The sequence below is a fragment of the Litorihabitans aurantiacus genome, from assembly GCF_030161595.1.
Lineage (GTDB): Bacteria > Actinomycetota > Actinomycetes > Actinomycetales > Beutenbergiaceae > Litorihabitans > Litorihabitans aurantiacus.
In genome coordinates this window covers 2408245-3321317 of record NZ_BSUM01000001.1, presented here as the reverse complement: position 1 = coordinate 3321317, position 913073 = coordinate 2408245, and the positions used below count along the sequence as shown (strand labels likewise).

The 913073-nt window shown below is 73.7% G+C and carries 822 protein-coding genes, 7 tRNA genes, 1 other RNA gene, 69 pseudogenes, 3 riboswitches and 1 other annotated feature (2 of these 903 only partly in view); of the genes and pseudogenes, 509 read left to right on the top strand and 390 right to left on the bottom strand.

The window, feature by feature from the left end:
• The 3 genes and pseudogenes from QQK22_RS15845 to QQK22_RS15840 all read right to left on the bottom strand — a co-directional run.
• On the bottom strand, window positions 1-249 hold the 5' portion of the coding sequence (locus QQK22_RS15845; RefSeq protein WP_284251940.1) for a substrate-binding domain-containing protein. 246 nt of this gene lie to the left of the window's left edge; only the first 249 of its 495 coding nucleotides appear in the window; its start codon is at window positions 247-249; the stop codon falls past the left edge of the window.
• Window positions 250-665: 416 nt separating this feature from the next.
• A pseudogene (locus tag QQK22_RS19445) lies at window positions 666-740 on the bottom strand (LacI family DNA-binding transcriptional regulator); the annotation flags it as partial.
• A gap of 121 nt (window positions 741-861) precedes the next feature.
• Window positions 862-1776 (bottom strand): LysR family transcriptional regulator, encoded by a 915-nt coding sequence (locus tag QQK22_RS15840; protein WP_284251938.1) that lies wholly within the window; start codon window positions 1774-1776, stop codon window positions 862-864.
• Here QQK22_RS15840 and QQK22_RS18970 point away from each other — a divergent pair.
• Window positions 1775-2179 (top strand): annotated as a pseudogene (locus QQK22_RS18970) (EamA family transporter); the annotation flags it as partial. The gene QQK22_RS15840 and the pseudogene QQK22_RS18970 sit on opposite strands and share 2 nt — an antisense overlap.
• 122 nt (window positions 2180-2301) lie before the next feature.
• Window positions 2302-2850 carry an EamA family transporter gene (locus QQK22_RS15830; RefSeq protein ID WP_284251936.1) on the top strand — a complete coding sequence of 183 codons (549 nt, stop codon included), beginning with the start codon at window positions 2302-2304 and terminating at the stop codon, window positions 2848-2850.
• A 348-nt stretch (window positions 2851-3198) separates the two neighbouring features.
• Here QQK22_RS15830 and QQK22_RS15825 read toward each other — a convergent pair whose 3' ends face one another.
• Together QQK22_RS15825 and QQK22_RS15820 are read right to left on the bottom strand one after the other, a co-directional pair.
• A complete protein-coding gene (locus tag QQK22_RS15825; protein ID WP_284251934.1) occupies window positions 3199-4368 on the bottom strand; it encodes a class I SAM-dependent methyltransferase in 1170 nt (389 codons plus the stop codon).
• Between the two features lie 67 nt (window positions 4369-4435).
• On the bottom strand, window positions 4436-4744 hold the full coding sequence (locus tag QQK22_RS15820; RefSeq protein ID WP_284251932.1) for a DUF4235 domain-containing protein: 309 nt from the start codon (window positions 4742-4744) through the stop codon (window positions 4436-4438).
• Between the two features lie 655 nt (window positions 4745-5399).
• Here QQK22_RS15820 and QQK22_RS15815 point away from each other — a divergent pair.
• A complete protein-coding gene (locus QQK22_RS15815) occupies window positions 5400-5708 on the top strand; it encodes a glutaredoxin family protein (protein ID WP_284251930.1) in 309 nt (102 codons plus the stop codon).
• Between the two features lie 141 nt (window positions 5709-5849).
• Here QQK22_RS15815 and QQK22_RS15810 read toward each other — a convergent pair whose 3' ends face one another.
• A complete protein-coding gene (locus tag QQK22_RS15810; protein ID WP_284251928.1) occupies window positions 5850-6821 on the bottom strand; it encodes a sterol carrier protein domain-containing protein in 972 nt (323 codons plus the stop codon).
• Window positions 6822-6823: 2 nt separating this feature from the next.
• Window positions 6824-7342 carry a GNAT family N-acetyltransferase gene (locus QQK22_RS15805; RefSeq protein ID WP_284251926.1) on the bottom strand — a complete coding sequence of 173 codons (519 nt, stop codon included), beginning with the start codon at window positions 7340-7342 and terminating at the stop codon, window positions 6824-6826.
• A gap of 62 nt (window positions 7343-7404) precedes the next feature.
• Here QQK22_RS15805 and QQK22_RS15800 point away from each other — a divergent pair, with 62 nt between their 5' ends.
• The 5 genes from QQK22_RS15800 to QQK22_RS15780 all read left to right on the top strand — a co-directional run bounded on the left by QQK22_RS15800 (window position 7405) and on the right by QQK22_RS15780 (window position 13902).
• Window positions 7405-8301 (top strand): endo alpha-1,4 polygalactosaminidase, encoded by an 897-nt coding sequence (locus tag QQK22_RS15800; protein ID WP_284251924.1) that lies wholly within the window; start codon window positions 7405-7407, stop codon window positions 8299-8301.
• On the top strand, window positions 8292-10295 hold the full coding sequence (locus QQK22_RS15795) for a glycoside hydrolase family 15 protein (protein ID WP_431310170.1): 2004 nt from the start codon (window positions 8292-8294) through the stop codon (window positions 10293-10295). Before QQK22_RS15800 ends, QQK22_RS15795 begins: the two co-directional genes overlap by 10 nt.
• Window positions 10292-11755, top strand: coding sequence for a glucose-6-phosphate dehydrogenase (locus QQK22_RS15790; protein ID WP_284251921.1), 1464 nt, complete (start codon window positions 10292-10294; stop codon window positions 11753-11755). Before QQK22_RS15795 ends, QQK22_RS15790 begins: the two co-directional genes overlap by 4 nt.
• A 695-nt stretch (window positions 11756-12450) precedes the next feature.
• Window positions 12451-12855, top strand: a complete 405-nt coding sequence (locus tag QQK22_RS15785) for a hypothetical protein (protein WP_284251919.1) — start codon at window positions 12451-12453, stop codon at window positions 12853-12855.
• Window positions 12856-12921: 66 nt separating this feature from the next.
• Window positions 12922-13902 (top strand): DUF429 domain-containing protein, encoded by a 981-nt coding sequence (locus QQK22_RS15780; RefSeq protein WP_284251917.1) that lies wholly within the window; start codon window positions 12922-12924, stop codon window positions 13900-13902.
• 12 nt (window positions 13903-13914) lie between these two features.
• Here QQK22_RS15780 and QQK22_RS15775 read toward each other — a convergent pair whose 3' ends face one another.
• From QQK22_RS15775 to QQK22_RS15760, 4 genes are read right to left on the bottom strand one after another with little or no spacing between them, the layout of a single operon-like run.
• Window positions 13915-14784, bottom strand: a complete 870-nt coding sequence (locus QQK22_RS15775; RefSeq protein WP_284251915.1) for a hypothetical protein — start codon at window positions 14782-14784, stop codon at window positions 13915-13917.
• The gene (locus QQK22_RS15770) at window positions 14781-15698 is read right to left on the bottom strand and encodes a hypothetical protein (protein WP_284251913.1); all 918 of its coding nucleotides are present in this window, start codon (window positions 15696-15698) and stop codon (window positions 14781-14783) included. Before QQK22_RS15770 ends, QQK22_RS15775 begins: the two co-directional genes overlap by 4 nt.
• Entirely contained in the window at window positions 15695-16576 is an 882-nt protein-coding gene (locus QQK22_RS15765) for a hypothetical protein (RefSeq protein ID WP_284251911.1), read from the bottom strand. The genes QQK22_RS15770 and QQK22_RS15765 overlap by 4 nt, the downstream gene beginning before the upstream one ends.
• Before the next feature lie 33 nt (window positions 16577-16609).
• Window positions 16610-16906 (bottom strand): hypothetical protein, encoded by a 297-nt coding sequence (locus QQK22_RS15760; RefSeq protein ID WP_284251909.1) that lies wholly within the window; start codon window positions 16904-16906, stop codon window positions 16610-16612.
• Between the two features lie 66 nt (window positions 16907-16972).
• Here QQK22_RS15760 and QQK22_RS15755 point away from each other — a divergent pair, with 66 nt between their 5' ends.
• Window positions 16973-17566, top strand: coding sequence for a hypothetical protein (locus tag QQK22_RS15755; RefSeq protein ID WP_284251907.1), 594 nt, complete (start codon window positions 16973-16975; stop codon window positions 17564-17566).
• Window positions 17567-17622: 56 nt separating this feature from the next.
• On the opposite strand, the gene QQK22_RS15750 is transcribed toward QQK22_RS15755, so the two are convergent.
• The gene (locus QQK22_RS15750) at window positions 17623-18888 is read right to left on the bottom strand and encodes an MFS transporter (RefSeq protein ID WP_431310169.1); all 1266 of its coding nucleotides are present in this window, start codon (window positions 18886-18888) and stop codon (window positions 17623-17625) included.
• 135 nt (window positions 18889-19023) lie between these two features.
• Here QQK22_RS15750 and QQK22_RS15745 point away from each other — a divergent pair, with 135 nt between their 5' ends.
• Complete coding sequence (locus QQK22_RS15745) at window positions 19024-20631, top strand: threonine/serine exporter family protein (RefSeq protein ID WP_284251905.1); 1608 nt, start codon at window positions 19024-19026, stop codon at window positions 20629-20631.
• A gap of 102 nt (window positions 20632-20733) precedes the next feature.
• Here the strand turns inward: QQK22_RS15745 and QQK22_RS15740 are convergent.
• Together QQK22_RS15740 and QQK22_RS15735 are read right to left on the bottom strand one after the other, a co-directional pair.
• Window positions 20734-21867: pseudogene (locus QQK22_RS15740) on the bottom strand (glutaminase); the annotation flags it as partial.
• 70 nt (window positions 21868-21937) lie between these two features.
• On the bottom strand, window positions 21938-22663 hold the full coding sequence (locus QQK22_RS15735; protein WP_284251903.1) for an AMIN-like domain-containing (lipo)protein: 726 nt from the start codon (window positions 22661-22663) through the stop codon (window positions 21938-21940).
• Window positions 22664-22756: 93 nt separating this feature from the next.
• Here QQK22_RS15735 and QQK22_RS15730 point away from each other — a divergent pair, with 93 nt between their 5' ends.
• Complete coding sequence (locus QQK22_RS15730; protein WP_284251901.1) at window positions 22757-23011, top strand: hypothetical protein; 255 nt, start codon at window positions 22757-22759, stop codon at window positions 23009-23011.
• 134 nt (window positions 23012-23145) lie between these two features.
• On the opposite strand, the gene QQK22_RS15725 is transcribed toward QQK22_RS15730, so the two are convergent.
• The gene (locus tag QQK22_RS15725) at window positions 23146-23388 is read right to left on the bottom strand and encodes a hypothetical protein (RefSeq protein WP_284252847.1); all 243 of its coding nucleotides are present in this window, start codon (window positions 23386-23388) and stop codon (window positions 23146-23148) included.
• 82 nt (window positions 23389-23470) lie between these two features.
• Between QQK22_RS15725 and QQK22_RS15720 the strand changes: the two are divergent.
• A pseudogene (locus QQK22_RS15720) lies at window positions 23471-24064 on the top strand (TIM-barrel domain-containing protein); the annotation flags it as partial.
• A gap of 238 nt (window positions 24065-24302) precedes the next feature.
• Window positions 24303-25673 carry a TIM-barrel domain-containing protein gene (locus QQK22_RS15715; protein WP_348525611.1) on the top strand — a complete coding sequence of 457 codons (1371 nt, stop codon included), beginning with the start codon at window positions 24303-24305 and terminating at the stop codon, window positions 25671-25673.
• A 157-nt stretch (window positions 25674-25830) separates the two neighbouring features.
• Here the strand turns inward: QQK22_RS15715 and QQK22_RS15710 are convergent, their stop codons facing one another.
• The 8 genes from QQK22_RS15710 to QQK22_RS15675 all read right to left on the bottom strand — a co-directional run bounded on the left by QQK22_RS15710 (window position 25831) and on the right by QQK22_RS15675 (window position 35826).
• Window positions 25831-26538 (bottom strand): hypothetical protein, encoded by a 708-nt coding sequence (locus tag QQK22_RS15710; RefSeq protein ID WP_284251899.1) that lies wholly within the window; start codon window positions 26536-26538, stop codon window positions 25831-25833.
• 177 nt (window positions 26539-26715) lie between these two features.
• The gene (locus QQK22_RS15705; protein WP_284251897.1) at window positions 26716-27207 is read right to left on the bottom strand and encodes a hypothetical protein; all 492 of its coding nucleotides are present in this window, start codon (window positions 27205-27207) and stop codon (window positions 26716-26718) included.
• Complete coding sequence (locus QQK22_RS15700; protein WP_284251896.1) at window positions 27204-27491, bottom strand: hypothetical protein; 288 nt, start codon at window positions 27489-27491, stop codon at window positions 27204-27206. Before QQK22_RS15700 ends, QQK22_RS15705 begins: the two co-directional genes overlap by 4 nt.
• A 140-nt stretch (window positions 27492-27631) precedes the next feature.
• Window positions 27632-29065: a ThuA domain-containing protein gene (locus QQK22_RS15695; RefSeq protein WP_284251894.1), complete on the bottom strand. Its 1434-nt coding sequence runs from the start codon at window positions 29063-29065 to the stop codon at window positions 27632-27634.
• 151 nt (window positions 29066-29216) lie between these two features.
• Window positions 29217-29885 carry a hypothetical protein gene (locus tag QQK22_RS15690; protein WP_284251891.1) on the bottom strand — a complete coding sequence of 223 codons (669 nt, stop codon included), beginning with the start codon at window positions 29883-29885 and terminating at the stop codon, window positions 29217-29219.
• A gap of 141 nt (window positions 29886-30026) precedes the next feature.
• Window positions 30027-32378: a beta-xylosidase family glycoside hydrolase gene (locus QQK22_RS15685; protein WP_284251889.1), complete on the bottom strand. Its 2352-nt coding sequence runs from the start codon at window positions 32376-32378 to the stop codon at window positions 30027-30029.
• Window positions 32375-33967, bottom strand: coding sequence for a carbohydrate-binding protein (locus tag QQK22_RS15680; RefSeq protein ID WP_284251887.1), 1593 nt, complete (start codon window positions 33965-33967; stop codon window positions 32375-32377). Before QQK22_RS15680 ends, QQK22_RS15685 begins: the two co-directional genes overlap by 4 nt.
• Window positions 33919-35826, bottom strand: coding sequence for a ThuA domain-containing protein (locus QQK22_RS15675; protein ID WP_284251885.1), 1908 nt, complete (start codon window positions 35824-35826; stop codon window positions 33919-33921). The genes QQK22_RS15680 and QQK22_RS15675 overlap by 49 nt, the downstream gene beginning before the upstream one ends.
• Window positions 35827-36249: 423 nt before the next feature.
• Between QQK22_RS15675 and QQK22_RS15670 the strand changes: the two genes are divergently transcribed.
• From QQK22_RS15670 to QQK22_RS18960, 3 genes are read left to right on the top strand one after another with little or no spacing between them, the layout of a single operon-like run.
• The gene (locus tag QQK22_RS15670; RefSeq protein WP_348525610.1) at window positions 36250-37347 is read left to right on the top strand and encodes an ROK family protein; all 1098 of its coding nucleotides are present in this window, start codon (window positions 36250-36252) and stop codon (window positions 37345-37347) included.
• 1 nt (window position 37348) lies between these two features.
• Entirely contained in the window at window positions 37349-37693 is a 345-nt protein-coding gene (locus tag QQK22_RS18965) for a ThuA domain-containing protein (RefSeq protein ID WP_348525609.1), read from the top strand.
• Entirely contained in the window at window positions 37657-38016 is a 360-nt protein-coding gene (locus tag QQK22_RS18960) for a ThuA domain-containing protein (RefSeq protein ID WP_348525608.1), read from the top strand. The genes QQK22_RS18965 and QQK22_RS18960 overlap by 37 nt, the downstream gene beginning before the upstream one ends.
• A 45-nt stretch (window positions 38017-38061) precedes the next feature.
• On the opposite strand, the gene QQK22_RS15660 is transcribed toward QQK22_RS18960, so the two are convergent.
• Both QQK22_RS15660 and QQK22_RS15655 read right to left on the bottom strand, forming a co-directional pair.
• Window positions 38062-39063 (bottom strand): ketose-bisphosphate aldolase, encoded by a 1002-nt coding sequence (locus tag QQK22_RS15660; protein ID WP_284251883.1) that lies wholly within the window; start codon window positions 39061-39063, stop codon window positions 38062-38064.
• A gap of 180 nt (window positions 39064-39243) precedes the next feature.
• The gene (locus tag QQK22_RS15655; protein ID WP_284252845.1) at window positions 39244-39552 is read right to left on the bottom strand and encodes a hypothetical protein; all 309 of its coding nucleotides are present in this window, start codon (window positions 39550-39552) and stop codon (window positions 39244-39246) included.
• On the opposite strand from QQK22_RS15655, the gene QQK22_RS15650 reads away from it, so the two are divergent.
• The 12 genes from QQK22_RS15650 to QQK22_RS15595 all read left to right on the top strand — a co-directional run bounded on the left by QQK22_RS15650 (window position 39451) and on the right by QQK22_RS15595 (window position 50933).
• Complete coding sequence (locus tag QQK22_RS15650; protein WP_284252792.1) at window positions 39451-40557, top strand: FGGY family carbohydrate kinase; 1107 nt, start codon at window positions 39451-39453, stop codon at window positions 40555-40557. The genes QQK22_RS15655 and QQK22_RS15650 overlap by 102 nt on opposite strands.
• A 58-nt stretch (window positions 40558-40615) precedes the next feature.
• A complete protein-coding gene (locus tag QQK22_RS15645; protein WP_284251881.1) occupies window positions 40616-40954 on the top strand; it encodes a type IV toxin-antitoxin system AbiEi family antitoxin domain-containing protein in 339 nt (112 codons plus the stop codon).
• Between the two features lie 631 nt (window positions 40955-41585).
• A complete protein-coding gene (locus tag QQK22_RS19440) occupies window positions 41586-42032 on the top strand; it encodes a nucleotidyl transferase AbiEii/AbiGii toxin family protein (protein ID WP_431310197.1) in 447 nt (148 codons plus the stop codon).
• Window positions 42010-42765: a DeoR/GlpR family DNA-binding transcription regulator gene (locus tag QQK22_RS15635; RefSeq protein ID WP_284251879.1), complete on the top strand. Its 756-nt coding sequence runs from the start codon at window positions 42010-42012 to the stop codon at window positions 42763-42765. The genes QQK22_RS19440 and QQK22_RS15635 overlap by 23 nt, the downstream gene beginning before the upstream one ends.
• A 245-nt stretch (window positions 42766-43010) precedes the next feature.
• Window positions 43011-44282 carry an ABC transporter substrate-binding protein gene (locus tag QQK22_RS15630; RefSeq protein ID WP_284251877.1) on the top strand — a complete coding sequence of 424 codons (1272 nt, stop codon included), beginning with the start codon at window positions 43011-43013 and terminating at the stop codon, window positions 44280-44282.
• Window positions 44283-44383: 101 nt separating this feature from the next.
• Entirely contained in the window at window positions 44384-45349 is a 966-nt protein-coding gene (locus QQK22_RS15625) for a carbohydrate ABC transporter permease (protein WP_284251875.1), read from the top strand.
• Window position 45350: 1 nt separating this feature from the next.
• Window positions 45351-46241, top strand: a complete 891-nt coding sequence (locus QQK22_RS15620) for a carbohydrate ABC transporter permease (RefSeq protein WP_284251873.1) — start codon at window positions 45351-45353, stop codon at window positions 46239-46241.
• A gap of 37 nt (window positions 46242-46278) precedes the next feature.
• Window positions 46279-47202 (top strand): ketose-bisphosphate aldolase, encoded by a 924-nt coding sequence (locus tag QQK22_RS15615; RefSeq protein ID WP_284251872.1) that lies wholly within the window; start codon window positions 46279-46281, stop codon window positions 47200-47202.
• Between the two features lie 279 nt (window positions 47203-47481).
• Window positions 47482-48096, top strand: coding sequence for a hypothetical protein (locus tag QQK22_RS15610; RefSeq protein WP_284251871.1), 615 nt, complete (start codon window positions 47482-47484; stop codon window positions 48094-48096).
• A gap of 506 nt (window positions 48097-48602) precedes the next feature.
• Window positions 48603-49025, top strand: a complete 423-nt coding sequence (locus QQK22_RS15605; protein WP_284251870.1) for a hypothetical protein — start codon at window positions 48603-48605, stop codon at window positions 49023-49025.
• A 66-nt stretch (window positions 49026-49091) separates the two neighbouring features.
• Window positions 49092-49205: riboswitch (SAM riboswitch) on the top strand.
• 41 nt (window positions 49206-49246) lie between these two features.
• On the top strand, window positions 49247-50197 hold the full coding sequence (locus QQK22_RS15600) for a hypothetical protein (protein ID WP_284251869.1): 951 nt from the start codon (window positions 49247-49249) through the stop codon (window positions 50195-50197).
• Window positions 50198-50285: 88 nt separating this feature from the next.
• Window positions 50286-50933, top strand: a complete 648-nt coding sequence (locus tag QQK22_RS15595) for a hypothetical protein (RefSeq protein ID WP_284251868.1) — start codon at window positions 50286-50288, stop codon at window positions 50931-50933.
• Between the two features lie 286 nt (window positions 50934-51219).
• On the opposite strand, the gene QQK22_RS19435 is transcribed toward QQK22_RS15595, so the two are convergent.
• Together QQK22_RS19435 and QQK22_RS19430 are read right to left on the bottom strand one after the other, a co-directional pair.
• Window positions 51220-51636 carry a DUF6308 family protein gene (locus QQK22_RS19435; RefSeq protein WP_431310196.1) on the bottom strand — a complete coding sequence of 139 codons (417 nt, stop codon included), beginning with the start codon at window positions 51634-51636 and terminating at the stop codon, window positions 51220-51222.
• The gene (locus QQK22_RS19430; RefSeq protein ID WP_431310168.1) at window positions 51621-51875 is read right to left on the bottom strand and encodes a DUF6308 family protein; all 255 of its coding nucleotides are present in this window, start codon (window positions 51873-51875) and stop codon (window positions 51621-51623) included. Before QQK22_RS19430 ends, QQK22_RS19435 begins: the two co-directional genes overlap by 16 nt.
• 9 nt (window positions 51876-51884) lie before the next feature.
• On the opposite strand from QQK22_RS19430, the gene QQK22_RS15590 reads away from it, so the two are divergent.
• From QQK22_RS15590 to QQK22_RS15565, 6 genes and pseudogenes are all read left to right on the top strand, one after another.
• Window positions 51885-52448, top strand: coding sequence for a hypothetical protein (locus QQK22_RS15590; protein ID WP_284251867.1), 564 nt, complete (start codon window positions 51885-51887; stop codon window positions 52446-52448).
• 574 nt (window positions 52449-53022) lie between these two features.
• Window positions 53023-53886: a hypothetical protein gene (locus QQK22_RS15585; RefSeq protein WP_284251866.1), complete on the top strand. Its 864-nt coding sequence runs from the start codon at window positions 53023-53025 to the stop codon at window positions 53884-53886.
• The gene (locus QQK22_RS19425; protein WP_431310167.1) at window positions 53826-54857 is read left to right on the top strand and encodes an ImmA/IrrE family metallo-endopeptidase; all 1032 of its coding nucleotides are present in this window, start codon (window positions 53826-53828) and stop codon (window positions 54855-54857) included. Before QQK22_RS15585 ends, QQK22_RS19425 begins: the two co-directional genes overlap by 61 nt.
• A 179-nt stretch (window positions 54858-55036) precedes the next feature.
• Window positions 55037-55798 (top strand): annotated as a pseudogene (locus tag QQK22_RS19420) (ISL3 family transposase); the annotation flags it as partial.
• Window positions 55799-55840: 42 nt separating this feature from the next.
• Window positions 55841-56089 (top strand): annotated as a pseudogene (locus QQK22_RS15570) (integrase core domain-containing protein); the annotation flags it as partial.
• A gap of 393 nt (window positions 56090-56482) precedes the next feature.
• Entirely contained in the window at window positions 56483-57475 is a 993-nt protein-coding gene (locus tag QQK22_RS15565) for an SIR2 family protein (RefSeq protein ID WP_284251863.1), read from the top strand.
• A 19-nt stretch (window positions 57476-57494) separates the two neighbouring features.
• Here the strand turns inward: QQK22_RS15565 and QQK22_RS15560 are convergent, their stop codons facing one another.
• Both QQK22_RS15560 and QQK22_RS15555 read right to left on the bottom strand, forming a co-directional pair.
• Window positions 57495-58838: an ADP-ribosylglycohydrolase family protein gene (locus QQK22_RS15560; RefSeq protein WP_284251862.1), complete on the bottom strand. Its 1344-nt coding sequence runs from the start codon at window positions 58836-58838 to the stop codon at window positions 57495-57497.
• A complete protein-coding gene (locus QQK22_RS15555) occupies window positions 58831-60297 on the bottom strand; it encodes an ADP-ribosylglycohydrolase family protein (protein ID WP_284251861.1) in 1467 nt (488 codons plus the stop codon). Before QQK22_RS15555 ends, QQK22_RS15560 begins: the two co-directional genes overlap by 8 nt.
• A 130-nt stretch (window positions 60298-60427) precedes the next feature.
• Here QQK22_RS15555 and QQK22_RS19415 point away from each other — a divergent pair.
• Window positions 60428-60625, top strand: a pseudogene (locus QQK22_RS19415) (helix-turn-helix domain-containing protein); the annotation flags it as partial.
• A gap of 59 nt (window positions 60626-60684) precedes the next feature.
• Entirely contained in the window at window positions 60685-60858 is a 174-nt protein-coding gene (locus tag QQK22_RS15550; RefSeq protein WP_284251860.1) for a hypothetical protein, read from the top strand.
• Window positions 60859-60905: 47 nt separating this feature from the next.
• On the opposite strand, the gene QQK22_RS15545 is transcribed toward QQK22_RS15550, so the two are convergent.
• From QQK22_RS15545 to QQK22_RS15520, 6 genes are all read right to left on the bottom strand, one after another.
• The gene (locus QQK22_RS15545; protein ID WP_284251859.1) at window positions 60906-61850 is read right to left on the bottom strand and encodes an HNH endonuclease; all 945 of its coding nucleotides are present in this window, start codon (window positions 61848-61850) and stop codon (window positions 60906-60908) included.
• Between the two features lie 398 nt (window positions 61851-62248).
• Entirely contained in the window at window positions 62249-63016 is a 768-nt protein-coding gene (locus QQK22_RS15540; protein ID WP_284251857.1) for an N-formylglutamate amidohydrolase, read from the bottom strand.
• On the bottom strand, window positions 63013-63660 hold the full coding sequence (locus QQK22_RS15535; protein ID WP_284251856.1) for a PIN domain-containing protein: 648 nt from the start codon (window positions 63658-63660) through the stop codon (window positions 63013-63015). Before QQK22_RS15535 ends, QQK22_RS15540 begins: the two co-directional genes overlap by 4 nt.
• Window positions 63661-63682: 22 nt before the next feature.
• Window positions 63683-63964, bottom strand: a complete 282-nt coding sequence (locus tag QQK22_RS15530; RefSeq protein ID WP_284251855.1) for a helix-turn-helix domain-containing protein — start codon at window positions 63962-63964, stop codon at window positions 63683-63685.
• Window positions 63965-64388: 424 nt separating this feature from the next.
• Window positions 64389-64772 (bottom strand): type II toxin-antitoxin system VapC family toxin, encoded by a 384-nt coding sequence (locus QQK22_RS15525; RefSeq protein WP_284251854.1) that lies wholly within the window; start codon window positions 64770-64772, stop codon window positions 64389-64391.
• Between the two features lie 56 nt (window positions 64773-64828).
• Window positions 64829-65062 carry a FitA-like ribbon-helix-helix domain-containing protein gene (locus QQK22_RS15520; RefSeq protein WP_284251853.1) on the bottom strand — a complete coding sequence of 78 codons (234 nt, stop codon included), beginning with the start codon at window positions 65060-65062 and terminating at the stop codon, window positions 64829-64831.
• A gap of 85 nt (window positions 65063-65147) precedes the next feature.
• Here QQK22_RS15520 and QQK22_RS15515 point away from each other — a divergent pair, with 85 nt between their 5' ends.
• Window positions 65148-66164 (top strand): ImmA/IrrE family metallo-endopeptidase, encoded by a 1017-nt coding sequence (locus QQK22_RS15515; protein ID WP_284251852.1) that lies wholly within the window; start codon window positions 65148-65150, stop codon window positions 66162-66164.
• Between the two features lie 64 nt (window positions 66165-66228).
• Here QQK22_RS15515 and QQK22_RS15510 read toward each other — a convergent pair whose 3' ends face one another.
• Window positions 66229-67590 (bottom strand): MFS transporter, encoded by a 1362-nt coding sequence (locus QQK22_RS15510; RefSeq protein ID WP_284251851.1) that lies wholly within the window; start codon window positions 67588-67590, stop codon window positions 66229-66231.
• Window positions 67591-68158: 568 nt separating this feature from the next.
• On the opposite strand from QQK22_RS15510, the gene QQK22_RS15505 reads away from it, so the two are divergent.
• Entirely contained in the window at window positions 68159-69001 is an 843-nt protein-coding gene (locus QQK22_RS15505; RefSeq protein WP_284251850.1) for an excalibur calcium-binding domain-containing protein, read from the top strand.
• Between the two features lie 610 nt (window positions 69002-69611).
• Here the strand turns inward: QQK22_RS15505 and QQK22_RS15500 are convergent.
• On the bottom strand, window positions 69612-70151 hold the full coding sequence (locus QQK22_RS15500) for a hypothetical protein (RefSeq protein ID WP_284251849.1): 540 nt from the start codon (window positions 70149-70151) through the stop codon (window positions 69612-69614).
• A gap of 121 nt (window positions 70152-70272) precedes the next feature.
• On the opposite strand from QQK22_RS15500, the gene QQK22_RS15495 reads away from it, so the two are divergent.
• The 4 genes from QQK22_RS15495 to QQK22_RS15480 all read left to right on the top strand — a co-directional run bounded on the left by QQK22_RS15495 (window position 70273) and on the right by QQK22_RS15480 (window position 72788).
• Complete coding sequence (locus QQK22_RS15495; RefSeq protein ID WP_284251848.1) at window positions 70273-71175, top strand: hypothetical protein; 903 nt, start codon at window positions 70273-70275, stop codon at window positions 71173-71175.
• A gap of 43 nt (window positions 71176-71218) precedes the next feature.
• The gene (locus QQK22_RS15490; protein ID WP_284251847.1) at window positions 71219-71692 is read left to right on the top strand and encodes a cupin domain-containing protein; all 474 of its coding nucleotides are present in this window, start codon (window positions 71219-71221) and stop codon (window positions 71690-71692) included.
• Between the two features lie 159 nt (window positions 71693-71851).
• Window positions 71852-72244: a hypothetical protein gene (locus QQK22_RS15485; protein ID WP_284251846.1), complete on the top strand. Its 393-nt coding sequence runs from the start codon at window positions 71852-71854 to the stop codon at window positions 72242-72244.
• A 130-nt stretch (window positions 72245-72374) separates the two neighbouring features.
• Window positions 72375-72788: a hypothetical protein gene (locus QQK22_RS15480; RefSeq protein ID WP_284251845.1), complete on the top strand. Its 414-nt coding sequence runs from the start codon at window positions 72375-72377 to the stop codon at window positions 72786-72788.
• Window positions 72789-73316: 528 nt separating this feature from the next.
• Here QQK22_RS15480 and QQK22_RS15475 read toward each other — a convergent pair.
• Complete coding sequence (locus QQK22_RS15475; protein WP_284251844.1) at window positions 73317-74702, bottom strand: aminotransferase class I/II-fold pyridoxal phosphate-dependent enzyme; 1386 nt, start codon at window positions 74700-74702, stop codon at window positions 73317-73319.
• Window positions 74703-74865: 163 nt separating this feature from the next.
• On the opposite strand from QQK22_RS15475, the gene QQK22_RS15470 reads away from it, so the two are divergent.
• The 6 genes from QQK22_RS15470 to QQK22_RS15445 are packed head-to-tail and all read left to right on the top strand — an operon-like array spanning window position 74866 to window position 80493.
• A complete protein-coding gene (locus QQK22_RS15470) occupies window positions 74866-75714 on the top strand; it encodes an amidase family protein (protein WP_284251843.1) in 849 nt (282 codons plus the stop codon).
• Window positions 75621-76400: an amidase family protein gene (locus QQK22_RS15465; RefSeq protein ID WP_284252790.1), complete on the top strand. Its 780-nt coding sequence runs from the start codon at window positions 75621-75623 to the stop codon at window positions 76398-76400. The genes QQK22_RS15470 and QQK22_RS15465 overlap by 94 nt, the downstream gene beginning before the upstream one ends.
• Window positions 76401-76423: 23 nt before the next feature.
• Window positions 76424-77557 (top strand): ABC transporter substrate-binding protein, encoded by a 1134-nt coding sequence (locus QQK22_RS15460; protein WP_284251842.1) that lies wholly within the window; start codon window positions 76424-76426, stop codon window positions 77555-77557.
• Window positions 77557-78717 carry an ABC transporter ATP-binding protein gene (locus tag QQK22_RS15455; RefSeq protein ID WP_284251841.1) on the top strand — a complete coding sequence of 387 codons (1161 nt, stop codon included), beginning with the start codon at window positions 77557-77559 and terminating at the stop codon, window positions 78715-78717. Before QQK22_RS15460 ends, QQK22_RS15455 begins: the two co-directional genes overlap by 1 nt.
• Window positions 78714-79634, top strand: a complete 921-nt coding sequence (locus QQK22_RS15450) for an ABC transporter permease (RefSeq protein ID WP_284251840.1) — start codon at window positions 78714-78716, stop codon at window positions 79632-79634. The genes QQK22_RS15455 and QQK22_RS15450 overlap by 4 nt, the downstream gene beginning before the upstream one ends.
• On the top strand, window positions 79627-80493 hold the full coding sequence (locus QQK22_RS15445) for an ABC transporter permease (RefSeq protein WP_284251839.1): 867 nt from the start codon (window positions 79627-79629) through the stop codon (window positions 80491-80493). Before QQK22_RS15450 ends, QQK22_RS15445 begins: the two co-directional genes overlap by 8 nt.
• Here the strand turns inward: QQK22_RS15445 and QQK22_RS15440 are convergent.
• The gene (locus QQK22_RS15440; RefSeq protein ID WP_284251838.1) at window positions 80490-80615 is read right to left on the bottom strand and encodes a hypothetical protein; all 126 of its coding nucleotides are present in this window, start codon (window positions 80613-80615) and stop codon (window positions 80490-80492) included. The two genes, QQK22_RS15445 and QQK22_RS15440, sit on opposite strands and share 4 nt — an antisense overlap.
• Before the next feature lie 13 nt (window positions 80616-80628).
• On the opposite strand from QQK22_RS15440, the gene QQK22_RS15435 reads away from it, so the two are divergent.
• Genes QQK22_RS15435 through QQK22_RS15425 form a run of 3 tightly spaced genes read left to right on the top strand, consistent with a single transcriptional unit; the run spans window position 80629 to window position 84779 of the window.
• Window positions 80629-81168 (top strand): hydantoinase/oxoprolinase N-terminal domain-containing protein, encoded by a 540-nt coding sequence (locus QQK22_RS15435; protein ID WP_284251837.1) that lies wholly within the window; start codon window positions 80629-80631, stop codon window positions 81166-81168.
• Window positions 81165-82748: a hydantoinase/oxoprolinase family protein gene (locus QQK22_RS15430; RefSeq protein WP_284251836.1), complete on the top strand. Its 1584-nt coding sequence runs from the start codon at window positions 81165-81167 to the stop codon at window positions 82746-82748. The genes QQK22_RS15435 and QQK22_RS15430 overlap by 4 nt, the downstream gene beginning before the upstream one ends.
• Window positions 82749-82751: 3 nt before the next feature.
• Window positions 82752-84779, top strand: coding sequence for a hydantoinase B/oxoprolinase family protein (locus tag QQK22_RS15425; protein ID WP_284251835.1), 2028 nt, complete (start codon window positions 82752-82754; stop codon window positions 84777-84779).
• A 157-nt stretch (window positions 84780-84936) separates the two neighbouring features.
• On the opposite strand, the gene QQK22_RS15420 is transcribed toward QQK22_RS15425, so the two are convergent.
• The 3 genes from QQK22_RS15420 to QQK22_RS15410 all read right to left on the bottom strand — a co-directional run bounded on the left by QQK22_RS15420 (window position 84937) and on the right by QQK22_RS15410 (window position 86312).
• Window positions 84937-85341: a type II toxin-antitoxin system VapC family toxin gene (locus QQK22_RS15420; RefSeq protein WP_284251834.1), complete on the bottom strand. Its 405-nt coding sequence runs from the start codon at window positions 85339-85341 to the stop codon at window positions 84937-84939.
• Window positions 85338-85622 carry a hypothetical protein gene (locus tag QQK22_RS15415; protein WP_284251833.1) on the bottom strand — a complete coding sequence of 95 codons (285 nt, stop codon included), beginning with the start codon at window positions 85620-85622 and terminating at the stop codon, window positions 85338-85340. Before QQK22_RS15415 ends, QQK22_RS15420 begins: the two co-directional genes overlap by 4 nt.
• Window positions 85623-85718: 96 nt before the next feature.
• On the bottom strand, window positions 85719-86312 hold the full coding sequence (locus tag QQK22_RS15410) for a TIGR03086 family metal-binding protein (RefSeq protein ID WP_284251832.1): 594 nt from the start codon (window positions 86310-86312) through the stop codon (window positions 85719-85721).
• A gap of 37 nt (window positions 86313-86349) precedes the next feature.
• Between QQK22_RS15410 and QQK22_RS15405 the strand changes: the two genes are divergently transcribed.
• The 3 genes and pseudogenes from QQK22_RS15405 (at window position 86350) to QQK22_RS15400 (ending at window position 87912) form a co-directional block, all read left to right on the top strand.
• A complete protein-coding gene (locus QQK22_RS15405) occupies window positions 86350-87222 on the top strand; it encodes an AraC family transcriptional regulator (protein WP_284251831.1) in 873 nt (290 codons plus the stop codon).
• A gap of 52 nt (window positions 87223-87274) precedes the next feature.
• Window positions 87275-87496: pseudogene (locus tag QQK22_RS19410) on the top strand (GntR family transcriptional regulator); the annotation flags it as partial.
• 224 nt (window positions 87497-87720) lie between these two features.
• Window positions 87721-87912, top strand: a complete 192-nt coding sequence (locus QQK22_RS15400) for a UTRA domain-containing protein (protein ID WP_284251830.1) — start codon at window positions 87721-87723, stop codon at window positions 87910-87912.
• Between the two features lie 79 nt (window positions 87913-87991).
• Here QQK22_RS15400 and QQK22_RS15395 read toward each other — a convergent pair whose 3' ends face one another.
• The 8 genes and pseudogenes from QQK22_RS15395 to QQK22_RS15360 form a co-directional block, all read right to left on the bottom strand.
• On the bottom strand, window positions 87992-89350 hold the full coding sequence (locus QQK22_RS15395) for an MFS transporter (RefSeq protein WP_284251829.1): 1359 nt from the start codon (window positions 89348-89350) through the stop codon (window positions 87992-87994).
• Window positions 89347-90801 (bottom strand): amidase, encoded by a 1455-nt coding sequence (locus tag QQK22_RS15390; RefSeq protein WP_284251828.1) that lies wholly within the window; start codon window positions 90799-90801, stop codon window positions 89347-89349. Before QQK22_RS15390 ends, QQK22_RS15395 begins: the two co-directional genes overlap by 4 nt.
• Entirely contained in the window at window positions 90798-90998 is a 201-nt protein-coding gene (locus QQK22_RS15385) for a hypothetical protein (RefSeq protein ID WP_284251827.1), read from the bottom strand. The genes QQK22_RS15390 and QQK22_RS15385 overlap by 4 nt, the downstream gene beginning before the upstream one ends.
• A gap of 74 nt (window positions 90999-91072) precedes the next feature.
• Complete coding sequence (locus tag QQK22_RS15380) at window positions 91073-92119, bottom strand: ABC transporter substrate-binding protein (RefSeq protein ID WP_284252788.1); 1047 nt, start codon at window positions 92117-92119, stop codon at window positions 91073-91075.
• A gap of 2 nt (window positions 92120-92121) precedes the next feature.
• Window positions 92122-93009 (bottom strand): ABC transporter permease, encoded by an 888-nt coding sequence (locus tag QQK22_RS15375; protein WP_284251826.1) that lies wholly within the window; start codon window positions 93007-93009, stop codon window positions 92122-92124.
• Window positions 93010-93022: 13 nt separating this feature from the next.
• A pseudogene (locus tag QQK22_RS15370) lies at window positions 93023-93801 on the bottom strand (ABC transporter ATP-binding protein).
• A gap of 29 nt (window positions 93802-93830) precedes the next feature.
• Window positions 93831-94694: a carbon-nitrogen hydrolase family protein gene (locus QQK22_RS15365; RefSeq protein ID WP_284251825.1), complete on the bottom strand. Its 864-nt coding sequence runs from the start codon at window positions 94692-94694 to the stop codon at window positions 93831-93833.
• Between the two features lie 244 nt (window positions 94695-94938).
• A complete protein-coding gene (locus QQK22_RS15360) occupies window positions 94939-95931 on the bottom strand; it encodes a LacI family DNA-binding transcriptional regulator (RefSeq protein ID WP_284251824.1) in 993 nt (330 codons plus the stop codon).
• Window positions 95932-96214: 283 nt separating this feature from the next.
• Here QQK22_RS15360 and QQK22_RS15355 point away from each other — a divergent pair, with 283 nt between their 5' ends.
• The 3 genes from QQK22_RS15355 (at window position 96215) to QQK22_RS15345 (ending at window position 99270) form a co-directional block, all read left to right on the top strand.
• A complete protein-coding gene (locus QQK22_RS15355) occupies window positions 96215-97084 on the top strand; it encodes a carbohydrate ABC transporter permease (RefSeq protein WP_284251823.1) in 870 nt (289 codons plus the stop codon).
• A 3-nt stretch (window positions 97085-97087) separates the two neighbouring features.
• A complete protein-coding gene (locus QQK22_RS15350; protein ID WP_284251822.1) occupies window positions 97088-97888 on the top strand; it encodes a carbohydrate ABC transporter permease in 801 nt (266 codons plus the stop codon).
• 68 nt (window positions 97889-97956) lie between these two features.
• Window positions 97957-99270, top strand: a complete 1314-nt coding sequence (locus QQK22_RS15345) for an ABC transporter substrate-binding protein (protein ID WP_284251821.1) — start codon at window positions 97957-97959, stop codon at window positions 99268-99270.
• Window positions 99271-99472: 202 nt separating this feature from the next.
• On the opposite strand, the gene arfA is transcribed toward QQK22_RS15345, so the two are convergent.
• Window positions 99473-100990, bottom strand: a complete 1518-nt coding sequence (arfA, locus tag QQK22_RS15340) for an arabinosylfuranosidase ArfA (protein ID WP_284251820.1) — start codon at window positions 100988-100990, stop codon at window positions 99473-99475.
• A gap of 86 nt (window positions 100991-101076) precedes the next feature.
• On the opposite strand from arfA, the gene QQK22_RS15335 reads away from it, so the two are divergent.
• From QQK22_RS15335 to QQK22_RS15325, 3 genes are all read left to right on the top strand, one after another.
• The gene (locus QQK22_RS15335) at window positions 101077-104100 is read left to right on the top strand and encodes a glycoside hydrolase family 2 TIM barrel-domain containing protein (protein WP_284251819.1); all 3024 of its coding nucleotides are present in this window, start codon (window positions 101077-101079) and stop codon (window positions 104098-104100) included.
• 219 nt (window positions 104101-104319) lie between these two features.
• Complete coding sequence (uxuA, locus tag QQK22_RS15330) at window positions 104320-105501, top strand: mannonate dehydratase (protein ID WP_284251818.1); 1182 nt, start codon at window positions 104320-104322, stop codon at window positions 105499-105501.
• Window positions 105502-105636: 135 nt separating this feature from the next.
• Window positions 105637-106287 (top strand): rhomboid family intramembrane serine protease, encoded by a 651-nt coding sequence (locus QQK22_RS15325; protein WP_284251817.1) that lies wholly within the window; start codon window positions 105637-105639, stop codon window positions 106285-106287.
• A 388-nt stretch (window positions 106288-106675) separates the two neighbouring features.
• Here the strand turns inward: QQK22_RS15325 and QQK22_RS15320 are convergent, their stop codons facing one another.
• The 8 genes from QQK22_RS15320 to QQK22_RS15290 form a co-directional block, all read right to left on the bottom strand.
• Window positions 106676-107155, bottom strand: a complete 480-nt coding sequence (locus tag QQK22_RS15320; protein ID WP_284251816.1) for a hypothetical protein — start codon at window positions 107153-107155, stop codon at window positions 106676-106678.
• 57 nt (window positions 107156-107212) lie between these two features.
• On the bottom strand, window positions 107213-107509 hold the full coding sequence (locus QQK22_RS15315; protein WP_284251815.1) for a hypothetical protein: 297 nt from the start codon (window positions 107507-107509) through the stop codon (window positions 107213-107215).
• A gap of 780 nt (window positions 107510-108289) precedes the next feature.
• Entirely contained in the window at window positions 108290-111076 is a 2787-nt protein-coding gene (locus tag QQK22_RS15310) for a glycosyl hydrolase 53 family protein (RefSeq protein WP_284251814.1), read from the bottom strand.
• Between the two features lie 185 nt (window positions 111077-111261).
• The gene (locus tag QQK22_RS15305; protein WP_348525607.1) at window positions 111262-112056 is read right to left on the bottom strand and encodes a sugar ABC transporter permease; all 795 of its coding nucleotides are present in this window, start codon (window positions 112054-112056) and stop codon (window positions 111262-111264) included.
• A gap of 132 nt (window positions 112057-112188) precedes the next feature.
• A complete protein-coding gene (locus QQK22_RS18955) occupies window positions 112189-113001 on the bottom strand; it encodes an ABC transporter permease subunit (RefSeq protein WP_348525606.1) in 813 nt (270 codons plus the stop codon).
• Entirely contained in the window at window positions 112998-113828 is an 831-nt protein-coding gene (locus tag QQK22_RS18950) for a hypothetical protein (RefSeq protein WP_348525605.1), read from the bottom strand. The genes QQK22_RS18955 and QQK22_RS18950 overlap by 4 nt, the downstream gene beginning before the upstream one ends.
• 130 nt (window positions 113829-113958) lie before the next feature.
• Window positions 113959-115230, bottom strand: a complete 1272-nt coding sequence (locus QQK22_RS15295; protein WP_284251813.1) for a sugar ABC transporter substrate-binding protein — start codon at window positions 115228-115230, stop codon at window positions 113959-113961.
• Window positions 115231-115334: 104 nt separating this feature from the next.
• Window positions 115335-117413, bottom strand: a complete 2079-nt coding sequence (locus QQK22_RS15290) for a beta-galactosidase (protein ID WP_284251812.1) — start codon at window positions 117411-117413, stop codon at window positions 115335-115337.
• Window positions 117414-117646: 233 nt separating this feature from the next.
• On the opposite strand from QQK22_RS15290, the pseudogene QQK22_RS15285 reads away from it, so the two are divergent.
• A pseudogene (locus QQK22_RS15285) lies at window positions 117647-118671 on the top strand (LacI family DNA-binding transcriptional regulator).
• Between the two features lie 103 nt (window positions 118672-118774).
• Here QQK22_RS15285 and QQK22_RS15280 read toward each other — a convergent pair.
• Together QQK22_RS15280 and QQK22_RS15275 are read right to left on the bottom strand one after the other, a co-directional pair.
• Entirely contained in the window at window positions 118775-119875 is a 1101-nt protein-coding gene (locus QQK22_RS15280; protein WP_284251811.1) for a hypothetical protein, read from the bottom strand.
• 100 nt (window positions 119876-119975) lie between these two features.
• Window positions 119976-120728 carry a MerR family transcriptional regulator gene (locus tag QQK22_RS15275; protein ID WP_284251810.1) on the bottom strand — a complete coding sequence of 251 codons (753 nt, stop codon included), beginning with the start codon at window positions 120726-120728 and terminating at the stop codon, window positions 119976-119978.
• Between the two features lie 73 nt (window positions 120729-120801).
• Between QQK22_RS15275 and QQK22_RS15270 the strand changes: the two genes are divergently transcribed.
• Window positions 120802-122472 (top strand): alpha/beta hydrolase, encoded by a 1671-nt coding sequence (locus QQK22_RS15270; protein ID WP_284251809.1) that lies wholly within the window; start codon window positions 120802-120804, stop codon window positions 122470-122472.
• A gap of 66 nt (window positions 122473-122538) precedes the next feature.
• Here QQK22_RS15270 and QQK22_RS15265 read toward each other — a convergent pair whose 3' ends face one another.
• From QQK22_RS15265 to QQK22_RS15235, 7 genes are all read right to left on the bottom strand, one after another.
• A complete protein-coding gene (locus QQK22_RS15265; RefSeq protein ID WP_284251808.1) occupies window positions 122539-123363 on the bottom strand; it encodes a WXG100 family type VII secretion target in 825 nt (274 codons plus the stop codon).
• Window positions 123364-123366: 3 nt separating this feature from the next.
• Window positions 123367-123678: a type VII secretion target gene (locus QQK22_RS15260; protein WP_284251807.1), complete on the bottom strand. Its 312-nt coding sequence runs from the start codon at window positions 123676-123678 to the stop codon at window positions 123367-123369.
• 54 nt (window positions 123679-123732) lie between these two features.
• Window positions 123733-124356: a hypothetical protein gene (locus QQK22_RS15255; protein ID WP_284251806.1), complete on the bottom strand. Its 624-nt coding sequence runs from the start codon at window positions 124354-124356 to the stop codon at window positions 123733-123735.
• 197 nt (window positions 124357-124553) lie between these two features.
• Window positions 124554-125909, bottom strand: a complete 1356-nt coding sequence (locus tag QQK22_RS15250; protein WP_284251805.1) for a GntP family permease — start codon at window positions 125907-125909, stop codon at window positions 124554-124556.
• Window positions 125910-125996: 87 nt separating this feature from the next.
• Window positions 125997-127172, bottom strand: coding sequence for a glycerate kinase (locus QQK22_RS15245; protein WP_284251804.1), 1176 nt, complete (start codon window positions 127170-127172; stop codon window positions 125997-125999).
• A gap of 55 nt (window positions 127173-127227) precedes the next feature.
• Window positions 127228-127653, bottom strand: a complete 426-nt coding sequence (locus QQK22_RS15240) for an antibiotic biosynthesis monooxygenase family protein (protein ID WP_284251803.1) — start codon at window positions 127651-127653, stop codon at window positions 127228-127230.
• Between the two features lie 25 nt (window positions 127654-127678).
• Window positions 127679-128743, bottom strand: a complete 1065-nt coding sequence (locus QQK22_RS15235; RefSeq protein WP_284251802.1) for a sugar diacid recognition domain-containing protein — start codon at window positions 128741-128743, stop codon at window positions 127679-127681.
• A gap of 61 nt (window positions 128744-128804) precedes the next feature.
• Between QQK22_RS15235 and QQK22_RS15230 the strand changes: the two genes are divergently transcribed.
• The 9 genes and pseudogenes from QQK22_RS15230 (at window position 128805) to QQK22_RS15195 (ending at window position 135655) form a co-directional block, all read left to right on the top strand.
• Window positions 128805-129506: a DUF1345 domain-containing protein gene (locus QQK22_RS15230; RefSeq protein WP_284251801.1), complete on the top strand. Its 702-nt coding sequence runs from the start codon at window positions 128805-128807 to the stop codon at window positions 129504-129506.
• Between the two features lie 34 nt (window positions 129507-129540).
• A complete protein-coding gene (locus QQK22_RS15225; protein WP_284252786.1) occupies window positions 129541-129663 on the top strand; it encodes a MerR family DNA-binding transcriptional regulator in 123 nt (40 codons plus the stop codon).
• A gap of 111 nt (window positions 129664-129774) precedes the next feature.
• Complete coding sequence (locus tag QQK22_RS15220) at window positions 129775-130329, top strand: hypothetical protein (RefSeq protein ID WP_284251800.1); 555 nt, start codon at window positions 129775-129777, stop codon at window positions 130327-130329.
• A gap of 531 nt (window positions 130330-130860) precedes the next feature.
• Window positions 130861-131091, top strand: a pseudogene (locus tag QQK22_RS19405) (helix-turn-helix domain-containing protein); the annotation flags it as partial.
• 131 nt (window positions 131092-131222) lie between these two features.
• On the top strand, window positions 131223-131483 hold the full coding sequence (locus QQK22_RS15215; RefSeq protein WP_284252784.1) for a cupin domain-containing protein: 261 nt from the start codon (window positions 131223-131225) through the stop codon (window positions 131481-131483).
• 83 nt (window positions 131484-131566) lie between these two features.
• Entirely contained in the window at window positions 131567-132694 is a 1128-nt protein-coding gene (locus QQK22_RS15210) for an ABC transporter substrate-binding protein (RefSeq protein WP_284251799.1), read from the top strand.
• Window positions 132691-134052, top strand: a complete 1362-nt coding sequence (locus QQK22_RS15205) for an amidohydrolase family protein (protein WP_284251798.1) — start codon at window positions 132691-132693, stop codon at window positions 134050-134052. The genes QQK22_RS15210 and QQK22_RS15205 overlap by 4 nt, the downstream gene beginning before the upstream one ends.
• Complete coding sequence (locus QQK22_RS15200; RefSeq protein WP_284251797.1) at window positions 134049-134816, top strand: ABC transporter ATP-binding protein; 768 nt, start codon at window positions 134049-134051, stop codon at window positions 134814-134816. Before QQK22_RS15205 ends, QQK22_RS15200 begins: the two co-directional genes overlap by 4 nt.
• Window positions 134813-135655 carry an ABC transporter permease gene (locus tag QQK22_RS15195; RefSeq protein WP_284251796.1) on the top strand — a complete coding sequence of 281 codons (843 nt, stop codon included), beginning with the start codon at window positions 134813-134815 and terminating at the stop codon, window positions 135653-135655. Before QQK22_RS15200 ends, QQK22_RS15195 begins: the two co-directional genes overlap by 4 nt.
• A gap of 311 nt (window positions 135656-135966) precedes the next feature.
• On the opposite strand, the gene QQK22_RS15190 is transcribed toward QQK22_RS15195, so the two are convergent.
• Window positions 135967-136049: transfer RNA gene (locus tag QQK22_RS15190), tRNA-Leu, on the bottom strand.
• Window positions 136050-136423: 374 nt separating this feature from the next.
• Between QQK22_RS15190 and QQK22_RS15185 the strand changes: the two genes are divergently transcribed.
• From QQK22_RS15185 to pknB, 7 genes are read left to right on the top strand one after another with little or no spacing between them, the layout of a single operon-like run.
• Window positions 136424-137179, top strand: coding sequence for an FHA domain-containing protein (locus QQK22_RS15185; protein WP_284251795.1), 756 nt, complete (start codon window positions 136424-136426; stop codon window positions 137177-137179).
• The gene (locus QQK22_RS15180; RefSeq protein ID WP_284251794.1) at window positions 137176-137691 is read left to right on the top strand and encodes an FHA domain-containing protein FhaB/FipA; all 516 of its coding nucleotides are present in this window, start codon (window positions 137176-137178) and stop codon (window positions 137689-137691) included. Before QQK22_RS15185 ends, QQK22_RS15180 begins: the two co-directional genes overlap by 4 nt.
• A 3-nt stretch (window positions 137692-137694) precedes the next feature.
• Window positions 137695-139107 carry a PP2C family protein-serine/threonine phosphatase gene (locus QQK22_RS15175; protein ID WP_284251793.1) on the top strand — a complete coding sequence of 471 codons (1413 nt, stop codon included), beginning with the start codon at window positions 137695-137697 and terminating at the stop codon, window positions 139105-139107.
• The gene (locus QQK22_RS15170; protein ID WP_284251792.1) at window positions 139107-140564 is read left to right on the top strand and encodes an FtsW/RodA/SpoVE family cell cycle protein; all 1458 of its coding nucleotides are present in this window, start codon (window positions 139107-139109) and stop codon (window positions 140562-140564) included. Before QQK22_RS15175 ends, QQK22_RS15170 begins: the two co-directional genes overlap by 1 nt.
• Before the next feature lie 31 nt (window positions 140565-140595).
• Window positions 140596-142029, top strand: coding sequence for a peptidoglycan D,D-transpeptidase FtsI family protein (locus tag QQK22_RS15165; protein WP_284251791.1), 1434 nt, complete (start codon window positions 140596-140598; stop codon window positions 142027-142029).
• On the top strand, window positions 142026-143279 hold the full coding sequence (locus QQK22_RS15160; protein WP_284251790.1) for a serine/threonine-protein kinase: 1254 nt from the start codon (window positions 142026-142028) through the stop codon (window positions 143277-143279). The genes QQK22_RS15165 and QQK22_RS15160 overlap by 4 nt, the downstream gene beginning before the upstream one ends.
• 14 nt (window positions 143280-143293) lie before the next feature.
• The gene (pknB, locus tag QQK22_RS15155) at window positions 143294-145303 is read left to right on the top strand and encodes a Stk1 family PASTA domain-containing Ser/Thr kinase (protein ID WP_284251789.1); all 2010 of its coding nucleotides are present in this window, start codon (window positions 143294-143296) and stop codon (window positions 145301-145303) included.
• A 174-nt stretch (window positions 145304-145477) separates the two neighbouring features.
• Here the strand turns inward: pknB and QQK22_RS15150 are convergent, their stop codons facing one another.
• The 4 genes from QQK22_RS15150 to QQK22_RS15135 are packed head-to-tail and all read right to left on the bottom strand — an operon-like array spanning window position 145478 to window position 147816.
• The gene (locus tag QQK22_RS15150; RefSeq protein ID WP_284251788.1) at window positions 145478-146134 is read right to left on the bottom strand and encodes an aminodeoxychorismate/anthranilate synthase component II; all 657 of its coding nucleotides are present in this window, start codon (window positions 146132-146134) and stop codon (window positions 145478-145480) included.
• A 2-nt stretch (window positions 146135-146136) separates the two neighbouring features.
• Window positions 146137-146292: a hypothetical protein gene (locus tag QQK22_RS15145; protein WP_284251787.1), complete on the bottom strand. Its 156-nt coding sequence runs from the start codon at window positions 146290-146292 to the stop codon at window positions 146137-146139.
• A gap of 1 nt (window position 146293) precedes the next feature.
• Window positions 146294-147055, bottom strand: coding sequence for a class E sortase (locus QQK22_RS15140; protein WP_284251786.1), 762 nt, complete (start codon window positions 147053-147055; stop codon window positions 146294-146296).
• Window positions 147052-147816, bottom strand: a complete 765-nt coding sequence (locus QQK22_RS15135; RefSeq protein ID WP_284251785.1) for a DUF881 domain-containing protein — start codon at window positions 147814-147816, stop codon at window positions 147052-147054. The genes QQK22_RS15140 and QQK22_RS15135 overlap by 4 nt, the downstream gene beginning before the upstream one ends.
• 91 nt (window positions 147817-147907) lie before the next feature.
• Between QQK22_RS15135 and QQK22_RS15130 the strand changes: the two genes are divergently transcribed.
• A complete protein-coding gene (locus QQK22_RS15130; protein WP_284251784.1) occupies window positions 147908-148156 on the top strand; it encodes a cell division protein CrgA in 249 nt (82 codons plus the stop codon).
• 518 nt (window positions 148157-148674) lie between these two features.
• Here QQK22_RS15130 and QQK22_RS15125 read toward each other — a convergent pair.
• Together QQK22_RS15125 and QQK22_RS15120 are read right to left on the bottom strand one after the other, a co-directional pair.
• Window positions 148675-149373, bottom strand: coding sequence for a rhomboid family intramembrane serine protease (locus tag QQK22_RS15125; RefSeq protein ID WP_284251783.1), 699 nt, complete (start codon window positions 149371-149373; stop codon window positions 148675-148677).
• 269 nt (window positions 149374-149642) lie between these two features.
• On the bottom strand, window positions 149643-150164 hold the full coding sequence (locus QQK22_RS15120) for a peptidylprolyl isomerase (protein WP_284251782.1): 522 nt from the start codon (window positions 150162-150164) through the stop codon (window positions 149643-149645).
• Between the two features lie 133 nt (window positions 150165-150297).
• On the opposite strand from QQK22_RS15120, the gene QQK22_RS15115 reads away from it, so the two are divergent.
• The 3 genes from QQK22_RS15115 (at window position 150298) to QQK22_RS15105 (ending at window position 153276) form a co-directional block, all read left to right on the top strand.
• On the top strand, window positions 150298-151248 hold the full coding sequence (locus tag QQK22_RS15115; protein WP_284251781.1) for a hypothetical protein: 951 nt from the start codon (window positions 150298-150300) through the stop codon (window positions 151246-151248).
• Between the two features lie 97 nt (window positions 151249-151345).
• On the top strand, window positions 151346-152665 hold the full coding sequence (locus QQK22_RS15110; protein WP_284251780.1) for a YihY/virulence factor BrkB family protein: 1320 nt from the start codon (window positions 151346-151348) through the stop codon (window positions 152663-152665).
• 68 nt (window positions 152666-152733) lie between these two features.
• Window positions 152734-153276, top strand: coding sequence for a TetR family transcriptional regulator (locus QQK22_RS15105; RefSeq protein ID WP_284251779.1), 543 nt, complete (start codon window positions 152734-152736; stop codon window positions 153274-153276).
• A gap of 115 nt (window positions 153277-153391) precedes the next feature.
• Here QQK22_RS15105 and QQK22_RS15100 read toward each other — a convergent pair.
• The 11 genes from QQK22_RS15100 to dnaA form a co-directional block, all read right to left on the bottom strand.
• Window positions 153392-153467: transfer RNA gene (locus QQK22_RS15100), tRNA-Ala, on the bottom strand.
• Window positions 153468-153511: 44 nt separating this feature from the next.
• Window positions 153512-153634, bottom strand: coding sequence for a DLW-39 family protein (locus tag QQK22_RS15095; protein ID WP_284251778.1), 123 nt, complete (start codon window positions 153632-153634; stop codon window positions 153512-153514).
• A 22-nt stretch (window positions 153635-153656) separates the two neighbouring features.
• Window positions 153657-153730: transfer RNA gene (locus QQK22_RS15090), tRNA-Ile, on the bottom strand.
• A 94-nt stretch (window positions 153731-153824) separates the two neighbouring features.
• Complete coding sequence (locus QQK22_RS15085; RefSeq protein ID WP_284251777.1) at window positions 153825-154460, bottom strand: DUF3566 domain-containing protein; 636 nt, start codon at window positions 154458-154460, stop codon at window positions 153825-153827.
• Window positions 154457-157126: a DNA gyrase subunit A gene (gyrA, locus tag QQK22_RS15080; RefSeq protein WP_284251776.1), complete on the bottom strand. Its 2670-nt coding sequence runs from the start codon at window positions 157124-157126 to the stop codon at window positions 154457-154459. The genes QQK22_RS15085 and gyrA overlap by 4 nt, the downstream gene beginning before the upstream one ends.
• A gap of 108 nt (window positions 157127-157234) precedes the next feature.
• A complete protein-coding gene (locus tag QQK22_RS15075; RefSeq protein ID WP_431310166.1) occupies window positions 157235-158908 on the bottom strand; it encodes a DNA gyrase subunit B in 1674 nt (557 codons plus the stop codon).
• Entirely contained in the window at window positions 158896-159315 is a 420-nt protein-coding gene (locus QQK22_RS19400) for an ATP-binding protein (protein ID WP_431310165.1), read from the bottom strand. Before QQK22_RS19400 ends, QQK22_RS15075 begins: the two co-directional genes overlap by 13 nt.
• Before the next feature lie 267 nt (window positions 159316-159582).
• Window positions 159583-160149 (bottom strand): DciA family protein, encoded by a 567-nt coding sequence (locus tag QQK22_RS15070; protein ID WP_284251775.1) that lies wholly within the window; start codon window positions 160147-160149, stop codon window positions 159583-159585.
• Window positions 160139-161434: a DNA replication/repair protein RecF gene (gene recF / locus QQK22_RS15065; protein ID WP_284251774.1), complete on the bottom strand. Its 1296-nt coding sequence runs from the start codon at window positions 161432-161434 to the stop codon at window positions 160139-160141. The genes QQK22_RS15070 and recF overlap by 11 nt, the downstream gene beginning before the upstream one ends.
• A 40-nt stretch (window positions 161435-161474) precedes the next feature.
• Window positions 161475-162605 carry a DNA polymerase III subunit beta gene (gene dnaN, locus QQK22_RS15060; protein ID WP_284251773.1) on the bottom strand — a complete coding sequence of 377 codons (1131 nt, stop codon included), beginning with the start codon at window positions 162603-162605 and terminating at the stop codon, window positions 161475-161477.
• A gap of 487 nt (window positions 162606-163092) precedes the next feature.
• Complete coding sequence (gene dnaA / locus QQK22_RS15055) at window positions 163093-164643, bottom strand: chromosomal replication initiator protein DnaA (RefSeq protein ID WP_284251772.1); 1551 nt, start codon at window positions 164641-164643, stop codon at window positions 163093-163095.
• Between the two features lie 271 nt (window positions 164644-164914).
• Here dnaA and rpmH point away from each other — a divergent pair, with 271 nt between their 5' ends.
• From rpmH to QQK22_RS15015, 8 genes are all read left to right on the top strand, one after another.
• On the top strand, window positions 164915-165052 hold the full coding sequence (rpmH, locus tag QQK22_RS15050) for a 50S ribosomal protein L34 (protein WP_284251771.1): 138 nt from the start codon (window positions 164915-164917) through the stop codon (window positions 165050-165052).
• An 89-nt stretch (window positions 165053-165141) separates the two neighbouring features.
• Window positions 165142-165414 (top strand): ribonuclease P protein component, encoded by a 273-nt coding sequence (rnpA, locus tag QQK22_RS15045; RefSeq protein ID WP_284251770.1) that lies wholly within the window; start codon window positions 165142-165144, stop codon window positions 165412-165414.
• The gene (yidD, locus tag QQK22_RS15040; protein ID WP_284251769.1) at window positions 165411-165737 is read left to right on the top strand and encodes a membrane protein insertion efficiency factor YidD; all 327 of its coding nucleotides are present in this window, start codon (window positions 165411-165413) and stop codon (window positions 165735-165737) included. The genes rnpA and yidD overlap by 4 nt, the downstream gene beginning before the upstream one ends.
• 96 nt (window positions 165738-165833) lie before the next feature.
• On the top strand, window positions 165834-166934 hold the full coding sequence (gene yidC / locus QQK22_RS15035) for a membrane protein insertase YidC (RefSeq protein WP_284251768.1): 1101 nt from the start codon (window positions 165834-165836) through the stop codon (window positions 166932-166934).
• Between the two features lie 57 nt (window positions 166935-166991).
• The gene (locus QQK22_RS15030; protein ID WP_284251767.1) at window positions 166992-167504 is read left to right on the top strand and encodes a Jag family protein; all 513 of its coding nucleotides are present in this window, start codon (window positions 166992-166994) and stop codon (window positions 167502-167504) included.
• Complete coding sequence (gene rsmG, locus QQK22_RS15025) at window positions 167501-168202, top strand: 16S rRNA (guanine(527)-N(7))-methyltransferase RsmG (RefSeq protein ID WP_284251766.1); 702 nt, start codon at window positions 167501-167503, stop codon at window positions 168200-168202. The genes QQK22_RS15030 and rsmG overlap by 4 nt, the downstream gene beginning before the upstream one ends.
• A gap of 1915 nt (window positions 168203-170117) precedes the next feature.
• A complete protein-coding gene (locus tag QQK22_RS15020; protein WP_431310164.1) occupies window positions 170118-171131 on the top strand; it encodes a ParA family protein in 1014 nt (337 codons plus the stop codon).
• Window positions 171128-172210 carry a ParB/RepB/Spo0J family partition protein gene (locus QQK22_RS15015; RefSeq protein ID WP_284251765.1) on the top strand — a complete coding sequence of 361 codons (1083 nt, stop codon included), beginning with the start codon at window positions 171128-171130 and terminating at the stop codon, window positions 172208-172210. The genes QQK22_RS15020 and QQK22_RS15015 overlap by 4 nt, the downstream gene beginning before the upstream one ends.
• 65 nt (window positions 172211-172275) lie before the next feature.
• Here QQK22_RS15015 and QQK22_RS15010 read toward each other — a convergent pair whose 3' ends face one another.
• The 7 genes and pseudogenes from QQK22_RS15010 to QQK22_RS14980 all read right to left on the bottom strand — a co-directional run bounded on the left by QQK22_RS15010 (window position 172276) and on the right by QQK22_RS14980 (window position 182949).
• Entirely contained in the window at window positions 172276-173265 is a 990-nt protein-coding gene (locus QQK22_RS15010; RefSeq protein WP_284251764.1) for a D-alanine--D-alanine ligase family protein, read from the bottom strand.
• Window positions 173262-174560, bottom strand: coding sequence for an aminotransferase-like domain-containing protein (locus tag QQK22_RS15005; protein WP_284251763.1), 1299 nt, complete (start codon window positions 174558-174560; stop codon window positions 173262-173264). Before QQK22_RS15005 ends, QQK22_RS15010 begins: the two co-directional genes overlap by 4 nt.
• Window positions 174561-174570: 10 nt before the next feature.
• Window positions 174571-174903 (bottom strand): thioredoxin, encoded by a 333-nt coding sequence (gene trxA / locus QQK22_RS15000; protein ID WP_284251762.1) that lies wholly within the window; start codon window positions 174901-174903, stop codon window positions 174571-174573.
• Window positions 174904-175031: 128 nt separating this feature from the next.
• On the bottom strand, window positions 175032-176057 hold the full coding sequence (trxB, locus tag QQK22_RS14995) for a thioredoxin-disulfide reductase (protein ID WP_284251761.1): 1026 nt from the start codon (window positions 176055-176057) through the stop codon (window positions 175032-175034).
• Between the two features lie 78 nt (window positions 176058-176135).
• Window positions 176136-179873 (bottom strand): lipid II flippase MurJ, encoded by a 3738-nt coding sequence (locus QQK22_RS14990; RefSeq protein ID WP_284251760.1) that lies wholly within the window; start codon window positions 179871-179873, stop codon window positions 176136-176138.
• Window positions 179874-179934: 61 nt separating this feature from the next.
• Window positions 179935-182297: pseudogene (locus QQK22_RS14985) on the bottom strand (DUF6049 family protein).
• Between the two features lie 127 nt (window positions 182298-182424).
• A complete protein-coding gene (locus QQK22_RS14980) occupies window positions 182425-182949 on the bottom strand; it encodes an NUDIX hydrolase (protein ID WP_284251759.1) in 525 nt (174 codons plus the stop codon).
• Between the two features lie 41 nt (window positions 182950-182990).
• On the opposite strand from QQK22_RS14980, the gene QQK22_RS14975 reads away from it, so the two are divergent.
• Together QQK22_RS14975 and QQK22_RS14970 are read left to right on the top strand one after the other, a co-directional pair.
• Window positions 182991-184466 (top strand): CCA tRNA nucleotidyltransferase, encoded by a 1476-nt coding sequence (locus QQK22_RS14975; protein WP_284251758.1) that lies wholly within the window; start codon window positions 182991-182993, stop codon window positions 184464-184466.
• Window positions 184467-184725: 259 nt separating this feature from the next.
• Entirely contained in the window at window positions 184726-185466 is a 741-nt protein-coding gene (locus QQK22_RS14970; RefSeq protein WP_284251757.1) for a hypothetical protein, read from the top strand.
• A 234-nt stretch (window positions 185467-185700) separates the two neighbouring features.
• Here the strand turns inward: QQK22_RS14970 and QQK22_RS14965 are convergent, their stop codons facing one another.
• Complete coding sequence (locus QQK22_RS14965; protein WP_284252779.1) at window positions 185701-186795, bottom strand: inositol-3-phosphate synthase; 1095 nt, start codon at window positions 186793-186795, stop codon at window positions 185701-185703.
• A 387-nt stretch (window positions 186796-187182) separates the two neighbouring features.
• A pseudogene (locus QQK22_RS14960) lies at window positions 187183-187422 on the bottom strand (PadR family transcriptional regulator); the annotation flags it as partial.
• Between the two features lie 327 nt (window positions 187423-187749).
• Between QQK22_RS14960 and QQK22_RS14955 the strand changes: the two are divergent.
• From QQK22_RS14955 to QQK22_RS14930, 6 genes are all read left to right on the top strand, one after another.
• Entirely contained in the window at window positions 187750-190230 is a 2481-nt protein-coding gene (locus QQK22_RS14955; RefSeq protein ID WP_284251756.1) for a penicillin-binding protein, read from the top strand.
• A 135-nt stretch (window positions 190231-190365) separates the two neighbouring features.
• Window positions 190366-190656, top strand: a complete 291-nt coding sequence (gene rpsF / locus QQK22_RS14950; protein ID WP_284251754.1) for a 30S ribosomal protein S6 — start codon at window positions 190366-190368, stop codon at window positions 190654-190656.
• An 82-nt stretch (window positions 190657-190738) separates the two neighbouring features.
• Window positions 190739-191287 (top strand): single-stranded DNA-binding protein, encoded by a 549-nt coding sequence (locus QQK22_RS14945; protein ID WP_284251753.1) that lies wholly within the window; start codon window positions 190739-190741, stop codon window positions 191285-191287.
• 53 nt (window positions 191288-191340) lie between these two features.
• Window positions 191341-191580, top strand: coding sequence for a 30S ribosomal protein S18 (gene rpsR / locus QQK22_RS14940; protein WP_135849090.1), 240 nt, complete (start codon window positions 191341-191343; stop codon window positions 191578-191580).
• Between the two features lie 15 nt (window positions 191581-191595).
• On the top strand, window positions 191596-192051 hold the full coding sequence (gene rplI / locus QQK22_RS14935; RefSeq protein WP_284251752.1) for a 50S ribosomal protein L9: 456 nt from the start codon (window positions 191596-191598) through the stop codon (window positions 192049-192051).
• 472 nt (window positions 192052-192523) lie between these two features.
• Window positions 192524-193450: a PDDEXK family nuclease gene (locus tag QQK22_RS14930; RefSeq protein ID WP_284251751.1), complete on the top strand. Its 927-nt coding sequence runs from the start codon at window positions 192524-192526 to the stop codon at window positions 193448-193450.
• Between the two features lie 138 nt (window positions 193451-193588).
• Here the strand turns inward: QQK22_RS14930 and QQK22_RS14925 are convergent, their stop codons facing one another.
• The 5 genes and pseudogenes from QQK22_RS14925 to QQK22_RS14905 all read right to left on the bottom strand — a co-directional run bounded on the left by QQK22_RS14925 (window position 193589) and on the right by QQK22_RS14905 (window position 198642).
• Complete coding sequence (locus tag QQK22_RS14925) at window positions 193589-194122, bottom strand: FtsX-like permease family protein (RefSeq protein ID WP_284251750.1); 534 nt, start codon at window positions 194120-194122, stop codon at window positions 193589-193591.
• Window positions 194098-195450, bottom strand: coding sequence for an FtsX-like permease family protein (locus tag QQK22_RS14920; protein ID WP_348525653.1), 1353 nt, complete (start codon window positions 195448-195450; stop codon window positions 194098-194100). Before QQK22_RS14920 ends, QQK22_RS14925 begins: the two co-directional genes overlap by 25 nt.
• A 124-nt stretch (window positions 195451-195574) precedes the next feature.
• Window positions 195575-196264, bottom strand: a complete 690-nt coding sequence (locus tag QQK22_RS14915) for an ABC transporter permease (RefSeq protein WP_284251747.1) — start codon at window positions 196262-196264, stop codon at window positions 195575-195577.
• A pseudogene (locus QQK22_RS14910) lies at window positions 196264-197144 on the bottom strand (ABC transporter ATP-binding protein). The gene QQK22_RS14915 and the pseudogene QQK22_RS14910 overlap by 1 nt, the downstream one beginning before the upstream one ends.
• A gap of 166 nt (window positions 197145-197310) precedes the next feature.
• Window positions 197311-198642, bottom strand: coding sequence for an MATE family efflux transporter (locus tag QQK22_RS14905; protein WP_284251746.1), 1332 nt, complete (start codon window positions 198640-198642; stop codon window positions 197311-197313).
• 522 nt (window positions 198643-199164) lie between these two features.
• On the opposite strand from QQK22_RS14905, the gene dnaB reads away from it, so the two are divergent.
• From dnaB to QQK22_RS14885, 4 genes are all read left to right on the top strand, one after another.
• On the top strand, window positions 199165-200526 hold the full coding sequence (gene dnaB, locus QQK22_RS14900) for a replicative DNA helicase (RefSeq protein ID WP_284252777.1): 1362 nt from the start codon (window positions 199165-199167) through the stop codon (window positions 200524-200526).
• Between the two features lie 98 nt (window positions 200527-200624).
• Complete coding sequence (locus QQK22_RS14895; protein WP_284251745.1) at window positions 200625-200771, top strand: hypothetical protein; 147 nt, start codon at window positions 200625-200627, stop codon at window positions 200769-200771.
• 64 nt (window positions 200772-200835) lie between these two features.
• A complete protein-coding gene (locus QQK22_RS14890; RefSeq protein WP_284251744.1) occupies window positions 200836-201387 on the top strand; it encodes a pyridoxamine 5'-phosphate oxidase family protein in 552 nt (183 codons plus the stop codon).
• Between the two features lie 37 nt (window positions 201388-201424).
• Window positions 201425-201766: a hypothetical protein gene (locus tag QQK22_RS14885; protein WP_284251743.1), complete on the top strand. Its 342-nt coding sequence runs from the start codon at window positions 201425-201427 to the stop codon at window positions 201764-201766.
• 9 nt (window positions 201767-201775) lie between these two features.
• Here QQK22_RS14885 and QQK22_RS14880 read toward each other — a convergent pair whose 3' ends face one another.
• From QQK22_RS14880 to QQK22_RS14835, 10 genes and pseudogenes are all read right to left on the bottom strand, one after another.
• Window positions 201776-202507 (bottom strand): class I SAM-dependent methyltransferase, encoded by a 732-nt coding sequence (locus QQK22_RS14880; RefSeq protein ID WP_284251742.1) that lies wholly within the window; start codon window positions 202505-202507, stop codon window positions 201776-201778.
• A gap of 18 nt (window positions 202508-202525) precedes the next feature.
• Window positions 202526-202750, bottom strand: coding sequence for a hypothetical protein (locus QQK22_RS14875; protein ID WP_284251741.1), 225 nt, complete (start codon window positions 202748-202750; stop codon window positions 202526-202528).
• Between the two features lie 250 nt (window positions 202751-203000).
• Window positions 203001-203513, bottom strand: a complete 513-nt coding sequence (locus QQK22_RS14870; protein WP_284251740.1) for a DUF427 domain-containing protein — start codon at window positions 203511-203513, stop codon at window positions 203001-203003.
• 123 nt (window positions 203514-203636) lie between these two features.
• Window positions 203637-204395 carry a cation efflux transmembrane domain-containing protein gene (locus QQK22_RS14865; protein WP_284251739.1) on the bottom strand — a complete coding sequence of 253 codons (759 nt, stop codon included), beginning with the start codon at window positions 204393-204395 and terminating at the stop codon, window positions 203637-203639.
• On the bottom strand, window positions 204392-204724 hold the full coding sequence (locus QQK22_RS14860; RefSeq protein ID WP_284251738.1) for an ArsR/SmtB family transcription factor: 333 nt from the start codon (window positions 204722-204724) through the stop codon (window positions 204392-204394). Before QQK22_RS14860 ends, QQK22_RS14865 begins: the two co-directional genes overlap by 4 nt.
• A gap of 27 nt (window positions 204725-204751) precedes the next feature.
• Complete coding sequence (locus tag QQK22_RS14855) at window positions 204752-205690, bottom strand: GtrA family protein (protein ID WP_284252775.1); 939 nt, start codon at window positions 205688-205690, stop codon at window positions 204752-204754.
• A gap of 100 nt (window positions 205691-205790) precedes the next feature.
• Window positions 205791-205949 (bottom strand): annotated as a pseudogene (locus QQK22_RS14850) (glycosyltransferase); the annotation flags it as partial.
• A gap of 35 nt (window positions 205950-205984) precedes the next feature.
• On the bottom strand, window positions 205985-207649 hold the full coding sequence (locus QQK22_RS14845; RefSeq protein WP_284251737.1) for a glycosyltransferase family 39 protein: 1665 nt from the start codon (window positions 207647-207649) through the stop codon (window positions 205985-205987).
• Complete coding sequence (locus QQK22_RS14840) at window positions 207646-209838, bottom strand: glycosyltransferase family 2 protein (protein ID WP_284251736.1); 2193 nt, start codon at window positions 209836-209838, stop codon at window positions 207646-207648. The genes QQK22_RS14845 and QQK22_RS14840 overlap by 4 nt, the downstream gene beginning before the upstream one ends.
• Before the next feature lie 113 nt (window positions 209839-209951).
• Window positions 209952-212450 (bottom strand): galactose oxidase early set domain-containing protein, encoded by a 2499-nt coding sequence (locus tag QQK22_RS14835; protein WP_284251735.1) that lies wholly within the window; start codon window positions 212448-212450, stop codon window positions 209952-209954.
• A 621-nt stretch (window positions 212451-213071) separates the two neighbouring features.
• Here QQK22_RS14835 and QQK22_RS14830 point away from each other — a divergent pair.
• Window positions 213072-213971 carry a hypothetical protein gene (locus tag QQK22_RS14830; RefSeq protein WP_284251734.1) on the top strand — a complete coding sequence of 300 codons (900 nt, stop codon included), beginning with the start codon at window positions 213072-213074 and terminating at the stop codon, window positions 213969-213971.
• Window positions 213972-214067: 96 nt separating this feature from the next.
• Here QQK22_RS14830 and QQK22_RS14825 read toward each other — a convergent pair whose 3' ends face one another.
• The 3 genes from QQK22_RS14825 to QQK22_RS14815 all read right to left on the bottom strand — a co-directional run bounded on the left by QQK22_RS14825 (window position 214068) and on the right by QQK22_RS14815 (window position 217831).
• Window positions 214068-215075 carry a CNNM domain-containing protein gene (locus QQK22_RS14825; RefSeq protein WP_284251733.1) on the bottom strand — a complete coding sequence of 336 codons (1008 nt, stop codon included), beginning with the start codon at window positions 215073-215075 and terminating at the stop codon, window positions 214068-214070.
• Complete coding sequence (locus QQK22_RS14820; protein WP_284251732.1) at window positions 215072-216514, bottom strand: hemolysin family protein; 1443 nt, start codon at window positions 216512-216514, stop codon at window positions 215072-215074. Before QQK22_RS14820 ends, QQK22_RS14825 begins: the two co-directional genes overlap by 4 nt.
• A 273-nt stretch (window positions 216515-216787) precedes the next feature.
• Complete coding sequence (locus QQK22_RS14815) at window positions 216788-217831, bottom strand: ABC transporter substrate-binding protein (RefSeq protein ID WP_284251731.1); 1044 nt, start codon at window positions 217829-217831, stop codon at window positions 216788-216790.
• Window positions 217832-218031: 200 nt separating this feature from the next.
• Here QQK22_RS14815 and QQK22_RS14810 point away from each other — a divergent pair.
• From QQK22_RS14810 to QQK22_RS14770, 9 genes and pseudogenes are all read left to right on the top strand, one after another.
• Window positions 218032-219002 (top strand): annotated as a pseudogene (locus QQK22_RS14810) (FecCD family ABC transporter permease).
• Window positions 218999-220138, top strand: coding sequence for a FecCD family ABC transporter permease (locus QQK22_RS14805; protein ID WP_284251730.1), 1140 nt, complete (start codon window positions 218999-219001; stop codon window positions 220136-220138). The pseudogene QQK22_RS14810 and the gene QQK22_RS14805 overlap by 4 nt, the downstream one beginning before the upstream one ends.
• Entirely contained in the window at window positions 220135-220977 is an 843-nt protein-coding gene (locus QQK22_RS14800) for an ABC transporter ATP-binding protein (RefSeq protein ID WP_284251728.1), read from the top strand. The genes QQK22_RS14805 and QQK22_RS14800 overlap by 4 nt, the downstream gene beginning before the upstream one ends.
• A 294-nt stretch (window positions 220978-221271) precedes the next feature.
• Window positions 221272-221526 (top strand): type II toxin-antitoxin system Phd/YefM family antitoxin, encoded by a 255-nt coding sequence (locus QQK22_RS14795; protein WP_284251727.1) that lies wholly within the window; start codon window positions 221272-221274, stop codon window positions 221524-221526.
• On the top strand, window positions 221520-221900 hold the full coding sequence (locus QQK22_RS14790) for a type II toxin-antitoxin system VapC family toxin (protein WP_284251726.1): 381 nt from the start codon (window positions 221520-221522) through the stop codon (window positions 221898-221900). The genes QQK22_RS14795 and QQK22_RS14790 overlap by 7 nt, the downstream gene beginning before the upstream one ends.
• A gap of 75 nt (window positions 221901-221975) precedes the next feature.
• Window positions 221976-223217, top strand: a complete 1242-nt coding sequence (locus tag QQK22_RS14785) for an MFS transporter (RefSeq protein ID WP_284251725.1) — start codon at window positions 221976-221978, stop codon at window positions 223215-223217.
• Window positions 223201-223950, top strand: coding sequence for a MerR family transcriptional regulator (locus QQK22_RS14780; protein ID WP_284251724.1), 750 nt, complete (start codon window positions 223201-223203; stop codon window positions 223948-223950). The genes QQK22_RS14785 and QQK22_RS14780 overlap by 17 nt, the downstream gene beginning before the upstream one ends.
• Before the next feature lie 133 nt (window positions 223951-224083).
• Window positions 224084-224713, top strand: coding sequence for a DsbA family protein (locus QQK22_RS14775; RefSeq protein ID WP_284251723.1), 630 nt, complete (start codon window positions 224084-224086; stop codon window positions 224711-224713).
• A gap of 52 nt (window positions 224714-224765) precedes the next feature.
• A complete protein-coding gene (locus QQK22_RS14770) occupies window positions 224766-225434 on the top strand; it encodes a vitamin K epoxide reductase family protein (RefSeq protein WP_284251722.1) in 669 nt (222 codons plus the stop codon).
• Between the two features lie 70 nt (window positions 225435-225504).
• On the opposite strand, the gene QQK22_RS14765 is transcribed toward QQK22_RS14770, so the two are convergent.
• Window positions 225505-226551 (bottom strand): NAD(P)-dependent alcohol dehydrogenase, encoded by a 1047-nt coding sequence (locus QQK22_RS14765; RefSeq protein ID WP_284251721.1) that lies wholly within the window; start codon window positions 226549-226551, stop codon window positions 225505-225507.
• Window positions 226552-226637: 86 nt separating this feature from the next.
• Between QQK22_RS14765 and QQK22_RS14760 the strand changes: the two genes are divergently transcribed.
• The gene (locus tag QQK22_RS14760; RefSeq protein WP_284251720.1) at window positions 226638-226787 is read left to right on the top strand and encodes a hypothetical protein; all 150 of its coding nucleotides are present in this window, start codon (window positions 226638-226640) and stop codon (window positions 226785-226787) included.
• An 11-nt stretch (window positions 226788-226798) separates the two neighbouring features.
• On the opposite strand, the gene QQK22_RS14755 is transcribed toward QQK22_RS14760, so the two are convergent.
• The gene (locus QQK22_RS14755) at window positions 226799-227854 is read right to left on the bottom strand and encodes a lactonase family protein (protein WP_284251719.1); all 1056 of its coding nucleotides are present in this window, start codon (window positions 227852-227854) and stop codon (window positions 226799-226801) included.
• A 168-nt stretch (window positions 227855-228022) separates the two neighbouring features.
• On the opposite strand from QQK22_RS14755, the gene QQK22_RS14750 reads away from it, so the two are divergent.
• The 6 genes and pseudogenes from QQK22_RS14750 to QQK22_RS14725 all read left to right on the top strand — a co-directional run bounded on the left by QQK22_RS14750 (window position 228023) and on the right by QQK22_RS14725 (window position 233352).
• Window positions 228023-228745 carry a GntR family transcriptional regulator gene (locus QQK22_RS14750; RefSeq protein WP_284251718.1) on the top strand — a complete coding sequence of 241 codons (723 nt, stop codon included), beginning with the start codon at window positions 228023-228025 and terminating at the stop codon, window positions 228743-228745.
• A pseudogene (locus tag QQK22_RS19395) lies at window positions 228742-230027 on the top strand (allophanate hydrolase); the annotation flags it as partial. The gene QQK22_RS14750 and the pseudogene QQK22_RS19395, both read left to right, overlap by 4 nt.
• Complete coding sequence (locus QQK22_RS19390) at window positions 230001-230561, top strand: allophanate hydrolase-related protein (protein WP_431310195.1); 561 nt, start codon at window positions 230001-230003, stop codon at window positions 230559-230561. The pseudogene QQK22_RS19395 and the gene QQK22_RS19390, both read left to right, overlap by 27 nt.
• Window positions 230562-230592: 31 nt before the next feature.
• Complete coding sequence (locus tag QQK22_RS14735) at window positions 230593-231564, top strand: ABC transporter substrate-binding protein (RefSeq protein WP_284251715.1); 972 nt, start codon at window positions 230593-230595, stop codon at window positions 231562-231564.
• 25 nt (window positions 231565-231589) lie between these two features.
• On the top strand, window positions 231590-232498 hold the full coding sequence (locus QQK22_RS14730) for an ABC transporter permease (RefSeq protein ID WP_284251714.1): 909 nt from the start codon (window positions 231590-231592) through the stop codon (window positions 232496-232498).
• Window positions 232495-233352 carry an ABC transporter ATP-binding protein gene (locus QQK22_RS14725; protein ID WP_284251713.1) on the top strand — a complete coding sequence of 286 codons (858 nt, stop codon included), beginning with the start codon at window positions 232495-232497 and terminating at the stop codon, window positions 233350-233352. Before QQK22_RS14730 ends, QQK22_RS14725 begins: the two co-directional genes overlap by 4 nt.
• Before the next feature lie 39 nt (window positions 233353-233391).
• On the opposite strand, the gene QQK22_RS14720 is transcribed toward QQK22_RS14725, so the two are convergent.
• Complete coding sequence (locus QQK22_RS14720; RefSeq protein ID WP_284251712.1) at window positions 233392-234195, bottom strand: HAD-IIA family hydrolase; 804 nt, start codon at window positions 234193-234195, stop codon at window positions 233392-233394.
• A 66-nt stretch (window positions 234196-234261) separates the two neighbouring features.
• Here QQK22_RS14720 and QQK22_RS14715 point away from each other — a divergent pair, with 66 nt between their 5' ends.
• A complete protein-coding gene (locus tag QQK22_RS14715) occupies window positions 234262-235575 on the top strand; it encodes a M18 family aminopeptidase (protein ID WP_284251711.1) in 1314 nt (437 codons plus the stop codon).
• Between the two features lie 28 nt (window positions 235576-235603).
• On the opposite strand, the gene QQK22_RS14710 is transcribed toward QQK22_RS14715, so the two are convergent.
• Window positions 235604-236398 (bottom strand): SDR family oxidoreductase, encoded by a 795-nt coding sequence (locus tag QQK22_RS14710; protein ID WP_284251710.1) that lies wholly within the window; start codon window positions 236396-236398, stop codon window positions 235604-235606.
• 85 nt (window positions 236399-236483) lie between these two features.
• Between QQK22_RS14710 and QQK22_RS14705 the strand changes: the two genes are divergently transcribed.
• Both QQK22_RS14705 and QQK22_RS14700 read left to right on the top strand, forming a co-directional pair.
• Window positions 236484-237341 (top strand): helix-turn-helix transcriptional regulator, encoded by an 858-nt coding sequence (locus QQK22_RS14705; RefSeq protein ID WP_284251709.1) that lies wholly within the window; start codon window positions 236484-236486, stop codon window positions 237339-237341.
• A gap of 87 nt (window positions 237342-237428) precedes the next feature.
• A complete protein-coding gene (locus tag QQK22_RS14700; protein ID WP_284251708.1) occupies window positions 237429-238031 on the top strand; it encodes a dihydrofolate reductase family protein in 603 nt (200 codons plus the stop codon).
• Between the two features lie 9 nt (window positions 238032-238040).
• On the opposite strand, the gene QQK22_RS14695 is transcribed toward QQK22_RS14700, so the two are convergent.
• Together QQK22_RS14695 and QQK22_RS14690 are read right to left on the bottom strand one after the other, a co-directional pair.
• Window positions 238041-238220, bottom strand: a complete 180-nt coding sequence (locus tag QQK22_RS14695; protein WP_284251707.1) for a hypothetical protein — start codon at window positions 238218-238220, stop codon at window positions 238041-238043.
• A 194-nt stretch (window positions 238221-238414) separates the two neighbouring features.
• A complete protein-coding gene (locus tag QQK22_RS14690; protein WP_284251706.1) occupies window positions 238415-239641 on the bottom strand; it encodes an FAD-dependent monooxygenase in 1227 nt (408 codons plus the stop codon).
• A gap of 154 nt (window positions 239642-239795) precedes the next feature.
• Between QQK22_RS14690 and QQK22_RS14685 the strand changes: the two genes are divergently transcribed.
• From QQK22_RS14685 to QQK22_RS14675, 4 genes are all read left to right on the top strand, one after another.
• Window positions 239796-241058: an Nramp family divalent metal transporter gene (locus QQK22_RS14685; protein ID WP_284251705.1), complete on the top strand. Its 1263-nt coding sequence runs from the start codon at window positions 239796-239798 to the stop codon at window positions 241056-241058.
• A gap of 331 nt (window positions 241059-241389) precedes the next feature.
• Complete coding sequence (locus QQK22_RS18945) at window positions 241390-241989, top strand: SDR family oxidoreductase (RefSeq protein WP_348525604.1); 600 nt, start codon at window positions 241390-241392, stop codon at window positions 241987-241989.
• Complete coding sequence (locus QQK22_RS18940) at window positions 241986-242324, top strand: Rossmann-fold NAD(P)-binding domain-containing protein (protein ID WP_348525603.1); 339 nt, start codon at window positions 241986-241988, stop codon at window positions 242322-242324. Before QQK22_RS18945 ends, QQK22_RS18940 begins: the two co-directional genes overlap by 4 nt.
• 59 nt (window positions 242325-242383) lie before the next feature.
• Complete coding sequence (locus QQK22_RS14675) at window positions 242384-243250, top strand: helix-turn-helix transcriptional regulator (RefSeq protein WP_284251704.1); 867 nt, start codon at window positions 242384-242386, stop codon at window positions 243248-243250.
• Here the strand turns inward: QQK22_RS14675 and QQK22_RS14670 are convergent.
• From QQK22_RS14670 to QQK22_RS14655, 4 genes are all read right to left on the bottom strand, one after another.
• Complete coding sequence (locus tag QQK22_RS14670) at window positions 243238-244134, bottom strand: GNAT family N-acetyltransferase (RefSeq protein WP_284251703.1); 897 nt, start codon at window positions 244132-244134, stop codon at window positions 243238-243240. The genes QQK22_RS14675 and QQK22_RS14670 overlap by 13 nt on opposite strands.
• A gap of 74 nt (window positions 244135-244208) precedes the next feature.
• Window positions 244209-244847: a PepSY domain-containing protein gene (locus QQK22_RS14665; protein ID WP_284251702.1), complete on the bottom strand. Its 639-nt coding sequence runs from the start codon at window positions 244845-244847 to the stop codon at window positions 244209-244211.
• Window positions 244848-244908: 61 nt separating this feature from the next.
• Complete coding sequence (locus QQK22_RS14660; protein WP_284251701.1) at window positions 244909-245385, bottom strand: thioredoxin domain-containing protein; 477 nt, start codon at window positions 245383-245385, stop codon at window positions 244909-244911.
• Complete coding sequence (locus QQK22_RS14655) at window positions 245373-246992, bottom strand: alpha/beta fold hydrolase (protein WP_284251700.1); 1620 nt, start codon at window positions 246990-246992, stop codon at window positions 245373-245375. Before QQK22_RS14655 ends, QQK22_RS14660 begins: the two co-directional genes overlap by 13 nt.
• A gap of 104 nt (window positions 246993-247096) precedes the next feature.
• Here QQK22_RS14655 and QQK22_RS14650 point away from each other — a divergent pair, with 104 nt between their 5' ends.
• From QQK22_RS14650 to QQK22_RS14615, 8 genes and pseudogenes are all read left to right on the top strand, one after another.
• On the top strand, window positions 247097-247801 hold the full coding sequence (locus QQK22_RS14650) for a MerR family transcriptional regulator (RefSeq protein WP_284251699.1): 705 nt from the start codon (window positions 247097-247099) through the stop codon (window positions 247799-247801).
• 101 nt (window positions 247802-247902) lie between these two features.
• Window positions 247903-248031, top strand: a complete 129-nt coding sequence (locus tag QQK22_RS14645) for a hypothetical protein (protein WP_284251698.1) — start codon at window positions 247903-247905, stop codon at window positions 248029-248031.
• A complete protein-coding gene (locus tag QQK22_RS14640; RefSeq protein ID WP_284251697.1) occupies window positions 248028-248117 on the top strand; it encodes a potassium-transporting ATPase subunit F in 90 nt (29 codons plus the stop codon). The genes QQK22_RS14645 and QQK22_RS14640 overlap by 4 nt, the downstream gene beginning before the upstream one ends.
• Window positions 248117-249789: pseudogene (kdpA, locus tag QQK22_RS14635) on the top strand (potassium-transporting ATPase subunit KdpA). The gene QQK22_RS14640 and the pseudogene kdpA overlap by 1 nt, the downstream one beginning before the upstream one ends.
• Window positions 249789-251959, top strand: a pseudogene (gene kdpB, locus QQK22_RS14630) (potassium-transporting ATPase subunit KdpB). The pseudogenes kdpA and kdpB overlap by 1 nt, the downstream one beginning before the upstream one ends.
• Window positions 251960-252010: 51 nt before the next feature.
• A complete protein-coding gene (gene kdpC / locus QQK22_RS14625; protein WP_284251696.1) occupies window positions 252011-252619 on the top strand; it encodes a potassium-transporting ATPase subunit KdpC in 609 nt (202 codons plus the stop codon).
• A pseudogene (locus QQK22_RS14620) lies at window positions 252616-255147 on the top strand (DUF4118 domain-containing protein). Before kdpC ends, QQK22_RS14620 begins: the two are co-directional and overlap by 4 nt.
• Window positions 255144-255815, top strand: coding sequence for a response regulator transcription factor (locus tag QQK22_RS14615; protein WP_284251695.1), 672 nt, complete (start codon window positions 255144-255146; stop codon window positions 255813-255815). The pseudogene QQK22_RS14620 and the gene QQK22_RS14615 overlap by 4 nt, the downstream one beginning before the upstream one ends.
• Here QQK22_RS14615 and QQK22_RS14610 read toward each other — a convergent pair.
• The 15 genes and pseudogenes from QQK22_RS14610 to QQK22_RS14545 all read right to left on the bottom strand — a co-directional run bounded on the left by QQK22_RS14610 (window position 255778) and on the right by QQK22_RS14545 (window position 265899).
• The gene (locus QQK22_RS14610) at window positions 255778-256158 is read right to left on the bottom strand and encodes a cation:proton antiporter (protein WP_284251694.1); all 381 of its coding nucleotides are present in this window, start codon (window positions 256156-256158) and stop codon (window positions 255778-255780) included. The two genes, QQK22_RS14615 and QQK22_RS14610, sit on opposite strands and share 38 nt — an antisense overlap.
• Window positions 256155-256412: an MrpF/PhaF family protein gene (locus QQK22_RS14605; protein ID WP_284251693.1), complete on the bottom strand. Its 258-nt coding sequence runs from the start codon at window positions 256410-256412 to the stop codon at window positions 256155-256157. The genes QQK22_RS14610 and QQK22_RS14605 overlap by 4 nt, the downstream gene beginning before the upstream one ends.
• On the bottom strand, window positions 256409-256774 hold the full coding sequence (locus tag QQK22_RS14600) for a Na+/H+ antiporter subunit E (RefSeq protein ID WP_284251692.1): 366 nt from the start codon (window positions 256772-256774) through the stop codon (window positions 256409-256411). The genes QQK22_RS14605 and QQK22_RS14600 overlap by 4 nt, the downstream gene beginning before the upstream one ends.
• Window positions 256771-256923: a hypothetical protein gene (locus QQK22_RS14595; RefSeq protein ID WP_284251691.1), complete on the bottom strand. Its 153-nt coding sequence runs from the start codon at window positions 256921-256923 to the stop codon at window positions 256771-256773. Before QQK22_RS14595 ends, QQK22_RS14600 begins: the two co-directional genes overlap by 4 nt.
• Complete coding sequence (locus QQK22_RS14590; protein ID WP_284251690.1) at window positions 256920-257798, bottom strand: proton-conducting transporter transmembrane domain-containing protein; 879 nt, start codon at window positions 257796-257798, stop codon at window positions 256920-256922. The genes QQK22_RS14595 and QQK22_RS14590 overlap by 4 nt, the downstream gene beginning before the upstream one ends.
• Window positions 257783-258253 carry a proton-conducting transporter membrane subunit gene (locus QQK22_RS14585; RefSeq protein ID WP_284251689.1) on the bottom strand — a complete coding sequence of 157 codons (471 nt, stop codon included), beginning with the start codon at window positions 258251-258253 and terminating at the stop codon, window positions 257783-257785. Before QQK22_RS14585 ends, QQK22_RS14590 begins: the two co-directional genes overlap by 16 nt.
• A gap of 22 nt (window positions 258254-258275) precedes the next feature.
• Complete coding sequence (locus tag QQK22_RS14580; RefSeq protein ID WP_284251687.1) at window positions 258276-258653, bottom strand: sodium:proton antiporter; 378 nt, start codon at window positions 258651-258653, stop codon at window positions 258276-258278.
• Entirely contained in the window at window positions 258650-258949 is a 300-nt protein-coding gene (locus QQK22_RS14575; protein ID WP_284251686.1) for an MnhB domain-containing protein, read from the bottom strand. Before QQK22_RS14575 ends, QQK22_RS14580 begins: the two co-directional genes overlap by 4 nt.
• Window positions 258892-261537: a DUF4040 family protein gene (locus QQK22_RS14570; protein WP_284251685.1), complete on the bottom strand. Its 2646-nt coding sequence runs from the start codon at window positions 261535-261537 to the stop codon at window positions 258892-258894. Before QQK22_RS14570 ends, QQK22_RS14575 begins: the two co-directional genes overlap by 58 nt.
• 97 nt (window positions 261538-261634) lie before the next feature.
• Window positions 261635-261763, bottom strand: coding sequence for a hypothetical protein (locus QQK22_RS14565; protein WP_284251684.1), 129 nt, complete (start codon window positions 261761-261763; stop codon window positions 261635-261637).
• Window positions 261764-261898: 135 nt separating this feature from the next.
• A pseudogene (locus QQK22_RS18935) lies at window positions 261899-262129 on the bottom strand (GyrI-like domain-containing protein); the annotation flags it as partial.
• Window positions 262130-262162: 33 nt separating this feature from the next.
• Window positions 262163-262543, bottom strand: a complete 381-nt coding sequence (locus QQK22_RS18930) for a hypothetical protein (RefSeq protein WP_348525602.1) — start codon at window positions 262541-262543, stop codon at window positions 262163-262165.
• A gap of 154 nt (window positions 262544-262697) precedes the next feature.
• A complete protein-coding gene (locus QQK22_RS14555) occupies window positions 262698-263999 on the bottom strand; it encodes a dicarboxylate/amino acid:cation symporter (RefSeq protein WP_284251683.1) in 1302 nt (433 codons plus the stop codon).
• 608 nt (window positions 264000-264607) lie between these two features.
• Window positions 264608-265093, bottom strand: coding sequence for a GrpB family protein (locus tag QQK22_RS14550; RefSeq protein WP_284251682.1), 486 nt, complete (start codon window positions 265091-265093; stop codon window positions 264608-264610).
• A complete protein-coding gene (locus QQK22_RS14545) occupies window positions 265090-265899 on the bottom strand; it encodes an alpha/beta fold hydrolase (RefSeq protein WP_284251681.1) in 810 nt (269 codons plus the stop codon). The genes QQK22_RS14550 and QQK22_RS14545 overlap by 4 nt, the downstream gene beginning before the upstream one ends.
• A gap of 178 nt (window positions 265900-266077) precedes the next feature.
• On the opposite strand from QQK22_RS14545, the gene QQK22_RS14540 reads away from it, so the two are divergent.
• Window positions 266078-267073: a metallophosphoesterase family protein gene (locus tag QQK22_RS14540; protein ID WP_284251680.1), complete on the top strand. Its 996-nt coding sequence runs from the start codon at window positions 266078-266080 to the stop codon at window positions 267071-267073.
• 12 nt (window positions 267074-267085) lie between these two features.
• Window positions 267086-267259 (top strand): hypothetical protein, encoded by a 174-nt coding sequence (locus QQK22_RS14535; RefSeq protein ID WP_284251679.1) that lies wholly within the window; start codon window positions 267086-267088, stop codon window positions 267257-267259.
• A gap of 24 nt (window positions 267260-267283) precedes the next feature.
• Here the strand turns inward: QQK22_RS14535 and QQK22_RS14530 are convergent, their stop codons facing one another.
• A complete protein-coding gene (locus tag QQK22_RS14530; RefSeq protein WP_284251678.1) occupies window positions 267284-267442 on the bottom strand; it encodes a VOC family protein in 159 nt (52 codons plus the stop codon).
• Complete coding sequence (locus QQK22_RS14525; RefSeq protein ID WP_284251677.1) at window positions 267418-267729, bottom strand: VOC family protein; 312 nt, start codon at window positions 267727-267729, stop codon at window positions 267418-267420. The genes QQK22_RS14530 and QQK22_RS14525 overlap by 25 nt, the downstream gene beginning before the upstream one ends.
• Window positions 267730-267825: 96 nt before the next feature.
• Here QQK22_RS14525 and QQK22_RS14520 point away from each other — a divergent pair, with 96 nt between their 5' ends.
• The 8 genes from QQK22_RS14520 to QQK22_RS14485 all read left to right on the top strand — a co-directional run bounded on the left by QQK22_RS14520 (window position 267826) and on the right by QQK22_RS14485 (window position 275877).
• Window positions 267826-268638 carry an NAD-dependent epimerase/dehydratase family protein gene (locus QQK22_RS14520; protein WP_284251676.1) on the top strand — a complete coding sequence of 271 codons (813 nt, stop codon included), beginning with the start codon at window positions 267826-267828 and terminating at the stop codon, window positions 268636-268638.
• Between the two features lie 94 nt (window positions 268639-268732).
• The gene (locus QQK22_RS14515) at window positions 268733-270025 is read left to right on the top strand and encodes an inositol-3-phosphate synthase (protein ID WP_284251675.1); all 1293 of its coding nucleotides are present in this window, start codon (window positions 268733-268735) and stop codon (window positions 270023-270025) included.
• A complete protein-coding gene (locus QQK22_RS14510) occupies window positions 270022-270912 on the top strand; it encodes an SCO3242 family prenyltransferase (protein WP_284251674.1) in 891 nt (296 codons plus the stop codon). Before QQK22_RS14515 ends, QQK22_RS14510 begins: the two co-directional genes overlap by 4 nt.
• Window positions 270909-271808 carry a sugar phosphate isomerase/epimerase family protein gene (locus QQK22_RS14505; RefSeq protein ID WP_284251673.1) on the top strand — a complete coding sequence of 300 codons (900 nt, stop codon included), beginning with the start codon at window positions 270909-270911 and terminating at the stop codon, window positions 271806-271808. The genes QQK22_RS14510 and QQK22_RS14505 overlap by 4 nt, the downstream gene beginning before the upstream one ends.
• Window positions 271805-272458 carry an EboA domain-containing protein gene (locus QQK22_RS14500; protein ID WP_284251672.1) on the top strand — a complete coding sequence of 218 codons (654 nt, stop codon included), beginning with the start codon at window positions 271805-271807 and terminating at the stop codon, window positions 272456-272458. Before QQK22_RS14505 ends, QQK22_RS14500 begins: the two co-directional genes overlap by 4 nt.
• A 2-nt stretch (window positions 272459-272460) precedes the next feature.
• Window positions 272461-273333: a TatD family hydrolase gene (locus QQK22_RS14495; protein WP_284251671.1), complete on the top strand. Its 873-nt coding sequence runs from the start codon at window positions 272461-272463 to the stop codon at window positions 273331-273333.
• A gap of 52 nt (window positions 273334-273385) precedes the next feature.
• A complete protein-coding gene (eboE, locus tag QQK22_RS14490; protein ID WP_431310163.1) occupies window positions 273386-274504 on the top strand; it encodes a metabolite traffic protein EboE in 1119 nt (372 codons plus the stop codon).
• The gene (locus tag QQK22_RS14485; protein WP_284251669.1) at window positions 274501-275877 is read left to right on the top strand and encodes an alkaline phosphatase family protein; all 1377 of its coding nucleotides are present in this window, start codon (window positions 274501-274503) and stop codon (window positions 275875-275877) included. The genes eboE and QQK22_RS14485 overlap by 4 nt, the downstream gene beginning before the upstream one ends.
• Before the next feature lie 351 nt (window positions 275878-276228).
• Here QQK22_RS14485 and QQK22_RS14480 read toward each other — a convergent pair whose 3' ends face one another.
• Entirely contained in the window at window positions 276229-277422 is a 1194-nt protein-coding gene (locus QQK22_RS14480) for an ROK family transcriptional regulator (RefSeq protein ID WP_284251668.1), read from the bottom strand.
• Window positions 277423-277691: 269 nt separating this feature from the next.
• Here QQK22_RS14480 and QQK22_RS14475 point away from each other — a divergent pair, with 269 nt between their 5' ends.
• From QQK22_RS14475 to QQK22_RS14440, 9 genes and pseudogenes are all read left to right on the top strand, one after another.
• Window positions 277692-279212 (top strand): sugar ABC transporter ATP-binding protein, encoded by a 1521-nt coding sequence (locus QQK22_RS14475; RefSeq protein WP_284251667.1) that lies wholly within the window; start codon window positions 277692-277694, stop codon window positions 279210-279212.
• Window positions 279209-279349, top strand: a complete 141-nt coding sequence (locus tag QQK22_RS18925; protein ID WP_348525601.1) for a hypothetical protein — start codon at window positions 279209-279211, stop codon at window positions 279347-279349. Before QQK22_RS14475 ends, QQK22_RS18925 begins: the two co-directional genes overlap by 4 nt.
• Window positions 279328-280245: an ABC transporter permease gene (locus tag QQK22_RS14470; protein ID WP_348525600.1), complete on the top strand. Its 918-nt coding sequence runs from the start codon at window positions 279328-279330 to the stop codon at window positions 280243-280245. The genes QQK22_RS18925 and QQK22_RS14470 overlap by 22 nt, the downstream gene beginning before the upstream one ends.
• A gap of 109 nt (window positions 280246-280354) precedes the next feature.
• Window positions 280355-281386 carry a substrate-binding domain-containing protein gene (locus tag QQK22_RS14465; protein WP_284252773.1) on the top strand — a complete coding sequence of 344 codons (1032 nt, stop codon included), beginning with the start codon at window positions 280355-280357 and terminating at the stop codon, window positions 281384-281386.
• Window positions 281387-281464: 78 nt separating this feature from the next.
• A pseudogene (locus tag QQK22_RS14460) lies at window positions 281465-282666 on the top strand (Gfo/Idh/MocA family protein).
• A gap of 89 nt (window positions 282667-282755) precedes the next feature.
• Window positions 282756-283760, top strand: a complete 1005-nt coding sequence (locus QQK22_RS14455; RefSeq protein ID WP_284251666.1) for a sugar phosphate isomerase/epimerase family protein — start codon at window positions 282756-282758, stop codon at window positions 283758-283760.
• Window positions 283761-283923: 163 nt separating this feature from the next.
• Window positions 283924-288801 carry a PQQ-dependent sugar dehydrogenase gene (locus tag QQK22_RS14450; protein WP_284251665.1) on the top strand — a complete coding sequence of 1626 codons (4878 nt, stop codon included), beginning with the start codon at window positions 283924-283926 and terminating at the stop codon, window positions 288799-288801.
• Between the two features lie 137 nt (window positions 288802-288938).
• A complete protein-coding gene (locus QQK22_RS14445; protein ID WP_284251664.1) occupies window positions 288939-289298 on the top strand; it encodes an ArsR/SmtB family transcription factor in 360 nt (119 codons plus the stop codon).
• Window positions 289295-290239, top strand: a complete 945-nt coding sequence (locus QQK22_RS14440; RefSeq protein ID WP_284251663.1) for an SRPBCC family protein — start codon at window positions 289295-289297, stop codon at window positions 290237-290239. The genes QQK22_RS14445 and QQK22_RS14440 overlap by 4 nt, the downstream gene beginning before the upstream one ends.
• 17 nt (window positions 290240-290256) lie before the next feature.
• Here the strand turns inward: QQK22_RS14440 and QQK22_RS14435 are convergent, their stop codons facing one another.
• The 5 genes and pseudogenes from QQK22_RS14435 to QQK22_RS14415 form a co-directional block, all read right to left on the bottom strand.
• Window positions 290257-291318: a Dyp-type peroxidase gene (locus tag QQK22_RS14435; protein ID WP_348525599.1), complete on the bottom strand. Its 1062-nt coding sequence runs from the start codon at window positions 291316-291318 to the stop codon at window positions 290257-290259.
• A gap of 154 nt (window positions 291319-291472) precedes the next feature.
• A pseudogene (locus tag QQK22_RS14430) lies at window positions 291473-291897 on the bottom strand (copper chaperone PCu(A)C).
• A gap of 217 nt (window positions 291898-292114) precedes the next feature.
• Window positions 292115-292747, bottom strand: a complete 633-nt coding sequence (locus QQK22_RS14425; RefSeq protein WP_284251662.1) for a copper resistance CopC family protein — start codon at window positions 292745-292747, stop codon at window positions 292115-292117.
• Between the two features lie 61 nt (window positions 292748-292808).
• Complete coding sequence (locus QQK22_RS14420; RefSeq protein ID WP_284251661.1) at window positions 292809-293417, bottom strand: hypothetical protein; 609 nt, start codon at window positions 293415-293417, stop codon at window positions 292809-292811.
• 39 nt (window positions 293418-293456) lie between these two features.
• Window positions 293457-293774, bottom strand: coding sequence for a hypothetical protein (locus tag QQK22_RS14415; protein WP_284251660.1), 318 nt, complete (start codon window positions 293772-293774; stop codon window positions 293457-293459).
• Between the two features lie 192 nt (window positions 293775-293966).
• On the opposite strand from QQK22_RS14415, the gene QQK22_RS14410 reads away from it, so the two are divergent.
• Entirely contained in the window at window positions 293967-294881 is a 915-nt protein-coding gene (locus QQK22_RS14410) for an SDR family oxidoreductase (protein WP_284251659.1), read from the top strand.
• Here QQK22_RS14410 and QQK22_RS14405 read toward each other — a convergent pair.
• Complete coding sequence (locus tag QQK22_RS14405) at window positions 294853-295656, bottom strand: DeoR/GlpR family DNA-binding transcription regulator (RefSeq protein WP_284251658.1); 804 nt, start codon at window positions 295654-295656, stop codon at window positions 294853-294855. The genes QQK22_RS14410 and QQK22_RS14405 overlap by 29 nt on opposite strands.
• A gap of 235 nt (window positions 295657-295891) precedes the next feature.
• Between QQK22_RS14405 and QQK22_RS14400 the strand changes: the two genes are divergently transcribed.
• Entirely contained in the window at window positions 295892-296176 is a 285-nt protein-coding gene (locus tag QQK22_RS14400) for a hypothetical protein (protein ID WP_284251657.1), read from the top strand.
• A 108-nt stretch (window positions 296177-296284) separates the two neighbouring features.
• Here QQK22_RS14400 and QQK22_RS14395 read toward each other — a convergent pair whose 3' ends face one another.
• Entirely contained in the window at window positions 296285-298669 is a 2385-nt protein-coding gene (locus tag QQK22_RS14395; protein WP_284251656.1) for an MMPL family transporter, read from the bottom strand.
• Window positions 298670-298804: 135 nt separating this feature from the next.
• Here QQK22_RS14395 and QQK22_RS14390 point away from each other — a divergent pair, with 135 nt between their 5' ends.
• On the top strand, window positions 298805-299392 hold the full coding sequence (locus QQK22_RS14390) for a TetR/AcrR family transcriptional regulator (protein ID WP_284251655.1): 588 nt from the start codon (window positions 298805-298807) through the stop codon (window positions 299390-299392).
• Between the two features lie 229 nt (window positions 299393-299621).
• On the top strand, window positions 299622-302498 hold the full coding sequence (locus tag QQK22_RS14385; RefSeq protein ID WP_284251654.1) for an alpha-L-fucosidase: 2877 nt from the start codon (window positions 299622-299624) through the stop codon (window positions 302496-302498).
• A 54-nt stretch (window positions 302499-302552) separates the two neighbouring features.
• Here QQK22_RS14385 and QQK22_RS14380 read toward each other — a convergent pair whose 3' ends face one another.
• Window positions 302553-303497, bottom strand: a complete 945-nt coding sequence (locus QQK22_RS14380; RefSeq protein ID WP_284251653.1) for an SDR family NAD(P)-dependent oxidoreductase — start codon at window positions 303495-303497, stop codon at window positions 302553-302555.
• Window positions 303498-303561: 64 nt separating this feature from the next.
• Between QQK22_RS14380 and QQK22_RS14375 the strand changes: the two genes are divergently transcribed.
• From QQK22_RS14375 to QQK22_RS14360, 4 genes are all read left to right on the top strand, one after another.
• The gene (locus QQK22_RS14375) at window positions 303562-303948 is read left to right on the top strand and encodes a hypothetical protein (RefSeq protein WP_284251652.1); all 387 of its coding nucleotides are present in this window, start codon (window positions 303562-303564) and stop codon (window positions 303946-303948) included.
• A gap of 295 nt (window positions 303949-304243) precedes the next feature.
• Entirely contained in the window at window positions 304244-305068 is an 825-nt protein-coding gene (locus tag QQK22_RS14370) for a class I SAM-dependent methyltransferase (protein ID WP_284251651.1), read from the top strand.
• Between the two features lie 440 nt (window positions 305069-305508).
• Window positions 305509-306870, top strand: coding sequence for a helicase domain-containing protein (locus QQK22_RS14365; RefSeq protein ID WP_348525598.1), 1362 nt, complete (start codon window positions 305509-305511; stop codon window positions 306868-306870).
• 44 nt (window positions 306871-306914) lie between these two features.
• A complete protein-coding gene (locus QQK22_RS14360) occupies window positions 306915-307958 on the top strand; it encodes a hypothetical protein (RefSeq protein WP_284251649.1) in 1044 nt (347 codons plus the stop codon).
• A gap of 37 nt (window positions 307959-307995) precedes the next feature.
• Here QQK22_RS14360 and QQK22_RS14355 read toward each other — a convergent pair whose 3' ends face one another.
• A complete protein-coding gene (locus QQK22_RS14355) occupies window positions 307996-308352 on the bottom strand; it encodes a hypothetical protein (protein WP_284251647.1) in 357 nt (118 codons plus the stop codon).
• A gap of 359 nt (window positions 308353-308711) precedes the next feature.
• Here QQK22_RS14355 and QQK22_RS14350 point away from each other — a divergent pair, with 359 nt between their 5' ends.
• Complete coding sequence (locus QQK22_RS14350; protein ID WP_284251646.1) at window positions 308712-309605, top strand: alpha/beta hydrolase family protein; 894 nt, start codon at window positions 308712-308714, stop codon at window positions 309603-309605.
• 26 nt (window positions 309606-309631) lie between these two features.
• Here the strand turns inward: QQK22_RS14350 and QQK22_RS14345 are convergent, their stop codons facing one another.
• Complete coding sequence (locus QQK22_RS14345) at window positions 309632-309895, bottom strand: acylphosphatase (RefSeq protein ID WP_284251644.1); 264 nt, start codon at window positions 309893-309895, stop codon at window positions 309632-309634.
• 7 nt (window positions 309896-309902) lie between these two features.
• A pseudogene (locus QQK22_RS14340) lies at window positions 309903-310888 on the bottom strand (DMT family transporter).
• Between QQK22_RS14340 and QQK22_RS14335 the strand changes: the two are divergent.
• From QQK22_RS14335 to QQK22_RS14325, 3 genes are all read left to right on the top strand, one after another.
• Window positions 310887-312305, top strand: a complete 1419-nt coding sequence (locus tag QQK22_RS14335) for an aminotransferase-like domain-containing protein (RefSeq protein WP_284251642.1) — start codon at window positions 310887-310889, stop codon at window positions 312303-312305. The pseudogene QQK22_RS14340 and the gene QQK22_RS14335 sit on opposite strands and share 2 nt — an antisense overlap.
• A 514-nt stretch (window positions 312306-312819) precedes the next feature.
• Window positions 312820-313287 carry a hypothetical protein gene (locus QQK22_RS14330; RefSeq protein WP_284251640.1) on the top strand — a complete coding sequence of 156 codons (468 nt, stop codon included), beginning with the start codon at window positions 312820-312822 and terminating at the stop codon, window positions 313285-313287.
• Window positions 313288-313308: 21 nt separating this feature from the next.
• Complete coding sequence (locus QQK22_RS14325) at window positions 313309-313710, top strand: hypothetical protein (RefSeq protein WP_284251639.1); 402 nt, start codon at window positions 313309-313311, stop codon at window positions 313708-313710.
• Window positions 313711-314031: 321 nt separating this feature from the next.
• Here QQK22_RS14325 and QQK22_RS14320 read toward each other — a convergent pair whose 3' ends face one another.
• From QQK22_RS14320 to QQK22_RS14305, 4 genes are all read right to left on the bottom strand, one after another.
• Window positions 314032-314793: a DUF1266 domain-containing protein gene (locus QQK22_RS14320; protein ID WP_284251638.1), complete on the bottom strand. Its 762-nt coding sequence runs from the start codon at window positions 314791-314793 to the stop codon at window positions 314032-314034.
• On the bottom strand, window positions 314676-315137 hold the full coding sequence (locus QQK22_RS14315; RefSeq protein ID WP_284251636.1) for a hypothetical protein: 462 nt from the start codon (window positions 315135-315137) through the stop codon (window positions 314676-314678). Before QQK22_RS14315 ends, QQK22_RS14320 begins: the two co-directional genes overlap by 118 nt.
• A gap of 136 nt (window positions 315138-315273) precedes the next feature.
• Window positions 315274-315564, bottom strand: a complete 291-nt coding sequence (locus QQK22_RS14310) for an S-layer homology domain-containing protein (protein WP_284251635.1) — start codon at window positions 315562-315564, stop codon at window positions 315274-315276.
• Complete coding sequence (locus tag QQK22_RS14305; RefSeq protein ID WP_284251634.1) at window positions 315515-318421, bottom strand: CocE/NonD family hydrolase; 2907 nt, start codon at window positions 318419-318421, stop codon at window positions 315515-315517. Before QQK22_RS14305 ends, QQK22_RS14310 begins: the two co-directional genes overlap by 50 nt.
• A gap of 206 nt (window positions 318422-318627) precedes the next feature.
• On the opposite strand from QQK22_RS14305, the gene QQK22_RS14300 reads away from it, so the two are divergent.
• On the top strand, window positions 318628-319557 hold the full coding sequence (locus QQK22_RS14300; RefSeq protein ID WP_284251632.1) for a PhzF family phenazine biosynthesis protein: 930 nt from the start codon (window positions 318628-318630) through the stop codon (window positions 319555-319557).
• Between the two features lie 20 nt (window positions 319558-319577).
• Here QQK22_RS14300 and QQK22_RS14295 read toward each other — a convergent pair whose 3' ends face one another.
• A complete protein-coding gene (locus QQK22_RS14295) occupies window positions 319578-320009 on the bottom strand; it encodes a hypothetical protein (protein ID WP_284251630.1) in 432 nt (143 codons plus the stop codon).
• Between the two features lie 51 nt (window positions 320010-320060).
• On the bottom strand, window positions 320061-320762 hold the full coding sequence (locus QQK22_RS14290) for a TetR/AcrR family transcriptional regulator (protein ID WP_284251628.1): 702 nt from the start codon (window positions 320760-320762) through the stop codon (window positions 320061-320063).
• Window positions 320763-320890: 128 nt separating this feature from the next.
• Here QQK22_RS14290 and QQK22_RS14285 point away from each other — a divergent pair, with 128 nt between their 5' ends.
• On the top strand, window positions 320891-321823 hold the full coding sequence (locus QQK22_RS14285) for an alpha/beta hydrolase family protein (protein WP_284251627.1): 933 nt from the start codon (window positions 320891-320893) through the stop codon (window positions 321821-321823).
• A gap of 72 nt (window positions 321824-321895) precedes the next feature.
• Here QQK22_RS14285 and QQK22_RS18920 read toward each other — a convergent pair whose 3' ends face one another.
• The gene (locus QQK22_RS18920; RefSeq protein ID WP_348525597.1) at window positions 321896-322153 is read right to left on the bottom strand and encodes a mycothiol transferase; all 258 of its coding nucleotides are present in this window, start codon (window positions 322151-322153) and stop codon (window positions 321896-321898) included.
• Window positions 322154-322239: 86 nt separating this feature from the next.
• Window positions 322240-322401: pseudogene (locus tag QQK22_RS18915) on the bottom strand (DinB family protein); the annotation flags it as partial.
• A 70-nt stretch (window positions 322402-322471) separates the two neighbouring features.
• Here QQK22_RS18915 and QQK22_RS14275 point away from each other — a divergent pair.
• Window positions 322472-322945 carry a P-loop nucleotide/nucleoside kinase family protein gene (locus QQK22_RS14275; protein ID WP_284251626.1) on the top strand — a complete coding sequence of 158 codons (474 nt, stop codon included), beginning with the start codon at window positions 322472-322474 and terminating at the stop codon, window positions 322943-322945.
• A gap of 4 nt (window positions 322946-322949) precedes the next feature.
• On the opposite strand, the gene QQK22_RS14270 is transcribed toward QQK22_RS14275, so the two are convergent.
• From QQK22_RS14270 to QQK22_RS14260, 3 genes are read right to left on the bottom strand one after another with little or no spacing between them, the layout of a single operon-like run.
• Window positions 322950-323552, bottom strand: coding sequence for an MOSC domain-containing protein (locus tag QQK22_RS14270; RefSeq protein WP_284251625.1), 603 nt, complete (start codon window positions 323550-323552; stop codon window positions 322950-322952).
• A 9-nt stretch (window positions 323553-323561) separates the two neighbouring features.
• Window positions 323562-324026, bottom strand: coding sequence for a DoxX-related protein (locus QQK22_RS14265; protein ID WP_284251623.1), 465 nt, complete (start codon window positions 324024-324026; stop codon window positions 323562-323564).
• Window positions 324023-324370, bottom strand: a complete 348-nt coding sequence (locus QQK22_RS14260) for a hypothetical protein (protein ID WP_284251622.1) — start codon at window positions 324368-324370, stop codon at window positions 324023-324025. Before QQK22_RS14260 ends, QQK22_RS14265 begins: the two co-directional genes overlap by 4 nt.
• Window positions 324371-324527: 157 nt before the next feature.
• Here QQK22_RS14260 and QQK22_RS14255 point away from each other — a divergent pair, with 157 nt between their 5' ends.
• Window positions 324528-324857, top strand: coding sequence for a hypothetical protein (locus QQK22_RS14255; protein WP_284251620.1), 330 nt, complete (start codon window positions 324528-324530; stop codon window positions 324855-324857).
• A gap of 15 nt (window positions 324858-324872) precedes the next feature.
• Here the strand turns inward: QQK22_RS14255 and QQK22_RS14250 are convergent, their stop codons facing one another.
• The 5 genes from QQK22_RS14250 to ribA form a co-directional block, all read right to left on the bottom strand.
• Window positions 324873-326414, bottom strand: a complete 1542-nt coding sequence (locus tag QQK22_RS14250; protein ID WP_284251619.1) for a PH domain-containing protein — start codon at window positions 326412-326414, stop codon at window positions 324873-324875.
• Window positions 326411-326803, bottom strand: a complete 393-nt coding sequence (locus QQK22_RS14245) for a PH domain-containing protein (RefSeq protein ID WP_284251618.1) — start codon at window positions 326801-326803, stop codon at window positions 326411-326413. Before QQK22_RS14245 ends, QQK22_RS14250 begins: the two co-directional genes overlap by 4 nt.
• Before the next feature lie 241 nt (window positions 326804-327044).
• Window positions 327045-327341, bottom strand: coding sequence for an arginine deiminase family protein (locus QQK22_RS14240; RefSeq protein ID WP_284251617.1), 297 nt, complete (start codon window positions 327339-327341; stop codon window positions 327045-327047).
• Window positions 327338-328273: an arginine deiminase family protein gene (locus QQK22_RS14235; protein WP_284251616.1), complete on the bottom strand. Its 936-nt coding sequence runs from the start codon at window positions 328271-328273 to the stop codon at window positions 327338-327340. The genes QQK22_RS14240 and QQK22_RS14235 overlap by 4 nt, the downstream gene beginning before the upstream one ends.
• 76 nt (window positions 328274-328349) lie before the next feature.
• A complete protein-coding gene (ribA, locus tag QQK22_RS14230; RefSeq protein WP_284251615.1) occupies window positions 328350-329843 on the bottom strand; it encodes a GTP cyclohydrolase II in 1494 nt (497 codons plus the stop codon).
• A gap of 126 nt (window positions 329844-329969) precedes the next feature.
• Here ribA and QQK22_RS14225 point away from each other — a divergent pair, with 126 nt between their 5' ends.
• The 9 genes from QQK22_RS14225 (at window position 329970) to QQK22_RS14185 (ending at window position 340336) form a co-directional block, all read left to right on the top strand.
• Window positions 329970-330824 (top strand): CDP-alcohol phosphatidyltransferase family protein, encoded by an 855-nt coding sequence (locus tag QQK22_RS14225; RefSeq protein WP_284251614.1) that lies wholly within the window; start codon window positions 329970-329972, stop codon window positions 330822-330824.
• Window positions 330772-331797, top strand: coding sequence for a zinc-dependent alcohol dehydrogenase (locus QQK22_RS14220; protein WP_284251613.1), 1026 nt, complete (start codon window positions 330772-330774; stop codon window positions 331795-331797). The genes QQK22_RS14225 and QQK22_RS14220 overlap by 53 nt, the downstream gene beginning before the upstream one ends.
• Window positions 331775-332155 (top strand): 6-pyruvoyl trahydropterin synthase family protein, encoded by a 381-nt coding sequence (locus QQK22_RS14215; RefSeq protein WP_284251612.1) that lies wholly within the window; start codon window positions 331775-331777, stop codon window positions 332153-332155. The genes QQK22_RS14220 and QQK22_RS14215 overlap by 23 nt, the downstream gene beginning before the upstream one ends.
• The gene (locus QQK22_RS14210; RefSeq protein ID WP_284251611.1) at window positions 332148-333254 is read left to right on the top strand and encodes a glycosyltransferase; all 1107 of its coding nucleotides are present in this window, start codon (window positions 332148-332150) and stop codon (window positions 333252-333254) included. Before QQK22_RS14215 ends, QQK22_RS14210 begins: the two co-directional genes overlap by 8 nt.
• Window positions 333248-334120, top strand: coding sequence for a methyltransferase domain-containing protein (locus tag QQK22_RS14205; protein ID WP_284251610.1), 873 nt, complete (start codon window positions 333248-333250; stop codon window positions 334118-334120). Before QQK22_RS14210 ends, QQK22_RS14205 begins: the two co-directional genes overlap by 7 nt.
• 41 nt (window positions 334121-334161) lie before the next feature.
• Window positions 334162-335043 (top strand): lysylphosphatidylglycerol synthase domain-containing protein, encoded by an 882-nt coding sequence (locus QQK22_RS14200; RefSeq protein WP_284251609.1) that lies wholly within the window; start codon window positions 334162-334164, stop codon window positions 335041-335043.
• Window positions 335044-335170: 127 nt separating this feature from the next.
• Window positions 335171-336193, top strand: coding sequence for an AAA family ATPase (locus QQK22_RS14195; protein WP_284251608.1), 1023 nt, complete (start codon window positions 335171-335173; stop codon window positions 336191-336193).
• Window positions 336180-337811: a DUF58 domain-containing protein gene (locus QQK22_RS14190; RefSeq protein ID WP_284251607.1), complete on the top strand. Its 1632-nt coding sequence runs from the start codon at window positions 336180-336182 to the stop codon at window positions 337809-337811. Before QQK22_RS14195 ends, QQK22_RS14190 begins: the two co-directional genes overlap by 14 nt.
• Entirely contained in the window at window positions 337808-340336 is a 2529-nt protein-coding gene (locus QQK22_RS14185) for a transglutaminase-like domain-containing protein (RefSeq protein ID WP_284251606.1), read from the top strand. Before QQK22_RS14190 ends, QQK22_RS14185 begins: the two co-directional genes overlap by 4 nt.
• Before the next feature lie 9 nt (window positions 340337-340345).
• Here QQK22_RS14185 and QQK22_RS14180 read toward each other — a convergent pair whose 3' ends face one another.
• Window positions 340346-340720: a winged helix-turn-helix transcriptional regulator gene (locus QQK22_RS14180; protein WP_284251605.1), complete on the bottom strand. Its 375-nt coding sequence runs from the start codon at window positions 340718-340720 to the stop codon at window positions 340346-340348.
• A gap of 116 nt (window positions 340721-340836) precedes the next feature.
• Between QQK22_RS14180 and QQK22_RS14175 the strand changes: the two genes are divergently transcribed.
• The 4 genes from QQK22_RS14175 to QQK22_RS14160 all read left to right on the top strand — a co-directional run bounded on the left by QQK22_RS14175 (window position 340837) and on the right by QQK22_RS14160 (window position 343692).
• Entirely contained in the window at window positions 340837-341481 is a 645-nt protein-coding gene (locus QQK22_RS14175) for an NAD(P)-dependent oxidoreductase (RefSeq protein WP_284251604.1), read from the top strand.
• Between the two features lie 248 nt (window positions 341482-341729).
• Window positions 341730-342194 carry a PPOX class F420-dependent oxidoreductase gene (locus tag QQK22_RS14170; protein WP_284251603.1) on the top strand — a complete coding sequence of 155 codons (465 nt, stop codon included), beginning with the start codon at window positions 341730-341732 and terminating at the stop codon, window positions 342192-342194.
• A gap of 161 nt (window positions 342195-342355) precedes the next feature.
• Window positions 342356-343156 (top strand): transglutaminase-like domain-containing protein, encoded by an 801-nt coding sequence (locus QQK22_RS14165; protein ID WP_284251602.1) that lies wholly within the window; start codon window positions 342356-342358, stop codon window positions 343154-343156.
• Complete coding sequence (locus tag QQK22_RS14160; protein WP_284251601.1) at window positions 343153-343692, top strand: GNAT family N-acetyltransferase; 540 nt, start codon at window positions 343153-343155, stop codon at window positions 343690-343692. The genes QQK22_RS14165 and QQK22_RS14160 overlap by 4 nt, the downstream gene beginning before the upstream one ends.
• 116 nt (window positions 343693-343808) lie before the next feature.
• Here QQK22_RS14160 and QQK22_RS14155 read toward each other — a convergent pair whose 3' ends face one another.
• The 3 genes from QQK22_RS14155 to QQK22_RS14145 all read right to left on the bottom strand — a co-directional run bounded on the left by QQK22_RS14155 (window position 343809) and on the right by QQK22_RS14145 (window position 347936).
• A complete protein-coding gene (locus QQK22_RS14155; RefSeq protein WP_284251600.1) occupies window positions 343809-344636 on the bottom strand; it encodes a hypothetical protein in 828 nt (275 codons plus the stop codon).
• Window positions 344637-344662: 26 nt separating this feature from the next.
• Window positions 344663-345619, bottom strand: coding sequence for a hypothetical protein (locus QQK22_RS14150; RefSeq protein ID WP_284251599.1), 957 nt, complete (start codon window positions 345617-345619; stop codon window positions 344663-344665).
• A gap of 475 nt (window positions 345620-346094) precedes the next feature.
• A complete protein-coding gene (locus QQK22_RS14145) occupies window positions 346095-347936 on the bottom strand; it encodes an HNH endonuclease signature motif containing protein (RefSeq protein WP_284251598.1) in 1842 nt (613 codons plus the stop codon).
• 491 nt (window positions 347937-348427) lie between these two features.
• Between QQK22_RS14145 and QQK22_RS14140 the strand changes: the two are divergent.
• Window positions 348428-350019 (top strand): annotated as a pseudogene (locus QQK22_RS14140) (L-serine ammonia-lyase).
• 72 nt (window positions 350020-350091) lie between these two features.
• A complete protein-coding gene (locus tag QQK22_RS14135; protein ID WP_284251597.1) occupies window positions 350092-350529 on the top strand; it encodes a VOC family protein in 438 nt (145 codons plus the stop codon).
• A gap of 61 nt (window positions 350530-350590) precedes the next feature.
• Here QQK22_RS14135 and QQK22_RS14130 read toward each other — a convergent pair whose 3' ends face one another.
• A complete protein-coding gene (locus QQK22_RS14130; RefSeq protein ID WP_284251595.1) occupies window positions 350591-351262 on the bottom strand; it encodes a hypothetical protein in 672 nt (223 codons plus the stop codon).
• Between the two features lie 73 nt (window positions 351263-351335).
• Here QQK22_RS14130 and QQK22_RS14125 point away from each other — a divergent pair, with 73 nt between their 5' ends.
• From QQK22_RS14125 to QQK22_RS14095, 7 genes and pseudogenes are all read left to right on the top strand, one after another.
• A complete protein-coding gene (locus tag QQK22_RS14125; protein ID WP_284251594.1) occupies window positions 351336-352229 on the top strand; it encodes an ROK family transcriptional regulator in 894 nt (297 codons plus the stop codon).
• Entirely contained in the window at window positions 352115-352504 is a 390-nt protein-coding gene (locus QQK22_RS14120) for an ROK family protein (RefSeq protein ID WP_284252771.1), read from the top strand. Before QQK22_RS14125 ends, QQK22_RS14120 begins: the two co-directional genes overlap by 115 nt.
• 93 nt (window positions 352505-352597) lie before the next feature.
• Window positions 352598-354376, top strand: a pseudogene (locus tag QQK22_RS14115) (alpha-galactosidase); the annotation flags it as partial.
• 224 nt (window positions 354377-354600) lie between these two features.
• The gene (locus QQK22_RS14110; RefSeq protein WP_284252843.1) at window positions 354601-354771 is read left to right on the top strand and encodes a hypothetical protein; all 171 of its coding nucleotides are present in this window, start codon (window positions 354601-354603) and stop codon (window positions 354769-354771) included.
• The gene (locus QQK22_RS14105) at window positions 354768-357356 is read left to right on the top strand and encodes a glycoside hydrolase family 2 protein (RefSeq protein WP_284251593.1); all 2589 of its coding nucleotides are present in this window, start codon (window positions 354768-354770) and stop codon (window positions 357354-357356) included. Before QQK22_RS14110 ends, QQK22_RS14105 begins: the two co-directional genes overlap by 4 nt.
• Entirely contained in the window at window positions 357353-358780 is a 1428-nt protein-coding gene (locus QQK22_RS14100) for a GH1 family beta-glucosidase (RefSeq protein WP_284251592.1), read from the top strand. The genes QQK22_RS14105 and QQK22_RS14100 overlap by 4 nt, the downstream gene beginning before the upstream one ends.
• Before the next feature lie 46 nt (window positions 358781-358826).
• Window positions 358827-359921 carry a YihY/virulence factor BrkB family protein gene (locus QQK22_RS14095; protein ID WP_284251591.1) on the top strand — a complete coding sequence of 365 codons (1095 nt, stop codon included), beginning with the start codon at window positions 358827-358829 and terminating at the stop codon, window positions 359919-359921.
• Window positions 359922-359936: 15 nt separating this feature from the next.
• Here QQK22_RS14095 and QQK22_RS14090 read toward each other — a convergent pair whose 3' ends face one another.
• The 4 genes from QQK22_RS14090 to QQK22_RS14075 all read right to left on the bottom strand — a co-directional run bounded on the left by QQK22_RS14090 (window position 359937) and on the right by QQK22_RS14075 (window position 365213).
• Complete coding sequence (locus tag QQK22_RS14090) at window positions 359937-361991, bottom strand: beta-galactosidase (RefSeq protein ID WP_284251590.1); 2055 nt, start codon at window positions 361989-361991, stop codon at window positions 359937-359939.
• Entirely contained in the window at window positions 361988-362884 is an 897-nt protein-coding gene (locus QQK22_RS14085) for a carbohydrate ABC transporter permease (protein WP_348525596.1), read from the bottom strand. The genes QQK22_RS14090 and QQK22_RS14085 overlap by 4 nt, the downstream gene beginning before the upstream one ends.
• Window positions 362881-363837 (bottom strand): carbohydrate ABC transporter permease, encoded by a 957-nt coding sequence (locus QQK22_RS14080; RefSeq protein ID WP_284251589.1) that lies wholly within the window; start codon window positions 363835-363837, stop codon window positions 362881-362883. The genes QQK22_RS14085 and QQK22_RS14080 overlap by 4 nt, the downstream gene beginning before the upstream one ends.
• A gap of 137 nt (window positions 363838-363974) precedes the next feature.
• Window positions 363975-365213, bottom strand: a complete 1239-nt coding sequence (locus QQK22_RS14075; RefSeq protein WP_284251587.1) for an ABC transporter substrate-binding protein — start codon at window positions 365211-365213, stop codon at window positions 363975-363977.
• Window positions 365214-365366: 153 nt separating this feature from the next.
• On the opposite strand from QQK22_RS14075, the gene QQK22_RS14070 reads away from it, so the two are divergent.
• The 4 genes from QQK22_RS14070 (at window position 365367) to gnd (ending at window position 368837) form a co-directional block, all read left to right on the top strand.
• Window positions 365367-365759 carry an ArsR/SmtB family transcription factor gene (locus tag QQK22_RS14070; protein WP_284251586.1) on the top strand — a complete coding sequence of 131 codons (393 nt, stop codon included), beginning with the start codon at window positions 365367-365369 and terminating at the stop codon, window positions 365757-365759.
• 48 nt (window positions 365760-365807) lie between these two features.
• Entirely contained in the window at window positions 365808-366443 is a 636-nt protein-coding gene (locus tag QQK22_RS14065) for an SRPBCC domain-containing protein (RefSeq protein WP_284251584.1), read from the top strand.
• 10 nt (window positions 366444-366453) lie between these two features.
• Window positions 366454-367665, top strand: coding sequence for a winged helix DNA-binding domain-containing protein (locus tag QQK22_RS14060; RefSeq protein ID WP_284251583.1), 1212 nt, complete (start codon window positions 366454-366456; stop codon window positions 367663-367665).
• A gap of 77 nt (window positions 367666-367742) precedes the next feature.
• Window positions 367743-368837: a phosphogluconate dehydrogenase (NAD(+)-dependent, decarboxylating) gene (gnd, locus tag QQK22_RS14055; RefSeq protein ID WP_284251581.1), complete on the top strand. Its 1095-nt coding sequence runs from the start codon at window positions 367743-367745 to the stop codon at window positions 368835-368837.
• Between the two features lie 52 nt (window positions 368838-368889).
• On the opposite strand, the gene QQK22_RS14050 is transcribed toward gnd, so the two are convergent.
• Window positions 368890-371349, bottom strand: a complete 2460-nt coding sequence (locus QQK22_RS14050) for an HtaA domain-containing protein (protein WP_284251579.1) — start codon at window positions 371347-371349, stop codon at window positions 368890-368892.
• A gap of 396 nt (window positions 371350-371745) precedes the next feature.
• Entirely contained in the window at window positions 371746-372840 is a 1095-nt protein-coding gene (locus QQK22_RS14045; RefSeq protein ID WP_284251578.1) for a spore photoproduct lyase family protein, read from the bottom strand.
• Between the two features lie 126 nt (window positions 372841-372966).
• Here QQK22_RS14045 and QQK22_RS14040 point away from each other — a divergent pair, with 126 nt between their 5' ends.
• Window positions 372967-373389, top strand: a complete 423-nt coding sequence (locus QQK22_RS14040) for a DUF3806 domain-containing protein (RefSeq protein WP_284251576.1) — start codon at window positions 372967-372969, stop codon at window positions 373387-373389.
• 21 nt (window positions 373390-373410) lie between these two features.
• On the opposite strand, the gene QQK22_RS14035 is transcribed toward QQK22_RS14040, so the two are convergent.
• Window positions 373411-373848, bottom strand: coding sequence for a hypothetical protein (locus tag QQK22_RS14035; RefSeq protein WP_284251575.1), 438 nt, complete (start codon window positions 373846-373848; stop codon window positions 373411-373413).
• A gap of 135 nt (window positions 373849-373983) precedes the next feature.
• On the bottom strand, window positions 373984-374580 hold the full coding sequence (locus tag QQK22_RS14030; protein ID WP_284251574.1) for a hypothetical protein: 597 nt from the start codon (window positions 374578-374580) through the stop codon (window positions 373984-373986).
• 94 nt (window positions 374581-374674) lie between these two features.
• On the opposite strand from QQK22_RS14030, the gene QQK22_RS14025 reads away from it, so the two are divergent.
• Window positions 374675-375166, top strand: a complete 492-nt coding sequence (locus tag QQK22_RS14025) for a MarR family winged helix-turn-helix transcriptional regulator (protein WP_284251573.1) — start codon at window positions 374675-374677, stop codon at window positions 375164-375166.
• Between the two features lie 75 nt (window positions 375167-375241).
• Here the strand turns inward: QQK22_RS14025 and QQK22_RS14020 are convergent, their stop codons facing one another.
• The gene (locus QQK22_RS14020) at window positions 375242-375826 is read right to left on the bottom strand and encodes a LysR substrate-binding domain-containing protein (protein WP_348525595.1); all 585 of its coding nucleotides are present in this window, start codon (window positions 375824-375826) and stop codon (window positions 375242-375244) included.
• Window positions 375727-376137, bottom strand: coding sequence for a LysR family transcriptional regulator (locus QQK22_RS18910; protein ID WP_348525594.1), 411 nt, complete (start codon window positions 376135-376137; stop codon window positions 375727-375729). The genes QQK22_RS14020 and QQK22_RS18910 overlap by 100 nt, the downstream gene beginning before the upstream one ends.
• An 86-nt stretch (window positions 376138-376223) precedes the next feature.
• On the opposite strand from QQK22_RS18910, the gene QQK22_RS14015 reads away from it, so the two are divergent.
• Both QQK22_RS14015 and QQK22_RS14010 read left to right on the top strand, forming a co-directional pair.
• Window positions 376224-376850, top strand: a complete 627-nt coding sequence (locus tag QQK22_RS14015; protein ID WP_284251572.1) for a LysE/ArgO family amino acid transporter — start codon at window positions 376224-376226, stop codon at window positions 376848-376850.
• A gap of 49 nt (window positions 376851-376899) precedes the next feature.
• Window positions 376900-377259, top strand: a complete 360-nt coding sequence (locus QQK22_RS14010) for an SdpI family protein (RefSeq protein ID WP_284251571.1) — start codon at window positions 376900-376902, stop codon at window positions 377257-377259.
• A gap of 210 nt (window positions 377260-377469) precedes the next feature.
• On the opposite strand, the gene QQK22_RS14005 is transcribed toward QQK22_RS14010, so the two are convergent.
• Window positions 377470-377997: an aromatic ring-opening dioxygenase LigA gene (locus QQK22_RS14005; RefSeq protein WP_284251570.1), complete on the bottom strand. Its 528-nt coding sequence runs from the start codon at window positions 377995-377997 to the stop codon at window positions 377470-377472.
• Between the two features lie 280 nt (window positions 377998-378277).
• Between QQK22_RS14005 and QQK22_RS14000 the strand changes: the two genes are divergently transcribed.
• From QQK22_RS14000 to nrdG, 4 genes and pseudogenes are all read left to right on the top strand, one after another.
• Window positions 378278-378553 (top strand): hypothetical protein, encoded by a 276-nt coding sequence (locus QQK22_RS14000; protein ID WP_284251569.1) that lies wholly within the window; start codon window positions 378278-378280, stop codon window positions 378551-378553.
• Window positions 378553-380373: pseudogene (gene nrdD, locus QQK22_RS13995) on the top strand (anaerobic ribonucleoside-triphosphate reductase); the annotation flags it as partial. The gene QQK22_RS14000 and the pseudogene nrdD (QQK22_RS13995), both read left to right, overlap by 1 nt.
• Window positions 380316-380624, top strand: a complete 309-nt coding sequence (gene nrdD / locus QQK22_RS13990) for an anaerobic ribonucleoside-triphosphate reductase (protein WP_348525652.1) — start codon at window positions 380316-380318, stop codon at window positions 380622-380624. The pseudogene nrdD (QQK22_RS13995) and the gene nrdD (QQK22_RS13990), both read left to right, overlap by 58 nt.
• Window positions 380611-381171, top strand: coding sequence for an anaerobic ribonucleoside-triphosphate reductase activating protein (gene nrdG, locus QQK22_RS13985; RefSeq protein ID WP_284251566.1), 561 nt, complete (start codon window positions 380611-380613; stop codon window positions 381169-381171). Before nrdD (QQK22_RS13990) ends, nrdG begins: the two co-directional genes overlap by 14 nt.
• Before the next feature lie 9 nt (window positions 381172-381180).
• Here nrdG and adhE read toward each other — a convergent pair whose 3' ends face one another.
• The 6 genes from adhE to QQK22_RS13955 all read right to left on the bottom strand — a co-directional run bounded on the left by adhE (window position 381181) and on the right by QQK22_RS13955 (window position 388881).
• The gene (adhE, locus tag QQK22_RS13980) at window positions 381181-383790 is read right to left on the bottom strand and encodes a bifunctional acetaldehyde-CoA/alcohol dehydrogenase (RefSeq protein WP_284251565.1); all 2610 of its coding nucleotides are present in this window, start codon (window positions 383788-383790) and stop codon (window positions 381181-381183) included.
• A gap of 206 nt (window positions 383791-383996) precedes the next feature.
• Window positions 383997-384803 (bottom strand): pyruvate formate-lyase-activating protein, encoded by an 807-nt coding sequence (pflA, locus tag QQK22_RS13975; RefSeq protein ID WP_284251564.1) that lies wholly within the window; start codon window positions 384801-384803, stop codon window positions 383997-383999.
• A 28-nt stretch (window positions 384804-384831) separates the two neighbouring features.
• Window positions 384832-387093, bottom strand: a complete 2262-nt coding sequence (pflB, locus tag QQK22_RS13970) for a formate C-acetyltransferase (protein WP_284251563.1) — start codon at window positions 387091-387093, stop codon at window positions 384832-384834.
• 185 nt (window positions 387094-387278) lie between these two features.
• Entirely contained in the window at window positions 387279-387767 is a 489-nt protein-coding gene (locus QQK22_RS13965) for a GNAT family N-acetyltransferase (RefSeq protein ID WP_284251562.1), read from the bottom strand.
• Window positions 387768-387877: 110 nt separating this feature from the next.
• Complete coding sequence (locus tag QQK22_RS13960) at window positions 387878-388411, bottom strand: GDSL-type esterase/lipase family protein (protein ID WP_284251561.1); 534 nt, start codon at window positions 388409-388411, stop codon at window positions 387878-387880.
• Between the two features lie 56 nt (window positions 388412-388467).
• Window positions 388468-388881: an ACT domain-containing protein gene (locus QQK22_RS13955; RefSeq protein WP_284251560.1), complete on the bottom strand. Its 414-nt coding sequence runs from the start codon at window positions 388879-388881 to the stop codon at window positions 388468-388470.
• A 424-nt stretch (window positions 388882-389305) separates the two neighbouring features.
• Between QQK22_RS13955 and QQK22_RS13950 the strand changes: the two genes are divergently transcribed.
• From QQK22_RS13950 to QQK22_RS13915, 9 genes are all read left to right on the top strand, one after another.
• On the top strand, window positions 389306-390442 hold the full coding sequence (locus QQK22_RS13950) for a polyprenyl synthetase family protein (protein WP_284251559.1): 1137 nt from the start codon (window positions 389306-389308) through the stop codon (window positions 390440-390442).
• Entirely contained in the window at window positions 390439-391392 is a 954-nt protein-coding gene (locus QQK22_RS13945) for a phytoene/squalene synthase family protein (RefSeq protein ID WP_348525593.1), read from the top strand. The genes QQK22_RS13950 and QQK22_RS13945 overlap by 4 nt, the downstream gene beginning before the upstream one ends.
• Window positions 391374-392936 (top strand): phytoene desaturase family protein, encoded by a 1563-nt coding sequence (locus tag QQK22_RS13940; protein WP_348525592.1) that lies wholly within the window; start codon window positions 391374-391376, stop codon window positions 392934-392936. Before QQK22_RS13945 ends, QQK22_RS13940 begins: the two co-directional genes overlap by 19 nt.
• On the top strand, window positions 392906-393100 hold the full coding sequence (locus QQK22_RS18905; protein ID WP_348525591.1) for a hypothetical protein: 195 nt from the start codon (window positions 392906-392908) through the stop codon (window positions 393098-393100). The genes QQK22_RS13940 and QQK22_RS18905 overlap by 31 nt, the downstream gene beginning before the upstream one ends.
• Complete coding sequence (locus QQK22_RS13935; RefSeq protein WP_284251557.1) at window positions 393097-394188, top strand: carotenoid biosynthesis protein; 1092 nt, start codon at window positions 393097-393099, stop codon at window positions 394186-394188. Before QQK22_RS18905 ends, QQK22_RS13935 begins: the two co-directional genes overlap by 4 nt.
• Window positions 394188-394937 carry a lysophospholipid acyltransferase family protein gene (locus tag QQK22_RS13930; protein WP_284251555.1) on the top strand — a complete coding sequence of 250 codons (750 nt, stop codon included), beginning with the start codon at window positions 394188-394190 and terminating at the stop codon, window positions 394935-394937. Before QQK22_RS13935 ends, QQK22_RS13930 begins: the two co-directional genes overlap by 1 nt.
• The gene (locus QQK22_RS13925; protein ID WP_284251554.1) at window positions 394934-396154 is read left to right on the top strand and encodes a glycosyltransferase family 2 protein; all 1221 of its coding nucleotides are present in this window, start codon (window positions 394934-394936) and stop codon (window positions 396152-396154) included. The genes QQK22_RS13930 and QQK22_RS13925 overlap by 4 nt, the downstream gene beginning before the upstream one ends.
• Window positions 396151-397722 (top strand): phytoene desaturase family protein, encoded by a 1572-nt coding sequence (locus QQK22_RS13920; protein ID WP_284251553.1) that lies wholly within the window; start codon window positions 396151-396153, stop codon window positions 397720-397722. Before QQK22_RS13925 ends, QQK22_RS13920 begins: the two co-directional genes overlap by 4 nt.
• Before the next feature lie 126 nt (window positions 397723-397848).
• Window positions 397849-398388: a GNAT family N-acetyltransferase gene (locus QQK22_RS13915; protein WP_284251552.1), complete on the top strand. Its 540-nt coding sequence runs from the start codon at window positions 397849-397851 to the stop codon at window positions 398386-398388.
• A 220-nt stretch (window positions 398389-398608) separates the two neighbouring features.
• On the opposite strand, the gene QQK22_RS13910 is transcribed toward QQK22_RS13915, so the two are convergent.
• Window positions 398609-399670, bottom strand: a complete 1062-nt coding sequence (locus QQK22_RS13910) for a serine hydrolase domain-containing protein (protein WP_284251551.1) — start codon at window positions 399668-399670, stop codon at window positions 398609-398611.
• 69 nt (window positions 399671-399739) lie between these two features.
• On the opposite strand from QQK22_RS13910, the gene QQK22_RS13905 reads away from it, so the two are divergent.
• The gene (locus QQK22_RS13905) at window positions 399740-400171 is read left to right on the top strand and encodes a ribosomal maturation YjgA family protein (protein ID WP_284251550.1); all 432 of its coding nucleotides are present in this window, start codon (window positions 399740-399742) and stop codon (window positions 400169-400171) included.
• On the opposite strand, the gene QQK22_RS13900 is transcribed toward QQK22_RS13905, so the two are convergent.
• Complete coding sequence (locus QQK22_RS13900; RefSeq protein ID WP_284251548.1) at window positions 400168-401043, bottom strand: HAD hydrolase family protein; 876 nt, start codon at window positions 401041-401043, stop codon at window positions 400168-400170. The genes QQK22_RS13905 and QQK22_RS13900 overlap by 4 nt on opposite strands.
• A gap of 192 nt (window positions 401044-401235) precedes the next feature.
• A complete protein-coding gene (locus QQK22_RS13895) occupies window positions 401236-402051 on the bottom strand; it encodes an HAD hydrolase family protein (RefSeq protein ID WP_284252765.1) in 816 nt (271 codons plus the stop codon).
• 509 nt (window positions 402052-402560) lie between these two features.
• On the opposite strand from QQK22_RS13895, the gene QQK22_RS13890 reads away from it, so the two are divergent.
• The 5 genes from QQK22_RS13890 to QQK22_RS13870 all read left to right on the top strand — a co-directional run bounded on the left by QQK22_RS13890 (window position 402561) and on the right by QQK22_RS13870 (window position 409021).
• Window positions 402561-403961, top strand: coding sequence for a pyridoxal phosphate-dependent decarboxylase family protein (locus QQK22_RS13890; RefSeq protein WP_284251547.1), 1401 nt, complete (start codon window positions 402561-402563; stop codon window positions 403959-403961).
• Between the two features lie 39 nt (window positions 403962-404000).
• Window positions 404001-405707 carry a cation:proton antiporter gene (locus tag QQK22_RS13885; RefSeq protein ID WP_284251546.1) on the top strand — a complete coding sequence of 569 codons (1707 nt, stop codon included), beginning with the start codon at window positions 404001-404003 and terminating at the stop codon, window positions 405705-405707.
• Window positions 405692-405838 (top strand): hypothetical protein, encoded by a 147-nt coding sequence (locus QQK22_RS13880; protein ID WP_284251545.1) that lies wholly within the window; start codon window positions 405692-405694, stop codon window positions 405836-405838. The genes QQK22_RS13885 and QQK22_RS13880 overlap by 16 nt, the downstream gene beginning before the upstream one ends.
• A 211-nt stretch (window positions 405839-406049) precedes the next feature.
• A complete protein-coding gene (locus QQK22_RS13875) occupies window positions 406050-407501 on the top strand; it encodes a glycosyltransferase family 2 protein (protein ID WP_284251544.1) in 1452 nt (483 codons plus the stop codon).
• Between the two features lie 497 nt (window positions 407502-407998).
• Window positions 407999-409021, top strand: coding sequence for an LLM class flavin-dependent oxidoreductase (locus QQK22_RS13870; RefSeq protein WP_348525590.1), 1023 nt, complete (start codon window positions 407999-408001; stop codon window positions 409019-409021).
• 9 nt (window positions 409022-409030) lie between these two features.
• Here the strand turns inward: QQK22_RS13870 and QQK22_RS13865 are convergent, their stop codons facing one another.
• From QQK22_RS13865 to QQK22_RS13855, 3 genes are read right to left on the bottom strand one after another with little or no spacing between them, the layout of a single operon-like run.
• A complete protein-coding gene (locus QQK22_RS13865; RefSeq protein WP_284251542.1) occupies window positions 409031-409921 on the bottom strand; it encodes a metal ABC transporter permease in 891 nt (296 codons plus the stop codon).
• A complete protein-coding gene (locus QQK22_RS13860; RefSeq protein ID WP_284251541.1) occupies window positions 409918-410628 on the bottom strand; it encodes a metal ABC transporter ATP-binding protein in 711 nt (236 codons plus the stop codon). The genes QQK22_RS13865 and QQK22_RS13860 overlap by 4 nt, the downstream gene beginning before the upstream one ends.
• Window positions 410629-410649: 21 nt before the next feature.
• A complete protein-coding gene (locus QQK22_RS13855; RefSeq protein ID WP_348525651.1) occupies window positions 410650-411588 on the bottom strand; it encodes a metal ABC transporter solute-binding protein, Zn/Mn family in 939 nt (312 codons plus the stop codon).
• A 151-nt stretch (window positions 411589-411739) separates the two neighbouring features.
• On the opposite strand from QQK22_RS13855, the gene QQK22_RS13850 reads away from it, so the two are divergent.
• Together QQK22_RS13850 and QQK22_RS13845 are read left to right on the top strand one after the other, a co-directional pair.
• Window positions 411740-412447, top strand: a complete 708-nt coding sequence (locus QQK22_RS13850; RefSeq protein ID WP_284251537.1) for a YggS family pyridoxal phosphate-dependent enzyme — start codon at window positions 411740-411742, stop codon at window positions 412445-412447.
• A gap of 124 nt (window positions 412448-412571) precedes the next feature.
• The gene (locus QQK22_RS13845; RefSeq protein WP_284251535.1) at window positions 412572-413042 is read left to right on the top strand and encodes a hypothetical protein; all 471 of its coding nucleotides are present in this window, start codon (window positions 412572-412574) and stop codon (window positions 413040-413042) included.
• 31 nt (window positions 413043-413073) lie between these two features.
• On the opposite strand, the gene QQK22_RS13840 is transcribed toward QQK22_RS13845, so the two are convergent.
• The 3 genes from QQK22_RS13840 to QQK22_RS13830 all read right to left on the bottom strand — a co-directional run bounded on the left by QQK22_RS13840 (window position 413074) and on the right by QQK22_RS13830 (window position 415199).
• The gene (locus QQK22_RS13840) at window positions 413074-413694 is read right to left on the bottom strand and encodes an alpha/beta hydrolase family protein (protein WP_284251534.1); all 621 of its coding nucleotides are present in this window, start codon (window positions 413692-413694) and stop codon (window positions 413074-413076) included.
• A gap of 61 nt (window positions 413695-413755) precedes the next feature.
• Window positions 413756-414793: an aldo/keto reductase gene (locus QQK22_RS13835; RefSeq protein WP_284251533.1), complete on the bottom strand. Its 1038-nt coding sequence runs from the start codon at window positions 414791-414793 to the stop codon at window positions 413756-413758.
• A gap of 34 nt (window positions 414794-414827) precedes the next feature.
• The gene (locus tag QQK22_RS13830) at window positions 414828-415199 is read right to left on the bottom strand and encodes a MerR family transcriptional regulator (RefSeq protein WP_284251532.1); all 372 of its coding nucleotides are present in this window, start codon (window positions 415197-415199) and stop codon (window positions 414828-414830) included.
• Here QQK22_RS13830 and QQK22_RS19385 point away from each other — a divergent pair.
• Window positions 415100-415513: a ParB family protein gene (locus QQK22_RS19385; RefSeq protein WP_431310162.1), complete on the top strand. Its 414-nt coding sequence runs from the start codon at window positions 415100-415102 to the stop codon at window positions 415511-415513. The genes QQK22_RS13830 and QQK22_RS19385 overlap by 100 nt on opposite strands.
• Here QQK22_RS19385 and QQK22_RS13825 read toward each other — a convergent pair.
• The 4 genes and pseudogenes from QQK22_RS13825 to QQK22_RS13810 all read right to left on the bottom strand — a co-directional run bounded on the left by QQK22_RS13825 (window position 415496) and on the right by QQK22_RS13810 (window position 419443).
• Window positions 415496-416760 (bottom strand): annotated as a pseudogene (locus tag QQK22_RS13825) (IS3 family transposase). The gene QQK22_RS19385 and the pseudogene QQK22_RS13825 overlap by 18 nt on opposite strands.
• Window positions 416336-416450, bottom strand: a sequence feature (AL1L pseudoknot). Its footprint overlaps the pseudogene before it by 115 nt.
• A gap of 339 nt (window positions 416761-417099) precedes the next feature.
• Window positions 417100-418086 carry an aldo/keto reductase gene (locus tag QQK22_RS13820; protein ID WP_284251530.1) on the bottom strand — a complete coding sequence of 329 codons (987 nt, stop codon included), beginning with the start codon at window positions 418084-418086 and terminating at the stop codon, window positions 417100-417102.
• Between the two features lie 57 nt (window positions 418087-418143).
• Window positions 418144-418544 (bottom strand): annotated as a pseudogene (locus QQK22_RS13815) ((R)-mandelonitrile lyase).
• Window positions 418541-419443: a helix-turn-helix transcriptional regulator gene (locus QQK22_RS13810; RefSeq protein ID WP_284251528.1), complete on the bottom strand. Its 903-nt coding sequence runs from the start codon at window positions 419441-419443 to the stop codon at window positions 418541-418543. The pseudogene QQK22_RS13815 and the gene QQK22_RS13810 overlap by 4 nt, the downstream one beginning before the upstream one ends.
• A 138-nt stretch (window positions 419444-419581) precedes the next feature.
• Here QQK22_RS13810 and QQK22_RS13805 point away from each other — a divergent pair, with 138 nt between their 5' ends.
• Both QQK22_RS13805 and QQK22_RS13800 read left to right on the top strand, forming a co-directional pair.
• Window positions 419582-419914 carry a carboxymuconolactone decarboxylase family protein gene (locus QQK22_RS13805; protein WP_284251527.1) on the top strand — a complete coding sequence of 111 codons (333 nt, stop codon included), beginning with the start codon at window positions 419582-419584 and terminating at the stop codon, window positions 419912-419914.
• A 36-nt stretch (window positions 419915-419950) separates the two neighbouring features.
• The gene (locus QQK22_RS13800) at window positions 419951-420994 is read left to right on the top strand and encodes a zinc-binding dehydrogenase (RefSeq protein ID WP_284251525.1); all 1044 of its coding nucleotides are present in this window, start codon (window positions 419951-419953) and stop codon (window positions 420992-420994) included.
• 130 nt (window positions 420995-421124) lie between these two features.
• Here QQK22_RS13800 and QQK22_RS13795 read toward each other — a convergent pair.
• Window positions 421125-421388, bottom strand: a pseudogene (locus QQK22_RS13795) (DDE-type integrase/transposase/recombinase); the annotation flags it as partial.
• A gap of 156 nt (window positions 421389-421544) precedes the next feature.
• Between QQK22_RS13795 and glnT the strand changes: the two are divergent.
• The 12 genes from glnT to QQK22_RS13735 all read left to right on the top strand — a co-directional run bounded on the left by glnT (window position 421545) and on the right by QQK22_RS13735 (window position 432792).
• The gene (glnT, locus tag QQK22_RS13790) at window positions 421545-422921 is read left to right on the top strand and encodes a type III glutamate--ammonia ligase (protein ID WP_284251524.1); all 1377 of its coding nucleotides are present in this window, start codon (window positions 421545-421547) and stop codon (window positions 422919-422921) included.
• A gap of 66 nt (window positions 422922-422987) precedes the next feature.
• Window positions 422988-424067 carry an alpha/beta fold hydrolase gene (locus tag QQK22_RS13785; protein ID WP_284251523.1) on the top strand — a complete coding sequence of 360 codons (1080 nt, stop codon included), beginning with the start codon at window positions 422988-422990 and terminating at the stop codon, window positions 424065-424067.
• Window positions 424064-425098 (top strand): D-2-hydroxyacid dehydrogenase, encoded by a 1035-nt coding sequence (locus tag QQK22_RS13780; RefSeq protein ID WP_284251522.1) that lies wholly within the window; start codon window positions 424064-424066, stop codon window positions 425096-425098. Before QQK22_RS13785 ends, QQK22_RS13780 begins: the two co-directional genes overlap by 4 nt.
• A 13-nt stretch (window positions 425099-425111) precedes the next feature.
• Window positions 425112-426035, top strand: a complete 924-nt coding sequence (locus QQK22_RS13775) for an NAD(P)-dependent oxidoreductase (RefSeq protein ID WP_284251521.1) — start codon at window positions 425112-425114, stop codon at window positions 426033-426035.
• Window positions 426032-427126, top strand: a complete 1095-nt coding sequence (locus QQK22_RS13770; RefSeq protein ID WP_284251519.1) for an FAD-dependent oxidoreductase — start codon at window positions 426032-426034, stop codon at window positions 427124-427126. Before QQK22_RS13775 ends, QQK22_RS13770 begins: the two co-directional genes overlap by 4 nt.
• The gene (locus QQK22_RS13765; protein WP_284251518.1) at window positions 427123-427935 is read left to right on the top strand and encodes an ABC transporter permease; all 813 of its coding nucleotides are present in this window, start codon (window positions 427123-427125) and stop codon (window positions 427933-427935) included. The genes QQK22_RS13770 and QQK22_RS13765 overlap by 4 nt, the downstream gene beginning before the upstream one ends.
• A complete protein-coding gene (locus QQK22_RS13760; RefSeq protein ID WP_284251517.1) occupies window positions 427932-428873 on the top strand; it encodes an ABC transporter permease in 942 nt (313 codons plus the stop codon). Before QQK22_RS13765 ends, QQK22_RS13760 begins: the two co-directional genes overlap by 4 nt.
• A 103-nt stretch (window positions 428874-428976) precedes the next feature.
• Window positions 428977-429705 (top strand): ABC transporter ATP-binding protein, encoded by a 729-nt coding sequence (locus tag QQK22_RS13755; RefSeq protein WP_348525650.1) that lies wholly within the window; start codon window positions 428977-428979, stop codon window positions 429703-429705.
• A gap of 129 nt (window positions 429706-429834) precedes the next feature.
• Entirely contained in the window at window positions 429835-430830 is a 996-nt protein-coding gene (locus QQK22_RS13750) for an ABC transporter substrate-binding protein (RefSeq protein WP_284251516.1), read from the top strand.
• 100 nt (window positions 430831-430930) lie between these two features.
• On the top strand, window positions 430931-431623 hold the full coding sequence (locus tag QQK22_RS13745; protein ID WP_284251515.1) for a TetR/AcrR family transcriptional regulator: 693 nt from the start codon (window positions 430931-430933) through the stop codon (window positions 431621-431623).
• 72 nt (window positions 431624-431695) lie between these two features.
• Window positions 431696-432106 carry an acyl-CoA thioesterase gene (locus QQK22_RS13740; RefSeq protein ID WP_284251514.1) on the top strand — a complete coding sequence of 137 codons (411 nt, stop codon included), beginning with the start codon at window positions 431696-431698 and terminating at the stop codon, window positions 432104-432106.
• A gap of 215 nt (window positions 432107-432321) precedes the next feature.
• Complete coding sequence (locus QQK22_RS13735; protein WP_284251513.1) at window positions 432322-432792, top strand: YybH family protein; 471 nt, start codon at window positions 432322-432324, stop codon at window positions 432790-432792.
• Window positions 432793-433102: 310 nt separating this feature from the next.
• Here the strand turns inward: QQK22_RS13735 and QQK22_RS13730 are convergent, their stop codons facing one another.
• Entirely contained in the window at window positions 433103-433756 is a 654-nt protein-coding gene (locus tag QQK22_RS13730) for a MarR family winged helix-turn-helix transcriptional regulator (protein ID WP_284251512.1), read from the bottom strand.
• Window positions 433757-433812: 56 nt separating this feature from the next.
• Between QQK22_RS13730 and QQK22_RS13725 the strand changes: the two genes are divergently transcribed.
• Window positions 433813-435786 carry an ABC transporter ATP-binding protein gene (locus tag QQK22_RS13725; RefSeq protein WP_284251510.1) on the top strand — a complete coding sequence of 658 codons (1974 nt, stop codon included), beginning with the start codon at window positions 433813-433815 and terminating at the stop codon, window positions 435784-435786.
• A gap of 525 nt (window positions 435787-436311) precedes the next feature.
• On the opposite strand, the gene QQK22_RS13720 is transcribed toward QQK22_RS13725, so the two are convergent.
• The 5 genes from QQK22_RS13720 to QQK22_RS13700 form a co-directional block, all read right to left on the bottom strand.
• Window positions 436312-438057, bottom strand: a complete 1746-nt coding sequence (locus QQK22_RS13720; RefSeq protein ID WP_284251509.1) for a serine/threonine-protein kinase — start codon at window positions 438055-438057, stop codon at window positions 436312-436314.
• Between the two features lie 599 nt (window positions 438058-438656).
• Complete coding sequence (locus tag QQK22_RS13715) at window positions 438657-439649, bottom strand: aldo/keto reductase (RefSeq protein WP_284252761.1); 993 nt, start codon at window positions 439647-439649, stop codon at window positions 438657-438659.
• A gap of 82 nt (window positions 439650-439731) precedes the next feature.
• Window positions 439732-441435 carry a PP2C family protein-serine/threonine phosphatase gene (locus QQK22_RS13710; protein WP_284251508.1) on the bottom strand — a complete coding sequence of 568 codons (1704 nt, stop codon included), beginning with the start codon at window positions 441433-441435 and terminating at the stop codon, window positions 439732-439734.
• Window positions 441436-441466: 31 nt separating this feature from the next.
• The gene (locus QQK22_RS13705) at window positions 441467-444541 is read right to left on the bottom strand and encodes a lysylphosphatidylglycerol synthase transmembrane domain-containing protein (RefSeq protein ID WP_284251506.1); all 3075 of its coding nucleotides are present in this window, start codon (window positions 444539-444541) and stop codon (window positions 441467-441469) included.
• Between the two features lie 45 nt (window positions 444542-444586).
• Window positions 444587-445390 (bottom strand): CPBP family intramembrane glutamic endopeptidase, encoded by an 804-nt coding sequence (locus QQK22_RS13700; RefSeq protein WP_284251505.1) that lies wholly within the window; start codon window positions 445388-445390, stop codon window positions 444587-444589.
• A 952-nt stretch (window positions 445391-446342) separates the two neighbouring features.
• Between QQK22_RS13700 and QQK22_RS13695 the strand changes: the two genes are divergently transcribed.
• From QQK22_RS13695 to QQK22_RS13685, 3 genes are read left to right on the top strand one after another with little or no spacing between them, the layout of a single operon-like run.
• Window positions 446343-446639 carry a transcriptional regulator gene (locus QQK22_RS13695; protein ID WP_284251504.1) on the top strand — a complete coding sequence of 99 codons (297 nt, stop codon included), beginning with the start codon at window positions 446343-446345 and terminating at the stop codon, window positions 446637-446639.
• The gene (locus QQK22_RS13690; protein WP_284251503.1) at window positions 446636-447565 is read left to right on the top strand and encodes an ABC transporter ATP-binding protein; all 930 of its coding nucleotides are present in this window, start codon (window positions 446636-446638) and stop codon (window positions 447563-447565) included. The genes QQK22_RS13695 and QQK22_RS13690 overlap by 4 nt, the downstream gene beginning before the upstream one ends.
• Entirely contained in the window at window positions 447562-448392 is an 831-nt protein-coding gene (locus tag QQK22_RS13685; RefSeq protein ID WP_284251501.1) for an ABC transporter permease, read from the top strand. Before QQK22_RS13690 ends, QQK22_RS13685 begins: the two co-directional genes overlap by 4 nt.
• 158 nt (window positions 448393-448550) lie before the next feature.
• Here the strand turns inward: QQK22_RS13685 and QQK22_RS13680 are convergent, their stop codons facing one another.
• Genes QQK22_RS13680 through QQK22_RS13670 form a run of 3 tightly spaced genes read right to left on the bottom strand, consistent with a single transcriptional unit; the run spans window position 448551 to window position 451602 of the window.
• On the bottom strand, window positions 448551-450992 hold the full coding sequence (locus QQK22_RS13680) for a heavy metal translocating P-type ATPase (protein WP_284251500.1): 2442 nt from the start codon (window positions 450990-450992) through the stop codon (window positions 448551-448553).
• Window positions 450989-451282: a heavy-metal-associated domain-containing protein gene (locus QQK22_RS13675; protein ID WP_284251499.1), complete on the bottom strand. Its 294-nt coding sequence runs from the start codon at window positions 451280-451282 to the stop codon at window positions 450989-450991. The genes QQK22_RS13680 and QQK22_RS13675 overlap by 4 nt, the downstream gene beginning before the upstream one ends.
• Before the next feature lie 38 nt (window positions 451283-451320).
• Entirely contained in the window at window positions 451321-451602 is a 282-nt protein-coding gene (locus QQK22_RS13670) for a metal-sensitive transcriptional regulator (protein ID WP_284251498.1), read from the bottom strand.
• Between the two features lie 142 nt (window positions 451603-451744).
• Between QQK22_RS13670 and QQK22_RS13665 the strand changes: the two genes are divergently transcribed.
• The 3 genes from QQK22_RS13665 to QQK22_RS13655 all read left to right on the top strand — a co-directional run bounded on the left by QQK22_RS13665 (window position 451745) and on the right by QQK22_RS13655 (window position 454023).
• Entirely contained in the window at window positions 451745-452806 is a 1062-nt protein-coding gene (locus QQK22_RS13665; protein ID WP_284251497.1) for a DUF2330 domain-containing protein, read from the top strand.
• 183 nt (window positions 452807-452989) lie between these two features.
• Window positions 452990-453646: a class I SAM-dependent methyltransferase gene (locus tag QQK22_RS13660; protein ID WP_284251496.1), complete on the top strand. Its 657-nt coding sequence runs from the start codon at window positions 452990-452992 to the stop codon at window positions 453644-453646.
• Window positions 453643-454023, top strand: a complete 381-nt coding sequence (locus tag QQK22_RS13655) for a class I SAM-dependent methyltransferase (RefSeq protein WP_284251495.1) — start codon at window positions 453643-453645, stop codon at window positions 454021-454023. Before QQK22_RS13660 ends, QQK22_RS13655 begins: the two co-directional genes overlap by 4 nt.
• A 98-nt stretch (window positions 454024-454121) precedes the next feature.
• Here the strand turns inward: QQK22_RS13655 and purB are convergent, their stop codons facing one another.
• A complete protein-coding gene (gene purB, locus QQK22_RS13650; protein WP_284251494.1) occupies window positions 454122-455606 on the bottom strand; it encodes an adenylosuccinate lyase in 1485 nt (494 codons plus the stop codon).
• Window positions 455607-455792: 186 nt separating this feature from the next.
• Here purB and QQK22_RS13645 point away from each other — a divergent pair, with 186 nt between their 5' ends.
• Both QQK22_RS13645 and QQK22_RS13640 read left to right on the top strand, forming a co-directional pair.
• On the top strand, window positions 455793-456134 hold the full coding sequence (locus QQK22_RS13645) for a hypothetical protein (RefSeq protein ID WP_284251493.1): 342 nt from the start codon (window positions 455793-455795) through the stop codon (window positions 456132-456134).
• On the top strand, window positions 456131-457417 hold the full coding sequence (locus tag QQK22_RS13640) for a hypothetical protein (protein WP_284251492.1): 1287 nt from the start codon (window positions 456131-456133) through the stop codon (window positions 457415-457417). Before QQK22_RS13645 ends, QQK22_RS13640 begins: the two co-directional genes overlap by 4 nt.
• Before the next feature lie 9 nt (window positions 457418-457426).
• Here the strand turns inward: QQK22_RS13640 and QQK22_RS13635 are convergent, their stop codons facing one another.
• Window positions 457427-457822 carry a phage holin family protein gene (locus tag QQK22_RS13635; RefSeq protein ID WP_284251491.1) on the bottom strand — a complete coding sequence of 132 codons (396 nt, stop codon included), beginning with the start codon at window positions 457820-457822 and terminating at the stop codon, window positions 457427-457429.
• Between the two features lie 33 nt (window positions 457823-457855).
• Between QQK22_RS13635 and hisC the strand changes: the two genes are divergently transcribed.
• From hisC to QQK22_RS13605, 6 genes and pseudogenes are all read left to right on the top strand, one after another.
• Window positions 457856-458968 (top strand): histidinol-phosphate transaminase, encoded by a 1113-nt coding sequence (gene hisC, locus QQK22_RS13630; RefSeq protein ID WP_284251489.1) that lies wholly within the window; start codon window positions 457856-457858, stop codon window positions 458966-458968.
• Window positions 458969-459180: 212 nt separating this feature from the next.
• Window positions 459181-460398, top strand: coding sequence for a pyruvate dehydrogenase (acetyl-transferring) E1 component subunit alpha (pdhA, locus tag QQK22_RS13625; protein WP_431310161.1), 1218 nt, complete (start codon window positions 459181-459183; stop codon window positions 460396-460398).
• Window positions 460395-461426, top strand: a complete 1032-nt coding sequence (locus QQK22_RS13620; protein ID WP_284251488.1) for an alpha-ketoacid dehydrogenase subunit beta — start codon at window positions 460395-460397, stop codon at window positions 461424-461426. The genes pdhA and QQK22_RS13620 overlap by 4 nt, the downstream gene beginning before the upstream one ends.
• 50 nt (window positions 461427-461476) lie before the next feature.
• A pseudogene (locus QQK22_RS13615) lies at window positions 461477-462969 on the top strand (dihydrolipoamide acetyltransferase family protein).
• A 133-nt stretch (window positions 462970-463102) separates the two neighbouring features.
• Window positions 463103-463798 carry a hypothetical protein gene (locus tag QQK22_RS13610; protein ID WP_284251487.1) on the top strand — a complete coding sequence of 232 codons (696 nt, stop codon included), beginning with the start codon at window positions 463103-463105 and terminating at the stop codon, window positions 463796-463798.
• A 115-nt stretch (window positions 463799-463913) separates the two neighbouring features.
• Window positions 463914-465179, top strand: a complete 1266-nt coding sequence (locus QQK22_RS13605) for an MFS transporter (RefSeq protein ID WP_284251486.1) — start codon at window positions 463914-463916, stop codon at window positions 465177-465179.
• A 33-nt stretch (window positions 465180-465212) separates the two neighbouring features.
• On the opposite strand, the gene QQK22_RS13600 is transcribed toward QQK22_RS13605, so the two are convergent.
• The 6 genes from QQK22_RS13600 to QQK22_RS13575 are packed head-to-tail and all read right to left on the bottom strand — an operon-like array spanning window position 465213 to window position 470594.
• On the bottom strand, window positions 465213-466094 hold the full coding sequence (locus tag QQK22_RS13600) for a hypothetical protein (protein ID WP_284251485.1): 882 nt from the start codon (window positions 466092-466094) through the stop codon (window positions 465213-465215).
• Window positions 466091-467128 (bottom strand): vWA domain-containing protein, encoded by a 1038-nt coding sequence (locus tag QQK22_RS13595; RefSeq protein WP_284251483.1) that lies wholly within the window; start codon window positions 467126-467128, stop codon window positions 466091-466093. Before QQK22_RS13595 ends, QQK22_RS13600 begins: the two co-directional genes overlap by 4 nt.
• Entirely contained in the window at window positions 467125-468165 is a 1041-nt protein-coding gene (locus tag QQK22_RS13590; protein ID WP_284251481.1) for a vWA domain-containing protein, read from the bottom strand. The genes QQK22_RS13595 and QQK22_RS13590 overlap by 4 nt, the downstream gene beginning before the upstream one ends.
• Window positions 468159-468662 (bottom strand): hypothetical protein, encoded by a 504-nt coding sequence (locus tag QQK22_RS13585; protein ID WP_284251479.1) that lies wholly within the window; start codon window positions 468660-468662, stop codon window positions 468159-468161. Before QQK22_RS13585 ends, QQK22_RS13590 begins: the two co-directional genes overlap by 7 nt.
• Window positions 468649-469587: a DUF58 domain-containing protein gene (locus tag QQK22_RS13580; protein ID WP_284251478.1), complete on the bottom strand. Its 939-nt coding sequence runs from the start codon at window positions 469585-469587 to the stop codon at window positions 468649-468651. The genes QQK22_RS13585 and QQK22_RS13580 overlap by 14 nt, the downstream gene beginning before the upstream one ends.
• Window positions 469584-470594, bottom strand: a complete 1011-nt coding sequence (locus tag QQK22_RS13575; RefSeq protein WP_284251477.1) for an AAA family ATPase — start codon at window positions 470592-470594, stop codon at window positions 469584-469586. The genes QQK22_RS13580 and QQK22_RS13575 overlap by 4 nt, the downstream gene beginning before the upstream one ends.
• A 298-nt stretch (window positions 470595-470892) precedes the next feature.
• Between QQK22_RS13575 and QQK22_RS13570 the strand changes: the two genes are divergently transcribed.
• From QQK22_RS13570 to QQK22_RS13545, 6 genes are all read left to right on the top strand, one after another.
• Complete coding sequence (locus QQK22_RS13570) at window positions 470893-473946, top strand: family 20 glycosylhydrolase (RefSeq protein WP_284251476.1); 3054 nt, start codon at window positions 470893-470895, stop codon at window positions 473944-473946.
• A 32-nt stretch (window positions 473947-473978) separates the two neighbouring features.
• On the top strand, window positions 473979-474557 hold the full coding sequence (locus QQK22_RS13565) for an S-layer homology domain-containing protein (RefSeq protein WP_284251473.1): 579 nt from the start codon (window positions 473979-473981) through the stop codon (window positions 474555-474557).
• Window positions 474558-474608: 51 nt separating this feature from the next.
• A complete protein-coding gene (locus tag QQK22_RS13560) occupies window positions 474609-475793 on the top strand; it encodes a copper resistance D family protein (protein WP_284251472.1) in 1185 nt (394 codons plus the stop codon).
• Window positions 475685-476686 carry a cytochrome c oxidase assembly protein gene (locus QQK22_RS13555; protein ID WP_284252757.1) on the top strand — a complete coding sequence of 334 codons (1002 nt, stop codon included), beginning with the start codon at window positions 475685-475687 and terminating at the stop codon, window positions 476684-476686. The genes QQK22_RS13560 and QQK22_RS13555 overlap by 109 nt, the downstream gene beginning before the upstream one ends.
• Window positions 476683-477228, top strand: a complete 546-nt coding sequence (locus QQK22_RS13550) for an adenine phosphoribosyltransferase (protein ID WP_284251471.1) — start codon at window positions 476683-476685, stop codon at window positions 477226-477228. The genes QQK22_RS13555 and QQK22_RS13550 overlap by 4 nt, the downstream gene beginning before the upstream one ends.
• Window positions 477229-477364: 136 nt before the next feature.
• Window positions 477365-478528: a Fic family protein gene (locus QQK22_RS13545; RefSeq protein WP_284251470.1), complete on the top strand. Its 1164-nt coding sequence runs from the start codon at window positions 477365-477367 to the stop codon at window positions 478526-478528.
• Between the two features lie 93 nt (window positions 478529-478621).
• On the opposite strand, the gene QQK22_RS13540 is transcribed toward QQK22_RS13545, so the two are convergent.
• The gene (locus QQK22_RS13540; protein WP_284251469.1) at window positions 478622-479635 is read right to left on the bottom strand and encodes an aldo/keto reductase family protein; all 1014 of its coding nucleotides are present in this window, start codon (window positions 479633-479635) and stop codon (window positions 478622-478624) included.
• Window positions 479636-479952: 317 nt separating this feature from the next.
• On the opposite strand from QQK22_RS13540, the gene QQK22_RS13535 reads away from it, so the two are divergent.
• Window positions 479953-482085 (top strand): S9 family peptidase, encoded by a 2133-nt coding sequence (locus QQK22_RS13535; RefSeq protein ID WP_284251467.1) that lies wholly within the window; start codon window positions 479953-479955, stop codon window positions 482083-482085.
• A gap of 6 nt (window positions 482086-482091) precedes the next feature.
• Here the strand turns inward: QQK22_RS13535 and QQK22_RS13530 are convergent, their stop codons facing one another.
• From QQK22_RS13530 to ybaK, 3 genes and pseudogenes are all read right to left on the bottom strand, one after another.
• Complete coding sequence (locus QQK22_RS13530; protein WP_284251465.1) at window positions 482092-482841, bottom strand: LmeA family phospholipid-binding protein; 750 nt, start codon at window positions 482839-482841, stop codon at window positions 482092-482094.
• 58 nt (window positions 482842-482899) lie between these two features.
• Window positions 482900-483885: pseudogene (locus QQK22_RS13525) on the bottom strand (prenyltransferase/squalene oxidase repeat-containing protein).
• Between the two features lie 28 nt (window positions 483886-483913).
• The gene (ybaK, locus tag QQK22_RS13520; protein ID WP_284251463.1) at window positions 483914-484396 is read right to left on the bottom strand and encodes a Cys-tRNA(Pro) deacylase; all 483 of its coding nucleotides are present in this window, start codon (window positions 484394-484396) and stop codon (window positions 483914-483916) included.
• Between the two features lie 107 nt (window positions 484397-484503).
• On the opposite strand from ybaK, the gene QQK22_RS13515 reads away from it, so the two are divergent.
• The 5 genes from QQK22_RS13515 to QQK22_RS13495 all read left to right on the top strand — a co-directional run bounded on the left by QQK22_RS13515 (window position 484504) and on the right by QQK22_RS13495 (window position 491099).
• Window positions 484504-485619: a heme/hemin ABC transporter substrate-binding protein gene (locus QQK22_RS13515; RefSeq protein WP_284251462.1), complete on the top strand. Its 1116-nt coding sequence runs from the start codon at window positions 484504-484506 to the stop codon at window positions 485617-485619.
• A gap of 451 nt (window positions 485620-486070) precedes the next feature.
• Window positions 486071-487105 (top strand): hypothetical protein, encoded by a 1035-nt coding sequence (locus QQK22_RS13510; RefSeq protein WP_284251460.1) that lies wholly within the window; start codon window positions 486071-486073, stop codon window positions 487103-487105.
• The gene (locus QQK22_RS13505) at window positions 487102-488493 is read left to right on the top strand and encodes a hypothetical protein (RefSeq protein WP_284251459.1); all 1392 of its coding nucleotides are present in this window, start codon (window positions 487102-487104) and stop codon (window positions 488491-488493) included. The genes QQK22_RS13510 and QQK22_RS13505 overlap by 4 nt, the downstream gene beginning before the upstream one ends.
• 74 nt (window positions 488494-488567) lie before the next feature.
• On the top strand, window positions 488568-489968 hold the full coding sequence (locus QQK22_RS13500; protein WP_284251457.1) for a hypothetical protein: 1401 nt from the start codon (window positions 488568-488570) through the stop codon (window positions 489966-489968).
• A 99-nt stretch (window positions 489969-490067) separates the two neighbouring features.
• The gene (locus QQK22_RS13495) at window positions 490068-491099 is read left to right on the top strand and encodes a WxL protein peptidoglycan domain-containing protein (protein ID WP_284251456.1); all 1032 of its coding nucleotides are present in this window, start codon (window positions 490068-490070) and stop codon (window positions 491097-491099) included.
• Between the two features lie 12 nt (window positions 491100-491111).
• On the opposite strand, the gene QQK22_RS13490 is transcribed toward QQK22_RS13495, so the two are convergent.
• On the bottom strand, window positions 491112-491672 hold the full coding sequence (locus QQK22_RS13490; RefSeq protein WP_284251455.1) for a dihydrofolate reductase family protein: 561 nt from the start codon (window positions 491670-491672) through the stop codon (window positions 491112-491114).
• A 78-nt stretch (window positions 491673-491750) separates the two neighbouring features.
• Here QQK22_RS13490 and QQK22_RS13485 point away from each other — a divergent pair, with 78 nt between their 5' ends.
• Entirely contained in the window at window positions 491751-492083 is a 333-nt protein-coding gene (locus QQK22_RS13485; protein ID WP_284251454.1) for a hypothetical protein, read from the top strand.
• Here QQK22_RS13485 and QQK22_RS13480 read toward each other — a convergent pair.
• The gene (locus tag QQK22_RS13480; protein WP_284251453.1) at window positions 492063-492794 is read right to left on the bottom strand and encodes a class I SAM-dependent methyltransferase; all 732 of its coding nucleotides are present in this window, start codon (window positions 492792-492794) and stop codon (window positions 492063-492065) included. The two genes, QQK22_RS13485 and QQK22_RS13480, sit on opposite strands and share 21 nt — an antisense overlap.
• 250 nt (window positions 492795-493044) lie before the next feature.
• The gene (locus QQK22_RS13475) at window positions 493045-493458 is read right to left on the bottom strand and encodes an MFS transporter (protein WP_284251452.1); all 414 of its coding nucleotides are present in this window, start codon (window positions 493456-493458) and stop codon (window positions 493045-493047) included.
• A gap of 190 nt (window positions 493459-493648) precedes the next feature.
• On the opposite strand from QQK22_RS13475, the gene QQK22_RS13470 reads away from it, so the two are divergent.
• Together QQK22_RS13470 and QQK22_RS13465 are read left to right on the top strand one after the other, a co-directional pair.
• Window positions 493649-494317: a hypothetical protein gene (locus QQK22_RS13470; protein WP_284251451.1), complete on the top strand. Its 669-nt coding sequence runs from the start codon at window positions 493649-493651 to the stop codon at window positions 494315-494317.
• Window position 494318: 1 nt separating this feature from the next.
• Window positions 494319-495089, top strand: a complete 771-nt coding sequence (locus tag QQK22_RS13465; RefSeq protein ID WP_284251450.1) for a hypothetical protein — start codon at window positions 494319-494321, stop codon at window positions 495087-495089.
• A 769-nt stretch (window positions 495090-495858) separates the two neighbouring features.
• On the opposite strand, the gene QQK22_RS13460 is transcribed toward QQK22_RS13465, so the two are convergent.
• Complete coding sequence (locus tag QQK22_RS13460; protein WP_284251449.1) at window positions 495859-498978, bottom strand: HtaA domain-containing protein; 3120 nt, start codon at window positions 498976-498978, stop codon at window positions 495859-495861.
• Between the two features lie 356 nt (window positions 498979-499334).
• Between QQK22_RS13460 and QQK22_RS13455 the strand changes: the two genes are divergently transcribed.
• Window positions 499335-499574 carry a hypothetical protein gene (locus tag QQK22_RS13455; RefSeq protein ID WP_284251448.1) on the top strand — a complete coding sequence of 80 codons (240 nt, stop codon included), beginning with the start codon at window positions 499335-499337 and terminating at the stop codon, window positions 499572-499574.
• 248 nt (window positions 499575-499822) lie between these two features.
• Here QQK22_RS13455 and QQK22_RS19380 read toward each other — a convergent pair.
• A pseudogene (locus tag QQK22_RS19380) lies at window positions 499823-499957 on the bottom strand (Ig-like domain repeat protein); the annotation flags it as partial.
• Between the two features lie 7 nt (window positions 499958-499964).
• Here QQK22_RS19380 and QQK22_RS13445 point away from each other — a divergent pair.
• Window positions 499965-500093: a hypothetical protein gene (locus QQK22_RS13445; RefSeq protein WP_284251445.1), complete on the top strand. Its 129-nt coding sequence runs from the start codon at window positions 499965-499967 to the stop codon at window positions 500091-500093.
• A 23-nt stretch (window positions 500094-500116) separates the two neighbouring features.
• Here QQK22_RS13445 and QQK22_RS19375 read toward each other — a convergent pair.
• Window positions 500117-500503, bottom strand: a pseudogene (locus QQK22_RS19375) (HtaA domain-containing protein); the annotation flags it as partial.
• A gap of 252 nt (window positions 500504-500755) precedes the next feature.
• Between QQK22_RS19375 and QQK22_RS13440 the strand changes: the two are divergent.
• Both QQK22_RS13440 and QQK22_RS13435 read left to right on the top strand, forming a co-directional pair.
• A pseudogene (locus QQK22_RS13440) lies at window positions 500756-501745 on the top strand (FecCD family ABC transporter permease); the annotation flags it as partial.
• A gap of 148 nt (window positions 501746-501893) precedes the next feature.
• A complete protein-coding gene (locus tag QQK22_RS13435; RefSeq protein WP_284251444.1) occupies window positions 501894-502721 on the top strand; it encodes a heme ABC transporter ATP-binding protein in 828 nt (275 codons plus the stop codon).
• Between the two features lie 397 nt (window positions 502722-503118).
• On the opposite strand, the gene QQK22_RS13430 is transcribed toward QQK22_RS13435, so the two are convergent.
• Window positions 503119-503349, bottom strand: a complete 231-nt coding sequence (locus tag QQK22_RS13430) for a hypothetical protein (protein ID WP_284251443.1) — start codon at window positions 503347-503349, stop codon at window positions 503119-503121.
• A gap of 99 nt (window positions 503350-503448) precedes the next feature.
• On the bottom strand, window positions 503449-503676 hold the full coding sequence (locus QQK22_RS13425; RefSeq protein WP_284251442.1) for a hypothetical protein: 228 nt from the start codon (window positions 503674-503676) through the stop codon (window positions 503449-503451).
• A gap of 86 nt (window positions 503677-503762) precedes the next feature.
• Here QQK22_RS13425 and QQK22_RS13420 point away from each other — a divergent pair, with 86 nt between their 5' ends.
• On the top strand, window positions 503763-504491 hold the full coding sequence (locus tag QQK22_RS13420; protein WP_284251441.1) for a biliverdin-producing heme oxygenase: 729 nt from the start codon (window positions 503763-503765) through the stop codon (window positions 504489-504491).
• 8 nt (window positions 504492-504499) lie between these two features.
• On the opposite strand, the gene QQK22_RS13415 is transcribed toward QQK22_RS13420, so the two are convergent.
• Window positions 504500-505315 carry a TetR/AcrR family transcriptional regulator C-terminal domain-containing protein gene (locus tag QQK22_RS13415; protein ID WP_284251440.1) on the bottom strand — a complete coding sequence of 272 codons (816 nt, stop codon included), beginning with the start codon at window positions 505313-505315 and terminating at the stop codon, window positions 504500-504502.
• 120 nt (window positions 505316-505435) lie between these two features.
• On the opposite strand from QQK22_RS13415, the gene QQK22_RS13410 reads away from it, so the two are divergent.
• Together QQK22_RS13410 and QQK22_RS13405 are read left to right on the top strand one after the other, a co-directional pair.
• Window positions 505436-506533: an ABC transporter ATP-binding protein gene (locus tag QQK22_RS13410; protein WP_284251439.1), complete on the top strand. Its 1098-nt coding sequence runs from the start codon at window positions 505436-505438 to the stop codon at window positions 506531-506533.
• Window positions 506530-507381 carry an ABC transporter permease gene (locus QQK22_RS13405; protein WP_284251438.1) on the top strand — a complete coding sequence of 284 codons (852 nt, stop codon included), beginning with the start codon at window positions 506530-506532 and terminating at the stop codon, window positions 507379-507381. The genes QQK22_RS13410 and QQK22_RS13405 overlap by 4 nt, the downstream gene beginning before the upstream one ends.
• Before the next feature lie 36 nt (window positions 507382-507417).
• On the opposite strand, the gene QQK22_RS13400 is transcribed toward QQK22_RS13405, so the two are convergent.
• A complete protein-coding gene (locus QQK22_RS13400; RefSeq protein ID WP_284251437.1) occupies window positions 507418-508035 on the bottom strand; it encodes a TetR/AcrR family transcriptional regulator in 618 nt (205 codons plus the stop codon).
• Window positions 508036-508172: 137 nt separating this feature from the next.
• On the opposite strand from QQK22_RS13400, the gene QQK22_RS13395 reads away from it, so the two are divergent.
• Window positions 508173-508427 (top strand): DUF4235 domain-containing protein, encoded by a 255-nt coding sequence (locus QQK22_RS13395; protein ID WP_284251436.1) that lies wholly within the window; start codon window positions 508173-508175, stop codon window positions 508425-508427.
• A gap of 48 nt (window positions 508428-508475) precedes the next feature.
• Here QQK22_RS13395 and mnhG read toward each other — a convergent pair whose 3' ends face one another.
• The 8 genes and pseudogenes from mnhG to QQK22_RS13360 all read right to left on the bottom strand — a co-directional run bounded on the left by mnhG (window position 508476) and on the right by QQK22_RS13360 (window position 515471).
• Window positions 508476-508973, bottom strand: a complete 498-nt coding sequence (mnhG, locus tag QQK22_RS13390; protein ID WP_348525589.1) for a monovalent cation/H(+) antiporter subunit G — start codon at window positions 508971-508973, stop codon at window positions 508476-508478.
• A complete protein-coding gene (locus tag QQK22_RS13385) occupies window positions 508970-509323 on the bottom strand; it encodes a monovalent cation/H+ antiporter complex subunit F (RefSeq protein ID WP_284251435.1) in 354 nt (117 codons plus the stop codon). Before QQK22_RS13385 ends, mnhG begins: the two co-directional genes overlap by 4 nt.
• Window positions 509320-510003 (bottom strand): Na+/H+ antiporter subunit E, encoded by a 684-nt coding sequence (locus tag QQK22_RS13380; RefSeq protein ID WP_284251434.1) that lies wholly within the window; start codon window positions 510001-510003, stop codon window positions 509320-509322. Before QQK22_RS13380 ends, QQK22_RS13385 begins: the two co-directional genes overlap by 4 nt.
• Window positions 510000-511609, bottom strand: a pseudogene (locus QQK22_RS13375) (Na+/H+ antiporter subunit D). Before QQK22_RS13375 ends, QQK22_RS13380 begins: the two are co-directional and overlap by 4 nt.
• Complete coding sequence (locus QQK22_RS13370; protein WP_284251433.1) at window positions 511606-512097, bottom strand: Na(+)/H(+) antiporter subunit C; 492 nt, start codon at window positions 512095-512097, stop codon at window positions 511606-511608. The pseudogene QQK22_RS13375 and the gene QQK22_RS13370 overlap by 4 nt, the downstream one beginning before the upstream one ends.
• A complete protein-coding gene (locus QQK22_RS18900) occupies window positions 512094-512642 on the bottom strand; it encodes an MnhB domain-containing protein (RefSeq protein ID WP_348525588.1) in 549 nt (182 codons plus the stop codon). The genes QQK22_RS13370 and QQK22_RS18900 overlap by 4 nt, the downstream gene beginning before the upstream one ends.
• A complete protein-coding gene (locus QQK22_RS13365) occupies window positions 512639-515116 on the bottom strand; it encodes a Na+/H+ antiporter subunit A (RefSeq protein ID WP_348525587.1) in 2478 nt (825 codons plus the stop codon). Before QQK22_RS13365 ends, QQK22_RS18900 begins: the two co-directional genes overlap by 4 nt.
• A gap of 190 nt (window positions 515117-515306) precedes the next feature.
• Entirely contained in the window at window positions 515307-515471 is a 165-nt protein-coding gene (locus QQK22_RS13360) for a hypothetical protein (protein ID WP_284251432.1), read from the bottom strand.
• Between the two features lie 141 nt (window positions 515472-515612).
• On the opposite strand from QQK22_RS13360, the gene QQK22_RS13355 reads away from it, so the two are divergent.
• Together QQK22_RS13355 and QQK22_RS13350 are read left to right on the top strand one after the other, a co-directional pair.
• The gene (locus QQK22_RS13355) at window positions 515613-516278 is read left to right on the top strand and encodes a hypothetical protein (protein ID WP_284251431.1); all 666 of its coding nucleotides are present in this window, start codon (window positions 515613-515615) and stop codon (window positions 516276-516278) included.
• Window positions 516275-517153 carry a hypothetical protein gene (locus QQK22_RS13350; protein WP_284251430.1) on the top strand — a complete coding sequence of 293 codons (879 nt, stop codon included), beginning with the start codon at window positions 516275-516277 and terminating at the stop codon, window positions 517151-517153. The genes QQK22_RS13355 and QQK22_RS13350 overlap by 4 nt, the downstream gene beginning before the upstream one ends.
• Here the strand turns inward: QQK22_RS13350 and QQK22_RS13345 are convergent.
• Both QQK22_RS13345 and dcd read right to left on the bottom strand, forming a co-directional pair.
• A complete protein-coding gene (locus QQK22_RS13345) occupies window positions 517120-518133 on the bottom strand; it encodes a hypothetical protein (RefSeq protein ID WP_284251429.1) in 1014 nt (337 codons plus the stop codon). The two genes, QQK22_RS13350 and QQK22_RS13345, sit on opposite strands and share 34 nt — an antisense overlap.
• Before the next feature lie 5 nt (window positions 518134-518138).
• Window positions 518139-518717, bottom strand: a complete 579-nt coding sequence (dcd, locus tag QQK22_RS13340) for a dCTP deaminase (protein ID WP_284251428.1) — start codon at window positions 518715-518717, stop codon at window positions 518139-518141.
• A gap of 97 nt (window positions 518718-518814) precedes the next feature.
• Here dcd and QQK22_RS13335 point away from each other — a divergent pair.
• Window positions 518815-518885 (top strand) — tRNA-Gly (locus QQK22_RS13335).
• 226 nt (window positions 518886-519111) lie between these two features.
• Here QQK22_RS13335 and QQK22_RS13330 read toward each other — a convergent pair.
• Window positions 519112-520656: an MFS transporter gene (locus QQK22_RS13330; RefSeq protein WP_284251427.1), complete on the bottom strand. Its 1545-nt coding sequence runs from the start codon at window positions 520654-520656 to the stop codon at window positions 519112-519114.
• A 128-nt stretch (window positions 520657-520784) separates the two neighbouring features.
• Between QQK22_RS13330 and QQK22_RS13325 the strand changes: the two genes are divergently transcribed.
• Window positions 520785-521429: a TetR/AcrR family transcriptional regulator gene (locus QQK22_RS13325; protein WP_284252753.1), complete on the top strand. Its 645-nt coding sequence runs from the start codon at window positions 520785-520787 to the stop codon at window positions 521427-521429.
• Window positions 521430-521503: 74 nt separating this feature from the next.
• Here the strand turns inward: QQK22_RS13325 and QQK22_RS13320 are convergent, their stop codons facing one another.
• Window positions 521504-522619 (bottom strand): glutathione S-transferase family protein, encoded by a 1116-nt coding sequence (locus QQK22_RS13320; protein ID WP_284251421.1) that lies wholly within the window; start codon window positions 522617-522619, stop codon window positions 521504-521506.
• Window positions 522620-523068: 449 nt separating this feature from the next.
• Between QQK22_RS13320 and QQK22_RS13315 the strand changes: the two genes are divergently transcribed.
• From QQK22_RS13315 to QQK22_RS19370, 3 genes and pseudogenes are all read left to right on the top strand, one after another.
• On the top strand, window positions 523069-523266 hold the full coding sequence (locus QQK22_RS13315) for a hypothetical protein (protein ID WP_284251420.1): 198 nt from the start codon (window positions 523069-523071) through the stop codon (window positions 523264-523266).
• Between the two features lie 242 nt (window positions 523267-523508).
• The gene (locus QQK22_RS13310; protein ID WP_284251419.1) at window positions 523509-524699 is read left to right on the top strand and encodes a hypothetical protein; all 1191 of its coding nucleotides are present in this window, start codon (window positions 523509-523511) and stop codon (window positions 524697-524699) included.
• Window positions 524700-524726: 27 nt separating this feature from the next.
• Window positions 524727-525490 (top strand): annotated as a pseudogene (locus QQK22_RS19370) (copper homeostasis protein CutC).
• A 3-nt stretch (window positions 525491-525493) separates the two neighbouring features.
• Here the strand turns inward: QQK22_RS19370 and QQK22_RS13295 are convergent.
• A complete protein-coding gene (locus tag QQK22_RS13295; RefSeq protein ID WP_284251417.1) occupies window positions 525494-526330 on the bottom strand; it encodes a M50 family metallopeptidase in 837 nt (278 codons plus the stop codon).
• The gene (locus QQK22_RS13290) at window positions 526327-527349 is read right to left on the bottom strand and encodes a small ribosomal subunit Rsm22 family protein (protein WP_284251416.1); all 1023 of its coding nucleotides are present in this window, start codon (window positions 527347-527349) and stop codon (window positions 526327-526329) included. Before QQK22_RS13290 ends, QQK22_RS13295 begins: the two co-directional genes overlap by 4 nt.
• Window positions 527350-527427: 78 nt before the next feature.
• Between QQK22_RS13290 and QQK22_RS13285 the strand changes: the two genes are divergently transcribed.
• The 3 genes from QQK22_RS13285 to QQK22_RS13275 all read left to right on the top strand — a co-directional run bounded on the left by QQK22_RS13285 (window position 527428) and on the right by QQK22_RS13275 (window position 529987).
• Complete coding sequence (locus QQK22_RS13285) at window positions 527428-527889, top strand: hypothetical protein (protein ID WP_284251415.1); 462 nt, start codon at window positions 527428-527430, stop codon at window positions 527887-527889.
• A gap of 164 nt (window positions 527890-528053) precedes the next feature.
• Complete coding sequence (locus QQK22_RS13280) at window positions 528054-529406, top strand: MFS transporter (RefSeq protein WP_284251414.1); 1353 nt, start codon at window positions 528054-528056, stop codon at window positions 529404-529406.
• Window positions 529403-529987 carry a 2-phosphosulfolactate phosphatase gene (locus QQK22_RS13275; protein WP_284251413.1) on the top strand — a complete coding sequence of 195 codons (585 nt, stop codon included), beginning with the start codon at window positions 529403-529405 and terminating at the stop codon, window positions 529985-529987. The genes QQK22_RS13280 and QQK22_RS13275 overlap by 4 nt, the downstream gene beginning before the upstream one ends.
• A 1-nt stretch (window position 529988) precedes the next feature.
• Here the strand turns inward: QQK22_RS13275 and QQK22_RS13270 are convergent, their stop codons facing one another.
• Both QQK22_RS13270 and QQK22_RS13265 read right to left on the bottom strand, forming a co-directional pair.
• Window positions 529989-530354: a hypothetical protein gene (locus QQK22_RS13270; RefSeq protein ID WP_284251411.1), complete on the bottom strand. Its 366-nt coding sequence runs from the start codon at window positions 530352-530354 to the stop codon at window positions 529989-529991.
• A gap of 55 nt (window positions 530355-530409) precedes the next feature.
• A complete protein-coding gene (locus QQK22_RS13265) occupies window positions 530410-531672 on the bottom strand; it encodes a S8 family serine peptidase (protein WP_284251410.1) in 1263 nt (420 codons plus the stop codon).
• A 206-nt stretch (window positions 531673-531878) separates the two neighbouring features.
• On the opposite strand from QQK22_RS13265, the gene QQK22_RS13260 reads away from it, so the two are divergent.
• Both QQK22_RS13260 and QQK22_RS18895 read left to right on the top strand, forming a co-directional pair.
• Window positions 531879-534431: a circularly permuted type 2 ATP-grasp protein gene (locus QQK22_RS13260; RefSeq protein ID WP_284251409.1), complete on the top strand. Its 2553-nt coding sequence runs from the start codon at window positions 531879-531881 to the stop codon at window positions 534429-534431.
• Entirely contained in the window at window positions 534428-535351 is a 924-nt protein-coding gene (locus QQK22_RS18895; RefSeq protein WP_348525586.1) for a transglutaminase family protein, read from the top strand. The genes QQK22_RS13260 and QQK22_RS18895 overlap by 4 nt, the downstream gene beginning before the upstream one ends.
• A 334-nt stretch (window positions 535352-535685) precedes the next feature.
• Here QQK22_RS18895 and QQK22_RS13245 read toward each other — a convergent pair whose 3' ends face one another.
• Window positions 535686-536681, bottom strand: a complete 996-nt coding sequence (locus QQK22_RS13245; RefSeq protein ID WP_284251407.1) for a DUF559 domain-containing protein — start codon at window positions 536679-536681, stop codon at window positions 535686-535688.
• Between the two features lie 308 nt (window positions 536682-536989).
• Between QQK22_RS13245 and QQK22_RS13240 the strand changes: the two genes are divergently transcribed.
• The 12 genes and pseudogenes from QQK22_RS13240 to wecC all read left to right on the top strand — a co-directional run bounded on the left by QQK22_RS13240 (window position 536990) and on the right by wecC (window position 559354).
• The gene (locus tag QQK22_RS13240) at window positions 536990-537895 is read left to right on the top strand and encodes a PfkB family carbohydrate kinase (protein ID WP_284251406.1); all 906 of its coding nucleotides are present in this window, start codon (window positions 536990-536992) and stop codon (window positions 537893-537895) included.
• The gene (locus tag QQK22_RS13235) at window positions 537892-538557 is read left to right on the top strand and encodes a nucleoside/nucleotide kinase family protein (protein ID WP_284251404.1); all 666 of its coding nucleotides are present in this window, start codon (window positions 537892-537894) and stop codon (window positions 538555-538557) included. Before QQK22_RS13240 ends, QQK22_RS13235 begins: the two co-directional genes overlap by 4 nt.
• A 464-nt stretch (window positions 538558-539021) precedes the next feature.
• Window positions 539022-542969 carry a PA14 domain-containing protein gene (locus QQK22_RS13230; RefSeq protein ID WP_284251402.1) on the top strand — a complete coding sequence of 1316 codons (3948 nt, stop codon included), beginning with the start codon at window positions 539022-539024 and terminating at the stop codon, window positions 542967-542969.
• Window positions 542970-543043: 74 nt separating this feature from the next.
• Entirely contained in the window at window positions 543044-545653 is a 2610-nt protein-coding gene (locus QQK22_RS13225; protein ID WP_284251401.1) for an Ig-like domain-containing protein, read from the top strand.
• A gap of 5 nt (window positions 545654-545658) precedes the next feature.
• A complete protein-coding gene (locus tag QQK22_RS13220) occupies window positions 545659-550344 on the top strand; it encodes a malectin domain-containing carbohydrate-binding protein (protein ID WP_348525649.1) in 4686 nt (1561 codons plus the stop codon).
• Window positions 550269-550460, top strand: a complete 192-nt coding sequence (locus tag QQK22_RS13215) for a hypothetical protein (protein WP_348525585.1) — start codon at window positions 550269-550271, stop codon at window positions 550458-550460. The genes QQK22_RS13220 and QQK22_RS13215 overlap by 76 nt, the downstream gene beginning before the upstream one ends.
• Window positions 550461-551676: 1216 nt before the next feature.
• Entirely contained in the window at window positions 551677-553290 is a 1614-nt protein-coding gene (locus QQK22_RS13210) for a heparinase II/III domain-containing protein (RefSeq protein WP_348525584.1), read from the top strand.
• On the top strand, window positions 553287-554981 hold the full coding sequence (locus QQK22_RS13205) for a glycosyltransferase (RefSeq protein ID WP_284251397.1): 1695 nt from the start codon (window positions 553287-553289) through the stop codon (window positions 554979-554981). The genes QQK22_RS13210 and QQK22_RS13205 overlap by 4 nt, the downstream gene beginning before the upstream one ends.
• Window positions 554982-555016: 35 nt before the next feature.
• Window positions 555017-555289 carry a glycosyltransferase family protein gene (locus tag QQK22_RS13200; RefSeq protein WP_284251396.1) on the top strand — a complete coding sequence of 91 codons (273 nt, stop codon included), beginning with the start codon at window positions 555017-555019 and terminating at the stop codon, window positions 555287-555289.
• On the top strand, window positions 555282-556805 hold the full coding sequence (locus tag QQK22_RS13195; protein ID WP_284251395.1) for a hypothetical protein: 1524 nt from the start codon (window positions 555282-555284) through the stop codon (window positions 556803-556805). Before QQK22_RS13200 ends, QQK22_RS13195 begins: the two co-directional genes overlap by 8 nt.
• A gap of 272 nt (window positions 556806-557077) precedes the next feature.
• Window positions 557078-557904 (top strand): annotated as a pseudogene (locus tag QQK22_RS13190) (LCP family protein).
• 64 nt (window positions 557905-557968) lie between these two features.
• On the top strand, window positions 557969-559354 hold the full coding sequence (wecC, locus tag QQK22_RS13185) for a UDP-N-acetyl-D-mannosamine dehydrogenase (protein WP_284251394.1): 1386 nt from the start codon (window positions 557969-557971) through the stop codon (window positions 559352-559354).
• A 16-nt stretch (window positions 559355-559370) separates the two neighbouring features.
• On the opposite strand, the gene QQK22_RS13180 is transcribed toward wecC, so the two are convergent.
• Window positions 559371-560267: a macrolide 2'-phosphotransferase gene (locus QQK22_RS13180; RefSeq protein WP_284251393.1), complete on the bottom strand. Its 897-nt coding sequence runs from the start codon at window positions 560265-560267 to the stop codon at window positions 559371-559373.
• Between the two features lie 179 nt (window positions 560268-560446).
• On the opposite strand from QQK22_RS13180, the gene QQK22_RS13175 reads away from it, so the two are divergent.
• Window positions 560447-560878 (top strand): hypothetical protein, encoded by a 432-nt coding sequence (locus tag QQK22_RS13175; protein ID WP_284251392.1) that lies wholly within the window; start codon window positions 560447-560449, stop codon window positions 560876-560878.
• A 107-nt stretch (window positions 560879-560985) separates the two neighbouring features.
• Here the strand turns inward: QQK22_RS13175 and QQK22_RS13170 are convergent, their stop codons facing one another.
• The 10 genes and pseudogenes from QQK22_RS13170 to QQK22_RS13125 form a co-directional block, all read right to left on the bottom strand.
• Window positions 560986-561672: a hypothetical protein gene (locus QQK22_RS13170; protein ID WP_284251391.1), complete on the bottom strand. Its 687-nt coding sequence runs from the start codon at window positions 561670-561672 to the stop codon at window positions 560986-560988.
• A gap of 348 nt (window positions 561673-562020) precedes the next feature.
• Entirely contained in the window at window positions 562021-563448 is a 1428-nt protein-coding gene (locus QQK22_RS13165; RefSeq protein ID WP_284251389.1) for a glycosyltransferase family 2 protein, read from the bottom strand.
• Window positions 563449-563655: 207 nt separating this feature from the next.
• Entirely contained in the window at window positions 563656-564798 is a 1143-nt protein-coding gene (gene wecB, locus QQK22_RS13160) for a non-hydrolyzing UDP-N-acetylglucosamine 2-epimerase (RefSeq protein WP_284251387.1), read from the bottom strand.
• 23 nt (window positions 564799-564821) lie between these two features.
• Window positions 564822-565700: an ABC transporter ATP-binding protein gene (locus tag QQK22_RS13155; protein ID WP_284251386.1), complete on the bottom strand. Its 879-nt coding sequence runs from the start codon at window positions 565698-565700 to the stop codon at window positions 564822-564824.
• Window positions 565687-566604, bottom strand: a complete 918-nt coding sequence (locus QQK22_RS13150; RefSeq protein WP_284251384.1) for an ABC transporter permease — start codon at window positions 566602-566604, stop codon at window positions 565687-565689. The genes QQK22_RS13155 and QQK22_RS13150 overlap by 14 nt, the downstream gene beginning before the upstream one ends.
• Window positions 566601-568424, bottom strand: a complete 1824-nt coding sequence (locus QQK22_RS13145) for a glycosyltransferase family 4 protein (RefSeq protein ID WP_284251383.1) — start codon at window positions 568422-568424, stop codon at window positions 566601-566603. The genes QQK22_RS13150 and QQK22_RS13145 overlap by 4 nt, the downstream gene beginning before the upstream one ends.
• Entirely contained in the window at window positions 568421-568963 is a 543-nt protein-coding gene (locus tag QQK22_RS19530) for a glycosyltransferase (protein WP_284252749.1), read from the bottom strand. The genes QQK22_RS13145 and QQK22_RS19530 overlap by 4 nt, the downstream gene beginning before the upstream one ends.
• 87 nt (window positions 568964-569050) lie before the next feature.
• Window positions 569051-569602, bottom strand: a pseudogene (locus QQK22_RS19525) (glycosyltransferase family protein); the annotation flags it as partial.
• 93 nt (window positions 569603-569695) lie between these two features.
• Window positions 569696-570463, bottom strand: coding sequence for a type I methionyl aminopeptidase (map, locus tag QQK22_RS13130; RefSeq protein WP_284251382.1), 768 nt, complete (start codon window positions 570461-570463; stop codon window positions 569696-569698).
• 49 nt (window positions 570464-570512) lie between these two features.
• Window positions 570513-570950 carry a (deoxy)nucleoside triphosphate pyrophosphohydrolase gene (locus tag QQK22_RS13125; RefSeq protein WP_284251381.1) on the bottom strand — a complete coding sequence of 146 codons (438 nt, stop codon included), beginning with the start codon at window positions 570948-570950 and terminating at the stop codon, window positions 570513-570515.
• 104 nt (window positions 570951-571054) lie between these two features.
• Between QQK22_RS13125 and QQK22_RS13120 the strand changes: the two genes are divergently transcribed.
• From QQK22_RS13120 to QQK22_RS13085, 8 genes are all read left to right on the top strand, one after another.
• The gene (locus QQK22_RS13120) at window positions 571055-571360 is read left to right on the top strand and encodes an SAV_915 family protein (RefSeq protein WP_284251380.1); all 306 of its coding nucleotides are present in this window, start codon (window positions 571055-571057) and stop codon (window positions 571358-571360) included.
• Window positions 571353-571649, top strand: coding sequence for a hypothetical protein (locus QQK22_RS13115; protein WP_284251379.1), 297 nt, complete (start codon window positions 571353-571355; stop codon window positions 571647-571649). Before QQK22_RS13120 ends, QQK22_RS13115 begins: the two co-directional genes overlap by 8 nt.
• A complete protein-coding gene (locus QQK22_RS13110; RefSeq protein ID WP_284251378.1) occupies window positions 571646-572122 on the top strand; it encodes a hypothetical protein in 477 nt (158 codons plus the stop codon). Before QQK22_RS13115 ends, QQK22_RS13110 begins: the two co-directional genes overlap by 4 nt.
• Window positions 572047-572874 (top strand): hypothetical protein, encoded by an 828-nt coding sequence (locus QQK22_RS13105; RefSeq protein ID WP_284251376.1) that lies wholly within the window; start codon window positions 572047-572049, stop codon window positions 572872-572874. The genes QQK22_RS13110 and QQK22_RS13105 overlap by 76 nt, the downstream gene beginning before the upstream one ends.
• A gap of 25 nt (window positions 572875-572899) precedes the next feature.
• Entirely contained in the window at window positions 572900-573628 is a 729-nt protein-coding gene (locus QQK22_RS13100) for a hypothetical protein (protein WP_284251374.1), read from the top strand.
• 35 nt (window positions 573629-573663) lie between these two features.
• Window positions 573664-573767, top strand: a riboswitch (TPP riboswitch).
• 50 nt (window positions 573768-573817) lie between these two features.
• A complete protein-coding gene (locus tag QQK22_RS13095) occupies window positions 573818-574945 on the top strand; it encodes a thiamine ABC transporter substrate-binding protein (RefSeq protein ID WP_284251373.1) in 1128 nt (375 codons plus the stop codon).
• Between the two features lie 918 nt (window positions 574946-575863).
• On the top strand, window positions 575864-576964 hold the full coding sequence (locus QQK22_RS13090; protein WP_431310160.1) for an ABC transporter permease: 1101 nt from the start codon (window positions 575864-575866) through the stop codon (window positions 576962-576964).
• A gap of 84 nt (window positions 576965-577048) precedes the next feature.
• Window positions 577049-577723 (top strand): ABC transporter ATP-binding protein, encoded by a 675-nt coding sequence (locus tag QQK22_RS13085; protein WP_284251372.1) that lies wholly within the window; start codon window positions 577049-577051, stop codon window positions 577721-577723.
• Between the two features lie 91 nt (window positions 577724-577814).
• Here QQK22_RS13085 and QQK22_RS13080 read toward each other — a convergent pair whose 3' ends face one another.
• Window positions 577815-578819 carry an EamA family transporter gene (locus QQK22_RS13080; RefSeq protein ID WP_284251371.1) on the bottom strand — a complete coding sequence of 335 codons (1005 nt, stop codon included), beginning with the start codon at window positions 578817-578819 and terminating at the stop codon, window positions 577815-577817.
• Window positions 578820-579239: 420 nt separating this feature from the next.
• Between QQK22_RS13080 and QQK22_RS13075 the strand changes: the two genes are divergently transcribed.
• Both QQK22_RS13075 and QQK22_RS13070 read left to right on the top strand, forming a co-directional pair.
• The gene (locus tag QQK22_RS13075) at window positions 579240-579947 is read left to right on the top strand and encodes an ABC transporter ATP-binding protein (protein WP_284251369.1); all 708 of its coding nucleotides are present in this window, start codon (window positions 579240-579242) and stop codon (window positions 579945-579947) included.
• Window positions 579944-580774 (top strand): ABC transporter permease, encoded by an 831-nt coding sequence (locus QQK22_RS13070; protein WP_284251368.1) that lies wholly within the window; start codon window positions 579944-579946, stop codon window positions 580772-580774. Before QQK22_RS13075 ends, QQK22_RS13070 begins: the two co-directional genes overlap by 4 nt.
• Before the next feature lie 122 nt (window positions 580775-580896).
• Here the strand turns inward: QQK22_RS13070 and pdxY are convergent, their stop codons facing one another.
• Window positions 580897-581748: a pyridoxal kinase PdxY gene (gene pdxY / locus QQK22_RS13065; protein ID WP_284251367.1), complete on the bottom strand. Its 852-nt coding sequence runs from the start codon at window positions 581746-581748 to the stop codon at window positions 580897-580899.
• A gap of 118 nt (window positions 581749-581866) precedes the next feature.
• Between pdxY and QQK22_RS13060 the strand changes: the two genes are divergently transcribed.
• The gene (locus QQK22_RS13060) at window positions 581867-583093 is read left to right on the top strand and encodes a hypothetical protein (RefSeq protein ID WP_284251366.1); all 1227 of its coding nucleotides are present in this window, start codon (window positions 581867-581869) and stop codon (window positions 583091-583093) included.
• Window positions 583094-583188: 95 nt separating this feature from the next.
• Here QQK22_RS13060 and QQK22_RS13055 read toward each other — a convergent pair whose 3' ends face one another.
• Window positions 583189-584646 (bottom strand): dicarboxylate/amino acid:cation symporter, encoded by a 1458-nt coding sequence (locus tag QQK22_RS13055; RefSeq protein WP_431310159.1) that lies wholly within the window; start codon window positions 584644-584646, stop codon window positions 583189-583191.
• Window positions 584647-584785: 139 nt separating this feature from the next.
• Here QQK22_RS13055 and QQK22_RS13050 point away from each other — a divergent pair, with 139 nt between their 5' ends.
• Together QQK22_RS13050 and QQK22_RS13045 are read left to right on the top strand one after the other, a co-directional pair.
• On the top strand, window positions 584786-585151 hold the full coding sequence (locus tag QQK22_RS13050) for an RNA-binding S4 domain-containing protein (RefSeq protein ID WP_284251365.1): 366 nt from the start codon (window positions 584786-584788) through the stop codon (window positions 585149-585151).
• Between the two features lie 72 nt (window positions 585152-585223).
• A complete protein-coding gene (locus QQK22_RS13045; protein WP_284251364.1) occupies window positions 585224-586228 on the top strand; it encodes a sigma-70 family RNA polymerase sigma factor in 1005 nt (334 codons plus the stop codon).
• Window positions 586229-586234: 6 nt separating this feature from the next.
• Here QQK22_RS13045 and QQK22_RS13040 read toward each other — a convergent pair whose 3' ends face one another.
• The 3 genes from QQK22_RS13040 to QQK22_RS13030 form a co-directional block, all read right to left on the bottom strand.
• Complete coding sequence (locus QQK22_RS13040) at window positions 586235-586732, bottom strand: small multidrug efflux protein (RefSeq protein ID WP_284251363.1); 498 nt, start codon at window positions 586730-586732, stop codon at window positions 586235-586237.
• Window positions 586733-586917: 185 nt separating this feature from the next.
• Complete coding sequence (locus QQK22_RS13035; RefSeq protein ID WP_284251362.1) at window positions 586918-587388, bottom strand: VOC family protein; 471 nt, start codon at window positions 587386-587388, stop codon at window positions 586918-586920.
• A gap of 114 nt (window positions 587389-587502) precedes the next feature.
• Window positions 587503-588567, bottom strand: coding sequence for a CAP domain-containing protein (locus tag QQK22_RS13030; protein ID WP_284251361.1), 1065 nt, complete (start codon window positions 588565-588567; stop codon window positions 587503-587505).
• A 212-nt stretch (window positions 588568-588779) separates the two neighbouring features.
• On the opposite strand from QQK22_RS13030, the gene QQK22_RS13025 reads away from it, so the two are divergent.
• From QQK22_RS13025 to QQK22_RS13010, 4 genes are all read left to right on the top strand, one after another.
• A complete protein-coding gene (locus tag QQK22_RS13025; protein ID WP_284251360.1) occupies window positions 588780-589268 on the top strand; it encodes an FMN-binding protein in 489 nt (162 codons plus the stop codon).
• Window positions 589261-590256, top strand: a complete 996-nt coding sequence (locus QQK22_RS13020) for an FAD:protein FMN transferase (RefSeq protein ID WP_284251359.1) — start codon at window positions 589261-589263, stop codon at window positions 590254-590256. Before QQK22_RS13025 ends, QQK22_RS13020 begins: the two co-directional genes overlap by 8 nt.
• Window positions 590253-591848: an FAD-dependent oxidoreductase gene (locus QQK22_RS13015; protein WP_284251358.1), complete on the top strand. Its 1596-nt coding sequence runs from the start codon at window positions 590253-590255 to the stop codon at window positions 591846-591848. The genes QQK22_RS13020 and QQK22_RS13015 overlap by 4 nt, the downstream gene beginning before the upstream one ends.
• A gap of 96 nt (window positions 591849-591944) precedes the next feature.
• The gene (locus QQK22_RS13010) at window positions 591945-593312 is read left to right on the top strand and encodes an AI-2E family transporter (protein WP_284251356.1); all 1368 of its coding nucleotides are present in this window, start codon (window positions 591945-591947) and stop codon (window positions 593310-593312) included.
• Between the two features lie 169 nt (window positions 593313-593481).
• Here QQK22_RS13010 and QQK22_RS13005 read toward each other — a convergent pair whose 3' ends face one another.
• The 3 genes and pseudogenes from QQK22_RS13005 to QQK22_RS19365 form a co-directional block, all read right to left on the bottom strand.
• Window positions 593482-594009, bottom strand: coding sequence for a methylated-DNA--[protein]-cysteine S-methyltransferase (locus QQK22_RS13005; RefSeq protein WP_284251355.1), 528 nt, complete (start codon window positions 594007-594009; stop codon window positions 593482-593484).
• On the bottom strand, window positions 594006-594971 hold the full coding sequence (locus tag QQK22_RS13000) for a DNA-3-methyladenine glycosylase family protein (protein ID WP_284251354.1): 966 nt from the start codon (window positions 594969-594971) through the stop codon (window positions 594006-594008). Before QQK22_RS13000 ends, QQK22_RS13005 begins: the two co-directional genes overlap by 4 nt.
• Window positions 594972-595030: 59 nt before the next feature.
• Window positions 595031-595198, bottom strand: a pseudogene (locus tag QQK22_RS19365) (helix-turn-helix domain-containing protein); the annotation flags it as partial.
• Here QQK22_RS19365 and QQK22_RS12995 point away from each other — a divergent pair.
• The gene (locus QQK22_RS12995) at window positions 595154-595354 is read left to right on the top strand and encodes a hypothetical protein (protein WP_284251353.1); all 201 of its coding nucleotides are present in this window, start codon (window positions 595154-595156) and stop codon (window positions 595352-595354) included. The pseudogene QQK22_RS19365 and the gene QQK22_RS12995 overlap by 45 nt on opposite strands.
• Window positions 595355-595369: 15 nt before the next feature.
• On the opposite strand, the pseudogene QQK22_RS19360 reads toward QQK22_RS12995, so the two are convergent.
• Window positions 595370-595759 (bottom strand): annotated as a pseudogene (locus QQK22_RS19360) (Ada metal-binding domain-containing protein); the annotation flags it as partial.
• Window positions 595760-595792: 33 nt separating this feature from the next.
• Here QQK22_RS19360 and QQK22_RS12990 point away from each other — a divergent pair.
• Window positions 595793-598312 (top strand): M14 family zinc carboxypeptidase, encoded by a 2520-nt coding sequence (locus QQK22_RS12990; protein ID WP_284251352.1) that lies wholly within the window; start codon window positions 595793-595795, stop codon window positions 598310-598312.
• A gap of 64 nt (window positions 598313-598376) precedes the next feature.
• Here QQK22_RS12990 and QQK22_RS12985 read toward each other — a convergent pair whose 3' ends face one another.
• The 3 genes from QQK22_RS12985 to QQK22_RS12975 are packed head-to-tail and all read right to left on the bottom strand — an operon-like array spanning window position 598377 to window position 601589.
• Window positions 598377-599291, bottom strand: coding sequence for an ABC transporter permease (locus tag QQK22_RS12985; RefSeq protein WP_284251351.1), 915 nt, complete (start codon window positions 599289-599291; stop codon window positions 598377-598379).
• Window positions 599278-600312 (bottom strand): ABC transporter ATP-binding protein, encoded by a 1035-nt coding sequence (locus tag QQK22_RS12980; protein ID WP_431310158.1) that lies wholly within the window; start codon window positions 600310-600312, stop codon window positions 599278-599280. The genes QQK22_RS12985 and QQK22_RS12980 overlap by 14 nt, the downstream gene beginning before the upstream one ends.
• Window positions 600309-601589 (bottom strand): LolA family protein, encoded by a 1281-nt coding sequence (locus tag QQK22_RS12975; protein WP_284251350.1) that lies wholly within the window; start codon window positions 601587-601589, stop codon window positions 600309-600311. Before QQK22_RS12975 ends, QQK22_RS12980 begins: the two co-directional genes overlap by 4 nt.
• A 67-nt stretch (window positions 601590-601656) precedes the next feature.
• On the opposite strand from QQK22_RS12975, the gene QQK22_RS12970 reads away from it, so the two are divergent.
• A complete protein-coding gene (locus tag QQK22_RS12970) occupies window positions 601657-602310 on the top strand; it encodes a response regulator transcription factor (protein WP_284251349.1) in 654 nt (217 codons plus the stop codon).
• A gap of 3 nt (window positions 602311-602313) precedes the next feature.
• Complete coding sequence (locus QQK22_RS12965; protein ID WP_284251348.1) at window positions 602314-603756, top strand: sensor histidine kinase; 1443 nt, start codon at window positions 602314-602316, stop codon at window positions 603754-603756.
• A gap of 63 nt (window positions 603757-603819) precedes the next feature.
• Here the strand turns inward: QQK22_RS12965 and QQK22_RS12960 are convergent, their stop codons facing one another.
• Window positions 603820-604377 carry a GNAT family N-acetyltransferase gene (locus QQK22_RS12960; RefSeq protein WP_284251347.1) on the bottom strand — a complete coding sequence of 186 codons (558 nt, stop codon included), beginning with the start codon at window positions 604375-604377 and terminating at the stop codon, window positions 603820-603822.
• 94 nt (window positions 604378-604471) lie between these two features.
• Here QQK22_RS12960 and QQK22_RS12955 point away from each other — a divergent pair, with 94 nt between their 5' ends.
• Window positions 604472-604720, top strand: coding sequence for a type II toxin-antitoxin system VapB family antitoxin (locus QQK22_RS12955; protein ID WP_284251346.1), 249 nt, complete (start codon window positions 604472-604474; stop codon window positions 604718-604720).
• The gene (locus QQK22_RS12950) at window positions 604717-605103 is read left to right on the top strand and encodes a type II toxin-antitoxin system VapC family toxin (RefSeq protein WP_284251345.1); all 387 of its coding nucleotides are present in this window, start codon (window positions 604717-604719) and stop codon (window positions 605101-605103) included. The genes QQK22_RS12955 and QQK22_RS12950 overlap by 4 nt, the downstream gene beginning before the upstream one ends.
• Before the next feature lie 3 nt (window positions 605104-605106).
• Here QQK22_RS12950 and QQK22_RS12945 read toward each other — a convergent pair whose 3' ends face one another.
• The 5 genes from QQK22_RS12945 to QQK22_RS12925 all read right to left on the bottom strand — a co-directional run bounded on the left by QQK22_RS12945 (window position 605107) and on the right by QQK22_RS12925 (window position 610857).
• Window positions 605107-605310 (bottom strand): hypothetical protein, encoded by a 204-nt coding sequence (locus QQK22_RS12945; protein ID WP_284251344.1) that lies wholly within the window; start codon window positions 605308-605310, stop codon window positions 605107-605109.
• A gap of 95 nt (window positions 605311-605405) precedes the next feature.
• Window positions 605406-605798 (bottom strand): hypothetical protein, encoded by a 393-nt coding sequence (locus tag QQK22_RS12940; protein ID WP_284251342.1) that lies wholly within the window; start codon window positions 605796-605798, stop codon window positions 605406-605408.
• A gap of 329 nt (window positions 605799-606127) precedes the next feature.
• Window positions 606128-608230, bottom strand: a complete 2103-nt coding sequence (locus tag QQK22_RS12935; protein ID WP_284251340.1) for an NAD(+) synthase — start codon at window positions 608228-608230, stop codon at window positions 606128-606130.
• Between the two features lie 25 nt (window positions 608231-608255).
• Window positions 608256-609431 (bottom strand): hypothetical protein, encoded by a 1176-nt coding sequence (locus QQK22_RS12930; protein ID WP_284251339.1) that lies wholly within the window; start codon window positions 609429-609431, stop codon window positions 608256-608258.
• Between the two features lie 661 nt (window positions 609432-610092).
• Window positions 610093-610857: an ABC transporter ATP-binding protein gene (locus QQK22_RS12925; protein WP_284251338.1), complete on the bottom strand. Its 765-nt coding sequence runs from the start codon at window positions 610855-610857 to the stop codon at window positions 610093-610095.
• Window positions 610858-611019: 162 nt separating this feature from the next.
• Between QQK22_RS12925 and QQK22_RS12920 the strand changes: the two genes are divergently transcribed.
• Genes QQK22_RS12920 through QQK22_RS12910 form a run of 3 tightly spaced genes read left to right on the top strand, consistent with a single transcriptional unit; the run spans window position 611020 to window position 613138 of the window.
• Window positions 611020-612120: a sensor histidine kinase gene (locus QQK22_RS12920; protein WP_284251337.1), complete on the top strand. Its 1101-nt coding sequence runs from the start codon at window positions 611020-611022 to the stop codon at window positions 612118-612120.
• Entirely contained in the window at window positions 612102-612404 is a 303-nt protein-coding gene (locus QQK22_RS12915) for a sensor histidine kinase (protein ID WP_284251335.1), read from the top strand. The genes QQK22_RS12920 and QQK22_RS12915 overlap by 19 nt, the downstream gene beginning before the upstream one ends.
• Window positions 612401-613138, top strand: coding sequence for a response regulator (locus QQK22_RS12910; RefSeq protein ID WP_284251334.1), 738 nt, complete (start codon window positions 612401-612403; stop codon window positions 613136-613138). Before QQK22_RS12915 ends, QQK22_RS12910 begins: the two co-directional genes overlap by 4 nt.
• Before the next feature lie 34 nt (window positions 613139-613172).
• Here QQK22_RS12910 and QQK22_RS12905 read toward each other — a convergent pair whose 3' ends face one another.
• Complete coding sequence (locus tag QQK22_RS12905) at window positions 613173-613517, bottom strand: hypothetical protein (RefSeq protein ID WP_284251333.1); 345 nt, start codon at window positions 613515-613517, stop codon at window positions 613173-613175.
• Between the two features lie 402 nt (window positions 613518-613919).
• Here QQK22_RS12905 and QQK22_RS12900 point away from each other — a divergent pair, with 402 nt between their 5' ends.
• Window positions 613920-614834, top strand: a complete 915-nt coding sequence (locus QQK22_RS12900; RefSeq protein ID WP_284251332.1) for a DMT family transporter — start codon at window positions 613920-613922, stop codon at window positions 614832-614834.
• 9 nt (window positions 614835-614843) lie between these two features.
• Here QQK22_RS12900 and def read toward each other — a convergent pair whose 3' ends face one another.
• Window positions 614844-615413, bottom strand: a complete 570-nt coding sequence (gene def, locus QQK22_RS12895; protein ID WP_284251330.1) for a peptide deformylase — start codon at window positions 615411-615413, stop codon at window positions 614844-614846.
• A 69-nt stretch (window positions 615414-615482) separates the two neighbouring features.
• Between def and QQK22_RS12890 the strand changes: the two genes are divergently transcribed.
• The gene (locus QQK22_RS12890; protein ID WP_284251329.1) at window positions 615483-615989 is read left to right on the top strand and encodes a GNAT family N-acetyltransferase; all 507 of its coding nucleotides are present in this window, start codon (window positions 615483-615485) and stop codon (window positions 615987-615989) included.
• Between the two features lie 36 nt (window positions 615990-616025).
• On the opposite strand, the gene QQK22_RS12885 is transcribed toward QQK22_RS12890, so the two are convergent.
• Window positions 616026-616622 (bottom strand): 1-acyl-sn-glycerol-3-phosphate acyltransferase, encoded by a 597-nt coding sequence (locus QQK22_RS12885; protein WP_284251328.1) that lies wholly within the window; start codon window positions 616620-616622, stop codon window positions 616026-616028.
• Between the two features lie 129 nt (window positions 616623-616751).
• Window positions 616752-617051 (bottom strand): iron-sulfur cluster assembly accessory protein, encoded by a 300-nt coding sequence (locus QQK22_RS12880; RefSeq protein WP_284251327.1) that lies wholly within the window; start codon window positions 617049-617051, stop codon window positions 616752-616754.
• Window positions 617052-617243: 192 nt separating this feature from the next.
• Between QQK22_RS12880 and QQK22_RS12875 the strand changes: the two genes are divergently transcribed.
• Together QQK22_RS12875 and QQK22_RS12870 are read left to right on the top strand one after the other, a co-directional pair.
• Window positions 617244-617966 carry an EF-Tu/IF-2/RF-3 family GTPase gene (locus QQK22_RS12875; RefSeq protein ID WP_284251326.1) on the top strand — a complete coding sequence of 241 codons (723 nt, stop codon included), beginning with the start codon at window positions 617244-617246 and terminating at the stop codon, window positions 617964-617966.
• A 97-nt stretch (window positions 617967-618063) separates the two neighbouring features.
• Window positions 618064-618387 (top strand): DUF4333 domain-containing protein, encoded by a 324-nt coding sequence (locus QQK22_RS12870; RefSeq protein ID WP_284251325.1) that lies wholly within the window; start codon window positions 618064-618066, stop codon window positions 618385-618387.
• A gap of 3 nt (window positions 618388-618390) precedes the next feature.
• Here QQK22_RS12870 and QQK22_RS12865 read toward each other — a convergent pair whose 3' ends face one another.
• The 6 genes from QQK22_RS12865 to QQK22_RS12840 all read right to left on the bottom strand — a co-directional run bounded on the left by QQK22_RS12865 (window position 618391) and on the right by QQK22_RS12840 (window position 624197).
• Window positions 618391-618936 carry a DinB family protein gene (locus tag QQK22_RS12865; RefSeq protein WP_284251324.1) on the bottom strand — a complete coding sequence of 182 codons (546 nt, stop codon included), beginning with the start codon at window positions 618934-618936 and terminating at the stop codon, window positions 618391-618393.
• A gap of 40 nt (window positions 618937-618976) precedes the next feature.
• On the bottom strand, window positions 618977-619879 hold the full coding sequence (locus QQK22_RS12860) for a siderophore-interacting protein (protein WP_284251323.1): 903 nt from the start codon (window positions 619877-619879) through the stop codon (window positions 618977-618979).
• 55 nt (window positions 619880-619934) lie between these two features.
• Window positions 619935-620921, bottom strand: coding sequence for an N-acetylglucosamine-6-phosphate deacetylase (locus QQK22_RS12855; protein ID WP_284251322.1), 987 nt, complete (start codon window positions 620919-620921; stop codon window positions 619935-619937).
• 232 nt (window positions 620922-621153) lie between these two features.
• Entirely contained in the window at window positions 621154-621939 is a 786-nt protein-coding gene (gene nagB / locus QQK22_RS12850) for a glucosamine-6-phosphate deaminase (RefSeq protein WP_284251321.1), read from the bottom strand.
• A 51-nt stretch (window positions 621940-621990) separates the two neighbouring features.
• Window positions 621991-623622: a PTS transporter subunit EIIC gene (locus QQK22_RS12845; RefSeq protein ID WP_284251320.1), complete on the bottom strand. Its 1632-nt coding sequence runs from the start codon at window positions 623620-623622 to the stop codon at window positions 621991-621993.
• Window positions 623623-623723: 101 nt separating this feature from the next.
• Entirely contained in the window at window positions 623724-624197 is a 474-nt protein-coding gene (locus tag QQK22_RS12840; RefSeq protein ID WP_284251318.1) for a PTS sugar transporter subunit IIA, read from the bottom strand.
• A 104-nt stretch (window positions 624198-624301) separates the two neighbouring features.
• Between QQK22_RS12840 and QQK22_RS12835 the strand changes: the two genes are divergently transcribed.
• The gene (locus QQK22_RS12835) at window positions 624302-625030 is read left to right on the top strand and encodes a GntR family transcriptional regulator (protein WP_284251317.1); all 729 of its coding nucleotides are present in this window, start codon (window positions 624302-624304) and stop codon (window positions 625028-625030) included.
• 151 nt (window positions 625031-625181) lie between these two features.
• Window positions 625182-625988 carry an SDR family oxidoreductase gene (locus tag QQK22_RS12830; RefSeq protein ID WP_284251316.1) on the top strand — a complete coding sequence of 269 codons (807 nt, stop codon included), beginning with the start codon at window positions 625182-625184 and terminating at the stop codon, window positions 625986-625988.
• 143 nt (window positions 625989-626131) lie between these two features.
• Here QQK22_RS12830 and QQK22_RS12825 read toward each other — a convergent pair whose 3' ends face one another.
• Entirely contained in the window at window positions 626132-627637 is a 1506-nt protein-coding gene (locus QQK22_RS12825; protein ID WP_284251315.1) for a DUF2252 domain-containing protein, read from the bottom strand.
• Between the two features lie 156 nt (window positions 627638-627793).
• Between QQK22_RS12825 and QQK22_RS12820 the strand changes: the two genes are divergently transcribed.
• The 5 genes from QQK22_RS12820 (at window position 627794) to QQK22_RS12800 (ending at window position 633040) form a co-directional block, all read left to right on the top strand.
• Complete coding sequence (locus QQK22_RS12820; RefSeq protein ID WP_284251314.1) at window positions 627794-628777, top strand: cold-shock protein; 984 nt, start codon at window positions 627794-627796, stop codon at window positions 628775-628777.
• Window positions 628778-628959: 182 nt separating this feature from the next.
• Window positions 628960-630831 carry a molecular chaperone DnaK gene (dnaK, locus tag QQK22_RS12815; protein WP_284251313.1) on the top strand — a complete coding sequence of 624 codons (1872 nt, stop codon included), beginning with the start codon at window positions 628960-628962 and terminating at the stop codon, window positions 630829-630831.
• On the top strand, window positions 630828-631451 hold the full coding sequence (locus tag QQK22_RS12810; RefSeq protein ID WP_284251311.1) for a nucleotide exchange factor GrpE: 624 nt from the start codon (window positions 630828-630830) through the stop codon (window positions 631449-631451). Before dnaK ends, QQK22_RS12810 begins: the two co-directional genes overlap by 4 nt.
• An 80-nt stretch (window positions 631452-631531) precedes the next feature.
• On the top strand, window positions 631532-632554 hold the full coding sequence (locus QQK22_RS12805) for a DnaJ C-terminal domain-containing protein (RefSeq protein WP_284251310.1): 1023 nt from the start codon (window positions 631532-631534) through the stop codon (window positions 632552-632554).
• A gap of 45 nt (window positions 632555-632599) precedes the next feature.
• Window positions 632600-633040: a heat shock protein transcriptional repressor HspR gene (locus QQK22_RS12800; protein ID WP_284251309.1), complete on the top strand. Its 441-nt coding sequence runs from the start codon at window positions 632600-632602 to the stop codon at window positions 633038-633040.
• 3 nt (window positions 633041-633043) lie between these two features.
• On the opposite strand, the gene QQK22_RS12795 is transcribed toward QQK22_RS12800, so the two are convergent.
• A complete protein-coding gene (locus tag QQK22_RS12795; protein ID WP_284251308.1) occupies window positions 633044-633943 on the bottom strand; it encodes a hypothetical protein in 900 nt (299 codons plus the stop codon).
• A gap of 83 nt (window positions 633944-634026) precedes the next feature.
• On the opposite strand from QQK22_RS12795, the gene QQK22_RS12790 reads away from it, so the two are divergent.
• The 5 genes and pseudogenes from QQK22_RS12790 to QQK22_RS12775 all read left to right on the top strand — a co-directional run bounded on the left by QQK22_RS12790 (window position 634027) and on the right by QQK22_RS12775 (window position 637918).
• Window positions 634027-634497, top strand: coding sequence for a Fur family transcriptional regulator (locus tag QQK22_RS12790; RefSeq protein ID WP_284251307.1), 471 nt, complete (start codon window positions 634027-634029; stop codon window positions 634495-634497).
• Entirely contained in the window at window positions 634494-636023 is a 1530-nt protein-coding gene (locus QQK22_RS12785; protein ID WP_284251306.1) for a catalase, read from the top strand. The genes QQK22_RS12790 and QQK22_RS12785 overlap by 4 nt, the downstream gene beginning before the upstream one ends.
• A 105-nt stretch (window positions 636024-636128) precedes the next feature.
• Window positions 636129-636305, top strand: a pseudogene (locus QQK22_RS19355) (helix-turn-helix domain-containing protein); the annotation flags it as partial.
• Between the two features lie 445 nt (window positions 636306-636750).
• Entirely contained in the window at window positions 636751-637179 is a 429-nt protein-coding gene (locus QQK22_RS12780) for a hypothetical protein (RefSeq protein ID WP_284251305.1), read from the top strand.
• Window positions 637180-637204: 25 nt separating this feature from the next.
• Window positions 637205-637918 carry an AAA family ATPase gene (locus QQK22_RS12775; protein ID WP_284251304.1) on the top strand — a complete coding sequence of 238 codons (714 nt, stop codon included), beginning with the start codon at window positions 637205-637207 and terminating at the stop codon, window positions 637916-637918.
• Window positions 637919-638098: 180 nt separating this feature from the next.
• On the opposite strand, the gene QQK22_RS12770 is transcribed toward QQK22_RS12775, so the two are convergent.
• Window positions 638099-638183 (bottom strand) — tRNA-Ser (locus tag QQK22_RS12770).
• A gap of 122 nt (window positions 638184-638305) precedes the next feature.
• On the opposite strand from QQK22_RS12770, the gene ffs reads away from it, so the two are divergent.
• Window positions 638306-638401, top strand: an RNA gene (gene ffs / locus QQK22_RS12765) — signal recognition particle sRNA small type.
• Between the two features lie 14 nt (window positions 638402-638415).
• Here ffs and QQK22_RS12760 read toward each other — a convergent pair.
• Window positions 638416-639168 (bottom strand): DUF4352 domain-containing protein, encoded by a 753-nt coding sequence (locus QQK22_RS12760; protein WP_284251303.1) that lies wholly within the window; start codon window positions 639166-639168, stop codon window positions 638416-638418.
• Between the two features lie 288 nt (window positions 639169-639456).
• Between QQK22_RS12760 and QQK22_RS12755 the strand changes: the two genes are divergently transcribed.
• Window positions 639457-640713, top strand: coding sequence for a sensor histidine kinase (locus QQK22_RS12755; protein ID WP_284251302.1), 1257 nt, complete (start codon window positions 639457-639459; stop codon window positions 640711-640713).
• On the top strand, window positions 640710-641381 hold the full coding sequence (locus QQK22_RS12750) for a response regulator (protein ID WP_284251301.1): 672 nt from the start codon (window positions 640710-640712) through the stop codon (window positions 641379-641381). Before QQK22_RS12755 ends, QQK22_RS12750 begins: the two co-directional genes overlap by 4 nt.
• A 102-nt stretch (window positions 641382-641483) precedes the next feature.
• On the opposite strand, the gene QQK22_RS12745 is transcribed toward QQK22_RS12750, so the two are convergent.
• Window positions 641484-642056, bottom strand: coding sequence for a YdeI/OmpD-associated family protein (locus QQK22_RS12745; RefSeq protein WP_284251300.1), 573 nt, complete (start codon window positions 642054-642056; stop codon window positions 641484-641486).
• Window positions 642057-642174: 118 nt separating this feature from the next.
• On the opposite strand from QQK22_RS12745, the gene QQK22_RS12740 reads away from it, so the two are divergent.
• From QQK22_RS12740 to QQK22_RS12720, 5 genes are read left to right on the top strand one after another with little or no spacing between them, the layout of a single operon-like run.
• Window positions 642175-644067, top strand: a complete 1893-nt coding sequence (locus QQK22_RS12740) for a DNA polymerase III subunit gamma and tau (RefSeq protein WP_284251299.1) — start codon at window positions 642175-642177, stop codon at window positions 644065-644067.
• Window positions 643950-645212, top strand: coding sequence for a hypothetical protein (locus QQK22_RS12735; protein WP_284251298.1), 1263 nt, complete (start codon window positions 643950-643952; stop codon window positions 645210-645212). Before QQK22_RS12740 ends, QQK22_RS12735 begins: the two co-directional genes overlap by 118 nt.
• A 3-nt stretch (window positions 645213-645215) precedes the next feature.
• Window positions 645216-645824 carry a recombination mediator RecR gene (gene recR, locus QQK22_RS12730; RefSeq protein ID WP_284251297.1) on the top strand — a complete coding sequence of 203 codons (609 nt, stop codon included), beginning with the start codon at window positions 645216-645218 and terminating at the stop codon, window positions 645822-645824.
• On the top strand, window positions 645817-646410 hold the full coding sequence (locus tag QQK22_RS12725; RefSeq protein WP_284251296.1) for a DUF5063 domain-containing protein: 594 nt from the start codon (window positions 645817-645819) through the stop codon (window positions 646408-646410). Before recR ends, QQK22_RS12725 begins: the two co-directional genes overlap by 8 nt.
• 14 nt (window positions 646411-646424) lie before the next feature.
• Window positions 646425-646793, top strand: coding sequence for a hypothetical protein (locus tag QQK22_RS12720; RefSeq protein WP_284251295.1), 369 nt, complete (start codon window positions 646425-646427; stop codon window positions 646791-646793).
• 143 nt (window positions 646794-646936) lie between these two features.
• On the opposite strand, the gene QQK22_RS12715 is transcribed toward QQK22_RS12720, so the two are convergent.
• Both QQK22_RS12715 and QQK22_RS12710 read right to left on the bottom strand, forming a co-directional pair.
• The gene (locus QQK22_RS12715) at window positions 646937-648085 is read right to left on the bottom strand and encodes an ABC transporter permease (protein ID WP_284251294.1); all 1149 of its coding nucleotides are present in this window, start codon (window positions 648083-648085) and stop codon (window positions 646937-646939) included.
• Window positions 648082-649101: an ABC transporter ATP-binding protein gene (locus QQK22_RS12710; RefSeq protein WP_284251293.1), complete on the bottom strand. Its 1020-nt coding sequence runs from the start codon at window positions 649099-649101 to the stop codon at window positions 648082-648084. Before QQK22_RS12710 ends, QQK22_RS12715 begins: the two co-directional genes overlap by 4 nt.
• A 92-nt stretch (window positions 649102-649193) precedes the next feature.
• Here QQK22_RS12710 and tatA point away from each other — a divergent pair, with 92 nt between their 5' ends.
• The 7 genes from tatA (at window position 649194) to QQK22_RS12675 (ending at window position 654782) form a co-directional block, all read left to right on the top strand.
• Window positions 649194-649544 carry a twin-arginine translocase TatA/TatE family subunit gene (gene tatA / locus QQK22_RS18880; protein ID WP_348525581.1) on the top strand — a complete coding sequence of 117 codons (351 nt, stop codon included), beginning with the start codon at window positions 649194-649196 and terminating at the stop codon, window positions 649542-649544.
• Window positions 649545-649659: 115 nt separating this feature from the next.
• Window positions 649660-650445: a twin-arginine translocase subunit TatC gene (gene tatC / locus QQK22_RS12700; protein ID WP_284251292.1), complete on the top strand. Its 786-nt coding sequence runs from the start codon at window positions 649660-649662 to the stop codon at window positions 650443-650445.
• Window positions 650438-651220, top strand: a complete 783-nt coding sequence (locus QQK22_RS12695) for a TSUP family transporter (RefSeq protein ID WP_284251291.1) — start codon at window positions 650438-650440, stop codon at window positions 651218-651220. Before tatC ends, QQK22_RS12695 begins: the two co-directional genes overlap by 8 nt.
• Window positions 651221-651317: 97 nt before the next feature.
• Window positions 651318-652598: an aspartate kinase gene (locus QQK22_RS12690; protein WP_284251290.1), complete on the top strand. Its 1281-nt coding sequence runs from the start codon at window positions 651318-651320 to the stop codon at window positions 652596-652598.
• The gene (locus QQK22_RS12685) at window positions 652595-653698 is read left to right on the top strand and encodes an aspartate-semialdehyde dehydrogenase (protein ID WP_284251289.1); all 1104 of its coding nucleotides are present in this window, start codon (window positions 652595-652597) and stop codon (window positions 653696-653698) included. The genes QQK22_RS12690 and QQK22_RS12685 overlap by 4 nt, the downstream gene beginning before the upstream one ends.
• Before the next feature lie 108 nt (window positions 653699-653806).
• The gene (locus tag QQK22_RS12680) at window positions 653807-654229 is read left to right on the top strand and encodes a hypothetical protein (protein WP_284251288.1); all 423 of its coding nucleotides are present in this window, start codon (window positions 653807-653809) and stop codon (window positions 654227-654229) included.
• A complete protein-coding gene (locus QQK22_RS12675; RefSeq protein WP_284251287.1) occupies window positions 654156-654782 on the top strand; it encodes a serine hydrolase in 627 nt (208 codons plus the stop codon). Before QQK22_RS12680 ends, QQK22_RS12675 begins: the two co-directional genes overlap by 74 nt.
• A gap of 19 nt (window positions 654783-654801) precedes the next feature.
• Here QQK22_RS12675 and QQK22_RS12670 read toward each other — a convergent pair whose 3' ends face one another.
• The 6 genes from QQK22_RS12670 to QQK22_RS12645 form a co-directional block, all read right to left on the bottom strand.
• Window positions 654802-655572 carry a glycerophosphodiester phosphodiesterase gene (locus QQK22_RS12670; protein WP_284251286.1) on the bottom strand — a complete coding sequence of 257 codons (771 nt, stop codon included), beginning with the start codon at window positions 655570-655572 and terminating at the stop codon, window positions 654802-654804.
• The gene (locus QQK22_RS12665; RefSeq protein WP_284251285.1) at window positions 655569-656717 is read right to left on the bottom strand and encodes an ABC transporter substrate-binding protein; all 1149 of its coding nucleotides are present in this window, start codon (window positions 656715-656717) and stop codon (window positions 655569-655571) included. The genes QQK22_RS12670 and QQK22_RS12665 overlap by 4 nt, the downstream gene beginning before the upstream one ends.
• Before the next feature lie 280 nt (window positions 656718-656997).
• Window positions 656998-657873 (bottom strand): carbohydrate ABC transporter permease, encoded by an 876-nt coding sequence (locus QQK22_RS12660; protein WP_284251284.1) that lies wholly within the window; start codon window positions 657871-657873, stop codon window positions 656998-657000.
• The gene (locus tag QQK22_RS12655) at window positions 657870-658679 is read right to left on the bottom strand and encodes a carbohydrate ABC transporter permease (RefSeq protein ID WP_284251283.1); all 810 of its coding nucleotides are present in this window, start codon (window positions 658677-658679) and stop codon (window positions 657870-657872) included. Before QQK22_RS12655 ends, QQK22_RS12660 begins: the two co-directional genes overlap by 4 nt.
• Window positions 658680-659078: 399 nt before the next feature.
• A complete protein-coding gene (locus QQK22_RS12650; protein ID WP_284251282.1) occupies window positions 659079-660308 on the bottom strand; it encodes a MalY/PatB family protein in 1230 nt (409 codons plus the stop codon).
• On the bottom strand, window positions 660305-661660 hold the full coding sequence (locus QQK22_RS12645) for an MFS transporter (RefSeq protein WP_284251281.1): 1356 nt from the start codon (window positions 661658-661660) through the stop codon (window positions 660305-660307). Before QQK22_RS12645 ends, QQK22_RS12650 begins: the two co-directional genes overlap by 4 nt.
• Before the next feature lie 113 nt (window positions 661661-661773).
• On the opposite strand from QQK22_RS12645, the gene QQK22_RS12640 reads away from it, so the two are divergent.
• Complete coding sequence (locus tag QQK22_RS12640) at window positions 661774-662979, top strand: cobalamin-independent methionine synthase II family protein (RefSeq protein ID WP_284251280.1); 1206 nt, start codon at window positions 661774-661776, stop codon at window positions 662977-662979.
• A 9-nt stretch (window positions 662980-662988) separates the two neighbouring features.
• On the opposite strand, the gene QQK22_RS12635 is transcribed toward QQK22_RS12640, so the two are convergent.
• Window positions 662989-664797 carry a S9 family peptidase gene (locus tag QQK22_RS12635; RefSeq protein ID WP_284251279.1) on the bottom strand — a complete coding sequence of 603 codons (1809 nt, stop codon included), beginning with the start codon at window positions 664795-664797 and terminating at the stop codon, window positions 662989-662991.
• Window positions 664794-665552 carry a copper resistance CopC family protein gene (locus tag QQK22_RS12630; protein WP_284251278.1) on the bottom strand — a complete coding sequence of 253 codons (759 nt, stop codon included), beginning with the start codon at window positions 665550-665552 and terminating at the stop codon, window positions 664794-664796. The genes QQK22_RS12635 and QQK22_RS12630 overlap by 4 nt, the downstream gene beginning before the upstream one ends.
• A gap of 88 nt (window positions 665553-665640) precedes the next feature.
• Here QQK22_RS12630 and QQK22_RS12625 point away from each other — a divergent pair, with 88 nt between their 5' ends.
• Window positions 665641-666495, top strand: a complete 855-nt coding sequence (locus QQK22_RS12625) for a formate/nitrite transporter family protein (protein WP_284251277.1) — start codon at window positions 665641-665643, stop codon at window positions 666493-666495.
• Between the two features lie 319 nt (window positions 666496-666814).
• Here QQK22_RS12625 and QQK22_RS12620 read toward each other — a convergent pair.
• Window positions 666815-666888, bottom strand: a tRNA-Pro gene (locus tag QQK22_RS12620).
• Window positions 666889-667107: 219 nt separating this feature from the next.
• Window positions 667108-670632, bottom strand: a complete 3525-nt coding sequence (locus QQK22_RS12615) for a transglycosylase domain-containing protein (protein ID WP_284251276.1) — start codon at window positions 670630-670632, stop codon at window positions 667108-667110.
• Window positions 670633-670726: 94 nt separating this feature from the next.
• Here QQK22_RS12615 and sp36 point away from each other — a divergent pair, with 94 nt between their 5' ends.
• On the top strand, window positions 670727-670897 hold the full coding sequence (gene sp36 / locus QQK22_RS12610) for a Sp36 family protein (RefSeq protein WP_284251275.1): 171 nt from the start codon (window positions 670727-670729) through the stop codon (window positions 670895-670897).
• Entirely contained in the window at window positions 670894-671373 is a 480-nt protein-coding gene (locus tag QQK22_RS12605; RefSeq protein WP_284251274.1) for a RidA family protein, read from the top strand. The genes sp36 and QQK22_RS12605 overlap by 4 nt, the downstream gene beginning before the upstream one ends.
• A 19-nt stretch (window positions 671374-671392) precedes the next feature.
• On the opposite strand, the gene QQK22_RS12600 is transcribed toward QQK22_RS12605, so the two are convergent.
• Window positions 671393-672070: a Crp/Fnr family transcriptional regulator gene (locus tag QQK22_RS12600; RefSeq protein ID WP_284251273.1), complete on the bottom strand. Its 678-nt coding sequence runs from the start codon at window positions 672068-672070 to the stop codon at window positions 671393-671395.
• A gap of 76 nt (window positions 672071-672146) precedes the next feature.
• Here QQK22_RS12600 and nth point away from each other — a divergent pair, with 76 nt between their 5' ends.
• The gene (nth, locus tag QQK22_RS12595) at window positions 672147-672797 is read left to right on the top strand and encodes an endonuclease III (protein ID WP_284251272.1); all 651 of its coding nucleotides are present in this window, start codon (window positions 672147-672149) and stop codon (window positions 672795-672797) included.
• A gap of 35 nt (window positions 672798-672832) precedes the next feature.
• On the opposite strand, the gene QQK22_RS12590 is transcribed toward nth, so the two are convergent.
• The 7 genes and pseudogenes from QQK22_RS12590 to QQK22_RS12560 all read right to left on the bottom strand — a co-directional run bounded on the left by QQK22_RS12590 (window position 672833) and on the right by QQK22_RS12560 (window position 682830).
• On the bottom strand, window positions 672833-673318 hold the full coding sequence (locus QQK22_RS12590) for an alpha/beta fold hydrolase (RefSeq protein ID WP_284252841.1): 486 nt from the start codon (window positions 673316-673318) through the stop codon (window positions 672833-672835).
• Window positions 673319-673368: 50 nt separating this feature from the next.
• Window positions 673369-673785: pseudogene (locus tag QQK22_RS12585) on the bottom strand (alpha/beta fold hydrolase); the annotation flags it as partial.
• 102 nt (window positions 673786-673887) lie between these two features.
• A complete protein-coding gene (locus QQK22_RS12580) occupies window positions 673888-677259 on the bottom strand; it encodes a GH92 family glycosyl hydrolase (RefSeq protein WP_284251271.1) in 3372 nt (1123 codons plus the stop codon).
• The gene (locus QQK22_RS12575; protein ID WP_284251270.1) at window positions 677256-678143 is read right to left on the bottom strand and encodes a hypothetical protein; all 888 of its coding nucleotides are present in this window, start codon (window positions 678141-678143) and stop codon (window positions 677256-677258) included. Before QQK22_RS12575 ends, QQK22_RS12580 begins: the two co-directional genes overlap by 4 nt.
• Window positions 678144-678231: 88 nt before the next feature.
• A complete protein-coding gene (acs, locus tag QQK22_RS12570) occupies window positions 678232-680223 on the bottom strand; it encodes an acetate--CoA ligase (RefSeq protein ID WP_284251268.1) in 1992 nt (663 codons plus the stop codon).
• A gap of 148 nt (window positions 680224-680371) precedes the next feature.
• The gene (locus QQK22_RS12565; RefSeq protein WP_284251267.1) at window positions 680372-681559 is read right to left on the bottom strand and encodes a hypothetical protein; all 1188 of its coding nucleotides are present in this window, start codon (window positions 681557-681559) and stop codon (window positions 680372-680374) included.
• Window positions 681556-682830, bottom strand: coding sequence for a hypothetical protein (locus QQK22_RS12560; RefSeq protein ID WP_284251266.1), 1275 nt, complete (start codon window positions 682828-682830; stop codon window positions 681556-681558). Before QQK22_RS12560 ends, QQK22_RS12565 begins: the two co-directional genes overlap by 4 nt.
• A gap of 294 nt (window positions 682831-683124) precedes the next feature.
• On the opposite strand from QQK22_RS12560, the gene QQK22_RS12555 reads away from it, so the two are divergent.
• From QQK22_RS12555 to QQK22_RS12535, 5 genes are all read left to right on the top strand, one after another.
• On the top strand, window positions 683125-684195 hold the full coding sequence (locus tag QQK22_RS12555; RefSeq protein WP_284251265.1) for a CpaE-like family protein: 1071 nt from the start codon (window positions 683125-683127) through the stop codon (window positions 684193-684195).
• Complete coding sequence (locus QQK22_RS12550; RefSeq protein WP_284251263.1) at window positions 684192-685445, top strand: TadA family conjugal transfer-associated ATPase; 1254 nt, start codon at window positions 684192-684194, stop codon at window positions 685443-685445. The genes QQK22_RS12555 and QQK22_RS12550 overlap by 4 nt, the downstream gene beginning before the upstream one ends.
• On the top strand, window positions 685442-686203 hold the full coding sequence (locus QQK22_RS12545; RefSeq protein WP_284251262.1) for a type II secretion system F family protein: 762 nt from the start codon (window positions 685442-685444) through the stop codon (window positions 686201-686203). Before QQK22_RS12550 ends, QQK22_RS12545 begins: the two co-directional genes overlap by 4 nt.
• Entirely contained in the window at window positions 686200-686736 is a 537-nt protein-coding gene (locus QQK22_RS12540; protein ID WP_284251261.1) for a type II secretion system F family protein, read from the top strand. Before QQK22_RS12545 ends, QQK22_RS12540 begins: the two co-directional genes overlap by 4 nt.
• 85 nt (window positions 686737-686821) lie before the next feature.
• Complete coding sequence (locus tag QQK22_RS12535; protein WP_284251260.1) at window positions 686822-687796, top strand: GNAT family N-acetyltransferase; 975 nt, start codon at window positions 686822-686824, stop codon at window positions 687794-687796.
• A gap of 209 nt (window positions 687797-688005) precedes the next feature.
• Here QQK22_RS12535 and QQK22_RS12530 read toward each other — a convergent pair whose 3' ends face one another.
• Window positions 688006-688170, bottom strand: a complete 165-nt coding sequence (locus tag QQK22_RS12530) for a hypothetical protein (RefSeq protein ID WP_284251259.1) — start codon at window positions 688168-688170, stop codon at window positions 688006-688008.
• Window positions 688171-688244: 74 nt separating this feature from the next.
• On the opposite strand from QQK22_RS12530, the gene QQK22_RS12525 reads away from it, so the two are divergent.
• From QQK22_RS12525 to QQK22_RS12490, 8 genes are all read left to right on the top strand, one after another.
• Window positions 688245-688601, top strand: a complete 357-nt coding sequence (locus QQK22_RS12525) for a hypothetical protein (protein WP_284251257.1) — start codon at window positions 688245-688247, stop codon at window positions 688599-688601.
• Between the two features lie 449 nt (window positions 688602-689050).
• Window positions 689051-689230 carry a hypothetical protein gene (locus tag QQK22_RS12520; RefSeq protein ID WP_284251256.1) on the top strand — a complete coding sequence of 60 codons (180 nt, stop codon included), beginning with the start codon at window positions 689051-689053 and terminating at the stop codon, window positions 689228-689230.
• A gap of 427 nt (window positions 689231-689657) precedes the next feature.
• Window positions 689658-689861 carry a helix-turn-helix transcriptional regulator gene (locus QQK22_RS12515; RefSeq protein WP_284251254.1) on the top strand — a complete coding sequence of 68 codons (204 nt, stop codon included), beginning with the start codon at window positions 689658-689660 and terminating at the stop codon, window positions 689859-689861.
• Between the two features lie 35 nt (window positions 689862-689896).
• A complete protein-coding gene (locus QQK22_RS12510; protein WP_284251253.1) occupies window positions 689897-690421 on the top strand; it encodes a hypothetical protein in 525 nt (174 codons plus the stop codon).
• 328 nt (window positions 690422-690749) lie between these two features.
• Window positions 690750-691028 carry a hypothetical protein gene (locus QQK22_RS12505; protein ID WP_284251252.1) on the top strand — a complete coding sequence of 93 codons (279 nt, stop codon included), beginning with the start codon at window positions 690750-690752 and terminating at the stop codon, window positions 691026-691028.
• A complete protein-coding gene (locus QQK22_RS12500; RefSeq protein WP_284251250.1) occupies window positions 691025-691330 on the top strand; it encodes a hypothetical protein in 306 nt (101 codons plus the stop codon). The genes QQK22_RS12505 and QQK22_RS12500 overlap by 4 nt, the downstream gene beginning before the upstream one ends.
• On the top strand, window positions 691317-691679 hold the full coding sequence (locus QQK22_RS12495) for a hypothetical protein (protein ID WP_284251249.1): 363 nt from the start codon (window positions 691317-691319) through the stop codon (window positions 691677-691679). The genes QQK22_RS12500 and QQK22_RS12495 overlap by 14 nt, the downstream gene beginning before the upstream one ends.
• Before the next feature lie 531 nt (window positions 691680-692210).
• Complete coding sequence (locus QQK22_RS12490) at window positions 692211-693011, top strand: hypothetical protein (RefSeq protein WP_284251247.1); 801 nt, start codon at window positions 692211-692213, stop codon at window positions 693009-693011.
• A gap of 60 nt (window positions 693012-693071) precedes the next feature.
• Here the strand turns inward: QQK22_RS12490 and QQK22_RS12485 are convergent, their stop codons facing one another.
• Entirely contained in the window at window positions 693072-694604 is a 1533-nt protein-coding gene (locus tag QQK22_RS12485) for a recombinase family protein (RefSeq protein ID WP_284251245.1), read from the bottom strand.
• Between QQK22_RS12485 and QQK22_RS19350 the strand changes: the two genes are divergently transcribed.
• The 3 genes and pseudogenes from QQK22_RS19350 to QQK22_RS19345 all read left to right on the top strand — a co-directional run.
• On the top strand, window positions 694515-694727 hold the full coding sequence (locus QQK22_RS19350; RefSeq protein ID WP_431310194.1) for a DUF4244 domain-containing protein: 213 nt from the start codon (window positions 694515-694517) through the stop codon (window positions 694725-694727). The two genes, QQK22_RS12485 and QQK22_RS19350, sit on opposite strands and share 90 nt — an antisense overlap.
• The gene (locus QQK22_RS12480; protein WP_284251244.1) at window positions 694724-695104 is read left to right on the top strand and encodes a TadE family type IV pilus minor pilin; all 381 of its coding nucleotides are present in this window, start codon (window positions 694724-694726) and stop codon (window positions 695102-695104) included. Before QQK22_RS19350 ends, QQK22_RS12480 begins: the two co-directional genes overlap by 4 nt.
• Window positions 694996-695421: pseudogene (locus QQK22_RS19345) on the top strand (Rv3654c family TadE-like protein); the annotation flags it as partial. The gene QQK22_RS12480 and the pseudogene QQK22_RS19345, both read left to right, overlap by 109 nt.
• A 114-nt stretch (window positions 695422-695535) precedes the next feature.
• Here the strand turns inward: QQK22_RS19345 and QQK22_RS18870 are convergent.
• Both QQK22_RS18870 and QQK22_RS18865 read right to left on the bottom strand, forming a co-directional pair.
• On the bottom strand, window positions 695536-696798 hold the full coding sequence (locus QQK22_RS18870) for a DEAD/DEAH box helicase (protein WP_348525646.1): 1263 nt from the start codon (window positions 696796-696798) through the stop codon (window positions 695536-695538).
• Window positions 696714-698054, bottom strand: coding sequence for a DEAD/DEAH box helicase (locus tag QQK22_RS18865; RefSeq protein WP_348525580.1), 1341 nt, complete (start codon window positions 698052-698054; stop codon window positions 696714-696716). Before QQK22_RS18865 ends, QQK22_RS18870 begins: the two co-directional genes overlap by 85 nt.
• 78 nt (window positions 698055-698132) lie before the next feature.
• Between QQK22_RS18865 and argS the strand changes: the two genes are divergently transcribed.
• On the top strand, window positions 698133-699878 hold the full coding sequence (gene argS / locus QQK22_RS12465; RefSeq protein WP_284251241.1) for an arginine--tRNA ligase: 1746 nt from the start codon (window positions 698133-698135) through the stop codon (window positions 699876-699878).
• 60 nt (window positions 699879-699938) lie between these two features.
• Here argS and QQK22_RS12460 read toward each other — a convergent pair whose 3' ends face one another.
• On the bottom strand, window positions 699939-701141 hold the full coding sequence (locus QQK22_RS12460) for a hypothetical protein (RefSeq protein ID WP_284251240.1): 1203 nt from the start codon (window positions 701139-701141) through the stop codon (window positions 699939-699941).
• Between the two features lie 40 nt (window positions 701142-701181).
• Window positions 701182-702321, bottom strand: coding sequence for a hypothetical protein (locus QQK22_RS12455; protein ID WP_284251239.1), 1140 nt, complete (start codon window positions 702319-702321; stop codon window positions 701182-701184).
• Window positions 702322-702540: 219 nt separating this feature from the next.
• Between QQK22_RS12455 and QQK22_RS12450 the strand changes: the two genes are divergently transcribed.
• Window positions 702541-704841: a sodium-translocating pyrophosphatase gene (locus QQK22_RS12450; protein WP_284251238.1), complete on the top strand. Its 2301-nt coding sequence runs from the start codon at window positions 702541-702543 to the stop codon at window positions 704839-704841.
• A 39-nt stretch (window positions 704842-704880) separates the two neighbouring features.
• On the opposite strand, the gene QQK22_RS12445 is transcribed toward QQK22_RS12450, so the two are convergent.
• From QQK22_RS12445 to QQK22_RS12420, 6 genes are read right to left on the bottom strand one after another with little or no spacing between them, the layout of a single operon-like run.
• The gene (locus QQK22_RS12445; RefSeq protein ID WP_284251237.1) at window positions 704881-706359 is read right to left on the bottom strand and encodes an aldehyde dehydrogenase; all 1479 of its coding nucleotides are present in this window, start codon (window positions 706357-706359) and stop codon (window positions 704881-704883) included.
• Window positions 706343-707131 carry a peptidase dimerization domain-containing protein gene (locus QQK22_RS12440; RefSeq protein WP_284251236.1) on the bottom strand — a complete coding sequence of 263 codons (789 nt, stop codon included), beginning with the start codon at window positions 707129-707131 and terminating at the stop codon, window positions 706343-706345. The genes QQK22_RS12445 and QQK22_RS12440 overlap by 17 nt, the downstream gene beginning before the upstream one ends.
• Before the next feature lie 40 nt (window positions 707132-707171).
• The gene (locus QQK22_RS12435) at window positions 707172-707552 is read right to left on the bottom strand and encodes a hypothetical protein (RefSeq protein ID WP_284251235.1); all 381 of its coding nucleotides are present in this window, start codon (window positions 707550-707552) and stop codon (window positions 707172-707174) included.
• The gene (locus QQK22_RS12430; RefSeq protein ID WP_284251234.1) at window positions 707552-708223 is read right to left on the bottom strand and encodes a DUF1028 domain-containing protein; all 672 of its coding nucleotides are present in this window, start codon (window positions 708221-708223) and stop codon (window positions 707552-707554) included. The genes QQK22_RS12435 and QQK22_RS12430 overlap by 1 nt, the downstream gene beginning before the upstream one ends.
• The gene (locus QQK22_RS12425; RefSeq protein WP_284252743.1) at window positions 708220-708663 is read right to left on the bottom strand and encodes a RidA family protein; all 444 of its coding nucleotides are present in this window, start codon (window positions 708661-708663) and stop codon (window positions 708220-708222) included. Before QQK22_RS12425 ends, QQK22_RS12430 begins: the two co-directional genes overlap by 4 nt.
• A complete protein-coding gene (locus QQK22_RS12420) occupies window positions 708660-708815 on the bottom strand; it encodes a hypothetical protein (RefSeq protein WP_284252839.1) in 156 nt (51 codons plus the stop codon). Before QQK22_RS12420 ends, QQK22_RS12425 begins: the two co-directional genes overlap by 4 nt.
• A 47-nt stretch (window positions 708816-708862) precedes the next feature.
• Between QQK22_RS12420 and QQK22_RS12415 the strand changes: the two genes are divergently transcribed.
• A complete protein-coding gene (locus tag QQK22_RS12415) occupies window positions 708863-709576 on the top strand; it encodes a hypothetical protein (protein WP_284252837.1) in 714 nt (237 codons plus the stop codon).
• An 11-nt stretch (window positions 709577-709587) separates the two neighbouring features.
• Here QQK22_RS12415 and QQK22_RS12410 read toward each other — a convergent pair.
• Window positions 709588-709896, bottom strand: a pseudogene (locus QQK22_RS12410) (FAD-dependent oxidoreductase); the annotation flags it as partial.
• Window positions 709897-710214: 318 nt separating this feature from the next.
• Here QQK22_RS12410 and QQK22_RS12405 point away from each other — a divergent pair.
• From QQK22_RS12405 to QQK22_RS12365, 9 genes and pseudogenes are all read left to right on the top strand, one after another.
• Window positions 710215-711126, top strand: a complete 912-nt coding sequence (locus QQK22_RS12405; protein WP_284251233.1) for a LysR family transcriptional regulator — start codon at window positions 710215-710217, stop codon at window positions 711124-711126.
• Window positions 711127-711255: 129 nt separating this feature from the next.
• On the top strand, window positions 711256-712824 hold the full coding sequence (locus tag QQK22_RS12400) for a GMC family oxidoreductase (protein ID WP_284251232.1): 1569 nt from the start codon (window positions 711256-711258) through the stop codon (window positions 712822-712824).
• Window positions 712821-713663 carry a sugar phosphate isomerase/epimerase family protein gene (locus QQK22_RS12395; RefSeq protein ID WP_284251231.1) on the top strand — a complete coding sequence of 281 codons (843 nt, stop codon included), beginning with the start codon at window positions 712821-712823 and terminating at the stop codon, window positions 713661-713663. The genes QQK22_RS12400 and QQK22_RS12395 overlap by 4 nt, the downstream gene beginning before the upstream one ends.
• Window positions 713660-714688 (top strand): Gfo/Idh/MocA family protein, encoded by a 1029-nt coding sequence (locus QQK22_RS12390; protein ID WP_284251230.1) that lies wholly within the window; start codon window positions 713660-713662, stop codon window positions 714686-714688. The genes QQK22_RS12395 and QQK22_RS12390 overlap by 4 nt, the downstream gene beginning before the upstream one ends.
• Window positions 714685-715851 (top strand): Gfo/Idh/MocA family protein, encoded by a 1167-nt coding sequence (locus QQK22_RS12385; RefSeq protein WP_284251229.1) that lies wholly within the window; start codon window positions 714685-714687, stop codon window positions 715849-715851. The genes QQK22_RS12390 and QQK22_RS12385 overlap by 4 nt, the downstream gene beginning before the upstream one ends.
• A gap of 86 nt (window positions 715852-715937) precedes the next feature.
• Window positions 715938-717476: an ABC transporter substrate-binding protein gene (locus QQK22_RS12380; RefSeq protein ID WP_284251228.1), complete on the top strand. Its 1539-nt coding sequence runs from the start codon at window positions 715938-715940 to the stop codon at window positions 717474-717476.
• Window positions 717477-717543: 67 nt separating this feature from the next.
• The gene (locus QQK22_RS12375) at window positions 717544-718485 is read left to right on the top strand and encodes an ABC transporter permease (RefSeq protein WP_284251227.1); all 942 of its coding nucleotides are present in this window, start codon (window positions 717544-717546) and stop codon (window positions 718483-718485) included.
• The gene (locus QQK22_RS12370; RefSeq protein WP_284251226.1) at window positions 718482-720299 is read left to right on the top strand and encodes a dipeptide/oligopeptide/nickel ABC transporter permease/ATP-binding protein; all 1818 of its coding nucleotides are present in this window, start codon (window positions 718482-718484) and stop codon (window positions 720297-720299) included. Before QQK22_RS12375 ends, QQK22_RS12370 begins: the two co-directional genes overlap by 4 nt.
• Window positions 720299-721170: pseudogene (locus QQK22_RS12365) on the top strand (ATP-binding cassette domain-containing protein). Before QQK22_RS12370 ends, QQK22_RS12365 begins: the two are co-directional and overlap by 1 nt.
• Window positions 721171-721224: 54 nt before the next feature.
• Here QQK22_RS12365 and QQK22_RS12360 read toward each other — a convergent pair.
• Window positions 721225-722220, bottom strand: coding sequence for a sugar phosphate isomerase/epimerase family protein (locus QQK22_RS12360; protein WP_284251225.1), 996 nt, complete (start codon window positions 722218-722220; stop codon window positions 721225-721227).
• A 111-nt stretch (window positions 722221-722331) separates the two neighbouring features.
• Here QQK22_RS12360 and QQK22_RS12355 point away from each other — a divergent pair, with 111 nt between their 5' ends.
• Genes QQK22_RS12355 through QQK22_RS12345 form a run of 3 tightly spaced genes read left to right on the top strand, consistent with a single transcriptional unit; the run spans window position 722332 to window position 724917 of the window.
• Window positions 722332-722865 (top strand): hypothetical protein, encoded by a 534-nt coding sequence (locus QQK22_RS12355; protein WP_284251224.1) that lies wholly within the window; start codon window positions 722332-722334, stop codon window positions 722863-722865.
• Window positions 722858-723157: a hypothetical protein gene (locus QQK22_RS12350; RefSeq protein WP_284251223.1), complete on the top strand. Its 300-nt coding sequence runs from the start codon at window positions 722858-722860 to the stop codon at window positions 723155-723157. The genes QQK22_RS12355 and QQK22_RS12350 overlap by 8 nt, the downstream gene beginning before the upstream one ends.
• Window positions 723154-724917 carry an alpha/beta hydrolase gene (locus QQK22_RS12345; RefSeq protein WP_284251222.1) on the top strand — a complete coding sequence of 588 codons (1764 nt, stop codon included), beginning with the start codon at window positions 723154-723156 and terminating at the stop codon, window positions 724915-724917. The genes QQK22_RS12350 and QQK22_RS12345 overlap by 4 nt, the downstream gene beginning before the upstream one ends.
• Window positions 724918-725031: 114 nt before the next feature.
• On the opposite strand, the gene QQK22_RS12340 is transcribed toward QQK22_RS12345, so the two are convergent.
• The 4 genes from QQK22_RS12340 to QQK22_RS12325 all read right to left on the bottom strand — a co-directional run bounded on the left by QQK22_RS12340 (window position 725032) and on the right by QQK22_RS12325 (window position 727657).
• A complete protein-coding gene (locus tag QQK22_RS12340) occupies window positions 725032-725190 on the bottom strand; it encodes a hypothetical protein (RefSeq protein WP_284251221.1) in 159 nt (52 codons plus the stop codon).
• The gene (locus QQK22_RS12335) at window positions 725187-725582 is read right to left on the bottom strand and encodes a hypothetical protein (RefSeq protein WP_284251220.1); all 396 of its coding nucleotides are present in this window, start codon (window positions 725580-725582) and stop codon (window positions 725187-725189) included. Before QQK22_RS12335 ends, QQK22_RS12340 begins: the two co-directional genes overlap by 4 nt.
• Window positions 725583-725646: 64 nt before the next feature.
• Window positions 725647-726957 (bottom strand): MFS transporter, encoded by a 1311-nt coding sequence (locus QQK22_RS12330; protein WP_284251219.1) that lies wholly within the window; start codon window positions 726955-726957, stop codon window positions 725647-725649.
• A 10-nt stretch (window positions 726958-726967) separates the two neighbouring features.
• Entirely contained in the window at window positions 726968-727657 is a 690-nt protein-coding gene (locus tag QQK22_RS12325; protein WP_284251218.1) for a Crp/Fnr family transcriptional regulator, read from the bottom strand.
• A 159-nt stretch (window positions 727658-727816) separates the two neighbouring features.
• Here QQK22_RS12325 and QQK22_RS12320 point away from each other — a divergent pair, with 159 nt between their 5' ends.
• Window positions 727817-729394 (top strand): DUF7059 domain-containing protein, encoded by a 1578-nt coding sequence (locus tag QQK22_RS12320; protein ID WP_284251217.1) that lies wholly within the window; start codon window positions 727817-727819, stop codon window positions 729392-729394.
• 108 nt (window positions 729395-729502) lie between these two features.
• On the opposite strand, the gene QQK22_RS12315 is transcribed toward QQK22_RS12320, so the two are convergent.
• The 7 genes and pseudogenes from QQK22_RS12315 to QQK22_RS12290 form a co-directional block, all read right to left on the bottom strand.
• On the bottom strand, window positions 729503-729802 hold the full coding sequence (locus QQK22_RS12315) for a hypothetical protein (protein ID WP_284251216.1): 300 nt from the start codon (window positions 729800-729802) through the stop codon (window positions 729503-729505).
• Window positions 729803-729823: 21 nt separating this feature from the next.
• Window positions 729824-729973, bottom strand: coding sequence for a hypothetical protein (locus tag QQK22_RS12310; protein ID WP_284251215.1), 150 nt, complete (start codon window positions 729971-729973; stop codon window positions 729824-729826).
• A gap of 62 nt (window positions 729974-730035) precedes the next feature.
• Window positions 730036-730392, bottom strand: a pseudogene (locus QQK22_RS19520) (type IV toxin-antitoxin system AbiEi family antitoxin domain-containing protein); the annotation flags it as partial.
• A 45-nt stretch (window positions 730393-730437) separates the two neighbouring features.
• Window positions 730438-730914, bottom strand: coding sequence for an SRPBCC family protein (locus QQK22_RS12305; RefSeq protein WP_284251214.1), 477 nt, complete (start codon window positions 730912-730914; stop codon window positions 730438-730440).
• 104 nt (window positions 730915-731018) lie between these two features.
• Window positions 731019-733900, bottom strand: a pseudogene (gcvP, locus tag QQK22_RS12300) (aminomethyl-transferring glycine dehydrogenase).
• A gap of 2 nt (window positions 733901-733902) precedes the next feature.
• Window positions 733903-735141, bottom strand: a complete 1239-nt coding sequence (gcvT, locus tag QQK22_RS12295; RefSeq protein ID WP_431310157.1) for a glycine cleavage system aminomethyltransferase GcvT — start codon at window positions 735139-735141, stop codon at window positions 733903-733905.
• Window positions 735142-735313: 172 nt separating this feature from the next.
• Window positions 735314-735424: riboswitch (glycine riboswitch) on the bottom strand.
• Between the two features lie 151 nt (window positions 735425-735575).
• Window positions 735576-735860, bottom strand: a pseudogene (locus QQK22_RS12290) (DUF898 family protein); the annotation flags it as partial.
• Window positions 735861-736187: 327 nt separating this feature from the next.
• On the opposite strand from QQK22_RS12290, the gene QQK22_RS12285 reads away from it, so the two are divergent.
• From QQK22_RS12285 to QQK22_RS12265, 5 genes are all read left to right on the top strand, one after another.
• Window positions 736188-736694 (top strand): helix-turn-helix domain-containing protein, encoded by a 507-nt coding sequence (locus QQK22_RS12285; protein ID WP_284251213.1) that lies wholly within the window; start codon window positions 736188-736190, stop codon window positions 736692-736694.
• The gene (locus QQK22_RS12280; RefSeq protein ID WP_284251212.1) at window positions 736694-737263 is read left to right on the top strand and encodes a PIN domain-containing protein; all 570 of its coding nucleotides are present in this window, start codon (window positions 736694-736696) and stop codon (window positions 737261-737263) included. The genes QQK22_RS12285 and QQK22_RS12280 overlap by 1 nt, the downstream gene beginning before the upstream one ends.
• 651 nt (window positions 737264-737914) lie before the next feature.
• A complete protein-coding gene (locus QQK22_RS12275) occupies window positions 737915-739324 on the top strand; it encodes an MFS transporter (RefSeq protein ID WP_284251210.1) in 1410 nt (469 codons plus the stop codon).
• Window positions 739325-739337: 13 nt separating this feature from the next.
• The gene (locus QQK22_RS12270; protein WP_284251209.1) at window positions 739338-740780 is read left to right on the top strand and encodes a M20/M25/M40 family metallo-hydrolase; all 1443 of its coding nucleotides are present in this window, start codon (window positions 739338-739340) and stop codon (window positions 740778-740780) included.
• Window positions 740780-741571 (top strand): MerR family transcriptional regulator, encoded by a 792-nt coding sequence (locus QQK22_RS12265; RefSeq protein ID WP_284251208.1) that lies wholly within the window; start codon window positions 740780-740782, stop codon window positions 741569-741571. Before QQK22_RS12270 ends, QQK22_RS12265 begins: the two co-directional genes overlap by 1 nt.
• A gap of 6 nt (window positions 741572-741577) precedes the next feature.
• Here the strand turns inward: QQK22_RS12265 and QQK22_RS12260 are convergent, their stop codons facing one another.
• The gene (locus tag QQK22_RS12260) at window positions 741578-742477 is read right to left on the bottom strand and encodes a DUF2268 domain-containing putative Zn-dependent protease (RefSeq protein WP_284251207.1); all 900 of its coding nucleotides are present in this window, start codon (window positions 742475-742477) and stop codon (window positions 741578-741580) included.
• A gap of 131 nt (window positions 742478-742608) precedes the next feature.
• Between QQK22_RS12260 and QQK22_RS12255 the strand changes: the two genes are divergently transcribed.
• The 5 genes from QQK22_RS12255 (at window position 742609) to topA (ending at window position 750017) form a co-directional block, all read left to right on the top strand.
• On the top strand, window positions 742609-743046 hold the full coding sequence (locus QQK22_RS12255) for a hypothetical protein (RefSeq protein WP_284251206.1): 438 nt from the start codon (window positions 742609-742611) through the stop codon (window positions 743044-743046).
• Between the two features lie 61 nt (window positions 743047-743107).
• Window positions 743108-744034 (top strand): non-homologous end joining protein Ku, encoded by a 927-nt coding sequence (ku, locus tag QQK22_RS12250; protein WP_284251205.1) that lies wholly within the window; start codon window positions 743108-743110, stop codon window positions 744032-744034.
• Window positions 744034-746049 (top strand): non-homologous end-joining DNA ligase, encoded by a 2016-nt coding sequence (gene ligD / locus QQK22_RS12245; protein WP_284251203.1) that lies wholly within the window; start codon window positions 744034-744036, stop codon window positions 746047-746049. Before ku ends, ligD begins: the two co-directional genes overlap by 1 nt.
• Window positions 746050-746155: 106 nt before the next feature.
• Window positions 746156-747079, top strand: coding sequence for a phosphatase PAP2 family protein (locus tag QQK22_RS12240; RefSeq protein ID WP_284251202.1), 924 nt, complete (start codon window positions 746156-746158; stop codon window positions 747077-747079).
• Between the two features lie 142 nt (window positions 747080-747221).
• Window positions 747222-750017, top strand: coding sequence for a type I DNA topoisomerase (gene topA / locus QQK22_RS12235; RefSeq protein WP_284251201.1), 2796 nt, complete (start codon window positions 747222-747224; stop codon window positions 750015-750017).
• A 224-nt stretch (window positions 750018-750241) separates the two neighbouring features.
• On the opposite strand, the gene QQK22_RS12230 is transcribed toward topA, so the two are convergent.
• Window positions 750242-751246, bottom strand: a complete 1005-nt coding sequence (locus tag QQK22_RS12230) for a hypothetical protein (protein WP_284251200.1) — start codon at window positions 751244-751246, stop codon at window positions 750242-750244.
• 274 nt (window positions 751247-751520) lie between these two features.
• Between QQK22_RS12230 and QQK22_RS12225 the strand changes: the two genes are divergently transcribed.
• The 8 genes and pseudogenes from QQK22_RS12225 to QQK22_RS12190 all read left to right on the top strand — a co-directional run bounded on the left by QQK22_RS12225 (window position 751521) and on the right by QQK22_RS12190 (window position 757004).
• On the top strand, window positions 751521-752591 hold the full coding sequence (locus QQK22_RS12225; protein ID WP_348525579.1) for a Gfo/Idh/MocA family protein: 1071 nt from the start codon (window positions 751521-751523) through the stop codon (window positions 752589-752591).
• A gap of 337 nt (window positions 752592-752928) precedes the next feature.
• A pseudogene (locus QQK22_RS19340) lies at window positions 752929-753887 on the top strand (LssY C-terminal domain-containing protein).
• A complete protein-coding gene (locus tag QQK22_RS12215; RefSeq protein WP_284251199.1) occupies window positions 753863-754123 on the top strand; it encodes a hypothetical protein in 261 nt (86 codons plus the stop codon). The pseudogene QQK22_RS19340 and the gene QQK22_RS12215 overlap by 25 nt, the downstream one beginning before the upstream one ends.
• Before the next feature lie 10 nt (window positions 754124-754133).
• Window positions 754134-754778, top strand: a complete 645-nt coding sequence (tmk, locus tag QQK22_RS12210) for a dTMP kinase (RefSeq protein WP_284251197.1) — start codon at window positions 754134-754136, stop codon at window positions 754776-754778.
• Window positions 754775-755933, top strand: a pseudogene (locus QQK22_RS12205) (DNA polymerase III subunit delta'). The gene tmk and the pseudogene QQK22_RS12205 overlap by 4 nt, the downstream one beginning before the upstream one ends.
• An 11-nt stretch (window positions 755934-755944) precedes the next feature.
• A complete protein-coding gene (locus QQK22_RS12200; protein ID WP_284251196.1) occupies window positions 755945-756130 on the top strand; it encodes a hypothetical protein in 186 nt (61 codons plus the stop codon).
• A 263-nt stretch (window positions 756131-756393) separates the two neighbouring features.
• On the top strand, window positions 756394-756846 hold the full coding sequence (locus tag QQK22_RS12195) for an NAD(P)H-binding protein (RefSeq protein ID WP_284251195.1): 453 nt from the start codon (window positions 756394-756396) through the stop codon (window positions 756844-756846).
• Window positions 756847-756931: 85 nt separating this feature from the next.
• A tRNA-Thr gene (locus QQK22_RS12190) sits at window positions 756932-757004 on the top strand.
• Window positions 757005-757067: 63 nt separating this feature from the next.
• Here the strand turns inward: QQK22_RS12190 and QQK22_RS12185 are convergent.
• Both QQK22_RS12185 and QQK22_RS12180 read right to left on the bottom strand, forming a co-directional pair.
• Window positions 757068-757823, bottom strand: a complete 756-nt coding sequence (locus QQK22_RS12185; protein WP_284251194.1) for a glutamine amidotransferase-related protein — start codon at window positions 757821-757823, stop codon at window positions 757068-757070.
• A 192-nt stretch (window positions 757824-758015) separates the two neighbouring features.
• Window positions 758016-758744, bottom strand: coding sequence for a glutamine amidotransferase (locus tag QQK22_RS12180; RefSeq protein ID WP_284251193.1), 729 nt, complete (start codon window positions 758742-758744; stop codon window positions 758016-758018).
• Window positions 758745-759078: 334 nt separating this feature from the next.
• On the opposite strand from QQK22_RS12180, the gene QQK22_RS12175 reads away from it, so the two are divergent.
• The 7 genes from QQK22_RS12175 to QQK22_RS12145 all read left to right on the top strand — a co-directional run bounded on the left by QQK22_RS12175 (window position 759079) and on the right by QQK22_RS12145 (window position 767439).
• Complete coding sequence (locus tag QQK22_RS12175; RefSeq protein ID WP_284251192.1) at window positions 759079-759582, top strand: RNA polymerase sigma factor; 504 nt, start codon at window positions 759079-759081, stop codon at window positions 759580-759582.
• A gap of 115 nt (window positions 759583-759697) precedes the next feature.
• Window positions 759698-761101 carry a hypothetical protein gene (locus tag QQK22_RS12170; protein WP_284251191.1) on the top strand — a complete coding sequence of 468 codons (1404 nt, stop codon included), beginning with the start codon at window positions 759698-759700 and terminating at the stop codon, window positions 761099-761101.
• 89 nt (window positions 761102-761190) lie between these two features.
• Window positions 761191-762333 (top strand): hypothetical protein, encoded by a 1143-nt coding sequence (locus tag QQK22_RS12165; RefSeq protein WP_284251189.1) that lies wholly within the window; start codon window positions 761191-761193, stop codon window positions 762331-762333.
• Between the two features lie 53 nt (window positions 762334-762386).
• Window positions 762387-763013 (top strand): hypothetical protein, encoded by a 627-nt coding sequence (locus tag QQK22_RS12160; RefSeq protein WP_284251188.1) that lies wholly within the window; start codon window positions 762387-762389, stop codon window positions 763011-763013.
• Window positions 763014-763117: 104 nt separating this feature from the next.
• Complete coding sequence (locus QQK22_RS12155) at window positions 763118-766024, top strand: FAD-binding and (Fe-S)-binding domain-containing protein (RefSeq protein WP_431310156.1); 2907 nt, start codon at window positions 763118-763120, stop codon at window positions 766022-766024.
• 153 nt (window positions 766025-766177) lie between these two features.
• Window positions 766178-767068, top strand: coding sequence for a hypothetical protein (locus QQK22_RS12150; protein ID WP_284251187.1), 891 nt, complete (start codon window positions 766178-766180; stop codon window positions 767066-767068).
• Window positions 767069-767091: 23 nt separating this feature from the next.
• Window positions 767092-767439 carry an avidin-fold protein gene (locus QQK22_RS12145; protein WP_284251186.1) on the top strand — a complete coding sequence of 116 codons (348 nt, stop codon included), beginning with the start codon at window positions 767092-767094 and terminating at the stop codon, window positions 767437-767439.
• A 20-nt stretch (window positions 767440-767459) separates the two neighbouring features.
• Here QQK22_RS12145 and QQK22_RS12140 read toward each other — a convergent pair whose 3' ends face one another.
• On the bottom strand, window positions 767460-768035 hold the full coding sequence (locus QQK22_RS12140) for an Lrp/AsnC family transcriptional regulator (RefSeq protein ID WP_284251185.1): 576 nt from the start codon (window positions 768033-768035) through the stop codon (window positions 767460-767462).
• A 129-nt stretch (window positions 768036-768164) separates the two neighbouring features.
• Here QQK22_RS12140 and QQK22_RS12135 point away from each other — a divergent pair, with 129 nt between their 5' ends.
• The 5 genes from QQK22_RS12135 to QQK22_RS12115 are packed head-to-tail and all read left to right on the top strand — an operon-like array spanning window position 768165 to window position 773485.
• Window positions 768165-769775, top strand: coding sequence for an ABC transporter substrate-binding protein (locus QQK22_RS12135; RefSeq protein WP_284251184.1), 1611 nt, complete (start codon window positions 768165-768167; stop codon window positions 769773-769775).
• A complete protein-coding gene (locus QQK22_RS12130; RefSeq protein WP_284251183.1) occupies window positions 769772-770833 on the top strand; it encodes an ABC transporter permease in 1062 nt (353 codons plus the stop codon). The genes QQK22_RS12135 and QQK22_RS12130 overlap by 4 nt, the downstream gene beginning before the upstream one ends.
• Window positions 770830-771810: an ABC transporter permease gene (locus QQK22_RS12125; protein WP_284251182.1), complete on the top strand. Its 981-nt coding sequence runs from the start codon at window positions 770830-770832 to the stop codon at window positions 771808-771810. The genes QQK22_RS12130 and QQK22_RS12125 overlap by 4 nt, the downstream gene beginning before the upstream one ends.
• Complete coding sequence (locus QQK22_RS12120) at window positions 771807-772655, top strand: ABC transporter ATP-binding protein (RefSeq protein WP_284251181.1); 849 nt, start codon at window positions 771807-771809, stop codon at window positions 772653-772655. Before QQK22_RS12125 ends, QQK22_RS12120 begins: the two co-directional genes overlap by 4 nt.
• Complete coding sequence (locus tag QQK22_RS12115) at window positions 772652-773485, top strand: ABC transporter ATP-binding protein (protein ID WP_284251180.1); 834 nt, start codon at window positions 772652-772654, stop codon at window positions 773483-773485. The genes QQK22_RS12120 and QQK22_RS12115 overlap by 4 nt, the downstream gene beginning before the upstream one ends.
• A gap of 21 nt (window positions 773486-773506) precedes the next feature.
• Here QQK22_RS12115 and QQK22_RS12110 read toward each other — a convergent pair whose 3' ends face one another.
• The 4 genes from QQK22_RS12110 to QQK22_RS12095 are packed head-to-tail and all read right to left on the bottom strand — an operon-like array spanning window position 773507 to window position 777016.
• Complete coding sequence (locus tag QQK22_RS12110) at window positions 773507-774604, bottom strand: alpha/beta hydrolase (RefSeq protein ID WP_284251179.1); 1098 nt, start codon at window positions 774602-774604, stop codon at window positions 773507-773509.
• Window positions 774605-774635: 31 nt separating this feature from the next.
• A complete protein-coding gene (locus QQK22_RS12105; protein ID WP_284251178.1) occupies window positions 774636-775616 on the bottom strand; it encodes a hypothetical protein in 981 nt (326 codons plus the stop codon).
• 51 nt (window positions 775617-775667) lie between these two features.
• Window positions 775668-776060, bottom strand: coding sequence for a D-ribose pyranase (gene rbsD, locus QQK22_RS12100; protein ID WP_284251177.1), 393 nt, complete (start codon window positions 776058-776060; stop codon window positions 775668-775670).
• A complete protein-coding gene (locus QQK22_RS12095; RefSeq protein WP_284251176.1) occupies window positions 776057-777016 on the bottom strand; it encodes a ribokinase in 960 nt (319 codons plus the stop codon). The genes rbsD and QQK22_RS12095 overlap by 4 nt, the downstream gene beginning before the upstream one ends.
• A gap of 99 nt (window positions 777017-777115) precedes the next feature.
• Between QQK22_RS12095 and QQK22_RS12090 the strand changes: the two are divergent.
• The 12 genes and pseudogenes from QQK22_RS12090 to QQK22_RS12035 all read left to right on the top strand — a co-directional run.
• A pseudogene (locus QQK22_RS12090) lies at window positions 777116-777913 on the top strand (FGGY family carbohydrate kinase); the annotation flags it as partial.
• Between the two features lie 128 nt (window positions 777914-778041).
• On the top strand, window positions 778042-778779 hold the full coding sequence (locus QQK22_RS12085) for an FGGY-family carbohydrate kinase (protein WP_348525578.1): 738 nt from the start codon (window positions 778042-778044) through the stop codon (window positions 778777-778779).
• Window positions 778776-779084 carry a hypothetical protein gene (locus QQK22_RS12080; RefSeq protein ID WP_284251174.1) on the top strand — a complete coding sequence of 103 codons (309 nt, stop codon included), beginning with the start codon at window positions 778776-778778 and terminating at the stop codon, window positions 779082-779084. Before QQK22_RS12085 ends, QQK22_RS12080 begins: the two co-directional genes overlap by 4 nt.
• Complete coding sequence (locus QQK22_RS12075; RefSeq protein WP_284251173.1) at window positions 779081-779434, top strand: DUF2291 family protein; 354 nt, start codon at window positions 779081-779083, stop codon at window positions 779432-779434. Before QQK22_RS12080 ends, QQK22_RS12075 begins: the two co-directional genes overlap by 4 nt.
• A complete protein-coding gene (locus QQK22_RS12070; protein ID WP_284251172.1) occupies window positions 779434-781062 on the top strand; it encodes a sugar ABC transporter ATP-binding protein in 1629 nt (542 codons plus the stop codon). The genes QQK22_RS12075 and QQK22_RS12070 overlap by 1 nt, the downstream gene beginning before the upstream one ends.
• A complete protein-coding gene (locus QQK22_RS12065) occupies window positions 781059-782186 on the top strand; it encodes an ABC transporter permease (RefSeq protein ID WP_284251171.1) in 1128 nt (375 codons plus the stop codon). Before QQK22_RS12070 ends, QQK22_RS12065 begins: the two co-directional genes overlap by 4 nt.
• Before the next feature lie 31 nt (window positions 782187-782217).
• Window positions 782218-783267 carry a D-ribose ABC transporter substrate-binding protein gene (locus tag QQK22_RS12060; protein WP_284251170.1) on the top strand — a complete coding sequence of 350 codons (1050 nt, stop codon included), beginning with the start codon at window positions 782218-782220 and terminating at the stop codon, window positions 783265-783267.
• 105 nt (window positions 783268-783372) lie between these two features.
• Complete coding sequence (locus QQK22_RS12055; RefSeq protein ID WP_284251169.1) at window positions 783373-784359, top strand: TIM barrel protein; 987 nt, start codon at window positions 783373-783375, stop codon at window positions 784357-784359.
• 34 nt (window positions 784360-784393) lie between these two features.
• Window positions 784394-785209, top strand: a pseudogene (locus QQK22_RS12050) (transketolase); the annotation flags it as partial.
• 118 nt (window positions 785210-785327) lie between these two features.
• Window positions 785328-786293: a transketolase family protein gene (locus tag QQK22_RS12045; protein WP_284251168.1), complete on the top strand. Its 966-nt coding sequence runs from the start codon at window positions 785328-785330 to the stop codon at window positions 786291-786293.
• Between the two features lie 177 nt (window positions 786294-786470).
• Window positions 786471-786818 (top strand): sugar-binding transcriptional regulator, encoded by a 348-nt coding sequence (locus QQK22_RS12040; protein ID WP_284252735.1) that lies wholly within the window; start codon window positions 786471-786473, stop codon window positions 786816-786818.
• On the top strand, window positions 786761-787402 hold the full coding sequence (locus tag QQK22_RS12035) for a sugar-binding domain-containing protein (RefSeq protein WP_284252733.1): 642 nt from the start codon (window positions 786761-786763) through the stop codon (window positions 787400-787402). Before QQK22_RS12040 ends, QQK22_RS12035 begins: the two co-directional genes overlap by 58 nt.
• A 15-nt stretch (window positions 787403-787417) precedes the next feature.
• Here the strand turns inward: QQK22_RS12035 and QQK22_RS12030 are convergent, their stop codons facing one another.
• On the bottom strand, window positions 787418-790393 hold the full coding sequence (locus QQK22_RS12030; RefSeq protein WP_284251167.1) for a glycoside hydrolase family 3 protein: 2976 nt from the start codon (window positions 790391-790393) through the stop codon (window positions 787418-787420).
• Window positions 790394-790683: 290 nt separating this feature from the next.
• On the opposite strand from QQK22_RS12030, the gene QQK22_RS12025 reads away from it, so the two are divergent.
• The 3 genes from QQK22_RS12025 (at window position 790684) to QQK22_RS12015 (ending at window position 794421) form a co-directional block, all read left to right on the top strand.
• Complete coding sequence (locus QQK22_RS12025; RefSeq protein ID WP_284251166.1) at window positions 790684-792372, top strand: type 2 periplasmic-binding domain-containing protein; 1689 nt, start codon at window positions 790684-790686, stop codon at window positions 792370-792372.
• A 118-nt stretch (window positions 792373-792490) separates the two neighbouring features.
• Window positions 792491-793414 carry an ABC transporter permease gene (locus tag QQK22_RS12020; RefSeq protein WP_284251165.1) on the top strand — a complete coding sequence of 308 codons (924 nt, stop codon included), beginning with the start codon at window positions 792491-792493 and terminating at the stop codon, window positions 793412-793414.
• Window positions 793411-794421, top strand: coding sequence for a carbohydrate ABC transporter permease (locus QQK22_RS12015; RefSeq protein ID WP_284251164.1), 1011 nt, complete (start codon window positions 793411-793413; stop codon window positions 794419-794421). The genes QQK22_RS12020 and QQK22_RS12015 overlap by 4 nt, the downstream gene beginning before the upstream one ends.
• Window positions 794422-794438: 17 nt before the next feature.
• Here the strand turns inward: QQK22_RS12015 and QQK22_RS12010 are convergent, their stop codons facing one another.
• Complete coding sequence (locus QQK22_RS12010) at window positions 794439-795485, bottom strand: LacI family DNA-binding transcriptional regulator (protein ID WP_284251163.1); 1047 nt, start codon at window positions 795483-795485, stop codon at window positions 794439-794441.
• Between the two features lie 179 nt (window positions 795486-795664).
• Here QQK22_RS12010 and QQK22_RS12005 point away from each other — a divergent pair, with 179 nt between their 5' ends.
• From QQK22_RS12005 to QQK22_RS11965, 9 genes and pseudogenes are all read left to right on the top strand, one after another.
• Window positions 795665-797767, top strand: coding sequence for a beta-galactosidase (locus QQK22_RS12005; protein WP_284251162.1), 2103 nt, complete (start codon window positions 795665-795667; stop codon window positions 797765-797767).
• The gene (gene yicI / locus QQK22_RS12000) at window positions 797764-800055 is read left to right on the top strand and encodes an alpha-xylosidase (RefSeq protein ID WP_284251161.1); all 2292 of its coding nucleotides are present in this window, start codon (window positions 797764-797766) and stop codon (window positions 800053-800055) included. The genes QQK22_RS12005 and yicI overlap by 4 nt, the downstream gene beginning before the upstream one ends.
• Window positions 800052-801656 carry a glycoside hydrolase family 43 protein gene (locus QQK22_RS11995; protein ID WP_284251160.1) on the top strand — a complete coding sequence of 535 codons (1605 nt, stop codon included), beginning with the start codon at window positions 800052-800054 and terminating at the stop codon, window positions 801654-801656. Before yicI ends, QQK22_RS11995 begins: the two co-directional genes overlap by 4 nt.
• On the top strand, window positions 801653-804058 hold the full coding sequence (locus QQK22_RS11990; protein WP_284251159.1) for a glycosyl hydrolase family 95 catalytic domain-containing protein: 2406 nt from the start codon (window positions 801653-801655) through the stop codon (window positions 804056-804058). Before QQK22_RS11995 ends, QQK22_RS11990 begins: the two co-directional genes overlap by 4 nt.
• Window positions 804055-804438 (top strand): annotated as a pseudogene (locus QQK22_RS11985) (family 43 glycosylhydrolase); the annotation flags it as partial. The gene QQK22_RS11990 and the pseudogene QQK22_RS11985, both read left to right, overlap by 4 nt.
• Before the next feature lie 95 nt (window positions 804439-804533).
• Entirely contained in the window at window positions 804534-805703 is a 1170-nt protein-coding gene (locus tag QQK22_RS11980; protein ID WP_284252731.1) for a family 43 glycosylhydrolase, read from the top strand.
• Window positions 805697-807133, top strand: a complete 1437-nt coding sequence (locus tag QQK22_RS11975) for a GH1 family beta-glucosidase (RefSeq protein ID WP_284252729.1) — start codon at window positions 805697-805699, stop codon at window positions 807131-807133. Before QQK22_RS11980 ends, QQK22_RS11975 begins: the two co-directional genes overlap by 7 nt.
• 69 nt (window positions 807134-807202) lie before the next feature.
• Window positions 807203-809059, top strand: coding sequence for a DNA helicase RecQ (gene recQ / locus QQK22_RS11970; RefSeq protein WP_284251158.1), 1857 nt, complete (start codon window positions 807203-807205; stop codon window positions 809057-809059).
• 10 nt (window positions 809060-809069) lie between these two features.
• Window positions 809070-809273 (top strand): hypothetical protein, encoded by a 204-nt coding sequence (locus QQK22_RS11965; RefSeq protein ID WP_284251157.1) that lies wholly within the window; start codon window positions 809070-809072, stop codon window positions 809271-809273.
• A 22-nt stretch (window positions 809274-809295) separates the two neighbouring features.
• Here the strand turns inward: QQK22_RS11965 and QQK22_RS11960 are convergent, their stop codons facing one another.
• From QQK22_RS11960 to QQK22_RS11935, 6 genes and pseudogenes are all read right to left on the bottom strand, one after another.
• Window positions 809296-810303: an NAD-dependent epimerase/dehydratase family protein gene (locus tag QQK22_RS11960; protein ID WP_284251155.1), complete on the bottom strand. Its 1008-nt coding sequence runs from the start codon at window positions 810301-810303 to the stop codon at window positions 809296-809298.
• Window positions 810300-812960 (bottom strand): alpha/beta fold hydrolase, encoded by a 2661-nt coding sequence (locus QQK22_RS11955; protein ID WP_284252727.1) that lies wholly within the window; start codon window positions 812958-812960, stop codon window positions 810300-810302. The genes QQK22_RS11960 and QQK22_RS11955 overlap by 4 nt, the downstream gene beginning before the upstream one ends.
• Window positions 812961-813124: 164 nt before the next feature.
• Window positions 813125-814146, bottom strand: a pseudogene (locus tag QQK22_RS11950) (3-oxoacyl-ACP synthase III).
• A 230-nt stretch (window positions 814147-814376) separates the two neighbouring features.
• Entirely contained in the window at window positions 814377-816524 is a 2148-nt protein-coding gene (locus tag QQK22_RS11945) for a nucleoside hydrolase-like domain-containing protein (protein WP_284251154.1), read from the bottom strand.
• Between the two features lie 333 nt (window positions 816525-816857).
• A complete protein-coding gene (locus tag QQK22_RS11940; protein WP_284251153.1) occupies window positions 816858-817301 on the bottom strand; it encodes a YdeI/OmpD-associated family protein in 444 nt (147 codons plus the stop codon).
• A gap of 306 nt (window positions 817302-817607) precedes the next feature.
• Window positions 817608-819368 (bottom strand): HNH endonuclease signature motif containing protein, encoded by a 1761-nt coding sequence (locus tag QQK22_RS11935; RefSeq protein ID WP_284251151.1) that lies wholly within the window; start codon window positions 819366-819368, stop codon window positions 817608-817610.
• Window positions 819369-819824: 456 nt separating this feature from the next.
• Between QQK22_RS11935 and QQK22_RS11930 the strand changes: the two genes are divergently transcribed.
• Together QQK22_RS11930 and QQK22_RS11925 are read left to right on the top strand one after the other, a co-directional pair.
• A complete protein-coding gene (locus tag QQK22_RS11930; protein WP_284251150.1) occupies window positions 819825-820277 on the top strand; it encodes a maleylpyruvate isomerase N-terminal domain-containing protein in 453 nt (150 codons plus the stop codon).
• Complete coding sequence (locus QQK22_RS11925) at window positions 820271-820555, top strand: hypothetical protein (protein WP_284251149.1); 285 nt, start codon at window positions 820271-820273, stop codon at window positions 820553-820555. The genes QQK22_RS11930 and QQK22_RS11925 overlap by 7 nt, the downstream gene beginning before the upstream one ends.
• A 10-nt stretch (window positions 820556-820565) precedes the next feature.
• On the opposite strand, the gene metX is transcribed toward QQK22_RS11925, so the two are convergent.
• Both metX and QQK22_RS11915 read right to left on the bottom strand, forming a co-directional pair.
• Window positions 820566-821798 (bottom strand): homoserine O-acetyltransferase MetX, encoded by a 1233-nt coding sequence (metX, locus tag QQK22_RS11920; protein WP_431310155.1) that lies wholly within the window; start codon window positions 821796-821798, stop codon window positions 820566-820568.
• A gap of 72 nt (window positions 821799-821870) precedes the next feature.
• Window positions 821871-823234, bottom strand: a pseudogene (locus QQK22_RS11915) (bifunctional o-acetylhomoserine/o-acetylserine sulfhydrylase).
• A gap of 296 nt (window positions 823235-823530) precedes the next feature.
• On the opposite strand from QQK22_RS11915, the gene QQK22_RS11910 reads away from it, so the two are divergent.
• Both QQK22_RS11910 and QQK22_RS11905 read left to right on the top strand, forming a co-directional pair.
• Window positions 823531-825024 (top strand): C40 family peptidase, encoded by a 1494-nt coding sequence (locus tag QQK22_RS11910; RefSeq protein WP_284251148.1) that lies wholly within the window; start codon window positions 823531-823533, stop codon window positions 825022-825024.
• Window positions 825025-825078: 54 nt separating this feature from the next.
• Window positions 825079-825513, top strand: coding sequence for a DUF6918 family protein (locus QQK22_RS11905; RefSeq protein ID WP_284251147.1), 435 nt, complete (start codon window positions 825079-825081; stop codon window positions 825511-825513).
• Between the two features lie 124 nt (window positions 825514-825637).
• Here the strand turns inward: QQK22_RS11905 and QQK22_RS11900 are convergent, their stop codons facing one another.
• Entirely contained in the window at window positions 825638-826156 is a 519-nt protein-coding gene (locus QQK22_RS11900; protein WP_284251146.1) for an inorganic diphosphatase, read from the bottom strand.
• A gap of 135 nt (window positions 826157-826291) precedes the next feature.
• Here QQK22_RS11900 and dacB point away from each other — a divergent pair, with 135 nt between their 5' ends.
• The 5 genes and pseudogenes from dacB to ftsH all read left to right on the top strand — a co-directional run.
• On the top strand, window positions 826292-827713 hold the full coding sequence (gene dacB, locus QQK22_RS11895; RefSeq protein WP_284252722.1) for a D-alanyl-D-alanine carboxypeptidase/D-alanyl-D-alanine endopeptidase: 1422 nt from the start codon (window positions 826292-826294) through the stop codon (window positions 827711-827713).
• 317 nt (window positions 827714-828030) lie between these two features.
• Window positions 828031-829083 carry a zinc-dependent metalloprotease gene (locus tag QQK22_RS11890; RefSeq protein ID WP_284251145.1) on the top strand — a complete coding sequence of 351 codons (1053 nt, stop codon included), beginning with the start codon at window positions 828031-828033 and terminating at the stop codon, window positions 829081-829083.
• Window positions 829080-830147: a tRNA lysidine(34) synthetase TilS gene (gene tilS / locus QQK22_RS11885; RefSeq protein WP_284251143.1), complete on the top strand. Its 1068-nt coding sequence runs from the start codon at window positions 829080-829082 to the stop codon at window positions 830145-830147. The genes QQK22_RS11890 and tilS overlap by 4 nt, the downstream gene beginning before the upstream one ends.
• Complete coding sequence (hpt, locus tag QQK22_RS11880; RefSeq protein ID WP_284251141.1) at window positions 830144-830713, top strand: hypoxanthine phosphoribosyltransferase; 570 nt, start codon at window positions 830144-830146, stop codon at window positions 830711-830713. The genes tilS and hpt overlap by 4 nt, the downstream gene beginning before the upstream one ends.
• Before the next feature lie 177 nt (window positions 830714-830890).
• Window positions 830891-832897, top strand: a pseudogene (gene ftsH, locus QQK22_RS11875) (ATP-dependent zinc metalloprotease FtsH); the annotation flags it as partial.
• A 107-nt stretch (window positions 832898-833004) separates the two neighbouring features.
• On the opposite strand, the gene QQK22_RS11870 reads toward ftsH, so the two are convergent.
• Window positions 833005-836040, bottom strand: coding sequence for a family 20 glycosylhydrolase (locus QQK22_RS11870; RefSeq protein ID WP_284251140.1), 3036 nt, complete (start codon window positions 836038-836040; stop codon window positions 833005-833007).
• 397 nt (window positions 836041-836437) lie between these two features.
• Here QQK22_RS11870 and QQK22_RS11865 point away from each other — a divergent pair, with 397 nt between their 5' ends.
• The 10 genes from QQK22_RS11865 to QQK22_RS11815 all read left to right on the top strand — a co-directional run bounded on the left by QQK22_RS11865 (window position 836438) and on the right by QQK22_RS11815 (window position 846257).
• Window positions 836438-838075, top strand: coding sequence for a 2-amino-4-hydroxy-6-hydroxymethyldihydropteridine diphosphokinase (locus QQK22_RS11865; RefSeq protein ID WP_284251139.1), 1638 nt, complete (start codon window positions 836438-836440; stop codon window positions 838073-838075).
• Window positions 837979-838299: a DUF3180 family protein gene (locus tag QQK22_RS11860; RefSeq protein ID WP_348525577.1), complete on the top strand. Its 321-nt coding sequence runs from the start codon at window positions 837979-837981 to the stop codon at window positions 838297-838299. Before QQK22_RS11865 ends, QQK22_RS11860 begins: the two co-directional genes overlap by 97 nt.
• 74 nt (window positions 838300-838373) lie before the next feature.
• Window positions 838374-838868 (top strand): PH domain-containing protein, encoded by a 495-nt coding sequence (locus QQK22_RS11855; protein WP_284251137.1) that lies wholly within the window; start codon window positions 838374-838376, stop codon window positions 838866-838868.
• Complete coding sequence (locus QQK22_RS11850) at window positions 838865-840421, top strand: PH domain-containing protein (RefSeq protein WP_284251136.1); 1557 nt, start codon at window positions 838865-838867, stop codon at window positions 840419-840421. Before QQK22_RS11855 ends, QQK22_RS11850 begins: the two co-directional genes overlap by 4 nt.
• A 52-nt stretch (window positions 840422-840473) precedes the next feature.
• Entirely contained in the window at window positions 840474-841274 is an 801-nt protein-coding gene (locus QQK22_RS11845; protein ID WP_284251135.1) for a response regulator transcription factor, read from the top strand.
• A gap of 27 nt (window positions 841275-841301) precedes the next feature.
• Entirely contained in the window at window positions 841302-843182 is a 1881-nt protein-coding gene (panC, locus tag QQK22_RS18860) for a pantoate--beta-alanine ligase (RefSeq protein WP_348525576.1), read from the top strand.
• Between the two features lie 22 nt (window positions 843183-843204).
• Window positions 843205-844800 carry a lysine--tRNA ligase gene (lysS, locus tag QQK22_RS11830; RefSeq protein WP_431310154.1) on the top strand — a complete coding sequence of 532 codons (1596 nt, stop codon included), beginning with the start codon at window positions 843205-843207 and terminating at the stop codon, window positions 844798-844800.
• 9 nt (window positions 844801-844809) lie between these two features.
• On the top strand, window positions 844810-844968 hold the full coding sequence (locus QQK22_RS11825) for a hypothetical protein (RefSeq protein WP_284251134.1): 159 nt from the start codon (window positions 844810-844812) through the stop codon (window positions 844966-844968).
• 123 nt (window positions 844969-845091) lie between these two features.
• Window positions 845092-845424, top strand: coding sequence for a histone-like nucleoid-structuring protein Lsr2 (locus tag QQK22_RS11820; protein ID WP_284251133.1), 333 nt, complete (start codon window positions 845092-845094; stop codon window positions 845422-845424).
• Between the two features lie 95 nt (window positions 845425-845519).
• A complete protein-coding gene (locus QQK22_RS11815) occupies window positions 845520-846257 on the top strand; it encodes a phosphoglyceromutase (protein ID WP_284251132.1) in 738 nt (245 codons plus the stop codon).
• A 69-nt stretch (window positions 846258-846326) separates the two neighbouring features.
• Here QQK22_RS11815 and QQK22_RS18855 read toward each other — a convergent pair whose 3' ends face one another.
• Window positions 846327-846728 carry a PhoU domain-containing protein gene (locus QQK22_RS18855; RefSeq protein WP_348525645.1) on the bottom strand — a complete coding sequence of 134 codons (402 nt, stop codon included), beginning with the start codon at window positions 846726-846728 and terminating at the stop codon, window positions 846327-846329.
• A 27-nt stretch (window positions 846729-846755) separates the two neighbouring features.
• Window positions 846756-846925 (bottom strand): annotated as a pseudogene (locus tag QQK22_RS18850) (PhoU domain-containing protein); the annotation flags it as partial.
• Between the two features lie 285 nt (window positions 846926-847210).
• On the opposite strand from QQK22_RS18850, the gene QQK22_RS11805 reads away from it, so the two are divergent.
• Complete coding sequence (locus tag QQK22_RS11805; protein ID WP_284251131.1) at window positions 847211-848380, top strand: sensor histidine kinase; 1170 nt, start codon at window positions 847211-847213, stop codon at window positions 848378-848380.
• Window positions 848377-849068 (top strand): annotated as a pseudogene (locus QQK22_RS11800) (response regulator). Before QQK22_RS11805 ends, QQK22_RS11800 begins: the two are co-directional and overlap by 4 nt.
• A 33-nt stretch (window positions 849069-849101) precedes the next feature.
• Here QQK22_RS11800 and QQK22_RS11795 read toward each other — a convergent pair.
• Window positions 849102-849572, bottom strand: a complete 471-nt coding sequence (locus QQK22_RS11795) for a hypothetical protein (RefSeq protein WP_284251130.1) — start codon at window positions 849570-849572, stop codon at window positions 849102-849104.
• Window positions 849573-849743: 171 nt separating this feature from the next.
• Between QQK22_RS11795 and QQK22_RS11790 the strand changes: the two genes are divergently transcribed.
• The 3 genes from QQK22_RS11790 to rlmB all read left to right on the top strand — a co-directional run bounded on the left by QQK22_RS11790 (window position 849744) and on the right by rlmB (window position 852704).
• Window positions 849744-850226 (top strand): CarD family transcriptional regulator, encoded by a 483-nt coding sequence (locus QQK22_RS11790; RefSeq protein ID WP_284251129.1) that lies wholly within the window; start codon window positions 849744-849746, stop codon window positions 850224-850226.
• Window positions 850227-850296: 70 nt separating this feature from the next.
• On the top strand, window positions 850297-851721 hold the full coding sequence (gene cysS / locus QQK22_RS11785; RefSeq protein ID WP_284251128.1) for a cysteine--tRNA ligase: 1425 nt from the start codon (window positions 850297-850299) through the stop codon (window positions 851719-851721).
• A 2-nt stretch (window positions 851722-851723) separates the two neighbouring features.
• The gene (gene rlmB, locus QQK22_RS11780) at window positions 851724-852704 is read left to right on the top strand and encodes a 23S rRNA (guanosine(2251)-2'-O)-methyltransferase RlmB (RefSeq protein ID WP_284251127.1); all 981 of its coding nucleotides are present in this window, start codon (window positions 851724-851726) and stop codon (window positions 852702-852704) included.
• Between the two features lie 89 nt (window positions 852705-852793).
• On the opposite strand, the gene QQK22_RS11775 is transcribed toward rlmB, so the two are convergent.
• From QQK22_RS11775 to QQK22_RS11745, 7 genes are all read right to left on the bottom strand, one after another.
• The gene (locus QQK22_RS11775; RefSeq protein ID WP_284251126.1) at window positions 852794-854089 is read right to left on the bottom strand and encodes a DUF4032 domain-containing protein; all 1296 of its coding nucleotides are present in this window, start codon (window positions 854087-854089) and stop codon (window positions 852794-852796) included.
• A gap of 46 nt (window positions 854090-854135) precedes the next feature.
• Window positions 854136-854915, bottom strand: coding sequence for an ABC transporter ATP-binding protein (locus tag QQK22_RS11770; RefSeq protein WP_284251125.1), 780 nt, complete (start codon window positions 854913-854915; stop codon window positions 854136-854138).
• 122 nt (window positions 854916-855037) lie between these two features.
• A complete protein-coding gene (locus QQK22_RS11765; RefSeq protein ID WP_284251124.1) occupies window positions 855038-856165 on the bottom strand; it encodes an ABC transporter ATP-binding protein in 1128 nt (375 codons plus the stop codon).
• 194 nt (window positions 856166-856359) lie between these two features.
• Window positions 856360-857049 (bottom strand): trehalose-phosphatase, encoded by a 690-nt coding sequence (gene otsB, locus QQK22_RS11760; protein WP_284251122.1) that lies wholly within the window; start codon window positions 857047-857049, stop codon window positions 856360-856362.
• Entirely contained in the window at window positions 857034-857180 is a 147-nt protein-coding gene (locus QQK22_RS11755; protein ID WP_284251121.1) for a hypothetical protein, read from the bottom strand. The genes otsB and QQK22_RS11755 overlap by 16 nt, the downstream gene beginning before the upstream one ends.
• A 4-nt stretch (window positions 857181-857184) precedes the next feature.
• Window positions 857185-858564 carry an alpha,alpha-trehalose-phosphate synthase (UDP-forming) gene (locus QQK22_RS11750; protein WP_284251119.1) on the bottom strand — a complete coding sequence of 460 codons (1380 nt, stop codon included), beginning with the start codon at window positions 858562-858564 and terminating at the stop codon, window positions 857185-857187.
• On the bottom strand, window positions 858549-858764 hold the full coding sequence (locus QQK22_RS11745) for a hypothetical protein (protein ID WP_284251118.1): 216 nt from the start codon (window positions 858762-858764) through the stop codon (window positions 858549-858551). Before QQK22_RS11745 ends, QQK22_RS11750 begins: the two co-directional genes overlap by 16 nt.
• A 102-nt stretch (window positions 858765-858866) precedes the next feature.
• Between QQK22_RS11745 and QQK22_RS19335 the strand changes: the two are divergent.
• Window positions 858867-859577, top strand: a pseudogene (locus QQK22_RS19335) (serine/threonine-protein kinase); the annotation flags it as partial.
• A gap of 263 nt (window positions 859578-859840) precedes the next feature.
• On the opposite strand, the gene QQK22_RS11735 reads toward QQK22_RS19335, so the two are convergent.
• The 4 genes from QQK22_RS11735 to QQK22_RS11720 form a co-directional block, all read right to left on the bottom strand.
• Window positions 859841-860368, bottom strand: coding sequence for a hypothetical protein (locus tag QQK22_RS11735; protein ID WP_284251116.1), 528 nt, complete (start codon window positions 860366-860368; stop codon window positions 859841-859843).
• 178 nt (window positions 860369-860546) lie between these two features.
• The gene (locus tag QQK22_RS11730) at window positions 860547-861986 is read right to left on the bottom strand and encodes a serine hydrolase (protein ID WP_284251115.1); all 1440 of its coding nucleotides are present in this window, start codon (window positions 861984-861986) and stop codon (window positions 860547-860549) included.
• 106 nt (window positions 861987-862092) lie between these two features.
• Window positions 862093-862743: a potassium channel family protein gene (locus QQK22_RS11725; RefSeq protein WP_284252716.1), complete on the bottom strand. Its 651-nt coding sequence runs from the start codon at window positions 862741-862743 to the stop codon at window positions 862093-862095.
• 68 nt (window positions 862744-862811) lie between these two features.
• Window positions 862812-864182: a TrkH family potassium uptake protein gene (locus QQK22_RS11720; protein ID WP_284251114.1), complete on the bottom strand. Its 1371-nt coding sequence runs from the start codon at window positions 864180-864182 to the stop codon at window positions 862812-862814.
• 142 nt (window positions 864183-864324) lie between these two features.
• Here QQK22_RS11720 and QQK22_RS11715 point away from each other — a divergent pair, with 142 nt between their 5' ends.
• The 3 genes and pseudogenes from QQK22_RS11715 (at window position 864325) to QQK22_RS11705 (ending at window position 867337) form a co-directional block, all read left to right on the top strand.
• Entirely contained in the window at window positions 864325-865686 is a 1362-nt protein-coding gene (locus QQK22_RS11715; RefSeq protein ID WP_284251113.1) for a GntP family permease, read from the top strand.
• Window positions 865687-865865: 179 nt separating this feature from the next.
• Window positions 865866-866780 (top strand): annotated as a pseudogene (locus tag QQK22_RS11710) (acetoin utilization protein AcuC); the annotation flags it as partial.
• Window positions 866781-867238: 458 nt separating this feature from the next.
• Window positions 867239-867337, top strand: coding sequence for a 30S ribosomal protein bS22 (locus tag QQK22_RS11705; RefSeq protein WP_003792170.1), 99 nt, complete (start codon window positions 867239-867241; stop codon window positions 867335-867337).
• 198 nt (window positions 867338-867535) lie between these two features.
• Here the strand turns inward: QQK22_RS11705 and QQK22_RS11700 are convergent.
• Both QQK22_RS11700 and QQK22_RS11695 read right to left on the bottom strand, forming a co-directional pair.
• Window positions 867536-869085: pseudogene (locus QQK22_RS11700) on the bottom strand (UDP-N-acetylglucosamine 1-carboxyvinyltransferase).
• An 89-nt stretch (window positions 869086-869174) separates the two neighbouring features.
• Entirely contained in the window at window positions 869175-869996 is an 822-nt protein-coding gene (locus tag QQK22_RS11695) for an HAD family hydrolase (RefSeq protein ID WP_284251112.1), read from the bottom strand.
• A 111-nt stretch (window positions 869997-870107) separates the two neighbouring features.
• On the opposite strand from QQK22_RS11695, the gene QQK22_RS11690 reads away from it, so the two are divergent.
• Window positions 870108-870374 (top strand): glutaredoxin family protein, encoded by a 267-nt coding sequence (locus tag QQK22_RS11690; RefSeq protein WP_284251111.1) that lies wholly within the window; start codon window positions 870108-870110, stop codon window positions 870372-870374.
• 68 nt (window positions 870375-870442) lie between these two features.
• Here the strand turns inward: QQK22_RS11690 and QQK22_RS11685 are convergent, their stop codons facing one another.
• Entirely contained in the window at window positions 870443-870973 is a 531-nt protein-coding gene (locus QQK22_RS11685) for a YceI family protein (protein ID WP_284251110.1), read from the bottom strand.
• A 78-nt stretch (window positions 870974-871051) separates the two neighbouring features.
• Between QQK22_RS11685 and QQK22_RS11680 the strand changes: the two genes are divergently transcribed.
• The 6 genes from QQK22_RS11680 to ccsB are packed head-to-tail and all read left to right on the top strand — an operon-like array spanning window position 871052 to window position 876322.
• Window positions 871052-871630, top strand: a complete 579-nt coding sequence (locus tag QQK22_RS11680) for a MarR family winged helix-turn-helix transcriptional regulator (protein ID WP_284251109.1) — start codon at window positions 871052-871054, stop codon at window positions 871628-871630.
• 4 nt (window positions 871631-871634) lie between these two features.
• Window positions 871635-872282 (top strand): histidine phosphatase family protein, encoded by a 648-nt coding sequence (locus QQK22_RS11675; protein ID WP_284251107.1) that lies wholly within the window; start codon window positions 871635-871637, stop codon window positions 872280-872282.
• Window positions 872275-872886 (top strand): TlpA family protein disulfide reductase, encoded by a 612-nt coding sequence (locus QQK22_RS11670; RefSeq protein ID WP_284251105.1) that lies wholly within the window; start codon window positions 872275-872277, stop codon window positions 872884-872886. The genes QQK22_RS11675 and QQK22_RS11670 overlap by 8 nt, the downstream gene beginning before the upstream one ends.
• A 4-nt stretch (window positions 872887-872890) precedes the next feature.
• Window positions 872891-873661: a cytochrome c biogenesis CcdA family protein gene (locus QQK22_RS11665; RefSeq protein ID WP_284251104.1), complete on the top strand. Its 771-nt coding sequence runs from the start codon at window positions 872891-872893 to the stop codon at window positions 873659-873661.
• Entirely contained in the window at window positions 873658-875352 is a 1695-nt protein-coding gene (gene resB, locus QQK22_RS11660) for a cytochrome c biogenesis protein ResB (protein ID WP_284251103.1), read from the top strand. Before QQK22_RS11665 ends, resB begins: the two co-directional genes overlap by 4 nt.
• Window positions 875345-876322 carry a c-type cytochrome biogenesis protein CcsB gene (gene ccsB, locus QQK22_RS11655; protein WP_284251102.1) on the top strand — a complete coding sequence of 326 codons (978 nt, stop codon included), beginning with the start codon at window positions 875345-875347 and terminating at the stop codon, window positions 876320-876322. The genes resB and ccsB overlap by 8 nt, the downstream gene beginning before the upstream one ends.
• A 24-nt stretch (window positions 876323-876346) precedes the next feature.
• Here the strand turns inward: ccsB and QQK22_RS11650 are convergent, their stop codons facing one another.
• Complete coding sequence (locus tag QQK22_RS11650; protein ID WP_284251101.1) at window positions 876347-876673, bottom strand: hypothetical protein; 327 nt, start codon at window positions 876671-876673, stop codon at window positions 876347-876349.
• A 71-nt stretch (window positions 876674-876744) separates the two neighbouring features.
• On the opposite strand from QQK22_RS11650, the gene QQK22_RS11645 reads away from it, so the two are divergent.
• The gene (locus QQK22_RS11645) at window positions 876745-877092 is read left to right on the top strand and encodes a DUF4229 domain-containing protein (RefSeq protein WP_284251100.1); all 348 of its coding nucleotides are present in this window, start codon (window positions 876745-876747) and stop codon (window positions 877090-877092) included.
• Window positions 877093-877129: 37 nt separating this feature from the next.
• Here QQK22_RS11645 and QQK22_RS11640 read toward each other — a convergent pair whose 3' ends face one another.
• The 3 genes from QQK22_RS11640 to QQK22_RS11630 form a co-directional block, all read right to left on the bottom strand.
• The gene (locus QQK22_RS11640) at window positions 877130-877540 is read right to left on the bottom strand and encodes a hypothetical protein (protein ID WP_284251099.1); all 411 of its coding nucleotides are present in this window, start codon (window positions 877538-877540) and stop codon (window positions 877130-877132) included.
• Window positions 877541-877605: 65 nt separating this feature from the next.
• On the bottom strand, window positions 877606-878523 hold the full coding sequence (locus tag QQK22_RS11635; RefSeq protein ID WP_284251097.1) for a 1,4-dihydroxy-2-naphthoate polyprenyltransferase: 918 nt from the start codon (window positions 878521-878523) through the stop codon (window positions 877606-877608).
• Window positions 878524-878575: 52 nt separating this feature from the next.
• On the bottom strand, window positions 878576-879640 hold the full coding sequence (locus QQK22_RS11630) for an AMP-binding protein (protein WP_284252714.1): 1065 nt from the start codon (window positions 879638-879640) through the stop codon (window positions 878576-878578).
• A gap of 135 nt (window positions 879641-879775) precedes the next feature.
• Between QQK22_RS11630 and QQK22_RS11625 the strand changes: the two genes are divergently transcribed.
• From QQK22_RS11625 to QQK22_RS11615, 3 genes are all read left to right on the top strand, one after another.
• Window positions 879776-880837: a DUF3048 domain-containing protein gene (locus QQK22_RS11625; protein WP_284251095.1), complete on the top strand. Its 1062-nt coding sequence runs from the start codon at window positions 879776-879778 to the stop codon at window positions 880835-880837.
• A 209-nt stretch (window positions 880838-881046) separates the two neighbouring features.
• Window positions 881047-881247, top strand: coding sequence for a hypothetical protein (locus tag QQK22_RS11620; RefSeq protein ID WP_284251094.1), 201 nt, complete (start codon window positions 881047-881049; stop codon window positions 881245-881247).
• A 52-nt stretch (window positions 881248-881299) separates the two neighbouring features.
• Window positions 881300-881746 carry a hypothetical protein gene (locus QQK22_RS11615; RefSeq protein WP_284251093.1) on the top strand — a complete coding sequence of 149 codons (447 nt, stop codon included), beginning with the start codon at window positions 881300-881302 and terminating at the stop codon, window positions 881744-881746.
• Between the two features lie 151 nt (window positions 881747-881897).
• On the opposite strand, the gene QQK22_RS11610 is transcribed toward QQK22_RS11615, so the two are convergent.
• Complete coding sequence (locus QQK22_RS11610) at window positions 881898-882881, bottom strand: 1,4-dihydroxy-2-naphthoyl-CoA synthase (RefSeq protein ID WP_284251092.1); 984 nt, start codon at window positions 882879-882881, stop codon at window positions 881898-881900.
• Between the two features lie 173 nt (window positions 882882-883054).
• On the opposite strand from QQK22_RS11610, the gene QQK22_RS11605 reads away from it, so the two are divergent.
• The 6 genes from QQK22_RS11605 (at window position 883055) to QQK22_RS11580 (ending at window position 890729) form a co-directional block, all read left to right on the top strand.
• Window positions 883055-884566, top strand: a complete 1512-nt coding sequence (locus QQK22_RS11605; protein ID WP_284251091.1) for a hemolysin family protein — start codon at window positions 883055-883057, stop codon at window positions 884564-884566.
• Between the two features lie 71 nt (window positions 884567-884637).
• The gene (locus QQK22_RS11600) at window positions 884638-885612 is read left to right on the top strand and encodes an o-succinylbenzoate synthase (RefSeq protein ID WP_284251090.1); all 975 of its coding nucleotides are present in this window, start codon (window positions 884638-884640) and stop codon (window positions 885610-885612) included.
• Window positions 885609-887360 (top strand): 2-succinyl-5-enolpyruvyl-6-hydroxy-3-cyclohexene-1-carboxylic-acid synthase, encoded by a 1752-nt coding sequence (menD, locus tag QQK22_RS11595; protein ID WP_284251089.1) that lies wholly within the window; start codon window positions 885609-885611, stop codon window positions 887358-887360. Before QQK22_RS11600 ends, menD begins: the two co-directional genes overlap by 4 nt.
• A 114-nt stretch (window positions 887361-887474) precedes the next feature.
• A complete protein-coding gene (locus QQK22_RS11590) occupies window positions 887475-889022 on the top strand; it encodes a S1C family serine protease (protein WP_284251088.1) in 1548 nt (515 codons plus the stop codon).
• 162 nt (window positions 889023-889184) lie between these two features.
• A complete protein-coding gene (locus QQK22_RS11585) occupies window positions 889185-890306 on the top strand; it encodes a hypothetical protein (protein ID WP_284251087.1) in 1122 nt (373 codons plus the stop codon).
• A 42-nt stretch (window positions 890307-890348) separates the two neighbouring features.
• On the top strand, window positions 890349-890729 hold the full coding sequence (locus tag QQK22_RS11580) for a VOC family protein (RefSeq protein ID WP_284251086.1): 381 nt from the start codon (window positions 890349-890351) through the stop codon (window positions 890727-890729).
• Here the strand turns inward: QQK22_RS11580 and QQK22_RS11575 are convergent.
• From QQK22_RS11575 to QQK22_RS11560, 5 genes and pseudogenes are all read right to left on the bottom strand, one after another.
• Complete coding sequence (locus tag QQK22_RS11575; protein WP_284251085.1) at window positions 890704-891453, bottom strand: DUF4184 family protein; 750 nt, start codon at window positions 891451-891453, stop codon at window positions 890704-890706. The two genes, QQK22_RS11580 and QQK22_RS11575, sit on opposite strands and share 26 nt — an antisense overlap.
• Window positions 891454-891554: 101 nt before the next feature.
• Window positions 891555-891851, bottom strand: a complete 297-nt coding sequence (locus QQK22_RS11570; RefSeq protein WP_284251084.1) for a DUF2277 domain-containing protein — start codon at window positions 891849-891851, stop codon at window positions 891555-891557.
• A 62-nt stretch (window positions 891852-891913) separates the two neighbouring features.
• The gene (locus tag QQK22_RS18845) at window positions 891914-892699 is read right to left on the bottom strand and encodes an isochorismate synthase (RefSeq protein ID WP_348525575.1); all 786 of its coding nucleotides are present in this window, start codon (window positions 892697-892699) and stop codon (window positions 891914-891916) included.
• A 175-nt stretch (window positions 892700-892874) separates the two neighbouring features.
• Window positions 892875-893006: pseudogene (locus QQK22_RS19515) on the bottom strand (isochorismate synthase); the annotation flags it as partial.
• Between the two features lie 253 nt (window positions 893007-893259).
• A complete protein-coding gene (locus QQK22_RS11560; RefSeq protein ID WP_284251082.1) occupies window positions 893260-894180 on the bottom strand; it encodes a hypothetical protein in 921 nt (306 codons plus the stop codon).
• A 73-nt stretch (window positions 894181-894253) separates the two neighbouring features.
• Here QQK22_RS11560 and QQK22_RS11555 point away from each other — a divergent pair, with 73 nt between their 5' ends.
• The 18 genes and pseudogenes from QQK22_RS11555 to QQK22_RS11475 form a co-directional block, all read left to right on the top strand.
• A complete protein-coding gene (locus QQK22_RS11555) occupies window positions 894254-894946 on the top strand; it encodes a demethylmenaquinone methyltransferase (RefSeq protein ID WP_284251080.1) in 693 nt (230 codons plus the stop codon).
• A 575-nt stretch (window positions 894947-895521) separates the two neighbouring features.
• Window positions 895522-896825: pseudogene (locus QQK22_RS11550) on the top strand (geranylgeranyl reductase family protein).
• Window positions 896822-897183 (top strand): annotated as a pseudogene (locus tag QQK22_RS11545) (NADH-quinone oxidoreductase subunit A). The pseudogenes QQK22_RS11550 and QQK22_RS11545 overlap by 4 nt, the downstream one beginning before the upstream one ends.
• 11 nt (window positions 897184-897194) lie before the next feature.
• Window positions 897195-897749, top strand: coding sequence for an NADH-quinone oxidoreductase subunit B (locus QQK22_RS11540; protein ID WP_284251079.1), 555 nt, complete (start codon window positions 897195-897197; stop codon window positions 897747-897749).
• Window positions 897746-898504: an NADH-quinone oxidoreductase subunit C gene (locus tag QQK22_RS11535; RefSeq protein WP_284251078.1), complete on the top strand. Its 759-nt coding sequence runs from the start codon at window positions 897746-897748 to the stop codon at window positions 898502-898504. Before QQK22_RS11540 ends, QQK22_RS11535 begins: the two co-directional genes overlap by 4 nt.
• Window positions 898501-899862, top strand: coding sequence for an NADH-quinone oxidoreductase subunit D (locus tag QQK22_RS11530; protein ID WP_431310153.1), 1362 nt, complete (start codon window positions 898501-898503; stop codon window positions 899860-899862). Before QQK22_RS11535 ends, QQK22_RS11530 begins: the two co-directional genes overlap by 4 nt.
• Window positions 899859-900818 carry an NADH-quinone oxidoreductase subunit NuoE gene (gene nuoE, locus QQK22_RS11525; RefSeq protein ID WP_284251077.1) on the top strand — a complete coding sequence of 320 codons (960 nt, stop codon included), beginning with the start codon at window positions 899859-899861 and terminating at the stop codon, window positions 900816-900818. Before QQK22_RS11530 ends, nuoE begins: the two co-directional genes overlap by 4 nt.
• On the top strand, window positions 900815-902146 hold the full coding sequence (gene nuoF, locus QQK22_RS11520; RefSeq protein ID WP_284251076.1) for an NADH-quinone oxidoreductase subunit NuoF: 1332 nt from the start codon (window positions 900815-900817) through the stop codon (window positions 902144-902146). Before nuoE ends, nuoF begins: the two co-directional genes overlap by 4 nt.
• A complete protein-coding gene (locus QQK22_RS11515; protein ID WP_284251075.1) occupies window positions 902143-904695 on the top strand; it encodes an NADH-quinone oxidoreductase subunit G in 2553 nt (850 codons plus the stop codon). The genes nuoF and QQK22_RS11515 overlap by 4 nt, the downstream gene beginning before the upstream one ends.
• Window positions 904692-906059 (top strand): NADH-quinone oxidoreductase subunit NuoH, encoded by a 1368-nt coding sequence (gene nuoH, locus QQK22_RS11510; protein WP_284251074.1) that lies wholly within the window; start codon window positions 904692-904694, stop codon window positions 906057-906059. Before QQK22_RS11515 ends, nuoH begins: the two co-directional genes overlap by 4 nt.
• Window positions 906052-906687 (top strand): NADH-quinone oxidoreductase subunit NuoI, encoded by a 636-nt coding sequence (gene nuoI / locus QQK22_RS11505; RefSeq protein ID WP_284251073.1) that lies wholly within the window; start codon window positions 906052-906054, stop codon window positions 906685-906687. The genes nuoH and nuoI overlap by 8 nt, the downstream gene beginning before the upstream one ends.
• A complete protein-coding gene (locus tag QQK22_RS11500) occupies window positions 906684-907577 on the top strand; it encodes an NADH-quinone oxidoreductase subunit J (RefSeq protein ID WP_348525574.1) in 894 nt (297 codons plus the stop codon). Before nuoI ends, QQK22_RS11500 begins: the two co-directional genes overlap by 4 nt.
• The gene (gene nuoK / locus QQK22_RS11495; protein ID WP_284251072.1) at window positions 907574-907873 is read left to right on the top strand and encodes an NADH-quinone oxidoreductase subunit NuoK; all 300 of its coding nucleotides are present in this window, start codon (window positions 907574-907576) and stop codon (window positions 907871-907873) included. The genes QQK22_RS11500 and nuoK overlap by 4 nt, the downstream gene beginning before the upstream one ends.
• 63 nt (window positions 907874-907936) lie before the next feature.
• Window positions 907937-909793 carry an NADH-quinone oxidoreductase subunit L gene (gene nuoL, locus QQK22_RS11490; RefSeq protein ID WP_284252708.1) on the top strand — a complete coding sequence of 619 codons (1857 nt, stop codon included), beginning with the start codon at window positions 907937-907939 and terminating at the stop codon, window positions 909791-909793.
• 26 nt (window positions 909794-909819) lie between these two features.
• Window positions 909820-911271: pseudogene (locus QQK22_RS11485) on the top strand (NADH-quinone oxidoreductase subunit M); the annotation flags it as partial.
• 352 nt (window positions 911272-911623) lie between these two features.
• Window positions 911624-912184: pseudogene (locus QQK22_RS18840) on the top strand (proton-conducting transporter transmembrane domain-containing protein); the annotation flags it as partial.
• Window positions 912185-912303: 119 nt separating this feature from the next.
• Window positions 912304-912953 (top strand): annotated as a pseudogene (locus QQK22_RS18835) (proton-conducting transporter transmembrane domain-containing protein).
• Window positions 912950-913073: the start of a polyprenyl synthetase family protein gene (locus QQK22_RS11475; RefSeq protein ID WP_284251070.1), read on the top strand. The gene runs 893 nt beyond the window's last position; the window shows 124 of its 1017 coding nt (coding positions 1-124); it begins with the start codon at window positions 912950-912952; its stop codon lies beyond the right edge, outside the window. Before QQK22_RS18835 ends, QQK22_RS11475 begins: the two are co-directional and overlap by 4 nt.

Genomic DNA, 913073 nt, shown 5'->3' with positions numbered 1-913073 from the left:
CACGACGCCGAGGGCCATCTCGTCGTTCGAGGCGTACACCGCCGTGACGCTCGGATCCTCGGCGATCCGCGCACCCGCGAGGTAGCCCGACGACGCCGTCCAGTCTCCGTCGACGACGGCGGGGACGTCGCGCCCGCGCTCGAGCAGGACCGAGCGCCACCCCTCCTCGCGGCGGTCGGCCGACAGCGAGGCGGCGGGTCCCCTGACGTGGGTGACCGTCCGGTGGCCGTGGTCGAGCAGGTGCTCCACGAGCGTGCGCGAGGCCCCCGCTGGTCGGTGTCGACCATCCAGTGGTGCTCGTTCTCGCGGGCAGCGACGAGCACCGTCGGGTGGTCGTCGAGGACGTCGAGCGCGCCCGCGTCGAACGTCGGGGTGTCCGCGATGATGATCGCGCCGTCGATCGCCGTCTCGCGCAGACGTGCGGCGGGGTCGGCGGCCTCGAGCCCGCCGAGGCCGGGCAGCGTCACCATCGTGACGGTGTAGCCGACCGACATCGCGGCCTCGACGACACCGCTCAACGCCTTGTTCCTGCCGGTCGTGCGGACGTTCGGGGCCGTGACGCCGATGGATCGGAACGAGCCGCGCTTGAGCGCCCGGGCGGCGGCGTTCGGGCGGTAGTTCAGCGCCGCCATCGAGGCCAGGACCCGTTGACGAGTGCCCTCCGCGACGTGCCCCGTCGCGTTGGCGACGCGCGACACCGTCTGGGGCGACACCCCCGCGTGGGCGGCGATCTCCGCCATCGATACCGGCACCGTCGACGACCTCTCGCTGACTGGAGCGTCTCCCGTGACGCGCGAGCCACCGTACCCCAGCGCCTCCGGCACGAACGGGATCACCGGGGACGCCCGGGCGACCGCGGCGTCAGCGACCCGGGCCCGCGGCGTCCGCGGCTGCCACCAGCGCATCCAGGACGGCGCGCAGCGACGGCGAGTCCCCCAGGCTCCGCCGGTGCAGCGCGACGACGTCGCGCGTGGAGGCGGGCTGCGCCGTCGGGATCGCGACGAGGTCCTCCCCCAGCTCAGCGCGCCCCAGCCGCGGGACGAGCGCGACCCCGAGGCCGGCGCGCACCAGCTCGACGTGACCCGCGAACTCCATGGACTCGTGCACCACGCGCGGGGCGCCGCCGAACCCGTCGAACAGGCGCCGCAGCCACTGCCGGCAGATCGTCGCCTCGGGCGTCGCGATCCAGACCTCCTCGGCCAGGTCCGCGGGGTGCAGCTCGGCCCGCCCCGCGAGCGGGTGGTCGGCGCGCAGCACGACGTCGGCCACGTCCGTCAGCAGCGGCGTCGCCACCAGGTTCTCGGGCGTGGCGAGGGCGACGCCGCCCCACCGGTGCACGACGCCGAGGTCGCGCTGGCCCGACGCGACCATCGCGACCGTGTCCCACGGCTCGGCCTCGCTCAGCGGCACTGCCACCCCGGGGTGGCTGCGCCGCAGCCCGCCGAGCGCCGGCGCGACCAGGCCGCGCACCGCCGTCGAGAACGCCGCGAGCCGCACCTCGCCCGTGACGGCGCCGGCGGCCCGGCGCAGGTCGGTCTCGATCTGCTCGAGCTCCGCGAGCAGGCCCGACGACGCCGCGACCAGGCTCCGGCCGGCGTCGGTGAGCACGACGCCGCGGCCGACGCGCTCGAGCAGCTCCACGCCCGTGCCCCGCTCCAGGCGTTTGATCTGCTGCGAGACGGCGCTCGGGGTGAAGCCGAGCGCCGAGCCCGCCGCCGCGACACTGCCGCGGGTGGCGACGGCGCGCAGCGCGACCACCGCATCCAGATCGATCATGCACGGATGCTACCGAATCGCCGGTCGACATCGTTGCTGGTGCTGCACGGTCGCCGCGTGGTCCGCTGGGCGCGTGAACCGCCGTGACACTCTCCTCGCCGCCCTCGTCGCCACCCTGTGGGGCGTGAACTTCGTCGTCATCGACTGGGGGATGGACGGCGTCCCGCCGCTGCTGTTCGTCGCGATCCGGTTCGCGGTGGTCGCGCTCGCCGCGCTGGTCGTGCCGCGGCCCCGGACGTCGTGGCGCACGGTCGTCGGCGTGGGCGTGTTCATGTCGCTCGGGCAGTTCGGCCTGCTGTACACCTCGATCGCGGCGGGTCTGCAGCCGGGGGTCGCGGCGCTGCTGCTGCAGGCGCAGGTCGGTCTCACGGTGCTCATCGCGGCCGGCGTGCTGCGGGAGCGGCCGAGCGCTGCCCAGGTCGTCGGCGTCGTGATCGGCGCCGTCGGGCTCGCCGTGGTCGCGACGGGGCGCGGGGGCGGGGCGCCGGTCCTCGCCGTCGTGCTCTGCCTCGCGGCGGCGCTGTCGTGGGCGATCGGGAACGTGGTGGCGCGGCGCGCGACCGGGGTCGGGGGCTCTCGCTCACCGTGTGGTCGGCGCTCGTGGTGCCGCTGCCGGCGCTGGCCCTGTCGTGGGCCGTGGAGGGTGGCGGCGCGATCGCCGCCGGCCTCGCCGCGTTCGGGTGGCGCCCGGCGCTGTCCACGCTCTACACCGCGGGGCTCTGCACGCTCGTGGGGTACGCGATCTGGAACGCACTGCTGGGCCGGAACCGCTCCGCCGCCGTCGTGCCGTGGGTGCTGCTCGCGCCGGTCGTCGCGATGGCCTCGGCCGCGACGCTGCTGGGCCAGCGGCCGAACGCGGCCGAGACGGTCGGCGGTGCGGTGCTCGTGGCCGGGGTGCTCGTGACGATGCTGCGGCCACGGGGCCTCCCGCGCCGGCGGGGCGCGGCGGATCAGGTGGTCGACGGCGCGGGGTCGCCCTCGCCGTCGCCCTCCCCTCACCCGTGCAGTCACCTGCGAGGGACGTCAGGCCGGACACGATCGAGGACTCGATCCCGTCGACGGTCTCCTGACTGACGACGCCGCCGTCGCGCACCTGCTCCGCCTGCGTGATCAGCTCCCCGACCCGCGCCGAGACCTGCTCGAGCGAGGTCGAGACGCCGCCGGAGGTGGAGGTCGCCGCCGTGTCGAGGCGCCCCTGCAGCGAGGTCAGGGTGGTGATGGCGCCCTCGGGGTTCACGGTGATCTCGTCGGCCACGACCTGCACCTGGGACCCGACCTCGGTCGCGATCGGGGTGACGATCGCGCACGCGGCCTGGTCCGTGGCGTCGGAGACGGCGTCGCCGACCTGCTGGCACGCGGTCAGCGTGGCGGCGGCGAGGGCGAGCGTGGCGACGGCGAGCGCGCGGCCGGCGCGACGGCGGGTCACGCGCTCCTCCTCGCGCGGCGGGCGGGCCGGACCGTGCGCGTCACGGTGAACGTGCCGTCGTCGCCCATCACCTCGGTCGGCCCGACGATGCGGCGCAGCGCGCCGGCGTGCGCGAGCCGCGAGTTGAACACCGTCCACAGCTCGCCGCCGTCGCGCAGCACGCGGGCTGCGCCGCGCAGCATCCGGAGCGCGGCGTCGGGGGCGAGCGTGGCGCCGACGTGGAACGGCGGGTTGCACACGATCAGGTCGGCGCTGGCGTCCGGGCGGTCCTCCAGCCCGTCCTCGCGCACCACGGTGACGCGGTCGGCCAGGTGGTTCGCCTCGAGGGTCGCGGCCGTGGAGCGCACCGCGGCGTGCGAGGCGTCGGTCGCCGTGACCGCGAGGTCGGGGCGGGCCGAGGCCAGCTCGGTGGCGAGCACCCCGGTGCCGCACCCGAGGTCGAGGGCGTCGCTCGCCGTCGGGCCCATGCGGTCGAGGAAGGTGAGGAGGTAGCGCGAGCCGACGTCGACCTGCGGCCCCGCGAACGCGGCGCCGTGCGCGACGACGTGGAGGCCACGGTCGGCGTCGACGGCGCGGCGCGGGTAGGTCGGGGCGGTGGGGGCGGGCCGGGGACCGGACGCGTGCAGGACGCGCGACTTCTGGCGGCCGAGGCTCGCGGTGACCTCGGTGAACGAGCGGGCGAGGACGTCGTTCATGCCGCGCGACATGTGCTTGACGCGGCCGCCCGCGACGACGCGGACGTCGGGATGGGCGTGCGCCGCGACGAGCTGGGCGATCTCCTCGAGCGCGTCGAGGCCGCGCGGGAGCTGGAGGAGGACGACGCGGGCGCCGTCGACGAGCTCCGGGACGAGGTCGAGGCTGCGGAACGTGCCGGTCAGGCCGGCCGCGGCGGCGTTCTGCCCGAGGGCGCGCTCGCCGGTGACCATGTCCTGGTGCACACGGACGTCGCTCGCCCCGTGCAGCGCGACGGCACCGAGGGTGAGGGCGCTGTAGTGGTCGTTGATCACGACGACGGCGCCCGGCTCCGCGCCGGCGCCCGCCTCGGCCAGGAGGTCGGCGGCCTCGTCAAGGATCAGGCGGTCACTGGCGTCGACGGCGACGAGGTTGGGCGCCTCGATGTCGGGGAAACGGCGCAGCGTCTCGAGGTCCAGGGTGTCGGCGGTCATGCCCCCATCATCGCGGGTGTTCCTGGGCGGGGGCTGCGGGTGGGGGTGCTTGTGGGGCGCTGGTGGGTCAGCTACCGGGCCACTCGCCGGTCCACTTCTGGAACGTCCGTGCGCCGGCCCGGTCGATCGAGGCCTTGACCACGGCGTAGATGACGCCCTGGATCGCGGCCGCCACGAGCACCTGGCGCAGGAGGTACTCGGACTGCAGCGGGCCGGGGGCGTCCGCCCCGCTGTTCTTGGTCACCCGCTTGTAGACCTGCTTGAAGATGGCCGAGGCCACGAGCCCGCCGACCACCGAGGAGGCGATGCCGAACGGGCGGTAGAGGATCTTGGCCGACGTGCTGGCCGGCGTCTCGGGAACTGCCTGCTTCGTCATGCCACCTCACGCTAGTGCCGCGGCGGGTCGGCGTCACGGGTGGTGGTGTTCAGGTTGGGGGTGTTCGGGGTGGGGGTGTTCGGGGTGGGGACGCGGGGAACGAGCTGGAGGTTGGGCGGTGAACGATGGGCAGCAGCGAGAGTGAGCGGCTCGGCGCCGGACCCGCGTGGTCCGTGGGCGCAGCCCGGATCGACTGCTGCACCGCACGCGGTTAGCCGATCGAGCGCTGCACCACACGCGGATAACGGCCGCTATCCGCGCGTGGCGCAGCAGTCGTCGGCAGGGTCGCGACGCTGACTGTCACGTTCTGCCCGTTCTGCGCCGGTTATCCGAGCGTGACGTGACAGTCGAGTCCCTTATCCGAGCAGCACGTGAAGTCGAGGGACGGGCGCCGCCATCGAGCGTGACCTCCTGCACGGATAACGGAGCGACTGTGACCGTGTGCACGGATAGGCGCCGCTATCCGTGCACACGGTCACAGTCGATCCGGGTGGCGGGCGGCGGTCGGCGAGCGGCGAGCGGCGAGCGGCGAGCGGCGATCGGCGATCGACGGGCGGCGAGCGGCGAGCGGCGGGCAGCGGGCAGCGGGCAGCGGGCAGCGGGCAGCGGGCAGCGGGCAGCGGGCAGCGGGCAGCGGGCAGCGCAGAATGGATCCGTGACCACCGAGCCCAGCACCCCCGAGCCCACCACCACCCCGGAGACGACCGACGCCCCCGAGCAGACCGTCACCGTCTACGGCGCGGACTGGTGCGGTGACTGCCGACGAACCAAGGCGCAGCTCGACCGCCTCGAGGTTCCGTACACCTACGTCGATCTCGTCGCGACGCCCGAGGCCGCCACCGACGCCCACCGCATCTCGGGCCGCACCAACATCCCGGTCGTCGTCTACCCCGACGGCAGCCACCAGGTCGAGCCGAGCAACCTCGAGGTCGCCGCCAAGCTGCACCTCTTCGGCCTGGCCTGACCGGGTCGGGTCACCTCGCCGCGGCGAGGTGACCGGCCCACCAGCCCGTCCCGCCAGCCGTCCTGGGAGTGCGAGCCCGCCGACCTGCTCGACCAGGTCAGCCCGGCTGTCTTCCCGCCGAGACGATCCAGCCCGGCCCGCTCAGTACTCCAGGCTGAGCCGCGGCGCCGCCAGCGGGGCGAAGGTCAGGTCCAGCCACGCAGCCGTCGCGTCGTCGGCCGTCAGGCGGCCGGCCGCGCGCAGCGTCCCCGCCCGCACCCCACCCAGCAGGATCGCCGACAGCTCCGCGACGCCGAGCCGGACCTCGGGGACGTCGCCCGCACTCGCATCGCGAGCACCGTCGACCACCCCGCCGTCGTCACCTGATCCGCTGTCCGCACCAGCGCCGTCGACCGCCACACCGTCGGCGTCGACGCCGGCAGCGGCGGCGAGCGTCACGGACGCGACGCCGTCGCCGTCCACCGCGAACCGCCACCGGCCGGCCGCGAGACCCAGCGGGTCGGCGACGTCGAGCACCACCTCGCCCGGCGCCCGGTACGTCCGGGAGGTGAGGCAGCGCGCGACGTCGAGCACCCGCAACCAGTGGTGGTCGCTCTCGGTGACCTCGGCGGCGCGCTGGTCGGCGATCATCCACCGCAGCGGCTCGTCGGCCGAGAGCAGCCCCGCCCGCACCGTGCCCACGAGGTCGTGCTCCAGCGCGAACCGCCACAGCGCCGCGTACGCGTCCACGCCGTCGGCCGCGAGCGTGTGCACCCGGAGGGTCGAGCGCGATCCCGGCGCGCTCTCGAGCGAGAACGTCAGCACCCCGCGCACGGCCCCGGACTCGTCCGTGTAGCGCACGCTGCGCCGCTTCCCGCCCTCCTTGACCGCCGGGCTCACGCCCGCCACGGCCCGCCAGTACGACGGCTGCGAGGCGACCTCGCCCGGCCGGCCGCGGCGCACGACGTCGTGCAGCGCCGTCAGGTCCGCGAGCGCCAGGTCGCGGTCGACCGGGTCCAGCCGGCCACCCGGGCGCGGTCCGATCCACCCGGCGCGAGCGGTGTCGATCACCCAGCGCGTCGCCGTCGCGACCGGCGCGAAGCCGTAGCGGCCGTAGATCGTCGCCTCCGACACGGTCAGGCCGGCGATCGGCAGCCCCGCCGACGCCGCCGAGCGCAGCTCCCCTCGAGCATCGCGCGGGCGATCCCCCGACGGCGGTGCGTGGCCGAGACCGTCACGGCGCTGATCGCCCACATCGGCAGGGTCCGGCCGACGTCGGTCGTCAGCTCGTCGACCCACGCGTCGATCGTCGCGACCGGTCGGAGCGGTTCGGGCGTCTCGGCGTCGAACACCCCGATCGGCCGCTGCTCGGTGTGGATCGTGCGCCACTCCGAGACCGCCTCGTCGGTCGACCGCTCGTCCAGGAAGCCGCGGTCGACGGCGTGGGAGTAGTGGTCGAAGTCCTCCCCGGCCACGTCGATGCGCCGGTAGGTGAGGCCGCGCTCGGCGAGCGCGCTGCGCGAGGTCTCGTCGAGCGGGAGCGAGGTGCTGAGCTCGCGCCGCCCCTGCGGCGTCGCGAGGTCGGGGCTCGTCGGGCGTGCGGTGTCGAGGTCGGCGGCGGGCACGGCGTCCGGGGTCGTCTCGGGGGAGGTCATGCTCGTCACGCTAGCGCGGGCCACCGACAGCGCGCCCGGGATTTCCTGCGCTATCGTCACGCATGCGCTCGCCCCGCACACCGCCCGCCGCACGACGCCGACGCCGCCCCCGCCGCGGCGCAACGGCCGCCGCGACCGGCGCGCTGGTCATCCTCCTCACCGCGTGCGGCGCGGGCGACCCCGACCCCGACGCGACCGAGCCGCCCGCCGCCGACACCACCGCCACCTCCCCCGCACTCCCGCCCACCACCGGCACCTTCGACTACCAGCTCGGCGACGCGTACGGCGAGGCGGGCGAGTTCGACGTCGTCGGCCGCGACGTCACGGCCGATCCGCTCCCGGACGCCTACAACGTCTGCTACGTCAACGGCTTCCAGACCCAGCCGGGCACGCTCGAGGACTGGCGGCGCGACGCCCCCGACGCGCTCCTGCGGGATGCCAGCGGCGCCGTCGTGACGGACCCGGACTGGCCGGACGAGGTGGTCCTCGACCCCTCGGACGAGCAGCGGCGCGCGGCGATCCTCGCCGTCGTCGGGCCGCAGGTGAGTGCGTGCGCCGAGCGCGGCTTCGACGCCGTCGAGCTCGACAACCTCGACACGTTCCTGCGGTTCGACGGCGTGGATGCGGACGGCGCCATGACCCTCGCCACCGCCTACGCGGACCTGGCGCACGGGGCGGGCCTCGCCGTCGGGCAGAAGAACGCGGCCGACGTCGGGGCGGACGCCCGCGAGGTCGCGGGCTTCGACTTCGCCGTCGTGGAGGAGTGCGCGCGCTACGACGAGTGCGGCGCCTACCGCGACGTCTACGGCGAGCACGTGCTCCAGATCGAGTACGACGACGGCGGCCCGGACCTCGCGGAGGTGTGCGACGCGCCGGACCGCGCCCCGCTGACGATCCTGCGCGACCGGCTGCTCGTGGGACCGGACGACCCGTCGTACGTGCGGGAGCAGTGCGACTGAGCCCGCGCACGGGGCGCTCGACTTCGTTGACGCCCGTCAGCGCCGCGTGGTCGCCTGGTGGGGTGACCTCCGCGATCGGCGACTACGCCCTCCTGGCCGACCTCCGCACCGGACCGCTCGTGTCCGCCGACGGCAGCATCGACTGGCTCTGCCTGCCCCGCTTCGACTCCGCCGCCGTGTTCACCGCGATGCTCGGCACGCCCGACGACGGCCGGTGGCGCATGGCGCCCGTGGACGGAACGCTCGTGGAGCGCGCGTACGAGCAGGACACGTTCGTGCTCCGCAGCGTCTGGGAGACCCCGACCGGGCGCGCCGTGATCACCGAGTTCATGCCGGTGGGCGACCGAGCCGACCTCGTGCGGATCGCCGAGTGCATCGAGGGGAGCGTGCGGATCGAGCACGACCTGCGGCTGCGGCCGGGGTACGGCGTCGCGAGCCCGTGGGTGCGGCGCGTGGGCGCGGCGGAGGTCGAGGGTCAGGAGGTCGAGGAGCAGGAGGGCGACGGCTACCTCCTCGCGATCGCCGGCCCCGACTCCTACGTGCTGCGCGGCCCCGCCCTCTCCCCCGACGACCACCGCCACACGACCGAGCACCCCCTGGCGACGGGCGAGCGCGCCGTCTGGGACCTCGCGTGGGCCCGCTCCTACCAGCCGGTCCCGCCGCCCCTCGACGTCGATCAGGCCCTCGCCGACACCCGCTCCTACTGGCGCGGCTGGAGCGACCAGGTCGAGGTGTCGGGTCCGTGGGCCGAGGCCGTGCGCCGCTCGCTCCTCGTGCTGCGCGCCCTCACCCACCGGGACACGGGCGGCATCGTCGCGGCCCCGACGGCGTCGCTCCCCGAGGACCCGGGCGGCGTGCGCAACTGGGACTACCGCTTCTGCTGGCTGCGCGACTCCGCCCTCACGCTCGAGGCGCTGCTCGCGCACGGCCGCACCGAGGTCGCCCAGCACTGGCGGGACTGGCTGCTGCGCGCCGTCGCCGGCGACCCCCAGGACCTGCAGATCATGTACGGCATCGCCGGGGAGCGGGAGCTGCCCGAGCGCGAGCTGGACCACCTCGCCGGCCACCTGGACTCGCGGCCCGTCCGCATCGGGAACGGCGCGGTGGACCAGTTCCAGGCCGACGTCGTGGGCGAGGTGATGATCGCGCTGGCGCAGCTGCGCGACGCCGGAGTAGCCGAGGACGACTTCTCGTGGCCGCTGCAGCGGCAGATGGTGGACTTCGCCGTCGACCGGATCGACGACAAGGACCAGGGCCTGTGGGAGATGCGCGGCGACCCGCACTTCTTCACCCACTCGCGCGTGATGATCTGGGCAGCGCTGGACCGGGGCGTGCGTGCGTGCGCCGAGCACGGGCTGGACGCACCGGTCGAGCGGTGGACGAAGGTGCGCGACGAGCTGCGCGAGGAGATCCTCGAGCGCGGCGTGAGCGCGGAGACCGGCGGGTTCACACAGACCTACGACAACACCGAGGTCGACGCGTCCCTGCTGCAGATCCCGCAGACCGGTTTCCTGCCCTACGACGACCCGCGCATGCTCGCCACGGTCGCGCAGATGGAGCGGGACCTCATGCAGGGCGACCTGCTCCTGCGCTACCGCACCGACGGCACCGACGGGCTGGAGGGCCACGAGCACCCGTTCCTCATCTGCTGCTTCTGGCTCGTGGAGCAGTACGCGCACAGCGGCCGACTCGAGGACGCGCGCACGCTCATGGACCGCCTCGTCGGCCTCACCACGGACCTCGGGCTCCTGGCGGAGGAGTACGACGTCGACGGGATGCGTCAGATGGGCAACTTCCCGCAGGCCTTCTCCCACCTCGGGCTGATCCGGGCCGCGGACGCGATCGAGGCCGCGCAGGCGGCGCTCGGGGACGGCGCGAGCGCGTCCGACGCGGGGCCGCTCGCGGACCGGACGCCCGCCGTCGGGCCCGCGCAGGACCCCGTGGCGAACCCGGCCGGCGCGGCCGCTGCTGCTGATGCGGAGGCCCTCGCGTGAGCGTCCGGACGCGGTCGGACCGCCCCGCCACCCTGGTGATCCTCGGCGCGTCCGGGGACCTCACCCGGCGGTTGCTGCTGCCGGGCATCGGATCGCTGCTCGCGCACGAGCCGGACCGGGACGTGCGCGTGATCGGCGCGGACCGGGACTCCCGGCCGGACGGCGACTTCGAGGCGGAGGTTCGCGCGGCCCTGACGGAGGGCGGCGCGGGGGCGACGTGCGTGGACCGGGTGGCGGGCTCGTCGTCGTACGTCTCGCTGGACGCGACCGACCACGGTGCGCTGACGGACCTGCTGCGCGCGGCGGCCGCGCCCGCGCCGGGGTCGGAGGCCGCGGAGCACGACGGCGAGCGGCGCGTCGTCCTGTACTTCGCGCTCCCGCCCGCGGTGACGGCGAAGGTGTGCGGGGCGCTGTGCGACGTCGACCTCCCCGCCGAGCTGCACCTGGCGATGGAGAAGCCGTTCGGGCAGGACGAGGACGGAGCGCGGGCGCTGAACGCGCTGGTCGCGCAGCTGGTGCCGGACGACCAGGTGCACCGCGTGGACCACTTCCTCGGCATGACCACGGTGCTGGACCTCATCGCGCTGCGCTTCGCCAACCGCATGTTCCAGGCGGTGTGGACCGGCGAGCACGTGGCCGGGATCGAGATCGCCTACGACGAGCAGATCGCGCTCGAGGGCCGCGCCGGGTACTACGACCACGCGGGTGCGCTGCGCGACATGATCCAGTCGCACCTGCTGCAGGTGATGGCCCTGGCGACCATGGAGCCGCCCGCGAGCATCACCGAGCGCGACCTGCGGGACGCGCAGGCGGCGGCGCTGCGCGCCACGCGGCTGTGGGGCGGGAGCGCGGTGGGTGCCTCGCGGCGTGCGCGGTACACGGCGGGTCGCGTGGAGGGGGTGGACGACGGCGGGCGTGCGGTCTCCCGGTCCGTCCCCTCGTACGTGGACGAGGACGGCGTGGACCCCGCGCGCGGGACGGAGACGCTCGCGCAGATCACGGTGGAGGTCGCGAACTCGCGCTGGGCCGGGGTGCCGATCACGCTGCGCTCGGGCAAGGCGCTCGGGGGCGCCAACAAGCACGTGGCCCTGACGTTCGCGCCGGTGCGGCACCTGCCGGGCGGGCTGACCGGCGCCGACCCGGAGGACCGGCTCGTGATCGGGCTGAACCCGGACACGATGGAGCTGCGCGTCACGACCAACTCGCTCGACGACCCGCTCGCGCTCGGGCAGAGCGTGCTGCGAGCGGACCTGCGGCGCGCCTCGTTGGCGCCGTACGGCGAGGTGCTGGCGGGGATCCTCGACGGCGACGGGATGCTGACCGTCCGCGGCGACGCGGCGGAGGAGTGCTGGCGGATCTGCGACGAGGTGCTCGCGGCGTGGGATGCCGACGAGGTGCCGATGGAGGAGTACCCGGCGGGGTCGGCGGTGCCGGAGGGGTGGGGCGCGGCGCTCGGATGAGGGGCCCGGGTGGTCCGGGTGTCAGGTGGTCCGGGTGCGGGTGGTCCGGATCCGGGTGGTCCGGGTCCGGGTGTTCCGGATCCGGGTGGTCCGGGTCTCGGGCGGTCCGGCCGCAGCGACACCGGGCCGCGACCGCGACTGTGACGCCCGGCATGGTTACGGTTCGCTATCCGTGCCCGCTGCAACACTGGATCCCGTATCCGTGCCCACCGCAACAGTCGATCTCGGGCGACCGGCGCCGACTGTCACGTTCTGCCCGGATAGCTCCCCTGACTGTCACGTCTCGCCCGGATAGCCACCGCTATCCGGACAGGACGTGCCACTCACGGCGCGACCGACCGCTCAACGTCATCGACTGCTGCGCTACGCGCGGTTAGCAGCCGCTAACCGCGGGCAGCGCAGCAGTCGATCAGCTATCCGCGACTAGCGCAGCAGTTGATCACCGCGGGTGCCCACGGGTCGCGTCTCCCGAGCGGCCGGAGGGGTGCGCGCGGCGCTCGGGTGCGGGTCGGCAGTCCGGCAGCATCGACTGTTGCGTCCTGCACGGTTGCCGACCGCTATCCGTGCAGGAGGTCACACCCGATCCGGTAACCGTGCCCACCGCAGCAGTCGATGAGGCAGTCCCCTCCGACCGCCGACCGCCGACCGCCGACCGCCGACCGCCGACCGCCGACCGCCGCGGGTAGCGTGACGTCATGTCGACCGACACCACCGTCCGCGTGGGCCAGAAGCTGTCGATCAAGGGCGTCACCGTCACCGTGACCACGACCGACGTCGAGAGCATCCCGAAGATCCGTGCGGCGCTCGCCGTCGTGGCGCAGCGCCGCGGAACCATCACCTACGGGCAGCTCAAGGTCGCCGCATCGCTGACGCACGCGGCCAATGGCCTGGGCCGCCTCCTCGACGTCGTCGGTGTCGACTGCCGTCTGCGCGGCGAACCCGACCTCGCCGCCCTCGTCGTCGCCGCCGGAACGCGCGAGGTCGGGACCGACTACGGCAGTGGGGCCCCGGCGGAGCGCGCGGCCGTCTACGCCCGGTGGGCCATCGATGATGCCGGTGCGGCCGACGCAGCCGCATCGGCAGCCGCCCGCGACACTTGAAGGGAGCGGTGGTCGCGCGGCGTACCCGCAGCACCCGGTACCCGTGACGATCGCGCGACCGTGCCGATGCGCCAACCCACCCGCACCCGCCGGCCGGTCCCACCGCCGAACCGCCCCGCTGAAGTCACCGTCGGACCCAACCCGGCGAACCACGTCGCACCAACCTCCCCACCCGGCACCGGCGCGCGCTACGCCGGGATCGACCTCGCGTGGTCGGCGCGGAACGTCAGCGGGATCGCCGTCGTCGACGGCGCGGGGCGGCTCCTCGACTCCGGCGCCGTCACCTCGGACGACGACGTCGCCGCGTGGCTCGCTCCGCACGCCGGGCACCTCGCCGTCGTCGCGCTCGACGCGCCGCTCGTCGTCGCCAACGCCACCGGGTCCCGCCCCGTCGAGCGCGAGCTCACCCGCGCGTTCCGCCACGTCGACGCCGGCACCTACCCGTCCAACCGCGCCAACCCGCTCTTCGACCCGCCCCGCGCACTCACCCTCGCGCAGCGGTTCGGGTGGCGGCCGACGGCGCAGCGCCCGCAACCCGCCCCTCTCGAGCCCACCGGTCCCGGCTCGCTCGAGCGGTCCCGCGGGACGGGTACCGACGCCCCCGCGCCGACGACCGACCCGGGCCTCGCGGTCGCCGTCGAGACCTATCCGCACCCGGCGATGGTCGCCCTCTTCGGCCTCGACCGCGTCATCCCCTACAAGCCGCGCCCGAGCCGCACCCTCGCCGACCGCCTCGTCGCGCTCGACACCCTCATGACCCACCTCGAGGCCGTCGCAGCCCTCGCCCTTCCCGGGCACGACCGGTGGACCGCCCTGCGCGAGGCGCACGCGCGGGCGACCCGCGCCGTCGACCTCAAGCGTCTCGAGGACGAGCTCGACGGGATCTTCTGCGCCCACGTCGCCTGGCTGTGGGGCACGGGGTCGACGGCGCTGGTCGCCTGGGGCGACGACGTCGAGGGCTTCATCGTCGCGCCGCCCGGACCAGTCGCGCCGGGATCGCTCGACTCGCCACCCGAACCTGCCGCACCGCCCGGTCGACCCACCTGACCGCCGCCCCCGCTAGCTCTTCAGCACCCCGTCCAGCACGCCCAGCAGATCCTCGAGGACCGCGAGGCTGCCGCTGGAGCCCTCGACGCCGAGGGTCAGCCACTCGTCCCGCGCCACCACGACCTGCCCCTTGGGGACGGCGTCGCGCACGCGCCGATCGAGCGCCGCGAGCGCCGGCATCCGGAGCGCCGCCGCTCGTGATCCGCCCGCCACGCCGTCGGCCACACCATCGACGAGGCCACCGCCCCCGTCCACCCGCAGCGCCACCCACACCAGGTGGTACGTGGAGGTGCGGTCCGAGCCGGTGCGGACCTCCCGCCGCCGCGCCCCCATCAGCAGTGTCCGCCCGCGCACGACACCGGCGAGCACGTCCGCGTGCGTCCCCTCCTCCGCCCGCACGGCCGCGGGCAGTGCCGCCGCCAGCGCCTCGGGCGGCACGACGAGCGACAGCGCGAGACCGTTGTCGTCCGCGAACGCCGCGGCCTGCGTGTGCCGTCGCCAGCGCGAGGCCACGACCGCCGCGGTCACGGCGAACGCCACCCCACCTCCCAGGAGCCCCATCGCCGCGGCGGACCCCAGCGCGAACAGCACGAACACCGGCTCGCGCTCCACGACGGCGCCGATCAGCCCGATCAGGAGCACCAGGCCCGCGAACGCCCCGCTCACCCAGTACGTCATCCGGCGCGGCTCGTCCCGCCCGGACCCGACCGCCTCGCGACCCGCGTCGCCGTACGCGCCCGCCGCCGCCTCGCCCCGCACGCGCGCGACCTCCTCCCGCGCGGGCCGACGGCGCAGCGCGTCGAATCGGAGCGTCCGCGCCAGCGGTGCGTCGAGGTGACCGGTCGGTGCCGTCGCACGCCCGTCCTCACGAGGCCCGCTCACGATCGCGCGTCCTCGATCGGCCCCGCCCCGGCCGGCCCCTCCGCGAGCAGCTCGAGCGCGACGTCGAGCCCAGCCACCAGAGTCGCAAACGTCGAGAGGTCGTCGCGATGGCTCTCGCGGCCGAGCAGGAGCCAGCCGTCGGCCAGCCACAGCCGGACCGGGTGGCGGCCGGCCTCCTGCTCGCACCAGGAGCGCAGCCCGATCCAGCGCGGGTCGGCCTCGAAGAGCGGGGTGGCGACCTCGCCGTCGAGCGCCCGGAGACCGGCCCAGTGCAGGTGGTAGGTGGTCGTGTCGTCGCCGCGCTTCACGTCGGTCGTGCGCGTCCCCGCCAGCAGCTGGTACCCACCGATGCGTGCACTCATCACGTCGGCGTGCACCGCGTCGCGCGTGATGCCGTGCTCCTTGGGGCGTCGCCGGATCGCCCGCGGCACCGTCTCCGTGTGCGCGAACAGCCGCAGGTGCATCCCCGCCGCGCGCGCGAACGTCGCGAACCGCGCGTGCCGGCGCCACCGTCGCCGGCGGGCGGCCGCCGCACCCCAGGCCGCGAGCGCCGCACCGACCGCCGTGAGAACGGCGCTGATGCCGAGGCCGAGGAGGGCGTCGTCGCCGTCGCCCTGCACCACGGACACGAGGACCGCGATCAGGAACACGCCCCCGATCACGGTCGCGGCCAGGAGGGCCGCCGCCCGCGGCGAGATCGTCCGCTGCGTGACGGCGCGCTTCCAGCCGCGCCCGTGGCGACCCGCGGCGGCGTCGCGCAGAAGTGTCTCGACCTCCGCGCGGGTCGGGCGACGGCGCAGCTCGGACAGCGGGAGCGTCGCGGTCAGCGGGGTGTCGAGGTGGTGGGTGCCGACGCCGTCGACCTCACTCGCGAGGTCATCGGCGCGGCCGTCCGTCCGTTCGTCCATGCTCATCGCTCCCGCTCCCTGCTCTCCACCGCCGCGAGCGCGACGTCCGTCCCGGACACGAGGTCGGCCAGCACCCCGAGGTCGCCGAACGGGCTGTCGACGCCGAGCGCGATCCACTCGTCGTCGACCACCAGGTGCACCGGCCGCGGGCGTGCGTCCGCCGCGCACCACCGCTCGAGCGCGCTCAGGTCCTGGACGTCGACCGCGACCCCCGGTTCCTCCTCGGCCCGCCGCCGCAGCGCGACCCAGACGTGGTCCACCTGCTGCGTCCGCGTGTTCACCATCTGGTGCCCCGATCGCAGCCCGACCATCAGCAGGTGACCGCGCACACGGCCCGACAGCACGTCACCCTGCTGGATCGTGTAGTCGACCAGCCGGTCGTCGGCGCGCACCACCGCGGGCAGCACCTCCGGGTGCGGCGCGAGCCGCAGCCGGAGGCCGGAGAGCTTGGCGACGTCCGCCAGCCGGGCGCGGCGGCGCCACCGCCGGCGCACCCCGGCCGCGACGGCGGGATAGGTCAGGGCGCCCGCGACGAGCCCCAGACCGAGCGTCAGCGCCACGTTGACGAGGACGGCGTCACCGCCGTCGCGCACCGCCAGGACGACCGTGAGCACCGCGGGGATCGCGGCGACGGCGACCGCCACGCCGAGCGCGATCGTCTGCGGGGCAGCCTCCCGCCGCTCGTCTCCCAGCGGTCCGCCGCGGCCGTAGCGCCCGGCGAACGCGGCGTCACGCACCTGCGCGATGCGCCGCCGCGTCGGGACGACCGTGAGGGGCGCGAGGTCCAGCGCGGCGACGAGCGGGGTGTCGAGCTGCGCCTCGTCCGGCGCGAAGGGGGCGCCCGGGGCGTCCTCCAGCTCGGCCGGGGTCGGCGCCGGCCGCACCCACGGTCGGGAGATCCCCCGCGACCCGCGCGGTCAGCCACCGAGACGCGCCCCGTACCGCGCGGCGTCGGCGAGCACGACGTCGACCCCCTCGAGCAGGCGCACCAGCGCGGCCGGCGGACCCGACGGCGTCTCCTCCCCGACCACGAGCCACTCGCCGTCGAAGGACCACTCGATCGCGGGCACGTCCGAGGTGGCGTCGCGCTGCTGCGCGAGCCACGCCTGGAACGCCGCGCCGCTCGCGATCTCCGCGCCCGGGTGCGGACCGAGCCGGACCGCCGCCCACACGAGGGTGGGTCGCGTCCGGGTGTGCCCGCGGTAGACCCACATCCGACGGCGCCCCGCCACGAGCTCCCGCCCCCGGCGACCGCGGTCACGACGTCGGTGTGGTCAGTCATGCGCCAGGAGGCGCCGTCGCGGCGCCGCACCTCCGGCGGCACCTCGTCCTCCCCGACGGCCAGGTGGTGCGGCATCCCGTTCTCGCGCGCGAACCGCGCGATGCGCGCGTGGCTGCGCCACAGGCGGTGCCGCAGCAGCGCCGCGACCAGGGTCGCGATCCCGCCGACGAGCAGGAGGATGAACGTCGAGACGGCGGTGCCCACGAGCGCGTCGGAGTACTCGCCCTCGATGAGGTTCATGACCACGACGAAGAAGAAGATCGCGGCGACGGCGCCACCCACGATCGCGCCGACGTTGCCGGGCGAGCGGCGGCCCCGCTCGATCGACCGGCGCCAGACCTCGCCGTGCCGCCCCGCCACCGCCTCGTGGCGCAGCCGCGTGACGTCACGCACGCGCGGCCGACGGCGGAGCGCGTCCAGGCGCAGCGTGCGGGCCAGCGGGGTGTCGAGCTGGGGCGGGACGACGGCGGGACTCTCGACGGCGGACCCGGCGTCGGGCGGCACCGCGGCGTCGCGCACGGCACGGTCCTGCGTCACGGGGGCTCCACTCCTCGGGGATGGACCCGCGACCAGCGGGCTCACCCCACGCTAACGTCCGGCGCGCGGGCGCGGGCGATCAGGCGAACGGGCGATCAGACGACCGGGCGATCAGGCCTCGACATCGGCGGCCGTCGCGGTGGTCGCCGCCGTGCGCCGCGTGCTGAACACCCGCGCGAGCACGAGCGCCGCGACCCCCGCGATCGGCACCACCAGCAGCCCGACCCGGAGCGACGTCGCGTCGGCCACGAGCCCCACGATCGGCGGCGAGACGAGGAAGCCCAGCCGCATGAGCCACGAGACGATCGTGACGCCGGTCCCGGTGCGCAGCCCGGGCAGCTCGTCGGCCTCGTGCATCGCGGCCGGGACGAGCGTGGCGACGCCGAGCCCCGCCGTCGCGAACCCGACGATCGTGCCGGGCACGCTCGGGAACGCGAGCGCCAGCCCCATCCCGAGCGCGGCGAGACCGCCGCCCACGCGCGCGACGGCGCGCTGGCCGAACCGGTCGACCAGCCGGTCGCCGCACGCGCGACCGACGAACTGCGCACCCACGAGCGCGATGAACCCCGTGGCCGCGAGCGCCTCCGGGGCGCCCAGCCCGCCGAGGTACACCGCCGCCCAGGACGAGCCGGCGTCCTCCACGAGCGTCCCCGCGGTCGCCACGACGACGAGCGCGAGCAGGATGAGCGCCGTCCGGCCACCGATCCGCGCCCGCACCCGGGACGTGGTGGCGGGCGCGTCGGCGAGTTCGGCATCCCGCTCCGTGTCCGGACCGGGGAGGCAGAAGCGCAGGGCGACGATCGCCGTCGCCGAGAGCAGGACGCCGCTGATGCTCAGGTGCACGCCGCGCGGCACGTCCAGCGCGATCGCGGCCGCGGCCATCGCGCCGCCCGTCACGGCGCCGATCGACCACAGCGCGTGGAAGGAGTTGATGATCGAGCGGCCGTAGCGGCGCTGCACGCGCAGTCCGTGGGTGTTCTGCGCGACGTCGGTGATCGCGTCCGCGCTCCCGGCGAACAGCAGCGCGGCACCGAACGCGAGCGCCGAGGGCGACCACCCCACCGCGACCACGCCCACGGCCGTGATGACCGTCCCGATCACCGCCGCGCGCGCGGACCCGAGGCGTCGGATCACGACGGCGGCGCCCAGCCCCGCGAGGATCGCGCCCGTCGGGAAGGCCGCGATCGCGAGCCCGTAGGCGGCGTTGCTCAGACCGAGCTCGGCCTTGATGCTCGGGAAGCGGGGGACGACGTTCGCGAAGAGCGCGCCGTTGGTGAGGAAGAGGGCGGCGACGGCGAGGCGCGCGCGGCGGGCGACGGCGTCGGGGGTCGCGCGGGCGGAGGTGCCGGGTGACACGGGCGCGGGAGGGGTGCTCACGAGGGGTCAGCGTAGACGGTTGGCGTACAAACGTACACACGTCGGCGGACGCTGGTCCTCGGCCCGGTCGCGGCACGCCCGTGGCCCGATCCCGGCGCGGTTCGGACGACGCCGTCGCGCACCTACGCTTGCCCCGTGCGTTCGCTGTCCCTCGCCCGCCGGCTGGCCGCCCACGCCGTCGGCAAGCCCCCCGTCTCCCCCACCGGGCGCCGCGCCGCGCCCGCCGCCCGGGACCCGCAGGCGGTCCGCGACACCCTCGAGCTCGCCGCCCGCCTGGGTGAGTCGATGCTGTCGCTCGGCGCCTCCGCCTCCGACGTGTTCGGGACGGTGCGCGACGTGTGCCGGTCCTTCGACGTCCGCTGCGAGATCGACCTGACCTTCACCTCGATCCTCATCGCCGACGACTCCACGGGCACGAGCGTGCTGCGCGTGGTCCACGACCAGGCCACGGACTACGGGCGGCTCGCGCTCGTCGTCGACCTCACGCGCTCGATCATCGGCGCCCCGTCGCTGCGCGGGCTCTCGTTCGAGGACTGGTCGGCCGCGGCGCGCGAGAGGCTCGTCGCCAGCCACGCGACCCTCGACCGGATCGTCGCCTCGCCGCACTCCTACCGCCGGATGCTCGTCACGCTGTCGCTGTCGCTGATGGCCGCGGGGGTCGGGGTGCTGCTGGGCGGCGGACTGCTCGTCGCCCTCGTGGCCGGCGTCACGACCCTCCTGATCGACGGCGCGCTGCGACTCCTGACGCGCTGGCAGCTGCCGCCGTTCTTCCTGCAGATCGTGGGCGCCGCGCTCGCGACCGGCGTCGCCGTCCTGCTCCTGACCACGATCCCGGGGCTGCCGGTCGAGTTCGCCCAGCTGCCGCCCTCGCTCGTGGTGGCCTCCAACATCGTGGTGCTGCTGGCCGGGATGTCGCTGGTCGGTGCGGCCGACGACGCGATCAACGGCTTCCCGATCACGGCGAGCGGCAAGCTCTTCCAGGTGGTGCTGCTGACCCTCGGCATCGTGGTCGGGATCGGTGGCGTGCTCGACGTCGCGCGGCGCGCCGGCGTGAGCCTGACCCTCATCGACCTGCCGCCCAACCCGTGGCCCGTCTGGGTGCTCGCGCTGACCTCGGTCGCGATCTCGGGGGCGTGGGCGACGGCGTCGTACGCCCGACCGCGCGCGGCGCTGGTCGCGGCGCTCGCCGGGGGTGGCACGTACCTCGCCTTCGTGCTGCTGACCCGGCTCGGGCTCGGCGTGGCGATGGCGAGCGCCGGGGCCGCGCTCGTGCTCGGTTTCGTCGGCGACTCGCTCGCGCGGCGGCTGCGCGTGCCCGCCCTCGTGACCACGGTCTGCGGCATCGTGCCGCTGCTGCCCGGTCTCACGATCTACCGCGGGATGCTCGACCTCGTGTCCGAGGACGGCGGCGACACCGGCCTCGGGATGCTCCTGCAGGCCGGGATGATCGGCCTCGGTCTCGCCGCCGGCGTCACGCTCGGTGAGGTGCTGGCGCAGCGGCTGCGCGGCCTCAAGCCGCGCCACCCCCTGCGGCGGGTCCGCAACGTCACGCCGTCCGATCCCGTGCCGGCGCCGGACGAGATGGTCCTGACGCTCCCGGACGAGCTCGAGCCCGCGGTCGACGGCGGTACGGACCTCGAGGGGACCGCCGCCCCGGAGCGCACCGGCATCCCGGCAGCCACGAGCCGCTCGACCGACGGCGGGCCGACCGAGGCCGCCGACGGCGAGCCCGCGCGGGGCTGATCCCGCCGGGCCGTCAGGGGAGGGTCGGGCGGCGGTGTCGGCCTCGCCGTCGACGTCGGGGTAGGTGCCGTCCCCGAGGTCGGGGTCCGGCATCACGCGACCGGGGTCCGCGAGCGTGACCGGGCGACCGTCGAGCCGGAGGCGGCGCAGACCCTCGAGCACCATGCGGCGCCCGACGTCGCTCATGCCGCTCACCGGGCCCAGGTCGAGGACCACGCGGGTGGCGTCGCCGTCGTCGGCCATCGCCGCCAGCACCCGCTCGGCCTCGACGAAGTCGATCGTGCCGTGGAGCCGGTACCGCGTGCGGCCGGCCTCGCGGCGGTGGTCGAGCGTCGCGACGGTGCCGCGCGGCGCGGCCGCCATGAGGTGCATCCCCATGTCGGCCGACAGGCGCTCCATGACCTTGACGCCGCGCACGCTGTTGCCGTGGGCGTCCAGCCGGGGCGAGAGCACCGCGAGCCCGACCCGCCCGGGCAGCGCGCCGATCAGACCGCCCGCGACCCCGCTCTTGGCGGGGATGCCGACGCGGCTCCACCACGAGCCCGCGCCGTCGTACATCCCGGCGGCCGCCATCACCGCGAGCGTCTGGCGGGCGGTCACCGGGTCGAGCACCGCCTCGCCGGTCACCGGCTGCACGCCGCCGTTCGCGAGCGTCGCCGCCATCACGGCGAGGTCGGTCACGGTCACCAGGACCGAGCACTGCCGGGTGTAGCCGTCGACGGCGACGTGCGGGTCGACGTCGATCGCGCCGTAGCCGCGGAGCATGTGCGCGATGGCGAGGTTGCGGTCCGCCGTCGCCATCTCCGACGCGTGCACCGCGCCGTCGACCCGCAGCTCGCGGCCCGCGAGGCGCGACATGAGTGAACGGACCCGCTCGACGCGCTCGTCCGGACCCGCACCGGCGCCGACGAGGAGCTGGTGCGTGGTGATGGCGCCGGCGTTGATCATGGGGTTGCGCGGCCGGTGCGAATCCTCCTCGAGCGACAGCTCGTTGAACGCCTCGCCCGACGGTTCGACCCCGACGCTCTCCAGCACCCTGGGCAGGCCGCGGTCGAGGATCGCCGCGGCGTAGGCGAACGGTTTGGATATGGACTGGATGGTGAACTCGACGTCGTCGTCGCCCGCCGCGTACGTGCGCCCGTCGGTGGTCGTGACGGCGAGCGCGAGCCGGTCCGGATCCGCGCGCGCCAGCTCGGGCACGTAGTCGGCGACGGCGCCGCCGTCGTGGTCGCGCACCTCCTCCAGGAGGGTGGCCAGGTAGTCCGGGACGGGTGTGCGCACGTTGTTTCCCCTGCGGTGGTGGCGGTCAGCGACGGATGTCGACGACGATCCGCGCCGGGTCGGTCAGGGTGCTGATCCGGAAGTCGCGGACGGCGTCGAGACCGATGTGGGTGGCGGCGTAGCCCTCCCAGGGGCCCTCGGACCACAGGCCGCGCACGGTCGTGTCGCCGACGTCGGACGGACCCGTCACGACGGTCCCCTCGCGCTCGAGGTCGGCCGGGTGGACGACCATCGCCGTGTCGATCCGGAGGAACACCTCGCCGTCCACGTCGAGCACGTCACCGCTGCCCTCGGCGATCGGCTCCTCGACGTAGCGCGCGGCCCACGACGGCGGCTCCGCGCCGTCGAACTCCAGCACGACGCGGTCGTAGCCGTCGTGCGCGGCGGCACGGACCTCCGTGAGGAACGTCGGGCCGGTCCTCGTGTCGGGCCAGGGGTCGGTGCTGCGGTCCTGCGGCCCGAAGCCCTGGAGGTCGTCGGATCCTGCCTCCGCCTCGTCGGCGGGCGGCGCGGTCTCCGGGGGGACCGGCGACGGCGTGGGCTGTTCCGCGGGCGGATCGCTGGGCGACTCGCTGGGTGACTCGCTGGGCGGCGTCGAGGTCGCCGGCGGTGCGGACGTGGTCGTCGAGGTGTCGGACGACGCCGGGGGCTCCGGGCTGCCGTCGACGTCTCCGTCGGGGCTGCAGGCGGTCGTGGCGCCCAGCACCAGTGCGAGAGCCGCGGCCGCGACCGCGCGGTGGGATCTGGTCATGGTTCATCCGACCACAGCGCGAAGGGTTCGTGCGGCCCGAGGAAAGTTCGCACGGGCCGCGTCATATTCGCACCGCACGAACGTCGAGGGAGTATGAGCTTCTACAGCGAGCGCCGAGCGCCGTCGTCAGGCCCCCGCCCCCGCATCGTCGAACCGGTGCCCGCCGAACGGGCGGCGAGACCCGCCCCGCCCCCGCACGCCGTGCCCGGTACGCCGGACGAGCACGCAGGGGCGGCCATGGTCGTCTCGGCGCGCGACTGGCAGTACTGGCCGGCGGATGCCGCCTGGAAGGCCGAGATGATCGCGCGCGGACGCGTGCGCATCGCGGGGGCGACCGACCCCTCCTGACCCGGCCCCGCCGTCGCGACCCTCCGGGACCGCCCTCGCGACCGGCCGCCCGACGTCCTGGCCCGGCGCGCCGTCACGCGCCAGGATGGTGGCCCGCCCCGGCCGCGCCCCTCGGGCGCCGCCCGCCACCGACGTCACAGGAGCCCCATGTTCGCGATGTCCGACGGCGCCCCCGCCCCCGCGCACGACGACGCGGTCGTGCGCGCCGGCTCCGCCCGCTTCACGGTGCTCAGCCCATGCCTGCTGCGGCTCGAGCAGTCCGAGGCGGGCGAGTTCGCCGACGAGCGCACGCAGGTCGTCGTCGAGCGGGCGTTCGAGGCCGGGACGCCCCCGTTCGAGGTCCGCCGGCGCGAGGGCGACGGCGTCGAGGTCCTCACGACGGACCTGCACCTGGTCTACACGGGCGGTCCGTTCTCGGCCGCGACCCTGGCCGTCACGCTGCGCACCGACGCCACCGACGTGCACCACTCCGTCTGGCGGTTCGGGCAGAGCTACCCCGACCAGCTGCCCGAGCGCGGCAACCTGTTCGGCACCGCTCGTACGCTCGACGAGGCCGACGGCGCGATCCCGCTCGACCCCGGCCTGCTGGCCACCTGGGGCTTCGCGAGCCTCGACGACTCGGACTCGGTCCTGCTCTCCCCCGACGGCTGGATCGCCCCGCGGCCGCACGCCGCCCGGGCCGCGGCCGGGCGCCCCGACCCCACGCCGACCCACGACCTCTACCTGTTCGGGCACGGCCGGGACTTCCGCGCCGCGCTGGCGGACTTCCACCGCCTCACCGGTCCGTCGCCGCTCGTGCCGCGCGCGGTGCTCGGCAACTGGTGGAGCCGATTCTGGCGCTACGACGAGGACGGCTACCTGGCGCTGATGGACCGCTTCGACGCCGCACGCGTGCCCCTGTCGGTGGCCGTCATCGACATGGACTGGCACGTGACCGACGTCGACCCCGCGATCGGCACGGGCTGGACCGGCTACACGTGGAACCGCGACCTGTTCCCCGACCCCGCGCGCTTCCTGGCGGCGCTGCACGAGCGCGGCCTCGACGTCACGCTGAACGTCCACCCGGCCGACGGCGTGCGCCGCCACGAGGACGCCTACGAGGAGATGGCGCGCGCCGTCGGGATCGACCCGGCTTCCGGCGTCGCCGTCGGCTTCGACGTCACCTCGCGCACGTTCGTCGACGCCTACCTGCGGCTGCTGCACCACCCTCGAGGAGCAGGGTGTCGACTTCTGGTGGCTCGACTGGCAGTCCGGCGGCGCCACCGCCGTCCCCGGCCTGGACCCGCTGTGGATGCTCAACCACCTGCACTTCGTCGACTCCGGGCGCGGCGGCCGGCGCCCCCTGACGTTCTCTCGCTACGCCGGGATCGGCAGCCACCGCTACCCCGTCGGCTTCTCGGGCGACACGCACACCACGTGGGCCTCGCTCGACTTCCAGCCCTACTTCACCGCGACGGCGGCCAACGTCGGCTACGGCTGGTGGAGCCACGACGTCGGCGGTCACCGCCTCGGGTCGCACGACGTCGAGCGCACCGTCCGCTGGGTGCAGCTCGGCGTGTTCTCGCCGGTCAACCGGCTGCACTCCTCCAACAGCCCGTTCGCGACGAAGGAGCCGTGGGCGTTCGGCCCGCGCGCGCAGGCGGTCGTGGAGCGGTTCCTGCGGCTGCGCCACCTGCTCGTACCGACGCTCTACAGTGCCTCGTGGACCGCGCACACCGACGGCGTCGCGATCGTGCGGCCGATGTACCACGACCACCCACGCACGCAGGAGGCGTTCGAGGTCCCGAACCAGGCGATGGTCGGCGAGCACCTCCTGCTCGCACCGATCACGACGCCGGAGGACCAGGTCGCGACGATCGCGTCCGTGCGGGCGTGGCTCCCGCCGGGCGCGTGGGTGGACCTGTTCACGGGGGCCCGCTACGGCACTGACGACGCCGGTCCGCACGACGGACGCGGGCGGCACGTGGTGCTGCACCGCCCGCTCGAGGGGTACCCGGTGCTCGTGCGCGCCGGTGCGGTGCTGCCGCTCGCGGCCGATCCGATGGCGGACGTGCGCGAGGCGCCCGAGGTGCTCGTGCTGCGGGTGGTGCCCGGGACGGCGTCCTCGACCCTGGTGGAGGACGACGGCGGAGCGGCGCCCGTGCCCGAGGTGACGGTGATGCGGCAGCGGGTCGTGGGGGCGGGGGACGGCGGGGCGACGATCGAGCTCGAGATCGAGGCGACGACGGGGCGGCCGGTCGGGCGTCCGCGCGAGATCTGGGTGGACCTCGTCGGGGTGGCGTCGGTGGACGAGGTGACTATCGACGTCGGGGGCGAGGGTTCCGCCGGTCCGGCAGCCGCGCCGATGGTCGTGGGCCCGGCCGACGACGACGCCGCGGAGCTCCTCGCCCCGGCGCTGCGGATCTCCCTGGGCCGCGTCGACACCGCGCTCGGCCTGACGCTCACGGTGACGGGCGTGCGGGCGGCGCCGCGCGACGTCGTCGACGATGCCTTCACGCTGCTGGCGGCGGCGGAGATCCCCTACGCCACGAAGGAGAACGCCTGGGCAGCCGTGAAGCGGCTGGGCGGGATCGACCTGGCGCAGGAGCTGGCGGCCCTGGACCTGCCGGAGGTGCTGCGGGCCGCGCTGCTGGAGGTGGCGGCGACCGACCCGGTCCTCTGACGGGGCGCGCGACCTCCGCCGCCACCGACCGTCACGTTCTGCACGGTTAAGGGCCGCTATCCGTGCAGAACGTGACAGTCGATGGGCTTATCCGGGCGAAACGTGACAGTCGCGGTCCGCCGTCACCGGACGTGACGGCGGACGTGCGCGCCGACTGTCACCCCGTCGTCCGGTCCGAGCGGCGTCGGTGACGCATCACCAGGAACCCACCGGCCACGAGGACGGCTGCCGCGGCAGCCACCCACGTCAGCGTCCCGGACGAACCGGGCTCCTCGTCCCGTGCCTCGCCGCCCTCGGCGACGACGTCGAACGGCTCCTCCTGGCCACCGGAGATCGCCACGACCTCGCCCACGTCGACGACCCGGACCGGGATGCCGTTCGTGCCGGGCCCGGGTGCCGGCTCGGTACCGAACGGGGTCGCTCCCGCGTCCCTGACCCCGATGTCGACGCCGGAGTGGTCGGGCGCGGGAGCCGCCCAGGACGCCTGGCCGGAAGCCACGAGCTGCGAGGCGAGCGCCGTGAGGTCGCTCAGCTCGTAGTCGGCGCGCACGACCGTGACCCGGTCGGCGACCCCCTGCTCGCCCGCGACGGCCAGCACCTGCTCGTCCGACTGGTCCGGGCCCAGCACCACCTGGATGTGGCCGGACGGCTCGTCCCAGACGAACGTGACGTCGAGCTCCGCCGCCGCGGCGGTGAACATCAGCAGGTCGTCGGGCACGTTCGACCGGCCGTACCCCTCGGGTGCGGTGGTCATGAACTCCGGGGCGGCCGTCGCCGTCGTCGGCTGAGCGGCGACAGCCGGGGCCGCGGCCGCCACGAGCACGAGTGCGAGCGCGAGCTCGGCCCCGCTCCTGAGGATCCTCATCACGGCAGCTCCGACACGTCGTCCTGGATGGTGGATGAAGCCAAGCACGATCCACACCGGCGCGCCTCCCGAGGCGTGCGCTGCCGCCCGACCACCTGGCTGTCGGAGCGCGCCCGACCGTCCTCGGACGCGCCCTTCCGGGCGGAGCGCGACCGTCGATGACGTCGCCGCGGACGGTCATCGCTCGGCCTCCTGCCGATCTGGCAGATCCTCCGCCGTGCCGAGGCAACCCGCGCTGCCGCTGACGGACGCGTACCCGTGGTCGCTGAAGATGGACGCTCCGGTGCGATAGCCGTCCCTGGCGAGACGGATCCCGTCCGCCGACGTCCCCAGCACGGTCCAGCCCCGGGGTTCGAGGTCGGCCGCGAGTCGAGCGACCGCCTGGTCCACGTTCTCCTGTGCGCCCAGCTCGACACGGACCCCGTGGAGGAACTCCTCTCCCACCTCGGCCCCGCTCACGCTGTCGCGGCAGTCCGTCCACGTCTGCTGCTGCACCTGGAAGGTGTCGCCGAGCTGGGCAGCGAGTGTGTCGACCGCCGAACGGGTGCCGCCCTCGACGGTGGAACGCACGGCGGGGTCCTCGGTGATCGGTGCGTCCTCCTGGGTGGCGCAGGCGGCGAGCCAGATCGTGGAGAGGAGCAGCACGAGCGGCTTGCGGGCGTTCCTCACGGCCCCTCCTCGGGCAGGTCGTCGAGGGTGGCGATGCAGCCTGCGCCGCCCGTGATCGAGGCGTACCCGTCGTCGGTGAAGATCGAGGCGGCCACGACGTACCCGTCGCGCGTCAGGCGGAGCAGCCGCAGCGTCGGATCGGCCTCGCGCCACGTCCAGCCGAGACCGGTGACGTGGGTCTCCAGCCGACCGGCGACCTGCTCGAACGTCTCCTGCCCGGTCAGGGTGGCCGGGGTGAGCAGGGCGACGGCGAACGAACGCCGAGCACGCGCCGCCAGTGCCATCGGTCTCCCGTCGTCGTCGCTGGTCCCCCCACCATCGCAGCACGCCGTCCTTGCCGGCGTGACCGAGGCCCCGGCGCAGGACCGGAGTCCCGCGCCGAGGCCTCGTGCCGGCCGCGGCCGACGGTCGGACGCGGTAGCAGCTACGCCCCGTTCTCCAGCCGGAACATGAACGCGGCCATCGCGTCGCGGTTGACCGGGCTGAGCGGGCGGAAGATCGTCGTCCCGTCGTTGCCCTCCCCGACCCAGCCGGTCGCGACACCGGACTCGGCGAGCCACGCGATCTCCGCGAAGTACTGGTTCGCCGTCGAGACGTCGTCGAACGGCGACGCGGCCGGTGCCGGCTCGGCCGCCGGGTCGACGTCCGAGTACCGGTAGAGGAACGCCGCCATGGCGTCGCGCGCGATCGGCTCGAGCGGGCGGAAGGAGTACGTCCCGTCGCCGTTGGCCCACCCGGTGGAGATCTCCTCGGCGTGCAGCCACGCGATCTCCTCGTAGAACTGGTTGTCCGTGCTCACGTCGGTGAACGGCGAGACGTCCGGCGCCTCGAACTCCGGCTCGTCGGCCAGGCGGTACAGGAACGCCGCCATCGCGTCGCGCGCCACCGGCGTCACCGGCCGGAACTCCCGCGTACCGTCGGGCAGCTCCCAGCCGCGGGCGATCCCGCGCTCCGCCAGCCACCCGATCTCCGCCGCGAACTTCGTCTCGGGCGTCACGTCCACGAAGCCCTCGCTCGGCGTCGTGGAGCAGTCGCTCTCGACGGCGCCCGCGACGCTCTGGATGCCACCGAGGACGTGCTGCAGGAACTCGGGCTCGGCGAAGGACTCCTCGGTGTGACCGCCGCCCGTGTACCAGGAGCGGCCGCCGTCGAACGGGTGGCACCAGGCGATGGGGTGGTCCTCACCCATCGCCGAGGACCCCGCGTCGTAGGTGCTCTCGTCCAGCGTGGCGAGCACGTGGACCTGCCCCCTCGGGTTGGACTGGAAGTTGTACCACTCGTCGAAGCGCTCCCACTCCTCGTCCAGGTGCGCGGTGGAGGGGTGGTCGTGGTCCTCGACCAGGATCGTCGCGGTCTGGTTCTGGGGGTGGCCGGCGAAGTAGGCGCCCACGAGCTCGCCGTACCAGGGCCAGTCGTACTCGGTGTCCGAGGCGGCGTGGATACCCGCGTACCCGCCGCCACCCTGGATGTAGGACTCGAACGCGGCCTGCTGCTCGTCGTTCAGGACGTCGCCCGTGGTCGAGAGCCACACCACGGCGTCGTAGTTCGCCAGGTTCTCCTCGGTGAACTCCTCGGCGTTCTCGGTGGCGTCGACGGCGAAGTCGTTCTCCTCGCCCAGCTGCTCGATGGCGGCGATACCCGCGGGGATCGAGGAGTGCCGGAAACCGGCGGTCTTCGAGAAGACGAGGACGGAGAAGTCCTCCTCCGCGACCGGGTCGGGCTCGGACCCAGGTGGCTGCGGAGCCGCGGTGGCCGAGGCCAGCGCGGCGAACGACAGGGGCAGTGCGACGGTGGCGGCGGCGACGGCCGCGATCGTCCGGCGGGCGCCGGGCGACCGGCGCGGGACAGGGTGACTCACCAGGATCTCCTTCGGTCTGGGGGCAGGGGCGATGCTGCGTGCTGACCGGGTCAGGGAGCCGGACGACGAGGCGCCGCGCGGTCCGCCTTGACCGGATCTTGACGATAAGCACACTTTTGCTGATCGTCAATCAAAAGTCGGACACGAAACGTCACGGGCGCGCGGCCCCGCGCCGGCGCAGCAGCACGACGGCGAGCACCGCTCCCGCCGCGACCAGCACCACCGCGCCGATCACCCACCCCGTGACACCTCCGCCGGAGGTCTCGGCCGCCGCGTCGGACACGGCGGTGTCCTCGGCCGCACCGGCGTCGGCGTCCGAGTCGCTCGAGGTGTCGGACGCCCCGCTCCCACCCTCCGCACCGGGCTGCGCACCGTCCTGCGCCGACGTCTCGGCGGGCTCCGGCGTCGGCGGCGCGACGACGTCGACCTCGACCTGGGCCTCCGCCTCCGACGGCGCCGTGAGCGTGGCGGTCACCGTCCAGTGGCCCTCGCCCAGCACGCCTGCCTCCGAGCGGTACCAGCCGACGCCCGACGAGGACGACTGCAGCGTGAGCGGGCCGACCTCCTCCCCCGCGTCGGAGACGGCGACGACCGTGATCGCGGCGCTCTCCTCGACCGGGTGGCCGTCCCCCTCGTAGGTCAGGAAGGCGTCGATCCCGCCGCCCCCGTCGGTGCCGAGACCGATCGCGATCGGGCCCCCGTGCGCCTGCGCCGGGACGGCCCCCGTCGCGAGCACCGCGAGGAGTCCCAGGACGAGGGCGCTCAGCGTGGCGATGAGGCGGGCGGCCGCGCGAGGGCGGACGGGGCGGGGTCGGGACACGTCGGGCCTTTCGAGAGAGCGGGACCGGCGGCGTGCGGGACCGCCGGGGACGAGGAGGGTGCCTCGGCGCGGGACCCGGTGGTCCCGGGTCCCGCGCCGAGGTGGTGCCGGCCGTGGCCGGCGGTTCGCGGCTGTCGCGGGCTAGCCGAGGTTCTCCAGCCGGTACATGAAGGCGGCCATCGCGTCACGGTTGACCGGGCTCAGCGGACGGTAGATCGTCGTGCCGTCGTTGCCGTCCTCCCACCCGGTCGCGACACCCGTCTCCTGGAGCCACGAGATCTCCGTGTAGAACTGGTTCGCCGTGGAGACGTCGTCGAAGGCCGACACGGTCGGAGCCGTGTACCCCTCGACCTCCGCGTAGCGGTACAGGAACGCCGCCATCGCGTCACGCGCGATCGGCGCCAGCGGGCGGAACGAGAACGTCCCGTCCCCGTTGGCCCAGCCCGTGGAGATCCCCTCGGCGTGGAGCCAGGCGATCTCCTTGTAGAACAGGTTGTCCGTCGCGACGTCGGTGAACGGCGACACGGCCGGCTCCTCGAACGCGGGCTCGTCGGCGAGGCGGTACAGGAACGCCGCCATCGCGTCGCGCGCCACCGGCGTCACGGGTCGGAACTCCCGCGTGCCGTCCGGCAACACCCACCCGCGGGTGACCCCGCGCTCCGCCAGCCACGTGATCTCGGCGAAGAACAGGTTGTCCTCCGCCACGTCCGTGAAGTAGCGCGTCACGGGGGCCGCGGTGACGGTGACCTGCGCCGTCGCCGTGCCCGACGTGAAGCCGTCGGCCGCCGCGGTGACCGTCACCGCGTAGGTGCCGGCCGCCGTCGTGACGAGCTGCGCACCCGTGGCGCCGGTGACGGGCTCGCCGTCCCTGGTCCACGAGTAGGTCAGCTCGGCGTCGGCCGGGTCGGCCGTGACGGTCGCCGTGACGGTGTCGCCCGCGACCGCGGTGGTCGGCAGGCTCGCCTCCACCCCGACCGTCCGGACGAACGTCACCGTGTAGACGGTGGTCAGACCGGTCGCACCGGTCACCGTGACCGTGGCGACGGCGTCGCCCGCCGGGTCGGCCTGCTCGATCGCGACCTCGGCCCCGGGCGTGGCGGTCGCGGCCGTCACGGTCGGGAGCGCGGAGCCGGTCACGGCCACCTCGTAGTCGAGCTGGCCGTCGACCAGGGTGATCGGCGTCCCGCCGGCCGCGAGCTCGGAGAGCACCGGCGCGTCGGCCGGCGGCTCCTCGTCGCCGACCACGAGGAAGTGGTCGAACCGGACGGGCACGACCGGCGTCGCGGCCGCACCGAGGACGAAGACCCCGACCCGGGCCGTGCCGACGGCCGTGTTGGTCACGCCCTCGGACAGGTCCGTCCACGTCTCGCCGTCGGCGGACCAGGCGCCCGTGAAGGCGTTGCCGTCCCGCGTCAGGCGGAGGTGGAACACGTCGCCGGCGATGCCGTCGACACCCGGCTGCGGGTTCTGCACCACGCCACCGACCTCGCTGCGCAGCTCGATGCCGAGGTCGCGGGCGGACCCGACCGCGTTGCGGGCGACGACGTCGAGCTTCACGTAGTTGTCGTCGTCGCCGTAGAGGATCAGGCCGCCCTGCTGGTACTGCTGGTCCAGCTCGGTGACGTCCACGATCGTCTCGACGGTCCACTCGTCCGACGGCTGCGCCTGGACGACGATGTTGGGAACCTCGCCGTTGTCGGTGCCGTAGATGTCGGTCGGGGTGGTGTCGATCTCCAGCCAGCCGTCGCTGACGCGGTAGAGGTCGGTGTCCTCGCGCACGATGCTCCAGCGGCACGCGTCGAGCGCGTCACCGTCGAAGTCGTCGTTCGGACCCGGGACCACGGCCGTGTCGTCGGGGCTGATCTGGAACCAGTCGAAGGACGCCTCGATGACGGGGCTGACCGAGGACGCGTTGGCGAACGCGGTCAGACCGACCTGCGGATCCGCGACGTCGCCGAGCGGCAGGGTCTCCGCCAGCGCGGTCCACGTCTCGCCGTCGGCGGAGTACTCGCCCGAGAGCACGCCGTCGGTGACGGTGAGGCGCAGCTGGACGGTGTCCGGGAACGCCGTGCCGAGACCGCTGGTGTTGACCTCCGTGGCCGTGCCGCCGTTCTCGACGGCCAGCTGCACGATGCGCGCCCCCGCGTCCGGCGAGCTGCTGCGGCCCTGGACCACCAGCTTGGCGTAGTTGTCGTCGTCGCCGTAGATGATGATCCCGGCCTGCTGGTACTGCTCGCGGGCCGCGATGGTCACCTCCGTCGTGATGACCGCGTCGCCGTCCGGCATCTCCTGCAGCACGATGTTGCTGACGTCGCCGCCCGCGCCGTAGATGTCGGTCTTGCTCGCCGGGATGACCAGCGCGCTGTCGGAGACCCGGATGTTCTGGTCCCGGCGAACCACGGTGGTCCAGCGGTCCTCGTCGAGCTCGCCGCCGAGGAAGTCGTCGGAGCGACCGGAGAAGCAGATCGGGGGCGGCCCGCTGTCGGCGGTCACGGTGATGGTGAGGTACTCGACCGCGAACGCGCCGCCCGGGTCGGTGACCCGGACCTGCAGGCGGTAGGTGCCCGCCTGCTCGTAGGTGAAGCTGAACTCCGGCCCCCGGGTGCGAACCCGTCACCGAGACCGGCGTCCCACTCGTAGGTGAGCGCGTCGTCCTCGCCGTCGGGGTCCGAGGCGACCGCCGTGGCCTCCACCGTCCCCGGGGCCACCAGGGTGTCGCTCTCCACGGTCAGCTCGACGTCGGGGCGGATGTTGTCCGTGACGCCGCGGCCGTTGAACTCGGCCCAGTTGACGTTCAGCCCACCGTCCAGGCTCACGAAGTAGAGCGTGCCCGAACCGTCGGGGATCTCGACCGGCGCGCCCGGGGTGGTGACGAAGCTCTGCCACCCACCCGTGCTCGGTACGTCGATGCTCGCCAGCTCCGGCCCCTCGGGGTCGTTCCAGCGGAGCGAGACCGTCCCGCCGCCGTCGGGCGACGCCGCGCGCAGCGCGATCGTGTCGATCATCGCGAGGCTGATGGGGTCGAACGCCCACCAGTCACCGGCCTCGATGTAGCCGATGTTGGAACCGCCGCCGGCGGGGTCGGTGGTCTGCTCGATGACCACGCCGGGGTCGCCGGGCGAGGTCGAGCCGGCCAGGCGACCGGTCGAGGTGAAGAACTCGGCCTGCAGCGTCTTGGGCTGGAGCACCTGCAGGTCGCTGGCGCGCAGCGGCACGCCGACGGAGCCGCCGTCGTCGATGTAGCTGGCCTCGATGACCCAGAAGATGTTCTCGCTGATGCCGTGACCCTCGTCGCGAGCGGTCTGGATCAGCCCCTCGCAGCCCGAGAGCTCCTCGAAGGGGTGGGCGTGGCTGTCGTGACCGAGCGACGTGAACAGCGTGACGTCCTCGCAGCTGACCTCGCCGTCCGGGTCGTCCACGAGGATCTCGTAGGCGACCTGGTCACCGAAGTCGAAGAAACCGCCGTTCTCCGGGAACGTGATCGTGACCGTGGGTGCGATGTTGCCGACCACGATCGTGACGTTGGCGACGCCGGTGCGGCCCTCGGGGTCCGTGGCGGTGAGCTGGGCGACGTAGCTGCCCTCCTCCTCGTACACGTGCACCGGGTTCGCCTCGCTGCTCGGCTCCGACCCGTCGCCGAACGTCCACTGCAGGGTGATCGGGTCACCGTTCGGGTGGCGCGTGCCCTCCGAGGAGAACGAGACCTCCAGCGGCGCGAGGCCGCTGGTGACGTCCGCGGTGGCGCGCGCGATCGGCGAGACCTCGCCGAGCACGTAGTTCACCTTGAAGATCCCCGAGCTGGGGTTGTTGCCACCGAAGCCCGAGCCCCAGTCGATGACGTACAGCGCGCCGTCGGGCCCGAACTCGAAGTCCATCGGACGGTTGAAGCCGGCCGACGGGTCGAGGATGCCGGGCAGGACGCGGTTGACGTCGATGATGTCCGTCCGGTCCTCGCGGCCCAGCTGGATGGAGTACATCGTGCCCTTGTTCCACTCGCCGAACATGGCCTTGCCGTCCCAGTAGGCCGGCCACTTCACGTCGGAGACCAGGTCCTCGTCGTAGACGTAGGTGTCACCCGCCATGGGTGCACCGCCGCCGCCGATCTCGGGCGTGGTGGGGGAACCGCCGGAGTTGTAGTAGATCTCCGCGCCGATGGCGGGGGCAGCTGCTGCAGACCGGTGTTGTTCGGGGAGTTGTTGACCACGCCGCCGGCGCAGTCGAACGCCGCACCGGACTGGCCGGTCGCGAAGTTGTAGTCGTTGTAGGCGTTGTTCGAGCCCGTGCAGTAGGGCCAGCCGTAGAAGCCGGGCTCGGACACGATGTTCCACTCCACGGTGCCGATCGGGCCGCGCGTGGGCGACGCCGAGCCGGAGTCCGGCCCGTAGTCCGCCACCAGCAGGTTGCCGCTGGAGTGGTCGATCCCGATGCGGAACGGGTTGCGCATCCCCATCGCGTAGATCTCGGGGCGGGTGAGCTCGGTGCCCGGTGCGAAGAGGTTGCCCTCGGGCACCGTGTACGAGCCGTCGTCCTGCGGCGTGATGCGGATGACCTTGCCGCGCAGGTCGTTGGTGTTGGCCGAGGTGGCCTGGGCGTCGAAGTTCACGCGGCCCGGGCGCTCGTCGATCGGCGTGAAGCCGCCCGACTCGAACGGGTTGGTGTTGTCACCCGTGGCCAGGATGAGGTTGCCGTCGTCGTCGAACAGCATGTCGCCGCCGGCGTGGCAGCACGTGTCGCGCTGCGTGGCCACCTCGAGGATCGTGACGCCGCTGGCGGCGTCGACGCTCTGGGTCTCGGCGTCGTAGGTGAAGCGCGAGATCTGGTTGTGCGGTCCGGAACCGCCGAGGTCGGTGGGCGACCAGTACAGGTACATCCAGCCGTTGGAGGAGAAGTCCGGGTCCAGGGTGATCCCGAGCAGGCCGTCCTCGTTGCTCTGCGTGACGCTGAGGTTCAGCACCGTGGAGGTCACGGTGGTGGCGGCGTCGATGCGCTGCACCCGGCCGTCGCGCTCGATGTAGAAGACGGTGCCGTCGTCGGCCACCTTCATCGCCATCGGGTTGGCGGTGGAGTCGCTGAGGTCGACGCGCTCGTAGCTCGAGCTCTGCGTGGCGGTGCAGTCGCTCTCGACGGCGCCCGCGGCGGTCTGGATGCCGCCGAGCAGGTGGCGGACGAAGTCGGGCTCGCTGAAGGACTCCTCCGTGTGGCCGCCGCCGGTGTACCAGGAGCGACCGCCGTCGAAGGCCTGGCACCAGGCGATCGGGTGGTCGATGCCCATGGCCGACGCGCCGGCCTGGTACGTCGTCTCGTCGAGCGAGGCGAGCACGTGCACCGTGTCGCGCGGGTTGGAGCGGAAGTTGTACCACTCGTCGTAGCGCTCCCACTCGTCGGGCAGGTGCGCGGTGGAGTCGTGGGCGTGGTCCTCGACCTTGATCGTGGCGTCCTGGTTCTGCGGGTGGCCCGCGAAGTAGGCGCCGACGAGCTCGCCGTACCAGGGCCAGTCGTACTCGGTGTCGGAGGCGGCGTGGACGCCGGCGTAGCCGCCGCCACCCTGGATGTAGGACTCGAACGCGGCCTGCTGGTCGGCGTTCAGGACGTCGCCGGTGGTGGAGAGCCAGACGACGGCGTCGTAGCCCGCGAGGTTCTCCTCGGTGAAGGCAGCGGCGTCCTCGGTGGCGTCGACGGCGAAGTTGTTCTCCTCGCCGAGCTGCTCGATGGCGGCGATGCCGGCGGGGATCGAGGAGTGCCGGAAACCGGCGGTCTTCGAGAAGACGAGGACGGAGAAGTCCTCCTCCTCCACGACGGGGGGTTCGGGGTCGGGTGGTTGCGGCACCGCGCTGGCCGAGGCCATCGCGGCGAACGACAGGGGCAGTGCGACGGTGGCGGCGGCGACGGCCGCGATCGTCCGGCGGACGCCGGGCGACCTGCCTGCGAACAGGGTTCTCACCTGGAGCTCCTTCGATCTGGGTGACAGGGGGCGCTGCTTCGTTGCGCGCGTGGGTTCGGAGGCACCTCCCGTGGTGCTCGTGCGGACGACGACGGTGACGCTGCTGACCGAGCCAAGGTGGGAGGCGGTGTCGAGCGGAGGAAGCGCCGCCACGACGTGCGGTCCACTCTGACCACCTGACGACCGTAGGCAGACTTTTGCTGGCCGTCAATCAGAAGTTGCGCTACTTTGCTCCGCAGATGACCGAAGGCCGGGCGACAGCCCGGTTCCGCCGTTCGCGTGCCGGAGGGCGGCGACCGCGCGGTGCGAGGAGGGGTTCACTGTGCTCATGGACGGACTGAGGAAGTTCCCGACCAGGCCCACGGGCGCCGGGGAGACGTTCCAGCTCTTTCGCGACGGCACCCCCGCACGCGGGCCTGGCTGATGGCGGAGACCGGGCACTCCCGCTCCACCGTTGCCGCGCGCATCGACGCGCTGTGCCGCATCGGGGTGCTGGTGCCGACGGGTGAGGCCAGCAGCACGGGCGGCCGCCCGCCCGCCACCTTCGCGTTCGAGCCGAGCGCCCGGGTGGTGCTCGGCGTCGACCTCGGCGCGACGCGCGCCCGGATCGGGCTGACGGACCTCGCGGGCCGGCTGCTCGTGGAGCTCGACGAGCTCGTGGCGATCGCGGACGGACCCGAGCCGGTGCTGGCGTGGGTCGCGGACACGGCGCAGGCGCTGCTCGCCCGGGCCGGGCGGACCGCCCTCGACCTCGCGGGGGTGGGCATCGGGCTGCCGGGGCCGGTCGACCACACGACCGGTCGCCCCGTGAACCCGCCGATCATGCCCGGCTGGAACGACGTCGACGTCCCGAGCATCCTGGCCGCGCGGCTGGGGGTGCCGGTCGCCGTCGACAACGACGCCAACATCATCGCGCTCGGCGAGCAGCGCACGATCTACCCCGACGAGCGCGAGCTCCTGTTCGTCAAGGTCGCCACGGGCATCGGCGCGGGCATCCTCATGGACGGCGAGCTGCGGCGCGGCGCGCAGGGTGCCGCCGGGGACATCGGCCACCTCTCGCTGCCCGGCAAGCAGGACGTGCGCTGCCGCTGCGGCAACGACGGCTGCCTCGAGGCCGTGGCGTCGCTGACCTCGATCGCGGCGCACCTGAGCGCCGAGTCGGGCACGAGCGTCACCACGGACGACGTCGTCGCGCGCGTGCGGGTCGGCGACGTGCAGGCGAACGCCCACGTGCGGCAGGCGGGACGTGACATCGGGCTCGCGCTCGCGAGCGCCGTCAACCTCCTCAACCCCGCACGGATCGTGGTGGGCGGCCACCTCGCCCTCGCCGGGGACCAGCTCATCGCGGGCATCCGCGAGGTGGTCTACCAGCGGTGCATGCCGCTGGCGACGGCGCGGCTGCAGATCGAGACGGCGCGCGCCGGCAGCAGCGCGGGCATCGTCGGCGCCGCGACCCTCGTGATCGACAGGTTCCTCTCACCGGAGGCCGTGGAGGGCCTCATTCTCAGCAAGGAGGCATGACGTGCAACGACGCGCGCTGGTGGTTCGTGGTGGCTGGGACGGGCACGACCCCGTCGGCACCACCGACCTGTTCATCCCCCGCCTGCGCGAGGCGGGCTTCGACGTGGCCGTCGAGGACGCCCTCGAGGTGTACGCCGACTCCGACGTCATGGACGGGATTGACCTCGTGGTCCAGTCCTGGACGAAGGGCGAGATCCTGGCGGACGAGCTCACCGGGCTGCGCCGCGCGGTCGAGGCGGGTACCGGGCTGGCCGGCTGGCACGGGGGCTGCTCGACGCGTTCCGCGACGCCACCGACTACCACCACGTCGTGGGCGGTCAGTTCGTGGCGCACCCGGACGACCTGATCGAGCACGAGGTCCGCGTGGTGGCGGGGCGCGCCGACCATCCGGTGCTCGACGGCGTCGCCCCCGCCGTGCGGCTGACGACCGAGCAGTACTGGGTCCAGACCGACGCCGGCTGCGACGTGCTGGCGACGACGACGCACGCCGTGCGCGAGGGTGCCGCGTGGCACGAGCCGGTCACCGTGCCGGCGGTGTGGACCCGGCGGTGGGGCGCCGGCCGCGTGTTCGCGTGCACCCTGGGGCACACGGTGGAGACGCTCGGCGACCCCTGGGTCTCGCGGGTGGTCGAGCAGGGGATGGTGTGGGCGGCGCGGCGGAGCGGGTGACGTCGGCCCGTACCGACTGTGACGCCCTGCGCGCCGCCCGCCCCGTCAGGCGAGGCTGAGCGCCGCCGTCTCGCGCAGCGGCGTCGGCGTGTAGTCGGCGCGGCCGGCCTGACCGAAGACGGCCATCCGCTCGGCCACCATCGCGGACATCGCCGCGCGGCCGGCCTTCGCGGCGGGGGCAGGGTCGGCGGCCAGCGGGTCGGCCGCGAGCGCCACGCGCATCGCGGCGGCGTAGGCCATGTGCGAGTCCATGCCCTGGTTGATCTTCGTGACGCCGAGCTTCGTGGAGCGCGCCTTCTCGTCCTCGGGCACGCCCCAGGACTCGGGCAGGCCGCCGCCGTGCGCGTTGATGATCTCGCGCAGGTCGGCGGGCAGGGACGACGAGCCGTGCATCACCAGGTGGGTGTCGGGGATGAGCCCGGCGATGGTCTCGATGAGGTCCATGCGCAGCACGGTCCCGTCGGGTGGGCTCGTGAACTTGTAGGCGCCGTGCGAGGTGCCGATGGCGACGGCGAGCGCGTCGACGTCGGTCTCCGCCACGAACCGCGCGGCCTCGTCGGGGTCGGCAAGGACGATCTCGGCGTGCGTGGCGCCGTCCTTCGAGCCGCCGATGGTCCCGAGCTCGGCCTCGACCGAGACGCCGCGCTCGCGGGCGTAGGCCACGACCTCCTTCGTCACGGCCACGTTCGCCTCGAAGCTGGTGGGCTGGTGGGTGACGGGGTCGAGGCTGCCGTCGATCATCACGCTGGAGAAGCCGGCGTCGATCGCCCGCTTGCACGTCTCGGCGTCGGGCCCGTGGTCGAGGTGCACCACGACCGGCACCTGCGGGTAGTGGTCGACCGTGCGCAGCAGCAGGTCCCAGTAGAGCTCGTCGGAGGCGAAGGCCGAGGCGCCGGCGATCGTCTGCACGATGACGGGCGAGCTCGTGGACGCCGCGGCGTCGAGCACCGCCTCGACCTGCTCGATGTCGGTGACGTTGAAGGCGCCCACCCCGTATCCGCCGGCGCGGGCGTGGTCGAGCACTTCCCGCAGGGTGCACAGTGTCATCGTGGTGGCCTTTCGGTTCCGGACGGCTTCGTCGAGCGGGGCTACGGTGTCCCACTGGCACGCTACGATAGCAGAACGAAACCCAGCAGGCTTCATTTGATTGCGCTTCGAGGGAGAAGACATGGGAACGCCGGTCATCGTGGGGGTCGACTTCGGCAGCTCGCGGATCAAGGCCGCGGCCTACGACGCCGCCGGGGAGATGGTCGCGCTGGAGGCCGCGGCGACGCCGGTGCGCCGCAGCCCCGGCGGGGACGACTTCCCCGTGCTCGACCTGCTCGCGACGGCGCTCGACGTCGTCGCCGCCCTCGACGCCGGCCCGATCGCCGCGCTCGGCACGACGTCGATGGGCGAGGTCGGCACGATCGTCACCCCCGAGGGGCTCACCCCCTGGACTTCCCGGCCTGGTACGACGACCGCGGGGCCGAGGTCGTCGCCGAGCTCGAGAGCCGCTGGGGCGCCACCGCCCTGCGCGACCTCACCGGCCGGCACCTGCGCACCACCTCGACGGTCGCCAAGCTCGCCCACCTGCACGCCCGCACCGGCCGCGTGCCCCCGGGGCAGTTCGTCGGTCTCTGCGGCGCGCTCGCCTACCAGCTCACGGGGCAGGCGTGGCAGGAGGCCGGGCTCGCCACCACCAGCGGGGTCTGGGACCCGCTCGAGCACCGCTACCTGGCGGAGGTGTGGGTCGCGGCGGGCCTCGGCCACGTCTCGCTCGCCCCGGTCCGCGAGCCCGGGTACGCCGCCCCGGCCACGGGTGATCTCGCGCGGGCGCTCGGGCTCGCCGAGGGCGCACCGGTGGTGATCGCCGGGCACGACCACCCGGTCGCCGCGGTGGGGTCGGGCGTGCGCACGGGCGAGGTCTTCGACTCGATGGGGACGGGCGAGGCGATCATCGCCGCGCTCCCCTCCGGCGCGACGCTCACGCGCGCGCAGCTCGTCGCCCACCTCGAGCGCGACGCCGACCTCACCTTCGAGGTCTGGCCGCCCGACGGCGCGCTGCTGGCCGTGTGGGAGCGGATGCGCCCCGGCCTGGCGATGCGCACGTTCCTCGACGGTGCCGACCTCGACCGGCAGGCGCTCGACGACGGTGCGGCCCCGCCCACCGACGCGCCCCGCTTCGGCGCCGCGGACCTCGCGGCCCTGCAGGACGGGCACGCCGTGCTCGGCCCGCGCGACGCCGCGGCGTGGGGTGACCTGATGGACGCGTACGTGCTGCTCGCCAACCGGGGCGGGGAGCTCGCGCGCGCCGTCGCGGGGGCGACCGGCGAGACGGTGCTGACCGGCGGCGGCCTGCGCTCGCGCCGCTGGCGGCACGCGAAGGTGGCGCTCGGCCCGCGGCCGCTGGCGGTCTCGACCGTCACGGAGGCGGCCACGCGCGGGTGCGCCGCGATGGCCGGGGACGCGGCCGGCTGGTGGCCGGGCGCCGAGGCGATGCCCGGCGACACCCGGGTGGCGGTCGACTCGGAGGCGACGATCGACGCCGCGGTGGGGTGAACCCGTCAGGGCAGGAGCGTACCGATATCGGTACGCTTCTGGCTCAGGAGGTGGGCCCATGACCTATCGCACGGACCTCTGGGAGATCGCTGCCGGTCACCACGGGGTGGTCACCATCGCCGAGGCGGACGACGCCGGCGTTCCCGCCGTGGAGCTGCGCAAGCTCGCCGCCCGAGGGGCTCTGCAGGCACACGGTCAGGGCGTCTACTCCCACCGGGACGTACCGCGGACCGCTGCGACGCAACCGGCCGTCGCCGTCGCGCTCGCGGGCGACGGCGCATTCCTCCAGGACGAGTCGGTGCTCGACCTCCTCGGACTCGGCCAGCTCAACCCCCGAAAGTGCGCGTCGGCACCCGCCGCCGCGTCCGGCGGACGCTGCCGACCTGGATGGAGCTGACCCACCGGACCGACGTGCCGGCGGGGGACGTGACCCGGTACCAGGGAGTGGCGGCCACGACCGTCCGGCGCGCGCTCCTGGACGTGCGGGGCCGAATGCCGCCGGACCGCTGGGAGGCCCTGGTCGGCCAGGCGCTGAGGCGGGCGCTGATCGACGAGCATCCCGCCGCTGCGCGGCCCGGAGGTCCGGCATGACCACGGCATCTCCACCACTCAACGTGACGCAGCTGGAGGACCGCCTCGCACAGGTAGCGGGAGCGATGGGTCTTCCCGTGGCACGTGCGCGCGTGATGCTGTGCACGCTCGTGGTGTCCCAGATGCTGCCCGACGGCGTCGCGGTGAAGGGCGGCATGGCCAGCTGCGTCGCGACCCCGACGCGCCCGACCGCGTCGCCTTCACCGCGTCCGTGCGGGCCGTCAGGCTCCACGACCCGGGGCTGACCCGACCGGAGTACCTCATGCATCCCTACCGCGTGTCCCTGGAGTTCCTGGGTCGCGCATGGGGAGGGCTCGACGTCGAGCTTGTCGGATCCCGAGATCGACCCGCACGCCCACACGAGGAGCGAGATCGACCACGAGCTCGTCGCGTTCTGCGCACGCTTCGGGTTCGGCGACCTCCGGCCCGTCGAGCTGGTGCATCTCGAGCACCAGATCGCGCAGAAGCTGCACGCGGTGACCGACCCCGCCTACGAGCGAGCCCACGACCTGGTCGACCTGCAGCTGCTGTGGCGCGCCGACCCCGACCTCCCGCGTCTGCGCGACCTGTGTGAGCGCACCTTCGACTGGCGCCGGAGACAGCCCTGGCCGCCACTTCCGTTGCACTCGACGACGAGCTGGACGCCACCTACGACGCCGCGCGGCGGGAGACCGCCGTCGACGGCGACATCCTCGTGCTACCCGACGTCGCGGCAGCGCGGGACTGGCTCGAACGGACGATCGGCGTCATCACCTCGTCGACCGCGACGATCGACGCCGCGGTGGGGGACGCGCCGTCGTGATCGGAAGCGGAACTTGCGATCGCCCTTCGCTTGCTTGCGTTCCCGTGTAATCTCCGAGGATGCACGCATCCCAACGACGTGAAGCGATCATGACCGCCGTGTTCGAGCGCGGCACGGCGCGCACGCGCGAGCTCGCCGACGAGCTCCGCGTCTCCGAGGTCACCATCCGCACCGATTTCGAGGTGCTCGAGAAGCAGGGCCGCGTGGCGCGGGTGCACGGCGGCGTCACGATGTCCGAGACACCGCTGATGGGCTTCGACGTCCGCTCGAGCCAGAACGTCGAGGCGAAGCAGCGCATCGGCGCCGCGGCCGCCTCGCTCGTCTCCGACCACACCACCGTGATCCTCGACTCCGGGACCACGATCTTCGCCCTCGCCCGCCACCTGCCGGCGTTCCAGGACCTCGTGGTCCTCACTCCCGGCGTCAACGTCGGCCTCGCCCTCATGGAGGTGGCCGGCATCCAGGTGCGCCTGCTGGGCGGCCGCCTCGTGCCGCACATCGCCGCGACCGTCGGCTCCCCGCGCCAGCAGGGGCTCGAGGGCGAGATCGCGCACGTCGCGTTCGTCGGTGCGGGCGGGATGGATGCGGACCACGACGTCGTGGAGGGCTCCCTCGACATCGCCGAGTCCAAGCGCACGCTCATCGGCGCGTCCCGGAGACGCGTGCTCCTGGCCGACTCCGCCAAGTGGTTCACGCTCGACCGGCACAAGGTCGTCAACGTCTCGCGCTTCGACACCGTGGTCAGCGACGAGGGCATGCCCGCCAGCACGCAGGACGCGATCCGCGCGAGCGGCGTCGAGCTCATCCTCGCCTGAGCGAACCCCCTGGGCACGACGGCGAGGGCCGCCTCGTGCGGACACCTTCAGCCGATCCCGAGGCGACCCTGAGACGCCGCCGACCCCTGCGCGGGACGATGGATCGGCGTCGGGATTCGAATCGGTAACAAAGACTGGCGCTTCCGAATACCTTCGGGTACTGTCGCACTCGGCCACGTTCGTGGGGACGTTCCTTCGAACAACCTTCCTGGGGTGGCCCGCCCCATCTCAAAGAGGAGAACCCGATGCACCGCAGACTCGCTGCGCTCGTCACGGCCGGCACCGCTGCCGCTCTCGTGCTCGCCGGATGCTCGTCAGGCGACTCCGGTTCCGGTTCCGGCGACGCCGGTGGAACCGTCACGCTGGACTTCAGCCAGTGGTGGGAGGTCGAGCTGAGCGAGGGCGTCATGCGCGATCTCATGGACCGGTTCGAGGAGGAGCACCCGGGGATCGAGGTCAACCTGATCTCGAACCCGTACTCCGCCACGGTGGACCTGCAGACCTCGGCCGCCGCGACCGGCACGCTGGCCGACATCGTCGCCATCAACGGCGCGAGCGTCTACGACCTGCAGGACCAGGGCGCGATCACCGACCTGAGCGCGCTGATGGAGGACGCGGACTTCGACCCCGCCGAGCTCGTCAGCAACGACCAGATCGACGGCGTGACCTACATGGTCCGCGCGCTCAACTTCGCCTACCCGATGTACTACAACGTCGACCTGCTCAACGACGCCGGTATCGACGAGCTGCCGACCACGTGGGACGAGTTCGACACGGCCGCCGCCGCGGTGACCGACCCGAACAGCAACGTCTACGCCTGGTCGCTGCCGATCAACGTGCAGTCCCCGGCCGGCTTCGACTCGCAGTCGTGGCTGTGGGCCTCCGGCGACCGGATGCTGAAGGACCGCCAGGCGAACTTCGAGACGCCCGAGGTCGCGGACTGGCTCGAGTTCCTCCAGGGCCAGTACGACGGCGGGTACGTCACCCCCGGCGCGTTCACCCAGCAGGAGCAGCAGAAGGTCGAGGAGTTCACGGCCGGCCGCAACGCGTTCATGATCGGCTCGCTGGCGCACATCTCCGGCATCCGCGAGGCCAACCCGGACCTCAACTTCTCGATCGGCTCGGTGCCGGCGCGCGAGGGTGAGTCCTCGGGCATCGCGGGTGCGAGCTGGGGCCTCGGCATCGCCGAGAACAGCGAGCACAAGGCCGAGGCGTGGCAGCTCATCCAGTGGCTGCTGAGCGAGGACGTGAACTCCGAGCTTGCCGGTGAGGCCACCGGGTTCCCCGGCAACGTGAACTCGGTGCCCGGCTTCGTCGAGGGCGACGAGCTCTACCAGCTCGCGTTCGACGTCTACTCCAGCAGCGAGTTCGTCACCGAGCTCGAGGGCCTCCCGCTCGCGCTGGACCTGAACCGCAACCTGAACGAGAACCTCGTCCGACTCCTCCAGGGTGAGGCGGACGTGCCCGAGACCCAGGCGTCGCTGCAGACGTACTGGTCGGGCGTCCTCGACGGGTAGCCCCTGACGCCGGTGGGTGCGGGCGATCCCCTTGCCGCCCGCACCCACCGGTCTCCACCCCCGATCGGCGCCCGCCGATCCGTCCGACCAGCGGAAGAACGATGTCAGCGACGACAACTCGACCCATCCCCGCCCCGAACCCGCTGCCGACGCCGGGCCCGGAGCGCCCCCGCACCGGCCCGCGCACACGCCGGTGGTGGCGGACCAGCCTCACGGCCTACGGCTACATGTCCCCGACGCTGCTGGTCATGCTCGTCATGATGGCCGTGCCGGTCGTCATGGTGTTCACGTACTCGACGCTCTCGAACGTGATCATGGTGCGCGACCCGGAGTTCGTCGGCCTCGAGAACTACGCGACGCTGCTGGGCGACCCGATCTTCCGCAAGGCGCTGGGTCAGACGGGGGTCTTCACCGTCACCTCGGTGGCGCTGCACCTGCTGCTGGGCCTCGCGTTCGCGATGATGCTCAACAGCGGGCTGCTCCCCCGGCTCGCCGCCTCGCTGTTCCGCGTCATCTACATCCTGCCGTGGGTGTTCACCGCCTCGATCGTGGTGATCCTGTGGCAGCTGCTGCTCAACCCCAACGGCGTCATCAACTACGTGCTGGAGACGCTGAACCTCATCAGCACCAAGGTCGAGTGGTTCTCCAACCCCGACCTCGCGCTCGGCTCGGTCATCTTCATCAACGTGTGGGCCGGCTACCCGTTCTTCATGATCAGCCTGCTCGCCGGCCTGCAGGGGATCCCGAGCGACCTGTACGAGGCCGCGGCGATCGACGGCGCGGGGTGGCGCGCGAAGTTCTTCAGCATCACGATCCCGCAGCTCACGCCGATCATCCTGGCGATGGCGATGCTCGACTTCATCTGGAACCTGCAGCAGTTCCCGATCATCTTCCTGGCGACGGGCGGTGGGCCGTTGAACGCCACCGAGACCATCGCCACATACACCTACAACCTGGCGTTCTCGAAGCGGCAGTTCGCGCTCGCGTCCGCCAGCGGCGTGATCCTCTTCCTGATCTCGGCGATCGTCGCCCTGTTCTACGTGCGCCACCAGAAGGCGAGGGACTGACATGACTGCCATCGCGACGTCGCGCGGCCGTTCCGCGACCACGGGCCGGCCCTCGACCGGGCGCCGGTCCAAGGCCGCCCAGAAGGTCGGGCTGTGGATCGGGCTCTCGCTGGGCGCCCTGTTCGCCGGGTTCCCGGCGCTGTGGATGCTGCTGAGCTCCATCAAGCCGAACACCGAGATCTTCCAGTACCCGCCCACGTTCCTGCCGGACACGTTCACGCTGAACGCGTACACCGGGATCCTCACCAACCCCGAGAAGCTGCGGTTCTTCACCAACAGCTACACGGTGGCGCTGACCGTCGTCGCCCTCACGCTGTTCGCCGGGATCATGGCCGGCTACGCGCTGAGCCGGTTCCAGTTCCCGCTGAAGAGCCTGGTGAACACCGTGGTGATCTCGGTGCAGGCCGTGCCGCCGATCACGCTGCTGATCCCGTACTTCGGGCTCGTGGTGTGGCTGAAGCTGTACGACACCCTGTGGGCGCTGATCCTCACCTACATGGTCGCGACGATCCCCTACGCGATCCTCATGATGACCGGTTACTTCAACACGATCCCGAAGGAGCTGGACGAGGCCGTCAAGGTCGACGGCGGAAGCTCGCTCCGCGCGCTGTGGCAGGTGCTCGTGCCGGCCGCGCGCCCCGGGATCGTCTCGGTGGGCGCCTACACGTTCATGGTCGCGTGGAACGAGTTCCTGTTCGCGCTGACGCTGACGCAGAGCCGGTCCAACCGCACCGTGCCGGTCGGGATCCAGCTCCTCATGGGCGAGCACTCGTTCCAGTGGAGCGAGATGATGGCGATGAGTGTGCTCGGGAGCGTGCCCGTCCTCGTCCTGTTCCTGTTCTTCCAGCGACAGTTCGTCAGCGGCATGACCGCCGGCGCCGTCAAGGCCTGACCCGGCTCCCGCCGCACTCGAGAGAAGAGACCACCCCATGCTGTTCACCGGAAGCGACATCGTCGGCACGGCCTACGAGCGCGGGTTCGCCGTACCCGCCTACAACATCAGCGACTTCGGGATGCTGACCGCCGTGCTCGCGGCCAGCGAGGAGGTCGGTTCGCCGGTCATCCTGCTGATCCACCCCGACGACTGGGAGTTCGTGGGCGACCACTTCCTCGCCTCGGTCTTCGCGATGGCCCGCTCGGCCTCGGTGCCCGTGGCGGTCAAGCTCGACCACGGCGCCACGGTGGAGCAGGCCGCCGCCGCGCTGCGGCACGACTTCACCTCGGTGATGATCGACGGGTCGCTGCTGCCGTTCGAGCAGAACGTCGCGCTCACGCACAAGGTGGTGCAGATGGCGCACCTCGTGGGGGTCTCGGTCGAGGGTGAGATCGGCACGATCGGCCCGCGTGACCCCCGCTCCCTGGCCGAGATGCAGGACTTCGTGTTCGCCGACCCGGCCCAGGCCAAGGAGTTCGTGGACGACACGGGCGTGGACATGCTCGCCGTCGCCGTGGGAACGGCGCACGGGGTGTACCCGCCCGGCTTCGTGCCCGAGCTCAAGCTCGACCTGATCGAGCGGATCACCGACGCCGTGCGGATCCCGCTGGTGCTGCACGGCGGATCCGGCGCGGTGGACTCCGAGGTGTCGGAGGCCGTGAAGCGCGGCGTGGCCAAGGTGAACATCTCGGCCGACATGAAGACGGCGTACTACGCCAAGCTGCGCGAGGTCCTGGCCGACCCGGCCCAGCGCGAACCGCTGGACATCTGCCCGCCGGCGCTGGCTGTGGTGCGGGACGTGGTGCGCCACAAGGCCGAGGTGCTCGGGGCGGTGGGCGGGGCGGACGACTACGTGTACCGGCCGGCAGGTGTGGGGGCTCGGCGGTGGGTCGAGGGGAAGGCGACCGTGCAGCAGTAGGGGGCTGTTCCGGGGGCTGGTCCTTCGCGACTGTTGCGCTCGGCACGGATGCGAGTTCGTATCCGTGTCGGGCGCAACAGTCGTTCGGCTATCCGGGTCCTGCGTCCTCGTCGATGCGCGGGAACGACGGCGCAGGGTCAGTTGCGGTCGTCGCGCGGGGGGGCCGCGGACCTCATCGGCGGTGTGGTCGCTGTCCACAGATCGGGCACCGGGTCTGGTCGGGCGGGGTCGGGGTGCCCTACTCTCGGCAGCAATCTGGAGGCGTCAGGGGGCGGAACCATGACCAGAGGTGGGCGCTACGCGCGCGTGGCAGCGGGGTTCGCTGCGTTCGGGATCGTCGTGGGTGGGGTCACCGCCTGCTCGCCGGACGAGGAACCGGAGCCGACCGAGAGCTCGACGTCGGCGGAGCCCACGGAGACGGCGACCGAGACACCGAGCCCGACGGCGAGCGAGACAGAGACTCCGACGCTCACGCCCGAGGAGCAGAACATCGAGGCGGCGAAGCTGACCGTCGTCGAGTACTACGCCGCCCTCGGCCGTGTCGGTGCCGCGAGCTACGCGACGTGGCAGGAGGAGCTCGCCCACTTCTGGGGGCCGGACCTGCAGGCGCCGCTCACGTCCTACTACGAGCAGATGGCCGCCACGGGAGAACGGACCGAGGGCGACGTGGCCCTCTCCTCCTTCCAGGTCACCCTGCCCGCGAACCCGGAAGACTTTCCGATGGCGGATGCGGTCGTCTGCGTGGACTCCTCAGCCGTGACGTCGTTCGAGGCGAATGGTGAGCAGAGCGAGCGCCCGAGCACCCGCTTCCCCACCCAGGTCAGGCTGCAGAAGCAGTCCGACGTGTTCTGGACCATCGAGGAGATCGAACCCCAACCCGACCAGACATGCTGAGAAGTCGCGCTCAGGCCCTCGCTGCTGTCGTGCTCCTCTTCATCGGGGCAATGGTCGTGGCGCCGACGCCTGACGCGGCTGCCGCCGAGATCTGCTGGGAGCGGAAGGACCCGGTCACGGGTGAAGTCTCGACGGGTTGCTACGACGACGGAAAGCCGGGCGGCCCGCCACCGCCGGACGGCGAGCCCGCACCTACCGTCCCGCGAGTGTGCGAAACAGGGGGTCGGACAATTCCGTGCGAGACGTACGCGGGGTCCTGGACGGGGCGCTGCTATGCGAAGCCAGCATCGCCGCAGCCAGCACCGGACGACCCCGCCTGGGCGGGTAGAACCGACGGAATCATCGTCCAGTGCACTCCGTACGTCTGCCTCGTTTCCCTGGGTGACACGATCGCGGAGTGCCCGACGGCCGAGATGTACTGGGCTGAGGCCGCTCGCACGGTAGACGAAGAGGCCGTCGCCCGGCAGGCACTGACACAGCTCGACCTCGACCCCATCACCCTCGGGATGGCCCCGCGCCCCAACCTGGCCGACCCCAACGTCCTCATCGGCGCCCCCGCCTACTTCTGGGCCGAGGGAGGGCCTGCCGCGATCGGGCCACTGTCCGCCGCGGTCGACGAGCAGGGCATCACCATCACCCTCGATGCCACCCTGGACGACGTCATCTACGACACCGGCGACGGCACCACCCTCACCTGCACCCGCGACCAGATCGCCACCCCACCAGCCACCATGAGCCTCCAGGACGAGCCCGACTGCGGCCACCACTGGACCACCCCTGGCACCTACACCCTGACCGCCACCAGCAACTGGACCATCACCTGGCAGGGCCCCACCCAGAACGGCACCTTCGACTACGACCTCGAGAGCGCCATCGACGTCCCCGTCACCGACCGACCCACCAACCTCACCACCAACAAGGGCCCCTGAGACCGGGGCTCGCAAGAAGCGCGGCACACCGCGCCGATGTCGGCACCCCGTGGCACAGTGGTGCCCGGTCACGAGGACCAGCGCCAAGCCCTCCGGCTCGCTGGCCAGCAACCGCGCCGCACGGCACGGTGCTCCCGGAGCAAGACCCGCCCGCCGCACCCGCGATGGGAAGTCGTGCTCCGCCGTCGCCCGCGCCGGCGCCCGTCCGTGAGGACCCCACCGTGCCTGACCTCGTCCGCGCCCCCATGCACCACGCCGACCACCCCGACAACGCCTGCCTCGAGGCGTTCGTCCCCACCTCCGTCCTCGCCGCGCCGTTCGGGCACGACTGGGAGGAGCTGCCGTGGCCGTTCGAGATGGCGATGATGGAGTCGCCCGAGTGGATGCTGCTCCATCACGCCCGCCGGCTCTTCGAGGATCCGTTCACCACAGACGCGACGCCGGAGACCAGCGCGTGGCTGACCTCGATGGTGAGCCGCGACGTCGTGCTCGACTGGGTGCCGGGTACCGGTTTCGTGCGCGTGCCGCGTCGGCCGGGGATCGACGTCGGGCTCGTGCGGCGCCGCGACCCCGAGCCACGGCCGTGCGAGCGTGTGATCGGCCTGGACACCGGCAGCAGCGGTTGCCGCGTGCACGGACTCGCCGTCGGCTACCCCCGCGAGGTCCCGGGTGGCTGCCGGCTCGTGTCAGCGCGCGTGTGCGACATCTGCTGGCGCGTGGCCCACGCGCAGCTGCGGCCGCGGCCCGGGGTGGCGATCCGGTGGACGCGGGAGTGCCTGCGGTGCCGCGCCGCCGTCGACGCGCTGCCGAGGTGGGTTCCGCGGCCGGTGCAGGGTGCGCAGCGACTGCTCGCCCAGCGCCACGCCTCCCGGGAGCTGATGGTCGCGATGGGGCGGATGGTCGACGGCGATCGCGCCGTCGTGCCGTGGGCGGAGCGGTTCGGGCCGCAGGGACGGGTGACGCAGGCGGTGCTCGACGGCGGAGGCTGGGCCCCGCCGTCGCCCGAGCCGGTCGTCACCTGGCGCGCGTGGTCGAGCGCGCACCCGGCGTCCGCGGAGGCGTCGGCGCGGTCGGTGGTCGCGATGTTCGAGCGGTCGCTGCCGGAGGGGATGGTGCTCGGGGTGGACGCGGCGAGGCTGGCGGGGATCGTGCGGTGGGAGATGGGTGGCTGAGCGCGGGGCACGAAAGCCGTTCGTGGCGCCGCGCCTCCGAGCCGTTACGTTCGAGGGGGATCGGCACGCACCTGACGACGGAGACGACATGACGACTCGATCCCAGGCCGGCTCACGACCGTGGCTCGGATGGCTGGGGTGGCTCGCCGCGGCCGTGCTGACGATCCTGCTCGTCCTCACGCTCACGGGCCGCTTCGACCTCTCGGCGCCGACGGTGACGACCGACCGGGTGACGCGCGACGTCTCCGTGCTCGACGCCGTCGAGACGGAGGAGCAGGTCGTGCTGCTGACGCTCGGGATCCAGGGCCTGCTGGAGGAGAGCTCGACCGGTGAGGTCCTCGGGATCACGATCCCGGGCAGCGCGCGCTCCTCGTTCATGCGCTACGAGTTCAGCGCGCTCGCGGGCATCGAGGGCGAGGACGTCGCGATCGAGGAGACCGGCGAGGGCGAGTACCTCATCACCATCCCCGAGTTCGTCCTCATCGGGCACGACGACGAGAGCTTCGAGCTCGTCGTCGAGAACAACGGGGTGCTCAGCTTCGTCACCCCCGAGATCGACGAGGTCGAGATGGTCGGCACCATCCTCGACGGCGGGGTCGAGCAGGAGTACCTCGACAGCAACGACGAGCTGCTGCGCGAGCAGGCGATGGCGTTCTACCGCGGGATCGTGAGCGGGATCGACCCGGATGCTGCGGTCGCGTTCGAGTTCGCGGAGGGGGCTGGCGGGCGGGACTGAGCGGGCGGGGCCGGCGTCGGGCGGCCGGCTGTCACGCTCGAAGGTCGCGGCCTGACAGTGCGCCGCCGACGACGTCTCAGCGTGGACCGATCCATTGGAGTGGTCCGGTTATGAGCTCTTTATGGGCGGCAGAGCATGTCCAGCGTGACGGTCGCGATGGACCACCGAACCGCTGCCACGCGCGGAAAACTGCGCATCAGCGGCGGCTCGACCGCCTACGCCAGTCATGCCCCCGACTCATAACTTTGAGAAGTTATGGGCCCCTGTCACGGGCCTCGGCAACCCCCTAAAGCTCCGCGTGGGCTGTCCTCGCCGACTCCGGGACGCTGGAACCGTGCTTCCCCTCCATCCATACGACGACGTCGAGGACCCGCAGCAGTGAGACGCTGCCATCCACGCCAGCACTCCTGCGCAGCGCAGCGAGGTGCTGAACGAGCGTGGGGTCCGCGAACATACCCGCCCAGGCGCTCCACTGGTCACCGCTGTGAGGCGCTCCGAACTGCGTCCTGATGTGCTCGTCATAGATGGGAACGAGGTGGGGGCGCTTGCGAGCCAGGAGCTTGCTGGTGCGCACCGGACCGAAGGTGCGGACTTTCCTCACCTCGACCCAGGTCTGTAGGAGCAATTCGGACTGCAGGATCTTCCGGCCGTCCGGAAACTCAAGACTCGCACGGCTTGGGATCTGTTTCAGGAGGCCCGCGATCGCAGCGCCGGCCCTCCCCCGAGGAGCTCGCGCGCCGCCGCTCCCTGGACCGGAACCGAGAGCATCGCCAGCGCCACCAGATCCTCCGAGGTAACCCGGTTTGGATCGACCCTGTCTCCACCGACCTCCTCGAAGTAGGACCCGGAGTAGTCGCTTCCGGCGAAGTATCGCAAGAGGTGCCGACGCGCGTCGCTCTGGCGGCTGGGGCTGAGAATTGATGGACGGGTCCACGGCGACATGGCCCGATCGTGGCACGCCCCTCAAACTCCCGCATTCGGGCGGACCCCGAGCAGCTGTCGCCCCTCTCCCCTACGGTCGACACGTGCGCCCGATCCTCCGCGACCACACCCCCCGACGGCCGCGTCACCGGCGACCCCCTGCCCCTCGCCCTCGGGGTCGGCGTCCAGCCAGAGACCGTCCCCGTCCTCGAATGCGCCCTCGCCGGGCACCTGCTTGACGGCGAGCTCGTCCTTGCCGTCGTGCGCGTCGCGGACACCAACTGGGAGATGTACTACGTCCTCACCTCTCACCACGCCGCGCGCGTCGCCCTCAGCAGGGACGACCAGACCGACAATCGCGACGCCCGCATCGTCACCTGCGCCTACGAGCACATGCGCAGCGGCCTCGTCGACGTGCGGCTCGACACCGGCGAGCAGGTCGACCTCGGCCCGCTCGCCCACCCCCGCGACATCCACCTCATCCACTCCGGCATGTCGAACCTACGCATGCCCGAGGGCTTCGATGGCCGTCACGTCTTCGCGGAGTCCGACGCCGTCCGTACGGCGGGCGTCGTCCTCTCCGAGCTGCACTGACGACCGCCTCAGCCACTTCGGATGTGTTCCGCTGACTACATGAACCCTGGCGCGTGTGCGGTTCGTCGCAACCACATGGCCAGATGACCAGACACCAGCCGGCTGGATGAGCTACGTTGAGGGCCGTGCCTAACAATGTTGCTGAAAACGGCGACGTGTACCGAGTTCATCGCGACGCCACCCTCGATGGAGATGACACGAAGACATCACGCCCGGTCGTGTGCGTTTCGATGTCACCTCACGACCCCGTTGCCTGGAAGGGCCTACCGCGCATCACCACGACGTCGATGCCCGGCGACCTTCCCAGTCCTGCAACGCCCGACATGCCCTTCACTCGAGACGGCCACTGGACCCTCCGCTTTCTGCGAGCCGTCCGAAAGGACCTGACCGGCGACCCAGCCCTCTGCTCTTTTCTGGGCACTCTTTCGGAACCCGCTAAGACTGAGGCTTTGAAATACTACCGCGGACGTAACGGAACTGCTGCAGGCTAGAAATCATGACGCGCCTATCCCTCGAGACACCCCCTGCTGGCGTTAGCCCCGACCGCTGGAAACCACACCTTGAGAACGAGCAGGTGATTACCGGCGACCTCTGGCTACTCTCGTGGGACAACCTCGCACGCGGCCTCGGCCTCGTAACGGCACACTTTGACGAGTACACCCTGGTCTGGCCCATCTCCCTACCATCCGACCCGGTGGCGCCGCCCGCTATCGAAATTCGCCAAACGCCCCTGGGCATTCCACTTTATGCCTGGCCGTCCCGCGAGACGGGAATCAGCACCGCTTTGTTCGATAGACCACTCGGCCCACTGCTCAACAAATCGCTCGTCGACGCCACTGCGACCGCCTTCGATGACGGGACACCACCACCCATACCTTTCACACCTGAGCCGACCGCGGAAGGCCGGCCGGCAGCCAAGGAATATTCCCGGCTGCTTGTCGACATCTGGGCGACCCTCGGCGATATTCAGTGGCCGACTTTCGGTACAGAGGCGCGCTTGAATCCGGATACACTGCGCGCAGCCGGAATCAAACCCTCGACCCTCGCTCACGTTCTCGGCATGCAAACAGCAGCCGCGGTCCAGGCGTTTCGAGGCGAGTCACCTGTCACGTCCGATCAAGCCGAATCCCTGGCTCAGGTGACCGGACTCGACACGCGGCAGCTGATAACTACGGACTCATTCGAAGTATCGCTTCGATTACTCAAACCGCAGTACAAGAATCAGTTACGACAGGTGAGCCTGCAACTGAGGGTCGATGAATCTCGGGCACGGGACATCGTCGCGTCTGAGTTCGAACTGGCCGCACGCTCGAACGGGACAATCGATTCTCGATTGAATGGCGTCTTCGCACGATTGATCGCCGGGGGTACTAACCATTGGCTGACTACGAATCACTACTCGAGGCCCGTTCCTACAAAGCCATCGCCCGACTCCTGATTGACGCCATTAAGCGCGACAAGGGTTACGATATCGAAGAGCTCAGACTCGACCCAGGGACGGAACTTGCCCGAGTCGGGATCCCTCGGGTCGAAGTTCGTCCCTTGCCTGAGCAAGATTGTCCGGTCGCCGGATACTTCGATCACAGGACGGAAGTTATCGTTCTCCACCCTTCGTGGACCGAGGCCCGAGACCGATTCACACTTCTCCACGAATTGGGACACTACGTCCAGCGGGTGACGCCCGCGTGGGCAGATGCATGGTGCCTCCTACCAACTGCAGAAGGGAACCGCGTCAACGAGCGAGTGGCAGACGAATTCGCTGGGCAATTGTTGATCCCGGATAATGCAGTCGATCTAAAGGCGGGCAGCACCACCGCGCAACAACTGGCCACGGAGCACAAGAGACTCTCTACTGCGTCGAGGTCCGCTTTGGCCTACCGGAGCCTAGAGGGCGCAGGCATCGGTGACGACGTGGCGGTTGCCGTATGCGACCTGGACGGACTCGTGATATACGCTCGTGCTACTGGGAGGCTGTGGGCGCCACCAACACAAATAGCGCAGCCGGGTTTCGCAGGACTAATTGCGCATGCATCGCAAGCAGCGTCAGGCCTGGCAAGCGGAATACTCGACCCCGGCCTTGTATCAAGGTCGGGCAATATCCAAGACGGCCTAGTCGCGGATGTTGCTTTAGACCACGAGCGGCGATACGCGTTCGTCGTTGTCCGACTAGCTCATCGATATGCGCAGCCACTTTGGGTTGACCGGACGACTGAATGCCCAAACCCCGCCTGCGGAGAGGCCTTCGTTCCCGAGACCACGATGTCGAAATGCCCCGTGTGCAATTCGCACCATTGCCCGTCCTGCGGTTCGTGCGACTGCATCAGCGACGCGTCACCTTCTTGCCCCGACTGCAATATTGCGTACAGCGCCACTGATCGACTGAACCCCGCAGACCACGAGTGCTGGTAGGGCCGAACGTACCCTAAGCATTCTCGTCCCCGCACTCGCGGCGCAACAGAGCCGGCCTAATGGGGCTCTTCGCTAGTCCGATGGGGATCGGTCCGGCTGAGGTCAGCGGCTGGGTGCGGGGGTCGAGGTCCCCGATGATCAGAAGCGCCAACCACTGATCGACTCCGAGGACCTCGACATTGTCCAACGCTCCGGGGTGCGCTGGCGCGCCCACCACCGGTGACCCTTGTTCGCGCTGTGACGTGCTGCTGAGCGTGCCCGGGGTGCATGCCGACGGTGTCGAACGATCCGAGGCGCTGATGACGGTCACCGTCTCCACACCCTGGCAGTTGCAGGGCTGCCCGGAATGCGGGGTCGCGGCCCCGAGCCGCGGCCGAACGCGGCGGGTCCTGCACGACGTGCCGCACGGCGACGTCCGGGTCCACGTGATCTGACGCCAACGGATCCGGCGGTGCCCCGAGATCGCGTGCCCTCACGGGGGTACGCCGAGCAAGTACCGGAACTGGTCGATCCACGCGGCTCGATCACGACCCGGGCGATTCTGGGCGATCGGGCCGTTGCGTCGTGAGCACGCCACGATCGCCGGGCTCACGCGCCACCTGGTCGTCTCGTGGTGGTCGCTGTAGCGAGTCGTGAAGCTCGAGTGGCTTGCCGCGGAGGAGTCCCGGTTCGCCGGGATGAGGAGCCTCGGGGTCGATGAGCACTCCTGGCACCACGGCGACCGCCGCACTAAGGGACCGAAGGAGCTGACCGGGATGGTCGACCTCACCCGCGACGATGACGGGCGCGTGCGTGCTCGGCTGCTGGACCTGGTGCCGGGCCGATCGAAGAGGGTCTACCTGGACTGGCTCACTGAACGCGGCGAGACATTCCGCCAAGGCGTCCAGATCGCGGCGTTGGACCCGTTTGGCGGCTACAAATCTGCTATCGACGACCGGGTCTGCTGCACGGATAGGTGACACTTATCCGTGCAGCAGACCCCCGCCTCCAAGCACCAGCGGATCAAGCCCTACACCCCACGCCACAACGGCAAGGTCGAGCGCTACCAGCGCATCCTGGCCGAGGAGTTCCTCTACGCCCGCGACTGGAACTCAGAAGCCGAACGAGCCACCGCCCTGACCGGTTGGAAGATCCACCACAACTACCATCGAGCCCACACCGCCGTCAGCGACCAGCCGCCCGCCAGCCGGCTCCACCACGGCGTCACCAACGTCCAAACCCTCAACACCTAGTGCCGGGCGTCGATGGACGCGCTCACCGTCGCCTACGTGTGGCATAGAGCCGAGGCTGGCGACCTCCGCTCTCGCCGTCCAGACCATCCAGTCGGCCACTCCGTCCCCGGCGACGTGCCCACCGGTGAGTCCGCGTCCCTGAGGACAGAGTGCCCACTGGTGTCGTCATCGGTAGAGCCGCCCGGCTCATCGCGCGCGGCGCGCTCGCGCCGAACCGCCGTGTCGCCTCGCCCGCATCACGACGGGCCGCCATTCCCCATGACCACCGCGCGACCGGCGCTGTGCTCTCACTATCGGCCAGGCACTTGCGCTCAACGCGTGCGCCTTAAGTTCAGAAGCCGCCGAGACCGAGGCCCCGGCCTCCTCGCGAAGGCGCGCGAGCTCGGCGCCCGCGTGGCGAACAAGGAGGTCGCCCTGTTCTTCGGCGCCGGGCTCAGCATGGGCGCCGGCCTCCCCTCCTGGAACGGGCTGCTCGAGCGGCTGCTCGCGGACGCCGGCTCCGACCTCACGTGGGAGGAGCTGAGCAACCTCCCGGTCCTGGACCAGGGTGAGGTCCTCGAGCGCGAGCTGCGCGACCTCACCCCTCGCGACGGCCGCACGCTCGGCGAGCGCGTCACCGCCGTCGTCGGCCAGGACCTCCTACCCGGGCTCGGGCACGTCCTGCTCGCCGGGATGCGCATCCCCAACGCCGTCACCACGAACTACGACCAGCTCTACGAGCGCGCGGTCGAGGCGACGGGCGGCGTCGACCAGACCCGCGAGATCGCCGTCCTCCCCTGGGAGCGCGCCGACCCGGAGGGGCCGTGGGTGATGAAGATGCACGGCGACGTCGACCACCCCTCCTCGATCGTGCTGACCCGCAACGCGTTCGTGCACTACGACGCGCGGTGGAAGCCCGTCGGCGCCGTCATCCAGGCGCTGATGATGACGAAGCACGTGATGGTCGTCGGCGCGTCGCTCACCGACGACAACCTCATCCGGTTCGCGCACGAGGTCGCCGCGCTGCGCACCCAGCTCGCCACCGACGGCGGCGCCCACACCGACGGCGCCGACATCGGCAGCGTCATCACCCTCCAGCCGGACCGCGCGTTCGAGCGGCTGTGGAGCAGCCAGCTCGACGTCGTCGTCGCCGGATCCGCGCCCGGCATCGCGATCGGCGGCCGCGCCGCCTCCGCCCGCGCCCTCGCGCTGTTCCTCGACGCCGTCGCGATGTACGCCGCGCGCGACGCCAGCCACCTGCTCGACGCGCGCTACCAGGTCGGCGACTCCGACCTCGTCGCGACGCTGCGGGGCGCGTACGCCGAGGCGTTCAAACGGGGGCACGACGACGAGGCGTGGGCCGCGCTCGCCCGGATGCTCGCGGGGTTCGGGGCCGCGGAGGGGTAGGCGGCTGGCGCGCGCAGGCTCACCCCTGGTCGCCGATCGCCGTGTAGGCGCGCCGCAGCCGCGCCGCCTCGAGCGGTCGGAACCTCTGCAGGTCGCCCATCGCGCCCGCCCGTCCGACAGCTGCGAGGTCGCGCGCCAGCGTGTCCGCCGCCCACCCCAGCTCGAGCCGCAACGCCGGGCCGGGCGGCAGCGCGTGAACGCCGTGCAGCGCGCCCAGCAGCGCACCCGCCACCGCCGCGACGGCGTTCCCGTGCGTCGCGCGGGCGGCGAAGGCGAGCGCCTCCTCGATCGTGTCGGCGTCCGGGTAGCTGAACGCGACGTAGGCACCGCCGGTCAGCGCCGAGAGCGCTGAGCGACGCATCGCGAACTTCTCCGAGACCGCGTGATCGCACGGCGCGACGCCCGCCCGCTCCCGGACCATCCCCAGGTGGTGAGCCACCCGGGTCCGCGCGCCCACCTCGTTCGTGGCGACCGTGGCCGCCTCCTCGAGCGACGACGCCGCGAGCGACCGTCGCAGCAGCACCGTCCACAGCTGCGCGAACTGGCCGACCTTCGGGATCGAGTGCGTGACCCCGACCATGGCGCGCACCAGGGAGCCCTGCTCGCGGTTCCACGCCGCGATCGGTGTCGACCGCAGGAGCGCGTGGTAGCCGTCCGAGTCGAGCGGCTCCTGCCGCAGCAGCGCCCGCACCGTCGTGGGCGATGACCCGCGTCGCTCGCGCAACAGCTCGAGACCGGCCGTCCACCCCGTTTCGTCCGACACGTGTGGTGGCATCTCGCCCCGCCGCACCGCCCACCTCCGGTAGGACTGCACCACCTCGCGCATCGCCACGATCGTCGGGTTCTCGGCGACGATCGCCGCGCGCGAGACCTCCGTGCGCAGCAGCCCGTCCGCCGTCGCCAGCCCGAGCTGCGACGCAGCACCAGCCCGGAGCACCCCGTGCGGAGGGACGGCTCCGCCCGTCGCGGCGACGCCGTCGCCCAGCGCAAGACCCAGCAGCATGCCGCGCACCGCCGCCTCAGGCGGCCCGGCAGCGCCGAACGGCCGGCGCCGCACGATGGGAGCCTGCGTCGGCGCCGCTCCGGGTTTCACGTCGATCTCGAACTCCTGCGTCTGGGCGACCGACGGCATCTGCCCGTGATCCTGCAGCTGGTCGTAGAGCGCGACGAAATCGGGGTGGACGCAGCGCAGGGAGATTCCGTCGAGGATCGTGCTGCTGCGGGGCAGGGGGTGCCAGGTCCGGCGCGCCCGGCAGAACTGTCCATCGCGGAGGAAGACGGCGAGCGCCACGCCGTCACCCTCCTCGTCGTGGAACATCATGAGCGAGTCCGGGTCGAGCGCCGCGAGGTCGAGCTCAGGCATCGGCGCTCCTCCCGGCCTCGAGCCGCGCCAGCGCGCGGCGAAACCCGGGGTTGGGCGACGCGGCCGGCAGCGCCGCGCACACCGCCTCCGTTGCCCGCTCCAGCGGGACGCCCAGGAGCATCGCGTACGCGATCGCGACGGTCGGCGTGCGCGAGTGCGCCGCGACGCAGTGCACCAGCACCGTGCGGCCCTCGCGCCGCAGCGCCGCCACGGTCGCGGCCGCGTCGCGCAGCACGGCGTCGAGGTGCGGGTTGGACTCCGGCGCCGCCTCGTCCTGGAGCCGGAAGGTCACGTGCTCGACGCCGTCGGGCACCTGGGTGCGACCGGTCAGGCAGAGGGAGACGACGGCGTCGACCCCGCTGGGGAGCGCGTCGAGCGCCGTGGCGCCGGCGAGCCACACGCCGTCGTCGAACGGGTGACGAGCGAGCGCGGGACGGCCGTGCTGGAGCGCGCGGTAGTCGATGTGGTCGACGGCGGGCCAGCCGTACTTCACCCCGCGGCCGCCGGTGACGGCCAGGACGGCGAGCCGCTCGAGCTCGCGCGCGTCGATCCCCGGCCACCCGTGCAGGATGCGGCGCCAGCGCGCGGGCACGGCCGTCATGCCCCACCGCGCCCCGAGCAGCGATCCGGCGATCGCGGCGACCGTGTCGGTGTCGTGGCCGATGCGGATCGCGGTGGTGAGCGCGTTGGTGAGGTGGCGGGAGGGGTCGGCCTCGTCGACGGGCGTGTGCGTGATCGCCGACCACGCGGCCTGCAGCGCGCCGACCGCCCAGCCGTTGGTGGTGAACGCCGACGGCGGCCGCTCCTGCGCCTCCCGCAGCCGGTCGCGCCAGACGTCGCGGTTCGGCATCCAGGGGGCGACGTCGTCGAACGCCGGCATCGCGCCGGTCAGGACGGCGTGGCGCACCATGAGCGACCACAGCGCGCACGCCTCCTGGGCGTGGTCCTGGTGGTGGGTCAGCGCGCTGATGGTCATGGCGGCCTCGACGAGGGCGGCGGGGTCGTCGAGGTGGGCGAGAGCGACGGGGCCGGTGCGCATGAGCGAGCCGTTGCCGGCGCTGCGGCCGGCGCGCTCGTGCACGTCGCGCGCCGCCTCCGTCATGCGGGCGGCCGACGGTGCGTGCCCCGCGCGGCTGAGGACCGCGCGGGTCTGGTTGCCGACGTCGGGCGGGCGCCCGGCGTACCAGCGGGCGAAGCCGGCGGCGATCGCGTCGAGCATCGCGGGGTCGCGCAGGTCGCCGCCGGTCGCGGCGGCCTGGGCGACGGCGACGGCCTGCGCGGTGTCGTCCGTCCACTCCCCGGGTGCGAAGTCGCCGAGGCCACCGCCGATCATGTCCGGCACGAGGTCGGGGCGCACGGCGGCGAACTCGTAGCCGGCGCCGAGCGCGTCGCCCGCGGCCGAGGCGATGAGGACTCCGCATGCGCGGTCGGTCTGGGCGTGGGTGAGGTGGTGGGGCATTCTTTCTCCCGTCGGCACGCTATGCGCTACGCATAGGTTGGCTGATGCTCACCGTAGGGGGTGGTTGCTGCTGTGCGCAAGGGGCCGGCTTCGCTGAGTGCATAGACTCCGGTCGGGAGGAGGACCACTCATGAGCAGCTCACCCAAGACGGGGGACCTCGCCGTCGGTCGACTCATCGCCCGACGGCGGGAGGATCTCGGCCTCAGCCGCAAGGCGCTGGCGGAGGTGACCGGGTTGTCCTACCCGTACATCGCGCAGATCGAGACGGGCTACCGCATGCCGTCCAGCAGGCACCAGGGGCCGATCGCCCGGGCGCTGGGGCTGTCGCTGGACGAGCTGTTCGGGGGCTGGTCGAGGGTGACGAGGCAGGGGCGCGTGGGGGCCGGGTGGACGGTGACGGCGCGGGGCGTGCTCGCGGTCGCGTCACGGTCGAGTCGGCGGTCGACGACGCCGTCGCCGCGCTCGCCGCGCTGCCGACCTCGGTGCGGCTCGAGGCGCTGTCGCAGGTGCAGCTGCGGATCGTGACCGGGGTGGCTCAGGAGCAGGCGCGCGGGTTGTAGGGCACGGTCCAACGGAGGCGGCTCAGAGTTGAACCTTCTGCCGCATCTCAGGCCGAAACGATCTTGTTCGACTTCGAGCGGTTGCAGCGCCAGCACAAGGTCTGCAGATTCTCTACGATCGACAAACCTCCCCGTGAGACCGGAACAATGTGATCAACCTCGAGCAGGAGGTGCGGCTCCTGCTGGACCGAGACGCGACAATAACGGCAGGCATATCCGTCTCGCGCCTTGATGTACTCGCGGAGCCGCGCGGTCATAAGACTCCGCTGCCCGGCCGCGCTCTTCCGATACCGGATCTTCTGAGACAAGGTCTCAACTAGCGCATCGATAACGGGGGTGTCCAGGGTCAGAGATGTGCGCTGCGAACTGTTGCCGCCGGCACTGACATACTCGAAGGTAAAGGTGGGGTATGGGACAGAGATTGGCGAGAGCTCGACGCCGACGTGATGCATGAACTCGCTGAGGTAGTGCTTAAGTATGAACCCGGGCGGATTCATCGCTCGCGCGACCCCCTCCTCGCGAACCCGGAGGTTGTGGAGAGCAGACTCGAGACGAGAGATGCTCTCACCGAGCACCTGAGCATGCAGGAGAACACCCTCTTCTGCTCGTATATTGAAGTATTTCATCACGTACTTGATCGGGTCGGCGCTTGCATTCCGAACCACCTGTAGAGAGCAGTTGTGGACATTGGGCGACCCGTACGAAGCGACGTTCCTGTCGCGCCGGTAATTGTGGTAGCTGGTGTTATCAAACGAGGCGAGGTGCGCCTGAGCGCCCGAAGACGAGGAGCCGATCGCAAACGTTCCTCGTGACCGGATCTCCGCGACGTACCTCGCGATCTCGTTGTGCTCCCAGACGTAACGCGCGATTGCCTGCTTATGGGCCAGAAACTCTTCGCTCGCGAAGTAGCGCTCCTTGCGAATGTGCCGTATGACCCGATATGCGACCACCGAGAGGCCTGCGATGACTCCAATTGCAAGTATTACTTCCACCCGTCAAACCTCTTCGCTCTTCTATGAACTATGTTGGGTATCATATCCAGGCTGCCGGACACCGCCTGAACGACGCGCCCACCTGCGTCGCTGGCGGTCGGCCACCGGAGACCGCACCTCCGGATCGATCGGTCGAGTGACTGGACAGTCGACCGGTGGATGCACGGGGGCTTTTCGACAGCGTGACGGCACTCCAAGAGGAACGGACCCGGCATCGAGCGCGTCGTGCGTCATGCCCCTTCTGGGGCCACCGACCTGCAACCGGGTTCCCGAGATTGTCACCTGCTTGACCACGAGCTAGGCACCCGCCCCGTGTACTCCCGGGCACGTGGCTCGTCGAACGCCCTGCATTGACGCTCGAGTCCCGCTGATCTGTGGCAGTCGATCTCTGCAACACCTCAATGAGAACCGCCGACGCGTGCGGCACCCCACCCATGTCCCTCGCCGATGAGCCGACGCAGCGCCGCCACGACCCGGTCCGCGTCGTCGTGCAGCTCGACGCTCTCCTCGTCCATGTACGTGTCGCGCCGGATCTCGATCATGAGCGAGGCGACGCGGCGATCGGTGCCGTAGTAGTCCAGCGGTACGTAGGTCCCGGCGAACGGGGTGTTGATCGCGACCTCGAAGTCGCCGAAGGCGTCCCGGGCGAGGTCGACGAGCTCGGGCGGCGTGTGGTCGTCGTCGACCCCGAGGCAGATCTCGGGTCGGTGCGCCTCCTCCGGGAAGATCTCGTACGGAAGCCGACGCGAGGGATAGGAGTGCACGTCGATGAGCACGGCCGCGCCGGCTGACTCCAGATCGCGGGCGACGGCGTCGCGCACCCGGCGGGCGTGCGGGTCGCCGTACCGGGCAACCAGGGCGAGATCGGCCTCGTGACGCAGCACTCCGCCGTCGTGCGTGCGGGTGTAGACGGCACCCATGCCGACCTCGTTCATGACCTCGCGCTCGTCGGGGAACCGCTCGACGTCGACCGCGAGACGTGAGACCGGCGCTGCGATCACCTGGGCGGAGGTCGCGAGACCCTCGACGGCGCGCTGTGCGAGCACGTCGGTAAACGAGTCGGTCATGAGATCGAGCTCGCGCTCGAGTGCCGCGTCGCCCAGGACGATGGACGCCCGGGCGTCGGCCGGGATGACGCGCGAGGCGTGGGGGACGTGGAGGATCATGCGGTTACGCTCGAGGACTGCTCGCCGGAGGGCATCGAGCTCCAGAACTCATGGGGTTGGATCCCCTGGAGCAACCGACGGACGATCTCGGCGAAATCCGGGCAACCCGCGTCACGAAGACGCTGCGGAAGATCGACCCCATCGCATTCCTTCCCTCGAGAACGGCTCATCCAGTGTGCCGCCTGTCTCACGGTCACGGCGCGGACGGCGGCCGGATCGGAGTCGTGCACGAGTCGCAGGTAGGCGTCCGCGTCATAGACGTCGTAAGGCAGCGAATCGGGATCGGGGTGCCTCTCGGAGAACCCCTTGTCGTGCGTCAGCAGGATCTTTGCGCCGCACGCGACGGCTGCGCCATGGACGTGCGCGTCGTCCCGATCCACACCCGCGAAGGAGTTGTCGACGTCGAAGTCCTCCACCCGCCCGCCCTCGAGAGATCCAGCGATCGAATCACGCATACTCCGGACCACACCGCCCGGGATCGTCGGATGCTTGCGTCTGGTGCGATAGACGACCTCGGCCAGGATGTCCTCGGTCCAGTGGACCTTGAACATCCTGGCCGAGGTCTCCAGCTCCAGCAGGATGACCCAGTCGCGCAGGGTCCGCGAGAACAGGACGTTCGCGTCGACCAGCACCTTCGTCACCATCGGGCGACCCTATCGGCGCGGGTCAGTCGAGCCCTTCCGCCTCCTCGAGCGCACGCAGCTCGTCGAACGCCTTTCGCTGACGCTCGAGCCTCGCCGCCCGGTACCGCTTGATCTCCGCGAATCGGATGCGCGTGTGGGTTCCGACCTTGAACGAGTCAATCTCGCCGTCTCGGACGAGCTTCATCAGCGTGGGTCGCGAGATACCCAGGTGCTCGGCGGCAACCGTCGTCGTCAGCGCCTCCGGCATGGTGCCGACCGTCAGCGTGCGCCCCTCGGCCATGGCGTGGAGCACCTGCTGGATCACGGAGAAGACCTCGTCCGGGACGACGACCTCACGGTCGGAGCGGACCGCAGAGACGCGGACGTCACCTTCGGCACCCGTCAGGGCGTCTGCCAAGTCGCGGGCCTGCTCGCGCTGGAGCGCAGTGGTGAGGACGGTCGACCGAGCCTCGGTCAGAACGGGTGCCATCGAAGCCTCCTGGGTCGAGTAACAACCGTAAACCTGTAACAGTTACAAGTGCAACTCAGTTGCTCGGCCTGAGGCCCGCTCCTTCGTGGTCATCGCGACGCACCGCCCCGCGCGACCGCCGGCGTCCAGGAACACGAGCTCCGCCGTCGGCCGCTCGCCCACGATGCGCTAGTTCTCCATGACGCTTCGGTCCGTGGCCGCGCCTCTTCGTTCCAAGGCCGGGGTTCAAAGATGAGGCCGGGTCCGCGGGTCCGCGGCGTCAGTCAGGGACGACGACTCCGCACCCCACCCCCGGCGCCCCCGCGATCCTCCGGTCGCACGTCAGCAGATCCGCTCCGAGCCGCTCCGCGAGCGCGACGTAGCTCGCGTCGTACGCGGTCAGGACGTCGCCGAGCTCGCGCACGCGTCCGGCGACGACCTCGTGCGGCCACAGCTCGACGGGCAGCCGAGCGAGGGTCGTCTCGGTGTCGGCCGCGTCCGAACGTGTGAGGTGACCGGCCAGCCGTCGGCGGCGAAGGACGTTCGCCACCTCGAACGGAAGGAGGGCGGGGGCGTGCAGCTCCCGGCTTCCGACGAGGGCACCGATGGCGTCAGCTCGCGGCCCCGGGTCGAGCGCGAGCGTCAGCAGCGCGGAGGCGTCCACGACGAGCGGCGGCCTCGCCCGAGGGGCTCCCCGGACGCCTTCGTCCCCGCGGCTCATCACCGCCGGTCGGCGTCGATGTCGGCGAGCAGGTCGTCGCCCTCGAGCGGCGGCAGGTGGGCCGCGCGACGCCGGAGCTCCACGACGACCTCGGCCGCCACCGGGCGGTACGCGAGGTCGGCCAGCTGACCCTTGAGGTACTCCTGCAGCGACCTCCCGCTACCCGCCGCGCGTGAAGCGAGGGCGTCGCGCACGTCGTCGGGGACGTCGCGGATAGTGATCGACACGGGCATGACTCGAGCCTACGACCCCGCGCATGCATTCTGCATGCACTCACGAGGCCACTCCGATGTCGTACCCCGTCCCTACCCTCCGAGCATGACCGCACCCCCAGCCGCCCCGGCACGTGACGGCCGCGCGGCCTGGGGCGCCGCCATCCAGGACGACCTGCTCGCCTCCCTCGGCGTCCCGGCCGCGAGCGCCGGCGGCCCCTCCCGGGAGCGGCACGACCGCACGAGGCTCGAGAGCAAGCGGCAGCGACTGCTCCAGCTCGCGGTCCAGGCGCGGGAGTTCGCCAAGGAGCCGTCGGTCCCGGACGTGATGCGCTCCGCCTGGCAGTTCTGGCCTCGTTTCGCGATCTACAACGGGCTCCTCATCGTCAGCCAGCGCCCGAGCGCCACGCACGTCGAGTCGCCCGAGACGTGGCGCACGCGGTACGGCATGGTGCCGCTCCCGCACGAGCAGCCGCTGCTCCTGCTGCACCAGGGCGGCCCGCTCGGCTTCGTGTTCGACGCATCCCAGGTCGAACCCGGGCCGGAGCCGGGCACGCACCGCTACGAGGCCGAGCAGCCGTTCGCCCGGCCCGCGTTCGCCGATGCTCCCCAGGTGGTCGCCACGCTCGTCGAGGCGGTGAAGGCGCGCGGGGTGCGCGTCGTGCAACACGGCCTCGGCGTCGTGCGCGGCGGCCACGTGATGGCGACGTCGAGCGGTGCCGTGCAGGAGGTCACGACCGGCCGGCGCCCACCCGTGGTCGAGCAGGTGCCGGTCTCCTTCGACGTCTCCCTGAACTCCCGGCTCCCGCCGACCGAGCAGCTCGCCACCCTCGTCCACGAGCTCGGCCACCTCTACTGCGGCCACCTCGGCCCCGACCCCGCGCTCGAGCGCACGGGCCAGGGTCTGTGGCTCGAACGCGAGGGGCTCGAGCACGCGCAGCGCGAGGCCGAGGCCGACTTCGTTGCCGAGACCGTCATGGGGTTCATCGACCCCGAGGCGGCGCTCCCGATCCGGAGCGACGACGGTGCCCCACCCCTGGGCCGCGAGAGCGCGGTCGCGGCGGCACTCGCGGTCGAGCTCGTGCTCGACGGCGTCACGGACGCGCTCGTGCGGAGCGGCTGAGCCGGCACACGGGACGGCGCGGGCCGCACGTGTTCACGGTGTCCCGGCCGCCGACCCCGGCGACTCACACCTCCGCAGCCCCCCGCCGCACCCCACTCACGACCACCACCCCGACCCCCACCGCGACGACACCCGCCGCGAGGTTCAGCCCGCCGTACCCGACCCACGCGAGCCCCACCCCCGAGAGCGCCCCGCCGCCGGCCCCGGCCAACGACATCAGCGCGTCGCTCAGACCCTGCACGTTCACGCGCTCCGGCCCGGTCACCGACGCCGCGATCATCGCCGCACCCGCGACCGTCACCGCCGACCAGCCGAGTCCGAGCAGCACGAGCCCCGCCGTCGTCAGCCCCGCGCTGCTCCCGCTGACCCCCGCGACCCCGACGGCGAGCACCAGCACCCCGAGCCCGCCCACCACCACGTGGCGCGCGCCGAGCCGGTCCGCGAGCAGCCCCATCACCGGGGCCAGCGCGTACATCCCCGCGATGTGCAGGCTGACCGTCAGGCCCACGACCTGCAGCGTCGCCCCGTGGTGCTGCAGGTGCACCGGCGTCATCGCCATCACCGCCACCATCACCGCGTGCGCACCGAGGATGGCCACCAGCGCCGCGCGCGCCGACGGGTGCGTCCGCAGCGCCCGCAGGCCCGCCGCCAGGCTCGCGCGGGGTGGGCGGGGCGCCGCTGGTCCCGCGGCGCGCATGTCGCCCGACGGCGGAGCGCCGCCACCCTCATCTGCCGCGCCCTCGCGAGGTGCGCCGACGTGCGAGGGTGAGGCTGCGCCGTCGGGCACGGGGGTGCGGGACACCAGGAGCGGGTCCGGCCGGAGCCCGACGGCGAGCACCACCATCCCCGCCAGCAGCCCCAGCACGGGCGGCGCGAAGGCCGCGGCGAGCACGGGAAGACCGGTCGTGCGCGCGACGGACTCGGCGACGGCGATGAGGTTCGGCCCCGCGACCGCCCCGACCGTGCTCATCCACACCACGAGCGACAGGTCGCGCGACCGCGTCCGCGGCGCCGCGAGGTCGGTGGCGGCGAAGCGCGCCTGCAGGTTGACCGCCTGGCCGCAGCCCATGAGCGCCGCGCCCGCGAGCAGCAGCGCGACCGACCCCAGCAGCGCCGCGCCGATGATGCCCACCGCACCGAGGGCGGCGACGGCGAGCCCGCCCGCGAGCGCCGGGCGGCGGCCCCTCGCGGCCGCCACCTGGGCGAGCAGGAGCGAGGCGAGGGCGGCGCCGAGCGTCGTGGTCGTGGTGACGGACCCGGCCCACGCGTCGTTGCCGGTGAGGTCGACGGCGATCAGCGAGCCCACCGACACGATCGACCCCGCCGCGACGCCGCTGAGGACCTGCGCGACCGAGAGCAGGGTGACGACGCGGCGCTGGAGGTGGGCGTGGTCCGGGGTCGGGGTGGGCGGCGCGGGCGGGGTCACGACCGCAGTCTAGGAACGGGGCGCCGCGGGGGTCGGGGAGGTTTGCGGGGGGATCGGCGACGTCGATCGACTGCTGCACGGGACGCGGATACCGACCGATATCCGCGTCTGGTGCAGCAGTCGATCCGCTATCCGCGTGCTGCGCAGCAGTCGCGGGCCATCGGTCAGCCCGCCCGGCCGCGACAGTCTCCTGCACCTCCTCGAGGACCGCTCGTCCGTGCCGGCCCACCTCTGCGGACCGATCCCCGCGACCTCCAGATCGACTGTGACCGTGTGCACGGATAACAGCGCCTATCCGTGCGGACGGTCACAGTCGATGGGCTATTCGTGCCGGGCGCAGCACTCGATGGTTCGTCATCGGCCCCGACGGAGGTCGAGGACGTCACATGTCATGAGGCGTGCGCTTCTCCGCCTCGTCAGGACGACCGCCGATCATTGTTCGATAACAATCTGAGCACGATCCAAGGACGGCCCCCACGCGACCCACATGTCGCCTACTGTGTGCGAGGCTCACCGCCGCCGGTCGCGACGACGCGACCGCTCCCCGTCCTCCAGAAGTGGCTCACGCATGTCTCAGCAGAACTCCGCAGCACCCGGGTGGTACCCCGACGGTTCCGGCTCCCACCGCTACTGGGACGGCGCCGGGTGGACCAGCCACACCGCGTCCCCGGCGAGCGTCGCCGCGGGTCTCGTCGGGGATCCGACGTCGCCCCTCCCCTCGGCGTCGGCCGCGACGGAGCCCGACGGCGGAGCGTCGGTTGCGCCGTCGTCCTCCTCGCGGTCGCAGAAGGTTCGCCGCCAGGCGATCACCGCGGGCGTCGGCGTCCTGGCGCTGCTCCTCGGCCTCGTCATGGGCAGCGCCGGCGGCCCCTCGCAGAGCGATCTCGACCAGGCGGAGGCGGATCTCGCCACCGTCACGTCCGAGCGCGACGAGCAGGGTGCGCTCCTCCTCACCGCCACGACCGACCTCGAGTCCTCCCAGACGCGGGTGACCGAGCTCGAGCAGGAGGCGTCCGACAACGCTGCGGCCGCCCAGGCCACGACCGAGCTCGAGCTGGCGCAGGCGACGCGCACGGAGGAGCTGGACGCCCGGGAGGTCGACCTCGCGACCCGTGAGGCCGCCGTCGCCACGCGCGAGAGCGACGCGGAGGCGCGGGAGGCCGCCGTCGGGACGCGCGAGAGCGAGGTCGGTGCGCGGGAGGAGTCGGTGACGACGCGCGAGGCCGCCGTGCCGACGCAGCGCCAGGCCGCCGCGCCCGCGCCGGCCGCTACCCAGGCGCCCGCGCAGTCGAACGTCTCCTACCGCAACTGCAGCGAGGCCCGCGCCGCCGGTGCGGCCCCCGTGCTCCGCGGCGAGCCCGGCTACGGCAGCCACCTGGACCGCGACGGCGACGGTGTCGGCTGCGAGTAGCCGCGCACGCGGGTCCGACGTCGGCGCCCGGGCCGAGGAGCTGATCCTCGGCCCGGGCGTCGCGTCGGCGACGAGGTCGAGGTCGGCGACGGCGACGAGGTCGGCGACGAGGACGAGGTTGGCGTCGGCGTCGGCGTCGGCGTCGGCGTCGGCGTCGGCGTCGGCGTCGGACGCAGGCTCGACCGCGACCGCGACCGCGGTCCGACTCGCTCGGCTGGGATGCATCCGCCCACTGCCGCACCCCGCCCGCGTGCACACTCCGCCCGAACTCCCCCGACCGTCACCCTCCGCCCCGCGACTACCCGAACGACTGTGACGGTGTGCACGGTTAGCGGCGCGTATCCGTGCACGCGGTCACAGTCGATGGGCCACCCGTGCCGGGCGCAACACTTGATGTCCCGCGCCCAGGACCGAGGAGCCACGCGCGACCGCGACTGTCACGTTCCGCCCGGATACCCCTCCCGACTGTCACGTTCTGCCCGGATACACCCCTGACTGTCACGCCATGCCCGGATAGGACCCGCTATCCGGGCAGGACGTGACAGTCGACGCGACGACGCACCGCCGGACCCCGCCGCCCCCGCCGCCCCGGGCACGACCCGCGGCCGACCTACGAGGCCGAGCGCCGCCGTCGGGCCCCGACGACCAGCCCCACCACACCACCCACCACCGCCGCGAGACCGACCACGCCCAGGAACGCCGCCCCCAGCAGCGCGGGGAGCGACACCGCCGGGCCCACGGTGAACTCGCCGCCGCCGACCGGGCCGGCGCACGTGAGGGTGAGGGTCGCCGGCGCGTCGAGCGAGAAGCTGCCGCGTGCGTCCCACCGCCGGGGCAGCGCGACGTCCTGCAGCGTCATGTCGGGGCGGAGCTGCAGCGCCTCGCCGTCGAGCGCGCCGGTGCACTCGACGTCGCTCCAGCGGTCCGACGGCGTGACGTAGACCGCGTGCTCGCCGGCCTCGAGCTCGACGGTCATCTCGGCGTCGAACGCGCTGGCCGGCGCGAGGCGGAACCCGGCGCCGAGCACGAGACCCGCGGCGCCCACCAGCGTGAGGAGGCCGAGCACGAGCAGGATCGCGCCGGCGATCGTGGGGGTGCGGGACGACGGCGTCACGGTGGTCTCCTGGGCGGGGTCGGCGGCGGTGCTCACCCGAACCTAGGCGCGCCCGGCAGTCGCCGCGATGGGGAGGGGTCCCCGCGCCTGGTCCGCCGCCGTCGGCGCACGCCCGTCTACGGTCGAACGGATGACGTCCGCGCGAAGGAGGAGCTCCATGACCCCGCCGTCCGCCCGATCCCGCCGTCGCCCGCGCACCCGGACCCGCGCCGTCGCCGCCCTCGCACCGGGCGCGCTCGCCCTCACCGCGACCCTCGCCGCCTGCACGTCGGAGCCCGCCACCCCCGAGGACCTGCGCGAGTCGTTCGCCGAGCTCGACGACGTCGAGGTCGACCGGGTCGAGGTGACCGACCGGACGCTCGTCGTCGCCCTCGACGTGGATGGCCAGGGGGATGCGCTCCCCGCCGACGTCTCCGGGATCCTGATCGAGGTGGCGGCGCAGGCGGACGAGGCCGGGCTCGAGGACGTCGACGGCGCCCGCTACGAGATCACCGCGGACCGCACGCGCATCGTGGTCGACGGCGACTACGCCACCGAGCACTGGCCGGCTGCCGTCGAGATGGCCCTCGCGACCGACTGCAACCTGACCGTCGGCGAGGACGAGGAGGCGGCGGCCGACGGCGATCTGCTGGCGACGGTGCGGTGCAGCCCGGTCCTCGTGACGCCGACCAGCTTCGTCGACCTGGCGATCCCGCGAGCCGAACGCACCCCGCCGGGGGTGGCGCGGATGTGGTGGGAGACCGACTCGTTCGGCTCGGGCACGGGCACCATGGGCCAGCGGCAGCGCCTGACGGCCGCGACCCCGCTGACGCCGGAGGACGAGGCGGTGGCGCGCGAGCTCGCCGCGCTCGTCGAGGAGCTCGGTCACGACCGCTCGCTCACGATGACGCTCGACGGCGGGGCGGACGACGGCGTCCGGCTGCGGGTGAGCGCCCGGGCGACGGCCGACGACGTCGACCGGTTCTCGCGGGTGATGGAGGGCTACGACGGCACCTGGGCCGTGAGCCTGCAGGACCACGACAACCAGGGCGTGCCGCTGATCGAGCTCACCTCGCCGTGACACAAACCTGGCCGCGCGGCGCTCGCGGGTGAACGATGGAGGCATGGACATCACGGACAACGGACCGCAGCCGAACGCCTTCGACATCGAGACCGCGACGACGGAGAACGCCGACTACCGTCGCGTCGCCTGGACCGGCAAGCACCTGCAGGTGGTGCTGATGTCGATCGAGCCGGGCAACGCGATCGGCCTCGAGGTGCACCACGGGACCGATCAGTTCCTGCGGATCGACGCCGGCCGCGGCGTCGTGAAGATGGGGCCGGACAAGGACGACCTGTCGTTCCAGCAGGAGGTCGGGGACGGCTGGAGCATCCAGGTGCCGGCGGGCACGTGGCACGACGTCGAGAACACCGGCGACGAGCCGCTGCGGCTCTACACGGTGTACGCGCCCACGCACCATGCGCAGGGGATCGTGCAGGCGACGGCGGACGACGCCGACGCCGACGAGGAGGCGGGCCGTGACGAGCCGCCGACCTGGGTCGAGGAGGTCGACACGAAGGGCGAGGAGTCCGCCTGACCTCGCCGGCCCACCCTTCGCGAGAGCTTCGCTGACCCTCTCCGAGAAGGTTGCTGACCCTCCCCGAGAGGACTGCTGACCCTCCCCGAGAGGATTGGCGGCGTCGACGAGGGCTCCGACCGCCCCCATGGCCAGCGCCCGGCGGCTACGGTGCGCAGCATGACGTACGAGGGTGCTCGCGCCGACGACGCCGCCTCGCCCTGGGTGCTCGGCGACCTGCGGGTGACGAGCGAGTCGATCGAGACGCCGTCGGGCACGTTCGCGCTCCGCGACGTGTTCGTCGACGTGCTCGACCGCACCTGGTCCTCGCCGAGATTCCCGGTCTGGGCGCAGGCGGCCGGCGCCCACGGGGGTCCCCTGGTGTTCCTGGCGGCGGTCGTCTTCGCCCTGGTCGGACGACGGCGCGCCGACCGCGTCGTCGAGGTCACGCTGATCGACGGCGAGCGTCGGCATCTCACGCGGCTTCCGAGCCGTGGACGGGCGTTGCGCTCCGACGCCCTGCGGCGTGTCGCCGACCTCCAGTCGAGGGTGGAGCGCGCCCGCCGGGGCTGAACGCGTCGCGACCGGGCGGGCAGCTCGTCATCGACGGTGACCGGCGTCCTGTCCGGCCGCCTCCGGCCCGCTCGGGGCGAGTTGTCCACAACCGCCCCCGCAGGGCTCCGCGAGCCGCTACGGTGCGCGGATGACGGACTACCCCCAGCAGCCCGCGTACGGCACACCCACCGGTCCCGGCCACAGCCCCTTCCTGCTGTCGGTCGGAGATCTGCACGCGACGTCGACCGAGCTGGTGACGCCGTCGGGCACCTTCCAGCTCCGCGAGGTCAGCGTCTACGCGATCGACCAGAGCAGCACGACTCAGCGGACACCGACGTGGGCAGTGGTGCTCGCCGTTCTCGGCGCGTTGTTCTTCCTGCTTGGACTGCTGTTCCTGCTGGTCAAGGAGACGCAGACGCGTGGGTTCGTGATGATCACGGTCGAGGGGCAGGGGCGCCGGCACGTCAGCCAGGTGCCGATCTTCGACCCGAACCAGCGCACCGACGTGATGCAGCGCGCTGCGTACCTGCAGATGCTGGCGGGTCAGGCTCGCCAGCGCTGAGACGCACCGCCGCGCGCTACCGCCGCTGCGGGGCGACGCTGACGAACCGACGAGCGGCGGCCTGCAGCCGGCGACCAGCGACCGGCGACCGCTGCATCAGGCGCGGATAAGCGCCACTATCCGCGCCTGATGCAGCAGTCGATGGCTTATCCGCGTGCGGCGCAGCCATCCGCGAACCACCCGGTGCGCTGACACCACTCGACCCTGACCCACTGGCGCGTCGGAGATGACGGCGCCTCGCGTCGCTCCCGAAAGTCTCTCGCCAGCTCCTAGAAAGCCCTCGCGAACGCCCCGAAGTCTCTCGCCGGCTCTCACAAAGCCCTCGCAGCACCCCACAGAGCCCTCGCGGTCCCCCGGAAACCCCTCGCGGTCCTCCAGAAACCCCTCGCGGCGCCCCACAGACCCCTCGCGGTCCCCCGGACGTCTCTCGCGAGTACCCGGAAGTCTCTCGCGAGTTCCCGAAAGTCTCTCGCCGGGCCCCAGAAAGGCCTCGCGAAGTCCCCGGGCAGCCACGCCGCGCGGCGCGCGTCAGGCGTCGGAGACGCGGGTCGTCGCGGCGCTCGCCAGCAGCTGCGCCAGCTCGTCCAGCGGCTCGCCCGCGGGCAGCTGCGGCGTCCCCACCCGCAGCACCGGCGAGGACGGCGCCGTCACGAACGTCCGGGCCGACGGCGCGAGCGTCACCCCGTGCGTCGCCAGCTCCGCGAGCGCCTGCGCCTCGTCGCGCACGGGCACCCACACCAGCAGAGACCCCGGCGAGGACCGGGCGCGCACACCCAGCCGCGCCAGGCGCTCCACCAGACCGTCCGCCGCCGCCGCGTGCTGGCGCGCGGCGCTCTCGGCGAACAGGCACGCGGCCGGGTCGCTCAGCATGTGCGCGAGCGCGTTCTGCAGGATCCGGCTCTGCGCCTGCATCCCGTGGCTGCGCAGCTGCCGGATCGGCTCGAGCAGCGCCCGCGCCCCGCCGATCACGGTCGTGCGCAGGTCGAGCCCGAACGCGCGGCAGTACGAGGCGAGCCGCACCACGCGGTCGGGCAGCGCCCGCCCCAGGCTGACCGGCGCGGGGCCGCGGCGCGTCGCGAGCACGTCCTCCTCGATCACCCACGCGTCCGGCGCCACCCGCTGCAGCACCTCCACCAGCTCCTCGGCGCGCGAGCGCGTGAGCCGGCTGTCCACCGTCAGCGTCCCGTCCGGCTGGTACAGGAACGTGCTCGCGCCGGCCGCGAGCGCCGCCTCGAGCGAGGCGGGCAGCGGACCGGCCTCGTCCGAGGCCACCGCCACCACCTCGAGCCCGAGCGAGCGCAGGTTCCCCACAGTCCCGGGGGTCGCGGGTTCCTGCACCGCCACGGTCCCGCCGGCCGGTGTCGCCGCCTCGCACGTCACGAGCGTCGCCTCGCCGGAGCCCGAGACCGTCGTCCACTCCTGCGCCTCGAACGGCCACGCCGGCGCGACGACGGCGCGCAGCTGGTCCGTGATGTGCTCGCGCGCCAGCGCGTTCGTCCGCGGCTCGTCGAGGCTGCGCCGGAACGCCTGCCGCAGGTCCGGCAGGTCCTCGGGCGCGGGGTGAGCGCTCGACATGTCGACGGCGCCCCAGCCGGTGAACGCCCGCGGCGACCCCGCGCGCGGCCAGCCGAGCGCCCCGACCACGACCGTCCCGCCGCGGCGGCGCGTGCTGATCACGCCCCGCTCCGACAGCCGCGCCCAGACCGCGGCGATCGAGGAGGTGCTGGTGCCGGACATCGCCGCGACATCGCGGATCGTCGGCAGCCGCGACCCGGGCGGCAGGGTGCCGTCAGCGATACGGGCGGCGAGCGCGGCGAGGATCTCGCGCGGCGTCAGCCCGCGCAGGTCGGCCAGCACCTGAGACGGGGAGGGGAGGGGTGTGGTGGCCTCGTCGGGAGCCGTCGCGATCGCCATAACCTGGCGAACATAACCGGCGACGGCGGCGCGCGGCAACGGTCCGACCGGCCCGTCCCGAGGAGCGGACCACCCGAAACCACCGAAAACGATGCTCGTCCCACCATGCGGACCCCGGTGCGCGATCGTGGACCACCACCGGCACGGCGCGTAGATTCACGGGGTGCCCGACAATCATCCGCTACATAACTCGGTCGCCCAGGTGGCCGAGGGCGTGCGGACCGGCCAGGTGAGCGCCGTGTCCGTCATCGAGCGCACCCTCGAGCGGATCGACCGCCTCGACACCATCGGGCCCGACGGCACCCCCGACACCGCCATCCGCTCGATCGTCCACCGCGACGACGACGCCGCTGTCGCGCGCGCCGCCCGAATCGACGCCGCCGTCGCCGCGGGGGACGCGGGGGAGGTCGCGGCCCTCGGCCCCCTCGCCGGCGTCCCGACGACGGTGAAGGACCTCTTCGCCGTCGCCGGCCAGCCGCACGCGCGCGCCTCGCTCGCCTTCGACGACACCCCCGCCACCACCACCGACCTCCCGGTCGCCGCCGCCCTCGCGGCCGGCCTGGTGCAGGTCGGCCGCGCCGCCGCCCCCGAGCTGGGGATGACGACGTCGTGCGAGAGCGATCGCTTCGGCGTCACCCGCAACCCGTGGGACCCCACCCGCTCCCCCGGCGGCTCGAGCGGCGGCAGCGCGGCGTCAGTCGCCGCCGGCCTCGTGCCCGTCGCGATCGCGAGCGACGGCGGAGGTTCCATCCGCGTCCCGGCCGCCTTCTGCGGCGTCGTGGGTCTCAAGCCGACCCGCGGCCTCGTCCCCTCCCGCACGCAGGGCTGGGCCGGCGGCGCGAGCGCCGGTGCCATCACGCGCACCGTGGCCGACGCCGCGCTCGTGCACGACCACCTGACCCGGCGCGACCCGCACGGCTGGAACCCGCGACCCATCACCCCCGCGAGCGCAGCGACCCCCTCACCGACGCCCTCGCGCGCCCCACCTCGCAGCTCCGCATCGGCCTCCTGACCGAGGCGTTCGACCCGGCGATCGCGGTCGAGGAGGCGTGCTCCGCCGTCGTGATCGAGCTCGCGGAGCGCCTGCGCGCGGCCGGGCACGAGGTGGTCGCGGTCCACCCCAGCGCCGCGACGGCGGCGGTCATGGACATCTACCCCAGCACGATCATCCCGACCTGGCTCGCGCTCGACCCCCCGCCGCGCCCCGAGCTGCTGCCCGCGCACGTGCAGCGCCACCTCGCCCGCGCGGCCGAGATCGACGCCGTCACCTACGTCCGCGAGGTCAACCGGTTCGAGGCGCTGGCCCGCGAGATCACCGCGGACTACTTCGACCGCGTCGACGTGCTGCTCACCCCGACCACGGCTACGCGCGTCCCCCGGATCGGCGAGGTCCGCGCCGAGCTCCTCGACCGCGGCGGGCCGACCGGCCGCGCGTGCCCGCGCTACGAGCAGACCCTCGCCTTCACCACCGTCGGCAGCGTCATCGGCGCACCGGCCCTGTCCGTCCCCGCCGGGCTCGACGACGACGGTCTGCCGCTCGGCGCGCAGATCATCGGCCGGCAGCACGCGGACGACGTCGTGCTGCAGCTCGGCCGCGACGTCGAACGCCTCGCCGCGATGCCCGACCCACCCGATCTCCGCCGACCCGCCGCCACCGGCTCCGCCCCGCCCCACCCCCGCAGCCCCGCCACCTCGTGACGCCCGACGAAAGTGACTCCCGCATGAGCACCACCACCCGACGCCTCCGCCCCGGCCGGCGCACCACGCTCGCCGTCGCCGGCACCCTCGCCGCCACCCTGACGCTCACCGCGTGCGGCGGCGGCTCCGACGACGACGCCGCGACCGACGGCGGCGCCGACGGCGACTTCACCGGCCAGACCCTCACCGTGGCTGCCTACGCCGGCTCCTGGGGCGAGTCCTTCACGCAGGCGTTCGTCGACCCCTTCGAGGAGGCGACCGGCGCGACCGTCGAGCTCGTGCCCGGCGGCCCCGCCGACTGGGTGACCGCGCTGCGCTCCTCGGCCGGCGGCGAGCCCGTCTACGACCTCGTCGGCCTCACCCCGAACGTCGTGCCGAGCGCCGTCGCCGCCGGGATCGTGGCCGAGCTCGACACCGACCGCGTCGCCGACTTCGACGACCTCAACCCGATCCTGGTCGAGCAGTCGGAGATCGACGGCGCGAACTACGGCGTGCCGCTGACCGTGGGCGCCACCGGCATCGCCTACCGCACCGACCTCGTCCCCGAGGCGCCCACCGACTGGTCCGACCTGCTCGACCCGGCGCTGTGCGGCCACATCGGCGTCTCCCCGCTGACGTTCAACACGGGCGTGGAGTTCCTCGCCGGACTCATCAACGAGAACGGCGGCAGCATCACCGAGGCCGCCGACGTCGACGCGGCGTTCGCCGAGCTCGAGGGCGTGGCCGACTGCGCGTCCGTGTTCCCCACGGACAGCACCTCGGTCGAGACGGCGCTCATCGGCGGCGACGCCTGGGCCACCGCGCACTGGGACGGCCGCACCTTCGTGCAGCAGAACAACGGCGAGCCCATCGGCTACACCTACCCCGCCTCCGGGTCGGTCGGCGCGCTCACGTCCTACTTCGTCACCGAGGGCACGCCGAACGAGGACCTCGCCTACGCGTTCCTCAACTACCTCGCCTCGCCCGACTACCAGCCGACCTTCTCCGAGGGCACCTGGTACGCCGCCTCGAACGACACCAACGTCTACTCCGAGGAGTTCGCGGCCCAGATCAACCACGGTCCGGGCGCCTACGACGACTTCGTCTGGGTCGACTACCCCGTGATCACGCCGCAGCTCGGTGACCTGCAGGCCCGCTGGCAGGAGATCTTCGGCTGATGACCTCCGGCCGCGTCGAGGTCCGTGACCTCAGGCTCGGGTACGACGGTGAGCTCGTCCTGTCGCTGGACGAGCTCACCGTCGAGCCCGGGGAGTTCGTGTCCGTGCTCGGCCCGTCCGGGTGCGGCAAGTCCACGCTGCTCTCGGCGCTGGCCGGGTTCGTCGACCCGATGGCCGGGACGGTCGCGATCGACGGCGAGGACGTCACGCACGTCCCGGCGCACCGCCGCGAGACCGGCATGGTGTTCCAGTCCTATGCGCTGTTCCCGCACCTCACGGTGCGCCGCAACCTCGAGTACGGGTTGCGCGTGCGCAAGGTCGGGAAGGCCGAGCGCGCCGAGCGCGTGGGCGAGATCCTCGACCTGGTGGGCCTGGAGGAGTTCGCGGACCGCTACCCGCGCCAGCTCTCCGGCGGGCAGCAGCAGCGCGTCGCGATCGGGCGCTCGCTCGTGACGCGCCCGCGCGTGCTGCTGCTGGACGAGCCGCTGTCCAACCTCGACGCCAAGCTGCGCCGCTACATGCGGCACGAGCTGCGTGAGCTCCAGCAGCGCGTGGGCACCACGATGATCTTCGTGACCCACGACCAGGCCGAGGCGCTGGCCACCTCGGACCGCGTCGTCCTCCTCGCGGACGGCCGGCTCGAGCAGCTCGGCACCCCCGAGGAGCTCTACCGCGCGCCGCGCACGGCGTTCGTGGCGGACTTCGTGGGCGCGGCGAACGTGCTCGAGGTCGCGCACGGGACGCACGACGGCGGAGCGTCCGACGGCGGAGCGTCCGACGGCGGAGCGTCCGTCCTCGGTCGCCCCGTCACCGGCCGCGCGGCGCAGGGCACGCGCGTCGCGATCCGCCCCGAGGCCCTGCGCCTGGCGCCCGCGACCGCCGCGGACCCGGAGGCGGCGCGCGCCGTCGTCGTGTCCGTCGGCTTCACGGGCGAGCGCTACGACTACCGCCTGCGCACGTCGGCCGGCGTCGCGCTGCTCGCCTCGCCCCCGGCCGAGCGCGACGGCGGGGCGCACCCCGCCGGGACCGCCGTCGCCGTCGCGTTCGACGCCGAGGACGTGCTGCCGCTGGCCGGCACCGGCGCGGGCGAGGTCGGTGGGGCCGACGGCGGCGTCGCACCCGAGGGCGGCACCGGCGTGGACGTGGGCGAGGCCCCGTGACGACGGCCGCACCCGCGCGCACCCCCGCGCCCGCCCGCCGGTGGCGCCCCCGCGCGCTCACGGGCGGCCGAGCGACGGGCCTGATCCCCGCCGTCGTGCCCGCGGTGTTCGTCGTCGTGGCCTTCCTGGTCCCGCTCGCGGGGCTGCTCGTGCTGTCGCTGCGGCCCACGGACTCCCTCAACATCCCCCTGGACGGCTTCACGCTCGACCAGTACCGGCAGGTGCTGACGACGCCGTACCTGTCCGGCTCGCTCACCGAGAGCCTGTCCCTGGCGGTGCGCGTGAGCCTCACGTGCCTCGTGCTGGCGTTCCCGGTCGCCTGGTACCTCGCGCGCACCCCGAGCGGCTGGCGCAAGACGGTCGTCTTCACGATCACGCTCTCGCCGCTGCTGACGAGCGAGGTCGTGCGCTCGTTCGGCTGGCGCGTGGTGATGTCGGGCGAGGGGCCGGTCAACCGCACGCTGCAGGCGCTCGGCCTCATCGACGCGTCCCTGCCGCTGCTGCGCTCGCCCTGGACGGTGTTCCTCGCCGTCGTGCACGTGCTCCTGCCGTTCGCGATCATCGCGCTCACCGCCTCGCTCAAGGGGATCGACGACGCCGTGCTGCGCGCCTCGGCCGACCTCGGCGCCGGCGCCGTGCGCACGTTCCGCAGCGTGGTGCTGCCGCTCGCGACGCCCGGTCTCGTGGCCGGCGGCGTCATCGTCTTCTCGCTGGCGATGGGCATCTACGTCACGCCGCTGCTCGTGGGCGGTGCGAACCAGCCGCTCGCGGGCCTGCGCGTGCGCGACGAGGCCCTGGTGACCTTCAACCAGCCGCGCGCCGCGGCGCTGAGCTTCGTGCTGCTGATCGTGACGCTCGCCGTCGTCGGCATCGCGACGGCGCTGTCCCGCCTCGCGGACAGGAGCAACCGTGGCTGAGACGACGTCCTCCCCCACGTCGGCGAGCACCGCCGTGCGCCCCTCGCGCCCGTCCCGCGCCCCGAGCCCGGTGGGCCGCCGCGTGCGCCGCGCCGCGGTCGCGATCCCCGTCCTGCTCGTGTGCGCGTTCCTCGTGCTGCCCCTCCTGGTCGTGGCGATCAGCTCGTTCGCCGATCGCAACAGCTTCGCGTTCCCACCCTCGGGCGTGTCCCTGCGCTGGTACGGCGTGGTGTTCTCCAGCGACGCGTGGCTCGCCGCCCTCGCCTCCTCGGGGCGGCTGCTGCTCGTCGTCGTGCCGATCGTGGTGGTGCTCGGGGTGCTGGGCGGCTACGCCGTGGGCGCCGGCCGCTTCCCGGGCCGGCAGGCGCTCGCCGTGGTGTTCCTCTCGCCGATCATGGTGCCGGGCGTGATGCTCGGCCTCGCGCTGCTGCACCAGATGCAGGGGCTCGGGCTCGTGGGGTCGAACGCGGGGCTGGTGCTCGCGCACCTCGTGGTCACGCTGCCGTTCGCGATCCGCGTGATCGCCGTCAGCGCCGCAGCGCTCGACCCGCGCCTCGTACGCGCCGCGCAGGCCCTCGGCGCCTCGCCGTGGCGCGCGTTCCTCACCGTCACCGTGCCGCTCCTGCGCCCCGGGATCGTCGCCGCCGGGTTCCTCGCCGCCGTCATCTCGCTCGGCGAGGTCGCGGTCTCGGTCTTCGTGGCCGGGGCCCGCTCCGCCACGGCGCCCGTGCTCATCTACTCCGCCGTGCAGGTGCAGCTGGAGCCGACGATCGCCGCGATCTCCACGCTGATGCTGCTCGCCGCCGTCGTCGTCATCGCGGTGCTCGACCGCACCGTCCGCATCTCCCGCTTCGTCTAGGACCGACCCATCACCAGCTCAGCCGCCGCCACCGCCACGCCCTCCGCGTCGCCCGCGTCGTCGTCGCCGTCCACCTCGCCCACCCGGTGGCGCGTCGGTGTCGACGTCGGCGGCACCTTCACCGACCTCGTCGCCGTGCCGAGCGGCGATCGGGGCGACGGCGCGACGCACGACCTCACCCGCGTCGTCGCCCACAAGGTGGCGAGCACGCCGCAGGACCCGGCGGCCGCCGTCGAGCAGGGGCTGCGCGACCTGCTCGGGCTGGGCGTGGCGGCCGACGACGTCGCCGCGATCACGCACGGCACCACCATCGGGCTGAACGCGATCCTGCAGCGGCGCGTGGCGCGCGTGGCGGTGCTGACGTCGCTGGGCCACCGCGACCTCGTGCACATCGGACGCGCGCGCCTGCCGCGCTCGTTCGACCTGCACGCGAGGCCGCCGCGGCCCGTCGTCGACCGCGACCAGGTGGTCGAGCTCGACCTGCGCTTCGCCCCCGACGGCGCGGCCGTGGGTGCCGAGGTGACGCCCGGCTCCCCTCCTACCACCGCGCGCTGGAGGCGCTGCGGGACACCCGCGCCGACGCCGTCACCCTCTGCCTGGTCGGCGGGTACGCCGCGCCCGAACGGGAGGCCGCGCTCGCCGCCGCGCTGGAGCGCGACCTGGGCGTGCCCGTGACGTCCGCGGGCGCGCTGTGGCCCGAGGCCGGCGAGTACGAGCGCACGGCGCTGGCGGTGCTGGACGCGCAGATCCGGCCGCTCATGACGTCCTACCTCACGTCGCTGCGCGAGCGCGTGGCGGCCATCGGGCTCCGCGCCCCGCTGTTCATCTCCACCTCCAACGGCGGGTCTGTCTCGTTCGACGACGCGATCGCCCGCCCCGTGGTGACCGTGCTCTCCGGTCCCGCCTCGGGCGTCGCCGCAGCCGGGCTGCTGTGGCCCGCGACCGATCTCGTCACGTTCGACATGGGCGGCACCAGCAGCGACATCGGCGTGGTCGGCGCCGGCCGCCCGGCCGTCACCACGGGCACCACGATCGGCGATGTCCCGCTGACGATGCCCGTCGTCGACGTCGAGGCCATCGGCGCCGGCGGCGGGTCCGTCGTCTCGGTCGACGACTCGGGCGAGGTCGCCGCGCTGCGCGTCGGCCCCCGGAGCACGGGCGCCCACCCGGGCCCGGTCGCCTACGGTCTCGGCGGCACCGCACCCGCCCTGACCGACGCCTACGTGCACGCCGGTGCGCTGGCCGACGGCGCGTTCCTCGAGGGCCGCATGCGCCTGGACGCCCCCGCCGCGAGCGCCGCGCTCGACGCCCTGGCCGCGGATCTCGACGCGGACGTGCCGGACGCCGACGCCGTCGCCGGCGCCGCCCTGCGGATCGCGACCGCCGGCATGTCCACCCGCGTGCGCACCGTGCTCGCGCGCCACGGCGAGGTGCCGGACGCGTTCACGTTCGTCGCGTTCGGCGGCGCGGGCGGCACGCACGCGGCGCTGCTCGCGCGCGACCTCGGCGTGCGCCGCGTCATCGTCCCGACGGCGGCCGCCACCTTCTGCGCGCTCGGCGCGGCTCTCGCGCCGGTGCGGCGCGACCTGGTGCGGTCGCTGCGGGCGCGCCTGACGGTGGGCGAGGCAGGTGATCCGGCCGACGACCCGAGCGGGATCGACGAGGTGCGGGCGACGGCGCGCGCCGTCGTCGCCGAGGCCCTCGCCTGGTGGGGCGAGCAGGGCGCGAGCGACGGTGCGGCCGACCAGGGCGACGTGGTCCTCGCCGTCGACGCGCGCTACGACGGCCAGCCGACGACCCTCACGGTCGAGCTGCGCACGGGGGCACCCGCGCGCTCGCCGAGGTGCTCGAGGCGGAGCCGCTGGACGCGCGCGAGCTGCGCGAGGCGTTCGGCCGGGCGCACGAGCGCTACCACGCGTTCGCCGACGACGGCGCGACCGTGCTGGTCGAGACCGTGCGCGTGGCGATCAGCGGTCGGCAGGGTCGCGTGCGGACGGGCGACGGCGAGCGGGTGCTCGCGCGGGTCGGGCGGCGCGAGCTGCGGCTGGACGGGGGCGTGCACGAGGCGGCGGTGCTCGCCGTCGTGCCGCGAGATGACGACCACGAGAAGGCCGAGGACGCTGCACCCGTGGCCGGACCCGCCGTCGTGGAGAAGGGCGACACGAGCGTGCTCGTGCCGCCGGACTGGGGAGTGCGGCTGGCGCCGTCGGGCGACCTGCTGCTCGCGCCGCTGGTCGCGGAGGACGAGGAGGTGAGCCGTGCTGTCTGAGCCGACGAAGCCGACTGTGCTGTCGGTACTCGAGCGTGAGCTGGGCCAGATGCGGCTGATCGCCGCGACGGAGGAGATGAGCCTGGCGCTGCAGCGCGCGAGCCGCAGCCTCTACGTGCGCGAGACGGCGGACTTCGCGTGCGCCGTCGCCGACGCCTCGGGGCGGTTCGTCGCCTACCCGCAGGGGATCGGGGTGTCCGGGTTCGTCGGTCTCGACGTGTCCGAGGCCGTGCGCGTGGTGCGCGAGCGCGAGGGCCTCGAGCCCGGCGACGTGATCCTCACGAACGACCCCTACACCTCCGGCGCGCTGTCGACCCACCTGCCCGACGTGCACGCGATCGCGCCGTACTTCGAGGGCGAGGAGGTCGTCGGGTACGGCTGGACGTTCATCCACGTGTCCGACGTCGGGGGCCGCGTGCCCTCGTCCGTGAGCGTGCGCAACGACTCGATCTTCGCCGAGGGCCTGCGGATCCCGCCGGTGAAGTACGTCGCGGCCGGGCGGCGCGTGCCGGGCGTCGAGGCGCTGCTGCGCGCGAACTCGCGCGCGGCCGAGCAGAACGACGGCGACCTGGCCGCGATGCTCGCCGCGCTGGACCGGGGGCGCGCCCGGGTGGCCGAGGTCGTGGCCGACCACCCCGGTGGGCTGGCGCAGATCGGGGAGCACGCGCGGGCGCAGACGGCGGCGCGGGCGCGGCGTGCGCTGGGCCGGCTCGCCGACGGCGGGTACCGCTTCGAGGACTACCTCGACAACGACGCCGTGAGCGACCTCCCGCTGCGGATCGCGCTGCGCGCGACGGTCGCCGGCGGGACGCTCGACCTCGACTTCACCGGGACCGATCCCCAGGTCGAGGCTGCGCTGAACATGGTGACGCAGGGGCGCGCGCACTCGTGGGTGCTCACGCGCATGTTCGCCCTGGTGGGCACGCTCGACCCGGACGTGCCGCTGAACGGCGGGCTCATGGACGTCGTGACGTTCCGGGCGCCGGAGGGCAGCGTGCTCAACGCCGTCGCGCCGGCGGCGGTCGGGGTGCGGCACGCGACGGTCTCGCGCGTGAACGACGTCGTCTCCGGCGCGCTGGTGCAGGCCGCGCCCGACGTGCTGCCGGCCGCCTCGAGCGGGCTCGTGGTCCCGGTGGTCTTCGCGCCGCGCGCGAGCGGACCGGGGAAGAACCTGCAGGTGGTCGAGCCCATGGTGGGCGGGACCGGCGCGCGCCGCGGTGCCGACGGCATCGACGGCCGTGACAGCGGCATCTCCAACCTCGCCAACAACCCGGTCGAGACGGTCGAGGCCTCGATCGGCGTGCGCGTGCTGCGCTACGCGGTGCGGCCCGACTCGGCCGGTCCCGGGCGCTGGCGCGGCGGGAGCGGGCTCGAGCTCGTCTTCGAGGCGCTCGAGCCCGGCACGCTGCTGGCGCGCGGTCTGGAGCGGACGCGGTTCCAGCCGTGGGGCGCGGCCGGCGGCGGACCGGGCGCGTGCACGGAGCTGATCGTGAACGAGGGCCGCGACGGCGAGCAGCGGCTCGTGGTCGTCGACACCGTGCCGCTGGAGGTGGGTGACACCGTCACGCTGCGGACGGCCGGCGCGGGCGGGTACGGCGACCCGTTCCTGCGGGCGCCCCAGGCGGTGCTGGCCGACGTGCTCGGGCGGCTGATCTCGGTCGGTGCCGCGGCGCGGGACTACGGGGTGGTGGTGTCCGAGGGCCTCCTCGACGAGGCGGCGACGGCGGCGCTGCGGTCGGCGCCGCGGGACGAGCGGGCGTGGTGGGGCCGGGGCGCCGCGCGGGATCGCTGGGACGCGGTGTTCGACCGCGACCTGCTCGACCACCTCGACGTGGCGCTGCGCGGGCTGGCGCCCCTGGACCGGGCGCCGCGCCGTCGGGCGCTGCTGCACGAGGTGCTGACGGGCCTGCCTGACGGCTTCCCCCGCACCGACGCCTCCGCGGCGGCCCTCACCGCCGCCCGCGCCCGAGCCACCACCCTGGTCGAGGCCCTCGCCGGGGCCACCCCCGCCGTCTGAGCCGCCCCGCCCTCCCCAACCCAGCCACCCCTGCCCTCCCCACCCCTTCGCGAGAGCTTTCCTGACCCTCCCCGAGAGCTTTTCCGACGTACCCCGAGAGGATCGCCGACCCTCCCCGAGAGGATTGCCGAACGCGTGCGGCGGCGCTGCGCCGTCGTCAGGCCCCGGGCGCACGACGGCGGAGCCCCGGCACGCCGTCGAAGTCCCGGTCCGGTGTGACGATCTCCGCGAACCCCGAGCCGAGCGCCGTCGCGGCGTGGACGGCGTCGCGACCGCCCAGCGCGCTGCGCCCGACGAGGTCGATCGCGCGAGCGAGCACCGCGTCGTCGAACTCGTGGACGTGGCACAACTCCCGGACGTCACGCACAAGCTCGACGGCGTCCGACCGCCCACCCCGTCGCATCCGGTGGAACAGCAGCTCCTGCACCGCCTCGACGCTCACGTGGATCTCGATCTCGCCGCGGGCCGCGCCCTCGAGGTACCCGCGGCAGGCCGTGCGGAGCGGGTGCTCCCCACCGACGGCGAGCGCGAGCACGGCCGTGTCGAGGAAGACGCGGGTCACCTCTCGCCCGCCGTCGCCCGCGCGGTACCCGCCTCCAGGATGGCCGCCTTGGACTCGGCCCAGTCCGGTTCGGTGCCGGCCTCCGGCGCAGCGGTGGCCTCGAGCAGACGGCGGGCCGCCGCCGCGCGGGCGTCACCACCGCCGTTCGTGGCGAAGTGCAGGTCGATGGCCGACCGGACGATCGACCCCACCGATCGGCCCGTCGCCGCCGACTCCGACTCGAGGCGTCGGAAGCGCTCGTCGTCGAGCAGCACCTGCAGCCGCTTCTCCAGGAGGGACATGCCCCGATGCTACCTGTGCAGGCCTGCACAGGTCGGCGGGGAGGGCCGCCCGGTGCGGCGGGCACAGGCCCTTCGGGCCGGCCGCTGCCGCACCGCTCAGCGGGCGGCGCGCCCCAGGTACGCCAGCATCCGCTCCTGCCTCCCCGCCCCCGCGGGCACCGCCAGCGCCGGTCCGCAGATCCCCTCCATCCGGATCGCCTCGCCCATCGCGGCGGTCGAGGCGTCCAGGAGGTCGAGCTCTGCCTCGTCCCAGACGGCACCGGCCACACCCGCACCGCCCGCACCGCCCGCCCCGCCGGCCGCCCGCGCGAGATCCCACCGGTGCACCACGACGTCGAACACGTAGAACGTCCGGAACGTCTCCCCCACCGTGCTCGGTCCGAAGAACCCGGCGTACTCGCGCGCCGCGAGCGCCGGATCGGCCAGCGCCGCGCGCACCCGGTCGGCGTGCTCCGCCCACGCCGCCGCGGGGTCCGCGAGCGGTGCTCCCTCGCCTCCCGCGACGCCCCCGTCGTCGCCGAGATCCACCTGCTCGCCGAGGAAGGCGCGCTCGGTCTCGATCAGGTGTGCGACGACGTCGCGCGCCGCCCACCCCTCGCACGGCGTGGGCGCGTCCCAGTCCGCGATGTGGCGCAGGACCTGGCGGAGGCGGTCGTCGGCGGTGGCGTACTGCGCGGCTGTGGTCGTCATGCCGCGAACCTAGCGACGCCGCGCCAGGATGGGCTTGATGAAAACCGACAGGCCCGACGGCGAGCGGCTCGGCCCCATCCGCACCGCCCACCTGCGCGACCCCGCGGACACGAGCCACACGATGGCGCGGCTGCCGCCGCCCGCGTCGGTCGCCGGCCTGGTGCGCTGGTTCTGGATCCCCGTCTGGTCGGTGCCGGCGGGGCAGGGTGTGGTGCAAAAGGTGCTGCGCTACCCGGTGCCGCTGATCGTGGTGACGTGGGAGTACGCGCGGTTCTACGGCGTCGAGAGCGGCCTGTCACGCACCACGCTGACCGGGGAGGGCTGGGCGTTCGGTCTGGCGATGCAGCCGGCGTCGGGGCGCCTGCTCGCGGGCGAGCCGATGTCGCGCTGGCGCGATCGCACCGCGGACCTCAGCGAGGTCCTCGGCGAGCGCGGCGCCGCCTTCACGGCCACCGTGCGCCGCCTCCTGGTCGACGACCCGCGCGACGCCGGGGCGCAGGCCGCCGCCGTCGAGGCCGCCCGCACCGCGCTCGAGCCGCTCCTGCCGGTCGATCCCGAGGGCGAGCTCGTCAACGACGTCGTCGAGTGGATCGAGGCGACGCCGCACGTGCGCCGCATCGAGGACCTCACCGCGCGCACGGGGCTGTCCGAGCGCTCGCTGCAGCGGCTCTTCCGCGACCGCGTCGGCCTCGGGGCGACGTGGGTGGTCCGCCGCCGACGCCTGCACGAGGCGGTCGCGCGGCTGCGCGAGGCCGCGCACGCGGCGGGCGACGGCGGACACGCCACCCTCGCCGACGTCGCGGCCGAGCTGGGCTACGCCGACCAGGCGCACCTCACGCGCGACTTCCGCAGCGTGACCGGGATGACGCCGGGGCAGTTCCTGCGGCGCGAGCGCGGGCCACGGGGCTGACGCGACACCGTCCCGGTCCGCGCCCGGGACGCCACTCCCGCACCGCGGCCCGGTGGACGACAATGTCGGCGTGACGCGCTACACCGAGTCCCGCGCGCACCGCTCCCGGCTGGTGCGGGACGTGCTGCGCGACCGCATCCTCGCGGGCGTGTACGCCGATCGGGTCCTGCCGTCGGAGGACCAGCTGGTGACCGAGTTCCAGGTCGGGCGCAACGTCGTGCGCGAGGCGCTGTCCTACCTCGTGGCCGAACGCCTCGTGCAACGCGCCCAGGGGATCGGCACACGCCCGACGTCGCACGTCGTCGTGCACGAGCTCAACTCCCTGCGCGCGATCGCCGAGGAGGGCGACACCCCCGGCGTCGGCGCCATCACCTACCGCCACCTCACCTGGCAGGAGGTGCCCGCCCTCGCGCCGGTGGCCCAGCAGCTCGGGATCGCCGTCGGAGCACCGGTGGTGCTGTGGGAGCGGCTGACGCACGGCCCGGAACCGATGGTGCTGTGGACCTCCTACCTGCCGGCGGACCTCGGTCTGCCCGCGCCGGCCGCGGTGACGCCGGGGTCCGGCGGGGGACCTTCGCCTACCTCGAGTCGCACGGCGCGGAGATCGGCGTGGCGCAGGTGCGCACGGGCGCGAGCCTGGCCGACCCGGGTGTCGCGCAGCTGCTCGAGATCCCCCGGGGTCACCCGTGATGGTGCAGCACCGCTCGACGCTGTCGCCCCAGGGCCGCGTCATCGAGGTCGCGACCGGGTACTACCGCCACGACCGCATCTACCTGCGCCACGACATCGTGCGCTCGCGCGACGGCGTCGTCCCGACCGGGCGTCCGGGTGCGGCGGACCCGTCCGATCCGTCCGGAACCGCGTCCCCCACCGCCTGACCCGCCAGCCGCGACGCCGCCACCCCCGCGACCGCGAGGGTCACCACGGACGCGACGACCACCCCCATCGGCCACGACCACCCGCCGGTCGCCGCGTGGACCAGGCCGATCGCGACGGGCCCCGCCGCACCCGCGGCGTACCCGCCGCCCTGCACGAGGGCCGACACGCGGCGCGTCACCCCCGCGTGCGGCGACACGCGCACCACGACCACGAGGACGGCGGTGAACGTCGCTCCCTGCGCCACTCCCGCCAGGACCGACCACACCCACCACGCCTGCGGCGCCGACACCATTCCCAGCGGGAACGCGATCCACAGCACCCCCACCACGGCGAAGGCCCACTCGCTGCGCGCCCGGCCCAGGAGCAGCGCCGCGAGGAGCGGGCCGACCACGCCGCCCGCCTGGAACACCGCGGCGCTGAGGCCCGACCCGACGAGGTCCGTGCCGAGCTCGTCCGCGAGCTGCGTCGGCAGCCACGCCGTCGTCCCGTAGTACCCGAACGTCTGCCCGGCGAAGCTGAGCGTGAGCAGACCCGCCACGAGGCCCGCGCGCGACCGCCCGGGCCGCCCGGGCCGCGCCGTCGCCCTCCGGCGCACGCCCGACGGCCGCCGGGGCACCGACGGCACCGCCTCCGCGCGCGGCAGCCCGCGGCGCACGCTCGGCAGCGAGAGCAGCACGCCGAGCGCCACCGCCGCCACGAGGCTCGGCACGGTCACCGCGAACCGCCACCCCACGAGCGCGGCGAGCGGTCCTGTCACCACCGTCGCACCGAGCGTGCAGGTGTTCATCACGACGACGTACGCGGTCGTCATGCGTCGGCCCCCGCGTTCTCCGCGCGTGAGCGTCACGAGCGGCACCGCGACGTTGGCGACCGTGATCGCCGCCCCGAGGAGCACGGTGCCGACCACCGCCGTCGTCCACCCCCCGCCGACCCGCACCACGAGACCGACCGCGACGAGCGCCATCGAGACCGCGAGCGCCGTCGCCACCCCCACCCGGCGGATCAGCCGCGAGGCGCCGACGGCGCTGAGCCCGAAGCACAGGACGGGGAGCGAGACGAGCAGGGCCGCGGACGCGACCGGCACGCCGAGATCGTCGCCGATCGGCCCGAGCACGGGCGCGACGGCGACGACCGGTGCCCGCAGCACCGTCCCGAGCGCGACCACCGTCCACGAGACGCGGCGCGACGACGGCGGGGGTGGGGCCGAGGCGGCCGGGTCGCCGGTCGCGAGGGGCGCCGGGGCGCTCACCCTGCCGACGAGGCCGACGAGGCCGACGAGGGCGGGCGGCGCCGGTGGTGGTCGGTCACCTCCTGCACCCGCGCGGCGAGCAGGAGCAGGTCGCGGTCGCGCCCGGGCGCCGCCACCAGCTGCGCACCGACCGGGAGGCCCGCCTCGTCGAAGCCGGCCGGGAGCGAGACCGCCGGGCAGCCCGTGAGGCTCGGCAGCGACGTGAAGCGCATGTTGGCCCGCAGGTTGTCGACCTCGACGCCGTTGATGGTCACGAGGCGCTCGCCCACCAGTGGAGCGGTGAAGGGCAGCGTCGGGCTGACGAGCACGTCGACCCGCGACCACAGGCGCTCCAGGTGGGCGCCGAGGTGCGTCCGGAACCGCTGCGCCTGCAGGTACTCGACCGCTCCGAGCTCGGCGCCGGCCAGGAGCTGCGCCAGCACGTCGGCGCCGATCAGCTCGGGGTGGTCGCGGACGCTCCGGGCGTGCACGGCGCTGGGTTCCGCGGCGTCGACGACGACGAGCGCGTCCACCATCAGCTCGAGGTCGGGCAGCGCCACCTCCTCGACCACCGCGCCGCCGTGCAGGAGGCTGCCGAGCAGCCCGAGCACCGCGAGCTCGACACCGGGCTGCAGGTCGCGCAGCGCGTGGTCGGTCAGCACGCCGACCCGCAGGCCCGCGAACGGGGCGTCGGCCGGGCCGCCGTCGGCAGGGACGAGCGGCACCGGCACCTGCGCGCCCGACGGACGACCGGCCGGCGCGTCGGCGATCACGTCCCACAGCGCCAGGCAGTCCGCGGCGCTGCGCCCCATCGGCCCGACCGTGTCGAGCGTCCAGGCCAGCGGGACGACGCCGTCGGTCGGGATCGCGCCGAGCGTGGGCCGCAGCCCCGTGAGGTTGGTGACGGCGCTCGGCAGGCGGACAGACCCGCCCGTGTCCGTGCCGATCCCGACGGGCACGACGCCCGCGGCCACCGCGGCCGCCGTGCCCCCGCTCGACCCGGCCGCGACGCGCGCCGGGTCCCACGGGTTGCGGCACGTGCCGAGGTGGGGGTTGTCGGTGGTCCCGCCCCAGGCCAGCTCGTGCATGTTCGTCCGGCCGACGACGACGGCGCCCGCCGCCTCGAGCCGCGCCGTCACCGTGGCGTCCGCGGGCGCCGGGACGTCCGGCAGCACGCGGGAGCCGGCACGGTTGGCCAGCCCGGCCTGCGCGACGTTGTCCTTCAGCACGATCGGGACGCCGTGCAGCGGGCCCAGGGGCGCCGCGCCGTCGAGCCGCGCCGCGCGAGCGAGGGCGCGCTCGCCGTCGACCGACGCGAACGCGGCCAGGTGCTCGACCTCGGTCGCGCGCGCGAGCGCCGCCCCGACCAGCTCGGTCGACGTCGCACCCGCCTCCAAGAGTGCACGCGCCTGGGCCACGGTGTCGAGGCCCGCCGCGAGACCGTGGTCGAGGCCCGTGCCCGGCGCGGTCATCTGGCCACCTCGTCGCAGGCGGTGAGCGGCGCGAACACGACCGCGGGCGGGAGTGCGAGATCCAGCTCCGCCACCCGGGTGGCGACGGCGTCGGCGCCCGCGCGCCAGGCCACGGCGAGCGCACGGACGTCGTCGGCGAGGTTCGACGGCGTCGGCGTCGCCGCGGGTGTCGGCAAGCGGTGGTCGCTCGGAGTCATGGGCTCGGTGCTCCTTCTCGTGCGGCGGGCCGTCGGGGGACCGCACACGGTCCCCCGACGGCCCCGGCTCGCGGTCAGTCCTGCTCGGCGATCGCGGCGTGGGCGGCCTGCGCCAGCTCCACGTCCACGTTGTTCTCGTAGGAGGTCGCGTCCGAGGGGTAGGCCTGGACGTTCTCCACCAGCAGCGCGATCTCGAGGTTGTTGTCCCACGCCTCCTGCGTGACCAGGACGTCCTCGGGGTAGCCCTTCGCCTCGATCATCCGCATCACGGCCGCCTCGACCGTCGCGGGGTCGAGGTCCGGGAAGTACTTCTCCGCCGTCGCGACGGCGGCCTCCGGGTCGGCGTAGATAGCCGTGGACGCCCGCTGGAAGGCGGTCACCGTGCCGAGGGCGGCCTCGGGGTTCTCCTCGATCCAGGAGGGCAGGCCCGTGAGGCTGGAGAACGCGAAGGGCGAGCGCGAGGGATCCTCCGAGAAGGAGTAGACGACGTTCAGCCCCTCGCTCTCGCCCTGGCTGATCTGCGGCTCGACGGCGAGGGCGTAGTCCGCCTGCCCGCTCGCCACGGCCGCGAGCTCGTTGCCGATCGGGACGTTGACGAGCGTGACGTCCTCGAGCCCGTGCTCCTCGATCATCAGCGTCATGAGGGCCCAGGTCGTGTCGGGCTGCGGGCTGACGACCACGCGCTTGCCGTTCAGCAGCTCGAGGTCGTCCTGCAGCGGCGCCGGGTCGGAGCCGAGGATGAAGACGGTCGGCGCGTTCTGGATGCCGGCGACGACGACGCCCTCGCCGCCCGCCTCGCGCGCCTTGGGCACGAAGACGGGGTCCTGGATGGAGAACTCGGCCGAGCCGCCGAGCACGGCCGACCACGACTGGGTCCCGCCGCCCCCGGTGGCGATCTCGACGTCGATCCCCTCCTGCTCGAAGAAGCCCTGGTCCTCCGCCACGTACAGCGGCAGGTAGAGCAGCGACTGGAAGGCCTGGTTGATGCGGACGGTGGAGGTGCCGCCGTCGGCCGCGCCACCACCGGCGGACGTGGAGGCGTCGGACCCGGCGCAGGCTCCGAGGGCCAGGGCGCCGACGGCGGCGATCGCCGCGAGGAGACGGGTGCGGGTGCGGTGCATGGTCACTGACCGGTCCTTTCCCACGAGAGCAGGGAGCGCTCGAGGAGGTTGACGAGGAACGAGAGGAGCAGGACGATCGCCATCACCATCACGAGGCCGGCGAGGACGATGTTGACGGCGAAGCTGGAGCTGCCGAGCAGGATCATGTGACCCACCCCGGCGTTGGAGGAGATGTACTCCCCGATCACGGCGCCGACGACGGCGAAGCCGACGTTCAGCTTGAGACCCTGGATCACCCAGGGCAGGGCGCCCGGGACGACCACCTTGCGGAAGATCTGCCCCTGGCTCGCCCCGAACGAGCGCATGAGGTTCACCTGGTCGACGTCGGCGCGCTGCGCCCCGCGGTAGGCGTTGGTCAGCGAGACCACGACGCACGAGAACGCGACGATCATGACCTTCGACAGCAGGCCGGTGCCGAACCAGATGATCGTCATCGGTGCGATCGCGAGAACCGGGATCGCACCGATCGCGGCGATGAACGGCGCGCTGTAGTCGGCGACGAGCCGGGAGTACCACAGGCCGAGCCCGAGCAGCGAGCCGCCGACGGCGCCGAGCAGGTAGCCCAGCACGATCTCGGTCATCGTGACCCTGACGTCGTTCGCCAGGGCGCCGTCCGCGGCCCGGCGCACCAGGGACTCCACGACCGCGCCGGGGCTGGAGAACAGGAACGGGTTGATCACGCCGCTGCGCGCGGCGACCTCCCAGGCGGCCAGGAGGACGGCCACGGTGGCCAGCTGCGCGAGCGAGAGCGTGAAGCGCCGCGACCCGGCGGACCGCCGCGCCGGCACGGTGCGGCGCACGGCGGGCGCCGGTCGCTCGCCCGACGGCGCGGTCGCGGTCGGCTCGGCGGCGCCGACGGCGCCGGTCTCGCTGCCTCGGATCGCGGTCATCGGGCCACCTCCGTCAGGGGGTCGAGATCGGGCGACCGATACCGCGCCAGATCTGCTCGTAGTAGTCGTTGAAGCGGGGCGAGAGGCGCCGTTCCTCGATGCGGGTGGAGTCGACCTCGAGGTCGACGCGGATCTCGTCCGTGATCCGCCCGGGTCGCGCCTCCAGCACGTAGACGCGGTCGGAGAGCGTCACGGCCTCCTCGATGTCGTGCGTCACGAAGACCACGGCCTTGCCGGCCTCGCGCACGGTCCGCAGGAGCTCGCTCTCGAGCTCGATCTTCAGCGGGTAGTCGAGCGCCTTGTAGGCCTCGTCCATGAGGATGACCTGCGGGTCCAGCACCATCGTCCGCATGAGCGCGGCTCGCTGCCGCATACCGCCCGAGACCTCACCGGGGTAGCGGTCCTCGAACCCGGTCATGCCGTACTCGGCGAACAGCGCGCGGGCCTTCTCGTGCGCCTCCGCCTTCGGGGTGCGGCGCACCTCCAGGCCGAGCACGACGTTGCCCAGCATCGTGCGCCACGGCAGCAGCAGGTCCTTCTGCAGGACGTAGCCGATCTCGGGCGACGTCGTACCCGTGGTGTCCTCGCCGCGCACCAGCACCGAGCCGTAGGTGGGGGCAGCAGCCCGGTGAGGATGTTGAACAGCGTGGACTTGCCGCACCCGGACGGGCCGACGAAGGTGACGAGCTCACCCGGGTCGATGTGGAAGGAGAGGTCGCGCAGGACCTCGGTCTCGCCGCCCGGGACGTCGTAGTGCTTCCCGATCTGACGCGCCTCGATGATGTGTGCCATGGGTCTCCCTGAGGGTTCGCCGGTCGCCGTCAGACGACGTCGGCGGGGATCTGGGGTCGGTGGTCCTTGAGGAACTGGTAGCCGAGGTAGCCGACGGTGCGGGCGTGGGTCGCCTCCGCCGTCGTGTCCGCGGTGAGCACCGCGAGGCCCGGTGAGGCGCCCGTGGAGGCGCGGACGGCGCCGTCGGGCGCGACGATCTGGCTCAGACCCGGGTAGGTGAAGTCGCCCAGCGTGCCGATCATGTTCGAGGAGATGAACCACGACTGGTTCTCCAGCGCCCGGATCCGGCCGAACATCGTGAGGTACTCGGACATGCGGTCCTGCTCGGGCGGGACCTCCGTGTCGGCCACGGCCCACGCCGTCGGCATCACGAGGTAGTCGGCGCGGGCCAGGGCGAGCGCTCTCGTGGACTCGGGGAAGACTAGGTCGTAGCAGATGAGGAGGCCGATGCGGCCGATCGGCGTCGAGAAGACGCGGAAGTTCTCGCCCGGGTGGTAGATGTGCTTCTCGTCGCCGGGCTGGTGCACCTTGCGGTAGGAGCCGAGGATGCCGCTGGGCCCGACGAGGGCGGCCGAGTTGAACAGCACCTCGGGGCGCCACTCGTCGCGCTCGGTGAACCCGACCACGACGTGGATGTCGTGCCGGCGCGCGGCGTCGGCGATCGCGTGGAGCGCCTCGCCGTCGCTGAGCCTCTCGGCGTTCGCGACCTGGTAGCTCGTGTGCTCGAGGTCGTAGCGCGTCAGGCTCGGCAGGTAGCCCTGCAGGCACTGCTCGGGTAGCGCGAGGAGCCGGGCGCCGTGACCGGCGGCCTCCTCGACGAGCGCGAGGGCGCGCTCCAGGTTGCTGGAGGGGTCGTAGGTCGAGGCCATGGATGCCGTGGCCAGGGTCTGCACCGGTGTCTCCTTCCCGTGGGGGGCGGAGCGTCCGACGCGATCCGCGACACGACTGTGACGCGGTCGTGTGACGGCGACGTCTCGTTTCGTCGTCGCTGAGTTACGCCACCCCGTGGCGTGACCGGCAGGCCTGTGACCTGCATCGATGCACCCTCGGGACCTTGCTGCGCCAGCGATCTCGTCCGCGAGAGGACTGCCGACCTACCCCGAGAGGTTTGCCGATTTGTGCCGGGAGGACTACGCCTCAGCGCACCGCGAGCTCGTGCGGCACCACGATGCGCCCGCCCGGCGGGACTGCGTGGCGGCCCGCGATCACGTCGAGGATCAGCGCGCTGGCACGGGCGACACCGGAGTCCACGGACGTCAGCGGCGGCACGGTGAAGCGGCTCTCGTCGATGTTGTCGTACCCCACGAGCATCACGTCGTCCGGCACCCGGATGCCGTGCATCCCCAGGGTGTGGAGCGCGCCGAAGGCGAGCGAGTCGGTGAAGCAGAACACGCCGTCGAACTCCACGCCCCGCGAGATGAGCTCCTCGATCGCGTGCGAGCCCTCGGCGCGGTTGTAGCGCTCCACCTCGACCGTGAGGGCGGGGTCGACGTCGATCCCCGCCTCCGCGAGCGCGCGGCGGTACCCCTCGAACCGGAGCACGGCCGTGTCGGCCACGCGCGACTGCAGGCCGATCGCGGCGATCCGACGGCGGCCGGCCGCCAGCAGGTGCTGCGTCGCGTCCCGGGCCGCGGCGGCGTTGTCCGGGCCGACGTGGCACACCGTGTCCGAGGCCAGCCCCTCCCCGTGCTCGCCGATCAGCACGAGCGGGGCGGTGCTGCGCCGCTCGGCGACGTCCTGCGCGGTGACCGCGAGCGGGCTGAGCACGAGACCGTCGAGCGCGGGCAGGTTGGCGCCCTCGAGCACGTCGAGCTCGACGGCGCGCGACCCCTTGCTCTGCGTGAGGAGCACGGTGAGTCCGCGCAGCTGGGCGGTGCTGACCAGCTGCGAGGCGAGCTCGGCGAAGTAGGGCTCCTGGAGGTTCGGGATGCACAGGCCGAGCAGCCCGCTCGACCCGCTGCGGAGCTGGCGGGCCGCGAGGTTCGGCCGGTAGCCGAGGTCGTCGATCGCGGCGAGCACGCGGGCGCGCACGGCGTCACCGACCCACCCGGTGCCGTTCACGACGTTGGAGACGGTCTTGGTGCTGACCCCCACCCGCTCGGCGACGTCGACGAGGCGTACCCGCGCCATCTGGCTCCCTCCACCTCTCCGACGACCCCGGACGGGCGATCCGTACGCCCGACCGGTGCGGGCGCGACCGCGCGCCCACCCCGACCCTACCGACACCCGCGATCCGCGCCACCGCAACGATCTCGCGGCTGGTGGGCGGCGCGTCAGCGCTCCCGGGACCGTGTGCTACGCTCCCACAACACATTCAGTTCAACGTCGAACTACGGGCCGGACGAACATACGGATCCCGGAGGTCGACACTGTCGCCGTGCGTCGTCATTCAACGTCGTACGAGGAGGATCTCATGAGAACACTCGGTGGGCGGTGGACCCCGTACCTCTACGTCGCACCCGTGGTCCTCATCGCCGGCGGGTTGCTCTACTACTCCATCGCCTTCGCGTTCTACGCGAGCACGACGGAGTGGAACGGGCTGACGTCGATGGACTTCGTCGGTCTGGGCAACTTCGTCCAGATGTTCTCCGACCGCACGTTCCACATCGCGCTGCGCAACACGGCGATCTTCATGGTCGTGACGGTGACGCTGCAGGCGGTGCTGGGGCTCCTGGTGGCGGTGATCGCCAAGGAGCGGCTCCCCGGGAGCAACATCTTCAAGGCGATCTTCTTCCTCCCGATCGCCATGGCCCCCGCCATCATCGCCACGGTCTTCAAGTTCATCTTCGAGGCCAACTACGGCTCGCTGAACGAGACCCTGCGCGCCCTCGGCCTGCTCGGCGAGGGCGAGATCATCGCGTGGCTGGGCGCCGACCTCGGCATCCTGTCCATCGCGATCATCGGGATCTTCTCGTGGATGGGCTTCTCGATGATGGTCTACTACGCCGGCCTGATGTCCATCCCGGGCGAGCTGTACGAGGCCGCCGAGATCGACGGCGCCGGATGGTGGCGCCGTCTGTTCGCCATCTCGATCCCGTCGCTGCGCGGCACGACGAACGTGCTGATCCTGCTCGGGATCGTCGGCTCGCTGAAGACGTTCGACACCGTGTGGCTGACCACCCAGGGCGGCCCCGGCGTCTCGACGCACGTGCTCAGCACGTTCCTCTACCAGGAGCGGCAGAACCGCCAGGCCGGGTACTCCTCGGCGATCGGCGTCGTCATCCTCGTGCTCGCCTTCGCGCTCGCACTGGTCCAGATCCGCCTCTCGAACCGGGAGAAGTAAGCCGTGCGCAAGAAGCGTCTCGTCGCGTGGACCGCGATGTACCTGGCCGTGGGCCTGCTGGTGGCGATGTGGATGTACCCGATCGTCGTCGCAATCGTGCGGTCCTTCGCCGTCGGCGGCTGGGGCAACTACGCCGCGGTCCTGGACCACCCCCGCTTCGACTACTGGGCGGCGATCGGCAACAGCTTCCTGCTCGCCGGCGGGTCCACCCTCGTGATCGTGGCGATCGCCAGTGCGGCGGCCTTCGCGTTCTCGAAGATGCAGTTCCGCGGGCGCACGCTGATCTATCGCGGCCTGCTGATCTGCCTGGCCGTCCCGGTCGCCTCCGTGGTCACGCCGCTGTTCGCGACCATCAACTCGATCGGTCTGCGCGGCACGTACATCGGCGTGATCCTGCCGCTGGTGGCCTTCAACGTCGTCGTGATGCTGCTCCTCATGCGCAACCACTTCGACGGCATCCCGCACGAGCTCGTCGAGGCCGCCACCCTGGACGGCGCCTCCATGTTCGGCATCTTCTGGCGGATCTTCCTGCCGCTGAGCGGTGCCGCGCTCGCCACCATCGCCGTGCTGTCGTTCGTGTACTCGTGGAACGAGTACCTGCTGCCGAACCTGCTCATCTCCGACCCCGGCATGTACCCGGTCACCCAGGCCGTCGCGCTGCTGCAGTTCGAGCGCATGAGCCAGGAGCAGATCGGCCAGCTCTACGCCGGCCTCATCCTCATGACGATCCCCTCGGTGATCGTCTACCTCTTCAGCCAGCGGTACCTCCAGGCGGGCATCACCGCCGGCGCCGTCAAGAGCTGACCCCCCACCCGAACCGGCCCCGGCCGCTCGACCTTGAGCACCCGCTCGTCATCGATCAAGGAGGATTCATGAACCCCGTCCGACCCCGGCGCCTGCGCGCCACCAGCCTCGCGGCCGCCACCCTCACCGGCGTCCTCGTCCTGTCCGCGTGCGGCGGCGGCTCCGACTCGGGCGACGGCGTCGCCGAGGACGGGAGCGTCACCCTCACCTTCCGCACGTGGATCCCGTCCGCCGAGCAGTGGGCGCCGATCGTCGAGGCGTTCGAGGCCGAGAACCCCGACATCACGATCGACTTCCAGGGCGCCGACGGCGCGAGCAACTACCTGGGCGAGCTCGACAACCTCATCCTCGCGGGCGAGGTGCCGGACATCTACGGCATCCAGACCTCCTCGGCGTTCGACGACTACGCGGAGTACGCGCTCGACACCTCCGAGTACGCCGCCGACTGGATCGACGGCATCAAGCCCGAGCTGCTCGAGTCCACGACGACGGAGGACGGCACCGTCGCGGCGCTCCCGATCCTCACGGCCGGCTCGGAGTTCTACCTCTACAACGAGACGCTGATCTCCGAGCTCGGGCTCGAGCTCCCGACGTCGATGGACGAGGTGCAGGCCTTCAGCCGGGCGGCGCGCGACGCCGGGTACACGCCGTTCGCGATGGGCGCGGCCGACGCGTGGCACGCGTCGGACTTCTTCGTGTGGCTGAGCACCCAGTTCGGCGACGGCGAGGACGTCTACGCCGCCGCCGCGGGCGACGTGCCGTGGGACTCCGACGCGCTGGTGGAGGCCGCCACCACGTGGCAGGGCCTCTTCTCGGACGGCGTGTTCCAGGACGGCGCCACCTCCACCGTGACCTACCCGGCCGCGCGGGACGACTACTTCATGGCGCGGCGCGCGCTCGCGATGCCGACCGGTTCGTGGCACGTCAGCGCCACCCTGGCCGGCAACTCCGAGACGCCGGGCAGCGCGGTCGCGGACGACGTCCTCGGGATGGCGCCGTTCCCGACGCTCGGGGAGAACGAGGCGGAGCCGACCACCGGCGTCGACTACGCCATGGCGCTGAGCTACGAGCTCGAGGGCGCGAAGCTCGACGCCGCGGCGAAGTTCGCGGAGTTCCTCGCCGTCGGCGAGGGGCAGCAGATCTGGGTGGACATGATGCAGGGCTTCCCGGCCGCGCAGGACGTGACCGTGGAGCTGGGCGACGGCGAGACCGAGACCGCGCTCGCGAGCGTCGAGCTGGTGACACAGTCGCTGGCCGACGCCACGCACCCGCGCAAGCTCGCCTCCCCGACGAACGACGGGCTCGAGACGGACCTCGGCATCGTGCTGCAGAACATCGCCAACGGCGCCGACCCCGCCTCGGAGCTGCGCACGCTGGGCTGAGCCCCGCCCGCTCCTCGCACGTCGACCGCGCCCCGGTCCCGCCCTCACCGGCGGGCCCGGGGCGCCGTCGTCCCCGAGGGGTTCCCGGGAGCCCGCGAGGTACTTGTGGGGTCCCACAGAGCCCTCGCAGAGACAGCGCGGAGCCCCGCCGGCCGGGAGGCCGACGGGACTCCGTCGTCGGGGGCGCGGGGCGGGCGCGCCGTCAGGCGGTCGGCGCCGTCGCGAGCCGCACCATGCTCCAAGAGACGGCCGGCAGGTCGAGGGCGAGCACGCCGTCGACCACCTCGGCCGAGTCGTTGGACCGCGGGAGCACCGTCGTGGCGTCCTCCTCGCTCGCGCGCCAGTGGTGGTCGGAGTGCGCGTACGTCACGGCCTCGAGCACCTCCGCACCGCCGAACGCCGACGCGTCCAGGCTCACGCGGGTCGCGCCGTCGACCCCGCGGTTGACGAGGAACACCGTCACCTCGCCGCTCCCGGCGTCGTGCGTCGCGACGGCGTCGACCAGGTCGGTCGCGCCGTAGCGCGCCGTCTCGTAGGTGTCCGACGCGATCGCGACGCGCAGCACCTCGCCACGCGCGTGCCGCGCCGTCAGCGCGAACGGGTGGAAGATCGTCTGCCGCCACGCATCACCGCCCGGCCGCGTCATGATCGGCGCGATCGCGTTGACGAGCTGCGCCTGGCTGGCCGAGTGCACGCGGTCCGTGTTGCGCAGCAGCGCGATCAGCAGCCCGCCGACCACGACGGCGTCGGCCACCGTGTAGACGTCCTCCTCCATCGCGGGCGCCACGGGCCACGCCCCACCCGTCACGACGGCGGGGTTCTCCTCCGCGTGGTACCAGACGTTCCACTCGTCGAAGGAGATGTTGATGCGCTTGCGCGACTTGCGCGCCGCACCGACCGCGTCCGCCGTCGCCGCCACGCTCGCGACGAAGTGGTCCAGGTCGCGCGCGCTCGCGAGGAACGAGCCGAGGTCGTCCTCCTCGCGGTAGTAGGCGTGCGCGGAGATGAGGTCGATCTCGTCGTAGGCCTGCTCGAGGACCTCTCGCTCCCACTCCCCGAACGTCGGCATGCCGGAGGACGACGAGCCGCACGCCACGAGCGTCAGGTCGCTCTGGTACTGGCGCATCGCCCGCGCCGTCTCCGCCGCGAGCCGGCCGTACTCCACGGCGGTCTTGTGACCGAGCTGCCAGGGCCCGTCCATCTCGTTGCCCAGGCACCAGAACGTGATGCCGTGCGGCTCGGTCACGCCGTGCGAGCGACGCAGGTCCGCGAGCGCCGTCGCCTCGGCCCCGTTGGCGTACTCGAGCAGGTCGAGGGACTCCTGGATGCCGCGCGTGCCGAGGTTGACCGCCATCATCGGCTCGATCTCGGCCTGACGCGCCCACGCCATGAACTCGTTCAGCCCGAACGCGTTCGTCTCGAGCGAGTGCCAGGCGAGGTCGTGCCGCACGGGCCGCTCGTCGGCCGGTCCGACGCCGTCCTCCCAGCGGTAGCCGGAGACGAAGTTGCCGCCCGGGTAGCGCACGGAGGAGACCCCCAGCTCACGCACGAGCTCGAGCACGTCGCCGCGGAAGCCCTCGGGGGTCGCGGTGGCGTGGTCGGGCTCGTAGATGCCCGTGTAGACGCAGCGACCGAGGTGCTCCACGAAGCTGCCGAAGGTCGCGCGGCGGACGGGTCCGACCGTGAAGGCGGGCGCGATGGTGAGGTGTGCGGAGGGCAAGAGCGGTCCTCTCTGACCGGGACGGTTCAACGTCGGACTACGGGTACTTCGTTATAGTACGACGTTGAACGCACCAAGGAGGATGCATGCGCAGCACCGTCACGCACGAGACCGTCGCCCCGCCCACCGGGACGCTCCCGCCCCGCTTCCGCCCGGCGTCGGGCGCCTCGAGCGCGACGGCGATCGCGCTCGACGGGCAGTGGCGCTTCCGCCTCTTCGACCACCCGGACACCGGGGTCGCGCGCGACGACGACGGCGCCACCTGGGACGCGGTCACCGTCCCCGGCCACTGGCAGCTCGCCGGCGCCCCGACCGCCTGGCCGTACGGCACCCCCGCGTACACGAACAAGCTCTTCCCGTTCCAGGTCGATCCGCCGTTCGTGCCCGACGAGAACCCGACCGGCGAGTACCGCCTGAGCTTCGAGGCGCCCGCGGACTGGCCCTCGGACGGCCGCACCCTCCTGCGCTTCGAGGGTGTGGACTCGTGGTTCGAGGTCGCGCTCAACGGCGAGGTCGTCGCCGTCTCGCACGGCTCGCGCCTGCCCACCGAGATCGACCTGACGGGCCGCCTGCGCCCCGGCGCCAACCTCCTCGCGGTCCGCGTGACCCAGTGGTCCGCGATGACCTACGTCGAGGACCAGGACCAGTGGTGGCTCTCGGGCATCTTCCGCAGCGTCACGCTCGAGCACCGGCCCGACGGCGGGCTCGACCAGGTCGGCGTCGTCGCCGACTACGACCCCGCCACGGGCGAGGGCACGCTGACCGTCGACGCCGGCACGCTCGCCGGGACCGCGATCGACCCGTCCCAGGTCCGCGTGCGCATCGCCGAGCTCGACGTCGACACCGACGCGCAGGCGCCGGTGCGCGCCGCCGTCGAACCCTGGAGCGCCGAGGTCCCGCGCCTGTACCGCGCCGAGATCAGCACCGGCGCCGAGACGGTGCGCCTCGACGTCGGCTTCCGCCGCGTGTCGATCTCCGACGGCGTGTTCCTCGTCAACGGCCGCCCGGTCAAGCTGCGCGGTGTGAACCGGCACGAGTTCGAGCCGCTGCGCGGCCGCGCGGTGACCCGCGAGACGATGCTCGCCGACGTGCTGCTGATGAAGGCGCACCACGTCAACGCCGTCCGCACGAGCCACTCCCCGCCGCACCCCCACTTCCTGGACCTGTGCGACGCCTACGGCCTGTACGTCATCGACGAGAGCGACCTCGAGACGCACGGCTTCGAGAACGTCGACTTCGTCGGCGAGCCGGTCGTGGACCCGCCGTGGACCGGCAACCCGGTGGCCGACCCGGCCTGGACCGAGGTGCTGCTGGACCGCGTGACGCGCATGGTGCGCCGCGACGCCCACCACCCGAGCATCGTCCTGTGGTCGCTGGGGAACGAGGCCGGCCGCGGCCTCAACGTCGCCGCGATGGCCGCGCGCGTGCGCGAGCTCGACCCCACGCGTCCCATCCACTACGAGGGCGACTACTCCAGCGACGACGTCGACGTGTACTCGCGCATGTATGCGGAGTCGGAGGAGACCGAGCTGATCGGGCTCGGCACCGAGGCGCCGCTCGCGCGCGCCGACCTCGACGCGCGCCGCCGCGGGATGCCGTTCCTGCAGTGCGAGTACGCGCACGCGATGGGCAACGGCCCCGGCGGCCTGGCGGACTACGACGCGATCTTCGACGCGCACCCGCGCCTCATGGGCGGCTTCATCTGGGAGTGGATCGACCACGGCCTGCTGCGCACCGACGAGCAGGGCCGCGAGTTCCACGCCTACGGCGGCGACTTCGGCGAGACGTTCCACAACTCGACGTTCATCGCCGACGGCCTGCTGCTGCCGGACCGCACGCCCTCGCCGTCGCTGATCGAGACCGCGGCCGTCTTCTCGCCCGTGCGCCTCGATCCGACCGGCGACGGCGCGCTGCTCGTGCGCAACCGCTACGCCTTCCGCGACACCGCGCACCTGAGCTTCGACTGGAGCGTGCACACGGGCGCGGAGGTCCTCGCGACCGGGGAGCTCGCCGTCGCGCTGGGCGCGGGCGAATCGGTGCGGCTCGCGCCGTCCGACGTCGACCTGCCGGCCCTGCCGGAGGCGCCCGGCTCCCCCGTGTGGTGGACCGTGACGGCGCGCTGGCGCGAGGCCCGCGGCCTCGAGCGCGAGTGGCTGAGCGACGGCGCGGCGATCGCGAGCGGTCAGGTGCTGCTCGCGCAACCCGCGCCCCTGCCGGCCCCGACCGGTCGCGCCGCGATCGCGCAGGACGGGTCCTACGCCGTCGGCGGCGCCCGCCTGGACCGGCGCGGCCGGCTGCAGCACCTGCTCGGCCTGGACGTGCGCGAGATGCGCCCCGACGCGTGGCGCGCACCGACCGACAACGACCGACGCCCGCCCATGTGGCGCGAGATGGCGGACGCCGACAGGTGGCGCACCGTCGGCCTGCACCTCCTGGTGGAGCGCACGGTCGAGGCGGGTCTCGACGGCGACGCCGTGCGCGTGGTCACGCGCACCGGCGGCCCGACGACGGCGGCCGGCTTCCGCACGACCTACCGCTGGCAGCCGGTCGAGGGGGCGGACGGGGCCGACGCCGTCGACCTCCACGTCGAGATCGAGCCCGAGGGCCGGTGGCCCCAGAGCGTGGCGCGGCTCGGCCTGCGGCTCGCCCTCGACGTGCGCCCCGAGCTCGACGCCGCGGTGCGCTGGCACGGTCAGGGACCCGAGGAGTCCTATGCCGACTCCGACCGCGCGGCGCGCGGCGGTGTCTGGGAGCGCACGCTGGGCGAGCTGCAGACGCGGTACACCCACCCGCAGGAGAACGGTGCGCGCCGCGGCGTCACGCGCGCGGAGATCGACCTGCCGGGCGGTCCGCTGCGGATCGAGGCGGACGACGTCGTGCGCGGCGGCCGGCCGCAGCTCGGGATCGAGCTGACGGCGCGCCCCTGGTCGGACGCCGCGCTCGAGCACGCCGCGCACCCGCACGAGCTCGAGGCGGACGGGCTGCTGTGGCTGCACCTCGACGTCGCGCAGCACGGCCTCGGGAGCGCCGCGTGCGGGCCCGGGGTGCTGCCGAACGCGCAGCTGCACGCGACACCCGTCTCGATGCGCCTGCGCTTCTCCCGCCCCTGACCCCCTGACCCCCACCCCCGCGAGAGCTTTTCCGACCCTCCCCGAGAGGTTTGCTGACGTACCCCGAGAGGATCGGCGACCCACCCCGAGAGGATCGCCGACCTCCCGGGTCGGCAGCGCCGACCCCTCGGGAACGCCTGGCAACCGCTGCGGGCTCGGTCCCCACCCGCGCGATGATGGACGGCAGTGGCACGCACGCCGACGAAGGAGAGAGACACCATGGAGCACACCTGGCGCTGGTTCGGGCCGAACGACCCGGTGACGCTGGCGGAGGTGCGCCAGACCGGCGCCACCGGGATCGTGCACGCGATGCACGAGATCCCCAACGACCAGCCCTGGCCGCTGGAGGCCGTGCTCGAGCGCAAGGCCGTGATCGAGGCCGCGGGCCTGACGTGGTCGGTCGTCGAGTCGATCCCGGTGACCGAGTCGATCAAGCGCGGCGACGCCGGGCGGGACGCCGCGATCGAGACCTGGATCGCGTCGCTGCGGAGCGTCGCGGCGGCGGGGATCGACGTCGTCGCCTACAACTTCATGCCGATCCTGGACTGGACCCGCACCGACCTGCGCCACCGGCTGCCCGACGGCGCGTGGGCGCTCCGGTTCGACCAGGAGGCGTTCGCCGCGTTCGAGCTGGAGATCCTGAGGCGGCCGGGCGCCGAGGCCGACTACACCGAGGCCGAGCGCGCGCGGGCCCGCGAGGTCTACGACGAGCTCGGGCAGGAGGGTCGCGAGGAGCTGACCCGGACCGTCATCGCGGGCCTGCCGGGCTCCGAGGAGCACCACACGCTCGACACGCTGCGGGCCGCGATCGCGGCGTACGACGACGTGCCCGAGTCCGCGCTCCGGGCGAACCTCGCGCACTTCCTGCGGGTCGTGGTCCCGGTCGCCGAGGAGCTCGGCGTCCGGATCGCCATCCACCCCGACGACCCGCCGCGGCCCCTGCTCGGGCTGCCGCGCGTGGTCTCGACGGCGCAGGACGCGCGCGAGGTGCTGGCGGCCTCGCCGTCGCCGTCGAACGGGCTGACGTTCTGCACCGGTTCGTACGGGGTGCGCGAGGACAACGACCTGGTGGCGATGGCGCGCGAGTTCGCCTCCCACATCTTCTTCGCCCACCTGCGCTCCACGGTGCGCGAGGAGGATCCGCGCACGTTCCACGAGGGCAACCACATCGCGGGCGACGTCGACATGGTCGGCGTCATCGCCGAGCTGGTGCGCGAGGAGCGACGCCGCGCCGCGGCCGACGAGCCCGGACCGCGCATCCCGATGCGTCCCGACCACGGCCACCAGATGCTCGACGACCAGCGCCGCACCACCAACCCCGGCTACCCCCTCATCGGGCGACTCGTGGGGCTGGCGGAGCTGCGCGGCGTCGAGACGGCGGTGCGCGCGCTGCTGGGCTGAGTCGCCCGACGGCGTCCGGACGGCACCGGCGAGAACGCGGAGGATCGGCGGCGACTGACACCGCCGATCCTCCGCGTTCCCGGTCCGGAGCATCGACGCCGACGGCGTCCAGGTGCGTTCCGTAGGCTCGGCGCCATGACCGACACGTTCCGCACCCGCCCGCCCGCCGCCGGACGGGCCCGGATCACCGGCGAGACGCTGCGCTCGGCGGCCGTCGCGATCGGCGTGCTCGCCGCCCTCATGGTTGTGCTCCAGGTGCTGAACACGCTGACGGGCAACGCCCTGACGCAGCACCTCGGGATCCGCCCCCGCAGCGGCGAGGGTCTCCTCGGGATCGTGATGGCCCCGCTGCTGCACGGGTCGTGGGCCCACCTCGGGGCGAACCTCGTGCTGGTCCTGATCCTCGGGTTCCTGCTCATGCTGGGCGGGGCGCGGCAGTTCGTCGCGGTCACGGGTGTGGTCTGGCTGGTGAGCGGCCTCGGGATCTGGCTGACCGCCCCGCGCGGTTCGGTGACGATCGGCGCCTCGGTGCTGGTGTTCGGCTGGCTCGCGCACCTCGTGGTGCGGGGCTTCTTCACCCGGGACGTGTGGCAGATCGTGCTCGGCGTGGTGCTGCTGGCGCTGTGGGGCAGCATGTTCTGGACCGGGATCGCGGGGGCCGCCTTCGGTCCCGGCGCGGTCTCGTGGCAGGGGCACCTGTTCGGTGCGATCGGCGGTGTGCTGGCAGCCGTGATGGTCGCCCGGGCCGACGGCGGGGCTCGCCGGCCGCTGCTGCAGCGCCGCTGAGCGGACGCCGGCTCGTCGCGACCGCGGCGGGGTGCTCCGCCATGAGGTGTCGCCGTCCCTTCGCGAGGTCCCACGGCTGACCAGCGGGTCGGCAACCGACGTCACTGCAGGTCAGAGGCGCCCGGCTGCGGCCCGCCGCCCGTCACACCTCACGACGGGACCACCACACCTCACGACGGGACCGGCACCGCGACGCTCCGACCGCCCCGGTCGGGCGGTCCGGCCGATCCTTCGGGCGGTCTGAGCGACGCCTGCACACGGCCTCCTGGGCGTCATTGCAGGTCACAGCGGTGCGACCTAGACAGGGCACCTTCTCAAACCGCCCGAAGCGTCAGCCGCACCGCCCGAGCGATACACGCGGCCGCCCGACCGGCCATCGCAGGACTGCTCAGGCGTCGGTGAGCTCAGCGATCGGGACGGGGCAGGTGGCGATCGGCTGTCCGTCCAGCTCCAGAGTCACGAGCACGGTCCCGTCCGGGCGGCTCTCGAGGTCCTCCCGCCTGACCGGCATGGTCATCCACGCCCGGCCATCCCGGCTCTCCTCCCAGGTGACGTACGCCGAGGCGTCATCGTCGAAGGACACGGACATCCCCGCGCCGGGGTCGTTCCCGGAGGGGTCGGGCTGCCACCGCCAGTCGAATCCCAGCACGGCGTCGTGGTCGGTGTGGATGTCGTACCGGGCCGCCGGCTCCCAGACGTGCCCGCCCGGCTCCAGCACGAGCCGGCACGGCGTCAGCGGACCCTCCGGCGACACGGCGTCCGCCGCGACCCAGGCCGAGTCACCTGAGAACACCGGTACGACGAACGCGGCGACCATCCCGACGACCGACCCGCCCGCGAGCGTTCCCCCGACCGCGAGACCGGTCACCCAAAGCCACCGGCGGTCTCGCGTCATGCGCCGAGCATCGCACGAACGAGTCGCCGATCAACCGCTGATGGCGATGAGGCTCGCTAACAGGAGCACGAGCCCGACAGCCGCGGGCCAGACCACCACCATCACGACGAGCCCGACCAGCGCGATGACCGCCGACGAGTTCCAGCCGCGGCGACCCGTGCGCGGGATGGCGGGTACCCCACCAACCTCCGGACCCGGCACCCGGGCGAGCGACTCCAGGGCTGCCCCTGCGCCCGGCGGTGCCGGCACGGTGGCCGTCGAACGCTCCCACTCCTGCCAGGACCGCACCTCGGCGACGTGGCTGCGGAGCGCGCGTCGGAGCAGCATCCCGAACACGAGACCCCCAGAGCGCGGCAGCGGCCAGGGAACCCCCGACGACCGACAGGTACAGCTCCGGCCTGGTGCTACTGGTCGAGAGCCACCACTCAGTCGTGAACAACCGCACCACCGTGACCACCGCCAGGATCGAGCCCGGCACCATGGAGACGACGGCTGCGACGCCGAAGGCAGCGCTCGCTGGAGGTTCAGACGCCGCCGCGAACCCACTGCGACGCAACCGCTGGCGGACGAGCCGCACGGCGTAGGTGGGGGCCGCCCAGATCACGAGCGACGGCGCAGGCACCCACAACGCAGCGGTGGAGAAGACCAGGAGGGTGAAGAGCAGGATCGAGGTGAGTGCGACGTCGTGCGCCACCCCCGCCACGGGAATTCGGCAGCCGATCCCAACGGAGCGGCGCTGCGGAACACCGGCAGCTCGGCGGCCACGGCCGGCGCCGATGGGACGGGTGCACGCGGCGTCATCACGACGGGCGGCCCAGGTACACGCAGCACGTCGGTGGGCCCACATCGTTCCCGCCGTCTTACCCGCTCGCCCTGCACGTCCTCGATGTCGCCCATCCCGCCCCCTGGATCACCTCGACATGAACCACACCCACGCTAGGACGGACCGGACCCGGCGCGCTGGTCATCCACAGGCTGCACTCCCGCAGGCCGCGGTCCGCTCGCCCCTCCCACGCACCCGCACACCCACACCCGCCACGACGACGGCGCCGGGCCCGCCCCCGCAGGAGCAGACCCGGCGCCGCCTCACGCGGGCACCACCGGCACTCAGCCGGCCGCGCGCACCTCGTGGTGGAACCGGTACAGGAACGCGGCCATCGCGTCACGCGCGACCGGGTTCAGCGGCTTGTAGTCCGACGTGCCGTCGTTGCCGACCCACCCCGTGGCCACACCGGACTCGAGCATCCAGGTGATCTCGGAGTAGAACTGCGTCGCGGGCGTCACGTCGGAGAACGGGGAGGTCGACGGCGCGGTGTGCGCCGGCGAGTCCGCCGCCCGGTAGAGGAAGGCCGCCATCGCGTCGCGCGCGATCGGCTGCAGCGGCCGGAACTCGGCACCGGCGGGCGTGGCCCACCCGGTCGAGATCCCGGACTCGGCCAGCCAGGCGATCTCCTTGTAGAACTGGTCGGTCGTCGCGACGTCGACGAACGGCGAGACCTCCGGGGCCTGCCACTCCTCGTCACCCAGCATCCGGAAGAGGAACGCTGCCATCGCGTCGCGCGCGATCGGCGCGAGCGGTCGGAACTGCGCCTCGCCGGTCGCCGCGTCGACCCATCCGGTCGAGATGCCGGCCCGCGCGAGCCAGGAGATCTCGGTCGCGAACTGGTTCTCGTCGGCGACGTCGGTGAACGCGCGCCGCTCCAGGCCCGCCAGGGCGGTGGTCAGCTGGGCCGCGGCGCCGTCGACCGACGCCTGCGAGGGCGCCTCCGAGCCGAGCACGAAGGACGACCGCACGAGCGCGGCGTCCAGCACGGCGAGCGACGCCGAGGTGTAGCGCGGGCGATCCACGCCGTCGACCTCGGCCACGGCCGCCTCGAGCGCGGCGGTGTCGACCGCGACCTCGTCGGCCACCGCGACCAGGGAGAACTCGTCGAGGCTGCCCCAGGCACCGGCGCTGAGCGCACCCTCGGCCCGCACGACGACGACGCCGTCGGCACCGACGCTGATCGGCTCCGTGGTGGGCGTCTGCCACACCTGCCAGCCCTGCAGCGTGAACGGTGCGCGCACCGTGGAGATGCCGGACTGCGCCGAGATCGAGAGCGTGTCGCTCGCGCCGGCGTTGCCGCCCTGCGCCTTCGCCGAGAGGATGTAGCTGCCCGGCGGCACGTTCTCCACGCGCTGCTCGATCGCGAACGAGAAGGCGGCGCCGCTGTAGAAGTTGGCCGAGCGCGCACCCGCGAACGGGTTCTCGGTCCCACCGACGGTGATGCCGGTGCCCTCGCGGGTCCAGCCCGCGTCGCGCTCCTCGAAGCCGGGGTTGCGCACGAGGTTCGTGCCCTGGTTGGCCGCCCGGACGACCACGGTGGCCGTCACCGCGCCGACCGCGGTGGTGCCGCGCACGGTGTAGGTGCCGGCGCCGTCGATCCACGCGACGTCGTCGGACCAGGTCACGGACTGCTGCTCGGTGGTGCCGTCGTTCCAGGTCACCGCCACCGTCGAGGGGAGCACGACCGGCTCACCCACGCCGACGCCGATGCGCGGCGACTCGATCGTCTCGACCGCGCGCGGCGCGATCGAGCCGGTGCGGGCGTACTCGTAGACGCGCAGGGACTCCAGCGGGTGGCCGGCGAAGTCGAACAGCGCCTGGTTGTCCCAGCCGGAACCGCCGAAGTCGTCGGCCCACTCGGACTCCGGGATGCCCTCGTACCAGCCGGTCGCGGGGCGGTAGAAGTCCTGCGCGTACGGCGTCGCCCAGCCGGAGCCGTCACGGTTCCACAGCGCGGTGTTCTCCTCGAGCTGGTCGGGCGGGCCCACCGGCAGCCACGCGGGCTCCCAGTAGAACGTGCCGATGCCCTTGCCGTCCGGCACGTCGGCCACGGCCTGCATCACGTCGCGGACGGCGAGGGCCTGGCCCTGCTCGCTGGTCGCGTAGGCGCCGTTCGTGCTGCGCACGGAGTTCGGCATGCCGTCGCCGTCCTCGAGCGTGTGGACCCAGGAGGTCTCCGCGACGGCGACCTCCTTGTCGTAGCGCGTCGCGATGTCGGACAGGACCGACGTCAGGTTGGCCGGCGTGCCGTGCCAGAAGGCGTAGTAGGAGCTGAGGAAGACGTCGTAGTCAACACCGCGGGCGTCGAGGGCGGCGGCCACGTTCGCGTACTGCCCCACGCGCTCGGGGTTGGTGAAGTGGACCGCGACCTTGACGTCGTCGCCCAGCGTGTCGCGCACGGCGCGCGAGCCCGCCTGGAACAGCGCGGCGGTGCGGTCCCACCCGCGCACGCCCGCGATCTCGCCGCTCGTGGTCTCGTTGCCGACCTGGACCATGCCGACGTCGACGCCGGCCGCCTTCATGTCCGCCAGCGTCTCGCTGGTGTAGTCGTAGATCGCCTGCGCACGCGCGGCGTCGTCCAGCCCCGCCCAGGCGCGCGGCGTGTACTGCTGGCCCGGGTGCGCCCAGAAGTCGGAGTAGTGGAAGTTGACCAGCACGCGCATCCCGGCCTCGGTCGCGCGGCGGCCGATCTCGGTCGCGCGCTCGGCGTCCGTGTTCCCGGCGCCGTAGCCCTTGCTCGGGTCGGAGGCGAGGAACGGCTCGTTCCAGACGCGCACGCGCGCCCAGTTGACCTCGGCGTCCGCGAGGATCTCGAACAGGTCGCCCGGCTCGCCGTCGCGGTCGTAGAACGTCACCCCGCTCTCCTCGAGCGAGAGGACGGAGGAGAAGTCGGCGCCGTTGATCCAGTCCTCCCCCATCCCGGTGACCTTCGGGACGGTGATGCCGGCCTCGACCGGCTCACCGCCCGGCGGGGGTTGCGGGGCCGCTGAGGCCGGGGCCGCGAGGCCGGCTGCGGCGAGCGCCGCGACCGTCGCCGTGGCGAGCGTGAGGGTGAGCCGTCGGGGCATGGGGGTCCTCCGGTGGATCGTCGTCGATCCCCCGGTGCGGGCGTGCACCGGGGTCAGGCAGGGGTCGAACGGGGGGTCGAGCAGGTACAGCGAGCAGACACGACGTCGAGCCGTGGCGTGCCGGTGGAGCCGGGCTCCCGGGGGCCGCCGCAGCAGGCCCCCGGGTGCCCGGGGAGCGTGGGGGCTCAGCCCTTGACGGAGCCCGAGGAGAGACCGCCGACGATGTAGCGCTGCAGCGAGAGGAACAGCGCGAGCACCGGCAGGGCGGCGATCATGGAGCCGGCGGCGAACAGCCCCCAGCGCGAGGTCAGCTGGTTGGAGACCCACTGGTACATGCCGACGGCGAGGGTCCAGTTCCCCTCCGACGTCAGCACGATGCGGGCGAGGATGAAGTCGCCGAACGCCGAGATGAACGCGAGCAGGCCGACCACGGCGAGGATCGGGATCACCAGCGGCATGATCAGGCGCCAGAAGATCTGGGCGTGCGTGGCGCCGTCGATGCGGGCGGCCTCGTCGATCTCGATCGGGATCGTGTTGAAGTACCCGTACATGAGGAACGTGTTCGCCCCGAGCGCGCCGCCGAGGTAGACGGCGATCAGCGCGATCTTCGAGTTCACGCCGAGCTGCGGGACCACCTCGCCGAGGGCGATCAGCAGCAGGAACACCGCCACGAACGCGACCGTCTGCGGGAACATCTGGATGATCAGCAGCGAGGTGAGCGAGGCGCGACGGCCGCGGAAGCGGAACCGCGAGAAGGCGAACGCGGCCGCGCCGCCCATCGCGACGGCGCCGATCGCCGTCGCCCCGCAGACGACCAGGGTGTTGACCACCCAGGTCCAGTACATGGTGCCGCCGAGCGCGGCGAAGTTGACCCCGCTGACGTCGGAGAACAGCGAGGACGAGCCCGCGAGCGAGCCCCGGCTGCTGAGGGCGGCCGAGAGCGCGTAGACCAGCGGGAACGCCGCGTAGAAGACGATCACGGCGGCGAGCGGGTACTTCCACCCGACCTCCTTCCACCACCGGGCGCGCTGCCCGGGACGGCGGGGGAGGGGGACGACGACGTCGCGCGGGTCGAGCCCGTCACGCCGGGCGCAGGAGTCGCAGCGGCCATGTCAGATGTCCTCCAGCTTGCGGGTCTGGCGGAACGCCAGCGCCGAGATGATGCCGATCACGATGAACACGACGATCGAGAGCGCGCTCGCCAGCCCGTAGTCGGCGCGACCGCCGGCCACGCCGGAGAGCTGGTAGATCGCCGAGATGAGGATGTCGGTCGATCCGAGCGGCACGGAGGCGCCCGGGAAGGTCGGACCACCGCCCGTGAGCATGAAGATGATCGTGAAGTTGTTGAAGTTGAACGCGAACGACGCGATCGCGAGCGGTGCCGTCGAGATCATCAGGAGCGGCAGCGTGATGGAGCGGAACTGCCGCCAGCGGCCGGCGCCGTCGATGCGGGCGGCCTCGCTGACGTCGCTCGGCAGGGCCTGGAGCGCGCCGGTGGCCACGAGCATCCAGTACGGGTAGCTCAGCCACAGGTTCACCCACAGCACCGCGATCTTCGCGAGCCACGGGTCGCTGAGCCAGCCGAGGTTGGCCCCGAAGAAGAACCAGTCGTTGATGACGCCGAACTCGGCGTTGAGCATGCCGCGCCACAGCAGCGCGGACATGAACGCGGGGAACGCGTACGGGAGGATGAACACGGTGCGCAGGATCTTGCGCCCACGCAGCCGCTCGTCGTTGTAGATGAGCGCGAACAGCAGGCCGAGACCGAACGCCGTCAGCACCGAGAGCCCGGCGAACGCGAAGGTCCACACCGCCACCTGCAGGAGCGGGCCCGCGTAGGCGGTGTCGGTGAACGCGCGGGCGAAGTTGTCGAACCCGACGCCGACGTACCAGCCGGCGGCGAGGCGGTCGCCGTCGGGGCTCACGAAGCTGCCGCGGTCGTCGGGGAGTACACGACGCCGGTCGCCGTGTCGGTGAGGGTCTGCGCGGCGGGGTCCCACTCGAGCGTCGAGATGTAGATCGTGCCGGTGGATCCCTCGCGCGTGCGGATCGAGCCGTCGTCGGCGTCGTCGGAGACCGGGACGCGCAGGCTCGTCACCTGCGCCTGCAGGTCGGCGTCGCTGAACAGGTCGGCCCGTGGCACGACCTCCCAGCCCGGCACCTCGACGGCGGCGCCGTTCTCGGCCACCACCGCGCCGTCGACGACCTCGAACGGCTCCTCGGGCGTGCCGACGCTGACGAAGCCGTCCTCGTCGGTGATCGCGAAGCCCAGCACGTCGCCGTCGCGCACCACCGCGAGGGGGTACGACGGCGAGTCCTCGACCCGCTGCTCGTTCTGGATCATCGCGGCGTCCACGGCCTGCTGCTGGCTGCCGAGGTGGCCGGTGCCGTAGTTCGTGAAGGCGACGTAGCCGGTGTAGAAGAGCGTGAAGATCTGGAAGACCGCGAGGAACGTCAGACCCGGGTACAGGTACTTCAGCGGGACGGTGCGGCGCGAGAAGTAGATCCAGTCGGCGATCAGGAGGCCGACGACCATCACGCCCAGGATCACCCAGGACTCGGCGCGGTAGGCGGTGAGGATGGCGGCCACGCCGAGGGCGTTGACGACCATCATCAGCAGGAGCTTGACGAGGAAGCCCCAGCCCGGGCCCTTCCAGGCGCGCGCGTGCGACTCGCGGGGTGCCCCGCCGCGGGACGCGGGTGCGCCGGGCTCGGGGGACGCGCTGACCTCGCGGTCGGTGTCGATCGACATTGATGCTCCTGCTGACGTCCTGGTGGTGACCGGGTGGTGACCGATCACGGCCGGGTCACGGCCGCGTCACGATCGGGGAGGGGACCGCGCCGGGGCGGAGAGGGGGCGCTCCGCCCCGGCGCGGAGGGGGTCAGTCGGCGATGGCCGACTCGATGTTGCCGACCATGGTGGGCCACACCGTGGCGGGGTCCTCACCGTTGATCAGGGCGATCTGGACGGGGTTCCAGAAGTCCCAGACGGCGCCCATCTCGGGGATGTTCGGCATCGGGACGCCGTTCTGCGCGGCGGTGAGGAAGCCGGCGATGACCGGGTCGCTCGCGACCTCCTCGGCCACCGTGGTCAGGGCCGGGATGCGCGGGTCGGCCTCGTAGAGGGCCTGCTGGGCCTCGTCGGTCGACATGTAGTTCGTGAGGAACTCGTTGGCCAGCAGCGCGTTGGAGCTCTGCGCCGAGAGGTAGAAGCCCTGCACGCCGACGAACGGCGCGGCGGTCTCCGAGCCCGCGGTCGGGATCGGGCCGACGGCGACGTCGACGCCCGCGTCCGTGAACGTCGGGATGGTCCACGGACCCTGGACGATGAACGGCGACTGGCCCGAGGCGAAGAGCTCGTTGCCGATGTCGTAGTCGACCGTGTCGGTGAAGTAGCCGGTGCCGGCGGAGCCGTTGTCCGAGAGGAACTGGGCGAACGCGAGGCCGTTGTCGCCACCGAGGCCGACCTCGGCCGTGTACGAGCCGGACTCGTCCTGCACGAAGACCGGGGCGCCGAAGGAGGTCTGGAAGGCGTAGGAGGTGTACATGTCACCCTCCGTGCCGTTGGTGTAGAGCACGAACGGGCGCTCGGCGAAGCCGGCGTCGGTCGCCATCTGGATCATCTCGTCCCAGGTGGCGGGGGTCTCCTCGCCGACCAGGGCGGTGTTCTGGATGAGGGCGACGGACTCCTGCGCGTACGGGAGGGCGTAGAGCTGGCCGTCGTAGGTGAGCGCCTCGACCGTGACGGGCTCGAAGTCGTTCACCCGGTCGCCGAGGTCGATCGTGTCGACGACGCCGGACTCGACGAACTCGCCCAGCCAGTCGTGCGCGCCGATCGTGATGTCGGGGCCCTCACCGGTCGGGACCTGCGACAGGAAGTCGGCGCGCAGGTCCTCGAAGTTCTTCTGGACGACGGTGATGCTGGCGCCCGTGTCGGCCTCGAAGTCCGCCGCGGCGTCCTTGATGGCCTGCTCACGCTCGGCGTCCGACCAGATCGTCAGCGAGGCACCGCTGGCGTCGCCGCCGGTGCTCTCCTGCGTCGCGGTCGAGGCGCCGCCGGAGGTCTCGGCGGGAGCGGCGTCGCCGCCGCCGCACGCCGACAGGGCGAGCACGGCGACCGCGAGCGGGGCGCCGAGAACGAGGGACTTGCGCATGACACTTCCTTTCCGTCGACGCCTGGCGGCGTCGTGTTCACCGACCACATCCTTGCGGCCGCTGCCCTGCTCGCCGGTCCCGGGGGACCGGCGGTCGGTTCTGACTAGCTGCCCGTGAGGGCGGTCTCGGCGGGGGAACCCGCCGAGGAGAGGGTCGCGCCGTCGGCCACCGGAGCGGTGCGCACGACGGCGACACCCCCGGCCGGGAGCGCGAGCTCGCGCTCGACCTCCGCACCGGTGAGGAGGTCGGTGCCCGCGGCGGGCACGGTGACCTCCTGGTCGGTGTGGTTGACGGCGACGACGTAGTCCGCCTCCGCGCCGTGGCGCACGAGCACCTCGACGCCGGCGGGCGTCGGCGCCGGGGTGATCCCGGCGTCGGCGTACACGGCGGCGACGACGGGGGCGAGGCCCTCGACGTCGAGCGCCGGGCTGACGTACCAGCCCGTGCCCTCGCCGTGGTGGTGGCGCGTGATGGCGGGGGCGCCGTCGGCGGGGCCGCCGGCGGGCGAGGCGTCGTAGACGGCCCACGGCGCGGCGCCCGAGAGCACGAGGTCCTCGGTCCAGTCGCGAGCCGTGATCGAGGCGCCCTCGCGCGTGGCGACCTGGATCTCGTCACCCTCGCGCAGCGGGCGGTGCTCCTCGACGGTGACGCCGAGCGCGTCCCGCAGCGGGTAGCCGAAGCCGCCGGTGTGCACGGCGTCGCTCTCGTCGACGGCGGCCGCGAAGCTCGCGACCAGGAGCGTGCCGCCGGCCGCGACGTAGGACGTGAGGTTGTCCGCGCTGCGCTGCGTCAGCAGGTAGGAGGCGGGGGCGACGACGAGGCGGTAGCCGGACAGGTCGTCGTCGGGGTGGGCGAAGTCGACCTGCACGCCGTCGCGCCAGAGGCGCTCGTAGTAGGTCCGCATGCGCTCACGGAACGTCAGGGCGTCCGACGGGCGCCACTCGAGGTCCTGCGCCCACATCGACTCCCAGTCGTACAGGACGGCGACATCGGCCCGCACCCGCGAGTCCGCGACCTCGCCGAGGCACGCGAGGTGCTCGCCGAGCTCGGTGACCTCGCGGAAGATCCGGCTCTCGGCGCCCGCGTGCGGCAGCATCGCGGAGTGGAACTTCTCGGCGCCGGAGCGCGAGGCGCGCCACTGGAAGAACAGGATGCCGTCGGCACCGCGGCCCAGGTGGGTCAGCGCGTTGCGGCGCATCTCGCCGGGCATCTTCGCGATGTTGCGACCCTGCCAGTTCACGGCGGACGTGGAGTGCTCCATGAGGATCCACGGTCGGCCCCGGGCCACGGACCGCGTGAGGTCGGCCGACAGCGCGAGCGCGACGTGCGCCTCGGGGTCCGGGGACCACAGGTAGTGGTCGTCGGAGACGATGTCGACCTCCTGCGCCCACTTCCACAGGTCGGTGTTCCACGACTGGTGCGCCATGAAGTTGGTGGTGATCGGCTGCGAGGCGCGGGCGCGGATGGTGTCGCGCTCCAGGCGGAAGACCTCGCGCAGCGCGTCGTCCGTGAACCGGGCCCAGTCCAGCTTCATGGCCGGGTTCGCGATCGTGGGCGTGGCCGCGGGGGCGACGACGTGCTCCCACCGGCCGTAGCGCTGGCCCCAGAACGCGGTGCCCCAGGCGGCGTTGAGGCCCTCGAGGGTGCCGTAGCGCGCCTTGAGCCACTCCTGGAACGCCGTGACGGCGCGCGGGGAGAAGTCCTCGGCGACCGGGACGCCGTACTCGTTGTGGATGTGCCACATCACGACGGCGGGGTGGTCGGCGTAGCGCGCCGCGAGCACGCCGGCGATGCGCACGATCGCCTCGCGGTACTCGGGCGAGGCGTGCGAGGCCATGCCGCGCGAGCCGAAGCCCTGCACGACGCCGTCGGCGTTGATGACGCGCGCCTGGGGGTAGGCGGCGAAGAACCAGGCCGGCGGGGAGACGGTGGGGGTGCCGAGGTCGACGGCGATGCCGTTCGCGTGCAGCAGGTCGAGCAGCTCGTCGAGCCACGCGAAGTCGAAGACGCCCTCCTCGGTCTCGAGCATCGCCCAGGAGAAGATGCCGACGCTCACGAGGTTGACGCCGGCGCGACGCATGAGCGCGACGTCCTCGTCCCAGACCTCGCGGGGCCACTGCTCGGGGTTGTAGTCGCCCCCGTACGCGATGGACCCGGCCACGGGCCACGACACTTCAGACATGACACTCCATTGGATCGTGCTGCGCCGGATCAGGGTGCGCCGTCGCAGCTCGTCGAGCAGTAGTTCCTGTGCACGGTCACAGCCTGTGACCGTGCACAGGTTAACCACGTTTTCGTCCGCGACACCACCCCGTCATATCGGTGTGATCCAACTGTGACCGTAACCAGACGGGAACCTCACACGGAGCGCGCCCTCGAGGCGCGGGGAGCCGCCGCTGCGGCTAGAGTCGCCGCGTGACCGACACCGAGGTGGCCTCCGCCGGGCGTCGCCGCCCGACGATCCGGGAGGTGGCCGCCCTCGCCGGCGTCTCCCGCGGCACGGTCTCGCGCGTGATCAACGGGGGCACTGGGTCTCGCCCCCGGCCCGCGAGGCCGTGGAGCGCGCGATCGCGACCACCGGCTACCGCGCCAACCAGCACGCGCGCTCGCTCGTGACCGGCCGCAGCAACTCGCTCGCCTTCCTCCTCACGGAGCCGCAGGACCGCCTCTTCGCCGACCCGACCTTCCCGCTGCTGCTGCGCGGTGCGGCCGAGGCGCTGGCCGCGCGTTCGATGACCCTGGTGGTCCTCGTGGCCGGCACGCCCACCGAGCGCACGAGCGCGGCGGAGTACATCGCCGCCGGGCACGTCGACGGCGTGCTGCTGATCTCCTCGCACGAGGCCGATCCCATGCTGAGCGTCCTGCTCGAGCAGCGGGTGCCGACCGTCACGTGCGGCGTGCCGCTCGGGCACGCCGGTCGCGTCCCGTCGGTGTCCGTGGCGGAGGCCGACGGCGCGCACGCGATGGTCGCCCACCTGCGCGAGCGCGGTCGGCGCCGGATCGCGATGATCACGGGCCCGCTGGACACGCCCGGCGGCCGCTACCGGCTCGAGGGCTACCGCGAGGAGCTGGGCGAGAACTACGACCCGGCGCTCGTGGCGTACGGGGACTGGACGCAGGAGTCCGGGACGAGCGCGATGGAGGAGCTGCTGGAGCGCGCGCCCGACGTCGACGCCGTCTTCGCCGCCTCCGACCTCATGGCGGCCGGGGCGATGATCGCGCTGGGCCGCGCCGGGCGCCGGGTGCCCGACGACGTCGCGATCGGCGGTTTCGACGACTCCGGTCTCGCGCAGGCCCTGGACCCGCCGCTCACGACGATGCGGCAGCCGTTCGACCTCATCAGCGCCGAGATGGTGAGCACCCTGGTCGGGATCATCGACGACGGGCCCGCCCGCTCGGTGACACTGCCCGCGACCCTCGTCGAGCGCGAGACCACCTGATCCGCGAGGTACCTGTGGGGCTCCGCGAGGTACTTCTGGGGGCCCGCGAGGTACTTCCGGGGCTCCGCGAGGTACTTCTGGGAGCCCGCGAGCTACGACGGGTTCAGTCGAGCACCACGTCGCCGTCCTCGCCCACCGTCACGGTCCCGGAGTAGCGGAAGAGCGCGGCGTCGACGTTGGGCGCGCCCGGCACGCACCCGATCGACTGCGGCCCGCAGGCGTCGGGCTTCAGCGTCCCGCTCACCTCTACGACCCCGGGCCGCGCGGTGGTGTAGCCCCAGCGCTGCAGGTCCGTCGCCGGGACGACGGCGACACGCATGTCCTCCACCTCGCCGCCACCCGTGACATCGGTGTGGGTCGGCAGTCCGTTCCGGTTCGTCGGGCAGGTGGGACCCTCGAGCCCCGACTGCACGCAGGCCCCGATCCACTCCGTGACCCGGGCCTCGACCTGTGCCACGACCTCCGCGCGCGCCTCCGGGCGCAGCGTGATCGGGCCCCGCACGGGCAGCTCCACGTCCTCGAGCTCCAGCGCACCGACCCCCGCGGGGTCGGTGTACACCAGCGCGTACACGCCCGGCAGCGCCTCCGGCTCCGCGGTAGACACGCCCCCGCCCGGGCCTCGGGCGACGACGTCGCACTCCCCCGCCACCGACACCGAGCCGGGTCCCTGCAGGTCGAGACCGACGGGTCCGGGGGCGAGCGGCGAGTCGGCCGCGACGCGCCAGCCGTCGTCGGACTCGACCAGCTCCAGGCTCCCCGCCTGCGCCGCTCCGTCCGCGCCACCGGTCCAGGTCACGCCCACCGAGGCCGTCGCCCGCACGAGCGTGGCGCCGTCGGGCCCCTCCTCCCCGGCGGCCCGGACGTCGACCGCATCGATCCGGGCACCGCTCGGGCGACCCGCGACCGCGGAGTAGGCCTCGTCGGACAGCAGCGCGGTACACGTCCCCGCGGCTCCCCCGTCCGCCTCGCCGTCAACCCGACCCTCGACCAGCGCCAGCGCCGTCATGGCTTCCCCGGTCTCGAGCGCGGCCAGGTAGTCGTGCGCGACGGCGCGGACCGGCCGCTCGGCGTCGGCCAGGAAGGACACCAGCCACCACCCGCCCGCCACGGCGAGCACGACGGCGAGGAGCACCCACCGCGCGCGGCTGCGTGACGCCGGCGTGCTCGGGCTGCTCGGGCGGCTGGAGTCTGGCGCGGTGGTCACGGTGCTCCTCGTGGTCGGGCGCACGAGCGCCGGGATCTCGAGCCTCCCGCGCCGGTCCGGGGTGCGCAACCGTGCGGGACGGGGAGAGGTCCCCGCCCGCTCAGACCCCGCTGTCGGCACCGCCGCCGTCGCTCACGCCGCCCCCCACCCCGTTGATCGCCGCGATCCGGACGAGCACGTCGATCTGCGCCGGGTTGAACAGGTCCAGCAGCACCGGTGCGATCGTCGCGTCGGCGCGACCGCGGGGGACGACGAGGTGGGCGTGCCGGGCGTCGACCCCGGGGTGCGCCTCGAGCAGCGCCCGCACCTCGGGCGCGTACCGGGCCGCCAGGTCGGCGCGCGCGGCGTCGTCGGCGTCCGCGGGCAGCGCGACGAACTCGTCGTCCAGGGGCGTGGCGGGCAGCGCCGCTAGGCGTCGCAGGTCGGCCATCCCGACGTCGTCGTACACGCGCGCGTAGACGCGGATCAGCGCGCGGTCCGTGGGTGAGAGGTGGTGCGCGGCGGCGCTGAACCCGAGCGGGAGGTCCGCCGGCGCCCCGTGCTCGAGCATCGCCGTCACCTCCTCGCGCAGGCGCTCGAGCGTGGCCAGGCGCGTGTCGAGCTCGGCCCGCAGGCGCCGCAGGAGGGACTCGGGGTGCGCACCGTCGTCCAGGTCGCGCACCTCCGCCAGGGGCACCCCAAGGTCGGCCAGGAGTCGCACGCGCAGCAGCTGCACGAGGTGCGCCGGACCGTACTGCTTGTAGCCGTTCGGGGTGCGCTCGGGCTCGTCCAGAACCCCGACCCGGTGGTAGTACCGCACGGTCTTGACGGTGGTCCCCGCCAGGTCGGCGAGCCGCTGCGTGCTCCAGGCCATCGGGCGATCCTCCTCGGGGGTCGTGGACAGCACCCTTGAGTCTGCCCCGGGGGCAGGGTGTCCGATGGCGAGCATGACACGAACGACGCCCCCGCTCCGCGCGGCCGCGTGCGCCGCGGCCGCCGCCCTGCTGCTCGCGACCGCCTGCTCGCCCGGCGGCACCCCGCCCGACGACGACTCCAGCAGCACCAGCAGCACCGCCGACCCCACCGACCCGGCAGCCGACCCGGCCGGCCTCGAGACCTTCTACGACCAGGAGCTCGCGTTCGGCCCGTGCGAGGACTACGGCACGACGCCGACCCACCAGGAGGCCGTCGACGCCGCCGTCGCGACCTCCGCGGCCGAGTGCGCCCGCGCCACCGTGCCGCTGGACTACGACGACCCCGGGGGCGAGACCGCCGAGATCGCGGTGATCCGCATCCCGGCGCGTGGCGGGGACCCGATCGGTTCCCTGCTGACGAACCCCGGCGGACCGGGCGGCTCGGGCGTGTACTCGGGCGCGCTGACGGCGCAGACCCTCGCGGCGAGCCCGGTCACCGAGCGCTTCGACCTGATCGGCTTCGACCCCCGCGGCGTGGGCAGGTCCACCCCGGCGATCGACTGCCACACCGACGCCGAGGCCGACGACGGCAGCTACCCGCTGTCCGCGATCATGCTCGCGAGCGAGTTCACGGCGCAGGACACCGCGGCGATCTTCGAGCGCTGCGCGGAGCTCAGCGGCGGCGAGCAGGCGCTGCAGGCGATGGGCACGCGCGACGCCGCGCGCGACATGGACGTGCTGCGCGCCGCCCTCGGGGACGAGCGGCTGACGTACCTGGGCCAGAGCTACGGCACGCGCCTGGGCGCGGTCTACGCCGAGCAGTTCCCGCAGCGCGTGCGCGCGATGGTGCTCGACGGCGCGGCCGACCCCACGCAGTCGACGTACGAGCGGCGCGTGGCCGCCTACACCGGCTTCCAGCGCGCGTTCGAGGAGATGGCGGCCTTCTGCGCCGAGCAGGGCGACTGCCCGCTGGGCGACGACCCCGCGGGCGCCGTGGCCGCGTTCCACGACCTCGCCCGGCCGCTGGCGGAGAACCCCGTGCCCGCCGGCGAGTCCGACGAGTTCGCCGTCGGGTTCGACGAGGCGGTGAACGGCGTGACCGCCGGGCTGTACGCGTTCGACGCGTGGCCCGCGATCATCGAGGGGCTGCGCGAGCTGCAGCAGGGCCGCGGCGACATCCTCACCCTCCTGACCTTCTCCTTCGGCCAGCGCGACGCCGGCGGCACCTGGCCGAACTTCGCCGAGGCGAACTACGCGATCAACTGCCGCGACGAGGTGCGGATGACCCCGGAGGAGGTGGCGGCGCTGCGCGAGGAGATCTACGACGTCGCGCCGCTCTACGACCCCGGCGTCGACCTGTCCGACGGCGCGCGAGACACGTGCGAGGCGTGGCCGCAGCAGCCGGACCTCGGCTTCCCGCACGCCGTCGGGATCGAGGGGCTGCCGGAGCTGCTCGTCGTCTCGATCACCGGCGACGCGACGACGCCGCACGCGGGCGGCATCGCGCTGGCCGACGTCCTGGGCGCCTCGCTCCTGACGGTCGAGGGCGAGCAGCACACGATCACGACGCAGGGCAACCAGCCGTGCGTGGACGACGCCGTCGCCCGCTACCTGATCGACCTGACCGTTCCGGAAGAGGGCGCGAGCTGCGGCATCGAGCCGGTACCCACGGCGGCCCCGGCCGCGCCGCCCGCCGGGGGCTGACGACCCGCGGCCGGGTCGGGGGAGCCGACGGCGGGCGACGGCGCGAGCCGCCACCCGCCGTCGGCCTCAGACCCGGGCCAGCCAGGGCCAGGTGCCGAGGTCGCCCTCGATCTGCGTGAACGTCCCGGCGGCGCTGTCCGAGGCCGTGCCGAAGTCGTTCCCGGCGTTGTCGAGCGTGACCCAGGCGATCCCCACCCCGAGCAGCGCGGCACCGATCGCACCGAGCACGGTCGCGACGCCGCCCGCGATCCCCAGCCAGGCCGCCGCGGCGCCCGCAGCCCCCAGCGGCGCACCGATCCCCGTGGCCACCGCCGCCGCGCTCGCGGCGAGCGTCACGGCGCCGGCGATGATCGCCGTCGTGCCCGCGACGATGCCCGTCCAGGCCGCGACCAGCGCGCCCACCAGCGTGAGGATCGCGAGCAGCACGGCGCCCGCCATCGCGAGGATCGCCGCCTTGACGTCCCGCAGCGGCGCCGAGAGGGCGCCCGTCTGGGCGCCGGCCTCGGCGATCGCCTCGCGCTGCAGCGAGACGCGCTCGGTGTAGGCGTCGGCGGCCGACCCCTCCCAGTACCCGCCGACGCGGCTGTAGAGGTCGCGCACCCGGTCCTCGACGTCGCGCAGCGGCTGCGGGATCGCGTCCCACTCCCCGGCCGCGGTGTCCAGCGCCGCGGGGTCCCCGAGTCCGTCGAGCGCGTCGGCGACCCAGTCGGCCGCCGCCTGCCACTCCCCCACGAGGTCGGCTGCCGCCTGCACCACGTGCACGAGGTGCGAGGGGTGCCCCGCGCGGGCCATGGCCGCGGCCGCGAGGTCGATCCGGCGTCGGAACCGCTCCAGGAGCTGCTCGACGTCGCGGACCGCCTGCCGGATCTGCTCGATGATGGTCCAGATCACGGTTCAGTCCTCCAGGTCCCACGCGCCGGCGAACGCCGCGCGCGCGAGCTCGTCGGACGCCTCGTAGGAGGTGGCGACGTGGCGCAGCACGGCGGCGGCCTCGGCGGTGCGCGCCTGCCCGTCGACGAGGGTCTGCGCGGCGCGGGACGCCGCGGCGGCGTACGCGTCGGCGGCCGCGGTCCCGAGCGTGCCGAAGGCGGTCCGGGGCACGGTGACGGCGGAGGCGGCGCCGGCCTGGGTCGACAGGTCGCCGGAGACGCCGGCCCAGTGGGCGGCGTCCTCGCGCAGCGCCTCGACGGCTACCTCGAGGGACATGGGGGCTCCGTTCGGGTGGTGGGTGGGGCGAACCAGGTGGGGCGGTGGGGTCGGTCAGTCGCGCAGCCGCAGGCGGGCCGCGAGCGAGGGCGGGTCCTGCGCGAGCGCCGCGAGCGCCTGCAGCCGTGCGAGATCGTCGGACGTCGCCGCAGCCGCCGGTCCGTCGGAGCGCGACGGCGAGGCGAGCGCCCCGCGCAGCTCGCGCGTGAGGGCGGCGGCGTCCACCTCCGCGACCCACGCGAGGTCGAGCGCGACGTCGACCAGGGCCGGTCCCTCGAACGTGAGGGTCACGTGGGCCATACGCCGCATGGTCCGGGCGGGCGACGGCGCCGCCCCGTCCGGCGCGGCGTCCTCGGCGTCGATCCGGTCGAGCATCGTGCGCAGCCCGCTCGTCAGCTCGTCCAGGACGTCGCTCATCGCGGCGAGCGACTGCTCGCTCGGGGCGTGGGGCGAGACGGCGGGGAGGCGGGCCGGCTCCAGTCGCTCACCGGCCGCTGTCGTCGGGTCGGGCGCCCCGGTGGCGGAGCCCTGACCCGTCGACGCCCGCGCCGACGCCGTGACGGCGTCGACGGCCGCCTCGCGCGCCGCGTCCAGCACCGCCTCGCGCAGCTGACCGGGGCGCAGGGCGCGGCGCCACGCGTCGTGCACGACGACCTCGGCGAGCACGCCGTCGCGCACGTGCGCCTCGACGTTGCGCGTGGCGTCCGTGCCGTGGCCCGTGAGCGCCGTGCGGGCACGGGCGACGCGCTCCAGGGAGCGTGCGAGGTGGGCGGTGGGCGGTGATGTCCGGGGGCGTCCGACATGGTCGCGACTCTAGGGAGCCTCCACACACCCCGCCATGGGGAGACCTGCCCTCCGCGGTCGGGCGACGGCGACTACAGCAGCACCAGCCCGAGCCCGAAGATCGCCGCGAAGGCCGTGACACCTTCGATCCCGGTCGCGACGGTGAGGGTGCGGTACGCCGTCGCGACCGGGATGCGGCTGAGGCGCGAGACGACCCAGAAGTAGGAGTCGTTGGCGTGCGAGACGACCATCGCGCCGGCGCCGATCGCGAGGACCGCCAGCGTGGCCCCCATCTCCGAGCCCAGCCCGAGGGAGTCCAGCAGCGGCGCCACGAGGGCCGAGGTCGTGACGAGCGCGACCGTCGAGGAGCCCTGCGCGGTCTTGAGCGCGGCGGCGACGAGGAACGGCACCGCGAGGCCGATCCCGAGGCCCGAGAGGCTGCTGCCGAGCACGTCCATGAGCGGGGAGGCGGCCAGCACCGCCCCGAACGCCGCACCCGAGGCGGTGATGAGCAGGATCGGGGCGGAGACGCGGATGGCCTCGTCGATCTGGGTGTTGAACGCGCCGAGCCGACCGTTGCCGCGCAGCAGACCGGCGGCGGCGATCAGCCCGATGACGAGCGCGATCACCGGGGTCCCGACGAACGTGATGATGTCGAACGGCACGCCCTGCCCGAGCGGCCGGCTCGGGATGCGGGCGACCGACGCCGCGCAGATCAGCACGAGCGGGACCAGGATCGGCAGGAACGCGGGGAACGCCTTCGGCAGCACGCCGTAGCTCGCGCGGAGCTCCTCGTAGGTGTGGTCGATCTCGTCCTCCTCCGCTGTCGGGACGAGCTCGACCGGGCGGTGCAGGAAGCGGTTCGCGAACAGCATGGCCGCGAGCGCCGCGAGGGCGGCCACGGGCAGACCGAGGGCGATCAGCAGCCCGAGGTTCTCGACGCCGAGCTCGGAGGCGGCCGCCAGCGGACCCGGGGTGGGCGGCACGAGGGTGTGCGTGGCGTAGAGGCCGGTCATGAGCGCGATCGCGGTCGCGAGCGTGGAGACGCCGGTGCGCACCGTGATGGCCTTGCGCAGGCTGTTGAGGATGACGTAGCCGGAGTCGCAGAACACCGGGATCGAGACGATGTAGCCGATCACCGTCATCGTGAGGTTGGGGAACCGGGTGCCGAGGATCTTGATCAGCCAGTCGGCCATCGCGATCGCCGCGCCGGAGCGCTCGAGGATGACGCCGATCATCGTGCCGAACAGGATGACCAGGCCGATGTTGCCCAGGGTGCCGCCGAACGCCGTCGTGATCGTGCTGATCACGTCCGCCACGGGGATGCGGTAGGCGAAGGCACCGACGAGCGCCGCCCCGAGCAGCGCCAGGACCGGGGAGATCTTCAGCCGGGCCGTGACGAACACGATGGCCGCGACGAGAGCGACCAGGATCAGGATCTGGGACATCGGGAAGGCTCCTTCGCCTCGTGGTGCACCGGCCGCGGGCGTGCGGTCGGCAGTGTCGATGGGGTCGCGCGGGTCGGGTCGGGGGTTCTACAGCCCCATCAGGCGCACGACGGCGGCCGCGGCGGCCTCGACGTCGTCGGCCACCGTGGCGCTCAGCTCGGGCAGCGTGCGGGGACCGCGCGCCGTCGCGAGCGCCGCGGTGACGCCGTGGGCGTGGACGGCCTCGTCGTCGAGCGCGACCTCGCCCGCGATCACGACGACGGCCGCACCGGCGGGCGCGTGGCGCGCGACGGCGTCGACCACCTTCCCGTGCAGGGACTGCTCGTCGAACCGGCCCTCGCCGGTCAGGACCAGGTCGGCGCCGGCCAGGACGTCGGCGAGGCCGAGCGTCTGCGCGACGAGCTCGCTCCCGGGCACGAGCTCGGCACCGAGCACCGCGGTCAGCAGCAGCGGCATCCCGCCGGCAGCGCCCGTGCCGGGGCGCTGCGCGAGCGCGTCCGCGTCGAGGCCCACCTCGGCCGCGACCACCGCGGCGAGCCGCGCGAGGCCGGCGTCCAGGCGCGCGACGTCGGCCGGCGTCGCCCCCTTCTGCGGCCCGAAGACCGCGGCGGCACCGCGCTCGCCGCACAGGGGGTTGGTGACGTCGCAGGCCACGCGCCAGGTGACCGTGCGCGCCCGGGGGTCGAGCCGGGACAGGTCGATCCGGTCGAGGTCCGCCAGGGCGCCACCCCCGGGCGGGAGCTCGCCGCCGGCGCGGTCGAGGAACCGGGCGCCGAGGGCGGTGAGCAGGCCGGTGCCGCCGTCGGTGGTGGCCGAACCGCCGACGCACAGGACGATCTCCCGCGCCCCCTCCTCCAGGAGCGCGGCGGCGATCGTCCCGACGCCGCGGGTGCTCGCCGCGAGGGGCTCGAGCGGGCGGTCCGAGACCTGCGGCAGACCGCACGCCTCAGCGGCCTCGATCACCCCCGTGCGCGACGGCGAGAGGCCGTAGCGCGCCGTGGCCGGACGGCCGAGCGCATCGGTGGTGGCCACGGTGCGGGGGCGCTCGCCCCAGGCGTCCAGGAGGGCGTCGAGCGTGCCCTCGCCGCCGTCGGCGAACGGGCTGAGGCGGATCTCGAGGTCGCCGGACACGGCGGCGGTGCTGGCGCGCTGCACGCCGCGGGCCATCGCCGTCGCGACCTCGAGCGCGGTGGCGCTCCCCTTGAAGGAGTCGGGGACGATGGCGACGCGGACGCGTCGGCGGGGCTGCTCGTCGTCGGGCATGACGAGAACGCTAGGCGTGGCCCGGGTCACTCCACGACGGCGTCATGCACACTCGTCAGACCCGCGCTGTCACTCCGGGTGTGCACAACGCCCAGGTTGGGCGGGTGTGCTCAGGAGCTGCCGCCGGCGATCTCGTAGCTCCAGATCTCGCTCGCGGTGCCGACGGGGCGGCGGGGGCCTCGCCCTCAGGGGCGTCCGTGCCGCCCGCGCCGCCCGTGGAACCCTCGGCCCCGGCGGCGTGCCTGCCCTGCCGGTGGCTGCGACCGAACGACTCCGACGTCGTCCACGCCTCGAACGCCTCGGCGTCGCGCCAGCGGGTGAGCACGAGCCAGACCTCGCGGTCGTCGGTCGGCTTGAGCAGCTCGAAGCCCTCGAACCCGTCGACGCCGTCGATGGCGCCGGCGCGCGCGGCGAAGCGGTGGGCGAGCTCGTCCCCGGACTCGGCCGGGACGGTGATGGCGTTGATCCTGATGACGGTCATGCCGACCATCCTGCCCGCTCGACCCTCAGCCGGCGCCCCGCTCGAGCGCCGTGCGGGCGAGGAGACCGATCTGGAGGGCGGCCAGCTCCCGGGGCACGCGCGGGTCGAGGCCCGTCCGCTCGCGGATCCGGGCGAGGCGCTGCACGAGCGTGTTGCGGTGCACGTAGAGCGCCGCGGCGGCAGCCGCGAGCGTCGTGGCACCGCTCATCGCCGTGACGGTCTCGGCGTCCGACGGCGTCAGGCGCGCCACCGTCGCGGCACGCCGCGCGAGTGAGGCCGCCGGGAGGTGCCCGACGCCGAGGAGGAGCGCGGCGCCGTCGTCGACCGTTCCGCCGTCCGCGGGCAGGAGGCGGGCGTGCCCGGCGAGCGCGCGGAGGTCGAGCGCGTGCGCGAGCAGAGCCCCGGCGTCGGCCACGGACGCCGCGCGCAGACCGCGCGCGCCGGGGACCGCGGGGGCGTGCGGGGCACGCGTGAGGACCCACAGCAGCCCGTGCAGCACGGCAGCGCGGTGGTGCCGGCGGGAGTTGAGGTCACTCACCAGCTGCGGAGCGGTGGCGGGCGGGGTCGTCACGTCACCCGCCGCATCGGCCCAGACGCTCAGGTTCCACGGCCCCTCCCCCATCCCGGCGACCCGCAGCCGCGCGGCCGTCTCGTCGGCGTCGAGCCCTCCGGAGGTGAGGGCCGCGAGGAGCTCGCGCGCCGCCGTCGAGCGCCTCGTCGCGGCGTCGTAGGAGCGCTCCTGCGCGATGAGGAGCTGGACGCCGAGCGCCACGACGGTCGCGAGCTGACCCACCTCGCGCGGGTCGCCCGTGACCCCCACGACGCCGACGAGCACGCCGTCGACCTCGAGCGGTTCGTTCACGCCGGGACGGTCGGCGGATCCCGCCTCGGGCACCGTCACGGTCACGGCGCTCCCCTGCGCCACCACCCGGGCCGCCGCGTGGTGCAGCGTGCCGATCCGCTCGGGGTCGGAGGAGGCGATGATGACGCCGTGCGCGTCCATGACGTTGACGTGCCGGTCCATCCGGGTGGTGACGGTGTCGACGACGCGCTGCGCGAGCTCGCTGCTGAGCGGGTCGGGGCGGGTCACGTCCGCCATGATGCCGGTCTGCCGCGCCCCGCGGGGCACCGACCTGTGGTCGGGTGGGGGCATGTCTCGCTCGTGGATCCACCGGTTGCTCGCCCGCGAGGCGGTCCGGCACACGGCCGCCTCCGCCGTCGCCGTCGTGGTGACCTTCGCGCTGGTCGCGGTGGGGGAGGGTGCGGACGTCCTCGACCGTGGCGCGACGTTCCCGTCGCTGCTCGTCACCCTGGCGTTCGGCCTGTACGGGCCGACGTTCCTCCTCATGAGCTGGTCGACCTTTCGGCGGCTGGAGGGGCCCGACCTGAGGGCCTCCCTCGAACGGTCGGCCGAGCGCAGCCGGCTCGTGCGGTGGCTGTTCCTGTCGAGCCCGACATCGTGGGCGGGGACCGTGCTGGTCATCGGCGTCATCTCGGTCGTCCTGCTCGCGACGGGTGACGCGGTGGCGAGCCTATGGATCGTGGTCGTCTGCGTCACCGGGGTGGTCGGCAGCTGGGTCCTGATGGTCGCCGTGATGGCGATCGAGTACATGCGCAGCTGGGCGAACGAGAGCTCGATGTCCTTCCCGGGGCCGGAGCCGCGCTGCTTCACCGACTTCCTCTACCTCTCGATCCAGCTGTCCACGACCTTCTCCTCGGCCGACGTCGCGCTCGAGACCCGTGCGGTCCGCAGGCTCGTCAGCCTCCACTCCGTGCTCGCGTTCGCCTACTCCACGGCGATCATCGCCGTGTTCGCGTCGCTGCTCATCAGCATCACGCTGCAGCAGGCTTGACCCTCACACGGTGTGAGGAGGTGGAGTGGTGGCCATGGACGAGATCGGCAGGATGTCGGAACGGACGGGGGCGTCGCCGCGCATGCTGCGGCACTGGGAGGAGCGGGGGCTGCTCGCCCCGGCCGGGGTCGACCCCGTCACTTCGCGACGGCGGTGAGCGCCGTCGCAGGACGGGCGGGTCCGGGCGATCCTCGCCCTGCGCGCGGTCGGCTTCGGGCTGGACGCCATCGGCGACCTGCTGGCCTCGGGGCTGACGCACGACCGGCTGGTGGCGCTGCTGCGCGAGCGCGAGGGCTCGCTCGCGGAGCGGATCGCGGCGGACTCCGAGGCGCTGGCCGAGGTGCGTGCGCGGCTGCGAGCGGTCGAGGACGGGCACCGGGCGACGCGTGGCGCGGTCGAGGAGGTCGCGCTGCCCGCCGTCGACGTCGTCGGGGTGGCGGAGACGGTGCGGGACGAGACGGAGATCCCGGGTGCGGTCGCGCGGCTTCTGGCTGCGCTGGGGGTCGACGGCGGTGCGCCCGGCTCCGACGTGCTGCTGGCGTTCGACGGGCGCACGGACCCGGGCGTGGTGGTCGTGCGCGCGGCGGTGGTGGGTGCTGGTGGGGCGGCGGACGCGGCGGCGGTGCGTCTCGTGCTCCCGGCGGCTGCGACCGCCGTCGCCGTCCACCTGCCGGAGCTTCTCGCGAGCACCGCCGACGCCTGGATCGCGCTCGACGACGCAGCGGCGTCCCGCGGCCTGCGCACCACCGGACCGTTCCGGCAGACGCTCCACGCGAATGGCGGCGTCACGCTCGCGACGCCGGTCGTGCCGCTGGCGGACTGAACGGCCGCCCGGCGCAGCCCTCGCTCACAGCGGCTGGGTCTCGCGCACAACGGCTGCTGGCATGCTCCGGGCACCGACGATCGCGTCGTCGCAGGTCAGGGGCCCGGGCCCGACGGCGGCCCGCCGCCAGCCGCCGTGGGCGAGACCCAGCCGCTCCCAGCGAGGGTCGTGTGGGCGGTCGGGCCGTCCCGGCGCCGACGACCGGCGGGGCCGGCGCCGAGGCGACGGTGGCTCGCGGGACCGCTCGCCCCGACGAGCACCGGTTTCAGCCCGCGGCCCCCAGCACGGTCAGGTCGAGCACGGCGAGGTGCGGGCGACCGGACTCGTGCAGCTGCGGCATCACCTCGACGACGAGGTGCAGCAGCTGCCCCTCCGTGACGACCACGGGCAGATCGGGCCCCCGCCCATCGGTAAACGGACTGTTTACCGATGGGCAACACCTTGGTTACGCAACGTGATCGCCGCCGAAACACACCCGGCCCTACGGTGGGTCTGCGGCAGTAAACGCCGCGTTTACCGACTGGAGGAATCGTGACCGACGCCCGCACGACCAACACCGCCGCCGTCTCCGCCCCCGGGGACGCGGACTCGGCGGCGCTCGGCGCACGGGTCCGCGACCTCCGCACGCAGACCGGCGTGTCGATGCGGACGCTGGCGGCGCGCGCCGGCGTCAGCGCTGGCTACATCAGCCAGATCGAGAACGGGCAGGCCAACCCGAGCCTCGCCGTCGTCAGGTCGATCGCCGAGTCCTTCGGCGTGACCTGGCTCGAGCTCTTCCAACCCGCCCCACGGCGCGGGCGCGTCCTTCGCCGTGAGGACCGACCCGCGCTCTTCTCCGACGGTGACGTCGCCCACCACGGCATCACCCAACCCCCGTCGGCAACGTCGAGGTCCTGGTCTCGGAGTACGCACCCGGGCGAGGCACCGGTGGCGACGACTACACCCACGGCGACTCCCAGGAGATCTGCCTGGTCGTCCGCGGGAGCCTGGAGATCACGGTCGACGGCGAGACGCACGTGCTCGACGCCGGCGACAGCATCGAGTACCGCACGAACGTGCCGCACCGTGTGGTCAACGTCGGCGACGTCGTCGCCGAAGCCATCTGGGTGGTCACCCCGCCCTCCGTCCCCCTGGGTCCACGCACCTCCGGCTGATCCCGTCCTCCGCCGCATCCCTTTCCGCGGACCGCACCACCACCGGCTCCCACCGCTCCCGCCGTCACGACGGCGCCCCGGCGGTGCACGCCGTCGCACCCACCACCACCCCCTGGAGACACCATGTCCCGCTCGCGCACCACCCTCGCGGCCTCGACCGCACTGACAGCTCTGCTGCTCGCCTCCTGCTCGGGGGTGGGGGCGCCACCGACGACGGCGAGGTCCTCCTGCGATTCGGGCTCCCCACGCAGATGGGCGCCAACAACTCGCCCATGGCCGTGGCCGAGCACCTCGGCTACTTCGAGGAGGAGGGGATCGATCTCGAGATCGTCCACACCACCGACTCCACCTCGATCGTGCAGGGCATCAGCTCCGGCTCGCTCGAGATCGGATCGACACCGCCCGAACCGCTCTGGCAGGCCATCGAGTCGGGGACGGACCTCCAGCTGGTCTATAACTACATCCGCCAGCAGACCGGCTCGATCGTGTCCCTGGCCGACGGACCCGTCCAGAGTCTCGAGGACCTCGAGGGTCGCTCGCTGGGCCAGTCCAGCCTCGGCAGCAGCAACCTCTTGCTGTCCCACGGGATCCTCGAGTCGGTCGACCTCGAGGCCGGGTCCGACTACACCGACATCGCGGTGGGCACCGGCGCCGCGGCGCTGCAGGCCCTCGAGGCCGACCAGGTCCAGGCGCTCTCGCTGTGGGACACCGAGTACGCCGCCTTCGAGGCGACCGGTGCCGAGCTGAACTACTTCACGACACCGGAGGTGGCCTCGCTCTTCTCGACCACCTACTTCACCTCGCCCGAGTACCTCGAGGAGAACCCGGAGGTCGTGGAGGGGTTCGGCCGCGCGATGGCGAAGGCGACGCTCTTCACCGCCACCAACCCCGAGGCAGCGCTGCGCATCATGTACGAGGACTTCCCCTCGACCCGACTCGCCGGCGTCTCGGAGGACGAGCAGCTCGCGACGGACCTCACCTCCCTCGAGCGCCGCATCGAGCTCCTGCTGGCCGACGACCCGCAGGGCACCTCGAGCTGGGGCGCCTACTCCGAGGAGGCCGTCGCCGCATGGGCGAGCTTCGCCCTCACCAGCGGCATCATTCCGACCGAGATCGACGCGCAGGCGCACGTCGGCAACCTCCTGGTCGAGGGTTACAACGACTTCGACGGCGACGCCGTCGTCGCTGCAGCGCAGGGGTGGAGCGAGTGAGCGCCCTCACCTGGACCGACGGGGTCCCCGCGATCGACCACCACTCCCACGCCGCCTACGTCAGGCCGGGTCAGCCGGTCGCCGGCGTCGATCACTACACGGTCGAGAACGCGATGGGTCACGTCGAGGGGCGCGTTCCGCACACGGAGTACCAGGAGTACATGCGCCTGGTGGAGCAGGGCCACGACGACGGCGCAGCCGCCCTCGGCGACAAGCTCGGCATCCCCGCACTCGTCACCGAGAGCCGCCGCTTCCAGTCCACGACGGTCCACGCCGTCGCGCTGCAGGAGGGTTGCGACGCCCTGTACGGACCGGTGCCGACCGAGCACATCGACGAGGTCAGCGCCCGCGCGCGCACCGAGGACTTCGTCGGGCTCTACGACCGCGCACTCCTGCTGTCCGGGACCGCGAGCGTGCTCACCGACATCCCGGAGATCGACGCGCGGGTGTGGCCCCACGAGCGCTACAAGCCGATCGCCCGCATCGATCCGTACCTGTTCCCCTTCGGACACCCGGCGTGGCCGGGCCGCGGCACGGACACCCCGCGCTTCCGGCGCATCTTCCACCGGGTGCTGCAGCGTCAGCTGGAGATCGCCGGCACCGCCCTTCCGGACACGCTCGAGGCCTACACCGAGCTGGTGATCGCCTCGCTCGAACGGCGTCGCGCCGAAGGGTTCGTCGGACTGAAGATCGCGTCGGCGTACGTGCGCACGCTGGAGTTCGTCCGCACCGACCGCGAGACCGCCCGCTCGGCGTGGACGACGCTGCGGGCGGGCGCCGCCCGGCCCTTCGAGGGCCGTGAGGCGGAGGCCGACCTCGACCCGGCCGCGCACAAGGCGCTGGCCGACCACCTCGCGTTCGTCATCGCGGAGTGGGCGGTCGCCCGGGAGATGCCCGTCCAGATCCACACCGGTTTCGGCCACACCGAACCCGGACTGCGGATCTCCACGGCCAACCCGCTGCTGCTCGAGGGCCTGATCAGCGACCCCGCTCTGAACACCCTGAAGGTCATCCTCATCCACGGCGGTTTCCCCTACTCCTCCCACCTGACCGCGCTCGCGCAGATGCACGGCAACGTGCACCTGGACTTCTCCTGGATGCCTTACCTGCAGCACCACACCCTCGGTCGCGTGCTGCAGGAGTGGCTGGAGCTGCTCCCCGCCAACCGCGTGATGTTCGGGACGGACACCGGCTCGCCCGAGCTCCACGTCTCCTCCACGGCGCGCGCCCGCGCGGCGCTCGACGGCGTGCTGGACGACGGCGTGCGCGATCGCCTCTGGACGCCGCGCCAGGCCACCTGGCTCGCCGAACGGGTGCTCCACCGCAACCTGTGCGACGTCTACGGGATCGAGCTGTGACCGCGCTGGTCGAGCTGGACCGGCTCGGGAAGGTCTACGGCACCCGCACGGGCGACGTCGTCGCCCTGCAGAACATCTCGCTGACCATCGAGGACGGCGAGTTCGTGGCGATCGTCGGACCCTCGGGATGCGGCAAGACGACACTCCTGAAGATCCTCGCCAATCTCGAGCAGCACTCGAGCGGCGTCGGCATCCTCGGCGGGCGCGAGCTCGGTGGCCGCTCCTCCGCCGACGTCGGGATGGTCTTCCAGCGGGCGACTCTCCTGCCGTGGCTGGACATCCTCGCCAACGTGCTGCTGCCGGTGACCCTCAAGCGCCGGGCGAGCCCGGCCGACCGCGAGGGGGCCATGGACCTCCTGAGGATGGTGGGGCTGGAGGACTTCGCTCACAAGCGGCCCGACGAGCTCTCGGGCGGGATGCAGCAGCGTGCGGCGATCTGCCGCGCGCTGGTGCACCAGCCCTCGCTGCTCCTCATGGACGAACCCTTCGGGGCGCTGGACGCCATGACGCGGGACGCGCTGAACGTCGAGGTCAACCGCATCTGGCGCGAGACGCACAAGACCGCGGTCCTCATCACCCACTCCATCCCGGAGGCGGTGTTCCTGGCGCAGCGCGTGATCGTCATGAGCGCCCGGCCCGGTCGGATCGTGGAGGAGATCGAGATCCCGTTCGGCCGCGAGCGCACGCTCGAGCTGATGGGCACGCCCGAGTTCGCGGCGTTCAGCGCCCGGATCCGACGACACTTCGAGGTGAAGGCAGCATGACCGCGATCGACACCCCCGACACGACGCCGAGCTCGACCCCGACCCCCGCGCCCGGTGGCGCCGGTCGCACCACCGCCGGGTGGAGCGCGCGCACCCGCCGGCTCGTGGGCACGTTCAGCGTGCTGGCGGTACTGCTGCTCGCCTGGCAGTTCCTGCCGCAGGCGCTGGGCACGCCCTCCTACGTCGTGCCCGTGCTGAGCGACGTGCTGGTGGCGCTGACCGACCCGGCGGCACTGCCCCGCTACCTGGAGGCCGCGGGCGCGACGATGACCGAGGTCGGGCTCGGTCTCGCGATCGGCGTGGGGCTCGGACTCGCGCTGGCGATCACGCTCGCGCAGCTCCCCACCGTGTACGGGATCGTCTTCCCCTACATCGTGGCGATCGAGTCGATCCCGAAGGTCGCGATCGCGCCGCTGTTCGTCATCTGGTTCGGGTTCGGCCTCTCCTCCAAGGTCGTGGTCGTGGTGCTGCTGGCGTTCTTCCCCGTGCTGGTCAACACGATCCACGGCCTGCGCGCGGTGGACCGCGACCAGGTGGACCTGTTCCGAGTCAACGGCGCCACCCCGATGCAGGTGCGGCTGCGCCTCCTCGTGCCCTCGGCGCTCCCCCAGATCTTCTCCGGGCTGGAGCTCGCCGTCGCCGCCTCCATGATCGGCGCGATCGTGGCCGAGTTCGTCGGAGCGCAGAAGGGTCTCGGAGTGATGATCCTGCAGGCGCAGGGGCGGATGGAGACACCGGCCGTCTTCGCGCTGCTGATCATCCTGTCGGCGCTGGGCATCGGGCTGAACGTGGCGGTGCGGGTGGTACGGCGCCTGGTCGTCACGTGGGAGCGCGCCTGACGCCCGGACCGTGACGGGGACCGGGTGGTGACGGCACCGGGGCGACGACGCGGCGTCGGACGGGCCCACCGCACCCCTCGCCCACAGCGGCTGAGTCTCGCTCACAGCGGCTGGTGGTGGGCTCACAGCGCTGGCGATCACATCGTCGCAGGTCAGAGGGGTGAGCCCGACGTCGGCGCCGCCGCCAGCCGCTATGAGCGAGACGCAGCCGCTCATAGCGAGGGCACCGCTCGATCGACGGCCCACCCTCCGCCGAGCCGAGAACGAGAAACGGCGGGGCCCCGGTCACCCGGGGCCCCGCCGTCACGCGGTGCGCAAGGGGGAGTTGAACCCCCACGTCCTTTCGGACACACGGACCTGAACCGTGCGCGTCTGCCTATTCCGCCACTTGCGCGTGGTGCGTCCCCTGCCGCGACCATTCGGTCGCCACGGGATCAGCGCGGACGAGCCTATCACCGCCTCGGAGCACCTCCGACCACGGGTCGACCACCCGCCGACGGCCACCGCGGCGGCGCCCCCACCACCCGGGGACCGGCCGCCCCGCCTCGACCAGCGCCGCCGCCCACCCCACGTCCACGAGGCGTCCACCCCGCCACCTCCTCGCGCACCACCCACCCCGGTACGATGAACGCCGGGACGGAGCCGCCGTCGCGCCCGGCGCGCGTGCACACGTCCCCGCCAGCACGATCCAGCACGACCCGCACGAGCAGTGACCAGACCAGACAGGCCGGCCCCAGCGGCCGCGGCGGACAGACCGGGAGGTGCGCGATGGGCGTTCTCGACCGCTTCGAGAAGGGCGTCGAGCGCGTGGTGAGCTCGGCCTTCGCGAAGGCGTTCCGCTCCGAGGTCAAGCCCGTGGAGATCGCGAGCGCCATCCGCAAGGACATGGACCAGCGCGCGGCGGCGTTCTCCCGGGGCCGCACCGTCGTGCCGAACACCTTCGAGGTCGAGCTCGGCGAGAGCGACCACGAGCGCGTCGTCGAGTGGGGCGAGGACGCCCTGGCCGACGAGATCATCGCCGCCGCCGCCGAGCACGCCCGCGAGCAGGGCTTCTCCCTCGTCGGGCCGCTCGCCGTCACCTTCGCCGCGAAGCCCGACCTCGAGACCGGCCGCTTCCGCGTCCACTCCTCCACCGTCCGCTCGGGCGCCGACCAGCGCCAGCAGGGGCAGCACAGCCAGCCCGACGGCGCGGCGCAGCCCCAGGCCTGGACCGGCACCGTCCCCGAGCCGCCCCGCCACCCGCTCATCGACATCGACGGCAAGCGCTACCTCCTGACCGGCGAGGCCACCGTGCTGGGCCGCGGCACCGAGTCCGACATCGTCGTGGACGACACGGGCGTCTCGCGCCGCCACCTGGAGATCCGGCGGACGGCGCGCGGCGTCGTCGTGACCGACCTCGGCTCGACCAACGGCACGTTCGTCGAGGGCAACCGCATCTCGGCGGCGACCCTCGTGGACGGCAACACCATCACCCTCGGCCGCACCCGGTTGCTGTACTACTCCGGTGAGGGCGCGCAGGAGTGAGCGAACTCGTCCTCACCCTCCTGCGGCTGTCGTTCCTCGCCCTGCTGTGGCTCACGATCCTGTGGTGCCTGCGCACCCTGCGCGGTGACATCTACGGCACGCGCGTCGGTGCGCGCGCGGGCGGTCGCCGTCGCGTCGGCCGATCGGGAGCCGCTCCCCGGGACTCGAGGGACCAGCGCGACGACGGCGCTTCCGCGGGCGGCGGCGGTGCGCCCCGCTCGGCCCCCGTCACTCTCGTCGTGCGCGCGGGACCGCTCGCCGGCACCACGCTGAACCTGCGCTCGTCGGCCGTCCTCATCGGGCGTGCGCCGTCGTGCACCCTCGTGCTCGACGACGACTACACCTCCGGCCGGCACGCCCGGATCTTCCCGCACGACGGCCGCTGGTTCGTCGAGGACCTCGGCTCCACCAACGGCACGTGGCTCGGCGAGCACCGCGTCGGAGATCCCGAGCCGCTCGAGATCGGCCGCCAGCTGAAGGTCGGCCAGACGCTCGTCGAGCTGCGGAGGTAGTTCGTGACCCTCGCCTTCCGCTACGCGGCGCGCTCCGACGTCGGGCTCATCCGCTCGACCAACCAGGACTCGGGCTACGCCGGTCCGCACCTGCTGGTGCTCGCGGACGGCATGGGCGGACCGGCCGGCGGCGACATCGCCTCCTCCATCGCGATCGCCCACCTGGCCCCGCTCGACGGGGAGTCGCACACGGGCGACATGCTCACGCTGCTGCGCGACGCCGTCGTGGAGGCGCACAGCGAGCTCCGCCAGCGTGCACTCGACAAGCCCGAGCTCGCCGGGCTCGGCACCACCCTCATCGCCGCGCTGCGCACCGGCAAGAAGCTCGCCCTCGTGCACATCGGCGACTCTCGCGCCTACCTCGTGCGGGGCGAGGAGGTCACGCGCCTCACGACCGACCACACCTACGTGCAGCACCTCGTGGACGCGGGCCAGCTCGACCCCGAGGAGGCCGAGAACCACCCGCACCGCTCGGTGATCCTGCGGGTCCTCGGCGACCACGACCTCGGCGTCGACCTCGACGAGTCCGTGCGCGAGCTGCACGCCGGCGAGCGGTTCCTGCTGTGCTCCGACGGCGTCTCCTCCTTCGTCAGCCACGACACGATCGTCGAGACGCTCACCGGCGTGCGCGACCCCGGCGAGTGCGCGGACCAGCTCGTGGACCTCGCACTGCGCGCCGGGGGCCCGGACAACATCACCGCCGTCGTCGCCGACGTCGTCGAGCTGGACGAGCTGCCCGACGGCGCCGCCCCCGACACCTCCCCGCAGGTCGTCGGATCGGCTGCGTCGCAGTGGCAGCGGCCCACCCGCGGCGCGACGGGCGCGGCCGGACGCGCCGCCGCGCTGACGGCCGCGGCGTCGACGTCGACGGAGGAGGAGGACGACGCGACCCCCGACGCGAAGCGCGCCCGGAAGACGGGCGCGGAGGACGACGGCGAGCCCCGCCCCCGCCGTCGTCGCACCCGCGTCCTGGTCATCTCCCTGGTGGTCGCCCTGGTGCTGGCCGCCGCGGGCGTCTCGGGCTACCGGTGGACGCAGACGCAGCACTACGTCGCCGCCTCCGGCGAGTTCGTCGCGGTCTACCGCGGCATCCCGCAGGAGCTCGGACCGCTGCGGCTGAGCAGCGTCGTGGACACCACCGACCTGCGCGTGGACGAGCTGCCGCAGTTCGCCCAGGACCGCCTGGCGCAGGGCATCACGCCCGAGAGCGGGTCGCTGGCGGACGCCGAGGAACTCGTGGAGAGCCTGCGGGCCCAGAGCACGCGCGAGGACGCCGACGACGGCGGCGCCGGGGGCACCGACGACGGCGGCGCCGGGGGCACCGACGCGCCCACCGATCCGGCCGCCCCGACTTCTCCCGCCGCCCCGACCGACCCCGCGCAGGCGCCCGCGCCGACCGAGGGCGCCACCTCCTGATGGTCACCATCGAGGCCCTGACCCCCTCGCGCAGCCGCTGGCGCGAGCTCGCGCTGCTGCTGCCCGCCGTCGCGATCGGCGTCTACGCCTACCTCCAGGTGGGCCTCGCGACCGACGGCGCGCCGCCCGCCGACCTGTGGAGCGTCGCGGCGCTGCTGGGCGGCGTCGGGCTGGCGGTCCACCTCGTGCTGCGGTGGCGCGCGCCCTACGCCGACCAGATCATGCTGCCGCTCGTGGTGGCGCTGAACGGCATCGGGCTGGCGATGATCGCCCGCGTGCACGCGGGGCTGCGGGGCCGGGACGTCGCCTGGGACCAGGACCCGTCGCGGCAGATGATGTGGATCGCCGTCGGCGCCGTGGCAGCCCTCGTCGTGCTCGTGCTGCTGCGCGACCACCGCACGCTGCGCCGCTACACCTGGACCGCGCTCGTGGCGGGCATCGCCCTGCTGCTGCTGCCCCTCGTGCCGGGCATCGGGCTCACGATCAACGGGTCGCAGCTGTGGGTGCGGATGGGTCCGCTCACGCTGCAGCCCGCCGAGCTGGCCAAGCTGTGCTTCGCCGTGTTCTTCGCCGGCTACCTCGTCACGCACCGCGACACCCTCACGCTCGCGGGGCGCAAGGTCCTCGGCATCACGCTGCCGCGGCTGCGCGACCTCGGCCCGATCCTGCTGGCGTGGGCCGTGAGCGTCGGTGTGCTCCTGAGCCAGCGCGAGCTGGGCACCTCGATCCTGCTGTTCGGCCTCTTCATCGCGATGCTCTACGTCGCGACCGAGCGGCTGTCCTGGGTCATCATCGGCGGGCTGCTCACGCTCGGGGGCGTCGCCGTCGTGGCCGCCAACGTCGGCTACGTGCAGGCGCGCTTCGACGTCTGGCTGCACGCGCTCGACCCCGAGATCTACGGCCGCAACCCGGGCGGCTCGGGGCAGATCGTCTCGGGGCTGTTCGGGATGGCCGGCGGTGGGCTGTTCGGCACCGGGTGGGGCGAGGGCTACCCGCACCTGACCTACTCCGCGAACGCCGACATGATCATGCCCTCGATCGCCGAGGAGATCGGGCTGGTCGGCATCATCGCCGTGCTGCTCATGTACGTGCTGCTCGCGCAGCGCGGCCTGCGCACCGCGATCGGGATCCGCGACGGCTTCGGCAAGCTCCTCGCCAGCGGCCTGGCGTTCATCGTGGCGCTGCAGTGCTTCATCGTGGTCGGCGGCGCCACCCGCGTCATCCCGCTGTCGGGCCTGACCATGCCGTTCCTCGCCGCCGGCGGCTCCTCGCTGCTGGCCAACTGGATCATCCTGGCGCTGCTGCTGCGGCTGTCCGACGGCGCGCGCCGCCCGGGCTCCGTCGTCGAGCAGGCGCCGATCGCCGTCGTGCCCGCCGCGCGCATCCCCGCCGCCGCGCGCACCGGGAGCCCCGGGGACACGACCCCCAGCGACGCGACGGAGGTGAGGGAGGCGTGAACACCCCCTGCGACGCCTCAGCATCGTGGTGATGGCGATGTTCGTCGTCCTCATGGGCGCCCTCACCTGGATCCAGGTCTTCCAGGCGGGCGACCTCAACGCCGACCCCCGCAACCAGCGCGCCACCTACCGCGAGCAGGGGCGCGAGCGCGGCCCGATCGTCGTGGCCGGGGAGCCGATCGTCACCTCCGTGCCCGTCGACACCCCGTACTCCTACCTGCGCACGTACGCCGACGGCCCCCTGTACGCCCCGGTCACCGGCTACAGCTCGATCGTCTTCGGGCAGAGCGGCGTCGAGCGCGCCGCGGGCACCGTGCTCAACGGCACCGCGCCGTCGCTGTGGCGGCAGCGCCTGGGCGACCTCGTCACGGGGCGGCAGCCGCAGGGCGGGTCCGTCGAGCTCACCCTGGACCCGGCCGTCCAGCAGGCGGCGTGGGACGCGCTCGAGGGGCGTGAGGGCGCCGTCGTCGCGCTCGACCCAGCCACCGGTGCCGTGCTCGCGCTCGTCTCCAGCCCGAGCTTCGACCCGAACGTGCTCGCGGGGCACGACGGCGGCCCCGTCCAGACCGCCTGGCAGGAGCTGCTCGACGACCCGGGCGACCCCCTCGTCAACCGCGCGATCGCGGGCGACACCTACGCGCCCGGCTCGACGTTCAAGCTGATCGACCTCGCCGCGGCGCTGTCGACCGGTGACTACGACGCCGAGACCCGCGTGCCCGCGCCTGACACGCTGGCGCTGCCCGGGTCGGGCGCGACGATCTCCAACCCCTCGGGCGAGCGGTGCGACGACGGCGAGACCGCCACCCTCGCGCTCTCGCTCGCGAAGTCGTGCAACACGCCGTTCTCGCAGCTCGCGATCACGCTCGGCGAGCAGGCGATCCGCGACCAGGCGGAGGCGTTCGGGTGGGACGCCGAGCTCCAGATCCCCATGACCGTCACCCCGGGCAGGCTCGGGGAGATCGCGGACGAGGCCGAGCTCGGCCAGGCGGCGATAGGCCAGCGCGACGTCCGCGCCACCCCGATGCAGGTGGCCATGATCGCGGCCGGCATCGCGAACGACGGCGAGGTCATGGCGCCGCACGTGATCGCGACCGAGCGCGCCGCCGACCTGACGGTGGTCGAGGAGACCGAGCCGCGCACCCTGTCGGAGGCCGTGACGCCAGAGGTGGCCGACACCATGACCGAGATGATGGTCGGCGTCGTGGAGAACGGGACGGGCTGGCGCGCGGCGATCGACGGCGTGCGCGTGGCCGGGAAGACCGGCACCTCCCAGACGGGCATCAACGAGGGCACCTCGCGCGACTTCCCGCACGCCTGGTTCACCGGCTTCGCCCCGGCGGACGACCCGCAGGTCGCCGTCGCCGTCGTGCTCGTCAACGGCGCCGACCCGGCCAGCCAGCAGTACTCCGGCGGTCAGCTCGCCGCGCCGATCGCGCGCGCCGTGATGCAGGCGGCTCTTCGATGACGCCGCGCGCCGGGGTCGTGCTGGACGGCCGCTACGAGCTCACGCAACGCCTCGCGATCGGTGGGATGGGCGAGGTGTGGACCGCCGTCGAGGTCGAGAGCGGTCAGCGCTACGCCGCCAAGGTGATGCGCCCCGAGTTCGCCGGCGAGAAGCTGTTCCTCGACCGGATCGCGGCCGAGGCGCGGAACTCGCGTGACCTCGTGCACCCGGGGATCGCCCGCACCTACGACGCCGGCGTGGTCGGCGGTCTCGGCTACCTCGTGATGGAGCTGGTCGAGGGCGAGACGCTCTCCACCGTGCTGCGGCGCGAGGGGACGCTGAGCCCGCGCACCCTGCTGGACGTGCTCGCGCAGACGGCCGACGCGCTCGCCGCCGCGCACGCCGCCGGAGTGGTCCACCGTGACATCAAGCCCGGCAACCTGCTCATGACCGCCGACGGCGCGGTCAAGCTCACCGACTTCGGCATCTCGATCGGCGCGAACCAGGCGCCGATGACCGATGCCGGGATGGTCATGGGCACCGCCCAGTACCTCCCGCCCGAGCAGGCGATGGGGCGCCCGGCCACGGGCGCCGGCGACGTCTACGCGCTCGGGATCATCGCGTACGAGGCGCTGGCGGGCCGCCGTCCCTTCACCGGGGCGACGCAGGTCGACATCGCGTTCGCCCACGTGACCGAGCCGCTGCCGGCGCTGCCCGCGCACGTGGACCCGGCGCTGCGCGCGCTCGTGGAGCAGATGCTCGCGAAGGACCCCGCCGACCGGCCGGCATCGGCCGCCGTCGTGGCCGAACGGGCGCGCGCGCTGCGCTCCGACCTCGACGCCGGGACCTGGGACCCGGCCCGGGTGCGCGGGGCCTGGCGGCTCCCGACGCTGGCCCTGCGGCGCGGTGGTCGCGGGGCGGCGGCGGACGGGAGCGGCGACGCGAACGCATCCACGGCCGCGCGGACGTCGGCGGCTTCGGCGGCATCGGCATCGGTCAGTGGTGGCGCGGACCCCGCCCCGCGGCGCTCGAGGCGCCGCGCGCCGAGCCGCGAGCGGCAGGTGGCGCTCGCCGTCGGGATCGTGCTGGCCGCGATGCTGGTCACGCTCGCGATCCTGACCCTCGCTAACCTTGGCTCGACGGCGGCGCTGGTGGCTGCCGTCGTGATGGTCCCGGCCGGAGGCGGCCGGGCACGTCTCCCGCACCGCGGGTGGCAGGAGGAGGTCGGCCAGACGGTCGACCTCGGAAGTCGGAAGGTTCTCTCGTGGTAGATCAGGTGCCCCGCGTGCTCGCGGGACGGTACGAGGTTGGTGAGCTCATCGGCCGCGGAGGCATGGCCGAGGTGTACATCGGCCGCGACAACCGGCTCTCGCGCCGCGTCGCGATCAAGCTGCTGCGCTCCGACCTCGCCCAGGACTCCACGTTCCAGGCCCGCTTCCGCCGCGAGGCGCAGTCGGCCGCCGCGCTGAACCACCCCGCGATCGTGTCGGTGTACGACACAGGTGAGGACGGGCACGTCGGTGCCGACGGCGTCACCCACCACCTGCCCTTCATCGTCATGGAGTACGTCGAGGGCCACACCGTCCGCGAACTCATCCGCGACGGCGCCGCGCTGCCCATCGACGAGGCCGTGGAGATCACCGCCGGCGTCCTGTCGGCGCTCGAGTACTCCCACCACGCGGGCATCGTGCACCGCGACATCAAGCCCGCGAACGTCATGATCACGACGGCGGGCGACGTCAAGGTCATGGACTTCGGCATCGCGCGCGCGATCGCCGACTCGGCGGCCACGATGACGCAGACGCAGGCCGTGGTCGGCACCGCGCAGTACCTCTCCCCGGAGCAGGCGCGCGGCGAGGTCGTCGACGCGCGCTCCGACGTCTACTCCACCGGCGCCCTGCTGTTCGAGCTGCTGACCGGGCGCCCGCCGTTCATCGGGGACTCGCCGGTCGCCGTCGCCTACCAGCACGTGCGCGAGGATCCGCCGACCCCGAGCTCGCTCGCGCCCGACGTCCCCGTCGAGCTGGACCGCATCACGCTCAAGGCGCTCGCGAAGGACCGCGACGTGCGCTACCAGAGCGGCGAGGAGTTCCGCTCGGACCTCGAGGCCGCGCAGCGCGGCGGCGTCGTGGGCGCGCCCGCGGTCGGTGTGATCGCCGCGGCCAACGCCGCCACCGTGGCGGCGGCGAGCCCGGCCGCCCGCGCGGCGGCCACGCAGGTCATGGCCGGTCCGCCGACGGCGCAGACGTCCTCCGACCTCCCGCCCGTGGCGCCCGAGGAGGAGCCGCGCAAGGGACGCGCGTGGATCTGGGTGCTCGGGATCGTGCTCGCGCTGCTCGTGGCCGGGATCGTGGCGGTCGCGGTGAACAACGCGCGCCAGAACGAGCCCGAGCCGACCCCGACCGAGACGACGCCCGAGAACGTGGCGGTGCCCGACGTCGCCGGTGAGAGCGAGGCCGATGCGCAGGCCACGATCGAAGGTGCGGAGCTCGTCTTCGCACGGGCCGAGGCACCGAGCGACGACGTCGAGGCGGGCCTCGCGATCAGCAGCGACCCGGCGGCGGGCTCGCTCATCGCGCCCGGGCAGACCGTGACCGTCACGATCTCGTCCGGTCCCGACACGCTGACCGTGCCCGACGTCATCGGATTCACGGCCGACCAGGCGACCACCGCTCTGAACCAGGCCGGTTTCACCGGCAACCAGATCCGCATCATGGAGGAGGACGACGGGTCCCAGCAGGCGGGTGACGTGCTCAGGATCGAACCTGGCGTCGGCGAGTCCGCGGCGCCGAACGCCCCCTTCGTGCTCTACGTCGCCTCCGGCAACGTGACGATCCCGGACCTCACCGGGAGGACCCAGGACGAGGCTGCGCAGCTCCTGCGCGACGCCAACCTCTCGGCGACCTTCACCCAGGACGAGACGGGTTCCGCGGCGGCGGGGACCGTCACCGGGTGGGAGCCGACCGGTGTCGTGCCGCGCCTGTCCACCGTGACCGTGTCGGTCGCCTCGGCGCAGGTCGAGGTCCCGGACCTCGACGACATGACGCGGGCCGAGGCCGAGGCGGCGCTGGCGGAGGTCAGCCTGACGGCGTCGTTCCAGGAGGAGCCGAACGGCGACGTCGAGGTCGGTCAGGTCACCCGGTGGGAGCCGGAGAACACCCAGGTCGACCGCGGCAGCGAGGTCACCGTGTGGCTCGCCACCGCGCCGACCGAGACGGCGACGACCCCGCCGCCGACGTCGACCACCTCCCCGCCGCCCACCAACGGCGGCGGGGGCCGCGGCGACGACGACTGATCCCCACACCTCCGCGAGGGGTTTCTGGGGACTCGCGAGGGGTCTGTGGGAGTCCGCGAGGTACTTGCGACGATGCAAGTACCTCGCGGTCCCCCACGAGTGCCTCGCGAGTCCCCAGACGTACCTCGCGGGCTCCCACAAACCCCTCGCGGGCTCCCAGGAAGTCCTCGCGGACTAGAGGGCGGCCAGCGGGCGCATGCCCTCGCTGCGGGCCACCGCGCCGTCGTCGCCCGCGATCGCCAGCCAGTTGGCCAGCAGTCGGTGACCGCCCTCGGTGAGGACCGACTCGGGGTGGAACTGCACGCCGTGCAGCGGGAGCTCGCGGTGCGACAGCCCCATCACGATCCGGGGTGAGTCGCCGCCGCCCGTCCAGGCGGTGACCTCGAGCTCGTCGGGCACGGTCTCGGTCACGACGGCGAGCGAGTGGTACCGCGTCGCCGTGAACGGCGCACCCAGCCCGGCGAACACGCCCGCGCCGTCGTGCGTCACCGCCGACGTCTTGCCGTGCATGAGCTCGGGCGAGTGCGTGACCACGCCGCCGTACGCCTCCGCGAGCGCCTGGTGCCCGAGGCAGACCCCGAGCATCGGCGTCGCCGTCGCGGCGCACGCGGCGATGACGTCGAGCGACGCGCCGGCGCCCTCCGGCGTCCCCGGACCGGGTGAGACGAGGACGCCGTCGACGTCGGCCAGCTCCTCGGGGTCGCCGGTGAGGGCGTCGTTGCGCAGCACCGTGGTCTCGGCGCCGAGCTGCTGCAGGTAGCCGACGATCGTGTAGACGAAGCTGTCGTAGTTGTCCACGACGAGGATGCGGGGCGCTCGGCCTGCGGTCATGCTCACTCCACGGTCTGCTGGTCGAAGGGGAGCAGCGGCGCCACCGCGGGGAACACCCACAGGAACAGCGCCGCCACGACGGCGAGGATCAGGATCAGCGCGAGGATCGCCCTGAGCCACCCCGGGCCGGGCAGGATCCGCCAGATGGCTGCGTACATGTCAGGCCTCCGGTGAGAGCTCGGCGGGGCGGCCGGCGTCGCGCGGCACCCAGCTGTCCAGCGTCCCGTGCACGATGTAGCGCTCGCGCGTGGAGAACAGCGGGTGGCAGGTGGTCAGGGTGATCGACGCCTCGGTGGCCTCCGCCTGCGGGTCGGCGGGGTTGGGCGCGATGACGTCGGTCTGCCGCGGGCTCACGATCAGGCTGTCCGTGACGCGGTAGACGTACCAGGCCTCCGCCGTCTCGACCACGAGCGGGTCGCCGACCTCGAGCGTGGTGATGTCGTAGAACGGCTTGCCGTGGCTCTGCCGGTGCCCCGCGAGCGCGAAGTTGCCGACCTCGCCCGGCATCGCGGTGCCCTCGTAGTGCCCGATCCCGAGCTTGTCGAGCACGGTGGCGCGGTCGGTCCCCTCGGAGATCGGCTTGCTGTAGGGCTCACCCGTGTCCCAGCGCGGCACCCACAGCCGCCCGAACGTGGTCGCGTCCAGCGGCGCCTCCGCGACCGGGATCTCGCCCTCGCTCGGCTTGGCGACGACGACGGGGGACTCGGGGAGCTCGGCGTCGAGAGCCTCCGACACGGTCGCCTGGAACCGGTCGGCCTCGACGTCGGTCCACCACAGCTGCCACGCGACGAACAGCCCGATGAGGATGCCGGCGGTGATGAGGAGCTCACCGATCACGCCGACGATCGCCGACCCGACGCCGCCGCGCCGGCGGCGTCGCTGCTCTCGCCGGGACGGTGCCGGCTGCGCCACGGTGGTCATCGTGTCCCTTCGACGGCGGTCGCGTAGGAGAGCGTACGCGCGCCGGTGTAGGCGGGCAGGTCGAGGGCGTCGTCGGCCTCGAGGGTGTAGCCGAGGCCGTACGCCTCGACGTACTGCCGGTACAGACGGACCCCGGCGTCGGCGTCGAGCGCGTCGGTGAGGGCGTCGGCGTCGCCCACGGCCTCGATGACGTAGGGCGGCGAGTAGGTCCGTCCGTGCAGCAGGAGGACGTTGCCCACGCACCGCACGGCGCTCGTGGCGATGATCCGCTGCCCCTGGACGGCGATCGCCTCGGCGCCGCCCGCCCACAGCGCGTTGACGACCGACTGCAGGTCCTGCTGGTGCACCACGAGGTCGTCGAGGTTGTCGGAGGAGGACGACGCCGGCGCGTCCGTGAGCGTGACGCTCACCCCCGCGCCGCGCACGTCCTCCTGGCCGACGGCGAGCAGGACCGCCGGGTCCGTGGGGGCGGCGCCCGCGTCGACGTCGAGGCTCGCCTGGAGCGTCGCCACCTCCGAGCGGAGGTCGTCGACGGCGTCGTTGCGCTCCGCGAGTCGCTCGCTCTCCTGCGCCACGAGCGAGCGCAGGTCGCGCGGCCGGCCGTCGTCGAACCCCGCGAACAGGGTGGCGCTGGTGGCGAACAGGATGCCGGCGACGAAGGCCACGAGCGCGACGGTGAGCGAGGCTCGGCTCCGCGGCCGGCGGCGCCCCGGGAGTCCGCTCGGGCGGCCGAGCAGGCGGTCGATCGGGCTGCGGCGCATCACGACCCTCCCGTCGACGGCGTTCGAGATGATCGTACGGCCCGCGCCGGATACCCTGGATCGTTGCACCCACGCCGAACGAGGAGAAGTCGTGCCCGAGTCGAAGTCCCGGAAGAAGCCGGCCGCCCCCTCCCCCGCCGTCGCGCCGCGCGAGGACGCGCCGAACCCGCCGTGGTTCGTGCCGACGTTCCTCGGCCTGCTGGTGCTGGGGCTGGTGTGGGTGGTGACCACCTACCTGACGTCCGGCGCCTGGCCGATCCCGCCGCTGGGGTCGTGGAACCTGGCCGTCGGCTTCGGCTTCATCCTCGTCGGCTTCGGCATGACGATGCGCTGGCGCTGACGCTCGCGCTGGACCGACCAGCCTGATCGACCTCGGGGCCGGAGCCGTTCGCGGCTCCGGCCCCGAGGCGTCTCCGGGAACGGTGCGGACCCCCACCGTTGTCCCCAGCTGTGCACAAAGGTGTGGAGAACTACACCCGTGTTATTCGATGTCGTCACTGGTGGGAAGGGTCACCGCGAACATCTGTCCCCAGACTGTGGATGACCCTGGGGAGAACAACACCGGTGTGATTCAGGGGGCGACGACCCGACCGCCGAGAGCTGCCGCCGAGAACGCCGGGTGCTGCTCGAGACGCACGTTCGAGCAGCACCCGTCGTTCTCACGGGTGAGCCGTGACGCCGAGAACGGCTGGTGCGGCTCGGGATGCGTTTTCGAGCAGCACCAGCCGTTCTCGGCGCACAGCGGGGGCGCGGGGTGCCGGGGCCGGGACGCGGGGCCGGGCGCGGCGGTACGGGGCGCGGCGGTACGGGGCGCTGGGTGCCGGGCGCGGCGGTGCCAGGGCCCGGGTACGCCGCCCGTCAGTACAGGACGAGCGCGCTGAGGCCGACCATCAGCAGGAGCAGGCCGCCCATCCCGAGCCAGGCGAGCCACTGCCGCGGCCGCGGCAGGTAGGCGAGCATGGCCGCGATGGCGGCGCCCACGACCAGACCGCCGAGGTGTGCCTGCCAGGCGATCCCGGGCAGCACGAAGCCGATGACGGCGTTGATGCCGATGAGCACGAGGATCTGGCGCGAGTCGCGGCCGAAGCGCCGCAGCATCACGGCGAACGCACCGAACAGCCCGAAGACGGCGCCCGAGGCGCCGACGGTGGGCGCGGCGTCGAGCCCGGTGATGAGGAGGTAGGCGACCGAACCGCCGAGCGCGGAGAGCACGTAGAGCGAGAGGAACCGCACGCGGCCGAGCAGACGCTCGAGGTCGCGACCGACCAGGTAGAGCGCGTACATGTTGAACGCCAGGTGCCAGATGCCGCCGTGCAGCACGCTGGCGGTCAGGAAGCGCCAGGGCTCGTCGGCCGCGAAGGGCCCCCAGAAGGCGAGCGCCCGGTAGATCTCGATGTAGAGCGGCTCGGCGAGGTAGCGCAGGAGCTCGATCACGACGCAGATCGCCATGATCGTGTAGGTCACGTACGGCGGGCCGCCCCGGTCGACACCACCGACGACGGTGCGCACCGGACGGCGGCCCCGCGAGGCGTCGCGCGCGCAGTCGACGCAGTGCACGCCGACGGTCGCCGGCCGCTGGCACTCGGGGCACGCCGGACGACCGCAGCGCTGGCACGTCACGTAGGAGACGCGGTCCGGGTGACGCTGGCAGACGGGTGGGCCGCCGGATCCGGGTCGCTCGCCGTACGGACCGTGACCACCCGGGGGAAACCCCGGCCTCACCGCTCTGGTGGCCGGGGTGGGGGCTGGAGCCGTAGCCACCGAATCCGCTCATCGACAAGGTCCTCCGGGTGGGCTGGGTGCGGCGGCTACGGCTCGAGCGGGTGCTACTCGGTGATGTCGATGCCGGTGATCGAGATGTCCTCGACCGGGCGGTCGCCCGCGCCGGTGCGCGTGCCCGAGATCGTGTCGACGACGGCGCGGCTCGCCTCGTCCGTCACCCTGCCGAAGATCGTGTGCTTGCCCTGCAGGTGCGGAGTCTTGACGGTCGTGATGAAGAACTGCGATCCGTTCGTGCCGCGGCCGGCGATCTTGCCGGCGTTCGCCATCGCGAGCAGGTAGGTCTCGTTGAAGGTCAGCTCGGGGTGGATCTCGTCGTCGAAGGAGTAGCCGGGGCCACCGCGGCCCGACCCGAGCGGGTCGCCGCCCTGGATCATGAAGCCGGGGATGACGCGGTGGAAGATCGTGCCGTCGTAGAGCGGGCGGTCGGCCTTGGCGCCGGTGGCGGGGTCGGTCCACTCCTTCGAGCCGTCGGCCAGGCCGACGAAGTTCGCCACGGTCTTGGGCGCGTGGTTGGGGAGCAGCTCGACGGTGATGTCGCCGACGGACGTGTGGATGACAGCGTTCATGTCCTCATCCTCGCACCTCCGCCTGACGGGACGCTGGGGATGGTTGCTGCACTCCTGCGGCCGGTGGTGGCAGGATGGAACGACTGGCAGCACCGATCCGTGGCCACGTGCCCCGGAGAGCGAGGGAGCACCCATGGGACGCAAGGTCAACATCGAGCCCGACGACATCCGCGACCAGGTCGTCGAGGCGAGCAAGCAGGCCAAGGCTCTCGCGGAGCAGGGCGTGGAGTGGGCGACGCCGCACGTCGAGGCCGCCCGCGACTGGGCCGCGCCGCGGATCGAGCAGGCGTGGAAGAGCGGTGTGAAGGCCGCCGGGCCGAAGGTCGAGGAGCTGGCCGGCAAGGCCTCCGACCTCACCGACGTCGCGGCCGTCAAGGCCAAGTCGGCCACCGACTCGGCGCACGACGCGCTGGTCGACATCATCATCCCGCGCGTCGTGAGCGCGATGCAGGAGGCTGCGAAGGCGGCGTCCGACGCGACGGACACCGCGGGCAAGGCCGCCACCAAGGGCGTCGACACCGCCACCGAGAAGCTCGCGGGTGCGACCGACAAGGTCGCGAAGAAGGTCTCCGAGCAGGCGGGCAAGGTCCAGCCGACCAAGTCCTCCTCCGGCGTCGGCAGGACGATCGGCTGGATCGTGGGTGGCGCCGCCGCCGCGGCCGCCGGCTACCTCGTGTGGCGCCGCACCCAGCCGCTCGACGACCCGTGGGCCGAGGAGTACTGGGAGGACGTCGACGGCGAGGACACCACCGGCGGGACGTCGTCGGCGCCCGCTGGTTCCGCTGACGAGTCCGACGAGTCCGTCGTCGAGGCGCTGGTCGACGCCGTCGCGACGTCGGACGAGGACGTCGAGGGCACCTCGGTCGTCGAGGAGGCCGAGGCCGCGCTGAAGGACGCCGCACCCTCGTCGGACTCGAGCGAGGACAAGCCCGTCAACGCCGAGGGTCAGCTCGGTGACGACACCTCGGGCGCCGCGCCGAAGCCCAAGCCGCGCCCCCGCCGTCGTGCCGCTGCCTCGGGCGACGACGCGTCCGGTGAGACCGACGGCGAGGTCGACTCCCGCGAGGACACCACGCAGGAGTGATCTCCCCCTGATCCACCGCAGCGGGGTGGGCCGCGCCGCACGGCGCCGGCCCACCCCGCTGCTCGTACGCCACCACATCACGAATCGAGGGGAGAGCGTGCTCGCGAGCGCCGTCGTCGTCGGGCTCCTCGCGGCGATCGCGGTGCGGCGCGTCCCCTGGGTGCGACGCCGGCTGCCGCCGCCGGCCTCCACGCTGCTGACGGCGGTGGCGGTCGCCGTCGTGACCCTGCTGCTCGCGGAGCGCGAGCCCGGGACCGCCCGCACCCTGACCGCCGTCGCCGGTGTCCTCGCCGTGACCGGAGCCGCCGTGCTGCTCGGCGGCGCGGTGACCGACGCCGTCGTCCGGCCGATCCAGCGCTGGTTCGCGAACCAGCCCGAGGGGCCGACCGTCCGGGAGCGGGTCGAGGCCCGCGCCGACGCGTTCGGTCCGCGCGTGGGGCGGTGGAACGTCGTCGCGCTGGTGACGCGCTCGGTGCTGCGCGCGGGCGACGTGCGCGTCACGGGCCTCGCGGCCGAGATGAGCTACTACGCGCTCATCTCCCTCGTGCCGATCGCGACGGCGCTGGGCTCGAGCCTGGGCTTCCTGCGGCCGCTGCTCGGCGACACGGAGGTCGAGGAGATCCGCGAGGCGATCGTGGGGGCCCTGACGTCGATCTTCGCCCAGCAGGTCGCCAGCGACGTGCTCGCCCCGCTGGTCGACGGGCTGCTCAGCGAGCGGCGCACCGGGTTCGCGGTGGGCGCGCTCGCGATCACACTGTTCCTCGCGAGCCGCGTGTTCCGCGCGGCGGTGCGGGCGCTCGACGACGCCTACCGGGTGGAGTCGCGGCGCAACGTCGTCACGCAGTCGGCGCTCGGCCTCCTGTTCACCCTGGGTGCGATCGTCACGCTGGTGACGGTGACGCTGCTGATGGTGGTCGGACCGCTGGTCGGTGACGCCGCCACGCTCGCGGCGACCCTGGGTCTCGGCGACGCGTTCGCGGTCGCCTGGGACTGGCTGCGGTGGCCGGTCGCGTTCCTCGCAGGCCTCGCGTACCTGACACTGCTGTACCGGTACGCCCCGAACGTGCGCCACACCTGGCGCGAGTGCCTCCCCGGCGCGATGGTCGGGTCGGTGGCGCTGCTCGTCGTCTCCTCGGGATTCATGCTCTACGTGCGTCTCGCCGCGCCCGACGTCGTGGCCTCCGACGCCGCGGACGCCGCCGTCGTGCAGGCCGCGGGACAGATGCTGAGCCTCGTGCTGGCCGGCGTCCTGTGGCTGTGGCTCGGCAGCATCGTGGTGCTGCTGGGCGGCATCGCGAACGCGGAGATGGCGGTGGAGCGGGCGGAGCTCGAGGGAACCCGGGAGGAGCGGTCCGTACCGGCGGCGACCCGGGCCGCGGGAGAAGCCACCCCAGCGGCCGCCCCGGGTCGGCGCTGAGGCCCTCGACCGGGTGCCCGGGGTGTACTGTCGCCGCACGCGTCAGATGCGCGAGGAGGAGAACGGCCATGACTCGTCACAGGATCGTCGAGATGACCGTCCAGATCATCGCCGAGAGCGGTGTCGACGCCGTCACCTTCGAATCCGTCGCCGAGCGGGCCGGCCTGACCCGCGGCGGCATCGTCTACCACTACGCCACGCGGGCGCTGCTCGTCGAGGCTGCACGGGACCACCTGGCGCGGACGGTCCACGACGAGCTCGTCGCGGCGCTCGGGGTTCCCGGCGGAGACACCGACCCGCACCGGGCCGTCCGCGCCCTCCTCGCGTCGATCGCCTCGCCCTCGTCGCGCCCGTCGTTGCAGATGCTGATTTCCCAGTTCGGGCCCGGTGCGGCGCTCGGGGCCCTTCGGGAGCCCCTGGGCCTGCCCGCGGGCCGGAGCGCCGAAGAGCTCGACGACCAGGACATCCGGACGTCGCTCGCCCTGCTGGCGGCCGACGGTCTCCTGCAGTACCAGGCGACGTCGACGGAGCCGCTGGACGAGGAGACCTTCGGTCGGCTCGTCGCGGGGATCGAACGCTCGCTGGGAGACGACGGGTCGCCCGCCTCCTGACGGCGGACCCGGCGCGTGGTGGCGGCAACTCGTCGAAACCGCGCAACTCTGCGTAGGACGACGACAGAGCCGGACCGGTCCCCGCACGGAGAGCCGGCCGGGCTCTGCCCATCGGTGGTGGAGCCTAGGGGACTCGAACCCCTAACCCCCTGCTTGCAAAGCAGGTGCGCTACCAATTGCGCCAAGGCCCCGTGACGGGTCCGCCGGGCGGACCGATCGGGTGGTGCGGACGACCCTACGCCTCGATCGGGTCGGTGACCTCGTTCCAGAGATCCCGCTCGGCCCGCTCGGCGGCGACCTCGCGCCAGACCAGGTATCCGAGGCCGGCGATCGCGCCGATCACGAGAAGCTTCCTCATCGTGGTCCTCCAGGTGTTTCGGTGGGCCTACCGCGACTTGAACGCGGGACCTCTTCATTATCAGTGAAGCGCTCTAACCAACTGAGCTATAGGCCCGAAACGCGGGGCGGGAGACGGTCCGTCTCCCTCACGCGCCGGTCGAGACTACCCCACGGCGGGGCTCCCGACCAAAACGACCGACGGCAGCGACTCAGTCGTCCGTCAGGGTCATGTGGAGGCCGCCGACGAGCGCCGCCACGATGTTGTAGAGGAACGCGAACAGCGTGGTCAGAGCGGTGATCAGGGCCACGTTGACCACCGCCACGACCACGGCGATCGACATGATGTTGTTCAGCCGCAGGTACTCGAGGATCGGGCCGAACTGCTCGACGGCGCCGAGGTCCGTGACCAGCGACTGCAGGTCCGCGAACACGCCCATCGAGTCCAGCACCTGCCACGCGACGGCGGCCGCGACCACGGTCACGATCCCGCCCGCGACCGAGAGCAGGAAGCCGAGCTTCATCACCGACCACGGGTCGACGCGCGAGACCGACAGCCGCACCCGGCGCGGACCGCTCGACGGACGCGGCGCCGCCGTCGACTCCGCGGGCGCCTCGGCCGGGGACGGGGAGGACCCGCCCGTCGGCGCCGGCCGGGCCGACTTCGGCGGGATCGAGGCGGGGACGTCGTGCCCGCCCGAGCGCGTGTCCTCCTCGACCGTCATGGTGGCCGGACCGCCCTGCTTCACGGTCTTGATGGCGGAGGTGCGCACCGGTCCCTGGCTCTTGGCCGGGGTGGTGGACCTGCCGGAGCCCGAGGTGGGCCGGGAGGACTTCGACTGGTTCATCGGGTCTCTTCCTCACGCTGATCGTCGTCGGCCCCGCCCGAGATCTCCTCGGCACGCTCGGCCTCCCGCGACGCTACGGCATCGGCGTCGGCCGAGGTAGCGGCCGGGGCGCCCGCGGACGCACCCTCCACGGAATCCTCACCAGCCAGGACGTCGGCCACCGGCACGCCGTCGACCTCCGCCGCCGCGACCTCCGCGGCGCGCTCACCGAGCGCGACGGCGATGATCCGGTCGCCCTTGTCGGGCTTGGCGAACGTGACGCCCTGGGTGTTGCGGCCGGTGAGGTTCACGCCGGCGACGGCGGAGCGCACCACCTTGCCGCGCTCCATGATCACCAGCACCTCGTCGAGCTCGTCCGTCACGAGCGCGCCGACCAGGTGACCACGTGACTCCACGACGGCGGCGACCTTGATCCCGAGGCCGCCGCGGCCCTGCACGCGGTACTCCGACAGCAGGGTGCGCTTGGCGAAGCCGCCGTCGGTCACGGTGAACAGGGCGGCGCCCTCGCGCACGACGTCGAGCGAGAGCAGCTCGTCGTCCTCGCGGAACTTCATCCCGGTCACGCCGGACGTGGCGCGCGACATCGGGCGGATCGCCTCGTCGCTCGCGGTGAAGCGGATCGACTGGCCGCCCCGCGAGACGAGCAGCAGGTCGTCGTCGGCGTCAGCGAGCCGGGCCGCGACGACCTCGTCGACCGCACCGTCGCCGTCGACCCGGAGGTTGATCGCGATGACGCCGCCCGAGCGGGAGGAGTCGTACTCGGTCAGGCGCGTCTTCTTCACGAGACCGCGCTTCGTGGCCAGCACGAGGTACTCCGCCGAGGCGTAGTCCTTGATCGTGAGGACCTGCGCGATCTCCTCGCCCGGCTGGAACGCGAGCAGGTTCGCGACGTGCTGCCCCTTGGCGTCGCGCCCGCCCTCCGGCAGCTCGTAGCCCTTGGCGCGGTAGACACGCCCGAGGTTGGTGAAGAACAGCAGCCAGTCGTGCGTCGTCGTGACGAAGAACTGGTTCACGACGTCGTCGCCCCGCAGCTGCGCCCCGCGCACACCCTTGCCGCCGCGGCGCTGGGCCCGGTAGGCGTCGGTGCGCGTCCGCTTGGCGTAGCCGCCGCGCGTGATCGTCACGACGATGTCCTCGACCGGGATGAGGTCCTCGACGTTCATGTCGCCGTCGAACGGCAGGATCGTGGAGCGGCGCTCGTCGCCGTACTTCTCCACGATCGCGCCGAGCTCCTCCGACACGATCGTGCGCTGCCGGCCGGGGCTCGCGAGGATCCCCTGGTAGTCGATGATCTCGGCCTCGATGGCCTGGAAGTCCGCGAGGATGCGGGCCCGCTCGAGCGCCGCGAGGCGGCGCAGCTGCATGTCGAGGATGGCCGTGGCCTGGACCTCGTCGATGTCGAGCAGGTCCATCAGGCCGCCACGCGCCTCGTCTGCCGACGGCGAGCGCCGGATCAGCGCGATGACCTCGTCGAGCGCGTCGAGCGCCTTGAGCAGACCGCGCAGGATGTGGATGCGCTTCTGCGCGGCATCGAGCAGGTACTGCGTGCGCCGGACGATGACCTCGATCTGGTGGTCGACCCAGTGCCGGATGAACGCGTCGAGGCTGAGGGTGCGCGGCACGCCGTCGACCAGCGCGAGCATGTTGGCGCCGAACGTCTCCTGCAGCTGCGTGTGCTTGTAGAGGTTGTTCAGCACGACCTTGGCGACGGCGTCGCGCTTGAGCACGATGACCAGGCGCTGACCGGCGCGGCCCGAGGTCTCGTCGCGCAGGTCGGCGATGCCGGCGATCTTGCCGTCGCGCACCAGCTCAGCGATCTTGGCCGCGAGGCGGTCCGGGTTGACCTGGTAGGGCAGCTCCGTGACCACGAGGCACTGGCGACCCTGGAGCTCCTCGACCTCCACGACGGCGCGCATCGTGATCGAGCCGCGGCCCGTGCGGTAGGCGTCCTCGATGCCCTTGACGCCGAGGATCGTGGCGCCCGTGGGGAAGTCGGGGCCCTTGATGCGCGTCAGCAGCGCGGCGAGCAGCTCGTTGTTGCTCGCGTCCGGGTTCTCGAGGAACCACTGGGCGCCCGAGGCGACCTCGCTCAGGTTGTGCGGCGGGATGTTCGTGGCCATGCCGACGGCGATGCCCGCGCTGCCGTTGACCAGCAGGTTCGGGAACCGCGCCGGCAGGATGAGCGGCTCGCGCGTGCGGCCGTCGTAGTTGTCCCCGAACTCGACCGTGTTCTTGTCGATGTCGCGGACCATCTCCATGGCCAGCGGGGCGAGCTTGCACTCGGTGTACCGGGGAGCGGCCGCGTGGTCGTCACCCGCCGAGCCGAAGTTGCCCTGGCCCGCCACGAGCGGGTACCGCATGGTCCACGGCTGGACGAGGCGGACGAGGGTGTCGTAGATCGGCGAGTCGCCGTGCGGGTGGTAGTTACCCATCACCTCACCGACGACGCGCGTGCACTTGGAGAACGCGGACTCGGGGCGGTAGCCGCCGTCGTACATCGCGTAGAGCACGCGGCGGTGCACCGGCTTGAGACCGTCGCGGACCTCGGGCAGGGCGCGGCCCACGATGACGCTCATCGCGTAGTCGAGGTAGCTGCGCTGCATCTCGAGCTGCAGGTCGACCTGCTCGATGCGGCCGTGGTGGTGCAGCGGATCGGCGGGGTCCACCGGGGGCGTGCTCTCGGGGGCGTTGTCGTCGCTGGGGGCTGGGTCACGTCGGTCCTGTCTTTCCTCGTGCGCGCTCGCGCACCGTCTCGCGGGGGTGGGGGAGCTCGATCAGATGTCGAGGAACCTCACGTCCCGGGCGTTGCGCTGGATGAAGGAGCGGCGCGACTCGACGTCCTCGCCCATCAGCACCGAGAAGATCTCGTCGGCCATCGCGGCCTCGCCGATCGTCACCTGCTTGAGGATGCGGGTGTCCGGATCCATCGTGGTCTCCCACAGCTCGGAGTAGTTCATCTCCCCGAGACCCTTGTAGCGCTGGATGCCACCGTCCTTGGGCAGGCGGTGACCGGCGTCGCGACCCGCCTTCAGGAGCGCGTCGCGCTCGCGGTCGGAGTAGGCGTACCCGTGCGGTGCGTTGGTCCACTTGAGCTTGTACAGCGGCGGGGCCGCGAGGTACACGTGGCCGTGCTCGACGAGCGGCCGCATGTAGCGGAACAGGAGGGTCAGCAGCAGGGTGCAGATGTGCTGGCCGTCGACGTCGGCATCGGCCATCAGCACGATCTTGTGGTACCGCAGCTTGGCGAGGTCGAAGTCCTCGCCGATACCCGTGCCGAAGGCCGAGATGAGTCCCTGGATCTCGGTGTTGCCGAGCGCGCGGTCGAGCCGGGCCTTCTCGACGTTCAGGATCTTGCCGCGGATCGGCATGATCGCCTGCGTCTCCGGGTTGCGTCCCTGGACGGCGCTGCCGCCGGCCGAGTCACCCTCGACGATGAACACCTCGGAGATCTCGGCGTTGCGGCTGGAGCAGTCGCGCAGCTTGCCGGGCATCCCGACGCCCTCGAGCAGCCCCTTGCGACGCGTGGCCTCCCGCGCCTTGCGCGCCGCCATGCGGGCCTGCGACGCCTGGATGGCCTTGCGCACGACGTCGCGCGCCTCGTTCGGGTGCGAGTCGAACCAGTCGCCGAGCTGCTCGAACACGACCTTCTGCGTGAAGGTCCGGGCCTCGGTGTTGCCCAGCTTCGTCTTCGTCTGGCCCTCGAACTGCGGCTCGCCGAGCTTGATCGAGATGACGCACGTCAGGCCCTCGCGGATGTCCTCGCCCGTGAGGTTGTCGTCCTTCTCCTTGAGCAAGTTCTTCTCGCGCGCATAGCGGTTCACGAGCGTCGTGAGCGCCGCGCGGAACCCCTCCTCGTGCGTGCCGCCCTCGGAGGTGTTGATCGTGTTCGCGTAGGTGTGCACCGAGTCGGTGTAGGCCGAGGTCCACTGCATCGCGATCTCCAGGGAGATCGTGCGGACGGTGTCCTCCGCCTCGAAGTCGATGACCGCCTCGTGGACGAGATCGGCCTTCTTGGCCTTGTTGAGATGCGTCACGTAGTCGACCAGACCGCCGTCGTAGCGGTAGGTGACGGTGCGGTGGTGGGCGCCGTCGGCCGCCTGCGCAGGATCGGTGCCGTCGGTGGTGGGGGTCGCCGCGTCCGTACCGGCGACCTCGTCGTCGACGTCGTTGCCCGAGGGGCGCTCGTCGGTGAGCGAGATCTGCAGCCCCTTGTTCAGGAACGCCATCTGCTGGAAGCGCGCCCGCAGCGTCTCGAAGTCGTAGGTGGTGGTCTCGAAGATCGCGGGGTCGGCCCAGAACGTCTGCTGGGTCCCGGTCACGTCGGTGGCCTCGCCGCGCTGGATCTCCCCGGTGGGCTTGCCGCCGTCGGCGAAACCGAGCGACCACGTGTAGCCGTCGCGCTTGACGACCGACTCCATGCGGTAGGAGAGCGCGTTCACCACGGACATGCCCACGCCGTGCAGGCCCCCGAGACGGCGTAACCACCACCGCCGAACTTGCCGCCCGCGTGCAGGATCGTCATGACGACCTCGAGGGTCGGCTTCCCCTCGGTCGGGTGGATGGCCACCGGGATGCCGCGGCCGTTGTCGACCACGCGGACGCCACCGTCGGCCAGCAGGGTCACCTCGATGTGGTCGCAGTAGCCGGCCAGCGCCTCGTCCACCGAGTTGTCGACGATCTCGTAGACCAGGTGGTGGAGACCGCGCTCACCGGTCGAGCCGATGTACATGCCGGGCCGCTTCCGCACGGCCTCGAGTCCCTCGAGAACGGTGATGTTCTGGGCGTCGTACCCGCCGGCGGACGTCGTGTCCTGAGCTTGCTGAGCTTCTCGCGCGTCCTGCTGCGGCTGTGTCAACGGTGTCCTCGTGTCGGTGCGGGCACGCGACGAGGGCCCGGGAGGGCGCGGACGCGTGCAGGGCCCGACCGGCCGCTCGGGCGCACACGGTCCCCACCGACGGCGAGGCTCGAGCACCACGGAAGGACCGCCGGACTCCTGGCCTCGATTCTACCCCTCAGAGGCTCCTCGTGCCGCCCTGTGGGGACAACCCATCGGGGGTGATGGTCCCCCCGAGGGTCCGGGCGCGCGAGGCGCTCCTGCGGCCGTGGACGACGGCGACGACGCTCACCCGTAGGTGTCGCGCGGTCCGCGCCCGGGCACCACCCGCGGTCCCCGGATCCAGGACGGCGCCCCCGGTCCGAGCACGACGATCTCGGTGATCACGCCCTCGCCGATCTCCTCGTCCAAGCGCCGCTGCAGCTGGGGCAGCAGGAGACCGAGCTGCGTCGCCCAGGCCGTCGAGGCGGCCCGCACCACGAGCTTGCCGTCGGTGAAGGTCTCCGGCTCGGCGTGGTCAGCGACGTCGCCGACGATCTCTCGCCAGCGCCCCATGACCGAACCGACCGAGAGCGGCGCGGTCCACCCGTGCTCCGCCATGAGCCGGCCGAGCTGGTCGCCGACGAGCTGCGGGTCGCGGCTGCGCTGCTCGGGGAATCCCGGACCGGTGCCGGGAACGGTGCCGCGGCGCCGCGGTGGCCGGCTGCCGGGGTGGAGGCCCCGTGCCCGGGCGGCCTCGCGCGCCCGACCGAGCGCCGCCGCGGCCGCGTCGGGGCCGGCCGCGGGGGCGGGCCCGACGGCGCTGCGATCGCCGTCGCGCGCACCACCGTCGTCGTCGCTCCGCTCACCGGACACGGGTGACCTCGCCCCCCATCACGTCGAAGCGCGCGCCCTCGAGCTCCTCCGGGACGTCGTGGGCGACGGCGGAGGTCAGCAGCACCTGCTCGGCCGGTGCGACGAGGGTCGCCAGTCGTGCCCGACGGCGCTGGTCCAGCTCGGCGAACACGTCGTCGAGGATCAGCACGGGGTCGCCACCGCCCCACTCGTCGCCGCGCAGCAGCTCGAAGCTCGCGAGGCGCAGCGCGAGCGCGACGGACCACGACTCGCCGTGCGAGGCGTAGCCCTTCACGGGCAGGTTGCCCAGGGTCAGGTCGACGTCGTCGCGGTGCGGGCCGACGAGCGAGACTCCCCGCTCGAGCTCCTTCGGCCGCAGGCGTGACATGGCCTCGAGCAGGCGCGCCTCGACGACGTCGGGCTCGAGCAGATCGGACTCGGCGGCCAGCGCCTCGGCCGGGGAGAGGTCGCCCGTGCCACCCCGACCCACGCGCCCGCTCGTCGGGCGGGCGTCGGGCGCGTCGTCGGGCCGGACCCGGGTGACGCTGGCGCGGTAGCCGACGGCGAGGTCGCCCTGCGCCGACGACACCTGGGCGTAGGCGGCCGCGAGGTGCGGGCGCAGCCGCCGCACGAGGTCGACGCGGGCCGCGACGAGCTGGGCACCCGCCGCCGCCAGCTGGGCGTCCCACACGTCGAGCGTGCGCAGCGCCGCGCTCCGGGCACCACCGCCGCCCGCGGCGGAACCCGACGACTCGTCCTGCGCCGCGGCGGCGACGGCGCGACGGCCACCCCGGACGGCGCCGGCGGACTTCAGCAGGGCCGTGCGCTGACGCAGCACGCGGTCGTAGTCGGAGCGCACGGACGCCAGCCGCGGCCGGAGCTGCACGAGGAGGTCGTCGAGGAACCGGCGCCGGACGTCGGGGTCGCCCTTGACGAGCGCGAGGTCCTCCGGTGCGAACACGACGGAGCGCACGATGCCCGCGGCGTCGCGGATCCGCGGCACGACGGCACGATCGACCCGCGCCCGGTTGGCGCGGCCGGCGTTGAGCTCGACCTCCACGGTCGTGGGCCGCTCACCGCGCTGCACGCGGGCCCGCACGACGGCGCGCTCGCTGCCCTGGCGCACGAGCGGCGCGTCGCTCGTGGCGCGGTGGCTCGAGAACGCCCCGAGGTACCCGATCGACTCGACCAGGTTGGTCTTGCCCTGGCCGTTGGGCCCGACGAACGCCGTGATCCCGGGCGGGATCGCCAGCACCACCTCCGGGTAGGACCGGAAGTCCGTCAGGGCGAGGTCGGAGACGTGCACCGGGGTGCTCGAGCTGCTCGGGCCGGCGGCGTCGGGCCGCTCAGCCCGCGAAGCGGATGGGCTGGATGAGGTAGCGGAAGCCGGAGTCCTCCGAGCTCTCGTGCGAGCTCTGGCCCGTGATGACCGACGGCTTGGTCCCGTGCGTGAAGGAGATGCGCGTGAACTCCTTGCCGACGGCGCCGAGCGCATCGAGCAGGTAGCCGGGGTTGTACGCGGTCGTGATGGTCTCGCCGTCGAACGTCGACTCGATCGCCTCCGACGCCTGCGCGTCCTCGCCCTGGCCGGCCTCGAGCACGACCTGGCCCTCGCTGAACTCCAGCCGGATCGGGGTGTTGCGCTCGGCGACGAGGGCGACGCGGCGCGCCGCCTCGACGAGGCTCTGGGTCGCCACGACGGCGTGCGACGTCGTCGACTCGGGGAACAGCCGACGCACCGGCGGGTAGTCGCCGTCGACCAGCAACGAGGTGGTGCGGCGGCCGCCGGCCTCGAAACCGACGATCTCGCTGCCGGAACCACCCGGGAGGGAGATGCTCAGCGGTCCGGCGCTCGTCAGCGACTTCGCGACCTCGGACAGCGTGCGGGCGCGCACCAGCGCGGTGGCCGAGAGGCCGGGGGTGGCGGGGTTCCAGGCGACCTCGCGCATCGCGAGGCGGTAGCGGTCCGTGGCCAGGAGGGTCAGGGTGTCCCCCTCGATCTCGAGCCGGACTCCCGTCAGCAGCGGCAGCGTCTCGTCGCGGCTGGCGGCGACGGTGACCTGCGAGACGGCCTCGGCGAAGGCCTGCGCGTCGATCGTGCCCGACGCCGGCGGGAGGGCGGGCAGCGCGGGGTAGTCCTCGAGCGGCATCGTCAGCAGGGTGAAGCGGCTGGAACCGCAGGTCAGGACGGCCCGGGTGCCCTCGACGGAGATCTCGACCGGACGCGACGGCAGCGAGCGGGAGATCTCCGCGAGCAGACGTCCCGAGACGAGGACGGTGCCGGCCTCGGCCACCTCGGCGCTGATCTCGGAGACGGCGGAGACCTCGTAGTCGAAGCTCGAGAGGGCGAGGGTGCCGGCGCTCGTGGCCTCGAGCCGCACCCCGGCCAGGACGGGGATGCTCGGACGGGACGGCAGGGAACGCGCGGTCCACGTGACGGCTTCGGCCAGCACGTCACGCTCGACGGTGAACTTCACGTCTTGCACCTCTCCTCGGTCGCTCGCGGCGGGCGAGCAGTGGGCGTGATCGGGTGTCCGGCTCGTCCCGACGTCGCACGCCGGATCTGGTCAGACCTGGGAGTCACCCTAACGGAGCGCACGGAGCGACGAGGCCGTCATCCCCAGCTCCACGATCCGGTGCTCACGGGGTCGCCGGACGGGTCGCTCGATCGGGCCTTGGCTGTCCACATCTCGTCCATCCATAGAGGTGTCATCGTCGTAGTAGCGGGTGTGGACGCTGGGGACAACCCCTGTCGCTGCAGGTCACGACGCGAATGACACTGGGGACGACGACGTGGGCGCGCTGTTGACGGATCCGGGGTGTGCGTGGATCGGGGTGAATGACACGACGTGGAGTCCACGGTGTCGGGACGATCCGTCCACGGCGCAGGATCGGTTGTCCACGGTGATCCCCAGGTTTGTCCACACCTGTGCACATCCTCAGGTGGGACTTGAGAGTTGACGATCAGGCCTTGTTCTGCTGCTTGATCCGGTTGGTCAGCTCGGTCACCTGGGTGAAGGTCGAGCGGTTCTTGGCCATGAGCTCGCGGATCTTGCGGTCGGCGTGCATCACCGTGGTGTGGTCGCGTCCGCCGAAGATCTGCCCGATCTTCGGCAGCGAGAGGTCCGTGAGCTCGCGGCACAGGTACATGGCGATCTGGCGGGCGTTCACGAGCACCCGGGTCCGGTCGGCGCTGCACAGGGCCTCGATCGAGACCCCGAAGTACGTGGAGGTCTGCGCCATGATGATCGCCGGCGTGATCTCGGCGTCGCCCTCCTCCGTGATCAGGTCCTTCAGGACCATCTCGGCCAGGGGGAGGTCGACCGGCTGGCCGTTGAGGTTGGCGAAGGCCGTGACGCGGATGAGCGCACCCTCGAGCTCGCGGATGTTCGTCGAGATGCGCGAGCCGATGTAGCTCAGCACGTCGTCGGGGGCCGAGAGCTGCTCGCGCCCGGCCTTCTTGCGCAGGATCGCGATGCGGGTCTCGAGGTCCGGCGGCTGGATGTCGGTGATCAGACCCCACTCGAACCGGCTGCGCATCCGGTCGGCGAAGCCGTCCAGGTACTTCGGCGCGACGTCGGAGGTGATGACCACCTGCTTGTTGGCGTTGTGGAGCGCGTTGAAGGTGTGGAAGAACTCCTCCATCGTCTCCTTCTTGCCCTGCAGGAACTGGATGTCGTCGATGAGCAGGACGTCGACGCTGCGGTAGCGGCGCTGGAACGACTCGGCCTTGTCGTCCCGGATCGAGTTGATGAAGTCGTTGGTGAACTCCTCCGAGTTCACGTACCGCACCCGCACCCCGGGGTACAGGCGCTGCGCGTAGTGACCGATCGCGTGCAGCAGGTGGGTCTTGCCGAGGCCCGAGTCGCCGTAGATGAACAGCGGGTTGTAGGCCTTGGCCGGCGCCTCGGCGACGGCGAAGGCGGCCGCGTTCGCGAAGCGGTTGCTCGACCCGGTGACGAACGTGTCGAACGTGTACAGCTGGTTCAGCCGGGCCTGGTCGATCCCGGGCGTGTGGGGCTCGGCCGAGGTCAGGCCGCGACGGTCCACCACGCGCAGGGTCGGTCGCTCGGGCTCGTCGTCCACCGGTGCCCGCGCGGCGCGCGTGGCGAGCGGCTGGTCGCCGTCGTCGTCACCGTAGGACGGGACCGTTTCGCCACCGCGGCGACGAGCGGTCTCGGCGGTCGTGGCGACGGCGGGGGTCGGCTCCGGTTCGGGGAGGTCGACGGCGGGGTCCGCGTCCAGCAGCGTCGGATCGATGGTGACGGCGAGCGCGAGCTTCTCCCCGAGCGTCTCGAACAGAGCCGAGACGATCTCCTCGCGAGCCCGGGTCTCCAGGAACTCCTTGGCGAAGTCGCTCGGTGCGGCGATGAGCAGCGTGCCGTTGAGGATGCCCAGCGGGGTGGTCAGGCGGACGAACGCGTGCTGCGACGGCGGGAGCATGTTCCGCAGGCGCTCGACCACGTGCGTCCAGCTCTGATCGAGGTCGGCGAGGGCGTCGTCGGAAGCTGTCATGGACCTAGTGTCCCCCGTGCCGGTCGTGTACCCACAGCCTGTGGACAATGGTGTGGGTAGGGTACGCGCCGTCCGACGAACCGGGATCGCGACTTTGACCGCGGGGGTGTCGGCGCGTATCGTTCTTCAGTCGCGCCACGCGCGCCTGAGTGCCGCCTGCCCGTCGTGGTGGGTGCGGAGGGTGAGAGTGTGGCGTCCGGGGCTTCGGTCGGCGCCGCCCCTGCGATGTCCCAGCCCGCGCCACCGCCCGTATGAACATCGAGGAGTACCCGTGAGCAAGCGGACCTTTCAGCCGAACAACCGGCGTCGTGCCAAGGTGCACGGCTTCCGTCTCCGGATGCGCACCCGCGCCGGCCGCGCGATCCTCGCGGCGCGCCGCCGCAAGGGCCGCTCGGAGATCTCTGCCTGAGCCGTGCTGAACCCGGCGCACCGGATGCGTGAGGGGAGGACTTCTCCCGCACGATGCGCCGCGGTGTGCGGAGCGGGAACGCGACCCTCGTGGTCCACCTGCTCCGGTCCGACGACCCACCCGCGCCCAGCGCACGGGTGGGTTTCGTCGTCTCGAAGGCGGTGGGCAACGCCGTCGTCCGCAACCGCGTCAAGCGGCGCCTGCGCCACCTGGTGGCGGAGCGCATCGACCGGGTGGGGCCCGGCGCGACCATGGTCGTGCGGGCGCTCCCGCCGAGCGCGCTCGCGGAGGGTCCGCTGCTCGCCCGCGAGCTGGAGAGCGCCTGGGCGCGTGCCGAGCGACGCGCGGGGGTCGGGCGATGACCTCGATCGCCGCCCGTTCCCTCACGGGACTCGTCCGCATCTACCAGAAGGTGCTGTCGCCGCTGCTCGGACCGCGCTGCCGGTTCTACCCGAGCTGCTCCGCCTACGCCGTCGACGCGATCCGCGAGCGGGGTGCGGCCACCGGCGTCGTCCTCGCGACCTACCGGGTGCTGCGCTGCAACCCGTGGGCGCGGGGCGGTGTCGACTTCCCGCCGGCTCGCGGCGAGGCGTGGCCGGGGTGGGACGGGGCCCTGGACCGACCGCCGCCCGCCGACCCGGTCGGCGACGCCGTCGCCGAACCGGACCTGCACCACCACCGCTAGCCACCCGACGATTCCCGCGGCGCAGGGGCGACACCGTACGCTCGTGCCCGGCCCCTGAGCCCGCCGACTGCATCGACACAGGAGAGACTGCCAACCATGAGCTGGTTCGACACCATCCTCAGCCCGATCATGTGGGTGGTCGCCTGGATCATGGTCAACGCCCACAGCGCCTTCGTCGCCCTCGGGATGGACCCGTCCGGGTGGTCGTGGATCCTGTCGATCATCGTGCTGGTGGTGGTCATCCGCATCCTGCTGATCCCGCTGTTCGTCAGACAGATCCGTGCGTCGCGAGGCATGCAGATCGTGCAGCCCGAGATCCAGAAGCTGCAGAAGAAGTACAAGGGCAAGACGGACCCCGCCTCCCGTCAGGCCATGCAGCAGGAGATGATGGCGATCTACCGGAGCGCGGGGACGAACCCGTTCGCCTCGTGCCTGCCGATCCTGGCGCAGTCCCCGATCTTCTTCGCGCTGTTCCGCGTGCTGTACCAGCTGCCGCAGATCGCTGACGGCTCACGCGCCGCCATCGGCCCGATGGACGCGACGTCCGCGGCTCAGGCCGAGGGCTCGGTCCTCTTCGGTGCGCCGCTCTCCTCGTGGTTCCTCATGCCGGACGCGACCGCGCAGGTCCGCGTGGTCACCGTCGTCCTGATCCTCGCGATGTGCGCCACGCAGTTCCTCACGCAGCGCCAGCTGACGATGAAGAACATGCCGGCCTCGGCGCTCGACAACCCGATGGCCCGTCAGCAGAAGATGCTGATGTACATCTTCCCGATCATCTTCGCCGTCACCGGCGTGAACTTCCCGATCGGTGTGCTCATCTACTGGACCACGACGAACCTGTGGTCGATGGGCCAGCAGTTCTACGTCATCCGCAACAACCCCGCACCCGGGTCCGAGGCCGAGAAGGCCATGCTCGAGCGCAAGGCTCGCAAGGCGGCCCGCAAGGGGAAGTCCCTCGAGGACGAGGGCGACGGCGGGGGGACGACCCTCGTGGAGGACGCGGCACCCCGCGGCCAGCGGCAGCAGCCCATGGGGAAGAACCGTGCCAAGCGGGCCGGTGTGCGCCCGGCGACGGCGACGTCCTCGCTCGAGGACGACGTGGTCGAGGTCGTCGGCGACGTCCAGGACTCCACGGTCACCGACGCAGCGGTGCTGGAGGACGACGCCCCGGCCAGGAAGATCCGCCGCAAGAAGTAGAACCATCGACGCTCGTCGCCGGAGGCGCTGGTGCGCCGGCCACTCGAAGGGAACAGCATGACGAACGAGGACACGGCCGCCGTCGCCGACGCCCCCACGCGCCTCGAGGAGGAGGGTGAGGTCGCGGCCGACTACCTGGAGGAGCTCCTCGACATCGCCGATCTCGACGGCGACATCGACATCGGCGTCGAGCACGGCCGCGCCGCCGTCGAGATCGTCTCGGACGAGGACGAGCGGGCGCTGGCCCGCCTCGTCGGGAGCGAGGGCGAGGTTCTCGACGCGCTGCAGGAGCTGACGCGGCTCGCGGTGCAGGCGCGGACGGGTGAGCGCAGCCGCCTCATGCTCGACGTCGCCGGGCACCGTGCGGCTCAGCGTGCCGCTCTCGAAGAGGTGGCGCGCGAGGCGATCGAGCGGGCGACGTCGTCCGGCGAGTCGGTCGCGCTCGACCCGATGAACCCGTTCGAGCGCAAGGTGGTGCACGACGCTGTGGCGGCTGCCGGCCTGGTGTCGGACTCCGACGGTGTCGAGCCGCACCGTCACGTCGTGATCCGCGTCGCCTCGGGCGAGTGAGCGGCGCCGGCCCGACCGGCGGGAGCTCGACCACCGGGAGTCAGGGCGGACCGGGAGCGTCGACCCCCGCGTCTCTGGTGGTGGCGGAGGCTGCGAGCCGGCGTGCGCTGGGTGACGGCTTCGAGGCCGCCCTGGTCTTCGCCGACATGCTTCGTGTGCACGGTGAGGAGAGAGGTCTCATCGGGCCGCGGGAGCTCGACCGGCTCTGGACACGGCACATCGTGAACTCGGCTGCCGTGCTCCCCCATCTGCCCCGTTCGGGCCGCGTCGCGGATGTCGGTTCCGGTGCCGGCCTGCCGGGTGTCGTGCTCGCGGCCGCTCGCCCCGATCTCGAGTTCCACCTGGTCGAGCCGATGGAACGTCGGATCGCGTGGCTAGAACTTGTCGCGACAACTATTGGTCTGACGAACGTGACGCTGCACCAGAAGCAGGCCCAGGAGCTCCACGGGTCGCTCCAGTTCGATGCGGTGACGGCGCGTGCGGTCGCGGCGCTCGACAAGCTGCTGCGCTGGACGTGGCCGCTGGTGGCTCCCGGCGGCGCCCTCGTGGCCATGAAGGGTGCGCGCGCAGCGGACGAGCTGACTGCTGCATCCTCCGTACTGAAGAAGCTGCCTGGCGCCGGTGCGGGTGTGGTGCACGAGGTCGACGTTCTCGGCGACGGAGACGTCACGCGCGTCGTCGAGGTTCGCCGTTCCTGACGAAGGGCGTCTCCGGGGTTGACCGTCATCGCACCGATGGATGCGGGTGCGCGTGGTCGGCGCCGCGCTGCTCATTCATCGTTCGCTTGCGGTGAATGATCCGTTTCACGTGAGACGTGCGTCTCGCACGCATGCACCGTCGAGCGAGATCAGCAGCGCCGCCCGGATCCGCGAGGCGGTCCCTCGGGTCCTCACGTGTGACGGTGCGGATGCCCGAGGATCCGCCGCACCACGCTCCTTCGACTGGCGGTCGCACGTCCTACCGCGAGTCGTGTCGAACACCGCTGAGCAGCTGCACGACCGCACAACTCGAACCCAGGCGGGAACCTCGTCGAGCGACTGCGCTCCGAGTGTCGTGCCTGCGGATAGATGCACCAGCGATTCCGCCCGCCGGCGTGGCGGACACGTCGACTTGGCGGACACGTCTGCCCCAGAGGCTAGTTGTCGGTGTCGCGCAAGTGTCACGCGATCGTCGCGATTCCCCGGTACGCGTGGTGGCGAAATCGACCGTGGTGGTCCCGGTGCTGCGGCGCGGACCGGGCGCGGCCGTGCAGAGACCTGGTCGTCGGGTCATCGCAGAGGAGCCGATTCACGACGGCGCTGATCGGCCAACTGGCGGCTAGGTGGTTCACGCGGGGCAAGGAGGTCGAGGGGTCGGTGTGCCTGAGCGGACCCCGGCTGTGCGGTTCACCTCCGCGGCGCTCAAGGTCACGGAGTCAGGTGCCGTAGAGCCAGGACCCCTCAGGTCCTTCGCTGCCCCGGAGGTGGTGGGCCCCCAGATTCGTCGCGGCCTCAAGACCCGGACGGCTTGCAGTACCGGCTGCGCCGCGGGGACCCACCTCGAGTCTATCTGCGTGTTTCACGTGAAACGGCATCGGGCCCGTCGCTGATGAGCAGCGCCATGACCCATCTCCTGTGATGCGACCGCCAAGCGGACGAGCGCGCGCGGAAGACCACCTCAATCACACCAGCCGTGATGCTCGTACTCACCGCGTGTGACATGGCCGTTGAGCGCGGCGCTCACATCGGAGCATGACCAGTCAATCCCGTGACGACGTTCCGTTGGAGATGCGCCGAGCGATGGTTCGAGATGAGGAGGTGGTCCACAGAACGCAGAAGTTATGCACACGGAAAAACCCTGGGATCTCGGGGATGTCGCACGTCAACCCACAGGCCTTGTGGACAACTATGGGGACCTCCGGACGCAAGAGCACGCCCGAACCGTGCCAGTCGGTTTCACGTGAAACACCCTCGCGGACGCACCACAAGATCGGCCTGTCGTCCGTAGCTCGCGAAACCCTCTGGGCGTCCGTCATCTCAGGCGCTAGGGCAACGGCGTGGTCACTGTGCCGCCGTGCTCTCGCGGTAGCGATCCAATGGAGAGTCGATACGGCGAGCGGCGTCGGACGAGCGGGACCCGCCCCAACCCGGTCGTATGGCGCGCAAACCAGGACCGTCGTAGCCGGGTGAAGAAGGAATTGAAGCCCTTCGGTTGACCTTCGTGGTCGAACAACGGGCGGCCCTGGACGCTGACGAGGGGTGAGACAAGTAGTCCTTGGGCTCGTAGGTCGAGGTGATCCGAGACCTCGACTCACGTGGTCGCCGAATAGCGGCTGTCACCCAAGGTCTCTGAGCGGCGAAGCGGCCGCTTCCGCGCAGGTCGTTTCACGTGAAACACGCTCGCCTCGACGGCCACGGCAGGATCCGATCGGCCATCCCGCCAAGCCCCGGCCTTGCCAGGCCGGAAACACATCTCGTCGACCGTTTCACGTGAAACAGGCCCTCCGGCTGGCGCGGCAGACGAGGTGCCAGCTACGAACGCGACCTCACACGAGTGACCGCAGAAGCGCGGAACGGCGGCAGCCGTCACCTCGCGCTTGTAGGCTAGAGCGACCAACAGAAGGGTGGAGACGTCGTGGCAGACGGCAGATCGGGCGGCAGGGACAGCCTCGACGACGAAGCAAGACGGGCGGCTCAGCTCGACTCCATCCCAGTCATCGGGCTCGACACACCACTGGCAGCCCAGGTGGCGACAGACGCTCGTCGACGCGTGACCACGATGGGTACCACCTACGACCGCCCCGCCCAGACGCGCGTCTTCACCGTCGCCAATCAGAAGGGCGGGGTCGGCAAGACCACCACCGCCGTCAACATCGCGGCGGCGATGGCGCGAGCCGGCCTCACAGTGCTGGTGATAGACAACGATCCACAGGGCAACGCCTCGACCGCTCTGGGCATCGAGCACGGTCCCGAGACGCTCTCCACCTACGACGTCCTCCTGGGTGACAGCTCAATCGCCGATGTCGTCCAGACGTCACCCGCGGACGACCGCCTGCTCTGTGTCCCGTCGACGATCAACCTCTCCGGTGCCGAGATCGAGCTCGTCACGGTGGATTCACGTGAAACACGACTGCGAGAGGCCCTTCGCACCTATCTGATCCACCGGTCGTCCTCCGACCTGCCGCGTATCGACTACGTGTTCATCGACTGCCCGCCCAGCCTGGGACTGCTGACGGTCAACGCCTTCACGGCGGCGGCGGAGGTCCTGATCCCGATCCAGTGTGAGTACTACGCGCTCGAAGGCCTGAGTCAGCTGCTCAAGAACATCCAGCTCATCCAGGCGCACCTCAATCCCGCCCTCGCCGTCAGCACCATCCTGCTCACCATGAGCGACATTCGCACCAACCTCGCTCGCGAGGTCGCGTCCGAGGTGCGCGAGCACTTCGGCGACGAGACGCTGCGGACCGTGATCCCGCGCTCCGTCCGCATCTCGGAGGCGCCGTCGTACGGCCAGACGGTCATCTCCTACGACCCGTCGTCATCCGGCGCCCTCGCCTACGCCGAGGCCGCTCGCGAGATCAGCCGTCGGCAGGCACCGGCACTCGATCGACAGTCACCCGCCACATCGACGGAGAACGGCACAGCATGAGCGAGAAGCGCAGGACAGGGCTCGGCAAGGGTCTCGGAGCTCTCATCCCTTCGGGGCCGAGCGCCTCGCGGCCGGTGGACGTCTTCTTCCCCGACGCCTCACCCGGTGCACGATCCGCAGCGGCGACGCTGCGCGACGAGGTCGACAGCGAGACGAGGATCGCAGCGCCCCAGGTCGAGAGCGCCGCGTCTGGTGAAGACCGGGACACGAACACCAGTTCGATGCGCTCCGACGGTCTGACCCCGGTGGCCGGCGCCTACTTCGCCGAGATCCCGGTCGACGACGTCCACGCGAATGCCAACCAGCCGCGCCAGGTCTTCGACGAGGACGATCTCGCGGAGCTCGCCGCCTCGATCCGCGAGGTGGGCGTGCTGCAGCCCATCGTCGTGCGCCCGACCGGCGACGGGTACGAGATCGTCATGGGCGAGCGTCGCTGGCGCGCCACCCGGCAGGCGGGCCTCGAGACCGTCCCGGCGATCGTGCGCGAGACCTCGGACACGGACCTGCTGCGCGACGCGCTCCTGGAGAACCTGCACCGGGCCCAGCTCAACCCGCTCGAGGAGGCAGCTGCATACCAGCAGCTCCTCACGGATTTCGGGTGCACGCACGAGGAGCTGGCTACGCGCATCGCGCGGTCGCGCCCCCAGATCTCGAACATGCTGCGACTGCTGCGACTCCCGCCCGCCGTCCAGCGCCGGGTCGCCGCCGGTGTGCTGTCGGCGGGTCACGCCCGGGCGCTCCTGGGGCTGACGGAGTCGGCAGCGATGGAACGCCTCGCGCACCGGATCGTCGCCGAGGGCCTGAGCGTGCGCGCCACCGAGGAGATCGTGGCCCTCGGGGACGACGACGAACCTCTGCGACCCGAGCTGCGCCGTCGACCGCGCACCGGTGAGCACACCGCTGCGCTCGACGACCTCAGCCGCCGGCTCTCGGACCGGTGGGACACGAAGGTCAAGATCGCCCTCGGCCAGCGGAAGGGCCGCATCGCGATCGAGTTCGCGAACGTGGACGACCTCAACCGGATCGTCGAGGCCCTGGCGCCGCAGGAGACGACGCAGCTGCCGACGTCGGGCGACTGACGAGGCGGGGGCCGGCGGCGGCAGGTTGGCCCCCGCCGGCGGGCCGCCGCCGCCTGGACGTGCTGTCAGACGGTGGTGGGAACCGTCGGCACCGCGCTGCGGGCCGCCTCGGCCATGCTGCGGTACAGGCGCGGCAGCGCGAGCCCCTCGGCCTCGGCAGCGAGCGGGAACAGCGACGTCTCGGTCATGCCGGGTGCGCTGTTGACCTCGAGGAACCAGGGTGTGCCGCTCTCGTCCACGATCATGTCGGTGCGAGAGAGCCCCCGCAGGCCGAGCACGCGGTGCGCCGTGACGGCGAGCTCGCGCGCCGCCGCGGCCGCCTCCCCGCTCAGCCGCGCCGGCGCGAAGAACTGGGTCCGGCCGGCGTTGTAGCGCGCGTCGTAGTCGTACAGGCCGTCCTCCACGACGATCTCCACCGGCGGCAGGGCTCGCGGCCCGTCCCCCAGGTCGATCACGGAGACGGCGACCTCGACGCCCGTCACCGCACGCTCGATCAGTGCGACGTCCCCGTAGGAGAAGCACGCCACCATCGCTCGTGGCAGCTCGTCCGCCGTCGTCACGAGCGAGACCCCGAGCGCGGAGCCACCCTTGGCCGGCTTCACCACCAGCGGGAGCCCCAGGCGGTCCACCACGCGGTCCAGGACGGCACGCGCGCCCACCTCGCGGAAGATCGACTCGGGCAGCGTGACGGACGACGGCGTGGCCGCACCCGCGCGCGTCAGCATCGTCTTGCTCACGGGCTTGCTCCACGCGATGCGCGAACCCGCGGAGCCCGTGCCCACCGCCGGGACACCGAGCAGCTCGAGCAGGTCCCGGATGGAGCCGTCCTCACCCGTGGACCCGTGCAGCAGCGGCCACACCACGTCGGGCCGACGGTCGTCGATCGCGCCGAGCAGACCGGAGTCGACGTCGTGCACGCTCGCCGACACCCCCGCGTCCTCGAGCGCGTCCGCGACGCGTCGGCCCGAGCGCAGCGAGACGTCGCGCTCGTGCGACAGGCCACCCGCCAGCACGAGCACCTCCAGCGGTGCGGAGCCGTTCACGGACGAGCTCACGGCGTCGCCGGGCCGGGCTGCTCGACGCCGGCGGCGTGCGAGGGTGCGGTCCCGAACACGCGCACGAGGTCGGCCTCGGTGTTGACGACGCCGGCCAGCCGCCGCACGCCCTCGACGATCCGCTCGGGTGTCGGGTAGCAGTAGGACAGCCGCAGGTGCGTCGAGCCGGACCCGTCGGCGAAGAACGCCGTCCCCGGCACGTACGCCACGAGGGACGTGACGGCCCGCGGCAGCATCTCGCGGGCGTCGAGCCCCTCGGGAAGCTTCAGCCACACGTAGAAGCCGCCCTCCGGCGTCGTCCACGAGGCCGTGGGGAGGTGCTCCTGCAGCGCGCCGACCATGGCGTCGCGCCGCTCGGCGTACATGCGCCGGTACTCCTTGACCTGGCCGCGCCAGTCGAACCGGCTCAGGTAGGTGGAGATGGCGAGCTGCCCGGCGTTGGAGGGGCACAGGATGGCCGACTCGCTGGCGAGCACGAGCTTCTCGCGGACCGCGTGCGGGGCGAGGGCCCATCCGACCCGGTACCCGGGGGCGAACGTCTTGGAGAACGAGCCGAGGTAGATGACGTGGTCGGGGGCGATCGAGGCCAGCGCCGGGAGGGGCTCGCCGTCGAACCCCAGGAGCCCGTAGGGGTTGTCCTCGAGGATGAGGACGCCGTGGCGCTGAGCGATCTCGACCACCTGCGGTCGCCGCTCGAGCGAGAGCGTCACCCCGCCGGGGTTGTGGAAGTTCGGCACCGTGTAGAGGAACTTCACGCGTCGGCCCTGGCGGCCCAGGTCGGTCAGCAGGGCGTCCAGAGCCTCGGGGACCAGACCGTGGGCGTCCATCGGCGTGTGCACGACGTCGGCCTCGTAGGCCCGGAACACCCCGAGCGCCCCCACGTAGCTGGGCGCCTCGGCCACGACGACGTCGCCCGGGTCCAGGAAGATGCGCGCCACGAGGTCCAGCGCCTGCTGGGATCCCGTGGTGACCACGACGTCGTCGGGGTGGGCCCCCACGTGCTCGAGCGCCATCACCTGGGTGATCTGCTCGCGCAGCTCGGGGTCGCCCTGGCCGGAGCCGTACTGCAGGGCGCGCGCGCCGTCGCGCCGCAGGAGATCGCCCACGGCGTCGGCGATCGAGTCCATCGGGAGGTCGGCGATGTTCGGCATGCCGCCGGCGAGCGAGACGACCTCGGGCCGGTTCGCGACGGCGAAGAGCGCCCGGATCTCCGAGGCGCGCATGCCGTGGGTGCGCCGGGAGTACGAGCCGTACCAGGGGTCGAGGCGGGTGCCCGCCGGCGGCAGGGAGCTCACGCGGAGCCCCTCAGGCGGCGACGTGGGAGGTGAGGGCCTCGCGGATGGCCGCCTTGGGGCGGGCGCCGATGAGCTGGGTGACGACCTCGCCGCCCGAGACGATCACGAGCGTGGGCACCGAGGTGATGCCGAGGCGCTGGGTCGTGGCCGGGTTGTCGTCGGTGTTCACCTTCACCACCCGCACCTTCCCCTCGAGCTCGGCCGCGAGCTCGGTCAGGACCGGCTCGACCTGGGTGCACGGGCGGCACCAGGGGGCCCAGAAGTCCACGAGGACGACGCCGGTGGCGTCGAGGACCTCCGAGGCGAACGTCTCGTCGGTCACGTCGATGATGGTGGTGGTCACCTGTTCACTCCATCGCAGTACGGTCGCGAAGTTCCCAGGCTACTCCTGCGCACGGGGTGCGGGCGACGACGCGCCCGGAGCCCGTGTCGGGGCTCCGGGCGCGGTCCGGCTGCGGGGGTGCGGACGGCTCAGGCGGGCAGCGGGGCCGTCTCCTCGACGGCGAGCTCGCCGACCGGGTCGCCCTCGCCGCGGGCGGCCTCGGCGGCCTGGTCCTGCGCGGCGAGGTAGCGCTCGGCGTCCAGCGCCGCGGAGCAGCCCGTGCCGGCGGCGGTGATCGCCTGGCGGTAGGTGTGGTCGACGGCGTCGCCGGCCGCGAAGACACCGGGGACGTTGGTCGCGGTGGTCGGGTGGTTCACGACGATGTAGCCGCTCTCGTCCAGGTCGACCTGACCGGCCACGAGGTCGGTGCGCGGCAGGTGGCCGATGGCGACGAAGACGCCCGTGGCGTCCAGCTCGCGCTCCTCGCCGGTGCGCGAGTCCTTGAGCGTCACCCCGGTCACCTTGTCCTCGCCGTGGATCGCGGCGACCTCGCTGAACCAGGCCATCTCGATCTTCGGGTCGGCCTCGGCGCGTGCCTGCATGATCTTGGACGCCCGGAGCTCGTCGCGGCGCACGACCATGGTGACCTTCGAGGCGAACCGCGTGAGGAACGTGGCCTCCTCCACGGCGGAGTCGCCACCGCCGACGACGACGATGTGCTGCTCGCGGAAGAAGAAGCCGTCGCAGGTCGCGCACCACGAGACGCCGCGGCCCGAGAGGCGCTTCTCGTCGGGCAGACCCAGCTCCTTGTAGGCCGAGCCGGTGGCGAGGATGACGGTGCGGGCGCGCTCGACGTCGCCCTCCGCCGTCGTGACGACCTTGACGTCACCCTCGAGCTCGACGGCGGTGACGTCGTCGTAGCGGATCTCGGCGCCGAAGCGCTCCGCCTGCGCGCTCATGTTCTCCATGAGGTCCGGGCCCATGATGCCGTCGCGGAAACCGGGGAAGTTCTCGACCTCCGTGGTGTTCATGAGCGCACCGCCGGCGGTCACGCTGCCCGCGATCACGAGCGGCTTCAGGTCGGCGCGCGCGGCGTAGACGGCCGCGGTGTACCCGGACGGGCCGGATCCGATGATGATGACGTCGCGGACGTCGTCGGCGGTCTCGGTGCTCATGTGCGATCTCTCCTCGTGCGGGGGCCCGGCCCTGACGACAACGGCCCGACCCGGGTGGTTGTTCCCCGGGCGGGGTCGCTACAGGACGGGCAGGTCGGCCGGGCGGACCTCGGACTCGTCAGTCTCGTCGGTCTCGCGGGCGGTGGTGGTCGTCGTGTCGCTCGCGTGGTCCGGCTCGACGACGGTCGCGGGGGTCAGCGTGCGGGTGGCGGCGGGCGGTGCCTCACCCAGGTTGAGGCCGCGGGCGGCCTCGAGCAGCGAGCCGAGCGCCAGGTAGAGCACCCAGCCGACACCGGCCAGCACGATGATCAGGACGAAGGGCGTCGCGTTGATGCGCCCGGGGGCGCGTCGCTCCGGGACGTCGTACCGGTCGGCGTCGCGCGCGGCGTCGGAACGGTCGTCGCGCTCCGGGGCCGCCGGGCGCTGGGGGCGGGACTCACGGGTGGGGCGGTCGGCCTTCGCCGGCCGCGCGGTCTCGGCGACGCGCGCGGGCTCGGTCGGGCGCGCCGGCGCGGCGGGCGCCGCCACCGCGGTCTCAGCGGGGTCGACGACGTCGGGCACCTGCTCGATCCGGGCGGTGACACCCGCGCTCGCGGTCGCGGCGGGCAGATCGTGGGTACCGACCGCCGTCTCCGAGGTCTCGGTGGCCTCGGTGGGCTCAGCAGCCTCGGAGGTCGCGGGCACCTCGGGCTCGCCGGGCACGTCGCGGCGCTGACCGATACCGACCCGGCGGAGCAGCCCCGTCGCGAACGCGGCCACGGCCCCCTCACCGGTGCCGCTGCTGTGGCGGGAGAGGTGGGACGCGTCCACCTCGCCGTCGGCGGGTGCCGCCCCGACGGCGTCGTCGAACGAGGGGGCGGCGGGGAGCTCGCCCTCGGCGTGCACGGTCCAGCCCGTCGTGTCGGGCGCGTGGAACGGCTCGCTCGCCTCGGTGCCGGTCGCGTCGGTGCCCACCTCGCTGCTGCTCGCGACGGCGGCCTCACCCGCGGCCACGCGTCGCTCGGCGGGGATGATCGCGTCCAGGCGACGCAGCCAGCCGCGCAGGCCGCCGCCCTCGGCGGCCGTGCCCGACGCCGGGGACGGCGTGCTCGAGTCGACACCCGAGGCCGACGTCGCCGCGCCGCTGCCACCGGCAACCGCCGCGGCAGCGGCACCGGCCGCGAGCACCGGCAGGCCCGAGGAGTCCAGGCGGGGCATCTCGCCCGTCCCGGCCGCCCCGGTCGGCGCCCACGTGGGTACACCGGGGGACCCGGTCGCGGCGGCGTCGGCGATGAGGCCGGCCTCGAGGGCGTCGACGATCTCCTCGTCGGGCACGTCGGCGGCCGCCGAGTCGGCGGCGGCCTCGCGGTCCCGCTGCTGCTGACGCACCTGGGCGGCCACGACGGCGACCGAGGCGGCGACGCTCGTGCGCTCGGGGTCGAGCTCACCGCCGTCCTGCCCGGCCAGCAGCGCCGCCACGGCGGGCACGGGGCGCCACGGCGCGAGGGCCACGACGAGGTTCGACGGTGTCCGCACGACGTCGGGGACAGCCTCGAGCAGCTCACGGCGCGCCTCGGTGGCGTCGTCGTCGTCGGAGGCCCCGCCGTCGAGCATCGCGTGCAGCAGCGCGACGAGCGCCTCCGCGTCGATGCGCGCCGCCTCGCTCGCGGACGGGTGCTCACCCGTCGCGGCGCCGTCGATCCCGAGACCCGCGACGCGGACGGCGCCCGCACCCGTCACCGTGACGGCGGCGGCGGTCAGCGCGGTGTGGTGGACCCCGCGGCGGCGGGCGGCCTCGAGGGCGCCGGCGACCTCGCCGGTGACGGAGCGTGCGACGTCGGGCGCGAGCGGACCGGCCGCGAGGACGTCGGTGAGCGGGGTGCCGCCCAGGGGCTCGAGGACGATGTACCCGGTGCCCTCGAACTCGCCGACGCGCAGGACGCGCGGGAGCCGCGGGTCGGTGACGAGGGCGGCGCGGCGTGCGGCGTCGAGCATCTCCTGCGCGTGCTCGCCCCCGACCGAGCGGACCTCGACCTCGCGCTCGAGGATCGAGTCATGACCGCGCCAGCGGCGCACGCCGGCGGTCTCGGAGGGCATCTGCTCGGCGACGAGGAAGCGGTCGGCGAGCAGCATGCCACTGGTGACCGAGTCGGTGGACGCCAACCCCGCTCCTCCCGTCGCCGTCGTCTGCGCCGTCTCCGGCGGAACCCCGCGACGCGCTCCTGCCATCGTACGCAGCCGCGCCGACAACGGACGCGTCAGCGACGCGACGCGAGAGCTCACGAAGGCGATCTCGCCCACGCGCAGGCGCTGCGCCAGCCAGAGGTAGAGCGCCCCCATCGCGCCACCGACGACGACGAGCTGCACCACCGAGACCACGAGGCCGCGGTCGGCACCCCACAGCGCCATCACCCCCACGCCGAGCGCTGCCATCGGCACCGCGGCCATCACGAGGCGGAGATGGGTCAGGAGCACGCGCGAGCCGTCGAGGCTCGGCAGCCGTCGGCGCAGGCCGAGGAACCCCATCAGCGCCCCCAGCGCGTACGAGAGGGAGATCCACAGCCCCGCCGCGGCGACCCACAGGCCCGGGCGCAGCCACAGCACGCTGCTCAGCGTCCCCGCGGCCACGACGGCGGCCATCGGCACCTGGATCCAGAACAGCGAGCGGGCGTCCTCGTAGGCGTAGTAGGCGCGCTGGACGGCGCTCCACATCGCCAGGGCCGGGATCCCGATGGCGAGCGTCCACACGACACGGCCGAGCGCCTCGTCGGCCGCCTCCCCCTGACCGCCGAGCGTGATGACCCGCGCGAGCGGGACCGCCAGGACCATCAGGAGCGTCGCGGCCGGCACGGTGAACACGCCGACGGTGCGGATGGCGAGCGAGAGGTCGTCGCGCACACCGCGCCCGTCGCGCGCCGCGGCCTTGGCCGACAGGCGGGTGAAGACGGCCGTCAGGAGCGAGACCACCACGAGCGACTGCGGCAGCATGAAGATCATGAACGCGGTCGCGTAGATGAGGTTCCCGGCGATGGCGCCGGTCTCCCCGCGCTGGTCGGCCGCGTGCTGCGCGGCGGCGGCGACCTGGGAGACGGCCACGAGCCCGAGCTGCCCGACGGCGAGCGCGGCGAACGTCCACGACGCCATCCGGCTCGCGCCGCCGAGACCTCGCACGCCCCAGACCGGGCGGTAGCGGAAGCCCGAGCGCCACAGCGGCACCACGAGCACGAGCGCCTGGACGGCGACGCCGAGCGTGGCCGTCCCCGCCAGCAGGACCACGCGGTCGGTCCCGAACTCGGCGGCCGCGAGCTGCTCGCGCGGCATCGCGCCGAAGATCACCAGGTACACCGCGAGACCCACGATGGCGACGACGTTGTTCGCCGCCGGCGCCCACATGTACGGCCCGAAGACCTGCCGCGCGTTCAGCACCTGACCCAGCAGCGTGTACAGCCCGTAGAAGAAGACCTGGGGGATGCACCAGTAGGCGAACGCGTAGGCGACGGGCCGCCACTCGGGAGCCATCTGCGCGCCGTACAGCGTCACGAGCGCCACGGCGCCGACGGTCAGCGCGATCGTGATCACCGCGAGGCCCGTACCCGCCACCGTCAGGAGGCGGTTGGTGTACTCGCGCCCGCCGTCGTGCTCCCGCGCCGCGCGCACGAGCTGCGGGACGAGGATCGCGTTGATGACACCGCCGGCGAGCAGCATGTAGATCGCGTTCGGCAGCGAGTTCGCCACGGTGAAGGCCGTGCTCGCCCCACCCACGCTCGCGAGGGCGACGACGAGGATCGCGTTGCGCACGAAGCCCAGTCCCCGGGAGACGAACGTCCCCGAGAACATGACGGCGGCCGCACCGGCCAGACCCTGTCGGCCGTGCGCACGAGGCTGGGGGCCGGCTGCGTCATGTGCTCGCTCTCGTCGCGGGGGGTGCTGCGGGGGATCCGGTGCCGGGGGTGGCGGGTTCTCCGGTGTCGTCGGGCTCGGAGGCGGCGTCGGACCCGCCGTCGCCGTCGTCCTCCCCGCCCTCGTGCGTGCCCGGCACGTGACCGCCGGCGTCGCGCCGACCGCGCCGCACGGTGCGCACGAGACCGACCACCAGGAGCAGACCGAGCGCGGCGGCCACGATCCCGGTGCCGACCGTCTCCCACTCGGCCCGCACGCGCAGGTCGAACGTCTCCCCGACGCCGATCACGACGCCGTCAGGACTCGTGACGCTGACGTCCACCCGGGTGCGGCCGTTCGCGACGGCGACCATCGGGACCGGCACGCGCGCCGACTCCCCGGCTCGATCGTCACGGGGTCGACGTCGGCCACGCGCAGCGCCGGCTGCGCCGGGTCGACGTGGACCTCCACCGTGACGCGCTGGTCCAGGGTGTTGGTGAGCGTGAGCGGGACGGCGCTCTGCTCCGCCAGGAGGTCGACGAGGCTCGCGGGGACCGCGACGGTGACCGCGTTCGTGTAGGTCGCCAGCGTCGCGGCCGCGGCGTCGGTCACGACGGCGGGGCTCACGTCGGCCGTGCGCCACGCGCTCGAGGTGGCCGTGGCGAGGTCGTGCCGGACGTCGTCGAGCACCTCGGGGTGCTCGAGGGCACCGCGCAGGCCCGTCGTCGTCCCGAGCCCGTCGACGACGGCGTCCACGGCCCGCGCGAAGTCGGGGCTCGTCACGTCCGCGGTCGCCGGCAGGGTGGTGCTCGTCGCCTCCTCCGCCTCGTCGGGCTGCATCGCGAACGCGTCGCCGAGGCTCGTCGTCGTGATCCACGGGGCGTTCGTCAGGGCGGCGGCGCGCGCGCCGAGCTGGGCGGCGCCGTCGTCCCCACCGAGCTCGCCCGCGACGGCGCGGTCGAGCGTCGCGAGGACCGTGCGCGAGGTCGTGGCCTCCCGCGTCATCACGGCGGTGAGCGCGAGTGCGTGCTGCCGGCTCGCCAGCGCGTCGCTCATCGTGGTGGCGCCCTCGGGGACGGCACCGCCCAGGGCGGCCGACAGCCGCGCGTCCGACACGAGCGCGGGCACGCGCGCGGTCTGGTCCGTCTGGTCGATGAGGTCGGTGCGTGCGCCGACGGCGGTCGCGTCCTCCTGCGACGACGACGCACCCTCGAGCACCACGGCGGAGTAGCCCGCGCGGAGCGCCAGCGAGAGCGCCTCCTGGCTGGTGCCCGGGTCCGCCGGCCAGGCGGTCGTGGTGACGGCGGGCAGCCCGACGGCGGCGAAGGTCTCGAGCGCGGACGCGCGGGCGTCGGTCAGGAGCGTGCGCCCGTCGGCGCCCGTGCCGGCCAGCGCCGGCACGTCGGCGTCGGCCCACGGGAGCGCCAGGACCTCGCGGCCACCCGCCGCCGCGACGAGGTCGGCGGCGAGGCGGCCGTCGGTCGGCTCGGCAGTGGCCTCGGGGTCGTCCGTGGCGTCGGGGTCGGCGGGGTCGGCGGGGTCCTGCGGCGACGTCGGGTCGGCGGGGTCCGCCGGGTCGGCGGGCTGGCCGTCGTCGCCGGTCGCGCCGGGATCCGTGGGATCGCCGGTCCCGGCGGCGCCGTCCCCCTCGCCGTCGTCACCCGCGGCGTCGTCACCCTCGTTCTGGGACGACCCGCCCGAGGGCGACGTCGGCACCGTCAGCAGCGCGGGGTCGAGCGCCCACGAGGCGGCCGGTCCGGCGGCCTCCACGACGTCGCGGATGCGGTCGCCGGCCACCTGCTCGATGCTGCGACCGGTCTCGACAGCGGTCGTCCACTCCTGCGCGCTCGGCGTGAGCGGGACGAGGATGCCGAGCCCGAGGTCGGGTTCGCGCACCTCCTCGCCCGGGTGGAACACGCCCACGGTGCGGGCGACGGCGGTCCGGCCACCGGCCGTCAGCGCGACCTGCAGACCGCGCGCGCCCCAGTTGTCGAAGCGGATCGGGAACCCCAGGTCGGCGACCGGGACCGAGAACGAGAACGGCGCGCTCCCGCCCGCGGGGACGGTGACGCCGTAGTCCGCCGTGACGACCGTGCGGCCGCGCGGCCCCGTGGTCGTGTCGAACCACCGCTCCATCGCCGACGTCGTGGTCGGGACGGCCTGCTGCACGTCGATCCGCAGGGTCGGGTCGACGAAGTCCGTCTCGCTCGTGTTCGTGAGCGTCCCGGTGAGCACGAGGGTGTCGCCCGGGAGCGCGAACGCGGGCGCGAGGTCGGTCAGCTCGAGGCTGACGGGTGGCGCGACGGCGGGGATCTCGACCTCGGTCGGCGAGGGCGACGGCGAGGGTGCGGCGCTCGCGGGGAGTGCGAGGACACCCGGCACGAGCGCCAGGGCGAGGGCGAGGACGGTGGTGCGCACCGCCGTCGTGCGCCGGGCCCGCTCGGGGCCCCCGCCCGCGCGCGAGCGACGCCCGCCGGGCACGGCGTCGCCGCACCCGCCCCCGAGGCGGTCACGAGCCGCCGACGAGCACGTCCCGCGCCATGGAGACGATGCGGCGCTCGTTGGGGTAGGCCAGGCGGGCGGCGAGGTCGTCGAGCGCGACCCACGCGACCTCCTCGGCCTCGTGGTCGGGGTCGTTCTCCGTGGTCAGCTCGCCGCCCAGCGCCGCCAGCAGGTAGTGGTGCACGACCTTGTGGACGCGGCGGTCGTGGCCGGCGAACCAGTAGTCGATCGTGGCGAGGTGGCGCACCACCTGGCTGACGATGCCGGTCTCCTCCGCGACCTCGCGGACGGCCGCCTCCTCGGCGGTCTCGACACCCTCGAGGTGACCCTTCGGCAGGCACCACTCGAGGCGACCCGCGCGGTTGCGACGCGCGATGACCGCGCACTGCGCGACGCCGTCGACGACGTCGATCACCAGACCCCCCGCGGAGGTCTCGTCCACCACCGGCAGACCGCTGCTCGCGCGCACGGCGCGGGCGGGCGGCGGGGCCGGCCGGCCCGGCGAGCGGGGCGCCGGCAGGGGGATGGACATGCCCACCACCCTAAGTCAGGCGGCATGGGAACCTGGGGACCATGCAGGCTCCCGCCCCTCCCACCGCCCCCTCCGCCGCCACCCCGGCCCACCTCATGCGCACCGCCCTGTCGGTGCTGGCCACCATCGCCTCGGAGACCGATCCGCTGGGTCCGATGTTCGCCGCCGCCGGTCACGAGCTGGCCCTCGTGGGCGGTCCCGTGCGCGACGCGTTCCTGGGGCGCCGCAGCGCCGACCTCGACTTCACCACGAGCGCGCGGCCCGAGCAGACCGAGGCGATCCTGGCGGAGTGGGCTGACGCCACCTGGGACGTCGGGCGCGACTTCGGGACGATCGCGGGGCGGCGGGGCGACGTCGTCGTGGAGATCACGACCTACCGCACCGAGGCGTACGACGAGGGCTCGCGCAAGCCCGTCGTCGCGTTCGGCGACACCCTCGAGGGCGACCTCGAGCGGCGTGACTTCCGGGTCAACGCGATGGCGGTGCGGCTGCCCGACCTGACGTTCGTGGACCCGTGGGGCGGCCTGGCCGACCTCGCCGCCGGCGTGCTGAACACGCCCGCGTCGCCGCAGCAGTCCTTCGACGAGGACCCGCTGCGGATCCTGCGCGCGGCGCGCTTCGCCGCGCAGCTGGGGCTCGACGTCGAGCCGGGCGTGATGACGGCGATGACCGAGCTCGCGCCGCGGCTGGAGATCGTCTCGGCCGAGCGGGTGCAGGCCGAGCTGGTCAAGACGCTGCTCGCGCCCGCGCCGCGCCGCGGGATCGAGCTGCTCGTGGAGACGGGGGTGGCCGACGTCGTGCTGCCCGAGGTGCCCGCCATGCGTCTCGAGATCGACGAGCACCACCGGCACAAGGACGTCTACACCCACTCGCTCACGGTGCTCGACCAGGCGATCGCGCTCGAGACGCCCGCCGACGGCGCGGTCCCCGGCCCCGACCTGGTGCTGCGGCTCGCGGCGCTGCTGCACGACATCGGCAAGCCGGACACGCGGCGCAACGAGAGCGGCGGGCGCGTCTCGTTCCACCACCACGAGATCGTCGGCGCCAAGCTCGCGCGCCGGCGGCTGAAGGCGCTGCGGTTCGACAAGGGCACGGTGGCGCAGGTCTCCGAGCTCATCGCGCTGCACCTGCGCTTCCACGGTTACGGCGAGGCCGGCTGGACCGACTCGGCGGTGCGGCGGTACGTCACCGACGCCGGACCGCTGCTGGAGCGGCTGCACCGGCTCACGCGCGCCGACTGCACCACGCGGAACCGGAAGAAGGCCGAGCGGCTCAGCCACGCCTACGACGACCTCGAGAGGCGGATCGCCGAGCTCCGCGAGCAGGAGGAGATCGACGCCATCCGGCCCGACCTCGACGGCACGGCGATCATGGCGATCCTGGGGATCGGGCCGGGGCGCGAGGTCGGGGCCGCCTACAAGCACCTGCTCGCGCTCCGGATGGAGGAGGGGCCGCTCGGGGCCGAGCGCGCCGAGGCGGAGCTGCGCTCCTGGTGGGCGGCGCGCGAGGGCGAGTGACGCCGTCGGGCGCCTCTCCCTCGGCTCAATCGAGAATGCGCCTGACTGCTGTATCGACCCGAATCAGCAGTCACGTGCATGGTCGCCGGGGGTGCGGGTGCGCGATCCGTGACGAGAATGCGCTGGGCTGCCGTATCGACGCGATTCAGCAGTCACGCGCATGCTCGGCCTGAGGTGGGGCTGAGCGCTCGGGATCGATCGACGCCGTCGGGCGCCTCGATCCACCCGCCGACCACCCCGGGCGGCTAGCGTGCGGCGGGTGAGTGCTCCCGAGGACCTGCCGACGACGGTGCCGGCGCTGCTGACGACGATCTGGCGCGACGCGCTCGCGACGGTGGGGGAGCTGGAGGCCGCGCTCGCCGACGTCGGGCTGCCGACGCTGACGCGGGGCGAGCCGCCGCGCGTCGAGCTCGAGGTGCCGCTCGACGGCGTCGAGGACGTCGATGCGCTGTTGAAGCGCGTCCGCCTGGCGTGCTCCCGCGCCGTCGGGAAGGCGGTCGGGTCCGACAAGCACTGGGACCTGGGCTCCTACGACGCAGGCGTGTGCGTGGCGCGCGGGTCGCTGTGGGTGTCGCTGCACGCGAAGGTGTCGCTCGAGCAGGTGCGTGCGGCGGCCGCCGACTTCCTGGCGGGAGCCGACGGCGTGCCCTGGCTCCTCGCGCACGGGTTCGCCGACGCCGGCGCCGAGCGCAAGGAGACCGGGTTCTGGCCGCGACCGGCCGGTCTCGTGCACAGCACCTCGGCCCGGCTCTTCGATGACGGGCGGGTGCGGGCCCACTTCTTCCTCGATCCGGGTGCGCGGCCCCCGGGGGTGTCGACGAGGTCCGACGACGAGGGGTACGCGGCGTCGCTGGCCCACCTCGCGGAGGTGCTGGGCGAGCGCGACGATCCGCGGCCCTCGGCGCGGCCGGTGTGGACCCGGGGCGGTCGGCGCTTCACGTTCTACCGGATGAGCTCGCGTTCGAGGTCGGTGCTGTACGAGGAGCTCGTCACCCCGTAGCGCCCGGCGCCGCCCCGACGGGACCCGGACCCGGAACCGGAGCCGGAGCCGGGAACGAGAATGCGCGCGACTGCTGTAACGCCTCGATTCAGCAGCCACACGCATGGTCGGCGGGCGAGCGGGCGCACGCCCTGAGACGAGAATGCGCTGGGCTGCCGTATCGGTGCGATACGGCAGCCCAGCGCATGGTCGGCCCGAGGTACGGCTCGGGCCGAGGTGCGGCTCAGGCGGTTCTCAGCGCTCGACGTCGCCCGCGATGAACGCCTCGAGCTGGCGGCGCGCGGCGCCGTCCTCGATCTGCTCCGGCGGCGACTTCATGAAGTACGCCGAGGCGGAGGTGATGGGGCCACCCACACCGCGGTCCTTCGCGATCTTCGCGGCGCGCACGGCGTCGATGATGACGCCGGCCGAGTTGGGCGAGTCCCAGACCTCGAGCTTGTACTCCATGTTGAGCGGGGCGTCGCCGAACGCGCGACCCTCCATGCGGACGTAGGCCCACTTGCGGTCGTCGAGCCACGCGACGTAGTCGCTCGGGCCGATGTGGACGTTGCGGTCCTCGGTCTTGCCGGCGAACGCGGCGTCGGTGAGGTTGGAGGTGACGGCCTGCGTCTTGGAGATCTTCTTCGACTCGAGGCGGTCGCGCTCGAGCATGTTCTTGAAGTCCATGTTGCCGCCGACGTTCAGCTGGTACGTGCGGTCCAGGATGACGCCGCGGTCCTCGAACAGGCGGGCGAGCACGCGGTGCGTGATGGTCGCCCCGACCTGGGACTTGATGTCGTCACCGACGATCGGCACGCCGGCCGCGGTGAACTTGTCGGCCCACTCGGGCGTGCCGGCGATGAAGACGGGCAGGGCGTTCACGAACGCCACACCGGCGTCGATCGCGGCCTGCGCGTAGAACTTCGCGGCGTCCTCGGACCCGACGGGGAGGTAGCACACCAGCACGTCGGCCTGCGTCTCGCGCAGCACGGAGACGACGTCGACGACCTCGTCCGTGGACTCCTCGATGGTCTCGCGGTAGTACTTGCCGAGACCGTCCAGGGTCGGACCGCGCTGGACCTGCACGCCGGAGGGCGGCACGTCGGAGATCTTGATCGTGTTGTTCTCGCTGCTGACGATCGCGGCCGAGAGGTCCTGGCCGACCTTCTTGGCGTCGACGTCGAACGCGGCGACGAACTCGAGGTCCCCCACGTGGTACTCGCCGAACTGCACGTGCATGAGGCCGGGCACCTTGCTGCTCGGGTCGGCGTCCTTGTAGTACTCGACGCCCTGCACGAGCGAGCTCGCGCAGTTCCCGACGCCGGCGATCGCGACGCGGATGGAACTCATCGGTTCTCCTTCTGGGGGTGGTTCCGGCGGGGGTGATCCCGCCGGTTCGTCCGCCGCGACCGGGGGCCGCGCGGTGGTGGGTGGGGTGGTCGAGGAGGTCGCGGCGCGCTCGGTGGCGATCAGCCGCTCGAGCCAGCCGACCTCCGTGTCGAGGATCTCCAGCCCGTGGCGCTGGAGCTCCGCGGTGTAGGAGTCGCGGCGCTCGCGGTTGCGCGCGGCGGCGGCCCGGGTGGCCTCGCGCCGCTCGAGCACGCGCGTGCGCCTGCCCTCGAGGATGCGCAGCCGGGTCTGGGGGTCGGTGGCGCCGAACATCGAGAACCGGACGTCGAAGACGTCGTCGTCCCACGCCGCCGGGTCGCTCGCCGTGAGCGCCTGGGCGAGGTGCTCCTTGCCGGCGGCGGTCAGCTCGTAGCTCACGCGAGAACGCTTGCTGGCGAGCGCGTGCGGGAGGTCCGCCGTGTCGGCCGACGTGATCCAGCCGACCTGCTGCAGGGCGCGCAGCCGCGGGTAGAGCGAGCCGAAGGACAGGCTCCGGAACGGTCCGAGCGTGGCGGCGAGGCGCTTGCGCAGCTCGTAGCCGTGCAGCGGTCCGCTCGCGAGGCGACCGAGGATCGCGAGGTCCAGCACGTCGCTGCGTCTGCGCGCCACGGCTGCCACCTCTCTCGTCTCGGGGTCGATGCATCGGAACGTCACGGTCGTTCGATGTATCGCATTGATACATCGGGGCGCGGGGCGAGTCAACGCCTCCACCGCGTGCGTCGGGCCCGGGTGAGCAGGGTCACGTCGGCGGGGCGCACCTCGTGCCGGTTGTGCTGAAGTCGTGAACCCTTGCGGCGGAGTCCGCGCAACCGTCCCCAGGAGCGGCCGCCGTGTCGGTGCCGCTGGCCATACTGGAGAGGCCCGCGACGCGTCGGTCGGCGCCGCGGGTCCCCGTGCCGAGAAGGAGACGCCCCCGTGGCAGCGAGCAAGCCCCCGTCCAGGAAGCCGACCCCGTCGGTCACGCGCACCTCGGTGCGCGGCGCGAAGGCGGGCACGGGCGCGAAGGCGGGCACGAGCGCGAAGGGAGCCGCCCGCCGCCGTCGCCGGCCGGTGCGGAAGAAGGGCTGGAACTACCCGCGCGCCGGCCTCGGTCCGGTGCGCCGCTGGCTGCCCAGCTGGCGCGTGCTGCTCGCGACCTTCGCGACGGGCGTGGCCGCCGTCGTCGGGCTGTTCGCGGTCGCCTACGCGACCACCGACGTGCCGGAGCCGACCGAGCTCGCCGTCGCCGAGGGCTCGACCATCTACTTCTCCGACGGCACGACCCCGATCGGGGAGATCGCCGAGGTCGACCGGACCATCATCGACACCACGACGCTGCCGGCGCACGTGGGTGACGCCGTCGTCGCCTCCGAGGACCGGCGCTTCTACTCCAACGCGGGCATCGACCCGATCGGTATCGCGCGGGCGCTGTGGAACAACCTGCGCGGCAACGACCGGCAGGGCGCCTCGACACTGACGCAGCAGTACGTCGAGAACTACTACCTCGGCCGCACCACCGACTACGTGGGCAAGTTCCGCGAGGCGATCCTGGCCGTGAAGGTCGAGCAGGAGCTCGACAAGTCGCAGATCCTCGACGCCTACATGAACACGATCTACTACGGGCGCGGCGCGTACGGCGTCGAGGCCGCGTCCCAGGCGTACTTCGGCAAGCCCGCGGCCGAGATGACGCTGTCGGACTCCGCCATGCTCGCCGGCATCATCCCGGCGCCGAGCGCCTGGGATCCGGCCGTCTCGCCCGAGCAGGCGGAGGCGCGCTGGAACCGCACGCTCGACTTCATGGAGAGCGACGGCACGATCACCGCGGACGAGCGCGCGGCGCAGACGTTCCCCGCCGTTGTCGACAGCGCCCGGCCCGACACCTACGGCGGGACGAACGGCTACCTGCTCCAGATGGCGGTCGCCGAGCTCACCACGGGTGAGGACGCGCCGTTCACCGAGGACGAGCTGAACCGCCTCGGCCTCCAGGTGGTCACGACGTTCGACGCCGGGATGCAGGCCGCCGCCGTCGAGACCATCGAGAACGAGCTGCCCGACGACCACGCCGAGGGGCTGCGCGCCACGCTCGTCTCGATCGACCCGGCCACGGGCGGGGTGCGCGCGTTGTACGGCGGGCGGGACTTCCTGACGGAGTCGCTCAACCGCGCGACCCAGGCGGTCTACCAGGGCGGTTCGACGTTCAAGCCGTTCGCGCTCGTGGCCGCGCTCGAGGAGGGCATGACGCTCGAGCAGCGGTACGACAGCTACACGGGGATGGACGTGGACGGCTACGTCGTCAACAACTACGACCGGCGCGACCGCGGGCGGATCGACCTCGTCGAGGCGACGGTGGACTCGGTCAACTCGCCCTACGTGCAGCTCAACCGCGACATCAGCGAGGGCGGCGAACCCGGGCAGAAGCTCGTCGACACCGCGGTCAAGCTCGGCCTCCCGGCCGACACCTCCGGCCTCGTGCCCGTGCTCTCCAACGTGCTCGGCAACGCGTCGCCGCACGCGATCGACATGGCCACGGTGTTCGCCACCTTCGCGGCACAGGGGGAGAAGCGCCCCACGCACGTCATCGACCGCGTGCTGCAGGACGGCGTGATCGTCCACCAGGGGGACACGACGGCGGAGCGCGTCATCGAGCCGCAGGTCGCCGCCGACGCGACGTACGCCATGACGCAGGTGGTGCAGCGCGGGTCGGGTGAGACCGCGAGCGAGCTCGGGCGTCCCGCCGCCGGCAAGACCGGCTCGTCGAACGAGTACAAGGGCGTCTCCTTCGCCGGCTACGTGCCGCAGCTGGCGACGGTCGTCGCGATGTACCAGACGGGACCGGACGGCACGGAGGACCCCATCACGCCGTTCGGCGGCTACAGCGTCGTCGCGGGCGGCACGGTGCCGACCGACCTGTGGACGAGCTACATGGAGAAGGCCACGGAGGGGATGGAGGTGCTCGAGTTCCCGGCGCGCAGCGCGCCCGTGCGGCCGACGCCCACCCCGACCCCGACGCCCACGCAGACCGAGCCCGAGACCGTCGACGTCCCGGCGGTGGCCGGGCTGGGCGAGGGCGAGGCGCGGGCCGCGCTCGAGGCGGCGGGCTTCGCCGTCGCGACCAGGAACGAGGAGTCCGACGACGTCGCCGCCGGTCAGGTGATCCGGAGCGAGCCCGGGGGTGGGCAGGCCGCGGTGGGCTCGACGGTGACGATCGTCGTCTCGACGGGGCCGGCTGCCGAGCCGGAGCCCACGGAGGAGCCGGAGCCGGAGCCGGAGCCCACCCAGGAGCCGACTCCGGAGCCGACTCAGGAACCGACCCAGGAGCCGACGACCGCTCCGCCGTCGCCGTCGCCCACACCCACGCCGCAGCCGACCCCGACGCCGGCACCCTCGCCCACACCTGCGCCGTCGCCGACCTCCTGAGGGCGCTGCGCCCTGGTACGATCTGACGTCCGCGTGCTCACCACCCCGACCCGGGGCGATGGCGCACGGACCAACGCATCACCCTCCTGTCACGGAGAGTCCGTGACCGTCCAGACCAGAGGAGGTGGGTATCGAATGCGTCAGTACGAGTTGATGTTGATCCTCGACCCCGAGGTCGACGAGCGCACCGTCGCTCCGTCGCTCGAGAAGTTCCTTTCCGTGATCACGACCGGTGGTGGCTCCGTCGACAAGGTCGACATCTGGGGCAAGCGCCGTCTCGCGTTCGAGATCTCCAAGCGCGCCGAGGGCATCTACGCCGTCGTCAACATGACGGCCACGCCCGAGCTCGCCCAGGAGCTCGACCGCCAGCTCGGCCTCAACGAGGCCGTCCTGCGCACCAAGCTGCTGCGTCCCGACGCTCACTGAGCCACCGGCTCGCCGAGCGACGCTCACCGCGACGCCCTGCGCGCCACCGCACGTCTGACACTTCACACCTCCAGGAGCATCCATGGCAGGCGAGACCGTCATCACCGTGATCGGCAACCTCACGGCTGACCCCGAGCTGCGCTTCACGCCCAGCGGCGCGGCAGTCGCGAACTTCACGATCGCGTCCACGCCCCGCACGTTCGACCGTCAGAGCAACGAGTGGAAGGACGGCGACACGCTGTTCATGCGCTGCTCGATCTGGCGCGAGGCCGCGGAGAACGTGGCGGAGTCCCTCACCAAGGGAACCCGCGTGGTGGCCACCGGCCGCCTGGTCCAGCGCTCCTACGAGACCCGTGAGGGTGAGAAGCGCACCGTCGTCGAGCTCCAGGTCGACGAGATCGGCCCCTCGCTGCGGTACGCCACGGCCAAGGTCACCCGCGCCCAGCGCGGTGGCGGCGGCGGTGGCGGCTTCTCCGGTGGGGGCGGCGGCGGTTACAGCGGCGGCGGCAACGGTGGCGGCTACGGCGAGCAGTCGGGAGGTTCGCGGGGCGGTTCGGGCGGTGGCTCGAACAACGACGACCCGTGGGCCTCGGGTGGCTCCAGCTCCTACTCGGACGAGCCCCCGTTCTAGACATCACCGGTCCTGGCGCCCTCGCGCCGGACTGATCACCGAAGGAGAAAATCATGGCGAAGCCCGTCCTTCGCAAGCCGAAGAAGAAGGTCAGCCCGCTCAAGAGCGTCAAGCTCGAGGGTGCGGTCGACTACAAGGACACCGTTCTGCTGCGCAAGTTCATCTCGGACCGCGGCAAGATCCGCGCGCGCCGCGTGACCGGTGTCTCCGTGCAGGACCAGCGCAAGATCGCCCGGGCAGTGAAGAACGCCCGCGAGATGGCTCTGCTCCCCTACTCGAGCTCCGCTCGCTGATCAGGAGAGAAGACCATGGCAAAGCTGATCCTCACGCACGAGGTGACCGGTCTGGGTGCGCCCGGCGACGTCGTCGAGGTCAAGGACGGGTACGCCCGTAACTACCTCGTCCCCCGCGGTCTGGCCACCGGCTGGACCAAGGGTGCCGCCAAGGAGGTCGAGGCGATCCGCGCCGCGCGCGCCAAGCGTGCGCACGCGACGGTCGAGGCCGCCTCGGCGGTCCGCGACTCGCTCGAGTCGAAGACCTTCTCCGTCCCCGCGCGCTCCGGCGCCGGCGGCCGTCTCTTCGGTGCGGTCACGACCAAGGACATCGCCGACGCCGTCAAGGCGTCCGGTGGCCCCGCCGTCGACCGCCGCAAGATCGAGGCGAAGGGTCACATCAAGACCCTCGGCAAGCACCAGGTCGTCGTGCACCTGCACGACGAGGTCGCCGCGAAGGTGACCGTGGAGGTCGTCGCCGCGCGCGACTGACCTCCGGCTGCGCCCCCGCGGGGCGCACCGCCCGCAGCGGCCCGGCTCCCGACGTGGAGCCGGGCCGCTACGCGTCCCGGCCTCGGCGCCTCGGGGCCTCGGTCCGCGGGTCGCTCATCCGTGACGCTGGTCGCCGAGAATGCGTGTGACTGCCGTATCGCGTCGATAGGGCAGTCGTGTGCATGCTCGCCGATGGGTCGGGAGGGCGACCATGCAGGTGACTGCTGAACGCGGCGAATTCAGTTGTGCCACGCATGTTCGCCGACGGGCACGGGAGGGCCGGGCGACGATCGCGTTGTCCTTCCGGCTCGACGGTGGGCGCGGGTGAGCGAGTCTGCCGGCGTCGAGAGAGGTCGTTCAGTCCTCGTCGAGTGCGTACTCCGACTGTCCCCAGAGCTGCGCTGCGTCACTTGATTGCGCGTGCCTGTGGACGACGGCGGTTGCACCGGTCAGTCGGCGGCACAGTTCCATCATGGGACGCCACCTCGCTCCGCTCACCCCGACTCTCGCCGCGCTGGCGCGCGCCCAGTGCGGACTTCTGACGGTGCACCAGTGCGAGGTGGGACATCTCGACCACCGCGCCCGCCGCCGACGGTTGGACCAGGGCGTCTGGTCGCAGCCGTCACCGGGCGTGCTCGACGTCGAGCCCTACCTCGAGAGGACCATCGCCGAGCGCGAGCGGCGAGAGGTGGAGATCGCGCTGCTCGCGTCGGGTGACGGGGCTGTCGCGGTCGGTCTCGCTGCCCTACGCCTCCACGGCTGCTGGGCGCTGCCACGCATCTGGCGCGCTCGAGCGGTGCGGCGGAGTCGTCGGCGAGGTCGCGGTGGTGCGCAGAACGACCACTTCGCGGTCACGACGGCCGGTGGAAGACTGGCGGCGGTGGTGCTGGACGCCGTCGTGCAGGCACTGCCGCACCTCGACCGGTTGCACCTCGTGGCCGTTCTCGACTGGGCGCTGAACCGGGGCCATCTCCGATCGGTCGACGAGCTCGTGGTCCGCGCGGCCGGTCATCGCGGCGTCGCCCGGTTGCGGGAGTGGGGCGTGCTCGCCGACGGGCGGGCCGAGTCCTTCCTGGAGACGTGGGCACGCCTCCAGTGCGTCGACGCGGGCATTCCACCGACCACCTTGCAGCTCCCGTTGCTCGACGTCGACGGCAGCGTCCGCGCACGTGGTGATCTCGCCTGGCGGCTGCCGGACGGACGATGGCTCGTCGTCGAGATCGACGGGGTGAGCATCCACGACCGCCCGACGTCGAGCCGCCTCGACCGCCGACGGCAGAACTGGATGGTGGGGGAGCGGACGGTCGTCCTCCGCTACGACGCCGAAGATCTCCGGCGCGGACTGCTCCCGCTCGAGGTGCGACGGACGATGCGAGCACTCACCAGGGCCGCCGCGTGACCGTCTGCGCGGCCAGCAATACCGCCGTCGGGGATACGACCATGCGCCTGACTGCTGAATCGAGCCGGTTCGGCAGTCAGGCGCATTCTCGGTTCCGGGTGGGCCGTCGAGTCGAGACCGACCATGCGGGTGACTGCTCTATCGCGCTGATAGAGCAGCCACCCGCATTCTCAGCTGTGGGTGGGGCCGGTACCGGGCAGGCCGGCCGGGCTGGTAACGGGCGGGTCGGCCGCGCCTGTGAGGCGCTTGCCCCTCAGTCGGCGGCGAGGGCCGCCACCGGGGGATGCGGGCCGCGCCGCGGGCCGGAAGGACCGAGGCGAGCACGCCCGCCGTCACGGCCACCGCGAGGACCGCCAGCACCGCGCCCCACGGGACCGTCAGCGCGGAGAGCCCCATCCCCGTCGTCGAGCCCAGCATCAGGAACGCCCCGATCCAGCCGTAGAGGAGTCCCAGCACCAGACCGACCACCGCGCCGACGACGGCGAGCAGCACCCCCTCGATCGCGAGCGTCGAGCGCAGCTGGCGCCGGGTCAGGCCGAGCGCGCGCAGCAGCGCGTTCTCGCGCCGCCGCTCGAGGACCGACAGCGACAGCGTGTTCGCCACCCCGATGAGCGCGATCACGACGGCGACGCCCAGCAGCCCGATGATCACGGCCAGCAGCGCGTCGAGCACCTGCGTGAAGCCGGCCTTCTCGATCGCTCCGCCGGAGACCTGGGGGCCGCGGCGTCGGTCCCCGCGGTCGTCTCGCTGACGGCGTCCCGGATCGCCGACGCCGCCGCGACCGGGTCCGCGCCGTCGGCCAGGGCGATCCACAGCGACTCGGCGGGCGAGTCGATGTCGAGACCCGCCGCGACCTGCGGCGAGACCAGCACGGAGTAGTCCGGCAGACCGGGCAGGTACGCGCCGTCGAGCGACGTGCCGTCCGCCAGCGTCACCGGACCGTCGGCGTCGAGCAGGTACCCGTCCGCCAGCACCGTCGACCCGTCCCAGTCGGACGGAGCGGTCGCGAGCACCTCACCGATCCGAGCGGGATCGGCCACGAACACGGTGGCGATCGCGGACCGGTTCGGCGTGGTGACGTCCAGCTGCCCGCCCGTGACGAGGAGGGTTGCGGCGACGCCGTCGACGTCGCTCACCGCGTCCACCGTCGCGGGGGACAGGCTGTCGGCACCCACCACGACGTCGATCGCGAACTGCTCGTCGAGCTCGCGCCCCATCTGCTCGCGCGCCATCGCGGCACCGGTCGACATCATGGTGACGAGCGCGACGCCGACCAGCAGCGCCGTCGCGGTCGACGTGACACGGCGGGGGTTGCGCACCGCGTTCGTCGCGGCCAGCCGGCCCGGGGCCCCGCCCACCCGTGCGGCCAGGCGACCGATGACGCGGCCGAGGGCCGGGACGATCGTGATCGCCGCCATCACGACGCCGACGATCGAGACGATCCCGCCGAGCACGCCCGCCAGGAGCGTCAGCTCGAACGTCCCGCCGCCCTCCCCGGAGGCGAGCGACAGGGCGAGCGCGCCCACCATGAGCGCGAGCCCGCCACCCGTGAGGATCCAGCCGATGATCGGCCGCAGGCGCCTGCTGCGCTCGCTGACCACCGCGTCGACCGGACGCATCGCGGCGAGCGGCGCCACCGACGTCGCCAGCCTGGACGCGCCGCTGGCGGAGACGACCGTGACGAGGATCCCGACCACGAGCGGGACCAGGATGGTCGCGACGTCGATCGGCACCGTCGTCGGCGCGGGGACGCCCTCGGCCCGGCGACCGATCACGCTGAGCGCGACCTGGCCGATGCCCAGACCCACGCCGATCCCCGCGAGCGAGGCCACGACACCGAGCACGAGCGCCTCCAGGCGCACCGACCGGCGCACCTGCGCCTTGGTCGCGCCGACGCACCGCAGCAGCGCGAGCGTCCGGGTCCGCTGGGCGACCAGGACCGTGAACGTGTTCGCGATGACGATGCCGGCCACCGCCATCGCGACGGCCGCGAACGCCAGGATGAGGCCGCGGAAGATCTGGACGCCCCCGTGAGCTCCGCCGCCACGTCGGCCGCGTGCTGCTGCGCGGTGACGACCGTGGTGCCGTCACCCCCTGCGGCGGCGTCCGGGACGACGTCGGCGATCACCTGCGCGACGGCGTCGCGCACGGCGGCGGGATCGGCGCCGTCGTCGACCGTGAGGGTGAGGAGGAGTAGCTGGCCTCGCCGTCGGCGGCGCGCCACCGGGTCAGGTCGGCCTGGTCGGCCAGTCCGGACGGCATCCCGAAACCGAAGCCCGTACCGTCCGCGAGGAGGCCGACCACCGTGACCGGCTCGGTGACGCGCTCCGACGAGCTGCCGTCCGCCGACCACACCGTCGAGACGAGGTCGACGCTCCCGCCGATCTCCACGCCGAGGCGGTCCGCCGTCCCGGTGGGGAGGGCGATCTCGCCGGGTGCCGACGGCGCGGCGCCCTCGAGCAGCGTCGTGTTCCCGAGCCGGTCGTCCGCGGCCGGCGGGTTGAGCATCAGCACCTCCTGGCCCGACGCCGTCGCGACCTCCCGGAACGTGTTGGTCCACGCCTGGGACGCGGCGACGCCGTCGACCGCCGCGATGGCGTCGCGCGAGGCGTCGTCGAGGGCGTAGGAGCTCGAGGAGACGACGAGGTCGGGGTCACCGGTCTGCGCCGTCGCGGCGGCCAGCGCCGTCTGCTCCACCGCGTTCGTCGTGACGAACGTGGCCGTGATGAATCCCGTGCCGAGGGCGATCGCGATCCCGACGGCGATCAGCTTGCCGACGTTGCGGCGCATCTGCGCCCAGGTGAGCCGCCACATCAGCGGACCTCGGCGCGCTGCGCGGGTGCGGGAGGGGCGCCGACCCCGCGCGACGGCGTGGACGCGGGTGAGGCGAGCGAGGCGTGGCGGAGGCGGTCGAGCTCGGCCTGCACGACCTCGGGGGTGGGGCGCGCGACGTCGCCCGCGATGCGACCGTCGGCGACGAGCACGGCACGGTCGGCGTAGGCGGCGGCCTGGGCGTCGTGCGTGACCATCACGACGGTCTGGCCCAGCTCGCGCACGGACGTGCGCAGGAACTCGAGCACCTCGGCGCCGCTGCGCGAGTCGAGGTTGCCGGTGGGTTCGTCGGCGAAGACCACGTCGGGCCGCGTCAGGAGCGCGCGGGCGATCGCGACGCGCTGCTGCTGGCCCCCGACAGCTCGCTCGGCCGGTGCGTGAGGCGCTGGCGCAGACCGAGGGTGTCGACGAGGCGGTCGAACCACGAGCGGACGTCGGTGGTCGCGCGCACGCCGGCGAGCTCGAGCGGCAGCAGGATGTTCTGCTCGGCCGTGAACATCGGCAGCAGGTTGAAGGACTGGAAGACGAAGCCGACGCGCTGCCGGCGCAGACGGGTGAGCGCGTCGTCGCCCAGGGCGGTGAGCTCCGTGTCGCCGAGGAACACCTGGCCGGCGCTCGCGGCGTCGAGCCCGGCGAGGAGGTGCAGGAGGGTGGACTTGCCGGAGCCGGAGGCACCCATGATGGCGGTGAACTCGCCGCGGGCGAAGGCGACGTCGACGCCGTCGAGCGCGTGGACCTGGGCGTCGCCGCGTCCGTAGGTCTTGCGGAGGCCGACGCCCCTGACAGCAGGGACGGCGGGGGCTGCGGGCGTGCCGGGAGCGGGTGAGGAGGGGGTGGGGGCGCCTGGCGCGGATGTGGTCATGCCTCGACGCTAGGGACGGCGACCGCGCGCGAGATCGGCCCGGGGTCGCGACGTCGTGTCCCCCCGCGGGTGGACGGGGTCCGGTGGGGGTGCGCCCGTGGGATCGGCGCGTGCGCCGTCAGCGGGGACGCGACGGCGGGGCTGGGACGGCGGCGCTCGGCGCGGCTCAGCGCGCGCCGAGCACCAGCCAGCGCTCCCCGCGCGAGCGCAGCCCGGTCGCCGCGCCGCGCGCGAGCATGAAGACGACACCGAACGCGACCCACAGCCACACGACGGCGGCGCTCCCGCCGCGTGGCGCGAGCTGCTGCACGGCCGCGACGAACGGGAGGTAGGCCACCAGGCTCACGACGCCGGCCCAGGCGAGGAAGGGGCCGTCACCCGCGCCGATGAGGACGCCGTCGAGCACGAAGACGAGGCCGGCCAGCGGCATCGCGACCGCGATCACGAGGATGCCGGCGGTCGCGGCGCGGCGGACGTCGCCGTCGGGCGTGAAGGCGGCGGCGAGGGGGACGGCGAGCGCGGCGAGCACGACGCCGAGCGCGGCTCCCGCACCCGCGCCCCACTGCAGCGTGCGGCGGAGCACGGCGCGGGCGCTCGCCCGGTCGCTCGCGCCGAGCGACCGGCCCACGAGGGCCTGCGCGGCGATCGCGAGCGCGTCGAGCGCGAAGGCGGCGAAGCCCCACAGCGAGTTGACGATCTGGTGGGCGGCGAGCGGGACGTCGCCGAGCGTCGCTGCGGTGGCGACGGTCAGGAGGACGGCGATGCGCAGGGTGAGGGTGCGCAGGAACAGGGGTGCGCCGTCGCGCAGGCCCTGGCCGAGACCGCCGAGGGAGGGAGCGAGCGGGACGCCGCGAGCGCGGGCGCCACGGACCACCACGCGCGCGAGGACGAGCGCCATCGCGATCTGGACGATCGCCGTCCCGGCCCCGGACCCGCCGATGCCCCAGCCGAAGCCGTAGATGAACAGGGCGTTGAGGGCGGCGTTCGCGACGGCGCCGACACCCGCCACCACGAGCGGCGTGCGCGTGTCGAGCATGCCGCGCAGGACGCCGGTGGCGGCGAGGACCACGAGCATGCCGGGGAGTCCGGGCAGGCTGGTGCGGAGGTAGGTGACACCGTGGGTGTGCACCTCGCCCGTGCCGCCGAGCGCGCCGATCGCCCAGGGGGCGAGCAGGATGCCGAGGGCGGCGACGGCGAGCCCGACGGCGAGCGCGAGCCACATCCCGTCGATCCCGGACGCCAGGGCGCGGCGCTCCTGGCCGGCGCCGAGCAGCCGGCCGACGCTCGCGGTGGTGGCGTAGGCGAGGAAGACGAAGAGCCCGACGGCGGTGATCAGCAGCGTCGAGGCGAGGGTGAGGCCGGCGAGCTCGGCGGTGCCGAGGTGGCCGACCATCGCCGAGTCGACGAGGACGAAGAGGGGTTCGGCCACGAGCGCGCCGAGGGCGGGGACCGCGAGCGCGAGGATGCGGCGGTCGAGGGTGGGCTCGCGTTCTGGCACTTCGCCAGGGTGTCACGGGGGTCCGACAGCGCGCCTGAGCGTCCGCGCGGCGGTGGGGACGGCGGTGGCGACGAGCTGCGGTCATCCCCAGGCGACCCTCTCGGCGTGTCGGATCAGCGAGTTTTACGCACACGTGCGCCGGACGGATCCCCACAGGCCGAATCGTTGCAATCTCGGCATTCTGGGAGCGTTGTCCCCAGGTTGTCCACACCTGTGGGGACAGAGCCGGTGTGTCGTCCACACGCAAGTCCCGGCGTTGTCCCCACCCGGTCCACAGGTTGTCCACACCCCGCCGAGAACGCCGGATGTGTCAACTCGACCCGGGGGCCGAGGTCGGCGGTACACGCGCGCGGTGCGCACGTACGGTGGGCGCGGCCCGAGGGTCGTCGCGGCCGTGCTCTGCCGGACGGCGGCGTCTCGGGCAGACCTGGGGACGCGCCGTCGGCCGATGTCGGTGGCGGGGTGTGCACTCGGGCCAGGGCGAGAGAGAGGACCACGGTGACCACCACCGACGACGTCGACATGCGGGCGCTGAGCTCGCTCAACGAGCGCACCCCGCCGCAGGACGAGCGCGCGGAGCAGAGCGTGCTCGGCGGCATGATGCTCAGCAAGGACGCGGTGGCCGACGTCATCGAGGTCATCCGCTCGGCCGACTTCTACCGCCCCGCGCACGAGATGGTCTACGAGGCCGTGGTGGACCTGTACGGGCGGGGGCAGCCGACCGACGTCGTCGCGGTCGCGGACGAGCTGACCAAGCGGGGCGAGCTCGGGCGCGTGGGCGGCCACGGCTACCTGCACACGCTGATCTCGTCGGTGCCGACGGCGGCGAACGCGGGCTTCTACGCCGGGATCGTGCGCGAGCGAGCGGTGCTGCGCAAGCTCGTCGAGGCCGGCACGCGCATCGTGCAGCTCGGCTACGCCCAGGAGGGCGGCGACGTCGAGGACCTCGTCAACTCGGCGCAGTCCGAGATCTACGCGGTCTCGGAGCGGCGCACGAGCGAGGACTACAAGCCGATCCGCGACATCATCAACGGCACGGTCGAGGAGATCGAGCACGCGGTCTCGCGCGACGGCAACCTCGTGGGCGTGCCGACCGGGTTCGCGGAGTTCGACAAGCTCACCAACGGTCTCCACCCGGGCCAGATGATCGTGCTCGCGGCGCGCCCCGCCATGGGCAAGTCGACGATGGCGCTGGACATCGTGCGCTCGGCCGCGATCAAGCACGGTCAGGCCGCGGCGGTGTTCTCCCTGGAGATGAGCGCGAGCGAGATCGTCATGAGGATGATCTCGGCCGAGGCGCAGGTGCCGCTGCAGCGGCTGCGCCAGGGCCCGATGGACGATCGGGACTGGCAGAAGCTCGCCTCCACGGTGAGCGCGATCTCGGACGCGCCGGTCTTCATCGACGACTCCCCGAACATGTCGCTCATGGAGATCCGGGCGAAGTGCCGCCGGCTGAAGCAGCGCCACAACCTCAAGCTCGTGGTGATCGACTACCTGCAGCTGATGAGCTCGGGCAAGCGCGTGGAGTCGCGCCAGCAGGAGGTCTCGGAGTTCTCGCGCGCGATCAAGCTGCTGGCGAAGGAGCTCGAGGTGCCGGTGATCGCGGTGTCGCAGCTGAACCGTGGTGCGGAGCAGCGCACGGACAAGCGGCCGCAGGTGTCCGACCTTCGCGAAAGTGGATCGATCGAGCAGGACGCCGACATGGTGGTGCTGCTGCACCGGGATGAGGCCTACGACCGCGAGTCGCCCAGGAAGGGTGAGGCCGACTTCATCGTGGCCAAGCACCGCAACGGTCCGACTGACACCATCGTCGTGGCGTTCCAGGGGCATTACGCGCGCTTCGTCGACATGGCGCCGGAGTCCGGGGGTGGCGGGGCCTGGTAGCGGAGTTGCGCTGGCCGGGTGTGAGGTGATCGCGCGCACCCATAGCGACAGGCCGCCCGCTACCCTCCGACCACAACCACGACCCAGGAGGACCCGACGTGAGAGTTCGCCTCGAGGGCCCCTCGGACTACGCGGCCTTCGCCCTCCTCCTGCTCGTGAGCGCCGCCGTCGCCATCCTCGTGGTGGGAACGGTGCTCACCTGGCTCGGTCGCCTGCTGGCGGCGCTGGGGGGCCTGCTCAGCTGACGTCAGGGCAGGGATTCGACCCTCCCCCGGCCCGCGACGACGCAGCCTCGCTACCCTCGAGTCCATGGGCAAGGTCTTCCCCGCCATCGACGAGTCCCTGCGCGCCTGGATCCACCAGCAGCCGATGTGGTTCCTGGCCACGGCCCCGCTCGCGGGCGACGGGTTCGTCAACGTCTCCCCGCGCGGCGGCGACTCCTTCTCCGTGCTCGGCCCACACCGCGTGGCCTGGGTCGACTTCACCGGCAGCGGTGCCGAGACGATCGCCCACCTGCGCGAGAACGGCCGCATCTGCGTCATGTTCAGCTCGTTCGACGACCGCCCGCGCATCGTCCGCCTGCACGGCCGCGGCGAGGTGCACCTCCCCGGCAGCCCCGCCTTCGACGAGGTCGCGGCGCTCCACCCCGACAACCCGAGCACGCGTGCCGTCGTCACGGTCGACGTGGAGCGCGTGAGCGACGCCTGCGGGTGGGGCGTCCCGGTCATGGACGTGCGCACCCCGGAGCGCGACCTCATCCGGCGCTACGCCGAGAACAAGGGTGCGGACGGCATCCAGCGCTACCGCGACGAGAAGAACACCCGCAGCCTCGACGGGCTCCCCGCCCTCGGACCCTCCTGACCGACACCCGCCCCCCTCACGACGCCCGGAGGTCCCCGTGCCCGTCCGTCTCGACCGGCCGCGCCGGCTCACCGCCATCACCTACCGCCTGCACGACGCCCCCGACTTCACGACCAGCAAGGGCGGCTACCTCGTGCGGCCGTCGAGCTGCGAGGTGAAGTGGTTCAACGGGGCGATCGGCAAGATCGAGGTGAGCGGCAACGTCGTCTCGCGCAAGACCGGGCTCGTCGGCGACCGCCCCGCCAGCGAGACGTTCATGATCCACGCCGCGGACGACGGCGAGGAGGTCAGCGCCGACCAGGCGTTCGACGGGCCGGCGTTCGTCATCGAGATCTTCGAGGCGGCCTCCGCCCTCGTGAACGGTGATCCGGACGTCTGAGGACCGCACCTAGCGCGCGGCGCGCACGACGGCGAGTCGCTGGACCTCACGCCAGGTGGTGAGGCCGACGACCTCCGCCCCGGCGACGCCGGTCGCGACGTCGAGCGCGTGCGTGATCTCGTCGTCGTGGCGCGGGCGGGCGCCGAGATCCCTGACGGTGCCGGCGAGCGCGCTGACACCGATCCGTCGCGCTCTCGCCTGCAGGCGGGAGAGCCAGCGCCGACCCGATGCGCGCTCGGCGCGCCACACGGTCGCCGGAGCGAGTGCATCGACCGGCCAGGCGAGCACGAGGGTGCCGCCGGGCCGCAGCACGCGCAGCGCCTCGGTGATCACAGCGACCGCGTCGGGATGGAACTGCAGCAGGTTCGCACTGACGACGGCGTCGACCGAGTCGCTCGGGATCGGAACGGCGGCGGCGTCGGCGTGGAGGGCCTCGTCGATCCGGCCGCGCTCCAGCGCGCGCTCGAGCATGGGGATCGACGTGTCTGCTCCGAGCCAGACCGGGTGGGGGCGATCGCTGCCGGGGCCGACCCTGAGGTCGCTGTCGACGGCTCGAACGGGACCTGGGTCACCCTCGGGTCGCGGCCGGGCGAGGAGCCCGGTGCCGCACCCGAGGTCGAGGATCCGCCCGGCGCTCGCGACCTCCGCGTGGATGCGCGCCCGGAGGGCGTCGATCAGGGGAGAGTCCCAGATCGGGTCGTACTGCTGGGCGTAGATGCGCCAGAACGTCTCGGCACGCACGGCGTGATGCGCCGGCTGCTACCAGATGACGATCTTGCGGAACGGCAGGAACTTGCTCGGGACGATGAGGTAGGCACCGTAGGCGAGGAGGAGGCCGGCCCACCAGGCGTCGGCGCCGACGAGGACGAAGATGAGGATTCCGATGAGGACCAGGATGCCGCCCCAGATCTGAGCCAGCACCTGCTTGACGCCGTTGGTCGCGCGGTTGGAGGCCTCCAGGTAGCTTCCCGCGGCGTCGCTCACGCGGTTGAGCCGTGCGGCCGTCTGGCTCTCCCGGACCGGCTGACCCTGCGGGTGGGGCTGCTGGTACGGCTGGCCCTGCGGTGCCTGCGAGGAGGGCTGAGTCGGTTCGGCCGGGGGAGGAACTCGGGGTTCTGGTTCGACATGGCGTTCTCCACTGACCTTCAGGTGTCGTTCCGGTGGCGGCCCGCCGCGGAATCAGAGGAACGCTATCGGCCCGAGCGCGTGGCTGTGTGAACGAGTGTGTGAACGCTCACCACCCCATGGTCCCGGGGTCACCCTTGAAGGGCCCGACGACGTCGTCCGTCACCCAGCCGCCGTAGAAGCCGCCGGGCTGGGGGCGGACCCGTTCGCCGTCGACGAAGCACTCCAGGGTGCGCGCGTACACGGCGACGTGGTCGGTGATCGGCACGAAGTCGGACGTGGGGCGCGGGTAGCTCCATCCCTCGCCCGGCAGGACGTGCCCGTCGGGGAGCACGACGTCCCAGTAGACGGCGGCGCCCTTCCACTCGCAGACCGACGCTCGTCCACCGGCCGGGGCGAGCACTCCTGGGGCGAAGGAGTCAGCGGGGAGGTACCAGGTCGGGGGATGGCTCGTCTCCAGCACCCGGTAGGCGTCGCTGGTGCCGGCGAGCAGGACGTCGCCGGACCGGATCTCGACACGCTTGGTCGAGTGCTCCAGCGATGGGGGGCGCGGGTAGTCCCAGACGGACTCCTGCCCGGGGCCGGGTTCGAGACGCAGGGGATGACCTCGACGCAGTGACATGCCCTCCATCATGCTCCGGGGGTCACCCGGGCGGAGGATCGGTGCACCCGGGGGTGCTCGTACCCGTCCGTCCCGTCAGCGAGACGTCGATCATCCACGCCGCGGACGACGGCGAGGCGGCCGTCACCGCGACGAGCAGCAGGTGTCCCCGCACCCGCACGGCGTCACGGGGACGGCCGCGAACCTGGGCGGGGCGGCCGATCCGACGAGAGCCTCCTCCGATTCGGCTGCCCGGGTCATCACGGCGACGGGGGTGCAGCACGCGTCGCCCCGCCACGCCCGGACACCCTCGCGCACGGCGAAACCCGCGATCACGACGGCGGCGACGGCGTCGGCCCACCACCATCCGAGCGCACTGTTCAGCACCAGCCCCAGGAGCAGGACGGCCGACAGGTAGGAGCACACGAGGGTCTGGCGCGAGTCCGCCACGGCCGACGCCGAGCCGAGCTCCCGGCCGGTGCGCCGCTCGAACCAGGACAGCCCCGGCATGATCGCCAGCGACACCGCCGCCAGCACGATGCCCACGCCCGAGTGCTCGGCCGCATGGCCGCCGAGCAGCGTGCGCGAGGCGTCCACCGTGACGACGAGTGCGAGCCCGAGGAACGAGAGCGCGATGACGCGCATCGCGACCCGCTCGCGCGTGTGCGGGTCGCGGGCCGAGAACTGCCAGGCGACGGCCGCGGCCGAGAGCACCTCGACGATCGAGTCCAGACCGAAGGCGATCAGCGCGCTCGAGCTCGCCGCCGCGCCGGCGGCGAGGGCGATGACCGCCTCGACGACGTTGTAGGTGATCGTCGCGCCCACCACCCAGCGGATGCGTCGCTCCAGCGTGCGGCGACGGTCGCCGTCGGGCCGCCCGAGCAGCGGGGACGCCGTGCTCACCTCGTGCACGTGCAGTCGTCACCGCAGCACGTCGGGTCGACGGCCAGCGTCAGGTCGAGGAGGCCGTTCAGCGCGGTGGCGAGGCGGGGGTCGGCCAACCGGTACCAGGTGCGCCGGCCGTCCGGTGTCGCCGTCACGAGACCGCAGCCCCGCAGGCACGCGAGCTGGTTCGACATGACCTGGCGCGAGACCCCGAGCGCGTCGGCGAGGTCCGAGGGGTAGGCCGGGGACTCCCGCAGGGCGAGGAGGACACGGGTCCGGGTGCTGTCGGAGAGGGCGTACCCGAGACGGGTCACGGCGTCGGCGTGGGTCAGTTCGGCAGTGGGCACAGCGAAAGAGTACAGCGGATCATGTATTCATAGAACCCTGGATCGAGGGACGGCACGTGAACGGCGGTTGATCGCCGCCCGGGTCGCGGCCGGCGGTACGGCGGCACGCACCAGCGGGCTGGACGGCCGGGTGCGTCGTGGCCGGTAGACCACCCGGGCGTGGAACACGAACCGGGCCACGAACGCGACGGCGAGGGTCACCGCCTGCGCGGGCACGCTCGCCACCCCCGCGACGTCGACCAGCGCCCACAGCACCGGCAGCCGCAGCGCCGCCTCGGCCGCGTTGAACAGGAACGACGCCGCGAACCGGCGCCGGAGCGGGCGACCCTCGTCCCGCAGGTCGCGGAAGACCAGCAGCTCCTGTGCCACGAAGTTCCCCACGATGGTGACCAGCGCCGCCACCACCGCGCCCACGAGGTAGGGGACGCCGACCGCGATGAGCAGCGCCATGATCGCGAGGTTGACCACGGTCCCGGCGGCCCCGATCAGCGCGAACCGTGACATCCGACCGAACCGGAGCCGCGCGACGTGCCGCAGGAACCGCACGCCCTGGTCCAGCGTCGCCTTCGACTCCCCGGCCAGTCGCTCGCCGAACACGAACGGCTCCTCGACCACGGCCAGGTCCTGCCGTGCGAGCATCTCGAGCAGGATCTTGAAGCCCTCCGGGCGCAGCGCGTCGACGTCGATCGCCTCGCGGTCGAGCGCGAAGAACCCCGTCATCGGATCGGTGCAGTCGCGCAGCCGCCGCGGGAATATCGCGCGCGTGAGGGCGATGGCACCGCTCGAGACGATCCGCCGTCGCGCGTCCGCGAGTCCGTCGCTGCTGCCGCCGGCGATGCGCCGCGAGGCCACGACGACGTCGGCCCCGAGCGTCCGCCCCGTCTCGAGCAGCACCCCCACCATCTCCGGCGGGTGCTGCAGGTCGCCGTCCATCACCACGCACCACCGGTGCGCGGCCGCGCTCAGCCCCGCAACGACGGCCCCGCTCAGCCCCCACGGCCTGGTCGCGGTGCAGCAGCCGGACCGGCACCGCGGCGCTCGCGGCGACCTCGCGGATCACCCGGGGCGTGTCGTCGGTGGAGTCGTCGACGAAGAGGATCTCCGACCCCGGCGGCACGGCGACGGACAGCCTCCGCACCAGCTCCGCGACGTTCGGGGCCTCGTTGAAGGTGGGGACGACGACCGTCGCGGGCCCGGAGACCGAGGTCGCCGCCGCCGTCGCCATCCCATCGCGCCCAACCGCCGCCGACCGACGCGCGCTCACGACCGCACCTGCCGCTCGAGCGCCGACGGCGTGACCCGGTGCACGCTCCACGCGCCGAACGTCGCCACCACCTCCGAGCTCTCCAGCGCGCTGCCGACGTCCGCCAGCGCCAGGTTGTCGATGTTGGGTCGAGTCGTCGGACCCTCGAGGATCCACTCGACCGACCGCCACCCGTCGGGGTGCGCCGCCTCGAACGCGCTGTCGCGATCGACCTTCTCCAGCGCGATGACGTTCCACGGCCCCCCGCGACCCTGCTCCTGCACCGCGCTCCAGGCGGAGAAGGGGACCACGACGTCGTCGCTCGCCGGTACGTGCGTCTCGACCCACGCGACCGCCTCGCGGAAGTCGTCGTTGGCCCGCGCTGTCGCGAGCGGTCGCACCTCCGCGCGCCACGACGGCGCCACCGCCGCGCCGAGGGCCGCGATCGTCGCGACGGCGACCCCCGCCGTCGCGATGCGCCACCCCCGCCCCGCGGTGACCCGCGCGCGCACCGGTGAGGTGAGGGCACCCCACACCCGTGCGGCACCCGCCCCCGCGGCGATCGCGAGGAACGGCAGCGTCCCGACGACGTACATCCCCGGCAGGTAGCCGGTCATCGCGATCATCGGCAGCGCGAGGCACGCCAGCGCCACGGGGAGCCACCGGGTGCGCGCGGCGGTGAGGCAGGCGATGGCGCCGAGCACCCCGGCGACCACCAGCAGCGGGCTCTGCCCGACCCAGCCGATCACCAGGGCGTGCCGGTCGGTCGCGCCGTCCCAGAAGGATCCCGACGTGCTGCGGTCGGCGAGCTGGAACTCCAGACCTTCCTGGAGCGACACGTGACCGTCACCCGCGAGCAGTTCGGTCCGCAGCAGCGCCATCAGGGGGAAGACGGTCACCACGAGCGAGGCGGCGGTGAGGAACGCGGTCAGCGAGAACGACCGGCCGCGCCACCGTCCGCCGGCCAGCAGCGCCACCAGCACCGCGGGTCCGAGCGCGAGCGAGGTGAGCTTCGTGAGGACCGCGACGCCGAGCGCGGCCCCGGCGCCCGCGTGCGCCCAGAGCGCCCGCCGCGGCGACAGCGCGAGCCAGACCGCGAGCAGCAGCCACGGCGTCGCGACGTTGTCGAGGAAGACCTGGCGGCCCAGGGTCAGGGCGAGGGGCGAGGTCAGCAGGAGCGCCACCGCGACGAGGGCGATCGTCCGCGGCGCGGCGAGCCGTCGCAGCACCAGCAGCACCAGTAGCGCCGTGACCGCCAGCAGGAGACCCGCCACCGCCCGCATGAGCGCGAGCTCGGAGCCGTCGCCGATCCCCAGCGCGCGCGGGATCGCGGCGAGGGCGGCGAGCTGGAACCAGCCCAGCGGCGGGTGGTCGTACCAGTAGGTGTAGGGCCCGAACCCGCCGGAGGCCGCCGCGGCGGCCTGCGCCGCGTAGGTGCCCTCGTCGTCCTGGAACGCGGTCGCGTCGGTCACGTTCCAGAGCCCGACGGCGAGCGCGACCGCGAACGTGACCGCGGCGGTCACGCGGTCGGCCGTGAGGAGGTCGCGGGCGCTCCGCCGCGGCGCGGGCTCCGCCGTCGTGCCCGCACGCGGTGCCGGCGCGGCCGCCGGGGGCGTCGGGAGCTGCGGCAGCGGTACCGCCCTGCCCGGGCGGGGCCGGCGGACCAGCGTCCCGGCGCTCATGCGGCCACCGCCGTCTGCTCCGGCGTGAGGTGACGACCGGCGTGTGCCGTCTTCTCCCACGTCAGGTCGCCGCGCCGGAAGCGGACGTAGGCCCGGATCGTGGCGTAGGCGAGCAGCAGCTGGAACGGGACGGTCGTGACGACGAGGACGAGGTAGTCCCGCACCCCCAGGCGGAGTCCGTGGTCGCGGCCGAGCTCGCGCAGCATGCACGCCTCCATGGCGACCGTCGCGACCGTCACGGCGAGCGGGACGAACGTGAGGAGAGCGACGCCGAGGGGAACCGCGCCCCAGATCGCGAGCCCGACGGACACCGGCACGAGGATCCCGGTGATCGCGACGAGGTGCTGCTGCACGAGGGTCCACCGGGCGGCGAGGCGGGCGCCCCGGGTGGGGAGCTGGCGCCAGACGCCCTTGCGCAGCACCTGGAAGAACCCGAGCGCCCACCGCGTGCGCTGCTTGACGAAGGCCGTGACGTCCCCGGGCGTCTCCTCGCGCGTCGCGAGCTCGGGGCAGTAGGCGACACGCACCCGGTGGCCCAGGCTCGACAGGCGCACGCCGAGCTCGCAGTCCTCCGCCAGGCACCGCGCGTCCCACCCGCCGAGCGCCACGAGGAGCTCGCGGCGCACGAACACGGTCGTCCCGCCGAGCGGGATGAAGCCCACGCGCTCCTGCAGGTGCAGCCGCGAGGAGAACCAGATGAAGTACTCCAGGCAGTTGCGCAGCGCGAACCACGAGTCGCGGTGGTTCACGAGCTGGACCGCTCCCTGGACGGCGTCCGCCCCGGTGGCGCGGAAGGCGCCGTCGACCGAGCGCAGGAGGTCCGGCGCGGCGAGCGACTCGGCGTCGAAGACCCCCACGACGTCGCCGCGACACATCCGCAGGGCGGTGTTGAGCTGGTGCGGCTTGCTCTTGTGCAGGGCGCGGTCCACGCTCACGCGGACGTGGTGCGGGTGCTCGGCCCGCAGCCGTTCCGCGGTGGCGCGTGTGTCCGGATCGTCGTGCCCGACCGAGATGATGATCTCGAGGCGCCGGTGCGTCTGCGCCAGGAGCCGGCCGACCGTGGCGCGCACGACCTCCTCCCTCTCGTGGCGGCAGGGGACGATCACCGAGAACGTCAGGCTGGCCTCGCCCGGGGCGGTCGGGAAGGCGGTGCGGGAGCGCGCGCCGGGGTCCCACCAGGCGTAGGTGGCCATCACCAGGGTGCTGAGCGCGAGCACCAGCAGGGTCAGGGCGACAGCCGTCAGGGCGAGCGAGGTCACGGCCATGGGGCTCTCCTTCCGAGGAGCGGGGATCAGGGGTCGCTGCAGGGCGCGCGCGGGCGCACGCGGATGGACGCGGGCAGGAGGCAGCCGCGCGCCGAGGGGCGCGGGTCGGTGCGGTGCGGAGTCGGGGGTCGACGACGGCGGCGCGGGGACCTCGGGTGCGGGTCGACGGCGCCAGTCGAGTCGGACCGCCCGGGGGTCGTCAGGCGGGGGCGCAGGCGATGCGGTCGCCGTCGGGATCGAGGCCGAGCGGGTCGAGCGGTTCGGGGGCTGGGCGTCGCGGACCGCGATGCCGTCGGGGAAGAGCTGGAGCAGCTCGGCGCAGCTCCACGGGTGCGGCATCGAGTCGAGGTCCATCCCGGCCGCGACCATCTCGGCGGCGTGCTCGGCCATGCTCGGTGGGACGATGGGCAGGCACTCGCCCGCCTCGCCGTAGGCCGGGTGGCACCCGCCCAGCGAGGCGGCGGAGGACAGGACCTCGGACGGGTCGACGGCGCCGCGTGGCGCACCGAGACCCTCCGCCCCGCGGCGCTCCTCACCGGCGGGCTCTCCCGCGGCCTGCGCCAGCGTCGTGCCCGTGCTGGCCACGAGCGGGCTGTCGGACTGCGGGACGTCGGGCTCCTCGACGGTGATCGCGGCGCCCTCACTCGTACCGGCCACGGGCGGTGCGGGGCTCTCCGACGCGCCCGCGTCGGTGTCTGCGGTGTCGTCACCGGCGTCGACGAGGGGGTCGGCAGGGTCAGCCGTCGCACCCGGTGTGGTCGCGGCGTCCGACGCCGTCCCGTCCGGTACCGCGTCTCCGCCCCCGTCACCGGCTGAACCGTGCTCACCGTGGGCGACGCCGGTGGCGGTCGCCTCCGCGGGCTCAGCCGCCGGCCACTGGTTCACGAGGACGGTCGCCACCGCCGCGAGGGCCACGATCGGCACGACGGCGAGCAGCCGCGAGCGGGGGAGCCCTCGCCGTCGGGAGGTGGGTGCGGTGCCCCCGGCGCTCCTTCCGGCCCCCCGTCCCTCCGAGGCGCCGCGCCCGTCGGTCGCGGTCACGAGACCCACACCCAGCGGGCGACGGACGGCACGCCGTCGGTGTCGAGCACGGTGAGCATGTACGGCCCGGGGGGCAGCAGGTCGGGGTTGTCCGGCACCTGCGCCTCGAGCGTCCCGTCACCCGCGACCGGCAGATCGACCAGGCGCGCGTTGGTGTCGGTCTGGTGCGTGGAGGACATGGGCGACATCAGCGAGGCGGAGGCGATGTCACCCGTCGTCCCGAGCTGGATCCGCTGGCCGTAGGTGACCGCGTCCGGAGCGTCGGTGATGGTGGGCCGTTCCCCGGCGAACAGGTACGGCGGGGAGTAGACGGAGACCCGCATCTCGTAGGACCCGTCGCCCGGGTTGGAGCCGAAGACGGCGACCCGGCCGTCGTCGAGGACGACCGCGGTGGAGTGGTAGTTGCGGCCGACGGGGTCGGGCACCACCGGCGTCCAGCTCTCGTCGCCGGGGTCGAACAGGGCCGCTGTCCGCACGTCCCCCGTGCGGTTGTGGGTGGCGCCGTTGGCGGCCAGGACGCTGCGGTCGGGGAGGTTGACGAGGTTGACGTAGGTCTTGCCGGGCCCGGGCAGGTCGGCCACGGGGGTGTAGGCCGGCTGGGGGTCGGACAGGTCGATGACGTCGGCCAGGCTGATGGCGGGTGCGTTGAGCTCGGTGTGCCCGCCGCCGACGATGAGGACGCGCTGGTCCTGGGCGGGGGGCAGGAGGACGGAGGCGGCCTGGTCGCGCAGGTCTTTCTCGCGCAGGCCGGGGACGTCCCAGATCTGGGCGGTGCGCCAGTCGTAGAGGGAGGCGCCGGTGCCGGGTAGTCCGTTGCCGAAGGTGTGGGCGCCGGCGTAGAAGAGCATGCCGTCCTCCAGGAGGTACATGTGGGGGTAGGTGCCCCAGTAGCTCCAGGTCTGGGGGACCTGGTTCGACGGAAGCCAGGTCATGGTGGAGGTGTCGAACATCTGGGTCAGGACGGTGCCCTCGGCCTTCTCGTCGATGCCGCCGGCGGCCCAGACGTCGCCGTTGCCGAGCTTGGTCAGGGTCGGGTACCAGTGGGCGCCGGCCATGTCCGAGGTCGGGTGGAAGCTGTCGTCGGCGGGATCGAAGTAGTAGCTGGCATCCGTGCCGTCGAAGGTGGTGGGTCCGTCACCGGCACCCGGGTAGGACTCGGTACCGCCGGAGATGAGGACCTTGCCGTCGGGCAGCGTGACGTGGCCGGAGCAGAACATGTCGTAGGGCACGTCGATCTCGGTGTAGCTGTCGTCGGCCGGATCCCACACGGCCGCCGTGAAGGACCCGGCGTCGAACTGTGCCTGGTCGTTCCCGGAGCCGGCGACGAGGAGGACGCGTCCGTCGGAGAGCAGCGTCGTGTGCATCGCGCGGACCGGCATCTCGGAGTCCTGCACGTCCCACCGCCCGACGCTCTCGGGGCCGCCGGGCGGGACGGGCTCCTGCGCCACGGGTTCGAGCGCGTGGCCGGTGGTCAGGAGCTCTCCGTCGGCGGAGATCGCGACGCCGAACGAGACCCGGTCGACCCCGGCCGGGATCTCGGGCAGCGCGACGGTGCGCCGCTCCCACCCGGTCGTGGCCGGCAGCGCCGCGAGGTCGGTCCAGTACGACCAGCCGTCGGCGTCGTGCTTGAACACGGTCATCGTGGTGCGCGGGCTGGTCGAGCGGTAGTGGAGGCTCGCGGTGTAGAGACCACCGGCCGCGACGTCCGGTGCGCAGCCGATCTCCTGGGACTGGATGGCCTTGACGTCGCCGCTCACGTGGTTGGTCATCGTGAGCGCGAGGGACCGGGCGCCCGCGGGGGCGCCGTCGGGCACGTCCGTGGAGAACGCGGTCTCGACGTCGTTCTCGCCCCACCCGGCCGGCATCAGGCACGCGCGCTCGCCCTCGAGCTGCCACGGGTTGCCGACACCACCGCCCTCGGGCGCCGGTGGCTCGGGCTCCGGGGCCGCCGAGGCGGCGAGCGTGTAGTCGTCGGTCGTCAGCGTGCCCGAGGTGTCGAGCGAGAGGCCGAAGGTGATCCGCGAGGTTCCCTCGGGCACCGGTGGGGTGGTGGCACTCGCCTCGGCCCAGTCGGCCGTCGCCGGGAAGCGCCCGAGGTCGCCCCAGTAGACCCACCCCTGCGGCGTCTCCCGGAACACCGTCAGGGAGACGGGTGCCGAGGAGGAGTACGCGACGCCCAGGTCGACGGTCGCCCCGACGTCGACCGTCGGGGCGCACTGCGCCGACTCCGACATCATCAGCTTGCGGTCGCCGGCGGTGTGGTCGGTGATCGTGAGTCCGACGGCGCGGCCGCCTCCCCGGCCCGGCACGAGCGACCACTCCGCCTCGGTGCCCCAGCCGGCGGCCGTGAAGCAGGTCGGCCAGTCCGCGCCGTCCTCGAGGCCGGCGTTGACCACCGCTCCGGGGGCGGCGGAGGCACCCGGGTCGACGAGCGCGGGGGCGACCGCCAGGGCTGCCGCGGCAGCGGCGAGGGTGAGGACCCGTGTTCTTCTCATGCGACTTCCCCTTGCGGAGTGAACGGCTACCGACAGCGATCTCGTGGTGCACGACGGGGGATCGTCGGCGTCGAGATCCCCGTAGCGGCTTGCTGCGGCTCACCGTACGGACATTTCCGACACCCGCCAGGGGTTATCCACAGAATTGATCGAGTGGTGCGTCCGGCCTGCTCGTTTTGCTTTTCGCTATTCCAACTCGAACGCTTCACCAAGGTCGCGAAGAGCGCACGAGGGTGGCCTGTGCCGATCAGCAAGGATGCTCGGAGCGCGCTGACAGCGGTCACGGGTGCGATCCCGAGCGAGGTGAACGCCACCGCACCTCTGTGCGTGAGGAACGGCCAGCGACTAGCGCCAGCGTTTATCTTGCGTTTCGTTATCCCAACGTTTCGGCGTCCTTCTACGTCGGCAGCCAGAGGGTTCTCCGATTAATCGCGTCAGCAGCGCACCACAATCAGGTCACGAATCGGTGACGGCTGCGAGAGTGTTGGCCTCCGCTCCGCCCGTGCTGTAACGGACGACGCCCCTCGGTGGGAGCCGCCTGTGAGGGCATCGGGCGTGCGCCGGCCCCGGGCAGTGACACCAGCTCCCCCGCCCGACGACGCTCTCCCCTAGCGTCGGCCCATGAGATCGATCGCCGACGACCTGCTCGCCGCTGCCGACGGCGACGTCGAGCCCGCCACCGCCAAGGCCCTCGCGAAGGCCGCGAAGACCCTGACCGGGTACAGCCGCGCACCCGGCAAGACCGCGGAGGCGGTGCGCGTCGCGCGCGTGCTGACCCCCGCGGTCGTCGACGTGATCGGTGCGAGCCTGACGGAGGTGTTCCTCGCGGACGCCGCCGACCCCTCGCTCCGGCTCGGCGCCGTCGTCGAGGTCCGGTACGGCGTGTGCGCCGTGCTCGTGGCCGCCGGCGCCGAGGACGTCGAGCTGGGTGCGAGCGGGCGGCGCGCCGCCGAGGCGCTCGTCCCGCTCGTCGACGGCCTCACGCCGGGCGAGGCCGAGGCCGTCCTGCACCTGACCACGCTCGTCCCGGACTCCCCGGTCGCGGCACCGCTGGCCGCCGTCGCGACGGCCCGACTCGAGCGCGAGCCCGCCACCCCCGCGCGCCGCTGGGTCGAGGGTCTCGGCATCACCGGGCTGCCGCTCGCGCGCTGGGAGGTGGCGGTCGAGGTCCCGGGCGAGCTGCGCCTGGTGCTCTCCGTCTCGGACCTGCCGGGATCGCGCTCGTTCTTCACCGTGTACGTCACCGGGACCTCGCGATACACGACGATCCTCGGCGACGACCACACGCGATCGGGTCAGGTCGTCGCCTTCGATCACCGGAGCGATCCCGAGATCGCAGGCCGGATCGGTGCGCCCGCCGCCATCGAGGACTTCCCGCGGGTGGTCACGGACATGCTGGCGGCGAGCCCCGCCGTCGCGCTCGACCCCGCCGCCGCGAAGGTGCGCCCGTACCCGCGCACGCTCCTGAGCGCCGCGGACAGGAAGCGGATCATCGCCTGGGTGAGGGGCGCGACGGCGTAGCACGCCGCGCTCCGAGGACGAGACACGAACGGCCCGCCACGGAGAGTTCCGTGGCGGGCCGTTCCGTGCGTCGAGGGGTGGGGCGTCGTGCGCCCGTCAGGCCGTCGCGACGGGCAGCAGCCGCGTCACGAGATCGGAGATCGTGACGACGACGTGGCGGTCCCCGTCGCGCACCACCGCCAGCTGCGCGCTGTTCTCGCGCATCTCGGTGAGCGCCTCCCACGCGGGGACGGCTGCGTCGAGCGCCAGCACGGGCCGCGCGACCGGGGCCGCCGGAGCCTCCCCGGGCAGGAGCAGGGTGTCGCGCACGTGGACCACCTGGACCGGTACGCCTGCGGCGTCGAGCAGCAGCACCCGCAGGTGGCCGCTGCTGCGAGCCTCCTGCGCCACCTCGGCGACCGACGCCTCGAGCGGGACCCCCGAGGCCGTGCTCGACGCCTGCGCGAGGTCGGCGAGGCCGAGCTGCTGCAGGTCCAGCGCGTGGGAGATCTGCGAACGCAGCTCGGGCTCGAGGACCCCGACCTGCTCCGAGTGCTCCACGAGGCTCCTGATCGTGGCGACGTCCCGACCGCCGACGGCGGCGCGGTCCACGGGTGTGACACCGGCGCGGGCGACGAGCCGGTTCGCCAGGCGGTTGATCAGGGTGAGCAACGGCTGGAAGACCCGCATCACACCGCGTGCCGGCAGCGAGACCAGACGCGCAGCCGTCTCCGGGTGCGCGATCGCCCAGGACTTCGGGGCCATCTCGCCGACGACGAGGTGCAGGAAGGTGACGACGAACAGCGACAGCGCGAACGAGGAACCGCCCGCGAGCCAGGACGGCACGTTCCACCCGAGCAGGACGTCGCGCAGCGCGTAGTCCATCGCTGGTTTCGTGATGGCACCGAGTGCGAAGGTGCACGCGGTGATCCCGAGCTGCGCGGTCGCCAGCATCATGGTGAGGTCGTTCATGCCGCGCAGTGCAGCGCGCGCGGAGCGGTCCGTGGGCGCGAGCGCCTCGAGACGGTGGCGACGGGCGCCGATGAGGGCGAACTCGATGACGACGAAGAACGCGCTGAGCGCGATCAGGGCGATCGTGGCGAGGATCACGACGGGGGCGCTCATGACCGCTCCTCAGGCTGGTGCTCGGTTCGTGGTCGTTCCGCCTCATCCGTCGCGGGCTCTCCCGGAGGGGTTCCGGTGTCGCCACCGTCGAGCGCCTCCTCGTGCAGGGTCAGCCGGACGCGCGAGGGCACGTGGCGGTCGACCTCGATCGTCTCGACGACGGCGAAGCGTCGGACCGGGTTCTCCTCGAGGAGGTCCTCGCCCACGATCGGCAGGTCGACCCGCTGGGTCTCACCGACGTCCGGCAGGCCCTCGCGCATGTCGATGAGCAGACCGGCGACCGTCTCGTAGTCACCGCGGGGGAGGTCGTGCCCGATGGTGCGCTCGATCTCGTCGAGGTGCGCCTCGCCGTCGACCAGCCAGCTCGTGTCGGACTCCTGGGTGACCCCCTCGATCTCGCGCTCGACGTCGGTGGGGTCGTGCTCGTCGGTGATGTCCCCGGTGAGCTCCTCGGTCAGGTCCTCGATCGTGAGGAGTCCGACGAAGCCGCCGTACTCGTCGATGACGCACGCGAGCTCGTTGCGCGAGCTCTGCAGCTCGGCGAGAGCGACGGGGAGCTTCATCGCCGTCGGGAGCACCAGGGGCTCACGCATGATCGCGGTCACGGGACGCTCGTCCTCGGCGTCGCACCCGAGGACCCGGACGAGGTCGACGACACCGATCGGTTCGAACCGCTCGTCGACGACGGGGTAGCGCGTGTGCGCCGCCGCCATGAGACGGCGCACCTCCGCCACGGTGGTCTCCGACGTCACGACGTCGGTCCGGACGCGGGGGATCATCGCGTGGTCGACCTCGCGCTCGGGGAAGTCGAGGATCCGGTCCAGCATCAGCGAGAGGTCGTCGGGCAGGTCACCGCTCGCTCGCGAGTCGTCGATGATGTGGCCGAGGTCCTCGGCGCTCGCGCTCGAGTCGACGTCGTGCACGGGTTCCACCCGCAGCAGACGGAGCAGCGCGTTGGACGCCTTGTCGAACAACGTGATCAGCCAGCCCATGACGGCCAGGTAGATCAGCGTGGACCGGGCCAGGGCCAGCGCCATCGGCTCGGGGTTCGCGATCGCGAGGTTCTTCGGGAAGAGCTCGCCGAAGATCATCTGCACGACCACCGAGAGCAGCAGCACGACGAGCGTGATGACGCCGATCGCTCCGGCCACGCCGATGAGGTCCGCGAGCGAGCCACCGACGAGCGGTTCGGCGACGTACCCGACGAGGAGGCCCGTGACGGTGATGCCGAGCTGGGCGCCCGAGAGCATGAAGGACGTGCGCCGCGTGACCTCGAGCGCGCGTTGGGCGCGACCGTCCCCCGACGCGGCGCGGGCGCGCAGGGTCGACCGGTCGACCGACATGTAGGCGAACTCCTGCGCGACGAAGTAGCCGTTGGCGGCGATGATCACGAGGATGAGGACGATTCCCAGGACCAGGAGGAGGACGTCGCTCAGCACGCCGGGCTCGTCACGGGTGCGAGGGGAGGGGGAGCCGGTGGAGCGGGGGCTCGGAAGAAGCAGAGTGTCGGCGGATGAGCCGGACTGTCACTGGCCACGGGGCCGGTACCTCCAGGAGTCGGGGGGCGAGAGTGCCCCGGGGCGCACATCTTTTCACGAGCGGCGCGGCGGCGCCCCGCGCAACACCGGGGCCCGGATGCAGCAGGCGCCCCACCGCGCCCCGGCGGTCGCCGTGGGGACGTGGTGGGGCGCCTGCGCACCGCCGTCGTCGACTCAGGACGCGGGCAGCGCCTCCTCGAGCAGCGGGGTGAGGTTCTCCACCGTGTAGAGCGAGGACTGCGGGGAGCCGAGGGAGTAGGCGTTCGAGATGTCGCCGTCGATCACGACGGCGCGCCCCTCCTGCACGGCCGGCAGCTCCAGCCACTGCGGGTCCTCCGTGATCTCCGTCGTGTCGATGAAGATCGGGAACGCCACGATGAGGTCGGCCTCGATGAGGTCGAGCTCCTCGCTCGAGATCGACACCGAGAAGCCGCCCGAGTTCACCGGGAGCTCAGCGATCGTCGGGTTCTGCACGAAGCCGAACTTCGCGAGCGTCTCGATGCGGTTGCTGCCGGCGATGTAGGCGCCCCAGCCCTCGCTCGTGCGCGTCGCGGCGGTGACCGTCAGGCCCTCCCACTCCGGGTGGGCCTCGGCCGCGGCGGCGTAGGCGTCGTCGACCTCCGCGATGATGCGCTCACCCTCCTCGGGCACGCCGAGCGCCGTCGAGATCATCTCGACCTGCTGCGCCTGGGTGGTCAGGTAGCTCTCGCCGCCCTCGGGGATGCCGACGGTCGTGGCGATTCCCGACAGGCGGTCGTAGCGCGCCTGGTCGCCGCTGCCGCGGACGTCGAGGATGAGGTCGGGCTCGAGGGCCGCGATGGCCTCGTAGGAGGGCTCGAGCGTCTCGATGATCTCCGGCGCGGTGTCGTACTCGCCCTCGGCCCACGGGCCGACGCCCTCGCCGCCGAAGCCCAGCCAGTCGGAGGCGCCGACCGGCTGGTACCCGAGCGCGAGCGCGGTCTCGGCGTCCGCCCAGCCGAGCGCGACGATCCGCTCGGGCGCCTCCTCGATCACGACGTCGCCGAACGCCGTCTCGACCGTCTGCGGGAACGTGCCGACGGCGTCGCCACCCGTCCCGGAGGTCTCCTCCGAGCCCCCGGTGTCCTCCGATCCGCCGCCCGTGGGGGTCGCGTCGTCGGTGTCGCCGGAGCCGCTGCACCCGGCCAGCATCAGCGTCGCACCTGCGGCCACGGCCGCGAGCTTGTGTGCCAGTCTCATCTCGTCCTGCTTCCACGATCGGTGGTCCCGGCGCGACGGCGGCCCGGCCGCCCGTCCGCGGACGCACCCCTGACGGGGCGCTCGGCTGAGGGTAGCCTCACCTCGTGGCCAGCACGCAAGCCCCCGTCGCGACGGCGTCCGACGCCGTGGCGGCGGACCCCCGCCCGCGCCCGCCCGTGGCGCGCCGCGCCGTCGGGCTGATGCTCATCGCGGTCACGCTGCTCGCCGTCGTGGCGCTCAGCCTCGCGATCGGGGCGCGCGACGTGGCGCTCGGCGCCGTGTGGAGCGAGCTGGTGGGTGGCGGCAGCGCCGACCCCCAGGCCGCCGGGGTGCTCGCGCTGCGCGTGCCGCGCACGGTGCTCGGCCTGCTGGTCGGAGCCGCGCTGGGTGCGGCCGGCGCCCTCATCCAGGCCGTCACCCGCAACCCGCTGGCCGATCCCGGCATCCTGGGGGTCAACTCGGGCTCGGCGTTCGCCGTCGCCATCGCCGTCGGGGTCCTGGGCGTGAGCTCGCCGACCGGCTACCTCTGGTTCGCGTTCGCGGGAGCGCTCGTGACGACCGTGGTCGTCTACCTCATCGGTGCCGCGGGGAAGGGCTCCGCGAGCCCGGCGCGCATGATCCTCGCGGGCGTCGCGATCGGCGCGGTGCTGGCCGGCATCACCTCGGCGATGGTGCTCGCCGACCCGCGCGGCTTCAACGCGATGCGGGCGTGGGAGGCCGGTGCCATCGCCGACCGCGGCTGGGGCGTCGTGACGGCGACGGCGCCGTACCTCGCCGTCGGGCTCGTGCTGGCGCTCGCGCTCGGGCGCTCGCTCAACGCCGTCGCGCTCGGCGACGACCTGGCCCGCTCGCTCGGCTCGAACGTCATGCGCACGCGCGTGCTGTCCTTCGTCGCGATCACGCTGCTGTGCGGCGGGGCGACGGCGATGGCCGGCCCGATCGCGTTCGTCGGGCTCATGATCCCGCACGTGGCCCGCTGGATCGTCGGGCCGGACCAGCGCTGGATCGCGGCCTACTCGATGCTCCTGGGCCCGATCCTGCTGCTGGCGGCCGACGTCCTCGGCCGCATCCTCCTGCGGCCGGGGAGATCCCGGTCGGCGTCGTGACCGCGTTCGTCGGTGCGCCGGTCCTGGTGCTGCTGGTCCGCCGGCAGCGGGCGAGCGCGCTGTGAGCCGGGGGCGGGAGCCGGACGCGGTCGTGCGGGTCGCGGACGCGGCCGACGGCGCACCCGCGCCGGGCGACCCCGAGGCCCGCGACGCCGTCGGCACAGCCGCGCTCACCGGCGACGGATCGGGCCGCGAGCCCGCAACCACCGAGGGTCGGCGCCCGCGCGCACGGGGCGTCGTGGTCGGCAGCGCGACGGCGGTGGTCACCCTCGTCGTGGCGCTGGTCGCCCTGTCGCTCGGCGACTACCCGCTCACGCTCGGCAAGGTCGCGGCGTCCTTCGTCAGCGACACCGGCTTCGCCCGCACCATCGTGCTCGAGTGGCGGCTGCCGCGCGTCCTGGCGGCGATCGCCTTCGGCGCGGCGCTCGGCGCGTCCGGCGCCCTGTTCCAGACGCTCACGCGCAACCCGCTCGGCTCGCCCGACGTCATCGGGTTCTCCACGGGCGCCTACACCGGCGCGATCGTGGTGATCACGCTGGGCGCGGGCGGCGTCGTGGGGACCTCGGTCGGGGCGCTCGCCGGGGGACTGGCGACGGCGCTCGTGGTCTACCTCCTGGCCTGGCGGCGCGGCGTGGCGGGGTTCCGGCTGATCGTCGTCGGCATCGCCGTCACGGCCGTGCTCACCAGCCTGAACAACTACCTGCTGCTGCGCGCGCAGACCGAGGTCGCCATGGCCGCCTCGATCTGGGGCGCCGGGTCGCTGGCGCTCGTGGGCTGGGAGCAGCTCGCCGTCGTCGGACCGATCCTCGTGGTGCTGGCGTTCGCGACGGCGCTCGTGGTCCCCCCGCTGCGGCAGCTCGAGCTCGGCGACGACGCGGCGCGCGCCCACGGGGTGCCGGTGGAGCCGGCGCGGCTCGCGGTGGTGGTCGTCGGCGTCGCCCTCATCGCGATCGTCACCGCGGCGTGCGGCCCGATCGCGTTCGTGGCGCTCGCGGCGCCCCAGATCGCGAAGCGGCTGCACGCGGGGGCCGGGATCCCGGTCGCCGGCGCGGCCGGCCTCGGCGCGGTGCTCCTGCTCGTGGCCGACACACTCGGTCAGCACGTCCTGCCCGGGGTCACCCCGGTCGGCATCGTCACCGTCGTCCTCGGCGGCGTCTACCTCATCGTCCTCCTCGTCAAGGAAGCACGGCAGCGCCTGTGACCGACCTCGCGACCACCCCCGCACCCACGTCGACGTCGCGGCTCGCCGCCGACGGCGTCAGCCTCGCCTACGACCGGCGCCTCGTCTCGTCCGGCCTGACCGTCGCCGTGCCCGACGACTCCTTCACGGTCATCGTCGGACCGAACGCGTGCGGCAAGTCGACCCTGCTGCGGGCGCTGGCGCGGCTGCTGCGGCCGACGGCGGGCGCCGTCGTGCTCGACGGCCGCTCGATCGCCCAGTACAAGGCGAAGGAGGCGGCGCGCATCATCGGGCTGCTGCCGCAGACCTCCACCGCGCCGGACGGCATCACCGTGGCCGACCTCGTGGCGCGCGGCCGCTACCCGCACCAGGGCCTCATCCGGCAGTGGACGCTCGCCGACCAGCGCGCCGTGGAGCAGGCGATGGTCTCCACGAACGTCGCGGAGCTGCGGCAGCGGCACGTCGACGAGCTGTCCGGCGGCCAGCGGCAGCGGGTCTGGGCGGCGATGGCGCTGGCGCAGGAGACGCCGATCCTGCTGCTGGACGAGCCGACCACCTACCTCGACATCGCGCACCAGATCGAGCTGCTCGACCTGTTCGCCGACCTGCACGAGGCCGGCAGCACCCTGGTCGCCGTGCTGCACGACCTCAACCACGCCGCCCGCTACGCCACCCACCTCATCGCGATGCGCGCCGGCGAGGTGGTGGCGCAGGGCGCGCCGAGCGACGTCGTGACCTCGGACATGGTGCGCGAGGTGTTCGGGCTGGAGTGCCAGGTGGTCGAGGACCCCGCCACCGGGACGCCGCTGGTGGTGCCGGAGTCGCGCGCGGCGCGCGCGACCGCTCCGCGCCCTCGCTGACGGCGCGGCCCTCGCTGACGACGGCGCGGCCTTCGCTGACAGCGGCTGCGTCTCGCTCGGAGCGGCTGAGTGTCGCCGCCGACGGCGTGTCCGCGGCGACACGCCGCGCGACGGCCGGTGGCCGCGCCGTCAGCCGCTCCCAGCGAGGGGCCAGCCGCTGGTGGCGAGGGCCCAGCCGCCGGGGCGAGGGGCCTGCGGGCGGAGTGCGGCGACGGCGGCCGACCTGACCACCGCCTCGATGTCAGTGGTCCAGGCAGACACGCTGGTCGCCTAAGTCGGACTAGACTCGGGCGCATGCCCACCATCGTCAACATGCACGAGGCCAAGACGCACCTCTCGCGACTGGTCGAGCGGGTGCTCGCGGGCGAGGAGGTCGTGATCGCCCGTGCCGGCCGCCCGGTCGCCGAGCTGCGACCCGTGGGCCGACCCGACCTCGCCTTCGGGGGACTCGCGGGTCAGATCTCCTACGACGACGAGGCCTTCGGCGAGGCCGCGGACGCCGAGGTGGCTGCCTTGTTCGACGGCGACCCGGCCGGCGCCGCATGCTGATCGACAGTCATGTGCTGCTGTGGCTGCTGGCCGACGACGACCGCCTCGGTGCTGCGGCTCGGACCCGGCTGACCCGTGCCGCGCGCGTCCACGTCTCGGCCATCACGTTCCTCGAGCTGACGATCAAGGCGATGCTCGGCCGGGTGAGCACGCCCGAGCGCTTCGCCGAGCTGGTCGCGCAGCAGGGCCTGCACCACGCCCCGTTCACGGCCGAGGATGCGGAGGCGGTGCGGCTGCTGCCCGGCCTCGACCGCCACGACCCCTTCGACCGGTCGCTGCTCGCCCAGGCGCAGCGCCAGGGCTGGGACTTCATGACCGCAGACGCGCGCCTGCTCGCCCTCGGTCTCGCCGGAACGGTCGACGCCCGGCTCTGAGGCCGGGCCGGGCGGAGGGCCCGCGATCGCCGCCGCCTTGACCCCGACGCGACGTCGGGGTGTGGAGTCGCAGCCATGCCACTCGTCGCGCTCGCCTACCTCGCCTCCCACCTGCTCTCGCTGCTCGGCAACGGCATCGCCGCCGTCGCGCTGCCCCTGATCGTCCTGCAGGTCACCGGCAGCCCGCTCAGCATGGGCGCCATCTCCGCGGCCACCGCGGTCCCGGCCGTGCTGATCGGCCTGGCCGCCGGCGTCGTCCTCGACCGGTGGAACCGACGCACGCTGTCGGCGACGTCGGACGTGATCTCCGCCGTCGCGATCGCGGCGCTCCCGGTGGTGGACGCGCTGGTCGGGTTGGAGCTGTGGTGGTTCGTGGTCCTCGGGATCCTCGGGGCGTTCGGCGACGTGCCGGGCATGACGGCGCGCGAGGTGCTCGTGGCCGCCGTCGCACGCCGCAGCGGTGTACCGCTCGAGCGGCTCGTGGGGCTGCGCCAGGCGCTGACGTCGGCGGCCCTCGTGATCGGGCCGGCGCTCGCCGGCACGCTGATCGCCCTGCTCGGCACGACCGGGGTGCTCGTGGTCACGGCGGCGACGTCGACGGCGGCCGCGCTGGTCACCCTCCTGCTCCCGCGCGACATCGGGCGCGTGGGGAGCGACGGCGCTCCGGCGCCCGACGGCGTCGCCCCCGACGCCGTCCCCGCCGAGACCCCGTGGCAGCAGATCACCGGGGGTGTGGCGGTGCTGCGCCGCAGCCGCCTGCTGGTCGCCACCATCGTGCTGATCCTCGGCCTCGCCACGGTGCTGGCGGGGATGCAGGGGCTCGTGCTGCCGGTGCACTTCACGGTGCTCGCGCGGCCGGAGCTCCTCGGGCTGGTCCTCACGGCGCTCGCGCTCGGGATGCTGGTGGGCGCGGCGCTGTACTCCGGTCTCGCGCGGCGGCTGTCGCAGGGGGCGTGGCTCGGGGCCGGGGCGCTGCTGGTGACCGCCGGGTTCGTCGCGGTCTCGACCCTGGCGTCGCTGCCGGTCGTCTTCGCGGGCGCCGCCGTCGTCGGGCTCGGGAACGCGATGCTCGGGGCCGTGCTCGGCGTCCTCCAGGTCCGGCACACGCCCGACGCCGCGCGCGGACGCGTGCTCGCGCTGCAGAACTCGGCGCTCCTCGTGGCGGCCCCGCTGGGGATCGCGGGAGCCGGTGTGCTGGCGGGCGTCGCGAGCGCGTCGGTCGCGGCCTTCGCGCTCACCGGGGTGTGGGTGCTCGCGCTCGCGGTGGTGCTCGCGAGCCGCTCGTTGCAGAATCGCCCGCATGGGGCGCCCGCATGAGCTGCTGACGCACGAGCTGGCGGAGCTCGCCGGCGTCACGCCGCGGACGCTGCGGCACTACCACCAGATCGGGCTGCTCGAGGAGCCCGAGCGGTCCTCGGGCGGCTACCGGCGCTACACCGCGCGCCACCTCGCGATCGTGCTGCGCATCGGCCACTTCACCGCGCTCGGCGTCCCGCTGGCGCAGGTCGCACGCGTGATCGACGACGACGCGGCGGCCGCCGACCTCCTCGCCACGATCGACGCGGACCTGGCCGGGCAGGAGCGCGAGCTGGCCCGCCGTCGGGCACGCATCACGACGCTGCTCACGCACCACGGGAGCGCCGACCTGCCCGAGGCGCTGCTGCCGCACGCGCAGCGCCTGCGCTCGGCGGCCGGCGCCACGGCCGCCGAGCGCCGGCACGAGCGCGAGCAGCTCGTGCTCCTCGCGCACCTGAGCGCGGGCGCGAGCAGGTGGTTGGCGGACCTGCTCGACGCGCTCGCCGCGTCCGGCGCGGACCACACCGCGCTCGTCGACGACTTCGCGCGCCTGGGCCCGGAGACGACCCCGCAGGAGGAGGCCGACCTCACCCGCCGTCTCGTGGAGCTCCTCGGGCCCGCGCTCCGCGACGCCGAGCGACCCGTGATCGACCGGCGCTCGGACGAGCTCCTCGCGCACCACCGGGCGGGCTCGGTCAACGAGTCGCAGGCGAGGGTGCTCGCCCACCTCACGGCGGCCGTCGACGGCGTCTGAGCTGCGCGGGAGGGCCGCCGTTCCCAGGAGACGCCCAGGAGGCCCGGCTACGCTCCGACCGTCGGCGGGGCGACGGCGCCGCTCCGGACCCCCGGCGCCGCCACCCGCACACCACTCCTCGAGCAGGGACCACGTGACCCGCAGCAGAACCCTGACGCTCGGCCTCCTGCTGGTGGCCGTGCTGGCCCTGGTCGTGGCCGTCGTCGTGACGCGGCAGCCCGCTCCCGGCCCCGGGTCGGCCGCCACGACCCTCGTGCGCGAGGACAGCCCCCGGCTCACCGGCGGGGACGAGGTGCAGGTGGTGGAGTACCTCGACTTCGAGTGCGAGTCCTGCCTGCTGATGCACCCCTTCGTCGAGGACCTCAAGGAGACCTACGGCGACCGGATCGAGCTCGTGGTGCGGTACCTGCCGCTCCACGTGAGCTCGGTCAACGCGGCGCTCGCGGCCGAGGCGGCGGGCAACCAGGGTGCCTACGAGGAGATGTACGACAGGCTCTTCGCCGGTGCGGAGGAGTGGGGCCACCAGCAGACGCCCGAGCGCGAGCAGTTCTTCGTCTACGCGGAGGAGCTCGGGCTCGACATGGAGCGGTTCACCGCCGACTTCGACGCCCCCGCGACGCTCGCCGTCGTGGAGCAGAGCGAGGCCGACGCCCGGGCCAACGGCGTCACGAGCACCCCGACCTTCTTCGTGGACGGTGAGCGCCTCGAGCTGACGCGGACCGACGACGTCGCCCGCGCCGTGGCGGAGGCGCTCGGTGACTGAGTCGGAGGTGCGTGAGGTGACGACGAGGAGCACGAGGAGCGAGGATGGCGACGTGGCGATCGATGTGAACGACGACGTGGACGGTGCGGCCGAGGGCGTGGACGAGGACGAGCTCGGTCTCGACGCGCGACCCACCCGTGACTCGCGCGCCTTCGCGGTGGCCGTCGTGGCGCTCGCGAGCGTGGGGCTCCTGGCCGCGTTCGTGCTGACGATCGAGCGCCTCGCGCTCATCGCCGACCCGAGCTACGTGCCGAGCTGCAGCTTCAACCCGATCCTCACGTGCACGTCGGTGATGACGTCGCCGCAGGCGGCGCTGTTCGGCTTCCCGAACCCTCTGATCGGCGTCATGACCTTCCCCGTGGTGATCGCCACGGGCGCGGCGCTGCTGGCCGGCGCCCGCCTCGCGCGCTGGTACTGGCTCGGGCTGCAGGCGGGGGTGACGCTCGCCGTCGTCTTCATCCACTGGCTGATCGTGTCGAGCCTGTACTCGATCGGCGCGCTGTGCCCCTACTGCATGGTCGTGTGGGCGGTGACGATCCCGCTGTTCGTCATCGTGACCGAGCGCAACCTCCGCCTCCTGCCGAGCGACGTCGACTCGCCGTGGGCCCGCGCCGGGCGCTGGGTCCAGGGCTACCGGACGCCGATCCTCGTGCTGTGGTTCCTGCTCGTGATCGGCGCGATCGCGGTGCGGTTCTGGGACTTCTGGATCACCCTGTTCTGATCCGCGTGGTCGCCGACCGCGACGCCGCCCCGCGACCGGCGGTCACCGGTCGCGGGGCAGCCAGGTCAGGTCAGGCGAGCGTCGCGACGTCGATCACGAAGCGGTAGCGCACGTCCGACGCGAGCACGCGCTCGTAGGCGTCGTTGATCTCCTCGGCCCCGATGAGCTCGGTCTCGGGCTCGATCCCGTGCTCGGCGCAGAAGTCGAGCATCTCCTGCGTCTCGGCGATGCCGCCGATGGCCGAGCCGGCCCAGCTGATGCGGCGGGGGATGAGCGCGAACGCCGGCACCGGCAGCGGCTCCGAGGGTGCGCCGACGTTGACGAACGTGCCGTCCACCGCGAGCAGGTTCAGGTGCGCGGCCATGTCGATCGAGGCCGAGACGGTGTTGATGACGAGGTCGAACGAGCCGGCCAGCTTCTCGAAGGTCTCGGGGTCCTTCGTGGCGTAGTAGTGGTCGGCCCCGAGACGCAGCCCGTCCTCCTTCTTCGACAGCGTCTGCGACAGCACGGTCACCTCGGCGCCCATCGCGTGCGCGATCTTGACGGCCATGTGGCCCAACCCGCCCATGCCGACGACGGCGACGCGCGTGCCCGGCCCCGCCTCCCAGTGGCGCAGCGGCGAGTACGTGGTGATGCCGGCGCACAGGAGCGGCGCGACCTTCGCGGTGTCGAGGGTCTCGGGCACGCGCAGGACGAAGTCCTCGTTCACCACGACGGCCTGGGAGTAGCCGCCCTGCGTGGTGCTCCCGTCGGCGGGGTCGGTGCCGTTGTACGTCTGGATGTTGCCCTCCAGGCAGTACTGCTCCTGCCCGGCGCGGCACTGCTCGCACTCGCGGCAGGAGTTCACCATGCACCCGACACCGACGAGGTCGCCGACGGCGTGGCGCGTGACGCCGTCGCCCACCTCGCTCACGCGGCCCACGATCTCGTGGCCGACGACGAGCGGGTAGGCGATCTCACCCCACTCGCCGCGGACGGTGTGGATGTCGGAGTGGCAGATGCCGGCGTAGTCGATCTCGATCAGGACGTCGTGGGTCCCGACGTCGCGGCGCTCGATCGTGGTGCGCTCGAGCGGCGCGGTGGCGGACGTGGCGGCGTAGGCGGTGACGGTACGCATGATCTCCCTCGGTCGGAGGCTGATGTTGCCCCTCCACCGTAGGCAGGTCCCCACCGGTATGCGCTGTCCGGGTACCGTCCGCCGGTATGGACATCCCCTCGATGATCATGGGTGCCGCGATCGCGTCGATCCTGTGGATCGTGTACTACCCCTCGACGAAGCTCAAGCGTCTGAAGCAGCTCGAGGAGGAGGCGGCTCGGCCCGACGGCGCGTCCCCGCCGGACGCGGCGCCCTGAGCACCGCGCCGTCAGACGAAGCGGACCCAGTTCGCCCCCGCGCCCGTCTCGGTCTCCTGCAGGAGGGTGAGCCGGTCGCCGTCGACGGCGTAGAGCGAGACCGACGTCGAGCGCTCACCCGCCGCCACCAGGTGCGCGCCGTCGGGGCTGAGGGCGAAGCCGCGCGGCTGCGGCTGCGTCACGGTGAAGTGCGACGGCGCCGTCATCGCGCCGTCGGGGGCGACGGCGACCGCGGCGAGCGTGCTCGCCTGGCGCTCCGACGCCCACACGTGGCGCGTGCCGTCGACCGTGGGCGAACCCCAGTGGAGGTCGGCGGCCCAGATGACGTGGTTGTCCTGCGGGCTCAGCCCGAACCGGCTGACGTCCATCGCGGCCGACGGGTCGGACGCGGGGGCCGAGCCGACGAGCTCGAGCGTGCCGGTGGCGGCGTCGCGCGCGTAGCGCAGCACCTCGGCGGTGAACTCGGTCAGGACCAGCACGGATGCGCCGTCGTCGGAGATCACGTGGTGGCGCGGGCCGCTGCCGGCCGGGGCCGGGACGGTCTCGGGCGCGAGGGCGTGCAGCGCCATGTCCTCGCCGAGGGCGTACTGCGCGATCAGGTCGTCGCCGAGAGAGACGAAGTAGGCGTGCGCGCCGTCGGGGCTCGCGAGCACCGCGTGCAGGTTGGCGAACGCGACGCGTGAGACCGGCGCCGAGATCTCGCCGTCCTCCACGCGCGCCGTGAAGCCGTACCCGGCGCCGTAGGAGGCGGCCAGCAGGCCGGTCCCGCCGCGCGTCAGGGCGATGTAGTTGAGGCCGCCCTCGGGCAGGTCGAGGCGTGAGCGCGGGGTCAGGGCGCCGGTCTCGCGGTCGAGGTCGAGCGTGAGGATGCCGGCGTTCTCGCCGTCGTGGGAGGGCTTGACCGCCGCGTGCACGAGGTCGCGCTCGGCGTCGACGGCGAAGGTCGAGCAGCCGGTGATCCCGGGCGTGACGGCGAGGCGGGTGAGCTCGCCGTCCGCGAGGGCGAAGGTCGAGATGCTGCCGTCGCCGGCGTTGGCGACCAGGACGAGGGGCGCGTGCGTGCTCATCGTCCGAGCGTAGGTGCTGCGCGCGGCGCCGGGCCTGTCCGTGCCTGCCCGTGCCCATTCGTGCCGCGGCCGCCGACACGCAGAAGTTACGCGGCACGACGACGGTCGCGGCTGCCCGTCACCGCGATCTCACCTGCCCGAAACATGTGTGCGGCGAGATGTACAGCAATGGATACAACGCCGAACACCACGACGGACGCGGATCGCCCCGCGCGCCGGATCCCCGCGCGACAGCGGGTCTACGAGGAGCTGCTGACCGAGCTGCTCACCACGAACGTCTCGCCGTTCCACCGCTTCACGGAGGAGAACACCGCCGAGCGCTTCGGCGCGTCCCGCACCCCCGTGCGCGACGCGCTGCTGCGGCTCGAGGCCGACGGCGTGCTGGTGCGCCGGGACGGCGCGCTCTACCGCTACGTCCCCTCGGCCCGCGAGTTCTTCGAGCTGTACGAGCTGCGGGTCACGCTCGAGACCGCGGGTCTGGACCGTGCGCTGGCCGACCCGACCGTGCGCCACGACCGCGCCGCGCTCGAGGCCGAGCTGGCGGTGTGGGAGGAGCGCCGCGAGTCGACGCCGGACCCCTCGCCCCGGTTCGTGCTCGCGGACGAGCAGTTCCACGTCAGCCTGCTGGGTGCCGCCGGGAACTCCGAGGCCACCCGGGCGCTCGAGCGCGTGAACCGCCGGATCCGGCCGGTGCGCATGCACGACTACCTCACGCCCGACCGCATGGAGGCCACGGTCGCCGAGCACCTCGACATCCTCGAGCACGTGCTGCGCGGCGACGTCGCCGGGGCGCGCGAGCTGCTGACCTGGCACGTGGGCCAGAGCCAGCTGGTCGTGCACGCCCGCGCCGCGGCCGTCACCCCGTTCGGCCCCTCGGGGGAGGACCGATGACGACCGACGTCGCCGGCCCCGCGGCCGCACCCGCGGCCGCACCCGAGTCCGCACCCGAGTCCGCGGGAGGCCTCGACGCCGGCCGCCCCGACCCCGCCACGCTGGCGGACCGGCTCCGCGCCATCCACGCATCCACCGCTCGCGGCGACGCCCCCGCCGTGTGGATCCACCTGCGGCCCCTGGCCGACCTGCTCGTGGACGCCGCCACCCAGCAGGAGCGCGCCGACCGCGGCGAGCACCTCCCGCTTCTCGGGGTCGCGTGCGCGGTCAAGGACAACATCGACGTCGCCGGTACGCCCACGACGGCGGCGCACCCACCCTCGGCAGCGCTCGCCGACGCGGACGCACCCGCGGTGGCCCGACTCCGGGCCGCGGGGGCGGTCGTCGTCGGCAAGGTCAACATGGACCAGTTCGCGACCGGACTCGTCGGCACGCGGAGCCCCTACGGCGCGGTGCCGAGCGCCTCCTCGCCCGACCGCGTGGCCGGGGGTCGAGCTCGGGCTCGGGCGCCGCCGTCGGGCTCGGCCTGGTGGACGTCGCCCTCGGGACCGACACCGCGGGCTCGGGCCGCGTCCCGGCCGCGTTCAACCGCGTCGTCGGTCTGAAGCCGACGCTCGGGCTGGTGCCGAGCCGCGGCGTCGTCCCCGCCTGCCCGTCCTACGACACCGTCTCCGTCCTCGCCCGGGACCTCGCGACGGGGTGCGAGGTGCTGCGGGCGATCGCGGGGGTGGACGACGCCGACCCCACCTCGCGCCCCTGGTCCGCCACCGCGCCCCTGGCGGCACCGGTGCACCCCGTGCTGGCGGTGCCGGCCGAGCGCGACCTCGCCGTGCTCTCGCCGGCGATGCGGGCGGCGTTCGACGACGCGCTGCAGCGCCTGGCGGCGACCGGGTGCACGCTCCGGGAGGTGGATCTCACCCCGATGCTCGAGGCGGCGACCCTCCTCTACGGCGGCGGCCTGGTGGCCGAGCGCGCCTGGTCGTTCGGGACGACGCTGCGGGAGCGGCCCGCCGACGCCGACCCGACGGTGGCGGCCATCGCCGCGGCGGCCGGCGAGGTGCCGGGCGTGGCGGTCGTGCGGGACCAGCAGCGCCTGCGCACGCTGACGCACGCGGCGCGCGCGGCGCTGGCCGACACGGACGCGCTCGTGGTCCCCACCGCGCCCGACCACCCCACGCCGGAGGAGGTGGCGGCCGATCCCTTCGGCCGCAACGCGCGGCTGGGGACGTTCACGAACTTCGTCAATCTCATGGACATGGCGGCCGTGGCGGTGCCGAACACCGTCGTGCCGGGGGAGGGCGAGGCGGGTGTCACGCTCGTCGTCCCGGCCTTCCACGACCAGGTCGCCGCCGACCTCGCCGCCCGGTTCCTCTCCGCCGGGGACGGTGAGGTGCACGCCCCGCTGCTCGGCCAGGGCGGGGTGGACGTGGCCGTCTTCGGCGCGCACCTGCGCGGCCAGCCGCTCAACCGCCAGCTCCAGGGCCTCGGCGCCCGGTACCTGGCCGACGTCGCCACGGCGCCGCGCTACCGCATGCACCTCGTGCCGGGGGCGGTCGAGCGGCCGGCGCTCGTCGCCGTCGCGCCCGACGACGTCGCGGCGCCCGGCACGTCCGTCCCGGGCGAGCTGTGGCGCCTGCCGCGCGCCGCCGTCGTCGACCTCCTCCTCTCCATCCGCTCGCCCCTCGGGCTCGGCGACGTCGAGCTCGCCGACGGCACCACCGTCCTCGGCTTCATCGCCGGCACCGACCGCACCCACGACGACATCACCCACCACGGTGGCTGGCGCGCCTACCGCGCCGCGACCACCGCGTCCTGACCCGCCCCGACACGACCCGAACGAGGTTCCCGTGAAGACTCGCCCCGCCCTCTCAGCCCTCGCCGCCCTCGCCCTCACCGTCGTCCTGAGCTCGTGCTCGGTCGACGGCGGCACCACCAGCGCCGCCGACGACGAGCCCGGCTCGCTCACCGTCGGCACCCTGCGCGCGCAGCCCCACCTGTACACGCCGCACTTCTACCAGCAGTTCGCGCCCGAGGGCACCGACGTCGAGATCGTCCTGTTCGACACCTCCACCGACATCAAGAACGCGGTGGTGTCGGGGTCGATCGACGTCGGCGTGACCGGGGCCGCGTCCGTCATCGCCGGTGTCTCGCAGGGCGAGGGCGTGACGATCGTCGCCTCCTCGGCCGACGGCGGCACCCGGATCGTGGCCGACCCCGCCATCGCGACGGTCGAGGACCTGCGCGGGGCGACGGTCGGGTACCCGATGGGTGCGACGCAGGAGATCCTGCTCAAGCGCACCCTCGAGGCGCAGGGCCTCGACCCCGAGTCCGACGTCGAGCTCGTCAACCTCCCCTTCTCCGACATGGCCGCCGCGCTCGGCTCGGGACAGGTCGACGCGTTCATCTCGGCCGAGGTCGGCCCCTCGATCGCGATCGACGCCGGGGCGCACGAGCTCGTCTCCGCCTACGACACGCCGATCCAGCGCACCAACATCGTGCTCGCGGTCGCGACCGACCTCGTCGAGAGCGACCCCGAGCGCGTGCAGGAGATCGTCGACATGCACGTCGCCGCCACCGAGCTGATGGCCGACGACCCGCAGGTGTGGGCCGACGGCCTGGTCGAGACGTTCTCGCTCGAGCCCTCCGTGGTCGCGACCGCGATCGAGAACATCTGGCCGCGGTGGGAGCTCGACGCCGACTGGGTCGCCGGTCTGCAGGCGATGAACGAGGAGATGGCGGCCTTCGGCCAGACCTCGCAGGAGGCCGACCCCGAGGCGCTGGTCGACACGACCTTCGTCGACGCGAGCGATGAGGGCTGAGGCCCGCCGCGAGGGGGCGGACACCGTGACCGCGACCCCCGTCACGCACGAGCCGGCCGACGCCGTCGCCCCCGGCACCCCCGCGGGCGGAGCGCCCACGGCCTCGACGCCACCGGCGACGCCGACGGTGCCGCGCCGCGCCACACCCGGGTGGCTCCTCGCGCTGCCCGTCCCCGCGGTGATCCTCCTGGGCTGGCACTTCGGCGCCGTGCACGGCTGGACGCTGCCGTTCGGCATCCGGATGGGTTACCTGCCCGAGCCGCTGGACGTGGGCCGCCGCCTGGTGGACTTCGCCGTGGGCGGCATCTACGACGACTCGTTCAGCCGCACGCTGTGGCAGCACCTGCTCGCCTCGTTCCTGCGGGTGATGCAGGGGTTCCTGCTCGCCCTCGTGGTCGCCGTCCCGCTCGGTGTCGCGATGGGGCGCTCGCGCACGGTCTTCCGCATGCTCGAGCCCACGGTCAACCTCGTGCGGCCGATCCCGGTGACGGCGTGGGCGCCCCTCGCGCTCCTGCTCATCGGGTTCGGCGACCGCTCGACCATCTTCCTGGTGTTCCTCGCCGCGGCTTTCCCGATCCTCCTCAACACGATCACCGGCGTGCGCCAGGTGCCGGGTCGCCTGCTGGAGGCGGCGGCCATGCTGGGGACCCCGCCGCGCCAGGCGCTGCTCAAGGTGGTGCTCCCCGCCGCGGCGCCGAGCATCGTGGCCGGAATGCGCATCGCGCTCGGACTCGCGTGGGTGATCCTCGTGGTCGGCGAGACCGTCGGGATCAACACCGGCCTCGGTGCCCTGATCACCCAGGCCCGCGAGCAGTCCCGGACCGACGTGATCGTCGTCGGCATGGTGGTGATCGGCCTCGCGGGGTTCGCCACGGACCGCCTCCTGATGCTCCTGCTCAAGCTCGGCCTCGGCCGGCGCCCCATCCTGACGTGAGGACCGACGTGACCACCGACGCGACGACCCCGCCCACTCCGACCCCGCTCACCCCGACCGTGCCCGCCCGGGCGACCCCCGCCGTCGTGCTCAACGGGCTCGGCAAGCAGTTTCCCGGGACCTCCATCCCCGCCGTCGAGGACGTGTCCCTGGTCATCGCGCCCGGGGAGACGATCTGCATCGTGGGCGCCTCCGGGTGCGGGAAGTCGACCGTGCTGCGCATGCTGGCCGGGTTCGAGCAGCCCAGCTGGGGCCACGCTCGGGTGGCCGGCGTCGACGTCCGCCGACCGGGGCCCGACCGCGGTGTGGTCTTCCAGGACTACGGGCTGTTCCCGTGGCTCTCGGTGGCGGAGAACGTCGCCTACGGTCCGCGGCAGGCGCGACTGCCCCGCGCCGAGGTGCGCGAGCGCACCGCCCGGGTGCTGGCGAGCGTGGGGCTCGAGCGCGTCTCGGACTCGTTCCCGCACCAGCTCTCGGGCGGGATGCAGCAGCGCGTGGCGATCGCCCGCGTGCTCGCGAACGAGCCCGCGGTGATGCTGATGGACGAGCCCTTCGGCGCCCTCGACGCGCTCACGCGCACCGAGATGCAGCACGAGCTCCAGCGCATCCAGCGCGAGGCCGGGATCACGGTGCTCTTCGTGACCCACAGCATCGAGGAGGCGGTCTACCTCGGGGACCGTGTGCTCGTCATGGCGGGTGGGACGGCGCACGGGACGCCCGGTCACGTGCGCGAGGTCGTCGACATCGACCTCGGTCCCGTGCGCGACACGTCCTCGGCCGCGTTCAACGCCCTGGAACGCCGGATCGACGCGCTGGTGCACCGAGGGAACGCGCGGGAGGACCGGGCGGCCTGAGGCCGACGGCCGGCGTCGGCGGGTGGGCGACCGCCGCCGTCAGCCGGCCGGGTGCTCGGCCCCGTGCGGGTGCCGCACCAGCTCGTGCACGCCGGCGATGACCTCGTCGGGCCGGAACGGGTAGCGGTCGATCTCCGCCTGGTCGCTGATCCCGGTGAGCACGAGGATCGTGTGCAGCCCCGCCTCGATGCCGGCCACGATGTCGGTGTCCATCCGGTCGCCGATCATGGCGGTGTTCTCCGAGTGGGCGCCGATCCGGTTCATGGCCGAGCGGAACATCATCGGGTTCGGCTTGCCGACCACGTACGGCTCGCGCCCGGTCGCCTTCGTGATGAGGGCCGCGATCGCGCCGGTCGCCGGCATCGGACCCTCGGCCGACGGGCCGGTCGCGTCGGGGTTCGTGACGATGAACCGGGCGCCCGCGCCGATCAGCCGGATCGCCTTCGTGATGGCCTCGAACGAGTAGTTGCGGGTCTCCCCGACCACCACGTAGTCCGGATCGGTCTCGGTCATGATGAAACCGGCCTCGTGCAGCGCCGTCGTGATGCCCGCCTCGCCGATCACGAAGGCCGAGCCGCCGGGCATCTGCGAGGCGCAGAAGTCCGCCGTCGCCAGCGCCGAGGTCCAGATCGCCTCCTCCGGCACGTGCAGACCGGACGCGCGCAGCCGCGCGCTGAGGTCGCGCGGCGTGAAGATGGAGTTGTTCGTCAGCACCAGGAACGGCCGGTCCTCGGCGGCCCACTGCTCGAGCAGCTCGGCCGCGCCCGGAAGGGCGTGGTTCTCGTGGACGAGCACACCGTCCATGTCGGTCAGCCAGCACTGGATGTCGTCGCGCCCGGTCACGGGATCCTCCTTCGCTCGGTGGTGCCACTCTGCCCCGCCCGACGGGCTCCTGCCTACGATCCTGGGGTGACCTCCACCGACTCCAGCACCGTCCGCGCCCACGCCGAGGACCTGATCGACCTCGTCGCCGCCTCGCCCTCCGCGCTCCACGCCGCCGCCGAGGTCGCGCGCCGGCTCGAGGCCGCCGGGTTCACGCGGCTGAGCGAGAGCGAGCCGTGGGGGATGGTCCCCGGCGGCCGGTACGTCCTCGTGCGCGACGGCGCGGTGCTGGCCTGGGTGGTCCCCGCGTCGGCGGGTGCCACGACCGGCTTCCACGTGCTCGGCGCCCACAGCGACTCGCCCGGCTTCCGCCTCAAGCCGCAGCCGAGCACGGGATCTCGCGGCTGGCTCCAGGCGGGGGTGGAGGTCTACGGCGGGCCGCTGCTGAACTCCTGGCTCGACCGCGAGCTCGTGCTCGCCGGCCGCCTCGTCACCGCCGACGGCGCCTCCCACCTCGTCGCGACGCCGCCGCTCCTGCGCCTGCCGCAGCTCGCGATCCACCTCGACCGCGCGGCGAACGACGGCCTCGCGCTCGACAAGCAGACCCAGACCCAGCCCGTGTGGGGCGTGGGCGACGCGTCGGGCGCGGACCTGCTCGCCGAGGTCGCCGCCGTCGCCGACGTGCCGCGCGCCGACGTGCGCGGCTACGACCTCGTGCTCGCCGACTCCGCGCGCGGTGCGGTGTTCGGCGCGGGGGAGGCGTTCCTCGCCGTCGGGCGCCTGGACGACCTCGCCTCCGTGCACGCGGGCCTGCGCGCGTTCGAGCGGCTCGTGGCGTCCTCGGCCGTGGATGCGCTGACGCACGTGCCGGTGCTGGCGGTCTTCGACCACGAGGAGGTCGGGTCCGCCTCGCGCACCGGGGCGGCCGGCCCGCTGCTGGGCGACGTGCTCGGCCGGATCGGCGCGGCGCTGGGGGCCGACGTGGGGGCCGGCGGCGAGGACCACCACCGGGCGCTCGCGGACTCGTGGCTCGTCTCGAGCGACGTCGGCCACTCGGTCCACCCGAACTACGCCGGCCGGCACGACCCGGTGGTCCAGCCGGTGCTCGGCTCCGGCCCGATCCTGAAGATCAACGCCAACCAGCGCTACACGACCGACGGCGCGGGCGAGGCCGCCTGGCGCGGCTGGTCGGAGGCCGCCGGGGTCGCCGTGCAGGAGTTCGTGTCGAACAACGCCGTGCCCTGCGGCTCCACCATCGGCCCGATCGCCTCGACCCGCCTCGGGATCCGCACGCTCGACGTCGGCATCCCGATCCTGTCGATGCACTCCGCGCGGGAGCTGGCCGGGACGAGCGACCTGCTCGACCTCAGCCTCGTGGCCGAGGCGTTCTGGCGGGCGTGAGCGGGGCCCGGTCGCCCCGGGCGGGTCGTCACCGCGCGAGCCCGCCGTTCGCGCGGAGCACCTGACCGTTCACCCACCGGCCGTCCGGCCCGGTCAGGAACGAGACGGCCGCCGCGATGTCCTCTGGTGTCCCGAGGCGCTCCAGCGGTGGCGCGGCGGCGAGCGCGGCGACCTGCTCGTCGGTCTTGCCGGTGAGGAACAGGTCGGTGGCGGTCGGTCCGGGGGCGACGGCGTTGACCGTCACGTCCCGCCCGCGCAGCTCGCGCGCCAGCACGAGGACCATCGCCTCGAGCGCCCCCTTGCTCGCCGCGTAGGCGCCGTAGGTCGGCAGCTGCGTGGTCACGACCGTGGTGGACAGGCCGACGAACGCGCCGCCGGCGCGCAGCCGCCGCGCCGCCTGCTGGGCCACCACGAACGTGCCGCGGATGTTGGTGCGGTGCAGGTCGTCGAGCACGGCGAGGTCGAGGTCGGCGATGGTCGCCAGCGCCATCCGGCCGGCGGAGTGGACGACGGCGTCGACCCCGCCCAGCTCACGCTCGGCCCGGTCGAACATCGACGCGACGGCCCGCTCGTCCGCGACGTCGGCCCGGATCGCGAGCGCGGTGCCGCCGCCCGCCTCGACGGCCGCGACGGTCTCGCGCGCCGCCGCCTCGTCACCCGCGTAGTTGACGACGACGGCGAACCCGTCGGCCGCGAGCCGCTGCGAGACGGCGCGGCCGATCCCGCGCGAGCCGCCCGTGACGACGGCGACGCGCGGCCGGTCCGCCGGCACGGAGGACGCGGGGCCGGAGGTGGTGGGGGTGGGGCCGGGTGCGGTGGTCATGCCTCCACGCTGCCCCGCCCGCCGGGTGCGAACCAGGGGACGTCGTCCCCTGGGTCCGCGGCCCACCGCCCGCCACACTGGGGGCATGAGTCTGGACCACCGCGAGCTGGGTGCCTTCCTGCGGTCGCGGCGCGAACGGATCCGGCCCGACGACGTCGGCCTCGTCCCCGGACCGCGGCGCCGCGTTCCGGGCCTGCGCCGCGACGAGGTGGCGCAGCTCGCCGGCGCCTCGGTCGACTACTACAACGAGCTCGAGCGGGGTGCGGGGTCGCAGCCGTCCGAGCAGATGCTGGCGGCGCTCGCCCGGGCGCTGCGGCTGACGCGCGACGAGCGCGACCACCTCTTCCGCCTCGCCGACCGCCCCGTCCCCGCCGCGGGCGGGACGGCCGCGCACGTCGACCCGGGCATGCTCGACCTCCTGAGCCGCCTGCCCGACACCCCGGCGCAGGTCATCACGGACCTCCACGTCTGCCTGGTGCAGAACGCCCGCGCGGTCGCGCTGCTGGGGGACCAGACGCGGTTCACGGGCCTCGCCGCGAGCTTCGTGCACCGGTGGTTCACCGATCCCTCGGCCCGCGCGCTCTACCCCGAGGCGGACCACGAGGCGCACACGCGCAGCTTCGTCGCCGACCTCCGCGCCGCGGTCGCCGCCCGGGACGCGCGTGACGGCGAGGCGGCCGCCCTCGTCGCGGACCTGCGGGAGCGCTCGCCCGAGTTCGCAGCGGTGTGGGCGCGACACGACGTCGCCGTCCGCCGCGCGGAGCGCAAGCGGATCGTGCACCCGGCGCTCGGCGTCGTGGAGGTGAACTGCCTCAATCTCGTCAGCGCGGACGGTCGGCAGCGGCTGCTGTGGTTCACACCTGCGCTGGGCACGGACAGCGCCGACGCGCTCGCGATGCTCGGCGTGATCGGGACCCAGGACCTGAGCTCCCGCCCGGTCTGACCCGCCGTCCGGCCGATGACTTCCGGTGCGCGGGGCGGTCCACCGGTGACCAGCAACGACCGGCCGACACGATCACGGGAGCGCACCATGGGACACCTGCACCTCGAGCTGTTCGCCACCCTCGACCTCGTCGGCCAGGCGCCGGGCGGGCCGGAGGAGGACCCGGAGGGTTTCGCGTTCGGGGGCTGGCAGGCGCCGCTGATCAGCGACGTCGAGGGCGAGCAGGTCGCCGCCGCGTACGCCGAGACGGATGCGTTGCTCCTGGGCCGGCGCACCTACGACATCTTCGCCGCGTACTGGCCGCAGCAGACCGGCTGGATCGCCGACCTGTTCAACCGCATCCCGAAGTACGTCGCCTCGCGGTCCCGGCTCGACCTCGACTGGGACGGTGCGCACCAGCTCGGGCCGGGCCTCCCCGCGGCCGTGCGCGAGGTGCGGGAGCGGCACGCGAACACGCGGGTCGTCGGCAGCCTCGACCTGGTGCAGACGCTGCTGAACGAGCGGCTCGCCGACCGGCTCGACCTGTGGCTGCACCCTCTCGTGCTCGGCGAGGGCAAGAAGATCTTCGACGGCGGGGCGGTGCCGGCCAACCTGCGCCTGCTCGCCCCGGCGGCGACGGGGCCGACCGGCACGGTCCACCTGCGCTACTCGATCACGGACGAGGTTCCGGCCACGGGGACCATGGCGTGAGCGGCGGTGTCACTCGGCGCTGAGCGGGCTCGAAGGAGGTGCGCCGTCGTCGCGCACATCTCGCCCGACGCGTTCCAGATGTGCAGCGCGGGCGCCATCCGCTCGGTCTGGGACGTCGACGACGGGAGCACGACCGAACGAACGGGTGATGCCCGAGAGCGCGGCGCGATCGACGTCGCTGCGGACCATGCGCTGCAGCGTACGCCGCGACGCCGGCTGAGCACGCGCGCTGCGCCGAGTTCGGGGTTGCGCGCCGAGTTCGGCTCCCGCGTGCCCGAACTCGGTGCGCAAGCCCGAACTCGGCGGTGGTGGGCGGTGCTTGGCGGTGGTGGGGCGACGGCGGTGGTGGGGGGCTTGGCGGTGGGGGGTGCGCGCGGCGCGACTCAGCCACCCGCGGGCCGCAGCTCCGGCAGCTCCCGGTCGCTCTCCGCGGCCGAGCCCATCGCCCGCCCGGCCAGCGCCCGCACCGGTGCGCTGGCCGCCACGCGGACCCCGGCGCGCAGCACGCCGACGCCGAGGGCCGAGTGCGGGTAGGCCAGCCTCGGCACGCCCGGTGGGAGCTTCTGCGTCTCCTCGACCACCGGCCGCAGCCACTCCTCGAACGCTCGCAGTCCGTCCGCGAGGTCACTGTGCGTGCTCACGCTCGCCGCCAGCACGTAGCCGCCGAGCAGGGCGAGCGACGCCCCGCCGCCGCCCGGCGGCGTGACGCACCAGGCGGCGTCGCCCACGAACGCCACGCGCCCCTGCGACCAGCGCGCGAGCCGGATCTGCTCGAGGTGGTCGAGGTAGACGTCGTCGGAGGCGCGCAGCCCCGCGAGCACGCGCTCGGTCTCCCAGCCCGCGCCGTCGAACACCTCCGTCAGCACGGCGTCGCGCTCGGCCGCGGGCACCCCGACGAGATCGTCGCGGTCGGTGAGCCACGCCAGCGTCGCGCGCGTCGTCCCGACGTTGTCCGGCCGCAGCGTGACCTGGCGCTGGTCGGTCGCGGTGTACCAGCGCCACCACCGGTCGTCGTCGGCGGTGCGCGGGATGGTCCCGTAGACCATCGTGAGTCCGAGCGGGTCGCGCTCGATCGCATCGGGTGGCAGCACCCGCGCGCGGGTCGCCGACCGCACACCCTCGGCCACCACCACGAGGTCGTACTCGCCCACCCGACCCGAGGCGAAGGTGACGCGCACGGGAGCGGTGGCGGCGCCGTCGTCGACCTCCGCGATCGTGTCGCCGAAGCGGAGCGCGACGGCGTCGCCCAGCCGGTCGCGGATCGCCCCGGCCAGATCGCCGCGCAGGATCTCGAGCTCCGCCGTCGGGCCGTCCTCGCCCTCCCGGGCCGGGAACTCCCCGACCGTGCCGCCCTCGGCGTCGACGAACCGCGTGCCCTCTTCCGTCGTCGTCAGGTCGCGGACGGCCTCGGTCAGGCCCATCCGGTCGACGACGGCGCGCGCCGCCCCGCGCACGTCCACGTTCTGCCCGCCCTCGCGGAAGGCCTCGGCGCGCTCGACGACGTCGACCCGCCACCCGATCCGCTCGAACCAGAACGCGGTGGCGAGACCGGCGATGCTCGCGCCGGAGATCAGCACCCGCCCGGTCGCCGTGGCCCGGTGCTCGGTCATGAGATCTCCCGTTCGGCGCCCCGCCACCGCGCGGAGGTCGCCTGCGACCGACCCTAGGACCGTCGGATCGTTCCTCCCAGAACGGGTCGACACGCCGTCTCAGAAGCAGGGTGAGGGCCGACCCGCTCCCCGTGCCGTCCACTAGCGTGCCGCCATGACTTCACAGGCGAAGGACATCGAGGGCGAGGTCACCTCCCCTCCCCGCTGGCGCATCATCGGACCCGGCCTCGTGGTCGCGGCCACGGGTATCGGGGCGGGCGACCTCATCGCGACCCTCGTGGCCGGCAGCCGCTACGGCTACGCGCTGCTGTGGGCCGCCGTCGCGGGCGTGATCATCAAGATCGCGCTGGTGGAGGGTGCCGGGCGGTTCACGCTGGCCACCGGGCTGACGATCTTCCAGGGCTGGCGGCGCCTGGGCATCTGGACCACGATCTACTTCGGCCCGTACATCGTCCTGTGGGGCTTCGTCTACGGCGCGGCCGCGATGTCCTCCACGGCGCTGCCGCTGAACGCACTCGTGCCCGGCGTCCCGATCTGGCTGTTCGCGGTGGTCTCTGGCCTGCTCGGCGCCGTCATCGTGTGGTTCGGCCGCTACAAGATGTTCGAGTACGTCATCGCGTTCTTCGTGGGGCTCATGTTCATCACGGTGGTCGGCGCGGCCATCGTCACGACGCCGAACCTCGGCGACATCATCGGCGGCCTCGTGCCGCGCATCCCCGACGGCGCGCTCGTCTACACGCTCGGCATCGCCGGCGGCGTCGGCGGCACGATCACCCTCGCGGCCTACGGCTACTGGCTGCGGGAGAAGAAGTGGACGACGCCGCGGTTCATGAAGGTCATGCGCATCGACAACGCGATGGCCTACGTGATGTCGGGGATCTTCGTGGTCGCGATGCTGATCGTCGGCGCGGAGCTGCTCTACTCCGCGCAGATCACGCTGGCCGACGGCGACGCCGGACTCGTCACCCTCGCCGAGGTCCTCGGGGACCGCTACGGCACCTTCATGACCTACTTCTTCCTCATCGGGTTCTTCGCGTCCTCGTTCTCCTCGATCCTCGGGGTCTGGAACGGCGTCTCGCTCATGTTCGCCGACTTCCTCGGCGAGGTCGTGGGCCTGCCCGACGACGACCCCCGCCGCCGCATCGGCGGCACCTACTACCGCGGCTACATCCTGTGGCTGACCCTGCCGCCGATGCTGCTCCTGCTGCTGGGCCGCCCGATCTCGCTGATCATCGCCTACGGCGTGCTCGGCGCCCTGTTCATGCCGTTCCTCGCGATCACGCTGCTGTTCCTGCTCAACTCCAAGGTCGTGCCGAAGGAGTGGCGCAACGGGTGGGTGCTCAACACCGTGCTCGGGGCGGTCGCGGTGATCTTCGTTGTCCTCGGGGTGAACGAGCTGATCCGTGCCGTGAGCTGAGCGGGTTTCGTGCCGCCCACCTCGCCGAGTTCGGGGGTTCGTGCCGCCCACCTCGCCGAGTTCGGGGTTTCGTGCCGCTCACCTCGCCGAGTTCGGGGCTCTGCGCTGAGGTCGCGCTTCGGAGCCCCGAACTCGGCGCGGAACCCCGAACTCGGCGGTGGGGTGTGGCGGGCGGGGGCGGGCAGCGGGTGGCGGGTGGCGGGTGGCGCGCGCCGTGAGCCAGGGACTCGCGATCCCTGGATGACCCGGCCCTGAACACGGGCCGGATCCGCGGACAGGATCGGTTCATCGGCCGCGGCACCCGCCCGGCCCCGGCGCCCTGGAGAGCACCATGCCTCGCACACCCGAGATCACCCTTCCCGACCTCACCGGTCGCCGCACCCTCGTGACGGGGGCGAGCGACGGCGTCGGCGTCGAGATCGCGCTCCGCCTCGCCCGCTCCGGGGCGAGCGTCGTGATGCCGGTGCGCAACCCCGCCAAGGGGCGCGCCGCCGCGGACCGCATCCGGCGTGAGGTGCCGGGCGCCGCCGTCGACGTCCGCGGCCTCGACCTGTCCTCGCTCGACTCGGTGCGCACGTTCGCGCACGAGCTGGTGGCGCAGGGCGAGCCAATCCACGCGCTCATCCACAACGCGGGCGTCATGACGCCGCCGGAGCGGGTGGCGAGCGCCGACGGGTTCGAGCTGCAGCTCGCGACCAACCACCTCGGCCCGGTCGCGCTCACGGCGCGGCTGTGGCCGCTGCTCGTGGCGGGGAAGGCGCGCGTGACCTCCCAGATCAGCGTCTCGGCGGACCGCAACGCGGTGCTGTGGGACGACATGAGCTCCGAGCGCGGCTACCACGCGCACCACGCCTACAGCTCCTCGAAGATCGCGCTGGGCCTGTTCGCGATGGATCTGGACCGCCGCAGCCGCGCGGCCGGGTGGGGGTGACCAGCAACCTCGCCCATCCCGGGATCACGCCCACCAACCTGCTCGCGGCGCAGCCGGGCCTGGGGCGCTCGCGCGACACGATGGGTGTGCGCCTGATCCGCGTGCTCTCGCGTATCGGGCTCGTGGGCACGCCGGCCTCGGCGGCGCTGCCCGCGGTGCTCGCCGCCGTCGGGCCGGACTCCCGCGGCTCGGCGCTGTACGGCCCGAGCGGTCCGGGCCACCTCGGCGGTGCGCCCGCCGAGCAGCCCGTCTACTCGCGCCTCACCGTCGAGGCGGACGCCGCGCGCATCTGGGCGCTGTCGCAGGAGCTGACCGGTGTCGACCTCCCCGCGTGACGGGTCCACCTCGAGCGGCCCCCTTGCCCGCGGCCCGCCCCGCGCGCCACAGTGGCCGCGTGGACCGCAGCCAGCTCGCCGACTTCCTCCGCCTGCGCCGCGAGGCGCTGCAGCCGGAGGACGTCGGGCTCGGCCGGGGACCGCGCCGTCGGGCGCCCGGGCTGCGGCGCGAGGAGGTCGCGGCGCTGTGCGACATGTCGGTGGACTACTACAGCCGGCTCGAGCAGCAGCGGGGTCCGCAGCCGTCCGAGCAGATGCTGGCGGCGATCGCGCGCGGGCTGCGGCTGAGCCAGGACGAGCGCGACCACCTGTTCCGGCTCGCCGGGCACGCCGCCCCGCAGCGGGCGCTCGCGGCCGCGCACGTCTCACCCGGCACGATGCGCATCCTCGACCGACTCGCGGACACCCCGGCTCAGGTGATGACGGAGCTGGGCGAGACGCTCGTGCAGACGCCCGCGGCCCGGGCGCTGTTCGGCGACGAGACGGCGTTCACGGGGCTCGACCGCAGCGTGGTGCACCGGTGGTTCACGGACCCCGGCGCCCGCGAGGTCTACCCCGAGGCGGATCGCGCGGCCCTGTCGCGCTCGTTCGTCGCTGACGCGCGCGCGGTGCTCGCCAAGCACGGCCCGCGCAGCCGCGCCGCCGCGATCGTCGAGGCGCTGCTGGAGCGGAGCACGGAGTTCGCCGAGATCTGGCGCGAGCACGAGGTGCACGTGACGCACGCGCAGCACAAGCGGCTGCAGCACCCGGAGGTCGGGGTGATGGACCTCGACTGCCAGATGATGCTCGACCCGGCGACCGGTCACGTGCTGCTCGTCCTGACCGCGGCGCCCGGGACCGAGAGCCACGAGAAGCTGGCGCTCGTGTCGATGCTCGGGCCGCGGCAGACGGCGGGGTCGGGCGGACGGTCGGGTCAGGTGGTCTGACGCCGCAGGTCGCGCACCGACGCCAGCTCGCGCATCCCGGCCGAGCGGTAGGTCGCGACGGCGCCCGCGTTGTCGCTCGGCGTCGCCACGCTGACGCCCGAGGCGCCCATCGCTCGCAGGTGCGACGCCGCCGCCACGGTCAGGGCGCGGCCGTACCCGTGACCGCGGTGGTCCCGGGAGACCGACAGCGGCTCGATCAGGCCTGGCCGCCCCGGCCCGGCCGACCACACGATCGTCGTCGCGACGGCGTCACCCGCTCGCGGGCCCGACACTGCGCGCGCCAGCAGGCAGCGCGCGCCGGCGAACGCCGGACCCGCGGCCATCGCGCCCCACCGCTCGCGCGTGAAGCGGCTGCGCTCGAAGCCCGAGGCGTGCGTCGCGACCGCGAGGTCGACGGCGTCGCGGTCACCACCGTCGACGACCTCGACCGCGATCGACGCCGGGACCTCGGGCGCGGTGGCGAGGTCGAGCACGAGCGGGGTCCACGGTTCGTCGTCCACCCACCCGTGAGCGACGAGCCATGCGTGCAGCGCCGCGCCCAGGCGGGCCTCGACGGCGGCCTCGCCGTCGGGCAGCACCCCGCGCCCGGGGTCGACGAGGTCGTGCGCGACGGCGTCGGCCAGCTCCTCGTCGTCGCTGCGGTCGGGGTCGAGCCCGAGGCGCAGGACGGTGTCGCCGTCGAGGAAGCCGACGGCGGCGAGCAGGCCCGCGCCGTCGTGCCACGTGCGCACGCGCGCCGCGAGGGCGTCGGCGCCGAGCTGCCACGCCCAGCCGAGGTCGCCGGGGTGGAGCTGGACGGGGAGACCGTCGCGCTGCCAGGTCGCGAGGGTCGCGACGACGGCGGGCAGCTGCGACGCGGTGGGTGTCGCCAGGGTCGTGGTCACGTGACGAGTCAACCGCGCGGACGCCGAGCGGTCACCCTGTTATCCGCGCCCCGTCCGCGCCACGAACGTCCGCGTCACTCGACGCGCAGCACCTCCCCGCTCGCGGGGTCGAGGTGGACCTCGACGTCGGTGCGGTCGGCCGTGTCGACCGTGACCTCGACGTGGCGCTGGTCGTCGTCGTCGCTCAGGTCGGCGTCGTCCAGCACCCCGCCGGTCTCGGCCACGGCCGTCTCGATCGCCTGGGCGAGGGTGATGCCGACGGCGTCGATCGCGGTCCGGTCGTCGTCGTCCAGGTCGTCCGGCTCGGTGCGGACCACGGTGCCGTCCGAGCCGACGCGCACCTCGACCGCCGTGTCCCCGGTGCGCACGGTCACCTCCCAGCCGCCGTCGTCGTCGGAGTCGTCGATCGCGAACGCGACGCCGCCCGTCTCGCTCTCGGCGACCGCGATGGCGGCCAGTCCCGACGCGGTCCGGTCGCCCGCTCCCGGGGCGGGGGTGGAGGCTCCGGTGGTCGGTGAGGCGTCGGACGGCGAGGGTGAGGCGTCGGACGGCGTGGAGGTGGACGGCGAGGTCGACGGGTCCGTGGCGGTCGACGAGCCGGTCACCGGGGCGCCGACGTCGGGCGCGGAGTCCCCCGAGCCGCCGCAGGCGCTCAGGGTCAGGGCGAGGGCGACGGCGGCCGCGGCGCCGAGGGCGGTGGTGGTCCTGGTCATGGCACCAGTGTCACGGTGCAGCCTGAGCACGGGGTGAGAGGAAGATGACAGAACTCTCATCTCAGGGCAGCTGCGCCCGGACCCACGACGGCGGCGGGTTCGTCCGCGCCCCGGCCGCGGTCAGGGCCGTGGGAGTCGTCTCGTCGCCGTCGTTCACCCGCCGCAGCTCGGTCATGGCGTCGTCGTCGGCCCAGGCGTCCACCCACACCGCCCGTCGGCCCGCGGGGCCGAGCGCCAGCCGGAGCCGCACCGAGACGGCGCAGCCCGGCTTCCACAGGACGATCGGGGCGCCCGTGGCTCGCGACCGCTCGAGCGCGTCGGCCCACGCCGGGCTGCGGGGGTACAGCAGCGGCGAGACGAGCCACGCCGCCGCGAGCAGCAGCACCAGCGCCGTCACCGCAGGTGCGGAGGGCCCCGTCGTCGCGATCACGACGGCGACCGCGAGCGCCCCGAGACCGACCACCGCGGCGCCCCGCCACCGCCTCCAGGCACGGCCGCGCGACGCCGTCGGCCGAGCGCCGCCGCTCACAGCGCGCACGTGCCGTCCTCGAGCGGCGCGGCCGGGTCGAGGAGGTAGGCGGTCACGACGTCGCTGACGCAGGGGCTGACCCCGGACATCGCCACCGTGTGCTGCGCGCCCTCGACCGTCAGCAGCGCGCTGCCGAGCGTCCGCGCGAGGGCGACCCCGCCGTCGTACGGCGTGGAGGGATCGCCGGTGATCGCGATCGTCAGCGTCGTCGGGAGACCTTCGACGCCCTCGGCGTGCGGGTAGCCGAGGTCGGGCTCGGCGGGCCACGCCTCGCACCCGTCGCGCGCCCCCTCCGGGCCGCGGCCCGGATCCATGAACGGGGCGACGGCGTGGATCTCGGCGCGCAGCTCCTCCTCCTGCTCGGGCGTGCGCCGCTCCTCGTCCATGCAGTTGATCGCGCTGTTGGCCTCGAGGTAGTTGCTCCACACCCCGTCGCTGCCGCGGCCGCCGAACGTCTCGCCCTGGGCGAGGAGCACGTCGCCACCGCCCTGCGCGACCTGCGCGAGGCCCTCGAGCACCACGGGCCAGGTCGCGGCGTCGTACAGCCCGGCGATGACGCCGTTGATCGCCGCGTCGTAGTCGAGCGCGCGACCGTCCGCGGTCGGGACGGGGGTGTCCAGCAGCGGACGGACGATCTCCTGGAAGCGCTGCACGGCAAGAGCCGGGTCGTCGCCGAGGACGCAGTCGCCCGCGCTCGCGCACGCCTGCGCCATCGCGTCGAACGCGGCCTGGAAGCCGGCGTACTGCGTGGTGCGCCGCTCGATCGTGCCCGCGCTGGGATCGGGGCCGCTGTCGAGCACGAGCGCGCGCACGCGCTCGGGGAACATCTCGGCGTAGACCGTGCCGAGGCGGGCGCCGTAGCTCTGCCCGAGCCACGAGATCTGCTCCTGCCCCAGCGCCGATCGCAGCAGGTCGAGGTCGCGCGCGGCGTCGCGCGTGCCGAGGTTGGCCAGCAGCGCCTCGCTGCCGGTGCCCTCGACGCAGCGCTCGGTGGCGGCCTCGACGTCGGCCGCCGTCCAGGTGCGGCTGGAGGCGGCCTGCGGCAGGACGTTGCCCCCGGCGTCGGCCTCGGCGTCGCTCGCGCAGTCCACGGCCGGCAGCGACGCCCCGACGCCGCGCGGGTCGAAGCCGACGATGTCGAACCGCTCGGGCACCGTGGTCTCGACCAGACCGGCGGCCGCGTTGATCGCCTGGATCAGGCCGGGTCCGCCGGGCCCGCCCGGGTTCACGACGAGCGGGCCGAGGCTCTCACCCGTCGCGGGCAGCCGCAGCACGGCGATCTGGGCGACCTCGCCGTCGGGGGAGTCGTAGTCGACCGGAACCTCGAGCCGGGCACACTCGGCTCGGTCGACCTGACCGAAGACCTCGCGGTCGAGCTCGGTGACGGCGTAGTCCTCGCAGGGGCCGAAGTCGAGGGTCTGGCCCTCGAACGCCGCGAGCCCGGCGTCGTCCGGCGACCCTGAGGAGGACGACGGCGCGGCGTCGCCGTCGCCGGAGGCGGTGGGGGAGCACGCGGCCAGCGTCAGCGCGAGGGCGGAGGCCGCGAGGAGTGCGGCCGTCCGGACCGCGGGGGTGCGCGGGGTGCGCGCGAGGCGGGAGGGGCGGGTGGGCGACATGCCTGTCCTTCGTCGAGCGGTCACGGCCGGGCCGTGCGGGCTGCACCCATGCAATGCTCGGCCGTAACGTCACAGTCAAGGACGTCGATGGACGGAGGCGGTCGGTGGGCTGGAGCACGCGCGAGGTGGCGGCGCTCGCGGGGACGAGCCGGCGGGCGGTGCGGCACTACCACGCGATCGGACTGCTGCCTGAGCCCGCGCGGGCCGCGAACGGGTACAAGAGCTACGGCGTCGCCGACCTCACCCGGCTGCTGCGCATCCGGCAGCTCGTCGACCTGGGCGCCCCGCTGTCGCAGATCCGGGCGATGGAGGACGGCGACGCGCGCTCGGAGGAGGCGCTGCGTGCGCTCGACGCCGAGGCCGAAGCCACGATCGACCGGCTGGCTCGGGTGCGGGCCGAGATCGCCGTGATGCTCGAGACGGCGACGGCGGAGGATCGGCCCGCGCCGGCGGGCACCGCCGCGGACGCCGGCTTCCTCACGGTGCTCGACCGCGTGGTCGACGCCGACACGGCCCGCCTGTGGCGCGAGGCAGTGGCGAGCGCGCCGTCCGACGAGGCCGCGGCGCGCTTCACCCACCTCGAGGCCGAGGCGGACGACGGCGTGCGTGCGGAGCTCGCCGTCGGGCTCGCCGCCTACGTGCGAGCGCTGCAGGCCGCGCACCCGCGGCTCGCGGACGCGCTCGCGGGCGCCCCGGGCGGGCGGGCGGCCGGGATCCGGACGCTCGACGTCGCGCTCGCGGACCTCTACAACCCCGCGCAGATGGACGTGCTCGCGCGGCTGGGGCGGGAGCTCGCCGCACCCGGGTGACCCGTCCCACACGGTCCGCGGGCCGCCGTCACGAACCCGTGAGGATCGCGCCCGGGGGCGCATGGGTTCCGTAAGGATCGCCGTCCGCGCGACGGCGGCGGGTGTCTGATCGGGGACGTCAACGTTCCGCCGTATCAGGAGTCGTCGTGCTCGACCTCGTCTTCCTCGCCCTCACCCTCGTGGTGATCGGCTCGCTCTCAGCCCTGGCGAAGGGGGTCGAGAAGCTGTGATCGCCTTCCAGGCGGCCGCGCTCGTGCTCGGGCTCGCGGCCCTGGTGTTCCTGCTCGTCGCACTCGTGAAGCCGGAGCGCTTCTGATGAGCCCCGCCCTCGCAGCCGTCCTCCAGGTCGCGGTCCTCGCGCTGGTCCTCGCCCTCGCGCACCGCCCCCTCGGTGACTACATGGCCCGGACCTTCGTGAGCACGAAGGACCTCGCCGTCGAACGCGTCAGCTACCGCGTGGTGGGCGTCGACCCCCGCAGCGAGCAGCCCTGGCGCACCTACCTGCGCGGGGTGCTCGCCATCTCGCTCGTCGGCATCGTCGTGGTCTACGTGCTCCAGCGGACGCAGTCCGTCCTGCCCTACGCGCTCGGCATGCCGCCGGTCGACCCCGACCTCGCGTTCAACACGGCCGTCTCGTTCGTGACGAACACCAACTGGCAGGCCTACTCCCCGGACGTCTCGCTCGGCTACGTCGTCCAGATGGTCGGCCTCGCCGTGCAGAACTTCATCTCCGCCGCGGTGGGGATCGCCGTCGCCGTCGCCCTCGTGCGCGGGTTCGCCCGCCGCCGCAGCGGCACGCTCGGGAACGTCTGGGTGGACGTCACCCGCACGATCGTCCGGATCCTGCTGCCGCTGTCCGTCGTGGCCGCGCTCGTGATGGTGCTCGGCGGCGTGATCCAGAACTTCGCCGGCTTCACGGACGTCTCCACGGTGGCCGGCGGCTCCCAGAGCATCCCCGGCGGGCCCGTCGCCAGCCAGGAGGCCATCAAGCTCCTCGGCACCAACGGCGGCGGCATCTTCAACGCCAACTCCTCCCACCCGTTCGAGAACCCCTCCTCCTGGGTGAGCCTGTTCCAGGTCGCGCTCTTCCTGCTGATCCCGTTCAGCCTGCCGCGCACCTTCGGCACGATGGTCGGCGACACGCGCCAGGGCCGCACGATCCTCGCCGTCATGGTCGGGATCTTCACCGTCGCGCTCGCCGCGGCCACGATCCTCGAGATGCGGGGCGCCGGTACGGCCCCGAGCTCGCGGGCGGCGCGATGGAGGGCAAGGAGCAGCGCTTCGGCGTCGCGGGATCGGCGCTCTACGCCGTCGCCACCACGATGACGTCCACCGGGTCGGTCAACTCGATGCACGACTCCTCCACGGCGCTCGGCGGCATGGTGCCGATGGTCGGCATGATGCTGGGCGAGATCGCTCCCGGCGGTGTCGGCGCCGGTCTGTACGGGATGCTCGTCCTCGCCGTCATCGCGGTCTTCATGGGCGGGCTCATGGTGGGCCGCACGCCCGAGTACCTGGGCAAGAAGCTCGGCCCGCGCGAGATCAAGCTCGCGAGCCTCTCCATCCTCGTCACGCCCACGCTCGTGCTGGTCGGCACGGCCCTCAGCTTCGCGATCCCCGGCGTCCGGGCCGACGTCGAGGACACCTCGATCCTGAACCCGGGGCTGCACGGCCTCAGCGAGGTGATGTACGCCTTCACCTCCGCCGCGAACAACAACGGGTCCGCGTTCGCCGGACTCACGTCCGACACCCCGTGGTTCAACACGGCGCTCGGGCTCGCGATGCTGCTGGGTCGGTTCCTCCCGATCCTGTTCGTGCTCGCGCTCGCCGGGTCGCTCTCGGCCCAGGACGGCGTCCCGGCCACGTCCGGCACGCTGCCGACGACGCGCCCGCTGTTCGCCGGCCTCCTCGGCACGGTCTGCGTCGTCGTCACGGCGCTGACCTACTTCCCCGTCCTCGCCCTCGGTCCTCTCGCAGAAGGTCTGTGATGTCTCTCCTGACGTCGTCCACCACACCCCCGACCTCGCCGGCGCCCGCCGGCTCGCCCACGTCCGGCTCCCGGCGCAGCGCGCTGACCGGGCGCGCCCTCCTGGAGGCGCTGCCGGTCGCCCTGCGCAAGCTCGATCCGCGCGTCATGTGGCGCAACCCGGTGATGCTCGTCGTCGAGGTCGGTGCCGTGCTGACCACGCTGCTCACGATCGCCGAGCCGTTCCTCGGGGGCCCCAGGACTCGGGCGGCACGGCCGTGCCCGGTGTCTTCACCGGCGTCATCGGCGCCTGGCTGTGGCTCACGGTGATCTTCTCCAACCTGGCCGAGGCCGTGGCGGAGGGTCGCGGGAAGGCGCAGGCCGACAGCCTGCGCGCCACGCGCACCAGCACGGCGGCGACGCTCGTGCGGTTCTACGACGCGGCGCACGACGCCGCGGCCGAACGTTCGGAGACCACGGAGGTCCCCTCCAGCGACCTCAAGGTCGGCGACGTCGTGGTGGTGGAGCTCGGCGAGCTCATCCCGGGCGACGGCGACGTCGTGCACGGCATCGCCTCGGTCGACGAGTCGGCCATCACGGGCGAGTCCGCACCGGTCGTGCGCGAGTCAGGCGGTGACCGCAGCGCGGTCACGGGCGGCACGCGCGTGCTGAGCGACCGGATCGTCGTGAGGATCACCAGCAAGCCGGGTGAGACCTTCGTCGACCGCATGATCGCGCTCGTCGAGGGTGCCTCGCGCCAGCGCACGCCCAACGAGATCGCGCTCAACATCCTGCTCGCGAGCCTGTCGGTCGTCTTCCTCGTGGTCACGCTCACGCTGAACCCGATCGCGTCCTACGTCGGGGCCCCCGTGAGCCTGACGGTCCTGGTCGCGCTCCTGGTCTGCCTCATCCCGACGACGATCGGTGCGCTTCTCTCGGCCATCGGCATCGCCGGCATGGACCGCCTCGTGCAGCGCAACGTGCTGGCCATGTCCGGCCGCGCGGTCGAAGCCGCGGGCGACGTCACCACGCTGCTGCTCGACAAGACGGGCACGATCACCTACGGCAACCGCCAGGCGAGGAACGTGGTGCCGATGCAGGGCGTCTCGCGCGAGGAGCTGCTCGCCGCGGCCGCGCACGCCTCGGCGGCCGACCCGACGCCCGAGGGGCAGTCGATCGTCGTCCTCGCCCGGGAGGAGGGCGTCGCGCAGGAGACCTCGTCCAACGGGGAGGTCGTCCCGTTCACGGCCCAGACCCGCATGAGCGGCCTGGATCTGCCCGACGGCACGCGCATCCGCAAGGGTGCCGGCTCCGCCGTCGCCGCCTGGGTCGCGGGGACCGGCACCGACGTGAGCGCCTCGGCGGCCGCCGAGCTCGACGGCGCCGTCACGGCGATCTCCGCGAGCGGCGGCACGCCGCTGGTGGTCGCGCGGCAGGAGAGCGACGGCGGGGCGCGCGTCCTCGGCGTCGTGCACCTGAAGGACGTGGTCAAGGAGGGCCTGACGGAGCGCTTCGAGCAGCTCCGCGCGATGGGCATCCGCACCGTCATGGTGACCGGTGACAACCCCCTCACCGCCGCCGCGATCGCGAAGGAGGCCGGCGTCGACGACTTCCTGGCGGAGGCGACCCCGGAGGACAAGCTCGCCTACATCCGCAAGGAGCAGCACGGCGGCAACCTCGTCGCCATGACCGGCGACGGCACGAACGACGCCCCCGCTCTGGCCCAGGCCGACGTCGGCGTCGCGATGAACACCGGCACCTCCGCCGCGAAGGAGGCCGGGAACATGATCGACCTGGACTCCGACCCGACGAAGCTGATCGACATCGTCTCGATCGGCAAGCAGCTGCTCATCACCCGCGGCTCGCTGACCACGTTCTCGATCGCGAACGACATCGCGAAGTACTTCGCGATCATCCCGGCCATGTTCATGGGGGTCTTCCCCGGCCTCGCGGCCCTGAACGTCATGCAGCTGAGCTCGCCCGCCTCCGCGGTGCTCTCCGCGATCGTGTTCAACGCGCTCGTCATCGTGGCGCTGATCCCGCTCGCGCTGCGCGGTGTGAAGTACCGCCCCGGCACGGCCTCGTCCCTGCTGAGCCGCAACCTGCTGGTCTTCGGGCTCGGCGGCGTGATCGTGCCGTTCATCGGCATCAAGGCGATCGACCTGCTGATCAGCCTCGTCCCCGGCTTCTGAGCCCGGGCCACCGTTTACCCCCGCCACACCCAGCCTCACACGGAGCAACGCATGTCCTTCGTTCGTCCCTACGCCGTCGCCCTGCGGTTCACCCTGCTGTCCACGGTGGTCCTCGGCCTCGGCTACCCCCTGGTGATCACCGGTGTGTCCGCGGTGATCGCGCCCGAGCGCTCGGCGGGCTCCCTGGTCGAGAACGCCGACGGCGAGGTCGTCGGCTCGCGCCTCATCGGCCAGTCGTTCACGGACTCCGACGGCGCGGCGCTGCCGGACTACGTCCAGTCCCGCCCGTCCGCGGCCGGGGACTCCTATGACGCCTCGGCGTCCTCGGGCAGCAACCTCGGACCCGAGAACCCCGACCTCGTCGCCGCGATCGAGGAGCGCCGGGCCGCGATCGCCGAGCTCGAGGGGGTCGCGGTCGAGGAGATCCCCGCCGACGCCGTGACCACCTCGTCCTCGGGCCTCGACCCGCACATCTCCCCGGAGTACGCAGCGATCCAGGTCGAGCGCGTGGCCGAGGCACGCGGGGTCGAGCCCGACGTCGTGCGCGCGGTGGTCGAGCAGCACACCGACGGTCGCGGCCTGGGCTTCCTGGGCGAGCCCACCGTGAACGTCCTCGAGCTGAACCTCGCGCTCGACGCCGAGGTACCGTCACGCTCGTGAGCGAGTCCAGGCGTCCGCACGGGCGTCTCCACGTCCTCCTCGGCGCCGCACCGGGGGTCGGGAAGACCGTGGCCATGCTCGAGGAGGGGCGGCGGCTGCGCGACCTGGGCTCCGACGTCGTCGTCGCCCTCCTCGAGACGCACGGCCGCTCCGCGACCGCCGCGGCCGTCGCCGACCTCGAGGTGGTGGAGCGGCGCAGCGTCACCCACCGCGGTGTCACGCTGTCCGAGCTCGACGTCGAGGCGGTTCTCGAGCGCCGCCCCGAGGTCGCCCTCGTCGACGAGCTCGCCCACACCAACGCCCCGGGGTCGGAGCGCGAGAAGCGCCACGAGGACGTCGCCCTGCTGCTCGAGGCGGGGATCGACGTCGTCACCACGGTCAACATCCAGCACATCACCTCGCTCAACGGCGTGGTCGAGCAGATCACCGGGGTGACGCAGCGCGAGACCGTCCCCGACGCGGTGCTGCGCGACGCGCACCAGGTCGAGCTCGTCGACGTCGCCCCGCAGACCCTCCAGGGCCGGCTCTCCCAGGGTCTGGTCTACCCGGCCGAGCGCGTCGACGCCGCACTGTCGAACTACTTCCGCCTCGGCAACCTCACGGCGCTGCGCGAGCTGGCGCTGCTCTGGCTGGCCGACGAGGTCGACTCCTCGTTGCGCTCCTACCGCGAGGCGCACTCGATCAGCTCGACGTGGCAGGCCCGCGAGCGCGTCGTCGTCGCCATCACGGGTGGGCCCGAGGGCGAGACGCTGCTGCGGCGGGGTGCGCGCATCGCCGCCCGGACCGCGGGGGTGAGCTGCTCGCCGTCCACGTGATCCTGTCGGACGGTCTGCGGGGGCCGCGCCGGCCGCGCTCGACGCCCAGCGTGCGCTCGTCGAGAACCTCGGCGGCACGTTCCACCAGGTCGTCGGCGAGAGCCCGGCGACGGCGCTGGTGGAGTTCGCGCGATCGGTGGACGCCACCCAGCTCGTCATCGGGATCAGCCGCCGCGGCTGGATCCGGACCGCGCTCGGCGGGCCCGGCGTCGGCCAGGGCGTGATCCACGGCGCCGGCTCGATCGACGTCCACATCGTCAACCACCGTCGCGCGGGTCAGCCCCTGCGCCTGCCACGGTTCGGCGGCGGTCTCACCCCGCGGCGGCGGCTCCTCGGGCTGGCGCTGTCGCTGGCCGGCGGACCGCTGCTCACGTGGGCGATGGTCGCGTGGCGCTCGCCGGAGTCGATCATCGGCGACGTCCTGCTGTACCAGCTGCTCGTCATCCTCGTCGCGCTCGTCGGCGGCATCTGGCCCGCGCTGCTGACGGCCGTGCTCTCCGGCGTCACGCTCGACTACTTCTTCATCGACCCGCTGCACACGATCTCGGTGTCGGAACCGCTGCACGTGCTCGCGCTGTCGCTGTTCGTGGTGAACGGGGTGCTGGTCAGCATCGTGGTGGACAAGTCGGCCCGGGTGGCCCGGGGGCACGCCGCGCCGCCGCGGAGTCCGAGCTCCTGGCCGGGGTGGCGAGCAGCGTCCTGCGGGGGCAGGACGCGCTCGAGGCGATCCTGGCCCGCACGCGCGAGGCGTTCGGCCTGAGCCAGGTGCGCGTCGTCGTCGAGGGCGAGGTCCGGGCCTGCGCCACGCTCGACGGCGTCGCACGGGACGTACCCGCGACGGTGAGCGTCCCGGTGGGCGAGCGCGGTCACCTGGAGGTGGCCGGTCGCGTCCCCTCGCCGTCGGAGCGCCGCCTGCTGCACGTGATCAGCGCGCAGATCGACGTCGCGCTCGAGCACGACGACCTCGAGGAGACGGCGCAGTCCCTCGTGCCCCTGGCCGAGGCCGACCGCGTCCGAAGCGCGCTCCTGTCGGCCGTCAGCCACGACCTGCGCCGCCCGCTGGCGGCGGCCGTCGCCGCCGTCGGGACCCTCCGGGTGCGGGACCTGCCGCTGTCGGGCACCGATCGCGACGAGCTGCTGGACACGGCGCAGGAGTCGCTGGACACGCTGACGTCGCTGGTCACGAACCTGCTGGACGTGAGCCGCCTCGAGGCGGGGGTCCTGGCCGTCCGCGCGATCCCGACGGCGCCGGACGAGGTGATCGCGGCGGCCCTGGACGAGCTCGGGCTGGGGCCGGGCGACGTCGACCTCGACCTCGAGGCGCCGGCGACGCCGGTGATGGCCGACGGCGGCCTGCTGCAGCGCGTCGTCGTCAACCTGCTGACCAACGGGATCCGGGCGGCGGGCTCCGTGCGGGTCGCGACCTCCACGCTCGGCGACGTCGGGCAGATCCGCGTGATCGACCGCGGGCCGGGGATCCCCGGGTCCCGGAAGCAGGAGGTGTTCCTCCCGTTCCAGCGCCAGGGGGACACCGACAACACCTCGGGCCTGGGGCTGGGTCTCGCGCTCTCGCAGGGCTTCACCGAGGGGATGGGTGGCACGCTGGAAATCGAGGACACGCCGGGCGGCGGCGTCACGATGGTGGTCTCGCTGCCGGTGGTCCCGGCTCCGGCCGCCGAGTCGGCGCCCGCCGGTGCGGAGGTGGCGTGGTGAGGATCCTCGTGGCCGACGACGACCCGCAGATCCTGCGCGCGCTGCGGATCACGCTCGGCGCCCGCGGCTACGAGGTCGTGACGGCGATCGACGGGACGCAGGCCGTCAACGCCGCGATCGAGCACCACCCGGACCTCGTCATGGTCGACCTCGGGATGCCCGGGCTGAGCGGCACCGAGGTGATCGCGGCCGTCCGGGGCTGGTCCGCCGTGCCCATCCTCGTGGTCTCGGGCCGCACCGGTTCCAGCGACAAGGTCGACGCGCTGGACGCGGGTGCGGACGACTACGTCACGAAGCCGTTCGTGATCGAGGAGCTGCTCGCGCGGATCCGCGCGCTGACGCGGCGGGGCCAGAGCGACCCGGTCGTCCCGCTCGTGGAGTTCGGAGACGTCGTCGTGGATCTCGCGGCCCGGACGGTCCGGCGCGACGACGCCCCCGTGCGGCTCACGCCCACTGAGTGGCAGATGCTCGAGCTCCTCGTGCGGAACGAGGGGCGGCTCGTCACGCGGGAGACGCTGCTGAAGGGCATCTGGGGCGCCGAGCACATCGCCGACACCGGCTACCTGCGCCTCTACCTCTCCCAGCTGCGGCGCAAGCTGGAGCCGAACCCGTCGGCTCCGGTGCACCTGATCACGGAGCCCGGGATGGGCTACCGGTTCGAGCGGTGAGCTCGGTCCCCTCGTCCGGAGCCTCCTGCGCAGCCAGCTCGTCGAACGTGGTCACCATCGGCGTCCGCGTCAGGCGCGCCGCGCGCGCGATCGCCATGCTGCCGACGGCGGAGGTCGCCAGCTGCAGCACCACCACGCCCAGCGCCTTGAGCGCGGCGGACGTGCTCGGCGCGATCAGGAGCGCCCCGAGCACGACCAGGACGATGCCCGCACCGCTGGCGGTGCCGACGGCGGAGATGCGCGTGTAGGCGTCGGGGAAGCGCACCACGCCCACCGCCGCGGTCAGGAGCACCAGCGACCCCAGGACCGCCAGGACCTGGCCGGCTACCTCGAGCGCGCTCACCGGGTCCCCCTCGTGAGCGCACGGGCCAGCGAGAGCGCCCCGAGGAACCCGACGAGGCTGGCGACCAGCACGAGGTCGAACGTGGCGGTCGAGGCCATCCGCACGCCCGCCATCGCGACGATGCCCACGATCGCGAACAGCAGCAGGTCGGCCGCCACGACCCGGTCGGCCTCGGTCGACCCCGCGATCATGCGGTAGGTGCTGGCGAGGCTCGTCAGCACGAGCACCCCCAGCGCGATGTCGATGCCGATCACGCGCGGTCCTCCTCGCGTCGCCAGGCGCGCAGGAACCGCGCCTCGATGGTGGCCACCTCGTGAGCGAGCGAGGCGGCGTCGGGGTGGTACATGCCGTGCACGTACAGGACGCGCTCGGGGTGCTCCGCCGTGCTCGGCCCGGTTCCGAGCGTCAGCGTGCCGGGGGTCAGCGTGACGAGACCGGCCAGCCCGGTCAGCTCGGCGTCGGTCCGGCAGCGGGTGACGACGCGCGCCACACCGGGCGTGGACGCCTGCCCCGGCGTCAGGTTGTCCCGCAGCACGGCGACGTTCGAGACGACGACCTGCCAGGCGAACCACGCCAGGAACGCGACCATCCGGAGCGGCCAGGAGATCCAGCTCATGCGGACCTCACCGCCTCGACGAACCCGGAGGTGTCGAGCAGGCCCGCCGCCGCGGTCTGCGCGAGGCCGAGGAGCAGCTCGCCGCCCAGACCGAGCCCGAGCGTGACGGCCGCGAGGACCAGGCCGGGGGCGAGGAGCGCGGGGTTCACCCGCCGTCGCGGTTCACCACCGCCGGCCGCTGGATCCGCCCCGGCGTCCAGCTCGGCCGGCACCGCCCCCAGAACACGCCCCTCCAGATCTTCAGCATCGACAGCAGCGTCACGAGGCTGACGACGACCATGACCACGACGGCGGCGACCTGCCCCGCCTCGACGCCGGCCACCATCAGGCTGAGCTTGGCGACGAAGCCGGAGAACGGCGGCAGCCCCGCCAGGGACAGCGCGGCGGCGAAGAACGCGACGGCGACCCACGGCTCGCGCCGCGCCATCCCGCCGAGCCGGTCCAGGGCGCCGGTGCCGTAGCGCACCTCGATCGCGCCGGTGGACAGGAACAGCGACGCCTTCACGATCATGTGGTGCAGCAGGTAGAAGATGCCGGCGGTCAGGCCCGCCGGTCCGAACAGCGCGACGCCCATGAGGATGTACCCGATCTGGCTGACCATGTGGAACGCGAGGATGGAGCGCGTGGTGCTCTCGCCCACGGCGCCGAGCACGCCGACCGCCATCGTGAGGCTGAACGCGACGACGCCGATCCACAGGTAGCGCTCGTCGCCGTCGAACACGACGGCGTAGATCCGGTAGATCGCGTAGATCGCGACCTTGGTGTGCAGGCCGGAGAACATCGCCGTGACGGTGGGCGACGTGGCCGGGTAGGCGCGTGCCAGCCAGCCGTGCACCGGTACGACCGCCGCCTTGATCGACAGCGCGAACAGGCACACGGCCGTCGCGATCGCGACGGCGTCGGACTCCGCCGCCGCACCGGCGAGCTCGGCGAGGTTCACCGTCCCGGCGACGCCGTAGACGAAGGCGACCCCGGCCAGGAAGATCGTCGAGGTCAGCAGGTTGACCGTCACGTACAGTCGCACGCCCGCGACGCGGGAGGGCGAGCCCGCCCCGGCGCCGCCATCACGAACAGCGCGTACGAGGGCAGCAGCATCACCTCGATGAACACGAACAGGTTGAACAGGTCCGCCGTCAGCAGCGCGCCGTTCACCCCCGCCGTCAGCACCAGCACGAGCGGCGCGAAGAACGGCCGGTCGGCCGATCCGGCGGCCATCGCGAACGCGGCGCACGTGGTGGTCAGCAGACCGGTGACCGTGAGCATGAGCGCCGTGAGCATGTCGGCCGCGAACGGGATCGCGATCCCGCCGGGCCAGAGCCCGACCGCGTGGGCCAGGGTCGTGCCCTCGAGCGAACCGAGCACGAGGGTCACGCCCCCGGCGGTCGACGCCGTCAGCGCGGCGAGCAGCACGACGCGGTTCAGGAGTCGGCGCTGCGGCACGAGGATCAGCGCACCGGCCAGGAGCAGCGGCACGGCCACCAGGAGGGGAGGACGGGGGCGCTCATGCGGCCCCCTCCTCGGCGGTGGTGGTGGCTCTGTCGTCGCCGTCGGTCTCAGCGGGATCGTCGTCGCTCGCGTCGGCGAGGTCGTCGTCGTGCCGGCCGGTGACGGCCATGACGAGCATGACGATCGTGATCGCGAACGCGATGACGATCGCCGTCAGCACGAAGGCCTGGGGGAGCGGGTCCGCCGTCGTGGCGGGGTCGAGGTCGGAGCCGAGCGGCTCGCCGCGGCGCGAGGTGCCGCCCGAGGCGATGATCGTGAGGTTGACGGCGTGGCTCAGCAGCACGAAGCCGAGGATCACGCGCAGCATCTCGCGCCGCGAGAACAGGTAGACGGCGCCGGCGACGAGCACGCCGGTGGCGATCGCGATGATCACGGGGCGACCTCCTTCGCGGTCCGGGGTTCGGCGTCGGGCACGGGTTCGGTCTCGGGTTCCGTCTCGGGTCCGGTCTCGGGCGCGCGCCGGAACCGCGTCGCGGCGACCGCCGAGGGTGGCCCGCTGCGCGGCAGACCGAGCAGGTTCAGCGCGGCGAGCACGACGCCGATGACGGCGAGGTAGACCCCGACGTCGAACACGAGCGCGCTGGTCACGTACAGGCCGAGCAGGTCCACGCTCATCGGGGTGAGGAACGAGCCCTCGACCAGACCGACGAGCCCGACGCCCGTGGCCACGAGGACGCCCGCGCCGATGAGCAGGAGGTGGGGGCGCGGATCCGGGCCGCGCGGTCCGACGGCGCCGCCAGGTACACCAGCGCGACACCCGCCCCGCCCATCAGCGCGGCGATGAAGCCGCCGCCGGGCTCCTGGTGGCCGCGCAGGAGCAGCACGGCCGACAGCAGCACGGTCAGCGGCCCGACCGCGCGGGTCAGGGTCCGGGTGAAGACGGCGTTGGCGCCCGCGTCCGCGAGCGGGGAGGAGGTGTCGACGGCGGGTTCGGGCTCGCGCGGCGGGAGCTCCCGGCGGGCGCGCAGCAGGACGAGGATCGTCACGCCCGCGACGCCGAGCACGGTCAGCTCGCCCAGGGTGTCCAGCGCGCGGAAGTCGACCAGGATCGTGTTGACGACGTTCGCGCCGCCGGTCTCCGCCTCGCCCTGGGTCACGTACCACTCGCCAGCCGGCGAGAGCCCGCGCCGGCCCGTCAGCGCCCACACCCCGAGGGTCGTGGCGGCGCCCGCGGCGATCGCGACCACGGCGGGCAGCACGGCGCCGCGCCGCGGCTCGCGCCGGAACCGGTACGGCAGGCGGCGCAGGAGCAGCACCATCACCACGACGGTGAGGATCTCGACCAGCAGCTGCGTGAGCGCGACGTCGGCGGCGCCCAGCGTGAAGAACCACGCCGTCATCGCGAAGCCCACGACCCCCGTCACCACGACCGCGCCGATCCGCGTGCGTGCGAGGACGGCCGACACCGTCCCGGCCACGACCAGGGCGAGCAGCCCCGCGTCGGTGGCCGCGACGTCGCCCGGAACCCGGGCCGGGAGGTCGAGGCCGCCGACGGCGAGCGCGGCCCCCGCGATCAGCGTGAGGCAGACCGCGGGGATCAGGAGGTGACGGCGGGGCGCGGACGTTGCCGTCGGACGCCCCACGAGGGCGCCGAGGCGGATGAGGCCCGCGCGAGCGCCGTCGACCACCGCGAGGGCGGAGAACGGGAGGCGGGCCCGCGCCAGGGCCCGGTCGACCCGCTCGCGCCCGAGCGCGAGCGCGGTCCCGGTCACCAGGACGATCACGGACAGGACGAGGGCGGGGTTGACGCCGTGCCAGAGCGAGAGGTGCTCCTCCTGCGCGGTGCCCGAGGCGGCGCTCGCGGCGCCGCTCACGAGGCCGTCGAGGACGAACGGGACGACGCCGAGCGCGACGCCGGCCAGCGCCGGGAGGGCGACCGGGCCCCAGAAGGTGGGGCGCGCCTCGTGGGGCGGCTCGACGGGGCTGCTCTCGTCGTCGGCGTCGACGTCCGACAGCGCGAGCCCGGGCCGCAGCGGACCGAAGCCGTCCAGGACGATGCGGGCCGAGTAGGCGAAGGTGAGCACGGCCACGAGCGCGACGACGACGGCGAGCACCGGCCCGAGCAGGTCGGGTCCGGGGGCCTCCCAGAACGCGTCGAGGAGGCTCTCCTTGCTGAGGAAGCCCAGCAGCGGCGGGACGCCCGCCATCGAGGCCGCGGCGACCGCGGTGAGCGTGAAGGTGACCGGCATGCGGCGGCGCAGGTCCGTCAGGCGGCGGATGTCGCGCGTGCCGGCCTGGACGTCGACGACCCCGACGAGCATGAACAGCGCGGCCTTGAACAGCGCGTGCGCGATCGTGTGGATCACCCCGGCGGCGAGCGCCTCGGGCGTGCCGACGCCGATCGTCGCGACCAGCAGACCGAGCTGACTCATCGTGGAGTAGGCCAGGAGCTCCTTGAGGTCGTGGCGCCGCAGCGCGGCGAGCGCGCCGATGATCGAGGTGATCAGGCCCGCGGAGATCAGCAGCGCGGACCAGACCACCTCCTGCCCGACCGCGGGGGAGAAGCGCAGCAGGAGGTAGATGCCGGCCTTCACCATCGCGGCGGCGTGCAGGTAGGCGCTGACCGGCGTGATGGCGACCATCGAGTCCGGCAGCCACGCCTGGAACGGGAACTGGGCCGACTTGGTGAAGGCCGCGATCGCGAGCAGGACGGCGACGACCGTGGTGAACGCGCCGTCGCGAGACCAGATCTCGTCGGCGAGGATCGCGCTGAGCCGCGTGGTGCCGGTGGCCACGGCCATGGTCACGACGGCGGCCAGCAGCGCGAGGCCGCCGAGCGCCGTCACGAGCAGGGTCCGGATCGCGGGCTCGCGCGCGCCCTCGCCCGAGCGCGAGATGAGGAAGAACGAGCAGAGCGTGGTGGCCTCCCACGCCACGAACATCACGACGACGTCGTCGGACAGGACGAGCAGCAGCATCGAGGCCGCGAACAGCGCCATGAGGCCGAAGAAGGAGGCATGCCGGCCCGGCTTCAGGTAGCGCGAGGAGTAGGCGAGGACCGCGGCGCCGACCAGCAGGACGAGCATCGCGAAGACGAGGCCGAGCCCGTCGAGGCGGAGCGCGAGGTCGATGCCGAGCGTCGGCATCCACGGGACGACCTGGTCGTTCGCGCCGTCGACGGCGGTGGCCGCGAGCGGCACGGCGACGCCGAGGAGCCCGGCGGCCAGCAGCCAGCCGGTGTTGCGGCCCAGCAGCCGGGTCGCGGTGGGGGCGGCGGCCGCGAGGGCGAACGCGGCGATGAGGCAGGAGAGCAGCACGAGGGGTCCTGGGGTCGACGGCGGGGATCGCGTGCACCGGACCGGGTCCGAGGCGATCCCGCGCAGGTGCGGGTGTCCCGGCGGGGAGGGGCCGGCGCTAGCCGGCCGCGGGCTGGACCCCGGAGAGGTCCTCGCCCCAGCTCGAGACGTAGCCGTTCGTCCCGATGTGCGTCATCACGCGACCCAGCGGGCGCGCGGGCGCCGGGAGGGGAGGTCGGATGAGCACGCGAGGGAGCCTACCGGTGGGGTGCGGGTCGGGGAACCGGGTGTCCGGGGGCCGTGGTGCCGGGTTCAGCGTTCAGGGTGCGCGGCGTTCAGGGTGCGCGGCGTTCAGGGTGCGCGGCGTTCGGGGGTGCGCCTCTCAGGGTGCGCGGCGCTCGACCGGCTGGCGCAGGATCGTGCGCAGCCGCTCGGGCGCGGCACGTCGGGGGTCGCCGAGGTAGATCTCGTGGTGGTGCCCGGTCATCCGCAGGCTCCGCTCGGGGATCACCTCGTCGTGCAGGCGCGCGAGCACCGGGCCCTCGTCGTCGTACGGCCCGACGTGCAGCGTCTGCACCACCAGGCCCTCCGCGAGCGTGACGTGACGCAGGCGCTCGAGGGCGGGGGACGCGCCGTCGCGCTGCTTCTACCGGACGGCTGCGGTCGCCGTCGCGACGTGCTCGGGCGTGACCCACGCGGGCGTGAGGATCATGGCGCGCCAGTCCCAGGTCGACTTGTCGCGGGCGCTGGTGAAGGTCGCCATGTCGGCCGACCACCACAGCGCCTCGAGCGGCATCACGACGTGGTCGCGGCCGAGCTCGCGCCGACCGAGGTGCTTGAGGGCGTAGGCGACCGGGTAGAGCGCCGCGAGCGCGTCGGCCCACGCGGGGGCGGTGTTCGGGTCGCCGTGGCCGTCGACCGCGAGGTAGGTCCGCGGCGGCAGGTCGAGGACGTCGAAGCGATCCGCGCGCGCGGCGTAGCCGGAGATCTCGCGCTTGAGGTCGGTCGGGGCGCTCGCGCCGGTCATGCCGCCGCACCCTACCGGCGTGCGGGGCGGCCCGTCCGCTGTGAGCGGCTGGCGTCGGCCCGGCCGCGGCGGCCCACCGTGGGAACGGGGTGAGACCGCCACTGAGCCTCGGCCGATGGTGCAGCCGGCCGCTCACAGCGGACGCGGACGCCCCTCAGCCCGCGTCGTCCGCGCGCGCGAGCTGCGGCTGCAGCTCGTCCGGATCGGCCTCGGTGGTCGTCTCGACGGTGCGCAGGCCGTCGTACACCTCGCGGTCGATCTCGCCGGTCGGCTGCGCCACCAGCATCGCGACGATCGTGTCGCCGTTGACGTTGAGGAACGTGCGGAAGATGCCCGTGAACCAGTCCACGGCGATGAGGAGACCGACGGCCTCGAGCGGCAGCCCGAGCGACGTGCCGAGGAACAGCGCGACCACCGAGAACCCGCCGGGCACGGTGATCGTCCCCATGTTGAGGAGGATGGCGAGCCCCATCCCGAGCAGGATCTGACCCGTGGTGAGCTGGACGCCGCCGGACTGCGCGAGGAACAGCACGACGATCGTGTAGTTCAGCACCGCGCCGCACGAGCCCATCGTCAGGCCGATGCTGAGGGTGAAGTTCGCGACCCGTCGGCTCACGCCGACCTTCTCGACGGTGTTGCGCAGCACGGTGGGGTAGGTGACGGCGGAGCTCGTCGTCGTGATCGCGATGACGGTCTGCTCGGCCAGCTTGCCGGGCAGGCGCAACGGGTTCAGGCCGGTGCGCGCGGTCACCGTGAGGACCATCAGGGCCATGACGATCAGGACGCCGAGCAGCGTCGTGCCGAGGTAGGCCAGGGCGGAGGTGACGACGGCGAAGCCCACCTCGCCCGCGATCGCCGCGAGGAGGCAGAACACGCCCACCGGGGCGATCACCATGACGAACCGGATCATCGTGAGGACGACCTGCTGGACCTGGTCGAGCAGGTCGAGGATGAGCCGGTTGCCGGTGGTGCGCACGTAGGCGTTGGTCGCGAGGCCGAACAGCAGCGAGAACACGATGATCGGGATCATCGACGCACCGGCCATCGCCTCCACGACGTTGGTGGAGACGAAGCCGAGGAGCGTCTCCTGCCATCCGGTCGCGGCCTGCGCCGACTCGATCAGCTCGGGGTCGACCGGTTCGCTGAACGTGATGCCGTCGCCCGGGCGCAGGAGCGTGCCGAGACCCCACGCGACGACGGCGGAGACGACCGAGAACCCGAGGATCCAGCCGAACGTGCGCGACGCGAGGCGCCCGGTGCCGGCCCCGGCCATCGACCCGGTCGCCACGATGACGCTGGCCATCACCAGGGGCACGATCGACATCTGGATGAGGCGGATGAACAGGTCGCCGACGAACCGGAGGTTCCCGGCCCAGTCGCCGAGGATCAGGCCCGCGACGACGCCGGCCACGGCGGCCAGCCCGATCTGGGCGGCGGGGTGCTTGAGGTGCTTCACGGTCGTCTCCTGTCGGCGAGCGGGTCGCCGTGTCGTCGGGGCGGGTCGACGACGTCGAGCGTGCCGTGGGCACGTTGCGCGCGGATGGCGCGGGGTTTCGTCGGGGTGAACGGTGGTGCGGGTGCAGGTGCAGGTGCGGGTGCGGGTGCGGGTGCGGGTGCGGGTGCGGGTGCGGGTGCGGGTGCGCGGCGCCGCCGCCGCGCGCCGCTGCGCCCGAGAACGCTGGGTGCGGCTCGAACGCGCCGCCCGAGCAGCACCCGCCGTTCTCAGCCGCACGTGTCTGCGCCAGAACGCTGGGTGCTGCTCGAGCGCGCCGGTCGAGCAGCACCCGCCGTTCTCGACCGCGCCCGGAGTCGCACACCTGCGCTCGTGGGGAACTTTCGCAGGCTCAGGCCTGCGGAACTTCCCCACGAGACCCTTCGGTGGTCGCGCGACGGCGGTGGGCGGTGCATCGTGCCGCTGGTGGGGAAGTTCCGGACGCCTGGGACGTCCGGAACTTCCCCACGAGCGGCGAGTCCGGGCGCTCGTGACGGCGACACCGGGTGGGGAACGGCCACCCTGCTGGCACGAGGCACGCGGCACGGCGCCCGCGACGGCGGGACGGGCCGTCAGCCGTCGCGTATCAGCAGCTCCGCGACGATCACGGTCTTGCGGGCCGTGTAGTCGTCCCACCCCTGGCTCGTGGCCGCGGCCGCCCGCTTGACGTCGAGGTAGCGCCGCCGGGCGTCCGCGTCGGCGCGCAGGAGGTCGCGGAAGGCGATGGGTCGTCGCCACGCCCGCCCGCCGTCCTCGACCACGTGCACGACGCACGATCGCTCGGACCGGTGCGGCCAGCTCAGCCAGGCGTGGTGCGCGAGGGCACCCTCGACGTCCCAGCCGACCGCCGCGAGTGCGTCGGTGCTCGCGACGATCGCTGCGGCGTCGACGCCCACGAGGAGGTCGATGCAGTCCTTCGCCGGCAGGTCGGGGACCGCGGTGGAGCCGATGTGCTCGATCGGGACGTCCGGCAGGACCCGGTGGATCGCCGTCGTCCGCTCGATCGCGCGCCGCGCCCACTCCTGCGGACGCGGCGCGACGAGACTCGGCCGGGTCACGGCGCGTCCAGGAAGTCGCGCAGGACGGCGAGCCACGCGTCGGTCGCGTCCAGGTGGGCGTCGTGGGAGGCGCCGGCCAGGTCGACCCGCGTGACGTCACGGCCGGCCGCGACGAAACGGTCCTTCGTCGCCGGCGTGAACATGCCGCCGTCGGCGTAGACGACGAGGGTCGGCGCGCTCACCCGGCCCCACTCCTCCCAGCGGGGCCGCGCGACGCCGGCCGCCACCGCCGCCATGACGTCGGCGTCGAAGCGGGGGTGCAGGCCGTCCGCGCGGCACTCCAGATCGGCGACCCAGGCCCGCTCGAGCGCGCCGTCCCCCAGCGCCGCGCGCGCGGCGGTCTCGTCCGCGAACGGAACGGGCCAGCTCCGGAAGTACGCGGCCATCGCCTCGCGATCCGCCTCGCTCCCGCTGCCCTCGTCGACCTCCAGCAGCACGAGGCGCCGCACCAGGTCGGGTCGGGCCGCCGCCACCAGCATCGCGGTGTGCCCGCCCATCGACTGTCCGACGAGGTCCGAGGGACCGGACGACTCGCGCTCGAGAACGCCGACGACGTCGGCGACGAACGCCTCGCGCGAGGTGTCCGTCGGCACCCGGGTGGAGCGGCCGTGCCCGCGCTGGTCGACGACGATCGCGCGGCGCCCGCCGAGCGCCCGCGCGGACTCGAGCATCTCGCGGCCGCTGCCCGCGAGGCCGTGCAGGAGGAGGACGTCGGGCCCGCGTCCCCCGAGCGCGGAGTAGGCGATCGTCGTGCCGTCGGGGGTGCGGTGGTGGCGGTGCACGAGGGCGATCGCGTGCTCGTCCATCGCCCGTCACCTCCGATCGTCGAGCCCGCTGCACGGTACACAGGCGCGCCGCCCCGAATCCCACGAGACCCTCGGCGGCCTCGCGACGGCGCTGGTGGGGAAGTTCCGGACGGACGGGACGTCCGGAACTTCCCCACGAGAGCCGTCCGCGGCCGCGGACCCGTGCCAGGGTGGGGCCATGGCCCGATCCGTCGCGGTGCTCTCGGACGTCCACGGCGTGCTGCCCGCGCTCGACGCCGCTCTCGCCGCGCCGGCGGTGGCGGCCGCGGATCTCGTCGTCGTGACCGGCGACCACACGTGGGGTCCTGACCCGGTCGGCGTGCTCGACCGGCTCGTCGGGCTCGGCGACCGCGCCGTCCTCGTGCGCGGGAACGCCGATCGGGAGCTCCTGCAGATGGCGTGGGGCGAGGACGTCGGGCTCTCGGGCGACCCGGTGTCGGTCTGGGGCGCGGCGCAGCTGACACCGGCCCACCTCCGTCTCATCGAGGCGATGCCGGAGCAGGTCACGCTCGACGTCGACGGGTTCGGCCCCGTCCGGTTCTGCCACGCGACTCCCCGCGACGACGCCGAGGTCGTGCTCGTCGACACGCGCGACGCGCGGTGGCGCACCGTGCTGCGGGACCTGCCGGACGACGTCGGGACCGTGGTCCTCGGGCACACGCACATGCCGTTCGTGCGGCTCGTCGGAGGCCGCACGGTGGTGAACTCCGGCAGCGTCGGGTTGCCGTACGGGAGGTCCGGTGCGCACTGGGCGGTGCTGGCCGACGGCGCCGTCACCCTCGGGCGGACGCCGCTCGATCCCGAGGAGCTCGTCGCCGCCGTCGTCGCGACCTCGAGGATGCCCGACGTCGAGGCGTGGGCGGAGGAGAACCTGCGCCGGCCCGCGCCGTACGCCGAGGCGGTGGCGACCTTCGGACCGCGCGACGGGCGCGGCCGGGAATCGCTGCGCCGTCGCCGTGCCGACCGGCGGGCGGACCGGAAGGAGCAGCTCCGCATGCGCGACCTGCCCGTGCCGGATCCGCCGCCCGAGCAGCTCCAGCTGCGCGCCCACCTCGAGTACGTGCTGGACGCGCGCAGGCTCACCTACCGGCACGAGGACAGGCACCGCGAGGCGGTCGGCGGGGGGATCGTGTCCTGCGGGTGGGGCACGACGATCGAGCGCGGGCCGGGGTAGCGGCCGATCTGGGTGTGGTTCGACGGGATTGACGAGGACGTCTCCGTGTGGGGCGGCACGCGCCGGAGCTACCGCGAGTGGCTCTTCCTCGACGCGATGGCGCAGGTGCTGGCGGAGATCACCGAGACCCTGGACGCGATGCTCCGCGAGCGGCACCGACCAGGCCGTCGACTCCGACAGCGGTGACCGCCCGAGAACACCCACCCGGAGTCAGTCGGCCCCGTCCAGCCGCTCGCCGAGCTCCACGATGAGCCCCTCCGGTCCGCGCACGTAGCCCAGGAGCCACACGTCCTCGTACCTCACGACGTCGCCGACGGTCTCCCACCCGGCGGCACGGACACGGGTCAGGAGGTGCTCCAGTCCGTCCACCCGGTAGGCGAGGTGGCGCAGACCCGGGGTGTTCGCCGGTGCCGGATCGTGAGCCCGGGCGAGGCCGGGCGGCGGAACCGGGTCAGCTCCATCGCACCCGACCCGTCCGGCGCGGTCAGGACGATCATCTCGAGCTCGACGCCGCGCAGACCGGTGACGCGGTCCACCCACTCGCCACGCACCTCCGCCTTCTCGCCGCGCTCGAACCCGAGCAGGACGAAGAAGTCCGCGGCGGCGTCCAGGTCCTCGACGACGACACCCACGTGCTCGAAGCTGCGCACTCCCATGCTGGCGACCCTAGGCCGCGCGTCAAGAGGTCGTCGGTCGGACGGCTCTCAGCGCACGACGTCCTCGGCCGCGCCCGGGTGCGCGAGAGTGGACGCATGACGACCGCCTCGCGTTCAGAGCAGCCCCGCCCCGTCCTCGTCACCGGCGCCACCGGCAAGATCGGTCGCCGCATCGCCCGCCGCCTCGAGGCGGCCGGGCACACCGTCCGCGCCGCCTCGCGGTCCTCGGCCACGCGCCTGGACTGGGCCGATCCGGCCACGATCGCCCCGGCGCTCGACGGCGTCGCCCTCGCCCACCTGACCCTGCCCGACGAGCCGATCGACCTCGTCCCGGTCACCCGGGCGCTCGCGGCCGCCGACCTCGAGCGCGTGGTCCTGCTGTCGGCTCGCAACCCGGAGCAGGGCGGCGACGGTTTCGTCCCGGCGGTCGAGGAGGCCGTGGCCGCCTCGGGCGTGCCCACCGTTGTGCTGCGGCCGTCCTGGTTCGTGCAGAACTTCACCGAGGGGATGTTCGCGCAGGAGCTGGCGGGCGGATCGCTGGCGCTGCCGGTCGGCGAGGGCCTGGAGCCCTTCATCGACGCCGAGGACATCGCCGAGGTCGCGGTCGCGGCGCTCCTGACGCCCGAGCACGTCGGGCGCACGTACGAGCTGACGGGACCCGAGCTGATGACGTTCGCCGACGCCGTCGCGCTCGTGGGGGAGGCGACGTCGCGCGAGCTCACGTTCACTCCCGCCGACCCGACGGCGTGGGCGCGCGAGGCGGCGGCCGAGGTCGGCGACGACGGCGCCCGCCTCCAGAGCAACCTGTACGCGGCCATCGCGCGCGGAGAGAACGCGTCGGTGACCAGCGGGGTGCAGGACGTGCTGGGACGTGCGCCGCGCACGGTCCGAGAGGCGCTCGCGGGCTGAGCACCCACCCCCATGTGGCGATCCGCGACGCAAGTGGCGCCCCAATGACCCGGAGTTCACTTGACCGGCGACGGAAGGGGAGTACCGTGGGGCCATGCTCAACGTTGAGTCCCCGACGTCGTCGTCCCTCGGTCCCGCAGCGACCCCACCCTCGCACGTGCGAGCGCGCACGGGAATCTGGTTCGTCGGCGCCCGCGGCAGCGTCGCGACCACCGCCACCGTGGGTCTGCTCGCCGTCCAGCGCGGCCTCGCCCCCACGGACGGCCTCGTGTCCGAGCTGCCCGACGTCGCGGCGGCCGACCTGGCGCCGCTCGCCGACCTCGTGGTCGGCGGCCACGACGTCGCCACCCACACCGTCGCCGAGCAGGCCGCGCACCTCGCGCGCAGCGGCGTCCTGCCCTTCGGCCTCCCCGAGCAGCTCGCGGCCGAGCTCGCCGACGTCGAGGGCCGCATCCGCCCCGGCATCGGCGCCGGCGTCCCGCAGCGCGAGGCCGCCGACCGCCTGATCGCCGACCTCGCGGCGTTCCGCGACGAGCACGGGCTCGACCGCGTCGTCGTCGTGGACGTCTCGAGCACCGAGCCGCCCGTGACGCCGTCGCCCGCGCTCGACGACCTCGCCACCCTCGAGGCCGAGCTCGACGGCGGAGGCTCGCCCCTCCCGCTCAGCTCGCTCTACGCCTACGCCGCCTTCCGCGCCGGCTGCCCCCTCGCCGCGTTCACGCCCAGCACCGGCCCCGCCTGCGGCGCCCTCGACGCCCTCGCCCGCGAGCTCGGCCTCCCCTGGGCGGGCCGCGACGGCAAGACCGGCGAGACGCTCGTGAAGTCCGCGCTCGCGCCGCTCTTCGGCCGCCGCGCGCTCCGCGTGAACAGCTGGACCGCCATGAACATCCTCGGCGGCGGTGACGGGCAGACCCTCAGCGACCCCGAGGCCGCGAAGAGCAAGACCACCACGAAGGGCCTGACGGTCTCGGAGATCCTCGGCTACCCGGTCGAGGGACCGGTCCGCATCGACTACGTCGCCGACCAGGGCGACTGGAAGACCGCGTGGGACCACATCTCCTTCTCCGGCTTCCTCGGCACCCGCATGACGATGCAGTTCACGTGGCAGGGGGCCGATTCCGCGCTCGCCGCGCCGCTCGTGCTCGACCTCGTCCGGCTCCTGGACCGCGCGCACGAGGCCGGTCAGGCGGGCCCGCTCGCGGCGCTCGGCTTCTTCTTCAAGGAGCCGCTGGCGGGCACCACGCACGCGCTCGACGAGCAGTGGCACACGCTCGTGGACTGGATCGGGGAGCTCCCGGCGCGCCGCACGACGGCGGGTGCGGCGTCGGCCCCCGCGCCGACAGCGCAGCCGGTGCAGCCGGAGCAGCCGATGCAGCCGACCCCGTGACCCCCGCCCGCCCCGGGGTGGCGGACCTCGCGGAACTCGTCCGCGTCCCCGCCGTCCTGTCCGTCCCCGGCGACGCGCTCGCCGGGGCCGCCGCCGCCGGGTGGCCGGCCGGCGCGCGCACGGCGTTCGCCCCCGCGGCCGGCGCGTGCTTCTACCTCGCGGGCATGGCCCTGAACGACTACTCCGACCGCGAGCTCGACGCCGTCGAGCGCCCCGAGCGGCCCATCCCGTCCGGCCGGGTCACGCCCGGGCAGGCGCTGGGCCTCGCGGGCGGTCTCACGGGCGCGGGTCTCCTGCTGGCGACCGGTCTCGGGCGGCGCGGGTTCGGCGTCGCGCTCGCCGTCGCCGCCGCCGCGTGGGGCTACGACCTGCTCGCCAAGCAGACGCCGGCCGGCCCGCTCGTCATGGGCGCTGCCCGCGGGCTCGACGTGATGCTCGGCGCGTGCGGCCACCGCGCCGCGCTGCCCGCCGCGCTCGCCACCGGCGCGCACACGGTCGCCGTCACGGCGCTGGCGCGCGGCGAGGTGAACGGCTCCGACCCCGTCACCGGCTGGTCGGCCGTGGCCACGACGGCGGGGGTCGCCACCGCGACCGTCGTCGGCGCGGTGACCGGCCGCGGACGCTGGTACGACGCCGTCGCGACGGCGGGTCTCGCCGGTCTCTACGGCGTCACCGTGGGCCGGGCACAGGCCGGTGCGGCCGCCTCGCCCGACGCCGGCACCGTGCGGGACGCCACGCGCCGCGGCATCGCCGGTCTCCTGCCGCTGCAGGCCGCCCAGCTCGCCGCCGCCGCGACCCCGCTCGCCGGTCTCGCGCTCGTCGGGCTCGCCCCCTCCTGCGGACGCTCGCCCGCCGCATCGCGACGACCTGAGGACCGGCGAGCATGATCCCCGCCTACGGCACCAACGGCCTCACCGACCACCGCATCGACGACGCGCTGCACCTGCTCGCCGATCTCGGCTACGGGGGTGTCGCGCTCACGCTCGACCACGCCCACCTCGACCCGTTCGCGCCCGACGTCGCACGGCGCACCGCGCACGTGGCGCGCCTGCTCGCGGAGTGCGGGCTCGCCGTCGTCATCGAGACGGGTGCGCGCTACCTGCTCGACCCGCGCCGCAAGCACCACCCCACGCTCGTCTCCGACGACGGTCGCGAGCGCCGCACCGACCTGCTCCTGCGGGCGGTCGAGATCGCCGTGGACCTCGGTGCGCCGGTGGTGCACCTGTGGTCGGGGATCCTGCCGGAGGGCGTCTCCGACGACGTCGCGTGGGGCCGCGTGCTGACCACGCTGGAGCCCGTGCTCGACGCCGCGGACCGCGCGGGCGTGACGCTCGCCGTCGAGCCGGAGCCCGGGATGTTCCTCGAGCGCGCCGCCGACGTCGACGAGCTCCTCGGGCGCGCCGGCCGGCCCGAGAACCTGCGGATGACGCTCGACCTCGGTCACCTCACGTGCAACGAGGCCGACCCGGTCGACGTGGTGCGCACCTACGGCCCGCTCGTGGCGCACGTGCAGGTCGACGACATGCGCCGCGGCGTGCACGAGCACCTGGAGCTCGGCGACGGCGAGGTCGACCTGCCGCCGCTGCTCGCCGGGCTCGCGGCGGCCGGCTACCCCGGGCTGCTGAGCGTCGAGCTCGCCCGTCACAACCACGCCGCACCCCGCGTGGCCACCAGCTCGCTCGCCGCCGTGCGGGAGGCCGCGGCTACCGCCGGGGTGGCGCTCGGCGGAGCGCGTGAAGAGCACCGGAACGTGTCGACGACGACCGAGAGGACACCCGCATGACCCAGCCGACCACGTCGCCGGTCCCAGGGCTCGACGGCGAGCGCCTCGCGCAGCAGCAGGAGAAGCTGCGCACCGACCCCTCGGCCCTGCCCGTGCTGTTCGCCGCCGCGGCGCGCACGCTGGGCCGCGGCCCGGCCGCGGACCACGACGCGGCCGCCGACCCGGACGACCTCCTGCACCCGCGCCTGGAGGACCTCGGCCGGCGCGAGCTGCTGCTCGCGTGGCGCTCCGCCACGACCGGCGACGACCCGGCCGCGGCCGCCGAGGTGCTGGCGGACCTCTACCAGCACGGCGACTCCGACGAGCGCCGCGCCGTGCTGCGCGCGCTGCCCGACCTCGACCTGGAGGGCGCGGCGGCGGACGCCGCCCTCGACCTGGTGCGCGACGCCCTGCGCACGAACGACACCCGACTGGTGGCGGCCGCCGTCGGGCCCTACGCCTGTGCCCACCTGCCGGCGGTCGAGTGGCGCCACGCGGTGCTGAAGTGCCTGTTCACGGGTGTGCCGCTCGCCGCCGTCGACGGGCTGGAGCGCCGCACCGACGCCGAGCTCATCCGCATGGCCGCCGCCCTGGCCGCCGAGCGCGAGGCCGCCGGCCGCGAGGTCACCGCCGACACGCGTCGACTCATCGACTCCGAGAAGAAGGACTGACCGTGCGCATCTTCGACCCCCACATCCACATGACGTCCCGCACCACGGACGACTACCGCGCCATGCGCGAGGCGGGCGTGCGCGCCGTCACCGAACCCGCGTTCTGGCTCGGCCAGCCGCGCACGTCGGTGGACAGCTTCCTCGACTACTTCGACGGCCTGCTCGGCTGGGAGCGGTTCCGCGCCTCGCGCTACGGGATCGCGCACCACGCCACGATCGGGCTCAACCCGAAGGAGGCGAACGACCCGCGCTGCGTCGGCGTGCTCGAGAAGCTGCCGCGCTACCTCGCCAAGGATGGCGTGGTCGCCGTCGGCGAGACGGGGTTCGACTCGATGACGCCGGAGGAGGAGCACGCGTTCGTGCGCCAGCTCGAGCTGGCCGGCGAGCACGAGCTGCCCGCGATGGTCCACACGCCGCACCGCGACAAGGAGGCGGGCACGCGCCGCACGCTCGAGATCGTCGCGCAGTCCGGCCTGGAGCCGGCCGACGTCGTGGTCGACCACCTCAACGAGCGCACGGTCGACGTCGTGCTCGACTCCGGCTGCTGGGCCGCGTTCTCCATCTACCCCGACACCAAGATGTCGCCCGACCGCATGGTCACGATCCTGCAGCGCGTCGGGCTCGAGCGCGTGATGGTCAACTCCGCCGCGGACTGGGGGCACAGCGACCCGCTCACCACGCTCCACACCGGCAACGCGATGCTGGCGGCCGGGTTCAGCGAGGACGACGTCGACCGCGTGCTCTGGCGCAACCCCGTGGAGTTCTACGGGCGCAGCGGGCGGCTCGTGCTCCCGGAGGACGACGGTGCCGACCCGGTCGCGCCGGCCACCGACTTCGCCGGCAACTCCCTCGCGCGCGGCGAGGCGATCGACTGATGCGGCTGCGCCACCCGGCGGCGCGCGCGTCCACCTCGGCTACTGCACCAACGTGCACGCCGCGCACGAGGCGGACGGCGTGATCGCCCAGCTCGAGACCTTCGCCCGGCCGGTGCGCGAGGCGGTGGGCACGCCGTCGATCGGCCTGGGCACCTGGCTCTCGGCCGACGCCGCAGGCACGCTGCGGCGCGACGGCGCGGCCCTGGACCGGATGCGCGCGGGTCTCGCGCGCGCCGGCGGCGAGGTCGTGACGGTCAACGCGTTCCCGTACGGCGCGTTCCAGGCGCCCGTGGTCAAGGGGCGGGTCTACCACCCCGACTGGACCACGGCCGAGCGCTTCGACTACACCGTGGACGCGGCGTGGGTGCTCGCGCGCCTGCTGCCGGACGACGTCGAGCGCGGCTCGATCTCGACGCTCCCGCTCGCGTGGCGCGAGCCCTGGGACGACGCACGCGCCGCGGCCTGCCGGGAGAACCTCGCGCGCCTGGCCGACGAGCTCGCCACGATCGAGCGCGAGACCGGGCGCCGCATCCAGGTGGGCCTCGAGCCGGAGCCGGGGTGCGTCGTCGAGACCGTGGAGCAGGCGCTGCTCGCGCTCGACGGGCTCGATCGCGAGCGGCTCGGCGTCTGCCTCGACCTCGCGCACCTGGCGACCGGGTTCGGATCGGCGCGCGACGCCGTCGACCTCCTCGACGAGGCCGGCATCGGTGTGGTGAAGGCGCAGGTCTCGGCCGCGCTGCACGTCGCGGACCCGGCCGACCCCGCCTCGCGCGCGGCGCTGGGGGAGTTCGCCGAGGACCGGTTCCTGCACCAGGTGCGCAGGCCCGGGGGCGAGGTGGCGGCCGGGGCGGACGACCTGCCGCAGGCGCTCGCGGGCGAGGTGGACGACGCCGACGCGTGGCGGATCCACTTCCACGTGCCGCTGCACGCCGAGGCGCAGGCGGCGGGTCTGCGCAGCACGACGCCCGAGCTGCGCGACTCCCTCGCGGTGCTGCTGGGCGGGGACCGGTGCGTCGTGGACCACCTCGAGGTCGAGAGCTACACCTGGAACGTGCTGCCGAGTGCGCAGCGCCCCACCACCGACGCCGAGCTCGTGGCGGGGATCGCCGCCGAGCTGACCTGGGCAGCCGACGCCCTCGTCGACCTCGGCCTGGAGAGGGGATGCGCATGAGCGAGAAGATCCTGGTGCTCGACGTCGTCGGGCTCACCCCGAACGCGCTGGCGCACATGCCGCACCTGCGAGCGGTCGGCGCCGGCGGCTTCCGGGCCGAGCTCGGCACCGTGCTGCCCGCGGTCACGTGCTCGGTGCAGTCGACGTTCCTCACGGGCACGCTCCCGAGCGAGCACGGCGCCGTCGGCAACGGCTGGTTCTTCCGCGACCTCGGCGAGGTGCTGCTGTGGCGCCAGCACCACCGGCTCGTGGCGGGCGAGAAGGTGTGGGAGACGATCCGGCGCTCGCGGCCGGGCTACCGCGTGGCGAACGTGTGCTGGTGGTACGCGATGGGGTCCTCGGTGGACACCACGATCACGCCGCGGCCGGTCTACCACGCGGACGGCCGGAAGGCGCCGGACTGCTGGACGTGGCCGCCGGAGCTGCACGACCACCTCGAGGCCGAGCTGGGCCCGTTCCCGCTGTTCACGTACTGGGGCCCGACGGCGAGCATCGCCTCCTCGCGCTGGATCATCGCGGCCACGCGCCGGCTCATGCCGGACCACGACATGACCCTGGCTTACGTGCCGCACCTCGACTACGACCACCAGCGGTTCGGGCCCGAGAGCCCGCAGGGGGTGCGGGCCGCTAAGGACCTCGACGCCGAGCTCGCACCGCTGCTCGACGACGCCCGCGCCCAGGGGGTGACCGTGGTGGTGCTGAGCGAGTACGGGATCACGCCGGTGGCGCAGCCGGTCGACGTCAACCGCGCGCTGCGCCGCGCCGGGCTGCTGCACGTGCACCACAACGCGACCGGCGAGCTGCTGGACCCGTGGACGTCGCGCGCGTTCGCCGTCGCGGACCACCAGGTGGCGCACGTGTACGTGCACGACGACGCGGACCTGCCGCAGGTGGCGGCGCTGCTGCGTGACCTGCCCGGCGTGGAGCAGGTGCTCGACGCCGAGGGGAAGGCGGAGGCCGGGCTGGATCACGACCGCGCCGGCGACCTGGTGCTGGTGGCCGAGCCGCAGGCGTGGTTCACCTACTACTACTGGCTGGACGACGCGAACGCGCCCGACTTCGCGCGCGCCGTCGACATCCACAAGAAGCCCGGGTACGACCCGGCCGAGCTGTTCATGGACCCGAAGGACCGGTGGGTGAAGGCGCGCGCGGCCACGACGCTGCTGCGCAAGAAGGCGGGGCTGCGCTACTCGATGCAGGTGGTGCCGCTCGATCCGTCGCCGGTGCGGGGGAGCCACGGGCGGCTGCCGGACGACCCCGAGTTCGCGCCGGTGCTGCTGTGCGACGACGCGTCGGTGGCGCGCGAGAGCCTCGCGGCCACGGAGGTGCGGGACCTGCTGCTGGAGCTGGCGGGGGTCGACCCGGGGAGCTGAGGCGCGGGGTGCGCGCTGTGGTGTCCGCTGGGGGCGGCTGATCCGCTCCCGGCGGCCGAGCGGCGCCCGGCGACCTGCGGCGACACCGGCGGCCGGGGGTGGGGGAGCCGTGCCAGCCGCTCACAGCGGACACCCTCGGCACCCGATTGCCCTCGTGCCGCGGATCCGGTCCCTCGACCCGACAGCCCGTGAGCATGCGGAGCACTGCTGAATAAGCGCGATAGAGCAGCGACGCGCATTCTCGACGGGAGCGGGCGGCGGTGACGTCGGTCGAGCATGCGGAGGACTGCTGAATCAGCGCGATTCAGCAGTTGTGCGCATTCTCGGCGGGAGGAGCGGGAGCGGCGGGCGTCAGCCGGCGAGCGCGTCCACCGCGTCGACCGAGAGCATCTCGTCGACCGCCAGCATGCTCGCCCCCAGGATCCCGGCGGAGGCGCCGGTGCGCGAGGTGACGATGCGCAGGTGCTGCGTGGCCAGCGGCAGCGAGCGCTGGTAGACGACCTCGCGGATCCCCGCGATGAGGTGGTCTCCCGACTCCGACAGCACCCCGCCGATCACGATGAGCGACGGGTTGACCATGCTCACGCAGCTCGCGAGCACCGTCCCGATCAGGCGACCGGCCGAGCGCACCGCGTGCCGCGCGGGCAGGTTCCCGGCGCGGGCGAGGGCGACGACGTCGGTGCTCGTCTCCGCCTCGACACCCTGCTCGCGCAGCTCGGCGGCGAGCGCCCCGCCCCCGGCGACCGCCTCGAGGCAGCCCGTGTTGCCGCACCGGCAGGGCGTGGTGAGCTCGTTGTCGGGGTTGATGTGCCCGATGTCGCCCGCCGCGCCCTGGGCGCCCCGTCGCAGCGAGCCGTCGAGGATGAGGCCCGCACCGATACCGGTGGCGACCTTGACCACGAGCAGGTCCGCGACGTCGGGCCACGCGTGCCTGTGCTCGCCGAGCGCCATGAGATTCACGTCGTTGTCCACGAACGCGGGCACGCCCAGGTGCGCCGTCAGCATGCCGGGCACGTCGACGCCGTCCCACCCCGGCATGATCGGTGGGTTGATGGGCTGCCCCGTGGAGTGCTCCACGGGTCCGGGTAGACCGGCGCCCACGCACATGAGGTCGGCGACGTCGCGGCCCGCCTCGGCGATCAGCCGTCGGCCGGTCTCGGCGACCCACGCGAGCACGCGCTCGGGCCCGTCGGCGATGTCGAGCCGGTCTTCGCTGCTGGCCAGCACCTCGCCCGCGAGGTCGGTGACGCCCAGGCGCGCGTGCGTCGCGCCGAGGTCGACGGCGAGCACCACGCGCGAGGTGGGGTTGAAGGCGAACGACGTCGACGGTCGACCGCCCGTCGAGCTCGCCTCGCCCACGGGGGCGATGAGGCCGCTGGCGAGCAGGGCCTCGAGGCGGGAGGTGATGGTGGAGCGGGCGTGCCCGGTGAGGGTGGCGAGCTCGGTGCGCGTGCGTGGCCGGCCGTCCCGGAGGAGCTGGAAGAGCTCACCGGCACCGGCCGATCGCGTGACGATGCGCAGCCGCTCCGTCGTGTCCGTGGTCATGGACCCACCTCTCGTCCTCCACGGGGGTGACCCCCGCGGCGTCATCTTATGGCGCGCGCCGACGAAAGGCCCGTCGAGAACGGTTGTCGGACACCTGCCATCCACCCCTGACGCCGGGGCGTCGTTGCCTCCGACCCCCCAGTCGTGGTCGCGACTGTAGGGAAGGGTCGCGGTCGCCGTCCACGACGTGCGACCGGGGTCACGGGTTGAGACACGAACGTTACCTACTTATGTTGACACCCGCCACAACCCCTGATTAGTGTCGCCGTATGGTCACAGAGGACCCGCCAGCGGTGCTGCTGGAGATGAATGCGATCGTCAAGGAGTTCCCCGGAGTCCGGGCCCTCGACGGTGTCGATCTGCACGTCCGTCCGGGCGAGGTGCACTGCCTCCTCGGTCAGAACGGTGCGGGCAAGTCCACGCTGATCAAGACGCTCGCCGGTGCGCACCAGCCCACCGAGGGTGAGATCGTGTGGAAGGGCGAGGTCGTCCGGCTCACGTCCACCAAGGCCGCGCTCAAGCTCGGTATCGCCACGATCTTCCAGGAGCTCGACGTCGTCGACGGCCTGACCGTGGCCGAGAACATCTACCTCGGCAACGAGCTGTCCACGGGCGGCGTCCTCAAGCGCGGCGAGGCCAACCGCCGCGCCAAGGAGGTGCTCGCGCGCCTCGGCCACTCCGAGATCCGCCCCGGCCGCCTCGTGGGCTCGCTCTCGGCAGCCGGCAAGCAGGTCGTGCAGATGGCGCGCGCGCTGTCCCACGACGCGCAGCTGATCATCATGGACGAGCCCTCCGCGGTGCTCGACCAGGAGGAGGTCAAGCAGCTCTTCCGCGTGGTCAACACGCTGCGTCGCGACGGCGTCGCGATCGTCTACATCTCGCACCGCCTCGAGGAGATCCGCGAGATCGGCGACCGCATCACGGTCATCAAGGACGGGCGCACCGTCGCCACGTCCCTCCCCGTCGCGCAGACGCCGACGTCGGAGCTCATCTCCCTCATGACCGGCCGCGAGGTCGTCACGAACTTCGGCGGCGACGCCGTCGGCCCGCAGTCCGACGAGCCCGTCCTCGAGGTCACCGACCTCGCGCTGGCCGGCACGTTCGAGCCCGTCTCCTTCACGGTCCGCCCGGGCGAGGTGGTCGGTCTGGCCGGCCTCGTGGGCGCGGGCCGCTCCGAGATCCTCGAGACCCTCTACGGCGCCCGGCGCGCCACCGGCGGCACGGTCCGCGTCAAGGGCCACACCCTGCGCCGCGGCTCGGTCACCGACGCCGTGCGCCACGGCATCGGCCTCGCCCCCGAGGAGCGCAAGAGCCAGGGCCTGCTGCTCGACGAGCCGATCTACCGCAACATCACGCTGTCGACGTTCGGTCGCTTCGCGAAGAGCGGTCTCCTCGACGAGCGGGCCGAGCGCCGCGCCGCCAAGGAGCAGGCGGCCGCGCTCCAGCTCTCGCCGCCCGACGTCGAGCGCCACATCCGCACGCTGTCCGGCGGTAACCAGCAGAAGGCGATGCTGGCCCGCTGGCTCGTGCACGGCTGCGACGTGCTGCTGCTCGACGAGCCCACCCGCGGCGTCGACGTCGGCGCCCGCGCCGAGATCTACCAGCTGATCCGCGAGCTCACCCGGCGGGGCACCGCCGTCGTGCTCGTCTCCAGCGAGATCGAGGAAGTCCTCGGCCTCGCGGACCGCGTGATGGTCGTCGCCGACGGCAGCGTGGTCCACACCGGCCCCGCATCGCAGATCGACGAGCACCGCGTGCTCGACCTCGTCATGGAAGGAGCACACGCGTGAGCGACACGACCACCGCGCAGCCGGAGGCGCCCGTCGAGCAGACCGCCGGCGAGGCCACGCCGGCCCGCAAGGCGCGCCTCGGAGGGGGCTCGGGATCGGCCAGATGGTCGGCCTCGTGCTGGCCCTCGTCCTGCTGATCGTCATCGGGACGATCACCGCGGGCGACCGCTTCCTCAGCGTCCCCAATATGCTGGTGATCCTCCAGCAGGCGGCCGTCATCGGCGTCATCAGCGTCGGCATGACCTTCGTCATCACCGCCGGCGGCATCGACCTCTCCGTCGGTTCCGTCATGGGTCTGGCGACCGTCTGGGCCACCACGTGGGCCACGCAGAACATGGCCGGCCAGTTCCACTGGATCGTCATGGTCGGTACGGCGCTCGCCGTCGGAGCCGCGGCGGGACTCGTCAACGGCGTGCTCATCGCCTACGGGCGGGTGGTCGCGTTCATCGCGACGCTCGCCATGCTCGTGGCCGCCCGCGGCCTCGCGGAGGTCATCTCCGGCCGTCAGACGCAGATCGTGACCGACCAGGGCTTCATCTCGACCTTCCGCGGCAACCTGCTCGGCGTGCCGAAGATCGTCTGGATGTTTGCGATCGTCGCCGTCATCGGGTGGTTCGTGCTCAACCGGACGACCTTCGGGCGCCGCACGCTCGCGGTCGGCGGCAACCCCGAGGCCGCTCGCCTCGCGGGCATCAACGTCAAGCGCCACACGATGTGGGTCTTCGCCATCGCCGGTCTCACCGCGGGGGTCGCCGCGATCATGATGCTCGCCCGCACCACGGCCGGCTCCTCGAGCCACGGCAGCCTCTACGAGCTCGATGCGATCGCCGCCGTCGTCATCGGCGGCACGCTGCTCGCCGGCGGTCGCGGCACGATCGTCGGCACCGTCATCGGCGTCCTCGTCTTCCAGACCCTCACGAACGTCTTCGTGCAGAACAACCTCGACTCCTCGGTCCAGGCCGTGGCGAAGGGCGCGATCATCGTCGCCGCCGTGCTGCTCCAGCAGCGTTTCGCCACCGTCCGCCGCACGTAGCGTTCCCGCACCCACCGATTCCACCCCGTCCCGTCGACCCCCGCACCACCCCGCCCCACCACCCGCTTGCTTTCAAGGAGGAACGCATGTCCCGCACCACCCCCGTCGCCTGTGGGCGACCGTCGGCACCCTCGCCGCCTCGGCCCTCGTCCTGACGGCCTGCACCGGCAACGAGCCCCCGCCCCCCGCGACCGACCCGTCCGGCGGTGACTCCGCCCCGGCCGCCGGCGGCAACGACGAGCCCGGCGAGACCGTCACGATCGCCTTCTCCGGCCCGGCCGCCGGCCACGGCTGGATCGGCGCGATCACGCAGGGTGCGCAGGCCGAGGCCGACCGCTACTCCGACGTCGACTTCCGCCTCTCGGAGGGCACCGACGACGTCAACGCCCAGATCGCCCAGATCGAGCAGTTCATCAACGACGACGTCGACGCCATCGTGGTGCTGCCCTTCGACGGCGCCGCGCTGACCGAGGTCGCCACCGAGGCGATGGAGGCCGGCATCCCGGTCGTCAACGTCGACCGCGAGTTCTCCAGCCCGTTCGCCGCCCGCACCACGGTGCTGGGCGACAACTACGGCATGGGCGTCTCGGCCGGTCAGTACATCTGCGAGCAGCTCGGCGGTCAGTCCGACGCCGTCGTGGCCGAGATCGCCGGCATCGACTCGCTGCCGCTGACGCAGGACCGCAGCGCGGGCTTCGCCGACGCGCTGGGCGACTGCGGCCTCGAGGTCTCCAACCGCGTCGCGGCCGACTTCACGGTCGCGGGCGGCGAGGCCACGACCGCCAACCTGCTCCAGGCCGCGCCGGAGATCGACGCGATCTGGAACCACGACGACGACCAGGGCGTCGGCGTCCTGGCCGCCATCGAGAACGCCGGCCGCAGCGAGTTCTTCATGGTCGGCGGCGCCGGCTCGGCCAACATGATGCGCGAGATCCAGTCCGGCGACTCCGTCGTCGAGGCCACCGTGGTCTACCCCTCCACCCAGGCCGCCGACGGCGTCCGTCTCGCCCGTCTCCTCGCCCAGAACAAGGGCATGAGCGACCTCGTCCAGTTCGAGGTCCCGCGCGAGGTCCAGCTCTTCGCCCCCGTCGTCACGTCGGAGAACGTCGAGCAGTACCTGCCGATGGCCTTCGAGTCCTGATCCACCAGTGACGACCGCGGTGGGGGCTCGCGACGGCTCCGCCCCCGCGAGCCCCCACCGCACCGGAAGGACCCGAACATGACCGAGAAGCACACGGGTGAGCTGGGCGTCGCCCTCATCGGGCACGCGTTCATGGGCGCCACCCACTCCCACGCGTGGCGCACCGCGCCCCGCGTGTTCGACCTCCCGCTCGAGCCGCGCCGGCGCGTGGTGTGCGGGCGGGACGCCACGTCGACGGCGGAGGCCGCCACCCGGCTCGGCTGGGAGGACGCGGCCACGGACTGGCGCGAGGTGATCGCGCGCGACGACGTCGACGTCGTCGACATCTGCACCCCCGGCCACACCCACGCCGAGATCGCGATCGCGGCCCTCGAGGCGGGCAAGCACGTCCTGTGCGAGAAGCCGCTCGCGAACACGATCGACGAGGCCGAGCGGATGGCCGACGCCGCGGCGTCGGCATCCGCCCGCGGCATCCGTTCGATGGTGGGCTTCACCTACCGGCGCGTGCCCGCCATCCAGCTGGCCCGCCAGCTCGTGGCGGAGGGCCGGATCGGCGAGATCCGCCACGTGCGCGCGCAGTACCTCCAGGACTGGCTGATCGACCCCGAGGCCCCGCTCTCGTGGCGGCTGGACAAGAAGCTCGCCGGTTCCGGCGCGCTGGGTGACATCGGCTCCCACATCGTCGACCTCGTGCAGTTCATCAGCGACGAGCGCGTCACGAGCGTCACCGGTGCGCTGCGCACCTTCGTGACGGAGCGACCGGTCCAGACCGCCTCGGGCGGGTTCACCGGCACGGCCGGCACGGAGCGCGGCCCCGTCACGGTCGACGACGCCGCGGTCTTCCTCGGCGACCTCTCCGGCGGCGGTCTCGCCACCTTCGAGGCCACGCGGTTCGCGACCGGGCGCAAGAACGCCATCCGGCTCGAGATCAACGGTTCGCGCGGTTCGCTGAGCTTCGACTTCGAGGACATGAACGTCCTGCACTACCTCGACCTCGGCGACGACAGCCACGCATCCGGCTTCCGCCGCATCGTGGTCACCGAGCCGGAGCACCCCTACGTCGGCGCGTGGTGGCCCCCGGCCACGGGCTCGGGTACGAGCACGGCTTCACCCACCAGGTGGTCGACCTCGTGCGCGCGATCCACGACGGCGAGGAGCCCACCCCCAGCTTCGCGCAGGCGCTCGACGTGCAGCACGTGCTCGAGGCCGTGGAGACCAGCGCCCGCGGGGAGCGGGCGTGGGTCGAGGTGCGCAGCGGCGCCGTCGCCCTCGCGCACTGACCCACCCACCGACCCCGACCACCGGCACCGCCCGTCAGCACCACCCCCGCCCCACCCCGCCCGCGAGAACGACCTCCGGAAGGAACCCCATGCCCCGTCCCGTCACCCTGTTCACCGGCCAGTGGGCCGACCTGCCCTTCGAGGAGGTGGCCCGGCTCGCCGGCGAGTGGGGCTTCGACGGTCTCGAGATCGCCTCGTGGGGCGACCACCTCGACGTGTGGCGCGCGGCGGAGGACGACGACTACGTCGCCGACCGCCTCGCGATCCTGGAGAAGAACGGCCTCAAGGCCTGGACGATCTCCAACCACCTCAAGGGTCAGGCCGTCTGCGACGACCCGATCGACGCGCGCCACCGCGACATCCTCCCCGACCGCATCTGGGGCGACGGCGAGGCCGAGGGCGTGCGGCAGCGCGCCGCGGAGGAGCTCAAGATGACGGCGCGCGCGGCGGCGCGGCTCGGGGTGAAGACCGTCACGGGCTTCACCGGCTCGGCCATCTGGAAGTACGTCGCGATGTTCCCGCCCGTCTCCGACGAGCTGATCGAGGCGGGCTACCAGGACTTCGCCGACCGCTGGAACCCGATCCTCGACGTGTTCGAGGAGGTCGGCGTCCGCTTCGCGCTCGAGCCGCACCCCAGCGAGATCGCCTACGACTTCTGGACGACGCAGCGCACCCTCGAGGCGATCGGTCACCGCGAGTCGTTCGGACTGAACTGGGACCCGTCGCACATGGTGTGGCAGGACCTGGACCCGGTGGCGTTCCTGTGGGACTTCAAGGACAGGATCTACCACGTCCACTGCAAGGACACGAAGAAGCGCCTGACCAACGGCCGCAACGGTCGTCTCGGCTCCCACCTGCCGTGGGCCGACCCGCGCCGCGGCTGGGACTTCATCTCCACGGGCCGCGGCGACGTGCCGTGGGAGGACGCGTTCCGGATGCTCAACACCATCGGCTACACCGGCCCGCTGTCGGTGGAGTGGGAGGACGCCGGGATGGACCGCCTGATCGGCGCGCCCCAGGCGCTGGAGTTCGTGCGGACCCACGCCTTCGACCCGTCGGACGCCGCGTTCGACGCCGCGTTCTCGACCCGCTGAGCGCGTCCGGGGGCTGAGTCTTCTCGATCGCACACGCGGTCGAGCCGTCGGGGGCGGACAGGAAGGAGCAGCAGGGACCAACGCCCGAACAACCCGCCGTGGGGCCCACCTGACCGGGGCCGCCACGTCGCACAACGTTCGACGACGAAGGAAGTGCACTGTGATGAGAAGGAAGCTGCGAGCCGGTGTGCTCGCTGCAGCGGTGGGGGCGCTCGTACTGCCCCCCACCGCGGCGATGGCCCACCCGGGCCACGACCACGAGGCCCCCGTGGTGGCGGCCGACCCGACGGACCCCACCGACTGGGCCAACTACGAGCGCGTGCTCCTGGCCAAGGACGTGGGCGAGCCCATCGGGCTGAGCGTGCTGCCCGACCTGACCGTGCTGCACACGGCGCGCGACGGCGTCATCCGCCACACGGACCCGAGCACCGGTGCCACGACGCAGATCGCGGACATCGACGTCTACAACAACTCCGAGGACGGTCTCCAGAGCCTGGCGCTGGACCCCGACTTCGAGGAGAACGGGTGGATCTACCTGTTCTACGCCCCCCGGGTGATGAGCAACGACGAGGGCGAGAACTACCCCGAGACCACGCCCGAGGGGTCGGCCCCCACGTCGCTCCCCGAGGGTGAGGACGACTCCTACTGGGACATCTGGCGCGGCTACAACCAGCTGACGCGCGTCCAGTGGGACTTCGAGGCGCGCACCCTCGACCTGGACAACGAGGAGGTCATCCTCAAGGTCGAGGCCCAGCGCGGTCAGTGCTGCCACGTCGGCGGTGACATCGACTTCGACCTCGACGGCAACCTGCTGCTCGGCACGGGCGACAACACGCCCGCCAGCGCCCCCGGTGCCAACGGCTTCGCGCCGAACAACGACGCCCCCGGCATGAACCCGGGCGTCGACGCCCGTCGCGGCGCCGGCAACACCAACGACCTGCGCGGCGCGATCCTGCGCATCGCGGTGAACGACGACGCCAGCTACTCGATCCCCGAGGGCAACCTCTTCCCCGTGGGGACCGAGGGCACGCGCCCGGAGATCTACGTCGGCGGTCTGCGCAACCCGTTCCGGATGGCGGTCGACCCCGCCTCCGGCGCCCTGACGTGGGCCGACTACGGGCCGGACTCCGGCGTCGCGAGCGACGAGCGCGGTCCGATGGGCTACGTCGAGTGGCAGTCCACGACCGTCGCGATGAACGGCGGCTGGCCGTACTGCCACGGCCCCAACGCCAACTACAACGAGTGGGACTTCGAGAACTCCGCACCGCGCGAGTTCTTCGACTGCGAGGCCGGCGCGGTGAACAACTCGCGCTGGAACACCGGTCTCGAGACGCTCCCGCCGGCCACCGCGCCGCAGCTCTACTACGGCGACAACCCGGGTGACCAGCCGTTCGACGAGCTCGTCGAGTTCTCGCCCAACGGCGGCCAGGGCCCGATGGGCGGCCCGGTCTTCCGCTACGACGAGACGATCGAGAACCCCGGCCAGCTGCCCGAGTACTGGGACGGCAAGGCGTTCATGTACGAGTTCAGCCAGGACTACGTCGCCGCCATCAGCCTCGAGGGGCTCGGCACCGACGAGGGTGTGGACTGGGACGGCGCGGTCACCGAGATCGAGAACTTCATGCCCAACGAGGCTCTCGAGACCAACAACCAGCCGACGTGGTCCGGTCCGATCGACATGGAGATCGGCCCCGACGGCGCGATGTACGTGCTCGACTACGGCAAGGGCTTCTTCCGGCAGAACCCCGAGGCGGGCCTGTACCGCGTCGAGTGGGCTCCGGAGAACAAGTCCCCGGTCGCGATCGCGACGGCGGACCCGGCCTCCTCGGCCACGGCTCCCGTCACCGTCACGTTCGACGGTTCGCAGTCCTACGACCCGGAGGGCGAGGAGCTCACCTACGAGTGGGACTTCGACCGCGACGGGACGTTCGACGCCGAGGGCGTCTCCGCCCAGGAGACGTTCGAGCAGGTCGGCACCTACGCCGTCACGCTGCGCGTCACCGACCCGCAGGGCAAGTCCACCGCCACGAGCACCGTGGTGACGGTCGGCAACGAGGCGCCCGAGCTGACGCTGAACTACCCGGCCGACGGCGGGTTCTTCTCGTGGGGTGACGCCGTGCCGTACCGGTACACGGCCACCGACGCCGAGGACGGCGACGAGATCGTCTGCGAGAACCTGTCCTGGACCTTCGGTCTCGGGCACGACACGCACGCGCACCCGCTCGAGTCGCGGACCCAGACGTGCGAGGGCACGATGAACACCCCGGCCGACGCCGTCGAGCACGGTGAGACCGAGAAGCTGTACGGCGTCATCGTGGCGACGTACTTCGACAACGGCACGGACGAGGTCGACCCGGCACGCACCGAGGTCTCCACGGTCCTGAACGTGCGCGACCAGCAGGCCGAGCACAGCAACACGATCGCCGGCGCCGAGCGCGTCGCCGATCAGTCCGCGCAGGCCTTCCAGAAGGTCGTGTTCGGCGAGGGCGGCCAGCTGTCCTACACGCCGGTCAACTTCGTCGGCATCGACGGCGTGACCGCACGGGCGCAGGGCGAGGGCACGGTCGAGCTGCGCTGGGGCGCGGCGGACGCCGAGCCGTTCGCGACGGCGAGCATCGCCTCCGACGGGTGGGCCGACGTCGCGTTCACCGGCGCCGACGGTGGCGCGGTCGCGTTCCCGGAGGGCACCGGCGAGCTGTTCGTCACCGGCAGCGCCGGCCTCGAGCTCGACTCGTGGCTGGTGGACGGCGACGGCGTCACGCAGATCCCCGCGGGCGAGGAGCCGGACCCCATCCACATCCCTGTGGAGCAGGTCTCGATGGGCATGTACTCCCTCGGTCCGTGGACCGAGGAGGTCGGCCTCGAGCCGGTCCTCGAGCGCCTCGCGGAGATCGGCTACGAGAACGTCGAGCCGTACGGCGCGAACCTCGAGCCCTACGAGGCGTCGGAGTTCCGCGAGATCACCGACGACCTCGGTCTGAGCGTGCTCACCTCGCACTACAACACCGACGAGACCACGTTCGACGAGACGCTCGAGTACGTCTCCACGCTCGGTCAGCAGTGGGTCGGGTCCGGCGGGTTCGCCGCCCCCGGTCTGGACACGCTGCCGGACACGCTCGCGACGGCGGAGACGATGAACCGTCTCGGCGCCGCGTCGGTCGAGGCCGAGGTCGGGAAGTTCTTCGGCCACAACCACGCCTCGGAGTTCACGACCGTCTTCCCCGCCGGCGACCACGCCGACGAGGAGCTGTCCGCCTGGGAGATCCTGGCGCAGAACACCGACGAGGACCTGGTCACCTTCCAGCTCGACGTCGCGTGGGCCACTCACGCCGGCGTCGACGTCGTCGACCTGCTCGACGAGTACGGGGACCGCATCGAGCTGCTCCACATCAAGGACGCCACGAACCTCGGCGCCGCGACCGGTCCGTCCTTCGTCAACCTCGGTGAGGGCGACGTGCCGCTGCAGGCCATCCTGGCCAAGGCGCAGGAGGTCGGCGTGGAGCTCTACACGCTCGAGTACGACCGCACCCCCGACGGCGAGTCCTTCGCCACCGAGGGCTTCGAGTACATCACCGGCCTCCCGGCCGGCGGTGACGACGGCGACGGCGAGAACGTCCAGATCCCGGTGGAGCAGGTGTCCATGGGCATGTTCTCGCTGAACAACTGGGTCAACCAGGACGGCATCGTCCCGGTCATGGACCGTCTGTCGACGATCGGTTTCGAGAACATCGAGCCGTTCTCCCGGACGTTCGCGGGGCTGTCGGCGCAGGAGACGCGTGCGCTAGCCGACTCCTACGGGATCGCCATCCCGTCGGCGCACAACGGTGGGGCCGAGGTGACCGAGGCGCAGTTCCCGCAGACCCTCGAGAGGGCGACGGTGCTGGGTCAGCGGTACGTGGGCTCCGGCGGGTTCGCCGCTCCCGGGTTCGGTTCCTACGAGGACGTCCTGGCGACGGCGGAGACGATGGACCGCCTCGGTGCGGCCTCGGTGGCGAACGGGACCGGGAAGTTCTTCGGTCACAACCACGCGGTCGAGTTCGCCACGATGTTCGAGCACGAGGGCGAGACCCGCTCGGCGTGGGAGATCCTGGTCATGGAGACCGACCCCGAGCTCGTCACCTTCCAGGTGGACGTGGCCTGGGCCGAGCACGCCGACGTCGACGTGGTGGAGCTGCTCGCCGAGCACGGTGAGCGGATCGACCTGCTGCACATCAAGGACGCGACCGGCGTGGGCGGGTACGACCCCGAGACGAACCCGCGCCCGACCTTCGTCAACCTGGGCGAGGGCGAGGTGCCGCTGCAGGAGATCCTGGCCGAGGCGGTGGAGCAGGACGTCGACCTGTTCGTGATGGAGTACGACGGGTCCCCGGCCAACGACGTGTTCGCCGCCGAGGGCTTCGAGTACCTCACCGGCGTCGAGGCCGGCGATCCCACGCCGGTGCCGTTCGTGGACGTGCCGATCGGGATGCAGTTCTTCTCCGACATCTCGTGGCTGTTCGACAACGGCATCTCCACGGGTTGGGAGACCGAGGCGGGGCGTGAGTTCCGACCGGTGACCCCGATCGCGCGTGACGCCATGGCGGCGTTCCTCTACCGCCAGTCCAACTCCCCGGAGTTCACCGCGCCGACCACGTCGCCGTTCACGGACGTGAGCACGGACAACCAGTTCTACAAGGAGATCGCCTGGCTGCACGCCGAGGGGATCTCCACGGGCTGGGACAACGGGGACGGGACGTTCTCGTTCCGTCCGCTGGAGCCGATCAACCGTGACGCGATGGCGGCGTTCCTGTACCGGATGGCCGACAGCCCGGAGTTCACGGGGCCGGCGGTCTCACCGTTCACGGACATCACGCCGGAGACGCAGTACTACGACGAGATCACCTGGCTCGTCGCGGAGGGCATCTCCACGGGGTGGCTCGGGAACGACGGGACGGCGATCTACCGCCCGGTGAACCCGATCAACCGTGACGCGATGGCGGCGTTCCTGCACCGCTACGACGACGCGGGCTTCAGCAACGTCGGCGGCAACACCGACAGCTGACACCCCCAGCGTCACCAGCACCACAGCACGACGCGCACGACGACGCCGCCCCCGGCAGGTCACCCGACCAGCCGGGGGCGGCGCCGCGCTCACACCTTCCTTCGAGACATATCAGTCCCAACTGATATGGTCGCTCCATGCACGCGTTCGACATCCTCGGCGACCCGGTTCGGCGCCGTGTCGTCGAGCTCGTGGCGCAGGGGCACCGCGGGGGCACCGAGGTCGCGGCGGGAGAGATCGTGACCGCCGTTCGCGCCGAGTTCGGGATCTCGCAGCCCGCCGTCTCGAACCACCTGCGCCTGCTGCGTGAGGCGGGCTTCGCGACGAGCCGGCCCGACGGCAGTCGTCGGCTCTACCGGCTCGTACCGGAGGCGCTCGACGACGTCCAGCGCTGGCTCGACGAGCAGCGACGGTTCTGGTCGCCGCGGCTGGACGCGCTGGAGACGGAGATCGCTCGCGGCCGCCGGGCCGCGCGCACCGACGAGGGGGATCGATGACCGCTGACGACACGAGCACGACCGACCTGCGTCGTGCCCTCACGGGCTCGGCCGACGCGCCCGCACTGCAGCTGCGACGCACCTACCGGACCGGTGCCGAGGACCTCTGGTCGGCGCTCACCGATCCGGACCGGCTCGCGCGATGGTTCGGACGGATCGAGACCCTCCCGGTGGAGGTGGGCGACGCGTTCCGGGTCGCCGTCGGCGAGCCGGACGAGCCCCTCGCGCAGGGACGTCTCGTCTCGTGCCGCGCGCCCCGCCGGCTCGTCTACGACTGGACCTACGGCGGCAGCTCCAGCACGGTGTCCATCACGCTCACGCCACGGGCTGACGACCGGACCGAGCTCCGGATCGACCACGCACGGCTCGACCCCCGGCACCTCGTCGGCTACGGCGGGGGCTGGGAGGACGGGCTGGCGGTGCTGTCCGCGCAGCTCGGGGCAGCGGCACGGACCGCGGGTGCACCTGCCGACGTCGAGATCGCCGCGCAGCACGCCTGGACACGACTCACGGAGCACCCCGTGCAGCTGGAACGCTCGTTGTCGGCGGGTCCGGCGACCGTCTGGCGAGCCCTCACCACGGCCGAGGGGCTGCGCCCCTGGTGGTGGTCGCACTGGGCCGACGTCGAGCTCGACATTCCCTCGCGCGTCGGCGGTAGCTACCGCATCAGCGTGGCGAGCGCGGGCATCGACCTCTCCGGCGAGATCGTCTCGTGCACGCCTCGGGAGCATCTCGCGCTCACCTGGACATGGAGCGACGCCGACGGCGTCTCGGTCGACGAGGCGGTCGACATCCGTCTCGTGCCGGAGGGGAGGGCGACGCGGGTCGTCATCCGGCACACCGGCCCCTGGCCGGACGAGCGCCAGTCGGTCGAGTACGCCGAGGGCTGGGAGTCGACCCTCGACGTGCTGGACGCCCTGATCGGCGGCGACCGCGACTGACCGACCCGACCGGCGGTTCAGTCGATCAGCAGGGTCTGACCGACGAACCCGCCCTCGTCGCACCCGGGCGGGATCGCGAACACGGCGGAGCCGATGGGCGTCGTCCACTCGTTCAGCAGGTCCAGGTCCGACAGTCGTTGCTGGACCGGTACGAACTGCGTGAGCGGGTCGGCCTGGAAGCAGGCGAAGATCAGTCCCGAATTACTGATCTGCCCGGGTGCGGGCGTGTCGTCGTAGTTGTAGCCCCGCCGGTAGAAGCGCTCCCGAGGATCGTCCGAACGCGCGCGCCGGACGTGCGAGAACTCCGCGATGACGGGGAAGCCCACGGCGTCGCGCGCCTCGAAGTCCGGTTCGGTGTGCTCGCCACCACCGGTCAGCGGGGCGCCGGTGTCCAACCTCCGGCCGACCGAGGCCTCGCGGCCGGGCCGGTCGAGCCGGTCCCACCCCTCCAGGTCCATCGCGGTGCGGCGCACCACGAGGCTGGTGCCGCCGGTGAGCCACCCGCCGTCGCGGATGCGGACCAGGCCGTCGAAGTCCGCCGACGCGGGCCCCGGGTTGACCGTGCCGTCGACCTGCCCGAACAGGTTGCGCATGGTCGTGCCGTTGGCCATCGAACCGTGGGCGCGCCGGAACCCGCGCTGCACCCACCGCACGGTCGCGAACGACCGCGTGTCCTTGAGCAGCATCCGGGTGGCGTGGGCGAGGGTCGTCGGGTCGTCGGAGGCGATCTCCAGCAGCAGGTCGCCGTGCGACCAGGCCTCCTCGAGGCGGTCGACGGCGAAGGCCGGGAGCGGCCCCAGCCAGGCGGGGACCTCACCACCGGCGCGTGCGACGAACGCGGGCCCGAAGCCGAACGTCACCGTCAGCCGCGCCGGTCGCGTGGCCAGCTCCGGTTCCGAGTCGGCCAGCGCGGGCTCACCGCTCGTGAGCCGGGACGCGTCGTCGGACAGGAGCCGCATCAGCCGCCGCAGACCGTCGGCATCGGTCTCGGCCAGGAGATCGAGCGCGAGGAAGGTCGACCACGCCTGCGGACGAACCGTCAGGCCCGCCTGGTCCGGGCCGTGGAAGGGGACGACCATGGAGCCGTTCGCGTCCTCCGGGGCCGCCACCGCCACAGGTGCGGAGCGCGTGAGCGCGTCGGTGCCGAGCGCCAGGGCGGCGCCCCAGCCGGCGGCGGCCCCCCGAGGAGGAGCTGCCGCCGGCTGGTGCCCGAGCGCTTCTCGGGCTCGGACATCAGTGGTCCGTGCCCTCGTGGTCGCCGTGCGCCGTCTCGCCGTGGCCCGTGTCGCTGTCGCCCATGTCGCCGTGGTCCGTCCCGCCGTCGCGCTCGTAGGACTCGTTGGCGCCCTCGTAGTCCTTCGCGACGGCGACGAACTCCAGGTCCGAGCCGTCGGCCAGGGTGAGGGTGATGTCGACGTCGTCACCGGCGGTGATGGGGTCCGGCAGACCCATGAACATGAGGTGGTCGCCTCCGGGGAGAGCTCGACGCTGCCCCCGGCCGGGACGACGAACGACCCGACCTCGCGCATGACCATCTGGCCGGCGTCGTCCGTCGCCGTCTCGTGCAGCTCCATCGCGGTGGCCGCGGGCGAGCTGACCGAGACGACCTCCACGTCGGCGTCGGTCGGGTTCTCCAGGGTGCCGAAGGCGGCGGTCATGCCCTCGTCCTCGGCCTTGACCCAGGCGTCGGCGATCGTCAGCGCGTCGCCGCCGGACGGCGTCGCGGCGGCGGGCGCGGAGTCGTCGGCCCCGGTGCCGCAGGCGGCCAGGGTCAGTGCCGCGGCCAGGGCGAGCGCGGTCGTGCGGGCAGGGGTGATCGTGGTGCTGCTCATGAGGTGCTCCAGAAGAAGTGAGGGGGTGGGGGTGGGGCGGGCGTCATCGCGCCCGGCGGCGCACCCGACCGATCAACCACACGGCGAGGACGGCTGCGCCGGCTCCGGCCACGGCCACGGCCACGGTGCGCAGGGGCGCGCCGTCACCGGGGGCCTGCACCGCCGGCGAGGCGTCGGACGCGCTCGGGGTGCCCGAGGCACCCGACTCGTCCGGTCCGTCCGCGCCGACCTCCGGCGCGGTCGTGCCCGCCGTCGCCGGCCGCTGCCCCGCGTCCCCGACCGAGAACGGGATCAGTCCCGAGATCGGGTGGCCGTCGGAGGAGATCACGCGCCAGCGGACGTCGTAGTGACCGTCCGGCAGGTCCGCCACCTCGGTGACGACGTCGCGGCCGTCGACGCTGGTCCCCAGCGCGAGGTCCCGGGCGGGATCCTGCGCGGTGGTGACCATCGCCTTCGTGCCGAGCTCGAGCGGCTCACCGCTGAAGCTCAGCCGGATCTCGGTCGGTGCGGCGTCCAGGTGGGCACCGTCGGCGGGGCTGGAGGCCACGAGCTGGTCGTGGGCCTGCGCCGGTGGGGATGCGAGGGCGACGAGGGCGAGCGCAGCGGTCAGCGCGGCGACGGCGGCAGCCGTCGCCGAGCGCACCGGTCGCGCCCCCGGTGAGGGGTGTGCGGGCACGGGTGTGCCTTCCGGGTGTGTGGTGGCACCACCCGGCGGCAGGTGCGCGACGGGCGGTCGGTCAGGTGAGGACCGGCACCGGTGGGCCGCGGCGGGGCGCTGCGGCCAGGACCCGCAGGAGGGTCGGGCGCACGACGGTCGGCAGGACCGGTGCGGCGACGCGTGCACCCGGGACGGGCGTCGCCGGGGACGTCGGGACCAGGACGCGGGCGGCGAGGGCGGCCAGCAGGGTGCGCAGCCACGTCACGGCGAGCTCGCCGCGGTGCAGCGTCACGGCGGTCACGACGCCGGCGACCAGGTGCGCCTGCCACATCCAGCCGTGACCCGCCGTCGTGGCGGCGTGGTGGGCCGTCGTGGCCGCGATCTCGGCCGCAGTCACGGTGTGGCCGCCGTGCCCACCCTGGCCGCCCGTCGAGGTCGCCCCGAAGGAGAAGAGGGTGTGGAACAGCACCTGTGCCGAGGTCGCGGTGGCGAGGAGGCCCCAGAAGCTGGGGCGTCGCCCGCCCGCGCTCATCCCGACCACGGAGGTCAGGAGGAGGGGCGCGACGACGCCGAGCACGCCGGGCACCGCGCCACCGGCCAGGAGGTGGAAGGCGAGGGCGACGAGGGTCGAAACCGCGGCGGCGGTCACTCCTCGCCGCAGGCGCGTCGTCCTCGCCGCCGGTTCCATCACCGCGATCCTACGACGGCGGTGCGATCGCCTCCGCGGTCAGCGCGGTCGGCGCCCGTCACGCGCCGACACGATCGCGGACGCGACGAGGAGCGGGAGGCCGAGGACGACCGCCGCCGTCAGTCCCAGGAACGGGAGCGCGACGATCGCGTACTGCATCGGCAGGAACGCCCCGCCCAGGCCGGCGAGCACGCCACCGAGGATCACGCCCCCGGCGAGCGCGCGCAGCGTCGCGGCGGTGCGGCGTGGGGTGCCTGGGTCGGCCGCGCGACGCTCCCGCAGCGCGGTGACCAGGATCAGCAGACCGGCGAGCGCCATCAGGATCATCAGCGCCAGTGCGACCCAGACCGTGGACACGCCGCTCCTCTCCGCCGTCGCCGCGCCGCCCTCGGGTGCGGATGCGCCCAGGGTAGCCAGCCGCCCCCGCCTGCGGGGTGGTGGAGTGACCCCGCCCCGAGAGCGACCCGGGGCCACGGGCCGCCGGCGCAGTACGGTGGCGAGACCCCGCCCCGAGAGCGACCCGGGGCCACGGGCCGCCGGCGCAGTACGGTGGCGAGACCCGCCGTCGTCGCCCCGGAGGTCCTCGTGCAGAGCCGTCTCATCGCCGTCACCGGCGCCACCGGCCACCTCGGCCGTGCCGTGACCGCCGACCTCGCCGCACGCGGCGAGCGTCTGCGCCTGGTCGTCCGCGACCCGTCGCGCGCGCCGGAGGGCCCGCACGAGGTGGTGATGGCGAGCTACGGCGACGGCGACGCGGCCCGCCTCGCGCTCGCCGGGGTCGACACGCTCCTGCTCGTGTCGGCCTCGGAGAGCGCCGATCGTCTGGAGCAGCACCGCACCGTGGTCGACGCCGCCGTCGAGGCGGGTGTTCGCCACGTCGTCTACACGTCGTTCCTCGGCGCGGCGCCGGACGCGACCTTCACCCTCGCGCGCGACCACTGGGCCACCGAGGAGCACCTGCGGGCCACCGGCGTCGCCCACACGTTCCTGCGCGACTCCTTCTACCTCGACCTGCTGCCGGAGTTCGCCGACGAGAGCGGCGCGATCCGCGGCCCCGCCGGCGCGGGGCGCGTCGGCGCGGTCGCCCGCGCCGACGTCGCCCGTGCGGCCGCCGCCGTGCTGGTCGATCCCGACGCGCACGCCGGTCGCGCCTACGAGCTCACCGGTCCGGAGGCGCTCACGCTGGGCGAGGTGGCCGCCGTCGTCACCGAGGTCACCGGCCGCCCCACGCGGTACGTCGACGAGACGCTGCCGGAGGCGCACGCCTCGCGCGCCGCCTTCGGCGCGCCGGCGTGGCAGGTCGAGGCGTGGATCTCGACCTACATCGCGATCGCCGTCGGCGAGGTGGCGGCGGTGACGGACGACGTCGAGCGCCTCACCGGGCGCGCGCCGCTCTCGCTCGCGGAGGTGCTCCGGGGCTCGAGGCCGCGGTGGCTCAGCCCTCGCCCGGGCCCCCGACCGTGACGACGTCGACCCCGTGCTCCCGCACCCGGTCCAGCGACCCGGGGTCCGCCCCGGCGTCGGTCAGGAGCACGTCGACGTCGTCGACCCCGCAGATCCTGGCGAACGCCGTCGCCCCGAGCTTGGAGGAGTCCACGACGGCGACCGTCCGGCGCGCGAGGCGCACGAGCTCCGCGTTGATCGCGGCCTCGCCGTCGTGGTGGGTGAAGTAGCCGCGCTCGACGTCGAGCGCGTGCGCCCCCAGGAACAGCGTGTCGATCGTGATGTCGGGCAGCTTCAGCGAGGCCAGCGGACCCACCAGCTCGTACGAGCGCGGCCTCGCGACCCCGCCGGTGACGACGATCCGCAGCGCCGGTCGCACCACCAGGTCGTTGGCGATGTTGACGGCGTTCGTCACCACCGTGGTCGTGACGTCGTGGAACGCCGGGTCGGCCGCCGTGCGGATGCCGACCTCGAAGGCGGCCGCGGTCGTCGTCGTCCCGCCGTTGAACGCGATCACCTCGCCCGGCGTGACCATCGCGGCCACGGCCGAGGCGATGGCGCGCTTGGCGCCGCCGTGCCGGACCGTCCGGTAGCGCAGGGGCGTGTCGCCGGAGGTGCTGTTGCTGACGGCACCGCCGCGCGTGCGACTCACGAGCTGCTGCTCGGCGAGCGCGTCGAGGTCGCGTCGCGCGGTCGCCGGGGAGATGTCGAAGGTCGCCACGACGTCGTCGACGTGCACCGAGCCGTGCTCGACGATGTAGTCGACCAGACGGGACAGGCGGTCCTCGCGCTCCACGGATCCTCCACTCTCGAACGGCGGCTGGAAGTCTACGCAGGCGCGTACCGTCGAGCACCATGACCGGTGCCCCGCGACGATCCCGCTCGACGCTCGCGATCCGGACGACGGGGAGCGTCTCGCCCGACGTGGTCTGGGAGCGGTACGCGGACCCGTCGCGGTGGTCGGTCTGGGGGCCGTACATCACCCGTGTCGACGGGCTCGGGCCGCGCCTGCGCGCCGGCGTGAGGGGGTGGTGCGCGGACCGCTGGGGCTGCGCGCCGAGGTCGTCGTGACTGCCGTCGACGAGAGCACCCGCACCTGGTCGTGGACCGCGCGGTCCGGGCCCGTCGAGCTGGACCTCGCGCACGGCGTCGGGCCCGCGGGTGACGGCGGTGCCCGGACGTGGCTCCGCATCCGGGGACCGCGTCCGCTCGTCCTCGCGTACGCCGTCCCCGCCCGCCTCGCGCTGCGGCGGCTCGTGCGTCTGCCGGTGACCGCGGCGGAGGAGTCGACCGAGCGGTCGGATCCGGCGGACTGACCGGCCCGGCGGCCGGACCTCCCGCCGCCCCGGAAGCAGCGCGACCCCGGACCGAAGGTGGTCCGGGGTCGCGTCACCGCACGGTCGGCGCGCGGTGGGGTGCGGGGCTCAGCCCGTGTGCCTGCCGTGGCCCGCGGGGACAGGGCCGTCGGTGTCGGCGGCCCGCTCGCCGTCGCCCGCCGCGGCGCCGCCAGCGTGGGTCTCGCCGGGCACCGGGTGGCTGCGCTCGAGGGCCGAACCCTCGACGTCGACGTTCGGCAGGATGCGGTCGAGCCAGCGCGGCAGCCACCACGCCCTGTCACCGAACAGGTGCATGAGCGCCGGGACGATCAGCATGCGCACCACGAACGCGTCGAACAGGACGCCGATCGCGAGCCCGAACCCGAGCGGGCGGACCATCGCCAGGTGCGAGAACACGAACCCGCCGAAGACCGAGACCATGATGATCGCGGCGGCCGTGACGACGGCGCGTCCGCTCCGGCGGCCGGCCACGACCGCGGCGCGGGCCGGCGTCCCGTGGACGTACGCCTCGCGCATCCCCGAGACGAGGAACAGCTGGTAGTCCATCGCCAGCCCGAACAGCACGCCCATGATGATGATCGGCGCGAAGCTCAGCACCGGTCCGGGGGTCTCGACGCCGAAGACGCCGCTGAGCCAGCCCCACTGGTATACCGCCACGATCGCACCGAACGCCGCCACGAGGGAGAGCACGTAGCCCGCCGTCGCGATGAGCGGCACCAGGAGCGAGCGGAACACGAGGACCAGGATGATCAGCGAGAGCCCGACGACGACGGCCAGGTAGACCGGGAGGGCGTCCGACAGTCGGTCGGAGACGTCGATGTTGCCGCTCGCGGCACCGGCCACGCCGAGCTCGGTGCCGTCGTCCAGGGGTGAGGCCGCGCGCAGGTCGTGCACCAGCTCCTCGGTCGACTCGCTCGAGGGACCGTCCGTCGGGATGACCTGGAAGATCATGAAGTCCAGGTCGGGCGAGACGCCGGCCGGGGCGACGGCCGCGACGGCGTCCCACGCCATCAGCTCGTCGGCCAGGTCGGCCTGGACCAGGGTGAGCGTCTCCTCCGTCGCGGGCTCGGCGAGCCGCGTGGAGACGACGAGGGGACCGTCGGCGCCCGCGCCGAACTCGCGGGCGGTGGTCTCGTAGGCGCGGTACGCGGTGGTGTCGGTCGGCTCGGTCGAGCCGTCCGGCAGCCCCAGGCGCATGTCGAGGGCCGGGATCGCGATGACCAGGAGCGCGAGGATCCCCACGAGACCGCCGGCGACGGCGCGCGAGGTGCGCATCGGCGTCGGCGTGGTGTCGGTGTGGTGCGTGTGACCGACCGTGCGGCGCGCACGGCGGCTGAGGACGCGTGTGCCGAGCAGCCCGAGCAGCGCGGGGGTCAGCGTCACCGAGACGAGCACCGCCACGAGCACGCAGACCGCACCCACGCTGCCCATGACGCCCAGGAAGTTGATCCCGGTGACGTTCAGGGCGAGCAGCGCGACGATCACGGTCGAGCCGGCGAAGACGACGGCGTTGCCCGCCGTGCCGTTCGCCAGCCCGATGGACTCGCGCAGGTCCATGCCGGCGAGCAGCTGCCGGCGGTGCCGGCTCATGATGAACAGCGAGTAGTCGATGCCGACCGCGAGGCCGAGCATCACGCCGAGGACCGGCGTCACGTTGGACATCTCCACGACGTCGGAGGCCGCCATCGCGCCGGCCACGCCGACCCCGACGCCCACGATCGAGGACGCCAGCGGCGTGAACGCGGGCAGGAGCGCGCGGAACATGACCACGAGGACGATGAGCGCGACGATCACGCCGATGATCTCGCCCGGTCCGAGCAGCCCCGCCACCTCGGTGGCGATGGCGGAGGAGACGTCGACCTCCACGCCGTCGATCGACGCGTCCTGCGCGGCCTCGACCACCGACTCCTTGACCTCGGCGGGCAGCTCGAAGGCCGTCTGCTCGAAGATGACGGTCCCGAGCGCGGCCGTGCCGTCCTCCGACACCGTGCGCAGCTCGGCGGCGGCGTCGAGGAGGCGCTGACCGGCCTCGAGCACGGGGGCCCCGGCGGCGGCCTGCTGGTCCGCCGGGAGCTGGGCGATCTGCGCCTGGCCGGCGGCGAGCTGCTCCGCCTGCGCCGCGCGCTCGGCCTCGGTGGCGAAGGGGTCGACGACGGCGGCGACGCCGTCGAGCTCACCGATCTCCGCGAGCGTCGCGGAGATGTCCGCCTGCTGCTCGGGGGTGAGCGCGGCGTCGTCGGAGCTGTGGAAGACGACCGTGCCGGTGGCGCCGGTGCTGCCGCCGACCTCGTCGGCGATCTCCTGCGTGACGCGGGAGGTCTCCGTGCCGGGGATGTCGAAGCTGGTGGCGAGCGTGCCGCCGAACGCGAGGAAGGAGCCGGCGGCCACGGCGAGCACCGCGACCCAGCCGAGGATGAAGCGGACAGCGTGCGCCGAGGCGTACCGACCGATCCGGAAGAGGAGACGTGCCACGAGAGGCCTTTCGTCACGTGCGGACAGGGAGGCGCGCCGTCGAGCCGTGGCCTACGCTAATGGACAGATGTCGGAAAAGCGACAAGTGTGTGACAAGTCGCTCTGCCGGCCGGACCGCCTGGAAGGATGCACCCCGTGGACCCTCGGATCGCCCGCACCCGTCACAGCCTGCAGCGCGCGCTCTTCGACCTGCTCGGCACCCGCGACCTCGAGGACGTGACGATCGCCGACATCGTCGAGCATGCCGGGGTCAACCGCAGCAGCTTCTACCAGCACTACTCCGACAAGGACACGCTGCTGGCCGACGCGATCGACTCCGCCCTCGCGGGGGACGGTGCGGCGCTGCCGCCGCTGATGGAGCTCATCGAGACCGACGCGATCGCGGCGATCGTGGCCTACCTCGGGCACTTCGAGGGAAACATCGACGTCTACGCGCGGGTGTTCGGGCCGCACGGCTCGCTCGTGGCCGTGGCGCGGCTGCAGCAGCACGTCCAGGGCCTCGCGCGCGAGGGGATCGAGTCCTCGCGCACCCAGGTCTTCGACGGCATGCCGATCGACGTCGCCGCGGCCGGGATCGCCGGGTCGGTGGTCGCCGTCGTGGGCGCCTGGATCGCGATGGAGCCGCGGCCGGGGCTCGACGTCGCGGCGGCCTGGATCTGGCGCGTGCTGCTCGGGCCGGGGGCGGAGCAGGGTGGCGCGGATCCCGGGTGCGGGTCGGCGTGACTCGATCGCAGGGCCGGCGTCGGCGCGCGGAAGTGCTTGATCGTCGGACGTTTCGCTCGTAGCCTTGCACCGCGGTCGCCCGCTCGTCGGGCGCACCCGGGTCGCGGTCGACCCGGGGACCGTGCAAGGGGCTACGGGGTCGGGCATCGATACGCCCGTCGAAGGGCGATTCCGGGGCGACGGTCCCGCGCGCCGGCGTGGGACCTCATCCGATCGATGAGGAGCCACCGTGACCGAACGCACCACGAGGACGAGGCGCCGGGCGGTGACCGCCGCGCTGATCACCTCGGCTCTGCCGCTGTCGCTGACGACCGCGCTCGCCGCAGCGCCACCCGCAGCGGCCGACACCGAACTCCCCGACTACGACGCGAGCCCCGCCTCGCTCAACTCCCACCCCCTGCCGGAGTGGTTCGACGACGCCAAGTTCGGCATCTTCATCCACTGGGGTGCCTACTCGGTCCCCGCCTGGGCGGCCGGGGAGGACGACCACGGCGGCGAGAACTACGCCGAGTGGTACGGCAAGTACATGACGAACCCGGAGAGTGCCTTCTACCGCTACCACCGCGACACCTACGGCGAGGACTACGACTACGACCAGTTCCTCGAGGACTGGGACCCGGCGCAGTTCGATCCGGACGCGTGGGTCGACACGATCGCCGACGCCGGAGCGCGCTACGTCGTGCTGACGAGCAAGCACCACGACGGCATCGCGCTGTGGGACTCGCCCACGGGCCGCGACACCGTCGACCGGGGGCCGGGCCGCGACCTCGCCGGAGAGCTCATGGGTGCGGTGCGCGAGGACGGGCGGCTGAAGGCGGGCTTCTACTACTCGCTGCTGGAGTGGTGGCACGCGGGTGCCCCCAACGCGGAGCAGCGGACGAACCCCTACACCGGCGAGCAGCTGCCGTACACCGGGATCGACCTGCCCGCGGGGAGCGACTACGTCGCGGACTACATGCATCCGCAGATCGAGGACCTGATCGACTCCTACGACCCGGACATCCTGTGGTGCGACGGGGAGTGGGACGTCGACGCCGCGACCTGGGACATGGGCGGCGTGGTCGCCGACTTCTACAACCAGGCCAAGAACCGCGACGTGCCCAAGGAGGTCGTGGTCACCGACCGCTGCAAGATCGACCAGGGGCGCGATGATCCCGAGGAGCTGGACTTCCAGACGCCCGAGTACGAGGTCCGGAGCGAGATCGAGACCAGCAAGTGGGAGTCGAGCCGCGGGATCGGGAGGTCGTACGGCTACAACCAGCGAGAGACCGACGCCGACTACCAGACGGCGGACGAGATCGTCGACAGCCTCGTCGACATCGTCAGCAAGAACGGCAACCTGCTGCTCAACATCGGCCCGAGAGCTGACGGGACGATCCCCGAGATCCAGCAGGAGCGGCTCGCGCAGGTCGGGGAGTGGCTCGAGGTGAACGGCGACGCGATCTATGGGACCTCCTACTGGCAGCGTGCGGAGGAGCCCGCGAGCGCGACCGACGTCCGGTACACGATGGGCGACGACACGCTCTACGCCACGGCGCTCGACTGGCCCGAGGACGAGCTGACGCTCGGTGGCGACCTGCCCTTCACCGCCGCGACCACCGTCTCCCTGCTCGGCTCGGACGCCCAGGTCCCGTGGTCCCGCGCGGCGGACGGTGCGATCGTGCTCGACACCTCCGGTCTCGAGCCGTCCAACGACATCGCCCACAGCTTCGCCATCTCCACCCCCGGGACCGACCCGCTCCTGCGGGCCGAGCTCAGCGAGAGCGTCGAGGCCACGGCCGGGACGACGGCGTCGACCACGCTGCGGCTGGCCAACCCGTCCGGCGACGCCGTCGACGACCTCGAGCTGAACCTCGCCGCTCCCCCGGGGTGGCGGATCGAGCAGCCTCGTGTCGAGGTGCCGCGCATCGATCGCCGCTCGTTCGTGGAGGTCCCGATCTCCCTGACCCCGCTGGTGGGCGCCGGTGACGGTCAGCTCCGCGTGCAGGTCAGCGGCGGGACGGCCCAGGAGCTGGTCTTCCCCGTCTCGACCACGAAGCTCAACCTCGCGGAGGGGCGACCGGCACGTCAGTCCACCACGTACACCGAGCCGGGTTCGGACAACGGTGCGGCACGCGCGGTCGACGGCAGCCGGACCAGCGGCCTGGCCAGCACGGCTGACGAGGACCAGGGTGTCGCCTGGTGGGAGGTCGATCTCGAGGACGTCACCGACCTCGGCGAGGTTCGCCTCTTCAACCGCGAGGACTGCTGCACCGAGCGGCTGGCCGACCTCACGGTGTCGGTGTCCTCCGAGCCCTTCCCCGCGCGCCCGCTGACGGCCGACGAGCTCGCGGCCGACGGTGTCGTGACGGTTCCGTTCGAGGGACGCGTGGACGCGGCGCCGTCGGGGAGCGTGGTCGAGCTGCCCGACGGGGCGCAGGGGAAGCACGTGCGGGTCCAGCTCGGTGCTGCCGGTGTACCGCTGAACCTCATGGAGGTCGAGGTGGCTCCCGGCCTGCCGTCCTCGGCCCCGTTCGTCGATGTCGGTCCGGACGCGCTCTTCGGCCAGGACATCGCCTGGCTGGTCGAGACCGGGATCGCAACGGGATGGCCGCTGCCCGACGGGACGGCGGAGTTCCGTCCGCTGGAACCCGTCGCGCGTGACGCGATGGCCGCGTTCCTGTTCCGGCTGATCGGTGACGACGCGTACACGGCGCCCACCGAGTCCCCCTTCGCCGATGTCGCGCCGGGTGACCAGTTCTACCGCGAGATCACGTGGCTGTCGGCGCAGGGGATCGCGACCGGCTGGCCGGGCGGCGCGGGGGAGAAGCCGCACTTCCGCCCGCTGGATCCGATCGGACGTGACGCGATGGCGGCGTTCCTCCATCGCGCCGCCGGCCGACCTGCGGTGACGCCGCCCGCGGCGTCGCCGTTCACCGACGTCGCACCGGGGGTGGCGTACTACGACGAGATCGTCTGGCTCACCCAGAACGGCGTCGCCACGGGGTGGGTGGGCAACGACGGCACGAGCGTCTTCCAGCCGCTCGCACCGATCGCCCGCGATGCGACGGCGGCGTTCCTCCGCCGGTTCGACGGTGTCGTGCAGGGGGCGACGGCGACGTCGTGACCCACTGACCCACCGACCCGCTGACCCGCGACCGCCGACCCGCGGGTCCGCGCGTCAGCGGGTCGGGACCGGCAGGGTGCGCGGGAGCGCGCCGCGGGTCCACCCCGACAGCAGGTCCCACACGGCGGCGCCGGCCTCCGGCGTCGTGCTCGAGGCGACGGGCGTGGTGAGCACCGGGGCGCCCCGCGTGGTCCAGCGCGGGCCGACCATCGCGCCGTCGGGCAGGCTCGGGTCGAGGACGGCGCGCAGGGTGGGGCGCGCGCCGTCGTGCTTGCCCTGGGCGATCGGGAGGCGCTCGAACCGCCCCGGGACGACGATCCCAGGCCGGGCGGGCGAGAGGGCGTCGACGGCGTAGCCCGGGTGCGCGAGCAGCGCCTGCACCCCGGCGCCGCAGTCGCGTCGGGCGAGCTCGCTGATGAAGGCGTGCACCACGTGCTTCGTCCGCGCGTAGGTCGCGAACGGGTGGTAGGCGTGATCGGCGACGAGAGCCGCGACGTCGAAGCCGACGATGCGCGTGGCGAGGCTGCCGAGACCGACGATGCGGACCGGCGGGGTGGCGGGTGGCGTCGTCGGGCCCGTGGACGTGCGGTCGGCGGTGAGGGTGGGCCACAGGTGTCCGACGAGCGCCGCGTGCCCCACGACGTTCGCCGCCATCGTCACCTCGATGCCGTCCGCGGTGAGGGTGCGCTCGCGCGGCGGCTGCGTGGAGCCGGCGTTGAGGACGAGCGCGTCGATGCGGTCGAGGGCGGTGAGCACGTCGGCGGCCGCGGCGACGGAGTCGGGATCGGTGAGGTCGAGGGCGACGACGTCGACGCTCGCCCCCGGCACGTGCCGCGCGATCGAGGCGGCGGCGCGGCGGCCGCGCTCGCCGTCGCGCGCGGTGATGACGACGTGCGCGCCCGTCGAGGCGAGGCGCTCGGCCGTGAAGTAGCCGAGACCGCCGGTGCCCCCGGTGACGACGACGGTCGAGCCGGTGCGGTCGGGAGGAGTCGCGCGCATCCGGCCATCGTGTCAGGTGGCGGGGGCGTCGTGGGGGCGGTGGCGTCGTCGCTACCCTCGCGGGGTGTACACCCGCTTCGAGACCCCGGAGCTCGACGCGCGCGGGCGACGCGTCGGAGTGTTCGCCCTGGCGAACGGGTTGGCGCGAGCGGGGCGGCTGGCCTCGGACGAGTGGGGCGTGTGGCGGGCGGGTAACGACTGGTTCGACCACGCCTACCCGCATCCTCCGGCCGACGCCTACTCCGATCCGCGGGCGGCCGCGTGGTTCGGACCGGCGGCGGGCCACCTCGTGGCCGCCGTCCGGCCCTACCTGCTGCTGCTCGCCAGACACGGCGTCGCATGTCGGAGGGTGGAGACGCACGATCCGGGCCGGATCGTCTTCTCTGATGCGGTTCAGGTGGTCGCCGTACCGCGCGATGCGGACGGTGTTGACCGGCGCCGACCGCAGTGACGGTCGGCGGCCGGGATCGAGTGTTGCGCCCCGCACGGATACGGGTGGGTATCCGTGCCGGACGCAACACTCGATCCGCTATCCATGCGGGAGGCAACAGTCGATCGGGTGTTCGTGGGTGCGGTCACCGTCGGTCGTCGACTGCTGCACCACCCGCGGATACCGACTGCTATCCGCGGGTGGTGCAGCAGTCGATCGGGTGACCGCGTGCGGTGCAGCAGTCGATGTGTCCGCCGTGGGGGCGGCCGGCGAAAAGATCGGGCGGAACGGGAAGCGTCGGCCTAGCCTCGCCCCGATGAGCTTCGACGACCCGCGCCTGGTGGACCTGTACGACCTCGACAACCCCGACGGACCCGATCACGACCACTACCGCGCGCTCGCCGACGAGATCGACGCCCGCCGCATCCTCGACCTCGGGTGCGGCACCGGCATGCTGACCGTCTCGTTCGCGCGGCCCGGTCGCGAGGTGATCGGCGTCGATCCGTCGACGGCGATGCTCGCCGTCGCGCGACGCCGCCCCGGTGGGGAGCGGGTCACCTGGGTGGAGGGTGACTCGCGCGTACTCGCCGACCCGATCGGCACCCGCCACACCGCCGGCTCCGCCCAGCCCGGCGGCTCCGACCGCCCCGGCGGCCCCGCCCAGCCCGGCGGCCCCGTCCGCCCCGCCGACTACGCCGTCATGACAGGGAACGTCGCGCAGCACATCACCGACCCGGCGTGGGAGCGCACGCTCGCCGACCTCCGCGGTGCGGTGCGCGACGGCGCGACCCTCGCGTTCGAGAGCCGCAACCCCGCGCGACACGCGTGGGAGGCGTGGGCGGCGCAGCCGCCGTCGACCCGCGCGACCTCCCACGGCGACCTGCGCGAGTGGATGACGACGACCGTCCTCGAGGAGGGCGCCGCCGGCACCCGGATCCGCCTCGACGCGCACAACGTGTTCGAGGTGGGTGGTGAGCACGTGGTCGAGTCCGGCGAGCTGGTGTTCCGCGACGTCGCACTGCTGGAGCGGCAGCTGGCCGGGGCAGGGTTCGCGGTCGAGGAGGTGCGGGGCGACTTCGTGGGCGGGAGCTTCGACGCGGCGTCCTCGCCGCTGATCGTGGTGCGTGCCCGGGCGGTGTGAGCTCGCCGTCGTCCCGGCCCTTTCCAAGGTACAGCGCAGGTGGGGGCTTGCGGCAAGGCCCCTGGACCGGCGCAGAATCCTCGATCGTGCCAGCCTCAGCGACCCCCGCCACGCCCTCCGAGCGCCCGTCCGACCCGCCGTCCCTCCCACGCCCCGACCTGCCCGCCCGTGCGCGCACCGTCGCCCGGGGCGCTCGTCGTCGACGGCGGACCGGGCACCGGCAAGACGGTGGTCGCGCTGCACCGGGCCGCCTACCTCCTGCACGCCGAACCCGGGGTGGACGCCGGGCGCGGGGGCGTGCTCGTCGTCGGGCCGCACCAGCCCTACCTCGACTTCGTCGCCGACGTCCTGCCGGCGCTGGGCGAGGACGGCGTGCGCACGTGCACGCTGCGCGATCTGCTGCCGCAGGGGCGCGCGCCGCCGTCGAGCGCGATCCGGGCGTGGCCGCCCTCAAGGCGCGTACCGCGCTCGTGGCGGCGATCGAGCCGGCCGTCGCCCTGTACGAGGAGCCGCCGACGCGCCCGTTCGACGTCGCGACGCCGTGGGCCGACCTCCGGCTGACGCGCGAGGACTGGGCGGAGGCGTTCGCCGCGCCCGAACCCGGGACGCCCCACAACGAGGCGCGCGCCCAGGTGTGGGACGCGATCGTGGGCGTCCTGGCCGACCAGCTCGCCGAGCACCTGGGTGACGGGGACGGTGGGCTCGACGACGGCGGTGACGACGCCGAGACCCCCGAGGTCCCGCGGGCGGCGCTCGAGCGCGTCCTGCAGGGCGACGCCGAGCTGCGCGACACCCTCGCGCGCGCCTGGCCGCTGCTTGAGGCCGAGGACCTGGTCGGCGACCTGTGGACGGTCCCGGCCTACCTCGAGCGGTGCGCGCCGTCGCTGACGCCCGCCGAGATCGCCGCCCTGCAGCGCCCCGACCCGCACTCCTGGACCACCGCCGACCTCCCGCTGCTGGACGCCGCGCGGCGCCGGCTGGGGGACCGCGACGCCGAACGGCGCCGGCGCGCGCGGGAGGCGGCGACGGCGGCCGACCGCGACTACCGCGCGCGGGTGACCGAGGAGCTCGTCGCCTCCGACGACAGCGAGATGATGATCATGTCGATGCTCCGCGTCGAGGACCTGCGCAGCTCTCTCGACGGCGACGCCGACGACACCGACGGCCACCACCCGCGGGGTGACGAGCTCGCCGGCCCGTTCGCGCACGTGGTGGTCGACGAGGCGCAGGAGCTGACCGATGCCGAGTGGTCGATGATCCTCGCGCGCTGCCCCACCCGCAGTCTCACGATCGTCGGGGACCGCGCGCAGGCGCGCCACGGGTTCGACGGCACCTGGCACGAGCGGCTGGCCCGCGTGGGCCTCACGCGGGTCCGGGAGGCGACGCTGCGCGTGAACTACCGCACGCCGTCGGAGGTGATGGCGCAGGCTGCGCCGGTGATCCGCGCGGTGCTGCCGGACGCCAACGTGCCGACGTCGGTGCGCGAGTCCGGGGTGCCGGTGCGGTTCGGGCAGGTGGCCGAGCTGGGCGGGGTGCTCCAGGCGTGGTTCGCGGGGCGTCCCGACGGCGTCGCGTGCGTGATCGCGTCGGGTGGCGCGGGTGCGGCGGGCACGGCGCTCGCGCTGCCCGACGGCGTCGACGACTCCCGCGTGTCCGTCCTGACGCCGGAGCTCGCCAAGGGCCTCGAGTTCGACCTCGTCGTGCTCGTGGGTGACGGCGACGACGGCGCGACCTCCGCCGTCGACCGCTACGTCGCCATGACGCGCGCGACGCAGGAGCTCGTGGTGCTCGCCGACGCTTGAGTCCCGAACCCCCGCGGGGGCGGCGGCGCTGGCACGATCGGGGCATGTCGCGCCTCGCCGATCTGATGACGCCGTCCCTCCCGCCGGGCCTCGCCCTCCCCGAGCCGCTGCTGCGCGCGTGGGACTTCATGGAGTCGCGGGGGTGGGGGCACGAGACCGCCGGCGGGTACGTGCTGACGCCGTACGCCGGCAGCGCCGAGCTGGGCGTCGTGTTCTCGCCGTCGCTCACGCTCGCGGGCTGGTTCGAGCCGGGCGAGCCCGGGCACGACCGACTGGTGCCCCTGTGCCAGACGGACGGGACCGGCAGCTTCGCGGCGCTGTGGCTCGACCCGGACGACGCCGGCGCCGTACGAGTCGTGATGCTCGGGTCCGAGGGCGAGCGCTCCCTGCTCGCCGACGACGCCGTCGACTTCCTCCGCCTCGTCGCGATCGGCTACCTCGAGCTGCGCGACTGGGCCATCGAGGAGGAGCCGGACGAGGAGGAGGACGGCGAGTCCGTCGCGGCGCTCGCGGACTTCCGCGCATGGGTCGAGGCGGAGCTCGACGTCGAGGTCCCGGCGCACTGGAGCGTGCGCGACCCCGATCCGTTCGCCGCCTGGGTGGCCGAGGTGAAGGGCGAGGAGGTTCGCGAGTCGCGCTTCACCGCCGAACCGGGCCCGACGGCCGCTCCGGACGTCGACCCCGCCGCCGTCGTCGCCGCGCTGGAGGAGCTCGTCGACGAGCCCCGCATCACGGGGGTGAAGTTCGGCCGGCGCCAGGGCATCTCGTTGACGTCGGTCCCGTGGGGGCACGAGCTCACGGTGATCGAGCCGTCCGGTGGGGTGACGGCGGAGCACGCGCCGCTCGTCGCGCCGACCATCGCGGCGGTGCGCGCGGCGCTCGTGGCCCGGTGGGGCGAGCCGCGCACGGCGCCGCACGTGGACGGCTCGCGCGCGGCCAACATCGTCGAGGTGCACGGCACGGACGAGGTCGACCTGTGGGACCTGGGCGACGACGTCGTGCTCGGCCTGTTCAGCAGCGCGAGCGAGTGGACGCAGATGGCGGTGGTGGTCGAGCGGCGCGCGGTCGACGTCGCGCACCGGTACTGATCCGGCGCTCACGTGGCTGGCCGCGGGGTCGTGGACCTCAGCCCCGACGGTCTGCGGTCTCGGCGCCCAGCTCGCTGATCCGGCGGTCGGTGGCGACGAACGTCAGCACGATGCCGATCACGAACACCGCGAACGTCACGTGGAACGTGGCGCGCTCGCTGTCCTCGTCCGCGACGAAGCCGAGGATCGTGGCGATCACGGTGCCGATCACCAGCAGCGTCAGGGTCGAGCGCACGAGCCACACGGGCACCGTTCCCCCCGAGGCGACACGCCACAGCGCCGCGACGGCGATGAGCGCGACGAGCGAGAGGCCAAGGTAACCGACCGCGAACGGCGGGGTGGTCTCACCGAGGTCGCCGCCCAGCATCCGGAACCCGAAGCTTAGGAGCGACACGGTCGCGTACTCGCGGTCGTCCCCGGGTGAGCGGTCCGGGTCGGGCGTCTCGACCGTCAGGTAGGGGAACCAGAAGGCCGACGACGAGCGCGGCCGCCGCGACGGCGCACACGGCGGCGCGGACGACGGCCGCCAGCTCGCGGACGCGGGTCTCGAGCTGGCGGATCCGGCGCTCGGGCGTGGTGGCGCTGGTCATGGTGGTCCCCCTCGGACGATGCGGGTGCTTCGATTGACGCGGGCCGCGCGGAACGCGTGACGCTAGCAGGCGCGGCGGCCGGGGTGGTGGGCGGATCCGGTGGTCCACCACCCCGGGTGCTCACCCGTCTGGCGCGCGACGGCGTCGTCGGCTTGGGTGGGGGATGAACCGCCGTCGCCTCCTGACCCTCCTCGGCCTCGCGGGTGTCGGCGGTCTGGCGGCGTGCGCGCCGCGTGCCGCCGCCCCGGGTGACCCGGGCGACGCCGTCGCCCTCGAGCCGGTGCGCATCGACTACGGCGACGACCCCTCGCAGTACGCCGAGCTGACGCTTCCCGAGGGCGCAGCCAAGGGCGTCGTCGTCGTGATCCACGGCGGCTTCTGGCGTGCGCAGTACGACGCGTCGCTCGGCCGACCGCTCGCGGCCTCGCTCGCCGAGCAGGGCTGGGTGGCGTGGAACCTGGAGTACCGCCGCGTGGGCGGTGGCGGCGGCTACCCGGCCACGTTCGACGACGTCGCCGCGGGGATCGACGCGCTCGCGCAGGTGCCCGACCTCGACCTCGGCACCGTCATCACGCTGGGCCACTCGGCCGGCGGGCACCTCGCGGTGTGGGCCGCGGGGCGGGCGGCGCTGCCGACGGGCGGTGACGGTGACGCGGGTGAGCGAGCTGCGGGCTGGGGCGATCCCGCCGTCGTCGTCACGGCCGCGGTGCCGCAGGCCGGCGTGCTCGACCTCGCGGGCGCGGTGCGCGACGGCGTCGGGGGCAGCGCCGTCACGGACCTGATCGGGGGCGGGCCGGACTCGACCGCGTTCGCCGATCGCTACCCGCTCACCGACCCGACGATGCAGCTGCCCCTGGACGTGCCGGTGCGCGCCGTGCACGGGCGCGCGGACACGATCGTGCCGCTGCGTCAGTCCGCCGACTACGTGCGGGCGGCGAGCGCGGCGGGCGCCGACGCCGAGCTGGTCGAGGTCGAGGGGGACCACTTCGTGGTGATCGACCCCGGCAGCCCGGCCTGGCGCACCACGCTGGAGGTGCTCGAGGGCCTGCGGGGCTGACGCCGCCGGCGGCGCGGAGCGTGGCCTCAGAGCTGCTCGAACCCGTCCCGGCCGGTCGGCGGAACGTCGTGCACCTGCGCACCCGCGACCTCCGCCGCGTCGGGCCCGTGGTGCAGCCACGCGACCATCGCCGCGACGGCGTCCTCCGGACCCTCGACCTCGGCCTCCACCGTGCCGTCGGCGAGGTTGCGCACCCACCCTGCCAGCCCGAGCCGTTCTGCCTCGCTCACCGTGCTCCACCGGAAACCGACACCCTGCACCCGACCGCTCACCACGACGTTGACGCGCATCGCCCCATCATCCGCCCGTACGCCCCGGGAGGCGCGACGAGGAGGCGCCCCCTCGTCCGGGCCTCTCGGCGCGCCGCAGCCGCGTCCGCACAGACGCCCCCGCGAGGACGACGACGACCAGGCCGCCCAGCGCCGTCGGCCACCCGATGTGCTCGTGCAGGATGAGGCCGGCCCACGCGAAGCTCAGCACCGGCTGCACGAGCTGCACCTGGCTGACCTGGGCCATCGGGCCGATCGCGAGGCCCCGGTACCACGCGAAGAACCCCAGGAACATGCTCACCGCCGCGAGGTAGGCGAACGCCGCCCACGCCTGCGGACCCGCGACCGGCGCCTCGTGGACGGCCGAGGCGCTCGCGACGGCGATCGTCACCGGCGCCGCGAGCACGAGCGCCCACGAGACGGTCTGCCACGACCCCAGCTCGCGCGCGAGCAGCCCGCCCTCGGCGTACCCGACGGCCCCGGCGAGCACCGCGCCCAGGAGCAGGAGGTCCGACGGCGCCAGGTGCAGCCCGCCCCCGGACTGCAGCGCCGCGAAGGCGGTGCCCGCGAGTGCGCCGAGGCCGGCGAGCACCCAGAACGCCCGGCCCGGGCGCTCGCCGGTGCGCACGACGACGGCCGCTGCCGTCGCGACCGGGAGCAGCCCGACGACGACGGCCCCGTGGCCGGCCGGCGCCGTCGTGAGCGCGAGCGACGTCAGGAGCGGGAACCCCAGGACGACGCCGCCCGCCACGGCCGCGAGTCGCAGCGCCTGGGTGCGTGAGGGTCGCCGCTGCCGGGTGATCGCGAGCGCGAGGCCCGCCAGCGCGGCGGCGACGACAGCGCGCGCCGACCCGACGAACACCGGGTCGAGCGAGGCGACCGCGATGCGCGTGAGGGGAGGGTGAAGGAGAAGGCGAGGACGCCGAGCAGGCCCCACCCGAGCCCGGTCGCGGCCGGCGGGGCTGTCGGTAGCGGGCTGGTTCGGACCGCAGTAGCGCTATCATTGGCCGTCATGACCAACGGTAGCAGCGACCGGATCCACGCCGAGCTCGCTGCCTGGGTCGCGGCCGCGCCGGCGGGGACCAGGCTGCCCTCGAGCCGCACCCTGAGCGCCCGCCACGGGGCGAGCCCGGTCACGGTGCAGAAGGTGCTGCACCGGCTCGCCGCGGCCGGACTGGTCGAGAGCCGGCCGGGCGTGGGCACGTTCGTGCGCCGTCGTGCGCCCCGCGGTCCGGTCGACCTCGGCTGGCAGAGCGCCGCGCTCGGCGCGCCCCACGTGCGCTACCCGCGCGCGTCGCCGACGCAGCGCTCGGCGGATCCCGACGCCGTCGCGCTGCACTCGGGCTACCCCGTGAGCGACCTGCTGCCCGCCGCCGCGGTCCGGGCGGCGCTGGCGCGCGCCGCGCGCTCGGAGGCGTCGGTGCGCCGCGCACCCGCGGCGGGCCTGCTCGAGCTGCGCGCGTGGTTCGCGGCGGATCTCGCCGGGGACGGCGGCTTCGGCACCGCCGCCTCCCCGGTCTCGGCCCGCGACGTCCTCGTCCTCCCCGGCAGCCAGAGCGGTCTGAGCGCGATCTTCCGCGCGATCGTCGGGCGCGACCGGCCGCTCGTGGTCGAGTCGCCGACCTACTGGGGTGCCGTCGTCGCCGCGGCGCAGGCCGGTGTCGAGCTCGTGCCCGTGCCCAGCGGTCCGCACGGGCCCGACCCCGAGGAGGTCGCGAGCGCGATGGACCGCACCGGGGCCCGGGCCTTCTACGCGCAGCCGACGTGGTCCAACCCGCACGGGGCGCGGTGGAGCGACGACCGTGCGCGGGCGGTGCTCGACGTCGTGCGCGCCCGCTCGGCGTTCCTCGTCGAGGACGACTGGGCGCACGACTTCGGCATCGACGCGCAGGCCCGTCCGCTCGCCCGGATGGACGACGGCGGTCACGTCATCCACCTGCGCTCGCTCACCAAGAGCCTGTCCCCGGCCGTGCGGGTCGGTGCGGTCATCGCGCGCGGTCCGGCGCGCGACCGCATCGAGGCGGACCTCGCCGCGGGGACCATGTACGTCAGCGGGGTGCTGCAGGCGGCGGCGCTCGACGTCGTGACCCAGCCCGCCTGGCGCACCCACCTGCGCGCCCTGGGCCCGCGGCTGCGCGCCCGCCGCGACGGTCTGCTCGCCGCGCTGCGGACGCACCTGCCCGAGGCGGCGGTCGACCACGTGCCCACCGGCGGCCTCAGCCTGTGGGTCCGGCTGCCCGAGGGCACCGACCTGGAGAAGCTGACCCGGGCGGCAGCTGCGCGGCGCGTGCTCATCGCACCGGGCGACGAGTGGTTCCCGGCCGAGCCCTCGGGGCCGCACATCAGGCTCACCTACTCGGGGCCCGAGCCGGAGCGCTACCCGAGCGCGGTCGCCGCGATCGCGGAGGCGCTGCGGGAGCAGCGGGGCTGAGCGCCGCGGCGACTCACGCCGTCGTGAACCCGTCCGCCCGTCGGCGGCACCAGCTCGACCCCGCCGGCGGTAGCCACGGCCGCTTGCTTACCGGACGGGCGCGGTGGACAGCACCGCTCGAGGCGGCGCGGCCGTTGCGCCAGACGCGCTGAGCCTCGGCTATCGGAGTGAGTCGGGCGTCGGTACGGGACCGGGAGGGTTTTGACTTGACCGCGTTCGCCGACGAGGGCATGGGGTAGCGGCCGGATGCGCTGGGAAGTGCCCGGCGAGAACTGTTTTGAGAAGAACCGTCTGCGGGTTTCTGGCGTCCGTCCAAATATCGTGCTAGCGTCTTGGTGGCGGAGGCTTGGGGCGCTTCGTTGAAATGCGCTACGGGAACTCGAGGCCTTTGCTAGAAGGCGGCCTGCAGGGTCCAGCTCATCCATTCGGAGAATGCTGAGACGGCGACGGGAGGGGGATTGTCATGATTGGCACATCGTACGTGAGGGTCGGCCGTTTCAGAGGCCGGGCGCGGATGATCATCGGCGCCGCCATGGTGACTGTCGGGGGTTTGCTGTGGGTGCAGCCGGCTGCCGCTAGTGCGCCGGTGGAGATGAGGGCACAGGGCGTGGGCCATGGCCATACGGCCGCGGCCCAGCTAGATTCGCGGACGCCGGTGCGAGCGGGCGCAGAGGTGCAGCCGCTCGGGGTGAAGAGCTGGGTCGTCAAGCAGGCGCTGCGCGGGGTTGCCGGCCTCGTTCGCGGCGGGGCCGACGCTTTCGTCAGGGTCGCAGACGACTGGCTAGATGACGGAGCGCGGGCGGCTCTGAAGAACAATTCCAGCGAGGTTGCCGACGTCATCGAAGACGTTGCAAATCTGCCCGATCTCGCGACTCACCAGGTTAGATCTGCGGTGTATAACGGACTCAAGGACTCTCTTGGCCACGGAACTGCCAACGTCATTGCCAACGCGGTCGAGGGTGCTCTGTGGCTTGTTCTGTAGCGGCGGGGGAGGTGGCCGTGTATGAGTGATCGGCGGATCGAGCGGCTGGAGAAGCAGGTCGAGGAGCTCCGTGCCCTTCTGACGTCGGTCATACTCAGTGTGAATTTTCATGAGGACTTGCCTTTCGAGTCTGAGATGGCGCGTCGCGAAGTGGCAGGGGAGCGTAGAGCGGCGTTGAACCTCGTCCTCGCGTGTATTGCAGCGCGGTCGCGGGGCGAGACGCCCAGCAGAGTGCGGAACTCCCGGATGTTGGAACAGTTCCCGGTCTTGGAGCTCGCTCAGTCCCCCGCGGCGATCGACCTGGACGAAGCTATCGCTCTGGTAGCAGATCTCGTCGGAAGCAGAGATGCTGCGCTCGACGTGCTGAAGGCGCACAAGGCGGCTGGGTTCGGGGCGGAGACCTACCGAGTTCTCGGTCTCTGACGACGTAGCGACTGGCAGGGGCGAGAAGGCCCCGCCCGGCGCGTGTTTGGCGGGGTTGTCGCCGTTGTGCGGTGCTCCGGTTGCGCATCGGTATCGATCAGTCCAACTCGTCGCGCCGCGACAGGAGAGCCGCGGCGCCTCATGAGCTGTGGGTCCTCGGTTGCGCATCCGCCGCGACGGTCTTCTCGGGGCATTGCGGCCGCCGAGCCCTCGGGGCCGCACGTCCGGCTCACCTACTCCGGGCCCGAGCCGGAGCGCTACCCGACGGCGGTCGCCGCGATCGCGGAGGCGCTCAGCAGCGGGGCTGAGCGGGGCGGCGACTCACGCCGTCGCGAACCCGTCCGCCATTGGCGGCACCAGCTCGACACCGCCGGCGGGCGGCGCGGGCCACGGCCCGAGGGTGCGCGGCCACTCGCCCGCGAGGTCCTCCTGCGCCAGCGCGACGCGGCTGCGCGTCTCGGCACGACCTTCGAGCCCGGCCCAGAACGCGTGCCCCACGAGGAGGTTGCGCACCAGCGACTCCTCGGTGGGGAAGAGGGTGGTGACGAGGTCGGCGATGCGGTGAAGGCGGGGGAGCGCCGTCGCGGGGTCGACGTAGCCCGCGGACACGCCCGAGCGCAGGATGGTGTGCAGTCGGATTAGGTCCCAGCCCCACAGCAGCTGCGGCACCCCGTCGGCGCGCGGGTTGACGAGGTCGACCAGGTCGTCGAGGGGGACGTCGGTGGTCGCGGCGATCTGCTCGAGGATCGCGGGCTCGCCGAAACGGCCGGCCGCGGCGAAGGCGGCGGAGTGCACACCTGTCGCGAGGCCCTCGTCGATCTGCGTCAGCAGGTCCGTGCGGTGCGCGACGCCCCACGAGGCGGCGAGGTCGTTGCGGTGGTCCTCGGCCGTGCCCGGGGACAGGATGGCGACGGCGCGGCGCTGCCGCGGGGTCAGCCCGTCCGCGAGCGGGAACACCTCGAGGGTCAGCGGCCACCCGCCGAACCGGTGCACCCACGGCGCGGCGACCCGCAGGACCCGCCGCAGCTCGTCGTCGGGCGCGCCCAGCCCTCGGACGTCGTAGTAGGCGCGCTGCGCGCGCACGAGGAGCGGCGCTGCCGCGACGCCACCACCAGCGCCGTGGCGAGCAGCGCCAGCGCGAAGCCGACGATGCCGGCCCAGATCGCGAGCATCGCCGGCGGGGCGTCCCGCCAGGCCTGCGCCACGCCGTTCTCGGTGCCACCGGGGCCGACCTGGCTGTTCCAGAACATCGCCCCCGTCACGACGACGAGGACGCCGCAGAGGACGACGGCGTTCAGGGCCGGCGCGGCGGGCGGGAGTCCGACGGCGCGCCGCGCGCGCCCGAGCGCACGCCAGGAGGGTCGGACCGGGAGGTCGCGCTCACCGGGCTGGTTCTGGAGCGGGTGGGGCCGGCGCGGCGGCGTCATGCTCGTCTCCTGGGGGTGGGGGTCGGCGACACCTTAGCGAGCGATCGCCCCCGGGCGGGGCTGGCCGACCCGAGGCGCGGAACGGCCCCGCCCGACGAGTGTCGAGCGGGGCCGTCCCCGTCACCGCTGCGGCGGATCAGTCCAGCGCGTCGTACCGCGACAGGAACGCCGCGATGGCGTCGCGCGCGATCGGCGTCACGGGGCGGAAGATGACCGTTCCGTCGTTGCCGACCCAGCCGGTCGAGATCCCGACCTCGGCCACCCACGCGATCTCGGTCGCGAACTGCGCGCCCGGCGCGACGTCGGCGAACGGCATCGGCGCGGCCGGCACGTAGTCCTCGACGTCGGCGAGGCGGTACAGGAACGCCGCCATCGCGTCACGGTTGATCGGCTCGAGCGGGCGGAACTGGCGCGTCCCGTCCGGCATGACCCACCCGGTCGAGATGCCCGCGGCGTCGAGCCAGGCGATCTCCGTGTAGAACTGCGAGCCCACCGGCACGTCGGTGAACGGCGAGACCGCCGGCGGCGTGAAGCCCTCCGGCTTCGTCATCCGGTACAGGAACGCCGCCATCGCGTCGCGCGCCACGGGGTTGAGCGGGCGGAACTCCTTCTGCCCGTCGCCGACGTCCCACCCGGTCGAGATGCCCGCCTCCGCGAGCCAGCGGATCTCGTCGAAGAACAGCGTGCCGAGCGGCACGTCCACGAACGGCAGGGCGGCGACGGCGATCGTCGCCTCGCCGCTCGCCGCGCCGAGCGTCGCGGTCACGACGGCGTCGCCCACCTCGCCCAGCGTCGCGGTCGCGCCGGTGAACGTCACGCCCGGGCTGGTGGAGGAGAACGTCACGAGCGACGTGACGTCGCCGAGGGTCGCCCTCGGCGTCGGACGCGGTGACGGTGAGGTCGACGCTCTGGCCCACGATCGCCGTCGTGGCCGACGCCGTGACCTCGAGCGACACCGCCGCCTCGGCGACCGTGACCCACGCGGCGTACGCCGTCGCGCTCGCCGTCAGCGGCGCGGTGAAGTCGAACGGCACGGTGCGCGCCTCGTCGGCGAACCAGCCGGCGAACACGAGGGTGTCGTCCGTCGGCTCGGCCGGCACGGTCGGGACCGCGCCGTAGGGCAGGACCTGCGGCTCGACGGGCGCGGTGCCCTCGCCGCCGAGGTCGAAGTCGAGCGTGACGTCGGCCGCCTCACCGAGCGCCCCGGAGGCCACGGCCGCACCGGTGCCACCCACGATCGGGAGCACGATGGTCGAGGTGGTGGCGTCCACGGTGACCGTGGAGCCGCGCGTGCCGTCGTTGCTGTAGCCCGACACGTTCGTGGAGACGGCGACGCCGATGCGGTGGCCCGCCGGGAAGATGTAGTCGTAGGGCTCCATGTCGAAGTCGAACCCGTACTCCTGCCCGGGCACGACCGGGGTCGCCTCGCCGGAGATCAGCGACTCGCGGTTGGAGGAGTCGAGCGCGCCGCGCGAGAGGCGGAAGAAGTCCGCCGTCGCCAGGACGCGCTCCTTCTCCAGGTAGCAGCTGGAGTCGGTGATCTTGAAGGTCTCGGGGGTCGCGGTTGCCGGACCCCAGCTGGCGCCCCAGCACGTGCGGATCGTGGTGTTGCGTGAACCGTCGCCCGAGCGCGAGACGCGCTCGGCCGTGCCGTAGTCGACCAGCATCGCGCCGAGGTTGGCCTGCTCGGTCGAGAGCGACGCGTCCAGCTCGATGCGCGGCGTGCCCGAGACGCGCAGGTCGGCCTCGAGCGGCTCGGACAGGAACACCAGACGCGTGTCCTGCTGGCCCTCGGGGGTCCCGACCAGCGCGTTCTCGTTGATCGAGGCGGCGGCGTTGGTGAAGCTCAGGGTCTCGACCGCGGTGGCCGGCTGCAGAGCGAGTGAACCGGCGGCACCGGCGGTGGTGGCGGTGAGGTGGACGGCGACGTCCTCGGTGCCCGGTGCGGGCCAGGAGGCCTCGTCGACGTACTCCTCGACACCCTGCTCGACCATCGACTCGGGCTCGTCCATGATCCCGTTGTCGATGCCCATGAGCCAGTGGTCGTACCAGCGGTGGATCGTGTCGACCCACACCGTGCGGCGGAAGTCGAACGGGTCGATGTGGCCCTGGCGCGGCAGCCACACCTTGCGCGGCACGTCGTTCGCGGCGAGCGCGTCCCACCACTCGTTGAACTGGCTCATGCGGACGTTGTCGTCGTTGAGCCCCTGGATCGCGAAGACGGCGGCCGTGACCTTGTCGGCGTCGAGCTGGTAGTTGCGCTCCTGCCAGAAGTCGTTGACGTCGCCGTCCGTGTCGCCGTCGACGGTGTTCATCCAGGCCCGCGACGGCGCGCACAGCGCGCGACGGTCGGGGTTGGTGACGGTGTTCGAGAGCGACTGGGGGTAGTGCGTGTTGTGGCGGATGCCGTTCGTGCGCGAGTAGCGGTACCACTGCGTGATCGCCTCGATCGGCACGATGGTCTCCAGGCCCTCGACGCCGGTCGCCGCGACGCCGTTGGCGAGCGTGCCGTCGTAGGACTTGCCGAACATCGCCGACTTGCCGTTGTGCCAGTCGGCGAGCGCGGGGGCGCCGTCCTTGTCGTACCCCGCGACGCGGCCGTTCAGCCAGTCGACGACGACCTTGAGGCTCTCGATGTCGCCCGCACCGCCGTGGAACGGGCAGCCGTTGGAGAAGCCGGTGCCGTTCATCTGCGCGTGGATCACGGTGTAGCCGCGCGGCACGAAGTAGTTGTCGTAGTACAGCGGGCTGACGTCGGAGGCGCCGCCCAGGTTGTCGTTGAGGAGCTGGGCCTCGTTGCCGCGCCCGAGCGTCGTGTAGTACGGCGAGGGGTCGATGATCGCGGGCGACATCAGGCCGGTCTCGGTGGCGGCCGGGCGGACGATGTCGATCGCGGTGACGTCGTCGACGCCGTCGCCGTCCTGGTCCACACCCGCGACGGGGATGAAGATCCGCTCGCGGATGGCGGTGCCGTAGTCGTAGCGAGGGGCCGTGACACCGCCGACGAGGCTGATCCCCTCGGGGGTCTCGGCGGTCGGGGACGCCTCGCGCGCGAGGGCCTCCGCCTCGAGCGCCGCACCCGTGTCCGGGGCCGTGACCGCCTCGGGGGCGACGGTCTCGGTGGTGAGCGGGACGGGGGCGAAGGTGTCGGTGGAGACGGGGACCGCGGCCGCGGGGAGGGCGGCGACGGGGAGGACGGTGGCCGCGAGGAGCGCGGCGAGGATCGGGCGGCGACGGCGCCGCGGCTGGGCAGGGGGACGCAAGGGGTTCTCGGGGGAGTCCACGAGAGAAGTTGTAAACCCGCGGGGGACGTTCCGCGACCGGAGGGTGTCATCTCGCCAAAGATTTACCGGTGCGGAACCTGACAGCGGCCAAGGGCGTCTCCCGTGACCGGGTGGAAATGTTCTCGACACGGTTGCGTCACATGTGGGCGGTTGTGAACGGTCCCATCGCGAGTGCACGGGTGCGTGCCGGGTCTACGCTCGCGACCATGCCCACCACGCGCCCGTTCCGCCAGGTCGACGTCTTCGGTGCCCGGCCCTTCGCCGGCAATCCCCTCGCGGTGGTGCACGACGCCGTCGGGCTCACCGACGAGCAGATGGCCGACGTCTCGGCGTGGACCAACCTCTCGGAGTGCACCTTCCTCCTGCCGCCCACCGACCCGGGCGCCGACTACCGCGTGCGCATCTTCGCCGGCCGGCGCGAGCTGCCGTTCGCGGGGCACCCGACGCTCGGCACGGCGGCTGCCTGGCTCGACGCCGGCGGGTCGCCCGCCGTCGCGGGCCGCGTGGTGCAGGAGTGCGGGGTCGGGCTCGTCACCGTGCGCGAGATCGCGGAGGGTGCGGGCGGTGAGGGTCGCGACGGCGACGGGGCCGGTGCCGGTGGCGCTGCGGCCGACGCCGTCGCACTCGCCTTCGAGGCGCCCTCGCTCCTGCGCTCCGGGACGCCCGAGACGGACGAGCGCGACGCCGTCGTGCGCACGCTCGGGCTCGAGGCCGACGCCGACGCGGTCCTCGAGGTCCGCTGGATCGACAACGGGCCGGGGTGGATCGGCGTCCTGCTGCGCGACGCCGACGCGGTGCTCGCGGTGCGGCCGGAGCCGGCACGTGACGGCGTCGAACGCTCGATCGGCGTCGTCGGCCTGCGTGCGGAGGCGCTCGACGGCGAGCCGCGCGTCGAGATCCGGGCGCTCATCGTCGACGGCGAGGGCGGCCTCGTGGAGGACCCCGTGACCGGGAGCCTCAACGCCTCGGCGGCGCAGTGGCTGATCGACACCGGCCGCGTGAGCGCACCCTTCACGGCCGCGCAGGGGCGGATGGTCGGGCACGACGGCCGCGTCTCGATCACCCGCGACGCCGGTGGGGCGCTGTGGGTGGGAGGGGCCGCCGTCGTCGCGATCCGGGGCGAGATCGGCGTCTGAGCGCCCGGCTCCGACGTCGGTCAGACGTCGATGCGGACGATCGCCTCCTGAGGTCCGCCGCAGCGTGCGCTCCCACCCACACGTCTGAAGTCGACCGAGACCGGTGTCTCACGGAGGATGCTCCCGTCGGCGGCGAGTGCACGGACGACGAGGTGGTCGCGGTGCAGCGCGACGCCGAAGGTCCATCGGCTCCCGTCGTCCGCACGCGTCGGCGGCCCGTGGGCGATCAGCCTGCTGGGGTCGGTGACGTCGTCGTCGGAGGAGCAGCGATCCTCCACGCAGAGCTCCAGGTCGGCGATATCGGACCGTCGCCCCTCGACCTCCACCACGATCGTGCTCGAGTACCCCTCGGTCGTGCACGGGTAGGAGGAGCAGGCGGAGACACCCGTTGCGCCGGACGATGCGAGGGCGGCGACCACCCAGATCGGCACCCGCACGGCTCGTGAACCCATGTCGCGATCCTCCCCGCCCGGCGGTGGTCCCGCCACCGCTGCGGCGGCGCGTCAGCCCGCCGTGTCTCCGAGCCGGTCCGGCTGGGCCTGCCGCAGGCCGCTGACCAGCAGCGTCACGACCTCGCGGACGTCGTAGTCGGGGTCCTGCGGGCTCCACGCGACCAGGTCGCCGACCGCGCGCAGCAGCCGGTAGGCCGAGATCGGCGCGACGACCTCGCCGGCGGCGCGGCCGGCGTCGAGCAGGTCGGTCAGGACCGGGACGAGGCGCTCGACGAAGAGCGCGTGCAGCGCGCCGAACTCCTCGGCGTCGCCCTCCCACACCCGGGACAGGCCGTGCTTCGTGCCGAGGAAGTCCACGAAGAGGTGCACCCAGCTCAGGGTCGCCTCGAACGGCCCGGGCGCCGACGCCAGGAGTGACGGCCCGGCCGCGGCGCACTCCTCGATCTGGTGGCGGTACACGGCGACCACGAGGTCGGCCCGCGTGGGGAAGTGGCGGTAGAGCGTGGCGACGCCGACCCCGGCGGCGGCGGCGATCTCGCGGACGGGGGCACCCACGCCCGAGGTCGTGAAGACGCGGGCGGCGGCCTCCAGCAGCGCGCCCTGGTTGCGGGCGACGTCGCGCCGCAGCGGGGCGGTGGTGCGGGAGCCGAGGTCCGAGCCGGGGCTGCCGCCGGCGGGGCGCGCGTCGGGATCGGCGTGGTCGCCGGAGCCCGAGGCCCTTCCCGGGGTCGGGGGTGTCGCTGCGGAGGTCACCGCGTGATCGTCCCACGCCCAGCCGCCAACCGGAACATTGATCCACTTTCGCTTGCACACCGGAACAGTGTTCCGTATCGTGTGGAACGTCGATCCGTTTCGCAGTCGACGCCGTGATCCCCCGAGAGGTGCCCCGTGCCGTCCACCGATTCCTCCCCCGCACCACCACGCGCGTCCTCAGCGTGCGGCCCGTCGTCCTGCCGGCCCCCGGGCGGGGTGACGACCTCCAGGTGCGCGTCACCGCGCCGGCCGAGGGCAGCGGCCTGCCCGTCATCGCCTTCGCGCACGGCTACCGGCAGTCGATGACGGCGGCCGACCCCCTCGTGGACCACTGGGCCGCGCACGGGTTCGTCGTCGTGCAGCCGACGTTCCTCGACTCGGCCTCGCTCGACCTCGCGCCGGACGATCCCCGCACCCCGGGGATCTGGAGGACGCGGGTCGACGACGTCGTGCGCGTGATCGACGAGCTCGACACGCTCGTCGCCGCCCTACCGGGACTGGCGGGGCGCGTCGACACCGAGCGGCTGGCGGTCGCCGGGCACTCCTGGGGCGGGCAGACCGTCGGCATGCTGCTGGGGGCCCGGGTGCTCGACGCCGCGGGTCGCCCCGGCGAGGACCGCACCGACACCCGGGTCCGCGCCGGCGTGCTGCTGTCCACCACGGGCATCGCCCGCGGTGACCTCGTCCCGTTCGCGCAGGAGCACTTCGCCTTCATGAGCCCCGACTTCAGCGGGCTCGCGACGCCGTCGCTCGTCGTCGCCGGCGACGCGGACCAGTCGGCGCTCTCCACCCGCGGCCCGGACTGGTTCACCGACGTCTTCCACCTCAGCCCCGGCGCCCGGCACCTGCTCACGCTGCACGGCGGCGGGCACATGCTCGGCGGCATCCAGGACTACCGCTCGACCGAGACGACCGACGAGAGCCCGGCGATGGTCGACCTCGTGCGGCGCGTCACGACCGCATTCCTGCGCACGGAGCTCGGGCTCGACGCGGACGCGTGGGCCGCCGTCGCGGGTGCCGCGCACGAGCCGGTGGGTCGGTTGGACACCACCGTCCGGTGATCGAGCCGGCGGTGCGGGCGGGTGCGGGAGGTCGGGCCGTCGCCCAGCTGCGCCGCACCGCTCGCGCCCGGGTCAGGACCGGTCGAGGAGCCCGCGCAGGAACGCGGCCTGGCCGGCGTGCTCGAACGCGTCGGCCACGACGCTCACCAGCCGCGCGCCGCGCGTGACGGGCGGGTCCCAGTCGTCGTCGACGACGGCGTCGAGGTCGTCGTCCGACAGCGTCGCGAGGTAGGCACGGGCCGCGCGCTCGACGGCGTCCGCGTACCCCAGGAGCACGTCGGCCGGTGCGTCGACCTGGGCGACCTCGTCGGGGGAGTGGCCGTAGCCCATGTCGCCCGTCGGCAGGGGAGGCGGGCGCGGTCGGCCCAGCCCTCGCCGGTCCAGACCTGCTCGGTGCCCGCGAGGTCGGCGAGCTGGGCGTCCTGCTCGCGCCCGGTGTGCCACGCGAGCCAGGCCAGGGTGTTGGCCTCGGGGTCGAGGCGGCGGGTGAGCGCGGCGGGGTCGGCGCCCTCCAGCGCGTGGCGCAGCAGGTCGGGGACGCGGGCGAACGCGTCGGTCAGGACGTCGGTGCTTCTCACGGGTGGCTCCTCGAGTCTCGGCTTCGTGCCGAACGTACGCCTCGCGCGGCCCGGGTTCTACGGTGGCCGCATGAGCACCCCGCGCGTGATCCTGCTGTGCGGACCGGCCGGGTCCGGCAAGTCGACGACGGCGCGGCGGCTCGAGCGCGAGGGCTGGGTGCGGCTCGGCTGGGACCAGGAGGCCGCGCGCCTCGGTCACGTCGACTACCCGCTGCCGGCCGGGGCCCAGGAGGAGGTGCACGCCCTGGTGCAGGAGCGGCTGGTGGCGCTGGTGCGGGAGGGGCGGGACGTCGTCGTCGACACGTCGTTCTGGCGGCGGTCGCTGCGCACGGAGTACCGCGCGCTGCTCGCGCCGCTCGGTGCCGAAGTCACGACCTGGTACCTCCGGGTGCCGTGGCCGACGCTCCTCGCGCGCGTCTCCGCCCGCACGGGGGCCGGGCCGGACGACGTCGTGATCAGCGAGGCGACCCTGCGCCGGATCGTGGACGGGTTCGAGGTGCCGACGGCGGACGAGGGGCCGCTCGTCGTGCTCGAGGAGGGGTGAGGGCTCAGGCGCGCGCGGTGGCCGGGGCGCGGTAGGCGTCGACGATGCTCGGGCCGTCCGGCCGCTCGATCACGGTGATCGGGTCGCCCGCGGTGATCCGTCCGCCGCGCAGGACCCGGAGGTAGGGGCCGAGGCGGCGGGCGTCGGAGAACCGGCGCACCCAGCCGCGCTGGTGCTCACCGCCGATCCAGCGCGCGAACGTGGCGCACGGGGTGCGCGGCATGGTGACCTGGACCTCGACGCCCTCGCCCCCGGGGCCGGTGGCGTCCCCGCCCTCGCCGCCGCCGATACGCCAGATCTCCCCGATTCGTGCGTCGTTGACGTCGATGCCCTCGGTGCGCAGGTTCTCGCCGAAGAAGCCCGGCGGCACCTCACGGCCGAGCTCGGCGGCCCAGTGCTCGGCGTCCTCCTGCGCGTAGGCGTACAGCGCCTTGTCGAGCCCGCCGTGGTGCTTGCGGTCGGCCTGGACGTCGGCGCGGACGCCGTACGGCCCCACCTTGACCGCGCCGGTGACGGGGCGCTTGTCGATCGCGGTGACCCCGATCGTCCCGGGATCCTCCACGAGGGCGTGCACGGTGCAGACGGCGACGATGCGGGGGCTCGGCATGCGGCGAGCCTAGTCAGCGACGGCGGTGCGGGCCCGGTCGTCGCGAGCCCGACCACCGAGCACGCGCGCGACGTCACCCGCCGCCAGCGCACCCGCGATGAGCGGCACCTGAAGCGGGAGCCGCACGAGCCGCTTGAGGTCGGAGTCGAGCAGCGGCCCGGCGTCGCGCCGCTCGAGGTACTGGGAGACGTTGCCGGGCCAGACGGCCACGAGGAACGCCGCCGTCGTGACCCCCACCCACGCACGCGCGGGCTGGCGCCACACGGTCACGAGCGCCCCGCCGATCGCGAGCTCGACGACGCCGGAGGCCACGATCACGCGGTCGGGGTCACCGGGGAACCAGCGCGGCACCACGACGCGGTAGCCGCGCGTGCGCCGCAGGTGCGCCGTCCCGGCGGCGAGCATGAGGCCGCCGAGGGCCACCTGCCCGGCGGCACGCGCCACGACGCCCGGGGCGACGCCGTCGCGGCTCATGCCGTCACCCCGCTGCCGGCGCGCGCGAGACCGCGCGGACCCACGACGCCCAGCGCCTTCAGCGCGGGCCGGTAGCGCTCGGGCGCGACCGGGTCGTCCGCGAGGAGGCGGAACGCGAGCGCGCGCAGCATCGCCTCGCGCTCGACGCCGGTGCGCCACTTGTCGAGCGCGGTCGGTGCGGCGCCGTGCCACATCACCGAGTCGAGCACGCAGACGGCCTCCGCCCAGCGCTGCGGCCGCCAGGCGGGCGCGACGTCGATCACGACGGCGGCGCCCGCGCCGTCGATCAGCACGTTCCCCGCGAGGTCGGCGTGGATGAGCTGGTCGGGGTCGTCGCCGGCCACCGCCACCAGCTCGGCCAGCAGCGGTGCGAGGAGGGTGCGCCGCCACGGCGGGGTCGATCGGCGCCTCGCCGAACGCCTGCCGCTCGGCGCGCGCCCACCGGTCGGTGCGCGTGGCGAGCACGTCGGGCCGGTGCGGGACGAGGGAGGCGAACCGGGCGTGGAGCAGCCGGCCCGCGGCGAGGGCGACGTCGAGGTCGTGGCACGCCGTCGTCCCGGGCTCGTACCGGCTCGCACCCCACCCGTCGACGACCCACTCGCCGTCGCGCGCGGGGACCGGCATCGCGATGCGGAAGCTGCGGCGGCTCGCCGAGGTGTCGAGATCGTGGGCGAGCCGTGCCAGCACGGGGCTGAGCCAGCGCTGCACGACGGCGTCGCGGCCCGGGCTGAGCACGAGGTCGCCCACGAGCACGCTGCCACCCTGTCCGCCCGGCAGCGGGGTGGGGACGCCCTCGACCGCGAAGAGGTCCAGCACGTGCGCGGGAGGTGAGGTCACCGTTCGACCCTAGCGAGGGCGGGCGCTCGCGCCCAGGGCCCGCGTGAGCGCGAGCTCGTCGCGCAGCGCGCCCGCAGCCCCCGCCTCGAGGTGCGGCACCACCGTGCGCACCGCGGGTCCCGGCGGCAGGTGGATCGTGAGGTTCGCGCCGCCCCGGCGGCGGTCGCGCGGCCCGGTCTCGGTCGTCACGCGCTGGATGCGCGTGCGGTCGACCACGCGCACCCACCGCGACCACCGGCCGCCGCGCGCGAGGACGTGCGCCTCGTCGGTGCGCAGCCCGGTGGTGCGCCAGGTCAGCGGCGAGAACAGGCGCGCGTAGGGCTGGGCGAGCAGCCAGGTCGACGGCGGTCGCGCCGCCCCGAGCGCCGCGGCCAGCTCGCGGTGCATCGCCTCGTCGAGCCCGGGGAGAAGCGCCCGGGTGAGGCGCCGAACCTCGTCCGCCGTCGCTGCGACGGCCACGGTGTCCGCCCCGTCCTCACCCGCCGACGACCCGAGCGCCGGCACGGCCACCTTCAGCGTCCACCAGCCCGAGCGCCGGTCGATCGGCCCCTGCGTCAGCACGACGGCGCAGACCCGCCCGGCGCGCACGGTGCGCCGGGTGCGACTCCAGCGCCCGCGGCTGACGACGAGATCGCCGTCGTGCTCGTGCACCTGCCAGGTCGCCACGCGGCGCCACCGCTCGACGACGGTCCGCACCGCCCCGAATCCGGCCGCGCCCGCGGCCAGGAGCAGGCCGAGTGAACCGCCCACCTCGCCCCGGACCAGGCCGACCACGGCGAGCGTCCCGCCGACCAGGCACGCCACCGCGGCGGCCCACGGCTGGACGGCGCGGAGCGCGTACCGGCGCGCGCGGTCGGGGCCGGGGGCGAGGAGGAGGCGGCCGGGCGGCGGATCGTCCGGCGGTGCGGGCGAGGTGGTCGCTGGCGGGACGGGGGCGCCGCCGTCGTCCTCGCGATGCTCGTGGGCCCGCAGAGGTGGGGCGTCGCCGTCGTCACCGCCGGTCGGCGAGCTGCCGGGGGTCGCGGCCCGCCTCGCGGCGTCGCGCCGGACCAGCAGCGCGTCGCGCCACTCACGTGCGTCCGCGAGCGGCAGCCCGGTGACCGCACCGCCCGAGGAGGCACCGCCGGACACCTCGACCTTGAGCGTCGCGAGCCCGAACAGCCGGTCGGTGATGCTCTGGGCGATCTCGACGCCGTCGATGCGGGCGGCGGGGTACGTCGTCGCGGTCGAGCTGAGACCGCGCCGGCGGACGTGCAGCCCGCGGTCAGTGATCGCGTAGCGCACCTGGTGGCGGTTCACGGCGCGATCCGCGAGCACCAGAGCCACACCCACGGCCACGATCCCCGCGACCACGACGGCGAGGCCCGGCTCGAACGGATCCCCCTGGATCCAGCCGTCGATCTCGTTGCGCACGACGGCGAGAACGATCGCCGCCCCCGCGAGGATCGTGCGCGCGGACTGCGCGACAAGTGCCCGCAGGGGGCGACGGCGCCAGCGCGGGTCGTCCGGGGCGGGGGCGTCGTCGAGGCCGCCGTCGCCGTCGCCCGTCACAGTCCCTCGTCCCGCCCGCCGGTGCGTCGAGCGAGGCGTGCCCGCAGCGCACGGGCGTCGGCGACGGGCAGGCCGGGCACGGTGGTCGTACCGCTCGCCGCCGTGTGGATCTCGAGCCGGGCGAGGCCGAACCGGGAGTCGATCGGGCCCTCGGTGAGGGTCACGTGCTGCAGACGGCCGTAGGGGACGACGGTCGTCGAGCGGCTCCAGAGCCCCTCGCGCACGACGAGGTCCTCGGCGCGTTCGGCGTGCCCCAGCGAGGCGACGTACCGGCGGCTGCGCACGAGCGTGGACAGGAGCCCGAGCGCGAACGGCGCCGCGAGGAGCCACCACCACGACGAGACGAGGAGGCCGAGGACCGCTCCCGCAGCGATCGGCAGCGGCGTCACCGCGAGCGCCGTGACGACCCTCGCCGTGACGAGGCGGGGCGACGCCGGGACCCAGGCGTCGCCGTCGTCCGCCGGGGAGGGCGACGCGGGTCGGTGATCCTCTCGGGATACGTCCGCAAACCTCTCGGGGTGCGTCGGCAGTGCTCTCGGGGAGGGTCGGGAATCCTCTCGGGGTACGTCGACAAACCTCTCGGGGGCGGGGTCGGTCACCGGGGCGTCCTTCCGTCGCGGGGCGAGGGCGCTACGCGGGCGCGCGCTCGATCGGGCAGCTCATGCACCGAGGACCGCCGCGCCCCCGGCCGAGCTCGGAACCTACCAGGGGCACGACCTCGATCCCGTGGTCGGCGAGGAAGCGGTTGGTGGTCGTGTTCCGCTCGTACCCGAGCACCACCCCGGGCGAGACCGCGAGGAAGTTGTTGCCGTCGTCCCACTGCTCGCGCGCCGCCTCGAACCGGTCCGTCGGCGCGCGCAGCACCTGCACGCGCTCCACCCCGAGGGCCTCGGCCACGACGCCGAACAGGTCGCCGTTCTCCGTCACGGTGAAGTCCCCTGGGGCACCCCGGGCTCCGCCACCAGCGAGTACGAGCGCAGCGACTCCGGCAGGTGCGGGTAGACGCTGAAGGTCGCGGTGTCGATCATCGTCATCGCCGTGTCGAGGTGCATGAACGCGCGCGTGCGCGGCAGCTCGACCACCACGACGCGGTCGACGGCGTCGGCCGCGAACAGCGCGTGCGCGAGGGCCTCCACGCCCTGCGGTGCGGTGCGCTCGCCGAGCCCGACCATCACCGTGCGGTTCCCGATCACGAGCACGTCCCCGCCCTCGACCGTCGCGGGCGCGTGGTGCCCGGCGTCGTTGCCGCGCAGGAACGGGACGCGCTGGGCCGTGAACAGCGGGTGGTGGTTGAGCACGAGCCGGGAGTTCAGCCCCTCGCGCTGCCGGGCGGGGTGGGCCATCGGGTTGACGACGACGCCGTCGTAGATCCACGCCACGTTGTCACGCTGGTAGAGGTGGTTGGGCAGCGGCGGGAGGAGGAAGTCGTCGTCGTCCAGCACCGACAGCAGCAGGCTGGAGGCGCGCGGCAGCGCCTGCGCCGCCTCGCTCCTCAGCAGCCCGCCGATCAGCACCCCCGCGAGGTCACTGGCGGGCATCGCCCCCACCAGGTCGGTGAGGTGGCGCTCCAGCCCGCCGCCGACGTGCTGCGCCGTGACGAGCTCGGACTGCACCAGCTCGCGCGCGCCGGGCTCGTCGAGCGCGGTCTCCAGCAGGTCGCGGAACAGGTGCACGACGACGCCGCGGTCGCGCAGCGCCCGCTGGAACGCGCGGTGCTCGGCCTGCGCCCGCTCGACCCACATGACGTCGTCGAACAGCAGCCCGGTCACGTTGTCGGGCGTGAGCCGGTAGAGCTCGAGCCCCGGCTCGTGCAGCACCACCTGGGCGAGATCGCCGACCTCGGAGTGCACTCCCAGCATGGTGGTCCCCTCGTCTGCTGCTCGCGTGCGGTGCCCCCACGCTACGGCGGGGACCACCCGGAGGGGGTGGTCCGCGTCAGCCGACCGAGAGGTCGAACTCCGTGCAGGTGTCCGCGCCGAGGAGGTGGCGGCGCACCGTCGGTCGGTGGATCCCGGTCCGGGAGCCGAGGGCCTCGAAGCGCAGGCCCGGCACACCGCCACCCATGAGGATCGGCGCCGTCGTGAGGTAGAGCCGGTCCAGCGCGCCCGCGGCGAGGAAGGACGACACGGTCCGGCCGCCGCCCTCGACGAGCACGCGACCCCGGCCCCGCTCGCGCAGGATCGCGACGACGGCACCCGGCACCCGCGCGGCGGCGAGGGGGCCGCCGTCGGGTCCGGCCAGGTGCACCACCTCGACCTGGTCCGACGGCGGTCGCACGTCGGGCCGGCCCGTCAGCCAGAGCGTCGGCGCCAGGCCGTCGGTGAACACGCCGGCGGTGCGGGGCGCGCGCCCGTGCGGGTCCAGGACGACGCGCACCGGGTCGTCGCCCTCGGTCTCCCGCACGGTCAGGCGCGGGTCGTCGACGACGACCGTGGTGACCCCGACGACGACGGCGTCCACCAGCGCGCGCAGCCGGTGCAGGTGCCGGTGGTCCTCGGGGCCGGTCACGACGTCGCCCGTCCCCGCCGCCGAGGTGATGAACCCGTCCGCGCTCTGCGCGAGCTGCGCCACGACCACCCGCGGGGCGGTCGCCAGCGGCCCGTACCGGCGCACGAGCTCGTGGTCGGGGTCGGCGGCGGGGCGGCCCGCCAGGAGGCTGCGCCACACCTCGGCGTCGGTGGCGGTGGTGGTGGTGGGGGCCGAGGTCGGGTGCGAGGTCGGCTTCGACGATGGCGGCGGCGGCGGCGACGACGTCCGTCCGGCCGCGTCGTGCGACATGCGGCGGCGCTTGGTCTCGAGGTAGGCCGCGTTGTCCGCGCGGTCGAGGACGTCCAGACCCCGACGGCGGCTGACCTCGACGTTCAGCGCCGTCAGCGCGTGCTCCTTCAGCGGGTTGGAGCTCAGCAGGTCGACGCGCTGGACGCCCAGGTCCCGCAGGATCGCCGCAGCGGCGTCGAAGGTGCGCGCGTCGGCCGGGTGCCCGAGCGCGAGGTTGGCGTCGACGGTGTCGACGCCACGGTCCTGCAGCGCGTAGGCGCGCAGCTTCTCCAGCAGGCCGATCCCGCGCCCCTCGTGCCCCCGCACGTAGATCACGACCCCGACCCCGGCGGCCGCGATCCGGGCCATCGACGCCTGCAGCTGCTCGCCGCAGTCGCAGCGGCGCGACCCGAGCGCGTCACCCGTGAGGCACTCGGAGTGCATGCGGAGCAGGACGGGGTCGGGAGCGCCGGCGACGTCACCGTGGACGAGCGCGACGTGCTCGACACCGTTGCTGTCGCGGAAGCCGTGCATCCGGAAGCGGGCGTGGTCGGTCGGCAGCCAGGTCGAGGCGACACGCTCGACGGCGACGGCCGGCAGGACGTCCGTGCCCTCGTGCACCACCACCCGCCTCCGCATCGGCTGCGTGCCGGCACCCGGGTGGCGCGACATCTCTTCTCGCCAGCCTACGGCGAGGCGCGCGACGGGCCTACGGCGGGCTCGTGGGCGCGCGGCGCGGCCGAGGGCGGGACGGGACCGGGCCGGGGCCCGGGGACCGGGCCCGCCTAGGATCGGGGGATGCCAGGACCCTCGTCGACGACCGCCGGGAGGCCGACGTCGCGCGAGCGGACGCCCTCCGCCGTCGTCCCCGCAGCACCGCCGCGCGGCCGCCGGGCGACCGTCGCCGTGGCGGTCCCCGTGGCCGCCCCCGTCGGCGCCGTGCTCGCCGCCGGGTCGCTGGCCGCCGTCGTCGGCGCCGGCCCCCTCCCGGGGTCGGCCGCCGTGCTGGCCGCCCTGGTCGTCCCCGGTCTCGCCGCGGCGTCGGTCCTGCGGCGCCGGCCGCCGGCGGCGGGTCCGGCCGACCTCGTCACGCTGGCGCGCACGGCCCTCATCGGTGTCGTCGCCGCCACCACCGTGCTCGCGCTCGTCGGCCAGGTGCCGGTCCGCACCTGGCCGCTGGCCGCGGTCGCCGGCGTCGCGCTCGCCCTGGACGCGGTCGACGGGTGGGTCGCGCGGCGCACCGGGACCGCGAGCGAGGCGGGCGGCCGGCTCGACATGGAGTCCGACGCCGCGCTCCTGCTGGTGCTCTCCGCGCTGCTCGTGCCGGTCGTCGGCTGGTTCGCGCTCCTGGTCGGGGGGATGCGGTACGCCTTCGTGCTGATCGGGTGGTGGCGCCCCGCGCTGCGCGGCGAGCTGCGCTTCAGCCAGTTCCGGCGCGTCGTCGCGGCCGTCCAGGGGTCGGCCTCGTCCTCGCGCTCCTGCCGGTCGTGCCTCCCGCGCTCGCCGCCGCGATCACCGCGGCCGCCCTCGCCCTGCTGGCGATCTCGTTCGGCCGCGACGTCGTCGCCCTCGAGCGCCGGCACGCCGCGGGGGGACGGTCGTGAGCGCCGGCGGCGCCCTCGCCTGGTGGGCGACGGGACCGGACGAGGGTGAGCTGCGCCCCGAGGACCTGCCCGAGCCGGGGCCGGACGACGCCGTCGTGCGCACGCTCTGGAGCGGCATCAGCCGCGGGACCGAGACGCTGGTGCGGCGCGGGCTCGTGCCGGCCTCGCAGACGCAGCGCATGCGGGCGCCCTTCCAGGCCGGCGACCTCCCGTTCCCGGTGAAGTACGGCTACCTCTCGGTCGGGGTCGTCGAGCACGGCCCGGCCGCGTGGCGCGGGCGGCGGGTGTTCTGCCTGTACCCGCACCAGGACCGCTACGTCGTCCCGGTCGCGGCGCTCGCCCCGGTCCCCGACGGCGTGCCCTCCCGCCGCGCGGTCCTCGCCGGCACGGTCGAGACCGCGCTCAACGCCCTGTGGGACGCCCCGCCGTGCCTCGGCGACCGCGTCGCGGTCGTGGGTGGTGGCCTCGTCGGCGGTGCCCTCGCCCTGCTGCTGCGCGGGTTCCCCCTCGATCGCCTGCAGGTCGTGGAGGTCGACGACGACGCGCGGCGGCGCCTCGCCGCGCAGGGTCTGGACGCCGTCGCGCCCGACGACGCGGCCGGGGACTGCGACCTCGTCCTCCACGTCTCGGCGAGCGAGTCGGGGCTCGACCTCGCGCTCCGCCTGCTCGGCGACGAGGCCGAGCTGGTCGAGGTCTCCTGGTTCGGTGCGACCGCCCCGCGCGTTCCGCTCGGGGAGGACTTCCACGCCCGCCGGCTGAGGATCACGGCCAGCCAGGTGGGTCGGGTGGGGCGCGCCCGTCGGCACCGGCGCGACCTGCGGGCGCGGATGGCGACGGCGCTCGCGGCCCTCGCCGACCCGGCCTTCGACGTCCTCATCGGCGGCGACGTCGACTTCGCCGACATCGCCGACGCGATGGCCGGGCTCGGACGCCCCGGGTCGGCAGGATGTGTCGCGGTGGCCTACCCGGGGGCCGCGACCGAACGACCTGGAGGAAGCCGTGTACAGCCTGACCGTCCGTGACCACGTGATGATCGCCCACACCCTGCCCGACCCGTTCTTCGGCCCGGCGCAGGGGATGCACGGGGCCACGCTCGTGATCGAGGCGACCTGGCGCCGCGAGCAGCTGGGACCGCACGCCGTCGTGATGGACATCGGTGAGGCGAGCCGGCAGCTGGCCGAGGTCCTCGACCCGCTGCGGTACGCCAACCTCGACGAGTCGCCGGTCTTCGCGGGTCGGCTGAGCACCACCGAGGCCGTCGCGGGTCACGTCGCGCAGTCCCTGGCCGAGCGCGCGGGTGAGGACATCGCGGGGGTCGGGGTCGTCGTGCGCGAGCACCCCGACGCGTGGGTCGCCCACGACGTCGACCTGCGTGCCTGAGGGCCGCGGCCGGGCCCTCGTCGTCCCCGGTGGCCTGCCGGGACCGTCCGGCGGCAGCGCCTACGACCGGCGGGTGCTCGAGGAGCTGCGCGCGGCCGGCCTCGAGGTGGGGGAGGAGCGGATCCCCGGTCGCTGGCCCACCCCCGGACCCGCCGACCGGGACGAGCTGCGGCGGGCGCTCGCGCGTCACGACGACGTCGTCGTCGACGGCCTGATCGCCTCCGCCGCGCCGGACGAGCTCGCCGCGGCGAGGGCCTCCGGCACGCGCGTGACGGTGCTCGTGCACCTACCGCTGGCGCTCGAGGGCGGGCGGGCCGGTGCCGGTGCGGGTTCCGGTTCGGGGCCTGGTGCGGGCGACGACGCCCTCGCGCTCGCCGCCGCGGAGCGCCGCGCGCTGGTCGGGGCCGACGCGGTCGTCGCGACGAGCCGGTGGACCCGCGAGGACCTGGCGGTGCGCCACGGTCTCACCCGCGTCGCCGTCGCGACCCCGGGGGTCGATCCGGCCAGGCTCGCCCGGGGGAGCCGGCCGCCGCGGCTGCTCGTGCTCGGGGCCCTCACGCCGCGCAAGAACGCGGTGGCGGCGCTCGAGGCGCTCGCCGCTCTCGAGGCCCCCGGGGCGCGGCCCGCGACCCGGTTCTCGGCGCTCGTCGTCGGACCGGAGGGTGCGGATCCCGCCTACGCCTCGGCCGTGCGCGGCACCGCTGCGCGTCTCGGCCCGCACGTCGAGGTTCTGGGCCCCCGCACGGGCGAGGAGCTGGACGCGGTCTGGGACGGCTGCGACCTGCTGGTCCTGCCCTCGCTCGCCGAGACCTACGGGATGGTCGTCACGGAGGCGCTGGCCCGCGGGGTGCCGGCGGTCGTGGCCGCGGGGACCGGCGCGGTCGAGGCTCTGCGCGGCGACGGCGTCCGGGCCGACCTCCCGCTGCCCGGAGCCGCGGTCGACGTGACCGACGGCGCGTCCCTGGCCGCCGTGCTCGAGCGGTGGCTGGCGGATGCGACGCTGCGGGCGGAGTGGTCCCGTGCGGCGCGGCGTCACCGCGAGCACCTCAGCGGGTGGGACGCGACGGCGGTACGGATCAGGGAGGCGATCGGATGGTAGAGCGACCCGTCGAGGCGGACTGGCTCGCACTGCGGCGCTCGGCCGACCACCGCGCGCGCGAGCGCGCCCGCGACCTGCTGGCCCTGCTGCGCGAGCACCTGCGCGAGGTCGGCGCGGACGAGGCGGCCGCGTGGGACGTGGTCGACCTCGGCGCCGGCACGGGGTCGAACCTCGCGTGGCTCGCCCCGCGGCTGCCGGGCCGCCAGCGGTGGAGCCTCGTGGACCACGACGCCGATCTCGCCGCCGTCGCGGACACCGGCGAGGCCGCGCCCGGGGTCGAGGCGCGGTGGGTCCTCGCCGGTGCCGACTGCCTGACCGACCTCCTCGCCGACCTCGAGCCGGAGGGCCCGGCGACGCTGGTGACGTGCGCGGCGCTCCTGGACCTGCTGCGGCCCGACGACGTCGGGCACCTCCTCGACGCCCTCGCACCGGTCGGTCGACCCGGGATCCCCGCGCTCCTGAGCCTGAGCGTCACCGGCGAGGTCGAGCTGCACCCGTCCGACCCCGACGACGCGTTCGTCGCCGCGACCTTCGACGCCCACCAGCGGCGCGGCGGGCTCCTGGGACCCGGGGCCGCCGACGTCGTCGCGGCCGCCCTGCGCGCCCGCGGTGCGCGGGTGCACCTGCGGTCCACCGACTGGGTCCTCGGGACGGGCGGCGCGACGGACGCGGACGACGCCGCGCTCGTGCGGCGCTACGTGCGCGACCGTGCCGACGTCGTCGCCGAGCAGGACCCGTCGTCCGCCGACCGCGCGCAGGCGTGGTGGCGGCGACGCGAGCAGCAGCTGGAGCGCGGGGAGCTGCGGGTGCGGGTGGGCCACGTCGACCTGCTGAGCCTCCCGCCCCGCGACCGACGCGTCCCGTGACCGGTCCCGACCCCGGCGCCCGTTCCCGTACCCGCGCCCGGGTGATCGCGATCGCCGCGGCGCAGGTGCTCGTGAGCGTCGGGCTCCTGGTGGCGCTCGGCGCCGCCTGGGGCTGGGGGCCGTTCGCGGACGCCCTGACGTCGCTGCCGTGGTGGGCGCTGCTCGGCGGCGCGCTCCTCGGGGGTCTCGGGGTGGTGCTGCAGGGACTGCGGGCGCGCGTCGTCGCCCGCCACCACGGCATCCCGCTCACGACCCGGTCCGCGGTCGCACGCTGCTGGCAGTCCGCGTTCCTCAACGGCGTCCTGCCCGGGGGTGTCGGCGGCGACCTGGTGCGGGCCCTGGACGACAGCAGCGACCACGAGGCCCCCGCCGCACGCCAGGCGCTGACCAGCAGCGTCCGCGCCGTCGCCGCCGAGCGCCTGGTCGGCACGACGATCGTGTTCGCGGCGGCGGGCGTCGTGCTGCTCCCGCTCGCGCCGCTGGTCGCGGTCGCCGCGCTCGCCGTCGCGCTCGCCGCGGCCGTCCTGAGCCGGCGGTGGCTGCGCGGGCTCGGCGGGCGCGAGGTCGCCCGGATCACCGCGCTGTCGCTGCTCGGATGGGCCACGTTCGTCGCGATGTTCGTCCTCGCGGCGATCGCCGTCGCGCCCCGGTTCCCGCCGGCGGAGCTGCCGGGCCTGGCCGCCGTCGCGCTCGGCGGGATGTCGGTCCCGCTCGGGGTCGGCGGCTGGGGGCCGCGGGAGGCGGCGGCCGGCTGGGTGTTCGAGACCTCCGGCCACCCCGCGAGCCTCGGTCTCGCCGTCTCGATCGCCTACGGTCTGCTGGCGCTCGTCTCGACGGTGCCCGGCGCCGTCGTCCTGGCGGTGCGGACGTGGCCGCGCCTGCGGGCGGTCCGGGCGGCCCGGGAGCGCCGGGCTCGGGCGTGAGGAGGGTGGGCGCGACGGCGTGGACGGTCGGTGCCCGCAGCCTCGACCCGCACGTCCGGACGATCTTTGCGAGACTGGGGTGACCGAGCGCCGGAGCACTCCTCGCTCACGTCCGAGGGAGCGCGCGTTGACGAGCGATCACGACATCGACCACCTCGACCCCGCCGCGGCCGCGCCACCCACGACGACGCCCGCCGACGTCACCGAGGTCGCTGACGTCGCGCAGCGCGTCGCGGACGCGGTCTCGCGCGTGCTGGTGGGCAAGGAGGACGTGGTCCGCCTCGCCGTCGTGTGCCTGCTGAGCGAGGGCCACCTCCTCATCGAGGACGTCCCCGGCACCGGGAAGACCAGCCTGGCCAAGGCGCTGTCGCGGGCGGTGGACGCGCCCGTCTCGCGCGTGCAGTTCACCCCCGACCTGATGCCGAGCGACGTCACCGGCGCCAGCATCTACAACCGGGTCACGTCCGAGTTCGAGTTCCGGCCCGGCCCCGTGTTCGCCTCGATCGTGGTGGCCGACGAGATCAACCGCGCCTCGCCCCGCACCCAGTCGGCGCTGCTCGAGGCGATGGAGGAGAGCCAGGTCTCGGTCGACGGCCGCACCTACGTCCTGCGGCGCCCGTTCCTCGTGCTGGCCACGCAGAACCCGGTCGAGATGGAGGGCACCTACCCGCTGCCCGAGGCGCAGCGCGACCGCTTCCTCGCCCAGACCACGATCGGCTACCCCGGGCGTGAGGCCGAGCTCGCGATGCTCGAGGACCGCGCCGACGTCGACCCGCTCTCGCAGGTGCGTCGCATCACGGACGCCGACGGCGTCGCGCGACTGGCGGACGCCGTCGCCCGCGTGTACGTGGCCCCCGTGGTGCGCGAGTACCTGCTGACGCTCGTGCGCGGCACGCGCACCCTGCCCGAGGTGCTGCTGGGCGCCTCGCCGCGCGCCGCGCTCCACCTCAGCCGGGCGGCGCGGGCCGCGGCGGCGATGGCGGGTCGGGACTACGTCGTGCCCGACGACGTGGCCGACCTCGCCGTCCCCGTCCTCGCCCACCGCCTCATGCTCGCGCCGGTCGGACCGGGCCGTGCCCGCCCGACGGCGCACGAGCTGCTCGAGGGCCTGCTCTCCCGGACCGCGGTGCCGCGCGGTGACCGGGCCTGAGGGCGACGGCGCCCCGGCGGGCGTCCCTGGACGGCGCGGGCGCGGCGGTGGTGCGGTCCGGCGCGACCGCGGGACGGGTGCCGGTCTCCGTTCGTCCCGGCGCGGCCCGACCCTGACGCCGCGCGGGCGCTGGTCGGTGCTCCTGGGCGCCGGGCTCGTGGTGGCGGCGGTCGCGCTGCGCGAGCGCGACCTCGTCTTCCTCGGGGTCCTCCCACTCGCGCTGAGCGTGCTGGCGTGGCTCGCCGTCGCGACCCGGCGCCCCACGCTCGAGGCCGACCACCGCGTCGAACCCGTCCGGCTGCAGGCCGGCGAGGTCGGCTCGCTGCGGCTGCGCCTGCGCAACGTCGGCCCCCGCACCACGCGCCCCCTCGACCTCGTGCAACCCGGGATCACCGACCTGCTGACCGGTGTGCGTCGCACCGTCCCCCCGGTCCCGCCCGCCGAGCGGACCGCGCTCTCGCTCCCGCTGCGCGCGCGCCGTCGGGGTGCCTACCGCGTGCCCTCGCCCCGCGTGACGATGCACGACCCGCTCGGTCTCGCCCGCGTGGTGCGGGTCCTCCCGGCCTCTGCCGAGCTGCTCGTGCTCCCCACCGTGCTGCCCCTGACCGGCCTGCCGCGCGGGCTGGTGGGCCGCACCTCGACCGGCCGCGGCGCCCCGACAGGGCAGCCCGGCGGCGGCGACCCCGATGCGGGGGTGCGCGCCTACCGCGCCGGGGACGACCCGCGCACCATCCACTGGCGCGCCTCCGCCCGGCTGCTCGACGACCTCGTGGTCAGGGTCGCCGGCCCGACGACGCTCGGCTCGGCCGCGCTCGTGCTCGACGCGCGGCGGCCGGCGGGTGGTGTCGGTGCTGAATCCCCGGTGAACCGGCCCGACGGGCCGGGCGCGGGACGCGAGGACTCGCGCCGCGCCGCCGGTCGCCCCGCACCCGGCGGCCCGACGCCGGAGAACGCCGCGTTCAGCCCCGACGGCGCGGCGCCGGACGGTCTCGAGGTCGCCGTCGCGCTCGCCGCCTCGATCGGCCACCACCTGCTCGAGCAGGACGTCGAGGTCGACCTCACCGACCACGCGGGTGCCGCGATCGTCAGCGGGCACGACGTCGCCGACGACCTGCTGGCCGCGCTCGCCGTCGTGGGGGAGCCGCCCGGGGAGAGCCCGTGGCACCCCGTCGTGACGGGGTCGCCGGACGCGGTCGTCGCCGTCGTCGGGCCGCTGACGGCGAGCGAGGCGACGGCGCTCGCGGCCCTGCGGCGCGGCACCGCGCTCGCGCTCGTGGTCGGGGACGCGCCCACGTGCGTGGACGTGCTGCGCGGCGCCGGCTGGCGCGTCGTGACCGTGGACGTCACCGACGCCGCGACGCCCGACGGCGGGGCTCACCTCGCCGACGCCTGGCGGCGGCTGTGCGGGGGTGCGGCCGTCCGGGGCGGCTCGGGGTGGAGCGGTGCCGGCCGCGGCGACGGGGACGCCGGCGGTGCGTTTATCGGAGGAGCACCCGCCGGACCGGCACGGCGTGACGGGGCCGGTCCCGACCGGCGCGGTGGCGGTGCGCGACCCGGTGATCCCGGTGACGGCGGCCGCACGCCGCGGGTCGTCCAGGTGGGGGAGGTGCCGCGATGACCCAGGCTCCCGTGCGTGCGCGCACCACGACGTCGACCCCGGGCGGGGCTGCGCGCGGCACGACGCGCGGCCCCGCGCCCCGGACGCGGCGCTCCGACCCGCGTCCCGCCGCGCGCCCCCTGTCGCCCTGGCCGGTCCGCGTCCTCGCGGCCGTCATGCTCCTGGCGAGCCTGCTCGCGATCGACGAGGTGCTCGTCGGCAGCGACTGGGTCCTCTGGCCGACCCTCGCGACCGCGTGGGTCGTCGGGCTCGGGCTCGCGCTGCGCCCCACGCGGCTGCCCGCCCTCGGCGTCACGCTCGTCCAGCTCGTGGCCCTCGCCGGCCTGCTCGCGCTCGTGTTCGGCGTGCGCTCACCGGCCGACGTCGGCGAGGTGGCGCGCATCGCGCTGGCCCACATCGAGGTCTCGGGTGCGCCCGCGGGGGTGGTGCCCGCCGTCGAGGTGGTGCTCACGGGCGTGGTGGGCCTCACCGCCGTCGTGGTGGACGCGCTCGCCGCCCGCGTCCCGGCGCTCGTCGCGCTGCCGGCGGCCGCCGTCGTCGCCACGGGCGCGACCTTCGACCCGACCGCGCTGCCGTGGTTCGCGCTCGTGGCACCCGGCGCCGCCTACGTCGCCGTGCTGGCGGCGGCCGGACCGGCGCGCTCGTCGCGGGTCGCCAGTGGCCGGGCGGGGGGCCGCGGCGGACGCGCGGGCCACACCGCGAGCCACCCCGCGAGCCCGGCGGCGCGCGCGGGCGCGGCGGGCCTCGGCGTGCTCGCCCTCGTGGCGGCGCTCGCGGCCACGAACGCGTCCGGGGTGCGGGCGGACGGCCGCCTCGAGCGCACCACGTCGGCCGGCATCGGCACGGCGTCGCCGTTCACGGGCCTCGTCGGCGACCTCCTGCGCGGCGACGACCGCCCGCTGCTGCGCTTCACCTCGCCCGCCGGTCCCCGCTACCTGCGCACGGCCGCGCTGACGGAGTGGACCAACGACTCCGGCTGGGCCATCACCGAGGACCTCGAGCGGGACCGCCCGCCGCAGGGGGCCGGGGGGACCGAGGTCGACATCGAGACGCTCGACCTGACCTCGCGCTTCCTGCCCGTGCTCGAGGGCACGACGGGCGTCACGGCCGACGGCGGGCTGCGCCACGACCCCGGCCTCGACACCTACTACGACGACGAGCCGACCGAGATCGACGACTACAGCCTCCGGCTCGACCCCGCGCTCCCCTCGGTCGAGGAGCTCCGCGCCGACACCGTCTCCCCTCGTCGTGACGAGATCGAGGTCGGCGACCTCGATCCGCGGGTGCGCCGGCTCGCGCAGGAGGCGACGCAGGGTGCGAGCACCTCGTTCGACCAGGCACTGGCGCTCCAGCGCTGGTTCACGACGGCGTCGAACGGGTTCGTCTACAGCCTGCGCGTGCCGGAGGGGACGAGCGGTGACGCGCTGGTGGACTTCCTCGAGCTGCGGCGCGGCTACTGCGAGCAGTACGCCTCGGCCATGGGCGTCATGCTGCGCTCGCTCGACATCCCGGCGCGGGTGGTGGTCGGCTTCGGCTCGGGCACCACCGACGCGGCCGGTGTCACCACCGTCACCAGCCACAACGCCCACGCGTGGGTCGAGGTCCGGTTCGACGGCGCGGGCTGGGTCCGCTTCGACCCCACCCCGGGCGGGGGCGGGCAGGGCGGCCAGGCGGCGCCCGCCGTCGCCGGCCTCGACCCGGCCGACGCCGGGGGTGGCGCGCAGCCGGAGGCGCCCGACCCCGGGACGCAGGACCCCACCCCCGGCGACCCGAACTCCTCGGCCGCGCCCGAGCAGCCGGAGGAGACGGGTGCCGACCCGACGGCGGGCGCGACGACGCCGGGGGACGGGGCGACGCCGTCGCCCACCGATCCCTCCGACGGCGCGACCGCCGGAGGTGCCGGGAGTGCCGGCTCGGGCGACGGCGCCGACGCCGGGCCGTGGACGCACGTCGGGCGCGGGGAGATCGCGCTGCTCGTCGCGCTCGCGCTGCTCACGGGTCCGCAGGCCTGGCGCTGGCGGCGGGGACGGCGCCGGCTCGCCGTCGCGGCGCGCGGCGGCGGGGCGGGGGCCGCGGCCGCGTGGGAGGAGGTCGAGGACCTCGCGCTCGACCACGCCGTCGTGGTGCCCCGGTCCGCCAGCCTGCGCGCGGCGGCCGCTGTCATCGCCGACGAGGCGCGGCTGCCCGCGCCGGCCAGGGAGCGGCTCGACGTGCTCGTGCGGGCGTGCGAGCAGCGGTGGTTCGCGGGCGGCCGGGACGGATCCGCTCCGCCCAACGGCGGGTCGGCCGGGCGCGGCGGGTCGGGAGGGTCGGGTCGGTCCGGCGGTGCCGACCGTGTCGACGCCGACGGCGAGGTCTGGGTGAAGGCCGTCGGCGACGTCGCGATCGGGCTGGAACACCACCGACCGCCGTCGGCGTGGCGCTGGTGGTGGCCACCGTCGCTCCGAGCGACGGCTCGACGGTCTGCACCCGCCGCACCCACCCCGGTGCGCGAGCAGGGGTCGCGGGCGGGAGCCGGGGTGTGATCGCGGGCGCTACCCCCGCGCCGCGCGGGCGGCCAGCACCGCGGGCATGTGGGTCACGGCCCACTCCTCCAGCGCGCGCAGCGGGTCGCGCAGCGTGTGCCCGACGGCGGTGAGCTCGTACTCCACGCGCGGCGGGATCTCGGGGTACTGCGTGCGGGTGACGAGCCCGTCCGCCTCGAGCGCGCGCAGGGTCTGGGTCAGCATCTTCTGCGAGACGCCGTCCACGCGCCGCGCGATCTGCGAGAACCGCTGCGGCCCGTCGGCCAGCGCGCCGATGACGAGCACCGTCCAGCGGTCGCCGATCCGGTCGAGCAGCGCGCGCGTGGGGCAGTCGCGCACGTAGGGGTCCCAGACGAGGGGGTCGAGGGTGTCGGTCGTCGTCATGGTCCCGCCTTCCGAGGTGGTTACCGCAAGGTGCCTACTTACCACTCGGAGGTTAGTTACCTATGGTGACTGTTGCAACGGCGGGACCACCCACGCCGGCGATCGAAAGGCAGTCCATGGCACGCATCTCAGTTCTCGGCGGCACCGGCTACGCGGGCGGGCACGTCGTCGCGGAGGCCGCTCGTCGCGGCCACCAGGTGACCTCGTACTCGCGCCACGCCCCTGCCGCACCGGTCGACGGCGTCACCTACGCCACCCTCTCCGCTCTCGACCCGGCGTTCGTCCCGACGGCGCTCGCGGACGCCGACGTCGTCCTCTCCTCCCTCGCCCCGCGTGGTGAGCTCGAGGGGAGGGTGCGCTCCGTCGTCGCGGCTCTCGCGGCCGCCGCACCCGAGGCGGGGGTCCGCCTCGGCGTCATCGGCGGTGCCGGGTCGCTGCAGGTCGCGCCGGACGGTCCGCTCCTGGTCACGACCCCCGACTTCCCCGAGGCATTCAGGGCCGAGGCGCTGGAGGCGGCGGGCGTGCTCGAGGACCTGCGCGCCACCCCCGCCGAGCTCGACTGGTTCTACGTCAGCCCGGCTGCCGGGTTCGGCTCGTACGCGCCGGGCGAGGCGACGGGCCGCTACCGCGTGGGCGGGGACGTGCTCCTGGTCGACGCCGACGGCCGCTCCGCCATCTCCGGCGCCGACCTCGCGCTCGCGATCGTCGACGAGATCGAGAACCCCGCCCATCGGCGGGTGCGGTTCACCGCGGCCTACTGAGGTCGCCCGACCCGACGCCGAACGGATCCGTCTGGGCGGGAATACCTCGGGCGACGCGTGGTTGTATCCCCTGGCTGGCCCGGTACATGTCCCCGGGCCTCACCTATGCCGCTACGAGCGGCCGTTCGCCGCGAGGCGACTGTCGGGCCAGCCACCTCGTCGGCGGCGGCCGTCCACCTCGGTGGGCGGCCGCCGTCGCATCTCCCCGCTCGAGGGCCTCGAGGAGCCTTGGTTGCTAGGTTCGGGGCATGCCTCGTTCCATCGCCACGAACACCCGCGTCGAGCGCACCGAGCTGGAGGAGTTCCTCGGCTCGCGGCACGACGGGGTCCTGGTCACCACGCGCCGCGACGGATCGCCGCAGCTCAGCCCGGTCAGCTACGGGGTCGACGGCGAGGGCCGCGTCGTCATCTCGACCTACCCCGAGCGGGCGAAGGTCGCGAACCTGCGGCGCAACCCGGCGGCGTCGCTGATGTCGCTCGGCGCCGAGTTCAACGACCCGTGGGTGCAGGTCGACGGGACGGCCGAGGTCATCGAGCTGCCGGACGCTGTCGAGCCCCTCGTCGACTACTTCCGCGCCATCAGCGGTGAGCACCCCGACTGGGACGAGTACCGCGCCGCGATGGTCGCGCAGGGCAAGTGCCTCATCCGGATCACGCTCGAGCGCTGGGGACCCATCGCGACGGGCGGCTTCCCGGCGCGGCTCGCCGACTAGGTCGCTCATCGCGTCGGCCACGATGGTCTCCTCTGGACCGGGGGGACCGCGCGGACCGGGCGCACCGGGTCGACGGCGCGGACCGGGTCGACCGGGCGGAGCGCGCCGACCCGTCGAGGCCCACCCGATGCATCGCGCACCACGTCCCCCAGACTGGGGGCATGGAGCGCACCGTCACGGCCCACCTCGAGCTCGACGTCACCACGCCGGCCACGCTGGTCCTCGAGATCGCGGTCGCGCAGGAGCACCTCGACGCCGGGGCGACCGAGTCGCTGACGGTCACGGCCGCCGGCGACGCCGTCGAGCCGCGCGAGCTCCTCGCTTCGCACGGGACTCGCCTGCACGTCGTCGAGGCGGGTGCGGGCCCGGTCAGCATCGACTACCGCGCCAGCCTCACGCGCCTGGCCGAACCCGCCGAGCCCACCGAGGCCGACACGATCGCGTTCCTCCGCCCGAGCCGCTACTGCGAGTCCGACTCGCTCGCGCCGACCGCGCGCAGCGAGTTCGCCGGCCTGAGCGGCGCCCCGCTCCTGGCGGCGGTGAGCTCCTGGGTCGGGACGCGGCTCGCCTATGTTCCCGGGGCGTCGCTGCCCACGGACGGCGCGGTCCGCACCCTGCTGGCGCGTCAGGGGGTGTGCCGGGACTACGCCCACCTCGTCGTCGCACTGCTGCGGGCGCTGGACGTCCCGGCGCGCCTCGTCTCGGTCTACGCGCCCGGGTTGACCCCGATGGACTTCCACGCGGTGGCCGAGGCGTTCGTGGACGGCCGCTGGTGCGTGGTGGACGCGACGACGCTCGCGCCCCGCGGCTCGCTCGTGCGGATCGCGACGGGCCAGGACGCGTCGTCGACAGCGTTCCTCTCGGTGCACCACGGGACGGCGACGATGGGTGCGATGGAGGTCACCGCCGTCGCCGACGTCCTGCCCGACGACGACCTCGACCGGCTCGTGACGCTGCGGTGAGCGTCACCCGGGCGCTCGCCGTCGAGGATGCGGCCGAGCTGGCCGACCTGGTCGTGCGCGAGCGCGCGTTCCTCGCGCCGTTCGAGCCGCGACGGCCCGAGTCCTTCTTCACGCGGGACGGCCAGGCGCGACTTGCGGAGACGCTCCTGGACTCGCGGGCGGCGGGGACCGCGCTCCCGCTGGTGATCGTCGACGACGGCGCGATCGTCGGTCGCCTCACGGTCACGTCGATCGCGCGCGGCGCCTTCTGCTCGGGTGCGCTCGGCTACTGGGTCGCGCAGGGCGCCGGGGGCCGGGGACTGGCGACGGCGGCGGTCGCCGACGCCTGTGCGCTGGCCTTCGGCCCGCTCGAGCTGCACCGGCTCGAGGCGGGGACGCTCGTCGACAACCTCGCGTCGCAGCGGGTGCTCGCGAAGAGCGGCTTCAGCCGGTACGGGCTCGCACCCGGGTTCCTCAGCATCGACGGCGCCTGGCGCGACCACGTGCTGTTCCAGCGGCTCGCCGACGACGGCGTCCCGGCGGTCGCGCCTCGCTGAGGGCGGGCTGTCGACGCGGGATGGTCGGGTGGGGCGGATCAGGTCGGCGGCGCGGTGGTCCGGCGTCCGCGAGGACGGCGTCCCGCTGTCGGACTAGCGGGCGTCCCGCTGTCGGACTAGCGCGCCGCGGGCGCGATCTTCTCGAGCGAGCGCGTCATCGCGGCGTGGCCGTGGTGGACCGTCTCGCGGCTGACCTCGAGCGACGCCGCACCCTGGCGCACCTTCTGGCGCGCCTGCTCCAGGGCGCTCGTGAAGCGGTGGATCGTCTGCTCGCGGCGGGCGCGCTCGTCGCTCGCGCGGCGCAGCGGGGCGAGGTAGGCGGCCGCGGCACCGATGGCGAGGCCGACCACGAGCACCCACCAACCGGGTGAGGTGACGAGCGCCAGCACCACGAAGACGAGCGCGAGGCCCGCCAGCGCGCCGACGAGCCAGAGCTGGGGGCCGGGGATCGGCTGGTCGAGGTAGCGGCGCTGGGCCTGGTCGGCGGCGGCCGCGCCGTCGTCGTCCGGTGTGACCGTGACGGTCGTGCCCACGAGCGTGACCGACTCGCTCGGGGGCGGCGACGCGAGGAGCTGGTCGCGGTGCTGGTCGGCGGCCCGCAGGAGCTGGGGTGCCACGAGCGGTGCGACGAGGGCGGCGGCGTCGACGTCCGTGCCGCGGGCGTCCGCCACCACGAGCTCGACGACGCCGCCCGCCGGCTGCGACCACCACTGCGCCTCGCGGTCGGAGACCTTGCCGAGGTGGGTCTCCAGCAGGTTCGCGCGGTCGAGCAGCTCCCGCTCGCGGGGGCCGCCCTCGACGGCGAGCGACATCACGATGCGTTCGAGACAGACGACGGGGTCCACCTCGCGCGTCGGGCGCTCACCCTCCGGGCTGCCCCAGCCCCCGGCCGTGAGGTCGGCGGCCCCGACGGCGCGGTTGCCCCGGAGCTCGTGCCCGGCCACGCGGTCCGCCCACAGGGACCACGAGCTCAGGACGGCCTCGCGGTTCGTCGTGGCGGGGGTGGCGCTCCGTCGACCGGACGGCGACTCCTCCTGCGAGAGGTTCGCGAGCGGGTCCGGGCCCGACGTGAGGTGCCCGAGGCGGGGGCCTCGTGGAGCAGGTCGCCCGTGCTGCGCGACCACGAGGTGGGCTGGGCCAGGGCGAGGCGGGCGGCGACGGCGTTGCGCACCGTGGTCACCGCGTCCTGGCCGAGCATGCCGGCGGTCGCGGCGCGCCACAGCACGCGTTCGGTGTGGGTGACCTTCTCCGAGGAGGAGGTGTCGGGTTCGGACGGGGTGCGGAACCCGCGGACGGTCGACGTGCTCGAACCGCGTGAGGCGCCGCGGGTGCGCCCTCCGCCGGCCGCCGCGGGAGCCGCGGGGGCCTCGCCCTCGGCGCTCCCGAACGCGGGGGTGCCGGTGGGGGGACCGGATGCGAGGCCCTGGAAGCAGCTGTCGAGCATCGAGGTGGTGAGCTCGGGGTGGCCCACGAGGGTGGTGACGGCCACGAGGAACGGGGCGGCCCGGCCCCGGTCGAGCCGCAGCGCGGTGTCGGCCGCGTCCGCGTCGAGGGTGCCCTGGCGCGCATCCACGATGGCGAGCGCCGCCGGGACGAGCCAGTAGTCACCGTCGGAGGCGAGGTCGGGCGACTGGCGGAGGTAGGTGAGGTCCCCGTCCCCGCGCAGGACGGCGCGGGTGAGGGCGACGGCCGCGTCGCGCGCGCGACGCGTCGGGATGTACAGGGTGAGCTCGTCTCGGATGTCGCCGAGCTCGATGAGGGCGTTGAGCTGGAAGGTGAGGGTGTCGACCTTGGTCGTCAGGTCACCCTGCAGGGCCTGGATGCGGCGCTCGACGGCGCGCTGCCGAGCGCTCGCGGCGGCGGCCTGCGCGGCCATGGCCTCGTTGAGGTCCCGGATGGCTCGGTTCTGCGACCAGTCCTGTGACATGCCGGTCACCCTAGAGGGACGCGGGAGCTCGGTGGGGGATCGGTGCGGAGAAGAGCCGGCTGCTCGTTCGCCGGACTGCCTGACGACTCACCGCCGCAGTGCCGGACTGCGCGATGACCTGTCGCCGCGCATGTCGGACGGTTCGACGGCCCGCCGCGCTCGTCGGATGGTGCCACGGCCTGTCGCCGCGCTCGTCGGGCCGTGCCACGGCCTGCTGCCGCGCTCGTCGGGCCGTGCCACGGCCTGCTGCCGCGCTCGTCGGGCCGTGCCACGGCCTGCTGCCGCGCTCCTCGGGCCGTGCCACGGCCTGCCGCCGCGCACGGCAGACCGCGACACGGCCTGCCGCCGTGTGCGCCGAACGACGCGAACCCTTGCTGACGTCCCGCGTGGGACCACGCAACCTGTTTCGACCGCGGGCGCGGGACCAGGCGACGGAACACCGCTGCAGTCGCCCCCGCTCGCGCGACTCCACGGGTCACCACAGGGCGGCAGCGCGTTCGGGTGAGCCGCGGCCGTGGGCAGGGTCGTGCGACGGTCCCGGATCCGGAGGCGCGCCGCGAGAGCCCCGTGGGGCGAGGGGTGGTTCCTTCGGACGAACGCCGTCGGGGAATGCGACGGCGCCGGGGTCGGCGCGCCGCGGCTCGAGTCGGGACAGACGGTGAGTCGTCGTCGGAGTGGGTAGGGGAGCCGGCGGAACGATCGTCGGTGGGGCCGGTGGGGCCGGTGGGGCCGGTGGGGCCGGTGGGGCCGGTGGGGCCGGTGGGGCCGGTGGGGCCGGTGGGGGCGGTGGGGGCGGTGGAGCCGGTGGGGCGGTCGGTGCGGTAGCCGGTGGGCGGGCCGCGGGCACCAGCAGGTCGTCGTGGAGCCTCGTCGTCGTGCCGATCCGAACACCGCTCGGCGTGACGAATCGGAACCCGCCGGCGACGGGGCTGATCCGGATCTCGTCGCGGTGGACGTCGTGGTGGTGGCGGGTGCACAGCGTGATGGCGTTGGCGATCGACGTCGGACCACCGTGCGCCCAGTGCTGGAGGTGGTGGACCTCGCCCCAGGTGGCACGGAGGCTGCAGCCGGGCCACTGGCAGTGGCGGTCGCGGGTCTGGACGGCCCGACGGAGGTCACCCGTGTAGGTGCGCTGGGTCCGACCCACGTCGACCGGCTGACCGACCGGGTCGAGCACCAGGCGTTGGACCTGCGCGTCGCACGCCAGCACCTCGAGCGCGGCGAACGGGATCAGCGACCCGTTGCCCAGCTGTGCGAGCGGCGGCTCGCTCGCAAGGCCCGAGTCACGGAAGGCCTCTGTGGTTCGTCCCGCGATGGGGCGGGGGCGGCGAGCCGTCGGCGTGGCGGTGGCGGTTGCGGACGTGTCTGCGGCGTCCGGGAGCCGCGTGCCGCTGCCGATCGCGGTCCCGTTCGCGATGGTCGTCCTGGCCTCGGTCGTCGAACCGGTCGGACAGGCGGGACGGCCCTGCTCGGGCGAACCTGACTGCCCCGCCGTCACGCGCTGCCGACGCATCAGGACCTGCCAGGTGTCCTCGCGCATGAGAACGGTCAGGTGAGGCCGCACCTGCGCGCCGGCCTTGTGCGCCCCCGTCGACAGTGCGGCTCCCGCCAGCTCGACGAGCGCATCGGCGCGGCGCTGGTCCGGGGTCCGGGTGTCGTCCGGGTGGGGCGCGGGAGTCAGAGCCTCCAGCGCCGTGCGCAGCGTCTCGCCCGCGACGGGGTCGAGGAGTCCGTCGAGGCGCAGGCTCCCGCCGCGTGCCGTGAGCCGCAGGTGGCGCTGCTCGCGGACGGCGTGGAACTCGGCGTCAGCGGCGTCGGCGTCCCACGCGGTGGCCAGCGCGTTCAGGTTGCGGCGCAGCTGCGGCACGGGGAGCTGACGGGCAGCCTCCAGGATCTGGTCCTCCACCTCGACGAGCCGCTGTCGCGTCCGCTCGGAGGCTCCGGCGAGCACACCGGCGACCGCCGACAGGTGTCCGTGACTGACGTCGCCCGACCTGGCGGCGTCGGTCACCGCGGGCAGCGACGCCATGGCGTCGACGACACGCTCCTCGCCGAGGGCGCTCCCGCGACCCTGACCGGTCGTCGTTCCGCGCCAGTCCGCGAAATCTCGGGAGCGGCCGGACGTCTGCCAGCGGCGGGAGGCGCGCACCAGTCCGAGGACGTCGGCCCGGGCGACCCCCAGCACCGACGTCGCACCGTCGAGCACGGCCAGTGCGGCGGTGAGCTCCTCGGTCGGCGCCGCGCCCCGGGAGCCGCGCCCCCGCCCACGCCCCCGCGCGCGCGTCCCCGCCCGGCCCGCTCGGAGCTGCCGGCCCACTTGCACCCGCTGCGGCGACTGCCCGTGCGAGGTCCCCGACCGCCCGACGAACCGCGTCCGCCGCGGCGGTGACGCTCCCGGCTGCTCCAGCGTCTGGCGCCGAGCTGGGTGACGTCCCCGCCGACGCCGCGGCTGTCGTCCCGCGTGACGACGACGCCGCGACCGCTGGCGAGGCCGCCGTCCACTCCTGCTCGACACGCACCAACGGTTCGACCGCCACGCCACCCACCCCCTGCCACACCACCGTCGCCCACGGCTTCGAGTCGCCTCGAACTGATGTAGCAACGGTATCCCTGACCACTGACATCCGGCGATGCCGGCGAAGACCTGTGGATAGCCGGTCGACCCGTCGGCCCCTCCACCCGCGATCGCCACGGCGAGGTAGCCGCACGCCCCCGGCCGTCCACATGCCGGACGCCACCACCCCGTCACGGGGCTACCGTGGACGCACGGGCGCCGCCGCCCGACGACCAGCGACCGGAGGAGGCCCCGTGACGTACATCAGCGCCCTGGAGCTCTTCTCGGTCGGCATCGGACCGTCGAGCTCACACACCGTCGGACCCATGCGCGCGGCCGCCACCTTCGTCGCGAACCTGTCCGAGCGCGGGCTGCTCGCTCGCGTCGACAAGGTCGCCGTCGTGCTGTGCGGCTCCCTGGGTGCCACCGGTGAGGGGCACGGGACGCCCGACGCCGTCGTCGCCGGCCTGCGCGGTCTGGACCCGCGCACCTGCGACGTCGAGGAGGTCCCCGGTGCGTGGGAGGCGCTCGGCGACGGCGCGGAGATCGAGCTGGCCGGCGGCCACCGCCTGACGATGGCCCGGCGAGACATCCGCCTCGCCCCGCTCACCCGGCTCCCGGGCCACCCCAACGGCATCCGCCTCACCGCCTCCACCACGGCTGACGACGGCGCCGCTCACGTCCTCCACGAGGCCGTCGCGTACTCGATCGGCGGCGGGTTCGTCGTCTGGGAGGAGGAGCTGACGGACGGCGGGGACAGCGACCTCGCCGCCGTGCTCGCCGAAACCCCGGACGGCGACGCCGCCACCCTCCCCGGTCGTGGTGCGCCCGCCGCGCCCGCGCTCGGCCCGACCGCCCCAGCTCCCCCGACCGTCGCAGCTCCACCGAGCGCCGCACCGACGAGCGCGAGGGCGGCCGACCTGACGTCCTTCGACTCCGCGACCGAGCTCCTCGAGGTCTGCCGCCGCACCGGCGCGGACATCGCGGAGGTCGCCTGGGCGCAGGAGGCCGCGCTGCGCCCGGAGATCGACGTGGCGGCCGGCCTCGACGCCGTCTGGGCAGCGATGTCCGCCTGCGTGGACGCGGGTCTCACGAACGAGGGCCAGCTGCCCGGGCGGCTGGGGGTGCGCCGTCGGGCATCGGCCCAGCGCGCCCGCCTCGAGGCGCTGGAGGCACGGGGGCGCTCGAGGCGCAGCAGGCCCACCACCCCACCACCCACCCCACCACCCACCCCACCGGCGACCTCTCCATCGAGTGGCTGCAGGCGTTCGCGATGGCGGTCAACGAGGAGAACGCCGACGGCGGACGGGTGGTGACGGCCCCGACGAACGGCGCGGCCGGCATCATCCCCGCCGTCGGGCGCCACTTCCTGCGCACCCACCCCGCGCTCGACGACGGCGCCGCCCGCCGCGCGATGCGCCGCTACCTCCTCGTCGCGGGCGCCATCGGCAACCTCTACAAGCGCAACGCCTCGATCTCGGGCGCCGAGGCGGGCTGCCAGGGCGAGGTCGGGTCGGCGTGCTCGATGGCTGCCGGGGCGCTGTGCGCGGTCCTCGGCGGCACACCGGAACAGGTCGAGAACGCCGCCGAGATCGCGATGGAGCACAACCTGGGCCTCACGTGCGACCCCGTCGGCGGGCTGGTGCAGGTGCCGTGCATCGAGCGCAACGCCATCGCCGCGGGCACCGCCGTCTCGGCAGCGCGGCTCGCTCTGCAGGGCGACGGGTCGCACGTCGTCTCGCTCGACACCGTCATCGAGACGATGCGCCAGACCGGCCTCGACATGTCGACCAAGTACAAGGAGACCTCGACGGGCGGCCTTGCCGTGAACGTCGTGGAGTGCTGAGCGCGATCGCCAGTCGAAACCACCGGGCGGCCCGGGACCCACGCCGCCGACCCGGGCGGTAGGGTCCCGGCCATGCCGATCACCCTGGACAACGTCGGGATCGTCGTGCAGGACATGCAGGAGACGATCGCGTTCTTCACCGACCTCGGTCTGCGCGTCCTGGGGCACGACGAGGTGGGCGGGGAGTGGGTCGACACCCTGGTCGGCCTCGACGACAGCGACGTCCGCCTCACCATGCTCACGACACCGGACGGCCGCGGCCGGCTGCAGCTCGTGGAGTACCTCCACCCCGAGCCCGTGCCGTCCCGGCCGGTGCCCTCGAACCAGGCCGGGCTCCACCGCGTCGCGTTCGAGGTCGACGACATCGACGCCTCGCTCGCGGTCGCCGCCCGCCACGGCTGCTACCCGGTGCGCTGCGTGGCCGAGCACCTCGGCCTGTACCGGCTGACCTACGTGCGCGGTCCGGGCGGCATCCGCGTCATGCTGATGCAGCGGCTGCGGCGGGACTGACGCCCGGGCCCGACGGCGGAGCGCACCTCCCGCACCCGCCTCACCACCGAGCGGTCGGGAGTCACGCCACGGCCCGCACCCACCTCCGGGAGCCGCGCTCGCCGTCGCCCTCCGGAGTGAATCCCATCCGCTCGAGGTAGTCCCGCGCGCCGGGCGCCGGGTCGTCCCACACGATGCGGCGGTAGCCCTTGCCGGCGAAGACGCCGCCGCCGCGGTGCACGAACTCGCCCGGGGTGAAGTCGCGGAAGCGCGGGGTCACCCAGTCGAGCTCGACGGCGGCCGTCCCCTCCCCGTCGTCACGCACGATCACCGAGCCCACGGTCTCGTCGCGCCGCACCACGAGGAAGGCGTGGCGACGGCGGTCGTCGGCGCCGGCACCGCCGTCGCCCGCGTCCTCGAGCGCGAACGAGGGGTGGAACGTCGCGACGTCCCGTGCGTGCACCCGAAGCACGTGGCGCAGCCACGGATCGTCGGGGCGGACCTCGACGACCTCGTAGACACCGGCGTCGTGCGCCTCGCGGTGCAGACGGATCAACCAGTAGACGTTGATCACCGTGATGATGCCGTTCATCGCCGCGAACGGCCAGATCTCCAGCCACGCGTTGTAGCCGGCCGCGATCGCCGAACCCGCGAGGTTCATCCAGCGGAAGCGCAGCACCCGCGCCTGCATCAGGGACCAGACGACGAGCCCGGATCCCACCCATCCGACGACCTCGAGCCACACGCTGGACATCCGAGCACTCTAGGTCGAGCGCGGGCGGGCGGCCGCACGGGCGGCGACGGTCCCCTCTTGTACGGTGACGCTCGTGCCCGCCGGTCCGAAGGTCGCCCTCGACGCCATGCCCCGCACCGCGCGCGCCATCCTGCGCCGGATCCTCGTGCACGGCGAGGCCTCCCGGACCGAGCTCGCCAGCACGTACGAGCTCACGCTCGCGAGCCTGACGCGCCTCACGAAGCCCCTCGTCGACGAGGGACTCGTCGCCGAGGGTTCGGCGCGCCGGACGGCCCACCAGGGCAGGCCGCGGCTGCCGCTGGACGTGCGCGCGGGCGACCACCTCGTCGTGGGCGTCAAGCTGACGGGGCGTGACCTGTTCGCCGTGCTCACCGACCTGCGCGCGACCGTCCTCGCCGAGCGTCAGGTGGCGCTGACCGACACCGAGCCCGCCGCCGTCGTGCGGGAGATCGGTGCGGCGGTGCGGGGGTTCGGGGCGGACCCCGGCGCCCTGCGCGGGATCGGGGTCTCGCTCGGGGGGCACGCCCGCGATCGCGCGACCGTGGTGCGGGGCCCGTTCCTGGGGTGGGAGGACGTCGACCTCGCGCCGATGCTCACGCGCGAGACCGGCCTGCCGGCCGTGGTGGACAACGACGTCGTCGCGCTCACCGAGGCCCTGCACTGGTTCGGGTCGGCGCGCGGGCGCTCCTCCTTCGCCGTCGTCACGATCGGTGCGGGGATCGGGTACGCGCTCGTCGTGCACGACCGGATCGTGCGCAGCGCCGCAGCAGACCTCGGGGGCTCGGCAACCACGTCCTGGACCCGGGTGGTCCGCAGCAGCCCGGCGCGCCGCGAGGTGCAGCCTCGGCGTACCTGTCCTCGGCGGCGATCGCCCGCGCCGCGACCGCGGTCACCGGCGAGGACCTGGACGCCGACGCGGTGCTGCGCCGTGCCCAGGAGGGCGACGAGGCGTGTCTCGCCGTCGTGAAGAGCGCGGCGTTCCAGCTCGGGAGGCTGGTGGCGAGCGTGGTGGACGGATCGCTCACCGACCTCGTGGTGCTGAGTGGTGAGGGGATCGGGCTGGCCGAGGCGGCGATGTCCGAGGTCCGCCGCGGGATCGCGGAGAGCCGACCGCCCTGGGCGTCCGACGTCGAGCTCGACGTGCACCCGATGGGGTTCGGGGCGTGGGCCAGGGGCGCGGCGGTCCTCGCGGTGCAGGACTTCGTGACGAGCGCGGAGGACCGCCGCTTCGCCACGAGTTGACGTCCGGTCGACCACCGCGTCCGACCACCAGGCGGCCTCGGCTTGACCGCAATACTTTCTGTTGCAAAAGTATTGCGTGACAGGGAGGTCACCGTGCCATCAGCTCCACCCGCCCCCGTGCGCTACCTGCGCGCCGCCGGCGTCAGTCTCGTCCTCGACACCCGCGGCCCCCGGCTGCCCCGGGTGGTGCACTGGGGCGCCGACCTCGGCGATCTCGGGCCGGACGCGCTGCTCGCGCTCGCCGAGACGTCGCGACCGCCGATCGCGCTCAACACGATGGACGTCGAGGTGCCCGTCGGCGTCCTGCCGGAGGCGGCCGTCGGGTGGAGCGGGACCCCGGGCCTCCAGGGCCACCGGAACGGGGCGGGCTTCACGCCCCTCTTCGAGGTCTCCGAGGTCTCCGAGGTCGACGACGCCGCGATCGCCGCCCCCGCCGGCGGAACCGTCACCGTCCACGCCGTCGACCCCCATCTCGACCTCGCCCTGACGCTGCGCCTCGCCCTCCTGCCCTCGGGCCTGGTCACGGCGTCGGCGGACCTGCGCAACACGGGTGCGTCCGACTACGTCCTCGACCGCCTGCAGCTCCTCCTGCCGGTCCCGCCGCAGGCGCGCGAGCTGCTGGACCTCACGGGTCGCTGGACGCGTGAGCGCTCGCCGCAGCGCCACGACTTCACGCTCGGCACCCACGTGCGCGAGGGCCGCCGCGGGCGCACGGGGACCGACGCGACCCTCCTGATGGTCGCCGCGACGCCCGGCGTCGGGTTCCGCTCGGGTGAGGCGTGGGCGGTCCACACGGCGTGGAGCGGCAACCACGTCCACGTCGCGGAGCGCGTCCCCACGGGCCCGGCGCTGCTGGGCGGCGGTGAGCTCCTGCTGCCCGGCGAGGTCGTCCTCGCCCCCGGTGAGAGGTACACGGCACCGACGATCCACGCCTCCTACGGCGATGGCCTCGACGCCGTCGCGTCCCGCTTCCACGCGCACCTGCGCGCCCGCCCGCACCACCCGCGCGACCCCCGCCCCGTCGTGCTCAACACCTGGGAGGCGGTCTACTTCGACCACGACCTCGACGTGCTGACCGAGCTCGCCGACGCCGCGGCCGAGGTCGGGGTCGAGCGCTTCGTGCTCGACGACGGGTGGTTCCGCGGCCGGCGCCACGACGGCGTCGCGCTGGGGGACTGGTACGTCGACGCCGACGTGTGGCCCCGCGGCCTCCACCCGCTCGTGGACCACGTCCGCGCCCGCGGCATGCAGGTGGGGCTGTGGGTCGAGCCGGAGATGATCAGCCCGGACTCCGACCTCGCCCGCGCCCACCCGGACTGGATCATGTCCGGCGGCGACCGGATGCCCCCGGCCTCGCGCGGGCAGCAGGTCCTGGACCTCGCCAACCCCGACGCCCACCGGTACATCGCCGGGCGCCTGGACGCCCTCGTGTCGGAGTACCGCATCGACTACCTCAAGTGGGACCACAACCGCGATCTCGTGGACGCGGGCCACCCCGCGACCGGCCGTGCCGGCGTGCGCGACCAGACCCTGGCGCTCTACCGGCTGCTGGACGAGCTGCGGGCGCGCCACCCCCACCTGGAGGTCGAGTCCTGCTCCTCGGGCGGCGGGCGCGTCGACCTCGGGATACTCGAGCGGACGGACCGGATCTGGGCCAGCGACTGCCTCGACGCGCTGGAACGGCAGCAGACGCAGCGGTGGACTGGTCTGCTCGTCCCGCCGGAGCTCGTGGGTACCCACATCGGTTCGCCCCGCTCGCACACGACCGGCCGCGCGCAGTCGCTCGCCTTCCGCGCGGTCACGGCGCTGTTCGGCCACTTCGGGATCGAGTGGGACCTCTCCCGCGTCCGGCGGGAGGACCCGGCCACGCTCGCCGAGGTCGCCGCCTGGGTCGCGTTCCACCGGCGCCACCGCTCGCTCCTGCACCACGGCGACGTCGTCCGCTCCGACCACCCCGACCCCGCCACCTGGCTCCACGGCGTGGTCGCGCCCGCCGCCGGCGAGGCGCTGTACGCCGTCGTCGCCGTCACGACGTCGGAGCTCGCGCCCCCGGCCGGCTCACCCTGCCCGGCCTCGACCCGGCTCGCACCTACGTCGTGCGCCCCACCTGGCCCGACGGCGTCGAACCGCCCCGCCTCCTGGCGCCGCCCTGGTGGGGGAGCGGTGCGACCCTCACCGGTGCCGCGCTCGGCACCGCCGGCCTGCAGATGCCCCACCAGAAGCCCGAGCAGGCCTGCCTGCTCCACGTCACGGAGGTCGTGCGGTGAGCGACACGACGCTGCACGACGGGTGGAGCCTCCGGGTCGCGGCCGGGGACGCCCCGGACCCGATCGCGGCGGCGACCGTGCCCGCGACAGTCCCCGGCACCGTCCACACCGACCTGCTGGACGCGGGTCTCATCGACGACCCGTTCACCGGCGACGGCGAGGCGCGCGTCCGATGGATGTGGGACGTCGACTGGGACTACCGCCGCGAGCTGGTGATCGCGCCGGCGGCGACCGACGAGCGAGTCGACCTCGTCATCGAGGGCCTCGACACGGTCGCCACGGTGACCCTGGGCGACCGCGTGCTCGCCGAGACCGCCAACATGCACCGCTCCTACCGCCTCGACGTCCGCGACGAGGCCGACGGTGCCCCGCGCGACCTCGCCGTCGCGTTCATGTCCGCGACGCGGTACGCCGACGAGCAGGTCGAGCGCCTCGGCGCCCGCCCGGGCGCGAACTCCGCCAGCACGGCCCCGTTCACCCACATCCGCAAGATGGCGTGCTCCTTCGGCTGGGACTGGGGTCCCGACCTGCGCACGGCCGGCATCTGGCGCCCCGTGCGCCTGCACCGGTGGCGCACGGCGCGGCTGGCCGTCGTCCGCCCGCTCGCCGACCTGCGGCCCGACGGCGTCGGCACCGTGCGCGTGCACATTGAGATCGAGCGCTCGGGCCTCGTGCCCGACGGCGACCTCCGCGTCCGCGCCGAGGTCGCCGGGGCCTTCGCCGAGGTGGTCTGCGGGGCGGGCGCGGACGCCGTCGTGCTCGACCTCGAGGTGCCGGACGCACCCGCCTGGTGGCCGGTCGGGTACGGCGCGCAGCCCCTGCACGACCTCACGGTCACGCTGCACGACGACGGCGCAGGCCGCGACGGCGAGCCGCTCGACACCTTCCACCGCCGCATCGGCTTCCGCCACGTCGAGCTGCGCACCGAGGCCGACGAACACGGCACGGGCTTCGTGCTCGAGGTCAACCGGCGACCGATCCAGGTCAGGGGCGTGAACTGGATCCCCGACGACCACCTGCTCACGCGCCTGACGCGGGAGCGCGTCGAGCGCCGCCAGGACCAGGCCATCGCGGCCAACGTCAACCTCCTGCGCGTGTGGGGCGGGGGCGTGTACGAGAGCCGCGACTTCTACGAGGCCGCCGACGAGCGCGGCCTGCTCGTGTGGCAGGACTTCCTGCTCGCGTGCGGCGCCTACCCCGAGGAGGAGCCGCTGCGCTCCGAGATCGCGGCCGAGGCGCGCGAGCACGTCACGCGGCTCGCGCCCCACCCCTCGCTCGTGATCTGGAACGGAGGCAACGAGAACCTCTGGGGCCACGAGGACTGGGGCTGGAAGGAGCGGCTGGCGGGTCTGACCTGGGGCGAGCACCACGCCCGCGTCCTGCTGCCCGGGATCGTCGCCGAGCTCGACCCCACGCGCCCCTACAACGACAACAGCCCGGGCACGCCGGGGCGGGCGCCGGAGCAGGTGCACCCCAACGACCCCGACCACGGCACGCACCACCAGTGGCAGGTCTGGAACCGTCTCGACTACACCGCCTACCGCGACGACGTCCCGCGGTTCTGCTCGGAGTTCGGCTTCCAGGGCCCGCCGACGTCGCGCACGATCGCCGATCACATCGCCGCGGCCGACGGCGGCGCGCTCGCCGACGCCCCCGACCCGCGCCACGACCCCGTGTGGCTGTTGCACCAGAAGGCGGTCGACGGCAACGGCAAGCTCGATCGCGGGATGGCGCCGCACCTCGGGGTCCCGGCCCGCTGGGAGGACTGGCTGTGGGCCGGGCAGCTCAACCAGGCGCGCGCGCTCGCGCACGCGATCGGCCACTACCGCTCGTGGTGGCCGCGCACGGCCGGCGCGATCGTGTGGCAGCTCAACGACTGCTGGCCCGTGACGTCGTGGGCACTGATCGACTCGCTCGAGCGGCGCAAGCCCGCCTGGTACGCCGTCCGGCGGGCCTTCGCGCCCCGCCTCCTCGAGGTCGTCGAGCGCGACGGCGCAGGCGCCCTCGCGCTCGTCAACGACACCGACGAGCCGTGGGCGGCGCGCGTGCGACTCACCCGCGAGAGCGTCACGGGGGAGGTGGCGGCCGCCGTGGAGCACGAGTGCGACGTCGCGCCCCGCGCCGTCGGGATCCTGCCGCTCCCGGCGTCGGTCGCGGACCTCGCCGACCCGACCCGTGAGGTGATCACGGCGACCGCCGACGACCTGAGGGTCGTGCACGGCGCCGTCGAGGACGTCGACCTCGCACTGGCGCCGGACGCACTCGCCGCCACGGCGCGCGCCGTGCCCGGTGGCTACGAGGTGACGCTGCGGGCGCGGTCGCTCGTGCGCGACGCGACGCTGCTGGCCGATCGCGTGGCGGCGGACGCCGTCGTCGACGACGCCCTCGTCACGCTCCCGGCCGGTGCCACCGCCACGCTCCGCGTGAGCACGACGGCGCAGCTCGACCCCGAGGAGCTGCTGCGCCCGGACGTGCTGCGCAGCGCGAACGACCTGCGCGGCGTCCCGGTGCGGGAGCCCGCGCCCTCGACCCTGCCACCCCCGCCCGGCCCCACCCCGACGCCGACGATCGTGAGGACCGCATGACCTCCCTCCTGCCCAGCGGACACGTGTTCCCCGCCGACTTCCTCTGGGGGAGCGCGACCGCCGCCTACCAGGTGGAGGGCGCGGCGACGGCCGGAGGCCGCACCCCCTGCATCTGGGACACCTTCGCGGCGGCGGGTCGCACGCTGAACGGGGACGACGGCTCGGTCGCCGCGGACCACTACCACCGCTACGCCTCCGACGTCGCGCTCATGCGGGACCTCGGCCTCGGGGCCTACCGGTTCTCGGTGGCGTGGCCGCGCGTCCAGCCCACCGCGACCGGCGGTCCGAACGCCGCGGGCCTCGCGTTCTACGACCGGCTGGTGGACGAGCTGCTGGGTGCGGGCATCGAGCCGGTGCTCACGCTCTACCACTGGGACCTGCCGCAGTGGGTGCAGGACGAGGGCGGCTGGCCGGTGCGGAGCACCGCCGAGCGGTTCGCGCAGTACTCCGCGTGGGTCGCGGACGCGCTGGGGGACCGCGTGCGGCGCTGGACGACGCTGAACGAGCCGTACTGCAGCGCCTACCTCGGGCACGCGTCCGGGGTGCACGCGCCCGGGATCACCGACGGCGCGGCGGCGCTCGCGGCGGTGCACCACCTGAATCTGGGCCACGGGCTCGCCGGCCGCGCCGTGCGCGAGCACGCCTCGGGCGGCGTGGACCTGTCGGTGGTGCTCAACCTGCACGTCGTGCGTGCGGCGAGCCAGGACGCCGCCGACGTCGGGGCGAAGGCGCGGGTCGACCGGCTCGCGAACGAGGCCTTCGTCGGCCCGATGCTCGAGGGCGCCTACCCGGCCGAGCTGCTGGCGGACACCCGCGCGGTCACCGACTGGTCCTTCGTGCGCGACGGCGACGAGGCGAGCATCGCCGTCCCGCTCGACTCGCTCGGCATCAACTACTACAACACCTCGCTCGTGCGCGACGGCGTGCCGCCCGTCGGCGACGGCCGCCCGGGCGCCGACGGTCACCAGACGTCGCCGCACAGCGCCTGGGTGGGGTCGGACCGCCTGGAGTTCCTCGCGCAGCCCGGACCGCACACGCGCATGGGGTGGAACATCGAGCCCGAGGGTCTCGTGGAGCTGCTGACCGACGTCTCGCGCCGGTTCCCGGACCTGCCGCTGTACGTGACCGAGAACGGGGCGGCGTTCGAGGACGTCGTCTCGCCCGACGGCGCGGTGCACGACCCCCAGCGGCTGGCCTACGTGCGCGACCACGTCGACGCCGTCGGCCGGGCCCGCGAGGCCGGTGCGGACGTGCGGGGCTACTTCCTGTGGTCGTTCATGGACAACTTCGAGTGGGCGTGGGGCTACGATCGCCGGTTCGGGATGGTGCGGGTGGACTACGACGACCTCACGCGCACGGTGAAGGACTCCGGCTGGTGGTACCGCGACCTCATCGCCCAGCAGCGCGCGGCGGACCGGGGCTGACGCCAACACCCTGGCCTTCTAGCAACCGGCGGCGCAGGCTGGTGGGATGGCCGATCGGAGGAACCAGCACTCGACGACGACCCGCGCCCCCGACCCGGACGACCCGCGCAAGCCCGACTCGCCCGACGACCTGACGAAGCGGTCCTGGACGCACGTGCTGCGCACGAGCGTGCGGGAGTTCACCGAGGACCAGGCGATCGACCTGGCCGCGGCGCTGACCTACTACGCCGTGCTCGCGGTCGCCCCGGCGATCCTGGCGCTGGTGTCGATCCTGAGCCTGGTCGGCGACCCCCAGCAGATGGTGCGGGGCGTGACGGACACGCTCGACGGCGTCGTCCCCGCCGAGGCGCTGGAGACGATCACGCCGATCGTCGAGCAGCTGGCGCAGGCACCGGCCGCCGGACTCGCGCTGGCCGCCGGACTCGCGACGGCGCTGTGGTCCGCCTCGGGCTACGTGGCGGCGTTCTCGCGGGGGATGAACCGCATCTACGAGATCGAGGAGGGGCGGCCGATCTGGAAGCTGCGCCCCGTGCTGCTCCTGGTCACCCTGGCACTGGTCGTCATCGCCGCCCTGGTGGTCGCGGCGCTGGTCCTCTCGGGCGGGCTGGCCCGGTCGGTGGGGGACCTGATCGGTGCCAGCGACGGGGCCGTGACGGTGTGGAGCATCGCGCGGTGGCCCGTCGTGCTGGGACTGGTGGTGCTCGCCGTCGCGCTGCTCTACCACGCGACGCCGAACGTGCGTCAGCCGAAGGTGCGCTGGATCAGCGTCGGCGCGCTGATCGCCATCGGGACGTGGCTGCTGGCCTCGCTCGGCCTCGGGTTCTACGTGGCCAACTTCTCCAGCTACGACGCCACCTACGGCTCGCTCGCCGGCGTGGTGATCTTCCTGCTGTGGCTCTGGGTCACCAACCTCGCGCTGCTCTTCGGGGCCGAGGTCGACGCCGAGCTCGAGCGGGCCCGTCAGCTCCAGGCCGGGATCGCCGCGGAGCGCGACCTGCAGCTCCCCGCCCGCGACACCCGCGCCGCCGAGAAGCGGGCCGCCAGGGCCGAGGAGGACGTCCGACGCGGCCGCGAGATCCGCCTGACGCACGGCGAGGGTGAGCCCGACCGTCGCGGGACGCGCGGGCAGCGGAAGGGCTAGCCCGCGCGCCCGGCGTCAGCGGGCGCGCGCGATCTCGTGCGCCCCGCCGCGCGGGTCCCCGTGCGCCAGCCGCAGCACCGCGGCGCCCCCGGCCGGTACGCGCAGGCCGTCGGCCTCGTCCGCCGTCGCCCCCGTCAGCAGGTCCGTGCCCGGTCCCCGCACCACCACGTCGGCGTCTCCGTGGTGCAGCAGGAACAGGTGGTCGGCGTCGGCGCCGCGGCGCAGCACCGCCTCGACCCCCAGCTCGCTCGCGCCCGGCAGCGTCGGCCGCGCGCCGACGTCGGCCGCTCGCGCGGCCAGGAAGGCGTCGCGCGAGTCCTGGTCCAGGGCGAGGGAGACGTAGTACGCATGGCCCGTGCCGACGTCGTGACGCGTGATCGCCGGCCCGCCGGCGAGCGGGCCGTCGACCATCCGGGACACCGCCCGCGCCCCCTCGAGGCGCACGTGCTCGGTCCAGTCGCCCGCGAGGCCGCCGTCGTCGAGCCGGACCGACTCCTCCGGCGCCAGCACGTGGACCTCCTCGGAGGCGACCCCCAGGAGACCGCGCAGCAGGCCGGGGTAGCCGCCCGTGACGATGCGCAGGTGCTCGTCCGCGACACCGCTGAGGAAGGTCACGACGACGTCGCCCCCGTCCTCCACGTAGCGCCGCAGCCAGGCCTCGGCGTCCGCGGGCAGCGTGTAGGCGCACGCCAGCACCACCAGGCGGTAGCGCGAGAGGTCGGCGCCGGGCGCGACGAAGTCGACCGGGACGCCGGCGCGCCAGAACGAGCGGTGGGTGCTGCGCACCTGGTCGGAGTAGCGCACGGCGTCGTTCGGGAGGTGGGGCGTCTCGAGGGCCCACCAGCTGTCGGCGTCCCACACGATCGCGACGTCGGCCGCCACGAGGGGGCCGTCGGCCGGGAGCGCCGTCACCTCCGCCAGGCTCGCCAGGGTGGCCCCGAGGCGCTCGGTCGTCGCGAACGCGCGGCTGTCGCCGCCCGCGTGCGGCACGAGCGCGCCGTGCCACTGCTCCGAACCGCCGGCGCTCGCGCGCCACTGGAAGAACAGCGAGCTCTGCGAGCCGCGGGCGACGTAGCCGAGCGAGTGCCGGATCGTGCGGTCGCCCGCCTTCGTGTACGTCCGGTCGCCCACCCGGATGCCGACCGCGTTCTGCTCCATGAGCAGCCACGCGCCGCCCGCCCAGGAGCGCGTGAGGTCGGAGCCGTACGCGACGTGGGCCTCGCCGTCGGGCCCGGTGGTGTCGAGGTAGTGGTCGATCGAGACCACGTCCTGCTCGCGGGCCCACGACCACTGCTCGAGGTGGTTCCAGGTCGGCAGCATGAAGTTCGTGGTGACCGGGGCCGTGGAGCCGGCGGCGCGGATCTCCTCGCGCTGCTCGGTGAACGCGGCGAGCATCTCGTCGGAGCAGAAGCGCCGGAAGTCGATCGCGTGCGCCGGGTTCGCCAGGTACTGCGTGGCGCGCGGCGGGGTGATCTCCTCCCACGAGGAGTAGCGCTGCGACCAGAACGCCGTGGTCCACGCCGCGTTCAGCGCGTCCAGGTCCGCGTACCGCTCGCGCAGCCAGCGTCGGAACGCCGCCGCCGCGTGGGGTCCGTGGTCGAGCGTGCCGTACTCGTTGTGCACGTGCCACCCGCGCAGCCGCGGGTGGGTGCCGTATCGCTCCGCCAGCAGGCGCGCGATGCGCCGGGCGGCGGCACGGTAGGCGGGGGCGCTGATCGCGTACGTGTCGCGCGAGCCGTGGCTCAGCCGCACGCCGTCGGGCCGCACGGGCAGCGCGTCCGGGTGGGCCAGGGAGAACCAGGGCGGCGGGGAGGCGGTCGGCGTCGAGAGGAAGAACCCGATCCCCGCCTCGTCCAGCATGCCGATGATCTCGTCGAGCCACTCCGGCGTGAAGGCGCCCTCCTCGGGCTCGAGCGCGGACCACGCGAACACGCCGAGCGTCACGGTGTTGACCCGTGCACGACGCATCAGCGCGACGTCCTCCACCCAGGTCTCGCGGGGCCACTGCTCGGGGTTGTAGTCGCCGCCGAAGAGGATCGGCGCGGGTCGTTCCGTGTGGTTCGAGGTCATCCCTTGAGCCCTCCGCTCACGAGGTCGAGCCGCCAGTAGCGCTGCAGCACCAGCATCATCACGATCAGCGGGATGATGCTGACGGCCGAGCCGATGATGGCGAGGCTGTAGAGCGAGGGCGTTCCCGATCCCTGGGAGAGGAGCGTGTAGAGGCCGACGGTGAGGGGGTAGCGGCTCTCGTCCGAGAGCATGATGAACGGCAGCAGGAAGTTGTTCCAGATGCCGACGAACTGCAGGAGGAAGACCGTCACCATCCCCGGGACCATCATCGGGAGCACAATCGACCCGAAGATCCGGGCCTCGCCCGCGCCGTCGATGCGCGCGGCCTCGAGGGTGTCGGCGGGGATCGCGCTGCTGGCGAAGACGCGCGCGAGGAAGATGCCGAACGGCGAGATGATGCTCGGGAGCAGCACCGACCAGTGGCTGCCGGCCAGACCGATCATCGACATCAGCAGGTACTGCGGGACCGCCAGGGTGATGCCCGGCAGCAGCACCCCGGCGAGGATGGCGTAGAACCAGATCTGGCGGCCCGGGAAGTCGAACTTCGCGAGGGCGTACCCGGCCATGGTCGAGACGAGGGTCGCGAGCAGCGCGCCGCCACCGGCGTAGATCGCGCTGTTCAGCGCCCACAGGGGGAACACCCCGTCGCGGAGCGTGAAGAGGTCGTCGATGTTGTCGAGCAGACCCGTGCCGGGCAGGAACGTGAACGTCGTGAACAGCTCGGTGTTCGACTTCGTCGAGGCGATCACCACCCAGACCACGGGCACGAGGCAGTAGATCGCACCGCCGAGCAGCACGAGGCTCGCGACGACGGGGCGGCGCTGCGCCCGGCGCCGCGCCTGGGGCGTGCTGGGCTGCGCGACGATGCGCGGGCGCGTGGCGGTGGCGGTCACTTCTCACCTCCGAAGGAGCTGCCGCGCGTGAGGCGAAGCAGGATGACGGACATCACGAGCGTCGCGACGGCGAGCACCACGGAGCTCGCCGCGGCGAGCGAGAGGTCGTCGCGCACGAACGCGTCGCGGTAGATCTTCATGAGCGGGACCCACGTCTGGGAGATGTCGTTGGTCATCGGGCGCAGCGTCGTCGGCTCGCCGTAGACCTGGAGCGTCCCGATCAGGGCGAACAGACCCGTGAGCACGAGCGCCGGCGCCACCAGCGGGATCTTGATGCGGCGCGCGATGGTGCGCTCGTCGGCGCCGTCGATCCGCGCAGCCTCGTGCAGCTCGTTCGGGATGCCGCGCAGCGACGTGTAGATGATGATCATGTTGAAGCCGACCCCGCCCCAGATTGCGATGTTCGCGATCGCGGGGAACAGCGCGTTGCCCTGCAGCATGATCAGGTCGGGCAGACCCAGCTGCCGCAGCACGTGGTTGGCGGGGCTCGTGGACGGCAGGTACAGGAAGCCCCACAGCAGCGAGGCGATGACGCCGGGCACCGCGTAGGGGATGAAGATCGAGACCCGCGAGAAGCGGGCCGCCCGCACCCGCGGGAGGTCCAGCAGCAGCGCGAAGAGCAGCGCGAGACCGAGCGTGAGCGGGATCGCGATGGCGCCGTAGACGGCCAGGCGGCCGAAGCCGGCCAGGAACTCGGTGTCGGTGAAGGTGCGGGCGTAGTTGCTGAACCCGACCCAGGTCTCCTCGCGGACGCCGAAGGGTCCGGAGCCGGTCACGCGCAGCCCGCGGAGGCTGAGGTAGACGGCGTACCCGATCGGCACGGCGAGGAACAGCAGGAACAGGACCCCCGCCGGTGCGAGGAACACGTACGGCGCGAGCCAGCGGCGACGCGTGCGGCGGACGGGCGCCGACGCGGTGGTGGTGGCGGTCGTGGGGGTGGCGGTGGTGGTCATGGTGGTCCTTCCGGCCGGTCGGCGCCCCGACGGTGCGGGACGCCGACCGGCCGAGCTGGGTCAGTCGCCGGCGACCGTGAAGCCGGACGTGGTCATGTCGTCGATCACGACGCGCTCGGTCTCGGCGAGCGCCTCGGTCAGGGGCGGCCCTCCGTCACGGCCGCGGACATCGCGTCCTGGAACGCCGAGGAGGCGACGTTGACGTTCGGGCCCCAGCTGATCTGCGGGATCGTGTCGGCCGCGATCGCGGCGGCGACCTCCCAGTAGTCCTCCTGCTGCGGCATCAGCAGCGGCGGGTCGCTCTCGAGCGTGAGCTGCTGACCCGGGAGCGAGGCGGGGTACTGACCCTGCTCGATCTGGATGGCCGCGCCCTCCTCCGAGGCCCCGATCCACGCGGCGAACTTCGCCGCCGCGTCGGCGTTGTCGGAGGAGGTGGTCACGATCACCGCGGACCCGCCCTGGAAGCCGACGGCGCTCTCGCCCGCCGTCCACTGCGGCAGCGGGGCCATCGCCCAGTCGCCCGTCATGCCCTCGGCCACGCCGTACAGGACGCCGGCGGCCCAGAGGCCGGCGGGCCAGGACAGGATGCGCCCGTCGTTCAGCGCGGCGTTCCACTCCGGGGTCAGGAGGGGCTCGGCGAGCACGAGGTCGCGGTCGATGAGGTCCTGCCAGTACTCGGCGACGGCACGGGACTCCTCGCCGTCGATCTCGACCGTCCAGGTGTCGCCGTCGACCGACCACCACTCGGCCCCCGCCTGCTGCGCGAACCCCGCGAAGCCGCCGAACTCACCGGGTGCGAACGTGGTGATGTAGGCGTTCGGGTCGGCGGCCTTGACGGCCTCGGCCGCCTCCGCGAACTCCTCCCACGTGGTGGGGACCTCGATGCCGAGCTCGGCGAAGCGGGCGGCGTTGTAGTTCAGCGTCTGCGGCCCGGCGTCCTGCGGCACGCCGTAGGTGACGCCGTCGAACGTGGCCTGGTTCCAGATGCCCTCGGCGAACTCGTCGGCGATGTCGGACGTCGCGTCCGTGATGTCCGAGGCCACACCGGCCACGATCATCGCGGGCAGCGTCTGGTACTCGACCTGGGCGACGTCGGGTGCGTTGCCCGCCCGCGTGGAGGTGACCAGGCGCGCGGCCGTGTCCGACCCGCCGCCGACGTCGGTGTGGCGCACCCGGATGTCGGGGTTGGCCGCGTTCCACGCGTCCACGAGCGGCTTCTGGGTGGTGCCCCACGCCCAGTACTCGAGGGTCACGGGGCCGTCGGCGGATCCGTCGTCCCCGCCGCCGCCACCCGAGCCGCCGTCGCCGCTGCAGGCGGCGAGAGCCAGCGCCGCCACCAGGGCCGTCGCGGTCGTGATCAGTCCTGTTCGTCGCATCTGCGCACATCTCCTTCGACGTGAGCGCCAGCCTCCAGCGGCGCCGCTTGCGGAGATTCTTTCGCAAACAAAAGTAAAGGTCAATGCCACCCGGCGATCCTTACGATGATAGAAGCCTATGCGAATATTAGCAGGTACTGATACGATTTCTTCGTGCACGCACTCACCGTCATCGGCGACCCGGTGCGGCGTCGTGTGCTGGAGCTGCTCGCCGACGGCGAGCTCACCTCCGGCGCGATCACCGACGTCGTCAGGGAGGAGTTCGGGATCTCGCAGCCCGCCGTCTCTCAGCACCTCCGCGTCCTGCGGGACGCCGGGTTCGCCTCCGTGCGAGCCGAGGGTGCGCGTCGGTACTACGCCGTCGAACCCGCGCCGCTCAGCGAGGTCGACGCGTGGCTCGGCCGGTTCCGCCCGCTCTGGGAGCACCGTCTCGACGCCCTCGGGACCGAGCTCGCCCGCGGCCGACGTGCGGCGCGAGCACAGGGGCGCGCGGGCCCCGGGTCGCACGAGGTGGCTGGTGGGAGCGCGGCGACGGGGACGGCTTGACCAGAGTCCGGTGATCGGCACCGGACCACGAGAGGGAGGAGTACGACGATGAGGGACGTGCTGGACGAGCTCGCGGCGGTCGGCCGCGCGATGGGATCGGCGCACCTGCCGGCCGGCGACGCGTACACCATGGAGCTCCGGCGGGTGTACCGCGCCGAGCTGGACGACGTGTGGAGCGCGCTAACCGACGTCGAACGCCTCGCGCGCTGGATGGGACCGGTCACCGGAGACCTGCGCGCGGGAGGATCCTTCGAGGTCGCCGGCGCCGAGCACGGCGACATCCTGCGCTGCGAGCCCCCGCACCTGCTGCGGGTGTCCTGGATGTTCGGTCCCGAGGCGGACGCCTGGCCCGGGACGAGCGAGGTCGAGATCCGCCTGGCGGTCGACGGCCCCGGGCGCACTTGGCTCGAGCTGGTCCACGCGGCGTCCGTGGTGGAACCGATGTTCCCCACCTACGGCCCCGGCGCCGGTGGCGTCGGGTGGGACCTGCACCTGCGGGGACTGGCGATCCTGCTCCATCACGGCGAGTCCCCCGACCACTCCGACTTCCGTGCCTCGGAACTGGGTCGCGCCTACGTCCGGGGGAGCGCGGCGGCGTGGGGCGAGGCGCACCTCGCCGCCGGCGGCGACCCGAGCGAGGTCGCAGCGGCGGTCCGGGCGACGACGGCGTTCTACCTGTCCTGACGGCGTGCCCGTGACCCGCGAGATCCCCGACGCCGAGCGCCGCGCCCGTCTCGGCCGTCGCCACGCCCTCGCCGCCCCCGTCGCGACGGCGGAGGAGGCCGCGCGCGCCGTCGTCGCGCTGCACGGCACCGATCCGGCCGCGACGGCGCTCGCGGCCTGGGCGCGCACGGATGCGCCCACCGTCGCCGACGACCTCCGCCGCGCCCTCGACGTCGACCGCAGCCTCGTGCGGATCCTCACACTGCGACGCACGCTCTTCGCGGTCCCGACGGACGAGGCGCCCGCGTTCCTCGCGGCGACGGCGACGTCGGTCGCCGCGGTGCAGCGCCGTCGCACCCACGCGCTGCTGGTCGAGGGCGGCGTGACGAACGAGCCCGAGGCGTGGCTGGCGCGGGCCGACGCCGTCGGGCTCGCCTTCGTCGCGGGTGCGAGCGAGCCCTTCACCACGAAGGACCTCGCGGCCGCCGACCCGCTCCTGGCCGCCCGCATGCGGTTCACGCGCGGCACGGACACCGCCGAGCAGGGCGTCGCGAGCCGCCTCCTGACGCTCTGGTCCTGCGAGGGCACGGTCGTGCGCGCGAGCGTCGTGGGCGGCTGGACCTCCAGCCAGGTGCGCTGGTCGGCCCCGCACGCCTGGCTCGGACGAGACATCGCGCCCGGGGTGGTCGGGACGACGACGGCGGCGGGCTCGCTGCACGTCGCACGCCGCTACGTGGAGCGCTACGGCCCCGTCACGCCCGACGACCTCCAGTGGTGGACCGGCTGGACCCGCACCCACACCCGCGCCACGCTCGCCGCCCTGGCCGAGGCCGGCGCGACCGTACCGGTCACGACCGCGGCGGGCGACGCCGTCGTGAGCGCCGACGACGCCGGCCCCGTGGCCGCGCCGCCGCCCTGGGTGGCGCTGCTCCCCGCGCTCGACCCCACCACGATGGGGTGGAGGCACCGCGACTTCCACCTCGGCGCGCACGGCCCGCGGCTGTTCGACCGCAACGGCAACGCCGGACCCACGGTCTGGGCGGACGGCCGCGTCGTCGGCGGCTGGGCGGTGCGTGAGGACGGGACTGTCGGCGTCGAGCTGCTCGAGGAGGTCGACGCCGCGACCGCCGCCCGGCTCGAGGAGCGCCGCACCGAGCTCGAACGCGTGCTCGCGGGCACGGTCGTCAAGCCCCGCGCCCGCGGCTGGACGCCGACCGAGCACCGCATCCGCGCCACCTCGTGAGCGCCAGGACCCGCCAGGTGGGGCAGCGGTGACACGATGGCTGCACGAGTCAAGACGAACCACCGCGAGGAGATCGCATGCAGCTGGGAATGGTCGGACTGGGTCGGATGGGCGCGAACCTCGTGCGTCGCCTCATGCGCGGCGGCCACGAGTGCGTGGTCTACGACGTCGACGCCGCCGCGATCGACGCGCTCGCGGCCGAGGGCGCGGTGCCCGCGCACAGCCTCGCCGAGCTCGTGGAGCGGCTCGAGGGCCCGCGCAACGTCTGGGTGATGGTCCCGGCCGGCTACGTCGGCGGCACGGTGGACCAGCTCGCCGAGCTCCTGGCGGCCGACGACACGATCATCGACGGCGGCAACTCCTACTACCGCGACGACATCGCCCGCTCCGCGCAGCTCGCCGAGCGCGGCATCCACTACGTCGACTGCGGCACGTCGGGCGGGGTGTGGGGGCTCGATCGCGGCTACTGCCTCATGATCGGGGGCGACGACGACGCCGTCGCGCGCCTCGACCCGATCTGGCGCACGATCGCGCCCGGCGACGGGGCGGACGCCGGGGTGGAGCCCACCCCCGGGCGCACCCCCGGCGGCACCGCCCAGGAGGGCTACCTGCACTGCGGTCCGAGCGGCGCCGGCCACTTCGTGAAGATGGTCCACAACGGGATCGAGTACGGGATGATGGCGGCCGTCGCCGAGGGCCTGTCGATCATCAAGAACGCCGACGTCGGGCTCCGCACGCACGCGGTCGACGCCGAGACGACGCCGCTGCGCAACCCCGAGTTCTACCAGTACGAGATCGACGTGGCCGAGGTCGCCGAGGTGTGGCGCCGCGGCAGCGTCGTCGGCTCCTGGCTCGTGGACCTCACGGCGGCGGCGCTCGCGGCCGACCCCGACCTCGACGCCTTCGGCGGCCGCGTCTCGGACTCGGGCGAGGGCCGCTGGACCGTGCTGGCCGCCGTCGAGGAGGGCGTACCGGCCAACGTCATCCAGGCCTCCCTGAACGCCCGGTTCTCCTCGCGCGACCTCAACGACTACCAGGACAAGGTGCAGTCGGCGATGCGCAGCCAGTTCGGCGGGCACCACGAGACCGCGGCCGAGGCAAGCCACGAGACCCCCGCGACCGACGCGGTCGACGAGACCCGCCGGGCGACGCAGGAGCCCGCCGGCGGGTGAACGCCGACGGGCTCCGTGCGCCCGGGGTCCGGGCGCCGTGCGAGTACCGGACTCAGGCGTCCGAGCTCACGTCGCTGGTCGCGAGCCGGTACATGAACGCCGCCATCGCGTCGCGGTTGACGTCGCGCAGCGGGCCGAAGAGCGCCGGGCCGTCCTCCTGGGGCCAGCCCGTCGAGATCCCGCGGTCGGCCAGCCACGACATCTCGGTGAAGAACTGCGTCCCGGGCGTGACGTCGGCGAAGCGGCTCGTCGCCGGGGTCGCGTAGGTCTCGCCGTCGGCGGTGCCGTCGTTCACGCCGGCGAACCGGAACAGGAACGCCGCCATCGCGTCGCGCGCCACGGGGGCGAGCGGTCGGAACTCGCGGGCGCCGTCCTGGCCGACCCAGCCGGTCGAGATCTCGGCCTCGTACAGCCAGGTGATCTCGTCGTAGAACTGGTCGCCCGGGGCGACGTCGACGAAGGGTGAGGTCGTCGGCGCCTCGTGCGCCGGGCGTCCGGCCAGGCGGTAGAGGAACGCGGCCATCGCGTCGCGCGCCACCGGCGTCACCGGGCGGAACTCGCGCGTGCCGTCGGGCAGGACCCAGCCGGTCGTCACGCGGCGCTCGGCGAGCCAGCCGATCTCCTCCGCGAACGGCATCCCGGCCGGGACGTCCGCGAAGGTCAGGGGTGCGGGGGCGCCCCACGTCGCGGTGACGGGCGTGGGGACCTTCGTCGCGTCCAGGCTCGACCCGCTGGCGTAGAACCACGGCCGCACGTCGGGTGCGAGGTGGTCGAGCAGCTCGCCCGGGAACGCGTCCGGGAGGACGCGGCCGTCGGGGGCCGTCCAGGACCGGCCGGCGTACTCCGGGGAGCGCGTGAACGTGACCGTCCCGTCGGCGGCCACGCCCGCCTCGCCCGGGGCGAACGTCGCGACCTGCACGCGGGCGTAGCCGTCGCTGGTGACGGTGGGCGAGACGGTCCAGGCGACGTCCATGACGAGGTCGCCGGAGCCGTCGCCGTCGACGCTCAGCGTCGGGTTGCCGAACGTCAGGGTGACGTCGGGCGCGAGCCCCGGGTAGGGGTGCAGGCGGAACCCGTCGGACCAGCTCACGCGGGTCGCACCCGTCGCCGGGTCCTGCCAGCCCGTGCCACCGGTGAAGGCGAACGTGCCGTCCGAGGCGCGCGCGACGTCGTCGTAGGACGTGGCGGTCCACTCGCTCGCGTAGTCCGACACCGACCAGGCGAGCGTGGCGCCCTCCAGCGCCGAGGCGCCCAGCGGGGCGGGGGAGGCGGTGGCCTCGGGTCCGGGCCAGGCCGGGTTGACCGGCTGCTCGGGCTCGGGCGGCTCGACCTGCCCGGGAGCGGGGGCGAGCGGCGTCACGGCGGGGACGTCGCCGGTGCGGTCGACGACGCTCGTGCGCGCCGTGCGGTAGGGGTGCGTGACGAAGGCGCGCGTCCCGGTCGGCGCGGCCACGACGGACCAGACGTTCGCCTCGGCGGCCCCGGTGCCGGACGTGACGCCCGCCGCCGTGAAGTCGAGGGTCTCGCTGACGCTCCAGGTGGCGGGGCTGACGACGCCGAGGGTGTTGGAGAAGCCGTTGGCGGCGTAGACCTCGTGCGTGACGGGGTTGACCGCGATCTCGCGGGTCGTCTCGCCCAGGGTGATCGGCGAGCCGAGGTGCAGGCCGCTGGTGGTGTCGATCGTGATGAGTCGGTTGTCGTCCCAGGTGTCGCTGAGGGTCGGGGCGACCGCCGCGTAGAGGTGACCGAGCTCCTCGTCGACGGCGAGCGCGGCCGCCCGCCCGCCGAGCCGCTCGCCGTCGTAGCTGAACGAGCCCACGGGGATGGCGAGCGAGGAGACCCAGGCGCCCGTGACGGCGCTGACGGCGGTGATGACGTTGCCGCGGCCCTCGGCGACCCACAGCACGCGGCGGTCGTCGTCGAACACGGCGTCCTTGACCAGCGGGTAGCGCTGGGTCGTGACCGCCACGGGGGCGCCCGCGGTGCGCGTCTCGGGGTCGATGACGACGACGGTGTCACCGGTCGCGTAGACGTCGCCGGTCGTGGGGTCGACGTCGAGGCTGACGGGCGTCCTCGGCGCGCCGCTGATGGTGCCCTCCAGCGTGCCGGTGGCGGTGTCGACCACGCTCACGACGCCGTCGCGGTAGTGGCTCACGTACAGCTCGCCGCGGTCGGCGTTCACCGCGAGGAGCGACGGCTCGGCCGAGGTCAGCTCGATCGTGACGCCGGAGGGCTCACCGGTCGCGGCGTCGATCCAGGTCACGGCACCGGGCGTCAGCTCGCCGCGGTCGATCGGGAGGTACAGGCGCCCGGCGGCGGCGTCGAGCGCCTGGCTGCGGGTGATGCCGCCGGCCTCGACGGTCCGGGTCAGGGTGTGCGCGGCGGGTGCCGCTGCGGCGGGTGCCGCGTCGGCCGGCGCCGCACCCGCGGGTGCGGCCGCGAGGACCGCGGTCAGGCTCAGCACGCCGACGGCGAGGGCAGCCGTCCGGTGCGCGGTGGTGCGTCGTCTCATGGTTCTCCAGGGGCGCGCGCCGACGGGACGCGGGACGTGGTCGGCGCGGGGTGGTCGCCGACGAGTGCGTCGGCCAGGTGAGGCTAGCCTCACCTAAGGCCCGGTGTCGTCCTCGTCTCGCGAAGCGACCGCCTTGGTGTGACGCGGATCACACGGGTCGCGGCGTCATATCGGCAGCGCTCGCCCGTCGAGGTAGGTGTCGGGTTGATCCTGGTCCGCGTCGCAGCAGGGGGATGACGCGGTCACGGAGCTCCGGTGCCACCGGGGGTGGCGCGGGAGGGGCGCACCCGATCCTGCCCCGCAGGGGGAGCAGGGCGACGCACGGCGAGGGGCCGTCACCGCGGGGGCGGTGGCGGCCCCTAGTGCACGCCGCCGCGCGGGCCCGGGCGGCGCAGGTCAGAACGCGTAGCGCACGGGGCACCACGGTGCGCGGCGGGCGAGCAGGTCCAGCAGCTGCGCCACGTGGCGCTGCTTGTCCTGCCACCGGTAGCGCACGTTGGTCGCACCGTTCTGGGACACCTTCTCCTCCTGGAGGTCGGGCCGCCACAGCACGTCCTCCGCGCGCGGGTGCCAGCCGAGGTTGACCTCGTGGAGCTGCTCGTTGTGCGTGAGGAAGATGACCTCGCACGCGAGCTGGGCCTTGGTGCGGGCGCTCGTGGCGGCGTCGAGCTGGTCCAGGAGCTCGGCCCAGGCCTCGAGCCACCCGTCGGCCACGATGACGGGGGAGAAGTTGAGGTGCACCTCGTACCCGGCCTCGACGAAGTCGTTGATCGCGGCGAGTCGCTCCGGGATCGGCGCGGTCCGGATGTCGACGAGCTTCGCCATCGCGGCCGGCATCAGCGAGAAGCGCACGCGCGTGCCGCCGCGCGGGTCGAGATCGAGCAGGTCGCGGTTCACCCACTTCGTGGCGAAGCTGGCCTTCGCGCCCGGCGTCCGGCCGAACAGGTCGACGAGGTCGGCGACGTTGTCGCTCACGAGCGCGTCGACGCTGCAGTCGCTGTTCTCGCCGATGTCGTAGACCCAGTCGGTCGGGTCGCACTGGTTGGGCTCCGCCTTCGGGCCCTGGCGCGCGGCGTGCCGGGCGATCGAGCCCCGGATCTGGTCGATGTTCGTGAAGACCGTGATGGGGTTGCTGTACCCCTTGCGGCGCGGCACGTAGCAGTAGGCGCACGCCATCGCGCAGCCGTTCGCGCTCGAGGGCGCGATGAAGTCCGCCGACCGCCCGTTCGGACGGACGCTCAGCGCCTTCTTCTCGCCGAGCACGAGCGCCTCGCGCTTGATGCGCACCCAGCGCCGCACGTTCGTCTCGTCGCCGTGCAGCTCGGGGATGCGCCAGTGGCTCTCGACGGGGACGATCTCGGCGTCGGGCCACCGGGAGAGGATCTCCTGCCCCCGCGGCGAGTACATCGCGGCGCGCTCGGCGTAGATCCGCGTGACGTCGAGGATCGTCGGGGGCGTCGAGGCGGTGGTGGCCGCGGCGGGAGCAGGCATCACCCCATCGTCGCCCCGACCACCGACATCGTGCGTCGTCCGCCCGGGCACGATGGTCGCCGGACCGCAGGCGACGGAAGGGTCGGGATGTCTCACGAAGGAGAACGGGAAGCGGCTCCACCGCCGGTGACCTTCCACCCGCTCGACGGCGAGTGGGCGGCGATGCTCGACGGCATGCGTGCCTGGGTGGCGGCGTCGGTCAGCGGTCCGGGCGGTGATCTCGACCTCGCCGACGACGGCGTGCGGCTCTCGGTCGTCGAGGCGCTGCTGCGCGACGGCATCGGCGCGGACGAGACGGTCAAGCTGCAGGCCCTGGGCGTCGTCCTCGGGGACGTCCTCGCCTCGATCCTCGGCGTGCCGTGGGTAGTTGTGCACGACGAGTGGGGCGCGACGCCCGGTCTCGCCGTCGCACCCGGGGCCGCCCTCTACCCGGTGACGATGGTCAGCAAGCGGGTGGAGGAGGGTCGCGACGTCGACGTCCGGTTCCTCGTGCAGCAGGCGGCGGAGCACGCCGTCGCCCTCGGGGGTGCGACGCCGGACGTGAGCTGATCCCGGCGCGGCGGCGGCCGGTCAGGCCGGGGCGTCGTCCTCGTAGACACCGGCGAGCAGCAGGCGGGCCTGCGTCGGGCCGATGGCCAGCGGCGCACCGGTCACGGTGAAGGTGACGACGTTCGCGCGGGCCGTGATCGTGAGCGTGTGACCCTCGCGCCGGGCGTCCACACGGAAGTACTCGCCGTCGGCGATGAGGCGCCAGCCCCACCCGTGGCGCTGCAGCCGCTCGGTGACGAGCTCGCCGGCCTCGCGGCCCGGGCAGGGGCTCGGCACGCGGATGTGGAACGTCGGGCGCACCGTGCCGCGCTCGGTGCCGGCGATCCAGCGCGTGGTGGCCCACGTCGTCGTGACGCCGAGGAGGCGACCGAGGCGCTTGCCGAGCGTGCCGTGCTTGGCCAGACGCTCGAAGAGCTCGGCGGGCGCGAGCTGCCGGTGGGCCGTGGTCGTGACGGGCACCGCGGCAATGCGCGTGTTCGAGTGTGTCGGTACCGCGGCGGTGCGGGTCCCGGTCGTCGACGGGCTGAGCAGGGTCCGGGTGGGCTGTGCGCGCATCGGTCTCTCCGGTCTGGTGGTTCGGTTCGGGGTGGGGTGTCAGGCGGCGTCGGTCGCGGTGTGGTGCGCGATGGTCAGCTCGAGGTGACGCTCCGGGAGCGGGTGCCCGACGGCGTCGGCCAGTCGCAGCGGGAGCTCGTCGTTGAGGTGACGCATCACCTCGAGCGGAACCGCCTCGCTGGCCATCTCGCACTCGACGCGCAGGACGAGCGCCGTCGGCGGCCCCTCCACGACGATCGAGGCCGAGCGGATGATCGTGGTCGCCCGCAGGACCTCCTCCTCGCGGCGCACGGCGGCGTCGGCGCGGGAGCGCCAGGCGCTGGGGTGGGCAAACCGGGCGGCGTCGGCGTCGACGGCCCGCTTCGCCATGACGTCGGTGAGGTCGATCTCCATGTCGACGTCGGGCTCCGGCCGGGGCTCCTCGACGGAGATCGTCTCGTCGAGGACGGGGACGGCGCCGACCGCGATGGTCGCGGTGGTGGTGCCGGGAGGCGGCGCGGTCGCCGAGAGGGCGACCGGGCTGCTGACGCTCTGCTGCGAGGCGAGGACCTCGACGGCGGCGGTGTGGTCCGGGGGCGTCGTGCCGGTCGCGTCCGCGACGGTGTCGGCGGCGAGGGCTGCGGGGGTGGTGGTCATGACGGGTTCCTGGTGCTTCCTGTCCGGTCGGCGTAGCCTCGGTGGCAACACTTCGCTGGTCTAACTGTTAGCAACACTACATGAGGGGTCGGAGATGTCCAGGACGAGTTCCGAAGCCGCTCGGCGGCCGTCGGCGACGGCCGCGGCGCCGTACTGGTACGGCCGCGGCGAGCGCCCGGACGCCGTCGCCGTCCTCACGCTGCTGCGGCGCTACCGGGAGGCCGAGACCGCTGCGCTGGCGCGTCTCGGTGACGTCCTGGGACTGAGTGACGGCGACACCGCGGCCGTGCGGCACCTCCTGCTGGCTGCACGCGACGGTCACGACGTCCGGCAGCGCGAGCTCGCGCTCGCGCTCGGCATGACTGACGCGTCGGTCAGCGGCCTCGTCGACCGCCTCGAGCGCCGGGGGTACGTGCGTCGCGAGCCGCACCCGGAGGACCGGCGGTCGCTGCGGCTGGTGGTGACGGACGTCGTCGTGCGCGCCGCGGGGCCGGGCGGCGACGCGGTGATGCGGGGGTCGACGGCGTGGTGCGCGCGATGCCGGCCCACGACCGGCTGGTCGTCGCCGAGATGCTCCAGCGGCTGACCGCGGCGCTCGACGGCGGCCTCGGGGTGCTGGACCGCTCGACCGGCGCCGACCGGACGGCCGCGGCCGGCTGAGTCAGGTGCGCGGCTCCGCCGGGGTGCGCCGCAGCGCCTCGGCGGCCGCCGCTCGCAGCAGGTCCGCGGCGGCGTCGAGCGTCGGCGTCCGCAGACCCCACTGCTGCCAGTGCAGCGCGACGTCGGCGCGCCACCGACCGCTGCGGTCGAGCCGCACGAGGCTCGCGCCGTGCTCGCGGATCTGATGCTCGGGCAGCATGCCCCAGCCGTAGGACAGCGCCACCGCGTCGGCGAACTGCGTCGACGCGGGCACGACGTGGTGGGGTGGCGTCGCCGTCACGCCGCGGTCGCGCAGGGCCGCGTGCTGCAGGGCGTCCGCGTCGTCGAACACCACCACGGGCGCGCGCCCGAGCGCCTCGCGCGTGACGCCGCCGGTGAACCACCGCTCGATGAAGGCCGGCGAGGCGACCGGGTGGTAGCGCATCGTCCCGAGTGGCCGGCTCGTGCAGCCCTGCACGGGCGCGGCCTCGCTCGTGACGGCTCCCATCACGCTGCCGTCGCGCAGGAGGTCGGCCGTGCGGTCCTGGTCGGCGCGCAGGAGCTCGACCCTCGCTCGCGCGGCCAGAGGTGCCAACGCCGGCAGCACCCAGGTCGCGAGCGAGTCGGCGTTGACGGCGATGCGGAGGCGGGGGGCGCGCCGTCGGCGGAGAGGTCGGTCTCGACGTCGCGCGCGAGGGCGTCGATCTGGCGCGCGAGCCGCAGGACGGCGGCGCCGGCGTCGGTCGGGGCGACGGGCCGGGTGCGACGGATCAGGACGGCGCCGGCGTGCTGCTCCAGGGCGCGGATGCGCTGGCTCACGGCGGACGGTGTGACGTGCAGGGCGCGGGCCGCCGCGTCGAGGCTGCCGTGGTCGACGGCGGCGGCGAGTGCGCGCAGCTGCGGCAGGTCCCAGTCCACGGCAGGACGCTACCTGAAGCGCTGCTTCAGCATCGTCAGGAACATTCGCTGGTGTTCGGTGTCGGTGGTGCCTAGCGTCGACGTCCGTGATCACGACAGCGCTCTCCGGGCTCGCCTTCGGCCTCGGCCTCATCATCGCCATCGGTGCGCAGAACGCCTTCGTGCTGCGCCAGGGCCTGCGCCGCGAGCACGTGGGGCTCGTCGTCGCGATCTGCGCCGCGAGCGACGCGGTGCTCATCGCGCTCGGTGCCGCCGGGGTCGGGGCGGTGGTGCAGAGCCACCGCGGGGTGCTCGTCGGCGTGACGATCGCGGGGGCGGCGGTGCTGCTGGTCTACGGGTTCGGCGCCGCGCGGCGGGCGCTGCGGCCGCAGGCGCTCGTGGCCGACGGCGAGGGGGCGGGTCGCGCTGGCCGTGCCGGACGCCGGGGCGTCTCCCTGACGGCGCTCGCGCTGACCTGGCTGAACCCGCACGTCTACCTCGACACGGTCGTGCTGCTGGGCACCGTGGCCGCGGCCTCGAGCGCCCCGTGGGCCTTCGCCGGCGGCGCCGTGGTCGCGAGCGTCGCGTGGTTCGCTGCGCTCGGGTTCGGCGCGCGGCTCCTGCGCCCGGTGTTCGCGCGCCCGACGGCGTGGCGCGTGCTCGACGTCGGCGTCGCCGTCGTGATGGTCGCGATCGCGCTGAGCCTGCTGCTCGGGCTGCGGGGTGGGCACTGACGCGGTGGGACCTGGGCGCGCTCCGCGCGACCGAGCTACGTTGAGAGGCATGGCGGAGGAGTGGGGCGCTCGAGGCGTCCTCGCGTTCGTGATGACGGGGGCGGGGCTCCTCCTGATCTGGACAGCGGATGCCGCGGCCGCCGGCCGACTGAAGCGGAACCAGGTGGCCGGCATCCGTGTTGCCGCCACGCTCGCCTCCGAGGAGGCGTGGCGAGCGGCGCACGTCCGCGCTCGGCGACCGACGATCTACGGCGGGGCCGCCTGCATCGTCGGCGGCCTCGTCGCCCTCGTCCCCGTACCGATGCCCGCCGTGCTGATCGGTCTGCTCGTCTCCACCGCTGCGATCCTCGGCTTCGTGCTGTATGGAGCGCGAGTCGGCGTTGTCGCCGCCCGGGACGCGGCGGACTGACCGGGCCGATTCCCGTGCGCACGATGCGTACGGTGCGGGACGTGTCCAGGTGTGCCGAACGGCCCCGTCGATCGACGGGGCCGTTCAGGCAGGGCTAGTACCGGCGAGTAGCCCTCCATTCCGCTGCGGGGCCCGTGGGGTCCGCCTCGGAGCTTGCTGCGGCGTCTGGTGCCGCCAGCGTGTGCCTGCGGTGCGCCGGTCGGACGTCGTTCAGGGCCGAGCCGGCGTCTCCGCGGGGGTCGAGATGGTGACAGGGGCCGCTGCGACGGTGACTTTGCGGAGCGCGACCCCGATCAGGGTGAACATCACCCCGAGGCCGATCACCAGTGCGGCCACACCGAAGGCGACGACCGAGGTGAACAGCGAGGCCCGCAGGAACGAGGCGTTCATCACCGTGGCCCGCTGCCCCTGGAGGGCGGTGACCTCCTCGGAGTCGTCCGTCGCTCCTGCTGCCCTGGCCTCGGCGATCGCGGTGCCGAGCTCGGCGTAGGTCTGGCCGTCACTGGCGGCGAGTGCGTGCTGGTTGATGATGTCCGCCTGCGCGAATGCGGTGAAAGGATCCTGGACGAGCCGGCCCCCGAACGCCGCAGCGTCCTCCGCGACGGTGATCTCCTCCGCCTTGAGGTTGCTGGAGACCAGTCCCCACGTCACCGCACCCGCGACGACGAAGACGATCCCGGCAATGATGCTGACGAGGCCGGCAGTCGCAGGAACTTTGGACGAGGTGGACGTCGTCATGGTGGATCTGCTTTCTCGGTGCGCCGGTGGGTACGTGAACCATCTTCCCCGACCCGCCACGGCCGTCCCTGGGCCCTAGGTCCTCACCCGGTGGCAGCTGGGTGACGCGCGTTCAGCCGGGGGTGGAGCAGTCGCGCCGGAAATACCCGCCGCGGGGTCGCGTCCCGCCGCCAAAGGTCCTGCGACGGCCTCGTAGGGCGCGCCTAGCGTCGTGGGGCGGGCGATCGGACCCGCCGCGGGGCAGTGGCCCGCGCCCTGCTGATGGAGTGGATGAGTCAGGTTGGACGGCAAGCAGGTGCAGGCGCTGGCTCGGTTCCTGAGCGTCGATCGGGTGCTCCCGGCCGGTACGAGCTTCGAGGTGCAGCGCTGCGACGAGCGGTCCCTCGGGAGCAGGGCCACATGGGCGATCGTCCTGGTGGATCTCACCACAGGCGACGAGCTCAAGGTCGGTTCCGCCGTGGCGTTCGGCAGCCTGACCGTCCGGCGCCCCTGGACCTACCGGGCGACCGCTGCGGGGCTGCGCATCGTCCCCGCGGAAGCCCCGCGCGAGCTGTGATGCCCGGGGACGAAGGTCCCGGTCGGCTCGCGAGCACCAGATCTAGCGTGTCAACCGTGCAGTCCACGCCACATGTGGTGGTGCCCGGCGGAGCCGTCAGAGAACAGAGTGCCGTGATCCCCGTCGCCCCCCACGCCCCCGCCGCACCCGCCCTCACACCGCCCGCGGCACCCGAGCCGGGCGACCTCGAGCTCGCGATCGCGGCGCTGCTGGCGAAGGACTCCGCCGTCGTCGACGAGAACGCCAACAAGGACAGCGACGTCTTCACCACCCACCGCGACCTCACGGCCGGGGCGGTGGCCCGCACGATCGGTCTGCGGATGCTGCCGCCGCACGTCGCGGCCGCGCACGCGAGCGGTGACCTGCACGTGCACGACCTGGACTACCAGCCGTACTCGCCGATGACGAACTGCTGCCTCATCGACGTCGCCACGATGCTGCGGGACGGGTTCCGCATCGGCAACGCCCAGGTCTCCTCGCCACGCTCGATCCGCACCGCGACGGCGCAGATCTCCCAGATCATCGCGAACGTCTCCTCCAGCCAGTACGGCGGCTGCTCGGTCAACCGGATCGACGAGGTGCTCGCGCCATACGCGGCCCTCGACCTCGAGCGCCACCGCGCGGAGGCGGTGCGGTGGATCACCGAGCCGGAGCGGCGCGAGGAGTACGCGCGCGAGGCCACCCGGACAGACGTGCACGAGGCGATGCAGAGCCTCGAGTACGAGATCAACACGCTGTTCACCACCAACGGGCAGACGCCGTTCACCTCCCTCGGGTTCGGCCTCGGACAGGGGTGGCTCGCGCGCGAGATCCAGCGGGCGATCCTCGAGGTCCGCATCCAGGGCCTGGGGCGCGAGCGTCGCACGGCGGTCTTCCCCAAGCTGATCTTCACGCTGCGGCGAGGTCTCAACCTCGATCCCGCCGACCCCGGTTACGCCATCAAGCAGCTCGCGCTGGAGTGCTCGACCCGGCGGATGTACCCGGACGTGCTGAGCTACGACCAGGTGGTGTCGACCACCGGCTCCTTCAAGGTGCCGATGGGCTGCCGCTCGTTCCTGCAGGGCTGGCGGGACGAGGAGGGGCGCGACGTCGTCGAGGGCCGGATGAACCTCGGCGTGGTCACGCTCAACCTGCCACGCATCGCGCTCGAGTCCCGCGGCGACCGGGCACGGTTCTGGGAGCTGCTGACGCAGCGGCTCGCCACGGTGCACGACGCCCTGGTGCACCGTGTCGAGCGGTGCCGGGAGGCGGTGCCCGGGAACGCCCCGATCCTTTACCAGCACGGTGCGTTCGGCCGGCGACTCGGGCCGGAGGACGCCGTCGACGACCTCTTCCGTGACGGCCGGGCGACGGTCTCGCTCGGCTACATCGGCCTGTACGAGACCGCGGCCGTCTTCCACGGCGGCGCGTGGGAGGACGATCCCGGGGCAAAGGCCTTCACCCTGGACGTGCTGCGCGCGCTGAATGCCGGCGCCACGGCCTGGACGCAGCGGTACGGCTACCAGTTCTCCGTCTACGCGACCCCGAGCGAGTCGCTCACCGACAGGTTCTGCCGCCTCGACCGCGCCCGCTTCGGCGCGGTGCCCGACATCACGGAGAAGGACTACTACACCAACTCGTTCCACTACGACGTGCGCAAGCACCCGACACCGTTCGAGAAGATCGACTTCGAGATGGACTACCCCCGCCTGTCCTCCGGCGGCTTCATCCACTACTGCGAGTACCCCGTGCTCCGCACCAACCCCCGTGCGCTCGAGGCCGTGTGGGACTACGCCTACGACCGCATCGCCTACCTCGGGACGAACACGCCCGTCGACCGCTGCTACGCGTGCGACTTCACCGGCGAGTTCACCCCGACGGCGAGGGGTTCGCCTGCCCCGCGTGCGGCAACGGCGATCCGCGCACGTGCGACGTCGTCAAGCGCACGTGCGGCTACCTCGGCAACCCGCAGCAGCGCCCGATGGTGCACGGGCGCCACGTGGAGATCTCCTCGCGCGCCAAGCACCTGGCGGACGGGGTGACGGCGGACGACGCCGCCGACGTCGACGACCCCGCCCGTGCGCGCCCCTGACCCCGCCCGCTGGCGCTCGGCGCGCGTCAGCGCCGGACACGTGGCGGACTACAAGCCCTTCGTGATGGTCGACGGCGAGGGCGTGCGCTGCAGCCTGTACGTCAGCGGGTGCCTGTTCGCGTGCGAGGGCTGCTTCAACGAGGCCGCCTGGAGCTTCCGCTACGGCACGCCCTCTGACGACGCCCTTGAGGAGCGCATCCTGGCCGACCTCGCGCACGAGGCGGTGCAGGGGCTGAGCCTGCTGGGTGGCGAACCCTTCCTCAACACCGGCGTCTGCCTGCGCCTCGTGCGGCGGGTCCGCGAGCGCTTCGGCGCCGCGAAGGACGTGTGGTGCTGGAGCGGCTACACGATCGAGCAGCTGCTGGCCGCGGGGGAGGACAAGGGCGAGCTGCTGCGCGAGCTCGACGTGCTCGTGGACGGCCCGTTCGACCTGTCCCTACGCGACACCTCGCTCGCGTTCCGCGGCAGCGCCAACCAGCGCGTGCTCGACGTGCCGGCGTCGCTGGCCGCCGGGGCGGCGGTGCCCCGGCGGCCGATCGTGCGGTGACGCGGGCGGTCAGTCCTTGTCGGACGTGCCGTAGTACGCGGCGAGCATGAGCTCCTTCATGTCCTCGCGCATCGGCATGCGCGGGTTGGCCGGCGCGCACTGGTCCTCGTAGGCACCGGTCGCGACCTCGTCGAGCCGCGAGACGAACTCGGTCTCGTCCACCCCCTGCGCCCGGAACGACGACGGGATGCCGACGCGGTCGCGCAGCTCCTCGACCGCCCGCGCGTAGGACTCCACGCCCTCGGCCGGGGTGCTCGCCGGCAGGCCGAGGTGCCGGGCGATCTCCTGGAAGCGCTCGGGTGCCACGTAGTGCTCGTACTTCGGCCAGCTCGTCAGCTTGGTCGGGACCTGGCCGTTGTACCGGATGACGTGCGGCAGCAGCGTGGCGTTGGTGCGCCCGTGCACGAGGTGGAAGGTCGAGCCGACCACGTGGGCCATGGCGTGCACGATCCCCAGGAACGCGTTGCCGAAGCTCATACCGGCGATGGTGCCGGCGTTGTGCATCTTCTCGCGCGCCGTCGCCGTGGCCGGATCCTGCGCGTCGCCGGTCACGGACGCCTCGAGGTTGTCGAAGATCAGTCGGATCGCCTGCAGCGCCATGCCGTCGGTGAAGTCGTTCGCGTAGACGCTGACGTAGGCCTCGGTCGCGTGCGTGAGCGCGTCGAACCCCGAGTCGGCCGCGAGCGAGGCCGGCATCAGCTCCGTCAGGGCCGGGTCGATGATCGCGACGGACGGGGTCAGGGCGTAGTCCGCCAGCGGGTACTTCCGGCCGGTCCCCGGGTCGGAGATGACCGCGAACGGGGTCACCTCGGCGCCGGTGCCCGACGTCGTCGGGATGCACACGAGGTGCGCCAGCGACCCGAGCGTGGGGAAGGTGAAGGCGCGCTTGCGCACGTCGAAGAACTTCTGCTTGAGATCGGAGAAGTTCACCTCCGGGTGCTCGTACAGCAGCCACATCACCTTGGCGGCGTCCATCGGTGAACCGCCGCCGAGCGCGATGATCGTGTCGGGTCGGAAGTGGCGCATCTGCTCGGCGCCGCGCTGCACGGTGCCCACGCTGGGTTCGGGCTCGACCTGGTCGATGATCTGCAGCGCGACCTTGCCGGCGCGGCGGTTCAGCACGTCGATGACGCGGTCGACGAACCCGAGCGTCGTCATGGTGGCGTCGGTGACGATGGTGACGCGTTCGACGTCGGGCATGTCCGTCAGGTAGCGGATCGCGTGACGCTCGAAGTAGGTCTTCGCCGGCACCTTGAACCACTGCAGGTTGTTGTTGCGGCGGCCGATGCGCTTGATGTTCACGAGGTTGACCGCCGAGACGTTGTTGGACACCGAGTTGTGCCCGTAGGAGCCGCACCCGAGCGTGAGCGAGGGGATGAAGGCGTTGTAGATGTCGCCGATGCCGCCGAGGGAGCTCGGCGCGTTCGTGATGATGCGGACGGCCTTGACTCGGGAGCCGAACTCCTCCGCCAGCGAGGCGTCCTCGGAGTGGATGGCGGCGGAGTGACCGAGCCCGTCGAACTCGACCATGCGCTCCGACAGCCGGATGCCCTCCTCGGTCGACGTCGCCCGCAGCACCGCGAGCACCGGCGCGAGCTTCTCGCGCGTCAGCGGCTCCGACGGCCCGACGTCGTCGACCTCCACGAGGATCACGGACGTGTCGGCCGGGACCTCGAAGCCGGCCTGGGCTGCGATCCACCCGGGCGAGCGGCCGACGACGGCGGCGTTCAGCTTCGCGCCGCCGCACCCGGCGTCGTGCGCCTCCACACCGAAGACGAACCGTTCCAGCAGGGCCTTCTCGTGCGCGCTCACGACGTGGGCGTGCAGCCGGGTGAACTCGGCAAGCGCCTCGTCGTAGATCTCGGTGTCGAGGACGACCGCCTGCTCGGAGGCGCAGATCATGCCGTTGTCGAACGCCTTCGACAGGACGACGTCGTTGACCGCCCGCTCGAGCTTCGCCGTCCGGGTGATGTACGCGGGCACGTTCCCGGCGCCGACGCCGAGGGCGGGCTTCCCGCACGAGTACGCCGCGCGCACCATCGCGTTGCCACCCGTGGCGAGGATGAGGGCGACGCCGGGGTGGTTCATCAGCGCCCCGGTCGCGGCCAGCGACGGCATCGTCACCCACTGGATGCAGTCGGCGGGTGCGCCGGCGGCGACGGCCGCGTCCCTGACCACGGTCGCGGCGGCGACCGAGCACTCCTGGGCGCCGGGGTGGAAGGCGAAGACGATCGGGTTGCGCGTCTTCAGCGCGATCAGCGACTTGAAGATCGCCGTCGAGGTCGGGTTGGTCACCGGCGTGACCCCGCACACGACGCCGACGGGCTCGGCGATCTCGGTGATGCCGGTCAGCTCGTCGCGCGAGATGACGCCCACGGTGCGCAGCCCCGACATCGAGTGCGTGACGTGCTCGCACGCGAAGATGTTCTTCACGGCCTTGTCCTCGAAGAGCCCGCGGCCCGTCTCGGCGACGGCGAGGTCGGCCAGGTGGCCGTGCTCGTCCAGAGCCGCGACGGCGGCCTTGGCGACGATGTGGTCGACCGTCTCCTGGTCGAACGAGGCGTACTGCGTCAGCGCGGCCTGCGCCCGCGCGACGAGGTCGTCGATGTGCTCGACCATCGGGTCGAGCGGGGGGCCGCTGCCGGGGTGGGCGCGGTGACGACGTCCGGTGCGACTCCCTCGACGTCGTGCGTCGCCCGGCTGTCGGTTGTCGTGGTCACGGTGTGCTCCTCGGGTCGTCCCAGTGATGACTTCACGCTAGGAGCGCGATTCCCGTGGGACCTGAGTCCGAGGTCCCGGGGACCTTCGTCCCGTCGGAGCGGGGCTCAGTACGTGGTCAGGCCCGCGGCGCGGAACATCGCCCGGACCTCCTCGGTGCGCTCCGGCGTCGGCGGCTCGACGTCGCCGAGCTCGTAGCGCAGCCCCGCCTGCGCCCACTTGTCGCGGCCCATCTGGTGGAAGGGCAGCACCTCCACGCGGCTGACGGTCGGCAGCGACGCGGCGTAGTCCACGATCGGGGTGATGTTGGCATCGACGTCGGTGACCCCCGGCACCTGGACGAAGCGGATCCACGTCTCGATGCCGAGGTCGGCGAGCCGCCGCCCGAACGCGAGCGTGGGCGCGAGCTCGCGGCCGGTCACGCGGCGGTAGGTCTCCGGATCGCCGGACTTCACGTCGAGCAGCACGAGGTCGACGTCGGCCAGGAACGCGTCCGTGGTGCGGGCGCCCAGGAACCCCGACGTGTCGATCGCGGTGTGGATGCCCATCTCGCGGGCACCCCGGAGGATGCGCGAGGCGAAGGCCGGCTGCCGCAGCACCTCGCCCCCCGAGAGCGTGATCCCGCCCCCGGTCGCCCGGATCACCCCGCGGTAGCGGCGGATCCGCGCGAGCAGGTCCGCCGCCGCGACCGGGGTGCCGGAGCGGGCCGACATGGTGTCCGGGTTGTGGCAGTACAGGCAGCGCAGGGGGCAGCCCGCCAGGAACGTCGTCATCCGGGTGCCGGGTCCGTCGACGGCGGTCACGAGCTCCCACGAGTGCACCAGGCCGATCTCGCCCGACCGCAGACCGGCCAGGCGTTCTGGCCGGTCGAGCCCGTCCGCCGTCGCGAGACCACCCAGGGTGTCGGTGCCCACGGTCGCGCCCTCCGCCGTCGTCCGCCGTTCAGACCGAGGCGTGGAACGTCCGCGCGAGCACGTCGCGCTGCTGCTCGCGGGTGAGCTTGACGAAGTTCACGGCGTAGCCGGAGACCCGGATCGTCAGCTGCGGGTAGTTCTCCGGGTGCTCCATCGCGTCCACCAGCGTGTCCTTGTTCAGGACGTTGATGTTCGCGTGGAACAGACCCTCGCCCATCCCGGCGTCGAGGATCCCCACGAGGTTGCCGACCTGCTCGTCCCTGGTCCGTCCGAGCGCCGACGGCGTGATCGTGTTGGTCAGCGAGATGCCGTCCAGCGCGTCGTCGTAGTCGAGCTTGCCGACGCTCATCATGCTCGCGACCATCCCGTGCGTGTCCCGCCCGTTCTCCGGGTTGGCGCCGGGGGAGAACGGCTCGCCACGGCGGTGGCCGGACGGGAAGGAGCCCGTGGCGCGGCCGTAGACGACGTTCGAGGTGATGGTCAGCACCGACTGCGTCGGGATCGCGTCGCGGTAGGTCGGCAGCGCGCGGATCTTCGCCATGACCGTGCGGACCACCAGCGCGGCGATCTCGTCGGCGCGGTCGTCGTCGTTCCCGTAGACCGGGTACTCGCCTTCGGTCAGGTAGTCCACGACCAGCCCGGTCTCGTCCCGGACCGGCGTCACGGTGGCGTACCGGATAGCCGAGAGGCTGTCGGCCACGATCGAGAGGCCGGCGATGCCGCACCCCAGGGTGCGGACGATCTCGTCGTCGTGCAGCGCCATCTCGATCGCCTCGTAGGCGTAGCGGTCGTGGCTGTAGTGGATGATGTTCAGCGCCTCGACGTAGGTGCCCACGACCCAGTCGAGCATCGCGTCGTACCGGGCCCACACGTCGTCGAAGTCCAGCGGGGCGTCCCCGGTCACGGCGTCGTGACCCGCGACCACCTGCGCCCCGGTCATCTCGTCCCGACCGCCGTTGATCGCGTACAGCAGCGCCTTCGCCGCGTTGACCCTGGCCCCGAAGAACTGCATCTGCTTGCCCACGGCCATGGGCGAGACGCAGCACGCGATCGCGGCGTCGTCGCCCCAGTGACCGCGGATCTCGCGGTCGGACTCGTACTGGACGGCCGAGGTCTCGATCGAGATCGCGGCACACATCTCCTTGTAGCCGGCGGGGAGCGCGTCGTCCCAGAAGATCGTGATGTTCGGCTCCGGCGCCGGGCCGAGGTTGCGCAGCGTCTGCAGCAGTCGGAACGAGGTCCGCGTGACCTGGGTGCGCCCGTCCTCGCTCATCCCGGCGTCTGACCAGGTGGCCCAGTACGGGTCGCCGGAGAAGATCTGGTCGTAGTCGATCGTGCGCAGGAAGCGGACGATGCGCAGCTTGATCACGAGGGCGTCGATGATCTCCTGCGCGTCGGTCTCGGTGATCGTGCCCGCGGCGAGGTCGCGCTCGAGGTAGACGTCGAAGAACGGCGAGAGCCGGCCGATGCTCATCGCGGCGCCGTCCTGGCTCTTCACCGAGGCGAGGTAGCCCAGGTACGTCCACTGCACCGCCTCCTGCGCCGTGCGGGCGGGGCGGGCGAGGTCGAACCCGTACTGCTCGCCGAGGCGCTTGAGCTTCAGCAGCGCACGGATCTGCTCGGAGTGCTCCTCGCGGCGCCGCGCCCAGCTCTCGGAGAACGGCTGGTCCACCCCGGTGTCCTTGTCCCGCCGCTTGCCCTCGATCAGGGCGTCGACGCCGTAGAGCGCCACGCGCCGGTAGTCGCCGATGATGCGGCCGCGGCCGTAGGAGTCGGGCAGTCCGGTGATGATGTGCGCCGACCGCGCGGCGCGGATACGGGGCGTGTAGATGTCGAAGACCCCCTCGTTGTGGGTCTTGCGGTACTTCGTGAAGATCTCCCGCACGGCGGGGTCGACCTGCTTGCCCGCCTCGGAGATCGCCGTCTCCACCATGCGCCAGCCGCCGTTGGGCATCATGGCCCGCTTGAGGGGTACGTCGGTCTGCAGACCGACCACGACGTCGTCGTCCTCGCTGATCCAGCCCGGGGCGAAGGCGTCGACGTCGGCGGGCGTGGTGGTGTCGACGTCGTACACCCGGCGCTCGCGCTCCGCCGAGAGGTAGTCGCGCTCGAGCGTCTCCCACGTCCGCAGCGTCTTCGCCGTCGGTCCGGCGAGGAAGGCGGCGTCACCCTCGTAGGGCGTGTAGTTCCGCTGGATGAAGTCACGGACGTCCACGCCGTCCTGCCACGCACCCGGCCGGAAGCCGGCCCACGCATCCGTGCTGACGTCCGCCGGGGTCTCTGTGCTCATCGCGTCCTCCACAGTGTCGAGTGGCCGATCGGGCCACTTCTCGAGACTAGGGACGCGGCGTTCGCGCGGCGCGGGACCAAAGGCCCGTCCCCGGAGTGTCGACGCGTCGACCCCACCGAGGTCGGCGGTGTGGCGGTCGGTCCCACCACGCGCGTCGTCGACCGGGCCGGCCTGGCGGTGTCGCTCTACCGTGCTGCGGCCGGAGGCCGGAAGCCGAGGGCGCGGTACAGGGAACGGGCCTCCGGTGCGGAGTCGTCGACGCGGAGCGCGATACCGGATCGGAGCGTGCCCTGAACGGTCTGGACGAGGGCTCGACCGAGACCAGTACGGCGGTGGGCCGGGTGGACGAACAGGTCGAGGATGAAGGGACCGCGAGGCACGTCGTCCCACGGCGGGTCCTGCACGGTCACGATCGCGCCCGCCAGCTCGTCCCCGACCCAGACGCCGAGCGTCGCCTCCATCACGAGTCGGCCGTACTCACCAGCCCACGTCCGGTCGATCTCGTCGCGCGCCTCGGCCTCTGTCATCTCGTGAGGGGTGGCGACGTACGTCTGTCGGTACAGACTCGACACGATCTCGCGCTCGGAGTCGAGAAGCGGGCGGAGGTGGGCGCGAGCAGGCAGAGCGACCTCGATCGACTCGCGTGCCCCGGCGACCAGGAGGGCATTGGCCATGGGGTCAGCCTAGGAGGGGACGCCATCGACCTTCGCGGTGTCGTGGGCGTCGAGGGACGAGCAGTGCGGTCGTGGGACGACGCCACGACGAGGTCGGCCCCGGAGAATCGTCAGGTCCGCAGCCACCCGAGCACGCGCGGCACGACGATCTCGGCGAGCAGCCCGTACCCCTCGGCCCCAGGGTGGTACCCGTCGCTGTCCACGATCTCGCGCTCCCACAGCGGTGACGTGCTCGTGGAGGCGTAGAGCCCCACGTACGGCACGCCGAGCCGTTCGGCCGACGCGTGCAGCGCGGCGTCCAGCTCCTCGAGTCGTCGGTTCTGCGCGGCGTCCACGACCGCCGGCGGCCCGACCACCAGCAGCGGGACGTCGATCGCCGAGCGGATGTCCTCGAGTGCGGTGAGCGACTCGGCAAGGGTGGCCCGGCGTGCGCCGTCGACCTCCCTGGTGTCGTTCGCGCCGAACGACACGACCAGGCGCGGGTCGGTGGCCCGGGCGAGCCGAGGGGGCACCTCGGTGGCCACGCGCGCCGCGATCTGCGGTCCGGTGTGACCGCGGATGCCGAGGTTGTAGGGCGACAGCGGACGCCGTCCGCGATGGCTGCTGCCGCGACGCGGCCGACCCAGCGAGAGCCTCGGGGTCACCGGTACCGGCGACGTAGGAGTCGCCGATGAAGTAGATCCGCGCGTCCCGCACGGCCTCAGCCATGGTCGGTCGCGGCCGCGATCGTGTGTCCTGCGGCGCGAAGGGCGCCGACCGCGTCGGCGTGGCGGTCGCCCGGCGTCATCAGCACGTCGCCGTCGAAGGTGGAGACGACGAAGACCGGGCAGCCGATCGCCGCGAGCGGATCGACAAGGGACGCGACGACGCCGGTTAGCCCGAACGGGATCGCGCCGTCGGCGTAGAGCGCCCGCCACTCGCCGTCGACCTCCGCCCCGGGCGGCGCGAGGGCGGCGTCGCACACGATCGAGACCTCTCGATCGGTCCGCGTGACGGAGACCAGGCCGGCGGAGCGCAGGAGGTCGGGGAGCAACGAGCCGGTGTCGGTGCCGGCGGGGAACCGCGCGATCACGTAGTCACCGGGCAGGGCTCGCAGGGAGACGGCAGGAGGCACGAAGCACCCGTTCGGATCGCGGAAGGCAACCGGACGGTGCCACGGCAGTCGCGTCCCGCGAGCGTAGCCACGCGCCATCGGGCGGCGCCACCTCACGGGACCGGGCGCCGACAGCGGCCCCTCGCGATCCGCGCACGCCGCTCGCGCGCGGCACGACGCCACCGAGATGCGACATCTGCGTCGAGGCGCGCCGGCGCGAGGCGCTTCTCGGCGGTGATGTCGCACCTCGGCGGGGCGCGACGCTGCGCGGGGCGCAACTCGGCGGGGCTCGGTGCCGCCCCGCGGGCACCCACCCGCCCGCCCACGGCGGTGCGGGACTCTGCGCCCGAAATGACGGATGATCGAACTTCGAGCGTGGCGCCGGTGTCACGGGGGCGAGACGTCCCGGCCATCCGCTCGGTCGTTCAGCTATCAGGAGGGCCGGATGCCCGAAGCACTGCGCGTGGCCTCGCCACGCATCGCCGACTTCGTCGACGTCGACGGCGTCACCGAGGTCCGCCGTCGCCTGGCGCAGATCCCGCGCGAGCAGGGTCGCCGCGCCGCCGCCTACAGCCCCGAGCTGGCGCAGATCTGGGGCGTCATCGGCGAGAACCTCGTCGAGGGCAAGCTCGTGCGCCCGGCGATCCTGCTCGCCGTCGCTGACACCGTGAGCGCCGCCAGCGACACCAGCGCCACCAGCAACACCGCCGACATCACCCCCGACCCCGCGCACGACGCGCGCCGCGAGGCGGTGCTCGAGCTCGCCGTCGCCGTCGAGATGCTGCACCTCGCCTTCCTGCTGCACGACGACGTGATCGACCACGACACGGTGCGGCGCGGCCGCCCGAACCTCATCGCCCGCATCGGCCGGGAGATCACCGCCGAGGGCGCCTCCGACGCCGAGCGCCGCGCCGTCGGCGAGGCCGCCGGGATCCTCGCAGGCGACCTCGTGCTCTCCCAGGCGCACCAGTGCCTCGCACGCATCGACGCGCCCGCCGACGTCCGCCGCCGCCTGCTCGAGCTGCTCCAGGAGACGCTGCAGCACTCGGTCGCGGGCGAGCTGGCCGACGTCGGCTACTCGCTGCGCGCGCACCGCCCGAGCCTCGCGGACGTGCTGACCATGTCGCAGTCCAAGACCGGCGCCTACACCGTGCGCCTCCCGCTCCTGTGGGCGCTGATCGCGCTCGAGGCCGACGTGCCCGACGAGCTCGAGGACTTCGCCGCCGCGCTCGGCCTCGCGTTCCAGCTCCAGGACGATCTGCTCGGGCTCTTCGGCGACCCCGCGCTCGTCGGCAAGGACCCCGTCAGCGACATCCGCGAGGGCAAGTACACCGCCGTGATGGCGCACGCGAGCAGCACACCGGAGTGGGCCGAGATCTCCTCCCACCTCGGCCGGGCCGACATCACGCCCGACGACGCCGCGCGCGTCCTCGCGCTGCTGGAGTCCAGCGGGGCGCGGGCCGCCGCGCAGGACGACCTCGAGCGCGCCCTCACGGACGCGCGCCGCATCGCGGACGAGGCCGGAGCGCTGCGCGGCGTGCTGCAGGCCCTGGTGGCGGCCCTGACGGAGCGGCGCTCGTGAGCGTGCCCGAGCGCAGCAGAGGCAGCAGCGGAGCCGACGCGACGGTCAACGCCGCCGCCCTCACGCGCTACACCCGCGTCGCGCAGGACTCCGCCCAGCGCGTCATCGCCAGCTACTCGACGTCCTTCGGTCTCGCCACGCGCCTCCTCGCGCCCCGCTGCCGCACCGCGATCGCGTCCGTCTACGCGCTCGTGCGCGTCGCGGACGAGGTGGTCGACGGCGTCGGGTCCGCCGCGGGGCTCACGCTCCCCGAGCAGCTCACCGCCCTGCGCGCGCTCGAGGCGGAGGTCGACGCCGCGATCGCCTCGGGGTTCAGCACGAACCTCGTGGTGCACGCCTTCGCCGTCGCCGCCCGTGCCAGCGGCATCGACGCGAGCCTGACGCGGCCGTTCTTCGCCTCGATGGAGATGGACCTCGACCCGCACGACCTCGACGCGGCCGAGCAGGAGGCCTACGTCTACGGCAGCGCCGAGGTCGTCGGGCTCATGTGCCTGCAGGTCTTCCTCGCGGGCCGCACGGTGCCCGACGCCGACCGCGAGGTCATGACCGCCAGCGCCCGCGCCCTCGGTGCCGCCTTCCAGAACGTCAACTTCCTGCGGGACCTCGCCGACGACGCCGCGCGCGGCCGCGGATACCTGCCGGGCGAGGAATCCGGGGCGACGGCGACGAGCGCGAGCCACGCCGTCGTCGACGAGGCCACCAAGCGCCTGTGGGTGGACCGGGTCGACGCCGACGTCGCCACCGCCCGCCGCGGGCTCGCGCTCCTGCCGCGCGACTGCCGCGCCGGCGTCGGCGCCGCGCTCGCGCTCTTCGCCGAGCTCAACCGGCGCATCGAGGCCACCCCGGCCGACCAGCTCGCGCGGCGGCGGATCTCCGTCCCCGCACCCGTCAAGGCGCGCCTCGTGGCCGCCGTCGTCCTGAAGGAGGCTCCGTGGCGCGCGTCGTCGTGATCGGTGCAGGTATCGCGGGGCTGGCCACGGCCACCCTGCTCGCGCGCGAGGGGCACGAGGTGGAGATCCTCGAGCGCGGCTCGCGCGTCGGCGGGCGCGCCGGGTGGATCGACGACGCGGGGTTCCGCTTCGACACCGGACCGTCCTGGTACCTGATGGCGGACGTGTTCGCGCACTACGCCGAGCTCATCGGCACGAGCATCGAGGAGATGCTCGACCTGCACGTGCTGGACAGCTACACGATCCTGGCGGGGGAGGCGGACCCGAGCTCCGCCGTCGACCGCCTGGACGTGCCGCGCGGTCTCGACGCCGTCGCCGACCTCGCCGAGAGCCTCGAGCCCGGCGCGGGGCAGCAGCTCCGCGAGTACCTCGACTCGGCCCGTCGGGCGCTGGAGATCTCCCTGGCGGAGTTCCTCTACAACCCGTTCTCGTCCGTTCCGGACATCAGCGGCGAGCGCCTGCGGCGCGCCTCGCGCGACCTCGTGCGCTGGCTCTCCACGACGCTCACGCGCTGGTCCGACGCCCGGTTCCAGCACCCGCTGCTGCGCCAGATGCTGCAGTACAACGCGATCTTCCTCGGGGTCGACCCGCGCGAGGCCCCCGCCATCTACCACCTGATGAGCCACATCGACCTCGTCGAGGGCGTGCGCTACCCGACCGGCGGCTTCACCGCGTTCGTGCACGCGCTGCACGAGCGGGCGCTCGCCGAGGGGGTGCGGATCACGCTGGACGCGGAGGTCACGCAGATCGTCGCCGCCCGACGGCGCGGCCCGGCCCTCCCGGTCGGCTCGCGCGGGCAGGTCCGCGGGGTCGAGTGGACGGACGCCGGCGGTGAGCACCGACGGACGCGCGCGGAGATCGTCGTCTCCGCCGCGGACATGCACCACACCGAGACTCAGCTGCTCGCGCCCGATCTGCAGACCTGGCCCGAGCGGGCCTGGACCCGCACGAAGCCGGGACCCTCGAGCGTGCTCGTCATGCTCGGCGTCTCGGGCGAGCTGCCGAGCCTGCCGCACCACACCCTCATGCTCACGCGCGACTGGGAGGTCGGGCTCGACGCGGTCTTCCAGGGCAGCGCGACGCCGGAGACGACCTCGCTGTACGTGTGCCGGCCCTCGGCGACCGACGACGGCGTGGCTCCCGCGGGCAGCGAGAACCTGTTCCTCCTCGTGCCCGTCTCGGGCGAGATCGGGCTCGGGCACGGGAGCGGGTACCCGGGCAGCGCCGCGGCGCAGGGTCGGGGGCGGACCCCGCCGTCGAGCGCATCGCCGACCTCGCGATCGACCAGGTGGCCCGCTGGGCCGGCGTGCCCGACCTCGCCGAGCGGATCACGGTGCGCCACACGCTCGGTCCGGCCGACTTCGGCACCGAGTACCACTCCTGGCGTGACGGCATGCTCGGCCCCGCGCACGTGCTGCGCCAGTCGGCGATGTTCCGCCGCGGTCCCGCCTCGCGGAAGGTCGAGGGCCTGTACTACGCGGGCGCGACGACGGTGCCCGGCGTCGGTGTGCCGATGTGCCTCATCTCGGCCGAGCTGGTGCTGAAGAAGCTGCGCGGCGACAGTTCGCCCGGACCGCTGCCGCTGTGGCGGGCGCCCGGGATCGAGCGGACGCTGGGGGCGGGTGCGTCCGAGACGGATGCGCCGCCGTCGGGCGAGTCACCGTCGGACGAGTCACCGTCGGACGCGTCGACGCGGACCGCTTCGTGAGCGCGCTCGCCGTCCTGCCGCCCCCGACCGCGCCGCTCGGCGGGGTGCGCCCGGCGCACGTCGCGGCCGCCGTCGGGGCGGGCGTCGCCGTCGGGGTGCTGGCCTACCGGAGGCTGTCCCGGTCGCTGCGCGAGCGCCGCGAGGCCCGCGAGGCTCGCGAGCGCGGTGCCACCCCCGCCGTCGCGACACCGGCTCCCGCACCCCGCGCGAGGGCGACCGGACGCTCGGAGGCGGCGCGCGCCGTCGCCCGCCACGGGACGCTCGCGACGGCGCACCGCGGCCGGCGCCTCGCCGGGCGCGCGGCGTGGGTGACGTTCGCGGCCGCCGTCGCGGTGCAGGGAACCTTCGCGCTCGACGGCGGGTCGATCCCCCGCACGGTCGCGAGCGTCGTGCTCATGGGCGCGACGGCGGCGCTGCACGCCACGTCCGTCGGGGGCTGGCGGTTCGGGGCCGGGATGGTCGCGATCGTGGCCGCGGCGACGTGGGTGGCCGAGGCGGTCGGCATCGCGACCGGCTTCCCTTTCGGCGAGTACGCCTACACCGGCACGCTCGGACCGGAGCTGGCGGGCGTCTCGGTGCTCGTCCTGCTCGCGTGGCTGACGCTCGCGTACCCGGCGCTCGTGGTCGCCACCCGGCTCGTGGGCGAGGGCGGCGGGCTGCGGCGCGTCGCGCGTCTCGGGGTCGCGGCGCTGGCGCTGACGGCGTGGGACGTGTTCCTCGACCCGCAGATGGTCGACGCCGGGAACTGGGGCTGGGCCAACCCCGAGCCGTCGCTGCCCGGGACGCCCGGGATCCCGCTGACGAACTACGCGGGGTGGTTCCTGACGTCGGTGGTCGTGGCGGCGCTGCTGGAGGCGTGGCACGGCCGCGCGCGACGGCGCAGCGACGCCCGACCGCTCGGGCGGCCGCAGGCGCAGCGCGCCGACGCCGTGCCGTACGCCGTCTACCTGTGGACCTACGTCTCGTGCGTCCTGGGCAACCTGACGTTCTGGTCGCGCCCGTCGGTCGCCGTCGCCGGCGGCGTGGTGATGGGCACGGTGGCGCTCCCGCTGGTCCGCGCCCTCGCCCGCTCCGCGAACGTTCGCTGATGCCCCAGCTCTTCCCCGACGCCCTCGGGCGCGCCCTCGTGGCGCACAGCGTCGGCCGCAGCCTGCGCCGGTCGTTCGACAGCATCGCGGTCGCCGGCGACCTTCCCCGCGGCGGCGCCGTCCTCGCCTCGACGCACTCCTCGTGGTGGGACGGCTACGTGCTCGCCGCGCTCGCCGGCGCCGTCGGCACCCGCCCCGCCGTCATGATGACCGCGCGTCGCCTCGCCGCGTTCCCGTTCCTGCGCCTGGTCGGTGCCGTCGACACGGGCGGCGCCCGCGACCTCGTGCGCGCCGCCGCCGCGGGACGCTGGGCGGTCGTCTTCCCGGAGGGCGAGCTCCAGCCGCGCGGCCGGCTCGCGCCGCTGCACCCCGGAGCCGCCTGGGTCGCGCGGACGGCGGGCGCGCCGCTCGTCCCCGTCGCGCTCGCCGTCGTGACGCGCGGCGCCCCGCAGCCCGAGGTGCTCGTGCGGATGGGGCAGCCGCTGAGCACGGGGCCCCGCGGCACCACGTCGAGCGACGTCGCCGCCCTCACCACCGCGCTCGCGGAGCGCCTGCGGCAGGAGTCGGCGCGGCTGGCCGACGACGTCGCCGCCGCCCACCCCGAGCACCCCGTGCCCGGCTACCGCGTGCTCCTGCACGGGACGTCCCGGCGTCGCGACTCCGTCGGGTGGGCCGTGCGGGCGCTCGCGTGGCTGACCGGCGTCCCGAGCAGGCGCGAACCTGCGCCGACCGATCGGTGCCCGCGATGAAGCGCGAGCGCCTGGCCCGGTTCGCCCTCGGGGACCGCCGGCCGACGACGGCGGGTGTCACCTCCGCCGTCGCCGGCGGCCTCGCGCTGACCTACCTCGCCTACCGCGCGATGGCGCTGGTCCTGAACGCCCTCGGCCTGCGGCGGCTGCGCGCGCCGGAGGGTGCGGCGCCCGACGGCGTGCCCGACGGCGCACTCGACCGCTACCGCGTCAGCCTCCTCGTCCCCGCGCGGGACGAGGCCACGACCCTGCCCGCGACGCTCCCGCACCTGCTCGCCCAGGGGGCGGACGACGTCGTCGTGCTCGACGACCACTCCTCCGACGGGACGGCCCGCGTGGCACGCGACGCCGGCGCCCAGGTGATCGCCGGGCGGCCCCTGCCCGAGGGCTGGGTGGGTAAGACGTGGGCGTGCCAGCAGCTGGCGGACGCCGTGACGGGCGACGGCGCCGAGGCCGCTCCCGACGACACCCGCCCGCACCTCCTCGTCTTCACCGACGCCGACGTCACCTGGCGCCCCGGCGCCCTCGCCCGGCTCGTGGCCGAGATGGACCGGGGACGCGCGGACCTGCTGACCGTCTTCCCGCGCCACCTCGTCGGATCGTTCGGCGAGCGCGTCATGGTGCCGCTGGTGGACGCCGCCTTCGTCGGGAACGCGCCGGTGCCGATCATCCGGTCGCGGGGGCACGGTGCGCTCGCGGCCAACGGCCAGGTGATGGCGTTCCGGCGCGAGGCCTACGAGCGCGCGGGCGGGCACGCCGCCGTGCGCGGCGAGCTGCTGGAGGACGTGCGCCTCGCGCGGCGTGCGCGGGACGCGGGGGCGCGCTTCGACGTCGTGCTCGGCGGGGAGGCGATCGAGGTGCGGATGTACGACTCCTACGCCGCTGCCGTCGTGGGGATGGCCAAGAGCATGCCGGGGCTGCACCGCGAGTCGCGGCTGGTGATGGTCGGGTCGGCGGCGTTCTTCGTGATGACGTACACGCTGCCGTGGCTCCTGCGCCCGACGCCGCTCGTCCGCCTCGTGCGCGGGCTCGGCCTGATCGACCGGGCGGTGGTGAACCTGCTCGTGGGGCGGACGCGCGCCGTCGACCTCGCCGAGACGCTGCTCGGTCCGATCAGCCCGCTCGCGGTGCTGCCCGCCTACCGGCGCGCGATCAGCGGGCGGCTGGAGTGGCGCGGGCGGACCTACCCGGCCGCACGGCGGGGGTGGCGGCCGTGAGGGGCGACGGCGGGGCGCGCGACGGCGCGGGCCGGGTCGTCGTGATCGGCGCGGGCGTCGGTGGCCTCGCCGCCGCCGCACGCCTGGCCGCGCTCGGCCACCGCGTCACGGTCCTGGAGGCCGCCGACGCGATCGGCGGCAAGCTCGGCACCTACGAGCGCGACGGCTACGTCTTCGACACGGGCCCGTCGCTCGTCACGATGCCGCAGGTCTTCGAGGACCTGTTCGACGCGACGGGTGCGCCGCTGGCCGACGCCGTCGACCTCGAACGCCTCGACGTCGCCTGCCGCTACACCTTCCCCGACGGCACGGGCGTCGACCTCCCGGGCCGGATCGAGGAGATTCCCGCCGCCCTGGACGCCGCGCTCGGCGCCGGGACGGGCGAGCAGTGGGCCGCGTTCACGCGCGACGCCGCCGCGATCTGGGACGTCGCCGAGCAGCCGTTCCTGCGCTCGCCGATCGGCCGCGGCACGCTGGCGGCGATGTCGTCGGACACCGCGAACCTGACGACCATCGCGCCGTGGCTGAGCCTGCGGGCCTTCGGCGCGCGGCGCCTGCACGATCCGCGGCTGCGCGCGATGCTCGACCGCTACGCGACCTACACGGGCAGCGATCCGCGGCGTGCGCCGTCGGCCCTCGCGACGGTGCCGTACGCGGAGCAGGCGTTCGGCTCCTGGTACGTGCGCGGCGGGCTGCGCGCGCTCGGCGCGGCCATTGCTCGCCGGGCGCGGGACCGCGGGGCAGAGATTCGCACGGGGGTGCGGGTCGCGTCGATCGAGCACGACGGCGCGCGCGTCACCGGCGTCGTGACGGCCGGCGGGGAGCGGGTGGCGGCGGACGTCGTCGTCGCGAACGCCGACGCGAGCCAGGTGTACGGCGAGCTGCTCGCGGGGGCCGGGGCGAGGCGACGGCTGCGGGCGCTGCGGCGCGCGACGCCGTCGCTCGCGGGCTTCGTGCTGCTGCTCGCGCTGGAGGGGCTGCCGGCGTCGCTGCGTGAGCGGGCGGCGCACCACCGCGTGCTGTTCCCGCGCGACTACGACGACGAGTTCGACGCCGTGTTCGGGGTCGGGCGGTACGGGCGCTGGCACGGCGGCGGTGGGCCGCGACCGGTGGACGACCCGACCGTGTACGTGACCGCGCCGCAGGACGCCGCGATCGTGCCCGGCGGGTCGGCCGGGCTGACGCGCGGGGAGGGCGCGTGGTTCGTGCTCGTGAACGCGCCGCGGCACGACCCCGCGCGGGGCGCGGACTGGGACGCGCCGGGGCTCGCGGAGGCGTACGGGCGGCGGATCCTCGACGTCATGGCGCGGCGGGGGCTCGACGTGCGGCCGTACGTGCGGTGGGTGGAGACGCGCTCGCCGGCGGACCTCGAGCGCTCGGTGCTGGCGCCCGGCGGGGCGATCTACGGGACGTCGTCCAACAAGTCGGCGTCGGCGTTCCTGCGGCCGGCGAACCGCGGGCCGGTGCGGGGGCTGTACCTGGTGGGCGGCTCGTCGCACCCGGGCGGCGGGCTGCCGCTCGTGACCCTCTCGGCGGAGATCACGGCGGGCCTGATCGGCCCCGCCTGATGGCGAAGGCCCTGCTGCTTTCGCGAGAGCTTTGCTGACCCTCCCCGAGAGGATTGCCGACCCACGCCGTCGTCAACCGACGCGAAAGCGCTGGACCGCGCGCGCCGTCGTCGCCACCATGGCTCGATGACCACCACCGTCCGCCGCGCCCGTCCCGACGACGCCACCACCCTCGGCGCGATCCACGTGCGCTCGTGGCAGCGCGGGTACGACGGCCTCCTCCCGGCCGACGTGCTCGCCGACCTCGACCCCGTGGCGCGCGGCCAGTGGTGGGCGCAGCTCCTCCAGGCGCAGGACGGCACGCCCGACGACACCCCCGGCCCGGTGACGCACGTGGCCGAGCGGGGCGGCGCCGTCGTCGGCTTCGTCGGGACCGGGCCGGTGCGCGGCAGCGACCACGGCGAGAGCGCCAGCACGGCCGAGCTGTTCCTGTACGTCGACCCGGAGGCCTGGCGCGGCGGCGTCGGCCGCGAGCTGATGGCGACGGCGACGGCGCGGCTCACCCGTGCCGGCTACACCGACGCGATGCTCTGGGTGCTCGAGGGCAACGCGCGCGCGATCGGCTTCTACGAGGCGACCGGGTGGGAGCACGACGGCGTGCGGCGCGTCGAGGTGATCCCGGGCGTGACGGCGGCCGAGCTCGGATACCGGCGGCAGCTGGGTTAGCCGCACCGCGTCGGTGACCGCCGTGGCCCTCGTGGGGAAGTTCCGCAGGCTCAGGCCTGCGGAACTTCCCCACTCGCACGTCGGCGACGGCGGGCGGCGCGTGGCGAGAGCAGCGAGCGTCGGGAATCCTCTCGGGGAGGGTCGGCAAAGCTCTCGCGGAGGGGCACCTCGCGGAGGGGGCGCCTCGCGAAGGAGGGTGCCTCGCGAAGGCCCGCAGGCGTCAGCGGATGGCGCTCTCGACGTCCCACGCGGCGTCGGCCGTCGTCGTGAGGACCGAGGCGGTGCGCGCCGTCGCGATCGTGTGCCGCGAGGAGAACGACGCCCCCGCGTCCTGCCCGATCAGCTGCACGACACCCGGCTCCGGCAGGTAGAACCCGAGCCCGTAGGCGAGCTCGTCGTCGGTCTCGGCCGTCCGCTCCCGCAGCATCTCCTCCACCAGCTCGCGCGGCACGATCCGACCCGCGAGCAGCGCGTCCCAGAACGTGACCAGGTCGGCCGCCGTCGTCCAGATCCCGCCGTCCCCACCCCCGACCACCGGGAGGTGGTGCACGTTGGTGCGCCACTCGCCGTCGACCTCGACGTAGCCCACCGCCGCGTTCGCGGGTAGCGCGTCGCTGCGCAGGTAGGCCGTCCCCGTCAGCCCCGCCGGCTCGATCACCCGCGTCCGCACCAGCTCGTGGAACGGTGTGCCGGACGCGCGCTGCGCCAGGATCGCCAGCAGCACGTAGCCGCCGTTGCAGTACGCGAAGTCGGTCCCCGGCGCGAACTCCTGCGCGTGCCCGCCGAGCACCTCGAGGTAGTCCTCGGGGTCGACGTAGCCACTCATCGCGCCCGGCAGCAGGTACTCGGCGGTGTCGGCGTCGTCGTCGAGGTAGTCGCCGATCCCCGCGCGGTGCGCGAGCAGGTGCTCGATCGTGACGGCGTCGTCCACGAGCGGGAGGTCGTCACCGAGCAGCTGGCGCGCGGGGGTGGCGAGGGTGAGCGTGCCGTCGGCCACCAGGCTCATCACGGTCAGCGCCGTGAAGCCCTTGGCGCCGCTCGCGACGGCGATCGTGTGCTCCGGCGTCATCGCGACGGCGTGGCGGCGGTCGGCCAGGCCCCACGCGCGGGTGAGCAGCGTGCGCCCGCCCTCGTCGATGCGCACGACGCCGGCGCTCGGCTCGTCCTCGGCCTCGCGCAGGGCCTCGCGCAGCTCGTCCGTGAGGGGATCGGTCGTGTCGGTCGCGGCGTCGGGCGCACCGGCCGGGGGCGGGAGGTCGGTCGTGTCGGTGGGCGAAGTCATGCCTCCACCCTCACCCGGGACGCGCCGGCTCGCCACCGCATTTCCACCGACGTGTGATGGGCTGGAGGGGTGAGCGAACCGGAGACCCGCAGCGTCCGCGCCGCCGTCGTGCCGGGGCGCCGCTCGCGCGTCGGCCTCGCGCTGATCGCCGTGCTCCTGGTCGGCCTCGGGCTGCTGGGCCGGTTCGCGCTGCCGGGGGCGGCGGGCGACGTCGCGGGCGGCCTCCTGTACGCGGCGCTCGTCTACGTGCTGGTGGCGATCGTGGCGCCCGACGCGTCGGTGGGCCGACTCGCCGTCGTGGCGCTCGCCGTCGTGCTCGGCATCGAGCTGCTGCAGCTCACCGGCCTGCCCGCGGCGATCGGGGAGGCGTTCGCGCCGGCGCGGCTCGTGCTCGGCACGACGTTCACCGCGAGCGATCTCGTGGTCGGGGCGGTCGGGGTCGGCCTGATGGCGGCGACCGACCGGGTGCTCGCCGGGCCGCGCCACCGGCCGACCCGCTAGAGCGCCAGCACCTCGCGGATCGTGCGCACCACGCCGCTGTCGTCGTTGGACGGCGCCGTATACCGCGCCGCGGCCGTGACCTCGGGGTGCGCGCCGGCCATCGCGTAGGACCACTCGGCGCGCGCCAGCATGCCGAGATCGTTGGGGAAGTCGCCGAACGCCATGGTCTGCGCGGGCGTGATGCCCAGCTCGTCCTGGAGCGCGGCGAGCGCGGTGCCCTTGTCCGCCGTCGGGCTCATGACGTCCACCCAGACCCCCGCCGAGATCAGCACGCGCGACCCGGGGACCTCGCCGATCGCCGTCGCGACGCCGGTCTCGGAGCCGTTCGGGTCCCACACGGCGATCTTGAGGACCTCGCCCTCGATCTCCCGCAGGTCCGGGACGACCTCGAGCATCGGGTAGTAGGGCTGGGCCGTGGTGACGAAGTCGGGCAGCGCGGCGACCGCGTCCGTCCCGACCCACGCCGTGTGCGCGCCGGCCAGCACGACGGCGGCCGTCCCGCCCCCGGCGGTGTAGCGGGCGACGGCGTCCAGGACGTGCGCGACGGCGGCTGCCGGGACCCCGTCGAGCGCGACGACCTCGCCGCCGCGGGCCGCCAGAGCGCCGTTCTCGGCGATGATCGCGAGCGCGTCGACCGCCTCGCGGCCGGCGCCGACGGGGGCGTCCTGCGGCGCCTGGTCCGCGACGGGGTCCGCGCCCGCGATCGCGAGGCGGATGCTCTCGTGCTGGCGGCCGCTGGCCGGGACGACGGCGATGCCGCGCTCCGTCAGGGCGCTCAGGAGGGCGGGGAAGTCGGGGTCGAGCTGCTTGCCGGAGTCCAGCAGCGTCCCGTCCAGGTCGATGGCGATCAGGCGGATGTCGGGGGCGCTCACGGACCGATTCTCCCAGGCGGTCGCGGGTGGGTGGGCGGGGGGCGTCCCGTCGTGAGGTGGGTCCGTCCCGCCGTGAGGTGTGGCGGCGGCGGGTACCGGCGTGTCGGGCGGACGCGCCGGTGTGGCGGGCCGCTCCGGGCGGCGGGACCTCACGGCGGGACGGCCACACCTCACGACGGGACGGCCGCCTCCTCAGCCGATGAGGTCGAGCCGCGCGAACAGCTCGGCGAGACCGGACTCCTCGGGGCCCGCCACGGTCGCGTCAGCGACGGCGAGCACCTCGGGCCGCGAGCCCGTCACGGCCACCCCGAGCCCGGCCCACGCGAGCATCTCGATGTCGTTGGGCCCGTCGCCGACGGCGATGACGTCCGCCTGGTCGACGCCGAGCGCCGCGGCGGCGGTCGCCAGACCGTCGGCCTTCGACAGCCCCGCGCTGAAGAGCTCCCCGGCCCCGTGCCCGATCTCGGGGATCGAGCTGGGGACCACGTCGATGCCGTCGCCGATCTCCGCGACGAGCTGCTCGTGCGGCACGGGGGAGTCGAAGTAGGCGATCTTCGACGCGGGGAACGCGGCCAGCTCGGCCTCGGTGCGGAGCGCCTCGACGGGCGGGCGACCGGTCGGCGCCACCGTCTGCAGCACCCGCTCGAGGTGCTCGGTGGCATTCTCCGGGCCGGCGAGCGCGGTGGACCCCTCGAGCAGGAAGGGGACGCTGTGCGCCAGCAGGACCCGGACGGTGCGGGCCACGACGTCCGGGTCGATGGCGGCGTCGGTGAGGATCTCACCGCCGATCTCGACGTACCCGCCCGCGCTGGCCACGGCACCGTGGAAGCCGAGGTCGAGCAGGGCACCGATCATCGAGCGGGGCCGGCCGGTGGCCAGCAGCACGTGGTGGCCGGCGGCCTGCACCCGGCGCACGGCCTCGAGGTTGCCCGGGGGACCTCGCCGTGGATCGCGAGGGTGCCGTCGACGTCGAGGAAGATCGCGCGGGTGGTCACGGCTCGACCCTATGCGGCGCCGCCGCCCGGTCGCTCACGCGGCCGGCCGTCCGGCCAGGAGCATCGGTCCATTCGGTTGGGCGGTTCGGTGGGTCGCTCGGGCGGTTCGACCTGGCCGTCGGGCGGTTCGACCTGATCGTCGGGCGGTCCGGACGCGTGCTCGGGCGGTTCGTCGGGACCGTCGGGCGGTCTGACCGGGCGGCGACTGCCGCGTTCCGTGCATCGCCGCAGGTCGGACGCTCGAGGGTGGTCGTTCAGAGACGAACAGACCGCCCGAAGGACCAGCCGGACCGCCCGAACGGGCAGCCGGACCGCCCGAACGGGCAGCCACACCGCCCGAAGGACCGGCCGGACCTCCCGAGCGGCCCGGCCGGTCCGTCCCGGGGCCGCGTCGCCGGCGACCGCGCCGCGCGGAGGGGAGGCCGCGGCGGACGTAGGCTCGTCCGGGCGTTCCCGCAGGACGTCCCGGCCCCACCAGCCATCCCAGCCCAACCAGCCCAGCCCCAGACTCGAGGACCCCGCATGTCGCACGCGCCGCAACCCCCGCGCGCGCTCGCCGAGGCGGCCACCGCCGCCCACGCGTGGCTGGCCTCCCTCGATACCCGTCCGGTCAACGCGACCCACGACGTCGACCAGGTCGAGGCCGCCCTCGCCCGCCCGTTCCCGCAGCAGGGCGCCGACCCCGCCGACGTCGTGCGCGAGCTCGTCGCTGCCGCGACCCCCGGGCTGGTGGCCACGCCGTCGGGCCGCTACTTCGGCTGGGTGCGCGGCGGCGTCCTCGACTCGGCGCTCGCGGCCGACTGGCTCACCGCCGCCTGGGACCAGAACGCGAGCCTCCTGGCCGGCTCCCCGGCGGGCGCCGCCGTCGAGCGCGTCGCGACGACGTGGCTCCTCGACGCCCTCCACCTCCCGCCCACCGCCGCCGTCGGCTTCGTCACCGGCGGCCAGATGGCGAACTTCACGTGCCTCGCGGCCGCCCGCCACGCGGTCCTGGCGCGCGCCGGCTGGGACGTCGAGCGCGACGGTCTCCTCGGCGCCCCCGCACCCGGCGTCTTCGTCGGTGCCGAGCGCCACGTCACCGTCGACCTCGCCCTGCGCTACCTCGGCCTCGGCCAGTCGCGCAGCGTCGTCGTCGCCGCCGACGACCAGGGCCGCCTCCGCCCCGACGCCCTCGAGCAGGCCCTCGCGGCCGACGAGCAGGGCCACCCCGGCCGCCCCCGCATCGTGGTGCTGCAGGCGGGCGATGTGCACTCCGGCGCGTTCGACCCCGGCGAGGCGGTCGCGATCGCCCACCGCTACGGCGCGTGGGTGCACGTGGACGGCGCGTTCGGCCTGTGGGCCGCCGCCTCGCCCCGGCACCGCCACCTGACCGCGGGCCTGGAAGGCGCCGACTCCTGGGCCACCGACGCCCACAAGACCCTGAACGTCCCCTACGACTCGGGCCTCGCGATCGTCGCCGACCCCGCCGCGCTGCACGCCGCGATGGGGGAGCGCGCCGCCTACCTCATCCAGGACGAGCGCCCCGACCCTCTGGCCGCCGTACCCGAGTTCTCGCGCCGCGCGCGCGGCTTCACCGTCTGGGCCGCGCTGCGCGAGCTCGGCCGCGACGGCCTGGCCGCCATGGTCGCGGGCTTCGCCGACCACGCCGCCCGGTTCGCCCGCGAGCTGGCGGCGCTCGACGGCGTCACCGTCGTCAACGACGTCGTCTACACCCAGGTGTGCGTCGCGTTCCGCGGCGACGTCGAGACGCGCGCCGTCGCCGCCGCGCTCCTGCGCGAGGGCACCACCTGGATGACGCCGTCGACCTGGCGCGGCCGCAGCGTCCTGCGCGTCTCGGTCTCGAACGCGAGGACGGACGACGACGACGTCGCGCGCGCGATCGCCGCCCTCACCCGGGTGCTGGGCGAGGTCCGCGCCGGCTGACGGCCCGCCGACCGCCCCCGGGTAGGGCATCCTGGCGCCGTGGAGTTCCTTGCGGTGGGGGTGGCGGGTCTGCTGGCGATCGCGTGGGCGGCGAGCGTCGGCCCGCGCCTGCGCATCGCGTCGCCGCTGATCCTGGTGGTCCTCGGTATCGCGATCAGCGTGCTGCCGGTCACGCCCGAGATCGAGGTCGATCCGGAGTGGATCCTGGCCGGCGTGCTGCCGCCTCTCCTGTACGCGGCCGCCGTCGCGATGCCGGCGATGGACTTCCGGCGCGACTTCCGCGCGATCAGCGGGATGTCGGTGGCGCTGGTGGCGGTCTCCGCCGTCGCCCTCGGCTTCCTCTTCCACGCGCTGATCCCGGGCCTGCCGCTCGCGGCCGGCATCGCGCTCGGCGCGATCGTGAGCCCCACGGACGCCGTCGCGACCTCGATCGTGCGGCGCGTCGGCGTCGCCCCCCGCATCACGGCGGTGCTGCAGGGCGAGAGCCTGCTGAACGACGCGACGGCGCTCGCGCTGCTGCGCTCCGCCGTCGCCGTGTCGGTGCTCGCGGGCGTGACGACGACGGCGGGCGACGTCGTCGGCGACTTCGCGCGGTCGGTGGTGATCGCCGTCGCGGTCGGGTGGCTCGTCGGGTGGCTGAACCTGCGCGTGCGCGCCCGGGTGAGCGACCCCGGCGTGAACACCGTGATCTCGTTCGCGGTGCCGTTCGTGGCCTCGATCCCGGTGGAGCTGCTCGACGCGTCGGGGCTCGTGGCGGCGGTCGTGGCCGGGCTCGTGACGGGGCACGGCGCGCCGCGCTGGCTCAGCCCCGGGCACCGCGCCTCGGACGTGCAGACCTGGCGCGTGGTGGAGCTGGTGCTCGAGGGCGCGATCTTCCTGCTGATGGGCCTGGAGCTCAGCGCGATCCTCAACCAGGTCCAGGGCTCGAGCGGCGGTGTGGGGCTGGCGGTCGGCGTCGGGCTCCTGGGTCTGCTGGCCGCGCTCGTGGTGCGGGCGGGGTACGTCGCGCTGCTGGTGCGGCTGCTCAACCGCCACGGACGGCGCTCCGGCGACCTGCGCGTCTGGCTCGAGCGCAAGGAGCAGGAGGTCGCGGCGATGGTCGCGGGGGCGGACGACGGCGAGACCCCGCGCCGCCTCGGCGCCGTCCGACGGCGGATCGCGCGCAAGCGCCACGACCTCGACTACTACGACGCCGCGCCGCTCGGGTGGCGCGAGGGCGGGGTGCTGACCTGGGCGGGGATGCGCGGCGTCGTCACCCTCGTGGCGGCCCAGACGCTCCCGACCACCGTGCCGAACCGCCACCTGCTGGTGCTGATCGCGTTCGTCGTGGCGGCGACGTCGCTGCTCGTGCAGGGCGGCACGCTCGCGATGGTCGTGCGGTGGCTGCGGCCGGCGATGCCCGATCCGGGCGAGGTCGCGGCCGAGCGGACCCGGCTCGCCGACCACCTGCTGCGGGCGTCGGTCGCGGAGCTGGCCGAGGCACCCGACGGCGAGGTCCCGGCCCGGGTGCGCGAGAAGCTCGCGCGGTTGGTGACGCCGGGGGCCGGGGCCGGTGCGGGAGGCGAGCCCGGGGCGGGGGCGGACGCCGGGGCCGGGGCGGCTGCGACGGCGGGGGTGACGACGCGAGCAGCGGCGCGGGAGGCGCCGACGCGGGTGCAGGCGCGGCGGGCGCGGGCGCGGACGTGGCGCTGGGTGGGCGGACGCCGACGGACGTCGCTGCGCTCCGAGCGGTGCGCCTCCGGCTGATCGACGCCCAGCGGCGCGAGCTGCTCCGGGCACGGGAGGCGGGGGCGTTCTCGTCGTCGTCGCTGGAGGCGGCGCTGGCCTCCCTGGACGCCCAGCAGATCGCGCTGGAGTCGAAGGCGCCGGCCGACTGACCCTGCCGGGCCGGGTGTGATGCGCCCCCGTGACAGGGCCGACACCCGGACGCCGTAGACGCGCGCCGACGTCGGGTATATCTTCCGTGTCGACGACTTTGCTCACGCAAACCAAGGTCAAGGCGCATGGGGCCTCGGGGCCGGCGGAGAGGGTCGACGCCGACCCCGCCACGCCCGGTCCGAGGACCGGGCCCGCCCCGTGGAGTGCCCGATGACCGGTTCCGACATCACCGTCTACGCCCAGACCGAACCGTCCCACGAGGAGGCGAGCGCTGAGGTCTTCGACTTCGCCGCCGGCGACCTCGTGATGGACCGGGAGGCGCGTCGCGCGAGCGTGGTGTGCATCATTCCGGCGTACAACGAGGCGGACTCGATCGAGTCGGTGCTCGAGGGGTTGCTGGCGCAGACGCGCCTGCCGGACGCGGTCCACGTCGTCATCAACAACTCCAGCGACAACTCCTTCGAGCTCGCCCGCGCCTACGCCGGGGAGTACAGCGTCGAGCGTGGCGGGGTCATCCAGTCCACGGCGATCTACGTGCACGACATGGGCAAGGTCGCCGACAAGAAGGTCGGCGCCCTCAACTACGGCTTCCGCCTCGCCGAGGACGCAGACTTCCTGCTGGGTGTGGACGGCGACACGGTCATGTCCCCGGACGCGCTCGAGCTGCTGGAGGCGGAGATCTCCTCGGACCCGCGCATCGGCGGCATCTCGGCGATCTACACGGTCGACAACCACACGCGGCACCCGGTGGCGTCGCTGCTGCTGACGGGTCAGCGGGCGCAGTTCGCGGCGTTCAACCTGCAGAACCTGCTGCGCGGCCGGAACATGGCGGTGCTCGGGGGCCAGGCGTCGATCTTCCGGATCTCGGCGCTGCGCGAGGTGATGGCGCAGTACCACCAGGACACCCCCTGGGTGAGCGACTCGGAGGTGGAGGACTCGCTGCTGAGCCTGCAGATCAAGAACCTGGGCTACTCCACGAAGATCTCGGCGACGGCGCGTGCCGTCGTCGGCGGCATGGACAACCTGCGGGCGCTGGACGGGCAGCAGGTGAAGTGGAACTACGGCGCCATCGACCTGATGTGGCCGGGGCAGCGGGGCGACACCTCGGGGCAGCCGTTCCACCCCAACCTCCGGCTGCGGTGGCTGGAGAACGCCGGGATGCTGATCAACGTCTTCACGCGGGTGAGCTTCCTGCTGCTGCTCGCGGGGTCGCTGTCGATCAGTGCGTTCGTGTTCTCGCCGCTGTGGCTGATCCCGCCGGTGGTGGCGATGGCGCTGAACGTGCGCATCGCGATGTCGATCCAGGGCCGCACCTGGCGCGACGTGCTGTTCGCGGCGTCGATGGTGCCGGCGGAGATCTACATGTGGGTGCGGATCGGCCACTTCTTCCGGGCCTGGACGAAGTTCCTGTCGAAGGTCCGCACGGACAACTGGGCCGCGCAGGCGCGTGCCGAGCGCGGCGCCGGCTGGGCGCACCTGAGCCCGCTGATCGTGGCGCTGACGGGGGTCGGCGCGCTGGTCTACGGCTGGACGACGCTGCCGATCGTCGCGCAGGCGTCCATCCTGTGGGTCGGCTGGCCGATGCTGGCGGTGCTGACCGCGCTGCAGACCCTGTTCATGCTGCGCCAGCTCACCCGCCGCCAGTACGGCTACCGCGCCTGACGCCCCGGCCGGCGGCCCGCCGCCGGCCTACCGGCCACCCGGCCCGCCGCGCCGTGCGCACTTTCTGCTGCTTGACGCCCCCTGAAGCAGCAGAAATTGCACACCGCGCGCGCCCCACCCGTTCGCTGCGCACAGATCGGGCCTTCCGGGCCGGTGAAGGCCCGGTCTGTGCGCAGCGAAGCGGCGCGCGGCGGCGCCCCGCCTGCCGCCGCCCCTGCCCCGCCTGCCGCCGCCCCTGCCCCGCCTGCCGGCCGCCCCGCCTGCCGGCCGCCCCGCCTGCCGGCCGCCCCGCCTGCCGGCCGCCCCGCCTGCCGGCCGCCCCGCCTGCCGGCCGCCCCGCCTGCCGGCCGCCCCGCCTGCCGCCGCCCCGCCTGCCGGCCTCCCGGCGCGCGCCCCACCCGTTCGCTGCGCACAGATCGGGCCTTCCGGGCCGGTGAAGACCCGGTCTGTGCGCAGCGAAGCCGGCCGCGGTGGCGGCGGCCGGGCAGGATGGGACGGTGACCGACGACGCTCCCGCCACCACAGCCCCGCCCACTCCGGCCGCCCCGCCCACCACGGCGCAGCCCTCCACCCGCCCCACCCGCCGCATCGGCGTCATGCTCCCGCGCGACCTCCCGCCCGCCGACGTCCTGCCCTTCGCCCGCCGCGCCGACGAACTCGGCTTCGACGAGCTGTGGGTCGTGGAGGACCTCGGCTTCCGCGGCGGCATCGCCCAGGCCGCCGCCGCGCTGACCGCGACCGAGCGCATCGCCGTCGGGATCGGCATCGCCCCCGCCGCCGCGCGCCACCCCGCCTTCGCCGCGATGGAGATCGCCACCCTGGGCCAGCTCTTCCCCGGCCGCCTGATCGCCGGCCTCGGCCACGGCATGCCCGGCTGGATGCGCAGCCTCGGCCTGTGGCCCGCCAGTCCGCTCACCCTCCTGGAGGAGACGACGACGGCGGTGCGCGCCGTCCTGCGCGGCCGGCCCATCACTCAGGGCCGCCACGTGACGCTGGAGCACGAGGAGTTCACCGAGCTCCCCGACGTCGTCCCGCCCGTACTGCTCGGGGTGCGCGGCCCGCGCTCGCTCGCGCTGTCCGGCCGGATCGCCGACGGCACGCTCCTGGCCGAGCCCGCACCGCCCAGCTACGTCCGCGCCGCGCTGCGCCACATCGCCGCCGAGGGTCCGCACGAGCTCATCACCTACGACGTCGCCGCGATCGACGACGACGGCGAGCGCGCCCTCGAGCACGTCCGCCCCGCGATGGCCGTGGTCGGGGAGCCGGACTGGGCGCCGCACCTGGTCGACCTGGACTTCGCCGAGGAGCTTGCCGCGCTGCGCGCCAGCACCGGGTCGCCGGACGCGTTCGCCGCGGCGGCCCCGGCCGCGTGGATCGACGCGCTCACCCTGGCGGGCACCCCCGAGGCCGTGCGCGCCAAGATCGCCGCACGCCACGACGCGGGCGCGACCTGCGTCGTCCTCACCCCGGTCGGCGACGACCGCCTCGCCCAGCTGGAGCGCTTCGCCCAGGTCCTCTGACCGCCGCGATCAGCCGCTCACGGCGGCGGGGCGTCGTGTCCGCCCGTCCCGCCGCCGGCGCCACGCCTGCGGCACCACCCCGTGCCGCGGCGCCACCAGGAACGCCATCGTGAAGCATATCCCCAGCGCCACCACGATCGACGGCCCGCTCGCGGTGTCCAGCAGGTAGCTCGACCACACCCCCACGAGCGCGCACGCCACGGCGAGGCCGGGCGCGATCACGAGCATCCGCCCGAAGCGCTCGGTCAGGAGCCGCGCCGTCGCGCCGGGGATGACGAGCAGCGCGACCACCAGCACCACCCCGACCGCCTGCAGCGCCACCACGCTGGTCAGCGCGAGCGCCCCCAGCAGGAGCACCTCGAGCCGCCGCGGCGAGAGCCCGATCGCGTGCGCGTGGGTCGGGTCGAAGGCGAGCAGCGTCAGGTCGCGCCGCTTGACCAGCAGCGCCGCGGTCACGACGGCGGCCACCACGAGCACCTGCACCACGTCGGCCGTGGAGACCCCCAGCAGGTTCCCGAACACGATGTGCCCGAGGTCCACCTGGCTCGGCGTCACGGACACGAGCACGAGCCCGAGCGCGAACAGGGACGTGAACACGACGCCGATCGCCGCGTCATCCCGGATCCGCCCGCGCCCGCGCACCACCCCGATGAGCCCGACGGCGCCGGCACCGAAGATCACCGCCCCGAGCGCGAACGGCGCCCCGACCACGTAGGCGAGCACGACGCCGGGCAGCACCGCGTGCGAGACGGCGTCGCCCATGAGCGACCACCCCATGAGCACGAGCCAGCACGAGAGCAGCCCGCATACGAGCGCCGCCAGCACGGCCACGAGCAGCGCGCGCTGCATGAACGCGTACTGCAGCGGCTCCAGCAGCTCGGTCGGCGAGAGCCCGGTCATCGCTCGCCCCCGAGCCCGAACGCCCGCACGAGATTCTCGGGCCGCAGCACCACCTCGGGGGTGTCGTGCACGACGACGCGTCCCCCGGCCAGCAGTGCCGCCGTGTCGGCGAGCGCACCCAGCCCCGCGAGGTCGTGGGTGGCGACGACGACGCACGCACCGCCGTCGGCCAGCTCGCGCAGCAGCGCGGTGATGGTGTCCTGCGAGGGCCGGTCGACCCCGGCGAACGGCTCGTCGAGCAGCAGCACGTCGGCCTCCTGCGCGAGCGCGCGCGCGACGAACGCGCGCTTGCGCTGCCCGCCCGAGAGCGCCGCGATGGTGCGGTCGGCGAGGGCGGTGAGGCCGACGCGCGCGAGGGCGTTCTCGACGGCCTCGTGGTCGGCGGGCCGCAGCCGGCGCGTGGGCCCGAGGTGGCCGTAGCGCCCCTGCCCGACGACGGCGCGCACGTCGAGCGGGAACGTCACGTCCACCTGCTCGGCCTGGGGCACGGACGAGACGCGGGCACGCCGTCGGGTTTCGCGCGGGGTGGTGCCGGCCACGGTCACCGTGCCGCCGCCGGGCCGGACCAGGCCGAGCGCGGCCTTGAGGAGGCTGGACTTGCCGGAACCGTTGGTGCCGATGAGCGCGCAGACCCGGCCGGCAGGTGCGGTGAGGTCGGCGCGGTCGAGGGCGACGACGTCGCCGTAGCGGACCGTCACCCCGCGCATCTCGACGCCGCCGGCCCCCGCTCACGACGTCGCCCCCGTGAGCCCGTCGGCGATGGTGCGCGCGTCGTGGCGCAGGAGGTCGAGGTAGGTGGGCACGGGCCCGTCGGGCTCGGAGAGCGAGTCGACGTAGAGCGTGCCGGCGAAGGCCGCGCCCGTCTCGGCCGCGACCTGCTCCATGCCGGCGGCCGACACGGTGGACTCGCAGAAGACCGCGGGCACGTCGCGCTCGCGGACCTGGTCGATGACGGCGGCGACCTGGCGCGGCGTGGACTGCTGCTCGGCGTTGACGGGCCACAGGTAGACCTCCTCGAGCCCGACGTCGGCGGCGAGGTAGGAGAAGGCGCCCTCGCAGGTGACGAGCACGCGCTGGTCGGCGGGGACCTCGGCGATCGCGGTGACGAGCTCGGCGCGGACCTGCTCGACCTGCGCGGCGTAGGCGTCGGCGTTGGCGGCGAAGTCGTCGGCGTGCTCGGGTGCGAGGTCGCTGAGCGCGGCGACGGTCGCGTCGAGGTAGTGGCGCACGTTGCTCGGCGACATCCACGCGTGCGGGTTGGCGGCGCCCGTGTACTCGCTGCCGGCGCCGATCGGGATGGTCTCGACATCGTCGGTGAGCGTGACGTGCGGGGCGCCGGAGTCGGCGGTGAACGCGGCGAACCACGCCTCGAGCCCGAGGCCGTTGTCCAGCACGATGTCGGCACGCGAGGCGCGGGCGACGTCCTGCGGCGTGGGCTCGTAGCCGTGGATCTCCGCGCCCACGCGGGTCAGGGACTCCACGACGACGTGCTCGCCCGCCACGTTGCCCACGATGTCGGCGAGCACGGTGAAGGTGGTGAGCACGCGGGGGCGGCCGTCGTCGGGGCTCGTCCCGGCCTCCTCGGGCGCGCCCCCGGTCGCACAGGCGGTGAGGGCGACGGCGAGCGCGGCCCCCGTGGCGATCGCGGCCGCCGCGCGCCGCACCATCCGCGGGGCTCGCCGCCGCTCGTGCGCACCCTCGGCCGTGCTGCGTCCCGCTCGTCCCACCGCTCGCCTCCGGCTCTCCCACACAAAAAGTTTGGCCATCCGAACTCTACGGGACGAGGGCGACGCCGGCCGACCGTGACAGGCTGGTGGCGTGGACGGATCGGACCTGGCCGAGGGCCTGCGCTCACGCCTCGCGGCGGTGCGCGCGCGGATCGACGCCGCGGCGCGCACTGCGGGGCGGGACCCGGCCGAGGTCCGGCTGCTGGCCGTGAGCAAGACGGTGCCGGCCGACGTCGTGCGCCTGGCGGTCGAGGCCGGGTGCGAGGCGCTGGGGGAGTCGCGCGCGCAGGAGCTGACCGCCAAGGCGGCGGACCTGGCGGATCTGGCGCCGCGCTGGGCGTTCCTCGGGCCGCTGCAGACGAACAAGGCGCGCGACGTCGCCGCGCACGCCCACGAGCTTCACTCGCTGGACCGCCCGGCGCTGGCCGAGACGCTGCAGCGCCGGCTGGACGCCGCGGACCGGATGCTGGAGGTCCTGGTCCAGGTGAACACGTCGGGCGAGGCTGCCAAGTCCGGCGTCGCGCCGGCCGACGCGGAGTCGCTCGTGCGGGCGGCGGCCGGCTACGACCGCCTGCACGTGCGCGGCCTCATGACGATCGCGACGCGCGGCGGGGACGACGCCGAGGCGCGCCGCTGCTTCCGCGAGCTCGCCGCGGCCGCCGCGCGGGTGCGCGAGGCGGGGATCGACGGCGTCGGCATGGACGAGCTGTCGATGGGGATGTCGGGCGACCTCGAGGTCGCGATCGAGGAGGGTGCGACGACGGTGCGCGTCGGGACGGCGATCTTCGGGGCGCGCTGACCCGTTCGGTGGGGTCAGGCGCCTACCCACGCGCGCACGGCGGCGAGGTCTCCGCGTACGGTCTCGCCGAAAGAGCGTCTCAACCCAACCTGGCCAGGCTCGACTGCGACGTTAGGGTCAGATCATGAAGATCGAGGATGTCTACCACGACGGCGCCGCGCTGCTCCCTCCGGATCCAATTGATATCTGGCGGACAAAAGACGCCCTCGAGGGAGCGCTAGTCGTCTCGTGCCGATATGATCCCGTATGGGAAAATGCGTCGATCCTGCTCGATCTACGAAACGCCGAGTGGCCGCTCAAGGGCCAAGTGGCCGTCCTCGAGGCGCGCGGCCTGGAACACTTCCACTATGAATCGGTGCCTCGCCGCGGGCGTCACTGGCGAGCCATGGAGAGTTGGACGACGTCACGGCCATCTGACGTCTGGGAGGTGCACGCCTTCGTCCTCGGCGGCGCATCCCTACGTCTCCGCGCGAACTTCTTCTCGATCTCACAAGGCTCGGTTTCCAGATTGGAGTTGGCGCCCCCGATCTTGGGTTCGGCTCCGAACGAGAAATACGTGCTCAGCTGCCATCCTGGCATGATGAAATCACGGTGAAGTGCGTGAGTTCGATCGGCGATTTCTGCAACTAGCGCGCAACTTTACTTTCTCCCGCCGGGAGCCGCGGCCACTGAGCTGAGGCGCCTACCCACGCGCGCACGGCGGCGAGCACCGGACCGAGCGCGGGGGAGTGGTTGCCCGGGACCAGGACGATCTCGGTCGGGCCCGTGATCGCGGCGAGGTGCTCGCGCATCTCGGTGGGCGTCCCGAACGGATCGCGCTCGCCGGTGACGGCCAGGGTCGGTGCGGTGATCGCGCCCAGGTGGTCGGTGCGCAGGTTCTCGGGCCGTCCGGGCGGGTGCAGCGGGTAGGAGAGCAGGAGCAGGCCGGCGACGGCGAGGCCGTCCGCGACCGCCATCGACGCCATCCGCCCACCGAAGGATCGGCCGCCGACGGCGATGCGCGACGTCGGCACGTCAAGCTCGCGCGCGAGCTCGCTCACCAGGGCGGCGACGTGCGCGACGGCGACGGCGGGCCGCTCCGGCCCCTTCTTCCCGGCGTCCCGGTTCGCGAAGTGGGCCCGGACGACCCGAAGGTTCGGGGCTGCCTGCGCGAGGTCGCGCTCGATCGCGACGAGGGCGGGCTGGTCGCGGTCGCCCCCGGCCCCGGGCAGGACGACGAGGCCGGCGGGGGTGGTGGTGAGGGGCACGTGGTCAGGGTAGGTGGCTGGGTCGGTGGGCGCCGGCGACCAGCCCGAGCGTGGGCCCGGCTCAGCGGTCGATCGTCGACATGTCCCCGTACCGGGCGCCGGAGACGGCGTCGCGCGGCACGGCCTCCTCGAGCTCGGCCAGCAGCTCCGGGGTGAGCTCGACGGAGGTGGCGGCGACGTTCTCCTCGAGGTAGCGCACCCTCTTGGTGCCGGGGATCGGGGCGACGCCGAGGCCGTCGACGCCGTCGTGGCTGAGCACCCAGGCGAGCGCGAGCTGGCCCGGGGTGCAGCCGAGCCGGTCCGCCAGGGCGCGCACGGCGGCGACCAGCCGCAGGTTCGCCTCGAGCGCATCGCCCCGGAAGCGCGGGAAGTAGCCGCTCGCCCGCGAGTCGCCGGCGTCGAGGTCCGCCGTCGTCGTGATCGAGCCCGTGAGCAGCCCGCGGCCCAGCGGCGAGTAGGGAACGAGTCCGATGCCGAGCTCGGCGAGCACCGGGCGGACGTCGTCCTCGAGGTCGCGGGTGAAGAGCGAGTACTCGGTCTGCAGCGCGGTGATCGGGTGCACGGCGTGGGCGCGTCGGATGGTGTCGGGCGCCGCCTCGGACAGCCCCAGGTACCGGACCTTGCCGGCCTGCACGAGCTCGGCCATCGCGCCGACGGTCTCCTCGATCGGCACGTCGCGGTCGACTCGGTGCTGGTAGTAGAGATCGATCACGTCGACGCCGAGGCGCCGCAGGGACGCGTCGGCCGCTGCGCGGACGTACTCGGGGCGGCCGTTGACGCCGACGGTCGTCCCGTCGGCGAGGCGCTCGTTGCCGAACTTCGTCGCGAGCTGCACGCCGTCGCGCCCCTGGGTGCTGCGGGCGATCGCCCGGCCGACTAGCTGCTCGTTGGTGAACGGCCCGTACATGTCCGCGGTGTCCAGGAAGGTCACGCCGAGGTCGAGCGCGCGGTGGATCGTCCGCACCGCCTCGTCCTCGTCGCGGGTCCCGTAGAAGTCGGACATCCCCATGCAGCCGAGCCCGAGGGAGGACACGGTGAGCGGGGCGGCGGTGCCGAGCGTGGTGGTGGTGAGATCGGGGTGGGAGGTGGAGTTGCTCATGTCCTCGATCCAAGACCTTCGAGTGCGCTCGAGGTCAAGACCCCCGAGCGAGGGCGTCCTCGTAGAGCGCGATCTTGCCCTCGATCGCGCCGAGGTGGGCGGTCACCGCGGCCAGCTGGGCAAGCACGTCGCGCCGATGTCCCCGCAGGATCTCGAGGCGCTCGTCCTCGTTGCCCGGGCCGTTCCGGACGAGCTCGGCGTACCGGCGGACCTCGCGGATCGGCATCCCGGTCGAGCGCAGGCGGGTCAGCATGACGATCCAGCGCACGTCCTCGTCGTCGTAGCGGCGACGGCCGGCCCCGTCGCGTGACACCGGCTGCAGCAGCAGGTCGTCGCGCTCGTAGTAGCGCAGCGTGTGCGTCGTCAGTGCGGTCCGGTCCGCCACCTCGGCGATCGAGTAGGTCACAGCTCCCAGTGTGCGGTGCTCGAGCGCACTCGAAGCCAGCGGGTGGTCAGTTTCGTCGTGCGTCGCCTGCCACGCCGTCGAGCCGCGCCGGCCCGATCCCGCGTGGGCCGCCGGCACGACCGTCGCAGCTGCACGCGAGAGAGTCAGCTTCTATCAGCCCGAACGAGGACGCCGCCCGGATGCGCGCGGCCCTGCTCAACACCCAGGCGCAGACGGGGGTGCGGGGCCTGTCGGACTTGATCGCCCGCGCCTGCCTGGCCGAGCTCGAGCGGTTGGAGTGTCTCGCCCCGGGTTTGTTAGCGGCTGTGAAGTGATGCGTCGACGGGTGTGGACGCGTGGTTGTGACGGTAGTGGTTGGTCTCGTGTTCGGCGGGTGGGATGAGTCCGATCTCGCCGTGCAGGCGTCGGTGGTTGAACCAGTCGATGTACTCGGCGGTGGCGATCTCGAGGTCGTCGATGCTGCGCCAGGGTCCGCGGTTACGGGCGAGCTCGGCTTTGAACAGCGAGTTGAACGCCTCGGCCAGCGCGTTGTCGTAGGAGTCACCGGTGGATCCGACCGAGGCCACTGCTCCGGCCTCGGCGAGCCGCTGGGTGTAGCGCACCGCGAGGTACTGGACTCCTTTGTCGGAGTAGTGCGTCAGACCGCTCACGTCGTGGCCGGCGCGCTGGCGGGTCCAGATCCCCATCTCCAGAGCGTCCAGGGCCAGATCGGTGCGCAGGCTCGTGGACAGCTGCCAGCCCACGACGCGGCGGGAGAAGACATCGGTGACGAACGCGGCGTAGACCCAGCCGGAGAATGTGCGCACGTAGGTGATGTCAGCGACCCAGAGCCGATCAGGAGCAGTCGCGGTGAAGTTGTGCTCCACCATGTCCGGTCGTGTGTCCGGCCCGCGACCGGGGATCGTGGTCCGGGCGCCCTTCGCTCGCGTGATCCCGCGCAGGCCGTCGCCTCTCATCAGCCGCTCGACCGTGCAGCGCGCCACGGGGACGCCCCGGCGGAGCATCGCGGCGTGAACCTTGCGCGCCCCGTAGACCCCGTAGTTCTCGGCATGGACCTTGCGGATCACCTCTAATCGGGACGCGTCGGTGACCGACCTGGCCGAGGGTGGTCGGGACCGGTGGGCGTAGTAGGTGCTCGCAGCGATCTGCAGCACGGCGCAGATCGGCACAACTGGCGAACTCCTGCTTGTGGCTGTCGATGTAGTCCACGAGCAGCGCTGTGGGCGGTCGAGCTCCGCCGCGAAAAAGCCGACGCGCTGCGCAGGATCGCGTTCGCCCGGCGCAGCTCCCGGTTCTCACGCTCGAGCTCGGCCAGGCGCTGGGCATCGCTGGTGCTGGTGCCCGGACGAGACCCTTCATCGACTTCGGCCTGCATCACCCAGCCTCGCAACGTCTCGGCATTGATCCCGAGCTGCTCACCGATCCGACGCACCGCGCCCGAGCGCGACCCAGGATCCTTCCTCGCATCCACCGCGAGCCGGACCGCTCGCCCCCGAAGCTCCTCGGGATATTCCTCGGTGCCACCATGACCCTCATCCTCCCTGGGATTGAGAGCCTCCATCAGACCCGGGGCGAGACAGCCCTACGTCCGCGTGGTTCGCCGGACCTCGCCCGCACCCAGGACCGGTGGCGCACCTCCTGGACGTCTGGACCCACGAGGCCCGGGCGCGCACGGGGACCGACGTCGCGCCTCGACGCTCAGGCATTCGCGTCGCACCCGTCGGGCCGGACGATGAACGAGCCTTGCGTGTCGTGGCCGTCGAGCCGGGCCAGGGCCGGGCACTTCGCGTCGTTCGATCGCAGTCCGGTGTGCGAGTGCAGCTGGTCGAGCCCGGTACGCCGCGCGGGCTGCGGGGGTTCTCGTGAGTACTGCCGCCGGTGACCCTTCCCGGGCGCTCGCTCAGCGGTCGACGTACCCCATGTGGGTGGCGTTGTAGCGGTCGCCGTGGACCCCGACATGCTGGGCGAGGGCGTTGAGATCTGCAATTTCGTCGGCCGAGAGTGCCACGGAGGTCGAGGCCGAGTTCTCCGCGATCCGTGCCGTCCGACGTGTTCCCGGGATCGGCACGATGAATGGCGCTTGCGCGAGCAACCACGCCAGCGCGATCTGCCCGGCGGCCGCGCCCTTCGTCCGCGCCAGCTGCATGACGTGCTGGACCAGAGCCTGGTTGGCCGCGAGGTTGTCCGCCTCGAAGCGAGGTACGCGGTGCCGGATGTCGTCCTCTGCGAACGAGGTGGTGGTGTCGACCGTCCCGGTCAGGAAGCCCTTGCCCAGGGGGCTGAAGGGGACGAACCCGATCCCGAGCTCGCGAAGGGTCGCGAGGACCTCGACCTCGGGGTCTCGCGTCCACAACGAGTACTCGCTCTGGACAGCGGTGACGGGGTGGGTGGCGTGGGCGGCGCGGATCGTTGCGGAGGAGGCCTCGGACAGCCCCAGGTGGCGCACCTTGCCTTCCGCGACCAGGTCGCCGACCGTTCCGGCGACGTCGGCGATCGGAACGGCGGGGTCGACGCGGTGCTGGTAGAACAGGTCGATGCGGTCGCTCCGCAGCCGGGTGAGCGATTCTTCTGCGACGCGACGGATCTGCTCGGGTCGGCTGTTGAGACCGACGGTCTGTCCGTCTCGGATGTCCCACCCAAACTTCGTCGCTATCACGACGTCGTCACGCACGGGGGCGAGTGCCTCGCCGACGAGTTTCTCGTTGTCGTAGGGCCCGTAGACCTCGGCGGTGTCGAAGAAGGTCACGCCCTCCTCGATCGCCGATCGCAGGACCGCAATCATCTCGTCGCGATCGCCGGGGTTGGGTCCGTAGCTCTGGGACATTCCCATCGCACCGAGTCCGACGGCCGAGACTTCGAGTCCCTGTCCGAGAATTCTGGTGTGCATGGTCGATCGATCCGCCTTCCGGGTGCTGGTGGTGAGGTCCGGGCTCTGGAGGGGCCGTCAGCGACCCGCGTAGTCGTCGTCGGTGATGTGTTCGGCCCAGGTCGTGGTGGAGGAGGGGTCGTCGGCGGCCTCCAGAATCGCGAGGTGCTCCATGAAGGTGCCGGGCGCGGTGGCGTGGAAGTGCTCCTCGCCGGGGGCGTGTAGAGGGTCTGGCCCGCGTGCACCTCGATGATCTGGCCGTCGCGGGTGCCGAAGCGTCCGATGCCTGCGGTGACGTGCAGGTACTGGCCGCGGGCGTGGGAGTGCCAGGCGGTCCGGGCGCCGGGGGCGAACCGGACCAGGCCGACGGTGGCGCGCTGGTCGTCGTCGTGGGGGGCCACGATCGGGTCGAGCCAGACGTCGCCGGCGAACTGCTCGGGCGGGTTCTTGGTGGTCTCGGTGCGGGGTTCGATGTTCATCTCTGCTCCTCGGGGTGGGTGTGTGCTGCGGCGTCCTCGTCGCTGTCGGTGTGGGTGGCGGCCCAGGTGCCCAGCAGGTGGAGCTGGTCCTGGGCGGGGGTACCGGGCAGGGCGGTGTAGATCATCAGGGACAGGCCCGGTTCGGCGATGAGGCTGGTCCCGACGAGCTGGAGGGTGATGTCTCCCACGACGGGGTGCAGGGCGGTCTTGGCGGTGGCGTCGTGGCGTCGGACCTGGGCGTTGGCCCACCGGTCCCGGAACGTCTCGCTGCGGGTCGACAGCTCGCCGATGACTTCGGTGATGCGCTTGTTGTAGGGGTCGCGGCCGGCTTCCTGACGGAGCACGGCCACGGTGGCGTCCACCGCGGCGATCCAGTCGGAGTAGAAGGTCTGGGCCGCGGGCGCGAAGACGTTGAAGATTGCCAGGTTGGGCTGGGCGGGCGGGGCGGCGTACAGGGGCTGGTAGAACGCGCGGCCGAGGTCGTTGACGGCGAGGATGTCCATCGCGCCGTTGCGGATGAATGCGGGGGCGCCGGTGATGGCATTGAGCGCGGCTTCCAGGCTGGGACGTAGGGGTGACGCTGCCCGGTGGGGGCGGCGGGGGCGTCGTGAGGTCTGCGCGGCGCGGGCCAGGTTGGTCAGGTGTTCGCGCTCGTCCTCGTTCAGCTGGAGCACCCCGGCCAGGGCATCGAGCACCTGGTCGGAGACGCCGGCGATCTGGCCCCGTTCCAGGCGGGCGTAGTACTCGGTGGAGACACCGGCCAGGATCGCAACCTCCTCGCGGCGCAGCCCCTGCACGCGGCGTCGTCGACCACCCGGATCGGGGAGCCCGACGTCGGCCGGGCTCAGCCGGGCGCGGCGGGCAGCGAGGAACTCTCGGACCTCGGTGCTGTTGTCCATGACAGCGACGGTAGGCCGGTCTGCGCGCTCGAGACAGGAACTGGGAGTACGTGCATAACGGGGTCCTCCCACGCGCCCGTGAGGGCGTGCTGCAGTAGGTGCCACATGCAGATCGGTCCGTTCCTTCAAGGAGGCACCATGGCTCAGGATTCCACTCCCCGGCAGGTCGGCGGCGGGCGCAGCTCGCTGGGCGACTTCGCCCCCAAGTTCGCCGCGCTGACCGATGACGTGCTGTTCGAGGACGTCTGGAACCGACCTGAGCTGTCCCCTCGTGACAGGAGCCTGGTGACGGTGGCGGTGCTGGCCGCCGGCGGCGACCTGGACCAGCTCGCCTTCCACCTGGGCCGCGGCATCGAGAACGCCCTCACCCAGGAGGAGCTGATCGAGGCGATCACCCACGTGGCGTTCTACGCCGGCTGGCCCAAGGGCATGGGCGCCATGAGTACCGCCAAGCGCGTCCTGTCCGAGTAGCCCCCACCACCCCCGAGCAGCAGAGGAACACCCAGCATGAAGGCCGCATACATGTTCGGCGCCGGTGACGTCCGTATCCAGGACGTCGCCGACCCCACTATCCAGAACCCCACCGACGCGATCGTGCGCACCGTGCGGGCGTGCATCTGCGGGTCGGACCTGCACCCCTACCACTCCATGGACAACGACGAGCACGGTGTCCCGATGGGGCACGAGCTGATCGGGATCGTCGAGGAGACCGGGTCGCAGGTCACGACCGTGTCCAAGGGTGACTTCGTGATCGCCCCGTTCTCCTTCAGCGACAACACCTGCTCCTTCTGCCGCGACGGGTTCCACACCGCGTGCAAGCACGGCGGCTTCTACGGCTCGCCCGAGACCGGTGGCCTGCAGGCCGAGCTGTCCCGCATCCCGCTGGCCGACGGCAGCCTGGTCAAGGTCCCCGGCTTGAGCGAGAACGACACCGACCTGTTCCCGAGTCTGCTGACCCTCTCGGACGTCTACCTCACCGGCTACCACGCCGCCCACATGGGCCACGTTCAGGCCGGCAAGACCGTGACCGTCATCGGTGACGGCGCCGTGGGGCTCTCGGCGGTCCTGGCGGCCAAGCAGCTGGGCGCCGAGCAGATCATCCTGATGGGCCGTCACACCTCCCGCACCGACCTGGGGCGTGAGTTCGGCGCCACCGACGTGGTGGCCGAGCGCGGCGAGGAAGGCGTGGCCAAGGTTCTCGAGCTCACCGGCGGCGAGGGCAGCCACGTCGTGCTGGAGGCGGTGGGACACATGCCCGCCTACGAGCAGTCCTACGGCGTGGTGCGCACCGGCGGCGTGATCTCCCGGGTGGGAGTGCCGCAGTACGAGGAGGCCCCGGTGGGCTTCGGGTCGCTGTTCGGCAAGAACATCACCCTGACCGGTGGACCTGCACCGGTGCGCGTCTACATCGAGCAGAACATCCCGCTCGTGCTGGAGGGCACCATCAACCCGGGCAAGGTCTTCGACCGCACCGTGACCCTGGACGACGCCCCCGCCGGGTACGCCGCGATGGACGCCCGCGAGGCCCTGAAGGTCCTCCTGATCGTCTGATCCCCGATTGGCGGGCACCCATCCACGCAACGAGGTGGGTGCCCGCCGGGTCACCCGTTCCCGCGTCATGGTCGTTGCAGGAGACATGTCCAACCAGCCTGCCGGTGATGGCCGCGCTCTCGTCGCGGCGACCATCGCGTTTCTCGGCCAGCGCGTTGTCGTAGGAATCGCCGACCGTCCCGATCGAAGAGGTTGCCCCGATCTCGGCGAGTCGCTCGCCGTAGCGCAGACTCGTGAATTGAGACCCGGCATCGCTTTGACACCGCAGCCCCGCCAGGTCCGTGCCGCGAGACCAACGTGCCATCTCGATCGCGCCCAGCACGGTCTCGGTCCGCATCGTCAGCGCTGCCCGCCAGCCCACGATCATCCGAGAGTAGACGTCGATGATGAAGCAGCAGGGTGTTCACTCACGGCCAGTAGAGGTGGATCCTCCCGCGCCGTAGTCGTCCCGGCCAACGGTCACACACCCGAAACAGACCCGTCGCCCAGGGGAAACCTCCCGCTCCTACGGTTTCGATAAGTCGTTGAAACCTAGGAGGAACGCAGTCCGATGACGCTCACCGATCCCCGCACCGATGCGCTCCCCGCCACCCGCGCGGCCACCCTGTCCGACCGGCTGACGGACGCCGGCGTGCGCTTCGCCATCGCCGGCTACACCGACCTGCACGGCAACCTCAAGGGCAAGATGGTGCCCGTCTCCCACACCGAGCAGATGGCCGCGGGCTCCGAGCTCTTCACCGGCGCCGCGCTCGACGGCCTGCCGCAGGAGGTCAACGAGGAGGAGCTCTCCGCCGTCCCCGACCTGGACCGCGGCGTGATCCTCCCGTGGCGCCGCGACGTCGCCATGTACCTGTCCGAGCTGCGCGTGGGCGGCGAGCCGTTCGAGGCCTCGACCCGCAACGTGCTCGCCCGGCAGGTGGCCGCGGCCGCCGAGCTCGGCCTCACCTTCAACCTCGGCGTCGAGACCGAGTTCTTCGTGCTGCGCGAGGGCACCACGCCGACGGACAACGTCAGCGACCGCGACGTGCTCGACAAGCCCTGCTACACGATCCCCGCGCTGCTGGACAACCTCGACTGGGTCGGCGAGCTCGTCGACCACATGAACGAGCTCGGCTGGGACGTCTACTCCTTCGACCACGAGGACGCCCAGGGACAGTTCGAGATCGACTTCGCCTACGCCGACGGCATGACGATGGCCGACCGCGTGGTCCTCTTCCGCACCATGGCGGGCGAGGTCGCCCGCCGCCACGGCGCGTACGCGACCTTCATGCCCAAGCCCTTCGCCGACCGCAGCGGCTCCGGCGCCCACTTCAACATGTCGCTCGCCGACGTCGCCGGCGCCAACCTCTTCGAGAGCGACGACGACCCCCGCGGCGCCGGCCTCAGCGAGCTCGGCTACCACTTCGCCGCCGGCATCGTGAAGCACGCCGCGGCCATCTGCGCCGTCATCGCCCCCACCGTCAACAGCTACAAGCGCCTCGTGCGCCAGGGCAGCATGTCCGGCTCCACCTGGGCCCCGATCTTCGCCAGCGCGGGCAACAACAACCGCACCAACATGCTCCGCATCCCGCTCGGCGGCGGACGCGTGGAGTGCCGCGCCGTCGACTCGGCCTGCAACCCCCACCTCGCCGCCGCCATGCTGCTCGCCGCCGGGCTCGAGGGCGTGCGCGAGAAGGCCGAGCTCGCGAGCTTCCACACCGAGAACCTGCACGCGATCGACCCGAGCGAGTACGCCGAGCGCGGCCTCGTCGTGCTCCCGCGCACCCTCGAGGAGGCCGTCGACGCGTTCGAGGCCGACCCGCTGGCCGCCCAGGTCTGTGGCGACGCGCTCCACGCCTCCTTCATCGAGTACAAGCGCGACGAGTGGGCCTCCTACACGACGGCCGTCACCGACTGGGAGATGAACCGCTACCTGCGGTTCTTCTGAGCGACCCGAACGAGCGGCACCGACGAGCGACGCACTGAGACCCACGGGGACGGACGGAGGCGAGCGATGACCACCACGGCAACAACCACCAGCACGACGGCGACGGCGCGCCCCGCCCTCCGGCACGCGCCGCTCGGCGACCTCACCCTCGTCTCGGGCGAGGTGCTGCTCGGCGTGCAGGTGGCCCACCGGATCCACGGCGACCTCGCCGCCGGCCGGCCCGTCGTGGTGCTCCCGACCTACTACACCGGGTCCACCACCAGCTACGACCCGTGGATCGGGCCGGGGCGGCCGCTCGATCCCGCCCGCTGCACGGTGGTCGTCGTGGGGCACCTCGGGGGCGGCGAGTCCACCTCGCCGTCGACCACGCCGGCCACCGCCCGCTTCCCGCGCCTCGACGTCCGCGACACCGTCGCGGCCACCGAGCTCTTGCTGGACCACCTCGGCGTCGACCGCGTCGCCCTCGTGGCTGGCTGGTCCCTCGCCGGGGTGCAGGCGCTCGAGCTCGCCGCGCGCTGGGGCGAGCGCGTGGACGCGGTGCTGGCCCTGTGCTCGGCGGCGCGGTGCTCGCCGGCCAACCGGCTCTTCCTCGAGTCGGTCGGGGCCGTGCTGGCCTCCGACGGCCGCGTCGTCGACAGCCACCCCACCGACCCCACCCACCCCTCGCCCGCGCGCCCCGAGGGCCGGGACGCGTTCGGCCGCGCGTACTGCGGCTGGGCCTGGAGCGAGGCCTTCCTCGACGACGAGCTGTACCGCGAGCTCGGGTACGACGACGTCACGGACCTCGTCGCCGCCTGGGGCCGCGACCACACCGCGCACGACGCCGACGACCTCCTCGTCACTCTGCGGATGTGGCACGCCGCCGACCTCGGCCGCGGCCGTGGCGGCCTCGCACCCGCCCTGGCCTCGATCACCGCCCGCACCCTCCTCGTGCCGGGCACCACCGACCGCTACTTCACGCTCGCCGAGAACAAGCGCGAGGCGGCCCACCTGCCCCGCGGCGAGCTGCGCCCCCTGGACTCCCCGCTCGGCCACGTCGCCGGCCGCCCCGGGGTCCGCGCCGCGGAGCAGGACCTCGTCGACCACGCCCTGCGCACGCTGCTGGGCACCCCCGCACCATCCCGTGAGAAGGAGACATCCCGATGACCCTCGACGTCGTGGTCGCCGGACTGCCCAAGGCGGTCCAGGACGCGACCGACCCCGACCGCGGGCTGTGGCTCACGCCGTCGCAGCGCGAGCGCATCCTCGCCGCCGCGCCCGACGTCCGGCTGGAGCACCTGCCGGTCGACGATCTCGACGCCGGCCGCGGACCCGAGCGCGCACCCCACGCGATCATGGTGGAGACCTCGGGCAGCAAGAGCGCGCTCGACGTCGAGCAGGGGATCCTGACGCGGCGCGGCCTCGACCTGCTCCTCACCCCCGAGCTCCGGCTGCTGCAGTCCATGAGCGCCGGCGCCGAGCACCTCGTGGGGATCATGCCCCCGGGCGTCCCGCTCGCCAACGCCTCGGGCGTCTCCGCCCCCGCGATCGCCGAGACGGTCGTGGCCGGCATCCTCGCCGACGCCAAGATGACGCGCGAGCGCTGGGAGCACCAGGCCGCGCACCGGTGGGTCGAGCTCCCCGCCCGCGAGCTCGCCGGCGCGGTCCTGACCGTGCTGGGCACCGGCAACATCGGCACCACGACGGCGCGCATCGCCACCGCGCTCGGCATGCGCACGATCGGGGTCAACCGGCGCGGGAACCCGGTCGAGACCTTCGACCGCACCGTGCCGACGGCGCAGCTGCACGAGGTGCTCGCCGAGACCGACTACCTCCTCGTCGCCGCACCGCTCACCCCCGCCACCCGCGGGCTGGTGGACGCGGGCACGCTCGCGGCGATGAAGCCCGGCGGCTGGATCGCGAACGTCGCCCGCGGCGCGATCGTCGACGCCGACGCGCTCGTCGCGGCGCTGCACTCCGGCCACCTGCGCGGCGCGCTCATCGACTGCCACGTCACCGAGCCGCTGCCCGCCGACGACCCGCTCTGGGACGCACCCGGCGCGCAGGTCCTCCCGCACGACTCCCACGCCTCCCAGCTCCTCGGCGAGCGCCAGGTCGACCTCTTCGTCGACAACCTCGGCCGCCTCGCGCGCGGCGAGGAGCTGCGCAACGTCGTCGACCTCGACCGCGGCTACTGACAGGAGAGAGCACATGCGTATCGGATTCATCGGACTCGGGGTGATGGGCCGCCCCATGGCCGGGCACCTCCTGGCCGCGGGCCACGAGGTGGTCTGCTGGAACCGCTCCGCCCCGGCGGTGGAGTCGCTGGTCGCGGACGGCGCCGTCGCCGCGGCCGACGCCGCCGAGGTCGGGCGGGCGTGCGACGTCGTCGTGACCGTGCTGCCCGACGCGCCGCAGGTGCGCGAGGTGCTGCTCGGGGTCGACGGCGCCGGCGGTGTCGCCGGGGCGATGGCCCCCGGCGGCCTCGTGATCGACTGCAGCACGATCGCGCCCGACGCCGCCGTCGACATCGCCGCGCAGCTGCGCGAGCGCGGCCTCGAGCTCGTGGACGCGCCCGTCAGCGGGGGCGAGGTCGGCGCCGTCGCGGGCCGGCTGGCCGTGATGCTCGGCGGCGAGCCGGTGGCCGTGGGCCGCGCGATCGACGTCGTCGCCCCGTTCTCCGCCACGACGGCGCACGTCGGCCCGCCCGGGTCCGGCCAGCGGGTGAAGGCGGCCAACCAGATGATCGTGGCCGGCAACATCGCGATCCTCGCCGAGGCCGTGCTCCTGCTGGAGCGGTCGGGGGCCGACGTCGAGGCCGCGCTCCGCGTGATCGGCGGTGGCCTGGCCACCAGCCGGGTGCTGGAGAACAAGGCCGCCGGCATGGTGGCGCGCGACTTCACCCCCGGGTTCCGGATCGACCTGCACCACAAGGACCTCGGCATCGCCCTCGGCGCCGCGCAGGCGGCGGGCATCGCCGTCCCGGTTACGGGCCTGGTGGCCCAGCTCGTGCAGTCGCTGCGGGCGGCGGGCGACGGTTCGCTCGACCACTCGGCCCTGCTGCGCGCGCTCGAGCGCCTCAGCGGTGGCGACCCGCGCACGGTCGGCCAGGCCGACGAGGAGGCCGCGGCATGAGGCGCGCACTGATCTGCGGGGCCGGCGTCGCCGGCCTGGGCGCGGCGCTGCAGCTCAAGCAGGACGGCTGGCAGGTGCGCCTGTTCGAGCGCGAGCCCGAGCTGCGCACGGCCGGCGTGGGCCTCAACATCTGGCCCAACGGCGTACGGGTGCTGCAGGGGCTCGGGCTGGGGGAGCGGTTCCTGGCCGAGGCCGCCACGATGAACCGCTGGTGGGCCCTGGACAGCGACGGCGCGATCACCTCCGACGTCGACGTCAGCGGGTGGGCCCGCGAGCTGGGCGCCCCGATCACGGGCGCGCGCCGCCGCCGGCTGAACGCGCTGCTCGCCTCGGGGCTCACCACCGAGGAGCTCGCGCTCGGCCACCACGTGGAGCGCTACGAGCAGACCGACGACGGCGTGACCGTGCACCTCGCGGGCGGCGGCACCGAGACCGGCGACCTGCTCCTGGCCACGGACGGCATCGGCTCGCGGCTGCGCAACCAGATGCTCGGCGGCCCGCCGGTCTTCACCGACGAGGGCTACTGGCGCTGGCGCGGCGTGTTCGCGTGCGCCGACGCCGGGGTCCCCACCGACGTCCAGGCCGACGTCTACGGACCGCAGGGCCACTTCGGCTGGATCCCGATCGACGACACGCACGCCTACTGGTACGGCACGCTCGCCGGGCACACCACGCTCGAGGAGGTCACCCGGACCTACGGCGGCTGGACCCGCACACCCGTCCCGGCGATCATCGCCGCCTCGCAGCCCGACTCGCTCATCGGGCGCGAGATCGCGCACTACGCCGAGCATCTCGACCGCTGGGTGGACGGCCGGGTCGCGCTCATCGGCGACGCCGCCCACCCGATGTACCCCGGCATGGCGCAGGGGGCCAACCAGGCCCTGATCGACGGCGAGGTCCTGGCCGCCTGCCTGCGCGAGACCCCGGACGTGCCCGCCGCGCTCCGCGAGCTCGAGCGCCGTCGGACCGGGCCCGCCCACCGCATGGTCGAGTACTCGCGCCTGCACTTCGACTTCCCGACGACGCGGACGCAGTACGCGAGCAGCGGCACGAACCTGCAGATCGAGCGCTACCTCGAGGCGGCGTCGTGACCGCCGTGGCGGCGTCCGTCGCCCCGCGCCGGCGGGTGCGCCGCGACGGCTCGCGCGCGTTCGTGCGGCCCGCGCTCGCCGTCGCCGGCCTGCTGCTGGCGCAGGAGGTGGCGACCCGGACGGGCGTGCTGCCCGCCTCCTACTTCCCGCCCGTCAGCGAGATCGCGACGGCGCTCGCCGCCGAGGTCACCGGCGGTCGCCTCCTGCAGGCGCTCGGCGCCACGGTCCTGACGTGGTGGGGCGCGCTCGCGCTCGCGCTGGGGCTGGGCACCGCCGTCGGCACGCTCCTGGGGCTGCTGCCGCCGCTGGAGGCGCTGCTGCGGCCGGTCATCGAGTTCCTGCGGCCGGTCCCGTCGGTGGCGCTCATCCCGCTCGTGGTGCTGACGATCGGCACGGGATCGCGCTCGGCGCTGTTCCTGGCGGTGTTCGCGGCGTTCTGGCAGGTGCTGGTCCCGGTGGTCGCCGGGATCCGCTCGGCGCCGCCGATCGCGCTCGACACGGCCCGGGTCTTCGGGCTCGGGACGCTCCAGCGCATCCGCTGGATCCAGCTCCCCAGCATGCTGCCGCAGCTGATGACGGCGGCGCGGCTGGCCACCTCCACCAGCCTCATCCTCGTGGTGACGGCCGAGATCATCATCCAGATGCCCGGCCTCGGCTCGGAGATCACCATCGCCCGCACGGCGGGCAACCCGGCCCGGATGTACGCCTACATCGCGGTCAGCGGTATGGCGGGCATCGCGCTCAACGCCGCGGTCGGCGCGATCACGCGCCGCGTCAACGCCGCACACGGACAGGACGGAACCCGATGATCGCGACGACCGGCTCGAACGCCTCCACCGCTTCGTCCGCCCGGACCGGAGCCGGCGCCTCCGCCGTCGACCCCCGACGCGCGACCACTCCGGCCGGCTCAGACGCTGCGACCGACACCCGGTCCGCCCGTACCCGGCGCGCCGCGCGCGCGTCCGGCGCCGTCGCCCGGCTCTCGACGCCGCGGGCGCGCGGCGTGCTCGCGACGATCGGCGGCGCCGGCGCGCTGGCCGCGTGGTTCCTGCTCTCGGCGAGCAGCGAGAACGTCTACTTCCCGCCGCTCGCGACGATCCTCGAGCGCGCCTGGACCTACTGGCCGACGGCGGAGGGGCTCGGCCACCTCGGCGCGAGTCTGCGCACCCTGGGCGCCGGCCTCGGGATCGGCGTCGCGCTCGGCCTGCTGCTGGGGCTGCTGCTCGGCCAGTCCCGCGCCGTCGAGCAGACCGTCTCGCCCGCGCTGGAGTTCGCGCGCGCCGTGCCCGCGACGGCGCTGATCCCGTTCGCGATGATGATCTTCGGCGTCGGGGACGAGATGAAGGTGTTCCTCATCGCGCTCGGGTGCCTGTGGCCCGTGCTCCTGAACACGGCCGACGGCGTGCGCCGCCGCGACCGCACGCTCACCGACTCCGCGCGCGCCTTCCGGATCACCGGGGTGCAGCGGCAGGCGTACGTCGTGCTCCCCGCCGCGCTGCCGCGGGCCCTCGTGGGGGTGCGGCTCGCGATCCCGCTCGCGCTGATCCTCATGGTGACCAGCGAGATGGTCGGCGCCCAGCGCGGTCTCGGGTTCGTCATCACCCAGGCGCAGGCGACGTTCCAGCTCGTCTCGATGTGGTCGGGGATCGTCGTGCTCGGCCTGCTGGGCCTCGCGCTCACGTCCGCCTGGGCGGTGCTGGAGCGCTCGCTCCTGCGCTGGTGCGACCCCCGACCCGGGCAGCACTGACCCCTCGTCCCACCTCACCACCCGTTCTCCACCCACCCACCAGGGAGCTCCGCGTGCTGACCGTCACCGATCTCGAGAAGACCTATCCGACGCGTTCCGGAGGATTCACCGCCGTCGCCGGGATGTCGTTCACCGTGCAGGAGGGGAGCTGTTCAGCATCGTCGGCCCCTCCGGGGCGGGCAAGACCACGCTGCTGCGCTGCATCTCGGGCCTCGACCCCGTCACCGGCGGCGGGGTGTTCTTCCGCGGCCGCCGGATCGAGGGGCCGCCGCCGGAGTTCGCCGTCGTCTTCCAGGACTACGCCCGCTCGCTGCTGCCCTGGGTCACCGTGGCCAGGAACGTCGAGCTGCCCCTGATGAAGAAGGGGAGCGACCCGGCCGAGCGGCGCGAGCGCGTGGCGCGGGCGCTCGCGGAGGTGGGGCTCGGCGACGCCGCGGAGAAGAAGCCGTTCCAGCTCTCCGGCGGTATGCAGCAGCGCGTCGCGATCGCCCGCGCCATCGCCTACCGCCCCGCGGTGCTGATCATGGACGAGCCGTTCGCCTCCGTCGACGCCCAGACCCGCGCCGACCTCGAGGACCTCCTGCTGCGCGTGCGCGAGGAGACCGGCACGACGATCGTGTTCGTCACCCACGACGTCGACGAGTCCGTCTACCTCAGCAACCGCGTCGCCACCGTCACGCGCTCGCCCAGCCGCATCGCCGAGATCGTCGACATCGACCTGCCCGACCAGCGCGACCAGATCACCACGAAGTCGCTGCCCCGGTTCGCCGAGCTCCGCGCCCACGTGTTCGGCCGCATCCGCGACATGGTGCGCGACGCCGACGCCGCCTGACCCCGATCCTGTCCACCCGCCCCGGTTCACCCGTCCCACCCCGCTGCACCCGCCCCGCCCCCGCTCCACCCGCCTGTTCCGCCCCCCGCCCCACCCACCCCGCACCTCCCTTTCGCCCCGAGGAGAGTCATGTCCCACCACCCCCGCACCCGCGTCGCGCTCGGTCTGCTGATGGCCGGATCCCTGACCGCCGTGGCGGCCTGCAGCGGCGGCGCCGACTCGGCCGCCGGATCCGCCGGCGCCGACGGCGAGCTCACCCCCGTCAGCATCGGCACGATCCCCGCGATCCTGAGCGCGCCGCTGTTCGTCGGCATCGAGGAGGGGATCTTCGAGGAGCACGGGCTCGACGTCGAGGTGAACTTCGCCGACGGCGGCGCGGCCGTCATCCCGAGCGTGCTGAGCGGCGAGAACCAGTTCGGCTACTCCAACACCGTCAGCCTGCTCGCCGCGTTCGGCGAGGGCCTCCCGCTCAGCCTCGCGCACTCGGCGTGGGCGCCCCACGGCGAGCTCGAGCTCGACGACCACGCGGTGCTCGTGCTCCCGGACTCGGGGATCACCGAGCCGGCCGACCTCGAGGGCAAGAACATCGCCGTCAACACGCTGCAGAACATCGGCGAGGTCCACATCCGCCAGGTCTTCGAGAACCTCGACCTGGACGCCGACACGCTCTCGTGGACGCAGCTGCCGTTCGCCGACATGAGCGAGGCGCTGCGCCGGGGCGACGTCGACGCGATCTGGGTCTCGGAGCCGTTCGTCGCCCCCGCGCTCGAGGAGGGCTGGGTCCGCGTCATCTCACCGGGCGCGCAGTCCTTCCCCGAGGAGGTCAGCGGCTACTACACGACGTCGCGCCAGTTCGCCGAGAGCGACCCCGAGGTGGTCGCCGCGTTCCGCGAGGCGATGGCCGAGGTGAACGAGTTCGCGGAGGAGAACCCCGAGCTCGTGCGCGAGGCGGCCACCTCGCAGATGGGGATCGACGCGGATGTCGCCGCCGTCGTCAACCTCCCGATGTTCCCCAACGACCTCGACACCCAGCCGCTGCAGGACTACGCGGCCGCGGCGGTGCGGTTCGGGATCCTCGCGGGCGAGCCCGAGGACTACGACGCGCTGATCGCGCCGTCGAGCTGAGGCTCGTGAGGCCCCGACGGGTCCCGGCGCCGGCCGCAGCTCACCGGCACCGGGAGCCGTCGGGGCTCGGGCGCGCCACCGTCGTCGTTACCATCGCAGGATGGTGAGCACCCCCTCGGCCGGTGGGCGCCCGCGCCGCAGCGGGGTCGTCACGGACGACCCCCGGACCGGGATCGTGACGGCGGCCGCCGCGCTCTTCGCCCGCCAGGGCTTCCACGCCACGCGCATGAGCCAGATCGCCGGCGCCGCGGGGCTGCGGCAGTCCTCGATCTACTACTGGTTCCGCTCGAAGGACGAGATCCTCCGCTCGATCATGGACCAGAACCGGTGGTCGCTGACGGCGGCCCGGGCGCTCCTGGCGGAGAGCGAGGCCGCGGCGGTGCGGCTCTACGTCGTGCTGTACCTCGACGTCGTTCAGATGTGCTCGGCGCCGCTGAACTTCTACAGCCTCGAGGAGGCGGCGGTCGACCAGCCCGACGTCTTCGAGGACTTCCACGTCGCCTACGCGGAGCTCACGCAGGCGCTCGCCGAGATCGTCGCCGCCGGCGTCGAGGGCGGGGATCTGCAGCCGGTCGAGCCGGCTGAGTTCGTCAGCACGGCGCTGAGCCTGAACGAGGGCGTGCAGTACCGCTTCCACGCGAGCGGGGGCGAGGCGGAGGACGTCGGGCGGGTGGCGGACTCCGCCGCGACGATGGCGGTGCGCTCGCTGCTGCCGCCGGGGGTCGACGTCGCGGGGGTGCGCCGGCTCGCCCGCGAGGGTGTCGGCGGGTTCCGGGCGGTGGTGCCGGCGTGAGCGGCGGTGCTGGCGTCGAGCCAGTGGGCCCGGGGAGTCCGTGGGCCCGGGGAGCGGCGCGCGCGCATCGAGATGCCGGTCCGGTGGTCCGACGTCGACCTGTTCGGCCACGTCAACAACGCCGCCTTCCTGCGGTTCCTCGACGACGCGCGGTTCGCGACCTTCCCGCGGATGGGCGTGGACGTGGCGGGCGTCGTCACGGACGCGGTGCTCGTCGTCGTCAAGCACGAGATCGACTACCTCGCGGCGGTGCCGTTCACGTCCGACCCCGTGACCGTGGAGGTGTGGGTGTCGCGGATCGGGACGTCGTCGGTGGACTTCGGCTACGAGGTGCGGGCGAGCGCGGGGACGCCGCTGCTGCGCGCGTGCTCGCGGATGGTGCAGGTCGACCGGGGCTCGGGCCGGCCGCGCGCGTTCTCCGACGCCGAGCGCGCCGACTTCTCGCGCTACCGCGACGACGCCCCGACCCTGCGCCCCTGGTGACCGCGAGAGCTTTGCTGACGTACCCCGAGAGGTTTGCCGACCCTCCGCGATGAGGCTGACTGTCGTTCGCGAGAGCTTTCCTGACGTACCTCGAGAGCTCTGCCGACGTACGCCGAGAGGATCGCCGTCGTGCCGGCGACCGATGGTCCACCGATGAGTTGCCGGGCCCGGGGCGGTCATCACCTCGACCGCACCACGATCCACCGGAGGTTGCCATGACCAGCACGCACTCCCGCGACGACGTCGCCCGCGCCGTCGACGGCTTCGCCCGCACCTACGGCCAGGCCGCCGCCGCGCACGACCTCGAGGCGTTCCTCGCGCTGTACGACGACGCCGTCGTGGTGCACGACTCGATGGTCGTCGAGGCGATCGACGGGATCACCGCGTGGCGCGAGCAGGTGGCGATGTGGTTCGCCAGCATCGCCGACGGCGATCGCAACGTGGCGGACGTGGCGGACCTGGCGATCTGGTCGGAGGGCGATCTCGCGACGGCGACCGGCCGCGTCCGCTACGCGATCGTAGAGCCCGACGGCTCCGAGCGCTACGGGATGTGGAACCGGCTGACGTGGGTGCTGCGGCGCACCGGCGCGGGGGAGGGCGGGGCGGACGACGGCGGGTGGCGCATCGTCCACGAGCACACCTCGGTCCCGCTGGACCCGGGGACGATGACGCCGCAGCTCGGCTGAGAGGCGCCCGGCCGCTGCTCGGACCCCGCTCGTGGGGAAGTTCCGGACGGCCGAGACGTCCGGAAGTTCCCCACGAGAGCTGAGGCGGTCACGTCGTGTCGACGGGCTGGGCCCGGACGCGCGGGTCGTCCATGAGCGCTTCGCTCGAGGCCATCGCCCGTCCCTGCCGGGCCTCTCGCGGGGACGTGACGCAGGCCTGAGCCTGCGACATTTCCCCACGAGCCGCGCCGCGGGTCGGTCCGCCGGCGTCGTGGGGAAGATTTAGACAGCCAGGGCGTCTGAAAGTTCCCCGCGAGGCAACGCTGGGCGATCAGTCGTGGTGCACGAGCCGGTCCAGGAGTGCCGCGAGCTGACGGCGCTCGGCGTCGTCGAGCGGCGTCAGGAAGCGGTGGGCCGCCTCGGTCCACGAGCGCTCGACGGCGCCGTGCTCCGCCAGGCCAGCCTCGGTGGGCACCACCTCGATGGCCCGACGGTCGGCCACGCTCGGGCGGCGCTCCACCAGGCCGCGCGCGGCCAGCCGGTCCACGACCTCGGTGGCCGAGCGGGGGGCGATGCGCAGCGCCGTCGCGATGTCGGCCAGGCGTGGGGCGTCCGACGGCGCGCGCCCACCCTGCTCGGCGGACCTGTGCGACGGCGCCCCGGTGCCCGTCGGCCCGGCTGCCTCCTCCTCGAGTGCCGTCCCGCTCGCTGCCCCGCCCGACGGCGCAGGGTCGCCCGCCCCGCCGTCGTGCCCGTGCTCGTGCTCGTGCCCGAGTCCACCCGGGTGCCTCCCGCCGCAGGAGCGCACCACCACCCGCAGCGCGCGCGACTCGTGCGGGGTGAGGTCGTGCGCCGCGAGGCCCTCGCCCCACGTGCGGCGCAGCGCGCGGGCGGCCTCGAGGACGAGGTCGGCCTCGGGGACGCCGGTGCGCGCGAAGCCGGCAGGCCTCGCCGGCGGCCGGGAGGCCCCGTCGGGAGATGTCATGCGGCCCACACTACCGGTGATAGCGGAACTACCTCATCGTGAGGTAGCCTCAGCATGTGTCCGGACGAGAGGAGCCCACCATCACCGCACACCCCACCCCGAACCCCGACGCCCGCACCGGCCGTCCCGGCGGCGCCCCGACGCCCGCCCCCCACCGCGGCCGCGGTGAACCCGCCCGCCGTGACCCCGCCGACGTCGCGCAGCTCGCCGCGCACCCCGTCTCCTACCGCCGCATCGGCGGACTGTTCGCGCCCTACACGGGGCGCCTCGCCGTCGTCGTCGCCCTGATCGTCGCCTCCTCGGCGATCGGCCTGGCGACGCCGTTCCTCACCCGCGAGATCATCGACCACGCTCTCCCGCGCCAGGACGTCGCGCTCCTGGTGCGCTGCGTCGTCGCGCTCATCGCCGTGGCCGCGGCGACCGCCGTCATCGGCGTGCTGCAGACGTGGCTCGCGACCGGCGTTGGCCAGCGGATCATGCACCGGCTGCGCACGCAGCTGTTCGCGCACCTGCAGCGCCAGGACCTCGGCTTCTTCACCCGCACGCGCGCCGGCGAGGTGACCTCGCGCCTGACGAACGACATCGCGGGCGTGCAGAACGTCGTCACCAGCTCGGCGACGTCGGCCGCCGCGAACGTCACCACTGTCGTGGGCACGCTGGTCGCGATGCTCGCGCTGAGCTGGCGCCTCACCCTCCTCTCGCTCGTCGTGATCCCGCCCGCGATCTGGATCAGCCGCAAAGTCGCGGTGATGCGTCGCGACGTCACGGCGCGGCGCCAGGCGGCGCTCGCGGACCTGCACGGTCAGATCGACGAGTCGCTCTCGGTCAGCGGCGTGACCCTCGCCAAGACGCTCGGCAGCGGCCCCGCGCTCGCCGAGCGGTTCACGACCTCCTCGCGCGGGATGCTCGGGCTCGAGGTCGCCGCGCAGCTCGCCGGCCGCTGGCGCATGGCCACGATGACGGTCATCTTCGCCGCCATGCCCGCGGTCCTCTACCTCGCGGCCGGGTTCCCGGTGACCTCCGGCGGCATGACGATCGGCACGCTCGTGGCGTTCACCGCGCTGCAGGGCGGGCTGTTCCGGCCGCTCACGGGGCTGCTCGACGTCGGCGTCCAGCTCACCGCCTCGACCGCCCTGTTCTCGCGGCTGTTCGAGCACCTCGACCTCCCGGTGCTCATCGACGACCCGGCCGATCCCGTCCCGTTCACGGACGTCTCGGGCGCCGTCACGTTCGACGACGTCACCTTCCGCTACCCCGGTGCCGATCGCGACGCCGTCTCGCACGTCTCCCTGAGCGTGCCGGCGGGTGGGCACCTGGCGCTGGTCGGGGCGACCGGTTCGGGCAAGACGACCCTGTCCTCGCTCGTGCCGCGCCTGCACGACGTCACCACCGGGGCGGTGCGGATCGACGGCGTGGACGTGCGTGACTTCGCGCTCGCCGACCTCGCGGCCGCCGTCGGCGTCGTCTCGCAGGAGTCCTACCTGCTGCACGCGAGCGTGGCCGACAACCTGCGCGCTGCTCGGCCGGACGCGACCGACGCCGAGATCGAGGCGGCGGCGCGTGCGGCGCGGCTGCACGACGTCGTGACGGCGCTCCCCGACGGCTACGAGACCCTGGTCGGCGCGCGCGGTCACCGCTTCTCCGGCGGGGAGCGCCAGCGCGTCGCGATTGCGCGGACGCTGCTGCGCGACCCGCGCGTGCTCGTGCTCGACGAGGCGACCTCGGCGCTCGACAACACGACCGAGCGTGCGGTGCAGGAGGCGCTCGACGCCGTCGCGCGCGGGCGCACGACCATCACGATCGCGCACCGCCTCTCGACCGTGCGGGACGCCGACGTCATCGCCGTGCTCGACGGCGGGCGTGTGCTCGAGCAGGGTACGCACGCGCAGCTGCTGGCGGCGGACGGCGCGTACGCGCGGCTGTGGCGTGACGCCGGGGCCGGGGCCGGGGCTGGGGTCGCGGCCGACGCCGGCGCTGATGTCGGCGCGCGCGTCGACGTGCCCACGCCGTCGGGCGCGCTCGTCGCCTGACGCGGGTGCGCCATCCGTGCTGCGCCCCTCGCCCACGACGGCGACGCCCTCGCCCACGACGGCAGTCCGCACCTCGGACGCCCGCGCGCGGACGCCCGGCACCCCTCGCTGAGGGCGGCTGGGTCCTCGCGCACAGCGGCTAGTGGCGACGCCGTTGGCTGACGGTCCGCATTTGCGCAGGTCAGGGGGTCGGGAGCGGGAGAGTGGGCGGTCGACGCCACCACCAGCCGCTGTGAGCGAGGCCCCAGCCGCCCCCAGCGAGGGGCGCCAGCCGGGTGTCCGCGATGCGGACCGCCGTCGTAGGCGAGGGAGGTGCCGTCGTGAGCGAGGGGGCCGCTGCGGGAGGCGAGGCGCGCCCGCCCCACCCGCTCCCTGTCGAGAACGGCGGGTGCTGCTCGTCGAGTCGCCAGGAGCAGCGAGGAGCGTTCTCGACGCTGAGGTGATCGGCCGAGAACGGCGGGTGCTGCTCGGAGGCGCCGGCCGAGCAGCACCAGGCGTTCTCGGTGAACGGGTGCGAGGTGGGGGTCAGCCGCGCATCGACGCCGTGAGGTCGCCGCCGTCGGTTGGGGCGACGACGCACGCGAAGCCCCGTTCACCCGCGAGGAACGCGGCCTCCGACGGCGGGATCACCTCGAGCCGCACGCTCGCCGGGTCGACGGCGCGGCCCAGGTAGGTCTCGAGCGCGTCGGGCGTGCAGGTGGCGAGCACCTGCGGGTCGGCGGCGACGTCGTCCGACCGCGCGGACGCCGCGCCCTCGTCCAGGCTGCCGACGGCGTAGCTCTCCCACGCGTGCGGCTGCGCGCACGAGGTGGGGCTCGCGGTGACGTTGCCGCTGATCGAGACGATGCCGCCCCAGCACTCGTCCTCCGGGAGCGCGGGTGCCGCGGATCCGGTCTCGTTCCCGGAGCCCGACGGCGTCGCACCGGTCCCGCCCGGGTCGGTGCCCGAGACACCGCCGTCCGTTCCGTCGCCGCCGCCCGTCCCCGTCGCGTCGTCGGAGCCGGCGCCGTCGCGTCCCTCGGTGTCCTCGGCGCCACCTGTGCCGGCGGTGCCCGGCACGGGCTCGTCGTTCGCACCGCTCCCGGACTCCGTCGCCGTCGTGATGCCCGCCCGGGTCGCGACCGATCCAGCCGCGCCGCCCACGACCAGCGCCGCGACCGTCAGGGCGACCGGGAGCCAGCGCCGTCGGCGGGGCCACGAGCGCCCGGCGGCGTCAGGTGGGCTGCCGGCCGGTGCGGCGCCTCGCGAATCACTGCCCGCCGTCGGGCCACCGCCCGAGCCGCCGCCAGGTTCCGCGGCCGGATCGACACCGGTCCGCGTCGCCGCACCCGCACCCGCCCGGGCCATCCCGCCGGCCGTGGCCACCGAGCCGGTCGCAGCCGGTGCCAGCGTCGGCGGCCCCATCACGACCGTCACCTCCGGCCCGCCGACGTGACCGGTCGCCGGCCCGAGCCGGTTCCGCACTCGGCGCAGGTCCTCGCGCAGGTCAGCGGCGGAGGGGTGACGGCGCGCGGCGTCGTAGGCGGTCGCGCGCCAGAGCACCTCCATGACGGCGGCGGCGCCCTCGGCCTCCGGCAGCGGCAGCCGCGCGGGGAGCGCTGCGACGAGCTCGCTGAGCGAGAGCGACCCGCCGTCGGGACGGCGCCGCGGCGCACCGCCGACGAGCATCGCGTAGATCGTCGCGCCCATCGACCAGACGTCGGAGCGCGCCGTCGGGATCCCGGCCTCGAACGCCTCCGGCGGCGCGTAGGCGGGGGTGAGAGCCTCGAGCGTCGCGGAGAACGTCTCGTCGTCGACCACCGCGCGCGCCGCGAGTCCGAAGTCGGAGAGGCGGGGCGTGCCGAACGCGTCGATGAGGACGTTGCCGGGCTTGACGTCGCGGTGCAGGATTCCAGCCTCGTGCGCCGCGGCGAGCGCACCGGTGACGGCGATGCCGATGTCGAGCGCGTCGACCACCGGCAGCGGGCCCTCGCGCCGGATGACGTCCGCGAGCGACCCGCCCTCGCACAGCTCCATGACGAGGTAGGGGTGGTGGTCGGCGGTGGTGCCGGCGTCGATCAGCGAGACGACGTGCGGGTGGCTCGAGATGCGTCCGGCGGCCGTCGCCTCGCGCGCGAACCGTCGGCGGTCGCGCTCGTCGGTGACCGCCCGGGTGTCGATCTTGACCGCGACCGGCCGCTGCACCGCGCGCTGCACCCCCGCGTGCACGACGGCGTTGCCGCCTCGCCCGATGATCGCGCCGACATCGACACCGGGGATCTCGGGGGGCATGCCGCCACGCTAGCGCCCGCCCCGGGGTGGCCGCCCGCTCGCACGCCGCCCGCTGGCCCGCTGGCCCGCTCGCCTGCTGGCCAGCCCGCTGGCCCGCTAGCCCGCTGGCCCGCCGGCCCGCCCGCCCGCCCGCCGGCCCGCCCGCCGGCCCGCCTGCCTGTCGCTCGACGCCCGCCCTCGAGCCCGCCGGCTGAGAATGCGCCTGGCTGCTGAAACGGCGACTGCGAGCAGCCAGGCGCATTCTCGATGACGGACGGTGATGCCGAGAATGCTCCTCGCTGCTGAATCGGGCGCTTTGAGCGGCCAGGCGCATTCTCGGTGCCGGTGCCGGTGCCGGTGCCGGTGCCGGTGCCGGTGCCGGTGCCGGTGGCGGCGGCGGCCCGAACGGCGGTGGCGGTGGCGGCCGGCGGTGGCGCTACAGCGAGAACGCCGGGTGCTGCTCGAGCAGCCAGCTCGAGCAGCACCCGGCGTTCTGAGCGGCGGCGGCGCGCGACTTGGCGCCTGTGCCGGCCCCAGTGCCCTGGCTGGCCCCAGTGCCTGTGCCGGCCCCAGGGCCCGCGCCGGCCCCAGGCCCGCGGCGCGCCGCGCCAGACCCGGCGTCAGGCCGTCGCGGTCAGCGCCTCGTCGACGGCGGCGATCTCCTCCGCCGTCAGGTCCGGCGCGGACCCGGCGGCCACCGTCCCGAGCAGCTGCTCGACCGACGACGCCCCCACGATCGCGGACGTCACCCGGCCACCGCGCAGCACCCAGGACAGCGCGAGCTGCGCGATCGTCTGCCCGCGGCCCTCCGCGATCGGCGCGAGCGCGCGCACCTTCGCCAGCCGGTCGGGCGTGAGGTTGTCGCTCGTGAGGTACCGCTTGTCGCTGCCCGCGCGGGAGTCCTCGGGAATCCCGTCGAGGTAGCGCGAGGTCAGCAGCCCCTGCTCGAGCGGCGAGAACACGATCGAGCCGACGCCGGTCGCGTCCAGCACCTCCAGGAGGCTGCGATCGTCGTCGCTCCCGTTCGCACCCGGCTCCTCGATCCAGCGGTCCAGCATCGAGTAGCGGGGCTGGTGCAGCGTCAGCGGGGTGCCGAGCTCGCGCAGGATCTCGGCTGCCCGCAGGGTGTCGGCCGCGTTGTAGCTCGAGATGCCGACGTACAGGGCCTTGCCCGCGCGCACGATCGAGTCGAGCGCGCCCATCGTCTCCTCGAGCGGCGTCTCGGGGTCGCGGCGGTGGGAGTAGAACACGTCGACGTAGTCCAGGCCCATGCGCTGCAGCGACTGGTCCAGGGACGCCACGAGGTACTTGCGCGAACCGCCGTCCCCGTACGGGCCGGGCCACATGTCGTACCCGGCCTTGGAGGAGATCAGCAGCTCGTCGCGGTAGGGCCGCCAGTCCGCCGCGAAGTGCCGACCGAAGCTCTCCTCGGCCGCACCGTAGGGCGGTCCGTAGTTGTTGGCGAGGTCGAAGTGCGTCACCCCGTTGTCGAACGCGGCGCGCAGCATGTCGCGCTGCGTGCGGCGGTCCCCGGTGTCACCGAAGTTGTGCCAGAGCCCGAGCGAGATGCGGGGCAGCTTGAGCCCCGAGGCGCCCGCGCGGGCGTAGGTCATGGTCGAGTAGCGGTCGTCGTCGGCCCGGTAGGCGGGGAAGGTGTCCACGCGCTCGATCGTAGGTCGACCCACCGACACGCGCTCAGGACTGCGTGAGCCAGACCGACAGCGTCACCGACGTGAAGGCCACGACGACGAGTCCCAGCCACACCGCGTCCCGCACCGTGGGTCGGTGCGAGACGGACGGCGACGGCGACGGCGACGGCGCAGCCTCGGCCGCGGACGAGCCGGTGCGGTCGTCGCGATCGGCGGCCTCGTCGGGCGCCTGGCCACCGGCCACGGGCGCAGGGGCGGCGGGGACGTCGGCGTGCTCGGTCCGACGGCCGCGGGCGTCGCGGTCGGAGCCCGGCCCGAAGAGGGCCTCGAGGTCGTCGTCCGAGCGCGGACCGGGGGTCGGGTCCGCGTCGGGCGCGGGCGGCGGCACGGGCACTGTCTCGTGCGCGGGGTCCGGTGCGGGCGGGGGCACCGGGAGGGTCGCGGTCCAGTCGGGTCCGACCGTCGTGTCGACGGCGGTGCTCGCGGCCGCGGTGCTCGTGGCGGCGGTGCCCGCGACCTCGAACTCGTGGGCCGGTGCGCCGTCGGCCGACGCGCCCGCGCGCCCCGGGCCCGCGGGCTCCGAGCCCTCCAGAACGGGCTCCTCCAGAAGAGGCTCCTCGGAAACCGGCTCCTCGCGCTCCGCCACGACGGTCGCGTGCGCCGGAGGCGGCGCGGTCACGGTCCAGGCCGCGCCCGGATCGGTGTCCTCGAGCTCGGACGGGGCCTCGGCGGTCGTCCTCGGGCCGGCACCGGCACCGGCGGTCGTGCCCGCTCCAGCTCCGGCACCACCTCCTGCGTCAGCTCCGCCCCCGGCCGCGCCACCCGCACCGCCACCCGCACCGCCACCCCGCGGCGGCAGCGTGTCCTCGTCGATCTCCGCCACGGGTGCGCGCGGCACCGTGTCGATGAGCGTCGCCGCCTCGGGGAAGGCCTCGAGCAGGACCCCGAGCGCCCCGCCCTCGAGCTGCGCCTGACCGAGCGAGGCGCCGACCACGACGGGCGGTTCCGGCACGAAGTCGGCGTCCTGCTCCAGGTCGGGGTCGTGCACGTCGGCCACGATCACGGTCACGTTGTCGCGGGTGCCGGCGTCCAGCGCGTCGCGCATCAGGCGCCGCGCCGCGTCCAGCGGGGACCCCGCCAGGAGCCCGGCGACGATCGCCTCGTGGTCCACGTAGTCCGAGAGCCCGTCGCTGCACAGCATCACGCGATCGCCGGCGACGACGTCGCTCGTCACGGTCACGTCCGGCAGGTCGTCGCTGGTGTCGTCGATCGACCGCAGGATGACCGAGCGGTAGGGGTGGTGGCGCACGTCGCCGGGGGCGAGGCGGCCGGAGTCGACGAGGCGTTGCACGTGGGTGTGGTCGGTCGTGATCTGCGCGACCTCGCCCCTCCGCACCCGGTACAGGCGCGAGTCGCCCACGTGCATCAGCACCACACCCTCGGGCCCGACGCCGAGCCCCACCAGCGTCGTGCCCATCCCCTCCATCTCGGCGTCGGCGCCGGACATGCCGCGCAGCGCGTCGCGCGCCTCGCGCGTCGCGGCCGTCACCGCGTCCGGCGTGACGTCGGCACCGGGCGCGAGCAGGCGGCTGAGCGCGTGCATCACGACGGCGGAGGCCACCTCCCCGGCGGCGTGTCCACCCATGCCGTCGGCCAGCGCGAGCAGCTCACAGCTGGCCAGGGCGGAGTCCTCGTTGTTCGTGCGCACGGTACCGACGTCCGTCAGCGCAGCGAAGGAGAAGGAGTTCATGGTGGCAGTCATTGTCCTACACGCGAGGGCGTCAGACGTGGTTGCGCTTCTGCAGGCGGCGGAGCGCGAGCCAGCCGAGCGGCACCCGCCCCCAGAACGTGAGGAGACGGAAGACGAACGCCGTGGCCAGGGCGGCCGCCGTCGGGACCCCCGCCGCGGTGAGACCGGCCGTGAGCGCACCCTCGACCGCACCGACACCACCCGGCGTCGGCACCGCGGACCCCGCCGTGTTGGAGACGAGGTAGACGATCGCGAGGGTGGTGAGCGGGATGCTCGCGTCGAACGCGTACAGCGTGAGGCCGAACGCGGCGATGTACCCGACGGTCATGATCACGTTGCCGACGAGCCCCGCGAGCAGGCGGCCGGGCTGGCCCACGACCCACACGAGCCGCGGCCAGATCTGCTTGAGGGTCGGTGTGACCTTCGCCAGCACCCAGCGCCGCAGCCGCGGCACGACCATCGCGGAGCCGACGACCGCGAGCACCACCAGCACACCGATCAGCACCGCGCCCGAGGGCAGCTGGTCCAGCGCGCCCGAGGACCCGGTCAGCAGCGCGACCGCGATCAGCAGCAGCACCGTGGTGACGAACTGCGAGATCTGCACGAGCGCGACCGTCGCCAGCGCCATCGGGGTGTCCAGCCGCTGCTTCTGCATGTAGCGCAGGTTCAGCGCGGCCGGACCCACGCCCGCGGGTGCCACGAGCGCCACCACCGACGCCGCGATCTGCACGAGCGTGGTGCGCCACAGCGGGATCGTGACCGGCGAGAACGCCTTGAGCGTCATGGCCGAGCCGAGGTAGGTCGAGAGGCCGAAGCCGAACGCCGCCGCCAGCCACCACGGGTTCGCGTCCCGCACGAACCCGACCATCTGGTTGATGTTGATCGAGGTGAGCAGGACCACGACGGCGACGACGGCGACCGTCACCGTCACGATCGTGCGCACCGAGAACCGGCGCAGCTGCATCGGGGGTGCGTCGGCCGCCGTCGGGATGACGCGGACCAGCAGCTCCTGCACCTCCTTGAGCACGGCGCGGTTGCGGCGCGCGTCGGCGCGCGTGCGCTCGGGGAGCGCGACGGGCTGCAGGATCGGTGCGATCGAGGCGAGCTGCGGCTGGTTGAGGTTGCGGTTCGCGCTCGCCATCGCGCGCTCGGAGCCGACGCGCAGCGCGAGCAGCGCCAGCACGTGCGTGAGGTCGAGGCGGCGGGCGAGCGACGGCGAGGCGATCTCGCCGTCGACCCAGCCCGTGAGCCAGACGCGATCGGCGCCGTCGATGAGGATCGAGGTGTCGTCGAGGTCGCGGTGCGCGAGGCCGGCGGCGTGCGCGATGCGGACCTGCTCCCAGATGCGGTCGAGGACGCGGTCGGTCAGGCGGCGGGTCTGGATGTCGCCGAACGTCTGGGAGCCGGTGACGTGCTCGGAGACCAGGACGGCGCTGCCCTGGACCGTCGCGATGCCGCGCAGCTTCGGCGTGCGCACCCCGGCGGACTCCGCCGCATAGTTGAGCAGGCTCGCGCGCTCGACCGAGGCCTGCAGCGACACCACCGTGCGGCGCTGGAGGCCGCGCAGCCGCAGCGCCTTCCAGAACGTGGCCAGGACCCCGAGCACCTGCCGGTCGTCGTCGAGCACACCCACGTCCCAGACGCGGCCGTCGGCGTCGCGCACCGAGTAGATGCGGTTCTCCCCGGCCTCCTCGCCCACGACGGCAGAGGCCGTGCGCAGCTCCGGGCGGCCGCCGTCGACGGGGCGCCGGGGCGACGCGCCCGCGCCCGAGCGGCCGGCCGCGCCGTCGGCCCCGGTCACGGCCGGCCGCTCGGCGGTCTGGTGCAGCCGCGCGCGCTCCTCCTCGGTGTACTCCCAGGTCGCGGTCGTGGAGGGGGAAGTTGTGGCGGACGACGGCGAGACGGGGGCCGGCGCGGGCCGGGTGCGGCCGGGGGAGGGGGCGCCGTCGCCCTCCTCGACCTCGACCGCCTCACCCGCCGCGACCTCGTCCAGCTCGGCCTGGGCGAGCGCGACGGCGTCCGTCGCCGCCTCCGTCTCCGACCGGTAGCCGATGGGCGCATCGGTGGTGACGAGCGTGGGCCGGGCGTCGGAGATCGGCGTTCCGTCGACCACGCGGGTGACCGAGACGGGGTCGATCCCCGCCCGGCGCAGCGCCTTGAGGAGCTGCTCCCCGTAGGCGCGGTCCCCGAGCACGCCCGTGACGTAGCGGACCAGGAGGCCGAGCGTGCGCCCGAGCAGCACGGACGCCAGCGCACCGGGCAGCGTGATGCCGCCGCGCAGCACGAGGAGCACGAGCGTGATCCACAGCAGGTTCCAGGTCCAGGTCGCGAGGCCGCGGCGGTCGGTCGCGGCCACGATCGTCAGGAACGCGGTCAGCGCCGCGATGAGCGGCACGAGCGTGGTCCCGGCGGGGGTAGCGACGCCGTCGACCAGCACGTCCGGCCCCACGGTCTCCAGGAGCCAGGCGGCCCCGGCGGTCGCCAGCCCCGCGACGAGCGCGGCCGCGACCGCCTCGCCCACGAGCCGCACCTGTCGGCGGAAGAGGCGTTCGACGGCGATGACGATCGGCAGCAGGAACGTCACCACGCCCTCGAGGAGGTTCACCGGGGCGAGCAGCACGCTCTGGAGCGTGCCGGGGATCGCGCCGCGCACGTCCTCCGTGACGCCCTCGGTCGTGGCGTGCGCGAACACGGCCAGCAGGAGCACGAGGGCGATGCCGAGAGTGGTGACGACGGCGGCCAGCAGGTCGCCCGGGCGCCGGAGGCGGTAGACGGGCAGATCCACGACCTCGACCGTGCGCCCGGTCGGGCGGCTGGGTGCGGCGGGCGCGGGCAGGCGCGCGGCGATCTCGGCGGTGTCGTGCTGGAGCTTCGTCTCCTGCGGCTCCGGTGGCGGCGGGGCGCCGGGGGCCGGCGGGGCGCCGGGGGCCGGCTCGGGACCGGGGGCCGGCTCGGGACCGGTGGCCGCATCGGACTGCTCGAGGCTCGCGCGGTCCAGTCGTTGCGTGCGCTGGTACCCGGGCACGTCGGAGGTCACGAGGCCCTCGTCGTCGGCCCCGGTCTGCTCCGGCGAGCCCGTCGCCCCCGGGACCGGCCTGTCGCTCACGCGGGCGAGTCTAGGCTCGTGCCCCCCGCTGCCGGGGGAGGCGCATCAGCCGACGCCGATGGCCGCGAGCCACGCCGCCGGGATCAGCGCGTATCCGACGAACGCGACGACGTCGATCAGCGTGTGGGCGACGACGAGCGGCATGACCCGCCCACCCCACCTCGGCACGAGGTAGTACCAGGCGAACAGGACGCCCATCGCGACGTTGCCGATCGCCATCCCGGGCCCCTGGTAGAGGTGGTAGCTGCCGCGCAGGAGCGAGCTGGCCACGATGATCGCGGCGACCCCCCAGCGCAGGTCCCGCAGCCGCTCGGCGAGGTAGCCGACCACGACGACCTCCTCCAGGAACCCGTTCGCGAGCGCGGCGAGGATCAGCACCGGGACGGTCCACCAGACGGCGTCGAGCGCGGCGGGCCGCACCTCCACGGTCACGCCGAGTGCCCGCCCCAGCGCGTACACGCCGAGGCCGGGGATGCCGACGGCGGCCGCGAGTGCGATCCCGTGCAGGAGGTCGCGCCCCGGACGGGCGAGCGTGAGGCCGATGCGGCGGACGGCGCTGCGCCCGTTCGCGGACAGGAGGTACAGCGCCAGGAGCGCCGGCAGCGCGATGAGCGCGATGCGGCGCAGCTGGTACAGGAGGTCGAGCCAGGGGCGCTCGTTCTGGGTGACGTTCAGCGCCGCCGACTGCTGCTGGAGCGGGACGTCGATCGTGTAGCGGTCGATCAGGTTCAGGACGGCGTAGGTCGCGCTCCCGAGGATCGCGACGCCGAGCACGAGCCAGATCTCCTGGGTCAGTCGGCGCCTGCGTGCGGCGGTCGAGAGGGGGACCGCGTCGCTGATGTCGCTCACCCGAGCGTTCTACCACCTCGTGCTGAGCAGGGTCTGGATGCAGCGGTGCAGATGTGAACGTTCTCTCTCGATTCACACTGGTTTCGATCGTGTTCGATCACCGGACAGGGGGTTCTGGTGGTGAATCCGCTGTGGTAGAACTGGCATCGGCCGGCCTTCGGTGGGGCGAACCGGAGGCCGGCCTCTTTGCTGCCCGGACGGTCGCCGCCGCTCGTGTCGCCGCAGTCCCCAGCGCCATCCGAACAGCTCCACGCGCGCCTCTTGACGCAAACGAGTTTGCTCTGCAAACCTGTCTGCATGACGACACACGGAACGCCGCACCCGGACGACGACGCCCTCGACCCCGCCGTCGCCGCCCGCATCCTCGGCGACGGCGGCCGCGTCGGCAGCCGCCTCACCCCCGACCCGCGCCTCATCTACGCGGTCTGGGGCCTCGCCTGGCTGTTCGGCTTCGGCGTCCTGTGGCTGACCGCTCGCGCGCCGGGCGCCGACCGCCCGTCCGGCTGGGCCTTCACCGTGTTCTACGCCCTGCTGGCCGCCGCGGTCGCCGTCACGATCGCCCACGTGCTCCGCCGCTCGCGCGGCCTGCGCGGAGCGCGCGTCGTGACGGGGGCGATGTACGGCTGGACCTGGTGCGTCGCCTTCATCGCCGTCGGCCTGGTGTTCGCGGGCCTCGGTCGGGCGGACGTCTCGCCGGAGATCTCCGGCATCGTCGGTGCCGCGCTGCCGTGCCTCGTCGTCGGCGCCCTCTACATGGCGGGCGGCGCGATGGAGCGTGACGTGCCGTGGTTCGTGCTCGGTGTCTGGATCGCGCTCATGGCAGGGATCGGCGCCCTCGCCGGCACGCCCGGCAACTACCTCCTCATGGCGACCGCGGGGGTGGCGGACTGCTGCTGGGTGCCGTCGTCGCGCACGTGGTCCGCAGCCGCCGCGCCGTGCGCGGGAGCCGGCCGTGACCGACCTCGATCCCGTGATCCACGCCCCCGCCCGGCTGCGGATCGTCGTCGTGCTGGCCGAGCTCGTCCCCGGGGACGTCATCGCCTTCCCGCGCCTGCGCTCGGAGCTCGACATGACCGCCGGCAACCTCTCCACCCACCTGCGCAAGCTGGAGGACGCCGGCTACGTCGAGGTCACGAAGACGCACGAGAAGCGCACGCCCGTCACCTACCTCGCCCTGTCCGACGCCGGTCGCACCGCCCTCGCCGGCTACCGCACCGCCCTGACCGCCATCCTGGGAGGCACCGCATGAGCACCACCAGTCCCGTCCCCGCGGCCGTGCTCGAGGGGGTGACGCGCACGTTCGACGCCGTCACCGCGCTCGACGACGTCTCGCTCACCCTCGAGGAGGGTCAGCTCGTCGGCATGCTCGGCCCCAACGGCGCCGGCAAGTCCACGCTCCTGAGCCTCGTCTCCGGCCTGCGGCGCCCTACGCGCGGCACGGTCCGTCTCTTCGGCCGCGACCCCCGCGACGCCGCGAGCCGCATCCTGCTCGGCACCACCCCGCAGGAGACCGGGCTGCCCGGCACGCTCAAGGTGCGGGAGGTCGTCGACTTCGTCGGCGCCCACTACCCCTCGCCGCTGCCGACCGGTGAGCTGATCGAGATGTTCGGCCTGACCGACCTCGCCTCGCGTCAGACCGGGGGACTCTCCGGCGGCCAGAAGCGGCGGCTCGCCGTCGCCCTCGCGATCGTGGGGCGGCCCCGGATCGTGCTGCTGGACGAGCCGACCACGGGCCTCGACGTCGACGCCCGGCGCGTGCTGTGGGAGGCCGTGCGCGGCTACCAGGCGAGCGGTGCGTGCGTCGTCGTCACGAGCCACTACCTGGAGGAGATCGAGGCGCTCGCGCAGCGCGTCGTCGTGATCGACGGCGGGCGCGTGCTCGCCGACGACGACCTCCCCACGATCCTGGCGCGCGTCGGCGCCCGTCACGTCCGGCTGACCCTGGCCGACCCGGCCGACGAGACCCGCCTGCGGGGGCTCGACGGCGTCGTCGACGTCACCATCGCCGACGGGCGCACCTCGGTCCTCACGACCGACTCCGACGCCGTCGTGCGCGCGATCGTGCGCGGCGACGTCGACTTCACCGGCCTCGAGGTGCGGGGCGCGAGCCTCGAGGAGGCCTTCCTCGCCATGACCGGCCCGACCGGCACGACCGCGAACGGAGCGCTCCGATGAGCACCCCCGACACCGCCACCCCCGCCCGCACCACCCGCGAGGTCCGCACCGCGCAGGACGCCGACGCGCGCCCGGTCGCGTTCGCGCGCCTCACGCTGATCCACCTGCGCGCGCAGTTCCTCGAGACCGTGCGCGTGCCGATCGCCGTCATCAGCGCGGCGCTCTTCCCGGCGCTCGCGGCGTTCTTCTTCGTGGTGCCGAACTCCGCCGTCGCCGACGACCCCGTGATCGCGACGCAGGCGATCGCCCAGCTCGGCGTCTTCGCGGTGATGTCGGCCTGCCTGTTCACCCACGGCACGGGCGTGGCCGAGGACCGCGGCCAGCCCTTCGACGGCTACGTCCGCACGCTGCCGGCCGGGGCCGGGCCGCGCCTGGTCGGGCGCGTCCTGAACGGCCTGTGCTTCACCGCGATCTCGCTCGTCCCGCTGGGGCTCGTGGGGGCGATCTTCACCGAGGCGTCGCTGTCGGCGCTGCGACTGGTGGTCGCGGTCGCGGCGGTCCTGGCCGTCGCGGTGCCGTTCACCCTGCTCGGGCTCGCCATCGGCTACTCGATGTCGGCGAAGGCGGCCATCGCCGTCGTGCAGGTCGTGCTGTTCCCGCTCGCGTTCGCCGGCGGTCTGTTCCTGCCGCCGAACATGTTCCCCGGCTGGCTCGACCTCGTCTCGACGGGGCTCCCCAGCCGCGCGGCACGCGAGGTGATGGTGCTCGCGACCACGGGGCAGAGCGACGTCGGCTACGCAATCCCGGTGTTCCTGGCGTGGACGGCGGTGTTCGCGACGATGGCGGTCCTGGCCTACCGCAACGACGAGGGTCGACGCTTCCGCTGAGCCTCCGAGGTGCGTGAGGAAGAAGCAACGGTCGTGGGGAAGGAGCGGGCTGCTCCTTCCCCACGACCGTTGCTTCTTCCTCACGGTGGCTGGTGGCCGGCGGCGGGTGGCGGGTGGCGGGTGGCCGGTGCGCGGTGGCCGGCGGCGCCGCGCCGGCCTCAGGCGGAGCGCAGCCGCAGCGAGTTCGTCACCACGATGACCGAGCTGGCGGCCATCGCGGCACCCGCGATCATCGGGTTGAGCAGCGCGAGCGCCGCCAGCGGGATCGCGGCCACGTTGTAGGCGAACGCCCAGAACAGGTTCTGCTTGATGACCCGCAGCGTCCGTCGCGACAGCGCGATCGCGCGCGGTGCGCTGCGCAGGTCGCCCCGCACCAGCGTGAGGTCGCTCGCCTCGATCGCGACGTCGGTGCCCGTCCCCATCGCGAGGCCCAGGTCGGCCTGCGCGAGCGCCGCGGCGTCATTCACGCCGTCGCCGACCATCGCCACCACGCGGCCGGCGGCCTGCAGCCGCTCGACCTCGGCCACCTTGCCCTCGGGCAGCACGCCGGCGACGACGCGCTCGATCCCGACCGCGTCCGCCACCGTCCGTGCGGCGGCCTCCTGGTCACCCGTCAGCAGCACGGGCTCGATCCCGAGCGCCACGAGCTCGGCGACCGCCTCCCGCGAGGTCTCCTTGATCTCGTCGGCCAGCGCGATCACGCCGATCGCCGTCAGGGCCCCGCCTGCGTCGCCCCGCGCGAGGACCACGGTCGTCGCGCCGGTCGCCTCGAGGCGCGCGACGGCGTCGCCCACCACCGCCGGCACCTCGCCCTGCTCCGCGATCCAGCCCGGGCGCCCGACGGCGACGCGCGCGCCGTCCGTCAGCCGCCCGCTCACGCCGAACCCGGCGGCGGAGTCGAAGTCCGTCACCTCGGGGGCGGCGCCACCGGCCGTCTCGGCGGCGGCCACGACCGCCCGCGCGATCGGGTGCTCCGAGCTGCGCTCGAGCGCCCCCGCGAGGGCGAGCACCTCGGCGCGCGCGGCGTCGTCGTCCCCACGGGCGGCGGCGACCTCGGTCACGGCCATCCGCCCGGCCGTGATCGTCCCGGTCTTGTCGAGCACGGCGACGTCCACGCGGCGCGTGGCCTCGAGGATCTCCGGACCCTTGATGAGGATGCCGAGCCGCGCGCCGCGCCCGGTGCCGACCAGCAGCGCCGTCGGCGTCGCGAGGCCGAGCGCGCAGGGGCACGCGATGATCAGGACGGCGACGGCGGCCGTGAACGCCACCTGCACCTCGCCGGTGCTGAGGCCCTGACCGCTCTGTCCGCTCGTGCCGCCCAACGCCCCGATCGTCAGCCAGACCCCGAGCGTCGCGAGCGCGAGCAGCACCACGATCGGCACGAACACCGCCGAGATGCGGTCCGCGAGGCGCTGCACCGGGGCCTTGCCGGTCTGCGCGCGCGAGACGAGTCGCGAGATCTGCGCGAGCGCGGTGTCGGACCCGATGCGCGTCGCGCGCACGAGCAGCGCGCCGGAGGTGTTGACCGTCGCGCCGGTGACGGTGTCGCCGGGTCCGACGTCGACCGGGACGGGTTCGCCCGTCAGCAGCGAGGTGTCGACGGCGGATCGCCCCTCGACCACCTCGCCGTCGGTCGCGATGGCCCCGCCCGGGCGCACCGCGAACAGGTCACCGACGGCGAGGTCGCCGATCGGCACGGACCGCTCGGTGCGCGTGCCGTCCGCCGCGGTCTCGACCAGCACGGCCTCCTTGGCGCCGAGCTCGAGCAGGCTGCGCAGCGCGTCGCCCGAGGAGCGCCGCGCGCGGTGCTCCGCGTACCGGCCGGCCAGCAGGAAGGTCACGACGACGGCGGCGACCTCGAAGTAGAGCTCCGGCATCCCGCCGTGCTCGCCCGCCCCGCCGAGGCGGGGCACGAGTGTCGGCTCCATGCGCATGCCGATCATCCCGGCGCCGCCGAGCACGAGCGCCCACAGCGACCACAGCGACGCGGCGATCACGCCGAGCGAGACGAGCGTGTCCATGGTCGAGGAGCCGTGCCGCCCGGCGCGCGCAGCGGCGACGTGGAACGGCCACGCCGCCCACGTCACGACCGGCAGCGTGAGCGCCGCGACGACCCACTGCCAGCCGGCGAACTGCAGCGGCGGCACCATCGACAGGACCAGGACCGGCAGGGTCAGGATCGAGGCGACGACCAGCCGACGGCGCAGCACCGTCCCCCGGTCGGCCACGGGGGCCGAGAGGTCGGACGCGTCGTGATCCGCGGCGTCCGCGCTGTAGTCGTTCGCGTGGTGGTGGCCGTGGTGGCCGTCGTGGGAGTCGTGCTCCGCCGTCGGCACCTCGCGCCCGATCACGCGTGCGGTGTACCCGGCGCTCGCGACGGCGGCGAGCAGCTCGTCGTCGCTCGCGGGCTCGGTGAGCACGACGTGCGCCTGCTCGAGCGCGAGGTTGACCTCGGCCGTGACGCCGGGCAGCCGCGACAGCTTGCGCTCGACCCGGGCGACGCAGCTCGCGCACGTCATCCCCTCGACCGCGAGGTCGATCTCGCCCAGCGGCTCGACCCGGTGCGGAGGAGGAGGCGTGTCGTGCGTCGGCGTGGTCACGAGTCCTTCTCAGCCTCGTGCTCGCGCACCTGGGCGAGCTGCTCGAACTCCTGCTCGGCGTCGTGGCTCTCGATGCCGGTGGTCTCGTAGCCGGCCTCGTCGATCGCGGCGCGCAGCGCGTCGGCCGGGAGCTCGTCGTCGGAGAACACGGTCACGTGCGACGTGCCGCCGTTCACGAGCTCGACGGTCACGCGCTCGACGCCGTCGACCTCGTTCAGCTCGTTCGTGACGGCCGAGACGCAGTGGCCGCAGGTCATACCGGTGACGTCGATGGTGGTGAGCGTGGTCATGGTGTCTCCTCGGGGTGGGGTGGTGGGTCGGGCGGGGGTCAGCTGCGCACGAGGCGCGCGATGGCGTCGGCCGCCTCACGCACCTTGATCTGGCCGTCCTCGGGGGAGGTGCGCGCGGCGTCGACCACGCAGTGGCTCAGGTGGTCCTCGACGAGACCGAGGCTGACGGCCTGGAGTGCCTTCGTGACGGCGGCGACCTGGGTCAGCACGTCGATGCAGTAGGTGTCCTCGTCGATCATGCGGGCGATGCCGCGGACCTGGCCCTCGATCCGCCGCATCCGCTTGGCGTAGTCGTCCTTCGTCCCTGCGTAACCGGGCATGGTGCCTCCTTCGCCGTCGACCATACACCCCTACCCCCTGGGGGTATAGGGCGAAGTTTCCCGATAACGAGTTCGTGACGATTCTGTGGGCATCGCGGACGCCCGCCCGCCCGTCCCCGCCCCGCCCCATACGGTGGGACCCATGACTGGTCGCGCCGCCCGCCCCGGACCTCGCACGCGTCGCACCCTGCTGGCGACGGCGGCGCTCGCGGCCACCCTGGGGCTCGCCGCACCCGCCACCGCGGCCGGGCCGGTGCTCGTGAGCGAGGGTGACCTCGACATCAGCGCCCAGCGCACCGTGGTGAGCTGGGCCGACGGGCAGCAGCGGATGCTGCTCGAGTACGACCTCCAGGGCCGCAGCGACGCGACCGAGCCGGCGATCGTCCTCATCGCGACGCCGACCCGCCCGCTGATGGCGATCGCCGACCCCGACCTCATGCAGGCGTTCGTCGACGCCGGATCGCCCGAGGTCATCGAGGAGGAGGAGTGGTGGCCCGACCTGCAGTCCTTCGGCGGCGGTGACGACACCCCGTTCTGGCTCCGGCCCGACACGGCGCTCGCTCCCGTGGGCGACGGCGCGCGCCCCCACGACCCCAACTCGGCCGCGGCGATCATCGGCTACTACCAGAACCAGGGGTTCGAGATCGGCGAGGAGACCGCCTCCGCGCTGGAGCGCTACGTCGGCGCCGGCTGGACGATCTCCGAGATCTCCCTGGACCCGGCGCCCGAGTCGCTGGACGCCCGCTCGACCCCGGTGGTCGAGATGCGCTTCGCGAGCCCCGAGCCGATCGCGCCGGTGCTCCTGACGGCGGGCGGCGCGCTGCCGGTCGACCTCAGCACCTACGTGATCGGGACCGAGCGGCTCGACCGCACCTCCACGCCGTCGTCCGCCACCGTGCGCTTCTCCGGTCCGGTCGACGTCGCGACGTCGCCGCTGCTGGCGGACTGGCTCGAGCCGTACGGCGGCACGGCCGTGATGACGGTGGTCGACCAGACCATCTCGAACCCGTCCCAGCTGTCCGACGACGTCACGTTCGGCCCGTCGATCTACGGGGCCGTCGACGCCGGCACCGAGGTGGTGCGCGTGGAGCGGATCATCCTCGGCATCCCCGCGGGGATCATGCTCGTGGCGGGCGGGATGCTCGTGGTCGCCGCGGCCGGTGTGACGATCTCGCGCCTCATGCAGCGCGGCTACCGCGACTGACGCCGCGACCCCGGTGACGCCCACGACCGACCCGACGCGGCACCCTCGCCCACGGCGGCTCGACCTCCCGAACCGACCCGAAACGCCGGACCGACACGCCGGGTGGGGGCTCACCCGCCCGGGCCAGCCTCCCTGGGCGAGGGGTCGCGCTCGGAATCGGTGTCGGAGCCACGCCTCGCTGTCGTGCTCAGCGTGCTGCCAGGTGTCGCCCCCGCGCTGGGCCGCGAGCTCGAGCGCGCGGGGCTGGCGGCGAACCCGCAGGTGCCGGACGACGCCGAGGAGCTCGCGCTCACCGTCCCGGCGACCCCCGCGGCGCTGGGCGTGCTGGCGGGGCTGCGTACCGCCGTCGCCGCCCACGCGGTGCTGACCTCGCCCGCCCCGCGGCCGACCGGGCTGCTCGCCACCGAGGTGACGCGGGCGTTCGCCGACGTGCTCGCGCTGGTGGCGCGGCAGCGGCCGCGCGTGCGGTTCACGGCGCTGCGGCTCGAGGCGGCCGGCTCGCACACGCCGCAGATGCAGCGGCTCGCCTCCGAGCTGGCGGCGGTGGCGGGGCTCGAGGTCGATCCCGACGACGGCGACCTCCTCGTGCGGGTGCGCCGCGCCTCGCACGGGCCGGGCTGGGAGGCGCTGGTGCGCACGACGCCGCGTCCGCTCGCCACCCGCGCCTGGCGCACCGAGCGCTACCCGGGGGCGCTGAACGCGACGATCGCGGCCGCCGTCGTGGACGAGCTGGGGGTGGGGGAGTCCGACCGGTTCGCCGACGTCATGTGCGGCTCCGGCACGATCGTGATCGAGCGCCTGGCGCGCGGGGGCGCGGGGAGGTGCTCGCCGTCGACGTGAGCGCCGAGGCGATCCGGGCGACGGCGGCGCACCAGCGCGCGGCCCGCGCCCGCGGGCGGGTGGTCACGCGCGTGGCGGACGTGGCCGACCTCCCGGCGGACGCGGCGCTCGCGGGGGGCTACGACGTCGTGGTGGCGAACCCGCCCTGGGGCGAGCTGCTCGGCGAGCACGAGACGAACGCGACGCTGTACGAGCGACTGCTCGACGCGATCGACCACCTGGGAGCGCCGGACGTGCGCGCGGGCGTGCTGACCCACGACATCCGCCGCTTCGAGACGGTGCTGGGCGCGGACCCGCGCTGGAGGGTGGTGGCGCGCCCGCAGTACTTCGCGAAGGGCCACCGCCCCCGCCTGTTCGTCCTCACCCGCCGCCCCTGACCCTCGCGAGGCGCCACCGCCTTCGCGAGAGGATTGCTGACCCTCCGCGAGAGGATTCCCGACGCGCGTCCCGCCGTCGCCCGCCCGACCGGCGCGCCTCAGCCCAGGTGCGCCACGAGCCGCTCGGCGTACCCCGTGTAGTCCGCGGGCGTCATCGCGAGCAGCCGCGCCTCGACGTCGCCCGGCAGCCCGAGGTCGCCGATGAACGCGCGCATCCCGTCACCGTCCACGCGACGCCCGCGCGTCAGCTCCTTCAGTCGCTCGTAGGGGTCGGCCATCCCCGACGCGCCGGCGATCCCGGCCGCGCGCATCGCGGACTGCACGGCCTCCCCGAGCACCTCCCAGTTCGCGTCGAGGTCGCGCGCCATCGCGGCGGCGTCGACGTCGAGCCCCGCGAGCCCGCGCGTGACGTTAGCGATCGCGAGCAGCGAGTGCCCGAACGCGATCCCGATCGTGCGCTGGCTGGAGGAGTCGGTGAGGTCGCGCTGGAGACGCGAGGTGACGAGCGTGGCGGACAGGTTGTCCAGCAGCGCGCTCGAGACCTCGAGGTTGGCCTCGGCGTTCTCGAACCGGATCGGGTTGACCTTGTGCGGCATCGTCGAGGAGCCGGTCGACCCCTGCGCCGAGAGCCGCTGCGCGAAGTAGCCGAGCGAGATGTAGGTCCACACGTCGGTCGCGAGGTTGTGCAGCACGCGGTTGAAGCGCGCGACGTCGGAGTACAGCTCCGCCTGCCAGTCGTGGCTCTCGATCTGCGTCGTCAGCGGGTTCCAGGTCAGGCCCAGGCCCTCGACGAACGTCCGCGCGACCTCCTCCCAGTCCGTCCCGGGCACCGAGATCGCGTGCGCACCGAACGTGCCGGTGGCGCCGTTGATCTTGCCGAGCGTCTCGTCCGCGGCGATGCGCGCGAGCTGGCGGCGCAGGCGGTGCGCGAGCACGGCGAGCTCCTTGCCGAGCGTGACGGGCGTGGCGGGCTGGCCGTGCGTGCGCGCGAGCATCGGCGTCGCGGCCTGGTCGCGCGCGAGGTCGGCGACGGCGTCGGCCACCCCGTGCGCGGCCGGCAGCCACACGTCGTGGACGGCGGAGCGCACCGTGACGGCGTAGGCCAGGTTGTTGATGTCCTCGCTCGTGCAGAAGATGTGCACCAGCTCGCTCGCCGCGGGCAGCGACGTCCGCTCGAGCACGCCGGCGGCGTCGGCCAGACGGCGCTTGAGGAAGTACTCGACGGCCTTGACGTCGTGCCGCGTCTCGGCCTCGATCGCGCCGAGCTCGGCGATCTGCTCGGGGCCGAAGGTCGCGACGACGTCGCGCAGGTACGCGACCTCGGCCTCGGTGAGCGTGGGCGCGCCGGGGATCGCGCCGGTCGCCGTCAGGTGGATGAGCCACTCGACCTCGACGTGGAGGCGGGCGCGGTTGAGCGCGGCCTCGGACAGGTGGTCCACGAGCGGCGCGACGTCGGAGCGGTAGCGGCCGTCGAGCGGACCGAGCGCGATGGTCGGGTCGTCGGCGAGCGCGGCCCAGGGGCGGGTGGGGTCGCTCTGCTGGGGCTGCTCGGACGGCGCGGCGGTCTGCTCGGAGGTCGGCATGCCGCCATTGTTCCGCATCGCGCGCAGGCGCCGACGGCGTGCCCGGGGGTCGGGCGGGCGGGTCCGGATCCGGATCTGCGGCGGTGGCGCAGGGCGCGGTGTCCCCAGGCGTGGCGGGCGTCGTCGCCGTGCACGGCGGGTCGGGTGGGCCTTCCGGCGGCGCGGTCGCGTTCCTAGCCTCGCCGCATGACACCGATTCCGATCAACGCTGGCGACGCTTCTACGCACGCCTACGACTCGTGGGTCGCAGTTCTCCGCGCGGAACCCACGATCTGGAGCGGTGACGCCGCGGTCGGGTACGCGCAGGCGTGGCGGGCGGACGTCGCGCTCGCCCAGGCGTTGCGCGATCGGATCGACGAGGCCGAGAGGGCGCTCGCGCTGCTCCACTCCTCGCGAATTGACGCGCACCTCGCGCTCCAGGGATACCCGCCCAGCGGCGGCTCGACCTTCTGGGCGCTGCTGCAGCCCGCGCCGGTCGTTCCCGCCCGACCGGCCCCGATCCGCCCCATCGAGAGGACCGTGGCATGACCTCGCTCTACATCACCGTCGATTCGCAGGAGATCGAGGACCTCGCCTTCGACCTGGATGCCGCCCGAACCGGTGCGGAACGCGCGTCGGCAGCCCTGGCGGCCGCGCACGGCCGCGTCCTCGGCCTGGCCGAGACACCGGACGGCGCCCGCGGGGTCGCGATGACAGCGCTCATGCAAGCCATCGTTGCCGCGACCGCACTCGAGGCGGCAGCCAGTGAGCGAGCCAGCGCGGTCCGTGAGGCCAACCGCGGCTACGAGGAGGCCGAGGCCGAAGCTCGCCCCGCCTTCTCGATCCCGTTCCTCGGCTCGTTGCCGCTGATCCCGATGGGGTTCTTCGCCGAGCTGGGCATCAACGCGGGCCTCGACATGGCGTCCGGGCGAAACCCGATCCACGGTTCGAGCATCTCCCGTCTGGTCGACGATCTCGATGTGGCGCACCTCGCCTCGATCACCCAGATACTCGCGCCCTACCTTTCCGCCGGCGGGCTCTATGGCCCGTTCGTGGCCGGTAGCGGTGGGTTCATCGCACGCCAGGTAGTTCTCGATCCGCCGGCGCCGGCCCTGGGGGAGCCAGCAGCCTCCGGCCTTTCCGACGTCGCCAGGCGGGTGGGCCTGGTGGACGAGGACGCGGGCGGGGCCGACGGTGTGATCGATATCCAGCGCGTCGAGCAGAACGGTCGAGTCAGTTGGGTCGTCTCGGTTCACGGCGCGAAGGGCGTCCACCCCTTTCAGCCCTTCAACTGGCAGCAGACTCTGGGCAGCTACTCAGGGCTCGGGAGTACGGGTGAGGTGTTCGTCCTCGCAGCGATGGAGCAAGCCGGAATCCCTGCCGACGAGCCTGTAGTTCTGGCTGGTCACTCCTTCGGTGGAATGGTGATGACCCGGCTCGCCTCGAAACCCGCGTTCCGTGATCGCTTCGACGTCAAGGGAGTGGTCACCTTCGGCTCACCGGTGTCCCATATGCAGGCGCCTCCGGAGGGCGTCGCGGTCCTGAACGTAGCGAACGTCGAGGACGCCGTCCCGGCGTTCTCCGGCGACATGGGCGCACGGGACGGCGGCGCCGCCGAGAACGAGGTCGACGTCGTACGACACCTCGCTGCGGACGGGACCGATGCCGGTCCGATCAGGGGGCACGGCATGGATCTCTACATCGAGACCGCCGAGATGATCGAGAACGGCGACTTCGCCCAGCTGCGCGAGTGGGAGGAGGAGATGGCTCCCTACTGGGCCGGGGAGGACGCCGTCGTGACGGCCGCGACCTACCGCGGCAGCGTGAAGTAGCCCGCCCCGTCAGCCCCGCCGCCGCTGCGGCCGCGGCAGCACCGCAGCCAGGATCATCGTCGCGATCGAGACGACGATCCCGCCCAGCACGGCGGCCGGCCAGAACCCGTCGACCTGCAGGCCCCACGCGAAGTTGCCGGTCACGGCGGAGACGAGCATGAGCATCAGCGCGTTCACGACGATCCCGAACAGCCCCAGCGTCAGGATGTAGAGGAGGAACGTCAGCGCCGCCACGATCGGCTTGATGATCATCTGGACGATCGCGAGCACGGCGCCGACCACGAGGTAGACGAGCACCTGCTGCCACCACTGCGCGACCTCGGTCACCGAGATGCCGCGGATCAGGGCGTCGGCCACCCACACCGCACCGGCCGACACGACGCTTCGCCAGAGGAGCTCCTTCATGACCCCAGTCTCGCACCGCGACTCGGCGCAGCGGTGGGGCACCGCGCGCTCGGGCATGCTTGGACGCATGTCCAGCTCCCCCGCAAGGTTCGTCTCCGCGAGCCGGTGCTCGCCCTGCCGGTCTACGTCCCGGGCGCCCGCCCGCAGGGGGCGATGGTCGAGAAGCTCTCCTCCAACGAGAACCCCTATCCGCCGCTGCCCGGGGTGCTGACCGCGGTCACCGATGCCGCCGCAGACCTCAACCGCTACCCCGACATGGCCACGAGCGAGCTCATCGCCGCCCTGGCGGAGCTGCACGGGGTCGAGACCGACCAGGTCGTCGTCGGCAACGGTTCGACCGCGGTGCTCGAGACGATCCTGCGCGCCCTGTGCCAGGAGGGGGACGAGGTCGTCCACGCGTGGCGCTCCTTCGAGGCCTACCCCATCGCCGTCGCCGTCACGGGGGCAACCTCCGTCCCGGTGCCGCTCACGCCCGACGGGCGCCACGACGTCGACGCGATGCTCGCCGCGATCACCGGGCGCACGCGCGCGATCCTCCTGTGCACGCCGAACAACCCCACCGGCCCGGTGCTCACGCAGGCCGAGGTCGAGCGCGTGCTCGCCGAGGCGCCGAGCGACGTCCTGGTGCTCCTGGACGAGGCCTACGTCGAGTTCGTGCGCGACCCCGCCGTCGTCGACTCCGCCTCCCTCCTGCCGGGCCACAACCGGCTCGTGGTGCTGCGGACCTTCTCCAAGGCCTACGGCCTGGCCGGCCTGCGGGTGGGCTACGCCGTCGGGCGCGCGCGGCTGATCGCCGGCTTCCGCGCCGCCTCCACCCCGTTCGGTGTCAACGCGCTCGCGCAGGTCGCGGCCGTGGAGTCGCTGCGGCAGCGGGACGCGCTGCTCGATCGCGTCGACGCGCTCGTGGTCGAGCGCGACCGCCTCGTCGCCGGTCTGCGCGGCCAGGGCTGGGACGTGCCCGACGCGCAGGGCAACTTCGTGTGGCTCGGCGTCGGCGACCGCGCCGGCGTGCTGGCCCGGGCCTTCGCCGAGGCGGGCCTGCTCGTGCGCCCGTTCGCGGGCGAGGGCGTCCGGATCAGCGTCGGCGACCGGGACGCGTGCGACCTGGTGCTCGACGTCGCGGGGGAGTTCCTCGCAGCCGGCTGAAGCCGCGGAGGGGGTCGGGCGGGCGAGGCGGTCGACGACGACCAGGACCATCGCCGCGGGCCGCGCGGCGGCGCCGCGGGAGCGCGACGACGACGGCAAGTTACGCTACCGTAGGCTACGCATCCGTAGGTTACGGCTGCGTAGGTCCCACGACCGACCGTCGCAGCCGCCGTCCGTCGCCCACCGCCTGACCTCACCACCCGAGGAGCCACGTGAGCCGCACCGAGACCCCCGTCGCGCCGACGGCGAGCACCGAGCTGACCTGGCCGGACCCGTGCGAGACGGCCGGCACCGTCCGGCTCGTCGCGCCGGACGGCACCCGCCTCGCGCAGGAGGCGCTCGAGCTCAGCGGTCACGGCCTCTACGCCGCGGCGTCGGCGCGCGTCACGCCGCAGGAGCTGCGCGCGATGTACCGCGACATGGCCCTCACCCGGGCCTTCGACCGCGAGGCCACGAGCCTCCAGCGCCAGGGCGAGCTCGGCCTGTGGCCCGAGTGCCGCGGCCAGGAGGCCGCCCAGATCGGCTCCGCCCACGCGCTCCGCGAGCGCGACCACGTCTTCCCCTCCTACCGCGAGCACGGCGTCGCCCACGTCCGCGGTCTCCCGCTGCACGAGCTGCTGCACCTGTTCCGCGGCACGCAGCACGGCGGCTGGGACCCCACCGCGCACGGCTTCCACCTGTACACGCTGGTCATCGGCTCGCACACGCTGCACGCCACCGGCTACGCGATGGGCGTCCAGCGCGACGGCGACGTCGGCACCGGCACGGACCGCGACCGCGCCGTCGTGGCCTACTTCGGTGACGGCGCGACGGCGCAGGGCGACGTCAACGAGGCCCTCGTCTTCGCAGCGACCACCAACGCCCCCGTCGTGTTCTTCTGCCAGAACAACCAGTGGGCCATCTCCGCGCCGACCACGGTCCAGACCACGGTCCCGCTCGTCGAGCGCGGCACCGGCTTCGGCGTCCCGAGCGTGCGGGTGGACGGCAACGACGTCCTCGCCGTCCGCGCCGTCACCGAGGCGGCTCTCGAGCGGGCGCGCGCCGGCGGCGGGCCCACGTTCATCGAGGCCGTCACCTACCGGATGGGCGCGCACACGACGTCGGACGACCCCACCCGCTACCGCGAGCGCGCCGAGGAGGAGGCCTGGGCGCGGCGCGACCCGATCGAGCGCCTCGCCGCGCTGCTGCGTGCGGAGGGCCACGCCGACGCCGACTTCTTCGCCGCCGTCGAGGCCGACGCCGCCGAGCTCACCGCCGGTGTGCGCGCCTACTGCCGCGCGCTCACCCCGCCGCCCGCGAGCTCGATGTTCGAGCACGTCTACGCCGACCGGCACCCGCTCGTGGAGCAGGAGAGCGCGTGGTTCCAGCGGTACGAGGCGGGCTTCGCGGCCGGCGACGCCGACGCCGACCGCGCGGTGGCCGCCCGATGACCGTCACCACCGCTCCCGCCCCGACGGGCACCGAGCGCCTCCCGCTCGCGAAGGCGATCAACGCCGGCCTGCGCCGCGCGCTGGCCACCGACGACCGCGTGATGCTCATGGGCGAGGACATCGGCCGCCTCGGCGGCGTCTTCCGCGTCACCGACGGGCTCCAGGCCGAGTTCGGCACGCAGCGCGTGGTCGACTCCCCGCTGGCGGAGTCGGGAATCCTCGGCACGGCGATCGGCCTGGCGATGGCGGGCTACCGGCCCGTCGTCGAGATCCAGTTCGACGGGTTCGTCTTCCCCGCGTTCGACCAGATCACCACGCAGCTGGCCAAGCTGCGCTACCGCTCGAAGGGCCTTCTCGAGGTCCCCGTCGTCATCCGCATCCCCTACGGCGGCAACATCGGCGCGATCGAGCACCACAGCGAGTCGCCCGAGGCCCTGTTCGCGCACACCGCGGGCCTGCGGATCGTCACGCCCGCCACCTCTGCCGACGCCTACGCGATGATCCAGCAGTCCATCGCCTCGCCCGACCCGGTCATCTTCCTCGAGCCCAAGTCGCGCTACTGGGACAAGGGCGAGGTCGACCTCTCGGGGAGCGGCGTCGACCTCGGCCCCGACGGCTGGCGGTCGCTGCACCACGCGCGCATCGTCCGCCCCGGCGCCGACCTCACGATCGCGGCGTACGGCCCCACGGTCGCGACGGCGCTCGCGGCCGCGCAGGTCGCGCAGCAGGAGGGGCACGACGTCGAGGTCGTCGACCTGCGCTCGATCTCTCCGATCGACGTCGACACCCTCGTGGAGTCGGTCGAGCGGACCACGCGCCTGGTGGTGGCGCACGAGGCTCCGATGTTCTTCGGCCCCGGCGCCGAGATCGCCGCGGCCGTCACGGAGCGCTGCTTCCACCACCTGGAGGCCCCCGTGCTGCGCGTCGGCGGTTTCCACACGCCCTACCCCGCCGCTGCGGTCGAGACCGAGTACCTGCCCTCGCTCGACCGCATCCTCGACGCCGTGGACCGCGCGCTCGCGTACTGAGCCGCGCCCCGACCCCGCGCCCGAACCGCGCCCGAACACCAAGGACCCCCGTGCCCCAGCTGCAGCGCTTCGCCCTCCCCGACGTCGGCGAGGGCCTCACCGAGGCCGACATCGTCGAGTGGCGCGTCGCCGTCGGCGACACCGTGAGCGTCAACCAGGTGATCGTCGAGATCGAGACCGCCAAGTCGCTCGTGGAGCTCCCGAGCCCCTGGGACGGTGTGGTGGCCGAGCTGCTCGTGACCGCCGGGCAGACGGTCGACGTCGGCACGGCGATCGTCGTCGTCGACACGGATCCCGACGGCGAGGCGCCGGCTACGGGGGGCGACGGCGACGTCTCCGTCGCTCATGCCCCCGACGTCGCGCCCGTCCCGCCGGCCCCGGCGCACGGGTCGACCGACGAGCCCGAGACCTCCGGCGGCGTCCTGGTGGGCTACGGCACGTCGCACGCGGCGACGGCGCGGCGCCCACGCCGCGGCGCGCCCGCCACCCCGCAGGACTCGGGCGCGACGGCGGACGAGGCCCCGACGGCGGAGGCCCCGCCCGCGCCGTCGCCCACCTCCGAACCCACGCCCGCACCCACCCCCGCCCCGGCGCCCGAGCGCCCGGCGGCACTGGTCTCGACGCCGTCGTCGACCGGCGCACCGATGCTCGCCAAGCCGCCGGTGCGGAAGCTCGCGAAGGACCTGGGGATCGCGCTGGAGACGGTCACGCCGTCGGGCCCGGGCGGGATCATCACGCGCGACGACGTGATCGCCCGAGCCCGTCAGGGCGAGCCGCGCTCGCTCGCGACCTACCCCGCCGACGACGGGCCGTGGCTCATCGACGGCGTCGTCTCGGCCGACGGCCGCCAGACCCGCGTCCCCGTGCGCTCGGTGCGCCGCCGGACCGCGGAGGCGATGGTGGCCTCGGCTTTCACGGCGCCGCACGTCACGGTGTTCCAGACGGTCGACGTCACGCGCACGATGAAGCTCGTCGCGAAGCTGCGCGAGGACCGCGAGTTCGCCGACGTCCGCGTCACGCCGCTGCTCATCGCGGCCCGGGCGCTCATCCTCGCGACGCGCCGCCACCCGGAGGTCAGCGCGTCCTGGGACGAGGAGCGCCAGGAGATCGTCTACAAGCACTACACGAACCTCGGCATCGCGGCCGCGACCCCGCGCGGGCTCGTGGTCCCGAACATCAAGAACGTCCACAGCATGACGCTGCACCAGCTCGCGCAGGAGATCGCGCACCTGACGCAGACCGCTCGCGCCGGGCGCACGCAGCCCGCCGAGATGAGCGACGGCACGATCACCATCACGAACGTCGGCGTCTTCGGGACCGACACGGGTACCCCGATCCTCAACCCGGGGAGTCCGCGATCCTCGCGTTCGGCGCGATCGCGCAGCGGCCGTGGGTGCACAAGGGGAAGATCAAGGCCCGCTGGGTCACGCAGCTCGCGCTGTCCTTCGACCACCGCCTGGTCGACGGCGAGCTCGGCGCCCGCGTGCTGGCCGACGTCGCGCGCGTGCTCGAGGACCCGGCGCACGCGCTCGTCTGGGGCTGACGCCCGCGGGTCGGCGCGCCCGCCCCGCCGCCGGGCCCGCCCGGTCCGCCCGGCGCTCGTGGGGAAGTTCCGGACGCCTCCGACGTCCGAAAGTTCCCCACGAGGCGGCGACCGGCGTGGCTAGAGTGCCCGGATGGGGTGGAGTCTGCAGGTCCGTACCGTCCGCGACCGGGGTCGCTCTCACGGCTACCGTCTGCGGGCGCTGGCCTCCGCCCTCGAGATCAGCCGGCCGCTCGGTTTCTCCGCCACCTGGACGTACCTGGAGCTGCGCCTGGGTGTCGATCCGGAGGCGCCCGAGTTCCTCGAACCGGCGATCGACGCGCTGGCCGACGAGCGGGTCCGGTCGCGCGCGGCGCTCCGGCGTCACGTGGACCTGCGGCTGGCGGCCAAGGAGGAGGGCCGCCGTCAGCCCGTGGCCGACGGCGCGACCCCGCACCGCCCGCTGCGCTGGCACGGCGACGAGCGGCGGGGCGCCGGCGTTCTGCTGGGGTCGCTGCTGGACCGGCCGGAGACCCAGGACCTGAACGCGAGGCAGGAGAGCGCGGCCGTGCTCGACCTCGCGACGCGGCTCGCGCGCCGGCTCGACGCTGCCGAGCCACGGACCGTCGCGCTCGACGCCGGTGACCGCGCATCCCTCCAGGCGGCACTGGTGGGCGCGCGCCGCGACGCGCGCCCGCCCCGCGGCCCGGACGCGATGCCCGCCTACCTGCGCGCGAGGACCACGCAGCTGCTGCTCGAGCAGATCCTGATCGCGGTCGACGGCGCACCGCCGCTCGGCGAGCCGCTCACCTTCGTCGCCACGCCCGCGGGACCTCCGGCCGGCCGCTGAGCCTGGGCACCCGCCCGCATCCACGCTCGTGGGGAAGTTCCGCAGGCTCAGGCCTGCGAAACTTCCCACGAGCGCCTATCCGGGGCCGGGCGAGCGCGGTCGCTACCGTGGGGCGATGGGGCAGAGCGACGGCGCGGCGCGCGAGCCGCTGCGGCGTCGCCCCTTCCGCCTGTTCTGGCTCTCGACCACGGCGGGGTCCGCCGCCCTCGCGATCGGTGCCGTCGCCGTCGACGTCCTGGTCATCGACGTGCTGAGCGCGAGCGAGTTCGAGGTGGGCCTCGTGCGGGCGGCACAGCTCGTGCCCTACCTGCTCGTCGGGCTCGTCGCGGGCGCGTACGTCGACCGGTGGCGACGCCGTCCCGTGCTGCTGTCCACGCACCTCGCCCAGGCCGGGCTGCTCCTGGCGATCCCGCTTCTGCACGTGCTCGGGCTGCTGACGCTCCCGGCCGCCGTCGCCGTCCTGTTCCTCGCGGGGTGCTGCGCCGTCTTCACAGCCGCGGCGGAGCAGTCGTGGGTGCCCGACCTCGTCCCGCGCACCGAGCTGGTGGCAGCGAACGCGCGCGTCGCGCAGTCGATGACCGTGACCCAGTCGCTCGCGCCGGCGGCGGCCGGCGGGCTCACGTCGCTCCTCGGGGCGCCGGTTGCGCTGGCGGCGGTCTCGCTGACCCGCCTCGGGGGCGCGCTCGCCGTCGCCCGTATGCCGCGCACCGCAGAGGCGGAGGAGGTGCCGGCGGCCGAGCGCGAGCCCGTGCTGCGCGCCGTCGCGCGCGGGGTGCGCTTCACCTACGGGCACCGGGTGCTGGGCCCGCTCGCGGTCTCGACGCACGTGTGGTTCGTGGCGAACGCCGTCGCCGTCGTGGTGCTCGGGCTGCTGGTGCTGCGCACGCTCGCGCTCCCGGCGGCCGCGTACGGCCTGATTCTCACCGCCGCGGGTGTCGGCGGGGTGGCGGGTGCGCTGCTCGCCACCCGACTCGCACGCCTGCTCGGCGAGGGCCGGGTCGTCGTCGTGAGCCGACTGGTGTGCGCGCTGGGCTGGGCGGCGGTCGCGTTCGCACCCGTGACGGCGCCGACGGCGCTCCTCGTGACCTACCTCGCGCTCTGCCAGGCGGTGATCGGGGTCTCGATGGGTGCCGAGGAACCCAGTGAGATGGGTCTGCGCCACGACGTCACGCCGCGCGCGATGCTCGGCCGCGTCAGCGCGACCTACCGCTCGGCCAACCGCACCGCCGCCGTGGTGGGCGCACTCGCGGGTGGTGCGCTCGCGACGGCGCTGCCGCTGCGGACCACGCTCCTGGTGGTCGCCGCGGTGTTCCTGGCGGCCGTCGCCGTCGCGGCGTGCTCGGGTGTGCGCACGGCGCGGATCGCCGACGACGCGGGGTGAACCGGCGACGGGACCGACGTCACCGGCCGCGCCTCACCAGCCCTGGCCGCCCCCGGACCCGCCACCCTCCTGCTGCTCCTCCTGCTGCCGCTGACGCTCGGCCTCGGCGTTGCGCTCGGCCACCTCGCGCTCCTCGTCCGACAGCTCGGGGTCCTGCGAGGCGCCCGTCTGGTCCTCGGTCGGCTCCTCGGGCGCCGGGTCGTCGCCGGAGGGGTCGTCGCTCGGGTCGGCCGGGTCCTCACCGGGGTCGGTGTCGGGGTCGGCGGGGTCGCCGTCGCCCTCCTCGCCCGGCTGCTGCTCCTGCTCCTGCTCGCCCTGCTTGCCCTCCTGGCGGTCCTGGCTCTCCTGCGCCTCCTGCTGCTGGTCGGAGTCGCCGCCGCCGCCCGAGGCGCAGCCCTCGAGCTGCGCGAGCGCCTGCTCGTAGTAGGCGAGCGCCATCGCCGGATCCTCGGCGCGCGCCGCCTCGTCGCCCAGGCCCTCGTAGGTCAGCGAGAGGTTCATCGCCACGCGGCACTCGTCCGCCCCGCGCTCGCCGTCCGTGCCCTTGGGGACCAGCTCGAGCGCCCGCTCCAGCTCCTGCGAGGCGGAGAAGAACCCGCCGCCCGCGTAGCGCGCCGTCCCCGCGTTGTAGTGCGGCTTCCAGCGCTCGAGCGCGTTGACGTTCTGCAGCCAGGAGAACTGGCGCGTCGCCGTCGCGAAGCTCTGGTTGCCGTAGGAGCGCTCGCCCACGATCACGACGGCGGTGATCGTCAGCAGGTAGATGGCCGCCAGCAGGACGATGGCCACCACGGGCGAGGACCACGTCAGGAGCGTGCGACGGCGCGCGGCCGCCTCCGCGAGGGCGCGCGCCTCCTGCGCCTGCTCGACCGTCTCGAACCGTCCCGGCGCGGGCAGCGAGGTGAGGGTGGAGCTCATCGGGCACCGACCTTCCTGCGGGTCTCGAAGCCGTCCGGTCCGAGCCGGGTGGGGTAGGCGCGGGCGATGACGAACATCTCCCACGTGATGAGGCCGAGCGCGATCGCGGCGAGCGGCCACAGCACCGGGCGGTACAGGACCTCCTCGCGGCGTCCGTCGCCGGCGATGTCGGCCAGGTCGATGCCGGCAGTGACGCCCTCCACCGAGTCGGGCGTGATGCGGTGGGCGTAGGTGACCCCGAGCTGCTCGGCGATGGTGCGCAGCGTGACCTCGTCGATCACGGAGACCGCCTCGGCCCCACCCCGCGTGGGGTCGGTGATGTAGGGCGCCTGCTCGGCGGGGGTGACGCCGTCGTAGCTGCGCATCCGCCCGCCCTCCGCCGTCCCGTACCCGAGCACGGCACCGCCGTCGACCAGCGGCGCCAGCGGCGCGAAGGAGGTGAGCTCGGCGTCGGCCGAGGAGTCGGAGCCGTCGGTGTTCTCGCCGTCGGACATGAAGTAGACGAGACGGACGTTGTTCGGGTTGCGTTCGGCCGCGCCCACGAGGGCCTGCTCGAGGGCCGCGTACGGCCGGTCGACCTGCGAGCCCGCGGAGTAGGTGGTCAGCTCCTGGCGCACCGTGTCGGCCCAGGAGCGCACGGCGCGGGCGTCGGTGGTCAGCGGCAGCTGCCGCGTCGCCTGCGAGTCCCACCCGATCACGGTGTACCGACCGCCGGGGAACGCCTCGACGATCGCCTCGACGTCGTGGCGCACGCCGTCCAGGCGCGGGGACGCGCCGTCGTAGTCCTCCGCGGCCATCGAGCCGGTGCGGTCGACGACGAAGAAGACCTCGGCGTTGCTCTGCAGGGTCGAGCCGGTGCGGTCCACGACCGACGGGCCCAGCAGCAGCGCCACGAGCGCGAGCGCGACGCCGGAGCGCCTCGCCCAGGCGCCGCGGTGCTTGCGCTGCCGCACCAGCATCACCGCGCAGAACGCGAGCAGCGGGACGGCCACGAGCACGAGCGCCCACAGGGGCCACAGCGGTTGGAGCGTCATGTGCGCAGCCTCCAGAGCAGGACGACGAGCGCGCCGAACGCGACCACGAGGATCGTCGCGGGCAGGACCGGGCGGTCGGTCACCACCACCTCGGGCGTCGCGTCCAGGTCGATGGCCTGCTGGGACTGGATGCGGTCGATGATGGCGTCGACGGCGCTGGGGTCGGACGCCTCGAAGTACAGGCCCTCCTGCGCGGCCACGACGTCCTCGTACTCCTTCTGCTCGGCCGCCGAGGTGTTCGTGCTCGCCCCGGCGTAGATGCCGATGAGGCCGATCTCGCGCTCGGCGACGGCGTCGGCCGCGTCCGGGAGGGAGTAGATCGGCGTGCCGAGCACCTGGTTGTCCGAGGCGAGGATGATCGTGCGCGAGCGCTCGGAGTCGGCCTCGTCGAACAGCAGGCCGCAGCTGGCGAGGCCGTCGCCGATGAGGGAGCTCGACTGCTCCCCGCCCAGCTCCGTGCCGGTGATGAAGGCAAGGAGGCGGTCGAGGGCGTCCTCGTCGTAGGAGCCGTTGTAGTAGGCGTTGATGTCGAAGTCGAGCGCGGTGCGCGCGGCCTCGAGCTCCTCCGCGATCAGGGCGTAGTCGTCCGTCAGCGGGAAGACGGTGCGCGAGGTCTGGTTCCAGATCGACAGGGCGATGCGCTCGCCGTCGAACCCCTCCACCAGGGTGAGGAACTGGTCGACGATCTCGGCGTCGTACTCCACCATCGAGCCGGACACGTCCAGGCACAGCACGATGTCGCGCGTGGCGAGCTCGGAGTTCAGCACCTGCCGGTCCACCGGCCGCGCGAGCAGCACGCCGGCCGCGACGCCACCCGTCAGTGCCACGACGGCGACCGCGCCCAGGCCCACGCGGTAGCGCGTGAGGCGGCTGCGGAACGAGGCGAGCTGCGTCAGGTAGGAGGCGTTCGCGACCCACCGCACGCCGTCGGGGCGCTGCGGGCCGGTGCGGGTCAGGTAGCCGAACACGGCCACGGCGAGGAGGACGACGACGGCGAGCGCGATCAGCCACGGGCGCTCCAGGGCGCTGGTCACCACGTGCGGATCACCTCCCGCGCCTGGTCGGCGGCGTGCTCGGCGTGGTTGTCCGACGCGGCGGCGAACGCCGGCTCCTGGTAGTCCTCCAGGAGCTCCTGGATGGCGCCGCCGTGCTCGAGCCGGCCGAGCTCGCGCACGGTCAGGGAGGAGACGTCGATGCCGGCCCGCTGCGTGGCGAACTGCCGGATCGTGTGGTTGAGGTCGAGGTGCAGCGTGCGCAGGTCCGACTCGCCGCTGGTGTAGCGGCCGTAGGCGGCGTCGACGGCGGCGAGCTGCTCCGTGCGGATCGCGGCGTAGACGTCGGTCCGGCTGCGGCGCGCCTGGACGGTGCGGGCGCGCGTGGACCACACGACCCACCAGTACCAGGCGGCGACCAGGGCGATCAGCAGCAACGCGAGCCCCCACACCCACCAGGAGTACTGCGCGGGAGGCTGGGGGTCGGCCGGGACGGCCAGCACGAGCCCGTCCGCGATCGAGGTGAGGTCACTGGCGCGCACGGCGACTCCTGCGCAGCAGGTCCATGAGGCGGTCGACGGCGTCGGCCTCGCTGGAGACGGTCACGGTCTGCACGCCGTAGCGGCGCAGCATCGCCTGGACGTCGGAGCGGCGGCGGGCGACGGCGTCGCGCGCCTCCTCCGCCATGTCCGCGCGGGCGCGCAGGAACTCGGGGATCCCGAGCGGGGCGTCGACGTCGTCGACCGCCTCGTCCCCGAACGCGGTGGGGAGCGCGTCGGCCACCTGGACCACGAGCAGCTCGTGGCGCGTGCGCAGCCGCTTGACGGTCTGCTCGGCCTCCAGCGGCGGTCGCACCTCGTCGGTGATCACGACGACGAGGCTGCGGCGCGTGAACCAGGTCAGCACCCGGTCGAGCACGTGCGTGATGTTCGAGGGCGGGGCGTCGAGCGCGAACATCGCATCGATGCGTCGCAGGAGCATCTCCATGTGCTCCGTGCCGCCGCGCGCCGGGATCTGCACCACGCGCTCGCGGTCGCCCGCCACGAGGGCGAGCTGGTCGCCGCGGCCGCGGGCGAGGTAGCCGATGACGTCGGCCACGAACCGCGCGATGTCGGCCTTCGTGCTGCCGTCGGGGGCGAGCGCGGCCATGTTGCGGCCGGTGTCGACCGCCAGCACCATCGCGAGGTTGGACTCGCGCTGGAAGCGACGGATCACGGGGTGACCTGTGCTCGCGGACGCCTTCCAGTCGATGTCGCCGACGTCGTCGCCCGGCAGGTAGAGGGCCATCTCGTCGAAGTCCTGGCCGTGGCCGGAGAAGATCGAGCGGTGGCGGCCGTCGAGCAGACCGGCGGCGCGACGCACGAGCGGCAGGTCGAGGCGCGCGCGCACGGCGGCCAGGCGCGAGTGCGCCTGGCTCGAGCCGACGGTGCCCGACCTGCTCGGCGTGCTCGGGCCGGTGGTGCTCACGGGCTCGGGACCGCCGCGAACACCGCGTCGATGAGCGACTCCGGCGGCACGTTGTTGGCCAGCGCGTCGTAGGTGCGCACGATGCGGTGGCGCAGGACGGCGTGGCGCAGCTGCTTGACGTCGTCCGGGACGACGTAGGCGCGGCCGTTCTGCAGCGCGAGCGCCTGGCCGACGCGCATCAGTGCGATCGAGCCGCGCGGCGAGGCGCCGACCCGGACGTGCTGGTTGAAACCGGGAAGCGGGCGCGGACCGCCGCCGCGCGTGGTGTTGATGAGCGCCACGATGTACTGCTTGATCGCCGTGTCGACGTAGACCTTGTCGACCAGCTTCTGCAGGAAGACCGTGTCCTCGATGGTGATGGGCTCGGTCGTCAGCGGGGCGGAGAGCGAGCCGCTGGACATGCGCTGGAGGATGTCGACCTCATCCTCGGGCCCGGGGTAGGTCAGCACCTCCTTCATGAGGAAGCGGTCCATCTGGGCCTCGGGCAGCACGTAGGTGCCCTCCTCCTCGATGGGGTTCTGCGTGGCCAGCACCATGAACGGCTTGGGGAGCGGGTAGATCTCGCCGCCGATCGAGGTCTGCTTCTCCTGCATCGCCTCGAGCATCGCCGACTGCGTCTTGGCGCTGGAGCGGTTGATCTCGTCCAGCAGCACCAGGTTGGCGTGCACCGGGCCGAGCTGGGTGGAGAACTCGCCCGTCGCGTAGTTGTAGATCTGGGTGCCGATGATGTCGTTCGGCATGAGGTCGGGCGTGCACTGGATGCGGCGGAACGTGCCGCTCACCCCGGAGGCGAGCGTCTGGGCGCTCAGCGTCTTGGCGAGGCCCGGTACGGACTCGAGGAGCACGTGCCCGCCGGCCAGGAGCGAGGTGACGAGTGCCGTCCGCAGGCCCCGCTGACCCACGATGCGCTGGTCGAAGACCTCACCCAGGCGCGCGAGCAGCTCGGTGGCGCGCTGACCGTCGTCGTAGGAGATCGGACTGGTCTTCGGTGCCAGATGAGTGGACAAGGAGGCCCCGTTCGTAGCTGGAGACGGTGGTGAACGGCTGGAGGTGCCGGTCGGTGGCGAACGCCAGTCAGTCTGCCACCCGTGCGCTCGTCCGGGCTCGGCCGGGTGCGGGTAGCGGTCCCCACTTCGGGCACGGGCCACCTACATGAACGATGGCATCGATATCACTTTCTCTTGTGAATGTGACATCCGCTGTCTACGATCGGGTCGTGCACCTCCGCGGCCACCAGGGCTGCGGTGGGCCACGACTGGCGCGAGGTCGCGCCGGCCCGCGGGTGCCAGATCCTGGGGAGGTCGGATGTCGAGGACGCGAACACGTGCGAGGAGGGCGGCGGGCGGGGCGCTCGCCGTCGTCATGACGGGACTGGCGGCGCTGGTCGCTGTGCCGGCGGCGGCGGCACCCGAGCCTCCGGCGCCGGTGGGACCGGACCCGAGGTCCTCGGTCGTTCCCTCGGTGGACGGGTGGGAGCCGGGCGGAGCGGGGGCCGGGTTCGAGCTGACCGACGGCACCGCCATCGTGCTCGAGGACGCGGACCAGCTCTCGGCCACCGCGGAGATGACGGCGGCCGAGCTCAGCGAGGTCGTCGACGTCGTCGAGGTCGAGACGGGTGGCGAGGCGGGTGCGGGCGACGTCGAGCTCGTCCTCGACCCCGCGCGGGACGATCTGGGTGAGGAGGGGTACGAGCTCGAGGTCGCCGAGTCGGTGACCATCACGGCGGCCGAGCCGGCGGGTGTCTTCTACGGCACGCGCACGCTGGTGCAGCTGCTGACGGGCTCCACGACGCTGGCGCCGGGAAGCGCTGTGGACCAGCCGGAGTACGAGGAGCGCGGCATCACGCTATGCGCCTGCATCATCGGCATCTCGACGGACTTCATCGATCGACTCCTCGACGAGATGTCGTACTTCAAGCTCAACTACCTGCTGCTCGAGCTCAAGCTCAAGGTGGACGCCTACCCGCAGACCCACACCTGGTCCTACTACAGCAAGGAGCAGGTCGCCGAGCTGGTGGAGAAGGCCGGTCGCTACAACATCGACGTCATCCCGGAGATCAACTCGCCGGGGCACATGGCGATCTGGCTCGAGAACATGCCGGAGCTCCAGCTGCAGAACCGGGACGGTGAACGCGACGAGTACCGGATGGACATCACGCGCGACGAGTCCTTCGAGTTCTACACGACGCTCATCGACGAGTACTTCGAGGTCTTCGACTCCGAGTACTGGCACATGGGCGTGGACGAGTACATGATCTTCAGCGGCTACGAGGACTTCCCCCAGATCCAGGAGTTCGCCTCCGAGACCATCGACCCCGAGGCCACGCCCGACGACGTCGTGGCCTGGTACGTCAACCGTGTCAACGAGTTCGTGAAGTCGCGCGGGAAGACCCTGCGGATCTGGAACGACGGCGTGCAGACCGACAACGAGTTCGTCGACTTCGACACGGACATCGTGATCGAGTGGTGGCGGCCGCTCGAGAGCACGGTCGACCCCGAGCAGTTCATGGACTGGGGTCACCGCATGATGAACGCCTCGGTGGACCTCTATCACATTCGCGGCGGCTACAACGTCAACGCGCGTGGGTTGTACGAGCAGCGATGGACCCCGGAGAACTTCTACGAGATCGGCGACGTCGGGCCGAACGAGCTCATCACCGGTGCGAAGTTCAGCATGTGGCCCGACGACGGCACCCCGAACGAGGCCGAGAACACGGTCCAGGAGCGGATGTTCGAGGCGATCAGGTTCGTGGGCCAGTCCACGTGGTCGAACTCCCACCCGTGGACGACCTACGGCGACTTCCGCGCGACGATGGACGACATCGGTCGACCGCCGCTGTGGGATGCCGGCGAGGTGCTCCCGCTCGACGCCGGTCAGGTCCGCCTCGTCGCGGAGGGCGGAACCTTGAGTGCTGCGCCTGACGGTTCGCTCGCGATCGGGGAGCAGGTCACCGCGTGGAACCTCGAGCCCACCCCGGACGACTACTACACCTTGACCGACTCTGAGGGCCTGTGCCTGGGGGTCTCCCGGGACGGCACGATCCGACAGGCGGTGCCGATCGAGATCGGTGCGGACGTGACGGCGCAGGGGTGCGACGGCTCGACGATGCAGCGGTGGGAGTTCTCGACGGTCGACGGTGGTTACGAGATCGTCAACGCCGCGTCGCAGCAGCACCTGTCCGTCGCCAAGGACCTGGTGGACGTTCCGGTCGCGTACGCCGAGCCCAAGACCGTCGAGGACGGACGGATCGTGCAGACCCCCGCCGACTGGGGGCGCACGGTCTGGCAGGTGGAGGCCACGGCTCTTCTCACCGTCGACGCGGAGCCTTCCGGCGTTGAGCCGGGGTCAACGGCAACCGTGACCGCGGCGCTCGAGAACACCTCGAGCGAGCAGCTCTCGGACCTCACGCTCCGCGTCACCGAGGTGCCACGGGGCTGGACGATCGACCCCCAGGAGACCGAGGTGGGTGACCTGCCGACCGGCGCAGCCTTCGAGCAGACGTTCACGCTCACCAACGCATCGGCGTCGTCCGTGACGGGTTCGGTGTCGTTCGAGGCTGTCACGGCTGCGAACGAGGTCGTCGCGTCCGGCCGCACACGCGTGGCACCCATCTGCGCCGCCGGTCGGACCCGTCCGGTGGGGGTGACCGGGTTCAGCTCGGAGCAGCTGACCGGTGAGGTCGCGCCCAACGGTCCCGCGGTCGCCGCGGTCGACGGAGACCCACGGACTTTCTGGGCGGCCCAGTGGAGTCCCGAGCAGCTCGAACACCCGCACTCCATCGTGGTCGACCTGGGTCAGTCGATCGAGACGTGCGGCGTAGGGGTCTGGGGTCGGGTGATCGGCGGTGACAACGGCCGGATCGCGGACTACGAGGTCTACACCTCGGAGTCCGTCTCGACCGTCGAGGGGGACTGGGGCGAGCCGGCGGCGTCCGGCACGTTCGTCAACAGCGGTGAGCGCCAGGACGCGGTCTTTGCTCCACGCGCGGCCCGCTACGTGAAGCTCGTGGCGCTGTCGGAGGTGAACGGCAAGGACTTCGCGACGCTCGCGGAGATCGAGGCGTGGGGTCCGGACATCCTCGAGGCGAGCTGGAGCCCGAGCGTGGCGCTCGACGTCGACCAGGTGGCTCCGGGCGGGACGGTGACCGCCTCGGTCTCGGGTCTGCCCGCCGGTGATGCGGTCGAGGTGCGGCTGGGGGTGCCGGGTGCGGAGCCCGGGGCCGAGCCGCTGGCGACCGGTCGTGCCGACGGTGAGGGTGAGGCTGCGGTCGAGCTCACCGTTCCGGTCGGCACGCAGCCCGGCGCGTACGACGTCGTGGCGCTGGGGGTCGCCTCGCAGGGGAGGCGACCGCGGCGCTGACTGTCACGTCGGAGTCCGAGCCGCCGGCGCCGGTGACGTTCGTCGACGTGATGCCCGAGACGAAGTTCGCGGCGGAGATCGGGTGGCTGGCGGAGCGCGGGATCGCGCGGGGCTGGGACCTGCCGGACGGGAGCAAGGAGTTCCGTCCGGTGACGCCGGTGGCGCGTGATGCGATGGCGGCGTTCCTGTACCGCCTGGCCGACGAGCCGGACTTCGACGCACCGGAGGTCTCCCCGTTCACGGACGTGAGCACGGACAACCAGTTCTACAAGGAGATCGCCTGGCTGCACGCCGAGAGGATCTCCACGGGCTGGGACAACGGGGACGGGACGTACTCCTTCCGCCCGCTCGAGCCGATCGCGCGCGACGCCATGGCGGCGTTCCTGTTCCGCCTGGCCGATCCGCAGGATGTCCAGGCACCGGCGACCTCGTCCTTCACCGACGTCGCTCCCGGTCAGGACTTCTTCACGGAGATCTCGTGGCTCGCCTCGACGGGAATCGCGACGGGGTGGGTCGGGAACGACGGTACGTCCATCTACCGCCCCCTCGAGCACGTCAACCGCGATGCCATGGCGGCCTTCATGCAGCGGTGGGCGACCCGCGAAGGCTGATCGCGCGTGAGGTGATCGGGCTCTCCCAGCCCACGGCCGTACCCTGAGGACGTGGCCACCTCGACGACACGCCCCGCGGCGCCCGGCGCCGCGGGGCGTGTCGCCGTCCCGTCCCCGCGCACCGGGGTCCCTCTCGCGGCGACCCTGGTCGTCGGGGCCGTGCTCGCCGTCGTCGCGACCCTCGTCGGGATCGCCCTCTCGGGTGCCGCGACCCCGACCGTGCTCGCCGACCCCGGAGCCCTGGTGCGCTGGGGGCTGCCCGTGGCCGACGTCGTCGTCCAGGTCGCGGCGACCGTGACGATCGGGGCGCTCGTCCTGGCGGCGGTGGTGCTGCCGCGCAGGACGACGTCGTCCGCGGCGGGGGCGGACTCCTGGGCGTTCGCGCAGCGGACCGCCGCGGTGGCCTCGGTGGTGTGGACCGCGGCGCTCGTCGTGCAGCTGCTCGGGACCTACGCCCGCGTCTCCGGCCAGCCGATCGGCGGCGAGAACTTCGGTGCGGAGCTGGGCGTCTTCCTCACCCAGATCGAGCTGGGCCAGGCCATGCTGTGGGCCCTGCTGCTCACCGCGCTCACCTCGCTGATCGCCGTCGCCGCGAACGGCTACGTCTCGGCGCTGACGGCGGCGATCGTCTCGCTGGCGGCCCTCGCCCCCGTCGCGCAGACCGGCCACGCGGCCGGCGCGGCCAACCACACGCTCGCCGTCGGGAGCCTGTGGCTCCACCTCGCGGGCGTGACCGTGTGGATCGGCGGTCTCGCGGTGCTCGCGCTGGTCGCCGGTCGGCTGGGGCGCGACGTCGTCGCGGCCGCCACGCGCTTCTCGCGCACCGCGGTCTGGGCGTACGCGCTCGTGGCGGTCTCCGGCGTCGTCAGCGCCTGGATCCGGATGGGCTCGCTCCGCGACCTCGGGACGGCCTACGGGGTCCTGCTCATCCTCAAGGTCGCCGCGGTCGTGGCGCTCGGGGCCGCCGGGTGTTGGCACCGCCGTCGGACCATCCCGGCGCTCACGGGGGCTCACCGCGCCGGACGTTCGCGTTCTGGCGGCTCGTCGCCGTCGAGATCCTCATCGCCGGCACGACGATGGGCATCGCCGCGGCGCTGTCGAACACGGCACCGCCGGTGCCGGACACCGTGCCGCAGGACGTCAGCCCCGCCGAGGCGATCACGGGCGCGCCCGTGCCGGCCGAGCCGACGCTGCTGGGCTGGGTCACGGGCTTCTCCCCTGACGTGCTGGTGCTGACCGGGGTGGTGAGCGCCGCCGTCGTGATCCTCACGTGGTACGCCCGCCTGCGGCGGCGCGGGGACGCGTGGCCGCTCGCGCGCGTGGCGTCCCTGCTCGTGGGGCTCGGACTGATCGCGTGGACCTCCAGCGGCGGCGCGGCCGTGTACGGCCACATCCTCTTCAGCGCGCACATGGTGCAGCACATGGTGCTCGTGATGCTCGCGCCGATCTTCCTCGTGCTGGGTGCGCCGGTGACGCTCGCGGTGCGCGCGCTGCCCGCGCGCGGCGACGGGACGCGCGGGCCGCGCGAGCTGCTGCTGGCGCTCGTGCACTCGCGGGTGGCGGGCGTGTTCGCGCAGCCGGTCGTCGCGGCGGTGAACGTCGCGGGAAGCATGATCGTCTTCTACTACACGCCGCTGTTCGAGCTGTCGCTGACGAATCACCTCGCGCACCTCGGGATGATCGTGCACTTCACGCTCGCCGGGTACATGTTCGTGAACGTCCTGGTGGGCGTCGACCCCGGCCCGAAGCGGCCCAGCTACCCGCTGCGGCTCGTGCTCCTCTTCTCCACGATGGCGTTCCACGCGTTCTTCGGGCTGTCGCTGACGATGGGGGAGTCGTTGCTGGCGTCCTCGTGGTTCGGCGGGCTGGGGCTGCCGTGGGGTGTGGACGCGCTCGCGGACCAGCAGTGGGGCGGCGCGTTCGCGTGGGGCTTCGGCGAGGTGCCGTCGCTCGCGCTCGCGGTCGCCCTGGGGCTCGCGTGGATCCGTGACGACGAGCGGGCCGCGAAGCGGCTCGACCGCGCGTCCGACCGCGACGGCGGCGCGGAGCTCGAGGCGTACAACGCGCGGCTCGCGCGGATGGCCGGCGGCTCGACGCCGTCCCGACCCGATCAGGAGACCACCCGGTGACCGAGACCCTCGCGAACGCCGACCTGCGCGCGCTCATCGCGGACGTTCCCGACCACCCGAAGCCCGGCGTCGTCTTCAAGGACATCACCCCGCTGCTCGCCTCGCCGCGGGGCTACGCGGCGTGCGTGGACGCGCTCGTGGCGGCGGCGCCGTCGGGCATCGACGCGGTGTGCGGGATGGAGGCGCGCGGCTTCCTGTTCGGAGCGCCGGTCGCGCTCGCGCTGGGCGCGGCCTTCGTGCCGGTGCGCAAGCCCGGCAAGCTGCCGCGCGCGGTGGTGGAGACGTCGTTCGAGCTGGAGTACAGCAGCGAGACGCTCGCGGTGCACGCGGACGCGATCGCGCCGGGTGCGCGGGTGCTGATCGTGGACGACGTGCTCGCCACCGGCGGCACGGTCGTCGCGACGGCGGAGCTCGTCCGGCGCCTCGGCGGCGAGCTCGCGGGGGTCGCGGTGGTGATGGAGCTGGCGTTCCTGCAGCCGCGCGCGCTGCTGTCGAGGCACGGGGTCGACGACGTCGCGGCGCTGCTGACGTACGAGGACTGACCGACTGCGGCGGTCGTCCGCCGCCGCCGTCCGTGAGTGACCCCGGTCGTCGTTCAGTCTTGCGCTACGATCCTTGAACAACGAGGAGCGGAGTTCAAGGATGGGGACATGGCCCGCGCTCGATTGGGAAGACCAGATGTGGGTACCCACGGAGGGGACGCTCTCACGCCGGGCCCACGCGGAGCTGGCGGGGAAGTACCGCTCGGCTCTGACGCCTGAGGTCGCCGGCGTCGAGCCACACCTGAGCGCCTCGGCCGCCGCGCGGGTCGGCGAGGCCGCTGTCGAGATGGCCAGGTTCGACGCCGAGGCGTCGAGCATCTTCGGCGACAGCGAGATCGCCCCCATCACCTCGGTCCTGCTCCGCTCGGAGTCGGCCGCCTCGTCCCAGATCGAGGACCTGACCGTCGGCGCCCGCCAGCTCGCCCTCGCCGAGCTCACCGGCCTCGGCGGCGAAGCCAGCCGGAACGCCCGCACGGTCTCCGCCAACGTCCGCGCCATGCGGGCGGCCCTCGATCTCGCCGACGACATCAGCGAAGCCTCGATCCTCACGATGCACGAGACGCTCCTGCACGGTCAGGAGCGCGCGATGCCCGGGCGCTATCGCGACGTCCCGGTCTGGATCGGTGGCCGCGCCCCCACCGAGGCGGCCTTCGTCCCGCCCGCTCCCGAGCGCGTCGCGGTCTCGATGGCCGACCTCGTCGCACTCGCTCGGCGGCGCCAGATCCCCGCGCTCGCACACGTCGCCCTCGTGCACGCCCATTTCGAGACCATCCACCCCTTCGTCGACGGGAACGGACGCACGGGCCGCGCGTTGGCCCAGTCGATGCTGCGTGGTGCCGGTGTGACGCAGCGCATCACGGTGCCTGTGTCGGCCGGGCTGCTGGCCGACACAGACGGCTACTTCCTGGCGCTCGGCGCCTATCGGGAGGGCGATCTCGAACCGATCATCCTCACCTTCGCCGACGCTGCCGAGACCGCCGTCGCGAACGGCCGCCGCCTCGTGGGCGATCTGCACGACGTCCGCGAGACCTGGCGTGAACGCGTCACCGCGCGGCGGGACGCCGCCGTCTGGCGAGCACTCGATGTCGTGATCGGCCAGCCCGTCGTCGACGTCCGTCACGTCCAACGCACCCTGGGGGTCTCCTACCCCACGGCTCAAGGAGCGATCGACGCGCTGGAGGACGCGGGCGCCCTGAGTCCGAGCGTCGTCGGCCGGCAGCGCAACCGCGTCTGGCACGCACCCGAGGTGCTGGACTCGCTGGATGCCTTCGCGTCGCGCGCGGGACGACGCCGGGGCTGAGACCAGCGATCTCCCGGGCCCGCTGGGAGCGGACCCGGGGGATCGCATCGCCGTCGGTCCGTCCCGCGGGCGGAACGGCGCGGCGTCTCGAGGTCAGGCCACGCGCCCCTGCGGCGCGGTCTCGGCCGTCTTCGCGGCGTCGCGCTCGACGACGTCGCCAAGGATCGTGTCGATCTTCTCCAGGAGCTCGGCCGGGATGACGACGCCCGAGGCCTTGACGTTCTCGTGGACCTGCTCGGGACGCGAGGCGCCGATGAGCGCGGCGGCGACGTTGTCGTTCTGGAGCACCCACGCGACGGCGAGCTGCGCGAGCGAGAGGTCGAGCTCGTCGGCGACGGGCTTGAGGTCCTGCACGCGCTGCAGCACGTCGTCGCGCATGAAGCGCTTGATCATGTTGGCGCCGCCCTTCTCGTCCGTGGCGCGCGACCCGGCCGGCAGCTCGGCGCCGGGCACGTACTTGCCGGTGAGGACGCCCTGCGCGATCGGCGACCACACGATCTGGGAGATGCCGAGCTCGGCCGAGGTGGGCACGACCTCGTCCTCGATGACGCGCCACAGCATCGAGTACTGCGGCTGCGAGGAGATGAGCTGGAAGCCGAGCTCCTTCGCCAGGGCGTGGCCGGCGCGGATCTGGTCGGCCGTCCACTCGCTCACACCGATGTAGAGCGCCTTGCCCTGGCGGACGATGTCGGCGAACGCCTGCATCGTCTCCTCGAGCGGCGTCTCGGTGTCGAACCGGTGCGCCTGGTAGAGGTCGACGTAGTCGGTGCCGAGGCGCGTGAGCGAGCCGTTGATCGACTCCATGACGTGCTTGCGCGACAGGCCCGTGTCGTTCGGCCCGCCGGGGCCGGTCGGCCAGTAGACCTTCGTGAAGATCTCGAGGGACTCGCGGCGCTCGCCCTTCAGCGCGTCACCGAGCACCTGCTCGGCCTTGGTGTTCGCGTAGACGTCCGCGGTGTCGAAGGTGGAGATGCCGGCGTCGAGGGCGGCGCGCACGCACGCCGTGGCCGCGTCGTTCTCGACCTGCGAACCGTGGGTGAGCCAGTTGCCGTAGGTGATCTCGGAGATCTTCAGACCGGAGTTGCCGAGGTAGCGGTAGTTGACCATCTCTCCACAGTAGGCGCGTCGGGCGTGGGCGTCCCGGGCGGATTCCGCGGGCCCGGTGGTTCCCGGGCTCGGCCCGCGCCCGGCCGGCGCTCGCGCCCGGCCTGCGCCCGCCAACCACGGCGCCCGGGCCCGGCCCGAGCCCGCCGACCGCTCGTGGGGAACTTTCGCAGGCTCAGGCCTGCGGAACTTCCCCACGAGCGGTCTGCGGAGGCCCCCGGGGAGGCGGGTCGGAGTCGGGGCGGGGGCTCGACGGGGTGGGCGGGCGTTCGATCGGCGCCGGGCGCAGGCGTGTCAGGCGTGCGTGATAGACCAGGGAGATGACCGACACCCCCGCGGCGACCCCGTTCCACGACCTCGACGACTACCTCGCGCTCCCGCGTCTCGGCGCGCTGGCGCTGTCCCCGGACGGCCGCCGGCTCGTCGCCTCGCAGGCCGCGCTCGACGCCGATCGCACCCGCTGGAGCACCGCGCTGTGGGAGATCGATCCCGACGGCGAGGCCCCCGCCCGCCGCCTGACGCGCGGCGCGAAGGGCGAGGGTGGCCCGGCGTTCACCGCCGCCGGCGACCTGCTCTTCGTCGCCACCCGGCCGGGCGACGGCGATGACGCGAAGCCGTGCGTCTGGCGCCTGCCCGCCGGTGGCGGCGAGGCGTACCCGCTCGTGCGCCGCCCGGGCGGGATCTCCGCCGTCCACCCGGCGCGCGCCGCCGACACCGTCCTCGTCTCCGCGGACACCCTGCCCGGCGCCACGGACGAGGCGAGCGAGCGCCGCCTGCGGAAGGCGCGCTCGGAGAACAAGGTCGCGGCGATCCTGCACAGCGGCTACCCGGTGCGCTACTGGGACCACGACCTCGGCCCGGACGCGCCGCGCCTCTTCGTGGTGGAGGGCGCACCGCTCGCGCCCGCGGGGGACGGGGACGACGGCGACGCACTCGCCGCGGCACCCGACGAGCCCGGGCCCGACGACGAGCGCGGCACCCGCGACCTGACGCCGGACGCCGGGCGGGCGCTCGTGGAGGCCTCGAGTGCGATTTCCGACGACGGCACCTTCGCCGTCGCCTCGTGGAGCACCTTCGCGGGGCTCGCGGCCCAGTCGCACCTCGTGCGGATCGACGTCGCCACGGGGGAGAGGCGCACGCTCGTCCGGGAGAACGAGGCCGACCTCGACGAGCCGGCCATCAGCCCCGACGGCGCGTGGGTGGCCTACATCGCCAGCTCGATCACGTCGCCGCAGGAGGCGCCGCGCCGCACGGCGTGGGTCGTCCCTGCCACGGGCGGTACGCCGCGCCGGCTCGCCGCCGACTGGGACCGCTGGCCCGCCTCGCTCACGTGGCTCCCGGACTCCTCCGGTCTGCTCGTGACGGCGGACGAGCACGGCCACTCGCCGGTCTTCCGGGTCGCGCTGGACGGCGACGCCGCTCCCGAGCGCCTGACGGCCGAGGGCGCGTTCGGCAGCGTCGTCGTCGACCCCGCCGGGACGCACGCGTTCGCCACCCGCAGCTCCTACGCCTCCCCGGCCGAGGTCGTGCGCCTCGATCTGGCCGAGGGCGTCACCGCCGAGGACCGCGTGCGCGTGCTGCGCGCGCCGTCGGAGCGACCGACTCTGCCGGGGCGGCTCGAGGACGTCGCCACGACCGTGACCGACCCGGACGGTTCGACGCACACCGTGCGCTCGTGGCTCGCGCTGCCCGAGGGAGCATCGGCCGAGAACCCGGCGCCGCTGCTGCTGTGGATCCACGGCGGACCCCTGGGGTCCTGGAACGCATGGAGCTGGCGCTGGAACCCGTGGATCATGGTCGCTCGCGGCTACGCCGTCCTGCTGCCGGACCCCGCGCTCTCGACCGGGTACGGGCAGGAGTTCGTGCAGCGCGGCTGGGGCGCGTGGGGCGATGCGCCCTACACCGACCTCATGGCCGCGACGGACGCCGTCGAGCAGCGTGACGACGTCGACGCCTCGCGCACGGCCGCGATGGGCGGCTCGTTCGGCGGCTACATGGCGAACTGGGTTGCGGGTCACACGGACCGGTTCGACGCCGTCGTGACGCACGCGAGCCTGTGGGCGCTGGACCAGTTCGGGCCGACGACGGACGCCTCCTACTACTGGCAGCGCGAGATGACGCCCGAGATGGCGGCGAAGCACTCCCCGCACGCGTTCGTCGGGGACATCCGCACCCCGATGCTCGTCATCCACGGCGACAAGGACTACCGCGTCCCGATCGGCGAGGGGCTGCGGCTGTGGACGGAGCTGCTCTCCTCCTCCGGCCTGCCGGCCGCCGAGGACGGCTCGACCGTGCACCGCTTCCTGTACTACCCGGACGAGAACCACTGGATCCTCACCCCGCAGCACGCGAAGGTTTGGTACGAGGTGGTCGAGGGGTTCCTGGCGGAGCACGTGCTCGGCGAGACGCGCGAGCTCCCCGACGTCCTGGGCGGGGCGGCGTCAGCCGGCTGAGTCAGCTCAGCTCACACCGGTGAGGTCGACGTCGGTGCCCGCGACCGTGACGCGGACACCGGCGTCGATCACGTCCAGGTTCGTGATGCCCAGCCCGTCGGGGAGGCCGGGCACGTCGACGCGCAGGTCGGTCAGGCGCTGCGCGAGGGCGTTCGGCAGGTCGTCGACGGAGACCTCGAGGTCGGCGATCGTGACGGTCTCGACGTCGACGGCGATGCTCCCGTCGGCCGCCCGGGGCGTCAGCCGGGCCTCGAGCGTGAGGCCACCGACCACCTCGGTGGCGGCGACGACGGCGCCGTCGCGCGTCGCGAGCGTCACGTCGAGATCCGTGAGCTCGCGCTCCAGCAGGTTCTGCAGGTCCGCGGTCGCGAGCGTCCCCGACGCCGTGAGGTCGCCCGCCCGGCCGATCTCACGCGTGCCCAGGTCGAACGCGATGGCGCCGACGACGGCGTCGACGTCGGTGAACGGGATGTCCTCGAGCACAGCGGAGTCGGCGGTGATGTCGACGCGGGTGATCTCGCCGGCGACGAGCTGCGTGAGGAACGGGACGCCGTCGACCTCCGCGGTGACGTTCGTGGCCGCCAGCCCGTCCTCGAGCCCGGTCGCGACCTGCTGCTCGACCTGGCCCACCACGATGCGGTCGGCTGCCACGGCCAGACCTGCCAGGATCAGCAGCGCCACGAGGAGGGCGACGACGCCGCGGCCTCGCCTGCGACGTCGCGGCTGATGGGCGGGGGCGCCGTCGAGGATGCTCACCGTCCGACCGTAGGCGACGATGCGCCGCTCACGAGGTGCCGGTCCGCGCGCTGCCGGCTCACGCCTCGCCGTCGTGCGCCTCGTCCCACCAGTGCAGCGCGCGCAGCGCGGTGAACGTCAGCCACGGCGAGGGTTCGCCCTTCTCGACGTCGACCTCGAACCAGCGCTCGCCCGCGAGGCGCACGTTGGGGGCCCAGGTGCCGTCGTCGCGCCGGGCCTCGCGGACCACGGCGACGGCGTCGGCCGCACGCGGGTCGGGGGCGACGCCGTCGTGCACCCCCGCGTTCCGCAGGTGGTCGAGCGCGCCGAGCGCCGTGTAGATCCAGCGCACGGGGTGGACGAGGTGCTCGACCCACGGGCCGACGCGCTCACCGGTGCTCGCCCGCGTCAGGAGGCGGCGCTCGAGCAGGTACTCCTGACCGCGCAGGCGGACCTCGCGCAGGTCGTCGCGGCCAGTCAGCTGCTCCCACGCGAGCATGCCGCGCAGGGCGTTCAGGGTGGAGTGGAAGGACGAGCGCGTCGACCCCTCCACCCACTCGCAGTTCCACCCGCCGTCGGCCAGCTGGTGCTCGGTGAAGAACGCGACGATCGGCTCGACGTCGGTCCCGAGCCACGCACCGCTCGCGAGCGTGCTCGCGTTGATGCACACGTCCGTCTCGCCGTCCCAGTAGGGCAGGTTTTCGTACTCCCAGCGCACATTCGCGCGGATGCGGTCGGCGGTGTCGCCCAGCGCGGACGCCGGCACGCCCCACTCCCGCAGGGAGGCGAGGCTCCACGACGTCGCCGTCCACGGCTGCGCGTCATCCTCTCCGGGGTGCGGAGCGCGCGGTCGTCGCGGCGGGTGGGGAAGTGGGCGCCGCCCGCCCACGAGCCCTCGGGGTCCTGCAGCGCGAGCAGACGGGCGCCGAAGCCCTCGGTGGCGGTGCGGGCGCGGGTCGCGGACCACACGCTCTCCGGCTCGTCCGCGAGGTCGCGCTCCACCTGCCACCGCAGGGCTGGATCGGTGTCGAGGAGCCAGGGGAGGAGGTCGGCGTCGTCGCTCATGGCGCGAGGGTAGACCCGGGTGATGACATCAGTCCCGGGCGATGTCGGCGTACTCCCCACCGGTGATCGCGAGCAGGTCGTCCGGTGCCAGCTCGAGGTCCAGGCCGCGGCGGCCGCCGGAGACGAGCAGGGTCTCGAGCAGGATCGCGGAGGAGTCGAGCACGGTCCGGTGGTGCGTCTTCTGCCCGATCGGGGAGATGCCGCCGACGACGTAGCCCGTACGGCGCTGCGCCTGCGCCGGATCGGCCATCGCCGCACGTCGGCCGCCGACGGCGCGCGCCACCTCCTTGAGGTCGACGCGCCCGGCGACGGGGGCGATCGCGACGACGAGGGCGCCGTCGACGTCGACCATCAGGGTCTTGTAGACCTGCGCGGGATCGATGCCGAGCTTCTCCGCGGCCTCGAGTCCGAAGGAGGTGGCGCGCGGGTCGTGGTCGTAGGTGTGGGCGGTGAAGGAGGTGCCCGCCGCGTCCAGGGCGAGGGTCGCGGGGGTGTCGGGGGCGCTGCTCACGCGAGAAGTCTCTCGCGAGTGTCCCGAAGTCTCTCGCCGGTGCCCCGAAGTGCCTCGCGACGCAGGTCACAGGTAAGGCTTGCCTGGGTGAGGGTAGGCTCACCTGCATGTCGAACGGTTCTTCGTGGTCCGGGCGCGCGCGGATGCTCGCCCTGGTACCCGTCCTCGCCCTGCTCGTGGCGTGCGGCGGCGGAGCTCCCGAGGGAGGTGACGACCCGGCGGCCCCCGGCGGCCCGACCCTCGCCGACGTCCAGCCGGTCGCGGACCCGCACTCCTACGTCGGCCCCAGCACCGCTCGCCTCGCGTCCGCCTCGGTCGACCCGATCGCCGAGAACCCGGAGCCCGAGCTGCCGCTGACCGTCACCGACGCGCAGGGCACCTCGGTCACCGTGCACGACGCGAGCCGCATCCTCGCGCTCGACCTGTACGGCTCCACCGCCCGCACGGTCTACGAGCTGGGCCTGGGCGAGAACCTCGTCGGCCGCGACACCTCCTCGGCCTTCCCCGAGGTCAGCCACCTCCCGCTCGTCACCCCGAGCGGGCACGAGCTCAACGCCGAGGCGATCCTCGAGCTGGCCCCGACGCTGATCATCACCGACACCTCGCTCGGACCGTGGGACGTCGTGCTGCAGATGCGCGAGGCAGGGATCCCCGTCGTCGTGGTCGACGCCGAGCGCAGCCTCGAGACGGTCGACGACCTCATCCGCCAGGTGGCGGCCGCCGTCGGGCTCCCCGACGAGGGCGAGGCGCTCGCCGAGCGCACGCAGGAGCGGATCGACACGGCGCGCGCCGAGATCGCCGAGATCGCTCCGCCGGCCGGCGAGGGCCTGCGCACCGTGTTCCTCTACGTGCGCGGCGGTTCCGGGATCTACTACCTGTTCGGCCAGGGCTCGGGCACCGACTCCCTGATCACGGGCCTGGGCGGCGTCGACGTCGCCACCGAGATCGGCTGGACCGGCATGCAGCCCGTCACCGACGAGGGCCTCATCGCGATGCAGCCCGAGGTCGTGCTGCTCATGACGAAGGGGCTCGAGTCGACCGGCGGCGTCGACGGCCTCCTCGAGGCGGTCCCCGCCCTCGCGAGCACGCCGGCCGGGGAGAACCGCCGCTTCGTCGACATGGCCGACACGGAGATCCTCAGCTTCGGCCCGGCGAGCGCCGAGGTGCTCGAGGCCCTCGCCGTCGCCCTCTACGCGCCCGACGCCGCGCAGGTCGCCTCGTGAGCGCGCGCCGCCGCCCCGTGGCGAGGTCCAGCCGCATCGGCCGTGCGCTCGCTGCCGCGCTCGGCCTCGCCGTCCTCGGCGCGGGCGCGCTCACGGCCACGACGGCGCAGCCCGCCGCCGCCGTCGGCCGGGTCGCGGTCACGAGCGACCTGGGCACGGCCACCGCCGCGGTCGACGGCGCGACCACGCTGCGCCTGAGCGGTTCCGGCTTCCAGTCCGTCCAGGGCGGCTTCGGCGGCATCTACGTGCTGTTCGGCTGGGTCGACGACCCGACCGGGGGCGGCTGGGCCCCGAGCAACGGCGGCGCCACCGGGCAGAGCTACGTCTACGTGCCCGACGCCGAGTCCGGCCAGAACGCCGGGTACAGCCGCTTCATCGCGTTCCCCGGCAGCTCGACGGCGGGGAGGCCCACGGCACGCTCGCCGCCGACGGCACCTGGTCGGCCTCGCTCGTGGTCCCCGGTCCGGTCTTCACCGGGCTCGACCGGTCGAACGCGCCCACCGAGGTCGACTGCCGCGCCGTCACCTGCGGCGTCATCACCATCGGCGCGCACGGCGTCAAGAACGCGACCAACGAGACGTTCACGCCGGTGACGTTCGCGGCCACCGGCGGGGCGGGCGCGCCCGACGCCGGTGCGAGCTCGGGCGGGCCCGCGGCCGGCACCTCGGCCGGCAGCGAGCAGGGATCGTCCGACGACGGAGCCGCCCCCGCGGGTGCGACCGACGCCGGAGCCGCCGAGGCCGAGGGCGACGCCGCGGCGGGCGAGGGCGAGGCGGCGGAGGGCTCCGACGAGGAAGCGGCGCCCCGCGCCCCGGCGACGCTCGGCGTGGAGGCTCGCACCGTCGTCGTCGGCCGCGTCGTGGCGTTCACCGGGCAGGGCTTCACGCCGGGGGAGCAGGTCGTGGCCTCGCTCAGCGGCGGGCTCGCCGCGGCGGGTCCGCTCGTCGCCGGTGCCGCCGGCGAGGTCGCGGGCGTCGTCACGCTCCCCGCCGACATCCGCACGGGCTCGCACACGCTCTCGCTCGTCGGCGCAGCCTCGGGCGAGACGCCCGAGGTCCTGCTCACGGTCGTGGCGGACCCGGTGCTGGCCGCCGCCGCGGCGCAGGACGCGGCCGCCGCGGCCGAGGCCGGCCCGGGGTGGCCGTTCCTCGCGGCGGCCGGGGCGGGCCTCCTGCTGCTCGCGCTCCTGATCGTCTCGGGCGTCACCGCCCTGGTCCGCCGACGGCGACGGCGGCGGGCGGCCCGCGCCGCGGCGGTGGCCGCGGCCGCGTCCTCCGACGAGCCCGGCGCGCCCGCCGAGCAGGAGCCGCCCACGAGGTCGGCACCGTGGGAGCCGGTGCGGGCTCCGGCCACCGAGACGCTGGAGGCGCTGCCGGCGGTGCCGCCCGTGCCGCCCGCACCGCCCGCACCCGCCGATCAGGACGCGTCGTCGACGGCGACCCTCCCGCGGGTGCGCCGGTCCGTCACGACCGGGGGCACCTCGTGAGCCGTCGACCGGACCGGACCCGCGGGGCCGCCGCCGTCGCCGGCCTTCTGACCGCGACCGCCGCCGCCGCGCTGACGATCGGTGCGCTCGCGACCCCGGCCGCCGCCGACGTCCGCCTCCAGGTCGAGATCCCCGCCACCGGGACGCCCCCCGAGGCCCTGACGATCACGGACGCCCAGCTGCGCTGGGGTCTGAACGTCGAGGCCGGTTCCGGGGCCTTCTTCGGCGGCTGCAACTTCCTGTCCGCCGGCGAGGTGGGGGACACGGGCGGCGGCCGGGTGTGGAGCGAGGCCGACGGCTTCTACGCGACCACGGACGGCGCCGTCACCATCGAGAAGCCGTACGCGACCGACGGCGGCCTGACGCAGCGCCGCGCCGTCCCGTTCGCCGACCGCTGCCTCGACCCGACCGGCAGCCCCGTCAGCTCCAGCTCGTTCGTCGGTACGGGCATCGAGGCCGTGATCGACGGCGGCACCGGCACCGTCGATCCCGACAGCGGCGACGTGCGCATCGAGTGGGACGGCGGCGTGACGGTCGTGTTCTACGGCGGCCTGACCTACTGGTGGTTCTCCGACCCGGTGCTGGAGATCTCGGGCGGCCGCGGCACCCTCAGCGCGACCGCCGGCGGGTACGGCACCGACATGGAGGACATGAGCCGGTGGACGGCGCTGCCCGCCACGCGCGTCGTGCTTGCCGACCTCGCCGACGTCCCCGCCACGCGGACCGGCTTCTCGACGCTGCCGCGCTACCTCGGCGTGGGTGTCACCCTCCCCGCGGGCGCGACGCCGCAGGTCACCGGCACGCCCAGCGCCGGGTCGTTCCCGCAGAGCTTCGTCGACTTCCAGGCCCAGACGGGGCAGCTGGCCTACTGGTACTCCTCCGGCGGTCTGCGCGATCCGGCGAAGCCCGCCACCACGCTCTACGTCAGCTACGACGCCGCCGACCCGGTCGACAGCGGCGAGGGTTCGTCCGGCGCGGTGCGGCCCGACGGCGGGGCCGGCGGCGGGTTGCCGTCGCTGACCGGGCCGGGCGGCGGCGCGGGAGCCGGCATCGGCGCGGACGGCGACGGCGCGGGTACCGCCGGCGGTGGGTCGTCGCCGTCGGGCACCGCGAACGGCGCGAACCGCGGCCGCGCGGCGCCGGCGGGGCCCGTGGCGCCCACCCCCGTGGTCGCGGCGGCCGACGGCGTGCCGCTCGCGCTGCCGCAGGTGCTCCCGGCCGAGACTGCGCTGCCCGACCGCGCCCTCATCCCGGGCGGTGCGCCCGCCGGCGTCGACCCGGCGGAGCGGCTGGCGCTCGCGCTCACCGGGGTGTTCGGCCTCGGCTCGCTCGCCGTCGTCGGCTTCCCGCGCGGGTGGTTCGTCCTCCCGTGGTCCCGCGCCACCTGACCACCCGCCCCGCGCTCGTCCACCCAGCGGCGTCCCGTCCGGGGCGCCACCACACCACGAAGGAGAACCACCCGATGAGATCCCTCCACGCCTTGCCGGTGCTGCGCCGGATCGGTGCCGGTGTCGCGACGGCGGCGCTCGCGTCCGGCTCCGCGCTCGCCCTCGCCGCGCCGGCCTCCGCGGCACCGTCGTCCGTCGACGGCGTCAGCCTCACCTGGGCCCTCAACGACGAGTCCGGCGGCGGCGCCTACTTCGGCGGCTGCAACTTCCTCACGGCCGGCCTGGCCGGCGACACGGGCTCCTCCCGCCTGTGGACCGAGGCGGACGGTTTCTACAAGCCCTCCGAGGGCAACGTCTCGATCGAGAAGAACTCGCCGGCCGGGTACGTCGCGCCGACGTGGGCGACCAAGTGCCAGAACCCTTCCGGGAGCGGCAACGTCACGCCGCAGCCCGGCAGTACCACCGCCAACCGCGCCGTCTTCGCCGCCGGCACGGGGCAGGTCGACGTCGAGGCCGGCACCGCGCAGATCGCGTGGGAGGGCGACCTCACGATCGTCTTCTACGGCGGCCTCACCTACTGGAGCGTCAGCGACCCCGAGCTCACCGTCGCCGCCGACGGCACGGGCACGCTGACCGGGACCGCCTCGGGCTACGGCACCTCCATGGAGGACATGTCCCAGTGGGTGCCGCTGGCCCCCGAGGAGATCGTGCTGGCCGACCTCAGCGGCGTCGAGGTGACGGCCCAGGGCCTCACGGTCACGCCGGACTACGCCGGCGTCGAGGTGTCGGGCGAGGGCGTCAACCAGGTCCGCACCGGCAGCGCGTGGGGCGCGTTCCCGCAGTCGTTCGTCGACTTCAACGGCAAGACCGGCCAGGCCGCCTACTGGTACTCCTCGGGCGGCGCGGCCGACCCGAAGAAGCCCGCCAAGCCGATCGACGTCGCGTGGGAGATCGCCACGACCCCCGAGCCGGAGCCGGAGCCGGAGCCGGGCGACGGCGAGGTGCCGATCGAGGTCGAGGTCCCCGTCGTCACCGACCCGGAGCCGGAGCCCGAGCCCGGTGCGCTCTCCTGGACGATCAACGGCACGTCCGCCGTCAGCCTCGGCCGCGCGAGCGCGAGCGACGCCGGGTTCTCGGCCACCGGGTCGCTGCACGCGATCACGGTGAGCGACACGCGCACCGACGGCGCCGGCTGGTCCCTCAGCGGCCGGGCGAGCGACTTCGCCTCCGCCGCCAGCTCGTTCTCCGCCTCGGCGCTCGGCTGGGCACCCGCGGCGACCGGAACCGCGGCAGGGCTGCAGGCCGGCCCCGCTGTCTCGGCCGGGTCCGGTGCGGGCCTGTCGGAGCAGCGCACGCTCGCCTCGGCGACGGGTGCGGGCCAGGCGGAGGTCGCGACGGCGCTGACGCTGCTGGCCCCGACCGGCACCGCAGCCGGCGCGTACACCTCCACGCTCACGCTGACCGCGCTGGGCTGATCCACCGCCGGTGCCCGGGTCGCGTCGTCGCACGACGGCGCGGCCCGGGCTCCGTCCGTCCCGTTACGTCCCGTCACGTCCCGTCACCGGAGGATCGCGATGACCGCCGTCCCGTCCCGCCGCGCCCCGCGTCCCGGCGCTTCACCCGTGCGGGTGGCGCTGCGCGCGCTCGCCGTCGCGGTCGTGACCCTGGCGTCGGCGACGGCGCCGCTCGCGCTCGCTGCGCCGTCGGGCCCCGACGCGGCGGCTGCGCCCGCCACCGGCGACCTCACCTGGAGCGTGCGCCCCGCCGACAACGACCTCGGCGCGGGCCGCCCGAACTTCGCCTACGAGCTGGCGCCGGGTGACGTCGTCGAGGACGCCCTCGTGGTCACGAACCTCGGCGCGACACCGCTCGAGCTGCAGGTCTACGCCGCGGACGCGTTCACGACGGCGTCGGGCCACCTCGACCTGCTGCCCGACGGCGAGCCGTCCACCGACCTCGGCACCTGGGTCACCTCGCCCGCGCCGACCCTGACGCTCGAGGGCGCGCAGTCGGTCGAGGTGCCGTTCACGCTGACCGTGCCCGCGGACGCCGCACCCGGCGACCACCCCGGCGGCATCGTGACGTCGTTCGTCCAGGCGGCCGACGGCGATGTCCGGCTCGACCGGCGCCTCGGCTCGCGCATCCACGTGCGCGTGGCGGGTGAGACGACGCTGACGGTGGCGGCGAGCGACGTCGTCACCTCCCTGTCGCCCTCGCCCGTGCCGTGGGGGACGCCGTCGGGCACCGTGACGGCGACGGTGACGAACACCGGCGACGTCCGGGCGGTCGTGGCCGCGGGGCTCGTGGCCTCCTCGCCGACCGGCAGCGTGACGCGCACGGCCGAGCCCGTCGAGGTGATGCCGGGCAGCGCCGTGCCGGTGGCGTTCGACGTCGGAGACGCGTGGCTCCTCGGACCGGTCGACGTGGACCTGACGGTCACCACGACGGGCGTCGACGGCAGCGTCGCGGATCCGGCGGTCGTGGGCGCCTCGATCGTGGTCGTGCCGTGGTCGGCGCTGGTGCTCGTGGCGCTGGTGGTGGCGGTCGCCGTCGTGATCGGGGTGCGGCGCGCCCGCCGCGGCCGGGGCGAGGGCGCCGCGGCCTGAGCCGGCAACCGCTCAGCGGACGGCGTACTCGGTGGTCACCCAGTTGCTCCCCACGTGGCTCGCGACCTGCGTGATGACGGTCTGGTCGAGATCGGAGGGGGTCGGTCCACGCCCGTCCCCGATCAGGCTGGGGACCTGGCGCAGGCGCAGCACGTCGACGAGACCGGCGCGAAACAGCGCATCCGTGAGCTGCAGGCTGCCCCACACGAGCAGGTCGCCGTCGACCTCGGTGCGCAGTCGTTCGAGCGTCGCCACGGCCCCTGCGCGCTCGAGGATCGCCGCCTCGTGCCGACCCCAGGGAGCGACCTCGAGCGTGCGGCTGACGACGTGCTTGGGGAGCGAGTTGATCGGCGCCGCCACGGGCTCGTCCGCCGGGTCGACCGTGGGCCAGTAGCCGGCGAACATCTCGTACGTCCTGCGCCCGAGCACGATCGCACCGACGCGCTCGAGCATCTCGAGCTGGTCGGAGTCGGCGCTGTCGATCGGCGCGGCGTCCATGAACTTCATCCCTCCCTCCGAGTCCTGCACGAACCCGTCGGCGGTGATGATCTGCTCGATGACGATGCGTCCCATGCGCAGACCCTAGGGGTGCTCGAGGCTGGGCGACAGGCCCGCGGGGCGGAACGTCACGAGTCCGGGGAGAATGACGCCGTGACCACCCTCGTGTACGAAGGCGCCCTCCAGGTGGTGCCGCTGCTCCTCATCGCGCTCTTCCTCGACCGTCGCATGCCCGTCGGCGGTGCGACGGCCCGGTCGCGACGCATGCAGCGGTGGTCGAGCAAGTTCTCGCTGCTGCTGAACGCGCTGGGATTCATGGTGTCCCTCTTCGTCGTGGCGGGCGTCATCGTGGCGACGTCGTTCACGCTGGCGATCGTCATCGCGGCGGTCGCGGGATCCATCGGTCTGCTGTGCGGTCAGATCTGGGTCCGCATCGACCAGGAGCCCGCGCCCTCGCCGGAGCGCTCACCCCGCGACGGGTCCTGAGCCCGGCCCCGGCTTGTCCGCGCGGAGGAAGAGGAAGCACAGGAACGCGCTCCGCTCACCGCTGGCGATGCGGGGCGGCAGCAGATCGGCCGGGGTGTCGGGCGACGGCGGGGGCTCGCCGACCACGCGCAGGTCGAGGTCGGCGTCGACGAACGCCCGGATGACGTCCTGCAGCGGGCGGTGCCAGAAGGTCAGGGTGGTCGTGCGACCGGCGAGCTCCACCTCCTCGCCGTAGCGGTAGGTGGCGAAGTAGTTCTCCTCCATGGCGTTGTACTGGCGCACGAACGGGTGGTTGACGCTCGCGACGAGCCGACCGCCGGGCTTGAGCACCCGCCGGATCTCCGCCAGAAGAGCGGACCAGTCCTCGAGGTAGTGCAGCACGAGGGAGGCCACGACGTCGTCGAACGTCTCGTCCTCGTAGGGCAGCGGTTGCGCGAGGTCGTGGACCGTGAGCGGCACGGCGTCGCCGAGTCGATCGCGGGCGATCGCGATCATGGCCGGGCTGCCGTCGAACCCGACGACGTCGGCACCGCGGGCGACGAGCTCCGCCGCCAGCGGGCCCGAACCGCAGCCGGCGTCGAGGATGCGGCGGCCGGCGACGTCGCCCAGGAGGTCCAGCGTGGCGGGCCGCGAGTAGTAGGAGTTCAGCAGGCTGCGGGAGTTCTCCCGGTCGTACTCGACGGCGAAGGCGTCGTAGGCGTCGGCGCTCATGGGGCTGCTCCTCGTGTGGGTGAGCTCCGAACGTACGACGGGGCGCGTGCGGGACGGCTGCGGCCCGGCGAGTTTCACGAGAGGTGCGCGGGACGCTCACACGGCGGCCAGTTCCGGCCGCGTTAGTCACCGTCCTGGACGGATGGACCGCCGTTGTCGACGTCGGGCAGGCGCACGAGGGCGACGCTCGCGAGCGCGCACAGCACTCCGGCGACGGCGATCGCGACCGACGTGGTCGCGGTCGAGGCGATCAGGCCGCCGAGCGGGGCGGCGACGGGGGCAGCGCCGACGCCGAGCACCGTGAACGCACTGGTGACACGCCCCAGGAGGTGGCGGGGGTCAGTTCCTGGCGGAGGGTGACGGCGAGGGTGTTCCAGGTCATGGTGGCCACTCCGAGCAGAACAAGTGCGGCGGCAGCGGGCACCGGGGCGCGTGCCGCGGCCAGGCCGAGAGTGGCGAGGGCGCCGAGCGCGGCGGAGGTCTGGAGCGACCGGCGGGTCCCCAGTCGCTCCCGCAGGCGAGGCATCAGCAGCGCTCCGATGACGCTCCCTGCCTCGAAGAAGGCGAGCAGGAGTCCGTATCCGCTGGGCCGCCGCATCAGCGTCTGCAACGCGTGCACCACCAGGACTCCGAGGAGGACGCCCGTCGAGGCGGACAGAAGCACGGTTGCGACGCCTATGCCAACTCCTATGTGAGCACCGCCTCCTATGTGAGCACCGCCGTGCCGCCCGAGTGGTGATGTTTCTGGTCGCGCTGAGTGCGTTGGCTGCCGCGCGCTACCGCCATCGCTGGTTCTCGTCACACCGTTAGTCGTTGGGTATCGCGGCCGCAGCCCGACGGACGGAGTTGCACAGGTGGGCGCTGCCTTCTCTGCGGACATCGTTCGCTCGATCGAGGACACGGCAGTGAGTCGATCGAACACGATGCTCGGCACTGGTGGTAGCATTGGCAATGTTCTTGATGCGCATGAACCAGTGGGAGGAACCATGGGCGACCCCGAGATCGAGGCTATGTCGGCAGTTGCAACGGCACTCACGGACTTGGAGGAGGACGCGCGTGCCCGTGTTCTGCGATGGGCGGCCGACAGGTACGACGTGGCCATGTCGCCTGCCATTCGACGGGTAGGCGGGAGTGCGGCGGTCGACAGCGAGGCTGCTGCTCCAGAAGTGACCGATGTCGAGATCGCTGAAGAGGCGCCCAACTATCAGCACTTCGCAGAGTTGTTCGCTGCTGCCTCGCCGAAGACCAACGAGGACAGGGCGCTTGTCGCTGCCTATTGGGTGCAGGTGCACGAGGCTCGCGAGTCGTGGGCCTCGCGCCTCCTCAATGCTGAGCTCAAGAACCTAGGGCACTCGATCCCCAACATCACCGACGCATTGAGCAGTAATATGCGTAAGAAGCCGCAACGAGTGATCCAGTTGAAGAAGTCTGGCAATAGTCGCCAGGCGAACAAGACCTATAAGGTGACCCACGAGGGCCTTAGGTACGTTCAGGGCATGCTGGGCGGCGAGGACGGCTCCTGACGTGGCGTTAGCGCCGGAGGGCGCGCTGGCCGTTCTGCCTAGCACGCTCCGCGATGATCTGCTGAACGCGTTCAACGAAATCGTTAAAAACTATCGGGAGCATCGCTGGGAGCCATCGGAGCTTAATGGTGGCAAATTGTGTGAGGCCGTCTACACCATCTGCAAGGGATGGCTAGAAGGAGGCGCCTATCCCGCGCGCGCCGAGAAGCCGAGCCGGTTCCCGAACAAATGCTGGGAGATGGAGAGCGCCTACCAGCAGGTTCCGAATAGCCGCTCGGCGCGCATCCTGATCCCGCGGATGATGATCGGGCTATATGATGTTCGGAGCAACCGAGGGGTGGGCCATGCTGGCGCCGATGTCGACCCGAACCACATGGACGCAACTGTCGTGCTCTACAAGGCCAAGTGGCTCGTCGCGGAGCTTGTACGGTTGCTTCACGCCCTGACGACGGAAGAGGCGACCGCTGTTGTGGATTGCCTAGTTCAGCGCGAGGTCGCGTGGGTCTGGGCGCACGAGGACAAGAAGCGGGTATTGCGGAAGGGCCTCACTTGGAAGCAGCAGACCCTCTTGCTCTTGTTGACTGAGCCCGGTGACGTGCAAGAAGCTGATTTGGTCCGCTGGCTTGAACACCCCGGACTTCCGTCCTTTCGCAAAGACGTCCTGAAGCAACTGCACAAGAGTCGCTTCATTGAATACGACACGGTGACGCGAACCATTCGACTGCTGCCCCCTGGCGTTGCTGCTGCCGAAGGCCTAATCCCGACGGCGTGACGGGGGACCCCAGCGTAACCACGGTCAGATTCGTTCCATTCAACTGGGCGGTCGCGGTGATCGCCCGGTGTTTTTCAGGACCCGCGCAGGCGTGACTCGATCGCCATCCCCGGGGCGTCGGTCGTCAGTGCTGCGGTGGGGGAGAGGTCGTTTGGCCAGCTGACCGCTCTGCGCGAGATGGCGTTTAGGGTAACGCAGGAGTAGATTTTGCCCTCTTGAGTCCGATCCTTGGTGATAAATCGTGCGACGCGGGTAGCTGACGTCGCGAGGAGTAGTAACCCGATTCGACACGCCCAGCAGCCGGCAAGCAGCCTGGACCGGGAGCCCGTCGGCTGCGACAACGTCAACGCCCGTGAAACCTTTAAGTCGGCCTCGGCCGTGAGCCCTTCCATCGCCTTAGTGGCGACCGTCACCTGGGTCTGCGGGTCGACGATCTACTTATGCGCCGCGGGAACTCGGCCTTCTCGAAACCGGTCAGCCCATCGATCTCACCCCGGTCCACGCGGTCTTGGTGCCGCCAGTCGTAGATCGTCTGGTCGCTGACCCGAGTTTGGCTTCCAGGCTCGTCACACTCCGACCCGACGCCAGCACATGCACCACCCGACGCCTGAAGTCTGCGGGGGTACCTTGTCCTCCCATCTCGTTGTCCCACGCTCTCAACTCCATATCGCCTAGGAGAAGCGACCGAGAACCCGCCACGTCGGAGGCGCACACGACGACGGCCGCCCACCCCGAGGGGTGAGCGGTCGCCGTCGTGCGCGATCGGGCGTCAGGCCGTGGCGCTCCGGCGGCGCACCGCGACCAGCGCGATGCCGGCCAGCAGCAGGCCGAGAGCCGCGAGGCCCGCGGTGCCGACGGCGTCGGCGCCGGTGTCCGCGAGGGTGCCCGTGGCGGAGGTGCACTCGACGTCGCCGCCCAGCGGGAACGAGAAGGACACGGGGTCCATCGCGGTGCCCGCCTGGTAGAAGCCGCCGAACGCCTCCGCGCCCGCTGCCGTCAGCGTGGCCGACGCGCCGTTCCAGGCGATCGAGCCGCCGCTCGTCGACGACGCCGGGAGCGCCAGGGTCGCGATCGTCACGCCGTTCTTCGCGACGTCGGGCGCGTTGAGGCCCTTCGACGTGATGTCGGCGATCAGGGCGGCCGAGCCAGAGCCGTTGACCTGGACCCGCGGGTTGCTGATCTTCAGGTCGAGCTGCCCGCCGTGACCGGCGAAGGCGACGGTGCCGGAGTAGGAGACCCGGCCCTTGGCGTCGGCCTCGTTGAAGGCGCCGCTGCCGCCGCCCCACACGAACGCGCCGCCGGACTGGCTCACGCCCGACGTCGTGATCGAACCGCCGGCGATCGGGCCGGTCACGTAGGTGCGGAAGCTGGACTTGACGCCCCAGCTCAGGGTGCCGCCACCCACGCCCTGGGCGACGCACTGCTGCGCCGCGGAACCGCCGTTGCGCGGGGTCGTGCCGGACGCGCCGGTACCCGTGCCGGCCGGGGTGGCCGGGGCGCCCGCGCCGTCGCCCGCACCGGGACCGGAGCCGGTCCCGCCACCGTTGCCGCCACCGATCAGGCCGGGGTTGACGACGGTCGGCGGCACGCAGTCGGTGCTCGCACCCAGCGACAGCTGGAACGACACCGGGTCGAGCGCCGTGCCGGCCGGGTAGAAGCCGGCGAAGTTCTCCGCGCCGGCCTCGGTCAGCGTCGCGGCCGCGCCGCTCACGCTGATCGCACCCGGGGTGACGGAGGCTCCCGCGATGTCCAGCGTCGCGAACGGGACCGCGTCGGTCTCGGTCACGGTGCCGGAGGTGAGCGCCTTGCTCGAGACGTCCACGAGGAGGATCGCCTCCGTGGGGGAGGTGATCTGCACGCGCGGGTCGCTCAGGCGCAGGGCGAGCTGGCCGCCGTGGCCGTCGAAGCTCACGGTGCCGGTCGTCGCCGCCTCACCCGCGCGGGCGTCGGGGGAGTAGGTGCCCGTCGCACCGGCCCACGTGTAGGCGGAACCGCTCGCGGTCGCGCCGGCGCTGGTGGTGACGGAACCTCTCGCGATGGGTCCGGCGACGTAGCTGCGGAAGGACTCCTTCACGCCCCAGGTGACCGACCCGGCCGTGATCGCCTGGCACTGGGCGCCGGGCGGCGTGACGGGCGGCGTCACGACCGGGGTCTCACCCGGGTCGACCGCGGCGGCCTCGACCGTGAAGGTCCGGGCGACCTCGGCGGAGTCCGACGTCATCGTGATCGTGTGCGTACCCGTGGGGAAGTCGGCCGGGACCGTCCACGCGAAGGCGACCGCGCCGCTCTCGTCGGCGGTCTGCGTCGGGAGGACGACCGGCTCCGAGGTGACAACGCCGCGCACCTGCTCCCCGGGGAGGAACCCGGTCCCGGTGAACGCGAACGGCTCGCCCTGCTTCACGGTGGCCGCCGGGAGGGAGATCTCCGGCGTCGTGGTCACCGGGGGCTCGGTGTCCGCCACCTTGACCGTGACCGGCGCGAAGGCGTCCATCGTGCGGTCGCTGATCGAGAGCTGGTGGGCCGCGGAGGTGGCGACGTGGTAGCTCTTGCCCGCCTCGAGGGTGCCGGCGGGCACGGTCAGACGGGTGGTGAAGGCGCCGTCGGTGATGAGGGCCTTCGGGACCCAGGCCTGGGCGATCCAGCCGGAGCTGGGCAGCGGCCCGTTCCCGGACCAGACCGAGGTCTCACCCACCAGCACGTAGGCGCCGTTGGCGGCGCCGTCACCCGTGAAGCCGGTCCCGGTGATCGTCAGGACGTGCCCGACGGCGGGATCCAGGTCCGTGCTCGGCGAGACCGTGATCGCGGGTCGGCCGCCCGGCTCGGGCTCGACCGGCACCGGCGCGAACGAGAACGGCGTCGCCAGCTCGTTCTCGGGCTGCAGGCCCGTGACCGCCTCGGTCCCGTATGTGACGACGGCGAGCTCGGCACCCTCGAGCGCCCGGCCGCGCTCGCGGACCTGGGCGAGGTTCGCCTCGAGCGTGGCGAGGTCGATCTCGATGGTCTGGGTGAAGTTCACCGTGCCGTCGGCGTTCGCCGACCACTGGACCTTGCGCTCGCCGGGCTCGGCGGCGGACACACGCGAGGTGTAGTGCGAGGGGGCGGTGCGGTGCGCCGTGGTGCCGCCCTCGGACGGCTCCCAGCCCGGCGTCACGTAACCGACGGACAGGAAGAAACCGGCGTCGTCGCGCGCGATGTCGCGGTAGTTGCGGCCTTCGATCGTGATCGTCGCGCCGCGTGGGTCGAGATCGGTCGACGGCGTCACGACGAGCTCGGGCTCGGGCAGGACCACCGGCGGCTCGGTGTCGGCCGCCTTGACCGTGAGTGGCGCGAAGGCGTCGAGGGTGCGGTCGCTGACGGAGAACCAGTGGGCCGCGGAGGTGGCGACCTGGTAGGTCTTGCCGGCCTCCAGCGCGCCGGCGGGCACAGTGATCTCGGCGGTGAAGGCGCCACCCGAGAAGCGTGCGGCGGGGACGTGGATCTGCGCGACCCAGCCGTCGCTCGGGAGGGCGCCCTGCCCGGACCAGACCGAGGTCTCGCCCACCAGGACGTAGGCGCCGACGGCGGCGCCGGGCCCGGTGTAGCCGGTGCCCGAGACGGTCAGGACGTTGTCGACGGCGGGGTCGAGGTCGGTGCTCGGCGTGACCGTGATGACGGGGTTCGCGACCGGCGGCTCGACGACCGGCGGCTCGACCGGGCGCGCGCCGCGGTGGTCGACGGCGACGGCGAGCTCGTGCGCCGCGTTCGTCGCGCCCGAGGCGGGGTAGGTGTAGACGCCCCACACGCCGTCGGGCGCCAGGGTCGTCAGGGCCTTCGCCTCGAGCGTCGCGGTGAACGTGCCCTCGGCCGTCAGGGGTGTACTGCGGGTTGCCCGCCAGTGCCGCGGGCTCACCCGGGGCGGCCCACTTCTGGTCGGCGACCCGACGGTGGGAGGACGGCGCCGCCGTCGACGGCCTCCAGGACGGTGAGAAGTTGCCGAGGACGGCGTAGACGCCGGCCGGGACGCCAGCGAGCGGCGGGCGGGTGCCGACGTTGGCGGCGGGATCGAAGCCGGAGCCCTTCACCACGAGGGAGTCGCCGTCGTAGACGGGCTGGCCGGTGTAGGGCGTGACGCCGTCGGCCAGGAAGACCGCGATCGCCGGGTCGAAGACCGGGGCGGCGGGCCGCTCGCCCTGGTAGTTGACGGGGGTGGCGAGCTCCTGCGCGGCGTTGGTGACGCCGCCGGCGCCGTAGGTGTAGACGCCCCAGGTGGCCCCGGTCGGGGCGGCGGGCGTGGCGGTGGGGGCGGTGACGGCGAGGGTGGCGGTGAAGTCGCCCTCGGCGGAGATGTCCACCCACTGGTTGCGGATGGCGCTCTGGTACTGCGCGGGGACCTGGGTCAGGACCGACTCGGCCAGGGCCCACTTCTGGGAGACGACCTTGCGGCTGGCGCTGGGGGCGCCCGCGGAGGGCTTCCAGCTCTCGGCGAAGGCGCCGAGGACGACGTAGCTGCCCTGCGGCAGCGTGTTCGGGATGGGTGCGCCGCGGCCGCCGACGTTGGCGGCGGGGTCGAAGCCGGAGCCCTTCACGACGAGGGAGTCGCCGTCGTAGACGGGCTGGCCGGTGTAGGGCGTGACGCCGTCGGCCAGGAAGACCGCGATCGCCGGGTCGAACACCGGGGCGGGCGCGGCGGCCTCGACCACCTGCGTCAGCGCGGCGGAGGTGGAACCGAGGTGGGTGGCGTCGGCGGGCACGAACTCGGCCGTCACGGAGTGGTCGCCCGCGGCGAGGTCGCTCGTGGCCAGGGTCGCCGTGCCGTCGGTGACCGGGGAGGTCCCGAGGGTCGTCGCGCCGTCGCGGAACGTCACCTGACCGGCCGCGGCCGGCGTCACCGTGGCGGTGAGGACGACCTCCGCGCCGGCGGTCGACGGGTTCGCCGAGGAGGCCAGCGCGGTGCTCGTCGCGGCGGCGGGGACCGTGTACGGCAGCGTCAGGTTCAGCGGGTCGAGGGCCGTCCCCGCCGGGTAGAAGCCCGCGAACGCGGCGGCGCCGTCGGCGGTCAGCGTGGCGCCGACGCCGGAGAACGTCACGGTGGAGGCGTCGTTGACGGGCTGGGGCACGGTGAGGGTCGCGAAGGTGACGCCGGCGCGCTCGGAGATGGTGCCGTCCATCGCGCGGGAGTAGGAGTCGAGCACCAGCGAGCCGCTCGTGCCCTCGATGATCACGCGCGGGTTCGTCAGGCGGACGTCGAGCTGCCCGTCGTGCCCGGAGAACTGGACGCCGCCGGAGAAGCGCGCGTCGGCCACGGCCGAGACGTTGTCCGTCGTGCCCGCGCCGGCCGGCCAGGTGTAGGGACCCGTCCCGCTCACGCCGCCCGACGTCGTCGCCGTGCCCCGGGCGATCGGGCTCGCGATGTAGTCGCGGAAGGACTGCTTCACGCCCCAGGACAGCGTGGCGCCCGCGACGTCGGCGGGGACGGCGGTGGCGGGTGAGGCGCCGCCCACGAGGGCGACGGCGGCCACGAGGGCGCCGGCGAGGACGCTCGCGACGGTGCGGCGCCGAGGCGCAGCGAGGGATGGTGCTCTGGACACGGGGACGGCCTCCGAGGGGGTGGGCGTACCCGAATTTGGGCACGGAGGCCTTACTTATACCGCGATGAGGGGTGCCTTACCTAATGTAGGCTCCCCTTCGTGCTCCACCTCGCCCGTCGGCGGTCCGACCTCGCCACCGGCGTGCCCGCCCGCCGCATCGCCCTCCTGCTCTTCGGCCTCGCCGTCGCGCTCGTCGTGCTCGTGATCGTCTCGGCCGGCGTCGGCCAGCTGCGCATCCCGCCGCTCGAGGTGATCTCCTCGGTCCTGCGCCGCGTCGGCATCGAGACCGGTGTGCCCGTGACGCACCCCAACGGCGAGAGCGCGCTGTGGACCGTCCGGTTCCCGCGCGTGACGCTCGCGGTGCTCGTCGGGGCCGGCCTCGCCGTCGGCGGCGTGCTGATGCAGGGCGTCTTCGGCAACCCGCTGGCCGAGCCCGGCGTCGTCGGCGTCTCCTCGGGCGCCGCCGCGGGCGCGTGCCTCGTGATCGTGCTCGGCTGGACGGCGATGGGCGAGTGGGGCGTCGCGCTCGCGGCGTTCCTCGGGGGCCTGCTCGCGACGATCCTCGCCTACGCCACCGCACGGCAGAACGGGCGCACCGAGGTGGTCACCCTGGTGCTGACCGGGGTGGCGGTCAACGCCGTCGCCGGTGCCGTCATCGCGTTCATGACCTTCCTGGGGGACACCCAGGCGCGCGAGGAGATCGTGTTCTGGCAGCTCGGCTCGCTGAACGGGACGCGCTGGGTGCAGGTCGCCGTCGCCGCACCGCTGATCGTGATCGGCATCGTCGGCGCGGCGCTCGTGGCGCGGCAGCTCGACCTCCTCGCGCTCGGCGAGCGCTCCGCGCGGCACGTCGGGCTCGACGTCGAGCGCCTGCGGATCGGCGTGATCGTGCTGGTCGCCGTCGCCACCAGCGCGGCCGTCGCCTTCGCCGGGATCATCGCGTTCGTGGGGCTCGTGGTGCCGCACGTCATCCGCATGGTCGTCGGGCCGGCGCACCGCGTGCTCGTGCCCGCCGCGGTCCTGGGCGGCGCCGTCGTGCTGCTGGCGGCCGACCTCGTGGCACGCACGGTCGTGCCCTACGCCGACCTGCCGATCGGCATGCTGACGGCGATCATCGGTGGTCCGTTCTTCTTCTGGCTGCTGCGCCGCACGCGCCGCGGGGCGGGGGCTGGTCGTGACGGCGTCGCCCCAGGATCCGGTCCCGACGGGCGCCACGGCGTCGCCCGAGGCGCCCCTGATGGTCGCGTCCGGTGTCGGTGTCGTGCTCGGCGGGTCCACGATCCTCGACGGCGTCGGGCTCGAGGTCCGCCCCGGGGAGCTCGTCGCGCTGGTCGGCCCCAACGGCGCGGGCAAGTCGACGCTGCTGTCCGTGCTCGCCGGCGACCTCGAGCCGCAGGTCGGCGACGTGGCCGTGCTCGGCGTCGAGCTGCGCCGCACGCCCGTGCGCGAGCTGGCCCGCGTGCGCGCGGTCCAGGTCCAGGAGTCCCAGCTGAGCTTCGCGTTCACGGTCACCGAGGTGGTCGCGATGGGCCGGGCACCCTGGCGCGGCACCGCGGCGGAGGACGACGACGACGCCGTGGTCGGCGAGTCGATGTCCCGGGCCGACGTCACCCACCTCGCGCCGCGCCGCTTCCCCTCGCTGTCGGGCGGCGAGAAGGCCAGGACCTCGTTCGCCCGCGCGCTCGCGCAGCGCACGCCCGTGCTCCTGCTGGACGAGCCGACCGCCGCGCTCGACATCCGCCACCAGGAGGCGCTGCTGACGCAGGTGCGCCACCTGGTCGACGGGGGCGCCGCCGTCGTGGTGGTCCTGCACGACCTCAGCCTCGCCGGGGCCTACGCCGACCGCGTCGTGCTGCTCAGCGGCGGGCGCGTCCGCGCCGAGGGTCCGCCGGACGACGTGCTGACGTCCGCGCTGCTGACCGAGGTCTACGGCCACCCGGTGGAGGTCGTGCACCACCCCGACCACCCGGGGCCGATCGTGCTGCCGCTGCGGCAGCCGCGCACCCCACGGGTCACCCGCGAACCTGCCCCGCACCCGCTCGTCGACGAGGAGATCACGCCATGAGCGCCGTCGCCCCTGCACCCGCCGCCGCTCGACGGCGCAGCCGCACCACTCGATCGACGCCGCGTCGGGCCGCCCTCGCCCTCGCGGGGGCCGGCGTGCTGCTGGGAGCCGCGGCCGGCACGGGTGCCCCCGCGGTCGCCGCCCCCGCTCCTCAGCCGGGCCCGACCGGGGCGAGCGTCTCCGCCGTCGGGCCCCTGGGGGAGGCGACGGCCTCGCCCGACGGCCCGACGACGCTGACCCTCACCGGATCGGGCTTCCAGTCGATCGACGGCGGCTTCGGCGGCATCTACGTGCTGTTCGGGTGGGTCGCCGACGGCGCGTGGCAGCCCAGCGCGGGCGGCGGCTTCGGCGTCACCTACGCCTACCAGCCGGACGTGCAGGCGGCGGAGAACTCCGGCTACCAGAAGTTCGTCACCTTCCCGGGGTCCACCACCGCGTCCGAGGCCAACGGCTCGGAGGTCGCGCTCGACGGCTCGTGGGCCACCGACCTCGTGATCCCCGGTCCGGTGCTGCAGGTCACCGACGCCTCCGGCGCGAACCCGCGCGAGCTCGACTGCCGCGTGGAGACCTGCGGCGTCATCACGTTCGGGGCGCACGGCGTCGTCAACGCCAACAACGAGACCTTCACGCCGATCTCGTTCACGACGGCGGAGGGGGCCGCTCCGGTCGAGGAGCCCGCCGTCGAGGTGTCGCCGGCCGAGGCGCCGGCCGAGGAGGCGCCGGCCGATCAGGGTGAGGACGCGAGCGCCGAGGGGTCGGCGTCCGCGGAGGAGCCTCCCGCGAGCGCAGCGGCGGCGGCCGAGGACGGCGCGGCGACGGCGGATGACGAGAGCGGCTCGTCGTCCGCCGCGCCGTGGATCATCGCCGGGACCACGGCCGCGGCCGCGATCGGGTCGACGACGGCGGCCGTGGTCGCGGTCAGGCGGCGGAAGGCGTCGTCCGAGGCCTGAGACACCCCTGGTGCAATCGCGCAGGTAAGGCTTTCCTTATCTGAATGGTCATGACAGACTGTCGTGACAAGTTGTCAGAACGAGGAAGACCATGACCGAGACGCTCGAGCCCGCCGCCCCGCCCGCCACCGGCGTCCCTGCCGCCGACGCCGTCGGGTCGGCGGCCGTCGCCCCCGAGGCCACGGCCCCGCCGACGCTCTCGGTGCTGCTGCGCGAGGCCACCCGCCCGCAGCACGAGCACGCCGAGACGCGGTCCTTCGTGAGCGACCTCATGGGTGGCGCGCTCGGCCGTGATGCCTACATCGACCTGACGCGGCAGCACCACGCGATCTACACGGCGCTCGAGGCGGCCGGCGAACGCCTCCGCGACGACGCCGTGGCGGCTCCCTTCGTGCTGCCGGAGCTGCTGCGGGTGCCGAGCCTCGAGGCCGACCTGGCGATCCTGGCCGGTCCGGGCTGGCGCGAGGAGCGCACGCTCGTGCCCGCCACGCTCGCCTACACGGCCCGCCTCGACGCGATCGCGCGGCCCGAGCACCTGCTCGCGCACCACTACACGCGCTACCTGGGCGACCTCTCCGGCGGCCAGATCGTTGCGCGCATGCTGCAGCGCCACTACGGCATGACTCCGGAGGAGCTGACGTTCTACACGTTCGCCGACATCCCCAAGCCCAAGCCGTACAAGGACGCCTACCGGGCTCGCCTGGACGCCGCACCGCTGACGAGCGAGGGCACGGGCGCCGTCGTGGCCGAGGCCGCGGTCGCGTTCGACCTCAACGCCGCCCTCTTCAACGACCTCGGGCTGCGCCACCCCGCCCCCTGAGGCGCTGACTAGCTTCCGGCGGACGCGGCGGCGATCGCCCGCTCCACCGCCGCCAGGAGCGGGGCGAGCGCCTGCTCGGTGCCGGAGCGGTCCACCTCGAACGCGCCCGCGAGCCACATCCGCGTCATCGTCGGATACCGCTCCGGGTCGAAGTGCGTCTCCCAGAAGTGGCTCTGCTGCGTCCAGTAGTCCTCCTGCGACACGCCCTGGTCGCCGTCGCGCCGCTCCTGAGCGAGCTCGCGGGCCAGGCCGTGCACGAAGGTCTCGAGCAGGTCGCGGATGCCGACGACCTCCTCGGGGGTGAGCGGGGTGGCGGCGAGCACCCGCAACCCGGCCTCCTCGGCGTCGAGCACGTGCGGGGCCAGCGGGAGGCGCCACTGGTTGAGGTCGAGCAGCCAGGGGTGCGCGGCGTACATCCGCAGGAGCGAGTCGGCGTAGCGCAGCAGACCCTCGCGCCACGTGCCGCCGTCGGTGGGGAGGTCGAGCTCGGCGTAGGCGGCGTCGATCATGAGGTCGACCAGCTCATCGCGGCCGGGGACGTAGGTGTAGAGGCTCATCGCACCCGCGCCGAGCTCGCCCGCGACGCGGCGCATCGTGACACCGCCGAGGCCGTCGGAGGCGGCGACGGCGAGCCCGGCGGCCACGACCTCCGCCCGCGTGAAGCGGGGGCGCCGCCCGCGCGCGCTGGGCTCGGGCGGCAGCCAGAGCAGCTCGAGGCGGCGCCGTTCCTCCGCGGAGGGCTCGACGGCGACGTGTCCCACCTGCTCGGCGTGCGCGTCGACGAGGTCGCGCAGGCTCGCACCGGCCGTCTCCCGCTCCTGCATCTCGCCACGATCCTCTCGTCCGCCGGTGCCCGCCGCCCGTGACGCGGCGGGGGCTTCCCCTTCTTGTCCGTACGTCGTACTGTAACGCCGTCCCTCTTTCGGTACGGCGTACGGAGAACGATGATCACCACCCGAGGTCTGAGACGGACCTTCACGAGGAAGGCGAGCGTGGTCGAGGCGGTGCGCGGCATCGACCTGTCGGTCGCGGACGGCGAGCTCGTCGCGATCCTCGGCCCGAACGGCGCCGGCAAGTCCACCACCCTGAAGATGCTCACGGGCCTGCTCGCGCCCACCGCCGGCGAGGCGACCGTCGCGGGGCACGACGTCGTGGCGCACCCCGACCGCGTGCGGCGCGCCATCGGCTACATCGGTCAGGGCAACAGCGCCGGCCACTACTTCCGCGTCGCGGACGAGCTCGCCAGCCAGGCGCAGTTCTACGGCGTCCCCGCGGCCGAGGGACGGCGGCGCGCGGCCGACCTGCTCTCCGCCCTCGACCTCGTCGGGCTCGAGAAGCGCACCGTCAACACCCTCTCGGGTGGTCAGCGGCGGCGGCTCGACGTCGCGATGGGGCTGCTGAACCGCCCGCCGCTGCTGTTCCTCGACGAGCCGAGCACCGGGATGGACCCGGCCAGCCGGGCCAACCTGTGGGAGCACGTCCAGCGCATGCGGCACGAGTTCGGGATGACGCTCGTGCTCACCACCCACTACCTCGAGGAGGCCGACCGGATGGCAGAACGCGTCGTCGTCATCGACCAGGGGTCGATCATCGCGGACGACACCCCGACGGCCCTGCGCCACACGCACGCCTCCGACGTCGTCACCCTCACCTGGGCGAGCGAGGCGGAGGCGCGCCGGGCCCGGGAGGTGCTCGCGGCCGACGCACGCGTCGCCGGTGGCCTCGCGCAGCCCGGTGCGACGACGACGGCGACGGCGGCGGCTCCGGCGGCGACCGTGCCGGGCGGCCTGCGGCTCGAGCTGGACGACGGTCCCGCCCTCCTGCCCGTGCTCCTGCACCTGCTCGAGGGTGCGGGCCTGCGACCGGCGACGGCGTCGATCGCCGAGGCGACGCTCGACGACGTGTTCCTCAACCTCACCGGCCGGTCGCTGCGCGAGGAGTCGGAGTCGGGCGACGACGCCGCCGCGGTCGCCGCGATGGCGTCGGCCGCCGGTGGGCCCGGCGGGTCCGGCGGGTCCGGGAGCGCGGGAGGTGCGGCATGAGCGCCGCGACGTCGACGACCCCCGGGGCCGCGCCGTCGCCCGCCTCGGCCGTGCCGACGAGCCCGGTGGCCCGTTTCGTGCACGACACGGCGGCCGTCGCGTGGCGCGAGCTGCGGCTCACGCTGCGCGACCCGTTCTCGCAGGTCTTCGCGCTCGGGCAGCCGATCGTGTTCCTGCTGCTGTTCGCCCCGCTGCTCTCGGGCCTCGTGGGCGGGGCGATGGCCGGTCCCGGGGCGGCGGCCGCCGGCGAGTCGACCATCCAGTGGTTCCTCCCGGGCCTGCTGGTGATGATCGCGCTCTTCGGCACCGGGATGACCGGGTCGAACCTGCTCTTCGAGATGCAGATGGGCAGCTACGAGCGCATCCTCGCCTCACCGCTCTCGCGCGCCTCGATCATCGTCGGGCGAGCGCTGAAGGAGTTCGTGCCGCTGGTGGCGCAGGCGCTGATCCTCACGCTGGCGGCGATCCCCTTCGGGTTCGAGATCCACGTCGCGGGGGTCGCGCTCGGGCTCGTGATGCTGGGCCTGTTCGGCATCGGCCTCGGATCGCTCTCCTACGCGCTCGGCCTCGCGTCGAAGAACCGGGAGTGGCTCTTCTGGACGGTGCAGCAGTCCGTGACGTTCCCGCTCCTGCTGCTGGCGGGCATGATGCTGCCGCTGGAGTCCGGGCCGGGGTGGATGCAGGTGGCCTCGCGGTTCAACCCCATCACCTACCTGGTCGACGCCGAACGGGTGCTGTTCGCCGGCGGATTCACGATCGACGTGGTCTGGGGCTTCCTGGCCGCGGCGGCGACGCTCGCCGTCGGGCTCGCCGTGGGGGTGTCAGCGATCCGCCGCGCGACCCGCTGACGTTGCCCGAGGCGCACCGCGCGGGAGCGGTGCGCCTCAGGCGGTGCGGCGCACCGCGACGGTCGGGTCGACGCCGACGGCGCGCATCACGAAGGCCACGGTCTCCTCGATCGCGCGGTTGCGCCGCGAGCCCTCCTCCGGCACGTGGCGCGCGTTGAGGCAGGAGTTGATGAGGGGTACGACGGCGTCGAGGTCCTGGCGCGGGAAGCGCCCCGTGCCGATGCCCTGGATCAGGATGCGCCGCAGCGGGGCCTCGATCTGGGAGATGTGCTCGCGCAGGCGCAGCATCGTGTTGCGGCTGACGACCGTGCGCAGGTCCGGGCCGGGCGCGAGGTGGTAGACGCGCTTGAGGCGGATCTGCTGCTGCACGTAGGTCCGCAGCTGCTCGACCGGGTCCTCGACCCCGAGGAGGGACTCCTCCAGCGCCGCGATGTACGAGGTCGTCTCGTTCTCGATGAACCCGAGGAGGAGCGACTCCTTGTCGGGGAAGTGGTTGTAGACGGCGGTGCGACCCACGCCGGCCTCGCCCGCGATGTCCGCCAGCGTGATCGCGTCGAAGCCCTCGCGCTCCATCAGCGCCGACAGCGCGGCGAACAGCCGAGAGCGCACCTGTGCGCGGTGCTCGGCCAGCGTCGACCCGATGATCTTCGGCATGGGCACCATTCTCGCACGTATCTGACGTATCACCCAGGCTCGTCAGAATGTGGGGAACGCCACCGGGCACCCGGGACCAAGGTCCCGGGTCGGTGTCCGGGAGCCGCCCCCGGACGTGCCCGCACTAGGCTCGCGACATGAGCAGCGAGACCAACCAGAAGATCGTCACGACCCTCGCCGTCATGGCTGCAGGCTTCGTCGCCACGAAGGCCCTGAGCCTCGTGTGGCGCAAGGTCACCGGCCACGAGCCGCCGTCGCACGGCGACGACGCGTCGGTGCGCGAGCTCGTCGTGTTCGCCGCCATCTCCGGCGCCCTCGCGGCGCTCGCCCGCGCGGGCACCACGCGGGCCGTCACCCGCGCGATCGCCAAGCGGGTCGACGACGCGGTCTGACCCGACCCTCGGTGCGGACGGCGACCCGGGGTCGCCGTCCGCCGCCGGTTAGCGCTCGTGCGGCTCCTCGTGGGGGCGCGGGTCGGTCGTCGCCATGACCTCGTCACCCTCGGACTCCCCGGGCGCCTCGCCCGACGCCGGCGCGGACGCGCCCGACGGACGCACGCCGGCGGGCGTGGTCCGCTCGATCTCGGCCAGGTCCTGGGTCAGCTCGTCCACGACCAGCAGGTCGTCGCGGACCTGATCGGTCCGGTACCCCGCCCGCCCGACCATGTGGGCCGAGACCGGCGCGGTGATGAGCTGCAGCGCCACCACCAGCACGAGCGTCCAGATGACGACGCCGGTGCGGATCTCGAGCGCGAGCCCCGCCATGAGCAGCGCGAGACCGAGGACCTGCGGCTTGGTGGCCGCGTGCATCCGGGCGAGCAGGTCCGGGAACCGCGCGATGCCGATCCCGGCCACCATCGCGAGGAACGACCCCGCCACGAAGCAGATCGCCGCCGCCACGTGCATGACGGTGTCGAGCACACCTCCCTCGGTGATCACGACGCCTCACCCCCGTCCTCGAGCTCGGCCCGACGGCGGGCCGCCTGCTCGGCGGCCGCCTCCTCGCGGGTCATGATGCGCTTGTCGTCGTCGGAGTCGGCGGCCGCGAAGCGCGCGACCGTCACCGACCCGAGGAAGCCGACCAGGGCCAGCACCACGAGCACCGGCACGAGGTCGGTGCGCAGCGTCCAGGCCGAGACGAGGGCGACGGCGGCCAGGACGCCCGCCACCACGACGTCGACCGCGACCACGCGGTCCAGCATGCTCGGACCGCGTTCGGCGCGGACGACGGCGCACACGGCACCGATCGTGACCATGACGCCGCAGACGATCACCACGACGATGTTCATCGGTTCTCCTCCGATCCGGCTGCCGGGGCGGGGACCGCCGAGGCCCCGCCGCGACCGGCGCCGCCGAGGCGACGACGGGGCAGCCCGGCGCGGGCGATCTCCTCGTCCGAGGCGAGCGCGTACAGGATGCGGGCCTCCTGCTCGAGCACGTTCGCGCGGGCCCGCTCCACGGCCCCGGCGGCCTCGAGGTCGAGCACGTGCAGGTACAGGGTGCTGGTCGCGCGGTGGGCCTCGACGATGATCGAGCCGGGCACGAGGGAGCAGAAGTCGGCGGTCAGCGTCAGGTACAGGTCCGAGCGCGAGCGAAGCTGGACGCGGATGACACCGCTGCGCGGGTCACGCCCCAGCCGGAGCGCGACGGCGGTCACCTGGGCCGAGGCCACCACGATGTCGACGGCGAGCGTGCCCAGCAGCCGGAGGACGCCGAGCACCGAGGGGCGCCCCGCGAACGGCACGCGCGGCAGCGGGAGCACCGTGGCCACGAGCGTCGCGACGGCGAGGCCGCCCAGCAGGTTCGCGAGCGAGAAGTCGCCCCACAGCAGGAGCCAGACGAGCGTCAGCCACACCACGGCGGGGATCGAGGGTCGCCCGAGCCGTCCCTTGCGGACGGGTGCCTCCGCGGCCACGGTCGCGGCCGGGCTGGTCGCGAGGTCCTGGGCGTTGCGGTCCCGTGCGGTCATCGGTTCTCACTTCCGGTGCGGGCGCCCGAACCGGTCGGCTGCTCGGGCGAGGAGTCCTCCGGGCCGTCGCTGTCGCTCCCGGTGTCGGCCTCGGCGGACTCGCCGTCGCCCCGGGCCCCGTCGACGAGGACGGCGTCGATGTAGGGCGAGCGCGCCCGCAGGTCGCGCGCCGCGTCGTCGGCGTACCGGAACAGCGGACCCGCCAGGAAGGTGATCGCGCAGCTCGCGACGACCAGCGCGGCCGCCGGGCCGAAGGTGCTGCGCGGTGTGCGGACCTTCGGCAGCTCCTGCGGCGCCGTCTGCCAGAACGCCTTGTTCCAGGCTTTGATGATCGCGTACAGCGTGAGGAGGAGGTCAGCAGACCCGCCGCCACCACCGCGTACCCCAGCGGGGTGCCCAGGTCGATGCCGGCCTGCAGCAGACCGACCTTGCCCAGGAAGCCCGACAGCGGCGGGATCCCGGCGAGGTTCATCGCGGGGATGAAGAACACGATCGCCAGCGCGGGTGCGAGCTTCGCCAGCCCGCCGAGCCGCGCGAGCGACGTCGTGCCGCCCCGCTGCTCGATGAGGCCGGTGACGAGGAACAGCGCGGTCTGCACGGTGATGTGGTGCGCCACGTAGAAGACCGTGGCTGCGAGGCCCACCTGCGAGGCGACGGCGACGCCGAAGATCATGTAGCCGATGTGGCTCACGAGCGTGAACGAGAGCAGACGTTTCAGGTCGTCCTGCGCGACGGCGCCGAGGATGCCCACCACCATCGTCAGCAGCGCGATCACGAGCAGCACGTCGTCCAGCGCCCCGCCCGGGAAGAGCACGGTCTGCGTGCGGATGATCGCGTAGACCCCGACCTTCGTCAGCAGGCCGGCGAACACGGCCGTGACGGGGGCGGGCGCCGTCGGGTAGGAGTCGGGCAACCAGGCCGAGAGCGGGAACACCGCCGCCTTGATCGCGAACCCGAGCAGGAGCATGACCTGCAGGACGAGCTGCGTGCCCTCGGGCAGCTCGGGCAGGCGCTGGCCGAGCTGGGCCAGGTTGAGCGTGCCGGTCGCGGCGTAGATGAGGGCGATGGCCACGAGGAACAGCACCGAGGACAGCAGCGAGACGATCACGTAGATCGTCCCGGCCCGGATCCTGTCGCTCGTGGCGCCGAGCGTGATGAGCACGAAGCTCGCGCCCAGCACGATCTCGAACGCGACGTAGATGTTGAACAGGTCGCCGGAGACGAACGCGTTCGCCACGCCTGCGGCGAGCACGAGGTAGGTGGGGTGGAAGACGGAGACCGGGGTCTCGTCGTCCTCGACGTCGGAGGTGCGCTGACCCACGGAGTACCAGAGCACGCCGAGCAGCACGAGGCTCGAGACCACGAGCATCAGCGCGGCGAGCCGGTCCACCACGAGGGCGATGCCGACCGGGGCGGCCCAGCCGCCGACGTTGACCACCAGGGGACCGCCGTCGGCGGCGAACAGCAGCGCGACGGCGACGGCGAGCACCGCGCCGAGCGCGGTCAGCGAGATGGCGGCCTGGACACGGGGTCGGCGCGCCTGCGTGAGCGCGAGACCCGCGCAGATCAGCGGGATGACGACGGGAAGCGGGACGAGCCAGGTCATCGCGCACCTCCAGGGGTCTCGGAGTCGGGGACGTCCTCGGTCTCGTCACGCACCTGGGCGGCCTCGAGCGCGGCGTTCCCGGCGGCCTCGTCGGAGCGGGCGTCGTCCTCGCCGCGCTCGGCGCGACGGGCGATGCGACGGTCCTCGACGTCGTCCTGGACCTCGTCGTGGCCGTGCAGCTGCCACGAGCGGTAGGCCATCGCGAGGATGAAGGCGGTGAAGCCGAGCGTGATGACGATGGCGGTGAGGACGAGCGCCTGCGGCAGCGGGTCGCTCATCTCCTCGCCCTCGGACGCGTTGATCAGCGGCGGGGCGCCCGCGGCGCCGCCGGCGATGAGGATCAGCATGTTGACGCCGTTGCCCACGAGGGCGACGCCGATGAGCACGCGCGTGAGGCTGCGCTCCAGCAGGAGGTAGACGCCCGTGGCGATCAGGGCGCCCATCACGACGACGAGCACGAGGCTCGGGGTGGTGTCCGCGACGATCATCGTGCTCCCTCCTGCGTCGGTCCGGTGCTGCTGGCGGCGGGTTCGCCCCCGCCGGCGTCGGGTTCGGTGCCGTCGGCGCCCTCGGAGTCGTCGTGCCCGATCTCGCGCGCCTGGGCGCCGTCGGCCTCGCCCTGGCGGTCGATCTCCGCCCCGAGCGTGCGCAGCACGTCGAGCACGAGGCCGATCACGACCAGGTAGACGCCGATGTCGAAGAACAGCGTGGTGACGAACTTGACGGTGCCCAGCGGCCCGCCGTCGAACTCCAGGACCGCCGACTGCAGCACGGTGCCGCCGAAGAACATCGGCACGACGCCCGCGCCCGCCGAGAGGAACAGGCCCGAGCCGAGCAGGGCGCCCGCGTTGACCGGGGCCGCCTCACCGAGCTCGTAGCGGCCGCCCGCGAGGTAGCGCAGCACGAGCGCGACGCCGGCCACGAGGCCACCGGCGAACCCGCCGCCGGGCGCGTTGTGGCCCGAGAACAGCAGGAAGACCGAGAACACGACCATCGTGTGGAACAGCAGGCGCGTCGCGATCTCGAGGATCACCGAGCGGCGCTGCGGCGCCAGGGTCGCCCCGGCTGAGAGCCAGCGCTGGTTGCGGAGCGCGCCGTCGGGCTGCTCGCCGGGCGCCTCGACGCCGCGCGCCTGGAGGTGCACGAGGCGCTCGCCGCCGGCGGCCCCTGGGTCCAGACGTCGCCGAGGCGCTGGCCGCTCAGGTCCGCGGCGCGCTCGACGCGTGCCGTGCGCACCCGCAGGAAGACCAGCGAGGCGACGCCGGTGGCGGCCACGAGGAGCACCGAGATCTCGCCCATCGTGTCCCACGCGCGGATGTCGACCAGCGTGACGTTGACGATGTTGTAGCCGTACCCGTAGTCGTAGGCCTCGCGCGGGAAGTCCACCGACACGGGGTCGGCGGTGCGCGCGCTCGTCGCGATGAGGGCGATCACGCTCACGACGACGCCGACGGCGACGCCGAGCGCCGCGCGGAGCCAGCGGCTGTCGGCCAGCGGCCGGTTGGAGAAGTAGGCGGGCAGGCGGCGCAGCACGAGCACGAACACGAGCAGCGTGACCGTCTCGACCAGCACCTGCGTGAGCGCGAGGTCGGGCGCGCCGTGGATCTCGTAGAGGAACGCGACGCCGTAGCCCGAGATGCCGAGCAGGAGGATCGCCTTGAGGCGGCGACGGGCGCGGGCGGCCGCCACGGCCGAGACGACGATCACGACGCCGATGACGAGCTGCGCGGGGGAGTCCCAGGCCCGGACGTCGCCGATCGGGGTCTCGCCGGCCAGGATCGCCGTCGTCGCCGCGATCACCGCGACCACGAGGATCACCGCGAGGTAGACCGGGAGCGATCCGCGCTGGGTGATGGAGGTCGCCACCCCGGCGGCGCGGTCGAGGCGGCGCATGAAGCGGCGGTAGAGGTCCTCGGCGTCGAACGCGAAGCTCTCGCGGCGCTGCAGACCGGAGTCGCGGCCGCGCCACCAGAACAGTGCGGCGCCGCCCACGAGGATGCCGACCGTCAGGTAGAGCGGGAGGCCGAACCCGCCCCACAGGGTCAGGTAGCCGGGGTCGCCCTCGGGGTAGGTCTCGGCGTAGGGGGCCAGCAGGCGGTCGCCGAGCTTCGGTGCGAGGCCCGCGGCGAGGCCGGCGAGCGCCAGGATCGTCGGCGGGACGAACATCGGCCACGCCTCGCGGTCGGTCGGCGTGTCCTCGAGTCCGTCCTTGCGGGCGAACGCGCCCCACCAGAAGCGGAGTCCGTAGGCGACGGTCAGCACCGAGCCGACGACGAGGACCACGAGGAGCGCGGTGCTGCGCGGACCGCCGTCGTGCACCAGGCCCTCGAGCGCCGCCTCCTTGGCGACGTAGCCCGCCATCGGGGCGATGCCGATCATCGAGGCGATCGCGAGCGCCGCGACCACGGCGAGGAACGGCATGGTGCGCTTGAGGTTGGAGAGCTGGTGGATGTCGCGCGTGCCCGCCGCGGCGTCGACGATGCCGACCGTGAGGAACAGGGTCGCCTTGAACATCGCGTGGCTGCCGATCATGGCGATGCCGGCGAGGGCGACGGCGCGGTCGCTCTGCCCCACGAGCATGATCAGCAGACCGAGCTGGCTGACGGTGCCGTAGGCGAGCACGAGCTTGAGGTCCCACTGTCGCATCGCGCGGTAGCCGCCGACGATCATCGTGAGCGAGGCGAGCACCAGCAGCGGCCACTCCCACGACGCCCACGTCGAGAACCCGGGCGCGAGGCGCGCGACGAGGTAGACGCCCGCCTTCACCATCGCGGCGGCGTGCAGGTAGGCGCTCACCGGCGTCGGGGCGGCCATCGCGGCCGGGAGCCAGAAGTGGAACGGGATCAGCGCGGACTTGCTGACGGCGCCGACCAGCACGCAGATGATCGCGACGGACGTCAGCATCGTCATCGCGGGCGGCTGGGCGACGAGCTCGCGCAGCGAGTACGAGCCGCCCTCGACCTGGCCGAGGACGATGATGCCGCCCAGCATGACCAGGCCGCCGAACGTCGTCACGATGATCGCCTGCATCGCGGCGCGGCGCGAGACCTTGCGCTCGCTGTAGTGGCCGATGAGCAGGTAGGAGAAGACCGTGGTCAGCTCCCAGAACAGGTAGAGCATGAGCGTCGAGTCGGTCGCGACCAGGCCGAGCATCGCGCCGGCGAACGCGACGAAGACGCCGCCGAAGCGGCCCTTGCCCTTCGCGACGGACGCGAAGTACCAGGCGCAGTAGGCCAGCACGAGCGCGCCGACGGCACCCACGATCAGCACCATGAACCACGACAGCGTGTCCAGGCGGAAGGTGATCTCGAGGTCGAGCTCGGGGACCCAGGTGTAGGTCTCGACGACCTCGCGGCCGGCCATGATCTCGCCGGTGTGGGTCAGCGCCCACACGGCTGCGCTCGCGGGCGCGAGACCGAGGACGGCGAACATGCGCCGTCCGAATCTGTTCAGGAGGAGGGGGCCGATCACGGCTGCTGCGACGTGCAGCAGGAGGATCTGGAGCATCGCGGTCCCGTCTGGTAGCGGCGGCGGGGAGCAGTGGTCTACTCTACCCGCCAGGCTGTACCCGGACCACGTGATGCGTGCCTCGGGCTCCGTGCGCACCCGTTGCGCACCCGTCTCCGCACCGCCGCGGTCCCACGCCGTACCCTCGTGGCGTGCCTGAACCGGATGACGACGTCGAGCTGCCACCGGCCTACGACTTCAGCGGGGGCCTGACCGGGTTCCCGCTGCCGTCCGCCACGCCCGCCCCGCCGACGTCGGGTTCGGGCGCGGGATCGTCCTCGGGGACGACGTCGGGATCGACCGACCCCGCGATGCAGCCGGGCGGGCGCCCGGTGCTCCCCGCCGGCTCGAGCATCACCCCGCCCTCCAGCGCCCAGGCGTCCTCCGGCGTGCAGGCGCCGACGGGCCCGCCCCCGTCCCGCCGACCCGCAACCGCGGTCGTCGCGGCTCGGGCGGTGCCGCGCTCTACGGCACACCGCCGGCGCGGCAGCCGGGCATGCCCTCGGCCCCCGTCTCGCCGTCGCCCTCGCGGGGCTCCGGCGGCAGAGGTGGATCGGCCGGTTCCGGTGGGTCCGGCGGTTCCGGCTCGTCCCGCACCGGCTACCCGGTCCGCGGCGGCGGTCGCGGCGGCGGCACGGGCCGGACGACGTCGCGCGTGCCCTGGGTCGTGTTCGGCGTCGCGGGCGTCGTGCTCGTGGGCGCGGTCGTCGGCGGGATCCAGTCGGGCGGGAGCAGCGGCGGGAGCAGCTACCCGCGCGACCCGGTGGTCGACGGCGAGCCCGACACCAGCCAGGAGATCTGGTCCACGCGGCTGAGCGACGGGCGGCTGGTCGGCGACCCCATCGGTGGCGCCCGCTCCTACACGACGCCGGTCGGCGGCATGGCGGTCGTGGGGGAGCACGCCGTCGGCAGGTTCTCTGACGCGCCCTACGACGACACGATCACGGCGACCGTCCGGTCGGTCTCGCTCGCGGACGGCTCGAGCACCGACCTCGTGACGATGCAGGACCCCCGGTGCGCCGCCGTCCCCTACGGCACGCCGGAGCTCGCCTCCCGCGTGGCCTGCGCGGGCGAGGAGGACGGCGCGACCGTCGCCGTCGTGCACGACGTCACCTCGGGCGAGGAGACCGAGCGCTGGCGCACCCCCAGCCGGTCGCGATGATCGCGGCGACCACGACCGCGTACGTGACCCTGGACCGGATCGACCCCGAGGACGGCTCGACCACCCTGCGGTGGTGGAACAACGCCGGCCTGCCGGTCTGGAGCGAGGACGTCGGCGGTCTCGACCGGGAGCTGATCGAGAGCCTCGCCCGCGAGGACGACGAGAGAGGCTGGGAGCTCAGCAGCTCGGCCCGGCTGACGACGGTCGGCGAGGGCGCGGTCCTGTCCGGGTCGATGGGCGCGGTCCTGATGGACTCCACCGGCGTGACCGCCGTGAAGGAGTGCTGGTCCGGCGCGATCGTGGAGGAGGTCGTCGTCTGCGAGGGCGGCACGGACCGCCGTCTCGAGGGTCTGACCGTGGCCGGCGACACGCTGTGGTCCAGCGAGGACGTCTCGCTGCGCACCAGCATCGGGCGCGACGGCGCGGTGGCGATCGCGCTCGACTACACGCGCAACGGCGGTGACTACGGCGAGGAGTACCGGATGGTCGACGCGGCCACCGGGCGCCTCGGCGAGCCGCTCGACCTCGCCGACGACTGGCCGCAGGTCACCGGCACCGCGGCCCTGCCGATCCTCGTCACGGAGGAGGACCGCGACGACTACGACGAGGCCACCGTCGTCACGATCACGGCGCTCGACCCGGCCACCCTCGGCATCGCCTGGACCACCGAGCTGGACTCGCGGCAGTACCCGGAGGTGCTGGTGGCGGGCTCTCGCGTGCTCGTCGGGGTCGAGCGCGAGACCTGGACGGTGCTCGACGGCGCGACGGGCGCCGTCGTGGGCGGGATGGGCGGTGACGGCGACATCGACGTCGTGCTCGAGGACGGCGTCCTGACGGAGAGCTACTCGCAGCTGCGCCGGGTCACGCTGCCGTAGGTCGCCGGCGTGCGGGGGTCGTTCGCGAGCTCCTGCGCGAGCTGCTCCGGCGCGACGAGGAACCCGTCCTCGTCGAGGATCGCGCCGCCGACGGCCTCGTGCAGCGCGAGCGCCGCACGCCCGATGCGTGCCCGGATCCCGGCCCGACGGCGCAGGCCGGCCCGCGCCGTCGGCGTCCGGTCGTGCTCGGCCCACCGCACGGCGTAGGACAGGACGCCGCCGCTCGTCCACGCGGCTGTGCGCAGCGCGGGCGGGAGCACCTCCGCGGCCTCGACGTCGATCGCGAGGTGCGCTGCGCCGTCGTCCTCGCCGTCGTTCGAGGTCCGGACATCGGTCCAGGACGCGCCGTACCCGTCCAGGTGGTGGCCCTCCGCGGCCGCGGCATCGGCCCCGGGCATGAGCTCCAGACCGGGCAGCGCCGGCTCCAGCACGTGCGCGAGCGCCTCGGGGTCGAGCCACGTCGGGGCGTGCACCACGAGATCGACGGCGGAGTCGGGGTGCGGTTCCAGCAGCACCCCCGTGCTGGTGCGCACCGCTCCGGCGAGCCGGCGGGCGCACGCGTGCACGACGTCGAGCACCTGCCGCTCCAGGCCCTCGGGGTGGGTGAGCCCGAACGCGTCGAGCAGGTCGCCGTAGCCACCCGCGAGCGCGGGGGCGGGCGCGGACCGCTCGGGGTCGACGTCGACCACGACGACGGTCTCGGCCCACTCCGGCAGGCCGAGCGCGTCGCGTGCGGCGTCGGCGGCCCAGGGGCCGGTGAGCGTCGCGCGGGAGTGACGGTCGGCGTCGGGCAGGAGGTCCAGGACGCCCGGCAGCGTGGCCGACGGCGGGGTGGTCCACCGGGCGCCGACCACGAGCGAGAGCACGAGGGTCTCGAGCTCGTCCGGCTCGACGTCTCCGGCGAGCAGGAGCAGGTGGTGGTGGGCCGCGACGGCGGGTGCGAGCCGGGGCGCGCGGGTGGTGTCGGCCTCGGCGCTCACCCCCGTCACTCCACGGAGGTGCGGTGGAAGTTCAGGTGCGATCGCGACGCCGTCGGGCCGCGCTGGCCCTGGTAGCGCGATCCGGACGCGCCGCTGCCGTAGGGGTTCATCGCGGGGCTGGAGAGGCGGAAGAAGCAGAGCTGCCCGATCTTCATCCCCGGCCACAGGGTGATCGGGAGGGTGGCGACGTTGCTCAGCTCCAGGGTGACGTGGCCGGTGAAACCGGGGTCGATGAAGCCGGCCGTGGAGTGGGTCAGGAGGCCGAGGCGGCCGAGCGAGGACTTGCCCTCGAGGCGGGCCGCGACGTCGTCGGGCAGCGTGACCAGCTCGTGCGTGGCGCCGAGCACGAACTCGCCCGGGTGGAGCACGAACGCCTCGTCCGGGGCGACCTCCACCAGACGCGTGAGCTCGCTCTGGTCCTGGGCGGGGTCGATGACCGGGTACTTGTGGTTGTCGAAGAGCCGGAAGAAGCGGTCGAGCCGGACGTCGACCGAGCTCGGCTGCACCATCGCGGGGTCGTAGGGGTCCAGGCGCACGCGCCCGGCGTCGAGCTCGGCGGTGATGTCGCGGTCGGAGAGCAGCACGGGCTCACGCTACCGCCGCGCGGCGTTGCGGCCGTGTCCGTTTCGCTCGGTCCGCGCGAGCGGTTACAGTGGGTGTCGCTGCCCGTCGTGGCGGCGTGCGGATGTAGTTCAATGGTAGAACTTCAGCTTCCCAAGCTGATAGCGCGGGTTCGATTCCCGTCATCCGCTCCGAAGCGCAGCACGAGGCCGGTCCCCGCGGGGACCGGCCTCGTGTCGTTCCAGGGCGGAGCGCCCCCGTGTCCCGGTGACCCCGCGGCCCCGTTGCCCCGCGCCCCCGGCGCCCCGGATCGTTCGCTGCGCACGAATCGGGTCTTCACGGCGGTTGAAGGCCCGATTCGTGCGCAGCGAAGCGGTGGGGCGATGCCGGGCGGCGCCGGAAGGTGCCGTGGGCTGATCAGTGCGCGAGGGCGGGGGCGTCCGCGGCGCCGACCGTCGCCGGCCGCTCGGCGGCGGAGGCCGCCCGCGCCGCACGGTCGCCGCGCCGGCGGTACAGCGTCGCGGTCAGCACGAACCCGACGGCGAAGATGCCCGCCGACCACGTGTAGGCCGTCGAGAACCCGTGCAGGGCCGCCTCGACCCGTGCGGCGGGATCGCCCGCGGCGGCGCCGGCGAGTGCGGTGGCCGTCGCCGTCGTCGCGATGGTGTTGAGCACCGCCGTGCCGATGGCGCCGCCGATCTGCTGGCTCGTGGAGACGGCCGCCGAGGCCGCACCGGCCTGCGCGGGCGCGACGCCGAGCGTGGCGGTCTGGATCGAGACCGGCATGATCGAACCCATCCCGATCCCGAGCAGGACGAAGCCGGGCAGGAGGTGGGGGTAGGTGCTGGTGGCGTCCAGGAGGGTGAAGCTGAGCATCCCGGCAGCGCCCGCGAGCATGCCGACGGGGACGAGGAGCTTCGGCCCGAACCGGGGCACGAGCAGGTTGGTCTGCAGCTGCGCCGTCACGATGATCGCCAGCACCATCGGCATGAACGCCAGGCCCGTGCGCATCGGCGAGTAGCCGAGCACCGACTGCAGGTAGTAGGTGACGAACAGGAACGCACCGAACATCCCCGAGCCGGCCACGAGGATGCCGAGGAACGCGGCGCCGCGGTCGCGGTCGGTGACGATCGGGAGCGGGAGCAGCGGGGCCGATCCGTGGCGCTGGCGCAGCGCGAACGCCACGAGGAGCACGACGCCGACGGCGAGCGGGCCCCACGTCAGCACGTCGCCCCACCCGCGGGGTTCGGCCTGCGAGAAGCCGAAGACCAGGGTGAACAGACCGCCCGAGCCGAGCACGACGTCGAGCACCGCGGGGCGCTGCGCGCCGCGGCCGGAGTGACGCGGCAGGAGGACCAGCCCACCCACGAGGGCCACGACGGCGATCGGCACGTTGACGTAGAGGTTCCAGCGCCAGCTCAGGGTCTCGGTGAGGAGGCCGCCGAGGAGCAGGCCGATCGCGCCGCCCATGCCGGCGATCGCGCCGAAGATGCCGAACGCGCGCGCCCGCTCGCGCGGCTGCGTGAACGTGGTGGTGAGCGAGGAGAGGGCCGCGGGTGCGAGGACGGCGGCGAACGCGCCCTGCAGGGCCCGGGCGGCCACGAGCGTGCCGAAGGAGTCGGCGATGCCCCCGAGCGCGGACGCGCCGGCGAAGCCGACGAGTCCGACGAGGAACATCCGACGGCGGCCCAGGATGTCGCTGAGGCGTCCGCCGACGAGCAGGAGGCTGCCGAACGCGAGGGCGTAGGCGGTGACGACCCACTGGCGGTCGTTGTCGTCGAAGCCCAGGGCGGTCTGCGCCGAGGGCAGGGCGATGTTCACGATGGTTGCGTCGAGCACGACCATCAGCTGGGCGAGCGCGAGGGTCGTGAGGACGAGCCAGCGGTGGTCGCCGGCGGTGGTGGTCGCGGTCGTCGCTGTCGGCGCGGGCGGGGTGGTCGAGCTGGTCGGAGTGGCGGACATGACGTGCTCCTGGGGTGCGAGGTGCTGGCGAAGCAGCACGCTAATACAGAACCGCTAGTATCGGAACCGCCGGTATCGGAAAAGGTGTGTGACGTGGGCGACGCGTCGCGGGTGAGGATGGAGCCGTGATGGAGGACGAGCTGCACGACGACGGCGCCGCGGTTCGCGAACCGCTCGATGCGGTCGAGGCGCCGGAACCTCGCCGTCCGGGTCGGCGTCGCGACGCCGCGAAGGACGCCGCGATCGTCGCGGCCGCCCACCAGCTGCTCGTCGAGCGCGGCTTCGACGCGATGACGATGGACGATGTCGCGGAGCGCGCCGGGGTCGGCAAGGCCACCGTGTACCGGCGCTGGACCACGAAGGTGCACCTCGCCGTCGAGGCGATGACGACGGCGATCCCGGCGCTGACGCTGGACGCGGTGCCGGACACCGGGAGCCTGCGCGGTGACCTCATGACGATCCCCGCGCTGATCCACCGGGCGCGCGAGGACGCCGCCACGGACCTGCTCGGACCGGCGCGGGACCATCCCGAGATCGCCGACCAGCTGCACCAGCGGCTCGCGCGCGACCGGGTCACGGTGCTGCGCGGTCTGCTCGAGCGTGCCCAGGTGCGCGGGGAGGTGGCGCCCGACCGCGATCTCGACCTCATCGCCGTCGTGGGGCCCGCGGTGATCTTCTACGCGAAGGCGTTCTCCGGCGAGGTGTTCTCACCGGAGCTGCTGGAGCGCGTGATCGACGGTGTCGTGCTGCCGCTGGCCCTGCTCCGCCCCTGACCCACCCTCCGCGAGAGACTTTCGGGCGTTCCCGAGAGACTTTGGGGTGTTCCCGAGAGACTTTCGGACCGCCGTCATCGCTCGCGGTCGTTCCGAAGTCTCTCGCGGGTGCCCTGAAGTCTCTCGCGGTCGCCCCGAAGTCTCTCGGGAACGTCCCAAAGTCTCTCGCGGTCAGCGCAGGGGGTGTGGGCCGGGTCGACGCGCTCGTCGTCCCGCACCGGTCCGGGTGCCGTACCGTCGCCGAACGGGCGGCCGCCCAGCTCTTCGCGGCCGTGCGGCGACACCCAGCCGTCCAGCGACGGCCCGAGCGGCACGATGCCCGACGGGTTCAGGTCGCGGTGCACCTCGTAGTAGTGGCTCTTGATCTGCGCGAAGTCGACCGTGTCACCGAACCCCGGCGTCTGGAACAGGTCGCGCGCGTACCCCCACAGCGCCGGCATCTCGCGCAGCAGGTTCCGGTTGCACTTGAAGTGCCCGTGGTAGACCGCGTCGAAGCGGGCAAGGGTGGTGAACAGCCGCACGTCGGCCTCGGTGATCGTGTCACCGACGAGGTAGCGCCGCGTGGTCAGGCGCTCCTCGAGCCAGTCCAGCGAGGTCCACAACCGCTCGTACGCCTCGTCGTAGGAGGACTGCGAGCCGGCGAAGCCGCAGCGGTACACGCCGTTGTTCACCTCGGTGTACACGCGGCGCATGACCTCCTCCATCTCCTCGCGGTGGGCCGCGGGCAGGAGGTCGGGCGCGCCGTCGCGGTGGAACGCGGTCCACTCGGTGGAGAGGTCCAGCGTGATCTGCGCGAAGTCGTTCGTGGCGACGGCGCCGCTCGGCACGTCCACGAGCGCCGGCACCGTGATGCCGCGCGGGTACTCCGGATCGCGCGCGAGGAACGCGTCGCGCAGGTGGTGGATCCCGAGCACGGGGTCCTTCCCGTCCGGGTCGAGGTCGAAGGTCCAGGACAGCTCGTCGTGCGTCGGACCGGGCAGCCCCACCGAGATCGCGTCCTCGAGCCCGAGGAGGCGGCGCACGATCAGCGTGCGGTTCGCCCACGGGCACGCGCGGGCGGCCACGAGCCGGTACCGCCCGGCCTCGACCGGCCACCCCTCCGCGCCGTCGCGCGTCACGCGGGTGGTGATGTAGCGGGTGTCCCGCTCGAACGCCTCACCCGGCTTGGAGTACACACCCTGCTCACCCATGCTGCTCACCCGTCCCGATCGCCGTCGTGCTCCTGCCTCCACCCTCGCACCCCGACGGCGCGGCGTGGCCCGCGGGTCTCCCACCTCCGGCGGGCGCGGCACAGGATCCTTGTCGGCCCACGCCCGCGGGCGCACGATGGAGGAGCAGGGGGCGACGGCGATCGAAGGAGAGGACCATGAGCGAACCGACGGACGGGCGCGACGCGACCAGCGGTGCGAACCCGGACCCCGACGCCGATCCCGACATGCTCAACCCCCGGACCGGCAGCGCCGCCGCTCGGACGACGGCGACGGCGACGACGCTGCCGCACCGGGTGCGCCGGGTGACGACGACCTCGACCCCGACGGCGACCCGGACATGCTCAACCCGAGGACGGGCCCCGAGGCCGGTCAGGGCTGAGCGCCGGACCGCGAGACCACCACCAGCACCACACGAGAGGACGACCACCATGAGCGAACCGATCGGTGAGCCCACCTACGAGGCCGGCGAGATCGACCGCCGCGACACCGAGCACGAGCCGCACCTCAACTCCCGCCTCGGCGAGGCGGGGGAGAGCGCGACCGACCCGCTCGCCGGCGACCCGCCAGCGGACGGTGAGACCCTGCAGCGCCAGGAGGACGAGGGCGGGCGCACGGACCCCGCCTGAGCCTGCCGGCGGCACCGGCACGACGAGCCGTCGCCCTCCGGGGCGGCGGCTCGTCCGCGTCCCGGGCAGCCTCCCCGAACCGCGCAGCGGCGCGGCCCTGCAGGCCAGCGGCAGGCTAGCGTTGCCCGCGTGACGACGACGCGTGGCGCCGAAGCCCCGCCGCACGCACCCGGGCGGCCGCGGCGTCGCCCCGACCTCCGCGGGATCCGCACGCTCCCGCGCCCCCTCGCTGGGTCTGGCACGTGCTCGGCGTCTACGCCGCCTCCCGCGTGCTCGTCACCGGCGCGCTCCTGATCGCGCGCACCCACCAGGGCCCGTCGTTCGAGGGCTGGTGGCCCAACCCCGAGGGCCGCCCGCCGTATGGCGTCTTCGTCGGCCGCTGGTGGGACGCCTGGTGGTACGAGCGCATCTGGGCCGGCGGCTACCCGGACGCCCTGCCGGTGCGCGACGGCGTCGTCGTCATCAACGAGTGGGCCTTCTTCCCGCTCTACCCCGGAATCGTCCGGGCGATCACGACGGCGACCGGCGGCACCTGGATCGTCGTCGCGCCACTGGTCTCGCTCGTGATCGGGGCGGCGGCCCTCCTCGTGGTGCACCGCCTCGTGACAGTCGCGGCGCCCCACGCCGTCGCGGCGCGCCCCGGCCTCCCGCTCGCCACCGTCGCCCTCGTGGCCTTCTTCCCCTCCGCCGTCGTGCTCCAGGTGGCCTACACCGAGTCGCTCGCGCTCCTGCTCGTGGCGACGACGCTGCTGCTGGTCGTGCGACGGCGCTACTGCTGGGCGATGCTCGCCGTCGCGGCCCTGGGGTTCACGCGCGCCGTCGCGCTGCCGATGGCGGTGGTGGTCGCGGTGCACCTGCTCCTGCGCTGGCGCGAGGCCCGCGCCGGGCGCGAGGCGATGACACGGCGCGAGGTGGTCACCGGGGTGGGGCTGCTGGGCGTGGCCGGGCTCTCGGGCGGCATCTGGCCGCTGATCGCGGGTGCCGTCACGGGGCAGGTCGACGCCTACGTGCTGACGCAGGGCGCGTGGCGCCCCGATCGCGGCATCGGGCTCTTCGCGGGGTTCACGCGCGTGGAGACGTTCTCGCCGCTCGGGGTGGGGCTGACGATCGGCGCCGTCACGCTGATCGTCGGGCTCCTGGTGCTCGGCGCGCTGCGCGGCCCGCGACGGATCGGCCTCGAGCTGTGGGTGTGGTCGGCCGCGTACGTGCTCTACCTCGCGGCGGTCGGGGACCTCATCTCCAGCCAACTGCGGTTCCTGCTGCTGGCGTTCCCGCTCGCGATCGTGCTCGTCGCGCTCGTCCCGCGTCCAGCGTGGGCGGCCCGCGCGTGGACGTCGCTCCTCCTGGCCGGCCTGGCGGTGGCGCAGGTCGCCTGGGTCTGGACCGTGTGGATGCAGGTCCTGCGCGAGATCACCTTCCTGAAGGCACCCTAGCCCGACCCGACACCACCGGAGGTCACCATGACCGGTTCCACCCTCGCCGTCGAGATCGCCGTCCAGGACCCGCGCGGCGTCGCCGTCGCGGCCGCCGCCGGGGCGGACCGCATCGAGCTGTGCGCCGCGCTCGAGACCGGCGGCGTCACGCCGTCGACCGGCCTGCTCGACCTCGCCGTCGCCGCGCGGGCGGCGGGCGGCCCGGAGGTGCACGTGCTCGTGCGGCCGCGCGGGGGCGGGTTCGTCTACGACGACGGCGAGCGCGACCTCGTGCTCGCCGACGTCCGCGCCGCGGTCGAGCGCGGGGCCGACGGCGTGGTCGTCGGTGCGGCGCAGGCGGCCTCGGGCGGCGGGACCGAGCTCGACCTCGCGCTGGTCGCGCGCGCCGTCGAGGTGGCCGGGGGACGCGAGGTCACGGTGCACCGCGTCGTGGACACCGTGGCGGACCCGGTCGCGGCCGTCGCGGCGCTGGTGGGCGGCGGCGTCGCGCGTGTGCTGACCTCGGGTGGTGCGCCGACAGCGCCCGCGGGGAGGCGACCCTGCGCCGCATGGTGGAGGCCGCGGGCGGCCGGCTGCAGATCATGGCGGGCGGTGGCGTCACGGCCGGGACGGTCGCGGACCTCGCGGCCGCGGGGGTCGACGCCGTGCACGCCTCCGCGTCGCGGCGGCAGGAGCCCGACGCCGGTGCGCCCCTGGGCGGGACGAGCGACGGCGGGAGCTGGCTCACGGCGGACCTCGACGTCGCGCGGGCCTTCGTCGCGGCTGCACGCACGGCGCGCGCGGCCCGGTGATCCTCAGGTCGCGGCGCGCAGCAGGAGCCAGGCGATCGCCGCCGTCGCCGCAGCGACCGTGACCAGGTGCGTGCCGACCCAGAACCACCCGGGCAGCCCCGTCAGGCGCGACATCTCCGCGGGGTCGGAGTGGCGCGGGGCGCGGGCGACGGCGAAGACGTGCCGCCACGCCCCGACCAGCAGGACCGCCGCGACGACGAGCAGCACCGTGCTCGAGCGCTCGTCCGACCGCCACCACCACAGCGCCCCGGCGGCGAGGCCGACCGCGAGGGTGACCCCCGCCGTCGCCCACGAGCGCACGAACACCAGGCAGACCAGGCAGACGAGCGTGACGACGCCGAGCACGAGCGGCGCCCAGCCCGAGATGGCCGCCGCCACGAGCCCGACCGCGAGGAGCGCGGGCGCGGGGTAGCCCGACCAGGTGGTCCACGCGAGGCCGGGGCCGCGCGGCTTCCCGACCGTGACCGCGTGCCCGGACATGTCCGAGCGCACCACGAAACCCGTGAACCGGCGCCCGACGACGACGCCCGCCGCGGCGTGACCGAGCTCGTGCGCGAGCGTGACGACGACGCGCACGCGCAGCCACAGCGGCGGCACGAGACACACCACGAGCCCGACGGCGAGTGGCACCCACACCTGCCACTCCGGCAGGCGCGTCGTGGACATGAACGTCTCGCCGGACAGCGGCACGTAGCTCGTCCATCCATAGCCCTCGACGAGTGCGTTGCCGCCCCGCTCCGAGCGCGCGACGACCGCACGCCACCACTCGCTCTGCGCCCAGGGCAGACGGGTGAGCAGCGCGAGCGCGGTCGTCATCGCGGTGAGTGCGACGGCGCTCACGCGCGCGGCCCCGTCCGCCACGCCTGACCCCACTCGACCTTGCGCGCCGCCCGGAACGCCTCCTTGTCGCGCTTGGTCACGACGGCTCGCTCGTGCTCGCCCGCGGCCGTGCACAGCTCGAGCCGGATGTGGCCGGGGTGGGTCTGCGGGTGGCGCAGCACGCGCGCGGCGGGGAGGTCGGCGGCGTCAGGGGAGTCCGGAGGGACGGCGGCGACGTAGGCCAGCTTCTCGTCCTCGAACGAGCGCTCACCGGCCTTGGCCTGGCGGTGCGCGCGGCTGCGCTCGAGTCGGACGGCGGCGTGGCACCAGTCGGCGTCGTCCCCGGCGAGGGGGCACGCGCCGGAGTGCGGGCACGGCGCCACGACGCGCCAGCCGGCGGCGAGGAGCTGGTCACGGACCGCCAGGACGCGGCGGAAGCCGGCGGGCGTCCCGGGTTCGACGACGACGATGGCGCCGCTCGCCGCGGCCGTGAGGCGCTCGACGACGGCGGTGCGCTGCGCCGTCGTGATCTCCGACAGGACGAAGGCGGCGACGGCTAGGTCGTGCGTGGGGTCCGACGGCGACGCCGCGGTGGGGTGGGTGGCGCTCGCATCCGCGAGGGTGGTGGTGACGGCCAGGTCGGCGTGCGCGAGCATCCGCTCCGCCGCGGCGAGCATGGGCCGCGAGTAGTCGAGGAGGTCGGCGCGCTCGAGGCTGCCGAAGACGTCCCACGCCGCCCACGTCGCGGCGCCGGAGCCGCTGCCGAGGTCGAGGAGGCTGCGCGGCGCGAGGTGCGGGACGGCGTCGCGCACCTGTGCGAGGGCGAACGCGACGGCGGCGAACGTGGCGGGCATCCGCGCGGTGACGTACGCGGCGGCGTCGTCGGGGCTCGCGACGATGGGCCGGTCGGCGGGGCGGTCGGCGAGGTAGCGGTCCGAGAGGCGACGCGCGTCCGACGTCGTGCGCGCGCCGCGCGCATCGGCGAGCTCGGCCTCGACGGCTCCGCGCAGGGCGGCGGGCATGACGGACGTGGCGGGCACCTGGCGATCCTAGGTCGAGACCTCCGAGAGGGCCGCGCCCACCGGGCGCGACGACACCAGGTCGCCTAGCGTGGATCGATGACGACACGACGAGGCCGCCGTTCCCCTGCACGCCTTGCCGCGACGCTCGGGGTGGTCGCCGCGACCGTCGCGGGGTGTTCGGATCCGACCGGGCGCGAGGAGCCTTCCCTCGACTACGCGATCGATGCCGCCGAGCGCCTACTCGACGGCGAGTCACGGCTCGAGGAGGTGCTCGTCACCCCGCACGCCGGGCGCGGCAGCGCCGTCTTCGACATCCCCGGGACGGAGCTGGGGAAGTTCTTCAAGATGTTCTGCCTGGGCGAGGGCCGGATCACGCTCCGGGTCAACGGGAGCGACCGCATCACCGATCAGCGGTGCGACGACGGCACCGCAGGCATGGGCCTGGGTGCCGACGGCGACGGCACGCCCCTGGATCCACTGGACCCGGTCGAGGTGCAGCTCCTCGCGGCCGACGAGGTCTACTGGGTCGCAACCACCTTCACCGAGACCGACTCCTGAACACCGCACCCGCGGTGTGGTGGAGAGCACGCCGCGGGGTGGGGTGAGGCGTAGCGTGACGAGCTATCGAATCGTTACGATTGACGGAGACGCCCCAATCGTGCGCCGCCGCCCCGCACCGCTCGGTGCGCACCTCACCGCACAGCCCGAGGAGGCGAACCCTCATGACCAGCGCCGAGAACCCCGCGACCGCCGACACCGCAGCCCCCTGGGACGCCCCGGGCCCCCGGACTTCCACGCCGCGCCCGCCGCTCTCGCGAGCCCGCACCCGCCTCGCGCTCCTCGCGCTCGCGCTCGGCGGCTTCGGGATCGGCACGACGGAGTTCGTCGCGATGGGGCTGCTGCCGCAGATCGCCCAGGACCTGCTCCCGGAGACGTGGACCTCCGGGTCGGAGCAGGCGATCGCGCACACGGGTGGTTTCATCTCGGCCTACGCGCTCGGTGTCGTCCTCGGCGCCCCGACGATCGCCGCCACGGTGGCGCGCTTCCCGCGCCGCCGGCTCCTGGTCATCTTCACCAGCGCGTTCGCGGTCGCCACCCTGCTGTCCGCCGCGGCGCCCACCTACGAGCTCGCGATCGTGGCGCGCTTCGTCGCCGGTCTGCCGCACGGCGCCTACTTCGGCATCGCCGCGCTCGTGGCGGCGCAGCTCATGGGTCCGGGCAATCGCGGCAAGGGGGTCGCCCTGGTCCTCTCGGGCCTGACGGTCGCCAACGTCGTCGGCGTCCCGCTCATCACCGCGCTCGGTCAGCGGCAGGGCTGGCGGGTGGCCTACCTCGCGGTGACGGGTGTCTTCGTGGCCGCCACGCTCGCCGTCGCCCTCCTCGTCCCCCAGCAGCAGGGCGACGCCGGTGCGACCGTGCGCCGCGAGCTCAGCTCGCTGCGCCGGGGGCAGGTCTGGTTCGCGCTCGGGATCGGCTCGATCGGCTTCGGCGGCTTCTTCGCGATCTACAGCTACGTCGCCCCGCTCGTGAACGACGTCGCGGGCCTCGGTCAGGGCGTCGTGCCCTGGGCGCTGGTCCTCGTGGGTGTCGGGATGACGGTGGGCAACTTCGCCGGCGGCGTGCTCGCGGACCGTGGGGCCCTGCGCTCCGTGCTACGACTGTTCCCCGTGTTCATCGTCGTCATGGTGGTGCTCGCGCTGACCGCGAGCACGGCCGCGCTGCTCCTGCCGCTGCTCTTCCTCGTGGGGGCGGTCGCGTCCGCGCTCTCGCCCACGATCCAGACCCGTCTCATGGACGTCGCGGGCGACTCGCAGACCCTGGCCGCCGCGCTCAACCACTCCTCGCTGAACATCGGCAACTTCCTCGGTGCCGCGCTCGGCGCCGCCGTCATCTCGGCCGGCCTCGGGTACGAGGCGCCGACGTGGGTGGGCGTGGCGCTCGCCGTCGCGGGTCTGGCGCTGGCGCTGGCGAGCCGCGCGGTCGAGCGGCGGGGCGAGCGCGCTGCGGGTGGCGACGTCGCCGCCGTGCCCGACGCGCACGACGCGCCGGTTCCGGCCGAGGCGGTCGCGCGATGACCTCGACCTCGATCGGCCCGCTCCCGGAGCACGTGGCGCAGGGTGGCTACCAGGTCCGGCTCGAGTGGGGTGCGAGCGGGCTCGCGCGGCTGGAGCCCGCCGACGTCGTCGTGGCCGTCGACGTGCTCGGGTCGCTCGACGACGACCTCGCGACGGCGCTCGACCGCGAGATCGCGCGCGGCGCGGACGTGCTCCTCGGCGGCCTGACCAACGCCGCCGCCGTCGCGACGGCGTGCCTCGCGATCCAGCACGAGCGCGGGCGCCGCACGTCGATCGCCGTGATCGCCGCGGGCGAGGAGGGACGCGTGACCGTCGAGGACCAGCTCGGTGTCGGTGCCGTGATCGCCGCGCTCGCCGAGCGGGGCACCGACCACAGCTCGCCCGAGGCCGCCGTGGCGTGCGAGGCGTTCGTCGGGCTGCGCCGCGCCGTCGTCCACCTCGTGTCCGCGAGCGGATCGGGACGGGAGCTCGCCGCCCGCGGCCGCGGGGACGAGGTCGCCGCCGCCGCCCGGCTCGACGCCGTCGACCAGGTCGTCCGGTGGGGCGCGGTCGAGGCCCCGGTGGGCGGCGCAGGAGCCTGACTCAGGCGGCGGGACCCGCCGTCGCGCGCACCGTCTGCTCGCGCTCGACGTGGACGCCGCGGATCGCCGCGATCGCTCCTTCGCGCCCGATCTCGACCGTCCCCGTCACCACCGACAGCGCGGTGAGCGTCCGCTCGATGCGCAGCCCGGCGTCCCGGAGCGCCGGGAGGGCCCGGGGCAGGTCGCCGTCGACCGTCACGACCACCGACGTCCGCGGCGCTGAGTCCGAGCCGGGCGCCTCCGGGTGTCCGGATCCACCCCCGCCGTCGTGCTCGGGCCGGGGGTGCCGCACGACCGCCCCCGTCCGCGCGTCGACGGCGTCGAGGTCCGACACCGAGTCCGGGATCGATTCGCGGTTCCTGCGCACGCGGGGTCCCTCCTGATCGCCGCACCCCGGCGGCCTGCGCGGGGTGTGCACCCCATCATGACGAGTGCGGGGGCGCCACCGCCAGACCCCGACCCACGTCGCGCGCGGAGTCGGCCAGCGGCGCGGCGGTCGTGACGAGGTGCTCCCACAGGTCGCGACCGCGGGACCCGGTCGCCTGGGCGGCGAGCGCCGCCAGCCCCGAGACGTGCGGCGTGGCCATGCTCGTGCCGTCGAGCACCGCCGTCGGCGCGAGGGCGAGCGGGTGGGCGGACAGGATCGCGACGCCGGGCGCGGCGATGTCGACCTCGCCGCCGTCACCGTTGAGGCCGATGCACGAGAAGTCCGCGCGGCGCAGCCGGGTGTCCAGCGCCGCCACGGCCATGACCGACGGGCAGTTCGCGGGGGAGTTCACCGGTTCCGGTCCGTCGTTGCCCGCGGCCGCGATCACCACCGTCCCTGCGGCGAGCGCCGCGCGGGCCGCCGCCTCGTAGTAGCGCAGATGCGGCTCGCCGACGGCGACCGGGGTGCCCAGCGACATCGACACGACGTGGGCGCCCTGCTCGACCGCCCAGTTCAGCCCCTCGAGGACACCGCCCGAGGTGCCGCTCCCGTCGTCCCCCAGGACCTTGCCCACCAGCAGACGGGCGCCGGGTGCCACCCCGTAGCGCGGTCCGCCGCCGGCCGGCTCCCGCGCGCCCGCGACCGTCCCGGCCACGTGCGTGCCGTGACCGTTGCGGTCGTGCGCGCCCTCGCCGTCGACGAACGACCGCGCCGTCACGATGCGGCCGGCGAGGTCGGGGTGCTCGGCGTCGACCCCCGTGTCGAGCACGGCCACGACGACGCCGTCACCGTCCCAGGGGGTCGACGCCGCACCCGCCCCCGCCCCGACCACGCCCGTCGCGAGCAGCCCCCACGCCGCGGTGGCGGTGTCGGCGAACGCGCCGCCGGCGGGCGGGGCGACGGGCGGTGTCGCGGTGGCGTGCACCCACACCTCGGGCTCGGCCGAGACGACGGCGGCGCCCGGGTCCTGCGCCGCCTCGAGCAGGATCCCTGGCGGCTCCGTCATGATCGCGATGCCGAGGGCGTCGAGCACCACGGCCGTCCCCGCGGGGAGCTCGCCGCCGTCGGACGGCGCGGCCGCCGCCGAGGTGGCCGACGCCCCGGGCGCACCGCCTCCCCGCGGGAGGTCGCGCGCGCTGACGCACGAGACGCCGAGGCGGCGCAGGAGGTCGGGGGCAGGGGTCTCGCGCTCGTCCAGCACGACGATCGTGCGGCCCGTCGGCCCCGTGGGCAGCGCCCGCCCGGTCGGTGAGGTCATGGTCGCCGTCCTCCCCGCGGCGGACCCTCGCCGCCGCAGGCCACCATCAGAGCACCGGGGTCCGACATCGGGAACCCCGTGCCGTCATCCGCGGTCGGTGCGTGACGCGACCCGCGCCAGGTCATATCCTGACCAAGTCGCCCGACGCTCGCGTCGCCGTTGACATCGCCGCCTTGACCAACGCTTGAGAAGTGTGACGAGAACCGATGACTGACCTGCTCGCCGGCTACCGGGCGGCCGGCCCCGGCCACGACGAGATGCTGCAGTCCACCGGGGCCGCGCGCGAGGCGTGGGCCCAGATGGCGCACCTCGTCGACCTGCACGACGGGTCCTCGCTCGCCTCGCGCGCCGAGGACGTGGTCGAGCTCCTCGCCACCAACGGCGTCCGCCAGGGTGCGGGCTCCGACGAGCGCCCCTGGCTCCTCGACCCGCTGCCGGTGCTGTTCGACGAGGCCCAGTGGGCCCACGTCGAGGCCGGCCTGCGCCAGCGCGCGCTCCTGCTGGACCACGTGCTCACGGACGTCTACGGGAAGGGGCGGCTGCTCACCGAGGGTCTGCTGCCGCCCGCGCTCGTGCTCGGCCACCCGGGCTTCGTCCGAGCGGTCAACGACATCGTCAACCCCGGGCCGCACCAGCTGTTCATGGTCGGCACCGACCTCGCGCGCAACGCCGACGGGAGCTGGCAGGTGCTCGCGGACCGCGCCCAGACGCCGTCGGGCCTCGGCTTCGCGATGCAGGACCGCCGCATCGTGGCCGAGGTCCTCTCCGGCCTCTACCGCCACGCGCGCATCCGCCGGATCGGGCCCTTCTTCCAGGCGATGCGCCGCGCCGTGCGCGCCGCCGCGCCCGCCGGTGCCGGCTCGTCGCCGCGCGCCGCGCTGCTGACCCCCGGGCCGTACTCGCCCGCGGCCTTCGACCAGGCCTACCTCGCCACGATGCTGGGCTACCCGCTCGTGGAGGGTGAGGACCTCGTCGTCGAGGACGGCCGGCTGTGGATGCGCTCGCTCGGGAAGCGCGAGCCCGTCGACGTGCTGCTGCGCCACGTGGACGCCGAGTACTGCGACCCGCTGGACCTGCGCGGCGACTCCCGCCTCGGCGTCCCCGGGCTCGTGGAGGCGGCGCGCGCGGGCGCGGTCTCGATCGTGAACCCGCTGGGGAGCGGCGTCGTCGACAACCCCGGCCTGCTCACCTACCTGCCCCGGCTCGCGCGCAGCATCCTGGGCGAGGAGCTGATCATCCCCTCGACCGTCACCTACTGGTGCGGGGAACGCTCGATGTGCTCGCACGTGATCGCGAACCTCGACCGCCTCGTCGTGCGCTCGACCGCCCCGGGCGCGCCCGTGCTGCGCGGGTGGGAGCTCACGATCGCGGAGCGCGCCGATCTGTCGGTGCGCATCGCGACCGAGCCCTACCTGTGGGTGGGGCAGGAGCGCGTCGAGGCGTCGACCACCCCCGCCGTCGACGGGGACCGGCTCGAGGCCCGTCCCACGCAGCTGCGGACCTTCGCCGTCTCGGGCGAGGAGGGGTACGAGGTGATGTCCGGCGGAGTGGCGCGCGTGGCGGCGCCGGGGTCCGACGTCGCCGAACCTGGTCCGCACGACGCCGCCAAGGACGTCTGGGTCCTGTCCTCCCTGCCGAACTCCGACGGCGACGCCTGGGCCGAGGACTCGGCCCCCGCACCTGCGAACCTGCCGACGTCGATCTCCCCCGGCGCGGCCGAGGACCTGTTCTGGTTCGGCCGTTACAGCGAGCGGGCGGAGGGGACCACGCGGCTCGTGCGGGCAGTCGGCGACCGCTTCAGCGACTACGCCGTCGAGGTGACGCCGCGGCCCGGCGTCGGGGAGCCGGTGGTACTGGGCGTGCTGCGGCAGCTGCTGGCCGACGTCGTCGGGGAGGGCGAGCCGGTCCACCTCGTGCTCGAGGCCGCCCAGCCCGGCACGGTGGCGCACGCGCTCGCCCGCATGGCGCGCTCGGCCTCGTCCGTGCGCGACCAGCTCTCCTCCGACACGTGGGTCGCGCTGGCCTCGCTGGAGCGGGCGCTGGCCGCGCACCGCCGTCGCCGCGACCGAGACCCCGAGGCGGCCGCCGACATCGAGACCGTCTCCTCGCGGCTGCTCGAGGGGCTGCTCGCGATCGCCGGCATCCTCGCGGAGTCGATGGAGCGCGACGTCGGGTGGTGCCTCATGGACGCCGGGCGCCGGCTCGAGCGCGCCCAGCAGCTCGTCGACGTGCTCGCGGCGACGCTGCCGGCCGTGCACGCGCGCGCCGACGAGATCCTCGTGCTGGAGTCGGTGCTCATCGCGCACGAGAGCGTCATCACCTACCGACGCCGCTACCAGGCGCAGCCGCGCGTCGAACCGCTGCTCGCGCTGCTGCTGCTCGACGAGCACAACCCCCGCTCCCTGCGGTTCCAGCTGCGCGAGCTCGCCGCCTCGCTGGGGGAGGTACCCGCCCCGGCCCGCGGGACGCGGACGCGCGACGAGCTGCTGGGCGACGTCGTCGACCTCCTCGACGAGGTCGACCTGACCACCGTGGCCGCGCCCGACGACGACGGGCGGCGGAGCACGCTCGCCACCACCCTGGAGTCGATGGCGTGGCGGCTGCGCGAGCTCGGCGACGAGATCGCGCGCGTGCACCTGACCCAACCCGTCCCGGTCCCGTGGCTGGACGCCTCGGGGACGTTCGCGACGCCGTCGGCACGCGGGGCGGGCGACGGCGACGGTGGCGACGGTGCCGACGAGGGCGAGGAGACGCCGTGACCAGCAGGGGGCGCGAGGAGCGCAGCGGGGCCCGCCACTACCGGCTCGCCCACCGCACGACCTACACCTACCCCGAGGCGGTGACGAGCTCCTACGGGCGCGCCGTCATGCTGCCGCGCGAGGGCGGCGGGCAGCAGGTGCACACCTCGGCGCTGCACATCTCGCCGACCGCCGCGCAGACGGGCGAGCACCGAGACTTCCACGGCAACCGCTCCAGCTTCTTCAAGATCGACACCGAGCACACCGAGCTCGAGGTGCTGGCGGAGTCGGTGCTGACCGTGACGCGCAAGCAGGCGCAGATCGACCGGATGCCGATGATCTCGTGGAGCCAGGCCGCGGAGGTGACCCACACCCTCGGGGCGCCGGGGCGTGGCGGCGACACGAGCCACGGGGTCAACGGCGACGCGGTGATCGCGGTCTCGGAGGCGATGCTCGCCTCGCAGATGATCGACGTGACCGAGGAGGTGCGATCGTTCGCGGCGCCGTCGTTCGGGCCGGGCACGCCGCTCGCGCACGTGGTGGCGGACCTGTGCACGCGGATCAACACCGAGCTGGAGTACAAGTCGGGCTCGACGACGATCCACACCCGGCTGCCGGAGCTCCTCGAGAAGCGGCAGGGCGTGTGCCAGGACTTCGCGCACCTGATGATCGCGTGCGTGCGCTCGATGGGGCTCGCGGCGCGGTACGTGTCGGGCTACATCGAGACGAACCCGCCGCCCGGGCGGCCGAAGCTGCGGGGGTGGACGCGTCGCACGCGTGGGCCTCGGTGTGGGTGCCGGGCGGTGGCTGGCTGCACGTGGACCCGACCAACGACCAGTTCATCGACAACCGCTACGTGGTGCTCGGCTGGGGCCGCGACTACCGCGACGTCTCGCCGCTGCGCGGGATCGTGTACACCCCGGGCAAGGGGTCCTCGCTGAAGGTGGGCGTGGACCTGATGGAGCTGACGCCCGAGGAGGTCGAGGAGGTGCGGAGCTCGCACAGCCCCGGCGGGGGTGCGGGGGCCGGTCGCGGGCGGGGGCGCGCGGGGGGCTGAGGCGGTGCGGATGCGTGCGCCGGTCCCTCGCCCACGACGGCACAGCCCTCGCCCCGCGACGACCGCCCCGCGCCCATCCGCCGTCGGATCCTCGCTGTGAGCGGCTGAGTCTCGCTCACAGCGGCTGGTGGCGAGAGGTTTGTCGTCGTACCCCGTCTGACCTGGGCTGACGCCGCGCCGCACCCAGTTGCAGCACCATCAGCCGCTGTGAGCGAGACTCAGCCGCTCTCAGCGAGGGCCGCGACCGAGGTCCTGACGGCCTGGAGGTCGCGGCCCCGCAGGTGACGCCATCCCTGGACACGGGTCCCAGCGCCGACGGCGTCGGCCCGCAGCTCCACGACCGCGGCACGGATGTTCGGCGGGACGGTGCCGCCGGGCTCGCGCGCGCCGCCGTCCCCGTGCGCCCGGACGATCTCTGAGACCGCCGCGACGACCGCCGCGGGATCGCTGTCCTCGAACGCGAACCGCAGCACGAGGAACCCCAGCCGGGCGGCGTTCCGGTCGCGCGCGCGATCGCGGCGAAAGGCCCGCCGGTCACTGTGGAAGGCGTACCCGTCCAGCTCGACGATGATCCATCCCTCCACCAGCAGGTCCACCTCCCCGACCCCCGGCACGACCGCCCCGGGGACGACCGCGAGCCCGGCACGGCGGAGCGCGAGCCGGGCCAGCGTCTCGATGCGCGAGCGTGACCGTCCGTCCACGTCGAGCTCGAGGGCCTGGGCGCGCGTCCCGCTCACGGCCGCGACGTCCTCGATCACCTGACGGAGGAACGACGCCGGACGACCGTGCGCCACCCGGTCGAGCGCAGCCACCGCATCGTCGTAGGGCAGGCACAGCGCGGCGCGGACCGCGGCGACGGCGAACGGGACGATCCGCGCCGTCGAACCGGTCGCGACGTCCTCGTGGTGCCGCCGGACACCCGTGGGGCGGCGGCGCGCGGTTCCGCGGCCGCGAGGCACCGAGACGTGGACCAGCGAGGAGTCGCCCGCGATGTCGACGCCGTAGTGGCGCAGGGCGGACACGCACGAGACCGCGCCGTTCTGCTGCGCGGCGAGACGGACGGCGGCAGGTGCGTCGGGCAGGGCGTAGCACCCCCGCTCGACCAGGACCAGGGCGCCCGTGGCTACCAGCCGCTGCAGCTGGTAGCGGGACGTGCCGATCTCACTGAAGCGTGCTGCGCCACCGAGGCGGCGGATACGGGTGAGGGTGTCCACCGGTCGATGGTGGCGTGCAGCGTCGGCGAGTGGGGACGGCTGTGGACAACCCGCGCGGTGCGTCAACGCTCGACCCGGAGGTGGCCACTCCTCCCGGGCAGCAGCCCTCGCTCAGAGCGGCTGGCCCCTCGCCCACAGCGGCTGGTGGCGGGGCGGTCCGTGAGCAGCCCCTTCTGAGCAGCGGCGACGCTCGTGGCCGCTCGCTCGGGCCGCACTCAGCCGCTGTGAGCGAGACCCAGCCGCTGTCAGCGAGGGGTGTGCCGTCGTCAGCGAGGGCGTGGGCGAGGGCGGGCGGGCAGGATGGGGGCATGCCCACCCCGCCCCGCCCGCCCCGCGGGCTGTTCGTCGGTCTGGCCACGCTGGACGTCGCCCACCACGTCGACCGCGCGCCCGGCCCCGACGAGAAGGTCACCGCCACCGCCACGCACCTCTCCGCGGGCGGCCCGGCCGCGAACGCCGCCGTCACCTTCGCCGCGCTCGGCGGCCGGGCCACCCTGCTGACCGCGCTCGGCGCCTCCGCGGCCGCGCAGCTCGTGCGCGCGGACCTCGAGCGGCACGGCGTCACGGTCCTCGACACCACCCCTGACGCACGGACCGACCCACCCGTCTCCGCCGCCACCGTCCAGACCGCGACCGGGCGTCGCAGCGTCGTCGGCTCCGACGCCGTCGCGAGCGACGCCCCGCCTCCGCCCGATCTCGCGGCGCTCGCGGCCGCCGTCGACGTCGTGCTCCTCGACGGTCACCACCCCCGCCTGGCGATCGCGGCGGCCGCGTCGGCACGAGCCGCCGGGACCCCGGTCGTGCTCGACCTCGGGCGCTGGAAGCCGGTCATGGCCGAACTCGTCCCCGCCGCGGACCACGTGGTCGCCTCGGCCGACGCCCGCGCCCCCGGGACGCACGACGTCGACGACTCCGCCCGGGAGCTGAGCCGCCTCGGTGCCCCGGTCGTCGTCGTGACGCGCGGCGACGACCCGGTCTCCTGGTGGGCGGCCGACGACGACCACGGTGACGCCCCCGTCCCGGCCGTCCGCGCCGTCGACACCCTCGGGGCGGGCGACGCCTTCCACGGCGCCTACGCCCACGCCGTCGCGCGCGGGCAGGAGGTGCCCGACGCCGTCGTGCACGCCGTCGAGGTCGCCTCGCTCCGGGTGCAGCACACCGGACCGCGCGCGTGGCTGGCGCACCTACCGGCCACCCCCGAGGCGGCGCGGTGACGCCTCGCGAGGTCGCCCTCGCCGACCTCGTCGCGCGCGCCGACGCCCTCGCGGACGAGGGCAGCCGGCGCATCCTCGGCATCACCGGCGCGCCCGGTGCGGGCAAGTCCCACCTCGCCCATCGGCTCGCTGCCGCGCTGGGGCCGGCGCGCGCCGTCGTCGTGCCGATGGACGGCTTCCACCTCGCCGGCGAGGTGCTCGACGCGCTCGGGCGGACCGCGCGCAAGGGGGCGCCCGACACGTTCGACGGCGCGGGCTACGCCGCGCTGCTGCGCCGCCTCCGCGAGCAGGTCGCGTCGAGCGACGGAGGCGATCCGGCGCTCGACGGCGTCGTCCTCGCCCCGCGGTTCCACCGCGAGATCGAGGAGCCGGTCGCGGGTGGGATCGCGGTGCGTCCCGAGGTGCCGCTCGTCATCACGGAGGGGAACTACCTGCTGCGCACGGGGTCCCCGTGGTCGGGCGTGCGGCCGCTGCTGGACGAGGTCTGGTTCCTCGCGCCGCCGGACGACCTGCGCCGGGAGCGGCTCGTGGCGAGGCACGAGGCGTTCGGTCGATCGCCCGCGGCGGCGCGGGAGCACGCCCTCGGCAGCGACGAGGTCAATGCGCGCGGCATCGTCGCGACGGCGGACGGGGCCGATCTCGTGGTGCGGCTGCTGGGCTGACGGGCAGCGGCCACCGCCGCCCGTCGGTGCGGCCGGCCACGACCGGAGGCAGTTTCCGACGTCGGCGGCGACGTCTCCCGAGGGCCGATACCGCATTCATCGCAAACTCGAAGCAAAGGTCGAGCGACCTTCGTAGAGCACCTGCGGGACCTTTGCGAGCAATCCTTGCGTAACTCAAGGATGGCTTGAATTCCCTCAGTTTATACCGAGTTGTGAGTAGGGCCTGATTCAGACGTCGAGCGACTCAAGTGCATCTGACCTGCATGGATGGCGATCGCTCCGGCAGCGGGTCGACGGGGTGGGGCTGCGAACGTAATTCACACTCTTGTGGCGCCCGCGACGGCGCGCCTACTTTCTCCCCCAAGCGACCTGCGCAACCGGGAATGGTCTCGACGACGGTGTCGACGGAGTTCTCCCGCCCCTGCGCAACGCGATCGGTCATTCCCTGCTCGAGAGGACCTCGCATGCCCAGAACTGCCCCGGTCGGCACGATCCGCGGGCCGGCCCGCACCCGCCGGCTCGTGACTCGTGCGGTCGCCGCACTCTCGGCGACCGCCGTCACGCTCACGGTCGTGGCGTCCGCCGTCCCGGCCGCCGCGGTGCCGATCGCCGAGGTCCCGCAGGACCCGACCACGTGGGCCTCGGCCCCGTACTCGCCGCTCACCGGAGCCGCGGTGACCCCCGACAACGACGTCGTGCTGGAGTTCACCGGTACCGACGGCGGCCTGAACGCCGCCGGCGACGTGGCCACCGGTTTCAGCCTCGTCCAGCCGGCCAGCGCCAAGATCACCGCGAGCGACCCCGCGCAGCGCACCGCGTACCTGCCCCAGAACCTCGCGGTCTCGGGCGGCCGACTCACCGTGACGGCGACCAAGGGCATCGCCTTCCTCGTCAACGGTCCGACCGGCAACGACGTGACGAAGAACAAGCAGGACAACACCCTGGGGGTCCCGCTCGACACGGTCGACAAGAAGGTCCGCCTCACGACCACGCTCCAGCTGCCGGACGCCGCCACGAGCGCGGCGCAGGCCGGTCTCTGGTTCGGCCCCACGGACGACAACTACGTGAAGTTCGTCGTCGCGGCACCCGACGCCAACGGCCGTCAGATCCAGCTCATCAGCGAGGTCAACGGCTCGGCCAACACCGACGCCAGCAACACCACCACCCAGAAGCTCTTCAGCACGACCAGGACCACGATCGCCGGCTCGACGCCGGTGACGCTCACGCTCGACGTCGACGGCACGAGCAACACGGCTACCGGCACCTACGCCATCGGCAGCGGCGCGAGCGTGGCCATCGGCACCATCCCGGTGCCGCGGAACTTCGTCGACGGCGCCCTGGTCCAGGGCAACCTGAAGGCGGCGGGCGTCACCGGTGTCGGCGGCGTGTTCGCGACCAAGCGCAACATGCCCGACGCCACGGCGATCGCCGTGCCGTTCGAACGATTCACCGCCGCGCAGCTCGACACCACGCCGCCCGCCGCCGTCGGCAACCTGACCGCTGCGGCCGCCACCGACTCGACCCCGCTGGCGTGGACGGCCCCGGCCGACACCGACCTGGCCGGCTACCGCGTCTACCGGTCCGCCACCACGCCCGTTCCCACCACCGGCACCGGGCTCGGCGGCGCGGCGCCGCTGACCGGCACGACCTTCACCGACAACGACACCTTCGTCGGTCAGACGTGGAACTACGCCGTCGTCGCGGTCGACGCCTCGGGCAACGTCTCCCCGGCCGCGACCGTCGCGGCCACGAGCCCCGCTCCCGAGGGCGAACCCGTCGCGAAGATCGACTTCACCACCGCGGCCGGCGCGGCCGCGACCGGCTACACGAAGAACTCCGGCGCGCCGTACACGGCATCCGCAGGTGCCGGCTGGGTCACGGCGGACGACGCCACCCCGTTCGACTTCGCCGCCAACACACGGGTGCGCACCGCGGACGCGGGCCAGCAGAGCGACCCCCGCCTGCTGTCGATCATCCACATGGCGTACGGGGAGGCGACGCCTCCCGGGACGGCCGGCGTGAACGGTGAGCGCGGGGTCTACGTCCAGGACGTCCCGAACGGGACCTACACCGTCGTCGCGGCGGTCGGGGACACCTCGGCGGGCAACTACAACAGCACTCACACGCTGACGGTCGAGGGCGAGACGCTCGTCGCCGACGTCAAGCCCACCGCGACCTCCGGGGCCCAGTTCGAGCAGGGCGTCGCGACGGTCGAGGTCACCGACGGCCAGCTCACGATCGAACCCGGCGGGATCAACACCAAGCTGTCGTTCCTCGAGATCTCCCGGGTCGCCGACGCCGTCGAGGCTCCCCTCGCCCCGCAGGGCGTGACGGCCACGCTCGGCGCCGACAGGACGTCGGCCACGCTCGCCTGGTCCGCGGTCGACGGCGCGGAGGAGTACGAGGTCTTCCGGTCATCGACGTCGCCCGTCGCCACCACCGGCCGGCCCCTGGCCGCCGGGCTCACCGAGCCCACGTTCGCGGACACCGGCCTGAGCGTCGGCAGCACGTACCACTACGTCGTCGTCGCGAGGAACGACGGCGGAGCCTCCCCGGCCTCGGCCGAGGCCACCCTGCAGGTCCCCGCGGCGCCGGTCGCCCCGGGTGCCCCGACCGACCTGGCCGCCGCGCTCGGCGCCAACAACGCGTCGGTCAGCCTCACGTGGGCCACCGCGGCGGACGTCACGTGGAACGTGTTCCGCTCCACCACCTCGCCCGTCGCCACCGACGGCGCCCCGCTGAACGCCGCGCCGCTCACGGCCTCGGCGTTCTCGGACACCACCGTCGCCGCCGGCACCACGTACCACTACGCGGTCGTCGCGGTCGGCAGCACCGGACTCGTCTCCGGCGCCTCGAACGAGGCTTCTGCCGCGATCCCGGCTGCACCGGTCGCCCCCGCGGCGCCCGTCCTGTCCGGCTCGCTCCAGGGCAGCAACGCCGCCCTGACCTGGGCCGGTGTCCAGGGTGCGACCACGTACGACCTGTACCGCTCGACGTCGGCCACGGTCGCCGTCACGGGAACGCCCCTCGCGTCCGGTCTCACGGGCACGAGCTACACCGACTCGACGGTCGCTGCCGACTCCACCTACCGCTACGCGCTCGTCGCGGTCGGTGCGGGCGGTCGCTCGGGTGCCTCCAACACCGTGTCCGTCACGGTGCCCGGTGGTGGACCCGAGGTGTGTGCCACGAACCGGTGGTCGGTGCAGTACTTCGCCGGACGCGCCCTGGCCGGCGTGCCGATCGCGAAGGACTGCGTCGCGACGATCGACCAGGCCCACGCCTCGGGCGTCGCCCTCGGGAACGGCGTTCCCGCGGCCGAGTACTCGGCCCGCTTCACCACCACGGTGGACCGCGGCGCCGGGACCTACACCTTCACCGCCGTGCACGACGACGGCATGCGCCTCTACGTCGACGGCTCGCTCGTCATCAACGCCTGGGCCGCCTCGAACGGCAAGGAGGTCAAGACAGCGTCGGTCGACCTGGCAGCGGGGCCCCACCAGGTCGTCGTGGAGTACTACCAGGGAAGGTCCGCAGCGCGACTCAAGGTCGACATGACCTACTCGGCCGGTGAGCCACCGGCCACCTGCGCCGCCACGAGGTGGACCACCCAGTACTTCGCCGGTCGCAACCTCGCCGGAGTCCCGATCGCCGAGGACTGCCTCACGGTGATCGACCAGGGTCACGCCGCCGGCGGCACGATCCGTGACGGGGTGCCCTCCACCGAGTACTCGGCACGCTTCACCTCGACCCTGAACCAGGGTGCCGGCACGTACACCTTCACCGCCTCCAACGACGACGGGCTCCGGATCATCGTCGACGGCACCACCGTGCTGGACGCCTGGTTCGCCTCCCACCAGCGCGACGTCCGCACCGCCAAGGTCGACCTCGGGTCCGGCCCGCACACGGTCGTGGTGGAGTACTACCAGGGCAAGTCAGCCGCACGCGTCAAGGTCGACGTCGCCTTCACCGCCGGCGCCGAGCCGCCGGTCTGCGCCACCACCAGGTGGTCGGGTACCTACTTCGCGGGCCGCGCCCTCGCCGGCGCCCCGATCGCGGAGACCTGCACCAGCGCGCTCGACCTCGCCCACGCCTCGGGCGTCGCACCCGGCAACGGCATCCCCGCTGCCGAGTACTCCGCCCGCTTCACGCGGACCATCGACGAGGGCGCCGGCAGCTACACGTTCACGGCGCTCCACGACGACGGCATGCGCCTGCGCGTCGACGGCACGCTCGTGATCGACGCGTGGTTCGCATCGAACGGCAAGGAGCCGCGCACGGCCACCGTCCAGCTCGGCAACGGACCGCACACGCTCGTCGTCGAGTACTACCAGGGCAAGTCCGCCGCCAAGCTGAAGGTCGAGCACACTCGCAGCGGTGCGGACACCGCACCCCCACCGCGCCGACCGGCCTGACCGCCACGGCGGCCGACTCCTCGGTCAGCCTCGCCTGGGCGGCCAGCACCTCGACCGACACGGTCGGGTACCGCGTGTACCGGGCCACCGCGGCCGGAGCGCCGCTCGGCACGCCGCTGAACAGCGCCCTGCTGACCACGCGGACCTTCGCCGACACCACGGCCGTCGCCAACACGACGTACTACTACGTGGTCACGGCCGTCGACGGCGCCGGCAACCAGTCCGGCAGGTCGAACGAGGTGCAGGGCGGGTGGACCTTCGTGCCCGACACCGAGGCGCCCGTCGCTCCCACGGCTCTGACCCAGCTCCCGGGTGACACCTCCGTCACCCTGACCTGGGCGGCGTCCACCTCGACGGACACGGTGGGCTACCGCGTCAAGCGGTCCCTCGAGGCCGGGTCGGCGAACAACGGCACGGTCGTCTCCGGCACCGGTCTCGTCACCGGCACCACCTACGTGGACCGGTCGGTCACGAACGGCACGACGTACTTCTACTCGGTCGTGGCGGTCGACGGGGCCGGCAACGTCTCCGCCGGCTCGAACGAGGCGATCTCGCGTCCCCGCGTCCCCAACACGACCGACGTGAAGGTCGACTTCACCGCGGCCAACGCCGTCCCCGCCGCCGGGTACGTGGCCGACTGGGGCCAGTCCTACGGTGCGCGCACGAGCGCGAACCAGGGCACCGGTCTGACCTACGGCTGGGTCGACGAGGACGGTCACGCCCTCGCGCTCACCACCAACGGTCGTGACCGCAACCGCCCGGGCATCGACGAGCGACTCGACTCGATGCTGCACATGCAGTACGGCGACGTCGACAACGGCAACGGCACCAACGGTGTCAAGACCGAGGGCACGTGGGAGCTCGCGGTGCCGGAGGGCCTCTACGAGGTCGCCGTCGCCGTCGGCGACCAGATGGGCGCGTCGACCTACGACTCCCAGCACACCATCAACGTCGAGGGCTCGGTGGGCATCAACTCCTTCCAGGCCACGGCGGCCTCGGAGTTCCGCACGACGACCGTGACGGTCGGTGTCTGGGACGGACGTCTGACGCTCGACCCCAAGGGTGGCTTCAACACGAAGATCGCCTACGTCGACGTCAAGGCGATCGAGTACGCCAACCCGCACATCTGGGACGTGTTCCCCAAGAACCGGTCGCTCGACGCCGACACCAACGGTGGCGTGGCTGCAACCATCAAGGTCCCCTACGCGGGCTACGGCGTCGACGACGCCACGATGCCCGGCAACGTCCAGCTGTTCCGCGTCTCCGACAACACCCCCGTCGCAGGCTCGGTCAACACCTCCGGCGGCAACGACACCGTGAACTTCGCGCCGGCGGAGCCGCTCACGCCCCGCACGGCGTACCGCTTCGTGGTGACCAGCGGCGTCAAGGACCGCCTCGGCAACGCCTGGGTGCCCTTCGAGTCGGTCTTCACGACCGGTGCCGGCGTCGTCGACCCGGGCAGCAGCGAGTTCAAGCCCCTCACGAACATCGCGTTCGAGAAGGTCGAGCTGCCGATCGGCAACGGCAAGTACTGGGCCTCGTTCGTCTTCGGCCCGGACGGCAAGCTGTACGGCTCGACCATCGGTCAGGGCCTGTACCGCTTCACCGTGAACGCCGACGGCACGCTGACGAACATGGAGAACCTCGGCTACGCGGGGATCGCCATGATCGGCCTCCTGTTCGACCAGAGCTCGACGGCGGGTGACCTCAGGCTGTGGGTCACCAACACCTCGCCGAACGTCTCCAACGAGCAGAACCAGTGGGCCAGCGGCATCAGCCTGCTCACCGGCACGAACCTGCAGAACCGCAAGCAGGTCTTCACCGAGATGCCGCGCTCGCAGTCCGACCACCTGACGAACTCGATGACGTACGGTCCGAACGGCGACATCTACGTCCTCCAGGGGTCGAACCAGGCCGGCGGCGACCTCGACGGCACGTGGGGCCAGCGCGGTGAGCAGATGCTCACGGCCGCACTGCTCCACTTCGACCCCGACCACGCCCGGGTCCGCGCGGCCGTCAACGACGCCGAGGGTGACAACCCGCTCTCGGTCAAGACGGCGCAGGGCGGCACGTACGACCCCTTCACCACGGACGCCCCGCTCAAGATCTACGCGACCGGCATCCGCAACGCCTACGACCTCGTGTACCACTCGAACGGCCACATCTACGTGCCCACGAACGGCACGGCGGCCGGCGGCAACACGCCCGGTGTCACCTACAACAGCGCGACGAACACCTACACGCGTCAGGCAGCCGCCGGCATCCCCGGCTTCGCCTCGGTGAACGGTCAGGACGTCACGGCGGCCTGCCGGGCGCGCGACGCGCGGGACGCGACGTACACGCCGCGCTCCGTGCCTCCCACGGCCAACGTCCCGACGCAGCGCGACCACCTCTACGACGTCGTCGAGGGCGGCTACTACGGCCACCCGAACCCGACGCGGTGCGAGTGGGTCCTGCACGAGGGCAACGACCCGGCCAACCCCCGAAGTGGGGCGGCGGCGCCTCGGGCCGTGAGACCAGGTACGCCTCCGGCGTGCTGCCCGAGTCGAACTACAAGGGCGTCGCGTACGACTTCGAGTTCAACAAGTCCCCGAACGGTGCGATCGAGTACAAGAGCTCGACGTTCGGCGGCCAGCTCGAGAACGCCCTCGTGGTCGTCCGCTTCTCCAACAACAACGACCTGATCTTTATGCAGGTCGACCCGACCACCGGCAAGGTGCTCGGCGCGCAGACGGAGGTCGGTCTGACCGGCGTCCCGAACACGACGATGCAGGGCGTCGGAGGCTTCAACGACCCGCTGGAGGTCGTGGAGGACACCCGGAACGGCAACCTGTACGTCAACCAGTACGACCGCTCCGGCTCGGCCCAGAAGCTGTACCTGCTGCGGGTCCCGGCGAGCCAGCAGGCCGCCTCCGTCAAGGTCAGCAAGGACGAGCTCGTCCTCTCGGCGGCGAGGTCGAACGCCGGAAACGCCAGCGCCGCGCAGAAGACCGACGTCGAGTCGTTCACGATCACCAACTCCTCGACCGAGACCGTCGCCCTCACGGGTGCGATCACCGGCGCGAACGCCTCCGAGTTCTCGGTGGTCCCGACGTCGGCCGTCCCCGCCGCCCTCGCGGCCGGTGCCTCGGCCACGATCCAGGTGCGCTTCACGCCGGGCACCACGGCCGGCGAGCGGTCGGCCGTGCTCACCCTCGACGGTGGCAGGACCACGATCCGGCTCGGTCTGTTCGGTCTGGCTACCAACGGGATCGAGGGCGGGAACGAGCCCTCGCTCAACAACGTCCTCGGCACGCTGGGCTACGAGGTCAACGTCGGCTGGACCAACCTCGAGGGCGGGATGAGCCCGGCCGCGCAGGGCGAGGAGGTGCTGGAGCCGCTGTTCGTCCGCTCCGGCACCGGTCCGGTGACGTGGAAGGCGCTCGCGCACTACGCGCCGCCGGAGAACATCCCGTTCGGCTGGTACACGGGCGACGGCACGGCCGCCGACCGTCGCCAGCTCGGCGCGATCAACGGCACCAACACCGCGGGTGGCGGCTACCAGTCGCTCCTGCCCCCGGTGACGGCGGGCAGCACGATGAGCTTCGACCCGGGTGCCGCGACCTTCGGCTTCTACTACTACTCGGGAGTCTTCAACCGGTACGGGTTCACGGAGGACCGGCTGAACACGCCGGCCGCCAACGCCCACCGGGCGCGCATCTACCCGGCGAAGAACCGCAGCGGCGTGCTCATCGCGAACACCTACATCGTGGCGTTCGAAGACGCCTCCAACGGTGACTACCAGGACTACCTGTTCCTCGTCTCCGGCATCAGGCCGGTCACCGACACGGGTTCCGGTGGCAACGCCATCAAGGTCGACTTCACGACGGCGGCCGGCGAGCTCGTCTCCGGCTACGTGCGCGACTTCGGTCAGGCCTACGGGCCGAGGACCGGGTCCGACCAGGGCACCGGGCTGACCTACGGATGGAAGGGACAGGCCACCGAGGACGACCTGGACATCTCCGTCGGCGGCACCACGCCCGGCAACGGTCGTGACCGCAACTCCTCGCAGACGGACGCGAGGCTCGACAGCTTCATGCACATGCAGCCGCAGGACGTCGCCGGCACCTTCAACGGCACCAACGTCAACGCCTACTGGGAGCTCCAGGTGCCGAACGGCACCTACGAGGTCACCGTCGGCGTGGGTGACCCCACGGTCGGTACCGACGTCGAGTCCCACCTGATCCGGGCCGAGGGCACGACGATCCTGACGGCTTTCACGCCGTCGGGCGCCGCCGGGTCGAACACACGCCACAAGGTGTCCACGGGCACCGTGACGGTGACGGACGGCCACCTGACCATCGACCCGGTCGGCGGCCGGAACACCAAGATCGGCTTCATCGACGTCGTCCCGACGGACGTGCCCGACCCGGGCGGCGACGACCCGTCCGACGGCGCGCAGGTGAGGATGACGTTCCAGCCCGCCGGCACCCCGGTCCCCCAGGGCTGGTCGGCCGAGACCGGCGGAGCGTTCAGCGCCGACCGCGGCTACGGCTGGATGAACGAGGCCACGTCGCTGCCGGTCGCCAGGCCGGACGCCACGCGCTACCGCACGGCCCCCACGGGCGGGATCACCTTCCCGGCCGCCGCGCAGCAGCAGGGCTTCGCGTTCCTGGACAACGCCACCCAGCCGGCCTACACGAGCGGGTTCTGGGAGTACGCGGTGCCGAACGGCACGTACGAGGTCGCCGTCTCGGTCGGAGACGCCAACTACCTCGACTCCACGCACGGCGTGCGTGTCGAGGGGCAGCCGGTCATCACGGCGTTCGTCCCGACGGCCACGACGCCGCAGCAGGTCGGCGTGCGCACCGTGACGGTCACGGACGGGCGGGTCACCGTTCGCAACGGTGGCACGAACACCAAGCTGAACTGGGTCTCGATCAAGGGCGACGGCCTCGCGCCGACCACCCCGTCCACGTCGCTCGGCTACAGCTTCCGACCCGCGGGCGCCCCGGTGCCGACGGGGTGGACGGCCGACACCGGTGCCTCCTTCTCGGCGGCGTCGGGCCACGGCTGGCTGGTGGCGGGTACGCCGACGGACCGCTCCGGGCAGACGCGTCTGCGCACCGCAGCGACCGCGGGCATCACCTACCCGACGGGTGACCAGGCGCGCCAGGGCCTGATCCTCATGCAGGCGACGACGACGAGCGGCGACCCGATCTCGGGTGGTTCGGTCGGCACGTGGGAGCACGCGCTCGCCAACGGCACCTACACCGTGGAGGTCTCGGTCGGCGACGCCGGCTACACCGACTCGGTGCACGGCGTCGCGGCCGAGGGCGTCGCCCTGGTGACGAACTACACGCCGACGGGTGCAGCACCGTTCGCCACCGGCTCGGCCACGGTCACCGTGACCGACGGCAGGCTGACGCTGACGCCGACGGGCGTCAACACGAAGCTGAACTGGGTCCGGATCTCGGGTACGGCGCTCAGCGCTCCGAGCATCACGGCGAAGGTCAACGGCACGGCCGTGGCGGGCACCTACAACGGTGGCGCCGCCACCGTCGAGCTGGCCGCGACGGTGGCCTCCGGCACGACCCTCGCCTCGCTGAGCTACACGCTCGACGGGGGCGCGGCGACGCCGTACACGGCTCCGTTCACCGTCGCCGCGGTCGGTACGCACCAGGTCGTGGTCACGGCCACCGACGCGACGGGGCGGACGTCCACCCGGACGATCGCGCTCGAGGTGCTGAACATCGGCGGCACGATCAAGCTGACCAACGGTCAGGTGGTCCGCCAGGCCGACGGCACGCCGATCCCCGGCCTGTACGAGGACGTCCTGGTGATGCACCGCGTCAACAGCCTCGGTTCGTCAGAGGCGCACCAGACGCTCAAGTACAACGACACCGTCACCCTCACCGTGGGCAACACAGGAACGAAGGACCTGCGCATCACGTCGCTGGACCTGGGTGGTGCGGCCGGTCAGTTCGAGATCGTCGGTGCGCCGACGCTCCCGCTGCTGATCGCACCGGGCGCCTCTGTCCCGCTCACCGTCAAGTTCGTGGCCACCACCGGCTCGCGCGGTGTGCGCACGGGCACGCTGACCATGGCCACGAGCGACCCGGCGGCGGCCAACCGCGTGGTCCAGCTGCGCGGCGGCTACATGACGGCGCCCGAGGGTGGCAGCGAGCTGTCGCTGGAGCACATCTTCCAGCTCTACGGCGCGACGACCACCTCCGGTGTCCCGGCCTCGGCCACGAGCATCGGCAACGGGTCGGAGATCCCGGGTTCGCCGCTCAACGGCGACGAGGTCCGCTCCTTCCAGTGGAAGCGTCTGGACAACACCAAGCCGGTCCAGGCGGTCCAGCTCGCCGCGTTCCACGGCTGCTGCGGCCAGACGGAGAACTTCGCCATCAACGGAGCCTCCGCCACGCACGCAGGACCGTACGGACAGGCGATCTACCCGCTGAGGAGCGACGGCACCAAGACCGCGATCTCGACGAGCCCGACGGGCAACTTCGGCATCACGGTGGCGGGTCAGTCGACCACGCAGACGCAGTGGATGGCGGTCAAGATGTGGCCCGTCAAGGACGCCAGCGGCAAGACCGTCCCCGGGGCGTGGTTCGCCGGTCACGACTACATCAGCTCACCCGCGCAGTGCGGGACCGGGCCGACGAACTGTGACTTCCAGGACAACGTCTACCTGGTGACGAACATCCTGCCGGTGTCCTCGTCCGACACCACGGCACCCGGGGTGCCTGCGGCTCCCACGGGCGTCGCGAACGCCACGGGCGTGGACCTGACGTGGGCGGCGTCCACCGATGCCGACCTCATCGGCTACCGCATCGAGCGCGGCACCACGGCCACGGGCCCGTGGACCAATCTCGGTGGGGCGCTCCTGACGGGAACGACGTTCCGCGACACGGGTGCCGGTGCGGCCGCCACGACGTTCTACCGCGTGGTCGCCGTGGACGCCTCGGGCAACACCACGCCCTCGGTGTCGGCAGCGATCGACACCAGCGCGATCGTGGCGGCACCCATCCGGATCAACGCCGGCGGTCCGGCGGTGACCCTGGGCGGGGTGACCTGGCAGGCGGACACCTACTTCTCCGGTGGCAAGTCGTACGCCAACAACGCCATCACGGACATCCTGGGAACCACGAACGACGCGCTCTACCGCACCGAGCGTTCGGCGACCACGGGTCCGGGCACCTTCTCCTACAACGTCCCGGTCAGCTCGTCGGGCACGTACGAGGTCAAGCTGCACTTCGCCGAGATCTACCACGGCGCCACCGGCGGGGAGCGGGAGGCACGGGCAAGCGCGTGTTCTCCGTCAACCTCGAGGGCGGACCCGTGGAGATCGCCAACCTGGATCTCAACGCGCGGGTGGCACCGATGACCGCGTTCATCACGACCAACACCATCGCGGTGACCGACGGCACGCTGAACATCGCGTTCAGCTCCACCGTCGACCAGCCGAAGGTGTCGGCGATCGAGATCGTCAAGGTCGGATGACCACCGTGGAGGCGGGCGGACGGGAAGCCTCCGTCCGCCTCCCGGCGAGCGGCCGAGCGCCGGTGGTCGGGAACGGGGCGCCGGCGGTGGCGGGCGCGGATCCGCTGCTCGAGGCGCTGGCGCAGGAGCTGCTCGCCGGGCGTCACGCCGTCCCGCTCCACCAGCTCCTGGAGCACGCGACGGGCCCCGGTGTCGGCCGGTCCACGCTCGAGGCCCTCTACCGCGAGCTCCGCGGCCAGGGGTACCTCGCCCGGGCCGGCGCGGTGGCCGACGTCCTGTCGGTCACCACCCCGGGAACGGGCTCACGCCGGCGTTCGGCCCACGCCGCCGCCGAGCTGGCCGTGCTGCGCGACCCCGTGCTCGACGCCTCCGTGCCGCCGGAGGGCTGGCGCGGCGGCGTGGTGGGGACCGTCCTGCTCGTCATGGGTCGGTCGCTGCCGGACGTCTCGACCACGTACGCCCGGCACGTCCACCGGGTGGCACAGGGACTTCGCCCGCTCGGCCTCAGGGTCGAGATCGCCTCGGAGCTCGGCTTCCGGGCGGTGACGGGCACCTACCGGACCGAGGAGGTCGAGGGGGTCCGGTACCACCGGCTCCCCGGACCCGTCCGCAGCGAGGTGCCCCTGGACGACTGGCTCGAGTCCTCCGCCCACAAGCTCGCGGCGATCGTGCGCAAGGTGCGCCCGGCCGCGCTCGTCGCCCACTCCGACTTCCTGAACGTCGTCCCCGCGCTGCGGGTGGCGCGCGGCTACGGCCTCCCCGTGGTCTACGACGTCAGCGGGGACTGGGACGCGTCCTGGTTCCGTCGCCAGCAGGAGGTGCTGGGGTGGCCCGGCGTCGAGGAGCTGGCCGCGTCGAACCAGGGCACCCCGGAGCGTCTCGAGCTGCGCCGCGTGCGTGAGCGCGCCGCCTGGCGCGCCGTGGACCGCGTGGTCGTCTCCGGCGGCGGCCGGGCCCAGCTCGCGGCGGTGACGGCGGAGCTCGCCGACACGGGGCGCGCGCCGGTCGCCACGACGCCGCAGGAGGTGCTGCAGCACGCGCGCGTGCTCGAGGAGCTGGGCGCGGCCCCCGCTGGTCTGGCCGCGCTCGCCGGCGTCGTCGCCGACGGCGAGAGCCGGGCGGCCCTGGCCGCACGCGTCGCGCTCCGTCGTCGTCCGCTGGAGCGGCAGTCGCGCCTGGCCGACGCCGAGGCGGTGAGCCGGACCACGACCACGGGGTGGGAGTGGAACGGTCTCCCGCCGGTCTCCTCGACCTGCCGGTGGACTGGCGCACGGCCTGCGCCTCCCACCGGTCCCAGGACTACCAGCTCCAGGCGTGGACGTTCATGGCTCCCGTGCTCGACCAGATCGAGCGGACCGAGGACGCCGATCTCCTCGAGTGGTCCGTGCAGCGCGCGCTGTCGTGGTGCCGGACGGTGCTCGACGAGAGCGCGCCCGAGATGGCCTGGTACGACATGGCCCTCGCCTGGCGCGCGCCCCGACTGGCCCACCTCTTCGAGCGCAGCCTGACCCAGCCGGGGCGCACGCCGCAGGAGCTGGACCTCCTGCACCGCGCCGTCGTCGCGCACCAGCGGGCGCTTCTGTCGCCGTCGTCGTTCAACGGCGGCACCAACCACGGGCTCTACACCGCCCTCGGCCAGATCGCCTTCGCGCGGCGGCTCGCCGAGCTCCCCGGCATGACCGAGATCGCCGAGCAGGGTCGCGATCGCCTGCGCGAGGTCGTGCGCGGCCAGCTCGCGGCCGACGGCGGTCACCGCGAGCACTCGCCGGACTACCACCGGATGGTCGTGGACTCCCTGGCCGACGCCATCGGCGACGAGCTGATCGAGGACCCCGACCTCGTCGCCCTGGTCGACCGCGCCGCGCACGTGACGGGGTGGTTCGTCCGACCGGACGGCGAGATCGAGCAGATCGGTGACTCACCCGCCCGCACGGTCGCCCGCAGCACCCGCTCGCGCCGCGACCCCGTGACCGACTTCGTCGTGACCGGGGGTCGGTCGGGCACGCCCCCCGAGGAGGAGTCGCTGCTGCTCCCGGACTCCGGCTACGCCGTCGTGCGCGCGCCCCGCCCCACGACGTCGCAGGAGCTGCGCGACGCGTCCTACCTGACGCTCGCGGGTGCGTTCCACTCGCGCACCCACAAGCACGCGGACGACCTCGCGGTGACGTGGTTCGACCGCGGACGCGAGCTGCTCGTCGACAGCGGCCGGTTCGGCTACCTCGACGTGCTGCCGGGCGAGCACCCCGACCGCGACCAGGGCTTCTACTACGGCCGCCCCGAGCGGCAGTACGTCGAGGGCACGTGTGCGCACAACACGGTCTCCGCCGACGGCGAGGACCACGACCGGCGGTCCCGCGCGCCATACGGCTCCGCGGTCCGCGAGGTGCGACGGGAGGGCGCCGTCCACGTCGTGACGGGCGAGGTCGACCACGGGCACTGGCGCCACCGTCGCGTCGTGCGCCTGCAGCCCGGCGTCCGCCTCGACGTCGAGGACGAGGTGGTCTCGCTCGACGGCGCGGAGCACACCTTCGAGACGTGGTGGAACCTGCCTGGCGACCTCGAGCTGTCGGAACCCGGGAGTGCGGGCGTCCACCACTCCGGGGCCGACCCCGCCGACGAGCTCGTCCTGACCGGTGGCGGGACCGGCCTGCGGATCCTCGCTGTCGACGGGGCCGGGCGGTGGCGGACCGCCCGCGGGGAGCAGGAGCCCCGGCTCGGGTGGCGCTCGCGCGAGGACTACTCGCTGACCCCCTGCTGGAACGTCTCGCGCGGCGTGCTCGCTCGCCACCACGTCTTCGCGACGTCGTTCGTCCTCGGAGGATACGCATGAACCGCCTGTCCCGCCGGGGTCCGGGCGTGCGCAGCGTCCTCGTGACCGGCACCGCCCTCGTGGCCGCCACGCTCGCCGCCCTCGCGGGCACGGCGCTGGTGGGCGACCGGGTGTGGGCCGTGGTCACCGCCTCGCTCCTCCTGGCCACCACGGCGGTCGCGCTGCTCGGCGTGCGGGAGCTGCGCCGTCGGCTCGTGGTCGACGAGCGCCGCCTGCGCCTGCTCGAGCGGCACCTCCCGCTGGGGGTGGCCGCGGCGTCACCCGCCGCGCTCGCGGCCGGCGCCGGGGCGTCCGGGCAGGACACGACCCCGGAGGCGCTGCGCCGCGTCCAGGACCTCGAGCGCGAGCTGGCCGTGTCGCTCGCGCTCCTCGACCTGCGTCGCCCCGGATCCGACGGTCGCGTCGGCGCACCGGCTCTCTCCCGGGAGGCCGCCTCGTCCGCCGCGCTCACGCTCCTCGAGCGCGGGGACGTGCTCGACGCCGACGACCTCGTCGCACGTCACCACCTCGGTGAGGACCTCCCGCTCGCGGCGCGACGCACCCTGGCACGGGGTCTGCGGGCCCGCGGGTTCCACGAGCGGGCGATGCGCCACTTCCGGTCCGCGGCCGCCGTCGGCACGGCGCGCGACGTCGAGCAGCTCGCCCTGCGCGAGGCCGAGGTCGACGTGCTCGCCGGCCGGTTCGTCCCGACCCTCGCACCGCGCACCCCGGGGCCGAGCGTCGTGGGACGGGTGCTCCACGTCGTGGGCCGCGCCGTGCCGGACACGCAGTCGGGATACACGCTCCGCACGCAGAGCACGGCCCGGGCGCAGGCCGAGGCCGGGATGGAGCCGCACGTCTTCGTGCAGCTCGGGATCACGCGCGCCACTGTCCCGACCGTGGACGACGTCGACGGCGTCCTCTACCACCGACCCGTCGGAGGATCCGTGTTCACCGTCGGCCACCGGGCGTGGCTGCAGGAGAACGCCGAGGCGCTGCTCGAGACGGTGCTCCGGGTCCGGCCCGAGGTGCTCCACGCCCACTCCGACTACGTCAACGCGGTCCTCGCGACCGCCGTCGGACGGGCCACCGGGACTCCCGTGGTCTACGAGGCGCGCGGCTTCTGGGAGGAGACGTGGCTCTCGCGGGCGGCAGCGACCCACGGCTGGCGCGACGTCGCCGCGCTCACGGGGTGCTACGGCGTCCCGGAGGCCTACCGCTGGCGCCGCGACCGGGAGGCGCAGGCGCGGGCCGGCGCCGACGCCACGGTGACGCTCGCGCGCACGATGCTCGGCCGCATCACCGAGGCCGGCCTCCCCGGGTCGGGCGTGACGATCGTGCCGAACGCGGTCGACGTCGACCGGTTCTCGCGCGCCCGTCGCGACCCCGCGCTCGCGGCCCGGCTGGGGATCCCGCCGGACGCCGTCGTCATCGGCTCGATCACCTCGGTCGTGGAGTACGAGGGCCTGGACGTGCTCGTGGACGCCTTCGCGCGGCTGACCGAGGAGTCCGTGAACCCCGTCCGGCTGCTCGTGGTCGGTGACGGTCCGGTGCTGGCGGACCTGCGCACCCGGGTGGCGGACCTCGGGCTCGCCGACGCGATCCTGACCGGGCGCGTGGCCCACGAGGACGTCGTGGCCTACTACGGGCTGATCGACGTGTTCGTCGTGCCCCGCCGCGACGTCGAGGTCTGCCACCTCGTCACCCCCTGAAGCCGTTCGAGGCGCTCGCGGCGGGCTGCGCCCTCGTGGTCTCCGACGTCGCGGCGCTCCGCGAGATCGCGGAGGACTGCGGATCCGCCCTGACGTTCGGGGCGGACGACGCCGACGACCTCGCCGCCCTCCTGCGACGCCTCGTGGACGGGCGGGACGAGCGTCGCGTTCTCGCCGCCCGGGGAGCCGCCTGGGTGGCGCGCGAGCGCACGTGGGCGGCCAACGCGACCACCTACGCCCGTCTCTACGCCGACGTGCGCTCCGGTGCCGGGGCCGCGGGGAACCGACCGAGGAGGCGCAGTGCCTGAGGACCTGTGGGCCAGCGCGGCCACGATCGTGGCGGACGGTGCGGAGCTCGGTGCCGGCCGGGTCTGCTTCCCGGTCGAAGGTGCCTTCGTCAGCGTCGGTGTGGACGAGACCGAGGTCGAGGCGGCGCTGGTGCGGCACCGGCCCCTGCGGTACAAGTACCAGCTGCGGCGTGACGAGCGGTGGCAGAACGTGGGCGGCTACCGCGCCGCGTTCCGTGGTGACCTGGTGCGCCGGGCACTCGCCTCGGCGGACCTGCCGACGCTGCGGACGTTCGAGCGCCCCGACCTCGCCACCGCCCGGGCGAGCGAGCCCGCGCGCGTGGCCGCCGCGCTGGGCTCCCTCGAGCGACACGTGATCGACGGACTGGCCGGCCCGCGGGGACACTCCCGCCTCGGCGGGGTGCGCCGCGTGCTGGCGGACGCGGGAGAGGCGCTCGGTCCGGAGGGGCGACACCTGCACGCCGGACTGACGCTCCTGGAGGCCGCCCTCGGGGCGGGGCTCGAGGACGCGCTGGACGCGCGCGACGTCGGCGGGGTGCGGACCGCCGTCGTCGCCCGCGCGCGCGCCGAGGGCTGGAGCGACGAGCCGAGCGCCGCCGCCGTGGAACTCATGCTCGGACGGCTGGCCAGCGTCACCGACCGTGACGAGGCCGCCGCGCACCTGCGGCGTGCCGAGGACCTCGGGGCGACCGCGCTCGCAGGATCCTTCGCCTTCGACCGGGGCGCGGCGACCTACGTCACGGCGACGGAGGTCGAGCGGGGCACCGACGACCTCGCGGCGGAGGTGCGGGGCGGGCTCGTCCACGTGGACGCGCGCGAGCCCGGGAGCGAGCTCGCGCTGCTGGTGTCGGCCGACGAGACGTTCCTCCGCATCTACGCGCCGCAGCTCGTCCACCTGGCTCAGCAGCTCCCTCACGTCGACGTCGTCGTCCTCCTCTGCGGCGCCGACGATCCCTCGGCCCTCGCCGCGGAGGTCGGGACCTACGCCACCGCGCTCGCGGCTCTGAACCGCAGCGGCAGACCCGAGAACATCCACGTCGTCGCGACGCCCGTCCCCGCCGCCGTGGCCGAGGTGCGGACGTTCTACGCCTGTGCGAGGTTCCTCGCGGTCCGCCGGTTGCTGGAGCGCTACCCGCGCCTGTACCTGATGGACGCCGACCTGACCGTGACCGCGGACCCGACGGCCTACCTGGAGCGGCTCGCGGACCTGCCGCTCGCCTTCCACCACAGCCGAGGCCTGCCTGCGCTCTGGCCGTGGCGGAGGTACGCGGCGGGGAACGTCGCCGTCAACCGCGACGTCCTCGCGACCGGTGCGCTGACGCACCTCGAGCGCTACCTCGGGCACGGGCTCGCGCGGAGCGGGAGCTGGACCCTCGACCAGAACGCGCTGGCGTACGTCGCCGAGCGCTGCCCCGACGTCGCCCAGCGGCTCAACCACGGACGACGACCCTTCAGCCAGATCGCCTTCCGCTCGACGTGGGAACGCACCTACGCGCGACGGGGGCGGGCCTCGTGAGCGTGGTGCCGGCGACGCGCCCCGCGGTGGCGCGGCGTGCGGCGTCCCGCCGCGGCACGCGCCGCCGCGTCAGCCGCCCGCTCCTCGTCGCCCTCGTCCTGCTGCTCGTCCCGGTCGGGGCGGGACTCGGCGGACTGTGGTGGCTCGAGGGGTCGCTCGCGGGGAACATCGAGTCGTTGGGCGACCCGTTCCCGGAGATCCCGCGGGGTGCGGCGACCGTTCCGGACGCGGCCGCACCGCCACCCGCCCAGCAGGCGGGGCCGGACGGCGCGATGAACCTGCTCGTGCTCGGGACCGACAGCCGGATCTCGGCCGGTGACCCCTCCCAGTGGGAGGTAGGCGCGCAGCGCACCGACACGATGATGCTCGTCCACGTCCCCGCCGACCGGCGCAACCTCGTCGTCATGTCCATCCCGCGCGACTCCTGGGTCGACATCCCCGGCCACGGCCGGGGAAGATCAACGCCGCCTTCTCCTACGGCGGGCCGGCGCTCACGATCGAGACGGTCAGCGCGCTCACCGGTGTCCGGATCGACCACTTCCTCGTCGCCGACCTGACGTCCTTCCAGCAGATCACCGACGACCTCGGCGGGGTGCGGATCACCCTCGCCGACGATCTCGTGGTCGGGGACACGGTGGTGGCCGCGGGGCAGCACCAGCTCCTCACCGGCGCGGAGGCGCTCGCCTTCGTCCGCGAGCGCGAGGACCTCCCGCGCGGCGACCTCGACCGGGTGCAGCGGCAGCAGGCGTGGGTGCGGGCGATGGTCGCGAAGGTGCGCAACGACGGAACCCTGCGCAACCCCGTGGCCGCGCACGGACTCCTCGACACGGTCACGCGCTCCATCGCTGCCGACGAGGGCTTCGACGCGGGTGTGCTGAGGGGACTCCAGGACCTCGCGTCCGGTCTGGGCTCGGACGACATCGTCTTCCTCACGGTTCCCGTCTCCGGCACGGGCACCAGCCCGGACGGCCAGAGCATCGTCGAGCTCGACGACGCCGCACTCGAGACGCTGATGGCGGCCGTCCGCGACGACACGGTGGTCGCGCACGTGGCGAGCGATCCCGAGGCCTACGACGTGCTGCCGGCGGTGGTCCGATGACCGGCTGACGTCCCGGCCGCCGCGCCCCCGACCGCCCGACCTCCCCACCCACGGAGACGACCTCGTGACACTGCTCTTCCCACCCCCCACGGTGCGTGCGCTGCACGCGCCCACCCGGCTCGCCGACACCGCCGTCGAGCGACCGCCCGCCCAGGACCGCGGACGGCGCGGCGTCGGGAGCGGCGACGTCGCCGTCGCCGTCGACGTCGCCGTCGTCGGTCTCGGCTACATCGGACTCCCGACGGCGGCCGTCCTGGCCGCCCACGGGTCCCGCGTCGTCGGGGTCGACATCGACGCGCGCACCGTCGCCGCGGTGAACCGCGGCGAGGTGGTCATCGTCGAGCCCGGGCTCGAGGAGGCCGTCGCGGACGCCGTGCGCCGGGGACGGCTGACCGCATCGATCGAGATGCCGGCCGCCAGCACCTACGTCGTCGCGGTCCCGACGCCGTTCCGCGAGGACCACCGCGTCGACCTGCGCTTCATCGACGCCGCGGCCGACGCCGTCGCCGCCCGGCTGCGCGGCGGGGAGCTCGTGATCCTGGAGTCCACCTCGCCTCCGGGGACGACCCGGCACCTCGCCGCACGCATTCTCGACGCGCGGCCCGACCTGAGCGGCGACGGCTCGTCGGGCCGCCCGGTCGTCGAGTTCGCGCACTGCCCCGAGCGCGTGCTCCCGGGGCGCGCGATGGTCGAGCTCGTCACGAACGCCCGGATCGTCGGTGGCCTGACACCGTCGGCGGGCGAGCGGGCACGCGCGCTCTACGCGACCTTCTGCCGCGGCGAGATCCCCGTGACGGATGCGGCGACGGCGGAGCTCGCGAAGCTCGCCGAGAACGCGTTCCGGGACGTCAACATCGCGTTCGCGAACGAGCTCGCCGCCGTCTGCGAGCACGTCGGGGTGGACGTGTGGGAGCTCATCGCGATGGCGAACCGTCACCCACGCGTCGACATCCTGCGTCCAGGGCCGGGGGTGGGCGGGCACTGCATCGCCGTCGACCCGTGGTTCATCGTGTCCGCGGCGCCGGAGCAGGCACGACTCGTCCGTACGGCCCGCGAGGTCAACGACGCTCAGCCCGGACGCGTGGTCGACCGCGTGGTCGCGGCGGCCGAGCGGTTCCGCGCCCCGCGGATCGCCGCCCTCGGCCTCGCGTTCAAGCCGGACATCGACGACCTGCGGGAGTCGCCGGCGCGCGAGGTCGTGGCGGAGCTGGCGACCCGGCTGCCGGGCGTGCGCATCGACGTCGTGGAACCCCACGTGACCGCGCTCCCCGCCGAGCTCGCGGCGCTGCCGGACGTGTCGCTCGTCGGCCTGGCCGAGGCGGTCGCGACGGCCGACGTCGTGGTGCTGCTCGTGGACCACGCCGCGTTCGTGGCGGCGGACCGCACCGCGCTCGGGCTGGGCGAGAAGGTCGTCATCGACACGCGCGGCGCGTGGCGCGAGGTCGACTGACTGCCGGGCCTCCCGGTCAGCGCGGGTCGAGCAGCGCGGCGGCGGTCGCGCGGTCGGCCTCCGCGCCGGTCGTGAGCGCGTAGAGGGCGTACCCGATCGGCGAGGCGTCCCACAGGTGCTGCGCCTGGGCGGCGAGCCCGTCGTGGGCCCGCCCGCCCGCCTCGGCATAGGCCGCGAGTGCCACCTGGAGCATCTCCGGCCCACCGGCGCCGAGCTGCGTCACGAGGTCGCGCGCGGGGTCGTCGACGCGCGCCGTCGTCCAGTCCAGCACGCCGAGGAAGGTGCCGTCGGGGCCCTGGAGGACGTGGGCCTGGTAGATCTCGCCGTGCGTCATGACGGTGCGGTCGGGCCAGCAGGTCTCGTCGTCGAGCCACTCCTGCCATCTCCGGGCCAGCGCCGGGGCGACGGTGAAGGCGTCGGTGACCCGGGCGACGTCGTCGCGCCACGCCTGCCGCACCTCCTCCGGCGTGCGGACCTCGACGCCGGCGGCCGACGCCTCCTGGGCCGTGATCGCGTGCAGCCGCGCGAGCAGCCGGCCCAGGCGCGCGGCGTAGTCGGGACTGCGCGGGTCGACGTGCCACACGGGCTCGCCCTCCGGCGTCAGCGTCAGCCCGGGGGTGCCGGGCAGGGCGGGGTAGGCGACGAGGTCGCGTTCGCGCACGCGCCAGTCCGGGACTGCGACGCCGCCGCGCGCCAGCACCGGGCCGACCAGGTCGAGGACGCGAGCCTCCGCGGCCATGCCGTCGCTGACGTCGTCGCGGCGGGGCGCGCGCAGCACCCAGCGCCGGCCGTCGGCGTCGTCGGCCATGACGACGCGGTAGTCCAGGCCGGCCTCGGACAGCGTCGCGCCGGCCGGATCGAGGTCCAGACCGTGGCCGGCCGCGAGCGCGAGGATGTCGGCGGCGGTGGTCATGCCACGACGCTCGCACGACAGCGGTGCGTGCGGCCAGGCAATTCGCGGGCGACGGCGGAGGTCGCGCCGGGCCGTCGTCCCGCCGACGTCGGGCGTCCGACGAGCGCGGGGGCGCCGGACGCTCGCCGAGCTCGGGCGTTCGACGGGCGCGGAGGCGCCGCGCTCGGTACGGTCGGGCGATGCGACGAGGGAACGCGGTTGCCGCAGCGGGTCTCGGACTGCTGCTGCTCGGTGCGTGCTCGGGACCGTCGGGATCCTCCGTCGCGATGCCACCGCCCGACGCCAGCCCCGCCCACGTGGTGCAGGCGACCATCGACGCGGTCAACGCGGGTGACCTCGAGATGGTCCGGCGTCTGGGGCAGGACGGTGGGTCCCCTTTCGAGATCTGGGTGGAGACCGGTGCCACGATGCGGGACGCCCAGATCCTGCAGACCCTGTCGGAGTCCGACTACAACGAGTACGCGTTCTACCAGGACGCGGTGAACGTGCAGGTGTCCTTCATCCCCGAGGGCACGGACGAGTCGATGCCCGCGGGCCGGAGCATCACCTGGGGATTCCTGCTGACCGATGTGAGCGGCAGCTGGCGCGTGTTCGACTCGGGCCAGGGGTGATCACGGGCTGAGGCGTCGACCGGGGACGGCGGTGTCGGGACGGCGGTGTCGGGGTGGCGATGTCGGCGGGAACGGCACGCGCGGCCCGAGCTGCGGCACGGCGCAACTCAGCCCTCCGCGTCCACGAGCGGGTCCTCGGGTCGCACGAGCCGACCGTTCCACGGCTCCTCCAGCAGCGCGGACAGGACATCGGACCGCCCACCGACCTCGGTGGTCCCCGTGTCGAGGTCGGAGTTGACGAACCAGGACCGGTCGCTCGGCCACGCCAGGGTCGGCGACTGCTGCCAGGGGTAGCTCGCGAAGAGCCGCGCCGAGGCGAGGGGTCCCTGCCACACGTAGTAGTCCCGGAACGGGAGGCGCAGGTGCGGGCGGTCGGGACGGAGCGGGAGGCGAGCGACATAGGCGTCATTCGCCTCGCGTGTCTTCCGCTCCATCTCTTCGCGCGACGGCGGGGCCTCGTCCTCGTGCCAGCCGATCATCATGCCGAAGCCCGCCGTGGACCCGTCGCGCTCGCGGAACATCCCGCCGAACCCCTCCCACATCGCGAAGAAGCAGTCCTGCTCGCCCGTCGCGGGTGCGAGGAGGGCGAGCAGGTGGTCGAGGCGCGAGCCCGCGATGTCGGGGAACGGCTCGCTCATGAGGTCGAGAGCGTTGTCCTGCCCGTTCCGCACCGACACGTAGGCCTCGTACCCGAGCGGCACGTTCCCGCCGACCGTGCCGAACGCCCCGAGGTGCGGGGCGATCCAGTTGGTCGACTCGGCCAGCTCGTGCTCGGGCAACCAGGGAACGTCCATCGCCCCATCGTGCCTCGGCCGCTGCCTCGGCCGCTGCCCGGCCGCTGCCTGGCCCGTGCCCGGCCGCTGTCCGGCCGCTGTGCGGTCCGGTCGTTCGGGCGCACAAATGGGGCCTTCACGGGAGCTGAAGACCCGAAAGGTGCGCAGCGAGCGCTGTGGGCGGGGGCAGGGGGAAGGGGGCGGAGCCGGTCCCGGGTGCGAAGACGCGGTGCGCATTCTTGCTGCTTCAGCGTTCCTGAAGCAGCAAAAAGTGCGCACCGCGCGAGGGCCCGGGTTCAGGGGGCCGGGTCCCGGGGGCCGGGGAACCGGGGACGGTGGCCCGTCGACGGGCCGCCGCCCCGGTGGACCTCAGGCCCGGTAGCCGTACTGGCGACGCATCAGCTGGCGCAGCATGAACAGGGTCTGCAGGGCGGTGAGGACCGCGAGCATCGGCCAGCCGACCCACAGGATGGACGCCTGGGCGATGATCGGCAGCGTGGACCATCCGTAGATCAGGGCGGCGATACCGGCGGCCGCGACGATCAGCGGCGTGAGGTGGGCCCAGCCGGCGCCACGCTCGGCGCGGGCCTGGGCGGCCCAGTTGTCCGTGCGGACCTTGGAGAGGAACTTGGTCCAGGCGCGCACGAAGTGACCGATGCGCACCCACATGTAGATCTCGGCGGGGATCATCGTCGCGGCGAAGAGCACGTCGCGCCAGGTGCGGCCCTTGATGGACATCGCGATGCGGACGTTGAGCGCCATGGCCACGACCGGCGGGATGAGCCAGATCGGCGAGAACACGAACGCGTCGATCGAGAGCGACCCCGCCAGCAGGGCGATGAAGCTGACGCGCGTGAAGATGTTGATGAGCATCCCGATGTTCTCGAGCCACCGCAGCCGGAGGTTGGGGTGGAACGGCTGGCCCGAGGTGTCACCGCGCTGGCCGGGCCACATCAGGTCGATGGCGCCGTAGTTCCACTTGACCTGCTGACCGTCGAGGGCACGGATGTTGTCCATGCCGCCGACGACGGCGCGCGCCGTCGCGCTGATCTTGGTGGAGTAGCCGAGGTTCTTGATCTGCAGGCTCAGCAGCGAGTCCTCGACCTCGGAGTCGCTCACCCACGGCGTGTCCTGGTGGTACTGGCGCATGACCTCGTGGAGCGCGGACATGCGGAAGATCGAGGACTGGCCGCCGAGCACCGCCATGTTCCGGCCGCGCAGCAGGTTCTGCAGGTTGAACGCCGCGAACTGGGCGCGCTGGCCGGTCAGCAGCAGGGAGGCCACGGGGTTGCGGGTGTGGTTGTCGACCGTGTAGATCGCCGAGATCCCGCCGATGCGGGGGTCGGAGGAGATCTCCGCCTCCAGGAGCTCGAGCGCGTCGGGCGCCATCACGGTGTCGCCGTCGACCCCGAGGAGGAAGTCCGCACCCTGCGCGAGGCGGAAGCCGTAGTTCAGGGCGCCGACCTTCTTGTCCGCGACCTTGCCCATGTCGTGCACGTAGATCGCCGTGGACTGGACCTCGCCGCCGCGCTCCACGCTGTACTCGCCGGCGTAGGCCCGGGCCAGCTCGAAGGAGTTGTCGCTGGAGTTGTTGATGACCACGTGCACCGCGTCCGGCAGGCGCGTCTGGGCCAGCAACCCCTCGAGCACCGACTCGATCGAGTCCGCCTCGTTGTAGGCCGGGATGATGCACACCACGCTGGAGCGCTTCGCCTCCTCGGCGATGACGAGCTCCTCGGACGTGAACTCGAAGACGTCGAGCTCGGTCTCGGTGTGGGAGGGGGCGTAGACCGTCATGGACATGGTCGCTACTCCGCGGGTGAGGGGGACGCCCGGGGAGTTCCGGACGACCAGAACACTGCAGCGCACACTCTTCGATCGGCTGAGCGCCCGTGCGCGATTCGCCCAGGACTCCCTCAAGGAAGGCGCGACCTGCGCGAGCGGCTCAGCACTCGCGCAGCGGCGGGTTCAGCCGCGTGGTCGGCGTCACACGAGACGGTCGGATCAGCCCGCGAAGTCGGGGATGCGCGCCCCGGTGCCGAGGAGCTCGGCCACGGCGGCGACCGCCCGTGCCGCAGCGCGCCCGTCCCCGTAGGGGTTGGTCGAACGCGCCATCGCGGCGTGCGCCGCGTCGTCCGTGAGGAGCCTGACCACCTCGCTCACGATGCGCTCCGGATCGGTTCCCACCAGACGCACCGTGCCCGCCTCGACCGCTTCGGGGCGTTCGGTCGTCTCACGCATGACCAGCACGGGCTTCCCGAGACTCGGTGCCTCCTCCTGGACACCGCCCGAGTCCGTCAGAACCACGTGCGCGCGGCGCGTGAGGTGCGCGAACTCGGCGTAGGCGAGCGGCTCGGTCACGAGCACGTTGTCCAAGCCGGCCACGCTCGGCAGCACCGCCTCGCGCACGAGCGGGTTGCGGTGGACGGGCAGCACCACCGTCACATCGGGGAGCGTGCGGGCGATCTCGCCCAGCGCTGCCCCGATCGCGCGCATCGGGGCGCCCCAGCTCTCGCGCCGGTGCGTCGTGACCAGGAGCACCGGACCGTCACCCTCGCCGGCACGACCGGCGAGCGCGGCCAGCCGTGGCTCGGTGAACGTCACCGGCTGATCGACCACCTGCAGCAGCGCGTCGATGACCGTGTTCCCCGTGACCACGACGGCGCCCGCGTCGACTCCCTCGCGCAGCAGGTTCGCGCGGCTGGTCGGCGTCGGAGCGAGGTGCAGCGCCGCGATCCGGGACGTCAGCACCCGGTTGGCCTCCTCCGGGAACGGAGAGGCGAGGTCGCCGGTCCGCAGACCCGCCTCGAGGTGCACCACCGGGACGCCGCGGTGGAAGGCGGCCAGCGCGGCCGCCGTCGACGTCGTCGTGTCTCCCTGCACCACGACGACGTCGGGCTCCCGGGCCACCAGGACGGCGTCGAGCCGTTCCAGCACGCGCGCGAACACCTGTGACAGGGACTGACCGGCACTCATCACGTCGAGGTCGTGGTCGGGCACGATGCCGAAGACCTGGTTGACCTGGTCGAGCATCTCCCGGTGCTGTCCCGTGACCACGGTGACGCCCGTCAGCACCGCGGAGCGCTCGATCGCGAGCACCAGGGGCGCCATCTTGATCGCCTCGGGTCGCGTCCCCCAGACGGTCATCACACGGGGTCTCGTACCGGTGCTCATGCGCTCTCCCGTCGTGCGTCCAGGGCGACGACGGTGTCGGTGCCCTCCGTGAATGCCTCGGCCAGGGTCGCCGCGGCGGCCGCGTCGTCCCCGGCCGAGAGCTCGGCCGCCCACCCGGCGTACCGCTGCGCGACCTCGGCGGCGCCGCCGTCGAGCACGAGGCGACCCTGGTGCAGCCAGATCGCGCGCGTGCAGGTCTCCTCGATCGTGCGGGCCCCGTGCGAGACGAGGAAGACGCAGCCCGCACCGCGGCGCAGCTGCTCGATGCGGTCGGTGCTGCGCTGCCGGAACGCGGCGTCGCCGGTGGCCAGCGCCTCGTCGATGAGCAGCACCTCGGGCTGCGCCGCGGCCGCGATCGCGAACCTGAGCCGGGCCGCCATCCCGGAGGAGTACGTGCGCATCGGGCGGTCGACGGCGTCGCCGATCCCGGCGAGGGCGACGACGCCGTCGTGCGCCGCGTCGACCTCGGCGGGCGACATACCCATCGCGAGACAGCCGAGCCGCAGGTTCTCGCGCCCGGTGAGCGCACCCACCATCGCGGCGTTGACCCCCAGGAGCACCGGTGCGCTCGAGGCGAGCACCGTGCCGCGCGCCGGTCGCTCGAGCCCGGCGATCGTGCGCAGCAGCGTGCTCTTGCCCGAGCCGTTCAGGCCGACCACCCCGATCGCCTCCCCGGCGCGCGCCACGAGCGAGATGCCCGCCAGGGCGCGCACGACGACGGCGGGCCCGTTGCCGAGGCGGGGCACGACGGCGGGCCGCCCCCACCTGCGCGTCGAGTCGGGTCCTCGCGGCGCGTTCGCGGGTGCGGTGAAGCGGACGTGCACGTCGGCCACCGCGACGTGCACGCGGGGCACGTCGGCCTCAGGCGGAGCCATAGCTCTCCTCCCCGCTCCAGAACACGACCAGCCCGACCACGACCAGGCCCACCGACCATCCGGCCAGCAGCGCCCACGTCTCCCACGCGGGCACCGTCGCGTACAGCAGGAGGTCGCGCACGACGTCGAGCACGAGGAACATCGGGTTCACCGACATCACGGTGTGCAGGACGGGCCACGCGGCGAACCGGTCGATCGAGAAGAACACGGCCGAGGCGTAGAGCCAGAACCGCGCCACGAGCTGGAACAGCTGCGTGAGGTCGGGCACCCTCGCCGTCGCCCGGGCCGCGAGCAGCGCGAGCCCCGTGTTGAGCAGGAGCTGCAGCACGAGCGGCACCGGGAGCAGCAGCCACAGCCACGTCACGCGCAGCACGACCGGGTCGCCGCCGGGGTCGATCGCCCCCAGCAGCGGCGGGAGGAGAACGATCAGCGCGAGCATGGTCGCCAGTGCCGGCAGGAACCGGATCGTCTGCCGGATCACGACGGCGAGCGGCAGCGCGGCGCGGGGAAACGTGAACGAGCGGATCAGCGCGCGGTTGCCGGTGACGGCGCGCGAGCCCTGGGTGAGGCAGTGGATCGTCCACTGGAAGAGGAACACCCCGATCACCAGGTACCCGAGGTAGTTCTCGATGCCGCGATCGGCCTGCAGCACCAGACCGAACAGCACGAAGTACACGGCGCCGTGGAGCAGCGGGTTGATCACGAGCCACGCCGATCCGAGCAGCGTGCTGCGGGAGGTGGTGGCGACCTGGGCGCGCGCGTCGGCGAGCACGAAGTGGCGCCGCCGCCAGATCCGCCCGAGGTAGGAGGGCAGCGACGGGCGCGCGAGCACGGGTCGCAGGCCGGTCGTGGCGACGTCGACGACCACGCGCGGCCGCGACGTGACGGGTGGGCGCTCGGTCACGAGGCGTCCTCGATCAGCCCGTCGTACAGCGTGCGGTAGGTGCGCCCGACCGCGTCCCACGTGCGGGTGGCGGCGTACGCGCGACCGGCGCGGGCGAGGGAGCGCCGCAGGTCGTCGTCGGCGGCCAGCCGCGCGACGGCGCGCGCCAGGGCAGCGGCGTCCCCCGGGGGCGTGAGGAGCCCGGCGCCCGGCCGCCCGACGATCTCGGCCAGCGCGGGGAGGTCGCTCGCGATCAGCGGGCGGCCGAGCGCCATCGCCGCCATCGGCTTGAGCGGGACCACGGTGCGCGTGACCTCGGCGTCGATGCGCGGGACGGCCACGACGTCGAGCGCCTGGTACCAGCGGCCGGCCTCGGCGGCGGGCACCCGCCCCGGGAGCAGCACCACGTCGGTCAGATCCCGCTCGACGACGAGCCGCTGCAGGCCCGGGCGCGCGACGCCGTCGCCCACGAGGCACGCGCGCACGTCACGGCCCGCGGACCGCTCCGTCGCGACCGCCTCGATCAAGGTCTCCAACCCCTCGTAGGGCACCAGGCTGCTCACCGTACCCACCCAGAAGCCGTCGGTCGGCAGTCCGAGCGCCCGCCGCGCCCGCGCAGGCGACCGGTCCGGCGTGCGAGCGCGGTCCTCGACGGCGTTCGGCGCGATCGCGAGACGTGCAGGATCGACGCCGCGCGCCACCAGCGCGTCGCGCACCGTCTCCCCGAGGACGACGACGCGGTCCGCGGCGCGCGTCAGCTCGGTCTCCCGTGCGCGCAACAGCCGGTACCGCTCGCTCGCGCGGACGCGCGCGCGCAGCTCCGGCGGGAAGGACGCGACCCACGTGTCCTCCAGGACGCCCCGCACCTCGTACACCCACGGGACGCCCAGGTCGCGCGCCACCGCCCGGGTGACGACGGCGGAGCTCCAGGGCGTGGTCGTGTGCAGCACGTCGGGGCGCTCCTCGCGCGCGAGAGCGAGCGCGGCGTCCGCGTGGTCGCGCAGACGCGCGCCGGTGGCCGGTGGCCGGCGGCGGGCGGGGAGGCGGTGGTAGACGACGTCGTCGAGGACCTCGTGCCCGGCGACGGCGAGTCGGCCGACGTCGACCGGGTAGCCCGGACGGGTCGCCGCGACCGCGTCGATGCCGGCACGGCGCTGCGCGCGCAGCACCTCGTGGCTCCGCAGCGCGTACCCGCTCGTGGAGTGGGGGAGCGAGGTGGTCAGGAGGTGGAGCACGCGGGGTGGGCCGCCGTCGCCGGTCCGGTCGCCCCTGCTCGGTCGGCGGGCGCTCGCGGCGCGGCGGCTCGGCGCCAGCACGGTGCCGGGCGTCAGCGCCGTCCGCTCGGCCGCGAGCCGTCGACCCTGCGTCGTGCCCGGTCCGGCGGCGGCGACCGCGTCGGAGAGGTCACCGCGGCGCGCGAGCGCCCGAACCCGCGTGGCGGCCGTTCCCGCCCGCTCCGCCCCGGGGACGTCGAGCTGCACGCCGATCTCGGCCGCCAGCACCGTCGCCGGGCCGGGCCGTCGCGCGCGTCCCGTCGCCAGGTGCGCGGCGACGGCGGCGCGCGCCGCGTCGTCGTCGCCCCGCACCCACGCGGCGAGCACACCCGGGAGCCCGGCACCGCGGCGCCCGGTGCCGCGGCGCCCGGTGCCGCGGCGCCCGGTGCCGCGGCGCCCGGCACCGCCGGCGAGCAGGTCCGAGAGACGTCCGCGCCACGCCTCGGGGGCGCGCCGGGACGCGAGCACCACGAGCCGGGCCGGATCCTCGCGTGCCATCGCGGCGGCGGTGCGCGCACCGAGCAGGAGCTGACGCAGCAGCGCGCCCGCGTCGACGGCGCCCCTCACCCGGCGACCACCGTCTCCAGCAGCGCGAGGTAGCGCCGTGCGAGCAGGTCGTGGTGCGCGTGCTCGAGGACCCACGCGCGCGGGCGCCCACCCACGTCGAGCAGCCGGCGGTCCGCCGCGAGCCTCGCCCACAGGTCGGCGAGCGCGGCCGGGTCCTGCGGCGGGACGACGTGGCCGCCGCGCGAGGCGCGCACGAGGTCGGCGGCCTCGCCGTCGACGCTGGCCGAGACGTGCCGACCGACGGCGAGGATTTCGTAGAGCTTGGACGGCACGGTCCAGCGGAACGGGGGCCAGTCCCGCAGCATCACGACGGCGGTGTCGGCCCACGCGTAGTGCGTCCCGACGGCGGTCCGCGGCACGCGGCCCGTCAGCTCGACGTCGAGCGCCAGGTTCCGGGCGAGCGCGCGCAGACGCGGCTGATCCGATCCGGAGCCGACGATGCGGAGGGCGACGTCGACACCGAGGGCTCGTGCGCGGGCCGCCGCCTCGAGGGCCGTGGACAGGTGCTGGCTGCGGCCCGTGGTGCCCAGGTAGAGCACGCGCAGCCGTGCACGGTCCAGCGGCGGCGGGTGGAACACGGGGAGGAGGTCGTCGGAGACACCGTTGCCTATCGCGCTCGCGCTGATGCCGCGTCCCGCGAGCACGCGGGCGAACGAGTCCGTGGTCGTCACGACGTGATCCGCCGAGCGCTGCGCCCGGGTGAGTCCCGTGACGGCGGCGCCGGCGGCGAGGCGACACAGTCCCGCGCCGGTCGCGCGCGTGCGCATCACGTCGGCGGGCGCCAGCAGGTCGGGCCACGCGTCACGCATCTCGACGACGACGGGCCGCCTCAGCGCACGCCCCAGGGCGAGTCCCGCGCCGATCGTGGGCAGCGCGGGGGCGGTCGCGACGACGACGTCAGGGCGGCGGTCGCGTCCGCGACCCATGAGCGCGAGGCCGCGGCCGAGCTGGTCGGCGGCCACCACCGCCTGGTCCAGGCTGCGACTCGTCAGGGAGTGGTCGTGGGCCCGGAACCGCGTCCGCACGACGCGAGCGCCGCCGTCGTCCCGCGCCGCGGCACCGACCTGGTCGGACGGCAGGGCGCTCGTCAGCCTCCCCTCGGGGTGGTGCGGGGGCGGGGCGAGCACGAGGAGCTCGTGGCCCGCGTTGACGAACCGCCGGCCGAACGCCGCCCACCGGCGCTGGGGTGCGCCGGTCTCCGGGGGTAGTGGTGGGTGAGGAGGGCGATCCGCATGCGAGCGTCCTTGCTCGTCCGGCGTCGCGGTGGGCCGTCAGCCGCGGTCGGTGAGGATCAGCGGCCCGTCCGGCGTGATCGCCACCGTGTGCTCGCTGTGGGCGCCGCGCGAGCGGTCCGTCGAGCGCAGCGTCCACCCGTCCGGGTCCGTGTAGATCTCGTCGGTCGAGATCAGGAACCACGGCTCGATCGCGACGACGAGTCCCGGCTTGATCTTCAGGCCGCGGCCCGCGCGGCCGTCGTTGGCGATGTGGGGCTCACCGTGCATGGTGCGCCCGACGCCGTGCCCGCCGAAGTCGAGGTTGACCGGGTAGCCGTACTGGTGCGCGACCTCGCCGATGGCCCAGGAGATGTCGCCCAGCTTGTTCCCGACGACGGCGGCCTCGATCCCGGCCTTCAGCGCCACCTCGGTGGCCTCGATGACCCGCAGGTCCTCGGGGCGGGGCGTACCCACCACGACCGAGAGCGCCGAGTCCGCGACCCAGCCGTTCAGCTCGGCGGCGAAGTCGACCGAGAGCAGGTCGCCGTCGGCGAGCACGTAGTCGTGGGGCAGGCCGTGCAGCACGGCGTCGTTGACGCTGGTGCACAGGACCTTGCCGAACGGGGACGCGCCGAAGCTCGGGTGGTAGTCGATGTAGCAGGAGGAGGCACCGGCGTCGCGGATCATCTCGTGCGCCAGCTCGTCGAGCTCGAGGAGGTTGACGCCGACGGCCGCCCTCTCCTTCAGCGCGCTCAGCACGCTCGCCACGAACGCCCCCGCGGGACGCATCTGCTGGACCTCGGTGGGCGTCTTGAGCTCGATCACGAGGCCCAGCCTACGGCCCGGGAGGCCCGGAACCGCGCCGTCGGGCTCCTCAGGAGGGCCGCGGGGACGCGCCGGCGAAGACCGAGGCGGCCACGGCGTCGACGATCGGCACGTCGGCCGGCAGCCACGGCACCGAGTGGAGGTCGGCCGGCGCGAGCCAGCGCAGCTCGTCGTGGTCCTGCAGCGGCACGGGCTCACCCTTGGTGATCCGCGCCGTCCACACGAGCATCTCGTGGCCCCGGTGGATGGGCCAGGTCCGCCCCGGCAGCGATCCGGGCACCAGGTCGCCGAACGCGATCTCGACGCCGAGCTCCTCGTCCAGCTCGCGTACGAGCGCGGCCATCGGGTCCTCACCGGGTTCGACCTTGCCCCCGGCGAACTCCCACGAGCCCGCGAGGGTCTTCGGGGCGCTGCGGCGCGCGGCCAGGAGGCGGGTGGGGGCGGCGAGATCGTCGAGGATCGCCGCCGCGACGACGAGGACGGTCACGCGGTCCACTCTAGGAGGCGATCCGCGGATCTCCTCCCCACACACGCGCGCGGCGACCCTACGCTCGTCCTCGTCGCCCGAACCTGCACGAGAGGAACCGCGTCGTGACCGCTCTCCCCACGAACCGGCCCATGCCGCCCGTCGTCTACGTCCCCACGACGGACGAGGCCGACCAGCGCGCGCGCCGTCTGGTCATGCACACGGTCGAGGACGGTCGCACCGCCATCTACACCTACTCGGCGCCCGACCGGCTCGACCGCTACTACCTCCAGGGTCAGCCGTGGGTGCTGCTCGACGTCGCGTCCCTGCAGCGCGCGTACGAGGACACCCCGTACGACCTCCTCTTCGTCGACGTCAGCCCGGGGCTGCAGGAGATCGACGAGTCCGACCGGGAGGACGACCGTGGCTGACGAGGACATCGACGTCGACCTGGCCGACCTGCGCACCATCGCCAACGGTCTCTCCGACGGCGCCGAGGCGCTCGAGGGCCTCAGCTTCCCCGACGGTCCCGACGCCGGACTCGTGACGCCCAGCATCACCTCGCTGCTCGGTCAGCTCGCGACCAGCACGGGCAACGTCGCCTCCTCGATGGCCGCGGCGTCCGAGAACGTCGAGCTGTCCCGTTCCTACTACCAGCGCTCCGACGCCGACGAGTCGGCCTCGTTCTCCGAGATCGAGCGTGTGATGGAGCCGTCGTGAGCGACATCGACACCGAGATCACGGGCAGCCCGGGATCGATCGAGGGCACGGCGACCTGGCTGCGCGACACCCTGGCCCCCGCGGTCGAGGCGGCGGGCGAGGCCATCACCGCGGCCCGTCGTCTCGCGGGCGAGAGCTGGAACGCCGCCGCGGGATCGGACTTCCGCGGCATCGCGCAGCGCGCGATCGGCGCGACCGACGATCTCGACGCCGCGGTGCGCGACCTCGCCGGAGACCTGGACGACTTCGCGTCCGAGCTGCGGCGGTGCCAGGGCCTGATGAGCGACGCCCGGGCGGACGCCCGCGACGGCGACCTCGTGGTGACGGGCTTCGTCATCGGGGATCCCGGGCCCGGCCTGAGTCAGCCCGAGATGCCGCGGGGGAGACCTCCGACGCCGTGTGGGACACCTACAACGACGACGTCGCGGCCTACGACGCGCAGAACGAGAGGATCCGCGTCTACAACGCCGTGAAGTTCGAGGCCGAGCGCGTCGACCGGATCTACGAGACGGCCTGCAACGCGCTCGACGGCGCGATCACCCCGACGGCGCACGCCGCCTGGATGCTCGAGATCGGGGACCTGCTGGGCGAGGGGGTCCTGGCTGCGGACGCGGCGCGCATCGCGACGCAGCGCAGCGCCCTGCTGGCCGAGGCCGACCGTCTGTTCGCCCTGGGGCAGTCCCAGCTCGACGACATCGCGGCCAACAGCACCTTCTGGAGCCGCCGCTACCGCAAGTTCCGGTTCCTGCCCGGTTGGCTGGACCAGGACCGCATCCGCGCCGACCGCGCGGTCGCCCAGGGTCACATCGACCGCGCGAACGACCTGCGGGTCCAGGCCGACGACGTCGGGCCCAGCCGTGGTGCGCGGGTGGTCCGCGTCGCGGGCCGCATCCTGGGCCCCGTGGGCATCGGTCTCGGGATCTACAACGACTACCAGGACGGCGAGAGCCCCGTGCAGATCGCCGCCTCGCAGGGTGGCGGGCTGCTGGCGGGCGCGGCCGCGGGTGCCGGCGTCGGCGCCCTCATCGGGTCGGTCGTCCCCGGTCCGGGGACGGCGATCGGTGCCGTGGTGGGCGGCATCGTCGGTGTCGGCGTCGGGATCTTCTCCGACGGCTTCATCGACTCCTTCTTCGAGAACGGGCCCGACGTCGGCGCCGCCTTCGAGGCCGGCGCCGAGGCGGTGACCGGCACGGTCGAGGCGATCGGTGACTTCGCGGGGGTGTGAAGGACACGATCGGCGGCTGGTTCTCGTGAGTCTCGGCCGTCGGCCCTCGGCGCTGCTCACCGTCGCCGGCCTGGGCGGGTCGCTCCTGTCGATCGTGATCGGCGCGGCGGTGACGGCGCGCCTGACCACCGCGACGGTCGCGTTCGGCTCGCTCCTCGTGGTGTTCGGGCTGTCCGGGATCCTGGGGTGGTGCGCGCGGTACCTGGCCTGGCGCGCCGTCTCGCGACCCGCCGTCGCGCGAGGCGACGCCCGTCTGCTGGCGCGTCCCGCCGTCGTCGACGGCGAGGAGAGCGTCCTGCACCCCCGCCGGGCCGGTGCCCCGACGGTGCTCGCGCACACCGCGCTCGTGCTGATGGGTGCGTGGGCGCTGGTGATGATCGTGCTGGCGCTGCTGCGCGGGGCCCCGGGGTGGCTGGTGCTGCTCGTGCCGTGGGCGGTCCTCGTGCTCGCGGGGCCCGTCCTGGCCGCGGCCGGCCGTCTCTCCCCGGGCGGCGTGCACGTGACGGCGACGCGGATCGTCGACGTCGACCGCGGCGCGCGTGCCGAGGTCGCGCTCGTCGACGTGGGTCACGTGGCGCGGATGCCGGACGCGCTCGTCCTGGACGTGCGCCCGGGCGCGGTGCGGACGCAGCGGACGGCGGGTCCGTGGAGCCGGCGCCCGCCGTCGTCCCCGCTCGTGATCGAGACGCTCGGGACCGCCGACGGCGGGGCGGCGCTCGCCGCGCAGCTCGCCGCCGCCACGCGACGGGTGTGACGGCGCCGGCGACGGCGGGCGCGGCGTAGGCTGGGGTCGAACGACAGGGGAGCGCGTCAGCGCTGAGAGTGCGGCCCCGCCGCAGACCCTCGAACCTGCTCCGGTTAGCACCGGCGAAGGAAGTCGGGATTCCTCTCCCCGGCGCGCACTCGCGTGCCGGGCCCTCCCACGCACGTCGGGAGGACCACCATGCACCACACCACCACCCGCGCCTCGCGCGGACGGCGCTCGGCGCCGATCGCCGTCGCGACGGCAATCACCCTCGCCCTCGCGGGCTGCTCGCTCGGGGGAGGCCCGACGCCGTCGTCCTCGCCCACGAGCCCCGGCGGGACGGAGAGCGACGGCGGGGGCAGCGCTGCGACGTCCTCGATCACGCTCGTCACCCACGACTCGTTCGCGCTGAGCGAGGACGTGCTCGCGGCCTTCACCGACGAGACAGGGATCGCGGTGACGCAGGTCGCGCCCGGGGACGCGGGGGCGCTCGTCAACCAGCTGGTGCTGACGAAGGCCTCGCCGCTGGGCGACGTCGTCTACGGCATCGACAACACGTTCGCCTCGCGCGCGGTCGACGAGGGCGTGCTCGCGCCGTACACGTCGCCGGATCTGCCGGCGAGCGCCGAGCCGTACCTGCTCGGGGACGCGCTGACGCCCGTGGACCTCTCGGACGTGTGCCTCAACGTGGACCTGGACTGGTTCGAGGAGAACGGGCAGGAGCCGCCCGCGACGTTCGAGGATCTGCTGCTGCCGGAGAACGCGGGCCTCACGGTCGTGACCAACCCCGCGACGTCGTCGCCCGGGCTCGCGTTCCTGCTCGCGACGATCAGCTCGTACGGGTCCGACGGCGAGGACGGCTGGGTCGGCTACTGGGAGGCGCTGCGCGACAACGACGTGCTCGTGGTCGACGGCTGGTCCGACGCGTACTACGTCGACTTCTCGGGCGCCGACGGCGAGGGCGACCGGCCGGTCGTGCTCTCGTACGCGTCCTCGCCGCCCGCCACGATCGGGGACGACGGCGAGCCCACCACCGCGGCGCTGCTCGACACCTGCTTCCGCCAGGTCGAGTACGCGGGCGTGCTCGAGGGGGCGGCGAACCCCGAGGGGGCGCAGGCGTTCGTGGACTTCCTGCTCTCGGGCGCGGTGCAGGAGGACGTGCCGGGGCAGATGTACGTGTACCCGATCGACGACGCCGCGGCGCTGCCCGCCGAGTGGGCGGACTTCGCGCCGCTCGCGACGGCGCCGCACGAGATCCCGGCCGCCGACATCGCCGCGAACCGCGCGGACTGGATCGACACCTGGACGGCCACGGTCCTCCCGTGACCGTTCGCGAGGTGCTTGTGGGGCGTCGCGAGTGCCGTGTGGGGCGTCGCGAGGGCCCTGCGGGGCACCGCGAGGGTTCTGTGGGGCGCCGCGAGGTACCCGTGAGAACTCGCGAGGTACTTCTGGGCGTCCCCGAGAGACTTTCGGGCGCCCTCGAGAGAGTTGGGGGCGTCGGCGAGAGAGTTCTGGGCCTTCGCGGGGAACGTTCGAGTCGCGCGCGATGAAGGATGCCCCGGAAAGTCTCTCGCGGAGCCCCGAAAGTCTCTCGGCGGGCCCCCAAAGTCTCTCGCGACGCCCCGAAAACCCCTCGCGGAGCTCCGAAAGTCTCTCGCCAACCACCGCAGGGCCCTCGCGGCGCACCTCGCACCTCGCGCGCGTCGGGTGGGGGCTCGCCGTCGTCCTCCCGCTCGTGTTCCTCGGGGTCTTCTTCGCCTACCCCGTCGCCACGCTCGTCGGCCGCGGCTTCACCTCCGGCGGCACCCTCGACCTCGGGGGCGTCGCCGAGGTGCTCGGCAGCGACCGCACCTGGCGCGTCGTCGGCCACACGCTGCTCCAGGCGAGCCTCGGCACCGTCATCGCCGTCGCCCTCGCGATCCCCGGCGCGCACGTCCTCTACCGCCGCACCTTCCCCGGCCGCCGCGCGCTGCGCGCCCTCGTCGCGGTGCCGTTCGTGCTGCCGAGCGTGGTCGTCGGCGTCGCGTTCCGCGCGCTCCTCGCGCCGTCGGGCCCCCTGGGGTTCCTCGGCTGGGACCGCACCCTGCCGGCGATCGTCGCCGCGCTCGTCTTCTTCAACTACGGCCTCGTCGTGCGCATGGTCGGCACGGTCTGGGAACGCCTCGACCCGCGCGCCGAGGAGGCCGCCCGCGCGCTCGGCGCGTCCCCCTGCGTGCCGCGCTCACCGTCACCCTCCCCGCGCTCGTGCCCGCCATCGCCTCGGCGGCCGCCCTGGTCTTCCTCTTCTGCGCGACGGCGTTCGCCCTCGTCCTCGTCCTCGGCGGGTCGCGCTACGCCACCGTCGAGGTCGAGATCTGGCTGCAGACCACGCAGTTCCTCGACCTGCGCACCGCATCGGTGCTGAGCATCGTCCAGCTCGTCGTCGTCGCCCTCGCCCTGGCCGTCTCGGGTCGCGCCCGTCGCAGCCGCGAGCGCGCCCTCGCGCTCGTCGAGGCGGAGCGCTCGAGCTCGCCGCTGCGCCTGGGTCGGGGCGCCTCCCCGCTGGACGTCGGCGCGAGCGCGATCACCGCCGTCGTCATCGGCCTCATCGCCCTGCCGATGGTCACGATGCTCGTGCGCTCGCTGCGGCACGACGGCGCGTGGACGCTCCGCCACTACGCCAACCTCGCGACCACGGGCGATCGCGCGCTGACCGTCAGCGTCTGGGACGCCGCCGCGAACTCGCTGCGCGTGGCCGTGGACGCGACGGTCATCGCCGTCGTGATCGGCATGACGCTCGCGCTCGTGCTCTCGCGCCGACCCGCCTCGCGCCTGGGTCGCCGCGCGCTCGGGGCGCTCGACGCCGTCGTGATGCTGCCCCTCGGCGTCTCGGCCGTGACGGTCGGTTTCGGCTTCCTGATCGCGCTCGACCGGCCGCCGCTGGACCTGCGCAGCTCGCTGATCCTGATCCCGATCGCGCAGGCGATGGTCGCGATCCCGCTCGTGGTGCGCGCCGTGCTGCCGGTGCTGCGCGCGATCGACCCGCGTCTGCGCCAGGCCGCCGCGACGCTCGGGGCCGGCCCCGGGCGCGTGCTCCTCACCGTGGACGGACCGCTCGCGCTGCGCTCGCTCGGGCTCGCGATCGGGTTCGCGTTCGCCGTCTCGCTCGGGGAGTTCGGCGCGACGGCGTTCCTCGCCCGCCCCGACCGGCCCACCCTGCCGGTGGTCATCGTGCGGCTGCTCGGGCGGCCGGGCGACGGCAACTACGGCATGGCGCTCGCGGCGTCGGTCGTGCTGGCGATCATCGTCGGGGTCGTGATGACGACGGCGGAGCGGCTGCGGCCCGCCCGCTCGGGAGAGGTATGAGGTGGTGGCGGTGAGTGACGTCGGGAACGGCCTCGAGGTGCGCGGCGCCGTCGTGCGCTACGCGGGGGCGGGGCGACGGCGGGGGTGACGACCGCCGTCGACGGCGTGGACCTCATCCTGCCGCGGGGCGAGGTGCTGGCGCTGCTCGGCCCGTCCGGGTGCGGGAAGTCGAGCCTGCTGCGCGCGATCGCCGGGCTCGAACCGCTGGCGGCGGGGTCGGTGGCGTGGGACGGGGAGGACCTCACCACGACGCCGACGCACCGGCGCGGATTCGGGCTGATGTTCCAGGACGGGCAGCTGTTCGCGCACCGCGACGTCGCGCGCAACGTCTCCTACGGGCTGCGCGGCACGCGGTGGGGCGCCTCGCGCGCGGTGCGCGACGAGCGCGTGGCGGAGGTGCTCGAGCTCGTGGGGCTGGCGGGGTACGGGCGGCGCGCGGTGGGGACGCTCTCGGGCGGGCAGGCGCAGCGGGTGGCGCTCGCGCGGTCGCTGGCGCCGGCGCCGCGGCTGCTGCTGCTGGACGAGCCGCTCTCGTCGCTGGACCGGCGGCTGCGCGAGGACCTCGCGGGTGAGGTGGCGCGCGTGCTGCGGGCCGCGGGCACGACGGCGCTGCACGTGACGCACGACCACGACGAGGCGTTCACGGTCGCCGACCGCGTGGGCGTGATGCTGGACGGCCGGCTGGTGCAGGTGGCGACGCCGTCGGAGCTGCGTGCCTCACCCGCGACGCCGGAGGTCGCGGCGTTTCTCGGCCTCTGAGTTCGCGAGAGCCTCGCTGACGTACCGCGAGAGGATTGCCGACCCTCCCCGAGAGAATTCCCGACGGCGGCGCCCGCGTCGGCCCCGCCGCTCAGGGCGTCGCGGCCTGCGCGGGCGGCGACCCCGGCGCCCGCTTCCCTCGCGCCGACAGCGTCGACCCGACGCTCGCCGCCACCACCACCGCGACCGCCAGCGCCTGCAGCCACGTCAGGGCCTGCGCGAGCAGCAGGAACCCCGCCAGGCACGCCACGGCCGGCTCGAGGCTGAGCAGGACGCTGAAGGCGCGCGGCGGGAGCCGGCGCAGCGCCGCCAGCTCGAGCGAGTACGGGATCACCGACGCCAGCAGCGCCGTCCCGGCCGCCAGCAGCAGCAGGTGCGGCTGCTCCACGACGGCGACCGCCCCACCCCCGAACGGCGCCACGGCGATCGCCCCGATCCCGATGGCGACGGCGAGCCCACCCGTCCCCGGGATGCGCGTGCTCACCCGGGTGTTCGCGAGGATGTAGCCGGCCCAGAACGCGCCGGCGACCAGCGCGAGGCCGACACCGGCGAGGTCGAGCCCGGCTCCGCCGTCGCCCCCGGAACCGCTGCCGTGACCGTCCCCGAGCCCCAGCGCGAGCACACCGCCGGCGGCCACGAGCACCCACACGGCGTCACGCGCGCGCCGCGTCAGCGCCGCCGCCAGCACCAGCGGACCGAGGAACTCGATCGTCACCGCGATCCCGAGCGGGATCCGCGCGATCGAGGCGTAGAACGCCGCGTTCATCCCCGCCATCGCGACGCCGAGCAGCAGCACCGCGGTCCACTGCGCCCGGGTCCAGGACCGCACGGCCGGCCGGAGAACGGCCAGCAGCACGACGGCGGCGATCGCCAGCCGCAGGAACGTCACCCCGCCGGGGCCGAGGGCGGGGAACAGCTGCGCGGCGAACGCCGCGCCGAACTGCAGCGAGACGCAGCTCGCCAGCACCATCGCGGCGCCGGCACCCGGGCTCGCCAGACGGGTCGGGCGGGCGGGGTCGACGGCGCGGGCGGGGCCGCCGGTCGATGCGGCGGCACCCGTCGGGGGCACCCCGGGCGCGGGGTCGGACGGTGTCACGCACCCATGGTGACCCGCTTGCGGCGGGGGCACCGCCGTCGTCCGCGCCTCGACCCGCCGGCGTTCGGCGACGCCGCGGCCTCGCCAAGGGACGCCGGGGCCGACTCGGCGCTCGCCGAGCCTCGCCCAGGGCGGCTCGCTCCGCCCGTCGAGGCGCGACACGCCGCGCGGACCGCCGCGACTCGCCGGGGGCACCGCGGATGCGCCTCCCCAGGCGAGTGCGCCTCACCGGGCGAGCCGCGGCACCGGGGGCGGGGCGGCCGCGCGGGACAGCGGACCGGTCGGCGGGACGACCGCCGTCGGCCGGACCCCGGGGCACGCTCCTGGCTACGCTGGCGGCGTGCCGATCGATCACCGCACGCCCCGCCCCGACGCAACCCCGACACCCCCACCGAGCGACGCCGCCGCACCCTCCTGCGCATGACCGGCGTCTCGATGACGTTCGACGACGGCACGACCGCCCTCACCGACGTCGACCTCACCGTCGCCCCGGGCGAGCTCGTCACCCTCGTGGGCCCCTCCGGCTGCGGCAAGACCACGATCCTGCGGCTCGCGGCCGGCCTCCTGACCCCCACCGCCGGCGAGATCGAGGTGTCGGCGGCCGCGACGTCGTTCGTGTTCCAGGACGCGACCCTCCTGGAGTGGCGCACGGCGCTGCGCAACGTCGAGCTGATGGGCGAGCTGCGCGGGGTGCCGCGGGCGGAGCGGCGCGCCCGCGCGCTGGAGGTGCTCGACGCCGTCGGGCTCGCGGACGCGACCGCGCGCCACCCGCGCCAGCTCTCGGGCGGGATGCGGATGCGCGTCTCGATCGCGCGCGCGCTCGTGGCGCAGCCGGACCTCGCGCTCCTGGACGAGCCGTTCGGCGCGCTCGACGAGATCACGCGGCTCTCGCTGCAGACGCTGCTGCAGGAGCTGTTCGCGCAGCGCCGGTTCGGCGGCCTGTTCATCACCCACTCCGTCAGCGAGGCGGTCTACCTCTCCGACCGCGTGCTCGTCATGGGGCGCGGCCGCATCGCGGCCGAGGTCGCGGTCCCGTGGGCGCACCCGCGGCCGCCCGAGGTCCGCTACGACGCCGACTTCGCCGCCCTCGCGGGCGAGGTCTCCGCGCGCCTGGCGGCGGCGTCGTGAGGGGCCCGACGGCGGGGCGCGCGACGGCGTCGCGCACCACCGGGGCGTGGGTCGCGCAGGCGGTCTCGATCGTGGTGGCCCTCGCGGGGATCGTGGCGGTGTGGTCGTTCGTCAGCCTCGTGGTGCTCAGCCCCGAGCGGCGGTTCCTGCTGCCGCCGCCGCACGAGGTCGTCGCCACCCTGGGGCGGCCCGCGGTGATGGGGCCGATGCTCGAGGCGCTCGGGCGCACCACGCTGGTGGCGGCGCTCGGGCTGGCGATCGCGATCGCCGTCGGGACGGTGTGGGCCGTGCTGATGGCGCAGTCGAGGTGGGCCGAACGCGTCCTGTACCCCTACGCCGTCATCATGCAGACGATCCCGATCCTCGCGCTGACGCCGCTGATCGGGATCTGGTTCGGCTACGGCGTGCCCGCGCGCGTGGTGGTGGCGGTGATCATCGCCGTGTTCCCGATCATCTCCTCGACGTTCTTCGGGCTGACGTCGGCGCCGAGCGCCGCCGCGCACGACCTGTTCACGCTCGCGCGCGCGTCGCGGTGGCAGCGGCTGGTGAAGCTGCAGGCGCCGGCGGCCGTGCCCTCGATCTTCACCGGTCTGCGGACGGCCGCGGGCCTGAGCGTGATCGGCGCGATCGTGGGGGACTTCTTCTTCCAGCAGGGGGCGATCGGCGTCGGGGGGCTGCTGCGGGTCTACACGCTGCGGCTGGACATGGAGGCGCTGCTGACGGCCGTCGGGCTCACGGCGACGTTCGGGGTGTGCGTGTTCTCGGTGTTCGCGGCGCTCGACCGCGCCGTGGTGGGGCGCTGGTACGGGAGGTCCGGGCGGGGCTGAGCCGCGCCGTCGGCGATTCTCTCCGGGAGGGTCGCTGATGCTCTTGCCGAGGGTCGGCAATCCTCTCGGGGAGGGTCGGAAATGCTCTCGCGGTACGTCAGAAAAGTTCTCGCGAAGGTGGGTCAGTGGATCTGGCGGACCTCGAACTGCATGCGCGGGTGCGCGTAGAACTCCTGGGCCGCCACGAGCTGCAGCTCGCGCTCACCCGAGTCGTACGTCGTCTGCAGCAGGTCGAAGACGGACGACGTCGTGCGCGCCAGCGCGTCCGCGGCGTCGCCCGAGCGGCGGTAGTGCGCCGTGAACAGCGCTGCCGTGACGTCGCCGGACCCGTTCGCCTTGAACGGCAGCAGCGGCGTCTGCACGATCCAGGCGCCCTCGGGCGTGACGGCCAGCATCTCGATCGTGCCCTCGGGCCGGTCGGGCTGCTCGACGCTCGTGACCAGCACCGTCGAGGGCCCCATCGCCCGCGCCGCCTCGACCGAGGCGAGCGTGGACTCGAGCGTGTCGGGCGAGGTGCCCGTGAGGAAGCCGAGCTCGAACTGGTTCGGGGTGATGAGGTCGGCCGCCGGCACCACACGCTCGCGCAGCAGCTCGGGGATCGCCGGCGCCACGAAGCAGCCTGACTTCGCATTCCCCATCACGGGGTCGCACGCGTAGATCGCCGCGGGGTTCGCGGCCTTCACGCGTGCGACGGCGTCGAGGATCACGTCCCCGATGCCCTCCCCGCCCTGGTAGCCCGAGAGGACGGCGTCGACCTGGGCGAGCGCGCCGCGCTCCTCAATACCCGTGATGACCTCGCGCACGTCGTCGGGCGAGAGCAGCGGACCGCGCCACGCACCGTAGCCCGTGTGGTTGGAGAAGTGCACGGTGTAGACGGGCAGGACCTCGACGCCGATGCGCTGCAGCGGGAACACGGCGGCGGAGTTGCCGACGTGACCGTAGGCGACGGAGGACTGGATGGAGAGGATCGTCACCCCACCAGGGTAGGCCCGTGCGCACCCGGTGGCGCCGACCGCGGCGGTACTCTGACGCCGCCGCTGAAATCGCCAGGAACCACCGGCTGGTTCCGCAAGAGCCCGAAACGGATCCCTCATGACCCACCCCTCCCTCCGGCGTGCCCGGACCTCCACCACCCTTCTGCCCGCGGCGGCCCTCGCCGTCGCGCTCGTCCTGTCGGCCTGTGCCGCGGGCGACGGCGGAGGAGCCGCACCCGACGACGGTCCCGCCCCCGGCGCCACCCCCGCCGAGCCCGGCTCCGTCCTCGACCTCGCCGCCGTCTGCCCCGCCACGGTCGTGATGCAGCAGGACTGGCAGCCCCAGGCCGAGCACGGCGGCATGTACGAGCTGGTCGGCGACGACTACGCCGTCGACACCGACGCGAAGGCGGTCACGGGCTCGCTCGTGGCCCAGGGCGTGGACACCGGCGTCGAGATCGAGGTCCGCTCCGGCGGCCCGAACGTCGGCTTCCAGCGCGTGAGCGACCTCATGCACCTCGACACCGACATCCTCATCGGCGCGGTGAACACCGACCAGGCGATCTCGGCCGCCGCGGCGGGCCGCCCCGTCGTCGCGCTGACGAGCCAGATGACGCTCTCGCCGCAGATCTACATGTGGGACCCGGCCACGTACCCGGACGCCACCACGATCGCCGACGTCGCGGCCACCGGCGCGACCATCGTCACCAGCGGCGAGGTGGTCCCCACGCTCCTGGCCGAGCAGGGCATCGTGAGCCGTGACCAGGTCGACGCGTCCTACGAGGGCACGCCGCAGCGCTTCGTGACCGACCCCTCGATCATCCAGCAGGGGTTCGGTACGAACGAGCCGTACGTCTACGAGAACGACCTGCCGCAGTGGGACGAGCCGGTCGCGTACCAGTACCTGCACGAGCTCGGCTACTCGATCTACCCGGAGCCGATCACCGTGCGCGAGGCGGACGTGACCGCGCAGGCCGACTGCCTGGAGCGGCTCGTGCCGATCCTGCAGCGCTCGCAGCTCGACTTCCTCGCCGAGCCCGAGCGCACGAACGCGCTCATCGTCGACCTGGTGGAGCAGTTCCAGACGTCGTGGACCTACTCCCCGGAGGTGGGGGAGTACTCGGTCGCCACCCAGCTGAGGGAGGGCATCGTCACCGACGACCCCGCCTCGGGCGTCTTCGGGCAGATCGACGGCGAGCGCATCGCCGCCACGGTCGAGACCTTCACCGGGCTGCTCACGCAGACGGGCGCGCTGGACGAGGGCGTCGTCGTCGACCCCGAGAGCCTGTACACGAACCAGTTCATCGACACGTCCATCTCGATGGCGGACGTCGTCCGGGACTGAGACGGCCGACTCCCTCCGACGAGGAGCGCACCCGGAACGGCCCGAGGGGCCGCCATCCGATGAGATGACGGCCCCTCGGGCTCGCTGCGCGGGTCTCAGGCGCGGGTCGTACCCGCCCCGGCGGTCTCGCGGTCAGCCCCGGCCGTCGTGGCGCGTGCCTCGCCGTCGATCTCGTCGGGCACCTCGTCGTCGCTGAACAGGTCCTGCGCCGATGCGGCGTCGTACCGCGCCCGGTCGAGGATGCCCTCGCGCTTGGCGACGATCGTCGGCACGAGCGCCTGCCCCGCCACGTTGACCGCGGTGCGACCCATGTCGAGGATCGCGTCGACAGCGATGAGCAGGCCGACGCCCTCGAGCGGCAGGCCCAGCGTGGAGAGCGTGAGCGTCAGCATCACGGTGGCGCCGGTGAGGCCCGCCGTCGCCGCGCTGCCGACCACCGAGACGAACACGATCAGCAGGTAGTCGGTGATCGAGAGCGGGATGTCGTAGAACTGCGCGACGAAGATCGCGGCGACCGCCGGGTAGATCGCGGCGCAGCCGTCCATCTTGGTGGTCGCGCCGAGGGGGACGGCGAAGGACGCGTACGAGCGCGGAACGCCGAGGTTGCGCTCGGTCACGCGCTGCGTCAGAGGCAGCGTGCCGATCGAGGAGCGCGAGACGAACGCGAGCTGGATCGCGGGCCACGCCCCGCGGAAGTACTGCCCGACCGCGAGGCCGTTCGTGGCCAGCAGCACCGGGTAGACCACGAACAGCACCAGCGCCAGGCCGGCGTAGATCGCGACCGTGAACATGCCGAGGGTGGGCACGAGGTCCCAGCCGTAGGTCGCGACGGCGCGACCGATGAGGCCCACCGTCCCGATCGGTGCGAGGCGGATGATCCACCACAGGACCTTCTGCACGACGGCGAGCGCGGACGCCGAGAAGGTCAGGAACGGTTCGGCCGGCTTCCCGACCTTCAGGGCGGCGATGCCGACGACCAGCGCGATCACGACGATCTGCAGCACGTTGAAGCTGAAGCCGACCTCGCCGGTCTCGCCGGCCGACCCCTCGAGCCCGAGCACGTTGGTCGGCAGCAGGCCGACGAGGAAGTCGGTCCACGACCCGGTGCTCCCGGGCTCGTAGTCGGGACTGGCCGAGACGCTCGTGGCGTTCCCCGGCTGCAGCACGAGCCCCAGCGTGATCCCGATGGCGACGGCGATCAGCGCCGTGATCGCGAACCACAGCAGCGTCTGGCCCGCGAGCCGGGCGGCGTTCGTGACCTGCCGCAGGTTCGCGATCGACGCGACGATCGCGAGGAAGACGAGCGGCGGCACGACGGCGCGCAGCAGGTTGATGAAGGAGCTCCCGATCGTGCCGAGCACGTCGGTGAGCCAGTTCGGCGTCGAGTCGTCGACCGGGCCCATCTCGCGGGCGACGTACCCGAGGGCGACACCGAGCACCAGCGCGATGATGATCTGCGTCCCGAAGGAGGGGAACCGCAGGCGCCGTCGGGCGGTGCTCGTCGAGGCCGCCTCGTCGGCGGTGGGCTGGCGGGGGGACGTGCTGTCCGACACGGACGACCTCTTCTCGGGCACGGCGGACACCCGAGGTGGCAGGGGTGCGGGCCCACTCTCCGCCCGTCGGCGCGGTGTGCCAACGTGCCCCCGCAGAGTCCGACATGTGGGACGACTGCCGGGTTGCTACCGTGCGCAGATGCCCTCCGCCGCTCGCGTCGACAGCTGGCTCTGGGCCGTGCGCCTGTACAAGTCGCGCTCGGCGTCGGCCGCCGCGTGCCGTGGTGGGCACGTCGAGGTCGACGGCGACCGGGCCAAGCCCGCGACAATGATCGGCCCCGGATCCACGGTGACCGTGCGGGTCGGCGACCGCGTCCGCGTGCTCGAGGTGATCGACCCGATCGTCAAGCGGGTCGGCGCCCCGGTCGCCGTGCGCTGCTACCTCGACCATTCCCCGCCGCCCCCGCCGCGGGAGCTCGTCGCCCCCATCGCCGTGCGCGACCGCGGCGCCGGCCGGCCGACCAAGCGCGAGCGCCGCGAGATCGACCGCATCCGCGGGCGCTGAGGCGGATCCGGGCGGATCCGTCGGAGGCCCTGGCGCGATGTCGGTGCCCGGTGGTAGTCCAGACCCATGGCCGTGCAGACACAGACATCCCCGGCGACGACGAGCACGTCCCCCGACGTCGACCGCCCGGCGCCCGTCATGGAGCAGGCCGAGGCGCTGCGGCGCGAGCTGCGCGGCTACGCCTACCGCATGCTCGGATCCCCCCACGACGCGGAAGACGCCGTGCAGAACGCCATGGTGCGGGCGTGGCGCGGCGCCGAGAAGTTCGACGGCCGCAGCAGCGTGCGCACCTGGATGTACCGCATCCTCACCAACGTCTGCCTCGACGAGATCTCCTCGCGCAAGCGGCGCGCGCTCCCGGTCGACCTCGAGTCGCAGTCCTCGCCACCCGTGGTCGCCTCGCTCGGTCAGCCGCACCCGGCGGAGACGTTCGTCGCCCCCGTGCTGGACGAGATGGTGTCCGACCCCGCCGACGTCGTCGCGGCCCGTGACAGCGTCCGGCTCGCGTTCGTCGCGGCGCTCCAGCACCTGCCCGCCTCGCAGCGTGCCGTTCTGGTGCTCCGCGACGTGCTGGCGTGGCGTGCCGCGGAGGTCGCGCAGCTCCTCGAGATCTCCGTCGCGGCGGCCAACAGTCAGCTGCAGCGGGCGCGCGAGACGATGAAGGCGGTGCAGGACGGCTCGCGCGCGGCGCGCCCGGGCGGGGACCGCGCCGTCGAGGAAGCGGTGGTGGCGAGGTTCGTCGACGCGTTCGAGCGCTACGACATGGCGGCGCTCGCGACCATGCTGGCCGAGGACGCGGTGATGTCGATGCCGCCGTTCCGGCTCTTCCTCGCCGGCCGCGAGGACGTGCTCGCGTGGCTCGTCGGACCGGGGCACGAGTGCGAGGGCTCGCGGACCCTCGCGGTGGAGGTCAACGGTGGACCCGGGTTCGCGCAGTACCGGCGCGACCCGGGTGGCGGGTGGTCGCCGTGGGGCGTGCACGCGCTCGTGGTGCGCGACGCCGTCGTGGTCGAGGAGACCGTCTTCCTCGGGGCCGACATCTTCGCGGCGCTCGGCCTCCCCGACCACCTGGACTGAGCGACCTCAGGCCCCGGCGCCCCGGATGACGCCGGTGATGATGAGGGTGATGATCGTCGTCCACCCGGCGATCGCCACGGCCTGCCACAGCAGCACGCGTCCCTTCGCGACGCCTGCACCCACGAGCATCACCGCGGTGAACTGCGTCGGCAGCAGCAGGGGGCCCAGCAGGCTCACGCCGGGGACGCCGTAGCGCGTGAACGCCTTCTGGAACTTCTCGCGGCGCGGTGACGGGGCGGAGGCATCCTTCCCGGCGGTCGCGGCGGCGCGGATGCGCGAACCGAGCAGCACGAGGACGGCGACGCACAGGAAGTTCCCCGCCGCACCGGCCAGGGCGGCGACGACCGGGTGGATGCCGCCGACGATGCCGATCGCGGCCGATCCCTCGCCCTCGATGAAGGGGATGGCGCCCGCCAGGGCCACGACGAGCGGCTGCACCGCGTCGGGCACGTTCGAGACGAGCTCCTGGAAGTTGACGATGAGGTCGGCGATCGGGTTTGCCATGGCGTCTCCTGACGTCGGTGGTGGCGGCCGGTCAGCTCCGGCTCTCGGGATGTCTCCATCACACCAACGCGAGAGGCCGGGCGGCAGGTCGGCCCGTCACGACCTGGGGTGAGGAACGCTCCACCGACCGGATGACATCTGTCACGACGCGTCGACGCACGAGCACCGTGCCGCGACCACCCCGCCTACCCGCGCCGCGCCGCCTCGAGCGCCGCGAGGTCGATCTTCCGCATCGCCATCAGCGCGTCGTTCACACGGGCTCCCGCCTCGGGCGAGTCGCCGTCGCGGAAGATGGGCTCGCGCGGCACGACCTGCCACGAGAACCCGAAGCGGTCCTTGAGCCACCCGCACTGCGACTCCTGGCCACCGCCCGCGAGCAGCGCCTCCCAGTAGCGGTCGATCTCCGCCTGGTCCTCGCACGGGACCTGCAGCGACACGGCCTCGGAGAAGGGGAAGTCGGCGTCGCCGTTCAGCGCGAGGAACCGCTGACCGTCCAGCTCGAACGACACCGTGAGCACGGTCCCGGCCTCCAGGCGGGACCCCTCCGGGTAGTGCGCCGTGTCGGTGACCCGCGAGTGCGGGAACACCGAGACGTAGAAGTCGGCGGCCTCCGCGGCTTCGCCGCGGAACCACAGGCAGGTGGTGAACATCGACATGACGGACCTCCGGGAGCTCGCACCGGGCGCCGACGATCGGTGCCCACGATCGGGTGGACCGCCGTCGGGCCCGGAACTCATCGCGCCGAACCCACCCCGCGCTCGTCGGGTCGCTCAGCGGTTCCCGAACACCTGCGCCCAGTACGCGCGCCCGTCGGTGCCGAACGCGACCGCGAAGCCCATCTCCGTCATATCGGGGTGGACGATGTTGGCGTGGTGCCCCGGGGACTCGATCCACCCCTGGACCACCTCGCCCACCGAGCGCTGCCCGACCGCCACGTTCTCGGCCCCCGCGCGGTAGCCGACGGCGCCGAGGCGCGACCCGAGGCCGCCGTTCCCGTCGTGGGTCATCTCCAGGATCGCGGCCTGGTGGTCGGCCTGCACCTGTGCGGCGCGGTCGAGGTCCGCGCTGGAGGTCAGCGCGGGCAGCCCGGACGCGGCGCGCTCGGCGTTCGTCAGGTCGAGCGCCTCCGCGGCGCCTCGTGAGCCCGCGGCGATCGCGCCGTCGTCCGCCCGGTAGCCGAGCACGGCCACGACCATCGTGCGCCCGTCCCCGAGCCGCGCGGACGCGAGCCCGATCCCGCCGTAGCGGCCGTCGAGGAGATCGCCGGCCGAGTCGCCGTCGGCGAGCCAGGCGTCGACGGCGGCAGGGCCGTCCTGCGCCGTGCGCGCCCGCGCGGCCCCCGTGGCGTACCCGCGCGCGGCGAGCTGCTCGCCGAGGTCGCCGTCCCAGCCCTCGCCACCGCGCGCGTAGTGCTCCGCCTGCGCGCTCGCGATCTGGTTGAGGCCCTCCTCGAGCGTCACGGCGCGGGCATCCGCGCCCGACCGGGCCTCGAGAATGCGCGCGAGTGCGCCGTCGAGGTCGGGCTCCACCTCGGCGGCGGGCGGTTCCTCGGACGCGTGCGGGGTGAACGAGGCTCGCGGGTCGACCGTGGCCGGGTCGACCTCGGGCTCGGTCGGGGCGGGCGCGAGCGTCTCGGCCGGACCGCCCCGGTTCGGGTCGACCGGCTCCGGTGCGACCGCGGGCGGTTCGGGCTCCGCCGTCGGCGCGGGGGCGGGTGCGCTGCACCCGGCGAGCACGACGGCCGCGGCCAGGGTCGCGCCCGCCGCGGCGAGCGCTCGGGGCCCGAGTGCCGGACGACGTCGTCCGGCGCGGTGCTGGGGGTGGAAGGGGCTCACGCCCCCATCATGCGTGCTCGACGCCGGACCGTCCTCCCGAGCGGTTCACGGACGTCTCGTCCAGCGAACTCCCAGGGGGCCGTTACACACTGGCAGCGGTGATGCGGAAGACTGGGGGTTCCGGCCGGAGCGGCGCCCCCCGCTGATGCACCGTTCGACGCACCACCGACACACGCACCGCTCGACCCGACCCGTCCCACCGTGGAGGAACCATGACCCCCGCAGCCCGCCGCGCCGTCACCGTCGTCGCCTCGCTCGCCGCCGTGGGTGCTCTCGGTGCCTGCGGCGCCGACGGGTCCGGCGCCGCCCCGACCGACGGCGTCTCGCAGTCCGGCACCTCGCCCGAGGAGACGACCGAGTCCGAGGGGACCGGTGCCACCGACTCCTCACCCACCGCGGGCGGAACCTACGCGGACGGCACCTACTCCGCCACGGGCTCCTACGTCTCGCCCGGCGGCCAGGAGAGCATCGAGGTCACGCTCACGCTCGCCGCGGGTGTCGTCGAGGACGTCGACGTCGTCTCGAACGCCACCAACCCCAACTCGGTGCGCTACCAGGGCGAGTTCGTCGACGGGATCGCCGACGAGGTCGTCGGCGTCGCGATCGACGACCTCGCGGTCGACAAGGTCGCCGGCTCCTCCCTCACCTCCGGCGGGTTCAACGAGGCCGTGGAGACCATCAAGGGCGAGGCTGGTGCCTGACACCGCCACACTCGCGGGCCGCATGCAGTTCGAGGGCATCGGCACGCGCTGGCGGATCGACACGCCGCAGACGCTCCCGCTCAGCGTCGAGGCCCGCATCCACGCCGTCGTCGCCGAGTTCGACTACATGTGGTCGCGGTTCCGCGCCGACTCCCTCGTCACCGCGCTCGGTCGCGAGGGCGGCACGATCCCCGTCGGGCACGACGGCGAGGCCATGCTCCGCCTCTACTCGCGCCTCTACGCGGCGACCGACGGCGCCGTGAACCCCCTCGTCGGGGCCGCGCTCGAGCACCTCGGCTACGACGCCAGCTACCGCCTCACGCCGCTGCCCGGCGCACCCGCACCCGTCCCCACCTGGGAGGGCATCTTCCAGGGCACGACGGCGCTGCTCACCGTCCGCCGCGGCACCGTCCTCGACGTCGGCGCCGTCGGCAAGGGTCGGCTCGTGGACCTCGTGGCCGACATCCTCATCCGCGCGGGGCAGCACACCTTCACGGTCGACGCCGGCGGGGACATGCGTCACGCGGGCCGGGCGGCGGGCGACGACGACGCGTCCCAGCCGCTCGGACCGCCGCTGCGCGTGGCGCTGGAGCACCCGTTCGACGCGTCGCGCGCCGTCGGCGTCGTGGGTCTGCGTGACGCGGCCATCGCCGCCTCGGCCACCAACCGCCGGGCCTGGGCCGAGGGCCTGCACCACGTGATCGACGCGCGCACCGGCGCCCCGGTCGCCGACGTCACCGCGACCTGGGCGATCGCCCGCACCGCCATGCTCGCCGACGCCGCCTCCACCGCCGCGTTCTTCCTGCCCCCGCAGGAGGTGCTCACCGCGCTCGACGGCGTTCACGCCGTCGTCGTCATGCCCACGCGCGGACCGCTGCGCCACGCGGGTCTGCCGCAGGGGCCGGCACCGGCGCGCGGCGACGGCGACGGCGAGGAGCTGCGCACGCGCCCGACGGCGCCGCTCGCCTACGGCGAGGTGTTCGCGTGAGCGCGCTGCGGACGGCGCGGCGTCTTCTCAGCGTCCCCGACCGCCTGCTCGGTCGGGTCTCGATGTACCTCCTCACGGTCGTCTCGCTGGCCCTGATCGGCGTGGTCGCGATCGTGCTCGCAGCGCTCGGCCGGCTCACCTACGAGGCCGGCGGGATCGCGCTGAGCCTCGTGGTCGGCGTCGTCGCCACGCTCGCCGGCACCGTGCTCGGCGCGGTGCTGACGCGCTCGAGCCCGCACCCGCCGTCCTCCGTGATCACCGGGCTGATCCTCGCGCTCGTGCTGTGGCCGAGCCTGCCGACCGGAGGACCCTGGTACCAGGAGGACCTCGTCGTCCTCGCCGTCGCGGGCCTCGCCGCCGGCGCCTCGAAGTACCTCCTGGCGTGGCGAGGGCGGCACGTGCTCAACCCCGCCGTCGCCGGTCTGCTCGTGGTCGGCCTGACAGGGTACGGCGCGAGCATCTGGTGGGTGGGGAGCCAGGCGCTGCTGCCGGTCGTGGTGGTCACGGGGCTGGTCGTGCTGTGGCGCACGCGCCGCCTGCTGTACGCGGCGAGCCTGGTGGTGCCCGCCGTCGCGCTCACGCTCGTGGGGTTCACGCGCAGCGGCCTGAGCCTCGGTGAGGCCGTCACGATCGCACTCGCCTCGAGCCCGATCCTGTTCCTCGCGGCGTTCATGCTGAGCGAGCCCCTGACGACGCCGCCGCGGCAGTGGCAGCGCGTGGGTGTCGGCGCGCTCGTGGGTGTGCTGTACGCCGTGCCGCTGTTCACCGACCTCCCGGTGCTCGCGCAGCTGCCGGTCGCGGTCACGCCGGAGCTGGCGCTCGCCGTCGGGAACGTCGTGGCCTTCACCTTCGGCGTCCGGCGCCGCGTGGTGCTTCGCCTCGAGGCGACGCGTCGCAGCGGGACGGTGCTCGACCTGACCTTCGCGCCGTCCGCGCCGCTGCGCATGCGTCCGGGGCAGTACCTCGAGATCGACGTCCCGCGCGCCGGGCTGACCGACGTGCGGGGCCGTCGCCGCGTGCTGAGCATCGCCTCGGACCCCGCCTCGGACCGCGTGCGGCTGGTCACGCGCACCGCCGCCGTCGCCGGGGCCGAGCCCAGCCCTGTCAAGGCGGTGCTCGCCGCGATGCGGCCGGGGGAGGGCCTCACGGTCACGAGCGTGGGTGGCGACTTCGTCCTGCCCGACGGCGACCGCCCGCTCGCCCTCGTCGGCGCCGGCATCGGCGTCACGCCGTTCCTCAGCCACCTCGACGCGATCGCGCGCGGCACGCTGCCAGCCCGCGACGTCGTGCTCGTCCACGCGGTCAAGGACCCCGCGGACGTGGTCGAGGTGGCCGGGGGCGCGGCGCTGCCCGACGGTGTCCGGCGCGTGCTCGTGGTGCCCCCGGGAGCACCGCGCGGCGTGCTTCCCGCCGGGTGGGAAGTGGTCGACGGCGAGGCGCTGACCGCGGCCGTGCTCGCACGCGCCGTGCCCGACCTCGATCGGCGCGAGGTGCTCGTGTCCGGGTCGCCGGTCGCGGTGGCCGCGGCGACCGCTGCCGCGCACGAGCGGGGTGCGCGCACGGTGCGCACCGACGTCTTCCTCGGGTACTGACGCCGGGGCCCTCGGGCGGGGCTGCGCGGTCGCCCCGGTGGGCCTGCACCGCACGGGTCCGCACCGTCGGCGGTTCTGTCGCGCTAGCCTGACCGCGTGGGAGCAGCAGCGTCGTCCGATCCGAAGCAGTACCCCGGATCCGCCGACGGCCTCGCAGGCCCCACGGTCCCGGCTCCTCCCGGTGGCGCCGCCGCAACCGTGACCGCGCCCGGCCCCGACGGCTCGATGAATCGCATCCTCGTGGGGCTGGCCGCCGCAGTCGTGACGCTGGTCGGTCTCCACCTCGGACGGGAGTTCCTCGGTCCGCTGCTGCTCGCGGCCGTGATCGTCGTGATCTGCCACCCCGCCCGCCACCCGTTCGACCGCGCGGGCTGGCCGCGGTGGGTGGGCACCACCGTCGTCGTCGTGATGGCCTACGTGATCCTGGCGGTGCTCGCGCTGCTGCTGACGTGGGCGGGGGTGGAGTTCGTCGACCTGGTTGCGGACTACAGCTCCGACCTGCAGGCGCTCGCCCAGGGGGTCATCGACTGGCTCGAGGGCGTCGGGCTCGGTACGCAGGTCGCCGACGCCGCGGCGAACGTGCTTGAGCCGACCTCGATCATGGGGTGGGCGACCTCGCTCGGCAGCGCCGTGCTCGGGACGCTGACCGGGTTCTTCCTCGTGCTGGCCTACGTGATCTTCATGGCCGCCGACGGCGGGCGCTACACCGGCGCCGAGCACAGCTACGGCCACGAGCGCCTCGCCACGGTGACCCGGATCCGCCGCTACAACTCCTCGGTGCGTCGCTACTTCACGGTCAACGCGAGCTTCGGCGCCGTCGTGGCCGCCATCGACGGGTTGGCGCTGTGGTGGCTCGGCGTGCCCGCACCCGCGGTGTGGGCCGTGCTGGCCTTCGTCACCAACTTCATCCCGAACATCGGCTTCGTGCTCGGGCTCGTGCCGCCGACGCTGCTCGCACTGATCGTGGGTGGTTGGCCGCTGATGCTGATCGTGATCGCGATCTACTCGGTGGTGAACGTCGTGCTGCAGGTGCTCGTGCAGCCGAAGTTCGTGAGCGACGCCGTGAGTCTCAGCCTCTCGCTCAGCTTCCTGTCGGTGCTGTTCTGGACGTTCGTGATCGGACCGCTCGGCGCGATCCTCGCCATCCCGCTCACGCTGCTCGTGCGCGCCGTCGTGCTCGAGGGCGATCCGCGCACGCGCTGGCTGCGGTGGCTGTCGGGCGACGTCGGGATCTCGCCCGTGGCGGAGGCCGCAGCCGCGGCGGCATCGGCCGGGACCTCCCCCGTGCAGGAGTCACCACCGCTCATGCTCGCCGCGCCCGCGGAGCCTGTGGCCTCGACGGGCAACGATGGGGGCGGTTCGAGCGAGCCCGTCCTCCAGGACCACGGCGCCGACGGGACGGTCTCCGAGCCCCGTGCGGCGGACGGACCCGGTCCGGGCGCGCACGGCTCCGGCGGTTCCTAGTCCCGTCCGCCCCCGGCCCCCGTCCGCCCCCGCTCCCGCTCCGCTCGACCTCGCTCCGACGGACCCGCACCCGCGAGGAAGAAGCAACGGTCGCGAGGAAGGACCTCCGAGGTCCTTCCTCGCGACCGTTGCTCCTTCCTCGGCGCAGGGGCGGGCGGGTCGGAGGCGCTCAGGCGGCGGCGCGCGCCTCGTGGTCCTGCAGCGCTCGCTTGATCTCCAGGCCGTAGTAGAAGCCGCCGAGACCGCCGTCGGTGCGCACGACGCGGTGGCACGGCACCACCAGCGCGACTCGGTTGCGGGCGCACGCGCTGGCCGCCGCGCGCACGGCGGCGGGGCGACCGGCCGCCGTCGCGAGCTCCGTGTACGTAACCGGGTGCCCGGGCCGGACCCGGCGCATCGCCGTCCACGCGGCCGTGAAGAACTCGCCCCCGGGCTGGTCGACGGCGATCGCGTCGATCGCGTCGAGGTCGCCCGCGGTGTAGCGCGCGACGGCGTCGCGCACCGACGCGGGGCCCTCGCCCTCCTCGATGCCGCGCGCCGCGAGCGCGGGTGCGAGCCGCGCGACGTTCGCCTCGGCGTCGAGCCATCCGAAGAGCCGGACGACGCCGTCCTCCGGCGTGATTGCGGCGTGGGCCTCGCCCGCCGGCGTGGGGTACGTGGCGAGCACGAGCGGAGACGTGCTGGTGGTGCTGGTCATGCGTAGACCTCCTCGGTCCAGAGGTGCTGGAGGGCGTAGGAGCGCCACGGGCGCCACGCCAGGGACAGGTTCTCGGCCACCGCGGGGGTGAGCCCCTTCAGCGCGGCGCCGGTGTGGCGGGCGAGCGCCTTGCGCAGCACGAGGTCGCCCGGCAGGAACGCGTCGGGGTCGCGCAGGGCCCGCAGGTTGACGTAGTCGGCGGTCCACGGGCCGATGCCGCGCAGCGCGAGCAGCCGCTCGCGCGTGGTGGCCGGGTCGACGCCGGGCTCGAGCGTCAGGCCGTCGGCGATCGCCGTCGCCAGGGTGTGGACGGTGCGGGCGCGCGCCTGGGTCAGGTTGGCGGCGTCGCGGATCGCCTCGGGCCCCGCCGCGGCGAGCACCTCGGGGCGCGGGAACGTCCGAAGTGCCGTCTCCACCCCGCCGTCACGGCCCGGTACGTGGACCGGGCCGTCGACGCCCGCGCCCCCGACTGTCGACCCGAAGACCGCGGCGATCCGGGTCTGGAACACGCGGGCGACGGCGACCGAGACCTGCTGCCCCAGCACCGCGCACACGGCGACCTCCGCGCCGTCGAGCGAACCCAGCACGCGCAGGCCGGGGCGGGCGGCCACGAGCGGACCCAGCACCGGGTCCGTGCCCAGGTGCTCGGCCACGAGCGCCGGGTCGGCGTCGAGGTCGAGCCAGCGGCGCACCCGCGTCATGACCGGCATCAGGTCGGTGAGCGCGGAGAGCCGGAACGTGGCGGCGAGCGGGGCGGTCACGACCTCGGCGCCGGGGTCGAGCTCGAGCCGCACCACCGCGGGGCCGGACGGCGCGTCGACCACCCGCAGGTGCCCGCCGTCGACCTCGATGCGCTCGACGCCGCCGATCGCGTGCGCGGCCAGCGTGGGGCGCAGCGGGGCGAGCGCGAGGGGGCCGCGGTAGGCGAGCCGCAGCGCGATGGAGGGCGCACCGGTGGCCACCTGACCGTCCTGCGCCGGCGTGCCGGCGCCGCGCCCGACCCGCTCGCGCGGCGGAACGTCCGCGGGCTGGCGCCGAACTCGGCCCGCATCACGTCGTTGAACTGGCGCAGCGAGCCGAAGCCCGCCGCGAAGGCCACGTCGGTCAGGGGCATCGCCGTCTGCTCGATGAGGGTGCGGGCGGCGTGCGCGCGGCGCGTGCGGCCGAGCTGCTGGGCCGAGGCGCCCACCTCCGCCAGGAGCGTGCGGTGCAGGTGCCGCTCGCTCACCGCGAGCCGCTGCGCCAGGCCCGCGACGCCGGCCTCGTCGAGAGCGCCGTCGGCGATGAGACGGACCGCGCGCGCCACGAGGTCGCCGCGCACGTCCCAGTGGCGCGTCCCGGGTAGTGCGTCCGGTCGGCAGCGGCGGCACGCGCGGAACCCGGCGGCGACGGCGGCGGCCGCCGTCGGGAAGTACTGGCAGTGCTGGGGCAGCGGGGTGCGGGCCGGGCACGAGGGGCGGCAGTAGATCCCCGTCGTGACGACGCCGAGGTAGAGCCGGCCGTCGAAGCGGGGTCGCGTCCCGTGACCGCCCGGTGGGCGGCCTCGGTGTCGACGGGGAGGTGCATGGCTCCAGTGTGGCCCCGCTCGATGGCGGGGACTAGCGGTGATCGGACGCGGCGGTCGGTCGTCGGCCGCCCACGATCCGGACGTGCTCCTCGGGGGCTGACTGGCGCGTCGCGGATCCCTAGAGTCGTGCTCACGCCCCACCGGTGCAGATCGTCGTGATCGGTCGATCCTGCTGGTCCCCATCCTCGACCGATCACGACCCGAGAGGCGTCCCACGTGACCCCACCGCACCCTCGCGCCACCCGCACCCCCGCCGTCCCGATCCGGCCGGCGTCCGCGCTCCTCACGCTCGCCGTCGCGACGGCGGGCCTCGTGCTCGCGTCGCCGTCGTCAGCCGAGCCCGGCGCACCTGGCGCCGGGGGCGCGTCCGTCCCGGCAGACGACAGCCCCGTTCTGCTCCGCCTGGCGCCGGGCAACCTCGACCGGTCGGAGCTGGCGGCGGCGCTCGCCGGCGTCGACGTCGTGACCTCGACGGCGAGCGAGGTCACCGTGCTCGGCGACCCGGGGACCCGGGCCGACCTCGAGGCGGCGGGGCTCGTCGTCCTCGAGCAGTCCACCTACGCGGAGACGCTCGACGGGGCGGTCCCACCGACGACGGGTGGCGGGACTGACGGGGCTGACGGGGGGTCGATGGCCCCCGAGGCGGACGGTGACGCCGCTGATGCGGCCGACGTTTCGTACCCGCTCGCCGCGCGGCTCGCCGACCGCACGTACGAGACCTTCTTCGGCGGCTACCGCACGGTCGACGCGCACGCCCAGTACCTCACGGACCTGGAGGACGCCTATCCCGAGCTGGTGGAGGTGGTCGACTACGGGGACTCCTGGCTCAAGGAGCAGGGTCGCGGTGGCAACGACCTGCTCGCCGTCCGACTCACCGCCGGCGCCGACACCGACGGCGACTGGGAGGACGCCGGCAGCGGCAAGCCGCGGTTCGTCCTCGGCGCCCAGACCCACGCGCGCGAGCTCATCACCTCCGAGATGGCGTGGCGCTTCGTGACGGATGTCGTGAACGGCTACGGCACCGATCCGGACCTGACCCGGCTGCTGGAGACGACCGAGCTCTGGGTCGTCCCCCAGACCAACCCCGACGGGATCGAGGTCGTCCAGGAGGCCTTCGCCGCCGGTGTGCCGACGAACGCCGCCGGTGACGCCGTGCCGCCGGCCTCGTCGCGGGCGTGGCACCGGAAGAACCTGAACGACACGGAGGGCGGCGGGGCGGACCCGAACCGCTACAACGTCGACCAGCCGGGCGTCGACCTGAATCGCAACTACCCGACCGGGTGGGGTCTGGGCGTGGCCTCCGCGATCCCGTCGGACCTCGTCTATCGCGGGTCCGCACCGTTCTCGGAGCCTGAGTCGGCCGAGCAGGCGGCGCTGCTGACCACGCTCCTCGGGTCCTACGAGGTCGGGCCGGACCGACCCGCGCCCGCTGACCGCACCGGGGTGGCGCTCACGCTCCACGCCTACTCCGACTACGTCATGTACCCCTACGGCTACGACGAGACGGCACCCGTGCCCAACCTCGAGGAGCTGCGCGCGCTGGGCTTCCGGCAGAGCTTCGGCAACGGGTTCGCGACGGGCAAGCCGGGCGAGATCCTGTACTCCAACGGTGGCAGCGACCTGGACTGGGCCTACGAGCAGCTGGGCGTGCCGGCGTACACGTGGGAGATCGGGAACGACAGCACGGGCGGCTTCTTCCCCGCCTACTCGCGGGCCGATGCGTTCTGGGAGGCGTCCGGAGCGGGCCTGCTGTACGCGGCGACGGCGGCGGGCGATCCGTACGTGTCGCCGCGGGGGCCGAGTGTCACCGGGGTCGAGGTGGAGTACGGGGCGGACGGTGCGCTGTCCGTGAGCGGGACGGCCAGCGACGACACCTACACCACCGAGCCGAGCTCGGCCGGTCGTCGTCCGGCGACGTCCCCGGTGACGGAGGTCGAGGTCCGGGTGCGGGCGGCCGACGGCGTGTCCGCGCCGGGCGTGGGCGCGAGGGTGTCGGTGGCGGTGGCCCCGGACGGCGTGACGGCGTCGTTCGCGGGGTCGGCCGCACCGGACTGGGACGTGCGTGCGCGTCAGTGGGTGGAGGTGCGGGCGCGCAACGAGGCGGGGTTCTGGGGTCCGTGGGAGGCGCGGTGGCTCGAGCCGGCGCCGGTGGTGCTCAGCGACGTCGCGGCGGGGCAGGACTTCGAGCGCGAGATCCGCTGGCTGGTGGACTCGGGCATCTCGACCGGGTGGGACAACGGGGACGGCACGGCCGCGTTCCGGCCCCTGGCTCCGGTCGCGCGCGACGCCGTCGCCGCCTTCCTGCACCGGCTGGCGGGTTCGCCCGCGGTTGCGCTCCCGGCGTCGTCGCCGTTCACCGACGTCGGCCCCGGGAATGAGTTCTACGCCGAGATCGTGTGGCTGTCGCAGCAGGGGATCGCGACGGGGTGGCCGACGGCGGACGGGCGGGCGGAGTTCCGCCCCCTGGACCCGATCGCGCGCGATGCCATCGCGGCGTTCCTGCACCGGGCCTCGGGTCGGCCCGAGGTGACGCTCCCGGCGTCCTCGCCGTTCGCGGACGTCGATCCTGCGAACCAGTTCTACGCCGAGATCGCGTGGCTGCAGCAGAGCGGTATCGCGACGGGCTGGCGCGGCAACGACGGGACGGCACTGTTCCAGCCGCTCGCCCCGGTCGCGCGCGACGCCTTCGCGGCGTTCCTGTACCGCTCCGACCTCGGACCGGTGCGGCCGGGCTGAGTCGGCGCCCTCATCCTGGGTGGTCGCTCCACCGAGGTGGTGGGGCGGCCACCCGCACCCGTCCTCAGGACGTGATGTCCGCCGTCGTGAAGCGCGCCCACGCGAGGCTGCCGAAGACCGCCACCCAGGCCGCCTGCAGCGCGAGGCCCTGGCCGAGCAGCGACCACGAGGGCTCGAACCGCAGGAACTCGGCGAAGTCGAACCAGTGGTGCGTCAGCAGGAACGGGTGGATCGCGGAGAGCTGCGGCAGCGAGTCGAGCACGGTGGAGACGATGGCGACGACGACGGTCGCCGCCATCACGCCGACCGGCACCTCCGCGAGGGTCGAGAAGAAGAGCCCGACGGCGACCAGGCCCGTCAGCGACATCGCGACGTAGGCCGCGACGCCGAGCATGCGCAGCACGCCGTCGGCCAGCGGGATGCTCTGGCCCGAGAGCAGGGTGAGGTCGCCGAACCCGAACAGCAGGCCGCCGGCGAGCAGGGCCGCCGCCGTCACGAGCGTCACCGCCACGAGCATGAACGTCATCGACGCCAGCGCCTTCGCCACGAGCAGCGTGCCGCGCCGCACGGGCACCGTCAGGAGGTAGCGCAGGGTGCCGCCGCCCGCCTCGCCGGCGATCGCGTCACCGGCGGCGATCGAGGTGACGAGCGGGAGCAGGAACGGGGTGCACAGGAACAGCGACGTCACGACGAGGAACAGCCCGTTCCCGCCGACCCGGTCGATGAAGCCCGGCCCCTGCCCGGCGTACGCGCTGTCGCTGACGATCGCGAGCACGATGCCGAGCAGGATCGGCACGGAGGTCAGGAGCGCGAGCAGCAGCTGGTTGCGGCGGCGGCCGAGCACGAGGCCGAGCTCGCTGCGCAGCAGGCGACCGAACGCGCCGCGACGGCGGGTGGGCGCGTCGGGCGAGTCGGGGGACTCGGCGACGGCGGGCTCTGTGGGCTCTGTCGGTTCGGGCGTGGTCTCAGCGGGCGACATCGAAACCCTCCCCGGTCAGCTCGACGAACACGTCCTCGAGGCTCGGTCGGTCGGTGCGCAGGCCGAGCACCGGGACTCCCGCCGCGACCAGCGCGGGCGCGACGTCGGTCAGCGCCGCCGCCCCGAGGGGTGAGGTGACGGTGACGACGTCGCCCTCACCCGTGCCGACCGTGACGAGGGGGTCCCCGCCGGCGTCGCCTGCGAGTCGCCCCAGCACCCGCGACGCCGCCTCGGTGTGCTCGCGCGTCGTCGTCACGACGGCGCGCTCCCGCGTCCGCCCGCCCGCGGTGACGACGTCGCGCTCGCCCTGGACCAGCAGACGGCCGCGGCTCATGACGCCGACGTGGGTGCAGACCTGGTCGATCTCCGAGAGGAGGTGGGAGGAGACGAGCACGCTCGCGCCGTCGTCGGCCAGCTCGCGGATCAGCTGGCGCACCTCGCGCGTGCCCTGCGGGTCCAGGCCGTTGGTCGGCTCGTCGAGGATCAGCAGGTCGCGGGGGCGCAGGAGCGCAGCGGCGAGGCCGAGCCGCTGCTTCATGCCGAGGGAGTACTGGCGGTAGGGCTTGGTGGCGGCGGCGGTGAGGCCGACGCGGTCCAGCGCCGCGGCGATGCGGGTCCGTTTGGTGCGCGGGTCGGTCGTGGCGTCGACGGCGTCGAGCCGCTCGAGGTTGCGGCGGCCGGTGAGGTAGGGCTGGAACGCGGGGCCCTCCACCAGCGCGCCGACGCGCGGCAGCACCCGGGCGCTGTCGCGCGGCATGGCCCCGCCGAGCACACGAGCCTCGCCCGCGCTCGGCTGCACGAGGCCGAGCAGCATGCGGATCGTGGTGGTCTTGCCGGACCCGTTGGGGCCGAGGAAACCGTAGACGGCGCCGCGCGGCACCCGCAGGTCGATGCCGTCGACGGCGACCTGGCCGCTGCGGAACCGCTTCGTCAGTCCGCGCGTGGCGACGACGGCGTCCCCACCACCCTCGGGGGCGGTGGGGACGTCGTCGGTCGCGTGCGCGGTGGCGGCTGTGCTCAAGACAGCCCGGCGGTGGCCAGGAGCGTGTCGGTCGGCACGGCACCCACGAGGACGCGTCCGTCGTCGGTGACCAGGGCGCTCAGCAGCGCGCTGCTGAAGACGCGGCCGCCGTCGACCGGCGCGGTGAGCTGCTCGTACAGGGCGCTCGCGTCGAGGCCGAACCCGCCGTCGGCACGGTCGGCGCCGAACTCGGCTGCGAGGTCCTCGGCCGGGCGGCCGGCGAACGGCGAGGCCGGGAGCTGGGCGGCGGCGTCGGCCGCGGCCTCGGGGTCACCGGCGAGCAGACCCGCGACGTCGACACCCTGCTGCTGCACGACCGTGCTCCAGCCGAAGCCGCTGATGCTGGTGCCCTCGGGAAGGAACCCGGCGCCCGGGGCGAGGGCGCTCGGGTCGAGGGCCTCGGGGTCGAGCGCGTCGGCGGCGGCCTCGTCCTGCGGCGCCGCGGCGGCGAGGTCCTCGCCGGTGATCACCTTCTCCTCGACGGTCGCACCCTCGGGGGTCGAGAACGCGAGGGCGGCATCGCTCGGGGTCTCCATGCTGACGTCGGTGAACGCGAGCTCGAGCGCCGGCGCCGAGGTGTCCTGCGTGCTCCAGGCCTGGACCGACAGCGGGGCGTACGTCTCGCCGTCGAACGCGACGACGACGCGGTCCACGAGGGAACCCTCGCCGCGCGGCGCGATCTCGAGCTGGTAGGCGTCGCGACCCGCGACGACCACGTCGTCCTCCAGGGTCACCTCGGAGGTGGTGCCGGCGAGTGCGAGGAACTGCTCGGCGAGCACCTCCGGCGTCGGGATCGAGGCGGGGTCGACGGCGTCGGCCCGCTCCTGCGCATCCGCCTTCGCGGCGTCGAGCTGGGACTGCGCCTCGGCGTCGAGGCTGACGTGCACGACCTCGTTCTTGCCGGAGGAGTAGGTCCACGCCTCCGCGCCGTCGACGACGGCGGAGTACTCCGAAGCGGTGCCCAGGAGCGAGACGCGCGAGCGCTCGGCGCCGTCGGTCCACACGCGGATCGTGGAGGAGCCGGACAGGAGGTTGAGCGGGTCGGCGCCGCCAGTCATCTCTGCGGGCAGCTCGGGCAGCCCGAGGCGCGCGGTGTAGACGGCGGTGCCGGACATCGCGGTCGGCTCGGCCTGGGCGACGGCGGCCAGCAGCTGCGCCGGTGTCGTCTCGGGCAGCTCGTCGGCCGAGGCGGTGGCCAGGGAGGGGATGGTGAAGGCGGCACCCACGGCCACGGCGGTGGCGGCGGGGACGGCCCAGCGCAGACGGTTGCTCTTCATGACGACCACTGTGCACGGTCGTTGCTGAGGTGAGGCTGAGAGAGGCGGCGGTGCGATGCTTGCGGGCATGCGCATCCTCGTGGTCGACGACGAGCGCACCCTCGCGCGATCGATCCAGCGCGGGCTCGTGGCCGAGGGTTTCGCGGTCGACGTCGCGCACGACGGCGAGCGCGGCCTCGAGCTCGCCCGCTTCGGCGACTACGACGCGATCGTGCTCGACGTGATGCTCCCGGGCCGCAGCGGCTACGACGTCGTGACCGCGCTGCGTGGCGAGGACGTGTGGACGCCGGTGCTGCTGCTGTCGGCGAAGGACGGCGACCACGACGTCGCGGACGGCCTCGACGTCGGCGCCGACGACTACCTGACGAAACCGTTCTCCTTCGTGGTGCTGGTGGCGCGCATCCGCGCGATGGTGCGCCGACCCGCGGCGCCGCGTCCGGCGGCGCTCGCCGTCGGGCGGCTCACGCTGGACCCGGGGACGCGGCAGGTGACCGCGGACGGGCGCGCCGTCGACCTCACCGTGCGCGAGCTGGCGCTGCTGGAGTACCTCATGCGCCACGGCGACCGCGTGGTCGGCAAGGTCGAGCTGCGCGACCACGTCTGGGACGGCGACGGCGAGGACCTCAACGTGGTCGAGCAGTACGTCGGGTACCTGCGCCGCAAGGTCGGGCGCGACGCGATCGTGACCGTGCGGGGCGCCGGGTACCGGGCGGTGGGGTGAGCGATGGCGGCGCGTGGTGCGAGCGGGGCGCGTGAGCGCGGCCGGCCGCGGACCCTGCGGCTGCGCCTCACCCTCCTGACCGCGGGTGCGCTCGCGCTGGCGCTCACGGCCGGCGCGGTCGCGCTCGTGCAGATCCTGGAGCGCGGCCGGGTCGAGGCGCTCGACGCCGCGGCGACCGCGCGCGTCGTGACCGTCGCGGACCTGGTGCGCACCGACCGCCTGCCCGACGCGCTCGGCGTGGCGCAGCCCGGCGAGGTGGTGCAGCTGCTCGCCGTCGACGGCGGGGTGGTGGCGACGTCGTCGAACGCCTCGCTGACGCTGCCGGTGGTGTCGGCCGACGTGCGCGCCGAGCTGGTGGCGCGGGCGGGGGAGGACGCGGCCGGTGGGCCGGTCGTGGTGACGGCGACGAGCTCCTACGCCGGGCAGGCGCGGGTGGCAGGTGTGCTCGCCGCCCTGCCCGCGAGTGCCGGTGCGGGGGAGGGCGACGGGCCGGACGGTGCGGACACCCCGCCGCAGGTGCTCGTCGTCGCCGCGGTGCCGCTCGGTGACGTGACGGCCACGGTGCGCGCCCTCGCGCTGTCGCTCGCCGGCGTCGTGCCGGTGCTGGCGCTGGGGCTCGGCGCGGTGGTGTGGCTCGTGCTCGGGCGAGCGCTGCGGCCGGTGGAGGAGCTGCGGGTGGCGGCGGACGCCGTCGTCGCCGCGGGCGGGCCCGGGTCGCTGCCCGTGCCGACCTCGGGCGAGCTGGCGGCGCTCGCGACGACCCTGAACGCGATGCTCGACCGGCTCGACGTCGCGGTGGTGCAGGCGCGCGCGGCGGCGGAGCGGCAGCGGTCCTTCGTGGCGGACGCGGCGCACGAGCTCCGCTCGCCGCTCGCCTCGCTCGGGACGGCGCTCGAGGTCGCGCAGACCCACCCCGACTCCTACCCGCGCGAGGAGCTCGTGGCGGACCTGCGCACCGACGTCGGGCGCGTGCAGGTGCTCGTGGAGGACCTGCTGCTGCTGGCGCGGCTGGGGTCGCGGCCGCTGGCGGCGGCGGAGCTCGTCCTCGGTGACGTGGTCGCGGCGGCTGTTGCCGAGGTCGGGGGCGAGGTCGAGGTGGTGGGCGAGGGCGGTGCGGTGGGCGACGCCGTCGCGACCACGCGCGTGCTGCGCAACCTGCTGGCGAACGCGGTGCGTCACGCGCACTCGCGGGTGGTGGTCACGGTGGCGGACGGTGAGGTGACGGTCGACGACGACGGCGCGGGCGTGCCGCAGGACGAGCGGGAGCGGGTCTTCGAGCGGTTCGTGCGTCTGGATGAGGCGCGCGAGCGCGACGGCGGCGGCTCCGGTCTGGGGCTCGCGATCGCGCGCGAGCTGGCGAGGGAGCAGGACGGCGACGTGGTGCTGGCGATGGCGCCGGCCCCGCTCGGGGGACTGCGTGCCCGCCTCACGCTCCCCGTGCCGTAGGTCCGCGAGGTACTTGTGGGGACTCGCGAGGGGTTTGTGGGGACCCGCGAGGTACTCGTGGGGTCACCACGCGGCGGCGGCGACCTCCAGCGGCGCGGTCGAGGGCGCGGGGTCGGTCCGCAGCCGCGCGTGCGTCTCGACGTCGAACCGCTCGCTCCCGTAGGCGAGCTTCGCGCGCTCGACGCCCTCAGCCACGAACCCCGCGCGCCGGGCGACCGCGCACGAGGAGGGGTTGTTCAGGCGGTGCCCCAGCTCGAGGCGGAACAGGTCGTCGCCGGCGGGATCGAGCGCACGCGCGGCGACCGTGACGAGCGCGCGAGCGGCGAGCCCTCGCCCACGCGCCGACGCCGCTAGCCAGTACGAGATCCACCCGGTTCCGTGGCGTCGATCGATCGCGCCGATCGCGACGTTCCCCACAGCCTCACCGTCCACCGCGATCGCCAGGGCGCGCTCGTACTTCGACGGCGTCGCGAGGTGGTCGGTGATGAACGCGGCGCACGCGGCGTCGTCCCCGAGCGCGTCGACCGGCAGCTGGGTCACGAGATCGGGCGAGGTGGCGACGGCGGAGCGGAGCGCCGTCGCGTCGTCGGTGATCCAGGGGCGCAGGAGAGGGGTCGGCACCGCTCCATCGTCAGAGATCGGCCCTGGAGAACGCCAGCGGATTCGCTCGGTCCTCCACCTGGGCCAGTGTTCTACCCTAGGGTAGATTTCAACGATGGCGACACTGAATATCAAGGACGAGCGGGTGCGCGAGCTCGCTCGGAGCCTGGCCGAGCGGCGGGGAACCTCGATGACCGGGGCCATCCGTAGCGCTCTCGAGGAGGCGCTGGCCGCAGAGATCGCGCGTAGGGACGCGGATGCCGTCGTGGCGCGCCTCGAGGAGATCTCGCGCCGTTCTGCTGCACGACCCGAGCCCTTCCTCACCGACGACGACCTCTATGACACGAACGGGCTTCCCCGGTGATCGTCGACTCGTCGGCGCTCGTCGCGGTGCTGCGCGACGAACCGGATGCGGGCGGCCTCCGTCGGGCGATGGCGGGCGAGCCGCGCGTCGTCGTCGGGGCTCCCACGCTCGTCGAGACGTCCGTCGTCGTCGGTCCCTCGCGCCATGGAGATCTTGACGACCTCCTGCGTGACATCGGCGCCGTCGTCGCGCCCTTCACACCGGAGCACGCGCGAATCGCGCGACAGGCGTATGCGCGTTACGGACGTGGAAGTGGCTCGCCGGCCCGCCTGAACTTCGGAGACGCGATGAGCTATGCGGTCGCGATGGAGGCAGGATTACCGCTCCTCTTTAAGGGTGACGACTTCGTCCACACCGACGTCGAGCGCGCCGAGGTCGATTGAGCGTCAGACGCGGCGCCACCCGTGGTCGTGCCCGCGCACCATCGCGGAGTCGCGACGCCAGTGCTCGTCGGGTCCGGACTTTGGCAGCACGTCGGTCAGCCAGGCGGTGGCGTCCGGAGACCACCCGGCTAGCACCGTGGCGACGCCGTCGCCGATCTCGATGGCAAGTCCGGCGGTGGTGAGATACCCGACGACGGTGACATGCACGGCGTCGTAGTGCTCGCGGACCTCCAGCCAGTTCGGTATCGCCCACGCCCCATGACGCCCCGTGTGTCGGTACCAGTCGTGACGGCGAGACGATGTCACGTCGAGGGGAAGGTGGGGTCTTGCGGAAGCTCGCGCCGCGCTCGGTCCTCTTGACCGACGACGGCGGCGTACCAGCGCTCGGCCCGCCCGTCCAGGCCGCGGATCTCGGGCGGGTCGGTCGCCGGTATCTCGGAGCCTTCGACCCACACCCGCGTGTGGCGCTGCTGTTGCGTGTCGAGGCCCCGGACGAGAGTCGAGCCGACCGGCGCATCGCACAGGGCCTGCGCGATGGGTCTCAGCGCCTCGACCATGCCCGACACGGCGAGCAGATGGTCCTCCTCGTCCGGCTCCTGCCACGGCATGTTCGTGTCGACGGCGGAACCGACGGCCGCGCGAACAGCGTCGGCGTCTGTTGCGAGGTGCAGCATCCTGACGCTCAGATCAGCCACCCCCGTGACGAGATCCCCGCGACGTGGCGGGGCCGGCGATGGTCCGACCCCGTACGCCGAGGCCCACCATCCCGGTACACCGCTGACACCGATGAGAGCGCCCAGAGCGCGGCGGCCGCGTGGCGATGCCAGCAGGAGGCCGGGGTCCACGGGCGTCAGTATGGTGGCTGTCCGAGGCGTTGGCGGGTCGTCGGGGCGCCCGCTGTGAGCGGCTGACCGCGGCGCCACCGCGTCGCCCGTCCGCGTGTCGGCGCGACACGCCGCTGGGCCCGCGCGGGGCCACCGAGCCAGCCGCTCCCGGCGGACGCACCGCCGAGCACAGCGCCCGATCAGCCCCGCTCCGCCGCCCCGAGGACCGGCTCGAGCGCCGCGTCGAGCTCCGCCAACCACGTCGTCGCCCGCGCGTCCGACGGCATCCGCCAGTCCCCGCGCGGCGAGAGCGATCCGCCCGAGGCGACCTTCGGCCCGTTCGGGATCGCCGTCCGCTTGAACTGGTTCGCGAAGTAGCGGCGCAGGAACACCTCGAGCCAGCGCCGGATCTCCGCGAGGTCGTAGGAGGGCCGCCCGTCCTCCGGGAACCCCGGCGGCCACGCCCCCGCACCGGCGTCGGCCCACGCCCGCTCGGCCAGGAACGCGATCTTCGAGGGCGGCGACATCCGCCGCAGCGTGTGGAACAGCGCGAAGTCGTGCAGCGCGTACGGGCCGATGGTCTGCTCGGTCGACTGGACCGCGCCGTCCTGGCCCGCGGGCACCAGCTCGGGCGAGATCTCGGTGTCGAGCACCGCCTGCAGCACGGCGTCGGTCCCGCCGTCGAACTGCTCGGTGGAGATCGTCCAGCGGATGAGGTGCTGCATCAGCGTCTTCGGGACGCCGGGGTTGACCGCGTAGTGCGACATCTGGTCGCCCACCCCGTAGGTGCACCACCCGAGCGCCAGCTCCGAGAGGTCCCCGGTCCCGACCACGATCCCGCCGCGCTGGTTCGCGAGGCGGAACAGCACGTCGGTCCGCACGCCCGCCTGCACGTTCTCGAACGTGACGTCGTAGACGGGCTCGCCGGCCGCGAACGGGTGCCCGAGCGCGGTGAGCAGCTCCGTCGCCGCGGGCTTGATGTCGATCTCCTCGAAGGTCACCCCGAGCGCCCGCCCCAGCTTCCAGGCGTTCGAGCGCGTGCCCTCCGACGTCGCGAACCCCGGCAGCGTGAACGCGAGGACGTGTTCCCGCGGCAGCCCCAGCCTGTCCACGGCCTGCGCGCACACCAGCAGCGCGTGCGTGGAGTCGAGACCGCCCGAGACGCCGATCACGAGCTTCGGCATGCCGATCGCGCGCATTCGCTGCTCCAGCCCGGAGACCTGGATGTTGAACGCCTCGTAGCAGTCCTGTGCGAGCCGGGCGACGTCGTCGGGCACGAAGGGGAAGCGGTCGACGCTGCGGCGCAGCCCCACGTCACCCGTGGGCGCGTCCAGCGTGAACTCGACCGTCCGGAAGCCGGCCACGCGCGCGGCGTGCGTGCGCCGGTTGTCGTCGAACGAGCCCTGCCGCAGCCGCTCGGAGGCGAGGGCGGCGACGTCGACGTCGGCCACCGACGCCTGCGCCGTGTGCGGGAACCGCTCCGTCTCGGCGAGCAGCGCGCCGTTCTCGTAGATCATCGTCTGGCCGTCCCACGACACGTCGTTCGTGGACTCGCCCAGTCCCGCGGCGGCGTAGGCGTAGGCGGCTACGCCGCGCGCGCTCGAGGAGGCCGACAGCAGGTGACGGTCCTGCGCGCGCCCCACCGTGATCGGCGAGCCGGACAGGTTCAGCAGCACGGTCGCTCCGGCCAGCGCCGCCTCGGCCGACGGCGGGATCGGCACCCAGAAGTCCTCGCAGACCTCGGCGAAGATCGTCAGGTCGGGCTGGTCGACGGCGCGGAACAGCAGGTCCGGACCGAACGGCATCGCCTCGGCGTCCGGCAGGTGACGCAGCGTGATGTGCTGCCCGCGCTGGTCGTCGCCGGGCGCGTACCAGCGCCGCTCGTAGAACTCGCGGTAGTTCGGCAGCGCGGACTTCGGGGCGACGCCCAGGACGCGGCCGCGGTGGATGACGACGGCGCAGTTGTAGATCCGCGAGCCGTGGCGCAGCGGAGCGCCGACGACGAGCACGGGCAGCAGGTCGGCGCTCGCCTCGACCACGCGCGCGACGGCGACCTCCGCCGCGTCCAGCAGCGTGTCGGCGAGCACGAGGTCGTCGATCGAGTAGCCGGTCAGGCCCAGCTCCGGGAAGACGGCGACGGCGACGGCGTCGGCGTCCAGCGCCCGCGCCTGCGCGATCACCGCGTCGGCGTTCGCGGCGGGGTCGGCCAGCACGACCGGCGTCGTGACCGCGGCGACGCGCGCGAAGCCGTGCCGGTAGGCGTTGCGGAAGTCCCAGGCGGGTCGGGCGTCGGGCGAGGTCATGGCACGAGTCTGCCGCAGGGGTGGGTCACGACGCCCGGCCGGCCCGCTCCTTCTCCTTCGCCGCTCGGGCGTCCAGGTAGGACTTCTGCGCGGCGTCGGACAGCGCCCCGGCCCACGCCGGTCCACCCGCCACTCCCGTCGCGGCCTCCGTCCCGCCCGGGGCGAGTCGCAGCCCGGGATAGCGCACGCGGGCGAACGTCTCCGGCAGCCGCGCGCCGAGCACCGCGATCGCGATCCGGCCCAGCCCCCAGGCCACGAGCGCACCGTTGAGCAGACCCACGGTCACCAGGAGACCGGGCCACCACACCGCCGTCGTCGCCTCCCACGCCCGGGTCACGGTCACCACGGCGAGCCCGAGCGTCGGTGCCGCCAGCACCACGCTGAGCCAGAACCCGATCTGCAGCAGAAGCGGGTTCTCGCCGGCGTCGGTCGCGTTGCGCCGCTTCGCGGGATCGACCCCGGCGCTGACCCCGACCACGGAGAAGAGCGCCGACATCCCCGCGCCGCACCCGAGCATCGCCACGAGCGCCGCCGCGACGCCGACCAGGTGCGACCAGCCACCGCTGAGCGCCGTGAGAGCCAGCGCCAGCACCACTGCGGGCAGGCCGAACGCCACGACGATCGCGATCTGCCGCCCCCGCACGTCCGCCCGGACGGTCGCGGGCGAGTCGGCGACGGCGAGCATCCACAGCGCGGTCCCGTCCTGCCCGTAGAGGTTGGTGCCTCCGAGACCCACCATGAAGGCCACCGCGAGCGCGGCCCAGGGCGCGAACGGGAACAGACCCGCGACGTCGCCGAGCGTGCCGACGTACAGGAACGCGGCGAGGAAGGTCGCGAACCAGACCGCCGTCCGGATCTCGAGCGAGCGCCACGGGTCGCGCAGCCAGGTCCGCAGCTCCTTGCCGGCCACGGCACCCGTCGGCGTGGCCGGCAGCCCCAGCAGCGGGTCGCGCCGCGCTCTCGCCCCCTGCGCGAGAGCGTGCGAACCCACGGGTCGACGGCGGCGTCGCGCCGTCCGGTTGCCGACGTGCGGCGTCAGCAGTGCGACGGCGGCGGCGACGGCGAGCGCCGCCCCCGCGAGCATCGCCCCGACGCGCCACAGCGCACCCGCCGCACCGGTCCCGCCGTCGAGCCCGGCCTCGACCGGCGTGACCGCCGCGACCGCACCGCCGGGCCACCCGAACGGCAGCGCGTGCAGCACGTCGGTCGCTCCCCCTCGGGCAACCCGTCCGCCAGCAGGGACGGCACGGCGAGGCCGACGGGGAACAGGACGAGCCAGCCGGCCATCATCGCGGCGATCATCAGGCCGTACTGGACCGCGGCGATCTCGACGCCGACCTGCGTGCGCATCGCCGCCCCCAGCACCGCGTAGACCACCCGCGAGAACGCGACGAGCCCGATCGTGAACAGCAGTGCAGCGGCGAGGCCGACGACGGCACCGACGCCGCCGGACGCTCCCAGGCTCGCGCCGTACGCGACCAGGGACAGCGTCGCGGCGAGCGTGAGGAGCGCGCCCGGGCCGACGTAGACCGACACGAGCAGACCGAGCCCGAGCCGTCGGCGCTCGAGCGGCAGCAGCGTGAAGTACTCCGGGCGCAGCACCCCGGCACCGGAGGCGAGGATCGGCCCCACGACCCAGCCCACGGCCCACATCCCGAGCAGCACGGCGACGACGTCGGCCCGCGCCCCCGGCGCGGCGAGCAGGACGCCCGCCCAGGTCCCGGCGACGGCGACGACGCCCAGCGCGATCCCCAGCGGCCGCTTCCACGAGTCGTTGTGCGACTGGATCGTGCGGCGCAACCCGACCAGCAGACGGAGCTCGGCGCCCAGGGACGACGGCCCGGTGGGCGCCTGCGTCGTGCTCACGAGCCCAGCCACGTCAGCTCCTCCTGCGCGATCGTCCGCTCACCCACGAGCTCGACGAAGCGGTCCTCGAGGCTGCCGCTGCCGCGGACCTGCGCGAGCGTGCCGTGGCTGAGGACCTGACCGCGCGCGATGATCGCGACGCGGTCGCACATCTCCTCGACCAGGGACATCACGTGGCTCGAGATCACGATCGACCCGCCGGCGGCCACGAAGCGGCGCAGGATGGCGCGCAGCACCCGGGCGCTGACGGGGTCGACGGCCTCGAACGGCTCGTCGAGCACGAGCACCCGCGGGGAGTGCAGCAGCGCGGTGGCGAGCCCGATCTTCTTGCGCATCCCGGTCGAGTACTCGAGCACGAGGACGCCGCGCTCGTCCGCCTCGTCGAGCTCCAGGATCCGCAGCAGCTCGGACGTCCGCGAGGCGACGACGGCGGGGTCCATCCCGCGCAGGAGGCCCCAGTAGCGCAGCAGCTCGCTCCCCGTCAGTCGCTCGGGCAGCGCCAGCCCGTCGGGCAGCACCCCCAGCAGCGCCTTGGCGCGGGTGGGGTCGCGCCAGACGTCGACGCCGTCGACGCGCGCCGTGCCGGAGTCGGGCCGGAGCAGACCGACCGCCATCGACAGCGACGTGGTCTTGCCGGCCCCGTTGGGACCGACGAGACCGGTCAGCGAGCCGGGCGGTACCTCGAGGCTGACGCCGTCGGCGGCGCGGTTGCCCGAGAAGACCTTGGTGAGCTGGTCGAGCTCGAGGGCGGGTGCGGTCATCGGTGCTCCTCCTCGTGCAGTGGGGTGGCGGTCGTCCTGCGGTCCGCGACCAGCCTGGGGTGCGGCCGCCGCCCGCGGTATCGGCCGATCGGCCAGTCCTGCGGACGGCGGGTGGCCGAACGGCCAGGTCCCCTCGACGGCGGCTCTCCGTAGGCTGGCCGCATGACCGGGTCCGGCGACGTCGACAGGTGGATCCTGCCCGGCGACCTCGCCCGGGCGCTCGGCCCCGGCGAGGCCGGTCTCCTGTCCTCGCGCTCCCCGCGCTCGCGCCCGGCTCGCGCGGACGGCGGTGGGGGCCGACGGCGCGGCTCGCCCCGCACCGTGCGCGACTGGGTGGTCGACTCGATCGTCTTCGTGGTGTGCGCCGCCGTGTGGCTGGCCGAGGCCCTGGGCTGGTCCGACCCCGTCGGGATCCCGGAGTGGTTGCGCCCGATCGACCTCGTGACCGGGGCCGGCATGGTGCTGGCGACCTGGTGGCGCCGGGAGCACCCGGTCGCCGTCGGGATCGCCGCCGCGGTCGTCGGTGCCATCTCCACGAGCGCCTCGATCGCGCTCCTGGTGGGGTTCTTCTCCCTCGCGCTGCACCGGGGCTGGCGCTGGGGCTACGGCGTCGCCGTCGTCGCCCAGGTCCTCGCCCTGCCCCACCTGCTGACGTATCGCCCCGGGGAGGTGGGCGGCAGCGGCGAGTGGATCGTCATCGTGACGCTCGTGGTGGGCCTGGCCACGACGGCGGGGCTGATGGTCCGCGCGCGGCGCCAGCTCGTGCGCGTCCTGGAGCAGCGCGCGCGGGACGCGCAGCGCGAGCAGCACCGGCGGGTCGCGGACGCGCAGGAGGCGGAGCGCGCACGGATCGCGCGGGAGATGCACGACGTGCTCGCGCACCGGCTCTCGCTGCTCAGCGTGCATGCGGGTGCGCTCGAGTACCGGTTGCAGCAGGCCCCCGCGGGGAGCGTCCCGCCGGAGGTCGCCGCCTCGGTCTCGGTCGTGCGGGAGAACGCGCACCTGTCGCTCGAGGAGCTGCGCGACGTGCTGCACGTGCTGCGGGCCAGCGCCGTCACCGGTGAGGGGGTGCGCTCGAGCCGGCCCCGGTGCCCGACGACGGCCGCGCCGCTCCCGCCCCGACCCTCGCCGCGCTGCCGGCGCTCGTCGGTGAGGCGCGCGCGGCCGGGCAGGTCGTCCGGCTCGACGTCGCGGGGACGGAGCTCGTGCCGGTGCCGCTCGCGGCGCAGCGGACCGCCTACCGGGTGGTGCAGGAGGGGCTGACGAACGCGCGCAAGCACGCGCCCGGCGCGGCCGTGGAGGTGCTGGTGCAGTGCACGGGTGGCGTTCCGGGCGGCACGATCCAGGTCGTGGTGAGCAACGCCGTCGTCCCGGGCCTCACCCGGGCGGAGCTGCCCGGTGCAGGCACGGGTCAGCTGGGTCTCGCCGAGCGGACGGCGCACCACGGCGGGAGCCTCGAGAGCACCGTGGAGGACGGCCGGTTCGTGCTGCGGGCCACGGTCCCGCTCGGCCGGGTCGGGTCGGCGACGGCGCGGGAGACCACGTGAGCGCGCCGATCCGGGTCCTGCTCGTCGACGACGACCCGCTGGTGCGCGCCGGGCTGCGGCTCATGCTCGAGGTGGCGCCCGACGTCGCGATCGTCGGTGAGGCGAGCGACGGCGCCGAGGTGGTCGACCTCGTCGGTGCGCTCGCGCCCGACGTCGTGCTCATGGACATCCGGATGCCGCGGGTCGACGGCGTCGCCGCCACCGCGGAGCTCGCCCGGCTCGGCCCGCGCGCACCCGGGGTGCTCGTGCTGACGACGTTCGGTGCCGACGCGACCGTGGTCGCGGCGTTGCGCGCCGGCGCGGCCGGGTACCTCCTGAAGGACACGCCGCCGGCCCAGATCGTCGAGGCGGTGCGCCGCGTAGCCGACGGCGAGCCCGCGTTCTCGCCCGACGTCACGCGGGCCCTCGTGGCGCTCGCGACCGCGGGTGGTGGGGGAGCGGGCGCGGGCATCGCGGAGACGCCGTCTCCCACGGCCTCCGAAGCCGTCGCGGGACGCGACCCTCGCGGGGTCGCGCGGGAGGCCGCTCGCGTGCGGATCGCCGCGCTGACACCGCGGGAGCACGAGGTGGCGGACGCCGTCGCGCAGGGACTCTCCAACGCCGAGATCGCGGCGTCCCTGTACCTGTCGACCTCGAGCGTGAAGGTGCACCTGTCGTCGGCGCTGGCGAAGCTCGGCATGGTCAACCGGGTGCAGCTGGCGATCCTGGCGCACGAGGCGCGCGGCCCGGGCTGACGACGGCCGGCCGACGGTGGGTGTCCGCCGCGGGTCAGGAGGTGCGGAGCAGCTCGAGGAGGAGGTGCAGCCCGATGCCGAGGGTCAGCCCGAGCCCCACCCACAGGGCGGGGAGCGACCGGCGGCGGCGCAGGACTAGCCCGCCGAGGCCGACGAGCACGAGGGCGGGGCCCGCGGCCCACGCTGCGGGCCCGGCGCCGGCGATGAAGACGCCGACGGCGAGCGAGACCGCCACCACCAGCCACGTCCAGGCGGCGTGCGGTCGGCGCGCGTGGCGGGGGACCGGCGGGGAGGACAGCGGTGGGGCGGTGGTGCGGATCGGCGCAGTCATCCGGACCGGGCGGCCGGGTGCGTGCGACGCATTCGGGATGATCGCCACGGCGGCCTCCTCTCGTCCGTCACCGCGATGTCGACGTGGGGAGACGTTATCAAATCGTGACCTGCGGTTACGAGGGCGCGACGGCGTCGGCGTGTCGAGCCTGTGGACGGTCCGCGGGGGCACCGGCGGGTGCGGCACCCTCGGGGGACGCGAGGAGCGGTCGGTCCTGGGAAGCGCCTGAGCGGCCCCGCCCTCGAACGACGAACTCAGCCGGCGGGAGGGAGTCACGGATCCCTCCCATACTTGACGGGTGACGCCACGCCCCGCCGAGCCCCACGTCCCCGGGTCGGGCGCCGCCGCTCCCTCTGCCGAGCGCGTCGACCGCCCCGACCCGTCGAACCGCCCGGACTGCCCGCCCCCGCGCCGGGGCCCGCCCCACGCCTCGTCCTGCTCGCGGCGCTCGTGGCGGCCGGGAGCGGCGCCGTCATCGCCTTCCAGGGTCGGGTCAACGGTGACCTCGCCGTCGCCGGCACGGGCGTCGTCGTCTCGGGGTGGCTCTCCTACGTCGGCACCCTCGCGGCGTCCGCCCTGGTGATCGTGCTCCGAGGCCGCGCCCGCACCGTGACGCGGCTGATCCGGCAGCGGGCGCAGTGGTGGTGGTTCGCCGTCGGGCTCTGCGGCATCCCGATCGTGCTCGCGATGGCGTCGGGGATCCCGCTGGTGGGCGTCGCCGTCGCCTCGGTGTGCGCCGTCGCCGGTCAGACCGTCGCGGGGCTCACCCTGGATGCGCGCGGCGTCGGGCTCCCGGCCGCCATCCGGCTCTCCCGACGTCGGGTTCTGGCGGGCGCGGTCGCGCTCGTCGGGCTCGGCGTCGCCGTCCTCGGGCCCTCCGGGGGCGGCGAGCTCACCGCGGCGGTCGGCGTCGCCGTCGGGATCGCGCTCTTCCTCGCGGGCGCGATCCTCTGCGTGCAGCAGGCCGGGAACGGCCGCGTCGTCGCCGCGACGGGCGACCCCGTGCTCGCCGGCCTGACCTCGTCCGCCGGCGGCACCGTCGGCATCACCCTCGTCCTCGCCGTCGCCGGTCTCGCGGGCGGGCTCGACGGCGTGACCTTCCCGCCGCAGTGGTGGCTCTACCTCGGGGGTCCGCTCGGCGCCGTCATCACGATCGCCGCCGCATGGGCGGTGCGCCGCCTCGGCACGTTCGTCCTCACGCTCACCGTCATCTCCGGTCAGATGCTGACCGCGCTGCTGCTCGATCTGTTCTCGGCGGGCGGCCTGCGCGTGACGGCGATCCTCGCGACCCTCGCCGTCGCGGTGTCGGCCGCGCTCGTCGTCGAGCGCCGCCGCGCCACCAGCGGTCCGCTGCTGCGCGACTGACGGCGCGGCTCAGCCCTCGAGGTCGTCGCGCCCCGGCAGCCAGGACAGGCCGGGCTCACCCCACCCCTGCTCACGGATGATGTCGACGACCTCGTCGCGGTCGTCGGGGTCGGTGAGGCGGTCGACGTAGAGCACGCCGTTCAGGTGGTCGAACTCGTGCTGCAGGATCCGGGCGCGCCAGCCGTCGACCTCCAGGCGCACCGGCGCTCCCTCGAGGTCGGTCCCGACGACGACCGTGCGCTCCGAGCGGCGCAGCGCGAACCGCTCGCCCGGGAAGGAGAGGCAGCCCTCGACCTCCTCGTCCTCGTCCGGGTCGCCGGGAACGGTCGGTGTCATCCACAGCTCGGGGTTGACGACCACACCGCGCCACGGTGCACCGTGGTCGTCCTCGTAGGAGTAGACGAAGATCCGCAGCCCGACGCCGACCTGGGGCGCCGCGAGCCCGACGCCGGGCGCCTCGTCCATGGTCACGTACATGTCCGCGACCAGGCGCCGGATCTCGTCCGTCACCTCCGTGACGGGGGCGGCGGGGCGGTGCAGGACGGGGTCGCCGGAGATGACGATGGGGAGGATGGCCACCGCACCAGCCTAGTTCGACGGCGTCGCGCCCCACGGACGCCCTGGCCACGCCCGCGTACCCTGGACGCCGTGACCGTGCTCGTCCGACCCCTCGTCGCCGCCGACCTGGCGGACGTGGCGCGGATCTACGCGCACTACGTCACCGACTCGACGGCGACGTTCGAGACCGTCCCGATGACGGAGGAGGACTGGGCGCTCAAGGCGGCCGACATCGACCGCCGCGGCTGGCCCTTCCTGGTCGCGCAGGACGAGGACGGCACCGTCATCGGCTTCGCCTACGTCACGTTCTGGCGCGCGCGCCCCGCCTACGACCTCACGGTCGAGGAGACCATCTACCTCGACGCCGCAGCCACCGGGCGTGGCGTCGGCACCGCCCTGATGACGCAGGTGCTCGACGAGGCCCGCCGCCGCGGCGCGCGCCAGGCGATCGCCGTCGTGAGCGACCACGGTGCCGAGGGCTCGCTGGCGCTGCACCGCAAGGTGGGGTTCCAGGAGGTGGGCCACCTGCGCGCCATCGGCGAGAAGCTCGGCCAGCGCCTGGGCACCCACCTCCTGCAGATCTCGCTCGAGGACTGACTCCCCGGACCGCGAACGGGCCGGACGACGACCGGCTCAGGCCCCGCCGTCGCCGGCCGCATCCTCCGACCGCAGCCGCGGCTCGATCCGCCGCCCCGGCGCGAACCCCGCCTTGTCGGCGTAGAACGCCCGGATCCGGTCCATGTCTGCGCGCACGTCGCCGGTCATCGTGAGCGTCGGGCCCAGCCCCGTGGTCATCGTGGTGCGATCCACGTACCCCAGCGTCACCGGTAGGTCCGCCGACCGCGCGATCCGGTAGAAGCCCGACTTCCAGTGCGTCGCGCCGCCGCGCGTCCCTTCGGGCGTGACCACGAGCGAGAACGCCCCGGTGGTGCGCTGCTCCGCGAGGACCTCCTCCACCACGCGCGAGGGGTCGCTGCGGTCGACGGCGATGCCCCCGAGTGCGCGCATCACCGGGCCCGCCGGGCCACGGAACAGCGAGGTCTTGCCCAGCCAGCGCAGCGGGATCCCCGCCTCCCACGCGATCGCGAGCATCAGCACGAAGTCCCAGTTAGACGTGTGCGGGGCGCCGATCAGCACCCGGGGGACGTCGGGCTGCGGCTGCGAGCGCAGCTCCCAGCGGCTCAGGCGCCAGAAGAGGCGGGCGACGGCGCGGCGCAGACGGGAGGTCACGCGCCTCACCCTAGGCGGAGTCGGGCACGCGACACCGGCACGGGTCGGGACGCGCCGGAGCGGCACCGAATGTGCGAACGGCGCCGCCCCTCGCGAGGGGCGGCGCCGTTCGATGGCGCGAGGCGCGACTCAGGCGGTCGCGGCCTGCGGCGTCAGCTGGAACGCCGGGCCGGGCTGCCCCGGCTGCGCGGGAGCGGTGTCGAGCGTGAGCGCGTCGAGGGCCTCGGACGCCTGCGGCTCGACGAAGACGGGCACGGCGCCGGTCTCGATGACCTGGTCGCCGGGGACGGGCTCCGGCGCGAGCCCGAGGTCGAGGCCACCGGGCTGCGATGCGGACGGGGCGATGCGGAGGCCGCCGCCCTGGGGGAGATCGGCGCTGGCGGCGATCTCGTTGACGGCGGTCTGGGCGTTCTCGGTCAGGGTCAGCACGAGCGACTCCTCTCGGGGGTGGGCGTTCCACCTGACGTCCACGCGACCAGAGGTGAGCGGCAGATGCAAGGCCGCCGCCGTACGGTCTTGGAGACCGAGACTCGAATCTTGGTCATCGATACGGACTTGGGGCTCGGCGCCGACGCCTCGTACCGTCCGGCGCCTGGACTCCGCTCGGGCTACGGTCGTGACATGAGCTTCACGCCCGGCGGCGACCCGCGCATCCCGAACCAGACGCCGATCCCCCCGATCCTTGGGGGCTACGGGAGCGCTGATTCCGTGGCGGGCACGTCACCCGCGTTCTCCTCGGACCCCGCAGACGTGAAGCAGCGGGCGGACGACCGCAACCGCGTGTTCGTGCGTACCGCGCTCATCAACGCGCCCGTCATCGCCGTCGCCGTCGTGGTGGGCATCGTGCTCGGTCTGCCGACGCCGGAGACCGGGGTCTGGGTGGTGGTCGCGGCCGCGCTGGTCACGGGCATCCACATGACCGTCGTCGTGATGCGGATGGCTCGTCCGTCCACGGCGTCGCGGACGGGCGACGCGCCGCCGTCGCCCCCGCCCGGCAGTGCGTTCACGTCGGTCAGGGACGCGCCCGTCGAGGACGTCACGGACGCACCGGTCGGCGAGCCCGCCGCCGAGATCATCGGCACCGCGCGCCTCCAGGTCGAGGACGTCTTCACGATCACCGGGCGCGGGCTCGTCGTGACCGGCACGGTCTCCTCCGGCACGTTCGCCGCCGGTCGGGACGCGGAGATCCACCGCGACGGCGTCGTCGTCGCCCGCACCCGGATCACCGCGATCGAGGCGTTCCGCCGCCGGACCGAGACGGCGCACGAGGGGGAGAACGTCGGCCTCCTGCTCGCGGGCCTCACCCGGCGGGACGTGGCGCGCGACGACGTCGTCGTCGCCTGAGCGCCCGCCGCTGAGCGCCCGCCGCCGCGATCAACCTCCCCGCGCGACCGCGCCCGGGCCTACGTTGGAGTCTCGCCCCCGAGAAGGAGATCATCCCGTGAAGCGCCTCGCCCTCCCCGTCACCACCGCCCTCGGCGTCCTCGTGCTCGGGGCCTGCAGCTTCTCGGCGTCGGCCAACCGGACCGTCTCTGCCGACCAGGTGGCGACCGAGGCCGAGGACGCGCTCGAGGAGCAGATCGGCCAGCGTCCGGAGATCAGCTGCGGTGACGACCAGGTCGACCTGGTGGACGGCGAGGTCGTCGACTGCCTGCTGACGGACCCGAGCACGGGCTCGGAGTTCGACACCACCGTCACGATCTCCGACGTGGACGGGACCGACTTCCGCATCGCCGTCGAGGTCGCGGAGCAGCCGAACGCCTGAGCCTCACTCGCCCCGGAGGCCGTCCACGGCCTCGCGCAGCAGGTCGGCGTGGCCGTTGTGCCGGCTGTACTCCTCGATCATGTGTACGAGGATCCAGCGCAGGTTGACGGCGCCGTCGTCCGCGGACTTCCGGCGCTCCAGCGTGTCGAGGGCCTGCGGTCCGCCGTCGGCGAGCGCCTCCGCGACGATCGCGCGGGAGGCGTCGATCGACGCGCTCCACAGCGCCCGCAACTCCTCGGGGGTGTCCGACGCCGCCGACGTCAGCTCCCAGTCGGGGTCGGCCTCCCAGTCGGCCGACGCCCACGGCTCGGCGGGCGGGCGCCCGGCGAAGCGGTAGGAGAACCAGTTCTCCTCCACGCAGGCGAGGTGCTTGAGCAGACCTCCCAGTGTCAGGCCTGACGCGGCGGTGGTGGCCGAGAGACCCACAGCGTCGAGGTCGGCGGTCTTCCACGCGAGCGTGGCGCGGTGGAACTCGAGGAAGCCGAGCAGCGTCTCGACCTCCCCGGCCTGCAGCGGTGGGTCCTGGCGTCCCTGCGCGTCGATCGTCATGCGCGGCAGTGTGCCCGACGGCGTCGCGGGCGTCACGCCGTTATCCGGCGGCGGGTGCCGCCACCTGGGCCTTCGGCGTCGGTGACGCGGCACCGAGGCGCCAGTAGCCGGTGAACGAGACGCGCTCCTTGGCGACGCCGCGCTCGTTCACCAGGTGGCGGCGGCCGCCGGTCGCCAGCGCCTGCTCGCCCGCGACGAACGCGTGGACTTCTCCGGCATCGACCTCGGCGTCGGTCAGGGTGCGCAGCTCGGCGAGCGCGAGCGTGCCGGGGACGGGCTGGGTCGGTCCGGCCGCACCGGGGTCCTCGCGCACCACCCAGCGCACCGCGACGCCGTCGGGCCGGGTGAACTCGAGCGCGTCCTCGGCCGTCGGCACCTCGACGATCGCGAGTCCGGTCGCGCTGGCGGGGAGGCTGGCGCAGATGCCGGCGACGGCAGGCAGAGCCGTCTCGTCGCCCACGAGCAGCACGCGCTCGGTCCCCGCGGCGGGGTTGAAGCCGAGACCCTCGTCGATCACGACGACGCTCTCGCCCACCGCGCACGTCTGCGCCCACCGCGAGGCGGGTCCGGCACTCCCGTCCGCGGGGCTCCCGTGCAGCACGAGGTCGACGTCGAGCTCCGCCCCCGAGGTCGTGCTCGCCGGGCGGAACGCGCGCACGGTGTAGTTGCGCATGACGGGGCGCACGCCGTCGGGGATCCGGAGGTAGCGCAGGTAGCCGATCAGCTGGTTCGCGCGGGCGGGGAGCCGGTCCAGACCCTCGGTGCCGCCGAGCGGCAGGAACAGCCGGAACCACTGGTCGTACCCCATCGGCGCGAAGCGGTCGATCTCGCCACCGCCGAGCGTGACGCGCATCCAGTGCGGCGAGAGCTGTTCCCTGCGCAGCACCGTCAGGTGGACGAGGCCCGGGTTCTCCGGCTTGACGAGGCGCTGGTGACGGACCACGGGGACTCCTTCGCGGGTGCGGTGTCGGGCGCCGTCACCGTAGCAAAGGTAAGGCTTACCTCACCAGGACGTGACCCGTCGGGGCCGGTTCCGTCCCGGTCGCCGTCGCGCGTTCGGATCCGCCGACCCACACGCGGTCCGGGTGCCACGAGGAGTCCCACCAGACGAGGTCGGCGAGCGCGCCGGCTCGCAGGTGCCCGACGTCGTCGCGCCCGATCGAGCGCGCCGCCACCTCGGTGCAGGAGGCGAGCACGACGGCGGGGTCGAGGCCCGCCGCGATCATCCGCCGCACGCCCTCGTCGAGCACGATCCCGGCCCCGGCGATGGTGCCGTCGCGGCGGCGCCCCACCCCGTGCTCGTCGCCCGCGACCTCCGCGCCGCCGAAGGTGAGCCAGGTGCCCGGCGGCAGCCCCGCCGTCGCGATCGCGTCGGTCACACCCACCACCCGGCCGCGCGCCGCGGCCAGGACGATGCCGACGACGCTCGCCGCGACGTGCCGCCCGTCGAGGATCGTGCCGAGGAAGAGCCGCTCGTCCGCGAGCGCGGCCCCGACGACGCCGGGTTCGCGGTGCCCGAGGGGTCGCTGCGCGTTGAACAGGTGGGTGACCATCGTGGCGCCCGCGTCGGCGGCCGCGTGCACCTGGGCCGCGAGGGCGTCGGTGTGGCCGAGCGAGACGATGCGGCCGTCGCCGACGAGACGCTGGATCGCCTCGGTGGCCCCCGGTAGCTCGGGGGCGAGCGTGACCGTGAGGAGGGTCTCGCGGACGGCGTCGTGGCCCAGGAGCGCCTCGAGGTGCTCCCGGGTGGGCGGCACCATCCAGGCCGGACGGTGCGTGCCGCAGCGGTCGGGCGAGATGAACGGGCCCTCGAGGTGGGCGCCCAGGATGCGTGCGACGGCGTGCCGCGGCGTGACCGCGTTGTCCTCGACCGCGCGGCGCAGCCGCTCGAAGGCCGAACGCAGGTCGGGCAGGGGGCGGTGATGATCGTCGGTTCGACGCTGGTGACGCCGCGAGCGGCGAGCCCGTCCAGCGCCGTCGCCCACCCCTGCGGGTCGGCGTCGGCGAAGTCGGCGCCGAAGGATCCGTTGACCTGGAGGTCGAGGAGCCCCGGGGTGAGGACGCCGTCGGTGAGGTCGACGTCGATCGACCGCGGGTCGAGCGCCGCGACGGCGCGCGGATCCGTCTCGATCGCCGTGATCCGCCCGCCGCCCAGCGTGAGCGCGACCGGGCCGGTGAGCGCGCCACCGACCAGCGCCCGCCCGGCCCGCAGCCGGGTCACAGACCCTGCCACGCGGGCTTCCCCTCGCGCACGGCGCGGTAGTACTCCGTGAACGCCAGCTGGTCCGCGGCCTCGGCGTCGACGATCACCGTGGCGTGCGGGTGCATCTGCAGGACCGAGGCGGGCCAGTGCGAGGAGACCGGCCCCTCGACGCACTCGCGCACCGCCTGCGCCTTGCCTCGGCCGAAGCCCAGCATGACGGCGTGCCGACTCTCGGCGATCGTCCCGAGGCCCTGCGTGAGGCAGTGCGTCGGGACGCGGTCGACGTTGCCGTCGAAGAACCGGGCGTTGTCCTGGCGGGTGCGCGGGGTGAGCGTCTTGAGGCGGGTCCGGCTCGTGAGGCTGGACATCGGCATGTTGAAGGCCAGGTGGCCGTCGGTCCCGATCCCGAGGATCTGGAGGTCGACGCCGCCGGCGTCGCGGATCGCGGCGTCGTAGGCCGGTCCGGCGGCGGCCAGGTCGGCCGCGAGGCCGTCCGGACCGACGACGGCCGCCGGGTCGAGGTCCACCCGCCCGGTGAAGTCGCGCTCGATGACCGCCCGGTAGCGCTCGGGGTGGTCGGCCGGCAGCCCGACGTACTCGTCCAGGAGGAAGGCCCGCGCCCGCGCGAACGACAGGCCCTCCTCCCGGTGGCGCCGGACGAGCTCGTCGTAGACCGGCAGCGGCGTCGAACCGGTGGCCAGGCCGAGGACGGCGTCCGGTCGCTGCGCGAGCAGCGCCGCGACGGCGTCGGCGACGATCGCCCCCGCGTCGCGCGGGTGGTCGACGATGATGACTTCCACGGGTCTCCTTCTTCGGGGCGGCCGATGCGCGTGCGCCGGCCGCCGGTCGTCCTACAGGCTGTCGTTGATGAGCGTCTTCAGCGCTTCTGCCTGGACGCCGAACACCGCCTGCACGTTGTTCCCGACCTCCAGCACTCCGGCGGCGCCGAGCTGGCGCAGGCGGGCCTTGTCCACGAGGTCCTTGTCGACGACCTCCATGCGCAGCCGCGTGATGCACGCGTCCACGTTCACCAGGTTCTGCCGGCCGCCGAACGCCGCGATGAGCTGCTCGGCGCGGTCGTCGGAGGTGGCGGGCGCGGAGGGTGCGGTCGCCGTCGCGGTGCCGGTGGCCGGCGCCGCGGCGGCCGGGTCGACCAGCTGGTCCACCCGCCCGACGTCGGGCGTGGTCGACGTCGCGCCCGGTGCGCCCTCGCTGCTGACGGCCGCGGCCTCGGCGGCCGCGACGTCGTCGTCCTCGCGCCCCGGCGTGCGCAGGTTCCAGCGCGTGATGACCACGCGGAACAGGACGTAGTAGACGACGGCGTAGGCCAGTCCCATGATCACCAGCAGCGGGATGTTGCTCGCGGCCGGTGCCGTCCCGTAGAGGAGCAGGTCGATGAGTCCGGCGGAGAACGAGAAGCCGAGGTGGATGTCGAGCAGGTAGGCGATCGCCAGCGAGAGGCCGGTCAGGATCGCGTGGACGACGTAGAGCGGGAACGCCAGGAACATGAAGGCGAACTCGAGCGGCTCGGTGATGCCGGTGACCAGCGCCGTGATGGCGGCGGCGCCGAGGATGCCGATCGCGGCCTTCTTCTGGCGCGGGCGCGCCACGTGGATCATCGCGAGCGCCGCGGCCGGGAGGCCGAACATCAGGACGGGGTAGAAGCCGGCCGTCAGGGCGCCGCCGGTGGGGTCGCCCGCCGCGAAGCGCGTCAGCTCGCCGGTGACGACGCCGTTCGGGCCGGTGTAGGAGCCCTGGAGGAACCACACGTAGGAGTTCAGGATGTGGTGCAGGCCGAGCGGGATGAGCATGCGGTTGGCGAAGCCGTACAGGAACGCGCCGACGGCGCCGGTGCCGCCGATGAAGGCGCCCAGACCGTTGAGCCCGGCGCTGAAGAGCGGGTACAGGTAGCTCATAGCGAACGCGATCAGGAGCGCGGTGAGCGAGACGATGATCGGCACGAACCGTCGGCCGCCGAAGAAGCCCAGGTAGGTCGGCAGCGCGATCGTGTGGAAGCGGTCGAACAGGACCGCGGTGACCAGGCCGATGATGATGCCGCCGAAGACGCTGTAGTTGATCATCAGCGGATCGCCCGCCGCGTCGGTCTGCCCCGCGAGCACCACGGGGGACATCGCCTCGAAGACCTTCCCCATCACGAGGTACCCGACGACCGCCGCCAGCGCCGTCGACCCGTCCGCCTTCTTGGCGAACCCGATCGCGACGCCGACGGCGAACAGCAGCGCGAGGTTCGCGAACAGCGCGTCGCCGGCGGCGCTCATCGCGTCGAAGAACGGTCCGATCACGGGCGTCTCGATGCTGCCGAGCAGGTCGTCCTGCCCCAGGCGCAGCAGGATGCCTGCCGCCGGGAGCACGGCGATCGGCAGCATGAGGCTCTTGCCCAGGCGTTGCAGCTGGGCGAAACCGGGGATTCTGAGGCCCGAGCGGCCCGAGCGGGCACCGGACTGTGCGGCGGTGGCGGTCATGGAGCGCTTCCTTCGTCGTGGTGGGGTCAGGTGGCCGTGCGGAGGTGGTGCGCTCAGGGGGCGTCTGAGGTGGTGCGACGGGGTGCGGTCAGGCGGTGCGGTCAGGCGGTGAGGGTGAGGAACGGGCTGCCGGGGGTGACGTCGTCGCCCGGGCTCAACCCCTCGGCGAGCGCGACGGCACCGGTGTGCTCGAGCGGCACCACGGGGACGACGGTGGCGACGCCGGCGGCGCGGACGGCGGGGACGTCGTAGGTCACGACCGGCGCGCCCGCCTCGATCTCGTCGCCCTGGGTGACGTGGACGGTGAAGCCCGCGCCCTCGAGGCGGACCGTGTCGATCCCGAGGTGGACGAGCACGCCCCACCCGGCGGGGGTGAGGATGACGAACGCGTGCGGCAGAACCTTCAGGAGGGTCCCCGAGACGGGGGCGACGACGTCGATGACGGCGTCGGGCGGCTCGATCGCCGCGCCCTCGCCCATGATCCCCTCGGCGAAGACGGGGTCGGGCACGTCGGCCAGGGCGCTCACGCGCCCGGCGAGGGGTGCGTGGATCGGGGTGGCGGCGGGGGTGGTCATCTGGCGAACCTCGTGTCGTCGGCGTCCGATGGGTGGTCCGGACTGGTTGGTCACTGGTCCGAACCAGTAGGATCATGGGGCCGGGGGAGCAATCGTGTCAACGGGTGGGGACGAAGGTGAACGGTTCGGGCGAGGAGCTCACCAAGCACGCGCGGCTGCGCGCGGTGCTCCTGGCGCGCGTCGGGTCCGACTGGCGCCCCCACGACGCGATCCCCTCCGAGCGCGACCTCATGGCCGAGCACGGCGTCAGCCGCGCCACCGTGCGCGAGGCGATCGGCCGGCTCGTGGAGGAGCGCGTGCTGTACCGGGTGCACGGCAAGGGGACGTTCGTCGTCGGCCCGCGCGTGCAGTCCACGCTGCACCTGGCCTCGTTCACCGACGACGTGCGACGGCGGGGCCTCGTCCCGTCCACGCTCGTGCGTGAGGTGGCGTTCGCCGTCGCCCCGGTCGAGGCGCGGGCGGCGCTGCGACTGCCCGACGGTGCGCGCGCCTGGCGCATCGAGCGCCTGCGGCTCGCGGGCGGGGAGCCCATGGCGCTCGAGACGGGCTGGTACTCGCCCGAGGTGGCGCCCGAGCTCGGCGAGCACGACCTCACCGGATCCCTGTACGCGCTGCTGGCGAGCGAGTACGGCGTCGGGATCGACCACGCGGAGCAGACGGCGTGGGCCGAGGTGGCCGACGGCGATCTCGCCGCCGCGCTCGACGTCGAGGCGGGGGCGCCCGTGATGGTCTTCCTGCGCACCTCGAGCGCCGGTGGTCGCGCCGTCGAGCACGTGACGTCCTGGTACCGCGGCGACCGCTACCAGGTGCACATGTCGCTCAGCGGCCGCTGACGTCGCCGACGCTCGGCGCGCTCGGCCCCCGGGTCGGGACGTCCGGCGGTGCGGCGGCGCGGGACCGGTCCGGACCGGTGGCGCCGCGCGGGGTTACGGTCGTGAGGACCGGTGCCGTCGGGCGCCGGTGAGATCGACGGACGGAGACGGTGTGAGCCACGAGGACCAGCGGACGGACGACGGGGCGGGCACCCGGGTCGCCGTCGTCACCGGTGCGGGATCCGGGATCGGGCGCGCCGCGGCGCTGCGGCTGGCGGCGGACGGTCTGCGCGTCGTCGTCGTGGGCCACTCGCTCTCGACGGCGGAGAGCACCGCGGAGGAGGTGCGCGCGGCCGGCGGGTGGGCGCTGCCGCTCGCGGTCGAGGTCGAGGACGCCGACTCCGTGCGGGTCGCCTTCGAGCGCGTGGCCGACGAGCTGGGGCGGATCGACGTCGTCGTCGCCTCGGCCGGGGTGAACGGGGTGTGGGCCTCGCTCGAGGACCTGACGCCGCAGGAGTGGTCGGACACGATCGCGACCAACCTCACGGGCACGTTCCACACGGTGAAGTACGCGGTGCCGCTGCTGAAGGTGCGGGGCGGCGCCGTCGTGATCGTCTCCTCGATCAACGGCACGCGCACGTTCAGCAACACGGGCGCCTCGGCGTACTCCTCGAGCAAGGCGGGCCAGGTGGCGTTCGCGAAGATGATCGCGGTCGAGCTCGCGTCGGCGAAGGTGCGCGTCAACGTGATCTGCCCCGGTGCGATCGACACCGAGATCGGCGACAACACCGAGCACCGCGGCGTGGGTGATCTCGGGGTGCGCGCGTCGTTCCCCGACGGCGAGATCCCGCTCACCGGTGACGAGGCCGGCTCGGCTGCCCAGGTGGGTGACCTGGTCTCGTTCCTGACCTCGGACGCCTCGAGCCACATCACGGGGTCGGAGATGTGGATCGACGGCGGGCAGTCGCTGATCATCTGAGGCGCGCCGCGCGCCGCGCGCCCGTGCTGCGCAGCCCCGCCGCGCGCGTCCCGTGGGGAAGTTCCGGACGCCCCGCACGTCCGGAACTTCCCCGCGAGCGGCTCGCTCGTCCCCGGCGCCGGGTCGACGGCGTGGCGGCCGCCTCAGTTGCGGACGTCGCCCGGGCGGAACGCCGAGCCGGTGCAGCCCTCGGCGACGGGCAGCCGGCCCGCGCGCACCGCCGCCACGAGCGTGGCGTGGTCGGCCTCGGTCTGGTCGGCGTAGCCGCGCGCGAACGCGGCGAACGCCTGCGCCGCGGCCTCGGCCCCCGCGCCCGCCGCGTCGTCGCCATCGGCGTCCGCCCCGCCGTCGTCCCCCAGGTACGCGGCGATCATCGACGCGCCGGACGTGCGCGCGTGCCCCTTCGCCAGCAGCGTGCCGACGATGGCCGAGTAGTCGGCGAGCGCGGCGGCGTCGAGGCCGTCGAGCGGCACCGTGCCCTTCATGTTGCGGAAGGTGCGCACGTAGTACTGGTCGCCGCCGAACGACGTCCACCCCAGCAGCGGGTCCGACACGGTCTGCAGCGCCTGCTGGCTCTCGACCACGCGCTGGCCCTGGTGGTCGTGCCAGGCGTGCTCGCCGTGCACGTACCGCGCCAGCACGGAGCGCCGCGCCTGCTTGAGCTGCAGGAACAGCACGTCGTCGGGCGAGGTCCCCTCCAGCAGCGCGACGTAGGCGCGCAGCCCGACGCTCCCCACCCCCACGACCTTGTGCGCGACGTCGGCCAGCTGGTACCAGGCGAGCACGCGGCGCCACTGCGCGGGCAGGCTGACGAGGTAGTCGTCGAGGCCGCGGGCCACGGCCTCCGCGGCGGCGTCGTCCAGGCGCTCCACGAGCGGCGGGTCGGGGACGATCTCGCGCTCGCCCCGCGCGTTCTGGGCGGTCAGCTTCGGCAGCACGCGGTCGCTCGTGCGCTTGCGGGCCGATTTCGCGGCGCGGCGGATCTTCTCGCGCAGGCCGGGGTCGGTGGCCGCGTCGTCGAGGTGCGTGACGTCCATCCGCTCGAATGAGCGCGTGATCAGGGGGATGCGCGCGAGCCGCACGACCTCGCCCGCGTAGGAGCGGACGCACGCCTCGACGCTGGTGCGGCAGTTCTCCTCGGTCAGCCCGTTCTCGCGTCCGGCGACCCAGATGGACGCCGTCAGGCGCGCGAGGTCCCACTCCCACGCGCCGGTGTGCGCCTCGTCGAAGTCGTTGATGTCCATCACGAGCTCGCCCTCGGGGGAGCGGTAGAAGCCGAAGTTGCCCAGGTGCGCGTCGCCACCGATGACCGGGGTGATGCCGGAGACGGGCAGGCGCGCGACGTCGTCGGCCATCACCACCGCGCTCCCGCGCAGGAATCCGTACGGCGAGCCGACCATGCGCGCGACGCGCACGGGGACGAGGTGCTCGAGCCTGCCCGCGTGCGAGGCCTCGATGAGGTCGACGGCGAGCGGGCGGTCCGCGACGACGTCCCACCCGCCCAGCGCGCTCACCGGACGGGAGTCGCGCATCGCGCGACCGATCGCCTCGCGCTCGGTGCGGCTGACCAGCCGCGTGCGCAGCGACGTGGCGCCGTGGACGGGGTCGCTGCCGGTGAAGGGGCGCAGGAGCGGGGTGAACTGGGGCACGCGTGCTCGCCTTCTGGGGTGCTGGCCGGTCGACGGAGACGGGGCTCGAGTCTAGAGGGGTCGTGCGCGGGGGCCGGGGGCTCGTCCGGCATCGAGGCGTGGGGGAGAATCGACGTCCGTCCGTCACGACAGATCGATCCGACGAAGGAGTGCACAGTGCCGCAGGGAGTCGTCCGCTGGTTCGACACCGACCGGGGTTTCGGTTTCATCGACCTCGGTGGGGGTGCCGAGGACCTGTTCATCCACGCGTCGGAGATCGTCGGGGCCGACGCCGACCGCGGGCTCCGCGAGGGTCAGCAGGTCGAGTTCGAGGTCGGTGAGTCCGACCGGGGCCCCCAGGCCAGGCGCGTGCGGGTCACCGGTGATCTTCCGGCCGACTCCGCGCTCGGGGTGCTCGGCACGGTGACCTGGTACGAGTCGACCAAGGGGTACGGCTTCCTCGCGCAGGACGACGGCACCGAGGTCTTCGTGCACAGCTCCGCCATCGTGGGTGGGGGCGTGGTCCGCGAGGGGCAGCGGGTCGCGTTCCTCGTGGTCGACGGCGAGAAGGGGCCGCAGGCGGACCACGTGCTGCCGCTCGCGGAGCGTGCCGGGGGTGCCTCCGGCGCGGCGCGCTCGGCCGGGTCGGCCGGCTCGGACGGCGCCGACGGCAGCGTGACCTTCTTCGACGCCGTCAAGGGCTTCGGCTTCATCGAGCCCGACGCCGGGGGCGACAGCGTGTTCGTGCACGCGAAGGCCCTGCGCTCGGGAGTGCGAGACCTCCTCGAGGGGGATCGTGTGACCTTCGCCGTGGTGGACGGCGACCGCGGCCCGCTGGCCCGCGACGTCGACATCGTGGGTGGCGGCTCACGCCGTCCGTCCGCGGGAGCCGGGCGTGGCGCTCCGGCGGGGCACCGGCAGCGCCCGGACCGGCAGCGCCCGGACCGATCCGCCCCCGTGCGCGGCGGGTCGGGTGTCGTGGCGCGGTTCGACGTCGACCGGGGATTCGGGTTCATCGTCCCCGACGCGGGTGGGGACGACCTCTTCGTCCACATCTCCGGGGTGCGCGGCGTGGACGGGCTGCAGGAGGGCGACCGCGTCCGGTACCAGGTCCGTCAGAGCGACCGCGGCCCCCAGGCGGACCGGGTCGAGCTCGACTGAACGCGTGGCGGGGGTCCGGTCGCCCGCCGAGCTGACGGAATAGCTCGTACGCCATCGAGGTTGAGTCAGGCAGGCTCAAGTTCACTTGACGGCTCCGACCCGGGGGCGCAGACTTGAGCACGGCAGACTCAAGGTGGACGCCCGCGGGATCCGTGGCGGCGTCCGGAAGGAGCAGTACAGACATGGCACGAGCAGTCGGCATCGACCTCGGAACCACCAACTCCGTCGTCTCGGTCCTCGAGGGCGGCGAGCCCACCGTCATCGCGAACGCCGAGGGCGCGCGCACCACGCCGTCCGTCGTCGCGTTCTCCAAGTCCGGCGAGGTCCTCGTCGGCGAGGTCGCCAAGCGTCAGGCCGTCACGAACGTCGACCGCACGATCTCCTCCGTCAAGCGCCACATGGGCACCGACTGGACCCAGGCGATCGACGACAAGTCCTACAGCGCGCAGGAGATCTCCGCGCGCATCCTCGGCAAGCTGAAGAAGGACGCCGAGTCCTACCTGGGCGAGCCCGTCACCGACGCGGTCATCACCGTCCCGGCCTACTTCAACGACGCCGAGCGCCAGGCGACGAAGGACGCCGGTCAGGTCGCCGGCCTCAACGTGCTGCGCATCGTCAATGAGCCGACCGCGGCCGCGCTGGCCTACGGCCTCGAGCGCGGCAAGGAGGACGAGCTCATCCTGGTCTTCGACCTGGGCGGCGGCACGTTCGACGTCTCGCTCCTCGAGGTCGGCAAGGACGAGGACGACTTCTCCACCATCCAGGTGCGCGCCACCAGCGGTGACAACCGCCTCGGTGGTGACGACTGGGACGCCGCCATCGTCGCGTGGCTCGTCAGCCAGGTGAAGAACGCCTACGGCGTCGACCTGTCCAAGGACAAGATCGCCCTGCAGCGCCTGCGCGAGGCCGCCGAGACCGCCAAGAAGGAGCTGTCCTCGGCGACGTCGACCACGATCTCGCTGCAGTACCTCTCCATGACGGAGAACGGCCCGATCCACCTCGAGGAGAAGCTCTCCCGCGCCCAGTTCGAGCAGATGACCTCCGACCTGCTCGAGCGCACCAAGGCACCGTTCCGCAAGGTTATCGAGGACGCCGGCATCAAGGTCGACGACATCGACCACGTCGTGCTCGTCGGTGGCTCCACCCGCATGCCCGCCGTCACCGAGGTCGTCAAGGGCCTCACCGGCGGCCGCGAGCCCAACAAGGGCGTGAACCCGGACGAGGTCGTCGCCGTCGGCGCCGCGCTCCAGGCCGGCGTCATCAAGGGTGACCGCAAGGACGTCCTGCTGATCGACGTCACGCCGCTCTCGCTCGGCATCGAGACCCGCGGCGGCGTGATGACGAAGCTCATCGAGCGCAACACGGCGATCCCGACCAAGCGCAGCGAGGTCTTCTCCACGGCCGAGGACAACCAGCCCTCCGTGCTGATCCAGGTCTACCAGGGTGAGCGCGACTTCGCCGCGGACAACAAGGCGCTCGGCACGTTCGAGCTGACCGGCATCGCGCCGGCGCCGCGCGGTCTGCCGCAGATCGAGGTGACCTTCGACATCGACGCGAACGGCATCGTGCACGTGTCCGCCAAGGACCGTGGCACGGGCAAGGAGCAGTCGATGACGATCACCGGTGGCTCGGCCCTCCCGAAGGAGGAGATCGACCGCATGATCAAGGAGGCCGAGGCGCACGCCGCCGAGGACGCCGCGCGCCGCGAGGAGGCCGAGGTCCGCAACACCGCGGAGAACCTCGCCTACTCCACCGAGAAGCTGCTCACCGAGAACGCCGAGAAGCTGCCCGAGGACGTCGCCTCCGAGGTCCGCGAGGCCGTCGCCGGGGTGCGCACCGCGCTCGAGGGCACCGACGTCGAGGCCGTGAAGTCCGCGACCGCGACGCTGTCCGAGGTCAGCCAGAAGATCGGCCAGGCGCTCTACGCCCAGGCCGACGCCGACGGCGCCCCCGCGGGTGCCGACGGTGCCGCTGGGGCCCAGCCGCAGGACGCCCCGGCGGACGAGGACGTCGTGGACGCCGAGGTCGTCGAGGACGAGGACGACAAGAAGTGAGCGGCGCCTCGTACGAGGAGCAGCCGGAGCCCGTGATCCGCGACAAGCGGCGCATGGATCCGGAGACGTACGAGCGCCGTGACGCGGCCGACGGCGGGGCGGACCAGAGCACCGCCCCGCCGTCGGGTGCCGCGGGTGAGGGCGACGCCGAGGGCGCGGCCGCTCCCGCGGAGGACGCCCGGGCCGCCGAGGTGCTGGACCTGCAGGACCAGCTCGCCCGCGCCAAGGCCGACGCCTACAACGCCGAGCAGCGCCACAACGCGTTCGTGAAGCGGTCGCGCGAGCAGGAGGCGGCGGCGCGCGAGCGCGGGGCGGCCGACGTCGTCGAGGCGGTCGTGCCGGTGCTCGACGACATCGCGCTGGCCCGCCAGCACGGTGACCTCACGGGACCGTTCCTCGCGGTGGCCGAGAAGCTCGAGCAGGTGCTGAGCTCGCGGTTCGGCGTCGAGCGGTTCGGCGAGGTGGGCGACGAGTTCGACCCCGCCCACCACGAGGCGCTCATGCACGCCACGTCGGCCGAGGCCACGGCGACCACGATCACGATGGTGGCCCAGCCCGGCTACCGTCGCGGCACGGCCGTGATCCGCCCGGCGCGCGTGGGCGTCACCGGCCCCGAGTGACCCACCATGATCCGCGAGAGGTTTGCTGACTCTCGCCGAGAGGTTTCCCGACACCCGATGGATGACGTGAGGAGGCGCCCGTGAGCGGCCAGGACTGGTTGGAGAAGGACTTCTACGCCATGCTCGGCGTGCCCAAGGACGCCGACGACGCCGCTGTCAAGAAGGCCTACCGCAAGCTGGCCCGGACCCACCACCCGGACCAGAACCCCGGCGACGCGAAGGCGGAGGCGCGGTTCAAGGAGATCGGCGAGGCGTACGCCGTCCTGTCGGACCCCGAGCAGCGCAAGCAGTACGACGGCCTGCGCGCCATGGCCGGCGGCGGTCCCCGCTTCACCGCGGGGGCCGGCGGCGCCGGGGGCGGTGCGAGCTTCGAGGACCTGTTCGGCGGGGTGTTCGGCGGCGGCCAGGGGGCGCCGGGCGGTGCGCCCGGCGGCGGCCGCTTCGGCGGCGCCGGTGCCGGCAGCTTCGAGGACATCCTCTCGGGGATGTTCGGCGGGGGTGCGCCCGGGGCCGGCGGCCCCGGCGGCCGGCGTCGCGCCGGTTTCGGCGGACCGGAGCAGGGCGCCGACCTGAACGCCACGCTCACGCTGCCGTTCCGGCTCGCGGTCGAGGGCGGCGAGATGCCGGTCTCGGTCGAGGGCAGGTCGACGACGGTCCGCATCCCCGCCGGGGTGCGTGACGGTCAGAAGATCCGCCTGCGCGGCAAGGGCCGCCCGGGTCAGCACGGCGGCGCGCCGGGCGACCTCATGGTCGCCGTGACCGTCTCGCCCCACCCGGTCTTCTCGATCGACGGCGCGAACCTCGCCCTGACCGTGCCCGTCACCTTCGCGGAGGCGGCGCTCGGTGCGACCATCACGGTGCCGACGTTCGACGGCGGATCGGTGCGCGTGCGAGTGCCGGAGGGCTCGCCGTCGGGCAAGCGCCTGCGGGTGCGCGGCAAGGGCGTCCGCAGCAGCAAGGGCGACGGCGACCTCATCGTCACCATCCAGGTCGCCGTCCCCGAGCGGCTCAGCGACGCGGCGCGCGCCGCCGTCGAGGCGTTCGCCGAGGCGACGGCGGACGCCGACCCGCGCTCGGGACTGGCCGGCTCGGCCGCGCACTAGGAAGCCCGCCGCTCGAGCGACGGACACGGGAAGGGAGGAGCAGCGATGGCCGACAGGTCCTACGACGCCCCGGTCCTCACCGTGTCCGCCGCGGCCGAGCTCGCCGGGATGCACGCGCAGACGCTGCGCCAGTACGACCGCCTCGGCCTCGTGGTACCGCACCGCACCGCGGGGCGCGGCCGTCGTTATTCGCTGCGCGACGTCGCAGCGCTGCGCGAGGTCCAGCGGCTCTCACTCGAGGGGGTCAACCTCGAGGGCATCAGCCGCATCCTGGCGCTGCAGCGCGAGAACGCGGCGCTGCTCGCGGCGCTCGAGGGCCTCCGGTCGGTCATCGACCCCGGCTCGCGCGTCTTCGCCGCGAGCACCACGGGCGACGTCGAGTCCGTCCCCCGCGGTCGCCGCGCCCGCACGCGCCCGACGGCGGAGGCCGGCTCCGGCGTCGTGCGCACCTCGGGCGCGCTCGTGCTCTGGCGGCCCGGGCGCTGAGACTCAGCTGAGCCGGGCGCTCAGGCGCAGGTGCTCCCCGGCCTCGAGCTGCACGCCGCTGACGCGCACGCCGGGCGGCAGCTGCTCCGCGAGGTCGATCGGCCGCGCCGTCGCCTCGCGCACCCGCCCGCGCGCGACGGCGAGCAGCCCCGCCACGATGGGGTTCGCACTCCCCAGGCTCACGTCGGCGAACCGCAGCACCAGCGCGTCGTCGACCGACGCCCGGCCGGTGGCGTGCGCGGAGGCCGACAGGATGCCGCGCCGCAGCTTCGCCTCGGCGCGCAGGCTCACCTCGCGCGGACCCACCGACGTGAGCTCGACGTCGAGCCGGACGAGCGTCAGGCCCTGCGCGGCCGCCTGCGCCGTCGCGATCCGGCGCACGGCGTCGACCACCGCCTGCTGCGGCGCGCTGATGCGCAGGTGGCCGGTCACGGGGGCGGCCTCGGTGGGCGGCAGGGGTTCGACGCCGACGCTCCCGTCCGCCGCGTCGATCCAGCGGATCGGCAGGTCGCGCACCTCGGCGTCGACGTCGATCGCGACGTCGGCCACCGTGAGCGGGTGGGCGCGGAACGTGCCGACGCGGAGGATCCCGGGCGTCTCGCCGACGACGGCGGGGAGGTTCTCGAGGTTGGCGGAGTCGGCCAGATCGGCCGTGTCGTGTGCATCGGTCGACGTCAGGGCCGACTCGGGGATCACGACGCCGGTCGCGTCCACCGCGGCGGAGGCGACGTCGTCGCCGTCGAGCACGATCGTCGTGCCGGCCAGGATCGCCTCCATACCGGCCTCGAACGCGCCGCCGAACCCCTGCTGTCGCGCGGTCGCGACCACGCGGGCGTGCAGCTCCTCGCCGCTGGTGGGGCGCGGGGCGGGGCCGAGCGGGAGGTAGTCGGGGTAGGCGCTCATACGGGTCAGCGTAGGTCGGGTGAGGCAGGAGGTGAGGGTCCCCATACTGGAAACGTTCCAGATATCTCCGTACCGTCGCGGTCATGGAGGCTCTCGACACGGCGCTGCTGCGGGATCGGGGCCTGCGTGCCACCCGGCCCCGCCTCGCCGTCGTGGCGACGCTGCGTCGGTTGCCGCACGCGAGCGCCGAGGAGATCGCGCGCGACGTGCGCACGAGCCTGGACTCCGTCTCGACCCAGGCGATCTACGACGTCCTGAACGCGCTGACCGACGCCGCGCTCGTGCGCCGCGTCGACCCCACCGGGGCCAGGAGCGCCAGGTACGAGCTCGACCTCGGCGACAACCACCACCACCTGGTGTGCCGGAGGTGCGGCCTCATCGTGGACGTGCCCTGCGCCGTCGGGCACACGGTGTGCCTCCAGCCCGCCATCGACCACGGCTTCGCGCTCGCGGAGTCGGAGGTGACCTACTGGGGGCTCTGCTCCCGGTGCCAGCACCACGCGCCCGAGCCGACCCCGGCTGCGGCGTCACCCCTGCAGGAAGGAACGGTATGAGCACCCCTCGCACGACCAACGACTTCGGAGCCCCGGTCGGGAGCGACCAGAACTCGCTCACCGTCGGCCCGAACGGCCCGATCCTGCTGCACGACCACTACCTGATCGAGAAGCTCGCGCACTTCAACCGCGAGCGCGTGCCGGAGCGCGTGGTGCACGCCAAGGGCGGCGGCGCGTTCGGCACCCTGCGCGTGAGCAAGGACGTCTCGCGCTACACGAAGGCTGCGCTGTTCCAGCCCGGCACCGAGACGCCGATGCTGGCGCGGTTCTCGACCGTCGCAGGTGAGCAGGGCAGCCCCGACACGTGGCGCGACCCGCGCGGCTTCGCGTTGAAGTTCTACACCTCCGAGGGCAACTACGACCTCGTGGGCAACAACACCCCGGTGTTCTTCATCCGCGACACCATCCAGTTCCCCGACTTCATCCACAGCCAGAAGCGCCGCAGCGACACCGGGCTGCGCGACAACAACATGCAGTGGGACTTCTGGACGCAGGTGCCCGCCTCCGCCCACCAGGTCACGTGGCTCATGGGTGACCGCGGCATCCCGCGCACGTGGCGCCACATGGACGGCTTCGGCTCGCACACCTTCCAGTGGGTCAACGCCGAGGGTGAGAAGTTCTGGGTCAAGTACCACTTCAAGACCGACCAGGGCATCGAGTTCTTCAGCCAGGACGACGCCGACGAGATGGCCGGGGTCGACGGCGACTACCACCGCCGCGACCTCGTCGAGGCGATCGACCGGGGCGAGTTCCCGACGTGGACCCTGCACGTGCAGGTCATGCCCTACGACGAGGCGAACGACTACCGCTTCAACCCGTTCGACCTGACGAAGGTCTGGTCCCAGAAGGACTACCCGCTCATCGAGGTCGGGACGCTCGAGCTCAACCGCAACCCGGAGGACTTCTTCGCGGAGATCGAGCAGGCGGCGTTCGCGCCGTCGAACCTCGTGCCGGGGATCGGCCTCTCGCCGGACAAGATGCTGCTCGGCCGCGTGTTCTCCTACGCGGACGCGCACCGCTACCGCATCGGCGCGAACTACTCCCACGTGCCGGTCAACGCGCCGAAGGTGCCGGCGAGCTCCTACAGCCAGGCCGGGGCGATGCGGACCGAGAACTACCCGGCCGACCGCCCGGTCTACGCGCCGAACAGCTACGGCGGCCCGCACGCCGACCCCTCGGCCGTCACGGAGACCGACTCCTGGACGACCGACTCCGAGTTCGTGCGCCAGGCCTACACGCTGCGCGAGGCCGACGACGACTTCGGCCAGGCCGGCACGCTGGTGCGCGAGGTGCTCGACGACGCGGCGCGCGACCGCCTCGTCGGCAACATCTCCGGGCACCTGCTCGGGGGCGTGTCCGAGCCGATCCTCGTGAAGGCGCTGGCGTACTGGAGCAACGTCGACGCCGAGCTCGGCTCCCGCGTGGAGACCGTGGTGCGCGAGGCACTGCGTCGCGGCGAGCTCGGCACGGCGGGGAACTCCTCGCCGAGCACCGAGGTGGACGAGGACCTGGTGACGCAGGGCTGATCCTCCTCACGCGTGTGTGACCGAACCCCCGGGGCCCACCGGCCGCGGGGGTTCGGTCGTCCGCGACCGTTGTTGTTTCCCTTGAGCGGAAGATATCTTCCGTCTATGAGAACTCAGCCTCCTCCGCTGCTCCCGATCTTTCGGTCGCGAGCGCAGGCCGAGATGCTCGCCACCGTTCTTCTGCACCCGGACGACGAGTTCGGGCTCAGCGAGCTGTCGCAGCGGCTCGCGGTCCCGCTCTCGACCGTCCATCGTGAGGTCGCGCGTCTGGAGGAGGCGGGAGTGGTGGAGAGTAGGAGTCTCGGCCGCAACCGCCTCGTCCGCGCGGCGACCGGCCATCCCGGCGCACGCGCACTCACCGACCTCGTCGCCGTCACGTTCGGTCCGCGCCAGATCATGGCCGAGGAGTTCTCCGACCTCGGGGCAGAAGTCGTGCTGATCTTCGGGTCCTGGGCGGCGCGCTACCTCGGCGAAGCTGGACGACCTCCGCAGGACGTCGACGTCCTGGTCGTGGGGGACGTGGCGAGGGCCGAGGTCTACGACGCCGCCGATCGCTCGGCGCGCCGGCTCGCCATCGAGGTCAACCCGGTCATCAGGACGTCGGAGAGCTGGGGAGAGGCTGCGGACCCCCTCTCCGCCGAGATACGGTCCGCTCCGCACGTGGTCGTCGTGTCGCGGGAGCGGACCGAGGGGGAGCCGGACGACGAGGTGGACCCGGGGCGCGCCTGTGATCGAGCGGCTGCTCGCCGACGGAGAGCTGCAGCAGGTGGTCGGCGCGGCGTCCGACGGCGTTCCGCTCCTGGCGAGAGCGAGTCGCACGCTCCTGAGCGCCGAGGCGCTCGCGACGACGGATGCCGACTCGGCGTACGTCCTCGCCTACGACGCCGCTCGCCAGGCACTCTCGGCCGTGCTGCAGCAGGAAGGCCTGCGCCCCACCAGCCGCGGCGGCCATCTCGCCGTCGAACGCGCAGCGGTGGCGCAGTTCGGAGATGGGATGCGTCCCTTCGCCGTGCTCCGGCGGCGTCGGAACGAGCTCGAGTATCCCCAGGTCGCCGGGGACGCCGCGACGGTGTCCGAGGTCGACGACGCACCGGCCGAGGCGAGACGCATCGTCGATGCGTGCGGCGACCTCCTGGGAAGTGTCGGGATCTTCTGATGCCGCCTCGGACGAGGTGCCGCCCATGAGAGCCGCGCTCCCGGTCCGGCGGATCGAGGCCGATCCGCTCGCCGTCGCGCCGCCCGACGTCTGGCCCGCGACGCTGCCCGCCGTCCGCCAGGTGCTGACCGACGGGCTCGAGCTCGGGCCCGTCACCGTGATCACCGGGGAGAACGGGTCGGGGAAGTCGACGCTGGTGGAGGCGCTCGCGATCGCCTACGGGCTGAACGCCGAGGGCGGCTCGACCGGGGCGCAGCACGCCTCGCGACCGAGCGAGTCGTCGCTGGGAGAACACCTGCGCGTGGTGCGCGGCGCTGGTGCCTCGAAGAAGGGGTTCTTCCTGCGGGCGGAGACGATGCACGCGTTCTACAGCTACCTCGAGAGGTCGGAGTTCCCCGAGCGCCTGCACGAGCGCAGCCACGGCGAGTCCTTTCTCGACCTGGTCTCCGACCGGTGGCGGCTGCGCGGGCTGTGGCTGCTGGACGAACCGGAGGCCGCGCTGTCCCTCTCGGGCTGCCTCGCGCTGGTGGCTCTGCTGCGGGAGCAGGTGGCGGCGGGGTCGCAGGTCGTCGTCTCCACGCACTCGCCCGTGATCGCGGCCTTCCCCGGCGCCGATCTGATCGAGGTGGGGGAGTGGGGCCTGCGGAGCTGCGACTACGACGACCTCGACCTCGTGCGGGGGTGGCGCGGGTTCCTCGCGGCGCCGGAGCGGTACGTCGGGGGCGACGGCGACGCCTGACGCGTGCGTCCTCCGCCGGGCCGGGCTCCTCGTGGGGAAGTTCCGGACGACAGGGGCGTCCAAAACTTCCCCACGAGAGCGCATCAGCACGCTCGGCGGCCGGGGAACCGGCCCGAGAACGCAGAAGCGCCGGGACCCTCGCGGGTCCCGGCGCTCGCGATGTCCTGAGACATCACACGGCGGAGGATGGGGGATTCGAACCCCCGAGGGCTTTCACCCAACACGCTTTCCAAGCGTGCGCCATAGGCCACTAGGCGAATCCTCCTGGCCCACCGAGGGTACCCGACCCGGCGCGCTGGTCCGAATCGGCCCGACGGCGGTCCGGCGTCACCCCTCGCGGCCGCCCGACCTCGCTCCGGCCGGGTCGCGGGGTCGGGTATCGTGGTGGTCGACCCCTCGTGCGGCGTCATCTCGCTGAACTCCCCCAGGGCCGGAAGGCAGCAAGGGCAGGTGAGCTCTGACGGGTGTGCGGGGGTCCTCTCATGCCCGGACCCGGCTCACTGCAGCGAGACGGTCACCCCGCCCGAGAACATCGAGTCGTGCAGCTCGACCGCCGTCGGCACGGCGACCGCGGGGATGTCGAAGACCACGACCGTGTCGACGGCGTTGCCCGGGTTGATCTGCGTGTAGAGCGACTCGGAGTTCTCGAGGTAGATCGCGGCCGTCGAGTCCGCCGAGTGCTCACGCCCCTGGTCGTCCACGAGCGTGGCGTTGTCCCCCAGGAAGCTCTGCGCCTCGTCGCCGATGTTCGCGACACCGACCGACACGAGGACGAACTGGCCCTGCGCCGTCGTGCCGAGCACGTCGTTGCCGATCGAGGGGACGCCGGACTCGACGCCCGTGACGGTGAACTCGAACTTGCCGTCGCGCACGGCGGTGCCGATCCCGGCGACCTCCGGCGCGTCGGGCTCGGCCGGCTCCGTCGCGTCCGACGGCGCGGCCTCCTCGCCGTCGGCGGATGCGGTCGCGGGGGTGTCGGCGGACGGGGTGGTGCCTCCGCCGTCGTCGTCCCCACCGCTGCCGGCGATCCCTCCGACGACGCCCAGGACGACGAGCGCACCCAGCCCCGTGAGGATCTTGTGGCGCGCGAACCAGCTGCGCTTCCGGGGCTCCTGCGGGGCCGGCGGCGCCGGCGGCTGCTGGCCGGGCGGCGTCGCGTACGGCTGCTGCGGCGCGTGCCCACCCTGCGGCGCCGGCGCGCCACCCTGCTGGGCGAAGGACTGGGGCGGGTCGAACGGGTTGCTCTGCACGGTGGTCTCCTCGTGTGTGGGGCGGATGCCTCACGCTCCCGCGGCGCGCTCCCACGCCACATCTGCCGACCGGCCAGGTCCGGTGCGCCGGTCGGCGGATCTCCGGGGCGCGCGGCGTGGCCGGTCGGAGCAGGCGGATGTCGGCGGCCGCACCTACGGTGAAGCCGTGACCCCGCCCCCGGCTCGACGCCGATCCTGCACGGATCGCCGCGGCCCGCTCCGACGCCGCCGGGCGGCGCTGCGTCCGCGGGGTGGCCCGGGTCGTCGCCGTCGTGGCAGCCGGCGCCGATGCCCGACGGCGGAGCGCACCCCTCGCGGTGGCGTCGCGTCCTCGGGCACCTGGGGACCATCGGCGCCGTGCTCAGCGTCGCGCTCGCCGGGGTCATCTTCAGCGCCTTCCAGGGGCTCGCGCACCAGGACTCGGCCCCGCTCTTCGCATGGTCCGCACTGTCCACGATGGCGGCGCTCGGCACCGGTGCGTCGATGATCTGGCGGCGGCGCGCACCGCTCGTCGTGCTCCTGGTGAACGCCGGCGCAGCCCTCCTGCTGCCGCTCGACCCCCTCGGCACGCTGGTGGTGCTGCCGTGGGTGCTCGCCGTCGCGCCGCTGCGGCGCGCCGCGTGGTGCACCGCGCTCGCCGCCGCCGTGACCGGAGTGACGCTGGGGCGCGACGCGGTGCGCGAGGCCCCCGGCATCCTGTTCACCTCGACGGTGCAGGCGACCGGCGAGGTGCTCGTCATGACGTGGTGGGGCTACGTGATCCTCGGCGTCGTGCTGCTCGCGGCGTCGGTCGGGGCGGGCGCCGTGCGTCGGCTGCGGGCCAGCGCCGCGGGTGCCCGCGTCAGCGCCCGGGCCCAGGCACGGTCCGCGGCCCTGCTGCGCGGCGAGCTGAACAGGCAGGAGGAGCGCGAGCTGATCGCGCGCGAGATGCACGACACGGTCGCCCACCACCTCTCGATCGTCTCGCTGCACGCGGCCGTGCTCGAGGTCACGACGACGGATCCCTCCGTCCCCGAGAGCGCGCGCGCCGTGCGCAAGTCGGCCCACCGCGCGCTGGAGGAGATGCGCGGGCTGATCTCGACGCTGCGCGACTCGCAGACGCAGGGCTACACCGGCTCGCAGCCGACCCTCGCGGACCTGCCCCGCCTCGTGGCGGACGCGCGCGGCGCCGGCGTCGCGATCGCCGACGACATCGTCCTCATCGGCGCCGATCCACCACCGGCGCTCACCCGTGCCGTGTACCGGATCGTGCAGGAGGCGCTGACGAACGCGCTCAAGCACGCCCCGGGTGCCGGCGTGCGGCTCGCGGTCCGCGCGACGTCGGGTGTCGGCGTCGAGATCGTCGTCGCCAACTGGACCAGGGCGCACGACGGCGGTGCGGACCACCGCGCGTCGTCTCACGCCCACGGGCTCGCCCTCACGGGTGCCGGCGCCGGCGTCATCGGTATGCGGGAGCGCGCCGAGGCGCTCGGCGGGCAGCTGTGGGCCGGTCAGGACGGGCAGGTGTGGGTCGTGCGCGGCCAGCTGCCGTGGGTGGTGCGGTGACGACGGCGGCGCCCGACGGCGCCCGCTCGCCCCGCGTGCTCCTGGTGGACGACGACCCCATGATCCGCACGCTGCTGGGCCGCATCCTGCAGGCGCAGGGCATCGCGGTGGTCGGTCAGGCGAGCGACGGCGACGAGGTGCTCGGCGCCGTCGCCGCCCACCACCCCGACGTCGTCGTCATGGACCTGCGGATGGAGCGGCGCAGCGGCATCGATGCGACGCGGGACCTCAAGGCGCTGCCGTCGCCGCCGGGCGTGCTCGCGATGACGTCCTTCGACACCGAACCCTCGATCCTCGACGCCGTCGGCGCCGGGGCCGACGGGTTCCTGGCGAAGGACTCCGGGCCCGAGGAGCTCGTGACGGCGGTGCGGCAGGTCGCGGCGGGGGAGGGGGCGCTGTCGCCTCGCGCGGCACGCGTGGTGATGGAGCAGGTGCGCACGGCGGCGCGGACGTCGGTGCGGGACGACGCGCGGCGGCGGCTGGCGGCCCTCACCGAGCGCGAGCGCGACGTCGCCCAGGCGCTGCTGGACGGGTCCTCCAACGTCGAGATCGGGCGCGCGATGTTCGTGAGCGAGGGGACGGTCAAGACGCACGTGGCCGCCGCGCTGACGAAGACCGGCGCGGCCAACCGGGTGGAGCTCGCGGTCCTGGTGGCCACGGCCGGGTGAAGGGCGGCGCGGCGTCTCCCGACGGCGACCGCGGCGCCCGAGGGATGCCGAGGCGGATGCCGGGCGAGTTGCACGGCGCGCCGTGACGCGGCGCGTCCGTGCTCAGGGGCGGCGGCCCTGCTCTGCCGCGGCGACGAGCATGGCGATCCGCGCCGCGCGGGTCGCGGGGCGCCGCGCGGTGTCGACGGCGGTGATGCCGACCTTGCGCGCCGACGGCGGGAAGCCGTCCCACGCGGTGCGCGCCGCAGGCGCGGCGTCGAGCGCCGCCGCGAGGTCGGGCGGCTCGATCAGCGCCTCGGCGTTGTCGAGCACCGTCCACGACCCGTTCGCCCGGGCGACCTCGATCGCCCGGTGGCCGGCCTCCTCGATCAGACCGGCGGCCTCGAGCTCGAGCAGACGCGCCTTGTTCGTGGCGGCCCAACCGCTGCTCGGCCGGCGGGGCGAGAACCACTGGCCGACCACGGCCTCGTCGAGCGCCTTCTTGGGGCCGTCGATCCACCCGAAGCAGAGTGCCTGACGCACCGCGTTCTCGTAGTCGACGCTCGGCGTCGGGTTGCCCGCGCGCGGCAGCAGGAGCCAGACCCCGGCCGCGCCGCCGTGGTGCTGCGCCAGCCACGCGCGCCAGGCGGCCGTGTCCGCGGCGGCGACCCGCGCGCCGTCGTCCAGTGCTCCCATGACCCGACCGTAGCCGCGCCCTCCGACATCTCACCGCCAGCTGGCCCGACTCTCGACCGGCGTCCCCAGCCCGTCGACCCCCGCCTCCGGTGTCGGTGGTCCCGACTACCCTGAACCGGTGACCACAGCCCTCTACCGCCGCTACCGCCCGGACTCGTTCGCGGACGTCATCGGCCAGGAGCACGTCACCGATCCGCTGCGCGCCGCGCTCCGCGCCGACCGCGCCACGCACGCCTACCTGTTCTCGGGCCCGCGCGGCTGCGGGAAGACGACGTCGGCCCGCATCCTGGCGCGGTGCCTCAACTGCGCCAAGGGGCCGACCGACACCCCGTGCGGCGTGTGCGAGAGCTGCGTCGAGCTGGCGCGCGGCGGCCCGGGCAGCCTGGACGTCGTCGAGATCGACGCCGCGAGCCACGGTGGTGTGGACGACGCGCGCGACCTGCGCGAGCGCGCCGTCTTCGCGCCCGCGCGCGACCGCTACAAGGTCTTCATCATCGACGAGGCGCACATGGTGACGCCGCAGGGCTTCAACGCGCTGCTCAAGCTCGTCGAGGAGCCGCCCGCCCACGTGAAGTTCGTGTTCGCGACGACGGAGCCGGACAAGGTCATCGGCACGATCCGTTCGCGCACGCACCACTACCCCTTCCGCCTGGTGCCGCCCGCGGTGCTCCAGGGGTACCTCGGCACGCTGTGCGAGGCCGAGCACATCGCCGTCGAGAGCGGTGTTCTCCCGCTCGTGGTGCGGGCAGGGGGTGGCTCGGTGCGCGACTCGCTGTCCGTGCTCGACCAGCTGATGGCCGGAGCGGCGGACGACGGCGTGTCCTACGACCTCGCCTCCGCCCTGCTCGGCTTCACCCCCGTCACGCTGCTCGACGACGCCGTCGGCGCCCTCGCGGCGGGCGACGGCGCGGCGCTCTTCCGCGTGGTCGACCACGTGGTCGAGAGCGGTCGCGACCCGCGGCGGTTCGTCGAGGACCTGCTCGACCGGCTGCGCGACCTCATCGTCATCGTCGCCTCCGGCGCCGAGGCCGAGACGGTGCTGCGCGCGCTGCCCGCGGACGAGGTCGAGCGCATGCGGCCGCAGGCGGCGGCTCTCGGCGCGCACCGTCTGTCCACCGCCGCCGACATCGTCAACGCCGGGCTGACGGACATGGTCGGCGCGACGTCGCCGCGGCTGCTGCTCGAGCTCGTGCTGACGCGGGCGATGCTCGCGATCGGTGGGCTACGGGAGGCCGCCGTCTCCGGTGCGCCGATCGCGACCGTCGTGCCGCCCGCCGCTCCGTCGACCCCCGCGCGGCAGTCGCGGCCCGCGACGACGCCGCAGGCCCCGAGCCGCGGCGCGCGGAGCCCGAGCTGCAGTCGCCGCGCGCGCCGTCGCCGGTCGGTCCCGGCGCGCCCGCCGAGACCCGCGATGGCGAGGAGCGCCGCTCGGCGGTGCCCGACGAGGCGCGCCAGGACGACGCGCGGCGCCCGGTCGACGCCGCAGACCGGGAGCGGGCCGAGGCTCGGCCGGCCGCGCACGCCGGCGTCACCGGGCGTGACTGCCGCGCCGAGTCGCGGCCGCGACCCGAGCCGGACGGGTCGCGGGAGGCACCGGCGTCGCCGGAGCCTGCCGCGCGGCCCGAGCGGGACGCCCGGCCCGAGCAGCAGCGCGAGCAGCCCGAGCGCCACTCGCGGTCGGACCAGCGGCGCGACGGCGCGGGCGAGCACCGCGAGCAGGGCGGTCGCCCGGACAGGACCGGACGTCCCGGGCAGAGCGAGTCGAGCGAGCGTGCCGCGCAGGCGGGTCGCGCGGACGGGGCCGGTCAGCCCGGCGCCCCCGCGCGGGACGAGCTCGCGCCGTCGCCGGCCGCGGCGACGGACGGCACCGAGCTCCGGCGCCGCTGGCCCGAGGTGCTGGAGACCCTCGCCGGGTCGAGCCGCGCCACCTGGACCCTCATCTCGCAGCACGCCCAGCCGGGCGAGGTCACCGCGGAGACGGTCGCGCTCCTGTTCCCGACGCCGGGGCTGATCTCGGCGTTCACGTCGCGCGACGGCGGGTCCGTGCTGTCGCAGGCGATCTTCGAGACGCTCGGCCTGCGTCTGCGCGTGGTGGTCGACGTCGCCGGCCCCGACGGCGGCCCCGGCGGCGGCGGACCGCGTGGGGGAGGCGGTGCCCCGTCCGGCGGCGACCGCGGCGGTGCGAGACGCGGGCCCGGCGCCGGCGGCGAGGGGTCCGTGCGCGAGGGTCGCGAGCCGCAGTGGGGCGACGACGGCGGACGTCGCGCCCCTGGCGCACGGGACGGTGCGAGCGCGACGGCGTCGTCCGCCCCAGCGGTGGGGGACGAGTTCGGCGAGGAGCCCCCGTCCGACGGGTGGGGTGACGTGGGTCCCGAGCCCGTCGAGGATCCCTACGCCCCCGACGTCGAGACCCCGTCCTCGCCGACCCGTCCGTCTTCCGAGCCCTCGCGAACCACCGAGCACCCGGTCGTCGAGCGCCCCGAGCCGGGTCGACCTGCCGCGGCGTCGGCCGCGACGGCCGTACCCGCGGCCTCGGCAGCCCCGCCGAGCGAGCGCCGCGTCGTGTCCGAGGCCGTCGCGCGCGCGCTGGCCGACTGGGACGACGCGCCCGCCCCGGCGTCGCAGGCGCCTCCCGCGACGCAGCGCGAGGCGCGGCCGGATCGCGACGACGCGGGCGCTCCCGGTCGCCGGCCTGCCGAGACGCCGGCGGAGGGCGAACCCGCAGCGCGGGCGCCGCTGAGCGTGGTGCACCCGCCCGCCGCGGCGCGTGCCGACGAGGTCGCCGACGGATCGGTGATCGAGGGCGCCGAGCACGAGGTTCGGCTTGCCGGCACGGCGGCTCACGCCGAGCCGCGCACCACCGACCGGACGACGGGGTCCGACGCCGGTGACGACGCCGCCCTCGCCCCGGTCATCGAGCTGCACGCGCGTGGTCGCGCGTCCGCGACGACGACGCCCGCGCGCGCCACGCCGTCGACCGCCCCCGCCCCGTGGGAGGACGCGGACGAGGCCGAGCTGGACGACGCCTACCTCGACGACGACGCGTCGGTCTCCTCGGTGGGATCCGGCCTCATGGGTGCCACACTGGTCGTGAAGATGCTGGGCGGCGCGGTGATCGACGAGATCACCGACGGCGTCGCTGACGTGCGGAGGTAGCGGATGAGCACGGCCTACGAGGGTGCCGTCGCCGACCTGATCGCCGAGCTCGGGCAGCTGCCCGGCGTCGGCCCCAAGGGTGCCCAGCGCATCGCCTTCCACATCCTGTCGGCCGACACGGCCGAGGTGGCGCGCCTGGCCGAGGCCCTGATCCAGGTCAAGGCCAAGGTGCGGTTCTGCGTCACGTGCGGCAACGTCGCCGAGGCGGATCAGTGCAAGATCTGCCTCGACCCGCGGCGGAACGACACGCAGATCTGCGTGGTCGAGGAACCGCGCGACGTCGTCGCCATCGAGCGCACCCGCGAGTTCCGCGGCCGCTACCACGTGCTCGGTGGCTCCATCAACCCGATCAACGGTGTCGGACCGGACGACCTGCGCATCCGCGAGCTGATGACGCGCCTCGCCGACGGCGCCGTCACCGAGGTCATCATCGCCACCGACCCCAACGTCGAGGGCGAGGCCACGGCCTCCTACCTCTCGCGCCTGCTCGGCTCCATGGGCCTGGCCGTCACACGGCTCGCCTCCGGCCTCCCCGTCGGCGGCGACCTCGAGTACGCCGACGAGATCACGCTCGGTCGGGCGTTCGAGGGCCGGGTGCGTCTACATGCCTGAGTCGTTCGCACCGGGTGCCGGGGGAGCGCTCGACGACGACCTCCTCGCGATCACCGAGCGCACCGCCGTGCAGGCGCGGACCTTCCTCAACACGATCGGCGACATCTCCTCCGGTGCCGCGCCGCAGGCAGCGCTCCCGCTGCTGCTCCTGGCGCTGGCGGACCTCACCGCCTCCGGCGCGGTGCTCGGCGCGATCGTCGACGTCGTCCCCGCCGAGCGGTTCGAGCCGGACGCCGGTCCGGACGCCGACGTCGACCCCCTGCGCACCGCGCTGGCTCAGGTACTCGCCGGCATCGACGAGTACACCGACGTCGCCGACCCGGTGCTGACCAGCGAGACCGGTGTCGCCACGCTCTCGGACGACCTCGCCTCGATCGCGCAGGAGCTGACCCTGGGCCTCGCGCACCACGCAGCAGGGAACCTGTCCGAGGCGCTGTGGTGGTGGCAGTTCTCCTACCTCCAGATCTGGGGCGAGCGGGCGGCCTCGGCGCTCCGCGTCGTGCTCGTGCTCCTCGGCCACCTGCGCCTCGACGTCCCCGACGACGTCGCCGGGGAGGCGGAGTTCGACGCCCTCCACCGCGACTGAGGTCGGGGAGCCGGGTGCCTGAGGTGTCGTCGTGGTCCGCGCGCGTCGCCGCCGGGCTCGAGGACGTGCTCGCCCGGAACCGCAGCGAGCACGAGGGCTGGCTCGAGTGGTGCCGGATCGAGGCCGTGGGGCCCGACGCCGTCGAGATCGCCTACCGGATGCGTGGCGACACCCACGCTCGGGGGATCCGCATGGACGAGATGTCGGCCCAGGCCCGGGACCACGACGACCTCTTCCGCGACCGCACGCCGGAGGAGATCGCCTTCTACCTCGCGCACACCGGCGTGCTCGAACCGACGGCGCTGGGCGATTTCGGTTCGCCGGGCGAGGACGGTGTCGCGTGGATGGACGCGGACACGTGGATGAGGTCGGTCGCCGGCTGACCTCTCGTGACGGCCGTCGCCACGGTCGGCCGCTCGCCGAGGGAGGTCAGCAGGTCCGGCCGCTCCCCGATGTGTCGGCTGCGACACACCGGGCGTCGCGAGCCGATCCTCCGTGGGCGCAGCCGACGGACAGGGCCGGCGCCCTACGCGATGCGGGTACCCCGGGCGAGCTTCGCCGTCGGCACCGCCAGGCGGCGGGCCGTGAGAGCGACGGCGCCCGCCCCGATCGCGAGGTACGCGCCGAGGCTCCACGGCCAGTAGGGCGTCCCCGCGCCGGGGCCGGTCGCCTCGGCCGACTCGCCGTAGCACTGGTTGACCTCCGTCTCGGCCCCGGCCTGCGCGAACCGCACCCCGGCGCTGATCGCGCTCAGGGGGTCGCCGAACCGTCCCTCGTCGTCGGTCGGCGTGAAGTCCGCGACCATCACGAACGGGTTCAGCGCGAGCATCCAGGCCGTCCGCTCGGTGTGCACCACGGTCTGCTCCTGCTCGTACCAGGTGCACTCGTCGGAGTTCCCGCTCGAGTAGTCGTAGCCGTAGACGCGCACCGTCTCCTGGCCCGAGACGAAGAACGTCGACAGTCCGAACGCGATGAGCGTGCCCACCGAGAGCGCCGCCACCACCACGTAGGTCAGCACGGCCGATCCCGCGGGGCGGGTCACGAGGCTGGAGACCGCGAGGGCGATCGCGCAGACCACAGCAAGGATGACCGCCAGCATCAGCACTGCTCCGATCGCCGCCAGAACCCCGGTCCCACCGATGGCCAGCCCCCAGATCAGGAACGGGAGGGAGGCCGCGAGGAACGCGAGCGCCGCACCCCAGGAGGCCAGGAGCTTGCCGACGGCGATGTCCCAGGACGACAGCGTCGTCGCCTGCAGCACGGCGAGCGTCCCGGCGTTGCGGTCGCCGTTGATGCTCGTGGCCGAGAGCGTCGGAGAGACCAGCAGCCCCAGGAACAGCACGAACAGGAGGATCAGCCCGAAGACGGTACGACCGATCATGACGTCGACGTCCTCGCCGCCGTAGGTCGCGACGGTCTGATACATGACCGCGACGAGGCCGATGGTCACGAGCGCGACCATCCCGAACCACACCCCGAGCGCGACCTTCCAGCGGGTGGAGCGCAGGCGCTGGCGCGCCTCGAGCACCGCCACGGTGCGCACACCCCACCAGGTGAGGCCGCGCGGGACGCGGGTCGTGGTCGGCGCCGGGGTCGGCGAGGGCGACGGCGCGGGTGCGGCCGGCCATCCCGTGGGAGGCGAGAACTGCGTGGCGCCCGTGTCAGGTCCGGTCATCGTCGATCCGTCTCCATCGCGAGGTAGGTCTGCTCGAGCCGCCCGCCGGCGGGGGACATCCGCGAGATCGGCACGCCCGCCCTGACGGCGTCCCGCAGCAGCGCGGCGGCCTGCGACTCGTCGGGAAGCGAGACGACGAACGTCCCCGCCGACGGCGCCCCCGGCAGTACCGGCGCCTCGTCCGGATCCGCGGCGAGCGGGAGGTTCACCGACGACGCCCAGGACGTCAGCGCCGCGGCGTCGAGCGTCGTCAGGCGCCACCGCGCCATGGCAGGCGCGGGCGAGCCGACGACCGTCGCGCCCCGGTTGATGAACACGGCGTCGTCGACCATCTCGTCGAGCTCCACGAGCACGTGGGACGAGACCAGCACGGCGACGCCGGAGTCGGCCAGCGAGCGCACGAGGCGCCGCAGGTCGACCCGGGAGCGCGGGTCGAGCCCGGACGCCGGCTCGTCGAGCAGCAGCACCCCGGGCGCGTGGATCAGCGCTCGGGCCATGCCGAGCCGCTGCTTCTGCCCGCGTGAGAGGACGTGTGCCGGCGCCGTCGCGTACTCGGCGAGGTGCACGGTCTGCAGCAGCCCCAGCGCCCGCTCCCGGGCGACCTCGGCGGGCAGGCGGTACGCGGCCCCGAACGTGGTCAGCACCTCGGTGCAGGTGAGGGAGTCCCAGGTACCGAACGTGTCGGGCATCCACCCGACCCGACGGCGCGCGTCGGGTCCGTGCTCGGCGTACGTCATGCCGTGCACCCGGATCTCGCCCGCGTCGGGCGTCAGCAGTCCCGCGAGCATGAGCAGCAGCGTCGTCTTGCCCGACCCGTTCGGGCCGACCAGCGCCGTCACCGATCCCGGCGCCAGCGCGAGCGAGGCGTCGGCGACGGCGACCATCGGACCGAACGCGCGGCGCAGCGACGCGGCGTGGAGGGCCGGGGGCGCGCCGCCGCCGGGAGACGACGCGGTCGCGGGGACCTGACCGGGCGGGCTGCCCGGCGGCACGCTCGGCGGGGGTGGGATGGCCATGCCCGCACCCTAGGGCGGTTGCACGACGGCGTGGGGTTTCTCCACAGCGCGCGCGTACAGTGGGAGAACCATCGATCCAAGGAGGGTGCACCGTGCGTCCGCAACTCTGGCACCTGCTCGTGCTCCTCGCCGTCGTCCTGCTCGTCTTCGGCGCCGCGAAGCTCCCCGACATCGCCCGCAACCTGGGCAAGTCGGCCAAGATCCTCAAGGAGGAGGTCAAGGACCTCCGCACCGACGACGCTCCCGCGACCCCCGTCGCGCCGGCGCCGCAGCCGGGTGCCGCCCAGGCGCCCGCCTCGACCGCGACGACCTCGCCGTTCACGCCGGGCGGCGCGACACCACCCGGGGTGGCGAGTCCGACCGACGCCCCGACGGCGTCACCGTCCTCCGGGACCCCGGCGGACCAGGGTGAGTGGCCCCCCGGGGCCTCCGGCCAGCGCTGACGCGAGCCCCCGTGCCCGGAACACCGCCGGGCGTCCTGCCGTGGTGACCCTTCCGCGGCGGGGTGCGCCCCGCCGACCGAACCCGCGCTCGCGCCGCGGCAACCCCGAGGGCCGCATGGCCCTCGGGGATCACCTGCGTGAGCTGCGGAAGCGATTCGTCTGGGCCCTCGTCGGCATCGTCGTCGGTGCCGTCGCGGGCTGGTTCCTGTACGAGCCCGTCTTCACGCTCGTCGCGGAGGGGATCCGCGACGCCGAGGGCGGCGGTGTCCTGACCGACCTCAACTTCACCCAGGCCATGTCGGCCTTCGACCTCAAGGTCCGCGTCTCGTTCTTCCTGGGCGTGCTGTTCGCGAGCCCGTGGTGGATCTACCAGATCTGGGCGTTCATCTCCCCGGGCCTCACCCGCCGCGAGAAGCTGCGGAGCACCGCGTTCGTCGCGGCGGCCGTCCCGCTCTTCCTCGGTGGCGCCACCATCGCGTGGCTCGCGCTCCCCAACGCCCTCGGGCTCCTCACGGCCGCGACCCCCGACGGGGTCAGCAACCTCATCGACGCCGCGAACTACCTGACGTTCGTCATGCAGTTCATGCTGATCTTCGGCCTCGCCTTCCTGCTGCCGCTCCTCATGGTCGCCGTCACGGCCACCGGTCTGGTGCGCGGCTCGACCTGGCGCAAGGGCTGGCGGTGGGCGATCGTCGGCATCTTCACGTTCGCGGCGTTCGCGACGCCGTCGCCCGACGCCATCTCGATGATCGTCATGGCGCTGCCCATCTGCGGCCTCTACGCCATCGCCCTCCTCGTGTGTGCCCGCTTCGACGTCCGGCGAGACAGGCGCGAGGCGGCGCTCGACGCCGAGCTGGACGCCCGGGGAGGCGGCGGCGACGCTGGTCCCGCCGTTGCCTGAGGTCGACCTCCTCACCCTCGCGCTCCTCCTGCTGGCCGGTCTCGCGGCCGGGTGGGTCGACGCCGTCGTGGGCGGGGGCGGCCTGATCCAGCTGCCCGCCCTGCTCATCGCGTTCGGCCCCGGGGCCGCGCCCGTGCACGCGCTCGCCACGAACAAGCTCGCCTCGGTCATGGGCACCACCGTGAGCGCGACGACGTTCTACCGCCGCGTCCGCCCCGATCTCACGACGGCGATCCCGGCCGCGCTCGCGGCGCTCGCCGGGGCGTGCGGGGGCGCCGTCCTCGCCTCCCGGATCCCGCGGGAGGCGTTCACGCCGATCATCATCACGGTGCTGATCGGGGTGCTCGTTCTCGTCCTCGCCCGCCCGCAGCTGGGCGCCAGCACGCGACTGCGGTTCGACGGCGCCCGGCACCGTCTGATCGCCGCCGCGATCGGCCTGGTCATCGGCGCCTACGACGGGCTCCTCGGCCCCGGCACGGGCACGTTCCTCGTGCTCGCGCTGGTCGGCCTGCTGGGCTACGCGTTCCTGAACGCCTCGGCGCTGGCGAAGATCGTCAACCTCGCCACCAACGTCGGCGCGCTGATCTTCTTCGTCCCGAGCGGATCGGTCGTGTGGGAGGTCGGGCTGATCGTCGGCGTCGCGAACCTGGTGGGCGGCTACATCGGTGCGCGGATGGCGATCGCGCGCGGCAGCGGCTTCGTGCGCGTCGTGCTCGTCGTCGTCGTGACGGCCCTGGTGGCCAAGCTCGGCTGGGACGCGTTCGCCGGTCGGTAGACCCCGCGTCTCTCGTGGTGGGCAGCTCGGCGTCGCCCCGCGCCCCGCGCCCTAGACTCGACCCCGGCCCTCCTCCCCTCGACCGCCCGGATCACTCGTGTCGCTCATCGTCAGCAAGTTCGGTGGCTCCTCCGTCTCCGACGCCGCCAGCATCAGCCGCGTCGCCGACCGGATCGCGGGGATGCGAACGCAGGGGCACGACGTCGTCGTCGTGGTCTCCGCGATGGGTGACACCACGGACGAGCTCATCGACCTCGCCGAGCAGGTCTCCGCCGGCGGCGCCGCGCCGCAGCGCGAGATGGACATCCTGCTGACGGCGGGCGAGCGCATCTCGATGGCCCTCCTCGCGATCGCCATCCACTCCCGCGGCGTGAGCGCGCAGGCGTTCACCGGTCAGCAGGCCGGCGTCCTGACCGACTCCGCCTACGGCAACGCGCGCATCCTCGACGTCACCCCCGGGCGGCTCACGAGCTGCCTCGAGTCCGGTTCGGTCGCGATCGTCGCCGGGTTCCAGGGCGTGAACGAGGACGCGGGCGACGTCACGACGCTCGGTCGCGGCGGGTCAGACACCACCGCCGTCGCGCTCGCCGCAGCCCTGCGGGCGGACGTCTGCGAGATCTACACCGACGTCGACGGCGTGTTCACGGCCGACCCCCGCATCGTGCCCACCGCCCGCCGGCTGGCGCGCGTCACGAGCGAGGAGATGCTCGAGATGGCCGCGCACGGCGCCAAGATCCTGCACCTGCGGAGCGTGGAGTACGCGCGCCGCCACGGCGTCGAGATGCACGTGCGATCGTCGTTCTCGATGCTCGAGGGAACCCGGGTGGTCACCCCCACCGACGAGGAGGAACAGCTCATGGAAGCGCCCATCATCTCCGGCGTCGCGCACGACCGCAGCCAGGCGAAGATCACGGCCGTCGGGGTGCCGGACGTCCCGGGTGCCGCCGCGCGCCTGTTCGAGACGGTCGCCGGCGCGGGCGCGAACATCGACATGATCGTGCAGAACGTCTCGGTGCACGAGACCGGCCGCACCGACATCTCCTTCACGCTCCCCGCCACCGACACGGACGCCGTGCGCGCCGCGATCGAGGCGGTCGCCGAGGAGCTCGGTCACACCGAGCTCATCGTCAACGCCGGCATCGGCAAGCTCTCGCTCGTGGGCGCGGGCATGCGCTCGCACCCCGGCGTCTCGGCCAAGCTGTTCGGCGCGCTGCGCGACGCGGGCGTCAACATCGAGATGATCTCCACCTCGGAGATCCGCATCTCGGTGGTCACCTCCGCCGACGATCTCGACACGGCCGTGCGTGCCGTGCACACGGCGTTCGGGCTGGACGCGGCCGAGGTCGAGGCCGTCGTCTACGGCGGGACCGGCCGATGAGCGCGGGCGCGGAGGGCGCAGGGCTGTCGGCGGCGGAGCGCGCGGGGCTGACCGTCGCCGTCGTCGGCGCGACCGGGCAGGTCGGCGCCGTGATGCGGCGGCTGCTCGAGGAGCGCGACTTCCCCGTCGCCGCGATCCGGTTCTTCTCCTCGGCCCGCTCGGCGGGGACGACCCTGCCGTGGCGCGGCGGCGACGTCGTCGTCGAGGACGCGGCCGCCGCGAGCGTCGAGGACCTGCGCGGCATCGACATCGCGCTGTTCTCGGCCGGGGGCGCCACGTCGAAGGAGCTGGCGCCGCGGTTCGCGGAGGCCGGCGCCGTCGTCGTCGACAACTCCTCCGCGTGGCGGCGCGACCCTCAGGTGCCGCTCGTCGTCTCCGAGGTGAACCCGCACGCCGTCGCCGACCGCCCGCTCGGGATCGTCGCGAACCCGAACTGCACGACGATGGCGATCATGCCCGTGCTGAAGGTGCTCGACGCCGAGGCCGGGCTCGAGCGCCTCAAGGTCGCCACGTACCAGGCGGTCTCCGGCGGCGGGCTCAAGGGTGTGGCCGAGCTCGGGTCGCAGATCCGCGCGCTGACCGACGCCGGGGCACCCATCGAGGAGCTGACCCACTCGGGCTCTGCGGTCGACTTCCCTGCCCCCTCGCTCTACCCCGAGCCGATCGCGTTCAACGTGCTCCCGCTCGCCGGGTCGTTCGTCGACGACGGCAGCGGTGAGACCGACGAGGAGCAGAAGCTGCGTCACGAGTCCCGCAAGATCCTCGAGCTGCCCGACCTCCTGGTCGCGGGCACGTGCGTGCGCGTGCCGGTCTTCACCGGCCACTCGCTCGCGGTGCACGCCGAGTTCGGTTCGGCGATCACCCCGGAGCGGGCGCGCGAGATCCTCGAGCAGGCGCCGGGGGTGGTCGTCACCGAGGTGCCGACGCCGCTCGCCGCCGCGGGTGAGGACCCCACGTTCGTCGGCCGGATCCGCGCCGATCAGTCGGTCCCCGCGGGCCGCGGCCTGGTGCTGTTCGTCTCGAACGACAACCTGCGCAAGGGCGCCGCGCTCAACGCGGTGCAGATCGCCGAGGTGCTCGTGGGGGAGCTCACCCACTGACCCACCCCTGAGCCTCGGGGTGTGAGGGCGACGCCTCCGCCCGGGGGTGGAGGCGGGATCGGCCCGTCGGGCGATGTGCGGCGCGCCGCCGACCGCCAGGCTGGTGCCATGACGATCGTCAGCGGTGACCTCGACCCGACCGGCCTGGCCGGCCTCGCGCGCGGCTGGGGCATCGGCGACTGCGTGGTCGCGGTGGTGCACGACGGCGAGATCGCCACCGCCGGGGTCGGGGTCGACGCCGGCCAGCACGCCGAGCTCGGCTCGATCTCGAAGGCGATCACGGGACTGCTCTACGAGGACGCGCTGACCCGTGGCGAGGTCGATCGCTCGACCCCCTCGCCGCGGCGCTGCCGGCGCTGGCGGGGACGCCGGCGGCGGCCGTCACGCTGGACGCCCTCGCCACCCACAGCTCCGGTCTCCCGCGACTCGCCGCCGAGACGGCACCGCTGCGCCGCTCGTGGGACCTGGCGGTGCACGGCCGCAACCCGTACGGCGAGTCGCTGCACCAGTTCCTGCGCCAGGTCTCGATGACCCAGGTGGGCGCGCCGCGCCCCTCTACTCGAACGTCGGGTACGCGCTCCTGGGCCACGCCGTCGCGGCGAGCGCGGGGACGGACTACGCGACGCTTCTCGAGGAGCGTCTCGCCGCCCCGCTCGGGCTCGACTCGATGCACGTCGCCGGGGTGCGCGGCGACCTGCGCGCCGGGGCGATGGTCGGCACCACCAGGCGCGGGCGACGCCGCGAGGCCTGGGTGGGCGAGGGCATCGCGCCGGCGGGCGGCGTGCGGGCGACGGCGGCCGACGTCGCCCGCCTGGCCGCCGCGATCCTCGCGGGTGGGGTGCCGGGGCTCGCCGCGCTCGAACCGCGCACGACGCTGGAGCGGGACGGTCTGGGCCCGGCCTGGCTGACGTCGCAGGTCCCGACCCCGGGTGGTGCCTCGCGGACGATCACCTGGCACAACGGCGGCACCGGTGGCTTCCGCTCCTACCTGGGCCTGGACCGCGAGCGGGGACGCGCCGTCGTCGCCATCTCCCCGCGGGCGAGCGCGCCCGACCGCGCCGCGCGGGCGTGGCTCGCCGGCTGACCAGCGAGCCACCCCTGCCTCAGGCGGCCGCGCCCTCCGCCTGCCACGCCAGCAGCGCCGCCGGGTGGTCGGTGATGATCCCGTCGACCGCGTGCTCGGTCGCCGCCGCCCAGTGCGCCGCCTCGTTCAGCGTCCACGGCATCACGCGCAGGCCGCGCTCGTGCGCCCGCCCGACGAGGCCGGGATCCGCCGCCAGCAGCGTGCCGAGCGGGTTCAGCACCGCCGCCCCCAGGTCGAGCGCCGTCAGGAGGCCGGAGCGCGGTTCGCTCGCCACGAGCAGCCCGCGCGGCAGGTGCGGCGCGACGTCGCGCACCGCCGCCACCGTGTCCGGCCAGAAGCTCTGCACCACCACGCGACCGGCCATCCCGGCGTCCTCGATCGCGGCGAGCATCGGCGCGACCTCGGCGGTGCAGAACGACCCCTTCACCTCCACGAGGAGGTCGGTGCCCGGGTGCGCGCGGACGACGTCGAGCACGTCCTCCCACGCCGGCACCCGGGTCCCGGCCCACTCGGGCGCGAAGGAGGAGCCGGCGTCGAGCGCGTGCAGCTGGGCGAGCGTGAGGTCGGCGACGGCGCCCGAGCCGTCGGTGAGCGCGTCCACGGTGTCGTCGTGGAAGACGGCCACCCCGCGGTCGCGCGTCAGCTGGAGGTCCAGCTCGATGGCGTCGGCGCCCGCGCGGCACGCGAGCTCGAACGCGGGCAGCGTGTTCTGGGGCGCGTGGGCCGACGCGCCCCGGTGGGCGACCACGAGGGGTCGCCCACCGGGGGCGGGAGTCAGGAGCCTGGTCACAGGTACGGCTCGACGTTCTCGCGGTAGGCGGTCTCGAGCTGCGGGGCGACGGCGTCGAACGCGTCCTTCGCGCTCGTGTTCTCCAGCGCGATGCGCTCCAGCGCCTCGTTCAGCAGCGCGTCGGCACCCGGGACGAACACGCGGATGTAGTCCTGCGGCCGCGCGCGGTCGGCCAGCTGGTCCACGGCCGTGCGGAACTGCGGCAGCTCGGCGTAGATCGCCTGCATCTCCTCGCTCTCGACGGCGGAGGTGCGCACCGGCATGTATCCGGTGCTCTGGGAGAAGAACGAGGTGTTCTCGGTGTTGGTGAGGAACTCCAGGAACATCGCGGCGGCGAGCTGCTGCTCGGGGCTGCGCGAGGACGGGATCGCGAGGCCGGTGCCACCGGTGGGGGTGCCGCCGCCGTCGGGACCGTCGGGCAGGTAGGCGGTGCCGACCTCGAACGTCGCCGCCTCGAGCGCGCCGGCGAGGTCGCCGGTGGAGCCGATGGTCGAGGCGATCTGGCCCGAGGCGAAGTCGGCCATCGCGTCGGTGGAGATCGAGGCCATCCCCGTGTCGTGGACCATCGCGCGCAGCTGCTCGCCGGCCGCCAGCGCCTCGGGGGTGTCGAGCGTGACGTCGAAGGAGTCGGAGTAGGCGCCGCCGTGGCCCCAGATCATGTTCTCGAACCACCACGCGCTCCACGACGGGCCGGTGGAGATGCCGAAGGTCGTGCCACCCGCCGGCACCTGGGGGCGCAGCGACGCGTCCCAGGCCGCGAGCTCGTCCCAGGTCGCGGGCCCGCGGTCCTCGAGGCCGGCCGCGGCCCAGGCGTCCTTGTTGTAGTAGAACAGCGGCGTCGAGCGCGCGTACGGCGCAGCCCAGTGCTCGCCGTCGTACTCGTAGTCGCCCCACAGGCCCGGCTGGTAGTCGTCCGTGTCCGCGTCGAGGTGGTCCATGACGCCGTCCAGCGGGAGGATCTGGTCGTTGAGGTGGTACCGGAACCACCACACGTCCGAGGCGATCACGAGGTCGGGCATCTCGTTCGCGGCCGAGGCGGCCTGGAAGCGCTGCGCCACCTCGTCGTAGTTGGCTCCCGCGGTGACGAGGTTGACGGTGATGTCGGGGTTCTCGGCCTCGAACCGCTCGATCAGCTCCTCCTCCACCGCCTTGGACTGGCCCGGGTGGTTGCTCCACCACGTGATCTCGGAGGCGGGCTCGACCTGCGACCAGTCGGTCTCGTCGGCCTCCGCGGCCGCGGCCCCGGGGGCCTGCGTGCTCGGGCCGGAGCAGGCGGCGACGGCGAGCGTCGCGCCCGTGAGGGCGGTCGCGAGGGCGGTGGTGCGGCGGGCACGGGGGTGCGGGGCGTGCGTGTCATGCGGGTCTCCTGGGTTCGGGAGGCGGGGAGCGTTGGAAAGGGAGGTGAGGGGGAGGGGCAGGGCCTGGTCAGCCGGTCACGGCGCCGGCCACCAGCCCCTGGACGAGGCGGCGCTGCAGCACGAGGAAGACGATCAGGACCGGCAGCGTCACGAGCACGGCGCCGGCGAGCAGCACGCCCCAGTTGCTGAGGCCCTCGATGTTCTGCAGCCACGTCAGCCCGACGGGCAGCGTGAGCATCTCGGCGCGTTCGACGACCAGCAGGGGCCAGAGGTAGTCGTTCCACTCGGCGACGACGCTGACGAGCGTGACCGCGGCGATCGTCGGCCACGAGAGCGGCACCACGAAGAGCCACAGGCGGCGCCAGTGCCCGGCGCCGTCGAGGTGCGCGGCCTCGAGGATCGCCGTCGGGAGCGTGAGGAAGTGCTGGCGGAACAGGAAGGTGCCGAACGCGCTGGCCAGGCCGGGCACGAGGATGCCCTGGTAGGTGTCGAGCCAGCCGAGCTCGGCCACGAGCGTGAAGTTCGGGATGATCGTGATCTGGCTCGGGATCATGAGAGTGCCGACCACGAGGTAGAAGAAGAACCGGCGCAGCGGGATGTCGAGGAACACCAGCGCGTAGGCGCACGCGAGGCCGAGGGCGACCTTGAGGCCCGCGCCCAGCACCGTCAGCAGCGTGCTGTTGAGGAACATCCGGCCCAGCGGAACGGTGTCACCGGCGGCGACGTAGTTGTCCGGTGTCAGCGTGCTCGGGAGCCACTGCAGCGGGACGGCGTACGTCTCCGCCGGGGTCTTGAGGCTCGCCAGCAGGAGCCACACGAGCGGGGCGCCGACGAGGAGGGCGACGGCGGCCAGGCCGACGTAGCCGAGGACGGGCGGGCGGCGTCGTTCGCGCGCCGGGCGAGGGTGAGGACGCGGGGGTGCGGTGAGGGTCGTGGTGGTCACGAGTAGTGGACCTTCCGCTCGAGGAAGCGCATCTGCAGCGCGGTCATCGCCACCAGCAGGACGAACAGGACGGTCGCGACGGCGGAGGCGTAGCCCGCGCGCTGCGTCACGAACCCCTCGACGTAGACCTGGTACATGAGCGTCGTGGTGCTCGAGAGCGGGCCGCCCTGCGTCATCGCCTGGATGACGTCGAAGGCCTGGAGCGAGCTCATCAGCAGCGTCAGCAGGAGGAAGAAGCTCGTCGGGGTGAGCAGCGGCAGGACGATCGAGCGCAGCGTGCGGACCGGGCCCGCGCCGTCGAGCGCCGCGGCGTCGGTGAGGTCGCGAGGCACCGCCTGCAGCCCTGCCAGGTAGATGAGCGCGACGTAGCCGAGGTTCTTCCACAGGTAGACGACGATGATCATCACCAGCGGCCAGGGCCGGTCGTTGTACCAGTGCGGCCCGTCGAGACCGATGCCGCGCAGCAGCGCGTTCATCGCGCCGTAGCGCGGGTCGAAGATGAACAGCCACAGCACGCCGACGGCGAAGCCCGAGAGCACGTACGGCGCGAAGGCCACCGTGCGTACGAGGGCGGTGCCGCGCAGCCCCCGGTTCAGCAGGAGCGCCGTCGCGAGCCCGAGGACCATCGCGCCGCCCACGGTGGCGACACCGAAGACCAGCGTGGTGGTCAGCACGCGCGGTGTGCTCGGGGCGGTGAACCACTCGACGTAGTTGCCGAGCCCGATGGGGCGGGCGACCGGGGAGCCGAGGTTCCACTGCAGTGTCGAGAGGTAGAGGCTCTGGACCAGCGGGCGGTAGGTGAACACCAGCAGGAGCGCGATGTTCGGGCCCGCCAGGAGGGCGAACCCCCCAGGGCGTGCAGGCGGCGGCGTCGGCCCCGGTTCATGCCGGCCGGGGGTGGTGCGGCGGTGGTGGGGGCGGGCTGCCCGGCGCCGGGGGGCGCGGTCGGCGTGGACGGCGCGAGCGCAGTGCCGACCGCGGGGGGAGCGGTGGTCATCGAGGTGAGGTCCTGATCGTCGAGCGTGCCGACGGCGCGTGGTGCGCCGTCCGGGCCGCTCTCACGCTAGGAGTGCCTCAGGGCCTGTTTGATGCGTTTCGGACAGTGTTCGGCGCCGGTCCGCGCACTGTTCATCGTGGCGTCACGGCACGACGGCGGGGTGTCGTGCCGGTGAACGCCGCGGCGTCGCTCCTGGTCGGGGTGCGTGTCAGTCGAGCGCGGCGACGGCGGTACCCAGCGCCGCGGCCAGCTCGAGCAGCAGCGGTCGCGGCAGACCGAGGTTGACCCGGATCTGGCCTGGGGCACCGCACAGGGCTCCGTCGGTCACGGCGACGCCGCCCTCGCGCAGGAGGAACGCCGCGAGGTCGGTGGGGAGCTCGGACCCGCCGCGGGTGCGGACGCGGCGGAGGTCGACGAGCTGGAGGTACGTGCCCTCGACGTGGGTCGGGACGGCGTCGGGAAGCGCCCGTGCGAGCGCCGCGACGAACGCGTCGCGGTTGCCGGCCAGGTAGGTGCGGGCGCCGGTGAGCCAGGGGCCGCCGTCGTCGTAGGCCGCGATGCCGGCGACCAGGCCGAGCGTGGCGGGCTCGTACCCCGTCAGCGTCGCGGGCGCGCGGAGCACGGCGCGCAGGCGGTCGCCGGTGGCGATGATCTGGGCGCACTTCAGACCGGCGAGGTTCCAGGCCTTGGAGGCGGAGACCGAGGTGATGGTGTGGTTCGCCGTCGCCTCGCTGAGGCTGGCGTACGGGACGTGGGGGACGTCGTCGAGCACGACGGGCGCGTGGATCTCGTCGGAGAAGACCGTCGCGCCGTGCCGCTCGACGACCTCGGCGATCGCGGTCAGCTCCGCGCGCGTCAGCACACGACCGACCGGGTTCCACGGGTTGCACAGCACGAGGAGCGCGGGGCCGTCGATGCTCGCGAGCGTCGCGTCGAGCGCCTCGAGGTCGTGCTCCCAGCGTCCGCTCGGGTCCTGCCGCGCCGCGACGGTGCGCAGGCGGTGGCCGACGAGCTCGGGGCGCGTGAGGAACGGCATGTAGGCGGGGGTCGTGACGACGGCGGTCGTCCCCGGGCCCGTGACGTGGTCGAGCGTCACCCGAAGGGCGGTCAGGACGTCGGGCACGAGGCGGACGTCCTCGGGGTCGAGACGCCACCCGGCCGTCCGGCCGTACCAGTCGGCGCAGGCGCGCGCGGTCTCGCGCACGAGCCCGGTCGGCAGGTAGCCGAACAGCTGCTGGTCGACGGCGGTGCGCAGCGCGTCCGTCACGACGCCGGCGACCGGGAGGTCGAGCTCGGCGACCCAGGCGCCGATCGCCTCCGGGTAGGCGGTCCACTTCAGCGACCCGCGGGCGAGCAGGTCCTCGCGCGTGAGGGTGTCGACGGCGGCGGCGTCGAACGCGGGGGTGGCGGTTAGATCTGACCTGGAGGTGCGGCTCACGACCCCACCCTAGGCGGGACCTCCTCGCGGACCGGGGCCGTGCCGCCCTCCGTCTCACGGGCCGCGACGAGTGCGCGGCGCCCGGCCGGGAGCATCAGGGCCAGCCCGGTGGCGGCGAGGCTCGCGACGCCGGCGAGCACCAGCACGGTCTGGACCGACACGACGTTCGCGAGGGGACCGAAGACCACCATTCCCAGGGGCATCGACACGGCCATCACGATGCCGACGAAGCCGAACACCCGGCCCTGGCGCTCCGGCGGCACGGTCTCCTGCAGCGCGGTCATCGACGGCGTCGTGAACGCCGGAACGGTCGCCCCCACGAGGAACATGAACAGGAAGAAGATCCAGATCGTGGGCGAGAGCCCGAGAGCGATCGACAGCGCGCCGAAGGCGACCGAGGACGCGACGATGAGCGTCAGCCGCGGCACCTTCTCGCCCCACGTCGCCACTGCGCCGCCCGCCGCCATCATCCCGACCGAGAAGGCGATCTCGAGCGCCATCAGCTTCCACGGCTCCTCACCGAACGAGCGCGCCACCATCAGCGGGGTGAGGAAGGACGGCGCCGCGGCGAGCACCATCACGATCGCCCACAGCCCCAGCAGCCACCGCACGAAGCGGTGGCCCATCACGTAGCGCACGCCCTCGGTGAGGTCGGCGAAGTAGCCGGCGCCTTCCTCGCCGTCGCCCGTGCGCACCACGCGCCCGACCGGGACGAGCGCGAGGAGACCGATGCCCACGACCGCCGTCGCGACGTCGACGAAGAAGATCGTCTCAATCGGGAAGCTGGCGTAGAGCGCGGCCGCCACGGCGGGCGCGAGCAGCATCATGCCGGCCTGGATCGTCTGGTTGATGCCGTTGATGCGCAGCAGCTTCGCCGTCGGCACGATCTGAGGCAGCAGCGCGGCCACCGCGGGCGTCTGGATCCCCGCGCCCGTGGAGCGGACGGCCAGCGCGGCGTAGATGAGCCACAGGTCGTTCGTGCCCTGCAGCATGAGGATGGCGAGCGTCAGGGTCGCGACGGCGATCGCCGCGTCGGCCCCCATGATCAGCCACTTGCGGTGGTGCCGATCGGCCCAGACGCCGCCGAAGATCGACACGATCGCCTGCGGGAGGAACCCGAACACGGTCGACAGTGCCATCACCGTGCCGTCCTTCGTGGTCAGCGTGAGGTACCACATGACCGCGTACTGCACGAGCATCGAGCCGAACAGCGACACCGTCTGCCCGCTGAGGAACAGTGCGGTGTGACGCCGCCAGCCCGGCTTCTCGACGTCGGGATCGACGGGATCGACGGCGTCGACCTCGTCCCGCGCCACCTCGTCCTGCGCCCCGCCACCCCGGATGTCGCTCATGTGCTCCATGGTGGGGCAGACCACCGACATCGGCAGAAGTCATCGGTGCGAGGCAGGCCACCGTCATGCGGACGCCGTCACGCACCCGCGCACCCACGGGCGAGACTGGCCGCATGCGCCGCAGCTCGAGCAGGATCCTCACGTCCCACGCCGGTTCCCTCCCCCGCACCGACGCCCTGGTCGCGGCGAACGCCGCCCGCGCCGCGGGCGAGGAGGTCGAGGGCTGGGAGGAGCTCCTGGCCACCGAGGTGCGGGACCTGGTCGCGCGCCAGCGCGAGGTCGGCGTCGACCTCGTGGGCGACGGCGAGTACGGAAAGGCGATGACGTCGCCGATGGACTTCGGGTCCTGGTGGTCCTACATCTTCCAGCGCACGGAGGGCCTCTCGCTCGACGAGGGCGGCGCGTGGGTCACCGACCGTCACCTCTCGACCCCGGGCGACACCCGGCTGACGGGCTTCGGCTCACGCCGCGACCAGCAGGCGTTCCGCGAGGCGTACTCGAGCCCGACGTCGGGCATCTTCGTGGGCGAGCCACCCGTGTTCCCCAAGGTCACCGGTCCGCTGCGGTACACCGGCCACGCGGCGCTCGCGGCCGACATCGCGAACCTCCGGGCCGCTGCCGATGCGGTCGGGACGCAGGACGCCTTCATCACGTCGCTCGCCCCCGGCTCGGCGTCCCGCATCGCGAACGAGCACTACGGCGACGACGTCGCGCTGCTGGAGGCGTGGGCGGACGTGATGCGCGAGGAGTACGTCGCCGTCATCGAGGCCGGCCTGATCCTGCAGATCGACGACCCCTCGATCGCGGAGAACTACGACCAGATCGAGCCGGAGCCCGCGATCGAGGACTACCTCGCCTTCACGAGGTTGCGCGTCGAGGCCCTCAACCACGCGCTGCGCGGACTGCCGTCCGACCGCATCCGCTACCACCTGTGCTGGGGCTCGTGGCACGGCCCCCACACCACCGACCTCGCGCTGCGCGACATCGTCGGGACGGTGCTGACGATCGACGCCGACGCGATCACGTACGAGGCCGCGAACGTCCGGCACGAGCACGAGTACCGCGTGTGGGACGAGGTCGCGCTGCCCGACGGCAAGATGCTCCTGCCCGGCGTCGTCTCGCACGCGACCAACGTCGTCGAGCACCCCGAGCTCGTCGCGGAGCGGATCGTGCGCATCGCGCAGCGGGTGGGGACGGAGAACGTCGTCGCCTCCACCGACTGCGGGCTCGGCGGCCGCGTGCACAGCCAGATCGCGTGGGCCAAGCTCCGCAGCCTCACCGAGGGCGCGGCCCTGGCGAGCGAGGCGCTCCGGCGCTGAGGGTCGGTCCTACGGCTGCACGTGGCGCAGCACGAACTCGAGCTGGGCGCGCATCTGCGCGATCCGCTCGTCGTCGGCGTAGGAGCCGTGACCGGCCTCGTACCGGTACGTCTCGACGACGGGGGCGTCGCCGCGCGCGGTGAGCGCACCCAGGTAGTTCTCGATCTGGCGGATCGGGCAGCGCGGGTCGTTCTCACCGGCCAGCACCAGCACGGGGGCGACGACGGCGCCCGCGTACGTCAGCGGCGAGGCCAGGCGGTAGGCCTCGGGCACGTCGGTGGGCGATCCTCCGAAGAGCGACCGGTCGAACGCCTGGAGCGAGTCCATCTCGTCCTCGTACGCCGCGACGTAGTCCGCCACGGGAACGCCCGCGACGCCGACGCTCCAGCGCTCCGGCTGCGTCCCGAGCCCCAGGAGCGTGAGGTAGCCGCCCCACGAGGCGCCGGCGAGCACGGAGCGCGCGGGGTCGAGGACACCCTGCGCCACGAGGTGGGCGTGCACGGCCGCGACGTCCTCGAGCTCGGTGAACCCCACGCTCGCCTCCAGGGCGTCGCGCCACGCGCTGCCGTACCCCGTCGAGCCGCGGTAGTTCACGGTCAGGACGGCGAAGCCGTGGTCCACCCAGGCCGCGAGGTCGGGGGCGAAGGAGTCGGTCTCGTGCGCCGTCGGGCCGCCGTGGACCTCGACGACCACGGGCAGCGGTCCCGCCGGGGCGTCGGCCGGGCGTCGCAGCAGCGCGTGGACGCGGCCGCCGGGACCCTCCGCCCACACGTCCTGCGCCACGACGCTCGGCGGCGCCGTCGTCCCCGGGGCCTCGAGCAGCACACCCGAGGCGAGGGAACGGACGCTGCGCGGCTGCGCGGCCGAGGACCAGGTGAACCACACGTCTCCGTCGGGCCGCGTGGTGGCCGACCCCACCGTGCCGTCGTCCGGGCCGATCGGGGTGGTCGTCCCCGTGGTCAGGTCGTGGCGGTACAGGCGCGTGCGCGCCTCGTGGTCGACGGCGACCAGGAGCGCGTCCGCGTCCTCGAACCAGTCGGCGTCGGCGACGTCGCCCGGCAGGCCGAGGTCGACGGCGTCGCTCGCCCCCGTGGTCGGGTCCCACACGAGCAGCTCGGGGCGCCCGGCGCGCTCGTGCTGCACGAGGAGGCGCGCATCGCCGTCGCGCGGCGCGAAGGCGAGCGCGCCGAGTCCCAGGCCCGCGCCGTCGTCCAGGTCGGCGACGACGGCGCCGGCGGCGTCCTCAGCGGTGCGCAGCACGCGCAGGGCGGGGTGGCGGTTGTCGCCGCGCTCGCTGTGCTCGATCGCGACGAGAGCGCCGTCGTGGCTCAGGGCCGCGGCGGCGGCGTCCTGCTCGTGCTCGTAGAGGAGGCGGCCGGGGGCGGGCGTCCCGCCGTCGTCCGGGCTCACCTCGTGCACGTGGACGCGCGTGCCGCCGTCGTCGCTGGAGCCGACCACGACGACGCCGTCCAGGCCGAGCAGCAGGCCGGCGCCGTAGGCGGCGGGGGAGTCGAGCGGGGTCCGGGCGGTGCTGTCGGGGCCGGAGCCGAAGCTCTGGCGCCGCCAGACGCCGTACTCGTCGCCGCCGGAGTCGTCGAACCACCACAGCCAGGCCCCGTCCGGGCTGATCGTGGCGTCGGTGGTGCCGGCGGGGCGCGACGTCGCGACGGTCAGCGCGCCCGAGGTGACGTCGAGCGAGTGGACCTGGCGCACGCCGTCGTGACTCGCGATCACGCAGGCGCGGTCGGGAGAGTCCTGCGCCCAGTCGGGCAGCGAGACGTGACCGGCGCGGAACCGCGCCTCCCAGGCCTGCGTCATCGCGGGTCGGTGCCGCTGCCCGGGCCCTGCGTCGGGTCGGTGGGCCTGCCGGGGCCCTGGTTCGCGAGGCGGTCGCGGCGCATCTTGAGGACGAGCGCGCCGATGGCACCGAGGATGGCGACGGCGCCGATCACGAACGCCCAGGTCGGCAGGCCGTCGGTGGTGGTCGCGTCCGAGTCGGCGTCGGTGGTCGCGTCCGTCGAGGCGGCGTCGCTCGTCGCGGTCACGGTGTCGCTGTCGCTCGCGGTCGGGGACGCCTCCTCGGTCGTGGACGCCGAGGTGGGCGCGTCGGACTCGGGCGTGGTCGCGGACTCCGACGCGCTCGAGGACTCCTCCGGCGCGGACGAGGTGGGCTCCGCCGTCGGGCTCTCCGCGGGGAGGTCGAGCGTGAAGGTGAACATGCCGTCGATGGGGTGGCCGTCGGAGGAGGTCACGCGCCACGCGACGCTGTAGGCGCCCGCGGTGAGGTCCTGCGCCAGCGGGACGACGACGTCGGTGCCCGCCACGGTCAGCTCCTGCGAGACGACGGTGCCGGCCGTGTCGGTGACGACGACGTCGGCGCCGATCTGGGCGATCTCGGCGCTGTAGGTGAGCGTGAGGTCGGCGGGGGCGGCCGTGAGGGCCTCGCCGTCGGCGGGGGAGGAGGAGATGAGGGAGTCGTGCGCCGAGGCGGGCGCTGCGAGGACCCCCAGCGACAGCGTGAGGGCGGCGAGGGTGGCGAGCGGCGCGAGGGCGCGGCGGAGGACGGTGCGCACGGGGGACCTTTCATCGGGGACTGCCCGCTCATCGTAGGTCGGCGAAAGGTCCCGGGTGGGGCGGGGGTGGGCGTGAGAGCGTTGCGGCATGACGACGCCCACCGAGCGCCTCTTCCCCGGCCGGCACTTCATCTCCACGGTGCTCGAGCTGCTCGAGACGAAGACGGCGATGTCCGGCACGATGGCGCGGCGCTACCTCCAGCGCGCCGCGATGGCGGGGATCATCGCGGGCGTCGTGTACGTCGCGAACTTCGCGGTGGTCGCGGCGTTCGACTCGGTCGAGGTCGGGGGCGGATCGCTCGCGCCGCTGGGGAAGATCCTCGGGGCGTTCATCTTCGGCTGGGCGCTGGTGTTCATCTACTACTCGCGCAGCGAGCTGCTGACGTCGAACATGATGATCGTCTCGATCGGCGCCTACCACCACCGCACGTCGCCGGGGCGCGTGCTGCGGATCCTGGGACTGTGCTTCCTGGGGAACACGCTCGGTGGGCTGCTCGTCGCGGTGCTGCTGCGGTTCAGCAGCCTCACCAGCGGTGCGACGGGGGAGCAGATGGGGCTCGCCGTCGAGCACAAGCTGGCCTACGTGAGCGACGGCGCGGCCGGCTGGGGCGACCTGTTCGTGCGCGCGGTGCTGTGCAACCTGATGATCAACCTCGCGATGCTGCTGGTCTACAACGGGCTGATCAAGGACGACCTGACCAAGAGCCTCGTCATGGTGGTCGCGGTGTTCCTGTTCGCGATGATGGGGCTCGAGCACTCGGTGGCGAACACGGTGCTGTTCCTGCAGGTGGGGCTCGCCGAGGGCCTCCACGCGGGTCTCGCGGCGGCGAACGTGGGGATCACGCTGGTGGGGAACTTCGTGGGCGGTGGGCTGCTGATCGGGCTCTACTACGCCTACGTGAACGACGACGGCTCGCGCCTCGCGCCCGACGGCGAGCGCTGAGCGGCGCACCGCCCGCGCCCCGCCCGTCGCGGATCGGGCCGTTGGCTGTCCCCGTGCCGCCCGTGTCGCCCGCGCGGTTCGCTGCGCACGAATCGGGTCATCGACGACCGTGATGACCCGATTCGTGCGCAGGGAAGGCTGACGTCGGATCGTCCGGGATGGGGGCCGGTTCGGGACGCGCCGTGCGCACATCATGTTGCTTCAGCTGCTGGGAAGCGACACGAACTGCGCACGCGGCGCGGATGCGCACGCTGGACGGACACGGGGGTGAGATGCGTGAAGGCCCCGCCGGCGAACCGGCGGGGCCTTCACACGTTTGTCGGGGTGACAGGATTTGAACCTGCGACCTCTTCGTCCCGAACGAAGCGCGCTACCAAGCTGCGCCACACCCCGAGCAGGCCCTCGCGGGCCGCAGACAAGACTAGCCCGACTCGGGCGGAATCACGAATCGCGGGTGGGACGGCCCGGCGTCACCGTCGGCTGCAGTCGCGGGAGGCGGCGTCGCCCGGGCCGGAAGTACCTCGCGCATGCACAGAACTACCTCGCGAGTGCCCGGAAGTGCCTCGCGAACGCCCGGAAGTACCTCGCGAACGCCCGGCAGGGTCCCGCGGATCAGGAGGTTGCGGCCGGGACGAGCTCGAGGAGGGTGGCCTCCGGGCGGCAGGCGAAGCGGACCGGGGCGAACGGCGAGGTGCCGAGGCCCGCGCTGACGTGCAGCCAGGTGGAGTCAGCGCCGCCGGGGCGGTCGGGGCGCGCACCGGGCCAGCCGTGCAGGCCCTTGGCGCGTCCGCGGTCGAGGTCGCAGTTCGTCACCAGCGCGCCGTAGCCCGGCAGGCACAGCTGACCGCCGTGGGTGTGGCCGGCGAGCACGAGGGCGGCGCCGTCGGCCCGCATCGCGTCCAGCACACGGCGGTACGGTGCGTGCGCGACGCCGAGCCGCAGCGCCCCGTGCGGGATCGATGCGCGCGGCGGGAAGTCGTCACGGTCGAGGTGGGGGTCGTCGACGCCGACGAGGTCCAGGTGGTGATCGCCGACCACGACGGCGTCGCGCCGGTTTGTCAGGTCCTTCCAGCCCGCCCGCGTCATCTCGCGGGCGAGGTCATCCGCGGGCAGGAGGTTGCGGGGATCGCGCTCGCGCTGCTCGGGCGTGGCCCGGTCGGCGTCGCGGGGGTCGCGCCGCAGGTAGCGCGACCAGCTCTTCGCCATCGGCGCGAAGTAGTCGTTGGACCCCATGACGAAGGCGCCGGGGACCGCCAGCAGCGGTTCGAGGGCGTCGAGCAGCGGGGGCAGCGCGTCGCGGTGCGCCATGTTGTCGCCGGTGTCGATCACGAGATCGGGCCGCAGGCTCGCGAGGTCGCGGACGAAGGCGACCTTGTCGCGCTGCGACGGGGTGAGGTGCAGGTCCGAGATGTGGAGCACGCGCAGCGGGGAGCGCCGGGAGCGAGCACGGGCACCCGCGCGTGGCGGACGGTGTAGGCGCGGGTCTCGGCCAGCGCCCAGAGTGCGACGGCGGCCCCGGACGCGGCGAGAGCCGCCCCCGCCTGCAGCAGGCGGGGGCGGCTCGGACCGGTCAGCCGTTCCCCCCGCCGGGGGCTCGGGCTGACCCGGCTGCGGCTGACCCTGACCGGGCTGCGGCTGGCCAGGCTGCTGCTGTCCCGGCTGGTTCGGGTCCGCCGGGGCGTTCGGGTCGGCCGGCGGTGCTGGCTCCGGGCCGAGGCTCGGGTAGATCGTGATGCGGCTGCCGGGGGCGACGCGGGCACCGCCGCCGGGCGAGGCCTCGGCGATGTTGCCGGGCGAGACGGTCGCGCTGTAGCGGCCCTCGCCGACGCTGACCTGGAAGCCCGCGCCCTGCAACGTGGCGGTCGCCCCGTTGACGGACTGTCCGACGACACCGGGAACGCCCACCCGGTCACCGAAGATCTGGCGCTCCTGCGCCTCGGCGAAGCCCATCGGCTCCATGCCTTCGGTGGCCTTGCGCATGTAGTCGCCCCAGATCGGTGCGGGGATGCGCCCACCGTAGATCTGTGAGTAGTAGCGACCGTTCAGCGTGGTGCGCACCATCGGGAGGTCACCTTCGCTGTGGCCCATCCACACCGCCGTCGACAGCTGCGGCGTGTAGCCGATGAACCAGGCGTGGTAGTCCTCGTTCGCCGTCCCGGTCTTGCCGGCGGCAGGCCGACCGATCTGTGCGCCGGTCGCGGTGCCGCGCTGCACGACGTTCTGCAGCGCGTAGTTGACGCCGGCGGCGATCTCGGGCTCGAGGGCCTGGGAGCACTGGGGCTCCGGCACCTCGACCTCGTTGCCGTCACGGTCAGTGATTCCGGTGATGGAGCGGGGTGCGCAGAAGACGCCGCCCGAGGCGAACGTCGCGAACGCGGCGTTCATCGTCAGCGGGGCGATGGTGTTGGAGCCGAGCGCCATCGACGGAATGGCCAGCAGGTCGGAACCTGCCTGCGCCTGGAAGAGGGCTCGGGCCGAACTGCCCTCGGGCAGGCCTTCGGGGTCGATGGTTCCCGTACCGACGTGCACACCCATGCGGGAAGTCGTGTCGCGGAGCGCGCACAGGTCCATCTCCGAGGCCATCCGGACAAAGGCCGTGTTCACCGAGGTCTCGGTCGCTCGCAGGACCGACTGGGTACCGCCGCCCGGCTCGAGGTTCTTGGGCTCGTACACGCCCGGCACGGACTCGGGCGAGCAGGAGATGTTCCAGTCGCGGGCGACGAAGCGCTGTCCGTTGGCGGCGTTGACGTTGTCCGAGAGCGAGCGACCGTCGATGAGCCACTGCGCGAGAACGAAAGCCTTGAACGTCGAGCCGGTCTGGAAGCCCTGGCCGCCGCCGTACGCGCGGTCGACGTTGAAGTTCAGCTTCGTCGCTCGGGGGTTCTCGGGTGTGGCGTCGCCGTAGGTGGTGTTCTGCACCATCGCGATGACGTTGCCCGAGCCCGGCTCCACGGTGCTGATCGCCCCCGAGATGCCATCGGCGCGCCCCTCGCCGTTGGGAGAGTTGTACGACGGGTCGTTCTCGGGGATCTGGGCCACCAGCGAATCCATCGCCTGCTGCTGACGCACCGGGTCGATCGTCGTCCGGATGGTGTAGCCGCCGCGGCGCAGCGCGTCGCGCGACTCGGCCTCGGTCGCACCGAGGTAGCCGTCCTTGATCAGCACGTTCGTCACGTACTCGCAGAAGTAGGCGCTGATGCCCGCCGTGCTGCAGCCCACCGGCGTGGACGTGGCGTTCGCGACCATGTCCGCCACGGGCGTCGCGACGGCGGCGTCGTACTCCTCCTGCGTGATGAACTCCTGGTCGAGCATGCGCGCGAGCACGGTGTCGCGGCGCTGCGTCGAGGCCTGGTACCCGTCCGCCGCACCACGCGTCGGGTCGTAGATGCCCGGGCCGTTCGTCACGCCGGCCACCAGGGCGGCCTCGGCCGGTGTCAGCTCGGCGGCGCTCTTGCCGAAGTAGTACTGCGTCGCGGCCTCGGCGCCGTTCGTGCCGATGCTGAACTGGGCGATGTTGAGGTAGCCCTCGAGGATCTGGTCCTTGCTGTAGACCTTCTCCAGCGAGATGGCGAGCTTGATCTCCCGCAGCTTGCGGCTGTAGCCCTCCGCGCCGTCGGCCTCCCGCGCCGCCTCGATGGCCTCCTCGTCACCCGAGGCGATGCCCTGGTCGATCAGCACGTTCTTGATGTACTGCTGCGTGATCGTCGAGGCGCCCTGCTGGCTGTCGCTGCCCGCGTTCTGCACGAGTGCGCGCGCCAGACCCTCGGGGTCCACGCCGTTGTGCTCGTAGAAGCGGCGGTCCTCCGTCGCGATCACCGCGTTGCGCAGGTTCGGCGAGATCTGGTCCAGCGGGACGACGACGCGGTTGCCGCCGTCGGCGTAGAACGTCGCCAGCAGGCTCCCGTCGGCCGCCAGGATCTCGGACTTCTCCGAGGGCGGGGTGATCTCGAGCTCGGTGGGGAGCTCGTCGAACATCTGCTGGGCCGCGTTCGACGTCGTCCCGACGGCGGCGACGGCGGGCATCAGCAGCCCGGCGGTCAGCACGCCGCCGACCGTGGCCACGAGCACGAAGCCCATGAGCAGCGCGACGGCCTGGAAGACGTTGACGGAGTGGCGGGGGGCACGGGGAGACGCCATTGCTCCAGACTACGGGGCGCCTCCGACACGGTTGTGGGGCCCCGGGCGAGGGCGTGTGGGGATTGTGTGTGCGCCCGCGCGTAGCATCGCTGCCATGACGACTGTGACCACCTGGGAGTACTCGACCATCCCGCTCATCGTGCACAGCACGAAGCAGATCCTCGACCAGTGGGGCGCCGACGGCTGGGAGCTCGTGCAGGTCGTGCCCGGCCCCGGCGGCAACGGCCTGGTGGCCTACCTGAAGCGTCCGACGGGCACCCGATGAGCACCGACGCGAACGCCACCCCCTCGCAGCGCCTCGCCGCGCTCGGCCTCGAGCTGCCGCCGGTCGCCGCGCCGCTCGCCGCCTACGTCCCCGCCGTGCGCGTCGGCGACCTGGTGCACACCTCGGGCCAGCTCCCGCTGCGCGGTGGCGAGCTGCTCGCCACGGGCAAGGTCGGTGCCGGTGACGGCCTCGTCGCGCCCGACGAGGCCGCGGGGCTGGCCCGCGTCGCCGCGCTGAACGCGATCGCCGCCGTTGTCGACGCCGCGGGCGGGCTCGACAACGTGGTGCGGATCGTGAAGGTCGTCGGCTTCGTCGCCTCCGACCCGGCCTTCACCGGTCAGCCGCTGGTCATCAACGGGGCGAGCGAGCTGCTGGGCGAGGTGTTCGGTGAGCCGCACGCGCGCTCCGCCGTCGGCGTCGCCGTGCTGCCGCTGGACGCCCCGGTCGAGGTCGAGGTCGTCGCGCTCGTCCGCTGAGTCGCGCCGCGCTGGATCCTCAGCGCGCGCGCTTCTCCAGCCGCTGCAGGTCCAGGAGCACGACGGCGCGGCCGTCGAGCTGGATCCAGCCGCGCGAGGAGAACTCCGCGAGCGACTTGTTGACCGTCTCGCGCGAGGCGCCCACGAGCTGGGCGAGCTCCTCCTGCGTGAGGTCGTGCGGCACGCGCACGCCGGCGCCGACCGGGCGGCCGAACCGCGCCGCGAGGTCGAGCAGCGCCTTGGCCACGCGGCCGGGCACGTCGGAGAAGACGAGGTCGGCCAGTGCGGTGTTGGTGCGGCGCAGGCGCTGCGCGAGCGAGCGCAGCAGCTGGCGGGAGAGCGCGGGGTGGGCGTCGAGCAGGTCGACGAACTTGCTGTGCTCGAGCTCGAGGAACGTCGAGGGGGCGAGCACGGTCGCCGTCGCGGTCCGGGGGCCGGGGTCGTAGACGGAGAGCTCGCCGACGATCTCGCCCGGGCCGAGCACCGCGAGCAGGCTCTCGCGGCCGTCGGAGGCGGTGTGGCCGAGCTTGACCTTGCCGGAGGCGATGACCCAGAAGCGCCGGCCGGGCTCGCCCTCGCGGAAGAGCACCTCGCCGCGGCGCACGTTCGTGGTGACCATCGCGCCGCGCACGGCGGCGTAGGTCTCGTCATCCAGGTCCGCGAACACGGGGACCGACCGTACGACGTCCTCAGACACTCTCGACCTCCTGGTGGTTCTGACTCAGGCCACCACCGTACGGCCTCGCGCGCCGAAGGCCGTTAGCGTGGCGGGCGTGAGCACCGTGTCGGCCCCGTCCGCCCCGCCGGCGCCGCCCGACGTGGTGGCCGCCGCGCTCGCTGATCTCTACCCCGACGCGCACTGCGAGCTCGACTTCACCACGCCGCTGCAGCTGCTCGTCGCCACGGTCCTGTCGGCCCAGACCACCGACGTCCGCGTCAACCAGGTCACGCCCGCGCTGTTCACGGCGTTCCCGAGCGCGCGCGACCTCGCCGCCGCCGACCCGGAGCGGATGGAGGAGATGCTGCGGCCGCTGGGTTTCTTCCGCGCCAAGACGCGCTCGCTCATCGGCCTGGGTGCGGCGCTGCAGGCGGATCACGACGGCGAGGTCCCTGCCGACCTGGCCGCGCTCGTCGCGCTCCCGGGCGTCGGGCGCAAGACGGCGAACGTCGTGCTCGGCAACGCGTTCGGCGTCCCCGGGATCACGGTGGACACGCACGTCGGTCGGCTCGCGCGCCGGTTCGGGTGGACGAGCTCGACCGACCCGGTGCGCGTCGAGCGCGAGCTGGGCGAGCTGTTCCCGCCGGCGGACTGGGTGATGCTCTGCCACCGCCTGATCTTCCACGGACGACGCGTGTGCACCGCGCGCCGTCCCGTCTGCTCCGAGTGCCCGCTGGCGCGGGTCTGCCCGGCCTCGCTCGTCTGAGCACGCCGGAGCCGGAACCGTCGGACGGGGGCGACCTACGCCGTCGGGCCCGCGCCGCTCCCGCCCGGGAGCGTCCGCAGGAACTCGAGCACGTGGTGCGTCACGACGTCGGGCGCCTCCTCGGGCAGGAAGTGCCCGGCCCCGGGCACGGTGCGGAAGGTGGTGTCGCCGGAGACGTGCGCCGCGTCGTAGCGGCGCGAGCGCGGCGGCAGGCACCGGTCGGCGGCGCCGTGCAGCCCGAGCACGGGCACCTCGATCATCTCCCGCATCGCCATGAGGTAGCGCTGGCCGGTCGGTCGCGGGGTCGACCGCACCTGCCACCGCGCCTGCTCCAGCACGTGGTGAGCGACCGACGGGAGCCGCATCGCGTCGGCGTAGACCGCCTCCGCCGTCGGGTCGATCTCCCACCCGGGCGCGCCCCAGGCCCGCAGGAGCTGACCGACCCAGTCGCGTCGGAGCCGCCGCTCGGGGAAGGAGGGCAGCTGCGCGAACGCGAGCTCCGCGAGGGTGCCGGCGGGCACGAGGCGGGGGCTGCGTGAGCGCAGCGGCACCGGGTGGGGGAGGACAGGACGCCGATCGCGCGCGTCACAGGGGCGGCGAGGTGGGGCATCGACCACGCCACCTGCGCGCCGTAGCCGTGGCCGATCACGACGGCGTCGATCGCCCCGAGCGAGCGGATCACGCCCGAGACGTCGCGGGCGAGGGAGAACGCGTCGTGCCCGCGGGGCGGCTTGTCGGAGCTGCCGAACCCGCGCAGGTCCATCGCGGCGGTGCGGTAGCCGGCGGCCGCGATGGCCGGGAGCTGGTGGCGCCAGGCGTACCAGGTCTGCGGGAAGCCGTGCAGGAGGAGGACGAGCGGCGACTCGACGCCGACGCGGTCCTCGCCGTCGGGTTCGCTGACCGCGACGTGGAAGCGGGCGCCGCCCGCGGAGACGAGGTGGTGCTCCCACGGGCCGTCGATCAGGAGGCTGGCGGGGTCGACACTCACGGGGACGAGGGTACCGGGGGCCCTCCGGGCGCACCGAGCCGGGCGCGACGCGGCCCCCGAGGCGGTGCCTCGGGGGCCGCGTCGCCCGTGACGGCCGGCGGATCAGTCGATGAAGCCGGCCTGTCCGTAGCGGTACAGGAACGCCGCCATGGCGTCGCGGTTGATCGGGGCGGTGGGCTGGTAGACGGCGGTGCCGTCGTTCCCGATCCACCCCGTCGCGATGCCCTCGTCCACGAGCCAGGTGACCTCGGCGTAGAACTGCGTCGCCGGCGTCATGTCCGTGAACGGGGAGACCGGCGGCGCCTCGTGCGCGGGCGAGTCGGCCATCCGGTACAGGAAGGCCGCCATCGCGTCACGCGCGATCGGCTCCAGCGGCCGGAAGGCGGCGGTCCCGTCACCGCCCGCCCACCCCGTCGAGATGCCCTCCTGCGCCAGCCAGGTGATCTCCCGGTAGAACTGGTTGTCGGGGGCGACGTCGGCGAACGGCGAGGTGGCCGGCAGCACGACGTCCGGCTCACCCGCCACCCGGTACAGGAACGCGGCCATCGCGTCGCGCGCGATCGGTGTCACGGGTCGGTACTCTGCCGCGCCGTCGCCCAGGTCCCAGCCGGTCGCGTAGCCGTTCTCGAACAGCCACGAGATCTCCTCGAAGAACAACGATCCCGCCGGGACGTCGACGAACGGCTCGTCCGGTGCCTGCACCCGGCCCTCGACGACGACGTCCGTGGCCGTCGTGGCCGGGGCCGCGAGGGTCGGGTCCGCCGGCTCGAACGCCACGCGGTAGGCCACCGCCTCGGCCGTCGCGACGACGTCGAAGCCCGCCCCGCCGCCGCTCACCGGGCCGCGTGCGACCTCGGCGACGCCGTCGCCGGAGACCCGCTGCAGCACGAGGTCGCCCGCGACGTCCCCGGGCGTGACCGCGGCGGTGATCTGCGCCGTCGCGCCCGCGAGCGGCCGCTCCGGCGACACGCTCACCGTCACGACCGGGAGCACGGGCGCCGCGACGTCGAACGCCACCGTGAACACGTGCACGTTCGGCGCCTGCGGCAGCGTGATGCTCGCCAGGGTGCGCCCCTCCGGCACCACCAGCGGCGCCGAGGCGTACAGGCCGCAGCCGATGTTCTGCGCCGACCCCGTCCCGTTGCCGCGCTGACCCGCCTTGGCCACGACGACGTTGCCCGCCGCCGGGCTGCCCGTGCACCAGTCGCTGAGCTGCACCGGCGCGACCTGCGTCGTGCCGTCGGTGAACGTCAGCGTGACGTCGCCACCGCCGTGCGGCGTGCCGTTGTTCGTCGCCCCCACGAGGCTCAGGCTGCGCGCCTGGCGGTAGGCGTCGGGCACCGGCAGCACCTGACCGCGCGCCAGCGCGTTGTCCGGTCCGCCCGGCTCCACCGCCGGCACCGCGAACACCAGCTCGGTCCCCGGCACGACGCCGGCCGCGCCCTGGGCGAAGCCGAGGTCCGCGAGCGCGTCCCGCAGCAGGTAGTAGCCGAGGCCGTCGAAGTCGGCGTTGCCCGCCCCGGCGTCGCCGATGCCGGTGTTGTCGAACGCCGCGGTCAGCCACCCGGACTCGGCCACGGTCACGCTGGCGCTCGCCTCCGCGACCACGCCCGCGCCGTCGGACACCGCGATCGTGATCGGGTACGTGCCGGCCACCACGCCGTCGCGCACCGCGAGCTCGACGGGGAAGGAGTCCGAGACCGGCACGCCGCCGGAGTCGATGCTCCACTCGCGGCTGGCGGTATCGACCGTGACGACGTCGGAGCCGACGACGTCGACCGTCCCGCCGACCACCGCGTCGGCCTGGGCGATGATCTCGACGGCGACCGTCGTGGACCCGCCCGCCTCGACGCTCGAGCGCGCCGGGGCGACCCTGGCCGCCACCCGCGTCCCGAGCTCGCCGCGCTCCACGAGGGAACCGGGAGCGGCGTCCGGACCGGTCGCCCAGGCCGAGGGCTCCGGGCCGACCTCGAAGGTCAGCGTCCCCGCCGAGGTCAGGTCGTCGCCGGAGAGGTGGCTGGCCTCGACCGGGACCGCCTGCCCGTCGGCCGCTGTCGTGGTGACCTGCTGGACGTAGCGGTTCTCGGCGCTCACCCCCGGCGCGCGGATCTCCAGGAGGTCCGTCCCGAACCAGTCGGGGTCGAGCGTCACGTCGACGGACTCGAACGCCGGCGTCGACAGGCCCCACACGTCGGTCCCGGGCACGATCGGGTAGGCGCCGATCGCCGAGAGCACGTACCAGGCCGACATCGTGCCGAGGTCGTCGTTACCCGTGACGCCCGTGGGGCCGTCGGTGAACAGCGTCATCGCGGCGGCGACGACGTCGGCCGTCTTGTGGGGCTGGCCGAGCCACTGGTACACGTACGGCGCGTGCAGGTCGGGCTCGTTGTTGGGGTTGTAGGTGTCCTGGCCGTAGTAGTCGTACGTGCCGGTGACCCACTGCTCGCGCGCCACGCCCTCGGGGTCGAGCAGGAGCTCGTCGTAGACGAAGAAGTCGTCGAGCCGCTGCTGCGTCGCCTCGACGCCGCCGAACAGCTCGATGAGGCCGGGCAGGTCCTGCTGCACAAGCCACTCGTACTGCACGGCCGTGCCCTCGTGGAACCCGACCGCCTGCGCGGGGTCGTCGCTGCCGACGAAGAATCCCGAGCGGTCGCGCGCCCGGAAGCTCTGCGTCGTCGGGTCGAACAGGGCGAGGTAGTTCTCGCCGCGGGCGGCGTAGCGCGCCGCGTCCTCCGTATGCCCCAGCTCGCGCGCCATGGTCGACAGGAGCGCGTCGGACAGGGCGTACTCCAGGGTCGCGGAACCGCCGTGGTGCAGGTCGTAGTCCCCGGGCCGCCCGTTCTCGCCCGGCTCGTGCGTGACGTAGCCGCGCTCGAGGTAGACCGGGTTGCCGGCGCGACCGTTCGCGACCGACGTGGGATCCGGGGTGTTGTCGGCGTTGTGCGCGAGGACGGCGTAGGTCTCCTCCTCGTGTCCCGCCAGGAGCCCCTGGCTCCACGCGCTGACCAGGAAGGCCGTCCCCGGGTCGCCCGTCATGATGTTGGTCTCGACCGGGCCGTAGCCCCACCGCGGCAGCCAGCCGAGCTGCTCACCCTGGCGCACCACCGAGAGCGCCATGTCGCGCGACTCCTCCGGCGCCAGCAGGTACAGCAGCTGCTGCTGCGTGCGGTAGGTGTCCCAGAGCGAGAAGTTCTGGTAGTAGGTGAAGTCGTCGGCCACGTGGATCTCGCCGTCCCAGCCGCGGTAGCGGCGATCGACGTCGGTGCCGGTGTTGGGTGCGAGGAAGCTGCGGTAGAGCGCCGAGTAGAAGACGCGCACGTCCTCGAGCTCGACGTCGTCCGTCGGGATCGCGACGTCGCCGAGGCGGTCCTCCCACAGCGCGTCCGCGGCCGCGCGGGCGGTGTCGAACGACGTCGCCTCCGCCGCGTGGTTCGCGGCGGCACCCGCCGCGTCGACGTAGCTGAGCGACGTCACGACCTCGACGTCGGCGTCCTGCGTCGCGTCGAAGGTGACCCAGGCGCCGGTGCGCGTGCCGTCGGCGAGCTCCGCGCCGGGGTGCGCTCGTCGTCGACCCAGGTGCCGAACGAGGCGATGTCGCGGTCGAAGGTGGTGCGGGTGTGGACGGTGAAGGGCGGCGTGTCCTGGCAGAAGCCGCGCGAGGTGATGGCGGTCTCCACGGTGCGGGCGTCCACCACGCGCGTGGTCGAGTCCGTGACGGTGTTCAGCGACTGCCCCGGGTTGAGCAGCACTGTCGCCTCGGTCGTGGACGGGAAGGTGTACCGCGCGATCGCGGTGTGCTCGGTGGCGGCGAGCTCGGCGTCGATCGTGCCCGCCGGGGCCTGCAGCCCGACGCGGTAGTAGCCCGGGGCGGCCTCCTCGTCGTCGTGGGAGTAGGGCAGGGCGTAGCTCTCGTAGCGCGTGTCCGACGGCGTCCCCGTCGTGGGGAGCATCGGCATCAGGCCGCCGAGGCCGCAGCCGACGCCGGAGAGGTGGACCATCGAGAACCCGCGGATGCTCGTGCGCGTGTAGTCGTAGCCGGTCATGTGCCCGTTGTCGGGCGAGAACTGCACCATGCCGAACGGCACGCTCGCGCCCGGGTAGGTGTTGCCGTCGTCCTGGGAGCCGATGAACGGGTTGACGTGCTGCGTCAGACCCTCCTCGGCGGCCGGGTCGGCGGACGCGCCCACCGCGGTGAGGCCGCCGGTCGCGGCGAGGACGACGGCGAGGGCGGCGCCGCGCAGCGCGCGGGCGAGTCCTCGCGTCCCCCTCGCGTCCTGGGCTGGTGACGCTGCGGTCGTTCCCCTCGGGGGCGGTCGGGGCGTGATCGCCGGTGCTGGACCATGGCGCTCCTTGTTCACGTCGTCGTGAGCGGGGCACGTCGTCGTGCCCCGCCCCCCAGCGTGCGTGATTCTGACAGCGCTGTCCAGGGGTGGCGGGCGATCCGCGCTACTCGGCCGGCTTCGCCATCCCCTGCTGGATCAGCCCCATCACGCCGGAGTCGGCCAGGGTCGTGACGTCCCCGACGTCGCGGTGCTCCGCCACGTCGCGCAGGAGCCGGCGCATGATCTTGCCGGAGCGCGTCTTGGGGAGCTCGGCCACCACGAGGATCGAGCGCGGCTTCGCGATCGGCCCGATCGCGGCGCCGACGTGGCTGCGCAGCGCCGCGACCACCTGCTCGTCGGCGTCGTCGCCGCTCGGGCGGTCGGTCACCTCCTCGCCGTCGCGCAGGATCACGAACGCGACCACGGCCTGTCCGGTCGTCTCGTCGCTCGCGCCGACCACCGCGGCCTCGGCCACCCACGGGTGGGAGACGAGCGCGGACTCGATCTCCGCCGTCGAGAGCCGGTGGCCCGAGACGTTCATGACGTCGTCGACCCGGCCGAGCAGCCAGATGTCGCCGTCGGCGTCGCGCCGCGCGCCGTCGCCCGCGAAGTACACGCCGGGGAAGCGCGACCAGTAGGTGTCGGCGAACCGCTGCGGATCGCCCCAGATGCCGCGCAGCATCGCCGGCCACGGCTCGGTCAGAGCGAGGTATCCGGCGCGGTCGTCGTGGATCGGGGCGCCCGCGTCGTCCAGCACCTCGGCCACGACGCCCGGCAGCGGCACCTGCGCGGACCCGGGCTTGGCCGCCGTGACGCCGGGCAGCGGCGAGATCATGATCGCGCCGGTCTCCGTCTGCCACCACGTGTCGACGATCGGCGTGCGGTCGCCGCCGATCGCCCGCCGGTACCAGGTCCACGCCTCGGGGTTGATGGGCTCGCCGACGCTGCCGAGCACGCGCAGCGAGGACAGGTCAAACCCGCCCGGGACGTCCTCGCCCCACTTCATGCAGGTGCGGATCGCCGTCGGGGCGGTGTAGAGGATCGTGACGCCGTACTTCTGCACGATCTCCCACCACCGGCCGCGGTGCGGCGTGTCCGGCGTGCCCTCGTAGATCACCTGCGTCGCACCGTTGAGCAGCGGTCCGTAGACGACGTAGCTGTGGCCGGTGATCCAGCCGATGTCGGCCGTGCACCAGTAGACGTCGGTCTCCGGGTGCAGGTCGAACACGGCACGGTGCGTGAAGGACGTCTGCGTGAGGTAGCCGCCGGTGCTGTGGAAGATGCCCTTCGGCTTCCCGGTCGTGCCCGAGGTGTAGAGGATGAACAGCGGGTGCTCGGCCTCGACCCAGACCGGCTCGTGCTCCGCGGAGGCCTGGGGCACGACGTCGTGCCACCACACGTCGCGCTCCGGCGTCCACGCGACCTCGCCGCCCGTGCGGCGCACCACGAGGACGTGCGCGACGGCGGTGCCGCCCTTCGCCAGTGCGTCGTCGACGGCGGGCTTGAGCGGGCTCGCGGCGCCGCGCCGGTAGCCGCCGTCGGCCGTGATGACCAGGGTCGCCTCGGCGTCGAGGATCCGGCTGTGCAGCGCGTCGGCCGAGAAGCCGCCGAAGACGACCGAGTGCGGGGCGCCGATCCGGGCGCACGCGAGCATCGCGACGACCGCCTCCGGGATCATCGGCAGGTAGATCGCGACGCGGTCGCCGGTACCGACGCCGAGGGAGGTCAGGGCGTTCGCGGCGCGCGCGACGTCGTCGGCCAGCTCCGCGTACGTGATGCGGCGGGACCCGCCGTCCTCGCCCTCCCACAGCAGGGCGACGCGGTCGCCGTGGCCGGCGGCCACGTGCCGGTCGACGGCGTTGTGCGAGGCGTTCAACCGCCCGTCGGTGAACCACCCGTAGCGGGGCGCCTCCGAGTCGTCCAGGACCGTGCTGAACGGCGTCTCCCACTCGAGCGTGCGCGCCTGCTCCGCCCAGAACCCGAGCCGGTCGGCCGCGGCCCGGTCGTAGACGTCGGCGCCCACGGCGGCGGCGGCGGCGAACTCCGGCGAGGGCGGGTAGGTGGGGGAGTCGGTCGTGCCGTGGTCGGTGGTCGGCTGTGGCTCGTCTGCAGGCATCGCTGGCTCCTCGAACGGTGGTGCTCGTGTGACGCGGGCCACTCTACGCACGGGGTCCGACACGCGAGGGGCCCGACCACGGATCGTGGTCGGGCCCCTGGTGTCGGTGCCGCGGTGGCGGGTTCAGCCGTGCGTCACCGGTAGATCGTCACAGGCCGCGCGCCTCGCGCTCGGCCTTCACCCGGCCCTCGTAGCGGCCGCTTCGGCGCGCGCCGTGCGAGACGAACGCCAGCAGCAGGAGAACCAGACCGAGCGCGAGCAGGAGCCCGGACCGGCTGGTGTCGCTCAGGTAGTCGGTGACGTTCGTGCCGAAGCCCTCGTGCAGCGACGCGAGCGGCTCGCGCACCCGCTCCACCAGGTCGGAGGCGGCCACGGGCACCACGAGCGCCGCGAGGCCGGCGGCGGTCACGACGCCGCCCCAGATCCACGCGCCGAGGCTCGTCACGCGCGTCACCAGGGCGATGACGACGAGGCCGACGATCCCGCCGGCCAGGCTGAGCAGTCCGGCCACGTTCAGCGGCGACTCGGGCGGGAGGCCGTAGTAGGTGCGCAGCGCGCCGTCGGTGAGGAGGAACCACGTCACGGGGACGGCGATCAGCAGCCCCAGCACGCCCCAGATGTGGGCGGCCGTGCGGCGCACGGGCGCGGCGGCCCACTCCTCGTCGGGCAGCGGTTCGCGCGAGCCGGCCCTGAGGCTGCCGTTCGTCGACCCGGCGAGCGGGTCGGGGTCGCTGACCGGGACGACGCGGGTGGCCTCGACGTCACGCTCCGGGGTCGCGTCGTCGGAGCGCGACGGCGTCGCGGTCGATCCCGTGCGCGAGAAGCGGGATGTGCGCTCGGTCGGCGTGGTGTCGGCGGGCCCTGCAGGATCGCCGTCACCGGTCGTGACCGGCAGCGCCGTGGTGCGCTCACCCGACGGCCCGGGAGCCACGAGCGGGGTGGTGCGGGTGGCGACGTCGTCGCTCTCGGAGCTCGCCCCGTCCTCGCTCGCCGGGGCCGGCCCACTCGCCTCGCGGGAGTCGCGAGAACGGGCGCCGAGGGCGCTCACGCGCGTCGGCGCGCCGCCGGTCGGGGCCGGGTCGGACGTCGCGTCGTCGGTGCGTGGACGGTCGGTCGCGTCGTCGTCGCCGACCGGGCGGGTGAACGCGGTCGCGTCGGGGTCGGTGGAGCCCACGACGGCGGTCTCCTCCGGCGACGTCGACGCGGGGGGCGACGGTTCGGCCGGGGTCAGCGGGGGGACGGGGCGCGGGGCGGAGTGACCGCGACCGACACCGGCCGTGCGGTCGGTGCGCTCGGGGCCGCCGTCGGCCTCGTCAGGCTGCTCGGGAGTGGTCATGGAAGTCCTTCCGTGGGGCTCGACCGCCACGGTAGGCCGATCCGCGCCCGCATCGGGGGACGCGCGCCGGTCGGGGGACCGGTGCGTTCAGTCGGCCACCTCGGTCCACTCGCCGTCGCTGCGGCGGATGTGCTCGAGCTCCTGCCGCTGGGTGCTCCGGCCGCCGCGCCGCGCGGCGTGCGACCCGAGAGCGCCGCCCGCCAGCAGCAGACCCAGCACCCACGCGGGCCCGCCCGCCAGGGGGAGGGCTCGACCGACGGCAGGTCGAGCAGGTCGGTGAGCCAGGGCCGGACGAGGTCGACGACGGGTCCCGCGCCGTCGCCGGCCACCAGGCCCCAGACCGCCGCGAGCAGCCAGCACGCGGCGGCCGCCGCCGGGCCGAGGCTGGAGGTGCTCCCGCTGCCGCCCTGGACCAGGGATCCCAGGGTGAGGAGCGCCAGCGCTGCGACGACCGGGGCCGCACCGGCGGCGTCGGCCGGCGCGATGCGGCCCGTCAGCAGCTCGTCCAGCAGCGCGGCGACGACGACGGCCCCGAGGAGGCCGAGCACGATCGCACCCACGTGGTGCAGCAGCCGGGGACGCGGCGGGGTGGTGACGGCTCCGCCGTCGGTCAGTCGCTGCTCGGCCCGCTCGGCGGCGCGCCCGAGACGTCGGGCGACCGCGGCGGCGACGGCGAGCGCCAGCAGGGTGAGACCGATGACGAGGGGCAGCCCGGAGTCGAGCAGGCGCGCGGTCGTGGCGGAGAGGTCGGCGGCCTCCGGCCCCGACACGCGGAGGTCGGGGAGGACGGCGAGGACGCGGTCGGTCACGCCGTCGGCCCACGTCCCGAGCACGCCGGGCAGCCCCAGCAGGAGCCACGCGCCGCCGGCGACGGCCGGGGCGACGGCGCTGCGCCCCATCCACGCCGCGACCAGCGCGAGCACGAGACCCGCGGCGACGACGGCGGCGAGCGCGGCGGTGTCGCCGGGGCCGGCGGCCTCGGCCCTCGCCAGCGCCAGCACGAGCGCGGCGAGTGCGGCGGCGGTGCCGAGGAGACCGAGGAGCGCACCGAGGAGGTGGTCGCGGGCACGGGAGCGGGGCGGCACGGGGGCGGCGGGTCGCGTGACGAGCGGGACCTCCTGCGTCGAGCGGACCGACGGGCGCGCGGCGGTGGTGCCGTTCTCGCCGGTCCCGGCCGTGGCGGGGCCGTCGGGTTTGGTCGTCCCTGCGGTGCGAGGGGTCGCCGGACCGCCGCCCCGGTGGCGCTCGGACAGCGCGTCGTCCGTGCTCATGTGGTTCCCGCTCCTCGCCGACGTGAGGTGCAAGTATGTCGCGCCGCGGGGGACCCGGTCGGTCGTCAGGAGGCGCGGGCCGGCCCCTCGGTCCCGTCGAGCTGTCCCCAGTTCCGGGCTGCACCTGTCGGGGCCGGTCGTCCACACCGGGTCCCCCACCGACGGTGTGATCGGGCGAGCATCGGTCGCGGAGGTGGGGCGATGATCGGGACGACACGGACGAGGCGGGCCGCCGCAGGCCGATCGGCGCGTGCGCCGGGTCCGGTGGGCGCGGCGGCGACGGTGGCGAGCCGGGTGGGGGGATCGACGGCGGGGGCGCCGCGCGAGCGGCTCGTCGTGGCGCTGCGGTCCGCGGACGAGACCCTCGCGGCCGCCGTCGGCGACCTCGTCGGGTGGCTCGACGGCGAGCTGCTGGTCCGGCCCCCGGGGTCGGCCCCGGTGCCGGCCCACGTCCACCTCGACGACGTCGGCTCCGTCCAGGCGGCGGTCGCCGGTCGTGCGCGACCACCGAGCTGGGGCAGCACCGCGATCGCCGTCGCCCGTGCCGACGCCGCTCCCGCGCGCCCCGATCCTCAGGTGCCCGAATCCGACCTCCTGCGCGGCGTCCCGGACCGGCCGTGGCTGATCCCGCACGAGACGGGCGAGCTCGCGGACGCGATCACCGCACGCGCCGCCGCGAGCACCACCACGACGATCGGCGTCGTGGGTGTGCGGGGCGGTGTCGGCGCCAGCGTCACCGCCGCCCTGCTCGCACGGGTGGTCGCGCCCGGTGGCCGCGGGGTGGCGCTGCTCGACGTCTCCGGCGGGCTCGACGTCACGCTCGGGATCGAGGACGAACCCGGTCCGCGGTGGGCCGATCTGACGGCCGAGGCGGGGCCGTTCCCCGCCGCCACGCTCGTGGCGAACCTGCCCCGCTGGGGCCAGGTGCACGTGCTCGCCGCCGACGCCCGCGGTGTCCCCGGTCCCGCGGCCCTGACCGGCGTGCTCCCGGCCGTGCGCCGGATGTGCCGTGCGGTGGTCCTGGACCTGCCCCGGTCCGCCCCGCTCGACGTCGTGGCGCACTGCGACAGCGTCGTGGCCGTGACGGGGACCGACGCCGCGTCGGCCGCGGGGCTCGCCGCCCTCCTGCGGCGGTGGGAGCCGGCCGGTGTCGAGGTGCGGCTGGCCGTGCGCCGCTCGACGGGCGCGGCGGTCGCCGACGCGGAGGAGCTCGCGCGCTGGTGCGGCCGACCGCTGCTCGGGGAGCTGCCGCGGTTGGCGGCCCTGTCAGGTGACCTCGCCCGCGGCCTCGGACCGGCGGCGCGGCCGCGATCCGGCCTCGTGCGCGCCGTCGGCGCTCTCGCGAGCTCCGCGGGGCTGACGTGAGCCTGCTGGCGCACGTGCGACGCGTCGTCGCCACGGAGGAGGCGCGGCCGGGTGCGGCGGCGGTCGTGCGCGCCGTGCGCGGTCCGGGTGCCGTCGACGTGCGTGTCGACAGCCCCGTCGACGGAGGTGTCGCGGCGACTGTGCCGACGAGCACGGACGTCGTGCTGGGGCTGCGCCGGGGGCGGGACCAGGTGGCCGACGCCGTCGCCGACATCGCCGGGACCAGCGCGCCGCTGCGTCACCTGTGGGCGGACCCCGACGTCACGGACGTCCTCGTCAACGGGCCGCGGGAGGTGTGGGTGGACCGGGGTGGCGGCCTCGAGCGGGCCGCGGCGCCGGGACCCGACGGCCTCGGTGACGTGCGGGCGCTCGCGACCCGGCTCGCCGCGGCGGCGGGGCAGCGTCTCGACGACGCGGCGCCCATCGCCGACGGGCGGCTGCCCGACGGGACGCGGCTGCACGCCGTCCTGTCCCCCGTCGCGGCCGACGGCGCGTGCCTGTCCCTCCGCCGTCACCGCGCGAGTGCGGTCGACCTGACGCACTGGCGAGCCTCGGGCGGCTTCGCGGACCAGGGTGAGCAGGTGCTGCGGGCGCTGGTGCAGGCGCGGGCGAACCTGCTGGTCAGCGGGAGCACGGGGAGCGGCAAGACGACCCTGCTCGGCGCGCTGCTGGCGCTCGCGGCGCCCACGGAGCGTCTGGTGTGCATCGAGGAGGTCCGCGAGCTCGAGCCCGCCCACCCGCACGTCGTGCACCTGCAGTCCCGCGCGGCGAACGTCCAGGGCGCCGGAGCGATCAGCCTGGCCGACCTGGTGCGGGCGGCGATGCGGATGCGGCCCGACCGCCTCGTGCTGGGCGAGTGCCGCGGCGCGGAGGTCCGCGAGGTGCTGATGGCGCTCAACACGGGGCACGACGGCGGGATGGCGACCGTGCACGCCAACACCGCGACCGACGTGCCCGCCCGCCTCGTCGCGCTCGGGTCGCTCGCGGGGCTGAGCGCCGAGACGGTCGCGGCGCAGGCCGTCAGCGCGTTCGACGCCGTGATCCACGTCCAGCGCGTCCCCGGCGCCCGCGTCGTGGCGCAGATCGGCGTGCTCACCCGGGTGGACGGCCAGCTCGTCGGAGAGGTGGCGATGCAGCGCCGGCGGGTGGGGCTCGACGACCCCGGAGACGCGGGCCGGGCGGGCGCCGACCTCGAACCCGGGCCGGGGTGGGACCGGCTGGCGCGGCGCCTCGAGCGAGGCGCACCGTGAGTGCCGTCGTCGGTCCGGCCGGCCCGCTCGGATCGACCGTCCTGGCCACCGTGGCGCTCGTGGCCGTGGCGCTGCTGCTGGAGGGGCGCTGGTCGCTGGTGGGGCGAGGCGGCCCTCGGCGGGCCGGGCGCGCGTCCTCCGGCCGCCGCGCCCCCGCGGGGACGAGGCGGTTCCGGTGGTCCTCGCGGCGACGCCGGCGCCCCGCCGAGCCGCCGCTCGGGGTGCTGTGCACGCAGGTCGCCAGCAGGCTCCGCTCGGGCGCCACGGTCACCCAGGCGTGGCAGCGAGCCCTGGCCGACGAGCCGGTACCCGTTCGGGCGGGCGCGTCAGGGGTGCCGGGTGCCCCCGGGCTCCGGGACGACTCCGGCGTCCCGCCACCGCTGCTCGCGCTGGTGGGGACGACGGCGGCCGCGGACGCCGTCGTGGTCGCGTGCCGTCTCGCGCACCGGTGCGGGACACCGCTCGCCGAGATCCTCGACGGCTGCGCGCACGGGATCACCGAGGTCGAGGCGGCCGACGCCGATCGACGGCGGGCGCTCGCCGGCCCTGCCGCGACGGCTCGGCTGCTGGGCTGGCTGCCTCTGGCGAGCCTCGTCGTCGGGGCCGGGCTGGGAGCGGACCCGCTCGGGGCGATCGCGACGGGCGGACCGGCGGCGCTCGCCGTCGTGCTCGGTCTCGCGTTCCTGGCGCTCGGGCGGTGGTGGAGCCGCCGGATGGTGCGAGCCGCACAGCGGGCGGGCGAGCGGTGGGACCGGTGATCGCGGCGGGCGCGGCGCTCGGCGTCGCCGTCTGGCTCGTGCTGGCCCGGGCCCGCGCGCCGCGAGTCGCGCCGCGGGAGGTCCCGCCGGCCGCCGTCGTGCTCGATCCCGCCGTCGCGTGCGACCTGGTCGCGGCGGTGCTGGAGGCGGGGGCGTCGGTCCCCGCGGCGCTGGAGGCGCTCGGCGGCGCGGTCGGTGGCCGCGGCGGGCACGAGGTCGCCGTGGCCGCGCGGATGCTGCGCTTCGGGGCGAGCTGGGAGGAGGCGTTCGAGCGAGTGCCGGGCGCGTGGGACCCCGTGACGCGCGCGCTGCGGCTGGCGTGGACCGACGGCGTCGCCCCGGGGCCCTCGCTCGCGGCGACCGCCGGCGCGCTGCGGGCCTCGCGGGCGGCGTCGGCCCGGGAGGACGCGGAGCGGCTCGGCGTCCGGCTGGTGCTCCCGCTCGGGCTGTGTCTCCTGCCCGCGTTCGTGCTCATGGGCCTCGTGCCGGTGATGATCGCGACCGGGGGTGACCTGCTGGGGTTCGTGGGATGAGTCGGTGCTCGCATCGGCGGCGCCGAATCAAGTTGACCCGGTGCGGGCCGACGGAGATGGTGGCGGTCGAGACGAAGGAGACCCCGTGCCGCTGAGCTGGACCCACCTGACCGACGCCGACACCCCCGACTGGGCCGATCTGACCGCGGTGCTCGCGGAGCACGACGGCACCGACGAGATCTACTCCGCGCAGGACCTCGCCGAGGAGCTGCTCGAGCACGGCTTCGACCCGGCGCTCGACTCCTGGGCGGTGCGGGAGGACGGCGTGCTCGTCGCCTACGGCCAGCTCCGGGTGAGCAGCGCGCTGACGAGCGAGGGGTGGGCGCGCGCGAACGTCGACGGCGGCGTCCACCCGCACTGGCGCGGCCGCGGTATCGGAACGCAGCTGCTGGAGCGCATGGAACCGCGCGCCCGTGCGCTCGCGGCCGAGCGGCACCCGGGCGCCCCCGTGCAGCTGCGCGCGTCCGGGGGCAGGGAGGGCAGCGACGCCCGCGACCTGCTCGCCGATCACGGCTACGCCCCGGTGCGGTACTTCACCGACATGGCGCGGTCGCTGCCCGGTGAAGCGCTCGGGCCGCTCGACGCCCGCGTGCGCGTCCTCACCGAGGAGATGTCCGAGGCGGTGCGCCTGGCGCACAACGAGGCGTTCGCGAGCCACTGGGGCTCGACCGCGCAGAGCCCGGAACGCTGGGCCGACCACATCGGTGCGAGCGCGTCGCGCCTGGCGGACTCCCGGGTCGTGCTGGACGACGACGGCACCGTGCTGGCCTACGCCCTGTGCGGCCAGTGGGTCGATCGTGAGCTGTACGTCAGCCTCGTGGGCACGCGCCCCGAGGCCCGCGGGCGGGGGCTCGCGCGCGCCGTGCTCGAGGCCACGGTCGCGGACGCCGCCGCCTCCGGTCGCTACGACCTGATCGAGCTCGGGGTCGACACCGAGCACCCCAGCGGTGCCGGTCGCCTGTACGCCTCCGTCGGGTTCGCTCCGGTCCGCACGATCGCGGTGTACGCCAAGGTCGAGGAGCACGCGGTCGAGGAACACCTGGGCGCGCAGCCCGCCTGAGCCTCGCCGGCCCTCGCCGTCCCGGGCCGTCCCCGGCCGTCCCCGCCCCACCCCGCGCTGTCCCCACCGCCCGCCCGCGTCGTCGCCGTCCCCCACCGGTCCGGGCCGCCCCGCCCACGCCGTCGCCGGCCGCGATGGTGGTCCCGGGTCGGACCCGGCCCAGGAGACGGCGGCACGGTCCGCCGGGAGGGGAGTGAGGATGGCACGGATCAGGGGAGGATCGTCGGGGTCGCGCTGCGCGCGTCCGACGCGGTCGCCCGGAGCGGCCGCACGGTGCGGCGGTGGGTGCACCGCCGGCTCGAGGCGCTCGCGGCGCGGTGGGGCGTGGTCACGGCGCGTCCCGAGGCGGGCATGGCGACGGCGGAGTACGCCATCGCCACGCTCGCACCGGTGGCTGCATCATCGCGTATTTACCCTCTTGACCAACGCTTGACGGAAGGCCTCACCCGTGACGATCACGCTCCGCACCGCGCTCCACACCGCCTGCCTCGACCCCATGACGGGCGTCGGTGTGCTCGTGCTGCCCGACCCCGGCAGCGATGTTGGCGACCCACTCGCACCGGGGGACTCGCTCCACGCCGTTGACTGGCTCGCGATGATGCGCCAGCTCGACGCCGCCGGCTGGGAGCCGCTGCTCGGCGACTGGGATGCGTTGGTGCCGGTGGACCTCAACGGCGCGGGGCGGTCTGCAATCGCGCTGTACGGACGGAGTCCGATCACGTCCAGCCCCACGCTCCGGGAGGTCGCGGCGGCAGATTGCGAGGTGGCGGCGGCGGCGCGGCGGGCAGTCGAGGCGGCTTGGTAGGTCGACACGCCGATGCGACACGCCGAGGGTCGCCCTTGCGTTTCCGCAAGATTCGGCCGATTCACGCTCCGATCTTTCTGTGGTAAGGCGTTTCCCCAGCCTGTGGAGACGCCGCGCCGCTCCCGCGCCAATCAGCGGTTCGCGTCAGCTCGACCCTGTGGACAGAGTGTGGATGGACGTCAGCGCGTCCCCACATCTTGTGGGGACCGCAGTCCCCAGGCACCACATGTTGAGTTTCACGGTTGTAGTTCGAGCGCTAGGGTTGATCCCGCAGCAGGTACCAAAAAGCCCTGTCCGACCCAGTCGGGCAAGGCCGACGGGTAGGGCAGGGCGATGGTCTCAGTTGGGATGCCGAGACGGTCAACCTACTCCCGCCCAGGGTCGAACTCAACCGTGAGTGAGACTCAGCTCGGCCAATGGGTCAACGCCTCGCTGCGGAGGTAAGCACCATGAGCAAGCCCAGGCAGTACAGCCCCGGGAGCAAGGCCCCCTACTCCGGCCAGTACCGGATCGTCGGCGGTAGCGGAGCCGAGCGCACGGCCGTCCAGAACAAGCCTCTGCCGCCCACGCCTCGCGCCGGCCAGCGGTACGTGCTGGTCGACCGCACCAAGAATGGCTCCGGTCGCTGACCTGAGCTGAGCGCCACGCTGCCCCCGTCCCGACTCTTGGGGCGGGGGCAGCGTTGCGTTCCGAGTGAGACCGACGTCACTCGAAAGTCGGTTCCGTCAGGGGGTTGGCGTCGGTGTCTACATAGTGGCGAGACCTCCCGAGACGCGTTCGCCGAAAGTGAGACGCAAGTCACCGCGAATCGACGCGTACAAGTGCTATCGGGACCGGTGTATAGAGGGTGAGGGAGAGACCTCCCAGGACGCTGCGCGTCGGGCTGAGACCGGCATCACCCCCGGTGGGCGACCAGGTACCGCGTCGGCGCGCGTGTACAGAGGGTGGGGCACCAACTTTCACGCCAGCAACTGAACAACCGAACAGCCCAACCAGGGCCACTCCGCTTCGGCGGGGTGGCCCTTTCGCATGCCCCCACACAGGAGGACAAACACGATGACCGACGACGACACGTTCCTGACGGAGGACCAGCTGGCCGAGCGCTGGCAGTGCTCGGCCCGCACACTGCGCAACGACCGGCACCGGGGCCGAGGCGTCCCGTACACGAAGCTCGGCGGCAGCGGCCGAGTGCGCTACTCACTCGCCGCCGTGCGCGCGTGGGAGACCGGGCACGCCGTCGCGCCGGAGACCACGGCGTGAGTCGGTGGTGGGAAGCGCCAGAGTACGGCGGCGCGATGCCGGGCGCGATCGAGGCTGAGCACGGCGGCGATGCCGTGACCGGCGTGTGGTCTGGCTCGGCCTACGTCTTCCCGTTCGGTGTCATCGCCCCGTCGCACCTGCGCCCGGGGCGCTCGATTGACGGGCGTCGGGTTTTCGCCGTTGCAGGGCAGAGCCTGGGGGCAGCCCCGTCGGGCGCGCGTCTGCTGGCTGCCGCCGCCAAGATGCCGGACGCCGCGCTGAGTCGCGACCTCGCGTCGCTCACGGCGGCAGCCGCCTGCGACGCTGACCGCTCCGCGATCCGGGCCTATGGCCGTCTGCGCCGTCGAGCGCGAGGGTTCCGCCCCGGCGACTACGGACACAACAGCCACGCCCTGATCGACCGCGCGGTGCTCGCAACCGTCGCCGGACCGGCTGCCGTGCGGACCGGCCGGTCAGCCACCTGCGCGACCTGCGGCACCACGTTCTCGGCCCAGCGCTCCAGCGCGCGCTACTGCTCGGGCCGCTGCCGCGAGCGAGCCCGACGCAACCGAGCGGCGTGACGCCAACTCGGCGATTCTGCGCGTTCGGAGGGAACTACCCCAACCCCCGGAAAACGCGCGACACAACCACTGCAATAGCAACGATCCCGAGACCCCTTAGCGTCACGGGCTCCCACCACTGGAGGTCGCAGCGATGACACCTACTGACAGCGCGCCACGGTTCCTGACCGTGACCGAGATCGAAGCCAGGGCGGAGGAGCTTGGCCCCGTCGGACCGCGCACCCTTCGGCCCACGCCCGCGAGCTGGCCCCACCGGAGGGCGGCGGCGCTCACTCGCGAGGCGTCGCCGTTCACGACCGACGGCGGAGCCGGCCCAACGTCCCGCCGCGTGCTGGCCGCAGTGCTCGCGCGCGTGCTTCCCCTCACGATCTCTCGGCCCGTGATCGCGAGGGCCACCGGCGCAACCGAGGCAGACGTGCACGCCGCGCTCGATGAGCTGGCGGTGCGCGGCTTGCTCAGCGAGCACCGGGGCCGCTACACGCTCGGCCCCCAGGCCGACGCCGCGATCCTCGCTGCGCTCGCACCCACAACCCACACCCACCCCGAACCGGAGGAGATCTCCCGCATGACGAACCAGACCGCCACCCCTGCCGAGGCCAACCGATGAGCGCGACCGTCGCGGCGCTGGACGCCGCCCCCGTCGGGAGCCTCGCACTCGTGACCATCAACGGCGGGCGAGAGATCCTGGCGAAGGTCGGCCCCGACCGGTGGGGCATCTCCGAGAGCTACCGGGGCGCAGAGCTGGCGGCGTTCGGAGCGGAGCTGCACCGCGTACGGAGCAAGGAGCCCGTCGTGGTGCGCGTGCTCCACGGCTACACGCCGGTGACGGCGGCGCGTAGTTCTGCTGCACGACGCGAGGCGCGAGCGCGCCGCGTTGCGACGGACGAGCCACGGCGTGCCGCCGCCTGAGGCGCAGCGACGATGGGCAGGCCTGCCCGCCGCTGGCGCGCTGACGCTGGGCCAGAGCCCGGACCTCCCGAGGTTCCTGGCCCTGCCCCTACTGGCGCTGGCCCGCGTGCACCGCAACGGACACGCCCCGTTCGCGCCGGGAGAACTTCGAGAGCTGCTGGCTCGCCCAGACACCACGACGGGTGAACTGCTGGACGCACACCCGTCCAGTGTGTCGAGGGCCATCCGCGAGGCGAAGACGCGCGGTCTCATCGCACCCGCCAGCTCGGCGCGATGCATCGTGCTGGTCGACGCGCTGCACACCTACGGCACCGGCAGCAACAGCGTGCCGCGCTGCGGCCACGATTGACACCGGGGGTCAACCCCTTCCGCACGATGCTGCCGGAGGGGTTGACACCGGAGGTCAACCACGTTGACACCGGAGGTCAACCCGTTTGGCACCGTCGCAACGGATACCGGCTGCCGCCTCTAATGATCTCTATCGGCGGCGGCGGTGTGGAGGCCCAGCGCAGAGGCCAGGCGCAGCGGCGTGTGGCCCCGGAGGGGCCAACTCCAGCGCAGGGTTCTAGGACCAGGCGTAGCGGCTTGTGGCCCCGGAGGGGCCACGCTCCAGCGCAGGGTTCTAGGACCGGGCGTAAGTGCCACTACGCCCACCCGCCGCCGCCCTGCCCTGGGCTGACGGTCCGGCCTGCCGCTGCGGATCGGCGCCCGTCGAGGGGCAACGACCATTCCCGCCGCTGGCTTCCTGAACGTGGCAGAACCCGAGGCGCTAAGACAGGCCGGTCGGGCACCTAGGCCGCAAGAGGTCGCACCCCCACCCCCAGAACGAAGCGCACCGCCGACGGCGCACAACGTCGGCACCACAAGGAGAACCAACAGGATGACGAACGTAGGAACCGACCCCCGCGCCCGTGCGCACGACGCTGCACCGCGACCGGTCGAGCCGGAGGTGGCGGAGGAGCTGGCACGGATCGACCGTGCTCAGTGGAACGTCATCGCAGACCCCGAGACCGGAGAGGAGCGCCAGGCCAAGCGAGCGGACGTGACCCACAGCCTGCCGAGGCAGCTCGCGGCTGAGGTTCTTCCCCTCGTGCCGCCGACCCTGCCCGCAGGGCAGGCGTTCCAACGCCTGGAGCTGCTGCGCAAGGCGCTTGCCGACGCCGCCGAGGGGACGCGCGTGGTGAACGAAACTCCAGCGAAGCGAGCGGCGCTGGCCGGCGAACTCGCGCAGCTCCGAACCGAGCGCGAGGCGGAGCGGGCGAAGGTGGAGGGCTGGGAGCCGAGCGACGGCGACCCGCCGAGCCACGTCCCGCTCCAGCGATGGGACCGCCTTATCCGCGAGAACCGAGCCGCTGACCGAGCGCTCGTGGAGACCGAGCGCGTGTGGACGATGGGGCCGATGTCCGGTCTCGGGAAGCTCGACCGGGCGACCGAGGCCCTGCCGGAGCTCATCGCCAACGCGACCTCCAAGGCGTGGTGGGACGGCGTCGCGCAGGCGCACGACGGCACGTTCCGTCGCTGGGAGGCTGCGGCCACCCGCAACGCGCAGGACGACGGGCGACGCCGCGTCGAGGAGCGACGCCGTCGTGAGGCCGACGCCGCTGCCGCCGCGCAGGCCGACGCCCAGGAGGCAGCACGACGGCACGTCCGCGACCTCGCCGCCACCGTCACCGCCGGCTAGCACCACCAGAGAGACGCCCCCCACCCCGGCCACGGTGCCCGGGGTGGGGGGCGTCTTTCGCTACTTCTGGCCCTCGCGGACGACCGTCACCGGACCTTCAGCCGCAACCACCTTGGCTCGTGCACCACGCTGCGCCCGGGGCTGTAGATGGGCGGGGACCATCACGGCGGCGTCGGGGTCGCGGGGCACCATCTCGACCGGCTTCCAGCCACCGTGGATGACCACGCGCGCCAGCACGTCGCGCACAGCCGCCTGCCGCCGTGCGAGGGGCCAGGAATCGAAGATCTCTCCCAGCTCATCGAAGTTGGGCAGCTTCCCGCCGGCCCATGCCCACGTCAGCTCGCTCCGGCGTACGTCGGCAATCTGAGCCTCCAGCGCCTCGCTCCGCGTCTCTAGCTCAGCGATGGCCGCGAGCGCCGCCGAGCGCACCGCTGCGCCTGCACCTACGGCGCTGCGGCCCCATTCCTCGGCCTCGGCCTGGAGCTGACCGAGCTGGGCGATGAGCGGCACCACCGTGGGCGACGGCTCCGCCGAGCCCGAGGCCGCTGCGCCGAGCATCACCCCCAGCGTCACCATGCGCACGCGCTCATCAATCGGCGCGAGCGACCGCGAAAGGTGCCCCGGCCGCGCTGAGCACCGGTAGGTGCGGCGACGCGTTCCGTCGGTGTGCGGCTTGGACTGAGTGCCGACGTGCACCGTCACCTCCCTGCCCTCCGCGAGGCACACGCCGCAGAGGGCAAGACCGGTAAGTAGGAACACCTGAGCGCGCGGCCCCGGCGTCCCCCTGCCGGACATGAGCGTCACAGCCGCTCGGAACGTCTCGACGTCCACGATGGGCTCCCACGTTCCCTCGCCCACCTCCACGCCCTTGTGCGCGCGGATGCCCGCATTCCGGGGGTTGCGCAGTAGGCGCAGCACGTCTCCGCTGCGCCACGTCGTGCCGCCGTTGGTCGGTGAGATCGCCCCCGAGGTGTTCCATTCGCGCGCGACCTGCGATGCGGTCGCACCACCGATCACGGCGGTGTACCCCTCGCGGATCACCTCGGCCTCGGCATCACGGTGCTGCCCGTCCCGCTCGAACCCCAGGGGTCGACGCGTCCAGTGCGGCTTCCCCTTGGCTGCGCGCTGGGCGTGCGCTGCCGTCTGCCGCTCCGCCATCGTCTCGACCTCCAGCCGAGCGATGGAGGCCATCAGCTCCGCCACCATGCGCCCCATCGCGGAGCCAAAGGCGAGATCCTGCCCTCGCGTCAGCGCCACGCTCACGCCGGCAGACGTACACGCCTCGATCAGGGCCAGCTCATCGCGACGGTTGCGGCTGAGCCGAGTGAACTCAGTGGCGACGATCCACCCAACCGAGCCCGTGGCTACCTCCGCCATGAGCGCATCGAACCCTGGACGCTGACGGACCCGGCCTCGGTGTGCCGTGGCGCTCACATCGTTGTCGACGAACTCGCCCACTACCGTGAGGCCCCTGCCCGTAGCGAGCTGGCGCGCCGCCTCTAGCTGACGCTCGACCGACGCCCTTTCGTTGGTGCGGTCGAGACTGGCGCGGGCGTAGATGACGGCCGCAGTGGGCTCGATGGGGACGGACACGTATGCGATCCTAGAGCGACTGGCGCGGCGGTCGCGTTCGCCGGCCTGCTGCTGGTGATCATGCGCAGCGGCGAGGTGCGCGAGATGCTCATGGGCATCGTCCGCGAGGCGCTGTCGCGATGAGCGGTGCGGCCCGGACCGAGGAGTCGGTGCGCGGCCGCGAGCGTGGGAGTGCGACGGCGGAGCTCGCCGTCGCACTCCCGGCGGTGGTCGTGGTGCTGCTCGCCCTGCTGCTGGCGGCCACGGCCGGCTCGGCGGCGGTGGCGTGCGCCGACGCGGCGCGGGTCGGTGCGCGCTCGGCGGCGCTGGGCCTCGATGCCGGCGAGGTGCGCGCCGACGCCCAGCGGGTGGCGGGGGAGGGTGCACGGGTCGAGGTCGCGCGCGACGGTGCGTGGGTGCGCGTGGTGGTGCGACGCGACGTGCGGCTCGGGAGCGAGGCGCTCGGCGGGACGATCACGGTCAGCGGCCGGGCGCAGGCGAGGCTGGAGCCGGGCGAGTGACGAGGCGGCACCGGTGGTCGCGGTGGCCCCGGTGGCCCCGGTGGCCTCGCGCGCTCGACGGCGAGCGCGGCTCCGGCACGGCGCTCGCGCTCGGCCTGATCGGCGCGGGGGCGATCCTCCTGGTCGTGCTGGCGCTGACGGGTGAGGGACTCCGGGCGCGAGCGGTCGCTCAGGGCGCCGCCGATCTCGGGGCGATCACGGCCGCCGAGGTCGCGGCGTCGCCCGCGGGCGGTGACGCGTGCGGACTCGCGGCGGTGGCGGTGTCCCGGGCCGGTGCGGGGATGGTGAGCTGCACGATCGAGGGGCGCGAGGCCGTCGTCGTGGCGAGCGTGCCGACCCGGGTGGGCGACGCCGTCGCCCGGGCCCGCGCGGGGCCGGCGCCGCCGGGGACGCGACCACCCACAGCCACGGCCGCCGGCCCCGGCGGTGCATCAGGGCGCGAGCGAGCGCAGGTAGTCCAGCACGGCGAGCGCACCGGCCTTGTCCAGCGGGGAGTTCCCGTTGCCGCACTTCGGCGAGTAGACGCAGCGGGGGCAGCCGTGCCGGCAGCCGCACGAGGCGACCGCCTCGTGGGTGGCCTCGATCCAGCGTCGCGCGGCGCGGAACCCGCGCTGGGCGAAGCCGGCGCCGCCGGGGTGGCCGTCGTGCACCAGCACCGTCGGCGCGCCGGTCTCGGGGTGCAGCGCGGTGGACAGGCCGCCGATGTCCCACCGGTCGCACGTCGCCAGCAGCGGCAGCACACCGATCGCGGCGTGCTCGGCGGCGTGCAGCGCCCCCGGCACGTCACCCGGCGCGATGCCCGTCTCGGCCAGCAGCGTCTCCTGCCCGACCGTCCACCACACCCCGGTGGTCGGGAGCGTCCGCACCGGCATCTCGAGCTCGTGCCGCGCGACCACCTCCATCGCGGGTGGTACCCGCACGTCGTACCCCTGCACCTGGCTGGTGACCTCGACGTGCCCGTAGCGCCACGTCACCGGCCCCCACCGCACCTCCTCCAGCACGTCGACGAAGCTGGCGTGGTGGGCCGCCGTCGCCATCGTGCGGTGGGCGACGTCGCCGCCCACCACGAGCGCCACGTCGTCCTCGAGCCGCTCGACCACGAACGTGCGCCCCTGGTGCACGTACACCGCGCCCGGGTGGACGACCGAGTCGGCCCGACCGCCGTCGACGGTCCCGAGCATCGCCCCCGTGACCTCGTCCACGACGGCGACGTCCGCCGTTCCCGATCCGCGCAGGTCGGTCAGGCGCGAGGGCACCTCGGCGCGCGCCTGGTTCCAGTACCAGCCGGTCGGTCGGCGTCGCAGCAGCCCGCGGCGCACGAGCTCGTCCAGGAGCGTGGCGTCCGCGAGCCCGAACAGCGCCAGGTCGGGCTGCGTCAGCGGCACCTCGGCCGCCGCCGCGCACAGGTGCGGCGCCAGCACGTACGGGTTGCTCGGGTCGAACGTGGTGACCTCGATCGCCTCGTCCAGGACCGCGGACGGGTGGTGGACCAGGTAGGTGTCGAGCGGGTTGGCGCTCGCGACGAGCACCGCCACGCCGTCGGCCCCCGCGCGGCCCGCCCGGCCCGCCTGCTGCCAGAACGACACGCGCGTGCCGGGCCACCCGGTCATCAGGACCGCGTCCAGCCCCGAGATGTCGACGCCGAGCTCGAGGGCGTTCGTCGTCGCGAGGGCAGTGAGGCGCCCCGTGCGCAGCGCACCCTCGAGCGTGCGGCGCTCCTCGGGGAGGTACCCCCGCGGTAGGCGGCGACGGCGACGTCCCCGCCGTCCCGGAGCACCTCCACCGGATCGGCGCCGTCGTCACAGGTGTCGGTGCCGGCGCCGAGGAGGTCCTCGCCGAGTGAGCGCGCCGCCGTCGCCGCGACCACCTCGCTGCCCGCGCGCGAGCGGACGAAGGCGAGCGTGCGCCGTCGGGCCCGGACGAGGTCGTGCAGCAGCTCGGCGGACTCCGTCAGGGCGCTGCGGCGGGGGACGTCGGGCGTGCCGCTGATGACGCCGCCCTCACCCCAGCCCTCGTCACCCCAGCCGCCGCCCGGGTGGCCGCCGTCGCCGTGGTGATCGAGCGCGGCCGGCTCCCAGAACACGATGCGGCGCTGCCCCTGGGGCGCGGTGTCCCGTGTGGTCGCGTGCACGCGGGCCGGGTCGACGCCGGTCAGCCGCGCGAGCGTGTCGACCGGGTCTCCCGTGGTGGCGGAGGCGGCGACGACGACCGGGTCGGCACCGTAGTGCCGAGCCAGCCGCAGCAGGCGCCGCAGCACGAGCGAGACGTGCGCGCCGAACACGCCGCGGTAGGCGTGGCACTCGTCGATGACTACGTGGGTCAGACCGCGCAGCAGCCGCGCCCAGCGCTCGTGGCCGGGCAGGAGCGAGAAGTGCAGGAAGTCGGGGTTGGTGAGCACGACGTCGGCGTGGCTGCGGATCCAGCCGCGCTCGTCGAAGGAGGTGTCGCCGTCGCACGACGCGACGCGCACGGCCCCGCGCAGGTCGGGACCGCCGCCGGTGCCGTCCCCGAGGAGCCGCTCGAGCGAGGCGAGCTGGTCGGCCGCCAGCGCCTTGGTGGGGGAGAGGTAGAGCGCCGTGGGGCGACGGCGGAGCGCGGCCACGCTCCCGGTCGGCTCGGGCGCCGTCAGGATCGCGGAGAGGGTCGGGAGCCACAGCGCGAGCGACTTGCCCGAGCCGGTGGAGGTGGCGATGACGCTGTGCCGGCCGGCGTGGACGGCGTCGGCGGTCTCCACCTGGTGCCGCCACGGCGCCGCGACGCCGGCGGCCTCGTACGCGGCGCGCAGCCGCGGGTCCACCCAGCTCGGCCACGCGGCCCGCTCACCCGCGCGACCGGGGATGGTGCGCACGTGCCGCAGCTGCTCGGCGCGGGCCCCGCCGGCGAGCAGCACGTCCAGCACGTCCAGCACGTCCGGCGCGTCCGGCGCGGGGGAGGGCGGGCGCTCGGACACGCATCCCAGTCTCCCAGGTGCCTCGTGCGAGCAGGCGGGCGGCGGCTCGGCGCGGGTCGCGACGGTAGATTTGGCCCCATGCTCGATGCCGCCTCCGTCCTGTCCGATCGCGTCTCCGCAGCCATCGAGGCCGCCTTCGGACTCGCGGGGGAGGACCCGGTCCTGCGCCCGTCGCAGTTCGCGGACACCCAGGCGAACGCGGCCCTGGCGCTCGCGAAGCGCATCGGGAAGAACCCGCGCGACGCCGCCGCCGCGATCAACGACCACCTCGACCTGTCCGACGTCGGCACGGTCGAGGTCTCCGGCCCGGGCTTCTTGAACATCACCGTCGGGCCCGAGTGGATCTCCGGGCAGATCGCGGCGCTGCTCGCCGACGACCGCCTCGGCGTCCCCCTCCAGGAGCGCCGCACGATCCCCGTGGACTACTCGGCGCCGAACGTCGCCAAGGAGATGCACGTCGGCCACCTGCGCACCACGATCGTCGGCGACGCGCTCGTGCGCACGCTCGAGGCGCTCGGCCACCACGTGATCCGTCAGAACCACATCGGCGACTGGGGCACGCCGTTCGGCATGCTCATCGAGCACTACCTCGAGGTCGGCGCCGACTCGGCGGAGGCCGCGCTGCTCGCCACCGATCCCAACGCGTTCTACCAGGCCGCGCGCGCCAAGTTCGACGGGGCCGACGACGGCGGCGCCTGGGCCGTGCGCGCACGGGAGCGGGTGGTGCAGCTCCAGGCCAAGGAGCCGGCCACGATCGAGATCTGGCACGCCATGATCGAGCGGTCCAAGGACTACTTCCACCGGATCTACGACGCGCTCGACGTCACGCTGACCGACGCCGACCTCGCGGGCGAGAGCACCTACGACCCGATGCTCGCGGACGTCTGCACCGAGCTCGAGGACCTGGGCCTCGCCGTCGTGAGCGAGGGGGCGCTGTGCGTCTTCCCCGAGGGGTTCACCGGTCGTGAGGGCACCCCGCTCCCCCTCATCGTGCGCAAGTCCGACGGCGGTTACGGCTACGCCACGACCGACCTCGCCACCATCCGCCACCGCGCCCGCACGCTCGGCGCCGACGAGATCCTCTACGTCGTCGGCGCCTCGCAGGCGCTCCACTTCCGCATGATCTTCGCGACGGCGCGGGCGGCGGGCTGGCTGACCCGTGAGGACGGCACCGAGGTCGTGCCCGTCCACGTGCAGATCGGGTCGGTCCTCGGCGAGGACGGCAAGATCCTGCGCACCCGGTCCGGCGCGCCCCTGCGCCTGTCGTGGCTCCTGGAGGAGGCCGTGGAGAAGGCGGGCGCCGCCGTCGCCGAGTCCCGCCCCGACCTGTCCGCCGACGAGCGCGCCGACATCGCCCGCCAGGTCGGCATCGGTGCGGTCAAGTACGCCGACCTGTCGGTCGCGCACGACACCGACTACATCTTCGACCTCGACCGCATGCTCGCCCTCACCGGGAGCACCGGGCCCTACCTGCAGTACGCCACGGCGCGCATCCGCTCGATCTTCCGCAAGGCGGGCGTCGAGCCGGCGACGGCGCGCGAAACCGTCGCCGTCGTCGAACCCACCGAGCGCACGCTGGCCCTGGCGCTGCTGCGCTACGGCGCGACCGTCGCCGAGGTCGGCGACGCCCGGGTGCCGCACCGGCTCGCGGGCTACCTGTTCGAGCTGGCGCAGGCGTTCACGAGCTTCTACGACGCGTGCCCCGTCCTCACGGCGCCCGACGCCGCGACGCGCTCCTCGCGCCTGGCGCTCACCGCCGCGACCCTCGCGGTGCTCGAGCACGGGCTCGACCTGCTCGGGATGCGCTCGCCCGAGCAGATGTGAGACGTCCCGCGCGCGTGCTGCTGCACGCGCGCGGGACGCCTCGCTCCCGGCCGGTGCCGCCTACTGGATGACCACGGTGGTCGTCGCCCCGCGGGCGAGCACCTGCGGCACCTCACCGGACGAGAAGACCACCGGGGTGGCCTCGTACTCGCCCGGAGGAAGCGGCTCGAAGTCGCAACCGAGGAGGATCTGCTGACCGGTGAGCTCGAACGTCGCGCCCGCGGAGGCGTACACGCTGGAGACGTTGTCCGATCCCGGGATCTCGCTGACCCGGACGCCGTCCTGCGTCAGGACGACGTTCGTGGCCAGGGATGTCCCGTCGAGCGGTGTCTCGGTGGTCACGGTGTGCACCAGGTCGGTGATCGCGTCGTCCGCCGCGCGAGGGCTGCGGATCTCCGCGACCTCCGTGGTGATGCCGGCTGCGGGCTCGGCGCCGTCGAACGCCGTCCCGCACGCCGCCAGCGGTAGCGCACCCTGCGGATCAGGAGCCGGCGCCGGGGGCTCACCGGGCGCCGGCGGATCGGCCGCGATCTCGATCGGCCACGGCCCGCCCTGGGCCTGCTGGGTGACGGTGCCCTCGGCCCCGAGGTTGCGCAGCGCGAAGACCTGGTAGCTGCCGGGGTCGAGGAGTCGAGCGGGGTCGGAGGAGGTGGTCGTGCTCGAGTCGCAGTCGTCGGAGGTGGCGTAGTCCGCGGCGGTGCCGACGAAGGTGACCGAGTCGCCCGGCTCGAGAGCGAGGATCGCCCCGCTCTCCGGGTTGGCGGGATCGGGGTTGGCGTTCGTGACGACCACCCGCCCGTCCTCGTCCGTCACGACGAGCGCGGTCACAGAGTCCAGACCGCCCGAGACCGGCTGCGCCCCCGCGTTCGTGGCGGTGATGTCGGCTTCCAGCGAGCTCGGGTTGCCGTCGCTCCCGGCCGCCTCCACGACATCGCCGTCGAGCTCGAGGGTGAGCTGTGCCGGCCGGTCGGGCAGGGCGAAGACCTCGCCGCAGACCGGCGTGGCGATGTCCGACCCCTCCGGGCCGTTCGGCGCGGGTTCCGCCGACGGCGCCGGGGACGTCTCGATCGCCGGTGACGAGCTCTCGGTCGAGGTCTCCGTCACGGTCTCCGTCGGTGGCTCCGCGGACTCGCCGGTGCCCGACCCCTCGGCGCACGCGGTCACCCCCAGGAGGACGACGCCCGCGAGCGCCGTCACCCGTGCCCCTGCCCGTCGTCGGCCGGTGCGGCCTCGTCGGTCCTCGTGCTGATCGTGTGCGGTCATGCGCGATCCCCCTCGGTCGGCCCGCGGCGTCGACGGTGGCTCAGCCCGCCGCGGTGATGGTCAGCGGCACGATGCCGCTGCTGGCCACGACGGCGGAGCCGAGCCCGCCGTCGCGCAGGACGTGGACCGCCACGACGGCGGTGTACTGGCCCGCCGGAAGCGGACCGGGCGTGGGTGCCGGGGTCGGGTCGGGCCGCCCGGGCGGCGGGGCGGGCGCCCCGGGAGGAGTGACGGACTCGCTCGGCGGGGCGGGCGTGCCCTCGGGTGGGGCCACCGTGCTCGCCGGGACGGAGGTCGAGACGGCTCCGGCGCTGTCGTCGACACCCGTCCGCCCGCTCGAGGCGACTCCCGATCCCTCCGACCGCGGCGGCTCGGGCGAGGCGGTCCCCGGCGTCGCGCACGACTCGATGAGGTCGTGGAAGACCGAGGGCAGGAGCTGCGTGCTGCCGGCCGCGATGGAGATCGCGTTCTCCGGGGCGTCCGCACCCTCGGCCGAGACCGCGACCACCACGCCGTCGCGTGCGACGACGACGCTCGTGACGTAACGCTCCGCGACGATCGCCGCACCGCCGTTGTTGCGCACCGTCGCCTCGGTCATCAGCGTGGAGCCCTCGGTCACCGCGGGGAGCGTCACGTTCACCGTCAGGTCGTTGCGCCGGGCGGGCGCCGCGAGGGTCGCGCCGCACTGCGGCTGCCACTGCTGCGTGATGAGCGTGGTCTGGGCGGGCGGCGGTGGGGGCGTCGTCGGGGACGACGACGGCGGGGGCGTGGTCGGGCGCGGTGACGCCGTCGGGCTCGGCGCGGGTGAGGACGGCGCAGAGGTGGGCGGCGGCGCCGGCTCCGCCGACGTCTCGGTCGCGGTGGGCGACGGCTCCGGCTGCGCCGTCGGGCCCCCGTCGGGCGACGAAGGTGTCGGCGACGGCGACGGCGACGGCGACGGCGGTGCGATGGTGTCGAGCCCGTCGGGGCCGGTCGGCGCCGCGCCGTCGGAGGTCTCCGTCGACCCGCCCTCGGGCGAGGACGTCCCGGGCTCCGTCGCGGGGGGCGTGTACTGCGGGTACCCGGGCTCCGCCCCGGCCGGATCGGTGGGGAGGATCTGCTCGGACGTGCAGCCCGCCAGGACGATCGTGACGGCGGTCGCCAGCGCGAGAGCGCGCACGCGTCCGCCGCTGATGCCCATCGTCTGCCCCGTTCCTGCCCCCGGCCCGCGGTCGCGGCCCCCACATAGCAACGCATCCGACGCGCAAATGCAAGCATCCACCTGAGGTGAACCTGACCCCGGCGCCACCGGGCGGGCCGGACGGGCCGGGTCTAGACTCACCGCACGCGAGCGACGGAGCCCGCGCAGCGGCCCGGATCGACGACGATCCCCGCCGCCTCCCAGGACGCAGGAGGACTCATGCCCCAGCTGGGAACCACCAGCCTCGTCATCGTCGCCGCCGTCGCGGTGCTCGGCCTCGCCTCGCTCGCGGTCGCCGCCGTGCTGCGCACCCAGGTGCTCGCCGAACCGGAGGGCTCACCGCGGATGCAGGACATCGCCCGCGCCATCCAGGAGGGCGCGAGCGCCTACCTCCGGCGCCAGCTGCGCACCCTCGCGCTGTTCGCCGCGATCGTGTTCGCGCTCCTGTTCCTCCTGCCGGGCGACGGCGGCGTCCGCGTCGGCAGGTCCGTCGCCTTCCTCCTGGGCGCGGCGTTCTCGGCCGCCATCGGCTACCTCGGGATGTGGCTCGCGGTCCGCGCCAACCTGCGCGTGGCCGCCGCGGCGGACCGGCCCGACGGCCAGGAGGTGGGCGCGCGCATCGCGTTCCGCACCGGCGGCGTGGTGGGGATGAGCGTGGTGGGGCTCGGTCTGCTGGGGGCGGGCACCGTCGTGCTCGCCTACGGGATCGAGGCGCCCGCGGTGCTCGAGGGCTTCGGTTTCGGTGCCGCGCTGCTGGCGATGTTCATGCGCGTGGGCGGCGGCATCTTCACCAAGGCGGCCGACGTCGGAGCCGACCTGGTCGGCAAGGTCGAGCAGGGCATCCCCGAGGACGACCCCCGCAACGCCGCCACCATCGCCGACAACGTCGGGGACAACGTGGGCGACTGCGCCGGCATGGCCGCCGACCTGTTCGAGTCCTACGCCGTCACGCTCGTGGCCGCACTCATCCTGGGCCGCGCCGCGATGGGCGAGCAGGGGCTCGTGTTCCCGCTGGTGGTGACGGCGATCGGCGCCGTGGTCGCCGTCGTCGGCGTGCTGCTGACCCGCGTGCGCCGCGGCGAGAGCGGGCTGAAGGCGATCTACCGCGGCTTCGCGCTCTCGGCGGGTGCGGGCGTCGTCCTCGCCGCGATCGCCGCATTCGTCTATCTGCCCGGTGACTTCTCCCAGGTCGCGGGCACCGCCGACATCGGTGACGTCACCGGCGACCCGCGGCTGGTCGTCGCGGCCGCCGTCGCGATCGGCGTGGTCCTGGCCGGCGTGATCCTCGCGATCACCGGCTACTACACGGGCACGACGACGCGCCCCACCCGGCACGTCGCCGCCACCACCCGCACGGGGGCGGCCACCGTGGTCCTCTCGGGCATCGGGGTCGGTTTCGAGTCGGCCGTCTACACCGCCGGCGTCATCGCGGCGGCCATCTGCGGCGTCTTCCTGCTCGCGGGCGGGTCGGTGTGGCTGTCGCTGTTCCTCATCGCGGTCGCGGGCTGCGGCCTCCTCACGACCGTCGGCGTCATCGTCGCGATGGACACGTTCGGGCCGGTCAGCGACAACGCGCAGGGGATCGCCGAGATGTCGGGCGAGGTGAGCGAGGGCGGCGCCGCGATCCTCACCGACCTCGACGCCGTCGGGAACACCACGAAGGCCATCACGAAGGGCATCGCGATCGCGACGGCGGTGCTCGCCGCCACCGCGCTGTTCGGCTCGTACGCCGACGCCGTCAGCCACGCGCTCACCGACCTCGGCGGCGACGTCGCCCTCGCCTCGGACTCCCTGGTCGCGGCGATGATGACCTACTCGATCATCTCGCCGATCACGCTCGTGGGCGTGATCCTCGGGGCCGCGACGGTGTTCCTGTTCTCCGGCCTCGCGGTCGACGCCGTCACGCGCGCCGCCGGTGCGATCGTGCTGGAGGTGCGCCGCCAGTTCCGCGAGATGCCGGGCATCATGACCGGCGCGCAGCGCCCCGAGTACGGGCGCGTGGTGGACATCTGCACTCGCGACTCGCTGCGCGAGCTCGCCACCCCGGGCCTCCTGGCGGCGTTCGCGCCCATCGCCGTCGGCTTCGGTCTCGGCGTGGGGCCGCTCGCGGGGTTCCTCGCGGGGTCGATCGGCGCCGGCGTGCTGATGGCGGTGTTCCTGGCGAACTCCGGCGGCGCGTGGGACAACGCGAAGAAGATCATCGAGGACGGGGCGCACGGCGGGAAGGGCTCGCCCGAGCACGCCGCCGCCGTCATCGGGGACACCGTCGGCGACCCGTTCAAGGACACCGCCGGACCGGCGATCAACCCCCTCATCAAGGTGATGAACCTCGTGGCCGTGCTGATCGCCCCGGCGATCGTCACGATGAGCGCGACGGCGGAGCCCGACCACACCCTGCGCATCGGCATCGCGCTGGTCGCGGCGGCGATCGCGGGCGGCGCCGTCGTCGCCTCGCGGCTGCGCGCCACTCGGACCGACCGTGCGAACACGCGGCGGGCGGAGGAGGAGGCGCGGGTCTGAGGCGGCGTTCCGAGCGGGCCCCGTGAGGGTCGGGCGGTCTCAGCCGCCCGCGATCCAGGTGGTCTTCAGCGCGGTGAACTTGTCCATCGCGTGCAGCGAGAGGTCGCGGCCGAAGCCCGACTGCTTGACGCCGCCGAAGGGAGTCGTCACGTCGAGCGCGTCCACGGTGTTGACGGAGACGGTCCCCACCCGCAGCCGGCGCGAGACGCGCACCGCGCGCCGCAGGTCGTCGGTGAAGACCGATGCGGCCAACCCGTACTCGCTGCGGTTGGCGAGCGCGATCGCCTCCTCCTCGGTGTCGAAGGGTGTGATGGCGAGCACCGGGCCGAAGATCTCGTCGGTGAACAGCGGGTCGGCGGGGTCGACGTCGGCCAGGACGGTCGGTGGCACGAAGCACCCCTCGCCCGCCGACGGCCCACCCGCCAGCAGCGTCGCGCTCGCCGCACCCGCGGTGACGGCGTCGTCGACGCGCCGCCGCTGCGTCTCGCTGACCAGCGGCCCCATCCGGGACGCGGGGTCGAACGGGTGGCCCACGGTGAGGTCCCTGGCGATCGCGGCGATGCGCTCGCCCATCTCCGCCGCGATGCTGCGGTGCACGAGCAGGCGGGAGTTGGCCGAGCACACCTGGCCGCTGCACGCGAAGATGCCCGCCGCCGCGCGCGCCGCCGCGGCGTCGAGGTCGGCCACGTCCGGGAACACCAGGTTGGCGCTCTTGCCGCCGCACTCGAGCCACACGGCCTTCATGGTCGAGCGTCCGGCGTACTCGAGGAAGAGCTTCCCGACCGCGGTCGACCCCGTGAAGGTGATGACGTCGACGTCGGGGTGCAGGCCGAGCGCGGCTCCCGCCTCCCGGCCGAGGCCGGGGACGACGTTGAGCACGCCGTCGGGCAGCCCGGCCGCCGTCGCGAGCTCCGCGAGACGCAGCGCCGACAGCGGTGTCTCCTCCGCCGGCTTGAGCACGACGCTGTTGCCGGCGGCGAGCGCGGGCGCGACCTTCCAGATCGCCATCTCGAGCGGGTAGTTCCAGGGGATGACCGCGCCGACGACACCGACCGGCTCGCGGGTCACCAGCGCCAGGTCGGCGCCCGAGACGGGGGCGATCTCGCCGTACACCTTGTCGACCGACTCGGCGTACCACTGCAGGATCGCCGCGCTGCCTGGGACGTCGACGCTCGTGGTGTCGCCGATCAGCTTGCCGCCGTCGAGAGAGTCCAGGACGGCGAGCTCGTCGGCGTTCCCCCGGATCAGGTCCGCCAGGCGCAGCAGCACGCGCTTGCGGTCCGCGGGGTCCGACCGGGACCAGGCGCCGTCGTCGAACGCCCGGCGGGCGGAGCGGACGGCGCGGTCGACGTCGGCCTCGCCGCCGCGCGCGACGTGCGCGATCGTCGCACCGGTGGCGGGGTCGGTCGTGGGGAAGGTCCGGGCGTCGGCGGCATCGGTGGCGGCGCCGTCGACCCAGATCCCGGTCCGCGGCGTGATCGAGGCGGCGATCGCCTGCCAGTCATCCCTCGTGCGCACGGGCGGGCTCCTTCGCGGTCGGTGCTGTCTGCGCGGTCGGTGCGGTCTCACCGAGCGCGTGGTCGATCAGGGTCTGCGCCATGAGGATCGCACCGTCGAGCGCGGCCCGGTCCCCGGCGGGCCGCACGGTCGCGTCGGCGAACGCGGCCTGGTGGTTCACCGCGGGAGCCGACTCGACACCGAGGTACGGATGGATGCTGCGCACGCGACGCGAGACGTTGCCCATGTCGGTGGAGGCGGTGTTCATCCCGGGGCCGGTCACCTCGGCCAGGTCCATGTCGCGACCGAGCGCGGCGGCGTTGGCCGCGAAGGCGGCGACGAGCGCCTCGTCGTTGCGGAAATCGGAGTAGCGGGGGCTCGTCTCGACGACCTCCAGCGAGCACCCGGTCGCGATCGCCCCGGCCCGGAAGCACTCCGTCACCCGGTCGAAGGCGACGGCGAGGTCCTCGAGGGTGGCGGCGCGCACGTACCAGCTGCCGCGCGCGCTCCCCGGGATGGCGTTGGGCGCGGTCCCCGCCTCGCGCACGACGCCGTGCACGCGCACCGACGCCGGCAGCTGCTGGCGCAGCAGACCGATCGCGACCTGCGCGACGGTGAAGGCGTCGGCGGCGTTGACACCGAGCGTGGGGTAGGCCGAGGCGTGCGACTCGCGGCCGGTGTAGACGACGTCGAAGTGCGCCACCGCGAGCGGTCTGGCCCACACGGCGTCGGTCGGTCCGGGGTGCACCATCATCGCCACCTCGAGACCGTCGAAGACCCCGGCGTCGAGCATGTGGATCTTGCCGCCGCCTCCTCCTCGGCGGGGGTGCCGATCACGTGGAGACGGAGGTCGAGATCGTCGAGCAGCGGCAGCAGCCCGTGCGCGGTGCCGACGGCGGCGGCGGCGATGATGTTGTGCCCGCACGCGTGCCCCAGACCCGCGAGCGCGTCGTACTCCGCCACGACGGCGACGTCGCGCCGCCCCCGCCGGCCGTGGCCGTGAAGGCGGTGGGGAGGTCGGCGACGCCGCGGGACACCGACATCCCCAGGCTCTGCAGGTGGTCGGTGAGCAGCGTCGCCGACGCGTGCTCCCGCCACGCGGTCTCCGGTGCCGCGTGCAGCGCGTGGCTGACGCCGAGGACCTCGGCGCGCGCGGCGGTGACGCTCTCGTGGGCGCGTCGCCCGAGCGCCGCGGCCCCTGCCGGCCCGCCCATCACTCGTCCCCGGGCACGCCGTACGACGGCGCAGCACCCGGCCGGAGGGCGCGGTCGAGGTAGTCCTGCTTCTGGGGCATCCAGAGGTCGAGGAGGCGTCCCAGCTCCGCCACGGGCCGATCGTGGTCGTCGACCCGCAGGTCCGTGGTGCGCCAGGCGACGTCCTCCACGACGGCGAGCCCGGCCGAGCGCAGCGGTCCGGCCTCTCCGCCGCGGTCGAGCCCCGCCTGCAGCGCCGCGAGGAGGCGGCGCTCGAGCGGCGTCCCGGCGCTCTCCCGGAACGCCGTGGTCATCGCCTCCAGCACCTCCGGGTTGTCGAGCAGGTTCCCCGCGGCGAGGCAGTTCTCGTCGGCGCTCGACCCGACGACCCCGAGCGCGTCGGCACCGGTGTGGACCCCGGTGCGGCCGGTCGTGTCGACCGCGGTGATCTGGCGGTGCTGCGCGAACGGCGCCCGCGAGGCGAGGGTGGCGACGGCGTCGGGCGCGAACGTGCCCTCGGCCATCAGGTCGAGCAGAGCCGGGCCGAGACCCGGGTCGGTGACGTTCTGGGACGCCGCCGCCCCGACGCCCGGGCGCAGGTGCAGGCAGCGCGCGGCGACGGCGGGGCTCGAGGAGGCGACGACCATGCCGAAGGCGCCACCCTCACCACGGGCGACCAGCGAGAGCGTCACGCGGGGAGCTCCGTGGTCGTGCTCGGGGCCTCGCTGATCACCGCGGTGGCGTCGATCTCCACGAGCCACTCCGGTCGCGCGAGCGCGTCCACGACGATGCCGGTGGAGACGGGGAACACGCCGGTGAGCCAGCGGCCCATGACGCGGTAGACGGTCTCGCGGTAGCGGATGTCGGTGAGGTAGACCGTGACCTTGACGACGTCGGCGAGCCGCGAACCCGCCTCGTCCAGCAGCATCGCGATGTTGGCCATCGCCTTCTCCGCCTGCGCCTCGACGTCGCCGATCCCGACGCTCTCGCGGGTGTCGAGGTCCTGGCCGATCTGCCCGCGCAGGTAGACCACCCCGCCCGCGACGACCGCCTGGCAGAGGTCGTTGTCGAGATTCTGCTCGGGGTAGGTCTCGCGGGTGTTGAAGGGGCGGATACGGGTGTGCGTGGTCATCGGATCGACTCCGTCTCGAGGTGGCGGGCGGGGGTGGCGGCGATCGGCTCGGGGTAGGCCCGGTAGCCGCGCTGGATCGCGATCTGCTCGCCGAGGTGCTTGGCGTCGTGCCACACCCCCACACGAAGCTCGAGCCGCGCCGGGACTGCCACGGCAGGCCCAGGAAGTAGAGACCGGGCTCGCTCGAGACACCGCGGTGGTGCCGCGGCCGCCCGCGCTCGTCGAACGCGTCGAGCTCGAGCCACGAGTAGTCGGACGTGAAACCGGTCGCCCACAGCACGGTGCGGACACCGGCGCGGCGCAGGTCGAGCGAGCGCACGGGCTGCGACACGCAGGCGGGCTCCGGACCGAGGTCGTGCGCCTCGGGCTCGAGCGGGAGGTCGAGGCCGTTGCGCTCGACGTAGGCGTCGGCGTCCTCGAGCATCCGCAGGTAGGAGGCGTCACCGGCGGCGATCGAGGAGCGCAGGTCGTCGTCGAAGTGCACGACGCCGTCGCGGACGGCGGAGGTGCGGCCCACCAGCGTGATGCCCTCGGCGGCGAGGTCGCGGAAGTCGATGGTCCGGCCGCCGTCGGCCCCGCTGACCGCGATCGTGACGTGCTCCGCGCCCAGCGGCGGAGCGCCCGCGTCCCACTGGCCCAGCACGCCGAGCCACCACACGAAGTCGCGCCCGCGGTAGCGGCGCGGCGGCCGGTCGTGCGGTCCGATGGAGAGGTGAACCTCGCGCCCGGACCGGCGGATCTCCTGCGCGATCTGGACGCCGGAGGAACCGGCACCCACGACGAGGACCCCGCCGGGCGGGAGCTGGTCGGGGTTGCGGTAGTTGCTCGAGTGCAGCTGGAGGAGGTCGGGGTCGGCCGGGACGAGCGGGGGACGGCCGGGTTCTGGAACGCACCCGTCGCCGCCACGACGTAGTGGGCGGAGACGTCGCCCGCGCTCGTGCTGACCTCGAACCCCGGCCGGCCGACGGCGCGGCGGACGCGGTGGACCTCCACACCGGTCCGCACGGGGGCGTCGAACGACGCGGCGTACGCCGCGAAGTAGTCGGCCATCTGGTCCTTGGTCGCGAAGTCGTCGGGGCCGACGCCCGGGAGCTCCATGCCGGGGAACCGGTCGTGCCAGGCCGGCCCGTTCGCCACCAGGGAGTCCCAGCGCATCGAGCGCCAGCTCTCCCCGACGCGACCGCGCTCGAGCACGAGGTGGTCGATGCCGAGGGTGCTCAGGTGCTCGCTCATGGCGACGCCGGCCTGACCGGCACCGACGACGACGACCTCGGTCGAGGCCGGGAGGACGTTGCGGGCGCGGGTCGGGGTGCTCGAGGTGGCGTGCTGGTCGTCGGGCGAGCCGGTGCGGGGAGGGGGCATGGGAGGTGAGGTGCCTTCGTCGTGGGGGGTGACGGCTTGAGTCTGAGAAGGCCGGTCGGGGCGTCGCAACCACGACCCGGAGAAGCTTAGGATCTAGAAAATAGATGTAGGGGGCCACGTAACACCTGTGAAACATATGGGAAACGGGAGGTTCTCATGCATCGTTTTGGCAAACGACCCGACATCACGTTGATCCAGCTCCGGAACTTCGTCGTGGCCGCCGAGCTCGGCAGCATGACCTGGGCGGCCGAGGAGCTCTACGTCGCGCAGTCGGCCGTCTCCACGTCGATCTCCAACCTCGAGCAGGCGCTGGGGGCGCGCCTGGTCATCCGCAGCCGTGGGCGCGGTCTGCAGGTGACCGACAAGGGTGCGGAGCTGCTCCAGCGTGCACGGCGCATCCTCGCCGACGTCGACGAGGCCGTGGGCGCCGTCAGCCCGGAGAACACCGCGGGGCGGGTCTCCGTGGGCTGCTTCCGCACGCTGGCCCCGTTCTACCTCCCCACGATCATCACCGCGCTGAGCGCGCGCCATCCCGAGGTCGAGGTCGACGTGCACGAGCTGTTCGCCCCGCAGATCGGGGAGAGGCTCCAGGACGAAACCATCGAGATCGCCCTGACCTACGACCTCGGTCTGGGGCCGGAGGTGGAGCGTGAGGTCCTGGCCTCGGTGCCGATGTACGTCGCCGTCGGCCGCGACCACCCGCTCGCCACGCGCGACGCCGTCAGCCTGGCGGAGCTCGAGAGCGAGCCGATGGTTCTCCTCGACCTGCCGGTGAGCCGCGACTACTTCCTCGAGGCGTTCACGCGGCTCGGCCTGCGACCCACGGTCCGGTTCCGGTTCGAGAACTTCGAGGCCGTGCGCGCCATGGTCGCGAGCGGGCACGGGTACACCGTCCTCAACCAGCAACCCAAGCTCGAGTACACCTACGCCGGGTCCGCGCTGCGGCGCCTGGAGATCCGTGAGCCCGTCGCGCCGCTCGACCTCGTCCTGGCCCGCGCCCGGACGCAGTCGCGGCGCAGCCGACGCTCGGAGCTGTTCGCCCACGAGTGCAGGCGCGCCGTCGCGACCCACGCCGTCGGCCAGGAAGCCCCGGGCCGCTGAGGTTTCAGCGCTGTTTCGCCATCTGATTCTTCGATCCCGACGTTCTCGACAAGAGATTTGTCGACGTCGCCCACCGTCTCGATGCTGAGTCCACCCACCCCGAACCGGACGAGAGCGAGAGGTCCACCGATGCCCGACACGATCGCCGACTACCTCGTCGTCGGAGGCGGCACCGCCGGCTGCATCCTCGGTGCCCGGCTGAGCGAGGACGCCGACGTCACCGTCACGGTGGTCGAGGCCGGCCCGTCCGACGAGCACGAGGAACGGGCGCACTCGATCCGGCGCTGGGACGAGATGCTCGAGGGCGAGTACGACCTCGACTATCGCAGCGTCCCGCAGGAGCGCGGCAACTCCTTCATCCGGCAGGCGCGCCTGCGCATCCTCGGGGGTTGCTCCACGGCCAACACGATGATCAGCTGGCGCCCGCTGCGCGGTGACCTGCTGGAGTGGGCAGACCTCGGCGTCCAGGGCTGGGGCCACGACGTGATGAGCGCGTGCTTCGACCGTCTCCTCGCCCCGATCACCCCCGTCGCGCCGCAGGACCGCAACCCCTACGTCGCCGACGCCGTCGCCGCGGCCGCCGCCGCGCTCGACCTGCCGCTGCGGGAGACGTGGAACGACACCGACGTCCTCGAGGGGGCGGGCTTCTTCGAGATCGGTTACGACCCGGCCACCAACGCGCGCTCCTCGACGTCGAGCACGTACCTGCGCCCGGCGCTCGACCGCCCCAACCTCACCCTGCTCGTCTCGACCCTGACCGAGCGGCTCGTGATCGAGGACGGCCGTGCCGTCGGCGTCCGCGTGCGCACGGCCGACGGCGACGTGCGCGAGCTCCGCGCGCGCCGCGAGGTCGTCCTCGCCTGCGGCGCGATCGACACGCCCGCGCTGCTGATGCGCTCCGGCATCGGGCCCGCGGCCGTCCTGCGCGAGGCGGGCGTCGACGTCGTGCTCGACCTGCCCGGCGTGGGCGAGAACCTGCAGGACCACGCGGAGGGCCTCATCGTGTGGGAGGCCCGCGGCGAGCGCAGCGACGTCTGCGCCACCGGCTGGGACGCCGGCTACACGCTGCGGGTGGATCCGGACAGCGCCACCCCCGACGTCTCGACCCACATCCCGCTCCACGCGTGGGCCGTGCACGCCGAGCGGTACGGCGCGCAGATCCCCGAGAACCACGTCTCCTTCGCGCCGAACGTCGCCAAGCCGCGCAGCCGCGGTCGGGTCTGGATCACGTCGCCCGACGCGAACGTCGCTCCCTCGATCGACTACCGCGCCTTCACCGACCCGGAGGGTCGTGACGAGCGCATGCTGGTCGAGGGCGTGCGGCGCGCACGGCTCGTGGCGCAGCAGGCGCCGTTCGCCGACCACCTCGTGCGCGAGGTCTTCCCCGGACCCGACGTGGTGGGCGAGGAGGAGCTCTCGGCCGTCCTCCGGGCCACCCACCAGACCGTCTACCACGTCTCGTGCACCGCCCGCATGGGCGCCGACGACGACGCCGGCGCCGTCCTCGACAGCCGGCTGCGGGTGCGCGGGATCACGGGGTTGCGCGTCGCGGACGCGTCGGCGTTCCCGACGGTCACCGCACTCAACCCCGTCGGGACGGTCATGGCTCTCGCCGAGCGGGCCGTCGACCTCCTCCGGGCCGATGCCGCCGTCGTACCCGACCGACGCCCGACCACCAGCGCAGGAGCGACCCGATGACGACGACACCCTGGCAGCTGTCCGGGTTCGGTGACGAGATCTCCCCCGACCCCGAGGTGCAGGTGGCCGTCCTGCTCGCGCTCGGGGCCTCGCACGTCGAGGTCCGCAGCGCCTGGGGCGTGAACGTCGTCGACCTCACCGACGCGCAGGTCGACCGGCTCGCCGCCGTGCTGCGCGGAGCCGGGCTCGGCGTCAGCGCCGTGGCCTCCCCGATCGGCAAGGTCGACATCGCCTCCGACCTCGAGCTCGAACTCGCCCGGCTGCGTCGCGTGATCGCTGTCGCAACCGTCCTCGGCACCACCAACATCCGCGTCTTCTCGTTCTTCCGCGGTCCGGACGTCCCCGTGGCGAGCACGCGCGAGGCGGTGCTGCGGGCGATGTCGGCGCTGGCCGCCGAAGCTGCGGCGGCGGGTGTCACGCTGCTGCACGAGAACGAGAAGGACATCTACGGCGACACCCCGGAGAGGGTCCACGACCTCGTCACCGCTGTGGACTCGCCCGCGCTCCGCCTCGCCTGGGACAGTGCGAACTTCGTGCAGGTCGGGGTCGCCCGGCCGCACGACGACGGATTCGAGCTCCTGGCCCGGTACGTCGACTACCTGCAGGTCAAGGATGCCGTCGCCGCCACCGGCGAGGTCGTCCCGGCCGGGCGCGGCGACGGTCAGGTCGCCGCCACGGTCCGTGCGCTGCGCGACCGCGGGTACACCGGATTCGTCTCCCTCGAGCCGCACCTCGCCCAGGCTCACGCGCTCGGTGGCTTCTCCGGGCCCGCCGCGTTCGGTGAGGCGGCGCGCGCGCTGGCCGACGTGCTGCGCGACCTGGGGATCGAGGCACGATGACCGGGTCGGTGCGCGCCGCCGTCGTCGGCTGCGGGGACGTCTCGATCGTCCACCTGCGTGCGATCGCCGAGCGCGAGGGCTCCGAGCTGGTGGGTGTCGCGGACGTCGACACCGGGCGCCGGGAGGCGGCGTCGCGGACGTGGTCCGTGCCCGGGTTCGCCGGGGTCGAGGAGCTCGTCGCGGCGGTGCGCCCCGACGTCGTGCACGTCTGCACCCCGCACCACCAGCACGCACCGGTCGCCGTCGCCGCGCTCCAGGCCGACGTGAGCGTCCTGATCGAGAAGCCCCTCGCGGACTCGCTGGAGGCGGCCCACCGCATCGCGGCGGCCGAGCGACGGAGCCGGGGCAAGCTCGCCGTCTGCTTCCAGAACCGCTACAACCGGCCGGTCCGCGCGCTGGCCGAGCGGCTCCGGTCCGGTGACCTCGGCCCGGTGCTGGGGGCGAGCGCCCAGGTGCTGTGGAGACGCACGGGCGAGTACTACCGGGCGCGGCCGTGGCGCGGGACCTGGGCGGGCGGTGGTGGCGGCCTGCTGATGAACCAGGCCATCCACACGCTCGACCTCCTGCAGTGGCTGCTGCCGCCGGTCGAGGCGCGCTCCGGCAGCGCGGCGACCCGCAGCCTCTCGCAGCACATCGAGGTCGAGGACACCGCGGAGCTGAGCCTGACCCACCGCGGCGGCGCCCGCAGCACCCTGTTCGCCACGCTCGGACACGCACGCAACGCTCCGGTGCGGCTCGAGGTCGTGACGCGCGACGCCGTCGCCGTCCTCCAGGAGGACCTGCGGATCGAGCACGCCGACGGTACCGCCGAGGTCGTCCTCGACGACGCCCCGCGCCACGCCGGCCGCAGCTACTGGGGTGCCTCGCACGCCCTCCTGATCGACGACTTCCACGCCGGCCTCGACGCGGCCGCACCGTTCTGGATCGGCCTCGACGCCGGCATCGACACCCTCGCCACCATCGCCGCCGTCTACGCGGCCTCGTTCCCGGAGCGCGGCGGGACCCTCCGGAAGGACATCTCATGACGCAGCAGGTCAGGCTCGGCATCATCGGCTACGGATCCCAGGGCGGCCTGTACGCCGGGCTCCTGGCGCAGGGGCGCGTGGCGGACACGGTCCTCGGCGCGATCGTCGACACCGACCCCGAGCGGCGCGCCCTCGCGGCGGCCGAGCACCCCGACGCACCCGTGCTCGACAGCCTCGACGCGCTCCTGACGGCCGGCCTCGTGGACGCGATCGTCACCACCGTCCCGCACTTCCTGCACCCCGAGATGGGGATCGCCGCGCTGCGCGCCGGCCTGCACGTGATGGTGGAGAAGCCGGCGGGCGTCTACACGGCGCAGGTCGAGGAGCTGAACACCTGCGCGGCGCAGCACCCGGACCTGGTCTTCGCGATCATGTTCAACCAGCGCGTCAACCCGCTGTACCAGCGCCTCAAGGCGATCGTCGACGGCGGTGAGATCGGCGAGATCCGACGCAGCACGTGGATCATGACGAGCTGGTGGCGGCCGCAGGGCTACTACGACCAGAGCGAGTGGCGCGCCACCTGGGGTGGCGAGGGTGGCGGCGTGCTCGTCAACCAGGCGCCGCACCAGCTCGACCTGTGGCAGTGGATCTGCGGTCGGCCACGCACCGTGACGGCCAAGGTGGCCGAGGGCTTCCGACGCGAGATCGCCGTCGAGAACGAGGTCACGGTGCTGGCCGACTACGGCGACGGCGTCACCGGGGTCTTCATCACCGGCACGCACGACCTGGTCGGGACCGACCGCCTCGAGATCCTCGGCGACCGGGGCAAGATCGTCGTCGACGACAGCCGGCGCGCCACCATCACGCGCCTGGTCCGTCCCGAGGAGCAGATCAGCGCCGAGCTGCCGACCGAGCAGATGCGCGGCATCTTCCGAGGCGAGACCGACGTCTCCGACCTGTACGAGGTCGAGGAGATCGAACACGTCTCCCGGTTCGGCGACCAGCACGCCGTCGTCCTCGCGAACTTCGCCCGCGCCGTGCTCGACGGCGAACCGCTCGTCGCGCCCGGCAGCGACGGCATCCACGGGGTCCGGCTCGCCAACGCCGTCCACCTCTCTGGCTGGACCGGACGCGAGGTGCCGCTCGACCACGACCCCGCCGAGTTCCTCGCGGAGCTCGACGACCGCATCCGCCGCGAGGGGCTGTTCCCCACCCGCACCTGACGGGCCGGGCCCCTCGACGACCTCCCCACTCCCGCTCCTCCCCGTTCCCTCCCACCCACCCCGCTTCGCCCACGCTAGGAGAGACCATGAACGTTCGTGTCAGGACGGCCGCCGCGGCCGTCGCCGCAGGAGCTCTGCTCGCCGGCTGCTCGGGCGGCGACGCCCCACCGGCGTCGTCCGTCGGCGGGGGCGCCGGGACCGACCAGGTCCTGTCCATCGGGATGCTGTACGACGTGCCCGACTGGGACCCCGCGATGGCGCACGTCGGCCACAACCTCCAGCCCTACCAGGTCGCCTACGACTCGCTCCTGCTGCGCGAGCCCGACGGCGAGCTCTCCCCGATGCTCGCGACCGAGTGGAACTACGACGACAGCCGGACGGTGCTCACGCTCGAGCTGCGCGACGACGTCACCTTCTCCGACGGCGCCGCCTTCGACGCCGACGCCGTCGTGGCCAACTTCGAGCACTTCAAGGGCGCCAACGGCCGCCAGGCCGCCCAGCTGACCAACTACGCCGGCGCCGTCGCTGTGGACGCCGACACCGTCGAGGTCACCCTGACGCGCCCCGACCCGGCCTTCACCTACTTCCTCAGCCAGGCCGCCGGTCTGATGGGGAGCCCGGACACGCTCGAGGGCGATGACATCGGCAGCGTCCCCGTCGGGAGCGGGCCGTACGTGATGGACACGGCGCAGTCCGTCGCGGGCTCGCAGTACGTCTTCACGGCGCGCGAGGACTACTGGAACCCCGACCTGCAGAAGTTCGGCGGCGTGACCCTGCGTCTCCTCGCCGACGTCACGGCCCGTGCGAACGCGCTCATCTCCGGTCAGGTGAACGCGACGCTGGTCGAGCCGGCATCGATCGCCCAGCTCGAGGGCGCGGGTCTCACCCTCGTGGAGTCGCAGGTCGACTGGATGGGGCTGATGCTGCTCGACCGCGACGGCACCATGGAGCCCGGGCTCGCCGACGTGCGGGTGCGGCAGGCGGTCAACCACGCCCTGGACCGTGAGGCGCTCCTGGCCACGCTGCAGCTCGGTCACGGCGTCGTCACGTCGCAGCCGTTCGGTGAGGACTCCGGCGCGTTCGACCCCGAGCTCGACGACTACTACCCCTACGACCCCGAGCGGGCGCGCGAGCTGCTGACCGAGGCCGGATACGCCGACGGTGTGACGCTCACGCTGCCGAGCATGCCGTTGTACGAGACCACGTTCGCGGTGCTGTCCCAGCAGCTGGGCGAGGTCGGCATCACGCTGGAGCCCGTCGCCGTCCCGTCGCAGGACTACGTCACCGAGATCACCAGCGGCAAGTACACGTCCGCGTTCTACGGTCTGTTCCAGGCGGAGGCGTGGGTGGCGATCAACCAGTTCGTCTCCACCGACTCCCTCTACAACGTCTTCGACACCACGACGCCGGAGCTCGACACGCTCCTCGACGAGGTCGCGAACGCCGCCGACGAGGAGGCCAGCGACGCCGCGGCGGTCGAGGTCAACCGCTACGTGGTCGAGAACGCCTGGACCGCGCCGTTGTACCGGCGCTCGCAGATCTACTTCACGGACACGAGCGTCACGGTGCTGCCGCAGGTGCAGTCGGCCGTCCCCTCGATCTACAACTTCTCGCCCGCCGCATGAGTCCCGCCGCGGGGCGCGGTCGCCCGACCACGCCCCGCGGCGGTCGGCGCACCAGAAAGGTCCACCCATGATCGCCTTCACGCTGCGGCGACTCGGAGCCGGCGTCGTGCTGCTCGTGGTGATCAGCATGCTCGCCTACGCGCTGCTCTTCGCCTCCGGGACCAACGTCGCCCGCAACATCCTCGGCGAGTTCGCCACCGAGGACCAGGTGCTCCTCAAGGCGCAGGAGCTCGGTCTCGACCGTCCGCTGGCCGAGCGCTATCTCGACTGGGCAGGTGCCGCCGTTCGCGGGGACCTCGGGCGCTCCTGGTTCGGGTCGCAGTCCGTCACGGACTCGATCCTCAGCCGACTCCCGGTCACGCTCGTCCTGATCACGACGGCGATCGTGCTGACCGGTCTGCTCGCCCTCGTCATCGGGGTGGCCGCCGCCGTGCGGCGCGGGTGGATCGACCGGGCGCTGCAGGCGGTCGCCGTCGTCTGCGACGCGATCCCCGGCTTCGTGATCGCCCTCCTGCTGGTGATCGCGCTCGCGATCCAGGCAGGAGTGTTTCCCGCGACGAGCACGATCGGTCCCGGTGCGCCACCGTCGGCCTGGGTCCTGTCGCTGACGCTCCCGGTGGTCGCGCTGGTGCTCAACGCCGTCGCCTCCAGCGCCCAGCAGGTGCGCAGCGCCGTCATCAAGCAGTACGAGCGCGACTCCGTCCGCACGCTGCGGAGCCGGGGCATCTCGGAGCGGGAGATCCTGCTCACCTACGTCCTGCGCGGGGCCTCGCCCGCGGCACTGACCGTCCTGAGCCTCCAGTTCATCGGGATGCTCGGCGGCGTGGTCATCATCGAGAGCATCGTGGCGCTGCCGGGGATCGGAAGTCTCGCCGTCCCCGCGACGCAGCAGGGCGACGTCCCCGTCGTGATGGGCGTCGTCATCTACACCGTCGTCGTGGTGGTGGTCGTCAACCTGCTCGTCGACCTCCTCAACGGCTGGCTCAACCCCAAGGTGCGTGTCTCATGACCGGTTCGAGTCCCTCGAACGACGCCCGGCGCTCCGGCGTCCTGCGAAGACTGCTGCGCAACCCGCTCGCCGTCGTCTCCCTCGCGGCGCTCGGCGTGCTGCTCGCCCTCACCGTCCTGGGTCCCACCCTCGCCCCGTACGACCAGAACTTCGCCGACATCGCGCGACCGCTCGCGGGTCCTTCGTCGGACCACCTGTGGGGCACCGACTCCGCGGGCCGTGACACCTTCAGCCGGGCCCTCTACGGCACGCAGCTGACCATCGTCTCCGGCGCGCTGTGCGCCGTCGTCGCGATCGCCATCGGGCTGCCGGCGGGCCTGACGGCCGGGTACTTCGGCGGCCGGTTCGACACGGTCGCGAGCTGGTTCGCCGGGATGCTGATGAGCCTGCCCAACATCATCGTGCTGCTCGCCGTCCGCGCCGCGCTCGGTCCGTCGGTCTGGATCAGCATGGTCGTTTTCGGCGTGATGCTGAGTCCCGGGTTCTTCCGGCTGACCCGCAGCGCCGTGCAGTCGGTGCGCGGCGAGCTCTACATCGACGCCGCGCGGGTCGCCGGACTCTCGGACGGACGGATCATCGCGCGCCACGTCGTCTCGGTCGTCCGTGCCCCGGTGATCATCCAGACCGCCATCACGGTCGGGGTGGCGATCTCGATCCAGGCGGGGCTGCAGTTCCTCGGCCTCGGCGACCCGTCCGAGGCCAGCTGGGGCACGATGCTGAACGAAGGCTTCCGCAACATCTACACCACCCCGCTGCTCATCACCGTCCCGGCCGTCCTCATCGGCGTCACCACCGGGGCGCTCGTGCTGCTCGCGAACGCCCTGCGCGACGCGCTCGAGGACGGTGTACCGGGGGCGCGGCGCCGTCGTCGTCCCGCTCGCACCGGTCCGGGCGGGGTGCGGGCCGCCCTGCGTCGCCGCACGCCCGTTCCCGTTCTCGCGCCTTCCGGCGGCGCCGACCACCTGGTCGTCGTCGACGGGCTCGCCGTCGGCTACCCGCAGGCCGACGGGAGCACGAGACGGGTCGTCGAGGACGTCTCCTTCCGCGTAGACCGCGGTGAGGTGCTCGCCATCGTCGGCGAGTCGGGCTCGGGGAAGTCGCAGACCGCCTTCTCGATCCTCGGGCTCCTGCCCGCCAACGCCGAGATCCTTGCCGGATCGATCCAGTTCGACGGCGTCCACCTCGTCGCTCCCGGCGAGGACCGCGTGCCCCAGGAGCGGGTGGCGCCGCTGCGTGGTCGACGCATCGCATACGTCCCCCAGGAACCCATGTCGAACCTGGACCCCAACTTCACGATCGGCCACCAGCTCTCGCGCCCGCTGCGCGTGCAGCAGGGGATGTCGAGAGCGGAGGCCAGACGGCGGGTCGTGGAGCTGCTGGCGACGGTCGGGATCGTCGACCCGGAGCGCACCTACCACCTGCACGCCCACGAGATCTCGGGCGGCATGGCGCAGCGCGTGCTGATCGCAGGCGCGCTGAGCTGCGAGCCGGACCTGATCATCGCCGATGAGCCGACCACGGCGCTCGACGTCACGGTCCAGGCGGAGGTGCTCGACCTGCTGCGCGACCTGCAGCGCAGGACCGGGATGGGCGTGATTCTCGTGACGCACAACTTCGGGGTGGTCGCCGACCTCGCCAACCGCGTGGTCGTGATGCAGACGGGGCGGGTCGTGGAGACCGGCGAGGTCGGCGACGTGCTCCGTCACCCGCAGCACCCCTACACCAGGATGCTGCTCGACTCGATGCTGGAGGGACGGGAACCGATGACGATGCTGACGCGGGCGGACGAGACGTCGGGGGCGAGGCTCTCGTGATGCTCCCCGCAGAGCTGCTCACCGTGGACTCCCTCGTCGTGGACTACCCCGGGCGAGGCTTCCGGGGTCGACCGACCCGGGTGCTAGACGACGTCTCGCTCACCATCCGCCGCGGGGAGACCCTGGGGCTGGTGGGGGAGTCCGGATCCGGGAAGACCACCCTGGGTCGTTCCCTCCTGGGCCTCGCACCGGTCACGGCGGGCACCATCGCGTTCGAGGGTCGCAACATCTCCCACCCCACGCGTCGGCAGCGTCGGGCGCTGAGCAGCGAGATCCAGGTGGTCTTCCAGGACCCCTACACCTCGCTGAACCCCGCGATGGAGGTCGGAGCGATCCTGGCCGAGCCCCTCGTGGTCCAGGGCGTGCGGGGGCGCAGGCGCGTGCCCGCATCACCGAGCTCCTGGACCAGGTGGGCCTCCCCGCGGACGCCGCGCGGCGGCTGCCGCGCGACTTCTCGGGCGGTCAGCGCCAGCGGGTGGCCATCGCGCGGGCGCTCGCGCTGCGACCGAAGCTCATCGTCTGCGACGAGCCGGTGAGCGCGCTCGACCTGTCGACGCAGGCCCGTGTGCTGGACCTCTTCCTCGAGATCCAGCGGGAGACCGAGGTCTCCTACCTCTTCATCTCACACGACCTTGACGTCGTGCGCCACGTCAGTCACGACGTCACGGTCCTCTACCGGGGCGAGATCGTCGAGACCGGCAGCGCCGAGCAGGTGACGCGGCACCCCGAGCACCCCTACACGCAGCGGCTGGTGCTGGCGTCGCCCGTCCCCGATCCGGAGCGTCAGGCGGAGCGGCGCCGTGCCCGGCGTGCGCTGCTCGACGGGACCGTACCGCCCGACCAGGTCGACCGGGTGGCCGACGTCGCCTGATCGCGACCGCCGGGAGAACGGCGGCGGATCCCTCAGGATCCGCCGCCGCCATTCTCAGAACAGGTCGCCGTGGCCCAGGGCGACGAGATTGTCGTGGGACGTCTGCAGGCAGTCGAGAACATCACGGCCGTAGAGATCGTCCTGCTCGACGAAAAGGTATTCCGCCCCCGCCGCCACGCTGGCGGGAATGATTCCCCCGAAGTCCAGATTTCCCTCGCCGACCTCGGCGAACTCGATGGTGTTGAAGACCTCGCGCAGATATGTCGCGCGATCGCCTGAATCACGTGCGACGAATGCGGCCTCAGGGGTCCTCCCGATGCGGTAGTCCTTGAGGTGGATCAGCTTCACCCTCCCGGCGAAGCGCTCGATCGTGCCCTGCGGGTCCTGCCCCGCCCGCTGCAGCCAGTGCACGTCCAGCTCCATCCCCACGTGGGGCGAGGAGTCGGCGAGGATGTCGATCACGTACCGACCGTCGTAGCGCAGGAACTCCGACAGGTGGTTGTGGTAGTAGAAGTCGATGCCCTCGTCCGCCAGGCGCTTCGCGACCTCCTCGAGGCCGCGGCAGAAGCGACGCGTGGTGTCGAGCTCGTCGAAGACGCCGAGCGGCACCATGCCCATGCGGACCTTGGTCGCCCCGACGGTGCGGGCGTCGGCGACGATCTTGTCGAAGTCCGTCAGCAGCGCGTCGTTGCCCGCGGTCGGGGCGTCGTAGGTGGCGGAGAGCGAGGCGATGTCGATGCCGAGCTCGTCGCGCGCGCGGACCAGGTCCGAGACGTTCTCGGGTGTCATCGGCACCTGGGACACCTCGAGCGCGCGGTATCCGATCTCCCGGACCGAGCGCAGCGTCTCGAATGTTCCGTGCTGTTCGAAGCTCCACCTTAGCATCATCGCCTGGACGCCGATCCTTGCCATCTGAGGTCTCCAATTCTCACGGACCGCCGGACGCGGTCGCACAGGGGCCCAGGTTTTCATCCGGCGCGCGCTACTGGCAAATATGAATCGCTTTGTGAGACTTTCGAGATGGACCGCCTCCAGGTCGAGGTGTGCCATTCTCCGGAATCGCGCGGGAGCGGCTCCTACCGATCCGACGTCCCGGCTCCGGCGGGGGTCGGGCAGGACTACCCATGGTCAGGGCGTCCCCGCGCCTCCTAGGGTCGCGGCATGACTGCGTCTCCCTCCCTCGGCCCCATGTACGAGCGGTTCCGGCAGCGCCACCCCGACGTTCGGATCGTGCTCCTCCCGGATCCGCGCAGCGGCGGTTCCACCCCCGCCTCCACGCCGCCTGCACCGGTGACCGACGAGCTTGCGCTCGCCGATGACGTCGAGCACGCGTTGACCCACGCGTCCGAGCTGCTGACCGAGGTTCGGCACGCGCTGGGCGTCGTCGGCGCCGTGGTGGAGCGGTGGCGGTCCGGGACCCTGCGCGGCACGGTGCGCGCCGTCGCGAGCTGCGACGGCCGGGCGCCGTCGCTGGACGCGGACGACGTCGTGCGCATCCTCGTCTCCCAGGGCTGGCTCGCCGGGGTCGTGCGTCGCGCGCCCGTGCAGGTGGTTTCGGCCCGGCGCGAGGACGGCGAGCTGGAGATCGTCCTGTCCGACGGCGACGCGCACCTCGTGCTCGAGGGTCGCGTGCTCGCCGTCGACGCCCGCACCAGGGTGGCCCTCGTCAATCCGCAGGGGGTGCGCCGTGGGTGACTTCGACGTCGACCCCGAGGCCATCGGCTCCGCCCGCCAGCTGTGGGAGGACGAGCTGGTCGTGCTGCAGGACGCGGCGACCCAGCTGACCGGGGCGCCCACCGGCGGCTTCGGCGGTGACCTGCCCGGTCAGGTGGCCGGTGTGATCGCGTCCTGGCGCGGCACGCTGGACGAGGGTGCCGCCGCCGTCGACGACATCGCGACGAACCTCGGCTACGCCGCACGCGGCTACGTGCTCGGCGACGAGGCCGCGCGCGGCGAGTTCACCACCTGGATGGAGGCGGGACTGTGAGCGTCTCCGTGCAGATCCCCGAGCCCGGTCCGAGCACGCCCGAGGTTCCGGGTGACCCCGGCCAGGTCGACACGTTCGTCGACACGCTGCTGCGCGTGGCGTCGGCGGCCGACGACCTCGACTCCGTCGCCGCGGCGCGCTCCACCCTGGAGGGGTGGACCGGTGACGCAGCGACCGCCTACGGCAGCTACGTCACCGGTGCCGGCACGAACGCCCAGAGCATCTCCCTCGCGCTGCGCAACCTCGCACGGGCGGCCGACACCTACTCCGCCGAGCTGACCCGCCTGCGCACCGAGCGCGGTTTCGTGCTCGACGACCAGCAGAGCTACGCCGAGAGTCGCTCGTCGCTCGTGACCCAGGTCGCGAACGCCGTACCCGAGGACGAGGCGTACCTCCAGGAGCTGGCGGCCCAGCTGGTCGGGACGCGCGCCCGACTCGTCGAGCGCCAGGACGCCCTCGTCACCGCCTGTGAGACCAACGATCGGACGATGGCGACGGCGCTGACGCAGAACGCCGACCTCCCCACCTTCCAGCGGCTGAACCCGAACGCGATCGACCCCGCCGACGCCGCGGTGCAGCGGCCGGGGGCGCCGGGGACGGGCGCGAGCCCGGAGGAGGTCGCGCAGTGGTGGAACGGCCTGACGGAGGAGGAGCGCTACGCCGTCACGGTGGCCTACCCGGAGCTGATCGGCCCGGCCGACGGCGTCCCCGCCACGGCTCGCGACCAGGCCAACCGGGCGCTGCTCGGCCGCGACCTCGAGACGTTGGAGCGCCGCGAGGAGGCGGGCATCCTGACCCCCGAGCAGGAGAGGCAGCTCGCCAACGCGCGCGCGGCCGAGGAGGCGCTCGGCAACGAGGTCGGTGACCCGATCACTCGCGAACCCGTGGTGCCGCTGCTCCACCTGTACGACCCGACGGCCTGGGACGGCGAGGGCGCGATCGCCATCGCCTACGGCAACCCGGACACGGCCGACAACATCGCCACGGTGGTGCCGGGGACGACGACGACCGGAGAGAGCGCCGGGAGCATCGCCGGTGACGCCTCGAACGTGTACTCCTCCGCGCGCGTCTCGGACCCGAACGCCTCGACAGCGGCGATCGCGTGGATCGGGTACGACACGCCGGAGTTCGATCTCAGCGTGACGAACGAGGACCTGGCGCAGGAGGGTGGGGACAACCTCGCGCGCTACGTCGACGGACTGCGCGCCGTGCGGGAGGTCGAGGGCAACGGACAGCCCGACGTGACCGTGATCGGTCACTCCTACGGGTCGACGACGGTGGCCAACAGCGCGACGGGGTCCGGTCTCGACGCCGACGACATCGTGCTCATCGGCAGCCCGGGTGCGGGCCGTGGTGTCGAGCACGCCGACGAGCTCGGCGGCGCGCAGGTGTGGGCGGGCAACGCCAGCCGCGACCCGGTCGCGAGCCTGGCCGACAACGGCTGGGTGGGGCTCGGCACCTGGGACCAGGGCCTGGGCAACGACGTCGGCGAGGACGACTTCGGGGCGAACCGCTTCCGGGCCGAGTCCGTCGACCGTGGGGAGGGCGGGGCGTTCGCGGATCACTCGCGCTACTTCGACGACGGCAGCGAGTCGCTGCACAACATCGGGAACATCGTGGCGGGCAACGACGACGACGTCACACGGGCCGAGCACACCTACGACCCGTGGAACAAGGGTCCGCAGGACCCGGAGCGTGATCGTGATCCAGAGCAGCTCGACGACGTCGTGCTCGACCCGGACGACATCGTCCGGCCCTGAGACCGGCCGTTCGACGCGCACACGAGAGGCGCCGGGTGGGACCTCCCACCCGGCGCCTCTCGCCCGTCCGACCCTTGCCCCGGGGCGCCGGCCGCGGCCGGCGCCCCGGGAGGCTCACTCCTCCTCGTACAGCCCGTCGAGCATCTCCTGCGCGAGGCGCTCGCCGACGACGATCGGTGCGCTGCTCAGGTGCAGCGTGAGTGTGCGGCGCATCGCGACGAGACGCAGGCGGTGGCCGGCGCGCTCGGCGTCGATCCGCACGATCGGGGTCATGGCGCTGATGCCGCCGGTCCAGCCGTCCGCCGCGAGGCGGTCGCTGATGCCGCGCGCCACCTCGAGGCAGGGGTGGGTGCCGTGACGCAGATGTCGAACGTCGAGGCGATGGTCTCGGCGTCGCCCGCGGCGCGCCAGCGGCTCCGGCCCCAGGTGCCGAGGATGCCGACGGTGCGGCAGGCGCGGCGCGCCAGGAGGTCGGTCTCGATCCGCACGGTGTCGAGGTCGAACGGCCGCCGCCCGGAGCTGGGGCGGGGGAGATCCTGGTCGACGTGCGCCGTCGAGGAGGTGCGGGAGACGTCCCGGACGGTCTCGGGACGCATGGCCGGCAGCAGGCGCAAACGGGGGCGGGCGGGAGCCGGGGAGTGCGACGGGATCGCTGTGATGGACATGTCTGAAACCTAGGCAGACGTCTCCGATCGGTCGATGGGGAGAGGTCCCCACCCCGCGGGGGCCTCAGCGCGTGGCGTCCTCGTGCTGCGCCCGCAGCGGGAGGAAGGCCGCCAGGCCGAGGACCAGCACGACGACGATCCCGAGGATCCCCGCCTTCTGCGTGTCCCCGACGGCGATCGCCACGGTGAAGGCGAACGGTGCCAGGAAGCTCACGGCACGGCCCGTGGTCGCGTACAGACCGAAGTTCTCGTTCTCGCGCCCGGGCGGCGTCATCCGGGCGAGCATCGAGCGCGAGGCGGACTGCACCGGGCCGACGCACACCGAGATCACGACGGCGCACACCCAGAACGCGGCCTGCGACGTCGTGAGGAAGACCGCCGTGCAGGTGACGACGAGCACCGCCAACCCGGCGACGATCACCACGCGCGGCCCGAGGCGGTCGTCGGCCCGACCCAGCGCCCAGGTGGAGATGCCGGCCACGAGGTTGGCGGCGATGCCGAGGTAGATGACCTCCTCCTCGCTGAAGAAGAACGAGCCGGCGGCGATGATGCCGGCGAAGGCGAACACGGCCCCCAGCCCGTCGCGGAAGATCGCCGAGGCGACGAAGAAGTGCAGCAGCGAGCGCTGGTGCCGCCAGAGGTCGACGATGCGCCGCAGGATGTCGCGGTAGGCCCCGACGACGGAGAACTTCTCGGTGCCCGCCGCCGGTGCGGTATTCGGCCCCATGATCAGCAGCGGCAGGCAGAAGACGGCGGTCCACGCCGCACTCAGCAGGGCGACGGGCTGGATCGCGGGGGAGTCGCGGCCGAGGACGAACAGGAACAGGCACGCCACGAGTGCGACGAGCCCGCCCAGGTACCCCAGCCCCCAGCCCATGCCGGAGACGCGCCCGAACGTCGAGGGGGTCGCGATCTGCAGCAGCATCCCGTTGTAGAAGACCGTCGCGATCTCCGAGATGACGCTCGCGACCGCGAGCATGATGACGGCGAACGTCAGGTAGCTCGGGTCGGGCTCGGCCCAGAACAGGGACGCCATCGCGAGCACGAGGCCGAGGGTGGAGATCCCCAGCAACCGACGGCGCCTGCCGTAGCGGTCCGCCAGCACGCCCATCAGCGGGCAGACCAGGGCGATGATCACGCCGGCCCAGGTCTGCGCGCCGGAGAGCGCCGCGGTCCCGGTCGCCTCGTCGGCGGCCACGCCCGTGGTGATGTAGACGGAGAAGACGAAGGTCAGCATCACCGTGTTGAACGTCTGCTGCCCCCAGTCCCACAGGCCCCACGCGAACAGGACCCGGCGCGGCGCCGTCGTGCTCGCGTGCCCCGCAGGGAGGGGAAACCCGGGCTGCGGGGGAATGTGTACGCCGTCGTGATCCACGTGGGCGACCCTAGGCTCCCGGCTCCGCCGCTGCCAGCTGCGCCGCCACCCGCCGCACGATGCGGCTCATCCCGACCTCGGTGACGCCGAGGTGCGCGGCGAGCTCGCGCTGGCTGATCCGCTCCACGAGGTCGGGACGGCGGGCGCGGATCGACCGGTAGCGCTCCTCGGGCGAGGTGAGGTGCATCTCGGGCACGGCGGCGGTGATCCGCACGATCGACGTCGCCAGCACGGTCGAGAGCAGGATCGACCACGCGTGGTGTCGCTCCGCCAGTGCCTCCACGGTCGTGGTCGTGGCGCGCAGCACGGTGGTCGGCTCGATCGCGACGAGGGAGTACGGGCTGCCCTCGGGGCGCAGCCGCGGATCGGCGCGCTGGTGCGGGACGATGCGAGCCGCGACGCGGGCGTAGGACGCCATCCCGAGCCCGGTCCAGCAGGTGGCGAACTCGTTCTCGCCGATGAGCGCGACCGTCCGGCCGATCCGACCGTCGCTGACCTGGAGCTTCAACATGCCTCGGACGACGTGGTAGGCGAACGGGTGGTGCGTGTGCGAGGGGACGAGCACCTCACCCCGCTCGACCGTCACCAGCTCGGTCCCGCGCGCGAACTGCTCCCAGTCGGGCAGCACGCGGCCGATGTAGGTCTCGAGCACGGCGCGCGTGCTCACGAGCCGGTGCTCGAGCTGCGTGTTGGCGGGCATGCCACCACCTCTCTGCCGGCGGCCCGGATCGGGGCGGCTGCGGCACCGCGGCCCGGCCAGGATACGAGCGCGGTCGCGGCCGTGTGCGGGTGGGTTCCGTGCCTGTGGACGGGCGGCGTGCCGGTCCCGGCCGGGCCCGCCGCTGCCTAGGGTTGAGGGGTGAGTGACCCGATCCCCGCCGAGCCTGCCCCCGCTGCTCCCCGCGCGGAACCCGCCGACCTCGACCTCCTCCGCTCCGACCTCACCGCCGCCGACTACACGCTCGACGGCGTGCGCGCGGTCATCGGGGACGTCGCGGCCGGCGCCCTGGAGCGCGAGGAGGCGTGGCCGGCCCGGCGGGCCACGGCCGATCTGCACACCCCCGCCGCCGTCCTGCTCCGGCTCTTCCAGCTGGGCGAGGACGTCGCGAGGGCCGATCTCGACGGCGCGCTCGCCGGGCTCGGCACAGCCGGGGCCGAACGGCTCGGGCTCGTGACCACCGCCGGTGCCGGCGGCGGGGACGCCGTGCGTGCACGCTGCGACCTCACGCCGCACGCGTTCGTGGACGCGGCGGGCGAGGCCCAGTGGTGGATCGCGTCGGACCGCAGCGAGCTCGCGCGTCGCGGCGCGATCGGCGAGGACCATGTCCTCGGCGTCGGCGGCGCCTCCCGCACCCTCGCCCAGATCACGGTGCGCGACCCGCGCGAGCGCGTGCTCGACGTCGGGACGGGGTGCGGGATCCAGGCCCTGCACGCGGCGCAGCACGCCCGCGCGGTGGTGGGCACCGACGTCGACCCGCGCGCGCTGGCGTTCGCGCGCTTCAACGCGGGCCTCGCGGGGGCGGACCTCGACCTGCGCGAGGGGTCGATGCTGGACCCGGTGCGCGGGGAGACCTTCGACCTGGTGGTCTCGAACCCGCCGTTCGTCATCACGCCGCGCGGGCCCGGCGGGCAGGTGGGGGACTTCACGTACCGCGACGGCGGGCAGGTGGGCGACGACGTCGTGCGCTCGCTCGTGACGACGGTGGGCCAGGTGCTGGCGCCGGGCGGTGTGGCCCAGCTGCTCGGCAACTGGGAGCACCGGCGCGGCGAGGCGTGGCGCGAGCGGGTGGGGGAGTGGCTCGCGGAGGCCGGGCTCGACGGCTGGGTGGTGCAGCGCGAGGTCCAGGACCCGGCGGAGTACGCCGAGCTGTGGCTGCGCGACGGCGGGCTCACCCCCGACCGCGACCGGGCGCGCTACGAGGCCGCCTACGGCGCGTGGCTGGACGACCTCGCCTCGCGCGACGTCGAGGGCGTCGGGTTCGGGTTCGTGACCCTGCGGCGGCCCGCCGGGGCCGGGGCGGAGGTGAGTCCGTGGCGGCGGGTGGAGGAGATCACCGGGACGGTGGCCCAGCCGCTGGGTGGGGCGATCGCGGGGGTGCTGCGCGCCGTCGACCTCCTGCGGGACCTCACGCCGGAGGCGCTGCTGGAGCGGCGCTGGCAGGTGGCGCCCGACGTCAGCGACGAGCGGTTCTTCACGCCGGGCGAGGCGTCGCCGCGGGTGATGCTGCTGCGTGCCGGCGGCGGTTTCGGGCGCACGGTGCGGGCGGAGACGGGGCTCGCGGCGTTCGTCGGGGCGTGCGACGGCGAGCTGACCGGGGCGCAGATCGTGGCGGCCCTCGGGGCGCTGCTCGAGGTGGACGCGACGGCGCTCGCGGCCGAGCTGGAGCCGCAGCTACGCGGCCTCGTCACCGACGGCCTCCTGCTCCCCGCCCCCTGACTCCGCGAGACAGAAACGCGAGAGACTTTGGGGCACCCGCGAGAGACTTCGGGACACCAGCGAGAGAGTTCCGGAGACTCGCGGGGACGTCCCCGGCCCTGCAGCGGCTCACCACGTCCGGGGCCGGACTCGCACGCTCATGAGGTCGCCGAGCTCCCGCTCGAACGAGTCGTCCGTCCCGAAGATGCGCTCCCGCGTCCCGATGACGAACGCCCACCCGAGCTCGTGCGCGATCTGGCCTCGTCTGCCGCCGTCGTGCGCGACGTCGCCCTCGTCCGAGTGGAACTCCCGGCCGTCGTACTCCGCTGCGACCTTGCGCTCCACGAATGCCGAGTCCAGCCAGTAGTTCCGGCCCCGGTGCACGATGTGGTGCGCGATCGCGGGCCGCGGCAGGCCGGCGTCGAGCATCCGGCAGCCCATCCACGACTCTCAATGCGACTCGCGCCTGCCGTCGACGTGTGGTGCGAGCTCCTGCGCCTGCCTGGTGCCCGGCAGACGTCGTAGAGGGAGGACGAACTCGGCCACCTGGAGGGGGTCGACGACGTCGGCGCGGACCAGCGCGTCGGCGGCCGCCAGCACAGCCGGAGGAGGTCCGAGGCCGTCCGGAGCGGTGATGTGACGGCGACGCCGTCGAGCTCGACGACGTCGGGGTCCGGGAGGACAGTCTGTCGGGAGTGGGCGCGGTCGGGGCTGGGCCGGGTGCGTCCGTGCGGGACGACGCACATCGGCCGCAGGTCGTGGCGCTGCCCGGGCGGGTGGGTGTCTGCGCCGTAGACCCAGGCCGCCGTGTGGTCGGAGGCGGCTGCGCCGTCGGGAATCACCAGCGCGAGCGCGGCGAGCCGTGTCTCCCGCGTGTCGGGAGCGCCGCCGTCGACCGCCACTCCGCGGAACACTCGCCGCAGACCGCCGGTGCGGATGGCGTGACGCACGTCGGTGTCGCTCAGGCCGAACGTCGTGGCGTCACGGATGCGGAACGGGCGGCCGTCGTTGATGGACATGCCGCGAGGATCGCGTAGATCGGCACGTCGGCGCGTCCTTCGCCGTCAACCTGTGGACAACGGTGGTCGGGGCCGCTCGGCCGCCTCGACGAGAAGGTCGGCACGACGGCGCAGCAGCCACCGCAGGTACGGCACCAGGACGACTCGCTCGGAGAGCGCTGCGAGGAGCGGCGAGGCCAGGGTGACCTCGTCGATCATGAGTGTGCCCGCCGTCGTCGGGACGAACGTGTGGACGTGGGCGAAGGCGCGGAACGGGCCGCGCACCTGTCGATCGGTGAAGGTGCGCGGCTCGTCCCAGCCTTCGGTCTCGACGCGTGAGGTCATGCGCCAGCGAACGCCGAGGTGCCACGCGCGCCACGTGACCGTGTCACCCGGGCCCAGGCGCCCCCGCGTCACACCGCCCACCGCCGTCTCGCGCGAGCCGGGAGTGGAAGCGATGTGGGCGTCGACGTCGAGCGAGAGCTGGAACAGCACCGAGGGTGCGGCAGTCGAGCTGGTACGAAGCGTGAACGACGAGGGCACGACGGGAGCGTGCCACAGTCTTCTCGGGCGGCGGGGCCCGGCCACGGGAAGTCTCTCGCAGGCGTCCGAAAGTCTCCCGCGGACGTCCCGAAGTCTCTCGCGTACTAGGCGAAGGCCTCCGGGGGTGGGCAGGCGCACGCCAGGTTGCGGTCGCCCCACGCCTGGTCGATGCGGCGCACCGCCGGCCAGTACTTGTGCCGGATCAGGCCCGGCACCGGGTAGACCGCCACCTCGCGCGAGTACGGGTGGCTCCACTCGCCCTCGATCACCGAGCGGGCCGTGTGCGGCGCGTTCGCCAGCGGGTTGTCCCCGGCCGGCCACTCACCCGCGGCCACGGCGTCGGCCTCCGCCCGGATCGCCAGCATCGCCTCGACGAACCGGTCGATCTCGCCCAGGTCCTCCGACTCCGTCGGCTCCACCATCAGCGTCCCCGCCACGGGGAAGCTCATCGTGGGGGAGTGGAAGCCGTAGTCCACGAGGCGCTTGGCGACGTCGTCGACCGTGATCCCCGTGGCGGCCTTCAGCGGGCGGATGTCGAGGATGCACTCGTGGGCGACCAGCCCGCCGTCTCCCGTGTAGAGCACCGGGAACGCCTCGCGCAGCCGCGCCGCGACGTAGTTCGCCGACAGCACGGCGGCCGCCGTCGCCTCGCGCAGCCCCTCGCTGCCCATCATCCGCACGTACGCCCACGTGATCGGCAGGATCGAGGCCGAGCCGTACGGCGCCGCCGAGACCGGGTTCGCGAGCGGGTCGCGCCCGCCCGCGCCGGGCAGGAACTCCGCCAGGTGCGCCTTGGCCGCCACCGGCCCGACGCCGGGGCCACCACCGCCGTGCGGGATGCAGAAGGTCTTGTGCAGGTTCAGGTGGCTGACGTCGCCGCCGACGTCCCCGAACCGCCCGTAGCCAACCAGCGCGTTGAGGTTCGCGCCGTCGATGTAGACCTGGCCGCCGGCGTCGTGCACCGCGTCCGTGATCGCGACGATCTCGTGCTCGTAGACCCCGTGCGTGGAGGGGTAGGTGATCATCAGCGCGGCGAGCTCGGCGGAGTTCGCCTCGATCTTCGCGCGCAGGTCGGCGACGTCGACGTTGCCCGCCGCGTCGCACGCCACGACCACCACGCGCATGCCCGCGAGCACCGCCGAGGCCGCGTTGGTCCCGTGCGCCGAGGCGGGGATGAGACAGACATCCCTGTGGACGTCTCCTCTGGAGCGGTGGTAGCCACGGATCGCCAGCAGCCCGGCCAGCTCGCCCTGCGACCCGGCGTTCGGCTGCAGCGAGACCGTGTCGTAGCCCGTGATGTCGGCCAGCCACGTCTCGAGGTCGCCGATCATCGAGAGGTACCCCTCGGCGTCACCCTCCGGCGCGAACGGGTGGAGGTTCGCGAACTCGGGCCACGTCACGGCCGCCATCTCGGTGGCCGCGTTCAGCTTCATCGTGCACGAGCCGAGCGGGATCATGCCGCGGTCGAGCGCGTAGTCGAGGTCGGCGAGGCGCTTGAGGTAGCGCATCATCGCGGTCTCGGAGTGGTAGCTGTGGAACGTCGGGTGGGTGAGGAAGTCCGACGTGCGCTCGAGGGTGGCGGGGAGCACGGGGGCGGTGTGACCGTCCAGCAGCCCGATCGAGTGCTCCTCGGCACCAGAGAGGAAGTACGCGATCTCGACGGCGTTGTGCGCCGTGGTGGTCTCGTCGACGCTCACCTGCAGCGTCTCGCCGTTGACCAGGTGCGGCGTGTAGCCGGCCTCGCGCAGGCGTGCGAACGCGGCCTCGGCGTCGAGCCCGGTGACCCGCACGGTGTCGAAGAACGCGTCGTGCACGACGGTCAGCCCCAGGTCCCGGAGTTGGCTTGCCACCAGGTCGGCCCTGCCGTGCACCTGCTGCGCGATCCGCCGCAGCCCCACCGGCCCGTGGTAGACCGCATACATCGACGCCATCACGGCCAGCAGCACCTGTGCGGTGCAGATGTTTGACGTCGCCTTCTCGCGGCGGATGTGCTGCTCGCGCGTCTGGAGCGCGAGCCGGTAGCCGGGGTTGCCGTCGGCGTCCTGCGACACGCCTACGAGGCGCCCGGGCAGCTGCCGCTCGAGCCCCTTGCGCACGGCCATGTAGCCCGCGTGCGGCCCGCCGAAGCCCATCGGGACGCCGAAGCGCTGCGAGGTCCCGACGGCGATGTCCGCGCCGAGCTCGCCCGGCGCCTTCGCGAGGGTGAGGGCCAGGAGGTCGGCGGCGACGACGGCGAGCGCCCCCGCGCCCTCACCGCGGCGATGACCTCGCTCGGGTCCCAGACGAGTCCGGACGCGCCCGGGTACTGCACGAACGCCCCGAAGACCTCGCCCTCGGGGAGCTGCGCGACGGCGTCGGCCGCCCCGTCCGCCGCGAGGTCGATCGTCTCGAGCTGGATGCCCAGGGCCTCGGCGCGGTGCGCGAGGAGGCGCTGGGTCTGGGGGAGGGCATCGGCGTCGACCAGGAAGACCGTGCCCTTGACCTTGGACGCGCGCCGCGCCAGCAGCATCGCCTCGACCACGGCGGTGCCCTCGTCGAGCATCGACGCGTTCGCGATGTCGAGGCCCGTGAGGTCGGTGATCATCGTCTGGTAGTTGATGAGCGCCTCGAGCCGGCCCTGACTGATCTCCGGCTGGTACGGCGTGTACGCCGTGTACCAGGACGGGTTCTCGAGCACGTTGCGCTGGATCACGCTCGGCGTGTGGGTGCCGTAGTAGCCCAGGCCGATGAGCGAGGTGGTCACGGTGTTGCGCGAGGCGAGATCGCGCAGCTCGGCGAGGGTCTCGGCCTCGGAGGCCGGTGCCGGAAGGACGTCCGTCTCGCCGTCGTCCTCGCCGTCACGCGCGGCCGCGAAGGAGTCGGCGACGGCGGGCGGGATCGCCGCGCGCATCAGCGACGCGATGCTCTCGTGGCCGGTGGCCGCGAGCATCGCGGCGGAGTCGGCGTCGGTCAGACCGATGTGGCGGTCGACGAAGGGAGTGGTCATCGTCAGGACTCCTCGCTGCGGCGGTAGAACGGCAGGGCGACGACCTCGCCCGTGATGGCGGTACCGCGGACGTCGACGGCGAGCGCCGTGCCGATCGCCGCGAGGTGCGGGGCCACGTACGCCATCGCGATCGGGTGGCCGAGCGTGGGGGACAGGACGCCGGAGGTGACGGTGCCCGCGGGCTCGCCGTCGGGCGTCACGACGGCGTAGCCGGCGCGGCCCGCGCGCCGACCGGGCAGCGCGAGCCCGACGAGCACGGGGGCGTCCGCCGTCGGGCCCGCGAGGGTCGCCTCGCGCCCCACGAAGGACTCCTTCGCCGTCACGACGACGCGGCCGAGCCCCGCCTGCGCCGGGAGCGTGTCCAGCGTGAGCTCGTGGCCGTACAGCGGCATCCCGGCCTCGAGTCGCAGCGTGTCCCGGCTCGCGAGGCCCGCGAGCACCAGGCCGTGGGGCTGCCCGACGGCGAGCAGCGCCTTCCACAGGGCGGTCGCGCGCTCGGGGGCGATCGAGATCTCGAAGCCGTCCTCGCCGGTGTAGCCGGTCCGGCTCAGGGTGACGGCGCCGCCGTCGAACGTGCCGGGGGCGGTGCGGTAGTAGCGGAGCGTGGCGAGGTCGACGCCGGCGCTCGCGTCCAGCGCCAGGCGCCCGGCGGCCTCGAGGTCGCCCAGGATCGCCTGCGCGCGCGGGCCCTGCACCGCGACGAGCGCGCGCCCCGTGTCGGCGACGGTGACGTCGAAGGTGCCCTGCGCCGTCGTGATCCGCTCGGTGAGGGCCGCGACGACGGGGCCGGCGTTGGCGGCGTTGGCGACGACGAGGAAGTCGGTGGGGGCGCCTTCCGGCGCGGTGGTGTGCGTGTTCGTGACGATGAGGTCGTCGACGATGCCGCCGGAGGGCGTGAGCATCATCGTGTAGCGGCTCTGGAGCGGCGCGAGGGCGCTGAGGCGGCCGGCGAGGGCGTGGTCGAGGAAGGCCGCGGCGTCCGGGCCGACGACGGCGATCTGCGCCATGTGCGAGATGTCGAACAGGCCCGCGGTGGTGCGGACGGCGACGTGCTCGGCGACGTCGGAGGTGTACTTCACCGGCATCGACCAGCCCGCGAACGGCACCATCGTGGCGCCGGCGGCGACGTGGGCCGCGTGGAGCGGGGTCTGCAGGAGTGGAACCGGGGGGTGCGCGGGGGCGGCGACGGGCATGGGCGCCGCTGCGGGTGCGGGCGGGACGGGCACTGACGGGTCGGTCATGGAGTCCTCTTCGGAGCACGGTCGATAGGGCCGGGCGGGGACTCCCCCTCTGTCACGGGTGCCTGAGAGATTCACCGCGGCGACCCGCGCTGGCGCGGTCCGGGCGGCTTTCACCGTGGGCGAGCGCCTCCGGCGTCGGCGGGCGACGGCGTGGCGCTGCTTTCCAGAGTGGCCTCGCCGTGCGGTACGGGTACCTGAGAGGTTGGCGGGGAGTGCTTGCTCCTTCGGTGCCGGCACGGCCGCGGCGGTGCGCCTCGGCTGCCGACTCTCCCGCACGGTGATGGGGCCGGGTGTTCAGTTGGGTGTGCTGGTGGTGCTGGTCTCGCGGGTCCTGCTGCCGTCGAGCCTACCGGCCCGTGCTCGCCCGCGGCAGCCCACCGCGCCGAGCTGTGGCGTTCGTGAGCACGGCTACGGTCAGCCGACCGGTCGAACTCCTGGTGCTGGACGACCCAGGCGGTCATCCGGGGGTACACCCAGAAGGAGTAGATGCCGATCGTGATCAGGGTCAGAAGCCACCACTTGATCCACTGGCCGAAAAGGCTCGGCGCCGTCCCGGTGAAGCGCAGGCGGCGCCCGTCGAGGAAGGTGTGCTTGGTGTGCCACCGCTGGAGGATCACGACGGCCCACGGGAGGCAGATGCCCAGGGTCAGGATGGTGGCGAGAGCCGCGGCGAGGCTCGCGCCGAAGTACGTGGCCGCACCGCCGTCGAACCGGTACATCGGCACGCCGAGCGGGATCTGGATGGTCTGGTGCCCCGAGGTGACGGGCGCAGGGGTGACGGGCGCAGGGGTGACGGGCGCAGAGTGGGGCACGGGTGACGTCACGGGTGTTCCTCGGCGGTGGGGCGACGGATGGGCGGCGGACCCAGTGGTCGTCGAGCCGTTGCGCAACGTAGCGCGACTCTGCCGATCTCACGCGGCGAGCGGGTGTGGGCGGCTCCCGCAGAGATCTCGAGCTGCGATGGTCGTCGACGTTCCAGTGCCGGTGCGGCGAGCTGCGCCTCGAGCGCTCTTGCGTTTCTTTCGTTTCAGTACGACGATGGCGCTATGGCCACCCCTCCTGCCAGTGTTCGGCGACCCCACCACGACACGGTCTTCCCTCCGCGTGATGCCGCTTCGCTCGATCCGATCGCCGATCTGCTCCAGCAGTCGCAGCCGGCGCGCCTCGTCGGGCCGGCGGGGGAGGGTGTCGAGGTCCCCGCCGACGTCTACGAGGTGCTCGTCGACGTCGTCGACGCTCTTCGGCGCGGTGACGCGGTGACGGTGGCGCCGGTCTCGGTCCGCCTGACCACCAGCCAGGCGGCCGAGATGCTGGGAGTCTCGCGCCCGACGCTGGTCAAGCTGCTGGAGGACGGGGAGTTACCGTACGAGCGTCCGCGGAAGCATCGTCTCGTGCGGCTCGACGATGTGCTCGCCTACCGGGAGCGGCGTTCGCGCCACCGGCGCGAGCTCCTCGGCGAGATCGCTCGTCAGGCCGTGGTCGACGGCTTGTACGAGGTCGACCGCGAGGCCTATGACGAGGCGCTTCGAGCCGTGAGGCGTCGCGAGGTCTGATGTTCGCCGCCTTCCTCGACGCCTGTGCGCTGGTCCCAGCGTCACTCGCCGACACTCTGCTCGGTGCGGCTGAGCGTGGGCTCTTCCGGCCGCTGTGGTCGAACGAGGTCCTCGACGAGGCGGAGCGTGCCGTGATGCGCGTGCACCCCGACCTGGCGCCGTCACGGGTGCGGCGGCGGTTCCGTGTAATGGGGGAAGCATTCCCGGACGCCGGCGTCACCGGGTACGAGGCGATGACGTCCGGGCTCGAACTTCCCGACCCGGACGACCGCCACGTGGCGGCCGCGGCGGCGATGGGGCGTGCCGACGTTCTCGTCACGTTCAATGTCCGGGACTTCCCGACGGCCGCCATGCCCGAGGGCGTCGAGGTGGTCCACCCGGACGACTTCCTCCTTGCACAGGTCGATCTGTACGAGGTGGAGTGCATCGATCTCGTGCGCCAGCAGGCCGCGGCGATGCGACATCCACCGATGGACGTCCACGACGTTCTGATCAGCCTGGGCCGCGCGGGCGTCCCCGGATTTGCTCGTGCCGTGAGTCCATTGCTCGACAGCCGCGGAGGCTCGTAGGTCGTCAGGTGTCCGAGAACGAGGGCTCCGTCGTCGTGCACCTCCGCGACCTCGGCGGGGAGGCGCCGCCGAGGTCGCGGTGCCGCGCCGGGGTGCGTCGGGTGACGTGCGCCCGTCGGGCGACCGGCTGCTGAGTCGTACGCGGGGTCGTCGGGCGTATCGATCTCCTGGCCGTTCAGCCCGCAGAGTACGACGACGGCGAGGCAGCCGAGCCGTTCGTTGCCGTCGACGAGCGGGTCGTCGCGTACGAGACCCACGTCGGGGGGCGCGACCAGGTCGTGCCGATCCTCGCTGCCGAGGTGGGTCGTCACGATCCGAGCCGGTCGAGCAGGTCGACCGTGCAGGTGGTTGGACCCGGGTGCGTTGCGCCGAGTTCGGGCTTTCGCGCCGAGTTCGGCGAGGGCGGCCCCGAACTCGGTGAGTGGGTGCCGTGAGTGGCGGTGCGGGACCGGCGGGACGGGGGAGTGGCGGGGTGACGGGGCCGCGTACCGCGCTGGGCGCGCGGCGCGGGGGCCGTGGTGCCAGGATCGGCGGCATGGCCGCACCGCACCGCCGCGCACCCGGCACCACCCGCGCCCCCGAACCTCCCGCGCCACCCGGATCGCGGGCGGCGTCGTCGGCGCGCTCGTCGTCGTCGAGATCACCTCGGGCGTGCTGCAGGGCTACTACACGCCCCTGTTCACCGATGTCGCGCGCCGCCTGACGATCACCGACGCCGACGTCAACTGGCTCGAGGCGCTCCAGCTCCTCGTCTCCGCGCTCGTGGTGCCGGTGCTCGCGCGGCTCGGCGACCTCCTCGGCCACCGGCGCGTGCTGCTCGCCAGCCTCGTGGTGACGGCGGTCGCCTCCTGGGCGGTCGCGCTCGCCCCCACCTTCGCGACGTTCCTGGTCGCGTGGGCGCTGCAGGGGTTCTACGTCGCGTGGCTGCCGCTCAACGTCGCGATCATCTACGGCCGCGCCCGCCGCCTCGCCGCCACCGACCCGAGCGCCGACGTCCCGGCCACCACGCGCCGCGCGACAGGCGTCATCGTCGTCGCGCTCCAGGCCGGCGCGATCGGTGGCGCGCTGGTGGCCGGCCAGCTCGGCACGCTGCTCGCCGACCGCCTCACGATCGTGCTCGCCGTGCCCGCGCTGCTCGTGACGGCGGCCCTCGCCGTCGTGTGGCGCCTGGTCCCGGCCGACGTCCCCGCCACCCACGACGGCGAACGCGACCGCCACCCCACGATCGACGTGCGCGGCGCCGTCGTGCTCTCGCTCGCGCTCCTGGCGGTCACCGGCGGCCTCAGCCTCGTCCGCCTCGACGGCGTCACGATCTGGGTCGGCCTCCTCGTCGCCGTCGGGCTCGCGCTCGGTGCGATCTTCGTCCGGCTCGAGCAGCGCACCGCCGCCCCGCTCATCGACATCGCGCTCGTGCGCCGCCCGACGCTCTGGCCCGTCTTCCTCACCGCGGGCCTGTTCGGCGTCAGCGTGCTCGGCGCGCAGGGGCCGCTGTCCACGTTCGCGCGCACCGATCCGGCCGTGCACGGGCACGGGCTCGGCCTGACGTCGGCGACCGCGTCCTACCTCATCGGTGCCTACGTGCTCAGCCTGCTCGTCGGGGCCGCCCTGTTCTCGCGGCTGTCGACCGCGCTGACGCCGCGGCTCGTGCTGATCGGCGCGTCCGCACTGGTGGCCACCGGCTACCTCGCGCTCATCGGCCTGCACGGCTCCGCGGTGTCGGTGGCCTCGTGCATGGTGGTCGCGGGTCTCGGCTCGGGGGCGCTGGTGGCGGCGCTGCCCGCGGCCGCGGCGGCAGCCGCCCCCGCCTCGAGCACCGGCATGGCCACCGGCCTGACCAACACCACGAAGACGGTGGGCGGGTCGTTCGCCAGCTCGGTCTTCGCGCTCGCGCTCGCCGGCGGCGCGTCCTCGCCCGCGGCCGACGGCGTCACGGCCGCGCCCCTGAGCGGCTACGTCACGGTCTGGGCGATCTGCGGCGGGACGGCGGTGCTCGCGCTGATCGCCCTCCTGACCGTGCCGCGGGTCGCGTTCACGTCCGTGCCTGCCGACGCGGTCGCCTGAGAGGCTGGAGCCCATGAGCGCCGACGACGCCGCACGAGCCCGCCACCTGGCGCAGCGCCTCGCGCGCATGGTCCGCATCCCCACGATCACGCCCGACGGCGGTCCGCTCGGCCCGCAGGACGCCCGCGTCTTCGCGGAGCTCCGCGCGCTGCTCGCCGAGCTCTACCCGCGCACGTGGGCCGCGGCGGAGGTCGACGTCGTCGGGCGCGCCGGTCTGCTCCTGCGCGTCCCGGGCGGCGCGAGCGCGGCAAGGGGCGCGACGGCGCTCGGCCCGGTCGTGCTCATGGCGCACCAGGACGTCGTCCCCGCGCCGCGCGAGGGCTGGGCCGACGCCGGCTGGTCGCACGACCCGTTCGTCGGCGCGATCACGGGCGGCACAGGTGACACGGACGACCTCACCGTCCACGGCCGCGGCACGCTGGACGACAAGGGCGCCCTGCTCGTCACGCTGGAGGCGGTCGAGGACCTCCTCGCGGCCGGCTGGCGCCCGGACGCCGACCTCTGGATCCTGCTCGGCGCGGACGAGGAGCGCGACGGGCCGTCCGCGGCGGCCGCCGTCGACCTCCTGCGCTCGCGCGGCGTGCGTCCCGCGCTCGTGATCGACGAGGGCGGCGCCGTCGTGACCGGTGCGTTCCCCGGGCTGCGGCGCCCGATGGCGGCCGTCGGCGTCGCGGAGAAGGGTGTGGTGACGCTCGAGGTCGTGGTCGACGGCGATCCCCGCCGCGCCGCGCACGCCTCCACGCCCCCGCGCCGCGGCGTCGTCGCCGCCCTCGGCCGCGCGCTGGAGGCGCTCGAGCGCCGGCCGCACCCCGCCGTCGTCGACGACGTGACCGTGGCGATGTTCGACGCCGTCGCACCCCACGTGCCCGCCCCGCTCGGGGCCCTGCTGCGCCGCGCGGGCACGCTGCGCACGGCGCTGGCGCGCGTGCTGCCGCTGCTCGGCGGCGAGATCGCCGCGATGGTGCGCACCACGACGACGCCGACCGTGCTGCGCGGGTCCGCGGCCCCGAACGTGATCGCGGCGCGCGCGAGCGCCGTCGTGAACATGCGCGTCGCGACCTCCTCGAGCGTGGCGGAGGCGACGGCGCACGTCGAGCGGGTGGTGCGTCGCGCCGTCGGGAGGGGTGGGCCCGGTGGGCACGGCGGCCCGACGGCGAGCGTGCGCGTGCTGGAGGCGAGCGAGCCGACGCCCGCCTCGCCCCTCGACGACGAGCGCTGGGCCCTGGTGAGCGATGCGGTGACGCACGCCTACCCGGACGCCGTCGTGGCGCCCTACACGATGCTCGCCGTGAGCGACGCGCGCCACGTGGCCCGGATCGCCGACGCGATCTACCGCTTCTCACCGCTGCGGATGACGGCGGCGCAGCGGGCCTCGATCCACGGTGTCGACGAGCAGGTGGCCGCGTCCAGCCTGGTGGCGGGCGTGCGCTTCTACACCCGCCTGCTGCAGGGCTGATGACGCAGGACGGGCGCACGGTCGGCCACGTGGCCGCCGATCTGGGCGTGAGCGTGCGGACGCTGCACCACTGGGACGAGCTCGGTGTGGTCCGGCCGTCCGAGCGCACCGCGGGCGGCTACCGCACCTACCTGCCGGCCGACGTCGCGCGCGCCCGGCGCGTGCTGCTGCTGCGGGACCTCGGCGTCCCGCTGGCGGACGTCCCCGCCCTCCTGGCGGCCGACGCCCGGGTGCGCCGGTCCGAGCTGGTGCGACGGCGCGAGGCGACGCTCGCGCGGATCGCGCGGCTGCAGGAGGTGGTCGACGCCGTCGACACCCTCCTCGCGGCCGACGAGCGCGGCATCCTCCTGTCCGCCGAGGACACCACCGCGGTGTTCGGCCCCGGGTGGGACCCCGCGTGGTCGGGCGCGGCGCGCGAGCGCTGGGGCGACAGCGCGCAGTGGGCGGAGTACGCCGAGCGGTCGGCGGGCCGGGACGCCCAGGCGTGGCGCGCCGTCGTGGACGCGACGCGGGAGGTCCTCGCGGACATGGCGCGGGCGCGCACCGACGGCGTCGGGCCGACCGACGCGCGGGCGGTCGCGCTCGCCGAGCGGCACCGCGAGGCGATGGGGGAGTTCTTCCACGTCACGCCGTCGATGCACGTGCTGATGGCACGGATGTACGTGGCGGAGCCGGGGTGGTCGGTGACGTTCGAGGAGGTCCAGGAGGGGCTGACGGCGTGGCTGCGCGACGCCGTCGAGGCCGCCGCCCGCGCGCGGGGCCTCGACCCCGACGCGGCGACGTGGGGGTAGCACCGCTCAGGACGGGCAGGTGAGCCCGAGGTGCGCGAGAGCGACGTCGATCACCTCGCGGCTCGGCACGTGCAGCGTCTCCAGGACGCCCGTCCCGGTCGCCTCGAGGTAGGCGTCCACCAGCCGGTTGCCGACGGCGTAGCCCGCGCCGGTCGGCAGCCCCACCGGCTCCGCGCCGAACCGACGCGCGGCCGCGTCTCCGTGCACCCACGCCACGAAGTGGTGCATGCCGGGGACCTCGAGCCCGGCGGTGACGCGCTCGAGGACGGCGTCGTCGCGCAGGTGGGGGACGCCGAACGGCGTGTAGCCCGCCTTGCCGTACAGGTGCCGCGCGAACGCGTCGGCCAGACCCTCCGAGACGACCTGCTCGCCCACGACGACGCTGCCCGGGTCCCACACGACGCCGCCCGGGGCGTAGCGCAGGTTGTGGTGCAGCTCGTGCACGGCGACGGCCTCGAGACGCTCGAGGTTGCCCGGCGTGGGCCACAGCGTGAGGGCGAGGTAGCCGGTCGCGCTGCCGTTGCCGCTGAAGCCGTCCACGGTGTCGGTGAAGTAGGTGTCGTCCGGGTCGCCGAGCACCATCAGCACGGTGAGGTCGGGGACCGTGATCCCGGGGAGGGCGCGGGTCTGGACGGCGACGGCGTCCTGCAGCGCCCGCTCGACGCGGGCCCACGCGTCGGCCTCCCGCAGGGCCGTGAGCGCCTGCCGCACGACGTCGGTGCTGCGGTCGAGCGGGAAGCCGAAGGACTGCGCGTGCATCGCAGCGAGGTCCACCTCGCCGGGGAAGTACCGGTACATGCCGGCGGCGGGCCGGACCATCTCTCGCAGGAGGTCGGGGCGGTCGGGTGCGGGGGCGTCGAGGACGTCCCTCATGCCGGTGGCGGTGTCGAGCACGGTGATCGTCATGCCGGGGACGCTAGGCCCTCACGTCGCGTAAGGGTCAAGGGGTGGGGCTCGACGGGTGCGTCGGAGGGCGCGAGGGGTCAGACTGCTGCCACGGCACCGGCGCAGGGCCGGCGGGTGAGGAGGAGAGGATCATGACCGAGGCGAGCGGGTTCAGCGAGGCCGAACGGGCGGCGATGAAGCAGCGTGCCGCCGAGCTCAAGGAGGGCAAGGGCCTCAAGGGTGCGGCGAAGAAGGCCAAGGAGCTCCAGGCCTGCCTGGACGCGATCGCCGGCCTGGAGGGCTTCGACCGGGTGCTGGCCGAGCGCTACCACGTGGTCGTGACCCAGGAGGCGCCGCACCTCGATCCGCGGACCTGGTACGGGTTTCCGTCCTACGCGAAGGACGGCACCGTCGTGACGTTCGTGCAGCAGGCCTCGAAGTTCGACTCGCGCTACGCGACGGTCAACTTCGCCGACGTCGCCACGCTCGACGACGGTGCGATGTGGCCGACGAGCTTCGCCGTCGTGGAGTGGACCGACGAGGTGGAGGAGACGCTCCGCGCGCTGGTGCGCAGGGCCGCGGCCGCCTGACGACGCCGAGGGGGCCGACGCACCCGTTCCCCTCGCGGGCCCGCCGCGCCACAATGGCCCGATGCGAAGCATCTGGAAGGGCTCCCTCGCCTTCGGCCTGGTGAACGTGCCGGTCAAGGTGTACTCCGCCACGGAGGACCACGACGTCTCCTTCCACCAGGTGCACGCGGAGGACGGCGGGCGCATCCGCTACCAGCGCCGGTGCGAGGTGTGCGGCGAGGTCGTCACCTACGACCAGATCGCCAAAGCCTACGACTCGCCGGACGGGCAGCGCGTCATCCTCACCGACGACGACTTCGCGACCCTCCCCGCCCAGGCGAAGCACGAGATCGAGGTGCTGCAGTTCGTCCCGAACGAGCAGATCGACCCGATCCTGCTCGACCGCAGCTACTACCTCGAGCCAGACTCCCGCTCGCCGAAGGCGTACGCGCTGCTGCGCCGCACGCTCGAGGAGACCGACCGCACCGCCGTCGTGCACTTCGCGCTGCGCAACAAGACGCGGCTCGCGGCGCTGCGCGTGCGGGGTGACGTGCTCGTGGTGCAGACGATGATCTGGCCGGACGAGGTCCGCGCCGCCGAGTTCGAGTCGCTGGACGAGCAGCCGGAGATCTCCGACAAGGAGCTGGCGATGTCCGCGAGCCTCGTGGAGTCGATGGCCGAGGACTTCGACGCGAGCGCGTTCACCGACACCTACACCGAGCAGCTGCGCACGCTCATCGACGACAAGCTGACCGGCGGCGAGTCCTTCACCGCGGTCGAGGAGGAGGACGAGCCGGCCGACGTCGTCGACCTCGTCGCCGCGCTGCGCCGGAGCGTGGCGGAGCGGAAGAAGGCGCGGGAGGCGGCGTCGGGCTCGACGGGCGACGGCGGTGGTGCGGGGGAGAAGGAGAAGGCGCCCGCGAAGAAGACGTCGACGGCGAAGAAGGCGCCCGCGAAGAAGGCGGGCTCGGCGAAGGCGCCCGCCAAGAAGCCGGCCAAGGCGTCCTAGTGCCGGCGGGGGCGCACGGTGCCGGCGGCGCCCACGGGGCGGCGCAGGCGGTCCGGGTCGGCGAGCGCACGGTGCGGCTGACCAACCCGGACAAGGTCCTCTTCCCCGGCGGCGGCCCGGACGGCGCCGCCCCGACGACCAAGGCCGAGCTGGTCGAGTACTACTGGCGGATCGCGCCGGTCCTGCTCCCGCACCTGGCCGAGCGACCCGTCACCCGCAAGCGCTGGCCGCACGGCACGGGCGAGTCGGGTGGTCGGCCCGCCGACCCCTTCTTCACCAAGAACCTCGACTCCGGCACACCGGACTGGGTCCCGCGCGCCACGATCTCCCACCACGAACGCGTCGTGACCTACCCGCTCGCGACCGAGGACGCGGTGCTCGTGTGGTGCGCGCAGATGGCCAGCATCGAGCTCCACGTGCCGCAGTGGCGCCTGCCGCGGGCGGTGCTGGAAGGCCGGCGCACGCTCGTGCTCGAGGACGCCGAGACGCGCCCCGACCGTCTGGTGGTCGACCTGGATCCGGGCCCCGGCGTCGGGCTCGAGGAGTGCGGCGAGGTGGCGCTCGCGGCACGCGCGCTGCTCGACGACGTCGGGTTCGCCTCCGTGCCCGTCACCTCCGGCAGCAAGGGCCTGCACCTCTACGCGGCGCTGGAGGGCGTGAGCGCCGCCGCGGCAAGCGCGTTCGCCGCGGAGCTGGCGGCCTCGCTGGCGGCCCAGCTGCCGCGGCTCGCGATCGTGCAGATGAAGCGGCAGCTGCGCGAGGGTCGGGTGTTCGTCGACCACACCCAGAACAACGCCGCCAAGACCACGGTCTCGCCGTACTCGGTGCGGGGGCGCTCGCAGCCGTCGGTGGCGGCGCCGCGCACGTGGGCGGAGGTGGAGGCGGGCGGGCTGCGGCAGCTGCGGATGGGGGAGGTGCTCGAGCGGGCGCAGGACGGGGACCTCTTCGCGGCGCTGCTGGGTGGCGGCGACGGCGAGGCGCCCCCGCGCGTGCCGCACCCGCCGATCACGCTAACGGGGGTGTCTGACCCGGCGGTGGGCGCCCGGCGCGCACCCACCCGTGCGCCGTCGCCCATGCTCGCCACCTCCTACGACCCGATCACCCACGCGGACCTCCTCCCCGAGCGGTGGGTGTTCGAGCCGAAGTGGGACGGGTACCGCGCGATCGCCGTCGTCACCGGCGCGGAGGTCCGGCTGGTGGGCCGGTCCGGACGCGATCTCACGCCCGAGGTGGCGGAGCTCGCCGTCCGGCCCGACGCGCTCGCGGGGCACGACGCCGTGCTCGACGCCGAGATCGTCGCGCTGCGCGACGGCCGGCCCAGCTTCCACGCGCTGCAGGACCGCGGTACCCCGCCCCGTCCGCCGCTGCGCCTGGTCGTGTTCGACGTGCTGCGGCTCGACGACGCCGACCTCACCGGGCATCCGCTCGATGCGCGTCGCGAGGTGCTGGAGGCGCTCGACCTGCCGGTCGCCGACGTCGGTGGCGCGGGCGGCGCCGGCGAGGGCGGTATCGACGAGGGCGACGCCGGGTGGCTGCTCAGCCCGTCGCTGCCCGGGACCCTCGCCGACGCGCTGGCCGCGACGGCCGCCGTCGAGGGCGAGGGCGTGATGGCCAAGCGCCGCGACTCGCCGTACCGCGCCGGCCGGCGCAGCCCCGCCTGGGTCAAGGTCAAGCACCACGGGCAGGCCCGCGTCGTCGTCGGCGGGTGGCGACCGGGGCAGGGCCGGCGCGAGGGCGGCATCGGGTCGCTCCTGCTCGGGGTGCGCGACGGCGACGGGCTGCGGTACGTGGGCAAGGTCGGCACCGGCTTCACGGACGCGGTGCTCGACGACCTGCTCGCCCGGCTGGAACCGCACCGCACCGCCGCGAAACCGTTCACGACCCCGGTCCCCGCGGCCGAGGCGCGCGTGGCGGTCTGGGTGGCTCCGGAGCTCGAGGCCGAGGTCACGTTCGACTCCTGGACGCCCGACGGGTCGCTGCGCGCGGCGCGCTGGGACGGGTGGGTCGCGGACTGACCGGGGAGGCGGACGGCACCGCCTTCACGAGATCTCTGCACCACCCGGACCGGTCGGCCACGCCCCGGGAACCACCGACGTCGGAGGGCCGCCCTACCGTAGGGGGATGAGCACGGTCCAGGTCCCGCCGCCGGCGCGGCAGCGTCGCCCCGACGCCGCGTCGCGCGCCGTGAACACCCAGCGCGCCACCCGGTGGGTCTGGAGCCTGGTCGGTGCCGTCGTGGCGGGCGCCGCCGTCGTCGCACTCGCCCGCTTCTTCGTCGAGGGGCGGGACGGCCTGTGGGTCGACGAGCTCGCCTTCCGCGGTTCGGAGCGCGGCCGCGACCAGCTCGAACCGCTGAGCAGCCTCGTCCTCGGCGTCGTGAGCATCCCGTTCCTCGTGGCGGCGATGGTGGTGGTCGTGGCGATCGCCGCGCTGCGCCGCCAGTGGGGGGACGCCGGGCGGGCGGTCGCGATCGTCGTCGGCGCCAACATCTCCACCCAGGGCATCAAGGAGGACTTCGTCGTCCGCCAGGAGCTGCCGGGTCTGCCCGACCTCGCCAACTCCCTCCCGAGCGGCCACACCACCGTCGCCGCGTCGGTCGCCGCCGCGCTGCTGCTCGTCGCCCCGCGCCCCGCGCGGCCCCTCGTCGCGATCCTCGGCGGCGCGTACACCGCCGCGACCGCCGTCGCCACGATGTCCCTGGGCTGGCACCGGCCCTCGGACGTCATCGCCGCCGTCGCCGTCGTGACGGCCTGGACCCTCCTCGTGGTGGTGCCGGGCAGCGGGCGCACCGCCGACGGGTTCCCCGGGACCCCGGGCCGCGTGGTCGCCTCGCTCCTGCTGGGCGCGGTGGCGCTCGTAGGGATCGTGGCCGGCGTCGTGACCCTCGTGATCACGCTCGCCGGGGTCGATGGCGCGGCGGACTACGCGACCGCTGCCGACGCCGTCGGGAGCGGCGGTCCGACCCTGGCCTACGTCGGCTCGGCCGCCGCCGTCGTGGGGTCCGCGGCCGCGTCCTCCTGGGCGCAGCTGCTCGCCCGGCGCTGACGGCGACGCCCACCCACACCCGCCGCACCCGGCTTGCGCATCGACGCCTCCTTCGGGGTACGGTGCGCCGGACGCGTCCCCGCACCACCAGGTCCGCCCCTCCCGTCGTCGGGAGGCCCGCGCCGCAACGGAAGGCCCGCAGTTGCCCACCAAGCTCGTCATCGTCGAGTCGCCCACCAAGGCGCGCACCATCACGCCCTTCCTCGGGTCGGACTACGAGGTCGAGGCGAGCGTCGGGCACATCCGCGACCTCCCGCAGCCGAGCGAGCTGCCGCCCGAGATGAAGAAGGGGCCGTACAAGAAGTTCGCGGTGAACGTCGAGGAGGGGTTCGACCCCTACTACGTCGTGGACGCCGACAAAAAGAAGAAGGTCGCGGAGCTCAAGCGGAAGCTCAAGGACGCCGACGAGCTCTACCTCGCCACGGATGAGGACCGCGAGGGCGAGGCCATCGCGTGGCACCTGCTGCAGGTGCTGAACCCGAAGGTCCCGGTCAAGCGCATGGTGTTCCACGAGATCACCCGCGAGGCGATCGTGCGCGCGCTCGACGCCACCCGCGAGCTCGACACCCGGCTCGTGGACGCGCAGGAGACCCGCCGCATCCTCGACCGCCTCTACGGCTACGAGGTCTCGCCGGTCCTGTGGCGCAAGATCGGACCTGGCCTCTCGGCCGGTCGCGTGCAGTCGGTGGCCACGCGCCTGGTGGTCGAGCGCGAGCGCGAGCGCATGGCGTTCCGCAGCGCGTCCTACTGGGACGTGACGGGTGAGTTCACGGGTGGCCGCGGCGAGACCGCCGGCACCGCGTTCCGCGCACGCCTGACCAGCCTGGACGGCACGCGCGTCGCCACCGGGCGTGACTTCGACGACGCCGGGCAGCTCAAGGGGCGCGCGGGCGCCGTCGTGCACCTGGACGCGGACGCCGCGAACGGCCTGGTGAGCGCGCTCGCGGAGGCGAGCTTCGCCGTCTCCTCGGTGGAGACGAAGCCCTACACGCGCCGTCCGGCCGCGCCGTTCACGACCTCCACGCTGCAGCAGGAGGCGAGCCGCAAGCTCCGCATGAACAGCCGCGCGGCGATGCGCACCGCGCAGTCGCTGTACGAGAACGGCTACATCACCTACATGCGTACCGACTCGGTGACGCTCTCGACCGAGGCGATCGCGGCCGCGCGCCGCCAGGCCGCGGACCTCTACGGCCCCGAGTACGTGCCGGACTCGCCGCGCCTGTACGCGAACAAGAGCAAGAACGCGCAGGAGGCGCACGAGGCGATCCGCCCCGCGGGCGACCACTTCCGCACCCCCGCGCAGGTCGCCAAGGCGCTCTCGGGCGACGAGTTCCGCCTGTACGAGCTCATCTGGAAGCGCACCGTCGCCTCGCAGATGGCCGACGCGCGCGGTTCCACCGCCTCCGTCCGGATGCGGGCGAGCACGACGGCGGAGCTCACCTCCGCCACGGCCGGCACCCTCGCGACGGGTACGGCCGCCGAGTTCTCCGCCTCCGGCACGGTCATCACGTTCCGCGGGTTCCTCGCCGCGTACGAGGAGGGCAAGGACGCCGGTCGCTACGAGGACGGTGCCGACGGCGCGGGTTCCGGCAAGGGCGGAAAGGCGGACGCGCGCCTGCCCGACGTGCGCGAGGGCGACGCCGTCGCGCACGACGACCTCGCGGCCGACGGTCACGAGACCTCGCCGCCCCCGCGCTACACCGAGGCGTCGCTGACCGCGGCGCTGGAGGAGCGCGGCATCGGGCGTCCCTCGACGTACGCGGCCACGATCGCCGTCGTGGTGGACCGCGGCTACGTGCTGCGGCGCGGGCAGGCGCTGTTCCCGAGCTGGCTCGCCTTCTCGGTGGTGCGGCTGCTCGAGGAGCACTTCGGCTCGCTCGTGGACTACGACTTCACGGCCAGCATGGAGTCCGACCTCGACCGGATCGCGGCGGGCAACCAGGACCGCGTGGAGTGGCTGACCCAGTTCTACTTCGGCGAGGGTGACGCGCCCGGGCTCTCGGGCCTGGTCAACGACCTCGGCGACATCGACGCGCGCGACATCAACTCGATCCCCGTCGGCGACGGAATCACGCTGCGCGTGGGCCGATACGGGCCCTACCTGGAGGGGACGGGGCCGGACGGGGCCGCGCTGCGCGCCTCCGTGCCCGAGGACGTGGCGCCCGACGAGCTGACGGCCGAGAAGGCGCGCGAGCTGCTCGAGACGCGGGCCGACGGCGACGTCGAGCTCGGCGTCGATCCCGACACCGGCTTCCAGGTGGTCGCGAAGAACGGCCGCTACGGGCCGTACGTGACCGAGGTGATCCCGGATCCGCCGGCCGAGGAGCCCGCCGCTGCCGACGGCGAGGCCGGTGCCGCGAAGCCGAAGCGGAAGAAGGCGCCGGCGAAGCAGAAGCCGCGGACCGGTTCGCTGCTGAAGTCGATGTCGCTCGAGACCGTGACGCTGGAGCAGGCGCTGCAGCTGATGTCGCTGCCGCGCGTGGTCGGCGTGGACGCCGAGGGTGTGGAGATCACCTCGCAGAACGGCCGGTACGGCCCGTACCTGAAGAAGGGCACGGACTCGCGCTCGCTGACCACCGAGGAGCAGATCTTCGAGATCACGCTCGAGGAGGCGCTGGCGATCTACGCCCAGCCGAAGCAGCGCGGCCGCGCCGCCGCGACGCCGCCGCTGCGGGAGCTCGGCAACGACCCCGTCAGCGAGAAGCCGGTGGTGGTGAAGGACGGGCGGTTCGGGCCGTACGTCACCGACGGCACCACGAACGCCACGCTGCGCAAGGAGGACGCGGTCGAGACGATCACGCCCGAGCGCGGGTACGAGCTGCTGGCCGAGAAGCGGGCGAAGGGCCCGGCCAAGAAGCCGGCCGCGCGCAAGCCCGCGGCCCGCAAGCCGGCGGCGAAGAAGGCTCCGGCCAAGAAGGCACCCGCCAAGAAGTCCTGAGCCCGGCGGGACGGGCACCGGCGCTGGCGGCCGTCGACGCCGGGCCTCGCGCGGGGAGGCGGTGCCCTCGCGCAGGGAGGCACGGGCAGTCGGGGCGGAGTGGTGCCACCTGCTGACCTGCGGGTAGGCCGTCGGGCGGAGGTCTGGCAGGTGTGTCGTGCCGCCCTGGGCGAGGGTCGATCCTCCCTGGGCGCGGGTGTTCGCCGTGGGGGCGACCGCACCTGCTACCAGATCACCCGATCAGGCAGTCCGCGGCGGACTGTGAGCGCGTCGACCCCGGTCAGGTGCCGCCACCCGGTGGCTCGTGACGAGGGGCCGACCCAGATCGATCGCCGCTCGGCGAGCTGGTCGACGGTGTCGGCAGGGACCGAGGCGGAGATCTCGAGCGGGGTCCGACGCAGCGAACGACAGATCGGCACGATCTCGCGGAGAACACGCGCGGGGTCGCTGTCCTCGAAGGCGAAGCGCGCTGTCGCGAGTCCGAGACGGAGCGCCTGCCGGTCGCGGCGACGGTCGGTCCGGTAGGCGAGCCGGTCGGAGTGGTACTGGTAGCCGTCGAGCTCGACGATCAGCACCCCCTCCACGATGAAGTCGACCTCACCGACCCCGGGCACGACCGGTGCCGCCGCGACCGCGAGGCCGGCGCGCCTCAGGTGCAGTCGGAGGGCCGTCTCCATGGGAGAGCGTGACGAGCCGTCGACGTCCGAGGCGAGCGCCCGCGCGCGGCCCGGCCGGGTGCGGCCGAGCAGGGTCAGGACCGGTTCGAGGAGCTGTGGTCCGCGCTCGTGGACGAGGTGGTCGAGCATCGTGACGACCTGGTCGTAGGGCTGGCACTGCGCCGCCTGGACCACGGCCCGCTCGAGCGGTGCCAACCGGGTCGCCGTGCCCCGGATCTCGACGGACGGCGTCGGTGCGCCGTAGTGGAGGCGCGTGCCGGTTCCGACGCGGGGCCGATGGCCCCGGCGTCGGTCGATCGTCAGGTGGGTGACGCGGTCGCGGACCGGGCACGCCGGGTCGTGCATCTGGACGGCCGAGATACAACCGACGGTCGTGTTGGTGCGTGCTGCTGTGACGATGTCGGGCGGAGCCCCGGGCAGGGCGTAGCAACCCCGATCGACGAGCACAAGGTCTCCCCGTTCGACCAGCCGCGCGAGCTGGTAGCGGGACGTGCCCAGCTCGGCGAATCGCGCGGCACCGCCGAGCAGTCTGATGCGGTCGAGCGGGCTCATGCGGTTGAACGTACGGGCGCGGAGCCGTCCGTGTCGTCCCCTGTGGACGACGGGGCCTCGCACAGGGAGGCATCACCCTCGCGCAGGGCGGCTCCGCCTCCTCGCTCCCGCTGTCGATGACCACGGTTGCGACCTTCGGTCAGCGACAGAGGCGGTCGGAGCCGCCCTGGGCGTGGGCGATGCCGCCCTGCGCGAGGCGGCGATCAGCATGCAAGCCGCCGACGGCATCGACCGCACCCGGGCGCGGTCGCCCGCGCGGGCCTAGGCTTGCCGTGTGACCGACGCCACCGCTGCCGCCCCGTCCACCACCGACACCACCGTGCCCGGCCTCGCCCCGGCGAGCTCCTACCCCGACCCGAAGGACGCCCCGGCGATCCGCTGGGGAATCCTCGCCGCCGGCGGGATCGCCCGGAAGTTCGCGACCGACGTCCCGGCCCACACCGCCTCGACGATCGCCGCGGTCGGCTCCCGCAGCGCCGACCGCGCCGCCGCGTTCGCCTCGGAGATGGACGTGCCGCGCTCCTACGGGTCGTACGAGGAGCTGGTGGCCGACCCCGAGATCGACGCGATCTACGTCGCCTCCCCGCACTCCGAGCACCGCGACCACGCACTCCTCGCGCTGAAGGCCGGCAAGCCGGTCCTCATCGAGAAGGCCGTCACGCGCAACGCCGCCGAGGCCCGCGAGATCTTCGACGTCGCGGCGTCGCGCGGGCTGTTCGCGATGGAGGCCATGTGGGCGCGGTTCCTCCCGCACTACCGCGCCGTCGTGGACGCGGTGGCGGCGGGCGTGATCGGCGACGTCGTCCAGCTCACCGCGCTGCACGGCCAGCACCTGCTGCGCGGCCCCGAGCACCGGCTGTGGAACCCGGAGCTCGCCGGTGGCGCGCTGCTCGACCTCGGTGTCTACCCGATCTCGTTCGCCCACGCGGTGCTCGGTGTCCCGGACCAGATCCACGCGTTCGGCGAGCTGTCCGACCTCGGCGTCGACCGGGGCGAGACCGTCGTGCTGCGCTACGGCACCACGAGCATCGCCGTCGCGCAGTCCACGCTCGAGTCCGGTCAGCTGAACAACGCCACGATCGCCGGCACCACGGGCCGGATCGACATCGACCGCACCTTCTACAACCCCACCGACGTGCACCTGTCGCGGTTCGACGGCACCGACACGGTGGAGCTCGCGGGCCGGTTCCCTGGCGGGTTCCAGTTCCAGGCGGCCGAGGCCGCACGCCGCATCGCCGCCGGTGAGACGAGCTCCCCGCTGATGACCTGGCAGGCGTCGGTCGAGGTCATGGAGATGATGGACGAGGTCCGCCGCCAGCTGGGGGTGCGCTACCCGGGCGAGTAGCCCCCGCCGGTAGCATCCGGGGGTGCCCGACGCCCGCGAGACCGCCGACGGCGACGCCGACACCGTCGCCTCCGCGGACGGTCCGCGCGCCGTCGACGGCCACGACCCGGGCGACCCCCACGACGCCCGGGGACCGGACGCCCGCGCCGCCCGACGGCGTGGCCTCCTCGCCCGCGCGATCGACGCGTTCGTCTTCGGGTTCGCGGGCGTCGCCTCGGTCTGGCTGGCGATCCTCGTGCTGGCCGACGTCGGCCGGCACGGCTGGTGGGCGCTGCCCCTGCTCCTGGTGTTCTGGGGACTGCTGGCCTACCTCGTGCTGCCCCGGCTGCACCGGATCATGAGCGACCTCTACGTGCCCGACTACTTCTTCGGTCGCACGCGCACGAGCGACGGCCTCCTCGGCGACCCCGTCAACGTGGCACTCCTCGGCGAGGCCGACCACCTGCACGCGGCGCTGGTCCGCTCGGGCTGGACGCGCGCGGACGAGGTCACCGTCCGCTCCAGCTGGCGCATCGTCACCTCCACCGTGCTGCGGCGCAGCTACCCCCGGGCACCGGTGAGCCCGCTGTTCCTGTTCGGCAGGCAGCAGGACTTCGCCTACCAGCAGGAGGTCGCCGGCACGCCCGGCAAGCGGCACCACGTGCGGTTCTGGCGCTGCCCCCGGGCTGGCTGCTCCCGGGCGGCGCGCGGGTGGACTGGCTGGCGGCCGGGACGTTCGACCGGGCCGTGGGGCTCTCGCTCTTCACCCTCCAGGTGACGCACCGGATCGAGGCGGACATCGACGTCGAGCGCGACTTCCTCGTCGCCTCGCTCGCCGAGGGCACCCCGGGCCTCGAGGTCCACGTGCTGCCGGACTTCTCCGCCGGTTACCACTCGCGCAACGGCGGCGGCGACTCCGTCCACACCGACGGCGACCTGCCCGTCGTCGCCATCCCGGACCCGCAGGGACGAACGCCGGAGCCGCCGCGGGTGCCCGACGTCGTGCCGATCGACCGCGACCAGCTGCGTGCCCGGGCTCGCGAGCCTCGCCCCGGCTCCGCGCGCCGCAAGCGCTCCTCGTTCGAGGTCGACGTCCCGCTCGATGCGGGTTCCCCTGCGCGGCGTCGCCGTCCGCCGTCCGTGACGATGGGCGCGGTGATCCTGCTCGTGCGCACCCTGGTGCTGGGCGCGATCCTGGCGTGGGCGGCGGTGATCGAGGCCGACCTGGCCGACGGCGCCCCCTACCGCCGGGCGCGGACACCGCCCTGCTCCAGGGCGCCGGTGCGGGTCTCGTGCTCGGTCTCCTGGCGGTGCTGACGCTGCTGCCCGCGCTGCTCGGCGTGCTCGTGCTGCGGGGGAGCGACGTCGCGCGGCTGTCGCTCCTGCTGATCGTCTGCGTCTCGGTGGCCACGCAGTTCGTCGCGTGGCTCACCGACAGCAGCGACTGGGTGCTCGGGCTGTCTCTGATGGTGGTGGCGCTCGACGTCCTGGCGCTGCTCGCGCTGTCCGGCCGGGCCGCCCGCCGGTTCAGCGAGGGGCGGCGGCTTGACTAGCCTGAGGGGCGTGACTGCGATCCCGGGCCTGTTCCTCTCGTTCGAGGGCGGCGACGGCGCCGGCAAGACGACGCAGCTGGCCCGCCTGGCGCAGTGGCTCGAGCAGGAGCACGGCCGCGAGGTGGTGCGCACCCGCGAGCCCGGTGGGACGACGCTGGGTCGCACGCTGCGCGAGCTCGTGCTCCACGGCGAGGACGTCGACGCGCGCACCGAGGCGCTGCTGTACGCCACGGACCGCGCCCACCACGTCGCGAGCGTGATCCGGCCGGCGCTGGAGCGCGGCGCCGTCGTGATCACCGACCGCTACCTCGACTCCTCGCTCGCCTACCAGGCGGGCGGCCGCGAGCTGGGGATGAGCGAGCTGCGCGACCTGCAGATGTGGGCGGTCCGTGGTCTGCTTCCCCGCATGACGTTCCTGCTCGATCTCGACCCCGCCCTGCTGGCGCAGCGGCTCACCGGTGAGCCGGACCGACTGGAGCGCGCCGGTGCGGAGTTCCACCGTCGCACGCGCGGCGCGTTCCTGGATCTCGCCGGCGCGGAGCCGGAGCGCTGGCGCGTGCTCGACGCCGCTGCGCCGATCGAGGACATCTCGGCGCGCATCCGGGCCGAGGTCGAGCCGCTGCTCGCGCCCGTGGCGGAGGGAGACGCGTCGTGAGCGGCGTCTGGGACGACGTCGTCGGGCAGACCGAGGCGGTCGCGGTGCTGCGCCGCGCCGTCGTCGACCCCTCCTCGATGACGCACGCCTGGCTCGTGACCGGCCCCCCGGTTCGGGTCGCTCGGTCGCGGCGCGAGCCTTCGCCGCCGCGCTCGTGGCGGGCGACGGCGGTCGGTGGACCTCCGAGAGCGCGGACAACGCCCGGGCGCGCGTGATGCGCGGGACGCACCCCGACGTCCACGTGGTCGCGACCGACAAGACGGTCATCACGGTCGCCGAGGTGCGTGATCTCGTGACGATCGCGCAGCGCACCCCGGCGAGGCGCCGTGGCGCGTGATCATCGTCGAGGACGCCGACCGGATCGTCGAGCGGAGCGCGAACGCGCTGCTCAAGGCCATCGAGGAGCCGCCGCCGCGCACGGTCTGGATCCTGTGCGCGCCGAGCGAGCAGGACGTCATCACCACGATCCGCTCGCGCTGCCGGCAGGTGACGCTGCGGGTGCCGCCGGCCGGCGCCGTCGCCGACCTGCTGGTGCGTCGGCACGGGATCGACCACGACGACGCGCTGACGGCCGCCCGCGCCGCTCAGAGCCACATCGGGCTCGCGACGTCGCTCGCCCTCAACCCCGAGGCCCGCGCCCGCCGCGACCGCGTGCTGGAGATCGCCTCGCGTGTGCGCGGCGTCGGTGACGCCGTGATCGCCGCGGGCGAGCTGGTCGAGGTCGCGACGGCGCAGGCGACCGCCTCGATGGCCGAGCGCGACGCGACCGAGCGGGCCGAGCTGATGCGGACCCTGGGGGCCGACCAGGCCGAGGGCGGCAAGGCGCTGCCGCCGGCCGTCCGCGCTCAGATCCGGCAGCTCGAGGAGGACCAGAAGCGGCGCGGGAAGCGTGCGGTCGTCGACGGTCTCGACCGGGCGATGACCGATCTGCTCTCGTTCTACCGCGACGTGCTCGCGGTGCAGGTGGGCTCCGACGTCGACCTGGTCAACGCCGCCCAGGTGGCCGACGTCAGAGCGGTGGCCGCCGCGAGCGACCCCGCGCAGACGCTGCGGCGCACCGAGGCGATCACGACGGCGCGCACCCGCCTCGCGGGGAACGTCGCCCCGCTGCTGGCGGTCGAGGCGATGACCGTGGCGCTGCGGCCGCAGGGATGAGGAGGCGTGCGATGACGGGTTCGACACGGAGAGGTCCGAGGTGGACGACGGCGGCGGCGCGCGCCGGTCGCCGCCGAGCGCTCGTGCTGCTGGCGACCGCTGCCGTCGCCGCGGCGACGCTCGTGGGCTGCCACGACTCCCGAGCCCCGATGCTGCAGCCGACAGCCCCGGTGCCCGACGTCTCCTCCACCGGCTGAGGCAGCAGGATCGGCGCGCGGGCCACCGCCCGTGCACACAATGGGGGCATGACTCAGACGATCGCCATCGTGGGTGGCTACGGGAAGATCGCGCGGCGCCTGGTGCCGCTGCTGCGGGAGCGGGGCGACGCCGTCGCGCCGCTGGTGCGCCGGCCGGAGCAGGCCGCCGTGCTGCTCGACCTCGGGGCGCGGCCCCGGTTCCTCGACATCGAGCGCTCCGACACCGCGACGTTCGCGGCGGCGTTCGAGGGGTCGACGCCGTCGTGTTCGCGGCGGGCGGTGGTGCCGACGGGAACGTGCTGCGCAAGCGGACGGTCGATCTCGAGGGCGCCATCAAGTCGCTCGAGGCGTGCGCCGAGGTCGGGGTGCGGCGGTACGTGCAGATCTCGGCCATCGGGGTGGACGCGAAGGTCGGGCTGGACGAGAGCGCGGCGTGGGCGAGCTACGTCGTCGCCAAGCGCGACTCCGACGAGGCCGTCCGCGCCAGCGGACTGGACTGGACGATCCTGCGCCCCGCCCAGCTGCTCGACTCGCCCGGTACGGACGCGGTCACGCTGGGGGAGGGGCTCGAGCCGGCGCCCGTCACGCGCGACGACGTCGCCGCCACGGTCGCTGCCGTCCTCGCGGAGCCGCGTGCGGCCGGTCACCAGTGGGACCTCGTGGGTGGCTCGACCGGTGTCGAGGCCGCCGTGGCGCAGGCGGTGGGGCAGGGGTAGGGCGTCCACCCGGGGCGCGGTTGGTAGCACCCCCGATCGCCTAGTACAGTTGACGCCGCTGCCCGGGCGATCCTCGGACAGCGTCGCCGCCTTAGCTCAGTCGGCAGAGCGATTCACTCGTAATGAATAGGTCAAGGGTTCGATTCCCTTAGGCGGCTCGTCGAGAGGCCCGGAACCGTGAGGCTCCGGGCCTCCGTCGTCTCCGGTGCCGGTTCGCCCCGTCACCGACCGACGGTTCCGGCGAGGCCGTCCAGCCACGCCCCCACCATCGCGCGCGAGGCCCGCTGCGCCGCCGCGAGGTGCTGCTCCTTCGCCGTCGTCAGCGCCGCGGCGTCGACGCCGGGCAGGTGGGCGACGTCGTCGGCCCACCGCTCGATCCAGCCGTCGGCGATCGCGTCGTCGACCTCGGGGTGGAACTGCACCGCCAGCAGCCAGTCGTCGACCGCGAACGCCTGCGGGTAGCTCGGCGAGGTCGCCAGCAGCCGGGCGCCGACGGGCACCTCGAACGTGTCGTGGTGCCACTGCATCATCGGGACGCCGGCGACGTGCGCCACCGGGGTGCCCACGCCGTCGGGCGTCAGGTCGACGGGCACGAAGCCGACCTCGTGCACGTCCCCGCGCCACGCGCGCGCCCCGAGCGCGACCGCCAGCATCTGGGCGCCCAGGCAGATGCCGAGGATCGGACGCCGGGCCTCAGCGCGAGCGGCGAGGAGGTCGATCTCCCGCGCGAGGTAGGGGTACCGCTCGGTCTCGTAGGCACCCTCCTCGCCCCCGAGGGCGACGACGACGTCCCACGCCAGCGGGTCGACGCCCGCGACGTCGCCGGTCGGGGTGTCGACTGTGGTGACGGCGTAGCCCCGGGAGGCGAGCGTGGTGGCGACGTTCCCGAGTCCGATCCCCGCGTCGTGCCGCAGCACGAGTGCGGAGGGGCCGGAGCGGCGAGCGTCGAACGTCGGGGGAACCGGGGCGATGGTCACGCGAGGAGTGTGCCCGGCTGGTGTGACGTCGGTGTGACACGTCCGGGGAGTGAGGGGTTCGGGGTCGAGCAGGGGGGCGACGTCGACCCCGAACCGAGGACGACACTACGGGATGTGCAACGTATCCGCATCGTCTATGACCGCATTGCCGTCGATGGTTGCGCTAACGTGACGAAGGCCACTCCAACGATCTCAGCCGTAGATCTCTGCAAACCGTTGCAAGATCCGGCCAGGGTGCGTCACGTGCGCGCGGCGGACGCGGTGCAGGACCTCGTCGACCTCGGCCGGGTCGAAGTAGCCCTCGTAGCGGTAGGCGAGCAGGCGCGAGGCGATGCCCTCGGCGTCGAGCTCCGGGTGGAACTGCGTGGCGTAGACGTTGCGCCCGAACCGGAGCATCTGGACCGGGGCCGTGGGGGAGGAGGCGAGGAGCACGCTGCCCGGGGGAGCCGCGCGCAGCGCCTCCTTGTGGCCCACGTACGCCTCGAACACCGGCGGCAGGCCGCGCAGCAGCGGGTCGGCGACGCCGTCCGGCGTCAGCGAGACCTCCACCGCCCCGGCGGGCTCGCCGTAGGTCGTGTCCACCACCCCGCCGAGATGGACGCCGAGGGTCCCGACGCCGTAGCAGGCACCCAGGAAGGGCAGGTCGCGGTCGCAGATCTCGACCAGCAGGGCGTCGATCTCACGCTCGACGCGCCGCTGCACCTCGCTCTTGCTCTCCTCCGGGTCGCTGGAGGTGAAGGGGCTGCCGCCCACCACGATTCCCGCGACGGCGTCGAGGTCCAGCTCCGGCATCGGCTCGCGATCGAGCCGGATGCGGCGCAACCGCGCCGGCGGCACGTTCATGAACCGGCAGAACGCCGCGTACTCCGCATCCGCCACCGCGTCCTGCTGACGCGAGGCGAGGAGGACGAACTCCCGCACGACGACCTCCCGCGACCGGGGCGCCCCTCGGCGCCGGCGATGATGCGCGAGGCGGTGTGCCGGGCGCAGGGGACAGTCAAGCGCACGAGCGGCGCCCGGGGGCGAGCGGGAGGTGGTCGTCCACTCCGCGAGCCGTCCCGCCCGCTCGTGGGACCGGTTCGCGGACCGTCCCCGTCCGCCGGCCCTGCTCCCGGCCCGTTCGCGTGGCGCTCCCGAAACTTGTGCGCGTTCCCCGCAAGATCTTGCGGGGGCGCGACACAGACAGGTTGACCGTGCGAGCAACTCCGCACGGGAGCATCGGGCGCCCCCGGGCGCCCCCGAGCAGGAGGAACGCGTGGAGGATCCGCAGACCGACGCCTGGTTCACCGGGGTGGTGCGGGAGCACTCGCGCGCGCTCGTGCGCTACTTCGCCCGCCGCGCACCCCGCCAGGACGCCGACGACCTCGCCGCGGACGTGCTCGTGACCGCCTGGCGCCGCCGTACCGACGTGCCGCGCGAGGCCGTGCTGCCCTGGCTCTACGCCACCGCCGGCTACACCCTCGCCAACTACCGCCGCAAGCGCACCGACCTCCCCGTCGAGGAGGTGCCCGAGCGACCGAGCGCGGCACGCGTGGGCACCGACCCCGAGCTGTCGGCGATCTTCGACGCCGAGGTGCGTGGCGCGCTCGAGGCCGTGAGCGAGCGGGACCGCCAGATCCTGCTGCTGCACGCCTGGGAGGGTCTCGACGGCGCCGAGATCGCCGCCGTCCTCGGCATCTCCCGATCCGGGGCCGACGCCGCCCTCTCGCGCGCCCGCAAGCGCCTGCGCGAGGCGTGGGGTGACCGCCTGCGCCTCTAGCGGGGCCCCGGCCCCGGCTCCCACGCAGCCGCAAGGTTCGCCCGCGCGGCGACACAGACAGGACGAACGCCCCACAGCCGAGCGCGGGCGGACGATGCACCGGAAGGACCCCACCATGAACGACGACGACCGCACCTTCGCACCCCGCGACGACGAGGGCGACGGCGGCCCCGAGTCCACCCACGCCCACGGTCTCGAGGAGACCGTCCTCGCGCGGCTGCGCGCCGCCGACCCCGCGGCCGACGTCGAGCCGCGCGCGGACCTGGCGGCCGACGTCGTGCGCCGGGCCTCCGAGGCCGAGGGTGGCGCCACGACCGGTGCGACGGGTGCGGAGGACGGCGACGGCGAGCCACCCGCCGTCGTCCCGCTCGTCTCCCGCCGCCCCCGGTGGTTCGTGCCGGCCGCCGCCGCGGCCGCCGCGCTCGTCATCGGCGCGAGCGGCTACGCGCTCGGCGCGGACCGTGGCAGCGACGTGAGTGCGGACAGCGCAGGCACGACCGCGGACGAGGTGGCGATGGCTCCCGCGTCCGGCCCGATCACCCTCGGGAGCGGTGAGTCCGGCGCGAACGAGTCCGGCGCGATGGGGTCGCCCGAGCCCGCCACGGCCGGCGACGCCTCGGCCTCCCGGATGAGCGCCGACTCGATGATCGGCTGGGGCGGTCGCACCACGTTCAGCGCGAGCAATCTCAGCACCACCGAGCGGTCGGCCCAGGCCTACGGCCTGGACGCGGCCACGCCGTCGACCCCCGAGCGGATGGCGCAGGTCGCCGCCGCGGTCGGGATGACCGGTGCGCCGGAGATCGTCGATGGCGCGTGGACCCTGACCGAGGGGACCAAGCAGCTGAGCGCGTACCTCGACGGCAGCCTCAACCTGAGCTTCTACGACGAGGCGGCCCAGCCGTGGTGCGAGGGTTGCGAGGAGCCGCGCCCGCAGGACGCCCCGAGCGGCGACGCCGCGATCGAGCGGCTCAAGGAGGTGCTGACCGCGCTGGGGGAGGACACCGCGGCGTTCGAGTACTCGGCACCGACGTACGAGGGCGCCGTCACCGCGACGGCGCAGGCGCGCCGGGTCGTCGACGGGCAGACGACCGACGTCGCCTTCACGCTGGACCTCGCGCCGGCCGGTGTCGCGTCCGTCTCCGGGACGCTCGCGGGCCTCGTGGACCTCGGCACCTACACCGTCGTGAGCGAGCAGGAGGGCTTCGAGCGTCTGAGCGACCCGCGTTTCGGCAGCTACCGGACCGGCTGGCCGCGCCCGATCGACGGCGACATGACGACGATGCAGGAGTGGGAGCCGCCGACGCAGGCGCCGGCCGCGCCGTCGCCCGGCACCACGGTGAGCTGGCCGGTCGAGGACGTCGAGATCGTCTCGGCCCGGCTCGGGCTGGCCCAGCAGTGGCAGCCCGACGGCGAGGTCCTGCTGGTGCCGTCGTACGAGTTCACGGATGCGGACGGCGGGACGTGGTCGGTCATCGCCGTCGCCGACGACCAGCTCGACTTCACGTCGACCCAGCCCTGAGCTGCATCGGACGGCGCCCGCACCACCACGCCGTCTGACACACTGCGATCGGCTACCGGCGTCGCCGGTCACACGAGGAGACACGAGACATGACACACGAGGACGCTCCCTCCCCACGGCGACTCCCCGGTCGGATGGTCGCGGTCGGTCTCGCAGGGGTCCTGCTCGGGGTCGGTGGGACGGCCGCCGTCGTGGCCGCCTCGGACCGGCATCCCCCGCCCTCGGCGGAGGGCGAGGCGGCCGGGTCGGCCGAGGGGGCGTCGCCGTCGACCGAGGTCGGCGCCACGGACGCGGTGGAGACCGAGGCGGTCGAGGTGGACCACGACGGATCGCAGATGCGACCCGACTACGCGCCGACCCTCGACGATCGCGAGGTCTGGCCACTGCCGCAGCGGTCGACCTTCAGCAGCTCCTTCGACGCCCAGCCCGGTGTGGCGGAGCTCTACGCGCTCGATGCCGTGACGTCGTCCACCTCGGAACGGGTGACCGAGCTCGCGACGGCCCTGGGGATGGTGGGCACGCCGGAGCTCGTCGACGGGACGTGGAGATTGACGGACGGCACGAAGGAGCTCACCGTCGGCGGCCCGGACGACGGGAGCCTCGGCTACTCGTTCACGAACGGCCAGGCGCAGCAGCCGTGCGACGGGTGCGCGACTCCTGGCGGTACCGCGGAGGCCGCCGAGGCCGCGCTGCGGGAGCTCCTCGCGGGCATCGGTCTGCCGTCGGAGGACTTCGAGTACGAGGTCGGGACGGTCTCGGAGGGTGCGCCTGCGATCGTCAGCGCGATGCGGGTGCTCGACGGCCGCCTGGTCGAGCTCGCGCATGCGCTCCACTCGGGGCCTTCCGGGACCACGACCGCGTCGGGCTCGCTGGCCGACCTCGTGCCCCTGCGCGAGGTGCAGACCGTGTCCGAGGGCGAGGCGGTCCAGAGGTTGAACGATCCGCGATTCGGCGCCGCCCGCACGGGCTGGCCCGGGGGCGAGGACCCGTGGCCGGTCCTCGAACCCGGTCAGGCGGTGCCGCAGCCGCGTACCCCCACCTCGGACGAGCCCGTCCGGTGGCCGGTGGACGAGGTCGAGATCATCTCGGCCCGACCGACGCTGGTCGCGCGGCCCCAGCCCGACTTCACCGTCATCATGCTGCCCAGCTTCACCTTCACCGACGCCGACGGGGGGACGTGGACGGTGCCGACGTCCGTCGCGGACGCGGAGATCGACTTCCGCTTCGACTGAACCAGCCGTTACCGTCGGGCGGCCATGCTCGACGCAACCGTGAGAGAGCCACGATGAACCGCGCCTCAGGACCGTCCGCCCCCCGCACGTCCGCGCCGCTGCGCGCGCTCGCCCTCGCGGGCGCTCTCGCGCTCGTCGTGGCGTGCACGCCGCCGCAGGGCGAGTCGGCGAGCGATGACGCGACCACGCCCGAGCCGACGGGGTCCAGCTCCTCGCCGACGCCGTCGCCCTCCGACCCGGGCGACCCCGGCGAGGTCACGCGCCCGACCGACGAGCCGCAGGGCGGGGACGAGACCGAGGGTGGTGCCGACGGCGAGGAGTCCGTCGAGTACGTGCGCGGCCTCCCGGCGGGCGTCGAGGACGCCCCGGAGGAGACCGCGGGCGGGGTCGGCTGGACCGAGGCGGGCGACGCGCTGTACGTCATCACGCTCGGCTCCAGCTCCTGCCCGCTCGTGCCGGGGCAGGTCGAGACGTCCGGCAGCGGCGTCGAGATCACGCTGTCCGCCGCCGGCGGGGCGGTCTGCACCGCCGACGTCGTGCCGACCTACGCCGAGGTGCCCGCCCCGGCGGGTCTCTCCTCCGACGCCCCCGTGACGGCCACCCTGGGCGACCTCGGTCAGGTCACCGTGCCGGCCGCCGCGACCCCGCCCGCGATCGGCTGGATCCCCGTCGGCGGCTGAGGCGAGTCGGGGCCCAGCCGGCCGATCGCGCTGACGGATCACGCGTCGGGTCACGTGCCGGACGCCACGCGGTCGCTCGCGCCCCGCGTGACACACTCGAGATCGTGACAGCCCTCACCAGCAGGCCGGGGCCCGCGAGCGGCGACGTCCCAGGCGGTGCGCCCGACGACGCCTCGGCCGCCCTCCTGGCCGACCTCGGCCGCGTGACCGACGCGGACGCCACGCGCCGCCGTCGCGCCGAGTACTCCACCGATGCCTCGAACTACCGCGTCGTGCCGCAGGTCGTCACGTTCCCCCGGCACACCGACGAGGTGCTCGCCACGCTCGAGGTCGCGCGCCGCCACGGCGCCCCGATCACCGCGCGCGGCGCGGGGACCTCGGTGGCGGGCAACGCCGTCGGGACCGGTGTGGTGATCGACTTCTCGCGCCACCTGAACGCGATCGGCGAGATCGATCCGGAGGAGCGCACCGCCTTCGTGCAGCCGGGCGTGGTGATGAGCAGCCTGCAGGCCGCCGCGGCGCCGCACGGGCTGTGGTTCGGCCCCGATCCGAGCACGAAGAACCGCGCGACGCTCGGCGGGATGATCGGCAACAACGCGTGCGGTCCGCACGCCCTGGCCTACGGCCGAACGTCCGACAACGTGCGCAGCCTCGACGTCGTGGACGGCACCGGGCGTCGCTTCACCGCGAGCTCCGGGCGCGGCGCGCTCGAGGCCGTCCCGGGCCTGGACCGCCTGGTCTCGGGTGACCTCGCGCTGCTGCGCACCGAGCTCGGCCGCTTCACGCGCCAGGTGTCGGGCTACTCGCTCGAGCACCTGCTGCCCGAGCGCGGCAGCAACCTGGCGCGCGCGCTCGTGGGGACCGAGGGGAGCGTCGTCACGCTGCTCGGCGCGAGGGTCGAGCTGCACCCGCTGCCGACCGCACCCGTGCTCGTCGTCCTCGGGTACGCCGACATGCCGAGCGCGGCCGACGCCGTCGTGCCGCTGGGCGCGCTGAAGCCGCTCGCGATCGAGGGGATGGACGCGCGGCTGGTCGACGTCGTGCGCGCCCACGTCGGCTCGGTCCCCGACCTGCCGCGGGGCGCCGGCTGGCTGTTCTGCGAGGTCGGCGGCACGGACGAGGCCGACGCCCTCGCGAACGCGGCCGCGCTGGTCGCGGCGAGCGACTGCCTCGACTCGATGATCACCACGGACAAGGCCAAGACGGCGGCGCTGTGGCGGATCCGGGCCGACGGCGTGGGTCTGGCCGGGCGCACACCGGCCGGTCGGCAGGCGTGGCCGGGCTGGGAGGACGCCGCCGTCCCGCCCGAGAACCTCGGCGCCTACCTGCGCGACTTCGACGCGCTGCTGGCCCAGTACGGCGTCGACGGCCTGCCCTACGGCCACTTCGGCGACGGCTGCATCCACGTGCGCATCGACCTGCCGCTCGAGCGGCCCGAGCAGGTGGGCGACTTCGAGAGCTTCATGAACGACGCCGCGCGCCTGGTCGGCTCCTACGGCGGCTCCCTCTCGGGCGAGCACGGCGACGGCCGCGCGCGGGGCGGGCTGCTGCACCACATGTACTCGCCCGAGGCGCTGAACCTGTTCGAGCGCTTCAAGGGCCTGCTCGACCCCTCCGACCACCTCAACCCCGGGATCGTCGTGCGCCCCGCGCCGGTGACGGCGAACCTGCGCCGCCCGCAGGCGATCGAGCTCGGTGTGCGCGGCTTCGCGCTGCCGCACGACGGCGGCGACCTCACCCGCGCGGCCCACCGCTGCGTCGGCGTCGGGAAGTGTCGGGCGGACAACGGGGGCGCCGGCGGCTTCATGTGCCCCAGCTACCAGGCCACGGGCGACGAGCGGAACGCGACGCGCGGCCGCGCGCGCGTGCTGCAGGAGCTCGCCAACGGCTCGTTCGTCCAGGGCTGGGACTCGCCCGAGGTCGCCGACTCGCTCGACCTGTGCCTCTCGTGCAAGGCGTGCGGGCGCGACTGCCCCGCCGGCGTCGACATGGCCACCTACAAGGCCGAGGTGACCTACCGCCGGTACAAGGGCAGGGTGCGGCCGACGTCGCACTACGTGCTCGGGTGGCTGCCGCGCTGGGCCCGGCTGACGACGGCGGTGCCGGCGGTCGCCGCGATCGCCAACGCCGCGCTCGGGCTCGCGCCGCTGCGGCGCGCGGTCTTCGCCGTCTCGGGCATCGACTCGCGACGGCGAATGACCGCGTTCAGCACGCAGCGGTTCTCGCGGTGGTTCCGGGGGCGCGAGCGCGCGCGGGCGACCGGGTCGCACGAGAGGCGCCGCACGCGCGAGGTGATCCTGTGGGCCGACAGCTTCTCCGAGCACCTCGACCCCGCGGGGGCCCGCGCCATGGTCGAGCTCCTGCAGGAGGCCGGCTACACGGTGCGCATCCCGAGCAGCGACGCGTGCTGCGGCCTGACCTGGATCTCCACCGGTCAGCTCGACGGCGCCCGCACCCGTCTGCGTCGCACGCTCGACGTCCTCGGTCCGGCGGCCGAGCAGGGCGTGCCGATCATCGGCGTCGAACCCTCGTGCACGGCGGTGCTGCGCAGCGACCTGGTGGAGCTGCTGCCGGACGACCCGCGTGCGGCGGCGGTCGCCGGTGCCGTCCGCACCCTGGCCGAGCTGCTGACCGACCCCGAGCTGGGGCCGGGGGAGGAGTGGTCGCCAGCGTCGCACGTCGGCACGACCGTCGTGGTGCAGCCGCACTGCCACCAGTACTCGGTGATGGGCTACGAGGCGGACGCCGCGCTGCTCGCCCGGACCGGTGCCACGATCACGCAGCTCGCCGGGTGCTGCGGGCTCGCGGGCAACTTCGGGATGGAGAAGGGCCACTACGAGGTGAGCGTCGCCGTCGCCGAGAACGCGCTGCTGCCCGCGCTGCGGGAGGCGCCGGAGGGGGCGGTGTACCTGGCCGACGGGTACTCGTGCCGCACGCAGGCCGACCAGCTGGCGGGGGTGCGCGGGACGACGCTGGCGCAGCTGCTCGTGCGTGGGGAGACCCGCGACTAGCGCCGCTCCGGGGCTTGTGAAGAGGTCGTGCACGTTTGCGCCGGGAGGCGCGCGGAGCCGCGGACGTCACGTCGCGGTCGGCCCCGTCCGCGGGTCGGCTCTGGCAGGATTGACCCAGTCCCACCCACCCCTCGGCCGAGATGGTGTTGATCCGTGATACCTGCCTTCCCCCACGAGAGCAACCGTTCCGCGACGCCCGACGGCGCGACCGACGTCCCCGCGGACGTCGACCCGCAGGTGGCCGACGCCGGCGCCTGGGCCACCGAGGCCGGCTTCGCGGTCGTCCCCGTCGCCGCGACGCCCGAGGGCGACGTGGTGGCCCTCGACCACTCGAGCACGGCGGTGCTGGTGGCGGGTGTCGACGAGCTCGACGCGGCGCAGCTCGTCTCGCTGCTGGGGCGCGCGGCCGCCGTGGCCGGCGCCTCGCCCGCGGACCTCGCCGCCGACCACCCCGGCGGCTCGAAGGCGCTGCGCAACGCCTGGTGGCACGCCCGGACCGCCACCGACGGCGGCGTGGCACCCGTGCCGGCGCCGGCGCTGCTCGTCCTGGCGCGGTCCGTCACGGACGACGTCCTGGCTGCCTTCGCGCTGCTCGCCGGGACCGTGCACGTGCACCTCGTGGGCGCGGAGTCGGACGGCGACGACCGCACGGACGGCGAGACCTCGGTGGCGGCCGACGCCGCGGAGGCGTCCGAGGTGCCGAACGAGTCCGCGGTCGAGCACGACCCGGCGCAGCACGAGCACCTGCGGGCCGTCGTCGCCCTCGTGGGGCAGGCGGACCTCGTGCTCGCCGCCCGCACCGACGTCGGCGCACGCCTGACGGACACCGGTGAGATCGAGGTCGACGGCGACGCCTACCGCGACCCCGCCGTCGCGGCGAACGCCGCGCTGGGCGAGGACGTCCCGGACGGCTGGACCGCCTGGCGATTCGGCCCGGACGGCCCCTTCCTGGGCGAGGCGCTCCAGGAGGCGCAGAACCAGCCGCAGGACCGCCCGGCCGAGCGCGCGAAGCGCCCGCACCGCCGCCGCGCCGTCAAGGGCTGAGCGCCCCTGCCTACACTGCGGTCGTGACACCGATCAGTCTCGACGGCCTCGACTTCCACATGATCTCCTCCACCAGCTCGGTGGTCGACGCCGAGGCGCCCACGCGCTTCCACTACCGCCAGGAGGGCAACCTCGTCTGGGGTCGCTACACCGGTGACACGGTGACCCAGGGGCGCTTCGTCGGGGAGGCGACGGCCGGGAGGATCAGCATCTCCTTCGCCCACGCGTCCGTCACCGACGGCAGCGTGGTGCGCGGCGGGGCGGATTCCGTCGTCGAGCGCCGGGAGGACGGGCGCATCTACCTCGTCGAGGCGTACGAGATCGACGGTGTCCCGCACTCCAGCGTCTGCGTGGAGAGTCCGCCCGACTGACACCCGAGGGGGTCGGACCCTCAGATCGCGCCGGGACGGTCCGGATTGGTGCTCGTGAAGCGCATCAGGCCGCGCTCGACGGCGGGGGCGACACGGGGCGGGATGTCGGTGGGCAGCACGTAGCCGCGATGGAACACCTCCTGCAGCACCAGGACGGTGACGACGCTCTTGACCTGGGGCAGGGCTGCGACCTCGCCCACCACGAAGGCGTGGATCATGTCGACCGTCCGGGCCCGCACGTGCAGCATCACGTCGTGCTCGCCCGTGGTCACCATGGCCGACTCGACCTCGGGCATGGACTCGAGTGCGGCCAGCAGCTCCGACCACGACTGCGGGTTGACCGTCACGAACACGAGGGCGCTCAATCCGAGCCCCGCCGCCGCGGGGTCGACGCGGGCCTGGAAACCGGTGACGATCCCGGCGGCGGTCATCGACTCGACGCGGGCGTAGGCGTTCGACCGTGAGATGCCCACCTGCTGAGCCAGGGCCGCCATCGAGATTCGTCCGTCGGAGCGCAGGACTTCGAGGATCCGGTAGCCGATGTCATCGAGCGGTGCGTCTGATCGTCCGCGGTCCGTTTCCTCCCGAGCCTCCATGCTGGACATTCTGTTACCGACCGGCCGCTGAGCGCCACCGTGTTTACGAGATCGCAACGTGACCGGACATATAGTTCGCCGCACGCGAACTTGTGACCGACGCGTCCACGCCCGAGAGAAGAGTCGACCGTGATCCGAAAGCCCGCCCGTGCCAGCCTCGCACTCGCCGCCTCCGCAGCCCTGCTGATCTCGGCCTGCTCGGGCGGCAACTCGGCCAGCAACCCGTCGGACTCCGCGGACGACGGCGACGCCGGTGCGGGCGCCGGGGGTGGCACGCTCGTCGTCGACACGGCCTTCTCGCTCGAGACGGGCGATCCTGGACGCAACTACGTCCCCACGGGCTCGATCGTGCTCCACGCGATGTACGAGACGCTGCTGACCTTCGACGGCGACGACGAGTCGACCCCGGTGCCGGCCCTCGCGACGATGGAGGCCAACGACGCCGCGACGGAGTTCACCTTCACGCTCACGGGCGACCGCACGTTCTCCGACGGGTCACCGATCGATGCCGACGACGTCGTCTTCTCCCTCGAGCGGCTGGCGGGGATGGAGTCGTCGAAGGCCAACTTCCTCATGGCGGGGATCGAGGTCACGAAGGTCGACGACACGACCGTGGTGCTCACGACGACGGAGCCGTCGCTGCAGGTGCCCGCCATCGTGACGAACCCGGCCCTCAGCATCCTGAACTCCGAGTTGGTCGAGGCCAACGGCGGTACCACGGACGACACCGACGCCGCCGAGGACTTCCTCGGCTCGACCTCGGCCGGTTCCGGCCCCTACGTCCTCGACCAGCTGGATCTCACGTCCCAGGTCGTCCTCGTCCCGAACCCGGACTACGACGGGGAGAAGCCCGCCGCGTACGACCGGATCGTCGTGCGGAACGTGACGGAGCCGGCCACCCAGCTGACCAACCTGCGCGGCGGCGACTCCCAGCTCGCCCTCGACCTCTCGGGGGACCAGGTCGCGGGCCTCGGCTCCGACCTCGACGTGAACTCGGTGCCGGGTGCGCAGAGCATCTTCCTGCTGCTGAACCAGGACGCGGGGGTGAGCGGGACGCTGGCGAACCCGGCGTTCGCCGAGGCCGTGCGCTACGCGCTGGACTACGACGCCCTGCTCGAGCTGGCGGGCGACGGATCGGTGGAGGCCTCCGGCGTCATCCCGCCGATGTTCCTCGGTGCGCTGGAGGAGGGGGTGACGCAGGATCTCGACCGCAGCGCCGCCGCGCTCGCGGAGTCGGGCTACCAGGGCGAGACCATCTCCCTCAGGTTCCCGAACGACAACCCGGTCGGTGGCGTCGACTTCACCACGCTCGGCGAGCGCGTGCAGTCCCAGCTGCAGGCCGCCGGTATCCAGGTCAGCCTCGCTCCGGGACCGTTCGCGTCCGAGATCGACCCCTACGTCGACGGGACCGGCGCGTTCTCGATGTGGTACTGGGGCCCCGATTTCGCCGACTCATCCTCGTTCCTGCCCTTCGGTCCCGGCGAGAAGGTCGGACTGCGCGCCGGGTGGACGGCGGACGCCGCGCCCGACGTCGCGGCGCTCGTGGCCGCAGCGAAGACCGCGACCGATCCGGTCGAGCGCGAGGCGGCGTTCACCGACTACGCGACCGCGATGCAGGAGAGCGGAGCGTTCGTCCCGCTCCTCGTCCCGGCGCGCCACTTCGCCTCCTCCGGAGTCGACGGTGTCGCCTACAACTCCAACTGGACGGTCGACCTGACCGACCTGTCCCCGGCCGAGTGACGCGGGTCGACACCGCAGCAGCAGCGCGGACCGAGCGGTCCGCGCTACTGCGCTACGTCGCGCGGCGGCTGATCACGTCGATCGTCCTGATGCTCGGCGTGACGCTGGTGGTCTTCACGCTCACCACCCTCGTCCCGGGCGACCCGCTGACCGCAGCCCTCGGTGAGGGGGCCTCGCAGAACCCCGCGACCGTCGCGGCCTACACCGAGCGCTTCGGCCTCGACCGTCCGCTTCCGGAGCGCTACCTGCTCTACCTCTCCGCCCTGTTCCAGGGCGACCTCGGCACGTCCATCCGCACGACGAGGCCGGTCGCCGAGGAGCTCAGTCGTGCGCTGCCGGCGACGGCGGAGATCGCGCTCTGCGCCATCGTGCTGAGCGTCGCCGTCGCCGTCGTGCTCGGCACCCTGGCCGCCTACCGTCGCGATCGTGCGACCGACCAGGTCGTGCGCGTCGTCTCGCTCGTGGGCCTGAGCGTCCCCACGTTCTGGATGGCGATCCTCGTCTACCAGCTGTTCTTCCTGCGGCTCGGCTGGGCTCCCGGCTCGGGACGGCTCTCACCCGCGCTGAACCCGCCGCCCCGCATCACGGGCCTGTTCACGATCGACTTCGTGCTCGACGGCGACCCGGTCGGGTTCTTCGACGCCGCGGCCCACCTCGTGCTGCCGGTGCTGGTCCTCAGCCTGTTCACGATCGGTGTCCTGACACGCTTCGTGCGGACCTCCGTGCTGGAGGTCCTGAGCTCCGACTACGTGCGAGCCGCGCGCGCCAAGGGCCTGAGCGAGCCGCGTGTCATCACGTCGTACCTGCTGCGTGGTGCCTCGCTGCCCATCCTCACCATGACGGGGATCGCCTTCGGCGGGCTGCTGTCGGGCACCGTGCTGGTCGAGGCCATCTTCGCCTGGCCCGGCCTGGGCACGTACGCCTACCAGGCAGCCATCAACCTCGACCTCCCCGCCGTGATGGGGGTGGGGCTCGCCGTCGGCCTCGTCTACCTCCTCATCAACCTGGTGGTCGACCTGCTGTACGGGATCCTCGATCCGAGAGTGAGGCTGGGATGACCGGTCACGGATTCGCCGCTCGGGTGGCCGAGGCGAAGCGCGCACGTCGGGCCGGGCGGCGGTTGCCCAGCGCCTGGCGCCGGCCGCTCGCCGTCATCGGTGTCGGGATCGTCCTGGCGTGGCTGCTGGCAGCGGTCCTGGCACCCTGGATCTCTCCCGCGTCCCCGCTCGCGCAGGACCTCCCGCGCCTGACGCCTCCCGGCGCCGAGGCGCTGCTCGGTACCGACGCGCTCGGGCGCGACGTCCTCTCGCGCCTGATCCACGGCGCGCGCACGACCATTCCCCTCGCGGTCGTCCTCGTGCTCAGCGCGATGGTGCTGGGGACCGTCGTCGGCGCCGTCTCCGGGTACCTGGGCGGATGGGTCGACGAGGTCCTGATGAGGGTCACCGACCTCTTCATGGCCTTCCCGACCGTGATCCTCGCGATGGTGATCGCGGCGTCGCTCGGTCCGTCGCTGTACAACGCGGTCCTCGCGGGGATCGTCGTCACGTGGCCGAACTACGCACGCGTGACACGGTCGCTCGTCCTGAGCCTGCGCGGTCAGAACTACGTCGTCGCGTCGCGGCTGCTGGGCCACTCCTCGGTTCACTCGCTCCGGGTCGACATCCTGCCCGGTGTCGCGGGTCCGGTGATGGTGCTGGCCTCGCTCGAGACCGGCACGTCGATCCTGCTGCTGACGGGGCTGTCCTTCCTCGGCCTCGGCGCCCAACCGCCGTCGGCGGAGTGGGGCTCGATGATCTCCTCCGCGATCCAGCACATCGACGCGTGGTGGCTCGGACTGTTCCCCGGCCTCGCGATCCTGAGCATCGTGATGGCGTTCAACTTCATCGGCGACTCCCTGCGGGACGTCCTCGACCCCCTCTCGGGCGCGCAGCGCGCCGGTGCCGGCGTCGCTCCGGCGCCGCTGAGCACCGAGGGCCGGTCCGAGCAGAGCGTCGTGGAGGATCTCGTCGTCGACCCGGGGCGTCCGTCGTGAGCGCCGAGAGCCGTGCGGCCCTCAGCATCCGCGACCTCGTCGTCGAGCTCGGCCCGCCGGATTCTCGCCGGGCGGTGGTCGACGGGGTGGATCTGGACTTGCGGGCGGGGCGGGTCCACGGCCTCGCGGGCGAGTCGGGTTCGGGCAAGACGATGACGGCGCTGGCCGTGCTCGGCCTGCTGCCGACGCCGTCGCGCGCGACCGGATCCATCCTGCTGGACGGTGAGGAGATCCTCGGGCTGCGGGGGCGCCGGCTGTCCGCTATCCGCGGCCGACGGGTGGCGATGGTCTTCCAGGATCCCTCGGCCAGCCTCCACCCGCAGCTGACTGTGGGCACCCAGCTGACCGACCACGTGCGCAGGCACCTGCGACTGAGCAGGTCCGCCGCGCGTGAGCGCGCCGTCGACCTGCTGACGCAGGTGCGCGTGCCCCGGCCCGAGGAGGCGCTGGCCCGGTATCCGCACCAGTTCTCCGGGGGCCAACGTCAACGCATCGCGATCGCGGTCGCCCTGGCCTGCGACCCCGACGTGCTGCTCGCGGACGAGCCCACCACCGCGCTCGACGTCACGGTCCAGGCCGGTGTGCTGCACCTGCTCCGCGACCTCGCGGAGCAGCGCGACCTCGCCGTCCTCCTCGTGACGCACGACCTCGGCGTGATGAGCGCGGTGGCCGACGACGTCGCCGTGATGCGTCACGGCGCGATCGCAGAGGTCGCGCCGCGTGAGCAGCTCTTCACCGCGCCCGCGCACCCCTACACGCGCGCCCTGCTGGACGCCCTGCCGGACCGCATCGCGGCCGGTGCCGGCACCGGCGGGTCGGACACGACACCGGAGGACGAGCGGTGAGCACGCTGCTGGAGATCGACGACCTGGTGATCACCTACGGTGCGCTGCGCGCGGTCGACGGGGTGAGCCTGTCCCTGGCGGCGGGGGAGGTGCTCGCGCTCGTGGGGGAGTCGGGGTGCGGCAAGTCGTCGACGGCGCGCGCCGTGGTCGGGATGGAGAAGCCAGCCAGGGGCGACGTCCGGGTGCACGGTGCCCCCGTGCCGAGACTCGGGCTCGCGCGCCGCCCCACAGTGCTGACCGGGGTCCAGATGGTCTTCCAGGACCCGAACTCCTCACTCAACCCGCGCCACCGCGTGGGGCGCCAGATCGCGGACGGTGCTCGGGCTGCCCGCGCCCGCGGCGTCGACTCCGACTCGCCCGGCGCGTGGCTCGAGGCGGTCGGGCTGCCACCCGACTTCGCCGACCGCTACCCGCACCAGCTCTCGGGTGGTCAGCGTCAGCGGGTGGCGATCGCGCGCGCGATGGCGTCACGTCCCGAGATCCTGGTGGCGGACGAGCCGATCTCTGCGCTCGACGCCTCGAGCCAGGCGTCGGTGGCCTCGATGATGCGTCGTCTCTGCGTGACCTCGGGGACGGGCATGCTGTTCATCTCCCACGACCTGTCGGTCGTGCGGCTGATGGCCGACCGCGTGGCGGTCATGTACCGGGGACGGATCGTCGAGTCCGGTCCGACGGCGGCGGTCTGGTCCGACCCGCGCCACCCCTACACCCGGGCGCTGCTGGCCGCGATCCCGCACCCCGACGGCCGTGGCGTGCTTCCCGAGGCCCCGGCCCTCGAGGCGCCACCCGAGTGGGCGCAGGAGGTGCCCGGCGCCCTCGGGCGGGGCTGAGGAGCGCCGTCCCGACGGCACCTAGGGCAGGTACCCCGCCGCCCACCGCGCGACGTGGTCGTAGGCCACCTCGCGCACGGGGCGGCGCGAGAGCAGCACGTCGTGGATCGCGTCCGGCACGGTCGCGACCGTCACGTTGCGCGCGATCTTCAGCGCCCGCTCCGCGACGACGTCGACCTCGATCACGATGTCGCTCGAGGACATCGCGTCGTCCCAGACCGCGGAGATGTGCGAGCGCTGCGAGCGCAGCACGAGCACCGGCGCGTCGACGTCGAGCCCCTTGGCCACGCGGGCGTGGCCGCGCAGGACCGCGGCGAGCCAGCCGTAGCGCGCGGGGAAGCTGTGGCTGGGGCGCCAGGGCGCCACCAGGGACCACTCGCCGTCGTGCAGGTCCGAGATCGTCCGGTTGTAGAAGCCGAGGTCGATCTGCGGGGTGAGGCGGAGCGGGAAGTTCTTGGCGAGCTCGGTCACGAGCGGGGTCGAGAGCGTGCGCACCAGCGACGACCCCTGTGTCTCGAGCCACGGCGAGACGAGGATGAGACCGGCGATCCGCCCGGGGTTGTGATGCGCCCACAGGCTCGCGGTCAGGCCGCCGGTCGAGTGCGCCATCACCGTCACGGGCAGGTCGGGGTGCTCGGCGGCCACGACGGCGAGCGCCGCCTCGATGTCCTCGGAGTAGGTCGCGAGGGAGTCGACGTACCCGGGGGACTGGTGCCGCCGCAGGCTGCGCCCGTACTTGCGCAGGTCGAGGGCGTAGAAGGCGGCCCCGTGGTCGGCCCAGAACGGACCCAGCTCGTGGTGGAAGAAGTAGTCGCTCCAGCCGTGCAGGTAGAGGACGGCGTGCCGCACCTGCCCGTCCGCACCGGGCAGCACGACGCGACCGGGGTCGATCGCGGGCCGGTAGCGCACCAGGGTCGCAACCACCTCGCCCTCGAAGTCGTCGGCGAGCGGGAGGGTGCGGGACTCGTGGCCGCGCCCGAGGACGTCGGGCGCCCACCGGTCGGCCGGCGGCGGGTGGGGCCACTCGACGTCGGGGTCCTCGCCCGCCACCCGGGCGTCCCGCATCACCTCGATGACCTCGCCCACGCGGGCCAGGGGTGCGGGGCCGCGACGTCTCATCGCCCCATCGTGGCCGCTGCGCGCGGGGCTGTCACGCCCAGCCCAGGTTCGCGCGCCAGGTGCCCGGGTACGTGCCGTGGTCGATCGGGAGGTCGAAGTACACGGCCGCCAGGTCCTCCGCCTGCGTCCCCGGCGCCAGCACGCGCGAGCCGTCCGCACGCTCGAGGGTCGCGGGGCCGTACTCGTCGAGGAGCCAGTCGGGGAAGGCACCCGCGTCGAGCCCCGCCTGCACGGCCGAGCGTCGCTGGACCGACTCCATACCGGTCGCGATGGCCTGCTGGACGTCGTTGTCGCTCGTGTCGGTCGTCGGTCCGTAGTTCGCCACCGAGGTCATCACCTCGTCCGACGAGATCAGCCCCGACGCCGTCGTGAGCGCGTCGGTGCCGCCGTCGGCCGCCCGGCGGGCGTGCGCGAGCAGGGCGACCTCGGACGCCGCGAGCTGCCGCCACCCCGCGCTGAAGTCGCCCGCGTGGGTCACGTCCGCGCCCACCAGGCGCCCCTCCCACGTCGCCGCCTGCACCATCGCGACGGCGACCGGCGTCTCCTGCCCGTCCGCGAACGGCTGCACGAGGTCCCGCTCGAGCACGGTCGTGACGGCGGCGTGGAAGCGCACCGACGTCTCGTGGCCGCTCGCGGCGGCGAACTGCACGAAGCCGCGCCGCGCGTCCTCCGTGAGGTCGGGGGTGCCGTCCTCCTCCGCCACGAAGCGCTCGGCCCACGTGATGCCGACGTCGACGACGGCGGTCACGTCCTCGTCGTCCAGGCGCGTCACCCAGCCGCTCGGGTCGTCGGCGATCTGCTCGATCACGTCCTGCGCCGCCCCGGGATCGCCCAGCGCGGCCGGCAGGTCGGACAGCGCCGGCGGGAGGACGTCCGCGGAGGTCGGCGGCGCGGGCGCCGGGTCGGGCGTGCACGCCACGAGCACCGGTGCGACGGCGATCGTCACCGCCACCACGAGGGTCGCCGCGCGCCGTCGTCCACCCCGGTCCCCGCCCCTGCGTCGCTCCGCCATCACGCCAACCTAGGCGAGCCCGCCGGGGTGCGGGGAGGTCGATCGGCCCCGTCAGACCGCGAACGGCACCCCGCACCGCAGCACCACGTTCGAGTACGCCACGTCCTCGCCGGTCCGCACCACGAGGCGAGCCTCGCCGACCATCGCCTTGAGCGCGCCGTGCTCGACGCGTTCGGCGGCGAAGCCGAGGGCGTCGTCGACCCAGGCGCCGCCGGGCCAGGCGTCGGACTCGCGGGAGACCCACGCGTGCTCCGCCACGACGTCGCCCAGCAGCGCGGTCAGCACGTCGACGAATCGGGGCGACCCGTAGACCAGCGCGAGGTCGACCACCGGGACGTGCGGCGGCACCGGCAGCCCGGCGTCGGCCACCACGACGAGATCGGTGTGCCCGAGCCGCGCGATCGCGGCGGACAGCGGGGCGTTGATGATTCCGGTGCGCTTCACGGCAGCTCGACCTCCGGGCCGGGGTAGGAGTCCTGCGCCCCGTGGCGCTGGACGGAGTGGGCGGCGACCCGCGTCGCCTCGCGGGCGGCGTCCTGCAGCCCGTCGCCGCGGGCGAGGCTCGCGGCGAGCGCGCCGACGAACGCGTCGCCGGCGCCCGTGGTGTCGACCACGGGGACGCGCAGGCCGTCGACGGCCCAGGCGCCCCCGGCCGAGACGCCGACGGCGCCCGCCGCCCCCAGCGTCACCACCACCGACGGCGCCCCGAGCGCGTGCAGGCGGTCCGCGAGCGAGGCGCCCGACTCGCCCGCCGTCGCCTCGCCCCCGCCGGCCCACCCCAGCACGAGCGCGGCCTCGTGCTCGTTGACCACGAGCGGGTCGGCGACGGCGAGCGTCGCCCTCGGCAGGTCGAGCGCCGGCGCGGCGTTCAGCACCACGCGCACGCCGGCCGCGGCGGCGGTCGCCGCCACGGCCACGATCGAGTCGCGCGGGATCTCGCCCTGCAGCACGCACACGCGAGCCGCGCGGACGGTGTCGGAGGCACGTTCGACGACGTCGGGCGTCATCCACGCGTTCGCGCCGGGGACGACGACGATCGTGTTCTCGCCGTCGTCGTCCAGCGTCACGACGGCGAGCCCGGTCGGTCCCGGCACGGTCACCACGTCGCCCAGGTCGACGAACGCGTCCTCGAGCCGTGACAGCGCGACCTCGGCCCCGCCGTCGTCCCCCACGGCCCCGACCATCGCGGTCGACGCCCCGCGCAGCGCGGCCGCCACCGCCTGGTTGGCGCCCTTGCCGCCGGGGCTGCGCATCCCGCCGCCGCCGATCAGCGTCTCGCCCGGTCTCGGGTGGCGCCGCACCGTGAGCAGGAGGTCGACGTTGATCGACCCGACGACGACGACCTCGGCGGGTTGCGCCACCCGCTGCGCCTGACTGGCGTTCTCCGGACCCTCGTCCATGCGATCTCCCTCGACCTGTTGACAACATCCAACACCGTGCCTAGGTTGAGCGCAACGCATTCAACGTAGAATGAATATGCAGAAGGTCAGGGACGATCGATGGTGCAGCAGCTGGACCCCACCGCGGCGACGCATGCCGAGCCGGCCTCGCGCCGCGCCTCGGGCGGTGCGCGAGCCGCCGGACGCGGCGACCTCCTGCTCGCCCTGGACCAGGGGACCACGAACACCAAGGCCCTGCTCGTCGAGGCGGCGACCGGCCGCGTGCTCGCCCAGTCCGCCCGGCGCATCGGGATCCGTTTCCCGGCGCCCGGGTGGGTCGAGCAGGACGCGCAGGAGATCTGGGAGGCGACCGAGGCCGCCGTCGACGACGTCCTGCGTGCCGCCGACGAACCGGCGCTCGCGGGCGTGGCGATCTCCAACCAGCGCGAGTCGGTCGCCGTGTGGGACGCGGACGGCGCGCCGCTCGGTCCGGTGCTCGGCTGGCAGGACGCCCGCACGGCCGACGCGTGCGCCGACCTCGCGCGTCGCGAGCCCGGTCTCGCCGCCGACGTGCGCCGCCGCACCGGGCTCGATCTCGACCCCATGTTCTCCGCGCCCAAGATGCGCTGGCTCCTGGAGGCGGCCGACCGCCCGTCGGGCGCCCGCCTCGGCACGATCGACACCTACCTGCTCGCCCGACTCACGGGGGAGCACGCCACCGAGGCCGGCAACGCCTCGCGCACCCTCCTGCTCGACCTCGCGTCGCAGCAGTGGGACGCCGAGCTGTGCGCGGCGTTCGGCGTCCCGACCACGGCGCTCGCCCCGGTCCACCGCTCCGACGCGCTCCCCGGCCGCACCCGCCCCGGCGGCCGGATCCCGGCCGGCGTCCCCGTCCTGGCGGTCCTGGCGGACTCCCACGCCGCGCTGTTCCACCACGCGGGTGGCCGGCCGGGCGAGGGCAAGGCCACCTACGGCACCGGCTCCTCGGTCATGGTGGGCGCCGCGAGCGCGGAGTCCGCGCCGTCGGGCATCGCCGCGACGCTCGCGTGGCTCACCGGCGCGCCCGCCTTCGCCCGCGAGGGCAACATCGTCGCCAGCGGCGCCGCGCTCACGTGGATGGCGCAGCTGCTCACGGGGGCGACGTCGTCGCCCTGGGCGAGCTCGCGGCGCGCGCCGAGCCCGGCCTCGCGTTCGTGCCGGCCTTCTCCGGCCTCGGCGCCCCCTACTTCGACCGCGGCGCCACCGGCCTGCTGGCCGGCATCACCGGTGGCACGACCGGCGCGGACCTCGCGCGGGCGGCGTTCGACGCCGTCGCGCACCAGGTCTGCGACGTCGTGGAGGCGATGGAGTCCGACGGCGCGGCGCACCTGGGCGTGCTGCACGCCGACGGCGGCGCGACCGCCTCCGCGCTGCTGATGCAGATCCAGGCCGACCTGCTCGGTCGTCCCGTGCACGTCTCGGGCGAGCCCGAGGCTTCCGCGCTCGGCGCGGCCATGCTCGCCGCGCAGGGGCTCGGCCACACGTGGCCGCGGGCGGAGGTGGACGCGTCGTCCTCGCCGTCGCAGCCGCAGCGGGTCGTCACCCCGGCGATCGACGACGACGAGCGCCGCGCCCGCCGGGAGGCGTGGCGCACCGCCGTCGCCCGCTCGCGCGGCACACCCGTGCCCACCCGACCAGCAGACGCACCCGCACCACCCGTACCCGCACCACCTGTACCCGCACCACCCCTGGGCGCACCCACCTCGAGCGACGAGGCGGCGCCGGAACGAAGGAGGACGCCGTGAGCACCACCCCCACTCATCGGCCGCTGTGGCGCCGGGGCGTCGTGGTGGCGCCCGTGCTGGGCGCACTGCTGCTCGGCGGTATGGCCGCCAGCACGACGTTCGTCGGCGCTGGTGACGCCGTGATCGCGGCGGACACCGCGGTCGAGTTCGCCGACCTCAACTACGAGGACGTGATCGTGCCCTCCCTGACCGACCGCGCGGTCGAGGTCTCCGACCTCGCGACCCGGGTGCTCGCCGACCCCGACGCGACGGGCGAGGAGCTGGGCCGGCGCGAGGGGAGGGCAAGCCGTTCAGCTACCCCGTGACGGCCACCGGCACGGTCGCGGAGGGTGCGTTCGGCGAGGTCGGGCTCGAGGTCGCCGGGATGCCCGAGGGGATCACGGTCGGCGTCGCGGTCCCACCGCTCGGGTCCTCCACGGCGCTGCGCGACGCGGGCGCCGAGCTGACGTTCGGCGACTTCGCGAACCAGACCGAGTACCAGAACGTCGCGATCGAGCTGAACAAGCTCGCGGCGGCCGACGTGTACTCCGACCTCGACCTCACCACGATGATCGGCAGCGAGATCACGGTCGTCGGCGGCACCACCTGGGCCTCCAAGACGGGCGGCGAGGTCACGCACGTGACGATCGTTCCCGTCTCGATCGAGGTCGGCTGATGTCCGCCCCGGTGACGGCGCCGGTGACGACCCGCGGCGAGGTCGTCATGCGCGCCGAGGCGGTCACGAAGGCCTACGGCGGCACGCACGCGCTCCGCGGCGTCGACTTCGAGCTGCGCGTCGGCGAGGTCACCGCGCTGATCGGCGAGAACGGCGCGGGCAAGTCCACGCTGATGAAGATCCTCGCCGGCGTCGAGCAGCCCTCCACGGGCACGATCACGCTCGACGGCGAGCCCGTCGACTTCCGCTCGCCCACCGAGGCGGTGGCGCACGGCGTCGCGATCATCCACCAGGAGCTCAACCTCTGCCCCAACCTCTCGATCGCCGACAACATCTTCCTGGCGCGCGAGGAGACCCGCGGCGGCATGGTCGACTTCGGCGCCCAGCGGCGCGCGGCGGCGGAGTTCCTGGCGCGGCTCGAGGAGCCGCTCGACCCCACGATGCTCGCCGGCGACCTCCGGCTGGGGCAGCAGCAGCTCGTCGAGATCGCCCGCGCCCTCAGCGAGGACGCCCGCGTGCTGATCATGGACGAGCCGACCTCCGCGCTCTCGCACGCCGAGGTCGAGGTGCTCTTCCGCGTCATCCGGGACCTCACGAGCCGCGGCGTCTCGATCGTCTACATCTCCCACCACCTCGACGAGTGCCTCGAGCTCGCCGACACCGCCGTCGTGCTCCGCGACGGCCGCATCGTGGCCGAGGCCCCGATGGCCGACGTGGACCTCGGCTGGATCGTCACGCAGATGGTCGGGCGGGAGGAGGGCGACCTCTACGCGCCGATGGCGCACGACCCCGGGGAGGTGCTGCTGTCGGTGCGCGACCTCGTCGTCGCCGACCCCGACACCCCCGGCCGGCTGGCCGTGCGCGGCGTGAGCTTCGACCTGCACGCCGGCGAGGTCATCGGCATATACGGGCTCATGGGCGCCGGGCGCACCGAGCTGCTCGAGGCGCTCGCCGGGCGCAACCGGATCCTTGGCGGCGCGGTGGAGCTCGACGGCGTCGACCTCGCCCGCAAGGACGTCGCCGCGCGGATCGAGGAGGGGCTGATCCTGGTCCCCGAGGACCGCCAGCGGGACGGGCTGGTGCAGACGCTCTCCGTCGGCGCCAACATGGCGGTCTCGGCCGTGACCTCGTTCGTGCGCCGCGGCTTCGTCTCGCGGCGCGCCGAGAGCGCCGCCGTGACCGAGACCGGCGCGAAGGTGCGCGTGAAGACCGCGAGCTTCGACGCCCCGATCGGCTCGCTCTCGGGCGGGAACCAGCAGAAGGTCGTCATCGGCAAGGCCCTGCTGACCTCGCCCCGCGTGCTGGTGCTCGACGAGCCCACGCGCGGGATCGACGTCGGCGCCAAGGCCGACATCTTCGCGCTGGTGGCGGCGCAGGCGCGCACCGGGCGCGCGGTGCTGTTCGCGACGTCGGAGGTCGGCGAGGTGCTCTACGCCTGCGACCGCATCCTCGTGATGGCCCGCGGCGAGATCGTCGCCGAGCTCGATCCGCGCACCACCGACCGCGAGCTGCTCATGGCCACCGCCGACACGTCGGCCACCGCGACGGGTCCCGCCGGCACGGCGGACGCCGTCGAGGCCGCCACCTTCTTCACCGACCACCCCACCAGCGACGAGGACCCGCGATGACCACCCAGAACGGCTCGGCGCCCGTGAGCGCCACGGCCCAGGCCCGACGCCGGATCCTCGGCAACCGGGGCGTGGGCGAGTTCCTGCTCGACCAGCGGGCGTTCGTCGCCCTCATCGTGCTGGTGCTGATCTTCTCGCTGATGACGGACGCGTTCCTGACGCCCACGAACCTCATCGTGATGACCAAGCACGTCGCCTACAACGCGATCCTCGCGCTGGGGATGCTGCTCGTGATCATCACCGGCGGGATCGACCTGTCGGTCGGCTCGATCGTGGGCCTGTCGGGCATCGTGGCGGGAGTGATGCTCCAGGGGTGGGAGCTGTCGCTGTTCGACACCACCGCCTACCCGGCGGTGTGGGTCGTGGTGGTGATCTCGCTCGCCGTCGGCGGTCTCGTCGGGGCGCTGAACGGGTGGTTGATCACGAGGTTCAACGTCGCGCCCTTCATCGCGACGCTCGGCACGATGTACATCGCCCGCGGCGCCGCGCTGCTGATCTCGAACGGTTCGACCTTCCCGCGCCTGCAGGGCGAGGCCGACCTCGGCAACACCGGGTTCTCCTTCCTCGGCATCGCCCGCCCGCTCGGCATCCCGACGGCGATCTGGATCATGGTGATCTTCGCCGTCGTGATCTGGGTGCTGGCTACGCGCACGCGCTTCGGCCGCCACCTGTACGCGACCGGCGGCAACGAGCGCGCCGCCCAGCTGTCCGGCGTCCTCGTGAAGTCCGTGAAGATGCGCGTCTACGTCATCTCGGGCCTGTGCGCCGGGATGGCCGGCCTCATCATCGCCTCGGAGCTCACCTCGGCCGCACCCCAGACCGGCCAGTCGTTCGAGCTCAACGCGATCGCCGCCGTCGTGATCGGCGGGGCCTCCCTCGCCGGCGGCCGCGGCACCGTCAAGGGCGCCCTCATCGGTGCCTTCGTCATCGGCTTCCTCTCCGACGGGCTCGTGCTCGTCGGGGTCTCCAGCTTCTGGCAGACCGTCATCAAGGGTCTCGTGATCGTGCTCGCCGTGATCCTCGACCAGAGCCAGGAGCGTCTCAAGAAGGCCAGGGCGGCGGCCCAGGCCGCCCAGAGCGTCAAGCGCGAGCTTGCGAAGTCCCAGCCTGTCGCGTCCGCGTAGGCCCACACAGAATCACAGGAGGTATCAGGAGATGCGACGCACCATCCGCAAGGGCGCAGTGATCGCTGCGACCGTCTCGGCCATGCTGCTCGCCGCGTGCTCCGGCGGCGGCAGCGGCGAGGCCACCAGCTCGGCACCCGAGGACCCCTCGTCCAGCTCCAGCTCCAGCGCGAGCGAGAGCGAGACCACCGAGCCCGCGGCCACGGGTGAGGCGGGCGGCCTCATCGCCGTCATCACGCCGTCGAACTCGAACGTCTTCTTCAAGGCTGAGGCGGACGCCGCCGTCGCGGCCGCGGAGGAGCTGGGCTACGAGGCCCAGGCCGACAGCCACGACGACGACCCGAACAAGCAGAGCGAGCTCATCGACACGGCCATCTCCAACGGCGCCGTGGCGATCATCCTCGACAACGCGGGCGCCGACGTCACCGTCGGAGCCGTGCAGAAGGCCGAGGACGCCGGCATCCCGGTGTTCCTCATCGACCGCGAGATCAACGAGACGGGCATCGCCAAGTCCCAGATCGTCGCGAACAACTCCCAGGGCGCCGGCCTCGTGGGTGAGTCCTTCGTGGCCGCCATGGAGGGCGAGGGCACCTACATCGAGCTCCTCGGCCGCGAGACCGACACGAACGCCGCCGTCCGCTCGGACGCCTACCACGCCGTGATCGACCAGTACGAGGGCCTCGAGATGGTCGCGCAGGAGACGGCCAACTGGGACCAGCAGGAGGCGTTCACCAAGGTGCAGACGCTGCTCCAGGCGAACCCGGACGTCAAGGGCATCATCGCGGGCAACGACACCATGGCGCTCGGCGCCGTGGCCGCCGTCGACGCGGCCGGTCTGACCGGCCAGGTCACCATCGCCGGTTTCGACGGCAGCCCCGACGCCGTGCAGGCGATCAAGGACGGCAAGATGCTCGCCACCGGTCTCCAGCCGGCCGTGCAGATCGCCGAGATGGCCGTGGAGCAGGCCGACCTCTTCATCCGCACGGGTGAGACGGGTCAGCCGGAGAAGCAGTCGATCGACTGCGTGCTCCTGGACGCCAGCAACGTGGACCGCTACACCACCTTCGCGCTCGAGGACTGAGCGCACCCGGCACGGCGAGGACCCGGTGGCCCCGTCCGCCCGCTCGCGGGCGGGGCCACCCCGGGCACTGCTAGCATGAGAATGTCGAATCAGAACGGAATAGATATGACTACCCCTCGTTTCGGTGCGGGCCTGTGGCACTTCGCCAGCTACGTCGACCGCTACGCCACCGACGGATACGCCCCGCCCCTGACCACGCTGGAGCAGATCGACCTCGCCGGCAGCGTGGGTGACCTCTCCGTCGTCGACGTGCCCTACCCCTTCACCGAGGGCGTCACGGTCGCCGACGTGAAGGCCGCCCTGGAGCGGAACGGCCTCGAGGCCATCGGTGTCACACCCGAGATCTACATGCGCCGCTTCCGCTACGGGGCGTTCACCAACCCCGACGCCGAGATCCGCGCCGAGGCGCTCGCGGTCCTGAACGAGGCGGCCGACGTCGTGCGGCAGCTCGGGGCCTCCTACCTCAAGGTGTGGCCCGGCCAGGACGGGTGGGACTACCCCTTCCAGGTCGACCACAAGATGCAGTGGGACCTCGCGGTCTCGGGCATGCGCGAGCTCGCCCTGGCCAACCCCGACGTCCGCATGGTCATCGAGTACAAGCCCCGCGAGCCGCGCGGCCGCATGTTCTGGGACTCGGCCGCAAAGACCGCGCTCGGCATCAAGGCCATGGGTGTGGACAACGTCGGCGTGCTGCTCGACTTCGGGCACGCGCTGTTCGGCGGCGAGTCGCCGTCGGCGTCCGCGCAGCTCCTGATCGACCACGGGCTGCTGTGGGCGATGGACGTCAACGACAACTTCCGCGGCTGGGACGACGACCTCGTGGTCGGCACCGTCCACCCCGTGGAGGTCTTCGAGTTCTTCTACACCCTCAAGATCAACGAGTGGGAGGGCGTCTGGCAGCTCGACCAGTTCCCGTTCCGCGAGGACACGGTCGACGCCGCGCGCACCTCCATCCGCTTCCTCAAGGCCGTGCACCGCGCCCTCGAGGAGCTCGACATCACCGCACTGCGGCAGGCCCAGGCGAGCAACGACGCCATGGCCGCCCACCGCCTCGTCCAGGACGTCCTCCTGTCGAGCATGAGGAAGGACTGATGACCACCACCCCCTGGCCCCGCACGCGGGGCTCGTGCACGCCGTCGAGACCACGCTGCTCGCGGAGCCGGACCGCGAGATCGCGGTGCTCGGACGCGTGCCCGACGGCGCCACGCGCGCCGAGACGCTCGCCCACCTGCGGCGCGCGGCCACCGAGGTGCGCCGCCGCGCGATCCAGACGGTCGGCGCCGCGGGCGCCGGCCACATCGGCGGCGAGTTCTCGATCACCGACGCGCTCGTGACGCTCTACCTGTCGGTGATGAACATCAGCCCCGCGCAGGTCGAGGCCTGCGACGCCGACCGCGACCGCCTCGTGCTGTCCAAGGGGCACGCGGCGAACGCGCTGTACACGACGCTCGCCGTCGGCGGGTACATCGCCCCCGAGGCGCTGCGCACGTTCCTGCAGCCCGAGTCGATGCTGAACGGCCACCCGGCGCGCACGAAGATCCACGCCGTCGAGGCCAGCACCGGGCCGCTCGGGCACGGGCTGCCGATCGCCGTCGGGATGGCGCTGGCCGCCCGCCTGGACGGCAGCGAGCGCCGCACGTTCGTGCTGCTCGGCGACGGCGAGCTGCAGGAGGGCTCCAACTGGGAGGCGTTCATGACGGCGGGCCACCAGCGGCTCGACCGGCTCGTGGCCCTCGTGGACCGCAACCGCCTCCAGCAGGGGGCGCGGGTCGCGGACACCAACGACCTCGAACCGCTCGGCGACAAGCTGCGCGCGTTCGGGTGGGAGGTCGTGGAGGTCGACGGCAACGACGTCGGCGCCCTGCTGGACGCCTACGCGGGCGTGCCCGCCGCGTCCGGGCGGCCGACGTTCGTGCTCGCCCACACCGACAAGGGCCACCCGGTCAGCTTCATGCGCGACGACGTCGCCTGGCACCACAAGGTGCCGAGCGCCGCGCAGGTCGCGCAGGCCGTGGCCGAGCTCGACGACGTGCTCGCCGGCATCACCGAGGAGAGTCCGCATGACCACCACCGTCCCCGCCGTGCCCGCCGTTCCCGAGCGCACGCTGCACGACTGCCGCGACGCCTGGGCCGCCACGATCGCCGAGGTGGCGCGCGCGGACGAGCGCGTGGTCGTCGTCGTCAACGACTCGATCGGCTCCTCCAAGCTCGGCGGCTTCCAGAAGGAGTTCCCCGAGCGCACGATCAACGTCGGCATCGCCGAGCAGGACATGGTCGGGGTCGGCGCGGGGCTCGCGAACGGCGGCCGGATCCCGTTCGTCTCCGCGGCCGGGTGCTTCCTGACGGCGCGCGCGATGGAGCAGATCAAGGCCGACGTCGTCTACTCGCAGTACAACGTCAAGCTGGTCGGGCAGTCGCCCGGCGTCGCGTACGGCGACCTCGGGCCGACGCACCACTCGATCGAGGACTTCGCCTGGCTGCGGACGCTCCCGGGCCTGACGGTGCTCGCGCCGTCGGACCCGGAGGAGACGGCGCAGGCCGTGCGCTGGGCGGCGCAGCACGACGGACCCGTGTACCTGCGGGTGGCCCGCATGGGGGTGCCGGCGGTGCACGCGCCGGACTACACCTTCGTCCCGGGGCGGGCCGTCGTGCTGCGGAGGGGCGACGACGTCACCCTGGTCGCGACCGGCACCACCGTGGTGCGCGCGCTGGACGCCGCGGACCTCCTCGCGGCCGACGGCGTCGCCGCCCGCGTGCTCGCGATGCCCACGATCAAGCCGCTCGACGCCGACGCGATCGTCGCCGCCGCGCGCGAGACCCGGGGCATCGTGACGATCGAGGAGGCGATGGTGACCGGCCTCGGCGGCGCCGTGGCCGAGGTCGTGGTGGAGCGTCACCCCGCTCCGGTGCGCGCGCTCGGGTTCCGGGACGCCTTCGCGGTGACCGGGTCGGCCGAGTGGCTGCTGGACCACCACGGGATGAGTCCCGCCGGGATCGCGAGCACCGCGCGCGAGCTGGTGGGCTGAGGGGCCGCCAGTCCGACCACCGCCCGGTCGGACCCGTTCGAGATCGATACGATATTCACTCGGGTACCGGCCGGGCCCGGTCAGCAGGGGAGGACCACGGATGAGCGCAGGTGCACCGGGGCTGCCGGGGGCGGAGCGCAGCCCGTCTTCACCCACTCCGAGGACCAGCTCCGCCTGATGGCCCGGGTCGCCCGGATGTACCACTCGCGCGGGATGCGGCAGGCGGACATCGCCGCCGAGCTCCACGTCTCGCAGCCGCGTGTCTCCCGGCTGCTGAAGCGCGCCGTCGAGGTCGGGATCGTCCACACGATCGTCTCGCTCCCGCCGGGGGTCCACACGGACCTCGAGGAGGAGCTCGAGCGTGCCTACGGTCTCGAGCAGGCGGTGGTCGTCGACGCCGGCGGGGCGGGGAGGACGTCACGCCCGCGCTCGGTGCCGCGACGGCGGAGTACCTCGCCGCGACCCTCATCGGCGGCGACACCGTGGGGATGTCCTCGTGGTCGGCGTCGCTGCTGGCGGCGGTGAACGCGATGCGGCCCTTCCGCCAGCCGGTCGTGGACCAGGTGGTCCAGGTGGTCGGCGGCCTCGGCGAGCCCCGCGTGCAGATGCTCGCGGCCCGGCTGATCGGGCAGTTCGCGAGCAGCACCGGTGCCTCACCCGTCTTCATGCCGACGCCGGGGGTGCTCGGGTCGGCCAGCGCCCGCAACTCCCTCATGGCCGACTCGACCGTGACCTCGGTGATGAACGTCTGGCCGCGCCTGACCGTGGCGCTGGTCGGGATCGGATCGGTCGAACCCTCCGAGCTGCTGCGGATGAGCGGCAACGTCCTGGGGGAGAGCGACCGCGCGGCGCTCGCGGCCGCCGGCGCCGTCGGCGACATCTGCCTGCGGTTCTTCGACGCCGACGGCGCCCCCGTGGCCACCGGGCTCGACGAGCGCGTCATCGGCATCGCGGCCGAGCAGCTGCGCGAGGTCCCGCGCCGCGTCGGCGTCGCGGGCGGGGAGCGCAAGTACGCCGCGGTGCGCGGCGCGGTGCTCGGCGGCTGGGTCAACGTGCTGGTGACGGACACGACGACGGCGCAGCGCCTCGTGGCCGACCGCGCCGCCTGAGCGGCCTGGTGGGGCTCAGCGCTCCAGGTGGATCGCGGCGACGCGGGCGGCGCCCGTCAGGTGCAGCCGGAGGTCGACGTCGTCCAGCCCGCCCGGTCGGCCCGCGGGCGGAGCCACCAGCGGCAGCGCCAGCTCCTGCCACGCGTAGCGGTCCCCCTCGGGGACGGCGACCTCGGCGGTGAGTGCTCGCCAGTCGTGCTCACCGCCACCGGCTGCCCGCACCTCGAGACGGACCGTGCTCGGACCCCACGCGGGCAGCGCGCGCCGGGTGGCCTCGATGCCGACGGCCGTGACGTCGTCGAGGTCGAGGCCCCGGTAGAGCGTCCACGCCGCGCGCCCGGCGGCCGCCACCTCCACGCTCGACCCGTGCTCGCGCGTGCGGTCGGAGGTGACCACGCCCGCGTGCGCGTGGAAGGCGTGCGCGTCGATCCGGTCCGCTCGCGAGGGCGCGGGGCCGCCGCCGTCGCGCGCCTCGTGCACCACCAGCGGCGCGGTCACGGCGGGATCCGTCACCGAGCTGCCCGCCGCCAGGCGGTACACCCCCGGCTGCACCCGGTACGCGCCGGGGGTGGCGGGCGTCGCGGGGTCGCCGGGGCCGGCCGCGGCGGCCACGTCCCAGACGGCCAGGACGCCCAGCGGTACGCGCAGCGCGACCTCGCGGGTCTCCCCCGGGGCGAGCGCCACCCTGGTCCACGCGGCCAGCCGCCGCGCCGGGGCGGGCACGGGCAGCCGCGGGGCGTGCACCCACAGCGCCACGAGCTCGTCGACCGGGCGTTCGCCGGTGTTCGTCACGGTCACGACGGCGTCGAGTCCGGGCCGCCCGGAGGCGGCGGTCGCCGCGGCCTCGTCCGCCGCGGTGTGCCGCGTCGTCGCCGGGGGCGCCGTGACCTCGGCGCCGCCGTCCGCGCCGCCACCGGTGCCGTCCGCCGCCAGCGTCAGCCCGCGGTAGGCCACCCTCGTGTAGCTGCGCCCGTGGCCCAGGCCGTACAGCGGGGCGGCCGGGGCGTAGCGGTAGGTCTGCGCCGACCCGACGACGTCGTAGTCCAGCAGGTCGCCCGCGTCCACCTCGCGCGCCCACCACGTCTGCGCCAGGCGCCCCGAGGGCTCACGGTCCCCGCTCAGCACGTCCACCAGCCCGTGCCCGAGCTCCTGCCCGGCGTGGCTCGTCCAGACGACGGCGGCCGCGGACGCGGCCTCCTCCGCGATCGCGTACGGGTAGCTCGAGACCAGCGTCAGGACGGCGGGCGTGCCGCTCGCGACGGCGGTGCGCCAGATCTCGCGCGAGACCGGCGGCAGCAGCAGGTCGGGGCGGTCCTCGGTCTCCCGCCCGGCGATGTGCGGGTCGTTCCCGAGCGCGACGACGACGACGTCGGCCCCGTCGCACGCGGCCGCGACGGACGCCGCGCCCGAGGCGACCGTGTGGCGCGCGAACCGCTCCGCCGTCGTGGCGGTCCCGTCCGCGACGAGCAGGTGGGTGCCGTGCTGGACGCGCAGCCAGCGCCCGGACCCGACGTGCAGCACCGACACCGTGCCGTCGTGGTGCGTGTGCAGGCGGTAGGTCTCCTGCGCCACCCACCCGCCGACGCGCGTCGCGCTCGCCGCCTGGATCCACGAGGCGCCGCTGAGCAGGAGGTCGGTGGCGACCGCCCGCAGCGTCGAGACGCCGTCGCCCCAGTCGGTCACGTCCAGCTGCGTGCGCTCGTGCGGGGCGACCGCGGTCGCGGCCACCGCGCCGTCGGGAGCCACCTCGAGGTAGCGGTCGTGCGTGAGGGAGCGCAGGGCGACGCGGTCGGCGCCGTCGGCCACGCGCACGTCCGCCCCCGGGTGGCGCTCGCGCAGCGCCGCGGCGATCGAGACGGTGTAGGGCGGGGTGCCGGAGTACCAGTCGTGGAGCACGCGGTCGGCGAACGGGCCGACGACGGCGATGCGGGCGGGGTCGCGCAGCGGCAGGACACCGGCGTCGTCGGCCAGCACGACGACGCCGCGACCGGCGCTCTCGCGCGCCAGGGCGCGGTGCTGCGGCAGGTCGATCGCGTCGGGTCCGACGCCGTAGGGGTCGTGGCCCGCGAGCTCGCCGGTGCGCTCGCGCAGCTCCAGCACGCGCAGGAGGGCGCGGTCGACGTCCGCCTCCGTGATCAGCCCGGCCTCGAGGGCCGCGGTGAGGCGCTCGATCGTGGGCGCGGTGTCCTGCGAGTTGTCGGTGAACGAGTCGATCCCGGCTCGCAGCGCCGCCGCGTGCGAGGTGACGTGGTCGGGGAAGTACCGCTCGCCGTCGACGAGGTTCGACGGTGCCTGCGCGTCCGAGACCACGGCGATCGACGACGGCGCGAAGGACCGCAGCTCGTCCAGGAGCTCGGCCGCGACGTGGTTGGGCCGGCCGTTGACGAGGTTGTAGGAGGGCATGACGGCACCGACGACACCGGCCGCGAGCGGGCCGACGAACGCGGGCAGCTCCCACTCGCGCAGCGCCTGCGGCGGCAGGTGCGAGCTCGTGACGGCGCGGTCGGTCTCGTTGCCGTAGGCCAGGTAGTGCTTGAGCGTGGGAACGGTCTTCCACACCTCGGGGTGCTCGCCCCGCAGGCCGCGGCAGAACCCGGTGGCGAGCGAGGCGGTGAGGTCGGGGTCCTCGGCGTAGCCCTCCTCGGTGCGGCCCCAGAGCGGGTGCCGCAGCGTGTTCACCACCGGGGCCCACACGTTGAGGCTGACCGCCGGGTCCTGGGCGTGCTTCGCGCGCACCTCGGTCGCGACGGCGTCGCCCACCGCCCGCAGGAGGTCGGGGTCCCACGTGGCGGCGAGGCCCACCGGCTGCGGGAAGACGGTCGCGGTGCCCAGCCACGACAGCCCGTGCAGGGCCTCGGTGCCGGTGTGGAAGGTCGCCAGGCCGAGGCGCTCGACGGCGGGCGCGTGCTGGTGCAGCATCGCGACCTTCTCGGCCAGGTCGAGGGCGGCGAGGACCTCGGCGGCGGTGCGGGCGCGGTGCGGGGCGGTCATGTGACTCCTTCGTCGACGGCGGGGTGCCTGCGACCATCGTTCCTCGAATCGGTTCGATGAGCAACACGACGGATCGTGCAGGTCCCCAGCGATGGCGCGGGGCGGGATTCCCGTGTGATCGTGCGCCAAAGCTTCTGCTCCGTCGACATCTTGACGCGTTTGTGACCGGAAGGGCTTGCGGAGCGGGGGCGCACCTCCTACGGTGAGGCGAAGCGCTTCGACGATGGACGTCGACCGCGGACCACCGAGGCGGGGCACGGACGCCCCTCTCCAGACCGGGAGCTACGCCGATGAAGACGATCGTCCCCACCGCTGTCCCCGACGCCGCACCGCGACGTCGACGGGCCGTCACCACCACCGTCGCGGCCGCCGCTGTCGTCGCCGTCCTGGCCGCCTGCGGCGGCGGTGGCGCCGGGGCGGGTGGAGGGTCCGGCGACGGCGAGACCCTCTACGCGCTCTCGGCCGACAACACCCCGAACTACGTGCCGCTCAACCTCGTGGAGCCCGACCTCCCCGGTGTCGACGGTTCGGTCGACGGCTTCCTGAGCATCCCCGACCCGCTGGTCCGCTCGTTCGACGCGCCGCCGGGCAGCGGGGGCACCTACACGGCGATGACGCCGCTGTGGGGCACGATCCCGCCGACCGAGGGCAACGCGTACTTCGACGCCGTGAACGAGGCGATGGGGACGACGCTGACCTTCCAGATCTCCGACGGCAACACCTACGGCGACAAGCTCGCGGCGGTCCTGTCCTCGCCCCAGGACGTCGCGGACTGGGTGAGCATCCCGACGTGGAACGAGCCGCCGCGCTTCGGGCAGGCGGTCGAGCAGATCTTCCAGGACCTGAGCCCGCAGCTCGCGGGCGACGCCGTCGAGAAGTACCCGAACCTGGCCAACATCCCGACCGAGGCGTGGCAGGCGTGCTCCTGGAACGGCAAGGTCTACGGGCTGCCGTTTCCGCAGGAGGTCGGCCTCACCGACTTCGCCATGTACCGCGACGACATGCTCCCCGACGCGGCGCTCCCGACGAACGCCGACGAGCTGCTGACGTTCGTCGAGGACGCCGGCGGCGACGGCGCCTGGGGCACGAACGACCTCTGGGCCACCGCGACGGTGATCCACGGGGTCCTCCCGGCGAACGGCTGGGAGCTCGGCGAGGACGGCGCCCTCGTGCACCGCGTGGAGACGCAGGAGTACCGCGACGCGCTCGAGTGGATGACGAAGCTGTACGCCTCCGGCGCCGTCCACCCCGACGCCGTCGCCGACAACCAGGGCGACGCCGGAACGCGGTTCGAGTCGGGTCAGGTCGCCGTCACCTCCAGCGGCCTCGGCTACTGGCACGAGGCGCTGACGCGCAACCGCGCCGCTGACCCCGACTTCAGCATGGACGTCCTGCCGGTGTTCGCGGCCGACGGCGGCGAGCCCGTCATCTACAAGCCGAGCGGCGCGAACATCTGCTCGTACATCAAGAAGAACGACGACCCGGCGGCGATCGACGAGCTGCTCGCCGCCGCCGACTTCCTCGCCTCGCCGTTCGGCACCGAGGAGTACCAGCTGATCAACTACGGCGTGGAGGGCGTGCACTACGACCTCGACGCCGACGGTCTGCCGGTCGCCACGACGCTCGCGCAGCGCGAGGTCCAGCCCTCCTACATCTTCTTGGTCGACCCGCCGGTCGTGAACGCCAAGGTCAACCTCCCCGACTACGTCGAGCGCCAGACCGCGTGGTCCGCGACCAACGCCGCCTACGTCGTCGAGCCGCTCTTCTACGGCCAGAACATCACGGAGCCGAACCAGTTCGCGTCGCTCGGTCAGCCGTTCGACGACCTGGAGAAGGACATCGCGCGCGGGCGGGCCGACATGGCCGACCTGGACGCGGCGATCGAGACGTGGCGGAGCTCGGGCGGCGAGGAGCTGCGGGCCTTCTACACGGAGATCTACGAGGCGCAGCAGGACGGCGGGGAGAGCACGGGCTCATGACCGTCCAGGCGAGCGGCGCGCCGGCCCCGGGGACCACCTCCCCGGGGCCGGTGGGGAGGACGGCGGGCGCGGCGCCCGTCGTGGTGGGCGCGCGCCGCGCCCGACCCACCACAACGGCGTGCCGCTGAACCGGATCACGTGGCGCGACCGGCTGCGCCGGGACCGGAGCCTGCTGCTGATGACGCTGCCGGCCGTGGGGCTGCTGGTGGTGTTCGCCTACGTGCCGATGCTCGGCAACGTCATCGCGTGGCAGGACTACTCCCCGTACGTCGGGATCACCAACAGCCCGTTCGTGGGGTGGGACAACTTCGTGCGGGTGTTCAACAACCCGCAGTTCCTGCACGCGGTCGGCAACACGCTGCTGATCACGGGCTTCCAGCTGGTGTTCTTCTTCCCGATCCCGATCGTGCTGGCGCTGCTGCTCAACAGCGTGGTGACGCCGACGATCCGCACCACGATCCAGTCGATCATCTACCTGCCGCACTTCTTCTCGTGGGTGCTGGTGGTGACGATCTTCCAGCAGATCTTCGGCGGCGCGGGGCTGGTCAACCGGTTGCTGGCCCAGGGTGGCTTCAGCGGGTTCGACCTCATGACGAACCCGGACACGTTCCTGCTCCTCATCACCTCGCAGGCGGTCTGGAAGGACGCGGGCTGGGGCATCATCATCTTCCTCGCGGCGCTGGCCACGGTGGACCCGGCCCACTACGAGGCCTCGGCGATGGACGGCGCGGGCCGCTGGCGCCGGATGTGGCACATCACGCTGCCGGCGATCCGGCCGGTGATCATCCTGCTGCTGATCCTGCGGCTGGGCGACGCGCTGACGGTCGGGTTCGAGCAGCTGATCCTGCAGCGCGGCGCCGTGGGCGCCGGGGTCGCCGAGGTCATCGACACCTACGTGTACTACCAGGGTGTCGTCAACGGGGACTGGGCCTTCGCCGCGGCGGCGGGTCTGGTCAAGGGGCTGGTGTCCCTGGCGCTGGTGCTGGGTGCCAACAAGCTCGCGCACGTGTTCGGTGAGGACGGGGTGTACAGGAAGTCATGAGTATCCAGACAGACGTGGGCCAGGGACCGCTGAGCCGTCCCGACGCCGTCCCCGTACCCGCACCCGAGCGCGCGGCGCGCCGCGACCCCGCGCCGCGCCGACGGCGGGTCAGCCGGCACCGCAACGCGTGGGAGGGCCGCCCCTCCCCGCTGGGTCAGGGCGTCAAGGCGCTGGTCCTGACGATCGTCGTACTGATCGTGCTGGTCCCGCTCTACACGGTCGTGCTGACCTCGTTCTCCACGACCGCGGACGTCAACCGCTCGGGCGGGATGGTCCTGATCCCGGGGGACCTGACGATCGCGGCCTACGCGCAGATCCTGTCCGGCGGGATCGTGACCCGCGCGGCCGGGGTCAGCGTGGTCGTCACCACCGTCGGGACGATCCTGTCGACCGTCGTCTCGGTGCTGGCCGCCTACGGCCTGTCCCGGCCGGGGTCGCTGCTGCACCGTCCGATCCTGTTCGTCTTCCTGATCACGATGTTCTTCGGGGCCGGCATGATCCCGACCTACCTCCTGGTCAGCAACCTCGGCCTGATCGACAACCTGTGGGCGCTGATCCTGCCCGGTGCGGTCTCGGCCTTCAACGTCCTGATCCTGCGGTCCTTCTTCATGGGCATCGACCCGGCCATCACCGAGGCCGCCCGGATCGACGGCGCGGGCGACTGGCGCATCCTGGGCCGGATCATGATGCCGATGTCGACGGCGGTGACCGCGGTGGTCGCGCTGTTCTACGGCGTGGGCTACTTCAACGCCTTCTTCAACGCGATGCTCTACATCAACGACAACACCCTGTGGCCGCTGCAGCTCGTCCTGCGCAGCTACGTCCTGCAGGGGGTCACGCTGCCGGGCAGCGGCACCGGCCAGGTCGACGTCGCCACCGGGGCCGTGACCGGCCTCCCGGTCAAGATGGCGATCATGGTCCTGGCGCTGATCCCGATCCTTCTCGTCTACCCCTTCGTCCAGCGCCACTTCACCAAGGGCGTCATCTTCGGCGCCGTCAAGGGGTAGCGGTCACGGGTCGGCGGTCACGGGGTGGCGGCCGCCGGGTCGCCGGTGACGGTGCCGCCGGACGGCGCCGACACCTCCCGCACGCTGCCCCGCTCGGTCAGTCGGGGGCTGACGAGCCGGACCTCCCCGCGAGCGGGATCGGCCATCAGGCCCGTCAGCATCTCGACGGCGATCCGCCCGATCGCCTCGGCCGGGATGTCCACGCTCGTGACCGGGACGGGCATCGAGACCGCCACGTCCTCCGGGCACACCGCCACCACCGACACCTGCTCGGGCACACCACGACCAGCCTCACGGAAACGGGAGATCACATGCGGCAGCGCCACCTCGTTGTGGACCACGAGCGCCGTGACCTCCGGCATCATGCCGAGGACGCGGTCCACCGATGCGGCCGCACCCGCGGCGGAGGCCGCCGTCGGGACCACCAGGTAGGTCACGCCCGCGGCCTCGCAGGCGCCGACGAACCCGCGCGTCATGCGCTCGGCGTAGGAGGTGTGGCGGCTGACGACCTCGACGGGGCTGCCGACCAGGGCGATCGCGCGGTGGCCCGCGTCGATGAGCCGACGTGCCGCGACGGCGCCCGCCCGTGCGAAGTCGAGGTCGACGCAGGACAGTCCGTGCGGATCCGCCGGCAGGCCGATGAGGACGGCGGGCTGGCGCGAGCGCTCCAGCGCGGGGAGGCGTTTGTCGTCGTTCTCCACGTCCATCACCACGAGGGCGTCGACCATCGAGGAGCTCGTGACGCGGTCGAGCACGCCCTCGTCCTGGGTGAGCAGGAGCACGTCGTACCCGCTGCGGCTCGCGCCGGTCACGACGCCGGCGACGAACTGCATGATGACGTGCACGTCCACGCCCGTGCGCAGGGGTGCCATCAGGCCGATCACGTCGGTGCGCGCCGTGGCGAGGGCGCGCGCGCCGGCGTGCGGCCGGTACCCGAGCTCGTCGATCGCGCGCTCGATGCGGCGTCGCGTCTCCTCCGAGATGGGCCGCTTGCCCGAGAGCGCGTAGCTCACCGTCGACTGCGACACCCCGGCGCGGCGCGCCACGTCACCGATCGTGGCCATGTCGGCTCCCCGTCTCCGCGACGACCGGTGGCCGCCGTCCGGAGGCTCACGGTAGTCGATGGCCTTCGACGACGCGCGAGCGTCTCGCTGCCGCTACAGGACGGGAGAAACTCGGCCGTTGTCGTGCCGGTGCTCGGGGGCCGGGGTCGAAGCGCTTCGACCGAGGGGGTGGAGGCCCGATGACGTCGCAGACCCGGGAGCGCCGCAGCTGGCCCCTACCCGTGATCGCCTTCGGCGGCGACTACAACCCCGAGCAGTGGGACCGGTCGGTCTGGCTCGAGGACGTCGCGCTGATGCGCCGCGCCGGCGTGACCCTCGTGACCGTCGGCGTCTTCTCGTGGTCCCGGCTCGAGCCCGAACCCGGCCGGTTCGAGCTGGACTGGCTGCGCGAGGTGCTGGACCTGCTGCACGAGGGCGGTGTCGCCGTCGACCTCGCCACGCCGACGGCCTCGCCGCCGCCCTGGCTCGGCGTGCTGCACCCCGAGACGCGGCCGGTCACGGCCGACGGCGTGCGGCTGACCCACGGGTCGCGCAACCAGTTCAGCCCGTCCTCACCGCGCTACCGCGAGGCCGCGCTCGCGATCACCCGCGCCGTGGTCGGGGCGTTCGTCGACCACCCCGCCGTCGTGATGTGGCACGTCGGCAACGAGCTGGGCCAGGTCGACCACTCCGACGTCGCCGCGGCCGCCTTCCGCCGGTGGCTGCAGGACCGGTACGGCACGGTCGAGGCGCTGAACGACGCGTGGGCCACGAGCGTGTGGTCGCAGGGCTACCGCAGCCTCGACGAGGTCGAACCGCCCCGGGCCGTGCCCTACCACCGCAACCCGGCGCAGGCCCTGGACTTCCGCCGGTTCACCTCCGACGAGCTGCGGGAGGTCTACCGCGAGCAGCGCGCCGTCATCCGCGAGCTCGACCCCGACCGGGCCGTCACCACCAACTTCATGGGATTCTTCCCGCTGGCCGACTACGGCTCGTGGGCGGCGGACGTCGACGTCGTCGCCGACGACGCCTACCCCGATCCCGGCGACCCCGGCTCCCTCGCCGACGCCGCGCTGACCCAGGACCTGATGCGCTCGCTGCGCGGCGGCCGACCGTGGCTGCTCATGGAGTCCGCCACGAGCGGCGTGAGCTGGCGCGCGCACAACCTGACCAAGTCGCCCGCCCGCTCGCGCCTGGAGTCGCTCCAGGCCGTGGCGCACGGCGCCGACGGCGTGTGCTTCTTCCAGTGGCGCCAGGCGCGTTCCGGCCCGGAGCGCTTCCACTCCGCGATGCTCCCGACGGCGGGTCCCGACACCGCGGTGCACGCCGGGGTGCGGCGGCTCGGTGCCGACCTCGCGCGCCTCGCACCCGTGGTCGGGAGCCGCTCGCGGCCCGAGGTGGCGCTGCTGTGGGACTGGCCCTCGTGGTGGGCGGCGACGGGGGAGGCGATGCCCACCGACCGCCTCGACCCGCTCGGGACGCTGCGGGCCTGGCACCGCGTGCTGTGGGACGCGCGGGTGGCGGTCGACGTCGTCGCCCCCACCGCCGACCTCTCCGGCTACCGCGCGGTGCTCGCCCCGGCCACCCACGTCGTCGACGACGCCGTCGCGCGCACGTGGCGGGAGTACGTCGCCGGTGGCGGGCACCTCGTGGTCGGGCCCTTCTGCGGCGTCACCGACCCGTTGACGCACCTGCACGCCGGACGCACCCCCGCGCTGGTGGGGGACGTCCTGGGCGCCGGCGTGCAGGAGCACGTCCCGCTGCCCGACGGCGGGGTCCCCGCACGCTGGGCGGACGGCCGCGTGGCCCGGGTGCGGGACTACGTCGGCCACACGGACGCGAGCGACGCCGAGGTGCTGCTCGCGCTCGGCGGCGCCGACGTGCTGCCTGGGCTGGAGCACCTGGCCGGTGCCGCCGTCGTCACGCGACGCGTCGCGGACGGCGACGGCGGCACCGCGGCCGGCGGCAGCGCCCGCCTCGTCGCGGGCGTGCTCGAGGAGACGGACCTCGCCGGGGTGCTGCACGGGGCCCTGGCCGAGGCCGGGGTGGCGCCGCCGCTGCCGGGCGCACCCGTCGGCGTCGAGGTCGTGCGCCGCGGCGACGCGCTCGTCGTGCTCAACCACACCGGGCGCGAGGTGCGGCTGGCGCGCCGCGAGCTCGCCGCCGCGCTCGGCGCCCCGCCCACGGCCGACCTCGTCGACCTGCTCACCGGCCCGCTCGCGACCCCACCCACCACCGACCCCACCGACACCCTCGTGCCGCTCGCGCCCGAGGACGTCCTCGTCCTGATGGAGACACGATGAAGTTCACCGACGGCTACTGGCAGCTCCGACCCGGGGTCGAGGCGCTGCGGCCCCGCGACATCGACGACGTCGTCGTCGACGGCGCGGACCTCCTCGTCCACGCGCCCACCGCGATCATCGACGCGCGCGGTGACACCCTGAACCGCCCCGTGATCACGGTGCGGCTCAGCTCGCCGCTGCCCGACGTCGTCGGCGTCCGCATCTCCCACCACCTGGGCGGGCTCGACCGGGGCCCGCACTTCGCGCTCGCCTCGCGCGAGCACGACGTCGCGATCGAGCTCCCCGAGGCGACGGGCAAGGGTCCGGCCACGCTGACGGCGGGCCGGCTCACCGCGCGCGTGGCGACCGACGGACCGTGGGGCGTGGAGATGGTGGCGCCCGACGGCCGCGTGCTGACCTCCTCGATGGCGCAGAGCGTCGCGGTCCTGAGCACGCCGCAGGGCCCGTTCGTGCGGGAGCAGCTGACGATGGGGGTCGGCGAGACGATCTACGGCCTCGGCGAGCGGTTCGGCACGTTCGCCAAGAACGGCCAGAGCGTCGACATCTGGAACGAGGACGGCGGGACCGCCTCCGAGCAGGCGTACAAGAACGTGCCGTTCTACCTCTCCGACGCCGGCTACGGCCTCTTCGTGGCCCACCCCGAGCGGGTCTCGTTCGAGATCGGCACCGAGGTCGTCTCGCGCGCCCAGTTCTCGGTCGCGGGCTCCGAGCTGCAGTACTACGTCGTCTACGGGGACACGCCGACCGAGATCCTCGAGCGGTACACGGAGCTGACCGGGCGGCCCGCGCGCGTGCCGGCGTGGAGCTACGGGCTGTGGCTGTCGACGTCGTTCACCACGAGCTACGACGAGGAGACCGTCACCTCGTTCGTGGACGGGATGGCGGAGCGCGACCTCCCGCTGTCGGTCTTCCACTTCGACTGCTTCTGGATGCGGCGGTTCCACTGGTCGGACTTCCTGTGGGACCCGGCGATGTTCCCCGACCCGGCGGGGATGCTCGCGCGCCTCAAGGCCAGGGGGCTGCGCATCTGCGTCTGGATCAACCCCTACATCGCGCAGCGCAGCCACCTGTTCGCGGAGGGCCGCGAGCTCGGCTACCTCGTCACGGCGCCCGACGGCGGCGTGTGGCAGTGGGACAAGTGGCAGGCGGGGATGGCGCTGGTGGACTTCACCAACCCCGAGGCCGTGGCCTGGTACCAGGGCAAGCTGCGGGCCCTGCTGGACGACGGCGTGGACTGCTTCAAGACGGACTTCGGCGAGCGCATCCCCACCGACGTCGTCTGGCACGACGGCAGCGACCCGCAGCGCATGCACAACACCTACCCGCAGCTGTACAACAAGGCCGTCTTCGACCTGCTCGAGGCCGAGCGCGGCGAGGGCGAGGCCGTGCTGTTCGCGCGCTCGGCCACGGCCGGCGGCCAGCAGTTCCCCGTGCACTGGGGCGGCGACTGCGAGTCGACGTTCGTGGCGATGGCCGAGTCGCTGCGCGGCGGCCTCTCGCTCGGGATGAGCGGGTTCGGGTTCTGGAGCCACGACATCGGCGGCTTCGAGGGCACGCCCGACCCCGCGGTGTTCAAGCGCTGGGTCGCCTTCGGGCTGCTGTCCTCCCACTCCCGGCTCCACGGGTCGAACTCCTACCGGGTGCCGTGGGCGTTCGACGACGAGGCGGTGGACGTCACGCGCGCCTTCACCCGGCTCAAGATGAGCCTCATGCCCTACCTGGGGGCGGTCGGCGAGACGGCCAGCAGCACCGGGGTACCGGTGATGCGCGCGATGGCGCTGGAGTTCCCCCGGGACCGGGGCGTGGCGGGCCTCGGTACGCAGTACCTCCTGGGGTCCTCGCTCCTGGTCGCCCCGGTGTTCTCCGCCGGCCGGCGGACCGAGGTCTACCTGCCCGGGGGCACGTGGACCCACCTCCTGACGGGCGAGCGGGTCGAGGGCCGGGGCTGGCGCGCGGAGGAGCACGGGTTCGACTCGCTGCCGCTGTACGTGCGCCCCGGCACCGTGCTGCCCGTGGGCGCCGTGACGGACACGCCCGAGTACGCGTGGGCCGACGGCGTCGTGCTGCGTCTGTTCGAGCTGCCCGACGGCTACGACGCGGTCACCACCGTGCCCGGCGGCACCGGTGCGCCCGCCACCTTCCGGGTCGTCCGCGACGGCGAGGAGGTGCGCGTGAGCAGCACGGACGCCACCGCGGCGTGGTCGGTCGCGCTCGGTGCGCTGGGCGAGCCGGTCGGCTCGGCGGGCGGCGTCGGCGAGGTCGTCGTGACGCTCGGGGCGGCCGGGTGAGCAACGCGCGCGCGATCGACGTGCGCTCCGTCGTCGTGCGGCCGGAGGCGTGGGAGGGGGCGACCAACCCGGTGCTGCCCGGCTTCCACCCCGACCCGTCCGTGTGCCGGGTCGACCACGGTCCTCCGGGGGCGCCGGACGTCTGGTTCTACCTCGTCAGCTCGACGTTCGAGTACCTGCCCGGGCTCCCGATCCACCGCTCGCGCGACCTGGTGACGTGGGAGCACGTCGGCCACGCCGTCACCGACCAGCTGGAGTACGCGGGCGTCGGCGACTCCGGCGGGCTCTACGCCCCGACCCTGCGGCACGACGGCGCGCGGTTCCTCCTCGTGTGCACGCACCTGGGCGGTCCGGAGGGGGCGTCGGGGAACTTCGCGATGACGGCCACGGACGCCGCCGGGCCCTGGTCGGCACCGGTCTGGTGGCACGACAGCACCGGGATCGACCCGTCGCTGCTGCTCGACGACGACGGCCGGATCTGGGCCCACGGAGCACGCGCCGCGGCCGAGCCGCGGTGGGAGCACCAGGGCGAGATCTGGGTCCGCGAGGTCGACCCCGGCACGCTGCAGCTCGTCGGCACCGAGGCCGTGGTCTTCTCGACCGCGCTGGTCGGCGGTGCGTGGACCGAGGGGCCGCACCTGGTCCGGCGGGACGAGCACGTCGTGCTCGTCGCGGCCGAGGGCGGCACGGGTGAGCACCACGCGATCGTCACCGCGCGCGCCACCTCGCCGCTCGGTCCGTTCGAGGTCTTCCTCGACAACCCCGCGCTGACGCACCGCCACCTCGGCCCGGGCACGGCCGTCACGAACGTCGGCCACGGCGACCTCGTCGAGGCGGCCGACGGGTCGTGGTGGGCGGTGTGCCTCGCCTCGCGGATGGTCGACGGCGTCGACCTGCTCGGGCGCGAGACGTTCCTGGTCCCGGTGGCGTGGGTCGACGGCTGGCCCCGTTTCGCCCCCGGCGTCGGCACCCTCGTGCCCGAACCGGGCGGGCCCGACGGCGTCGCGCGCGGCGAGGTCGGGCCGCCCCCGCGCTCGCCGTGGATCGCGGTGCGGCGGCTGCCCGAGGTGGTCGCGGACCTCACCGACCCCGAGGCGCCGCGCCTGCGCGCGGGGCGGGGGCTCGACCACGCCGAGCCCGCGTTCCTCGGTCGCCGCCTGCTGTCGCCGCGCTCGAGCCTCGCGCTGGAGGTACCCGGTGGTGCGGCCGTCGACGCCGGGGTGGCCGAGGTGGGTCTGGCCCTGCGGCACTCCACCCGGCAGTGGCTCACGGTCGGGATCCGGACGGCGGCGAGCGACGGCGAGGGCGCGCCGCACGCGCGCCACGTCGTCGTCACGACGTGCCGCGACGGCGAGCTGACCACGACGAGCGGACCCGCCGTCACCGGCGCCGGACGCCTCGGGATCACGGTCGCGGGCCGGTCCGCCCGGCCGACCTGGACGCCGCGGGACGGCGACGCCGTCGGGCTGGGGACGGTCGACGTCGCGCACCTCGCCACCGTCCACGCGGGCGGTTTCGTCGGTGTCGTCGCCGGGCCGTACGCGATCGGTGACGGCGACGTCACGGTCGGTCCGCTCACGCTGCGGGAGGTGACCGGATGACGCCGTCGACGCCGGCGCCCGGGCCGCGCCCGCTCGTCATCACGGTCGACGAGGCGACGGCGTGGACCGACGGTCTGCCGGTCGGCGACGGTCGGATCGGGGCGATGTGCTTCGGCACCGCCCGCACCTCGCGCTGGCAGGTCAACGACGCCACGTGCTGGTCGGGCGCGCCCGGTGACGCGGTGCTGCCCGCCGACGGGCCGGCCCTGCTGGAGCTCGCGCGGGACGCCCTCGAGCGCGGCGACGTCGCGGCCGCGGAGGACGCCGTGGCCGGGCTGCAGAGCGGTCACGCCCAGGCGTACCAGCCCCTGGTCGACCTGGTGGTGGAGGTCGACGGCGGGAGCGCCGCTCCCGGGCGGGCGCGGCGCCACCTCGACCTGCGCCTGGCGGAGGTGCGCCAGGAGTGGGTCGGCGGGAGCGCCCGGACCGTGGTCAGCGCGCCCGCCCGAGCCCTCGTGGCCGAGCGGCGGTGGGCGGAGCCGGCCGACGCCGTCGTGACCCTCACGACCCCGCACCCCGCAGCCGAGGTGGCGGCGGACGGGTCGGGTCTGACGCTCGCGGTGCGGATGCCGCACGACGTCGTGCCCTGGAGCCCCGAGGGCCCCGGGGGACCGCGCTACGGCGGACCCTCCGTCACCGCCGTGGTGGCCGTGCGCGTGCTGACCGACGGCGCCGCGCGCGCGGCGGGCGGGGCGCTGGTCCTGGCGGCCGCCACGTGGGTGCGCCTCGTGCTCGCGACGGCGACCGACGCCTCGCCCGAGCCCGACGTCGACGGGGCCAGGAGGCCGCTCCACGGCGACCGCGACCACCTGCGGCGGGCCGCCGTCGCGACCGCGGACGCCGTCGTCGCCCGACCGCCGGCGCAGGTGCTCGCCGAGCACCGCGCCGACCACGCGGCGCTGTTCGACCGCGTCGACCTGGATCTCGGGAGTGGCGACGTCGAGCCGACGGCGACCACCGGCCACGCCCTCGTCCGGCGCTGGGAGGCCCGCGACGCCCACCCCGACGACGCCGGTGCGCTCGTCGCCCTCGCGTTCCAGCTGGGCCGCTACCTGACGATCGCGGGCTCGCGCGCGGGCAGCCCGCCGCTGAACCTCCAGGGGATCTGGAGCCACGAGACGTCCCCGCCGTGGGGCTCGAACTTCACGACCAACATCAACCTCCCGATGAACTACTGGCCGACGCTGGTGACGGACCTGGCCGAGTGCCGGCGGCCGCTGCTGGAGTGGCTCGAGGGGGTCAGCGTGACCGGTTCCCGGGTCGCGCGCGACCTGTACGGGGCGCCCGGCTGGGTGCTGCACCACAACAGCGACCCGTGGGGCTTCGCCGCCCCCGTGGGGGAGGGGCGCGACAGCCCGTCGTGGTCGTTCTGGCCGCTCGGCGGCGTGTGGCTCGCGCGGATGCTGCTGGACGAGCGCGAGGTCCTCGGCCCCGGGGTGAGCCTGGAGCGCGCCTGGCCCGTGGTCCGCGGCGCGCTCGAGTTCGCCCTCTGGTGGGTGCGGACCGGCGACGACGGCGCGGTCCGCACCTCGCCGTCGACGAGTCCCGAGAACACGTGGCGCGCCCCGGACGGACGCGAGCGGGCGCTGTCGACCACCACGACGAGCGACGTCGCCCTCGTGGCCGACCTGCTCGACGGCGTCCTGCGGTACGCCGCGGACGTCGCCGAACCGGAGCTGCTGGCACGCGCGGCCGACCTGCGCGAGCGGCTGCCGCAGCCGCGCACGCTGCCCGACGGGCGCCTGGCCGAGTGGTCGGGGGACGAGGTCGACGCCGATCCCCACCACCGCCACCAGAGCCACCTCATCGGGCTCTTCCCCGGCAGCAGCATCACGCGGGCGGTGCCGGAGCCGTTCGCGGCGGCGCGCGCGAGTCTCCTGGCACGCGGCGGTGAGAGCACGGGGTGGTCGCTCGCCTGGCGCCTCGCGCTGTGGGCCCGGCTCGGGGACGCCGATCGCGTCGCCGCGACCGTCCGACGGTTCTTGCGCCCCGTGGACGCCGAGGTCGGGGGTGGCGCGCACGCCGTGCCGCAGGGACCGCACGACGGCGGGGTCCACCGCACGCTGCTCTGCTCGCACCCGCCGTTCCAGATCGACGGCGGCTTCGGCTTCACCGCCGGAGTGGTCGAGGCGCTGCTGCAGTCGCACGAGCGGACCTCCGACGGCGCTCTCCTGGTCCGCCTGCTGCCGGCCTGCCCGTGGCGCGAGGGTCGCGTGCGGGGGCTGCGCACCCGCGGCGGCCTGGTCGTCGACCTGGGCTGGGGTGCGGACGGGACGACCGCCCGGCTGACCGCCGGGGGCAGCGGGGCGGTGCGCGTCGTGGTCGAGCACGACGGCGTGCGCCGCCCGCTCGCGCTGGCGCCCGGCGACGTGCGGGACCTGTTGTTCGGGGTCGGGTCGTGAGCGGCGTGAGCGGGGTGGAGGACGCCGTCGTCCCCGTCCTCCCGGGCTGCCACCCCGACCCGTCGGTGTGCCGGGTCGGTGAGGACTACTTCCTGGTGACCTCCTCGTTCGGCTACCACCCGGGTCTCCCGGTCCACCGCAGCCGGGACCTGCGCACCTGGGAGCTCGTGGGGCACGTGCTGGCGGGCGAGAGCTGGATCGACCTCGATGGCCTCGGGCTGTCGGACGGCGTCTGGGCCCCGACGATCCGGTGGCACGCGGGGCGCTTCCTCGTCGTCGTCACGGTGGCGCGGGACCGGACCGGGTCGACCTCCTACCTCGTGCACGCCACCGACCCGGCGGGGCCCTGGAGCCGGCCCGTCGCGCTCGAGGGCGCCGGGATCGACCCCGACCTGTTCGTCGACGACGACGGGCGCGCGTGGGTCTCGGTCGCGCGCGACTCGACGACGCCCGGCCGGGGGCCGGGGAGATCTGGATGCGCGAGCTCGACCTCGACCGGCTCGCGCTCGTCGGGCCCGAGCACGTGCTGTGGCACGGTGCGCTCGGGGGTGCCTGGATCGAGGCGCCGCACGTGTACCGGCGCGACGGGCGCTACCTGCTCCTGTGCGCCGAGGGCGGCACGGGGCGCGACCACGCCGTCACGGCGGCGACGGCCGACGTCGTCACCGGTCCGTACACGACCGACACCCGCAGCCCGCTGCTGACGCACCGGCACCTGGGTGAGGACGCGGCCGTGCAGTGCGTCGGCCACGCCGACCTCGTCGAGACGCCCGCCGGTGAGCCCTGGGCGCTGGTGCTGGGCGTCCGGCCGCTGGCCGGCCACCACGTGCTCGGCCGGGAGACGTTCCTCGTCCCGGCGCGCTGGGACGAGCGCGGACTCGTGCTCGCGCCGGGGGTGGGGCAGGTCACCGGCCTCGCGGGGACCGGTGCCGACGCGGGTCCGGGGCCGGTGGACTGGATCTCGCTGCGCGGTCCGGTGGCCGGGCGGGTCGAGCCCGGGGGCGGTCCGGGGGACCGTGCGCCCGACGACGTCGTCGCCATCACCCTGACGCCCTCGCCGGCCCCGCTCCGCGAGCGCGGGGTGCCGGCGTTCCTCGGCCGACGGCAGGAGACGCACCGCGTCTCGTTCACCGGCCGTCTCGAGACCGCCGACGTCGCGCGCCAGGCCGTCGGACTCGTCGCGCTGCAGGACGAGGCGACCCACGCCGTCGTGCGCGTGCGGCGCGAGCACGACGGCGGCGGCTGCGTCGCGGAGGCCGTCCAGGTGCTCGACGGCGTCGCGCGCGTGCTCGCCCGGGTGCCGCTCCCGGAGGGGCAGGTCGAGCTCGGTGTGCGTTCCGACGGGCTGCGCTACGAGCTGCTCGCGTCGGCGGCGGGCCCCGGGACGTCGCCGGTCGCGCCCGTCGCGCTGCTCGCCGTCGTCCCGCACCACGAGCTGAGCGCGGAGGCGGGCGACACGTTCGTGGGCGTCGTGCTCGGCGTGGTGGTGGAGGGCCCCGCGGACGACCCGCCGGTGACCGTCACCCACGTGCGCCTGCGCCCGGGGGACGCGCGCGACGACGACACCGCCCCGAGCATCCCGACCTCCCGAGCCGACCCGTTGCAGACGAACACACCGACACAGACACAGACGAGGACATCGTGACGACCGACCCCACCACCCGCACGTTCGACGGCTTCACCCTCGGGTCGGCCACGGCCGCCTACCAGATCGAGGGCGGTGCCGCCGAGGGCGGGCGCACGCCGTCGATCTGGGACACCTACTCCCACACGCCCGGCCTGACCGAGTTCGGCCACACCGGTGACGTCGCGGCCGACCACTACCACCGGTGGCCCCAGGACGTCGAGCACATCGCGGCGCTGGGGCTGGACGCCTACCGGCTGTCGATCTCGTGGTCGCGGGTCCAGCCGGGCGGACGCGGACCGCTCAACCCCGAGGGCGTGCAGTTCTACGTCGACCTGCTGGACGCGCTGAACGCCGCCGGGATCGACCCCGTCGTGACGCTGTACCACTGGGACCTGCCGCAGGAGCTGGAGGACGACGGCGGCTGGCCCGCGCGCGCCACCGCCGAGGCCTTCGCCGACTACGCGCGGGCGATGGCGACCGAGCTCGGGGACCGGGTGCACACGTGGACCACGCTGAACGAGCCGTGGTGCAGCTCCTACCTGGGCTACGCCTCGGGCGTGCACGCGCCCGGCCGCACGGAGCCGGCCGCGGCGCTCGCGGCCGTGCACCACCTCAACCTCGCGCACGGGCTCGCCGTCGCGGCGATCCGCGAGGTGCTGCCCGCCGCGCGGGTGTCCGTGACGCTCAACTTCCACGCGATGCGCGCGGCGGACCCGACGTCGTCGGCGGACCTCGACGCCGTCGACCAGATCGACGCCCTGGCCAACGGCGCGTTCACCGGGCCGATGCTCGAGGGCGCCTACCCCGCCCGGCTGCTGACCGACACCGCGGCGATCACCGACTGGTCGTTCGTCCGCGAGGGCGACCTGGCGCTGATCCACCAGCCGCTGACGGTGCTCGGGGTCAACTACTACGCCACCACGATGGTGCGGTACTCGCCCGTGGGGGACACCTCCTCCGACAACTCCGGCCACCGCGAGTCGGCCAGCACCCCGTGGATCGGCGCCGACCGCGTCGCCTTCGTCACCGAGCCCGGCCCGTACACCGCGATGGGCTGGAACATCGCCCCCGAGGCGCTGACCGAGCTGCTGCTCGACCTCTCGCGCCGCTACCCCGACCTGCCGACCATGGTCACGGAGAACGGTGCGGCGTTCGACGACGAGGTGTCGGCCGACGGTCGCGTGCACGACGACCGGCGCGTCGCGTACCTGCACGACCACGTCGCCGCGGTCGCCGCCGCGCGCGCCGCGGGGGCGGACGTGCGCGGCTACTTCGCGTGGTCGCTGCTGGACAACTTCGAGTGGGCGTGGGGCTACGAGCGCCGCTTCGGGATCATCCGGGTGGACTACGAGACCCAGGAGCGCACCTGGAAGGACTCGGCGCACTGGTTCCGCCGCCTGACGACCGCGCGCGAACTGCCGGGGGTGACGGAGGTGGAGCCCGCCTGAGCCCGCGGCCGCCGTCCGCGGCTGGGGACGCGGCGCGCGCGGGCAGCGCCCCCGCCTAGGGTGGAACGCATGACGACCGCCGCGCTCGACGTCCTGGAGCGCACGTTCGGCTACCCGGCCTTCCGCGGTCAGCAGGCCGCGATCGTGGACCACGTGGTGGGTGGCGGCGACGCGCTGGTGCTCATGCCCACGGGTGGCGGCAAGTCCCTGTGCTACCAGGTGCCGGCGCTCGTGCGGGCGGGCACCGGCGTCGTCGTCTCGCCGCTGATCGCGCTGATGCAGGACCAGGTGGACGCGCTGCGGGCCGTCGGCGTGCGGGCCGGCTTCCTGAACTCGACGCAGACGCCCGCCGAGCGCTCCGCCGTCGAGCGCGACCTGCTCGCGGGCGAGCTCGACCTCCTCTACCTCGCCCCCGAGCGCCTCGGGACGCCCTCCGCGCTCGAGCTCCTGGACCGCGTGGTGGCCGGATCGGGGATCGCGCTGTTCGCGATCGACGAGGCGCACTGCGTGGCGCAGTGGGGGCACGACTTCCGGCCCGACTACCTGCGGCTGTCGGTGCTGCACGAGCGGTGGCCGCGCGTGCCGCGCATCGCCCTCACGGCGACCGCGACCGAGGCGACGCGCCGCGAGATCGTGACGCGGCTCGAGCTGGGGGACGCGGCGTCGTTCGTCTCGAGCTTCGACCGCCCCAACATCACCTACCGCATCGAACCGAAGCAGCAGCCGCTGCAGCAGCTCCTCGCGCTGATCCGCGCGGAGCACGACGGCGACGCCGGCATCGTCTACTGCCTCTCGCGCGCGTCGGTCGAGAAGACCGCGGCGGCGCTCGTGGCCGCGGGGATCCCGGCGCTGCCGTACCACGCGGGTCTCGACGCCGGCGTCCGCGCTGCGAACCAGGCGCGCTTCCTGCGCGAGGACGGGCTCGTGATGGTCGCGACCATCGCGTTCGGCATGGGGATCGACAAGCCGGACGTCCGCTTCGTCGCCCACCTGGACCTGCCCAAGAGCGTCGAGGGCTACTACCAGGAGACCGGGCGCGCGGGGCGCGACGGGCTGCCGTCGACGGCGTGGCTCGCCTACGGGCTCGCCGACGTGGTGCAGCAGCGGCGCATGATCGAGGGCTCCGACGGCGACCTCGCCCACCGCCGCAACCTCTCGGCGCACCTGGACGCGATGCTCGCGCTGTGCGAGACCGTGCAGTGCCGCCGCGTGCAGCTGCTCGCGTACTTCGGCCAGGACTCGCAGGCCTGCGGGAACTGCGACACGTGCCTGACGCCGCCGCAGTCGTGGGACGGTACGGTCGCCGCGCAGAAGCTGCTGTCGACCGTCGTGCGGCTCGAGCGTGAGCGGAACCAGCGCTTCGGCGCCGGCCACCTGGTCGACATCCTGCTCGGTCGCTCAGGCGACCGCGTGGTGAAGGGCCGCCACGACGAGCTCTCGACGTGGGGCATCGGGACGGAGCACTCCGACGTCGAGTGGCGCGGGGTGGTGCGGCAGCTGCTGGCGCAGGGGCTGCTCGCGGTGCAGGGCGAGTACGGCGTGCTGACGGCCACGCCCGCCGCCGGCGAGGTCCTCGGCGGGCAGCGCACCGTGATGCTGCGGACGGAGCCGGAGCGCCGGGGCGGTGCGGGCGGGGCACGACGGCGGCGCTCGGGTCCGGCCGCGGCTGCGGCCGACCTCACCCCGGCCGACACGGGGCTGTTCGAGGCGCTGCGGAGCTGGCGCGGCGGCGTCGCGAAGGAGCAGGGCGTGCCCGCCTACATCGTGTTCGGCGACGCGACGCTGCGCGGGATCGCGGCGGCGCGCCCGGACACGCTCGCGGCCCTCGGCGACATCTCGGGCGTGGGTGAGAAGAAGCTGGCCTCCTACGGGGAGGCGGTCCTCGCCGTCGTCGCCGCGGATGCGGCCGACGGGGGCGATGGGTGAGGGTGGAGGGATGACACACGAGAACACGAGAGCCGACCGCACCACCCTGCAGATCGGCGCCGCGACCGTCGTGGTGCTCGCGGGCGCCTACCTCGCGGTGTCCCACGGGCGGTCGGGGGACACGCTGGGGGTCGTGCTGGCGATCCTGCAGATCGCGGCGGGCGCTCTGCTGATCGCCGGGGCGCTCCGGCAGCGCCGCGCGAACCGCCGCTGAGGTCGGCCGCGCCGACCGGGCGTCAGACCCCGCTCGCGCCGCCCCGCGCGTGCGCCTGCGCGAGCCGGCGCAGGCCCTCCTCGATCGACACCGTCGGGCGCCACCGCAGGTCCGCCTGCGTGTGGCGCTGGTCGAACCAGTGCGCGGTGGAGAGCTGCTCGGCGAGGAACCGCGTCATCGGCGGCTCGTCCACGCCCGGACGCACCCGCCACAGCGCCTCGACCGCGCCGCCGGCGCCGCGCGCGAGCGCGGCCGGCACCCGCCACCGCGGCGGACGCACCCCGTGCGCGAGGCAGATGCCGGCGAGCAGCTCGGCCACCGGTCGCGGCTCGCCGTTCGTGACGACGTAGGCGCGGCCGTGCACCTCGCCCACGACCTCCAGCGCCGCCGCCAGTGCGCTCGCGGCGTTGTCGACGTAGGTCGAGTCGATGAGCGCCGCCCCGTGCCCCAGCAGCGGCAGCCGACCGGCGCGGGCGCGCGCGACGACGCGGGCCACGAGCTGCGGGTCGCCCGGACCCCACACCACGTGCGGGCGCACGGCCACGACGCGCAGATCGGCGCCGTCGCGCTCCAGCGCCACGAGCTCGGCCGCAGCCTTCGTGCGGGCGTAGTCGCCGCGCGCGGCCTCCGGGTCGGCCGGGGCGGCGCCGTCGCCCACGATCGAGGTGCCGGCGTGCGCCACGGACGGCGAGGAGACGTGCACGACGTCGCGCACGCCCGCGGACGCGGCCGCGTCCAGCACGGTGCGCGTCCCGCCCACGTTGACGCGCTCGAAGTCGGCGGGATCGCCCGCGAGCGACACCTTCGCGGCCAGGTGCACGACGGCGTCGGCACCCGCCAGCGCGGCGGCGACGTGCCCGGGGTCGGTCACGGACCCGAGGTGGTCCTGCGCCCCGGCGACGCCGCTCGGGCGCCGCTGCAGGGTGCGGACGCGGTAGCCCCGCCCCATCAGCTCGCGCACGACGGCGCGGCCGAGGAAGCCGCTCGCGCCCGTGACGACGGCGAGGCGGCCGGTGCCCGCCCCGGTCACGGTGCGGTCACCCGCCCGCCGCCCAGCACGCCGGCCGCCCACCTGGCGAGCAGCCCGCGGTCGATCTTGGAGTTGTGGCGGACGTCGGTCGGCAGCTGCGCCACCTGCAGGACCGCGGCGAGCGGGACGGGCGAGTGCGCGCGGACGTCCGCGGCGACGTCGGCGGGCGCCAGGCCCGGCCGCCGCGCACCCGGGAGCGTCTCCACGACGGCGACGACCTGCTGCGTACCGACCGGTCCGACCCCCACGACGGCCGCCCGCGCCACGCGCGGCGAGGCTCCGATCGCCTGTTCGGGACCGACCGGCGTCAGCACCCCGGACGGCGTGGTGACCACGTGCGCGAGGCGACCCTCGACCCACACCCGGCCCTCGCCGTCGACGTGGCCGACGTCCCCCGTGCGGTGCCAGCGCAGGCCCGCGGGCGGGGCCTCGCCCGTGACGCTCCGACTGGCGTGCTCGGTCAGCCAGAGCCGGTCGTAGTGGTCCTTCACGTGCGCGGCCGCGACGACGATCTCGCCGGTGACGTCCGCCGCGTCGGTGAGGTCGCCGCTCGCGGCGCCGTCGCGCTCCAGCGGTGCCACGCGCAGCGTCACCCCGGCGACGGGCCGCCCCACGCAGACGCCTGAGCCGCCCGCTGCGCGGGCGCGGCGGATCTCGTCGGCGTCGACGTCGGTCAGGAGCAGTCCCTCGGTCATGCCGTAGGGCGTGTGGGCGCGCGCGGCCGGCATGAGGGCCTCGGCGCGCTCGAGCAGCTCGAGCGGGACCGGCGCGCCGGCCGACAGGAACGTGCCCACCCGCGCGAGGGCCTCGCGCTCGGCCGGGGTGAGCTCGTCGGCCGTCGAGACGACGGCGGCGATGGCCGCGGGGGAGAGGAACATCGTCGCCGGGCCCTCGCCTCCGACGGCGGACGCGGCGGCCGCCGTCGCCCGCGCGGTGAGCGTGCCGGGCGAGGTGACGTCCATGTCGGGCGTGACCGACGTCGCCCCGAGCGCTGGGCCCAGCAGCGCGAACGGGGCGAAGCCCGCCACGAGCGCGCTGTCGGGACCGATGCCGTAGGTGCGCGCGAGCGCGTCGCGGATCGCGGCGATCTGACGGTGCCGGTACACGACGCCCTTGGCCGGGCCGGTGGAGCCGGAGGTGAAGAGCACGGCCGCGACGGCGTCCGGGCCGGGTGCGGGGGCGAGGTGCGCCAGGGTCGTCGCGGCGAGCGCCTGCTCACCGAGCTCGGCGACGTCGCGCAGGCTCCGCCGCGCCCCGAGCGTGCGCGCCAGGGGTGCGGGCAGGGGGTCGACGGCGATGCGCTCGCCCGGCCAGCCGAGCGCCCGCGCGGCGGCGAGCGCGCGGGGGATCCCGACGACGAGGCTCGGGCGGGCGCCGCGGACGGCGCGCGTCAGGCCGCGGACGCCGAGGCCGGCGTCGGCCACCACGCCCACCGCGCCGATGCGCAGGCACGCGTACAGCACGGCGGTGAGGTCGGCGCCGGGCGGGACGAGCAGCGAGACGCGATCGCCGGGGCGCACGCCGAGCCGGACGAACCCGGCGGCGAGGCGCTCGACGCGGCGCGCGAGCGTGCGCCAGCTGACGGCGCGGGGGCCGCCGGTGCCGGTGCCGGTCCCGCGGCGCGGCGCCATCTCGACGAGTGCGGTGGCCGGGTCGAGGCGGCGGGCCTCGAGGTGCTCCCAGAGCGGGGCCGGTGCGGAGACGCCGGATGCAGCGGTGGGAACGGCGTCGGCGGTGTCGGACGAGGCAGCAGCCCCACCGGGCACGCGGACGTCGAGCCACGTCAGGAGCGCCGCCGCGTAGTCGACCTCCTCGGCGATCATGTGCCCGGCGCCCTCGAAGCGGTGCACGTCGAGGTGCGGCAGGCGGTCGGCCAGGTCGTCGAGGTAGCGGTCGCCGAAGACCGGGTCGCGCGGGCCCCACAGGGCGAGCGCCGGGACGGTCAGGCCGCGCAGACCCTCGGCGATCCGGTCGAGCTCGGCGCGGCTCGGGTGCGCGGTGTCGACCGGGATGTCGGCCACGAAGTTCCGGATGCCCTGGCGCCGCAGCGCGCCGGCGTAGGGCGCGCGGTAGGCCGCGCGCACCTGGGGCGGGAGCGCCGGTCGGGCGAGCGCGAGGGTGGTGTCGAGGAACGCCGTCGTGCCCCGCGTGCCGGGGGCGAGGACCGGTCCGGCGAGCGCGAGGCGCAGCGGCGCCGGGATCGGCCGGCCCTCGGGCTGGTGCACGGCCGTGTTGAGCACGGCGCTCGCCACGAGGTGCTCGGGGTGGTCGAGGGCCCAGCCGAGGGAGACGACGCCGCCCCAGTCGTGCCCGAGGGTGACCACGGGGCCGGTGAGGTCGAGCGCCGTCGTGAGCCGGCCGAGGTCGGCGACGCGGTCGTCCAGCTGACGGGCCGGATCCGTGTCGTCGTCGTGCTGGGAGAAGCCCATGCCGAGCTGGTCGACGGCGATCACGCGCCAGGCGGTGCCGCCCGCCTCCGCCTGCGCGAACGTCGCCGCCGCCAGGCGCCGCCACAGGTAGGACCAGGTCGGGTTGCCGTGCACGCACAGGATGGTCCCGACGGGTGTGGCACCGAGCTCGTCGAGGCTCGCAAGCGTGTCCAGCAGGTGCCAGGTGTTGCTCTCGCGGCGCTCCTCGTAGACGTCGGGAACCTCCACGAGGCGGGACCACGCCGGCTCGAGGCCGGGGAGAGCCTGCCCCGCCCGCCGCGCGGCGAGAGGACTGGTACCGGTACCCCCGCTCCAACCGCGCAGGGCCTCGACCAGGAGCGCCCGGGCCGGGTCGCTCCCGGGAGAGGTGCGCCTCGCCGTCGTGCCCCGCCTCACCAGGCGAGCTCGAGCATCGAGGTGTTCAGGCCGGACCCGACCCCCATGAGCAGCACGCGATCGCCGGGCGCGAGCGTGGGACCCTGCTCGGCGAGCGTGATCGGCACCGAGGCGGGGCCGACGTTGCCGTAGCGCGGGTAGGTCGTGGGCACCTTCGAGCGGTCGAGCTTGGCCGCCTTGACGATCGCTCGCGTGTGGACGTCGGAGACCTGGTGCATGACGTAGCGGTCCATCGAGGACCAGTTGAAGGTGGCGCGGGCCTCCTGCCAGGCGGCGACGACGAGCTCCATACCGCCCTTCAGCAGCGCCTTGGTGTCGGTGTACATCCCGTTGACCGAGCCGACGCAGACGTCGTGGAACTGCGTCGCGGCGCGCGTGACGCCACCGAGGATGCGGTGGCCCGAGGGGTGGGCGTCGGCCGGGCCGAGGACCGCGGCGGCGGCGCCCGAACCGAGCGTGAGGCTCGCGAACTCGCGCTCGAAGTCGGCGCGCTCGATACCGGGGCCGTTGAGCCGCGCGATGGTGTTGTCGTTGACCTCGTCGGCGTCCTCGCCGTCGATGATCACCGCGTAGCGGATCTGGCCGGAGTCGATCATGTGGGCCGCGACGCTCATGCCGTTGATGAAGCCGAGGCACGCGTTGGCGATGTCGAAGTTCATCGCCGACGACGGCAGCCCCAGCCCCTGGTGCATGCGCACCGCGACGGACGGCTCGAGGTGCGGGCGGGTGACGGAGGTGTTGATGATGAGCCCGACGTCGGCGGGGAGACCCCGGCCTCGGCCAGCGCCTTCTCGCCGGCCTCGATCGCCGCGGTCTCGAACGTCTGGTCGGAGGCCCAGCGGCGACGCTCGTGCACCCCGGCCACGCGTTGCAGCAGGCCGTGCGGCATCCGCAGGCGTTCGAGCGTGCGCGCCAGCCGGTCGTCGATGCTCGCCGACGTCGTGACGACGTCGGGCATCACCGCGGCCACCGACATGAGGGCCACGTTCTGGTGCCGGAAGGTTGCGTTGCCGTTCACGTGTGCGTCCTGTCCTCCGGGGCGATCCGCGGTCCGGGCGGCGGGATGCCGCGCCGTGTCGGGCCGTGCGCCCCCACGGCGGCCCCGTCCATGATCCCCCAGGCGCGAGCGGCTGCGAGCCACGGATCAGGGTGGGGTGCGCCACGGCGGGTGATCGCCGACCGACAGGGCGGGCCCGGCTCCCGCGAGGGAACCGGGCCCGCCCTGTCGGTCGGAGGCCGGGCGCGCCGTCAGCTCCGGCTGGCGTGGTACCTGCTGAGGAACGCCGCCATCGCGTCGCGGGCGACGGGGGCGAGCGGACGGTAGTAGTCGCGGCCGTCGTTGCCGTCCCACCCGGTGGCGATGCCGGTCTGCTGCATCCAGACGATCTCCGCGTAGAACTGGTCGCTCGGCGCCAGGTCCTCGAACGGGCTGGTGGTGGGAAGGTCGACGGCGGGGCGGTCCGCCGAGCGGTGCAGGAACGCGGCCATGGCGTCGCGGGCGATGGGCTCGAGGGGTCGGAACGACCAGGTGCCGTCGCCGTTGTCCCAGCCGGTGGAGATCCCGGCGTCGTGGAGCCAGGCGATCTCGGCGTAGAACTGGTCGCTCGTGGCGACGTCGGAGAACGGCGAGGTGGTCGGCGGCGTGTAGTCCGGGCGGCCGGCGGCGCGGTAGAGGAAGGCCGCCATCGCGTCGCGGTTGATGTCGCTGAGCGGCCGGTAGGAGAAGGTGCCGTCGCCGTTGTCCCAGCCGGTCGAGATCCGCTGGGCCTGGAGCCAGGAGATCTCGTCGTAGAACTGGCTGCCCTCGATGTCGGTGAACGGCTCCCCGACGGTGAGGACCACGCGCTGGTAGGAGGTGAGCGAGGGCTCGCCGTCGTCGGTGGCCTCGAGGACGAGATGGATCGTCTCGCCGGGGACGGCGTCGGCCGGGACGTCGAAGGTCACGGCGCCCGCGCCGTCGGCGGTGAGGTCGAGCGGTGCGCCGGGGTAGCTGCCGGCCTCGGCGTAGTCCCACCACGCGAGGTCGACGGCGTCGCCGTCGGGATCGGTGGCGCTCGCACCGAGCGAGACCTGCGCTCCCGCGCGGACGGTCAGGTCGGTCTCGCCGTCGAGTGACACCACGGGGTGGTGGTTGGCGTCGGCGTACGCCGGGGTCACCGACCACTGCAGGCGCGCGGCGAAGTCGTGCTGGAAGTCGGAGAACCAGCGAGCGGCGGCGAAGTCGTTGCGGGGCTGCCCGTCGGGGCCGATGTCCTGCACGCCGCGGTTGGACCACTGCAGCGGGTCGGTGGCGCTCGGGGCCTGCCGACCGCCCCACCCGCCCCAGGAGGGGTGGGCCCAGTTGTCGAGACCGTTGTCGACCAGGAGCGCGAAGTTCGAGGAGTCGCCCTCGGAGATCCAGGAGTCCTTCTCCTGCGGGGGCATCCAGACGCGGTAGCCCATCGCCTGGAGCTCGGCGGTGGTGTAACCGGACAGGCCGAAGTAGTCGGCCTCGTCCCAGCCGTCGGCCATGTGCTCGCCGTCGCCCCACACGCGGTAGTTCGCACCGATGGGGCCGACCTGCGAGACGTGCGTGCGGGTCCACTCCGCGTCGAGCATGAAGCGGTCCTGCGGGAGGACGGTGTTGCGGGCGAAGTAGCCCCAGATGCTGGTGGCGACCTCGCGGTTGTGGATGTCGGGCCAGTGCGGCTTGATGTAGTCGACGAAGGTCGTGTCCTGCTGACCGAAGCTGGTGATGACGGCCTTGGCGGACACCTTCGCGTAGATCGCGTCCCACTGCGGCGTACCTCTGTACTCGTCCTCGATGGACTTGAGGGCGCGGGCGATGGTGTTGGGGCCGCCCCAGGCCTGCAGGAAGACCTGGCCGGGCTCGTCGTCGAGCAGGATCTCCTTGATGAAGTCGGAGCCGGCCGTGTCCTCGGCCATCTCGCCCACGTTCTTGACGTTGCCCCAGTAGGTCATGTCGCGCAGGGCGTCGGCGGTGGGGTAGCGGGCGTCGTGGACCCTGAGGTTGTCCTCGACCTCCTCGTAGGCGTCGATGGCCTGGTCGATGTGGTAGATCGTCTCCGGCGCGATCTTCGGCCAGCGCCACGGGTCGAGCCCGATCGCAGGGTCACCCATGTAGTGGTGCTGGCTGGCGGAGTAGACGAGCCCGACGAGGTCGATCTCGTTCGCGTACAGGAACATCCGCAGCAGCGAGTTGAGGTCGTCGAGCTCGGGGTCGGTCGTGACGATCGTGCGTGGCTGGTCCCGGTTCACCTCGATCGCGGCGTTGGCGGCGACGGCGGGTGGGACGGTCGGGGCGGCGGTGGCCGAGGCGGCCACGAGCGGGACGGCCAGGGCGGCGACGCCGAGGGCTGCGACGGCGCAGCGACTCCGGCGGGTCAGGTGGGACACGGTGCTTCCTCTCGATGGGCGGCGAGCGGGTCTCCGGTGACCTCGCTCGACGACGTCGACCACCAGCCATGACGTCGGCGTCACTTCAATCTATTATGAATAGATATGCTTCAGCTGGTCTTTCCACGTTAGAAGGTGCGTGAGAGGGGTGTCAAGGGCACGGCGGGGTGCGCAGGGCGCGGCGGGGTGGTCGCGCGTCCTTGGGGCAGGTTCAGGGGCAGGTGCGACCGGCCCGCTCGTGTCACGAGGTCTCGCGTCGGGGCGGTCGTGGAGAGGTGTGCCGGGCCGCCGTCGCGGGGTTGCACGTGAGGGCGACGGCCTGGCTCGTGGGGCTCAGCGTTCGAGCGCGGTGATCACGGCCTCGATGCGCCGGCTGCGGGTGGCCGCGGCCTTGGCGCCCTCAACGGCGGTGACGTGCGCCTTGCGCCGGCTGGGCGAGAGGGCGTCGAAGGCGGCCCGCGCGCCGTCGACCGCCGCCAGCGCGTCCGCGAGGTCGTGCGGCACCTCGACCTCGCGCGGTGCGGCGTCGTGAGTGATCGTCACCTCGATCGCGTCGCCGCCCGCCAGGCCGCTCTCGCGCCGGTGCGCCGCTGACAGCGGCACCAGATGGCGTCCGCCCATCACCCCGATCGTCGAGCTGTAGGTGTAGCCGTTCACGGTGATGACCACCGGCGCCCGGCGACCTGCCCCGAGCGCCTCGACGACGGTCGCGGGGATCTCGATGCCCGTGTTGTTGCCGGTCTGGTGCACCTTGCTCGAGAACGTCTGCGCGGTCATGGCGGAATCATGCTCCGCGCGCGGTGCCGGCGCCACCCCTTGCCGGCGCTCCGCACCGGGCCACCAGGATGCGGGAGGACGGCTGGTTGATCGGAGCGGGTGGAGAGGCGACCTCTGGTCTTTCGGTTGGGGCTGCGCGGAACTGCCGTGATCGAATCCCCTCAAGCGAGCCGCGAGCCGCGAGCCGCGAGCCGCGAGGCATGCGGCGAGGTGTGGGCCGCGGACGGTGGGCGTTGGGGCGCGGGCTGCCGGCCGCGAGGCGTGGCTAGGACGGGGCGCGGTTCGGTCGCGTCGGGCTGGCGTGGACTAGACGACAGCGAAGTCGTCGGTGGTGGGGTCGTCGGTTTCGGCGTCGTCGAGCTCGCGGATGCGGCGTTCGACCTCGGCATCGCTCAGGCGCGGGAGGGCGCGGGTCCTGCCCCACCGGCTGGGTGGGTTCGAGGGTGGCCCGTCGCCGCGCCCGACCGCGCCGTCGACCGTTCGCCACAGGGTCTGGCCGGTGGGGGTTCGCCAGCGGCGGGTGCCGTCGGCCTCGAGGGTGAGTGTGTGGCCGGCGTGGGTCTTGAGGAGGTGGTGGTGGCGGCACAGGGCGTGGAGGTTCTCGGCCGCGGTCGCGCCGGTGGGCCAGGGAGTGTGGTGGTCGAGGTCGCAGCGTGCGGCGGGCACCTGGCAGCCGGGGACCACGCAGGTCACATCGCGCAGGCGGACATGACGATCCAGGGCGGCGCTGGGGCGGTAGGACTCCACGGGTGGTGGCGGGTCAGCATCGGGGTGGACCGGTTCGACCACCGTGATCCACCGGGCCGTGCCCTGCAGGGCGCGCACGACCCCGGGGCTCAGTGCGCCGTACCCGACGAGCTCGGGAACGTCGACACCCGGGCGCAGCACGGGTGGCGGTGACCAGTCGACGTAGGGATCGCAGCCCGGGTCCAGGTCCTGGACCGGTGGCCTCGTCGGACGGTCCCCGCTCCCGGTGCTGTTCCTGTTCCTGGGCTCCGGCGGTTCGACGGGTCCTCGTTCGTCGAGGTCGGGTTCGGTGTCCCACGGGTCGGGTTCCCAGGTGTACAGGTCGTGGGCGGCGACCGTGGCCAGCGTGGTGGCGCGATCGTGCCCCTGCTGGACCTCGGCGGACGCGATCACCGTCAACCCGGCGCTGCGCCCCGAGAACGACACCGGAACCGTGCACGGCGCGACCGGGGCGGGCTCGTCGCGCCCGAGTACAGGAGCGGGGGACGCTGTCGGACGGCCGGCACGGCCGGCGCGGCCGGTGTGGTTGGGGCGGCCGGCGCGGCTGAGCATGGTGGGTGGCAGGAGGGTGGCGTGGCCCTGGTCGAGGGCGGTGGTGGCCATACCGGCGAGGGCGTCGGCGCGCAGCTGCTCCAGCGTGCGCCCGTCACCACCCGTACGCGCGGCGCGTGCGGCGCTCTCGCAGACCTGCTCCAGCGCGACCGCGTCCGGTGCGGCCAGCACGGCCGAGAACGACGCCATCCCGTCGGGCAGCACCCGCACCCGGTTCACCCGACGCCTCGCCACGGCCCGCTCGTGCCGCACGCCGGCCTCATCGGGGGCGACCCGCACGATCTCCTGCTGCACCCGACGACGCAGCCCCGCATGATCCAGCACCGGGGCGGCGGGCAGGACCTGCTCACACACGGCCGCGGCCACGTGTGCCTCCTGCTCGGCCAGCGCCTCGACCATGATCGCGGCCTTGCCCGCATCGATACGACCCGCCGTGAGTTCCTCCTCCACCGGCGCCAGAACCCCGCCCAGGCAGCGCCCCTCATCGATCAGCTGCTGCCCCCGACGACGCGAGACCCCCAGCCGGAACCCGATCTCGTCCGCCGCGACCTCGGTGCGCCGACCCGTGAGCGTGCGCCACTGCGGCGTCATGGAGGACCGGTCCGCCAGCACCGCCGCCCACGCCCGCACCCGCGCCTCAGCAGCCGCCACCTGCCGCGACCACGCCGCCACGACCTCGAGCACCTCACCGTCACTCAGGCCACCACCACCCGCCAGGGCGAGACCGTCCAGCCGTTCCAGCGCCGCACGCTGCACTGCACCAGGCATCAACCCCAGATCGAACTCCGGCCCCAGCGCCGCACACGACTCCTCCGGCAACAGGTCACCCCGCAACGGCGCGAGGTCCGCCTCGACCTCGCCCCCGACAGCCGCGACCCCGGAGGCATCCGTAGCCAAGCGCGACGCGTCCGCCCCGCCCGCCTCACGACCACCCCCGGTGTACATGTGTTCGATTCTACTCGACTGCGAGCGCGAGCGGAAGGCCCTGGGAACATCGTGGAGCGGCCCGGCCGCCCATCAGGATGCCGGGGGCCGCCGTCGTCATGGCGTTCCGCCTTCCGACAACAGCGGTGCGACAGGCCGATGAACCGTGACTCGTCGTCGTGACGCGGCGCCCGCGTCGAACCGGCGGTCTCGCCGCGCCAGCAGCTTCCGGACGAGGCGCGCTCCGCACCCCGTGCTCGCCCAGGTCCCGCTCCACGCCCCCGCACTAGGCTCACCCGCATGAGCGACGGCGCCGACGACACCTCGATCGACCCCCGGCGCCTGGACGCCGACCTCGCCGAGCAGTGGGACGCCGTCGTGGCGTGGCTGCAGGAGCTCGACGGCGAGGCCCTGGACGCCCCCTCGGTGCTCCCCGGGTGGCGCGTGCGCGATCTCGCGGCCCACGTCGGTCAGGCCGTGGCCGTGCTCAGCGGTGCGACGCCGGTGGTGGAGCCCGAGGCCGGTCCGGCGCCGCGCCACGACCTGGCCAGCTACCTCGCGAGCTACGCCGACGACGCCGAGGGTATCGAGGCGGGTGCGGTGCGCCGTGCCCGCTCCGAGCGGGAGGACCCACTGGGAGCGATCGAGGAGAAGGGGAGCGCGCCGTCGCCGATCTCGCGCGGCTGCGCGCCGCCGGCACCGACCTGGTGCGCACCCGTCGCGGGGTCGTCCCGCTGGACGCCCTCGTGCTGACCCGGCTCGTCGAGCTCGTGGTGCACGCGGACGACCTCTCGCGCTCCGTGCCGTCGGTGGGCCTGGTCGACCCGACGGCGCGCACGATCGTCTCGCGCGCGCTGTTCGAGGTGCTGCGCGAGCGCAGCGGCGTCGACCACCTCGAGGTGCTGGACGAGCGCGACTGGGTGCGGCTCGCCACGGGGCGCACGGCGTGGGCCGACCGCGGTCGGGCGCTGCGCCCGGGCGACCTCGCGGAGGGGCTGCCCGAGCTCGGGTCCCACCTGCCCCTGCTCTGAGGCGGAAGCCTCAGCCCCGGCGCACCACCGGGGCGACCTCACCCAGGAAAGCCGCCACGATCGGCCCCAGCACGTCGAACTCGATGAGAAAGCCGTCGTGCCCGTGGTCGGAGTGGATGACGTGCAGGTCCGCGACGGCGAGGCCGCGCGCGATCTGCGCCGAGTGCGCAGGGAGGAAGAGACGGTCGCTGTCGACGGCGATGACCAGCCCCCGCGCGGTGACCCCGGCCAGTGCCGCGGCGACCCCGCCCCGGTCCCGCCCGAGGTCGTGCGTGATCATCGAGCGCGTCAGCGTGACGTAGGAGCCGGCGTCGAAACGGCGGGCGAGCTTCGCCCCGTGGTGGTCGAGGTAGGACTGCACGGCGAAGCGCCCCGAGCCGTCCAGCGGGTTCTCCGCGCGCTGCGGGATCCGCCCGAACCGGGTGTCCAGCTCGCGCGCGGAGCGGTAGGTCGTGTGGGCGATCTGGCGGGCGAGCGAGAGGCCGACGTGCGGACCCTCGCCGTCGGCGGCGTCGTGGTAGTCGCCGCCGCGGTAGGCGGGGTCGGCCTCGATCGCGCCGAGCTGCGCGTGCAGCCACGCGATCTGGTCGCCGGTCGTCTGGGCCGCCGTCGCGATCGCGGCGAACGCCCGCACCCGGTCGGGCTGCGCGACCGCCCACTCCAGGACGCGGTGCCCGCCCATCGACGCACCGATGACGAACGCCCAGGTCGGCACGCCCAGCGCGTCGCTGAGGCGCACCTCGGCCGCGACCTGGTCGCGCGCGGTGAGCGCGGGGAAGCGGGAGCCCCAGGGGGTGCCGTCCGGGGACGGCGAGGACGCTCCCGTGCTTCCCTGGCAGCCGCCGAGCACGTTCGGTGCGACGACGTAGTAGCGGTTGGTGTCGATCGGCCGTCCGGGCCCGACCATCTCCGACCACCAGCCGGCCGTGAGGTGCCCCTCGCCGGCCTCGCCCAGCACGTGCGAGTCCCCGGTGAGGGCGTGCAGCACGAGGACGGCGTTGTCGCGCTCGGCGTTCAGCGTGCCCCACGTCTCGTACGCCATCCGGACGCCCGGCAGCGTGCCGCCGGCCTCGAGATCGAGGTCGCCGACGTCGACGAAGCGACGCCCGCCGACCGGCTGCCCGGGACGCCACGCCGCGCTCGCGGGCGTGGGGGACGCGCCGTCGCCGCGCTCCGGTCGCACCTGACCGCGCGCCGAGGGTGCGATGCGGGGGCGCGGGTCGGGGCGGTCGCCGGCAGTCACCCGGTGATCGTACGGGGGATGCATCGGTCGGGCTCCTGTCGCGTCGTCGGGGCGTGGTCGGGGCGGCGCCCGTCAGACGGGCACCGACGCCTCGTCCGACGACGCCGACACCGCCGCCGTCGACACCGCCGCGGCGGCCGCGAACCCGAGCTCGAGGTCGGCCAGGATGTCGTCGACGTGCTCGAGCCCGACGGCGAGGCGCACCAGTCCCGGCGTGACGCCGGAGGAGAGCTGCTCGACCGGGGTGAGCTGGCTGTGCGTCGTCGAGGCGGGGTGGATGACGAGCGAGCGGACGTCGCCGATGTTGGCGACGTTGGAGTGCAGCTGCAGCGCCGAGACGAACGCCTGGCCGGCGGCGGCTCCGCCGTCGAGCTCGAACGCGAGCACGGCACCCGCGCCCCTCGGCGCGTACTTCACCTGGTTGGCGTGCCAGGGGAGGACTCCAGGCCGGCGTAGTGCACGCCGACGACGTCGGAGCGCGACTCGAGCCACCGCGCCACCTTCTCCGCGTTCTCGACGTGCCGCTCGACCCGCAGCGACAGGGTCTCGATGCCCTGCGCGATGAGGAAGGCGTTGAACGGGCTCGTCGCGGCACCGAGGTCGCGCAGGAGCTGGACGCGCGCCTTGAGGATGAAGGAGAGGTTGACGCCGAACGCGCCGCCCTCGCCGAGGTCGCGGGCAAACACGAGGCCGTGGTAGCTCGGGTCGGGCCGGTTGAAGGTCGGGAAGCGGTCCGGGTGCGCCGCGTAGTCGAACGTGCCGCCGTCGACGATCACGCCGCCGATGGCCGTGCCGTGGCCTCCGAGGTACTTGGTGGCGGAGTGGACGACGACGTCGGCGCCCCACGCCAGCGGGTTGATCAGGTAGGGCGTCGCGACCGTGTTGTCGACGATCAGGGGCACGCCGGCCTCGTGCGCGACGGCGGCGACCGCCTCGATGTCGAGGATGTCGGAGCGCGGGTTGGGGATCGTCTCGCCGAAGAACGCCTTGGTGTTCGGGCGCACGGCGTCGCGCCACTGCTGCGGGTCGTGCGGGTCGGCCACGAAGGTCGTCTCGACGCCGAACCTCGGCAGCGTGTGGTGCAGGAGGTTGTAGGTGCCGCCGTAGAGCGAGGAGCTCGCGACGACGTGGTCGCCGGCCTCGGCGACGTTGAGGATCGCGAGGGTCTCCGCGGCCTGGCCGGAGGCGACGAGCAGTGCCCCCACGCCGCCCTCGAGCGAGGCGATCCGGTTCTCGACCGCCTCCTGCGTCGGGTTGTTGATGCGGCTGTAGATCGGTCCGAGCTCGGCGAGCGCGAAGCGTGCGGCCGCCTGCTCCGCCGAGTCGAAGACGAACGACGTCGTCTGGTAGATCGGAAGGGCGCGCGCCCCGGTGGCGGCGTCGGGCTCCTGCCCGGCGTGGATCTGACGGGTCTCGAACGACCAGGTGCTGCTCACGGTGTCTCCTTCGTCGGTCCGGCGGGTGGGCGAGGTGCGACGACCATAGGGTGAGCCGGCCCGGGAGGTGCGGGGGTCGGGGGCGGTCTCACATCCCGGATCCGGCGGCTGGTGCGGTGTCCGGCGCGGCCCGCGGGGGCGACGGCGAATGACACCGGTGTAGTTTTTGGAGGGGGCCTCGACGGCGTGTCGCCTTGACGCGCGGGGTTGGCGTCTCCTCATTGTCAGGTTAAGGTCGAGCCTGAACCTGTGTCCGTCACGTCAATGCGGCACGCCGGACACCGGAGGAAAGCTCGATGACCCAGCCCCGCCGTCGCACCCGCGTCGTCGCCCTTCCCTCGTCGAGCGCGGTCGCCGGAGCGATCGCCGTCGTGCTGGTCGGTCTGACCTCGGCGCTCGTCCCCGCCGCCGCCACCCCTGTCCCGTCCGACGCCGAGCGGGCCCAGGCGCGCGCCGACGTCGACGCGCAGGCCGACCGGGTGAGCGTGCTCGAGGCGGACCTCGTCGCCGCCAACGTGGCACTCGAGGATGCGCAGGTCGCCGCGGCGTTCGCCGGGGAGAGCTACCTGGCTGCCGAGGCTGCCGCGGAGACCGCCCGGGTCGCGAAGGCCGACGCCGACGTCGAGGCGGCCACCGCGCAGGAGATCGCCGACGCCGCGAGCGACGACCTCGCCTCCGTCGCGCTGGCCAGCTACCGCAACGGCGGCGGCGTCGCGCAGCAGGCGCGCGTCTTCCTCGGGGCTGACGAGTTCGGTGACGTGCTCCGCCGTTCCGCCGCGCTGTCGGTCGCCACGGGTGCCGCCGGCGACTCGGTGCTCACGGCGCAGGAGGCGCAGGCGAACGCCGACGTCGCCGCGACCCGCGCCGGGACGGCCCAGGAGACGCTGACCACCCGCGAGGACGCGGCGAGCGACGCGCTGGCCGAGGCCGAGTCCGCGCAGGCCGACGCCGAGGCGCAGCAGGTGAGCACGACGGCGATCGTCGACGGCGCGATCAACGAGCTCGCCGTCCTGCGGGGCCACAGCGCCGAGCTCGAGCGGGCCTACCAGGACGAGCTCGAGGCCCAGCGCCGGGCCGCCCAGGAGCAGGAGGCGCGCGACCGGCTCGCGGCCGCCGAGGCGGCACGCGCGGCGGCGACGCCCGCGCCCGCCGCGACGACGGCTCCGACCGCCCCCGCTCCGAGCGCACCGGCGGCCCCCGCGCCGTCTGCTCCGGCTCCCTCCGCACCCGCACCGGCCCCGTCGGCACCCGCCCCCGCGCCGGCTCCGTCGACGCCGGCACCCGCCCCGGCCCCGCCGGCGCCTGCTCCGGCCCCGCCGGCACCTGCGCCCGCTCCGCCGGCACCCACCCCGACGCCCCCTCCCGCGCCGGCTCCGACCCCTCCCCCCGCGCCGACGCCCCCGCCGCCCCCGGCCCCGCCGGCGACCTCGAAGGGTCAGGTGGCCGTGAACGCGGCGTTGACGAAGGTCGGTCTGACCTACCGGCTCGGCGCGAACGGGCCCAGCGCCTACGACTGCTCGAGCCTGACGAAGTTCGCCTGGGCCCAGGCCGGGATCACCCTGCCGCGCGTCTCGCGGGACCAGTGGACCGCGACCGCCCGCATCAGCGAGAGCGAGCTCCAGCCCGGCGACCTGATCTTCTGGTCCAACAACGGACGCCAGAGCGGGATCTACCACGTCGCGATGTACACGGGGCCGGGGATGAAGGTCCACGCCGCGAACCCGAGGACCGGCATCGCGCACGACAAGATCTACTACTCGAACCTGCTCGGCTACGGCCGCGTCTCCTGACGCACGACCCGCCGTCGTGCGGACGTGCGCGCGGAGCCGCCTAGCATCGAGGGCATGACGACCCTTCGCGAGACGCTCACCGCGCCCGAGACCAAGCCCGCCGCCGTCGCCGACCTCGCCGCGCTGATCGAGGCGGAGATCGCCGGGATGAGCGGCCTGACCGGGATCGCTGCCAAGACGGCTGTGAAGGCGGCCAAGGCGCGCCGGCCCGACGTGGTCGAGCGCGGTGCGAACGCGTACCTCGGCACGCTCGCCGACGCCCTCGCCCCCTTCTGGGAGCGCCACCGGGCCGAGGGCGGGGGCGACTTCGCCGGCTACGTCGCGCTCCACTCCGGCGAGGTGCGGGACGCGGTGCTCGCCGCGATCGAGGGGGAGGTCGGCAGCGGCAACCAGCGCTCGATGTACGAGAAGTTCAAGCCGCAGCTCACGAAGGTGCTGACCGGCGCGCTGCCGAAGATCGGCGGGCTCGTCCAGAAGCACGCGGGCTGACCGCCCCGGAAGTCTCTCGCGGACGCCCGGAAGTCTCTCGCGGACGCCCACAGAGACCTCGCGGACAGACGACGACGGGCCCCGCTCCAGCAGGAGCGGGGCCCGTCGTCGTGCGCGGGGCGGGTCAGTGCGGCTCGTTGGCGCCGTGCGCGTGGTGCAGTCCGGCGTCCTTCGCGCGCTGCACGGAGCGGACGATCTCCGCCTCGGCCTCCTCGCGGCCCACCCAGTGCGCACCCTCGACGGACTTGCCGGGCTCGAGGTCCTTGTAGACCTCGAAGAAGTGCTGGATCTCGAGGCGGTGGAACTCCGAGACGTCGTCGATGTCGTCGCGCCAGCTGGCGCGCTGGTCGCCGACCGGCACGCACAGCACCTTGTCGTCGCCGCCGGCCTCGTCGCGCATGCGGAACATCCCCAGCGCACGGCACTCGATGAGGCAGCCCGGGAACGTCGGCTCCTCGAGCAGCACGAGCGCGTCCAGCGGGTCGCCGTCCTCGCCGAGGGTGCCCTCGATGAACCCGTAGTCGTCCGGGTAGCGCGTGGAGGTGAAGAGCATGCGGTCCAGGCGGATGCGCCCGGAGACGTGGTCGACCTCGTACTTGTTCCGGTGACCCTTGGGGATCTCGATCGTGACGTCGAACTTCACCGCATGACCTCAAATCTGCTCGTCGGCCCCCGCGGGCGCCCGTCGTGACTGCGTGACTACTGTGGGGACAGTCTGACGTACGCGGCGCGACTCGTGCACCGCGCGGGCGTCGGGCTTTCGGGAGCACCGGTGGTGATGCCGGTGGACGAGCAGGAGGAGATGCGGGTGGGCAGGCGCCGCGCCGTCGTGATCGCCGCCGTCGCGGTGGGTGCGCTGGGACTCGGGTACGCGAGCGCCGACGCCGCCGATCTCGTTCCCGGGCCCCTCACCACCCAGCCGGCGCCGCCGCCGCCCGAACCGTTCCCCACGCCGTCGCCGCCCGCCGGTGTCGCGGTGCCGCTCGTGCTCCCGGCGCTCGACGGCGCCGCCCCCGTCCCCGCGGCCGCCTCGCTCGACGGCGCGCTGACGGAGCTGCGCACCGCCCCGGAGGTCGGCGCGCCCCCGGGGGTGCTGGTCGTGGACGTCGCGACGGGCCAGGACGTGGTCGCCGCCGACCCCGACCTGGCGCGGCTGCCCGCCTCCACCACCAAGGTCCTCACCGCGGCGGCCGCCGTCGCCACGCTCGACCTCGCCTCGACGCTGCCGACCACGGTGCGGCTCGACGGCGCCGACGGCCTCGTGCTCGTCGGCGGCGGTGACATCGCGCTCGCCGCCGGTGCGGGGGACCCGACCGCCGTCGTGGGCCGCGCCGGCCTCGGCGACCTCGCGGACGCGACCGCTGCCGCCCTGGCGCAGCGCGGTGTCGCCTCCGTCACGCTGGCGGTCGACGACACGCTCTTCTCGGGTCCGGGCCAGGCGCCCGGCTGGTCCTCGATCGACCTCACGGGCGGATTCGTCGCACCGGTGCACCCGCTCGGCGTCGACGTCGGGCTCATCCCGGGGCGCGAGGCGCGCGACGGCGACCCCGCGGGGGCCGCGGCGCAGACGTTCGCGCAGGCGTTGGCCGAGCGGGGTGTCGAGGTGCGCGAGGGACCGTCGCGGGGGAGCGCCGGTGACGGGTCCGTCGAGCTCGCGCGCGTCGACTCCGCCACGATCGGCGAGATCGTCGACCTGGCGATGGCGGACTCCGACAACACGCTCACCGAGGTCCTCGGCCGACTCGTGGCGGTCGCCGCCGGGCAGCCGGCCACGTTCGAGGGCGCCACGACGGCGATCCTCGACACCCTCGCGAACCTCGGCCTCGACGTGTCGGGCACCGCGCTGTCGGACGCCTCGGGGCTCTCCTCGGCCAACCGCATCTCGCCCCGGCTGCTCACCGACCTCCTCGTGCTGGCGGCGACCGACGACGCGCTGCGGCCGCTGACGACGTCGCTGCCCGTGGCGGGCCTCGAGGGCACGCTCGCCAACCGCACGCTCGACGACGGTCTGGTGCGCGCCAAGACCGGCACCCTGCCCGGCGTCGTGAGCCTCGCCGGCTACACCGTGACGGCCGACGGCCGGGCGGTCGCGTTCGCGGTGATGGCCGACGCCGTCCCGCCCGCCGGCAGCTACCAGGCCCGGCTCGAGATCGACGCCTGGGTGCGCACGCTGACGGCCTGCGGCTGCTCGGACGGCTGATCGCCGACCGGGGCGGCGGCGACGAGGGCATCCGTACCGCGGTCGACCGGACGCGACCGCCCTCGGGATCCTCGCTCTCAGCGGCTGAGGCCTCGCCCACAGCGGCTGGCCGCAGCCGTCCCGGCGGCGCGGCGCCCTGACCTGCGACGACGTTCGGCGCGCGCGTCCGGCAGCGCCACCAGCCGCTGTGAGCGAGACGCAGCCGCTGTGAGCGAGGGGCGTCGGCGCAGAACGGGCCAGGCCGGGGGTGGCCGGGTTCGGGCTGACGGCGCTACTCCTTCCGGGCCGACGGCGCCCCACCGGCCTAGGGTGGAGCGATGACCTCGCCGATCGACTGGCGCGCCGCGGCGGCGCGCGCCGCGAGCGTGGTCCCCGCCGGTCCGCCGGTCGACCGCACCGGTGCCGCCGCTCTCGTCGCCTCCCTCCGCCGGGCGGCCGCGCAGGCGCCCCCGCTCGTGGCCGGCGTCACCGGGCTGCACGAGGCGTCCGCCGCCGCGGGTGACCGGCCCCCGCTCGTCGTCGACCGGGCGCGCTGGGCCGCCGCCGCGACCGAGACGTTCGCGAGCCTGACCGACGGCGTCCTGCCGCCGCCGCGGCTGCCCGGAGCCGCGCGCGTGGCGGGGGAGCAGCTGGGGGTGGTGCTCGCGCTGCTGGGCACGCGCGTCCTGGGCCAGTTCGACCCGTACGCACAGGGGCGCCCCGACGGGACCGGTGCGGGGCGCCTGCTGCTCGTGGCGCCGAACATCCTCACCGTGCAGCGCCAGCTCGACGCCGATCCGACCGACTTCCACCTCTGGGTCTGCCTGCACGAGCAGACGCACGCCGTGCAGTTCGCGGCCGCCCCGTGGCTCGCCGACCACCTGCGCGCAGCGCTCGCGCGGGTCATGGAGCCGGTCGACGGCGACGCGGACGGCGAGGACGCCCCCGCCCCCGTCGCCCGCCCCGCCCGACGGGCCGTCCGAGGTCGAGCGGGCGCCGTCAGCGCCGTCCCCGGCGTCCTCGAGTCCGTGCTCGAACCGCCCCAGCGGGAGGCCCTGGCCGACGCCGTCGCGGTCATGTCGCTCCTCGAGGGGCACGCCGACGTCGTCATGGACGAGGTGGGGCCGACGGCGATCCCGAGCGTCGCGCGCATCCGCGCCGGGTTCGAGAAGCGCCGGGACGAGCGCACGTGGGCCTCGGTGCTGGTGCGCCGCCTCCTCGGCATGGACGCGAAGCTCGCCCAGTACCGCACGGGTGCCGCGTTCGTGCGCGGCGTGCTCGGTGCCGTCGGGCACGAGGGGCTGAACGCCGTCTGGGCGGGGCCCGAGCGACTCCCCACCGCCGACGAGATCGCCGACCCGGCCGCCTGGGTCGCACGCGTGCACGGGTGACCGGCCCCGACCCGGCGGTGGCGCGGGCGCGCCTCGCGGTCCGCGAGCACCTCGCGCCGCTCGCGTCCGACGGCGCAGCGCCCCTCGTCCTGGTCGCCTGCTCCGGCGGCGCGGACTCCCTCGCGCTCGCGGCGGCGACGGCGTTCGTGGCGCCGCGGCTCGGGCTGCGGGCGGGCGCCGTCGTCGTCGACCACGCCCTCGCGACCGGGTCGGACGCGGTCGCCGAACGGGCCGCCCGCGCGTGCCGCGACCTGGGTCTCGACCCGGTGTGCGTGGAGCGGGTCGCGGTGCCCCGGCGCGGCGGGCTCGAGGGCCGGGCCCGCGAGGTGAGGCACGTGGCGTTCGACGACGTCGCGGCGCGCACCGGCGCCGTCGCGGTCCTCCTGGGCCACACCGCCGACGACCAGGCCGAGACGGTGCTGCTCCGGCTCGCCCGCGGCAGCGGCGCCCGCTCGCTCGCCGGGATGCCTGAGCGGCGCGATGTCCTCGGTCGACCGCTGCTGGGGCTGCGGCGGGCCGACCTGCGCGCGGCGTGCCTGGCGCAGGACCTGACGTGGTGGGAGGACCCGGGCAACGCCGTCGACGGCCCGCAGACGACCGCCGCCGGGCAGGCGCTGCCGCGCAGCGCCGTCCGCCACCGCGCGCTGCCGGCGCTGGGCGCGGCGCTCGGCGTCGACCCCGTGCCCGCGCTGGTGCGGACGGCCGGGCAGCTGGCGCGCGACGCCGACCTGCTCGACCGCCTGGCCGCCGACCTCCTGGCCGAGGCGCGGACGCCGTCGGGACCCGCCGTCGCAACGCTGGCGAGCGCACACGCCGCGCTGCTGCCCCGCGCGCTGCGCGCCTGGCTGCTGGCGGAGGGTGTGCCGGCGGGCGACCTGGGTGCGGTGCACCTGGACGCCGTCGCGGCGCTCGTGACGGCGTGGCGCGGGCAGCGCGGCGTCGACGTCCCGGGCGGGCGCCGCGTCGTGCGGGTCGACGGCGTGCTCACCCTCGCGCCCCGGACGTCGCGGCAGCGCCCGCCCGGGCGTGGCGGCGACGGCGGATGTGGAACGCTGGACCCGTGAGCACACAGGCCTGGAACTACCCGGAGGTCGGCGGCGACCTCGTGAACGTCGTCGTCAGCGAGGAGCAGATCCGGCAGCGCCTGTCGGAGATGGCCGCGCGGATCGACGAGGACTACGCCGGGCAGGAGGTGCTGCTGATCGGCGTGCTCAAGGGTGCGGCGATGGTGATGTCGGACCTCATGCGGCACCTGCGCAGCGACGTCTCGATGGACTGGATGGCGGTGTCCTCCTACGGCAAGGGCACGAAGAGCTCCGGCGTCGTGCGCATCCTCAAGGACCTGGACACCGACCTCACCGGTCGGCACGTGCTCATCGTCGAGGACATCATCGACTCCGGTCTGACGCTCTCGTGGCTCATCGAGAACCTGCGCTCGCGCGGGCCGGCCTCGCTCGAGATCGCCACGCTGCTGCGCAAGCCCGAGGCCGCGAAGGTCGAGGTGGACGTGCGCTACCTCGGTTTCGACATCGCGAACGAGTTCGTCGTCGGCTACGGCCTGGACTACGCCGAGCGCTACCGCCAGCTGCCGTTCGTCGCGGTGCTCGCGCCGCACGTCTACGGCGGCTGAGCGCAGCCGGGAACCCCCGCGGCGCCGGCGACGTTTGACCCTGGGTGCGCCCGGAGACGGCACGCGCCCGAGCGGGTTCCACGCCCTGCGCGAACGGGGCGCGAGGGTGGCACCGCCGTCGTATAGCGTCACTGCAGGTGCCTCGACACGAGAAGGGCGGGCCTGGCGGCCCCACACATGAACGTCAAGAAGATCGCGCGCGGCCCCTGGCTGTACATCCTGCTCCCCGTCGTCCTCCTGCTGATCGCCCTGAACTTCCTGCGCGGCGGCGGTCCGCAGACGATCGACACCTCCGACGGACTCGCGCTGCTGCGCGGTGACACGGTCGAGCAGGCGGAGATCACCGAGGGCTACCAGCGCGTCCAGCTCACGCTGACGGAGCCGTTCACGGACGCGGCCGGTGACGACCGCGGCGAGAGCGTGCAGTTCCAGTACGTGACGCCGCAGGCGGACGAGGTCGCCGAGCTGATCGCGGCCGCCGAGCCCGAGCAGGGCTTCAACTCGGTCGTCCCCTCCACGCCGTGGTGGTCCTCGTTCCTGACGACGTTCATCTTCCTCGCGCTGATCATCGGCGTCTTCTGGTTCGTGATGTCCCGCATGCAGGGCGGGAACTCGCGGATGATGAACTTCGGCAAGTCGAAGGCGCGCCAGGTCAACAAGGAGAACCCCGACGTCACCTTCGCCGACGTCGCCGGCGCCGACGAGGCCGTCGAGGAGATGCGCGAGATCAAGGACTTCCTCGCCAACCCCGACCGCTACCAGGCCGTCGGCGCGAAGATCCCCAAGGGTGTGCTGCTGTACGGCGCCCCCGGGACGGGCAAGACGCTCCTGGCCAAGGCCGTGGCCGGCGAGGCCGGCGTGCCGTTCTTCTCCATCTCGGGTTCGGACTTCGTGGAGATGTTCGTCGGCGTCGGCGCCTCCCGCGTGCGCGACCTGTTCGAGCAGGCCAAGAGCAACGCCCCGGCGATCATCTTCGTGGACGAGATCGACGCCGTCGGGCGCCAGCGCGGCGCCGGGCTCGGCGGTGGCCACGACGAGCGCGAGCAGACCCTCAACCAGCTCCTCGTGGAGATGGACGGGTTCGAGAAGAACTCCGCGGTCATCATGATCGCGGCGACCAACCGCCCCGACATCCTCGACCCGGCGCTGCTGCGCCCGGGCCGGTTCGACCGCCAGATCACGGTCGAGGCCCCCGACCTCAAGGGGCGTCAGGCGATCCTCGCGGTGCACGCGGCGGGCAAGCCGATGACCGCCGACGTCGACCTCGCCACCGTCGCCAAGCGCACGCCCGGCTTCTCCGGCGCCGACCTCGCCAACGTGCTGAACGAGGCCGCGCTCCTGACGGCGCGCTCGCACGCCCAGCTCATCGACAACCGGGCGCTGGACGAGGCGATCGACCGCTCGATCGCCGGTCCGCAGAAGCGCACGCGCGTGATGAACGATGCCGAGCGCAAGGTCACCGCCTACCACGAGGGCGGTCACGCCCTGGTCGCCGCGGCGATGCGCTACACCGACCCCGTCACGAAGGTCACGATCCTGCCGCGCGGCCGGGCCCTCGGCTACACGATGGTCATGCCCGCCGAGGACCGCTACTCCACGACGCGCAACGAGCTGCTCGACCAGCTCGCGTACGCGATGGGTGGTCGGGTGGCCGAGGAGCTCGTGTTCCACGACCCGACGACGGGTGCCTCCAACGACATCGAGAAGGCGACGGCGACTGCGCGCAAGATGGTCACGCAGTACGGCATGAGCGAGCGCGTGGGTGCGCTGCGCCTCGGCCAGGCCGACGGCGAGGTCTTCCTCGGCCGCGACTACGGCCACCAGCGCGACTACTCCGAGGAGATCGCGGGCATCGTCGACGAGGAGGTCCGCCGCCTGGTCGAGACCGCCCACGACGAGGCCTGGGCCGTGCTGACGCAGTACCGCGACGTGCTCGACGCCCTGGTGCTGGAGCTCCTCGAGCACGAGACGCTGAACGAGACCGAGCTCGCCCGGGTCTTCGCCCCGGTCGTGAAGCGGGACGCGCGGCCCGTGTGGCACTCCTCGAACCAGCGCCCGGTGAGCCAGCGGCCGCCGGTGGCTACCCCGGCGGAGATCGCCGCAGGCACGGCCGACGAGCTGCCGCAGGACCAGGTGGCGGCCGCGGGCGACGAGCACCCCGCGCAGGAGCTCGGCGAGCTTCCCCGGACGCGACACCGCACCCGTAGCAGGATCCGTCCCGAGACGCCGAACGGCGGTGCCCCGCAAGGGGCACCGCCGTTCGGCGTCTCAGGGGCGTCGCGCCCCGGGGATCATCCCCGCACGCGGCTGCGGCGCGCGATCGCGGCGCCCGATCCGACCAGTGCCGTCGCGAGGAGCGCGAGCCCGGCGACCGAGGCGCCCGTGCTGGCGAGGCCCGAGCGCCCACCCGTTCCGTGGGTGGGCGGCTGGTGGGTGCCGGCCGACGGGGTGACCGTCACCTCGGCGGTGATGGACGGCGCCGGCGCGGGGGTCGTCGGCGGGTCCGTCGGGTCGCCCGGCGCCGGGGCGACGGCGAGTGTCACCTTCAGCGGGGCCTCGGCGCGCTGCGCGGAGACGCCGCCGACGGCGACGACGGAGTGGTCGCCCACGGGAGCGTCCGCGGGGATCGTCACGGTCGCGGAGACGTTCCCCGCCGCGTCGGCCGTCACCGTCGCGAGCGCCACCACCTCCGAGTGCAGCTCGAGCGCGACGGGCTCACCGGCCGCGAACCCCTGACCGGTCACGGTCACCTCGGTCCCCTGGGCGGCCGTCGTGGGATCGACAGTCAGGGACGCCGGTGCTCCCCGGACCTCCGCCGTGAACGGGGCGGTGCGCCCGTCACTCAGGGTCACGGCGCCGCGGTACGTGCCGGCGGCGGTGTAGGTGTGGCTCCCGGTGACCGCGTACGCGCTGCCCGCGTTCAGCACCCCGCGCTCCCTCGCCGTGCTGAAGGTTCCGGGCGAACTCGTGCCGTCCCCCCAGTCGATCTGGACGGAGGCGTCGACGAGGTCGCTGCTGCTCACGCCGTCGGCGTCGTCCGTCACGTCGAAGCTCACGACCGCGCCGTCGTCGCCCGCCCGCGTCCCGGGGGCCAGCAGCGTCCCCACCTCGAACGTGCCCTCCTGCCCGGCGTCGGCGTCCACCGCGCTGCCGGCCAGCTCGGAGCGCCACGGTACGAGCGCCGAGTCGTAGAAGTTGGCCCCGGTGGCCAGCAGGCGCGGGCCGATGCCCCCCAGACGGTTCAGGAAGTCCGCGACGTCCCGCTGCTCCTGCGGGGTCCAGCCGATCTCGGCGAAGGCCGCGGCGCGCGGGAAGACGAGGAACTCGGCCTGGCTGCGTCCGCGGACGGTCTCGCTCCAGAGCGGGGCCTCGACCCCGGCGACGGACTCCTCCGTGAGTTCGGGGATCACGGTGGCGGGATCCCAGTCGTAGTACTGCGGTGAGTCGCACGTGCCCTCGCAGGCCCACGTGAGGCCGATCGCGGTGCCGGCGTTGTACTTCATGTCGAGGTAGGAGCTCACACCCCGCGACACCACGACCTTCGCGCCGCGGTCCGTCGCCGCCTGGAGCGACCGGGTCTCCCCGTTCCAGTACTGGACGTGGTCGCCCGACCGGATCTGCGCGGAGCGCGCGATCTCGTTCCAGCCGTTGGCGGACTTCCCCAGGTCGTGCACGATGCCGATCGTGCGGCTGACGAAGTCGTTGAACTTCTGCTGGCCGTGGCGCTCCACCATGTCGTGGCTCTCATCGCCACCCACGTGCACGAGGTCACCGGGTGTGAGCTCGGCGAGCTGCCCGAGCACGTGGGCGATGAAGGTGAAGGTGACCTCGCTGTCGGGGTCCAGGTAGGAGTAGCCGACCGCCCCGGTGCCGTTGTGGGGCGCGGTGGGCTGCTCGGGTGTCGCGGCGTGCGACGAACCGGGCGTGTTGAGCTCGGGGATCGCGTGCAGCGCGGCGTTGGTGTGACCCGGGAGGTCGATCTCGGGGACGATCTCCACGAAGCGCTCCTGCGCGTGGGCGACGATGTCGCGGTAGTCCTGCTGCGTGTAGAAGCCGGTGCGGCCCGGCTCGTCCTGGTAGCCCTGCTCGAGCATCGCCGTCCGCCCGGACACCTCGGTGAGCCGGGTGTAGTCGATCGTGTCGCCGTCGGCGCGCCCCTCGTTGGTGATCTCGATGCGCCACCCCTGGTCGTCGGCCAGGTGCAGGTGGAGCCGGTCGATCTTGAAGGAGGACAGCACGTCGATCGTCGCCGTCAGCTCCTCGACCGTGAGGAACGAGCGGGCGACGTCGATCATCACGCCGCGGTAGCCGAACCGCGGGGCGTCGCTGATCTCGAGCGCGGGGACGGTCCAGTCGGCGATGACGGCCTCGGACGACTCGGAGGCCGCGGGGAGGAGCTGGCGCAGGGTCTGGAGCCCGTTGAAGACGCCGTGCGGCTGCGCGGCCTCGATCGCGACGCCGTCGGGACCGGACTGCAGCGTGTAGGCCTCGCCCGTCTCGTCCGCCTCGCCGCCGAGCGTGAGCTCGACGTCCGCGGGGGTGGGCTCGCCCTCCACGACGGGCAGCGCGAATCCCGTGGAGCGCCGCAGCGACTGCGCGGTCAGCTCCGCGAGCGGCGCGAGCTCGGGGCCGGCGACGAAGCGGCTGTCGGGCGTCAGCGTGTAGCCCTCGCCGTCGAGCTCCTCGATCTCCGCGGGAAGCGGCACCAGGTCGAGCGCGGGCACGGTGTCGGGCCGGTCGGGGGCGTACGGGGGCTCCTCACCCGTCCAGGCCTCGAACTCCCACAGCGAGACGCCCCACGCGCTGTTGGCGCGTTCCACGGTCTCCATGCGGGCGAAGGCGATCGGCCCCTGGTCGCTCACGTCGATCCGGTCGATCCCACCGCACGAGGCGTCCAGGACGCCACCCACGTCGTTCCAGGTCGCCCCGTCCGCGGAGACCTGGAGCCGGTAGCGCTTGGCGCAGGCGGTCTCCCAGACCAGCGTGACGTGGTCCAGCTCGGTCGCCTCGGCCAGCTCCAGCTGGATCCAGGCGCCGTCACGAACCTCGGAGGACCAGCGCGACTGGACCCCGGAGGCGGTGGAGGCCCTGACACCGTCGTTGACGAGCTCGGGTCCGAACCTGTCGGGGACCTCGCGGCCCGAGGCGGTCACGGTCGCCCCGAGGGCGACGTTCTCGCTGTCGGCGGGTGCGGCGGTCGCCGACTGCCCGAGCACCATCAGCGGCGCGACGAGGGCGAGGGCGAGGGTGGCGGCACGCGCACCTCCGGCGTGACGGCGGGCCGGGCGCAGGGCTCCGGCGAAGGGTCGAGGACGGGGGGATCTCATGGCGGCTCCTGGGCACGTCGGTCGGTCAGGAGCTCGGCCGACCCTCGCGAGAACGCGGTTCCCGGGCGAGGGGCGGGGGTGCGACGGAGCGTGCCCGGGAGGCTACCCTGCTGCGCCGGGGGAGGCCAGGCCCTGGCGCATTCTCGAAGGAAGACGGACACGACACCGTCCGGCGTTCTCCGGCGACGCGTCCCGGTGGCCCGCCTCGCTACGCTGGGAGGGTGACTGACACCTACCGGATCGTCGGGCTCGCGGGCCGTGGCGCCGTCGCCGACGCCCCCGACGGCCCCGTCCAGAGCCACGAGCCGTTCCTCCTCGACCTGGCGCTCCACGCGTCGCGCGAGCCGGACCTCGCCGCCGTGGCGAGGGTCGCGGCCGAGGCGATGAGCGCCCCCAGGTGTCGCTGCTGGCACGGGCGGAGACCGTGGCCCGGGCGGTGCGCGACGCCGCCGGTGCGACGTCCGTCGAGGTCGTGCTGCACCGCCCCGAGGTCAGCCTCGGGGTTCCGGTCCTGGAGGTCGAGGTGCGGATCGAGCGCCCGCTCCCGTCCGCGGCCGCCCCGACGCCGGTCGTACCTGCCGCGACACCCGAACCTGCGCCGGCGCCCGCGCCGTCGCCGTCCCGGTCGGGGACGGACTTCGACGCGGTGCTCGACGGCCGCGGGGGCGCCGCGTCCGTGGTCCCGGGCACGCTCGCCGGCATCACGGGCGGCGCCCTGTCCGCCGGCAGCGCGGGTGGGGCTCCGGCGGCACCCGCCGTCGCTGCATCCGCCGCACGAACGCCCGACCAGGGCGCTACCGTGCGCACCCCGCACCCCGGCGCCGCCGACGAGCCCGAGGACCTCGGGCCCGAGGACCTCGAGCCCGACGACGGGGCACCCGAGGACGTCGGGCCGGAGGCCGCAGAGCCGGCGGGCGACGACGGTGACGACGCCGTGGACGACGCCCAGCCGGACGGCGGCTGGGGCGTGACGTCGTCGACCGCCGCGGCCGCCCCCGACGTGGTGCAGGAGCACCCGTCCGAGCACGTGGCGGACGAGCCGGTGCATGTCGAGCCCGAGCCCGACGAGTCCCGGGCCGACGGCGCCGCCGACGAGCGTCCGCTCGTCGAGCCGGACCTCGTGCCGCTCGGCGCGACCCTGGTCGCCGGCGGGGGCGGGGTGCCCGTCTCGCCGGGTGAGCCGGCCTCCGAGCCGGAGCCGCCGGCGAACGCGACCGACGGCGATGACGAGCCCGACGGCGCCGACGCCGCCGCGGCGGCCCCCGCGCCCGCCGTCGCGCCGCAGCCCCGCCGCCCGAGCGCCGAGGCGCCGCTCCCCGCGCGCCTCGTCCTGTCCAGCCGCGGCGACGCCGCGCGCGCCGACCTCGCGGGCGCGCTGCGCGAGCTGCGCGCCGCCGCGGGGCTGGACGTCGGCGACGTCTCCCCGCTGGCGCGGACCTCGACGGCGGGGGGCGACCTCCACAGTGCCGTCGTGGCCGTCACGACCACGCTCGGTCCGCGCGAGCTGACCTCGTTCCTGGAGGGGCTGCGCGCCGTCCGCGACGGCGTCGACGCGGAGATCCTCACGGTCGGCGACCTCGTCGGCGTTCACGACGACGTCGAGCTCCCCTGCCGGGAGCCGCCTCGAGCGCGGCCGTGCTCGTCCCGTGGTCGCACCTCGACCCGCAGGCGATCCTGCCGGGCCTGGGCGGCGGCCCCGTCGTCGTGCTCGCCGAGACCGCGCCCGACCGCGAGGCCGTGCGCTGGCTCGCCCTCGACTGGCTCGAGTGACGGCGCCGGTGGGGCGGACCTGATGGACCGCACGCGCCCGAGCACGCTGGCCGTGCTCGCCGTCGTGGCGGGCTGCGTCACGGTCCTGGCGGTGCGGTGGGCGGACCGTGCCGGGTGGCTCGTGCCCGCGGCCCCCTCGCGATCGTGCTGCTGCTCGCCCTCGCCGCGGTGGTGCTCCTCCTCGGCCGACGCGTGCGGCGCTTCGTCGCCGGGCGCGCGTCGATGGACGCCGTGGCCGCCTCCCGCGTCGCGGCGCTGGCGATGACGGCGTCGTACGTGGGCGCGATCGGGCTGGGCTTCGGCCTGGGACGCGCCCTCGCGCTGATCGACCGCCTCGGTGCTCCGGCGGCCCGGGCGGACGCGCTGGTGGGGGCCGGGACGGCCGTGGCAGCCCTCGTCTGCGTCGGTGTCGGGCTGCTCGTGCAGCACTGGTGCCGCGTGCCCGACGACGACGACCGCCCTGGGCCGCCGGGCGGGCCCGTCGCCTGACGTCGTCGCGCACCCGTCACCGCCCCGCCCACCGCTCCCGCCACGCGCGGGTCGTCCCTGGCACGATGGGCGCCATGACCGCGCAGCAGCTGGACCCGTTCGAGCCCGACGGCGTGACCTGGTCGCGCGTGTCCGACCGGCTCGTCCGGGCGCGCCTCGTCACCGCGGCGATCTGGCTCGGCCTCCCGGTGGCCGGAGGTGTCGTGCTGGGGGCCTTCGTCGGCGGGTGGACCTGGATCGTGCCCGCGGTCCCCGCGATCCTCCTGATCTGGACGCTGTGGCTCGTGCCGCGCCAGGTGCGCGCCATCGGCTACGCCGAGCGGGAGGACGACCTGCTGGTGCGCAAGGGGGTCGTGTTCCGCAAGCTCGTCGTCGTCCCCTACGGCCGGATGCAGTACACCGACGTCTCCTCCGGACCGCTCACGCGGTCGCTCGGGATCGCCGAGGTCAAGCTGCACACCGCCTCCGCCAGCACCGACGCGACGATCCCGGGTCTGCCGACGGCGGAGGCCGCACGGGTGAAGGACCGGCTCACGAGCCTGGGCGAGTCGCGGCTGGCCGGCCTGTGACCGCGCCCGCGGACCCCGGTGGGCCGACGGAACCGGGGGCGCCCGACGCCGACGGCGTGCGCTGGCGGCACCTGCACCGGGTGACGCCGCTGCTGAACGCGTGGAAGGTCGCCGTCGCGATCATCGCGGTCTTCCTGTTCCAGGGGCTCGACGACGTCCTGCGCATCGGTCTGCCGCCTCTCACGCTCGTGCTGGTGCTCGCCGGTGCCGTCGTGCTCGCGACAGTCATCGGCCTGATCTACTCCTACCTCGCGTGGCGCCGCACGACGTTCGCGATCACGCCCGACGCCGTCGTGCTGCGCTCCGGCGTGCTCTTCCGCAAGGAGCGCGTCGCCCGGCTCACCCGGATCCAGGCGGTCGAGATCACGCAGCCGATCCTGGGTCGTATCTTCGGGTTCTCCGGCATCCGTGTGGAGTCGGCCGGCGGGTCGGAGGCCAACATGAGCCTGGCCTACCTGACGGCCGACGAGGGGGCCGACGTCCGCAACGAGGTGCTCGCGCGCGCCGCCGGCCTGGACCTCGACGGCGATCCCGCGACGCAGGAGGCGGCCGCGACCGACGGCGACGGCGCCCCGACCGACGGCGCCTCGACCGGCGGAGCGGGCGCTCCTGCCACGCGGGCGCCCGCGGCACCGCTGCTCGCCCCGGAGGCGCCCGAGCACCCCGTGCTCGCCGTCGGGGCTTCGCGCCTGCTCGTCTCGCTCCTGGCGCACGGCGCCACGGTGACAGTCCTGCTGGCCGTCGTCGCGCTCGTGGTCGTCGTCGTCCTCGGTGAGGGCGGCCGCTGGCTGTTCAGCGCGTTCCTGCCGCTGCTGGGTGTGCTCGCCTTCCTCTGGGGCCGGTTCACGGGCGAGTTCAACTTCCGTCTCGCGACGTCGCCGGACGGCCTGCGCGTGCGCCAGGGCCTGCTCGAGACGAAGGCCCGCACGATCCCGCCCGGCCGCGTCCAGGCGCTCGTCGTGCAGCAGGGGCCGATCTGGCGCGCCCTCGGGTGGTGGCGCGTGCGCGTCACGCTCGCGTCGCAGGGGAACGCCGCGGACGGCTCGGAGACCTCCGACGTGCTGCTCCCCGTCGGCACGCGCGCCGACGTCGAGACGGTGCTCGAGCTCGCCATCCCCGAGCTCGCCGCGTCCGACCGGCCGGCGCTGGGCGCGGGGCTGGTGGGGATGGACGACGGCGAGGGCTGGGTCCCGTCCCCGCGCCGCACCCGGTTCCTGGACCCGCTCGCGTACCGGCGCAACGCGTTCCTCGTCATGGACCACGTGATCGCGCTGCGCACGGGCAGGATCTTCCGGCAGCTGTCGCTCGTGCCGCACGAGCGGACGCAGTCCCTGGGGGTGACGCAGGGGCCGCTCGAGCGGCGCCTGCGGGTGGTGTCCTTCCGCGCGCACTCGTCGGGATCGATCGAGCCGACGCTGCCGCACCTCGACGACGAGGTCGCCGCCCGGCTGATGGTGGAGCAGGCCGATCGTGCCCGGATCGCGCGGGGGAGCGCCGGACCCGAGCGCTGGATGCGCCGGGGGCCGGTGACGCAGGGGCCCGACGCGGGCTGACGTCCCTCGCGCCGTCGTGTACATCGGCCCACGGCGGGTGCATGATTCGGCCATGCACGCCCCGCATCCAGCTCCGCCACCGTTGGCCGACGGTCCCGACGCCGCGCCCGCCGCACCCGGGGGCGGGGCGCCGGAGGAGCCGTCGCCGTGGCGGGTGCTCGTGCAGCTCGCCGACCCGGCTCTCGCCGACCTCGTGGGTGGGGTGCTCCGCTCGGAGGGCTGGTCCGTCTGGATCGCCGGCGACCCCGCGGAGGCCGTCGCGACGGCCGCCGAGACGCAGCCCGACGTGGTGCTGGTCGACGCCGGACCGGACGGTTCCGACCCCGTCGCCGTCCTCTCGCGCGTCCGGGCCACGCACGCCCTCCCCGCGCTGCTCATCACGGGGCCGGGCGACGGTCGTCGGATGCCCGCCGTCACCGCGGGGGGCGACGACGACCTCCGGCGCCCCTTCAGCGCCGAGGAGCTGACCGCCCGGGTCCGCGCGCTGCTGCGGGGTCGGGGCGGTCGCGGTCAGCCGCCGCCGCACGTCTTCCAGGTCGGTGACCTCGTGCTGGACGAGGTCGCACGGGAGGTGCGGCGCGGCGGGGAGGAGCTCCACCTCACGGCGACCGAGTTCGACCTCCTGCGCCTGCTCGTGCGGCACCCGCGCCGCGTCATGTCCAAGGTGCAGATCCTCGACCGTGTCTGGCACTACGACTTCGACGGCAACCCCAACGTCGTGGAGCTCTACATCTCCTACCTGCGCCGCAAGCTCGACGCCGACCGCGAGCCGATGATCCACACGCTGCGCGGGGTCGGGTACGCGATCCGCCCGGTCCGCGGCGCCGGGGAGCAGGAGCCGACCGTCTCCTGAGGCGCGCGAGCGGGTGACAATGGGCGGGTGAGTGACGCAAGACCGGGCCGCCTCGGGATCGGGGTCGTGGGAGCCGGCCGGGTGGGGGCGGTCCTCGCGAGCGCCCTGCGCCAGGTCGGTCACGAGATCAGGGCGGTGAGCGGGGCGTCCCCCGACACGCTCGAGCGCATCGACGCGCTGCTGCCCGGCGTCGAGGTCCGCGACGCCCTCGAGGTCGCGCGCGGCGCCGACCTCGTCCTCGTCACCGTTCCCGACGACGACATCGCGGCGGTCACGGGCTGGCTCGCCGCGCAGGGGGCGTTCCACCCCGGCCAGCTCGTGGTGCACGCGAGCGGCCGGCACGGCGTGGAGGTCCTGCGGCCCGCCCTGGACGCCGGCGCGATCGGGCTGGCGATCCACCCGGCCATGACGTTCAGCGGGACCTCGATCGACCTCTCGCGGCTCGTGGGCGCGCCGTTCGCCGTCACCGCCCCGGCGCCCGTCCTGCCGATCGGGCAGGCGCTGGTGGTCGAGCTCGGGGGCGAGCCGGTCCTGCTGCCCGAGGCCGCGCGCGGCGCCTACCACGCGGCCCTCAGCCACGCGAGCAACCACCTGGTCACCCTGGTCGCGCAGGCGCGGGACGTCCTGGCCGCGGCGGGGGTCGACGACGGCGCCCGCCTCCTCGGTCCGCTCACCCGCGCCTCGCTCGAGGGCGCGCTGGGCGAGGGTGCGGCGGCGCTCACGGGGCCCGTCAGCCGGGGGGACACCGGGACGGTCGCGGTCCACCTGGCCGCGCTCGGGGCCGTCGCCGACGTGTCCGACACCGCCGACGGCGTCCCCGACCCCGCCCTGGACGCCGCCGAGGTCTCGCTCGCCTACCGCGCCCTGGCCCGGGCGACGGCCCACCTCGCCCACCGCGAGGGGCGCATCGACGCCGCCACGCGCGCCGACCTGGTGCGTCTCGTGCGCGAGCACCCGGGCGGTGGCGACACGGCCCCGACGGCACCGTCGGGCTCCGGGCCGGTGGGTACCCGGACGCGGCTCGACCCGGTGCGCACGGTGGCGGCGCTGCGTGCCGCACGCGCCCGCCTGACCGGTGACGTCGCCGTCGTCATGACGATGGGCGCCCTCCACGAGGGGCACCTCAGCCTCGTCCGGGCCGCGCGCACCGCGGCCCGCCACGTGATCGTGACGATCTTCGTCAACCCGACCCAGTTCGGCGACGCCGGCGACCTCGCCGCCTACCCGCGCACCCTCGAGGCCGACCTCGACGCGCTCGCCACGCTCGGCCCCGACGCGCCCGACGTCGTCTTCGCGCCGTCGGCGTCCGAGATCTACCCGGACGGCACGGCGGCACCCGGCGCCCGCGTGGTGGCCGGCCCCGCCGCGCACGGCTACGAGGGCGCGTCCCGCCCGGGGCACTTCGACGGCGTGCTCACGGTGGTGACCAAGCTGCTGCACCTGACGCGGCCCGACGTCGCGGTGTTCGGCGCGAAGGACGCGCAGCAGCTGGCGGTGGTGCGCGCGATGGTCCGGGCGCTCGACCTGCCGCTCTGGGTGCTCGCGGCACCCGTGGTGCGCGACGACGACGGCCTGGCGCGCTCGAGCCGCAACGTCCGCCTCGGCCCCGGGGGAAGGCGCGCGGCGCTCGCGCTGCCGCGCTCGGTGGCCGTCGTGGAGCGGCTCGCCGCGGCGGGCGCGGGTGTCGCCGACGTCGAACGGGCCGCGCGCGCCGAGCTCGAGGGTGCGGACGGCGTCGCCCTCGACTACGCCGACCTCGTCGACCCCGACACGTTCGCACCGCTCGCCGCCGACGCCCCGACCGGTGCGGACGGTCCGCGGGAGGCGACCTACGTCGTCGCGGCCGTCGTCGACGGCGTGCGTCTCCTCGACACCACCACGGTGACGCTGCACCCGCGGGAGGCGTGAGGCGCCCTCGGTAGGATCGGGGGTGAGTGACGCGCCTGCCAGCCCCTCGAACGACAGCACCGAACCGGTCGACCCCGTCGACACGACCGACGAGCACCTCGCGGTGGACGACGAGACGGGCACCGCGGACCCCGAGCAGGTGCGCGTGCGCAAGGACAAGCGTGAGCGGCTGCTGGCCGCCGGCGTCGAGCCCTACCCCGTGCAGGTGCCGGTGACGGCGTCGGTCGCGCAGGTGCGCCAGGAGCACGCCGACCTCGAGGCGGGCCAGGAGACCGACGCCGTCGTCGGCGTCGCCGGCCGCGTGGTGCACCTGCGCAACACGGGCAAGCTGTGCTTCGCCTCGATCGCCGACGGCGAGGGGCGCACGCTCCAGATCATGCTGTCGCTGGCCGAGGTGGGTCAGGACGCGCTCGCCGCGTTCAAGACCGACGTCGACCTGGGCGACTTCCTGTTCGCGTCGGGACGCGTGATCAGCTCGCGTCGCGGTGAGCTGTCGGTGATGGCGACCTCGTGGCAGCTGGCCTCGAAGGCGTTGCGCCCGCTGCCGACGATGCACAAGGAGACGAGCGAGGAGACGCGCGTGCGCCGTCGCTACCTCGATCTCATCGCCCGGCCCGACGCGCGTGACATGGTGCGCACGCGCGCCGCCGTCATGCGTTCGCTGCGCGAGTCCTTCCACGCGCGCGGATATCTCGAGGTCGAGACCCCGACCCTGCAGACGATCGCGGGCGGGGCGGCCGCCCGGCCGTTCACGACGCACATGAATGCTTTCGACGTCGACCTGTACCTGCGCATCGCCACCGAGCTGTTCCTCAAGCAGGCCGTGGTGGGGGGCGTGGAACGCGTCTACGAGATCGGACGCAATTTCCGGAACGAGGGTGTGGACTCCTCCCACAGCCCGGAGTTCTCCGCGATGGAGGCGTACGAGGCCTGGACGGACTACAACGGCATCGCGGCGATGACGCAGGGTCTGGTGCAGGAAGCCGCGCAGAACGTGTTCGGCACCACCACGGTCACCCTCGCGGACGGTTCGCCCTACGAGGTCGGAGGGGAGTGGGCCCAGATCTCGCTGTACCACGCGACCTCCGAGGCGCTGGGGGAGGAGATCACCCCGCAGGTGCCGCTCGCGCAGCTCCAGCGGTACGCGGAGAAGCTCGGTCTCGACGTCTCGGGCAAGGCCCCGACGCCCGGGAAGGTCGTCGAGGAGCTGTTCGAGCACCTGGTGGGGGACCACCTCGTGGCGCCGACGTTCGTGCGTGACTTCCCGGTCGACACGTCGCCGCTGACGCGCGCGCACCGCACGCTCCCGGGCGTCACGGAGAAGTGGGACCTCTACATCCGCGGGTTCGAGCTGGCGACCGGGTACTCCGAGCTCGTCGACCCGGTCGTCCAGCGCGAGCGCTTCGAGGCGCAGGCCCTGCTCGCCGCCGCGGGCGACCCCGAGGCGATGCTGCTCGACGAGGACTTCCTGCGCGCCGTCGAGCACGCGCTCCCGCCCATGGGAGGCATGGGGATGGGCGTGGACCGCCTCCTCATGGCGCTGACCGGCCGGGGTATCCGCGAGACCATCCTGTTCCCCCTCGTGAAGCCCGCCGCCACGGGTGCGCGCCGGGCGTAGGCTGAGCACATGGGTGATTTCTGGGCCAATCTCGGTGCCCTCGTCCCGTCGATCGGGGTGCTGGCGATCTTCGTCGTCGTCGTGCGTTCCATGATTCAGGGAGATCGACGCGCCCGTGCCGAGCGGCTGAAGCTCGAGCAGGAGCTGCGCGAGGATTCTCCGCGCTAAATCCTTGCGCGGTGTTCGGACAACCGTTCCGCGGCGCGCTGGATTGACTTTTCGCTTTCCCATGGGCACTGTTGTCGCGATTCACCGGTGCGAACCGGAATTCTGCGAAAGAGGAGTGACGAGATGGTGCAGCGAGTGAGTGTCGTCCTGGAGGACGACATCGACGGTGGCACGGCCGACGAGACCGTGACGTTCGGGCTCGACGGCGTGAGCTACGAGATCGACCTCTCCGACGCGAACGCGTCGAAGCTGCGTGACGCGCTCGCCCCCTGGGTCGGGCAGGCGCGCCGTGCCGGCGGCCGCAAGGCGACGGGTGCGCGCTCGAGCAAGCCGCGCGCGAGCCGCGGGTCCGACGCCTCGGCGATCCGCGCCTGGGCGGCCGACAACGGCCACACCGTGAGCGAGCGGGGTCGCATCCCCGCCGAGGTGCGCGAGGCCTACGAGGCCGCGCACTGACCCACGGTGCACCCGATGCAGGGCCCGGACCGCAGCGCGGTCCGGGCCCTGCGTGCTCGTGTGCCCCGACCGTCGTCGTGCGCCATGATGGAGGCATGACCTACACCCTGGTACTGCTCCGCCACGGCGAGAGCGAGTGGAACGCGAAGAACCTGTTCACCGGCTGGGTCGACGTGGCCCTGTCGGAGAAGGGGGTCGAGGAGGCGAGGCGCGGCGGTCGCCTGCTCGCCGAGAACGGCATCCTCCCCGACGTCGTGCACACCTCGCTGCTGCGCCGCGCCATCACGACGGCGAACCTCGCCCTCGACGCCGCCGACCGCCACTGGATCGAGACCAAGCGGTCCTGGCGCCTGAACGAGCGCCACTACGGCGCCCTCCAGGGCAAGGACAAGAAGCAGACCCTCGAGACCTACGGCGAGGAGCAGTTCATGCTCTGGCGCCGCTCCTACGACGTGCCGCCGCCGGACATCGAGCTGGGCTCGGAGTTCTCCCAGGACAGCGACGCGCGCTACGCCGGCGAGCCGATCCCGCGCGCGGAGGCGCTCGCGCAGGTCCTCGATCGCGCCCTGCCCTACTGGGACGGCGAGGTCGTGCCCGACCTGAAGGCCGGGCGCACCGTCCTCGTGGCCGCGCACGGCAACTCGCTGCGCGCGATCATCAAGCACCTCGACGGCGTCGACGACGCCACGATCGCGGGCCTCAACGTGCCCACGGGCATCCCGCTGGTCTACGAGCTCGACGAGAACCTCGCGCCGGTCACGCCCGGGGGCACCTACCTCGACGCCGACGCCGCGGCCGCCGCCATCGCCGCCGTCGCGAACCAGGGTCGCTGACCCTCTCTCCCCGACGCGCGAGGCCCCCGTCCGACACGGACGGGGGCCTCGCGCGTGCTCGGGCGAGCATCAGATCGTCGTGAGCGGCTCCTCGCGCACGAACGGGTCGCCCGTGACCAGGAACATGATGCGGCGCGCCACGGACACCCCGTGGTCGCCGAAGCGCTCGAAGTAGCGGCCCAGCAGCGTGATGTCGACGAGCTCCTGCGCCGACAGGCCCGACACGTCGGCCGACGGCGCCAGCATGAGTCGGAACGTCTCCTTGTGGAGAGCGTCCAGCGCGTCGTCGTCGGCCAGGACCTGGCTGGCGAGGTTGAGGTCGTGCCCCTCGAGGAGGTTGACCACGTCGTTCGCGACGGCGTTGACGGCCTCGACGACCTGGTCGAACAGGTCACGGGCCACCTCGGGCAGCGCGAGCGCGGGGTAGCGCCCGCGCGCCACCTGGGCCACGTGACGGGCGAGGTCGCCCATGCGCTCGAGCGTCGCGGACAGCCGGAGCCCGGTCACGACGATGCGCAGGTCGCTGGCGACCGGGGCCTGGCGCGCCAGCAGCGTGACGCACTGCGCGTCGAGGAGTCCTGGACCTGGTCGATCTCGCGGTCGGCCGCGATGACGCGCTCCGCGAGGGCGAGGTCGCCCGTGGTCAGCGCGGTCGTGGCGTCGCGCATCGCCGTGCGCACCTTCTGCGCCATCAGGACCAGGTCGTCGCCGACCTGCTCCAGGTCCTGCCTGAAGATCTCGCGCACCTTGTTCCTCCTCGTCGTGCCCGCCCGGTGACGTCCGGCGTCCGGGCGCGTGGTCACCGCTACCGCCCGAGCCTGCCACCTCGATCCTGTCACGGCGGAATCGGGAGGTGAACGGCGGGTGAGGTGACGATGAACTCCCGGCGGCCACCGGCGCTCCCGCCCGGGGTGCGGCGCGGGCGCGTCCGGCGGGTGCGTAACCTCGGGGGCGTGACCGACCCGGTGAGCATCGTGACCGCGGCGCTGCTGGCGCTGCTCGTCGTGGCCGTCGCCGTCCTCGCCTTCCGCACCAGCGAGCGCCAGCTGCGCCCGGCACCGTCGCCGGCGGGGCCCGAGGTCGACGTCGACGGCGACCTCGTCGGTCTCCTGGGCCACCTCGCGGCCGCCTCGGTGGTCCTGGGACCGGGCGACGTCGTGCTGCGCGCGAGCGCTCCGGCGCACGCCCTCGGCGTCGTGCGGGGCGGGCAGCTCGCGCACGCGGAGCTCGCGACCCTGGCGGCGGAGGCGCGCGTGGAGGGCGGCTCGCGCGAGGTGCAGCTGTCGCTGCCGCGCGGACCCGCCGCGGGCGCCGGTCGGTTCGTGGCCGCGGTCCAGGTCGTCGCGCTCGCCGGGGACCGCGTGCTCGTCCTCGTCGAGGACCGCACCGCCCAGATCCGGCTCGACGACGTGCGCCGCGACTTCGTCGCCAACGTCTCGCACGAGCTCAAGACCCCGGTCGGCGCCATCGCGCTCCTCGCCGAGACGCTGACCGAGGCGGCCGACGATCCCGACGCCGTGCGCACCTTCGCCGAGCGGATGGGACGGGAGTCGCGCCGTCTCTCCGGCCTCGTGCAGGACATCATCGACCTGTCGCGGCTGCAGGACGCCGACGTCAACCTCGAGTCGCGCGCCGTGCCGGCCGACGAGATCGTGCGCGAGGCGATCTCCCGGGCCTCGGTCGAGGCCAGGGCGCGCGACATCGCGATCCACGCCGGAAGCGGGCGGGACCTGGCGCTCCAGGGTGACCCCGGGCTGCTCGTGACGGCGCTGCGCAACCTGCTCGACAACGCGCTGCGCTACTCCGAGCCCGGGACGCGCATCGCCGTCGGCGTCCGGCAGGGCGATGACGACCTCGTCGAGATCGCCGTCGTGGACCAGGGCATCGGGATCGACCCCGAGAACCTGCCGCGGGTCTTCGAGCGCTTCTACCGCGTCGACCCCGCGCGCTCCCGGCTCACGGGAGGGACCGGCCTGGGGCTGTCCATCGTCAAGCACGTCGCCGCCGACCACGGCGGCGAGGTGACCGTCTGGTCGACCCCCGGTCGTGGGTCGACCTTCACGCTGCGGATCCCGGCGGCCACGGTGCCGCCGCCCGAGTCCACCACGGAGGCACCAGCATGACCCGCATCCTGCTCGTCGAGGACGAGGAGTCCTACCGCGCGCCGCTCGCGTACCGGTTGGAGAAGGACGGGTTCGAGGTGGTGCAGGCGGCCACCGGACCCGACGCCGTCGAGGCCTTCGCCCAGGGGGCGCCGACCTGGTGCTGCTCGACCTCATGCTTCCCGGGATGGACGGCACCGAGGTGTGCCGCGAGCTGCGCCGCACCAGCGACGTCCCCGTGATCATGCTGACCGCCAAGGACGACGAGATCGACAAGGTCGTCGGGCTCGAGCTCGGTGCCGACGACTACGTCACGAAGCCCTACTCCTACCGCGAGCTGCTGGCCCGGATGCGCGCGGTGCTGCGGCGCCGCGGCGACCAGGGCGCCGGCGAGGTGGAGGCGGCGGGCGACGTCATCGCCGTCGGGCGCATCGTGATGGACCGGCAGCGGCACGAGGTGAGCGTCGACGGCGCGGTGGTGGCCGTGCCGCTGCGCGAGTTCGAGCTGCTCGAGATGTTCCTGCGCAACCCCGACCGGGTGCTGACGCGGGGGCAGCTGATCGACCGGATCTGGGGTGCGAACTACGTGGGGGACACGAAGACGCTCGACGTCCACGTGAAGCGCCTGCGCTCGAAGATCGAGGACGATCCCGGGCAGCCCGTCGTGCTGGTGACGGTGCGAGGGCTCGGCTACAAGCTCGTCACCTGAGGTCCGCCCGACCCGCGGCGGGCGCCGGCCCCGTCAGGGGACGAGGTCGGCGTACTGCGGGAACGTGCCGTCGAGCACGGGGACCAGGTGGCTGATCTGGCCGAGGTCCGGCGTCGAGAAGACCATCTCGACGTTGGACCCGGGGCTCCCCGGGACGCCGTCGAGCAGGACCTCCTCCTGCTCCTCGCCGCCCATCAGCACGGTGGAGCCGGCGCCGACGCTGATCGTCCGCGACGGGCCGTCGCTGAATCCCAGGGTGACCGTGACGTCGTCGGCCGTGGTGTTCGTGAGCCCACCGACGAGGCGGGCGACGGCGCCCTCCTCGCTCGCCACGAGGACGATGTTCTCGCCGCGCACCGGCGAGTTCCTCTCCTGCCAGACCACGCGGGCGCCGTCGGACGCGGCGTAGGGCACGTTCGAGAGCACCGGCGAGCAGGCCGAGAGCGTCAGGGCGAGACCGGCGGCGGCGACGCTCGCGGCGAGACGGACAGCGGTGCGGGACATGCGTCCTCCAGGAGGGCGGTGACGGATCTCCCCCACCGTACCGTCGGCGTGCCGTCAGGCTCGCGCGCGGGGGTGAGGTTTCGTTCACGTTTCGCGCATCGGTGCTGGTGACGGCTGATTTGCCGGGCGGCGTGCGTGGTATTCTTGACCCCGGAAAGGGGAGTGCCCTACATGTCTTTTGAGGTTGGCGAGACCGTCGTCTATCCGCACCACGGTGCAGCCCTGATCGAGAAGATCTCGACCCGCGTGCTCCGCGGCGAGGAGAAGATCTACCTGACCCTGAAGATCGCCCAGGGCGATCTCCAGATCGAGGTCCCGGCCGAGAACGTCGACCTCGTCGGCGTGCGCGACGTCGTCGGTCGCGAGGGTCTGGACCGGGTGTTCGAGGTGCTGCGCGCCGAGTACACCGAGGAGCCGACCAACTGGTCGCGCCGCTACAAGGCCAACGTCGAGAAGATCGCCTCCGGTGACGTGATCAAGGTGGCCGAGGTCGTGCGCGACCTGTCCCGCCGCGACACCTCCCGCGGGCTCTCGGCGGGGGAGAAGCGCATGCTCGCCCGGGCCCGTCAGATCCTGGTCTCCGAGCTCGCGCTCGCGGAGAAGACCGACGAGGACCGGGCCGAGGCCATCCTCGACGAGGTGCTCGCGTCCTGACCCGACACCGCTCCACGAGGCCCGCACCCGCTCCGGCGGTGCGGGCCTCGTGCGTCGATAGGCTGTCGCGGTGACCCTGCACCTGTACGACTCCGCCACGCGCTCCGTGCGCGAGTTCACGCCCCTCGTCCCCGGCCGGGTCGGGATGTACGTGTGCGGTGCCACCGTGCAGGGCGAGCCGCACGTCGGGCACCTGCGCTCCGCCGTCGCCTTCGACGTGCTCGTGCGGTGGCTGCGCCGCAGCGGCCTCGAGGTCACGCTCGTGCGCAACGTGACCGACATCGACGACAAGATCCTCGACAAGGCGCGCGAGGCCGGCGTGCCGTGGTGGGCCTGGGCCTACCGGCACGAGGGGCTCTTCACCGCCGCCTACGACGCGATCGGGATCGCGCCCCCGACCTACGAGCCGCGCGCCACCGGCCACGTGCCGGACATGGTCGAGCTCATGCGGCTGCTCGTCGAGAGCGGGCACGCGTACACCGGTGCGTCCGGCAACGTCTGGTTCGACGTGCGCTCGCTGCCGTCCTACGGCTCGCTGACGCGCCAGCTGCTGGAGAACCTGTCGGTGGACGCCGGCGCCGAGAGCGGCCCCGAGGACAAGCGGCACCCGCACGACTTCGCGCTGTGGAAGGCGCCGCGCGACGGCGAGGCGGCCACGGCGTCGTGGGACACGCCCTACGGGCGGGGCCGGCCCGGCTGGCACCTGGAGTGCTCCGCGATGGCGCGGCGCTACCTCGGCGAGACCTTCGACATCCACGGCGGCGGCATCGACCTGCGCTTCCCCCACCACGAGAACGAGCAGGCGCAGAGCCGTGCCGCCGGTTTCGGGTTCGCCCGGTACTGGCTGCACAACGCCTGGGTGACCTCGGGCGGGGAGAAGATGAGCAAGTCGCTCGGGAACTACCTCTCCGTCGCCGCGGTCCTCGAGCGGACCGATCCGGCGGTGCTGCGGTTCGCGCTCGCCGTCGTGCACTACCGCTCGACCGTGGAGTTCTCCGACGCGACGCTCACCGAGGCCGCCACGACGTGGGAGCGGCTCGCCGGGTTCGTCACCCGGGCCGCCGAGGCGCACGGGGAGGACGACGGCGACGCGGTCGCCGCGGTCGACCTCCCACCCGCCTTCGCCGCGGCGATGGACGACGACGTGAACGTGGCCGCGGCCCTCGCCGTCGTGCACGATCACGTCCGGCGCGGCAACGCGGCACTGGCGGCCGGGGACGCGGACGCGGCCCGGAGCGCCGCGCTGGCGGTCCGTGGGATGCTTGACGTCCTCGGTCTGGACCCGCTGGCGCCCCGGTGGCGCTCGGGTGACGGGTCGGGTGCCGTGCAGGACGCCCTCGCCTCGCTCGTCGCGAGCGTGCTCGCGCAGCGCAGGGCGGCACGGGAGGCGAAGGACTGGGCGCGCGCGGACGAGCTGCGCGACGTCCTGACGGCGGCCGGGGTCGCCGTCGAGGATGCGGCGGGCGGCGCCCGCTGGACGATCAAGGGACAGTGACGATGGCAGGTAACTCCCAGCGGCGGGGCGCGGTGCGCAAGGCCGGCAGCAAGAAGGGCGCCACCGTCGGGTCCGGCGGTAACCGCCGCCAGGGGCTGGAGGGGCGTGGTCCGACGCCGAAGGCGACCGACCGCCCCTACCACCCGGCGGCCAAGCGGGCCGCCGCGGCCGCCCGCCGCGACGCCAAGCGCCCGGCCGCGGCGACGCGCACGGCGGGCCGGGGGCGCTCGTCGGCGCGCGCCGTCGGCGACGAGACGGTCTACGGCCGCAACTCGGTGGTCGAGGCGCTGCGCGCGCACGTGCCCGCCAAGACGCTGTACGTGGCCTCCAACGTCGAGGCGGACGACCGTGTCCGCGAGATCCTGCGGCTCGCGCTGAACCAGGGTGTGCCGCTGATCGAGACCACGAAGGTCGAGCTCGACACGCTCGCCGACCGGGGCATCCACCAGGGCGTGCTCCTCACGGTGGGCGAGTACACCTACGCCGATCCGGCCGACCTGATCGAGGCGGCGGCGGACTCGGGGCGGCCGGGGCTCGTCGTCGCGCTCGACGGCGTGACGGACACGCGCAACCTCGGGGCGATCATCCGCTCGGCGGGGGCGTTCGGAGCGCACGGTGTGGTCGTGCCCGAGCGCCGTTCGGCCGGCGTGAACGCCGCGGCGTGGAAGACGTCGGCCGGTGCGGCAGCGCGCGTGCCGGTCGCGCGCGCCACCAACCTCGTGCGCACGCTGCGAGACTTCCAGCAGGCCGGGTTCTTCGTGGTCGGGCTCGCGGGCGACGGCGGTTCGCTCGTGGGCGACCTCGACGTCGCCGACGGCCCGGTGGTGCTCGTGGCCGGGGCCGAGGGCAAGGGGCTGTCACGCCTGGTGCGCGAGACGTGCGACGTCGTGGCGGCGATCCCGATCGCCTCGGCGGTCGAGAGCCTCAACGCCTCCGTGGCGGCGTCCCTGGCGCTCTACGAGGTCGCGCGCGCCCGCTCCTGACGCACGTCCGCGAAGGCTTCCCGGCGCTCCAGAAGTGCCTCGCGAAGGCCCCAGAAGTACCTCGCGGGTTCCCAGAAGTACCTCGCGGGTCAGCCGAGGAGCGGGTTGCCGGCGTCGACGTCGGCGGGCTCGTCCTCGACGTCGTCGCTGATCGCGCGCAGCGTCGCGGTGTCCAGGCCGAGGACGGCCTTCTCGTCGGGGCGGTGGCGCAGCACGTGGTCGACGTAGTCCGGGACGACGTCGATCAGCGGCAGGTCCTGCTCCGCCTCCTGCGAGCGGTACCAGCGGTGCTCGAGCAGCTCGTGGAAGATCTCCGCGGGCTCCAGCTTGCCGCGCAGCTCCCGCGGCACGGCCCGGATGGCGGGCTCGAAGATCGTGCGCAGCCAGTCGTGCGCGACGAACTCCTCCTCCTCGCCCTGCCGCTCGGTGGCGGCCCGGTAGGCGTCCATGTCGTTGAGCAGGCGGCGCGCCTGGTTCTCCTGCACGTCGAGCCCCGTGAGGCGCATCAGCCGGCGGTGGTGGTGGCCGGCGTCGACGACCTTCGGCTGGATGCGGATCCTCGTGCCGTCGACGTCGGTGGACATGTCGAGCTCGCCGACGTCGAACCCGAGGTGGTTGAGTCGCGAGATGCGGGACTGCACGCGCCACATCTCGCCCGGCTCGAACCACTCCGAGACCGTCAGCTCCTGCCACAGCTCCTCGTAGCGCACGACGAGCATCTCACCGACCGTGAGGGTGTCGACCGTGGAGTCGAGGATCTCGCCCGCCTCGAGGTCCATGAGCTCGCCGATGACGTTGACGCGCGCGATCTCGAGGTCGTAGGCGCGCTGGCCGTCGGAGAGGTGCTGGTGCAGGTCGCCGGTCTCGGCGTCCACCAGGTAGGCCGCGAAGGCGCCCGCGTCCCGGCGGAACAGCGTGTTCGAGAGCGAGACGTCGCCCCAGTAGAAGCCGTTGAGGTGCAGGCGCACGAGGAGCACGGCGAGCGCGTCGATCAGACGCGTCGCGGTGTCGGGCCGCAGGTACTGGCTGAAGAGCGCGCGGTAGGGGAGGGAGAACTGCAGGTGCTCGGTGATGAGCACCGAGTTGAGCTCCTCGCCGTCGCGGCTGCGGCGCCCCGTGATCACGCCGACCGGCTCCACCGAGGGCACGTCGATGCGGGAGAGCTGGCGCAGCAGCTCGTACTCGCGGTGCGCGACGGACTCGCCGATCTCCTTCACCGCGATGACCCGGCCGGACAGCCGCACGAAGCGCACCACGTGGCGCGAGATGCCTCGCGGGAGTGCGGCCAGCACCTCGTCGGGCCACTCCTCCAGCGGGATGTGCCAGGGGAGCGTGAGGAGCGCGGGGTCGGGGGCGGCCGCGGTGATCTGGAGGCGGTTGCTCACGGCGAGGTCCTTCGGGCGGTGGTGGGGTCTCGGCGGTCGCGGCGCGTCAGCGCAGGCGCTGGGCGGTGAGCGGGGCGGCGGCGGCGAGGTCGGCGACGACGGGGTGGTCGGGCGCCGCCAGGAGCTGCGAGAGCGGGCCCGTGGCCACGATGACGCCGTCGGCCAGCACGTGCACCCGCGAGCACAGGCGCTCGACGGACTCGAGGTCGTGCGAGACGAGCAGCACGCTGATGCCCAGGTCGGTGGTGAGGGTCTTGAGCCGCCGCAGGATCTCCGAGCGCAGGCCGGGGTCGATGGCCGTCAGCGGCTCGTCGAGGATGAGGACGTCGGGCCGCGTCGCCAGGGCGTGGGCCAGCGCGAGGCGCTGACGCTCGCCCCCGGACATCGTGCGCACCGTGCGCGGGAGGAAGTGCTGCTCCAGGGCCACGAACTCGAGCAGCCCCTCGGGGGTGCTCGCGTGGGTGCGACCCGCCCGGCGGGCCTCCTTCAGCGCGGCGGTGAGGTACTTCTCCACGGTCAGGCGGGGGTCCGACGTCGGCACGCCGTCCTGCGAGACCCGTCGGACGGCGCCGGCGAACTCCTTCTTGTCGCCGCGGCGCAGCTTCGAGACCGTCCGCCCCCGGTAGGTCGCGGTACCGGCGTAGGGCGGGCGCAGCCCGACGAGGGCGCGCACGAGCGTGGACTTCCCGGCCCCGGACGGGCCCACGATCCCGACGGCGGGCTCCCGCGCACCGATCGTCAGGTCGACGCCGTGCAGCACCTCCTGCCCGTCGTAGCCGGTGTGGAGCGCGCTCGCGACGATGATCGCCTCACCTGCCTGTGCCATGTCTCCCATTCTCCCGCACCCGGCACCGCCTCCGGCACCACCCCGGTACGCCGCGAGGGCGGCCCCGTGACCGGGACCGCCCTCGCGGACGTGGTTGCGTGCTGCGTGCAGCTCGGGCCGGATCAGCCCGGCAGACGCTGGCCGGAGCCGGCGGCGAAGTGGTGCTGCTCGCCCTGGCGGATCTTCACCCACAGGCGCGAACCCTTGTCGGGCACGCGGCGCGGGTCGATGCGCACGATGATCTGGGCCTGGCCGGCGCCCGAGGAGATGTTCTCCGCCGCCTCGCCGCCACCGGCGAGCTGGCCGTACACGAACGCGTCCGAGCCGAGCTCCTCGACGAGGTTGACCTCGACCGGGAACGCACCCGCCGAACCCTCGTCGACGACGTCGAGCGCCTCGGGGCGGAAGCCCAGGTTGATCTTGCCGCCGTCGGCGTCGGTGACACCGGCGAGGGTCTCGCGGGCAAGCGGGATGCTGGCCGGGCCGAGCTTCGCGGCGCCGTTCTCGATGTGGAACTCGCCGATGTTCATCGCGGGCGAGCCGATGAAGCCGGCCACGAAGATGTTGGCGGGCGTGTCGTACATCTCGCGCGGGGTGCCGACCTGCTGGAGCAGACCGTCCTTGAGGACCGCGATGCGGTCACCCATCGTCAGGGCCTCGGTCTGGTCGTGCGTGACGTAGACCGTGGTGACGCCGAGGCGACGCTGCAGCGAGGCGATCTGGGTGCGCGTCTGCACGCGGAGCTTGGCGTCGAGGTTCGACAGCGGCTCGTCCATGAGGAACACCTGGGGCTGACGGACGATGGCGCGACCCATCGCGACGCGCTGGCGCTGACCACCCGAGAGGGCCTTCGGCTTGCGGTCGAGGTACTGCTCGAGGTCGAGGATCTTGGCGGCCTCCTCGACCCGGGTGCGGATCTCCGGCTTGGGGGTGCCGGCGATCTTGAGCGCGAAGCCCATGTTGTCGGCGACCGACATGTGCGGGTACAGCGCGTAGTTCTGGAACACCATCGCGATGTCGCGGTCCTTGGGCTGAACGTCCGTGACGTCGCGGTCCCCGATGAGGATGCGACCGGAGTTGACGTCCTCCAGGCCGGCGAGCATGCGCAGGGAGGTCGACTTGCCGCAGCCGGACGGGCCGACCAGGACGAGGAACTCGCCGTCGGCGACCTCGAGGTTCAGGCTGTCCACCGACGGGCGGGTGGAGCCCGGGTAGATGCGCGTGGCGTTGTCGTAGGTGACGGTAGCCATGGGTGATTCGCGTTCCCTTCACCGGCAGGTACGTGCCGGACGATCCGTTGTGAAGAGTGACAGCGGCGTCTGCGCTGACACGCCGGGTCCGAGGGCGGCGGGGCCGCTCGCAGCACGAGGCGGAGTCATCATGCCACAGGGCTCGCGAGGGCGTGTGACGAGCCTCACCGGGTGGGCGCGGACCGTCGTGGGTGTCAGCCGCGGGCGGCGAGCACCTCGCGCAGGAGGGCGACGACGGCGGGCTCGTCCGCCACGCGGACGCTCGCCGCGGTCTCGCCGTCGCCCACCTTGACGCCCAGGTCGCCCTCGCGCAGCGAGGCCAGGGCGTGCTCGTCGGTCGTGTCGTCGCCCGCGAACAGGACGGCGACGGCGGCGGGTGCGACCCCGGCGTCCGCCGCCGCGCGCTCGCGCACCCAGGCGACGCCGTCGGCCTTCGTCACGTCGCGCACCGCGAGCTCGACGACCGACTTGCCCACGATCGCGTGGACGCCCGGCCAGGTGGCGGGACCGGCGACGGCGCGCTCGGTGGCGGCCGCTCCGGCGTCGGGGTCCGCCTGCCGGGTGTGCAGCACGCGGCCGAACGTCTTGCTCTCCACCCACGCGCCCTCGGCGGCCGAGGCGATCTCACCGAGGCTGTCGTCGAGCCGGGTGATCAGCGCGCGCTCGTCGGCGGTCGGCTCGAGCGGCTCCACGCTCGGACCGCCAGGCTCCACGACGCCGTGCTCGACGCCGTGCGAGGCGGCCAGCAGCGTCCCGACCGGCGGCTGCGCGAGCTCGACCAGGTCGACCAGGCGGCGCCCGGAGACCAGCGCCAGCGTCGTGGCCGGGTGGGCGGCGATAGCCGCCAGCACCTCGGCGGCCCCCGGCGTCATGGTGACGCCCATCGGGTCGTCCCCCAGGGGGCGAGCACGCCGTCGAAGTCGAGGGCGACGGCGAGGTGGGCGGGGGAGGCGGTCCGGGCGACGGCCACGGCCAGGTCGTCCGCGCCCGTCAGGGTCGGGTCGAGGGAGGTCACGGGACTAGACATGGGACTCGCGCACGGGCATGGCCCGGAGCGTACCGAGGAAGGACGCGGCCCAGTGCTGCACGTCCGAGTCCAGGACGCGGCGCCGCAGCGCCCGCATCCGGCGCCGCTTCTCGCGGGGCTCGAGCGAGATCGCCTCGAGGATCGCGCGCTTCATCCCGTCGATGTCGTGCGGGTTGACGATGAGCGCCTGTCCGAGCTCGTCGGCCGCGCCGGCGAACTCGCTGAGCACGAGCACGCCGTCGAGGTCGGTGCGGGCGGCCACGTACTCCTTGGCCACGAGGTTCATGCCGTCGCGCAGCGCGGTGACGAGCATGACGTCGGCCGCGCGGTACATCGCGACCATCTCCTCCAGCGGGTAGGAGTGGTGCATGTAGTGGATGGCGGCGCGGCCGAGGGCGCCGTGGTCGCCGTTGATGCGGCTGACGGTGACCTCGACGTCGTCACGCAGGACCTTGTACTCCTCGACCTGCTCGCGCGACGGGCTCGCCACCTGCACGAGCGTCACGTCCGGGACGCTGACGCTGCCGTCCTGGAGCAGCTCCCCGAACGCCTTGAGGCGGTGACGGATGCCCTTGGTGTAGTCGAGGCGGTCGACGCCCAGCAGCATCACGGCCGGGTCGCCGAGGTCGCGACGGATCTGGGCGGCGCGCTCGACGACCTCCGGGGTCTGCGCGAGCTCGCTGATGGAGCCGGAGTCGATCGAGATGGGGAACGCCGCGATGCGCACGTGGCGCTCGGGCCGCGTCCAGCGGCTGCCGATCGTGACGACCGACCCGCGCGTGGTGAGGTCGGTGTGGCGCCGGACGCTGCGCAGGATGTTGGCCGCGTCGCTGGTGCGCTGGGTGCCCACGAGGTCGGCGCCCAGCAGCCCCTCCACGACCTGCTTGCGCCACGGCAGCTGCGCGAAGATCTCCGGCGGCGGGAAGGGGATGTGCAGGAAGAAGCCGATCCGCAGGTCCGGGCGCAGCGCCCGCAGCAGGCTCGGCACCAGCATGAGCTGGTAGTCCTGCACCCACACGGTCGCGTTCGGGGCGGCGGCCCGCGCCGCCGCGGTGGCGAAGCGCCGGTTCACGGTGACGTAGGAGTTCCACCAGGTGCGGTGGAACTCGGGGTCGACGACGGCGTCGTGCAGCAGCGGCCACAGCGTCCCGTTCGAGAAGCCCTCGTAGTAGGACTGCACCTCGGCGTCGGAGAGCGGGACGGGCACGAGATGGATCTCGTCGTCGTCGAACGGGTCCAGGTCGAGGTCGGGCGTGCCGGCCCAGCCCACCCAGGCGCCGTCGGCCTCGCGCATGATCGGCGCGAGCGCCGTCACGAGACCGCCGGGGGAGCGGTTGGTCTCCACGCCGTTGCCGGTCACCGTGGCGTCCACGGGGAGACGGTTCGCGACGACGACGAGGTCGTACTCGCCCGCCGGCGCGGGGTGGCCTCCGGGACGACCTGGGTGCGGTCGGCGGGGGCGGTCGCGGTGGTGTCGTCGGCCGTGGCGACCGGGGTCTCCTCGGCCGCGGCGTCGGTGTCGGCAGCAGCGGCGTCGGCGGCGGGCTCGGGATCGCGCTCTGGGGTGCTCACCCCTCAACCGTAGGCGCTGGGGCGTCCGCCGTGAGGGTCGCGCGCCCGACCGGCCGCCGGACGTCCGCTCCCGAGCCCACGCCGTCGGATACGTTCGTCCCCATGGTGAGCGCCGGTGACGAGGTGGGTGGGTACACCCTCGTGACGCGCCTCGGCAGCGGTGGGATGGGCACCGTGTGGGAGGCGCGTGACGCCGCGGGCACCGCCGTCGCGCTCAAGCTCCTGCACCCCGCGATCAGCGCCGACCCGGACGCGCGCGCTCGCCTGGCGCGCGAGGTCGCGAGCCTGCACCGGGTGCGCGGCAACCGCGTCGCGCGCGTGCTGGACGCCGAGGTCGAGGACGACCTCGCGTTCGTCGCCACCCAGCTCGTGGAGGGGCTCAGCCTCGAGGAGTCGGTCGCGGCCGAGGGCGCGTTCGACCCGGTCGACCTGCACCCGCTCGCGCGCGACCTGCACGAGGCCGTCGGCCAGGTGCACGCGGCCGGTCTCCTGCACCGCGACCTCAAGCCCGGCAACGTCATGGTCACCTACGACGGCCCGGTGCTCATCGACTTCGGCATCGCGCAGCTCGTCGACGACGACCGGCTGACCCACACCGGCTTCGTCACCGGCACCCCCGGGTTCCTCGACCCCGCCACGCTGACCGGCGGCCGCCTCGGCCACGAGGGGGACTGGTTCGGGTGGGCGGCCGTGATGCTGTTCGCCGCGACCGGGCGACCGCCGTTCGGCCGCGGTCCGATGGAGGCGGTCCTGGGGCGCATGACGACGGCGCGTCCCGACGTCGACCACCTCGCCCCCGCGGTCGCGGCGGCCTTCCGCGCCGCGCTCGCGCCCGACCCGCGCGAGCGACCCGACCCTCGGGCGCTGCTGCGCGTCCTCGAGAACGATGCCCTCGGCCTGGAGCAGGAGGCGCCGGCCCCCGCCCCCGCACCGTTCCCCGCGGAGCGCACGCGCATCGTGCCGGCGCCGCCCGGGCCGGTGGCCGGGGCGACCGGCTCGCCTGCCGTCGGCGCCACCGCCGTCGTCGCACCCGGCCCCCGCGCTCCTCGGCCCGGAGACACCCCGCCGCCCACGGCCTATCTGCCGGGATCGACCCCGGCGAGCTCCGGCGTCGTGGACGACACGGGGCGACCGGCCGACCCGCCCCCGCCGCCCGCCTGGGCCTTCCCACCGCCGCCGCGCCGGGCGCTCGTCGGAGCGAGCGGCGCGCTCGTCGTCGCCCTCGCGATCGGGTGGCCGGGGATCGCGGTGGTCGGCGTCGTCGTCGGCTTCACGCTGCTGACGGCGGTCGGACTCGTCGAGCGTCGGACGCGGGCGAGGCGGCTCGCGCGCGGACGGCGGCGCTCGGACGGCTGGGCGGCCGCCGGCTGGACCCTGCCGATGCTGCTCGTGGGGGTCGTCACGGCCCTCATCCCGCTCGGGGTGGGCGGCGTGGTCGCCGTCGGCGCCTGGTGGATCGGCTCGACGCTCGCCGCGGGTGACGTCGTGGGCGGGGTGCCCGCCGGGGCCGCGGTGCTCGTCACACCGCTGGCGCTCGCGGCCGGACTGCTGGCCGCGTGGTGGGTGCCGCTGGCCGAGACCACCCGGATCGGCGCCCGCAGCACCTGGCGGGTCCTCGCGCCGTCCGCCGCGACGCGGCAGGTGTGGCTCCTGCTCCTGGCTGGCCTCGCCGTCGCCCTCGTGCTGGCCGGGCTGGGCGGTCTCGGGTCCGACGGCGGGGTGTGGACGCCCCTGCCCGCTCCCCCGCCGTCTGACCCGCGGCCCGCTCCGGGCCGGGGCGCCTCAGCCCTCGCCGAGCAGCATCGCCGCGGACTGCGCCACGCCGAAGTAGATGCGCGCGTCGGCGGTGTCGGTCTGGCTGTCGCTGCGCGCCTGGACCGTGACCACGTGGTCGCCGTCGGGGCCGGAGTAGTAGTGGCTCAGCGCCACGACACCCATCGAGCTGCCGCCCTTGAAGGCAACCTCGTCGAACGTCTCGGCCACGGCCGGCTCGATGCCCGGGCTGGCCCCGAGGATCGCGGTGAGCGGCTCCCCCGCCGGGGTGTCGGCCTTCTCCTGGAGCGCGAGCTGGGCCGCCACGAGGTCGGCCGGGGTCGCGAACCAGTCGAGCCCGTCCTGCCACACGGTCTCGGCGATCGTGGTCGGGTCGATCCCGGGAGGGCCGGCGGGCAGGGCCTCCAGCACGGCGCGGCGCTCGGTCTCGTCGCCGTCGGCCCACGCCTGGCGCGGCGCCTGGTCGTCGCCCCAGCCCAGGATGAAGAGCTCGCGCGTCGTCAGGAGCGGGGTGTTGAGACCGGGGTCGGACTGACCCATGACGGCCAGCTGAGCCTCGACGGCCTCGCGACCGACGGTCTCGATCAGCAGGTCGGTCGCGGTGTTGTCGCTGATCGCGATCATGGCCTCGGCGGCCTCCTGCACGGTCACCTGCGTGCCGGCCGGCTCGTTCTGGAGCTCGCCGCTCGGCATGCTCTTGACGTCCTCGGTCAGGGTGAGCGGGGTGTCCCACGTCAGCGTGCCGGCGGCGACGGCGTCGGTCACCGCGCCCAGCACGTACAGCTTGAACACGGAGCCGATCGGGAACGCGCCGTCATCCCCGGCGCGGAACACCTCCTCCGGGTTCGCCGGATCGGTGACGTCGGTGACGACCAGGGTGGTCTCGGCGGGCAGCGCCTCGACGTCGTCCGTCAGCTCGTCCCACGAGGCCGCGGCCTCGAACTCGAACGGCTCCTGGAAGAACAGCTGCTCGATGAGGCCGTCCTCGGCCAGCGAGATCGAGAGCTCGAGGACCGCGCCCGCCGAGTCCCGCAGCGTCACGACGGCGGCGGCGTCGTCGCCCTCGTACCCGATCGGCTCCCACGGGCCGGTGGTCGCGAACCCGGTGAACGCCTGCACGAGGGCGGCGCCGCCCGTGCTCTCGCGCACCGCGGGGGCCAGGCGGGCGTCGGCGTCGGCCGCGTCGATCGCGGCGCCCGGGACGAGCGACGCGATGGTCCACGTCACCTGCTCGCCGACCGGGGTGTCCGGGATCTCGACGACGGGGGCGTCCGCCGTGCCGTCGGTGGCGTCCTCGCTCGCCTCCGTCGCAGAGGCCGAGGTCGGCGCCCCGGTCTCCTCGGGTCCCTCGGTGTCGTCGCCCCCGGTCGAGCAGGCGCCCAGCACGAGGGCGAGTCCGGCGATCAGGGCGGGAGCGCGGTGTCGCATCGTCATCGTGGTCGTCGTCATGCCTCCACTCCACCACCCGGCGCCCTCGGGCGCCTCCACCGGGTGGGGGAAACCGCGCCGGGACGACCTCGACCTCGCGGGGGAGGGCGGACGGGGCCGGCGGGCGTCAGGGCCGCGCCGCGAACCGCTCCAGCAGCGCGTTCTCGCCCGAGACGATGAGGAGGTCCTCGGCGTCGATGCGCGTGTCGTCCACCGCGTACTGGAACGGGACGCCCGGCGCCTTGACTCCGATCACCGTGACGCCGTGGCGCTTGCGGATCTGGGCCTGGCCGATCGTGAACCCGTGCAGCTCCTGCGGCGGGCGCATCTTGACGATCGTGAAGCCGTCCTCCATCTCGATGTAGTCGAGCATCTTGCCCGAGACGAGGTGCGCGACGCGCTGCCCGGCGTCGTACTCCGGGTAGACCACGTGGTGCGCGCCGATGCGCTCGAGGATGCGGCCGTGCTCGGCGGAGATGGCCTTCGCCCAGATCTGCGGGACCCCGAGGTCCACGAGGTTGCCCGTGATCAGCACGCTCGCCTCGAGCTGGGTGCCGACGCCGACCACCACCGTGTGGAACTCGCGCGCCCCGAGCTGCTCGAGCGCCTCCGGGTTGGTCGCATCGGCCTCCACCAGCGGGATGCGCCCGGACCAGGTGCGGATGAGGTCGGGATCGCGCTCGACCCCGAGCACGCGGCGGTCGAGCTGGTCGAGCGTGGTCGCGAGCGCGGCGCCGAAGCGGCCGAGCCCGATCACGAGGACGGCGGTGCGGTCCACCTCGGGTCGGCGCTCGCGGCGCTCGCGCGCGGCGCGCGCGTCGTTGCGGGAGCTCTCAAGCACGGTTCTCAACCAATGATCGGCCTTTCCTCGGGGAGGCGGACCACCCGGCGCCGGCTGCGCAGGGCGAGGGCGGCGGCCAGCGTCATGGTGCCGGTGCGGCCGAAGAACATGAGGGCGACGAGCACGAGCTGCGCGCCGTCGGGAAGATCGGCGGTGATGCCGGTGGACAGCCCGCACGTGGCGAACGCCGAGATCACCTCGAACAGGATGACGTCGAGGGTCAGGTCGGTCATCGTGAGCAGGAGCAGCGTCGCGACGCCGACGAGGGTCGCGCCGATGAACGACACCGCGACCGCCAGCCGCAGGACCGTGGGGTCGATGCGCCGTCGGAACACGTCCACGTCGCGGTCGCCGCGCGACTCCGCGACGATCGCGAGGAGCATGACGGCGAGCGTCGTGACCTTGATGCCGCCCGCCGTCGAGGCGCTGCCGCCCCCGACGAACATCAGCGCGTCGGTGAGGAACCACGTGGCCTCGCGCATCTCCCCGACGTCGACCGTGGAGAACCCGCTCGAGCGCGGCGTCATCCCGGCCACGAGCGAGGCGAGGATGCGGTCGGCCACCGGCAGCGCGCCGAACGTGCGCTCGTTGAACCACTCGAACGCGCCGATCATGACCGTCCCCACCACGACGAGCACACCGCTCGTGGCCAGGGTCAGCTTGGTGTGCAGCGCGACGCGCCGCAGCTGGCGGCGGTGGATCCACACGTTGAGGATCACGGGGAAGCCGATGGCGCCGACGAACGTGCCCACCACGATCGGCAGGCACATCCACCAGTCACCCACGTAGGGCGCGAGGCCCTCCGGCATGATGACGAAACCGGCGTTGTTGAAGATCGAGATCGAGAGGAAGATCGCCTCCCACGCCGAGCGGCCCACGCCGTCGCCCAGCGTGAGGAACCGGGGGAAGAGCACCAGCGCGAGGGCGACCTCCAGCGTCACCGACGCGACGATGACGGCGCGGATCAGGCCACCGACCTCGCCCAGCCGGGTCGTCTTCGTCTCGCTGGCCGTCAGCAGTCGCTGCGTGAGGCCGATCCGCCGTGAGACGGCGAGCCCGAGGATCGAGGCCAGCGTCATCACGCCGAGCCCGCCGATCTTGATCGCGACGGCGATGACCACCTGGCCGTACCCGGACCAGTAGGTCGCGGTGTCGACCGTGGTCAGACCCGTGACGCAGACGGCCGAGGTGGCCGTGAAGAGCGCGTCCACGAAGGTGGGCCGCTCGCCCGAGGTCGTCGCGGCTGGCTGCCAGAGCAGGAGGGTGACGACGGCGATCACCGAGGCGAAGACGGTGACGGCGAGCCGGGCGGGGGAGCGGCGGGCGACGCGGTCGACGACGTCGCGCGCGGCGCTCAGCGGTGCCGGGATCTCCACCCCACGCCCTCCAGCCGATCGTGCTCCGGTGGCAGGCCAGGACGCGCTGCCGGGGCAACACTAGGCGCGCGGGGGCCGACGCGGCGCCACGCAGGGCCACCCGACGTGGTAGACCGGAGCCCGAGCGAAAGGGGTGGGCGACATGGAGGTCGTGCACACGGGGATAGCGATCGTGCTGGTGATCGGGCTGATCATCGGCCTCAAGGTCGATCCGGTGATCTCGCTGGTGACGGCGTGCCTGTACCTGGGGCTGGCCACCGGCGTCGGCCTGGGCGGCACCGTCGAGGCCGTGACGGTCGGGTTCGGCGACATCATGGCGAAGGTCGGCCTGCTGATCGGCTTCGGCGTGCTCATCGGGGCGTTGCTGCACTCGTTGGGGACGTTCCGCAAGCTGGTCAGGGTGCTGCTCGGGCTCGTGGGTGCGCGGCGGCTGCCGTACGCGCTCACCGGCGCGATGGCGACGATCTTCCCGTCCATCTACGTCGACGTGCAGGTGGTGCTGGCCGCACCGATCGCGCGCTCGTCGGCCCCGCACGTCGACGCCCGGGGCCGTGGGCTCGCGCACCTGGCCGGTGCGATCGGCACGGGCATCTTCGCCGGCTACGTCTTCGTGATCCCCGGCCTTGCGGCCGTCTCGATCGCCGGCCTGCTGGACGTGCCGCTCGGCACCTGGCTGCTGTACGGCATCGTCATCGGCCCGGTGACGGCGCTCGTCACCACCTTCCTCTTCGGGCTCCTCGCCCGCGGGCGGTACTGGAACCCGGCCCTCGACGAGGTCGAGCCGATCCCGACGGCGGAGGTCGCGGCCGCCGGGGACAACCGCTGGTACGTCGAGCGCGGGGAGGTCGCCCCCGGCGCCGTGGGGCGGGGCACCGTGGGGACCGGCCCGTCGGAGGAGGACGCCAAGGACGACGTCGACGTCCCTCTCGCCGTGTCGTTGCTGCCGATCCTCGTGCCGCTCGTGCTCATCGCGCTCGGGGCCTTCGCCGGCCTGTTCGGCTTCTCGAACGCCCTCATCGACTTCCTCGGCGACGCCAACATCGCCCTGTTCATCGGGCTGATCGGCGCCTACGTCCTCGTGATCGCCGCCACCGGCCGCGAGGGGGCGACCGAGGTGCTGTCCTCCGGCTTCCGGACCACGGGCGAGATCCTGCTCGTGACGGGCGTGGGTGGGTCGCTCGGTGCAGTCATCGAGGCGAGCGGCATGGGCGAGGTGCTGGCGGGTGTGTTCCAGGCCAGCGCGGGCGCCGCCGTCGTCACCAGCATCCTGCTGGCGTGGTTGATCGCGGCCGTGCTGCACCTCGCGATCGGATCGGTGTCGGTCGCGGCGATCGCCGCCGCCGGCATCATCGCGCCCGTCCTCGGCTCGATCGACGTGGCCCCGCTCGCGATCGGGCTCGCGATCGCGTCCGGCTCGATGTTCGCCCTCACCGTGAACAGCAACTTCTTCTGGATGTTCAAGTCGCTGCTGAACCTCACCACCCGGGGGCGCTCAAGTCCATGACGGTGGTCACGAGCATCGCCTCCGTGGTCTCGCTGCCGCTGGTGCTCGTGGTGGCGCTCGTCGCGTGACCCCGACCCCGTGAGAGCGCTCGTGGCCCCCGCACGGGGTTCGCGCGCCTAGGCTGCACCCGTGGCGATCGGTCGTGGTGATCGGTTCACGACCGACGGCGGAGAGGCAGCATGACGCGCCGAGACGGCACCGAGGGCACGTCCGCGACGACGTTCGTCTGGTCCGACGACCTCACCCGGTACGACTTCGGCCCGGGTCACCCCATGGCGCCGCTGCGGCTCTCCCTGACCCGTGACCTGGTGCGGAGCCTGGAGCTGCCCGGTGTGGTGGAGCTCGCCGTGGCCGACGTCGACGACGACGTGCTCACCGACGTGCACACGCCCGCGCTGGTGGCGGCCGTGCGCGCCGCCGCGCGCGGTGAGGCCTCCGAGGCGTTCGGTCTGGGCACCGAGGAGAACCCGGTCTTCCCCGACATCCACGACTCGGCGCTGCGCATCGTGGGCTCGACGCTCACCGCGGCGCGCGCCGTGTGGACCCCTCCCGCGCCGCACGCGGTACCGCACGCCGTCTCGATCGCGGGCGGGATGCACCACGCGATGCCCGATCGCGCGTCGGGCTTCTGCGTGTACAACGACGTCGCGATCGCGATCCGCTGGCTGCTCGCCAACGGCGCCCGGCGGGTCGCCTACGTCGACCTGGACGCGCACCACGGCGACGGCGTCGAGCGCGTCTTCTGGAACGACCCCCGCGTCCTGACGATCTCGGTGCACGAGTCCGGCTCGTCGCTGTTCCCGGGGACCGGGTTCGCGAGCGACGTCGGCGGCCCGGACGCGATCGGCAGCGCCGTCAACCTCCCGCTGCCCGCGCGGACCCGCGGGCCGGCCTGGCTGCGCGCGGTCGAAGCGGTCGTCCCGCCGCTCGTGGCGGAGTTCGCGCCCGACGTCCTGGTGACGCAGCACGGGGCGGACTCCCACGGCAACGACCAGCTGACGAACCTGCGCGTCAGCGTGGACCACCAGCTCGCCGCGGCCCGGCTGATGCGCGACCTCGCGCGGCAGCACGCGGGCGACCGCTGGCTCGCGACCGGGGGCGGTGGCTACACGGTGGTCGAGGTGGTGCCCCGGGTCTGGGCCGGTCTGACCGCGATCAGCGCGGGCGGCGACGTCGCCCCCGACGGCGCGCTCCCCACGTCCTGGACCCGCCGCGTCCAGGAGGGGCTGCGGCTCCCGGCGCCCGAGACGTGGGGCGACGGCGAGCCGGGGAACCCGGCCACTTCGTGCCGTTCGTCGACGGCTTCGACCCGGGCGACGCCGTCGACCGCGCGATCCTGGCGACGCGGAACGCCGCGTTCCCGCCCAACGGGATCGACCCCGCGTACTGAGGGCGCGGGGTGCGGCCCGGCGGTGACGGGCGCGCGGCCGGGAATCGCGCCACGACGCGCTAGACTGTCCGGGATTCAGCGCCCGTGGCGCGACGATCGTGGTCCTGGCCGTGCCGGACGCCGGCTCGCCGCGGGACTCCAGACGACATTTGTGAGGTCCCCATGGGTTCCGTCATCAAGAAGCGCCGCAAGCGGATGGCCAAGAAGAAGCACCGCAAGCTGCTGCGCAAGACGCGTCACCAGCGCCGCAACAAGAAGTGACCGCCGCGGCGTGAGCCGCAGCGCAGCGAAGGCCGCCACCCCTCGGGGTGGCGGCCTTCGTCGTCCCTGCAGACCCCTTCGCGAGAGCTTTGCAGACCCCTTCGCGAGAGCTTTGCGGACCCTCGCCGAGAGGATTGCGGACCCTCGCCGAGAGGATTGCGGCAATCCTCTCGGCGAGGGTCCGCAATCCTCGCGGCGTCAGTCGCGGAAGGTCTCGATCTGCGCGCCGAGCTCGATGAGGCGGTCGGCGAGCTGCTCGTAGCCGCGCGCGATGATGTCGACGCCGCGCAGCACGCTCGTGCCCTTGGCCGCCATCATCCCCAGCAGGATCACGACGGCGGGGCGCAGCGCCGGCGGGCAGCTGATCTCCGCGCCGGACCAGTGGGTCGGGCCGCTGACGTCGAGGCGGTGCGGGTCCAGCAGTCGCACGTCGGCGCCCAGGCGCGTGAGGTCCGTGAGGTGGATGGCGCGGTTGTCGTAGACCCAGTCGTGGATCGTGGTCTGCCCGCTCGCACACGCCGCGATGACCGCGAAGAACGGCAGGTTGTCGATGTTCAGGCCCGGGAACGGCATCGGGTGGATCTTGTCGATCGGGGCCCGCAGCTCGCTCGGGAAGACCGTGACGTCCACGAGGCGCGTGCGGCCGTTGAGCGCCGTGTACTCGGGCGTGAGCGCGTAGCGCAGGCCCATCTCGCTCAGCGTCGCGAGCTCGATCTCCATGAACTCGATCGGCACGCGCGACACCGTGATCTCGGAGTCGGTGACGATGCCGGCGGTCAGGAGGCTCATGGCCTCGACCGGGTCCTCCGAGACGGCGTACTCGACGTCGGCGTCGATCCGGGCCTTCCCCGGATCGTCAGCGTGGTCGAGCCGATGCCCTCGATCTCCACCCCGAGCAGCTCGAGGTAGAAGCACAGGTCCTGGACCATGTAGTTCGGCGAGGCGTTGCGGATGACGGTGACGCCGTCGCGGCCGGCGGCGGCCATGATCGCGTTCTCCGTCACGGTGTCGCCGCGCTCGGTCAGCACGACGGCGAGCTGCTCGCCCGTGTCCGGCGTGGCGGTCGCGTGGTACGCGCCCTGGTTCGCCACGACGTCGAGCCCGAAGGGGCGCAGGGCGATCATGTGGGGCTCGACCGTGCGGGTCCCGAGGTTGCAGCCACCCGCGTAGGGCAGGTCGAAGCTGGACTCCTGGCCGAGCAGCGGGCCGAAGAACATGATGATGCTGCGGGTGCGCTTGGCGGCGTCGTCGTCGATCGTGGTGAGGTCGAGCTGCTCGGGGCGCACGATCTCGAGGTCGTGACCGTCCGGGGACCAGGTGACCTGGACACCGATGGACTGCAGCACCGCGACGATGCGGTCCACCTCGACGATGCGGGCCACGCCGCGCAGCACCGTGCGGCCGCGGTTGAGCAGCGACGCGCACAGGAGCGCGACGGCGGCGTTCTTCGAGGAGTTGACGGTGATCGTCCCGGACAGGGTCTGACCGCCGGTCACCCGCAGGTGGGTCGGACGCGGCGAGCCGTTCGCGATCGGGAGGAGATCGGCGTCGAGCGCGGCGTTGATCCGCGCGAGCATGTCGACCGACAGGTTCTGGCTGCCCTGCTCGATCCGCGCGATGGCGGACTGGGAGGTGCTGAGGCGTTCGGCGAGCTGAGCCTGCGTCAGGCCCATGTTCTGGCGGGCGCCGCGGATCAGGGTGCCGATGGCCGCGAGCGGGGTGGTGGCGTCCTCGAGCGTGGTGGTCATGGTGGTGAGCGTATCCCTTCCCTGAGATAATTCCAGGCTGGAAGGCGCGCCATCGGTGTGTCGTGCGCCTCCTTCATGCGCGTCGTGATCTACGGCGTGCCGGACGAGGCGTGCCGCAGGAGGCGCCGGAGCAGCACCACGGCGCCCCAGAGGCCGGCTCCGGCGCCCGCGACGACAGCTCCCTGGGCGAGGCCGGGGCGGCGTCGCCGGAAGTCGCGGACGGGCCAGTCGGACTCGAGCGCGTGCAGGCGCAGGTGCGGGTCGGGGTTGATCGCGCACGGGTGCCCGACGGTCCCGAGCATCTCCAGGTCGTTGGCCGAGTCGCCGTAGGCGGCGCAGTCGGCGAGGTCCGCGCCGGCGCGCTCGGCCAGCTGGCGCACGGCCTCGGCCTTGCGCGAGCCGTGCATGAGGTCGCCGACGAGCTCGCCGGTGTAGACGCCGTCGACCGTCTGCGCGACCGTGGCGACGGCGCCGGTCGCCCCCAGGCGCCGCGCCATCAGGTCGCCGATCTCCCGCGGAGTGGCGGTGACCAGCCAGACCTCGTGCCCGAGATCCAGGTGGGCGCGGATCAGGGCGCGCGCGCCCGGGAAGATGCGGCTGTCGAGGACCTGCTCGTAGACCTCCTCGCCGACGTCGACGATCTCGGCCTCGGTCCGGCCACGGATGACGCCGAGCGCGCGGGAGCGGATGGCCGCCACGCGTTCGCGACTCTCGCCGCGCAGGAAGAACTGGGCGGCCTGCCACGCGAACCAGGCGATGTCGCGGCGTCGGAAGAAGCGGCGACGGTAGAGCTCCTTGGCGAGGTGGAAGCCGCTCGCGCCGCGCACGATCGTGTTGTCGACGTCGAAGAACGCGCACGCCGGGCGCGTGCCACCGGGGGCGAGTGCGGGCAGGCCGTCGAGGGCATCCATCGCGGCCACCCTACGCGCCGGGAGAGGTGCGCCGCCGGGTGGCGGCGAGGGGGGGGGAGGACTGCTCACCGGGCGGTCACCGGACCTTCACGTCTCGCCTACCGTGAGGGCATGGACGACGACGGCAGCGGCGGCGGAGGCGACGTGCGCCTGATCCTGGTGGAGCGCCTCGGCTGCCACCTGTGTCAGGACGCGCACCGGGTGCTGGACGCCGTGACGGAGCGGACGGGGCACGCGTGGGTGAGTGTCGACGTCGACGCCTCGCCCGAGTTGCAGGAGCAGTTCGGCGAGCTCGTGCCGGTGGCCCTGGTGGACGGGCGGCCGCAGGGTCACTGGCGGCTCGACGCGAGTGTGATCGCGGCGGCGCTCGGCGCCTGAGCGCGACCGGAAGCGGCGAGGGCGGGTGACGGCGTCGCCGTCACCCGCCCTCGCGGTGCGTCAGGTGCTCAGGCCTTGGTGGCCGAGATCTCGAGGAAGATCTTCACCTTGTCGCCGAGCAGGAAGCCGCCGGCCTCGAGCGGGGCGTTCCACGTGATGCCGAAGTCCTCGCGCGCGATCTCGGTGGTCCCGGAGAAGCCGACGCGCGTGACGCCGTAGGCGTCGACGTTGGTGCCGTTGTACTCGACGTCGATCTCGACCGGCTTCGTCGTGCCGTTGATCGTCAGCTCGCCGGCGAGCGTGAACTCGTCCTGGGCGCCGGTGATCGAGGTGGAGGTGAAGGACCACTGCGGCTGGGCCTCGACCGAGAAGAAGTCGGAGGACTGCAGGTGCCCGTCGCGCTGGGCGTTGCCGGTGTCGACGCTGCTGGCCTCGATGACGGCCGAGGCGCGCGAGGCGGCGAGGTCCTCGGCGACGACGATCTCGCCCGTGAACTCGGTGAAGCGACCCCGGACCTTGGCGATGCCGGCGTGGCGGATGGAGAAGGCGACCTCGGAGTGCGAGGCGTCGATGGCGTAGATGGCGGCGGGGATGCTCATGGTGGTCCGATCGCTCGAGGGTGGTTGAACACTCAACTACTACCACGCATCGCTTGTCCCTACAAGTAAGATGGGCCGATGACCACCGCTGACGAGTACCCGCGACCGACGGCGCGGCCTGATCCGTGCGCCGTCGACGTGCGCTGGCTCGACGCGGGCCAGCAACGCGACTGGCGCGCCGCCGTCGTCGGCATGACGCACCTGCTCTCGCGGCTCACGCGAGACCTCGAGGCCGGCACGGGGCTGTCGATGCCCGAGTACGAGCTGCTGGTCCGGTTGAGCGAGGCGCCGCAGCGCCGGGTGCGGATGGCCGAGCTCGCCGTGAGCGTGGCGCACTCTCGCAGCCGGGTGACGCACGCCGTCGCGCGGCTCGAGCGCTCGGGGCTCGTGCGCCGCGAGCCCGACGGCGTGGACCGCCGCGGGGTGGTCGCCGTGATGACGGAGGCGGGCTTCGCGCGGCTCGAGGCGGCCGCTCCGGTCCACGTCGCGTCCGTGCGCGCGCGCCTGGTGGACGTGCTCGATCGCGAGCAGCTCGCCCACCTGGGGGAGGCGATGCGCACCGTGCTGCGGGCCGAGGGGGTGCCCGAGCGGCCGCCCGAGGTGTTGCCCGACTCACACGCGCACGGGGAGCCCTCCCAGGAAGGTTTGCGAGACTAGGGGCATGTCCCGCACCACGGTCCACCTGCTCCGGCACGGCGAGGTCGAGAACCCGGACAAGATCCTCTACGGCCGCCTGCCGGGCTACGTCCTGTCCGAGCGCGGGCACGCGATGGCGGCGATGGTCGCGCAGGCGTTCGTCGCCGGTCGCGACGACGTCACGCACCTCGTCTCCTCGCCGCTCGAGCGCGCGCGCCAGACGGCGCAGCCGCTCGCGGACGCGCTCGGCCTGGACGTCGTGATCGACCCGCGGATCATCGAGGCGGAGAACGCGCTCGAGGGTCGGCCGGTCGCCGGGGGCGGCTGGCGGAACCTGCTCACGCCGGACTCGCTGCGCCACCTCTACAACCCCCTGCGCCCGTCGTGGGGCGAGCCCTTCACGCAGCAGCGGGACCGGATGTTCGCCGCGATCGCCACCGCGCGCCGGGCGGCGCAGGGCCACGAGGCCGTGCTCGTCTCGCACCAGTCGCCGATCTGGGCGGTGCGCCGCGCGCTGCAGGGTCGACCGCTCTGGCACGACCCGCGCACCCGCGAGTGCAGCCTCGCCTCGGTCACGTCCCTCACCTTCGAGGGGGCGACCCTGGTGGCCCACAGCTACAGCGAGCCCGCGGCCGCGCTGCTGCCGGGTGCCTCGGCGGTGGCCGGTGCCTGAGGCCCGCACGACCGCCCGCACGTCAGCCCGACGCGCGCTCGCCGCCCTCGCCGCGGGTGCGGCGGCACTCGCGCTCGTCGCGTGCTCGCCCGGTGACGACGGCGGCGACCCGACGGTCGTCGACCCTGGCTACCAGGAGGGCACCGGCGCGTTCACGACCTGGTCGCCCGCCGAGCGGACGGACGCGCCGCAGATCGCCGGGGTCGACTTCGACGGCAACGCGATCGACCTCGCGGACTGGCGCGGCGACGTCGTCGTCCTCAACTTCTGGTACGCCGCCTGCCCGCCCTGCCGCGCCGAGGCACCCGACCTCGTCTCGATCGCGGACACCTACGCGGGCGACGGCGTGCGGCTCCTCGGCGTCAACGGCACGGACGACGCCGCGACGGCGAACGCGTTCAAGCAGACCTACGGCATCACCTTCCCGAGCCTGGACGACGGCGACGCGACCGCCGTGGCCGCGCTCGAGGGCCTCGTGCCGCTGCGCGCGATGCCGACGACGGTCGTGCTCGACACCGAGGGTCGACCGGCCGCGCGCATTGTCGGCCTGGCGACCGAGACGACGCTCGCGGGCCTGATCGACGACGTGCTGGCCGAGGGCTGACCGCGTGGATCTCGCCTCCCTCGCGCAGACCTTCCAGGAGACCGTCCTCTCGGGTCCGCTGCTGCTCGCGCTCCCCGTCGCGCTGATCGCCGGGTTCGTCTCCTTCGCCTCACCCTGCGTGCTGCCCCTCGTACCCGGGTACCTCGGCTACCTGGGCGGGATGACCGGCGCCGACCTCGCGGAGACGTCGGGCCGGCAGCGGGGTCGCCTGCTCGCGGGCGTGCTGCTGTTCATCGCGGGGTTCTCGGTGGTGTTCGTCGGGCTGGGCCTCGTGTTCGTCACGGTGGGGGCGCGGCTCCAGCCGCACATGGACGTGGTGCTGCGCGTGCTGGGGGTCGTGGTCGTGCTCATGGGCCTCTCGTTCGCGGGCTGGCTGCCGTTCTTCCAGCGCGAGCGCCGGCTCCACCTCGCGCCGCGGGCCTCGCTCGCGGGCGCGGGCCTGCTCGGCGTGACCTTCGGCTTCGGGTGGGCGCCGTGCATCGGCCCCACGCTCGCGGCCATCCTGACGCTCTCCCTGCCGACCGAGTCACCAGCGCGCGGGGGCCTGCTGGCGCTGGTCTACTGCCTCGGTCTCGGCGTGCCGTTCCTCGTGATCGCGCTCGCGTTCCGGCGCTCGGCCCGCTCGGTCGGGTTCCTCAAGCGTCACCGCGTCGCGATCATGCGGTTCGGCGGTGTCATGCTGATCCTGCTGGGCCTGGCGCTCGTCACCGGGGTCTGGCAGCACCTGTCGCAGCTGCTCCAGGGCTGGGTCGCGCAGTACGGGACGATCCTTTGAGAGCCGGGTACCGGCCCGAGGGGCTCGTGGGGGACGAGCCCGAGCGCGGTTCCGGCCCTGCGCAGAACGCCGCGCCCGGACCGACCCCGACCCCGGCGCGCTTCGGCCCGATCGCGTGGCTGCGCTGGACGTGGCGGCAGCTGACCTCCATGCGGGTGGCGCTGCTGCTCCTGCTGCTGCTCGCCGTCGTCGCCCTGCCCGGCACGTTCTTCCCGCAGCGCCCGCAGGATCCTGCGCGCGTGGCGCAGTACTACGTCGACAACCCGTCGCTCGCGCCGGTGCTGGAGCGCTGGGGCCTGTTCGACGTCTTCTCCTCGCCGTGGTTCTCGGCGGTCTACCTGCTGCTGTTCGTCAGCCTGGTCGGCTGCATCGTGCCGCGCTCGCTCGACCACGTCCGGGCCCTGCGCCGTCCGCCGCCCGCGGCGCCGCGGCGGTTCACGCGGTTCCCGGTGCGGGACGCGTTCGCCTCCGGGCTCGGGCGCGAGGAGGCCGTCACCTCCGCCGTGCGGGCGCTCAAGGGCTACCGCCTGCGGCGGACCGAGAGTGCCGACGGCGCCGTCACCACCCTGTCGGGCGAGCGCGGCTACACGCGCGAGACCGGCAACATCGTCTTCCACCTCTCGCTGGTGGGCCTGCTGGTCGCCGTCGGCTACGGCTCGTTCGTGCACTACCGCGGTCAGGTGCTCGTGGTCGAGGGGGACACGTTCGCCAACTCGCAGGTGGTCTACGACTCCTTCGAGTCGGGCCCGTGGTTCGACGAGTCCGGGCTCGACGCGTTCCGCATGCGGCTCGACGGCTTCTCCTCGGAGTTCGATGAGGTCTCCGGCCAGGCCGCGGACTTCCGCGCCGACGTCACGCTGACCGAGCCGGGCGCCGACCCCCGCCCCGAGTCCATCCGCGTCAACCACCCGCTGCGCACGGGTGGGGCGAGCGTCTACCTCATGGGCAACGGGTTCGCGCCCGACGTCACGGTGACCGACGCCGGCGGCGACGTCGCCTTCTCGGGGCCCGTCCCGTTCGTCGTCGTCGACCAGCAGATGTACGACTCCCGCGGCGTGATCAAGGTCCCCGACACCCAGACGGGTGACCAGATCGGGCTCAGCGGGGTGTTCCTGCCGACGGCGGTCGTGGACCCCGCGAGCGACACCGCCTTCTCCATCTCGCCCGAGCCGACCGAGCCGCTCCTCGTGCTCGACGTCTGGTACGGCAACCTCGGCCTCGACGACGGCGTGCCCCAGAACGTGTACCAGCTCGACACGCAGGCCATGCGCCAGGTGACCGAGCCCGGTCCCGACGGCGAGGACGTCCCCGTGCGCGTCGTCGTCGCCCCCGGGCAGACCGTCGACCTGCCGGACGGCCTCGGGACGCTGACGTTCAACGACCTCCCGCGCTACGTCGGCCTCGACCTGCGCTACGACCCCACGCTGCCGTTCGTGCTGACGTTCTCGCTGCTGGCGCTCGCCGGGCTCTCGGCCTCCCTGTTCCTCCCGCGCAGGCGCGTGTTCGTGCGCATCGGCCGGGACGACGGCGGTCGTACAGTGGTCACTGCCGCCGCGCTCGCCCGCGGCGACGACCCCGGGCTCGCTCGCGAGCTCACCCGCGTGCTCGACCCCCTGCGCCCCCCGGTGGCCGAGGGCCCCCGCCCGCACGACAGCACCCCGCAGGACGACGAAGGAGCCCGACGTGGCTGAGCTCGGACAGGTCAGTCTGTACCTCGTGACGGCGGCCATGACGGCCTACCTCATCGCGACGATCGCCTTCGCCGTCGACTTCTCCCGGCTCGCGGCCGACCGCCCGAAGCGGGCGAGGACCGTGCGTGCGCGCGAGCTCGTGTCGGCCGGGGTGACCGACGCGCCGTCGGTCGACGTCGCACCGACCGGCGCGACGGACGCGGTCGACGACGGCGCCCCCGCGGTCCGCGGCCGCGCCGTCGGCATCGCGATGTCGACCTTCACCCTGGGGGCGTTCCTGCTCGTGGCCGGCGCGGCCACACGCGGCATCGCCGCCGGTCGCGTGCCCTGGGCGAACATGTACGAGTTCACGGTCGCCTCGATCGTCGTGTCCTCGGCGCTCTTCCTCGGCATCAACCGCCGGCGCGACGTCCGCTTCCTGGGGACGTTCGTCTCGCTCGTGGCGGTGCTCGGGCTCTTCCTGGCGCTCGCCGTCCTCTACACCGAGCCGAACGCCGTCCAGCCCGCGCTGCAGAGCTACTGGCTCGTGATCCACGTGGCGATCGCGACGTCGTCGATGGGCGTCTTCGGCGTCGCCGCCGTCGTGTCCGGCCTGCAGCTCGCGAAGGAGCGCACGCTCGCGCGAGGCACGTCCGGTCGCATCATGCAGTCCCTGCCGACCGCCGCGGACCTCGAGCGCCTCGCGTTCCGCATCAACGCCGTCGGCTTCGTGCTGTGGACGTTCGTGCTGATCTCGGGCGCGATCTGGGCCGAGCACGCGTGGGGTCGCTACTGGGGCTGGGACGCGAAGGAGACCTGGTCCTTCATCATCTGGGTCGTCTACGCCGCCTACCTGCACGCGCGCTCGACGCGGGGTTGGGAGGGCCGGCGGGCCGCCTGGTTCTCGGTGGCCGGGTTCGCCTCGATCCTCATCAACTACTACGTGGTCAACCTGTTCGTGAACTCGCTCCACAGCTACTCGGGCGTCTGACCCGGGTCACTGGGGCCGAGCAGCTCAGGAGGGGCGGGCGTCCGGCGCGTCGTCGTCGGCGTCCGTCGGGTTCGGCTCGTCCGCCTCGTCCGGCTGCGTCGGGTCCTTCTCCGGGTCCGGCTGCTGGTTCTCCTGCTCAGCCTCGGCCTCCCGACGGCGCCGCGCCGCCTCCGCCTGCCGCCGCTGCTCGCGCAGCCGCGCGTCGAGCTGAGCGAGGAACTGGGGGTCGTCGTCGGGCGCCGGGCGCTGCGGCGCGGCCGCCGCGCGGCGGTCCCGCAGCCGCATCGACAGCCACACCAGCCCGTAGATCACGACACCGGCGAGGAGCACGAACAGGATCAGGCGAGGCATCCCTCGATGCTACGTCGAACGGGTGGGCGCACCGCGCGGGGCGCGAGCGCGCGACCACCTAGGCTGGTGCGGTGCCCGTCCTGCGCTACTCGCTCCTCCGCCTCGCGGCCCTGCTCGCGTCCTTCGGCCTGTTCTACCTGATCGGGATGCGAGGCTGGCCCTGGCTGATCGTCAGCGTCCTGGTGGCGGGGGCCGTCTCCTACCTCACCCTGCGGGGTCAGCGAGACGCCGCGGTGGGGTCGCTCGCCGCCCGCGCCGCCGCCGTCGACGATCCGGTGCGGGGCCAGGACGAGGACGCCGAGGACGCGGCGCTGGACGCGCTCGACGCCGCCGAGCAGCGGCCGGTCACGCAGCAGGTGCCCCCGACGCCGACGACGCCGCCGCCCGGCCCGGGTGACACGCAGGAGCCGCGCGTCTGAAACTCCGCGCGCCTGAGGAGTTCGAGCCGCGTGGCGCTCAGCAGCTCTCGCGCACGCCCTCGAGCGCCGAGTTGAGGCCCTCGAGGTCGAAGCGCTGGTAGGCGGTCAGGACCTCCTGCCCCCGCTCGCCGGAGTCCGCGAACTCCTCGTCCTCGGCGGCGGCGGCCTGCAGGAGCCCGCTGACGGCGAAGGCGTCCCAGCTCGACGTGCCCACGACACTCAGATCGTCCTGGTCGACCTCGCCCGGGAACGACGACGCCACGAGCTCGCAGGCCGCCGAGTGCCTGCCCTCCGCTGTGGACAGGTCCGACGTCGCACCCGGTGACGGCAGGAACCACCCGATACCGAGGCCGACGACGAGCGCGCCCGTGGCCGCGATGGCGACCGTCGCCCCCGAGACGGGCCGGCGCGGCGCGGGCGGGTTCGAGGTGCCGGCCGGACCGGGCACGGGTCCGGGCTGCGGCGTGGACGACGGCGGCGGGGGAGGGCGCTCATCGCGCCACCGTAGCGGGGTCAGAGCAGCGACGGGCCGATCGGTCCGGCCCACCAGAGCCCGAGCGCGAGGGCGAACGCGACGGCGAGCTCGAGCATCCCCGTCTGCTTCAGGACCCCGATGAGATCCGGTCCGGACGCGCCGCGCAGCACCACGACCGCCAGCGCGATCGCGATCGGCAGCGTCGCGAGCGCGAGCAGCGGGGCGAGCTGGAGCGGCACGTCGGCCGGACTCGTGAGGGTCGCCACGACGGCCGCGACGTACGGCACGGCGAGCATGACGGCGAAGGCGACCCGCGCCCGGCGCTCGCCCAGCCGCACCGCGAGCGTCCGCTTGCCGGCCGCGGGGTCGGTGCGGATGTCGCGCAGGTTGTTGGCCATGAGGATGGCGCACGCGAGCGAACCGATCGCGACGGCGGCGCACCACGTGCCCACGCTCACGGTGCCGGCCTGCGCGAAGGTGGTCCCCGCCGTCGCGACGAGACCGAAGAAGACGAAGACGAACAGCTCGCCGAGACCGAGGTAGCCGTAGGGGCGTGCGCCCCCGGTGTAGCCCCACGCGGCCACCAGGCTCGCGGCGCCGACGGCGAGCAGCCACCAGTGACCCGTCCACACCACGAGGGCGAGGCCGGCCAGCGCGCCGACGCCGCCCGCGATCAGCGCGGCGCGCTTCACGGCGGCGGGGGTGGCGGCCCCGGAGGCGACGAGCCGGGTCGGGCCGGTGCGGACGTCGTCGGTGCCGCGCACGCCGTCGGAGTAGTCGTTGGCGTAGTTGACCGCGACCTGGAGCGCGAGCGCGAGCACGAGGCACAGCAGCGCGGCGATGGCGTCGAACCCTCCCAGGCCGGCGGCCGCACCCGTGCCGGCGAGCACGGGTGCGAGGGCTGCCGGGAGCGTCCGCGGGCGCGCGCCCTCGATCCACTGGGCACGGGTGGTCATGGGGCTCCTCGCGGCGGGGTCGGGCGCCGCGGGCGATCGGCGCCCGTCGACCCTAGCGTCCGGTCAGGAGATCCCGGACCGCGCGGCGGTCCACCTTGCCGGGGCCGCGCAGCGGCAGGGCGTCGACGACGACGACGCGGCGCGGTACCCACGCGCCGCCGAGCGTGGCGCGGACGGACTCCTGCGCGGTGGCGACGACGGCGTCGGTGTCGCGTGCCGGGGCGGGGCCGAGCACGAGGGCCGCGGCGACGACGGCGCCCCACTCCGGCTCCGGCAGCCCGACCACGCACGCCTGCTCGACCCCGGCGACGCCGGTCAGTGCCGCCTCCACCTGGGCCGGGTCGACGTTGACACCGCCGGTGACGACCACGTCGTCGGCGCGCCCCAGGACGCGCAGGCGCGTGCCGCCTGCGGTGCTGACCAGGATGCCGCGGTCCGCGGTGACGAGCTCGCCGTCGAACGCCTCGAAGCCGTCCGGGGTCAGGTACCCGAGCGCGAGCTGCGGGCCGGCGAGCGCGACGAGGCCGTCGCCGGTGATCCGCACCCGCACGCCCGGGAGGGGGACGCCGTCGTAGACGCAGCCCCCGCTCGTCTCCGTCATGCCGTAGGTCGTCACGACGCGGACGCCGGCCGCCCGGGCCTCGTCGGCCAGGGCGGGCGGGGTGGCGGCGCCGCCCACGAGCACGACGTCGAAGGTCGCCGCCGCCTCGCGGGCGCGGGGGTCAGCGAGCACGCGCCGCAGCTGGGTCGGGACGAGCGAGGTGGCGCTGCGGGTGACTCCGGCGTCCGCGAGCGCGGCGCGGTGGCGGGCGACGTCGTCGGCGAACGTGGCAGGGCGGAACGGGCCGGGGGTGGCGTGCGTCAGCGGGGTGCCGCCCAGGTGGGCGCGCGCCGCGACCATCACGCCGGCGACGTGGCCGGCCGGCAGGGTCAGGAGCCAGCCGAGCGGTCCACCGAGCGCGGCGTGCGTCGCGGTGGCCGAGGCGCGCACCGCCTCGGCGGTCAGCGCGACGAGGCGCGGGGTGCCCGACGTCGAGCCGGACGTCCCCAGGACGAGGGCGGCGTGGGCGGGGGCGTGGTCGAGGGCGGCGCGGGTCGCCTCGCCGTCGTCGGCCAGGACGAGGGGGTGCCGCCCTCCAGCGCGCGGGCGAGGGCGGCCGGGACGTCCTGAGGGTCGAGCGGGCGGGACGCGGGTGGGGGCACGCCCGCCAGCCTAGGAGCCGCTCCCGGGCGGGCGTGGCACAGTGTCGCCATGCGCGCCCTGACCCCCGCCGCTCGCGCGGCCCTCGCCGCCACGCTCGCGATCGGCCTTCTCGCCGGCTGCGGCGGCGCCGCCGACCCCGAGCCGACCGCGGCTACCGAGACGGTGGAGCCCGACACGGGCGTCGACAAGAGCGCGGCGCCCGAGCCGGTCCTGCCGGCGACCTGGCCCCTGACCGGGGTGGAGGGCGAGATCGAGGAGCGCCCCGCCGTCGCCGTCAAGATCGAGAACTCGCCGCAGGCCCGGCCGCAGACGGGGCTGGAGGCGGCCGACGTCGTGTGGGAGGAGATGGTCGAGGGCGGCATCACGCGGTTCAACGCCGTCTACCACTCGCAGATCCCCGAGACGGTCGGGCCGATCCGTTCGGTGCGGCCGATGGACGCCGGGATCGCGGCGCCGCTGCAGGGGCTGATCGCGTTCTCGGGCGGGCAGGGACCGTTCGTGCAGCGGATGCGCGACGCCGGGCTGCAGGTGCTCAGCCAGGACGAGGGCGCGCCCGGGTTCAGCCGGTCGAGCGAGCGGCGCGCGCCGCACAACGTGTACGGGGCCGTGAACGAGTTCCTCGCGGCGGCGGAGCCGGGCCGGCCGGTCCCGCCGGCGCAGTTCGCGTTCGCGCCGAGCGCGGAGGAGGCGACGACGGCGACGGCCGGTGCGCCCGCGGCGCGCCTCGTGACGGCGTTCCCGCAGCACGTGCCCAGCTGGGACTGGGACGCGGAGGGCGGTCGGTGGCTGCGCAACGAGGGGTCGGCCGAGGCGGTCGGCGCCGGCGGGGAGCGTCTCGGGGCGACGACGGTCGTGGTGATGCGGGTGGAGGTGGTCAGCTCGGGAGCGCTCGACCCCGCCGGCAACCCGGTACCGGAGACGGTGCTGTCGGGGTCCGGCGAGGCGATCGTGGCCTCGGGCGGGGCGACCGTGACCGGGACGTGGAGCAAGGCCGGCGACGGCGACCCCGTGGTGCTCACGGGCGGGGACGGGCAGCCGATCCAGCTCGCGCCCGGGAACGTCTGGGTGGAGCTGGTGCCGACGTCGGGCGGGAACGTCGAGATCTCCTGAGGGAGGCACCCCTCCGCGAGAGCTTCGCTGACGTACCCCGAGAACTTTTCTGACGTACCGCGAGAGGATTGCGGACCCTCCCCGAGAGGTTCGCCGTCGCCCGTCAGACCGCGGGATGACCCGGCCTCCACCGCTCGGCGGACCGGGGCCCGCGCGGGAGCGTCCGTCGGGCTGATGTGCACGGGCGGGCGGCTCGACAGGCTGGAGCCATGACCTCGCTCAGCGACTCCGAGACCCCGACCCCCGCGGCCGTCCCGTCCACGTTCGGCGGGCGGGTGGCCCGGACCTGGCGCTCGACGACGGTGCTCCCGGTCGCCGTCGCCCTCCTGATCGTGACGAGCGTGATCCTGGGCGGCGCCGCCGTCGTCAGCCGGATCGTCTCGGTCGTGAGCGGCTTCCTCGGCGGCTGAGTCGACTCCGTTACGGCGCGCGCGACGGTGGCCCCTCTGGCATCGTGGCCGAATGCGTCGACCTCCCCTGGTGCTGTGCACCGCCCTCCTGGCGCTCGCCGCCTGCACGCCGGCGTCCGGCCCCGGGCCTGAGCTCCCGGCGTCGCCCGCGGTCGAGGAGCCCCGGTTCGACGCCGAGGCGGCGTGCGCCGGCTACAGCGACGTCCTGACGATCGCCGCCAACGCGCGAGCGGGGCTCGAGACGGAGCGGATGGAGACCCAGGAGCGCGACGGGTGGTTCAGGCTTGCTGCCAGCATCCTCGAACGGCTTCCCGGCGACGCCGAGCACCCCGTGTCGACGGCGATCGCGGAGCTGCAGCGCATCGCGCCGCTGGACCGGGGCTGGTACGGCGTCGTCGATCTGGACTCGCAGGCATGGCACGAGGCGTCGCGCGACGTGTACACGGCGTGTGTCGACGCCGGTCACGAGCCGCCCACCCGCATGTTCACCGGCGGCTGAGACTGCCCGCGCGTCCTTCGGCGGCTGAGCCGGCCGGTACGTCGGCGCGTCGGCCATCCTCTCCGGGAGGGTCGAAAATCCTCTCGGGGAACGTCGGTAAACCTCTCGGGGAGGGTTCACAAAGCTCTCGCGAAGGGGCAGGCGGAGGCCGTCAGAAGTAGCGGGGGAACTCCGACCAGTTCGGGTCGCGGCGCTCGAGGAAGGCGTCGCGGCCCTCCGCCGCCTCCTCCGTCATGTACGCCAGCCGCGTGGCCTCACCCGCGAAGACCTGCTGCCCCGCGAGCCCGTCGTCGGCCAGGTTGAACGCGAACTTGAGCATCCGGATCGCCTGCGGCGACTTCGTCGCGATCGTCGCGGCCCAGTCCAGCGCCCGCTCCTCGAGCTCCGCGTGCGGCACCGAGGCGTTGATCGCGCCCCACCGCTCGGCGTCGTCGGCCGAGTAGCGCCGCGCGAGGAAGAAGATCTCGCGCGCCCGCTTCTGCCCCACCTGGCGTGCCAGCAGCGCCGACCCGTACCCGGCGTCGAACGAGCCGACGTTCGCGTCGGTCTGCATGAACGCCGCGTGCTCGCGCGAGGCGATCGCGAGGTCCGCGACCACGAACAGCGAGTGGCCGCCGCCGGCCGCCCAGCCGTTCACGACGGCGACCACCACCTGCGGCATCGTCCGCATCAGACGCTGCACCTCGAGGATGTGCAGGCGCCCGGCCCGCGCGGGGTCCACGTACTCGCTCGTCTCGCCCGACGGGGCGCCGCCGGAGCCCTCCGTCGTGTAGCGGTACCCGTCACGGCCGCGCACCCGCTGGTCCCCGCCCGAGCAGAACGCGTACCCGCCGTCCTTCGGGCTCGGCCCGTTCCCGGTCAGGAGCACCGTGGCGACGTCGCCGCTCATCCGCGCGTGGTCCAGCACCCGGTACAGCTCGTCCACGGTGTGGGGGCGGAACGCGTTGCGCACCTGCGGCCGGTCGAACGCGATCCGCACCACCGGCAGGTCGCGCACGATCGTGCTCCCGTCGGCCGCGACCGAGCGCTCCACGCCCCGGTGGTAGGTCACGTCGGTGAGGTCGAACCCGTCCACCTCGCGCCAGCGCCGCGGGTCGAAGACGTCGGAGACCTGGTCGGGGAGGGTGTCGCTCATGGGGCCACCCTAGGAGTCGTCGCCGCCCCCACCCGCCCCCGCCCGAGCGATCCCCGTCCCCACGCGCCGCCCGTCGTCTTGCGTGACTCCGCCACCATGCCGTTGCATAGGCGCATGGATGATTCTCGAAGTCCCTGGCCCAGCTCTCACGACGCCTCGGCGGTGCCCGCCTGATGGACGGTGAGACCTGGGTCAACATCGCACTCGTCGTCGTCTTCATCCTCGTCGGCGGAGTGTTCGCCGGGACGGAGATCGCGCTGGTCTCGCTGCGCGAGAGCCAGATCGACCAGATTGCGAAGCAGGGCAAGCGTGGCCGCCGCGTCGCCTCCGTCGCCCGCGACCCCAACCGCTTCCTCGCGGCCGTGCAGATCGGCGTCACGGTCGCCGGGTTCGCCTCCGCGGCCTACGGCGCCTCGACGATCGCGCCGGACATCGCGCCGTGGTTCGTCTCGCTCGGCCTCTCGGAGTCCGTGGCCGGCACGGTCGCCACCCTCGCGCTGACGCTGATCATCGCCTACCTCTCGCTGGTGCTCGGCGAGCTCGTCCCCAAGCGCCTCGCGCTCCAGCGCTCCTCGGCGCTGGCGCTGACCGTCGCGCCCCCGCTCGATCGCTTCGCCACGGCGATGCGCCCGGTCATCTGGCTCCTCTCGCGGTCGACGAACGCGATCGTCCGCCTCCTCGGTGGCGACCCGACGCAGTCGGGCGAGCAGATGAGCGACGAGGAGCTGCGCGACCTGGTCGTCGCGCACGAGGGCCTGCCCGACGTCGAGCGCGAGATCCTGCGCGACGTGTTCGAGGCCGCCGACCGCACCCTCGTGGAGGTCATGCGGCCGCGCCACGAGGTCGTGTTCGCGGAGGCGGACTGGACCATCGCCGAGGCGGTCGCCGCCGTCGCGGATGCGCCGTACTCGCGCTTCCCGGTCAAGGACGACGGCGACGTCGACTCGATCCTCGGCTTCGTCCACGTGCGCGACCTGTTCCTCGCCGCGGTCGACCCGTCCGCACCCTCGCTCGAGGCGGCGCGCCACTCCGGGAACGACGACGCCGGCGCCGAGCTGGTCGCGGACGTCGCGGGGGAGCCGGCCCGCACCGTGCGCGACCTCACTCGCCGCATCATCGTGCTGCCCGGCTCGAACGTCCTGCTGCCCTCGATGTCGGTGATGCGCCGCGAACGGATCCACATCGCCGTCGTGATCGACGAGTACGGCGGTACCGACGGCATCGTGACGCTCGAGGACCTCGTGGAGGAGCTGGTCGGCGAGATCCACGACGAGCACGACGACGTCGTGATCGAGCAGCGCCCCGTCCCGGGCGCCCCGGTGCTGGTCCCCGGCGGCATGACGATCGAGGACGTCGCCGAGCGCACCGGCGTGACGCTGCCGGACGGCGGCTACGAGACGATCGGCGGTCTCGTGATGGACATGCTCGACCGGACCGCCGAGGTCGGCGACAGCGTGCTGGTGGTCCCGGAGGACCCGGGCGACGTCGACCTGCCGGAGCTCGGCGACGACGAGATCCTCGGCCACCGGCTCACGGTGCGCGAGATCGACGGTCACCGCATCGTCAGCGTCGGTATCGAACCCGAGGTCGCCTCGGCGGCCGTGGTCGGCGCGGCGCGCGCGGCGGGGGAGGACGGCGAGCCGTCCCCCGCGGCGTCGGAGGCCTCCGAGGCGCCGCGCGACTGAGGCGCGACGCGCGGCTCTCGGTCACGACGCGAGCCGGGCGGGTGCCCGGTCGGCCTCACTAGGCTGAGGCGGTGCCCGCCCCGCTCGTCTACGCCACACCGCTGCGCACCCGGTTCCGCGGCATCGACGCCCGCGACGGCGTGCTCCTGCGCGGGGACGCCGGCTGGGGCGAGTTCTCGCCCTTCTGGGACTACGACGACGCCGAGTCCGCCGCCTGGCTCCGCGCCGCCCGCGAGAGCGCGGACCACGCCTGGCCCACGCCCGTCCGCGACCGCGTCCCGGTCAACGTGACGATCCCCGCGGTCGGTCCCGAGCGCGCGCGCGAGCTCGTGCTCGGCTCGGGCGGGTGCACGACGGCGAAGGTCAAGGTCGCGCAGACCGGCCAGTCGGTGGGGGAGGAGGTCGCGCGCCTGGAGGCGGTCCGCGACGCGCTCGGCCCGGCGGGCCGCATCCGCGTCGACGCGAACGCCGCGTGGGACCTGGACGAGGCGCTGCGCCGCCTGCCCGTGCTCGACCGCGCGGCGGGCGGTCTCGAGTACGCCGAGCAGCCCGTGCCCGAGGTCGCCGACCTGGCAGCCCTCCGCCGCCGCCAGCACGTGCCGATCGCGGCCGACGAGTCGATCCGTCGTGCGGCCGACCCGCTGGCGGTGCGCCGGGCCGAGGCGGCCGACGTCGTGGTGCTCAAGGTGCAGCCCCTCGGCGGCGTGCGGGCCTGCCTCGAGCTGGCCGACGCCGTCGGCCTGCCGGTCGTGGTCTCCTCGGCGCTGGAGAGCTCGGTCGGGATCGCGGCCGGGCTCGCGCTCGCCGGGGCGCTGCCCGAGCTCACGCACGCGTGCGGGCTCGCGACGGTGCACCTGCTGGAGCGTGACGTGCTCGACCACCCCCTGCTGCCGACCGGCGGCACCATGCCGGTGCTGCGCGCCGACGAGCTCGAGCCGCGCGGGGATGCCACCGAGGGCGTGGACGCGGCGACGACGCAGCGGTGGCTCGCGCGGCTCGCGCGCGTCGAGGCGTTGGTCGGGTCCGACGCGGGGGCGCACCCGTGAACGACACGGCCCTGCCGGGCGCAACGACCCCCGAGGCGGACCTGCCGCCCGCCCAGCAGCTCGCCCGCGCCGTCGTGCGCGCGCTCGTGGCCGGCGGGGTGCGCGACGCCGTCCTCGCGCCCGGATCCCGCAGCGCGCCGCTGGCCTACGCGCTGCTGGAGGCGGAGACGGCCGGGGCGCTGCGCCTGCACGTCGTCGTGGACGAGCGGTCCGCGGGGTTCGTCGCGCTGGGCCTGGCGGCGGACACCGGCCGCCCGGTCCCTGTCGTGGTGACCTCGGGCTCCGCCGTCGCGAACCTGCACCCGGCCGTGGTCGAGGCGGGGCACCAGCGGGCCCCGCTCGTCGTGGTCAGCTGCGATCGTCCGGCCGAGCTCGTCCGCCGCGGGGCCAGCCAGACGACCGAGCACGTCGGGATGTTCGGCGAGGGCCCGGGGCTCTCCCGCCCGCGGGCGAGCGCGGAGGTCGACGCCGCGTACCAGGCCGCCACGGAGGTGTCGCGGCTGGTGCGCGCCGCCGTCGGAAGCGCCCGCCGCGCCGACCCTCCCACCTCGGGCGCGGTGGGGCCGGTTCACCTGAACGTCGTGCTCGCCGACCCGCTCGTCCCCGATCCGGGGGCGGCCCCGCCGGTGCTCGAGCCCGGCCGCGTGCCGGGTGGGTGGAGCTCGAGCATGCCGCACGAGCTCGAGCCCGCCGGTCGCACGGTGCTCCTGGCGGCCGACGGCGCGGGGTGGGTCGGGCATGCGCTCACCGCGCAGGGGCGCTGGCCGGTCCTCGCGGAGCCGTCGGCCGGTGTCGACGGCGCACACGCCCTGGCCGCGACGCCGGCGCTCCTGGACGCGCTCGGGTCCGAGATCGACCGGGTCGTGGTGGTCGGTCGCCCGACCCTCTCGCGCCAGGTCACGCGGTTGCTCGCGCGCGAGGACCTCGAGGTCGTCGTGCTGGACCCGCGCGGACGCCCGTGGCTCGAGGTGCCGGGCGCCGTGCACGTGCCGGCGGCCGAGGTCGTGCCGCCGGACGACGCGCCGTCGGCCGCGGACGACCCGGCGTGGTCGGCGGCGTGGGCCGCCGCGGGTGCCGCGGTGCAGCGGGAGCTGGACACCGTCTCCCGGGAGGCACGCGACGGCGTCGCACCCCTGGGCGGTGACGTCGCCGCGCGGGCGGTCGCGGCCGCCGTCGCCCGCGAGGACGGCCTGCTGGTGGCGGGCGCGTCGATGGCGATCCGCTACCTGGATCTCGCCGGTATCCCCGGCGCGCCGGTGGTGGCGAGCCGCGGCGTCGCGGGGATCGACGGGACGCTGTCGACGGCGCTCGGTCGTGCGCTCGCACGCACGCCGGCCGACGGGCGCGGCCCCGTGCGCGCGCTCGTGGGCGACCTGACGTTCCAGCACGACGTCGGAGGCCTGGTCCGCGGCCGTCTCGAGCGGGACGTCGACCTCCAGGTCGTGGTCCTGGCCGACGACGGTGGCTCCATCTTCGGCACCCTCGAGCACGGCCGTCCCGAGCACGCTGCCGCGCACGAGCGGGTGTTCGCGACCCCGCAGACCATCGACATCGGTGCACTGGCGCGCGGCGCCGGCGTGGCGCACACCGTGGTGGGCGACCTGGCCGGGCTCGAGGCGGCGCTCGCTGCACCGGTCCGCGGCCGCTGCGTGCTCGAGGTGCGGCTGGACCGCCACGCGCTGCGCGAGGACCGCGCGGCGCTGCACGCGAGGCTCGTCGCGGTGGCACGCGACGCCGTCGGCGACTGAGCTGCCGGCGAGCGGGGACCCTCCCAGGCTCTGCCCAGATTCCGCCCAGCGTGACGTCAGGTGCGGGGCGTGTACTGCAGGTCGGTTCACAAGACATCGACCGTGGAGGACGAGATGGACGAGCGCGAGGGTCACCAGGACGGCCGCGAGGCCCGGGGCGAGACCGGCCTGCCGGGTCGCTACGAGGGCGCCCCGCCGACGTCCGAGGCGCCGACCGCGCCCCTCCCGGCGCAGCAGTCCCCGGTCCAGCCGGCTCAGCAGGGCCAGCCCGCCCAGCCCGCCGAGCAGGGTCAGACGTCGCACGTCTTCGGCTTCGGGTGGGAGCGCCCGCAGCAGCCGCAGCACGCCCCCGGGGCCACCCAGGGCTGGCACACGCAGCCCTACGGCCCCTACCCGGCGCAGGCCCACGGGCAGGGCCCCACCCCGGTCCCCGCCTCCGCGACGGCCGCCCCGCCGCGCCGCCGCCGGCAGTGGCCCGGGATCGTCACCGCCGCGGCGCTCGCCGCCGTGCTCGCCTCCGGCGGCACCGCGCTCGCGACCGGGGTGTTCGGCCAGGACACGCAGGCCTCCTCCTACTCGGGCCTGGGCAGCACGACGCCGGTCGCCGCGTCCTCGGCCTCGGACGTCGAGTGGCAGGCGCTGGCCTCCCAGGTGAGGGACTCGGTGGTCGCGATCACCGTGACGACCGCGCAGGGCGGCGGCCAGGGGTCCGGCGTGATCGTCGACGCCGACCAGGGCTACATCGTGACGAACAACCACGTCGTCGGCGCCGCGGCCACCAACGGCATCTCGGTCACCCTCGCGGACGGTCGCATCATCGACGCCGACATCGTCGGCACCGACCCCACCACCGACCTCGCCGTCATCAAGCTCACCGACGTCCCGGACGACCTCAGCGCGTCGCCCTGGGGCGACTCGGCCGACCTCATCGTCGGCCAGGACGTGATGGCGGTCGGCAACCCGCTGGGCCTCGCGAGCACCGTCACCACCGGCATCGTCTCGGCGATCGACCGTCCCGTCGCCACCGCGGAGGACTCCTCGAGCGACGCCGTCGTGACCAACGCGATCCAGATCGACGCCGCCATCAACCCGGGCAACTCCGGGGGCCCGCTGTTCAACACCGCGGGCGAGGTCATCGGCATCAACTCCTCCATCGCGACGACGTCGGAGGCGTCGGGGAGCATCGGGCTCGGGTTCGCGATCCCGTCCGACCAGGCCAGCCGCGTCACGCAGCAGCTGATCGACGACGGCGTGGCGGACCACGCGTTCCTCGGCGTCACGCTGCAGGACGCCGCCGCGACCGCCGACGGCGTGACGCGGGCGGGTGCGCAGGTGCAGCAGGTGACCTCGGGCACGCCGGCGGCCGAGGCCGGGCTGCGGGCGGGCGACGTCGTCGTCGGCATCGACGCCAAGGCCGTGGGCGGCGCCCAGTCGCTGACCGGGTTCGTGCGTCAGTACGCCGCGGGCGACGAGGTGACCCTCACGGTCGTGCGCGGCGGCGAGGCGATGGACGTCAACGTCACCCTCGCTGACCGCCCCGTCGATGCCGAGACGCAGGTGCCCCAGCAGACGCCGCAGCAGCCCGGCCAGAGCGACGACGGCGGCTCGCGCCAGCTCCCGCAGCTCCCCGGCCTGCCGTGGAGCAGCCAGGACGACGGCTGACGCCGGGTCCCGGAGCCGTCGGGCTCCCACGAACCGCGGGGCGGCGGGAGGTCAGGCCCTCCGCCCCGCCGGCCGGGAACTGAGCACTCCCGGCCATGCGAGACCCGGACGTCGCGTCCCCCTCACGCGGCGTCCGGGTCTCGCGCTGTCTAGGGTGGGTGGGTGCCGAAGCCCGTGCCCGACGCCCCCACGGACGAGCCCGGCGGCGAGGTCCAGCACGCCGCCGCACTGGCGAGGTTCCGGGCGTTCCCGCTCGGCGCCGTCGCGACCCTGGCGACGCTCGCGCTCGGCGCGCTGGTCTGGTTCGTGAGTCTGCTCGGCCGTGTCCCGGCACCGTTCTGCCACGGCGCCGCCATGTCTCCCGGCGACGTCTGCGAGCGACGGCGCCGCCGCAGCACCCGCACGAGCGAGGTCACCTACGAGCGCGTCCTCGCCGAGGCCGTGCAGAACCTCACGACGCAGCGCTGGTGGACCCTCGCCGTCGTGCTCGTGTGCGTGCTCGCGGCGCTCGCGATCGTCGTCCGGTGGCGGGGCGACGTCGCCCTCGCGCGCGAGCTCGCGGCCGCGCAGCCGTGGTTCGCGACCGCCGAGCGGACGGCGTGGATCACGGTCGGTGCGGTGATCGGAGCGCTGGTGCTGCTCGGCGGAGGGCTCTGGGCGGGGCTGCGGTTCGCGATCGGCGGGTCGGTCGGTACGGGCGTCGGCGTCGTCGTGGTGGTCGGCAGCGTGCTGATCGCGCTCGTCCTCGTCCTCGTGGCGCGCCCGACCGGGGCGCACTACGTCGGCGTCTACCGCGAGGGGGTGCACCTCGTGCGGCGGGGCGGGCTGCGCCGCGTGCCGTGGCTGGAGGTGCAGCTGGTCGACGGCGGGTCCCCCTCGCTCACGGTCGTGGGGGACCCGTCGCGGGTGCGGCTCGATGCGCGCGTCGCGCGCGAGGTCCGGCGCGGCACGTGGCAGACCTGGACGGCGACGGCGCTCGCGCGGCTCGAGGCGGGCGAGCGACTCGATTTCGGCGTGCTCACGCTCACGCGCGAGGCGCTGCTGCCCGACGGCGGGGCGCCCGTCCCGCTGGCCGACCTCGGCGGCTTCACGCACCTGCAGCGCCCGCGGGAGAACCTGCGTCTGGAGATCCGGACGCGAGCGGGCGAGGTCGCCGCGGGGGTGGACGCGACGCGGATCGCGAACGCGCACGTGCTCAGCACCCTGCTCGAGTGGCTGGTGAAGGTGACGCTGCCGCCGTTCCCCGGGTCGACCCCCTCGCGCGACGACGCCGGGCGGGTCTAGCCTGACGACGGAGGCAACCCGTCGCGAGCGAAGGAGCACGTCATGGTCAGCATCTCGGCGGGGTGGGCGGGTTTCGCCGCCCCCGACCTGGACGCCGCGCAGGCGTTCTACACCGGCCTGGGCATCACCGTGGAGCGCGACGAGGCGATGGGGATGCTCACGCTGAAGCTCACCGGTGACGTCTCCGTCTACGTCAAGCCGGACCACGTGCCCGCGTCGTTCACGGTGCTGAACCTGCTCGTGACCGATCTGGAGGCCGCGGTCGACGACGCGGTGGCCGCCGGAGCGAGCTTCGAGCGCTACGAGGGTTTCGATCAGGACGAGCGCGGGATCGCCCGCGGCCCTGTCGGCCCGGCGATCGCCTGGACGAGGGACCCGGCGGGCAACGTCGTCGCGTTCATCGAGGAGTCCAGCGCCTCCTGACGTGCCAGAGGGCGCACCCCAGGAGGATCACGACGGCGACGGCGACCATCGCCGTCCGGGTCCCCTCGTACGCGATGCGCCACAGGGGTCCGCCGTGCGCGAGGCCGGTCGCGGCGCCCGCGCCCAGGGCCGCGACGACGGCGGTGCACGTGAGGACGCGCAGGCGTGCCGTCGCCGCGCGCGGGGCGGGGTCGAGGGCGCGGGGCGGGCGGCGCGCGAACCAGATCGCGATGACGGCGAGTCCGAGCACGCCCGAGAGGTCCTGCGCCCACGCGTACAGCGGCGTGCCGCCCACGCGCTCCTGCAGCAGCGGGACGGCGTCCGTGCCCCAGCGCCCGTGGTGGGTGAACGCGTCCCACACGACGTGGGTGAGGACGCCGAGGGCGAGCGCCGCCGTCGTCAGGAGCGTGGTGGTCACGGGTGAGCGGCGCGGGGCGGACGGGTCGGCTGGGTCGGCGGGGCCCGGGTAGCGCGCGGCGATCCACGACGGTGAGAGGTCGCTCGCGGCGGGTCGCACCAGGACGCGCCAGCCGAGCCAGAGGGCGCCGGCCAGGAGCGTGGTCACGGGCAGCCAGGCGAGCGAGTGGGTCGTGGCGTACAGCGGTGCGAACGGCACGAAGAGGCGCAGGTCGGGAGCCATGGCGCCGACGGCGACCGCGCTCACCGGCAGCGCCGTCCGGCGCAGCGGGAGGGCGAGCACGGCGTGGCTGACGGTGAAGGGCACGACCCGACGCTAGGGCCTGGGCGGGGTCGTCCGGCGTGCCCGGCGGGGGAGGGACGTGCGGGTTCTGCGGAGAGTGGTGGGCCGGGTGGTGTGGGTGGGGCTCAGCCGGTCGCCGACGCTGCGCGCGCGGCCTCACGGGCGGCGATGCGGGCCTGCACCTCGGGACGCCGGAGCGGGGGCAGCACCGTGGCGGGCTTCTGCCGCTCGGGCAGCTCCTCGAGCAGCTTGCGGGTCAGCACGGTGATCGCCGCGACGGCGTGCTCGAACGCCTCGGCGGTCACCCTCGAGGGGTGGGTGATGCCGGAGACCTTGCGCACGTACTGGCGCGCGGCGGCCTCGACCTCGTCGTCGGTGGCGGGCGGCTCGAGCCCCCGCAGGAGCGTCACGTTTCGGCACATGTCGGCCACGATCGTCCTGCGGGCGGGCGTGGTCAAGAGGCCCCGGCAACGAGCCCGCGCGATCAGCCGATCAGCGCCTGGCGCACCGGCTCCAGCTTCGCCTCGGTCTCGTCCAGCTCGGCCCCGGGGTCCGAGGCCGCGACGATCCCCGCGCCGGCGAACAGCCGGATCCGTCGCGGGTCGGCCGGGTCGAGCGCGCCGCAGCGCAGCGCGATGCACCACTCGCCGTCGCCCTCCGCCCCGATCCACCCGACCGGACCGGCGTAGCGACCGCGGTCCATCCCCTCGATCTCGCGCACGAGCGCCACGGCCGCGGCCGTGGGGGTGCCGCCGACCGCCGCCGTCGGGTGGAGCGCGGCGGCGAGCCGCAGGGAGGAGGGGCGCGCGCCGTCGACCCCGCGCTGCAGCACCGCGGTCACGTCCGTGGCCAGGTGCATGACGTTGGGCAGGTGGAGCACGCTCGGGACCTCAGGCACGTTCGCGCTCTCGACGAACGGCGCGAGCGCGTTCGCGAGCGAGGCGACGGCCAGCTCGTGCTCCTCCAGGTCCTTCGAGGACCGCGCGAGGGCGGCGGCGTGCGCGAGGTCGCGCTCGTCGTCGCCCGTGCGCCGGATCGTCCCCGCGAGCACGCGCGAGGCGACGAGGCGGCGCTCGCGCCGGATCAGCATCTCGGGCGTCGCGCCCACGAGGCCGTCGACGACGAACGTCCAGGTCGTGGGGTAGGCGTCGGCGAAGCGGGTCGCGAGCGCCCGCACGTCGAGCGGGGTGCGCGACGTCGCCCACGCGTCGCGCGCGAGCACCACCTTCGCCGCCTCGCCGGCCCGGATGCGCGCGACGGCGTCCGCCACCTTCGCCCGCCAGGCCTCGGGTGTCGCCGCGCCGGGGGAGGAGGTGACGCCCTCGGGGAAGGTGAGCGGTGCGCGAGCGGCGTCGAGGGGAGGAGGCGGCGCCGTCGGGGTCGATCGTCGTGACCCACGCGCGGCCGCCGCGGCGCCCGACGAGCACGCGCGGGACGACGAGCGAGCCGCCGGCGGGGTCGCCGTCGTCGAACGCGAACGACCCGAACGCGACCAGGCCGGTGCCGGGCAGGTCGACGTCGTCGGTCACCGTGGCGCGCTCGCGCAGCCGCTGGAACCAGGCGTCGGCCGCGAGCATGCGGTCGGGGCCGGTGGTGTCGGCGCGGGCGGCCTCGCCCCACGCGACCATCCCGTCACCGCGTCGCACCCAGGTCGCGACGTCGTCGGCCGTGGGCAGGAGGTCGAGCAGATCGCCCGGATCGGCGACGGCGTGCGTGCGGACCTCGAGCGTGGGAACGCCCGCGTCCTGGCGGGTCGGGGCGGGCGCGGACATCGCCGTCAGCCTACGCCCGCGCGCCCCGCCACCCCGGGGATCGCGGGCGTCTGCTGCGTCACGTCAGCGGCTGCAGCACCCCCGTGACCCGGACCTGGTCGGGCGTCAGCCACGGGGCGACGGCGTCGTGGATCGCCTCCAGCGTCGCGGGGTCGGCGACCTCGACGTCGACCCGGAGCACCCCGTCGGCCCCCGAGCCGGAGCTCATGAGTCCGGGCAGGGGATCGCCCTCGTACAGCACCGACTGCGCGGCCGCGATGTCGGAGGCCGTCGGCAGGTCCTGCTCCGCGACGCACAGCCAGCCCGGCCAGACCTCGCGCAGGGCCGCGTGCGCGGCCTCGGCGTCGCCCTCCGCCGCCGAGACGACCACGTTGTACTCGTCGTAGCCGTTGCTGACGTAGGAGGTGACGTAGCCCGGCAGATCGGCCGCCACGGTCGTCATGGCGTTCTGGGCGTCGATCAGCTCGAGAGGGTCGAGGGTCTCGTCGCCCCCGCGCCACGGATCTGCGCAGAGGGGGCCGAGATCCTGCGTCCCCCACCCGTCGTCGACGGGAGAGGCGTCCGCGGGTGGCTCGGCGGCGGGCGGTCGGGTGAGCGTCAGCGTGCACTCGGACCACGTCCCCACGAGTGACACCCTGGCCGAACGCACACCGTCCTGCTCCGAGACGTCGGGGACCTCGTCCCAGTCCAGGCCCTCGACGGTCGGGCCCGTGCACGGTGGTGCCGGGTAGATCCCCGGCATCGGACCGATGCACAGCACGGGAGCCCCGCCGTCGCGCTCCTCGACGCCGGCGAACACGTGGTACTCGACGGCGGAGGTGTCGGGTGCGGGGTCGGGGGCGGTGCCGTCGGTCTCACCGGGCGCGCCGGCTCCCTGCGGTGCGCCGCACGCGGTGACGACGGCGAGAGCCGCCGCGCCGACGACGGCGAGCGCGGGGCGCGCGGCCAGGGACCTGGTGCGTGCTCGTGAGGTGCTCATGTCCCGTCTGTGTCGCGGCGGCGCCGACTCTTGCAGCGTCGGTCCCGGCGGCGGCGCGTGAAAGGATCGGCCCATGGTGCGCGCTGAGCTCGACAAGGACCCCGCCGACGTCGCCGGGATGTTCGATGACGTCGCCGGCCGCTACGACCTCACCAACGACGTGCTCTCCCTCGGGATGGACCGGCTGTGGCGGCACGCGACGGTGCGGGCGGTCGACGCGCGGCCCGGCGAGCGGCTGCTCGACCTGGCCGCCGGCACGGGAACCTCGACGGCGGCGTTCGCCGACCGGGGCGTGGACGCCGTGGCGTGCGACTTCTCCACCGGCATGGTGTTCGAGGGCAAGCGGCGCCGTCCGGACCTCGAGTTCGTCGCGGGTGACGCGACGCGGCTGCCGTTCGCGGACGCGACCTTCGACGTCGTGACCATCTCGTTCGGGCTGCGCAACGTGAACCCGACGCTCGAGGGGCTGCGCGAGATGCGCCGCGTGGTGCGGCCCGGCGGGCGGCTCGTGGTGTGCGAGTTCTCGACGCCGCCGCTGAAGGCGTTCGGGGCGCTGTACCGGTTCTACCTCCGCAACGTCCTGACCCCGATCTCGCGCGCGGTCAGCTCCAACCCCGAGGCCTACGACTACCTCGAGGAGTCGATCCTCGACTGGCCCGACCAGGCAGGTGTGGCGGCGATGCTGCACCAGGCCGGATGGCGCTCGGTCTCCTACCGCAACCTCACGGGCGGGATCGTCGCGCTCCACCGCGCCACCGCGCCCTGAGGCGGGCTCACCCGCGGGGTGAGCAGCCCGTGAACCGGGTGCGGAGGCGTGGTTGATCAGACCTCGTGGGTGATCGGACGCCGCCGTCGGGCGGTCCGGCGACCTCGTCGGGCGGTCTGGCGACCCCGTCGGGCGGTTTCAGCGTGCTCCACGGCGCGACCGGCGGGCATCGCTGCAGGTCAGGGCGATGGGCACATCGCGACTGCGTGTCGGGGCGGTGGTCAAACCGCCCGAAGGGTTCGCCGGACCGCCCGAAGGGAGCGGCGAACCGCCCGACGGGTCCGGCCGGCCGACCGACGGGCGCGATCGGACAGTACGGGTTCCCCCGGCCCCGCCCGTCGGGATCACGGTGCACCCGCCGACCGAGATCCCGTGACCGGGCTCACCCGCGACCGCGGCACCTGCGGCGATGCAGGCGCGGGACCTAGGTCCCACGCGCCGACGCGTGGTTAGGTGATCCTTGGGAGACACCCCGGTGCGGCATTCGTATAGTCGCGAGCGACGCACGTGCGCACCGGGTCACCGCCCGGGCGCACGCCCTGCGGTACGGCTATCTTGACGGCGAGGTGGACACGATGGGTTCGGCTGCCCGGACGGCGGACGTGATCGTCGTCGGCGCGGGCCCCGGCGGTGCCGCCGCGGCCCACTACCTCGCCCAGCGCGGGCTCGACGCCGTCGTGCTCGAGAAGGCCAGCTTCCCCCGCGACAAGGTGTGCGGCGACGGTCTCACCCCCGCGCCGTCGCCGAGCTCATCTCGATGGGCGTGCCGACGCGCGAGGAGGACGGCTGGGCCCGCAACACCGGCCTGCGCGTCATCGGCGGCGGCCACACCGTGGAGATGGACTGGCCCGACCTCGAGACCGTCCCGAGCTACGGCCTCGTGCGCACCCGCCAGGACCTCGACGAGACCCTGGCGCGCCACGCCGCCGCGAGCGGCGCCACCCTGCTGGAGGGCCACAGCGTCACGGGCGCGATCCGCGACGACGCGGGCCGCGTCACCGGCGTCACCGCCAAGCGCGTGGACGAGCGCGGCCGCGCCACCGGCGAGCCCGAGGAGAGCTTCACCGCGCCGTTCGTGATCGACGCCGGCGGGGTCGCCGCGCGCCTGGCCACCGCCGTCGGGCGCGAGAAGCGGGGCGACCGCCCGATGGGCGTGGCCGTGCGCACCTACTTCCGGGTCCCGGAGGCGAGCCCGCGCTACCGCGACACCATGATGGAGAGCCACCTCGAGCTCTGGGACGGCGAACCCGGCAACAGCGACCTCCTGCCCGGCTACGGCTGGATCTTCGACGCCGGCGGCGGCCTCGCGAACGTCGGCCTCGGCAGCGTCAGCTCGACCGCGCGAGCCACGAAGCTGGACTACAAGGACATCTTCGCGCGCTGGATGCAGAACGTGCCGACCGAGTGGGGCTTCACGCCCGAGAACCAGGTCGGCCCGCTGCGCAGCGCCGCGCTCCCGATGGCCTTCAACCGCCAGCCGCTCTACGCCGACGGGCTGCTGCTGGTCGGCGACTCCGGCGGCATGGTCTCGCCCTACAACGGCGAGGGGATCGCCTACGCGATGCAGGCGGGGCGCATCGGCGCCGACGTCGTCGCCCAGGCCCTCGCGCGGCCGAACGCCGCCAGCCGCGAGCGCGCGATGCAGGCCTACGCCCGCACGATGAAGGCCGAGCTGGGCGGCTACTACGCGCTCGGCAAGCAGTTCGTCCGCATCATCGAGCACCCGTCCGTGATGCGGATCTGCACGCGCTACGGGCTGCCGCGGCCGCTGCTGATGCGCTTCGTGCACAAGCTGCTCTCGGACTCCTACGACCGGACCGGCGGGGATGCGCTGGACCGGATCATCACGGCCCTGACGAAGGTGGTGAGACCGGCATGACGAATCCGTACGTCCCGATCCTGGTCATGATGGGCATCGCCGCCCTCATGGCCGTGGGTGGCCTCGCCGCGAGCGCCGTGATCGGCCCGAAGACGTACAACCGGGCCAAGCTCGAGGCCTACGAGTGCGGCATCATGCCGACCCCCACGCGCTGGGGCACGGGCGCTTCAACATCAAGTACTACCTCGTGGCGATGACGTTCATCGTCTTCGACATCGAGGTCGTCTTCCTCTACCCCTGGGCGGTCGCGTTCAGCGACCTGGCCGTGTTCGGGCTCGTCGCGATGCTGGGGTTCATCGCACTCATCACCGTTCCGTACATCTACGAGTGGCGCCGCGGCGCGCTCGACTGGGACTAGGGAGTCTCACCGTGGCCGGTATCGAGGAGAAGGCGCCGGGCTTCGCGCTCGGCACGATCAGCGATCTCGTGGGCCTGGCGCGCAAGGCGTCGATGTGGCCCGTGACGATGGGCCTGGCCTGCTGCGCCATCGAGATGATGGCCACGGGCGGGGCGCGGTTCGACATCTCGCGCTTCGGCATGGAGGTCTTCCGTGCCTCCCCGCGGCACGCCGACGTCATGATCGTCTCGGGCCGGCTCTCGCAGAAGATGGCCCCCGTCGTCCGTCAGGTCTACGACCAGATGACGGGCCCGAAGTGGGTCATCTCGATGGGCGCCTGCGCGTCCTCGGGCGGCATGTTCAACAACTACGCGATCGTCCAGGGCTGCGACCACATCGTGCCCGTGGACATCTACCTCCCCGGTTGCCCGCCGCGGCCCGAGATGCTGCTGCACGCGATCATCGAGCTGCACGAGCAGGTGAAGAACACCCCGCTCGGCCTGAACCGGGTCGAGGCGGCACGTGCGGCCGAGGCCGCGGCGCTCGCGGCGGTGCCGACGCACGCGCAGAAGGGGCTGCTCGCGTGACGACCCCTGACGTGCCGGAGGGCCCCGCGGGCGGCCGCCAGGCGGGCGCCGATCTCGGTCTCACCCCGGTCTCGCGCGACGGTCAGAGCCTCGGCGACCTCGTCGCGAAGCGCCAGGGCCTGTTCGGGGACGACGGCGCCGGCGACACCTCCGGCTTCGGCGGGCTGCGCACCGCCGTCGTGCTCGGGGTCCCGAGCGAGCGTCCCTACGGCGGCTGGTTCGACGACGGCGTCGACCTCCTGGGCGAGGCGCTCGCCGACGCGGGGGTCGCGTTCGAGGACGCCGTCGCCAAGGTCGTGGTCGACCGCGGCCAGCTGACGATCGAGGTCCGCCGCGAGCACATCGTCACCGTGTGCCGCCTGCTGCGCGACGAGCAGGACCTCCGCTTCGAGCTGTGCCTCGGTGTCAACGGCGTGCACTACCCGAGCGACGTCGGCCGCGAGCTGCACGTGGTCTACCCGCTGCGCTCGATCACGCACTCCCCGCGCACGCTGTGCCTCGAGGTCGTCGTGGGAGACGACGACCCGCACGTCCCCTCCACCACGAGCGTCTACCCGACCAACGACTGGCACGAGCGCGAGGTCTGGGACTTCTTCGGGATCGTGTTCGACGGGCACCCCGCCCTGGCGCGCATCGCGATGCCGGACGACTGGGTCGGCCACCCGCAGCGCAAGGACTACCCCCTGGGCGGCATCCCCGTGGAGTACAAGGGCGCCACCATCCCCCCGGCCGACGAGCGGAGGTCCTACCGGTGAGCACCACGGGATTCGACAGCGACGTCGACAGCGACTCCGGACCCGACGAGGCCGCCCCCGGCGCGACCTTCACCGCCAACGGCGGCGACTGGACCGCGATCGCGGAGGAGGCGGCCCGCCTCGGCGAGGAGCGGATCGTCGTCAACATGGGGCCGCAGCACCCCTCCACGCACGGCGTGCTGCGCCTCATCCTCGAGATCGACGGCGAGACGGTGCGCGAGGCCCGGGTGGGGATCGGCTACCTCCACACGGGCATCGAGAAGAACATGGAGTACCGCACCTGGACCCAGGGCGTGACGTTCTGCACCCGCATGGACTACGTCGCCCCGTTCTTCCAGGAGGTCGGGTACTGCCTCGGCGTGGAGAAGCTGCTCGGCATCGAGGCGCCCGAGCGCGCCACGCTCGTGCGCGTGCTGCTCATGGAGCTGCAGCGCGCGGCGTCGCACCTCGTGGCGATCGCGACCGGTGGCAACGAGCTCGGCGCCACCACGATCATGATCGAGGGCTTCCAGGCGCGCGAGGAGATCCTCAAGATCTTCGAGCTCGTCTCGGGGCTGCGCATGAACCACGCCTACATCCGCCCCGGCGGGCTGGCGCAGGACGTCCCGCCGGGCACGACGCAGGCGATCCGCGACATGCTGCCGCGCTTCCGCAAGCACGTGAAGCACCTGCACATGCTGATGGACGCCAACCCGATCTTCGCCGGCCGCGCCAAGGGCGTCGGGCACCTCCCGCTCGCGACGGCGCTGTCCCTCGGCGTCACGGGGCCGATCCTGCGCTCGGCCGGGCTGCCGTTCGACCTGCGCAAGGACGACCCGTACTGCGGCTACGAGACCTACGACTTCGACGTCCCCACCTCCACCGACGCCGACGCGTTCGCCCGCGTGATGCTCCGCTTCGACGAGATCGACGAGTCGCTGAAGATCGTCGCGCAGGTCGTGGAGCGCCTGGAGAAGCAGGATCGCGACGGCGCGAGCCACCCCGTGATGGTCGACGACCCCTCCATCGCATGGCCGGCGCAGCTCGCGATCGGCCCGGACGGCCAGGGCAACTCCGCGGCGCACATCCGCGAGATCATGGGGCAGTCGATGGAGTCGCTCATCCACCACTTCAAGCTGGTGACCGAGGGCTTCCGGGTGCCGGCCGGCCAGGTCTACCAGCAGATCGAGCACGCCAAGGGCGTGCTGGGCGTCCACCTCGTCTCCGACGGCGCGACCCGCCCCTACCGCGCGCACTTCCGCGACCCGTCGTTCACCAACCTGCAGTCCCTGGCCGCGATGTGCGAGGGCGGGCAGATCGCCGACGTCGTCGTCGCCGTCGCCTCCATCGACCCCGTCCTGGGAGGGGTGGACCGATGACGATCGAATCCACGTCGCAGCCCGTCACCGTGGGGTCGCTGTATCCCGACGACGTCGCGGAGCGGCTGCGCGCCGACGCCGCCGTGATCCTGGCGCGCTACCCGCAGGAGCGCTCGGCGCTGCTGCCGCTGCTCCACCTCATCCAGTCGGTGGACTCCTTCGTCTCGCCCCGTGGCATCGCGTTCTGCGCGGAGACGCTCGGGCTCTCGCGGGCGGAGGTCTCCGCCGTCGCGACCTTCTACAGCCAGTACAAGCGCAAGCCGAACGGCGCCTACACCGTCGGGGTCTGCACCAACACCCTGTGCGCGGTCATGGGTGGTGACGACGTCTACGACGCCGTGAGCGAGCACCTCGGCGTCGGGAACGACGAGACGACCGACGACGGCCTCGTCACCCTCGAGCGGCTCGAGTGCAACGCGGCCTGCGACTACGCCCCGGTCGTGATGGTCAACTGGGAGTTCTTCGACGACGTGACGCCGCAGCGTGCGATCGACCTGGTCGACCGGCTGCGCGCGGGGGAGCGGGTCGAGGCCTCGCGCGGGCCCGTGGTGCAGGACTTCCGCGCCGTCTCCCGCGTGCTGGCGGGGTTCGAGGACGGGCTGGCGGACGACGGCCCCGCCGCCGGCCACGCCACGCTCACGGGCCTGCAGATCTCCCGCGAGCACGACTGGCGCGCACCGGCCTACCCGGGTGACACGACCGGCACGGCCGACTCTGCCGACACGGCCGAGGCCGACCCCACGGACGAGGCCACGGCCGACGCCGTCGGCCACGGCGACGGCGACACGGGTCTGGAGGACGTCGGCGAGGTCCAGTCCTCCTCCGAGCACGACGCCGCGACGCCGTCGGAGGACGAGGTCGGCGAGCGACCGGACGAGCCGGCGGAGGACAGCGGCGACCAGAGCGCCGCCGAGGGCTCCGACACGAGCCACGACGCGAAGGGCACGGACCGATGACGACCGACACCCCCAGCACGCACAGCACCCCCACCCCCGACACGCTCACCCCCGTCCTCACCGACATCTGGGACGCCCCGCGCTCCTGGACGCTGGCGACGTACCGCGACCACCGCGGCTACGAGGCCCTCGCGCGGGCGAACGAGATCGCGCCCGCGGACCTGGTGGAGCTCGTGAAGTCCTCCGGGCTGCGCGGCCGCGGCGGTGCCGGATTCCCCACGGGCCTGAAGTGGAGCTTCCTGCCGCCGCCCGACGGCGGCCCGCGCTACCTCGTCGTCAACGCCGACGAGTCCGAGCCGGGCACGTGCAAGGACGTCCCGCTGATGATGGCCAACCCGCACGTGCTGATCGAGGGCGTCGCGATCACGGCGCGCGCGATCGGGTGCGAGCACGCGTTCATCTACCTGCGCGGCGAGGTCGTGCACGTCTACCGCCGCCTGCTGGCCGCGGTCCGCGAGGCGACCGAGGCCGGCCTGCTGGGCGACCTCGTGGTCACGGTGCACGCCGGGGCCGGTGCCTACATCTGCGGCGAGGAGACGGCGCTGCTCGACTCGCTCGAGGGCCGCCGGGGCCAGCCGCGGCTCAAGCCGCCGTTCCCCGCCGTCGCGGGCCTGTACGCCCGCCCCACGGTCGTGAACAACGTCGAGTCCGTCGCCTCCGTCCCGGGCATCGTGCTCGGCGGGGCGGAGTGGTTCGCCGGTCTCGGCACCCCCAAGAGCGCGGGCCACGGCATCTTCTCGCTGTCGGGCCACGTCACGCGGCCCGGTCAGTACGAGGCGCCGCTCGGGATCACGCTGCGGGAGCTCCTCGAGCTCGCCGGCGGCGTGCGCGCCGGTCACCGCCTCAAGTTCTGGACGCCGGGCGGGTCCTCGACGCCGCTGCTCACCGACGAGCACCTCGACGTCCCGCTGGACTACGAGGGCGTCGCGGGTGCCGGCTCGATGCTGGGCACGCGCGCGCTGCAGATCTTCGACGAGACGGTCTCGGTCGTCCGCGCGATCACGCGCTGGATCGACTTCTACAAGCACGAGTCCTGCGGCAAGTGCACGCCCTGTCGTGAGGGCACGTTCTGGCTGCAGCAGATCATGCACCGCCTGGAGGCGGGCCGCGGGACGCCCGAGGACCTGCAGTCGCTGTCCGACATCGCGGGCAACATCCTCGGCCGCAGCTTCTGCGCGCTGGGCGACGCCGCCGCCACTCCGATCCAGAGCGGACTGAAGTACTTCCGCGACGAGTTCGAGGCGGGCTGCCACACGCCCGCGCGCGAGCTGTTCCCCTACGGCCGCTCCGCGCTGCACGCACCTGCCCACGAGGAGGTCCCGGTATGACGGTCACGCAACCAGGCACGCAGCAGTCGTCGAGCGCGAAGCCGCCCGTCCCGCTGGTCGAGGTGACGATCGACGGCGTCGTCACCGAGGTCCCGAAGGGAACCCTGGTCATCCGCGCGGCCGAGGACGTCGGCATCGCGATCCCGCGGTTCTGCGACCATCCGCTGCTCAAGCCCGCCGGCGCGTGCCGGCAGTGCCTCGTCGACGTCGCGATGCCCGATCGCGAGGGCAACGTGCGCCCCATGCCCAAGCCGCAGGCCTCGTGCACGCTCGAGGTCGTGCCCGGCATGGTCGTCAACACGCAGCTGACGAGCGAGACCGCGGACGCCGCGCAGCGCGGCGTGATGGAGTTCCTCCTCATCAACCACCCGCTCGACTGCCCCATCTGCGACAAGGGTGGCGAGTGCCCCCTGCAGAACCAGGCGATGAGCCACGGCCGCGCGAGCTCGCGGTTCGTCGACGTCAAGCGCACCTACCCCAAGCCCCTGAGCGTCTCCACCCAGGTGCTGCTCGACCGCGAGCGCTGCATCCTGTGCCAGCGCTGCACCCGGTTCTCCGACGAGATCGCCGGCGACCCGTTCATCGACCTGCAGATGCGCGGCGCGCGCCAGCAGATCGGCGCGTTCGACGAGCAGGTCCTCGGGTTCGACGGCCAGGCCCCGGTCGGCGCCGCCGAGACCGACGTGTCCGGCCGCCCGTTCGCCTCCTACTTCTCCGGCAACACGATCCAGATCTGCCCGGTCGGTGCGTTGACCTCGGCGGCCTACCGGTTCCGGGCCCGACCGTTCGACCTCGTCTCGGCCCCCGCGGTCGCGGAGCACGACGCGTGCGGCGCCGACATCCGCGTCGACCACCGCCGCGGCGTCGTGCTGCGCCGCCTCGCCGGGGACGACCCGGCGGTCAACGAGGAGTGGATCAGCGACAAGGACCGCTTCGCGTTCCACTGGCAGTCCGCGCCCGACCGGCTCGTGGCACCCCTGGTGCGGGAGCCGGGCGAGAGCGGCGACGACACGATGGTCGAGACGTCCTGGGCCGATGCGCTCGACGTCGCGGCCGGGCTCCTCGCCGCACGGCGGGGCGCGCTCGCCGCGCTCCCGGGCGGGCGCGGCACGCACGAGGACGCGCTCGCGTGGAGCGCGTTCACCCGCACCGTGCTCGGGACCAACGACGTCGACTTCCGCGCCCGCGCCTACGGCGACGCGGCCGAGGAGGCCGTCCTCGGCGCGCACGTCGCCGGCACCGGGATCGGGGTGACCTACGCGGACCTCGAGCACGCCGACGTCCTGCTCGCGGGCCTCGAGCCCGAGGAGGAGGCCGCGACGATCTTCCTGCGGCTGCGCAAGGGCGTGCTCGCCGGCACCGCACGCGTCCGGACGGTCGCACCGCTGCGCTCCGGCGGCGCGAGCAAGCTGCGCGCCGAGCTGCTCCCGGCGGCGCCCGGCACCGAGGCCGAGGTCCTGGACACGATCACCGAGCTCGGGGGCGAGGACCGGCCCGGCGTCGTGCTGGTGGGCGAGCGGCTCGCCGCCGCGCCCGGCGCGCTCGCCGCCGCCGTCGCGCTCGCCGGGCGCACCGGGGCCGCCCTCGCGTGGGTCCCGCGCCGGGCGGGCGACCGCGCCGCGCTGGAGGCGGGTCTCCTGCCGCACCTCCTGCCCGGCGGCCGACCGGTCGCCGACCCCGCAGCGCGTGCCGAGGTCGCCGCCGCGTGGGGCGCCGGCGACCTCCCGCAGGCCCCCGGCCGCGACCTGCCCGGCGTGCTCGCGGCCCTCGCCTCGGGCGAGCTGGCCGGAGTGGTGATCGGCGGCGTCGACCTCGACGACCTGCCGGACCCCGCCGCGGCCCGCGCCGCGCTGGCCGCGGTGCGCGCTGCCGGCGGCGTCGTCGTCTCCCTCGAGGTGCGCCGCTCGTCGGTCACGCCGTTCGCCGACGTCGTGCTCCCGGTCGCGCCGCCGAGCGAGAAGTCCGGCACCTACCTGACCTGGGAGGGGCGTCCCCGGCCGTTCGCGGAGGTGTTCACCACCTCGGCGATGTCCGACGCCGCGGTGCTGTCGCTCCTGGCCGCCGAGGTCGGGCTGCACTCCGGGACGGGAGTCGGTGGCGCCGTAGAGCACCGCCCGACGGCGGACCTCGGCGCGGGCGCCCTGCCCGCGTGGCGGGGCGATCGCCTCCCGACGGCGGAGCCGGTCACCGGTGTCCACCCACCGGTTCTGGGTGCAGGTCGCCCCGGCCGCGCCGTGCTCGCCACCTGGAAGCTCCTGCTCGACGGCGGGCGCGGCCAGGACGCCGAACCGCACCTGGCGGGCACGGCCCGCCGCGCCGTCGCCCACCTCTCGCCGACGACGGCGGCGGAGCTCGGCCTCGCCGGCGCCGACACCGTCACGGTGGTGGGCCCGCACGGTGAGGTAACCCACCCGCTCGCGGTCACCGCGATGGTCGACGGCGTCGTGTGGCTGCCGAGCTCGCCCCGGACCGGAGAGGGCACGGGTGCGGCGTCGCTGACGGCCGTCCTCGGAGCCCGCAGCGGCGAGACGGTGGAGGTCCGCGCATGAACCACGGGGTCGTCGCCGACTTCAGCCAGGACACCTGGTGGATCTGGGTGATCAAGGCCGTCGCCATCCTGGTCTTCCTGCTGACCAGCGTGCTGATCGCGATCTGGGCCGAGCGCCGCGTGCTCGCGCGCATGCAGATCCGTCCCGGCCCGAACGTGCACGGACCGCTCGGGCTGCTGCAGTCGCTCGCGGACGCGATGAAGCTCCTGCTCAAGGAGGACCTGACGGTCAAGGCGGCCGACAAGTTCGTCTACCTGCTGGCGCCGCTGATCACGGTGTTCGCGTCGCTGCTGGTGTTCGCCGTCATCCCCTTCGGGCCCGAGGTGAGCATGTTCGGCGTCGTGACGCCGCTGCAGCTCACCGATCTCCCGGTCTCGGTGCTCTACATCCTCGCGGTCACCTCGTTCGGCGTGTACGGGATCATGCTCGGCGGCTGGGCCTCGGGCTCCACCTACCCGCTGCTGGGCTCCGTCCGCGGCACCGCCCAGGTGATCTCCTACGAGCTCGCGATGGGGCTGTCGCTCGTCAGCGTGTTCATCGTCGCCGGCTCGATGTCGACCTCCGCGATCGTGGAGAGCCAGCGCGGCTTCTGGTGGGCGATCGCGCTGCTGCCCGCGTTCCTCGTCTACCTCGTCTCGATGGTGGGGGAGACCAACCGCCTGCCGTTCGACCTGCCCGAGGCCGAGGGCGAGCTCGTCGCCGGTCACATGACCGAGTATTCCTCGATGAAGTTCGCCTGGTTCTTCCTGGCGGAGTACATCAACATGTTCAACGTCGCGGCCGTCGCGACCACGCTCTTCCTCGGCGGCTGGCGCGCGCCCTGGCCGCTCACCCTGATCCAGGACGAGGCCGGGGTCGAGATCCTCAACACCGGCTGGTGGCCCGTGCTGTGGTTCGTGGCCAAGGTCTGGCTCGTGATGTTCCTGTTCTTCTGGCTGCGCGGCACGCTGCTGCGCTTCCGCTACGACCAGTTCATGAACATCGGCTGGAAGATCCTCATTCCGGTCGCGCTCGTGTGGCTCGTCGCGGTGGCCGGCGTTCAGGCCGTGCGCCAGTTCGCCGAGATCGACCTGCGCACCATGCTGATGTGGATCGGGATCCCGCTGGTCGTGGTCCTGGCGGTGCTCCTGCTGTGGCCGGAGAAGAAGGCGCCACCCGAACGCGAGGGTGAGGGCGGCCGTGCAGGTGGGGACCGCGAGCCCGAGGTGATCGACGCCATGGCCGACGGCTTCCCCGTCCCGCCGCTGCCCGGCCAGGTGCTCCCGCCGTCGCCGCGGCGCGCGAGCGTCAGCGTCCCCGTCGTGGCGGGACGGACCGATGCAGTGACTGATGATGTGACCGCGAAGGAGACCGGCGATGCCTGAGGACAAGTCCGAGGAGCGGAAGGGTTCGCTCGGGAGGGCGATCAGCGAGCTGCTCGCCCCCGTCGCCGGCTTCGGCGTGACCTTCTCGAACATGTTCCGCCCGGCCGTGACCGAGCAGTACCCGTTCGTGAAGACACCGACGGCGCCGCGCTACCACGGCCGCCACCAGCTCAACCGCTACCCCGACGGGCTCGAGAAGTGCATCGGGTGCGAGCTGTGCGCGTGGGCCTGCCCGGCCGACGCGATCTTCGTCGAGGGCGGCGACAACACGCCGGACGGCCAGTACTCCCCGGGCGAGCGCTACGGCCGCGTCTACCAGATCAACTACCTGCGCTGCATCTTCTGCGGGCTCTGCATCGAGGCGTGCCCCACGCGGGCGCTGACGATGAGCAACGACTTCGAGCTCGCGGGTCCGACGCGCGAGGGCCTGATCTTCACCAAGGAGGATCTGCTCGCGCCGCTCAAGGAGGGCATGCTCGCGGCCCCGCACCCCATGGTCGAGGGCACGGTCGACGACGACTACTACCGCGGCGACGTCGAGGGGCCGAGCGCGGAGCAGGTCGCCTGGGTCGAGCGCGAGCGCCCGCAGGACCCCACGCTCGAGGCTGCGCGCGAGGCGGCACGGTGATCGCCGCCGCTCCCGGCACCACCGCCGCCGCGACCGCCGACGCCGTCGGCACCGTCGGGTCAGGGGCCGAGCTCGTCCTGTTCTGGACCGTCGGTCCGCTCATGGTCGTGGCCGCGCTGGCGCTGCTGTTCGCGCGCAAGCCGGTGCACGCCGCCGTCGGGCTCATCTTCGTCATGATCGGCATGGCCGTCCTGTACACCGCGCTGGAGGCGCCGTTCCTCGGCGTCGCCCAGGTGGTGGTCTACACCGGCGCCATCATGATCCTGTTCGTCTTCGTCCTCATGCTCGTGGGGGTCGACGCCGCGGACTCGGTCGCGGAGACCATCTCCGGTCAGCGCTGGATCGCCGTCCTGCTCGGCCTCGGCCTCGCCGCGGTGCTCGCGGGGGTGGTGATCACGGCGACGCTGCCCGACGCCGTCGGGCTCGAGGCCGCGAACGAGCGGACCAACCCGGTCGGGGTGGCCTACGAGATCTTCGGGCGCACGGTCTTCACGCTCGAGCTGGTGGGCGTGCTGCTCATCACCGCGGCGCTGGGCGCGATCACGCTGACGCACAAGGAGCGGCTGGCCGCGGTGCGCGACCAGAAGGCCACGGTCAGGCTGCGCCAGCGCGCCTACGCCCGCGGCGAGGGGTCGCAGGTGCTCACGCCCGCCCCGGCCCCCGGCGTCTACGCGCTCTCCAACGCCGCCGACCTGCCCGCGCTGGACCCGCAGGGCCGCCCGATCGACGTCTCGGTGCCCCGCGTGCTGCGCATCCGCGGGCAGGAGCGCGATCCGGGCACGGTGGAGGGCCACGTCGCGCAGATCGCCTCCGGGTCGTTCGTGCGGCCCGACGCGCCCGACGCGCCCGACGGGCCGGACCAGCCGCACGGTGACGAGGAGCAGCGATGAGCCTCGTGCACTACCTCGTGCTGTCGGGGGTCCTGTTCTCGATCGGTGCGATCACCGTCCTGGTGCGCCGCAACGCGATCCTCGCCTTCATGGGCGTCGAGCTCATGCTCAACTCCTGCAACCTCGCCCTGGTCGCCTTCAGCAGGATCCACGGCACGCTCACGGGGCAGGTGATGGCCTTCTACGTGATGGTCGTCGCGGCCGCCGAGGTCGTCGTGGGGCTCGCGATCATCGTGTCCATCTACCGCGCGCGTCGGACGGTCTCCGTCGACGAGCCGAGCCTGCTGAAGGGCTGAGCGTTGATCGATCTCGCATGGCTCGTCGTCGCCATCCCCCTGGCCTCCTCGACCCTCCTGCTCATGCTCGGGCGCCGCAGCGACGCGTGGGGCCACCTGCTGGCGACGCTCGCCTCGGCGGCGGCCTTCGTCGTCGGGCTCCTCGTGGTGCTCGAGGTGGTCGGGCAGAGTCCGGAGGCGCGCGTCAACGACGTGCACCTGTTCTCCTGGATCCCCGCGGGCGAGCTCAGCATCGACGCCGGGCTGCGGGTCGACCCGCTGTCGCTGACGTTCGTCATGCTCATCACGTTCGTGGGCACGCTGATCCACGTGTACTCCATCGGGTACATGAGCCACGACGTCGCGCGCCGGCGGTTCTTCGCCTACCTCAACCTGTTCGTGGCCGCGATGCTCGTGCTCGTGCTCGCGGACTCCTACGCGCTGCTGTTCGTCGGCTGGGAGGGGGTGGGCCTCGCGTCCTACCTCCTGATCGGGTTCTGGAACCAGCGGACCGAGTACGCCGTGGCGGCCAAGAAGGCGTTCGTGATGAACCGCGTCGGGGACATGGGTCTCCTCGTGGCGATGGGTCTGCTGTTCGCGAACCTCGGCACGGTCTCCTTCTCCGGCGTGGACGCCGCGGCCGGGAGCCTGTCGACCCCGATGGCGACGGCGATCGGTCTCGCCCTCCTCCTCGGGGCGTGCGGCAAGTCCGCGCAGTTCCCGCTGCAGGCGTGGCTGGGCGACGCGATGGCCGGTCCGACGCCGGTCTCGGCCCTCATCCACGCCGCCACCATGGTCACGGCGGGCGTCTACCTCATCGTCCGCGCCGACGCGGTCTTCTCGGCCGCCCCGACGGCGCAGCTCGTCGCCGCCTGCATCGGCGCCTTCACGCTCCTCCTGGGTGCGGCGATCGCGTGCGCGAAGGACGACATCAAGAAGTCCCTCGCGGGTTCGACGATGTCGCAGATCGGGTACATGGTGCTGGCCGCCGGGCTCGGTCCGATCGGCTACGCCTACGCGATCTTCCACCTCGTGACGCACGGCTTCTTCAAGGCCGGCCTGTTCCTCGGCGCCGGCTCCGTCATGCACGCCAACGGTGACGCCACCGACATGCGTACCTACGGCGGCCTGCGCAAGGTCATGGTCGTGACTTGGGTGACGTTCGCCGCGTGCTGGCTCGCGATCATCGGCGTGCCCCCGTTCGCCGGCTTCTACAGCAAGGACAAGATCATCGAGACCGCGTTCGTGGGGGAGGGCTGGCAGCCGTGGGTCTTCGGCGGCGCCGCCCTCGTCGGGGCCGCGGTGACGGCGTTCTACATGTCCCGCATGTTCTTCATGACGTTCCACGGGAAGGCCCGCTGGGTCGACGACGCCGCGAGCCTCGGTGCGGACGACCCGCGCCCGCACCGCCACCCGCACGAGTCGCCCCTGGTGATGACGCTTCCGGTGGTCGTGCTCGCGCTCGGGGCCGTGGCGCTCGGGTTCCTCCTCAGCCTCGGTGACGGGATCACGGGGTGGCTGGAGCCGGTCACCGGTCACGTCGACCATCCGGAGCCCGTGCTCCCGATTCCCGTGATCATCGCGACGACGCTCGTGCTCGTCGCGGTCGGCGTCGCCCTCGCGTGGCGCCAGTACGGGATGAACGCCGTCCCGACCACCGCCCCCGCCGGCAGCGTCCTGACGCGCGCCGCGCGCCGTGACCTGTTCGCCGACGACGTCAACGAGGCGCTCGTGATGCGCCCCGGCCAGCACCTGACGCGCACGCTGACCTACGCGGACACCGCGGTGGTGGACGGCGCGGTCACGGGCGCCGCGGCCGGCACCGTGGCCTCGGGCCGGGTGCTGCGACGGCTGCAGAACGGCTACGTCCGCAGCTACGCGGCCACGATCCTCGCCGGCGTGGTCGTCGCCGGCGCCGTCCTGCACCTCGTGCGCCTGTAGAGGAGAGACCGTTGCAGACCTCCGACGTGCCCTGGATCAGCATCCTCATCGGCGTGCCGCTCGTGGCCGCCGTCGTCCTCCTGCTCGTGCCCGGCCTGCACCGCCGCGCGCGCCCGATCGGGTTGAGCGTCTCGCTCGTGACGCTCGCCGGCGCCGTCGTCATGGCGCTCGGGTTCGACGTCTCGCGCGCCGCCGAGCAGCAGATGACCCAGGTGACGCCCTGGATCCCGCAGATCGGCGTGAGCTGGGCCGTCGGCCTGAACGGCCTCGGCCTGGTGATGGTGCTGCTCGCGCTGGCGCTCGTGCCCGTGGTGCTCGCGGCCGACTGGCACGCGGTGCCCGACGACGCGCCCGACACTGCCGACGCGCCCGACGACGACGCCGCCGCGGGAGCCGCCGACCGCCGTCGGGCCACCTTCGTCGCCCTCGTTCTCGTGCTCGCCTCGCTCATGGTGGCGGTGTTCGCCGCGCGCGACGTGTTCCTGTTCTACGTGGCCTTCGAGGTCATGCTCATCCCCGTCTACTTCCTCATCGGGATGTTCGGGGGAGCGCAGCGACGCTCGGCCGCGGTCAAGTTCCTCGTCTACTCGCTCGCCGGCGGACTGGTGATGCTGGTCGGCGTCGTCGTGCTCTACCTCCAGGGTCCCGGCGGGGAGCAGGGCTTCCTGATCGACACCCTCGCGGGCGCGGTGGACGACACCGCGACCCAGCGCTGGCTCTTCGTGGCGTTCTTCTTCGCGTTCGCGGTGAAGGCGCCCATGTGGCCGGTGCACACCTGGCTGCCGGACGCGACGGCGCAGGCCACCCCCGGGACCTCGACGCTGCTCGTCGGGGTGCTCGACAAGGTCGGCACGTTCGGGATGATCGCGCTCTGCCTCCCGCTGTTCCCGGAGGCGTCCCGCTGGGCCGCCCCCGTGATCGTGGTGCTCGCGCTCGTCTCGCTCCTGTACGGCGCGCTCGTCGCGCTCGGCCAGCAGGACGTCATGCGCTTCATCGCCTTCACGTCGATCTCGCACTTCGGCTTCATCGTGCTGGGGATCTTCGTCGGCTCCGAGGTGGCGATGACCGGCGCGATGTTCTACATGCTCGCGCACGGCCTCTCGATCGCTGGGCTGTTCCTGCTCGCCGGCTACCTGGCGCGGCGCGGCGGGTCGCAGCGGCTGGACGCCTACGGCGGCTGGCAGCGCGTGACGCCCGTGCTCGCCGGCCTGTTCCTGCTCTCGGGGATGGCCTCGGTCGCGCTGCCGGGCCTGTCCGGGTTCGTCGGTGAGTACCTCGTGATCGTCGGGAGCTTCGCGTCCTCGATCCCGGCCGCCGCGGTTGCCACCCTCGGCGTCGTGCTCGCGGCCCTGTACTTCCTGCTCGTCTACCAGCGCGTGTTCACGGGTGCGCCGTCCGAGGGTGTGGCGGCGTCCCCGGCCGACGGGTCGCTGCGCGACCTCGACGCCCGCGAGCGCTGGAGCATCGCCCCCGTCGCGGTGGCGATGGTCGTGCTGGGCGTGCTGCCCGGACCGGTCATCGACCTGCTGACCCCCTCGCGCAGGTGCTCGCCCTGGGAGGAGCCCAGTGACCACGTTCGTCCCGCCCGTCATCGACTGGGGCGCGCTCGCGCCCGTCCTCGTCGTGGTCGCCGCCGGCGTCGTCGGCGTCTTCGTCGCCGCGTTCGCACCCGCCCCCTCGCGCCGCCGCATCCAGGTCGTCATCGCCCTGCTCGCGCCCCTGGCCGCGCTCGGCGCGGTCGCCTGGCGCTGGGGCGAGGTGGTCGGCGGGGGCGAGTCCACGCGCGTGGCCGGTCAGCTCGCCGAGGACGGGTTCGGCCTCGCGGCGCAGATGATCCTGCTGGTCATCGCGCTGGTGGGCTTCGCCGTGCTCGCGTCGCGTCTGCCCAGCGGGGAGGACGCGTTCGCCCCGCAGGGCGCCGCCGCTCCCGGATCGCCGTACGAGGAGGCGGCGCGCAAGGCCGGTCTCGAGCAGACCGAGGTCTACCCGCTCGCGCTGTTCAGCCTCGCCGGGATGCTGGTCTTCACGGTCGCGAACGACCTGCTGGTGCTCTTCGTGGCGCTCGAGGTGCTCTCGCTCCCGCTGTACGTGCTCACGGCGCTCGCCCGCCGCCGTCGCGTGCTGTCGCAGGAGGCCGCGCTCAAGTACTTCCTGCTCGGGGCCTTCTCCTCGGCGCTGTTCCTGTTCGGCGTGGCGCTGCTGTTCGGGTTCTCCGCCTCGATCTCCTACGCCGAGATCGGCACGGCCGCGGCCGCGAGCGTGGGCATGGAGGGGATGGCCGTCGTCGGCTTCGCCCTGGTGCTGACGGGCCTGCTGTTCAAGGTCGGTGCCGTCCCGTTCCACACCTGGGTGCCCGACGTCTACCAGGGCGCGCCGACGCCCGTGACCGGATTCATGGCCGCCGCGACCAAGACCGCGGCCTTCGCAGCGCTGGCCCGCCTGCTGTACGTGGCCACCCCGGGTTCTCGTGGGACCTGCAGCCGGTGCTGTGGGCCGTCGCGATCGCGTCGATGCTCGTGGGCACCGTGCTCGCGATCGTGCAGACCGACGTCAAGCGGACGCTCGCCTACTCCTCGGTCGCGCACGCGGGTTCGCGCTCGTCGCGGTCGTGGCGCTGGGCGAGGGCGGCCCCTCCGCCCTGCTGCTGTACCTGCTCGCCTACGCCTTCGCGACGGTGGGGGCGTTCGCCGTCGTGGGCCTCGTGCGGACCTACGACGCCGACGGCTCGGTGCGCGGCGAGGCCACGCAGCTGGCGCAGTGGGCGGGGCTGGGGCGTCGCCACCCCGTGCTCGCGGGCGCGATGGCGCTGTTCCTGCTCTCGTTCGCCGGCATCCCGCTCACGGGCGGGTTCATCGGCAAGTTCACGGCGTTCGTCGCGGCGGCCGACGGCGGGGCGTGGCCCCTGGTCGTCGTGGCCGTGGTGGCCTCGGCGGCGGCCGCGTTCTTCTACGTGCGGCTGATCGTGCTGATGTTCTTCACACGTCCGGGCGACGCCGTCGAGGAGACGCGCGGCGGCGGCACGGCCCCGGCGCGGGCCGAGCGACCGGGCGCGCTGACCCTCGGGGCGCTCGTCGTGTGCGCCGTCGGCACCGTGGGCCTCGGCGTCTGGCCGACGCCGGTTCTCGACCTGCTCGCGCAGGCGGCTAGATTCGTGGTGTGAGCCCGCGTGTGAATCAAGGACCCCTCCCGCTGAGCGACGTCGGCCTGGAGTCCGCCCTGGTCGACGGGCTCGCCGAGGTGGAGCGCCGGCTCGAGGTCGCGGTCTCGCGCACGAGCGTGC

What these genes read in the sequence shown, in the direction of transcription:
- QQK22_RS15840 (WP_284251938.1), bottom strand. Translation starts at nt 1,776, where the DNA reads ATGATCGATCTGGATGCGGTGGTCGCGCTGCGCGCCGTCGCCACCCGC.
- QQK22_RS15825 (WP_284251934.1), bottom strand. Translation starts at nt 4,368, where the DNA reads ATGACCGCCGACACCCTGGACCTCGAGACGCTGCGCCGTTTCCCCGAC.
- QQK22_RS15820 (WP_284251932.1), bottom strand. Translation starts at nt 4,744, where the DNA reads ATGACGAAGCAGGCAGTTCCCGAGACGCCGGCCAGCACGTCGGCCAAG.
- QQK22_RS15805 (WP_284251926.1), bottom strand. Translation starts at nt 7,342, where the DNA reads ATGACCTCCCCCGAGACGACCCCGGACGCCGTGCCCGCCGCCGACCTC.
- QQK22_RS15800 (WP_284251924.1), top strand. Translation starts at nt 7,405, where the DNA reads ATGCGCTCGCCCCGCACACCGCCCGCCGCACGACGCCGACGCCGCCCC.
- QQK22_RS15785 (WP_284251919.1), top strand. Translation starts at nt 12,451, where the DNA reads ATGTCGACCGACACCACCGTCCGCGTGGGCCAGAAGCTGTCGATCAAG.
- QQK22_RS15780 (WP_284251917.1), top strand. Translation starts at nt 12,922, where the DNA reads ATGCGCCAACCCACCCGCACCCGCCGGCCGGTCCCACCGCCGAACCGC.
- QQK22_RS15770 (WP_284251913.1), bottom strand. Translation starts at nt 15,698, where the DNA reads ATGAGCATGGACGAACGGACGGACGGCCGCGCCGATGACCTCGCGAGT.
- QQK22_RS15760 (WP_284251909.1), bottom strand. Translation starts at nt 16,906, where the DNA reads ATGTGGGTCTACCGCGGGCACACCCGGACGCGACCCACCCTCGTGTGG.
- QQK22_RS15755 (WP_284251907.1), top strand. Translation starts at nt 16,973, where the DNA reads ATGCGCCAGGAGGCGCCGTCGCGGCGCCGCACCTCCGGCGGCACCTCG.
- QQK22_RS15735 (WP_284251903.1), bottom strand. Translation starts at nt 22,663, where the DNA reads ATGACCAGATCCCACCGCGCGGTCGCGGCCGCGGCTCTCGCACTGGTG.
- QQK22_RS15730 (WP_284251901.1), top strand. Translation starts at nt 22,757, where the DNA reads ATGAGCTTCTACAGCGAGCGCCGAGCGCCGTCGTCAGGCCCCCGCCCC.
- QQK22_RS15715 (WP_348525611.1), top strand. Translation starts at nt 24,303, where the DNA reads ATGCTCAACCACCTGCACTTCGTCGACTCCGGGCGCGGCGGCCGGCGC.
- QQK22_RS15710 (WP_284251899.1), bottom strand. Translation starts at nt 26,538, where the DNA reads ATGAGGATCCTCAGGAGCGGGGCCGAGCTCGCGCTCGCACTCGTGCTC.
- QQK22_RS15700 (WP_284251896.1), bottom strand. Translation starts at nt 27,491, where the DNA reads ATGGCACTGGCGGCGCGTGCTCGGCGTTCGTTCGCCGTCGCCCTGCTC.
- QQK22_RS15680 (WP_284251887.1), bottom strand. Translation starts at nt 33,967, where the DNA reads ATGGCGGGTGACACCTACGTCTACGACGAGGACCTGGTCTCCGACGTG.
- QQK22_RS15670 (WP_348525610.1), top strand. Translation starts at nt 36,250, where the DNA reads ATGGCGGAGACCGGGCACTCCCGCTCCACCGTTGCCGCGCGCATCGAC.
- QQK22_RS15660 (WP_284251883.1), bottom strand. Translation starts at nt 39,063, where the DNA reads ATGACACTGTGCACCCTGCGGGAAGTGCTCGACCACGCCCGCGCCGGC.
- QQK22_RS15645 (WP_284251881.1), top strand. Translation starts at nt 40,616, where the DNA reads ATGACCTATCGCACGGACCTCTGGGAGATCGCTGCCGGTCACCACGGG.
- QQK22_RS15635 (WP_284251879.1), top strand. Translation starts at nt 42,010, where the DNA reads ATGCACGCATCCCAACGACGTGAAGCGATCATGACCGCCGTGTTCGAG.
- QQK22_RS15630 (WP_284251877.1), top strand. Translation starts at nt 43,011, where the DNA reads ATGCACCGCAGACTCGCTGCGCTCGTCACGGCCGGCACCGCTGCCGCT.
- QQK22_RS15625 (WP_284251875.1), top strand. Translation starts at nt 44,384, where the DNA reads ATGTCAGCGACGACAACTCGACCCATCCCCGCCCCGAACCCGCTGCCG.
- QQK22_RS15620 (WP_284251873.1), top strand. Translation starts at nt 45,351, where the DNA reads ATGACTGCCATCGCGACGTCGCGCGGCCGTTCCGCGACCACGGGCCGG.
- QQK22_RS15615 (WP_284251872.1), top strand. Translation starts at nt 46,279, where the DNA reads ATGCTGTTCACCGGAAGCGACATCGTCGGCACGGCCTACGAGCGCGGG.
- QQK22_RS15610 (WP_284251871.1), top strand. Translation starts at nt 47,482, where the DNA reads ATGACCAGAGGTGGGCGCTACGCGCGCGTGGCAGCGGGGTTCGCTGCG.
- QQK22_RS15605 (WP_284251870.1), top strand. Translation starts at nt 48,603, where the DNA reads ATGGCCCCGCGCCCCAACCTGGCCGACCCCAACGTCCTCATCGGCGCC.
- QQK22_RS15595 (WP_284251868.1), top strand. Translation starts at nt 50,286, where the DNA reads ATGACGACTCGATCCCAGGCCGGCTCACGACCGTGGCTCGGATGGCTG.
- QQK22_RS19430 (WP_431310168.1), bottom strand. Translation starts at nt 51,875, where the DNA reads ATGTCGCCGTGGACCCGTCCATCAATTCTCAGCCCCAGCCGCCAGAGC.
- QQK22_RS15560 (WP_284251862.1), bottom strand. Translation starts at nt 58,838, where the DNA reads ATGCCTGAGCTCGACCTCGCGGCGCTCGACCCGGACTCGCTCATGATG.
- QQK22_RS15555 (WP_284251861.1), bottom strand. Translation starts at nt 60,297, where the DNA reads ATGCCCCACCACCTCACCCACGCCCAGACCGACCGCGCATGCGGAGTC.
- QQK22_RS15540 (WP_284251857.1), bottom strand. Translation starts at nt 63,016, where the DNA reads ATGATCCTCCACGTCCCCCACGCCTCGCGCGTCATCCCGGCCGACGCC.
- QQK22_RS15535 (WP_284251856.1), bottom strand. Translation starts at nt 63,660, where the DNA reads ATGGTGACGAAGGTGCTGGTCGACGCGAACGTCCTGTTCTCGCGGACC.
- QQK22_RS15520 (WP_284251853.1), bottom strand. Translation starts at nt 65,062, where the DNA reads ATGCCCGTGTCGATCACTATCCGCGACGTCCCCGACGACGTGCGCGAC.
- QQK22_RS15515 (WP_284251852.1), top strand. Translation starts at nt 65,148, where the DNA reads ATGACCGCACCCCCAGCCGCCCCGGCACGTGACGGCCGCGCGGCCTGG.
- QQK22_RS15505 (WP_284251850.1), top strand. Translation starts at nt 68,159, where the DNA reads ATGTCTCAGCAGAACTCCGCAGCACCCGGGTGGTACCCCGACGGTTCC.
- QQK22_RS15495 (WP_284251848.1), top strand. Translation starts at nt 70,273, where the DNA reads ATGACCCCGCCGTCCGCCCGATCCCGCCGTCGCCCGCGCACCCGGACC.
- QQK22_RS15490 (WP_284251847.1), top strand. Translation starts at nt 71,219, where the DNA reads ATGGACATCACGGACAACGGACCGCAGCCGAACGCCTTCGACATCGAG.
- QQK22_RS15485 (WP_284251846.1), top strand. Translation starts at nt 71,852, where the DNA reads ATGACGTACGAGGGTGCTCGCGCCGACGACGCCGCCTCGCCCTGGGTG.
- QQK22_RS15480 (WP_284251845.1), top strand. Translation starts at nt 72,375, where the DNA reads ATGACGGACTACCCCCAGCAGCCCGCGTACGGCACACCCACCGGTCCC.
- QQK22_RS15475 (WP_284251844.1), bottom strand. Translation starts at nt 74,702, where the DNA reads ATGGCGATCGCGACGGCTCCCGACGAGGCCACCACACCCCTCCCCTCC.
- QQK22_RS15460 (WP_284251842.1), top strand. Translation starts at nt 76,424, where the DNA reads ATGAGCACCACCACCCGACGCCTCCGCCCCGGCCGGCGCACCACGCTC.
- QQK22_RS15455 (WP_284251841.1), top strand. Translation starts at nt 77,557, where the DNA reads ATGACCTCCGGCCGCGTCGAGGTCCGTGACCTCAGGCTCGGGTACGAC.
- QQK22_RS15415 (WP_284251833.1), bottom strand. Translation starts at nt 85,622, where the DNA reads ATGTCCCTCCTGGAGAAGCGGCTGCAGGTGCTGCTCGACGACGAGCGC.
- QQK22_RS15410 (WP_284251832.1), bottom strand. Translation starts at nt 86,312, where the DNA reads ATGACGACCACAGCCGCGCAGTACGCCACCGCCGACGACCGCCTCCGC.
- QQK22_RS15405 (WP_284251831.1), top strand. Translation starts at nt 86,350, where the DNA reads ATGAAAACCGACAGGCCCGACGGCGAGCGGCTCGGCCCCATCCGCACC.
- QQK22_RS15390 (WP_284251828.1), bottom strand. Translation starts at nt 90,801, where the DNA reads ATGACCGCGCCGGGCACGGGCCTCGACCACGGTCTCGCGGCGGGCCTC.
- QQK22_RS15385 (WP_284251827.1), bottom strand. Translation starts at nt 90,998, where the DNA reads ATGACTCCGAGCGACCACCGCTTGCCGACACCCGCGGCGACGCCGACG.
- QQK22_RS15380 (WP_284252788.1), bottom strand. Translation starts at nt 92,119, where the DNA reads ATGCACCGCACCCGCACCCGTCTCCTCGCGGCGATCGCCGCCGTCGGC.
- QQK22_RS15375 (WP_284251826.1), bottom strand. Translation starts at nt 93,009, where the DNA reads ATGACCGCGATCCGAGGCAGCGAGACCGGCGCCGTCGGCGCCGCCGAG.
- QQK22_RS15360 (WP_284251824.1), bottom strand. Translation starts at nt 95,931, where the DNA reads ATGGCGCGGGTACGCCTCGTCGACGTCGCCGAGCGGGTGGGGGTCAGC.
- QQK22_RS15355 (WP_284251823.1), top strand. Translation starts at nt 96,215, where the DNA reads ATGAGAACACTCGGTGGGCGGTGGACCCCGTACCTCTACGTCGCACCC.
- QQK22_RS15345 (WP_284251821.1), top strand. Translation starts at nt 97,957, where the DNA reads ATGAACCCCGTCCGACCCCGGCGCCTGCGCGCCACCAGCCTCGCGGCC.
- QQK22_RS15335 (WP_284251819.1), top strand. Translation starts at nt 101,077, where the DNA reads ATGCGCAGCACCGTCACGCACGAGACCGTCGCCCCGCCCACCGGGACG.
- uxuA (WP_284251818.1), top strand. Translation starts at nt 104,320, where the DNA reads ATGGAGCACACCTGGCGCTGGTTCGGGCCGAACGACCCGGTGACGCTG.
- QQK22_RS15325 (WP_284251817.1), top strand. Translation starts at nt 105,637, where the DNA reads ATGACCGACACGTTCCGCACCCGCCCGCCCGCCGCCGGACGGGCCCGG.
- QQK22_RS15315 (WP_284251815.1), bottom strand. Translation starts at nt 107,509, where the DNA reads ATGCTGCTCCGACGCGCGCTCCGCAGCCACGTCGCCGAGGTGCGGTCC.
- QQK22_RS15310 (WP_284251814.1), bottom strand. Translation starts at nt 111,076, where the DNA reads ATGCCCCGACGGCTCACCCTCACGCTCGCCACGGCGACGGTCGCGGCG.
- QQK22_RS18950 (WP_348525605.1), bottom strand. Translation starts at nt 113,828, where the DNA reads ATGTCGATCGACACCGACCGCGAGGTCAGCGCGTCCCCCGAGCCCGGC.
- QQK22_RS15295 (WP_284251813.1), bottom strand. Translation starts at nt 115,230, where the DNA reads ATGCGCAAGTCCCTCGTTCTCGGCGCCCCGCTCGCGGTCGCCGTGCTC.
- QQK22_RS15290 (WP_284251812.1), bottom strand. Translation starts at nt 117,413, where the DNA reads ATGTCTGAAGTGTCGTGGCCCGTGGCCGGGTCCATCGCGTACGGGGGC.
- QQK22_RS15275 (WP_284251810.1), bottom strand. Translation starts at nt 120,728, where the DNA reads ATGGCCTGGAGCACGCAGCGGCTCGCCGACCTGGCGGGGACCACCGTC.
- QQK22_RS15270 (WP_284251809.1), top strand. Translation starts at nt 120,802, where the DNA reads ATGACACGAACGACGCCCCCGCTCCGCGCGGCCGCGTGCGCCGCGGCC.
- QQK22_RS15260 (WP_284251807.1), bottom strand. Translation starts at nt 123,678, where the DNA reads ATGTCCCTCGAGGTAGCCGTCGAGGCGCTGCGCGAGGACGCCGCCCAC.
- QQK22_RS15250 (WP_284251805.1), bottom strand. Translation starts at nt 125,909, where the DNA reads ATGTCCCAGATCCTGATCCTGGTCGCTCTCGTCGCGGCCATCGTGTTC.
- QQK22_RS15245 (WP_284251804.1), bottom strand. Translation starts at nt 127,172, where the DNA reads ATGCCCGACGACGAGCAGCCCCGCCGACGCGTCCGCGTCGCCATCGTC.
- QQK22_RS15240 (WP_284251803.1), bottom strand. Translation starts at nt 127,653, where the DNA reads ATGACCGTCATCAGGATCAACGCCATCACCGTCCCGGCCGAGTCCGGG.
- QQK22_RS15230 (WP_284251801.1), top strand. Translation starts at nt 128,805, where the DNA reads ATGTCTCGCTCGTGGATCCACCGGTTGCTCGCCCGCGAGGCGGTCCGG.
- QQK22_RS15225 (WP_284252786.1), top strand. Translation starts at nt 129,541, where the DNA reads ATGGACGAGATCGGCAGGATGTCGGAACGGACGGGGGCGTCGCCGCGC.
- QQK22_RS15195 (WP_284251796.1), top strand. Translation starts at nt 134,813, where the DNA reads ATGACCGCGATCGACACCCCCGACACGACGCCGAGCTCGACCCCGACC.
- QQK22_RS15185 (WP_284251795.1), top strand. Translation starts at nt 136,424, where the DNA reads ATGGGCGTTCTCGACCGCTTCGAGAAGGGCGTCGAGCGCGTGGTGAGC.
- QQK22_RS15170 (WP_284251792.1), top strand. Translation starts at nt 139,107, where the DNA reads ATGGTCACCATCGAGGCCCTGACCCCCTCGCGCAGCCGCTGGCGCGAG.
- QQK22_RS15165 (WP_284251791.1), top strand. Translation starts at nt 140,596, where the DNA reads ATGGCGATGTTCGTCGTCCTCATGGGCGCCCTCACCTGGATCCAGGTC.
- QQK22_RS15160 (WP_284251790.1), top strand. Translation starts at nt 142,026, where the DNA reads ATGACGCCGCGCGCCGGGGTCGTGCTGGACGGCCGCTACGAGCTCACG.
- QQK22_RS15150 (WP_284251788.1), bottom strand. Translation starts at nt 146,134, where the DNA reads ATGACCGCAGGCCGAGCGCCCCGCATCCTCGTCGTGGACAACTACGAC.
- QQK22_RS15145 (WP_284251787.1), bottom strand. Translation starts at nt 146,292, where the DNA reads ATGTACGCAGCCATCTGGCGGATCCTGCCCGGCCCGGGGTGGCTCAGG.
- QQK22_RS15140 (WP_284251786.1), bottom strand. Translation starts at nt 147,055, where the DNA reads ATGACCACCGTGGCGCAGCCGGCACCGTCCCGGCGAGAGCAGCGACGC.
- QQK22_RS15135 (WP_284251785.1), bottom strand. Translation starts at nt 147,816, where the DNA reads ATGCGCCGCAGCCCGATCGACCGCCTGCTCGGCCGCCCGAGCGGACTC.
- QQK22_RS15120 (WP_284251782.1), bottom strand. Translation starts at nt 150,164, where the DNA reads ATGAACGCTGTCATCCACACGTCCGTCGGCGACATCACCGTCGAGCTG.
- QQK22_RS15115 (WP_284251781.1), top strand. Translation starts at nt 150,298, where the DNA reads ATGGGACGCAAGGTCAACATCGAGCCCGACGACATCCGCGACCAGGTC.
- QQK22_RS15105 (WP_284251779.1), top strand. Translation starts at nt 152,734, where the DNA reads ATGACTCGTCACAGGATCGTCGAGATGACCGTCCAGATCATCGCCGAG.
- QQK22_RS15095 (WP_284251778.1), bottom strand. Translation starts at nt 153,634, where the DNA reads ATGAGGAAGCTTCTCGTGATCGGCGCGATCGCCGGCCTCGGATACCTG.
- QQK22_RS15085 (WP_284251777.1), bottom strand. Translation starts at nt 154,460, where the DNA reads ATGAACCAGTCGAAGTCCTCCCGGCCCACCTCGGGCTCCGGCAGGTCC.
- QQK22_RS15075 (WP_431310166.1), bottom strand. Translation starts at nt 158,908, where the DNA reads ATGTCCGTGGTGAACGCGCTCTCCTACCGCATGGAGTCGGTCGTCAAG.
- dnaA (WP_284251772.1), bottom strand. Translation starts at nt 164,643, where the DNA reads ATGACAGCTTCCGACGACGCCCTCGCCGACCTCGATCAGAGCTGGACG.
- yidD (WP_284251769.1), top strand. Translation starts at nt 165,411, where the DNA reads ATGACCTCGATCGCCGCCCGTTCCCTCACGGGACTCGTCCGCATCTAC.
- yidC (WP_284251768.1), top strand. Translation starts at nt 165,834, where the DNA reads ATGAGCTGGTTCGACACCATCCTCAGCCCGATCATGTGGGTGGTCGCC.
- QQK22_RS15030 (WP_284251767.1), top strand. Translation starts at nt 166,992, where the DNA reads ATGACGAACGAGGACACGGCCGCCGTCGCCGACGCCCCCACGCGCCTC.
- QQK22_RS15015 (WP_284251765.1), top strand. Translation starts at nt 171,128, where the DNA reads ATGAGCGAGAAGCGCAGGACAGGGCTCGGCAAGGGTCTCGGAGCTCTC.
- trxB (WP_284251761.1), bottom strand. Translation starts at nt 176,057, where the DNA reads ATGAGCACCGAGACCGCCGACGACGTCCGCGACGTCATCATCATCGGA.
- QQK22_RS14990 (WP_284251760.1), bottom strand. Translation starts at nt 179,873, where the DNA reads ATGTTCTCGGGGACGTTCGTCTCCCGGGGACTGGGCTTCGTGCGCAAC.
- QQK22_RS14980 (WP_284251759.1), bottom strand. Translation starts at nt 182,949, where the DNA reads ATGTCCATCCCCCTGCCGGCGCCCCGCTCGCCGGGCCGGCCGGCCCCG.
- QQK22_RS14975 (WP_284251758.1), top strand. Translation starts at nt 182,991, where the DNA reads ATGCAGGCTCCCGCCCCTCCCACCGCCCCCTCCGCCGCCACCCCGGCC.
- QQK22_RS14965 (WP_284252779.1), bottom strand. Translation starts at nt 186,795, where the DNA reads ATGAGTTCCATCCGCGTCGCGATCGCCGGCGTCGGGAACTGCGCGAGC.
- rpsF (WP_284251754.1), top strand. Translation starts at nt 190,366, where the DNA reads ATGCGTCAGTACGAGTTGATGTTGATCCTCGACCCCGAGGTCGACGAG.
- QQK22_RS14945 (WP_284251753.1), top strand. Translation starts at nt 190,739, where the DNA reads ATGGCAGGCGAGACCGTCATCACCGTGATCGGCAACCTCACGGCTGAC.
- rpsR (WP_135849090.1), top strand. Translation starts at nt 191,341, where the DNA reads ATGGCGAAGCCCGTCCTTCGCAAGCCGAAGAAGAAGGTCAGCCCGCTC.
- rplI (WP_284251752.1), top strand. Translation starts at nt 191,596, where the DNA reads ATGGCAAAGCTGATCCTCACGCACGAGGTGACCGGTCTGGGTGCGCCC.
- QQK22_RS14930 (WP_284251751.1), top strand. Translation starts at nt 192,524, where the DNA reads ATGGGACGCCACCTCGCTCCGCTCACCCCGACTCTCGCCGCGCTGGCG.
- QQK22_RS14915 (WP_284251747.1), bottom strand. Translation starts at nt 196,264, where the DNA reads ATGTGGCGGCTCACCTGGGCGCAGATGCGCCGCAACGTCGGCAAGCTG.
- dnaB (WP_284252777.1), top strand. Translation starts at nt 199,165, where the DNA reads ATGCGGGCGCTGAGCTCGCTCAACGAGCGCACCCCGCCGCAGGACGAG.
- QQK22_RS14890 (WP_284251744.1), top strand. Translation starts at nt 200,836, where the DNA reads ATGGGCAAGGTCTTCCCCGCCATCGACGAGTCCCTGCGCGCCTGGATC.
- QQK22_RS14870 (WP_284251740.1), bottom strand. Translation starts at nt 203,513, where the DNA reads ATGTCACTGCGTCGAGGTCATCCCCTGCGTCTCGAACCCGGCCCCGGG.
- QQK22_RS14845 (WP_284251737.1), bottom strand. Translation starts at nt 207,649, where the DNA reads ATGAGCGCCGGGACGCTGGTCCGCCGGCCCCGCCCGGGCAGGGCGGTA.
- QQK22_RS14835 (WP_284251735.1), bottom strand. Translation starts at nt 212,450, where the DNA reads ATGAGAAGAACACGGGTCCTCACCCTCGCCGCTGCCGCGGCAGCCCTG.
- QQK22_RS14830 (WP_284251734.1), top strand. Translation starts at nt 213,072, where the DNA reads ATGAGATCGATCGCCGACGACCTGCTCGCCGCTGCCGACGGCGACGTC.
- QQK22_RS14825 (WP_284251733.1), bottom strand. Translation starts at nt 215,075, where the DNA reads ATGAGCGCCCCCGTCGTGATCCTCGCCACGATCGCCCTGATCGCGCTC.
- QQK22_RS14815 (WP_284251731.1), bottom strand. Translation starts at nt 217,831, where the DNA reads ATGAGACTGGCACACAAGCTCGCGGCCGTGGCCGCAGGTGCGACGCTG.
- QQK22_RS14795 (WP_284251727.1), top strand. Translation starts at nt 221,272, where the DNA reads ATGCCCACCATCGTCAACATGCACGAGGCCAAGACGCACCTCTCGCGA.
- QQK22_RS14790 (WP_284251726.1), top strand. Translation starts at nt 221,520, where the DNA reads ATGCTGATCGACAGTCATGTGCTGCTGTGGCTGCTGGCCGACGACGAC.
- QQK22_RS14785 (WP_284251725.1), top strand. Translation starts at nt 221,976, where the DNA reads ATGCCACTCGTCGCGCTCGCCTACCTCGCCTCCCACCTGCTCTCGCTG.
- QQK22_RS14780 (WP_284251724.1), top strand. Translation starts at nt 223,201, where the DNA reads ATGGGGCGCCCGCATGAGCTGCTGACGCACGAGCTGGCGGAGCTCGCC.
- QQK22_RS14765 (WP_284251721.1), bottom strand. Translation starts at nt 226,551, where the DNA reads ATGCGTACCGTCACCGCCTACGCCGCCACGTCCGCCACCGCGCCGCTC.
- QQK22_RS14760 (WP_284251720.1), top strand. Translation starts at nt 226,638, where the DNA reads ATGGACATCCCCTCGATGATCATGGGTGCCGCGATCGCGTCGATCCTG.
- QQK22_RS14755 (WP_284251719.1), bottom strand. Translation starts at nt 227,854, where the DNA reads ATGAGCACGCACGCGCCCCTCGTCCTGGTCGCCAACGCCGGCGACGGC.
- QQK22_RS14750 (WP_284251718.1), top strand. Translation starts at nt 228,023, where the DNA reads ATGGATACAACGCCGAACACCACGACGGACGCGGATCGCCCCGCGCGC.
- QQK22_RS19390 (WP_431310195.1), top strand. Translation starts at nt 230,001, where the DNA reads ATGGCGGCCGTGGCGGTGCCGAACACCGTCGTGCCGGGGGAGGGCGAG.
- QQK22_RS14710 (WP_284251710.1), bottom strand. Translation starts at nt 236,398, where the DNA reads ATGACCACCGCACCCGGCCCCACCCCCACCACCTCCGGCCCCGCGTCC.
- QQK22_RS14705 (WP_284251709.1), top strand. Translation starts at nt 236,484, where the DNA reads ATGAGTCTGGACCACCGCGAGCTGGGTGCCTTCCTGCGGTCGCGGCGC.
- QQK22_RS14700 (WP_284251708.1), top strand. Translation starts at nt 237,429, where the DNA reads ATGGGACACCTGCACCTCGAGCTGTTCGCCACCCTCGACCTCGTCGGC.
- QQK22_RS14695 (WP_284251707.1), bottom strand. Translation starts at nt 238,220, where the DNA reads ATGGTCCGCAGCGACGTCGATCGCGCCGCGCTCTCGGGCATCACCCGT.
- QQK22_RS14690 (WP_284251706.1), bottom strand. Translation starts at nt 239,641, where the DNA reads ATGACCGAGCACCGGGCCACGGCGACCGGGCGGGTGCTGATCTCCGGC.
- QQK22_RS14685 (WP_284251705.1), top strand. Translation starts at nt 239,796, where the DNA reads ATGACTTCACAGGCGAAGGACATCGAGGGCGAGGTCACCTCCCCTCCC.
- QQK22_RS18945 (WP_348525604.1), top strand. Translation starts at nt 241,390, where the DNA reads ATGCCTCGCACACCCGAGATCACCCTTCCCGACCTCACCGGTCGCCGC.
- QQK22_RS14665 (WP_284251702.1), bottom strand. Translation starts at nt 244,847, where the DNA reads ATGACCAGGACCACCACCGCCCTCGGCGCCGCGGCCGCCGTCGCCCTC.
- QQK22_RS14655 (WP_284251700.1), bottom strand. Translation starts at nt 246,992, where the DNA reads ATGTCGCCCACCCGCCCCTCCCGCCTCGCGCGCACCCCGCGCACCCCC.
- kdpC (WP_284251696.1), top strand. Translation starts at nt 252,011, where the DNA reads ATGTCCTTCGTTCGTCCCTACGCCGTCGCCCTGCGGTTCACCCTGCTG.
- QQK22_RS14600 (WP_284251692.1), bottom strand. Translation starts at nt 256,774, where the DNA reads ATGAGCTGGATCTCCTGGCCGCTCCGGATGGTCGCGTTCCTGGCGTGG.
- QQK22_RS18930 (WP_348525602.1), bottom strand. Translation starts at nt 262,543, where the DNA reads ATGACCGGCGCGAGCGCCCCGACCGACCTCAAGCGCGAGATCTCCGGC.
- QQK22_RS14545 (WP_284251681.1), bottom strand. Translation starts at nt 265,899, where the DNA reads ATGGACGAGCACGCGATCGCCCTCGTGCACCGCCACCACCGCACCCCC.
- QQK22_RS14540 (WP_284251680.1), top strand. Translation starts at nt 266,078, where the DNA reads ATGGCCCGATCCGTCGCGGTGCTCTCGGACGTCCACGGCGTGCTGCCC.
- QQK22_RS14525 (WP_284251677.1), bottom strand. Translation starts at nt 267,729, where the DNA reads ATGGGAGTGCGCAGCTTCGAGCACGTGGGTGTCGTCGTCGAGGACCTG.
- QQK22_RS14520 (WP_284251676.1), top strand. Translation starts at nt 267,826, where the DNA reads ATGACGACCGCCTCGCGTTCAGAGCAGCCCCGCCCCGTCCTCGTCACC.
- QQK22_RS14515 (WP_284251675.1), top strand. Translation starts at nt 268,733, where the DNA reads ATGCTCAACGTTGAGTCCCCGACGTCGTCGTCCCTCGGTCCCGCAGCG.
- QQK22_RS14505 (WP_284251673.1), top strand. Translation starts at nt 270,909, where the DNA reads ATGATCCCCGCCTACGGCACCAACGGCCTCACCGACCACCGCATCGAC.
- QQK22_RS14500 (WP_284251672.1), top strand. Translation starts at nt 271,805, where the DNA reads ATGACCCAGCCGACCACGTCGCCGGTCCCAGGGCTCGACGGCGAGCGC.
- QQK22_RS14485 (WP_284251669.1), top strand. Translation starts at nt 274,501, where the DNA reads ATGAGCGAGAAGATCCTGGTGCTCGACGTCGTCGGGCTCACCCCGAAC.
- QQK22_RS14480 (WP_284251668.1), bottom strand. Translation starts at nt 277,422, where the DNA reads ATGACCACGGACACGACGGAGCGGCTGCGCATCGTCACGCGATCGGCC.
- QQK22_RS14475 (WP_284251667.1), top strand. Translation starts at nt 277,692, where the DNA reads ATGGTCACAGAGGACCCGCCAGCGGTGCTGCTGGAGATGAATGCGATC.
- QQK22_RS14455 (WP_284251666.1), top strand. Translation starts at nt 282,756, where the DNA reads ATGCCCCGTCCCGTCACCCTGTTCACCGGCCAGTGGGCCGACCTGCCC.
- QQK22_RS14450 (WP_284251665.1), top strand. Translation starts at nt 283,924, where the DNA reads ATGAGAAGGAAGCTGCGAGCCGGTGTGCTCGCTGCAGCGGTGGGGGCG.
- QQK22_RS14445 (WP_284251664.1), top strand. Translation starts at nt 288,939, where the DNA reads ATGCACGCGTTCGACATCCTCGGCGACCCGGTTCGGCGCCGTGTCGTC.
- QQK22_RS14440 (WP_284251663.1), top strand. Translation starts at nt 289,295, where the DNA reads ATGACCGCTGACGACACGAGCACGACCGACCTGCGTCGTGCCCTCACG.
- QQK22_RS14435 (WP_348525599.1), bottom strand. Translation starts at nt 291,318, where the DNA reads ATGGTCGTCCCCTTCCACGGCCCGGACCAGGCGGGCCTGACGGTTCGT.
- QQK22_RS14420 (WP_284251661.1), bottom strand. Translation starts at nt 293,417, where the DNA reads ATGGAACCGGCGGCGAGGACGACGCGCCTGCGGCGAGGAGTGACCGCC.
- QQK22_RS14380 (WP_284251653.1), bottom strand. Translation starts at nt 303,497, where the DNA reads ATGCGCGCGACTCCTCCCGACCGCACCGGCTCGACCGTCGTCGTCACC.
- QQK22_RS14370 (WP_284251651.1), top strand. Translation starts at nt 304,244, where the DNA reads ATGAGCTTCGACGACCCGCGCCTGGTGGACCTGTACGACCTCGACAAC.
- QQK22_RS14360 (WP_284251649.1), top strand. Translation starts at nt 306,915, where the DNA reads ATGTCGCGCCTCGCCGATCTGATGACGCCGTCCCTCCCGCCGGGCCTC.
- QQK22_RS14350 (WP_284251646.1), top strand. Translation starts at nt 308,712, where the DNA reads ATGAACCGCCGTCGCCTCCTGACCCTCCTCGGCCTCGCGGGTGTCGGC.
- QQK22_RS14345 (WP_284251644.1), bottom strand. Translation starts at nt 309,895, where the DNA reads ATGCGCGTCAACGTCGTGGTGAGCGGTCGGGTGCAGGGTGTCGGTTTC.
- QQK22_RS14335 (WP_284251642.1), top strand. Translation starts at nt 310,887, where the DNA reads ATGACCAACGGTAGCAGCGACCGGATCCACGCCGAGCTCGCTGCCTGG.
- QQK22_RS14330 (WP_284251640.1), top strand. Translation starts at nt 312,820, where the DNA reads ATGATCATCGGCGCCGCCATGGTGACTGTCGGGGGTTTGCTGTGGGTG.
- QQK22_RS14325 (WP_284251639.1), top strand. Translation starts at nt 313,309, where the DNA reads ATGAGTGATCGGCGGATCGAGCGGCTGGAGAAGCAGGTCGAGGAGCTC.
- QQK22_RS14315 (WP_284251636.1), bottom strand. Translation starts at nt 315,137, where the DNA reads ATGACGCCGCCGCGCCGGCCCCACCCGCTCCAGAACCAGCCCGGTGAG.
- QQK22_RS14310 (WP_284251635.1), bottom strand. Translation starts at nt 315,564, where the DNA reads ATGCCGGACGGGACGCGCCAGTTCCGCCCGCTCGAGCCGATCAACCGT.
- QQK22_RS14300 (WP_284251632.1), top strand. Translation starts at nt 318,628, where the DNA reads ATGCCCACCACGCGCCCGTTCCGCCAGGTCGACGTCTTCGGTGCCCGG.
- QQK22_RS14295 (WP_284251630.1), bottom strand. Translation starts at nt 320,009, where the DNA reads ATGGGTTCACGAGCCGTGCGGGTGCCGATCTGGGTGGTCGCCGCCCTC.
- QQK22_RS18920 (WP_348525597.1), bottom strand. Translation starts at nt 322,153, where the DNA reads ATGGGCTACGGCCACTCCCCCGACGAGGTCGCCCAGGTCGACGCACCG.
- QQK22_RS14275 (WP_284251626.1), top strand. Translation starts at nt 322,472, where the DNA reads ATGAGCACCCCGCGCGTGATCCTGCTGTGCGGACCGGCCGGGTCCGGC.
- QQK22_RS14270 (WP_284251625.1), bottom strand. Translation starts at nt 323,552, where the DNA reads ATGCCGAGCCCCCGCATCGTCGCCGTCTGCACCGTGCACGCCCTCGTG.
- QQK22_RS14265 (WP_284251623.1), bottom strand. Translation starts at nt 324,026, where the DNA reads ATGAGCCGCGACGGCGTCGCCCCGGGCGTCGTGGCGCGTGCCGCCGGG.
- QQK22_RS14235 (WP_284251616.1), bottom strand. Translation starts at nt 328,273, where the DNA reads ATGCTGGGAGTGCACTCCGAGGTCGGCGATCTCGCCCAGGTGGTGCTG.
- ribA (WP_284251615.1), bottom strand. Translation starts at nt 329,843, where the DNA reads ATGTCGCGCCACCCGGGTGCCGGCACGCAGCCGATGCGGAGGCGGGTG.
- QQK22_RS14225 (WP_284251614.1), top strand. Translation starts at nt 329,970, where the DNA reads ATGCCAGGACCCTCGTCGACGACCGCCGGGAGGCCGACGTCGCGCGAG.
- QQK22_RS14205 (WP_284251610.1), top strand. Translation starts at nt 333,248, where the DNA reads ATGGTAGAGCGACCCGTCGAGGCGGACTGGCTCGCACTGCGGCGCTCG.
- QQK22_RS14185 (WP_284251606.1), top strand. Translation starts at nt 337,808, where the DNA reads ATGACCCAGGCTCCCGTGCGTGCGCGCACCACGACGTCGACCCCGGGC.
- QQK22_RS14180 (WP_284251605.1), bottom strand. Translation starts at nt 340,720, where the DNA reads ATGACGACGACCGACACCCTCGACCCCCTCGTCTGGGACCCCTACGTG.
- QQK22_RS14175 (WP_284251604.1), top strand. Translation starts at nt 340,837, where the DNA reads ATGGCACGCATCTCAGTTCTCGGCGGCACCGGCTACGCGGGCGGGCAC.
- QQK22_RS14170 (WP_284251603.1), top strand. Translation starts at nt 341,730, where the DNA reads ATGCCTCGTTCCATCGCCACGAACACCCGCGTCGAGCGCACCGAGCTG.
- QQK22_RS14165 (WP_284251602.1), top strand. Translation starts at nt 342,356, where the DNA reads ATGGAGCGCACCGTCACGGCCCACCTCGAGCTCGACGTCACCACGCCG.
- QQK22_RS14150 (WP_284251599.1), bottom strand. Translation starts at nt 345,619, where the DNA reads ATGTCACAGGACTGGTCGCAGAACCGAGCCATCCGGGACCTCAACGAG.
- QQK22_RS14135 (WP_284251597.1), top strand. Translation starts at nt 350,092, where the DNA reads ATGCCGATCACCCTGGACAACGTCGGGATCGTCGTGCAGGACATGCAG.
- QQK22_RS14130 (WP_284251595.1), bottom strand. Translation starts at nt 351,262, where the DNA reads ATGTCCAGCGTGTGGCTCGAGGTCGTCGGATGGGTGGGATCCGGGCTC.
- QQK22_RS14100 (WP_284251592.1), top strand. Translation starts at nt 357,353, where the DNA reads ATGACCTCCCTCCTGCCCAGCGGACACGTGTTCCCCGCCGACTTCCTC.
- QQK22_RS14095 (WP_284251591.1), top strand. Translation starts at nt 358,827, where the DNA reads ATGGCCGATCGGAGGAACCAGCACTCGACGACGACCCGCGCCCCCGAC.
- QQK22_RS14090 (WP_284251590.1), bottom strand. Translation starts at nt 361,991, where the DNA reads ATGACCTCGAACCACACGGAACGACCCGCGCCGATCCTCTTCGGCGGC.
- QQK22_RS14080 (WP_284251589.1), bottom strand. Translation starts at nt 363,837, where the DNA reads ATGACCACCACCGCCACCCCCACGACCGCCACCACCACCGCGTCGGCG.
- QQK22_RS14075 (WP_284251587.1), bottom strand. Translation starts at nt 365,213, where the DNA reads ATGCGACGAACAGGACTGATCACGACCGCGACGGCCCTGGTGGCGGCG.
- QQK22_RS14065 (WP_284251584.1), top strand. Translation starts at nt 365,808, where the DNA reads ATGAGGGACGTGCTGGACGAGCTCGCGGCGGTCGGCCGCGCGATGGGA.
- gnd (WP_284251581.1), top strand. Translation starts at nt 367,743, where the DNA reads ATGCAGCTGGGAATGGTCGGACTGGGTCGGATGGGCGCGAACCTCGTG.
- QQK22_RS14050 (WP_284251579.1), bottom strand. Translation starts at nt 371,349, where the DNA reads ATGAGACGACGCACCACCGCGCACCGGACGGCTGCCCTCGCCGTCGGC.
- QQK22_RS14045 (WP_284251578.1), bottom strand. Translation starts at nt 372,840, where the DNA reads ATGCCTGCTCCCGCCGCGGCCACCACCGCCTCGACGCCCCCGACGATC.
- QQK22_RS14030 (WP_284251574.1), bottom strand. Translation starts at nt 374,580, where the DNA reads ATGACCACCACCCCCGCAGCCCTCGCCGCCGACACCGTCGCGGACGCG.
- QQK22_RS14025 (WP_284251573.1), top strand. Translation starts at nt 374,675, where the DNA reads ATGTCCAGGACGAGTTCCGAAGCCGCTCGGCGGCCGTCGGCGACGGCC.
- QQK22_RS14010 (WP_284251571.1), top strand. Translation starts at nt 376,900, where the DNA reads ATGGCGGAGGAGTGGGGCGCTCGAGGCGTCCTCGCGTTCGTGATGACG.
- QQK22_RS14005 (WP_284251570.1), bottom strand. Translation starts at nt 377,997, where the DNA reads ATGACGACGTCCACCTCGTCCAAAGTTCCTGCGACTGCCGGCCTCGTC.
- adhE (WP_284251565.1), bottom strand. Translation starts at nt 383,790, where the DNA reads ATGGTCGAGCACATCGACGACCTCGTCGCGCGGGCGCAGGCCGCGCTG.
- pflB (WP_284251563.1), bottom strand. Translation starts at nt 387,093, where the DNA reads ATGAGCACAGAGACCCCGGCGGACGTCAGCACGGATGCGTGGGCCGGC.
- QQK22_RS13965 (WP_284251562.1), bottom strand. Translation starts at nt 387,767, where the DNA reads ATGGCCAATGCCCTCCTGGTCGCCGGGGCACGCGAGTCGATCGAGGTC.
- QQK22_RS13950 (WP_284251559.1), top strand. Translation starts at nt 389,306, where the DNA reads ATGCCCGAAGCACTGCGCGTGGCCTCGCCACGCATCGCCGACTTCGTC.
- QQK22_RS18905 (WP_348525591.1), top strand. Translation starts at nt 392,906, where the DNA reads ATGTGCCTCATCTCGGCCGAGCTGGTGCTGAAGAAGCTGCGCGGCGAC.
- QQK22_RS13930 (WP_284251555.1), top strand. Translation starts at nt 394,188, where the DNA reads ATGCCCCAGCTCTTCCCCGACGCCCTCGGGCGCGCCCTCGTGGCGCAC.
- QQK22_RS13925 (WP_284251554.1), top strand. Translation starts at nt 394,934, where the DNA reads ATGAAGCGCGAGCGCCTGGCCCGGTTCGCCCTCGGGGACCGCCGGCCG.
- QQK22_RS13915 (WP_284251552.1), top strand. Translation starts at nt 397,849, where the DNA reads ATGACCACCACCGTCCGCCGCGCCCGTCCCGACGACGCCACCACCCTC.
- QQK22_RS13910 (WP_284251551.1), bottom strand. Translation starts at nt 399,670, where the DNA reads ATGACTTCGCCCACCGACACGACCGACCTCCCGCCCCCGGCCGGTGCG.
- QQK22_RS13890 (WP_284251547.1), top strand. Translation starts at nt 402,561, where the DNA reads ATGTCGCACGCGCCGCAACCCCCGCGCGCGCTCGCCGAGGCGGCCACC.
- QQK22_RS13875 (WP_284251544.1), top strand. Translation starts at nt 406,050, where the DNA reads ATGACCGGTTCCGACATCACCGTCTACGCCCAGACCGAACCGTCCCAC.
- QQK22_RS13865 (WP_284251542.1), bottom strand. Translation starts at nt 409,921, where the DNA reads ATGACCGGGCTCTCGCCGACCGAGCTGCTGGAGCCGCTGCAGTACGCG.
- QQK22_RS13860 (WP_284251541.1), bottom strand. Translation starts at nt 410,628, where the DNA reads ATGCGCGGGGTGACGGTCCGCTACGGCGACGTCGTCGCCCTCGACCGC.
- QQK22_RS13855 (WP_348525651.1), bottom strand. Translation starts at nt 411,588, where the DNA reads ATGGTGCGGCGCGCGGCGGCCGCGATCGCCACGGGGGCCGCGCTCGCC.
- QQK22_RS13845 (WP_284251535.1), top strand. Translation starts at nt 412,572, where the DNA reads ATGAAGATCGAGGATGTCTACCACGACGGCGCCGCGCTGCTCCCTCCG.
- QQK22_RS13835 (WP_284251533.1), bottom strand. Translation starts at nt 414,793, where the DNA reads ATGAGCAACTCCACCTCCCACCCCGATCTCACCACCACCACGCTCGGC.
- QQK22_RS13820 (WP_284251530.1), bottom strand. Translation starts at nt 418,086, where the DNA reads ATGCACACCAGAATTCTCGGACAGGGACTCGAAGTCTCGGCCGTCGGA.
- QQK22_RS13810 (WP_284251528.1), bottom strand. Translation starts at nt 419,443, where the DNA reads ATGGACAACAGCACCGAGGTCCGAGAGTTCCTCGCTGCCCGCCGCGCC.
- QQK22_RS13805 (WP_284251527.1), top strand. Translation starts at nt 419,582, where the DNA reads ATGGCTCAGGATTCCACTCCCCGGCAGGTCGGCGGCGGGCGCAGCTCG.
- QQK22_RS13800 (WP_284251525.1), top strand. Translation starts at nt 419,951, where the DNA reads ATGAAGGCCGCATACATGTTCGGCGCCGGTGACGTCCGTATCCAGGAC.
- glnT (WP_284251524.1), top strand. Translation starts at nt 421,545, where the DNA reads ATGACGCTCACCGATCCCCGCACCGATGCGCTCCCCGCCACCCGCGCG.
- QQK22_RS13785 (WP_284251523.1), top strand. Translation starts at nt 422,988, where the DNA reads ATGACCACCACGGCAACAACCACCAGCACGACGGCGACGGCGCGCCCC.
- QQK22_RS13780 (WP_284251522.1), top strand. Translation starts at nt 424,064, where the DNA reads ATGACCCTCGACGTCGTGGTCGCCGGACTGCCCAAGGCGGTCCAGGAC.
- QQK22_RS13775 (WP_284251521.1), top strand. Translation starts at nt 425,112, where the DNA reads ATGCGTATCGGATTCATCGGACTCGGGGTGATGGGCCGCCCCATGGCC.
- QQK22_RS13770 (WP_284251519.1), top strand. Translation starts at nt 426,032, where the DNA reads ATGAGGCGCGCACTGATCTGCGGGGCCGGCGTCGCCGGCCTGGGCGCG.
- QQK22_RS13760 (WP_284251517.1), top strand. Translation starts at nt 427,932, where the DNA reads ATGATCGCGACGACCGGCTCGAACGCCTCCACCGCTTCGTCCGCCCGG.
- QQK22_RS13750 (WP_284251516.1), top strand. Translation starts at nt 429,835, where the DNA reads ATGTCCCACCACCCCCGCACCCGCGTCGCGCTCGGTCTGCTGATGGCC.
- QQK22_RS13745 (WP_284251515.1), top strand. Translation starts at nt 430,931, where the DNA reads ATGGTGAGCACCCCCTCGGCCGGTGGGCGCCCGCGCCGCAGCGGGGTC.
- QQK22_RS13740 (WP_284251514.1), top strand. Translation starts at nt 431,696, where the DNA reads ATGCCGGTCCGGTGGTCCGACGTCGACCTGTTCGGCCACGTCAACAAC.
- QQK22_RS13735 (WP_284251513.1), top strand. Translation starts at nt 432,322, where the DNA reads ATGACCAGCACGCACTCCCGCGACGACGTCGCCCGCGCCGTCGACGGC.
- QQK22_RS13730 (WP_284251512.1), bottom strand. Translation starts at nt 433,756, where the DNA reads ATGACATCTCCCGACGGGGCCTCCCGGCCGCCGGCGAGGCCTGCCGGC.
- QQK22_RS13720 (WP_284251509.1), bottom strand. Translation starts at nt 438,057, where the DNA reads ATGCCCCCCGAGATCCCCGGTGTCGATGTCGGCGCGATCATCGGGCGA.
- QQK22_RS13715 (WP_284252761.1), bottom strand. Translation starts at nt 439,649, where the DNA reads ATGACCTACGCCCGCGCGGGCGCCTCGGGGCTCAAGCTGCCCCGCATC.
- QQK22_RS13710 (WP_284251508.1), bottom strand. Translation starts at nt 441,435, where the DNA reads ATGAACTCCTTCTCCTTCGCTGCGCTGACGGACGTCGGTACCGTGCGC.
- QQK22_RS13690 (WP_284251503.1), top strand. Translation starts at nt 446,636, where the DNA reads ATGAGCACCACCAGTCCCGTCCCCGCGGCCGTGCTCGAGGGGGTGACG.
- QQK22_RS13685 (WP_284251501.1), top strand. Translation starts at nt 447,562, where the DNA reads ATGAGCACCCCCGACACCGCCACCCCCGCCCGCACCACCCGCGAGGTC.
- QQK22_RS13675 (WP_284251499.1), bottom strand. Translation starts at nt 451,282, where the DNA reads ATGACCACGCTCACCACCATCGACGTCACCGGTATGACCTGCGGCCAC.
- QQK22_RS13670 (WP_284251498.1), bottom strand. Translation starts at nt 451,602, where the DNA reads ATGCCCGGTTACGCAGGGACGAAGGACGACTACGCCAAGCGGATGCGG.
- QQK22_RS13665 (WP_284251497.1), top strand. Translation starts at nt 451,745, where the DNA reads ATGACTGGTCGCGCCGCCCGCCCCGGACCTCGCACGCGTCGCACCCTG.
- purB (WP_284251494.1), bottom strand. Translation starts at nt 455,606, where the DNA reads ATGCCGACCTCCGAGCAGACCGCCGCGCCGTCCGAGCAGCCCCAGCAG.
- QQK22_RS13645 (WP_284251493.1), top strand. Translation starts at nt 455,793, where the DNA reads ATGACACCGATTCCGATCAACGCTGGCGACGCTTCTACGCACGCCTAC.
- QQK22_RS13640 (WP_284251492.1), top strand. Translation starts at nt 456,131, where the DNA reads ATGACCTCGCTCTACATCACCGTCGATTCGCAGGAGATCGAGGACCTC.
- QQK22_RS13635 (WP_284251491.1), bottom strand. Translation starts at nt 457,822, where the DNA reads ATGAAGGAGCTCCTCTGGCGAAGCGTCGTGTCGGCCGGTGCGGTGTGG.
- QQK22_RS13620 (WP_284251488.1), top strand. Translation starts at nt 460,395, where the DNA reads ATGACCGTCACCACCGCTCCCGCCCCGACGGGCACCGAGCGCCTCCCG.
- QQK22_RS13610 (WP_284251487.1), top strand. Translation starts at nt 463,103, where the DNA reads ATGGGGTGGAGTCTGCAGGTCCGTACCGTCCGCGACCGGGGTCGCTCT.
- QQK22_RS13605 (WP_284251486.1), top strand. Translation starts at nt 463,914, where the DNA reads ATGGGGCAGAGCGACGGCGCGGCGCGCGAGCCGCTGCGGCGTCGCCCC.
- QQK22_RS13600 (WP_284251485.1), bottom strand. Translation starts at nt 466,094, where the DNA reads ATGAGCTCCACCCTCACCTCGCTGCCCGCGCCGGGACGGTTCGAGACG.
- QQK22_RS13595 (WP_284251483.1), bottom strand. Translation starts at nt 467,128, where the DNA reads ATGACGCTCCAACCGCTGTGGCCCCTGTGGGCGCTCGTGCTCGTGGCC.
- QQK22_RS13570 (WP_284251476.1), top strand. Translation starts at nt 470,893, where the DNA reads ATGTCGAGGACGCGAACACGTGCGAGGAGGGCGGCGGGCGGGGCGCTC.
- QQK22_RS13545 (WP_284251470.1), top strand. Translation starts at nt 477,365, where the DNA reads ATGTGGGTACCCACGGAGGGGACGCTCTCACGCCGGGCCCACGCGGAG.
- QQK22_RS13540 (WP_284251469.1), bottom strand. Translation starts at nt 479,635, where the DNA reads ATGGTCAACTACCGCTACCTCGGCAACTCCGGTCTGAAGATCTCCGAG.
- QQK22_RS13535 (WP_284251467.1), top strand. Translation starts at nt 479,953, where the DNA reads ATGACCGACACCCCCGCGGCGACCCCGTTCCACGACCTCGACGACTAC.
- QQK22_RS13515 (WP_284251462.1), top strand. Translation starts at nt 484,504, where the DNA reads ATGTCGAACGGTTCTTCGTGGTCCGGGCGCGCGCGGATGCTCGCCCTG.
- QQK22_RS13500 (WP_284251457.1), top strand. Translation starts at nt 488,568, where the DNA reads ATGAGATCCCTCCACGCCTTGCCGGTGCTGCGCCGGATCGGTGCCGGT.
- QQK22_RS13495 (WP_284251456.1), top strand. Translation starts at nt 490,068, where the DNA reads ATGACCGCCGTCCCGTCCCGCCGCGCCCCGCGTCCCGGCGCTTCACCC.
- QQK22_RS13490 (WP_284251455.1), bottom strand. Translation starts at nt 491,672, where the DNA reads ATGGGACGCATCGTCATCGAGCAGATCATCACCGCCGACGGGTTCGTG.
- QQK22_RS13480 (WP_284251453.1), bottom strand. Translation starts at nt 492,794, where the DNA reads ATGAGCGCCGACGCCTACGACGCCTTCGCCGTCGAGTACGACCGGGAG.
- QQK22_RS13435 (WP_284251444.1), top strand. Translation starts at nt 501,894, where the DNA reads ATGGTCGCGTCCGGTGTCGGTGTCGTGCTCGGCGGGTCCACGATCCTC.
- QQK22_RS13420 (WP_284251441.1), top strand. Translation starts at nt 503,763, where the DNA reads ATGACCGAGACGCTCGAGCCCGCCGCCCCGCCCGCCACCGGCGTCCCT.
- QQK22_RS13415 (WP_284251440.1), bottom strand. Translation starts at nt 505,315, where the DNA reads ATGCAGGAGCGGGAGACGGCCGGTGCGAGCCTGCGCGACCTCGTCGAC.
- QQK22_RS13410 (WP_284251439.1), top strand. Translation starts at nt 505,436, where the DNA reads ATGATCACCACCCGAGGTCTGAGACGGACCTTCACGAGGAAGGCGAGC.
- QQK22_RS13405 (WP_284251438.1), top strand. Translation starts at nt 506,530, where the DNA reads ATGAGCGCCGCGACGTCGACGACCCCCGGGGCCGCGCCGTCGCCCGCC.
- QQK22_RS13400 (WP_284251437.1), bottom strand. Translation starts at nt 508,035, where the DNA reads ATGCCGAAGATCATCGGGTCGACGCTGGCCGAGCACCGCGCACAGGTG.
- QQK22_RS13395 (WP_284251436.1), top strand. Translation starts at nt 508,173, where the DNA reads ATGAGCAGCGAGACCAACCAGAAGATCGTCACGACCCTCGCCGTCATG.
- QQK22_RS13385 (WP_284251435.1), bottom strand. Translation starts at nt 509,323, where the DNA reads ATGAACATCGTCGTGGTGATCGTCTGCGGCGTCATGGTCACGATCGGT.
- QQK22_RS13380 (WP_284251434.1), bottom strand. Translation starts at nt 510,003, where the DNA reads ATGACCGCACGGGACCGCAACGCCCAGGACCTCGCGACCAGCCCGGCC.
- QQK22_RS13370 (WP_284251433.1), bottom strand. Translation starts at nt 512,097, where the DNA reads ATGATCGTCGCGGACACCACCCCGAGCCTCGTGCTCGTCGTCGTGATG.
- QQK22_RS13365 (WP_348525587.1), bottom strand. Translation starts at nt 515,116, where the DNA reads ATGCTCCAGATCCTCCTGCTGCACGTCGCAGCAGCCGTGATCGGCCCC.
- QQK22_RS13360 (WP_284251432.1), bottom strand. Translation starts at nt 515,471, where the DNA reads ATGCTCGAGCCGGCGGGGAGCACCGGGCGCCCGCCCGGCTGCATCGCG.
- QQK22_RS13355 (WP_284251431.1), top strand. Translation starts at nt 515,613, where the DNA reads ATGCCCTCGGCCCCCGTCTCGCCGTCGCCCTCGCGGGGCTCCGGCGGC.
- QQK22_RS13350 (WP_284251430.1), top strand. Translation starts at nt 516,275, where the DNA reads ATGATCGCGGCGACCACGACCGCGTACGTGACCCTGGACCGGATCGAC.
- QQK22_RS13330 (WP_284251427.1), bottom strand. Translation starts at nt 520,656, where the DNA reads ATGTCCGCCACTCCGACCAGCTCGACCACCCCGCCCGCGCCGACAGCG.
- QQK22_RS13325 (WP_284252753.1), top strand. Translation starts at nt 520,785, where the DNA reads ATGGAGGACGAGCTGCACGACGACGGCGCCGCGGTTCGCGAACCGCTC.
- QQK22_RS13320 (WP_284251421.1), bottom strand. Translation starts at nt 522,619, where the DNA reads ATGGGTGAGCAGGGTGTGTACTCCAAGCCGGGTGAGGCGTTCGAGCGG.
- QQK22_RS13315 (WP_284251420.1), top strand. Translation starts at nt 523,069, where the DNA reads ATGAGCGAACCGATCGGTGAGCCCACCTACGAGGCCGGCGAGATCGAC.
- QQK22_RS13285 (WP_284251415.1), top strand. Translation starts at nt 527,428, where the DNA reads ATGACGACACGACGAGGCCGCCGTTCCCCTGCACGCCTTGCCGCGACG.
- QQK22_RS13280 (WP_284251414.1), top strand. Translation starts at nt 528,054, where the DNA reads ATGACCAGCGCCGAGAACCCCGCGACCGCCGACACCGCAGCCCCCTGG.
- QQK22_RS13275 (WP_284251413.1), top strand. Translation starts at nt 529,403, where the DNA reads ATGACCTCGACCTCGATCGGCCCGCTCCCGGAGCACGTGGCGCAGGGT.
- QQK22_RS13265 (WP_284251410.1), bottom strand. Translation starts at nt 531,672, where the DNA reads ATGACCTCACCGACCGGGCGGGCGCTGCCCACGGGGCCGACGGGCCGC.
- QQK22_RS13260 (WP_284251409.1), top strand. Translation starts at nt 531,879, where the DNA reads ATGACTGACCTGCTCGCCGGCTACCGGGCGGCCGGCCCCGGCCACGAC.
- QQK22_RS13240 (WP_284251406.1), top strand. Translation starts at nt 536,990, where the DNA reads ATGCCCACCCCGCCCCGCCCGCCCCGCGGGCTGTTCGTCGGTCTGGCC.
- QQK22_RS13230 (WP_284251402.1), top strand. Translation starts at nt 539,022, where the DNA reads ATGCCCAGAACTGCCCCGGTCGGCACGATCCGCGGGCCGGCCCGCACC.
- QQK22_RS13220 (WP_348525649.1), top strand. Translation starts at nt 545,659, where the DNA reads ATGCAGGTCGACCCGACCACCGGCAAGGTGCTCGGCGCGCAGACGGAG.
- QQK22_RS13205 (WP_284251397.1), top strand. Translation starts at nt 553,287, where the DNA reads ATGAACCGCCTGTCCCGCCGGGGTCCGGGCGTGCGCAGCGTCCTCGTG.
- QQK22_RS13180 (WP_284251393.1), bottom strand. Translation starts at nt 560,267, where the DNA reads ATGACCACCGCCGCCGACATCCTCGCGCTCGCGGCCGGCCACGGTCTG.
- QQK22_RS13175 (WP_284251392.1), top strand. Translation starts at nt 560,447, where the DNA reads ATGCGACGAGGGAACGCGGTTGCCGCAGCGGGTCTCGGACTGCTGCTG.
- QQK22_RS13170 (WP_284251391.1), bottom strand. Translation starts at nt 561,672, where the DNA reads ATGGACGTTCCCTGGTTGCCCGAGCACGAGCTGGCCGAGTCGACCAAC.
- QQK22_RS13165 (WP_284251389.1), bottom strand. Translation starts at nt 563,448, where the DNA reads ATGACGGTCTACGCCCCCTCCCACACCGAGACCGAGCTCGACGTCTTC.
- wecB (WP_284251387.1), bottom strand. Translation starts at nt 564,798, where the DNA reads ATGACCGTCTGGGGGACGCGACCCGAGGCGATCAAGATGGCGCCCCTG.
- QQK22_RS13155 (WP_284251386.1), bottom strand. Translation starts at nt 565,700, where the DNA reads ATGGCTCCGCCTGAGGCCGACGTGCCCCGCGTGCACGTCGCGGTGGCC.
- QQK22_RS13095 (WP_284251373.1), top strand. Translation starts at nt 573,818, where the DNA reads ATGCACCACACCACCACCCGCGCCTCGCGCGGACGGCGCTCGGCGCCG.
- QQK22_RS13075 (WP_284251369.1), top strand. Translation starts at nt 579,240, where the DNA reads ATGACCGGCGTCTCGATGACGTTCGACGACGGCACGACCGCCCTCACC.
- QQK22_RS13060 (WP_284251366.1), top strand. Translation starts at nt 581,867, where the DNA reads ATGACCCACCCCTCCCTCCGGCGTGCCCGGACCTCCACCACCCTTCTG.
- QQK22_RS13050 (WP_284251365.1), top strand. Translation starts at nt 584,786, where the DNA reads ATGCCCTCCGCCGCTCGCGTCGACAGCTGGCTCTGGGCCGTGCGCCTG.
- QQK22_RS13040 (WP_284251363.1), bottom strand. Translation starts at nt 586,732, where the DNA reads ATGGCAAACCCGATCGCCGACCTCATCGTCAACTTCCAGGAGCTCGTC.
- QQK22_RS13035 (WP_284251362.1), bottom strand. Translation starts at nt 587,388, where the DNA reads ATGTCGATGTTCACCACCTGCCTGTGGTTCCGCGGCGAAGCCGCGGAG.
- QQK22_RS13025 (WP_284251360.1), top strand. Translation starts at nt 588,780, where the DNA reads ATGACCCCCGCAGCCCGCCGCGCCGTCACCGTCGTCGCCTCGCTCGCC.
- QQK22_RS13005 (WP_284251355.1), bottom strand. Translation starts at nt 594,009, where the DNA reads ATGACCAGCACCACCAGCACGTCTCCGCTCGTGCTCGCCACGTACCCC.
- QQK22_RS12985 (WP_284251351.1), bottom strand. Translation starts at nt 599,291, where the DNA reads ATGTCGCCCGCTGAGACCACGCCCGAACCGACAGAGCCCACAGAGCCC.
- QQK22_RS12975 (WP_284251350.1), bottom strand. Translation starts at nt 601,589, where the DNA reads ATGAAGAGCAACCGTCTGCGCTGGGCCGTCCCCGCCGCCACCGCCGTG.
- QQK22_RS12970 (WP_284251349.1), top strand. Translation starts at nt 601,657, where the DNA reads ATGCGCATCCTCGTGGTCGACGACGAGCGCACCCTCGCGCGATCGATC.
- QQK22_RS12965 (WP_284251348.1), top strand. Translation starts at nt 602,314, where the DNA reads ATGGCGGCGCGTGGTGCGAGCGGGGCGCGTGAGCGCGGCCGGCCGCGG.
- QQK22_RS12955 (WP_284251346.1), top strand. Translation starts at nt 604,472, where the DNA reads ATGGCGACACTGAATATCAAGGACGAGCGGGTGCGCGAGCTCGCTCGG.
- QQK22_RS12935 (WP_284251340.1), bottom strand. Translation starts at nt 608,230, where the DNA reads ATGACCTCGCCCGACGCCCGACCCGCCTGGGACTTCCGCAACGCCTAC.
- QQK22_RS12925 (WP_284251338.1), bottom strand. Translation starts at nt 610,857, where the DNA reads ATGACCGCACCCGCCCTCGAGCTCGACCAGCTCACCAAGGTCTTCTCG.
- QQK22_RS12920 (WP_284251337.1), top strand. Translation starts at nt 611,020, where the DNA reads ATGACCGGGTCCGGCGACGTCGACAGGTGGATCCTGCCCGGCGACCTC.
- QQK22_RS12875 (WP_284251326.1), top strand. Translation starts at nt 617,244, where the DNA reads ATGAGCTTCACGCCCGGCGGCGACCCGCGCATCCCGAACCAGACGCCG.
- QQK22_RS12865 (WP_284251324.1), bottom strand. Translation starts at nt 618,936, where the DNA reads ATGACGATCGACGCGCAGGGACGCCAGGACCCACCGCTGCAGGCCGGG.
- QQK22_RS12845 (WP_284251320.1), bottom strand. Translation starts at nt 623,622, where the DNA reads ATGACCGCCACCGCCGCACAGTCCGGTGCCCGCTCGGGCCGCTCGGGC.
- QQK22_RS12840 (WP_284251318.1), bottom strand. Translation starts at nt 624,197, where the DNA reads ATGACCACCCCCGCCGCCACCCCGATCCACGCACCCCTCGCCGGGCGC.
- dnaK (WP_284251313.1), top strand. Translation starts at nt 628,960, where the DNA reads ATGGCACGAGCAGTCGGCATCGACCTCGGAACCACCAACTCCGTCGTC.
- QQK22_RS12800 (WP_284251309.1), top strand. Translation starts at nt 632,600, where the DNA reads ATGGCCGACAGGTCCTACGACGCCCCGGTCCTCACCGTGTCCGCCGCG.
- QQK22_RS12795 (WP_284251308.1), bottom strand. Translation starts at nt 633,943, where the DNA reads ATGAGCGCCTACCCCGACTACCTCCCGCTCGGCCCCGCCCCGCGCCCC.
- QQK22_RS12790 (WP_284251307.1), top strand. Translation starts at nt 634,027, where the DNA reads ATGGAGGCTCTCGACACGGCGCTGCTGCGGGATCGGGGCCTGCGTGCC.
- QQK22_RS12785 (WP_284251306.1), top strand. Translation starts at nt 634,494, where the DNA reads ATGAGCACCCCTCGCACGACCAACGACTTCGGAGCCCCGGTCGGGAGC.
- QQK22_RS12775 (WP_284251304.1), top strand. Translation starts at nt 637,205, where the DNA reads ATGAGAGCCGCGCTCCCGGTCCGGCGGATCGAGGCCGATCCGCTCGCC.
- QQK22_RS12755 (WP_284251302.1), top strand. Translation starts at nt 639,457, where the DNA reads ATGCCCGACGGCGGAGCGCACCCCTCGCGGTGGCGTCGCGTCCTCGGG.
- QQK22_RS12745 (WP_284251300.1), bottom strand. Translation starts at nt 642,056, where the DNA reads ATGGGAGCACTGGACGACGGCGCGCGGGTCGCCGCCGCGGACACGGCC.
- recR (WP_284251297.1), top strand. Translation starts at nt 645,216, where the DNA reads ATGAGCACGGCCTACGAGGGTGCCGTCGCCGACCTGATCGCCGAGCTC.
- QQK22_RS12725 (WP_284251296.1), top strand. Translation starts at nt 645,817, where the DNA reads ATGCCTGAGTCGTTCGCACCGGGTGCCGGGGGAGCGCTCGACGACGAC.
- QQK22_RS12715 (WP_284251294.1), bottom strand. Translation starts at nt 648,085, where the DNA reads ATGACCGGACCTGACACGGGCGCCACGCAGTTCTCGCCTCCCACGGGA.
- QQK22_RS12710 (WP_284251293.1), bottom strand. Translation starts at nt 649,101, where the DNA reads ATGGCCATCCCACCCCCGCCGAGCGTGCCGCCGGGCAGCCCGCCCGGT.
- tatC (WP_284251292.1), top strand. Translation starts at nt 649,660, where the DNA reads ATGGCCCTCGGGGATCACCTGCGTGAGCTGCGGAAGCGATTCGTCTGG.
- QQK22_RS12685 (WP_284251289.1), top strand. Translation starts at nt 652,595, where the DNA reads ATGAGCGCGGGCGCGGAGGGCGCAGGGCTGTCGGCGGCGGAGCGCGCG.
- QQK22_RS12680 (WP_284251288.1), top strand. Translation starts at nt 653,807, where the DNA reads ATGACGATCGTCAGCGGTGACCTCGACCCGACCGGCCTGGCCGGCCTC.
- QQK22_RS12645 (WP_284251281.1), bottom strand. Translation starts at nt 661,660, where the DNA reads ATGAGCGACATCCGGGGTGGCGGGGCGCAGGACGAGGTGGCGCGGGAC.
- QQK22_RS12640 (WP_284251280.1), top strand. Translation starts at nt 661,774, where the DNA reads ATGCGCCGCAGCTCGAGCAGGATCCTCACGTCCCACGCCGGTTCCCTC.
- QQK22_RS12635 (WP_284251279.1), bottom strand. Translation starts at nt 664,797, where the DNA reads ATGACGCAGGCCTGGGAGGCGCGGTTCCGCGCCGGTCACGTCTCGCTG.
- QQK22_RS12625 (WP_284251277.1), top strand. Translation starts at nt 665,641, where the DNA reads ATGACGACGCCCACCGAGCGCCTCTTCCCCGGCCGGCACTTCATCTCC.
- QQK22_RS12615 (WP_284251276.1), bottom strand. Translation starts at nt 670,632, where the DNA reads ATGGCGTCTCCCCGTGCCCCCCGCCACTCCGTCAACGTCTTCCAGGCC.
- sp36 (WP_284251275.1), top strand. Translation starts at nt 670,727, where the DNA reads ATGACGACTGTGACCACCTGGGAGTACTCGACCATCCCGCTCATCGTG.
- QQK22_RS12605 (WP_284251274.1), top strand. Translation starts at nt 670,894, where the DNA reads ATGAGCACCGACGCGAACGCCACCCCCTCGCAGCGCCTCGCCGCGCTC.
- acs (WP_284251268.1), bottom strand. Translation starts at nt 680,223, where the DNA reads ATGCCTGCAGACGAGCCACAGCCGACCACCGACCACGGCACGACCGAC.
- QQK22_RS12565 (WP_284251267.1), bottom strand. Translation starts at nt 681,559, where the DNA reads ATGACCACTCCCGAGCAGCCTGACGAGGCCGACGGCGGCCCCGAGCGC.
- QQK22_RS12560 (WP_284251266.1), bottom strand. Translation starts at nt 682,830, where the DNA reads ATGAGCACGGACGACGCGCTGTCCGAGCGCCACCGGGGCGGCGGTCCG.
- QQK22_RS12530 (WP_284251259.1), bottom strand. Translation starts at nt 688,170, where the DNA reads ATGGCGTACTCCGCCGTCGCCATGCCCGCCTCGGGACGCGCCGTGACC.
- QQK22_RS12520 (WP_284251256.1), top strand. Translation starts at nt 689,051, where the DNA reads ATGAGCAAGCCCAGGCAGTACAGCCCCGGGAGCAAGGCCCCCTACTCC.
- QQK22_RS12515 (WP_284251254.1), top strand. Translation starts at nt 689,658, where the DNA reads ATGACCGACGACGACACGTTCCTGACGGAGGACCAGCTGGCCGAGCGC.
- QQK22_RS12510 (WP_284251253.1), top strand. Translation starts at nt 689,897, where the DNA reads ATGCCGGGCGCGATCGAGGCTGAGCACGGCGGCGATGCCGTGACCGGC.
- QQK22_RS12500 (WP_284251250.1), top strand. Translation starts at nt 691,025, where the DNA reads ATGAGCGCGACCGTCGCGGCGCTGGACGCCGCCCCCGTCGGGAGCCTC.
- QQK22_RS12490 (WP_284251247.1), top strand. Translation starts at nt 692,211, where the DNA reads ATGACGAACGTAGGAACCGACCCCCGCGCCCGTGCGCACGACGCTGCA.
- QQK22_RS12480 (WP_284251244.1), top strand. Translation starts at nt 694,724, where the DNA reads ATGAGCGGTGCGGCCCGGACCGAGGAGTCGGTGCGCGGCCGCGAGCGT.
- argS (WP_284251241.1), top strand. Translation starts at nt 698,133, where the DNA reads ATGCTCGATGCCGCCTCCGTCCTGTCCGATCGCGTCTCCGCAGCCATC.
- QQK22_RS12460 (WP_284251240.1), bottom strand. Translation starts at nt 701,141, where the DNA reads ATGACCGCACACGATCAGCACGAGGACCGACGAGGCCGCACCGGCCGA.
- QQK22_RS12455 (WP_284251239.1), bottom strand. Translation starts at nt 702,321, where the DNA reads ATGGGCATCAGCGGCGGACGCGTGCGCGCTCTCGCGCTGGCGACCGCC.
- QQK22_RS12450 (WP_284251238.1), top strand. Translation starts at nt 702,541, where the DNA reads ATGCCCCAGCTGGGAACCACCAGCCTCGTCATCGTCGCCGCCGTCGCG.
- QQK22_RS12440 (WP_284251236.1), bottom strand. Translation starts at nt 707,131, where the DNA reads ATGCTCGACGCCGGGGTCTTCGACGGTCTCGAGGTGGCGATGATGGTG.
- QQK22_RS12435 (WP_284251235.1), bottom strand. Translation starts at nt 707,552, where the DNA reads ATGGGCGGGCCGGCAGGGGCCGCGGCGCTCGGGCGACGCGCCCACGAG.
- QQK22_RS12425 (WP_284252743.1), bottom strand. Translation starts at nt 708,663, where the DNA reads ATGACCACGCACACCCGTATCCGCCCCTTCAACACCCGCGAGACCTAC.
- QQK22_RS12400 (WP_284251232.1), top strand. Translation starts at nt 711,256, where the DNA reads ATGCCCGACACGATCGCCGACTACCTCGTCGTCGGAGGCGGCACCGCC.
- QQK22_RS12395 (WP_284251231.1), top strand. Translation starts at nt 712,821, where the DNA reads ATGACGACGACACCCTGGCAGCTGTCCGGGTTCGGTGACGAGATCTCC.
- QQK22_RS12390 (WP_284251230.1), top strand. Translation starts at nt 713,660, where the DNA reads ATGACCGGGTCGGTGCGCGCCGCCGTCGTCGGCTGCGGGGACGTCTCG.
- QQK22_RS12385 (WP_284251229.1), top strand. Translation starts at nt 714,685, where the DNA reads ATGACGCAGCAGGTCAGGCTCGGCATCATCGGCTACGGATCCCAGGGC.
- QQK22_RS12380 (WP_284251228.1), top strand. Translation starts at nt 715,938, where the DNA reads ATGAACGTTCGTGTCAGGACGGCCGCCGCGGCCGTCGCCGCAGGAGCT.
- QQK22_RS12375 (WP_284251227.1), top strand. Translation starts at nt 717,544, where the DNA reads ATGATCGCCTTCACGCTGCGGCGACTCGGAGCCGGCGTCGTGCTGCTC.
- QQK22_RS12370 (WP_284251226.1), top strand. Translation starts at nt 718,482, where the DNA reads ATGACCGGTTCGAGTCCCTCGAACGACGCCCGGCGCTCCGGCGTCCTG.
- QQK22_RS12360 (WP_284251225.1), bottom strand. Translation starts at nt 722,220, where the DNA reads ATGGCACACCTCGACCTGGAGGCGGTCCATCTCGAAAGTCTCACAAAG.
- QQK22_RS12355 (WP_284251224.1), top strand. Translation starts at nt 722,332, where the DNA reads ATGACTGCGTCTCCCTCCCTCGGCCCCATGTACGAGCGGTTCCGGCAG.
- QQK22_RS12340 (WP_284251221.1), bottom strand. Translation starts at nt 725,190, where the DNA reads ATGACCCCGATCGTGCGGATCGACGCCGAGCGCGCCGGCCACCGCCTG.
- QQK22_RS12335 (WP_284251220.1), bottom strand. Translation starts at nt 725,582, where the DNA reads ATGTCCATCACAGCGATCCCGTCGCACTCCCCGGCTCCCGCCCGCCCC.
- QQK22_RS12325 (WP_284251218.1), bottom strand. Translation starts at nt 727,657, where the DNA reads ATGCCCGCCAACACGCAGCTCGAGCACCGGCTCGTGAGCACGCGCGCC.
- QQK22_RS12315 (WP_284251216.1), bottom strand. Translation starts at nt 729,802, where the DNA reads ATGCTCGACGCCGGCCTGCCGCGGCCCGCGATCGCGCACCACATCGTG.
- gcvT (WP_431310157.1), bottom strand. Translation starts at nt 735,141, where the DNA reads ATGACCGACCCGTCAGTGCCCGTCCCGCCCGCACCCGCAGCGGCGCCC.
- QQK22_RS12285 (WP_284251213.1), top strand. Translation starts at nt 736,188, where the DNA reads ATGGCCACCCCTCCTGCCAGTGTTCGGCGACCCCACCACGACACGGTC.
- QQK22_RS12280 (WP_284251212.1), top strand. Translation starts at nt 736,694, where the DNA reads ATGTTCGCCGCCTTCCTCGACGCCTGTGCGCTGGTCCCAGCGTCACTC.
- QQK22_RS12270 (WP_284251209.1), top strand. Translation starts at nt 739,338, where the DNA reads ATGAGCGCCGACGACGCCGCACGAGCCCGCCACCTGGCGCAGCGCCTC.
- QQK22_RS12265 (WP_284251208.1), top strand. Translation starts at nt 740,780, where the DNA reads ATGACGCAGGACGGGCGCACGGTCGGCCACGTGGCCGCCGATCTGGGC.
- QQK22_RS12260 (WP_284251207.1), bottom strand. Translation starts at nt 742,477, where the DNA reads ATGACGATCACCGTGCTCGACACCGCCACCGGCATGAGGGACGTCCTC.
- QQK22_RS12255 (WP_284251206.1), top strand. Translation starts at nt 742,609, where the DNA reads ATGACCGAGGCGAGCGGGTTCAGCGAGGCCGAACGGGCGGCGATGAAG.
- ku (WP_284251205.1), top strand. Translation starts at nt 743,108, where the DNA reads ATGCGAAGCATCTGGAAGGGCTCCCTCGCCTTCGGCCTGGTGAACGTG.
- QQK22_RS12240 (WP_284251202.1), top strand. Translation starts at nt 746,156, where the DNA reads ATGAGCACGGTCCAGGTCCCGCCGCCGGCGCGGCAGCGTCGCCCCGAC.
- QQK22_RS12230 (WP_284251200.1), bottom strand. Translation starts at nt 751,246, where the DNA reads ATGAGCCCGCTCGACCGCATCAGACTGCTCGGCGGTGCCGCGCGATTC.
- QQK22_RS12200 (WP_284251196.1), top strand. Translation starts at nt 755,945, where the DNA reads ATGACGGGTTCGACACGGAGAGGTCCGAGGTGGACGACGGCGGCGGCG.
- QQK22_RS12170 (WP_284251191.1), top strand. Translation starts at nt 759,698, where the DNA reads ATGAACGACGACGACCGCACCTTCGCACCCCGCGACGACGAGGGCGAC.
- QQK22_RS12165 (WP_284251189.1), top strand. Translation starts at nt 761,191, where the DNA reads ATGACACACGAGGACGCTCCCTCCCCACGGCGACTCCCCGGTCGGATG.
- QQK22_RS12160 (WP_284251188.1), top strand. Translation starts at nt 762,387, where the DNA reads ATGAACCGCGCCTCAGGACCGTCCGCCCCCCGCACGTCCGCGCCGCTG.
- QQK22_RS12140 (WP_284251185.1), bottom strand. Translation starts at nt 768,035, where the DNA reads ATGGAGGCTCGGGAGGAAACGGACCGCGGACGATCAGACGCACCGCTC.
- QQK22_RS12125 (WP_284251182.1), top strand. Translation starts at nt 770,830, where the DNA reads ATGACCGGTCACGGATTCGCCGCTCGGGTGGCCGAGGCGAAGCGCGCA.
- QQK22_RS12110 (WP_284251179.1), bottom strand. Translation starts at nt 774,604, where the DNA reads ATGAGACGTCGCGGCCCCGCACCCCTGGCCCGCGTGGGCGAGGTCATC.
- QQK22_RS12105 (WP_284251178.1), bottom strand. Translation starts at nt 775,616, where the DNA reads ATGGCGGAGCGACGCAGGGGCGGGGACCGGGGTGGACGACGGCGCGCG.
- QQK22_RS12095 (WP_284251176.1), bottom strand. Translation starts at nt 777,016, where the DNA reads ATGGACGAGGGTCCGGAGAACGCCAGTCAGGCGCAGCGGGTGGCGCAA.
- QQK22_RS12070 (WP_284251172.1), top strand. Translation starts at nt 779,434, where the DNA reads ATGTCCGCCCCGGTGACGGCGCCGGTGACGACCCGCGGCGAGGTCGTC.
- QQK22_RS12065 (WP_284251171.1), top strand. Translation starts at nt 781,059, where the DNA reads ATGACCACCCAGAACGGCTCGGCGCCCGTGAGCGCCACGGCCCAGGCC.
- QQK22_RS12060 (WP_284251170.1), top strand. Translation starts at nt 782,218, where the DNA reads ATGCGACGCACCATCCGCAAGGGCGCAGTGATCGCTGCGACCGTCTCG.
- QQK22_RS12055 (WP_284251169.1), top strand. Translation starts at nt 783,373, where the DNA reads ATGACTACCCCTCGTTTCGGTGCGGGCCTGTGGCACTTCGCCAGCTAC.
- QQK22_RS12045 (WP_284251168.1), top strand. Translation starts at nt 785,328, where the DNA reads ATGACCACCACCGTCCCCGCCGTGCCCGCCGTTCCCGAGCGCACGCTG.
- QQK22_RS12040 (WP_284252735.1), top strand. Translation starts at nt 786,471, where the DNA reads ATGGCCCGGGTCGCCCGGATGTACCACTCGCGCGGGATGCGGCAGGCG.
- QQK22_RS12030 (WP_284251167.1), bottom strand. Translation starts at nt 790,393, where the DNA reads ATGACCGCCCCGCACCGCGCCCGCACCGCCGCCGAGGTCCTCGCCGCC.
- QQK22_RS12025 (WP_284251166.1), top strand. Translation starts at nt 790,684, where the DNA reads ATGAAGACGATCGTCCCCACCGCTGTCCCCGACGCCGCACCGCGACGT.
- QQK22_RS12015 (WP_284251164.1), top strand. Translation starts at nt 793,411, where the DNA reads ATGAGTATCCAGACAGACGTGGGCCAGGGACCGCTGAGCCGTCCCGAC.
- QQK22_RS12010 (WP_284251163.1), bottom strand. Translation starts at nt 795,485, where the DNA reads ATGGCCACGATCGGTGACGTGGCGCGCCGCGCCGGGGTGTCGCAGTCG.
- QQK22_RS12005 (WP_284251162.1), top strand. Translation starts at nt 795,665, where the DNA reads ATGACGTCGCAGACCCGGGAGCGCCGCAGCTGGCCCCTACCCGTGATC.
- yicI (WP_284251161.1), top strand. Translation starts at nt 797,764, where the DNA reads ATGAAGTTCACCGACGGCTACTGGCAGCTCCGACCCGGGGTCGAGGCG.
- QQK22_RS11990 (WP_284251159.1), top strand. Translation starts at nt 801,653, where the DNA reads ATGACGCCGTCGACGCCGGCGCCCGGGCCGCGCCCGCTCGTCATCACG.
- QQK22_RS11980 (WP_284252731.1), top strand. Translation starts at nt 804,534, where the DNA reads ATGCGCGAGCTCGACCTCGACCGGCTCGCGCTCGTCGGGCCCGAGCAC.
- recQ (WP_284251158.1), top strand. Translation starts at nt 807,203, where the DNA reads ATGACGACCGCCGCGCTCGACGTCCTGGAGCGCACGTTCGGCTACCCG.
- QQK22_RS11965 (WP_284251157.1), top strand. Translation starts at nt 809,070, where the DNA reads ATGACACACGAGAACACGAGAGCCGACCGCACCACCCTGCAGATCGGC.
- QQK22_RS11940 (WP_284251153.1), bottom strand. Translation starts at nt 817,301, where the DNA reads ATGACCGCGCAGACGTTCTCGAGCAAGGTGCACCAGACCGGCAACAAC.
- QQK22_RS11935 (WP_284251151.1), bottom strand. Translation starts at nt 819,368, where the DNA reads ATGCCTGGTGCAGTGCAGCGTGCGGCGCTGGAACGGCTGGACGGTCTC.
- QQK22_RS11930 (WP_284251150.1), top strand. Translation starts at nt 819,825, where the DNA reads ATGAGCGACGGCGCCGACGACACCTCGATCGACCCCCGGCGCCTGGAC.
- QQK22_RS11910 (WP_284251148.1), top strand. Translation starts at nt 823,531, where the DNA reads ATGACCCAGCCCCGCCGTCGCACCCGCGTCGTCGCCCTTCCCTCGTCG.
- QQK22_RS11905 (WP_284251147.1), top strand. Translation starts at nt 825,079, where the DNA reads ATGACGACCCTTCGCGAGACGCTCACCGCGCCCGAGACCAAGCCCGCC.
- dacB (WP_284252722.1), top strand. Translation starts at nt 826,292, where the DNA reads ATGCCGGTGGACGAGCAGGAGGAGATGCGGGTGGGCAGGCGCCGCGCC.
- QQK22_RS11890 (WP_284251145.1), top strand. Translation starts at nt 828,031, where the DNA reads ATGACCTCGCCGATCGACTGGCGCGCCGCGGCGGCGCGCGCCGCGAGC.
- QQK22_RS11870 (WP_284251140.1), bottom strand. Translation starts at nt 836,040, where the DNA reads ATGAGATCCCCCCGTCCTCGACCCTTCGCCGGAGCCCTGCGCCCGGCC.
- QQK22_RS11855 (WP_284251137.1), top strand. Translation starts at nt 838,374, where the DNA reads ATGACCGCGCAGCAGCTGGACCCGTTCGAGCCCGACGGCGTGACCTGG.
- QQK22_RS11845 (WP_284251135.1), top strand. Translation starts at nt 840,474, where the DNA reads ATGCACGCCCCGCATCCAGCTCCGCCACCGTTGGCCGACGGTCCCGAC.
- QQK22_RS11825 (WP_284251134.1), top strand. Translation starts at nt 844,810, where the DNA reads ATGGGTGATTTCTGGGCCAATCTCGGTGCCCTCGTCCCGTCGATCGGG.
- QQK22_RS11820 (WP_284251133.1), top strand. Translation starts at nt 845,092, where the DNA reads ATGGTGCAGCGAGTGAGTGTCGTCCTGGAGGACGACATCGACGGTGGC.
- QQK22_RS11815 (WP_284251132.1), top strand. Translation starts at nt 845,520, where the DNA reads ATGACCTACACCCTGGTACTGCTCCGCCACGGCGAGAGCGAGTGGAAC.
- QQK22_RS18855 (WP_348525645.1), bottom strand. Translation starts at nt 846,728, where the DNA reads ATGGGCGACCTCGCCCGTCACGTGGCCCAGGTGGCGCGCGGGCGCTAC.
- QQK22_RS11795 (WP_284251130.1), bottom strand. Translation starts at nt 849,572, where the DNA reads ATGTCCCGCACCGCTGTCCGTCTCGCCGCGAGCGTCGCCGCCGCCGGT.
- QQK22_RS11790 (WP_284251129.1), top strand. Translation starts at nt 849,744, where the DNA reads ATGTCTTTTGAGGTTGGCGAGACCGTCGTCTATCCGCACCACGGTGCA.
- rlmB (WP_284251127.1), top strand. Translation starts at nt 851,724, where the DNA reads ATGGCAGGTAACTCCCAGCGGCGGGGCGCGGTGCGCAAGGCCGGCAGC.
- QQK22_RS11770 (WP_284251125.1), bottom strand. Translation starts at nt 854,915, where the DNA reads ATGGCACAGGCAGGTGAGGCGATCATCGTCGCGAGCGCGCTCCACACC.
- QQK22_RS11765 (WP_284251124.1), bottom strand. Translation starts at nt 856,165, where the DNA reads ATGGCTACCGTCACCTACGACAACGCCACGCGCATCTACCCGGGCTCC.
- otsB (WP_284251122.1), bottom strand. Translation starts at nt 857,049, where the DNA reads ATGGGCGTCACCATGACGCCGGGGGCCGCCGAGGTGCTGGCGGCTATC.
- QQK22_RS11730 (WP_284251115.1), bottom strand. Translation starts at nt 861,986, where the DNA reads ATGACGACGACCACGATGACGATGCGACACCGCGCTCCCGCCCTGATC.
- QQK22_RS11715 (WP_284251113.1), top strand. Translation starts at nt 864,325, where the DNA reads ATGGAGGTCGTGCACACGGGGATAGCGATCGTGCTGGTGATCGGGCTG.
- QQK22_RS11705 (WP_003792170.1), top strand. Translation starts at nt 867,239, where the DNA reads ATGGGTTCCGTCATCAAGAAGCGCCGCAAGCGGATGGCCAAGAAGAAG.
- QQK22_RS11695 (WP_284251112.1), bottom strand. Translation starts at nt 869,996, where the DNA reads ATGGATGCCCTCGACGGCCTGCCCGCACTCGCCCCCGGTGGCACGCGC.
- QQK22_RS11690 (WP_284251111.1), top strand. Translation starts at nt 870,108, where the DNA reads ATGGACGACGACGGCAGCGGCGGCGGAGGCGACGTGCGCCTGATCCTG.
- QQK22_RS11685 (WP_284251110.1), bottom strand. Translation starts at nt 870,973, where the DNA reads ATGAGCATCCCCGCCGCCATCTACGCCATCGACGCCTCGCACTCCGAG.
- QQK22_RS11680 (WP_284251109.1), top strand. Translation starts at nt 871,052, where the DNA reads ATGACCACCGCTGACGAGTACCCGCGACCGACGGCGCGGCCTGATCCG.
- QQK22_RS11675 (WP_284251107.1), top strand. Translation starts at nt 871,635, where the DNA reads ATGTCCCGCACCACGGTCCACCTGCTCCGGCACGGCGAGGTCGAGAAC.
- QQK22_RS11650 (WP_284251101.1), bottom strand. Translation starts at nt 876,673, where the DNA reads ATGCCTCGCCTGATCCTGTTCGTGCTCCTCGCCGGTGTCGTGATCTAC.
- QQK22_RS11635 (WP_284251097.1), bottom strand. Translation starts at nt 878,523, where the DNA reads ATGACCACCCGTGCCCAGTGGATCGAGGGCGCGCGCCCGCGGACGCTC.
- QQK22_RS11625 (WP_284251095.1), top strand. Translation starts at nt 879,776, where the DNA reads ATGCGCGCCCTGACCCCCGCCGCTCGCGCGGCCCTCGCCGCCACGCTC.
- QQK22_RS11620 (WP_284251094.1), top strand. Translation starts at nt 881,047, where the DNA reads ATGACCTCGCTCAGCGACTCCGAGACCCCGACCCCCGCGGCCGTCCCG.
- QQK22_RS11615 (WP_284251093.1), top strand. Translation starts at nt 881,300, where the DNA reads ATGCGTCGACCTCCCCTGGTGCTGTGCACCGCCCTCCTGGCGCTCGCC.
- QQK22_RS11610 (WP_284251092.1), bottom strand. Translation starts at nt 882,881, where the DNA reads ATGAGCGACACCCTCCCCGACCAGGTCTCCGACGTCTTCGACCCGCGG.
- QQK22_RS11605 (WP_284251091.1), top strand. Translation starts at nt 883,055, where the DNA reads ATGGACGGTGAGACCTGGGTCAACATCGCACTCGTCGTCGTCTTCATC.
- QQK22_RS11590 (WP_284251088.1), top strand. Translation starts at nt 887,475, where the DNA reads ATGGACGAGCGCGAGGGTCACCAGGACGGCCGCGAGGCCCGGGGCGAG.
- QQK22_RS11580 (WP_284251086.1), top strand. Translation starts at nt 890,349, where the DNA reads ATGGTCAGCATCTCGGCGGGGTGGGCGGGTTTCGCCGCCCCCGACCTG.
- QQK22_RS11570 (WP_284251084.1), bottom strand. Translation starts at nt 891,851, where the DNA reads ATGTGCCGAAACGTGACGCTCCTGCGGGGGCTCGAGCCGCCCGCCACC.
- QQK22_RS11560 (WP_284251082.1), bottom strand. Translation starts at nt 894,180, where the DNA reads ATGAGCACCTCACGAGCACGCACCAGGTCCCTGGCCGCGCGCCCCGCG.
- QQK22_RS11555 (WP_284251080.1), top strand. Translation starts at nt 894,254, where the DNA reads ATGGTGCGCGCTGAGCTCGACAAGGACCCCGCCGACGTCGCCGGGATG.
- nuoE (WP_284251077.1), top strand. Translation starts at nt 899,859, where the DNA reads ATGACGATCGAATCCACGTCGCAGCCCGTCACCGTGGGGTCGCTGTAT.
- nuoF (WP_284251076.1), top strand. Translation starts at nt 900,815, where the DNA reads ATGACGACCGACACCCCCAGCACGCACAGCACCCCCACCCCCGACACG.
- QQK22_RS11515 (WP_284251075.1), top strand. Translation starts at nt 902,143, where the DNA reads ATGACGGTCACGCAACCAGGCACGCAGCAGTCGTCGAGCGCGAAGCCG.
- nuoH (WP_284251074.1), top strand. Translation starts at nt 904,692, where the DNA reads ATGAACCACGGGGTCGTCGCCGACTTCAGCCAGGACACCTGGTGGATC.
- nuoI (WP_284251073.1), top strand. Translation starts at nt 906,052, where the DNA reads ATGCCTGAGGACAAGTCCGAGGAGCGGAAGGGTTCGCTCGGGAGGGCG.
- nuoK (WP_284251072.1), top strand. Translation starts at nt 907,574, where the DNA reads ATGAGCCTCGTGCACTACCTCGTGCTGTCGGGGGTCCTGTTCTCGATC.
- nuoL (WP_284252708.1), top strand. Translation starts at nt 907,937, where the DNA reads ATGCTCGGGCGCCGCAGCGACGCGTGGGGCCACCTGCTGGCGACGCTC.